The sequence below is a fragment of the Massilia sp. Masssp93 genome (assembly GCF_059491295.1).
Window position 1 is genome coordinate 5212126 of record NZ_CP168502.1, and the last position, 913987, is coordinate 6126112.

At 65.4% G+C, this 913987-nt stretch carries 781 protein-coding genes, 11 tRNA genes, 9 rRNA genes, 12 pseudogenes and 1 riboswitch (2 of these 814 running past the window's edge); of the genes and pseudogenes, 340 read left to right on the forward strand and 473 right to left on the reverse strand.

Features of this window, described 5'->3' with window-relative positions; all coding sequences use genetic code 11:
* Nucleotides 1-181 carry the 3' portion of a Vgb family protein gene (locus tag ACEN9Q_RS21545; protein ID WP_056441308.1) on the forward strand. It extends 449 nt beyond the left edge of the window, so only the last 181 of its 630 coding nucleotides appear in the window; its start codon lies off the left edge, out of view; its stop codon occupies nt 179-181.
* Nucleotides 182-272: 91 nt separating this feature from the next.
* Here ACEN9Q_RS21545 and ACEN9Q_RS21550 read toward each other — a convergent pair whose 3' ends face one another.
* A complete protein-coding gene (locus ACEN9Q_RS21550) occupies nt 273-2234 on the reverse strand; it encodes an AAA family ATPase (protein ID WP_495625981.1) in 1962 nt (653 codons plus the stop codon).
* A gap of 507 nt (nt 2235-2741) precedes the next feature.
* On the opposite strand from ACEN9Q_RS21550, the gene ACEN9Q_RS21555 reads away from it, so the two are divergent.
* Complete coding sequence (locus ACEN9Q_RS21555; protein WP_229412686.1) at nt 2742-3014, forward strand: hypothetical protein; 273 nt, start codon at nt 2742-2744, stop codon at nt 3012-3014.
* 150 nt (nt 3015-3164) lie between these two features.
* On the opposite strand, the gene ACEN9Q_RS21560 is transcribed toward ACEN9Q_RS21555, so the two are convergent.
* Nucleotides 3165-3716, reverse strand: a complete 552-nt coding sequence (locus ACEN9Q_RS21560) for a DUF1697 domain-containing protein (RefSeq protein WP_056441313.1) — start codon at nt 3714-3716, stop codon at nt 3165-3167.
* Nucleotides 3717-3856: 140 nt separating this feature from the next.
* On the opposite strand from ACEN9Q_RS21560, the gene ACEN9Q_RS21565 reads away from it, so the two are divergent.
* On the forward strand, nt 3857-4189 hold the full coding sequence (locus ACEN9Q_RS21565; RefSeq protein WP_495625982.1) for a hypothetical protein: 333 nt from the start codon (nt 3857-3859) through the stop codon (nt 4187-4189).
* Nucleotides 4186-5028, forward strand: coding sequence for an HDOD domain-containing protein (locus ACEN9Q_RS21570; protein WP_495625983.1), 843 nt, complete (start codon nt 4186-4188; stop codon nt 5026-5028). The genes ACEN9Q_RS21565 and ACEN9Q_RS21570 overlap by 4 nt, the downstream gene beginning before the upstream one ends.
* Before the next feature lie 218 nt (nt 5029-5246).
* On the opposite strand, the pseudogene ACEN9Q_RS21575 reads toward ACEN9Q_RS21570, so the two are convergent.
* Nucleotides 5247-5558 (reverse strand): annotated as a pseudogene (locus tag ACEN9Q_RS21575) (hypothetical protein); the annotation flags it as partial.
* 750 nt (nt 5559-6308) lie between these two features.
* Here ACEN9Q_RS21575 and miaB point away from each other — a divergent pair.
* From miaB to ybeY, 3 genes are read left to right on the forward strand one after another with little or no spacing between them, the layout of a single operon-like run.
* A complete protein-coding gene (gene miaB / locus ACEN9Q_RS21580) occupies nt 6309-7673 on the forward strand; it encodes a tRNA (N6-isopentenyl adenosine(37)-C2)-methylthiotransferase MiaB (protein ID WP_495625984.1) in 1365 nt (454 codons plus the stop codon).
* Nucleotides 7670-8791 (forward strand): PhoH family protein, encoded by a 1122-nt coding sequence (locus ACEN9Q_RS21585; RefSeq protein ID WP_495625985.1) that lies wholly within the window; start codon nt 7670-7672, stop codon nt 8789-8791. Before miaB ends, ACEN9Q_RS21585 begins: the two co-directional genes overlap by 4 nt.
* Nucleotides 8772-9245: an rRNA maturation RNase YbeY gene (gene ybeY, locus ACEN9Q_RS21590; protein WP_495625986.1), complete on the forward strand. Its 474-nt coding sequence runs from the start codon at nt 8772-8774 to the stop codon at nt 9243-9245. Before ACEN9Q_RS21585 ends, ybeY begins: the two co-directional genes overlap by 20 nt.
* A 152-nt stretch (nt 9246-9397) precedes the next feature.
* Here ybeY and ACEN9Q_RS21595 read toward each other — a convergent pair whose 3' ends face one another.
* Entirely contained in the window at nt 9398-11659 is a 2262-nt protein-coding gene (locus tag ACEN9Q_RS21595; protein WP_495625987.1) for a xanthine dehydrogenase family protein molybdopterin-binding subunit, read from the reverse strand.
* A gap of 14 nt (nt 11660-11673) precedes the next feature.
* Nucleotides 11674-12129, reverse strand: a complete 456-nt coding sequence (locus ACEN9Q_RS21600; RefSeq protein ID WP_495625988.1) for a (2Fe-2S)-binding protein — start codon at nt 12127-12129, stop codon at nt 11674-11676.
* A gap of 197 nt (nt 12130-12326) precedes the next feature.
* On the opposite strand from ACEN9Q_RS21600, the gene ACEN9Q_RS21605 reads away from it, so the two are divergent.
* From ACEN9Q_RS21605 to ACEN9Q_RS21635, 7 genes are all read left to right on the forward strand, one after another.
* Nucleotides 12327-13205, forward strand: a complete 879-nt coding sequence (locus tag ACEN9Q_RS21605; RefSeq protein WP_056441340.1) for a CorC family transporter — start codon at nt 12327-12329, stop codon at nt 13203-13205.
* A gap of 13 nt (nt 13206-13218) precedes the next feature.
* Nucleotides 13219-14796 carry an apolipoprotein N-acyltransferase gene (gene lnt, locus ACEN9Q_RS21610; protein ID WP_229412688.1) on the forward strand — a complete coding sequence of 526 codons (1578 nt, stop codon included), beginning with the start codon at nt 13219-13221 and terminating at the stop codon, nt 14794-14796.
* Between the two features lie 122 nt (nt 14797-14918).
* A complete protein-coding gene (gene glyQ, locus ACEN9Q_RS21615; protein WP_056441341.1) occupies nt 14919-15824 on the forward strand; it encodes a glycine--tRNA ligase subunit alpha in 906 nt (301 codons plus the stop codon).
* Between the two features lie 20 nt (nt 15825-15844).
* Nucleotides 15845-17941, forward strand: coding sequence for a glycine--tRNA ligase subunit beta (glyS, locus tag ACEN9Q_RS21620; RefSeq protein WP_495625989.1), 2097 nt, complete (start codon nt 15845-15847; stop codon nt 17939-17941).
* A 13-nt stretch (nt 17942-17954) separates the two neighbouring features.
* Nucleotides 17955-18518, forward strand: a complete 564-nt coding sequence (gmhB, locus tag ACEN9Q_RS21625) for a D-glycero-beta-D-manno-heptose 1,7-bisphosphate 7-phosphatase (RefSeq protein WP_495625990.1) — start codon at nt 17955-17957, stop codon at nt 18516-18518.
* Nucleotides 18515-19297 carry a lysophospholipid acyltransferase family protein gene (locus ACEN9Q_RS21630; RefSeq protein ID WP_082547951.1) on the forward strand — a complete coding sequence of 261 codons (783 nt, stop codon included), beginning with the start codon at nt 18515-18517 and terminating at the stop codon, nt 19295-19297. The genes gmhB and ACEN9Q_RS21630 overlap by 4 nt, the downstream gene beginning before the upstream one ends.
* 44 nt (nt 19298-19341) lie before the next feature.
* The gene (locus ACEN9Q_RS21635; protein ID WP_495625991.1) at nt 19342-20265 is read left to right on the forward strand and encodes a M48 family metallopeptidase; all 924 of its coding nucleotides are present in this window, start codon (nt 19342-19344) and stop codon (nt 20263-20265) included.
* A 203-nt stretch (nt 20266-20468) separates the two neighbouring features.
* Here ACEN9Q_RS21635 and ACEN9Q_RS21640 read toward each other — a convergent pair whose 3' ends face one another.
* The 6 genes from ACEN9Q_RS21640 to ACEN9Q_RS21665 all read right to left on the reverse strand — a co-directional run bounded on the left by ACEN9Q_RS21640 (nt 20469) and on the right by ACEN9Q_RS21665 (nt 26497).
* Nucleotides 20469-21023: a YcxB family protein gene (locus tag ACEN9Q_RS21640; RefSeq protein ID WP_495625992.1), complete on the reverse strand. Its 555-nt coding sequence runs from the start codon at nt 21021-21023 to the stop codon at nt 20469-20471.
* A gap of 45 nt (nt 21024-21068) precedes the next feature.
* A complete protein-coding gene (gene waaA, locus ACEN9Q_RS21645) occupies nt 21069-22331 on the reverse strand; it encodes a lipid IV(A) 3-deoxy-D-manno-octulosonic acid transferase (RefSeq protein ID WP_495625993.1) in 1263 nt (420 codons plus the stop codon).
* Nucleotides 22331-23311 (reverse strand): lipopolysaccharide heptosyltransferase I, encoded by a 981-nt coding sequence (gene waaC, locus ACEN9Q_RS21650; protein ID WP_495625994.1) that lies wholly within the window; start codon nt 23309-23311, stop codon nt 22331-22333. The genes waaA and waaC overlap by 1 nt, the downstream gene beginning before the upstream one ends.
* A 10-nt stretch (nt 23312-23321) precedes the next feature.
* Nucleotides 23322-24704, reverse strand: coding sequence for a phosphomannomutase/phosphoglucomutase (locus ACEN9Q_RS21655; RefSeq protein ID WP_495625995.1), 1383 nt, complete (start codon nt 24702-24704; stop codon nt 23322-23324).
* Between the two features lie 287 nt (nt 24705-24991).
* Nucleotides 24992-25318, reverse strand: coding sequence for an H-NS histone family protein (locus ACEN9Q_RS21660; protein ID WP_056441367.1), 327 nt, complete (start codon nt 25316-25318; stop codon nt 24992-24994).
* Nucleotides 25319-25402: 84 nt separating this feature from the next.
* A complete protein-coding gene (locus ACEN9Q_RS21665) occupies nt 25403-26497 on the reverse strand; it encodes an MraY family glycosyltransferase (protein ID WP_056441370.1) in 1095 nt (364 codons plus the stop codon).
* A gap of 305 nt (nt 26498-26802) precedes the next feature.
* Between ACEN9Q_RS21665 and ACEN9Q_RS21670 the strand changes: the two genes are divergently transcribed.
* The gene (locus ACEN9Q_RS21670; RefSeq protein ID WP_056441373.1) at nt 26803-27636 is read left to right on the forward strand and encodes a symmetrical bis(5'-nucleosyl)-tetraphosphatase; all 834 of its coding nucleotides are present in this window, start codon (nt 26803-26805) and stop codon (nt 27634-27636) included.
* A gap of 99 nt (nt 27637-27735) precedes the next feature.
* Here the strand turns inward: ACEN9Q_RS21670 and ACEN9Q_RS21675 are convergent, their stop codons facing one another.
* From ACEN9Q_RS21675 to ACEN9Q_RS21700, 6 genes are all read right to left on the reverse strand, one after another.
* A complete protein-coding gene (locus ACEN9Q_RS21675; RefSeq protein ID WP_495625996.1) occupies nt 27736-28518 on the reverse strand; it encodes a lysophospholipid acyltransferase family protein in 783 nt (260 codons plus the stop codon).
* Between the two features lie 70 nt (nt 28519-28588).
* Nucleotides 28589-29872, reverse strand: coding sequence for a dihydroorotase (locus tag ACEN9Q_RS21680; protein WP_495625997.1), 1284 nt, complete (start codon nt 29870-29872; stop codon nt 28589-28591).
* A 10-nt stretch (nt 29873-29882) separates the two neighbouring features.
* On the reverse strand, nt 29883-30848 hold the full coding sequence (locus ACEN9Q_RS21685) for an aspartate carbamoyltransferase catalytic subunit (protein ID WP_056441382.1): 966 nt from the start codon (nt 30846-30848) through the stop codon (nt 29883-29885).
* Entirely contained in the window at nt 30841-31380 is a 540-nt protein-coding gene (pyrR, locus tag ACEN9Q_RS21690) for a bifunctional pyr operon transcriptional regulator/uracil phosphoribosyltransferase PyrR (protein WP_056441385.1), read from the reverse strand. Before pyrR ends, ACEN9Q_RS21685 begins: the two co-directional genes overlap by 8 nt.
* Nucleotides 31364-31759 (reverse strand): Holliday junction resolvase RuvX, encoded by a 396-nt coding sequence (gene ruvX / locus ACEN9Q_RS21695; protein WP_495625998.1) that lies wholly within the window; start codon nt 31757-31759, stop codon nt 31364-31366. The genes pyrR and ruvX overlap by 17 nt, the downstream gene beginning before the upstream one ends.
* Nucleotides 31760-31885: 126 nt before the next feature.
* The gene (locus tag ACEN9Q_RS21700; protein ID WP_495625999.1) at nt 31886-32542 is read right to left on the reverse strand and encodes a YqgE/AlgH family protein; all 657 of its coding nucleotides are present in this window, start codon (nt 32540-32542) and stop codon (nt 31886-31888) included.
* Between the two features lie 180 nt (nt 32543-32722).
* On the opposite strand from ACEN9Q_RS21700, the gene ACEN9Q_RS21705 reads away from it, so the two are divergent.
* A complete protein-coding gene (locus ACEN9Q_RS21705) occupies nt 32723-34171 on the forward strand; it encodes a cryptochrome/photolyase family protein (RefSeq protein WP_495626000.1) in 1449 nt (482 codons plus the stop codon).
* 123 nt (nt 34172-34294) lie between these two features.
* Here the strand turns inward: ACEN9Q_RS21705 and ACEN9Q_RS21710 are convergent, their stop codons facing one another.
* The 6 genes from ACEN9Q_RS21710 to ACEN9Q_RS21735 all read right to left on the reverse strand — a co-directional run bounded on the left by ACEN9Q_RS21710 (nt 34295) and on the right by ACEN9Q_RS21735 (nt 43876).
* Nucleotides 34295-39811 (reverse strand): hybrid sensor histidine kinase/response regulator, encoded by a 5517-nt coding sequence (locus ACEN9Q_RS21710; protein ID WP_495626001.1) that lies wholly within the window; start codon nt 39809-39811, stop codon nt 34295-34297.
* 20 nt (nt 39812-39831) lie between these two features.
* Nucleotides 39832-42201, reverse strand: coding sequence for a methyl-accepting chemotaxis protein (locus tag ACEN9Q_RS21715; protein ID WP_495626002.1), 2370 nt, complete (start codon nt 42199-42201; stop codon nt 39832-39834).
* Between the two features lie 32 nt (nt 42202-42233).
* Nucleotides 42234-42761 carry a chemotaxis protein CheW gene (locus ACEN9Q_RS21720; RefSeq protein ID WP_056441402.1) on the reverse strand — a complete coding sequence of 176 codons (528 nt, stop codon included), beginning with the start codon at nt 42759-42761 and terminating at the stop codon, nt 42234-42236.
* Nucleotide 42762: 1 nt separating this feature from the next.
* Nucleotides 42763-43131 carry a response regulator transcription factor gene (locus ACEN9Q_RS21725; RefSeq protein ID WP_056441563.1) on the reverse strand — a complete coding sequence of 123 codons (369 nt, stop codon included), beginning with the start codon at nt 43129-43131 and terminating at the stop codon, nt 42763-42765.
* Between the two features lie 22 nt (nt 43132-43153).
* Nucleotides 43154-43549 (reverse strand): response regulator, encoded by a 396-nt coding sequence (locus ACEN9Q_RS21730; RefSeq protein ID WP_495626003.1) that lies wholly within the window; start codon nt 43547-43549, stop codon nt 43154-43156.
* Nucleotides 43550-43723: 174 nt separating this feature from the next.
* A complete protein-coding gene (locus ACEN9Q_RS21735) occupies nt 43724-43876 on the reverse strand; it encodes a rubredoxin (protein WP_029755924.1) in 153 nt (50 codons plus the stop codon).
* Nucleotides 43877-43994: 118 nt separating this feature from the next.
* On the opposite strand from ACEN9Q_RS21735, the gene thiD reads away from it, so the two are divergent.
* From thiD to ACEN9Q_RS21760, 5 genes are all read left to right on the forward strand, one after another.
* The gene (gene thiD, locus ACEN9Q_RS21740; protein ID WP_495626004.1) at nt 43995-44816 is read left to right on the forward strand and encodes a bifunctional hydroxymethylpyrimidine kinase/phosphomethylpyrimidine kinase; all 822 of its coding nucleotides are present in this window, start codon (nt 43995-43997) and stop codon (nt 44814-44816) included.
* Nucleotides 44817-44829: 13 nt separating this feature from the next.
* Nucleotides 44830-46131 (forward strand): glutamate-1-semialdehyde 2,1-aminomutase, encoded by a 1302-nt coding sequence (gene hemL / locus ACEN9Q_RS21745; protein WP_495626005.1) that lies wholly within the window; start codon nt 44830-44832, stop codon nt 46129-46131.
* A 194-nt stretch (nt 46132-46325) separates the two neighbouring features.
* Complete coding sequence (locus tag ACEN9Q_RS21750) at nt 46326-47603, forward strand: NRAMP family divalent metal transporter (RefSeq protein WP_056441414.1); 1278 nt, start codon at nt 46326-46328, stop codon at nt 47601-47603.
* 83 nt (nt 47604-47686) lie between these two features.
* Complete coding sequence (locus tag ACEN9Q_RS21755) at nt 47687-48100, forward strand: hypothetical protein (protein ID WP_495626006.1); 414 nt, start codon at nt 47687-47689, stop codon at nt 48098-48100.
* Nucleotides 48101-48279: 179 nt separating this feature from the next.
* Nucleotides 48280-48765 carry a heme-degrading domain-containing protein gene (locus ACEN9Q_RS21760; protein ID WP_495626007.1) on the forward strand — a complete coding sequence of 162 codons (486 nt, stop codon included), beginning with the start codon at nt 48280-48282 and terminating at the stop codon, nt 48763-48765.
* Here ACEN9Q_RS21760 and corA read toward each other — a convergent pair whose 3' ends face one another.
* From corA to mpl, 8 genes are all read right to left on the reverse strand, one after another.
* Nucleotides 48766-49731 (reverse strand): magnesium/cobalt transporter CorA, encoded by a 966-nt coding sequence (gene corA, locus ACEN9Q_RS21765; protein ID WP_056441423.1) that lies wholly within the window; start codon nt 49729-49731, stop codon nt 48766-48768.
* Between the two features lie 228 nt (nt 49732-49959).
* Nucleotides 49960-50700: a monofunctional biosynthetic peptidoglycan transglycosylase gene (gene mtgA, locus ACEN9Q_RS21770; RefSeq protein ID WP_495626008.1), complete on the reverse strand. Its 741-nt coding sequence runs from the start codon at nt 50698-50700 to the stop codon at nt 49960-49962.
* A complete protein-coding gene (gene aroE / locus ACEN9Q_RS21775; RefSeq protein WP_056441429.1) occupies nt 50697-51521 on the reverse strand; it encodes a shikimate dehydrogenase in 825 nt (274 codons plus the stop codon). The genes mtgA and aroE overlap by 4 nt, the downstream gene beginning before the upstream one ends.
* A gap of 32 nt (nt 51522-51553) precedes the next feature.
* A complete protein-coding gene (locus tag ACEN9Q_RS21780) occupies nt 51554-52405 on the reverse strand; it encodes a TonB family protein (protein WP_495628981.1) in 852 nt (283 codons plus the stop codon).
* A gap of 140 nt (nt 52406-52545) precedes the next feature.
* Entirely contained in the window at nt 52546-54591 is a 2046-nt protein-coding gene (locus ACEN9Q_RS21785) for a ribonuclease catalytic domain-containing protein (protein WP_495626009.1), read from the reverse strand.
* Between the two features lie 2 nt (nt 54592-54593).
* Complete coding sequence (locus ACEN9Q_RS21790; protein WP_056441437.1) at nt 54594-55205, reverse strand: chorismate--pyruvate lyase family protein; 612 nt, start codon at nt 55203-55205, stop codon at nt 54594-54596.
* Nucleotides 55202-55834 (reverse strand): YqiA/YcfP family alpha/beta fold hydrolase, encoded by a 633-nt coding sequence (locus ACEN9Q_RS21795; protein WP_495626010.1) that lies wholly within the window; start codon nt 55832-55834, stop codon nt 55202-55204. The genes ACEN9Q_RS21790 and ACEN9Q_RS21795 overlap by 4 nt, the downstream gene beginning before the upstream one ends.
* Nucleotides 55831-57213: a UDP-N-acetylmuramate:L-alanyl-gamma-D-glutamyl-meso-diaminopimelate ligase gene (gene mpl / locus ACEN9Q_RS21800; RefSeq protein ID WP_082547953.1), complete on the reverse strand. Its 1383-nt coding sequence runs from the start codon at nt 57211-57213 to the stop codon at nt 55831-55833. The genes ACEN9Q_RS21795 and mpl overlap by 4 nt, the downstream gene beginning before the upstream one ends.
* Before the next feature lie 88 nt (nt 57214-57301).
* Between mpl and ACEN9Q_RS21805 the strand changes: the two genes are divergently transcribed.
* From ACEN9Q_RS21805 to ACEN9Q_RS21840, 8 genes are all read left to right on the forward strand, one after another.
* Nucleotides 57302-57931, forward strand: a complete 630-nt coding sequence (locus tag ACEN9Q_RS21805) for a hypothetical protein (RefSeq protein WP_495626011.1) — start codon at nt 57302-57304, stop codon at nt 57929-57931.
* Nucleotides 57924-58478 carry a TlpA family protein disulfide reductase gene (locus ACEN9Q_RS21810; RefSeq protein ID WP_056441445.1) on the forward strand — a complete coding sequence of 185 codons (555 nt, stop codon included), beginning with the start codon at nt 57924-57926 and terminating at the stop codon, nt 58476-58478. The genes ACEN9Q_RS21805 and ACEN9Q_RS21810 overlap by 8 nt, the downstream gene beginning before the upstream one ends.
* Nucleotides 58479-58596: 118 nt before the next feature.
* Nucleotides 58597-59034: a type II 3-dehydroquinate dehydratase gene (aroQ, locus tag ACEN9Q_RS21815; protein WP_056441448.1), complete on the forward strand. Its 438-nt coding sequence runs from the start codon at nt 58597-58599 to the stop codon at nt 59032-59034.
* An 88-nt stretch (nt 59035-59122) separates the two neighbouring features.
* Nucleotides 59123-59587 (forward strand): acetyl-CoA carboxylase biotin carboxyl carrier protein, encoded by a 465-nt coding sequence (gene accB, locus ACEN9Q_RS21820; RefSeq protein ID WP_056441451.1) that lies wholly within the window; start codon nt 59123-59125, stop codon nt 59585-59587.
* Between the two features lie 73 nt (nt 59588-59660).
* On the forward strand, nt 59661-61070 hold the full coding sequence (accC, locus tag ACEN9Q_RS21825; protein WP_056441453.1) for an acetyl-CoA carboxylase biotin carboxylase subunit: 1410 nt from the start codon (nt 59661-59663) through the stop codon (nt 61068-61070).
* Nucleotides 61067-62020, forward strand: coding sequence for a 50S ribosomal protein L11 methyltransferase (gene prmA, locus ACEN9Q_RS21830; RefSeq protein ID WP_495626012.1), 954 nt, complete (start codon nt 61067-61069; stop codon nt 62018-62020). The genes accC and prmA overlap by 4 nt, the downstream gene beginning before the upstream one ends.
* 3 nt (nt 62021-62023) lie before the next feature.
* Nucleotides 62024-63655 (forward strand): DUF3426 domain-containing protein, encoded by a 1632-nt coding sequence (locus ACEN9Q_RS21835; RefSeq protein ID WP_495626013.1) that lies wholly within the window; start codon nt 62024-62026, stop codon nt 63653-63655.
* A gap of 8 nt (nt 63656-63663) precedes the next feature.
* Nucleotides 63664-64602, forward strand: a complete 939-nt coding sequence (locus ACEN9Q_RS21840) for a carbohydrate kinase family protein (RefSeq protein ID WP_495626014.1) — start codon at nt 63664-63666, stop codon at nt 64600-64602.
* 66 nt (nt 64603-64668) lie between these two features.
* Here ACEN9Q_RS21840 and ACEN9Q_RS21845 read toward each other — a convergent pair whose 3' ends face one another.
* The 5 genes from ACEN9Q_RS21845 to ACEN9Q_RS21865 all read right to left on the reverse strand — a co-directional run bounded on the left by ACEN9Q_RS21845 (nt 64669) and on the right by ACEN9Q_RS21865 (nt 71228).
* Nucleotides 64669-65196 (reverse strand): YggT family protein, encoded by a 528-nt coding sequence (locus ACEN9Q_RS21845; protein WP_229412691.1) that lies wholly within the window; start codon nt 65194-65196, stop codon nt 64669-64671.
* 75 nt (nt 65197-65271) lie between these two features.
* Nucleotides 65272-66717 (reverse strand): transcriptional regulator, encoded by a 1446-nt coding sequence (locus tag ACEN9Q_RS21850; protein WP_495626015.1) that lies wholly within the window; start codon nt 66715-66717, stop codon nt 65272-65274.
* A gap of 717 nt (nt 66718-67434) precedes the next feature.
* Nucleotides 67435-69090 (reverse strand): glycosyltransferase family 4 protein, encoded by a 1656-nt coding sequence (locus ACEN9Q_RS21855; RefSeq protein WP_495626016.1) that lies wholly within the window; start codon nt 69088-69090, stop codon nt 67435-67437.
* Nucleotides 69087-70373 (reverse strand): glycosyltransferase family 4 protein, encoded by a 1287-nt coding sequence (locus tag ACEN9Q_RS21860; protein WP_495626017.1) that lies wholly within the window; start codon nt 70371-70373, stop codon nt 69087-69089. The genes ACEN9Q_RS21855 and ACEN9Q_RS21860 overlap by 4 nt, the downstream gene beginning before the upstream one ends.
* A 174-nt stretch (nt 70374-70547) precedes the next feature.
* Entirely contained in the window at nt 70548-71228 is a 681-nt protein-coding gene (locus ACEN9Q_RS21865; protein WP_495626018.1) for a purine nucleoside phosphorylase YfiH/LACC1 family protein, read from the reverse strand.
* Nucleotides 71229-71314: 86 nt separating this feature from the next.
* Between ACEN9Q_RS21865 and ACEN9Q_RS21870 the strand changes: the two genes are divergently transcribed.
* Complete coding sequence (locus ACEN9Q_RS21870; RefSeq protein WP_495626019.1) at nt 71315-72055, forward strand: DUF6445 family protein; 741 nt, start codon at nt 71315-71317, stop codon at nt 72053-72055.
* On the opposite strand, the gene ACEN9Q_RS21875 is transcribed toward ACEN9Q_RS21870, so the two are convergent.
* The 14 genes from ACEN9Q_RS21875 to ACEN9Q_RS21940 all read right to left on the reverse strand — a co-directional run bounded on the left by ACEN9Q_RS21875 (nt 72000) and on the right by ACEN9Q_RS21940 (nt 91405).
* A complete protein-coding gene (locus ACEN9Q_RS21875) occupies nt 72000-73058 on the reverse strand; it encodes a T6SS immunity protein Tli4 family protein (protein ID WP_495626020.1) in 1059 nt (352 codons plus the stop codon). The genes ACEN9Q_RS21870 and ACEN9Q_RS21875 overlap by 56 nt on opposite strands.
* A gap of 71 nt (nt 73059-73129) precedes the next feature.
* Complete coding sequence (locus tag ACEN9Q_RS21880; RefSeq protein ID WP_082547954.1) at nt 73130-73396, reverse strand: PAAR domain-containing protein; 267 nt, start codon at nt 73394-73396, stop codon at nt 73130-73132.
* 4 nt (nt 73397-73400) lie between these two features.
* Nucleotides 73401-74789 (reverse strand): T6SS immunity protein Tli4 family protein, encoded by a 1389-nt coding sequence (locus ACEN9Q_RS21885; RefSeq protein WP_495626021.1) that lies wholly within the window; start codon nt 74787-74789, stop codon nt 73401-73403.
* Complete coding sequence (locus ACEN9Q_RS21890) at nt 74786-76525, reverse strand: esterase/lipase family protein (protein ID WP_495626022.1); 1740 nt, start codon at nt 76523-76525, stop codon at nt 74786-74788. The genes ACEN9Q_RS21885 and ACEN9Q_RS21890 overlap by 4 nt, the downstream gene beginning before the upstream one ends.
* 14 nt (nt 76526-76539) lie before the next feature.
* A complete protein-coding gene (locus tag ACEN9Q_RS21895; protein ID WP_495626023.1) occupies nt 76540-79287 on the reverse strand; it encodes a type VI secretion system Vgr family protein in 2748 nt (915 codons plus the stop codon).
* A gap of 421 nt (nt 79288-79708) precedes the next feature.
* Nucleotides 79709-80812 carry a ribonucleotide-diphosphate reductase subunit beta gene (locus ACEN9Q_RS21900; RefSeq protein WP_056441484.1) on the reverse strand — a complete coding sequence of 368 codons (1104 nt, stop codon included), beginning with the start codon at nt 80810-80812 and terminating at the stop codon, nt 79709-79711.
* 133 nt (nt 80813-80945) lie between these two features.
* Nucleotides 80946-83867: a ribonucleoside-diphosphate reductase subunit alpha gene (locus ACEN9Q_RS21905; RefSeq protein WP_056441487.1), complete on the reverse strand. Its 2922-nt coding sequence runs from the start codon at nt 83865-83867 to the stop codon at nt 80946-80948.
* A 437-nt stretch (nt 83868-84304) separates the two neighbouring features.
* Entirely contained in the window at nt 84305-85750 is a 1446-nt protein-coding gene (locus tag ACEN9Q_RS21910; RefSeq protein WP_495626024.1) for a sigma-54-dependent transcriptional regulator, read from the reverse strand.
* A 17-nt stretch (nt 85751-85767) separates the two neighbouring features.
* The gene (locus ACEN9Q_RS21915; protein ID WP_495626025.1) at nt 85768-87456 is read right to left on the reverse strand and encodes a sensor histidine kinase; all 1689 of its coding nucleotides are present in this window, start codon (nt 87454-87456) and stop codon (nt 85768-85770) included.
* An 8-nt stretch (nt 87457-87464) separates the two neighbouring features.
* Nucleotides 87465-87752, reverse strand: coding sequence for a PP0621 family protein (locus ACEN9Q_RS21920; protein ID WP_495626026.1), 288 nt, complete (start codon nt 87750-87752; stop codon nt 87465-87467).
* Nucleotides 87749-88552 carry a cytochrome C assembly family protein gene (locus ACEN9Q_RS21925; protein WP_056441501.1) on the reverse strand — a complete coding sequence of 268 codons (804 nt, stop codon included), beginning with the start codon at nt 88550-88552 and terminating at the stop codon, nt 87749-87751. Before ACEN9Q_RS21925 ends, ACEN9Q_RS21920 begins: the two co-directional genes overlap by 4 nt.
* Before the next feature lie 186 nt (nt 88553-88738).
* Nucleotides 88739-89548, reverse strand: a complete 810-nt coding sequence (locus ACEN9Q_RS21930) for an ABC transporter ATP-binding protein (protein ID WP_495626027.1) — start codon at nt 89546-89548, stop codon at nt 88739-88741.
* A 1-nt stretch (nt 89549) separates the two neighbouring features.
* Nucleotides 89550-90383, reverse strand: coding sequence for an ABC transporter permease (locus tag ACEN9Q_RS21935; protein ID WP_495626028.1), 834 nt, complete (start codon nt 90381-90383; stop codon nt 89550-89552).
* 47 nt (nt 90384-90430) lie between these two features.
* Nucleotides 90431-91405 carry an ABC transporter substrate-binding protein gene (locus ACEN9Q_RS21940; RefSeq protein WP_495626029.1) on the reverse strand — a complete coding sequence of 325 codons (975 nt, stop codon included), beginning with the start codon at nt 91403-91405 and terminating at the stop codon, nt 90431-90433.
* A gap of 249 nt (nt 91406-91654) precedes the next feature.
* Here ACEN9Q_RS21940 and ffh point away from each other — a divergent pair, with 249 nt between their 5' ends.
* From ffh to ACEN9Q_RS21955, 3 genes are all read left to right on the forward strand, one after another.
* The gene (ffh, locus tag ACEN9Q_RS21945; RefSeq protein ID WP_495626030.1) at nt 91655-93022 is read left to right on the forward strand and encodes a signal recognition particle protein; all 1368 of its coding nucleotides are present in this window, start codon (nt 91655-91657) and stop codon (nt 93020-93022) included.
* 232 nt (nt 93023-93254) lie between these two features.
* On the forward strand, nt 93255-93659 hold the full coding sequence (locus tag ACEN9Q_RS21950) for an SWIB/MDM2 domain-containing protein (protein ID WP_075793316.1): 405 nt from the start codon (nt 93255-93257) through the stop codon (nt 93657-93659).
* 171 nt (nt 93660-93830) lie between these two features.
* Nucleotides 93831-94724 (forward strand): LysR family transcriptional regulator, encoded by an 894-nt coding sequence (locus ACEN9Q_RS21955; RefSeq protein ID WP_056441518.1) that lies wholly within the window; start codon nt 93831-93833, stop codon nt 94722-94724.
* An 80-nt stretch (nt 94725-94804) separates the two neighbouring features.
* Here the strand turns inward: ACEN9Q_RS21955 and ACEN9Q_RS21960 are convergent, their stop codons facing one another.
* Nucleotides 94805-95455, reverse strand: a complete 651-nt coding sequence (locus ACEN9Q_RS21960; protein ID WP_056450155.1) for a lytic transglycosylase domain-containing protein — start codon at nt 95453-95455, stop codon at nt 94805-94807.
* Entirely contained in the window at nt 95455-97188 is a 1734-nt protein-coding gene (locus ACEN9Q_RS21965) for a proline--tRNA ligase (protein WP_495626031.1), read from the reverse strand. Before ACEN9Q_RS21965 ends, ACEN9Q_RS21960 begins: the two co-directional genes overlap by 1 nt.
* 252 nt (nt 97189-97440) lie before the next feature.
* Here ACEN9Q_RS21965 and ACEN9Q_RS21970 point away from each other — a divergent pair, with 252 nt between their 5' ends.
* From ACEN9Q_RS21970 to ACEN9Q_RS21980, 3 genes are all read left to right on the forward strand, one after another.
* The gene (locus ACEN9Q_RS21970; RefSeq protein ID WP_082548378.1) at nt 97441-98133 is read left to right on the forward strand and encodes an RNA pyrophosphohydrolase; all 693 of its coding nucleotides are present in this window, start codon (nt 97441-97443) and stop codon (nt 98131-98133) included.
* 119 nt (nt 98134-98252) lie between these two features.
* Nucleotides 98253-99860, forward strand: coding sequence for a retroviral-like aspartic protease family protein (locus ACEN9Q_RS21975; protein ID WP_495626032.1), 1608 nt, complete (start codon nt 98253-98255; stop codon nt 99858-99860).
* Between the two features lie 105 nt (nt 99861-99965).
* Nucleotides 99966-100391 carry a DUF1841 family protein gene (locus ACEN9Q_RS21980; RefSeq protein WP_495626033.1) on the forward strand — a complete coding sequence of 142 codons (426 nt, stop codon included), beginning with the start codon at nt 99966-99968 and terminating at the stop codon, nt 100389-100391.
* On the opposite strand, the gene ACEN9Q_RS21985 is transcribed toward ACEN9Q_RS21980, so the two are convergent.
* From ACEN9Q_RS21985 to ACEN9Q_RS21995, 3 genes are all read right to left on the reverse strand, one after another.
* Nucleotides 100388-101893 carry a SulP family inorganic anion transporter gene (locus ACEN9Q_RS21985; protein WP_056450181.1) on the reverse strand — a complete coding sequence of 502 codons (1506 nt, stop codon included), beginning with the start codon at nt 101891-101893 and terminating at the stop codon, nt 100388-100390. The two genes, ACEN9Q_RS21980 and ACEN9Q_RS21985, sit on opposite strands and share 4 nt — an antisense overlap.
* A gap of 94 nt (nt 101894-101987) precedes the next feature.
* Nucleotides 101988-102344 (reverse strand): c-type cytochrome, encoded by a 357-nt coding sequence (locus ACEN9Q_RS21990; protein ID WP_495626034.1) that lies wholly within the window; start codon nt 102342-102344, stop codon nt 101988-101990.
* A gap of 10 nt (nt 102345-102354) precedes the next feature.
* On the reverse strand, nt 102355-102693 hold the full coding sequence (locus tag ACEN9Q_RS21995) for a c-type cytochrome (RefSeq protein WP_056450144.1): 339 nt from the start codon (nt 102691-102693) through the stop codon (nt 102355-102357).
* 235 nt (nt 102694-102928) lie between these two features.
* Here ACEN9Q_RS21995 and ACEN9Q_RS22000 point away from each other — a divergent pair, with 235 nt between their 5' ends.
* The 6 genes from ACEN9Q_RS22000 to ACEN9Q_RS22025 all read left to right on the forward strand — a co-directional run bounded on the left by ACEN9Q_RS22000 (nt 102929) and on the right by ACEN9Q_RS22025 (nt 108618).
* Entirely contained in the window at nt 102929-103783 is an 855-nt protein-coding gene (locus tag ACEN9Q_RS22000; RefSeq protein WP_056450142.1) for an AAA family ATPase, read from the forward strand.
* A complete protein-coding gene (locus ACEN9Q_RS22005) occupies nt 103780-104367 on the forward strand; it encodes a GNAT family N-acetyltransferase (RefSeq protein WP_495626035.1) in 588 nt (195 codons plus the stop codon). Before ACEN9Q_RS22000 ends, ACEN9Q_RS22005 begins: the two co-directional genes overlap by 4 nt.
* Before the next feature lie 12 nt (nt 104368-104379).
* Nucleotides 104380-105564 carry a vWA domain-containing protein gene (locus ACEN9Q_RS22010; protein WP_495626036.1) on the forward strand — a complete coding sequence of 395 codons (1185 nt, stop codon included), beginning with the start codon at nt 104380-104382 and terminating at the stop codon, nt 105562-105564.
* A gap of 216 nt (nt 105565-105780) precedes the next feature.
* Complete coding sequence (locus tag ACEN9Q_RS22015) at nt 105781-106971, forward strand: cation:proton antiporter (protein WP_056450136.1); 1191 nt, start codon at nt 105781-105783, stop codon at nt 106969-106971.
* The gene (locus ACEN9Q_RS22020; RefSeq protein ID WP_495626037.1) at nt 106961-108079 is read left to right on the forward strand and encodes a YbdK family carboxylate-amine ligase; all 1119 of its coding nucleotides are present in this window, start codon (nt 106961-106963) and stop codon (nt 108077-108079) included. The genes ACEN9Q_RS22015 and ACEN9Q_RS22020 overlap by 11 nt, the downstream gene beginning before the upstream one ends.
* Nucleotides 108080-108171: 92 nt before the next feature.
* Nucleotides 108172-108618 (forward strand): SRPBCC family protein, encoded by a 447-nt coding sequence (locus ACEN9Q_RS22025; RefSeq protein WP_056450132.1) that lies wholly within the window; start codon nt 108172-108174, stop codon nt 108616-108618.
* On the opposite strand, the gene ACEN9Q_RS22030 is transcribed toward ACEN9Q_RS22025, so the two are convergent.
* Nucleotides 108619-108963: an antibiotic biosynthesis monooxygenase family protein gene (locus ACEN9Q_RS22030; protein WP_495626038.1), complete on the reverse strand. Its 345-nt coding sequence runs from the start codon at nt 108961-108963 to the stop codon at nt 108619-108621.
* Nucleotides 108960-109289: an NIPSNAP family protein gene (locus ACEN9Q_RS22035; RefSeq protein ID WP_056450128.1), complete on the reverse strand. Its 330-nt coding sequence runs from the start codon at nt 109287-109289 to the stop codon at nt 108960-108962. Before ACEN9Q_RS22035 ends, ACEN9Q_RS22030 begins: the two co-directional genes overlap by 4 nt.
* Before the next feature lie 75 nt (nt 109290-109364).
* Here ACEN9Q_RS22035 and ACEN9Q_RS22040 point away from each other — a divergent pair, with 75 nt between their 5' ends.
* The gene (locus ACEN9Q_RS22040) at nt 109365-110039 is read left to right on the forward strand and encodes an ArsR/SmtB family transcription factor (protein WP_056450126.1); all 675 of its coding nucleotides are present in this window, start codon (nt 109365-109367) and stop codon (nt 110037-110039) included.
* Nucleotides 110040-110076: 37 nt separating this feature from the next.
* Here the strand turns inward: ACEN9Q_RS22040 and ACEN9Q_RS22045 are convergent, their stop codons facing one another.
* Nucleotides 110077-110694, reverse strand: a complete 618-nt coding sequence (locus tag ACEN9Q_RS22045; RefSeq protein ID WP_495626039.1) for a LysE family translocator — start codon at nt 110692-110694, stop codon at nt 110077-110079.
* 81 nt (nt 110695-110775) lie between these two features.
* On the opposite strand from ACEN9Q_RS22045, the gene ACEN9Q_RS22050 reads away from it, so the two are divergent.
* Nucleotides 110776-111228 (forward strand): Lrp/AsnC family transcriptional regulator, encoded by a 453-nt coding sequence (locus ACEN9Q_RS22050; protein WP_056450121.1) that lies wholly within the window; start codon nt 110776-110778, stop codon nt 111226-111228.
* On the opposite strand, the gene ACEN9Q_RS22055 is transcribed toward ACEN9Q_RS22050, so the two are convergent.
* A complete protein-coding gene (locus ACEN9Q_RS22055) occupies nt 111229-112230 on the reverse strand; it encodes a gamma-glutamyl-gamma-aminobutyrate hydrolase family protein (protein ID WP_495626040.1) in 1002 nt (333 codons plus the stop codon).
* A 305-nt stretch (nt 112231-112535) separates the two neighbouring features.
* Between ACEN9Q_RS22055 and ACEN9Q_RS22060 the strand changes: the two genes are divergently transcribed.
* Complete coding sequence (locus ACEN9Q_RS22060; protein ID WP_056450119.1) at nt 112536-114536, forward strand: DNA topoisomerase IV subunit B; 2001 nt, start codon at nt 112536-112538, stop codon at nt 114534-114536.
* A gap of 124 nt (nt 114537-114660) precedes the next feature.
* Nucleotides 114661-117000: a DNA topoisomerase IV subunit A gene (gene parC / locus ACEN9Q_RS22065; RefSeq protein ID WP_495626041.1), complete on the forward strand. Its 2340-nt coding sequence runs from the start codon at nt 114661-114663 to the stop codon at nt 116998-117000.
* 163 nt (nt 117001-117163) lie between these two features.
* Here parC and ACEN9Q_RS22070 read toward each other — a convergent pair whose 3' ends face one another.
* The 9 genes from ACEN9Q_RS22070 to ACEN9Q_RS22110 all read right to left on the reverse strand — a co-directional run bounded on the left by ACEN9Q_RS22070 (nt 117164) and on the right by ACEN9Q_RS22110 (nt 124649).
* Nucleotides 117164-117880, reverse strand: a complete 717-nt coding sequence (locus ACEN9Q_RS22070; RefSeq protein WP_229412886.1) for a DsbC family protein — start codon at nt 117878-117880, stop codon at nt 117164-117166.
* Nucleotides 117881-117900: 20 nt separating this feature from the next.
* Nucleotides 117901-118623 (reverse strand): hypothetical protein, encoded by a 723-nt coding sequence (locus tag ACEN9Q_RS22075; RefSeq protein ID WP_495626042.1) that lies wholly within the window; start codon nt 118621-118623, stop codon nt 117901-117903.
* A gap of 5 nt (nt 118624-118628) precedes the next feature.
* Nucleotides 118629-119150: a nuclear transport factor 2 family protein gene (locus ACEN9Q_RS22080; protein ID WP_495626043.1), complete on the reverse strand. Its 522-nt coding sequence runs from the start codon at nt 119148-119150 to the stop codon at nt 118629-118631.
* A gap of 103 nt (nt 119151-119253) precedes the next feature.
* Nucleotides 119254-120186: a hypothetical protein gene (locus tag ACEN9Q_RS22085; RefSeq protein WP_056450112.1), complete on the reverse strand. Its 933-nt coding sequence runs from the start codon at nt 120184-120186 to the stop codon at nt 119254-119256.
* A 574-nt stretch (nt 120187-120760) separates the two neighbouring features.
* On the reverse strand, nt 120761-121294 hold the full coding sequence (locus tag ACEN9Q_RS22090; protein WP_056450109.1) for a hypothetical protein: 534 nt from the start codon (nt 121292-121294) through the stop codon (nt 120761-120763).
* Nucleotides 121295-121457: 163 nt separating this feature from the next.
* Complete coding sequence (locus tag ACEN9Q_RS22095; protein ID WP_495626044.1) at nt 121458-121997, reverse strand: hypothetical protein; 540 nt, start codon at nt 121995-121997, stop codon at nt 121458-121460.
* Nucleotides 121998-122093: 96 nt separating this feature from the next.
* Nucleotides 122094-123512 carry an IgA Peptidase M64 gene (locus ACEN9Q_RS22100; protein WP_056450105.1) on the reverse strand — a complete coding sequence of 473 codons (1419 nt, stop codon included), beginning with the start codon at nt 123510-123512 and terminating at the stop codon, nt 122094-122096.
* A 14-nt stretch (nt 123513-123526) separates the two neighbouring features.
* Nucleotides 123527-124168 carry a hypothetical protein gene (locus ACEN9Q_RS22105; RefSeq protein WP_495626045.1) on the reverse strand — a complete coding sequence of 214 codons (642 nt, stop codon included), beginning with the start codon at nt 124166-124168 and terminating at the stop codon, nt 123527-123529.
* Nucleotides 124169-124250: 82 nt separating this feature from the next.
* Nucleotides 124251-124649, reverse strand: a complete 399-nt coding sequence (locus tag ACEN9Q_RS22110) for a rhodanese-like domain-containing protein (RefSeq protein ID WP_056450103.1) — start codon at nt 124647-124649, stop codon at nt 124251-124253.
* A gap of 89 nt (nt 124650-124738) precedes the next feature.
* Here ACEN9Q_RS22110 and ftrA point away from each other — a divergent pair, with 89 nt between their 5' ends.
* Entirely contained in the window at nt 124739-125701 is a 963-nt protein-coding gene (ftrA, locus tag ACEN9Q_RS22115; protein WP_495626046.1) for a transcriptional regulator FtrA, read from the forward strand.
* Nucleotides 125702-125710: 9 nt separating this feature from the next.
* On the opposite strand, the gene ACEN9Q_RS22120 is transcribed toward ftrA, so the two are convergent.
* Both ACEN9Q_RS22120 and ACEN9Q_RS22125 read right to left on the reverse strand, forming a co-directional pair.
* Nucleotides 125711-126928 carry a cyanophycinase gene (locus ACEN9Q_RS22120; protein WP_056450100.1) on the reverse strand — a complete coding sequence of 406 codons (1218 nt, stop codon included), beginning with the start codon at nt 126926-126928 and terminating at the stop codon, nt 125711-125713.
* A gap of 82 nt (nt 126929-127010) precedes the next feature.
* Nucleotides 127011-127454, reverse strand: a complete 444-nt coding sequence (locus ACEN9Q_RS22125; RefSeq protein WP_056450098.1) for a GNAT family N-acetyltransferase — start codon at nt 127452-127454, stop codon at nt 127011-127013.
* A gap of 314 nt (nt 127455-127768) precedes the next feature.
* Between ACEN9Q_RS22125 and argH the strand changes: the two genes are divergently transcribed.
* Genes argH through ACEN9Q_RS22140 form a run of 3 tightly spaced genes read left to right on the forward strand, consistent with a single transcriptional unit; the run spans nt 127769 to nt 130125 of the window.
* Nucleotides 127769-129166 carry an argininosuccinate lyase gene (gene argH / locus ACEN9Q_RS22130; RefSeq protein ID WP_056450096.1) on the forward strand — a complete coding sequence of 466 codons (1398 nt, stop codon included), beginning with the start codon at nt 127769-127771 and terminating at the stop codon, nt 129164-129166.
* Nucleotides 129167-129211: 45 nt separating this feature from the next.
* Nucleotides 129212-129457 carry a hypothetical protein gene (locus ACEN9Q_RS22135; protein WP_056450094.1) on the forward strand — a complete coding sequence of 82 codons (246 nt, stop codon included), beginning with the start codon at nt 129212-129214 and terminating at the stop codon, nt 129455-129457.
* The gene (locus ACEN9Q_RS22140) at nt 129454-130125 is read left to right on the forward strand and encodes an HAD-IA family hydrolase (protein WP_495626047.1); all 672 of its coding nucleotides are present in this window, start codon (nt 129454-129456) and stop codon (nt 130123-130125) included. The genes ACEN9Q_RS22135 and ACEN9Q_RS22140 overlap by 4 nt, the downstream gene beginning before the upstream one ends.
* An 18-nt stretch (nt 130126-130143) precedes the next feature.
* Here ACEN9Q_RS22140 and ACEN9Q_RS22145 read toward each other — a convergent pair whose 3' ends face one another.
* The 13 genes from ACEN9Q_RS22145 to paaA form a co-directional block, all read right to left on the reverse strand.
* Complete coding sequence (locus tag ACEN9Q_RS22145) at nt 130144-130737, reverse strand: cupin domain-containing protein (protein WP_495626048.1); 594 nt, start codon at nt 130735-130737, stop codon at nt 130144-130146.
* Between the two features lie 85 nt (nt 130738-130822).
* Nucleotides 130823-132868, reverse strand: coding sequence for a phenylacetic acid degradation bifunctional protein PaaZ (gene paaZ / locus ACEN9Q_RS22150; protein WP_495626049.1), 2046 nt, complete (start codon nt 132866-132868; stop codon nt 130823-130825).
* A 147-nt stretch (nt 132869-133015) separates the two neighbouring features.
* Nucleotides 133016-133609: a phenylacetic acid degradation protein PaaY gene (paaY, locus tag ACEN9Q_RS22155; RefSeq protein ID WP_495626050.1), complete on the reverse strand. Its 594-nt coding sequence runs from the start codon at nt 133607-133609 to the stop codon at nt 133016-133018.
* An 11-nt stretch (nt 133610-133620) separates the two neighbouring features.
* On the reverse strand, nt 133621-134826 hold the full coding sequence (pcaF, locus tag ACEN9Q_RS22160) for a 3-oxoadipyl-CoA thiolase (RefSeq protein WP_495626051.1): 1206 nt from the start codon (nt 134824-134826) through the stop codon (nt 133621-133623).
* Nucleotides 134827-134838: 12 nt separating this feature from the next.
* Nucleotides 134839-136152 carry a phenylacetate--CoA ligase PaaK gene (gene paaK, locus ACEN9Q_RS22165; protein WP_056450080.1) on the reverse strand — a complete coding sequence of 438 codons (1314 nt, stop codon included), beginning with the start codon at nt 136150-136152 and terminating at the stop codon, nt 134839-134841.
* 16 nt (nt 136153-136168) lie between these two features.
* On the reverse strand, nt 136169-136606 hold the full coding sequence (gene paaI / locus ACEN9Q_RS22170; RefSeq protein WP_056450079.1) for a hydroxyphenylacetyl-CoA thioesterase PaaI: 438 nt from the start codon (nt 136604-136606) through the stop codon (nt 136169-136171).
* Nucleotides 136596-138134, reverse strand: coding sequence for a 3-hydroxyacyl-CoA dehydrogenase PaaH (paaH, locus tag ACEN9Q_RS22175; RefSeq protein WP_495626052.1), 1539 nt, complete (start codon nt 138132-138134; stop codon nt 136596-136598). The genes paaI and paaH overlap by 11 nt, the downstream gene beginning before the upstream one ends.
* Before the next feature lie 2 nt (nt 138135-138136).
* Nucleotides 138137-138928 (reverse strand): 2-(1,2-epoxy-1,2-dihydrophenyl)acetyl-CoA isomerase PaaG, encoded by a 792-nt coding sequence (gene paaG, locus ACEN9Q_RS22180; protein WP_495626053.1) that lies wholly within the window; start codon nt 138926-138928, stop codon nt 138137-138139.
* A gap of 16 nt (nt 138929-138944) precedes the next feature.
* Entirely contained in the window at nt 138945-140024 is a 1080-nt protein-coding gene (paaE, locus tag ACEN9Q_RS22185) for a 1,2-phenylacetyl-CoA epoxidase subunit PaaE (RefSeq protein WP_495626054.1), read from the reverse strand.
* Between the two features lie 7 nt (nt 140025-140031).
* On the reverse strand, nt 140032-140559 hold the full coding sequence (gene paaD / locus ACEN9Q_RS22190; protein ID WP_495626055.1) for a 1,2-phenylacetyl-CoA epoxidase subunit PaaD: 528 nt from the start codon (nt 140557-140559) through the stop codon (nt 140032-140034).
* Entirely contained in the window at nt 140559-141311 is a 753-nt protein-coding gene (paaC, locus tag ACEN9Q_RS22195; RefSeq protein WP_495626056.1) for a 1,2-phenylacetyl-CoA epoxidase subunit PaaC, read from the reverse strand. The genes paaD and paaC overlap by 1 nt, the downstream gene beginning before the upstream one ends.
* A gap of 11 nt (nt 141312-141322) precedes the next feature.
* The gene (gene paaB, locus ACEN9Q_RS22200) at nt 141323-141607 is read right to left on the reverse strand and encodes a 1,2-phenylacetyl-CoA epoxidase subunit PaaB (RefSeq protein ID WP_036170214.1); all 285 of its coding nucleotides are present in this window, start codon (nt 141605-141607) and stop codon (nt 141323-141325) included.
* 188 nt (nt 141608-141795) lie between these two features.
* The gene (gene paaA / locus ACEN9Q_RS22205; protein WP_495626057.1) at nt 141796-142785 is read right to left on the reverse strand and encodes a 1,2-phenylacetyl-CoA epoxidase subunit PaaA; all 990 of its coding nucleotides are present in this window, start codon (nt 142783-142785) and stop codon (nt 141796-141798) included.
* Between the two features lie 103 nt (nt 142786-142888).
* Here paaA and paaX point away from each other — a divergent pair, with 103 nt between their 5' ends.
* Complete coding sequence (paaX, locus tag ACEN9Q_RS22210) at nt 142889-143821, forward strand: phenylacetic acid degradation operon negative regulatory protein PaaX (RefSeq protein ID WP_495626058.1); 933 nt, start codon at nt 142889-142891, stop codon at nt 143819-143821.
* 41 nt (nt 143822-143862) lie between these two features.
* Here the strand turns inward: paaX and ACEN9Q_RS22215 are convergent, their stop codons facing one another.
* Entirely contained in the window at nt 143863-144117 is a 255-nt protein-coding gene (locus ACEN9Q_RS22215; protein ID WP_157202139.1) for a DUF2442 domain-containing protein, read from the reverse strand.
* 158 nt (nt 144118-144275) lie between these two features.
* On the opposite strand from ACEN9Q_RS22215, the gene ACEN9Q_RS22220 reads away from it, so the two are divergent.
* Nucleotides 144276-145412, forward strand: coding sequence for a M14 family metallopeptidase (locus tag ACEN9Q_RS22220; protein WP_495626059.1), 1137 nt, complete (start codon nt 144276-144278; stop codon nt 145410-145412).
* Between the two features lie 76 nt (nt 145413-145488).
* Here the strand turns inward: ACEN9Q_RS22220 and nfsB are convergent, their stop codons facing one another.
* The 3 genes from nfsB to pmbA form a co-directional block, all read right to left on the reverse strand.
* On the reverse strand, nt 145489-146142 hold the full coding sequence (gene nfsB, locus ACEN9Q_RS22225) for an oxygen-insensitive NAD(P)H nitroreductase (RefSeq protein WP_495626060.1): 654 nt from the start codon (nt 146140-146142) through the stop codon (nt 145489-145491).
* A 78-nt stretch (nt 146143-146220) separates the two neighbouring features.
* Nucleotides 146221-147261: a DUF4214 domain-containing protein gene (locus tag ACEN9Q_RS22230; protein ID WP_495626061.1), complete on the reverse strand. Its 1041-nt coding sequence runs from the start codon at nt 147259-147261 to the stop codon at nt 146221-146223.
* Nucleotides 147262-147315: 54 nt separating this feature from the next.
* On the reverse strand, nt 147316-148668 hold the full coding sequence (gene pmbA, locus ACEN9Q_RS22235) for a metalloprotease PmbA (RefSeq protein ID WP_495626062.1): 1353 nt from the start codon (nt 148666-148668) through the stop codon (nt 147316-147318).
* Between the two features lie 95 nt (nt 148669-148763).
* Between pmbA and yjgA the strand changes: the two genes are divergently transcribed.
* The 3 genes from yjgA to ACEN9Q_RS22250 are packed head-to-tail and all read left to right on the forward strand — an operon-like array spanning nt 148764 to nt 150661.
* Nucleotides 148764-149372, forward strand: a complete 609-nt coding sequence (yjgA, locus tag ACEN9Q_RS22240; RefSeq protein ID WP_056450048.1) for a ribosome biogenesis factor YjgA — start codon at nt 148764-148766, stop codon at nt 149370-149372.
* On the forward strand, nt 149356-149973 hold the full coding sequence (mog, locus tag ACEN9Q_RS22245; protein WP_495626063.1) for a molybdopterin adenylyltransferase: 618 nt from the start codon (nt 149356-149358) through the stop codon (nt 149971-149973). The genes yjgA and mog overlap by 17 nt, the downstream gene beginning before the upstream one ends.
* A 19-nt stretch (nt 149974-149992) precedes the next feature.
* Entirely contained in the window at nt 149993-150661 is a 669-nt protein-coding gene (locus ACEN9Q_RS22250) for an alpha/beta hydrolase (protein ID WP_495626064.1), read from the forward strand.
* A gap of 75 nt (nt 150662-150736) precedes the next feature.
* On the opposite strand, the gene ACEN9Q_RS22255 is transcribed toward ACEN9Q_RS22250, so the two are convergent.
* Entirely contained in the window at nt 150737-151291 is a 555-nt protein-coding gene (locus ACEN9Q_RS22255; RefSeq protein ID WP_495626065.1) for a carboxymuconolactone decarboxylase family protein, read from the reverse strand.
* Nucleotides 151292-151382: 91 nt separating this feature from the next.
* On the opposite strand from ACEN9Q_RS22255, the gene ACEN9Q_RS22260 reads away from it, so the two are divergent.
* Nucleotides 151383-152717 (forward strand): aspartate aminotransferase family protein, encoded by a 1335-nt coding sequence (locus ACEN9Q_RS22260; protein ID WP_495626066.1) that lies wholly within the window; start codon nt 151383-151385, stop codon nt 152715-152717.
* Nucleotides 152718-152810: 93 nt separating this feature from the next.
* Here ACEN9Q_RS22260 and ACEN9Q_RS22265 read toward each other — a convergent pair whose 3' ends face one another.
* From ACEN9Q_RS22265 to ACEN9Q_RS22275, 3 genes are read right to left on the reverse strand one after another with little or no spacing between them, the layout of a single operon-like run.
* Nucleotides 152811-153662 carry a fumarylacetoacetate hydrolase family protein gene (locus tag ACEN9Q_RS22265; protein ID WP_056450033.1) on the reverse strand — a complete coding sequence of 284 codons (852 nt, stop codon included), beginning with the start codon at nt 153660-153662 and terminating at the stop codon, nt 152811-152813.
* Nucleotides 153631-154938, reverse strand: coding sequence for an MFS transporter (locus tag ACEN9Q_RS22270; RefSeq protein ID WP_056450030.1), 1308 nt, complete (start codon nt 154936-154938; stop codon nt 153631-153633). The genes ACEN9Q_RS22265 and ACEN9Q_RS22270 overlap by 32 nt, the downstream gene beginning before the upstream one ends.
* Nucleotides 154939-154954: 16 nt before the next feature.
* On the reverse strand, nt 154955-156409 hold the full coding sequence (locus tag ACEN9Q_RS22275; protein ID WP_495626067.1) for a KamA family radical SAM protein: 1455 nt from the start codon (nt 156407-156409) through the stop codon (nt 154955-154957).
* A 247-nt stretch (nt 156410-156656) separates the two neighbouring features.
* Here ACEN9Q_RS22275 and ACEN9Q_RS22280 point away from each other — a divergent pair, with 247 nt between their 5' ends.
* Nucleotides 156657-157112 carry a cache domain-containing protein gene (locus ACEN9Q_RS22280; RefSeq protein WP_056450025.1) on the forward strand — a complete coding sequence of 152 codons (456 nt, stop codon included), beginning with the start codon at nt 156657-156659 and terminating at the stop codon, nt 157110-157112.
* 58 nt (nt 157113-157170) lie between these two features.
* A complete protein-coding gene (locus ACEN9Q_RS22285; RefSeq protein WP_495626068.1) occupies nt 157171-158850 on the forward strand; it encodes a methyl-accepting chemotaxis protein in 1680 nt (559 codons plus the stop codon).
* Nucleotides 158851-158877: 27 nt separating this feature from the next.
* Here the strand turns inward: ACEN9Q_RS22285 and ACEN9Q_RS22290 are convergent, their stop codons facing one another.
* A complete protein-coding gene (locus ACEN9Q_RS22290) occupies nt 158878-159447 on the reverse strand; it encodes a DNA-3-methyladenine glycosylase (protein WP_495626069.1) in 570 nt (189 codons plus the stop codon).
* A gap of 153 nt (nt 159448-159600) precedes the next feature.
* Here ACEN9Q_RS22290 and ACEN9Q_RS22295 point away from each other — a divergent pair, with 153 nt between their 5' ends.
* Nucleotides 159601-160473, forward strand: a complete 873-nt coding sequence (locus ACEN9Q_RS22295; RefSeq protein WP_495626070.1) for an HDOD domain-containing protein — start codon at nt 159601-159603, stop codon at nt 160471-160473.
* Nucleotides 160474-160556: 83 nt separating this feature from the next.
* Nucleotides 160557-161735, forward strand: a complete 1179-nt coding sequence (locus tag ACEN9Q_RS22300; RefSeq protein ID WP_056450020.1) for a tetratricopeptide repeat protein — start codon at nt 160557-160559, stop codon at nt 161733-161735.
* A gap of 15 nt (nt 161736-161750) precedes the next feature.
* Here the strand turns inward: ACEN9Q_RS22300 and infA are convergent, their stop codons facing one another.
* Complete coding sequence (infA, locus tag ACEN9Q_RS22305) at nt 161751-162014, reverse strand: translation initiation factor IF-1 (RefSeq protein ID WP_056450019.1); 264 nt, start codon at nt 162012-162014, stop codon at nt 161751-161753.
* A 349-nt stretch (nt 162015-162363) separates the two neighbouring features.
* Here infA and ACEN9Q_RS22310 point away from each other — a divergent pair, with 349 nt between their 5' ends.
* Both ACEN9Q_RS22310 and ACEN9Q_RS22315 read left to right on the forward strand, forming a co-directional pair.
* Complete coding sequence (locus ACEN9Q_RS22310; protein ID WP_495626071.1) at nt 162364-165336, forward strand: EAL domain-containing protein; 2973 nt, start codon at nt 162364-162366, stop codon at nt 165334-165336.
* Nucleotides 165337-165460: 124 nt separating this feature from the next.
* Nucleotides 165461-165967 (forward strand): hypothetical protein, encoded by a 507-nt coding sequence (locus ACEN9Q_RS22315; protein WP_056450013.1) that lies wholly within the window; start codon nt 165461-165463, stop codon nt 165965-165967.
* A gap of 86 nt (nt 165968-166053) precedes the next feature.
* On the opposite strand, the gene ACEN9Q_RS22320 is transcribed toward ACEN9Q_RS22315, so the two are convergent.
* The 7 genes from ACEN9Q_RS22320 to ACEN9Q_RS22350 all read right to left on the reverse strand — a co-directional run bounded on the left by ACEN9Q_RS22320 (nt 166054) and on the right by ACEN9Q_RS22350 (nt 176180).
* Complete coding sequence (locus tag ACEN9Q_RS22320; protein ID WP_495626072.1) at nt 166054-167907, reverse strand: DUF6119 family protein; 1854 nt, start codon at nt 167905-167907, stop codon at nt 166054-166056.
* Nucleotides 167908-168412: 505 nt separating this feature from the next.
* Nucleotides 168413-168916 (reverse strand): DNA-deoxyinosine glycosylase, encoded by a 504-nt coding sequence (locus tag ACEN9Q_RS22325; protein WP_495626073.1) that lies wholly within the window; start codon nt 168914-168916, stop codon nt 168413-168415.
* A gap of 96 nt (nt 168917-169012) precedes the next feature.
* Nucleotides 169013-170527, reverse strand: a complete 1515-nt coding sequence (locus ACEN9Q_RS22330; protein ID WP_495626074.1) for an efflux transporter outer membrane subunit — start codon at nt 170525-170527, stop codon at nt 169013-169015.
* 1 nt (nt 170528) lies between these two features.
* Nucleotides 170529-173744, reverse strand: a complete 3216-nt coding sequence (locus tag ACEN9Q_RS22335; protein WP_056450005.1) for an efflux RND transporter permease subunit — start codon at nt 173742-173744, stop codon at nt 170529-170531.
* 12 nt (nt 173745-173756) lie between these two features.
* Nucleotides 173757-174968, reverse strand: coding sequence for an efflux RND transporter periplasmic adaptor subunit (locus ACEN9Q_RS22340; RefSeq protein ID WP_056450003.1), 1212 nt, complete (start codon nt 174966-174968; stop codon nt 173757-173759).
* A gap of 139 nt (nt 174969-175107) precedes the next feature.
* Nucleotides 175108-175968, reverse strand: a complete 861-nt coding sequence (locus tag ACEN9Q_RS22345; protein WP_056450000.1) for an alpha/beta hydrolase — start codon at nt 175966-175968, stop codon at nt 175108-175110.
* A complete protein-coding gene (locus tag ACEN9Q_RS22350) occupies nt 175965-176180 on the reverse strand; it encodes a hypothetical protein (protein ID WP_056449998.1) in 216 nt (71 codons plus the stop codon). The genes ACEN9Q_RS22345 and ACEN9Q_RS22350 overlap by 4 nt, the downstream gene beginning before the upstream one ends.
* A 185-nt stretch (nt 176181-176365) precedes the next feature.
* Between ACEN9Q_RS22350 and ACEN9Q_RS22355 the strand changes: the two genes are divergently transcribed.
* The 6 genes from ACEN9Q_RS22355 (at nt 176366) to ACEN9Q_RS22380 (ending at nt 180219) form a co-directional block, all read left to right on the forward strand.
* Nucleotides 176366-177331 (forward strand): LysR family transcriptional regulator, encoded by a 966-nt coding sequence (locus tag ACEN9Q_RS22355; RefSeq protein ID WP_056449996.1) that lies wholly within the window; start codon nt 176366-176368, stop codon nt 177329-177331.
* Between the two features lie 45 nt (nt 177332-177376).
* The gene (locus ACEN9Q_RS22360) at nt 177377-177814 is read left to right on the forward strand and encodes an Mpo1 family 2-hydroxy fatty acid dioxygenase (RefSeq protein WP_495626075.1); all 438 of its coding nucleotides are present in this window, start codon (nt 177377-177379) and stop codon (nt 177812-177814) included.
* 24 nt (nt 177815-177838) lie between these two features.
* Nucleotides 177839-178294 carry an outer membrane lipoprotein gene (locus ACEN9Q_RS22365; protein WP_495626076.1) on the forward strand — a complete coding sequence of 152 codons (456 nt, stop codon included), beginning with the start codon at nt 177839-177841 and terminating at the stop codon, nt 178292-178294.
* A 49-nt stretch (nt 178295-178343) separates the two neighbouring features.
* Entirely contained in the window at nt 178344-179285 is a 942-nt protein-coding gene (locus ACEN9Q_RS22370; RefSeq protein ID WP_495626077.1) for a DMT family transporter, read from the forward strand.
* Nucleotides 179282-179773, forward strand: a complete 492-nt coding sequence (locus tag ACEN9Q_RS22375) for a GNAT family N-acetyltransferase (protein WP_495626078.1) — start codon at nt 179282-179284, stop codon at nt 179771-179773. The genes ACEN9Q_RS22370 and ACEN9Q_RS22375 overlap by 4 nt, the downstream gene beginning before the upstream one ends.
* A gap of 254 nt (nt 179774-180027) precedes the next feature.
* Complete coding sequence (locus ACEN9Q_RS22380) at nt 180028-180219, forward strand: hypothetical protein (RefSeq protein ID WP_056450169.1); 192 nt, start codon at nt 180028-180030, stop codon at nt 180217-180219.
* Here the strand turns inward: ACEN9Q_RS22380 and ACEN9Q_RS22385 are convergent.
* The 8 genes from ACEN9Q_RS22385 to ACEN9Q_RS22420 all read right to left on the reverse strand — a co-directional run bounded on the left by ACEN9Q_RS22385 (nt 180207) and on the right by ACEN9Q_RS22420 (nt 190985).
* Complete coding sequence (locus ACEN9Q_RS22385; protein WP_495626079.1) at nt 180207-181769, reverse strand: ABC transporter permease/substrate-binding protein; 1563 nt, start codon at nt 181767-181769, stop codon at nt 180207-180209. The genes ACEN9Q_RS22380 and ACEN9Q_RS22385 overlap by 13 nt on opposite strands.
* 30 nt (nt 181770-181799) lie before the next feature.
* A complete protein-coding gene (gene hutI, locus ACEN9Q_RS22390; RefSeq protein ID WP_495626080.1) occupies nt 181800-183035 on the reverse strand; it encodes an imidazolonepropionase in 1236 nt (411 codons plus the stop codon).
* On the reverse strand, nt 183028-183645 hold the full coding sequence (locus ACEN9Q_RS22395; protein WP_056449986.1) for a HutD/Ves family protein: 618 nt from the start codon (nt 183643-183645) through the stop codon (nt 183028-183030). Before ACEN9Q_RS22395 ends, hutI begins: the two co-directional genes overlap by 8 nt.
* Nucleotides 183646-183669: 24 nt before the next feature.
* Complete coding sequence (locus tag ACEN9Q_RS22400; protein WP_495626081.1) at nt 183670-185031, reverse strand: formimidoylglutamate deiminase; 1362 nt, start codon at nt 185029-185031, stop codon at nt 183670-183672.
* Nucleotides 185028-185828, reverse strand: a complete 801-nt coding sequence (hutG, locus tag ACEN9Q_RS22405; RefSeq protein ID WP_056449981.1) for an N-formylglutamate deformylase — start codon at nt 185826-185828, stop codon at nt 185028-185030. The genes ACEN9Q_RS22400 and hutG overlap by 4 nt, the downstream gene beginning before the upstream one ends.
* A gap of 95 nt (nt 185829-185923) precedes the next feature.
* Nucleotides 185924-187465, reverse strand: a complete 1542-nt coding sequence (hutH, locus tag ACEN9Q_RS22410; protein ID WP_495626082.1) for a histidine ammonia-lyase — start codon at nt 187463-187465, stop codon at nt 185924-185926.
* Between the two features lie 17 nt (nt 187466-187482).
* A complete protein-coding gene (gene hutU, locus ACEN9Q_RS22415) occupies nt 187483-189189 on the reverse strand; it encodes a urocanate hydratase (protein WP_056449979.1) in 1707 nt (568 codons plus the stop codon).
* A 113-nt stretch (nt 189190-189302) separates the two neighbouring features.
* The gene (locus ACEN9Q_RS22420; RefSeq protein WP_495626083.1) at nt 189303-190985 is read right to left on the reverse strand and encodes an amidohydrolase; all 1683 of its coding nucleotides are present in this window, start codon (nt 190983-190985) and stop codon (nt 189303-189305) included.
* Between the two features lie 171 nt (nt 190986-191156).
* On the opposite strand from ACEN9Q_RS22420, the gene ACEN9Q_RS22425 reads away from it, so the two are divergent.
* Nucleotides 191157-191795, forward strand: a complete 639-nt coding sequence (locus tag ACEN9Q_RS22425) for a glutathione S-transferase family protein (RefSeq protein ID WP_495626084.1) — start codon at nt 191157-191159, stop codon at nt 191793-191795.
* A 10-nt stretch (nt 191796-191805) separates the two neighbouring features.
* Here the strand turns inward: ACEN9Q_RS22425 and ACEN9Q_RS22430 are convergent, their stop codons facing one another.
* Both ACEN9Q_RS22430 and ACEN9Q_RS22435 read right to left on the reverse strand, forming a co-directional pair.
* On the reverse strand, nt 191806-192306 hold the full coding sequence (locus tag ACEN9Q_RS22430; RefSeq protein ID WP_056449973.1) for a hypothetical protein: 501 nt from the start codon (nt 192304-192306) through the stop codon (nt 191806-191808).
* A gap of 160 nt (nt 192307-192466) precedes the next feature.
* Entirely contained in the window at nt 192467-193795 is a 1329-nt protein-coding gene (locus ACEN9Q_RS22435) for an IS4 family transposase (protein WP_495625598.1), read from the reverse strand.
* A gap of 208 nt (nt 193796-194003) precedes the next feature.
* Between ACEN9Q_RS22435 and ACEN9Q_RS22440 the strand changes: the two genes are divergently transcribed.
* Nucleotides 194004-194672 (forward strand): transposase, encoded by a 669-nt coding sequence (locus tag ACEN9Q_RS22440; protein ID WP_495626085.1) that lies wholly within the window; start codon nt 194004-194006, stop codon nt 194670-194672.
* A 20-nt stretch (nt 194673-194692) separates the two neighbouring features.
* On the opposite strand, the gene ACEN9Q_RS22445 is transcribed toward ACEN9Q_RS22440, so the two are convergent.
* Nucleotides 194693-195382, reverse strand: coding sequence for a 2OG-Fe(II) oxygenase (locus ACEN9Q_RS22445; RefSeq protein WP_495626086.1), 690 nt, complete (start codon nt 195380-195382; stop codon nt 194693-194695).
* Nucleotides 195379-196467: a bifunctional DNA-binding transcriptional regulator/O6-methylguanine-DNA methyltransferase Ada gene (gene ada, locus ACEN9Q_RS22450; protein WP_495626087.1), complete on the reverse strand. Its 1089-nt coding sequence runs from the start codon at nt 196465-196467 to the stop codon at nt 195379-195381. Before ada ends, ACEN9Q_RS22445 begins: the two co-directional genes overlap by 4 nt.
* A gap of 137 nt (nt 196468-196604) precedes the next feature.
* Here ada and hutC point away from each other — a divergent pair, with 137 nt between their 5' ends.
* The 6 genes from hutC (at nt 196605) to ACEN9Q_RS22480 (ending at nt 202155) form a co-directional block, all read left to right on the forward strand.
* Complete coding sequence (gene hutC / locus ACEN9Q_RS22455; protein ID WP_229412885.1) at nt 196605-197324, forward strand: histidine utilization transcriptional repressor HutC; 720 nt, start codon at nt 196605-196607, stop codon at nt 197322-197324.
* Nucleotides 197325-197679: 355 nt separating this feature from the next.
* A complete protein-coding gene (gene trxA / locus ACEN9Q_RS22460; protein ID WP_036236119.1) occupies nt 197680-198006 on the forward strand; it encodes a thioredoxin TrxA in 327 nt (108 codons plus the stop codon).
* Nucleotides 198007-198144: 138 nt separating this feature from the next.
* Entirely contained in the window at nt 198145-199407 is a 1263-nt protein-coding gene (gene rho / locus ACEN9Q_RS22465; RefSeq protein ID WP_056449963.1) for a transcription termination factor Rho, read from the forward strand.
* 136 nt (nt 199408-199543) lie between these two features.
* Nucleotides 199544-199816, forward strand: a complete 273-nt coding sequence (locus ACEN9Q_RS22470) for a hypothetical protein (protein ID WP_495626088.1) — start codon at nt 199544-199546, stop codon at nt 199814-199816.
* Between the two features lie 143 nt (nt 199817-199959).
* The gene (locus ACEN9Q_RS22475; RefSeq protein ID WP_056449958.1) at nt 199960-200229 is read left to right on the forward strand and encodes a type B 50S ribosomal protein L31; all 270 of its coding nucleotides are present in this window, start codon (nt 199960-199962) and stop codon (nt 200227-200229) included.
* Between the two features lie 165 nt (nt 200230-200394).
* Entirely contained in the window at nt 200395-202155 is a 1761-nt protein-coding gene (locus ACEN9Q_RS22480; protein ID WP_495626089.1) for an ArnT family glycosyltransferase, read from the forward strand.
* 27 nt (nt 202156-202182) lie between these two features.
* Here ACEN9Q_RS22480 and ACEN9Q_RS22485 read toward each other — a convergent pair whose 3' ends face one another.
* The gene (locus ACEN9Q_RS22485; protein WP_495626090.1) at nt 202183-202794 is read right to left on the reverse strand and encodes an FxDxF family PEP-CTERM protein; all 612 of its coding nucleotides are present in this window, start codon (nt 202792-202794) and stop codon (nt 202183-202185) included.
* A 284-nt stretch (nt 202795-203078) separates the two neighbouring features.
* Here ACEN9Q_RS22485 and ACEN9Q_RS22490 point away from each other — a divergent pair, with 284 nt between their 5' ends.
* On the forward strand, nt 203079-203552 hold the full coding sequence (locus ACEN9Q_RS22490) for a hypothetical protein (RefSeq protein WP_495626091.1): 474 nt from the start codon (nt 203079-203081) through the stop codon (nt 203550-203552).
* A 21-nt stretch (nt 203553-203573) separates the two neighbouring features.
* On the opposite strand, the gene ACEN9Q_RS22495 is transcribed toward ACEN9Q_RS22490, so the two are convergent.
* A complete protein-coding gene (locus ACEN9Q_RS22495; protein WP_056449949.1) occupies nt 203574-205541 on the reverse strand; it encodes an APC family permease in 1968 nt (655 codons plus the stop codon).
* Between the two features lie 148 nt (nt 205542-205689).
* On the opposite strand from ACEN9Q_RS22495, the gene ACEN9Q_RS22500 reads away from it, so the two are divergent.
* Both ACEN9Q_RS22500 and ACEN9Q_RS22505 read left to right on the forward strand, forming a co-directional pair.
* Nucleotides 205690-205774: transfer RNA gene (locus ACEN9Q_RS22500), tRNA-Leu, on the forward strand.
* 164 nt (nt 205775-205938) lie between these two features.
* Complete coding sequence (locus ACEN9Q_RS22505) at nt 205939-207165, forward strand: tyrosine-type recombinase/integrase (protein WP_495626092.1); 1227 nt, start codon at nt 205939-205941, stop codon at nt 207163-207165.
* 120 nt (nt 207166-207285) lie between these two features.
* On the opposite strand, the gene ACEN9Q_RS22510 is transcribed toward ACEN9Q_RS22505, so the two are convergent.
* From ACEN9Q_RS22510 to ACEN9Q_RS22545, 8 genes are all read right to left on the reverse strand, one after another.
* Nucleotides 207286-208536 (reverse strand): DegT/DnrJ/EryC1/StrS family aminotransferase, encoded by a 1251-nt coding sequence (locus tag ACEN9Q_RS22510; RefSeq protein WP_495628982.1) that lies wholly within the window; start codon nt 208534-208536, stop codon nt 207286-207288.
* A gap of 80 nt (nt 208537-208616) precedes the next feature.
* Nucleotides 208617-209354: an SDR family NAD(P)-dependent oxidoreductase gene (locus tag ACEN9Q_RS22515; RefSeq protein WP_495626093.1), complete on the reverse strand. Its 738-nt coding sequence runs from the start codon at nt 209352-209354 to the stop codon at nt 208617-208619.
* A 5-nt stretch (nt 209355-209359) separates the two neighbouring features.
* On the reverse strand, nt 209360-211795 hold the full coding sequence (locus ACEN9Q_RS22520; protein ID WP_495626094.1) for a patatin-like phospholipase family protein: 2436 nt from the start codon (nt 211793-211795) through the stop codon (nt 209360-209362).
* Nucleotides 211792-212448, reverse strand: coding sequence for a dTMP kinase (locus ACEN9Q_RS22525; RefSeq protein WP_495626095.1), 657 nt, complete (start codon nt 212446-212448; stop codon nt 211792-211794). The genes ACEN9Q_RS22520 and ACEN9Q_RS22525 overlap by 4 nt, the downstream gene beginning before the upstream one ends.
* Nucleotides 212445-212963: an NUDIX hydrolase gene (locus ACEN9Q_RS22530; RefSeq protein WP_495626096.1), complete on the reverse strand. Its 519-nt coding sequence runs from the start codon at nt 212961-212963 to the stop codon at nt 212445-212447. The genes ACEN9Q_RS22525 and ACEN9Q_RS22530 overlap by 4 nt, the downstream gene beginning before the upstream one ends.
* A 44-nt stretch (nt 212964-213007) precedes the next feature.
* Nucleotides 213008-214969: a DUF3732 domain-containing protein gene (locus ACEN9Q_RS22535; protein ID WP_495626097.1), complete on the reverse strand. Its 1962-nt coding sequence runs from the start codon at nt 214967-214969 to the stop codon at nt 213008-213010.
* Nucleotides 214969-215478: a three component ABC system middle component gene (locus ACEN9Q_RS22540; protein WP_495626098.1), complete on the reverse strand. Its 510-nt coding sequence runs from the start codon at nt 215476-215478 to the stop codon at nt 214969-214971. The genes ACEN9Q_RS22535 and ACEN9Q_RS22540 overlap by 1 nt, the downstream gene beginning before the upstream one ends.
* Entirely contained in the window at nt 215475-216650 is a 1176-nt protein-coding gene (locus ACEN9Q_RS22545; RefSeq protein ID WP_495626099.1) for an ABC-three component system protein, read from the reverse strand. The genes ACEN9Q_RS22540 and ACEN9Q_RS22545 overlap by 4 nt, the downstream gene beginning before the upstream one ends.
* Before the next feature lie 447 nt (nt 216651-217097).
* On the opposite strand from ACEN9Q_RS22545, the gene ACEN9Q_RS22550 reads away from it, so the two are divergent.
* Nucleotides 217098-217352 (forward strand): helix-turn-helix transcriptional regulator, encoded by a 255-nt coding sequence (locus ACEN9Q_RS22550; RefSeq protein WP_495626100.1) that lies wholly within the window; start codon nt 217098-217100, stop codon nt 217350-217352.
* Nucleotides 217353-217677: 325 nt separating this feature from the next.
* On the opposite strand, the gene ACEN9Q_RS22555 is transcribed toward ACEN9Q_RS22550, so the two are convergent.
* Nucleotides 217678-218295 carry a nucleotidyl transferase AbiEii/AbiGii toxin family protein gene (locus ACEN9Q_RS22555; protein WP_495626101.1) on the reverse strand — a complete coding sequence of 206 codons (618 nt, stop codon included), beginning with the start codon at nt 218293-218295 and terminating at the stop codon, nt 217678-217680.
* A complete protein-coding gene (locus ACEN9Q_RS22560; RefSeq protein ID WP_495626102.1) occupies nt 218292-218894 on the reverse strand; it encodes a type IV toxin-antitoxin system AbiEi family antitoxin domain-containing protein in 603 nt (200 codons plus the stop codon). Before ACEN9Q_RS22560 ends, ACEN9Q_RS22555 begins: the two co-directional genes overlap by 4 nt.
* Before the next feature lie 213 nt (nt 218895-219107).
* On the opposite strand from ACEN9Q_RS22560, the gene ACEN9Q_RS22565 reads away from it, so the two are divergent.
* The 7 genes and pseudogenes from ACEN9Q_RS22565 (at nt 219108) to ACEN9Q_RS22595 (ending at nt 227134) form a co-directional block, all read left to right on the forward strand.
* Nucleotides 219108-220862, forward strand: a complete 1755-nt coding sequence (locus tag ACEN9Q_RS22565) for a class I SAM-dependent methyltransferase (protein ID WP_495626103.1) — start codon at nt 219108-219110, stop codon at nt 220860-220862.
* A gap of 10 nt (nt 220863-220872) precedes the next feature.
* Nucleotides 220873-221418, forward strand: a complete 546-nt coding sequence (locus ACEN9Q_RS22570) for a DUF2726 domain-containing protein (protein ID WP_495626104.1) — start codon at nt 220873-220875, stop codon at nt 221416-221418.
* 59 nt (nt 221419-221477) lie between these two features.
* Nucleotides 221478-221549, forward strand: a pseudogene (locus ACEN9Q_RS22575) (T6SS immunity protein Tdi1 domain-containing protein); the annotation flags it as partial.
* 424 nt (nt 221550-221973) lie between these two features.
* Nucleotides 221974-224673, forward strand: a complete 2700-nt coding sequence (locus tag ACEN9Q_RS22580; protein ID WP_495626105.1) for a type VI secretion system Vgr family protein — start codon at nt 221974-221976, stop codon at nt 224671-224673.
* The gene (locus ACEN9Q_RS22585) at nt 224670-225890 is read left to right on the forward strand and encodes a glycoside hydrolase family 19 protein (RefSeq protein WP_495626106.1); all 1221 of its coding nucleotides are present in this window, start codon (nt 224670-224672) and stop codon (nt 225888-225890) included. Before ACEN9Q_RS22580 ends, ACEN9Q_RS22585 begins: the two co-directional genes overlap by 4 nt.
* 7 nt (nt 225891-225897) lie before the next feature.
* Nucleotides 225898-226803, forward strand: a complete 906-nt coding sequence (locus ACEN9Q_RS22590; RefSeq protein ID WP_495626107.1) for an XAC2610-related protein — start codon at nt 225898-225900, stop codon at nt 226801-226803.
* 58 nt (nt 226804-226861) lie between these two features.
* Complete coding sequence (locus tag ACEN9Q_RS22595) at nt 226862-227134, forward strand: PAAR domain-containing protein (protein WP_495626108.1); 273 nt, start codon at nt 226862-226864, stop codon at nt 227132-227134.
* Between the two features lie 531 nt (nt 227135-227665).
* Here ACEN9Q_RS22595 and ACEN9Q_RS22600 read toward each other — a convergent pair.
* The gene (locus tag ACEN9Q_RS22600; protein ID WP_495626109.1) at nt 227666-228265 is read right to left on the reverse strand and encodes a PEP-CTERM sorting domain-containing protein; all 600 of its coding nucleotides are present in this window, start codon (nt 228263-228265) and stop codon (nt 227666-227668) included.
* Nucleotides 228266-228513: 248 nt separating this feature from the next.
* Complete coding sequence (locus tag ACEN9Q_RS22605; RefSeq protein WP_495626110.1) at nt 228514-229254, reverse strand: substrate-binding periplasmic protein; 741 nt, start codon at nt 229252-229254, stop codon at nt 228514-228516.
* A 237-nt stretch (nt 229255-229491) separates the two neighbouring features.
* Between ACEN9Q_RS22605 and ACEN9Q_RS22610 the strand changes: the two genes are divergently transcribed.
* Both ACEN9Q_RS22610 and ACEN9Q_RS22615 read left to right on the forward strand, forming a co-directional pair.
* Nucleotides 229492-232869 (forward strand): MHYT domain-containing protein, encoded by a 3378-nt coding sequence (locus ACEN9Q_RS22610; RefSeq protein ID WP_495626111.1) that lies wholly within the window; start codon nt 229492-229494, stop codon nt 232867-232869.
* Complete coding sequence (locus tag ACEN9Q_RS22615) at nt 232866-233906, forward strand: response regulator (RefSeq protein WP_495626112.1); 1041 nt, start codon at nt 232866-232868, stop codon at nt 233904-233906. The genes ACEN9Q_RS22610 and ACEN9Q_RS22615 overlap by 4 nt, the downstream gene beginning before the upstream one ends.
* A gap of 248 nt (nt 233907-234154) precedes the next feature.
* Here the strand turns inward: ACEN9Q_RS22615 and ACEN9Q_RS22620 are convergent, their stop codons facing one another.
* The 6 genes from ACEN9Q_RS22620 to ACEN9Q_RS22645 form a co-directional block, all read right to left on the reverse strand.
* The gene (locus ACEN9Q_RS22620; protein ID WP_056449928.1) at nt 234155-235306 is read right to left on the reverse strand and encodes a glycosyltransferase family 4 protein; all 1152 of its coding nucleotides are present in this window, start codon (nt 235304-235306) and stop codon (nt 234155-234157) included.
* A gap of 28 nt (nt 235307-235334) precedes the next feature.
* Nucleotides 235335-236600, reverse strand: a complete 1266-nt coding sequence (locus ACEN9Q_RS22625; RefSeq protein WP_495626113.1) for a glycosyltransferase family 4 protein — start codon at nt 236598-236600, stop codon at nt 235335-235337.
* A complete protein-coding gene (locus tag ACEN9Q_RS22630; RefSeq protein ID WP_082548370.1) occupies nt 236597-237550 on the reverse strand; it encodes a GDP-mannose 4,6-dehydratase in 954 nt (317 codons plus the stop codon). The genes ACEN9Q_RS22625 and ACEN9Q_RS22630 overlap by 4 nt, the downstream gene beginning before the upstream one ends.
* Before the next feature lies 1 nt (nt 237551).
* Nucleotides 237552-238595 carry a GDP-mannose 4,6-dehydratase gene (gene gmd / locus ACEN9Q_RS22635; RefSeq protein WP_056449926.1) on the reverse strand — a complete coding sequence of 348 codons (1044 nt, stop codon included), beginning with the start codon at nt 238593-238595 and terminating at the stop codon, nt 237552-237554.
* A 360-nt stretch (nt 238596-238955) separates the two neighbouring features.
* The gene (locus ACEN9Q_RS22640) at nt 238956-241268 is read right to left on the reverse strand and encodes an NADP-dependent malic enzyme (RefSeq protein ID WP_056449924.1); all 2313 of its coding nucleotides are present in this window, start codon (nt 241266-241268) and stop codon (nt 238956-238958) included.
* Nucleotides 241269-241402: 134 nt separating this feature from the next.
* Nucleotides 241403-241939, reverse strand: coding sequence for a carboxymuconolactone decarboxylase family protein (locus ACEN9Q_RS22645; RefSeq protein WP_056449922.1), 537 nt, complete (start codon nt 241937-241939; stop codon nt 241403-241405).
* Nucleotides 241940-242066: 127 nt separating this feature from the next.
* On the opposite strand from ACEN9Q_RS22645, the gene ACEN9Q_RS22650 reads away from it, so the two are divergent.
* Together ACEN9Q_RS22650 and thiL are read left to right on the forward strand one after the other, a co-directional pair.
* Nucleotides 242067-243011 (forward strand): AraC family transcriptional regulator, encoded by a 945-nt coding sequence (locus ACEN9Q_RS22650; protein WP_495626114.1) that lies wholly within the window; start codon nt 242067-242069, stop codon nt 243009-243011.
* Nucleotides 243012-243037: 26 nt separating this feature from the next.
* Entirely contained in the window at nt 243038-244012 is a 975-nt protein-coding gene (thiL, locus tag ACEN9Q_RS22655; RefSeq protein ID WP_495626115.1) for a thiamine-phosphate kinase, read from the forward strand.
* Nucleotides 244013-244065: 53 nt separating this feature from the next.
* Here thiL and ACEN9Q_RS22660 read toward each other — a convergent pair.
* Nucleotides 244066-244395 (reverse strand): annotated as a pseudogene (locus ACEN9Q_RS22660) (response regulator); the annotation flags it as partial.
* 300 nt (nt 244396-244695) lie between these two features.
* Between ACEN9Q_RS22660 and ACEN9Q_RS22665 the strand changes: the two are divergent.
* Nucleotides 244696-245169: a hypothetical protein gene (locus ACEN9Q_RS22665; RefSeq protein WP_495626116.1), complete on the forward strand. Its 474-nt coding sequence runs from the start codon at nt 244696-244698 to the stop codon at nt 245167-245169.
* Between the two features lie 185 nt (nt 245170-245354).
* Here ACEN9Q_RS22665 and ACEN9Q_RS22670 read toward each other — a convergent pair whose 3' ends face one another.
* The 3 genes from ACEN9Q_RS22670 to ACEN9Q_RS22680 are packed head-to-tail and all read right to left on the reverse strand — an operon-like array spanning nt 245355 to nt 250508.
* A complete protein-coding gene (locus ACEN9Q_RS22670; RefSeq protein ID WP_495626117.1) occupies nt 245355-247934 on the reverse strand; it encodes an EAL domain-containing protein in 2580 nt (859 codons plus the stop codon).
* 10 nt (nt 247935-247944) lie between these two features.
* Nucleotides 247945-249960, reverse strand: coding sequence for a sensor histidine kinase, YfiR-like protein-associated (locus tag ACEN9Q_RS22675; protein ID WP_495626118.1), 2016 nt, complete (start codon nt 249958-249960; stop codon nt 247945-247947).
* A gap of 5 nt (nt 249961-249965) precedes the next feature.
* Nucleotides 249966-250508, reverse strand: a complete 543-nt coding sequence (locus tag ACEN9Q_RS22680; RefSeq protein ID WP_495626119.1) for a YfiR family protein — start codon at nt 250506-250508, stop codon at nt 249966-249968.
* Between the two features lie 384 nt (nt 250509-250892).
* Here ACEN9Q_RS22680 and ACEN9Q_RS22685 point away from each other — a divergent pair, with 384 nt between their 5' ends.
* The 5 genes from ACEN9Q_RS22685 to ACEN9Q_RS22705 all read left to right on the forward strand — a co-directional run bounded on the left by ACEN9Q_RS22685 (nt 250893) and on the right by ACEN9Q_RS22705 (nt 256595).
* Nucleotides 250893-251375, forward strand: coding sequence for a CinA family protein (locus tag ACEN9Q_RS22685; protein WP_056450157.1), 483 nt, complete (start codon nt 250893-250895; stop codon nt 251373-251375).
* 2 nt (nt 251376-251377) lie between these two features.
* On the forward strand, nt 251378-252277 hold the full coding sequence (locus ACEN9Q_RS22690) for a metallophosphoesterase family protein (protein ID WP_056449910.1): 900 nt from the start codon (nt 251378-251380) through the stop codon (nt 252275-252277).
* Between the two features lie 15 nt (nt 252278-252292).
* Nucleotides 252293-255094 (forward strand): M16 family metallopeptidase, encoded by a 2802-nt coding sequence (locus ACEN9Q_RS22695; RefSeq protein ID WP_495626120.1) that lies wholly within the window; start codon nt 252293-252295, stop codon nt 255092-255094.
* Nucleotides 255095-255240: 146 nt separating this feature from the next.
* A complete protein-coding gene (locus ACEN9Q_RS22700; protein WP_495626121.1) occupies nt 255241-255570 on the forward strand; it encodes an ArsR/SmtB family transcription factor in 330 nt (109 codons plus the stop codon).
* Complete coding sequence (locus ACEN9Q_RS22705; protein ID WP_495626122.1) at nt 255567-256595, forward strand: cation diffusion facilitator family transporter; 1029 nt, start codon at nt 255567-255569, stop codon at nt 256593-256595. Before ACEN9Q_RS22700 ends, ACEN9Q_RS22705 begins: the two co-directional genes overlap by 4 nt.
* Before the next feature lie 122 nt (nt 256596-256717).
* Here ACEN9Q_RS22705 and cysK read toward each other — a convergent pair whose 3' ends face one another.
* From cysK to tcdA, 3 genes are read right to left on the reverse strand one after another with little or no spacing between them, the layout of a single operon-like run.
* Nucleotides 256718-257650, reverse strand: a complete 933-nt coding sequence (gene cysK, locus ACEN9Q_RS22710) for a cysteine synthase A (RefSeq protein WP_056447050.1) — start codon at nt 257648-257650, stop codon at nt 256718-256720.
* A gap of 31 nt (nt 257651-257681) precedes the next feature.
* Nucleotides 257682-258221 (reverse strand): FKBP-type peptidyl-prolyl cis-trans isomerase, encoded by a 540-nt coding sequence (locus ACEN9Q_RS22715; RefSeq protein WP_056447052.1) that lies wholly within the window; start codon nt 258219-258221, stop codon nt 257682-257684.
* Between the two features lie 35 nt (nt 258222-258256).
* On the reverse strand, nt 258257-259150 hold the full coding sequence (gene tcdA / locus ACEN9Q_RS22720) for a tRNA cyclic N6-threonylcarbamoyladenosine(37) synthase TcdA (protein WP_495628983.1): 894 nt from the start codon (nt 259148-259150) through the stop codon (nt 258257-258259).
* A 100-nt stretch (nt 259151-259250) separates the two neighbouring features.
* Between tcdA and pdxH the strand changes: the two genes are divergently transcribed.
* On the forward strand, nt 259251-260441 hold the full coding sequence (gene pdxH / locus ACEN9Q_RS22725) for a pyridoxamine 5'-phosphate oxidase (protein ID WP_495626123.1): 1191 nt from the start codon (nt 259251-259253) through the stop codon (nt 260439-260441).
* Nucleotides 260442-260478: 37 nt separating this feature from the next.
* Nucleotides 260479-261696 carry a class I SAM-dependent methyltransferase gene (locus ACEN9Q_RS22730; RefSeq protein WP_495626124.1) on the forward strand — a complete coding sequence of 406 codons (1218 nt, stop codon included), beginning with the start codon at nt 260479-260481 and terminating at the stop codon, nt 261694-261696.
* 24 nt (nt 261697-261720) lie between these two features.
* Here ACEN9Q_RS22730 and msrA read toward each other — a convergent pair whose 3' ends face one another.
* Nucleotides 261721-262260, reverse strand: coding sequence for a peptide-methionine (S)-S-oxide reductase MsrA (gene msrA, locus ACEN9Q_RS22735; RefSeq protein WP_495626125.1), 540 nt, complete (start codon nt 262258-262260; stop codon nt 261721-261723).
* 121 nt (nt 262261-262381) lie between these two features.
* Between msrA and ACEN9Q_RS22740 the strand changes: the two genes are divergently transcribed.
* Together ACEN9Q_RS22740 and ACEN9Q_RS22745 are read left to right on the forward strand one after the other, a co-directional pair.
* Nucleotides 262382-262882: a flavin reductase family protein gene (locus ACEN9Q_RS22740; RefSeq protein WP_056447065.1), complete on the forward strand. Its 501-nt coding sequence runs from the start codon at nt 262382-262384 to the stop codon at nt 262880-262882.
* 150 nt (nt 262883-263032) lie between these two features.
* On the forward strand, nt 263033-264226 hold the full coding sequence (locus ACEN9Q_RS22745) for an acyl-CoA dehydrogenase (RefSeq protein WP_495626126.1): 1194 nt from the start codon (nt 263033-263035) through the stop codon (nt 264224-264226).
* A gap of 127 nt (nt 264227-264353) precedes the next feature.
* Here the strand turns inward: ACEN9Q_RS22745 and ACEN9Q_RS22750 are convergent, their stop codons facing one another.
* The 12 genes from ACEN9Q_RS22750 to ACEN9Q_RS22805 all read right to left on the reverse strand — a co-directional run bounded on the left by ACEN9Q_RS22750 (nt 264354) and on the right by ACEN9Q_RS22805 (nt 277341).
* Nucleotides 264354-265031, reverse strand: a complete 678-nt coding sequence (locus ACEN9Q_RS22750; RefSeq protein ID WP_495626127.1) for an OmpW/AlkL family protein — start codon at nt 265029-265031, stop codon at nt 264354-264356.
* Nucleotides 265032-265087: 56 nt separating this feature from the next.
* Nucleotides 265088-266458, reverse strand: a complete 1371-nt coding sequence (locus ACEN9Q_RS22755) for an SGNH/GDSL hydrolase family protein (protein ID WP_056447073.1) — start codon at nt 266456-266458, stop codon at nt 265088-265090.
* A 192-nt stretch (nt 266459-266650) separates the two neighbouring features.
* Entirely contained in the window at nt 266651-268162 is a 1512-nt protein-coding gene (locus tag ACEN9Q_RS22760) for an alpha/beta hydrolase family protein (protein ID WP_495626128.1), read from the reverse strand.
* A 172-nt stretch (nt 268163-268334) separates the two neighbouring features.
* Complete coding sequence (locus tag ACEN9Q_RS22765; protein ID WP_495626129.1) at nt 268335-269360, reverse strand: L-threonylcarbamoyladenylate synthase; 1026 nt, start codon at nt 269358-269360, stop codon at nt 268335-268337.
* Nucleotides 269361-269368: 8 nt separating this feature from the next.
* Nucleotides 269369-270565 carry a 5-(carboxyamino)imidazole ribonucleotide synthase gene (locus tag ACEN9Q_RS22770; RefSeq protein WP_495626130.1) on the reverse strand — a complete coding sequence of 399 codons (1197 nt, stop codon included), beginning with the start codon at nt 270563-270565 and terminating at the stop codon, nt 269369-269371.
* The gene (gene purE, locus ACEN9Q_RS22775; protein WP_056447085.1) at nt 270565-271068 is read right to left on the reverse strand and encodes a 5-(carboxyamino)imidazole ribonucleotide mutase; all 504 of its coding nucleotides are present in this window, start codon (nt 271066-271068) and stop codon (nt 270565-270567) included. Before purE ends, ACEN9Q_RS22770 begins: the two co-directional genes overlap by 1 nt.
* Nucleotides 271069-271070: 2 nt before the next feature.
* Nucleotides 271071-271967, reverse strand: coding sequence for a phosphoribosylaminoimidazolesuccinocarboxamide synthase (locus tag ACEN9Q_RS22780; RefSeq protein WP_056447088.1), 897 nt, complete (start codon nt 271965-271967; stop codon nt 271071-271073).
* A gap of 285 nt (nt 271968-272252) precedes the next feature.
* A complete protein-coding gene (gene fba, locus ACEN9Q_RS22785; protein ID WP_495626131.1) occupies nt 272253-273317 on the reverse strand; it encodes a class II fructose-bisphosphate aldolase in 1065 nt (354 codons plus the stop codon).
* Nucleotides 273318-273484: 167 nt separating this feature from the next.
* On the reverse strand, nt 273485-274933 hold the full coding sequence (pyk, locus tag ACEN9Q_RS22790) for a pyruvate kinase (protein ID WP_056447095.1): 1449 nt from the start codon (nt 274931-274933) through the stop codon (nt 273485-273487).
* A gap of 57 nt (nt 274934-274990) precedes the next feature.
* Entirely contained in the window at nt 274991-276196 is a 1206-nt protein-coding gene (locus ACEN9Q_RS22795; protein ID WP_495626132.1) for a phosphoglycerate kinase, read from the reverse strand.
* A gap of 40 nt (nt 276197-276236) precedes the next feature.
* Nucleotides 276237-276581, reverse strand: coding sequence for an AzlD domain-containing protein (locus tag ACEN9Q_RS22800; protein WP_056447101.1), 345 nt, complete (start codon nt 276579-276581; stop codon nt 276237-276239).
* A complete protein-coding gene (locus tag ACEN9Q_RS22805; RefSeq protein ID WP_056447105.1) occupies nt 276574-277341 on the reverse strand; it encodes an AzlC family ABC transporter permease in 768 nt (255 codons plus the stop codon). The genes ACEN9Q_RS22800 and ACEN9Q_RS22805 overlap by 8 nt, the downstream gene beginning before the upstream one ends.
* A gap of 323 nt (nt 277342-277664) precedes the next feature.
* On the opposite strand from ACEN9Q_RS22805, the gene ACEN9Q_RS22810 reads away from it, so the two are divergent.
* The 3 genes from ACEN9Q_RS22810 to ACEN9Q_RS22820 are packed head-to-tail and all read left to right on the forward strand — an operon-like array spanning nt 277665 to nt 279532.
* Nucleotides 277665-277859, forward strand: a complete 195-nt coding sequence (locus ACEN9Q_RS22810; RefSeq protein WP_036236204.1) for a zinc-finger domain-containing protein — start codon at nt 277665-277667, stop codon at nt 277857-277859.
* 25 nt (nt 277860-277884) lie between these two features.
* On the forward strand, nt 277885-278925 hold the full coding sequence (locus ACEN9Q_RS22815) for a YheT family hydrolase (RefSeq protein WP_495626133.1): 1041 nt from the start codon (nt 277885-277887) through the stop codon (nt 278923-278925).
* A gap of 4 nt (nt 278926-278929) precedes the next feature.
* Complete coding sequence (locus tag ACEN9Q_RS22820; protein WP_495626134.1) at nt 278930-279532, forward strand: DUF2946 family protein; 603 nt, start codon at nt 278930-278932, stop codon at nt 279530-279532.
* A 193-nt stretch (nt 279533-279725) separates the two neighbouring features.
* Here the strand turns inward: ACEN9Q_RS22820 and ACEN9Q_RS22825 are convergent, their stop codons facing one another.
* Complete coding sequence (locus ACEN9Q_RS22825) at nt 279726-281321, reverse strand: beta-barrel assembly-enhancing protease (RefSeq protein ID WP_495626135.1); 1596 nt, start codon at nt 281319-281321, stop codon at nt 279726-279728.
* 96 nt (nt 281322-281417) lie between these two features.
* On the opposite strand from ACEN9Q_RS22825, the gene moaC reads away from it, so the two are divergent.
* The gene (moaC, locus tag ACEN9Q_RS22830) at nt 281418-281918 is read left to right on the forward strand and encodes a cyclic pyranopterin monophosphate synthase MoaC (protein WP_495626136.1); all 501 of its coding nucleotides are present in this window, start codon (nt 281418-281420) and stop codon (nt 281916-281918) included.
* Nucleotides 281919-281947: 29 nt separating this feature from the next.
* Here the strand turns inward: moaC and ACEN9Q_RS22835 are convergent, their stop codons facing one another.
* Both ACEN9Q_RS22835 and ACEN9Q_RS22840 read right to left on the reverse strand, forming a co-directional pair.
* The gene (locus ACEN9Q_RS22835; protein WP_495626137.1) at nt 281948-282697 is read right to left on the reverse strand and encodes a S1 family peptidase; all 750 of its coding nucleotides are present in this window, start codon (nt 282695-282697) and stop codon (nt 281948-281950) included.
* Between the two features lie 23 nt (nt 282698-282720).
* On the reverse strand, nt 282721-283113 hold the full coding sequence (locus tag ACEN9Q_RS22840) for a VOC family protein (protein WP_495626138.1): 393 nt from the start codon (nt 283111-283113) through the stop codon (nt 282721-282723).
* Nucleotides 283114-283227: 114 nt separating this feature from the next.
* Here ACEN9Q_RS22840 and pqqA point away from each other — a divergent pair, with 114 nt between their 5' ends.
* The 5 genes from pqqA to pqqE are packed head-to-tail and all read left to right on the forward strand — an operon-like array spanning nt 283228 to nt 286471.
* Complete coding sequence (pqqA, locus tag ACEN9Q_RS22845; protein ID WP_495626139.1) at nt 283228-283377, forward strand: pyrroloquinoline quinone precursor peptide PqqA; 150 nt, start codon at nt 283228-283230, stop codon at nt 283375-283377.
* Between the two features lie 50 nt (nt 283378-283427).
* On the forward strand, nt 283428-284336 hold the full coding sequence (gene pqqB / locus ACEN9Q_RS22850) for a pyrroloquinoline quinone biosynthesis protein PqqB (protein ID WP_495626140.1): 909 nt from the start codon (nt 283428-283430) through the stop codon (nt 284334-284336).
* A complete protein-coding gene (gene pqqC, locus ACEN9Q_RS22855) occupies nt 284333-285022 on the forward strand; it encodes a pyrroloquinoline-quinone synthase PqqC (protein WP_495626141.1) in 690 nt (229 codons plus the stop codon). The genes pqqB and pqqC overlap by 4 nt, the downstream gene beginning before the upstream one ends.
* 11 nt (nt 285023-285033) lie before the next feature.
* Nucleotides 285034-285297: a pyrroloquinoline quinone biosynthesis peptide chaperone PqqD gene (gene pqqD, locus ACEN9Q_RS22860; protein WP_495626142.1), complete on the forward strand. Its 264-nt coding sequence runs from the start codon at nt 285034-285036 to the stop codon at nt 285295-285297.
* Nucleotides 285298-285307: 10 nt separating this feature from the next.
* Nucleotides 285308-286471, forward strand: coding sequence for a pyrroloquinoline quinone biosynthesis protein PqqE (gene pqqE / locus ACEN9Q_RS22865; protein ID WP_495626143.1), 1164 nt, complete (start codon nt 285308-285310; stop codon nt 286469-286471).
* Here the strand turns inward: pqqE and ACEN9Q_RS22870 are convergent.
* Nucleotides 286449-287918, reverse strand: a complete 1470-nt coding sequence (locus ACEN9Q_RS22870; protein ID WP_495626144.1) for a DUF4214 domain-containing protein — start codon at nt 287916-287918, stop codon at nt 286449-286451. The two genes, pqqE and ACEN9Q_RS22870, sit on opposite strands and share 23 nt — an antisense overlap.
* A gap of 299 nt (nt 287919-288217) precedes the next feature.
* Here ACEN9Q_RS22870 and ACEN9Q_RS22875 point away from each other — a divergent pair, with 299 nt between their 5' ends.
* Together ACEN9Q_RS22875 and ACEN9Q_RS22880 are read left to right on the forward strand one after the other, a co-directional pair.
* On the forward strand, nt 288218-290263 hold the full coding sequence (locus ACEN9Q_RS22875) for a S9 family peptidase (protein WP_495628984.1): 2046 nt from the start codon (nt 288218-288220) through the stop codon (nt 290261-290263).
* 124 nt (nt 290264-290387) lie between these two features.
* The gene (locus ACEN9Q_RS22880) at nt 290388-291104 is read left to right on the forward strand and encodes a flagellar brake protein (RefSeq protein WP_056447145.1); all 717 of its coding nucleotides are present in this window, start codon (nt 290388-290390) and stop codon (nt 291102-291104) included.
* Between the two features lie 18 nt (nt 291105-291122).
* Here the strand turns inward: ACEN9Q_RS22880 and ACEN9Q_RS22885 are convergent, their stop codons facing one another.
* The 7 genes from ACEN9Q_RS22885 to recA form a co-directional block, all read right to left on the reverse strand.
* On the reverse strand, nt 291123-292586 hold the full coding sequence (locus ACEN9Q_RS22885) for an O-antigen ligase family protein (protein WP_495626145.1): 1464 nt from the start codon (nt 292584-292586) through the stop codon (nt 291123-291125).
* Nucleotides 292587-292670: 84 nt separating this feature from the next.
* Nucleotides 292671-293096 (reverse strand): pilin, encoded by a 426-nt coding sequence (locus tag ACEN9Q_RS22890; RefSeq protein WP_495626146.1) that lies wholly within the window; start codon nt 293094-293096, stop codon nt 292671-292673.
* A gap of 561 nt (nt 293097-293657) precedes the next feature.
* Nucleotides 293658-294539 carry a succinate--CoA ligase subunit alpha gene (gene sucD, locus ACEN9Q_RS22895; RefSeq protein ID WP_056447154.1) on the reverse strand — a complete coding sequence of 294 codons (882 nt, stop codon included), beginning with the start codon at nt 294537-294539 and terminating at the stop codon, nt 293658-293660.
* A gap of 17 nt (nt 294540-294556) precedes the next feature.
* Entirely contained in the window at nt 294557-295726 is a 1170-nt protein-coding gene (gene sucC / locus ACEN9Q_RS22900; protein ID WP_495626147.1) for an ADP-forming succinate--CoA ligase subunit beta, read from the reverse strand.
* An 88-nt stretch (nt 295727-295814) separates the two neighbouring features.
* Complete coding sequence (locus ACEN9Q_RS22905; protein WP_056447160.1) at nt 295815-296372, reverse strand: DUF2889 domain-containing protein; 558 nt, start codon at nt 296370-296372, stop codon at nt 295815-295817.
* Between the two features lie 270 nt (nt 296373-296642).
* Nucleotides 296643-297101, reverse strand: coding sequence for a recombination regulator RecX (gene recX / locus ACEN9Q_RS22910; protein WP_495628985.1), 459 nt, complete (start codon nt 297099-297101; stop codon nt 296643-296645).
* A gap of 9 nt (nt 297102-297110) precedes the next feature.
* On the reverse strand, nt 297111-298187 hold the full coding sequence (gene recA, locus ACEN9Q_RS22915; protein WP_056447166.1) for a recombinase RecA: 1077 nt from the start codon (nt 298185-298187) through the stop codon (nt 297111-297113).
* Nucleotides 298188-298389: 202 nt separating this feature from the next.
* Here recA and ACEN9Q_RS22920 point away from each other — a divergent pair, with 202 nt between their 5' ends.
* The 4 genes from ACEN9Q_RS22920 to ACEN9Q_RS22935 are packed head-to-tail and all read left to right on the forward strand — an operon-like array spanning nt 298390 to nt 303053.
* Nucleotides 298390-299112 carry a response regulator gene (locus ACEN9Q_RS22920; protein ID WP_056447169.1) on the forward strand — a complete coding sequence of 241 codons (723 nt, stop codon included), beginning with the start codon at nt 298390-298392 and terminating at the stop codon, nt 299110-299112.
* Entirely contained in the window at nt 299109-300686 is a 1578-nt protein-coding gene (locus ACEN9Q_RS22925) for a sensor histidine kinase (RefSeq protein ID WP_495626148.1), read from the forward strand. The genes ACEN9Q_RS22920 and ACEN9Q_RS22925 overlap by 4 nt, the downstream gene beginning before the upstream one ends.
* Nucleotides 300658-300969 (forward strand): DUF4212 domain-containing protein, encoded by a 312-nt coding sequence (locus ACEN9Q_RS22930; protein ID WP_495626149.1) that lies wholly within the window; start codon nt 300658-300660, stop codon nt 300967-300969. Before ACEN9Q_RS22925 ends, ACEN9Q_RS22930 begins: the two co-directional genes overlap by 29 nt.
* Nucleotides 300966-303053 carry a sodium:solute symporter family protein gene (locus ACEN9Q_RS22935; RefSeq protein WP_495626150.1) on the forward strand — a complete coding sequence of 696 codons (2088 nt, stop codon included), beginning with the start codon at nt 300966-300968 and terminating at the stop codon, nt 303051-303053. Before ACEN9Q_RS22930 ends, ACEN9Q_RS22935 begins: the two co-directional genes overlap by 4 nt.
* Nucleotides 303054-303076: 23 nt before the next feature.
* On the opposite strand, the gene ACEN9Q_RS22940 is transcribed toward ACEN9Q_RS22935, so the two are convergent.
* The 4 genes from ACEN9Q_RS22940 to purM all read right to left on the reverse strand — a co-directional run bounded on the left by ACEN9Q_RS22940 (nt 303077) and on the right by purM (nt 314799).
* Nucleotides 303077-312214, reverse strand: a complete 9138-nt coding sequence (locus tag ACEN9Q_RS22940) for an Ig-like domain-containing protein (protein WP_495626151.1) — start codon at nt 312212-312214, stop codon at nt 303077-303079.
* Nucleotides 312211-313053: a sulfotransferase family protein gene (locus ACEN9Q_RS22945; protein ID WP_056444861.1), complete on the reverse strand. Its 843-nt coding sequence runs from the start codon at nt 313051-313053 to the stop codon at nt 312211-312213. Before ACEN9Q_RS22945 ends, ACEN9Q_RS22940 begins: the two co-directional genes overlap by 4 nt.
* Before the next feature lie 88 nt (nt 313054-313141).
* Nucleotides 313142-313750, reverse strand: a complete 609-nt coding sequence (cysC, locus tag ACEN9Q_RS22950) for an adenylyl-sulfate kinase (RefSeq protein ID WP_495626152.1) — start codon at nt 313748-313750, stop codon at nt 313142-313144.
* Nucleotides 313751-313755: 5 nt separating this feature from the next.
* Nucleotides 313756-314799, reverse strand: coding sequence for a phosphoribosylformylglycinamidine cyclo-ligase (purM, locus tag ACEN9Q_RS22955; protein WP_056444867.1), 1044 nt, complete (start codon nt 314797-314799; stop codon nt 313756-313758).
* A gap of 147 nt (nt 314800-314946) precedes the next feature.
* Here purM and ACEN9Q_RS22960 point away from each other — a divergent pair, with 147 nt between their 5' ends.
* From ACEN9Q_RS22960 to folK, 5 genes are read left to right on the forward strand one after another with little or no spacing between them, the layout of a single operon-like run.
* Nucleotides 314947-316029 (forward strand): AI-2E family transporter, encoded by a 1083-nt coding sequence (locus tag ACEN9Q_RS22960; RefSeq protein WP_056444871.1) that lies wholly within the window; start codon nt 314947-314949, stop codon nt 316027-316029.
* A 33-nt stretch (nt 316030-316062) separates the two neighbouring features.
* Nucleotides 316063-316755, forward strand: a complete 693-nt coding sequence (hda, locus tag ACEN9Q_RS22965) for a DnaA regulatory inactivator Hda (RefSeq protein ID WP_056444874.1) — start codon at nt 316063-316065, stop codon at nt 316753-316755.
* Nucleotides 316752-317426: a histidinol-phosphatase gene (locus tag ACEN9Q_RS22970; RefSeq protein ID WP_056444877.1), complete on the forward strand. Its 675-nt coding sequence runs from the start codon at nt 316752-316754 to the stop codon at nt 317424-317426. Before hda ends, ACEN9Q_RS22970 begins: the two co-directional genes overlap by 4 nt.
* Nucleotides 317419-318804, forward strand: coding sequence for a polynucleotide adenylyltransferase PcnB (gene pcnB / locus ACEN9Q_RS22975; protein WP_056444880.1), 1386 nt, complete (start codon nt 317419-317421; stop codon nt 318802-318804). Before ACEN9Q_RS22970 ends, pcnB begins: the two co-directional genes overlap by 8 nt.
* A complete protein-coding gene (gene folK / locus ACEN9Q_RS22980) occupies nt 318801-319277 on the forward strand; it encodes a 2-amino-4-hydroxy-6-hydroxymethyldihydropteridine diphosphokinase (protein ID WP_495626153.1) in 477 nt (158 codons plus the stop codon). Before pcnB ends, folK begins: the two co-directional genes overlap by 4 nt.
* A gap of 80 nt (nt 319278-319357) precedes the next feature.
* Here folK and ACEN9Q_RS22985 read toward each other — a convergent pair whose 3' ends face one another.
* Nucleotides 319358-320575 (reverse strand): anion transporter, encoded by a 1218-nt coding sequence (locus tag ACEN9Q_RS22985; protein ID WP_495626154.1) that lies wholly within the window; start codon nt 320573-320575, stop codon nt 319358-319360.
* Between the two features lie 149 nt (nt 320576-320724).
* Between ACEN9Q_RS22985 and panB the strand changes: the two genes are divergently transcribed.
* Together panB and thpR are read left to right on the forward strand one after the other, a co-directional pair.
* Nucleotides 320725-321561: a 3-methyl-2-oxobutanoate hydroxymethyltransferase gene (panB, locus tag ACEN9Q_RS22990; RefSeq protein WP_495626155.1), complete on the forward strand. Its 837-nt coding sequence runs from the start codon at nt 320725-320727 to the stop codon at nt 321559-321561.
* An 11-nt stretch (nt 321562-321572) separates the two neighbouring features.
* Nucleotides 321573-322082 carry an RNA 2',3'-cyclic phosphodiesterase gene (thpR, locus tag ACEN9Q_RS22995; protein ID WP_495626156.1) on the forward strand — a complete coding sequence of 170 codons (510 nt, stop codon included), beginning with the start codon at nt 321573-321575 and terminating at the stop codon, nt 322080-322082.
* 71 nt (nt 322083-322153) lie between these two features.
* On the opposite strand, the gene ACEN9Q_RS23000 is transcribed toward thpR, so the two are convergent.
* Together ACEN9Q_RS23000 and ACEN9Q_RS23005 are read right to left on the reverse strand one after the other, a co-directional pair.
* Nucleotides 322154-323320 carry an MFS transporter gene (locus ACEN9Q_RS23000; RefSeq protein WP_495626157.1) on the reverse strand — a complete coding sequence of 389 codons (1167 nt, stop codon included), beginning with the start codon at nt 323318-323320 and terminating at the stop codon, nt 322154-322156.
* The gene (locus ACEN9Q_RS23005) at nt 323317-324108 is read right to left on the reverse strand and encodes a DeoR/GlpR family DNA-binding transcription regulator (protein ID WP_495626158.1); all 792 of its coding nucleotides are present in this window, start codon (nt 324106-324108) and stop codon (nt 323317-323319) included. The genes ACEN9Q_RS23000 and ACEN9Q_RS23005 overlap by 4 nt, the downstream gene beginning before the upstream one ends.
* 148 nt (nt 324109-324256) lie before the next feature.
* On the opposite strand from ACEN9Q_RS23005, the gene ACEN9Q_RS23010 reads away from it, so the two are divergent.
* The gene (locus tag ACEN9Q_RS23010; RefSeq protein ID WP_495626159.1) at nt 324257-325849 is read left to right on the forward strand and encodes a response regulator; all 1593 of its coding nucleotides are present in this window, start codon (nt 324257-324259) and stop codon (nt 325847-325849) included.
* A 108-nt stretch (nt 325850-325957) separates the two neighbouring features.
* Here the strand turns inward: ACEN9Q_RS23010 and ACEN9Q_RS23015 are convergent, their stop codons facing one another.
* Nucleotides 325958-327304, reverse strand: coding sequence for a glutamine synthetase family protein (locus ACEN9Q_RS23015; protein WP_495626160.1), 1347 nt, complete (start codon nt 327302-327304; stop codon nt 325958-325960).
* Nucleotides 327305-327461: 157 nt separating this feature from the next.
* On the opposite strand from ACEN9Q_RS23015, the gene ACEN9Q_RS23020 reads away from it, so the two are divergent.
* Together ACEN9Q_RS23020 and ACEN9Q_RS23025 are read left to right on the forward strand one after the other, a co-directional pair.
* Nucleotides 327462-328547 (forward strand): sensor histidine kinase, encoded by a 1086-nt coding sequence (locus ACEN9Q_RS23020; protein WP_495626161.1) that lies wholly within the window; start codon nt 327462-327464, stop codon nt 328545-328547.
* On the forward strand, nt 328544-329296 hold the full coding sequence (locus tag ACEN9Q_RS23025) for a LytR/AlgR family response regulator transcription factor (protein ID WP_495626162.1): 753 nt from the start codon (nt 328544-328546) through the stop codon (nt 329294-329296). Before ACEN9Q_RS23020 ends, ACEN9Q_RS23025 begins: the two co-directional genes overlap by 4 nt.
* A gap of 786 nt (nt 329297-330082) precedes the next feature.
* Here ACEN9Q_RS23025 and ACEN9Q_RS23030 read toward each other — a convergent pair.
* Nucleotides 330083-331567, reverse strand: a complete 1485-nt coding sequence (locus tag ACEN9Q_RS23030; protein WP_056448297.1) for an aldehyde dehydrogenase — start codon at nt 331565-331567, stop codon at nt 330083-330085.
* 143 nt (nt 331568-331710) lie between these two features.
* Here ACEN9Q_RS23030 and ACEN9Q_RS23035 point away from each other — a divergent pair, with 143 nt between their 5' ends.
* Nucleotides 331711-333168: a high affinity choline transporter 1 gene (locus ACEN9Q_RS23035; RefSeq protein ID WP_495626163.1), complete on the forward strand. Its 1458-nt coding sequence runs from the start codon at nt 331711-331713 to the stop codon at nt 333166-333168.
* A gap of 724 nt (nt 333169-333892) precedes the next feature.
* On the opposite strand, the gene ACEN9Q_RS23040 is transcribed toward ACEN9Q_RS23035, so the two are convergent.
* The 3 genes from ACEN9Q_RS23040 to ACEN9Q_RS23050 form a co-directional block, all read right to left on the reverse strand.
* Complete coding sequence (locus tag ACEN9Q_RS23040; protein ID WP_495628986.1) at nt 333893-335329, reverse strand: aspartate aminotransferase family protein; 1437 nt, start codon at nt 335327-335329, stop codon at nt 333893-333895.
* 42 nt (nt 335330-335371) lie between these two features.
* Complete coding sequence (locus ACEN9Q_RS23045) at nt 335372-336742, reverse strand: glutamine synthetase family protein (RefSeq protein WP_056438319.1); 1371 nt, start codon at nt 336740-336742, stop codon at nt 335372-335374.
* Between the two features lie 127 nt (nt 336743-336869).
* Nucleotides 336870-337640, reverse strand: a complete 771-nt coding sequence (locus tag ACEN9Q_RS23050) for a gamma-glutamyl-gamma-aminobutyrate hydrolase family protein (RefSeq protein ID WP_056438322.1) — start codon at nt 337638-337640, stop codon at nt 336870-336872.
* Between the two features lie 262 nt (nt 337641-337902).
* Between ACEN9Q_RS23050 and ACEN9Q_RS23055 the strand changes: the two genes are divergently transcribed.
* Nucleotides 337903-339357: an NAD-dependent succinate-semialdehyde dehydrogenase gene (locus ACEN9Q_RS23055; RefSeq protein ID WP_495626164.1), complete on the forward strand. Its 1455-nt coding sequence runs from the start codon at nt 337903-337905 to the stop codon at nt 339355-339357.
* Between the two features lie 265 nt (nt 339358-339622).
* Nucleotides 339623-341275: a methyl-accepting chemotaxis protein gene (locus ACEN9Q_RS23060; RefSeq protein ID WP_495626165.1), complete on the forward strand. Its 1653-nt coding sequence runs from the start codon at nt 339623-339625 to the stop codon at nt 341273-341275.
* Nucleotides 341276-341314: 39 nt separating this feature from the next.
* Here ACEN9Q_RS23060 and ACEN9Q_RS23065 read toward each other — a convergent pair whose 3' ends face one another.
* The 9 genes from ACEN9Q_RS23065 to ACEN9Q_RS23105 all read right to left on the reverse strand — a co-directional run bounded on the left by ACEN9Q_RS23065 (nt 341315) and on the right by ACEN9Q_RS23105 (nt 351796).
* Complete coding sequence (locus ACEN9Q_RS23065) at nt 341315-341677, reverse strand: nucleotide pyrophosphohydrolase (RefSeq protein ID WP_495628987.1); 363 nt, start codon at nt 341675-341677, stop codon at nt 341315-341317.
* Nucleotides 341677-342351 carry a carbonate dehydratase gene (can, locus tag ACEN9Q_RS23070; protein WP_056438351.1) on the reverse strand — a complete coding sequence of 225 codons (675 nt, stop codon included), beginning with the start codon at nt 342349-342351 and terminating at the stop codon, nt 341677-341679. Before can ends, ACEN9Q_RS23065 begins: the two co-directional genes overlap by 1 nt.
* A gap of 184 nt (nt 342352-342535) precedes the next feature.
* Complete coding sequence (dnaJ, locus tag ACEN9Q_RS23075) at nt 342536-343660, reverse strand: molecular chaperone DnaJ (RefSeq protein ID WP_056438355.1); 1125 nt, start codon at nt 343658-343660, stop codon at nt 342536-342538.
* Between the two features lie 253 nt (nt 343661-343913).
* Nucleotides 343914-345854 (reverse strand): molecular chaperone DnaK, encoded by a 1941-nt coding sequence (gene dnaK / locus ACEN9Q_RS23080; protein WP_495626166.1) that lies wholly within the window; start codon nt 345852-345854, stop codon nt 343914-343916.
* Between the two features lie 93 nt (nt 345855-345947).
* Complete coding sequence (grpE, locus tag ACEN9Q_RS23085) at nt 345948-346496, reverse strand: nucleotide exchange factor GrpE (protein WP_056438361.1); 549 nt, start codon at nt 346494-346496, stop codon at nt 345948-345950.
* Between the two features lie 502 nt (nt 346497-346998).
* Nucleotides 346999-348102 (reverse strand): ferrochelatase, encoded by a 1104-nt coding sequence (gene hemH, locus ACEN9Q_RS23090; RefSeq protein WP_495626167.1) that lies wholly within the window; start codon nt 348100-348102, stop codon nt 346999-347001.
* 19 nt (nt 348103-348121) lie between these two features.
* On the reverse strand, nt 348122-349786 hold the full coding sequence (gene recN / locus ACEN9Q_RS23095; RefSeq protein WP_495626168.1) for a DNA repair protein RecN: 1665 nt from the start codon (nt 349784-349786) through the stop codon (nt 348122-348124).
* 31 nt (nt 349787-349817) lie between these two features.
* Nucleotides 349818-350720: an NAD kinase gene (locus ACEN9Q_RS23100; RefSeq protein WP_056438366.1), complete on the reverse strand. Its 903-nt coding sequence runs from the start codon at nt 350718-350720 to the stop codon at nt 349818-349820.
* A gap of 146 nt (nt 350721-350866) precedes the next feature.
* The gene (locus ACEN9Q_RS23105) at nt 350867-351796 is read right to left on the reverse strand and encodes a DUF3667 domain-containing protein (RefSeq protein ID WP_495626169.1); all 930 of its coding nucleotides are present in this window, start codon (nt 351794-351796) and stop codon (nt 350867-350869) included.
* Between the two features lie 108 nt (nt 351797-351904).
* Here ACEN9Q_RS23105 and ACEN9Q_RS23110 point away from each other — a divergent pair, with 108 nt between their 5' ends.
* The 4 genes from ACEN9Q_RS23110 (at nt 351905) to gloA (ending at nt 354529) form a co-directional block, all read left to right on the forward strand.
* Entirely contained in the window at nt 351905-352216 is a 312-nt protein-coding gene (locus ACEN9Q_RS23110) for a hypothetical protein (RefSeq protein ID WP_056438372.1), read from the forward strand.
* Nucleotides 352213-353535 carry a PQQ-dependent sugar dehydrogenase gene (locus tag ACEN9Q_RS23115; protein ID WP_495626170.1) on the forward strand — a complete coding sequence of 441 codons (1323 nt, stop codon included), beginning with the start codon at nt 352213-352215 and terminating at the stop codon, nt 353533-353535. The genes ACEN9Q_RS23110 and ACEN9Q_RS23115 overlap by 4 nt, the downstream gene beginning before the upstream one ends.
* Complete coding sequence (locus ACEN9Q_RS23120; RefSeq protein WP_200958275.1) at nt 353532-353960, forward strand: OsmC family protein; 429 nt, start codon at nt 353532-353534, stop codon at nt 353958-353960. Before ACEN9Q_RS23115 ends, ACEN9Q_RS23120 begins: the two co-directional genes overlap by 4 nt.
* A gap of 155 nt (nt 353961-354115) precedes the next feature.
* Nucleotides 354116-354529 carry a lactoylglutathione lyase gene (gene gloA / locus ACEN9Q_RS23125; RefSeq protein WP_495626171.1) on the forward strand — a complete coding sequence of 138 codons (414 nt, stop codon included), beginning with the start codon at nt 354116-354118 and terminating at the stop codon, nt 354527-354529.
* A 40-nt stretch (nt 354530-354569) separates the two neighbouring features.
* Here the strand turns inward: gloA and ACEN9Q_RS23130 are convergent, their stop codons facing one another.
* From ACEN9Q_RS23130 to ACEN9Q_RS23150, 5 genes are all read right to left on the reverse strand, one after another.
* Nucleotides 354570-355778: a hypothetical protein gene (locus ACEN9Q_RS23130; protein WP_495626172.1), complete on the reverse strand. Its 1209-nt coding sequence runs from the start codon at nt 355776-355778 to the stop codon at nt 354570-354572.
* Nucleotides 355779-355989: 211 nt separating this feature from the next.
* The gene (locus ACEN9Q_RS23135; protein WP_056438387.1) at nt 355990-357318 is read right to left on the reverse strand and encodes a TolC family outer membrane protein; all 1329 of its coding nucleotides are present in this window, start codon (nt 357316-357318) and stop codon (nt 355990-355992) included.
* 43 nt (nt 357319-357361) lie between these two features.
* Nucleotides 357362-357685 (reverse strand): rhodanese-like domain-containing protein, encoded by a 324-nt coding sequence (locus ACEN9Q_RS23140; protein ID WP_056438391.1) that lies wholly within the window; start codon nt 357683-357685, stop codon nt 357362-357364.
* 17 nt (nt 357686-357702) lie between these two features.
* On the reverse strand, nt 357703-358356 hold the full coding sequence (locus ACEN9Q_RS23145; RefSeq protein WP_495626173.1) for a protein-L-isoaspartate O-methyltransferase family protein: 654 nt from the start codon (nt 358354-358356) through the stop codon (nt 357703-357705).
* 165 nt (nt 358357-358521) lie between these two features.
* On the reverse strand, nt 358522-359178 hold the full coding sequence (locus ACEN9Q_RS23150) for a TetR/AcrR family transcriptional regulator (RefSeq protein ID WP_495626174.1): 657 nt from the start codon (nt 359176-359178) through the stop codon (nt 358522-358524).
* A gap of 123 nt (nt 359179-359301) precedes the next feature.
* On the opposite strand from ACEN9Q_RS23150, the gene ACEN9Q_RS23155 reads away from it, so the two are divergent.
* The 3 genes from ACEN9Q_RS23155 to recQ all read left to right on the forward strand — a co-directional run bounded on the left by ACEN9Q_RS23155 (nt 359302) and on the right by recQ (nt 362372).
* Nucleotides 359302-359592 carry a YkgJ family cysteine cluster protein gene (locus ACEN9Q_RS23155; RefSeq protein WP_495628988.1) on the forward strand — a complete coding sequence of 97 codons (291 nt, stop codon included), beginning with the start codon at nt 359302-359304 and terminating at the stop codon, nt 359590-359592.
* A 107-nt stretch (nt 359593-359699) separates the two neighbouring features.
* Entirely contained in the window at nt 359700-360533 is an 834-nt protein-coding gene (locus ACEN9Q_RS23160) for an undecaprenyl-diphosphate phosphatase (RefSeq protein WP_056438400.1), read from the forward strand.
* Between the two features lie 18 nt (nt 360534-360551).
* Nucleotides 360552-362372: a DNA helicase RecQ gene (gene recQ, locus ACEN9Q_RS23165; RefSeq protein WP_495626175.1), complete on the forward strand. Its 1821-nt coding sequence runs from the start codon at nt 360552-360554 to the stop codon at nt 362370-362372.
* A 165-nt stretch (nt 362373-362537) separates the two neighbouring features.
* On the opposite strand, the gene trmB is transcribed toward recQ, so the two are convergent.
* Entirely contained in the window at nt 362538-363218 is a 681-nt protein-coding gene (gene trmB / locus ACEN9Q_RS23170; protein WP_495628989.1) for a tRNA (guanosine(46)-N7)-methyltransferase TrmB, read from the reverse strand.
* A gap of 140 nt (nt 363219-363358) precedes the next feature.
* Between trmB and ACEN9Q_RS23175 the strand changes: the two genes are divergently transcribed.
* The gene (locus ACEN9Q_RS23175; protein ID WP_495626176.1) at nt 363359-364477 is read left to right on the forward strand and encodes a succinylglutamate desuccinylase/aspartoacylase family protein; all 1119 of its coding nucleotides are present in this window, start codon (nt 363359-363361) and stop codon (nt 364475-364477) included.
* Nucleotides 364478-364609: 132 nt separating this feature from the next.
* On the opposite strand, the gene ACEN9Q_RS23180 is transcribed toward ACEN9Q_RS23175, so the two are convergent.
* From ACEN9Q_RS23180 to ACEN9Q_RS23210, 7 genes are all read right to left on the reverse strand, one after another.
* Entirely contained in the window at nt 364610-365776 is a 1167-nt protein-coding gene (locus tag ACEN9Q_RS23180; protein ID WP_495626177.1) for an IS4 family transposase, read from the reverse strand.
* A gap of 202 nt (nt 365777-365978) precedes the next feature.
* A complete protein-coding gene (locus tag ACEN9Q_RS23185) occupies nt 365979-368663 on the reverse strand; it encodes a bifunctional diguanylate cyclase/phosphodiesterase (protein WP_495626178.1) in 2685 nt (894 codons plus the stop codon).
* A 130-nt stretch (nt 368664-368793) separates the two neighbouring features.
* A complete protein-coding gene (locus tag ACEN9Q_RS23190; protein WP_495626179.1) occupies nt 368794-369351 on the reverse strand; it encodes a response regulator in 558 nt (185 codons plus the stop codon).
* Between the two features lie 199 nt (nt 369352-369550).
* Nucleotides 369551-371602 (reverse strand): hybrid sensor histidine kinase/response regulator, encoded by a 2052-nt coding sequence (locus ACEN9Q_RS23195; RefSeq protein ID WP_495626180.1) that lies wholly within the window; start codon nt 371600-371602, stop codon nt 369551-369553.
* Between the two features lie 129 nt (nt 371603-371731).
* A tRNA-Gly gene (locus ACEN9Q_RS23200) sits at nt 371732-371805 on the reverse strand.
* Between the two features lie 64 nt (nt 371806-371869).
* Nucleotides 371870-372928 (reverse strand): acyltransferase family protein, encoded by a 1059-nt coding sequence (locus ACEN9Q_RS23205; protein WP_495626181.1) that lies wholly within the window; start codon nt 372926-372928, stop codon nt 371870-371872.
* The gene (locus tag ACEN9Q_RS23210) at nt 372925-374247 is read right to left on the reverse strand and encodes a putative O-glycosylation ligase, exosortase A system-associated (RefSeq protein WP_082547793.1); all 1323 of its coding nucleotides are present in this window, start codon (nt 374245-374247) and stop codon (nt 372925-372927) included. The genes ACEN9Q_RS23205 and ACEN9Q_RS23210 overlap by 4 nt, the downstream gene beginning before the upstream one ends.
* Nucleotides 374248-374917: 670 nt before the next feature.
* On the opposite strand from ACEN9Q_RS23210, the gene epsC reads away from it, so the two are divergent.
* On the forward strand, nt 374918-375841 hold the full coding sequence (gene epsC / locus ACEN9Q_RS23215; RefSeq protein WP_495626182.1) for a serine O-acetyltransferase EpsC: 924 nt from the start codon (nt 374918-374920) through the stop codon (nt 375839-375841).
* A gap of 19 nt (nt 375842-375860) precedes the next feature.
* Here the strand turns inward: epsC and ACEN9Q_RS23220 are convergent, their stop codons facing one another.
* The 4 genes from ACEN9Q_RS23220 to ACEN9Q_RS23235 form a co-directional block, all read right to left on the reverse strand.
* Nucleotides 375861-376892 carry a TraB/GumN family protein gene (locus ACEN9Q_RS23220; RefSeq protein ID WP_495626183.1) on the reverse strand — a complete coding sequence of 344 codons (1032 nt, stop codon included), beginning with the start codon at nt 376890-376892 and terminating at the stop codon, nt 375861-375863.
* Nucleotides 376893-376903: 11 nt separating this feature from the next.
* Entirely contained in the window at nt 376904-377941 is a 1038-nt protein-coding gene (locus ACEN9Q_RS23225) for a TraB/GumN family protein (RefSeq protein WP_495626184.1), read from the reverse strand.
* 119 nt (nt 377942-378060) lie between these two features.
* A complete protein-coding gene (locus ACEN9Q_RS23230; protein WP_495628990.1) occupies nt 378061-379593 on the reverse strand; it encodes a UdgX family uracil-DNA binding protein in 1533 nt (510 codons plus the stop codon).
* Entirely contained in the window at nt 379593-380822 is a 1230-nt protein-coding gene (locus ACEN9Q_RS23235; protein ID WP_495626185.1) for a putative DNA modification/repair radical SAM protein, read from the reverse strand. The genes ACEN9Q_RS23230 and ACEN9Q_RS23235 overlap by 1 nt, the downstream gene beginning before the upstream one ends.
* Before the next feature lie 163 nt (nt 380823-380985).
* On the opposite strand from ACEN9Q_RS23235, the gene ACEN9Q_RS23240 reads away from it, so the two are divergent.
* Nucleotides 380986-381789 (forward strand): alpha/beta fold hydrolase, encoded by an 804-nt coding sequence (locus tag ACEN9Q_RS23240; protein ID WP_495626186.1) that lies wholly within the window; start codon nt 380986-380988, stop codon nt 381787-381789.
* A 291-nt stretch (nt 381790-382080) separates the two neighbouring features.
* Here the strand turns inward: ACEN9Q_RS23240 and ACEN9Q_RS23245 are convergent, their stop codons facing one another.
* The 13 genes from ACEN9Q_RS23245 to ACEN9Q_RS23305 form a co-directional block, all read right to left on the reverse strand.
* Entirely contained in the window at nt 382081-383661 is a 1581-nt protein-coding gene (locus ACEN9Q_RS23245) for an SEL1-like repeat protein (protein WP_495626187.1), read from the reverse strand.
* Nucleotides 383662-383667: 6 nt separating this feature from the next.
* Nucleotides 383668-385890, reverse strand: coding sequence for a putative bifunctional diguanylate cyclase/phosphodiesterase (locus tag ACEN9Q_RS23250; RefSeq protein ID WP_056438449.1), 2223 nt, complete (start codon nt 385888-385890; stop codon nt 383668-383670).
* Nucleotides 385891-385897: 7 nt separating this feature from the next.
* Nucleotides 385898-388006, reverse strand: a complete 2109-nt coding sequence (locus ACEN9Q_RS23255) for an HDOD domain-containing protein (RefSeq protein ID WP_495628991.1) — start codon at nt 388004-388006, stop codon at nt 385898-385900.
* A gap of 316 nt (nt 388007-388322) precedes the next feature.
* Entirely contained in the window at nt 388323-389597 is a 1275-nt protein-coding gene (locus tag ACEN9Q_RS23260) for a multidrug effflux MFS transporter (RefSeq protein ID WP_495626188.1), read from the reverse strand.
* Nucleotides 389598-390806, reverse strand: coding sequence for a THUMP domain-containing class I SAM-dependent RNA methyltransferase (locus tag ACEN9Q_RS23265; protein WP_495626189.1), 1209 nt, complete (start codon nt 390804-390806; stop codon nt 389598-389600). It abuts the gene before it with no gap.
* A 238-nt stretch (nt 390807-391044) separates the two neighbouring features.
* The gene (locus ACEN9Q_RS23270; RefSeq protein WP_495626190.1) at nt 391045-391458 is read right to left on the reverse strand and encodes a CopD family protein; all 414 of its coding nucleotides are present in this window, start codon (nt 391456-391458) and stop codon (nt 391045-391047) included.
* Between the two features lie 76 nt (nt 391459-391534).
* Nucleotides 391535-392800 (reverse strand): glutamate-5-semialdehyde dehydrogenase, encoded by a 1266-nt coding sequence (locus tag ACEN9Q_RS23275; protein WP_495626191.1) that lies wholly within the window; start codon nt 392798-392800, stop codon nt 391535-391537.
* A 106-nt stretch (nt 392801-392906) separates the two neighbouring features.
* Nucleotides 392907-393920 carry a DNA polymerase III subunit delta gene (gene holA, locus ACEN9Q_RS23280; protein ID WP_495626192.1) on the reverse strand — a complete coding sequence of 338 codons (1014 nt, stop codon included), beginning with the start codon at nt 393918-393920 and terminating at the stop codon, nt 392907-392909.
* Between the two features lie 21 nt (nt 393921-393941).
* Nucleotides 393942-394463 (reverse strand): LPS-assembly lipoprotein LptE, encoded by a 522-nt coding sequence (locus ACEN9Q_RS23285; RefSeq protein WP_056438464.1) that lies wholly within the window; start codon nt 394461-394463, stop codon nt 393942-393944.
* A 3-nt stretch (nt 394464-394466) separates the two neighbouring features.
* Nucleotides 394467-397127: a leucine--tRNA ligase gene (leuS, locus tag ACEN9Q_RS23290; RefSeq protein ID WP_056438651.1), complete on the reverse strand. Its 2661-nt coding sequence runs from the start codon at nt 397125-397127 to the stop codon at nt 394467-394469.
* Nucleotides 397128-397261: 134 nt separating this feature from the next.
* The gene (locus ACEN9Q_RS23295; protein WP_056438466.1) at nt 397262-397588 is read right to left on the reverse strand and encodes a barstar family protein; all 327 of its coding nucleotides are present in this window, start codon (nt 397586-397588) and stop codon (nt 397262-397264) included.
* A gap of 180 nt (nt 397589-397768) precedes the next feature.
* Nucleotides 397769-398578: a 4-hydroxy-tetrahydrodipicolinate reductase gene (dapB, locus tag ACEN9Q_RS23300; RefSeq protein ID WP_056438655.1), complete on the reverse strand. Its 810-nt coding sequence runs from the start codon at nt 398576-398578 to the stop codon at nt 397769-397771.
* Nucleotides 398578-399201 (reverse strand): outer membrane protein assembly factor BamE, encoded by a 624-nt coding sequence (locus ACEN9Q_RS23305; RefSeq protein WP_229412609.1) that lies wholly within the window; start codon nt 399199-399201, stop codon nt 398578-398580. The genes dapB and ACEN9Q_RS23305 overlap by 1 nt, the downstream gene beginning before the upstream one ends.
* A gap of 82 nt (nt 399202-399283) precedes the next feature.
* Between ACEN9Q_RS23305 and fur the strand changes: the two genes are divergently transcribed.
* Nucleotides 399284-399712 carry a ferric iron uptake transcriptional regulator gene (gene fur, locus ACEN9Q_RS23310; protein WP_036234473.1) on the forward strand — a complete coding sequence of 143 codons (429 nt, stop codon included), beginning with the start codon at nt 399284-399286 and terminating at the stop codon, nt 399710-399712.
* A gap of 41 nt (nt 399713-399753) precedes the next feature.
* Here the strand turns inward: fur and ACEN9Q_RS23315 are convergent, their stop codons facing one another.
* The 3 genes from ACEN9Q_RS23315 to ACEN9Q_RS23325 form a co-directional block, all read right to left on the reverse strand.
* On the reverse strand, nt 399754-400725 hold the full coding sequence (locus ACEN9Q_RS23315; protein WP_495625417.1) for an IS110 family RNA-guided transposase: 972 nt from the start codon (nt 400723-400725) through the stop codon (nt 399754-399756).
* A 318-nt stretch (nt 400726-401043) separates the two neighbouring features.
* Entirely contained in the window at nt 401044-402057 is a 1014-nt protein-coding gene (gene hrcA, locus ACEN9Q_RS23320; protein ID WP_056438468.1) for a heat-inducible transcriptional repressor HrcA, read from the reverse strand.
* Nucleotides 402058-402129: 72 nt separating this feature from the next.
* Nucleotides 402130-402840: an HAD family hydrolase gene (locus ACEN9Q_RS23325; protein ID WP_495626193.1), complete on the reverse strand. Its 711-nt coding sequence runs from the start codon at nt 402838-402840 to the stop codon at nt 402130-402132.
* A 230-nt stretch (nt 402841-403070) separates the two neighbouring features.
* Here ACEN9Q_RS23325 and ACEN9Q_RS23330 point away from each other — a divergent pair, with 230 nt between their 5' ends.
* Nucleotides 403071-403673, forward strand: coding sequence for a hypothetical protein (locus ACEN9Q_RS23330; protein ID WP_056438474.1), 603 nt, complete (start codon nt 403071-403073; stop codon nt 403671-403673).
* Between the two features lie 16 nt (nt 403674-403689).
* Nucleotides 403690-404424 (forward strand): hypothetical protein, encoded by a 735-nt coding sequence (locus ACEN9Q_RS23335; RefSeq protein WP_495626194.1) that lies wholly within the window; start codon nt 403690-403692, stop codon nt 404422-404424.
* 379 nt (nt 404425-404803) lie between these two features.
* On the opposite strand, the gene ACEN9Q_RS23340 is transcribed toward ACEN9Q_RS23335, so the two are convergent.
* Nucleotides 404804-404998, reverse strand: coding sequence for a hypothetical protein (locus ACEN9Q_RS23340; protein ID WP_495626195.1), 195 nt, complete (start codon nt 404996-404998; stop codon nt 404804-404806).
* A gap of 29 nt (nt 404999-405027) precedes the next feature.
* Nucleotides 405028-405222: a hypothetical protein gene (locus ACEN9Q_RS23345; protein WP_495626196.1), complete on the reverse strand. Its 195-nt coding sequence runs from the start codon at nt 405220-405222 to the stop codon at nt 405028-405030.
* A 238-nt stretch (nt 405223-405460) separates the two neighbouring features.
* On the opposite strand from ACEN9Q_RS23345, the gene ACEN9Q_RS23350 reads away from it, so the two are divergent.
* The gene (locus ACEN9Q_RS23350; protein ID WP_495626197.1) at nt 405461-406264 is read left to right on the forward strand and encodes a DUF6851 domain-containing protein; all 804 of its coding nucleotides are present in this window, start codon (nt 405461-405463) and stop codon (nt 406262-406264) included.
* Here the strand turns inward: ACEN9Q_RS23350 and rsmA are convergent.
* Genes rsmA through ACEN9Q_RS23370 form a run of 4 tightly spaced genes read right to left on the reverse strand, consistent with a single transcriptional unit; the run spans nt 406259 to nt 411857 of the window.
* Nucleotides 406259-407038, reverse strand: a complete 780-nt coding sequence (rsmA, locus tag ACEN9Q_RS23355; RefSeq protein ID WP_495626198.1) for a 16S rRNA (adenine(1518)-N(6)/adenine(1519)-N(6))-dimethyltransferase RsmA — start codon at nt 407036-407038, stop codon at nt 406259-406261. The genes ACEN9Q_RS23350 and rsmA overlap by 6 nt on opposite strands.
* A gap of 5 nt (nt 407039-407043) precedes the next feature.
* On the reverse strand, nt 407044-408105 hold the full coding sequence (pdxA, locus tag ACEN9Q_RS23360) for a 4-hydroxythreonine-4-phosphate dehydrogenase PdxA (RefSeq protein WP_495626199.1): 1062 nt from the start codon (nt 408103-408105) through the stop codon (nt 407044-407046).
* A gap of 1 nt (nt 408106) precedes the next feature.
* Nucleotides 408107-409537 (reverse strand): peptidylprolyl isomerase, encoded by a 1431-nt coding sequence (locus tag ACEN9Q_RS23365; protein ID WP_495626200.1) that lies wholly within the window; start codon nt 409535-409537, stop codon nt 408107-408109.
* Between the two features lie 46 nt (nt 409538-409583).
* Nucleotides 409584-411857 (reverse strand): LPS-assembly protein LptD, encoded by a 2274-nt coding sequence (locus ACEN9Q_RS23370; RefSeq protein WP_495626201.1) that lies wholly within the window; start codon nt 411855-411857, stop codon nt 409584-409586.
* A gap of 301 nt (nt 411858-412158) precedes the next feature.
* Between ACEN9Q_RS23370 and ACEN9Q_RS23375 the strand changes: the two genes are divergently transcribed.
* The 5 genes from ACEN9Q_RS23375 (at nt 412159) to ACEN9Q_RS23395 (ending at nt 418245) form a co-directional block, all read left to right on the forward strand.
* Complete coding sequence (locus ACEN9Q_RS23375) at nt 412159-413808, forward strand: PKD domain-containing protein (protein WP_495626202.1); 1650 nt, start codon at nt 412159-412161, stop codon at nt 413806-413808.
* A gap of 143 nt (nt 413809-413951) precedes the next feature.
* Nucleotides 413952-415022: an aminoglycoside phosphotransferase family protein gene (locus ACEN9Q_RS23380; RefSeq protein WP_495626203.1), complete on the forward strand. Its 1071-nt coding sequence runs from the start codon at nt 413952-413954 to the stop codon at nt 415020-415022.
* A gap of 10 nt (nt 415023-415032) precedes the next feature.
* Complete coding sequence (gene murU, locus ACEN9Q_RS23385; RefSeq protein WP_495626204.1) at nt 415033-415755, forward strand: N-acetylmuramate alpha-1-phosphate uridylyltransferase MurU; 723 nt, start codon at nt 415033-415035, stop codon at nt 415753-415755.
* Nucleotides 415755-417089: a Xaa-Pro aminopeptidase gene (gene pepP, locus ACEN9Q_RS23390; RefSeq protein ID WP_495626205.1), complete on the forward strand. Its 1335-nt coding sequence runs from the start codon at nt 415755-415757 to the stop codon at nt 417087-417089. Before murU ends, pepP begins: the two co-directional genes overlap by 1 nt.
* Complete coding sequence (locus ACEN9Q_RS23395; protein ID WP_495626206.1) at nt 417082-418245, forward strand: FAD-dependent monooxygenase; 1164 nt, start codon at nt 417082-417084, stop codon at nt 418243-418245. Before pepP ends, ACEN9Q_RS23395 begins: the two co-directional genes overlap by 8 nt.
* A gap of 481 nt (nt 418246-418726) precedes the next feature.
* Here the strand turns inward: ACEN9Q_RS23395 and ACEN9Q_RS23400 are convergent, their stop codons facing one another.
* The 3 genes from ACEN9Q_RS23400 to ACEN9Q_RS23410 are packed head-to-tail and all read right to left on the reverse strand — an operon-like array spanning nt 418727 to nt 421654.
* Nucleotides 418727-420184: an NAD(P)(+) transhydrogenase (Re/Si-specific) subunit beta gene (locus tag ACEN9Q_RS23400; RefSeq protein ID WP_056438509.1), complete on the reverse strand. Its 1458-nt coding sequence runs from the start codon at nt 420182-420184 to the stop codon at nt 418727-418729.
* Entirely contained in the window at nt 420181-420528 is a 348-nt protein-coding gene (locus tag ACEN9Q_RS23405; protein ID WP_056438512.1) for an NAD(P) transhydrogenase subunit alpha part 2, read from the reverse strand. Before ACEN9Q_RS23405 ends, ACEN9Q_RS23400 begins: the two co-directional genes overlap by 4 nt.
* 13 nt (nt 420529-420541) lie before the next feature.
* Entirely contained in the window at nt 420542-421654 is a 1113-nt protein-coding gene (locus tag ACEN9Q_RS23410) for a Re/Si-specific NAD(P)(+) transhydrogenase subunit alpha (protein ID WP_495626207.1), read from the reverse strand.
* 247 nt (nt 421655-421901) lie between these two features.
* Here ACEN9Q_RS23410 and ACEN9Q_RS23415 point away from each other — a divergent pair, with 247 nt between their 5' ends.
* From ACEN9Q_RS23415 to ACEN9Q_RS23425, 3 genes are all read left to right on the forward strand, one after another.
* Nucleotides 421902-422405 carry an NUDIX hydrolase gene (locus tag ACEN9Q_RS23415; protein WP_056438519.1) on the forward strand — a complete coding sequence of 168 codons (504 nt, stop codon included), beginning with the start codon at nt 421902-421904 and terminating at the stop codon, nt 422403-422405.
* Nucleotide 422406: 1 nt separating this feature from the next.
* On the forward strand, nt 422407-423516 hold the full coding sequence (gene mnmA / locus ACEN9Q_RS23420; protein WP_495626208.1) for a tRNA 2-thiouridine(34) synthase MnmA: 1110 nt from the start codon (nt 422407-422409) through the stop codon (nt 423514-423516).
* Between the two features lie 137 nt (nt 423517-423653).
* Nucleotides 423654-424133, forward strand: a complete 480-nt coding sequence (locus ACEN9Q_RS23425) for a chemotaxis protein CheW (protein WP_082547796.1) — start codon at nt 423654-423656, stop codon at nt 424131-424133.
* A gap of 50 nt (nt 424134-424183) precedes the next feature.
* Here ACEN9Q_RS23425 and ACEN9Q_RS23430 read toward each other — a convergent pair whose 3' ends face one another.
* Together ACEN9Q_RS23430 and ACEN9Q_RS23435 are read right to left on the reverse strand one after the other, a co-directional pair.
* Nucleotides 424184-424642 (reverse strand): hypothetical protein, encoded by a 459-nt coding sequence (locus tag ACEN9Q_RS23430; RefSeq protein ID WP_495626209.1) that lies wholly within the window; start codon nt 424640-424642, stop codon nt 424184-424186.
* Between the two features lie 16 nt (nt 424643-424658).
* A complete protein-coding gene (locus ACEN9Q_RS23435) occupies nt 424659-425198 on the reverse strand; it encodes a glycoside hydrolase family protein (RefSeq protein ID WP_495626210.1) in 540 nt (179 codons plus the stop codon).
* Between the two features lie 148 nt (nt 425199-425346).
* Here ACEN9Q_RS23435 and ACEN9Q_RS23440 point away from each other — a divergent pair, with 148 nt between their 5' ends.
* A complete protein-coding gene (locus ACEN9Q_RS23440) occupies nt 425347-425841 on the forward strand; it encodes an Hcp family type VI secretion system effector (protein WP_495626211.1) in 495 nt (164 codons plus the stop codon).
* Nucleotides 425842-425928: 87 nt separating this feature from the next.
* Complete coding sequence (locus tag ACEN9Q_RS23445) at nt 425929-426879, forward strand: IS481 family transposase (RefSeq protein WP_495626212.1); 951 nt, start codon at nt 425929-425931, stop codon at nt 426877-426879.
* 12 nt (nt 426880-426891) lie between these two features.
* On the opposite strand, the gene ACEN9Q_RS23450 is transcribed toward ACEN9Q_RS23445, so the two are convergent.
* Genes ACEN9Q_RS23450 through ACEN9Q_RS23460 form a run of 3 tightly spaced genes read right to left on the reverse strand, consistent with a single transcriptional unit; the run spans nt 426892 to nt 428752 of the window.
* Entirely contained in the window at nt 426892-427275 is a 384-nt protein-coding gene (locus ACEN9Q_RS23450; RefSeq protein ID WP_056438529.1) for a response regulator, read from the reverse strand.
* A 15-nt stretch (nt 427276-427290) separates the two neighbouring features.
* Nucleotides 427291-428067 carry a 5'-3' exonuclease gene (locus tag ACEN9Q_RS23455; protein WP_056438531.1) on the reverse strand — a complete coding sequence of 259 codons (777 nt, stop codon included), beginning with the start codon at nt 428065-428067 and terminating at the stop codon, nt 427291-427293.
* Nucleotides 428068-428083: 16 nt separating this feature from the next.
* A complete protein-coding gene (locus tag ACEN9Q_RS23460) occupies nt 428084-428752 on the reverse strand; it encodes a glutathione S-transferase (protein ID WP_495626213.1) in 669 nt (222 codons plus the stop codon).
* A gap of 281 nt (nt 428753-429033) precedes the next feature.
* Between ACEN9Q_RS23460 and ACEN9Q_RS23465 the strand changes: the two genes are divergently transcribed.
* The 4 genes from ACEN9Q_RS23465 to ACEN9Q_RS23480 all read left to right on the forward strand — a co-directional run bounded on the left by ACEN9Q_RS23465 (nt 429034) and on the right by ACEN9Q_RS23480 (nt 434666).
* Nucleotides 429034-430962 (forward strand): methyl-accepting chemotaxis protein, encoded by a 1929-nt coding sequence (locus ACEN9Q_RS23465; protein WP_495626214.1) that lies wholly within the window; start codon nt 429034-429036, stop codon nt 430960-430962.
* A gap of 161 nt (nt 430963-431123) precedes the next feature.
* A complete protein-coding gene (locus tag ACEN9Q_RS23470) occupies nt 431124-433058 on the forward strand; it encodes a CocE/NonD family hydrolase (protein WP_495626215.1) in 1935 nt (644 codons plus the stop codon).
* Nucleotides 433059-433187: 129 nt separating this feature from the next.
* Nucleotides 433188-433778 carry a hypothetical protein gene (locus ACEN9Q_RS23475; RefSeq protein ID WP_495626216.1) on the forward strand — a complete coding sequence of 197 codons (591 nt, stop codon included), beginning with the start codon at nt 433188-433190 and terminating at the stop codon, nt 433776-433778.
* 57 nt (nt 433779-433835) lie between these two features.
* Nucleotides 433836-434666 carry a DUF72 domain-containing protein gene (locus tag ACEN9Q_RS23480; RefSeq protein ID WP_495626217.1) on the forward strand — a complete coding sequence of 277 codons (831 nt, stop codon included), beginning with the start codon at nt 433836-433838 and terminating at the stop codon, nt 434664-434666.
* Nucleotides 434667-434760: 94 nt separating this feature from the next.
* Here the strand turns inward: ACEN9Q_RS23480 and ACEN9Q_RS23485 are convergent, their stop codons facing one another.
* The 3 genes from ACEN9Q_RS23485 to ACEN9Q_RS23495 are packed head-to-tail and all read right to left on the reverse strand — an operon-like array spanning nt 434761 to nt 437196.
* Entirely contained in the window at nt 434761-435021 is a 261-nt protein-coding gene (locus ACEN9Q_RS23485) for a DUF6587 family protein (protein ID WP_495626218.1), read from the reverse strand.
* A 2-nt stretch (nt 435022-435023) separates the two neighbouring features.
* Nucleotides 435024-436916: a ferrous iron transporter B gene (gene feoB, locus ACEN9Q_RS23490; RefSeq protein WP_495626219.1), complete on the reverse strand. Its 1893-nt coding sequence runs from the start codon at nt 436914-436916 to the stop codon at nt 435024-435026.
* Between the two features lie 10 nt (nt 436917-436926).
* The gene (locus tag ACEN9Q_RS23495) at nt 436927-437196 is read right to left on the reverse strand and encodes a FeoA family protein (RefSeq protein ID WP_495626220.1); all 270 of its coding nucleotides are present in this window, start codon (nt 437194-437196) and stop codon (nt 436927-436929) included.
* Between the two features lie 242 nt (nt 437197-437438).
* On the opposite strand from ACEN9Q_RS23495, the gene ACEN9Q_RS23500 reads away from it, so the two are divergent.
* The 3 genes from ACEN9Q_RS23500 to bfr all read left to right on the forward strand — a co-directional run bounded on the left by ACEN9Q_RS23500 (nt 437439) and on the right by bfr (nt 439050).
* Nucleotides 437439-437657: a (2Fe-2S)-binding protein gene (locus ACEN9Q_RS23500; RefSeq protein WP_056438559.1), complete on the forward strand. Its 219-nt coding sequence runs from the start codon at nt 437439-437441 to the stop codon at nt 437655-437657.
* Between the two features lie 218 nt (nt 437658-437875).
* Nucleotides 437876-438475 (forward strand): PepSY-associated TM helix domain-containing protein, encoded by a 600-nt coding sequence (locus tag ACEN9Q_RS23505; protein WP_495626221.1) that lies wholly within the window; start codon nt 437876-437878, stop codon nt 438473-438475.
* 104 nt (nt 438476-438579) lie between these two features.
* Nucleotides 438580-439050, forward strand: coding sequence for a bacterioferritin (gene bfr, locus ACEN9Q_RS23510; RefSeq protein ID WP_322403125.1), 471 nt, complete (start codon nt 438580-438582; stop codon nt 439048-439050).
* A gap of 141 nt (nt 439051-439191) precedes the next feature.
* Here bfr and ACEN9Q_RS23515 read toward each other — a convergent pair whose 3' ends face one another.
* Together ACEN9Q_RS23515 and ACEN9Q_RS23520 are read right to left on the reverse strand one after the other, a co-directional pair.
* Complete coding sequence (locus tag ACEN9Q_RS23515) at nt 439192-440133, reverse strand: PfkB family carbohydrate kinase (protein ID WP_495626222.1); 942 nt, start codon at nt 440131-440133, stop codon at nt 439192-439194.
* Between the two features lie 7 nt (nt 440134-440140).
* Complete coding sequence (locus ACEN9Q_RS23520) at nt 440141-440758, reverse strand: glutathione S-transferase N-terminal domain-containing protein (protein WP_495626223.1); 618 nt, start codon at nt 440756-440758, stop codon at nt 440141-440143.
* Nucleotides 440759-440922: 164 nt separating this feature from the next.
* On the opposite strand from ACEN9Q_RS23520, the gene purB reads away from it, so the two are divergent.
* Nucleotides 440923-442302, forward strand: coding sequence for an adenylosuccinate lyase (gene purB, locus ACEN9Q_RS23525; RefSeq protein ID WP_495626224.1), 1380 nt, complete (start codon nt 440923-440925; stop codon nt 442300-442302).
* Between the two features lie 144 nt (nt 442303-442446).
* On the opposite strand, the gene ACEN9Q_RS23530 is transcribed toward purB, so the two are convergent.
* Nucleotides 442447-444402: a TOL_0244 family TonB-dependent receptor gene (locus ACEN9Q_RS23530; RefSeq protein WP_495626225.1), complete on the reverse strand. Its 1956-nt coding sequence runs from the start codon at nt 444400-444402 to the stop codon at nt 442447-442449.
* Nucleotides 444403-444734: 332 nt separating this feature from the next.
* Between ACEN9Q_RS23530 and ACEN9Q_RS23535 the strand changes: the two genes are divergently transcribed.
* The 3 genes from ACEN9Q_RS23535 to ACEN9Q_RS23545 are packed head-to-tail and all read left to right on the forward strand — an operon-like array spanning nt 444735 to nt 446448.
* Complete coding sequence (locus ACEN9Q_RS23535; RefSeq protein ID WP_056438580.1) at nt 444735-445271, forward strand: cytochrome b; 537 nt, start codon at nt 444735-444737, stop codon at nt 445269-445271.
* 10 nt (nt 445272-445281) lie between these two features.
* Nucleotides 445282-445848 carry a YceI family protein gene (locus ACEN9Q_RS23540; RefSeq protein ID WP_495626226.1) on the forward strand — a complete coding sequence of 189 codons (567 nt, stop codon included), beginning with the start codon at nt 445282-445284 and terminating at the stop codon, nt 445846-445848.
* A gap of 30 nt (nt 445849-445878) precedes the next feature.
* Complete coding sequence (locus ACEN9Q_RS23545; protein ID WP_056438586.1) at nt 445879-446448, forward strand: YceI family protein; 570 nt, start codon at nt 445879-445881, stop codon at nt 446446-446448.
* Nucleotides 446449-446631: 183 nt separating this feature from the next.
* Here the strand turns inward: ACEN9Q_RS23545 and ACEN9Q_RS23550 are convergent, their stop codons facing one another.
* The gene (locus tag ACEN9Q_RS23550) at nt 446632-448137 is read right to left on the reverse strand and encodes a hypothetical protein (RefSeq protein ID WP_056438589.1); all 1506 of its coding nucleotides are present in this window, start codon (nt 448135-448137) and stop codon (nt 446632-446634) included.
* 275 nt (nt 448138-448412) lie between these two features.
* Here ACEN9Q_RS23550 and ACEN9Q_RS23555 point away from each other — a divergent pair, with 275 nt between their 5' ends.
* The 4 genes from ACEN9Q_RS23555 to ACEN9Q_RS23570 all read left to right on the forward strand — a co-directional run bounded on the left by ACEN9Q_RS23555 (nt 448413) and on the right by ACEN9Q_RS23570 (nt 453436).
* Nucleotides 448413-448682, forward strand: a complete 270-nt coding sequence (locus tag ACEN9Q_RS23555; protein ID WP_056438592.1) for a GlsB/YeaQ/YmgE family stress response membrane protein — start codon at nt 448413-448415, stop codon at nt 448680-448682.
* 72 nt (nt 448683-448754) lie between these two features.
* Nucleotides 448755-450032, forward strand: a complete 1278-nt coding sequence (gene cls, locus ACEN9Q_RS23560; protein ID WP_056438595.1) for a cardiolipin synthase — start codon at nt 448755-448757, stop codon at nt 450030-450032.
* 8 nt (nt 450033-450040) lie between these two features.
* Nucleotides 450041-452200: a S46 family peptidase gene (locus ACEN9Q_RS23565; RefSeq protein WP_495626227.1), complete on the forward strand. Its 2160-nt coding sequence runs from the start codon at nt 450041-450043 to the stop codon at nt 452198-452200.
* A gap of 126 nt (nt 452201-452326) precedes the next feature.
* The gene (locus ACEN9Q_RS23570) at nt 452327-453436 is read left to right on the forward strand and encodes an alpha/beta hydrolase (RefSeq protein ID WP_056438600.1); all 1110 of its coding nucleotides are present in this window, start codon (nt 452327-452329) and stop codon (nt 453434-453436) included.
* 121 nt (nt 453437-453557) lie between these two features.
* Here ACEN9Q_RS23570 and ACEN9Q_RS23575 read toward each other — a convergent pair whose 3' ends face one another.
* Nucleotides 453558-455045: an APC family permease gene (locus ACEN9Q_RS23575; RefSeq protein WP_495626228.1), complete on the reverse strand. Its 1488-nt coding sequence runs from the start codon at nt 455043-455045 to the stop codon at nt 453558-453560.
* 208 nt (nt 455046-455253) lie between these two features.
* On the opposite strand from ACEN9Q_RS23575, the gene ACEN9Q_RS23580 reads away from it, so the two are divergent.
* Complete coding sequence (locus ACEN9Q_RS23580; RefSeq protein ID WP_056438607.1) at nt 455254-455751, forward strand: RrF2 family transcriptional regulator; 498 nt, start codon at nt 455254-455256, stop codon at nt 455749-455751.
* A 98-nt stretch (nt 455752-455849) separates the two neighbouring features.
* Nucleotides 455850-457043: a globin domain-containing protein gene (locus ACEN9Q_RS23585; RefSeq protein ID WP_495626229.1), complete on the forward strand. Its 1194-nt coding sequence runs from the start codon at nt 455850-455852 to the stop codon at nt 457041-457043.
* Nucleotides 457044-457154: 111 nt separating this feature from the next.
* Here ACEN9Q_RS23585 and ACEN9Q_RS23590 read toward each other — a convergent pair whose 3' ends face one another.
* The 12 genes from ACEN9Q_RS23590 to ACEN9Q_RS23645 form a co-directional block, all read right to left on the reverse strand.
* On the reverse strand, nt 457155-458021 hold the full coding sequence (locus tag ACEN9Q_RS23590; protein ID WP_495626230.1) for a head GIN domain-containing protein: 867 nt from the start codon (nt 458019-458021) through the stop codon (nt 457155-457157).
* A 134-nt stretch (nt 458022-458155) separates the two neighbouring features.
* Nucleotides 458156-459271 (reverse strand): NADH:flavin oxidoreductase/NADH oxidase, encoded by a 1116-nt coding sequence (locus ACEN9Q_RS23595; RefSeq protein WP_495626231.1) that lies wholly within the window; start codon nt 459269-459271, stop codon nt 458156-458158.
* Nucleotides 459272-459456: 185 nt separating this feature from the next.
* Nucleotides 459457-460428 carry an IS110 family RNA-guided transposase gene (locus ACEN9Q_RS23600; protein ID WP_495625417.1) on the reverse strand — a complete coding sequence of 324 codons (972 nt, stop codon included), beginning with the start codon at nt 460426-460428 and terminating at the stop codon, nt 459457-459459.
* A 263-nt stretch (nt 460429-460691) separates the two neighbouring features.
* Complete coding sequence (locus ACEN9Q_RS23605) at nt 460692-461699, reverse strand: succinylglutamate desuccinylase (RefSeq protein WP_495626232.1); 1008 nt, start codon at nt 461697-461699, stop codon at nt 460692-460694.
* A gap of 4 nt (nt 461700-461703) precedes the next feature.
* Nucleotides 461704-466461: an NAD-glutamate dehydrogenase domain-containing protein gene (locus tag ACEN9Q_RS23610; RefSeq protein ID WP_495626233.1), complete on the reverse strand. Its 4758-nt coding sequence runs from the start codon at nt 466459-466461 to the stop codon at nt 461704-461706.
* Nucleotides 466462-466670: 209 nt separating this feature from the next.
* A complete protein-coding gene (gene astB, locus ACEN9Q_RS23615) occupies nt 466671-468026 on the reverse strand; it encodes an N-succinylarginine dihydrolase (protein WP_495626234.1) in 1356 nt (451 codons plus the stop codon).
* A gap of 4 nt (nt 468027-468030) precedes the next feature.
* The gene (gene astD / locus ACEN9Q_RS23620) at nt 468031-469497 is read right to left on the reverse strand and encodes a succinylglutamate-semialdehyde dehydrogenase (RefSeq protein ID WP_495626235.1); all 1467 of its coding nucleotides are present in this window, start codon (nt 469495-469497) and stop codon (nt 468031-468033) included.
* Nucleotides 469490-470521 (reverse strand): arginine N-succinyltransferase, encoded by a 1032-nt coding sequence (gene astA, locus ACEN9Q_RS23625; RefSeq protein WP_056438633.1) that lies wholly within the window; start codon nt 470519-470521, stop codon nt 469490-469492. The genes astD and astA overlap by 8 nt, the downstream gene beginning before the upstream one ends.
* Before the next feature lie 25 nt (nt 470522-470546).
* Nucleotides 470547-471587 carry an arginine N-succinyltransferase gene (locus ACEN9Q_RS23630; RefSeq protein ID WP_495626236.1) on the reverse strand — a complete coding sequence of 347 codons (1041 nt, stop codon included), beginning with the start codon at nt 471585-471587 and terminating at the stop codon, nt 470547-470549.
* 80 nt (nt 471588-471667) lie between these two features.
* Complete coding sequence (locus ACEN9Q_RS23635; protein ID WP_495626237.1) at nt 471668-472909, reverse strand: acetylornithine/succinyldiaminopimelate transaminase; 1242 nt, start codon at nt 472907-472909, stop codon at nt 471668-471670.
* Between the two features lie 220 nt (nt 472910-473129).
* Complete coding sequence (locus tag ACEN9Q_RS23640) at nt 473130-474068, reverse strand: GlxA family transcriptional regulator (protein WP_495626238.1); 939 nt, start codon at nt 474066-474068, stop codon at nt 473130-473132.
* A gap of 18 nt (nt 474069-474086) precedes the next feature.
* Nucleotides 474087-475001 carry a DMT family transporter gene (locus tag ACEN9Q_RS23645; RefSeq protein ID WP_495626239.1) on the reverse strand — a complete coding sequence of 305 codons (915 nt, stop codon included), beginning with the start codon at nt 474999-475001 and terminating at the stop codon, nt 474087-474089.
* A gap of 100 nt (nt 475002-475101) precedes the next feature.
* Between ACEN9Q_RS23645 and ACEN9Q_RS23650 the strand changes: the two genes are divergently transcribed.
* From ACEN9Q_RS23650 to ACEN9Q_RS23670, 5 genes are all read left to right on the forward strand, one after another.
* Nucleotides 475102-475590 carry a MarR family winged helix-turn-helix transcriptional regulator gene (locus ACEN9Q_RS23650; RefSeq protein ID WP_082548296.1) on the forward strand — a complete coding sequence of 163 codons (489 nt, stop codon included), beginning with the start codon at nt 475102-475104 and terminating at the stop codon, nt 475588-475590.
* 1 nt (nt 475591) lies between these two features.
* On the forward strand, nt 475592-475873 hold the full coding sequence (locus tag ACEN9Q_RS23655; RefSeq protein ID WP_056448331.1) for a hypothetical protein: 282 nt from the start codon (nt 475592-475594) through the stop codon (nt 475871-475873).
* 29 nt (nt 475874-475902) lie between these two features.
* On the forward strand, nt 475903-476739 hold the full coding sequence (locus ACEN9Q_RS23660; RefSeq protein WP_495626240.1) for an HDOD domain-containing protein: 837 nt from the start codon (nt 475903-475905) through the stop codon (nt 476737-476739).
* Nucleotides 476740-476939: 200 nt separating this feature from the next.
* Nucleotides 476940-477458 (forward strand): porin family protein, encoded by a 519-nt coding sequence (locus ACEN9Q_RS23665; protein WP_495626241.1) that lies wholly within the window; start codon nt 476940-476942, stop codon nt 477456-477458.
* A 158-nt stretch (nt 477459-477616) separates the two neighbouring features.
* Complete coding sequence (locus ACEN9Q_RS23670) at nt 477617-478570, forward strand: IS1595 family transposase (protein WP_495626242.1); 954 nt, start codon at nt 477617-477619, stop codon at nt 478568-478570.
* Between the two features lie 427 nt (nt 478571-478997).
* Here ACEN9Q_RS23670 and secF read toward each other — a convergent pair whose 3' ends face one another.
* The 5 genes from secF to queA form a co-directional block, all read right to left on the reverse strand.
* Complete coding sequence (gene secF / locus ACEN9Q_RS23675) at nt 478998-480020, reverse strand: protein translocase subunit SecF (protein ID WP_495626243.1); 1023 nt, start codon at nt 480018-480020, stop codon at nt 478998-479000.
* Between the two features lie 14 nt (nt 480021-480034).
* Complete coding sequence (secD, locus tag ACEN9Q_RS23680) at nt 480035-481927, reverse strand: protein translocase subunit SecD (RefSeq protein WP_495626244.1); 1893 nt, start codon at nt 481925-481927, stop codon at nt 480035-480037.
* 54 nt (nt 481928-481981) lie between these two features.
* Nucleotides 481982-482260 carry a preprotein translocase subunit YajC gene (gene yajC, locus ACEN9Q_RS23685; protein ID WP_495626245.1) on the reverse strand — a complete coding sequence of 93 codons (279 nt, stop codon included), beginning with the start codon at nt 482258-482260 and terminating at the stop codon, nt 481982-481984.
* A gap of 374 nt (nt 482261-482634) precedes the next feature.
* Nucleotides 482635-483774 carry a tRNA guanosine(34) transglycosylase Tgt gene (gene tgt, locus ACEN9Q_RS23690; RefSeq protein WP_495626246.1) on the reverse strand — a complete coding sequence of 380 codons (1140 nt, stop codon included), beginning with the start codon at nt 483772-483774 and terminating at the stop codon, nt 482635-482637.
* Between the two features lie 8 nt (nt 483775-483782).
* Nucleotides 483783-484832, reverse strand: coding sequence for a tRNA preQ1(34) S-adenosylmethionine ribosyltransferase-isomerase QueA (gene queA / locus ACEN9Q_RS23695; RefSeq protein WP_495626247.1), 1050 nt, complete (start codon nt 484830-484832; stop codon nt 483783-483785).
* Nucleotides 484833-484981: 149 nt separating this feature from the next.
* On the opposite strand from queA, the gene recG reads away from it, so the two are divergent.
* Nucleotides 484982-487066: an ATP-dependent DNA helicase RecG gene (recG, locus tag ACEN9Q_RS23700; RefSeq protein WP_495626248.1), complete on the forward strand. Its 2085-nt coding sequence runs from the start codon at nt 484982-484984 to the stop codon at nt 487064-487066.
* A gap of 156 nt (nt 487067-487222) precedes the next feature.
* Here the strand turns inward: recG and ACEN9Q_RS23705 are convergent, their stop codons facing one another.
* Both ACEN9Q_RS23705 and ACEN9Q_RS23710 read right to left on the reverse strand, forming a co-directional pair.
* On the reverse strand, nt 487223-487495 hold the full coding sequence (locus ACEN9Q_RS23705) for a hypothetical protein (RefSeq protein ID WP_056448362.1): 273 nt from the start codon (nt 487493-487495) through the stop codon (nt 487223-487225).
* Between the two features lie 125 nt (nt 487496-487620).
* Entirely contained in the window at nt 487621-488301 is a 681-nt protein-coding gene (locus tag ACEN9Q_RS23710; protein WP_495626249.1) for a DJ-1/PfpI family protein, read from the reverse strand.
* 90 nt (nt 488302-488391) lie between these two features.
* On the opposite strand from ACEN9Q_RS23710, the gene ACEN9Q_RS23715 reads away from it, so the two are divergent.
* Nucleotides 488392-489369 (forward strand): GlxA family transcriptional regulator, encoded by a 978-nt coding sequence (locus ACEN9Q_RS23715; RefSeq protein ID WP_495626250.1) that lies wholly within the window; start codon nt 488392-488394, stop codon nt 489367-489369.
* Between the two features lie 155 nt (nt 489370-489524).
* Here the strand turns inward: ACEN9Q_RS23715 and ACEN9Q_RS23720 are convergent, their stop codons facing one another.
* From ACEN9Q_RS23720 to ACEN9Q_RS23730, 3 genes are all read right to left on the reverse strand, one after another.
* Nucleotides 489525-489836 carry a hypothetical protein gene (locus ACEN9Q_RS23720; protein ID WP_056448369.1) on the reverse strand — a complete coding sequence of 104 codons (312 nt, stop codon included), beginning with the start codon at nt 489834-489836 and terminating at the stop codon, nt 489525-489527.
* Between the two features lie 168 nt (nt 489837-490004).
* On the reverse strand, nt 490005-490940 hold the full coding sequence (locus ACEN9Q_RS23725) for an NAD(P)/FAD-dependent oxidoreductase (protein ID WP_495626251.1): 936 nt from the start codon (nt 490938-490940) through the stop codon (nt 490005-490007).
* Nucleotides 490900-491364: an RrF2 family transcriptional regulator gene (locus ACEN9Q_RS23730; protein ID WP_495626252.1), complete on the reverse strand. Its 465-nt coding sequence runs from the start codon at nt 491362-491364 to the stop codon at nt 490900-490902. The genes ACEN9Q_RS23725 and ACEN9Q_RS23730 overlap by 41 nt, the downstream gene beginning before the upstream one ends.
* Nucleotides 491365-491737: 373 nt before the next feature.
* On the opposite strand from ACEN9Q_RS23730, the gene ACEN9Q_RS23735 reads away from it, so the two are divergent.
* Entirely contained in the window at nt 491738-492643 is a 906-nt protein-coding gene (locus ACEN9Q_RS23735; RefSeq protein ID WP_495626253.1) for a hypothetical protein, read from the forward strand.
* A gap of 265 nt (nt 492644-492908) precedes the next feature.
* On the opposite strand, the gene ACEN9Q_RS23740 is transcribed toward ACEN9Q_RS23735, so the two are convergent.
* Entirely contained in the window at nt 492909-493760 is an 852-nt protein-coding gene (locus tag ACEN9Q_RS23740; protein ID WP_495626254.1) for an NAD(P)H-binding protein, read from the reverse strand.
* Nucleotides 493761-493822: 62 nt separating this feature from the next.
* Here ACEN9Q_RS23740 and ACEN9Q_RS23745 point away from each other — a divergent pair, with 62 nt between their 5' ends.
* Nucleotides 493823-494806 (forward strand): AraC family transcriptional regulator, encoded by a 984-nt coding sequence (locus tag ACEN9Q_RS23745; RefSeq protein ID WP_495626255.1) that lies wholly within the window; start codon nt 493823-493825, stop codon nt 494804-494806.
* 121 nt (nt 494807-494927) lie between these two features.
* Here the strand turns inward: ACEN9Q_RS23745 and ACEN9Q_RS23750 are convergent, their stop codons facing one another.
* The 6 genes from ACEN9Q_RS23750 to pyrC form a co-directional block, all read right to left on the reverse strand.
* Nucleotides 494928-495377: a hypothetical protein gene (locus ACEN9Q_RS23750; protein WP_495626256.1), complete on the reverse strand. Its 450-nt coding sequence runs from the start codon at nt 495375-495377 to the stop codon at nt 494928-494930.
* A gap of 200 nt (nt 495378-495577) precedes the next feature.
* The gene (locus tag ACEN9Q_RS23755) at nt 495578-495877 is read right to left on the reverse strand and encodes a hypothetical protein (RefSeq protein ID WP_495626257.1); all 300 of its coding nucleotides are present in this window, start codon (nt 495875-495877) and stop codon (nt 495578-495580) included.
* A gap of 150 nt (nt 495878-496027) precedes the next feature.
* Nucleotides 496028-496402 carry a 50S ribosome-binding protein YggL gene (locus ACEN9Q_RS23760; RefSeq protein WP_056448387.1) on the reverse strand — a complete coding sequence of 125 codons (375 nt, stop codon included), beginning with the start codon at nt 496400-496402 and terminating at the stop codon, nt 496028-496030.
* Nucleotides 496399-497406, reverse strand: a complete 1008-nt coding sequence (locus ACEN9Q_RS23765) for a Gfo/Idh/MocA family protein (RefSeq protein ID WP_495626258.1) — start codon at nt 497404-497406, stop codon at nt 496399-496401. Before ACEN9Q_RS23765 ends, ACEN9Q_RS23760 begins: the two co-directional genes overlap by 4 nt.
* Before the next feature lie 13 nt (nt 497407-497419).
* Nucleotides 497420-498214 carry a DUF3025 domain-containing protein gene (locus tag ACEN9Q_RS23770; protein ID WP_495626259.1) on the reverse strand — a complete coding sequence of 265 codons (795 nt, stop codon included), beginning with the start codon at nt 498212-498214 and terminating at the stop codon, nt 497420-497422.
* Between the two features lie 4 nt (nt 498215-498218).
* The gene (gene pyrC / locus ACEN9Q_RS23775) at nt 498219-499268 is read right to left on the reverse strand and encodes a dihydroorotase (RefSeq protein ID WP_056448396.1); all 1050 of its coding nucleotides are present in this window, start codon (nt 499266-499268) and stop codon (nt 498219-498221) included.
* A gap of 146 nt (nt 499269-499414) precedes the next feature.
* Between pyrC and ACEN9Q_RS23780 the strand changes: the two genes are divergently transcribed.
* The gene (locus tag ACEN9Q_RS23780; RefSeq protein ID WP_495626260.1) at nt 499415-500152 is read left to right on the forward strand and encodes a sulfite exporter TauE/SafE family protein; all 738 of its coding nucleotides are present in this window, start codon (nt 499415-499417) and stop codon (nt 500150-500152) included.
* A gap of 101 nt (nt 500153-500253) precedes the next feature.
* Here ACEN9Q_RS23780 and ACEN9Q_RS23785 read toward each other — a convergent pair whose 3' ends face one another.
* Nucleotides 500254-501420: an IS4 family transposase gene (locus tag ACEN9Q_RS23785; RefSeq protein WP_495625211.1), complete on the reverse strand. Its 1167-nt coding sequence runs from the start codon at nt 501418-501420 to the stop codon at nt 500254-500256.
* 253 nt (nt 501421-501673) lie between these two features.
* A complete protein-coding gene (locus tag ACEN9Q_RS23790) occupies nt 501674-502399 on the reverse strand; it encodes an amino acid ABC transporter ATP-binding protein (RefSeq protein ID WP_495626261.1) in 726 nt (241 codons plus the stop codon).
* Nucleotides 502400-502584: 185 nt separating this feature from the next.
* Between ACEN9Q_RS23790 and ACEN9Q_RS23795 the strand changes: the two genes are divergently transcribed.
* On the forward strand, nt 502585-503856 hold the full coding sequence (locus tag ACEN9Q_RS23795; RefSeq protein WP_495626262.1) for a dicarboxylate/amino acid:cation symporter: 1272 nt from the start codon (nt 502585-502587) through the stop codon (nt 503854-503856).
* Between the two features lie 74 nt (nt 503857-503930).
* The gene (locus tag ACEN9Q_RS23800; protein WP_495626263.1) at nt 503931-505001 is read left to right on the forward strand and encodes a type II asparaginase; all 1071 of its coding nucleotides are present in this window, start codon (nt 503931-503933) and stop codon (nt 504999-505001) included.
* A gap of 288 nt (nt 505002-505289) precedes the next feature.
* Here the strand turns inward: ACEN9Q_RS23800 and kdoO are convergent, their stop codons facing one another.
* Nucleotides 505290-506162: a Kdo hydroxylase KdoO gene (gene kdoO, locus ACEN9Q_RS23805; RefSeq protein ID WP_495626264.1), complete on the reverse strand. Its 873-nt coding sequence runs from the start codon at nt 506160-506162 to the stop codon at nt 505290-505292.
* A 16-nt stretch (nt 506163-506178) separates the two neighbouring features.
* Complete coding sequence (locus ACEN9Q_RS23810; RefSeq protein ID WP_495626265.1) at nt 506179-508023, reverse strand: ABCB family ABC transporter ATP-binding protein/permease; 1845 nt, start codon at nt 508021-508023, stop codon at nt 506179-506181.
* 61 nt (nt 508024-508084) lie between these two features.
* Between ACEN9Q_RS23810 and ACEN9Q_RS23815 the strand changes: the two genes are divergently transcribed.
* Together ACEN9Q_RS23815 and ACEN9Q_RS23820 are read left to right on the forward strand one after the other, a co-directional pair.
* Nucleotides 508085-508519, forward strand: a complete 435-nt coding sequence (locus ACEN9Q_RS23815) for an acyl-CoA thioesterase (protein WP_495626266.1) — start codon at nt 508085-508087, stop codon at nt 508517-508519.
* Between the two features lie 24 nt (nt 508520-508543).
* On the forward strand, nt 508544-508888 hold the full coding sequence (locus ACEN9Q_RS23820; protein WP_495626267.1) for a PhoD-like phosphatase N-terminal domain-containing protein: 345 nt from the start codon (nt 508544-508546) through the stop codon (nt 508886-508888).
* Here ACEN9Q_RS23820 and ACEN9Q_RS23825 read toward each other — a convergent pair.
* The 5 genes from ACEN9Q_RS23825 to ACEN9Q_RS23845 all read right to left on the reverse strand — a co-directional run bounded on the left by ACEN9Q_RS23825 (nt 508842) and on the right by ACEN9Q_RS23845 (nt 518076).
* Entirely contained in the window at nt 508842-509282 is a 441-nt protein-coding gene (locus ACEN9Q_RS23825) for a transposase (protein ID WP_495626268.1), read from the reverse strand. The two genes, ACEN9Q_RS23820 and ACEN9Q_RS23825, sit on opposite strands and share 47 nt — an antisense overlap.
* A 1799-nt stretch (nt 509283-511081) precedes the next feature.
* Entirely contained in the window at nt 511082-512761 is a 1680-nt protein-coding gene (locus ACEN9Q_RS23830; protein WP_495626269.1) for a long-chain-fatty-acid--CoA ligase, read from the reverse strand.
* A 208-nt stretch (nt 512762-512969) separates the two neighbouring features.
* The gene (locus tag ACEN9Q_RS23835) at nt 512970-514652 is read right to left on the reverse strand and encodes a long-chain-fatty-acid--CoA ligase (RefSeq protein WP_495626270.1); all 1683 of its coding nucleotides are present in this window, start codon (nt 514650-514652) and stop codon (nt 512970-512972) included.
* 208 nt (nt 514653-514860) lie between these two features.
* Nucleotides 514861-515985, reverse strand: a complete 1125-nt coding sequence (locus ACEN9Q_RS23840; RefSeq protein WP_056448431.1) for an aminopeptidase — start codon at nt 515983-515985, stop codon at nt 514861-514863.
* Between the two features lie 9 nt (nt 515986-515994).
* Complete coding sequence (locus ACEN9Q_RS23845) at nt 515995-518076, reverse strand: molybdopterin-containing oxidoreductase family protein (protein ID WP_495626271.1); 2082 nt, start codon at nt 518074-518076, stop codon at nt 515995-515997.
* A 119-nt stretch (nt 518077-518195) separates the two neighbouring features.
* Between ACEN9Q_RS23845 and ACEN9Q_RS23850 the strand changes: the two genes are divergently transcribed.
* Nucleotides 518196-519395 (forward strand): M20 aminoacylase family protein, encoded by a 1200-nt coding sequence (locus ACEN9Q_RS23850; RefSeq protein WP_056448434.1) that lies wholly within the window; start codon nt 518196-518198, stop codon nt 519393-519395.
* 3 nt (nt 519396-519398) lie between these two features.
* Here the strand turns inward: ACEN9Q_RS23850 and ACEN9Q_RS23855 are convergent, their stop codons facing one another.
* Entirely contained in the window at nt 519399-520298 is a 900-nt protein-coding gene (locus ACEN9Q_RS23855) for an NAD(P)-dependent oxidoreductase (protein ID WP_495626272.1), read from the reverse strand.
* A gap of 140 nt (nt 520299-520438) precedes the next feature.
* Here ACEN9Q_RS23855 and ACEN9Q_RS23860 point away from each other — a divergent pair, with 140 nt between their 5' ends.
* Both ACEN9Q_RS23860 and ACEN9Q_RS23865 read left to right on the forward strand, forming a co-directional pair.
* Nucleotides 520439-520987: an acyloxyacyl hydrolase gene (locus ACEN9Q_RS23860; protein ID WP_495626273.1), complete on the forward strand. Its 549-nt coding sequence runs from the start codon at nt 520439-520441 to the stop codon at nt 520985-520987.
* 118 nt (nt 520988-521105) lie between these two features.
* Nucleotides 521106-522551, forward strand: a complete 1446-nt coding sequence (locus ACEN9Q_RS23865; protein ID WP_056448440.1) for a DHA2 family efflux MFS transporter permease subunit — start codon at nt 521106-521108, stop codon at nt 522549-522551.
* Between the two features lie 4 nt (nt 522552-522555).
* Here the strand turns inward: ACEN9Q_RS23865 and ACEN9Q_RS23870 are convergent, their stop codons facing one another.
* The 7 genes from ACEN9Q_RS23870 to ACEN9Q_RS23900 all read right to left on the reverse strand — a co-directional run bounded on the left by ACEN9Q_RS23870 (nt 522556) and on the right by ACEN9Q_RS23900 (nt 530713).
* Nucleotides 522556-524946, reverse strand: a complete 2391-nt coding sequence (locus ACEN9Q_RS23870; protein WP_495626274.1) for a penicillin acylase family protein — start codon at nt 524944-524946, stop codon at nt 522556-522558.
* A gap of 184 nt (nt 524947-525130) precedes the next feature.
* Nucleotides 525131-525243: ribosomal RNA gene (gene rrf / locus ACEN9Q_RS23875) — 5S ribosomal RNA — on the reverse strand.
* A 118-nt stretch (nt 525244-525361) separates the two neighbouring features.
* Nucleotides 525362-528238, reverse strand: a 23S ribosomal RNA gene (locus ACEN9Q_RS23880).
* A gap of 241 nt (nt 528239-528479) precedes the next feature.
* Nucleotides 528480-528555: transfer RNA gene (locus ACEN9Q_RS23885), tRNA-Ala, on the reverse strand.
* Nucleotides 528556-528566: 11 nt separating this feature from the next.
* Nucleotides 528567-528643 (reverse strand) — tRNA-Ile (locus tag ACEN9Q_RS23890).
* 83 nt (nt 528644-528726) lie between these two features.
* Nucleotides 528727-530255, reverse strand: a 16S ribosomal RNA gene (locus tag ACEN9Q_RS23895).
* The 16S, 23S and 5S rRNA genes sit together here with 2 tRNA genes alongside, the layout of an rRNA operon.
* 266 nt (nt 530256-530521) lie before the next feature.
* A complete protein-coding gene (locus ACEN9Q_RS23900) occupies nt 530522-530713 on the reverse strand; it encodes a hypothetical protein (protein ID WP_157201920.1) in 192 nt (63 codons plus the stop codon).
* A 9-nt stretch (nt 530714-530722) separates the two neighbouring features.
* On the opposite strand from ACEN9Q_RS23900, the gene cobT reads away from it, so the two are divergent.
* The 14 genes from cobT (at nt 530723) to ACEN9Q_RS23970 (ending at nt 548007) form a co-directional block, all read left to right on the forward strand.
* Nucleotides 530723-531757, forward strand: coding sequence for a nicotinate-nucleotide--dimethylbenzimidazole phosphoribosyltransferase (cobT, locus tag ACEN9Q_RS23905; RefSeq protein ID WP_056442959.1), 1035 nt, complete (start codon nt 530723-530725; stop codon nt 531755-531757).
* Nucleotides 531757-532542: an adenosylcobinamide-GDP ribazoletransferase gene (locus tag ACEN9Q_RS23910; RefSeq protein ID WP_495626275.1), complete on the forward strand. Its 786-nt coding sequence runs from the start codon at nt 531757-531759 to the stop codon at nt 532540-532542. The genes cobT and ACEN9Q_RS23910 overlap by 1 nt, the downstream gene beginning before the upstream one ends.
* Nucleotides 532539-533072, forward strand: coding sequence for a histidine phosphatase family protein (locus tag ACEN9Q_RS23915; protein ID WP_495626276.1), 534 nt, complete (start codon nt 532539-532541; stop codon nt 533070-533072). Before ACEN9Q_RS23910 ends, ACEN9Q_RS23915 begins: the two co-directional genes overlap by 4 nt.
* A 21-nt stretch (nt 533073-533093) precedes the next feature.
* Nucleotides 533094-533332, forward strand: a riboswitch (cobalamin riboswitch).
* A gap of 69 nt (nt 533333-533401) precedes the next feature.
* Nucleotides 533402-535246, forward strand: a complete 1845-nt coding sequence (locus ACEN9Q_RS23920) for a TonB-dependent receptor domain-containing protein (RefSeq protein ID WP_495626277.1) — start codon at nt 533402-533404, stop codon at nt 535244-535246.
* Between the two features lie 21 nt (nt 535247-535267).
* A complete protein-coding gene (locus tag ACEN9Q_RS23925; protein ID WP_056442973.1) occupies nt 535268-536290 on the forward strand; it encodes a FecCD family ABC transporter permease in 1023 nt (340 codons plus the stop codon).
* The gene (locus tag ACEN9Q_RS23930; protein ID WP_495628992.1) at nt 536290-537066 is read left to right on the forward strand and encodes an ABC transporter ATP-binding protein; all 777 of its coding nucleotides are present in this window, start codon (nt 536290-536292) and stop codon (nt 537064-537066) included. The genes ACEN9Q_RS23925 and ACEN9Q_RS23930 overlap by 1 nt, the downstream gene beginning before the upstream one ends.
* Nucleotides 537059-537685 (forward strand): cob(I)yrinic acid a,c-diamide adenosyltransferase, encoded by a 627-nt coding sequence (gene cobO, locus ACEN9Q_RS23935; RefSeq protein WP_495626278.1) that lies wholly within the window; start codon nt 537059-537061, stop codon nt 537683-537685. Before ACEN9Q_RS23930 ends, cobO begins: the two co-directional genes overlap by 8 nt.
* The gene (locus tag ACEN9Q_RS23940) at nt 537685-538983 is read left to right on the forward strand and encodes a cobyrinic acid a,c-diamide synthase CobB (RefSeq protein WP_056442979.1); all 1299 of its coding nucleotides are present in this window, start codon (nt 537685-537687) and stop codon (nt 538981-538983) included. The genes cobO and ACEN9Q_RS23940 overlap by 1 nt, the downstream gene beginning before the upstream one ends.
* A complete protein-coding gene (gene cobU / locus ACEN9Q_RS23945; RefSeq protein WP_495626279.1) occupies nt 538980-539540 on the forward strand; it encodes a bifunctional adenosylcobinamide kinase/adenosylcobinamide-phosphate guanylyltransferase in 561 nt (186 codons plus the stop codon). Before ACEN9Q_RS23940 ends, cobU begins: the two co-directional genes overlap by 4 nt.
* Entirely contained in the window at nt 539534-540475 is a 942-nt protein-coding gene (gene cbiB / locus ACEN9Q_RS23950; RefSeq protein ID WP_495626280.1) for an adenosylcobinamide-phosphate synthase CbiB, read from the forward strand. The genes cobU and cbiB overlap by 7 nt, the downstream gene beginning before the upstream one ends.
* On the forward strand, nt 540468-541460 hold the full coding sequence (gene cobD / locus ACEN9Q_RS23955) for a threonine-phosphate decarboxylase CobD (RefSeq protein WP_495626281.1): 993 nt from the start codon (nt 540468-540470) through the stop codon (nt 541458-541460). Before cbiB ends, cobD begins: the two co-directional genes overlap by 8 nt.
* Nucleotides 541457-542335 (forward strand): cobalamin-binding protein, encoded by an 879-nt coding sequence (locus ACEN9Q_RS23960; RefSeq protein ID WP_056442991.1) that lies wholly within the window; start codon nt 541457-541459, stop codon nt 542333-542335. The genes cobD and ACEN9Q_RS23960 overlap by 4 nt, the downstream gene beginning before the upstream one ends.
* Nucleotides 542332-543792 (forward strand): cobyric acid synthase, encoded by a 1461-nt coding sequence (locus ACEN9Q_RS23965; protein WP_495626282.1) that lies wholly within the window; start codon nt 542332-542334, stop codon nt 543790-543792. The genes ACEN9Q_RS23960 and ACEN9Q_RS23965 overlap by 4 nt, the downstream gene beginning before the upstream one ends.
* Before the next feature lie 339 nt (nt 543793-544131).
* The gene (locus ACEN9Q_RS23970; RefSeq protein WP_495626283.1) at nt 544132-548007 is read left to right on the forward strand and encodes a carbohydrate binding domain-containing protein; all 3876 of its coding nucleotides are present in this window, start codon (nt 544132-544134) and stop codon (nt 548005-548007) included.
* 194 nt (nt 548008-548201) lie between these two features.
* Here the strand turns inward: ACEN9Q_RS23970 and rrf (ACEN9Q_RS23975) are convergent.
* The 5 genes from rrf (ACEN9Q_RS23975) to ACEN9Q_RS23995 all read right to left on the reverse strand — a co-directional run bounded on the left by rrf (ACEN9Q_RS23975) (nt 548202) and on the right by ACEN9Q_RS23995 (nt 553320).
* Nucleotides 548202-548314 (reverse strand): 5S ribosomal RNA (rrf, locus tag ACEN9Q_RS23975).
* 120 nt (nt 548315-548434) lie between these two features.
* Nucleotides 548435-551311: ribosomal RNA gene (locus tag ACEN9Q_RS23980) — 23S ribosomal RNA — on the reverse strand.
* Between the two features lie 220 nt (nt 551312-551531).
* A tRNA-Ala gene (locus ACEN9Q_RS23985) sits at nt 551532-551607 on the reverse strand.
* Nucleotides 551608-551632: 25 nt separating this feature from the next.
* Nucleotides 551633-551709: transfer RNA gene (locus ACEN9Q_RS23990), tRNA-Ile, on the reverse strand.
* Between the two features lie 82 nt (nt 551710-551791).
* A 16S ribosomal RNA gene (locus ACEN9Q_RS23995) occupies nt 551792-553320 on the reverse strand.
* Nucleotides 553321-553803: 483 nt separating this feature from the next.
* On the opposite strand from ACEN9Q_RS23995, the gene ACEN9Q_RS24000 reads away from it, so the two are divergent.
* From ACEN9Q_RS24000 to ACEN9Q_RS24030, 7 genes are all read left to right on the forward strand, one after another.
* Nucleotides 553804-555144: an SWIM zinc finger family protein gene (locus tag ACEN9Q_RS24000; protein WP_495626284.1), complete on the forward strand. Its 1341-nt coding sequence runs from the start codon at nt 553804-553806 to the stop codon at nt 555142-555144.
* A gap of 10 nt (nt 555145-555154) precedes the next feature.
* Nucleotides 555155-556732, forward strand: coding sequence for a DUF5691 domain-containing protein (locus ACEN9Q_RS24005; RefSeq protein ID WP_495626285.1), 1578 nt, complete (start codon nt 555155-555157; stop codon nt 556730-556732).
* On the forward strand, nt 556729-557820 hold the full coding sequence (locus ACEN9Q_RS24010; protein ID WP_495626286.1) for an ATP-binding protein: 1092 nt from the start codon (nt 556729-556731) through the stop codon (nt 557818-557820). The genes ACEN9Q_RS24005 and ACEN9Q_RS24010 overlap by 4 nt, the downstream gene beginning before the upstream one ends.
* 7 nt (nt 557821-557827) lie before the next feature.
* On the forward strand, nt 557828-560062 hold the full coding sequence (locus tag ACEN9Q_RS24015; protein WP_495626287.1) for a DUF5682 family protein: 2235 nt from the start codon (nt 557828-557830) through the stop codon (nt 560060-560062).
* Nucleotides 560052-561203: a VWA domain-containing protein gene (locus ACEN9Q_RS24020; RefSeq protein ID WP_056451251.1), complete on the forward strand. Its 1152-nt coding sequence runs from the start codon at nt 560052-560054 to the stop codon at nt 561201-561203. The genes ACEN9Q_RS24015 and ACEN9Q_RS24020 overlap by 11 nt, the downstream gene beginning before the upstream one ends.
* Before the next feature lie 63 nt (nt 561204-561266).
* Nucleotides 561267-561737, forward strand: coding sequence for a DUF6328 family protein (locus ACEN9Q_RS24025; protein WP_495626288.1), 471 nt, complete (start codon nt 561267-561269; stop codon nt 561735-561737).
* 354 nt (nt 561738-562091) lie between these two features.
* Entirely contained in the window at nt 562092-562568 is a 477-nt protein-coding gene (locus tag ACEN9Q_RS24030) for a YbhB/YbcL family Raf kinase inhibitor-like protein (RefSeq protein WP_056451256.1), read from the forward strand.
* Here ACEN9Q_RS24030 and ACEN9Q_RS24035 read toward each other — a convergent pair.
* On the reverse strand, nt 562565-563461 hold the full coding sequence (locus tag ACEN9Q_RS24035; protein WP_056451258.1) for a LysR family transcriptional regulator: 897 nt from the start codon (nt 563459-563461) through the stop codon (nt 562565-562567). The genes ACEN9Q_RS24030 and ACEN9Q_RS24035 overlap by 4 nt on opposite strands.
* Nucleotides 563462-563574: 113 nt before the next feature.
* Here ACEN9Q_RS24035 and ACEN9Q_RS24040 point away from each other — a divergent pair, with 113 nt between their 5' ends.
* Nucleotides 563575-564450 carry an aldo/keto reductase family oxidoreductase gene (locus ACEN9Q_RS24040; RefSeq protein WP_495626289.1) on the forward strand — a complete coding sequence of 292 codons (876 nt, stop codon included), beginning with the start codon at nt 563575-563577 and terminating at the stop codon, nt 564448-564450.
* A gap of 51 nt (nt 564451-564501) precedes the next feature.
* Here ACEN9Q_RS24040 and rrf (ACEN9Q_RS24045) read toward each other — a convergent pair.
* The 5 genes from rrf (ACEN9Q_RS24045) to ACEN9Q_RS24065 form a co-directional block, all read right to left on the reverse strand.
* Nucleotides 564502-564614: ribosomal RNA gene (gene rrf / locus ACEN9Q_RS24045) — 5S ribosomal RNA — on the reverse strand.
* A gap of 120 nt (nt 564615-564734) precedes the next feature.
* Nucleotides 564735-567611: ribosomal RNA gene (locus ACEN9Q_RS24050) — 23S ribosomal RNA — on the reverse strand.
* Nucleotides 567612-567852: 241 nt separating this feature from the next.
* Nucleotides 567853-567928: transfer RNA gene (locus ACEN9Q_RS24055), tRNA-Ala, on the reverse strand.
* 11 nt (nt 567929-567939) lie between these two features.
* Nucleotides 567940-568016, reverse strand: a tRNA-Ile gene (locus tag ACEN9Q_RS24060).
* Nucleotides 568017-568098: 82 nt separating this feature from the next.
* A 16S ribosomal RNA gene (locus ACEN9Q_RS24065) occupies nt 568099-569627 on the reverse strand.
* A 431-nt stretch (nt 569628-570058) separates the two neighbouring features.
* On the opposite strand from ACEN9Q_RS24065, the gene ACEN9Q_RS24070 reads away from it, so the two are divergent.
* From ACEN9Q_RS24070 to ACEN9Q_RS24120, 11 genes are all read left to right on the forward strand, one after another.
* Nucleotides 570059-571558: a B12-binding domain-containing radical SAM protein gene (locus ACEN9Q_RS24070; protein WP_495626290.1), complete on the forward strand. Its 1500-nt coding sequence runs from the start codon at nt 570059-570061 to the stop codon at nt 571556-571558.
* 96 nt (nt 571559-571654) lie between these two features.
* Nucleotides 571655-572782, forward strand: a complete 1128-nt coding sequence (locus ACEN9Q_RS24075) for an MlaE family ABC transporter permease (protein WP_495626291.1) — start codon at nt 571655-571657, stop codon at nt 572780-572782.
* Complete coding sequence (locus ACEN9Q_RS24080; RefSeq protein ID WP_056438056.1) at nt 572782-573633, forward strand: ABC transporter ATP-binding protein; 852 nt, start codon at nt 572782-572784, stop codon at nt 573631-573633. The genes ACEN9Q_RS24075 and ACEN9Q_RS24080 overlap by 1 nt, the downstream gene beginning before the upstream one ends.
* Nucleotide 573634: 1 nt before the next feature.
* Entirely contained in the window at nt 573635-574582 is a 948-nt protein-coding gene (locus ACEN9Q_RS24085; RefSeq protein WP_056438053.1) for an MlaD family protein, read from the forward strand.
* Nucleotides 574583-574596: 14 nt separating this feature from the next.
* A complete protein-coding gene (locus ACEN9Q_RS24090; protein WP_495626292.1) occupies nt 574597-575208 on the forward strand; it encodes an ABC-type transport auxiliary lipoprotein family protein in 612 nt (203 codons plus the stop codon).
* On the forward strand, nt 575205-576332 hold the full coding sequence (locus tag ACEN9Q_RS24095; protein WP_495626293.1) for a VanZ family protein: 1128 nt from the start codon (nt 575205-575207) through the stop codon (nt 576330-576332). Before ACEN9Q_RS24090 ends, ACEN9Q_RS24095 begins: the two co-directional genes overlap by 4 nt.
* A gap of 60 nt (nt 576333-576392) precedes the next feature.
* The gene (locus ACEN9Q_RS24100; protein ID WP_056438045.1) at nt 576393-576719 is read left to right on the forward strand and encodes a (2Fe-2S) ferredoxin domain-containing protein; all 327 of its coding nucleotides are present in this window, start codon (nt 576393-576395) and stop codon (nt 576717-576719) included.
* 14 nt (nt 576720-576733) lie between these two features.
* Complete coding sequence (locus tag ACEN9Q_RS24105; RefSeq protein WP_056438042.1) at nt 576734-577363, forward strand: alpha/beta hydrolase; 630 nt, start codon at nt 576734-576736, stop codon at nt 577361-577363.
* A gap of 97 nt (nt 577364-577460) precedes the next feature.
* Entirely contained in the window at nt 577461-578609 is a 1149-nt protein-coding gene (locus ACEN9Q_RS24110) for a D-alanyl-D-alanine carboxypeptidase family protein (protein WP_056438039.1), read from the forward strand.
* Between the two features lie 137 nt (nt 578610-578746).
* A complete protein-coding gene (locus ACEN9Q_RS24115; RefSeq protein ID WP_056438036.1) occupies nt 578747-579676 on the forward strand; it encodes an aldo/keto reductase in 930 nt (309 codons plus the stop codon).
* Between the two features lie 11 nt (nt 579677-579687).
* Nucleotides 579688-579996 (forward strand): metal-sensing transcriptional repressor, encoded by a 309-nt coding sequence (locus ACEN9Q_RS24120; RefSeq protein WP_056438031.1) that lies wholly within the window; start codon nt 579688-579690, stop codon nt 579994-579996.
* A gap of 115 nt (nt 579997-580111) precedes the next feature.
* On the opposite strand, the gene pssA is transcribed toward ACEN9Q_RS24120, so the two are convergent.
* Nucleotides 580112-580894, reverse strand: a complete 783-nt coding sequence (pssA, locus tag ACEN9Q_RS24125) for a CDP-diacylglycerol--serine O-phosphatidyltransferase (protein WP_056438028.1) — start codon at nt 580892-580894, stop codon at nt 580112-580114.
* A 144-nt stretch (nt 580895-581038) separates the two neighbouring features.
* Between pssA and ACEN9Q_RS24130 the strand changes: the two genes are divergently transcribed.
* Nucleotides 581039-582016: a CAP domain-containing protein gene (locus tag ACEN9Q_RS24130; RefSeq protein ID WP_495626294.1), complete on the forward strand. Its 978-nt coding sequence runs from the start codon at nt 581039-581041 to the stop codon at nt 582014-582016.
* A gap of 6 nt (nt 582017-582022) precedes the next feature.
* Nucleotides 582023-582643, forward strand: coding sequence for an Hpt domain-containing protein (locus tag ACEN9Q_RS24135; RefSeq protein ID WP_495626295.1), 621 nt, complete (start codon nt 582023-582025; stop codon nt 582641-582643).
* A 41-nt stretch (nt 582644-582684) separates the two neighbouring features.
* On the opposite strand, the gene ACEN9Q_RS24140 is transcribed toward ACEN9Q_RS24135, so the two are convergent.
* The 9 genes from ACEN9Q_RS24140 to rpmH form a co-directional block, all read right to left on the reverse strand.
* Nucleotides 582685-582897, reverse strand: a complete 213-nt coding sequence (locus ACEN9Q_RS24140) for a hypothetical protein (protein WP_056438018.1) — start codon at nt 582895-582897, stop codon at nt 582685-582687.
* A gap of 332 nt (nt 582898-583229) precedes the next feature.
* A complete protein-coding gene (locus tag ACEN9Q_RS24145; protein WP_495626296.1) occupies nt 583230-583808 on the reverse strand; it encodes a DUF1439 domain-containing protein in 579 nt (192 codons plus the stop codon).
* Between the two features lie 152 nt (nt 583809-583960).
* Nucleotides 583961-584452, reverse strand: a complete 492-nt coding sequence (locus ACEN9Q_RS24150; protein ID WP_495626297.1) for a hypothetical protein — start codon at nt 584450-584452, stop codon at nt 583961-583963.
* Complete coding sequence (locus ACEN9Q_RS24155) at nt 584452-585702, reverse strand: hypothetical protein (protein ID WP_495626298.1); 1251 nt, start codon at nt 585700-585702, stop codon at nt 584452-584454. Before ACEN9Q_RS24155 ends, ACEN9Q_RS24150 begins: the two co-directional genes overlap by 1 nt.
* A gap of 141 nt (nt 585703-585843) precedes the next feature.
* Nucleotides 585844-587223 carry a tRNA uridine-5-carboxymethylaminomethyl(34) synthesis GTPase MnmE gene (gene mnmE / locus ACEN9Q_RS24160; RefSeq protein ID WP_495626299.1) on the reverse strand — a complete coding sequence of 460 codons (1380 nt, stop codon included), beginning with the start codon at nt 587221-587223 and terminating at the stop codon, nt 585844-585846.
* Between the two features lie 112 nt (nt 587224-587335).
* Nucleotides 587336-588988 carry a membrane protein insertase YidC gene (gene yidC / locus ACEN9Q_RS24165; protein WP_495626300.1) on the reverse strand — a complete coding sequence of 551 codons (1653 nt, stop codon included), beginning with the start codon at nt 588986-588988 and terminating at the stop codon, nt 587336-587338.
* Between the two features lie 9 nt (nt 588989-588997).
* Complete coding sequence (yidD, locus tag ACEN9Q_RS24170; protein WP_056438008.1) at nt 588998-589258, reverse strand: membrane protein insertion efficiency factor YidD; 261 nt, start codon at nt 589256-589258, stop codon at nt 588998-589000.
* Complete coding sequence (gene rnpA, locus ACEN9Q_RS24175; RefSeq protein WP_082547775.1) at nt 589255-589710, reverse strand: ribonuclease P protein component; 456 nt, start codon at nt 589708-589710, stop codon at nt 589255-589257. The genes yidD and rnpA overlap by 4 nt, the downstream gene beginning before the upstream one ends.
* 34 nt (nt 589711-589744) lie before the next feature.
* The gene (gene rpmH / locus ACEN9Q_RS24180; RefSeq protein ID WP_075796440.1) at nt 589745-589879 is read right to left on the reverse strand and encodes a 50S ribosomal protein L34; all 135 of its coding nucleotides are present in this window, start codon (nt 589877-589879) and stop codon (nt 589745-589747) included.
* A gap of 370 nt (nt 589880-590249) precedes the next feature.
* Here rpmH and dnaA point away from each other — a divergent pair, with 370 nt between their 5' ends.
* From dnaA to ACEN9Q_RS24200, 4 genes are all read left to right on the forward strand, one after another.
* Complete coding sequence (gene dnaA / locus ACEN9Q_RS24185) at nt 590250-591659, forward strand: chromosomal replication initiator protein DnaA (protein WP_056438002.1); 1410 nt, start codon at nt 590250-590252, stop codon at nt 591657-591659.
* Between the two features lie 85 nt (nt 591660-591744).
* On the forward strand, nt 591745-592851 hold the full coding sequence (gene dnaN / locus ACEN9Q_RS24190; protein WP_056437999.1) for a DNA polymerase III subunit beta: 1107 nt from the start codon (nt 591745-591747) through the stop codon (nt 592849-592851).
* A 180-nt stretch (nt 592852-593031) separates the two neighbouring features.
* On the forward strand, nt 593032-595536 hold the full coding sequence (gene gyrB / locus ACEN9Q_RS24195; protein ID WP_056437996.1) for a DNA topoisomerase (ATP-hydrolyzing) subunit B: 2505 nt from the start codon (nt 593032-593034) through the stop codon (nt 595534-595536).
* Between the two features lie 325 nt (nt 595537-595861).
* Complete coding sequence (locus tag ACEN9Q_RS24200; protein WP_495626301.1) at nt 595862-596458, forward strand: PEP-CTERM sorting domain-containing protein; 597 nt, start codon at nt 595862-595864, stop codon at nt 596456-596458.
* 147 nt (nt 596459-596605) lie between these two features.
* Here the strand turns inward: ACEN9Q_RS24200 and ACEN9Q_RS24205 are convergent, their stop codons facing one another.
* The 6 genes and pseudogenes from ACEN9Q_RS24205 to ACEN9Q_RS24230 all read right to left on the reverse strand — a co-directional run bounded on the left by ACEN9Q_RS24205 (nt 596606) and on the right by ACEN9Q_RS24230 (nt 601322).
* Complete coding sequence (locus tag ACEN9Q_RS24205) at nt 596606-597172, reverse strand: HNH endonuclease (protein WP_056437990.1); 567 nt, start codon at nt 597170-597172, stop codon at nt 596606-596608.
* A 76-nt stretch (nt 597173-597248) separates the two neighbouring features.
* Nucleotides 597249-598328, reverse strand: coding sequence for an acyltransferase family protein (locus tag ACEN9Q_RS24210; protein WP_495626302.1), 1080 nt, complete (start codon nt 598326-598328; stop codon nt 597249-597251).
* A 306-nt stretch (nt 598329-598634) separates the two neighbouring features.
* A complete protein-coding gene (locus ACEN9Q_RS24215; RefSeq protein WP_495626303.1) occupies nt 598635-599006 on the reverse strand; it encodes a hypothetical protein in 372 nt (123 codons plus the stop codon).
* Entirely contained in the window at nt 599003-599476 is a 474-nt protein-coding gene (locus tag ACEN9Q_RS24220) for a penicillin-insensitive murein endopeptidase (RefSeq protein ID WP_495626304.1), read from the reverse strand. Before ACEN9Q_RS24220 ends, ACEN9Q_RS24215 begins: the two co-directional genes overlap by 4 nt.
* 13 nt (nt 599477-599489) lie before the next feature.
* Nucleotides 599490-599981, reverse strand: a pseudogene (locus ACEN9Q_RS24225) (Hcp family type VI secretion system effector).
* A gap of 129 nt (nt 599982-600110) precedes the next feature.
* Nucleotides 600111-601322: an extracellular catalytic domain type 2 short-chain-length polyhydroxyalkanoate depolymerase gene (locus tag ACEN9Q_RS24230; RefSeq protein WP_495626305.1), complete on the reverse strand. Its 1212-nt coding sequence runs from the start codon at nt 601320-601322 to the stop codon at nt 600111-600113.
* A gap of 331 nt (nt 601323-601653) precedes the next feature.
* On the opposite strand from ACEN9Q_RS24230, the pseudogene ACEN9Q_RS24235 reads away from it, so the two are divergent.
* From ACEN9Q_RS24235 to ACEN9Q_RS24265, 7 genes and pseudogenes are all read left to right on the forward strand, one after another.
* Nucleotides 601654-601854 (forward strand): annotated as a pseudogene (locus ACEN9Q_RS24235) (glycerophosphodiester phosphodiesterase family protein); the annotation flags it as partial.
* A 36-nt stretch (nt 601855-601890) separates the two neighbouring features.
* Nucleotides 601891-602523: an HAD hydrolase-like protein gene (locus ACEN9Q_RS24240; RefSeq protein WP_495626306.1), complete on the forward strand. Its 633-nt coding sequence runs from the start codon at nt 601891-601893 to the stop codon at nt 602521-602523.
* Between the two features lie 338 nt (nt 602524-602861).
* Entirely contained in the window at nt 602862-603314 is a 453-nt protein-coding gene (locus ACEN9Q_RS24245) for a MarR family winged helix-turn-helix transcriptional regulator (protein WP_056437968.1), read from the forward strand.
* The gene (locus ACEN9Q_RS24250; protein WP_495626307.1) at nt 603311-605353 is read left to right on the forward strand and encodes an FUSC family protein; all 2043 of its coding nucleotides are present in this window, start codon (nt 603311-603313) and stop codon (nt 605351-605353) included. Before ACEN9Q_RS24245 ends, ACEN9Q_RS24250 begins: the two co-directional genes overlap by 4 nt.
* 11 nt (nt 605354-605364) lie before the next feature.
* Nucleotides 605365-605571, forward strand: a complete 207-nt coding sequence (locus tag ACEN9Q_RS24255; RefSeq protein ID WP_056437962.1) for a DUF1656 domain-containing protein — start codon at nt 605365-605367, stop codon at nt 605569-605571.
* A gap of 7 nt (nt 605572-605578) precedes the next feature.
* On the forward strand, nt 605579-606562 hold the full coding sequence (locus tag ACEN9Q_RS24260; RefSeq protein WP_495626308.1) for an efflux RND transporter periplasmic adaptor subunit: 984 nt from the start codon (nt 605579-605581) through the stop codon (nt 606560-606562).
* Nucleotides 606563-606572: 10 nt separating this feature from the next.
* Nucleotides 606573-608069, forward strand: coding sequence for an efflux transporter outer membrane subunit (locus tag ACEN9Q_RS24265; RefSeq protein WP_495626309.1), 1497 nt, complete (start codon nt 606573-606575; stop codon nt 608067-608069).
* A 12-nt stretch (nt 608070-608081) separates the two neighbouring features.
* On the opposite strand, the gene ACEN9Q_RS24270 is transcribed toward ACEN9Q_RS24265, so the two are convergent.
* From ACEN9Q_RS24270 to ACEN9Q_RS24280, 3 genes are read right to left on the reverse strand one after another with little or no spacing between them, the layout of a single operon-like run.
* A complete protein-coding gene (locus ACEN9Q_RS24270) occupies nt 608082-610301 on the reverse strand; it encodes a xanthine dehydrogenase family protein molybdopterin-binding subunit (RefSeq protein ID WP_495626310.1) in 2220 nt (739 codons plus the stop codon).
* On the reverse strand, nt 610298-611305 hold the full coding sequence (locus ACEN9Q_RS24275) for an FAD binding domain-containing protein (protein ID WP_495626311.1): 1008 nt from the start codon (nt 611303-611305) through the stop codon (nt 610298-610300). The genes ACEN9Q_RS24270 and ACEN9Q_RS24275 overlap by 4 nt, the downstream gene beginning before the upstream one ends.
* Before the next feature lie 10 nt (nt 611306-611315).
* Nucleotides 611316-611924 (reverse strand): (2Fe-2S)-binding protein, encoded by a 609-nt coding sequence (locus tag ACEN9Q_RS24280; protein ID WP_495628993.1) that lies wholly within the window; start codon nt 611922-611924, stop codon nt 611316-611318.
* Between the two features lie 274 nt (nt 611925-612198).
* Between ACEN9Q_RS24280 and ACEN9Q_RS24285 the strand changes: the two genes are divergently transcribed.
* Complete coding sequence (locus tag ACEN9Q_RS24285) at nt 612199-612621, forward strand: hypothetical protein (RefSeq protein ID WP_495626312.1); 423 nt, start codon at nt 612199-612201, stop codon at nt 612619-612621.
* A 63-nt stretch (nt 612622-612684) separates the two neighbouring features.
* Here ACEN9Q_RS24285 and ACEN9Q_RS24290 read toward each other — a convergent pair.
* Nucleotides 612685-612960 (reverse strand): annotated as a pseudogene (locus tag ACEN9Q_RS24290) (transposase); the annotation flags it as partial.
* Nucleotides 612961-613197: 237 nt separating this feature from the next.
* Complete coding sequence (gene folE / locus ACEN9Q_RS24295; protein ID WP_056437946.1) at nt 613198-613764, reverse strand: GTP cyclohydrolase I FolE; 567 nt, start codon at nt 613762-613764, stop codon at nt 613198-613200.
* A 150-nt stretch (nt 613765-613914) separates the two neighbouring features.
* On the opposite strand from folE, the gene ACEN9Q_RS24300 reads away from it, so the two are divergent.
* Nucleotides 613915-614793, forward strand: coding sequence for a hypothetical protein (locus ACEN9Q_RS24300; RefSeq protein ID WP_200958268.1), 879 nt, complete (start codon nt 613915-613917; stop codon nt 614791-614793).
* A gap of 39 nt (nt 614794-614832) precedes the next feature.
* Here the strand turns inward: ACEN9Q_RS24300 and nudC are convergent, their stop codons facing one another.
* Nucleotides 614833-615654: an NAD(+) diphosphatase gene (gene nudC, locus ACEN9Q_RS24305; protein WP_495626313.1), complete on the reverse strand. Its 822-nt coding sequence runs from the start codon at nt 615652-615654 to the stop codon at nt 614833-614835.
* 134 nt (nt 615655-615788) lie between these two features.
* Here nudC and ACEN9Q_RS24310 point away from each other — a divergent pair, with 134 nt between their 5' ends.
* Genes ACEN9Q_RS24310 through ACEN9Q_RS24320 form a run of 3 tightly spaced genes read left to right on the forward strand, consistent with a single transcriptional unit; the run spans nt 615789 to nt 617471 of the window.
* Nucleotides 615789-615935, forward strand: a complete 147-nt coding sequence (locus tag ACEN9Q_RS24310; protein ID WP_157201749.1) for a hypothetical protein — start codon at nt 615789-615791, stop codon at nt 615933-615935.
* Nucleotides 615932-616390 (forward strand): hypothetical protein, encoded by a 459-nt coding sequence (locus ACEN9Q_RS24315; protein WP_495626314.1) that lies wholly within the window; start codon nt 615932-615934, stop codon nt 616388-616390. The genes ACEN9Q_RS24310 and ACEN9Q_RS24315 overlap by 4 nt, the downstream gene beginning before the upstream one ends.
* A gap of 28 nt (nt 616391-616418) precedes the next feature.
* Nucleotides 616419-617471: a glycosyltransferase family 9 protein gene (locus ACEN9Q_RS24320; RefSeq protein ID WP_495626315.1), complete on the forward strand. Its 1053-nt coding sequence runs from the start codon at nt 616419-616421 to the stop codon at nt 617469-617471.
* A gap of 57 nt (nt 617472-617528) precedes the next feature.
* Here ACEN9Q_RS24320 and ACEN9Q_RS24325 read toward each other — a convergent pair whose 3' ends face one another.
* The 3 genes from ACEN9Q_RS24325 to ACEN9Q_RS24335 form a co-directional block, all read right to left on the reverse strand.
* Nucleotides 617529-618374, reverse strand: coding sequence for a glycosyltransferase family 2 protein (locus ACEN9Q_RS24325; RefSeq protein ID WP_495626316.1), 846 nt, complete (start codon nt 618372-618374; stop codon nt 617529-617531).
* A complete protein-coding gene (locus ACEN9Q_RS24330; protein WP_495626317.1) occupies nt 618371-618997 on the reverse strand; it encodes a DUF4254 domain-containing protein in 627 nt (208 codons plus the stop codon). Before ACEN9Q_RS24330 ends, ACEN9Q_RS24325 begins: the two co-directional genes overlap by 4 nt.
* A gap of 118 nt (nt 618998-619115) precedes the next feature.
* Entirely contained in the window at nt 619116-620282 is a 1167-nt protein-coding gene (locus tag ACEN9Q_RS24335) for an MFS transporter (protein WP_495626318.1), read from the reverse strand.
* Between the two features lie 360 nt (nt 620283-620642).
* On the opposite strand from ACEN9Q_RS24335, the gene ACEN9Q_RS24340 reads away from it, so the two are divergent.
* Nucleotides 620643-621869, forward strand: a complete 1227-nt coding sequence (locus tag ACEN9Q_RS24340) for a DUF418 domain-containing protein (protein ID WP_495626319.1) — start codon at nt 620643-620645, stop codon at nt 621867-621869.
* Here ACEN9Q_RS24340 and ACEN9Q_RS24345 read toward each other — a convergent pair.
* A complete protein-coding gene (locus ACEN9Q_RS24345; protein WP_056437925.1) occupies nt 621836-622399 on the reverse strand; it encodes a putative glycolipid-binding domain-containing protein in 564 nt (187 codons plus the stop codon). The genes ACEN9Q_RS24340 and ACEN9Q_RS24345 overlap by 34 nt on opposite strands.
* 140 nt (nt 622400-622539) lie before the next feature.
* On the opposite strand from ACEN9Q_RS24345, the gene ACEN9Q_RS24350 reads away from it, so the two are divergent.
* The 7 genes from ACEN9Q_RS24350 (at nt 622540) to ACEN9Q_RS24380 (ending at nt 633554) form a co-directional block, all read left to right on the forward strand.
* On the forward strand, nt 622540-623613 hold the full coding sequence (locus ACEN9Q_RS24350; RefSeq protein WP_082547771.1) for an AI-2E family transporter: 1074 nt from the start codon (nt 622540-622542) through the stop codon (nt 623611-623613).
* A 348-nt stretch (nt 623614-623961) separates the two neighbouring features.
* Nucleotides 623962-624447, forward strand: coding sequence for a gluconokinase (locus tag ACEN9Q_RS24355; protein ID WP_056437922.1), 486 nt, complete (start codon nt 623962-623964; stop codon nt 624445-624447).
* Nucleotides 624448-624537: 90 nt separating this feature from the next.
* Entirely contained in the window at nt 624538-627522 is a 2985-nt protein-coding gene (locus tag ACEN9Q_RS24360; protein WP_495626320.1) for a TonB-dependent receptor, read from the forward strand.
* Between the two features lie 13 nt (nt 627523-627535).
* Nucleotides 627536-628858: a GntT/GntP/DsdX family permease gene (locus tag ACEN9Q_RS24365; protein ID WP_495626321.1), complete on the forward strand. Its 1323-nt coding sequence runs from the start codon at nt 627536-627538 to the stop codon at nt 628856-628858.
* 5 nt (nt 628859-628863) lie between these two features.
* Entirely contained in the window at nt 628864-631875 is a 3012-nt protein-coding gene (locus tag ACEN9Q_RS24370) for a glycosyl hydrolase family 28-related protein (protein WP_495626322.1), read from the forward strand.
* On the forward strand, nt 631865-632776 hold the full coding sequence (locus ACEN9Q_RS24375) for an alpha/beta hydrolase (RefSeq protein ID WP_495626323.1): 912 nt from the start codon (nt 631865-631867) through the stop codon (nt 632774-632776). Before ACEN9Q_RS24370 ends, ACEN9Q_RS24375 begins: the two co-directional genes overlap by 11 nt.
* 10 nt (nt 632777-632786) lie before the next feature.
* Complete coding sequence (locus ACEN9Q_RS24380; protein WP_495626324.1) at nt 632787-633554, forward strand: ThuA domain-containing protein; 768 nt, start codon at nt 632787-632789, stop codon at nt 633552-633554.
* 15 nt (nt 633555-633569) lie between these two features.
* Here ACEN9Q_RS24380 and ACEN9Q_RS24385 read toward each other — a convergent pair whose 3' ends face one another.
* Nucleotides 633570-636233, reverse strand: a complete 2664-nt coding sequence (locus ACEN9Q_RS24385; protein ID WP_495626325.1) for a TonB-dependent receptor — start codon at nt 636231-636233, stop codon at nt 633570-633572.
* Between the two features lie 237 nt (nt 636234-636470).
* Nucleotides 636471-639962, reverse strand: a complete 3492-nt coding sequence (locus tag ACEN9Q_RS24390; protein WP_495626326.1) for a glycosyl hydrolase 2 galactose-binding domain-containing protein — start codon at nt 639960-639962, stop codon at nt 636471-636473.
* Nucleotides 639963-640323: 361 nt separating this feature from the next.
* On the opposite strand from ACEN9Q_RS24390, the gene ACEN9Q_RS24395 reads away from it, so the two are divergent.
* The 3 genes from ACEN9Q_RS24395 to ACEN9Q_RS24405 all read left to right on the forward strand — a co-directional run bounded on the left by ACEN9Q_RS24395 (nt 640324) and on the right by ACEN9Q_RS24405 (nt 642900).
* Nucleotides 640324-640851, forward strand: a complete 528-nt coding sequence (locus ACEN9Q_RS24395; protein WP_495626327.1) for a hypothetical protein — start codon at nt 640324-640326, stop codon at nt 640849-640851.
* A 131-nt stretch (nt 640852-640982) separates the two neighbouring features.
* Nucleotides 640983-642728: a ClcB-like voltage-gated chloride channel protein gene (locus ACEN9Q_RS24400; RefSeq protein ID WP_495626328.1), complete on the forward strand. Its 1746-nt coding sequence runs from the start codon at nt 640983-640985 to the stop codon at nt 642726-642728.
* Between the two features lie 46 nt (nt 642729-642774).
* Nucleotides 642775-642900 carry a hypothetical protein gene (locus ACEN9Q_RS24405; protein ID WP_495626329.1) on the forward strand — a complete coding sequence of 42 codons (126 nt, stop codon included), beginning with the start codon at nt 642775-642777 and terminating at the stop codon, nt 642898-642900.
* Here the strand turns inward: ACEN9Q_RS24405 and ACEN9Q_RS24410 are convergent.
* Nucleotides 642897-643571 (reverse strand): methyl-accepting chemotaxis protein, encoded by a 675-nt coding sequence (locus tag ACEN9Q_RS24410; RefSeq protein WP_495626330.1) that lies wholly within the window; start codon nt 643569-643571, stop codon nt 642897-642899. The two genes, ACEN9Q_RS24405 and ACEN9Q_RS24410, sit on opposite strands and share 4 nt — an antisense overlap.
* A gap of 330 nt (nt 643572-643901) precedes the next feature.
* Here ACEN9Q_RS24410 and ACEN9Q_RS24415 point away from each other — a divergent pair, with 330 nt between their 5' ends.
* Nucleotides 643902-644228, forward strand: a complete 327-nt coding sequence (locus tag ACEN9Q_RS24415) for a hypothetical protein (protein WP_495626331.1) — start codon at nt 643902-643904, stop codon at nt 644226-644228.
* Here ACEN9Q_RS24415 and ACEN9Q_RS24420 read toward each other — a convergent pair.
* Nucleotides 644225-644521, reverse strand: a complete 297-nt coding sequence (locus ACEN9Q_RS24420) for a putative quinol monooxygenase (RefSeq protein ID WP_056437879.1) — start codon at nt 644519-644521, stop codon at nt 644225-644227. The genes ACEN9Q_RS24415 and ACEN9Q_RS24420 overlap by 4 nt on opposite strands.
* A gap of 95 nt (nt 644522-644616) precedes the next feature.
* Nucleotides 644617-645117, reverse strand: coding sequence for a single-stranded DNA-binding protein (ssb, locus tag ACEN9Q_RS24425; protein WP_056437874.1), 501 nt, complete (start codon nt 645115-645117; stop codon nt 644617-644619).
* Nucleotides 645118-645599: 482 nt separating this feature from the next.
* Between ssb and uvrA the strand changes: the two genes are divergently transcribed.
* Nucleotides 645600-648449: an excinuclease ABC subunit UvrA gene (gene uvrA / locus ACEN9Q_RS24430; RefSeq protein WP_495626332.1), complete on the forward strand. Its 2850-nt coding sequence runs from the start codon at nt 645600-645602 to the stop codon at nt 648447-648449.
* Between the two features lie 227 nt (nt 648450-648676).
* Here uvrA and ACEN9Q_RS24435 read toward each other — a convergent pair whose 3' ends face one another.
* Genes ACEN9Q_RS24435 through ACEN9Q_RS24445 form a run of 3 tightly spaced genes read right to left on the reverse strand, consistent with a single transcriptional unit; the run spans nt 648677 to nt 653656 of the window.
* On the reverse strand, nt 648677-649912 hold the full coding sequence (locus tag ACEN9Q_RS24435; RefSeq protein ID WP_495626333.1) for a cyanophycinase: 1236 nt from the start codon (nt 649910-649912) through the stop codon (nt 648677-648679).
* Nucleotide 649913: 1 nt separating this feature from the next.
* Entirely contained in the window at nt 649914-652652 is a 2739-nt protein-coding gene (locus ACEN9Q_RS24440; RefSeq protein WP_495626334.1) for a TonB-dependent receptor, read from the reverse strand.
* A 35-nt stretch (nt 652653-652687) separates the two neighbouring features.
* A complete protein-coding gene (locus tag ACEN9Q_RS24445; RefSeq protein ID WP_495626335.1) occupies nt 652688-653656 on the reverse strand; it encodes a MurR/RpiR family transcriptional regulator in 969 nt (322 codons plus the stop codon).
* Nucleotides 653657-653809: 153 nt separating this feature from the next.
* On the opposite strand from ACEN9Q_RS24445, the gene ACEN9Q_RS24450 reads away from it, so the two are divergent.
* Together ACEN9Q_RS24450 and ACEN9Q_RS24455 are read left to right on the forward strand one after the other, a co-directional pair.
* Nucleotides 653810-654928: a succinylglutamate desuccinylase/aspartoacylase family protein gene (locus ACEN9Q_RS24450; RefSeq protein ID WP_495626336.1), complete on the forward strand. Its 1119-nt coding sequence runs from the start codon at nt 653810-653812 to the stop codon at nt 654926-654928.
* Between the two features lie 23 nt (nt 654929-654951).
* Entirely contained in the window at nt 654952-656334 is a 1383-nt protein-coding gene (locus tag ACEN9Q_RS24455) for a YfcC family protein (protein ID WP_495626337.1), read from the forward strand.
* Nucleotides 656335-656441: 107 nt separating this feature from the next.
* Here the strand turns inward: ACEN9Q_RS24455 and ACEN9Q_RS24460 are convergent, their stop codons facing one another.
* Together ACEN9Q_RS24460 and ACEN9Q_RS24465 are read right to left on the reverse strand one after the other, a co-directional pair.
* On the reverse strand, nt 656442-658016 hold the full coding sequence (locus tag ACEN9Q_RS24460; RefSeq protein ID WP_056437855.1) for a GH39 family glycosyl hydrolase: 1575 nt from the start codon (nt 658014-658016) through the stop codon (nt 656442-656444).
* 157 nt (nt 658017-658173) lie between these two features.
* Entirely contained in the window at nt 658174-659019 is an 846-nt protein-coding gene (locus tag ACEN9Q_RS24465; protein ID WP_495626338.1) for an autotransporter-associated beta strand repeat-containing protein, read from the reverse strand.
* A gap of 103 nt (nt 659020-659122) precedes the next feature.
* Here ACEN9Q_RS24465 and ACEN9Q_RS24470 point away from each other — a divergent pair.
* Nucleotides 659123-659985 (forward strand): IS5 family transposase gene (locus ACEN9Q_RS24470; protein WP_425260250.1). Its coding sequence is split into 2 segments (ribosomal slippage): nt 659123-659492 and nt 659492-659985, totalling 864 coding nucleotides; the frame shifts between segments, so codons are not numbered across the junction.
* Nucleotides 659986-660003: 18 nt separating this feature from the next.
* On the opposite strand, the pseudogene ACEN9Q_RS24475 reads toward ACEN9Q_RS24470, so the two are convergent.
* Together ACEN9Q_RS24475 and ACEN9Q_RS24480 are read right to left on the reverse strand one after the other, a co-directional pair.
* A pseudogene (locus tag ACEN9Q_RS24475) lies at nt 660004-660990 on the reverse strand (acid phosphatase); the annotation flags it as partial.
* A 237-nt stretch (nt 660991-661227) separates the two neighbouring features.
* On the reverse strand, nt 661228-663093 hold the full coding sequence (locus tag ACEN9Q_RS24480; protein ID WP_495626339.1) for a phosphoenolpyruvate carboxykinase (GTP): 1866 nt from the start codon (nt 663091-663093) through the stop codon (nt 661228-661230).
* A gap of 443 nt (nt 663094-663536) precedes the next feature.
* Here ACEN9Q_RS24480 and ACEN9Q_RS24485 point away from each other — a divergent pair, with 443 nt between their 5' ends.
* On the forward strand, nt 663537-664511 hold the full coding sequence (locus tag ACEN9Q_RS24485; protein ID WP_495626340.1) for a D-2-hydroxyacid dehydrogenase family protein: 975 nt from the start codon (nt 663537-663539) through the stop codon (nt 664509-664511).
* Between the two features lie 21 nt (nt 664512-664532).
* On the opposite strand, the gene ACEN9Q_RS24490 is transcribed toward ACEN9Q_RS24485, so the two are convergent.
* The 4 genes from ACEN9Q_RS24490 to ACEN9Q_RS24505 form a co-directional block, all read right to left on the reverse strand.
* Nucleotides 664533-666806, reverse strand: a complete 2274-nt coding sequence (locus ACEN9Q_RS24490; protein WP_495626341.1) for a sensor histidine kinase — start codon at nt 666804-666806, stop codon at nt 664533-664535.
* A 31-nt stretch (nt 666807-666837) separates the two neighbouring features.
* On the reverse strand, nt 666838-667671 hold the full coding sequence (locus ACEN9Q_RS24495) for a response regulator transcription factor (RefSeq protein WP_495626342.1): 834 nt from the start codon (nt 667669-667671) through the stop codon (nt 666838-666840).
* Between the two features lie 158 nt (nt 667672-667829).
* Nucleotides 667830-669626: a YadA family autotransporter adhesin gene (locus ACEN9Q_RS24500; protein WP_495626343.1), complete on the reverse strand. Its 1797-nt coding sequence runs from the start codon at nt 669624-669626 to the stop codon at nt 667830-667832.
* Nucleotides 669627-669921: 295 nt separating this feature from the next.
* Nucleotides 669922-670686, reverse strand: coding sequence for an L-asparaginase (locus ACEN9Q_RS24505; RefSeq protein ID WP_495626344.1), 765 nt, complete (start codon nt 670684-670686; stop codon nt 669922-669924).
* Nucleotides 670687-670821: 135 nt separating this feature from the next.
* On the opposite strand from ACEN9Q_RS24505, the gene ACEN9Q_RS24510 reads away from it, so the two are divergent.
* Nucleotides 670822-671307: an asparaginase domain-containing protein gene (locus ACEN9Q_RS24510; RefSeq protein ID WP_056437836.1), complete on the forward strand. Its 486-nt coding sequence runs from the start codon at nt 670822-670824 to the stop codon at nt 671305-671307.
* Nucleotides 671308-671448: 141 nt separating this feature from the next.
* A complete protein-coding gene (locus tag ACEN9Q_RS24515; protein ID WP_495626345.1) occupies nt 671449-673071 on the forward strand; it encodes a catalase in 1623 nt (540 codons plus the stop codon).
* Nucleotides 673072-673160: 89 nt separating this feature from the next.
* Here the strand turns inward: ACEN9Q_RS24515 and ACEN9Q_RS24520 are convergent, their stop codons facing one another.
* The 5 genes from ACEN9Q_RS24520 to ACEN9Q_RS24540 form a co-directional block, all read right to left on the reverse strand.
* Complete coding sequence (locus ACEN9Q_RS24520; protein ID WP_495626346.1) at nt 673161-674057, reverse strand: recombination-associated protein RdgC; 897 nt, start codon at nt 674055-674057, stop codon at nt 673161-673163.
* Nucleotides 674058-674146: 89 nt separating this feature from the next.
* The gene (gene dinB, locus ACEN9Q_RS24525; protein WP_056437823.1) at nt 674147-675223 is read right to left on the reverse strand and encodes a DNA polymerase IV; all 1077 of its coding nucleotides are present in this window, start codon (nt 675221-675223) and stop codon (nt 674147-674149) included.
* A 114-nt stretch (nt 675224-675337) separates the two neighbouring features.
* The gene (locus ACEN9Q_RS24530; protein ID WP_495626347.1) at nt 675338-676984 is read right to left on the reverse strand and encodes a S8 family peptidase; all 1647 of its coding nucleotides are present in this window, start codon (nt 676982-676984) and stop codon (nt 675338-675340) included.
* Nucleotides 676985-677134: 150 nt separating this feature from the next.
* The gene (locus tag ACEN9Q_RS24535) at nt 677135-678979 is read right to left on the reverse strand and encodes a S8 family peptidase (RefSeq protein WP_495626348.1); all 1845 of its coding nucleotides are present in this window, start codon (nt 678977-678979) and stop codon (nt 677135-677137) included.
* A gap of 475 nt (nt 678980-679454) precedes the next feature.
* Complete coding sequence (locus tag ACEN9Q_RS24540; RefSeq protein WP_495626349.1) at nt 679455-681677, reverse strand: TonB-dependent receptor; 2223 nt, start codon at nt 681675-681677, stop codon at nt 679455-679457.
* A gap of 353 nt (nt 681678-682030) precedes the next feature.
* On the opposite strand from ACEN9Q_RS24540, the gene ACEN9Q_RS24545 reads away from it, so the two are divergent.
* The 4 genes from ACEN9Q_RS24545 to ACEN9Q_RS24560 all read left to right on the forward strand — a co-directional run bounded on the left by ACEN9Q_RS24545 (nt 682031) and on the right by ACEN9Q_RS24560 (nt 683995).
* Nucleotides 682031-682106, forward strand: a tRNA-Val gene (locus tag ACEN9Q_RS24545).
* A 42-nt stretch (nt 682107-682148) separates the two neighbouring features.
* A tRNA-Asp gene (locus ACEN9Q_RS24550) sits at nt 682149-682225 on the forward strand.
* Between the two features lie 67 nt (nt 682226-682292).
* Nucleotides 682293-683366, forward strand: a complete 1074-nt coding sequence (locus ACEN9Q_RS24555) for a hypothetical protein (protein ID WP_495626350.1) — start codon at nt 682293-682295, stop codon at nt 683364-683366.
* Entirely contained in the window at nt 683363-683995 is a 633-nt protein-coding gene (locus ACEN9Q_RS24560) for an ABC transporter ATP-binding protein (RefSeq protein ID WP_495626351.1), read from the forward strand. The genes ACEN9Q_RS24555 and ACEN9Q_RS24560 overlap by 4 nt, the downstream gene beginning before the upstream one ends.
* Before the next feature lie 11 nt (nt 683996-684006).
* Here ACEN9Q_RS24560 and ACEN9Q_RS24565 read toward each other — a convergent pair whose 3' ends face one another.
* Entirely contained in the window at nt 684007-685161 is a 1155-nt protein-coding gene (locus tag ACEN9Q_RS24565; protein ID WP_495626352.1) for a GGDEF domain-containing protein, read from the reverse strand.
* A 224-nt stretch (nt 685162-685385) separates the two neighbouring features.
* On the opposite strand from ACEN9Q_RS24565, the gene ACEN9Q_RS24570 reads away from it, so the two are divergent.
* Together ACEN9Q_RS24570 and ACEN9Q_RS24575 are read left to right on the forward strand one after the other, a co-directional pair.
* A complete protein-coding gene (locus ACEN9Q_RS24570) occupies nt 685386-685868 on the forward strand; it encodes a cyclic nucleotide-binding domain-containing protein (RefSeq protein WP_056437798.1) in 483 nt (160 codons plus the stop codon).
* Nucleotides 685865-687001 carry an AI-2E family transporter gene (locus ACEN9Q_RS24575; RefSeq protein WP_157201748.1) on the forward strand — a complete coding sequence of 379 codons (1137 nt, stop codon included), beginning with the start codon at nt 685865-685867 and terminating at the stop codon, nt 686999-687001. The genes ACEN9Q_RS24570 and ACEN9Q_RS24575 overlap by 4 nt, the downstream gene beginning before the upstream one ends.
* An 81-nt stretch (nt 687002-687082) precedes the next feature.
* Here the strand turns inward: ACEN9Q_RS24575 and ACEN9Q_RS24580 are convergent, their stop codons facing one another.
* From ACEN9Q_RS24580 to ACEN9Q_RS24635, 12 genes and pseudogenes are all read right to left on the reverse strand, one after another.
* The gene (locus ACEN9Q_RS24580; RefSeq protein ID WP_495626353.1) at nt 687083-689359 is read right to left on the reverse strand and encodes a YgiQ family radical SAM protein; all 2277 of its coding nucleotides are present in this window, start codon (nt 689357-689359) and stop codon (nt 687083-687085) included.
* A 77-nt stretch (nt 689360-689436) separates the two neighbouring features.
* Nucleotides 689437-689718 carry a DUF4404 family protein gene (locus ACEN9Q_RS24585; RefSeq protein WP_056437793.1) on the reverse strand — a complete coding sequence of 94 codons (282 nt, stop codon included), beginning with the start codon at nt 689716-689718 and terminating at the stop codon, nt 689437-689439.
* Between the two features lie 128 nt (nt 689719-689846).
* On the reverse strand, nt 689847-691973 hold the full coding sequence (locus ACEN9Q_RS24590) for a M3 family metallopeptidase (RefSeq protein WP_495626354.1): 2127 nt from the start codon (nt 691971-691973) through the stop codon (nt 689847-689849).
* Nucleotides 691974-692199: 226 nt separating this feature from the next.
* Nucleotides 692200-692808, reverse strand: a complete 609-nt coding sequence (locus tag ACEN9Q_RS24595; protein WP_495626355.1) for a TMEM175 family protein — start codon at nt 692806-692808, stop codon at nt 692200-692202.
* Nucleotides 692809-692839: 31 nt separating this feature from the next.
* Complete coding sequence (locus ACEN9Q_RS24600; protein WP_495626356.1) at nt 692840-693277, reverse strand: DUF4279 domain-containing protein; 438 nt, start codon at nt 693275-693277, stop codon at nt 692840-692842.
* Nucleotides 693278-693342: 65 nt separating this feature from the next.
* A pseudogene (locus tag ACEN9Q_RS24605) lies at nt 693343-693509 on the reverse strand (TMEM175 family protein); the annotation flags it as partial.
* A gap of 212 nt (nt 693510-693721) precedes the next feature.
* Nucleotides 693722-694222: a DUF1579 domain-containing protein gene (locus ACEN9Q_RS24610; protein ID WP_495626357.1), complete on the reverse strand. Its 501-nt coding sequence runs from the start codon at nt 694220-694222 to the stop codon at nt 693722-693724.
* 166 nt (nt 694223-694388) lie between these two features.
* Entirely contained in the window at nt 694389-695633 is a 1245-nt protein-coding gene (locus ACEN9Q_RS24615) for a GNAT family N-acetyltransferase (RefSeq protein WP_162251793.1), read from the reverse strand.
* A 496-nt stretch (nt 695634-696129) separates the two neighbouring features.
* Nucleotides 696130-696333: a SlyX family protein gene (locus ACEN9Q_RS24620; RefSeq protein ID WP_056437778.1), complete on the reverse strand. Its 204-nt coding sequence runs from the start codon at nt 696331-696333 to the stop codon at nt 696130-696132.
* Nucleotides 696334-696444: 111 nt separating this feature from the next.
* Nucleotides 696445-698631 carry a DUF4214 domain-containing protein gene (locus ACEN9Q_RS24625; protein ID WP_495626358.1) on the reverse strand — a complete coding sequence of 729 codons (2187 nt, stop codon included), beginning with the start codon at nt 698629-698631 and terminating at the stop codon, nt 696445-696447.
* Between the two features lie 112 nt (nt 698632-698743).
* Entirely contained in the window at nt 698744-700804 is a 2061-nt protein-coding gene (locus ACEN9Q_RS24630; protein ID WP_056437771.1) for a UvrD-helicase domain-containing protein, read from the reverse strand.
* Between the two features lie 122 nt (nt 700805-700926).
* A complete protein-coding gene (locus ACEN9Q_RS24635; protein WP_157201746.1) occupies nt 700927-701808 on the reverse strand; it encodes a hypothetical protein in 882 nt (293 codons plus the stop codon).
* A gap of 181 nt (nt 701809-701989) precedes the next feature.
* Here ACEN9Q_RS24635 and ACEN9Q_RS24640 point away from each other — a divergent pair, with 181 nt between their 5' ends.
* Nucleotides 701990-702475 carry an SRPBCC family protein gene (locus ACEN9Q_RS24640; RefSeq protein WP_056437765.1) on the forward strand — a complete coding sequence of 162 codons (486 nt, stop codon included), beginning with the start codon at nt 701990-701992 and terminating at the stop codon, nt 702473-702475.
* 43 nt (nt 702476-702518) lie between these two features.
* Here the strand turns inward: ACEN9Q_RS24640 and ACEN9Q_RS24645 are convergent, their stop codons facing one another.
* The 3 genes from ACEN9Q_RS24645 to hemE all read right to left on the reverse strand — a co-directional run bounded on the left by ACEN9Q_RS24645 (nt 702519) and on the right by hemE (nt 707673).
* Nucleotides 702519-703955, reverse strand: coding sequence for a dihydrolipoyl dehydrogenase (locus tag ACEN9Q_RS24645; RefSeq protein WP_056437763.1), 1437 nt, complete (start codon nt 703953-703955; stop codon nt 702519-702521).
* A gap of 70 nt (nt 703956-704025) precedes the next feature.
* Nucleotides 704026-706032: a primosomal protein N' gene (locus tag ACEN9Q_RS24650; RefSeq protein ID WP_495626359.1), complete on the reverse strand. Its 2007-nt coding sequence runs from the start codon at nt 706030-706032 to the stop codon at nt 704026-704028.
* 558 nt (nt 706033-706590) lie between these two features.
* Nucleotides 706591-707673 carry a uroporphyrinogen decarboxylase gene (gene hemE / locus ACEN9Q_RS24655; RefSeq protein ID WP_495626360.1) on the reverse strand — a complete coding sequence of 361 codons (1083 nt, stop codon included), beginning with the start codon at nt 707671-707673 and terminating at the stop codon, nt 706591-706593.
* Between the two features lie 146 nt (nt 707674-707819).
* On the opposite strand from hemE, the gene ACEN9Q_RS24660 reads away from it, so the two are divergent.
* The 4 genes from ACEN9Q_RS24660 to ACEN9Q_RS24675 all read left to right on the forward strand — a co-directional run bounded on the left by ACEN9Q_RS24660 (nt 707820) and on the right by ACEN9Q_RS24675 (nt 718036).
* A complete protein-coding gene (locus tag ACEN9Q_RS24660; protein WP_495626361.1) occupies nt 707820-709763 on the forward strand; it encodes a dipeptidyl-peptidase 5 in 1944 nt (647 codons plus the stop codon).
* Nucleotides 709760-713929: an SNF2-related protein gene (locus ACEN9Q_RS24665; RefSeq protein ID WP_495626362.1), complete on the forward strand. Its 4170-nt coding sequence runs from the start codon at nt 709760-709762 to the stop codon at nt 713927-713929. Before ACEN9Q_RS24660 ends, ACEN9Q_RS24665 begins: the two co-directional genes overlap by 4 nt.
* Nucleotides 713930-714097: 168 nt before the next feature.
* The gene (locus ACEN9Q_RS24670; RefSeq protein ID WP_495626363.1) at nt 714098-715984 is read left to right on the forward strand and encodes a DUF885 domain-containing protein; all 1887 of its coding nucleotides are present in this window, start codon (nt 714098-714100) and stop codon (nt 715982-715984) included.
* On the forward strand, nt 715985-718036 hold the full coding sequence (locus ACEN9Q_RS24675; RefSeq protein ID WP_495626364.1) for an NHL repeat-containing protein: 2052 nt from the start codon (nt 715985-715987) through the stop codon (nt 718034-718036).
* A 188-nt stretch (nt 718037-718224) separates the two neighbouring features.
* Here the strand turns inward: ACEN9Q_RS24675 and tatC are convergent, their stop codons facing one another.
* From tatC to ACEN9Q_RS24795, 24 genes are all read right to left on the reverse strand, one after another.
* Nucleotides 718225-718980, reverse strand: coding sequence for a twin-arginine translocase subunit TatC (gene tatC, locus ACEN9Q_RS24680; protein ID WP_056437743.1), 756 nt, complete (start codon nt 718978-718980; stop codon nt 718225-718227).
* A gap of 37 nt (nt 718981-719017) precedes the next feature.
* On the reverse strand, nt 719018-719524 hold the full coding sequence (gene tatB / locus ACEN9Q_RS24685) for a Sec-independent protein translocase protein TatB (RefSeq protein ID WP_056437740.1): 507 nt from the start codon (nt 719522-719524) through the stop codon (nt 719018-719020).
* 15 nt (nt 719525-719539) lie between these two features.
* Nucleotides 719540-719776: a Sec-independent protein translocase subunit TatA gene (gene tatA / locus ACEN9Q_RS24690; RefSeq protein WP_056437737.1), complete on the reverse strand. Its 237-nt coding sequence runs from the start codon at nt 719774-719776 to the stop codon at nt 719540-719542.
* 97 nt (nt 719777-719873) lie between these two features.
* The gene (locus ACEN9Q_RS24695) at nt 719874-720248 is read right to left on the reverse strand and encodes a histidine triad nucleotide-binding protein (protein ID WP_056437734.1); all 375 of its coding nucleotides are present in this window, start codon (nt 720246-720248) and stop codon (nt 719874-719876) included.
* A gap of 18 nt (nt 720249-720266) precedes the next feature.
* Entirely contained in the window at nt 720267-720608 is a 342-nt protein-coding gene (locus ACEN9Q_RS24700) for a phosphoribosyl-ATP diphosphatase (protein ID WP_056437731.1), read from the reverse strand.
* 9 nt (nt 720609-720617) lie between these two features.
* Nucleotides 720618-721049 carry a phosphoribosyl-AMP cyclohydrolase gene (gene hisI / locus ACEN9Q_RS24705; protein WP_056438072.1) on the reverse strand — a complete coding sequence of 144 codons (432 nt, stop codon included), beginning with the start codon at nt 721047-721049 and terminating at the stop codon, nt 720618-720620.
* Nucleotides 721050-721067: 18 nt separating this feature from the next.
* A complete protein-coding gene (gene hisF / locus ACEN9Q_RS24710) occupies nt 721068-721829 on the reverse strand; it encodes an imidazole glycerol phosphate synthase subunit HisF (RefSeq protein WP_056437728.1) in 762 nt (253 codons plus the stop codon).
* A 124-nt stretch (nt 721830-721953) separates the two neighbouring features.
* Nucleotides 721954-722730 carry a 1-(5-phosphoribosyl)-5-[(5-phosphoribosylamino)methylideneamino]imidazole-4-carboxamide isomerase gene (gene hisA, locus ACEN9Q_RS24715; RefSeq protein WP_056437724.1) on the reverse strand — a complete coding sequence of 259 codons (777 nt, stop codon included), beginning with the start codon at nt 722728-722730 and terminating at the stop codon, nt 721954-721956.
* Between the two features lie 42 nt (nt 722731-722772).
* Nucleotides 722773-723411, reverse strand: a complete 639-nt coding sequence (gene hisH / locus ACEN9Q_RS24720) for an imidazole glycerol phosphate synthase subunit HisH (protein ID WP_495626365.1) — start codon at nt 723409-723411, stop codon at nt 722773-722775.
* A gap of 16 nt (nt 723412-723427) precedes the next feature.
* Nucleotides 723428-724018, reverse strand: a complete 591-nt coding sequence (hisB, locus tag ACEN9Q_RS24725) for an imidazoleglycerol-phosphate dehydratase HisB (RefSeq protein ID WP_036233394.1) — start codon at nt 724016-724018, stop codon at nt 723428-723430.
* A gap of 20 nt (nt 724019-724038) precedes the next feature.
* Complete coding sequence (gene hisC / locus ACEN9Q_RS24730; protein WP_495626366.1) at nt 724039-725139, reverse strand: histidinol-phosphate transaminase; 1101 nt, start codon at nt 725137-725139, stop codon at nt 724039-724041.
* The gene (locus tag ACEN9Q_RS24735) at nt 725136-725966 is read right to left on the reverse strand and encodes a DNA-methyltransferase (protein ID WP_495626367.1); all 831 of its coding nucleotides are present in this window, start codon (nt 725964-725966) and stop codon (nt 725136-725138) included. Before ACEN9Q_RS24735 ends, hisC begins: the two co-directional genes overlap by 4 nt.
* A complete protein-coding gene (gene hisD / locus ACEN9Q_RS24740; protein WP_495626368.1) occupies nt 725963-727294 on the reverse strand; it encodes a histidinol dehydrogenase in 1332 nt (443 codons plus the stop codon). The genes ACEN9Q_RS24735 and hisD overlap by 4 nt, the downstream gene beginning before the upstream one ends.
* Before the next feature lie 5 nt (nt 727295-727299).
* Nucleotides 727300-727971, reverse strand: coding sequence for an ATP phosphoribosyltransferase (gene hisG, locus ACEN9Q_RS24745; protein ID WP_056437709.1), 672 nt, complete (start codon nt 727969-727971; stop codon nt 727300-727302).
* Between the two features lie 156 nt (nt 727972-728127).
* Nucleotides 728128-729378, reverse strand: coding sequence for a UDP-N-acetylglucosamine 1-carboxyvinyltransferase (murA, locus tag ACEN9Q_RS24750; RefSeq protein ID WP_056437706.1), 1251 nt, complete (start codon nt 729376-729378; stop codon nt 728128-728130).
* Between the two features lie 2 nt (nt 729379-729380).
* Nucleotides 729381-729617 carry a BolA family protein gene (locus tag ACEN9Q_RS24755; protein ID WP_056437702.1) on the reverse strand — a complete coding sequence of 79 codons (237 nt, stop codon included), beginning with the start codon at nt 729615-729617 and terminating at the stop codon, nt 729381-729383.
* A 6-nt stretch (nt 729618-729623) separates the two neighbouring features.
* The gene (locus ACEN9Q_RS24760; protein ID WP_056437699.1) at nt 729624-730391 is read right to left on the reverse strand and encodes an ABC transporter permease; all 768 of its coding nucleotides are present in this window, start codon (nt 730389-730391) and stop codon (nt 729624-729626) included.
* Nucleotides 730388-731335: an ABC transporter ATP-binding protein gene (locus tag ACEN9Q_RS24765; RefSeq protein ID WP_495626369.1), complete on the reverse strand. Its 948-nt coding sequence runs from the start codon at nt 731333-731335 to the stop codon at nt 730388-730390. The genes ACEN9Q_RS24760 and ACEN9Q_RS24765 overlap by 4 nt, the downstream gene beginning before the upstream one ends.
* Before the next feature lie 241 nt (nt 731336-731576).
* Nucleotides 731577-731852 carry an STAS domain-containing protein gene (locus ACEN9Q_RS24770; protein ID WP_495626370.1) on the reverse strand — a complete coding sequence of 92 codons (276 nt, stop codon included), beginning with the start codon at nt 731850-731852 and terminating at the stop codon, nt 731577-731579.
* 2 nt (nt 731853-731854) lie between these two features.
* Nucleotides 731855-732508: an MlaC/ttg2D family ABC transporter substrate-binding protein gene (locus tag ACEN9Q_RS24775; protein WP_056437693.1), complete on the reverse strand. Its 654-nt coding sequence runs from the start codon at nt 732506-732508 to the stop codon at nt 731855-731857.
* A gap of 76 nt (nt 732509-732584) precedes the next feature.
* On the reverse strand, nt 732585-733487 hold the full coding sequence (locus ACEN9Q_RS24780) for an MlaA family lipoprotein (RefSeq protein ID WP_495628994.1): 903 nt from the start codon (nt 733485-733487) through the stop codon (nt 732585-732587).
* Nucleotides 733487-733960, reverse strand: coding sequence for an outer membrane lipid asymmetry maintenance protein MlaD (gene mlaD / locus ACEN9Q_RS24785; RefSeq protein WP_056437690.1), 474 nt, complete (start codon nt 733958-733960; stop codon nt 733487-733489). The genes ACEN9Q_RS24780 and mlaD overlap by 1 nt, the downstream gene beginning before the upstream one ends.
* 21 nt (nt 733961-733981) lie before the next feature.
* Complete coding sequence (mlaE, locus tag ACEN9Q_RS24790; RefSeq protein ID WP_056437687.1) at nt 733982-734761, reverse strand: lipid asymmetry maintenance ABC transporter permease subunit MlaE; 780 nt, start codon at nt 734759-734761, stop codon at nt 733982-733984.
* A complete protein-coding gene (locus ACEN9Q_RS24795; protein ID WP_495626371.1) occupies nt 734758-735561 on the reverse strand; it encodes an ABC transporter ATP-binding protein in 804 nt (267 codons plus the stop codon). The genes mlaE and ACEN9Q_RS24795 overlap by 4 nt, the downstream gene beginning before the upstream one ends.
* Before the next feature lie 376 nt (nt 735562-735937).
* On the opposite strand from ACEN9Q_RS24795, the gene ACEN9Q_RS24800 reads away from it, so the two are divergent.
* Together ACEN9Q_RS24800 and ACEN9Q_RS24805 are read left to right on the forward strand one after the other, a co-directional pair.
* On the forward strand, nt 735938-736576 hold the full coding sequence (locus ACEN9Q_RS24800; protein WP_495626372.1) for a dienelactone hydrolase family protein: 639 nt from the start codon (nt 735938-735940) through the stop codon (nt 736574-736576).
* A 1-nt stretch (nt 736577) separates the two neighbouring features.
* Nucleotides 736578-737585 (forward strand): CapA family protein, encoded by a 1008-nt coding sequence (locus ACEN9Q_RS24805; protein ID WP_056437677.1) that lies wholly within the window; start codon nt 736578-736580, stop codon nt 737583-737585.
* Nucleotides 737586-737638: 53 nt separating this feature from the next.
* Here the strand turns inward: ACEN9Q_RS24805 and ACEN9Q_RS24810 are convergent, their stop codons facing one another.
* The 12 genes from ACEN9Q_RS24810 to ACEN9Q_RS24865 form a co-directional block, all read right to left on the reverse strand.
* Nucleotides 737639-738883 carry a type VI immunity family protein gene (locus ACEN9Q_RS24810; protein ID WP_495626373.1) on the reverse strand — a complete coding sequence of 415 codons (1245 nt, stop codon included), beginning with the start codon at nt 738881-738883 and terminating at the stop codon, nt 737639-737641.
* Entirely contained in the window at nt 738880-739869 is a 990-nt protein-coding gene (locus ACEN9Q_RS24815; protein ID WP_495626374.1) for a VRR-NUC domain-containing protein, read from the reverse strand. The genes ACEN9Q_RS24810 and ACEN9Q_RS24815 overlap by 4 nt, the downstream gene beginning before the upstream one ends.
* Nucleotides 739870-739871: 2 nt before the next feature.
* Nucleotides 739872-740456 carry a PAAR domain-containing protein gene (locus ACEN9Q_RS24820; RefSeq protein WP_495626375.1) on the reverse strand — a complete coding sequence of 195 codons (585 nt, stop codon included), beginning with the start codon at nt 740454-740456 and terminating at the stop codon, nt 739872-739874.
* A 160-nt stretch (nt 740457-740616) separates the two neighbouring features.
* Nucleotides 740617-741516 carry an NAD(P)-dependent oxidoreductase gene (locus ACEN9Q_RS24825; RefSeq protein WP_495626376.1) on the reverse strand — a complete coding sequence of 300 codons (900 nt, stop codon included), beginning with the start codon at nt 741514-741516 and terminating at the stop codon, nt 740617-740619.
* A gap of 43 nt (nt 741517-741559) precedes the next feature.
* A complete protein-coding gene (locus tag ACEN9Q_RS24830) occupies nt 741560-742498 on the reverse strand; it encodes a PA14 domain-containing protein (protein ID WP_495626377.1) in 939 nt (312 codons plus the stop codon).
* Nucleotides 742499-742620: 122 nt separating this feature from the next.
* Nucleotides 742621-744084 (reverse strand): glutamate synthase subunit beta, encoded by a 1464-nt coding sequence (locus ACEN9Q_RS24835; protein ID WP_495626378.1) that lies wholly within the window; start codon nt 744082-744084, stop codon nt 742621-742623.
* Between the two features lie 188 nt (nt 744085-744272).
* Complete coding sequence (locus tag ACEN9Q_RS24840) at nt 744273-748988, reverse strand: glutamate synthase-related protein (RefSeq protein ID WP_056437656.1); 4716 nt, start codon at nt 748986-748988, stop codon at nt 744273-744275.
* Nucleotides 748989-749187: 199 nt separating this feature from the next.
* On the reverse strand, nt 749188-749895 hold the full coding sequence (locus ACEN9Q_RS24845; protein ID WP_495626379.1) for a transposase: 708 nt from the start codon (nt 749893-749895) through the stop codon (nt 749188-749190).
* A gap of 148 nt (nt 749896-750043) precedes the next feature.
* On the reverse strand, nt 750044-750724 hold the full coding sequence (locus tag ACEN9Q_RS24850; RefSeq protein WP_495626380.1) for a response regulator transcription factor: 681 nt from the start codon (nt 750722-750724) through the stop codon (nt 750044-750046).
* 72 nt (nt 750725-750796) lie between these two features.
* Nucleotides 750797-751921 (reverse strand): PAS domain-containing sensor histidine kinase, encoded by a 1125-nt coding sequence (locus ACEN9Q_RS24855; RefSeq protein ID WP_495626381.1) that lies wholly within the window; start codon nt 751919-751921, stop codon nt 750797-750799.
* Nucleotides 751922-752088: 167 nt separating this feature from the next.
* Complete coding sequence (locus ACEN9Q_RS24860) at nt 752089-755199, reverse strand: DEAD/DEAH box helicase (RefSeq protein WP_056437643.1); 3111 nt, start codon at nt 755197-755199, stop codon at nt 752089-752091.
* A gap of 209 nt (nt 755200-755408) precedes the next feature.
* Nucleotides 755409-756326 (reverse strand): LysR family transcriptional regulator, encoded by a 918-nt coding sequence (locus tag ACEN9Q_RS24865; protein WP_495626382.1) that lies wholly within the window; start codon nt 756324-756326, stop codon nt 755409-755411.
* A 208-nt stretch (nt 756327-756534) separates the two neighbouring features.
* Here ACEN9Q_RS24865 and ACEN9Q_RS24870 point away from each other — a divergent pair, with 208 nt between their 5' ends.
* From ACEN9Q_RS24870 to ACEN9Q_RS24885, 4 genes are all read left to right on the forward strand, one after another.
* Entirely contained in the window at nt 756535-757290 is a 756-nt protein-coding gene (locus ACEN9Q_RS24870) for an SDR family oxidoreductase (protein ID WP_495626383.1), read from the forward strand.
* 111 nt (nt 757291-757401) lie between these two features.
* Nucleotides 757402-759753 (forward strand): Tex family protein, encoded by a 2352-nt coding sequence (locus tag ACEN9Q_RS24875; RefSeq protein WP_495626384.1) that lies wholly within the window; start codon nt 757402-757404, stop codon nt 759751-759753.
* A 202-nt stretch (nt 759754-759955) separates the two neighbouring features.
* Nucleotides 759956-760273, forward strand: coding sequence for a Grx4 family monothiol glutaredoxin (gene grxD, locus ACEN9Q_RS24880; RefSeq protein ID WP_495626385.1), 318 nt, complete (start codon nt 759956-759958; stop codon nt 760271-760273).
* Entirely contained in the window at nt 760266-760892 is a 627-nt protein-coding gene (locus ACEN9Q_RS24885; RefSeq protein ID WP_056437627.1) for a UbiX family flavin prenyltransferase, read from the forward strand. The genes grxD and ACEN9Q_RS24885 overlap by 8 nt, the downstream gene beginning before the upstream one ends.
* Before the next feature lie 8 nt (nt 760893-760900).
* Here the strand turns inward: ACEN9Q_RS24885 and ACEN9Q_RS24890 are convergent, their stop codons facing one another.
* From ACEN9Q_RS24890 to ACEN9Q_RS24900, 3 genes are all read right to left on the reverse strand, one after another.
* Nucleotides 760901-761074 carry a hypothetical protein gene (locus ACEN9Q_RS24890; protein WP_200958267.1) on the reverse strand — a complete coding sequence of 58 codons (174 nt, stop codon included), beginning with the start codon at nt 761072-761074 and terminating at the stop codon, nt 760901-760903.
* 224 nt (nt 761075-761298) lie between these two features.
* Nucleotides 761299-761712, reverse strand: coding sequence for a hypothetical protein (locus ACEN9Q_RS24895; protein WP_056437625.1), 414 nt, complete (start codon nt 761710-761712; stop codon nt 761299-761301).
* Nucleotides 761713-762048: 336 nt separating this feature from the next.
* Complete coding sequence (locus ACEN9Q_RS24900) at nt 762049-763101, reverse strand: MBL fold metallo-hydrolase (protein WP_495626386.1); 1053 nt, start codon at nt 763099-763101, stop codon at nt 762049-762051.
* 135 nt (nt 763102-763236) lie between these two features.
* Between ACEN9Q_RS24900 and ACEN9Q_RS24905 the strand changes: the two genes are divergently transcribed.
* From ACEN9Q_RS24905 to ACEN9Q_RS24940, 8 genes are all read left to right on the forward strand, one after another.
* Nucleotides 763237-763662: a MerR family transcriptional regulator gene (locus ACEN9Q_RS24905; protein ID WP_056437620.1), complete on the forward strand. Its 426-nt coding sequence runs from the start codon at nt 763237-763239 to the stop codon at nt 763660-763662.
* 97 nt (nt 763663-763759) lie between these two features.
* Nucleotides 763760-764944 (forward strand): isovaleryl-CoA dehydrogenase, encoded by a 1185-nt coding sequence (locus tag ACEN9Q_RS24910; RefSeq protein WP_495626387.1) that lies wholly within the window; start codon nt 763760-763762, stop codon nt 764942-764944.
* A gap of 302 nt (nt 764945-765246) precedes the next feature.
* Nucleotides 765247-767088, forward strand: a complete 1842-nt coding sequence (aceK, locus tag ACEN9Q_RS24915; RefSeq protein ID WP_495626388.1) for a bifunctional isocitrate dehydrogenase kinase/phosphatase — start codon at nt 765247-765249, stop codon at nt 767086-767088.
* Nucleotides 767081-768280, forward strand: coding sequence for an acetyl-CoA C-acyltransferase (locus tag ACEN9Q_RS24920; protein WP_056437607.1), 1200 nt, complete (start codon nt 767081-767083; stop codon nt 768278-768280). Before aceK ends, ACEN9Q_RS24920 begins: the two co-directional genes overlap by 8 nt.
* Nucleotides 768281-768391: 111 nt before the next feature.
* Complete coding sequence (locus tag ACEN9Q_RS24925; RefSeq protein ID WP_495626389.1) at nt 768392-769060, forward strand: SDR family oxidoreductase; 669 nt, start codon at nt 768392-768394, stop codon at nt 769058-769060.
* A gap of 29 nt (nt 769061-769089) precedes the next feature.
* A complete protein-coding gene (locus tag ACEN9Q_RS24930) occupies nt 769090-770217 on the forward strand; it encodes an acyl-CoA dehydrogenase family protein (RefSeq protein ID WP_495626390.1) in 1128 nt (375 codons plus the stop codon).
* Between the two features lie 7 nt (nt 770218-770224).
* On the forward strand, nt 770225-770785 hold the full coding sequence (locus ACEN9Q_RS24935) for a GNAT family N-acetyltransferase (RefSeq protein WP_495626391.1): 561 nt from the start codon (nt 770225-770227) through the stop codon (nt 770783-770785).
* Nucleotides 770786-770830: 45 nt separating this feature from the next.
* Nucleotides 770831-771883 (forward strand): hypothetical protein, encoded by a 1053-nt coding sequence (locus ACEN9Q_RS24940; RefSeq protein ID WP_495626392.1) that lies wholly within the window; start codon nt 770831-770833, stop codon nt 771881-771883.
* 3 nt (nt 771884-771886) lie between these two features.
* On the opposite strand, the pseudogene ACEN9Q_RS24945 reads toward ACEN9Q_RS24940, so the two are convergent.
* A pseudogene (locus tag ACEN9Q_RS24945) lies at nt 771887-772606 on the reverse strand (zinc-binding alcohol dehydrogenase family protein); the annotation flags it as partial.
* Nucleotides 772607-772608: 2 nt separating this feature from the next.
* Here ACEN9Q_RS24945 and ACEN9Q_RS24950 point away from each other — a divergent pair.
* Nucleotides 772609-772914: pseudogene (locus ACEN9Q_RS24950) on the forward strand (LysR substrate-binding domain-containing protein); the annotation flags it as partial.
* Nucleotides 772915-773127: 213 nt separating this feature from the next.
* On the opposite strand, the gene ACEN9Q_RS24955 reads toward ACEN9Q_RS24950, so the two are convergent.
* Both ACEN9Q_RS24955 and ACEN9Q_RS24960 read right to left on the reverse strand, forming a co-directional pair.
* On the reverse strand, nt 773128-774312 hold the full coding sequence (locus ACEN9Q_RS24955) for a thiolase family protein (protein WP_056437591.1): 1185 nt from the start codon (nt 774310-774312) through the stop codon (nt 773128-773130).
* A gap of 99 nt (nt 774313-774411) precedes the next feature.
* Complete coding sequence (locus tag ACEN9Q_RS24960; protein ID WP_056437589.1) at nt 774412-774873, reverse strand: MarR family winged helix-turn-helix transcriptional regulator; 462 nt, start codon at nt 774871-774873, stop codon at nt 774412-774414.
* A 132-nt stretch (nt 774874-775005) separates the two neighbouring features.
* Here ACEN9Q_RS24960 and ACEN9Q_RS24965 point away from each other — a divergent pair, with 132 nt between their 5' ends.
* On the forward strand, nt 775006-775548 hold the full coding sequence (locus tag ACEN9Q_RS24965) for a PaaI family thioesterase (protein ID WP_056437586.1): 543 nt from the start codon (nt 775006-775008) through the stop codon (nt 775546-775548).
* A gap of 5 nt (nt 775549-775553) precedes the next feature.
* On the opposite strand, the gene ACEN9Q_RS24970 is transcribed toward ACEN9Q_RS24965, so the two are convergent.
* Nucleotides 775554-775961: a MarR family winged helix-turn-helix transcriptional regulator gene (locus ACEN9Q_RS24970; protein ID WP_495626393.1), complete on the reverse strand. Its 408-nt coding sequence runs from the start codon at nt 775959-775961 to the stop codon at nt 775554-775556.
* Between the two features lie 151 nt (nt 775962-776112).
* Between ACEN9Q_RS24970 and ACEN9Q_RS24975 the strand changes: the two genes are divergently transcribed.
* The gene (locus ACEN9Q_RS24975; protein WP_056437580.1) at nt 776113-776712 is read left to right on the forward strand and encodes an FMN-dependent NADH-azoreductase; all 600 of its coding nucleotides are present in this window, start codon (nt 776113-776115) and stop codon (nt 776710-776712) included.
* A gap of 4 nt (nt 776713-776716) precedes the next feature.
* On the opposite strand, the pseudogene ACEN9Q_RS24980 reads toward ACEN9Q_RS24975, so the two are convergent.
* Both ACEN9Q_RS24980 and ACEN9Q_RS24985 read right to left on the reverse strand, forming a co-directional pair.
* Nucleotides 776717-777501, reverse strand: a pseudogene (locus ACEN9Q_RS24980) (SDR family NAD(P)-dependent oxidoreductase).
* Nucleotides 777502-777512: 11 nt separating this feature from the next.
* The gene (locus ACEN9Q_RS24985) at nt 777513-778040 is read right to left on the reverse strand and encodes an ester cyclase (RefSeq protein ID WP_495626394.1); all 528 of its coding nucleotides are present in this window, start codon (nt 778038-778040) and stop codon (nt 777513-777515) included.
* Between the two features lie 102 nt (nt 778041-778142).
* On the opposite strand from ACEN9Q_RS24985, the gene ACEN9Q_RS24990 reads away from it, so the two are divergent.
* The gene (locus ACEN9Q_RS24990) at nt 778143-779045 is read left to right on the forward strand and encodes a LysR family transcriptional regulator (protein WP_495626395.1); all 903 of its coding nucleotides are present in this window, start codon (nt 778143-778145) and stop codon (nt 779043-779045) included.
* A 1103-nt stretch (nt 779046-780148) separates the two neighbouring features.
* Here the strand turns inward: ACEN9Q_RS24990 and ACEN9Q_RS24995 are convergent.
* The 3 genes from ACEN9Q_RS24995 to ACEN9Q_RS25005 all read right to left on the reverse strand — a co-directional run bounded on the left by ACEN9Q_RS24995 (nt 780149) and on the right by ACEN9Q_RS25005 (nt 786020).
* Nucleotides 780149-781105 (reverse strand): S66 peptidase family protein, encoded by a 957-nt coding sequence (locus ACEN9Q_RS24995; RefSeq protein WP_495626396.1) that lies wholly within the window; start codon nt 781103-781105, stop codon nt 780149-780151.
* Between the two features lie 182 nt (nt 781106-781287).
* Nucleotides 781288-784029, reverse strand: coding sequence for a TonB-dependent receptor (locus ACEN9Q_RS25000; protein ID WP_495626397.1), 2742 nt, complete (start codon nt 784027-784029; stop codon nt 781288-781290).
* 182 nt (nt 784030-784211) lie between these two features.
* On the reverse strand, nt 784212-786020 hold the full coding sequence (locus ACEN9Q_RS25005) for an ABC transporter substrate-binding protein (RefSeq protein WP_495626398.1): 1809 nt from the start codon (nt 786018-786020) through the stop codon (nt 784212-784214).
* 243 nt (nt 786021-786263) lie between these two features.
* On the opposite strand from ACEN9Q_RS25005, the gene ACEN9Q_RS25010 reads away from it, so the two are divergent.
* Both ACEN9Q_RS25010 and dacB read left to right on the forward strand, forming a co-directional pair.
* Entirely contained in the window at nt 786264-787502 is a 1239-nt protein-coding gene (locus ACEN9Q_RS25010) for a nucleoside recognition domain-containing protein (protein ID WP_495626399.1), read from the forward strand.
* A 21-nt stretch (nt 787503-787523) separates the two neighbouring features.
* Nucleotides 787524-789065, forward strand: a complete 1542-nt coding sequence (dacB, locus tag ACEN9Q_RS25015; protein WP_495626400.1) for a D-alanyl-D-alanine carboxypeptidase/D-alanyl-D-alanine endopeptidase — start codon at nt 787524-787526, stop codon at nt 789063-789065.
* 1 nt (nt 789066) lies between these two features.
* On the opposite strand, the gene ACEN9Q_RS25020 is transcribed toward dacB, so the two are convergent.
* The 9 genes and pseudogenes from ACEN9Q_RS25020 to murQ form a co-directional block, all read right to left on the reverse strand.
* Nucleotides 789067-789753 (reverse strand): hypothetical protein, encoded by a 687-nt coding sequence (locus ACEN9Q_RS25020; RefSeq protein WP_495626401.1) that lies wholly within the window; start codon nt 789751-789753, stop codon nt 789067-789069.
* 127 nt (nt 789754-789880) lie between these two features.
* On the reverse strand, nt 789881-790489 hold the full coding sequence (locus ACEN9Q_RS25025) for a M15 family metallopeptidase (protein ID WP_495626402.1): 609 nt from the start codon (nt 790487-790489) through the stop codon (nt 789881-789883).
* Nucleotides 790486-791391 carry a LysR family transcriptional regulator gene (locus tag ACEN9Q_RS25030; protein ID WP_495626403.1) on the reverse strand — a complete coding sequence of 302 codons (906 nt, stop codon included), beginning with the start codon at nt 791389-791391 and terminating at the stop codon, nt 790486-790488. The genes ACEN9Q_RS25025 and ACEN9Q_RS25030 overlap by 4 nt, the downstream gene beginning before the upstream one ends.
* A gap of 339 nt (nt 791392-791730) precedes the next feature.
* Nucleotides 791731-792507: pseudogene (locus tag ACEN9Q_RS25035) on the reverse strand (N-acetylmuramoyl-L-alanine amidase); the annotation flags it as partial.
* The gene (locus ACEN9Q_RS25040) at nt 792504-793460 is read right to left on the reverse strand and encodes an N-acetylglucosamine kinase (protein ID WP_495626404.1); all 957 of its coding nucleotides are present in this window, start codon (nt 793458-793460) and stop codon (nt 792504-792506) included. The gene ACEN9Q_RS25040 and the pseudogene ACEN9Q_RS25035, both read right to left, overlap by 4 nt.
* A 73-nt stretch (nt 793461-793533) precedes the next feature.
* Entirely contained in the window at nt 793534-795126 is a 1593-nt protein-coding gene (locus ACEN9Q_RS25045; protein ID WP_495626405.1) for a glycoside hydrolase family 10-like protein, read from the reverse strand.
* A gap of 8 nt (nt 795127-795134) precedes the next feature.
* Nucleotides 795135-796277, reverse strand: a complete 1143-nt coding sequence (locus ACEN9Q_RS25050; protein ID WP_495626406.1) for an acyltransferase family protein — start codon at nt 796275-796277, stop codon at nt 795135-795137.
* Between the two features lie 71 nt (nt 796278-796348).
* Nucleotides 796349-797614 carry an MFS transporter gene (locus ACEN9Q_RS25055; RefSeq protein WP_495626407.1) on the reverse strand — a complete coding sequence of 422 codons (1266 nt, stop codon included), beginning with the start codon at nt 797612-797614 and terminating at the stop codon, nt 796349-796351.
* A gap of 49 nt (nt 797615-797663) precedes the next feature.
* Nucleotides 797664-798545 carry an N-acetylmuramic acid 6-phosphate etherase gene (gene murQ, locus ACEN9Q_RS25060; RefSeq protein WP_056437019.1) on the reverse strand — a complete coding sequence of 294 codons (882 nt, stop codon included), beginning with the start codon at nt 798543-798545 and terminating at the stop codon, nt 797664-797666.
* 182 nt (nt 798546-798727) lie between these two features.
* On the opposite strand from murQ, the gene ACEN9Q_RS25065 reads away from it, so the two are divergent.
* Nucleotides 798728-800011 (forward strand): serine hydrolase domain-containing protein, encoded by a 1284-nt coding sequence (locus ACEN9Q_RS25065; protein ID WP_495626408.1) that lies wholly within the window; start codon nt 798728-798730, stop codon nt 800009-800011.
* 94 nt (nt 800012-800105) lie between these two features.
* Nucleotides 800106-801338: a D-amino acid dehydrogenase gene (locus ACEN9Q_RS25070; RefSeq protein ID WP_495626409.1), complete on the forward strand. Its 1233-nt coding sequence runs from the start codon at nt 800106-800108 to the stop codon at nt 801336-801338.
* A gap of 14 nt (nt 801339-801352) precedes the next feature.
* Here the strand turns inward: ACEN9Q_RS25070 and ACEN9Q_RS25075 are convergent, their stop codons facing one another.
* The 7 genes from ACEN9Q_RS25075 to ACEN9Q_RS25105 form a co-directional block, all read right to left on the reverse strand.
* On the reverse strand, nt 801353-801619 hold the full coding sequence (locus ACEN9Q_RS25075; protein ID WP_082547742.1) for a PAAR domain-containing protein: 267 nt from the start codon (nt 801617-801619) through the stop codon (nt 801353-801355).
* Nucleotide 801620: 1 nt separating this feature from the next.
* A complete protein-coding gene (locus ACEN9Q_RS25080) occupies nt 801621-803603 on the reverse strand; it encodes a T6SS phospholipase effector Tle1-like catalytic domain-containing protein (RefSeq protein WP_495626410.1) in 1983 nt (660 codons plus the stop codon).
* Between the two features lies 1 nt (nt 803604).
* Nucleotides 803605-804108 carry a hypothetical protein gene (locus tag ACEN9Q_RS25085; RefSeq protein WP_495626411.1) on the reverse strand — a complete coding sequence of 168 codons (504 nt, stop codon included), beginning with the start codon at nt 804106-804108 and terminating at the stop codon, nt 803605-803607.
* Nucleotides 804109-804173: 65 nt separating this feature from the next.
* The gene (locus ACEN9Q_RS25090) at nt 804174-804674 is read right to left on the reverse strand and encodes a hypothetical protein (RefSeq protein ID WP_495626412.1); all 501 of its coding nucleotides are present in this window, start codon (nt 804672-804674) and stop codon (nt 804174-804176) included.
* Between the two features lie 99 nt (nt 804675-804773).
* On the reverse strand, nt 804774-805697 hold the full coding sequence (locus tag ACEN9Q_RS25095; protein WP_495626413.1) for a DUF4123 domain-containing protein: 924 nt from the start codon (nt 805695-805697) through the stop codon (nt 804774-804776).
* Entirely contained in the window at nt 805694-808237 is a 2544-nt protein-coding gene (locus ACEN9Q_RS25100) for a type VI secretion system Vgr family protein (RefSeq protein ID WP_495626414.1), read from the reverse strand. Before ACEN9Q_RS25100 ends, ACEN9Q_RS25095 begins: the two co-directional genes overlap by 4 nt.
* A gap of 214 nt (nt 808238-808451) precedes the next feature.
* Complete coding sequence (locus tag ACEN9Q_RS25105; RefSeq protein ID WP_495626415.1) at nt 808452-808775, reverse strand: hypothetical protein; 324 nt, start codon at nt 808773-808775, stop codon at nt 808452-808454.
* 275 nt (nt 808776-809050) lie between these two features.
* On the opposite strand from ACEN9Q_RS25105, the gene ACEN9Q_RS25110 reads away from it, so the two are divergent.
* From ACEN9Q_RS25110 to ACEN9Q_RS25160, 11 genes are all read left to right on the forward strand, one after another.
* Nucleotides 809051-809494, forward strand: a complete 444-nt coding sequence (locus tag ACEN9Q_RS25110; RefSeq protein WP_056437039.1) for a YchJ family protein — start codon at nt 809051-809053, stop codon at nt 809492-809494.
* Between the two features lie 40 nt (nt 809495-809534).
* Nucleotides 809535-811142: a carboxyl transferase domain-containing protein gene (locus ACEN9Q_RS25115; RefSeq protein WP_495626416.1), complete on the forward strand. Its 1608-nt coding sequence runs from the start codon at nt 809535-809537 to the stop codon at nt 811140-811142.
* A gap of 11 nt (nt 811143-811153) precedes the next feature.
* Nucleotides 811154-811939, forward strand: a complete 786-nt coding sequence (locus tag ACEN9Q_RS25120) for an enoyl-CoA hydratase/isomerase family protein (protein ID WP_495626417.1) — start codon at nt 811154-811156, stop codon at nt 811937-811939.
* Between the two features lie 20 nt (nt 811940-811959).
* Nucleotides 811960-813303 (forward strand): adenosylmethionine--8-amino-7-oxononanoate transaminase, encoded by a 1344-nt coding sequence (gene bioA / locus ACEN9Q_RS25125; RefSeq protein ID WP_495626418.1) that lies wholly within the window; start codon nt 811960-811962, stop codon nt 813301-813303.
* Between the two features lie 2 nt (nt 813304-813305).
* Nucleotides 813306-814493: an 8-amino-7-oxononanoate synthase gene (bioF, locus tag ACEN9Q_RS25130; RefSeq protein WP_495626419.1), complete on the forward strand. Its 1188-nt coding sequence runs from the start codon at nt 813306-813308 to the stop codon at nt 814491-814493.
* Nucleotides 814490-815308 (forward strand): dethiobiotin synthase, encoded by an 819-nt coding sequence (bioD, locus tag ACEN9Q_RS25135; protein WP_056437070.1) that lies wholly within the window; start codon nt 814490-814492, stop codon nt 815306-815308. The genes bioF and bioD overlap by 4 nt, the downstream gene beginning before the upstream one ends.
* A gap of 36 nt (nt 815309-815344) precedes the next feature.
* The gene (gene bioB / locus ACEN9Q_RS25140) at nt 815345-816373 is read left to right on the forward strand and encodes a biotin synthase BioB (protein WP_495626420.1); all 1029 of its coding nucleotides are present in this window, start codon (nt 815345-815347) and stop codon (nt 816371-816373) included.
* A gap of 209 nt (nt 816374-816582) precedes the next feature.
* Nucleotides 816583-818613, forward strand: a complete 2031-nt coding sequence (locus ACEN9Q_RS25145) for an acetyl/propionyl/methylcrotonyl-CoA carboxylase subunit alpha (protein ID WP_495626421.1) — start codon at nt 816583-816585, stop codon at nt 818611-818613.
* A gap of 248 nt (nt 818614-818861) precedes the next feature.
* Nucleotides 818862-819833, forward strand: a complete 972-nt coding sequence (locus ACEN9Q_RS25150) for an IS110 family RNA-guided transposase (RefSeq protein ID WP_495626422.1) — start codon at nt 818862-818864, stop codon at nt 819831-819833.
* Between the two features lie 173 nt (nt 819834-820006).
* The gene (locus tag ACEN9Q_RS25155; protein ID WP_056437085.1) at nt 820007-820948 is read left to right on the forward strand and encodes a 2-hydroxyacid dehydrogenase; all 942 of its coding nucleotides are present in this window, start codon (nt 820007-820009) and stop codon (nt 820946-820948) included.
* 9 nt (nt 820949-820957) lie between these two features.
* Nucleotides 820958-821872, forward strand: a complete 915-nt coding sequence (locus ACEN9Q_RS25160) for a hydroxymethylglutaryl-CoA lyase (RefSeq protein ID WP_056437088.1) — start codon at nt 820958-820960, stop codon at nt 821870-821872.
* Between the two features lie 129 nt (nt 821873-822001).
* Here ACEN9Q_RS25160 and ACEN9Q_RS25165 read toward each other — a convergent pair.
* Nucleotides 822002-822078 (reverse strand) — tRNA-Pro (locus ACEN9Q_RS25165).
* A gap of 87 nt (nt 822079-822165) precedes the next feature.
* Between ACEN9Q_RS25165 and ACEN9Q_RS25170 the strand changes: the two genes are divergently transcribed.
* Nucleotides 822166-822798, forward strand: coding sequence for a hypothetical protein (locus tag ACEN9Q_RS25170; RefSeq protein ID WP_495626423.1), 633 nt, complete (start codon nt 822166-822168; stop codon nt 822796-822798).
* Nucleotides 822799-822937: 139 nt separating this feature from the next.
* Here ACEN9Q_RS25170 and rsmI read toward each other — a convergent pair whose 3' ends face one another.
* On the reverse strand, nt 822938-823846 hold the full coding sequence (rsmI, locus tag ACEN9Q_RS25175; RefSeq protein ID WP_495626424.1) for a 16S rRNA (cytidine(1402)-2'-O)-methyltransferase: 909 nt from the start codon (nt 823844-823846) through the stop codon (nt 822938-822940).
* 19 nt (nt 823847-823865) lie between these two features.
* On the opposite strand from rsmI, the gene ACEN9Q_RS25180 reads away from it, so the two are divergent.
* The 8 genes from ACEN9Q_RS25180 to ACEN9Q_RS25215 all read left to right on the forward strand — a co-directional run bounded on the left by ACEN9Q_RS25180 (nt 823866) and on the right by ACEN9Q_RS25215 (nt 829189).
* Nucleotides 823866-825116 (forward strand): penicillin-binding protein activator, encoded by a 1251-nt coding sequence (locus ACEN9Q_RS25180; RefSeq protein WP_495626425.1) that lies wholly within the window; start codon nt 823866-823868, stop codon nt 825114-825116.
* 1 nt (nt 825117) lies between these two features.
* Nucleotides 825118-825477 carry a YraN family protein gene (locus ACEN9Q_RS25185; RefSeq protein ID WP_495626426.1) on the forward strand — a complete coding sequence of 120 codons (360 nt, stop codon included), beginning with the start codon at nt 825118-825120 and terminating at the stop codon, nt 825475-825477.
* Nucleotides 825478-825533: 56 nt separating this feature from the next.
* A complete protein-coding gene (locus ACEN9Q_RS25190; protein ID WP_056437099.1) occupies nt 825534-826130 on the forward strand; it encodes a phosphoheptose isomerase in 597 nt (198 codons plus the stop codon).
* Nucleotides 826120-826776 carry a BON domain-containing protein gene (locus tag ACEN9Q_RS25195; protein WP_495626427.1) on the forward strand — a complete coding sequence of 219 codons (657 nt, stop codon included), beginning with the start codon at nt 826120-826122 and terminating at the stop codon, nt 826774-826776. The genes ACEN9Q_RS25190 and ACEN9Q_RS25195 overlap by 11 nt, the downstream gene beginning before the upstream one ends.
* Nucleotides 826777-826831: 55 nt before the next feature.
* On the forward strand, nt 826832-827380 hold the full coding sequence (locus tag ACEN9Q_RS25200) for a peroxiredoxin family protein (protein WP_056437106.1): 549 nt from the start codon (nt 826832-826834) through the stop codon (nt 827378-827380).
* Nucleotides 827381-827534: 154 nt separating this feature from the next.
* Nucleotides 827535-828167: a hypothetical protein gene (locus ACEN9Q_RS25205; protein WP_056437110.1), complete on the forward strand. Its 633-nt coding sequence runs from the start codon at nt 827535-827537 to the stop codon at nt 828165-828167.
* A gap of 63 nt (nt 828168-828230) precedes the next feature.
* Nucleotides 828231-828929 (forward strand): MgtC/SapB family protein, encoded by a 699-nt coding sequence (locus ACEN9Q_RS25210; protein ID WP_056437112.1) that lies wholly within the window; start codon nt 828231-828233, stop codon nt 828927-828929.
* A gap of 47 nt (nt 828930-828976) precedes the next feature.
* On the forward strand, nt 828977-829189 hold the full coding sequence (locus ACEN9Q_RS25215) for a hypothetical protein (protein ID WP_056437115.1): 213 nt from the start codon (nt 828977-828979) through the stop codon (nt 829187-829189).
* A gap of 16 nt (nt 829190-829205) precedes the next feature.
* Here ACEN9Q_RS25215 and ACEN9Q_RS25220 read toward each other — a convergent pair whose 3' ends face one another.
* The 8 genes from ACEN9Q_RS25220 to ACEN9Q_RS25255 all read right to left on the reverse strand — a co-directional run bounded on the left by ACEN9Q_RS25220 (nt 829206) and on the right by ACEN9Q_RS25255 (nt 837085).
* The gene (locus ACEN9Q_RS25220; protein ID WP_495626428.1) at nt 829206-831194 is read right to left on the reverse strand and encodes a helicase-related protein; all 1989 of its coding nucleotides are present in this window, start codon (nt 831192-831194) and stop codon (nt 829206-829208) included.
* 242 nt (nt 831195-831436) lie between these two features.
* Entirely contained in the window at nt 831437-832429 is a 993-nt protein-coding gene (gene lipA / locus ACEN9Q_RS25225) for a lipoyl synthase (protein ID WP_495626429.1), read from the reverse strand.
* A 25-nt stretch (nt 832430-832454) separates the two neighbouring features.
* Nucleotides 832455-833168: a lipoyl(octanoyl) transferase LipB gene (gene lipB / locus ACEN9Q_RS25230; RefSeq protein WP_322402540.1), complete on the reverse strand. Its 714-nt coding sequence runs from the start codon at nt 833166-833168 to the stop codon at nt 832455-832457.
* A 97-nt stretch (nt 833169-833265) separates the two neighbouring features.
* Nucleotides 833266-833532 (reverse strand): DUF493 family protein, encoded by a 267-nt coding sequence (locus ACEN9Q_RS25235; protein WP_056437128.1) that lies wholly within the window; start codon nt 833530-833532, stop codon nt 833266-833268.
* Nucleotides 833533-833586: 54 nt separating this feature from the next.
* Nucleotides 833587-835620, reverse strand: a complete 2034-nt coding sequence (locus ACEN9Q_RS25240) for a DUF6600 domain-containing protein (RefSeq protein WP_495626430.1) — start codon at nt 835618-835620, stop codon at nt 833587-833589.
* A gap of 135 nt (nt 835621-835755) precedes the next feature.
* The gene (locus ACEN9Q_RS25245; RefSeq protein WP_495626431.1) at nt 835756-836391 is read right to left on the reverse strand and encodes a LysE family transporter; all 636 of its coding nucleotides are present in this window, start codon (nt 836389-836391) and stop codon (nt 835756-835758) included.
* Between the two features lie 91 nt (nt 836392-836482).
* On the reverse strand, nt 836483-836767 hold the full coding sequence (locus ACEN9Q_RS25250) for an HU family DNA-binding protein (RefSeq protein ID WP_036239618.1): 285 nt from the start codon (nt 836765-836767) through the stop codon (nt 836483-836485).
* 108 nt (nt 836768-836875) lie between these two features.
* Nucleotides 836876-837085: a BrnA antitoxin family protein gene (locus ACEN9Q_RS25255; RefSeq protein WP_056437139.1), complete on the reverse strand. Its 210-nt coding sequence runs from the start codon at nt 837083-837085 to the stop codon at nt 836876-836878.
* A gap of 199 nt (nt 837086-837284) precedes the next feature.
* On the opposite strand from ACEN9Q_RS25255, the gene ACEN9Q_RS25260 reads away from it, so the two are divergent.
* The 5 genes from ACEN9Q_RS25260 (at nt 837285) to ACEN9Q_RS25280 (ending at nt 844681) form a co-directional block, all read left to right on the forward strand.
* The gene (locus tag ACEN9Q_RS25260) at nt 837285-838220 is read left to right on the forward strand and encodes a DUF808 domain-containing protein (protein ID WP_495626432.1); all 936 of its coding nucleotides are present in this window, start codon (nt 837285-837287) and stop codon (nt 838218-838220) included.
* A 200-nt stretch (nt 838221-838420) separates the two neighbouring features.
* Nucleotides 838421-840913, forward strand: coding sequence for a TonB-dependent receptor plug domain-containing protein (locus ACEN9Q_RS25265; RefSeq protein ID WP_495626433.1), 2493 nt, complete (start codon nt 838421-838423; stop codon nt 840911-840913).
* Between the two features lie 70 nt (nt 840914-840983).
* A complete protein-coding gene (locus ACEN9Q_RS25270) occupies nt 840984-841628 on the forward strand; it encodes a glutathione S-transferase family protein (RefSeq protein WP_495626434.1) in 645 nt (214 codons plus the stop codon).
* A gap of 152 nt (nt 841629-841780) precedes the next feature.
* Nucleotides 841781-843550 (forward strand): DUF885 domain-containing protein, encoded by a 1770-nt coding sequence (locus ACEN9Q_RS25275; protein ID WP_495626435.1) that lies wholly within the window; start codon nt 841781-841783, stop codon nt 843548-843550.
* A 114-nt stretch (nt 843551-843664) separates the two neighbouring features.
* A complete protein-coding gene (locus ACEN9Q_RS25280; RefSeq protein ID WP_495626436.1) occupies nt 843665-844681 on the forward strand; it encodes a zinc-dependent alcohol dehydrogenase family protein in 1017 nt (338 codons plus the stop codon).
* Nucleotides 844682-844684: 3 nt separating this feature from the next.
* Here the strand turns inward: ACEN9Q_RS25280 and ACEN9Q_RS25285 are convergent, their stop codons facing one another.
* Nucleotides 844685-845464 carry a glutaminyl-peptide cyclotransferase gene (locus ACEN9Q_RS25285; RefSeq protein ID WP_495626437.1) on the reverse strand — a complete coding sequence of 260 codons (780 nt, stop codon included), beginning with the start codon at nt 845462-845464 and terminating at the stop codon, nt 844685-844687.
* A 70-nt stretch (nt 845465-845534) separates the two neighbouring features.
* Here ACEN9Q_RS25285 and ACEN9Q_RS25290 point away from each other — a divergent pair, with 70 nt between their 5' ends.
* On the forward strand, nt 845535-845966 hold the full coding sequence (locus ACEN9Q_RS25290) for a DUF7684 family protein (protein ID WP_495626438.1): 432 nt from the start codon (nt 845535-845537) through the stop codon (nt 845964-845966).
* Nucleotides 845967-845982: 16 nt separating this feature from the next.
* Here the strand turns inward: ACEN9Q_RS25290 and ACEN9Q_RS25295 are convergent, their stop codons facing one another.
* Nucleotides 845983-847044, reverse strand: a complete 1062-nt coding sequence (locus ACEN9Q_RS25295; RefSeq protein ID WP_495626439.1) for an NAD(P)H-dependent flavin oxidoreductase — start codon at nt 847042-847044, stop codon at nt 845983-845985.
* 200 nt (nt 847045-847244) lie between these two features.
* Between ACEN9Q_RS25295 and ACEN9Q_RS25300 the strand changes: the two genes are divergently transcribed.
* Complete coding sequence (locus tag ACEN9Q_RS25300) at nt 847245-848261, forward strand: XdhC family protein (RefSeq protein WP_495626440.1); 1017 nt, start codon at nt 847245-847247, stop codon at nt 848259-848261.
* Here ACEN9Q_RS25300 and ACEN9Q_RS25305 read toward each other — a convergent pair.
* Nucleotides 848258-848875: a LysE/ArgO family amino acid transporter gene (locus ACEN9Q_RS25305; protein ID WP_495626441.1), complete on the reverse strand. Its 618-nt coding sequence runs from the start codon at nt 848873-848875 to the stop codon at nt 848258-848260. The genes ACEN9Q_RS25300 and ACEN9Q_RS25305 overlap by 4 nt on opposite strands.
* Nucleotides 848876-848976: 101 nt before the next feature.
* Here ACEN9Q_RS25305 and ACEN9Q_RS25310 point away from each other — a divergent pair, with 101 nt between their 5' ends.
* Nucleotides 848977-849873 (forward strand): LysR family transcriptional regulator ArgP, encoded by an 897-nt coding sequence (locus ACEN9Q_RS25310; protein WP_495626442.1) that lies wholly within the window; start codon nt 848977-848979, stop codon nt 849871-849873.
* On the opposite strand, the gene ACEN9Q_RS25315 is transcribed toward ACEN9Q_RS25310, so the two are convergent.
* The gene (locus ACEN9Q_RS25315) at nt 849795-850256 is read right to left on the reverse strand and encodes a hypothetical protein (RefSeq protein ID WP_495626443.1); all 462 of its coding nucleotides are present in this window, start codon (nt 850254-850256) and stop codon (nt 849795-849797) included. The genes ACEN9Q_RS25310 and ACEN9Q_RS25315 overlap by 79 nt on opposite strands.
* A 90-nt stretch (nt 850257-850346) precedes the next feature.
* On the opposite strand from ACEN9Q_RS25315, the gene ACEN9Q_RS25320 reads away from it, so the two are divergent.
* Nucleotides 850347-850709, forward strand: a complete 363-nt coding sequence (locus ACEN9Q_RS25320) for a MerR family transcriptional regulator (RefSeq protein ID WP_056437207.1) — start codon at nt 850347-850349, stop codon at nt 850707-850709.
* A gap of 94 nt (nt 850710-850803) precedes the next feature.
* Nucleotides 850804-851445 carry a beta/gamma-crystallin gene (locus tag ACEN9Q_RS25325; RefSeq protein WP_495626444.1) on the forward strand — a complete coding sequence of 214 codons (642 nt, stop codon included), beginning with the start codon at nt 850804-850806 and terminating at the stop codon, nt 851443-851445.
* Between the two features lie 83 nt (nt 851446-851528).
* On the opposite strand, the gene modC is transcribed toward ACEN9Q_RS25325, so the two are convergent.
* From modC to modA, 3 genes are read right to left on the reverse strand one after another with little or no spacing between them, the layout of a single operon-like run.
* Nucleotides 851529-852608, reverse strand: a complete 1080-nt coding sequence (modC, locus tag ACEN9Q_RS25330) for a molybdenum ABC transporter ATP-binding protein (RefSeq protein ID WP_495626445.1) — start codon at nt 852606-852608, stop codon at nt 851529-851531.
* A complete protein-coding gene (gene modB, locus ACEN9Q_RS25335) occupies nt 852608-853291 on the reverse strand; it encodes a molybdate ABC transporter permease subunit (protein ID WP_495626446.1) in 684 nt (227 codons plus the stop codon). Before modB ends, modC begins: the two co-directional genes overlap by 1 nt.
* Nucleotides 853288-854028, reverse strand: coding sequence for a molybdate ABC transporter substrate-binding protein (modA, locus tag ACEN9Q_RS25340; RefSeq protein WP_495626447.1), 741 nt, complete (start codon nt 854026-854028; stop codon nt 853288-853290). The genes modB and modA overlap by 4 nt, the downstream gene beginning before the upstream one ends.
* Before the next feature lie 160 nt (nt 854029-854188).
* Here modA and ACEN9Q_RS25345 point away from each other — a divergent pair, with 160 nt between their 5' ends.
* The 3 genes from ACEN9Q_RS25345 (at nt 854189) to ACEN9Q_RS25355 (ending at nt 858199) form a co-directional block, all read left to right on the forward strand.
* Nucleotides 854189-854956 (forward strand): TOBE domain-containing protein, encoded by a 768-nt coding sequence (locus ACEN9Q_RS25345; RefSeq protein ID WP_495628995.1) that lies wholly within the window; start codon nt 854189-854191, stop codon nt 854954-854956.
* A gap of 178 nt (nt 854957-855134) precedes the next feature.
* The gene (locus ACEN9Q_RS25350) at nt 855135-856238 is read left to right on the forward strand and encodes a TIGR03118 family protein (protein WP_495626448.1); all 1104 of its coding nucleotides are present in this window, start codon (nt 855135-855137) and stop codon (nt 856236-856238) included.
* Nucleotides 856239-856354: 116 nt separating this feature from the next.
* Nucleotides 856355-858199, forward strand: coding sequence for a hypothetical protein (locus ACEN9Q_RS25355; RefSeq protein WP_495626449.1), 1845 nt, complete (start codon nt 856355-856357; stop codon nt 858197-858199).
* On the opposite strand, the gene ACEN9Q_RS25360 is transcribed toward ACEN9Q_RS25355, so the two are convergent.
* Complete coding sequence (locus tag ACEN9Q_RS25360) at nt 858196-858543, reverse strand: GFA family protein (protein ID WP_495626450.1); 348 nt, start codon at nt 858541-858543, stop codon at nt 858196-858198. The genes ACEN9Q_RS25355 and ACEN9Q_RS25360 overlap by 4 nt on opposite strands.
* Nucleotides 858544-858695: 152 nt before the next feature.
* On the opposite strand from ACEN9Q_RS25360, the gene ACEN9Q_RS25365 reads away from it, so the two are divergent.
* On the forward strand, nt 858696-859067 hold the full coding sequence (locus ACEN9Q_RS25365; RefSeq protein ID WP_495626451.1) for a hypothetical protein: 372 nt from the start codon (nt 858696-858698) through the stop codon (nt 859065-859067).
* Nucleotides 859068-859071: 4 nt separating this feature from the next.
* On the opposite strand, the gene ACEN9Q_RS25370 is transcribed toward ACEN9Q_RS25365, so the two are convergent.
* Nucleotides 859072-860463, reverse strand: coding sequence for a hypothetical protein (locus ACEN9Q_RS25370; protein ID WP_495626452.1), 1392 nt, complete (start codon nt 860461-860463; stop codon nt 859072-859074).
* Between the two features lie 45 nt (nt 860464-860508).
* Nucleotides 860509-861867, reverse strand: coding sequence for a type VI secretion system baseplate subunit TssK (gene tssK, locus ACEN9Q_RS25375; RefSeq protein WP_495626453.1), 1359 nt, complete (start codon nt 861865-861867; stop codon nt 860509-860511).
* A 188-nt stretch (nt 861868-862055) separates the two neighbouring features.
* On the opposite strand from tssK, the gene tssE reads away from it, so the two are divergent.
* Genes tssE through tssG form a run of 3 tightly spaced genes read left to right on the forward strand, consistent with a single transcriptional unit; the run spans nt 862056 to nt 865473 of the window.
* Nucleotides 862056-862553, forward strand: coding sequence for a type VI secretion system baseplate subunit TssE (gene tssE, locus ACEN9Q_RS25380; protein WP_495626454.1), 498 nt, complete (start codon nt 862056-862058; stop codon nt 862551-862553).
* Between the two features lie 2 nt (nt 862554-862555).
* The gene (gene tssF / locus ACEN9Q_RS25385; RefSeq protein WP_495626455.1) at nt 862556-864412 is read left to right on the forward strand and encodes a type VI secretion system baseplate subunit TssF; all 1857 of its coding nucleotides are present in this window, start codon (nt 862556-862558) and stop codon (nt 864410-864412) included.
* A complete protein-coding gene (gene tssG, locus ACEN9Q_RS25390; protein ID WP_495626456.1) occupies nt 864376-865473 on the forward strand; it encodes a type VI secretion system baseplate subunit TssG in 1098 nt (365 codons plus the stop codon). Before tssF ends, tssG begins: the two co-directional genes overlap by 37 nt.
* Here the strand turns inward: tssG and ACEN9Q_RS25395 are convergent.
* The 5 genes from ACEN9Q_RS25395 to ACEN9Q_RS25415 all read right to left on the reverse strand — a co-directional run bounded on the left by ACEN9Q_RS25395 (nt 865470) and on the right by ACEN9Q_RS25415 (nt 872292).
* The gene (locus tag ACEN9Q_RS25395; protein ID WP_495626457.1) at nt 865470-866189 is read right to left on the reverse strand and encodes an MOSC domain-containing protein; all 720 of its coding nucleotides are present in this window, start codon (nt 866187-866189) and stop codon (nt 865470-865472) included. The genes tssG and ACEN9Q_RS25395 overlap by 4 nt on opposite strands.
* Before the next feature lie 87 nt (nt 866190-866276).
* Entirely contained in the window at nt 866277-869408 is a 3132-nt protein-coding gene (locus tag ACEN9Q_RS25400; protein ID WP_495626458.1) for an efflux RND transporter permease subunit, read from the reverse strand.
* A gap of 10 nt (nt 869409-869418) precedes the next feature.
* Nucleotides 869419-870624, reverse strand: coding sequence for an efflux RND transporter periplasmic adaptor subunit (locus ACEN9Q_RS25405; protein ID WP_495626459.1), 1206 nt, complete (start codon nt 870622-870624; stop codon nt 869419-869421).
* A 10-nt stretch (nt 870625-870634) separates the two neighbouring features.
* Entirely contained in the window at nt 870635-871876 is a 1242-nt protein-coding gene (locus ACEN9Q_RS25410; RefSeq protein WP_495626460.1) for a TolC family protein, read from the reverse strand.
* 77 nt (nt 871877-871953) lie between these two features.
* Complete coding sequence (locus ACEN9Q_RS25415; protein ID WP_495626461.1) at nt 871954-872292, reverse strand: hypothetical protein; 339 nt, start codon at nt 872290-872292, stop codon at nt 871954-871956.
* Between the two features lie 234 nt (nt 872293-872526).
* Here ACEN9Q_RS25415 and ACEN9Q_RS25420 point away from each other — a divergent pair, with 234 nt between their 5' ends.
* Together ACEN9Q_RS25420 and ACEN9Q_RS25425 are read left to right on the forward strand one after the other, a co-directional pair.
* Nucleotides 872527-873114: a C39 family peptidase gene (locus tag ACEN9Q_RS25420; protein ID WP_082547747.1), complete on the forward strand. Its 588-nt coding sequence runs from the start codon at nt 872527-872529 to the stop codon at nt 873112-873114.
* A gap of 1 nt (nt 873115) precedes the next feature.
* Entirely contained in the window at nt 873116-873736 is a 621-nt protein-coding gene (locus tag ACEN9Q_RS25425) for a hypothetical protein (RefSeq protein WP_495626462.1), read from the forward strand.
* Nucleotides 873737-873760: 24 nt separating this feature from the next.
* Here the strand turns inward: ACEN9Q_RS25425 and ACEN9Q_RS25430 are convergent, their stop codons facing one another.
* The 6 genes from ACEN9Q_RS25430 to ACEN9Q_RS25455 form a co-directional block, all read right to left on the reverse strand.
* Nucleotides 873761-875137, reverse strand: a complete 1377-nt coding sequence (locus tag ACEN9Q_RS25430; RefSeq protein ID WP_056437266.1) for a beta-barrel domain-containing protein — start codon at nt 875135-875137, stop codon at nt 873761-873763.
* On the reverse strand, nt 875124-876704 hold the full coding sequence (locus tag ACEN9Q_RS25435) for an FHA domain-containing protein (RefSeq protein WP_495626463.1): 1581 nt from the start codon (nt 876702-876704) through the stop codon (nt 875124-875126). Before ACEN9Q_RS25435 ends, ACEN9Q_RS25430 begins: the two co-directional genes overlap by 14 nt.
* An 11-nt stretch (nt 876705-876715) precedes the next feature.
* Nucleotides 876716-878116, reverse strand: a complete 1401-nt coding sequence (locus ACEN9Q_RS25440; RefSeq protein ID WP_495626464.1) for an efflux transporter outer membrane subunit — start codon at nt 878114-878116, stop codon at nt 876716-876718.
* Nucleotides 878113-880098, reverse strand: a complete 1986-nt coding sequence (locus ACEN9Q_RS25445) for an HD domain-containing phosphohydrolase (RefSeq protein ID WP_495626465.1) — start codon at nt 880096-880098, stop codon at nt 878113-878115. Before ACEN9Q_RS25445 ends, ACEN9Q_RS25440 begins: the two co-directional genes overlap by 4 nt.
* 98 nt (nt 880099-880196) lie before the next feature.
* The gene (locus ACEN9Q_RS25450) at nt 880197-880628 is read right to left on the reverse strand and encodes a DUF4399 domain-containing protein (protein WP_495626466.1); all 432 of its coding nucleotides are present in this window, start codon (nt 880626-880628) and stop codon (nt 880197-880199) included.
* 26 nt (nt 880629-880654) lie between these two features.
* On the reverse strand, nt 880655-881074 hold the full coding sequence (locus ACEN9Q_RS25455) for a DUF4399 domain-containing protein (protein WP_495626467.1): 420 nt from the start codon (nt 881072-881074) through the stop codon (nt 880655-880657).
* Between the two features lie 154 nt (nt 881075-881228).
* On the opposite strand from ACEN9Q_RS25455, the gene ACEN9Q_RS25460 reads away from it, so the two are divergent.
* The gene (locus ACEN9Q_RS25460) at nt 881229-882344 is read left to right on the forward strand and encodes a formylglycine-generating enzyme family protein (protein WP_495626468.1); all 1116 of its coding nucleotides are present in this window, start codon (nt 881229-881231) and stop codon (nt 882342-882344) included.
* Between the two features lie 14 nt (nt 882345-882358).
* Here ACEN9Q_RS25460 and ACEN9Q_RS25465 read toward each other — a convergent pair whose 3' ends face one another.
* Nucleotides 882359-884425 carry a serine/threonine protein kinase gene (locus ACEN9Q_RS25465; RefSeq protein WP_495628996.1) on the reverse strand — a complete coding sequence of 689 codons (2067 nt, stop codon included), beginning with the start codon at nt 884423-884425 and terminating at the stop codon, nt 882359-882361.
* Nucleotides 884426-884685: 260 nt separating this feature from the next.
* Here ACEN9Q_RS25465 and ACEN9Q_RS25470 point away from each other — a divergent pair, with 260 nt between their 5' ends.
* The 8 genes from ACEN9Q_RS25470 (at nt 884686) to ACEN9Q_RS25505 (ending at nt 887862) form a co-directional block, all read left to right on the forward strand.
* A complete protein-coding gene (locus ACEN9Q_RS25470) occupies nt 884686-884970 on the forward strand; it encodes a hypothetical protein (RefSeq protein ID WP_495626469.1) in 285 nt (94 codons plus the stop codon).
* A 96-nt stretch (nt 884971-885066) separates the two neighbouring features.
* Entirely contained in the window at nt 885067-885270 is a 204-nt protein-coding gene (locus ACEN9Q_RS25475) for a hypothetical protein (RefSeq protein WP_495626470.1), read from the forward strand.
* A gap of 281 nt (nt 885271-885551) precedes the next feature.
* Nucleotides 885552-885818 carry a hypothetical protein gene (locus ACEN9Q_RS25480; protein WP_056437292.1) on the forward strand — a complete coding sequence of 89 codons (267 nt, stop codon included), beginning with the start codon at nt 885552-885554 and terminating at the stop codon, nt 885816-885818.
* Nucleotides 885819-885845: 27 nt separating this feature from the next.
* Nucleotides 885846-886115, forward strand: coding sequence for a hypothetical protein (locus ACEN9Q_RS25485; protein ID WP_056437295.1), 270 nt, complete (start codon nt 885846-885848; stop codon nt 886113-886115).
* A gap of 41 nt (nt 886116-886156) precedes the next feature.
* Nucleotides 886157-886414, forward strand: a complete 258-nt coding sequence (locus ACEN9Q_RS25490) for a hypothetical protein (protein WP_495626471.1) — start codon at nt 886157-886159, stop codon at nt 886412-886414.
* 25 nt (nt 886415-886439) lie between these two features.
* Nucleotides 886440-886724, forward strand: coding sequence for a hypothetical protein (locus tag ACEN9Q_RS25495; RefSeq protein WP_495626472.1), 285 nt, complete (start codon nt 886440-886442; stop codon nt 886722-886724).
* A gap of 86 nt (nt 886725-886810) precedes the next feature.
* Nucleotides 886811-887095, forward strand: coding sequence for a hypothetical protein (locus ACEN9Q_RS25500; protein ID WP_056437304.1), 285 nt, complete (start codon nt 886811-886813; stop codon nt 887093-887095).
* On the forward strand, nt 887095-887862 hold the full coding sequence (locus ACEN9Q_RS25505) for a PP2C family protein-serine/threonine phosphatase (RefSeq protein ID WP_495626473.1): 768 nt from the start codon (nt 887095-887097) through the stop codon (nt 887860-887862). The genes ACEN9Q_RS25500 and ACEN9Q_RS25505 overlap by 1 nt, the downstream gene beginning before the upstream one ends.
* Before the next feature lie 4 nt (nt 887863-887866).
* Here ACEN9Q_RS25505 and ACEN9Q_RS25510 read toward each other — a convergent pair whose 3' ends face one another.
* The 18 genes from ACEN9Q_RS25510 to ACEN9Q_RS25595 all read right to left on the reverse strand — a co-directional run bounded on the left by ACEN9Q_RS25510 (nt 887867) and on the right by ACEN9Q_RS25595 (nt 911424).
* On the reverse strand, nt 887867-889147 hold the full coding sequence (locus ACEN9Q_RS25510; protein ID WP_056437311.1) for a sigma-54 interaction domain-containing protein: 1281 nt from the start codon (nt 889145-889147) through the stop codon (nt 887867-887869).
* Nucleotides 889148-889152: 5 nt separating this feature from the next.
* Nucleotides 889153-892212: a peptidase domain-containing ABC transporter gene (locus ACEN9Q_RS25515; RefSeq protein WP_495626474.1), complete on the reverse strand. Its 3060-nt coding sequence runs from the start codon at nt 892210-892212 to the stop codon at nt 889153-889155.
* A 15-nt stretch (nt 892213-892227) separates the two neighbouring features.
* Nucleotides 892228-892992, reverse strand: coding sequence for a peptidylprolyl isomerase (locus ACEN9Q_RS25520; RefSeq protein WP_056437318.1), 765 nt, complete (start codon nt 892990-892992; stop codon nt 892228-892230).
* A gap of 83 nt (nt 892993-893075) precedes the next feature.
* Nucleotides 893076-894773 (reverse strand): hypothetical protein, encoded by a 1698-nt coding sequence (locus ACEN9Q_RS25525; RefSeq protein WP_495626475.1) that lies wholly within the window; start codon nt 894771-894773, stop codon nt 893076-893078.
* Nucleotides 894770-895669 carry a toxin-activating lysine-acyltransferase gene (locus ACEN9Q_RS25530; protein ID WP_495626476.1) on the reverse strand — a complete coding sequence of 300 codons (900 nt, stop codon included), beginning with the start codon at nt 895667-895669 and terminating at the stop codon, nt 894770-894772. Before ACEN9Q_RS25530 ends, ACEN9Q_RS25525 begins: the two co-directional genes overlap by 4 nt.
* Nucleotides 895660-897378: a hypothetical protein gene (locus ACEN9Q_RS25535; protein WP_495626477.1), complete on the reverse strand. Its 1719-nt coding sequence runs from the start codon at nt 897376-897378 to the stop codon at nt 895660-895662. Before ACEN9Q_RS25535 ends, ACEN9Q_RS25530 begins: the two co-directional genes overlap by 10 nt.
* Nucleotides 897375-898397: a toxin-activating lysine-acyltransferase gene (locus ACEN9Q_RS25540; protein ID WP_495626478.1), complete on the reverse strand. Its 1023-nt coding sequence runs from the start codon at nt 898395-898397 to the stop codon at nt 897375-897377. Before ACEN9Q_RS25540 ends, ACEN9Q_RS25535 begins: the two co-directional genes overlap by 4 nt.
* Nucleotides 898398-898413: 16 nt before the next feature.
* Nucleotides 898414-899520, reverse strand: coding sequence for a TraB/GumN family protein (locus tag ACEN9Q_RS25545; protein ID WP_495626479.1), 1107 nt, complete (start codon nt 899518-899520; stop codon nt 898414-898416).
* Nucleotides 899521-899606: 86 nt separating this feature from the next.
* A complete protein-coding gene (locus tag ACEN9Q_RS25550) occupies nt 899607-899987 on the reverse strand; it encodes a hypothetical protein (RefSeq protein WP_157201736.1) in 381 nt (126 codons plus the stop codon).
* 363 nt (nt 899988-900350) lie between these two features.
* Nucleotides 900351-901613: a glycosyltransferase gene (locus ACEN9Q_RS25555; RefSeq protein ID WP_495626480.1), complete on the reverse strand. Its 1263-nt coding sequence runs from the start codon at nt 901611-901613 to the stop codon at nt 900351-900353.
* A complete protein-coding gene (locus ACEN9Q_RS25560) occupies nt 901610-903190 on the reverse strand; it encodes an alpha-amylase family glycosyl hydrolase (protein ID WP_495626481.1) in 1581 nt (526 codons plus the stop codon). The genes ACEN9Q_RS25555 and ACEN9Q_RS25560 overlap by 4 nt, the downstream gene beginning before the upstream one ends.
* Nucleotides 903191-903198: 8 nt before the next feature.
* Nucleotides 903199-905295 carry a peptidase domain-containing ABC transporter gene (locus tag ACEN9Q_RS25565; RefSeq protein ID WP_495626482.1) on the reverse strand — a complete coding sequence of 699 codons (2097 nt, stop codon included), beginning with the start codon at nt 905293-905295 and terminating at the stop codon, nt 903199-903201.
* A gap of 18 nt (nt 905296-905313) precedes the next feature.
* Complete coding sequence (locus ACEN9Q_RS25570) at nt 905314-906567, reverse strand: HlyD family secretion protein (RefSeq protein ID WP_495626483.1); 1254 nt, start codon at nt 906565-906567, stop codon at nt 905314-905316.
* A 434-nt stretch (nt 906568-907001) separates the two neighbouring features.
* Nucleotides 907002-907472: a DUF4405 domain-containing protein gene (locus tag ACEN9Q_RS25575; protein ID WP_229412590.1), complete on the reverse strand. Its 471-nt coding sequence runs from the start codon at nt 907470-907472 to the stop codon at nt 907002-907004.
* Nucleotides 907473-907479: 7 nt separating this feature from the next.
* The gene (locus ACEN9Q_RS25580; protein ID WP_495626484.1) at nt 907480-908301 is read right to left on the reverse strand and encodes an FAD:protein FMN transferase; all 822 of its coding nucleotides are present in this window, start codon (nt 908299-908301) and stop codon (nt 907480-907482) included.
* Nucleotides 908298-908834 (reverse strand): FMN-binding protein, encoded by a 537-nt coding sequence (locus tag ACEN9Q_RS25585; RefSeq protein WP_495626485.1) that lies wholly within the window; start codon nt 908832-908834, stop codon nt 908298-908300. Before ACEN9Q_RS25585 ends, ACEN9Q_RS25580 begins: the two co-directional genes overlap by 4 nt.
* A gap of 22 nt (nt 908835-908856) precedes the next feature.
* On the reverse strand, nt 908857-910188 hold the full coding sequence (locus tag ACEN9Q_RS25590; protein ID WP_495626486.1) for a putative porin: 1332 nt from the start codon (nt 910186-910188) through the stop codon (nt 908857-908859).
* Nucleotides 910189-910206: 18 nt separating this feature from the next.
* Nucleotides 910207-911424, reverse strand: a complete 1218-nt coding sequence (locus ACEN9Q_RS25595; RefSeq protein ID WP_495626487.1) for a cytochrome-c peroxidase — start codon at nt 911422-911424, stop codon at nt 910207-910209.
* Nucleotides 911425-911938: 514 nt separating this feature from the next.
* On the opposite strand from ACEN9Q_RS25595, the gene ACEN9Q_RS25600 reads away from it, so the two are divergent.
* The gene (locus tag ACEN9Q_RS25600) at nt 911939-913249 is read left to right on the forward strand and encodes a hypothetical protein (protein ID WP_495626488.1); all 1311 of its coding nucleotides are present in this window, start codon (nt 911939-911941) and stop codon (nt 913247-913249) included.
* A 232-nt stretch (nt 913250-913481) separates the two neighbouring features.
* Nucleotides 913482-913987: the 5' portion of a TonB-dependent receptor gene (locus ACEN9Q_RS25605; RefSeq protein ID WP_495626489.1), read on the forward strand. It continues 2521 nt past the right edge of the window; 506 of the gene's 3027 nt are visible here — the first part of the coding sequence; its start codon is at nt 913482-913484; its stop codon lies beyond the right edge, outside the window.

Genomic DNA, 913987 nt, shown 5'->3' on the forward strand with positions numbered 1-913987 from the left:
CACCTGGGAAAACGACCGGAGCGATCTGCGCCAGGTCGATCCGCGCACGGGCGCCGTGCTGCAAAGCGTCGAGATGCCGGCCGGCGCGATGGTGTCCGGCCTCGAGTCCGACGGCGTGGACCGCTTCTTCTGCGGTGGCGGCGGCAGCGGCAAGATCCGCGCCGTGCAACGCCCCAAATAAAAAAAACGGCGGACATCGCTGTCCGCCGCATTAACTTGAGTTCAACTCAAGACCATCAAACAACCACCAATCTTTACTTTGCCGGCGGCCTTCAGGCCACCGCCTCCTCGGCGCACAGCTTGAGGCTGGCGTGGCGCGGCGCATTCAAACCTGCCAGCAACGCGTCCTGATGCTGTGCCAGCAAGTCGAACACGGCGTCCTTGGACAGCACGTACTGGTCCAGCAGCGTGTCCTTGATCGATACGATCACGTCCTCGTAGTCGCGGATCGCGTCCAGCGTGTAGTTGTACAACTCGTCCGATTTCTCTTCCACCTGGCGCAGCAGGTGCTCGCCGGAGGCGTCGTTGGAAAGCTGGCTGTAGTCGATCTTGGCGCGCGAATACATCGACAGGCGGCCGACCATCAGGTTCAGCATCTTCGTGATCTTTTCGATGTCGTTCTGGCTGCCCACCGAGATGCCGCGTGCACCATAAAACAGTTCTTCCGCCGCCACGCCGCCGTACAGGCCGATCACGTCGCGCTCCAGCTCTTCCAGCGTGCGCAGCGACATGTCGTCACCGGATTGCAGCACATAGCCCAGCGCACCGATCTTGGACACCGCTTCCGTGCTGATCTTCAGCAGATGCGACTTTTCCTTGACCTCGGCCAGGCTCATGCCGGCGCGCAGGAACGGATCGATCTGCATGAAGAAGTGACCCAGTTCGTGCACCGCGATGCGTTCGCGCTGCTTGTGCTTCTCGGCCGTCGTGGCGCGGTCCGTCAGGCCGATCGTGGCGCGCTCGTAGGCGCGGAACAGCAGGTCGGTGTTGATGATCGCCTTTTCCTGGATCGAGATCATCGACGCGCGCTCGACCACGGTTTCCAGCAGCGCCGGGCTCAGGTTCTGGGTCATTTCCGCGACCTGGTCCAGGTCGACGTCGTTCCAATCCACCAGACCTTCTTTCTTGCGCGACAGGAAGCTCTTCAGCAATTCGCGGCGCTCGGCCTTGTTCGGCAGGCGGAAATTGATCTTCACGGAGAAGCGGCGCAGCATCGCTTCGTCCATCTCCGTCGACGCATCGTCGAAGTTCGAGGCGACGACCCAGATCACGCCCGCGCCCTTGTCGCTCTTGACGCCGTCCAGCAGGCCCAGCAGGGTATTGGCCGTGTCGTCTTCCCATTTCTTTTCGCTGCGGCCGCGCGGCATGAACAGGCTTTGCGCTTCATCCAGGAAGATGATGCAGCGGCCCTTGCCCGATGCCTTGCGGTACAGGGCATTCAACGCCTTCGAACCGCCGCCGACATAGCCCGACTCCAGCGCCGAACCGGATGCCTGGATCAGCGGGATGTCGAGGCGCTTGGCCAGGTAGCCCACCAGCTTCGTCTTGCCCGTGCCGGCCGGCCCCGTCAGCATGACGTTGAACGGCTTGTCGATGTTGTGCTCTTTATAGAGCTCGCGGTTGCGGATCATGTCTTCCAGGTGCAGCACTTCCTGCTTGATGTCTTCCATGCCGATCAGGTCGTCCAGGCTGCCCTTGAGCTTGTCCGGCGTGATCAGCTGGCTGCTCATGCCCGTGCCCGGGATGCCGAATTTCATCGCGTACAGGATCACGGCCAGCACGGTGATGTCGAGCGCATGGCGCTTCAGGAAGTCGAGCACGTCGGCGCCGAAGCCTTCGCCCTCGTCCTGCAGGACGGCCTTGTGCGACGCCAGGTATTCGTCCTTGGCGATGGAATACGGGATCGCGTTCTTGAGCAGCACTTCGCGCTCCAGCGACAGGTGCGACGTGCTCGGCACCTTCACCACGTGCAGTTGCGGTGCGCCCTTGAACTTGAAGATATAGCGCGGCGAATCGGACAGCGGCTTCGCGACCAGCAGGTAGTCGAGACGGTCCTTTTCGGCGACCAGCTGGGTGATTTCGGAAATATTCTGCGAGTAGACGACCGGCGACGGATCCTGCGGGATATCGGCCTTGTAGATTGCCCAGCCCGTCAGCACGCCGAGCATTACGGCAGTCAAGATCCGGACATAAACATTCTTAAAGGCAATTTGAATTCGGGCAAAATTGGGCATATCGGTACTCTTACAAAGTCGAAGGTGCGTGATACTGCGGATATTGCGTGCCTTCCGAAGTGCCGAGTGGACGCGAAAGGCGGCGGTGCGGGGACCGCGGGGTATTCAAACGTGTGCGTTTGATATTGTTTTGATGCCCGAAGGCAATGGGGATATGGAGACTATACTCGCAAAGAAAAGCGACGTGTATACCGTGCGCCGAAAAAATTTTGAATCGCAACACGGGTGATCAAGTTGACATCGCATTTCATTGTCCATCCCACACATTCAATAAATAAATCGCAATAAGCCGATTCATACTTGGCTTTTTCTCAATAGCCAATCGATTAATTGATTGCATTTGCTTTATTTAAAAATGATTAACTTTGCCATCTGATTATCATGCTTTAACCGTACGTAACGGACGCAATGCACAGCGCATTTTTGCTATGCTGGGACCATCCGCATGACGCCGCCAACGGTCGCGCGGATGACGTCAGCCATTGTCAGACAATGCATTGATAAGGAATGACCGTGAAACGATACGCACTCGCCGCAACGCTCAGTCTCTTGATGGGCGGCACCGTCCAGGCCGCCGCCATTGACCTCGACAACAATCACGCCGTCGCCCGCATGCGCGGCGTGGCCGACCTGTCGACGGTAAGTCGCAACGAAGTGGTGGTACCACCGTCCCCTTCGATGTCCGAACTTCCGGAACCGGAAGTGTTTGCCATGATGCTGGTCGGCCTGATCCTGATCGGTTATCGGGCCAGCCGCGACAGCAGTGAGAAATTTAAATAAGGATCGAATCCTGAACTGTTCCGCAAGACGCGGAAAGTGCGGCGCCGCAAGGCGCCGTTTTCTTTTATGTGTATGCCTTTGGGAAAGGCTGGCCTCGACGGCATCAAGAAAAATAGATAGGAACGGATCGGCCGATTTCAAGGCCTTGATTTAGGCCGGCAATTCCTGGCACAACGCGTGCAATTTACTCAACGTCGCCCAATTGCGCGCCGTCGTCGCATCTCCCAACTGCTTGCCCAGCGCGGCGGCGGCCGTACTGTCGAGGATGCCACCGGGGCACCATACATAAGCGGCCCGCTCGCCCAGCGCCACCGCGCCCGGATGCCAGTCCTGGCCGCACAGGGCTTCGATGGCGTCGCGCGGATGGGGCGCCGCGAGGATGAAGGTCAGCAGGCGTGAATGATCGGTCGCCAGGTCCAGCAAGGGATTCGACGACATGATCCCGTCCAGTTCGTCGCAATCGAGTACGAGGGTGCGCGAGGCCACGCCGAGCTTGAGCACGAGCGCATCCTCGATCCCGGCCGCCACCGCCTCGTGCGCCCTGGCCGGACCGGTGAACACGACGTTCCCGCTGTTCAGCAGGCTGCGCACGTCGTCGTAGCCGAGGTCCGCGATCAGTTTGCGCAGGTCGGCCATGGCGATACGTTTCGCCCGCCCGACATTCACGCCTCTCAAAAGAGCAATGTAGCGTTTTCTGGTCATCCGGGCATCCTACCTCGCCCGGATTAAGACATCATTAAAGGCGGCGCGCGACAGCCTTACAACACCCGGCCTTCCGGGCGCTCACACCCGCCTTACCCGATGGTAATATCAATACATTGCAAAAAACGAAAGAGGGAAGCATGAGCGGTCCTTTCCAGCTCACGCCGCTGGCCGAGACCCGTCCGGGCATGGTGTTGTCCGACGTCGTACGCGACGGCAAGGGAAATGTATTGCTGGCGCAGGGCGTCGTCCTGACGGAATCCATGCTTGGCTCGCTGGGGCGGCACGGCATCGACATGTTGCCGATCCTGCAGGCCGTCCCGGCACCGCCGCCCATCGATCTGGAAGCGGTCCAGGCACGGCTCGATCACGTGTTCCGCCAACACGACCGCGACGACCTCGGCGACTGGGCCACCGGCATCCTGCGCCGCTACGTCGAAGATTACCGGCTGCAGCGCGAGGTGGCCGCATGAACCGGCTGACGCCCGAACAACTGGCGGCCGGCGTGCAAGACCTGCCGTCGCTGCCCGCCGTCGTCATGGAGTTGCTCAGCAGCATAGAGCAGGAAGACATCGACATTTCGGTACTGGCGAAAAAGGTGTCGTATGACCAGGCATTGACGGCCAAGACCTTGCGCCTGGCCAATTCGTCGTCCTACGGCCTGCAGGTCAAGGTCACGACGATCCAGCAAGCCATTACCTTTCTCGGCTTCCAGACGACGCGCAACCTGATCACGGCGGCCGCCATCACCGGTTGCTTTCCGAGCGGACGGTGCGCCGGATTTCATGACAAGTCGTTCTGGCGCCATTCGATCGCCACGGCCGCGTGCGCACGCGCGCTGGCGCGCCGGATGCGCTTCAATCAAGACATTGCTTTTACGGCTGGCTTACTGCACGACATCGGCCGGCTCGTGCTGGTGACGGGCCATCCGGAGGCGTATGACCAGGTCGTGGCCTGGCACGTGCAGCATGGCGGCGACTGGCAGGACGCGGAACGGGCCGTACTCGGCATCGACCACGTCGACGCGGGGGTGGCGCTGGCCGATCACTGGAATTTCTCGAGCACCATACGCCAGGTTATCGCCTGTCACCATACCCCCGACACCCACGGTGCGGGATTCCTGGCGGCAATCGTGCACGTGGCCAATGCCATCGTGCACGCACTCGATCTCGCCGGCGAAGACGACGAACTGGTGCCGCGCGTGTCCAACGTAGCCTGGGATGCGATGGGATTGAATGAGGAAGCCTATTTGCACCTCTTCCGGGAAACGGAATTGCAGTTCGGCGAGATGTCGGCCATCCTGATGGCTTGAAACACGCTGTTCAAGCCCAGGATGGCCGGCGGTGGTGACGGCAGCGAAGGCAAGCTTCGCGGCCGGGTCTGGCCGCAGGCATGACAGGACCGGCTGTCATGCCCGCAGCCTCAGTGCGCATAGTTGCCCGACGGCTTGGACGATGGCGAAGCGTCGTTCGATTGCGATTGAGCCGATTGCGCTTGCGGCTGACCTTGTTGCTGTTGTGCGGCCTGCTGAGCAGCTTGCTGTGCAGCTTTTTCCTCAGGCTTCGGGCGGCCTTGAGCGTCCGACAGACGATATTTGGTGCGACGGTCGCCCATCAGGTCACGCAGATCGCGGATGCTCATGCCAGTCACTTCGTGCATGCGGATCAGCAGCGATGCGCCGACCGGCAGGCGGTGGTGACGGATCTTGCTGATCACCGGAGGAGCGACTTCCAGCATGCGCGACAGCGCTGCATCGTTCTTCAACTGCATTTTGCCGAGCAGAATGTCCAGCAAGTGGTTGGGGTTGTAGCTTTCCTGGGATGACAAAGCATGATGTGCCATGATGACCTCGTGAATGGTTAAAATAGTTCTTTTACGAACCGTGTGTAATGACTAAGTTTCGTCAACATAAGTTCCCGGATCGCGTTATCGACTGACCAGGCCTCTGCCTGACATGCCGGCAACGCTACCGGACCGCGTGCGCTCCCTTGGCGGGAAGCGCGAAAACCAATGCAGCGTCGGAACCCTGTCCGGGGGCCGCGACCGGAACTGCGGTCGCCGCTGCGGTTTTTTGCACTCCCCGCTTCCCACATGCACTTGTTTTTCGGACAAATTATCAAACTCATATGCCGGGTTCACACTCGACCTGAGCACAAAATTCATTGGCCGAAATCAAGCTAACCGGTGGAAAGCTTGTCACATAGTCATTTCAGCACATGGTGACGAATTGTGGCGCACGCAAGTGTTTTTTTGGACTAATTTTGCAATTGCCGAGCTACACGAACTACTTGATTTACAACGAGAAACTTCTTCGAGTCGCGTTGGCAACTTTAAAGATAACAGCTGGCAAGGAAAATACAAGATTTAACAATGTAACCGACTGTACAGAACTTTATATGCGGAAAGTTCTAATTCCGCGGAGTACATAACGCCGGCGCGCACGGTCGCACGCACCCGCTTTTCCGGCCCGTATTCCGATTTACGGTAAACTGAACTTCCACTTGTCAAAGCATCAGGGAACGTCGAAAAACCGGTTGCGCGTTGCGCTCGCGGCGGTGTTCGAGGTCCCCAAACAGCACCTAAAAGCATTCCATGCAGAAAAAAGTATTCATCAAGACCTTCGGTTGCCAAATGAACGAGTACGACTCGGACAAGATGGCGGACGTGCTGGGCGCGTCCGACGGGCTCGTACGCACCGACACGCCGGACGACGCCGACGTGATCCTGTTCAACACCTGCTCCGTGCGCGAAAAGGCGCAGGAAAAAGTGTTTTCGGACCTGGGCCGCCTCAAGGAACTCAAGCGCAGCAAGCCCGACCTGATCATCGGCGTGGGCGGCTGCGTCGCGTCGCAGGAGGGCGAGGCCATCGTCAAGCGCGCGCCGCACGTGGACATGGTGTTCGGCCCGCAGACGCTGCACCGCCTGCCGCAGATGATCCAGCTGCGCCGCCACACGGGCGCGGCGCAGGTCGACATCAGCTTCCCGGAAATCGAGAAGTTCGACCACCTGCCCCCGGCCAAGGTCGACGGCCCCATCGCCTACGTGTCGATCATGGAAGGCTGCAGCAAATATTGCAGCTACTGCGTCGTGCCCTACACGCGCGGCGAGGAAGTCTCGCGCCGCTTCGAGGACGTGCTGACGGAAGTCGCCGGCCTGGCCGCGCAGGGCGTCAAGGAGATCATGCTGCTGGGGCAGAACGTGAATGCCTACCGCGGCCTGATGGAGTCGGGCGAGATCGCCGACTTCGCCCTGCTGCTGGAATACGTGGCCGAGATCCCCGGCATCGAGCGCCTGCGCTTCGTCACCAGCCACCCCAAGGAATTCACCCAGCGCCTGATCGACGCATACGCGAAGATCCCGCAGCTGGTCAACCACCTGTACCTGCCCGTGCAGCACGGTTCCGACCGCATCCTGCAGGCGATGAAGCGCGGCTACACGGGCCTGGAATACAAATCGATCATCCGCCGCATCAAGGCGGTGCGGCCAAGCATCTCGATCTCGTCCGACTTCATCGTCGGCTTCCCGGGCGAGACGGACGCCGATTTCGAGGCGATGATGAAGCTCGTGGAAGACGTCGGCTTCGACAACAGTTTCAGTTTCATCTTCAGCAAACGCCCCGGCACGCCGGCCGCCAACCTGGAAGACGATACCCCGCACGACGTCAAGCTGGCGCGCCTGCAGCGCCTGCAGGCGCAGATCGACGCCAATACGCGCAAGACCAGCGCGGGCATGGTCGGCAGCGTGCAGCGCATCCTCGTCGAAGGCCCGTCCAAGAAGGGCGGCGGCGAGCTCCAGGGCCGCACCGAGAACAACCGCGTCGTCAACTTCTTCCCGGGCGCTGCCGGCAGCGACACGCTCGTCGGCCGGCTGGTCGACGTGCGCATCACCGAGAGCCTCGATTACACCCTGCGCGGCGACCTGGTCGCCAGCATTGATACGATTGCCAAAGCCAGTTGAAAACACCCACCCAGCCTTCGTACTTCACCCCCGAGCCGCTCGATAACACGCGGCTCGCCCACCTCTGCGGACCGCTCGACGAGAACCTGCGCCAGATCTCGGCCGCCCTCGACGTGACCGTCTTCCGGCGCGGCGAACGCTTCATCGTCAGCGGCACCAACGCACAGCGTGCCGTCGAACTGCTCGAGCGTTTCTACGCCGTGGCCGACAAGGTCGTGCCGATCGAGGAGGTGCAACTGGCGCTCGTCGAACAGCGCGCCGGCCTGAAACCCAAGGCCGCCGACGCCGACGCGCCGCCGCCGCCGAAGGAACCCGGCGCCGCGGTCACCGAGGAAGCCGACAAGGGCGATGGCGCGGCCGACGACGAGGACCTGGTCAGCCCGATGCTCAAGACGCGGCGCCACGACCTGCGCGGCCGCACGCCGCACCAGATCCAGTACCTGAAAGCCGTGCTCGAACACGACATCAGCTTCGGCATCGGCCCGGCCGGCACCGGCAAGACCTATCTCGCCGTCGCCTGCGCCGTCGACGCCCTCGAACGCGACGCCGTCAAGCGCATCATCCTGACGCGTCCGGCCGTGGAAGCGGGCGAGCGCCTGGGCTTCCTCCCCGGCGACTTCGCGCAAAAGGTCGACCCTTACCTGCGTCCGCTGTACGACGCGCTGTACGACCTGCTCGGCTTCGACCGCACGCAGAAGCTGTTCGAGAAGCAGGTGATCGAGATCGCCCCGCTGGCGTTCATGCGCGGACGCACCCTGAACCACGCGTTCGTGATCCTGGACGAAGCCCAGAACACGACGGCCGAACAGATGAAGATGTTCCTGACGCGGATCGGCTTCGGCAGCAAGGCCGTCGTCACGGGCGACGTCACCCAGGTCGACCTGCATAAAACGCAGCGCAGCGGCCTCGTCGACGCCATGCACGTACTGAAGGACGTGCGCGGCATCGCCTTCACCCAGTTCTCCAGTGCCGACGTCGTGCGCCACCCGATGGTGGCCCGCATCGTCGACGCCTACGAAAAGTCCGCGTCGATACAGGAACTCGGCGCACTCCCGGGCACCCTGTCGGGTGCCCCCTTGAATAAACCAGCCACCCGCCATGTCCGCAAAAAAGCATAACCTCGAACTGGACGTCCAGTACCCCGACACCCGCCTGGAAGCGGACATCACGCCCGCGATGGTCGAGCGCTGGGTGCAGGAGTCCCTCCTCGGCCCGGCCGAACTGGCGATCCGCTTCGTCGGCGCGCAAGAAGGCCAGACCCTGAACCGCGACTACCGCGGCAAGGACTACGCCACCAACGTGCTCACCTTCGCCTACAACGAGGGCGCGGAACTCGCCGACGACGAACCGACCCAGGCCGACATCGTCCTGTGCACGGACGTGCTGCAGCGCGAAGCGGATGAGCAGAAGAAGACGGTCGAGGAACACGCGGCCCACCTCGTCGTGCACGGCGTGCTGCACGCGCAGGGCTTCGACCACGAGACGGACGAGGAAGCGGAAGAGATGGAACAGCTCGAGCGCGACATCATGGAAGTGCTCGGGTATCCGGATCCGTACGCGGAGAACGAATAACCGGTTCGCATGTGCGCGGCGACAAAGCTCGGCGGTAGAGGTACGGCGACAGAAGCGCGCCGGTAGAAGCACGTCGTTCCCGCGCAGGCGGGAACCCAATGTGCGCGACCTGCCGGAAAACCTGGATCCCCGCCTGCGCGGGGACGACGGATTCAGGCCTTCTTGAGCTGCTCCCCGATCGGCAGCTTGCGCACCCGCTTACCGGTCGCCGCGAACACCGCATTCGCCAGCGCCGGCGCGATGCCCGCCGTCCCCGGCTCGCCGATGCCGCCCGGGTCGTCGTGGCTGTTCACGATATAGACTTCCACGATCGGCGCCTCCGGCATGCGCATCACGCGGTAGTCGGAGAAGTTCGTCTGCTGCACCCGCCCCTTCTCGACCGTCACCTCGTCCCACAGCGCCGCGCTGGCGCCGAACACGATGCCGCCCTCCATCTGCGCGACGATGGTGTCCGGGTTGACGTTCTGGCCGCAGTCCACCGCGCACACGACGCGGTGCACGCGCACGTCGCCGTCCGGCCCCACCGACACTTCCGCCACCTGCGCCAGATAGCTGCCGAACGCGAACTGCGTGGAGACGCCCCGCCCCAGCTTGCGCCCCGCGACGGGCTTCAACGGCTTGCCCCATCCCGCCTTCTCGGCCGCCAGGTTCAGCACCGCCAGGGTGCGCGGCGATTTCTGCAGCAGCGCGCGGCGGAACGCGACGGGGTCCGTCTTGCTCGCATACGCCAGCTCGTCGATGAAGCTCTCGACGACGAACACGTTGTGCGTGGGGCCGACGCCGCGCCAGAACGCCGTCGCGAGGCCGGGCGGTTCGTGGCGCACGTACTCCACGCGGATGGCCGGAATCGAATACTGCAGGTCGGCCGCCGCTTCCACGGCATCCGGGTCGACGCCGTTCTTGACCATCGGCGGGGCGAAGCGCGCCATGATCGACGATCCCGTCACGCGGTGGAACCAGGCCACGGGCATGCCCTTGTCGTCGATGCGCGCCGACATGCGGTCCACGTAGTACGGGCGGTACATGTCGTGCTGGATGTCTTCCTCGCGGCTCCAGATGATCTTCAGCGGCCCCTTGGCCAGCTTGGCGAATTCCACGGCCTGGATCACGTTGTCGACTTCGAGCCGGCGGCCAAAGCCGCCCCCGATATAGTGGTTGTGCACGCGGACCTTGTCGACCGGCAGCCCGGTGAGCTTCGCCGCGGCGCCCTGCGCCAGCGCGGGCACCTGCGTGCCGACCCAGATGTCGCAGCCGTCCGGCTTCAGGTCGACCGTGCAGTTCATCGGCTCCATCGTCGCGTGCGCGAGGAACGGGACTTCGTAGACGACGTCGATGCGGCGCCCCGGACCAGCATCCAGCGCCTTCAACGCGCCGCCCTTGTCCGTGGCGACGGCGCCCGTGTTCTGCGACACCTTCATCATGTCGGCGACGATGCCGGCCAGGCTGACGTTGGCGTTGGCGCCGTCGTCGAAGCGCGGCGCGGCGGCCGCCAGGCCCTGTTTCGCGGCCCAGAAGTGGTCCGCCACGACGGCCACGGCGCCTTCGATGCGCAGCACCTGGCGCACGCCCTTCACCGCCATCGCCTTCTGCTCGTCGACGGCCGTCACCTTGCCCCCCAGGACGGGCGACGCCGCCACGGCCGCGATCCCCATGTTCGGCAAGCGCGCGTCGATGCCGAACTGCGCGGACCCGTTGACCTTCGCCGGCGAGTCGAGACGCTTCACGGGCTTGCCGACCAGCGCGAACGTGGACGCGTCCTTGAGCTTGACCTCGGCCGGAAACTTCAGTTGCGACGCCGCGTCCACGACCTCGCCGAAATGGACGGAGCGGTTCGACGCCTCGTGGCGGATCGTCCCGGCCACGACTTTCAGGTCGCCGGGGTCCACGTTCCAGTTCTTGGCGGCCGCCTGCACGAGCACCGTGCGGACCTTGGCCCCGGCCTCGCGCAGCGGTTTATACGTGGACCGGATCGACGTCGAGCCGCCCGTCACCTGGCCGCCCAGCAGCGCGTCGGCGTACAGCGAATTGTTCGCGGGCGCCTGCTCCAGTTTCACTTTCGAGAGATCGGCACCGAGCTCCTCGGCCAGCAGCATCGGCAGCGACGTGAACGTGCCCTGCCCCATCTCGACCTTGTGGATGATGAGGGTGACGATGCCGTCGCGGTCGATGCGGATGAAGGCGTCGTGCGCAAGGCCCGGCGGCTCGTTGGTCATGGCGGTCGAGGCCTGGCCGACGGCCTTCTCGGACGGCGGTTCCTTGCGGTCGCCGGACGGCGCCTCGCCGGGCCCCTGCTTGTGGCAACCGAACAGCGAGAAGCCGAACAGCAGGCTGCCGCCGCCGACGGCACCGGCTTTCAGCAACTGGCGGCGCTTGTTCGAGACGGCGGCCGCTTTATCCCCGGTAATCTGGTCCATGTGGTCGCCCTCTCTCATGCCTGGCCGGAAGCGATCTTGATCGCCTTGCGGATGCGGTTATAGGTCCCACAGCGGCAGATATTGCCGGCCATGGCGTTGTCGATGTCGGCGTCGCCCGGCTTCGGGGTCGCGTGCAGCAGCGCGGTGGCCGACATGATCTGGCCCGACTGGCAATAGCCGCACTGGACGACGTCGATCTTGCGCCACGCGTCCTGCACCCTGGCCCCGACCGGGTCGTTGGCGATCGCCTCGATGGTCGTGATCTTCTTGCCGGTCGCGGCCGACACGGGCGTCACGCACGAGCGGATCGCCTGGCCGTCCAGGTGCACGGTGCAGGCACCGCACAGGGCGGCGCCGCAGCCGAACTTGGTGCCGGTGAGGCCCAGCACGTCGCGGATCGCCCACAACAGGGGCATGTCGTCGGGGATATCGAGGTCGGTAGTGGTGCCGTTGACGTTCAAGGCGGGCATGGGGTTCCTTTCCGTAGCAGATTGCCAACTATAGGACGAACACTGAAGGCAATGGCGCACGAGTCATGGCCATACTGCCAACTCGCAGGATAGCGCGAATAGCAAGAGTCCGCCCGGGCCCGGTGCTGCATAAAAATCAGGCACGACGGCTTTTGGTGTATCCTATGGCCCATCGCAACAACGGCTTCACGCCAACTATGCCCGAGCACCCTGCTGACGTCCGCACGGACGCCAAAACCCACCGATCGCTGTTCGAACGGTTGACCGCACTGATTTCCCCGGAACCCGAAAACCGCGCCGAGCTGCTCGAAGTGCTGCACGACGCGCACGAACGCAATCTCATCGACGCCGACGCCCTCTCCATGATCGAAGGCGTGTTCCAGGTGTCCGACCTGTCGGTGCGCGACATCATGATCCCGCGCTCCCAGATGGACGTGATCGACATCACCAAGCCGATCGAGGAATGGCTGCCGATCGTGCTGGAAACGGCGCACTCGCGCTTCCCAGCCATCGAGGGCGAGCGCGACAAAGTGGTCGGCATCCTGCTCGCCAAGGACCTGCTGCGCTACTACGCGGAAGAATCGTTCGATGTGCGCGACATGCTGCGCCCGGCGATCTTCATCCCGGAATCGAAGCGCCTGAACGTCCTGCTGCGCGACTTCCGCGCGAACCACAACCACATGGCCATCGTCGTCGACGAGTACAGCGGCGTGGCCGGCCTGATCACCATCGAAGACGTGCTGGAACAGATCGTCGGCGACATCGAGGACGAGTACGACTTCGACGAGGAAGAGGACAACATCCTCTCCATCAAGGAAGGCCAGCACGGCCCGCGCTGGCGCGTGAAGGCGCTGACGGAGATCGAGCAGTTCAACGAAGAAATCGGCGTCGACCTGCCCGAGGACGACGTCGACACCATCGGCGGCCTCGTCGCGAGCCACCTGGGCCGCATGCCGCACAAGGGCGAAGTCTTCGACCTCGAAAACCTGCGCTTCGAAGTGCTGCGCGCCGACGCGCGCCAGATCCACGTGCTGCTGGTCGAAAAACTCCCGGCCGCCGACGACGATCACGATTGACGCGGGACCTGCAGTGTTGGCATCCAGTCTGAACCCGCGGCGCCGCCGCAAGCCCGCCGTGGCGCCCGATCCCGCGCTGCGCGGCACGCGGCCGAGCGCCGCGGGCCTCATCGTGGCGGCCCTCGCCGGCGCCTCGAGCCTGTTCTCGTTCGAACCCTTCGGCTGGTGGCCGCTCCAGTTCATCGCGCTCGCCTACCTGTTCTACCAGGTCGGCATGGGCAGCTCGACACGCCGCGCCGTGTTCCTCGGCTGGGCGTTCGGCTTCGGCTGGTCGGTGGCCGGCATGCACTGGCTGTATATTGCGCTGAACCGCTTCGGCGGCCTGCCGGCCGTGCTGTCCGCGATCGCCATCGCTTTGCTGGGCCTGTATATGGGACTGTTCGGCGCGTTCGCGGCCGGCGCCGCGTCCTGGCTGCGCAAACGCTGGGCGCTGCAGGTAGCAGCGTTCCTGCTGCTCGTCTTTCCCGTCTGCTGGGGCGTGTCGGAATGGATGCGCGGCTGGGTGTTCACCGGTTTTCCCTGGGCGGCATCCGGCTATGCGCATGTGGCGGCGCCCCTCGGCGGCTTCGCGCCGGTCCTCGGCGTGTACGGGATCGGCGTGCTGGTGGCCATGTGCGCGGGCTGCATCGCGATGCTGACCCAGCGCCGCAAGCTGCCGGCGATCGGCCTGTTCGCCGCGCTGCTGCTGGCCGGCTGGGGCCTGAAGCACGTCGCCTGGACCGAACCTGCCGGCAAACCGCTCACCGTGCGCCTGCTGCAGGGGAACATCCGCCAGGACGAGAAATTCAGCGCCGAGCACCTGGGCGAGATCCTCGTGCGCTACCGCGACATGATGACGGCCGCGCCGGCCGACCTGATCGCGGCGCCGGAAACGGCGATCCCCGTGTTCCCGAACCAGCTCCCGCCCGACTATCTGCAGACGTTCCGCGACTACGCGGCGCGCACCGGCAGCGCCTACCTGTTCGGGATTCCTCTCGCCACAAGCATGACGGTGTACGCGAACAGCGTGGCCGGCATCGGTCCGCAGGGACAGTCCTACCGCTACGACAAGCAGCACCTGGTGCCGTTCGGCGAATTCATCCCGACGGGCTTCCGCTGGTTCACGGACCTGATGCAGATCCCGCTGGGCGATTTCACGCGCGGCCCGGCCGTGCAGGCGCCGTTCGCCGTGAAGGACCAGCGGGTGCTGCCGAACGTCTGCTACGAAGACGTATTCGGCGAAGAGATCGCGCACAACCTGCGCGCGGAAGCGCAACCGGCGACGGTGCTGCTGAACGTGTCGAACCTCGCGTGGTACGGCGAATCGGTGGCGATCCCGCAGCACCTGCAGATCTCGCGCATGCGCACGCTCGAGACGGGCCGCCCGATGCTGCGCGCCACGAACAACGGCGCCACCGCCGTCATCGACGGCCGCGGGAACGTGCAGGCGCTGCTGCCGTTCTATCGCCAGGGCACGCTGGCGGCCACGGTGCAGGGCATGGCCGGCAGCACGCCGTACATCCGCTTCGGCAACCTGCTGTTCCTGGCCCTGGGCGCGTTGCTGCTGGGTGGCGCCTGGTTCGCGGGACGGCGCCGGCAGACGACCGGATAAAATAAGCGATTCACTTCAAGCCAATCAGTAAAACCCGCTAGAATTGGTGTTTTAGCAAACCCGCCGTGTACGCGCGCCGTGCGCGCGACGCCTCAGGCAGTCGCAGGCTCCAAGTCAATAATATGCTTACATTCCAACAAATCATCCTGACGTTGCAAACCTACTGGGACAAACAGGGTTGCGCCCTGCTCCAGCCGTACGACATGGAAGTCGGCGCGGGCACCTTCCATACCGGCACCTTCCTGCGCGCGATCGGACCGGAACCCTGGCGCGCCGCCTACGTGCAACCGTCGCGCCGCCCCAAGGATGGCCGCTACGGCGATAACCCGAACCGCCTGCAGCACTATTACCAGTACCAGGTCGTCCTGAAACCGGCGCCGGAAAACATCCTCGACCTGTACCTCGGTTCGCTGGAAGCGCTGGGCCTGGACCTGAAAAAGAACGACGTGCGCTTCGTCGAGGACGACTGGGAAAGCCCGACCCTCGGCGCCTGGGGCCTCGGCTGGGAAGTCTGGCTGAACGGCATGGAAGTCACGCAGTTCACCTACTTCCAGCAGGTCGGCGGCCTCGATTGCAAGCCCGTGCTGGGCGAGATCACGTACGGCATCGAGCGCCTGGCCATGTACCTGCAGGGCGTCGAGAACGTCTACGACCTCGTGTGGACCGAGTGGGAAGAGAACGGGGAAAAGAAGTCGCTGAGCTACGGCGACGTGTTCCACCAGAACGAAGTCGAACAGTCGACCTACAACTTCGAACATTCGAACACCGACCTGCTGTTCCAGGCCTTCAATAATCACGAGAGCGAAGCCAAGCGCCTGATCGAACTGGCGCTCACGCTGCCGGCGTACGAACAGATCATGAAGGCCTCGCACAGCTTCAACATGCTGGATGCGCGCGGCGCCATCTCCGTCACCGAGCGCGCCGCCTACATCGGCCGCGTGCGCACCCTGTCGCGCCTCGTCGCCCAGGCCTATTACGATTCGCGCGAGAAGCTGGGCTTCCCGATGCTGCCGAAAGCGGCCGCCTGAGAACAGAACAAGACAACACCATGAATCAGACACTACTCGTCGAACTGCAGACCGAAGAACTGCCGCCGAAGGCACTCGTGAAACTGGGCGCCGCTTTCGCCAGCGGCATCGCGAACGGCCTGAAGGCCCGCGATTTCACGGACGCCGACAGCGTCGTCACCACCTACGCCACCCCGCGCCGCCTGGCCGTCTCGATCACGAACGTGCGCAGCACGTCGCCGGACAAGACCATCCGCGAAAAAATCCTGCCGGTGGCCGTCGCCCTCGACAAGGACGGCAACCCGACCGCGCCGCTGGCCAAGAAGCTGGCCGCCCTCGGCTTCCCGGACCTGAAGGTCAGCGACCTCGAACGCGCCCAGGACGGCAAGGCCGACAGCTTCTTCTACACCTACACGGCGCCGGGCAGCGCGCTCGCCGCGGGCCTGCAGCCGGTGCTGGAAGAGACGGTCGCCAAGCTGCCGATCCCCAAGGTGATGAGCTACCAGCGTCCGGACGGCGCGACCGTGCAGTTCGTGCGCCCGGTGCACTCGCTGCTGGCGCTGCACGGCGAGAACGTCGTGCCGCTGTCCCTGCTCGGCCTCGACGCCGGCCGCGCGACGCTCGGCCACCGCTTCCTGTCGAACGGCCAGCCGTTCGATATCGTCCATGCCGACGCCTACAATGAACTGCTCAAGGTCTTCGGCAAGGTCGTCGCCAATGCCGGGGAACGCAAGGAATCGATCCGCACCCAGCTGCTGGCCAAGGCCGGCGCCGACCAGGTCTTGATGCCGGAATCGCTGCTGGACGAAGTGGCCGCGCTCGTCGAATGGCCCGTCGTCTACGAATGCCATTTCGAGGAAGCGTTCCTGGCCGTGCCGCAGGAATGCCTGATCCTGACAATGCAGACGAACCAGAAGTACTTCGCGCTGACGGATGCCGCGGGCAAGCTGCGCTCGCGCTTCCTGATCGTCTCGAACCTCGCGACCGACGATCCGTCGGCCATCGTCGGCGGCAACGAGCGCGTCGTGCGCCCGCGCCTGTCGGACGCCAAGTTCTTCTTCGAGCAGGACAAGAAGAAGTCGCTGGAATCGCGCCTGCCGCTGCTGGCGAACGTCGTCTATCACAACAAGCTGGGCACGCAGGCCGAGCGCACGCAGCGCGTCACGCGCCTGGCCGGCGCCATCGCCCGCCGCCTCGGCTACGACGTACTGCTGGCCGAACGCGGCGCGCAGCTCGCGAAGGCCGACCTCCTGACCGACATGGTCGGCGAATTCCCCGAGCTGCAAGGCATCATGGGCACGTATTACGCCCGCAACGACAACGAGCACGAGGAAGTGGCGCTGGCCGCCTCCGAACACTACCAGCCGCGTTTCTCGGGCGACGCCCTGCCGTCGACGAATACGGGCCTGACGGTGGCGCTGGCCGACAAACTGGAAACGCTGGTCGGCATCTGGTCGATCGGCCTGCAGCCGACCGGCGAAAAAGACCCGTTCGCGCTGCGCCGCCACGCGCTGGGCGTGATGCGCATGCTGGTCGAGAAACGCCTGCCGCTCGCGCTGTCCGACCTGTTGCAGGACGCCGCCGGCGTGTTCGACTACATGCCGACGTTCAAGGACCCGACGCTCGACGTGACGGCCTTCATGCTGGACCGCCTGCGCGGCCTGCTGCGCGACCGCGGCTTCGCGCCGAACGAAGTGGAAGCCGTGCTGGCGCAGAACCCGGACCGCGTGGACGACGTCGTGCAGCGCCTGGAGGCCGTGCAGGCGTTCGCCGCGCTGCCGGAAAGCGCCTCGCTGGCCGCCGCCAACAAGCGCATCACCAACATCCTCAAGAAGAACGAGGAAGCGCTCGCGCAGGCCGGCGCCGTCGATGCGGCGCTGCTGCAGGACGAGGCGGAGAAAAAGCTGTACGCGAGCGTGCAGCGCGTGCAGCCGGAAGTCGACGCGGCCTTCGAGCGCGGCGACTTCGCGGGCACGCTCAAGACGCTGGCCCAGCTGCGCGACGACGTCGACGCGTTCTTCAACGACGTGATGGTGATGGCCGACGACGTCGCCTTGCGCAACAACCGCCTGGCCCTGCTGTCCATCCTGCACCGCATGATGAACCGCGTGGCCGACATCTCGAAGCTGGCGGCATAAGCGAAACGAAGCCATGAAGCTGATCATCCTCGACCGGGACGGCGTCATCAACCATGACTCGCCCGCATTCATCAAGTCGCCCGCCGAGTGGGTTCCGATTCCCGGTTCGCTGGAGGCGATCGCGCGCCTGAACCAGGCGGGCTACCGCGTCGTCATCGCGTCGAACCAGTCGGGCATCGCGCGCGAGCTGTTCGACATCGCGACGCTGAACGCGATCCACCAGAAGCTGCACGCGAGCGCCCAGCTGGTCGGCGCGGACATCGACGCGATCTTCTTTTGCCCGCACGCGGCGATCGACAACTGCGACTGCCGCAAGCCCAAGGCCGGGATGTTCGAGGAGATCAGCAAGCGCTTCAAGATCAGCCTCAAGGGCGTGCCCACGGTGGGCGATTCGCTGCGCGACCTGCAGGCCGGCTTCATCTGCGGTTGCGTGCCCTACCTGGTCCTGACCGGCAAGGGCGAGAAGACCTACGAGACGGGCGGCCTGCCGCCCGGCACCCAGGTATTCCCCGACCTCGCTTCCATGGTCGACGCCTTCCTCAAGACCGCGTCCACGCCGGCGCCCGCCGCCGCATGACCGCCACCACCGCCACCCCAGCCCTGGAGACCACGCCTTTGCGTACCGCCGCCCTGTTCCTGCGTTCCCTGTTGTTCACGGTCGTCATGGCCGTCGCCACCGTCGTCTGGGCCTGCGTGTGCTTCCTGGCGGCGCCGTTCCCGTACAACACGCGCTTCTGGGTCACGTCGCGCTGGAACGTCTTCATCATCTGGTGCGCCCGCGTCATCTGCGGCATCCGCTACCAGGTGAAGGGTTACGAGAACCTGCCGGACCGTCCCGTGATCCTGCTGTCGAAGCACCAGTCGGCATGGGAGACCATCTTCATGCTGCCGAATATGAAGCGGCCGCTCGTCTACGTCTTCAAGAAGGAGATCCTGTACATCCCCTTCTTCGGCTGGGGCATGGCGCTGCTGCGCATGATCCCGATCGACCGCAGCAAGGGCAAGCGCGCCTTCGCCCACGTCGTCAAGATCGGCAAGGCGCGCCTCGCGGACGGCCAGTCGATCATCATGTTCCCGGAAGGGACGCGTATCCCCGTGGGCCAGAAGGGACAGTACAAGAGCGGCGGTACGCGACTGGCGATCGCGGCGGATGCCACCGTCGTGCCGATCGCGCATAATTCAGGTGAGTGCTGGCCCAAGAATTCGTTCATCAAGCGGCCCGGCCTCATCACCGTCTCGATCGGCAAGCCGATTGCGCCGGAAAACCACACTCCCGACAGTCTGATGCAAGAGGTCGAAAATTGGATAGAATCGGAAATGCGCGTCATTTCGCCCCACGCCTATTCAGGTATTTGAATGAACTGGGCGCGCAGACCAAAGCACCATCGAAGCCGCCCACCATGACCTCCCCCAAGACCGACGCGAACCAGCTGGAGCTGTTCGCCCAGGAACTCGGCGCGGCGCTCAAGCCAGCGCCGACGCCCACGCCCACGCCGGCGGCGAAAGCCGTGCCGCCGGTCCCGCTGTTCAAGGCACCGCCGGTGCCGACCCGCACCTTGCCCATTCCGCCCGTCGGCCCGAACGACCCGCCGCTGCGGCGCATCCAGCTCGGATCGCACACCGTGCACTACGCCCTGCGCCGCTCGGCGCGCCGCTCGCACGGCTTCATGGTCTGCGACGACGGCCTCTTCGTGACGTCGCCGAATCGCGCGCCGCTGGACGACATCGAACGCGCCATCCGCGCCAAGCAGCGCTGGATCCTCACGAAGCTGTTCGAACGCGGCGAGCGCCGCGCCCAGCGCGCCGAACGCGTGCCGGTGGAATGGATCGACGGCGCGCAACTGCCCTACCTGGGCAACGACATCACCCTGCGCCTCGAGCCGGCCGCGCGCAGCCACTGCGTCCACGATGCCGAATCACGCACGCTGCACCTGGGCGTGACGCCAGGCCTGGAGACATGGCAGATCCGCGAGCGCGTGAAGCTGTGGTTCCAGGACGAGGCGAAGCGCATGTTCGGCGAGCGCCTGGACCTGTACGCGCCGCGCGTGGGCGTCACGTATCGCTCGTTCGCGATCTCGTCGGCCGGCACGCGCTGGGGCTCGTGCACGGTGGCCGGGAACATCCGCCTGAACTGGAAGCTGGTGCACTATCCGCTCGCACTGCTGGACTACGTGGTGGTGCACGAACTGGCGCACCTGCGCGAGATGAACCACAGCCCGGCATTCTGGGCCGTCGTCGGCGAGGTCTTTCCGGATTACGATGGCGCCAAGGTGGCGCTCAAGAAGCGGTCGGTGGAGATGCCGGTGCTGTTCCCGGACGAGTGATCAAGGATCACATCGTGGGCACGGGGTGCCCACCCTACGATTCGTCACGATGCACATCGTGGGCACGGGGTGCCCACCCTACGATTCGTCACGATGCACATGTGGGCACGGGGCCCCGCCCGACGATTTACCACAATGCACGTGGCGGCACGGGGTTTTGCGAACGCCGTAGGGTGGGCTCCCCGAGCCCACGGACCACGCGTTCACGATGCGCGGAACTGCAGTTCGCCCGCCGCGCGCGCCTCGACGATGCCCTGCATTGCGCTCACTTCGTCCTTGTTCAGGCACCGGAACGGAATCGGCAAGGTGCCGCGCTTGAGGATCATCATGAAGCCGCTCGAATAGGTGCGGATACGCTGCACGTCGTCCCAGCCGATCAGGCTCACGCCCGTGTCGCTGGTGCGCACGATGCCGTGCTGGTCGATCTGGAATTCGTACATGCGCTTCCCGCGCTGCAGCAGCACGAAGTGCGCGGCCGCCGACAGCGTGCTTTTCAGGCGCAGATACATCCCCATCGGCCAGCGGATATGCCGGCGGCGGATCAGGTAGCCGCCATGCTCCCACATGAAGCGGATGTATTCGACGAACGAGTAACGCACCCAGAAATGCAGGCTGTATCGTGCGGCCGGCGGATGCACGACCGGGATCGTGGCGGCCGGCATCGCGTCGGCGCCCAGCTCCCCGGTGTCAGGCTGGTCCAGAAGCGCGGCCCCGCCGTCCACGTTGCCGGCCGCTCGCGAGCGATTTGACCACAACATGTGCATCCCCTTTCATTTTCTAATTAAAGAGAATGGTAGCAAAAGCTAGGCAATAATTTGTTGCAAGAGTTCAACAGTGCGCACTGTTGCGCCGCGGTGGCGTGCGGCGAAGGCCAGGGCTTGCGCGCCCATCGCGGCGCGCAAGCCGTCATCGTCGAGCAGGCCGGCGGCCGCGCGCAGCAGGGCCGGCGCATCGGGTACGCGCAGCGCGGCGCCCGCGGCGACGGCTTCCTCGGTCGCCTGCAGGAAGTTGAAGGTGTGCTCGCCCACCAGCACCGGCCTGGCCAGGGCGCACGCCTCGATCAGGTTCTGGCCGCCCAGCGGCAGCAGGCTGCCGCCGATGAAGGCGCAATCGCAGGCCGCATAGTAGGCGAACATCTCGCCCATCGAATCGCCCAGCAATACGTCGGTGTCGACACGCTCAGGCAGCGCCGACCTGCGCGCCAGCGTGAGGCCGCGCGCACGGGCCATGTCCGCGACCTCGTCGAAGCGCTGCGGATGGCGGGGCACCAGCACGAGCAGCATGCCGGCCGGACGCGCGTCCAGGGCCTTGTACGCGTCGAGGATCAATGCCTCCTCGCCTTCGCGCGTGGAAGCGCACAGCAGCACGGGACGGCCGGCACAGCGCGTGCGCAGCATGGCGCCCGTGTCCAGCGCAGCCTGGGGCGGCACGACGTCGAACTTGATGCTGCCCGTGACGGCGACGTTGGGCGCGCCCAGCGACGCGATGCGCGCGGCATCCGCATCCGTCTGCGCGGCCACCAGCGTGATCGCGCGGGCGGCATCCATCATCAGGCCGCCGAACTTTTGGCCGCGGCGCAGCGAACGCTCGGACAGGCGCGCATTCACGAGCGCCACCGGCACCCCGTGCGCGGCGCAGCCGTGGATCAGGTTCGGCCACACCTCGGTCTCCATCAGGATGCAGATGGCGGGCTCGAAATGGCGCAGGAAGCGGCCGACCATGAAGCCGGTGTCGTAAGGCAGGAAGGATTGCACCACGCGGTCGCCATGCTTGCCGAACAGCGCGCGCCCGGTGGCGCGGCCGGTCGGCGTCATGTGCGTGAGCAGGATGCGCGCGTCCGGCCGTGCGGCCAGCAGCGCTTCGATCAGCGGCTCGGCGGCGCGGGTCTCGCCAACCGACACCGCGTGCACCATGATGGTCGGACGCGTTTCGAGCCTGCGGCCGTAGAAGCCGAGGCGCTCGCCCAGGTGCGTGCGATAGCCGGGTTCGCGCCGCCCGCGCCACCACAAGCGGCCCAGCACGAGCGGCAGCGCCAGCCACCACAGCAGCGAATACAGCACGCGCATCAACGGCTCTCCAGCAGGCGCCGCGCGGCCGCCACGACGTCGGCGACCGCCGGCGCCGCGCCAGTGTCGCCCAGGTTGACGATGCGCGGCGACCAGTTGCCCTCGGTCTTCCAGCGCGGCGAATCGGCATAGATCTCGACCGTCGGCCGCACGAAGGCGGCGGCGATGTGCGTCAGGCCCGTGTCGACGCCGACCGCGAGCGCCGCGTGGCGCGCGAGTTCCACCGCGTCCATCATCGACAGTTTCGGCAGCACGCGCGCGTTCGGCAGCGCGGCGCCGAGGCGCTCGGCCTCCTCCTTCTCGCGCGGCGAGCCCCACGGCAGCAGGATCGTCATGGGGGCCAGCGCCTGGCCGAGCGCGATCCAGTGCGGCGCCGGCCATTTTTTCGCGTCGCGCGCCGTCCCGTGGAAGAACACGGCGTAATCGTCGGCCGGCATCCAGTCCGGCCGCGCGCTTCGTTCGGGCGCGGGCAGGCCGAAATCGGGCGGCGTGTCGACAGCGTAGCCGAGCGCCGCGGCCACGACCTGGCGCCCGCGCGCCACCGCGTGCGTGCGCGGCTCGACGGCGATGCTGCGGCTGTGGAAGATGCGCGAGACGCCTTCGTAGCCCGAGTCCTCGGTGCCGTTGGCCATGCCGACCTTCTGGCCGCCCGGGCGCGTGCGCGCGCAGGCCATGACGATGCCCGTCTTGATCAGGCCCTGCGTATCGAACACATAGTCGTACTGCTCGGCGCGCAGGTCGCGGAAGAAGCCGCGCAATTCCGCGCGCACGGCCGCATTGCCGAGCCCCTTGCGCCAGCGCCGCAGCGCGAACGGAATCACCTTGCGCACGTGCGGGTTGAGCTTCACGAGGCTGACGTAGCCCTCTTCCACCACCCAGTCGACCCGGGCGTCCGGATAATGGCGGTGGATGTCCGCCACGATCGGCAGGTTGTGCAAGACGTCGCCCAGCGACGATACCCGCACCAGCAGGATGTTCAAGGCGTCACTCTCAGAACGGCAGCTTTGCGTCGGGCTTGGCGGCCAGGATCACCCGCGCGAATTCTTTCTGGATGCGCTCGAGCGCTTGCGGATTCTCGCCTTCGAAGCGCAGCACCACGACCGGCGTCGTGTTCGAACCGCGCGCCAGGCCGAAGCCGTCCGGGTATTCCACGCGCAGGCCGTCGATGTCATTGACGCGGTCGGCACCGGGGAATTGCGCCTCGGCGCGCAGCTTCTCGATCAGCGCGAAGTTCTCGCCTTCCTTCAGGTGCAGGTGCAGCTCGGGCGTGCTCGACGCGATCGGCAAGCCGTTCAGCAGCGCCGACGGGTCGGCTTCGCGCGTGAGGATCTCGAGCAGGCGCGCGCCCGTGTACAGGCCGTCGTCGAAGCCGAACCAGCGGTCCTTCCAGAAGATATGGCCGCTCATCTCGCCGCCCAGCGGCGCGCCCGTTTCCTTCAGCTTGGCCTTGACCAGCGAGTGGCCCGTCTTCCACATCAGCGGACGGCCGCCGTGCTGTTCGATCCACGGGCCCAGGTGGCGCGTGCATTTGACGTCGTACAGGATTTCGGCGCCCGGGTTGCGGGACAGGACGTCTTTCGAGAACAGCATCATCTGGCGGTCCGGGAAGATGATCTGGCCATCCTTCGTGACGACGCCCAGGCGGTCGCCGTCGCCGTCGAACGCCAGGCCGATCTCGGCGTCCGACGTTTGCAGGCATGCGATCAGGTCCTGCAGGTTTTCCGGGTGCGCCGGGTCCGGATGGTGGTTCGGGAAGTGACCGTCCACCTCGCAGAACAATTCGATCACGTCGCAGCCCATCGCGCGGAACAGATCTCCCGCGACCATGCCGGCCACGCCGTTGCCGCAGTCGACCGCGATCTTGATCGGACGCGCGATCCTGACGTCGCCGACGATGCGTTCGACGTAGGCGGCCTTGATGTCATGGGTCGAATAACCGCCCGGTGCCTGCGCGGGCTGGAAGTCGTCGCGTTCGATGGCCTGGTACAGGCCCTGGATGGCGTCGCCGTAGATCGCCTCGCCCGCCAGCACCATCTTGAAGCCGTTGTAGTCCGGCGGATTGTGGCTGCCGGTGACCATGATGCCCGAACGCGCGCCCAGCACGTTGGTGGCGAAATAGACCATCGGCGTCGCGACCATGCCCAGGTCGACGACGTCCACGCCGGCGGCCTGCAGGCCCTCGGCCAGCGCCGCGCCTAGCTCCGGGCCGGACAGGCGGCCGTCGCGGCCGATGATCACGGTACGCTCTCCCTTGGCCAGCGCGGCCACGCCGAAGGCCTGGCCGATGCGCCGCGCGATGCCCGCGTCGAGCGTGCTGCCGATCACGCCGCGGATGTCATAAGCCTTGAAGATCGTTTTCGAGAGAGGGACCATGAATTATCTACCTTGTGGGACTGGCGTCGGAATGCGCGCGCACGGGCATTGCGATCGCCGATTGGATCGGATGACGGAAAAAGGGATATTGTAACGGCAAGCAGGACGAGTGGGGTCCGATTGGGTCGGATTGCCTGCGTTTGCGTGATGCCTGGCGCGAGCGCAAAGAATGCGCGCCCGGAATGCGATGACTCGCCGGATGACGTTCCGGCGCGACGGGATCTTTTACGGGGAGCTCCGCGGACGCGAATGCCCCCCGTAAAAGACGATGCGACAAATACGCGGAATCAGACGCGCAGTTTGTCCAGCGATTTACCGCCCTCGACCCATTCCTTGACCCATTTCGGCTGACGGCCGCGGCCGGTCCACTGTTGCGATGCATTGTCCGGATTGCGATAACGCACGGCGACGGTGCCGACATTCGCGCCTGCCGATTTGCCGCCACGGCCGCTGGCGCTGATCAGGTCTTTCAAAGGCATGCCGACGCTCTGGGCGATGGCCATGATCTGTTCACGTGCCTTTTGCACTTCCTGAACCTCACGTTTCTTCATTTCCTGCTTGATCTGCTCTTGCAGGTTGCGCAAATCACCCAAGGACAAATTAGACAGATCCATCTTGATTCCTTATAAGTAGAGTAGGTGTAAGGGATTTTATCGAATATTCACCAATTCTCGCAATATACTACAACTGGAATTTCTTTAGTGTTTTTTGTGCCAAATCAGCCAACGTGGGGACTTGAATCTGACGATACGCGCGTACAGCCAGACGTAGCTGATAATGAACAACAAGCAGAAGAATATCAAAATTCCCGTATTCCGCCAGAACACGGTTGCCGGGATAACGGCAGTGAGGGAAAACAGCCACAGGTAAGGCGAGGTCCGCGCATTCCTTTTCATCAGTGCCCGGGCCTCTTTGCGGCCGACGGTCCATTGCACGATGCGCCGGAAAATCAGGCTGTGCAGGTGGATTCCGTCCGGCATTGTAGGAGATTTCCCACGCACGAACATTCGGCGATAAACGGAAAAAACGGTTTCGAATGTTGGATAAATCAGCAGCAATGCCGCGTACCACGTCGATACCTGGGGATTGCGCATCACGAGCAGCAAAGCCAGTTCGCCCAGCATGAATCCGATGAAATAGGCGCCGCCGTCGCCGAGGAAGATGAGGCCGACGGGGTAATTCCAGACCAGGAAGCCGGCCGTCGCACCGGCCACCGTCAGTGCGGAGACCAGCACGAACATGTCTTCCACCTGCCAGCCCACGTACGCGAGCGATAACAGCATGAAGATCGTCACGACGCTGGCCAGGCCATTGAAGCCGTCGATGATATTCACCGCATTCGCAATACCGGCCACGGCCAGTACCGTCAGCGGCAATACGAGCCACAGCGAATCCAGGCTCCAGCTGACGAAGGGCATATCCAGGCGCGCGATTTTCGCGCCCAGCACCAGATAGCCGAGCAGCGCGGCGGCCATCGTCAATATCAGGCGGCGCGAGGGACGCACCGTACCCGTATAGTCTTCGACGATACCGCCGATGAATGCGATCGCCGAACAGCCCAGCAGCGCCACCAGCCCGGAACCGAGGGTGGGTACCCGCCATACGGAAATGCCGGCGCTCAGGGCAACGGCCAGGAAGATCGGCAATCCGCCAATCCGCGCCACCGCATGCTGATGGACCTTCTGTACGCCATTGAAATTATCGTCGAGCGCCGCGCCATGCAATTTCGAATGCTTGACGATCAGGAGCGTCAGCAGCGCGGACACGACAAAACTTACGAAGAAAGAAAACATTTTATTATTTTTCAGATGCAACCCGGCGGATGGCAGGCATCGGCGCGGAGAAATGGCACGGTCATGCGCGATTCGATTGGCGGCATCCGTCCTGGTGAAGACAGGCCATTGTACCGGATTGGCCCTCGGCAATCCGTGCCTGAAGTGTACGCGTGCGCGCGCCGTTCCGATTGAGGAAATACGAAATACCGAAACTTTGACTAAGCGACAAGACAATTTACAATCGGTAATGCATGAACGGACAGCCTCCTGCGCGAAAGCCGGATAAATCCATTAGTATCGATACAGAAAAAACGGAATCCGAAATGAAAACCTATGTCATCGGCGACCTGCAGGGGTGCGCCAACGAAGCCCGTCTGCTGCTGGAACAAATCGAGCCCGGTGCACGCATCCTGTTCGTCGGCGATCTGATCAACCGCGGCCCGGATTCGCTGGGCGCGCTGCGCCGCATGAAGGCATTATCGGATGCGAGCGACGGCCGCGTCGACGCACTGCTCGGCAATCACGACCTGCACCTGCTGGCCGTGGCCGCCGGCGTCCAGAAGATGAGCCGTTCGGATACGCTCGACGACATCCTCGCCGCACCCGACCGCGACGCGCTGGTCGACTGGCTGCGCCGGCGGCCGCTCGCGATGTTCGTCGACGCGCACTTGCTAGTTCACGCCGGCGTGCCGCCGCAATGGACGGCGGCGCAGACGATGGCGCTCGCGGCCGAAGTCGAGACGGTGCTGCGCGGCGACCGCTGGATCGAATTCCTCGGCCAGATGTACGGCAACGAGCCTGACCGCTGGGACGACGGCCTGACGGGCATCGCCCGCCTGCGCTGCATCGTCAACGCGCTCACGCGGATGCGCCTGTGCTGGCCGGACGGGCGCATGGATTTCGCCCACAAGGAAAGCGACAAGGGGCCGGAGGGCTCCGATCTGCAGCCGTGGTTCGATTTGCCCGGCCGCCGCACGCTTGATGTCACCGTCGTGTTCGGGCACTGGTCGGCGCTGGGCCTCGTGCTGCGGCCGAACCTCGTGGGCCTGGACAGCGGCTGCGTATGGGGCGGCAAGCTGACGGCCGTATGCCTCGACGACCGCTCGCTGCTGCAGGTGGATTGTCCCGAGTACCGGGAACACGGCGGCAAGAAGTGAGACCGCCGCGGCAAGAACCGAGGCCACCGCAGCATGAAGCGAGGCCACCGCGCCAAGAACCGTCACCCCCGCGCAGGCGGGGGCCCAAGGTTGCCGGCGTTATCGCTGCGCTGAAAGCATCGGGTCCCCGCCTGCGCAGGGTCGACGGCTTGTCGACTCCAGCGCCCCCGCGATCGCATCGTGCGCCGCCTGCGCCAGTTCGCGCCGGTGCGCACCCGTCGCCGGGATCGGGTGCAGGCAGGCCAGCCGCGCGACGATCGGTTCGCCTTTCATGATGCGCACGATGCTGTCGACGAACGTCGTCTCGCCCGTGTAGTCGACGGCCGGGTGCCAGCCGCCGCCGGCGTCGACATAGGCCAGCGCGACGGGTTGTACCGGCACGGCGGCGTCGATGGCGGCTTCGAACAGGTTGGCGTGGAACGGCAGCAGCGTGCCCTGGCTGGCCGTCGTCCCTTCCGGGAAGAAGGCCACGCGGCGGCGCTGGTCCAGCGCTTCGACGATGCCCTTGAAAATGTAGCGCAGGTCGCGCCGGTTGCCGCGCGCGATGAACACCGTGCCCGCCTGCGCGACGAGCCAGCCGACCACGGGCCAGGCGCGGATCTCGGTCTTGGCCACGAAGCGGCACGGGTGCACGGCATTGATGACGAAGATGTCGAGCCACGAAATGTGGTTCGCGACGATGAGCGCGTGCGCGAGCGATTCCGCGCCGGCCACGCGCTCGAGACGCACGCGGCAGATGCCCAGCAGGCGCGCCGACCAGCGCCGGACCAGGCGCTCGCGCAGGGCGTCGCGCGCCCAGGGAAACACGAGGGCGCAGGTGGCCAGGCCCTGGACGAGATGGAGGACGAGGCGCGCGAGGCGCCACGCAAGCTTGATCTTCAATGGAAACTCGACACGAAACGCCGCGCGGGCCGCGGCCGCAGCGATTGTACCGCCACGGCCGGGCCGTGGATCAGCGTTCGAACGCGACGTGGCCGGCGACGATCGTCGCCTTCACCTGGCCCGCCAGTTCGTAGCCGAGGAACGGCGTGTGCTTGCCCTGGCTGGCCAGGGCGGCGGCGTTGACGGTCCAGCGCGTGTCCGGATCGAACAGCACCACGTCCGCGCTCGCGCCCTGCGCCAGCGTGCCGGCGGCGAGGCCCGCCGTGCGCGCCGGGTCGCTCGTGATCCGGGCCAGCGCCGTCGACAGCGCGTTGTCGTTACCTTGCTCCCCCGCCCACTTGAGCATCAACGACAGCAGCAGTTCCAGGCCGGTGGCGCCGGGCGACGCCTCGGCGAACGGCAGCAGCTTCTCGTCGTCGTCGACCGGGGTGTGGTCCGAGCAGACGGCATCCACCGTGCCGTCGAGGACGGCGGCGCGGATCGCGTCGCGGTCGCGCTGGCTGCGCAGCGGCGGCGTCAGGCGCGCGTTGGAATCGAAGAAGCCGATGTCGGCGTCCGTCATGTGCAGGTGGTGCACGCCGACGTCGCACGTGACCGGCAAGCCTTCCTTCTTGGCGGCGCGGATCAGGTCCAGCGCGGCGGCGGACGAGATGCGGCACAGGTGCACGCGCGCGCCCGATGCGCGCATCAGTTCGAAGATCGTGTGCAGCGCGATGGTTTCCGACATCACGGGCACGCCGGACAAGCCCAGGCGCGACGCCAGCGGGCCGCTGTGGGCGATGCCGCCGCGGCCGATGTGCGGGTCCTGCGGGCGCAGCCAGACGGTGTAGCCGAACGTCTTCGCGTACTGCATGGCGCGCAGCAGCACGGTCGTGTCCTCGATCGGCTCCTCGGCCTGCGCGAAGCCGATGCAGCCGGCTTCCGTGAGCTCGGCCATCTCGGTCAGTGCACGGCCCTTGAGGCCGACGGTCAGCGCGCCGAGCGGATGCACGTTGGCCTGGTTCAGCAGGCGCGCGCGGTGCTTGAGCATCTCGACGAGGCCCGGCTCGTCCAGCACGGGGTCGGTGTCGGGCGGGCACACGAGCGTCGTCACGCCGCCCTGCATGGCCGCCTGCATTTCCGATTCCAGCGTGGCCTTGTATTCGTAGCCCGGCTCGCGCAGGCGGGCGGACAGGTCGACGAGGCCCGGCGCGACCACGAGGCCGGTGGCGTCGATGGTGCGCGCGGCCGTGAAGCCTTGCGGGGCGCTGCCGATGCCGGCGACCTTGCCGCCGGCGATGAAGAGGTCCTGGACGGCGTCGATGCCGCCCGCCGGGTCGACCACGCGCCCGTTCTTGATGTGCAAGTTATTCATACGTGCGAATTTAAGTGTGACTACCGGCCAAAATACTCATAACCGCCATGCGGACCGCGATACCGAAGGTGACCTGCGGCAGGATCACGGCCTGGGCGCCGTCCGCCACGGCCGAATCGATCTCCACGCCGCGGTTCATCGGGCCCGGGTGCATCACGATGGCGTCGGGTTTCGCGAGCGCCAGGCGCTCCGGCGTCAGGCCGTAGCTCTTGAAATACTCGCCCGCCGACGGCAGCAGCGCGCCCGACATGCGCTCGTTCTGCAGGCGCAGCATGATGATCACGTCGACGTCCTTCAGGCCCTCGTCCATGTTGGTGAAGACGCGCACGCCCATCTGTTCCAGGCCGCCCGGCAGCAGCGTGTGCGGGCCGATGGCGCGCACTTCCGGCACGCCGAGGGTCGTCAGCGCGTGGATGTCCGAGCGCGCCACGCGGCTGTGCAGGATGTCGCCGACGATCGCCACGCGCAGGTTCGTGAAATCCTTCTTGTAGTGGCGGATCGTGTACATGTCGAGCAGGCCCTGCGTCGGGTGCGCGTGGCGGCCGTCGCCCGCGTTCACCACGTGCACGTGGTTCTGCTTCGTGTCGTTCAGGTGCTTGGCGATCAGGTACGGCGCGCCCGACTGCGCGTGGCGCACGACGAACATGTCGGCATGCATGGCCGACAGGTTGTCGATCGTGTCCAGCAGCGATTCGCCCTTGCTCGTCGACGACGCGGCGATGTTCAGGTTGATGACGTCGGCCGACAGGCGCTTCGACGCGATCTCGAAGGTCGTGCGCGTGCGCGTCGAGTTTTCGAAGAACAGGTTGAAGACGCTTTTCCCGCGCATCAGCGGCACCTTCTTGACCTCGCGGTCGGAGATGCTCACGAAGCTCGAGGCGGTGTCGAGGATGTGGTTGATGATGGCCTTCGGCAGTCCCTCGATGGTGAGGAGGTGCTGCAGCTCGCCGTTCTTGTTCAGTTGCGGGTTATGCATTGTCGTCTTCGATCTTGAGCGAAAGTTGGCCGTCCGCCGTGCGCGACAGCGCGAGCGAGCGGCCGGTTTGCAGCTGTGCGTGCGCGCCGACGAAATCGGCCGCGACCGGCAGTTCGCGGCCGCCGCGATCCGCCAGCGCGGCCAGCATGATACGCTGCGGCCGGCCGAAGTCGAACAGCACGTTGATCGCCGCGCGCACCGTGCGGCCGGTGTACAGCACGTCGTCGACGAGCACGATGGTCGCGCCGTCGACGTTGAATTCGATCCGGGTCGGCTTCACGTCCGGGTGCAGGCCCTTGCGGGCATAGTCGTCGCGGTAGAACGACACGTCGATGAAGCCGAGGCGCGCCTGCAGACCGAGGTCGCTCGCGAGGCGCTCGGCCAGCCAGGCGCCGCCGGAATGGATGCCGACGATGGCGGCGTCCGGCACACCCGACAAACCGGCGCGCACCTGTGCGAGCAGGTCGCGGTACAGGGCTTCGGCATCGCTGGTGTTGCCTGCCCTGTCCGCGTCGTTAATAAGAGTTGGCATGATCGTCAAAGTATTGTTGCAAAATGATGGCGGCGGCCCTGGCGTCGATGATCTCGCCGCGCCTGGCGGGGATGACGGCCGACGAATAGCGTTCGTCGACGAGTTCGACGGGCAGGTCGAAGCGGCCGTGGAGCTGGTTGGCGAAGCGGCGCGCGCGCAGGGTCATGTCGTGCTCCGCGCCGTCCGGATGGCGCGGCTCGCCGACGACGAGGCGCGCGGGACGCCATTGTTCGATCAGGTCGCCGATGACCTGGAAGCGGGTCGCGTTGTCGACCGCCTTGATGACGGATAGCGGTTGCGCCTGTCCCGTCAGCGTATTCCCCATGGCGATGCCGATGCGCTTGATGCCGAAGTCGAAGCCTAGAACAATATCAACCATCACACTACTTATCGTTTTGGCTGATAGCACTGTAGGGTGGCCACCCCGCCCACGCGTGACGTCTGCGTCATTCCGTCGTCCGCGTGGGCACAGGGTGCCCACCCTACCGGTGTCGTGATGCACACGTCACGCATGGCCGGCCTCGGTGGCGAGCATGAGCGGATCGATACCCAGCAGCTTGATGGCGGCGTTGTAGCGTTCCTCGATCGGCAGGTCGAACAGCACGCGCGCGTCGGCACCCACCGTGAGCCAGCCGTTGCGGGCGATTTCTTCTTCCAGCTGGCCCGGGCTCCAGCCGGCATAGCCGATGGAGACGAGCATGCGGCGCGGACCGGAACCGTTGGCGACGGCTTCCAGCACGTCGATCGACGTGGTGAACGCGACGTCGTCGGTGACGCTCAGCGACGAGGAATAGCGGCCGCCCGGCGAATGCAGCACGAAGCCGCGGTCGTCCTGGACGGGGCCGCCGAACATGATCGGCGCGTCCTCGACGCTGGGGCGCAGGCCTTCGGCCACTTTCAGGTCGATGCGGTCGAACAGCACGTCCATGGTCATGTCCGTCGGCTTGTTGATGACGACGCCGAGCACGCCTTTGTCGTTGTGTTCGCAGATATACACGACGGCGCCGCCGAAGATCGGATCATTCATCGACGGCATAGCAATCAGGAAATGATTCGCCAGGTTCAGCTGCGAGGCAGATGCGCCGGCCGCGCCCAGGCTGAGCGATTCCTCCTGGTGCATCCCGGGCATGGTTAGAGGCTTGCCGACCTTACTTTTTTTCATGCTCATACTCTCTGTTGGCTCACTCTCTGGGGTTACCGCGGCATTTCTAAGCTGAAAAGCTGGACTTTTCGCTAGTTTACACCGAATTGCCCGACCAGCCACGGAAGCCGCTCGGCCGGGGCAAACCTGAGAGATGGTAGACAGTAAAATTCTGATCTGCATTGACTCCGCACACAGAAGATGACTTTAAGAAACTCCTTGGTCTGGTTCCGGCGCGATTTACGCGTGGACGACCATGCTGCGCTGCATCACGCCCTGCTCTCGTCACGGCGCGTGTTCGGCGTGTTCGTGTTCGATACCGACATCCTGGCCGGCCTGCCGTCCGACGACCGGCGCGTCCAATTCCTGCTGGACAGCGTGCGCGAGCTGGATGCGCGCCTCCGTGACATGGGAGGTTACCTCATCGTGCGGCACGGGCGCGCCGCGCAGGTGATCCCCGAACTGGCTGCCGGGCTCGATGCAGAATCGGTCTTCGCCAACCGCGATTACGAGCCGCAGGCGCTCGCGCGCGACCGTGCGGTGCAGGACGCCCTGCGCGCGGCCGGCCGCAGCCTGCAGACGTTCAAGGACCAGGTCATCTTCGAACAGGACGACGTGCTGACCCTGGCCGGCGGCCCGTATTCCGTCTTTACGCCCTACAAGAATGCATGGCTGAAACGGCTGGCGCGCGAGGCCGAGGCGCTGCGGCCGTTCGAGACCGCGCCCCACGCGGCCGCGCTCGCGCCGCCGCCCGCGGATCACGCCCTGCCCACGCTCGCCGATCTCGGCTTCGTGGCGGGCGCCACGCCCATCGGCCATCCCGGCACGGCGGGCGCGGCACGGCTGCTGGCGCAATTCGAACGGCGCCTCGCGCGCTACGACCACGACCGCGATTACCCGACGCTGGACGCCACGTCGCACCTGTCGATCCACCTGCGCTTCGGCACGCTGAGCGTGCGCCGCCTCGTCGCCATGCTGCAGGCGCGCATCGCGGACGGCAGCGGCGGCGCCGGCGCGTCCGTGTGGCTGTCGCAACTCATCTGGCGCGAGTTCTACATGATGATCCTGGCGCGCCATCCGCGCGTCGTCACGCACGCGTTCAAGCAGGCGTTCGATGCCGTCGCGTGGGACGCCGGCCCCGCGGCGGACGCCCTGTTCGCCGCCTGGTGCGCAGGGCGCACGGGCTATCCGCTCGTCGACGCCGCGATGCTGCAGCTCGAACGGACAGGCTTCATGCACAACCGCCTGCGCATGGTGACGGCCAGTTTTCTGACCAAGGACCTCGGGATCGACTGGCGGCGCGGCGAGCGCTGGTTCGCACTGAAACTGAACGATTACGAACTGGCGTCGAACAACGGCGGCTGGCAGTGGGCGGCGTCGACCGGTTGCGATGCGCAGCCCTGGTTCCGCATCTTCAATCCCGTGACGCAGTCGCGCCGCTTCGATCCGGACGGGGATTTCATTCGGCGGTACTTGCCGCAACTGGCCGGATTGACGGGCGCGGCGATCCACGCGCCGTGGCTGGCGAAGCCGGACGCGCTGGAGAAGGCCGGTGTCGTGCTGGGGGAGGATTATCCGTTGCCGGTGGTGGACCACGAGCAGGCGCGGGCCAGGACGCTGGCCCGCTTCAAGGCGGTACGCGACGCGTGAGATTGGAACGCGACCGTAAAACGTCGTTCCCGCGCAGGCGGGAACCCAAGTACGCTGCAGGCACCGCAAACAACTTGGGACCCGCCTGCGCGGGGGGCGACGTCAGTTTGCCCGCGCTTCCAATCAGTTTGGCCGCGCTTCCAATAACCCGGTAATCGCCGCCAGCAACGCATCCTCCTGGAACGGCTTGCCGAAATAGGCGTCGACGCCGAGGCCCAGCGCGACGTTGCGGTGCTTGTCCGCCGTGCGCGACGTGATCATGATGATCGGCAGCGACGCCGTGGCCTCGTTGCCGCGCACGTGGCGCGTGAGGTCGAAGCCGTCCATGCGCGGCATCTCGATATCGACCAGCATCAGGTCGGGCCGCGTCTCCTGCATCTGTTCGAGCGCGTCGACGCCGTCCTTGGCCAGCAGCACGCGATAGCCTTCGCGCTCCAGCAGGCGCTGGGTGACCTTGCGCACGGTGAGCGAATCGTCCACGACCATGATCGTCGCGATGCGCGCCGGCGCCGGCACGGGTTCCGCCGCGGCGGCGCTCACGCGGCCGGGACGAACGCCCTGGGCGGCCAGCTGCACGGGATCGAGGATCAGCACGATCTCGCCCGAACCGAGCACGGTGGCGCCGGCGATGCCCGGCATGCGCGCCAGTTGCGGCCCGATGTTCTTGATGACGACTTCGCGATTGCCCAGCACCTCGTCCACCCGCAGCGCGATGCGCGTGTTGCCGCGCCTGAGGACCAGCACCGGCGACGAGCGCTGGCCGCCGCGCTGTTCCCACGCTTCGCCCGGCTCGTGCAGCAGCGCCGGCAGGTAGTGCAGCGGGATGCTCTCGCCATGCACGCCGATCGTCCCGGTGTCTTCGGCCGCTTGCAGGTCGGCCTCGCGCACCTGCAGCACCTGCTCGACCAGCACGGCCGGCAGCGCATGCGTGCGCGTGCCGCTGGCCACGAGCACGACCTGCGTGACGGCCAGCGTGAGCGGTAAATGGATGGCGAAGGCGGCACCGCGCCCTTGCGTCGTCTCGACGTCGACGCGGCCGCCCAGCGCCCGCGCTTCCGAGCGCACGACGTCCATGCCGACGCCGCGGCCGGCCAGTTCCGTCAGCGTGTCCGCCGTCGAAAAGCCCGGCTCGAACACCAGCTCGGCGGCGTCCTGGTCGGCCACTTCTTCGCCGTCGGCCAGCAGGCCGGTGGCCGCCGCCTTGGCGCGGATCCGGGCCAGGTCGAGGCCGGCGCCGTCGTCGGCGAAGCGGATCTCGACCTCGTTGCCCTGCTGGCTCACCTGCACGAGCAGCTCGCCCGTTTCCGGCTTGCCGGCGGCGCCACGCACGTCGCGCGGCTCGATGCCGTGCACGATGGCGTTGCGCAGCAGGTGTTCGAACGGCGCGGCCATGCGTTCCAGCACGCTGCGGTCGATCTCGACGCCGCCGCCGCGGATGTCGAGGTTGACGCGCTTGTCGGTTTCCTTGGCCGTCTGGCGCGCCACGCGGAACAGGCGTTCGGACAGGCTGGCGAACGGCACCATGCGCACCCGCATCAGGTCGCGCTGCAGCTCGCGCGTGATGCGCGATTGCGCGGTGAGGTCGTCGGCCGCCGCTTCCACCGTGCGCGCGAGGCCGTCGTGGAACGAGCCGACGTCGTTCACGCTCTCGGCCATCATGCGCGTCAATTCCTGCAGGCGCGTGAAGCGGTCGAATTCGAGCGGATCGAATTCGCGCTCGCCGGAAATCGACAGCCGCGACGCGATCTGCGACTCGGCCTGCACCTCCACCTCGCGCAACTGGCGGCGCAGGTTGACGAGGTTGTCGGCGAAGTCGGACAGCATGTCCTTGAGCGCGCCGACCTGGGTTTCCAGTTTCGAGCGCGTGATCGACACCTCGCCGGCCTGGTTGACGAGGCGGTCGAGGATGTCGGCGCGCACGCGCACGAGCGGCGCGCGTGCGGCCTGCTCCTCCGCGGACGGCGCGGGTACGGGTGCGGGTGTGGGCGCGGCCGCCGCATCGAGCGGCGCCGCCGCCGGCTGCTGCAATTGCTCGAACAGCAGCTGCGCCTGGTCGTAGTTGGCGAGCAGTTCGTCGAAGGCGGCCGGATTCGTCGTCCCGGCGTGCAGCATGTTCTCGATCTGCGTTTCCAGCGCGTGCGTGTGCTGGCCGAGGCGCATCGCGCCGGCCATGCGCGCGCTGCCCTTGACCGTGTGCAGGGCGCGCAGCAGGCCTTGCGCGACGGCCGCGTCGGCCGGGTTCTGCTGCCACTGGCGCAGTCCATTGCCGATCTGCGGCAGCAGGTCCGCCGCTTCTTCCATGAAGACGGGCAGCAGGTCCGGGTCGAGCTCGTCGACGAAGACCGGTTCGGCGGCCAGGACGTTGTCGGATTCGGTCGCGGACAGGCGTTCGGGCTGCGGCTCGGGCTGCGTTTCGGCTTGCGGCTGCGGCTCGGGTTCGGGCTGCGGCTCGGCCTGCGGCTGCGGCTCGGGTTCCGGCACGTCGAACAACGCGTCCATGTCGATGACGTCGCCGGCCTCCGGCTGCGCCGGCGCGGGGACGGATTCGAGCGCGGGCGCCGCGAACGGTTCGTCGAAATACGAATCGAACAGGTCGTCGACGGCGCTCACGGCCGGGTCCTCCTGGCGCGGTGCCGGTGGGCGCGGCGCCAGCTCCGTGCTGGCCGGCAGCGCAAGCGGGCCGCCCGCCAGCGGCGGATCGGCCACGATGCTGGCATAGGTGGCGGCGAACAGCGCGTCCAGGCGCTGCGCCAGCTCCGGGTCGGCGCCGTCGAACACGGCATCGGCGCGGGCTTTCCCCAGCTCGTCGCGCAGCGCTTCCAGGCGCGCCAGCAGTTCCGGCTGCGCGGGCGCCAGCTCACCGAGCGCGAACACCTGCAGCATCACGCGCACGCGCTCCACCGTCTCGTCCAGCAGGTCGAACTGCGTACCGGCCAAAGGCGGCACGGCCACCTGCAGCGCTTCTTCCAGCGCCACGGCCAGTTCGCGCAGCGCGTTGAAGCCGACGGTGGCGGACGTGCCGCCCAACGTGTGCGCAGCCGTCACGGCCTGCGGCGTCACGGCGCGCAGCGGTTCCGCGCGCCAGTTGGCGAAATCGTCGGCCAGCGTGCGCACCAGCTCCTCGGTCTCGCCGAGGTAGATGTTATACAGCGGCAGCGGGATCTCCAGATCGCCCACATGCCGCACGTTCGCTTCGGACACGGGAAATGCCAGCACGTTGCCCGGCAGCTCGGCCGACGACAGGGCCGGCAGCGGCGCGGGCGCCTCGTCCGGCGCGACGTCGAAGCCGGCGGCGGGCTCGATCGGTTCCGGCGCCGCGCTCAAAAGCGCCGCATCGTCGTCCACCAGCCCGGCCGCGGCAACCGCGTCGAGCGCGCCCACCGTCTCCGGCACCAGTTCCGCCGGCGCATCGGCCGCCGGTACGTAGGGCGCCGACACGAGCGGCGCCGGCGCGTCGGTTGGCGCGAGCGGCCCGCCGTCCTGCACGCGCGCGGCGGCGCGCACGAGCGCCTCGCCGTCGCGCGGCGATCCGCCCGCCGCCAGCTCGTCGACCCACGCCGCCAGCTCGGCATGCGCGTGCGCGAGCAGCGCCAGCAGATCGGGCGTCGCGGCGCGCGCTTCGGCCAGCCACAGGTTCATGACCTTTTCGATGGCGGCGGCAGCGGCCGCGAACCGTTCGAGGCCGACCATGCGGCTGCTGCCCTTGAGCGTGTGGAAGCCGCGGCGCAGGCGCGTCAACGTGTCCTGGTCGGCCGGATTGGCTTGCGCGGCCGGCAGTGCGGCGCCGACGACGTCCAGCACGTCGCGCGCTTCGCCGATGAAGATCTCCAGCAGTTCCGCTTCGACCGCATCCTGCTGCGGCTGCGGCGCCGGTTCCGCGGGCAGCGGCGCCGCGGCGGGCTCGGGGGCCGCGGCCGCTCCCTGATATTGCAGTTCGCCGAACAGGCCCGCAGCGGCATCGAAGCGGAAGCGCTTGCGCGCCCCGTCCACGTTCTGCGCCAGCGCGTCCGTGAAGAAGCCGAGCGCGCCGATATTCCGGGCCAGGTTGTCCAGCACGGCGCCGCGCGTGGCGGCATCCGGCTGTTCGTCGACGAGCATGCGCACCCGGGCGCGCACATGGTCGACGGCCTGCGTGGCCTGGTCCTGGTCGAGGATCGCCAGCGCGCCCTGCAACTGGTGCAGCAGCGGGTCGACCTGCTGGAGGGACGCGACGCGCGCCGGGTCTTCGTAGTATTCGTCGATATGCTTCTCGACCTGGCGCAGGCCCGTGCGGATCTCGCCCGCCAGCACGGCCACGGTCTGGCCCTGCTGCAGTTCGCGCGCCATCTCGCCGTGCCAGGCCGGGGCGTCCGGCGGGGTCTCGCCGTGCGCCAGCGCGAGCAGGCGCTGGCCGACGGCCTCCGCATGCTGCCCGAAGTCGTCGGGCAGCTGGCGCACCTGGTCCAGGCCGTGCTCCACGAACAGCATGGCCTCCGCCATTTCGAGGCTGAACTGGTCGCTGCGGCCGCCCGTTATCGATTCGCTGGCGGCCTGGCCCAGTTCGCGCAGCAGGTTCGCCAATGCCGGCGCCCCCAGCTTCTCGCTGGCGCCGGCCAGTTTCGACAGGGCGTCGTTGAAGCTGCCGCCCTCGACCTCGCCGCCTTCGGTGGCGACGCGGTCCCAGCCCTGCTTGGTCTCGATCAGCGCTTCCTTGGCATCCTTCAGCACCTCCGGATCGACGCGGCCGTAGCGGCGCTCCAGATAGTCCGGCGGCACCTGGCCGCCGACGTGGTACGCATCGCGCAGCCGGCGCGCGTCCGGCGTCGGTTCGGGCGCGGCGGCGATGAAGAACAGCGCATCGAGCAGCAGCGCGTCAGGCAGCTCGGCATGGCCCTGCGCCTGGCGCCGCAATTGCAGGTTGACCTGGCCGAACAGCTGTTTCACGTACAGGTCGGGCGCCACCTGGCCCGTGGCGACGAGGTCCGCGACGGCCTGCAGCGCCAGCCAGAACGCATGCGCTTGCGCCTGCGGCTGGCCATCGACGACGCCCGCCAGCGCGTCGCGCATGGCCGCCGCCTGGGCGCGCCGGGCATCGTCATCGGGGCTGCGCAGGAACAGCAGCAGCGCCTTTTCGAATTGCGCGCGGGTCGCGGCGTAGTCCGGCATCGGGCCGGCCCCGCCGCCCGGCAGCAGGGCCGGCGCGAGGTCCGTCACGAGCATCTGGCCCGGATGCACGCGCTCCACGCCCAGCATTTCCTGCAGCGCGCGATAGTACGGGAACAGCCGCACGGGCTGCGGCGCGGCGCCGTCCAGCAATTCTTCGAGGTATTCGACGAGCGCCCGGTAGGCCTCGCCGACGACGGCGGTCCGGCCGTCGTCGAGCGCCAGCGCGCCGTCCTTGAAGCGGTCGATGACCTGCTCGGCCGCTTCGCTCAGGCGCAGGGCGCCGGCGACGTCGACCATCTGCAGGGCGCCGTGGGCCTGGTGCAGGTGCGACTTGGCATGCAGCAGAAGGGTCGGCTGCGCTTCCGGACTGCGGCCGGACGCGTCCTGCAGCGCCTTGGCGGAGCGCCCGAGCGCATCGCGGATTTCCCCGATGACCCAGGAGAGAGGGCCGGTGTCGAAAGGCGGTGCGGCGGACGCGTGCGAAAGCTGGGTCATGTAGGCAAAAGGTTCGGGGCTCAGGCGGCGACGCGGAAGCGCGACACCGAATTCTTCAGTTCCTGCGCGAGTTCCGCCAGCTGCCGGATCGACTGCGCCGTCTGCTGCGTGCCGCCCTGTGCCTGCTCGGTGATCGCGAGGATGTGCTGCATATTATGCGCCACACCGTTCGCGGACGTCGCCTGCAGGCCCGCCGCGACCGCCATTCCCTGGATCAGCTCCGCCAGCCGGTTCGACACGCGCGAGATGTCGGCCAGCGCCGCGCCGGCCGCGTCGGTCACGCGCGCGCCCTCGACGACGCCCTGCGTCGACTTTTCCATCGCCGCCACGGCGTCGTGCGTATCGGTCTGGATGGTGCGCACCAGCGCGCCGATCTGCTTGGCCGCTTCGGCCGACCGTTCCGCCAGCCGCTGCACCTCTTCCGCCACGACCGAGAAGCCGCGTCCTGCCTCGCCGGCGGATGCGGCCTGGATCGCGGCGTTCAGCGCCAGCACGTTGGTCTGTTCCGTGATGTCGGAAATGAGCTCGGTGATCTCGCCGATCTCCTGCGACGATTCGCCCAGGCGCTTGATGCGCTTGGAGGTTTCCTGGATCTGCTCGCGGATCTCGCCCATGCCGCGGATGGCGTTCTGCACCGCGGTCGCGCCCTGCTCCGCTGCCGCCACCGACTGGCGCGCCACCTCGGCCGATTCCTTCGCGGAGCTGGACACGTCGGTGATCTCGCCCGCCATGCGCAGCATCGTGGACGACGTGTCCTGGATTTCGCGCGCCTGCTGGCCCGCCGCGACGAGCAGCCGGCTCGACACCAGTTGCGCGTCGTTCGAGGCCTGCGTCACCTTTTCCGCCGTGGCGATCACGCGCACGACGAGGCCGCGCAATTCCTCGACCGTGTAGTTGACCGAGTCGGCGATGGCGCCCGTGATGTCTTCCGACACGGTGGCGTACACGGTCAGGTCGCCGTCCGCCACTTCCTGCAATTCGTTCATCAGGCGCAGGATCGCGGCCTGGTTCTGGTCGTTGGTCGCCTTGGCTTCCTCTTCCTTGGCCTGGGCCAGCAGGCGCATCGCGTCCGCTTCCTGGCGGCGCGCGTCGGCGCCGCGGGTGCGGTTGCGCGAATCCTGCAGCATCACGCGCGAGATGCTGCCCGCCGTGACGAGGGTGAAGATCGACGCCGCCACGAGCAGCCAGAACCAGCCGCCCGCGCTGCCTTCGCCCATGCGGTACGACGCCTGCAGGTCGGTCAGCTGGCGGCGCAGCGCCTCGTTGTCGCGGTAGATGGCCTGCTCGGCGGCCTTGGCGGCCGTCATGTCGGACAGTTTGTCGAGGAAGGTCGAGATCAGTTTCTGGCAGATGTCGAATTTCGATTGCACTTCTTCCAGCTTGCTCCGCAGGTCCGGGTCGCGCAACGGCGCCAGGCCCAGCGCGGCGCTGCCGTTCAGGAGGCCGTCGACGGTGGCGCGGAAGGTCGTCGTGTCGCGGCCCATCTGGAACGCGGTCTCGGGGCGGATGCCGCCCGACGTCAGGAATTCGCTGGCGCTGCGCGACAGGCGCTGCGTCAGCATCATCATGCGGCCCAGCGCGGCCAGTTCGCGCGCGCTACCGCCGCGCGCCGTGCGCTCGGTGAGGACGGATTCCGTCAGCGCCAGCATGTCCGGCGCCAGGATGTCGAGCTGCTTGAGGTTCTTGTCGAAGGCGACGAGCTCCGGCTTCATCTTGAGGATGCTGGTTGCCGCCGCGTCGGACACGTGCCACTTCTTGCGCACCGTGGCCAGCTGCGATGCCAGGTCGCCCGTCGATGCGGGGATCGGATTGCCGTTGAAATCGCCGCCGCGGGCCAGCAGGTCGAGGTCGTGCGACAGGGCGATGCGGCTGTCCTGCAGCTGCGTGAACGCGTCCGGCACGCCCTGCATCGCGTTCGGCGCGGCCTTGCCCACGCGCTGCGAGTGCATCAGCGCTTCGCTGGCGATCTGGGTCTGGCTGCTGGCGATCGCGCCGCTGCCGGCATTGCGCCACAGCGCCAGCAGGGTGAGGAGGATGCCGATGGCGATGGCGACGAGCAGGATGCGCAACTGGCGCGGCAGCGACAGGTGGCCGATCAGCGGCAGGCTGAGGTCATCGTCGTCCGCCGCGGCGGCGGCATCGGCCGCGCCGCGCGGCTTGCGCCGGACGGGCAGGCCCAGGCGCAGCGCCGCGTCGTCCGCGGAACCCGTCGCCGCGGTGCCGCCGGCGGGGCCCGCCGGAATCGCAGGCGGGACCGCCGGCAGCGTGCCGACGCCGAACTGCGTGTCCGGCGACGCCAGCACGGTGCCGGTTTCCTCCGTGCGCGCCTGCGCGTCGCCGCCCCCGTTCTTGGGGAAGAAATTCATCGACAGTTTGGATGCGAATCCCATTCCAGCTCCAGTGCAAAACCTGTTGTGATTGTTTAGCGTGCGACCTGCAGGAAGCGTTCCTCGCGCGCGAGGGCGGCCAGCGACAGCGGCGTCCATTCCTGTCCTTCGGCATCGCGCAGGCCGCCGTCGGCGGGCGCCATGTCGGCCGCATGGCGCAGGCCCACCACGCGCCCGACCAGCAGGGCGCACGGGAATCCGAGGCTCGGCGCGAACGTCACGAGGCGCGCGCCGGCGCCCGGCAGCGCGTTCGGCGCGCCATCCGGCTCGAGGTAGCGCGCCAGGTCGACGACGCCCAGCAGGCTGCCGCGGACGTTCGCGAGGCCGAGATACCACGGCTGCGTGAGCGGCACGGCGGCCAGCGGCGGCAGCGGCACGATCTCGCCGGCTTCGACGAGGTCAAGCAGGTAGCGCACGCCGCCGATCTCCACGCCCAGCTGGTGCGCGCGCGCGCCGCTGCTCGTGCGCGCGGCCTGCATGCGCTCGAGCAGCTGCTCCTGGTACTGGCGCAGGCGGGCGCGCCGTGCCGCGCCTTTCTGTGCGCCGGCGTCGCTGGCGTCCATGTCAGGCGCCGAGCGCGGCGATCGTGGCCAGCAGCCGGACCGGGTCGACCGGCTTGACGAAATAATCCTTCGCGCCCTGGCGCATGCCCCAGATGCGGTCCGTTTCCTGGTTCTTGCTGCTGCAGATGATGACGGGGACGGACGCCAGTTCCGGATCGCGCGCGATCGAGCGCGTCACCTGGAAGCCGTTCGCGCCGGGCATCACGACGTCCATCAGGATCAGCTCCGGACGGTCGGCGCGGATCTTGGCCAGCGCCTCCTCGCCGTTGTCGGCGGTCGTCACGGTGAAGCCGTTGCGCACGAGGATGTCGGTCAGGTAATAGCGTTCGGTCGGCGAATCGTCGACGATCAGGATTTTTTGTATGGCCACGGTGGGCTCCGCATCGTTGGGTTCAGGCGCTGCCGGCGCCTTGCGCATGGTCGCGCACGGCCGCCAGCAGGCTGTCTTTGGAAAAAGGTTTGGTCAGGTAGGCGCTCGAGCCCACCATCGCGCCGCGCGCGCGGTCGAACAGGCCGTCCTTGGACGACAGCATGACGACCGGCGTGGCATGGAATTTCGCGCTCTTCTTGATCAGCGCGCAGGTCTGGTAGCCGTCGAGGCGCGGCATCAGGATGTCGCAGAACACCAGCGCGGGCTGGTGGTCGTTGATCTTGGCCAGCGCGTCGAAGCCGTCCTCGGCCAGCACCACCCGGTAGCCGGCCTGTGTCAGGAAAATCTCGGCGGACCGACGGATCGTGTTGCTGTCGTCGATCACCATGATCGTCAAGCCTGTCGGTTGCGTCGTCATATTCGTTTCACTTCAGCATGAACCCGCAAGATAGCATAGGGTCTGGGCCTTGTGCATGAAGTGTTGCAATGCGTCAACTCACCGACACGCGCTTCATTGAATGGATGACATGAAAGATTGGCGAGACGTCACCGCTAGTTAATCAAAGAGCAAACGAATCGGGCCGGATCGCGCTCAGATCGCGGTCATCTCGAAATCGTCCTTGCGCGCGCCGCATTCCGGGCACGTCCAGTTCATGGGCACGTCGGCCCAGCGGGTGCCCGGTGCAATGCCGTCGTCGGGGGCGCCGGCGGCTTCGTCGTAGACCCAGCCGCAGATCAGGCACATCCAGGTCTGATACACCTGTGTTTCAGTACTCACGTTCGATTCCTCTTTTCAGTTCAGTGTTAGCCTATCGGTCCCCATCAGATAAAATGGGGGGCGAGGTATCTTAATCTAACACGCTGTGCAAAACCAACAGTCTCCACTCATCCTCACGTTCGGCCCCTCCGATCCTGTCGGGGCGCTGGGCATCCAGTCCGACGTGACCGTCTTCGCCATGCATGGCTGCCACGCCCTGTCGGTCGTGACCGGCCTGCTCGTGGCCGATTCCGCGCGCGTCGACGACATCCAGCCCACCGACCATTCATTCGTCGTCGAACAGGCGCGCATGCTCCTCGAGGACATGCCGGTGTCCGCCATCAAGATCGGGACGATGGCCAGCCTGGAACAGATCGCCGCGATCGCGGAGATCGTGTCCGACTACGCCGACGTGCCGCTCGTGCTCGATCCGTTCACGTCCTCGCTGCCCGATTGCGGCACGCGCGACGACGACATGATGACGCTCATCCATCAACTGCTCGTGCCGCAGGCCAGCGTGCTCATGCTGTCGCAACCGGAACTGGCGCGCTTCGCCGACTGCTGGCGCGACCCGGCCAGCCTGGCCACCGTCGCCGAGGACGCGGCGGACCTGACCGGCATCGGCTGCGGCCACGTGCTCGTGACGGGCACCGGCGGCGGCGACGGCACCCGCTGCAACGAGCTGTACGACCCGGACGGCCTGGCCATCGCCCTGCCCTGGGCGCAACTGCTGCCCGGCCCGTTCGTCGGCGCCGGCAACACGCTGTCGGCCGCGCTGGCGGCACGCATGGCGCGCGGCGCCGGCGCCCAGGAGGCCCTGGCGGGCGCCCAGGACTACGTCACCGGCGCCCTCGTCAACGCCTGCCGCTTCGGCATGGGCCGGCTGATTCCGAACAAGATCTTCCGCGCCCCCGGCGCGGCCTGCTAACTCCAAGAACACTATGACCGCAACCCCGAACACCACCTCCCGGAACGACATCCTGTTCGCCCGCGCCCAGCAGACCACGCCGGGCGGCGTGAACTCGCCCGTGCGCGCCTTCCGCTCCGTCGGCGGCACGCCGCGCTTCATCACCCGCGCCGAAGGGCCGTATTTCTGGGATGCGGACGGCAAGCGCTACATCGACTACATCGGCTCCTGGGGCCCGGCCATCGTCGGCCACACCCATCCGAAGGTCGTGAAAGCCGTGCAGGACGCGGCCGCGCGCGGCCTGTCGTTCGGCGCGCCGACCGAGGGCGAAATCGAGATCGCCGAGGAAATCTGCCGCCTCGTGCCGTCGATCGAGCAGGTGCGCCTCGTCTCGTCCGGCACGGAAGCGACGATGAGCGCGCTGCGCCTGGCGCGCGGCGCCACCGGCCGCGACAAGATCGTCAAGTTCGAAGGCTGCTACCACGGCCACGCCGATTCCCTGCTCGTCAAGGCCGGCTCGGGCCTGCTCACGTTCGGCAACCCGACGTCGGCCGGCGTGCCGGAAGACTTCGTCAAGCACACGCTCGTCCTCGACTACAACAACATCCCGCAGCTGGAAGACGCGTTCCAGTCGATGGGCGACACCATCGCCTGCGTGATCGTGGAAGCGGTGGCCGGCAACATGAACCTGATCCGCGCGACGCCGGAATTCCTGCACCGCATGCGCGAACTGTGCACCGAATACGGCACGGTCCTGATCTTCGACGAGGTGATGTCGGGCTTCCGCGTCGGCCTCGGGGGCGCGCAGGGACTGTACGGCATCACGCCGGACCTGACGGCGCTGGGCAAGGTCATCGGCGGCGGCATGCCGGTCGCTGCCTTCGGCGGCCGCGCCGACCTGATGCAGAAGATGGCGCCGATCGGCCCCGTCTACCAGGCCGGCACGCTGTCCGGCAACCCGGTCGCCGTCGCGGCCGGCATGACGACCTTGCAACTGATCCAGGAACCGGGCTTCTACGAACATCTCACTGCGCAGACGGCGAAGCTGGTCGACGGCCTGTCCGCCGCCGCGCGGGAAGCGGGCATCGCGTTCTGCGCGGATGCCGTCGGCGGCATGTTCGGCATGTATTTCGCGGACGCGATCCCGTCCACCTACGGCCAGATGATGGCCGGCGACAAGGAGCGCTTCAACCGTTTCTTCCACGGCATGCTGGACGAGGGCGTGTACTTCGCCCCGGCCATGTTCGAGGCCGGCTTCGTGTCGGCGGCGCACGACGACGCCGTGATCGCGGCAACCGTCGACGCGGCCCGCCGCGTGTTTGCCCGCATCGCGTAGGGTGGGCACCCCGTGCCCACGCGTGACGTTGGCGTCAAGTTGGCGTCAGGCTGGCGTCAAGTCGGCGTTACGCTCAATGTAGCGCACCCGGCGTTGCCGCCACGACGCACACGTCCGCGTGGGCACAGTGTGCCCACCCTACATCCGGCGCGGCCCTTCCGGCCGCGCGCCCGTTTTCATCGCGCCAGGCCCACATGCCGTTCAAGCTTTTCCGCCGCCTCACCGACAACGCCACCCTGAAATCGCTCGGCCCCGGCCTGATCACCGGCGCCGCGGACGACGACCCGTCCGGCATCGCCACCTATTCGCAGGCCGGCGCCCAATTCGGCTTCAACACGCTGTGGACGCTCGTGCTGACCTACCCGTTCATGGTCGGTATCCAGCTCGTGTCGGCGCGCATCGGCCGCGTGACGGGACGCGGGCTGGCGGCCAACATCCGGCGCGCGTATTCGCCCTGGCTGCTGTATGTGATCGTCGCCCTGCTGCTCGTCGCCAACGTGATCAACATCGCGGCCGACATCGCCGCGATGGGCGAGGCGCTGCGCCTCGTGACCGGCGCGGCGTCCGGCCAGCCGTACGCCCTCGGCTTCGGCGTGCTGTGCCTCGTGCTGCAGGTATTCATGCCGTACGCCACTTACGTGCGCTATCTGAAATGGCTGACGCTGGGCCTGCTGGCCTATGTCGCGACGGCGTTCGCCGTGCACATGCCCTGGACGGAAGTGTTCGCGCGCACCGTCTGGCCGCATTTCACGTTCACGAAGGATTCCGTCGCGCTCATCGTCGCCGTGTTCGGCACGACGATCAGTCCCTACCTGTTCTTCTGGCAAGCGTCGCAGGAAGTCGAGGAAATCCGCAACGACCACCACACGCGCGCCCTGCGCACGCGCCCGCGCGACGCCGCCGCCCAGCTCCGGCGCATCAAGGCCGACACGCTGATCGGCATGGGCTTTTCCAACATCGTCGCCTTCTTCATCATGCTGACGACGGCCGTCACGCTCGGCGCGCACGGCATCACGGACATCGAGTCCTCGAGCCAGGCGGCCGAGGCGCTGCGTCCGGTGGCGGGCGAATTCGCGTTCTTCGCATTTGCGCTGGGCATCATCGGCACGGGCATGCTCGCCGTGCCCGTACTGGCCGGCTCGGCCGCCTACGCCGTCACCGAGAGCTTCCGCTGGCGCAACGGCATGGATCTGAAAGTCGTGGAGGCGCGCGAGTTCTACGGCCTCATCGCCCTCGCGACCCTGGGCGGCGTGCTGCTCGACTTTGCCCCGATCCACCCGATCGAGGCGCTCGTGCTGTCCGCGCAGATCAACGGCGTCATCGCCGTGCCGATCATGGCCGTCATGATGCTGCTTGCGCATAACCGCAAGATCATGGGCAGCTACACCCTGTCGACGCGCCACACCGTCATCGGCTGGGCCGGCGTGGCGATCATGCTGGTGGCGGTGGTCGCGATGTTCGCGACGCTGTGATCCCCCACGCGTGGGGCTGCACCTGCGCGGCCCCGCGGCATACGATGCGCTCCTCAATGCACACACCGTTCAGGAGCCGCATCATGCAAACCACGACCGTTTCTTCCGTCCCGCAACCGCAGTTCTCGCGCGCCGGCATCATCTGGCTCAAGCTGGCCGTCGTCTACCTCATCGTCGGCATTTCGCTCGGCATCGCGATGGGCGCCAGCCAGAATTTCACGCTGCGTCCCGTCCACGCCCACATCAACCTGCTGGGCTGGACGACGATGGCGCTGGCCGGCCTGATCTACAGCGTGTTTCCCAAGGCGGGCGAAAGCCGCCTGGCACGGCTGCATTTCTGGCTGCTGAACCTGGCGCTGCCCGTCATGATGGGCGCGCTCTCCATGCTGCTGTTCGGCCACGTCGGCATCGCCCCGCTGCTCGCGGTCTCGGAAATCATCGCCGCGCTGGCCATCGTCGCGTTCGCGGCGAACCTGTTCCTGAACCTGAAGCAGTGAGGCTGCCCTCTGCGGTTATACTTGCCCGGATAATAAAACCGGAAGAGGCACGACGCATGGCTGTTCATCCCGCTCGATTTTCCTGTGCCGCGCTGGCCGCGGCGGGTCTGTTCGCCGTTGCCTTGCCTTCGACCGGGGCGCCGGACCGCGCCGCAACGACCACCCCGCCAGGAACCAGCATGGAAAAGAAAACCGTCCCGCTCGACACCATCACGCGCCAGGAGCAGGCGCTGCAATTCACGTCCTTCGACAACGACGCGGCGCTCGCGATCGGCAATAAAATCGTCGAGATGGCCAAGGCGGACAAGGTCGCCGTCACGATCGACGTCAGCGTCAACCGCAATCCGCTGTTCTTCCACGCGATGGCGGGCACGAGCCCGAACAACGCCGACTGGATCCGCCGCAAGAGCAACCTCGTGAACCGCACGGGCCACGCTTCGTTCTGGGTGCACACGCAAGCCGTCGAGCGCGGCCAGGACTTCGACAACCTGCCGACGTTCGACAGCAAGGACTACGCGGCCCACGGCGGCTCGTTCCCGATCGTCGTCAAGGGGACGGGGCAGATCGGCACGATCACCGTGTCCGGCCTTGCGGGCGTGGACGACCACGCGATGGTCGTGCGCGCGCTCAAGTGGTATCTGAAGGCGGACGACGTGCCGCTCTGATTACTTCAACCAGCCGCGGTGGCGGAAGTAGAGGAAAGGCGCGATCGCGCTGACGACCATCAGGCCCAGCGACCAGCCATAGCCGAAGTGCCAGTGCAGCTCCGGCAGGAATTCGAAATTCATGCCGTAGATGCTGGCGATCAGCGTCGGCGGCAGGAAGGCGACCGAGGCCACCGAGAAGATCTTGATGATCTTGTTCTGGTTGATGTTGATGAAGCCGACGGTGGCGTCCATCAGGAAGTTGATCTTGTCGAAAAGGAATGAGGTGTGGCCGTCCAGCGATTCGATGTCGCGCAGGATCTGGCGCGCCTCTTCGAACTGGTCCGTATTCAGCAGGCGGCCGCGCATCAGGAAGCTGACCGCGCGGCGCGTGTCCATCATGTTGCGGCGGATGCGGCCGTTCAAGTCTTCCTCGTGGGCGATCGCATTCAGCGCGGAAGCCGCGTCCTGGTCGGTGAATTCCTTCTGCAGCACGCGCTGGCTGACGTTTTCCAGGCTTTCGTAGATGCCTTCCAGCGCGTCGGCAGAGTACTCGGCGTCGGTCGCGTACAGGTCCAGCAGCACGTCCATGTAATCCTCGATCGAGCCGGGACGCGAGCGCGCGCGCAGGCGCACGAGGCGGAACACGGGCAGGTCGTCGGTATGGACCGAGAACAGGATTTTCTTGGCCAGGATGAACGCGACCGTCACGATGCGCGACGGGCCGTCCTCTTCCTCGCGCAGGAAATCGGTGCGCAGGTGCAGGTCGCCGTTTTCCGCCTCGTAGTAGCGGGCCGAGGCCTCGATGTCCTGGACTTCGTCCTCGCCGGGCAGGATCACGTCATAGGTCGCCTTGACCAGCGCGCGTTCCTCGTCCGTGGGGTCGGTCAGGTCGACCCAGACGGCAGGCGCGTTCTCCAGATCGGCCCGCGACGCGACGGGCACCTGGTTCAGTCGGCCATTTTGTAGGACAAATACGTTGATCATGCGCTGCTTTCTCGGCCGGATTCGGAAACAGCGCAAGTGTACCTGCAAGCCCTGAGGCCGGCCAGCCCAAACACCGGGGTCAGAGCCCGGTTTTAGGAAATAGCCGTTGAGAACATCGAATTGAGGCCGGGCCAACGCCGCCGCGCCTCACGAGCTTGCACTTGGCCTCACGAGCTTGCACTTGGTATCTTGCCAAAAATCGGGCTCTGACCCCGGTTCGTGCGCGGTTCAGGGGAGCTCGGCGGCGTTCATGCGGCGCTGGATGACGGCGGTGCGGCGCGCCAGGTAGTTGGTGTCGCGGTGGCGGTCGTAGAAGCGCGGGTTCGGCAGCATCACGGCCAGGCGCGCGCCCTGGGCCGGGTTCAGGTTCGCGGCCGACGTGTGGAAGTAGTGGCGCGCCGCGGCTTCGGCGCCGAACACGCCGCGTCCGAATTCGACCACGTTCAGGTAGATTTCCAGGATGCGTTCCTTGTCCATCACCGCTTCCAGCATGTAGGCGATGACGAGTTCCTGGCCCTTGCGCAGGTAGTTGCGCGAGCCGGACAGGAACAGGTTCTTGGCCAGCTGCTGGGTGATCGTCGAGCCGCCGCCCACGACCTTGTGCTTCTTGTTGTTGCGCTCGTACGCCCGTTCCAGCGCGTCCCAGTCGACGCCGTCGTGGTCGATGAAATTGGCGTCCTCGGAGGCGATCACGGCACGTTTGAGGTTGTTCGAGATGCGCGCGTAAGGCACCCACACCCGTTCCAGCTTCGCGTTCGGGTTCTGCTCGCGCAGCGCCGCCAGCTGCTGGCGCATCATGCTCGTGGACGACGGGTTGAACTGCGTCCACCAGCACACCATCGCAAAGAAATACAGCTGCAGCAGGACGATGAGCAGCAGCGGACCGAGGATGATCCATTTCAGCCAGCGCCGGCCGCCGGCCTTCGTGCGCACGAGCGCGGCCGCCTTGAGCGTGCCGATGCCGCTCATAGCCGCTCGCGCATGCGGGCCAGCACAGCCTTCGTCGACGGCCGAACGTTGCGCCAGATCCTGAAAGCTTCGGCGGCTTGTTCGACCAACATACCGAGGCCGTCGCGCGGAATAGCGCCATGCTTCGAGGCAAACGCCATGAACGGGCTCGGCGTCTTCCCATACATCATGTCCAGCGCCAGCGTTCCGGGCTGGAAGGCCCTCGCCGGCACCGGCGGCATGGTGGCGGACAGGCTCGACGACGTGGCGTTGACGACGACGTCGAACGGCTCCTCGATGTCATCGAACCCACGTGCGCGCAACTGGCCGCGCCGCTCGACCTGGCGCGAAAAATGATCGACGAGCGCATCGGCCGTCGCGCGCGTGCGGTTGGCAATGACGATCGCTTCCGGCTGCTCGCGCAAGAACGGCAGGATCACGCCGCGCGCCGCCCCGCCCGCGCCCAGCAGCAGGATGCGCTTGCCGCCCAGGGGCACGCCGGCGTTCTGCACGATGTCGGCCACGAGGCCCGGACCGTCCGTGTTGTCGCCGACGATCTCGCCGTTGTCGAAGCGCAGCGTGTTGACGGCGCCGGCCAGGCGCGCCCGCTCTTCCAGCCGGGTGGCCAGCGCGGCCGCTTCCAGCTTGAACGGGACCGTCACGTTGGCACCGCGATACCCTTGCGCGACGAGGTCGCGGACCGTATCGGCAAAGCCGTCGAGCGGCGCCAGGCAGCGCCCGTACGAGATGTCGTGGCCGGTCGCGGCCGCGAAGGCGGCGTGGATGTCCGGCGACTTGCTGTGGGCGATCGGGTTGCCGATCACGCAATATTTATCGCTCATTCAATCTCCTGCATTCAGTCTGCCGTCAGCCATCAGCCGCCCCCGCGCAATTCCGCCTGCAGTTTTTCCTCGCGCGTGAATTTGAAGCGGGTGACGACGATCCACAAATCGTCCTTGTCGGTCGAGCGCATATTGGCCGGGAATTTGCCGAACGGCGCCGCCCGGCGCACGATGGACAGCGCGGCCTTGTCCAGCGCCGGGTTGCCGGAACTGCGTTCGATGCGCGGTCCGCCTTCCTTTTCGTAGAGGGTGCCGTCCTGGAAGATCGGGATGTAGACGACCAGTTCGCCGTACAGCTTCTTCCCGTTCTGCTGCGGGAAGTTCAGCGTGCCGACCTCCTCCACGCGCTTCTGCATCGCCTTGTAATACATGGCGTAGCCGACTTCGCGCGTGCTGGGGCTGATGAACGTCTTCTTGGGGCGCTTGTTCTCGTCGGCGATGCGCTGGGTGATCTCGGCCGTCATGCGCGCGATGGCCCGGGTGGAATCGAGGGTGTCGGCGCCCGTGCGGCTGGGGTCCGGTTTGTCCTGTTCGGCCAGGGGCGCGCGGTTGAACTGCGACTGGCGCATCTGCGTCAGGACGCTTTTCTGCTGCAGTTCCAGGTCGGCGATGCGGCGCTGCAGCGCCTTGATGCTGTCGCCGTTCTCGATCTTGCGCAGGTCCGGCAGGGGCGACTGGGCGCGGCCGGCATCGGCATTGCCGCCGCCGTCCAGGTTGGCTTGCGCCAGCGCGTCGGCCTTGACGGGCGCGCGCGCATGCTTGGCGTTGACCAGGATGACCTCCAGGCCCGGATCGGCCGGCCGCAGCCGGAACGCATCCGGCGCGGCGAAGCGGATCGCCAGCAGGGCGGCGTGCGCCAGCACCGAACAGGCGATGGCGATCATCAGGGGACGGTTGTGTCGGAGGGTCTTCACGCGCTGCGGGGTGGGACGGTTGGGATCACGGAACTGCCCATTCTACCGTGCGGGCCAGGCGTGTGCGAGCCTTTAACGTAGGGTGGGCACCCCGTGCCCACCAAACGGCATCATGCCTGCTCGCCCGCCACATCGGTCTGCGTCTCCGGATCGGTGACGGCCACGGCGCCTTCGGCCTCGGCCGCTTCCGCCGCCGCGGCTTCGCCCGTGTCCTCTTCCTCGTCCAGCCCCAGCTCCGCGGCCGCTTCGGGCGCCACGGCGGCCACCTCGAGCAGGCGCGCCTCCAGCGCCAGGTCGACCTCGTCCCAGCGCACGATGTCCAGGCGGACCTGGGCGCCGCGCGCGGCCTGCGGCATGCCCGGCAGGCGGATCACGAGCGGGATCTCGACCAGGCGCAGGACCTCGTCCTTCAAGACGACGGCATCGACCTGCCTGGCGTTTTCCTGCGCCAGCCAGCGCAGGCACCAGTAACGCTCCATGTTCTGCTGGAAGTCGTTGTAGGCCGAGTACGCGGCGTCGAAGGCGGAGACGATCGAGAACAGGGTCGCGTCGCGGTGCTTGAACGGGGCGACGAGCGGCGCCGTCACGCCGTTGCTGGCGCAGGCGAGGATCTGCCACTGGTTCACGAGGTCGGTGTAGCGGCGCAGCGGCGACGTCGACCACGCATACTGATCGACGCCGAGGCCCTGGTGCGGCGCCGCGTGCGTGACCATGCGCACCTGCATCTTGGCGGCCCAGCCGCCGGCGCCCGGCCCCTGCGAGCGGTAGATGCCCGGCACGCCGCAGTCGTGCAGCAGCTTGCCCCACGTGCTGTTGGCGAAGATCATCAGCTCGGCCACGATCTTGTCCAGCGGTGCGCCGCGCTTGCGGCGCACGATCGTCACGACGTCGTCCTCGACATAGAAATTGAAGTCGACGCGGTTGGCCTGCTCCGGCTTCAGGCCGAAATCCTCGCGCTTCTTCATGCGGCCCGCTTCCAGCTGCAGCGCCCATTGCCACAGCAGGCCCAGTTCGGTCTTGTGCGGGTAGTCGCCCTCGCCGCTGTTCAGCGTGTCCTCGTTGACGACGTCATCGAGGTCGTTGTGGCGCAGGTTGTTCTTGATGGGCACGCGCTCGGCGCGCGTCGTCGTCGAGATCACGGACCACGTGGCCGGGTCCAGCACGGCGTACAGCGACAGCGCCGGGCAGTCGGTGCCCTCGGCCAGCGTGTAGGCCTCGACGACCTCGTCCGGCAACATCGTGATCTTGTCGCCCGGCATATACACGGTCGACATGCGTGCGCGGGCGATCTTGTCGATGGCGTCGTCCGGACGGATGCCCAGGCCCGGCGCGGCGATGTGGATGCCGACGCGGACCGTGCCGTCGGCCAGCGTCTCGACGGAGAACGCGTCGTCGATCTCGGTCGTCGTCACGTCGTCGATGGAGAACGCGGCCACGTTCGCGAGCGGCAGGTCGCCGGTCGGCGCCGGCACGGCCACGGGCGGGAAGCCGGCGCCGCGCGGGAAGTGTTCGAACAGGAAGCGCCCCATATGCAGCTCTTTCGCCGACGCGATGCCGCCCGTGGACAGCATCAGGCGCGGCGCCGTCGTCTGCAATTCGTCGGCGGCCGTCTCGAGGGCCTTGTATTCGATGCTGTTCTTGTCCGGCTTGAACAGCAGTTGCTGGACGAGCGGCTGCATCGCCTCCGGCAGCGTGCCGGCCTTGAGTTCCTCGACATACGCGGCCTGGACGATGGCCTGCTGTTTCTTCTTTTCGATGCCGGCCAGTGCGGCGCGCAACGATTGTTCCGGCGCCGCCTTGTAGCGGCCGCGGCCCTTCTTGTAGAAATAGATGGGCGAGCCGTGCAGGGCCAGCACGAGGCCGGCCGCTTCGAACGGCACCGGAGAATGACCGAAGTATTCCGCGCCCAGTTCCGCGAACCCGAACTCTTCCTGGCCCGCGACTTCCCACAGGAATTCCAGGTCGACGTCCGCCGCGACGGCCTTCGCCTGTTCCAGCAGGGTGGCGGGATCGGGCTTGTCGAACTGCAGCAGCACGTCACGCGCCTTGACCTTGGTACGCTTCCCGCTCGGCATTTCGACCTGGTAAGCCTCGCCCGCCTGCGACAGCACGGTGCCGACCTTGAAATCGCCGGATTCTTCGAAAAATAAGTTCATGTTTATTTCGTATTCATATTGGTTGCGGTCGCTACAAGATCCAGCACCGAGGGCAGGAACACCTCGGTGACCAGCAGCAGGCCCTGGCGGCGGCGATATACGCAACGCCGCGCAAAAAAAGTCATGTCCGTCGGACCAACCGAAGTCTCGCGCGCCGGGCCATCGTGGCCGAGCGCGTCACGCACGCGGGCCAGCAGCGGATGGCCAGGACGCAGCCGCGCGAATTCGAGCGCGCCGCGCGTTACCCTCGGATCGTAGAACAGCGTGGTGCCGAGCGAACGCTCGCCCAGCGCCGAAAACAATGGCCAGTCGCTCGCGCTGGCGCTCATCGGCACGACGGTGTGGCCGTACACGACCGGCCGGCCATCGCAGCGCAGCAGCACTTCGCGCTCCCACACGCGCTGGGGCCGCGCCAGGCCGATGGCGCCGGCCTCGTCCGCCAGGCAGACGTTGCCCGCCTGGCGCAGTTTCTGTACGCGAAAATGTTGGCTGTGCGCGATCAGGCGCGCCGTCAGCGAGCCCGGCGTCGTCAGCCAGTCGCGCATGGCGGCCGGCGCGTGCACGCCGTCCGGATGCGCCAGCCAGCGGGCCTGGCGCCGCGATCCCGGCCTCACCTTGCCGGGTCCGATCCGGCGCCGCCTTGCAGATTATCCGTCAGGCAGAACGCCAGCACCTCGTCGACATACTGCTCGAATTCCGACACCGCGTGGTCGCTGCCCTCGATGACGTGCTGGTGCGCACCCGCGTAATGCGCAACCATGTCGCGGTAGTCCAACACCTCGTCGCCGGTCGCGGCCAGCAGGAAATAGCGCTCCGGCCTCGTGATGGTGCCGACCTTCAATGCGGCCAGCTCGTCGATATAGTCCCGCTTGAACTCGAACGGTTCGCCGGTGTGCCATTCGGTCGTGATGCCGACGTGCTTGTCGAGGTCCTTCAACGGGTCGACGGCTGGATTGATCAGCGCGGCGCGGCAGCCGAAGCGTTCGGCCAGCCAGGTGGCGTAAAAGCCGCCCAGCGAGGAACCGATGATCGCCAGCGCATTGTCCCCTTTTGCCGCGTAACGCTCGACCAGCGTGAGCACGAGGTCCATCGCGGCCCTGGGCGACGGCGGCAGTTGCGGGCAGATCAGGTCGCCCGCGCGGCCGGCCGCTTCCATCCGCTGCTGCACGACGCGCGCCTTGAACGAGCGCGGCGACGAACGGAAGCCGTGCAAGTAAAGAAGATGCGGTGTGATGCCGCTCATGCTGCCAGCGCCTCCAGCAGCTTCTGGTGGACGCCGCCGAAGCCGCCATTGCTCATCACCAGGATGTGGTCGCCCGGCTGCGCGGCCTGGACGACCGCCTGCACCAGGTAGTCGAGCTGGTCGAAGCTGTGCGCGTTGGCGCCCAGCGGTTTCAACGCGTCGGCCAGCGACCAGCCCAGCGCCTGCTGGCTGCCGAAGCCGAACACGAGGTCGGCATCCTTGAGGCTGCCCGGCAGCGCATCTTTCATGGCCCCCAGTTTCATCGTGTTCGAACGCGGTTCCAGCACGGCGAGGATGCGGGCGCCGCTTTTATCCCCTGCGCCGATCTTCTGGCGCAGGCCGCCAATAGTCGTCGCGATGGCCGTCGGATGGTGCGCGAAGTCGTCGTACACGGTCACGCCCTTGACCTTGCCGCGGACTTCCATGCGCCGCTTGACGCTCTGGAAGCGCGCCAGCGAATCGATCGCCTGCGCGGGCGGGACGCCGACGTGGCGCGCGGCAGCGATGGCGGCCAGCGCGTTGCTGCGGTTGTGGTGGCCGGTCAGGTCCCAGTGGACAGTGCCCTGGTGCTGTCCGCCGAACAAGACGTCGAAGCTGGAGCCGCCCGGATGCTCGACGAGGCTCCAGTCGACGCCCCCGGAGCTGCCGAAGCTTTCCTTCTCGCTCCAGCAGCCGCGCTTCAGGACGCGCGCCAGCGACGCTTCGTCGCCGTTGACGACGATGCGGCCGACGCCGGGCACCGTGCGCACGAGGTGGTGGAATTGCGTCTCGATGGCGCCGATATCGGGGAAGATGTCGGCGTGATCGTATTCCAGGTTGTTCAGCACGGCCGTCTTCGCGTGGTAGTGCACGAATTTCGAGCGCTTGTCGAAGAAGGCGGTGTCGTACTCGTCCGCCTCGATGACGAAGAAATCCGAATCCGTCTCGCCGGACAGGCGCGCCGACACGCCGAAGTTCAGCGGCACGCCGCCGATCAGGAAGCCCGGCGAATACCCGGCATCTTCCAGTATCCACGCCAGCATCGACGACGTCGTCGTCTTGCCGTGCGTCCCCGCGACGGCGAGCACCCATTTATTACGAAGAATATGGTCGCCGATCCATTGCGGGCCAGACACGTACGGCAAGCCGCGGTTCAGGATTTCCTCGACGAGCGGATTCCCGCGCGTCATCACGTTGCCGACGACGTACAGGTCCGGGTTCAGGTTCACCTGCTCGGGCCCGTAACCCTGGATCAGTTCGATGCCCTGGGCTTCGAGCTGGGTGCTCATCGGAGGATAGACGTTGGCGTCGCACCCGGTGACGCGGTGGCCGGCCTCTTTGGCCAGCACCGCGAGGCCGCCCATGAAGGTGCCGCAGATGCCGAGGATATGGATGTGCATGACGTGCCGAATGAGAGATCGGTTAATGGCGAATACGCGATTCTACCCGACGCGATGCCATTTTCCTTTCAAGAGTATGATCTCGAACATGATGCCCAATTCAAATGACGACCTCCAACAGGTGCGTGCACGCATCGCCGCGACGGCCGCCCGCTTGATCGCCCAGGACGGGGCGGACTACTCCACGGCAAAGACGAAGGCGGCGCGCCAGGTGCTCGGCGTGGATCGGCCTTCGCCGAATTATTTGCCGGATAATATACAGGTCGAGGACGAGGTACGCCGCTACCAGACCCTGTTCCAGGGGCCCGCCCAGGCCGCGCGCGTCAGGCACATGCGCAGCGCCGCCCTCGAAGTGATGGAACAACTGGCTGAGTTCCGCCCCTATCTCACGGGTGCCGTGCTGAACGGGACGGCGGGCGAACATGACGTCATCCACCTGCAATTATTTGCCGACAGCGCCAAGGAAGTCGAAATCTGGCTCCTGAACCGCAACGTCAATATCGAGATCTCGGAAACGCCCCACTTCAAGGGCGGCCGCCACGACCCGGTGGAAACGGTCAGTTTTACGTGGCAAACAGAGATGGTGCACGCCGAGTTATATGAGATGAACGACCTGCGGGGCGCATTGAAGCCCCGCGCCGACGGCCGCCTGCAGCGCGCCGATGCCGCCACCGTGCGCGCCCTGATGACCAACGACTCCCTCGAACAAGATGAATAAAAAACACCTGGCCGGCTATGTGATCCTGGCCACCGCCTTCACCGTGCTGGGCGCCATCGCCGGCGTCAAGCAGGACGCCAAGGGCCCGCTGACGACGACGTATGCGCCGACGGACGGCCGCCCGCACACGGCCGTGACGAATTTGTATGCATCGTCGCTGAACGACCTCGCCGGCAAGCCGCAGCCGCTCGGCCAGTGGAAGGGCAAGCCGCTGCTCGTCAACTTCTGGGCATCGTGGTGCGCGCCATGCGTGTCGGAGATGCCGGAATTGTCCGCACTGGCGGCCAAGGACGGCGGCAAGCATTTCAATGTCATCGGCATCGGCATCGATTCCCCCACGAACCTCGCCGAGTTTGCCCGTAAAATCAAGATTGCCTACCCATTGTACGTAGGCGGCATGGGCGGCACCGACCTCGCGCGCGATCTCGGCAACGCCAACGGCGGACTGCCATTTACCGTGCTGATCGGCGCAGATGGGCAGGTCCGCAAGACTTACCTGGGCCGCCTCAAGTTCGATCAGGTGCGCGCCGACCTCGCCAAGCTGTAGGTCGCGGCCGGCGCCCTGTGAACGGTCGTGCACTTATTTTCCGACTTCTTTTTATCGCTTGCCAATACGTAACGTTGGCGGCAAAATGCCTGTCTTTCGGGCAAACAGACGGTTCAACATGGCGAAAAAGCTACTGCTGCTCAATGGCCCCAACCTGAATTTGCTGGGGACACGTGAGCCTGCGGTGTACGGCGCGGCGACGCTGGCCGACATCGAGCAGGCCGCCACCGCCCAGGCCGAAGCGGCCGGGGCGGAGATCGCCTGCTTCCAGAGCAACCATGAAGGCGCGCTGATCGACCGTATCCACGCTGCCCGTCAGGAAGGCGTCGATGCGATCGTCATCAACCCGGGCGGACTGACCCATACCAGCGTCGCACTGCGCGATGCGCTGGCGGGGGTCGATATTCCGTTCGTTGAAGTGCACATCTCTAATATTTACAAGCGCGAGGAATTCCGGCACCACTCGTTTTTGTCGGCGATCGCGCTCGGCACGATCTGCGGACTGGGAACTGATGGATATCGCTTTGCCATCGACTTCGCGCTGAAACAGCGTTAATCTACGTCAACTTCACGCATTCCGCGCGTAAGTGCGTACCACCCGACGCGCCGTATGCTCTTAAACAAATAATTCCAAGGGGTTTCACATGGATCTAAGAAAACTCAAGACACTGATCGACCTCGTCGCCGAGTCGGATATCGCCGAACTCGAAGTGACCGAAGGTGAAAGCAAGGTCCGCATCGTCAAGTCCTCGGCAATCCCGCAGAATCAGATGGTCATGATGCCGCAGCAGGGCGTCCAGCAATACTCGACGCCGGCCATGCAGGCACCGGCCGCCGCGCCCGCCGCGGCACCGGCCGCACCGGCCGAACCGACCGGCCACGTCGTCAAGTCGCCGATGGTCGGCACCTTCTATCGTTCCTCGGCGCCGGGCGCCCCGGCGTTCGTCGAAGTCGGTTCGACCGTGAAGGAAGGCGAAACCCTGTGCATCATCGAAGCGATGAAGCTCCTGAATGAAATCGATGCCGACGCCTCCGGCACCATCACCAAGATCCTGGTGGAAAACGGTCAGCCCGTCGAATTCGGCCAGCCGCTGTTCGTGATCGGCTGATGTCTCCCGGCGCGGTCGTTCGACCGCGCCCTCCCGGCATGCCGCCGGCACTCAAAGAAACACCGAACTTACCATGTTTGAAAAAATTCTTATCGCCAACCGTGGTGAAATCGCGTTGCGTATCCAGCGCGCCTGCCGCGAAATGGGCATCAAAACGGTCGTCGTGCACTCCGAGGCGGACAAGGACGCCAAGTACGTGAAGCTGGCCGACGAGTCCGTTTGTATCGGCCCGGCGCCGTCGGCGCAGAGCTACCTGAGCATGCCGGCGATCATCAGCGCGGCCGAAGTCACGGACGCCGAGGCGATCCACCCGGGCTACGGCTTCCTGTCCGAGAACGCCGATTTCGCGGAACGCGTCGAAAAATCGGGCTTCGTGTTCATCGGCCCGCGTCCGGAATCGATCCGCATCATGGGTGACAAGGTCGCGGCCAAGCAGGCCATGATCCGCGCCGGCGTGCCCTGCGTGCCCGGTTCGGATGGCGCGCTGCCCGACGATCCCAAAGAGATCATCCAGACCGCGCGCCGCGTCGGCTACCCGGTCATCATCAAGGCTGCTGGCGGCGGCGGCGGTCGCGGCATGCGCGTCGTGCACACGGAAGCCGCGCTGCTGAACGCCGTCGCGATGACCAAGGCCGAGGCCGGCAGCGCGTTCGGCAATCCGGAAGTCTATATGGAGAAATACCTGGAGAATCCGCGCCACGTGGAAATCCAGATTCTCGCCGACGAACACAAGCAAGCCGTCTGGCTGGGCGAGCGCGACTGCTCGATGCAGCGCCGCCACCAGAAGGTGATCGAGGAAGCGCCGGCGCCGGGCATCCCGCGCAAGCTGATCGAGAAGATCGGCGACCGCTGCGCCGAAGCGTGCCGCAAGATCGGCTACCGCGGCGCCGGCACGTTCGAATTCCTGTACGAAAACGGCGAGTTCTACTTCATCGAGATGAACACCCGCGTGCAGGTCGAACACCCGGTCACCGAAATGATCACCGGCATCGACATCGTCCAGGAACAGATCCGCATCGCCTGCGGCGAAAAGCTGCGCTTCCGCCAGCGCGACATCATGCTGTCGGGCCACGCGATCGAGTGCCGCATCAACGCGGAAGACCCGTTCAAGTTCACGCCGTCGCCGGGCCGCATCACGGGCTGGCATCCGCCGGGCGGCCCCGGCATCCGCGTCGATTCGCACGCGTACGCCGGCTACTACGTCCCGCCGAACTACGATTCGATGGTCGGTAAGGTGATTGCCTACGGCGCCACCCGCGACCAGGCGATCCGCCGCATGCAGATCGCGTTGTCGGAAATGGTGGTCGAGGGTATCCTGACCAACATCCCGCTGCATCGCGAACTGATGGTCGACGCCCGCTTCATCGAAGGCGGCACCAACATCCACTACCTGGAGCAGAAGCTGGCCCACAAGCCGGACCTGCCGAAGGATGGCGCGATCGGCGCCAAGTCCGAAGCCGCTGATCCGAAGGCCGAACAATGAGTTGGACCGAAGTCATCATCGAGATCGCACGCGAGCACGCCGAGGGGCTGTCCGATGCCCTGATGGAAGCGGGCGCGCTGTCGGTCTCGGTGGAAGATGCGGACGAAGGCACGGCAGACGAAAAGCCCCTGTTCGGCGAGCCGGGCATGGTGCCCGAGCAGGCCGCCTGGGACCACAGCCGCGTCGTCGCGCTGACGGACGAGGATGCCGACCAGGCCGCGATCGTCCTTGAAGCGGCCACCGCCATCGGCCTGAAAGACGCGCCCACGTTCACGACCCGCAAGGTCGCGGATGCCGACTGGGTGCGCCTCACGCAATCGCAGTTCGAGCCTATCCACATCGGCAAGAACATCTGGGTCGTGCCGAGCTGGCATGAAGCGCCGGACCCGGACGCGCTGATCCTGGAAGTCGACCCCGGCCTCGCGTTCGGCACGGGCAGCCATCCGACCACGCGCCTGTGCATGGAATGGCTGGAAGCGCATCCCGCACCCGGCAAATCGGTGCTGGACTACGGCTGCGGCTCCGGCATCCTGGCGATGGTCGCCAAAAAGCTCGGCGCACAGGACGTCACCGGCGTCGACATCGACGAGCAGGCCATCGAATCGGCCCGGCTGAACGCCGAACGCAACCGCTGCGAGATCGACTTCCACGTGCCGGACGACTTCGTCGCGTCGAAGCACGGCGACGAACGTTTCGACATCGTCGTCGCGAACATCCTGTCGAGCCCATTGAAACTGATGGCGCCGATGCTCTCGGGCCGCGTGGCCGACGGCGGTTCGCTGATCCTGTCGGGCGTGCTCGCGCGCCAGGCCGATGAAGTGGCCGCCGCGTACGCACCTTTCATCAAGCTGGGCGTCTGGGCCGAGTTGGACGGCTGGGTCGCCCTTCACGGGCAGCTCGGCGCGGCGAAAGCACCGGAGCCCCGCGCTGCCATCGGCGACAGCAAATAAGGCATGGCGCTCGCCACCCAGTGCCCGCATTGCCACACCACGTTCCGCGTCGCCGCGGACCAGCTCAAGCTCCGCGGCGGCATCGTCCGCTGCGGTGCCTGCCAGCGCATCTTTGACGGCAACGCCCACCTGATCGACCTGGACAAGCCGGCAGCCCCCGCGGCCGCCGACACCCCGTCCACACCACCGGACGCCGATTACGACGCGCTGCCGGTCTACACCCTCGACTTCGGCCACACCTTCGATCCGCTCGGCATCCTGCCCAAGGGGGAGGCGCCGGACGAGGCGCATCCGCCCGCTCCCGCCGGCGCCGCGCCGCGCGCGCATGTGTGGCGCACGGGCGGCGCGTCCGCGCCCGCACGCGAGGCCGAGGAAGCGCAAGCGGAGACGCCGGCCCCGGAGGACGCGGCGCCGGCAGACGAGATGGCCGCTGCGCACCTGGACGTTGCGGCAGCCGATGCCGCGGCAGCCGATGCTGCGGCAGCCGATGCTGCGGCAACCGATGTCGCGGCGGCTGAGGCCCCGGCAGCGGTCCAGGAGCCCGCCGCGCCACCACCACCCGCCGCCGCGTATGCCCCCGCCGGACGCGTCGAACCGCGCCTGGAACCGGTCTTCCGTGAGGCGCCCGATATGCCCCCCGCCGCCGAACCGCCCGCGGACGCCGCCATGGCGCCGCGCACGGATGCGGATGCGGATGCGGAACCGGTGCCGGCCAGCGCCTACGCGCCCGCCGGCCGCGCCGAACCGAGCTTCGGCCTGCCGGTCGACGAGGAAATCGTCGCCCAGCCGCTGCCTGACTACGAGCCGGAGCCCGAGCCCGAGCCGGAACCGGAACCGGAACCAGCGCCGCAGCCCGAACCGACGCCGGCGCCTGCCGAGGCGCCCGTGCCGACGTCCCCCGCCCCCTCCGCCGACGACATCCCGCCCGCCTTTCTACCCTTGCGCGCGTCGGCCGGGAGCGAACCGTCCACGCCGGCGCCGGCCATGATCCCGCCCGTTCAGCCTGTGCGCAGCAAGGCCGCCCGCGCGTCCGAGGCGCGCGCGCGCCGCTCCAAGCTGACGCCGACGAAGATCGAACCGCCGAAGCTGCGCCTGGCGCCCGACGCCGACGCCGACGAGCCGGAATTCGTCAAGCGCAGCCGCCGCCAGGAACGCATGGGCCGCACGCGGCGCATGCTGATGGCCCTGGGCGCCGTCGTGTTGCTGCTCGCGCTCGCGGCCCAGACGGTGCTGGGTTTCCGCAACGTGCTGGCGGCGCAGCATCCAGCCATGAAGCCGGCCCTGGCGGCCGCCTGCGCCGTGCTGGGGTGCCGCGTCGAATTGCCGGCCCTGGCCGAGAACCTCGTCATCGAGACGGGCGAGCTGACCACGCTGGGGCCGGGCACTTACGCGCTCAATACGCTGTTGCGCAACCAGGGTAACCTCGTGCTGGCGTGGCCCAGCATCGAGCTCGAACTGACCGACGCCAACGACAAGCCGGTGCTGCGCCGGGTCCTGGCGCCCGCCGACTATCTGCCGCACGGTACGCCGGCGGCGAGCGGTTTCGGCCCGCACACGGAGCAGCCGGTGGCGCTGCATTTCACGCTGGCCGGCCTGCAGCCGTCCGGCTATCACACTTTCGTTTTCTATCCTTGAGGCTTCCAATGACCAAGACCTCGCTGATCTGCGGCTCGATCGCCTTCGACAAGATCATGCAATACCACGGCCGTTTCGGCGAAACCCTGCTGGCCGACCAGCTGCACCGCGTGAACGTCTCGTTCCTCGTGCCGACGCTGCGCACGGAATACGGCGGCTGCGCCGTCAACATCGCCTACAACCTCAAACTGCTGGGCGGCGAACCGCTCATCATGGGCACCATCGGCCAGGACGGCGGCGAGTACATCGACCGCATGGAGCAGCAGGGCCTGGCCACCAACGCGATCCGCACCATCGGCCACGCGTACACGGCCCAGTGCTTCGTCACGGCCGACCTGGACAACAACCAGATCAACGCCTTCCACCCGGGCGCGATGCAGTTCTCGCACGAGAACAGCCTGGCCGACTACCTGCCGCTGCGCGTCGCGATCATCGCGCCGGACGGCCGCGACGGCATGATCAAGCATGCGCGCGACTGCGCGGAACGCGGCGTGCCGTTCATCTTCGATCCGGGCCAGCAACTGCCGATGTTCAGCGGCGACGAACTGCTGACCTTCATCGACCAGGCCAGCTACCTGGCCTGCAACGACTACGAATTCGAGATGGTGATGGACCGCACCGGCCTGCCCCTGCAGGACATCGCGGCGCGCCTGGACGCGCTGGTCGTGACCCGCGGCGAGCATGGTTCCGACATCTACGCCGGCGGCCAGCACCACAAGATCCCGGCCGTGCCGGCGGCCAGCGTGGTCGATCCGACGGGTTGCGGCGACGCCTATCGCGCCGGCCTGTTGCACGGCATCGCCAGCGACCTCGACTGGCCGACGACGGGCCGCCTGGCCAGCCTGCTGGGTTCCATCAAGATTGCCCACCAGGGCGGCCAGAATCACAGCTTCACGCAGCAAGAGATCGCGGACCGGTTCGAAGCGGCATTCGGCTACCGCTACTGACGCCCGGGCAAACGAAAAGCGCGCCGTCCCTCGCGGGACCGGCGCGCTTTTTTATTGCGGTTGCCGTCAGATGTAGAACACCTGGCGCAGCAGGTACTGCAGGATCTGGATCAGGATCAACGCGACGAGCACCGTGAGGTCGAGTCCGCCGACGGGCGGAATCACGCGGCGCAGTGGCCGCAGCAGCGGGTCGTTGAGGGCGTGGACGAACGGCGCGAGCGGCGCGTGCGGGTTGATCCAGCTGAAGATCACCTCGATGATCAACAGGCCCATGAAGCCGTACAGGATCCAGTCGAGGAGGCGGAAGAACGCGATCAGCACGACGGCCTGCCCGCTCGTCCCGGCCAGCAGCAGGATCGACGACGCCGCCAGCACGACGAGGAAGGCGCCGAGCAGGCTGGCCCAGTCGTAACCACCCATGCCCGGCACGATGCGGCGCAGCGGACGCACCAGCCAGTCGGACAACGTGAACGTAAATTGCGCGACGGAAGCCGGTGGACGCACGCGGGTCACCTGCATCCAGAAACGCAGCAACAACACCCCTCCCAGCACACCGGCCACGGTATCGACGATCAATTTAAGAATGGGCAGCACGACGACTCCTTGAAAAAAAAACCGCTGTGTGAAAGCTCACACAGCGGTATTTTGCCTGAACCAGGCAGGAATGGCTTACGGACGGCTGCTCGTCGGGAACGGCCATGCTGCCGGTGCGATCACGGATTTGGCGGCCGGCGCCGGGCTTGCTGCCTGGGCAGTGCTGTCCTTGCCGTCGGTCTTGGCTTCGGTCTTCGTGTCCGCTTTCGCTTCGGTCTTGGCTTCCGGCTTCGCTTCCGGCTTGGCTTCGGCCTTGGCTGCGGGCTTCGCAGCGGCTTTCCTGGCGGCCGGCTTCTTCGCTGCCGTTGCGGCAGCTTCCGGCTTCGCTTCGGCCTTGGCGGCAGGCTTTGCGGCGGCTTTCTTCACTGCCGGCTTGGACTCGGCGCTTTTGGCGGCCGGGGCTGCCTTGGTCGCGGCGGTCTTGGTGGCAGCGGTCTTGGTGGCGCTCGCCTTCGCCGTCGAAGCCGCGCCCTTGGCCGCGGTCGACTTGGTGGCGGCCGGCTTGGCGGCGGTCTTGCCCGCTGCTTTGGTGGCGGTCGACTTGGTTGCAGCAGTCTTGCCTGCAGCTTTGGTGGCGGTCGATTTGGTTGCAGCAGTCTTGCCTGCAGCTTTGGTGGCGGTCGACTTGGCAGCAGTCTTGCCGGCAGCTTTGGTCGCGGTCGACTTGGTTGCAGCGGTCTTGCCTGCAGCTTTGGTCGCGGTCGACTTGGCGGCCGTCTTCACAGACGAGCCTTTGGTCGCAGGCTTCTTGGCAGCGGTCTTGCCGCTCGTCTTCGCAGACGAGCCTTTGGTGGCGGTCGACTTGGCGGCGGTCTTGCCTGCTGCTTTGGTGGCGGTCGACTTGGCGGGGGTCTTGCCTGCTGCTTTGGTCGCGGTCTTCTTGGCTGCGGTCTTGCCTGCTGCTTTGGTGGCGGTCGACTTGGCGGCGGTCTTGCCTGCTGCCTTGGTGGCGGTCGACTTGGCGGCGGTCTTGCCTGCTGCTTTGGTCGCGGTCGACTTGGCGGCGGTCTTACCGCTCGTCTTCGCAGACGAGCCTTTGGTGGCGGTCGACTTGGCGGCGGTCTTGCCTGCTGCTTTGGTCGCGGTCTTCTTGGCAGCGGTCTTGCCGCTCGTCTTCGCAGACGAGCCTTTGGTGGCGGTCGACTTGGCGGCGGTCCTGGTTGCTGCAGTCTTGGTCGCGGCCGATTTGGTCGCGGTCGACTTGGTTGCTGCGGTCTTGGTTGCAGCGGCCTTTTTAGCAGCCGGCTTGGCGGCGGTCTTGGTTGCAGCGGCCTTTTTGGCTGCCGGCTTGGCAGCGGTCTTGGTTGCTGCTGCCTTTTTGGCTGCCGGCTTGGCGGCGGTCTTGGTAGCTGCCGGTTTGGCGGCGGTTTTGGTTGCAGCGGCCTTTTTCGCTGCCGGTTTGGCGGCGGCTTTAGCGGCTACGGTTTTGCTTGCAGGTTTTTCTGCAGCTGCCTTAGCGGCCGGTTTGGTGGCGGCTTTTGCAGCCGGCTTTGCTGCTGGTTTTTTCGCGGCGGTTGCCATTTTCTATTCTCCTTCTCTGCGATGAGAAATTACGCTACATGGTTTGAACCCGTCCAACCCGGTCTGCTTGGTCGGGCGAATTATTCATCGGCGCAAACGCTGTGTTTGCGTCAATGAATCCGGCACAGCCGAACTGCTGCGGCAATTCGATAAAACCCGCAAAAAACTTCCGGGCATTCATCCCCGATTTACGCTATACTGTATTTTCATACAGTAGATTCAATCGAGGCTGTCGACCTCCGCGACACTCCGGCTATCGTCGTCGCCGACGACCGAAACGACTAAAGTCCGATGGTTCACTGCGCTGTCCACATCGCAGCCCGTGTTGCCGCGAAAAGAAAAAGCCGCCATGCCCGACATTTATCAGGCAATGCGGCTTGTTCTTTTCGCTAAGCTTACGTGCATACTGAATGAATCAGCGTCCCTTTTTTGATCGGTTTGTTTCACGTTCGACGCTCCAAAAATTGACGTCTTCACGTTTTGACAAATTCAATCACGTAAAGTACACGAAAACCTTGTCAGTGCGCAACCCGCACACAGTATTTTTCATGTCTTTCACAGGGCGAACCAGCGATTGCATCAACCGAAACGATCGCTGCGATAACACTTGATTCCTTCCTCGTTCTGCTCGGTCTCCAAAAACAAGCGCGCAAATCGATGCGCATTACCTTACTACCATTTCGCATAGCGCCTTTATATAAAGGCTTTATGCCGAATTCAATCCTCCACCGCGCCGATGCGCAGCAAGTCCATCTTGCACAGCCACGCGAGTCCGCGCAGCAAAGTCGGCCGGTCGCACGGTCCGAGCGCGTCGAGCAGCTCGTCGACCTGCATCGGACGCGATTCGATCGATCCGAAGATCTGTCCGAACTCTTCCAGCGTCGGCAGCGACGCGTGCGCGAAGCGGTTGATCGCGAGCTCGCGATACTGGCGCAACAGCGCGAGCGATGCGTCCGGCGCGAGTTCGACCATCGCCGCCGGCGTGATCTGCATGCTCGGATACGTCGCGAACAGTTCGAACGGATCGAGCCGGTCCGGCACCACCGCCGGCAGCGCCGGACCGAGTAGCGCATCGGCGCGGCGCCGCTCGTCGAGCTCGCGCCACAACGCGCGGTAACGCCCGAACACGACGGCCCAATCGAATTCCTCGCGCACCCGTTGGCGCGCATTCTCGCCCAGCCGGCGCCGCAACGCCGCATCGCCGGCAAGGCGCATGCACGCCTGCGCGAGCGCCGCGCCGTCCACGGCCACCGCCTGACTCGTATGACCGCAATACGCGTCGTAGCTGTCCACGCCATCGTCGTAACGCTGCGCGAGATCAAGTCCGGCGCCCGCGCCGGGCATCACGGTCGGGATGCGGTAGCCGTCCACGCCGTCGCGCACCGTGTCGCGGTAGCCGTTCCAGTCGCTGACGATGCACGGCAATCCGGCCGCCATCGCTTCCAGCGGCGTCAGGCCGAAGGTCTCGTGCACGTTGTCCGCAAGCGAGATGAAGACGTCGGCGGCGGCCCAGGCGTCGAGCTGGTTCGCCGCCACGCGGCCATCCAGCACGGCAAGGTGCACGGATGGGCACAGCTGCGCGGCGGCCTCGTGGAAAGCCTGGTCGATGGCCGCGTTGGCGAGCCAGCCGCACAGCACGAGGTGCACGCGCCGGCCCGTTTGCGCCGCCCGTTCGAGCGCCAGGAACATCTGCTGGGGATGGGCCTTCGCGTGGAACGACAGGCGGCCAAAGAACAGGAAGGCAACGTCGTCGCCATCGATGCCCAGGCGCCGGCGCACGGTGGCGCGATGGGCAGCATCGGGGTCGAAGTCGGCAGCGTGCACGCCGAGCGGGATCAGGGGCAGCTGCGGCAGTTCGAAGCGCTGTGCGCCGAGACGCGCGCCGAGATACTCGGCCTGGCGCTCCAGCACGCGGCGCACGCTGTCGCGCACGACGCGCGACGTGCAGATCACGGCGTCCCAGCTGCGCACGGGTGCCACGAGCAGGTTCGCGAGGCTGGACATCACGGCGTGGCTGGCCGTCGAGTGCGTGATGCCGCACAGGCTGTAGCGGCGCACGCCGATGCCCAGGCGGCGCCACGCCAGGCGCTCGATGCCGGGCGCGGGATGGTACAGCGTGCCGTAGCGCTCCAGGTCCTGCGGGCGGCCCTGGGCAATCCATTCGACCTTGCCGCCATAACCGTATTCGCGCAGCAGACGCTCGCCCTCGGCCGCGTGGGCCTGGCCGCCGGCGAAGCAGCCGACCGTGTCCAGGCCGGGCGCGCCCGCGATGGCGCGCAGCAGACCGGCGCCGGCGGCTTGCCGCCCCATCAGGCGCGGACCCGCGGTCGAGTAGCCGTCCGGCGCGTAGTGAATGGCGAAGCGGTCCGTCATGCGACCTCCTGCGCGTCCGCGCCCGCGCGTTCGTCCACGCGGTCGTCCAGGGGCTTGAGCAGGTCGAGGTAGACCGGCAGGCCGACCGTTTCGAAATCGTAGCGGGACAGAACCGTCGCGCGGCCGGCCAGGCCGACCTGCGCGATCTCGTGGCGGCGCGCGATGAGGTCGAGCGCGCGGTCGGCGAGCAGCGCCACATCGAAGAACGGCGTGAGGAAGCCGTTCTCGCCGTCGCGGATCACTTCCCGCACCGGCGCGGTATCCGAACCCAGCACCGGCACGCCAACGGCCATCGCCTCCAGCATCGACCAGGACAGCACGAACGGATAGGTCAAATAGAGATGGAGGCTCGCCACCTGCAGCGCGCTGCGGTAGGCCGCATACGGCACCTTGCCGAGGAAGTGCACGCGCGACCAGTCGACGGCATCAAAGCGTTCGTCCAGCTCGGCCTTGAGCGCCGCGCGGTAGCTCGCGTGACCTTGCGGCGGACGGCGGCCGTAGCTGACGCCGTCGCCGCCGATGACGACGATCTGCAGCTCCGGATTGCCGGCCAGCAGGCGCGGCAGGCTGCGCATGAAGACGTGGAAGCCGCGGTAAGGCTCGAGGTTGCGCGCGACGAAGGTCAGCACCGGCTGCGCGCGCGTGAGCACGGCGCCGCCGGGCAGGACGAACCGCGCGTGCGGATCGGGGGCGAGCTGCTGCGTGTCGATGCCTTCGTGAACCTCGCGGATCTTGCCGCGCACTTCGGCCGGATGCACGCCGCGCTGCCAGCGCGTGGGCGCCACGCCGTCGTCGGCCGCCAGCAGCGACTGCATCAGCACGGAGTTCTTGATGCGGATGCGCAGGCGGTCGTCGAAGCTCACCGGATACTCGGGATCGAAGCCGACGTCCAGCCCATCCGCGGCCCACCAGAACTCGCAGAACACGACCAGGCGCGCGCGCGGAAACACGTCCTTGACGAACAGCGCCTCGCCCCAGCCCGGGTGGCACACGACGACGTCGGGCACGAAACCCTCCTGCTTCAACCCCACGCAGACGCGCGCGACGGCCTGGCCGCGGCGCACGCAGGCCTCGAAATGGCGCAGGTAGTGATGGGTCTTGTCGCCCGGCCCGTCCGGCTTCGCGTAGCCGATCACGCGCAGCTTGGGCCCTGCCGGCTCGCGCCGCACCGCAGTCTCTTCGCCGATCGCGACGACTTCGTAGTCGGGCCGCGTCTGCAGATACCGCATCAGCCGGCGGAACTGGCCCGGCAGATTCTGGTGGATGAAGAGAACTCGGATCATGACGTTTGGTTCGCGTGGCGACAACGACAAGTTGGAATTGAACGCATGATAGCCTCAGACTTCACCGAGTGGCGCGACGCACACGCAAAATCGTGACGAATGCGTGCGTTGCGCCACGCAAGACGGCATCCTGCGTGTCGTCGAAGGCACGGACGCAGGTCCGCGCGCGCGGTCTTAGCGGTGCGCGATGGCGATCGCGGACCAGTGCACGTCGACCACGGGCGTGCGCGTCTCGCGGTCGCGGCGGTAGCTGTGGAAGGTCCAGCGTCCATCGGCGCGCGTGTGGCACATCGTGCATTCGGCGCGTGCCGCCACGCTTCCCAGGCCGGCCCGTTCCAGCTGGTGGCGCACGATCGCGGGCAGGTCGAGCCGGCGCGGCCGCGGTGCGACGAAGCCGGGCGCGAGGTTCCAGCGCGCGACGAAACCGTCGATCACCTCCTGTCCCACTTCGTAGCAGCAGGCGTGCGCCGCCGGTCCGGCGGCCGCGATCCACTCGGCCGGATCGCCGCCGCGCGCACGCACGAGCGCCGCGAACGCATCGACGATGCCGCCCAGCGCGCCGCGCCAGCCGACGTGCAGCGCGGCCACTTCGCGCCCGTCCCGGCGCGCGAGCAGCACCGGCACGCAGTCGGCGGTGGCGATCGCGAGCAGCAGTCCGGGGCGGTCCGTGAGCATGCCGTCGGCCTCGCCGCAATCCTCGTGCGCTTGCGTGACGACCGCGATGCGCGTGCCGTGGCGCTCGTGCTGGACGGGGCGGCGCGGCCAGTAGTCGGGCAGCAGCGCGGCCATGTCGTCGTGCCGCGTGCCGAAGCCGTGCACGATGGTCGGGTGGTCGAGGAGCGGGCTGGTGAGCATGGCGGACTGCGGGGATCGAGGTGATGAAGTGGCGGCAGCATAGCATGGCGTTGTACCATGGGCACCCTGCCACGTCTGGAGCCATCATGCCGCACAGCGACGCCGCTGCCACGCTTCCCCTGCTCAATCCGCGTCCGCACGTCGACGTGGTGCCGATCTTCGACGGGCACCAATGCGTCGTCATCGACGACTTCATGCTGGAGCCGGAAGCGCTGGTCGACTACGCGGCGCGCAACCACGCGCATTTTCAGGATGTGCCAGGCAACTACTATCCGGGCCCCGAGCTGACGATCTCCGGCACCTTTGCGGCGCGCGTCCACGACAGCTTTCTGCAGCACGCGCGCGCGCTGCTGAAGGCGCGCCGGATACTCGACGTGAAGAGCCGCCTGTCGCTGGTGACCCGCCGCCCCGAGGAACTGCTGCCGGGCCAGCGCCTGCCGCACCGCGACTTCACCGGCCTCCCCCAAGGCCAGGGAGCGGGCGCCATGGTGCTGTATCTGTTCAGGGACGAGCGCTTCGGCGGCACCAGTTTCTTCAAGCCGACGGTGCCGGAGCACGAGATCAAGGCCCTGCTGGACGATCTGCAGCGCCGCGAGCAGGCCGGCGAAGCCGCGCCGCCGGATGTGCCGCCGACCTTCGCGATCGCGTCGAGCCCACACTTCGACAAGGTGCTGACGATCGCGCCGCGCTACAACCGGGCGATCTTCTACAGCGGCGAAGTGTTCCACTCGGGGCACATCGACGCCCCCGAACTGATGGTGAACGACCCGCTCACGGGGCGCCTGACGGTGAATGCGTTCTTCCGGCTGCGGATGGCGGCGGGCTGAGAGGACCGCCCCCGGCAGGATCGCGCACGGGGCGCAAGCGGAAGCTGTCGAGGACGTCGTCCCACAGCTTCATCGCCTCTTTATCAGTGAGGCTCGTTTTCTGTTGATTGCCCTTGCCGTCGTGGTAGCCGGTCGTCAGTTCGATCTTGATGGCGGGCGTGTCCAGCGTACCGTCGCCCTGCGTCTCCCACACGAACGCGTGGCCGCGCATGCCGTTGCTGCCGGGTGCCGAGGCCAGGTGTTCCTGGCCCGGGTATGGTCCGACCTGCCGGTCACCCTTGCGCAGCACGCGGACCGAGGTGGCGAGGTTGCCGAGGAACTGCACCATGCCGCCCATCCGTTCTAATAGAGGTCTGTCGTGCTTGTAGCGGGAGAGTGGATAAAACCAGACGGACAAGAGCGTGTCGGGGTGACCGGCGATGCGGAAATCCACGCCGGCTTCTTCATTGTTCCACTCTGGATTGGCGATAAAGCCGCCGGCGAAGCAGTAGCCGGGGTCTGTGGGAATGTCAGTGTCGGTACGAGTACGCAAACCAGAGAGCACCTCTCTCATGCGGCTCATGCCAACTTCTTGTTTGTCATCGTCGACCTCATCTTGAAACAGGAATCGTCTGCCGTCGATCCAGCGATAACCAGAAATACTAGCCAGAGCTGTACTGAAGTCTGACTTCCAAGCGATCAAAATCCTCGTGGATTCGTCGGGACGGGCAGACCGCAGCAACATACTTTTCTGTGTTTTCTCGTTATTGGCTGCTCTGAGATTCGACTCAAAATTGTCCACATCCAATGCAAACTCGTCATGGGTCATCGCTTTGACCGGCTCGATGTCGATGAAGTCGTACTTGTAGTTTCCTCCAGTGAGTCTGGACCCGGCAGGCACGTCGATCAGGAAGCGTCCCATGCAAAAGGTGGATATGGTCGAGGAAGGCGCGCCATTGGCGTTACGCGAAGCATTGTTGGGTAACGCCGTGCAGGCACCGAGCCCCGCGCAGACGGCTGCCATGAGGGCTGAAGAGAGCGATCTATAAAACGTCATGATGCCGGTGGTGAGGTAATCGGATGAAACGAGATTGGTTATTGCCCGCTGAAATTACCTGTCGTAGCAATCAGCGACGCGCCACACGTCGTTTTATGCCCTTCGTAGGCGACCGCGACGCCGTCGATCACATGGTGCGGATCGCCTTCGGCAATCGTGCAGACGGTGTGACCCGAGATGGGACAGCTGCACACATCCCCAACGCGGGCGACGGGGATGCCGTCGACCGTAAATTGTTGGGCGCTTACGCTCACGACCTTGCCACCGTGCGACGTCGGGTCTCCAAGACGAATCACATTGCGCATCGCTTTACCCTTTGTCGTGGCCCGGCGGCGCGTCGTCGGATGCAGCCTTTGCGATTGCCTGCGTGTGGACCACCTCATCCGCGCGAGCGGGCGCCGCATCGTAATCGACCAGTTTCCACACCGTCGCCGTACGATAAGACGGTCGCGCGCCCTTGAACTTTTGCCACAAGGACGATTCGCCCAGCGTGGTCACCTGCGGCATCGTCTCTCCAGCCCGGAAATACTGACGCGCACCGCCTTCGATCTCGCCGGCTTCGCTGGCTTGCCACCAACCCGTCTGCGGGCACGCGCGACCGGTTGCCGCGAGTTCTCCAAGCGGAAGGCGAGGTTCAGGGCCGACGTCACTCGTTTTTACCGAGTCGCTGGTGGGACGCAGGCGGAAGCTGTTGAGGATGTCGTCCCACAGTTTCATGGCCTGTTCGTCCGTAAGGCTTGTTTTTTGGGGGTTGCCTTTGTCGTCCTGATGGCCGGTCGTCAATTCAATCTTGATGGCGGGCGTATCTAGTGTGCCATCGCCCTGCGTTTCCCAGACAAAGGCGTGAGCACGCATGCCGCCACTGTTGGGAGCGGAGGCCAAATGTTCCTGCCCCTTGTACAAACCAACTTGGCGGTCGCCTTTGCGCAATACGTGGACTGACGTGGCGAGACTGCCAAGGAACTGCGCCATCCCTCCCATGCGCTCGAGTAGCGGCTTGTCGTGCTTGTGGCTGGCGAGCGGGTAGATCGAGACCGATACAAATGCGTCGGGATGACCAGCGATGTCGATATCGAGGCTGGCTTCTTCGTTGCGCCAGCTGGGATCGGCAATAAAGCCCCCTGCGAAGCAGTAACCGGAATCGGTAGGAATGTCGGTATCAGTACGAGCACGCAAACGCAAAATAGCTTTTCGCATGCGATTTATACCGGGCTCCTGCTTATCGTCGTCGACATCTCTCTGGAATAGAAAAAGACTACCACGGTCCCATCGGTAACCAGTAATACTAATTTCCGATGTACTAAAATTAGTTTTCCAAGACACCAGCAATTTCGTATTTTTATCGATCTGAACAGATTGCAATAACATACTTTTTTTGGTGTATTTGTGTTCAGCCGCTTTGAGATCCGATTCACTCTTCACGACTTCCCTTTCAAAATCCTCAAAAGCGCCCGACTTGGGCGGTTCAATTTTAATAAAGTCGTATTTATAATTCCCGCCACTGAGCTTTGAACCAACTGGCACATCGATCAGGAATCTACCCATGCAAAAAGTGGTTACACCTTCGTCAGCCTTTACGTTGGCACTTTGGTTCTTCATAGTCGATTTTTCAAAATTATTGGGCGCAGCCGTTGAAGTGTCGATTTCCCCATACAGAGCAACTACAGTGAGGACAAGGAACAGGCGGAGAAATTTCATAGCTTAGATAAGTTCTGTTTCAGCCAACTTGAGTTGGCTACGATCTTGATTATCGAATACAACGTAACTGCCTGTGCAACCTTGGCTTTATATGAATTTTGATGATCATAACTTTCATGTCCTTTTTCCTTGCCCTCGTGGCGAAAGATCTGAATGACATGCGGCGTAGGAGCAAGACCAGACTCAGCGGGAACAGTACCATCACCCGGGCCTTTCGCCTTCTGAATTTCAAATTGATATTTATCTCTTTCTTCGAAAGATAGAGATACCGTACCATTGAAATCATCATCTTTAAGCAACGCATTTTTAAGATCGCCATAGACTGGAATCTCGCTTTTCCAATGCACCTCGTTCCAGGCTAGTTTCTCACGGTCAGCGGCATAATAGGCATAGGTTTGCGGATGATACTTCTCTTCAATCAGATTATGAAGCTCACGTGCAGCGCTCATATTTGTTTTAAATCTATTAAAATCCGAATGTAAATCGTCTTCTTCCACAATCTTCCTTCCATTCCGCTCAGCCTCCTCCCTCTCTTTTTTACCCGCTGGATCGACCAGCTCCTCATTCACAAGCTTCCACCAGTCCTTAGTGTTATTAAAATAAATATCTGCGTAAGAATCGCCATCACCAAGCAACGTCTCAACCTCTTCCGGCATTCCTTGCATGTTCACCTTGGTATAACTTGCACGCAGCCAGTGTCGCGCTCCTTTATCGGACTGCGTTTTATACTGGGAGGTGGGTAATAGTTCCAAAGGTCCCGGTGCATTGGCCATGACCGCAGTGCATTCCTTGGCGTTTCGGCCCAAGAGAATTTGCTCGACATCTTCGAAGCCGGCCCGGATGCGCTTATAGGTTGCAGGTGCGCCGATCGCCGGCATAACGCCGTGCACGATGCCGAGGATGCGGTCCGCCATACCGGGCATTTGTGCGCACGCCCGCGCGACAAGACCACCCATGCTGTGTGTGACGATGATGACTTTTTCACAGGTCTTCCCTTTGCTCCGGTAATGGGCCGTGATGCGCTCGATCTCCTGTGCAAGCCGTTCGCCAGATTCTTTATTACTTCGCAGCCAGTTGTATCCGACGCCGTGCACTGGATAAAGCACATCGGCGGCATCGCGCAAATGGTCTTCCTCCAATGGCGTAAACGGTTTTTGTGCTCCCAGCCTGGCGGCATCCTGACGCTCCATCACGAGCGTTTTCCACGTTGGCGTGAGCTCTTTGCCCTGACTGGCGGGGTCAAACACGAGTGCCAGGCTCCGCTCGAGCAAAGTAAGAATCTCGGCATAGCTCTTGCCGTACAGTTGTCCCCAGCCCCGCCATTTGGCGCGCTCCGCATCGGTGGCGCCCGGGGCAATCGCCAGCAAGGCTTTGCTGGACTCATCGGGGTAGGCTGGGCCGTTGTCATCTACCTCGGTATTGTTCGGATCGAGCACTTTTTGCCGGTCAGCGGCCGACTTGGCGAGGTGCCTGAGCACCAGGATAATGGCATCCAAATTACTTTCCGGCGGACACCATGCCAGGCCTTTGGGCTGATTCTTGACCTTGAGCCGCGTGCCCATGATGCCTGGCACGAACAGCACAGGCACGACAAGATCAGGCGTCGTCAGGCACAACGCCCGGACTTTCAAATTGGTACCGGTCAGGACGGACTGCGCCGTATCGTTGCCATGTTCATCCCAGCCAGTGCCGACCAGGCGGGTGGCGGTATCGGTATCGGAATCGGAATCGCTCATGCTTTACGCTTTCGTTACGCTTTCAAAAGGGTCAGGCGCGCGATCTTGAGCGCCATGTCTTGCGTCAGTTCGGTATGACCTTGATGATCGGTCACACCTTCGATGGTGCGGCCATCGTCCAGCTCGATCCGGTAACGCTGGTTGGCGTGCGGACGGCCGCTGCCGCGGCGGGCGAGCACGAATTTTTCGTCCGTTTTCAACGTGCTGGTGGGAAGCTCCACACCCGGCGGCGTCCCGCCACCCGGCCCCACGTGCGCAAACGTCGACGACTTGATCGTGTGCGCCCCGCTGCTCTGCTGCGTGATGGCGCCGCCGCCGATATCCACCTGCGCACCTTGCGTGACGAAGCGTACCTTGGGTGCCTGCAGCACGATCTCGTCGGCGGCCGTCAGCACGATGCGCTTGGCTGACGTCACGTCGATGTCGTCGCCATGCGTCTGCAATTCGAGCTTGCCGCTGGCGGCGATCAGCTTAATGCCGAGGCGGTGCGCGAACAGGCTGATGCTTTCCGAGACGCGCGCGAGCAGCCGTTTTCCGACGGAGAACTGGGTATTGCCGACGCTGACCACGTCGACGTGCGTCTGCGCGCCGAGCGCAATATTGTTCTGGCTCGCCAGCGCCATCCCGGCCGGCGCGGACAGCGCGACGACGGGTTGGCCGCCCCCGCTCGCACCGCCGCTGGCCGTGTTGCTGCCAGCTTCCCACTGCTTCAAGTGACCGAGTAATTGCTTGAGTTGCTGGTCATCGGTGTCGTCGGCGTGATGCGTCGTCGACAGTTCCGATAGCTGCCGCTGGACACCTTGCAGCACCTCCATCAGGCCTGTCAGTTCGGCGCGATCCAGCTGCTTGCCGCCGGCTTGCGTGCGCGCGTCGGCACTGATCAGGACGCCCTTCGCGCCGCGCACGGCGACGGCATGGTCGCTGCGCAATTCGGCCCCTTCGCCGCGCGCCTCGCCCTTGCCGTCGCTGCGGGGATGCGTGAGCCAACCCAGATTCAGTTCGCTATGACCATGTTCGGAAGACAGTTGAGCATTGATTTCTCCCGGCGTGTCGTCCAGCCGCAGCTGGTTGTAGCGGGTGCCCTGCACTTCCTTGCTCTTGATGCCGGCGAGGTATTTATTACCGGGCAGTGTGCCGGTGTGGGTGAAGGACGGCGGCGGCGCCGTGCCGCCATACACCTGCGCCACGATGATGGGTTTATCCGGATCGCCGCCCAGGAAATCGACGATGACTTCGTCGCCCACGCGGGGCAGCGTGATGGTGCCCCATTGATTGCTGGCCCATGTGCTGGCGACGCGCACCCAGGCGGAGTCACGCTCGCTGTCGCTGGCGCCGGCATCCTGCGCATGGCCGTGGTCGTCCGGTCGGGTGCCGGGAAAGCGCACCTTGACCCGGCCATGTTCGTCGCAATGGACTTCCTCGCCCGCCGGCCCGACCACGCGCGCGCTTTGCAGCCGCGGGCGCGGCAAGTCGGTGCGCGGGTCGAAAGCGGGCACGATGGGAATGCCGCGCCGCACGCACGAAAAGCGATTCGTATAACGCACGCCCCGTTCCCCGCTGGCTTGACGCAGCGCGTTATCGAATAAAGCGTCATCCCAGCGGTTCAGCGCAAACAGGCGTTGCGCCTGGTCGTCGACGGTCTTGGGCAGATTGTTTTCCGCATCGACGTCGAGCCGGGTGACGACGAATTCCCGTTCGTTCTCGGGGTGCGTGTCGATGTCGGGATGCCCGGTCAAGGCGATCCATTCGCCAACGCACAGCGCGCGCACGCTGCCTTCGCCATAAAAACACTTGGATTCGTATTCGTGGCGCTTCATGCGCAATTCGCCGAGCTTGCGGTAATCGTCGCCGTCCTCGCCCGCATGCGGCATGTCGATCAGGTAGTCGTCGAGGCTGGCCGCGAACTGGTTCCCCGTCGTCCCCTGGTCGATGCGGGACGACGTATTGCTCGTCATCGGACGGGACTGCAGATAATCCCAACTCTGGCGTGAAACGTTGCCTGGCCTGAGCGTGCGTACGGCACTCCAGGTGATGACCGTATCGCTTTGCTCGGTGCCGTCGTCGCGGTGATAACGCACCGTGCCGGCGGCATTTCGTGGCAGCGTGAAGGCGTCGTCGGACAGCACGAGGGCATGGGCCGGCGTATCCTGATCGCGCGCCTGGCTCGCCCGGCCGGGACGGATGAACCAGGCGATGCCGCGCCGTTTCCACAGGCGCCGCAAAAAATCGGCGTCGGACTCGTTGTGCTGCATCGTGAATTCGCGGGCCGGATACGTGCCGGTGACATGCGACCAGTCCACATCGAACGCTTTGGCCAGCACCGGATTAGTCTGGCGCCACTCGTCCAGGATGACTTCGGTGATGTCGAGTTCGTTCTTGTTGCGGAAGATGCGGGTATTGGTGCGGTGTTCCATCAATGCGAGGGCATCGCGCACCACGAGTTCATACGTCGCCAGGCCGCCATCGCTCTGGCCGGCCGCCGCCTGCGCCACGATGCCGCAGACGGCGCGCAGGTCGCCGCGATCCGTCACGAACTGGAGCTCGACCGGCAGCGTGATGAATTCCTTCAGCGGGAAATGGGCCTGCGTCGAGACGCACAACAACCGGTATTCCAGTCCGCCGCACAACGTCTCGCTGCCGGTCACGCGTTTGACCAGCAACACATCGTCGAGTACGCGCTGCTCTTGTGACAGCCGCAAACGGATGGGGCGCTTCGCTTCGGACAAGCCAGCGAATGCTTCTGTCAGATCCTTGAGGTTCATTCAAACTTCCTTGCCGGGCGCAATCGATTTGGTGGGGGTATCTAATCGTTCAACTAATACAACCCGATATATTATTTCTAAATGTCAAATGCTGTCCATGCGCACGATTGACATTTTTAAGATATTTACCACACCGGCCAAGCCCTTGATTTTCCTGCCGAAATTTAGATTGCACCTCCTATTGCATTAATGCACATACATTTACTTTTACGACAATGGATAATGAACCTTGCCGGTAAAATGAAATAATTCGCGATTATTCGAAAAATAAAAAAAGCCGGAATTCGTGAATATTCTCACCGCACGATTCAAATCGATTCGCCGTAATCCGATTCGGATATCGGCGTTATCAGGAAAATAAAAAAGCCCGCCAAGTGGCGGGCTTCGTCATGCGCGGGCGGACAGCCGCAGCGATCCAGGATCAGTCCCAGTTCAACGCACCGCCGGTCTGATACTCGGTCACGCGCGTCTCGAAAAAGTTACGCTCCTTCTTCAGGTCGATCATCTCGCTCATCCACGGGAACGGGTTTTCCTCGTTCGGGAACAGCGCGTCGAGGCCGATCTGCACGGCGCGGCGGTTGGCGATGAAGCGCAGGTAGCCCTTGAACATGGCCGCGTTCAGGCCCAGCACGCCGCGTGGCATCGTGTCTTCGGCGTAGCGGTATTCCAGGTCGACGGCCTGCAGGAACAGCTGCTTGATCTCTTCGCGGAATTCTTGGGTCCACAACTGCGGGTTTTCCATCTTGATCGTGTTGATCAGGTCGATGCCGAAGTTGCAGTGCATCGACTCGTCGCGCAGGATGTACTGGTACTGCTCGGCGGCGCCCGTCATCTTGTTCTGGCGGCCCAGCGCCAGGATCTGCGTGAAGCCGACGTAGAAGAACAGGCCTTCCATCAGGCAGGCGAACACGATGATCGAACGCAGCAGCTTCTGGTCGTTTTCCAGCGTGCCGGTGTGGAACGTCGGATCGTTGATGACCTCGATGAACGGGATCAGGAACTGGTCCTTGTCGCGGATCGACGGGATCTCGTTGTAGGCGTTGAAGATTTCCTTCTCGTCCAGGCCCAGCGATTCCACGATGTACTGGTAGGCGTGGGTGTGGATGGCTTCCTCGAACGCCTGGCGCAGCAGGTACTGGCGGCATTCCGGCGCCGTGATGTGGCGGTAGGTGCCCAGCACGATGTTGTTCGCGGCCAGCGAGTCGGCGGTGACGAAAAAGCCCAGGTTGCGCTTGACGATGCGGCGCTCGTCTTCGGTCAGGCCGTTCGGGTTCTTCCACAGCTCGATGTCGCGCTGCATGTTCACTTCCTGCGGCATCCAGTGGTTGGCGCAGCCGGCCAGGTATTTGTCCCACGCCCACTTGTACTTGAACGGCACCAGCTGGTTGACGTCGGTCTTGGCGTTGATGATGCGCTTGTCGTCCGCGTTCACGCGCTTGGCGACGTCGGCCGCGCTGGCTTCGGGGTTGGTGGCGGTGGCCGGGGCCGGCGCGGCGGCCGGTTCATCGTCCCAGGAGAGAGCCATGGTGTTTCCTTCTTATCGTTTACTCAAAAACGTCGTCCCCGCGCAGGCGGGGACCCAATTTACGCCAGCGTACTGCACACCAGCCTGGATTCCCGCCAAGGCGCCCGGCGAGGGCGGGAACGACGGGTCAAAATTACTGGCAGGCTTCGCACTCGTCAAAACCCGCATCGCCCGGCCGCAGGTAGCAGGCGGCGCCGTCCACGACGTCCGGTGCGCTCGCGGCCGGCGCGGCCGCCGGTGCCGGTGCCGGTGCGGCAGCCGCTGCCGACAACCCGCCATCGACCGCCACGGCGTTCAGCGCGCCGGTACGGGTGGTCGACTTCTCCATGTGCGTCGCGGCGATCGTGCGCAGGTAATAGGTCGTCTTCAGGCCGCGCAGCCAGGCCAGTTTATAGGTCTCGTCCAGCTTCTTGCCCGAGGCGCCGCCCATGTAGATGTTCAGCGACTGGGCCTGGTCGATCCACTTCTGGCGGCGCGACGCGGCTTCCACCAGCCACTTCGGTTCGACTTCGAACGCGGTGGCGTAGATGTCGCGCAGGTCCTGCGGCACGCGGTCGATGCGCGACAGCGAGCCGTCGAAGTATTTCAGGTCGTTGATCATGACCTCGTCCCACAGGCCGCGCGCCTTCAGGTCGCGCACCAGGTAGCCGTTGATCTCGGTGAATTCACCCGACAGGTTCGACTTCACGTACAGGTTCTGGAACGTCGGCTCGATGCAGGCCGAGACGCCGATGATGTTCGAGATGGTCGCGGTCGGGGCGATCGCCACGCAGTTCGAGTTGCGCATGCCGAACTGCTTGATGCGGCTGCGCACCAGGTTCCAGTCCATCGACACCGATGTGTCCTGCTCGAGGTAGCCCCCGCGTTCCTCGGCCAGCAGCTTGATCGAATCCTGCGGCAGGATGCCGCGATCCCACAGCGAACCTTCGTACGACTGGTAGCGGCCGCGTTCCTCGGCCAGCTCGGTCGACGCCAGGTAGGCGTAGTAGCAGACGGCTTCCATCGAGCTGTCGGCGAACTGGACGGCCTTCTCCGACGCGAACGGCACGCGCATCATGTGCAGGCAGTCCTGGTAACCCATGATGCCCAGGCCGACCGGACGGTGGCGCAGGTTCGAATTGCGCGCCTTGTCGACGGCGTAGTAGTTGATGTCGATGACGTTGTCGAGCATGCGCATCGCCGTGCGGATGGTCTTCTGCAGCTTGACCACGTCCAGGCCGTCGCCCTTCATGTGCGCCGGCAGGTTCACGGAGCCCAGGTTGCAGACGGCGATTTCGTCGGCGTTCGTGTTCAGCGTGATCTCGGTGCACAGGTTCGACGAGTGCACGACGCCCACGTGCTGCTGCGGCGAGCGGATGTTGCACGGATCCTTGAACGTGATCCACGGGTGGCCCGTTTCGAACAGCATCGACAGCATCTTGCGCCACAGGTCGAGCGCCTGCACCTTCTTGTGCACGGTCAGCTCGCCGCGGGCGGCCTTTTCTTCGTACTTCAGGTAAGCCTCTTCGAACGCGCGGCCGACCTTGTCGTGCAGGTCCGGCGCTTCCGACGGCGACAGCAGGGTCCATTCGCCCTTTTCCATCACGCGCTTCATGAACAGGTCCGGAATCCAGTTCGCGGTGTTCATGTCGTGCGTGCGGCGGCGGTCGTCGCCCGTGTTCTTGCGCAGGTCGAGGAATTCCTCGATGTCCAGGTGCCACGTTTCCAGGTAGGCGCAGACGGCGCCCTTGCGCTTGCCGCCCTGGTTGACGGCGACGGCGGTATCGTTCGCGACCTTCAGGAACGGCACGACGCCCTGCGACTTGCCGTTCGTGCCCTTGATGCGCGAGCCCAGCGCGCGCACCGGGGTCCAGTCGTTACCCAGGCCGCCGGCGAATTTCGACAGCAGCGCGTTTTCCTTGATGGCGTCGTAGATGCCTTCCAGGTCGTCGGCGACGGTGGTCAGGTAGCACGACGACAGCTGCGAGCGGCGCGTGCCCGAGTTGAACAGGGTCGGGGTCGAGCTCATGAAGTCGAACGTCGACAGCAGGTTGTAGAACTCGATCGCGCGCGCTTCGCGGTTTTCTTCGCGCAGGGCCAGGCCCATCGCGACGCGCATGTAGAACGCCTGCGGCATCTCGATGCGGGTGTCGCGGATGTGCAGGAAGTAGCGGTCGTACAGGGTCTGCAGGCCGATGTAGCCGAATTGCAGGTCGCGGTCGGCGACGATCGCCTTCGCCAGCTTCTGCAGGTCGAACTTGCCCAGTTCCTCGTCCAGCAGCTCGGCGTCGATGCCCTTGGCGACGTATTGCGGGAAATAGGTGATGTATTCCGCGGCGGCGCCGGCCTGCGGCACTTCCTTGCCGAAGACTTCCTTGCGGATCGTGTGCAGCAGGATGCGCGCGGTGACCTGGCTGTAGGCCGGGTCTTTTTCCATCAGCGCGCGCGCGGCCAGGATCGCGGACTTGTGCAGTTCCTCGACCGGCACGCCGTCGTACAGGTTCTTGACCGTCTCGGCCAGGATGGCGTCGGCGTCGACGTGCTTTTCCAGGCCGGCGCAGGCGGCATTGATCAGCGCCGCGACTTCGTTCATGTCCAGCGGACGGCGCACGCCGCCGTCGACGACGGTGAACTGCGGGGTGGCGATCTGCGTGGTGCCCGCCGCTTCCTTGGCGGCGCGGCGCTCTTCCATGCGCTTGGCGCGGTACAGCACGTATTCGCGCGCGACGTCATGCTCGCCCGAACGCATCAGGGACAATTCCACCTGGTCCTGCACATCCTCGATGTGGAAGGTACCGCCGTTCGGCTGGCGGCGCACCAGCGCCGCGACCACGTTGTTCGTCAGCTGCTCGACCAGTTCGCGGATGCGCGCGGACTCGCGGCCCTGTTCGCCGTTCACGGCGAGGAAGGCCTTGGTCACCGCGACGGCGATCTTGTTCGGCGCGAACGGCACCACGGCGCCGTTGCGGCGGATGATGCGGTAGTCGCTGTTCGCGACCAGCTCGGCCGCGCTCTTGCCGGCCGCCGTTTCCGCTGCGACGTGTGGATTGATGGAAATGTCCGAAGATGTTTGCATTGAGCCTCCCAGCATGGCGTTACGAACTGCCAGCGCCTTCTCGAATTTGGTAGATATGGACCCCTCGGAGAGAATCCAGGGACAGCTGCCAATAGATAAAAATTGGCAACTAGGTAACTTTTCGCCGATAAAAAAATAGGAGCAACAATGTTGAGAAAACGCAGTTGCGCCCCTACTCTGCCTGTTCGGCATTAAGGCCGTTGACCACTAGATGTAGTAGACAACGGCCTTACAGACCTAATTGTAGTCGATGTACGCGCGTTTTAAGAGCTCTACGACTAAGATTTTTTTCTTGACATCGATCAGGTCCGATACTTGAAGCCTCCACGGCGAAGTAAGCGCTAACATTGATTTTGTGGCGCGTTTTGCGCTGCTTACTATTCGTGCAAAATCCGCCCGTTTGGCTTTGCTGCGTTGGCGAAAAGACCACGGCCGGGTCAGGGTTCGGGCGCCTGGATGTCCAGTTTTTGCATCTGATAACGGAGCTGGCGGACGCTGATGCCGAGCAGGCTGGCGGCCTGCGTGCGGTTGAACTGGGTCTGGTTCAGCGCCCGCAGGATGATGTCGCGCTCGACCTGGTTCAGGTAGTCCGGCAGGTTGCTCGGCAGCGCGTCGGCGGCCAATGGCGACGGAGGCGGCGGCGGCGCGGCAGGTGCCGGCGTCACGTCACTTGCCGCTTCGGATGCCGCGGGCGGCGTCCGCGCGTCGGCGGCCGGCACGGCCGCATCGCCCAGCTTCGCCCCTTTCAGCAGCAGGTCGCCGGCCTCGATCACGCCGTCGTCGGCGAAGGCGAGCGCGCGTTCCAGCACGTTTTCCAGCTCGCGCACATTGCCCGGAAAGGCATAGCCGCGCAGCGCGTCGAGCACGCCGGGACCGAGGCGCGCCCCGTCCGGGCCGGCCAGGCGCGCGAGGATGGCGTCGACGAGCAGCGGCAGGTCGTCCAGGCGTTCGCGCAGCGGCGGCAGGGTCAATTCGATGACGTTCAGGCGGTAGAACAGGTCCTGGCGGAACGCGCCCGCCTCGACGCACTTCGCAAGGTCCTTGTGCGTGGCGCTGACGATGCGCACGTCCACCGGTTCCTCGACCGTGGCGCCGATCTTGCGCACGCGCCGCTCCTGGATCGCGCGCAGCAGTTTCACCTGCATCGCGAGCGGCAGGTCGGCCACCTCGTCGAGCATCAGCGTGCCCCCGTTGGCGGCCTGGAAGAAGCCGTCGCGCTCATCGTTCGCGCCCGTGAAGGCGCCCTTGCGATAGCCGAAGAACTCCGCCTCCATCAGCGCCTCGGGAATCGCGCCGCAGTTCACGGCGACGAACGGTTTGCCCGCGCGCGCGCTCTGGGCGTGGATCTCGCGCGCCGCCAGTTCCTTGCCGCTGCCCGATTCGCCGTTGATGGCGATCGGCGCCTGCGAGCGCGCCAGCCGTGCGATCTGCGCGCGCAGCGATTGCATCGCGAGCGACGCCCCGATCAGGCGCGACGTCCCGCCACCCTGGCTGACTGCCGGCGCGGCCGCCGGGTCGGACAGCTTCAACGCCGAGCGCACCATCGCGCGCAAGTCGTCCAGCACGACCGGCTTCGACACGTAATCGAACGCGCCGGCCTTGAGCGCCACGACGGCATTCTCGGCGCTGCCGTACGCGGTGATCACGGCGATGGGCGTACTTTTGTGATTGGCGGCCACCTCGCGCACCAGTTCCAGGCCCAGGCCGTCGGGCAGGCGCATGTCGGTCAGCACCAGCGCATACGTTTTCTGGCCGAGCAGCGCGCGCGCTTCGCGCACGGTCGCGGCGCTGTCCACGTCGAGCCCCATCTTGAGCAGGGTGATCTCGAGCAGCTCGCGCAGGTCGGGTTCGTCGTCGACCACCAGGATGCGGGGTGAGCTCATGCTGTCTTTCCGTGACGTTAGATGGATGCCGCGAACGTGATCACGAAGCGCCCGCTGGCCTCGCCCGTGCCGCCGGACGGATCGGGTCCCACGTCCTCGGTGCGGTATTCGTAGTCGAGCATCGCCCCGTTGTTCAGGCACAGCTCGCGCGCCAGGTACAGGCCCAGGCCGGTGCCCTTGCTCGACGTCGTGTAGAACGGCTCGAACAGGTGGGCGCGCACTTCCGGCGTGATGCCGGGACCGTCGTCCTGCACGTGCAACTCCATGCGGCCCGTGGCGTCGAGCACCGGAGCCACGCGGATGCTGGCCGGCTTGCCGCTCGCGTAACGGATCGCGTTGCCGAGCAAATTCACGAGCACCTCGCGCAGGTGCAGGCCGTCGAAACGCACGCTGCGACCGTGCGCACTCCCCACCCACACTATATCACCGGCCATGCCGTGCATTTCCGTGAACTCGGCGCGCAGCTCCGGCAGGAAGTCGTCGAGCGCCAGGGGCGTGCCGTTCGGCTGCACCTTGCGCGACAGTTTCAGGATGTCCTCGACCATGCGGTTCACGCGCGCCACGTTGTCGTTCACGATGCGCAGCAGGCGCACCTCGGCCGGCCCGTGCAGGTCTTCCGCGAGCAGCGACGTCGCATGGCCGATCGCCGACAGCGGATTCCTCACCTCGTGCGCGATGCTCGCCGTCAGCCGCCCCATCGACGCAAGCTTGAGTTGCTGCGCCTGGTTTTCGATGGCGCTCACGTCCTGCAGGAACACGAGGCTGCGCTCGTCCGCGCCCTCCGGCGTGTCGACCCGCGCGAAGCGCAGCTTGAGATGCACCGGCTGGTCGAGGCGGCCGCGGACCTGCCCCTCGGTCTCGTGCCAGCGCTTGATCGTGACGTAGCCGCCCTTGGCCGCGGCCGGCGCGCCCGCGGGGCCGCCGGCCCAGGCCGCGAAACGCTGCGCCACCGGTTCCAGCGCCGGCAGGTCGGTCAGCAGGAAGGCGCTGCCGTCCTCGCCCGGCTGCGTCTCCAGCCCGAGCATGCGCCGCGCCGCCGGGTTGCCGCCGAAGACGCTGCCGTCGCGTCCGAGCACGAGGATGCCGTCGGCGACATCGTCCACGACGATGCGGTAGATCGCCTGCTGGATGCGCAGGTCGGCGCCGCGGCGCACGGCCAGTTCTTCCTGCTTGATGAGCCGCGCAGCCAGGCGGTTCACCACCAGCACCACCGCGAAGAACGCGGCGCCGGTGAGTCCCGCCTGGGTCAGCGGCAGGTCGTTCTCGCGCATGAAGATTTGCCAGGTGCTTTCGGCCAGCACGAACAGCGTCGCCAGCGCGGCCGAGAACAGGGCCATCAGCAACGGCGCGAGGATCGCGGCGCCGGCGAGCGGGAACAGATACAGCAGCGCGAGGCCGCTGCGCATGCCGCCGGCGGCCAGGTACAACAGCGAGATCGCGACGATGTCGACGGACACCTGGACCGACAGCTGCCACAGGAAGCGCCGGCGCCAGCGCTGGGCGACGAAGGCGAACAGCAGGGCCGCCAGCACGTAGGCGATGCACGTCTCGGCATAGAAGGTGCCGTCCACGCGGCCGTGGCGCACGTCCACGGACAGGTAGAGCAGCAGCACGAGCGCGATCACGATGCGCGTGACCGTGAGCGTCTGCAGCGAGCGCCAGAACGTCGAGCGCGACTCGGCGGAAGGAGGCAGCCAGGGCGCCATGCGGCGGCTTACCTGGCCTGCTGGTGCGCCTCGCGCGCGTGCGCCGTGCCGCAGTAGTCGCGGCCATCGGCCCGCACGGCCTCCGACGATGGGAAATAGATGCCGCAATGGGCGCAGCAGGCCATCGCCTCCGGCTTGTCCGCGACGCGGGTCCAGGCTTTCGCCTCGCCGCCGGCGGCGCCCGCTGCCGGCCCGGCGGCCGGGCCTTGCGCGCGCGTCATCGCCGCGCGCACTTTGCTGCGCACCGCCATCACCACGAGGATGACGAGCGCAATCCAGAAAAGCAGTCGCGTCATACGAACCCCCGGTGCAGAACGACTTCAAAAACGAAACGGCTGCCGACATACGCCAGCGCCAGGGTGGCGAATCCCGCCAGCGTGAAGCGCAGCGCGGTCTTGCCGCGCCAGCCGCGCCAGCGGCGTCCGGCCAGCAGCGCGGCGAACAGGACCCACGACAGCAGCGCGAACACGTTTTTATGGTCCCAGCGCAGCGCGCGGCCGAACAGCTGTTCGGAGAACACGATGCCCGACAGGACGGTGAGACTGAGCAGGACGAAACCGATGCCGATCATGCGGAACAGCAGCCGCTCCATGGTCAGCAGCGCCGGCAGCTGGTCGATCGCGCCGCCCAGCCAGCCCTTCTTCGCGTTCTTCGCGTGCAGGCGCGCCTCCTGCAGCGCCATCAGCACGGCGTGGAAGGCGGCGATCGTGAGCGTGCTGTACGCCGACACGGCGACGGCCACGTGCCAGCCGAACGCGGGCGACTGGTCCTGCACGGGCATCAGGTTGCCGGGGAACAGCGGCGGCAGGATCGCCGCGACGGCCGCGAACGGCATGACCATGCGGCGCATGCCGTCCAGCGCGAAGTTGCGGTTTTCGATCCAGTAGGCGGCGACGGAAATCCACAGCGCGGTCGACAGCATGAAGGCGAAGCCGACGCGCAGCGTGCCGTTCGTCACGATGTCCGGCCACAGCGCCGTGCCATGCACGGCCCAGGCGACAAAGGTCACGGCCGAAATGGCCGAGCCCTGCCGCGACGGCAGCAGGGCGCATACCGCGTACAGGATGGCCGCGGCGATAAATAGGGTGAGTTGCATACGCGCGAGTCTACACCATCCCGATGGGGAGGGTTGGGTTGTCAAAGGGATAATCGGGTCACCAAATGCCGTCGTTCCCGCGAAGGCGGGAACCCAATTTTGCGTGAACGGAGACGGTATTGCCCGTGGTCCGCAACGAACTTGGGTCCACGCCTGCGCAAGGACGACGTTTCAAATGACGTGGCCTCAATCGACGGCTGCGGCCTTGATTTCCGCGTCGTGGTGGCGCTGCTGTTCTTCCATCACCATCAGCCCCAGTTCGCGCTTGAGCGCATTGAATTCGGGCGCCGCCGGATCGCGCAGGCGCGGCAGCTCGACGAGCATGTCGCGCTTGATGGTGCCGGGCCGGTACGTCATCACGACGATGCGGTCGGCGAGGTAGATCGCTTCCTCGATGCTGTGCGTGACGAAGATGACGGTCTTCCTGAATTCCGCCCACAGCCGCAGCAGCTCGTCCTGCAGGTTGCGCCGCGTGAGGGCGTCGAGCGCGCCGAACGGCTCGTCCATCAGCATGATCGGCGAATCCAGCGCCAGCACGCGCGCGATTGCCACGCGCTGGCGCATGCCGCCGGACAGGTCTTTCGGATAGCGTTTCGCGAAGTCTTCCAGCGACAGGAGCTTCAACAGTTCGGCCACGCGCGCCGCGATCTGCGCGCGCGCCATGCCCTTGATCTCCAGGCCGAAGCCCACGTTCTGCTCCACCGTCATCCACGGGAACAGCGCGTATTCCTGGAACACCATGCCCCGTTCCGGCCCGGGTCCGGCGACCGGCACGCCGTCGGCCAGCACCCTGCCCGACGTGGGCGGCGCGAAGCCGGCGATGGCGTTCAGCAGGGTCGACTTGCCGCAGCCCGAAGGCCCCAGCAGGCAGACGAACTGGCCGTGCGGGATCTCGAGGCTGATGTCCTGCAGCGCGACCATGCGGCGGCCGTCGCCGTCGAACACTTTGCTGACGTTGGCGATGACGAGGTGGGCTTTTGCGTCAGGGACGGTCATGTCAGTGCTCCAGGCCACGGTGCCAGCGCAGCAGGTAGTTGTTCAGTTTATTCATGCCGACGTCGATGGCCAGCCCGAGGATGCCGATCGTGATCATGCCGGCGATGATCTTGTCCGACCAGAAGTACTCGCGCGCCTCGGAGATGCGGAAACCGAGGCCGTTGTTCACGGCGATCATCTCGGCCACGATCACGACGATGAACGCGGTGCCGATGCCGATCCGCATGCCGGTCAGGATGTACGGCACGGCCGCCGGCAGGATCACGCGCAGGAACATCGTCGGGCCGCTGGCGCCCAGGTTGCGCGCCGCGCGCAGGTAGATGCCGTCGACCTGGCGCACACCCGCGATCGTGTTCATCAGCACGGGAAAAAAAGCGCCCAGCGCGATGAGGAAGATGGCCGGCGGGTTGCCGAGGCCGAACCACAGCATCGACATCGGGATGTAGGCGATGGGCGGAATGGGCCGCAGCAACTGGAACAACGGATTCAGCCAGGCATGCGCGATGCGGCTCGCGCCCATGGCGAGGCCGACCGGCAGCGCCAGCGCGGCGCCGACGAGGAAGCCGACGAACACGCGGTACAGGCTGCCCATGGCGTCGGTGAGCAATTCGCCGGAGACCATCCACGCGAGACGTCCCCCGCCGTTGGCCTCGTGCCAGGCCGCGAAGTCCTGCAGCGGCAGCAGGTAGGCGACCCACTTGCGCCACACCTGCAGCGGCGACGGCAGGACGTGCTCGTTGACCCATCCCCTGCTGACCACCAACTGCCAGATCGCGATCGCGACGACCGGCACGACCAGGCCGATTGCGATGTCCTGCCACCTGCGTTTCGTCATTTGATCCCCCGTACGCAAATGGTGGGCGGCCTCCGCCCACCAAACGTTCACTTGATGTTCAGGCTTTTCTTGGCCTCATCCAGCAGATCCGTCTTGACCCACTGCTTCGCCACGGGCGGCTTGGACATCCGCCCGACGCCCGTCTTGACCATGATGTCGGTCGTGGTCTGGATGTGCTCCGGCGTGATGTCGTAGGTGTACGGCGAATTGCTGATCGCGTCGTCGAAATCGTCCTTGGTGATCTGGCCCTTGAACACGACTTCGCGCACGTACTTCTCGGCCAGCGCGCGGTCCCGGATGAAGGCGCTCGTGGCCATCACGAAGCAGCGCATGAATTTCTCGGCCACCGCATGCTTCGTGTCGTGGAACTTCTCGGTCATGACCATCGTCCGTATCGGCTCGCCGATCGGGGTGTCGTACGGCTTCATGACCTCGACGCCGTAGCCCTTGTTGATCGCCTGCGACGACTGCGGCTCGGACTGCATCATGACATCGATGTTCTTGCCCAGCAGGGCCTGGTTGAGGTCGGCATAAGCCAGGTAGATGATCTGCACGTCCTTGCCGGGCGCGGTGTCGGCGGCCAGGCCCGCCTTCTGCAGCTCGGCCATCAGCAGGACTTCCTGGATGCCGCCGCGCGTCACGCCCACCTTCTTGCCCTTGAGATCCTTCACGCCCTTGACGTTGGCGTCCGGCCGCGCGACGAGGCGCACGCCGCCCTTGGCAAAGCCGGCCACGACATAGATCGGCGCACCGCCGGCGCGGCCCGAGATGGCGGCTTCGGACGCCGTCGCGCCGACGTCGAGCTCGCCCGCGATGATGGCCTGCATCACGTCCAGGCCTTTCGCGAACACGCGTTCCTCGACCTTGATGCCGCACTTGGGCGCGATTTCCTTGATATACGAGACCGCGCCGTAGTGCGCGAACTTGAGGTTGCCGAGGCGGACCACGTCCTGGGCCTGGGCGCCGCCCGCGGCCAGCAGCGCGGCGACGACGAGGGTCTTGCGAAACACGGTTGCTTTCATTCTGTCTCTCCGATCGGGGTCGAACTCTTATTGGAATGAACGACGTGATGCAGCTCTGGAAAATAAACTCGAAGCAACACATTGTCAAACTGCCCAAGCAGCTTTTACCAAGAATCAACCCTGCCGGTTGACTGCGCAGCTTGCGAATGGCTGAATACAGGTCTTGTCCGGGGAAAACGCGCCCCGACATGGGGTAAAATGGCGGGCTGCACGCCGCCCGCTTATATATATCAGTACAAAAGGTAGAACATGCTGGATAACCTGACCCAACGCCTTGCCAAGGTCGTCAAGACGATGCGCGGCGAGGCCCGCCTCACCGAGGCGAACACCGCCGAGATGCTGCGCGAAGTGCGCCTGGCCCTGCTCGAAGCCGACGTGGCGCTGCCGGCCGTGCGCGAATTCATCGCCAAAGTGAAGGAGAAGGCGCTGGGCGAGGAAGTCATCGGCTCGCTGTCCCCCGGCCAGGCCCTCGTCGGCGTCGTGCAGAAGGAACTGGCCGCGCTGATGGGCGCCGACCTCGGGCCGGAAGCGTCGCAGCTGTCGTTCGCGCAGCAGCCGCCGGCCGTGATCCTGATGGCCGGCCTGCAGGGTGTCGGTAAAACGACCACCACCGGCAAGCTCGCCAAATACCTCAAGGAAGAGAAGAAGAAAAAGGTCCTGACCGTCTCCGCCGACGTCTACCGCCCCGCCGCGATCGCGCAGCTGGAATCGGTGACGAAGCAGGTCGGCGCCGACTTCTTCCCGTCCACCGCCAGCGACAAGCCGGTCGACATCGCGAAGAACGCGCTCGACTGGGCGCGCCGCCACTACCACGACGTCGTCATCATCGACACGGCCGGCCGCCTGGCCATCGACGAGGCGATGATGCAGGAAATCGCCGCCGTGCACGCGGCCGTGAATCCGATCGAAACGCTGTTCGTCGTCGACGCCATGGTCGGCCAGGACGCGATCAACACGGCGAAAGCCTTCAACGATGCGCTGCCGCTGACCGGCGTGATCCTGACGAAGCTCGACGGCGATTCGCGCGGCGGCGCGGCGCTGTCCGTGCGCCACGTGACGGGCAAGCCGATCAAGTTCGCCGGTGTGTCGGAAAAGCTGGACGGCCTGGAAGCGTTCGATCCGGCCCGGATGGCCAACCGTGTGCTGGGCATGGGCGACATCCTCGCGCTGGTCGAGGAAGCGCGCAAGGGCGTGGACATGAAGGCCGCGACCGACATGGCCAACAAGATCAAGTCGGGCGGCAAGTTCGACATGAACGACTTCCGCGCCCAGCTCGCGCAGATGAAGAAGATGGGCGGCATGGCCGGCCTCCTCGACAAGCTCCCCGCCCAGTTCCAGCAGGCGGCCAGCGGCGCCAATATGGATCAGGCCGAAAAGCAGGTGCGCCGGATGTGCGGCATCATCGACTCGATGACGCCGCTCGAGCGCGCCAAGCCGGAACTGATCAAGGCCAACCGCAAGCGCCGCATCGCGGCCGGCGCCGGCGTGCAGGTGCAGGAAGTCAACCGCATGCTGACGCAGTACGACCAGATGAACACGATGATGAAGAAGCTCAAGGGCGGCGGCCTGATGAAGATGATGCGCGGGATGAAGGGCATGATGCCCGGCATGCGCTGACCTTCGACGCTTCGCAAAAGCCGTGCGCGACCACCGTCCCGCACGGCTTTTTTACGCGTGGGACGCCTGTTTTTTCACTCTAGAGAGGCCCGGGTAACACAACCGGCAGATTTAGGGCTTGTAAGAGTGAAAAAATTTCGAAAAAGACTTGCACGAACACTAAAACCCTACCAATATAAGCCGGGTGCGCTCACGCGCAAATTTCCATGTGTTCCGTTTAGGAGGCTCGAAGATGGCAACAGCCAAAAAAACCACTGCAGCACCCGCCAAGAAAGCCGCTGCCAAGCCTGCTGCGGCGGCGAAGCCGGCAGCGAAAAAGGCAGCGGCTCCTGCCAAAGCAGCAGCACCGAAAGCAACCGCAGCAGCAAAGAAGCCGGCGGCGGCACGCAAGCCCAACGCCGCTTTCATGAAAGAGATGACCCCGTCGGCGCCGCTGGCTGCCGTCGTCGGCGCGAAACCGCTGCCGCGCACCGAAGTGACCAAGAAGGTCTGGGACTACATCAAGGCGCAAAACCTGCAGGACGCGGCCAACCGCCGCATGATCAACGCCGACGACAAGCTGAAAGCCGTCTTCGGTGGCAAGGCGCAGGTGTCGATGTTCGAAATGACCAAGCTGATCTCGGATCACCTCAAATAAGAAGACCTGGCTGGCTGTCCCACTGGCCCCGATACAAAAAGCCCCGGCGAGCCGGGGCTTTTTGCTATGTGCTGCGCCGCACGTAGGGTGGGCTCTCCGAGCCCACGCGTGACGTATGCAGTTTGCCGGCATCATGCGTGGGCGGAGGCCGCCCACCCTACAGGAGCAACGATGCGATTCGATCTGGTGGACCTGCAATTGTTCCTGCACGTGGTGGATGCCGGCAGCATCACGGCAGGCAGCCAGCGTGCGCACCTGGCGCTGGCATCGGCCAGTGAACGCATCCAGAACATGGAAGCGGCGCTGGGCGTGCCGCTGCTCGTGCGCGGCCGGCGCGGCGTGCAGCCGACGGCCGCGGGCCTCGCCCTGCAGCGCCACGCCCGCCTCGTGTTCCAGCAGCTGGCGCGCATGCGTGCGGAACTGGGCGAGCACGCGGCCGGCCTCAAGGGCCAGGTGCGGCTGCTGTGCAATACGGCGGCACTGAGCGAATACCTGCCGGAAGTGCTGGCCGGCTTCATGGCGCGTCATCCGGACGTCGACATCGACCTGGAAGAGCGTACGTCCAGCGACATCGCGCGCGCGGTGCGCGAAGGCGGCGCGGATCTCGGCATCGTGGCCGACACGGTCGATCTGTCCGGCCTCGAGACCTTCCCGTTCTGCACCGACCGCCTCGTGGCCGTGGCGCAGCCGGCGCTGGCGCGCACGCTCGTCACTCAGGAGGGCCAGGCCGTGGCGTTCGCGCGCCTCGTGGATTTCGACCACGTCGCCCTGACCGGCGACAGCGCCCTGTTCCGCTACCTGAGCCAGCAGGCCGAGCGCGCCGGCCGCACGCTGCGCGCGCGCGTACGCCTGCGCAGCTTCGACGCGGTGTGCCGCATGGTGGAGAGCGGGGTCGGGGTCGGCATCGTGTCCGAACCGGCCGCGCGGCGCTGCGCGCGCACGATGGACATCGCGGTGCTCGAACTGGCCGACGCGTGGGCGTTGCGGCAGCTGTCGCTGTGCATGCGCAGCTTCGACGAGCTGCCGCGGCACGCGCAGCAACTGGTGGAAGAAATCCGCGCGTGAGCGTGGGCACGGGGTGCCCACCCTACGATTGTCACGATGCCGTAGGGTGGGCTCCCCGAGCCCACCAAACACCGGCACGATTACCGGCTGGAGACCATCACGTCCTGCTTGAATTGCCAGTTCTTCCACGCCGCCAGCACCGCATTCGGATACTCGGGCCGTCCGCGGCTGCCGTTGTAGCGCCCCAGCGCGAGGTACAGGTTGCCGCCTTCCATGTCGATGTACATGCGCAGGATCGAGCAGCCGTAGCGCAGATTGGTCTGCATGTCGAACAGCGCGCGGCGGTTCGAATCGCCGATGACCTTCGTCCAGAACGGCATCACCTGCATGTAGCCGCGTGCGCCGACCATCGACACGGCGTACTTGCGATACGCCGACTCGACCTGGATCAGGCCCAGCACGAGGCCCGGATCGAGGCCCGCGCGCGTGGCTTCGTACCAGGCGATTTCGAGGAATTCCGTCCGCGTCTGCTCGTCCGGCAGGCGGCGCTTGAGGCGCGCCGACATCGCATCGAACCACTGCTGGTAGCGCACGCGCGCGACCTCGTCGCGGAACACCGGCTTGGGCGGCCGCCCATCGCGGATCGCGTTTTCGAGCGCCAGCCGGACCGAATCGGCCAGCGCTTCCTCTTTCTGGTTGCCGGCCTGCGCCGCGCCGCTGCTCAACAACGCAGCGGCGAGCAAGACCGGGCCGAGCCGGGCTGCCGCCCGGCCAATCAACCGTTGTGCCATCACTTGCCCAGCTTGGCCTTGATGACGCCGACCATGTCTGCAGCCGGGACAGCGGTTGCCTCGGCATCGCGGCGGCCCTGGTATTCCAGGTTGCCTTCCTTGAGGCCGCGCTCGCCGATCACGACGCGATGCGGCACGCCGACCAGTTCCCAGTCGGCGAACATGGCGCCGGGACGCAGGCCGCGGTCGTCGACGATGACGTCCACGCCGGCCGATTGCAGCTCGGCATACAGGCGATCGGTCTCGGTCTTGACCAACTCGCTGCGGTCGTAGCCCATCGGGCACAGCACCAGTTCGAACGGCGCGATGGCGTCCGGCCAGACGATGCCCTTGTCGTCGAAATTCTGCTCGATGGCCGCGCCCAGGATGCGGGTCACGCCGATGCCGTAGCAACCCATCTGCATCGGTGCCGGCTGGCCCTTCTCGTCCAGGTAGACGCAGTTCATCGCGGCGGAGTATGCCGTGCCGAGCTGGAACACGTGGCCCACCTCGATGCCGCGTTCGATCGCGAGCACGCCCTTGCCGTCCGGTGCGGCGTCGCCTTCGACCACGTTGCGCAGGTCGGCGACGGCCGGTTCGGCCACGTCGCGGCCCCAGTTCACGCCCGTCAGGTGGTATTCGGCTTCGTTGGCGCCGCATACGAAATCGGCCATGTTGGCGACGGTGCGGTCGGCCACGACGTTGACCGGCTGCTTCGTCCCCACCGGACCGAGGTAGCCCGGCACGGTGCCGTAGGCGTCCTGGATTTCCGCTTCGGTGGCGAAGCGGAAGGTGGCCAGGCCCGGCACTTTCGAGACCTTGACTTCGTTCAGCTCATGGTCGCCGCGCAGCAGCAGCAGCCAGTTTTCCTTGACCTGCCTGCCGTCGACTTCCTTCTCGACCGTCAGCGCGATCGATTTCACCGTCTGCGCCAGCGCGATGCCGAGCTGCTCGGCGACCTTCTCGCACTTGGTCGTGTTCGGCGTCGACACCTTCGTCAGCGGCTGCGTGGCCGCGCCGCGCTGGGCGATCAGCGGCTGCGCCTCCGCCGCTTCCATGTTGGCCGCGTAGTCCGACGTCGGGCAGTAGACGACCGCGTCCTCGCCGGTGCTGGCGATCACGTGGAATTCGTGCGAGCCGGTGCCGCCGATCGCGCCGTTGTCGGCCGCCACCGCGCGGAACTTCAGGCCGAAGCGGGTGAAGATGCTGACGTAGGCGTCGAACATCGTCTGGTAGGACTTCTGCATGCCTTCGACGTCACGGTCGAACGAATACGCGTCCTTCATCGTGAACTCGCGGCCGCGCATCAGGCCGAAGCGGGGACGGCGCTCGTCGCGGAATTTCGTCTGGATGTGATAGAAGTTCAACGGCAACTGGCGGTACGACTTGACCTCGGTGCGCACGACGTCGGTGATGACTTCTTCCGACGTCGGCTGCAGCGCGAAGTCGCGGCCGTGGCGATCCTTCAGGCGCAGCAGTTCGGGGCCCATCTTGTCCCAGCGGCCGGTCTCCTGCCACAGTTCGGCCGGTTGCACCATCGGCATCAGGAGTTCGAGCGCGCCCGCCTTGTTCATCTCTTCGCGGATGATGCCCTCGACCTTGCGGATGACGCGCAGGCCCAGCGGCATGTAGGTGTAGATGCCGGAGCCGAGTCGCTTGATCATCCCTGCGCGCATCATCAGTTTATGGCTGACGATCTCGGCGTCGGAGGGCGCTTCTTTGAGCGTCGAAATAAAAAATCGTGAGGCGCGCATATCGGTGAATTCTTTTTAAAAAGAGAGGGTTATAATCGACCTAATTTTAAAGGATTAGCTGGCTGATGCATCCAATCTTTATACAAATGGGTCCGAAACAAGTGGTGCATGCTGTTGTTCCTGTGCAGGTTGACGACTTCAGCACCTGAGGAGCCTTGCAAAACCGTCACGACAGCAGGTTTGGCAACGCTCCGGGGATTTGTAAGTAAAAATGTAAGAGGGATCGGCCGGCAGAAAGTTTCGAGGTGAATTATGCTCGATCGTGAAGGGTTCCGCCCCAACGTCGGCATCATCCTGCTGAACGCCAACAACGAGGTGTGGTGGGGCAAGCGGGTGCGTGAGCATTCTTGGCAATTTCCGCAAGGGGGTATCAAATACGGCGAGACGCCGGAACAGGCGATGTACCGCGAGCTCGAGGAAGAAATCGGCTTGCGCCAGGAGCACGTCAAGATCGTGGGCCGCACCCGCGACTGGCTGCGCTACGAAGTGCCCGATCACTTCATCAAGCGCGAAGTGCGCGGTCACTACCGTGGGCAGAAGCAGATCTGGTTCCTGCTCCGCATGGTGGCGCGCGACAACGACGTCAACCTGCGCCTGACCGACCATCCCGAATTCGACGCCTGGCGCTGGCACGACTACTGGGTCCCGCTGGACGTCGTCATCGAGTTCAAGCGCGACGTGTACCAGCGCGCCCTGCAGGAGTTGTCGCGCTTCATCACCTGGCCCGCGAACGGCGATCGCCGCCACAGCTCGCGCTACCTGCGCCAGCCGCACGAGCGGCGTGGCCAGAACGGCAACGGCGGCGGCGGTGGCAAGGCGGCGGCGGCAAACAATGCCGCCAACGCCAGCAGCAAGGCGGTGGCGGTCGCCAGCAAGGCCATCGCCGACGCGGCCGGCAGTTCCAAGATGGTGTTGGCGCAGCAAGGTGTGACGCGCAAGGAGTAAGGCGCGAGTAGCGCAGGCGCAACAAAACAAAGGCAAAGCAGCCGTGTGAACGGTTGTCTTTGCCTTTTTTACATTCTCGTAATGTAATTTTTACAAAATTGCGTTGTAGAATTATTGTCATGATGACCAGCGCCCTGCTCCGCTCCCGGTTCGCCCGGACCGCCTTTCTGCTCTGCCTGCTGTCCGGCGTCGCCCACGCCGACGACGACACGAAGCACTGCACCTACATCGACGTGGCCGACCTCCCCATCCGCTACACGGGCGAAGGCCTCATCCCCGCCGTCGATGGCACCATCAACGGCACGCCGGCCGTGATGCTCGTCGACACCGGCACCTCCATGACGGCATTGACCATGAACGCCGTCACGCGGCGCGATATCAACCCGTTCATGACGGGACGCTGGATCGAAGGGTTCGGCGGCAGCTCGCGCCTCTACTCCGCGCGGCTGAAGGAATTTTCGGTCGGCCCGACGCACAACGCCCGCCGCATCGAACTGAACGTCATCGGCAGCACGTCGGCCACGCCCCCGTTCGACGCCATCCTCGGCGCGCCGTTCCTGCTGCAGATGGACCTGGAACTCGACCTGCGCGCCAAGCGGATGAAATTTTACCATCCGCGCGACTGCGCCAAGGCGCCGCTGCTGCTGTGGAAGGAAGCCACGGTCGTGCTGCCGTTCGAGCGCAACTACGGCAAGAGCCCGAACCCGCACTTCACCGTCATGGTCAACGGCAAGGAGATGGACGCCATCATCGACTCCGGCGCCCACCGCAGCTTCATGATGCAGGACGCGGCGAGGCGCGCCGGCATCGACGTCAACGGGCCGGGTGCGATCCGCATGGGAGATACCGGCGGCATCGGCACCGACCGCGTGCCGTACTGGATCGCCCCGGTCAAGACCGTGCAGTTCGGCGACGAAACCATCCGCGACGTGGAGCTCGGCGTCATCGGCTCGGCGGGCTCGCAAGGGGCCGACCTGTTCCTGGGCGAGGACTTCCTGCGCGCGCACCGCGTGCTGTTCGCGATGAGCCAGGAAAAACTGTACATCGCCTACCTGGGCGGCGACGTGTTCACGCGCGGCACGGGTCTGGAACCCTGGATGCGCGCGGAAGCCGACGACGGCAATGCCGATGCCCAGTACGCGCTCGCCAGGATGTATTACGACGGCCGCGGCGTGGCGCGCGATCCGGCCCAGGGCGACGCCTGGCTGGACAGGGCCGTGGCGCGGGGCCAGCCGAACGCCAACCTGCTGCTCGGCCGCCGGCAGATGCTGGCCGGGCGCCTCGACACGGCGATCCCGCAACTGCGGCGCGCGCTCGACCAGTTGCCGGCCGACCGCCTCGGTCCGTTGTGGCTGTACATCGCACGCGTGCGCCATGGCGACGCCGCACTGGCGCAGACGGAACTGGAAGCGGCAATGAAGCAGCAGAAGGAAGACGACTGGCCCGCGCCGATCGCCGATTTCTACCTCGGCAAAACGAATGCGGCACGCCTGCTGGAAGAAGCGGGCAAGGATGCGCAGATGGCGCGCACGCGCACGTGCATGGCGCAAGCCTACATGGCGGAATGGCATGACGCGCGCGGCGACGCGGCCGAGGCCAGCGCGCTGCGGGCCACCATGCGCACGAACTGCGCCCCCGCGCCCGCCGCCGTCCCGAAGCCCGCGCCGGCACCCGTGCCCGCGCCGCTGCCGACCGGCGGCGCCGCGGCGCTGGACGGCGCGCCTTGAAACTTGATGGCAACGCATGCGGGGCGGACCGGTGACCGCCCTGCGGGACGGGCATCATCGCGCTACAATGACGCCCTTCCTCCAGTTCTTCCGACGGTTCCCGCCATGTTCACCCCCTCTTCCCACGACGTCCGCCGCTTCTTTTGCGAGGCCTTGCGCAAGCGCCGCGCCGGCGAGATCCTGACCCCGATGGACGCCATCGCCGCCGACTGGATCGACCAGCATCCCGAGTACCACGACGAGCTGGCGGATGCCGAGGAAGCCGTGGCGCGCGACTACGCCGTCGAAGGCGGCAAGCCGAATCCGTTCCTGCATTTGTCCATGCACCTGTCGATCACGGAGCAGGTATCGATCGACCAGCCGCGCGGCATCCGCGCCGCGTTCGAGGCGCTGGCCGCGCGCGTGGGCGAGCACGAGGCGCATCACGAGATGATGGAGTGCCTGGGCGAGATGATCTGGTCGGCCCAGCGCCACGGGACCCAGCCGGACACCGACGCTTACGTCGCCTGCGTGCGCAAGCGCGTGCGTTAATCCAGCTTGTCGTCGGCCACGCGATAGCGCGGATCTTCCGGCAGGTTCACCTCGATCATGTCCTTCGCACGCTCGAGCAGCGCGCGGCAGTCCGGGCTCAGGTGGCGCAGGTGCAGGCGCTTGCCGAGGGCGCGGTAGCGTTCCGCCAGGCCGTCGATGGCCTGGATCGCCGAGTGGTCCGCCACGCGCGCGCGACGGAACTCGATCACGACGTCCCGCGGGTCGTCCCTCGGCGCGAACAGCGCCTGGAAGCCGCCCACCGACGCGAAGAACAGCGTCCCTTCCAGCTCGTAGACTTTCCAGCCGCCGGCGTCCTGCGACGTCGTGACGCGGATCTCCTTCGCGTGCTGCCACGCGAACACCAGCGCCGACACGACCACGCCCACCAGCACGGCCGTGGCCAGGTTGAAGACGAGCGTTACGCCCGCCACCAGCACGATCACGAGCGCGTCGGCGCGCGGCACCTTGCCGAACAGGCGGAACGTGCCCCATTCGAACGTCTTCTCGCAGACGACGAACATCACGCCGATCAGCGCGGCCAGCGGGATCCGCTCGATCACGCTGGAACCGAACAGGATGAACGACAGCAGGAACAGCGAGGCGCAGATGCCGGACAGGCGGCCGCGCGCGCCGTTGCCGACGTTGATCATGCTCTGGCCGATCATCGCGCAGCCGCCCATGCCGCCGAAGAAACCGGTGACGACGTTCGCCACGCCCTGCGCCAGGCTTTCGCGGTTCGGCTGGCCGCGCGTGTCCGTGATCTCGTCGATCAGCGTGAGCGTCAGCAGCGTCTCGATCAGGCCCACGCCCGCCAGCACCAGCGAATACGGGAACACGATCTTCAGCGTCTGCAGGTCGAACGGCACGTCCGGCACGCGGAACGCCGGCAGGCCGCCCGCGATGGAGCCGAGGTCGCCCACGGTTTTCGTCTGGATGCCGGCGAAGTGCGCCAGCAGCGCGACGGCGAGGATGCCGACCAGCGTGGCCGGGACGGCTTTCGTGATGCGCGGCGTCAGGTAGACGAGCGCCATCGTGAGCGCGACGAGGCCGAGCATCGTCCACAGCTGCGTGCCGGCCATCCAGCCGCCGCCCACCTTGAAGTGCTCGAACTGGGCGACGAAGATCACGATGGCGAGGCCGTTGACGAAGCCCAGCATCACGGGATGCGGCACCATGCGGATGAATTTGCCGAGCCGCGCGGCCGCGAACAGCATCTGCAGCACGCCCATCAGCACGATGGCGGCAAACAGGTATTGCACGCCGTGCTGGACGACCAGCGCCACCATGACGACGGCCAGCGCGCCGGCCGCGCCGGAAATCATGCCGGGCCGGCCGCCGAACGCGGACGTGATGAAGGACACCAGCACGGCGGCATACAGGCCGGTCAGCGGCGCCACGTGGGCGACCAGCGCGAAGGCGATGGCCTCCGGGACCAGGGCCAGCGCGACCGTCAGGCCGCTCAATACGTTCGTCTTGATGTGGGAAGGGGATACGTCGGGCACGGCGGCACTCCAAAAAAACAAATCCCTCCGGCCGATGCGGCAGGAGGGATTCCAGATGATCCGGATGGGCCGTCATTGTAACGGCCCGCGCGGATCAGCGCTTCGTGACGAGCGGTCCGGGCAACGATTCCAGGTAGGCGGCGATGTCCGCCATGTCGCGGTCGGACAGCGGCTGGGCCATGCCGGCCATGATCGGATTGCTGCGGCCATTCGCGACCTTGGTGCCGCGCTTGTAGGCGGTCAGCGCATGCACCAGGTAGTCGGCGTGCTGGCCGGCCAGCTTGGGATAGCTCGGGTCGATCGGGGTCTTGAAGTCGGCGCCGTGGCAGGACGCGCAATTGTATTTTTTCGCCAGTGCGGCGCCGTTGGCGGCGTCGCCCGAGGCCAGTGCCTGGCCGGACAGGACGAGCATTGCTGCGCCCAGGGTCAGCGCGATGATCGGTTTATTCATGGCGCGCTCCTTACTTGGACGGGGTCTGTTGCGAGTAATACGCGGCGATGTCGGCGATGTCCTGGTCGGACAGGCTGGCCGCGATGCCGTGCATGGACGGGTGATTACGGTCGCCCTTTTTATACGCGTGCAGCGCGGCCTCGATGTACTTGGCCGACTGTCCGCCGATCTTGGGGACGCGATACACCTCGGGGAAGCTGGTCTTGTAGTCGGCGATGCCGTGGCAGCCGATACACATTTCGATCTTGTTGGGTGCTGCCTTGGGATTGCCGACGACGTCGGCCGCGCCGGCCGTGCCGGCCATCGAGGCGCCGGCGGCTAGCACGAGTAAAGCTGTTGAAATTTTCATGGATGACCTATCGTTGGGTTGAATCGATAGGGCGCCTTGCGACCCGTGCGGCGGCAGCAGGTTTTTCAGACCCCCGGTACTGCGACTGCAAAACACTTGGCATTTGTGCTACGAACCGGTCGATTCTATCCGAAGAATATGGTCGAGTCCATTGGGCAGCGCAGCATGGACGACCTTCGCGCCACGCCGTTCTGTCATATACTCGTTGGCATTCCCACACGATCTGCCCAGGCCCATGCACGCATCCCGACGCTTCGAAGGCAGCGACAACTACGTCGCCACCGCCGACCTGAAACTGGCGGTCAACGCCGCCCTCACCCTCGCCAGGCCCCTGCTGATCAAGGGCGAACCCGGTACCGGCAAGACCATGCTGGCCGAGGAAGTGGCGGCCGCACTCGACATGCCGCTGCTGCAGTGGCACATCAAGTCCACGACCAAGGCCCAGCAAGGCCTGTACGAATACGACGCCGTCTCGCGCCTGCGCGATTCGCAGCTGGGGGACGAGCGCGTGCGCGACATCCACAACTACATCGTCAGGGGCGTGCTGTGGCAGGCATTCACGGCGCCCGAGCCGGTCGTGCTGCTGATCGACGAGATCGACAAGGCCGACATCGAATTCCCCAACGACCTGCTGCGTGAACTGGACCGGATGGAGTTCTACGTCTACGAGACGCGCGAGATGGTCGTGGCGAAGCACCGGCCGCTCGTCATCATCACGTCGAACAACGAGAAGGACCTGCCGGACGCCTTCCTGCGCCGCTGCTTCTTCCATTACATCAAATTCCCCGACCGCGACACGATGGCGGACATCGTGAAGGTCCACTATCCGGCGCTGAAGGCCGACCTGCTGGCCGCCGCCCTGCAGAGTTTTTATGAACTGCGCGACGTGCCGGGCCTGAAGAAAAAGCCGTCGACGTCGGAATTCCTCGACTGGCTGAAGCTCCTGCTGGCCGAGGACATCCCGGTCGAGGTCCTGCGCAGCCAGGACGGCAAGGCGATCGTGCCGCCGCTGGCCGGCGCGCTGCTCAAGAACGAGCAGGACGTCGGTTTGTTCGAGCGCCTGGTGGCGATGGCGAGGCACAACCGATGATCCGCGTCGATCCCGTCACCCTCGAATTCAACGGCGTGCGCCTGGAACCGCTCGGGATGCGCCACCTGGACGGCCTGCGCGCGGCAGCCGCCGATGGCGAGCTGTGGAACCTGCGCATCACGTCCGTGCCCGCACCGCACGAGACGGAAACCTATATCCGCACCGCGCTGGAAACGACCAACCGCGTCGCCTTCGCCGTCGTCGACGCATCCAGCGACACCGTGATCGGCACGACCAGCTACCACGACATCATGCCCGCGATCGACCGCGTCGAAATCGGCTACACGTGGTACGCGAAGAGCCGCCAGCGCAGCCACGTCAACACGAGCTGCAAGCTCCTGCTGCTGTCGCACGCATTCGACACCTTGGGTTGCGCCGTCGTCGGCCTGCGCACCGATAATTTCAACTACGCGTCGCAGGCCGCCATCGAGCGGCTCGGTGCGAAGAAGGATGGCGTGATCCGCCACCATGCGCCGCGCCGCGACGGCACCGTGCGCGACACCGTCATGTACAGCATCGTGCGCGGCGAGTGGATCGAAATCAAGTCGCACCTGCATTACCGGCTCACGCGCAACGCGCAGTAACAGGAGCGCGGCATGCTGATCGACTTCTTCTTCACCCTGCGCGACGCCAAGGTCCCCGTCTCGATCAAGGAATTCCTCACGCTGCTGGAAGCGCTGCAGAAGCAGGTGATCGCGCCGTCGCTCGACGAGTTTTATTATCTCGCGCGCCTGACCCTGGTGAAGGACGAAGCCCATTTCGACAAGTTCGACCGCGCGTTCGGCGCCTTCTTCAAGGGCATCGAGACGGTGTTCGATGGCGGCGGCACTGCCGGCGCGGCCGACATCCCGCTGGATTGGCTGCTCAAGCGTCTCGAACGCGAACTGACGCCGGAACAGAAGGCGCAGCTGCAAAAGCTCGGCTACGACAAGCTGATGGAACGCCTGCAGGAACTGCTGAAGGAACAGAAGGAACGCCACGAGGGCGGCAACAAGTGGATCGGCACGGGCGGCACCTCCCCGTTCGGCAACGGCGGCACGAACCCGGAAGGCATCCGCATCGGCGGCAAAGGGGGAAACCGGTCCGCCGTGAAGGTATGGGACCAGCGCACCTACCGCGACTACGACGGCGAACGCGAGCTGGGCATCCGCAACATCAAGGTCGCGCTGCGCCGCCTGCGCCGCTTCGCGCGCCAGGGCGCGGCCGACGAACTGGCGCTGGACGAGACGATCCGCTCCACCGCCAACAACGCCGGCTGGCTCGACATCAGGATGCAGCCGGAACGGCGCAACCGCATCAAGGTGCTGATGCTGCTGGACGTGGGCGGCACGATGGACGACCACATCGAGCGCACCGAAGAATTGTTTTCGGCGGCAAAGGCCGAGTTCAAGCACATGGAGTTCTACTATTTCCACAACTGCGTCTACGACCACCTGTGGAAGAACAACCGGCGCCGCCACGCGGAGCGTTTCCCGACCTGGGACGTGCTGCGCACCTACCCGCCCGACACGCGCCTGATCTTCGTCGGCGACGCCACGATGAGCCCCTACGAGATCCTGGCGCCGGGCGGATCGAGCGAATACGCCAACGACGAAGCGGGCGCCGAATGGCTGGCGCGGTTCTGCCACGCGTTTCCGAAGTTCGCCTGGCTGAATCCGGAGCCGGAGCACCTGTGGCAGTACCGGCAGTCGATCGACATCATCCGCAGGATCATGGGCAACCGCATGTTCCCGGTGACGATGGACGGTCTCGAACGGGCGATGCGGCTCCTCAGCAAGTAACCGATGCTTGCGCCGTGCCCGCATTCGCGCGGGCACCGGGTGCCCGCCCTACGATGTTCGCATTGCCGTAGGGTGGGCACCACGTGCCCACGCGTGACGTTTGCACCCGTGCCGGCACGCATGACGCGTGCGCCGCGCCCGCCGTACGCAATCGTGCGGACATATCCATCTTGTAGAATCGGCCGCACGTCATAACATTTTGGCAAAGGAGCCGCCATGCCTGAATTCCTGGCGATCCTGACCAGTCTCGCCTGGCCGTTCGCGATCACGGTGGCGTGGCTCGTCGGCGAATTCGGGCAGCGCTGGACAGGCCTGCCGCGCATCAGTTTTTATGGACTCGTCGGTTTCGTGCTGGCCGCGCCCCAGCTGGGGGTGCTGCCACGGCCGGAAACCGGCACGGCGCTGCTGCTGGCCGACGTCGGGTTCGGGCTGATTTTGTTCGAGCTGGGCTACCGCATCAACCTGCACTGGCTGCGCACGAATCCGTGGATCGGCGTCACCGGCGTCGTTGAGGCGGCCCTCACCTTCGTCGGCGTGTATCTCGTCGCGAACGCGTTCGGCGCGCCGCTGTTCGACCGGCTGATGCTCGCGTCGCTGTCGATGGCGACGTCGCCCGCGACCGTCGTCCGCGTGATCAACGAACAGAAAAGCTCCGGCCAGGTGACGGAACGGGCGCTGCACCTGTGCGCGCTGAACTGCGTGCTGGCCGTGTTCGCGTTCAACGCCGCCGTCGGGCTGTGGATCTTCCGCACGTCCGAGGACGTCGGCGACGCGCTGTGGAACAGCCTCGTCGTGCTGGGCGTGTCGGCCTTCACGGGCGCCGTGTTCGGGCTCGTCGTGCCGGGCGTGCTGCGCCTGCTCGGCAAGCTGGCGCAGGACGCCACCGTCGCCTTCGCGCTGGCCGTGATCCTGCTCGTGGCGATCACGCATGCGCTGGGGCTGTCGCCCGTCGTCGCCGCGCTCGCGTTCGGGCTGACGGCGCGCCACCGCCGCGTCGCGTTCAGCCAGGCGCAGCGCAACTTCGGCGCGCTGGGCGAGCTGCTCACCGTCGTGCTGTTCGTGTTCGCGGCGTCCACGCTCGACTGGCGCCGCGTGTGGGCCGGCGCGCTGCTGGCCGCGGCGCTCGTGCTCGTGCGCCTGCTGGCAAAGACGGCCGGCGTGACCGCGTTCGCGCACCTCTCCGGCATCTCCTGGCGCAAGGGCGCGCTGACCGGCGTGGCGCTGACGCCGCTGTCCGTGTTCGTGGTCCTCCTGATCGAGCATGCGCGCCAGGCGGGCGTCGCGGTGGTCGAAGAATTGCGCGCCGTGGCGGCGGTCACCATGCTGCTCGAAGTGTTCGGACCCATCATCCTGCAGCGCGCCCTCGTGTGGGCGCGCGAAGCGCCGGAGCGCAACCATGCCTCTTGAAGCCTTCGCCACATCGAAGCCGCTGACGTTCGGGGTCGAGCTGGAACTGCAGCTCGTCAGCCTGTCCGACTTCGACCTCACGCCGGCCAGCCCCGACCTGATGCACCTCCTGAAGCGCAAGCCGTTCCCCGGCAACGTCACGCCCGAGATCACGGAGAGCATGATCGAGATAAATTCGAGCGTGCAGACCGGCTACGGCGCGCTGCTGGCCGAACTGCTCGACATCCGCGACACGCTGGTCGCCGCCGGCGACGTGCTGAACATCGGCATCGCCGGCGGCGGCACGCATCCGTTCCAGCACTGGTCGGAGCAGCGCATCTCGGCCAAGCCGCGCTACCAGGAATTGTCGGCGCTGTACGGCTACCTGGCCAAACAGTTCACCGTGTTCGGCCAGCACGTGCACATCGGCTGCGCCAGCGGCGACGATGCGCTCTTTCTGCTGCACGCGCTGTCGCGCTATATCCCCCACTTCATCGCGTTGTCCGCCTCGTCCCCGTTCGTGCAGGGCCACGACAGCGGCTTCGATTCCGCGCGCCTGAATTCCGTGTCCGCGTTCCCGCTCAGCGGCCGCGCGCCGTTCACGCTCAGCTGGGACGATTTCGCCAACGTCTACTTCGCCAAGATGGCGCGCACGCGCATCATCAAGAGCATGAAGGATTTTTACTGGGACCTGCGGCCCAAGCCGGAATACGGCACGATCGAGCTGCGCGTGTGCGACACGCCCCTCACCGTCGAACGGGCCGCGGCACTGGCCGCCTATCTGCAGGCACTGTGCCGCCACCTGCTGGAGCGGAACGACGCCGCGCCGCTGGAAGACGACTACCTCGTCTACAACTACAACCGCTTCCAGGCCAGCCGCTTCGGCCTCGACGGCGTGATCACCCATCCGAAGAGCTACGAACAGGTCCCGCTGCGCGACGACATCCTCGCCACGCTCATCCTGATCGAACCGCATGCGCAGGCGCTGGGCAGCCTGGACGCGCTGCCGCACCTGGCCGCGGCGGTGCGCGACGGCGGCGACGCGAGTTACCTGCGCGGGCAGTACGAACGCCAGGGCAGCGCGGAAGGCATGGTCGACGCCGCGATCCGGCGCTTTCGCGGGCGCTGAAAAAATCTTATCCTGCATGTCGATCCGGCGGCGGCCCGTTCGTCGTAGGATCAGAGGGACGTCCTCTGCCACTCACACCAGGGAAACCGATCATGTCCACGAATACCGTCGAGCTGCACCGCGTTCTCAAATCCACCGCCGACCGCGTCTACCGTGCCTTCCTCACGCCCGCCGCCGTCGCCAAATGGCTGCCGCCGCACGGCTTTACCTGCACCGTGCACGAGCAGGACAGCCGCGTCGGCGGACGCTACAAGATGTCGTTCACGAATTTCACGACGGGCGCCAGCCATTCGTTCGGCGGCGAATACCTGGAACTGGAGCCGGGCGCGCGCCTGCGCTACACGGACGAATTCGACGATCCCAACCTGCCCGGCAAAATGCAGACGACCATTCTGCTCCGCGAGGTGTTCTGCGGCGTCGAAGTGAAGGTCAAGCAGGAAGGCATTCCCGCCGCGATTCCCGTGGAGCTCTGCTATCTCGGCTGGCAGGAATCGCTCCAGCTCCTCGCGCAACTCGTCGAACCCGAGATCAAGGACTGATCAGCCGTGCACGGCGCGCGCGTCGGCCGGCGCCTGGGCGCGGTCGTGCATGCCGTAGTCGCGCACGACGGCGGCCAGGCGCAGGCGATAGTCGCGGAAGATGCCGGCGCGGCCCGCCGTCTGCGCCGCCCGGTGCCCGGGCAGCGTGCGCCAGCGCTCGACCGCCTCCTCGTCGCGCCAGAACGACAGCGACAGGATGCGTTCCGGCCGCGCCAGCGAAGCAAAACGTTCGATCGAGATGAAGCCGTCGATCGCTTCCAGTTCGGGACGCAGCGCGACGGCCGCGTCGAGGTAGTCCTGGCGCCGGGCGGGGTCCGGCTCGACCTCGAAGATCACGGCGATCATGGCAACGCTCCCGCGACCGGCCCGGCGACGTTGTCGAGGAACGTGCGTTCCTCGCGCAGGATGAAGCGCTGTTCGTGCGCGAATGCGAAGTTGGCGCGTGCCTCGCCATCTTCCTTCAGGCGCAGCCGGTAGGCTTCGTAGGCGGCCAGGCTGTCGAAGCCGACGAGGCCCCACGCCTCGTAGTTCGTGCCCTCGTGCGGCAGGAAGTAGCCGAGCAGGCGGCCGCCCAGCCGGGGAATGATGCGGCCCCAGTTCTCGGCATAGCGGCGGAAGGCGTCGCGCTGGACGGGATCGATCTCGTAGCGGATGAAACAGGTGATGGGCATGGTGGCGCTCCTCGTTTGTGTGAAACACCACTGTAGCCGCTGGCCCTTGCCTGACGCTTCGGCTAAGATCGAAGCATGAGGGACGGACCCAACATCGCGAATATCGCCGCACTGATCGGCGACCATGCGCGCGCCGAAGTGCTCAACGTGCTGATGAGCGGCATGGCGCTGACCGCAACGGAACTGGCCGACGCCGCCGGCGTCACGCGCCAGACGATCAGCACGCACCTGGCCAAGCTGCGCGACGCCGGCCTGCTGACCGTCGAGGCGCAGGGGCGGCACCGCTATTTCCGCATCGCCGACGCCGACGTCGCCCACCTGCTCGAATCCATGATGGGCATCGCGTTCGGCACGGGCGCGGTGCGCGTGCGCTCCGGCCCGCGCGAGCCGGCGCTGCGCAAGGCGCGCGTCTGCTACGACCATCTCGCGGGCGAACTCGGGGTGCTCGTCTACGCGGGCCTGGCACGGCGCGGCGCGTTCGCGCTGGATGCCGGCGACGTGACGCTCACGGACGCCGGCCGCGCCCTCGTCGCGCAACTCGGCATCGATCCGTTGCCCTCCGCGTCGCGCCGGCCGCTGTGCCGTCATTGCCTGGACTGGAGCGAGCGCCGCCATCACCTGGCCGGCGCCCTCGGGACGGCGCTGCTGGACCGCTTCCAGCAACTGGGCTGGGCGCGCCGCGTGCCGGATTCGCGCGTGCTCGCGTTCAGCGCGGACGGCGAGGCGGCGCTCAAGGCCTGGCTGGGCTGACACCGTGACGCGGACGAAGGCAAGCGGAATCCGTCGCCTATTGACGGACCAGCGCCATGAAACCCGCCGCCACCAGGACCATGCCGCCGGCCGAGCCGTCGATCAGCCGGCGCCGTGTGTCGCTGAGCCGGCCCCGCCCTACCCGGCCCAGGGCAAAACACAGCGCGTAGTACACGACCGCGCACCAGAACAGGAAGGCCACCGACAGGACGATCGCCTGCAGCGTCGCATTGCCGCCCTGCCGGTCCATGAACTGGGGCAGGATGGCGATATAGACCATCATTCCTTTCGGGTTGAGCAGCGAGGTCAGGAATCCCTTGTAGAGCTGGTTGCTGACGTGTCCGTGGGGAACGACGAGATCGCCGGGGCGCAGCGCTGCCCGGATCAGTTTACAGGCCAGGTAGACCAGGTACGTGATGCCGGCCCACCGGATCGCCTCGAACAGGATCGGTGACGCCGCGACCACGGCGGCGAGGCCGAGCGCCACCAGAAGGGAATGGACGCAATATCCGGACAACACACCGGTCGTGGCGCGGAGCCCGGCCGGCGTCCCGCCCGAAACCGCCTGGGAAGCGATGAACAGCATGTCCGGGCCGGGTGTACAGACCAACGGCAGCACGGTTGCGGAAAACAGCAGGAGCGTATGGGTATTCATGCCCAAAGATTACTGCGTCGTGAAGAAAATGTGCTCCCTAACCATTGCCAAAAAGTTGATGGATCAGGCAATATCTTCCGAATGGATGACTATGACCGAAAGATTCTTGCGCAACTCCAGCAGGACGGGCGACTTTCCCTCACCGACCTGGGCGAACGCATCGGGTTGAGCCTGTCGCCCTGCCACCGGCGCGTACGGGCCCTGGAAGAGGCGGGGGTGATTTCCGACTACCGGGCGACCATCGATCCGGCGGCCGTGGGACTCAATTTCTCGGCCATCGTGTTCGTCACGCTGCGCGCGACCGACAGGGACAGCGTGCGCACGTTCGAGGAATCCGTCCCGGGCGTGCCTGAAATCATCCAGGCGCAGCGCCTGTTCGGCGATCCGGACTACATCCTGAACGTGATCACGACGGACCTGGCGGCATTCCAGAAGCTGTACGACGACAGCCTGTCGACGTTGCCGAACGTATTGCGGCTGACCTCGACCCTCGTGATGAAAAACATCGTCCAGGGCCGGCCGTTGCCGCTGTGATTACAGCCGCGTCTCGCGCGCCGCGCGCAGGAACTCGTCCAGCACGGGCGTGCAGTCGAGCAGGTCGCCGCCGGTGGCGCGGTGGAATTCCGGGTGCCACTGCAGGCCCATCACGAACGGGGCGCGCTGGTAGCGGATCGCCTCGACGACGCCGTCCGGCTCCGACATCGCTTCCACGTGGATGTCGCGCCCCAGGTCCTTGACGGCCTGGTGGTGGATCGAATTCACGACGGCGTGCTCGTGCCTGGGAAACATCTTGCGCAGCGACGATCCCTGCGGGAACACGATCGCGTGGCGGTGGGCGTCGTAGACGTCGTGTACGTGCGGCTGGGCGCCGGGGACGTTCGTCGCGACGTCCTGGTACAAGGTGCCGCCGAACGCGACGTTGATCAGCTGGCAGCCGCGGCAGATGCCCAGCACGGGCTTGCCGGCGTCGACGAATTCGTGCAGCAGTTCCAGTTCGTAGACGTCGCGCGCGCGGTCGCCGCTCCACTCGGGCCGGGTCGGCGTTTCGGAATACGTCATCGGCGACACGTCCGCCCCGCCCTGCAGCACGAGGCCGTCCAGGTGGCGCGCGTAATGACGCATCGTGATGTTGCTGGGGTGGAGCAGCCCGTTCGTGTTCACGGTCGGCACCATGAACACAAGCACGTCGCGCGACATCACCCATTGCGCGATCGATTCCTCGAGATATTGCAGGTTCTTGCTGCGCAGGCCCGTCGCGCCCGCTTCCGGATGGAAGATGCGGGCAGAGACGCCGATGCGCAGCGTGCGCCGCATGAAGTCGCGATTGAATTTATCGGCCAGCGCGCGCCAGCGCGAGCGCAGCACGCGGCCGGCCAGGTTCAGCGCCGTGTCGTCCGTGCGCAGGTAGCGCGACCCGCCGCCCGCGGCGCGCCGGTCGGGCACGCGCGGCGGTCCCGACGGGCCGTCCTCCGGCGCGTCGGATGCGGTCGCGGGTTCGCCAGGTTTGTTAGCGTGCTTGTCATTGTCCAAAGCCATGATCTCAATATATCCTTGCGACGGTCGCGCACGATTCGGATTTAGAAAAAATGTCGTTTTGTTACGAAATCTCGCCCCGCCGCCCCATATGAACAGGATGCCGGGATGCAGCCGTCTTGGCAATCCGTGCAATGAGCACTTGCAAACTTGCGCTTAACAGGCAAAAATACTGTATTTCCATACAGTTGTCTTGCCCGCACCCCGTATTCCGCCCCTCGGTACAAAGCGCATCCTGGGGCGTGAAGTCGCTTATTTTCCGCCCGACAAGATAGAATGCGCAGCATTCGAATGATTGAAGATCAAGCATGGCCACCAAGAAACCCGCACCCGATTACAGCGAATCATCCATCCGCGTCCTGAAAGGACTGGAGCCCGTCAAGCAGCGTCCGGGCATGTACACGCGCACCGAGAATCCGCTGCACATCATCCAGGAAGTGATCGACAACGCCTCGGACGAGGCGCTCGGCGGCTACTGCAAGAACATCGATGTGACGATGAATGCGGACGGCTCGATCACCGTCGAGGACGACGGCCGCGGCATTCCCGTCGGCCTGCATCCGGAAGAAGGCGTGTCCACGGTCGAGATCGTGTTCACCCGCCTCCACGCCGGCGGCAAGTTCGACAAGGGCTCGGGCGGCGCGTACGCGTTCTCGGGCGGCCTGCACGGCGTGGGCGTGTCCGTCACCAACGCGCTGTCCAGGCGCCTCGAGATCACCGTCTGGCGCCGCGACGACCAGGGCAACGGCCAGCACCGCCTGGTGTTCGCCGACGGCGACGTGATCGAGCCGCTGACCTCCAGCCCCGCGGACCGCGGCGGCAAGAAGAACGGCACGCGCGTCACCGCCTGGCCGGACGGCAAATACTTCGATTCGCCGAACATCCCGATGAACGACCTGCAGCGCCTGCTGCGCTCGAAGGCCGTGCTGCTGCCGGGCGTGACCGTCACGCTCACCAACGGCAAGACGGGCGACGTCCAGACCTGGCGCTACGACGAAGGCCTGCGCGGCTACCTGACCGAAGCGCTGTCGCAGACGGCGGGCGGCGGCCAGACCTTGATCCCGCTGTTCGAAGGCGCGCAATACGCGGCCGCGGGCGATGAAGGCTTTGCCGAAGGCGAAGGCGCGGCGTGGGTCGTCGCGTGGACGGAAGAAGGCGCCGTGGTGCGCGAATCGTACGTCAACCTGATCCCGACGCCGAGCGGCGGCACGCACGAATCCGGCCTGCGCGACGGCCTGTTCGGCGCCGTGAAGGGCTTCGTCGAGATGCACTCGCTGCTGCCGAAAGGCGTCAAGCTGCTGCCGGAAGACGTGTTCGCGCGCGTCTCGTTCGTGCTGTCGGCAAAAGTGCTGGACCCGCAGTTCCAGGGCCAGACGAAGGAACGCCTGAACTCGCGCGACGCGGTGAAACTCGTGTCGACGTTCACCAAGCCGCCGCTCGAACTGTGGCTGAACCAGCACGTCGAATATGGCCGCAAGCTGGCGGAACTCGTCATCAAGCAGGCGCAGTCCCGCCTGCGTTCGCTGCAGAAGGTCGAGAAGAAAAAATCGTCCGGCGTCGCCGTCCTGCCGGGCAAGCTGACCGACTGCGAATCGACGGACATCACCCGCAACGAACTGTTCCTCGTCGAGGGCGACTCGGCGGGCGGCTCCGCCAAGATGGGCCGCGACAAGGAATTCCAGGCCATCCTGCCGCTGCGCGGCAAGGTGCTGAACACGTGGGAGACGGACCGCGACCGCCTGTTCGCGAACAACGAGATCCACGACATCGCCGTGGCGATCGGCGTCGACCCGCACGGCGCGGACGACAGCCCGGACCTGACCGGCCTGCGCTACGGGAAGATCTGCATCCTGTCCGATGCGGACGTGGACGGCTCGCACATCCAGGTCCTGCTCCTGACCCTGTTCTTCAAGCACTTCCCGGCCCTTTTTAAAAACGGCCACGTGTGCGTCGCGCGCCCGCCGCTGTACCGGGTGGACGTGCCGGCACGGGGCAAGAAGCCGATCCAGAAGCTGTATGCGCTGGACGACGGCGAGCTGCTGGCCATCGAGGACAAGCTGAAGAAAGAAGGCCTCAAGGAAGGCGTGTGGAGCATCTCCCGCTTCAAGGGCCTGGGCGAGATGAACGCCGAACAGCTGTGGGAAACCACGATGAACCCGGACACCCGCCGCCTGCTGCCGGTGGCCTTCGGCGACTACGGCCTGGCCGAATCGTCGGCGCGCTTCAATATGCTGATGGGTAAAGGCGAAGCCGCGGCCCGTCGTGCGTGGCTCGAGGAACACGGGAACGAGACGGAAGCGGACATCTGATAACGGACGCGCCGCATGAAATTGGGTCCCTGCCTTCGCAGGGACGACGTATCGAGTGCGTTGGCTTTAAAACCGTCGTTCCCGCGCAGGCGGGAACCCAAGTTTGCATGAACGAACAACACATATGACCCAAGCAAGCCTCTTCGAACAAACCACTCCCCCCAGCGGCGGCGGCGATGACGCCGAGACGCTGACCCTGTCCACCTTCGCGGAGCGCGCGTACCTGGACTATGCCGTCTCGGTCGTGAAAGGCCGCGCGCTGCCGGACGTGTCGGACGGCCAGAAGCCCGTCCAGCGCCGCATCCTGTACTCGATGAACGAACTGGGCCTCGGCCCGACGGCGAAACCGCGCAAGTCCGCGACCGTCGTCGGCGACGTGCTCGGCAAGCTGCACCCGCACGGCGACCAGTCGGTGTACGACGCCCTCGTGCGCATGGCCCAGGACTTTTCGCTGCGCTACCCGCTGATCGACGGCCAGGGCAACTTCGGCTCGCGCGACGGCGACGGCGCCGCGGCGATGCGTTACACGGAAGCGCGCCTGACGCCGGTGTCGCGCCTGCTGCTCGACGAGATCGACATGGGCACCGTCGACTTCCAGCCGAACTACGACGGTTCGAGCGAGGAACCGCGCACCCTGCCCGCGCGCCTGCCGATGCTGCTGCTGAACGGCGCGTCCGGCATCGCGGTCGGCATGGCCACCGAGATCCCGTCGCACAACCTGCGCGAAGTGGCCACCGCCGCCGTCGCGATGATCCGCAATCCCAAGATCACGCACGCCGAGCTGATGACCATGATGCCCGGTCCGGACTATCCGGGCGGCGGGCAGATCATCACGCCGGCGTCCGCCATCGCCGACATGTACGCATCGGGCCGCGGTTCGATGAAGGTGCGCGCGCGCTGGAAGATCGAGGAACTGGCGCGCGGCCAGTGGCAGGCCGTCGTCACCGAGCTGCCGCCGGGCGTCTCGTCGCAGCGCGTGCTGGAAGAGATCGAAGAACTCACGAACCCGAAGATCAAGGTCGGCAAGAAGACCCTGCTGCCCGACCAGTTGACGCTGAAGCAGACGATCCTCGGCGCGCTGGATGCCGTGCGCGACGAATCGGGCCGCGAGGCGCCGGTGCGCCTCGTGTTCGAGCCGAAGTCGAAGAACCAGGACCAGACGGAATTCATGCTGATGCTGCTGGCGCACACGTCGCTGGAAACATCGAGCCCGATCAACCTCGTGATGATCGGCGGCGACGGCCGGCCGCGCCAGAAGGGCCTGTCCGAGATCCTGCAGGAATGGGTCGAGTACCGGTTCGTGACGGTCCGCCGTCGCACCGAATTCAAGCTGGGCAAGGTCAACGACCGCATCCACATCCTGGAAGGCCGCGAGACCGTCCTGCTGAACATCGATGAGGTCATCCACATCATCCGCAATTCGGACGAGCCGAAGGCCGCGTTGATGGAGCGCTTCAAGCTGTCCGAGCGCCAGGCCGAGGACATCCTCGAGATCCGCCTGCGCCAGCTGGCGCGCCTGGAAGCGATCAAGATCCAGCAGGAGCTGGCCGAGCTGCGCGGCGAAAAGGAAAAGCTGGAAGACATCCTCAACAACCCGTCGTCGATGAAGCGCCTGATCATCCGCGAAATCGAATCGGATTCGAAGCAGTACGGCGACGACCGCCGCACGCTGATCGAGGAAGCGCAGAAGGCCGTGGCCGAGCAGAAGATCGTCGACGAGCCGGTGACCGTCATCGTGTCCGAAAAAGGCTGGGTGCGCGCGCGCACGGGCGTCGGCCACGACCCGGCCCAGTTCACGTTCAAGGCCGGCGACTCGCTGTACGGCGCGTTCGAGTGCCGCACCGTCGACACGCTGCTGTGCGTCGGCGACAACGGTAAAGTCTATTCCGTGCCCGTCGCCGCGCTGCCCGGCGCGCGCGGGGACGGCGTGCCCATCACGACGCTCGTCGACCTGTCCGGCGGCGGTCGTATCCTGTACTACTTCGCCGGCAATGGCGACACGCGCCTGCTGCTCGCGTCGTCGACCGGCTTCGGCTTCATCACGAAGGCCGGCGACATGATCACGCGCCTGAAGGGCGGCAAATCGTTCATCACGCTGGACGACGGCGCGGTGCCGCTGCCGCCGCGCGTCGTGCCGGACAATGCGGGCGCCATCGCCTGCCTGTCCGAGAAGGGCCGCGTGCTGGTGTTCGGCATCGACGAGATGAAGGTGCTGACCAACGGCGGCCGCGGCGTGATCCTGATGGCGCTGGACGCGAAGGAAACGCTGCTGGCCGTCCAGCCGATCAGCCAGAAGGGCCTGAACGTGGTCGGCACCTGGGCCGGCGACAAGCCGCGCACCGTGGAGCTGTTCGCGTCCGGCCTGGAGCCGCACTTCGGCAAGCGCGCCAACAAGGGCAAGCCGTTGTCGGCGAAGCTCAAGGCCAGGGACCTGGCCATGCGCACCACCGGCGAAGGTTCCTGATCGTCGCCCCGGCGCAGGCCTTTTGATCGTCGCCCCGGCGCAGGCCTTTTGATCGTCGCCCCGGCGCAGGCCTTTTGATCGTCGCCCCGGCGCAGGCCGGGGCCCAAGTTCGTAACCGATCACGCAAACTTGGGTCCCCGCCTGCGCGGGGACGACGGAAGGCTTACTGGTGCGCGTGACGCAAGCGCGACTCCAGCGTGGCCGCATCGAAGCCGCTGCCGCTGCGCGAGCCGTCCGCGAAATAAATCGTCGGCGTGCCCTGCACGTGCAGCTTGCGGCCCAGCGCCAGCACCTGCTCGTTCGGCGTGACACAGGCGGCAGGCGCGCCGGGAGCCGGCTTCGCCTCCGTCATCCACTGCTGCCAGGCGAGCGAACGGTCGGGCGCGCACCAGATGTTCTTCGACTTGGCGGCCGAATCGTCCGACAGGATATTCAGCAGGAACGTGTAGACGGTCACGTTGTCGATCTCGCCCAGCGTCTTGTGCAGCTTGCGGCAGTACGGGCAGTTCGGATCCTCGAACACGGCCATCACGCGCTGGCCGTTGCCCTTGACGGTCTTGATCGCCATCTCCAGCGGCAGGTCGGCGAAGCGGATCGCCGCCAGCTCGTCGGCGCGCGCGCGCGTGAGGTCCTGCAGCGTCGTGAGGTCGACGATCTTCCCCACGAACATATAGCGCGCATTCGCATCCGTATAAAAGATGTCGGCGCCCGCGCGTATCTCGTACAGGCCGCCGTAGCCGGTCTTGCTGACCGCGTCGACCTTCACATTGCTGCCCATGCGCGGCTCCACCAGTTTGTGGACGCGCGCCTCGTCCGGCGTTTCGGCCTGCGCCCAAGCCGTCACGGCCAGCGCGGCGGCCAGCGCCATGATGTTCTTCATCGTCTCGCTCCAGAATATCGTTACTCCGCCCCAGCCATCAGGCGGCTCGCGCATGACTGCGCGCGTTCGTTGCGGCCCTGCTCCAGCACCGCGCCGTGCACCCGGCGCGCGCGCAGCTCGTTCGAATCCACTTCCTCGGCGCCGACGGGCGCGCGCATCTTGCGCCAGTCCTCCAGTGCGCTCATGCACTCGCCGTCGGCGGCGCCGAACCACGCTTGCGCCGCGGTCGTGCCCAGCATGCGCTCGCGCAGGTGGGCCCGCTCCTGCTGCCAGGCCAGCATTTGCGCCACCTGCTGGTCGCTCAGGCCGGACGGGTCGGGCCGGGTCAGGCGCACCTGCGCGCGCAATTCCTTTTCGGCCTGCAGATAACGCTGGTAGGAATCGGCGAGGTCGCCGGCCTGGCCGCGTGCCGGCGGCGCGAGGCGGCTGTTCAGGTAAGCGTGCAATTGGGCGGCGCCGCCGGGCTGCGCCAGGTAGCCGTCGAACAGCGTGCGCAACGCGGGGTCGACCCGCAGGTTGCCGGCACCGTCCGTCAACGACGTGTCGTCCACGCTGCCCGGCGCATGTTCGGCGGCGACGCCGCCCGGACCGACCGGCCCATCCCAGCCGGCGCGCTGCGCGGCGGGGGCCGCAGCAGGCGCCGCGCCCCCGCCGCGCAGCCAGACCACCGACCCGGCACCGATCGCCGCCGCGGCAATGCACGCCAGGCCGATCGCCGTTTTACTGTCGAACAGTGAAGCCATGACGCTCAAGGCTTCTTGCGCAGCGACTGGATATCGGGAACGACGGTGCCCGGCACGGCGGCCGCATTCTCGTCCACCGGCGCGGCGTAGCGCACCGCGGCCTTCCAGTCGGTGCCGACGCGCTTCCAGGCGTCGACGACAAAATAGGACCGGGCCGCGTCGCCTTCGGCGAGCGTCCACTTGAAGCTCACGAGCATCAGGTCGCCATACTCGTGTACCGCCATCTGGGCAACCGACGCATGCATCGCCGGCTGCCGGGACCACTGGCCCAGGGCATCGGCGAGCGCGGTGGGGACACCGGGGACCGGGCTTGAGCGGATCTCGAAATCGTCCGTGACGTAGCGCCTGATCGCCTGGGCGTCATGGCGCTGGATGGCATCGAACCAGTCGTTTTCAAGCTTGGTGAAGATGAGGACATTGCGGGTCGGCGTCACGACCGCACCGCGGCCGCTCGGCGTCGCCTGCTCCGCCGCGAGCGCGCCGCCGAACGCCGCCAGCATGCTTAGCGCAATCAGGAATCGATTCATATGCTCGACACAAAAGGAAGAATGCAGAAAGAAAAGCAGCGGCCGCGGACGTGTCCACGGCCGCCGCGTACTCAGCTCAGGATGCGATTCAAGCAGCCGCCGCTCAGGGGTAATGCTGCACGCAACGCTGGGTGCTGGCAATCAGCCAGTTCTGCTGGATCAGATACTTCATCGTGCCGAACGTCTGGTTGTACTTGGCGCCGTTCGATGCGGTCGACGTCGTGCCGAAGTTCCAGGCGCACTTGTCGGCATTCTCCTGCCCGTCGAGGTTCGAATACCAGGCGTTCAAGGCCGGGTCGGTCGTCGCCTCTTCCACTTCGTGCGCCAGCACGCTCGCCGCGCCGTCCGCGCCCGGCGTATTGTTCGGGCTCGGGCTGGTGGCGCCGCAAGACGACGCGCACTGGGTTTCCGCATTGCCCACGAAGGCGTACTTGATGTCCTTGCCGCTGATCGTGGTGTGGTCGTGCCATCCGCAATATTGCGTGCAGAAACCGGACGTCGCGGTGGTCGAATGGTCGGTCAGCACCACATAGATGCCGTTCGCGTCGGCCGGCAATTTGCCCGACGTGATCGCATCGGACACGATCGACGCGATATTCGCGTCGCTCAGCTGGGTACCGTACGTGCCGCTGTTGGTCGTGGTGCCGGCAAGGGCCAGGCTGTTCTGCACAGTCGCGCCGGCGGCGTTGTAATACGTGGTGTTGATGTTGAAGTAAGGCGAACCGCCGAGATGCTGGCCGATGTTGGTCAACACGTTCTGCGACGCGGCATCCCATTGCGAACCGTACCAGATGTAGTACAGGTTCTTGGGCGCGGTCATCACCGGTCCGCCGTGATAGGACAGGTTGCTCCGCGTGCCGGCACCGCCGCCTGCCTTCCCGTTCGATGCCGCGGTAGCGACGTTGTCGAGTTCGCCCCAACCCTTGCCGGTAGGCCTGAATTGGGAGTTCGGCGTTTCTTTTACGGTCTGGGCATGCGCTGCGAACGCATAGGCGAGGCTGACGGTCAACAAGCTGAGTTTGCGGCTTAATTTCATTATTTTTCCTTCATAAAGGTTTTTATAGAAATGCGCCCGTATAGGGCTGTCCAGCGACCGCCTGCCAGGCTTGTGGCCTGGGCGGGCGACCTATCCCAGCGACGGACGTGACACGTCCCGGCGCTCGAATGCCTTGCAAACTCCGCCCAGCGATCCCGCGGCGGAATTCATCGATTCAGTAAGGTGGTGGATCAGCGCAGGCGTAATCGCACATGCGCTCGCGAAGCGTGGAGGACAAACCGATGCGGACAGACTGGCGAACTTTGCATCGTCCAACTCCTCCGATGGAATTTGTAATGAAATGTAAGCAAAGTGTTGAGAAACCGAGTGTACGCAGACACAGATGGGCTCGCAAGAAGCGCAACATTACAAATATTTAATGTTCATAAAAACAACAATGAGCAAAAAACATGAGCAAAATCAAAGGCTAATCAACTTTTATATGCATGCGGAAAACGCACCGCAACGCGGGCGTCGCCCGGGCCACGAAACGGACCGCCAATGAAAAACGGACCCGCACGCGGGTCCGTTTTCGATGCTGCGGACGGGTCGCCCCGTCCCTGCGGGAGGCCGATTACTTGGCGGCGTCCTTGTGCGCTTCGGCCGCGGCTTCGGCGCGCTTTTCGTTGGCCTTGGCGTGGGCCTTGGCTTTATCGGCGTTGGCGTCCACGATCTTCTTCTGGGCCTTTTCATCGGCCTTGATCATGGTCTTCTGGGCGTCGTAATTGGCGTCGGCGGTCTTTTCCTCGGCCTTGGCGCTGGCCTTGGCCTTGTCTTCCGGATCAGCCTTGGCGACCTTCTCGTTGGCCTTGGCGATCTTCTTCTCGGCCTTGCCCTGTGCCTTGGCCTTCTTCTCGTTGGCCTTGGCGGTGGCCTTGCTGATCTTCTCGTCCTGCTTCGAGACCTCCTTGGCTTCCTTCTCGTCCGCCTTGTTGATCTTCTTGTCGGCCTTGGCGTCGCCGGTCGACGTCATGCCGGCGGTGCCGCTCTGGCCCGACGACATCGTCGTGTCGGTGGTCGTGACCGGGGTCGCCGGTGCGGTCGCGGTCTGCGCATAGACCGAGGTGGCGAACAGGCCGGCGATCAGGGTAGCGAGCAGTTTATTCATGGTGGTTCTCCTGAAGTGAGTATGGTGAGAAGGCGCAACGACGCGCCGTATGTTTTTGTTAACTCGAGCCATCAGAATAGGCTTCGGCGGTCCGGCGCTCTGTTCGCCAGCGCACGCAGTACATACCGGACGTCATCCAATTTGTGACCAGATCTTTCTGCCATCAAGAACCGCTGCCGTCCGTCCCGTGCGCGCGTGCGGCCGCTTTCGCGGCGCCCTTGCGCTTCGATTCGGCGCGTTTCTTCTCGGTCGCCCTGGACGAGCTTTCCGTCTTCATGCGGCTGCCCGGCACGTCCTTCACGGCGCGCGCGTTCGCCTTCATGACTTCGCTTTCGGCCTTCGTGCCCGGCGCGCCGCGTCCGCCGGTGGCCGGCGCGTCGGCCGCCGTGCTGTCGGGCGCCGTCGTGTTGGTCGCCTGGGCATTCACATTGTCGGCCTTGCCTCGCGCCGGGTTGATCACGGCCGTGCTCTTGCCGACGACCCTGCCCGCGCGGTCGACGCCGGCCGCCTGCCGTCCCGTGTCGCCGTGCTTCGAGCGCGTATTTGCCGTGCCGTCCGTGCGCAGGCCGGTGCCGGACACGCCCGCGGCGGTGGTGTTGTTGCCGGATACGGCCTGGCCGATCGGCGGCGTGCCGGCAGTGGTCTGCGCCCAGGCCGACGAAGCCAGCAGGGCGCACGCGAGGGTGGAGAGGAATTTGTTCATGATGGTCCCGTTTCGTATGGTGCATGTCGAAACGAGGATAGGAGGGGCGCCCCCGTATATCTGTTCGGGAGCGCACCCAGGCGAAGCGTTACGCGATTACCGCTTGCTGGCCGGGCCGGCGTACAGGTCGATGATGTCGCTGATGCCGTCCTGGCAGACCGGACAGAACTGCTCGCTGCGGTCGAACATGATGCACTGCATGGCCGGACGGTAATAGCCGGTCGCCTCGTAATTCGCCCCTTCGAACGCGCCGATCGCCTTGCGGTACCTGGCTTGCGCGAACAAGGCGTTCGTGTGCGCCAGGTCGTCCCGGAACAGCGCGTTCATCTCCGCTTCCGGCCGGTTCGCCGCCCGCAACGCCGCGCGCTTTTTCTGGTACGCGCGCGAATACGCTTCGTACTCGGCCTTGGGCCACGGCGTCGGCAGCGGCGTGCCCGCCTGCACGTACTTCTTCCATTTCAGGTGGGCCGGATCGCGCAGCGCCGTCACGTTCGGCTCCCACGGCTCCATGCGCGCGCCGCTGGACTGGTAGGCGACGGGCGACGTGTAGTACTCGTCCGCCAGGCCGGCGAAGTGGTGGCCGAACTCGTGCACGAACAGGTAGTTGGCCCAGTCGTTATTCGCCGCCGCCGTGCTGAACTGGCCGAAGATGCCGCCACCGCCATACGTATCGTTGTTGACGAGGATCTCGATGAATTCGTAGGGCGCGTACTGGGCGATGTCGCGCAGCGCACGATTGTCGAGGGTCAGCACATAGCGTTCGCTGCCGAAGATGTCGTAGCGCGTGCCCAATGCAGATGCGTGGTGCACGCCCGTCGACGGCCGCGACACCCCCGATTCCTGCGTCGGCACCGCCAGCGCCCACACGTTGAAATCGTTCGCGCGCTCCTTGAACGGCGACACCTCGAACAGGTGTTGCGCCAGGCGGCGCACGGCGGCCTCGAATTTCGGCATCTCGGCCTGCGTATAGCCGTCGCCCAGCACGAGCAGGTCGACCTTGTGCGGCGACGGGCCGCTGACCCGGATCGGAATCGGCTTTGCCGGCGCCGGTCCCTGCGCGCGCACGACGTCCTGCGCATCCGGGTCGACGTCGACGCTCCACGCAACGGAAAACTGGTTGCGCTCGTCGCGCTTCAGGATGCGCACGCGCACCGGGCGGTCCGGCTTCGGGAAGCGCACGGATTCGTGGAAGCCGCGGCTGAGTGTGTTGGCTTCCGCGGTCGACTTCCACTCGCCGAACACGGTGGAAAAGTCGCGCGAATACAGCAGGTCGCCCGTCTTCGCATCGGCCACCTCGACGCGGTTGTTGCCGCGGTTGGTGTCGTCGAACGGGCGCGCCATGTCGCCCGGCCACGGCAGCGGTTCGATCAGCACGCGCTCGATGGCGTACTGTTCGGACAGCGCGTTGCCACTGTGGATGTAGTCGAGGCGGACGGTGGCGGGCTGGGTTGCCTGGGCAAGGGCCAGCGCCGGGAAGGCCCAGGCGGCCAGCAGGCGCAATATCGATCGGTACATGAGGTCTCGATTCTTCATTTCGGCAGGTCCTTCAGCAAGCTTTGCAGATTGCCGTCGATGCTGGCATAGGCGCTGCGCACCTGGGTCAGCGCCTTGAGCATCTCGTGCGGCGTCGCCGTGCCGATTTCCAGGTCGCTCATCATGTCCGTCATGCGCGGACCGTCGACGAAATGCGTGCCGCCGCCGGTCGACAGCGCCTGCACGTCGCGGATATCGGCATAGGCCGTCACATAGCGTTGCAACTGCTCGTCGGCCATCCACGTGACGGCCTGGTTGGCCACGGCGGCATCCCACGCTTCGTGACGCAGCGACGGCACCGTGATGCTGAGAACGAGTCCCGGCTTCCAGTCCGTCTGGAAGCGCGCCATCAACGCATCGTCGGCCACCTTGTCGCGGATGCCCTGCAGCAGTTCGGAACGAACCTTTTTGACCTGCGCCAGATCGCGCTCGTTATGCGCGAGCACGTCATTGATTTCCCTGGCGTTGGCCCGCAATTCGGCCTCGATCTTCTCGCTGGCCTCGTGGGCGAGCTGCCGGTGGTCAAATGCCTGGAAGGTGTGCTCGAGCGCCAGGGCGGTCAGGATACTGATGACGATCATCACGTATTCGCCGCCGAATTCCTTCAGGCGCTTTGATTTCGGAACTTCGAAGTGCATGGTCATACCCTGCGAAAGAAATAAACGTGCAATCTAGCGCAGGTTTGGCTTACTGACAATCAACAAAACCTTGTCGTGCCGATCATGGCCCCGTCAACAACTCGAACCCCTCGTCGATCCATCCCGTGATACCGCCGATCATCAGCTTCACGGGGCGCCCCAGCTTCGCCAGCCGGTACGCCGCGCGGTGCGCACCATTGCAATGCGGGCCCGCGCAATAAACGACGAACAAGGTGTCCAGCGGATAATCGCGCAGCTTTGCCTCGACGATCTTCCCGTGTGGCATGTTGATCGCCTGCGGCACATGGCCGCGCGCATACAGGTCGGGGCTGCGCACGTCGAACAGGACAAAATCCTGGGTTCCACTGGCGATCGCATCGTACACGTCCCAGCAATCCGTCTCGAATTCGAAAGCGGTGCCGAAGTGGACCATCGCGCGCTCGCCGGATGCCGCGGGGATGGTGGATACGGATGAAGTCATGGGTCTCTCCTGTCAGTGAGCCGCCAGTGTCGCAGCGCCCGCACGCCAGCGACAGTACCTTGCGTGACAGAAATTGGTAACATTGCGCCATGTCCCATCACGTCTCCATCATTGCCTACGATGGCCTGTGCACCTTCGAATTCGCCTGCGCCATCGAGCTGTTCACCCTGGAGCGTCCGGAGCTGGACGTGCGCTGGTACAGCCATACGGTCTGCGCCATCGAGCCCGGTCCCCTGCGTGCCAGGGGCGGCCTGACCGTGCAGGTGCCGCACGGCCTCGACGCGCTTGCGCGGGCCGACACGATCGTGATTCCCGGCTGGCGCGATCTGGCGGATGCGCCGCCGGCGCCCCTCGTCGACGCCCTGCGCGCGGCGCATGCACGGGGCGCGCGCATCTGCTCGATCTGCACGGGCGCGTACGTGCTTGCCTACGCCGGCCTGCTCGATGGCCTCGTGGCGACCACGCACTGGCACTACCTGGACGACATGCGCGCCCGCTTTCCCGGCGTCGCGATCGATCCCGACGCGCTGTACGTCGACGCCGGGCGCATCGTCACGTCGGCCGGTTCCGCGGCCGGCCTCGACATGCTGCTGCATCTGGTGCGGTCCGACTTCGGCGCGGACGTCGCCAACAAGGTCGCGCAACGCCTCGTGATCCCGGCCCACCGCGACGGCGACCAGGCGCAGCGCGTCGCGCGTCCTCTCCCCGACGCCGGTACGGACACCATCGCCCGCCTCATGGACCAGGTACGCGAAAACATCCGCGCCGACCATACGGTGGCCTCGATGGCGGCCGCCGCATGCCTCGGGACGCGCACGTTCCAGCGCAGGTTCAAGGAAAGGACAGGCCTGGCGCCGCTCGGCTGGCTCGTGCGCGAACGCATCGCCCTGGCCGCGCAATTGCTCGAGTCGCGGCCCCAGCTTGCCATCGATGCGATCGCGGATCTGGCCGGGCTCGGCTCGGCCGAATCGCTGCGGCGCCATTTCCGCGCGCACGGCCTGGCGCCGCCCGGGCGCTACCGCAAGCGCGGCGGCGAGCGGGCGCCGGCCTAGCTAGGCCGGCTATTTGTACTGATACAGCGGGCGGCGGATGAGGATGGGCCGGATGTCCAGCCGCATGTTGTAGATCGAATAGGTTTCCATGGACGCCGACTGGTAGCCGACGCTGTCGTCCGTGCGGGTGAAGCGGAATTCGAAGCCGAGATCGGGCTGGACGCCGTTCGGGCTGCCGAGCGTGATGCCGATGGCGTCCGGCTGGTCGCTGTCGATCAGCTTGCTCATCAGGTCGACGACGGTGCTGTTGCCGAGGATGTCGGCGGTGAACAGGGGCTCGCGGTAGTACGGCCGCGACGGGTCGAGCTTGCCGTCGGCCTTGTCCTCGGACGGCGTGTATTCGTGCGTGGCGATGTTGAAGCGGTCGCCGTTGTCGAGGTAGCTGACGCGCACGTTGGTCACGTTGAACGCGCCTTCGTGCACGGTCGCATCCGCCAGGTCGAGCACGAGCGCGCCCTTGTAGCCGATCACCTCGACGTCGCGGCTGGGCAGCACGACCATCGCCGTGTCCTCGTCGATGCCCAGCCCCAGCTTGTAGCCCTTCTTGAGCATGGCGGGCAGCATGCGCGCGAAGCGGCCGCGCACGAGCAGGTGCTGGTCGATGAACACGTCGTCGCCGATGAAGCCGAGCCCGTCCATGATCTCCTGCCCCTCCGCCACGCCCAGCTTGAGCGTGGCCAGCACGGCCTTGGGCCGGCCGAACATCGTGCTGCTCATGATGGCGGCGCCCGCGCTGGAGCCGGCGATCACGCCGCCGCCGCGGTACATGTCCCACAGGGCATCGAGCACGCGGGTATTGCTGCCGTCCTCGTGGCGCAGCGCGCGCGTGATGCGGCTCTGGTCGCCGCCGGCGAAGAACGCGCCGTTCGCGCCGCGCACGGCTTCGGCCAGGCCCGGATCGTCGGCCGCGGCCTGGTAGTCGCTGCCGGACAGCTTGACGGCGACGGGTACGAAAAACGCCTTGGCGCCATAGCTGTCGAGGCGTTCGACGAGGCTCTTGCCGGACCGTTCGGGCATCCCCGACGCCGACGCGAACACGGCGATGCGCGCGCCCTTGCCGCCCGCCAGCTGGATGATGCGTTCCCACACGGGGCCATTCGCGGGACGCAGATTCCCGCCGATGATGACGAGGGATCCCTTGGGCGGCGCCGCGTCGACGGCGGCGCACCAGGGCGCGCCGGCCAGCAGCAGCACGGCCAGCAGAAGTCGCAGCGCGGAGCGAACCATAAAATCCTTCCCAGATTCAACATTGAACCGACGGACAGATCGTAAGACTGATTCTAGAGGACTGTCGCCGTGTTGAGTCCGGTCAGGAAAGATATATGTTCGGGTAGTAGCGCTCCATCAGGCTGTCCGGACGTTGCGACGGCGCGAATCCGAAGCGGGCAAACAGGCTGTGCGCGTCGCTCGTGTTGAGGGTGAAGCGCCGCAGCCGCTGCAGGCTCGGATGCTCCATCACGACGCGGATCAACTGCTTGGCATAGCCGCGTCCGCGGTACTCCGGAACGACGAAGACGTCGACCAGGTGGGCCACGGTCGCATAGTCGGTAACGACCCGCGCAAATGCGATCTGGCGATCGTCGAGGTAGCCGCCGAAGCACAGCGAATTCTCGATCGAGCGCTCGACCACGGGACGCGAGATACCCACGGCCCAGGTCGACTGCTCGCTGAGGAAGCGGTAGATCATCGGAATATCGAGCCGCGTCCGGTCGGTGCTGACCTGGAAACTGGAATCGTTGGTGGTTGAAATCATGGACACGCCGCACCGTCAATCTGGTAAAAAAACCAATTCTAGCCCCGTTCCGGTCCGCGCGGACGATTCGGTCAATCGTGCGTGCATGATCGGCTCAGCGCCGGGGCAGATAGCGCTCCGGCAAGCGCAGCGATGCAACCCCGACGCGCCACGGCACGTTCACGATCCGCCGGCACTTGCCGTACCCTTGCCCGCATGGTCGTCTCCGATCGTTATGTTTATCAACGGAAAAGTCAACGGTGCCGATTCGCCGGGGGCGCGTCTGCACAGTTTATAATCAGGAATCCAAGAAAATCCCCTCACCGTCTCCCATCATGACTGAACAATTTGCCAAAAAAGCGGAAGCCTGGTCGGCTCGCTTCTCCGAACCCGTCTCCGACCTCGTCAAGCGCTACACCGCGTCCGTCTTCTTCGACAAGCGCCTGGCCCTGTTCGACATCCAGGGTTCGCTCGCCCACGCCGAGATGCTGGCCGCCCAGGGCATCATCAGCGCCGAGGACCGCGCCGAGATCGAACGCGGCATGGCCCAGATCCGCGGCGAAATCGAAGCCGGCAAGTTCGAGTGGCTGCTCGACCTGGAAGACGTGCACCTGAACATCGAAAAACGCCTGACGGAACTCGTCGGCGACGCCGGCAAGCGCCTGCACACGGGCCGCTCCCGCAATGACCAGGTCGCGACCGACATCCGCCTGTACCTGCGCGCCGCCATCGACGACATCCTGACCCTGCTGAAAGGCCTGCGCGGCGCCCTGACCGATCTGGCGGAACGCAACGCGGACACCATCATGCCGGGCTTTACGCACCTGCAGGTGGCGCAGCCGGTGACGTTCGGCCACCACCTGCTGGCCTATGTGGAGATGTTCGGCCGCGACGCCGAGCGCATGGCGGACACGCGCCGCCGCGTGAACCGCCTGCCGCTGGGTGCCGCCGCCCTGGCGGGCACCACCTTCCCCATCGACCGCCTGCGCGTGGCCAGGACCCTCGGCTTCGAGGACGTCTGCCACAACTCGCTCGACGCTGTATCTGATCGCGATTTCGCGATCGAGTTCACGGCCGCCGCATCGGTCTTGATGATGCACATCTCGCGCATGTCGGAAGAGCTGGTGACGTGGATGAGCCCGCGCGTGGGCTTCATCGACATCGCCGACCGCTTCTGCACCGGCTCGTCGATCATGCCGCAGAAAAAGAACCCGGACGTGCCGGAACTGGCGCGCGGCAAGACCGGCCGCGTCTACGGCCACCTGATGGGCCTGCTGACCCTGATGAAAGGCCAGCCGCTGGCCTACAACAAGGACAACCAGGAAGACAAGGAACCGTTGTTCGACACGGTCGACACCGTGCTGGACACCTTGCGCATCTTCACCGACATGGCGTCCGGCATCTCGGTGAAGCCCGAGAACATGCGCGCGGCCGCCCTGCAGGGGTATGCGACGGCGACCGACCTGGCCGACTACCTCGTCAAGAAGGGCCTGCCGTTCCGCGACGCCCACGAAGCCGTGGCGCATGCCGTGCGCGCGTGCGACGACGCCGGGTGCGACCTGTCGGAGATGTCGCTGGAGCGCCTGCGCGAGTTCTCGCCGCTGATCGAACAGGACGTGTTCGCCGTGCTGACGCTGGAAGGCTCGGTCGCGGCCCGCGACCACGTGGGCGGCACGGCGCCGAACCAGGTGCGTGCGGCCATCGCGCGCGTGCGGGGCCAGTTGGCGGAATAAAAATGGGTAGAATCCGACCGGACAACCGTTCGGTCGGAGGACGCCATGCAACGCTACGGCAACCAGAGTCGTGAATCCGGCGTCGTCGCCTACGACATCGACGCCGGCCGGATCGTCGTCCAGTTCAGGAACGGCGACCGCTATCTCTACACGGAAGACAGTGCCGGCGCGGCCAATATCGCCAGGATGCACGAGCTGGCCCGGGCCGGGCGCGGACTGTCGACCTTCATCAGCCAGCACGCGCACGACCGCTACGAACGCAAGATTACCACCCACCAGAACGATCCATGACCGCAACGCCCGACCTGCCCCAACGCGATTTTTCCGCCTTCCTGTTCGACATGGACGGCACCCTCCTCACTTCCATCAAGGCCGCCGAGCGCGTCTGGGGCGACTGGGCCGCCGGCCACGGGCTCGACGTGGCCGCCTTCCTGCCCACCATCCACGGCAAGCGCACCGAGGACACCATCCGCGCCCTGGAACTGCCCGGCGTCGATCCGGTGGCGGAAGCCGCGCGCATCACCCTGGCCGAGATCGAGGACGTGGCCGGGATCGAAGCCATCGAAGGCGCCGCCGCCTTCGTCGCCAGCCTGCCGGCACGGCGCTGGGCCATCGTCACCTCCGCGCCGCGGGCGCTGGCCGAAGCGCGCATCGCCGCGGCCGGCCTGCCGCGGCCGGCCGTGCTGGTGGCCGCCGAAGACGTCGAGCGGGGCAAGCCGGCGCCCGATCCCTTCCTGCTGGGTGCGCGCAAGCTCGGCGTGGAACCGAAGGACTGCCTCGTGTTCGAGGACACGCTGGCCGGCCTGCGCTCGGCCGCCGCGGCCGGCATGGCGAGCATCGTCGTGACGGTCACGCATGCGCATCCGCTCGAGACGAACGTGAGCGCGGTCCTCGACTATGCGGACCTGTGCGCCGCGACGACGGCGGACGGCCTGCTGCGCGTGCAGCGCCGCGCGTGACGGCGGAACAGCGGTTGGCTAGCGCGGTTCGTCCGGACTGACGCCGGCCTGCTCTCCGTGGTCGGCGCGGAACACGCGCGGCTCCAGCGTTTTTTCGTCCGTTTCGATGGCCGCGCCCTCGCCTGCGGCCGGCATGGCCGAAATGCGCGTGTCGCGCTTGGGATAGGGCGTACCGTCGCGGTGAAAATAGCTGTCGGTCTTGCCGCTGTAGACGAGGTCGATGTCCGGATACTGGGCCTGGTCCTCCTGGTTACGGGAGCCGACGCACAGGAACAGCGCATTGCCCCAGCCCCGGTTGATGAGCTGGTGGCCGTTCGGCCGCCCGGCCGGAAAGGCCGCGCAATCGCCCGCGCGCATCAAGGTTTCGCCTTCGTCCGTGACCAGCGTCAGTTCGCCGGACACGACCATCACGAATTCGTCCTCGTGGCTGTGCCAGTGGCGTTGCGCCGAGGCCGCGCCGGGCTGGAGTTCGACGAGGTTGGCGCCGAACTGGGTCAGGCCGCCGGCATCGCCCAGCGACTGCCGACTGCGGCCGTTGACGGCTTCGGCAAAGGGATCGGGATACCCGGTACCGGTCAGCACGGGAATACTGCTCAGGTCTAGCCGCGACATGGATCACTCCTTTCACGGAACGTCGAAAACCTGGCGACGGTTTTTCGAGGTCCCTTTCAGTTTCACGCGCGGCTTCGGACCCTCCTCAGCCGCGTTTTTGCACCAGCGTCAGGATATCGTAACTTGCGACGAGTTCGTCGTTCTGATTCGTTACCTGCACGTCCCACGCGACCACGCCCTGCCCGCGCCCCTGGTCGTCCGTACGGTTGCGGTCGACCTTGCGCTTGCACGTGAGGCGCGCGCGGATCGTGTCGCCGATCGCCACCGGCGCCACGAAACGCAGGTTGTCGAGGCCGTAGTTCGCCAGCACAGGGCCCGGTGCCGGCGACACGAACAGGCCCGCCGCCGCCGACAGCACGAAGTAGCCGTGCGCGATGCGCTTGCCGAACTGCGTGTCGCGCGCCGCGATCTCGTCGAAGTGCATGTAGAAATAATCGCCCGACACGCCGCCGAAGTTGACGATGTCGGCCTCGCTGACGGTACGACGGTGCGTCAGCAGCGAGTGGCCGATCTCCAGGTCTTCGAAATAGCGGCGGAACGGGTGCACGTCCGATTCCTTGACGGCCGCGCCGCGCACGTATTCTCCCGTGACTGCGGCCAGCATCGTCGGCGACCCTTGCACCGCCGCCCGCTGCAGGAAATGTTTGACCGCGCGGATACCGCCGAGTTCCTCGCCACCGCCGGCGCGGCCCGGACCGCCGTGCTTGAGCATCGGCAGCGGCGAGCCGTGGCCCGTCGAATCGACGGCCGCGACGCGGTCGAGGATGTGCACGCGGCCATGCGATGCCGCCGCGATGGGCACGGCGTGCGCCGCAATGGCCGGGTCCTTCGTGACCAGCGTCGTCACCAGACTGCCCTTGCCGCGCGCGGCCAGGGCCAGCGCCTCGTCGATGTCGCGGTAGGTCATCATCGTGCTGACGGGGCCGAAGGCCTCGATATCGTGCACGGCGTCGTTATCCATCCCGTTGCGGCACAGCAGGAGCGTGGGCGCGAAGAAGGCGCCGGCCGCGGCGCCTTCGCCGACGGGATTGAACCCGTCGCGGGCGCTGAACAGCACTTCAGTGCCGCGCGCGAGCATCTCCACGCGCGCGCTGACGTCGCGCTGCTGGTCCAGCGACGCGAGCGCGCCCATGCGCACGCCCTCGACTTTCGGATTGCCCACGACGATCTTCGCGAGGCGCGCGCGCAGGCGCTCGCCGACGACGTCGACGAGGTGCCCGGGCACGATCACGCGGCGGATCGCGGTGCACTTCTGGCCCGCCTTGCCCGTCATCTCGCGCGCCACTTCCTTGACGAACAGGTCGAGCTCCTCGTCGTCCGGCGTGACGTCGGGCGCGAGGATGGCGGCGTTGAGCGAATCCGCCTCCGCCGTGAACGGCACGGATTCGCGGATCAGGTTCGCATTGCCGCGCAGCTTGGCCGCGGTGTCGGCCGAGCCGGTGAACGTGACCGCGTCGAAGCCGTTCAGGCGGTCCAGCAGGTCGCCCGTCGAACCGATGACGAGCTGCAGGCAGCCTTCCGGCAGCAGGTTCGATTCCATCATCATCTTCACGACCGCATGCGTGAGATAGCTCGTGGCGGTGGCCGGCTTGGCGATGCAGGGCATGGCGGCGAGGAAGCTCGGCGCGAATTTCTCCAGCAGGCCCCAGATCGGGAAATTGAAAGCGTTGATGTGCACGGCCACGCCGCCGCGCGGCACGAGGATGTGCGTGCCCGCGAAGCCGCCCCGCTTGCCGAGCGCCATGGCCGGGCCTTCGTGCAGCACGTTCGACGACGGCAGCTCGCGCCCGCCGATGCTGGCATACGCATACAGGGTGCCGATGCCGCCTTCGACGTCGACCCAGCTGTCCGGCCGCGTGGCGCCCGTCAGGTGCGAGATATCGTACAGCTCTTCCTTGCGCTCCATCAGGTACGCGGCGAGGGCTTTCAGGCGCTGGGCGCGCTGCTGGAAATCCATCCGCATGAGCGCCTGCACGCCCGTCTTGCGGGCATACGCGACGGCCTCGCCGAAGTCGATCCTGTCGGCGTGCGTGTGGTAGATCAGCTGGTTGTCCAGGGCGCTGTGCAGCGGCTGGTGCGCCTGGCTGCCGAGCCAGCGGCCGGCGATCAGGCTTTGCAGGGTGGGGGTCATTTCTTGTCTCCTTCGGCAGGTGTATGCGGCTTCGGATGCTTAACTTGGGTCCCCGCCTCCGCGGGGACGACGTTCTTAAGCACGAGTCCTAAAATTACCGTCGTTCCCGCGAAGGCGGGAACCTAAGTTCAGCGTGTATCAACGCGGCTACTTTTTCGGCTTGTGCGGCTCATCGAACACGATGCGCTGCCGGTCCGGTTCCGGTTCCGTGAACGCCTCGACTTCGCGCATCGTGCGCATCGACCTGACGTTCAGGTCGTGGTACTGCCGCGTGCCATAACTCTTCCACGCGATTTCGTCGTCCGACACGGCGCGTACGATCTTCGCCGGCGCCCCCAGCACGAGGCTGCGCGGCGGGATGACCATGCCGGCCTTGACGAAGGCCGCCGCGCCGACGATGGATTCGCTGCCGACGACGGCCTTGTCCATCACGACGGCATTCATCCCGACCATGGCATTGCGCCCCACGCGGCAGCCGTGCAGCACGGCGCCGTGGCCGATGTGGCCATCCGCCTCGACGACCGTGTCGTCCTCCGGAAAGCCGTGCATCACGCACGTGTCCTGCACGTTGGCGCCCTCTTCCAGGATCAGGCGGCCGAAGTCGCCGCGCAGCGACGCGAGCGGCCCGACATAGCAGCGCGGACCGACGATCACGTCGCCGATCAGCACCGCCGTCGGGTGCACGTACGCCGTCGGGTGCACGACGGGACGCAGGCCGTCGATCTCGTAGACCTTGACCATGTCGTTCTTCCTTACACGCGTTCCACGATCAGGGCGATGCCCTGGCCGACGCCGATGCACATCGTGCACAGCGCATAGCGGCCGCCGGTGCGGTGCAGCTGGTTGACGGCCGCCGTCACGAGCCGCGCACCGGATGCGCCCAACGGGTGGCCGATGGCGATGGCGCCGCCGTTCGGGTTCACGTGCGCGGCATCGTCCGGCAGGCCCAGGTCGCGCAGCACGGCAAGGCCTTGCGACGCGAACGCCTCGTTCAGTTCGATCGCGTCCATCTGGCCGATCGTCAAACCCGTCATCGCCAGCAGTTTCTTCGTCGCGGGCGCCGGGCCGAAGCCCATGATGCGCGGCGCCAGGCCCACCGTCGTCATGCCGACGACGCGGGCACGCGGCGTCAAGCCATATTGATCCACGGCCGCGCCGGACGCCATCAGCAGCGCGCAGGCGCCGTCATTGACGCCGGACGCGTTGCCGGCGGTGACCGTGCCGTCCGGCGCCACGACACCTTTCAGGCGGGCCAGCGATTCCAGGCTCGTGTCCGGGCGCGGGTGCTCGTCGGTGTCGAACACGCGCGATTCGCCTTTGCGCCCGTGGATGGTCACCGGCACGATTTCGTCCTTGAACACGCCGGCCGCATGCGCCGCGGCCCAGCGCTGCTGGCTGCGCAGCGCGAACGCGTCCTGGTCGCCGCGCGCGATGCCGAATTCGCGCGCCACGTTCTCGGCCGTCTCCGGCATCGAGTCGATGCCGTACTGCGCCTTCATCTTCGGGTTCACGAAGCGCCAGCCGATCGTCGTGTCCTCGATCTTCGCGGTGCGCGAGAATGCGCTGTCGGCCTTGGCCATCACGAACGGCGCGCGCGTCATGCTCTCGACGCCGCCGGCGACGATCAGGTTCGCCTCGCCGGCGCGGATGGCGCGCGCGGCGCTGCCGACGGCATCCAGGCTGGAGCCGCACAGGCGGTTGATCGTGGAGCCGGGCACGGAAGGCGGCAGGCCGGCCAGCAGCGCGGCCATGCGCGCGACGTTGCGGTTGTCCTCGCCGGCGCCGTTGGCGCAGCCGTACAGCACGTCGTCGACCTGCGACCAGTCGACGCCGGGATTGCGTTCGATGAGCGCGGCGATCGGCAGCGCGGCCAGGTCGTCCGCGCGCACGCCGGACAAGGCGCCGCCGAAGCGGCCGAACGGGGTGCGGATGGCGTCGACGATGAATGCGTCAGTCATGCTGGAATCTCCTCATTGGTGTTTGGGTCGCTTGTCGACCACGCGGCGCGCCTTGCCCGTCGGCGAGCGCTCGATGCCTTGCGCCGGCAGCAGCGTGACGGCGGTCGTCACGCCGATGTAGGTCTTGATGCGGTGCTGCAGGTCGCGGGCCAGCGCATCGGCGTCCGCCGCCGCATCGCCTTCGCGCAGCTCGCAATGCACGGCCAGCGCGTCGAGGTGGCCGTCGCGCGTGACGACGAGCTGGTAGTGCGGCGCCAGCGCGGGCATCTGCAGGATGAGTTCCTCGACCTGGCTGGGGAATACGTTCACGCCGCGGATGATCAGCATGTCGTCCGAGCGTCCACTGATGCGGCCCATGCGGCGCATCGAGCGTGCGGTGGGCGGCAAGAGCCGCGTGAGGTCGCGCGTGCGGTAGCGGACGATCGGCAGCGCTTCCTTCGTGAGCGACGTGAATACGAGCTCGCCCTCTTCCCCGTCCGGCAGCACCTCGCCCGTGTCGGGGTCGATGATCTCGGGATAAAAATGGTCTTCCCAGATCACGGGGCCGTCCTTCGCTTCGATGCATTCGCTCGCCACGCCCGGCCCCATCACTTCCGAGAGCCCGTAGATGTCGACGGCGTCGATGCCGGCGCGCGCTTCGATCTCGCTGCGCATGGCATTCGTCCACGGCTCGGCGCCGAAGATGCCGACCTTGAGCGACGACGCGGCCGGATCGAGGCCCTGGCGCCGGAATTCCTCGACGATGTTCAGCATGTACGACGGCGTCACCATGATGATCGACGGCTTGAAATCCTGGATCAGCTGGACCTGCTTTTCCGTCTGCCCGCCCGACATCGGCACGACCGTGCAACCGAGGCGTTCGGCGCCGTAGTGGGCGCCGAGGCCGCCCGTGAACAGGCCGTAGCCGTAGGCGATGTGCACCATGTCGCCGGGCCGGCCGCCGGCCGCGCGGATCGAACGGGCGACGACGTTCGCCCACGTGTCGATGTCGCGCCGCGTGTAGCCGACGACGGTCGGCTTGCCCGTCGTGCCGGACGACGCGTGCACGCGCACGACCTGCTCGCGCGGCACGGCGAACAGGCCGAACGGATAATTGTCGCGCAGCGTCTTCTTTTCCGTGAACGGGAATTTCGCCAGGTCGGCCAGCGTCTTCAAGTCGTCCGGGTGCACGCCCGCTTCATCGAACGCGCGGCGGTAGTGCGCCACGTTTTCGTAGGCGTGCGTCAGGCTCCACTTCAGCCGTTCCAGCTGCAAGGCCTGCAGTTCGTCGCGGCTGGCGCGCTCGATCGGCTCCAGTTCGCCGGGTTGCGGAATGCGTTGCACCATCGTTCTCTCCCAAGTTTTACATATCGACCGGCGCGACCTGGCCGGCGACGCGATGCGACTTCCCGCGCAGCAGCGCGACCTTGCGCCCGTCCCCGTCCGTCACGACGACGTCGTAGACACCCGTCTTGCCGGACAGCGCCTGCTCGACCGCTTCCGCCACGAGCACGTCGCCCGCGCGGCCGGGCGCCAGGTAATCGATCGTGCAGCCGGCGCCCACGGTATTCAAATTGTGCGAATTGCAGGCGAACGCGAACGCGCTGTCGGCCAGCATGAAGATGTAGCCGCCGTGGCAGGTGCCGTGGCCGTTCAGCATGTCGTCGCGCACCCGCATGCGCATGCGCGCGTAGCCGGGACGGATCGCGTCGAGCGTCATGCCGAGGGCCTGGCTGGCCGGGTCGCGTTCGTACATCGTCTTGCCGGCCAGTTCGGCCAGCGCTTGCGGATTACCGTGCATGGATGCGTGCTCCGTCGGGGTTGGCGGCCAGCTTGCGGCGCAGCAGCGGCGACACGCGGTAGCGGTCCTCGCCATACGCCGCGCCCAGGTTGGCCAGCACGGTGAACACGTGCCGCAGGCCGACTGCATCGGCCCACGCCAGCGGACCGCGCGGATAGTTCACGCCCTTCTGCATCGCGATGTCGACGGCGGCCGCGGAGCACACGCCCTGGTTGACGGCATCGAGCGCCTCGTTGGCCAGCATCGCGACGGTGCGCATCACGGCCATGCCCGGCACGTCGTCGAGGCGGGACACGGTGAAGCCGGCCTTCTGGAACAGGCCGACGGCGGCGTGCCAGGCGGCGTCGCTGCACTGGTCCGCGCGCGCCAGCGCGATGCGCGTGGCCTGGGACGGGTCGAGCAGCAGGTCGAACAGGATCGTGTCCGGGTTGCCGTCATCAAACGCGCGCTGCGTGGCGCTGCGGCCGTCCGTCAGGAAGATGGCGCCGCCCGCGTGGAAGGCCGGGACTGCGCCGTCCGCCGCCGTCACTGCGATACCGGCGTCGCGCAGGCGCGTCGCGAGCGCCTCGAACAGCGGATGGGCGCCGGCATGCGTCACGCGCACGTTCTCGTGGCACGCCTGCGCCGCTTCGGCCTGCGCCTGCGGCATCGCCACGCCCTCGCCATAGCGGTAGAATCCGCGCCCGGCCTTGCGGCCCAGGAAGCCGGCATTCACCAGTTCCTGCTGCACGACGGACGGCGCGAAGCGCGGGTCGCCGTAGTAGGCGTTGAAGACGGATTGCGTGACGGCGTAATTGACGTCGTGGCCGATCAGGTCCATCAGCTCGAAGGGACCCATGCGGAAACCGCCGCAGTCGCGCATCACGGCGTCGATCGTGGCCGGATCGGCGGCGCGTTCGAGCAGCAGGCGCAGCGCCTCGGCATAATAGGGCCGCGCCACGCGGTTGACGATGAAGCCGGGCGTGGACTGCGCATGCACCGGGTTCTTGCCCCAGGCCGCGGCCGTCGCGCAGACCGTGTCGGCACAGGCCTTGTCGGTGGCGACGCCGGAGACCACTTCGACCAGCGCCATCAGCGGCACCGGATTGAAGAAGTGCATGCCGACGAGGCGTTCCGGGCGCTTCAGTGCGGCGCCGATGGCCGTGACGGAAATCGACGACGTATTCGTGGCGAGGATGCAGCCCGGGCCCCCGATGTCTTCCAGTTCGGCGAACAGGGCACGCTTGACGTCCAGGTTCTCGACCACCGCCTCGACCACCAGCGCGGCGTCGGCTGCCTCGTCGAGCGCGCGCATGGGCAGCACCCGTTCGCGCGCGAGATCCGCTTCCGCCGCGCCCATGCGGCCTTTTTCGACGAGCCGTGCAAGGGCCTTGACTATGCCGGCGATGGCCTGCCCGACGGCTTCCGGACGGGTGTCGTACAGGCGCACCCGGTGCCCGGCGACGGCCGCCACCTGGGCGATGCCGGCGCCCATCGCACCGCTGCCGATGACGGCGACGACGCTGTTCTTGTCCAATCCCTCGGCCATGCTCACTCCCCTTTGAACTGTGGCTGGCGTTTGGCGATGAACGCGCTCACGCCTTCGCGGTAATCGTGGCTGTAGCCCAGTTCCCGCATCATGTTCCCTTCCAGCTGCAGTTGCTGTTCCAGCGTGTTCGTCCAGCTTTCCTGCATCGCGCGCTTGGTGAACGCCAAACCTTTCGTCGGCGCGCTCGCGAAGTGGCGGGCCATCGCCAGCGCTTCGTCCATCAGCGATTCGTCGGCCACGCAGCGCCAGATCAGGCCCCATTCCTCGGCCTTTTCGGCCGGCAGCTTGTCGCCCAGCAGCGCGAGACCCATCGCGCGGGCCGGCCCGATCAGGCGCGGCAGCACCCACGTGCCGCCCGTGTCGGGGATCAGCCCCAGCTTGCAGAACGCTTCGATGAAGCTGGCCGACTTCGCGGCCAGCACGATGTCGCACGCGAGCGCCAGGTTGGCGCCGGCGCCCGCGGCCACGCCGTTGACGGCGCAGATCACGGGCAGCGGCAGGCTGCGCAAGGTGAGCACGAGCGGCGCATAGAATTTTTCGACGGATTCGCCCAGGTCGACGCCCGGCGCGCCCGGCTCGACGGCCCGGTCGTTCAAGTCCTGGCCGGCGCAGAATCCGCGCCCGGCGCCCGTCAGCAGCAGCACGCGCACGCTCTTGTCCTGTTCCACGCGCGCCAGCGCGTCGCGCACTTCGCCGTGCATGGCCTGGGTAAAACTGTTCAGGCGCTCGGGGCGGTTCAGGGTCAAGGTGGCGATGCCGGATTCGATGGCGAACCGGATGGTTTCGTAGGTCATGCGTGTCTCCTTTTTTTTATTCGACCACGTCGAAATCGACGACGACCTTGTCCGTCACCGGAAAGCTCTGGCAGCTCAGCACGAAGCCGCGCGCGACTTCGTAGTCTTCCAGCGCATAGTTGACGTCCATGTCGACCTGCCCCTCGCGCACCTTGCAGCGGCACGTCGAGCACACGCCGCCCTTGCATGAGTAGCGCATGTCGATGCCCGCGCGCAGGCCGGCGTCGAGGAGCGATTCCTTGTCGCGGTCCATCGTGAAGCTGGCGTGGTTGCCGTCCATGATCACGGTGACTTCGGTCAGGTGGTGCGCCTCGCTTGCCGCCTCGCGGCGCGGCTTGCGCGGCTCTTGCGCGCCGCCTGCCGCGAACAGTTCGATGCGGATGCGCTCTTTCGGCATGCCCGCTTCCTGCAGCGCGGCGGACACGCCATGCATCATGTCTTCCGGGCCGCAGATGAAGGCGTAGTCGACGTCTTCCACGCGCAGCCAGCGCTGGAACAGCTGGCGGCATTTGTCCTGCGTGATGCGGCCGCTGAACAGTTCGATGTCCTGCTGCTCGCGGCTCATCACGTAGACGAGGTTCAGGCGTTCCAGGTACTGGTCCTTCAACTCGGCCAGCTCGTCGCGGAAGATCACGGACGACGTTGCGCGATTCCCGTACAACACGGTGAAGCGGCTGTGCGGCTCGGCGATCAGGGTCGTCTTGACGATCGAGAGGATCGGCGTGATGCCGCTGCCGGCCGCGAAGGCCAGGTAGTGGCGGCGGCTGTCCGGTTCGAGCGGCAGGTTGAACCGGCCTTCCGGCGGCATCACGTCCAGCGTGACGCCGGGCCGGATGCATTCGTTGGCCCAGGTCGAGAATAGCCCGCCCTGCACGCGCTTGATGGCGACGCGCAGGCGGTCGTCCTGCACGGCCGAGCAGATCGAATACGAGCGGCGCACCTCGTCGCCATCTATCGTCGCGCGCAGCGTCAGGTGCTGGCCCTGGCGGTACTGGAACGCCTCACGCAGCGGCACGGGCACGTCGAAGGTGACAGCGATGGCGTCGCGCGTCTCGTGCTTCACGTTCGCCACGGTCAATGGGTAGAACTTGCTCATGTGGGCCTCAATGGCATTTAAAGTAGTCGAACGGCTCGCGGCAATCGAGGCACTGGTAGAGCGCCTTGCACGGCGTCGAACCGAACTGGCTGGTCAGCCGCGTGTGCATCGAACCGCAGTGCGGACACGCGACGTCGGGCGGCCGGATCGCGTGGCGCTTCACGCCGTGAGCCAGAGCGCTGATGTCGATCACCTGCTGCACCGGCGGCGCGATGCCGTAGCCCTTCAGTGCGGCCTTGCCCGCGTCGCTCATCCAGTCCGTCGTCCATGCGGGCGACAAGCGGGTGGCGATGCGCAGGCGGTCCACGCCGCGTGCGCGCAGGGCCCGTTCGATGTCTTCCGCGATGACGTCCATGGCCGGGCAGCCGGAATACGTCGGGGTGATCGTGACGACGCACGCACCGTCGCCGGCCACCGTCACGTCACGCACGATGCCCAGGTCGACGACGGAGATCACCGGGATCTCCGGGTCGGACACCTCGCCCAGCCAGGCCCGGACCTGGTCGGCGGTGACGGTCGGCGCGCCCACGGCCATCACCATTCCACGCCGGGATAGGCGCGCTGCAGGAACTGCATCTCGGCCAGGATGTAGCCGAGGCGCTCCGTGTGGCGGCCCTGCTTGCCGCCGCGCTGCACGTAAGCGTCGACCGGCGGCATCGTCAGGGTCGCCTCTTCCAGCACCTCGGCCACGTGGCCCAGGAACGCGGTGCGCAGCGGCCCGGCGGCCGGTGCGACGCCCTGCTCGACCATGGCGAGATCGACCTCGTCGTAGATGAACATCTCGCCGGCATACGTCCACAGCTCGTCGAGCGCGTCCTGCATCTTGCGGTGGCTGACGTCCGTGCCGTCGCCCAGGCGCACGACGAGGTCGCCGCTGCGGCGCAGGTGGTACGTCACTTCCTTGACCGATTTTTCCGCGATCCCGGCGATGCGGCGGTCGCTGGAATCCAGCAGGCCACGCATCAGGAAGTAGTGCCACGTATCGAACAGGAACTGGCGCGTCAATGTCTGTGCGTAGTCGCCGTTCGGCTGCTCTACCAGCAGGCAGTTGCGGAATTCGCCGGCATCGCGCAGGTAGGCGAGACGCTCCTCGTCGCGGCCGCGGCCTTCGATCTCGCCGGCATACGTGAGCCACATGCGCGTCTGGCCGAGCAGGTCGAGGGCGACGTTGGTCAGCGCCATGTCCTCTTCCAGCGCCGGGCCCTTGCCGCACAGCTGCGACAGCTGCTGCGACAGGATCAGCGCGTTGTCGCCCTGGCGCAAAAGGTATTCGAGCTTCGCGTCCATGCGCCGTCCGCTCACAGGTTCTTGACTTCTTCCGGCATCGGGAAGAAGGTCGGGTGGCGATAGACCTTGCTGTTCGACGGTTCGAACAGCGCATCCTTGTCGGCCGGGCTGGAGGCGACGATGTCGGCGGCCTTGACGACCCAGATCGACACGCCTTCGTTGCGGCGCGTGTAGACGTCGCGCGCGTTGTTGATCGCCATTTCGGCATCCGGTGCGTGCAGGCTGCCCACGTGTTTATGGGCGAGGCCGTGCTGGCTGCGGATGAAGACTTCCCACAGGGGCCATTCTTTGCTCATTTGTGTCTCCGTTAAGACCATCGTTCCAGCGCAAGACCGTCATTCCCGCGCAAGACCGTCATTCCCGCGCAGGCGGGAACCCAAGTTTTTCGAACCGCACGAGCATTGGGTCCCCGCCTGCGCGGGGACGACGGTTTCACGGGTCGACGGTTTCGCGGGGATGACGGTGTCGATATAGTGTTTGATTCTTATGCGGCGGCCTTCCTGGCGGCCTGTTTGTCCGCGTGCGCCACGAGCGCCTCGCGGAACCACGCGCCGTCCTCGTACGCTTTTACCCGCGTACGCAGGCGCTCCTTGTTGCACGGCCCGTTGCCCTTGAGGACGTTATAAAACTCGTCCCAGTCGATCGCGCCGAAGTCGTAATGGCCGCGTTCCTCGTTCCACTTGAGGTCCGGATCGGGAACGGTGAGACCGAGGAATTCGGCCTGCGGCACGGTCTGGTCGACCATGCGCTGGCGCAGCTCGTCGTTCGAGAACAGCTTGATGCGCCAAGCGGTCGACTGCGCGCTGTTGACGGATTCCGCGTCCGACGGGCCGAACATCATCAAGGAAGGCCACCACCAGCGGTTCAGGGCGTCCTGCGCCATCGCCTTCTGTTCGGGCGTGCCCTGCGCGAGCTTCATCATGATGTCGTAGCCCTGGCGCGCGTGGAACGACTCTTCCTTGCAGACGCGGATCATCGCCCGCGCATACGGGCCGTACGAGCACCGGCACAGCGGGATCTGGTTGATGATGGCCGAACCGTCCACCAGCCAGCCGATGGCACCGATGTCGGCCCAGGTCAAGGTCGGGTAATTGAAGATGCTCGAATACTTGGCGCGGCCCGCGTGCAGGGCCTCCAGCAGTTCGTCGCGCGACACGCCCAGCGTCTCTGCGGCGCTGTACAGGTATAGCCCGTGGCCGGCCTCGTCCTGGATCTTGGCCAGCAGGATGGACTTGCGCTTCAGGCTCGGCGCGCGCGTCACCCAATTGCCTTCCGGCAGCTGGCCGACGATCTCGGAATGGGCGTGCTGGGAAATCTGGCGGATCAGCGTCTTGCGATACGCCTCGGGCATCCAGTCCTTCGCTTCGATCTTCACGCCGGCGTCGATGCGCGCCTGGAACGCCTGCTCTTCGGCGCTCATGTCGGCGTGGGCCTGGACCTGTTTCAGGCCGGTTTCCACCATCTGGGCATACATGGTCAGTCTCCGTTTGTCATCTGCTCCGATTCATAATACGATACAAGAATCACGATGTATAGCGAAATTTTGAATCATATCGAGACCGGGTAAAATCGCCGCCATGACCGAACCCAGCAGCCTTCAGTGGATCGCCCACTTCCTCGGCACCGACCCGCCGCGTTCCAAATCACTCGTGATGACGATCTTCGGCGACGCCATCGCGCCGCACGGCGGCCGCCTGTGGCTGGGCAGCCTGATCGAACTCGTGGCGCCGCTGGGGGCGACGGACCGGCTCGTGCGCACGAGCGTGTTCCGCCTCGTCCAGGAAGGCTGGCTGGTGGCCAATCGCGAGGGGCGGCGCAGCAGCTATGCGCTGCAGCCCGACGCCCAGCCCCGCTTCGCGCGCGCCAACCGCCGCATCTACGCGCCGCCCGGCGTCGACTGGGATGGCCGCTGGACCCTGCTGCTGGCGCCCAACGGCAGCATCGACAGCGCGCTGCGCGCGACGGTGCGCAAGGAACTCGAATGGGAAGGTTTCGCCATGCTGGCTCCCGGCCTGCTGGCGCATCCGGCGGCCGACCAGGACGGCGTGGCCGAGGTGCTGCGCCGCGTGGACGGCGCCGGCAAGGTGTTCGTGTGCGCCGCGACGGAACTGCCGGGCGTCGGGGCGCGGCCGCTCGCGGAACTGGTGCGCGAAGGCTGGGACCTGTCCGGCGTCATGGCCGGCTACCGCCGCTTCATCGCGGATTTCACGCCGCTGCTCGACCTGCTGCGCACGGAGCCGGCGCCGGACCCGCAGCAGGCCTTCATCGTGCGCACGCTGCTGATCCACGCCTACCGCCGCGTCCAGCTGCACGATCCGATGCTCCCGCTGGCCCTGCTGCCGCGGCCGTGGCCGGGGTCGGAGGCGTATGCGCTGGCGCAGGCGATCTACCGCCTCGTGTGGGCGCCGGCCGAGCGGCACCTGATGGATGTGCTGCGGCGCGAGGATGCGGAAGCGCCGGGCGCGGATGCGGGGTTGGCCGAGCGGTTCGGCGGGCTGCAACTTGAATAAACAACGTCGCCCCCGCGAAGGCGCGGGAACGACGAGCCAACTCAACAATCCAGCGCAAACTGCGCCGCCGCCATCGGATGGCGGATCCGGTCCAGGGCCAGCTCCAGGTCCAGCCCGGGCCAGTACAGGCACTCACGGCCCAGTTGTTCGATGCGGCACAGCTGCGCCACCGTGGCGTGCTCGAACCAGGGGAACAGGGCGAACGGCAGATACAATTCCTCGTCGCGCCAGCGCAGCCAGAAGCCGCGCCGGTCGATGCTCGTGATTTCCGGCCGCGCCACACGAATATCCTTCATCGCCTATCCTCCCGTGCCGCATCGATACGATACGGCCAAGCAAGAACGGTAACAAATGCGCCGGCACGACGCATTGAGCGGCAGCAGAGCATCTGGCTTCCCGCGGCGAAAGCGGTATCATGCTCGCCTCACACCCAACAAGAACAGGACGACACACCATGTCTATCAAGATCAGCAGCCAGTTCGACGCTGGCGCCATCGAGGTCGTGAACGCCACGAGCGCGAACGCCATCGACCTGAACATCCGCAAGGACTCGCACGCCGACATCACCCAGTGGTTCTACTTCCGCCTGCAGGGTGCGCAAGCGCAGCCGTGCACGATCCGCCTGCTCAACGCCGGCAAGTCCGCCTACCCGAAGGGCTGGGAAGACTACAACGCGATGGCCAGCTACGACCGCGTCAACTGGTTCCGCGTGCCGACGAGCTTCGACGGCCAGGCGCTCACCATCGAGCACACGCCGGCCATGGACAGCGTCTATTACGCCTATTTCGAGCCGTATTCGTGGGAACGCCACCTGGAGCTGCTCGACCGCGCCCAGCTGTCCGAGCACGTGCGCATGCTGGACCTCGGCTCGACCGTCGACGGCCGCGACCTGAACCTGCTCGTCATCGGCGACGAAGGCGCGGGCAAGAAGAACGTGTGGGTCATCGCGCGCCAGCACCCGGGCGAGACGATGGCCGAGTGGTTCGTCGAAGGCATGCTCGACGCCCTGCTCGACCCGGCCCACCCGTTCGGCCGCCAGTTGCTGAAGGAGTCCGTGTTCTACGTCGTGCCGAACATGAACCCGGACGGTTCCGTGCGCGGCAACCTGCGCACGAACGCGGCCGGCGCCAACCTGAACCGCGAGTGGCTCAACCCGTCGATGGAACGCAGCCCGGAAGTCTTCCTGGTCCGCAAGAAGATGGAAGAAACGGGCGTCGACCTGTGCCTCGACGTGCATGGCGACGAGGGCCTGCCCTACGTCTTCATCGCCGGCAGCGATGCCCTGCCGACCTTCACCGCCGAGCAGGCCGCCGCGCAACAGGCATTTTCGGACGCCTTCCTGATCGCCAGCCCCGACTTCCAGGACGTCCACGGCTATCCGAAGGAGCCGTACACGGACGAGGTGCTGACGATGGGTTCGCCGTACGTCACGCACGCCTTCGGCTGCCTGTCGCTGACCCTGGAACTGCCGTTCAAGGACAATGCCAACGACCCGGATCCGCAGGTCGGCTGGGACGGCGCCCGCAGTGCGCGCCTCGGCGCCGCCGTGCTGCAGCCGGTGCTGCAGGCGATCCGCAAACTGCAGAAATAAAAAACGGGGCGCAGGCCCCGTCCGGGAAAGACGAACGCCACGGCCGCTTGCCGCACCGTGGCGTTTTTCATTGCGCTTACAGGAACGTGAACACCTGGTCCTGCGCCAGCCGCGACTTCGGCAGGGCGGCATTGAAATCGCTGTCGGCGTGGTAGCCGAAGGCCAGCAGCACGAGGCTGGACAGGCCCTGTTCGTGCAGGCCCAGTTCCGCGTCCAGCGCGGCCGGGTCGAGGCCTTCCATCGGCGTCGTGTCCACGCCCAGCGCGCTGGCGGCCAGCATGGCGTTGCCCAGGGCGATATAGGCCTGCTTCTCGAACCACTGCGGCAAGTCCTTCAGCGTGTAGCGGTGCAGGTTGACGTAGCCCAGGCGGCCCTTGGCCTGGCCGGCCCTGGCGGCATCGTCCTTGAAGCGGCCGTCGCGCTGTTCCTGCTCGAGCAGGCGCTCCAGGTGGCCGCCTTCGGCATCGACGCGCGTGCAGAACAGGATCACGTGCGACGCATTGAGGATCTTCGCCTCGTTGTAGCTGTACGGGCCCTGCACGCCCTTGGCCAGGCGCGCCTTGGCTTCCGGCGTACCGGCGACGATGAAGTGCCAGGGTTGCGAATTCACCGACGACGGGCTGTTGCGCAGCACTTCGTAGATCTGCTGCATCGTTTCTTCCGGAACGCGGCGGGTCGGGTCGTAGGCCTTGGCGGCGTAGCGTTTGCGGGCGGCGGCGAGAATGTCCATATGGGTTCCTTTCGTACTTGAACCCGCGATTATCGCAGCTGAGCGCCGATCGTGCAGCACGCCCGCCGGACCCGGGCGTCAGGTCATGAGCGGCTGGTCGAGCACCAGCCCGTTGCCGATCAGCGCCGCCGTGCCGTCGATGTTTTCGTGGCTTTCGCTGATCGCGGCCAGCACCTGGGCGCGCGTGGCCGCATGGCTGTCGAGGGCGCCGGTCCAGAAGTCCAGGCCGGCCTGGTCGGCGGCGCGGTGCAGCACGTTCTCGTAGAATTTCGCGACGAGGTCGTGGTTGCTCAGCCCCGTGCCGTAGTGCGTCTGGAATTCGCCCGACTTGATGAAGGCGTCCGCCATCGCGTCCAGCTTGACGTCGTGCCCGATCTCATAGGTCCAGTACAGCAGCCCGGCGTTGTCCGGCAAACGGTCGAACGCGGCGCGGTACAGGCGGAAGATCTGGCCGCCGGGGCTGTCGGGCGTGACGTCGGCGGCGATCAGCTTGTCGTCGAAATCGAGGCGTTCGACGTTCGTCACCGTATCGACGCTGCCGTCCTTCAGGCTCGTGACGGTATAGACGTCGCCGCTGCGCGCCACCTTGTAGTCGGACAGCGCCCCCGTCCAGATCGCTTTGTCGAAACCGCTGCCGCCATCGATGGTGTCATTGCCGGCACCGTCGTAGATGGCATCGTCGCCCGCACCGGCGTCGATGCGGTCGTCGCCCGCACCTGAATGGATGACGTCATTGCCGCCACCGGCGAGCAGCACGTCGTTGCCCGCGCTGCCGGTGAAAGAATCGCGCTCGTCGAACATGCCCGTCAGCGCGAGCCACTCCTTGAGCGTGCCGGCCAGGGGCGCATGCGAAACGTCGTAGGGATCGCCCGATCCGGTGTCAATCTGCAGGATTTCCCCGGCACCGTTGGACAAGTGGATTTCGCCTACGCCGCCGGTCAATTGTCCGTTCTGGTAGGACAACAGGGAAATGGGCGATGCGCCTTTGCTGTCCAGTTCGAGCCGCAGGGTCCCGCTCGTAAAGACGAGCTGCTCGACATTCTGCGCGGGCGCGGGCGGCGTCCAGTCGTTCGGGACGACGGACATGTCGAAAGGCTGGGAAAAGGTAACGACGGCCATGGTGTTTTTAACTATTTGTTAAAAACACCACGCTACCATTTCAATATCGAACGGTCAATTACCCGCCACGACCATCTTCTCGAGCAGGATGGACCCGGTCGACTTGTTCCCGCGCGTCAGCACGTCGTTGCCGACGCCGACGATGGCCTGGAACATGTCCTTCATGTTGCCGGCGATGGTGATTTCCTCGACCGGGTACTGGATGACGCCGTTCTCGACCCAGTAGCCGGACGCGCCGCGCGAGTAATCGCCCGTGACGTAGTTCGTGCCCTGCCCCATCAGCTCCGTGACGAGCAGGCCGGTCCCCATCTTGCGCAGCATGCCTTCGAAGTCGTCGGCGATCTTCGTCTCCCTGGAGATGATTTCCAGGTTGTGCGAGCCGCCCGCGTTGCCCGTCGTCTGCATGCCCAGCTTGCGGGCCGAGTAAGACGACAGAAAATATCCCTGCAGCACGCCGTCGCTGACGACGTTGCGGCGCTGGGTGCGTACACCCTCTTCGTCGAACGGGGCCGAGCCCACGCCGCCGATCACGTGCGGGTCTTCCACGATCTGGATGTGGGACGGGAAGATGCTCTGGCCCAGCGAATCGAGCAGGAAGCTCGATTTACGATACAGGGCGCCGCCCGAAGTTGCCTGGACGAATGCACCCAGCAGGCCGGCGGCCAGCGGTGCCTCGAACAGCACGGGGCACGTGCGGGTGTCGAGCTTGCGCGCGTTCAGGCGCGCGAGGGCGCGTTCGGCGGCGTAGCGGCCGATCTTTTCCGGATCGCCCAGGTTCTTGGGATCGCGCGCCGACGAATACCAGTCGTCGCGCTGCATGTGGGCGCCCTTGCCGGCGATCGGCGCGACCGACAGCGTGTGGCGCGAGAACGGGTAGCCGGCGCAGAAGCCGAGCGAGTTGGCGGCCACGAAGTGCGACTGCTGCACATAGACGCTGGCGCCCTCGCTGTTGGTGACGCGCTTGTCGACGGCGAACGCGGCCGCCTCGCAGCGCTGGGCGATGGCCACGGCGTCCGCGGCGCTGATGTCCCACGGGTAGCACAGGCGCAGGTCGCGCGGGTTCGTTTCCAGCAGGTCGGCGTCGGGCAGGCCGGCGGCCGGGTCCTCGGCCGTGAAGCGGGCGATGTTGTACGCCGCCTCGACGGTGGCCCGCAGCGAATCGCGCGAAAAGTCGGACGTGTTGGCATGGCCGCGGCGCTGGCCGCAGTAGACGGTGACGCCGATGCCCTTGTCCTTGTTCTGCTCGATGGTTTCGATCTGGCCCTTGCGCACTGTCACCGCCAGCCCGCTACCCTCGCTGATCTCGACCGACGCATTGGTGGCGCCCGTTTCCTTGGCAATGGCCAGCACGTCCTGTGCGAGCTGCTTGAGCTGATCCTGGGTATGGGTGAAGACGGTGTCGTTCATGTGTGTTTTTCGAAAGCAGAGCCCTAAAACAGTTATCATAGCAGCCGTTTACTGTTTTTACCGACGGGCCGTGCGCCTGTCGAATCTAGATCATCATGCCAAATGCAAACCGCGGCTCCGTCGGCTTCCGCTCCGACGAGTTCGACCAGGAATACGACCGCCCCTCCAAGTCCGAACTCAAGCGCCAGAGTAACGAGTTGCAGAAGCTCGGCGAACAGCTCATCGAGGCGCCGCGCGACCGCGTCAAGCGCGTCCCGATGCCGGACGACGTCCGCGACGCCATCCTCATGTGCCAGACCATCACCAACCACGAAGGGCGGCGCCGCCAGCTGCAGTTCGTCGGCAAGTTGATGCGCACCCTCGACGAGGAAGAGGTTGCCGTCATCCAGCGCACCATCGAAAGCTGGAAAGGCACCTCGAAGGCCGAGGCGGCCGCCCTGCACGCGCTGGAACGCCGCCGCGACAAGCTGCTGGCCGACGACAAGGCGCTGACCCAGCTGCTGGAAGAGCATCCGCATCTCGACGTGCAGCACCTGCGCACCCTGATCCGCAATGCGCGCAAGGAACAGGCCGAGAACAAGCCGCCCAAGGCCTATCGCGAAATCTTCCAGATCCTGAAGGACCTGGCCAAGGCGCCGAAAGCCGCCGCCGGCGACGACGAAGCCGATACCGGGGACGACGAAGACGATGAGTCTGGAGAATAAGGTCGAGGAACTGGTCGTCGGCCTGGTATCGGTCTCGGACCGTGCCAGCGGCGGCGTGTACGAGGACAAGGGCATCCCCGCGCTGCGCGAATGGCTCGACGCGGCGCTCGTCACCCCGTTTCGCGTCGAGACCCGCCTGATCCCGGACGACCGCGCCAGCATCGAGCAGACGCTGGTCGAGCTGGTGGATACCGTCCGCTGCCACCTCGTGCTGACGACGGGCGGCACGGGCCCGGCGCGGCGCGACGTCACGCCGGAAGCGACCATCGCCGTGGGCACGAAGGAAATGCCCGGCTTCGGCGAACAGATGCGCCAGATCAGCCTCCACTTCGTGCCGACCGCGATCCTGTCGCGCCAGACGGCCGTGATCCGCGAAACGCTTGATCACGCCGCGCTGATCATGAACCTGCCGGGCCAGCCGAAGTCGATCAAGGAAACGCTGGAAGGCCTCAAGGACGCCGACGGCAAGACCGTCGTGGGCGGCATCTTCGCGGCCGTCCCGTATTGCATCGACCTGATTGGCGGCCCGTACGCCGACACCGACCCGGACGTCTGCAAGACCTGGCGCCCGAAATCGGCGCAGCGTCCTGCCGCATCCTGATCACACACGAGGACTCTGCATGAGCGAACTGCTCGAACACATCCAGATCGAGACCAACGACAGCCCGGAAATCGCCATCATCTGGATGCACGGCCTGGGCGCGGACGGCAACGACTTCGTGCCGATGGTGCGCGAGCTGGACCTGGCCGGCCTGCCCGGCATCCGCTTCATCTTCCCGCACGCGAAGACGATGCCCGTCACGGTCAACAACGGCTACGTGATGCGCTCGTGGTACGACATCACGAACGCGGACCTGACGCGGCGCGAGGACGAGGGCGGCCTGCGCGCATCGCAGCAGGACATCGAAGCCTTCATCGAGCGCGAAAAGGCGCGCGGCATCCCGGCCTCGCGCATCATCCTGGCCGGCTTCTCGCAAGGCTGCGCGATGGCCATCCAGACGGGCCTGCGCCATCCGGAAACGCTGGCGGGCCTCCTGTGCCTCTCCGGCTACGTGCCGCTGTCCGCCAGCCTGGCGACCGAATGCACCGAAGCCAGCAAGGCCACGCCGATCTTCATGGCGCACGGCCGCTACGACAACGTGGTGCCGTTCAACCGCGCCGAAGCATCGCGCGACCTGCTCGTCTCGCTCGGCTACCGGCTCGAATGGCACGAATACGCCATGCAGCACACGCTGTGCCTCGAGGAAGTCGAGCATATCTCGGCGTGGCTGAAGACCGTGCTGGGCTGACGCGCGGGCGCGACCCGCGCGCGTGAACGAACGGCGGCCCGGTGCCGCCGTTTTGTTTTTTGCCCTCGGCTGACCCTAGTCCGGCAACGGCGCCGCGCTCGACGGCGGCACCGCGGTGCACGCCGTGTTCATCACCATCGCCAGAAACGTGTAGTAGCCGTTCACGCCCATCAGGTCGACGACGCCCTGCTCGCCGAACAGCGCCAGCGCGTCGTCGTAGACGCGGTCCGACACGCGCTTGTGGCGATGCAGCTCGACGCAGAAATCGTACACTACCGCTTCGTCGACGAGCAGCGCGGCCGGCCGCTCGCGCCGGGCGATGGCGTCGATGACGTCGGGCGGGACGCCCACCTGCTGCGCGATCGGCGCGTGGATCGCCCACTCGACCTGCTGGTCCCACTCGCGCGCGGTGACGAGGATCGCCAGTTCCGACAATCTAACGCCGATGGCGCTGCGGTAGCGCAGGTATTCGCCGAGCTTTTGCGCATAGCCCATCAGCTCGGGGCTGCGCAGCAGCGGCACGAACGGACCGTACAGCGCGCCACGCGGGCCGTTGATGATGTCCTGGGCGGCGGCGCGCTGAGCGTCGGTCCAGTCTTCCGGCGGAATCGGGCGGAGGCGGTCGGTCATGGCGAAAATATTCGCATGCCTTGAGGCAAAAATCAAAAGAATCCGGACAGTTCTCCTTTATTGTCAATCGTCAACTTTTTAGGGAGCGTTCATGACTCACATCCTGCACCGCAGCCTGCGCCAGACGCCGCCCGTCGCGGTCGGCGGCGCGGGCGTCTATCTGTACGATCGTGACGGCCGCAGCTATCTCGACGCCAGCGGCGGGGCGGCCGTGTCGTCGCTCGGGCACGGCCATCCGGACGTGATCGCGGCCATGCACCGCCAGATCGATCGCTGCGCGTATGCCCACACGGCCTTTTTCACGACCGAGGTGGCGGAAGAACTGGCCGACTGCCTCGTGGCGAACGCACCAAGCGGGGTCAAGGGCGTGTACCTCGTATCGGGCGGATCGGAAGCGATGGAGACGGCGCTGAAGCTGGCGCGCCAGTACTGCGTCGAAGGCGGAGAAAGCAGGCGCACGCTGTTCATCGCGCGGCGCCAGAGCTACCACGGGAATACCCTCGGCGCGCTGGCCGTGGGCGGCAACGAATGGCGCCGCCAGCCGTTCGCGCCCCTCCTGATCGACGTCGAGCGGGTATCGGCGTGCTACGAATACCGCGGCCGCGCCGACGACCAGACCGTCGAGCAGTACACGGCGATGCTGCTGGACGAACTGGAAGCGGCGATCCTGCAGGCAGGGCCGGAACACGTGATCGCATTCTGCGCCGAGCCTGTCGTGGGCGCGACGGGCGGCGCGATCCCGCCCACGCCCGGCTACTTCCGCGGCGTGCGCGCGCTGTGCGACAAGTACGGCATCCTGTTCATCGCCGACGAGGTGATGTGCGGGATGGGCCGCACGGGCACCATGTACGCGATCGAGCAGGACGGCGTGGCGCCCGACCTGATCGCCGTGGCCAAGGGCCTGGGCGCGGGCTACCAGCCGATCGGCGCGGTGCTCGTGAACGGCGCCATCGTCGAACGCCTGCGCAACGGCAGCGGCGCGTTCCTGCACGGGCACACCTATATCGGGCATCCGGTGGCGGCGGCGGCGGCCCTCGCCGTCCAGCGGGTGATCGAGCGCGACGACCTGTTGACGCAAGTCCGCCTGCGCGGCGCGACGCTGCGCGCCATGCTGGACGAGGAATTCGAGGACCACGCCCACGTGGGCGACATCCGCGGCCGCGGGCTGTTCCTGGCGCTCGAACTGGTGCGCGACCGCGAGAGCAAGGCGCCGTTCGCGCCGGAGCTGAAATTGCACGCGGCGATCAAGGCGCGCGCGATGGAGAATGGATTGCTGGTCTATCCGATGGGCGGCACGATCGACGGCCGCCACGGCGATCATGTGCTGCTGGCGCCGCCGTTCGTGGTCACGCAGGGAGATCTCGGCGAGATCGTGGGGCGATTGAAAGAATCGGTCGAACAGGCGCTGAAATCAGTGGCTGTCTAAAACAACGTCGCCCCTGCGCAGGCAGGGGCCCAAGTATTCGGCTCAGCGACGAACTTGGGTCCCCGCCTCCGCGGGGACGACGTTTCATGCGTCTCAGGCCTTCGGATACGCCACCACTTCCTGCTGCTGCTCGCCGAGCCCCGCAATCCCGAGACGCAGCTTGTCGCCCTTCTTGAGGAAGCGCTGCGGGCTGCGGCCGAGGCCCACGCCCGGCGGCGTGCCCGTGCTGATGATGTCGCCCGGCTCCAGGGTCATGAAGCGCGACAGGTAGCTGACGATGTGCGCCACGGTGAAAATCATCTTCGACGTGTTCCCGGTCTGCATGCGCTTGCCGTTCAGTTCCAGGTACAGATCGAGGTCCTGCACGTCGAGGATCTCGTCCTTCGTCACGAGGAACGGACCGACGGGACCGAACGTGTCGCAGCCCTTGCCTTTGTCCCACTGCGAACCCAGTTCGAACTGGTAGGCGCGCTCGGAGACGTCGTTGACGACGCAGTAGCCGGCCACGTACTTGAGCGCATCCGCCTCGTCCACGTACTGGGCGCGGGTGCCGATGACGACGCCCAGCTCGACTTCCCAGTCCGTCTTCTTCGAGCCTTTCGGCAGCTGGACGGGATCGTCGGGGCCGGACAGGCACGACGTCGCCTTCATGAACATGATCGGTTCTTTCGGGATCGGCGCGCCGACCTCGGACGCGTGGTCGGAGTAATTCATGCCGATGCCGATGAACTTGCCGACGCCCTTGACCGGCACGCCCAGGCGGGGATTGCCGCGGACCAGCGGCAACGTCTTCCAGTCGACCTTGGCGAGCTTGCGCAGCGCCTTTTCCGACAGCACCGCCGCATCGACATCCTCGATCACGCCGGACAGGTCGCGCAGGCGGCCTTCCTCGTCGAACAGGCCCGGCTTTTCCTTACCGGGGCGACCGTAACGAACCAATCTCATATTCTTCCTTCTGGGTGAGCATAACGATGCCGCATTTTACTTGACGGCGCTGAAGGAAGTTGAGGACATAGCCGACGAGGCCAGGCAGCTGCAGCACCACCAGCACGCCGAACGCGACGCGGTAGGCCACCGCCGGGAAGTGGCTGGCCGCGTCGGGACGCCACAGGCCGACGATCAATCCGAAGCCCGCCTGCACGAGGAAGGCGCCGATGAAGATCAGGAGGTTCAGGCACGTGGCGGCGCGTCCGGTCAGCGCGCGCGGCAGGCTCTGGGCGACGATCGCGTATTCGATGCCGGTGATCGTCCCCACGAGCGTGAACAGCACCGACAGCAACTGCAGGCTGGGCCGCCAGTTGCAGACGATCGCCAGTTGCACGAGCACGAACAGCGCGACGCCGACGGCGGCCACGTCCAGCGCCTCGATGCCGCGCCGCCCGGCCCATTCCGTGATCATGCCGACGGCGATGGCGCCGAAGATCACGGACGCCATTCCCATGTACAGCAGGTAGGCGACGGCGCCGTCCGGAAAGCGGGCCACGTCGGACAGCCAGCGCCCGATCCACAGGCCCTGGATGCCGAAGAAGATCGCATGCGGCACGAGCACCAGCGAGATCGTCGTGCGGAACGCCGGCGCACGGTACACGTCCAGTACCGAGCGCACGGTCGGCAGCGCGCCGCCGGGCGCCTTCGAGCGGGGCGTGACGAGCCAGATCAGCAGGCCGCAACAGGCGACCAGCGCGGCCAGCAGCACGAACAGGCCGCGCCAGTCCGTGTGCTGCAACAGCATGCGCACCGGCATGGTGCTCGAGGCCGCGCCCAGGCCGCCCACGGCGATCAGGTAACCCTGCACGGACGGCAGGCGCTTGGGCGAGATCCACGTGGAGATCGCCTTCACGGCCGACATGAAACAACCGCCCAGGCCACAGCCGATGACGGCGCGCGCCAGGACCAGCTGGCCGAACGAATGGCCCGTGGCGAACAACAGCGTGCCCAATGCCGCCAGCAGCATCAGTACCAGCTGCACCTTGCGCGGGCCGTAGCGGTCGAGCGCGATCCCGACCGGCAGCTGGACGAGGGCGAACGCGAAAAAGAACGCGCTGGTGAGGAGGCCGAGCTGGCCCGGCGTCAACGCGAGCGCGCCGACCAGATGCGGTGCCAGCACGGCGTTCACATTGCGCAGCAGCGAGGACAGGTAATGCCCCAGCGCGAACGGCAGGAACACGTAGAAAAACACTGCCATCCCGGAAAGGCGCGGCTGGCTCTGGTCGGCTTCCATGGGCACCTCCTGCGGCTCAAGCCGCGTCGGGTTGGCTGTCGCTGGCGCGCGCATCGTGCGTGCGCGCCGGCTGGATCGGAATCACGCGGCCCAGCGCTTTGAGGTCGTCGTGGTCGTCCTCCCCGCCTTCGAAGAAGAACTTCTTGCGGCCGAACGCGGGTTTCAGGTGATCGAGCCAGGTGGCATGGGGGTCGTATTTCGCGAAGAACGGCCGCCGCACCCATTCCGGATTACGCGCTTGCAGGAACTGCAGCGCGAACAGCTTCTCGCCGTTGATCGTGACGACGCCGTCGATCACGACCTTGCCCGGGAAGGCGCTCATCGACGGCCCGCGCACGGTACGCGACAGGCCGGAGACCATGCTGTACGCGGCCTGGAAGATCTCGTGCGCGCGCGCCAGCGGCAGCGCGAAGTACTCGCGCGGGCCGGTATCCCGCTCGACGAACATGTAATAGGGGATCGCACCCAGGCGCACGCCCGTCGTCCACAATTCGGCCCAGCTGTTCGGGTCTTCGTTGATGTGGCGGATCAGCGGCCCCTGCATGCGCAAGGTGGCGCCCGTGCCGACGATGCGCTTGACGGCCTGCTGGGCGATAGGCTGGCGCAGCTCGACGGCGTGGTTGTAGTGCCCCATCAGCGCGAGGTTCTTGCCGGCCTTGACGACTCTTTCGAACAGGCGCATCAGGTCGTCGCTGTCCTTGTCCGACACGTAGCGCTGCGGCCAGTACGCGACGGATTTCGTGCCGATGCGGATGTTCTGGATGTGCGCCAGTTCGGGCGCCAGCAGCGGCTCGATGAACTCGGCCAGCGAACGCGTATTCATGATCATCGGATCGCCGCCCGTGATCAGGACGTCCGTCACGTCCGGATGCGTGGCGAGGTAGGACACCAGCTCCGTGCACTCGCGCGCGTCGAACTTCATCTCTTCCATGCCGACGAACTGCGGCCAGCGGAAGCAGAACGTGCAATAGGCATGGCACGTCTGGCCCGCGCTGGGGAAGAACAGCACGGTTTCCTTGTATTTGTGCTGCAGGCCCTTGAGCGGGGCGTCGTTTACGCGCGGCACATTGTGCGTCATCTGGCCGGCCGGGTGCGGGTTCATGCGCATGCGGATCTCGTGCACGAACTTGGCGATCGCGGCGGCGTCCTTCTTGACCAGCACCAGGTCGCGCAACTGCTCGTATTCGCGCGCAGGCAGCATGTCGCGATGGGGAAACGTCAGGCGGTAGATGGGATCGTCAGGAATATTGTTCCAGTCGATCAGCTGATCCATCACATATTCATTCGTACGGAACGGCAGGACATGGGAGACCACCTGCACCGCTTCCTGAAGGTCGGGGCTCATCCATTGCCATTGGCGGGCACTCTGGATCGACTGGCGGGTATAGGGCTTGAATTTGGTGGGCGTCGCGTCGAGGGTCACGGGAGTTCTCCTGAGGGAAGTGGTTGATGGCAGCAAAAGGTGACGCATGGAAATAATTGCCGACAGGAACTGATGGTAGGCAAGCGACATCGCCACTGAGTTGCCGCGAGTCAAGTTCACGTGCCCGTTTCTCACCCATTTCCACATGCACTGCGAAAGATCAGCGTTGCCATTGCGGCCGCACATCGGAGGCCGCTTGCGTTAGCACAACAGGACGGCCGGGGCCGGGGCGTAAAGTAGGAAATGCAAATAGGCAACATTTAGACCTATCCATTTTTCCCCGAAAGGACGTCCTATGAAAACGACCGCAACCGTAACCGCTGCCGTCCTGTGCCTGTCCTGTGCCGGCGCGTTGGCTTCCGAACCGACCGAAAAAGATGCGATCGCCATGGCCGAGCGCGGCGCCGCCATGGTCAAGACGAAGGGCAAGGAAGAAGTGATGAAACGCATCTCGGCCAAGGACCCGGAGTTCGTCCAGGGCTCGCTGTATATCGACATGCGCGACGTCAAGACCGGCATCGTGCTGGCCCATCCGTACAACCCATCGATCGTCGGCAAGGACTTGACGGACGTCCCCGATGCCAACGGCAAGAAATACCGCCGCGAGATCATCGAACTGGCTGCCGCGAAGGGCAAGGGCTGGGTCGACTACCAGTATAAAAATCCGACCAGCGGCAAGATCGAGCCGAAGACGACATACATCCTGCTCGTCAACGGCGTCGTGCTGGAGGCGGGGCTGTACAAGAAGTAAGGCGCAGTGAACGCGGGCGGCTGACCGCCCGCGTTTGTCTTGTCGAGCGGAGCGCAACATGCTGAAAAAACTACGGATCGGTCCCAAGTTGCTGCTGGCGCCCGGCATGGTGCTGGTGCTGCTGTTGATGCTGTCCGGTGCCGCCTGGTACGGGATGGTGCGCCAGAACGCGTCGCTGGAAAACATTGTGCAGGTCCGCGCCGCGCGCCTGAAAAGCGTGGCCGACGTGGCGGGCGACGCCAAGTACGTCCACGCCAACGCCTACCAGCTGCTGGCCTGGATCAACGGCAGCTTCGCCAAGAACCGCCTCGATGCCCTGATCGCCGACATCGGCAAGCGCCACGCGGCCGTGCAGGCGCAGTTGCAGGAACTGGCGCGCACGACCGCCGGCGCCGAACGCAAGCCGGTGGAGGCGTCGCTGGCGGCGCTCGCGGCCTACCGCAAGGCCGTGCAGGACACGATCGAGATGGCGCAGGTCGACCAGTCGATCGCCACCAACTCGATGCAGAAGGCGGAAAAGGAATTCATGGTGCTGAACCAGCAGCTGGCCCAGCTGGCCGCACTGGAAAAGACGCTCAGCGAACAGGCGTACGACGCCGCGCGCACGGAATTCCACGACCTGGGCACGTGGATGGCCGTGCTGGTCATGCTGTCGATCGCCGTCTCGCTGGCCGTGACGATGTTCGTGCGCCGCGCCATGCTGCGCGACATCGGCGCCATCTCGGCCGTCATGGGCGAGCTGGCCGAAGGCCGCCTGTGCGCCAGCGCCCACAACGACGGCCGCGACGAGATCGCCGACACCGCGCGCGCGCTCGACCAGACCATCTCCAACCTGAACACGACGCTGCGCAGCGTGCTCGATTCCGTGCGTTCGATCGACACGGCGTCGCAGGAAATCGCCACCGGCAACCTGGACCTGTCGACCCGCACGGAGCTGCAGGCCGGTTCGCTGCAGCAGACGGCGAGCGCGATGGAGACGCTGACCCAGGCCGTCAAGGGCAATGCCGACAACGCCCGCCTGGCGACGGAACTCGCGGCCGAGGCGGCCCGGCTGGCGGCCGGCGGCGGCCGGGCCGTCGACCGCGCCGTCGCCACGATGGAATCGATCCGCGCCAGCTCGCGCAAGATCGTCGAGATCACCGGCGTCATCGACGGCATCTCGTTCCAGACCAACCTGCTGGCGCTGAACGCCGCCGTGGAAGCGGCGCGCGCCGGCGAACAAGGCCGCGGCTTCGCCGTCGTCGCCAGCGAAGTGCGCACGCTGGCCCAGCGCTCCGCCTCCGCCGCCAAGGAAATCAAGGCGCTGATCGCCGATTCGGTGGCGATCATCGACAACGGCAGCGTCGCCGTGGGCGAGGCCGGATCGAGCATGGGCAGCGTGGTCGCTTCCGTGCAGCAGGTGAACGACATCATCAACCGCATCAGCGCCGCCAGCACCGAGCAGGCCGACGGCATCGCCGAAGTCAATCTCGCGGTCGGGCAGATGGACGACATGACGCAGCAGAACGCCGCCCTCGTCGAACAGGCCGCGGCGGCGGCGGCGAGCCTGCACGAGCAGACCGTCAACCTGGCGCGCGCCGTGTCGATCTTCCGCATCGAGGACGGCCAGGACGAGGCAGCGGCCGCGCTCGAGCGGCGCGCCCCGGACAGCCCGCTGCGCGGCCGTCCCGTCCTCGAACACCGGACTGCGCGCGGCGACGCGGAGACGCCCCGCCCGCGCCGCGCCGCCAACGGCTGACGGCCAACGGCTGACAGCTGACAAGCCTCAGCGGAACGGCTTGCTGACCCAGCGCGAGCCGGCGAGGCCGAAGCGCCAGGCGACGTCGACGGCCTTGGAAATCCCGATGCGCGGTCCGCTGACCACCTCGATGCCGGCGGGCGCCGGCGCCAGTTCGAACGGTGCCGCAGCGAGCGACCGGCCGTTCAGGGCGCGCGTCACGCCCAGCGCCTGGCATAACTTGCCGGGCCCGGAACACAGCAGCCAGTGGTCGCGCGTGCCGCGCCGCTCGCACATCGTGTCCAGTCCCGTCACGGGTTCGAGCGCGCGGATCAGGACCCCGGCGCCATGCCCCTCTTCCCGGCAGACGAAATTCAGGCACCAGTGGATGCCGTAGGAGCGATAGACATACGCGTGGGCCGGCGGTCCGAACATCGCGAAGTTGCGGTCGGTCGGGCCGGAATAGCTGTGCGAGGCGGGATCTTCGCCGTCATAGGCTTCCGTCTCGACGATGCGCCCGCCGACGCCGTCGACGAGCACCGTGACGCCGATCAGCTGGCGTGCGACCAGGTGGGATGGAGCGGAAAAATCGATGCCGGCGAGGATGGTTGAAGACATAAAGCAATTCTATATTGTTAAGATCCGGCCGGTCGCACTGTCTGTTTTGCTACACAAAAGCAATACTTTGCTGCAACTTCGACAGCACTGGTTTATAGTGACAAACTTCGCACGTATTTCCGTGCAGCATCATCCGTTCTTCCCCGTCCAGTCATGAGTACAGCAGCTGCCCAGGCGCGTTCGAGCGCCGCCGCCGAGGATCCCGTCGACGCCCTCATCAAGTCGATCCGGATCCCGCCCCGTCCCAGCCTGCTCGCAGACCTGCAACGGGAACTCGCGTCGCCCGACCCGAGCCCGGCCGTGATCGGACGCATCGTCGCCAGCGACGTCGGCATGTCGGGCGCCCTGCTGAAACTCGCCAACTCGTCCATCTTCGGCGGCCGCCGCAAGGCCAAGTCGATCGAGCAGGCGATCCTGTTCCTCGGCATTAACCAGGTCGCGGCCCTGATGACGGGCCTGCTCGCACGCCAGGCGATCCCGGCGAACTGCGCCGCGCTGGCCAGTTTCTGGGAAGTCTCGAGCCGGCGTGCCGAGGCGATGGTCTTCCTGTCGCGCCGCCTGCGCATCGGCGAGACGGACGTGGCGCACACGTTCGGCCTGTTCTGCGACACCGGCGTGCCACTGTTGATGGACCGCTTCGCCGACTACGAGAGTACGTATGCATATGCCTCGCTGGAAGCGGAACGTCCGTTCACGGCGCTGGAAAACGAACGCCACAACACGAGCCACACGGCCATCGGCACCCTGCTGGCGCGCAACTGGGGCCTGTCGGAAGATGTCGCCTGGTCCATCCTGCACCACCATGATTATGCGGTCCTCGACGATGCCGACACGACGTCGACGGTGCGCTCGCTCGTGGCGTTGTCGCTGCTGGCCGAAAGCGCGATCCGCAAATACCAGGGCGACGCCGAATCGCTCGAATGGAACAAGGGCGGCGCGCGGGCGATGGCCTATCTCGGCCTCTCGGACGAGGAAACGGCCGAGCTGCTCGACGAACTGCACGAAGCCTTCCACGTCGACCAATAGCGCGTCTTTACTTCCGCCCCGGACCGGCAGATACTTCAAGTCATAAGACCGATAATCGACGAATCGCCGGCCGAGGAGGAGATATGAACCGCCTGGCGTCCCTGTTCATCCTGATACCCCTGTTGCTGGGCGGCTGCGCCAGCACCCCGCAACTTGCCGCGCCGCCGCCGCTGTTCGCCGACGCGTCCTTCAAGCCGCCGTCGGAAACCATCGGCGCGCGCGACCTGTTCACGCTGAGCCCCGCGATGCAGGCCTATATCCACAGTCCCGCCTTCGAAGCGCATTTGCGCAACAAGGGACTGGAACGCGGCCTGATCGACGCGCTGTACAGCAAGACCGACCTGAAACTCGAATACGATTCCAGCCGCACCCGCACGGCCGCCGAGACGTATGCGGCGCGCGCCGGCAACTGCCTGTCGCTCGTCGTCATGACGGCCGCCTTCGCGCGCCAGCTGGGCATGACGGTGCACTTCCGCAGCGTGATGGCGGACGAGACGTGGAGCCGCGACGGCGGCATCTACCTCGTCTCGTCCCACGTCAACATCGCCCTCGGCCACCGCCGGCCCGCCGGCCTGCTGTACGACGAAACCTCCGAGCACGAACTGGTCGTCGACTTCCTGCCGCCGCCGGACGCTAGCCGCCTGCGCAGCCGCCAGCTGGAGGAAGAAGACATCGTCGCGCTCTACCTCAACAACCGCGCCGCCGAATCGCTCGTGCAGGGCAAGATCGACGACGCCTACTGGTGGGCGCGCGCCGCGGTGGCGACCAATCCGCCGAACGCCATCGCCTACAACACGCTGGGCGTGATCTACCAGCGCCACGGCGATCTCGTCATGGCCGAACGGGCGCTGCGCACCGCGCTCGAGCGCGAGCCGGAAAGTATCGTCGTGATGCAGAACCTGGGGCCCCTGCTGGCGGCGACGGGCCGCCCGGCCGAAGCGGCCGAGATGGCGCGGCGCGTGGCCGCCGTCGAACCGGTCCCGCCGTTCCAGTACTTCGACAAGGGCATGGTCGCGCTCAAGGCCGGCGATTACGACGCCGCGCGCAAGCTGTTCGAACGCGAGGTCAAGCGCGCGCCCTACTACGACGAATTCCACTTCTGGCTGGCGGTGACCCTGCTGCGCCTGGGCGAGGCGAAGGCGGCGCGCGAACAGCTCGCGCAGGCGATCGACACCAGCACGAAGTCCGACAACCGCCAGCTCTACTCGGCCAAGCTGGCGCACCTGCGGCGCCAGAGCGCGAACAGCGTGCAGTTGTACTGAGTCCGGTCCGGTCGATCAGCGGCGGCGCTGGCGCGCGGCCGACGGCGCGGGCATGCCGCGGGTTTCGAGATGGCGGAACACGATCCTGCCCTTGCTCAAGTCATACGGCGACATCTCCAGCGTGACGCGGTCGCCGGCGATGATGCGGATGTGGTTCTTCTTCATCCGGCCGGACGTGTACGCGACCAGCTGATGACCGTTCTCGAGGTCCACCCGGAAACGCAGCTCCGGCAGCACCTCGGTGACCTTGCCATGCATTTCGATCAGCTCTTCTTTCATGGTTTTCCTTTCGATGCCATCCCTCCCGGCATCGGCACGCGCCCTCGATGATGAAATGGCCATCGCAGCGTCATCCTCGGGACGCTGGTCACGCATTGCCTGCTGGGGTCGGGAAAAAGCGGCGCCGGCCTGGTTCGCGGCGCCGTGAATGGGGATGCATCCGATATGGGGCCGTTGCCGCGAAAAAAAAGGGGACGAATAGTCCGCCGGTGCGATCGTGATCAGCAGGCAATACACCGCCGAACCGCCCGATATCCATGTTAAGCTTGTATCCAGAGAAAGATCGGGCGCAGCAGATGACGCCACGGTCGACGTGGAGGGGAAGACAATGGGCTCAATGTGTTGCGCCATGCCGTGGAACGTCATCCGGCGCTGGATCGCGGCCGCGTTCGCGCTCCTGGCATTCGTGTCGCACGCCGACGCCAAACCCCTGCGCGTCGTCGCCGACAACAACTACCCGCCTTTCCTGTTCGTGAACCCGGACGGACGTCCCGAGGGATATATCGTCGACCTCTGGCACCTCTGGGAACAAAAAACCGGCGTCCACGTCGATCTCCAGCCCATGCAATGGGCGGATGCGCAACAGGCACTGCGCGACGGCCGGGCCGACGTGATCGACATGATTTTCCGTACCCCGGCACGCGAACCGCTCTACGATTTCTCCCCGCCATACGACCGCCTGTCGGCCAGCATCTATGTCGATCCGTCGATTTCCGGCATCCACGACGTGCGCTCGATGAGCGGCTTCGTCGTGGGCGTACAGCGCGGCGACGCCTGCGTGGAACAACTGGCGAAGCAGGGCATCACGAACCAGCTGACCTACCCCAGCTATGTCGCCATCCTGAACGCGGCCCGCTCCGGCGACATCAAGATCTTCTGCATGGACGACCGTCCGGCGAACTATTATCTCTACCTCTATCGCGACCAGAAGAAGTTCACCAAGGCGTTCACGCTGTATTCGGGACAGTTCCACTGGGCCGTCGCCAAGGGCGACACGGCGACCTTCGCACTCGTCGCGGAAGGCATGGGGCGCATCACGCCGGCCGAGCGCGAGGCGCTGCGCAGCAAGTGGTTCACCCGGCCGGTGGAGTTCCAGCCTTACCTGCGCCTCGTGGCGATCGTGGTGCTCGGTGCGCTGGCGGCACTGGCCGCCACCCTGCTGTGGATCCGGATCCTGCGCCGCGCCGTCCATGCGCGCACCGCCGAAATCCAGCAGAAGAACGCGCAACTGGAGCAGACCGCCCGCGCGCTCGGCGTCGAGCAGGCCCAGTTGCGCACGCTCGTCGAAAACAGCCCGGACGCGATGGCGCTGAAGGACAGGAACAACGTCTACGTCCACTGCAACGCCGGCGCCCAGGCCCTGCTCGGCCTGCCGCGCGACAGGATCATCGGCCGCACCGACGACGAGCTGTTCACCGACAAGGCGTTCGCCGCGTTCATCAAGGAAAACGACGAGGATGTGCTGCGCACCGGCCAGCCGCACAGGTACGAGGAAACCATCGCGGCACCGGACGGCGCCATGCGCGACCTGGAAGTGATCAAGGTGCCGATCCACGCCGCCGACGGCGAGGTCGCGGGCGTCCTCGCCGTCGCGCGCGACATCTCGGAACGCCGCCGCGCCGACCGCGAACAGCGCATCGCCTCGGTCGCCTTCGAAAGCCAGGACGGCATGCTGATCACCGACGCCGACGGCAACATCGAGCGCGTCAACGCCGCCTTCACGCACATCAGCGGCTATGCGGCGGCAGACGCCATCGGCCAGAATCCGCGCATCCTCCGCTCCGGGCTGCACGACGCCGCCTTTTACGAATCCATGTGGACCACGCTGACGGCGACCGGCTACTGGACGGGTGAGGTGATCAACCGGAACCGCGACGGCAGCCTGTACACGGCCCGGCTCTCGATCACCGCCGTACCGGACGCGCAGGGCCGGACGATCCGTTACATCGGCAACCTCCAGGACATCTCCGCGGAAAAACAGGCCCACGCGCTGGCCGAACACCTCAAGCTCTTCGATCACCTGACCGACCTGCCGAACCGCGTCCTGCTCGCGGACCGCATGAGCCACGCCATGGCCCGCGCCGCGCGCACCCAGGAATTCGGCGCCGTCATGATGGTGAACCTCGACCACTTCCAGAAGCTGAACGATTCCCTGGGCCATGCGGTCGGCGACCAGCTGCTCGTGGAAATCGCGCGGCGCATCCGTTCGATCAAGCGCGAGGATGATACGCTGGGCCGGTTCAGCGGCGACAGTTTCGTGCTGCTGGCCGAACACCTCGGCACGGACTGGCATGCCGCGGCGGCGCGCGCCCTGGCCACCGCGGAAGCCATCCGGACGACGATCGCCGAGCCGACGATCATCGACGGGCATCGGCTGACCTGCACCGGCTCGCTCGGCGTCACCCTGTTCCGCGACGGCGAGGGTGCCCCGGATACCCTGCTGTGCCAGGCCGAACTCGCCCTGTACAAAAGCAAGCGCAGCGGACGCGATACGGTCCGCGTCTTCGCGGACGAGATGCAGTCCGAACTCGCCGACCGCAACTGGCTCGAAAAGGCACTGCGCGACGCGATCCGCGACAACCGGCTGACCCTGCATTATCAGGTCCAGGTGGACGCCCACGAGCGCCCGATCGGTGCCGAAGCGTTGCTGCGCTGGACCCACCCCGAGCGCGGCGCCATCCCGCCCGCCGCCTTCATTCCGCTGGCCGAGGAAACCGGACTGATCGAACCGATCGGACGCTGGGTGCTCGCCACGGCCTGCCGCCAGCTCGCCGCGTGGGCGCGCCATGACACCCTGCGCGGCCTCACGCTGGCCGTGAACATCAGCCCGCGCCAATTCGAGTCGGACAGCTTCGTCGACGACATCCTGGCCGAAATCCGGCACACGGGCGCACCGGCGGACAAGCTGAAGCTCGAAGTGACCGAAAGCCTGGCGATCGGCGACCTCGAATCCTCGATCTTCAAATTACACACGCTCAAAGCCAGCGGATTCAGTATCTCCCTCGACGACTTTGGCACCGGCAATTCCTCGCTCAATTACCTGACGAAGCTGCCGCTCACGCAACTCAAGATCGACAAGTCCTTCGTCGACGACCTGCCGGCCAGCCATCGGGATGCCATGGTGGCCCAGACGATCATCGCCATGGGACGTGGCCTGGAACTGGACGTGATCGCCGAGGGCGTGGAGACGACCGCGCAACGCGATTTCCTCGCCGCCCACGGCTGCCATTCGTTCCAGGGCTACCTGTTCGGCAAGCCCTTGCCGGTCCACGAATTCGAAGCGCAGATACAGGCTGCGCTGCTTTCAGCGGAGGTGCCGTAAGCCAACATGAAGAGGCCCCGCGCGACGCGTGCGTAGCAAAGTCGTCTGTCTGGCTACACTGGCTTGCCGGGTTCGATCCGCTTGGCGGTTCGAGAACCCTTCATTTGCACAGGAGCCAGTCAAGATGACATTTCGCAGCCTGCTCTCTTCCGCTTTGATCGGCGCCGTTGCCAGCGCGCGCTCGATGACGCCCATGGCCAGCCTCGCGGCGGCACGCCTCGCGCACCGCCGTACGACGGGGCAACTATTCCTCCTGAATCGCCCTCTCTTTACGTTCGGCGCACTCGCGATGGGCGTTGGGGAACTGTTCGGTGACAAGATGAAGACTGCGCCCGACCGCACCGTCTTCCTGGGCCTGCTGGCGCGCGTCATGAGCGCGGGGATCGCAGGCGCGGCGCTGGCGCCACGGGGCCGCGAAGAAGCCGGGGCGGCGGTCGCGGTCGCAACCGCCGTCCCGCTTGCGTACTGCACCCTCGCCGTCCGCAAACAGGCGATGGCGCGTATCGGCCAGACCCGCAGCGGACTGATCGAAGACGCGCTGATCGTCGCTGCTGGTGCCGCGGTGGTGGCGCTGGCGACGCGGCCGGCACGCGTCCGTCACGTGTCCGCTACGCGGCCAGGATCGATCTGACTGATTTGTTTCGCCGGCAGTAAGATCGTCGCCCCTGCGAAGGCAGCCTTGTGAAATCACGACGATTTCACGGCCATCCCGAAAGATCATGATTCCGCAGCAGGTGGACCGTCTACTTCGGCCCCAGCTATCGAAACTCTGAATTGTCGCTCAGATAAGCTTCTGAAAGCGGAAATTAAGTTAATTTTACTAAAAAAGGGCAGCGATTGCACTACATTCTCCGTCGAGACCCCTAAAACCAAAAATACAATTTTACTGGATTTTGGTCGAAAATTACTGAGCGGGATTAGCTCTCTCGAAGTTGCCGTCAAATGCGTCCTCGCATTTTTTCGAAAATCTTTATCAGATAACAAAAGCTCCGCCGCTACTCGACCTTGGGCAAAAAGATGACTTAAGCCACTCGAGTTCCCTTTGCGATGTTTTGCATGGATAAACTCTTTTGCCGGAGACAACATGTCGCAAACCTCCACTGGCGAGGCACTGGAGTTTGACTTGACCAGCTTTTTATCGAGCAGGACGAAATTTAATTCTTCAGCAACGCGAGTGTTATAGTCTCCTTCGGACTCAAGTGTGGTTGAATCTTCCTCCGCCTCCTCGCCATCGGCTCCGCTGTCCACATCTTTTTTACGTGATTTCGGTTTCTTCTTCTTTTCCACCAACTTAACATTAGGAAATTTTATTGGCGACAAAGGAACTAATTTCACTGCAACGTCAACTCGCTTTACGTAATCTTGGTCAATAGTGAACCATTGCTTCATAAACAAGATATGTAGCTTTTCTTTGTAAATGCATTCGAAGTAAATGCAATTAAACAACGGAAACGAAAACTCTTCTCCGTTTATTAAACTGTAGTAAAGTCGATGCTGCTTAAGTCGCTCGAGCGTAATACCGGAGACGTCATTGCACGAATAATAATCCTCAATATTTGGGCTTGACTTAAATTCGTTCTTAGCACCTGTGTACGAAAAACCAAATATTGAGCTCCACTCGCTTATATCCGGCAGGGACAAACTTACGCTCTTCGAGTTTTTCGACTTCACTTGCTTGATTAACTCATCATTTAACGATGCAATCGATGCGGAATTTTTTATCCGCTGAATATTATCAACCCAAGCAAAATTTTTCTCGTACCGGTCTACCCAATAATTTTCAACTAGGCTTTTCGCGATATCAACCAGTTCGCAATAGTCGGTGATTCTTGCGGTAAAGCTATATTGGCTACCGCCGCCTGAAATAGCTGACCATACCACGCCCTCTATTGGTTCCCCTGTAACACCTTTCAAAACGTCCCGACTGACATCAATCCCGAAATCATTGATGCTAGAGCTCTTCGTTGCTTGACTTCTCCTTTGAATAGGAGACTGCTCAAGTGAAAAAAGGTCAACCGCCCGTAACGTATTGTGATCGAGCGTGTTTAGAGCAGTTTTTATCCCAAAATCTGGGACCAAATACTCTTCGTTTATTATATACCGACCATATCCGAACGAAAATATCACGAAAGCTTTATCAAGCTTTATTATGACAATAGCAGACGACGAGATGGTTTCCAAGCCATCAACTTTCGATCCATGAATAGAATCTAAGTATCCTGCCCATGGAGCGCGCTTGATCTCAACTGGCTTATTCTTGACATAGATTACGCCATCGACTTTCAACTTTTCGTCGATTGCTAACGCAGTCACTTCATTCAACGGTACGCCTAACAACCCTGATAAGGTTTTTACTTCAGCTAAAACTAGAAAAGCACCTAATCGAATCGAAGAAGTTTTGGGAATAGAAGTTTCCTCTACCTTATGCTCATCGCTAGCTTCGTCCAGCTCCTTGCTAGGGATCTCTTCAACTACAGGCTCCTCAGTGGTAGCGATATCCTCGTCGGGGTCAGTCGCAGACGGCTCTGTTGGCGAGAGCATTTTTTCTATCGATTCCGGTGCTTTTTCCACGTTGTCCCCGTTTTCTCATAGGCAACATCGATGCTAGCACGAAGCTTTTATGCGTGCAAATCACATAAGGTTTGACGAGAATAGATGCTGACCGCCGGAGAGGCAAGCCTTATAGGGCGCACGAAACCATGCCCCCCGTGTGGAAGCGCGGCAGCGCCTTTCGGTTTAAAGGCGAGCAGCGCCTGACCACTAGGGGCTTCAGGATTCATGTATTGTCACGTGATGAATAGCAGATTTCAGGAGCAGCTAGGTGACTATTGCGTCGCTAGCACGATAGCTGACGTCAAGTGGGGGCGAGAGACGACGGGGCAGGACTATAGTTCGATAGCCCTTGCCCTCGAAAGGGAGCGAGTATCTCCCAGTCGTTCTTCGGTTGAATCCAACCACCTCAAGCTGAGGGCACAAGTGGCGCAATCGTTGAAATTATTGGACGCTGCCTTACGGATCGCTGAGTCGAGACTACCCTCTCATTCACACTCTCCAAGTACATCCCACGTCCGCGACGTTAGCACTTCCTCGTCAACTGTTGCCAGACCTGTAGCTTGTCTTCAAAGGACACTGAAGCATGCGCAGGCGAAGTCGATGGCAGGACTACCGTTCGGTAGCCCCGCGCTGCGAATTGGGACGCGAATTTTCCCGATGTCTGACCGTTGAAACCGACCACCTCCAATTCGGGGCACAAGTGGCGCAATCGTTCGAAGTCATTAGCGGCCGGCTTGCGGATCGAGGAATCGAGGCTTCCCTTCCGCTCGCACTCCCCGAGTACATCCCATAATCCGATGTGGTGCTTATGCAGACGGTCGAGGCGAGCCAGATACGGGACGCTTACCATGTCCTCATTGATCAACGCTGTCAAAAGGGACCAGAACTGGTTACGCGGATGCGCATAATACTGCTGCGCCGCAAGCGACGCGGCGCCCGGAAAGCTGCCCAGGATGAGGATGCGCGTATCAGGCGCGATGACGGGCGCGAGGCCGGTGAGTTGGGACGAATCGGATGATGTCGGCATGGAGCGATTCTAGCGCCCGCGCCAGAAAAAAGCGGCAGTACGCTTTCACGTACCGCCGCAAAGGGCATTACCGGAATCACAGTAAAGCCAGGGACTTCAGTTCCTTGCCTGCGCCGTATCGTCGGCCTTCGCCACGGCCGGTGCAGCATCCCAGCCGCCGCCCAGCGCGCGGATCAGCGCCACGGTGGTGACCGCGCGGTCGCCGCGCAGCTGCACGGCGGTGCGTTCGACGTTCGCCAGGTTGCGCTGCGCGTCCAGCAGTTCGAGGTAGCTGCCGCGGCCCGCGTCGTACAGCTTCTGCGCCAGGTCGGCCGAACGGCGTGCGGACATCACCGCTGCTTCGATCTCGGCGCTCTGCCCTGCCAGGATGCGCAGGCCGGCCAGGTTGTCCTCGACCTCGGCGAAGGCCGTCAGCACGCTCTGGCGATACGAACCGACGGCTTCTTCCAGTGCCGCCTCGCTGCGCACGACGTTGTTGCGGTTGCGGCCACCGTCGATCAGCGGCATCGACAGCGCGGCGCCCAGCAGCCATGAACGGCTGCTCCATTTGAAGACTTCGGCGAAGCTGGTGCCGACGCCGCCGGCGCCCGCCGACAGGTTCAGCGCCGGGAACATCGCGGAACGGGCGACGCCGATGCGGGCATTCGCCGCTTCCATCGAGCGCTGGGCGCTGGCGATGTCGGGGCGGCGCTCCAGCAAGGTCGATGGCAGGCCGGCCGGGATCAGCGGCAGCGCGCTGGCATCCTGCAGCGGACGCGAAGGCGCGGCGAAGTTCGATGCGGGTTTGCCCAGCAGGACCGCGAGTGCGTGTTCCGTCGTCGCGCGCTGGCGTTGCAGGCCGATGGCCTCCGAACGCGCCGTCGCCAGTTCCGTCTTTGCCCGCGACAGGTCGAACTCGCCGATGTCGCCCGCGTCAAAGCGGCGGCCCGTCACGCGCACGCTCTCGTCGCGCAGTTGCACCGTGTGGTTGACGGTCGCGATTTCGGCATCCAGCGAACGCAGACGGAAGTACGCCTGCGCCACGTCGGCCTGCAGCGACAGCAGCACGGAGCGGTACGTCGCTTCGACCGCGCCGGCATCGCCGCGCGCCGCCGCCACGTTCGACGACACGCGCCCGAACAGGTCGACTTCGTAGCTGGCCGACAGCCGCGCCGAGTAGGTGTTGGCCGCCGCGACGGGCGTGCCCTGCGGCAGCGACGCTTCCAGCGGCGACAGGCGGGTGCGCTGGGCACCGGCGCCGACGCCGATCTGCGGGATGCGGTCCGCTTCGGCGATGCCGGCGATGGCGCGGGCTTCCTTCACGCGGGCGGCGGCCACCGTCAGGTTCTGGTTGTTCGCCGTCGCGTCAACGATGAGACCATTGAGCGTCTCGTCATTGAAGGCGCGCCACCATTCGCCGCGCGGCTGGGCTTCGGCCGGGCGGCCGACGGTCCAGGTGGTGCCGTCGGCGGCGCTGCGCACATCGTTCGCGGCAGCAGCCGGCGTGGTCTGCGATTCCTTGAACGCCGTCGGCGTCGCAATCGTCGGTTGCTTGAATTCCGGGGCGGCGCAAGCCGTCAGCAGCAGTGCCGCCATCAGCGGTGCCACACCCCTTGCAATCATCGTTTTCATATCAGTTTCCTTCCAGTGCAGCCGTATGGTCGCCGCTGGCGGCATTCGGTGCCGCGTCGTGGGCGTGGGCGTGGGCATGCTTCGGTCGTTCGAAACGCTTGGCCAGGGTGCGCAGCAGGACGTAGAACACCGGCGTCAGGAACAGGCCGAAGAACGTCACGCCCAGCATGCCGGCGAACACGGCGACGCCCATCGCATGGCGCATCTCGGCACCGGCGCCGTGCGACAGCACCAGCGGCACCACGCCCATGATGAACGCGATCGACGTCATCAGGATCGGACGCAGGCGCAGGTGGCAGGCTTCCAGCGCGGCGGCCACGATGCTGCGGCCATGGTGTTCCAGCTCCAGGGCGAATTCCACGATCAGGATCGCGTTCTTCGATGCGAGACCCACCAGCACGAACAGGGCGATCTGCGTGAAGATGTTGTTGTCGCCGCCGGTGAGCTTCACACCGATCAGGGCGCACAGGATCGACATCGGCACGATCAGGATCACGGCCAGCGGCAGGGTCCAGCTTTCGTACTGCGCGGCGAGCACGAGGAACACGAGCAGCACGCACAGCGGGAACACGTAGATCATGGTGTTACCGGCCAGGATGTCCTGGTACGTCAGGTCGGTCCATTCGTACGAGATCCCTTTCGGCAGCGTGGCCTTGACGATTTCTTCCATCGCGGCCTGGGCCTGGCCCGACGACACGCCCGGTGCCGGGCCGCCATTCAGCTCGGCGGCGACGTAGCCGTTGTAGCGCTGGACGCGGTCAGGTCCGTAGGTGTCCTTGATCTTCATGATCGAGGACAGCGGAATCATTTCGCCCTTGTCGTTGCGGACCTTCAGCTGTGCGATCTGTTCGCGCTGCGAACGGAACGGCGCGTCGGCCTGCACGCGCACCTGGTAGGTGCGACCGAACTGGTTGAAGTCGTTCACGTACAGCGAACCGAGGTTGATCTGCAAGGTCTGGTTGATCTCGGCCAGCGGCACGCCCAGCTGCTTGGCCTTCACGCGGTCGACGTCGGCGAACAGCTGCGGCACGTTGATCTGGTAGCCCGAGAACACGCCCTGCAGGCGCTTGTCGGTGGCGGCCTTGGCCTGGATGGCCTGGATCGCCTTGTACAGTTCATCGTAGCCGACGCCGGCACGGTCCTCGATCATCATCTTGAAGCCGCCGGTGGTGCCCAGGCCGTTCACGGGCGGGGGCGACAGCACCATCACGAACGCGTCCTCGATGGAACCCATGCGCTTGTTGATCTCGGCGGCGATCGCCTCGGCGCTCTGCGCCTTGCCCTTGCGCTCGTCGAACGGTTTCAGCGTGGTGAACACGATGCCGGCGTTCGGCGCGTTGGTGAAGCCGTTGATCGACAGGCCAGGGAATGCGACCGACGATTCCACGCCCGGGATCTGCTTGGCCACGTCGGACATCTTGCGGATCACGGTGTCCGTGCGGTCGAGCGAGGCGGCATCCGGCAACTGCGCGAAGCCGATCAGGTAGGCCTTGTCCTGCGACGGTACGAAGCCCGGCGGCACGGCCTTGAACATGAAGATGCCGGCGATACCGAGCAGCACGTACACGCCCAGCGTGGCGCTCTTGCGCTTCAGGACGCCCTGCACGCCGCGTTCGTACCTGTGCGACGAGCGGCCGAAGAAGCGGTTGAAGGCGGCGAAGAATCGGCCGAACACGGCATCCATCAGGCGCGTCAGGCCGTCCTTCGGCGCGTGGTGCGACTTCAGCAGCGCGGCCGACAGCGCGGGGGCCAGCGTCAGCGACGAGAACGCGGAGATCACGGTCGAGATGGCGATGGTCAGCGCGAACTGGCGGTAGAACTGGCCGGTCAGGCCCGACACGAACGCGATCGGGATGAACACGGCGCACAGCACGAGGGCGATCGCGATGATCGGGCCCGAGACTTCCTTCATCGCCTGCACGGTCGCATCATGCGGATTCAGGCCGTTGGCGATGTTGCGTTCGACGTTCTCCACCACGACGATCGCATCGTCCACCACGATACCGATGGCCAGCACGAGGCCGAACAGCGACAGCGTGTTGATCGAGAAACCGCAGGCGAGCATCACCGCGAACGTGCCGACGACGGACACCGGCACCGCCAGCAGCGGGATCACCGAGGCGCGCCACGTCTGCAGGAACAGGATGACGACGAGCGCCACCAGGATCACCGCCTCGACCAGCGTGTGGATCACGGAGTCGATCGACTCACGCACGAATTGGGTCGGGTCGTACACAATGCTGTATTCGACGCCTTCCGGGAAATTTTTCGACAGTTCCTTCATCTTGGCGCGCACGTCGGCCGACAGTTGCAGCGCGTTGGCGTTCGGCGCCTGGAAGATGGGGATGGCCACGGCCGACTGGTTGTCCAGCAGCGCGCGCAGGGCGTACGAGTTCGAGCCCATTTCCAGGCGTGCGACGTCCTTCAGCAGCGTGGTCGCGCCGTCGGCATTGGTCTTGATGACGATGTTGCCGAACTCCTCGACCGACTGCAGGCGGCCCTGCGTGTTGACGGTCAGCTGGAAGTCCGCGCCTTTCGACGGGCCCTGGCCGACGACGCCGGCTGCCACCTGCACGTTCTGCTCGCGGATCGCGTTCACGACGTCGCCGGCGGTCAGGTTGCGCGCGGCGACCTTCTGCGGATCGAGCCAGACGCGCATGGCGTAGTCGCCCGAACCGAACAGCTGGACTTCGCCCATGCCGTTGATGCGCGCCAGTTCGTCCTTGACGTTCAGGGTCGCGTAGTTGCGCAGGTACAGGTCGTCATAGCGGCCGTCCGGCGATTTCAGGTGCACCACCATCGTGATGTTGGGCGAGCTCTTGACCGTCGTGACGCCGATCTGGCGCACCTCGTCCGGCAGGCGCGGGAGCGCGCGCTGGACGCGGTTCTGCACGGCCGTCTCGGCCTGCTCGACGTTGGTGCCGATCTTGAAGGTCACCGTCAGCATCAGCGCGCCGTCCGACGTGTTTTGCGACGTCATGTACAGCATGTTTTCGACGCCGTTGATTTCCTGCTCCAGCGGCGTGGCGACGGTTTCCGCGATGACCTTCGGGTTGGCGCCCGGGTACTGGGCGCGCACCACCACGGAGGGCGGCACGACGTCGGGGTACTCCGAGATCGGCAACTCGAAGATCGAGATGAGGCCGGCCACGAAGACCAGCACCGACAGCACGGCCGCGAAGATCGGCTTGTCGACGAAAAAGCGTGAGATGTTCATGTGTTCTTGTCCTTATTTGCTGTCTGCCATGGCCAGCGCCGCATCCTTGGCGGGCGCCTTGCCCGTATCGAGCGTCGCGACCATCGGCACCATCTGCGCCGTGATGGGCGAACCCGGACGCACGCGCTGCAGGCCGTTGACGACGATCTTCTCGCCCGGTTTCAGGCCGGTGCGCACCACGCGCAGGCCGTCGACGACGGGGCCGAGCTTCACTTCGCGATACTCGGCCTTGCCGTCCGCGCCCACGACGAACACGAACTTGTGGCTCTGGTCCGTGCCGATCGCGCGGTCCGTGATCAACAGGGCGGGCTTCGCGTCGCCGCCGCCGATCTGCACGCGGGCGAACAGGCCGGGCGCCATGGCGCGGTCCTTGTTCTCGAACGTGGCGCGCATGCGCACGGAACCGGTCTGCGCGTCGAGCTGGTTGTCGACGAATTCCAGCTTGCCCTGGTGCGGGTAGCCGTCCTCGTTGACGAGGCCCACGTTCACCGGCACCGCTTGACCGTCGTGGGCCAGCTTGGCGACGCGCAGGTAGGTTTCCTCGTCGCCGTCGAAGCTGGCGTAGATGCGGTCCAGCGACACGACGGACGTCAGCACGTTCGACGCGTCGACCAGGTTGCCGAGGGTGATCTCGGCCTTCGACACGCGACCGTCGATCGGCGAGATGATGCGGGTGTACGACAGGTTCAGGCGCGCTGCCTGGGCCTGCGCTTCCGCGGCGCGCGCGTTGGCGTCGAGTTCCTTCTGGCTGGACAGGCTCGCGTCGTATTCGCGCTGCGCGATCGCCTTGTCGCCCAGCAGGCGCTCGGCGCGGGCCAGTTCGGTGCGGGCCAGGTCGGCCTTGGCGCGGGCGGATTTCGCGGCCGCCTCGGCGCGCTCGGCTTCGGCCTGGTACGGACGCGGATCGATCACGAACAGCACGTCGCCTTTCTTGACTTCCGCACCCGGCTTGAAGTTGACGGCCGTGATATAGCCGGACACGCGCGGACGGATCTCGACGTGCTCGATGGCTTCCAGGCGGCCCGAGAATTCCTGGGTTTCGGCGATCGACTTCTCGAGCACGGTCGCGGCCGACACCGGCGGACCGGCCTGCGCCTGGGTCTGCGCTTCGGCGGCCTTGCCGGTTGCGTCCGAGCAGCCCGCGATCAGGGCCGCGATGCCTGCGGCACCCAGCGCCAGCACGACGGGACGCACAGCCATCTGGAATTGTTGAATCGGTTTCATGGTTAGCCCTCCGGTTATTAACTATTTATTAATGATTGGACGAAAACGGTCCTTCCCAGGCTTTTTCAGGAAAAGACAGGTCTCCCGTGCCTCAAGGGCACGTTTTTATCGTGGGTGGTGGATTACTTGATCCGCGGGATCAACAACTGGCCGGCTCTTCTTCCTCGTCGAGTCCGGCAATGAAGTTGGCGATCTCGCTTAATGCGTGGCCCCGACAGGCACACGTATTGCGTGCATTCGGTTCTTGCAGGCCTTGTTCCGCCTGCAAGCGCCTGACCGTCGTCGGCACGCCCGACTGGATCAGTTTGCCGCCGTAGGCTTCCGCTTCGTCGCGCAGCGGGTCGTCCTCGATCGACAGGATCAAGGCCGGCGGCAGATTCTTCAAACGGCTCGACTGCAGCGGCGATGCATACGGATGGCTGCGGTCGGCCGCGTGCGGCAGATATCCCCGGTAGGCGGCGGCGCACTCGTCGAACACCTTCGCCCGTTCGGAGCAGGTCGGCATCTCGCGCATCGAGCAGGTCGACAGGCCCGGGTCCAGCATCGGCATCAGCAGGATCTGGCCGGCCAGTTGCGGCGCGCCCCGGTCGCGCGCCATCAGGGCGCACACGGCGGCGAGGTTCGCGCCCGCCTCGATGCCCGCGACCAGCATGCGCTTGCCCGTCCAGCCGAGCTTGCTCTTATTCTTCTTTGCCCACATCAGCACGGCATGCGCATCCTCGGCGGCGGCAGGGAACGGCTTCTCCGTCGCCAGCGTATAGGCCGACGACAGCACCACCGGGTAACCGCTCGCCTCGGCCAGGTGGCGCAGGAACGGGTCCGAGCATTCCAGGTCGCCGTCGACGAAGCCGCCGCCGTGGAAGAACACGATCAGCACGTCGCGCTTGCCGTCGACCGCCGCCTTGTACAGGCGCGCCGCCAGCGGTCGTTCCGCGCCCACGACCTGCAGGTCACGTACCGCCAGCGTATGGCCGTTCTCCAGCTTGCGCGCGACGGTCATCGCACGGCCTCGTTGGACGCCACCAGCACGGCCGGGATCGCGTTCGCACCGCATTGTTCGCCCGTCGCGACGACGTGGAACAGCGCATCGTAGCCGCGCGCCTCGGCACCGGCCGCATGCGCGTACTCGTCGGTGAGTACCGTGCCTGCCATGGCCGCCACGCCGAGCACCAGTCCGAACACTGCCGCGACTGCATCGCGATGCGCTTTCATGATCCGCTCCTGTCGTTGGGTTTTACAAATATCGCATTTACCAGCTACCGTACCGACACTATAGTCTTCATCTACAATCCAATAAATAGTCCATTTGCGAATCCATTGTTCAGATTTTTGAACAATCATGCATACTCGCGATCAAAACCCGACTTCAAGGGTGTCCTTACAGACAAGGTTGTGTCATGAACAAGTTACAAGCCATGGAAGTCTTCGTGCAGGTCGTCGATGCCGGCAGCTTTACGCGCGCGGCCGACTTGATGAACCTGCCCAAGGCGACGGTGTCGACGCTCGTGCAGGCGCTCGAGGCGGCGCTGTCGGCCAAGCTGCTGCACCGGACCACGCGCCAGGTGACGGTGACGACGGACGGCGCCGCCTATTACGAACGGTGCCTGCGCATCCTGTCCGACGTGCGCGACGCCGAGGAATCGCTGTCGCGCACGCGCCTGTCGCCCAGCGGCCGGCTGCGCGTGGACGCGCCGACGGGGTTGTCGAGCGAGATCCTCGTGCCCGCCCTGCCCGCGTTCTTCGAGCGCTATCCGGACATCATGCTGGAGCTGGGCAGCTCGGACCGTCCCGTCGACCTCGTCGAGGAAGGCGTCGACTGCGCCGTGCGCGGCGGCACGTTGACCGATACGAGCCTGATCGCACGGCGCGTCGGCGTCCTCAACTTCCTGACGGCGGCGTCGCCCGGGTACATCGCGCGCTACGGCATGCCGCAGCATCCGCGCGACCTCGACCGCCACCGCTGCGTCAATTATTTCTCGGCCAAGACGGGCAAGATCTACGACTGGGATTTCAGCCGCGGCGACGAACGCATCGAAGTGCCGATGCGCGGCGTGATCGCGCTGAACGATTCCAACGCCTACGTGGAAGCCGGACTGGCGGGCCTCGGCGTCATCCAGATGACCGATTACATGCTCGACAAGCACGTGGAGGCCGGGCGCATGGTGCAGGTACTGGCGGACTGGCGCAGCGATGCGGTGCCGGTCCACCTCGTGTATCCGCAGAACCGCCACCTGTCCGCCAAGGTGCGCGTGTTCGTCGAGTGGGTGGCCGAATTGTTCGCCGCGAACCCGTATATGCACATGGGGGCGATGCCGCGCGTGCAGGGCGCGCCGGCGCCGTTGCTGGTCCCGCTCACGGCATGAAACCGAGTGTAGAATCGAAAACACAATAACGGACCGGAGACCCCGATGACCCAGCCGCGCACCATCGACGTGCTGCTCGACCAATACAGCGACAGCCACCGCAACCCGACCAACGAGCTGATCCATTTTGTGTGCGTGCCCGTGATCGTGTTCACCTTGCTGGGCATCCTGTGGAGCATCCACCCTCTGCTTGCCGTGGTCGCCGTGCTCGCGGCGCTCGTGTATTACTTCCGGCTGTCGCCGCCGTTCGCGTTCGGCATGCTCCTGATGAGCGCCGTGATGCTGGCCGTGCTGGCGTTGATGCCGCCGTTCACCGTGCTGCCGCTGTCGATCGCGATCTTCGTCGTCGCCTGGGTCGGCCAGTTCATCGGCCACAAGATCGAAGGCAAGAAGCCGTCGTTCTTCGACGACCTGCGCTTCCTGCTGATCGGTCCGCTGTTCGTGCTGGGCTTCCTGTATCGCCGTCTGCATGTCGCCTATTGAATTGGAGTCTGAATGGAGTCGACCATGAAACGCCTATCCGTCCTCGCCCTCGTCCCGCTGACCGTCCTGCTCGCCGCCTGTGCGGGCCCGTCGAACTCGGGCAGCGTCTACAGCAGCTACCAGACGATGAATGAACAGTCGGTGCGCATGGGCACCGTGGAATCCGTCCGCAACGTCACCATCGCCAACCCGGAATCCGGCGTCGGCACGATGGCCGGCGCCGCGCTGGGCGGCCTGGGCGGGTCCCAGGTCGGCGGCGGCAACGGCTCGGCCGCCGTCGGCATCCTGGGCGCCGTCGCGGGCGGCATCATCGGCAACCGCGTCGAGAACCAGGCGAACAACCGGCCCGGCTTCGAAATCACCGTCAAGCTCGACAACGGCGAACTGCGCTCCATCACGCAGGCGGCCGACGAGATGTTCAGGCCGGGCGAGCGCGTGCGGCTGCTCAGCAACGGCTACACGACGCGGGTGACGCACTGAGTATTGGCCACCGGCCACATCGGGAGGACGATCGCGATATACTTTCGCGATGCCCTCCTACGCCCTGTTCACCATCGCCTCCCTGATCTGGGGATCGACTTTCTTCGCGATCACCCTCGAGCTGGGCGAAGTCCCGCCCGCCGTGTCGGTCGTCTACCGGTTCGCGCTCGCGTCGCTGGCGCTGTTCGCGTTCTGCCTGCTGCGCGGCGACAAGCTGCGGCTGCCCTGGCGCGTGCAGCGCTGGGCCTTGCTGCAAGGCTTCTTCACGTTCTGCGTGTCGTATGTCTGCACCTATAACGCCGAACAATACGTCGTCTCGGCCCTCGTCGCCGTACTGTTCGCGCTGATGGTGTTCTGGACGCCGATCTGCGCGCGCATCGCGTTCGGCACACCGATTCCCGGCCGCACCTGGGGCGCGGGCGCCGCCGCGGTCGCCGGCGTCACGCTGCTGTTCTGGCACGCGATCGGCAACGCGCTGCGCGAACTGCACCAGGGCGGACAAGGCCATTTCATCTTCGGCCTCCTGCTCGGCATCGCCGCGTCGATCGCCAGCTCGGCCGGCAGCATCGTCGTCGGCAAGGTGCGCGAGGAATCCAGCAACCTGGTGCTCACGACGGGCTGGTCGATGTTCTGGGGCACGTGCATGGTCGCGGCGTGGTGCCTCGCGACGGGCCAGGCCTTCATCATTCCGCGCACGGCCAGCTATGTGCTGGGCTTGCTGCACCTGTCGATCTTCGGCTCGGTCGTCGCGTTCATCTGCTACTTCACGCTGATCAACCGCATCGGCTCGAACAAGGCCGTGTACATCGGCGTCATCACGCCCGTGATCTCCGTGCTGCTGTCGATCAAGCTCGAACATTACCGGCCCGGCCTCACCGAATGGCTGGGCATGGCCGTCTGCCTGGGCAGCGTCGCCTGGGCCTTGCGCGCCCCGGCCGCCAGGCTGGCCCCATCCGTCAACCTCAACGATGCAATCGAAACGACTCCATGACTCTTGAAACGACCTTCGCGATCCGCCCCGCCACGCCGGCCGACGTTACCCACATCCAATCGATGATCGTCGAGCTGGCCGTGTTCGAAAAGCTGGAACACCTCGTCGTGGCGACAGAAGAAAAATTGCACGAGGGCTTGTTCGGCGTGCACCCCGCCTGCGAAGCCATCGTCGGCGAGCTCGACGGCGAAGTCGTGACGTTCGCGCTGTTCTTCCATAATTTCTCGACCTTCCTGACCAAGCGCGGCCTGTATCTGGAAGATCTGTATGTGCGACAAACGCACCGTGGCAAGGGCATCGGCAGCCGCATGCTCAAGCACCTGGCGCGCCTGGCCGTCGAGCGCGGCTGCGGCCGTTTCGAGTGGTCCGTGCTGGACTGGAACACGCCTGCGATCAATTTCTACAAATCGATGGGCGCCGAGATCTTGCCGGACTGGCGCATCTGCCGCGTCACGGGCACGCCCCTGGAAGCGCTGGCCGGGGCCTGATTCTTTCAGCAAACGGACAAGAAAAACCCACGGGCTGCGTGGCAGCGCCGTGGGTGAACCCATTCGTCATGGGGAGGGGAGACTTGAATCCAACGGTTTCAATATAAGCCTCCGTCCGCCGCATTTGCAGGTTCCTTACAAATGCTTACCTCGGTAACAGAATGCTGTATTTTGGTTGGCCGGGCCCGATTGAGTGATCACAAATGCAAGAACGCGTCGAGCGGGACAATGTGGTCACTGACGAGGACACGGACATGAAAACGCCGACAAAACCGCACAGCACGTCGATTGCCAGATGGGTCTACCGGGCCTGGCTGCGTTCCCGGATCGACACCTATACCCGCAGCCTGCACGCGATCGCCGTCCAGCGCGAAAACGACTTCCACGCGGAACGCATCCTGCACCACGCGATCTCCACCACCCGTTCCAAACTTCAATCCCTGTAGCGGCGGCGCGCCAGCAGGCGCTCGCACAGTTCGAAGGTCGCCTGGGTCAGCAAGGCCAACAACGCGGCCGGGATCGCACCGGCCAGCAGCATGTCGTTGTCGTTCAGCGCGAGGCCCGTCGTGATGCGCTCGCCGAAGCCGCCGGCGCCGATGAAGGCGGCGATGGTCGCCGTGCCGACGCTCATCACGGCGGCCGTCTTGACGCCGGCCAGGATCGTCGGCGCGGCGAGCGGCACCTCGACCAGCAGCAGCGATTGCCACCGGGTCAGTCCCAGCGCCAGCGCGGCCGTGCGCAGGCCGGACGGCACCTGCAGCAACCCCGTGCACGTATTGCGCACGATGGGCAGCAACGCATACGCGCACAGGGCGACGAGCGCCGGCACCGTGCCGATGCGCCCGAGCAGCGGGATCAGGATCGCCAGCAGGGCCAGCGACGGGACAGTCTGCAGGACGCCCGCGACGGCCAGCACGGCCTGGCGCAGGCGCGGCACGAGCGCGGCCACGATGCCGAGCGGAATGCCGGCGAGGCAGCCCAGCAGGACGGCCAGCACGACCAGCAGCAGGTGTTGGCGTGCAAGGTTGATAAAACCGTTGCCGAAGGTTTTGGTCAGCAGGCCATCGCGTACGACGTTTGCAGTGTGGGCGGGTTTCCCGTCCACGCGTTCAACGTTCGGTCGACCGTCGCGGCAATTCGTACGTGGGTTGGACGCGTGGACGGCGCAGCCGTCCACCCTACCCAGCCATGTCTTCGCAATTGCCGCAAAACTCTGTCCGTCCAGCTCGGCCGCCGCATTCATCGCGATCATGTCGTTGGCCGTGATGCTGCCCTCCAGCCGCTCGATGGCACGCCACGCTTGCGGAAAACGCTGCGGCAGGTCGAGCCGGTACAGCAGCACGGCGTCGTAGCGCGGAAAGTATTGTTTATCGTCGTCCAGCACGCGCAGGCCGTACTGGCGGATCTTGGCGTCGGTCGAATAGATGTCGATGGCGTCGACTTGGCGCTGCGCCAGCGCCTCGTACGCGATGCCGTGGTCGAGGCCGCGCGGTTGCTGCGCCAGGCCGTAGCGCCGCGCGAGGCCCGGCCAGCCGTCGGCACGGCCGAGGAATTCGTGCGACAGGCCGATTTTCATGTCCGGATGCAGCGCCAGGTCGGACAGGCGGCGCAGGTCGGCATCGCCGCGCACGGCCAGCGCGTACCCATTGGAAAACCCCAGCGGCACGGCCACGCCCAGGCCCAGCGGACGCAGCGCGGCGCGCATCGCATCCAGCGACGTCGGTTGCGGATTCTTGAGGATTTCCAGGTCGATGGTGCCCAGGTATTCCGGATAGACGTCGATCGCGCCCGAGCGCAGCGCGCCCAGCACGATGGCCGTGTTGCCCAGGCCCTGTTTATGTTCGGCCGGCCCGGCGCGCGCCGCGGTCTGGGTGAGGATCTCGCCCAGGATGTACGACTCGGTGAAGCGCTTCGAGCCCACGCGCAGCACGTTCTCGGCGTGCGCGGACGACAGGATGCCGGCGCAGGCGAGCACCAGCACGGCGAATCTCAGCATGCTGCTTCCGATGGCGTTGTGGATGAGCGGTCAGGATAACCGATCGCGCCAGACGCCGGCGTTGACGACGCCGCGGCATGGGTTCGCGCCGATGGCGTAGGCCAGGTCGGCCGGGCGGGCGATGTCCCACAGGGCGAAGTCGGCGCGCTGTCCCGGCGCCAGGCTGCCGGCGTCGGCGCGGCCCAGGGCGCGGGCCGCGTTGACGGTCACGCCGCGCAGGGCTTCCAGCGGCGTCAGGCGCCACAGCGTGCACGCCATGTTCATCGCCAGCAGCAGCGACGTCATGGGCGACGTGCCCGGGTTGCAGTCGGTGGCGACGGCCAGCGGCACGCCCGCGGCGCGCAATTGGGCGAGCGGCGGCATGCGCGTCTCGCGCAAAAAATAATAGGCGCCGGGCAGCAGCACGGCCACGGTGCCGGCCTGCGCCATCGCGGCCACGCCCTCGGGCGACAGCCATTCGAGGTGGTCGGCCGACAGTCCGCCATGGCGCGCGACGAGCGCCGCGCCGCCCTGGTCCGACAGCTGCTCCGCGTGCAGCTTGACCGGCAGCCCGAGGCGCCGCGCCACGTCGAACACGCGCGCCGTCTGGTCGTGCGAGAAGCCGATGCGCTCGCAGAACGCGTCGACCGCATCCACGAGGCCCTGCGCCGCCAGTGCCGGCAGCATCTCGTCGCACAGCATGTCGATGTAGTCGTCGGCGCGGCCCGCGTACTCGGGCGGCAGCGCGTGCGCGCCGAGGAACGTCGTGCACACGTCCACCGGCAGCAACGCGCCCACGCGGCGCGCCACGCGCAGCATCTTCGCCTCCGATGCCAGGTCGAGGCCGTAGCCGGACTTGATTTCCAGCGTGGTGACGCCCTCGGCCAGCAGGGCGCGGATGCGCGGCAGGCTGGCGGCCAATAAATCGTCTTCGGATGCCGCGCGGGTGGCGCGCACCGTGGACATGATGCCGCCGCCGGCGCGCGCGATGTCCTCGTAGGTGGCGCCGTTCAGGCGCGCTTCCCATTCGTCGCTGCGGTTGCCGGCGTAGACGATGTGCGTGTGGCAGTCGACGAGGCCGGGCGTCAGCCACAGGCCGCCGCAATCGTGGACACGCTGCGCCGGCGGCGCCTCGGCACGGGGTCCGACCCAGGCGATGCGTCCGCCGCGCACGGCCACGGCGCCATCCTCATCGATGCCGTAGCCATCGCCACCGCCACCGTCCAGCGTGGCGAGGCGGGCGTTCGTGTACAGGACGTCGGCGCGGCTTGCCCCTGCATCATTCATAGGCGCCGTCCTCGTGTTCGAGGTCGTGTTCGTCGTCGTAATAATGGATGTCGACGACGAAGATGGCACCCTGCCCCGCCTGCAGCTTCCAGGTCGTGTCCGGGTCGAGCACGACGGCGTCGAAGCGCACCAGGTTGATGCGCTGGTCGTCGCTGCACAGCTCCAGGCTGTCGCCTTCGGCAAGGAACAGCACGGTGACGTCGGCGCGCGCGACGAACGTGGAGTCGCCGTCCAGCTGGCGGCGGCCGAAACGGTGCCAGCAACGGTCCGTGCGGGTCATCACGTTGAAGTCGGTGCTGGGACCGCGATTCAGCTTGGCCTCCACGCGCGACTCGCCGTCGAACGCGGCGACCGGTTCGGCTTTCGACAGCAAGGTGGGCGCGCCGTCGATCTCGAGCGTCATGCCGTGGCCGTCGACCAGCACCAGCGTGCGCTCGACCCCGTGGAACATGGAAAACGGGCCGTCGTTCGCGATCGTGGCCAGGCTCACGCGCCAGTCGAATTCGTCGAAACCGGCGTCGGGCGGGAACACGGCGATCTCGGTCGTACTGCCGCCACCGTTTTTCCACGATACCGGCGCGAGGCCTGCATACGGGATCAGCATCGTCATGACTTGCACCTCATCGTCTGAACATCAATGTGCGTGCAGTGTACGCACGGCCGCCTTGTAACGCTGCGCGATCGCATCCTGCGCCTTGTGGCGGCCGCCCTGCACCACCCAGTGGCCGCCGGCCAGCACGTCGCGTACGAGATTGTCGCTGCCGCTGAACAAAAAGCGGCCGAGCACTTCGTGCGGCGGCACCCCGTCCAGGTTCGGGTGCGCGCCGTCCAGCACGAGCAGGTCCGCACGCCGGCCCGGTGCCAGCACGCCGAGACGGCGCCCGGCCGCCTGCGCGCCGCCCAGCAGCGCATGTTGCCACAAGAAGCCCGCGACGTCGCGCTCCTCGCCATGCACCGCGATATTGCGGCGCTGGTGCGCGAGGCGCTGGCCGTATTCGAGCCAGCGCAGTTCTTCGACGGGGCTCTGCGACACGTGGCTGTCGCTGCCGATGCCGAAGCGCCCGCCCGCCGCGATGTATGAATCAAAGGGGAACAGGCCGTCGCCCAGGTTCGCTTCCGTCGTCGGACACAGCCCCGCGACGGCGCCGCTGCCTGCCAACCGGTCGCGCTCCGCGTCCGACAGGTGCGTGGCATGCACGAGGCACCAGCGCGCGTCGACGTCCACTGCGTGCATCAGGTAGTCGACGGGACGCATGCCGGTGGCCTCCACGCACTGCGCCACTTCGAGCTGCTGCTCCGCGATGTGGATGTGCAGCGGCCGGTCGCCCGGCAGCGCCTGCGCCAGCTCGCGCAGCTGGCCGGCCGATACGGCGCGCAGCGAATGCGGCGCCGCGCCCACTTCCAGCTGCGGCCCGCGCAACGGGGCCAAGGCCTCGACGATGCGCAGCACCTGGGCGGGGTCCGTGCGAAAACGTTCCTGCTCCGGCTTGAGCGGCGTGTCGTTGAAGCCGGCATACGCGTACATCACGGGCAGCAGCGTCACGCCGATGCCCGATTCGTGCGCGGCCTGGGCGATGCGCTGCGCCGTCTCGGCCGGGTTGCCGTAGACATGGCCGCCCGGCGCCCGCTGCACGTAATGAAACTCGCAGACGGCCGTGTAGCCGTGGCGCAGGCATTCGGCGTACAACTGCGCGGCCACGGCTTCCATCTGCTCGGGCGTGATGCGGTTGGCGACGCGGTACATCAGGTCGCGCCACGTCCAGAAGCTGTCCGGACCGTCACCGGCACGTTCCGTCATGCCGCCGATCGCGCGCTGGAAAGCGTGGGAATGCAGGTTGATCATGCCCGGCAGGACGTAGTCGGCTCGCGCCACGCCGAGCGGCGGCGCGGCCTCCGGCGCGACCCGGGTCAGGTCGCCGCGCACGTCCCATTCGAGCAGCACGTCCCGGTGCCAGCCGCCGGCCAGCAAGGCGTGGCGCGCGAACAGGGCATTCATGCGTGTCCTCCCGCGCGGGCCCACGCGACGGCCGCCCCGATCAATTCGCGCAGCAGCGGCTGCACCCTGCCGGCGACGTCGGGCTGGTAGTCGAACGGCGGCGCTTCATCCATGTACAGGCATTGGCACATCTCGAGCTGGATCGCGTGCACGCCGGCAGCCGGGTCGCCATAGAAGCGCGTGATGTGGCCGCCCTTGAAGCGGCCGTTGAAGACGAAGGAAAAGCGGTCCTGCGATTCGGCCACGCGCATCATCTCGCCCTGCAGCTGCAACGAGCACGAGCGGCCATCGGCCGTGCCGAAGTTCAGGTCGGGCAAACGGCCCTCGAAGAAGCGCGGGACGACGGACGCGATCGAATGCGCTTCCCACAGCACCACTTGGCCGTGCAGCGCGAGCAGCCGGTCGAGCTCCGCGCGCAGCTGGCGGTGATACGGACGCCAGTACCGTTCCAGGCGCCGTTCGATGTCGGCGGCGTCCGGTTCCTGGCCGGGCAGGTACAGGCGTTCGCGCGCGAACGTGTCGACGGGACACAGGCGCGTCGTGTCCTGGCCCGGGTACAAATTCGTGTCCTCGGGCGGCCGGTTCAGGTCGACGACGTAGCGCGACCAGCGCGCCGACAAGGTCGACGCGCCGAGGCTGCCGGCGAACGCGTACAGGTCGGGCAGGTGCCAGTCCGTGTCGGCCCGGACCAGCGCGCACGGCGCCATGCGCGCCGCGATGTCGTCGGGAATGTCGGTGCCGGCGTGCGGCATCGACAGCAGCAGCGGCACCGAACCCGCCTTGAACCTGAAATCCATCGTGACTCCGTAGTAGGGCGGGCACCCCGTGCCCACCATGCATTACCGCGACGCGCGTTCGGTGGGCACAGGCCGCCCACCCTGCCGGTTCGCCCTTAGTGCAGCGCGGCGAACAAATCCTTGCACGCGGCCGACAATTCGCCGTCCATCACCATCCGGCGCGCCGCCTCGATGTCCGGCGCGAAGAACCGGTCGGCGTCGAATGCCGGCACGTGCTCGCGCAATTTTGCGTGAACATGTTCCAGGTGGCTGGAGCTCGTCAGCGGGCGGTGGAATTCGATGCCCTGCGCGGCCGCCAGCAGCTCGATGCCGACGATGACACCCGTATTGTGCGCCATCTGGCCGAGACGGCGCGCCGCGAATGTCGCCATGCTGACGTGGTCTTCCTGGTTCGCGGACGTCGGCAGGCTGTCGACGCTGGCCGGATGCGCCAGCGACTTGTTTTCCGACGCCAGCGCGGCCGCCGTCACGTGCGCGATCATGAAGCCGGAATTGACGCCCGGCTCGCGCACGAGGAACGGCGGCAGGCCGGACAAGGTGGCGTCGATCAGCAGCGCGATGCGGCGCTCGGCCAGCGCGCCGATCTCGGCGATCGCCAGCGCCAGGATGTCGGCGGCGAAGGCGACCGGTTCCGCGTGGAAATTACCGCCGGAAATCACTTCCCCGGAATCCGGGAACACGAGCGGGTTGTCGGTCACCGCGTTCGATTCGATCAGCAGGGTGCGGCCGGCCTGGGCGATGAGGTCCATCACGGCGCCCATCACCTGCGGCTGGCAGCGCAGGCTGTACGGGTCCTGCACGCGCTCGTCGCCGACGAGGTGCGACGCGCGGATCGCGCTGCCCGCCACCAGCTGGCGATAAATCTTCGCCGCCGCGATCTGGCCCGGCTGGCCGCGCACTTCATGCACGCGGGGGTCGAACGGGGCGTCGCTGCCCCGCGCGGCGTCCAGCGACATGCTGCCTGCCACCATCGCCGCTTCCAGCAGGCGCTCGGCCAGGAACAGGCCGTGCAGCGCCAGCGCCGTCGACACCTGCGTCCCGTTGATCAGGGCCAGCCCCTCCTTCGCCGCCAGCACGACCGGTTCGATGCCGGCGGCCGCCAGCGCGGCGCGCGCATCCATGATCTCGCCGCGCATGCGCACCTCGCCCACGCCCAGCATCGCGAGCGTCATGTGCGCCAGCGGCGCGAGGTCGCCGGACGCGCCGACGGAACCCTGGCACGGAATCGCGGGCATGATGCCGGCGTTGTACAGGGCGATCAGCGTGTCGACGATCAGCGTCCGCACGCCGGAATACCCGCGCGCCAGGCTGCCGATCTTGGTCAGCAGGATCAGGCGCACGACGTGGTCCGGCAGGTACTCTCCGGTGCCGACGGCATGCGACAGGATCAGGTTCTGCTGCAGCTGTTCGAGCTGCGCCTGCGGGATGTGGCGCTTGGCCAGGATGCCGAAGCCGGTGTTGATGCCGTAGGCCGGATCGCCCTTGGCGACGATGGCCTGCACGGTGGCGGCCGACGTCTCGATGGCGGCATACGCCTCCGGCGCGAGGGTCAGCGCGCCGGGCGTGCCCCAGGCCGCGCGCAGGTCGTCCAGGGACAATGCGCCCGGTTTCAGGATGAGGTGATGTGCTTGTGTCATGGTGTCGATATTCTGCATTACTTGATCATCGGCAGGCGCAGGCCGAAGCGCTTGGCCGTCTCGATCGCGAGTTCGTAGCCGGCATCCGCATGGCGCATCACGCCGGACGCGCAATCGTTGACGAGGACGCGGGCCAGGCGTTTATCGGCGGCCTCCGTGCCGTCCGCCACGATGACGACGCCGGCGTGCTGCGAATAGCCCATGCCGACGCCGCCGCCGTGGTGCAGCGACACCCACGTCGCGCCGCCGGCCGTGTTCAGCATGGCGTTCAGCAGCGGCCAGTCGGACACGGCGTCGGTGCCGTCGCGCATGGCTTCCGTCTCGCGGTTCGGGCTCGCGACGGAGCCCGTGTCCAGGTGGTCGCGCCCGATCACGATCGGCGCCTTCAATTCGCCCGTGCGTACCATCTCGTTGAACGCGAGACCGGCCAGGTGGCGCTCGCCGAGGCCCAGCCAGCAGATGCGCGCCGGCAGGCCCTGGAACGCGATGCGGTCGCGCGCCATGTCGAGCCAGCGGTGCACGCGCGCGTGCTGCGGGAACAGCTCCTTGATCTTCGCGTCGGTCTTATAGATGTCTTCCGGGTCGCCGGACAGCGCGACCCAGCGGAACGGGCCGCGGCCCTCGCAGAACTGCGGGCGGATGTAGGCGGGCACGAAGCCGGGGAAGTCGAAGGCGTTTTTCACACCCTGGTCGAACGCGACCTGGCGGATGTTGTTGCCGTAGTCGACGGCATGCGCGCCGAGCGCCTTGAAGTCGAGGATCGCCTGCACGTGGACGGCGCACGATTCCGCCGCCGCCTGTTTCAATGCCGCGTGCTGTCCCGGGTCGCGCTGTGCGGCCTGCCACTGTTCGATGGTCCAGCCGCGCGGCAGGTAGCCGTGGATCAGGTCGTGGGCCGACGTCTGGTCGGTGACGACGTCGGGCACGAGGCCGCCTTCCCTGGCACGGCGCACCAGCTCCGGCAACACGTCGGCCGCGTTGCCCAGCAGGCCGATGGAAACGGCTTCCTTGCGTTCCATATGCGTCTTGATCATCGCCAGCGCGTCGTCGATGTCCCTGGCCTGCTTGTCGAGGTAGCGGGTGCGCAGGCGGAAATCGATGCTGCTCTGCTGGCACTCCACGTTCAGCGACACGGCGCCGGCGAACGTCGCGGCCAGCGGCTGCGCGCCGCCCATGCCGCCCAGGCCCGCGGTCAGGATCCAGCGTCCCGCCATGTCACCGCCGAAGTGCTGGCGGCCCGCTTCGGCAAACGTCTCGTACGTGCCCTGCACGATGCCCTGCGTGCCGATATAAATCCAGCTGCCGGCCGTCATCTGGCCGTACATGAACAGGCCTTTGCGGTCGAGCTCATTGAAATGCTCCCACGTCGCCCATTTCGGCACGAGGTTCGAGTTCGCGAGCAGCACGCGCGGCGCGTCGGGATGGGTCTGGAACACGCCGACCGGCTTGCCGGACTGGATCAGGAGGGTCTGGTCGTCGTCCAGCTCGCGCAGCGACGCGAGGATCTGGTCGTAGCACGCCCAGTCGCGCGCCGCGCGGCCGATGCCGCCGTAGACGACGAGGCCTTGCGGGTTTTCCGCCACCTCGGCATCCAGGTTGTTCTGCAGCATGCGGTAGGCCGCCTCGGTCAGCCAGTTCTTGCACGTGAGTTCGCTGCCGCGCGGGGCGCGGATGACGCGGGTGGGATCGAAACGCGGGTCGCCGGTGGGAGAGACTGTGGTCATGTTGGACTCCTCGAAAAGGATGCGCGGGAATAGCGGAGCACATCGGCGCCGCCCGCATTCCAGAAAGTCTAAGTTGTCTATACAACTACGTCAACTCATTCCGCGTGGGCGGCTCACTTTTTCTGCCAGACCTGGCGCCCGCCGACCCACGTTTGCAGGACGCCGATCTTGTGGATGTCATAGGGCGAAATCTTGAACAGGTCGCGATCGACGACGATGAAATCCGCGTACTTGCCGGTTTCGAGCGAGCCTAGCGTTTTTTCCTGATGTCCGGCGTACGCCGCGTCGAGCGTGAAGCAGCGGAACGCTTCCTTGAGGGACATCTCCTGCTCGGGATACCAGCCGGCGATCGGATTGCCGGCAGCGTCCTGGCGCGTGACGGCCGCGTGGATGCCGAAGAACGGGTTCGGCGCTTCGACCGGGAAATCCGAACCGCACGCGATGCGCGAGCCCTGCTGCAGGAACGTGCGCCACGCGTACGCGCCCTTGATGCGCTCGGGGCCGATGCGCTGCTCGGCCATGTTCTTGTCGGACGTCGCGTGCGTCGGCTGCATCGACGGGATGATGCCGATGCTCTTGAAGCGCGGGATGTCGGCCGGCGTGACGACCTGGGCGTGCTCGATGCGGTGGCGCAGCGCTTCTCCGTGATTGGCCGGGATCTCCTTGGCGAACGTGTCGAGGATCTGGCGGTTGCCGGCGTCGCCGATCGCGTGCACGTTGACCTGGTAGCCCTTCTTCATCGCCTTGGCGATCATCGCGTCGATTTCGCCGTTCGAGTGGAACAGCAGGCCGTGCGAATGCGGGTCGTCCGTGTACGGCGCCAGCAGCGCGGCGCCGCGGCTGCCCAGCGCGCCGTCGGCATACAGCTTCACGGCGCGCAGCGCGTACATGTCGTGGCCGTACGTATCGAGCGGGCCGTTGTTCGACAACTGGTCGAAGTCCGCGCCGGTGCCGCCAATCATGGCGTAGATGCGCGCCGTCAGCTTGCCGTGGTCGGCGTAATCGCGATACAAGCGGTCCTGGCCCACGCCGATGCCGGCGTCGTGCGCGCTCGTGAGGCCGACGCTGGCCATCTTTTCCAGCGCGCGGTCGAGCATCGTGCGGGCTTGCTGCTCCGTCGGCTGCGGCAGCACCTTCTCGATCAGCCCCTGCGCGGCGTCGACGAGCACGCCCGTCGCGTGGCCGGCGGCGTCGCGCACGATCTTTCCGCCGGCCGGATCAGGCGTCCGGTCCGTGATGCCGGCCAGCGCCAGCGCGCGCCCGTTGGCCCAGCCGGCGTGGCCGTCGACGCGTTCCAGCCACACCGGGCGGTCGGCGACGGCGCCATCGAGCTCCTGCGCCGTCGGGAAGCGGCCCAGCTTCCAGTTTTCCTGGTTCCAGCCGCGTCCGCGCACCCAGGCGCGATCGGCGTTGGCGCGCGCGTATGCGCCGATCGCGGCCAGCGCCTGCGGCAGCGACGTGGTCGCCGACAGGTCGAGCTGGGTCAGCATCTCGCCCAGGCCGAACACGTGGCCGTGGGCGTCGATGAGGCCCGGCAGGACGGTGCGGCCAGCCATGTCGACGTGCTTCGCCCGAGTGGCCCCGGTTGCTGTTTTTGCCGCCACGTCGCCCGCCGAGCCGACGGCGAGGATGCGGCCGGCGTCGTCGAACGCGAGCGACGCGAACTGGACGACGTCGCCCTTCGCGTCCAGCGTGTAGCCGTTGGCGTTGTCGATGACGGTGGTGGCGTGGGCCGTGGCGGCGGTGAGGGCCAGGGCGATCAGGGTGTGCCTCGTTTGCTTGTGGCGCAGGCGCATCGCGGTCTCCGTTCGATGGTGGATGAACCGGGGTACGGTTCAACAGCAAGAAACAGAGTGTATAGAATTTTACATTCTGGTCAATCGCCGGGCCGGCGTTCGATCGCAAGAACCGGAGGGTGCGGCGCGGCGCGCGATGGTCCAATCGTGGCTCAACCAATGGAGACCACGATGCTCACCCTGTACGATTACCTGCCCTCCCAGAACGCCTGGAAAGTCCGCCTGCTGCTGAACCACCTCGACATGCCCTGCCGCACGGAGATCGTGCGCATCTTCGAAGGCGAAGGCCAGCGCCCCGGATTCCTGGCCGTGAGCCCGACCGGCGCGGTGCCGGCGCTGCGCCTCGCGGACGGCCGCACGCTGGCCGAATCGAACGCCATCCTGACGTATCTGGCGCACGGCACGCCATATTCTCCGGCCGATCCGTTCGGCCAGGCGAAGGTGCAGCAATGGCTGTCGTTCGAGCAGGACCACGTGGCGTCGATCGCCACCTTGCGCCACTGGACGCTGACGGGCAAGCTGGCGCGGCGCGCACCGGCGCTGGTCGAACGCCTGCGCCGGGTCGCGCACAAGGCGCTGGCGATCCTCGAGCGCGAGCTGGCGGAACGCCCGTTCATCGCGGGCGACACGTACACGATCGCCGACATGTCGCTGTTCGCCTACGTCCACCGGGCCGACGAAGCCGCACTGGCGCTGGCCGACCATCCGCATGTCGTCCGCTGGATCGCCGGGGTGCGCGCGCAGCCGGGCTTCCTGGGCACCGTGTACCCCTACTCGATCGACCCGTTTTCGGGCGGCGACCTGCCCTGAACGCGCGCGTTCATTCGAACTGGATGCGCGTGATGTAATAAGGCGAATACGCGGTGCCCTGGCCCTGCCAGATGATGGCGTCGATGGTCTTGCCGGCCGCGTTGATGTCCTTGAGCGGCACCTCGACGACGGCCCAGGTCTTCGCCTTGGGCTGGATGACGTAGTCGGCGTCGATCGCCTTGCCGTCCGCCATGGCCTTGACCATCAGGGTCTGGCCGCCGTCCTTGCCGCCGTTGATGACGAAGGTCAGCTTGCTGTACCCCTCGGTGGAAAACGCATCATGGTGCAGCGCGAGGGCGCTCCACGGATCGCCCTCGACGCGGATCGGCTTGCCGTTGCCGATGGGGACCGCCAACTGCGTCCTGGCCCAGCTCCAGTTCTGGAAACCGTTCTTCAACTCGTCATCGTAGGCGACGAGGGGTTGCGGCAGGTTCCCGGCCCGGGCCAGGCTCCCGCCGGCCACGCCGGCCGCGCCGAGGGCGGCCAGGAACAGGCGACGCGATACGCTCATGCTTGTCTCCGTTGGAATCGTTTTTATGCCTGCGGCAACGCAGGTATGTCGATGTTACGACCGAAACATATGCATGCCTGGCGCCTGGTAAAAATTATGCGCCGCCTGGGAAATTTCATAACGTCGGGGTCAGTAACGTCGGGGTCAGAGCCTAATGCCGTTAAGTTAAGGTTTTTCGAAGGCGGCGCTCGGGATAACGCTGGGGCTTGGCTTTAGTGACCCGGTCGAACTTTCGGCCGGGTCGGTAGACATTCAGTTCGAGTAGCATCCTTTCACGCATACGTTTCAAGACGCCAGGTATGTTTCCTTGGGCCTGCAAGGCCGCGACATGCTGCATCTCGAATTGAAATGCTGACAAGGCGAACACAAAGCTGATATCACTAGGGGCGCACTTGGCTTGTTCAGCGGTGCGCGCCATTTCCAGGCGTACCAGGTTGTACGCGAGAAGCGTGCCCCAGATCTCTTGTCGGGTCGATTCCACACTCAGGCTGCGCAGGCTCAGCGCCATGCCCATCATGGATTGCTTGATCTCGCGGTAGCTCGTCTCGATTTGCCAGCGCCGGCCGTAGCATTGGCGCAATTGATCGGCAGGAAAGCGTCGACGGTCCAGCAGCGAAGTCAAAAGATAAACGAGCCGCCCCTGCGGCGTAGGCGTCAGAACGGCCCGTGCGCGCCAGTGTGCGGGCAGGTCCGGATCTCGTTTGCGTGCTGCAGCTGAGACTTTCATCTCCACCACGCCGTCTTTCTCATCGCCTTCGATCAGGGTCCAGCGCGTGTTGGCCTTCGCTGGCACCAGAAAGTGGCGCTCTTGCCCATTACCGCTGAGCTTGCAGAGTAGTTCGGCTCCCAGAAAGCCGCGATCGAAGACCGTTAATGAGTGGTCGGGGATATCCGCCAATAGGTCCCGTGCGAAGGTGATTTCGCTTTGACGGTAAGTGCCAAAACCCGCCGCCAGAACGAGTTGGGTATCGAGCACGCACAATGTGACCAAACGCGCATGGGGATAGCTGGCAGTGGCGTCGCCCACGTAATGCGGTGCGCCGAAATGGTCCCGGTTTTCGGAACTGTCGGCCAGCTTGAGTGTGGTCCCGTCCATGGCAAGAAGTTGCAGGCCCTTGAACTGATACCGCTGCTCATCCTGCTGGTGCCAGCGCCGGGCCGAGGCGGCGAACAACCAGGCCAGCGGCTCCTCGCCAAGCCGCTGCCGCGCCTGGGTTGCGGCGCTATCGGTCACACAGCGGTCCTCCAGGTCCGGTAAAGCCAAATCCAGTTCCGCCAGCACTTGACGTACTGATCGGTGCCGGTACAAGGCCAGCGCAATCACCAGCCATACTACCTGCTGCGCGGGCAAACGCCGCTGGCGGATGCTGGCCTTGCCAGAATAGTTCAGTGCCGCCTCGATCCACTCGGCGGGAAGATGCTCGCCCAGCCGCCTCCAGTCAGGGGCTGCCAAGTCGACAGTAACAAGTGGCAAGGATTCAGATAACATGAAGGCCGCAGGTTAACAGCCCGCGGCCTCGTTTACAAGCGATCGTTGCTGAACTTGCCGCTTAACTTAACGGCATTAGGGTCAGAGCCCGGTTTTTGGAAAGTTCCTCACGCCCCTGGCCCGGACACTGTTGCACGGTTGATCTTGCTCACCCACGCCGCGGGACGATTTTGTATCCTCTCGCCTTCCGCCGCCTCCTGTTTTCGCCATGCCACGTCCGCGCCGCCTCGTCCTGCCGTCGGTTCCGCTCCATGTCATCCAACGGGGCAACAACAGGCTTCCGTGTTTCACCTGCCGGAGCGACTATCTCGTCTATCTCGACATGTTGCGTGAATGCGCATACGACTGTGGCTGTGCCCTGCACGCCTACGTACTGATGACCAACCACACTCATTTACTTTTCTCTCCGGATGATGAGCATGGCGCGAGCGTACTGATGCAGCGCCTGGGCCAGCGTTACGTGCAATACTTCAACCGTCGTCACACACGTACGGGAACCTTGTGGGAAGGCCGCTTTCGCTCTTGCCTCGTGCTCGACGAGCAATACTTTCTGGCATGCCAGCGCTACATCGAGCTGAATCCCGTCCGCGCGCAGATGGTGGACGAGCCGGAGCACTACCCCTGGTCCAGTTACCGGATCAATGCGTTCGGACAGGACAGCTCCCTGATCAAACCGCATCTTGCTTATCTACGTCTGCATCACGAAACGATCCCGCGCCAGGCTGCATACCGCCAGCTATGCGGGGAAGCGTTGTCCGATCAACTCCTCGCAGAAATCAGGGACGCCAGCAATGGCAACCGTTCTCTCGGCATCGAAGAAGCGAGAGCCACGGCGCTTGATGATGCGGTAGCACAATTTCCAAAAACCGGGCTCTGACCCCGGTACTGGCGCCGGTATCAGGCGGCGTCGTGGAAGATGATGCCGAGGGTATGCCGATGGCCGCTGCGCACGCGGCTGACGCCGTGCCGCATGTTGACCCGGTAGATACCGCGCGTGCCGTTGACGGGGCGCGTGTGCACGGGGAAGACGACGGCGTCGCCCTGCCCCAGCGGCACCACCTCGGCGCGCGACTGCATGCGCGGACGCTGCTCCGTCAGGACGAATTCGCCGCCGCTGAAATCGACCCCGGGACGCGCCAGCAGCACGGCCACCTGCAGCGGGAACACGTGGTCGCCGTACAGGTCCTGATGCAGGCAGTTGTAGTCGCCCGGGCCGTATTGCAGCAGCAGGGGCGTCGGCCGCAGCTGGCCGGCCGCGTGGCAGCGCGCCAGGTAGTCGGCGTGCGCGTCCGGATAGCGTTCGTCCAGCCCGAGCGCGGCCTGCCAGCGGTTGGCGATGCGCGCCAGCGGCGGATACAGCGCCGTGCGCAGGCTTGCCAGGCCAGGCGGCAGCGGATACGCGTAGTAGCGGTACTCGCCGCGTCCGAAGCCGTGGCGCTCCATCACGACGCGGCTGCGGAAGTGCGCGTCGTCCGTGTAGCCGGCCGCATAGGCCGCGCACTGGCCGGGGTCCAGCAGCGCCGGCAGCACGGCGCAGCCGAACGCATCGAGGTCGGCGCCGGCGCGGTCCCAGTCGATGGCCGTCATGCCTCGGCCTCGCGCTGGAGCAGCGCCTGCTTGCGCTCGACGCCCCAGCGATAGCCGGAGATCGAGCCGTCGTTGCGCACGACGCGGTGGCAGGGAATCGCCACCGCCACCGGATTGGCGGCGCAGGCCCCGGCGATGGCGCGCGCGCCCCGCGGCATGCCCAGGCGCGCGGCCAGTTCGGCATAGCCAACCGTCTGGCCGGCCGGGATCTGGCGCAGCGCCTGCCAGACGCGCTGCTGGAACGCGGTGCCGCGCACGTCGAGCGGCAGGTCGAGGCCGAGGCGCGGCGCTTCGACGAACGCGACGACCTGGGCCACCGTGCGCTCGAAGCCGGGTTCGGCGCCGATCAGGTCGGCCTTCGGGAAGCGGTCCTGCAGGTCGCGCACGAGCGCCTCCGGATCGTCGCCCAGCAGGATGCAGCAGATGCCCTTGTCGGTCGCCGCCACGAGCAGCGCGCCCAGCGAGCACTGCGCCACGGCGAAGCGGATGGCCTCGCCGCCGCCGCCCGCGCGATAGCGCCTGGGCGTCATGCCCAGCACGCCGGACGACGCGGCATAAAAGCGGCCGCTGAAATTGAAGCCGGCGTCGTAGGCGGCCGCGGTGACGCTGCCTGCCTGCGCGAGTCCCTGCTTGAGGCGCTCGGCGCGCCGCGCCGCCGCATAGGCCTTGGGCGTGATCCCCGTATGGGCCTTGAAGATGCGGTGGAAGTGGAAGCGGCTCATGCCGCAGGCCTTGGCCAGGCTGGCGAGATCCGGTTCTTCCTCGGCGGCGTCGATCAGGCGGCAGGCCCTGGCCACGGCGTCGGCCTGGCGTTCGGCCAGCGGCGGCGCGTCGGGACGGCAGCGCAGGCAGGCGCGGAAACCCGCCGCCTCGGCGTCGCCCGGCGTCGCGTGGAAGGCCACGTTGGCGCGGCGCGGCGTGCGCGACGGGCACGAGGGCCGGCAGTACACCCCGGTGCTGCGCACGGAATAATAAAACTGGCCGTCGGCGTCGCGCGCGCGGGCGACGACGGCCGCCCAGCGCTCGTCGTCGGTGACGTAGGCGGCGGGTGTGGCCGCGGATTGGCGGATGGTGGCGGTGTTCATCTCGTTCTCCAGATTCTCGATGGCCCCATCGTAAGCGCGGGCGTGGCGGCAAACACTTCGGGTCTTGCTTTCGAATTCGCGGTGTTAGAATGGCGCCTCTAATCGCCGAGGTGGCATCCAGAATTCCGGAGAGTAGTTTGGACGAACAGATCGCGCAAGACAGCACGCCCATTTTCCAGCGCATCAAGGACTACCTGCTCGGCGAAATCGCGTCGGGCCGCTGGAAGGAAGGCGACCTGGTGCCCTCCGAGCAGGCGCTCGTGCGCCAGTTCGGCGTCTCGCGCATGACCGTCAACCGCGCGGTGCGCGAACTGACGGCGGAACAGGTGCTCACGCGCCGCCAGGGGTCGGGCACCTACGTCGCGCCCCAGAAATACCAGGCGACGCTGGTCGAGATCCGCAACATCGCCGACGAAGTCCACGCGCGCGGCCACGTGCATGCGAGCCGTCCGCGCCTGCTGGAACAAAGCCCGGCGGGCGAGGCGCTGGCGCACCAGTTCGAACTGGAACCCGGCACGTCGTTGTTCCATTCCCTGATCGTGCACGACGAGAACGGCCGGCCGATCCAGGTCGAGGACCGCTGGGTCAATCCGGCCTGCGCGCCGGCCTACCTGGAACAGGATTTTTCACGCATCACGCCCAACGAACACCTGATGACGGCCGCGCCGCTGCAGGGCGCCACCTACAGCATCGAGGCGCTGCCGGCGCCGCGCGACGTGGCGGAGATGCTCGACGTCGCCCCCGGCACGTCGTGCCTCGTGCTCAAGCGCCGCACCACGTCGAACGGCCGGGTGGCGTCGGTCGTGACGATGTGGCACCCGGGACATTTGTATAAATTCACGGGCAGCGTCGGCTGACGATGCCACTTGGACCACGGCGCGAAAAATAGTTCCGCCCGGGTCGCGACATCGACCGGACTTCCGTGATAATGGCTGCGGTCAATCAGGAACGCTGCGCATGCCGCGGCATATGTTGAGATTTTGTACAAAGCTCACGAACACGTTCCAAAAAAATCGGTTATTATTCCGATTAAACCCCGCCTGACATCCTCTTGCAGCTCTTCCACTATTGAATATTGCACACATTGGCACCACCTCTGTGCAGCAAGCCAGTCTGACAAGTACGGGAACCGGCTGACACTACCGAGCAGGATCGATGAAGGTCCAAGAAGACCTGCAGGGATTAATTGACCTACCTCTCACTGAGGAAAACATGAGCGAAAACATCAAACACATCAGCGATGCATCTTTCGAAACCGACGTGCTGAAGTCCGAACGTCCGGTCCTCGTCGACTTCTGGGCCGAGTGGTGCGGCCCTTGCAAGATGATCGCGCCGATCCTGGAAGAAGTCGCGAAAGAATACGATGGCAAGCTGCTGATCGCGAAGATGGACGTCGATGCGAACCAGGCCGTGCCGGCCAAGTTCGGCATCCGCGGCATTCCGACGCTGATCCTGTTCAAGAACGGTGTCGCAGCCGCCCAGAAAGTCGGCGCCATGGCAAAAGGCCAGCTGACTGCTTTCATCGATAGCAACATCTGATACCATTGGTGGCGGCAGCGCGCCCGCACTGCCGCCTGTTCCGGACCGGGTAGGCGATCGATTCCGATCCTATCCCTTTGATTAACCCACGCAGTCCCCTCCCCTACCTTTACATTCCCGTCACGGGACACCCGACACATGCACTTATCTGAACTGAAGGCAATGCACGTCTCCGCCCTTCTGGAGATGGCGATCAGCCTGGATATCGACAACGCAGCTCGCCTGCGCAAACAAGAACTGATGTTCGCGATCCTTAAAAAGCGCGCGAAACAAGGCGAACAGATTTTCGGCGACGGTGCGCTCGAAGTGTTGCCGGACGGGTTCGGTTTCCTGCGTTCGCCGGATGCGAGCTACATGGCTTCGACGGACGACATCTACATCTCGCCGTCGCAGATCCGCCGCTTCAACCTGCATACGGGTGACTCGATCGAGGGCGAAGTACGTACGCCGAAAGACGGCGAGCGCTACTTCGCGCTGGTGAAGGTGGACAAGGTCAACGGCGAATCGCCGGAAGCCTCGAAGCACCGCATCCTGTTCGAAAACCTGACCCCGCTGCATCCGAACGAGCCGCTGCGCCTCGAGCGCGACATGAACGGCGCGGAAAACATCACCGGCCGCATCGTCGACCTGATCTCGCCGATCGGCAAGGGCCAGCGCGGCCTGCTGGTCGCCTCGCCGAAGTCGGGCAAGTCGGTCATGCTGCAGCACATCGCCCACGCGATCACCGCCAACCACCCGGACTGCACGCTGATCGTGCTGCTGATCGACGAACGTCCCGAGGAAGTCACGGAGATGCAGCGCTCGGTGCGCGGCGAAGTCGTGGCGTCGACGTTCGACGAACCGGCCACCCGCCACGTGCAGGTCGCGGAAATGGTGCTGGAAAAGGCCAAGCGCCTCGTCGAGATGAAGAAGGACGTCGTGATCCTGCTCGACTCGATCACCCGCCTGGCACGCGCCTACAACACCGTGATCCCGGCGTCGGGCAAGGTGCTGACCGGCGGTGTCGACGCCAACGCGCTGCAGCGTCCGAAGCGTTTCTTCGGCGCCGCCCGTAACGTCGAGGAAGGCGGCTCGCTGACCATCGTCGCGACCGCGCTGATCGAGACCGGCTCGCGCATGGACGACGTGATCTACGAGGAATTCAAGGGCACCGGCAACATGGAAGTCCACCTCGAGCGCCGCCTGGCCGAGAAGCGCGTCTACCCGGCGATCAACCTGAACAAGTCGGGCACCCGCCGCGAGGAATTGCTGATCAAGCCGGACCAGTTGCAGAAGATCTGGATCCTGCGCAAGCTGCTGTACTCGATGGACGAGATCGAGGCGATGGAGTTCATCCTCGACAAGATGCGCGCGACCAAGAACAACATCGAGTTCTTCGACCTGATGCGTCGCGGCGGCTGATTCCAGTCGCAGGCATCCCACGAAAAGGCGAGTCGTACTCGCCTTTTCTGCTTTTTGCGCTACGATTCATTTAGGTCAAGTCCCGGGGTGGTCAGGCGCGGAGAATCCGCACCGAGACCACCACCAGGAGATTCACATGACTCCCCACGAATTGCATGACGCCCCGGCGCAGCGCAACAAGGAGTTGCTGCTCGACCGTCGGCTGACTGTCCTCGAAACGCGCTTCGATACGACAATGACCATGCTGCCCAACAAAGCCGACCTCTCGGAACTGAAAGCCGAACTCAAGACCGACATCCATGGCGAAGCCGCCCGTCTGAGCAAATGGATGGCGGCAACAGCCGTCACGATGGTCCTGGGCTTCGCCGGCATGATCCTGACCATGATGGGGCGCCTGCACGGCGCCTGAGCGCCGCCGGTTGCCTTGGCGGCACGGCTGGCTTATAATCGCCGGTTCCGTATCCACCCCTGGCAAGTGATCGGCAATCGGGTCAAGAAGCAGGTCGACCGACGAAGTGCCGTTTGGCTACCAACTTAAACCAAGGCAAAACCATGAAGACCGATATCCATCCGGATTACCGCGAAGTCGTGTTCCACGACCTGTCCTGCGATTTCAAATTCATCACCCGTTCGACCATCTCCACCCGCGAAACGATCAATTTCGAAGGTAAAGATTACCCGCTGGTCAAGATCGAGGTGTCCGCTGAATCGCACCCGTTCTTTACCGGCAAGCACAAGATCGTCGACACCGCTGGCCGCGTTGAAAAATTCCGCCAGAAGTTCGGCACGGTCGGTTCGAAGACCAGCGTCGCCAACGGCTAAGTCCCCGACGAGCGAACACCGGAAGGCCTGCGGCCTTCCAAAGAAGGAAGCCCGCAGGCTTCCTTTTTTTTCGCGTTACGCTTCGTAGCAATGCCACCCGCGACGCTTTTCCTTGCTCCCCTTATACTACGCGACATTAATTTACTGCATTACTTCGCGCTATCGATGAAACCCGTCCGCCTTCCCGCCGCCGCCACCCTCGCGCTGCCACGCTGGGCTTTGTATGCACTCGGCCTGTTGTACATCCTGCCGGGCCTGATCGGGCGCGATCCGTGGAAGGATGACGCCGCCAGCTTCGGCATCATGTGGACGATGGCGCACGGCGGCATCCACGACTGGCTGCTGCCGAACATCGCCGGCCTGCCGTCGCCCGACGAGGGGCCGCTGACGTTCTGGCTGGGGGCATTGTGCATCAAGCTGTTCGGCTGGCTCGTGGGCGACGTGCTCGGGGCGCGCATCTCGACCATCGGCATCTTCGCGCTGGGCACGATATCACTGTGGCACACGGCTTTCCACCTGGGCCGGCGTTCGGAAGCCCAGCCGCTGCGCCTGGCCTTCGGCGGCCAGCCGGAACCGGACGACTACGGCCGCACGCTGGCCGACACGGCCGTCCTGATCTATCTCGGCTGCCTGGGCCTGCTGCTGCACAGCCACGAGACGCTGGCCGTCACCCTGCAGGGCGCGCTGCTGTCCTGGTTCCTGTTCCGCGCCGTGCGCTATATCGAGGACGGCACGCCGCGCAACGCCGTGCTCGTCGGCGCCGCGCTGGGGCTGCTGATCCTGACGCGCGGCTTCGCCCCGTCGCTGGCCCTGCTGGCCGCGCTCTACCTGTGCACCCGCTTCCTCAAGCTGCCGACGGCGCCCCTGCTCCGCCACCTCGGCCAGGCCGCCGGCACCGCCCTGCTCATCACGCTCGCGTGGGCCGTGCCGGCCACGCTGGCGCATCCGTACGGCCTGTCGCCCGTCTCCGGCTGGCTGACCTGGAACGCCGAGCAGCTGAGCGTGCCGGGCTGGCATGCGATCAAGGCCTTCTTCCGCGTCGGCATCTGGTATTTCTGGCCGGCCTGGCCGTTCGCCGCCTGGGCCGCCTGGGCCTGGCGCCGCCAGCACGGGCTGCTGCACATCATCCTGCCGACCTGCTTCGTCGGCGTCCTCGCGCTCGTGGTCCTGTGCGACCCCGTGCCGGAACGCGGCGACCTCCTCAAGCTGCTGCCGCCGATGGCATTGATGGCCGCGTTCGGCCTGCCGACGATGAAGCGCGGCGCGATCAATGCGATCGACTGGTTCTCGGTGATGGTGCTGACCCTGCTGGGCGGCCTGGTCTGGATGTTCTGGATCGCCAAGCTGACAGGCTGGCCCGCGCAACTGGCCAAGAACGCCCTCAAGCTGGTGCCGGGCTTCAAGCCGGAATTCGGCATCGTCGCCTTCCTCGTCGCGGCCGCGACGACGGTCGGCTGGATCTTCCTCGTGCACTGGCGCCTGTCGCGCCAACCGTCGGTGCTGTGGCGCGCCGTGGTGCTGTCGTCGGGCGGCCTGATCCTGCTGTGGGTGCTCCTGATGACGCTGTTCCTGCCCGACCTGAACTACGGCAAGAGCTACGCCAGCGTGGCCCAGCAGATCGCCGCGCGCCTGCCGGCCGACGCCGACTGCATCGACACGAACGTCGGCGCACCGCAGCGCGCCTCGTTCGCCTACTTCGGCCACCTGCCCTTCGCCCCCGTCGACGGCGGCGAGTGCCGCTTCCTGCTGCTGCAGGACAGCGTCGCCCGGACGGCCCCCGTTCCGGACAGCGCAATACAGAACGGCGCACCCGTGCGCGGCGGTGCCGCGCTTCCCTTCCACGCACGCGACTGGACGCTGCTGTGGGAGGGCCGCCGCCCGTCCGACCGCGACGAACGCTTCCGCCTGTACCGGCGCGTGCGCTGATCCGCAGCGCGCCGGCGCGCTAGCCGTTCAGGACGGGCGCCGGATGCGCCTGTCGTCCGCGCGCACGAGCTGGCGCCGGCGCCAGGCCAGCGTCGAGCACACGCCCAGGCCGGCCAGCAACATGCCCCAGGTCTGCGGCTCCGGCACCGGCGAGATCGTCAGGTCGGCGCCGAACGCCCCGCCGCCGACGCCGCGCACCTGCCCATCCACCTGGATCGCGTAGGAACCGCTCGTCAGCCCATAGCCGGAGAGCGACCAGGAATCGGGGGCATCGGTACCGGTCCCGGTCCCGTCGACGCCGGCGATCGCCGTACCGAGCATGGCCTTCGTGACCGGATCGTAGCGATACAGCGAGAAGCCCGTGATCAGGAGGTCCTTGGCCTGCGGCGTGTTGAGGTAGGACGACGTCAGCGAGGCGGCAGCGTCGAATGGCGTGCCGACGTCGAAGGTGAAGATATCGGTGAAGGTGCTGCCGGTGGTCGATTGCGCAAACGTATCGCCGAAATGCGCATTGAAGCCGCCGAGGCCGTCGTCCGCCGTCACGAGCGGCGCCGTGCGATCGACCGTTGCCGCCCCCGCGCCTTGCGCCATGAGGGCTGCGCCCGCGACCACGGCCAGAACGAGAGATTTGAGTGTCATGATAGTTCCGTTGAAAGATTAATCGGACTCGCTATCCAGGAACGCGTGTCTTGCACCGATCCGTCGCCACAGCTTAAATTCCGCAAGCCTGACCAACCGTTAGGTCTCGCACAAATTTCACTCATTTCTGTTCAGAAAAGAATTTTCCTCCTAGGTACTTTTCGTTCTAAAAACAGTTCATTTCGGAAAAAGCGAGTTTGAGGGAAGTCAATCCGCTGCGAAGGCGCTTGATCAAAATGGAGTATGCGGCCGGTCCCAGCCGTCGTTCAACGAAAGGACTCTCCATGAAAAGCGTGACGTTTTCCGAGATCGAGCGCGCCCGGAAGGGACCGCATCGCCCATCCCCGGCCGTCCCCGTCCAGCGCGCGGCGCTTTTATTGCTGAGCATGGTGCTGGGCCTGCCCGCCCTGGTCCTCGCCTTTCACCTGATCGATCCGACCGCGCCGCTCGGCTACATCGTCGTGCCGGTGCTGCTAGGCGGCCTGCTGCCGGCCGTCGCGCGGACGCTTCCCGGCCGGTTCGAGGTCACGACGCGCTTCTCCGCCTGCCACCTGGTCGGCACGCTGGACGACGCCATGGAGCGGCTCGGCTATGCGGCGGACGAACGCAGTCCCGGCACCGTGCGCTACCGCATGCGCACGGCGCGCTGGCCGACATGGCGGGGCGCCGACATCACGGTCACCGTGCGCGATCACATGCTCGAAGTCACCGGCCCGATGTGCACGCTGCGCGCCCTGCGCGGCCAGCTCAGCTGCTGAGCCGGGCCTCGCCGGCCGGCCTCACACCTTCATCGGCAGGATCACCATCTGCAAGCCTTCCAGGTGCAGCCGGCGCTGCACCGCCAGCGACGCCTGATTGTGCAGCAGCCGCGTGAACCAGTTGTCGGATGCGAAGATCAATTTACTGGTGAAGAAAATGGTGTTCGGGTACTCGCGGTTGATCTGCTCGCACATGCGGGTCACTTCTTCCACCGCGTCCGTGCCGAAGCCGATGTAGGACGCCGACGCCATCCCATGGCTCTGGCAGAAATCGACGAAGTATTCCAGCGTCCGCGCCGCATCCTTGCGCATCTTCTCGAGCGCACCCTCGCCGCCGTACGCGTGCGAGTCGACCGTGCGCGCGTTCACGAACAGGAAGTTCTTGAAGTGGCCGGGGAACATGCGCAACACCCACAGCAGCGCATGCAGGCCACCGCCACGGGAATTACCGACAATGAACACGGCCGTCTGCGCCTCCGGCTCCGGCTCGGCGACTTCCTTCACCGGGCCGAACGGCTGGTTGGCGAACACCCGGTCGACCGAGCGGATGGCGCGCTTGGTTTCGCGGTAGTGGTTGCGGATGAAGATGCACAGGCCGGCGATGGCGGCGATGATGAGCGCCGTGGCCCAGCCGCCCTGCGTGAAGCGCTCGACGAGCAGCACGGCCAGGATGCCGGCGCAGATCACGAAACCGACCAGCGACAGCAGGAAGCGCCGCACCCAGCGCACATTGTCGGTGTCCTTGCGATGGCGCCACCAGTACAGGCACAGGCCGAACAGCGAGATCGCGAACGTCAGGAACACCGAGATCGAATACAGCACGACGAGCAGCGTGACCTGGCCGCGCGTCCAGAACAGGATCGCCAGCGCGGCGATGCCCATCACGAGGATGCCGTTCTGCGTCACGAGGCGCGTGGACAGGTAGCGGAACTGGTGGGGCACCCACGAATCCGACGCCATGTTCGACAGCACCGACGGCCCGCCCAGGAAGCCCGTGTTGGCCGCCACGAACAACAGCCCGGCCTCGAAGGCGAGCGCGACGGCGAGCACTACCTGGTTCACCAGTTCGCTGCCGAGGCCCATATGGGCGATGATGCGGCGGAACGTGGTCGCGTTCAGCGTCTCGCCGGCCGTCGGCCGCGCATCCCACAGCAGGTACAAGAGGATGATGCCGCCGGCCGTGATCGCCAGCGACAGCGCCATGTAGAACATCGTCACCTTGCCCGTGCGGACGCGCGGCTCGGCCAGCAGGTTGACGTTGTTCGACACGGCCTCCAGGCCCGTATAGGTACCGCCGCCCTGGGAATACGCGAGCAGCAGCATGCCGGCCACGCCGGTCCAGCCGATCTGGCCGGCGAGCGAGCCCGTTTCGGCCATCGTATTCGGCAGCAGTTGCGGCAGGTGCGACGCGTGCGCCACGATGCCGTACACGATCAGCACGATGTGCGTGGCGACGAAGCCGAGGAAGATCGGCAGCAGGATCTGGATCGCCTCCTTCAGCCCGCGCAGGTTCATCACGATCAACAGGCCGATGAAAAACGCTTCGGCCCAGAGTTTATAAGGCTGGAAGCCGAGCGGCAGGAACGACGCGAGCGCATCGACGCCGGACGCGATCGAGATCGCGATGGTGAGCACATAGTCGAGGATCAGCGCGCAGCCGGACACGAGACCCAGGTACGGCCCGACGAGCTTGGTCGCCACACGGTAGCCCCCGCCCCCGGTCGGGAACAGCTCGATCACCTGGTTGTAGGCGAGCGCGATGATGAACACCGTGACGGCGGTGGCGACCGCCATGTACAGGCCGAGGTGCGTATGGGGACCGAGCGCGCGAAAGGTTTCTTCCGGACCGTACGAGGAGGAGGACAGGCCGTCCGCCCCGAGCCCGACCCAGGCCAGGAAGGCGACCAGGGCCATCGAGTGGCGCGTCTCGCTCTTCATGGGATCGAGCGGCTTGCCGAGGATGATCTCGCGTATTTTCTTATTCTTCATCGTCCAGGCCGCTTCAGGGCGGCGCGTTAGCTCAAGTAGGCGAGATCATACGCCGGAACGCCCCCTGCGCCCACTGCCGGCAATACGCCATCCTCGCGCGCTGGTCAGTTTGGCATCACATGTGCTAATATGCGCGCCTGCGCTTGCAGCCTCTGTGGCGGAATTGGTAGACGCACTTGACTCAAAATCAAGCGCCGAAAGGCGTGCCGGTTCGATTCCGGCCGGAGGCACCACCTACTCATCCGTAGTAGTCCCGCAAAGTCCAAGAAACCGCGTTTGTCCCTCTGGGAACGCGGTTTTTTTGTGCGCCAAAGTTTGAGCTCGTCCATTACCAGCCTGCGTTTTTGTATCCATACTTTGTTCACGGATACCGAACGCCAAACGTCATGGATCTAAAATGCCTAAGCTCTGCACACCACTGACGGACACCGCCATTCGCAACGCCAAGCCCCGAGACAAGACCTATACCCTGGGAGACGGGGAAGGCATGTACCTCGAGGTCATGCCGAATGGGACAAGATTCTGGCGTATGGCCTACAGGCAGCCGAACGGCAAGAAAAACCGGCTGACCTTCGGGAAGTATCCTGAAGTCTCGCTCGCGGAGGCCCGCGATAAGCGACTGGCGGCCCGGAAGCTGATGGCCCAGGGGATCGACCCTGGCATGGCCAGGCGTGAAGAAAAACATGCCAAGGAAAAGGCCGCGCTGAATACCTTCGAGGCGGTCGCCCGTGCATGGTTGGCCAAGGCCGCAGCGGACCGGGCCGCCAGCACCCAAGAGAAGAACACCGCGTGGCTCGAACGGAACATCTTTCCGGCTATCGGCGCCCTGCCCATCTCCACTATCAAGCCATGGGACGTGTTGAGCGCACTTCGCGTCATCGAGAAGCGAGGAGCGATCGAGTCCGCGCACAAAATCAAGCAGCTGTGTGGCCAGATTTTCCGGTTCGCGGTAGCGAGTGGTCTTGCAGATCGCGATATGACGGTAGACCTGCGTGGCGCATTGTCAGCGGTTCCGGAAGCTCATTATGCGGCGATCACCGACCCTAAGGAGGCGGCAGAACTGCTGCGCGCTATCGATGCCTACAATGGCCATGCCTACGCCGTTGCCGCGCTTAAGCTGGCGCCGCTGGTGTTCGTTCGCCCTGGAGAATTGCGTGCCGCCGAGTGGTCCGAGATCGAACTCGATGCGGCCGAATGGCGCATCCCTGGTTCCAAGATGAAGATGGGGCAGGATCATATCGTGCCGCTGGCGACGCAAGCCGTCGCGCTGCTACGCGAGCTCCATGCGATGACAGGGCATGGAAAGTACGTATTTCCCAGCGTACGCACGGGCGCACGCTGCATGAGCGAGAATACGGTCAACGCGGCCTTGCGTGGCATGGGCTACGGCAAGGACGTGATGACCGGCCACGGCTTTCGTGCGATGGCGCGCACGATCATGGATGAAGTGCTGGGCGAGCGGGTCGATCTGATCGAGCACCAGCTCGCCCACGCTGTCAAAGACCCTAACGGACGCGCGTACAACCGGACGGCGCATCTGCCTGCCCGGCGATTGATGATGCAACGTTGGGCGGACTACCTTGATGCAATCAAACAAGGTGATGCAAGGATTCTTGGCGATTAGCGAACGCCAAGTGTAATCAAGATGGAGCGCAGTGCGCGGTATGGCAATCTTTGACCAAGAAGACCTCGTCGGACCCTGGCCCAATCATCGGAAGCGGTTTTTATTGAGGTGCATATTAAGTTAGGAGGCAGGTGACAAAAATAGGAACAATCCACTGCAAAGTTCCTCGATAGCTCGATCATTTAGTAAATCTGCAGCACATTTATGGCCTTCTTCGCTTTGTAACAACTTTACATGCGAACCGATCCGATGAATTGCGTTGCCCATCCGCCTGACATGAGTAATTTCCAAGCCCGGATAAATTGGTAAAACGAAGTGTGTTTCGGCGAACTGAGCCGCACCTGGGAAGTGCAAATTACGATTTTCCAGTGCCGCGTTAACAGCTGGATGCTCTGGAATAAGCAATGGGAAATGTACACCTGCCGGGATCTTCTCTGCTAAGAGGGCCGCAAGCCATACGTCGCGGTGTAAGAAGTGATCGACCACCCGTACGGGAAACGTCCACCATGTGCGACCGGTTGGGGCAGGAAGTTCTAGCCATTCACAGCCTTTCAACATATCGCCCAGCAATAACGCATTATCTCGGATAACGTCTAAACGTGATGGCAACTCCTGTAACATAGCGCGCCCAATTGCTGCAGCGACAGCAAGGGGCCGAAAATTTGAACCGAGTTGAACGCTCGCCAATCCGTTTATAACGTCATTAGGTACTGGTTTCAATCCTACAAGACGCGACGTGCCGAGCCGTGTCCATTGCTCGCCTTCATGACGAACACGGCGCAGGTGTTCCGCCAGTTCGTCAGAGTTAGTAACGATCGCCCCCCCTTCACCAATCCGCAACAGCTTGCTGTCTCCAAAACTAAAACAGACACACCCCTGCTGTGCAAGTGACGCCGTTACCGGACGGTTACCAAGAAGCTGTGCGCAGTCAGCGATGTAAGCTGCACCATTTTTGCGGCAAAGCGCAACAATTTCGTCAACATATGCACTCTGCCCGAACAAGTGGACATGAATAACCGCTCGGATAGAAAATTGATCGAACGCAGCCGTTAGCTCTTCCGGATCCATCGACTGATTCTCTGGATCAATATCAATTGGTACTGGAATGGCCCCAATCGCAAGGATTGGCATAGCAGAGCCAATATATGTGTATGCCGGCACAGCAACCCGGTCGCCGGCACGAACTCCTACTGCGATAAGGCTCGCAACAATCGCAGTGGTACAACTATTTACCATAACCGCGTGTTTCGCGCCTACGAAATCGGCAAACTCCGATTCAAATAAGGAAACCTCGTCGGACGTAAACATTGACAACTTCCCTGAGTGCAACACTCTATTTGTAGCCTCAACTACTGCTTCAGATACATGCACACGATCACGTGGAAAAGGAACTACGCTGATTGGATCTGCCCCCCCAATCAATACCGGTCTTTCCGACTTGTGCGTTTCGTCTATTTGCAAAGGTAGCCTCCATCTACTGGAAGCACGTGTGCAGTTGTGAAGGTTAGCTTATGGAGACATTCAACCGCAGTTGCTACGTCCGCGCATGTTCCTACTCTACCAAGTGGAATGGGCCCTCTCAATTGTTCTTCTTTATTCGGCATACCTAGTAGTTCCGCCGTCATCGGTGTACGAACGATAGTTGGGCAAATCGCATTCACTCTAATGTTATCCTTAGCCCACCTCATTGCAAGTGCTCGCATTGCAGTCACCAATGCTCCTTTCGATGACGCATAGTAAAGGTCGTGGGCGGTCCCAACTTCACTATCTTGACCGCCACTTGCCACGATAGCATCTGTAGATGCTATAAAAATAACGGATGGAGTTTCACCTTTTATAAGTAAAGAATGTAATGCTTCGGTCATCATCACCGGAGCCTGGTAATTTATGCGCCAGAGTTCAGCTAGAGCAACCTCATTCGACTTGGCAGTTCGATCGTCATAAAAAACACCTGCGCAGTGGACAATCAGATCAAGCGAGGGCAATGACTCTAATAGATATTTAATTGTTTGATGAAGCGAATCCACATTTCCTATATCACAGTGCTCAAAGCGAAAATTGGGATTCTCTTCACTACCAGTGCAGACGGACGTCCGATCTACTCCGACCACGCTAGCGCCGTAACTAAGAAAACGAGCAACAATCTCCGTACCCATGCCACCGCTGCTGCCAGTTATTAAAATTTTCATACAATTCAAGAAGAGAAATATTGAGTAACCGCTGTTTTCAAGTAAGCACCACGAACAACTGCAAATTCATATGCAGCGCTTCCCCATTTAAATAATACGCACGTACTGACAACAATCACTAAACCTAGAATGTACGAACCGCTATACCGTCGCACTGATGCCGCAGCAAGCTCTTTGCGGATCTTCGATACATCCGTTACCGAAGTCAAGGACAACGCAAGACACGGGTCTTCTGGTTTGAAACCTTTGGGTAGCAACCCATTCGAAGTCAATTGCAACAATGCCGTTTCGTAACCGTGGCGAATTAGAGCGGCCATTTCTATTTCAGAAAATCGATTGAGATCGGTACGCACATTGGCAACATGAGACTGTACCACCTCATCCTGCACTTGATACGTAGCAGTACCAATAATTCTATCGATCTCGCTTTGTTCTACTTTTCTTTCAATATTGATTCTCACCAGATGTGGCGAAAGGTATCCTGCATGCACACCATCTTGCAACGCTGCGCGTTGACTTTCTAGATCTGTTACACGTTTCATCAGAATGTCTGTGGTACGCGCAGTTCGGCCGAACAAAGATAGATATTTTTCGCTTCGACTTTGCAAAAAAGGCGCAGACGCATCGCTTGATAACACGGTATCACATCCGTGTTCATCTTTGCCTAAACGAATTTCATCCAGAATGCTTGCTAAACCAAGGTTGTCGTAGATACCACCATCAGTCAACCGTTCAAGGTCAGATCCGAGTTTTTCCTCCTTGACTCTCAGATGGTCCGCCGTCAGTACAACTGGTGCAAGCAACGGTGGAAATGCCGAGGAAGCTGCCACAGCTTGTGACAACGGCAAGTGCTTTCCTCCGACCAGTTCTCCATCACATTTCATTCCCTCTCGTGAGAAGGAGACGAGATCGCCTGACTTTATGCTCGTCGCCAAAATGTGAAAAGCCGGTGACGCTGGCAGATGCTGAAGTTCGCCCTGAATATTTGCTTCCTTTGTATATATGGAAGAAAGCACTTTAGGACCACGAAATGACAATAGGCCAAAAAACGTATGCCAAAGAAGTTTCCCTCGCGGGTTTGTTTTGGTCAAACTCAATAATGGAGCGCTGGCATTTTTAAAGGAGTCCTGATCGCTTGATAGATAGCTCTTCCAATTTAATGCGAGATTGGCCGCTAAAATACTGCCCCCCGATACACTGTAGATCGCGTGGACATTTGGCAGCAGTCCGCATTGCCGCAACAAGCTAATAGTACCGAGATGAAAGAAGGTTGCTCTAAATCCTCCTCCTGATAGACTAAGGGCAATACTTGGCGCCCCTTCGTCGGCGCGCGCACTTTTTGGCTCAGAGTGTATTTCCTTACGCTTCGAAAGCCCGGGCCCTTTCTCTTCTACCTTAGAACGGGCTACAAGCAGTTTTTGTTCGACAACATTTAATCTCGTCACCTGATCTACGGAAGGGCTGGGATCAACAGCAAACCATTGAAAAAAAGACGATTTCACTTGGTCGGGTGCGCGATCTAAAAGACTGCGAATTTTTCCCGCAGATGAAGCGATGAATAGTGCATTCTTAGGTTTAGACAACTCCATCGGCCCCTTACCATTAAGCGCCAACAGGGGCTCGACAAAGCACATCGCCGGCCATTTTGTAGAAGGTGTTAGTGACGAATCGATGATTCCCAGCTTCAGAAAACATTCATGAGTAAGCCAGGAATATGCACTTCGATTCGCCTCTAAAATGACAAGTTCTCTGCCAGACACCGGGTCCTTAGATGCAAGCCATGCAGCCATTTCTCCTAGCCAAAACGCATCAAACCATTTGGGACGACGCAACGATGCGTAAAGAGCTGCTAACAGCTCGCCGTCGGTCACCGATGCACACCGAATTTCTGCCCGCAGTTTCTGCAAGTAAATGCTCACAGGTTGTGAAATACTGAAGTTATCGGAAAAAGTTCTATAGTTCTCCAGTTCTCTCAACACCTCACCGACTGGTCTAACGGCTTGGATAGCATTGCGAAATCTAAGGGCGCCTTGAACTACTAGATCCGGGTCGATACCAGAGTTCGGCGAGCCTTTGGACGGCATTTGCTTGATATAATCACTCATCCGACCAACCTTGATTGATGCGTCACTCAAGGAGGTAATAAATGCAGATGTTGCGCTTACGTTTGGCTCAGTTGACGTGTCATGCCCAACAAGCAGTGACCGCGCTTGCGAATCACAAATGAGAGCATGGACAGTAAAACCTTTTTCAGCCAATCGCCTCATTAGTTGAAGCATAGCCACCTGCCCGGCGTGATAGCGAAGCCGCCCTCCAAGAAAAGCTTGCTCAAGGCTCCAGAATGTATAAATATCGTATTTAAGCTGGGGCTCGGCGCCTAACTTCTTTATTATCTCATCAGGGTCGGGAGAACTTACAAAAACAGGACGTCGATTAATCAAAGGGCTGCTCTCAGGTAAAATTTTTCTTTTATATTTTTCACAACTTCGGCCTGCACTTGTTGACTAGACATGTCTGCATCGAGCATTATGTAGCGCGCCCGCATTGAGGCGATATATTTAAAACGCTCTTGCAAATTAATAAGCTCGGAAAATTCTGCAACGGTCGGCATACGGCTATGTCTTTCATTAAATCGCCGCTGCAGCTCCTCATTTGAGATAATCAGCAAAAACGTGAGATCTGGAACCCGACCGCCAACCATTGAATACAATGTCTCTAGCGCATCGAGCAATTTCGCAGCATCAATTTCATGATCAAGCTGAAGAGCAGCACCTTGGTATACTGCAATTGAGTCAATACTCCTGTCTGCGAGAACAATCTGCGCGTCTTCGCAAACCTGTTGACTCGCCAAACACTCGGCATAAAGCATGAAAAGTAGCGCTGCTTGTGGTCCATGCCCAAAGCCGTAACTAATAAAAATAGATTTTTTCAGCGCATCTTCAATGCGGTTAACTGTATCCTCGTCTGATGGAGATTCGTGCTTAATAGCCACGCTTCGACCGGACGCGGCTAGCTGATGTGCAAGAGCCTTAACAAGGGTGGTTTTGCCTGTGGTATCGATTCCTTCGAAAGATATAAGAATTGGCCACTTCATATTGATTTACCCATAAGCCGAAAAGCGTGACGAAGCACGTTGCGCATTGCTACATCTTCAGGCTCACGGTATTCTTGTAACATCCACAGTTCGTCCGCCGCTAGCCAACGTACTTCGACAAACTCGTCAAGATTAAGCCGAATGGGAACCGTTTGATCCAGAGTGGCAAGGAAGTCGAACTGCTGCATTCTTTGTGCTGGATATTTCGGATGCGTCCATATCCAGTGGGCGATCAATACGTCGATAGAACGCAACGGCACTCCGACCTCTTCTTCTACTTCACGGGCTAGTCCACTTTCCAACGACTCTTCTTGATTAATGTGTCCGCCAGGCAAATCCCAGCATAACGGGAACATTGTCCGGTTCTTTGAGCGACGAAGAACTAAAATTTCGTCGTGCTTATTCCGGAGAACTGCATTAGCGATGCATTTATCCCCTTTATCGCGCGCTTTCATCTTGAGTCGAGCGAGATATGGATCAGGTGGCTGGCTTACGTTACGGCAGATCAGTTTCATTCATTATTCTCAATATGTCGAGCGCGATTGCACCTGTGTCAAAATCAGGCCTCGACCCATTTCTCTGGCACAAGTCCCTTACCGCGCCACTCTTCGACGAGGTGAACGTTTTTTAGGCCGCCCCAAACTTCCTCGTCCGCATGGTCGAGAACAATGATCTGGAGCCGCCCTTGCGTTTTCATGATAATGTCGTCGAATAGAGTAAAAACCTTTCTGACGGCAACAACGTCTTCGTTCTGCCAAGTTGGGGCAAGTTCATTGTCCACTGCTCTTCCGACTCGACGGGCCGGGAAGTAGACTTGGCTAGGCTGATCGTAGATCAACAGCGCGGGGACAGGATGCTGAGGCAAGCGCAAGAAGTATCCTTGAAGCGCCAAACTGAGAGCAATGTGATACGCCAACCAGTTCGCACCGCTGCCAATCTCCCAAAGATAGTCATCGCGCGTTTCTCGGACTACTCTTACAGTAAGGTCGTGAATCACGAGCCGAATTGGAGCGTCTGGCCACTCGCCGTCGAGCTGCGGAATTAGCCTGCCGCAGATGTCTTGAATGGTGTTCAGCGCATTCTCCAGCTTCCGTCCGATCTCATGTTCGGACACCACCGTGGCCAACTTACGGACCTCGGCCCTTAACGCGGAGATCTCTTGGTTCAACTCAGCAGACGTATCAGCAGAGTCATACAGTCTGAGTGCCTCTTGCAACCGCCCCAAGAATCTCGAAATTTCCTCGCCTCGAGTTAGGACCTTTTTTACCTTATCAGATTGTCCTTCTAAGGTGCGAATTTCGGACCGTACGGCAGCCAACTCACTGATCACGTTGTCGACTGTCTCACGCTGACGCAGCGTCTCCTTTCCAAGCGACTCTGTAACTCTCGGATAAGAGCGCAGCCGCAACTCGATACCTTCAAGAGCTTGGCACAGCTCTTCAACTCGGCCACGGCCCGCTTCACTGGGCTCAAAGACGGTCGCGGAATGCTCGGCGGCGAGGTCTCGAATCCAAGCAGACAAACCCAAACGGTCGCGCTGAATTCGGAGGCCATCAAGGTACTCGTCGCTGCTTTCGTCGAGACGGCGTAGTTCATGAAGGCGTTGACGGGACTGATTAAGAGTCATCGTCAGCTTGGACTCGGCAGCCCGCAACTCGGTAAGCCTATTCATGATAACGTCCATCGACTCCAGTGTCGGCGATGCGGAACGAGTGTCGCTGTGAAGTGCCTTTCGCAGCAGGTCGACGGTCGAGGGCCAGTCATCAGGCACGACTGTGTTCGCTGGCAGAAGTCCGTATTCGATTGCCAAACGGGCCCAGGCAAACCCCTCCCGCTGCCATGCGGCCCCTGTGTTCTGTCTTGCCTTTAATTCGCCCTCCTTACGCCGGAGAAGCCGCGACAGTCGATCGAGTTCATGCCGAGCCTGAAGCAATTCAGGACTTATCGCACCAAGCACGTAAGGGAAAATGGTCTTCAGTTTCTCGCGGTGTTCCGTCGTATCCGCCTTGAAGAATAGGACATCAGGGTTTGCGACAATGTTTTGCGGCTGAAATAGGAAGGCCATCAGGTCTCGGAAGCTGACTCTAGACTTGAACCGCTCATCTGCTCCAGGTTCAAACTGGAGATTCGATAAACCTGACAATCTGTTTAAAACAGCCTTCACATAATCGACGTTCTGATTCTTACCGTTAATTACTTTAGGAACCTCAACGACCGGTCCCTCCAGAAGTACCATGTCACCGGACGCTTTCTGTCCACCGGGCTCCCGTCGAGCAAGTAACTTTTGTCCTTCCAGCGTGTCAACAAGAATACCAAACCATGAGCAAGTCTCTCGAATAACACCGACGGGGATCGCACATTTTTCTGAGCCCAGACAGTAGTCAATGATCGGAATAACCGACGATTTCCCTGTCTTTGAGGCACCACTGATGACGTTCACCATATGTGGCTGGAAGTTCACTGCCCTCGGCTCTTTCCCATCCCGGGGCCAAAGGATTACTTTCAACAGTTGGAAGTGCATCAGAACCCTACTTTCAATGTATGGGCGACTTGCTGATCCGACAAGCCAGCGAACCAATACCCAATTTTCTCGGAGGCTGGGCCGATTTGTCGAATTCGGTCAGGAAGCGCTGGAGCCTGCAGCTCGTCGTGCGGGCTAAATGACCAGATGGTTGCGGTATTCGGTGCGACGCGAATCAGCCGCGACTGCTCGGCGACCATAAGTGAACTGAGCGTTAATTTCCGGAGAGTCAAGGCACGCCCATGGACCGCCAACAGATCCTCGCGCTGCTCGCCAAGCTTCCCAGCGAATAGATGCAAACCGGAAGCCTTTTGCGTGCTGTGTATCATTGCCAGCGTTGGCCCGTGAAAGACCAGCGGTAAGAGCAAGAACACAAGAGGCATGAGTACGGCCTGTCCGTCGCGCTCTTGGAATCCGAGGCCGAATCGCCAGATCGCGTAAGCGCCTAGCGCGTCGTTCTGGACGATCGCTGCCTCGTTGACACGTAGGGTACGGGCGCCATTCGTCATTGCTTGTCTTCGTCATCTAGAAGGACTTGGTGCTTTGGGTGCCACCCAAGCTCTCGTCTGTCCGCCAAGTCGTTAAAGCCACCATGAGTGAAATGTCCAGGCACTACGCGGCTGTCCAGCGGTACGTCCATAGCGGCACATCGGCTGTACACGATCCGTCCTTGCGCCCCCGGATTTTTGTCCGAGAAGATCTCCGTTATTTCATTATGAACTGCGTTGTGTTTGCGCAGCAGACTATCCTCCCAGTCATTAAAACTGTCGTCGAAAACGAGACCTTGCTCCGCCCATTTCACCTTGTCGCCCGATGTACGCATCAGGTCGCTTGCCGCCCGGAGCAACTGTTCTTCTGACGCATCTATCAATTCCAGTTGCCGCACGAAGACGGGGCGGCTCGTCAGCAACGCTTTCGCATCAGCTTGGGATGGGGCAGTCGTGAAAGTAGGCAGGTAGCCAGCCATGTTGTTCTGCTGGATAAAGGCATGGAAGTTCCTTCGAAATTCCGCAACATTTACCAACGCTGGAGCCTTCCGACGAATGCACCTATCAGCTGCCTCCTTGGCTTGGCCAATTGCCGAGGCACAAATTATGTCCAATGATGCCTCTGGGACTGTGGGCCGCAGTAGCTGACGAATAGGCTCCAACGGGTCCAGATCAGTGGCGACCACAGTTGCCTTTCCGATGACTGCTAGGCGCAGTGCATCTTTAGCATCGAAGAACCTTTGAACGTGCGCTATACACTTAGGGGACTGCACTTTCTTCTTCAACTTGTCCTTAACCAGTTTGACAAGCGCCTCAACAGCCTGGGCGTTACTTGCTGCATGAATGGCCATACTTAGCTTGCCAAACTTCGGCGGAGTCACATAAAGCTGAAAAGATGTGTTCGCCCCATCAACCTTCTGGGTCTCTGCCGTATCGAGCCAATTGGCGACAGTCTTCCAGAGGTCATCGGACCAGTCAGAAATTGGGTTGTGCGCGAGAGCGCTTTTGCATTGCTCCAACAGTAGCGTCCCGTCCGCATAGTGGACTGCTACGTCATCTAAGTATTCAAGTGACACGCTTGAGTCGGATGGACTACTCAGCAGGTAATAGCAGAGCCGAACCGGCTGCAACGCGAATCCAAGGTAGGGGCCTGCGGCAGCGTGCTTGACAAAAAAAGGGGCTGCTCCATTCATACGAGCGGCTTTGGAATAGGTTGCTGTAATGCTCCTGCCACGCAAATTTTGTCATTCATGAAGGTTCCCTTACTTGACGCTGGCAACTTAATGGGAAGTTATCATACGTCAACTATTGGCTTGGCGGCAACTATTGCATTGAATTGCAACTGCTCTAGAAATTGGACATTGTTAATCTCGTAGAGATTAACAATACGAGACGCTAGTCTATCCTGCCTCCAAAAACCAAACCCAAAGACCCTGCTTTCAACACGTTCGAGCCGCGTGCAATGACGCTTGCATAGGTACCAGCGCAATGTTCAGGCCGCCACCTGACGGCACACTGCTACCTACGTCGCAACGCCGCTAATAGCCCGATGCAGTCACCGCACCGACGACACGGCGACACCTGCGTGACACAGCTACGCGGAAGCGATGCTTCTTTCCACGCTCACTTTGGAGGCGTACATGGATCAGCAAGCGGTCAATATGGCGGTCGAACGCCGTGCGTCGAGCAATCGTGCCGACGTTCGGTTCCTCAGACTTAAGAAAGTGCTCGCCATCTGCGGCAAGTCGAGGAGTAGCGTCTACGACGCGATAAAGAAGGGAGACTTCCCAAAACCGGTGAAGCTCAGCGGTAGCTCGTCAGCGTGGATCAAAAGCGAAGTCGAACCGTGGGCGGTCGAATGCATTCGCGCCAGCCGACGGGACTCAAGGTTTTGAGATACAGGCCATCGACTACGAACAGACGCCGAGCACGACGGTCAAGGCAAGCGGTATCGCATGCGCCAATATCGGCTTAGCGTCTGCGGGCGAGCCCGATCTCAGTCACCAATTGCAAGCAAGCGTCGCAGCATCGCTATCACCTCGTCCAGGCCCGGGGCCTCAAGCTTGCTTTTGGACAGAAACGCGCGCCACTGCTGCTGCTTGACCGGACTCGCCAAAAAAGCGCCGCTCAGCCCCATCGGGACGGTCGCAGGAACTTCGGTTCGTCGGCGCGCGAACGTCGCCTGAACAGCTCGTCGCAGGACGGCGGCATCGATCTCGGCTAGGTCGCAAGGAACCAAAGATCAAAGTAATCTTTCATGCGCGTATTCGCCATGCCGAGGCTGACGATCGCTTCGTACTTCTCTGCGATCACGGTGTACACCGGATAGGCGCGCAGCGACGGTGCCTCGACATCGTCCAGAAGAGCCGGGAACTTCACGAGTGCCGGCGCCGGCGTGACGGCATCGCCGTAGCCCACATCGATCTGCACCGAGCAGCGTGCGTTATCCAGAGCTCCAATCAGGGTGACGCGCACGCCCTCGTAATTTGCCTCTTTGCGAATCGGTGCCGCTCGCACGCTTGCGTGGTCGAAGACGATGCCATCATCGGACGGCGTCGTACAGACCTGCTGGAAGACTTCGATCAGGTGGTCGATTTCCGATGGACCAAACCCGAGGAGGTCGATGTCCCGGGTTGGCCGATGCGGCTGGTCGAACCACAGGTCGAAGAGCAGCGCACCCTTCAACAGGAACTGGTCCGCCCACGGCGATACGCTCAATCGGTACAGCAGGCGTTCAAGCGAATACCGCGTTAGCATCAGGTTAAAGTCCGCCCTCTCGGCGCGTGCGCGGTTCAGCAGGCGCGCGCGGATGGACGCGGCGCGATTCGTCGCCTTCATGCTACCCCTACGGTTTCCAGGTACGGACGCATGACGTTCGCCACCCTGCAGATCTCGGCGTAGCGCCACAGTTCATCCATCGTAGCGCGCTTACCGTTCCAGGCTTCGCGCAGCGCTTCCAGGGCGACGTCGAGACCGATCTTGTTGCGGAATTTGAAGCAGTCGGCAACCGTCTTCGCCACGCCGAACACGCGCACCTGCGTACCGGCGACATCGACCGTCTCCACACCTTCGGTCATCGCCGGTCCGGACATGCGAATCACGCGCAGCGGTGGATAGTCGAAGCGCGGCGCGTGGGCCTTGTGCGGGATGGCGAGCCACACGTCGGAGGACTGCTGCGTCGTCAGGTCGTGGAAGCGCAGCGCGGACAGCAGACATAGCACGCCATTTTCGCTGCGCGCGGCCACTTCGGCGAAGGTGTCGTAGGCAGATGCTGCGCGGTCGGGCAAGGCATACAACCCGCGACCAAGCTTGAGCAGCTTCCCTTCATCGGTCAGCGACGCGAGGAGCGCGCGCGATGCGCCGGCACTGTCCACGTCACGGGTACGCAGCACGCCCTTGGATCGCGCCAGCTCAAGAATTCTGTCGGCCTGGTTCATCTCACCAGTCTATACAAAATATAGGCAATTATCCATATTTGCCGAGGTTTTGTTCATCATCTCAGCCGGTGTTGGGCAAACACGCTGCGATTTCGTCATGACGAAATTTGTTATCCCAAACCTGTCAAAAATTGCCCAATTGAAACAAAAATATGGATATTGAACAGTGCCACATTACAATAGCAATCAGCTCAACAGCAGGGACAACAGCCGATGTCCGCCATCCCCTATTACGAACTGCACGCAACTCGGCTGGTTACCCAGTACGAGTCGCTGTCATTTGAGGACGTCCACGCGGACCTGATCGCCATACTGCCTGCGCCCGGCAGCACGGTCCTCGATATCGGCGCAGGCTCCGGCCGGGACGCGGCATGGCTCGCCGCAAAAGGATACGACGTCGTGGCCGTCGAGCCGTCCGAGGCCATGCTCGCCCACGCGCGAAAGAAACACGCGTCGAGCCGGATCCAATGGCTGTCCGACAGCCTGCCCGACCTCGCGAAGGTCCGCCGCCTCGGCTTGAGCTTCGACCTCATCCTGCTGTCCGCCGTCTGGATGCACATTCCTCCATCCGATCGCCAGCGTGCGTTGCGCAAGCTGGCGACGCTACTCGCACCGAAAGGACGCATCGCGATCAGTCTCCGGCTCGGTACGCCCGACACCGAACGTGCGATGCACGAGGTCTCGCTGCCGGAATTGGCCGGCGTTGCCCAGCAATTCGGACTGCGCATCGTCCACACCAGCGACAGCCAGGACAAGCTGGGACGGAGCGAGGTGTCGTGGACGAACGTCGTGCTGGGGCTTCCCGACGACGGCCTGGGTGCCCTCCCCCTGCTGCGGCACCTGATCCTCGTGGACGAAAAGTCGTCGACGTACAAGATCGCGCTGCTGCGCGTTCTGGCCCGCATCGCAGATACTGCGGCGGGACTGGCCCGCTACGACGCGGAATCCGTGGTCGTGCCGCTGGGTCTCGTATCGCTGTTCTGGCTCCGCATGTACAAGCCCCTGATCGAACATCTCCTTCCCCAGATGCCACAGAGGACCGGCCCTGGCTTCGTCACCAACAGCTTCACGTCGCTGCGGTCCGTCACCGCGGTCGAACTGCGGATCGGCTCCGTGTTCAGCGACCAGACGGCCAAGCACCTGCACCAGAGTCTTTCCGAGATTTCGCAGGTGATCCGCAACATGCCCGCGAACTACCTGCGCTGGCCCGCGAGCGACAAGCCGATCTTCGGCGTCACGCGCCGCCGCATGATGCCGACGCCGTCCCCGCTGCAGATCGACGAAGCTTTCCTGTGGAGCCTCGGCGACTTCCGCATCCCGCTCGAGATCTGGCAGGCGCTCACGCACTACAACGTGTGGATCGAGCCCGTGCTCGTGTCGGAGTGGGTCAGGCTGATCGAGTCCTATTGCAACGACGGGCGCCCGGACGTGCGCACCCTGGCCCACTCGCTGCTTGCATGGGTGGATCCGGCGCGCGACACCAGCTTCGCCCGCGCGGCGGTCGATCGCATGCGCGCGGCCGGCAAGCCTGTGTATTGCGTCTGGTCCGGTGCGCGCCTGCGCGACGAGTACGACGTCGACCACTGCTTCCCGTTCGGCGCCTGGCCCTGCGGCGATGCGTGGAACCTGATGCCGGCGTCACGCCAGATCAACATCCAGAAGTCGAACCGGCTCGTCACCCAGGCCGCGCTGGAACGCGCCAGCGACACCATCAGCACTTGGTGGAACGACGCCTTCCTGAGTCAGGGCGACGGTTTGCGGCGCCAGTTCTTCCTCGAAGCGTCGCAGACGCTGCCGATTCTAGTAGCCACTCCGGAGCCGGCAGACGTCATCGACGCGATGAAAGTCCATCGCATCAGGTTGAGCAAGGATCAGGGATTGCGTCCTTGGGAGCCGGCCGATACCACCGGTCGCAACCGGGCAGCGGCCGCAAGCCTCCCATCGATGCATCAACCGACTATCGAATGAGTTCGCACACATGAAAATTATCTTCGTCATCGTCATCCTTGCCGTTCTTCTAGCGGGACTCTTCGCAGTGCACTTGAAGACGGCGAAGGGAAAAGGCCGCACCGGTGCGTACCGCCGCCGCAAATTCATGACCGATAACGAGGAGGAGTTCTTCGGCCGACTCGTCGTGGCACTTCCCGACCATTACATTTTTCCGCAGGTCGCGATGTCGGCCCTGCTCGACACGGCGAGTAGCGACAAGCGAACAGCCCATGGCGACCGATTGCGGATCGCCCAGCAGCGCGTCGATTACGTCGTCTGCACCCGACGCTGCGAGGTCGTCGCGGTCGTCGAACTGGACGACAAAACGCACTCGCGCGCAAAGGATGAACTGCGGGACGCGCGACTTGAACAGGCGGGCATACGGACCGTCCGCTTCCAGGCCCGTAACAAGCCAAAGGTCGACGTTATCCGGGCCATGATTCTCGGTCCTACGGTGACTGAGGCTGGCGAGGGTACGACCGCACACACCGGTCAGGGTGCCGTACCTGCCGGCGGTACCTCACTCACACAGTAATAGTCCACCCACGCAAGCACCGGATTTCGTCATGACGAAATTTTTGACGCCTTGTACACGACGAAATGTATGGATTCGTTTCCGCGCTCGGGCTCGGTGGCGCCCTAACGCTCGCTTACCTGCAAAGGTAAAGGCGGTCGACGGCACACTAAGCCTTAAATGACTGCCGCCGCCAGCCAGCATTGAACCTTAGTTGGTGAGAATGCGTGAACTTGTACGTCTATTCGTTTAGTAATATTAGCTGCCGAGGTTACCGATTCTGTAAGAAGCCTTGGTGAGCAACTTCCGACCATGACGCAAGGCCTGCGGTTCGTGCTAGCTCTGACAGGTAGTAAGGCCGTTCTATATTCGGTACGAATACCGGCGCGTCTTAAGCGGCACGATGATTGCCAGTGCGATATTATGCCGCCGGGAATGTTAAACTGCATGTTGTTGCCACTTCACATATCCGGTTGCTCTGATGTCGGCGGGCTGGCGGCGCGCGTGGGTATACCGTAACGGGCCGTTCGGTCGCGTTAGTCGGGGCAACATAAGCTCGAACACCGATGCATTTGTATGATCAACGCAACCAAACTTTTCGCCGACCTCGTCCTGGGACGGCAGTACAACCGCCTGTTGCGTCTGTACTTTCCACACGACGACGGCCCCTATTCCCAGTTGCTTGTCAACCGTTTGGACGCCACGGAAGGGCTGTCGAGGAATTTCAAGTTCACGGTCGAGCTCCTGTCGGACAACCCCAGTCTGGCACTCAAGGATATGCAGGGCAAGCTGCTCGTGGTCGAACTGGTACGCCGAGACGGAAGCCTGCGCTATTTCTCTGGCTACGTCTTTAGCTTCCGCCGCACGCATGCCGACGGGAGCATCACGCACTACGAGGCCGAGCTCGGCCCGTGGCTGAGGTTCCTCGAGCTACGCAAGGATAATTACCTGTTCCACGGTAAAAACCTGCGCGAACAGGCCGAAAGCATCTTCAGTGATTTTTCCCATCTCCCGCGATGGGAGTGGCGCGTGACGATGCCGGACGCAGCGATGACGGATGCTTGCCAATTCGACGAGACCGATTTCAATTACCTCAGCCGGCGGTGGGAAGCGGCCGGGTTGTGTTACTGGTACGAGCATGCAGTAGACGGCCATACGCTCGTGGTGTCGGACGATTCTACGCGCGCGGCCGAGATCGACGTCAATGCCGAGGTCAGGTTCCACGCGGCGGGCGGCCACGAGGAGGAGGACGGCATCGACCGCTGGTCTCCCGTCAGGCATATTGCGCCGACCAGCGTCGGGGTCACGGCGTTCAATTTCAAGCATCCCTTCCCAGCCGAACTCAACATCCCGACCCTGAACCAGCAGGGGGCCGTGCCGAACATCGACTTTAACGAGTACGCCGGCGCCTATGCTTTTCGCGACCGACAGGAGGGAGATGCGCTCGCGAAGCTGCGGATGGAGGAAATGGAGGCGGCCAGCCGCTATTTCGACGCCGAGGGCAATTGCAGGCACCTGCAGCCCGGACGCTGGTTCCGCCTGACTGATCACTTCAACCACAACGCTGAGGTCTACACCGAACAGGCTGGGCGGGACGATTTCCTCATCCTGGCAATCCATCACAGCGCTACCAACAACTACCTGGAGCGCGAGGACGAAGACGCTGGGTATCGCAACCGCTTCACGTGCATTCGCAAAATGATTCCGTGGCGGCCCGGCCGAAACTTCAACAGCCGGCAGACAAGGATCCTCGCGCCACAAACCGCGACCGTCGTCGGTCCGGAGGGACACAACGGCGTCCATACCGACGAATACGGGCGCGTGCGGGTGCAGTTCCATTGGGATCGTGCCGGTACTCGCGATGAGCGCAGTTCGGCCTGGATTCGCGTCGCCGGGGCCTGGGCTGGCGCCGAACTTGGCGCCGCCGCGATCCCGCGCGTCGGCTCCGAGGTCTTGGTCCAGTGGCTGGACGGGAATCCTGATCGTCCCATTATCACGGGCAGCGTCTACAACGAGCGCAACATGCCGCCGTGGGCGGTGCCGATGCAGCACTCGATCACGGGTTTGCGCAGCCGCGAGCTTGGTCCAGACATCGGCAACGCGGTCGGCGGACGCGGCAACCATCTCGTCCTGGACGACACCAACGCATCGATCCAGGCGCAGCTCAAGAGCGACCACGCGTGCAGCCAGCTTTCGCTCGGCAATATCACACGTATCGAGGACACCAGCGGCCGCAAGGACGCCCGCGGCGAGGGCTGGGAAATCGCGACCGATGCCTGGGGCGTTGCCCGCGCGGGCAAGGGCATGCTGATCACGACCGAAGCGCGCCAGAACGCCGCATCGCACATCAAGGACATGGGCGAGACGGTGCAGCGCCTGGCCGCCGCACAGCATCAACACGACGCGATGGCCGGGATTGCAGAACAGGCCCAGGCGCAAGAGCGCCAGCAGCAAACCGGGGTCGCGGCGGCGCTTAAAACTCAGAACGACGCGATCGCCGGACGCAGCGCGACCAATGAGCGCGGTGGATTCCGCGAACTGGCCGCACCTCACCTCGTCCTGTCCAGCCCGGCTGGCATCGCTGCCACGACCGCGCACTCCACCCATATCGCCAGCGGAGAAAGCATTGCCCTCACCAGCGGCGAGAGCCTGTCGGTGGCCGCAGGCGGCGGGTTCTTCGCCAGCATCCGCGAGACGTTCCGCCTGTTCGTACAGAAGGCCGGTATGAAGTTAGTCGCCGCAGCAGGCGATATCGACGTGCACGCGCTGGCGGACAGCATCAACCTGTTGAGCAAGCTGAACATCACGCAGACCGCGAACCGGATCACGATCACGGCCAAGGAAGAAGTCGTCATCAACGGCGGCGGCAGCTACGCGGTCTTCGGGCCGAACGGAATTGAACACGGCACGGCGGGCAAGTTCGTCACGCACGCGGCGATGCACATCGCCGACGGCCCGAACCGGCGGCCGCCTGTGCTTCCTGATCTGCCGATCGTACAGGTCCCCGCAGCCTACAGCCAACAGCTTTGCGTCGGCACGATGCTCCACACCGATCCAGAATTGAAGGGGGCGAGCTATGAGGTCTGGACCAAGGGCGACCATCCCGAACTGCTTGCTCAAGGCACCCTCGACGACATCGGCCGTTCCATCACGGTCTACACGAAGGAGCCGACCGACATCGAGATCATTTTCGGAGAGAACGAATGGTTCGATGCGGTCGACCTAGGTCCTGGGTCGTCAGCCGACGACATTGAGAACATCGAAGGTTACGCATGAATTGGCGCGATTTTTTCTCCGGCCTGTTTTCCGGCCACCACGCGGATGCGGGCCAGTCCACTAAGGCGGCGCTCCGGCCGGGCACCGTCATGATCTGCTTCGTGAACCGCTACCTGGAGGCGCTCGACGGGGTCAAGTACAAGATCCAGTTCGATGGCCATGAACTCGCGGGCGTGACCACGGCCACTAGCTATTGTTTCGAAGTCCAGCCCACGACGCTCAATCCGATCAAGGTCTCGGTCTGGTCGCGCAAGTCCAAGAGGTTCAAGGCCCTCGACGATGTCGTCCCCGTGCTCGGCCAGTGCAAGCTCGTTCGCAAGGTGCTCGCGACCGCGAAGGTGACCGGGCGGACCGAAAAGCACCCGGACACGAAGCCGGCCGATGTCCCGGCGCCGACCCTTCCGCCACCGCCTCCACCTGGTCCGTCGCCCGCTGACGGCCAGGGCGTGCTACCGAAGCCCGTTCGCAACGAGAAGGATGAGCCCCAAACCCAAGCGTCGCGACCGGTGCCGGGCGAGGTCACGGTGACGCAATTGCGGAAGATTTTCACGGACTCGAAGCGCGCCACCGACGCGTACCTGCAAAGCATTGCGAACGAGGTGAACGCTGACCTGGCAACCTTCAAGCTCGACACGCCGTTGCGGCGGGCGCACTTTTTCTCGCAGGTGAAGGGTGAAACCGGCAACAGCATGCAACCTGTACGGGAGAGTTGGGAATACTCGCCAGAGGCGCTGCTGAGCTTCAGCGAGTACTATCGGGCGCACCCGAAAGAGGCTGAGCAGGATGGTTACCTCAAGGACCCGAAAAATTCCAAGAAGTTCATCCGGCATGCCGACCAGAACGCCATCGGCAGAAAGCATTTCCTGCGTCTCAACAACAATCGTCTCGACCATCCCGACGACGGCTCCAATTTTCGCGGACGCGGGCTCTTGCAAATTACTGGCTATGAAAAGTATTCATTATTCCCCGCGGAATATTCGCGCTATTGGTCCGGGCCGGTGCCCAACTGCGTCGACGATCCCGACTTGATTGTCAAGTATCCTTACTCGATTCGTTCGGCGATCTGGTTCTGGATGAAATACAAGGTGTACGAAGTGGCGGACAAAGGCGCCACGCACCAGGTCGTCGCAAAAGTCACCCAGCGGGTCAACGGCGGCAACAACGGCCTGAAGGAACGTCGGGAAGCGTTCGACGTCGCCTATCCCGCTTTTAAGTGAAAACGAAATGAACAACATGAAAAAACTGTTTGCATCTCTGGCGGTGGCCAGTGCCTGCTTGAGCATAGTGCCCGCTGACGCGGCAACCCCATCGTCGAAAATAGAGAGCGTGACACTGAGCGCCGTGCGCAAGCCGCCAACACGCTACGAGGGGACCCTGTCCAACAAGCGCATCCTGATGGTGCTGTCACAGGAGGGAACGACCGTTGAGGGGGCCTACGCCTACATGAAGCAGGGTGCGCACGACGCGCCCCGCTGGATCGACCTGAGCGGTACAGCGAATGCCGCGGGCGGCGTCACGCTGGTCGAGAAGTTCAAGGATAAAGTGACCGGCCAGTTCGACGGCAAAATCGCCGGCAACATCTTTTCGGGAACATGGCGTTCGCCGGACGGCAAGAGCCTGGAATTCACGGCGACCGCCGTCGGGGCGGCGGACAACCTCAGGATCGTGGCCCGCGTCGCGAGCACGGACGGCGACACGAAGTTGAAGGGGCTCGACATCTATCGCGACCAGAAGCTGACGCAATCGATCCCGGCCGACGCAAACATCTTCACATCGCTCTCGAATCTCCATTACGACAATCGCGACCTGAATTTCGACGGTTATCCCGATCTCGCGGTACCGGTCGAGAACGGCGAACAGCTCTACTGGCTGTACGACCAGGCACAACACCGTTACGTGGACGCGCCGGCGTCGCTGCGCGACATTAACGTCACGCACACGCGGTACAGCACCGATGAGATCTACGAGGAGTACAGCGGCGGATCCAAGTACAAGGGTATGAACGTCTACAAATATACAGACGGCAAATACTGCCTGATCGAGGAAAACATGGTGTCCGGCGACCCCGAGAAGGCCAAGATCAGCAAGAAAAAATATCCGGTCTCGCAATGCAAGGCCAAGGAAGACTGATGGCGCGCGAGATAGCAATGCGCTCCAGTCGACATCATTCCGCCATCGGCAGAACCCCATGACGAACGCGGGCTTCGTACGCGTCGGCGACAAGACCGAGTGCGGCGGCACCGTGCTCGAAGGCGATGCCACCTGCGTCAGCCACGGGCGCGCTTACGCATTTCAAGGTGCGCGCGTCTCCTGCCGCAAACGCTGCGTGATCGCCGAGGGCAACATGCGCCACATCCTCCCGAACGGGCAGCCGCGCGTCGTGCAAGGCATGAAGACGAGCGGTGGATGCGTCTGCGAATCCACGCTGAACGGCACCGATGGTATTGGCAGCGGTGCGTGAGCGGATCGGCCCGGCCGACGTGCGCAAAGCGCAGGCCGCCGGGTATCTCGTCGTCTTCCCCGGGCCATCTCTCACGGAGAAACGACAGTGAACTAACATCGTCGACGAGGGTCAAAGTGATCAGCGGGATTCCGCATTCGAAAACCGCACCCATACCCTAACCGGCTTTGTATCCATGCGTGTACCCATGCCGCAGATGAGCCTGTCAAAAAACCCCAGCAGCCACGCGGCGTCCAGCAGACTCATCGATTCCGGCCGGATGCATCACCACGCAGCACCAACGATCAAAACCCGCGGCTCTCATGGAGGACGCGGGTTTTTTGTTGTGCTGCGCCGTGCTTGGTCACGGCTTCGGTATGGGGCAATCTGCGCAGCGATCCGCGGTTGCAGCGCAACCGCAAACGGTCTTGAAGGCCTGGCACCGGCAACGGCGGCGAGTGGCAAAGGCGCCGTGATGTCATCCACGAGTCAAACCGGGCCCTGCGTAGAATCCGGGAGCCGTTCCCTTCCAACGGGTGCCCCCGAACCGGATCAAGCCGATTTCCGGCGTCGTGCGGCAGCCAGAGCCGCGAGGCTGAGGCCAATCAGCGCGAGCGAGCCAGGTTCAGGCACCGCGTTGTCACGGATGGCGGCCGTGTCCGAGACGCGCACAAAATTATTATTCACCAGATAGGCATACTGGGTGCCAGGATTGGCTGCAACGTTGAGACCGTTCAGTGAGAATACGTAGCCGGTCGACGAAGCCGTCACGATGTCGCCAGTGGCAACGAGACCGATGGCCGAACCGAAGGCGTCGTGAATCGTCACGAGCAGATCGTTGTGATGCACGTCGTGATAGTCGGCGTAGGCGCCGGTGCAAGTGTTGCCAGTCAATGTTTGCGAGGGGCCGCCGTTTACGTTTGCCAGCACCGATCCGCTCACGTAGTTGCCACAGCTACCCGAATTGGACCCAAAGAAATCTTTAAATACGACGGCGGCGACTTCCCCGCCGCTGGTCACGTTGAAGGACACCGGATCAAATTTCGCCTCGTATTGGTTGCCACCGAGCGAGGTGAGCGTCGGGGTGGCGTGGGCGAGCCCAGCAAACGAAATCAAAGTTGCACCGGCAATCCTGGTCCAAAAGCTGCTCATCTTTAATCCCTAGTCAAGTATTGTTATAAACAGACGGAATTTTTCTGAGCAATAATTATTCCATATCATCTATCTAATTGATTACATTCAACTTGTATGGAATTTTCTTGCGCCGGCAGGGGACATACGAACTGGATGTGTAAATGTTTCCGACACCATGCGCATCGGGATCGGCTTGCCCTGGTTGCGCACGGCGACGATGGCGCGCTCGTGTTTCCGAGGCCGTCATGTCGATCGGCACGGCCAGCCTAGTGCGCCGGCAATCCCCAATCGTCATACTTGTGCACGATCGCACGCGTCGTACCGTCGCGCTCCATGGCTTCCAGCGCCCCGTTCATGCGCGCCACCAGGGCATCGGGCACAGCGCGATTGCAGGCCAGGTAGACGCGGATGCGGTTGAACACGAACACCGGCACCACCTTGCCGGCATAACCCATGCGGTCCACCGTCAGGCTGTCGCGGCGGATGCTGGCGGCCCACAGGTCGATGCGGCCCATCATGAGTTTGCGGGGGTTGATCGAATCGATGGGCGCGGGGTCGACGTTGAACCCGTGTGCGCGCAGGAACTGGTCGCGCGCGTCGCCGTTGTAGGTGCCGACGCGGTAGGCGCGCGCGTCGTCCAGGCTGTGCAGGTCATAGTGGCGGTCGGCGCGGCCCATCATGACCCACTCGGCCTCGCCGATCGGGCCGACCCACTTGAAATGCGGTTCGCGCTCGGGCGTGCGGGTGGTCGAGTAGACGCAGGCGTCGCCGCGTTCCAGCGCAGCCGTGTAGGCGCGCTTCCACGGCAGCAGGTCGATCGAATAGCCGATGCCGGAGCGGGCCATGATCTCGCGCACCATGTCGGTACCGATCCCGGTCACGCGGTCGCCGTCGCGCATGCTGTACGGTGCCGAGGTCTCGGTGGTCAGGTACAGCCGCGGTGCCGGCTCCGCCCAGGCCAATGTGCAGGCCAGCGCCAGCAGTGCGGCAAGAACTGTCGTTTTCATACGTCGCACCCTATGCGGACGTCCCGGCGGACGACCCGTTTAACTAGCATAGCAGCAACATCACAAATGCGGCAACGCGTGACAACTCAGCAACATTGTCCGTCTTCCGGTGGCGTCCATGCGACAACTTTCGTGTTCATCCGGCATTTGATGCTGACAGGAAAGACTTTCAGTTCTGAAAATGCCATACTGACGAGTAACAACCAAATTCGTCATTCTCTCGAAAAATCACACGCCATGCTGTCCGTGTTCACGCTCCCTTCCGATCCGTCGCTGCTCAGCTACGGCATGTACACGCCCAAGCTGGTCGCCTTGTCCGTGCTCGTCGCGATCTTCGCCTCCTGGATGGGCCTGCAGATCGCGGGCCAGGCCGCCGCCAACCGCGGGCAGCGCTGGGTCGTCCTCGGCACCGGCAGCCTGGCGCTCGGCGCCGGCGTGTGGGCGATGCACTTCATCGGCATGCTGGCCTTCGACCTGTGCACGGACGTCGACTACGACCCGACCGCCACCATCCTGTCCAGCCTGCCGAGCATCGGCGCCTCGTTCGTGGCGCTGGCGGTCATCGCGCGCAAGCGCCTGAGCGGCTGGGGGCTGCTGGCCGGCGGCGTGCTGGTCGGCGCCGGCATCGGCGTCATGCACTACGCCGGCATGGCCGGCATGCGCATGGGTCTCGAATTGCGCTACGACCCGTTCATGTTCGGGATGTCGATCGTCGTCGCGGTGGTGCTGGCCACGCTGGCGCTGTGGGTGCGCTTCGGCCTGTCCAGCCTGTCGCACCGGCTGAGCGAACAACGGCGCCTGCTGCTCGCCGCCATCGTGATGGGCTGCGCCATCGCGGGCATGCACTACACCGGCATGGAGGCGGCGCGCTTCGTCGGCCACGTCTCGACGCTGACGCCGCACAGGGCCAGCAACGACACCTTCCTGGCACTGGCGATCACGCTGATCGTCGTCGCCTTCACCGTCTTCGTGCTGGCCGCCAATGCCCTGCTGCGCTATCGCCAGGTGTTCCGCGAACTGTCGCGCAGCGAAGCATGGATGCGCGCCCTGCTCACCACCACCGTCGACGGCGTGATCACGGTCGACCGCCAGGGCACCATCCGCGAGTTCAACGCCTCGGCCGAGCGCATCTTCGGCTGGAGCCGCGAGGAAATCGTCGGCCAGAACATCCGCCTCGTGATCGGCAACGAGGCCGCGTCCGAGGAAGTCGGCCTGCTGCGCTCGCTGCAGACGGGAGAAATCAGCACCAGCGCGCGCGGCGCCGACGTGACCGGCCGCCGCAAGGACGGCACCATCGTGCCGATCCGGCGCGCCCTCGGCCATGCGCGCCTCGACCAGCAGGACCTGTTCGTCTGCTTCATCACCGACATCAGCGAGCGGCGCAAGATGGAGCAGGCGCTGCGCGCCAGCGAGCAGCAGTTCCGTTCGCTGATCGGCAACATCCCCGGCATTTCCTACCGCAGCAGCCTGATCGAGGGCGAGCCGCCGATGCTGTTCATCAGCGACGCCGTCGAGCGCGTCACCGGCTATCCGGGCCGCGACTTCCTGGGCGCGGCGCCGCGCCGCACCTTCGCGCCGCTGATCCACGCGGCCGACCGCGTGCGCGTGTCGGAGACGATCGCCACCGCGCTGCGCGAGGACCGCCCCTACCTCGTCGAATACCGCCTGCTGCACGCGGACGGCAGCAGCCGCTGGATGTGGGAAAACGGCACCGGCGTGCGCAATGAGGACGGCGAACTGTGCTGGCTGGACGGCGTCATCCTCGACATCACGGAACGGCGCCAGATGGAAGACGCGCTGCGCGAAGCCAAGGAAAACGCCGAACAGGCGGCGGCGGCGCGCGCCAGCTTCGTCGCCAACATGAGCCACGAGATCCGCACGCCGATGAATTCCATCCTCGGCTTCACCGACGTGCTGCTGGACGGCGAACTGAACACCGACCAGCGCCGCCACCTGGACACGATCCGCAGCTCGGGCCGCGCCCTGCTGCGCCTGCTCAACGAGATCCTCGACACGGCCAAGCTGGAAAAAGGCGCGGTGGAGCTGGAGCAGAACGACTACAACCTGCTGTCGCTGATCGACGAACTGTCGTCGACGCTGGCGGCGAACGCGCGCGCCAAGGGCCTGCACGTCGACATCCAATACGATCCGGCGCTGCCGACTTGCCTGCGCGGCGACGAGCTGCGCGTGCGCCAGGTGCTCACCAACCTGCTCGACAACGCGATCAAGTTCACGGAAAAAGGCAGCGTCACCCTGCGCGCCGAGTTCAAGGACGAACAGCTGCACTTCATGGTGAGCGACACCGGCATCGGCATCCCGCCGGCGCGCCTCGCCGCCATCTTCGAACCGTTCACCCAGGCCGACGCCTCGATGACGCGCCGCTTCGGCGGCACGGGCCTCGGCACCACGATCAGCAAGCAGCTGGTCGAGCTGATGGGCGGACACATCTGGGCCGAAAGCGAGCTGGGCCAGGGCACGACGTTCCACGTGGTGCTGCCGCTGGTGCTGGCGCGCTTCGCCCCGCAGCAGCCGCGCGTGCGCACCGCCGCCGCCCTGCCGCCGCTGCGCGTGCTGGTGGCCGACGACGTGCCGCAGAACCTGGAACTGCTGCAACTGCTGCTGGCGCGCCGCGGCCACACGATGACGGCTGTTGGCGACGGCGCCGCCGTCGTCGACATGGCGGCCCGCGAGCGCTTCGACGTGATCCTGATGGACTTCCAGATGCCGACCATCGACGGTCTCTCGGCCACGCGCCTGATCCGCCGCCAGGCCGAAGAAGCCGGCAGCCCGCGCGTGCCGATCATCGCCATGACCGCCAGCGTCCTGGCCGAGCACCGCCGCGCCAGCGCCGAGGCCGGCATGGACGGCTTCGCCAGCAAGCCCGTCGACTGGTTCGCGCTGTCGCATGAAATCGCGCGCGTGCTGGGCCTCGGCCCGGGCAAGCAGGCGGACGACCTGCCGGCGCAGGAACGCCAGACGCACAACCGCCACGTCGGCCTGCGCCGCTGGAGCGGCAAGGAAGACGCCTACCTCGAAGCACTGGCCCACTTCGCCGCCCAGCACGCCGACCTCGGCGCGACGCTCGCGGCCCACGCCACGGCCGCCGACTACCGCGCGCTGCGCATGCAGGCGCACAAGGTCCGCGGCATCGCCGCCAACCTCGGCCTGGAACTGCTGGCCGACGCGCTGGCCAATCTGGAAGGCCTCGTCGACAGCGACAGCGGCAAGCTGTATCCCGGCGCCGAGACTGCGCTGGACGCGGCGCTGGACGGCCTGGGCAGCCTGCTCGAGGCATCGCTGGATGCGATCCGCGCGGCGCAGCCCGTGCCGGCCGGCGCGTTGTCCGCCACGGCGAAACACCAGGCCGCGCGTCCGGTGGCCGACATGGACCGCGCGCGCCGCGCCGGCAACGTCCTGCGCGACGCGCTCAAGCGCGGCGGCCTGGACGACGCCGCGCTGGCCGGCCTGGCCGCCGCCGCCAGCGGGCATCCGCTGGCCGCGCGCGTGGCCCAGGTGCACGCCGCCATTTCCGATTTCGAGTTCGACCTCGCCCTGCAACAACTTGACGCCATGCTGGCCGCCATCGACGAACCGGCACAGGAGATTATCGAATGACCACCGTCAACCAGCCGCTGATCCTCGCGGTCGACGACGAAGCCAGCAACCTGCAGCTGCTGCGCCAGATCCTGCAAGACCACTACCGCCTGCGCTTCGCCAAGGACGGCCCGCGCGCGCTCGAGCTGGCGCGCGAGGAGCTGCCCGACCTGATCCTGCTCGACGTGATGATGCCCGGCATGAGCGGCTATGAAGTGTGCGCCGCCCTCAAGGCCGACCCGGCGCTGGCCGCCGTCCCGGTCATTTTCGTCACCGCGCTGAACGACACGGACGACGAGCTGGAAGGCTTCGAGGCCGGCGCCGTCGATTACATCACCAAGCCCGTCAGCCCGCCGATCGTGCGCGCGCGCGTGCGCACCCACCTGTCGCTCGTGCGCATGGAAGAATTGCGCGCGTCGCGCCTTGAAATCGTCCAGCGCCTCGGCCTGGCCGCCGAATACAAGGACAACGAGACCGGCCTGCACGTCATCCGCATGAGCCATTTTGCGCGCATCCTCGGCCTGGCCGCCGGCATGACGGAAGCGGAAGCGGACGACCTGCTGCACGCCGCGCCCATGCACGACGTCGGCAAGATCGGCATCCCCGACCGCGTGCTGCTGAAACCCGGACCGCTCGATCCGGACGAATGGAAGATCATGCAGGCGCACGCGCAGATCGGCGCCGAGATCATCGGCCGGCACGAACACGGCGTGCTGGCGCTGGCGCGCAACATCGCCCTCACCCACCATGAGAAATGGGACGGCACCGGCTACCCGAACGGCCTGGCCGGCGATGCGATCCCGCTCGAGGGCCGCATCTGCGCCGTCGCCGACGTGTTCGACGCCCTGACGTCGATCCGGCCCTACAAGAAAGCGTGGACGGAAGAAGAAGCGCTCGACTTCCTCGTCAAGCAGAAGGGCCGGCATTTCGATCCGGTGCTGGTCGACCTGTTCCTCGCGCAGATGCCGGCCATCCGTGCGATCCGTACGCGCTGGGCGGAGGAAAATGTGGCGCCGACGCCGGCGCCGGCACCCGTACCGATACCCGTGGCGGCCTGATTTGTTCGCATGCGATGGTGGGCACGGGGTGCCCACGTTACGGCCTTGGTTTATTCGCGTGCTGGCGGGCACGGGGTGCCCACCCTACGGCCCTGATTTATTCGCGTGCGGTGACGGATACGGGAATGTCCGCCCGACGGCCTTGAATTATTCGCGTGTGGTGGCGGGTACGGGATGCCCACCCGACGGCCGCGTCAATCGTAGGGTGGGCACCCTGTGCCCACGCGGACGTGCGCGACGTGTTGACGTTACCCGAGCCGGGGCGCCGCAGTGAATTGCACTTCCGCCTTGCGCGCCACCAGTTCCTGGTACAGGCGTGCGTAGTTGTCGGCCATCTGCGCCGACGTGAACAGCTGCCAGTACCGCGCCTCGGCCCGCTGCCCCATCTCCTGCGCCATCTGCGGATCGTTCCACAGCCTTTGCATGGCCGCGCGCAAGGCGTCGTGGTCGGACGGCGGCACGACGAGGCCCGTCTCGCCGTGCACGTTGATGTAGGTGGTGCCCGTGCCGATCTCGCTGGAGATCATCGGCTTGCCGTACATCGCGCCTTCCAGCAGCGAGATGCCGAACGCTTCCGAACGCAGGTGCGACGGGAAGGCGACCGCGTAGCACAGCTTGAGCAGCGCGGCCTTGTCGACGTCGTCCACGGCGCCCACGAACTGCACGCGCGTGAGGCCCAGGCGTGCGGCGTGCGCCTTGAGTTCCGCCTCGATCGGCCCCGCGCCGACGATCACGACCGGGTAGTCGGTGCCGGCCACGGCGTCGAGCAGGATGTGCAGGCCCTTGTAGTAGCGCAGCACGCCCACGAACAGGAAGAATTTCGGACCGACCCGCGCGCGCCAGTGGTCCAGGTGCGCCTGGTCCGGTTCCGGATAGCTGGTCTTGTCGAGGCCGAAAGTGATCACGCGCGTCTTGTCGCGGTAGCCGTCGAGCACGGCCGACGATGCGAGATAGTTCGGCGACGTGGCGACGATCGTGTCGACGCTTTTCAGGAAACGGTGTTTCAGCGGCTGGTACAGCTTCAGTAGCGCTTTCTGGCGCACGATGTCGGAGTGGTACGTCACGACGGTCGGCTTGTCGATGCGCGCCAAAAAGTGCGCCACGTCCATGAACGGCCACGGGAAGTGGTAATGCACGACGTCGGCCTCCGCCGCCATGCGCGCCAGCTTGCCGATCGCCTGCACCGACACCGCATTCGACGCCACTTCGAAATTCAGGGGCACGCGGTGCACCGTATGGCCTTCGTAGTCGAAGGGTTCCAGGCGGCGGTCGCGCGACAGCGACAGCACCTGATTCGTGATGCCCAAGCGCCCTGTCCCCACGCACATCTGACGGATGACCTGTTCGACCCCGCCTACCGAATCCGGGTAATAGGTCTTGTAGAAGTGGAGGACACGCATGGGTTTTGACATGTATACGGTCGGTTCGTCAGAGGAGGGAGCGGTAGACGGCGGCCGTCAGCCGTGCCGTCGCGTTCCAGGTCAGCTGGAGGGCGCGTGCCCGTCCGGCCGTGATGCAGCGCGACCGCACGGCGGATTCGCGCGCCAGCGTGAGCATGGCGTCGGCGATCGCGCCCGTGTCGAGCGGATCGACCTCCAGTGCCGCGCCGGCCGTCACTTCCGGCAGCGACGTCGTGTTCGACGCGACGACCGGCACGCCGGACGCGAACGCTTCCACCACCGGGATGCCGAAGCCCTCGTACAGCGAGGCGAACACGAACACGCCCGCGCCCGCGTACACGTGGCGCAGCTCGGTATTGTCGGTGAGGTGGTTCAGCCACACGACGTCGGCGCCGTCCTGCACGGCGGCGGCGATGCGGCGCAGCACGTCTTCCGAGCGCGCGCCGGCACTGCCCACGATGACGAGCTGGCGCTCCGCGCGCACGGCGGCCGGCAGCGACAGATAGGCGTCCAGCAGGCGTTCGACGTTCTTGCGCGGCTGCAGCGTGCCCACGAACAGGAAATACCCGGGCCGCAAGCCGTTGACCCGCAACGTCGTCGCCACGGCGTCCGCCGGCGGCGGGTTCAGCCATTCGTCGTCCACGCCGCAGGGCACGACGGTGATGCGGCGCTCGTCGATGCCGAAGCAGTCGACCAGTTCGTCGATGGCGAAGTGCGACAGCGCGATCACGTGGTCGGCCTTTTGCGCGGCCTTGCGCTGCAGCCAGTTCTTCAGCCCGCGCATGCGCGGGTTGCACCATTCGGGATGCTTGACCGGCAACGCATCGTGCAGGCTCGCCACGACCGGGCAGTCCATGCGCACGACGCGGTAGTCCGTCACGTGGAACACGTCGACCGGCATGTGCACCCGGTGCGCGCCGGGCGTCACCAGGTCGACGAAGGATGCCCGCTCGAACGTGTGGGGCAGCGCCGCGCCGGCCGTGACGGGGCCGGCACTGCGCAGGCGCGGCCAGGAATACGGCGCCATCGCGCAACCGGCGCGCGGCAGGTGGCGCAGCAGCGCCTGCGTATAGACGCCGATGCCGTCCAGGTGCCCGCCCGTGAAGGCCGGCTCGATCATGGTCGTGCCGATGCCGATGCGCAGGTCGGGCTGCGCCGCCGCGTCGTTCGCCGCAGTGGCGGCGCCCGGCACGGTCCGGATGCGGTCCTGCAGCCCGGTCGCACCGTCCGGTCGTCGTTTGGGGAGGCCCAGTTCGATCATGGTCGCATCCAGGGCGGTCGGCACCGTGCTCACGCCCGGTACATCCAGCGCAGCGTCTCGACCAGCGGGGTGGGCTCGATGGCGCCGATCGCACCCGCCAGCTTGGCGTTGCTGCCGGACAGCGTGAGCACCTCGTTGGCGCGCACGAAGGCCGGGTTGACGTGTACTTCGATGCGGTAGCCGGCGATGTCGCTCATCATGTCGACCAGGCTTTCGAGCGAATGCGAGCGGCCGGAGCAGACGTTGAAGACTTCCCCGGCGGGCGCCGCCGCGAGCAGGCGGCGGTAGCTTGCGACGACCGTGCGCACGTCGGAAAAGTCGCGCGCGACGCCCAGGTTGCCCAGTTCGATGCGGCGCGCGCCCTTGCGGAAGTGCGACACGATCTTGGGCAGCAGGAAGTTCTCGGTCTGGCCGACGCCCGTGTAGTTGAACGGACGCGCGATCACGATCGGCAGCTTGTCCATCCACAGGCGCGCCATGTATTCCATCGCGAGCTTGCTCACGGCGTAGTCGTTGGCCGGCGCGGGCGCCACGAATTCGTCGATCACGGGCACGTCGGCATTGCCGTAGATGTTGGCCGACGAGGCGAGCAGCACGCTGGACGGCTTGTGCGAACCGTTCGCCAGCGCTTCCAGCAGGTTGCGGGTGCCGACCACGTTGACGCGGTACATCTGCTCGGCGTCGTTGTGGGCCACGAACGCGATGGCGGCCAGGTGGGCGACCACGTCCGGCCGCACCTGCTCGATCACGGCGGCCAGCGCGGCGCGGTCGTTCAGGTCGACGGTGAAGATGTCCGGTCCGGTCTCGTCGCCCGGCAGCACCGTGCCGTAGACGTGATAGCCCGCCGCGGTCAGCTCGCGCGCCATGTAGTAGCCGGTGAAGCCGCGCAGGCCGGTGATCAGGGCGCGCTTGCCCTCGCCTTCGCGCGGTTCGCTCAGCGGCCCCATCATACGGACGAGATCTTCCGTGACCATGCGGTTCATGTCAGAACGAGAATCCGGTTTCGTTGCGACGCAGGTCGGCGTCGACCATCATCTGGCACAGCTGTTCGAGCGACGTCCCGGCCTTCCAGCCCAGTTCGCGCTGCGCCTTGGACGGGTCGCCGATCAGCAGCTCGACCTCGGCCGGACGGTAGAACTTGGGCGACACGCGCACCAGCAGCTTGCCGGTACGGGCGCAATGCCCCGTTTCCTGCTCGCCCGCGCCCTTCCATTCGATGTCCAGATTGGCGCCGCGGAAGGCCATGGTGACGAAGTCGCGCACGGTTTCGGTGCGGTTGGTGGCCAGCACGAAGGTGTCCGGCTCGTCGGCCTGCAGGATGCGCCACATGCCTTCCACGTATTCGCGCGCATAGCCCCAGTCGCGCTTGGCGTCGAGGTTGCCCAGCTCCAGGACGTCGAGCTTGTTCAGGACGATCTTGGCGACGGAGTCCGTGATCTTGCGCGTGACGAACTCGCGGCCGCGCAGCGGCGATTCGTGGTTGAACAGGATGCCGGAGCTGCCGAAGATGCCATAGGACTCGCGGTAGTTCACGGTCATCCAGTGGGCGTACAGCTTGGCCACGCCATACGGGCTGCGCGGATAGAACGGGGTCGACTCGACCTGGGGCACGGCCTGCACCTTGCCGAACATCTCGGACGTCGACGCCTGGTAGAAGCGCGCCTTCGGATGCACGATGCGGATCGCTTCGAGCAGGTTGACGGCGCCGATGCCGGTGATCGACGCGGTGGTCACGGGCTGCTCGAACGAGACGCCGACGAAGCTCTGCGCGGCCAGGTTGTACACCTCGTCGGGACGCGAGGATTCGATCAGGCGGATGCTCGAGGAGAGGTCGGTGAGATCGTATTCGACGAGGGACAGGTTGGGATGCTGCTCGATACCGAGTTCGGCGATGCGCCAGAAGTTAACCGAGCTGGACCGGCGGAAGGTGCCGGTCACGTGGTAGCCCTTTTCCAGGAGTAGTTGCGCCAGATAGGCGCCATCCTGCCCGGTAATACCGGTGATCAGGGCCTTTTTTGTTGTTTGCATGTTCTTGGTGATCCAGTGGTGGTCCGTGACGGCCGCCGCGGCAGCCGAGGCGGGACGGCATGCGGGATGTCAGCCGCATGTGGCGCGGACCGGTAAATTTCCGACAACCTCGCATTGTATCAGAGTGGTGCTTGTATCATTACGCAAGAGAAATCGTGCAAAATATACAATAAGTACTCGTCTATTATCGCCTGAAACCGTATCAGGACGTCGCGTGATTACGCATTGTTACGAGTCCCTCAAGCTTTATTACATATTCACGAATTGTCGGGAACTTCTACATTTGAATGACAAAAGGGCCGCGAACGGCCCTTTTGTCAGATTTTGTCGCCGGTGGCGAATCTACAACACCAGACTGTGTCAGCGCTCCGACACGGCGTCGACGACACAAAGTGCCGTCATGTTGACGATGCGGCGCACGGTCGCCGACGGGGTCAGGATGTGCACCGGACGCGCGCAGCCCAGCAGCACCGGGCCCACGGCGACGCCGCTGCCGGCCGCCGTCTTGAGCACGTTGTAGGCGATGTTCGCGGCTTCGATGTTCGGCATGACGAGCAGGTTGGCGTCGCCCTTGAGCGTCGATTGCGGCATGATCTTGGCGCGCAGTTTCGAGTCCAGCGCCGTATCGCCGTGCATCTCGCCGTCGACTTCCAGGTTCGGGGCCTTCTGCTGCACCAGCGCCAGCGCGGCGCGCATCTTTTTCGCCGACGCGCTGTTCGAGGTGCCGAAGTTGGAATGCGACAGCAGCGCCACGCGCGGGGTGACGCCCAGGCGCTCCAGTTCCTCGGACGCCATGATCGTGATCTCGGCCAGTTCTTCCGCGGTCGGGTTCTCGTTCACGTGGGTGTCGACCATCGCGATCTGGCGTTCCTGGGTGATGATGAAGTTCAGCGCCGCATACACATTGCTGCCGGCACGCTTGCCCAGCACCTGGTCGATGTACTGCAGGTGGACTTCGGTCGTGCCGTAGGTGCCGCAGATCATGCCGTCGGCGTCGCCCTTGTGGATCATCATCGCGCCGATCAGCGTGTGGCGGCGGCGCATCGCCAGGCGGGCGAGGTCTTCCGTGACGCCCTTGCGCATCACCATCTGGTGGTAGGTCTGCCAGTAGTCGCGGTAGCGCTCGTCGAAGTCCGGGTTGATGACGTCGAAGTGCTCGCCCTGCTTCAGGCGCAGGCCGAATTTCTCGATGCGCTTTTCGAGCACGGCCGGACGGCCGACGAGGATCGGACGGGCCAGCTTCTCGTCGACGACGGCCTGCACGGCGCGCAGCACGCGCTCTTCCTCGCCCTCGGCGAAGACGATGCGCTTGCGCTCGGCCGGCGCGCTCTTGGCGATCTGGAACAGCGGCTTCATGAAGCTGCCGCTGCGGTAGACGAATTGCTGCAGGCTCTCGGCGTAGGCGGCCAGGTCGGCGATCGGACGGGTGGCGACGCCGCCGTCCATCGCGGCCTTGGCCACGGCCGGCGCGATGTGCGTCAGCAGGCGCGGGTCGAACGGCATCGGGATCAGGTATTCCGGACCGAACGACAGGTTCGAGATGCCGTAGGCCGATGCCACGATGTCCGACTGCTCGGCGTGGGCGAGGTCGGCGATGGCGTGCACGACGGCGATTTCCATCTCGCGCGTGATCGTCGTCGCGCCGCAGTCCAGCGCGCCGCGGAACATGTACGGGAAGCACAGCACGTTGTTGACCTGGTTCGGGTAGTCCGAACGGCCGGTGGCGATGATCACGTCGCCGCGGACGGCCTTCGCGTCTTCCGGCAGGATTTCCGGGTTCGGGTTGGCGAGCGCCAGGATCAGCGGGTTCGGCGCCATCTTCGCGACCATCTCCGGCTTGAGCACGCCGCCGGCGGACAGGCCCAGGAAGATGTCGGCGTCGGGGATGATCTCGGCCAGCGAGCGGTGCGGCGTGTCCTGGGCGAAGCGTTCCTTGTCCGGGTCCATCAGCTCGGCGCGGCCTTTGTAGACGACGCCGGCGAGGTCGGTCACATAGATATTCTCGATCGGGAAGCCGAGGTCGACGGCCAGGTCGAGGCAGGCCAGCGCCGCCGCGCCCGCGCCGGACACGACCATCTTGCACTTCTTGAGATCCTTGCCGACGACCTTCAGGCCGTTCAGGATGGCGGCGCCGACGATGATCGCGGTGCCGTGCTGGTCGTCGTGGAAGACGGGGATCTTCATGCGCTCGCGCAGCTTGCGCTCGATGTAGAAGCACTCGGGCGCCTTGATGTCCTCGAGGTTCACGCCGCCGAACGTCGGTTCCAGCGCCGCGATCACTTCGATCAGCTTGTCGGGATCGTTCTCGTTGATCTCGATGTCGAACACGTCGATGCCGGCGAACTTCTTGAACAGCACGCCCTTGCCTTCCATGACCGGCTTGCTGGCCAGCGGGCCGATATTGCCCAGGCCGAGCACCGCGGTACCGTTCGAGATCACGGCGACGAGGTTGCCGCGCGCCGTATATTTATAGGCGGTGGCGGGGTCCTTGACGATTTCTTCGCAGGGCGCGGCGACGCCCGGCGAGTACGCCAGGGCCAGGTCGCGCTGGTTCAAGACGGATTTGGTCGGGGTGACGGCGATCTTGCCGGGAGTGGGAAACTGGTGGTACTCGAGCGCGGCAGCCCGCAGTTGTTGACGTAATTCTTCTTTTTTATCGATTGACGAATCCATGCTCTGCTGCCTTTTTGAACTGACGGGGGGTCTCCGATTTTAGCAGAGTGTCACGGCCCCCCGTCTACGTATTTCTTGGTATCGACAGCAGCAACCGGGGCCGGGTAGCATGGCAACCCGGCCCGTCGCCCGTGTCAGGCGGGCGCTTTCGGGAAGTCCAGCGCCGTGTCGTTGATGCGGTTGACCAGGTTCGTGAACGTGATGCTGGAGATCGCGAAAATCGTGTCCACCACCTGCGCATCCGTGTAGCCGGCCGCCTTGACGGCGTCGACGACCGGTGCCGGCACGGTGCCGCGGCTGCCCGTCACCTCCCGCACGAACGTGGAGAGCGCATCCAGCCTGGCATCGCCGCCCGGCGTGCCGCGGCGGGCGGCCAGGATCGCATCCGCCGACAAGCCGGCCGCCTTGCCGGCCAGCGTGTGCGCCGCCAGGCAGTAATCGCAGGCGCTCACTTCGCTCACGGCCAGCTTGATCACTTCGATTTCCCGTTTCGACAGGCTCGTGTCGGCCAGCTTCGCATCGAAGTTCAGCAGCGCTTCGAGCGCCACCGGGCTGTTGCTGCCGACGGCATCGTAGGCGTTCGGGACCTTGCCCAGCTTGGCCTTGACGGCGGCAAACAGCTCGGCGGTGCGGCCGGTGGCGTTGGAACCCAGTGCGTTAAGACGGCTCATGATGCTTCCTTTCTCGTTCGTGGATGAAATGCCGTTTGGCATGGAAAGAAGTCTACGCGTCGAGGCCGGCACGATGAATGCCAGGATGCTGCGATAATTTGCCCATTCGTCTCATTCAAACACGCACATGGACACCCTGAGCCGCCTGCTTTCCCTGTACACGATCCGCACCTCGCTCGACATCCGCTGCGAGCTGGCCGCGCCCTGGGTGCTGGACGAACCGGCCGCGACGCCGGGCGTGGCGCCGTTCCACGTGGTCGTCGAAGGCGGCGCGCGCGTCGACGTGTCCGGCCACGACAGCCTCGACCTCTCCCCGGGCGACGTCGTCGTCTTCCCCGGCGGCAGCGCGCATCGCCTGCACGCCGGCGCGGCCGCCGACGCCGCCCCGGTCCGGCCGCTCGCCGGCGACGGCCCGCTGCAACGCCACGGCAACGGCGGCGACGGCCCCGGCACCGCCATCCTGTGCGGCAGCTTCGTGTTCGAGGGCGCCGCGCGCGCAGCCCTCGTGCGCGCCCTGCCCGAGGTGATGGTCGTGCGCGCCAGCCGCGCCGACGACTTTCCCGGCCTGCACGCGCTGGTCCGGCTGCTGCAGCACGAGACGGCCTCCGTGCGGCCGGGCGCGGACGTCGTCGTCGCCCAGCTGTCCGGCGCCCTGTTCGCACTGCTGCTGCGCGCCTGGCTGGCAGGCACGCGCCACGACGCGCCCGGCCTGTTCGCCGTGCTGGCCGACCGGCGCCTGGGCAATGCGCTGCACCGGATGCTGGAATCGCCCGAGCGGGCGTGGACAGTGCAAGACCTGGCCGCGGCGTGCCACATGTCGCGCGCGACGTTTGCGCGCCTGTTCGCGCGCCTGTGCGGCATGCCGCCGGCCGACATGCTGACCCGGCTGCGCATGGCGCGCGCCGCGCGTGCCCTGCTGCAGGGCGAAGGCGCCGTGGGCGACGTGGCGCTGGCCGTCGGCTATCAATCGGAAGCCGCGTTCAACCGCGTGTTCAAGCGCCACTACGGGGTCGGACCCGGCACCTGGCGGCGCACGGCGCGGGCGGCGGCGGCGGCGCCGGTTGCCGCCTGACGGGTGTCCCGGATTAGAATCGCGGGATGCTCTCCGAATTCGATCTCATCAAACGCTACTTCCAGCGCGACCGCGCTTGCGGCCCGAACACCGTCCTCGGCGTCGGCGACGACTGCGCCCTGCTCGCGCCCACGCCCGGCAAGCTGCTGGCCATTTCGTCCGACATGCTGGTCGAGGACCGCCATTTCTTTGCCGGCGCCGACCCGTTCCTGCTGGCCCACAAATGCCTGGCCGTGAACCTGTCCGACCTGGCCGCGATGGGCGCCAGGCCGCTCGGTTTCACGCTCGCGCTGGCGCTGCCGGCGGCCGAGCCGGACTGGCTCGACGGCTTTTCGCGCGGCCTGTTCGCGCTGGCCGACGCCCACGGCTGCGAACTGCTGGGCGGCGACACGACCAAGGGCCCGCTGAACATCTGCATCACGATCTTCGGCGAACTGGCGCCGGCCCAGGCATTGCGGCGCGACGCCGCGCGCGCGGGCGACGACATCTGGATCTCCGGCACGCTGGGCGACGCGCGCCTGTGGCTGGCCGCGCGCCGCAGCGAAGTCGCACTGGACGCCGCCGACCACGCCGCGACCGGCCAGCGCATGCACGCGCCGACGCCGCGCGTGGCGCTCGGGCGCCTGCTGGCCGAAGGCGGCCTCGCGCACGCCGCGCTCGACATCTCGGACGGCCTCGTGGGCGACTTGAAGCACATCCTCGCCGCGTCGCGCGTGGGCGCCGTGCTGGACGTCGACGCGCTGCCGGCCGGCCCCGCGCTGGCGCGCCAGCCGCGCGCCCTGCGCCGCCGCTTCGCCGCGGCGGGCGGGGACGATTACGAACTGTGCTTCACGGCGCCGGTAGAGAAGCGCGACGCGATTCGCGCGGCCGGAGAAGCCAGCGCGACGGCGGTCACGCGCGTCGGCACGATCACGGCCGAACCGGGCCTGCGGCTCGTCGATGCCGACGGCGCGGCGCTCGATTTGCAGCTGGCCGGCTGGGATCATTTCAGCCCGGGCTGACTGCCGCGCGGGCTCGGGGAGCCCGCCCTACGGCTCGGATTATTTCAGCACGATCACGCCGCTTCTTCATCCCCGCGCGGCGTCTTGCGATCATCGTACGGCCCGTGCGTGAGCCAGTACTGGCGGAACGCGAGCCGCACGTTGTCGCGCAGTTCCGTGTCGTTCCACGGCTTCGTGTAGAAGCGGTAGATCGCGCCCCGGTTGATCGAATCGAGCACCGTCTCCACGCCCGTGTAGCCGGACAGGATGATGCGCATCGTGTCCGGATACATCTCCTTGACCTTGCTGAGGAATTCGGTGCCGTTCATCGCCGGCATGCGCTGGTCGCACAGGATCACCTGCACGCGGTACAGCGCCAGCAGTTCGAAGCCCTCGGCCGGTGACCTGTGCCCGTTGCAGAAGATGGCCTAAAAAGTTGAGAACGAGGATATCTCGTTACGAATTATGCTATTGAGAAAGTAAATTTTTAGTCCGTGACAATTGATGAGATTCAGAATAAATCTCAGAAGTACATTAACGTCATATTTACGAATTGCCCAAGAAGGACTGGGCTGACGAGCCAAATCGCACGGGAACGATATTAGTTATTTTTCTTTAACCCAGCCGGCAGAAAATTGCTTGGATATGCGGTCAAGTTTGTATTTTCGATTAGTTAACCTGACATTATTTTTTTCAAGGCTATCATGCGCCATAATCTTGCGTTCCTGCTGGTTGCGTCCATTTTACCGACGATCGCTTGCGCCGCCTCATCCGGCCCATCATGCGACTTGGTGGACCGCGAAGCACTCGTCGCGCTCAAGCTGGAAAATTCCACGTCAAAAGCAGAACACAAGGACACATCGGAAACGAAAGGCGAGGCAAACTCGGGCGTTAACACATGCACCATCACCGCCCGGAACTCACCGTTGCCGTCTCTCATTGTGGCGACCACGACGCTTCCGCAGGGTGCAAAGACGGTCAAGCCTTCCTGCAAATGGCAATCGATTCCTGGAGTCAGCATGGACCTCGGCATTTGCAACGCAACCGTCAACCATACGTTCATATCGTTCGCCCTGACGACGAAAACCACGCCCGATAAAACCACGCTCCCATTACAAGTCGAACGGCTGGTCAATCGCCTTTCCGCGGCTGACTCGAACCGAACGCCAAGTCAGTAAAAAGGATCATCGCGGCAGGCACACGTGATCAACGCAAGCAAAATGATGCGTTATGACGGGTTGCGACACCACTCCAGCCAGCACATGATGGCGCTGCAGTTCGCGCCCATCGTCGACATGTCTCGCACCAGGAAATTCTTCACGCGATGGGCACGGATGGCAGTCGGCCCGGATCGGTTCCCCCGTCACGCCGCTTCTTCGTCCCCGCGCGGCGTCTTGCGATCATCGTACGGCCCGTGCGTAAGCCAGTACTGGCGGAACGCGAGCCGCACGTTGTCGCGCAATTCCGTGTCGTTCCACGGCTTCGTGTAGAAGCGGTAGATCGCGCCCCGGTTGATCGAATCGAGCACCGTCTCCACGCCCGTGTAGCCGGACAGGATGATGCGCATCGTGTCCGGATACATCTCCTTGACCTTGCTGAGGAATTCGGTGCCGTTCATCGCCGGCATGCGCTGGTCGCACAGGATCACCTGCACGCGGTACAGCGCCAACAGTTCGAAGCCCTCGGCCGGCGACGCGGCCGTCAGCACGCGGTAGTTGTCGCGCCTGAACAGGCGGTGCAACGTGGCCAGCACGTTGACGTCGTCGTCCACCACGAGCAGCGTCTGGACGTTGCGGTCGTCCTCCGCCGGCCGCGTGGGCTGGGAACGGTTTTCCAGGACCAGCCGCGCCAGGTCGACGGGGGCAAGCGCGCGCGAAAAATGGAAGCCCTGGATCTCGTCGCAGCGGTGGCGGCGCAGCAGCGCCATCTGGGCGCGCGATTCCACGCCTTCCGCGATCACCTGCATGTGCAGGCTGTGCGCCATGCTGATGATGGCCAGCGCGATCGCGGCGTCGTCCGGATTCGTCGTGATGTCGCGCACGAACGCGATGTCGATCTTGAGCTTGTCGATCGGGAAGCGCTTGAGGTACGCGAGGCTCGAATAGCCGGTGCCGAAATCGTCGATGGCGACGCGGATGCCGAGCAGCTTCAGGCGCTCCAGCACCTGCACCGTGTGTTCGAAGTTCGACATCAGCGCGCTCTCGGTCAGTTCCAGTTCGAGCAGGCCCGGGTCCACGCGATGGTGTTCCAGCGCGGCGCGGATGTCGCCTTCCAGGTCGCCCTCGACGAACTGGCGGCTCGACACGTTGACGGCCACGCGCACGTCGCGCACGCCCTCCGCATTCCACGCGGCGATCTGGCGGCAGGCCTCGCCGAGGATCCACGCGCCCACGCGCACGACCATGCCCGTGTCTTCCAGGATGGGGACGAATTCGGCCGGGTACACGAGGCCCACGCCGGGACGGCGCCAGCGCAGCAGCGCCTCCACGCCGCTCACGCGGCCCGTGTTCAGGTCCAGCTTGGGCTGGTAGTGCAGCTCGAACTGGCTGTCGTCGACGGCGCCGCGCAGCGCGACTTCGAGGTCCAGCCGCGCCAGCACCTGCACGTTCATCCCGGCCGTGAAGAAGCGGTAGCCGTCGCGGCCGGCCTCCTTGGCGCGCACCATCGCCACGTCGGCGTACTTGACGAGCGTGCCCGGGTCGGTGGCATCGTCCGGGTACATCGCGATGCCGATGCTGGCCGTCAGCACGGCCTGCTGGCCGTTCAGGTCGAACGGCGCGCGCAGCGCCTCGCGCACCTCGTTGGCCACGCTCACGGCCTCGTCCTCGGTCTGCTCGCGCGTCATCGTGAGGATCAGCGCGAACTCGTCGCCGCCCAGGCGCCCGATCGTGTCGCGCAGGCGCACGCAGCGCACGAGCCGCGTGCTGAACTGGCGCAGCAGTTCGTCGCCCAGCGCGGGGCCGAGCGAGTCGTTGACGATCTTGAAGCGGTCGAGCGTGATGAACAGGACGGCGATGCGCCAGTTCTTGTCCTGCGCGAGTTCGATGGCATCGCGCAGCGTGTGGAAGAACAGGCTGCGGTTCGGCAGGCCGGTCAGGCTGTCGTAGTTCGACATGTGCTTGAGGCGCTGCGCGGCCTGCAGGCGCTCGCTGATGTCGCGCGCGACGGCGATCAGGATGCGGGTGTGGTCCGACGACTGCAGCTGCCAGCTGATCTCGACCGGCACCGCGCCCTGCCCGTCCGAGCGCAGCAGCTCGGTCTCGACGATGTCGTGCTCGCGCGACGTGGATGCCGGGTCGGCATAGCGTTCCAGCTGCGCGCGTTCGGCCAGGCCCAGCGCGACCGGGTCGATGCGCAGCAGCGCCTCGCGCGAAAAACCCAGCATGCGGCAGGCGCCGTCGCTGACGTCGACCATCGCCATCGTGCGCGCGTCGACGAGGAAGATGGCGTCGGTCGTCGCATCCATCGCGCCGCGGAAACGCTGCAGTTCGGCCGTCCGCTCGCGCACCTTGCGCTCCATGCGCGCGCCGTAGTCGCGCGACTCCTGGTGGAACAGGCGCACTTCGAGCAGGTTGCGGATGCGCGTCAGCACCTCGACGGTGTCGAACGGCTTGCCGATGAAGTCGCGCGCGCCCGCTTCCAGCGCGGCCAGCTTCTTGTCCGGCTCCGCCGTCACCACGAGCACGGGCAGCCACGATTCGCGCTCCATCGGTTTCAGCGCCTCCATCACCTGGAAGCCGTCCATGTGCGGCATCTGCAGGTCGAGGATGATCAGGTCGTAGCGGTGCTGCAGGTGCAGCGCGGCGACCTGGCGCGGATCGGTGGTGCTGGCGACGTTCTCGTAGCCGCTCGTCTTGAGCAGGAATTCGAGCAACTGCACGTTCACCGGCTCGTCGTCGACGACGAGGATGTGCGCGCGGCGGATGTCGTTGGGCGAAATCATGGGGTGGTCCTCACTCGGGCTGCCTGTGCTCGGCGGGGCGCTGCGCCAGCACGCCGTCGATGGCCTCGTTGAACTGGCCGATGTCGATCGGCTTGGTCAGGTAACGCACGAAACCGACCGCCAGCGCGCGCTCGATGTCGGCGCGCATGGCGTTGGCGGACACCGCGACGACGGGAATCCGCGCCGTCTCGGGTTCGCGGCGCAGTTGCGCCAGGACCTCGAACCCGGAGAGGCCCGGCAGGTTCAGGTCCATCAGGATGATGTCGGGCCGCTGGCTGCGCGCGAGCGACAGGCCGAAATGGCCGTCCGGCGCGCTCACGAGGCGCAGGTCGGGCCGGAAGCGCACGATCTCCTGCACCAGTTTCAGGTTGGCCGGATTGTCCTCGATGTACAGGACGGTGGACGGCCGTGCCGGCGCATCGCCCTCGTCCGCCGCGGCCGCGGCGCGCGCGGCCGGCGCTGCGGCGGGCGCGGCGCCGCCCGCATCGGCGCAGGCCAGCTCGATCCAGAACACGCTGCCGACGCCCGGGCTGCTGGTGACGCCGATCTCGCCGCCCATCAGCTCGACGAGACGGCGCGTCACGACCAGGCCGATGCCGGTTCCTTCCTGCGTGCCGGTTTCCTGGCCGAGGCGATTGAAAGGCTGGAACAGGCCGGCCACCTGCTCGGGCGACAGGCCCATGCCCGTGTCCTGCACGGACAGGCGCAGGCGCTGCGGCGCCGGCTGCGCGCAATCGACGACGACGGCCCCGCCCTCGCGGTTGTACTTGACCGCGTTCGACAACAGGTTCAGGAGCACCTGCTTCAGGCGGGTGCGGTCGGCCTGCACGCGCACCGCGGGCGCCTGCGGGAACAGGACCCGCACCCCGCGCGCGGCCGCCAGCGGCGCGATCATGCCCTGGCATTCGTCCAGCACCTCGGCCAGCAGCACCGGTTCCATTGATAGGCTCAAGGCCCCCGCCTCCACCTTGGCCAGGTCGAGGATCTCGTTGATCAGGGTGAGCAGGTGGCGGCCCGACTTGAGGATGTGGCCCGCGAATTCCTTTTTCTGGTCGAGCGTCGTCGGCATGTTGTCGGCCGCGAGGATCTGGGCGAAGCCGAGGATGGCGTTGAGCGGCGTGCGCAGCTCGTGGCTCATCGACGACAGGAACGCGGACTTGGCCTGGTTGGCGTTGCGCGCTTCCTCGATCGCCAGCTCCAGTTCCGAGTTGGCCAGTTCCAGCTGGGCCGTGCGTTCCTGCACGCGCGCTTCGAGCCGTTCGTTCAGGCGCACGATCTCGCTGTTCGAGTCTTCCAGCGCGCGCGTCCGCTGCTCGATCTCGGTCAGCATGGCGTTGAAGGAATCGACGAGTTCCGCCGCCTCGTCCTCGCTGATGCGCGGCGCGCGCCGCGAATAGTCGCGCCGCGCCACGACTTCGCGCGCGATGTTCGTGATGGCGTCGATGGGCGTCGTGATCGTGTGGCCCAGGCGGCGCACGAGCAGCCACGCGATGAACAGCGCCAGCACCGTCACGCAGGCGCAGATCACGAGGTAGTCGCGCATCCGTTCCATCATCTGGTTCTGCGAGCGCAGGTAGACGGTGCCGAGCAGTTCGCCGTTCTCGCTGATCGGCTTGTACAGCACCAGGTCCTCGCCGCTGCCGACATAGGTTTCCTTGCCGCCGGCATGCACCAGCCGGCCGCCCTGCGCCGGACGCACGGGGAACGCGCCGGTCTCGCCGGGCGCCACGTAGGTCGCGAACAGCGTGCCCTTCTCGTCGTAGATGGCGGCCGCGCGCACCGACGGCCGGCTGCGCAGCAGGGCCAGGTTCTCGCGCGCCAGGCGCGCATCGTCGAAGGCCAGCGCGGCCGACGTCATGTGGCCCACCAGTTCCGCCTGCGTCGCGAGGTCGTTCAGCAGCGCGCTCTTGTAGCTGCGCAGGTCGTAGGCGACGACGGTGCCCACCGAGACGGCCAATGCCGCGAGCGTCGTCGACATCACGATCGTGACGAGCTTTTCGCGGATCGAGCGGCGCGGGCGGATCATGCTTGTCACCACGCCGCCAGCGCCAGCAGGCGCGCGCTGACGCGCAGCTGCGCGGCCGTCGCCTCGAGCCGGTCGACGCGCGGCCGCAGGTGCGTGCCGTCCGCCACCAGCCCGACCACGCAGCCGCGTCCGGGCGCGCCGTCGCAGACCGTCAGCACGGGCTGGCTGCGCACGGCATCCAGCAAGCGGCCGCGCGCGGGCGAGGCGGCCATGAACAGCACGTGCGGCAGGGCATGCGGATCGAGATGGCGATCGATGCGCACGACCGCCAGCGGCCGGCCGTGCACGAGGCGTCCGTCCATGAAGCGCGCGGCTTCGGCGGCCAGCGCGTCGTCGCCGGCGACGCCGACCAGGAGCGGCGCGCCGGCGCGCGCGAACGCGGCGTCCGGCCAGCCGACGAACGTGGCGACACGGTAGATATAGGCCGCCTTGAGCTTGCGCTCAGGGGTGGCCGGGAGGTCGGGCCGGGCCTGGGCGGCACCCGCGAGGATCAGCAGGCACAGCACCGCCTGGCGGGACGGGCGCGCGGCTGCGAGGGACAGCGCCATCACGGGTATGCCGGCCCCGGATGGTCATGCGCGAAACGGTCGAGCGGCATGCAAGGTCCTGGTTCGGTCAATAACAACGGTGCGGGCGCGCCCGCACGGCCAGCCCGCAAGACGGGCAGGATAGCAGCACGGCCGAGGGTAATGTCGCACGGAACGAGCAACTTCATTAACGCCGATAAATACAATGACATTTGTAAGGACGGCCCCGCATCGGGCAAGCATGGCTTTTCGTTAAGATTCCGACGCCGCACGCCGGGAAGGCGCGCTAGAATGGACGCGAGCGCGCAGCGGATCATTTCACGCCCGGCACACGGGGCGCGCCCGCGAAAGATCCTGGAGACCCTGGCGGCCCTCTGCGGCCGCCGTTACAAGGAGGAGCGACACGTGACGAACGACATCATCGACCTGGCCACCCGTGTGGGCCGGGCACTCGAAGCCAAGGGCCTGCTGCTGGCCACCGCCGAATCCTGCACGGGCGGCGGCGTCTCCCAGGCCATCACGGAAATCCCCGGCTCGACCGGCTGGTTCGAATGCGGCTTCGTGACGTATTCGAACGCCTCCAAGACGGAGATGCTGGACGTGTCGGCCGCGCTGATCGCGCAATTCGGTTCCGTCAGCGAGGAAGTCGCGGGCGCCATGGCCGAAGGCGCGGTCGCCAACAGCAATGCCCACGTAGCGGTGTCGACGACCGGCATCGCCGGCCCCACCGGCGCCGTCCCCGGCAAGCCCGTGGGCACGGTGTGCTTCGGCTGGTCGAAGGGCGATACCACGTACACGGAGCGCCTCGTGTTCTCCGGCGACCGCCACGCGGTGCGCGAGCAGACCGTGGCGCACGCGCTGGCCGGCCTGTTGCGCCTGCTCGAGTAAGGATGGCGCGCCTGCAGATGCGTGCCGCGGCCGCGCTCGCGGCATTCGTTTCCGCGAGCGCGCTCGCCGCGGGCGTGGACCCGGGCATCACCGTGTACGCCGCCGGCGACATCGCGCGCTGCGCCTACCCTGACCCGGCGTATTCGGTCGCGGCCGAGACAGCCGCCACCGTCGCCGCCGGGCTCGCGCAGGATCCGCGGGCCGTCGTGCTGGCGCTGGGCGACCTGACCTATCCGGTCGGCGCCGCGAAGGAATTCTCCGACTGCTATGCGCCGACGTGGGGCCGCTTCAAGGACCGCACCTGGCCCGCGCCCGGCAACCACGAGTACTACACGCCGGGCGCCAAACCCTATTTCGCGTACTGGGGCGCGCGGGCCGGCCGCGGCTACTACAGCTTCGAGCTGGGCACCTGGCACGTCATCTCCCTGGACAGCAACCTGGCCCCGGCCCAGCACGCGGCCCAGCTGGACTGGCTGCGCGCCGACCTGGCGCGCCACCCGGCCCGCTGCACGCTCGCGTACTGGCACCATCCGCTGTACAGTTCGGGCGGCCATGGCAGCGTCCCGAAGATGCGCGACGCCTGGAAGCTGCTGTACGACGCCGGCGCCGAGCTGGTGCTGTCCGGCCACGACCACGACTACGAACGCTTCGCCCCGCAGGATGCGGACGGCCGGCTCGATGCGGCGCGCGGCATCCGCCAGTTCGTCGTCGGCACGGGCGGCGCGTATCCGACCCCGTTCCTGCTGACCGTCGCGCACAGCGAGGTCCGCGACAGCAACCGCACCGGCGTGCTGCGCCTGCAGCTGTACGCGGGCGGCTACGGCTGGGAATTCGTCGAGTCGACGCGGCTGTCGTCTTTCGGCGTCGCGCCGCCCGACCGGGGCAGCGCCGCCTGTCACTAAAAAAACGGAGCCCGCATGAACCGCCTCCTGTCCTTTGTCCCCCTGCTGCTGGTCCTCGCGGGGCCGGCGGCGGGGCAGGCACAACCCGCGCCGGCGGCAGCGGCCGCGCCGCAGGTCCGCTACGACAAGACCACGCTGCCCAACGGCCTGGAGGTGATCCTCGTCGAAGACCACCGCCTGCCCATCGTGGCCGTCAACATCTGGTATCACGTCGGCCCCGCCAACGAGGCGCCGGGCCTGACCGGCTTCGCCCACCTGTTCGAGCACATGATGTTCGCCGGGACCCGGCACCTGCCGCGCGGCCTGGCCGACCGCCTGCTGGAAGGCGCCGGCGCCACCGACAGCAACGGCAGCACGGACTACGACCGCACCAATTACTACGACACCGTGCCCTCGAACCAGCTCGAACTCGCGCTGTGGGTGCACGCCGACCGCATGGGCTACCTCCTCGACGTGCTCGACCAGGCCGCGCTGTCGAACCAGCAGGACGTCGTGCGCAACGAGCGGCGCCAGAGCGTCGAGAACCGGCCGTACGGCATCGTCGAGGAAGCGTTGAACCACGCGCTGTTCCCGAAGACCCACCCGTATTACGCGGCCGTCATCGGCTCCCACGCCGACATCCAGAACGCGAAGCTGGCCGACGTGCGCGACTTTTTCAAACGCTACTACGGCCCGAACAACGCCAGCATCGTGATCGCCGGCGACATCGACAAGACCAGGACGCGCGCCCTCGTCGCCAAGTACTTCGGCAGCTTCAAACGCAGCGCGTCGGTGGCGCACCCGCGCGTGGCCACGCCCCCGATCACGCGCGAACGCCGCATCACGGTCGCGGACCGCGTCGAGCTGCCGCGCGTGTACATCGCGTGGCTCACGCCGCCCGCGTTCCAGCCGGGCGACGCCGAACTGGAAGTGACGGCGCAGATCCTCGCCGGCGGCAAGGCGAGCCGCCTGTACAAATCGCTCGTGTACGAACGCCAGATCGCGCAGGAGGCATCGGCCGCGCAGAACTCGAATGCGCTCACGTCCACCTTCATCGTCGACGCCACCGCGCGCCCGGGCCACGACGCGGCCGAACTGGAGGCGGCGCTCGACGGTGAACTGAAAGCGCTGCGCGACACCGGACCGTCCGAGCAGGAAGTCGAACGCGCCCGCAACACGATCGAGACCGCGATGCTGACGTCGATCGAAAAGCTGGGCGGCACCGGCCTCGCGAACCAGATCAACCAGTACAACCAGTACACGGGCGACCCCGGCTATCTGCCGAAAGACATCGAACGCCTGCGCCGCGTCAGCGCGGCCGACGTGCGCCGCGTGGCACAAGCCTACCTGCAGCCGAACGCGCGCGTGATCGTCGCCGGCGTGCCGGGCAAGCCCGACCTCGGGCCCGACGTCCCGGCGCGGGCGCCGCCCAAGGCATCCGGCGCGGGCCCCACCGCCGGCATCAACCGCGACGAACCGTGGCGCCGCACGCCGCCGAAACCGGGGCCGGCGCCGCGCTTCACGCTGCCGCAGGGAGAGTCGTTCAAGCTGCCGAACGGCCTGACCGTCATCTTCCATCCGAATCCGGCGCTGCCGCTCGTGGCGGCGGAACTGGTCGTGAAAAGCGGCTCCGGCGCCAACCCGTCCGACCAGCCGGGCCTCGCCGGCTACACGGCGCAGATGCTGGAAGAAGGCACGGCCACGCGCAGCGCGCCGCGCATCGCCGACGAAATCGCCCAGCTGGGCGCCTTCCTCGGCAGCACTGCGTCGCCCGACGCGTCGACGGTGTCGCTGCTGGCGTTGCGTTCCACGTTCCCGCAGGCGCTGGACGTGCTGGCCGACGTCGTGCAGCACCCCGCCTTTCCCACCGCCGAAGTCGAGCGCCAGCGCGCCGCGCGCCTGGGCGAACTCACGCAGCAGCGCGACGATCCGGCACGGGTCGCGGCCGTCGCCGCGGCCGGCGCGCTGTACGGACCCGACCACCCCTACGGCTACGGCCAGCTCGGCACGGAGCAGGCGATCCGCGCCACGACGCGCGAAGACCTCGTGCGCTTCTGGCGCCGCCACTACCTGCCCGGCAACGCGGCCCTCGTCGTCTCCGGCGACATCACGCTGGAGGCGCTGCGCGCGCTGGCGACGGCACGCTTCGGCGGCTGGGAGCGCGCCGACGCGGCCGTGTCGGCGGTCGACGATCCTGCCGGCAGCAAGGCGCGCCTCGTCGTCGTCGACAAGCCCGGCGCCCCGCAGACGGCGCTGCGCGTCACGACCATCGCGGCCGCGCGCAGGACGCCCGACTACCCGGCCATGCAGGTCATGAACGCGGCGCTGGGCGGCCTGTTCTCGAGCCGCATCAACCTCAACCTGCGCGAAGAGAAGGGCTACAGCTACGGCGTGTTTTCCGACTTCCGCTACCACCGCACGCCGGGCCCGTTCGCCATCGCCGGCAGCGTGCGCACGGATGTCACGGGCCCCTCCGTCGCCGAGATTCTCAAGGAAGTGAACGGCATGCGCGACAAGCCGCTGCCGGGGCCCGAACTGGCGGGTGCGCGCGACTCGCAGGTGTACTCGCTGCCGGGCCAGTTCGAGACGAACAGCGGCATCGGTGCGAGCCTGGCCGAGACGTACGTGTTCGACCTGCCGGCCGATTACTGGCGCGCCCTGCCCGACCGGTTCCGTGCCGTCACCGCGGCCCAGGTGCAGGCGGCGGCGCAGAAATACGTCAGGCCGGACCAGCTGAAGGTCATCGCCGTGGGGGACCGTGCGGCGATCCTGCCGCAGCTGCAAAAGCTCGGGCTGGGAACGCCGGAGCTGCGCGATGCGGACGGACAGCTCCCGTAGGGTGAACGGCTATACCGCACGGTTCGCGTCATGCATGCGTGTACGCCGTCCACCCAACCGTCGCATTTATAGCCCCGGCCGCAATCGTCTCTTGCCTCCGCCACGCCCGTGCGTTTAACATGTGAACAGTTCTTCACACGTTAAGCATGAGCATCCCACCCGACATCGACAATGCCGTCGACGAACTCGCCGACCTGTTCCACCTGCTGGGCGACCCCACGCGGCTGCGCATCGTGCTCGCCTGCCTGGCGCAGCCGACCGCCGTGGGCGATATCGCCGCCGCGCTGAACCTGTCCAGTTCGCTGGTCAGCCACCACCTGCGCCTGCTGCGTGCGGCCCGCATCGTCAAGGCCGAGCGCCAGGGCAAGCAGGTGTTCTATGCGGCCGCCGATGCCCACATCAGCGGACTGCTCGCCAACATGTTCGAACACATCACCGAACCGATCGCCGAATCAACTACCGGACTGGACGCATGAGTCACCATCATTCCCACGGCCATGACCACGGCCACCATCACCATCATCCGACACCGGACGGCAACGGCCGCGCGTTCGGCATTGCGATCGCCCTGAACACGGCCTTCGTCGCCATCGAATTCGTCTACGGCTTCATCGCCAACTCGACGGCGCTGATGGCCGACGCCGGCCACAACCTGTCCGACGTGCTGGGCCTCGGCCTCGCCTGGGGCGCCGCCCTGCTCACCAGGAGCGCGCCGACGCGCCGCTTCACATACGGCCTGCGCGGCACGTCGATCCTCGCCGCCCTCGCCAACGCCCTGCTGCTGATGGTAGCCTGCGGCGCCATCGCCTGGGAAGCCGTGCACCGCGTCGCCCATCCGGAACCGGTGGCCGGCACGACGGTTTCCATCGTGGCGCTGATCGGCGTGCTGATCAACGGCTTCTCGGCCTGGCTGTTCGTGGCCGGCAGCAAGGACGACATCAACGTGCGCGGCGCCTACCAGCACATGGCGGCCGATGCCGTACTGTCGCTGGGCGTGGTCATCTCAGGCGTCGTCATCATCTACACAGGCTGGACGTGGCTCGACCCGGCCGTCAGCCTCGTGCTCGTCGTCGTGATCGTCGCGGGCACGTGGTCGCTGCTGAAGGAATCGATCCAGATGGTGCTGGCGGGTGTGCCGGACAGCGTCGACGCGACGGGCGTGACGGCCTTCCTGGCCGCGCAACCCGGCGTGACCGAAGTGCACGACGTCCACATCTGGGCGATGAGCACGACGGAGACGGCCCTCACGGCCCACCTCGTGATGCCGGCCGGCTATCCGGGCGATGCGGCCATCGACGACATCGTCGGCCACCTGCGCGAGGATTTCTCCATCCACCATTGCACGCTGCAGGTGGAGCAAGGGACGACCCAGCACAGCAGTTGCTGCCTGCAAGACGGGCTGGAGGCGCATGCGCATGCGCATGACGACCATGACCATGATCACCACGACCACGATCATCACGATCACGATCACGATCACAAGCACGACCACGCGCACTGAGCATCGTTAATGCGTCGTCCCCGCGGAGGCGGGGACCCAATCTTGCCGGCATCTCGACGACGCAGGTAGAACTTGGGTCCCCGCCTTGCGCAGGGACGACGTATTGATAAGCTTACGAACGTTCAACCCGCCAGGTTCGCATACAACGCCGTACTCAGATACCGCTCGCCGAACGAGGGAATGATGGTGACGATCAGCTTGCCCGCATTCTCCGGCCGCCTGGCGACCTGGATCGCGGCCCACAACGCGGCGCCGGACGAGATGCCGACCAGCAGCCCTTCCTCGCGCGCGGCCGCGCGGGCCGTCTCGAAGGCGTCGTCGTTCTTGACGGCGATGACTTCGTCGTAGCTGTGCGTGTTCAGCACTTCCGGGATGAAGCCGGCGCCGAGGCCCTGGATCGGGTGCGGGCCTTTCGTGCCCTTGGACAGGATGGGCGACGCGTCCGGTTCCACGGCGATGGCCTGGAACGACGGCTTGCGTGCCTTGATCACTTCGGCCACGCCCGTGATGGTGCCGCCCGTGCCGACGCCGGCCACGAGGATGTCGACCTTGCCGTCCGTGTCGCGCCAGATTTCCTCGGCCGTCGTGCGGCGGTGGACGTCCGGATTGGCCGGGTTGTTGAACTGCTGCGGCATGAAGCAGTTCGGGTCGGACGCCACGATTTCCTCGGCGCGGCGGATCGCGCCCAGCATGCCTTCCGGCCCCGGCGTGAGCACCAGTTCGGCGCCGTACGCGCGCAGCAGCATGCGCCGCTCGTTGCTCATCGTCTCGGGCATGACGAGGCGGCAGCGGTAGCCGCGCGCCGCGCACACCATCGCCAGCGCGATGCCCGTGTTGCCGCTGGTGGCTTCGACGATGATGGTGTTCGGGCCGATCCGGCCGGACTGCTCGGCCGCCTCGATCATGGCCAGGCCGATCCGGTCCTTCACGCTGTGTGCCGGATTGTAGAACTCGAGCTTGGCGGCGATGTCCGCGCCGGCGCCCTGCGCCATGCGGCGGATCCGCACCAAGGGGGTATTGCCGATCAGTTCCGTCACGTCGTTCGCGATGCGCATGCAGGTCTCCCGGTTGAGTGATGAGTTGGACTTACTTGACCTTCAGCAGTTCCACGTCGAAGATCAGATCGGAGTCCGGCGGGATCGAACCGCCGCCGGCGCCGCGTTTGCCGTAGGCGAGTTCGCTCGGGATGATCAGGGTGCGCTTGCCGCCCACCTTCATGCCCTGCACGCCCTGCTCCCAGCCCTTGATGACCTGGCGCGCGCCGAGCTGGAACTCGAGCGGTTCGCGGCCCGCATCCAGCGACGAATCGAACTTGTGGCCACGCTGCCTGGCGGCCAGCGGCTTGTAGAACCAGCCCGTGTAATTGACGACGACCGTGCTGCCGTACGTCGCTTCGGCGCCCTTGCCGATCACGTGGTCGATGACCTGCACCTGCGGGCCTTGCGGGGCCTGGGCTGCGGGGGCCGGGTTGACGGGATTGTTCGGGTTGGCGGGGGCGGCGGCGTTGGCGGTGGCCTGGGCCGGGTCCTTGGGACCGGGCAGGCCGTTGCCGGCCTGGGATGCGTCCTGCGCGTTGGCGGCGGCAGCCGCCAGCAGCAGGCCTGCGAGGGCGATACGACGGATCATGGAGCCTCTTTCACGAATCAGTAAAAAAACTGATTCTATGATAGCAAGGCCTCCTCCGGTTGCCCAGCATCGACGGATTCGGTTACAAGTATGGGTTCGGCAACCGGCTGCGGCGCCGGCACGGCCGCATGCGCCTGCTCCGCCAGCCTGCGCAGCAGATGGCCGGCCGCGACCATGCCGAACGTCGCGGTGACGACCATGCTCGAGCCGAACCCGGCGCAGTTCAGGCCCGTGATGCTGTTGGCGTCGACGTCGCAGGCGTCGCCGGATTCCGGATAGCGCAGCGGTTCCATCGAGAACACGGCGTCGATGTGGTACTTGTTCTTTTCGCCGCGCGCGAAACCATAGCGGGCCCGCAGGATCTTGCGCACTTTCTTGAGCAGCGGTTCCTGCTCGGTGCGGGCAAGGTCGCGCACCTCGATCTTGGTCGGATCGAGCTGGCCGCCGGCGCCGCCGATGACGACCAGCGGGATCGCGTGTTCGCTGCAGTAGGCGATCAGCGCGGCCTTGGCCTTGACGCTGTCGATGGCGTCGACGACGTAGTCGAAACGGTGCGTCCCGATCATCTGCGGGATATTGTCCGGATCGATGAAGTCTTCGACGAGCTCGACTTCGCAGTACGGATTGATGAGCGCGATACGCTGTTTCAGCGCTTCGATCTTGGGCATGCCGACCGTGGTCGACAGTGCCTGGATCTGGCGGTTGATGTTGGATTCGGCCACGTTGTCGAGGTCGATGAGCGTGAGGCGGCCGACGGCGCTGCGCGCCAGCGCTTCGACGATCCAGGAGCCGACGCCGCCGACGCCGACCACGCAAACGTGCGCCGCACGGAAGCGTTCCAGTGCACGCTCGCCGTAGAGGCGGGCAATGCCGCCGAAGCGGCGGCGGAAGTCGACGTCATCGAGGAGAGAGGTGGAAATCGTAGTCATCATCCAGCCATTTTACCGGACGGAATGGCGCTCCTTGCTCTAAAATAACTTTCAGTCAATCAAAAATTGGGCCGCATCCTGCGTGTCCACAACAGCGACCATGAACAACCTTCTTTCCGACCCCGCGCCCGATTTCGACCAGCCCGTTGCCGTCCTCAAGCATTGCCACGGACGCATCCGCAAGCAGCTGGCCACGCTGGAAAAACTGCTGGGCCATCTGCCGGAACACGGTGCCGACGAGCAGGCGCGCCAGGCGGCGACGGCCGTGCTGAAATACTTCGACAAGGCCGCCCACCTGCACCACGAGGACGAGGAACAGGACCTGCTGCCGATGCTGCTCGCCGTCGCCCAGGGCGAGGATGCGGCCACGCTGCAGGCACTGGCGCCCGTGATCCTGCAGGAACACAAGGAGATGGACGGGATGTGGCAAGACCTGCACGAACAGCTGGCGGCCATCGCGGACGGCAGCGGCACGCAGCTGTCCGCCTCCATCGTCCGCCGCTTCGTGCAGAGCTACCAGGGCCACATGGAACGCGAGGAAGGCATCGTGGCGCCGATGGCGCTGCGCCTGTTCGGACCGGACCAGATGGCGCGCCTGGGCGGGGCCATGCGCCGGCGCCGCGGCCTCGACGCTCCGGCCGCGCCGGACATCGGCGAACGCGTGGCCGACCTGCGCAAGGATTACGGCCAGGCCCGGCTCGACGAGGACGACGTGGCCGCCGATCCGATCGTCCAGTTCACGCGCTGGTTCGAGGAAGCGCTCAAGGCCGAGGTGAACGAACCGAACGCGATGAGCGTGGCCACCGTCGGCGACGACGGGCGTCCGACGTCGCGCATCGTGCTGGTCAAGCAGTTCGATGCGCGCGGTTTTACCTGGTATACGAACTACGCGAGCCAGAAAGGAAAGCAACTGGAAAGCAAGCCTTTTGCAGCTCTGCTATTCTTCTGGAGTGAACTTGAACGGCAAGTGCGAATCGAAGGCAGAGTCGAGCGTACCAGTGCCGACGAAAGCGATAAGTATTTCAACAGCCGGCCCCTGAAAAGCCGGCTGTCGGCGATCGCGTCCGAGCAAAGCGAACCGATCGCGAACCGTGCCGCCCTCGAACAACATTACGAGGCAGTGGCGCGTCAATATGGCGAAGCACCGCCACGGCCACAGCATTGGGGCGGTTTTCGCCTGGTGCCGGAACGGATCGAGTTCTGGCAGGGGCGGCGTTCACGCTTCCACGACCGCATCGTCTACACGCGGCAGGAAGACGGACTTTGGACGCGGCAACGTTTGCAACCCTGAACCGGCGCGTCCGGTTCGGGACTAGCCGGAGATACGCGTGTTCGACCAGATGAAGCTTTCCGCCTGGACTTCAGGCATTCGCAGCAAGTTCAACCTGCCCCTGCGCGTGGAATTGTGGAACGGCGCGCAGGTCGACCTGTCGTCCGACCACCAGCCGCGCGTGAAGATCCGCGTGCCCAACCCGGGCGGGCTGCGCTACCTGCTGGCGCCGTCGCTGGGGAACCTGGGCGAAGCCTATGTCGAAGGTGCGCTCGAGATCGAAGGGCGCGCGGCCGACATGATCCAGGTGGGCTCCGCCCTCGCGGAAACGACGGGCAAGCCGGCGCGCACGAGCCGTGTCGCCAGCGCCGCCCTGCGCCTCGTCTCGCCGCATACGCGCGAGAAAGATGCCGAGGCCATCCGCTACCACTACGACGTCTCCAACGAGTTCTACAGCCTGTTCCTCGACCCGGCGATGGTGTATTCCTGCGCCTATTTCGAGAACGGCGACGAAGACCTGGCCACCGCGCAGCAAAAGAAGATCGACCACATCCTCACCAAGATCGGCGTGCAGCCGGGCCAGACGCTGCTCGACATCGGCTGCGGCTGGGGCGCCCTGGTCATCCGCGCGGCCACAAAGTTCGGCGCGCGCTGCGTGGGCGTCACGCTGTCCGAACGCCAGTGCGAGCTGGCGCGCGAGCGCGTGGCCCGTGCCGGCCTGCAGGACCGCATCGACATCCGCCTGCAGGACTACCGCGACGTCGACGGCCAGTTCGACCGCATCACGAGCGTCGGCATGTTCGAGCACGTGGGCGTGGAGCACCTGCCGGAGTACTTCAGCCGGGTCAACAGGCTGCTGGCACCGGGCGGCGTCGTGATGAACCACGGCATCACCACGGCGGACGTCGAGCAGCGCAACAGCCCGTACGGCGGCGGCGAGTTCATCGACAAATACGTGTTCCCGCACGGCGAGCTGGCGCACCTGTCGACCGTCATCCGCACCATGCAGGAAGGCGGCCTCGAGGTGCGCGACGTGGAAAACCTGCGCCGCCACTACGCCCGCACGTGCGCGCTGTGGACCGAGAATTTCGAGAACAACGCCGAGCGCATCCAGGCGACGTGCGATCCGAAGACCTTCCGCATCTGGCACGTCTACCTGGCCGGCTGCGCCTACGGCTTCGCGCACGACTGGATCAGCCTGTACCAGATCGTGTGCGGCAAGGCGGGACAGGAACCGGCGCAGATCCCGTGGTCGCGGCGCTACATGTATCCGTGACCGGCGGGCACGGGGTGCGGCAACTTATTTGACGCGCTCCGTGAACGTCTTGCGGAACTTGGCCACCTTCGGCGCCACGACGAAGGCGCAATACCCCTGCAACGGATGCTGGGCGAAATAATTCTGGTGGTAATCCTCGGCCTTGTACCACTGCTCGGCCGGCAGCACCTGCGTGACGATCGGCGCATCCCACACGGCGGCCATCTCGGCCATCACCTTGCGCGCCGTCGCCTCCTGTTCCGGCGACGTGAAGAAGATGACGGACCGGTATTGCGTGCCGACGTCGTTGCCCTGGCGATTGAGCGTCGTCGGGTCGTGGATGGTGAAAAAGATTTCCAGGATGTCGCGATAGCCGATCACGTTCGGATCGAACTCCAGCTTCACCACTTCGGCGTGGCCCGTCGTGCCCGCGCATACCTGCTCGTAGGTCGGGGCGGGGGTCTCGCCGCCCATGTAGCCCGATTCCACGCCGAGAATGCCGCGCGCTTCGAGATAGACCGCTTCCAGGCACCAGAAACACCCGCCGCCCAGGATGGCCACTTCGGTTGCTGATTGCTGGCTCATACTGACTCCTCGAGGGATAAATAGTTTTCCATGGCTTCACTGTAACCGAAAGTGCACTGTTGTGCAGGATCAACGAGCAGCCGGCCAGAGGGAGACAGGCCATTGGTGGCATAATGCGCGGATGAACACCAGCTCACCTCGCGCTACCACGCGCGGTTTCGATTCCGCCCATTTCCGCCAGGCCCTGTCCCAATTCGCGACCGGCGTTACCGTCATCACGACGCGCCTCGGCGACGGCCATTTCCGCGGCCTGACCGCATCGTCCTTCAATTCGGTGTCGCTGGAACCGCCGCTCGTGCTGTGGAGCCTGTCGAACGTGGCCAACAGCCTGCCCATCTTCACCGGCAACTCGCACTACGTGATCAATGTCCTGTCCGCCGGGCAGGAAGAGCTGGCACGCCGGTTCTCGCGGCGCGGCCAGGACCCGTTCGAGAGCGTCGAGTACGAATTGTCGCGCACCGGCCAGCCGATCCTGAAGGGCGTCTCGGCCTGGTTCGAATGCCACAACCGCAGCCGCTATCCGGAAGGCGACCACGTGATCTTCGTGGGCGAAGTGGAAGACTGCGCCGTGCATCCGCAATCCGCGCTGCTGTTCCATGGCGGGCGCTTCGGCACGACCTGACTTGTTCGTTTAAAAATGAAAATGGCTGTCGCAGTTTGAAAAGATGCGGCAAGGCGGCCTTCCTATAATGGCTCGGTCCGGGCGGCCTACCCGTTCGCCCGGCGTCCGCCATTCGACCATTCGACAAGAATATTCTGAGACAGGAGTCCCATGAGCCGTTCCGATACGCCCCGCAAAGCCCATTTTCACTGGGATGATCCGCTGCTGCTGAACGAGCAGCTGCTCGACGAGGAGCGCATGGTGCGCGACGCCGCCGCGGCCTATTGCCAGGACAAGCTGCTGCCGCGCGTCCTGGACGCCTTCCGCAACGAAACCACCGACGCCGCCATCTTCCGCGAGATGGGCGAACTCGGCCTGCTGGGCCCGACCATCCCCGAGCAATACGGCGGCCCCGGCCTGAACTACGTCAGCTACGGCCTGATCGCGCGCGAAGTCGAGCGCGTCGATTCCGGCTACCGCTCGATGATGAGCGTGCAGTCGTCGCTCGTGATGGTGCCGATCTACGAGTTCGGCAACGAAGAGACGAAGCAGAAATACCTGCCGAAACTCGCGACCGGCGAATGGATCGGCTGCTTCGGTCTGACCGAGCCGAACCACGGCTCCGACCCGGGCTCGATGGTCACGCGCGCGCGCAAGGTCGACGGCGGCTACTCGCTCTCCGGCTCGAAGATGTGGATCACGAACTCGCCGATCGCCGACGTGTTCGTCGTCTGGGCTAAAGATGACGAGGGCAAGATCCGCGGCTTCGTGCTGGAAAAGGGCTGGAAGGGCCTGTCGGCGCCCGCCATCCACGGCAAGGTCGGCCTGCGCGCCTCGATCACGGGCGAGATCGTGATGGACGAGGTGTTCTGCCCCGAAGAAAACGCCTTCCCGGAAGTGCGCGGCCTGAAGGGTCCGTTCACCTGCCTGAACTCGGCCCGCTACGGCATCGCCTGGGGCGCGCTCGGCGCGGCCGAAGACTGCTGGCACCGTGCCCGCCAGTACGTGCTGGACCGCAAACAGTTCGGCAAGCCGCTGGCCGCCAACCAGCTGATCCAGAAGAAGCTGGCCGACATGCAGACGGAAATCACGCTGGGCCTGCAGGGCGTGCTGCGCCTGGGCCGCATGAAGGATGAAGGCACGGCCGCGGTCGAGATCACGTCGATCATGAAGCGCAATTCCTGCGGCAAGTCGCTGGACATCGCGCGCATGGCCCGCGACATGATGGGTGGCAACGGCATCAGCGACGAGTTCGGCGTTGCGCGTCACCTCGTCAATCTGGAAGTCGTCAACACGTATGAGGGTACGCATGACATCCACGCGCTGATCCTGGGTCGTGCCCAGACGGGGATCGCGGCGTTTTGAATGTTTGGTGGGCTCGGGGAGCCCACCCTACGAATACCGCAGCCGTAGGGTGGGCACCCCGTGCCCACCATGAACAACCGAAAAAAAACCGCCTCGAAGGGCGGTTTTTTTATTGCGCGGAAACCCGTCAGAACTTGTAGCCCAGCGTCAGCACGGTCGAGTTCGGGTCCAGCTTCATGTGCTGGCCCTGGTGCGTCGAGAAGTGCACGTCGGTACGCAGACGGGTCTTCACGAGCGCGGCGTTGAGGAACCATTTCTGGTTGAAGTTCCAGACGGCGCCGATCTGGCCCGACACGGTCCACTTGTTGTCGATGCTGAACGTCGTCGCCGGGCCGCCCGGGTTCGTCAGCGCGGTCATGCGGAACGAGCCGGTTTCCTTGTAGAAGTAGGCATAGGTCACGCCCAGGCCGACGTAAGGACGGAAGGCCGAGGTCGGCTGGAAGAAACGGTATTGCACGAACGCGGTCGGCGGCAAGGCTTGCACCGTGCCCAGCTCGCCCGTGCCGGCGATGGCGCCGGCGCCATACAGGCTGTGCTTGTACGGGGTCGCAAAGGTGAATTCGCCGGTGATGTTGTCGGTGATGCCGTAGTTGACCACGATCACCGGTTCGGTGTCCTTGCCGACGTCGCCCAGCGAGTTGGGGAGGGCCGGGGCGGTGATCGCGCCGCTTTCGACGTGCGGGGTGATCTGGGTGGCGCCGACCGACACGGCCCACTGCCCCTTGGCCTGTGCCGCGGCGCTGCCGGCCACGGCCAGCGCGCCCGCGGCAACCAGCAGTTTCACGACGTTGGAACTTACTTTCATGTTATCTCCTGATTCTTATGGTTGGCCTGTCCGCGCGGACAGGCCTGTCGTGAGGATTACAGCCAGCCCTTCGTAGCCATCTGTTCGAGGACGTAGCGCGCGATCAGCCAGTTCTCGAACGGGGTCGGGTGCACGTCGTCGGCGAACATGTAGTGGCTGACGTCGCCGGCGATCACGTTCTTCGCGTTGCAGACGAGCGACGTCGTGCCCAGTGCGTTCGGGCCGCAGGCCGGGGTCGACGTGTTCGTCAGGCCGTACGGGGCCGGGTTGATGACTTCGTCGTGGCTGACGCTCCACAGGTCGACGTACAGGACCTTGGGTTCGGTCGCGACACCGGCCTTGAGCTGGGCGTTGAACGCGTCGACGGCCGTCTTGATCAGGGCCTGGACGGCGGCCGGCTGCGATTTGCCCGACGGCGTCGAAGCCACGTCCGGCAGGTTGTTCACGACGACGTAGTTCGCGCCCTTGGCGAGGATCTGCGTCTTGACGAGGGCCGCCAGCTGGGCACCTGCGGTCCCCATCGCGGTGACGACGCCCGCTGCGTTGGCGGTCAGGTAGTCGGCGCCCGCTTTCTGGCCGGCGGCCGTCGCGTCGGCCTGGGCCTTGACGACCATCGGACCATACACGGTGGCCTGGGCGGCCGCGGTGTTGCCGGCCATGACGGCCGCGGTGACGGCGGCTTGCACGACGGACGTGTCCGTGTGGCCGGCACGCGCCGCTTCCGTCTGGATCGCGAGGCCGATGGCCTGAGCGGCCGTGGCCGGGTTCGTCGCACCGGCGGCCAGCTGCGTCGTCAGCGAAACGGCAAACGCTTGCGAGCCGGCGGCGGTGCCGGCGGCGGTGGCGCTGGCCGACAGTTGGCCCATCAGGAACAGGATGTCATTGCCGCCGGCCAGGACCGTCACCAGCTCGGTGCCGCTGAACTTGCCGCCGGTCTTGGCCAGGTGGTTCGCGATCTGCGTCACCACCGGCACGGTCGTCTGGCCCAGCGGCGAGCCGGCGGCCGCGTTGCCGGGGCCGACCGGATTCGTCACGCGCGAGCCGCCCTGCGCATAGTTGAGGCAGTTGGTGTTGAACGTGACGGGCACGGAGAAGCCCTTGGTCGCGTCGCCTTGCAGGCCCGTCTGGGCCGGGCACGGTGCCGGCAGGTTCAGCTGGGCTGCGACGAATTCGGTCCAGTTCTTGCCCGTCAGGTCCGGGCTGATCGCCGTGTTGTCGCCGTTGATCGTGAACTTGCCACCGCCCAGTGCCTTCACGCCGCCGACGGCATAGGTGCCGACGTCCGACAGGCTGTCGCCGAACGATACCTGGGCGCTGAACTTGGTTCCCGGGGTTTGATCGCCGCCGCGGGGGCTGGTGCTGCTGCCGCCGCAGGCCGACAGGACAGCAGCGGTCACCAGTGCGAGCGCGAATGAGGTCTTACGCATTGTGTCTCCTAAAGAAATTTTTCTTCTGCAACGAACGGCCGTGCTATTCGTGTATTAACTAATATGCCAGTGTTCAGCATCGTTGTATAGAGAAAACCTTTGTCGTACGCCGGCAACAACAGCTGGTTTTTTTCCGGTAGAGACGAGGCCGGCAGCGGCCGATTATAGCAACGCTGCCAGCCTGTTTTTGACTCAATGTGACAATGTTGACTGAAAATAATCGCGCGTCGCCGCCATGCAGAATGGGGCCACGAGGCCGGCGTGGTAAGTAGACGACACGGCATCGTCGCCCGAGGCCGCGCGCAGGATCGCCTTGGCGGCCACGAAGCCCGCCTTGGCCGAGCGGTACGGGTCGTTCAGGCCGGGCGTGTCGTCGATGTCCAGCAGGGTGATGTTGCTGCCGCGCGCACTGAAATAGCTCGCCGCCGCCGTCGCGTTAAAGAACGGCACGACGGGATCGGCATGGCCGCCGCACAGCATCGTCGGCGCGCCCGGCATATAGCTGCGCAGGTCGTTGCGCACGAGCCATTTGCGCAGGTTGTGGGCCGGAGCACAGGCCAGCGGCGCGGTCGCGCTCTGGTCGCACGGGTGGGATGCCAGGTCGGCCAGGTAGCCGTTGCGGTAATCCGTGCGGATCAGGTTGTTGGCGCCGAAATATTGCGTATAGCCGGCCGCCTGCGGCTGCGAATTCGCGGCGAACAGTGCCGTGGCGGGCAGCTTGCCCTGGTCGACGAGATCGCTGCTGCCGAGGCTGCCCGGCACCAGGTCGGCGATCGTGGCGGCATACGGGGCCTCGTAGATGTCGGACGGCGTCGTGTACAGCGCCGCGCTGGCGTGCTGGCCGGCGTTGACGATCATCGGCACGATCACGGTGGCGCCGTTGCGCGGCGCGCCGCCGAACAGGTCGTCGCCGAAACGGGCGAGCGCGTACGGACCCGACATGCCGGACGCCGCCGTCACGTTGAACTCGTTCGTGCCCAGGTCCTGCATGGCGCGCTGCGTGGCCAGCGCCACATAGCCGCCCTGCGAATAACCGGTGACCATCAGCTTGCCCGAATCCTTCGCGCCGATCGCCGTGAACGAGGTGCGCGCGGCGCGCAGGGCGTCGATCATGTCGGCGGCCTGCGCGACGCGGTCGAGATACGGGTGATAGCCGAGCGAGGAGCCGCTGTAGCCCGTGTAGTTCGGCGCCACGACGATGAAGCCCTGCGCCGCGAACACGGCCGCCGCCAGGCGGGCTTCCGTGTTGTTGGCGATGTCGGCCATGTCGTAGGATTTCTGCAGCGAGGTGCCGTGCGCATACAGCACGACGGGACGCGAGTTGCTGCACGAGTTGCCGCCGCCCGTGGGCACGAAGACGGCGGCGCTGCCGTCCGTCGCTTCGCCGGCGCCGCCGACGGTGTTGTAGTGCACGCGGTACACGGACACCGAGCACTGCGGCTGGCCCGCGACGGCGAGGGTGCCCTGCTGTGCGGCTTCGAGGAAGCCGGCCAGCACGGTGGGGGTCAAGGTGGGCAGGCTGGCGCCGCCGATATTGACGGCCACGGAGGCCGCCTGGCCCACGAGGCTGCCGCGGGCCGGGAGGGGCAGCGGATCGGGATTGACGACGCCGGTCGGCGTGCCGCCGGCGGTGGTGCCGCCGCTGCAAGCGGCAAGCAGATAGCCCAGCCCGAGGCTGCAGGCCAGGGTGAATAGGGAACGCATGGATGTCCTTCGACTGACGGATGACTAAAACGGCAAGCGCCGGCGCGCATCGGTGGACAACGAATGGCGGGGAAAGGTCCGCGTGGAGGCGGCGCAGGCGCGCAATGCCCGACACCGGGCATTGCCGCCAAGGATGCACCGGGCGGGCCATTTTGGGAAGATTCCGAACGGATTACAGCGCGGGAGTGTTGTTTATCAACCCGTGCACGATGCCCGTCGAGCCATGCGCGGCGCGGCGCAGGCGATCGTTGACGCCCAGCCAGGGGCCGTCCTGCGGCGGCGCCTCGACGAGGATGACGTCGGCGGCAGTACCGTCCATCGCCCGCAGCGCCGCGTACAGGGCGTGCGCGAAACCTTCCGGCGAGGCCGGCAGCCGCACGGCCGCGTGGGTGGCCGGCAGGTCCGAATAATGGATCAGGGCGACCTTGCGCCCCGCCGCCTGCAACCTGGACAATGTGCCGGCCAGCGTCGCCGTGTCCTGCATCGCGACGGGCGTGTGCGGCGCGTAATGCGATTCCAGCGTGCCGGAGGCGCGGGGTGCGGCGGCATCCGGACGGGCCGGCACCTGGTCGATCACGGCCGCGATGGCATCGAGCGAGATATGACCCGGACGCAGCAGCACGGGACCGTGCGTGGCCAGCCGGGACAAATCGACGATCGTCGATTCGATGCCGACCTCGCTCTGCCCGCCATCCAGCACGAAGGCGATGCGGCCGCATTCTCCGATGTCGTCGGCGAACTCGTCGCGCACGTGCTGCGCGGTCGTCGGGCTGACGGCGCCGAATTTATTCGCGGACGGCGCGGCGATGCCGCCCTTCCCGCCCTTGAACGCTTGCAGCAGCCGGATGGCGACGGGATGCGAAGGGCAGCGGATGCCGACCGTGTCCTGGCCGCCCGAGACGGCGTCCGGGATGTGCGGCGCGCGTTTTAAAATCATCGTCAGCGGACCGGGCCAGAAGGCGTCGGCCAGCTGGCGCGCTTCCGACGGGATGTCGGTGGCCCAGTAGTCGAGATCCGCGCCGGGCGCCACGTGCACGATCACGGGGTGATCCTGCGGCCGGCCCTTGGCGGCGTAGATCGCGGCAACGGCGGCCGGGTTCTCCGCGTCGGCGCCGAGGCCGTACACGGTCTCGGTCGGCAACGCGACGAGCCGGCCGGCCTCCAGCGCGCGCGCGGCGGCGTCGATCACATCCGTCACGGCGCGCTTCACAGCCTGATTTCCAGGATGGCGCAGGCCTGCTCGAAACTCGCCCAGGCTTCCGGCAAGGTGGGCGCGACGAACGTCACGTGCCCCATCTTGCGGCCGCGGCGCGGGTCGGTCTTGCCGTACAGGTGCAGGTTGGCGCCGGGCAGCGCCAGCACCCGATCCCACGCCGGTTCGCGCGCGCCGTCGCCGTCGCCCTCGAACCACACGTCGCCGAGGATGTTCAGCATGACGGCCGGCGAATGCTGGCGCACTTCGCCCAGCGGCAGTTTCGCCATCGCCCTGACCTGCTGGGCGAACTGGCTCGTGATGCAGGCGTCCATCGTGTAATGGCCGCTGTTGTGCGGCCGCGGCGCCATCTCGTTGACGACGAGCGAGCCATCCGTCAACACGAAGAATTCGATGCACAGCACGCCGACATAACCGAGCTCGGCCACGATGGCGCGCGCGGCATCCTGCGCCGTGCGCGCGCATGCATCCGACACGTTCGGGCCAGGCACCGTCGTCGTGAACAGGATGCCGTCGCGGTGCACGTTCTCCGCGATCGGGTAGACGACCGACTGGCCGTCCGCCCCGCGCGCCGTCAGCACCGACACCTCGTAGGCGAGCGGCAGCATCTTCTCGAGCAGGCAGGTCACGCGGCCCATCGCTTCGAACGCGGCGCGCACGTCCTCGCGCGTGCGCACGCGCACCTGCCCCTTGCCGTCGTAACCCATGCGCACGGTTTTCAGGATGCCGGGCAGCAGGTCGTCGGCGATCGCGGCGACGTCGGCATCGCTCGCGATCACCTTGTGCGGCGCCGGCATCACGCCGGACTTGCCCGCGCAGGCGACGAAGAACGATTTTTCCGCGATGCGATCCTGGGCGACGGAGACGCCATGCGCATCCGGCGCCACGAACACCTGTTGCGCGAGGCGCGACAGACTGGCGGCCGGGACGTTTTCGAACTCCGTCGTGACGGCCACGCATTGCGCGGCCAGCGCATCCAGGCCGGCGGCATCCTCGTAGCCGGCCTCGACGAGGCGCTCGGCCACCTGACCGGCCGGGCAGTCGGAGGACGGCTCCAGCACGGCCACGCGGTAGCCCATTGCCTGCGCGGCGTGGGCGAACATGCGGCCCAGCTGGCCGCCGCCCATCACGCCCAGCCAGGCCGGTTCGGCCGCGGCGGGGAGAAAAACTGGGGACTTCGTATTACTCATCAGTCGTTCACGGGCAGGGTCATGGCCTTGGCGGCGGCGGTCTGTTGCAACCGGAATTGTTCCAGCTGGCCTGCCAGGGCGTCGTCGGTGGTGGCGATGATGGCGATCGCCGTCAGCGCGGCATTCGCGGCGCCGGCCTCGCCGATGGCGAAGGTCGACACCGGCACGCCTTTCGGCATCTGCACGATCGACAGCAGCGAATCTTCGCCGCGCAGGTATTTCGACGGCACGGGCACGCCCAGCACCGGCACGACGGTCTTCGCGGCCACCATGCCCGGCAGGTGCGCGGCGCCGCCGGCGCCGGCGATGATGGCGCGCAGGCCGCGCGAGCGTGCGCTTTCCGCATACGCGAACATCTCGTCCGGCATGCGGTGCGCCGAGATCACCTGCGCTTCGAACGGCACGCCGAACTGCTTCAGCATGGCGCAGGCGTGCTGCATCACGTCCCAGTCGGAACTGGAACCCATGATCACGCCGACGAGCGGCTTGTTCTGTTCCGCCATCGTCAAACCTTCAGCTTCTCGCCGGTCAGGCGTTCGATGGCTTCGAAGTACTTGGCCTGGGTCTTGTCGATGACGTCCTGCGGCAGCGCCGGTGCCGGCGGGGTCTTGTGCCAGTCGGTCAGGGTTTCCAGGTAGTCACGCACGAACTGCTTGTCGTACGACGGCGGCGACATGTCCGGCGCGTACGAATCGGCCGGCCAGAAGCGCGACGAATCGGCGGTCAGGACTTCGTCCATCAGGTGCAGCACGCCGTTCTCGTCCAGGCCGAATTCGAACTTGGTGTCGGCGATGATGATGCCGCGCGTGGCCGCGTAGTCGGCCGCGGTCTTGTACAGCTGGATGCTGATGTCGCGGATCTTGTTGGCCAGTTCCGAGCCGATGCGCTGCTCCATGTCGGCGAAGCTGATGTTCTCGTCGTGCTCGCCCAGGTCGGCCTTGGCGGCCGGGGTGAACAGCGGCTCGGGCAATTTATCCGCCTGGCGCAGGCCGGCCGGCAACTGGATGCCGCAGACGGCGCCGGTGGCCTGGTAATCCTTCCAGCCCGAACCGATGATGTAGCCGCGCACGACGGCTTCGACGAGGATCGGCTTCAGGCGCTTGGCCACGACGGCGCGGCCTTTCACCTGCTCCACTTCCTCGGGTGCGACCACGGATTCCGGCGCCACGCCGGTCAGGTGGTTCGGCACGATGTGGCCGAGCTTTTCGAACCAGAAATCGCTCATCTGGTTCAGCACCATGCCCTTGCCGGGAATCGGTTCGTTCATGACGACGTCGAAGGCCGACAGACGGTCGGTCGTGACGATCAGGATCTTGTCATCGCCGACGGCGTAGTTGTCACGGACCTTGCCATGGCCCAGCAGTGGCAGGGAGGAAATAGTGGATTGGTAGAGGCTTTTCATAGAGGGGATATCTTGATAAAGCGAAACCGGCAAAGGTGCCGGTCGGATGGGCGGCGGTTGGGAGAACCGGTGCCAAAGCGATATTTTACGTGATTCCTACGTCATCGTCGTCAAAAGCAAACGATGGGCAGATGGGAGCAACCGTAGAAGCGACCGCAAAACGACCGTCGCCCCTGCGAAGGCAGGGGCCCAATTTCGTGGCACAGCCGAGGAAATTGGATCCCCGCCTGCGCGGGGACGACGATTGTTAGAGTACGTGTCCTCGTCGAGAGTACGTGTATTCGATTACTGAACGATCTGCGCCAGTTCGCCAGCTTTATAGCGCTCCGCCATTTTTTCCAGCGGCATCGGCTTGATCTTGGCGGCCATGCCCTCGCAACCGAAGGAGATATAGCGCGCCTTGCAGATCTGCGTGGCCGCTTCGCGGGCCGGCTTCAGGTAATCGCGCGGGTCGAACTTGGACGGGTTCTCGAACAGGTATTTGCGGATCGCGGCCGTCATCGCCAGGCGGATGTCGGTGTCGATATTGATCTTGCGGACGCCGTGCTTGATGCCTTCCTGGATTTCCTCGACCGGCACGCCATAGGTTTCCTTCATGTCGCCGCCGAATTCGCGGATGATGGCCAGCAGGTCCTGCGGCACCGACGACGAACCGTGCATCACGAGGTGCGTGTTCGGGATGCGCGCGTGGATTTCCTTGATGCGGTCGATGGCGAGGATGTCGCCGGTCGGCTTGCGCGTGAATTTATACGCGCCGTGCGACGTGCCGATGGCGATGGCCAGCGCGTCGCACTGGGTGCGCGCGACGAAGTCGGCGGCCTGCGCGACGTCGGTCAGCAGCTCTTCGCGGGTCATGGTGCGGTCGGCGCCGTGGCCGTCTTCCTTGTCGCCCTTCATCGTTTCCAGCGAACCGAGCACGCCCAGTTCCGCTTCGACGGTGACGCCGATCGAGTGCGCGAACTTGACGACTTCCTTCGACACCTCGACGTTGTAGTCGTACGAGGCGACCGACTTGCCGTCCGCTTCCAGCGAGCCGTCCATCATGACGGAGGTGAAGCCCGAGCGGATCGCGGCCATGCAGACGGCCGGCGACTGCCCGTGGTCCTGGTGCATGACGACCGGGATGTGCGGGTAGGCTTCGACGGCGGCGTCGATCAGGTGGCGCAGGAAGGCTTCGCCGGCATATTTGCGGGCGCCGGCCGAAGCCTGCATGATCACCGGGCTGCCGGTCTGGTCGGCCGCGGCCATGATGGCCTGGACCTGCTCCAGGTTGTTGACGTTAAAAGCCGGCAGGCCGTAGCCGTGTTCGGCGGCATGGTCCAGCAGTTGACGCATTGATACGAGTGCCATGGTTTAGCTCCATAGGAATAAAGAAACCTTTCCGGGTCTCACACCTGCTGCGCGCGCGCATGCGCCTGGCCTCGCGCGACAGGCGCGTCAGCCATGCACATCACTTTCGTTCGACAGTCCGGCGCGGCCGCGGGTTGCGGCCGCGCGCTCAGGTATTGAGCTCCCTCTTAATCGAATTCCCCGACACGAACGATTTTCAGTGCGTTCGTACCGCCGACCTGGCCCATCGGCTCACCCCACGTGACGACGATCATGTCGCCCTTCTTGACGATCCCGTTGGCCACCATCAGGTCTTCGGCCTGGCGCAGGACGGCGGCGCTGTCGCCGCGCTGCGTCAGGTGGTACGCATGCACGTTACGATACAGCGATACCTTGCGCTGGGTGGTGACGCTTGGCGTCAGGGCGTAGATCGGGGTGTCGACGTGGTGACGGCTCATCCACAGCGCGGTCGAGCCGGATTCGGTCAGCGCCACGATCGCCTTCACGCGCAGGTGGTGCGCGGTGAACAGGGCGCCGTAGGCGATCGACTGGTCGATCCGGGTGAACTGCACGTTCAGGAAGTCGGCTTCGAGTTTGTTGTATTCGGAACGTTCCGCTTCGACGCAGATGGCGGACATCATCTCGACCGTCTCGACCGGCCACTTGCCGGCGGCGGTCTCGGCCGACGTCATGACGGCGTCGGTGCCGTCCAGCACGGCGTTCGCCACGTCCGACACTTCGGCGCGGGTCGGCACGGCGTTGACGATCATCGATTCCATCATCTGCGTGGCGGTGATCGCCAGCTTGTTGGAATCGCGCGCCATGCGGATCATGCGCTTCTGCAGCGCCGGCACGGCCGCGTTGCCCACTTCGACGGCGAGGTCGCCGCGGGCGACCATGATGCCGTCGGAGGCGTCCAGGATTTCCTGCAGCACGGGAATCGCTTCCGCGCGCTCGATCTTCGCGATCATCATCGGCTTGTGGCCCGACGGCTCGCCGGCGATGTTGGCCAGCTGGCGCGCCATTTCCATGTCGGTCGCCGTTTTCGGGAAGGAAATCGCCAGGTAGTCGGCCTGGAAGGTCATCGCGGTCTTGATGTCTTCCATGTCCTTCGCGGTCAGCGCGGGCGCCGTCAGGCCGCCGCCCAGGCGGTTGATGCCCTTGTTGTTGGACAGTTCGCCGCCGACCTTGACGATGGTGTGGATCTCGCTGCCGGCCACGCGCTCGACGATCAGCACGATCAGGCCGTCGTTCAGCAGCAGCGTGTCGCCCGGACGCACGTCGTTCGGCAGGGCCTTGTAGTCGAGGCCGACGCGTTCCTGGTTGCCCAGTTCGCCGTTCTCGCCCCAGCGGGAGTCGAGGATGAAGCGGTCACCATTGTTCAGCAGGATCTTGCCCTCTTCGAACTTGCCGACGCGGATCTTCGGACCCTGCATATCGGCCATGATCGCCACTTCGCGGCCGCACTCGGCGGCGGCGCGACGCACCAGGTTGGCGCGGTCGATGTGGTCCTGGGCACGGCCGTGCGAAAAGTTCAGGCGCACGATATCCACGCCCGCACGAATCATGCGGACGAGCGTATCGAAGTCGGAGGAAGCGGGGCCGATGGTTGCGACGATCTTGGTGCCACGAGACATTGAACTATCCTTGAAGTGAAAAGCGCAGCCCGTGAGCTGCGCCGGTGACCGGTAGGTTTATTTTGCTGCGCTGCGCTGGAGCAGAATCTCCACGGCCGGGAGCGTCTTACCTTCGAGGAATTCGAGGAAGGCGCCGCCGCCGGTCGAGATATAGCCGATTTGGTCGGCAATATTGTATTTTGCGATGGCGGCCAGGGTGTCGCCGCCGCCGGCGATCGAGAAGCCTTTCGAGGACGCGATGGCCGCGGCCAGGGTCTTCGTGCCTTCCGCGAACTGGTCGAACTCGAACACGCCGACCGGGCCGTTCCACACGATGGTGCCGGCCTTGCCGATCTGTTCGGCGAGCTGGGCCGCGGTCTTCGGGCCGATGTCCAGGATCATGTCGTCATCCGCCACGTCCTTGACGTCCTTGATGGTCGCGGCGGCCGTCGGCGAGAATTCCTTGGCGCACACGACGTCGACGGGAATCGGCACCTGCGCGCCGCGCGCGGCCATCTTCTCGATGATCGTCTTCGCTTCGCCGACGAGATCCAGTTCCACGAGCGACTTGCCGATGTTCAGGCCCACGGCCTTCATGAACGTGTTGGCGATACCGCCGCCGACGATCAGGTTGTCGACCTTGTCGGCCAGGCTCTGCAGGATCGACAGCTTGCTCGACACCTTGGAACCGGCCACGATGGCCAGCAGCGGACGCTGCGGCGCGCCCAGCGCCTTGCCCAGCGCGTCCAGCTCGGCCGCCAGCAGCGGGCCCGCGGCGACCACGGGCGCGAACTTCGCGATGCCGTGCGTGGTCGCTTCGGCGCGGTGCGCGGTGCCGAAGGCGTCGTTGACATAGATGTCGCACAGCTTGGCCATCTTCTGCGCCAGCTCGTCCGAGTTTTTCTTTTCGCCCTTGTTGACGCGGCAGTTTTCCAGCAGCACGACCTGGCCCGGCGCGACGTCGACGCCATCGACCCAGTTCTGCTTCAGCTCGACGGGCTGGCCCAGCAGCTCGGACAGGCGCTTGGCGACGGGCGCCAGGCTGTCTTCCGGCTTGAACTCGCCTTCGGTCGGACGGCCCAGGTGCGACGTGACCATCACGGCCGCACCCGCATCAAGCGCAGCGCGGATCGCGGGAACCGAAGCACGCACGCGCGTGTCTTCCGTAATGTTGCCGGCGTCGTCCTGAGGAACGTTCAGGTCCGCGCGGATGAAGACGCGCTTGCCCTTCAGCGCGTCTTGGTCGATCAGGTCTTGCAAGCGGGTGAAATTGAGAACGGCCATTGTCAACTGTCGAGAAATGTTTAAAAAACGCTATTTTACCTTAGGCCAGCCCTTGGAAAACATGAGAAACGCGCAGGACAGTGAATACCACCATGCCGATAACGATGGTCTGCAACATGTTCCGCCGCCACAGGTAGTAGGCGAGCGCCGCAAGGCCGGCCAGCAGTTTCGGATTCGTGACGGCCAGCTGGATGTCGCCCTGCGGCCCCAGCATGAAATCCGGCGCGACGATCGCCGCCAGCGCGCAGGCCGGCGCATAGCGCAGCAGTTCCTGCACGCGCCGGGGAATCGTCACGCGGTGGCCCACCATCCACAAGCCGCTGCGGGTGCAGGCGGTGGCCACGGCCAGCACGGCGATGACGGCCCAGATGTCCCAGTCAGCCATGGCGCACCTTGCGCCGGCCGCGCGTTTCCTCGACGGCGATGGCGGTGGACATGCCGACGACGACCGCGAGCAGCAGCCCCAGCTTGTACGGCAGGCCATGTGCCAGCACGGACACGATGCCCGCCACCAGCACGCCGCACAGGGCCGCGCTGTTGATGATCAGGGGGACCAGGATGCACAGGATGGCGAGCGTGCCGGCAAACCCCAGCTGCCATTCGGTCGGGACGGCGCTGCCCAGGAAGATGCCGGCGAACGTGCCGGCCTGCCACGCGCCCCAGGTCGGATACAGCAGGCCCTTGAGGAACGACAGCTTGCCCCGTTCGGGCGCCGTACGGGGGTAGCGCTGCAGGAAAAGTGCCGTCGTCAGATCGCCGGAAATATAGCCGAGATAAAAACGCTGGAACAGCGGCAGCTTCGCGAAATGGGGGGCGAGCAATGCGGAAAAGATGACGAAGCGCAGGTTGACGACGAACGCCGTGGCAAAGATGACCCCGACGGGCGCACCCGCGGCGATCAGCGGCAGCGACGCGAGCTGGGCGGAGCCGGAATACACGACGAGGGTCATGGTGCTCGCCTGCAGCACGGTGAGGCCGCTCTTGACCATCGCGACGCCCAGCACCATGCCCCACGCGACGAGGCCGAACAGCGTGGGCAGGCCGACCTGGAAACCTTCGCGCCAGGCGGCGGCATCGTGGCCGTCGACATCGCCGGCGCTGCCGTCGCCGCGTTGGGCGCCTGAATCCAGGTGTGGGCCGTTCATGTCGCGTTCCTGCAACAAAAGCGGCAAACAGGCATGGCGGACGGGCGGCGTTCGGACATGAAACGATGTAGTGAGAATGCGTGTAGATTTCCTTGCCGGAAATTCTACTCGACAGTATTAAGGCCGCTATTCTACCGGACCATTCCGGCAATCAGGTCGAATCCGTTAGAATCGTGGTTTTGGGAATGCCGAGATACCGGACGCGCGACGACGAGCCGCAAGCGCCATGGATAGCTAAGGTAAGTAAATACGGCGCGCATGGCAAGCCTGCACAGGCCGGTTCTTGGGAATTCCCCTTGCCAAACTAGTTGACGGAGAAATCGATGAACGACAAGACCATCCCGGTCGTGGAACTGGAAGCCAAGGACCTGCCGGCATATTGCCCTAACCCGGCCATGCCGCTGTGGTCGTCCCACCCGCGCGTCTTCCTGGATTTCGATCACGACGGCAACGCCAAGTGCCCATACTGCGGCACCCAGTACCGCCTGAAGCCGGGCACCGTGCTGGCTCACCACTGATTTCTGTCATGCCCGGGGGCTTGCCGTGAACCCAGCGAGCACCGCAGCCTCCCAGGCTGCCCCAGGCTACCAGGCCCCCCGGTGGCTGCCCGGCGGCGACCTGCAGACGATTTATCCCGCCCTCTGCATCCGCAAACCGGCCGTCGCCTACCGGCGCGAGCGCTGGAACACGCCATGCGGCCAGGATTTCATCGACGTCGACCTCGTCGACGGTGCCACGGCCGGCGCCCCCTTCGTCCTGCTGTTCCACGGCCTGGAGGGGTCGTCGGACAGCCATTACGCACGTTCCCTGATGGCGCTCGTCGCGGCGCGCGGCTGGCATGGCGCGGTCCCGCACTTCCGCGGCTGCTCGGGCGAGGCGAACCTGGCCCCGCGCTTCTACCACTCCGGCGACGCCGAAGAACTCGACTGGATCATCCGCCGGCTGCGTCCGCACCATGCCGGTCCGTTCTACGTGGCCGGGGTGTCGCTCGGCGGCAATGCCCTGCTGCGCTGGCTGGGTGAACAGCGCCATGGCGCGGGCATCGTCGACGCCGCCGTGTCCATCTCCGCCCCGCTCGACCTGGCGGCCGGCGGCGCCGCGCTGGCGTCCGGCTTCAACCGCCTGTACACGCGCATGTTCCTGCAGACCCTGAAGCCGAAGGCGCTGGCCAAGCTGGAACGCTTTCCCGGCCTGTTCGACCGCGACCGCCTGCTCGCCGCAAACGATTTATACAGTTTCGACAACGTCGTCACCGCCCCGCTGCACGGCTACCGCGACACCGACGATTACTGGCACCGCGCCAGCGCCCGCCACGTCCTGCACGACATCGTCGTCCCGACCCTCGTGCTGAACGCGCGCAACGATCCGTTCCTGCCGGGCCGCCACCTGCCGCAGACGGCCGCGCCCGCGGTGACGCTGGACTATCCGGCGACGGGCGGCCATGTCGGCTTTTCCACGGGCCCCTTTCCGGGACGCCTGGACTGGCTGCCGCAACGCATCCTGGCCTTTTTCGACGACACGGCCGGCCGCCCCGATCCGCACGCCACGCGCGCGCCGGCGGCCCCGCGGCTGTGCCAAGCTTGAACCCATGGACGACATCGTAAAACAGGCAATGGCCAAATGGCCGAACGTGCCCTACTGCTACGGCTGGCTGGCACTGGACGCGCGCGGCGCCTGGCGCATGCGCGACGAAGCGTCCCAGCGCGCCGGCACACCGGGCGACAAGCTCACGAACGCGGCGCTGGTCGGCTTCATCGCCCGCAATTATTTGCCGGATGAGCGCGGCTGCTGGTATTTCCAGAACGGTCCGCAGCGCGTCTACATCAACCTCGAGACGACGCCGTTCATCGCCCGCACCGACCCCGCGCAAGGCCTCGTGCTGCACACGGGCCAGCCGCTGGATGCCCCGGCCGAAGCCTGGCTGACGGACGCCGGCGGCATCGTGCTGCGCGCCGGGCAGACGGTGGCCCAGGTGGACGACCGCGACGCGGCGCAACTGCTGCAGGCATTCGAACTCGATGGCCGTCCCGCAGCGGACGAGGACGTGATGGCGTGGCTGGAAGGCGGCGCGGGCGGCCTGGCCCTGCGCTGGCAGGACCGGCGCATCGCCGTCGGGCGGTTGATGGCGGACGAGATGCCGGAGCGCTTCGGTTTCGTGCGCCGGCCGGATTTGCTGCAGCCGAAGAGTTAGTCATCGTCGTCCCCGCGAAGGCGACGATCCAACCAATCGTCGTCCCCGCGAAGGCGGGGACCCAAGTACTGTGCCGTTACGCACGCAAAATTAGGCCCCCGCCTCCGCGGGGGCGACGGTAGCGGTAGCGGTGGCGGCGCCGGTAACGATGACAGCGGCAGCAGCAACAGCAACGACAGCAACGTCGTTCAGGCTACCGATCGCTGTCCTTCTTCTCTTTCTTCTCGTCCTTCTGGCGCTCGTTCAACTCCCGCTCGCGCGCATCGATCACGGCCTGGTCGTAGAACGACACGTCCTTCGCCTTGCGCGCGAGATTGAGCTGGTCGACGGCCGCCGGCACCGCCCCCGTCAGCACATACGATTCGGCCAGCGCCATATGCTGCAAGGCGATCTTACCCTGGGCCGCATATGTCTTGGCCAACTGATCGTAGAGCTTGGGCTCCTCGCGGTATTGCTGCACCTGGTCGCGCAGGAACTGGCCGGCCTTGTCCAGCTGGCCGTCCGCGATCAGCGCATCGGCGTACTGGCGCGTCAGCATGCGCGACAGCGGGAATTTCTGGTACGCGGCTTCCGCTTCCTGGACGGCCTGGTGGACGACTTGCGGCGGTTGCCCGGGCGCCAGCTTGATCTCGATGCCGAGGCCGGCGAACATGGCGCTGCCGTCCGTACCGCTGCGCTCGCTCGAAAACACGCCGGGACGCGGCTTCGTCGACGCCTTCGCCTTGTCGAGCCAGCTCTGCGCCGTCTTGAGATCGCCCTGCTTCAGCGCGAGGTACGACAGGCCGTACATCGCGGCCGTCTGCTGCTGCGTGTTCGGCTGGGCCAGCTGGCTGTCGAACGTGGATTTCGCTTCGTCGCGGCCTTTCTGGCTTTCGTCCTGCAGCACGCGCACGCGGGCGCGCACGAGGTGGAATTCGATGCTGTCCGGCCGGATGCGGATCGGCTTGGGATTCTCGCGGATACGCGCCTGGATGTCGGCGATGCGCTCGCCCGTCAGCGGGTGGCTGCTGAGCCAGGCCGGCGCCTCGCCATACACGCGCGTCGTGCTCTGCAAGCGCTTGAAGAAATTGACCATGCCCGATGTATCGTAACCGGCCGCGCGCATCGTCTGGAAGCCGACGCGGTCCGCCTCGCGCTCGGCATCGCGGCTGAAATTCAGCTGGCGCTGGATGGCCAGGCCCTGCCCGCCCATCATGACGCCCATCGCCGCATCGGCCCCGCCGCCGGCCTTGCCGACCAGCGCCGCCAGCAGCAGCGCGGCCAATGGCAACAATGCATCCTGCTTCTGCTGGCCGATCATGCGGGCGATGTGACGCTGCTGCACGTGGCCGATCTCGTGCGACAGCACGGACGCCAGCTCCGACTCGCTCTGCGCCGAGAGCAGCAGCTGCGAGTGCACGCCGATGAACCCGCCGGGCAGCGCGAACGCGTTGATCATCGGATCGCGCACGGCGAAAAAGAAGAAATCGGCATTCGTCTCGCCGCGCGCGCCGGGCGCGAACGACACGAGGTTTTCGCCGAAGTTGTTCAGGAACTCGATGATCGCGTCGTCGTCCAGGTAATCGGGATCGCGCCGGATATCGTTCATGATCTCTTCGCCCAGCTTGCGCTCCATCACGGGCGACAAGTCGGCACGCGCCGTGTCGCCGAGCGTGGGCAAGCCGGTCGAATCGGCGCTGCCGTGCAGGACCGGAACAGTGGGGGCGGCGAGCGCGCCGGCGGTCGCCACGGCCAGGCTGACGGCCGCGGCGAGACGGCGCCACGGGCACCTTGGTGAAAGCTGCAACATCGCTGAAATCGGGTTAGGTTTCACGATGCTATGATAACCGCTTCCCGGCCATTGCTACTGCCGGGCCATATTTTGTTACTTTGCTGCCTGAACAACATGACAACATCCACCGACGCCGCCAGCCCCCTGACCCACTTCGACGCCACCGGCCAGGCCCACATGGTCGACGTCGGCGCCAAGGACGCCACCCACCGCATCGCCGTCGCCGCCGGCACCATCCGCATGCAGCCGGCCACGCTGGAACTGGTGACGTCGGGCTCGGCCAAGAAGGGCGACGTGCTGGGCGTGGCGCGCATCGCGGCCATCATGGCGGCCAAGCGCACGAGCGACCTCATTCCCTTGTGCCATCCGCTGGCGATTACCCGGGTCGCGGTCGATTTCGAGATCGATGCCGCGAACAACAGCGTGCATTGCCGGGCGCAGGTCGAGACCTACGGTAAAACCGGGGTCGAAATGGAAGCGCTCACTTCCGTCCAGGTGGGCTTGCTGACCATTTATGACATGTGCAAGGCCGCGGATCGCGGGATGGTCATGACTGATGTGCGCGTGCTGGAAAAGCATGGCGGGAAGTCGGGGGCCTGGACGGCCCGGATATGAACCCCCAACCGACCTCGACAAAGACACGATCAGTCAGTCGTTTTCTTGAATAGCTTGTCCTTGTTGTGTTCGATACATTCGTGGATCGGCTCCGCAGTTAATATCGTCATAAAACCGAGCTCGACAGGCTCATTGTTTTTGCCGAGACTCTCGGTCACCAGACCCAATGCCATCGTTCCGACGCCGACCGGCAGGCTCTCGTTAAAACGCACGATTGCGGGGCCGCCGCTGAAACCTCCGCGGGCCATCGAGGACACGATGTAATGGTCGAACGCGTGGTCATAACGTTTTACGCACGCATTGACCTCCCCTAACGTAGCGACAAGGATAGGTTCGCTCGAGAATGGCACTGGCGGGAATCCCATGATCAGGCACTGATCGAGCAGGAAATCGTAATTCCCGTAAGGCAGTTCTTTGCAGTGAAATCCCAGTTCGATCTCGGTGGGCGGATACCAAACCAGCGTAAAGCAAGCAATGTCAATGTTCGGATCAGGATGAAAAAACGGTCCCGTCAACGGCAATTGCCTGCGAGGTAAATCGTCGCCCACTTCATCCAGCCGGTCACCCAACTTTTGTTCCGGGGGCACCTCGACAACATGGTTTACGCCGAGGATCTTTTGGCCGTCAACGACATGACGCGCAGTGACGTAGATCCCCTCCCCTACGTGAAAAGCCGAACCAATGCCTCGCGTACCATCAGGACTTTCCACGTCTACAAAAGCAACCGCCGGCCCGCACTCCCTGAATACCTTCCGATCCCATCTGTCGTAATTCGACATATCGCTCCTTACCGTCTTTTAATTCAGGATAATACCTGCAACCGCGTCCCAATCCACCAATAATTCCCCTGCTCATCCCGCACACCGGCCGACCGGTCCCCATACGGCAAATCGCGCGGCTCGGCGAGACTGACCGCGCCCCGGTCCAGCGCCCGTGCATAGACCTTGTCGACCTCCTCGACATACACATGCACCGATGACACCGGCAATTCCGCCCACGGCCGGAACCCCACCATCAGCACCGAGTCGCCGATCCGGACCTCCGCGTGCCGGATCGTGCCCCCGGCGTCGACCTGGCGCCGCAACTCGACCGCGCCGAACGCGTGCGACAGAAAATCGAGGACGGCGCGCACATCCTTGACGAGCAAATAGGGTGACTCCGCGTTATAGCCATCGGGTTTGTAGCGATCGTCCATAGCGTCTCTCCATGATTAGAACTGGACAATTCTGTCACAGCTGTACCGTCCTGCAATACGACTGTTCATCTTTGACACATCCGCGCTTCGCTATACACACGGCGGACAAGTGGCATGGATATTGCGAACTCCTCCTTGACTGCGCGCCGCGCGCAATCGACACGACATTCACTCATCAAGGAGACAACCATGGCCTGGACCAAACCGGAATTCATCGACTGGCGTTTTGGTTTTGAAATCACGCTGTACATCGCGAACCGCTGACGCAGGACCCGCGGCGGCACGCGCCGTCGCGGGCTTTAACGGATCCATCCATGAACATCGTCGTATTGGGCTCGGCAGCCGGAGGCGGCTTCCCGCAATGGAATTGCAACTGCCGCAATTGCGCCGGGCTGCGTAACGGCACGGTCCGCGCCACGGCGCGCACGCAATCGTCGATTGCGGTATCAAGCAACGACACCGACTGGGTGCTGATCAATGCGTCACCGGACATCCTCGCGCAGATCCGCGCCACGCCCGCGCTGCAGCCGGCGCGCGCGCGACGCGATTCCGGCATCGCCGCCGTCATGCTGATGGATGCGCAGATCGACCACGTCGCCGGCCTGCTGATGCTGCGCGAAGGAAAAGAGCTGCCGCTGTACTGCACGGCGCCCGTCTGGCGCGAGCTCAATGGCGCGCTGCCGCTCGTGCCCGTCCTGTCGCACTACTGCGGCGTGCGCTGGCACGCATTGTCGATGGAAGGCGGCGTGCGGGTGCCGGGCATCGACGGCATCCGCTTCACGCCGCTGGCGCTGGCAAGCAAGGCGCCGCCGTATTCGGATCATCGGGAGCATCCGGAAGCGGGCGACAACATCGGCCTGCTGATCGAGGACGTCGGCACGGGCAAGTCGGCATTCTATGCGCCCGGGCTCGGCGCCATCGATCCGCGGGTGGAGGCGGCGATGCGCAAGGCGGACTGCGTGCTCGTCGACGGCACGTTCTGGCGTGCCGACGAAATGATCGCGCCGGGCTTGTCCGGCAAGACGGCGGCCGACATGGGGCACCTGCCGCAATCGGGCGAGGGCGGCATGATCGCGGTGCTCGACGGGATCGGCGCGCGGCGCAAGGTACTCATCCACATCAACAACACGAATCCGATCCTGGACGAAGACGCCGAACAACGCGCCGTGCTCGCGCGCCACGGCATCGAAGTCGCGTTCGACGGCATGGAGATCGCACTATGAACACTGCCCCATGGAGCCGCGTCGAATTCGAAGCGCAATTGCGCGCGCGCGGTGCCGGTTACCACATCCACCATCCGTTCAACGTCAGGATGAACGACGGGCTGCTGCGCGCGGACCAGATCCGCGGCTGGGTCGCCAATCGGTTTTATTACCAGGTCAATATTCCGCAAAAGGATGGCGCCATCATCGCCAATTGTCCCGACCGCGCCACGCGGCGCCGGTGGGTGCGCCGCATCCTCGACCATGACGGCTTCGGCGACGACGACGGCGGCATCGAAGCCTGGGTGCGGCTCGGCGAGGCCGTCGGGCTCACGCGCGAGGCGCTGTGGTCGCAACGGCACGTGGTGCCCGGCGTGCGCTTCGCCGTCGACGCCTACGTCAACTTCGCGCGCCTGGCGCCGTGGCAGGAGGCCGTCTGCTCGTCGCTGACGGAAATGTTCGCGCCCAGGATCCACAAGGACCGGCTGGCCAACTGGCCGGCGCATTACGCGTGGATCGATCCCGACGGCTTGCAGTATTTCCGCAGCCGCGTTTCGCTGGCCGAACGCGACGTCGAACACGGCCTGGAAGTGACGCTCGGCCATTTCACTACGCGCTCCCAGCAAGAGCGCGCGCTGGAAATCCTGCAGTTCAAGCTCGACATCCTGTGGGCCATGCTCGACGCCATCGAAAAAGCATATCCATGACGAGGACTCCCATGCACACCGTTCCCGACCAACCCGCCCTGTCGCGCCTGTTCCGCATGCAGTGGGAAGAGGCGCAGGGCCAGTACGTGCTCCTGTATCCGGAAGGTATGGTGAAGCTGAGCCGGAGCGCGGCCGAAATCCTGAAACGCTGCGATGGCCGGCGCACGGTGCCGGCCATCGTCGGCGAGCTGGAGCAGGCGTTCCGGTGCGGCGGCCTGCACGGCGACGTCATCGAATTCCTGCGCGTCGCCGGCGCGCGCGGCTGGATCATTTGAGGAGGCTGCCATGAACGATCGCCCACCGATCGCCCCGCCGCTGTGGCTGCTGGCCGAGCTGACGTATCGCTGCCCGCTGCACTGCCCGTTCTGCTACAACCCGGTCGGCTACGCCAACGACCGCACCGAACTGTCGACCGAGCAGTGGATCGACGTGATGCGCCAGGCACGCCGGCTCGGCGCGGCCCAGCTCGGATTTTCCGGCGGTGAGCCATTGCTGCGCGACGACCTGGAAGAACTGGTCGGCGAAGGCCGCCGGCTCGGGTTTTATACGAACCTCATCACGTCCGGCATCGGCCTGACCGAAGCGCGCCTGGCCAGCATGAAGGCACTGGGGCTGGACCACATCCAGCTGTCGTTCCAGGATTCCACGCGCGAGATGAACGATTTCCTGTCGAGCACGAAGACGTTCGACCGCAAGGCGCGCGTCGCCAGGCTGATCAAGCAATACGACTGTCCGATGGTGCTGAACGTCGTCCTGCACCGTTTTAATCTCGACCACGTGGAGAAGATCATCGACATGGCGCTCGACATGGGTGTCGAGTACCTGGAGCTGGCCAACACGCAGTATTACGGCTGGGCGCTCGTCAACCGGGCCCAGCTGATGCCGACGCGCGCGCAGGTCGATCACGCGGAAGCCGTGGTCAATGCGTGCCGGGCGCGGATCGGCAACCGGATGCGCATCCTGTTCGTCGTGCCCGATTATTTCGAGGCGCGGCCGAAGGCGTGCATGAACGGCTGGGGCTCGGTGTTCCTCGGCATCGCGCCGGACGGCACGGCGCTGCCCTGCCACGCGGCCCGCTCGTTGCCGGGCATCGCCTTCCCCAACGTGCGCGACGCCAGCGTGAAGGACATCTGGCATGCCAGCGACGCCTTCAACCGCTACCGCGGCGATGCCTGGATGAAGGACCCGTGCCGCACCTGCGACGACAAAGCCAGGGACTTCGGCGGCTGCCGCTGCCAGGCCTACGCGCTCACGGGCGACGCCGCGAACGCGGACCCCGTGTGCGCGAAGTCGGCGCGGCACGGCGACTTGCAGACGATCGTCGTGCACGCGCAGCGCGCGCAGGCGGAGGACCCGTGGCAACCCGCGCAGGCGATCGTGTTCCGGTCGGACGCCAGTTCGCGCAAGGCGGAGGCCGTAGGCGCCGTCACCCGTGACCGTAAGGCGTGAACTCGAACCCGTTGCCGATCACGCCGATGAGGCCGTCCCTGTTCTCGGCGCTGTCGCTGATGGCGGCCAGGACGTCGGCGGTGCCGGCCGCTTTGCTGTCGAGCACGCCGGTCCAGAAATCCAGGCCGCCCGCGTCCGCCGTGCGGTGCAGGATGTTTTCATAGTACCGGGTGACCAGTTCGCGGTTCGACGCCACGCCGTCGTACGCTTTGTGGTATTCCGCTGAATCGAGGAACCCCTGGGCCACGTTGGCCAGGGTCTGGCCGTGGTCCATCGCGTTGATCCAGAAGCCCAGCCCGCCTGAGTCCGGGACACGGTTGAGCGCGGCCTGGTAGATGCGGTAGACCTGGCCGCCGTTGCCGTCGATGTCCAGCGCGACGGTGGCGTCGCTGAACGCGATGCGTTCGACGCCCGTCAGTTGCGAGATCGTGCCCGCCTTGTCCGTGACCGTGTACGTGGTTCCCGTCGTTCCGATCCGCTGGACGGTTGCCTCGGCATGCGTCATCGACAGGTGGACCGTGTCGGTCCCGGCGCCGCCGTCGACGGCATGCGCATCGCCGAGCAGCGTGATCTGGTCGTTGCCGTCGCCGGCCATGACGCCCAATTGTCCGCCGCCACCCTTGAGCGTGATGCGGTCGTTGCCGGCGCCGGACTGCACCATGACGGCATCGTACAGGTGGGCGGGCAGGTCGACGCTGATGTCGTCGTCGCCGCCGAACAAGCCAGGATCGCTCAACAACGCTTCATCCAGCCCCTGGTGCGCGTTCACGTTGGCGGACAGGCCCACGAATTCCATCTCGCTGCCGTCGCGGTACAGCTCCTGGTATGCGGTCACGATGCCGTCGACCACATCCGCGCTGGCGGTATCGATGTGGAAGTTGCCGTCGATGTTGCTCATGAGGAGGAACTCGTCGGCGCTCACCCGCACGTTCGAAAACGTGCCGCTCACGTCGCCGGCCGGGGTCAACGTCATGTTTCCATCGAGCGCAATCGCGACGTTGCCGAATACGGGGTCATAGCCGGGACTGCCGGGGAGCAGCTTGGTCGCGACGCTCAGGCCCGCCAACCGATGGCCTTGCGCGGAAGCCGTTGCGGAGAGGGTATCGCCCGTGAGCGTGTAATCGAAATTGAACGTGCCGGTGCCGGACATGAGAATCGCACCGTACTGGTCGAACGTGTAGCCGGTGGCGCTGGCGTGGCCGCTGGTGGCGAGCGGATCGTCGCGCACGACGTTCGAGTAGATTTCCACCGCGCCGCTCGAGTAGTGGACGTACAGCGCCGAACCGTTCAGCGCCCAACTGACGGGCTGACCGGGATCGGGCAGATTGCCGGGCGAGGCATTCTTCAGCAGCCCGCCCAGCGAGGTATTGAATGCGGCGTTCTGTTGTTCCAGCGTGTGTTGCTGGTCGACGACGGCTTGGGACAATTTGATCGTGGCGTTGGCCATTGGCTCATCCTTGTTGGCGGTGGGCGGCCTTCGATTGTAATGAAATTAACTGCCCAAAAAGTCACGAAAAATATCTTCCTATCAATCTGAAGGCGGCCGCCACGACGGGCGCGGACGATTGGGAAGCGTTCTGATCGCACCAGAAACACAGCGTTCGCATGCGACACCGCCCCCTTTCATCCGGGGGCTTTTTTTCAGACCGCTCTTTCCACGTGTTAAATTGCTGCCTTTCACCGGCCGCGCCGATCTGGCAGGCCGTATTCACAAGCCACAAGCGAGAGGACAGGATGAAATTAGGTATGCTGGCGCTGGCCGCGGCCCTGACGGGCACGGCACTCGGCGCGACCGCCGCACCGCGCGGTTTCACGGTCGAAGACCTGGTGACGATGGAGCGGGTCGGCAGCCCGGCGGTGTCGCCGGACGGCGGCCGCGTCGTCTACACGGTGCGCACGACCGATATGGGCAAGAACCGCGGCCATACCGACCTGTATCTGGTCGACCTGAACGCCGCGCATCCGGTGCCGCAACGCCTGACGTCGGATGCCGCCAGCAGCACGGACCCGGAATGGTCCCCGCGCGGCGACGCGATCTATTTCATCTCGTCGCGCTCGGGCTCTGGCCAGGTCTGGCGCGTGCCGGCGCTTGGGGGCGACGCCGTCCGCGTGACTGACCTGCCGCTCGACGTCGACGCCTTCCGCGTCGCGCCGACGGGCGACCGCATCGCCTTGAGCATGGCCGTGTTCCGCGACTGCGCCGACCTCGCCTGCACGAAAGCGCGCGTGGACGCGAAGGAACAGGACAAGGCCAGCGGCAAGATCTACGACCGCCTGTTCGTGCGCCACTGGGACACCTGGTCCGACGGCCGCAACGCCGTGCTGTACTCGGCGCCGCTGGATGCGTCCGGCCGCGTGAACGGTACGCCCGTCAGCCTGTCGGGCTCGCTCGACGGCGACGTGCCGTCGAAGCCGTTCGGCGACCGCGAGGAGTTCCGCTTCAGCCCGGACGGCAAGACCGTCGTCTTTTCGGTGCGCATCGCCGGCAAGACCGAGGCATGGTCGACCAACTTCGACCTGTACACGGTCCCGGCCACGGGCGGCACGCCGCGCAACCTGACGGCCGACAACAAGGCCTGGGACACGAAGGGCGTGTTCTCGCCGGACGGCCGCACCCTCGCCTATCTCGCCATGACCCGCCCCGGCTTCGAGGCGGACCGCTACCACGTCGTGCTGCTCGACCTCGCCACCGGCAAGAAGCGCAACGTGGCCGACAGCTGGGACCGCTCACCGGGCAGCCTCCAGTGGACGGCCGACGGCAGGACGCTCGTCACGGATGCCGACGACGTCGGCCAGCACCGCCTGTTCGCGATCGACGTCGCCAGCGGCAAGGTGACCCCGCTGACCGACAAGGGCGCGATCGGCGGCTACGACGTGCGCGGCAACACCATCGCCTACACCCAGGCGAATCTGGCGTCGGGCGCACAATTGTTCAGCATGAAGCTGGGCACGAACAAGCCGGTGCAACTGACCCATCTGAATGAACAAAAGCTGGCCGACGTGCGCTTCGGCGAGTACGAGCAGTTCTCGTTCAAGGGCGCCAACGGCGACACCGTCCACGGCTACGTGACGAAGCCCTGGAATTACGAGCCGGGCAAGCAATACCCGATCGCCTTCCTCGTCCATGGCGGCCCGCAGGGCAGCTTCGGCAACGCCTGGAGCTACCGCTGGAATCCGCAGGTGTACGCGGGCGCCGGCTACGCCACCGTGTTCATCGATTTCCACGGCTCGACCGGCTACGGCCAGAAATTCACGGACGCCATCAGCGGCGACTGGGGCGGCAAGCCGCTCGACGACCTGAAAAAAGGCCTGGCCGCGGCCGAGGCGAAATATCCCTGGCTGGACCGCTCGCATGCGTGCGCGCTGGGCGCCTCGTATGGCGGCTACATGATGAACTGGATCGAAGGCAACTGGTCCGACGGTTTCAAATGCATCGTCAACCACGACGGCGTGTTCGACACCCGCGGCATGGCCTATTCGACCGAGGAACAATGGTTCACCGACTGGGAAAACGGCGGTCCGTACTTCACCGTGCCGGAAAACCATGAGCGCTTCAACCCGGTGCTGTACGTGAACAAGTGGAAGACGCCGATGCTCGTCGTGCATGGTGGCCGCGACTTCCGCATCCCGATGGCCCAGGGCCTGTCCGCGTTCACCGCGCTGCAACGCCGCGGCATCGAAAGCCGGCTGCTCGTCTTCCCGGACGAGAACCACTGGGTCCTGAAACCCGCCAACTCGCTGCTGTGGCATCACACCGTCATCGGCTGGCTGGACCAGCACCTGAAACAGTAAATCCGCACGGCCCGGCCGAGTGGACCCCGAGAACGCCTGCTCCAGCAGGCGTTTTTTTCATTTCCGAGCTGCCAAAAGATTTTCCCCGGTGCTACTATGGCCGGCTTCGAGGATTGAAAAAACCATGAACGACCCGCAAGCGGAACGCGAGCTCAAGCCCCAGGAATTCGAATTCGAATCGATGAACCTGCAGGTCGGCGTACGCCTGCAATTCATCACGCACCGGCGTCTGAAGCCGGTGCAGCATTTCTCGACGCTGATCGGCTGGCTGAAGGACGACTACCTGATCGTCAAGATCCCGACCGACAACGGCGTGCCGATCCCGCTCGTCGAGGGCGAGCGCCTGACGATGCGCGTGTTTTCCGGCATCCACGTCTGTTCGTTCGCCTGCACGGTCGAGCGCGTTTTCGGCCGGCCAGTGCTGTACGCCCACATCTCGTTCCCGCGCGCGATCCAGGGCACGAGCCTGCGCACGGCCATGCGGGTGAAGGTGGACATTCCCGCCAAGATCATCCCGGCAAACACTGCCGTGCCCGGCGCCGACTGCCTGTTGACGAACCTGAGCGTGAACGGCGCGCGGATCGAATCGAAGAAAAGCCTGCCCCAGGACGAAGACGAAATCGACCTGGAATTCGCCCTGCTGGCCCCGCCCAACAACCAGGAAATCCGCGTGCGCGCGCGCGCGGCCGTGCGCAACATCAGCGCGCTGTCCGGCGGGCGGGAGCAGGCCGAGGGGTTTGCGTATGGCGTGCAGTTCGTGGACCTGGATCCGGTGCACTACACGCTGTTGCAGAATCTGACGTACGAGGCGTTGCTGGCGGATCGGCAGAAGATCGTGTGAGTCCTGACCGTCTCTGCTTTAAAAATAGCCAGTAATCCACAGCCGTGGCCAGTGCTGCCCTTGGTTCGCCGCTTCCTGGGCAGCCGTGAGAGGTTGTTGCTCGTAGCGCGCGACCACGTCCTGCCAAACGCCGGCCACCCCAGCCATGGCGGCCACCACGAGCAACGCACCGCCGACTCGCCCTACGATATTGGGTGCGGCGGGGCATGGGGCCGGCAGAACGGTCTTGTACCACCCGATTGCACAGCCGAGATACAAAGCAATTGCAAGCTGACTCTGTGGCATGACGAACAGGCCGGACACGAGCCCGTCGACCAGGATCGCGACCGCTCCCATCAGCAGAGCCGCGAAAATGGTCTGGTTGGCGACGTCTCCTTCCGCGATCTTGCGGCCGGCGTGCAGAAGTGCACGAAGTGCCAGCACGATCGTTGCGAGCAGACACGCCAGCGCAGGCAGTCCCCATTCGCTGCCGAACTGCATGAGCCAGTCATGCGGATGGGCTCCGATGTGCAGGTCGCCGGCGTCATGGGCAAAATGCATTGGTCCGACGCCGAGCAAAGGATGTTGCGTGATCAAGTCAGCAGCGCGACGCCAGAGGAACATGCGTCCCGATGCGGGATCGTTGGCAGTACGCTCGACCACAAAGGAAATCGCCCGCATCCCCTGTGCCCCGAGGACTGCGGGAACGGCGACCAGCAGTATGAAATACGTCACGAGGCCCAGTGCCGCCGTCAACGCGGCCATCCTGAGGTAAGGAATTGCGGTACGGCGCAGGACAATCGCGATGATGGTGCAGCCCATCGCAATACCGACGAGCGTTCCGCGCCCCGTGGTGGCGATGAGTGCCGTCCACCAATAGATTGTGACGCCCAGCCACAGCGGCCGCAATCGGTCGGTGCGAGCAGTCAGGCAGCACAGCAGCACGAACAGCGGCAGGATCGACGTCTGAACGTGATTGAAAAAGCGGAAATTGCTGAATCCCCACGCAAAGTCGTCGGGCGTCAGTGGATTGCCCAAACAGAAGGCGCTTACATAGGCGACCAAGAAATATACGCTGTACAACACGACGGTCGCGGCGGTTGTTTGCAGGATGAGGCGAAGGGCTACCGGTCCGCGGCGGACGACTTCGTCGCCGACCTGCGTCGCGAGCAGATAAAGGAGGAACAGCGCCGCAACTTCGAACAAGGCGAAACGGGGCGAGAATGCCATCGTGCCGCTGGTGATGCCCAGCGCGAAGAATGTCGCAAGGCAAATGCCGGCAGGGCCTTCGAACAACAGGCGAAGCTTGAGACGGCGCCGGACCAGGACCATGACAGCGCCCACGAGCAGCACGGCGATTTCAAGGATGCGCTGGCGGTCATGTCCGGCCACGACGAGGAAGTTCGCGTACAGGGCTGCGCACAAGAGCACACAGAATGGCATCGTTCGAACGTTGCCCATGGTCCAGTCGCGCGCCTGGCCGGCCTGCATTTCTGTCAGCATGATTTCCTCGTTTGTGAACAGGTTCAAGACCGGGAGCCAAGAAAAAACCCCGCCGTAGCGGGGTTTTCTTCAGCTGGATCGCGATTACGAACCTGCGACGCAACCGGTCGTGCCAGCATATTTCGGATCGACAGTGGTACCGCAGCTCCAGTGGCCGTCGTCACCGCGGGTCACCGTGACGGTGTGGGTATTCACATCCGACGGACCGCCGACGATGGTGCACTGGATGGAGGTGCCGGTGACCGCAAATGCGCTGCAGTTCTTGGTCGCTGCCGGCATTTTGATGTCAGCGACAGCGGCCGGGGTCCCACCGTTGTTCAGCAGGTCATCGAAAGCGGTTTCGCCCGAGGCGATTTCCTGATAAGCCATCGTGAACTTCGACTTGGTCACATAGCTCTGGTAAGCCGGGATAGCGACTGCGGCCAGGATACCGATAATCGCGACAACGATCATCAGTTCGATCAGGGTGAAGCCGGCTTGGGCTTTCTTGACGATTTTCGGTGCTTTCATGATGTCTCTCCAGGTTGGGGGCACTGCAAAATTAAAAGGTATTTCGTATCCAGTACTGCTTGCTTCTGCCCGTTACTATATGCAACTCGCGTGCCAGGTCGTTTCCATAGGAAATCGTTAGCACTGTGCTACCAAATTGTGGGTTTTCGCACATTTTCCGCATTGCCGCATGACAATTTTTGTCATCGTACGTGGCGAAATTTGTCAGCTCGACGGATTTTGTTGAGTCGCGACAAAAATTGTCAGCTTGTCGTGTCAACTTGGCACGAATCGGGATACGGGCCGGATTTACGCCGCTTCGGCTTGACCAAAAAAACTCTACGGCTTCTTGCCCGCTCGGCCTGCTTGACAGCGCCTCGTATCGGATTCTTGTTCATCGGCTCGCGGCTCCGCGCCGCGCTTCCTTCCCACGGTCAGTTACCCTTCCGCAGTTGCGCTTCGCTGTGCTCGCTGTGGTCAGCTCGCAGCGGGATTTGCACCCGCAAGAGTGCGCTCATGCTAGGCGCAAAAAAAACGGGACGCACGAATGCGTCCCGTTTCATCGACTGCGAATCCGGAGGATTACAGCATTGCCTTCAGCAGACGAGCCATTTCCGACGGGTTCTTGGTAACCGTGATACCGCAGGCTTCCATGATTTCCAGCTTGGCTTGCGCGGTGTCGGCACCGCCCGAGATCAGCGCGCCGGCGTGGCCCATGCGCTTGCCCGGCGGCGCGGTGACGCCGGCGATGAAGCCGACGACCGGCTTCTTCATGTTGTCCTTGATCCAGTAAGCGGCGTTCGCCTCGTCCGGACCGCCGATCTCGCCGATCATGATGACGGCGTCCGTGTCCGGATCGTCATTGAACATCTTCATGATGTCGATGTGCTTCAGACCATTGATCGGGTCGCCGCCGATGCCGACAGCCGACGATTGGCCCAGGCCCAGTGCGGTCAGCTGGCCGACGGCTTCGTACGTCAGCGTGCCCGAACGCGACACGACGCCGATGCGGCCCTTCTTGTGGATGTGACCCGGCATGATGCCGATCTTGATCTCGTCCGGGGTGATCAGGCCCGGGCAGTTCGGGCCCAGCAGCAGGGTCTTCGAACCGGCCTTGGCCATGCGGTCCTTGACTTCCATCATGTCACGGACGGGGATGCCCTCGGTGATGCAGATGGCCAGGTCCAGCTCGGCTTCCACGGCTTCCCAGATGGCGGCGGCAGCGCCTGCCGGCGGGACATAGATCACGGAGACGTTCGCGCCCGTGTTCTGCTTGGCTTCCTTGACGCTCGCGAAGATGGGGATACCCTCGAAGTCCTCACCGGCTTTCTTCGGGTTCACGCCTGCGACGAAGGCTTCACGGCCGTTCGCGTAGTCGCGGCACATGCGCGTGTGGAATTGACCGGTCTTGCCGGTGATACCTTGGGTGATGACTTTGGTGTCTTTGTTAATCAGAATCGACATTTTATTTCCTTCGCGAATTAAGCTTGGCCAGCTGCAGCGGCAACGACTTGCTTCGCTGCGTCTTCCATGGTGTCAGCCGAGATGATCGGCAGGCCGGAATCGGCCAGCATCTTCTTGCCCAGGTCTTCGTTGGTGCCCTTCATGCGCACGACCAGCGGCACTTGCAGCGACACGGCCTTCGAAGCGGTGATCACGCCTTCGGCGATCACGTCGCAGCGCATGATGCCGCCGAAGATGTTGACCAGGATGGCTTTCAGGCCCGGGTTCTTCAGCATGATCTTGAAGGCTTCCGTGACCTTCTCGGCGGTTGCGCCGCCGCCGACGTCCAGGAAGTTGGCCGGCTCGCCGCCGAACAGCTTGATGGTGTCCATGGTGGCCATGGCCAGGCCGGCGCCGTTCACGAGGCAGCCGATGTTGCCGTCCAGCGAAATGTAGGCCAGGTCGAATTTCGAAGCTTCGACTTCAGCCGGATCTTCTTCGTCCAGGTCGCGGTAGGCGACGATTTCCGGATGACGGAACAGGGCGTTCGAGTCGAAGTTGAACTTGGCGTCCAGGGCGATGACCTTGCCGTCGCCGGTCAGGATCAGCGGGTTGATTTCGGCCAGCGATGCGTCGGTGTCCCAGTAGGCTTTGTACAGGCCTTGCAGGTTCGCGCGCGCGGCGGGGATCGAGGCTTCCGGCACGCCGATCTTGGCGGCGATGCTGTCAGCGTCGGCATCAAGCAGGCCGACGGCCGGATCGATGGCGATGGTGTGGATCTTTTCCGGGTTGCTGTGCGCGACTTCTTCGATGTCCATGCCGCCTTCCGACGAGGCCATCAGCACGACGCGCTGGGTGACGCGGTCGGTGACCAGGGACACGTACAGTTCTTTCTTGATGTCGGCGCCTTCTTCGATCAGCAGGCGGCGGACTTTCTGGCCCTCCGGACCGGTCTGGTGGGTGATCAGCTGCATGCCCAGGATCTGGTTCGCGTATTCGCGCACTTGTTCCAGCGACTTGGCGACTTTCACGCCGCCGCCCTTGCCGCGGCCGCCAGCATGGATCTGGGCCTTGACCACCCAGACCGGACCGCCCAGCTCTTCAGCTGCCTTGACAGCCTCGTCGACCGACAGGCATGGAATGCCGCGCGGAACGGTCACTCCGAATTTTCGGAGGATCTCTTTGCCCTGATACTCATGGATTTTCATGCTGGCTTCCCTTCTTCTGTTACTGATGTAGTTTAGAAATGCGAATGGATAAATAAAGCGACAGATCCGGAGTCTACTCCGGACGACACTACCCCGGCACCGCCTTGAGCGACCAGCGCGGATAGTACGTTTCGACGGCGGGGCCATCGAGGCGCAGCGCGTGGCAGCGGTCCAGTTCGTAAGGCCGCTCGGTCGAGGCATCGACCGAACGGTTGGCCATCGCGTCGTCGGCGAAGGCCTGGATTGCCGCGGTGGGCAGGACTTGCGCGAGTTCGGTCAGGTGGGTGCAGCCGAGTACCCCGGACAAGCGGTCCTTCAGATGCAATCGGAAATGTTTCAGCAGCGACAAGCCAATCAGCTTTTTATAAGCAGGAGCGATGGTGTCGCAGAAACCAGGATAGGGTACGGCATCGGACGCCGCTTCGGCGTCGACGATGGTCATGTCGCGGTCGATGGTCACGCGCAGCTTGAGTTCGTGCACCGGCAAGCCGGCCGGGCGAGGACCGGAAGGCAGGGCAATGTCGTGCGTCTTGGTGTCGCGGATGCAGGCGTCGAGGTCCCACAGGCCATCATCGCGCGCGAACACGTCGACAGTGATGGCGCGCGTGTGCCGAGGCTTACGCGGAGCGGGTGGAGACAGGGGCATAAACACCAATGCCGGAATGCGGCGAAAAAATTTGCAGCCGTTGTGCCTGATGCACGTTGCCGCAGCTTCTACGGCAACAACCGCTCTTGCGGCGCTGCTTAAACCATGAAAGTTTAGCACAGGGTGCCGGGCTGTGCACCGTCTCCCCGGTTACAGAAGGGTTTTTGCAGGGAAGATAATGGAAGATGTTGCGAAGTTGTGATGCCGAAAGCGCAAGCTTATCAGTCATAAACCGGACGACAGTCCGTCATTCACAACGGTGAGATGAGGTCAAAAATCGTCTTCGTCGTCACGACCCTGCAGCGCGGCACGCACCGCACTTTGGGAAAAACCACGTTGCAGCAGGAAGCGCATCTGTTTGCTGCGTTCTTCGGCATCCTGCGGGACCGTGCCGAACTTGCGGCGCCAGACTTCCCTGGCCCGTTTGACTTCGGTGTCCTTGAGCCCGGACTTGAGCTCGTCGAACGCGTCGCCGTTGACGCCATGCTGCTGGAGTTCGGCGAGCACCCGCGCGTTGCCGTAGCGGCCGGCGCGCCGGTTCACCAGCGATTCCGCGAAACGCTCCTGCGACAGCCAGTTGTTCTTTTCGAGGAAATCGAGGAGGGCTTCGACGTCGTCGCCCTCCTCGGCATAGCGGGACAATTTACGACCCAGCTCGAGCCGGCTGTGCTCGCGCGTCGACAGATACTTCAACGCGCGGGCCTTGAGGCTCAGCTGCTGGCGCACCATCAAGGACGATTACTCGTCGCCGACGGATGCCAGTTGGGCGGCATCGCCACCGGCCGGGACCGGCCCCAGTTCGCGCACGCCGAGGGCGGCGCGAACCTTGTTCTCGATCTCGCGCGCCAGTGCCGGACGTTCCTTCAGGTAGATGCGGGCATTGTCCTTGCCTTGGCCGATGCGTTCGCCACCATAGCTGTACCACGAACCCGACTTCTCGACGATCTTGTTGTCCACGCCCAGGTCGATGATCTCGCCTTCCCGCGACGTGCCTTCGCCATACAGGATGTCGAAGTGCGCTTCCTTGAACGGCGGCGCGATCTTGTTCTTGACGACCTTGACCTTGGTTTCGTTACCGATCACCTCGTCACCCGTCTTGATCGAGCCGGTACGGCGGATGTCCAGGCGCACGGAGGCGTAGAACTTCAGCGCGTTACCGCCAGTCGTCGTTTCCGGGCTGCCGAACATGACGCCGATCTTCATGCGGATCTGGTTAATGAAAATGACCAGGGTATTCGTACGGTTGATCGACCCGGTCAGCTTGCGCAGTGCCTGGGACATCAGGCGGGCTTGCAGGCCCGGCAGCGAATCGCCCATGTCGCCCTCGATCTCGGCGCGCGGCGTCAGCGCCGCCACCGAGTCGATGACCACCATGTCGACGCTGCCCGAACGCACGAGGGCGTCCGTGATTTCCAGCGCCTGTTCACCCGTGTCCGGCTGCGAGATCAGCAGCTCGTCCAGCTTGATGCCCAGCTTTTGCGCATAGGTCACGTCGAGCGCGTGCTCGGCGTCGATGAACGCGCAGGTACCGCCCAGCTTCTGCATCTGGGCGATGGTCTGCAGGGTCAGCGTCGTCTTGCCCGACGATTCCGGACCGTAGATCTCGACGATACGGCCACGCGGCAGGCCGCCGACGCCGAGTGCGATGTCCAGGCCCAGGGAGCCGGTCGATACAGTCTGCACTTCCTCGACGGGCGCATTGGCATCCATGCGCATCACCGAGCCTTTGCCGAACTGCTTCTCGATTTGCGCCAGTGCTGCGGCCAGCGCCTTGCCCTTCTCGGCAGCATTTACTACAGATTTCTTATCGTCCATAACTTTCTTTCTGTCCTAGAGTGAACCAAGGTGTGGGCCGCTCGCGCGAATTCAATAGGAAGTACTGTATAAAAATCCAGTGGTCTTGGCAAGCGTTATTTACAGTCGTGTGACAATCCGTTGACCGATTCGACTTGGCGCGCGTTATCCAACACAATATACGAAATAGCAAAGTCCAAAGCCAAAACCCGGGAGAAGTGTGATGCGTATTCTACTTGCCGAAGATGACAGCGTGCTCGCCGACGGATTGACGCGCTCGCTGCGCCAGTCCGGCTACGCGATCGATTGCGTGAAGAACGGCCAGGATGCGGACACCGCGCTGTCGACCCAGGAGTTCGACCTCCTGATCCTCGACCTCGGCCTGCCCCGGCTGTCCGGCCTGGACGTGCTGCGCCGCCTGCGCGCGCGCGGCTCGCTCCTGCCCGTGCTGATCCTCACGGCGGCCGATTCCATCGAGCAGCGCGTGGGCGGCCTCGACGCCGGTGCCGACGACTATATGCCGAAACCGTTCGCCCTGTCGGAACTGGAAGCGCGCGTGCGCGCCCTCACCCGCCGCGGCCAGGGCGGCGGCTCCACCGTGATCCGCCACGGCCCGCTCGTGTACGACCAGGTCGGCCGCAGCGCCTACATCAACGACCAGATGCTCGACCTGTCGGCGCGCGAGCTGGGCCTGCTGGAAATCCTGCTGGCGCGCACCGGCCGCCTCGTGTCGAAGGAACAGCTCGTCGACCACCTGTGCGAATGGGGCGAGGAAGTGTCGAACAACGCCATCGAAGTCTATGTGCACCGCCTGCGCAAGAAGATCGAGACGGGCGGCATCCGCATCGCCACCGTGCGCGGCCTGGGCTACTGCCTCGAGCGGTATTCCGACAGTCCCCGCGACGGCGCCCGCAAGAGCGCCGAAGCGGCCAGCGGCCACAAGTGAAACGGTTCAAGCGGCGCGCGGCCGGGCCGGCGCCGCGCGCCGTCGCGCAACAGTTCGAGCCGCCGCTCGAGCCGCTGTATGTCCCGCCCAGGCCCGAGTCGGAAGAAAGCATCCAGCACTCGCTGTTCGGCGAAATCCTCGACTGGATGCTGGCCCCGCTGCTGTTGCTGTGGCCGATGAGCATCGCGATCACGTACCTGGTCGCGAAGTCGATCGCGAACCAGCCGTTCGACCATGCGCTGGAAGACAGCGTCACGGTGCTCGCGCAGCAGGTCAAGGAAGTGGACGGCAAGGTGGTCGCCCACCTGCCCGGCACCGCGCGCGACATCCTGCGCGCCGACGACGTCGACAGCGTGTATTTCCAGATCAGCGGCCCGCGCGGCGAGATCGTCGACGGCGACCGCGACCTGCCGCTGGCCCCCGCCGACGACGCCGAGCGCAGCGGCCGCGTGCACTTCCGCACCGAGAGCATGCACGGCGCGCCGGTGCGCATCGCCTATGCCTGGGTCAACCTGCAGCCGCTGCTGGACGCGTCCGAGGAGCCGCGCCTGGCCCTCGTACAGGTCGCGGAAACGCTGGAAAAACGGGCGCAGCTGGCCAACGAGATCATCAAGGGCGTGATCCTGCCCCAGTTCATCATCCTGCCCGTGATCCTGGCCCTCGTCTGGTTCGCCCTGTCGCGCGGGCTGTCGCCGCTCGCGCAGCTGCAGGAACGCATCCGCGCGCGCCTGCCGGACGATCTGTCGCCGATCGATTCGCGCCAGGTGCCGGAAGAGATCTCGCCGCTCGTGGGGTCGCTGAACGACATGCTGGCGCGCCTCGCGCACACGATCGCCGCCCAGAAGCGTTTCATTGCCGACGCCGCGCACCAGATGAAGACGCCGCTGGCGGGCATGCGCATGCAGTCGGAGCTGGCGCTGCGCCAGGTCGACCCGAACGAGATCCACCGTTCGCTCGAACAGCTGGCCAAGAGTTCGGAATCCGCCACGCGCCTCGTCAACCAGCTGCTGGCGCTGGCGCGCGCCGAGAACCAGCCGCATGCGGGCCTCGCGCTGGAACCGCTCGATCTTGCCGCCCTGGCCCGCGACGTCGTGCAGGACTGGGTGCAGGCCTCGTTCGCGCACGAGATCGACCTCGGCTACGAGGTCATCGGCGACCCGCCGGAAATCGGCGGCAGCGCCATGATGCTGCGCGAGCTGCTGTCGAACCTGATCGACAACGCGCTGCGCTACACGCCGGCCGGCGGCAGCGTCACCGTGCGCGTGCGCGGCACCAATCTCGGCCACGGCAGCCAGTCGCTGCTCGAAGTGGAGGACACCGGTCCCGGCATCGCGCCGTCCGAGCGCCACCGCGTGTTCGAGCGTTTCTACCGCATCCTCGGCTCCAGCGTGCCCGGCTCCGGCCTGGGCCTCGCCATCGTGCGCGAGATCGCGCAGCAGCACGGGGCCGAGATCGAGATCTTCAACAACCCGCGCAGCACGCACAAGAAATTCCCGGGCAGCCTGTTCCGGCTGACCTTCCCGCCCACCGTCACGCCTGTCCCCGATGCCGACCGAGACCGTCCCTTCCTCTGACCCCGACCGCAAGCGCGCGCGCATCGTCGCCGCCCGCGCCGCGCACTGGGCGCGCGCGCGCCGCCTGATCGCGCTGCTGCTGGCGCTGTGGCTCGCCACGAGTTTCGGCACCGTGTTTTTCGCGCGCGACCTCGCGCACATGTCCGTGTTCGGCTGGCCGCTGTCGTTCTACCTCGCCGCGCAGGGCGCGTCGCTGATCTACCTCGCCATCATCGGCGCGTACGCCTGGCGCATGCGCATCCTCGACCGCGATTTCGCGCGCATGCTGCAGGAGCGTCCATGACCGGCGCCGCGCCATCGGCCGCGGCCGCGCCACCCGCAAAAGCGCGCAGCTATTTCCGCCGCCTGGCCCGCTACTACCTGTGGTTCACGCTCTGCTTCGGGCTGTTCCTCGGGGCGCTGGCGATCCTGGAAAACGAGGGCATGCCGCGCCAGTGGATCGGCCACCTGTACATGTTCGCCACCATCGTGCTGTACGCGATCATCGGCGTCGTCAGCCGCACGTCGAACGTGTCCGAATACTACGTGGCGGGACGGCGCGTGCCGGCACTGTTCAACGGCATGGCGACGGCGGCCGACTGGATCTCCGCGGCCAGCTTCATCAGCCTGGCCGGCACGCTGTACCTGCACGGCTTCGACGCCCTCGCCTACGTGATGGGCTGGACCGGCGGCTACTGCCTCGTCGCGCTGCTGATCGCGCCCTACCTGCGCCGCTTCGCCCAGTACACGATTCCCGATTTCCTCGCGGCGCGCTATGGCGGCGACACCGGCACGCGGCGCGGCAACGTGGTGCGCGCGCTCGCGGTCGGCGCCACCATCGTCGTCTCGTTCACGTACGTCGTCGCGCAGATCTACGCGGTGGGCCTGATCGCGTCGCGCTTCACGGGCGTCGATTTCTCGGTCGGCATCTTCCTCGGTCTCGCCAGCATCCTCGTGTGCTCGTTCCTGGGCGGGATGCGCGCGATCACGTGGACGCAGGTGGCGCAGTACATCATCATCCTCGTCGCCTTTTTGATCCCGACGATCTGGCTGTCCGTGAAATTCGCGGGCAACCCCGTGCCGCAGGTGGCGTACGGCTCCGTGCTGCCCAAGCTGGCCAAGCGCGAGGCCCAGCTGGCGCTCGACCCGCGCGAAGCCGAGGTGCGCCACGCTTTTCGTGCCCGTGCCGACGACTACGAGGCACGCCTGGCCGGCCTGCCGCATTCCTGGGAAGCCGGCAAGATCGACGCGCAGCACCGGCTGGACAAGGCGCGCAGCCACAGCGCGTCGCTGGGCGAAGTGCGCACCGCCGAGCGCGAGCTGCTGGACTATCCGCGCACGGCGGAGGAAGCCGCGCACGTGTGGAGCGAACAGCGCGCCGCCAACCTGGCGCGCGCCCAGCCGCCCGAGCCGCACGCGGAACCGTTCCCGGGCAAGACGCGCCAGGAATCCGACATCCGCCGCAACAACTTCCTCGCGCTCGTGTTCTGCCTGATGTTCGGCACGGCCGCGCTGCCCCACATCCTGATGCGGGCCTACACCACGCCGTCCGTGCACGAGACGCGCGTGTCGGTGTTCTGGACGCTGTTCTTCATCCTGCTGATCTACCTGACGATGCCGGCGCTGGCGGTGCTCGCCAAGTACGACATCTACACGGCCCTCGTCGGCACTGGCTACGACGCGCTGCCGACCTGGGTCTCGTACTGGGCCAACGTCGACAAGGCGAACCCGTTGATCAGCATCGTCGACGTCAACCACGACGGCATCGTGCAGCTGGCCGAGATCGCGATCGACGGCGACATGCTGACCCTGGCCACGCCCGAAATCGGCGGCCTGCCGTACGTGATTTCCGGCCTGGTCGCGGCCGGCGGGCTGGCGGCGGCGCTGTCCACGGCGGACGGGCTGCTGCTGGCGATCTCGAACGCGCTGTCGCACGACATCTACTTCAAGATCGTCGACCCGGGCGCCTCCACGCAGAAGCGCGTGACGATCTCCAAGCTGCTGCTGCTCGCCGTCGCCTTCATCGCGGCCTATGTCGCGTCGCAGAAGCCGGCGGACATCCTGTCGCTCGTCGGCGCCGCGTTCTCGCTGGCCGGGTCGACCATGTTCCCGGCGCTGGTCGCGGGCGTCTTCTGGAAACGGGCCAATTTCGCGGGCGCGATCGCGGGCATGGCGACCGGTTTCATCGTGTGCACCTACTACATGCTGCACACGAACCCGATGCTGGGCGGGAGCCTGGATGCCGTCTGGTTTCACATCGCGCCCATCTCGGCGGGCGTGTTCGGCGTGCCGGCCGGGGCGCTGGCGCTCGTCGCGGTGAGCCTGGCGACAAGGCCGCCGCCGCGCGAAAGCGGTGGGCTCGTGGACCATATCCGGGCGCCCGAGTAGCGCGCCCGGCCGGCCCGCCCGCGTCACATGCTGAAGTTCCAGTCGAGCGGCGTCCCCTGCTGCCCGACCATCTCGACCGACTGCAGCATCGCGTTCGCCACCTGGGTGAGCGTGGCGCCGTGCTGCACGGCCGCCGTCCAGAAAGCCAGGCCGGCCGTATCGGCGGCGCGGTCGAACAGGCCGGCGTACAACAGGCCGACGTCGTGCCCGACGTCGCCATTGAAGCCGCCCTGCGTGGCCAGGCGTTCGGCCGAACCGATCATGGACAGCGCGATCGCGCCCAGGCTGGCGCCCTGGCCGTGCACGGTCGCCCAGAAATCGAGGCCGTAGACGTCGGCCTGGCGTCCCAGCACCGCCTGATACAGGCCGGTGAGCGGCGTCAGGTCCGCGCCGTTCTGCACGCCGACCGTGGCATCGGAAAACTGCAGGTGCTCGACGTTGACGACGAGCGCCTTCGCCTCCGGTGCCGCCTTGCTGCTCACGATCAGGTAGTCGTTGTGGGTCTCGATGTCGAAATCGGCGCGGGCGCCCGCGAACACCGCGGTGTCGGCGCCGGCGCCGCCGTGCAGCACCGCGGTGGCCGGTGCCGCCTGCGCGCGTGCCGCGCCGCTGGCGGTTGCCACCGGCGTCGGCGCGCCAAAGCTCATCGTATCGTCGCCGCCGCCGGCGAACACCTGGGTGCTGCCGCCAGCCGCCAGCGTGAAATGCTGGCTGGCCGCGTCGCCGCTCAGCATCTGCGTGCCTGCCTGCGCCACGATATTCGCCGCGCCGACGACCGCCGCGAACTCGACGTCCTGCAGCGCGATCGTGCTGCCGGACGCCAGGCCCGCGGCCTGGATCACCAGCGCCACGTGCTGCTGCGGATCGGCGCTGCCGTTCAGCGTCAGGACGCCGTTCGGCGCCGTGCTGCTCACTGGCGTGACGGTCTCCACCAGCAGCGAGTGGCTTGCCGCCAGCTGCGCCAGATAACTCTGGCCATTGTCGACCATGTGGCCCCGGTCGCCGCTGCCGTCGGACGCGGTCGCCGCCTGGATCGCGGCGATCAGTCCCGTGCCCGCGTTCGCGACCGTCGTGTTGGCGCCGCCGCTGGCGCTCAGGCCGTAGCCGACCGCCAGCTGGGCCACCAGCAGGTTGGTGCCGGCGGCGCTGGCCAGCGGAATGTCCGCCACGCCGGCAGCGCCGGTCGACTCGGCCCGGTCGGCGCCCACGATCGGGACATCGACCTGGCTGCCGGACGCGCCGCCCGCCAGCACTACAGGCACCGTCACCACGCGCACGCCGTCCACCAGCGGGTCGGGCGCGTCGACGATGCTCAGGGCGAAGCTGCCGCCCGCCGCGGACACGTTGCCGGCGGCGTCGGTGTCGGTCGCGCTCAGCGTGTGCGCGCCGACGTGCAGCGTCTGCGCCAGGATGCTCCAGTGGCCGTTCGCATCGGCGTGCGTCGTGCCCACCACGGTCGTGCCGTCGTACAGCGTGACGAGGTCGTTCGCCGCCGCGCTGCCTTCGAGGGTCGGCATGGCATACGTGATGCCGTCGCCGCGCGTGCCGGTATCGGACTGCACCTGCAACTGCGGGGCGCCGGGTGCCGCCGGGGCGGCCGTGTCGACCGTCAGCGTGAAGGCCGGGCTGGCGGCGGACGCATTGCCGGCCGCATCGACCTGCCTGATGCTCAGCGCGTGCTCGCCGTCGGCAAGCGCGGACGCCGTGATGCGCCACGTGCCGTCGGCGCCGGCCTGCACCGAACCGAGCGCCGTGAGGCCGTCGGTGTCGTACAGCGTCACCTGCGCCAAGGCCTCGGCCGTGCCGCTGAAGGTCGGCGCATTGACCTTGGTGACGTGGTCGCCGGCGGTGCCGCTGTCGCTGGCGGCGGCCAGCACCGGCGCGGCCGCGGTGGCGGGTGCGAGGGTGTCGACCGTGACGGTCAGCGCCGCGCCTTGCGCCGACACGTTGCCGGCGGCGTCGAGCTGGGTTGCGCGCAACGTGTGGCTGCCGGCGGCCAGGGCGGCGCTGGTGATGCTCCAGGCGCCGGCGGCATCGGCCGTGGTGGTGCCCAGCACCGTCGTGCCGTCGCTGTCGTACAGCGTGACGGCGGCAAGCGCTTCCGCCGTGCCGCTGACGGTCGGCGTGGTGTCGCTCGTGACGCCGTCGGCGGACGAGGCGCCGGTGTCGCTGGCCGCTTGCAGTTGCGGCGCCGGCGCGCCCGGCGCCAGTGTGTCGAAGTGGATCGTCGGGGTCGCGCCCGCGCCGCCCGTGTTGCCGGCCACATCGGCATAGCTGCCGGCACCGACCGTGATGCTGGCCGTGCCCGCATTCGTGCCCGCGTCCGGCGTGAAGGTCGCCGTGCGTGTCGTGCCCGTGCCGCTGATGGCGGACAGCGTACCGCCGCTGACGGTGACGTCGCCCACGCTGCCGTCCCAGCTGAAGGTCGCGCCGGGGTCTTCGCTGAAGGTGAACGTGATCGTGGCGGTGCCGCCGATCTTCAGCGCACTGACGTCGCTGCTGATCGTGACGGCCGGCGCGCTCGTGTCCAGCACATAGGCTTGCGTGGCGACCGGGCCGGCATTGTCGACGGCGTCGACGACGCGCACCTGCAGCGTGCCGCTGCCGGCCAGCGTCGTACCCAGCGACCACGTGGTGCCGCTGACCTGGGCCGTTGTCCAGTTCGCGCCATTGTCGAGCGAGACTTCGACGTGCTCGTCGCTCGCCAGCGGCGCGCCCAGGGTGCCGCTGACCGTCTGCGCGGCGACGTTGGTGATGAAGTCGGTGCCCGCGCTGCCGCCATCGGCGGAGAACGCGATGGCGCCGACGGTCGTCGTCGGTGCCGTCAGGTCGACGGTGAACGTCAGGCCGCTCGAGGCGCCGCTCACGTTGCCGGCGGCATCAAGCACGGTCGTGGTGACGGTGTGCTGGCCTTCGCCCAACGCGCTGCTCGTGATGCTCCAGTTGCCGCCGGTGGCAACCGTGCTGCCCAGCAGCGTCGTGCCTTCGTACAGTTTCACAGTGGCGCCGGCTTCGGCCGTGCCGGTGAAGGTCGGCGTCGTGTCCGCGGTGATGCCGTCGCTGTTCGACATGCCGGTGTCGCTGGCAGCGTCGAGGAGCGGCGTGGACGATGCCGCCGGGGCCGTCGTGTCGATCGTGACGCCGTGCGACGCCGACAACGTGCTGACGTTGCCGGCCGCGTCGGTGGCCTTGGCCGTCACCGTGTGCGTGCCCTGGCTCAGGGTCGACGCCGTGATGCTCCAGGCGCCGCCGCCATCGGCCGTCGTCGTGCCGAGCAAGGTCGTGCCGTCCGTGTCGTACAGCTTGACGTGCGCGCCCGCCTCGGCCGTGCCCGTGAACGTGGGCGTCGTGTCGTTGGTGACGGCGGCGTCCGGCACCGGTGCCGACGGCGCGGCCGGCGCGGCGGTGTCGATGGTGACGCTCACGCCGGACGACGCGGCGCTGGCGTTGCCCGCCGCATCCATCACCTTGGCGGTGATCGTGTGGGCGCCTGCGCTCAGCGTGGAAGCGGTGATGCTCCAGTTGCCGCCGGTCGCGACCGTACTGCCCAGCACCGTGGTGCCGTCCGTGTCGTACAGGGTCACGGTGGCGCCGGCTTCGGCCGTGCCGGTGAAGACTGGCGTGGTGGCGTTCGTGATGCCGTCGCTGGACGAAATGCCGGTGTCGCTGGCCGCCGCCAGTTGCGGCGCGGACGTGGCGCCCGGCGCCAGCGTATCGAAGTGGATCGTCGGGGTCGAGCCCGCGCCGCCCGTGTTGCCGGCCTTGTCGACATAGCTGCCGGCAGGGATCGTGATGCCGGCCGTGCCGGCGTCCGTGTTCGCGGCGGGCGTGAAGACGGCCGTGTAGATCGAGTCGAAGCCCGTGCCCGCGTAGTTGAGCGTGCTCAGCGTACCGCCGCTGACGATGATGTCGCCCTGCCTGCCGTCCCAGTTGATGCCCGCGCCCAGGGTTTCGCTGAACGTGAAGGTGATGGTGGCGGTCTCGCCGGCCTTCAGCGCGCCGGCGTCGCTGGTGATTGCGACGCTCGGCGCGGTCGTATCCAGCGCGTAGACCGCCACGGCCTGCGGCCCCGCGTGGCCGGCGGCGTCGGCCACGCGCACCCGAATCGCCTGCGGGCCGTACATCAGCGTCGCCGCGGCGGACCACGTGGTGCCGCTGACTTGCGCCGTCGTCCAGTTCGCGCCGTGGTCCATCGACACCTCGACGTGCTCGTCGCCCGCCAGCGGCGCGCTCAGGATGCCGCTGAGGGTCTGCGCGGCGACGTTCGTGATGAAGTCGTTGTTCCTGTAGCCGCTGTCGGCCGAGAACGCGATGGAATCCACCGTCGTGGTCGGTGCCGTCGTGTCGACCGTGACCGTCAGGCCGTTCGATGCGCCGCTCACGTTACCCGCGGCGTCCATCACGGTCGTCGTGACGGTGTGCTGTCCGTCGCCCAGCGTGGCACTCGTGATGCTCCAGTTGCCACCGGTGGCGACCGTGCTGCCCAGCAGCGTCGTGCCTTCGTACAGTTTCACAGTGGCGCCGGCTTCGGCCGTGCCGGTGAAGGTCGGCGTCGTGGCGGCCGTGATGCCGTCGCTGTTCGACATGCCGGTGTCGCTGGCAGCGTCGAGGAGCGGCGTGGACGATGCCGCAGGGGCCGTCGTGTCGATCGTGACGCCGTGCGAAGCCGACGCCGCGCTCGTGTTGCCGGCCGCGTCGGTGGCCTTGGCCGTCACCGTGTGCGTGCCCTGGCTCAGGGTCGACGCGGTGATGCTCCAGGCTCCGCCGCCGTCGGCCGTCGTCGTGCCGAGCAGCGTGGTGCCGTCCGTGTCGTACAGTTTGACCTTCGCGCCCGCCTCGGCCGTGCCCGAGAACGTGGGCGTCGTGTCGTTCGTGACGGCGGCGTCCGGCACCGGTGCCGACGGCGCGGCCGGCGCGGCGGTGTCGATGGTGAAGCTCACGCCGGACGACGCGGCGCTGGCGTTGCCCGCGGCATCCATCACCTTGGCCGTGATCGTATGCGCGCCCGCGCTCAGCGTGGAGGCGGTGATGCTCCAGTTGCCGCCGGTCGCCAACGTGCTGCCCAGCACCGTGGTGCCGTCCGTGTCGTACAAGGTGACGGTGGCGCCCGCTTCGGCCGTGCCGGTGAAGACTGGCGTGGTGGTGTTCGTGATGCCGTCGCTGGACGAGATGCCGGTGTCGCTGGCCGCCGCCAGTTGCGGCGTGGACGTGGCGCCCGGCGCCAGCGTATCGAAGTGGATCGACGGGGTCACGCCCGCGCCGCCGTTGTTGCCCGCGACGTCGGCGTATGCGCCAGCAGCAACCGTGATGGTGGCCGTGCCCGCATTCGTGCTCGCATCCGGCGTGAAGAGCGCCGTGCGGGTCAGGCCCGTGCCGCTGATGGCGGACAGCGCGCCGCCGCTGACGGTGACGTCGCCCGCGCTGCCGTTCCAGCTGAAGGTCGCGCCGGGGTCTTCGCTGAAGGTGAACGTGATCGTGGCGGTGCCGCCGATCTTCAGCGCACTGACGTCGCTGCTGATCGTGACGGTCGGCGCGCTCGTGTCCAGCACATAGGCTTGCGTGGCGACCGGGCCGGCATTGTCAACGGCGTCGGCCACGCGCACTTGCAACGTGCCGCTGCCGGCCAGCGTCGTGCCCAGCGACCACGTGGTGCCGCTGACCTGGGCCGTCGTCCAGTTCGCGCCATTGTCGAGCGAGACTTCGACGCGCTCATCGCTCGCCAGCACCGCGCCCAGGGTGCCGCTGACCGTCTGCGCGGCGACGTTGGTGATGAAGTCGGTGCCCGAGCTGCCGCCGTCGGCGGAGAACGCGATGGCGCCGACGGTCGTCGTCGGTGCCGTCAAGTCGACGGTGAACGTCAGGCCGCTCGAGGCGCCGCTCACGTTGCCGGCGGCGTCCATCACGGTCGTCGTGACCGTGTGCTGGCCTTCGCCCAACGCGCTGCTCGTGATGCTCCAGTTGCCGCCGGTGGCGACCGTACTGCCCAGCAGCGTCGAACCCTCGTACAGCTTGACGGTGGCGCCGGCTTCGGCCGTGCCGGTGAAGGTCGGCGTCGTGGCGGCCGTGATGCCGTCGCTGTGCGACATGCCGGTGTCGCTGGCAGCGTCGAGGAGCGGCGTCGACGATGCCGCCGGGGCCGTCGTGTCGATCGTGACGCCGTGCGACGCCGACAACGTGCTGACGTTGCCGGCCGCGTCGGTGGCCTTGGCCGTCACCGTGTGGGTGCCCTGGCTCAGGGTCGATGACGTGATGCTCCAGGCACCGCTGCCGTCGGCCGTCGTCGTGCCGAGCAAGGTGGTGCCGTCCGTGTCGTACAGTTTGACCTTCGCGCCCGCCTCGGCCGTGCCCGTGAACGTGGGCGTCGTGTCGTTGGTGACGGCGGCGTCCGGCACCGGTGCCGACGGCGCGGCCGGCGCGGCGGTGTCGATGGTGACGCTCACGCCGGACGACGCGGCGCTTGCATTGCCCGCCGCATCCATCACCTTGGCGGTGATCGTGTGGGCACCCGCGCTCAACGTGGAGGCGGTGATCGACCAGTTGCCGCCGGTCGCGACCGTACTTCCCAGCACCGTGGTGCCGTCCGTGTCGTACAACGTGACGGTGGCGCCCGCTTCGGCCGTACCGGTGAAGACCGGGGTGGTGGCGTTCGTGATGCCGTCGCTGGACGAAATGCCGGTGTCGCTGGCCGCCGCCAGGTGCGGCGTGGACGGTGCGTTCGGCGCCAGCGTGTCGAAGCTGATCGACGGGGTCGCGCCCGCGCCGCCCGTGTTGCCCGCCACATCGGCATAGCTGCCGGCACCGACCGTGATGCTGGCCGTGCCCGCATTCGTGCTCGCGTCCGGGGTGAAGGTCGCCGTGCGCGTCGTGCCCGTGCCGCTGATGGCGGACAGCGTGCCGCCGCTGACGGCGACGTCGCCCGCGCTGCCGTCCCAGGTGAAGGTGGCGCCGGGGTCTTCGCTGAAGGTGAAGGTGATCGTGGCCGTTTCGCCGGCGTGCAGTGACGCCTTGTCGCTGCTGATCGCCAGCGTCGGGGCCTTGGTGTCGTAGCCGAAGGTCGCGGCCGTGCCGGCGTTGCCATTGTTGCCGGCCGCGTCGGCGTAGGATGCGCCGGTCACGCCGACGCTGGCCGAGCCGTTGTCGACGTTCGCGTTCGGCGTGAAGGTCGCGGTGCGGGTGAGGCCGCTGCCGCTGATGGCAGACAGCGTACCGCCGCTGACAGTGACGTCGCCCGCGCTGCCATCCCACGTAAAGGTCGCGCCGGGGTCTTCGCTGAACATGAACGTGATCGTCGCGGTCTCGCCGGCTTTCAGGCCGGCGGTGTTGCTCATGACCGAGACCGTGGGCGCACCCGTATCGATCGTCATGAGCAGACCGGAGGACGCCGTGCCGACGTTGCCGGCGGCGTCCGTGGCCGCGGCGGTGATCACGTGGACGCCGTCCGTCAGCGTCGACGCCGTGATGGAATAATTGCCGCCGGTAGCGGTGCCGCTGCCGACGAGGGTGGCGCCGTCGTACAGCTTGACCGTGGAACCGGCCTCCGCGGTGCCGGTGAACGTCGGGGTCGTATTCTTCGTCACGTTGTCGCTGCTGGACGTGCCCGTGTCGGTGCCGGCGGTGAGGTCCGGCGTCGAGGGCGCGCCGGGCGCGGTCGTGTCGATGACGATTGCGCTGTTGGCGCCCAGCGAACCGATGCCAGCTGGCGTGGGCAGCGTCAGCGTCGCGTCAGTGCCGCCGGTGCTGGCCTTGATGGTGCCGCCGTTCAGTGCCAGGGCCGCGGTGCTGAGGTAGTCGAGGTCGAGGGTCGTGTCGCCGGCCTGGACGGTGTAATTGAAGGTCAGCGTAGTGGAACCGCTGCCGCTCGCATACGAGACCAACTGGTCAGTTGTGCCGGTTTCCAGCGCCAGTGTCGGCGTGCCCCCGGTCGTATCGACGGTCACCGCCTGGTCGAACTGGACGGTGACCGCGATGACGTCGCCGGCCTTGTAGTTGCCGTTCGAGGTGGTCGACGAGACGGAGGCGACCGCGGGCGCAACCACGGCTGCGTGCGCATCGGACAGCACCAGGTTGTCCATTTGAAAAAAAGCGATATTTCCGCCACCCTGCTTCGTGATGACCAGGCTGCTGATGTTGTTGAACCCGGAAAGCGAAAAATGGCTGAAAAAATCGATGCTGCCGCCGTCATACACATAGACGCTCCTGCTCGCAATCGTCCCGCCTTGCGCGTTCTTCCCCGTGATAGTCAGGTACTGAGACGAGAACTGCGAACCGTTTTCGTTGAGATCGACGGCGGTCGGGGTGAATACCTGTCCGCCGGTGAAGGCGATCGTGATCTGGTCCTCGTGGCCATCGGGCGAAAACGAGATGTAAGAGGTGTTAGGACTGTTGTCATATCCGTAGCTGCCCACGCCTGACTTATTGCCATCGAACTTCAGGTCATAGTTGGTGGCGACGTGGTACGTCAGATCGGCAGTAGGCCCGTTCATCCCGTAAATATGGTCAGTAGATCCGACTTTGAACTGGACTGTCTTGTTCGTGATGGCCAGCAGTTCGTGGTACTGCGCCGCCAGTGCCGCATCGACGACGGGGGCCGTCTCGATGCTGCCGTGCACCACCTCCAGATTCCAGTCGCCGCCCCGGCTCGCGTCGCCGGTCAGATTGTTGGACGCGGCCACGTCGGCGCCGGTGGCGATCGCCAGCTGGTCGACGAACGAGGCGCCCTGCCCGGCCGCGACATCGCAGCCGTACAACAGGATGTCGGCATGCGGAGCGAGGCTGGCGCCGATCGATGCCAGCAGGCTGCCGCGCTCGGCGGCCGTGGTCGAATCCAGGGCCAGGGTGCCCAGGTCCAGCTTGCCTTCCGAACCGTGCGTTATCACGTGCAAGGCGTCGATGCCGCTGCGGCCCTGCAGCGCCTGCGCCATCTGCTGCAGGCCATCTCCGGCCGAGTCGAGGACGATCACCTCGCGGCCGGCGCCGACCTGCGCGGCGATCGTCTGGTAATCGGCGACGTCGTTCTCGATGAAGACGACTTCAGTGCGCTGGGCGATGGTCAGCGCCTGGTCGCCGGCATCCGCCCATTGCCCGCCCGCCGTCACGCCGGCTGCGACGCCGGACGCAATATGCAGATCGCCAACTCCGGCATCGTAGTCATTCGGTGTCATGACGGCTCTCCTTGTTGTGCGGGCTGGACGGCGATGACGTTGGCGGCGCTGCCGGCCTTGTCATTCCAAAAAGACATCTGGTTGAACCTGTCGAACAGGTCGGGCGGGATGACGGTCGGGCGCGGGGAGAATTTCACCTGCGACTTCACCTTGTGCAGCCCGGGCGCGCCGAGCTGCGCGTCGAATTCCTCGGCGTCGTACTCGACGTTGTCGAAGTCGTGCTCGAAGTACGGTTCGCCGAGGAACTCGTAGACCAGGCGCATGACCTTGGCGGGTGCGCGGGCCAGCAATTCGTAATCGACCACCAGCAGCGAGGACGCGTGCTCGCCATAAAACGCGTCGCGCAGCGCGGACCAGGCGTGGCCCACCGTCTGGTCGTGCTGGGCCAATCCTTCCAGCCGGCTGTACACGGTGCCGCGCGCGCCGGCCGCGCCGAACAGGCGCGTGTGCTCGTACGGATTGGCGCGGTACATGCGCTCGAAGCTGTCCATGATCCAGGCGACGTTGCGCACGCAGGCGATGACCTTCGCCTGCGGGAACAGGTCGTGCACGAGCGGCATCTTCGCGCACCAGCTGCGGTTCGTGTCGAACACGATGTCCCGGTCGACGTCCGCGTAATACGTATCGAACAGCCCGCGCAGCAACGCCCGGCGCTTGTCGCGGCCGACCACCGGCGCGAACTCGCTGCCGGCGCTGACCTGGCCCAGCACGGCGCTGCACAGCGAGCCGACAGGGCTCGTCATGCCGGCGTGGAAGCGGGGATTTTGCAGGAGGATGCCCGACAACAGCGTCGAACCCGACCGGGGCAACCCGGAAATGAAGTGAAAGGTCTGGGGCATCTTGGCACCGCTCGGGACACGGCCAACTGTTGATACCCAGAAATAATGAACCAGATTTATTACCGAATCAACCGATTACGGAAAATGGTTAACCGCCGGAGGCCAAACCCGCAACAATTCCCCGCCGTTCCAGCTCGGCCATCAAACGGCCGACTTCCTGCTCGACCGACGACTCGGCGCTGTCGACCAGCACCTCCGGCGCGGCCGGCTCTTCATAGGGCGACGAAATACCGGTAAATTCCGGCAGCAGGCCCGCGCGCGCCTTGCGGTACAGGCCCTTCGGGTCGCGCGCCTCGCACACGGCGAGCGGGCAACGGCAATGGACTTCGATGAAATACGGCGCCGGGATCAGGGCCCGGGCCCGGGCGCGGTCGGCCTGCAGCGGAGAAATGGCGGAGACGATCACGATCTGGCCGGCCTCGTAGAACAGGCGCGCCACTTCGCCGATGCGGCGGATGTTTTCGGAACGTTCAGTGAGGGAAAAACCGAGGTCGGCGCACAGCCCGTGCCGGACCGTGTCGCCGTCCAGCACGAACACGCCACAGCCGCGTGCGAACAGGGCACGCTCGGCAGCCTGGGCCAGCGTCGTCTTGCCGGCGCCGGACAGCCCGGTGATCCAGACCACGGCGCCGCCGTGGCCGGCACGCCGCCGTCGCTCTTCGGCACCGACGGGTGTCAGAACGGCGGGCGGCGTCATGGCAATTACTCGACGATCGTCTGCGCCTGGCCTTCGCCGCGCGCGCGGATCTCGCCGATGCGGTAGACGGTCTCGCCGGCCGCCTGCAGCTGCGCCATCGCGGCGTCGGCATTTTCCCTGGACACGATCACGGTCATGCCGATGCCGCAGTTGAACACGCGGTGCATCTCCGCATCGGCCACGCCGCCGTGCTGCTGCAGCCACTGGAACAGCGGCGGCAGGGTCCACGATTTCGCGTCCAGCACGGCCGTCAGGTTATCGGCCAGCACGCGCGGGATGTTTTCCACGAGGCCGCCGCCGGTGATGTGCACGAGGCCCTTCACTTCCATCGCCTGCATCAGCGCCAGCAAGGGCTTGACGTAGATGCGGGTCGGCTGCATCAGGGCGTCGGACAGGGTGCGGCCGTGGAAGTCGGCTTCCAGGTCTGGCTTGGACACCTCGATGATCTTGCGCACCAGCGAGTAGCCGTTCGAGTGGATGCCCGACGAGGCCAGGCCCAGCACGACGTCGCCCGGGGCGATCCTGGTGCCGTCGATGATCTGCGATTTTTCCACCGCGCCGACGGCGAAGCCGGCCAGGTCGTATTCGCCGTCCGGGTACATGCTCGGCATCTCGGCCGTCTCGCCGCCGATCAGGGCGCAGCCGGCCTGTTCGCAGCCCTGGGCGATGCCTTTCACGACGGCGGTCGCGGTCGGCACGTCCAGCTTGCCGCAGGCGAAATAGTCGAGGAAGAACAGCGGCTCGGCGCCCTGCACGAGGATGTCGTTGACGCTCATGGCGACGAGGTCGATGCCGACCGTGTCGTGGCGGTTCAGTTCGAAAGCCAGTTTCAGTTTGGTGCCGACGCCGTCGGTGCCGGACACGAGGACCGGTTCCTTGAACTTCTTGCTGATTTCAAACAGCGCACCGAAACCGCCGATGCCGCCGAGCACGCCTTCGCGCATGGTGCGCTTGGCAAATGGTTTGATCGCTTCGACCAGGGCGTCGCCGGCATCGATATCGACACCAGCGTCGCGGTAGGAGAGAGAAACATTAGATGGTTGGCTCATGGTATTTGGCAGCGGAGGCGGTAAAATAGTAGGCGGTTGACAACTGGACATTAGACAGCTTCATCGGTCAGCTGCCAGTCGGTCAATCCATTATTTTATCAAAACGGCCTGCCCCGGCGCCGTTTTAACGGTCAGAACAACAATTACATGCCTTTTTCCCTCAGCCCGGAGCAAAAACAGTCAGCGTTTTGGTTGGCACTCTGGCTGGCGTGCGGCCTGCTGCTGTACGCCCTCGGGCCCATCCTCACGCCGTTCATCGCCGCCGCCATCCTCGCCTACGCCCTGAACGGCGCGGTGGACAGTCTCGAACGCACGCGCCTGGGCGCGTTTCACCTGCCCCGCCCGCTCGCGGTCGTGGTCGTGATCCTGGCGTTCCTGGCGGCCGTCGGCGCCCTGATCCTGATCGTCGTACCGGTGCTGCGCACGGAACTCCCGCTGCTGCAGGCCCAGATCCCGGATGCGCTGGCCCGCATCGACACCGTACTGACGCCGCGCCTGGCGCAGCTGGGCATCCACATCAAGCTCGACGGCAGCAGCCTGCGCACCATCCTCACGCAGCAGATCATGACCTCCAGCGACGAGATCTGGACGACGGTGCTCGCCTCGGCCCGCGTGGGCGGCAGCGCCCTGCTCGGCTGGGTCGCGACGGCGATCCTGATTCCCGTCGTGCTGTTCTACCTGCTGCTGGACTGGCACCGCCTGCTGCTGCAACTGGAGAACGCCGTGCCGCGCCGCTGGGTGAATCCGACCGTGGGCATGGCGCGGGAAGTCAACGCCCTGCTGGCCCAGTACCTGCGCGGGCAGCTGCTCGTGATGCTCGTGCTGGCCCTGTATTACTCGGCGGCGCTGGCGCTGGCCGGCTTCGAGGTGGCGCTGCCGGTCGGTATCCTGACGGGGCTGCTCGTGTTCATCCCCTACCTCGGGTACGGCCTGGGCCTCGTGCTGGCGCTGACGGCCGCCATCCTGCAATATTCCGACTGGAGCGGCGTGATCGCCGTGGCCGTGATCTATGGCGCGGGCCAGATCATCGAAGGCTTTTTTCTCACGCCGCGCCTCGTGGGCGAGCGCATCGGGCTGAATCCGCTGGCCGTGATCTTCGCCCTGCTCGCCTTCGGCCAGCTGTTCGGCTTCGTCGGCGTGCTGCTGGCGCTGCCCGCATCGGCGGTGCTGATGGTGGCGTTCCGTCACCTGAAACGCCACTATCTGCGCAGCAGCTTTTATAATGGCTGATTCCTACGCACACGACACTATGAGAACCAAGCCATGAAACAGCTGGTGCTCGATTTGGGCGCCGAGCCGGCGCAAAGCCTCGACACCTTCCAGATAGGCGAAAATGCCGAAATGGCGCACCTGATGCACCAGTTCGCGCAGCGCGCATCGCGCGAGCATTTCTGCTATCTGTGGGGAGAGACGGGCGCCGGCAAGACGCACCTGCTGCAAGGCCTCGCCGCCACCGATGGGGCACGCTACATCGCCGCCGGCGCCGGCGCGGACGCATTCGTATTGACGGCGGACGTATCCCTGTACCTCGTCGACGACATCGACCAGCTCTCGCCCGAACGCCAGATCGACGCCTTCGCCCTGTTCAACCAGGTGCGCGAGCATGGCGCCTACATGGTGTGCACCGGGCCGGTGCCGCCGGCCGTGCTGCCCGTGCGCGAAGACCTGCGCACCCGCATGGGCTGGGGCCTCGTGTACCAGATCCACGGCCTGTCCGACGACCAGAAGATCGCCGCCCTCACGCAGGCCGCCGAGGCCCGTGGTTTGACGCTGTCGGCCAGCGTGTTACCCTATCTGCTGTCCCATTTCAAGCGCGACATGCGCTCCCTGTCGACCATGCTGGATGCGCTCGACCAGTACTCGCTCGAGACCCAGCGTCCGGTCACGGTGCCGCTGCTGCGCGATCTCTTGCTTCAGGGCAATCCCGGCAGTCCCCACTCCGAACCGAAAGAATGAACGACCTCGCGCTGTTTGACCTCGACCACACCCTCCTGCCGATCGATTCCGACTACGAATGGGGCCAGTTCCTCGTGCGTGAGAAAGTCGTCGACGCGGCCGAACACCAGCGCCGCAACGACGCCTTCTTCGCGCAGTACAACGCCGGCACGCTCGACCCGGTCGAATACCTCGAATTCGCCCTCGGCACGCTGGCCGGCTTCGACCCGGCCCGCCTGAAGGACCTGCAGGCGCAGTACATGCGCGACGTGGTCAAGCCGGCGATCCGTCCCAGGGCCCTCGACCTCGTACGCAAGCACCAGGACGCGGGCGACCTGGTGGCGATCATCACCGCCACCAACGCCTTCGTCACCGCGCCGATCGCGCGCGAATTCGGCGTGGAGCACCTGATCGCCGCGCGCCCCGAACTGGACGAGCGCGGCCACCCGACCGGCAAGCTGGCCGGCACGCCCACGCAGGGCCACGGCAAGGTGGTGCACATGCACGCGTGGCTGGAAGGCCTGGGCCGCCCGTTCGACAGCTTCGGGCGCAGCTGGTTCTACAGCGATTCGCACAACGACATCCCGCTGCTGTCGGTCGTCTCCCATCCGGTGGCGACCAACCCGAGCGACAAACTGAACCAACACGCAACCGCCCTCGGCTGGACCTTACTGCACCTGTTCAATGATTAAAAAATTCATCCGCAAAATCCTGGGCGTCAAAGACGAGCGCGACCCCACCGAACCCGTGATCCTCGGGCCGGAGCAGCACGGCATCGATCCGAAGCTCGTATCGAACAACGCGGTGCGCGTCACGCAGGCCCTGCAGGAAGCCGGCTTCAAGGCGTTCGTCGTCGGCGGCGCCGTGCGCGACCTGCTGCTGGGCGTGAAGCCGAAGGACTTCGACATCGCCACCGACGCCACGCCCGAGGAAGTCAAGAAGCTGTTCCGCCGCGCCTTCATCATCGGCCGCCGCTTCCAGATCGTGCACGTGATGTTCGGCCAGGACCTGCTCGAGGTGACCACCTTCCGCGGCAAGGGCAGCGACAACGCGCCCAAGGACGAACATGGCCGCGTCCTGCGCGACAACAACTTCGGCCCGCAGCACGAAGACGCCGAGCGGCGCGACTTCACGATAAACGCCATGTACTACGACCCCGCCACGCAGACGGTGCTCGACTACCACGGCGGCATCGAAGACATCCGCGCCAAGGTCCTGCGCATCATCGGCCAGCCGGAAGCGCGCTACCGCGAAGATCCGGTCCGCATGCTGCGCGTGGTGCGCTTCGCCGCGAAGCTGGGGTTCACGATCGAACCGGCGACGCGCGCGCCCATCCCCGTGATGGCCCCGTTGATCAACAACGTGCCAGCCGCGCGCGTGTTCGACGAAATGCTCAAGCTCCTGATGAGCGGCCAGGCGCTGGCCTGCCTCAAGGAGCTGCGTTCGTCCGGCCTGCACCACGGCCTGCTGCCGCTGCTGGACGTCGTGCTGGAGCAGCCGATCGGCATGAAGTTCGTGACGCTGGCCCTCGAATCGACCGACACGCGCATCAAGGCCGGCAAGGGCGTATCGCCGGGCTTCCTGTTCGCGTCGCTGCTGTGGCACCAGGTGCTGGAAAAGTGGAACGCCTACCGCGCGGCCGGCGAAGCGCCGATCCCCGCGCTGCACCTGGCCGCGGACGATGTGCTCGACAACCAGACCGACAACCTGGCCCTGCAGCGCCGCATCGCCACCGACATGCGCGACATCTGGGCCATGCAGCCGCGCTTCGAACGCCGCAACGGCAAGTCGCCCTATAAACTGCTGGAGCACCCGCGCTTCCGCGCCGGCTTCGACTTCCTGCTGCTGCGCTGCGAATCGGGCGAGCTCGATGCGGAGATCGGCAACTGGTGGGCGACGTTCTACGCCGGCGACGTCGCCGAGCGCGAACGCCTGATCAACACCGCGAAGGACACCCAGCCGGCCGCCCAGAAGAAGCGCCCGCGCCGCCGCGGCCCGCGCCGCGCGGACGGCGAAGCGGGCGCCCCGGCGGATGCAGGCTCGAACGCACAGGCCGCGAGCGGCGAATGATCGCCTGGGTCGGCATCGGCGCCAACCTGGGTGACGCGCGCGCGAACGTCCTCGACGCCATCGACCGCCTGGCGCGCCTGCCGGGCGCGCGCCTCGTGCAAACGTCGTCGCTGTACCGCACGGCCCCCATCGATTCTTCCGGCGACGACTACGTCAACGCCGTCGCCGCGCTGGCCACCGATCTCGATGCGCACGCGCTGCTGCGGGCGCTGTTCGCCATCGAGCAGGCGCACGGCCGCGAGCGCCCCTACCGCAACGCGCCGCGCACGCTGGACCTCGACCTGCTGCTGTACGGCGACGCCGTCATCGACGACGCGCCGGCCCTGATCGTGCCGCACCCGCGCATGCACGAGCGCGCGTTCGTGCTGGCGCCGCTGGCCGAAGTCGCGCCCGGTCTCGTCATCCCGGGCCGCGGTGCCGTGAGCGCGCTGCTCGCGGCCGCCGGCGACCAGGGCGTCGGAAAACTGACCTAGCCGTAGGGTGGGCACCCTGTGCCCACGCGGATGCCGGCGACTTGCAAACGTTCGCGTGGGCACGGAGTGCCCACCCTACGTTAGAACCGCAGCGCCAGATAGATGCCGGAAATCGCCAGCGTCGCGAGCGTCACGGGCACCCCCACGCGCGCGTGGCGCCGCCAGTCGATGACGATGCCGCGCCGCGCCGCCGCGTCGACGACGATGATGTTGGCGATGCTCCCGACGATCAGCAGGTTGCCCGCCAGCGTGCTGACGAGCGCCAGCATCACGCCGCCCAGCGGGTGGTGCACGACCGGCATCAGGAGCATCACGGCGGGCACGTTCGAGACCAGGTTGGACAGCACGAACGTGGCGCCGAACAACGATCCCGGCTGGTCGAGCCGCACGCCGAGCGACGCGAGCCAGGCGATCGCGTGCTCCGTGAATCCCGTGCCCTGGAACGCGGCGTTCACGACGAAGAGGCTCATGAACAGCACCAGCAGCTCCCAGTCCACGAGTCCCAGCATGTTGCGAGAACGGAGCTGGCGGCTCATCAACAGGATGCCCGCGCCGATCAGCGCCATGTGCTCGCGCGGCCATGGCGCGACGAGGAACGCCACCAGCAGCGCGCCGGCGATGATGAGGCCCTTGGCCGTCTGCCACGCATCGAAGGGGATGTTGCCGTCCTGTGGCGCCGCGTCGGCCGCGCTTTCTTCCCACCGTCCCTTTGTCTGCCACGCGATCAGCGCCCAGCTGGCGGCGAGGCCCAGCGCGACCGGGAGGATCGCATCGAGGAAGTAACCGTCGAACGACAGCCGCATCGTCTGGCCGATCAGCATGTTCTGCGGATTGCCGATCAGGGTTGCGGCGGAACCGATGTTGGACGCGCACGCCAGCGCCAGCAGGAACGGGACCGGCGCGAGCCCGCGCCGCCGGCACGCATCGACGAGCAGCGGCGCCATCGCCAGGCAGACGATGTCGTTGCTGAACACGGCCGACAGCGCCGCTGAGACGACGATGAGCACGCCCAAGAGGCTGGCGGGGCCCAACGCCAGCCCGGCCAGTCTATGCGTGACCCAGTCGTAGAAGCCGCCGAGGCGCATCTGCGCCGAGACCACCATGAAGGCGAACAGCAGGGCCATCGTCGGCAAGTGGATCGATGCCACCGCCTGCTCCAGGCTCAGCGCGTTGATGCTGATGAGCGCAATGGCGCCGAGCAGCGCGACGCCGGTCCGGTCGAGCCGCAGGAACGGCAGGCCGCCGAGGATCATGCCGAGATAGACGATGAGGAAGATAATGAGGATGCTCGTGGCCATTGGGTGACGAAGTCTGTCGCTGCCGTTTTCAGGTAAGATCGCGCATCTTAACAAACCGAACCGGGCACGCCTGTGACCGCATGCTTGCCCGACGCGCGTGTCCACGTCGGGGCGATCCTCCGGCTTTTTTGATTTGGTAAAGGAATACTATGAGCGCTTATTTGGGCGGAAGCTCGACGAACGAAGCTCCGGCACGCAAGGCCGTGACACTGCCGGCCCTGATGGCAATGCGCGCCGCCGGCGAGAAGATCGCCATGCTCACCTGCTACGACGCCAGCTTCGCATCGCTGATGGACCGCTGCGGCGTGGACGTGCTGCTGATCGGCGACTCGCTGGGCATGGTGTGCGCCGGCCATGACTCCACGCTGCCCGTGACGGTGGCGGACGTCGCCTACCACACGGCGTCCGTCGTGCGCGGCCGCAAGCATGCCTTCGTCCTGGCCGACCTGCCGTTCGGCAGCTACGGCACCCTGCAGCAGGCCTACGACAGCTGCGCCGCCCTGATGCGCGCGGGCGCCCAGATGATCAAGATCGAGGGCGGCGCCTGGCTGGCCGAGACCGTGCGTTTTCTCACCGAGCGCGGCATCCCGGTCTGCGCCCACATCGGCCTGACCCCGCAATTCGTCCACCAGCTGGGCGGCTACCGGGTGCAGGGCAAGACGGACGAAGGCGCCGAGCAGCTCAAGCGCGACGCCCAGGCTCTGCAGGACGCCGGCGCGGCGATGGTGCTGCTGGAAGCGGTGCCGGCGGCGCTGGGCAAGGAAGTGACGGGCCTCCTGCACGTACCGACCATCGGCATCGGCGCGGGTCCGGACTGCTCGGGCCAGGTGCTCGTGATGCACGACCTGCTGGGCGTCTTCCCGGGCCGCAAGGCGCGCTTCGTGAAGAACTTCATGGACGGCCAGACGAGCATCGACGCGGCCGTCGGCGCCTACGTGGCGGCCGTGAAGGACGGCAGCTTCCCGGCGCAGGAACACTGCTTCTGACCTTCCGAGGCATGGACGCGCAGCCGGACACCACCCGCCTGTTCCTGGCCCTGTGGCCGGACGCCGCCGTGCGTGAGCAGTTGCGCGCGTGGCGCGACGCCTGGACCTGGCCGCGCGGCGCGGCGCCCGTCCACACCGATAAGCTGCACGTGACCCTGCACTTCCTCGGCAACCTGCCGGCCGCGCGGCTGCCCGGGCTGCTGGACGGTTTGACGGTGCCGTTCGCGCCGTTCCACCTGCAGCTGGGCCGCGCCGCGTCGTGGCACAACGGGCTCGCCGTGCTGGAACCGCACGGCGAGCCGCCGGCGTTGCTGGACCTGCATGCGAGGCTGTCCGAGGCGTTGCTGGCGCTGGGCCTGGTGCCGGAGGCGCGCGCGTACCGGCCGCACGTGACGATGGCGCGGCGGGCCAATGGCGCGGCCGCGCCGCAGTCCGGACCGGAAATCGATTGGGCGATCACGCATTACGCCCTCGTCGAATCCCGTCCCGGCGGATACACCGTGTTAAAAGAATACGCGTAGGGTGGGCACCCCGTGCCCACGCGTGACGTTTGCGTCCACGCGGCGTCACGCGTGGGCGGAGGCCGCCCACCCTACGGCATGACGCGCCTCGCATTCGCCGCGATCACGATCCCCGATAACGACAGTATCCCCAGCGCCACCGCGATATTCGTATGCGCGGCGATCGACCCGATCAACGGCGGCGCCATCAGCAATCCCGCGTACCCCAGCGTGGCGACGGTCGCGAGGCCGCCGCCGGCCGACATCCCCGGCATGCGCGCGGCCGCCGCGAAGATCAGCGGCACGACGTTGGCGGCAGACAGGCCGATCAGCGCGAAGCCCAGCGCCGACAGCATGAAATGCGTGCTGACCACGGCCAGCATCAGGCCCGCGAACATGCCGAGCCCACCGGCCGTCATCACGCGCAATGGTCCGAAGCGCAGCACGAACCGGTCGCCGGCGAAGCGGCACGCGGCCATCGCCACCGAGAATGCCGAGTAGCCGAACGCCGCCGACGCCGCATCGACCCGGGTCCGCTCCGTCAGCAGCAGCGCGCTCCAGTCGACGAGGGCGCCCTCCACCGCGAAGCACAGCAAACCGAGCAGGCCGAGGAACAACGCCGGCCCGCGTGGCAGGGCGAAGTGGCTCGCGTGCGGCGCCGGCGGCACCGCGAGCAGCCTCCTGGCGCACGATGCCACAACGATGGCGATGGCAACGCTCATCATCAGCGCGCCGCGGCCGTCGCCCAGGCCGGCGCCGATCAAGAGGCCGCCGAGCGCCGCGCCGATGAGGCCACCGAGGCTGAAGAAGCCGTGGAACGAGGACATCGTCGGGATGCCGCGCGCCGCCTCGACCTCGCTGGCGTTGGCGTTCATCGCCACGTCCAGCACGCCGTTGCTGGCGCCGAACGCGAACGCCGCGACGAACAGCGGCACGAGGCCGCCCACGTTCATCAACAGGCCGCTCGTGAGCGCGAACAGGAACGCGCTGCCGATGACGACGGCGCGCGTGCCCCAGCGCCCGGCCATCCAGCCGGACAGCGGCATCGCGGCGATCGCGCCGCCGGCGATGGTCAACAGCAGGAAGCCCAGCACGCCGGTGTCGATGCCGGCGCGTGCCTGCACCAGCGGCACGTGCGCGGCCCACACGCCGATGCCGGCGCCGTTGAGAAGAAAAATCGTCGACACCGACCAGCGCGCGGCATTCAATCCGGCCGCGGGCGCGCGTTCGAGCGCGTGCACGTCGTCGATGCGGCTCATGCGCGCCCCCGTCCGGGCACCGGGGCCGCCAGCACGATCTCGGGCGCGCGCTCGCCCTTGCGCAGGCGTGCCAGCACGTCCGGCGCGGCATCCGCTTCCAGCACGAGGCGGTCGATCTCGTCGAGCGGCGCGATCGGAAACGGCGCCGGTGCCTCCAGGCGTTCGTTCAGCGCGGCGACGACGCGCCTGCTGCCCGCGGCGAGGATGGCCTGCTTGAGGATGGCTTCCTCGGCGTCGCTCGCGCCCAGGCCGCGCTCGGCCTCGACGCTGCACACGCCCACGACGGCCACGTCCACGCGCAGGCGCTGGATCTCGGCCAGCGTCTGCGCACCCATGACGGCGCCGACGTGGGCGGAATACACGCCGCCGAGCAGCACGACGCGCGTGCTGCGCAGGTGGCCGAGACCCAGTGCGATCTGCGGGCTGTTGGTGACGATGGTGGCCGCCAGTCCGTCTTCCAGCTGGCGCGCGAACGCGAGGTTGGTCGTGCCGGCATCGACCAGCACCGTGTCGCCCGGCCGCACGCTGTCCGCCAGCGCGCGCGCCAGCATCGCCTTGCGCGCGGCATCGGCGTCGATCCGCTGGCCGAAGCTGGGCACGGCCTGCGTGCGCCGCATCGCGCCGCCATGCACGCGCCGCAGCAGGCCGGCCGCGTCCAGGTCGCGCAGATCGCGCCGGATCGTGTCTTCCGATGTGTTGAACCGCTGCGCCAGTTCGGCCGCCAGCACCTTGCCCTGCTGCTCGACCGTGTCGACGATGTGCTGCCGTCGTTCTTCCGCCAGTTGCATATACCCCTCCTCGATGCGCCCACTGTACACGTTTGCGCACAAACACGCAATAATCAATACAAACATGCATGATCATGCATGAAGACGCCCGGGTATTGGTTGGCAGTACATTCGTTGTTACACTCGCCGGATGCATTATCAGAACAATATGCACAAGTCCGCCGCCATCCTGATCGTCGACGACTATCTCCTGATCCGCACCGCCGTGCGCCAGGTGCTGGCGGAACTCGGCTTTTCCAACGTGTTCCAGGCCGATAACGGCAAGGCGGCGCAGGACCTCATGCGCAAGCAGCCGATCGACGTCGTGATCGGCGACTGGGGCATGCCCGTGATGAGCGGCCTGGACCTGCTGCACTGGATGCGGCGCGACGCGCGGCATGCGAAGACGCCGTTCATGATGCTGACGGCCGAGGCGAATCCGGCCGCCGTGCGCAGCGCCCTGCAGGCCGGCGTCGACGCCTACATGATCAAGCCGTTCACCGTGCACAGCTTCGCCAGCAAGTTCATGGCGATGATCGGCACGGTGCAGGACGGCGGCACGCCCGCGGCGGCGGCGGCGGAAGCGGCGCGCGCGCCCGAACCCAGGTCCGACGCCGCGTCCCCGCCGGTGCTGAAACCGGCGCCCGTCCAGGCCGACGTCATCGGCCTGCAGGCGCCGCTGGCCGAGCGCCTCAAGCGCTGCACGGTGCTGATCGTGGACGACGTCCCGAGCAATATCGAGGTGCTGGCCGGCGCGCTGAAGGACGAATACGCGATCAAGGTGGCGATCAGCGGCCGCAAGGCGCTGGAGATCGCGGCCGCCTTCCCGGTCGACCTGATCCTGCTCGACATCATGATGCCCGTGATGGATGGCTTCGAGACGTGCCGCCAACTGAAGGCCGATCCCGCGACGGCGCACGTGCCGGTCATCTTCCTGTCGGCGAAGGATGCCGTCGACGACATCGTGGGCGGCCTGCGCCTGGGCGCGGTCGACTACGTGTCGAAGCCGGCCGACCCGACGATCCTCAAGGCGCGCATCGCCACGCATCTCGCGCTGGCCACGGCGATGGGCGACCTGAAACGCCAGAACGAGCTGCTGATCGAGAACGCGCACCTGCGCGAAGACGTCGAGCGCATGACGCGCCACGACCTCAAGAGCCCCATCGCCGTCACCCTGCACGCGAGCCAGGCGCTCCTTCGCGGCGACCTGCCGGATGCGCAGCGCGAGCACGCGCACATGATCGAGACGGCCGCCAACCACGCGCTCGACATGATCAACCGCACGCTCGACATCCACAAGATGGAAAAGGGAGAATACCAGCCGGCGCTGCAGCCGTTCGACCTTGCCGCCGTGCTGTCGCGCGTCGCGCAGCAGACCGAGCTCGCGTTCACCGACCGCCGCATCGCGATCCGCTTCGCCGCGCCGGACGACACGGTCTGCCTGGGCGAAGCGCTGCTGTGCTATTCGATGTTCACGAACGCCTTCAAGAATGCGGCCGAGGCATCGCCGCCGGGCGGCGCGATCCGGGTCGACGTGGCGCCGGGCCCCGGCACCCTGCACGTCGTGATCGACAACGAGGGCGAGGTGCCGCTGACCATGCGCGGGCGCTTCTTCGACAAGTACGCCACGGCCGGCAAGCAGGGCGGCACGGGACTGGGCACGTATTCGATCCGCCTCATGGCCGCGGTCCAGGGCGGCGATGCCGCCATCGAGACGGGCGACGGGCACACGCGGCTGACCATCACGCTGCCCTGCGTGTAATCCGCCCCGGCCTGCGGCGGATACGTAGGGTGGGCGGCCTCCGCCCACGCGTTCAACCGGCGCGTGGGCACGTGGTGCCCACCCTACCGAAACGCCAACGTTACACGATCAAACGAGGAGCATCAGATGCTCCCGCTCCCACGAACTGATCACGCGCGAAAACGTCGCGAACTCCAGCTCCTTCACTTCGCAGAACGCCTGCACGAACAACGGCCCGAGCATGTGGGCCAGCGCCGGACAGCCGCGCAGCTGCAGGATCGCATCCTCGAGATTGCGCGGCAGGTCGCCGTGGATGTGCTCCGCGCTTTCCGGCGTCGGCGCGGAGGGCTCCAGCCCCTCGACCATGCCGAGAAAGCCGCAGGCCAGCGTGGCCGCCATCGCAAGATACGGGTTCACGTCCACGCCCGGCACGCGGTTTTCCACGCGCCGGCTGGACGGCGCGGAATTCGGGATGCGGATGCCGCACGTGCGGTTGTCGTAGCCCCAGTGCACGTTCATCGGGGCCGACTGGAAGCGCGACAGGCGGCGGTAGGAATTCACGTGCGGCGCGAACAGCAGGGTGGCCGGCGGCACGTATTTTTCCAGGCCGCCGATGAAGTGCCGGAACAGCGCGCTTTCCGAACCGTCCTCGTTGGAAAAGACGTTGCGGCCCTCGTCGTCGACGATGCTCTGGTGGACGTGCATGGCGCTGCCCGGCTCGGTCTCCATCGGCTTGGCCATGAACGTGGCAAAGATGCCGTGGCGCAGTGCCGTCTCGCGCACGGCGCGCTTGAACAGGAACACGCGGTCGGCCAGTTCGAGCGCGTCCCCATGCGTAAAATTGATTTCCATCTGGCCGGCGCCGGCCTCGTGGATCAGCGTCTCGACGCCCAGCTCGTGCTGCTTGCAGAACGCCGACAGCTCCAGGAAGAACGGATCGAAATCGTTGACGGCATCGATCGAATACGATTGCCGGCCCTGCTCCGTGAAGCCGCTGCGTCCCGTCGGCGGGATCAGGGGCTCGTGCGGGTTCGTCGTGCGCGCGACGAGATAAAACTCCATTTCCGGCGCCACGACGGGCGTCCAGCCCCGCTCGGCGTACCCGGCGAGCACGTGGCGCAGCACGGAGCGCGGGGCCAGGCCGACCCGGGTGCCGTCGAAATTCATGCAGTCGTGGATCACGAGCGCGACCCGTTCGGTGGCCCAGGGCACGACGCGGATCGTGGCCGGGTCGGGCACGCAGACCATGTCGGGATCGATGGGCCCGACGTACGGGGTGTTGTTCGGTTGCTCACCGTGCACCGTGTTCAACAGCACACTCTTCGGCAACCGCATGTGTTCGCCAGTCAGGAACAGGTCTTTCGGAAGAATCTTGCCGCGGGCTATGCCCGTCATGTCGGCAATGACGCACTCGACTTCGTGGATGTTATGTTCGCGCAGAAAATCGCGCATCGGATCATGCGCTTCGGAATCCATCACGCTCCTCGCTTCATTCGATGCGACCCAATATAGCATCGGCGATGTTTGTGCCGCGCGCGGGTCGGACGCACCCTTTTCCTCAATTCGTTGCCCCGTTACCGCACTTCGCGTCATGGGCATTCCGCCGGAGGCCGTCCTGCGTCATACTTTCTGAATGGAACAGCTGACGATGCCGACGACGACGATGCCGACCAGCCGCATGTGGCGCAACTACGCCTGCGGCTGGATCGCGTACATGCTGCTGCTCTCGGTCGCGCTGCACCTGGACGACATCAACCGAAGCGGCTTCAACTGGCGCGGCCTCGTGCCGATGCTGTGGGTCGTGCCGCAGGCGCTCGTCCTGGCCCTGCACTGGCCGCTCGGCGGCTGGCTGGAGCGCCGGCACGCCTCGGCCACGACGATGTGCCTGGTCCACGCCGTGGGCGGCCCCGCGTACGGCCTGCTGTCGTACGCGCTCCCGGCCATGCTGTACGGCGCGACGCAGCCGCTGTCGTTCTACGTGTGGCCCGTGCTGTATTCGATCATGAGCTACGGTGTCATCGCCATCACCTTCCACATGGTGCGCGCCAACGCGGCGCGGCGGCGCCAGGACGCGGCCATGCAGCAGGCCCACGCGCTGCTCGTGGCGACGGAACTGAACGCGCTGCGCAGCAAGCTGAATCCGCACTTCCTGTTCAACACGCTGCACTCCATCATCGCCCTCACCCGCCGCGACCCCAACGCCGCCGAGACGGCGCTGTTCCAGTTCTCCGACATGCTGCGCTACGTGCTGGACACGGAAAAGACGGGCAACGACCGCGTCACCCTCGACGACGAACTGCGCTTCGTGCGCGACTACCTGGAGCTGGAAAGCCTGCGCCTCGGCCCGCGCCTCAGCATCGACTGGGAGCTCGACGACAATGCCGGCGGCCACGTGCTGCCCGCGCTGTCGCTGCAGCCGCTCGTCGAAAACAGCATCAAGCACGCCTTCAATCCGCACAGCCGGCCGGGCCGCCTGCTGATCCGCACCCGCGTCGACGAGCGCATGGGAACACTCGTGCTGTCCGTCGGCGACGACGGTCCGGGCGCCGACATCGGCCACGTGCGCGCGTCGAACGGCCTGGGCCTGCGCACGGTGGAGCGCCGCCTGCAACTCGAATACGGCACCATGGATGCCCTCGCGATCGACACGTCGCCGGGCGCCGGCTTCGTGGTCACGATGGCCATCCCGCTTGCCGCCAACGACAAGGATTTTGCATGAATGCCCGGACCGTATTCATCGCCGAGGACGAACCGCTCGCGCGCGACGTCCTGCGCGACTTCATCTACGCCCACGCGGGCCTGCGCCTCGTGGGCGAGGCGGCCGACGGCGCCAGCGCGCTCGCGCAGATCGGACGCATCCGTCCCGACATCGTCTTCATGGACATCCAGATGCCCGAGATGACGGGCCTGGAAGTGCTGCGCCGCCTGGACGTCGTGCCGGACATCGTGTTCACGACCGCGTACGACCAGTACGCCGTGACGGCGTTCGAACTGAATGCCGTCGACTACCTGCTGAAACCTTTTACGCGCGCCCGCTTCGACGCGGCCGTCGTGCGCCTGCTGGAAGCGCCCGGCGCGGGCGTCCCGGCGCGCGACGTCATCGTCGATGCCCTCGCCCAGGCCATGCAGCACGCACCGAGCCGCATCGAGCGCATCCTCGTGCGCGACCGCGGGCGCATCTTCCCGCTGTCCGTGAACGAGATCGGCTACCTGAAGGCGGACGCCAAGTACACGGCGATCGCCGCGCGCGGCCAGACCTTCCTCGTGCGCATCGGGATCTCGGAACTGGAGGCCCAGCTGGACCCGGGCCGCTTCATCCGCATCCACCGCTCGGCGCTCGTGAACCTCGACTTCGTCGATTCGATGCGGGCGGACGACCAGTCGCAGCTCGAAATCACGATGCGCGACGGGGCCGTGCTGACGGCGAGCCGGGAGGCGTCGAAGGTGCTGCGCGAGATGGCGATTTAATCGGCCGCGCAACTAAAACACCGTCGTTCCCGCGCAGGCGGGAATCCAATGTTGCGTGCATGGCTGCGCAATGAACTTGGGCCCCCGCCTCCGCGGGGGCGACGGTCTTGCGTGTGCAGGTCTTGCGTATTCACGACTTGCGTGTGCAGATCTTGCGTATTCACGACTTGCGTGTGCAGGTCTTGCGTATTCACGACTTGCGTGTGCGGTCTTTGCATGTACCAGTCAAAGCTGAATCCACGTCCGCTTTGAGCTGCGTGTACTTGCCAAACGCACGCAGCAACTTGCTACCACTGAAAACGTCGTCCCCGCGCAGGCGGGGACCTAATTTTGTGTGCATGGCTGCGTAACGAACTTGGGCCCCCGCCTCCGCGGGGGCGACGGTCTTGCGTGTGCAGGTCTTGCGTATTCACGACTTGCGTGTGCGGTCTTTGCATGTACCAGTCAAAGCTGAATCCACGTCCGCTTTGAGCTGCGTGTACTTGCCAAACGCACGCAGCAACTTGCTACCACTGAAAACGTCGTCCCCGCGCAGGCGGGGACCTAATTTTGTGTGCATGGCTGCGTAACGAACTTGGGCCCCCGCCTCCGCGGGGGCGACGGTCTTGGGTGTGCCGGCCTTGCGTGTGCAGGTCTTGCGTGTGCAGGTCTTGCGTATGCAGGTCTCGCGTGTACAGGTCTAGCGTGTACAGGTCTAGCGTGTACAGGTCTAGCGTGCGCAGGTCCCGCGTGTGCAGGGTCTCGCGTGTACCGGTTATTGCGTGCACCGGTCTTTGCGTGCACCGCTCAAACGCGAATCCACGTCGTCTTGAGCTCCGTGTACTTGTCGAACGCATGCAGCGACTTGTCGCGTCCATTCCCCGACTGTTTATAGCCCCCGAACGGCACCGTGATGTCGTCGTTGTCGTACTGGTTCACGTGCACGGTCCCCGCCCGCAGCTTGCGCGACGTGCGGATCGCACGGCTGATGTCGGACGTCCACACGGCCGCCGCCAGGCCGTACGGGGTCGCATTCGCCTGGCGGACCGCCTCGTCGAGGTCCGTGAACGACAGCACCGACAGCACCGGCCCGAAGATTTCCTCGCGCGCGATGCGCATCGCGGGGTCCACGCCGTCGAACAACGTCGGCTCGATGTACAGGCCGCCCGTCTCCGCGCGCGCCGCGTTGCCTCCCGCGAGCAGGCGCGCGCCGGCCGCCTTGCCGTCCTCGATATAGCCCAGCACCGTCTTCATCTGGACCGCGTCGACGATCGCGCCCATCACCGTCGCCTCGTCGAGCGGATCGCCCGGCGCGTACTGCGGCAGCAGCGCGAGGGCCTTGTCGAGGAACGCCGTGCGGATCGATTCCTCGACGAACAGGCGCGACGGCGCGTTGCAGCTTTCGCCCTGGTTGAAATAGATGGAACCGACGGCGCCCGCGACGGCGGCATCGAGGTCGGGACAGTCCGCACAGACGATGTTGGCGGATTTGCCGCCCAGCTCCGTCCACGCGCGCTTGAGGTTCGACTGGCCCGCCATCTGCAGGATCTGCCTGCCCACGCGCGTGGAACCGGTAAAGCCGATGCAGTCGACGTCCATGTGCAGCGCGAGCGCGCGGCCCGCCTCGTCGCCGTAGCCGGGCAGGACATTGAACACGCCTTCCGGCACGCCGGCCTCCAGCGCCAGCTCGGCCAGCCGCAGCGAGGTCAAGGGCGCCTTTTCCGACGGTTTCAGCACGACGCTGTTGCCGCTTGCCAGGGCCGGACCGATCTTCCATGCGGCCATCAGCATCGGATAATTCCAGGGGATGATGGCGGCGACGACGCCGACCGGCTCGCGCGTGATCAAGGCGAGGCTGTCCTGCGGGCTCGGCGCCACCTGGTCGTAGAGCTTGTCGATCGCCTCGCCATACCACCGGATGCAGTTCTGGGCCAGGCGCACGTCCACGCTCTTGCTGTAGCGGATGGGCTTGCCCATGTCGAGGGTTTCCAGCAGGGCCAGCTCGTCCTCGTGGGCGAGCATCAGGTCGGCGAAGCGGATCAAGGTGCGTTTGCGCTCGGCGGGTGCCTTGCCGGCCCAGCGGCCGTCCTCGAACGCGGCGCGGGCGCCGGCGACCGCCGCATCGACGTCGGCCGCGTCGCAGCGGGCGACCTGGCCCAGCAGGCGGCCGTCGACGGGAGAAACGCAATCGAAACGGGCGCCGGACGCAGCGTCGACGCGCCGACCCTGGATGACGGCGCGGCCGTCGATGTGCACCATTTTGGAACGTTCATGCCAGCTTTGCGTGGCCATAATGTCTCCTTCCGGATGCATGGATGTTGTCGAGCCGATACTAGCAAACAAAATCGATCCAAACGCCGATTTCTGCCGCTATAATCGCGAATTTTTCCCACCCGCATTTCTTATTTCCGCCGCCGCACGGAGCAGACACTGCCATGAACCCCATCCTGATTTCATCCGTCGTGGTCTACCTGCTCGGCACACTCGGCCTGGGCGTCTGGGCCGGGACGCGGATCAAGGACACCTCCGACTTCGCCGTGGCCGGCCGCAGCCTGCCGCTGATCATGGTCGTGACGACGACGTTCGCCACCTGGTTCGGCGCCGAGACCGTGATGGGCATCCCCGCCAAGTTCGTGCAAGGCGGCCTGGGCGCGCTGGTGGAAGACCCGTTCGGCGCCGGCACCTGCCTGATCCTCGTCGGCCTGTTCTTTGCCGCCCGCCTGTACAAGCTGAACCTGCTGACGATCGGCGACTACTACCGCGCCCGCTACGGAAAGGGCATCGAAGTGTTCTGCTCGGCCGCCATCATCCTGTCCTACCTCGGCTGGGTCGCGGCGCAGATCACGGCGCTGGGCCTCGTGTTCTCCGTGCTGACGGGCGGCGCGATGTCGGAGACGGCCGGCATGATCGTCGGCACGCTCGCCGTGCTGATCTACGTCGTGATCGGCGGCTTCCTGGCCGTCGCCATCACCGACTTCATCCAGATGATCGTGCTGGTGATCGGCCTGTCCATCATCGCGATGTTCTCTGCGAAACTGGCCGGCGGCACGGGCGCCGTCCTCGACATGGCCCACAACGCCAACCTGTGGCACTTCCTGCCGCAAGCGAAGTTCACCGACGTCGCCTTCTTCGTTGGCTCGGCCGTGACGATGATGCTCGGTTCGATTCCGCAGCAGGACGTGTACCAGCGCGTGATGTCGGCCAAGAGCGCGCCCACCGCCCGCGCCGGCGCCGTGATCGGCGGCGCCAGCTACATCATCTTTGCCTTCGTGCCGATGTTCGTCGTCGCGTGCGCCGTGATCGTGATGGGCAATGATGCGATGGAAATGGCGAAGAGCGATTACCAGCGCGTGCTCCCCACGTTCGTGATGACGAAGATGCCGCTGGTCATGCAGATCCTGTTCTTCGGCGCCCTGCTGTCCGCGATCAAGAGCACGTCGTCCGCCACCTTGCTGGCGCCGTCGACGAGTTTTACCGAAAACATCCTCAAGAACCTGCGCCCCGGCATGAGCGACCGCCAGCAACTGCTCGCGATGCGCGTCACCATCGTCGTGTTCGCCTGCCTCGTGCTGGCGTACGCGATCGCGATGAAGGGCACGTCGATCTACGACCTCGTGTCGTCCGCCTACCAGGTGACGCTCGTCGGCGCGTTCGTGCCGCTCGTCATGGGCCTGTACTGGAAGCGCGCGACGACGCAGGGCGCGATCCTGTCGCTGACGGCGGGCATCGCCACGTGGATCGTGTTCTTTCCGCAGCTGTCGTCGCTCGGCGAGCTGTTCCCGGGCCAGCTGGCGGGCCTGCTGGCGGCGTTCGGCGGCATGATCGCCGGGTCGCTGGCGCCGCAGGTGCTCAAGAACCGGCATGAGCCGCACAAGACGGCGCTGAGCGTGTAAATGAAAAGGCCCCGATGAATGTTCGGGGCCTTCTGTTTTGCGGCTTCGGATAGGAAATTGGGTCCCTGCCTGCGCAGGGACGACGTGCTGGTGATAACGCAAGAATAGCGTTGGCACTGTTCCTGCCTTGGCCCCAAACGGTACTTCGCGGCTTCGGATAGGAAATTGGGTCCCTGCCTGCGCAGGGACGACGTGCTGGTGATAACGCAAGAATAGCGTTGGCACCGTTCCTGCCTTGGCCCCAAACGGTACTTTGCGGCTTCGGTTAGGAAATTGGGGTCCCTGCCTGCGCAGGGACGACGTGCTGGTGATAACGCAAGAATAGCGTTGGCACTGTTCCTGCCTTGGCCCCAAACGGTACTTTGCGGCTTCGGTTAGGAAATTGGGTCCCTGCCTGCGCAGGGACGACGTGCTGGTGATAACGCAAGAATAGCGTTGGCACCGTTCCTGCGTTGGCCCCAAACGGTACTTTGCGGCTTCGGTTAGGAAATTGGGTCCCTGCCTGCGCAGGGACGACGTGCTGGTAATAACGCAAGAATAGCGTTGGCACTGTTCCTGCCTTGGCCCCAAACGGTACTTTGCGGCTTCGGTTAGGAAATTGGGTCCCTGCCTGCGCAGGGACGACGTGCTGGTGATAACGCAAGAATAGCGTTGGCACCGTTCCTGCGTTGGCCTCAAAACCGTCGTCCCCGCGAAGGCGGGGACCCAAGTTCAGCAGCCAGATTCAGTCCATCCACCCCCGCCCAACCACATCCGCCAACGTCAGGTCCAGACAAACGCGTATCCGCTCCACCATCTCGTCGATCTGCGCGCAACTCATGACGAGCGGCGGCGCCACGATCATCCGGTCGCCGACGGCGCGCATGATGACGCCGTTGTCGAACATGTGCTGCCGGCACACCATCCCTGCCCCCAGCTCGCGCGCGAACGGTTCGCAGTCGTGCACCGTCGCGCCCTTGCGCCGCACGAGGTTCAGGCCCGCCGTCATGCCGATGCTTTCCGCGTGCCCGACGAGCGGGTGGTCCGCCAGGCGCGCGAACGCGGCCTTCAGGTGCGGGCCCGTCTCGCGCGCGACCTTGTCGACCAGTTTCTCGTCCTCGATGATGCGCAGGTTTTCCAGCGCCGCCGCGCAGGCGACCGGGTGGCCGGAATACGTGAAACCGTGGTTGAAGTCGCCGCCGCGCTCGATCAGCGCGCGCGCCACCCGCTCGCCGACCAGCACCCCGCCCAGCGGCACATAGCCCGACGTGACGCCCTTCGCGAACGGGATCAGGTCCGGCCGCATGCCCATGCGCTCGCAGCCGAACCACGTGCCGAGACGGCCGAAGCCGCAGATGACCTCGTCCGACACGAGCAGGATGCCGTACTTGTCGCAGATGCGCTGGATTTGCGGCCAGTAGGTCTGCGGCGGGATGATGACGCCGCCCGCGCCCTGCACGGGCTCGCCGATGAAGGCGGCGACGCGCGCCGGGCCCAGTTCCAGGATCTTTTGTTCGAGCCAGTCGGCCGCGAGCAGCCCGAATTCCGTTTCGGACAGGCCGCGCCCGTGCTCGGCGAAGTTCGGCTGCTCGATGTGGTGGATGCCGGGAATCGGCAGCGCGCCCTGGGCGTGCATGCCGGCCATGCCGCCCAGCGATGCCCCGGCAATCGTGCTGCCGTGGTAGGCGTTGCGGCGGCTGATGACGATGTGCCGCTCCGACTGGCCCATCAGCTGCCAGTAGCGCCAGACCATGCGCAGCGCCGTGTCGTTCGCTTCCGAGCCGGAGCTGGTGAAGAACACGTGCTCGAAGCCGGGCGGTGCCAGGGCCGCGAGCTTTTCCGCCAGCTTCACGGCCGGCACGTTCGTCGTGTTGAAGAAGCTGTTGTAGAACGGCAGAACGTCCATCTGGCGCGCGACGGCCTGCGTGATGGATGTGCGGCCATAGCCCACGTTCACGCACCACAGGCCGGACATGCCGTCGATGGTTTTATTGCCGTCCGAATCCCACAGGTAGATGCCCTCCCCGCGCACCATCACGCGCGCGCCGCGCGCGCTCAAGGCGCCGTGGTCGGTGAACGGGTGCAGGAAATGGGCGCTGTCGAGCTGTTGCAATGCGCGGGTGTCCAGGCGCGTGTCAACCTCGTCCCGGGCCGGCGCGCGCAGGCCTGCCTCGAATGCCATGGTGTCGATAGTCATGATGATCTCCTCGTCGTCGTCGCATGGTCACACGTGCAGTAACAAATGTTCCCGTTCCCACGGGCTAATGACCGTCATAAATTCCTGGTGCTCCAGTTCCTTGACCGCGGAATAGACGTCGATGAAGCGTTCGCCGAGGATGTCGCGCAAGCGGTCGTCGCTGCGCAGCACGGTCAGCGCTTCGGACAGGCCCTGCGGCAGCTCGACCTTCATCTTGTAGGCGCTGCCCTCGACCTTCGGCGTCGGTTCCAGATGTTCCTGGATGCCGAGGTAGCCGCACGCGAGCGTGACGGCCAGCGCGAGATAGGGGTTGGCATCGGCGCCGATCACGCGGTTTTCCACGCGCCGGTCCTGCGAGCCGGACACGGGCACGCGGAAGCCCACGGTACGGTTGTCCACGCCCCATTGCAGGTTGATCGGGGCGGCCGTGTGGCGCACGATGCGGCGGTACGAGTTCACGTACGGCGCGACGATCGCCATCGCCGACGGCATGTATTTCTGCAGGCCGCCGATGTAGTGGCGGAACAGGTCGGACGGCGAGCCGTCCTCGTTGCTGAAGATGTTGCGGCCGGATTCCTCGTCGACGACGCTCTGGTGCACGTGCATCGCCGAGCCGGGCTCGCCAGCCATCGGCTTGGCCATGAAGGTGGCGTACATATCGTGTTTCAGCGCCGCTTCGCGCAGGGTGCGCTTGAAATAAAACACCTTGTCGGCCAGGCCCAGCGGTTCCCCGTGCTGGAAATTGATTTCCATCTGGCCGGCGCCGATCTCGTGGATCAGCGTGTCGACGTCGAGGCCCATCATGTCGCAGTAATCGTAGATGTCCTCGAACAGCGGATCGAACTCGTTGACGGCGTCGATGCTGTAGACCTGGCGGCTCGTCTCCGAGCGCCCGCTGCGGCCGATCGGCGCGGCCAGCGGCAGGTCGGGGTCGATATTTTTTGCCGTGAGATAGAACTCCAGCTCGGGTGCGACGAGCGGCTTCCAGCCCTTTTGCGCATACAGTTTCAGCACGCGGCGCAGCACGCTGCGCGGGGCGAAGTCGACCAGCTTGCCGTCGGAAAAATAGCAGTCGTGGATCACCTGCGCGGTCGGATCGACGGCCCACGGCACCATCGTGATCGTGCCGGGGTCGGCCTTCAGGATCATGTCGCGGTCGGTCGTCGAGATCGCGCGGTCGAAGGCGTCGTCGTCGGACGGGGAGTTCCCCGTCACGGTCATGCCCAGCACGATTTCCGGCAGGCGCATGCCGCGGTCTTCGGTGAATTTGACGCGCGGAAGGATTTTTCCACGCGCGACGCCGGTCAGGTCGGGGACCAGGCATTCGATTTCGGTGACCCGTTTGCCGTTGAGCCACTCGTCCATGTCGTTGTACGAAAAATTGTCGCGGATAGCCATGATGTTTCCTCTGTCCATTGAATGAATACAGCCACGCGCAGGCGCGCCGCCCGCGGGCTGCGTGGGGGGTCGAGCAGGGATCAGGGAAGCTATGGGACGGGCGTGACCGCCCATGTCGCGTCGGGGGTCATGATGGTGTCCTGGACGTTGCCGGTCTGGTCGAGCGGTAGGCGCGGCAGGCGTCGCCGAACGCGCCGAACATCTTCATGGAATGCGGATTGTGGGCGATGCGCCATTCCGGGTGCCATTGCACGGCCAGCGTGAAGCCGGGCGCGCCGCTCACCGAGAAGGCTTCCACGAGCCCATCCTCGGCCGTCGCCTCGACGACGAGGCCGCGCGCCAGTTCGTTCACGCCTTGTCCGTGCAGGGAATTCACGGGAATTTCGGGCAGGCCAATGATCTGATGCAGCATGCCACCTTGCACGAGCTGGATCTTGTGGGCGTCGCCGTACTGCTCGTCCATGCCGAGTTCCGGATTCTCGCGGTGGTCGAAGTGCCCGGGGACCGCCTGCACGGCCTGGTGCAGGCTGCCGCCCAGCGCCACGTTCATTTCCTGGAAACCGCGGCAGATCGCGATGATCGGAATGCCGCGTTTCACGGCTGCGCGGATCAGCGGCAAGGTGGTCTGGTCACGTGCCGGGTCTTGCGGCAGCGACGGGTCGAGCAGTTCTTGGGAATAATAGCTGGGGTGAACGTTCGAGGCCGAGCCCGTCAGCATGATCCCGTCGCACAGCGCGAGCATCGTCTCCAGGTCGAGCGCCTCCCCCAGCGACGGCAGGATCAGCGGCGCGCAGTCGGCGCCGATGACGACGGCGTCGACATACTTGTGCTGGGCCGCGTGGTAAGGGTGTTCACCGAAATCGCGGGTGCAAGCGGGGACGAAAACGATCGGGCGCATGGTCTCTACCTTGTCGTGAGCGCACAGGAACCATCATACGTACAAAGCGGTCCGAATGCGAGTGGCCGTTGTTTCAGATCAAGGAAACCGCATTCCAAGTCGATGCTTCCCTGGAATCTGCTAGTCGGTTGGGTTGGCTGTGTGTAACCCGTAGCAAAAGCTTAACGTCAACTGAAGAACGATGCCAACACAAACGGACCGGAGGGTCCGGCGCGACGTGGTATCGTAGTTTGCACGTCCGAACGATATGACGAGGTGCTTTATGCTGAAGCTCAACGATCCCGCCCTCCTGCGCCAGCAGGCCTATGTCGACGGCACCTGGTGCGGCGCCGACGAAGGCAAGACGGTCGCCGTCGTCGATCCCGCCACCGGCGCAACGCTGGGCACCGTGCCGCACATGGGAACCCGCGAAACCCGGCGCGCCATCGAGGCGGCGCAGGCCGCCTGGCCGGCCTGGCGCAAGAAGACGGCGCGCGAACGCGCCCTGATCCTGCGCAAGTGGAACGACCTCATGCTCGACAATGCCGACGACCTGGCCGCCATCATGACGGCGGAACAGGGCAAGCCGCTGGCCGAATCGAAGGGCGAGATCGCGTACGCCGCCTCGTTCTTCGAATGGTTCGGCGAACAGGGCAAGCGCATCGAAGGCGACGTGCTGGAATCGCCCGCGCGCGACCGCCGCATCGTCGTCACGAAGGAACCGATCGGCGTGTGCGCCGCGATCACGCCGTGGAATTTCCCGGCCGCGATGATCGCCCGCAAGGTTGCGCCCGCGCTGGCGGCCGGCTGCCCGATCGTGCTCAAACCGGCCGGGCTGACGCCGTATTCCGCCCTCGCCCTGGCCGTGCTGGCGGAGCGCGCCGGCGTGCCGCCAGGCGTGTTTTCCATCGTGATCGGCGATTCGACGGCGATCGGCGCCGAGATGTGCGCCAACCCGATCGTGCGCAAGCTCAGTTTTACCGGCTCCACGCAGGTCGGCCGCCGGCTGATGGAGCAGTGCGCGCCGACGATCAAGAAACTGTCGCTGGAACTGGGCGGCAACGCATCGTTCATCGTGTTCGACGACGCCGACCTCGACGCGGCCGTCGAAGGCGCCATGGCCTCGAAATACCGCAACATGGGGCAGACCTGCGTGTGCGCCAACCGCATCTACGTGCAGGACGGCGTCTACGATGCGTTCGCCGCCAAACTGACGGCCGCGGTCGCGAAACTCAAGGTCGGCAACGGGATGGATGCGGGCGTGAACCAGGGCCCGCTGATCGAAGAAAAGGCTGTCGAGAAAGTCGAGCACCACATCGCGGACGCGCTGGGCAAGGGCGCGCGCCTGCTGCTGGGTGGCAAGCGGCATCCGCTGGGCCGCACCTTCTTCGAACCGACCGTCCTCGCCGACGTCACGCCGCAGATGCTCATCTCGGACGAGGAAACCTTCGGTCCCGTGGCGCCGCTGTTCCGCTTCAAGACCGAAGCCGACGTGATCGCCCTCGCCAATGCGACCGAATATGGCCTCGCCTCGTATTTCTATGCGCGCGACATCGGCCGCGTGTGGCGCGTGGCCGAGCGGATCGAGTCGGGCATGGTCGGCGTGAACACGGGCCTGATCTCGAACGAAGTCGCGCCGTTCGGCGGCGTCAAGCAGTCGGGCCTGGGCCGCGAAGGGTCGAAGTACGGCATGGACGATTATCTTGTCATCAAGTACATCTGCCTGGGCGGGATGTAAAACCTGCGGCGGCATCTGAACGACAATACGCGTTGTCAATTTTCCACATGACAACTTTTTTTGGTTGTCATGTAGGACAAGTCCTACTAAAATTATTCCGCTCGGCAATATTACTGCGGCGCCCTATCCCCGCGCACAAATTATCGCCTTTGCCGCGCTTCCCTTGTATCGCCATGCCCTTCAGCTTCACACGCAGGCCACGTGCCGCCCACCTGTGAAGTGAGCATCCGCACGCCCTAAAACGACACTCAACAAATTCAGAAAAATGAAGCTGAACAATCTCAAGATCGGCCAACGCCTCGCGCTGGGCTTCGGCATGATATTGGCCCTGCTGGTGCTGGTCACCGCGACCGGGCTGAGCAACATGAATACCCTCAATAACACGGTCGACAATATCGTCAACGGTAACAACCTGCGCCTGCAGGCCGCCAACGACATGCGCGAAGCACAGCGCAGCGTGACGATCGCGGTGCGCGACATCATCCTGACCGAGGACGAAGCGGAAACCAGGCGCCTGTACGAGGAAATCGGCGCCGGCTGGCAGGCTTACGACCGCGCCGACGCCGTGCTGCAGAAGATGGTGACGCGGCCGGACATGCGCGCCCTGCTGGGCAAGATCACCGATGCACGCACGACCTCCGCGCCCCTGATCGCCCAGGCGGCCGAATTGGGCAAGCTGAACAAGCAGGCGGAAGGCTTCGAGGTCCTGAAATCCAAGGTGAAGCCGGCCACCGCGGCCTGGCGCAACGCGATCGCCGAGATGATCCGCGCGCAGACCGAGCTCAACGCGGCCGACCAGGCCGCCGGCGAAGCCGAGTACGGAAAGGCGCGCGTGGTACTGTATGCCGTGGCCGCCGCCGCGATCCTGCTGGCCGTCGTGATCGCCTGGCGCATCACGCGCTCGATCACCGGTCCGATGCGGGAGGCCGTGCGCATCGCCACGACCGTCGCCGCCGGCGACCTCACCAGCCGCATCGAGGTCGACTCGAAGGACGAGACGGGCGAACTGCTGGCCGCGCTGAAGGCGATGAACGAGTCGCTGCGCACCATCGTCCATCAGGTGCGCGACGGCACCCGCACGCTGGCGACGGCCACCGACGAGATCGCGACGGGCAACCTCGACCTGTCGAGCCGCACCGAGCAGCAGGCGAGCGCGCTGGAAGAAACGGCGTCGTCGATGGAAGAGCTGACCTCGACCGTCAAGCAGAACGCGGAAAACGCGCGCCAGGCAAACCAGCTGGTGCAGTCGGCGTCCGACGTCGCGGTCCGGGGCGGCAGCGTCGTCGCCGCCGTCGTCACGACCATGGGATCGATCAACGAATCCGCCAGCCGCATCGTGGACATCATCGGCGTCATCGACGGCATCGCGTTCCAGACCAATATCCTGGCCCTGAACGCCGCGGTGGAAGCCGCCCGGGCCGGCGAGCAGGGCCGCGGCTTTGCCGTCGTGGCGTCGGAAGTGCGCAACCTGGCCCAGCGCTCGGCCAGCGCGGCCAAGGAAATCAAGACCCTGATCGACGATTCGGTCGGCAAGGTCAACGAAGGCAGCCGCCTCGTCCACGAAGCGGGCTCGACGATGGAAGACGTCGTGGACAGCGTGCGCCGCGTGACAGACATCATGGCCGAAATCACGGCCGCCAGCCAGGAGCAGGAGGCCGGCATCGAGCAGATCAACCAGGCGGTCAGCGAAATGGATGCCGTCACCCAGCAGAACGCCGCGCTGGTGGAAGAAGCCGCCGCGGCCGCGCAGTCGCTGCAGGATCAGTCGGGCGAGCTCGAGCAGATGGTCAGCACGTTCCGCCTGCCGGATGCGGCCGTCGCCGCCGCGCCGGCATTCACCCCGCGGCGCCCCGCCGCAGCCGTGCGTCCGGTGACGCGTCCGGCGCTGGCTGCGGCGGGAAACTGGGAAACGTTTTGATGGCGCGGCATGTCATGTCGACATTGAACGCGTAGACGTTCATCGTTTGTATTCGTGATACTTGCGCGCGTCGCCGCGCACCAGCTCGGCCGGGTATTTCGCCCGGTTGAGCACCATCTTTTCCTGCACGGCGGCGAGCAGGTCGACGTCGAGCTTGTCGGCCAGGCGCACGAGATAGACGAGCACGTCCGCCATCTCGTGGCGCACCTCGACGAGCTTGTCCGCGCCGAGTTCGTCGGCCCGGCCGTCGCGCAGCCACTGGAAATGTTCCAGCAGCTCGGCCGCCTCCACCGTCAGCGCCGCCGCCAGGTTCTTCGGCGTGTGGAACTGGTCCCAGTCGCGCTCCTCGACGAATTCGCGCACGATGGCGCGCAGCCGATCGAGCTCGCCGTCGGGCTGCATCACTTGTCGCCGCCCACGAGGTAGCCCTGCAGGATCTTGTCCAGCTTCGGCTGGATCTCTTCGTAGCTGCTGACGGTGATGCCCAGGTCGCGCAGCAGGCCGTCGTGCACGCCGTAGACCCAGCTGTGGATCGTCACGGCCTGGCCGCGTTCCCACGCGTCGCGCACGACGGTCGTCTGGGCCACGTTGATGACCTGTTCGGCGACGTTCAGTTCCACGAGGCGGTTGGTGGCGGCGGTGCCGGCCACGTTGCCGAGGTATTTGCCGTGCATGTCGCGCACGTCGCGCACGTGGCCGAGCCAGTTGTCGGCCAGGCCGACGCGCGTATTGTTCAGCGCCGCGCCCACGCCCGAGCAGCCGTAGTGGCCGCACAGGATGATGTGCTTGACCTTGAGGACGTCGACGGCGAACTGCAGCACGGTCAGGCAGTTCAGGTCCGAATGCGAGACGACGTTGGCGATGTTACGGTGCACGAACAGTTCGCCCGGCGCCATGCCGACGAGTTCGTTGGCGGGCACGCGGCTGTCGGAACAGCCGATCCACAGGTATTCCGGGGACTGCTGGGAGGCGAGATCCTTGAAGAAGTCGGGATCTTCCTTGACCATCGACGCCGCCCACTGGCGGTTGCGTTCGAAGAGGTCGGCGGCGGTGAGGCCGGTGGGGGTCTTTGCCATGGTTTTCTACCTTATTCGATATACGGCAATACCGTCGTTCCCGCGCAGGCGGGAACCCAGGTACTGCGTGGTCTGCGAACAAATTCGATCCCCGCCTTCGCGGGGACGACGATGCTTATTTAATCGACCACATTTTGGTCAAAAAAAACCGCTGAAGGCATGCCGTTCAGCGGTCGGGGACTCCTTATTCGAAGAAGTCCTTGACTTTATCCATCCAGCCCTTGCTCTGCGGACTGTGTTTCGCGCCGCCCTCGTTCGTCAGGCGGTCGAATTCGCGCAGCAAGTCCTTCTGCTTGTCGGTGAGCTTGACGGGCGTCTCGACCACGACGTGGCAGAACAGGTCGCCCGCATAGCCCGAGCGCACGCCCTTGATGCCCTTGCCCTTGAGGCGGAAGGTCTTGCCGGTCTGCGTGCCTTCGGGGATCGTGAACGATACCTTGCCGGCCAGGGTCGGCACCTCGATCTCGCCGCCCAATGCCGCCTTGCTGAACGAGATCGGCATTTCGCAATGCAGGTCGTCGCCTTCGCGCTGGAACACGGTGTGCGGCTTGATGTGGATCTCGACGTACAGGTCGCCCGGCGGCCCGCCGTTCGTGCCCGGCTCGCCGTTGCCGGTCGAGCGGATGCGCATGCCGCTGTCGATGCCGGCCGGGATCTTCACTTCCAGCGTCTTGTTGCGCTTGATGCGTCCGGCGCCGCCGCAGGATGCGCACGGTTCCGGGATGATCTTGCCGCTGCCATGGCATTTCGGGCAGGTCTGCTGGATCGAGAAGAAGCCCTGCTGCATGCGCACCTGGCCGTGGCCGTGGCAGGTCGCGCAGGTGACGGGCGACGTGCCCGGCTTGGCGCCGCTGCCGTGGCAGGTGTCGCACTTGTCCCAGCTCGGCACGCGGATCGTCGTGTCGAAACCGGCCGCGGCCTGTTCCAGCGAAATTTCGAGGTTGTAGCGCAGGTCCGCGCCGCGGTACACCTGCGGGCCCGCGCTGCGGCCACGCGCACCGCCGCCGAAGATGTCGCCGAAGATGTCGCCGAACGCATCGCCAAAGCCGCCGGCGCCGAAGCCGCCGCCCATGCCGCCGTTCGGATCGACGCCTGCGTGACCATAGCGGTCATAAGCCTCGCGCTTTTCCGGATTGGTCAGCATCTCGTAGGCTTCCTTGACCTCCTTGAACTTCTCTTCCGCTTCCTTGTTATCGGGATTGCGGTCCGGATGGTACTTCATCGCAAGCTTGCGATAGGCCTTCTTGATCTCGTCTTCCGAAGCACTCTTCGCGACGCCGAGGATCTCGTAAAAATCACGCTTTGCCATTTGTCGGCACCTTGCTGTCTATCTACAAAAGAACTGTGGCGGACCGGGCGCTACCCGCGAACGCACAGCCAAAAGGATACGAGTATACAGTGAGCATCACGGGCCTGCTCGACTCGGCCGTAAAAACAACGGCCGGATCGGACCCGCAGAGTCTGGATTACGCAAAAAAACCGAGCCGGGCACCAGGAGGTCGCTTCGGCTCGGCGGTTGCGGCGGCGGGGCCGGCCGTTCGGCCTGCCCCGCCAGGACGTCATTACTTGGCGTCCTTGACTTCCTTGAAGTCGGCGTCGACGACGTCGTCATCCTGCTTGGCCGACTCCGCGCCCGGCTGGCCACCGGCCGCCTGTGCACCGGCGGCGCCCTGCTGGGCCTGCATGTCGGCGTACATCTTCTCGCCCAGCTTCTGGGCGGCGGTCGACAGCGCGGCCACCTTCGCGTCGATCTCGGCCTTGTCGCCCGACTTGATCGAACCTTCCAGGTCGGTGATCGCGGCTTCGATCTTTTCCTTCTCGCCCGCTTCCAGCTTGTCGCCGTACTCGGTCAGGGATTTCTTGGTCGAATGGACCAGCGCGTCGGCCTGGTTGCGCGACTCCGCCAGTTCCTTGACCTTCTTGTCCTCTTCCGCGTTCAGCTCGGCGTCCTTCACCATCTTCTGGATCTCGTCTTCCGACAGACCCGAGTTGGCCTTGATGGTGATCTTGTTCTCCTTACCGGTGGCCTTGTCCTTCGCGCCCACGTGCAGGATGCCGTTGGCGTCGATGTCGAAGGTCACTTCGATCTGCGGGGTGCCGCGCGGTGCCGGCGGGATGCCTTCCAGGTTGAACTCACCGAGGCCCTTGTTGCCGGCGGCGATCTCGCGCTCGCCCTGGTAGACCTTGATGGTCACGGCCGGCTGGTTGTCGTCGGCGGTCGAGAACACCTGCGAGAACTTGGTCGGGATCGTGGTGTTCTTCTGGATCATCTTGGTCATCACGCCGCCCAGGGTTTCGATACCCAGCGACAGCGGCGTCACGTCCAGCAGCAGCAGGTCCTTGCGGTCGCCGGCCAGCACGGAGCCCTGGATGGCGGCGCCGACAGCGACGGCTTCGTCCGGGTTCACGTCGCGGCGCGGTTCCTTGCCGAAGAATTCCTTCACCTTTTCCAGCACCTTCGGCATGCGGGTCATGCCGCCGACCAGGATGATGTCGTCGATGTCCGAGACCTTCACGCCGGCGTCCTTGATGGCGACGCGGCACGGCTCGATGGTCTTGTTGATCAGTTCCTCGACGAGGGCTTCCAGCTTGGCGCGGGTGATCTTGAGGTTCAGGTGGACCGGCGCGCCGTTCGCCATGGCGATGTACGGCTCGTTGATCTCGGTCTGCTGCGACGACGACAGTTCGATCTTCGCGCGCTCGGCCGAGGCCTTGATGCGCTGCAGGGCGATCGGGTCCTTCGACAGGTCGAGGCCGTTGATCTTCTTGAATTCGTCGATGATGTAGTCGATGATGCGCTGGTCGAAGTCTTCGCCGCCCAGGAACGTGTCGCCGTTGGTCGACAGCACTTCGAACTGCTTCTCGCCGTCCACGTCGGCGATCTCGATGATCGACACGTCGAACGTGCCGCCGCCGAGGTCATACACGGCGATCTTGCGGTCGCCCTTGTCGGTCTTGTCCAGGCCGAATGCCAGCGCGGCCGCGGTCGGCTCGTTGATGATGCGCTTGACGTCCAGGCCGGCGATGCGGCCAGCGTCCTTGGTCGCCTGGCGCTGCGAGTCGTTGAAGTATGCCGGGACGGTGATGACGGCTTCCGTCACTTCCTCGCCGAGGTAGTCTTCGGCGGTCTTCTTCATCTTGCGCAGCACTTCGGCCGAGATCTGCGGCGGTGCCAGCTTCTTGTCGCGCACACCGACCCACGCATCGCCGTTGTCGGCCTTGGTGATCGTGTACGGCATCAGGCTGATGTCCTTCTGGACTTCCTTCTCGTCGAATTTACGGCCGATCAGGCGCTTGACCGCGAACAGGGTGTTCTTCGGGTTGGTGACGGCCTGGCGTTTCGCCGGCGCGCCGACCAGGATCTCGCCATCTTCCTGATAAGCGATGATCGAAGGCGTCGTACGGGCGCCTTCCGCATTTTCGATGACCTTGGGCTGACCATTTTCCATGATCGCCACGCAGGAGTTGGTGGTGCCCAGGTCGATACCGATGATTCTGCCCATAATATTTTCCTTTTTAGTACTCAGTTTTTCAGATGTGTCGAATATTGGGAAATGTCGCTTAGTTTCAAGAGCTTGTTCAGCCCCATCGCAACATTATTTCGGTGCCGCGGCGGTCACGATGGCCGGACGCAGCAGGCGGTCGGCGATCATATAGCCCTTCTGCAGCACGGTAACCACGGTGTTCGCTTCCTGGTCGGACGGCACCACGGCCACGGCCTGGTGCTTGTTCGGGTCGAGCTTGTCGCCCGCCTGCGGCATCACTTCGATCAGGCGGTTCTTCTCGAACGCGGCGGTGAGCTGCTTGAGGGTCATCTCGACGCCTTCCTTGATCGATTCGACCGTCGGCGCTTCGACTTTCAGGGCCATCTCGAGGCTGTCGCGCACCGGCACCATGGCCTCGGCGAAGCTTTCGATGGCGAATTTATGGGCCTTGCTCACATCTTCCTGGGCACGGCGGCGGATATTGTCCGCCTCGGCCTTGGCACGCATGAAGGCGTCGTGCATCTCGGCCAGCTTGGCTTCGGTGGCGCTCAGCTGTTCTTCGAGGCCGGGCTCCGTTGCCGGCGCACCCTGGGCCGCGGCGGCGGTTGCGGCGTCGGCTTCCGGCTGATTGCTCACCTCTTGGTTTTCTTGGTCTTGCATCGAAAAAACTCCTGAAATCAAGGACTTGGCTGATGGATTGGACGGTTGTACCGGTCACACAGGCCCGCATATGGGGCAATCGCCTACATTTTCAAGGGGACACCGAACTAATATGGATGAGAAGGTGTAGTCTTTTGTTACAAGATTTACTTGCTCGTAGTCACCATCGACAGCCGGCCGTTCTACTATCGTGTCGTTAAGACATCCGTCCAAAAAAACGACCCGATGGGAACGATCATGAAACTGCATCTGATAAGCGGCGCCGTGCTCATCTACACCCTGCTCGCACTGGCTGCGATCTGCCTGGCGGAACTCGGGTCGGCGCCGCAAAACGTGGCATTCTAACATCCCGTCGTTGGTTGCCGTAGGGTGGGCGGTCCTCCGCCCACGCGGTGATACGTAACGGCTACGTGTTCGTGCACGAACCGGCTGACGCTAACGATCACCGCGTGGGCACGTGGTGCCCACCCTACGCACTACGCGGTCATTGACGCTCGAACCTTCACGCGCCCAGTTTCAACGCATGCTCTCGCGCGATCTCCGCATCGCGGCGCTGCGCCTCGCGTTGCGCGGGCGTGAGCATCGTCGGCCAGCCGATCAGGTGCTGCTCGGCGATCTCGGCCATGCCGACGATCCACGCCGCATTGTCGTTCAGGCACGGGATGTAGTGAAAATCCTGGCCGCCGTTCGACTCGAAGTCGTGGCGCACTTCCATGTTGATTTCTTCCAGCGTCTCCAGGCAGTCGCTGGTGAAACCGGGGCACATGACGTCGATCCGTTTGATGCCATCGCGCGCCAGCTGCCGCACGGTCGGCGCCGTGTACGGCTGCAGCCATTCGGCGCGACCGAAGCGCGACTGGAACGTGACCAGGTATTCATCCGGCGTCAGGCGCAGGCGCGCCGCCAGCAGGCGCGCCGTCCGGTGGCATTCGCAGTGGTACGGGTCGCCCAGCAGCAAGGTGCGCTTGGGCACGCCGTGGAAACTCATCACCAGTTTCTCGCCGCGCCCGTGCGCGTCCCAGTACGACTCCACCGATTCCGCCAGCGCCTCGATATAGCCTTCGTGGTCGTGATAGTGCTTCACGAGGCGCAGCTCGGGGATGTTGCGCACCTTTTTGTAGTGATCGAAGACGGCGTCCCAGATCGACGCGGTGGTCGTGCCGGAATACTGCGGATACGCGGGCAGCACGACGATGCGTTCGGCGCCGCGCGCCTTGAGGTCGTCCAGCACGGCCGGCAGCGCGGGCGCGCCGTAGCGCATCGCCATCGCCACCTCGACGTCGTGGTGGCCGCGCTGTTCCAGGAGCCGCTGCAGCGCCGCCGCCTGCCGTTCCGTGTACACCTTCAGCGGCGAGCCGTCGCGGCGCCAGATGGTCGCGTATTTTTTCGCCGACTGTCCCGAGCGGAACGGCAGGATCGCCAGGTGCAGGATGATGTTCCACACGGCGCGCGGGATCTCCACCACGCGCGGATCAAGCAGGAACTGCTTCAGGTAGCGCCGCACCGCGGGCCGCGTCGGCGCCTCGGGCGTGCCGAGGTTGACGAGGACGATGGCGCTCGTCGCGATGGTGCCGTGCTGGTGCGGCGGTTCTTTGTTGAAGGGCATGGACGGTTCTTGGGTTGACTCAGGACGCCAGCAGCTCGCGCGCGTGCTTGCGCGTGATCTCGGTGATCTCGATGCCGCCCAGCATACGCGCCACTTCCTCCACGCGGGACTTATTGTCGAGCACGTCGATGCGCGACACGGTCTTGCCGCCGTCCGTCGTGCCCTTCGCCACCTGGAAGTGCTGGTTGGCCTGGCTTGCGACCTGCGGCAGGTGCGTGACGCACAGCACTTGCCGGCTCTGGCCGAGGCGCTTCAGCAGGCGGCCGACGACTTCCGCCACGCCGCCGCCGATGCCCGTGTCAACCTCGTCGAAGATCAAGGTCGGCACCGTCGTCGCGTTCGCCGTGATGACGGCGATCGCCAGCGAGATGCGCGCCAGCTCGCCGCCCGACGCCACCTTGGCCAGCGGCCGCGGCACGACGCCGGCGTGGCCGGCCACGAGGAACTCGACCTGCTCGCAACCATACGCGGCCGGCTCGCACGGGTTCAGCGCGACGACGAAGCGGCCGCCGCTCATCGACAGTTCCTGCATCGCTTCCGACACCTGCGACGACAGGCGCTGGGCCGCTTGTGCGCGCGTAGCGGACAGTTTTTGCGCCGCCGCCAGGTAGACCGCTTTCGCCTTGTCTTCCTGGCGGCGCAGGCCTTCCACGTCGCTGGCGTCGGCCAGCTGCTGCAGCTTGGCCTTGAGCGTCGCGTGTTCTTCCGGCAGTTCGTCCGGCGTCACCCGGAACTTGCGGGCCGTGCTGTGGATCGCATCCATGCGCGCGTCGACCTGGGCCAGTCGCCCGGGATCGAGCTCGACCTTGTCGACATACGTGTTCAGCGCATAGACCGCTTCCTGCAACTGGATGCGCGCCGGTTCCATGCAGTCGAGCACGGCCTGCAGGCCCGCGTCGACGCCGGCGAGCTTGGCCAGCTTCTGGTTCAGCGACGACAGTTGCGACAGGATCGGCTGCTCCGATTCCGACAGCGCGGACAGCGCCTCCTGCGCGCCTTCGATCAGGCTCGCGGCATGCGACAGGCGGCTGTGTTCGTTGGCGATGTCGGTCCACTCGCCCGGCTTCACGGCCAGCTTGTCGAGCTCGCCGACCTGCCATTCGAGGCGCTCGCGCTCCAGCAGCACGTTCTTCGCGTTCGTCTCGAATTCCTCGCGCTGGCGCGCCAGCGCCTTCCACGCCTTGTACGTGGCGGCGACTTCCTGCACCTGGGCCGTCGCGGCGGGATCGCGCACGGCGACCTGGTTGTCGAGCAGGGCGCGCTGGGCGTCGAGCTTGAGCAGCGACTGGTGCGCGTGCTGGCCGTGGATGTCCACGAGCAGCTCGCCCAGTTCGCGCAACTGGCTGGCGGTGGCGGCGATGCCGTTGATGTACGACTTGGAGCGGCCGGCGTTGTCGATCACGCGGCGCAGCAGCGCGCCGCCCTCGTCGCTGTCGAACTCGTTCTGTTCCAGCCAGGCGCCCGCCGCCGGGGTCAGGGCGAAATCGGCGCTGATGTCGGCCTTGGCCGCGCCTTCGCGCACCATGCTCGCGTCGCCGCGGCCGCCCAGCGCGAGCTGCAGCGCGTCGATCAGGATCGACTTGCCGGCGCCGGTCTCGCCGGTGAACACCGTGAAGCCGTTCGAGAACTCGAGCTCGATCGTATCGACGATGACGAAGTCGCGGATGGTCAATGTGCGCAACATGAAGAAACTCATCTCCTGGTGGATGCTGGGATTACTTGAGCTTGCCGTCACCGGACGGGTATTCGTTCCAGTGCAGCTTCTCGCGCAGGGTGTGGTAGTAGCTCCACCCTTCCGGATGCAGGAAGGTGATGGTGTTGGGCGAGCGCGAGATCATGATCTGGTCGCCGTGCTGCAGGCTCGTGAAAGTCTGCATGTCGAAGTTCACGCTGATGTCGCGGCCGTTGATGATCTCGACGACGATGTCGCTCGTGTTCGGCACGACGATCGGGCGGTTGGACAGCGCGTGCGGCGCGATCGGCACCAGCACGATGCCGGCCAGCGTCGGATGCAGCAGCGGGCCGCCGGCCGACAGCGCGTACGCCGTCGACCCGGTGGGCGTGGACACGATCAGGCCGTCCGAACGCTGGTTGTACATGAAGGTGCCGTCCACCGTGACCTTCAGTTCGGCCATGCCGGCGCCCGTGCCGCGCGCGACCACCACGTCGTTGACGGCGACGGAACAATGGATCTCGACGCCCTCGCGCACGACGCGCGCCTCCAGCAGCGAGCGCTCCTCGGCCTTGGCCTTGCCGCTGAGGATCTCGCCCAGCGCGGGCAGCATGCGGTCGATCGGGATGTCCGTCATGAACCCCAGCCGCCCCTGGTTGATGCCGATGAGCGGCACGCGGTAGCGCGCCAGCTGGCGGGCGATGCCAAGCATCGTGCCGTCGCCGCCGACGACGATGGCGGTGCTGCAGTGCGCGCCGATCTCGTCCACCGTCATGGCGTCCACGCCGGCGACTTTCACGTGCCCGGCCGTCTGTTCCTCGAACACGACGCGGTAGCCGGCGCCCTGCAGGAAGTCGACGATCGCCTGCACGGGCTCGTCGATCCCGGCCGTGTGGTGCCGTACGACGAGCGCGATGGTTTGTTGCGGTTCAGGCGTCACGGACATTACGGCTCTCGGCAGCAGGTGATAGGGAGACAGAAGATTAACCGATTCGCCCGGCTTCTGCACTATCGCAACTCAGCAAATACTGTACAAACGCACAGTATAGTTGGGCGGACGGACTTCCGGCAAGCGCGCCGGCCGAACTCGCTTCAATGGAGGATGCCGAACCCGAACGCGGCACCGATCGCCACCCCCAGGCCGGTGACGTGCAGCGCCATCAGCACGAGCCAGCGCAAGCCGGTGGCGAGGCGCGAGCCGCCGTGCACGCGCCGCATCGCGACCGGCGTATAGAACACGAGCCACAGGCCCAGCACGAAGGACACGATACCGAGCACATTCGGCGTCACGATCAGCAGCGTCAGGGCCAGGAATGCAAACCCGTGCACGTGCAGCGCGAACAGCAGGTGTTCGCCGTAGCGCCGTCCCGAGCCCAGGTACAGCACCTTGAGGTACAGCGCGAACAGCGGCATCATCAAGAACACGGCGTACGGCACATAGGTGCTGAAGGCCGTCCTCATCACCTTGTCGCGCTCGGCCGGCGACATGTTGCTGAACCGGTCCGCCTGCTCGCCCCAGTGCGCATTGACGTTGCTGATGCCCTTGCGCAGTTCCACGGTACCTTCGGCGATTTCGCCCGGCTCGTCTTCGCGCACCAGGCCGTCTTTCTTTGCCGCCTTGTCGTGCGCGGCCGCGGCGGCCGGGGCCTGGCCTCGCTCTGGCTGCGCCGGAACGTCGTCGTGGCCGGTATATTTTGCGACGGCAAAGAAGATCAGGCTGAACGTCAGGTACAGGCGCAGCGGCTGGATGTAGCGCACGCGGCGACCATTGATGTATTCCAAAGTCAGCTGCCCTGGCCGGAACAAAAGGAGCAGCAACGACTTCCAAAGCTTGCCTTCCAGTGCGACGTAATGGCCGACGAACTCGTGCAGGAATTCGCGCGTGCTGGGGGGATGCAGAACGGTTTCTTGTCCGCATTCATGACAGAAATTACCGGAAACGACGGCTCGGCAATTCGGGCAGTCGGGGGCGGCGCGGTGCGGATGGGCTGGCGTGTGCATGACGTTCGCGACGGTTGTCATCTAAACCAACATGTTAACCAGTTAATTGCAAAAAAGCATCTTCCAATTGCGCGACCGCCTTCGAGTCGAAGGATTAGGATTTAATCAATTGAATCGAAGGAGGTTGTCATGGTGCAGGAAGAAAAAGACCGTGTCGTGAATACCGACCGGAAAATCGAAGAACAGAGCTACAAGCGCGAACCGCACGAGCGCGACGAATCGCCGGACGGCCAGGACGTCAAGCCGCGCGGGATCATGAAACAGGCCGCGGAGGATTTGCAACAGGGCCTCGTCGATACCGATGCGCGCGCGACCCCGGGCGCCAGCGAAGCCGTGACGCCGGCGCCGGGCGCGACCGGCCAGGCCAGGCCGCAGCCGGACCGCAACCGCGACATGCGCGACCACGATTCGACCATTCCCGATGGAGGGAAGAATCGATGACATCGCGCATCCGGCTTGCGTTGCTGTTGCTTCCCCTGCTGGGTCCCGCTGCCGCCCACGCCCAGCAATATCCTGTCGGCTGGGGTCCGAATCCGGCCCTGCCCGCGCCCGAGAGATCGCTGATCCCGACCATCAACGTGGCCAAGGCGGACGCCTGGCCGCAGGGCACGCGTCCGACGCCGGCCGCCGGGCTGGCCGTCACCGCCTATGCGAGCGGCCTCGACCATCCGCGCTGGCTGTACGTGCTGCCGAACGGCGACGTGCTCGTGGCCGAGAGCAACAAGCCCGGCAACGCGCCGAAGGAAAAGGGGATTCGGGCCAAGGTACAGGGGCTGGCGCAGAAGGAGGCCGGGGCCGGGGTCGCGTCGCCCGATAAAATCATCCTGCTGCGCGGCTTCAGGCCGGACGGCACGGCCGACACGAAGGTCACGTTCATGCAGGGCCTGACCTCGCCGTTCGGCATGGCCCTCGTCGGCACCGACCTGTACGTCGCCAACGCCGACGCGCTGTGGAAGTTCCCGTACAAGACCGGCGCGACGAGCATCACGGCCACGGGCACCAAGGTGCTGGACCTGCCGTCCGGGATCAACCACCACTGGACGAAGAACGTCGTCGCCTCTCCCGACGGCAAGAAGCTGTACATCACGGTCGGCTCGAACAGCAACGCGGCCGAGAACGGCATGGAGATCGAGAAGGGCCGCGCCGCCATCTGGGAATACGACATCGCCAGCGGCAAGTCGCGCATCTACGCGAGCGGCCTGCGCAATCCGAACGGGATGGACTTCCAGCCGCAGACGAAGGCCTTGTGGACCTCCGTCAACGAGCGCGACGAACTGGGCAACGACCTCGTCCCCGACTACATGACGGCCGTGCAGGACGGCGCGTTCTACGGCTGGCCGTACAGCTATTTCGGCCAGCACGTCGACGCCCGCGTCAAGCCGCAGAATCCCGACATGGTGGCCAGGGCCATCGTTCCCGACTATGCGCTGGGCGCGCACACGGCCTCGCTGGGCATGACGTTCTACAACGCCGACCTGATGCCGCAATTCAAGAACGGCGCGCTGGTCAGCCAGCACGGCTCGTGGAACCGCAAGCCGCATTCCGGCTACCAGCTCGTGTTCGTACCGTTCACGAACGGCAAGCCGAGCGGTCCGCCGCAGAACGTCCTGTCGGGCTTCCTCGGCAAGGATGAACACGCTTATGGGCGCCCGGTCGGGGTCGCGGTCGACAAGACCGGCGCCATCCTGCTGGCGGATGACGTCGGCAACATCGTCTGGCGGATCACGCCGGCCGCCACCACTCAGGGAGCAACTAAATGATCAAACGTAAGGGAAGCGCCGTCTGGAGCGGCGGCTTGAAAGACGGCAAGGGCACCGTGTCCACGCAGAGCGGCGTCCTCAACCAGTCGCAATACGGCTTCAACACCCGCTTCGAGGATGGCGCGGGCACGAATCCGGAAGAACTGCTGGCGGCCGCGCACGCGGGCTGCTTCACGATGGCGCTGTCGGCCCAGCTGGGCGAAGCGGGCATGACGGCGCAGAAGCTGGAGACGACCGCCACCGTATCGCTGGACAAGGCCGACGGCGGCTTCGCCATCCCGGCCGTACACCTGGACCTCGTCGCCACGATTCCCGGCGCCGACGAGCAGGCATTCCAGGAAGCGGCGCGCAAGGCCAAGGAGGGGTGTCCCGTCTCCAAGCTGTTCAATGCGAACATCACGCTGGATGCGAAGCTGCAGGCCTGAACGGTGACGTTGGCGCTGACGGGCGGCGGCCACGGCTCGGCGCGGCCGCCTGGCACAGCAATCGTAGGGTGGGCGCCCCGTGCCCACCAGCCGCCTGCACGAATCTCCATGAGCGCATAAAATCCTCGCTTTCCCACGAACCAACAAGGACAACAATGCGCATCCTGCACACCATGTTACGCGTCGGCGACCTGCAGCGCTCCATCGACTTCTACACCAAGGTGCTGGGCATGAAGCTGCTGCGCACGAGCGAGAATCCGGAATACAAATACACCCTCGCCTTCGTCGGCTACGGCAACAATCCGGACCACGCGGAACTCGAGCTGACCTATAACTGGGGCGTCGACAAATACGAGATGGGTTCGGCCTACGGCCATATCGCCATCTCGGCCGACGACATCTACCGGACGTGCGACCAGGTCCGTGCAGCCGGCGGCAACATTACCCGCGAACCCGGTCCCGTCAAAGGCGGCACGACCGTCATCGCCTTCATCACCGATCCGGACGGCTACAAGGTCGAACTGATCGAGCGTGCCGACCACGCGGGCGGCGGCGGCCTGAGCAGCTAAGCCGGCACGCCGCCGCGAACAAAAGCCCGCCTGACCGGTCTCACTTCCTCGGCTTGAGCAGCGCCAATCCCGTGTTCGTGCGCACGACGATGTCGCCATCATCGGCCACCGCGAGCGCACGCACGAGCACGAGGCCGGCCGGCGCCGCGATGACCCGGTCGTTCAGGTCGACGATGCCGTCCTTCCGCGTCCACGCAATCGCGTGTTCCTCGGTCTTCGTCGTGGCCGAACCGACGACGAGGCCATCCGCATTGATGGCGTCGGCGATCGAGAAATTGCCGGCCGGGAGGGCGCCGATGCTGGTCATCGTCGTGCCGTCGTAGACGAAGCCGCGGCCGCTGCCGTCGGCCAGCGCGGAATTGCCGGCGACGAGGCCGGCGCGATTGATCGCGACGGCTTCCGCGGTGGCGCCGCCCAGGGTGCCGATGTCGCGCATCGTGCCCGCCTCGTAGACGAAGGCGCCGACCGGACCGGCGCCGTTGCGGAACCATCCGGCCACCTGGCCGGCATCGTTGATGTCGACGGCGACGGAATTGCCGTTCGGCGAACCCAGGTCCTGCAGCGGCCCGCCCGTGCGGGTGTCGTACAGGAAGGCGTGGAACCAGGCGTTGCCCGGTCCGTACGAATAGCCGACGACCTGCCCGACCGTGTTGATGCCCAGCCCATACGAATCGCCGCCGAACGAACCGAGGTCGCGCAACGTCTTGCCGTCGTACCAGAACGCGTGCGACTGGCCGCTCGCCGTGGACGCCCAGCCCGTGATCTTGCCGCAGTTGCTGATCACATAGCCTTCGGACGAGGTGCCGCCGAGCGTGCCCAGGTCGTGCAACGCGCCGTCGTACAGGAAGGCGTGCGGGACGTTGCTGGACGTGGCGGACCAGCCCGTCACATGGCCGCACGGATTCACCGCCTGGGCATCGGAAAAATCGCCGCCCAGCGTGCCCAGCGAAATCGACGCATGGCCGTTGTAGAGGAAGGCGTGGGCGACGCCGTCCGCGCCGCGCGACGTGCCCGCGACGATGCCGCCGTTCGCGATGCCGTGGCGCGTGACCTCGCCGTAGACGATGCCCGGCAGCCCGATCGGGATGACGTCGTAGGTGGGACCGTTGCCGATGGGGCCGGGGCCAGGGCCACCCGGATTGCCGTGATGGTGGCCGCCGCCGCAGGCGGACAGCGTCAGTGACAAGGCGAGCGCGGCGGCGCGGACGGCCGTCGTTGCGGATGCGGATGCGTGGAAAGACGTGAACATGGCGACCTCGCTTTCGAAGGGTTCACGCCTGAGTGTAGGAGTGCGGGTCGCGTAAGTTCGGGTAAAGAGGAGCTTGCTTGGGGCGCCTCAAGCAGGATTTTTTAAAGCAATGCGCCGTAGAATTGAACTCGTGAATTCGGGGTCAGAGCCCGGTTTCAGGAAATTGCCTGAAACCGGGCTCTGACCCCGACTTATTACTGACCCCGACTTATTACGGCTGCTGCAGCAACGCGTTGATCGGCTGCAGGTCTTCCTCGCGCAGCGAACCGGCCGCGGCCTTCAGTTTCAGGCCGGCCAGGATCGTGTTGTAGCGCGCGCGGGCCAGGTCGGTGCGGGTCTGGTACAGCTGGCGCTGGGCATTCAGCACGTCGATGTTGATACGCACGCCGACCTGGTAACCGAGCTTGTTCGATTCCAGCGCGGAATTGCTCGACACCTCGGCCGCTTCCAGCGCCTTCACCTGCGCGAGGCCGCTGTTCACGCCAAGGAACGATTGGCGCGCCACCAGCGCGGCGTTGCGGCGGTTCGCTTCCAGGTCGTTGCGGGCCTTGTCTTCCAGCGCGATCGATTCGCGCACCTTGCTCGTCACGGCGAAGCCGCTGAAGATCGGGATGCTGTACTGGATGCCGATCGAGTTGCTGTTGGTCTTGCCGGACGTGCGATCGATCTGGCCGTTGATGTCGCGATGCAGCGACGACGCCACCAGGTCCACGGTCGGGAGGTGGCCGGCGCGGTTTTTCGAGATGTCGCGCTTGGCCGATTCCAGCTGCAGCTGGGCCACGGTCACGGCATAGTTCTGGTTCTCGGCGGCGGACACCCACTGATCGACGTTGATCGGCTGCGGCGCCGTCAGGTTCACACCCGTGCGCAAGGTGGCCAGCGCGGACGGCGGCGTGCCGATGATCGCCTGCAGCGCCGTCTTCTTGGTCTCCAGATCGTTGACGGCGGCAATTTCCTGCGACACGACCAGGTCGTACGCGGCCTGGGCTTCATGGGTGTCGGTGATGGTCTGCGTGCCGACTTCGAAGTTGCGCTTGGCGGACGCCAGCTGCTCGGTCACGGCGACCTTTTGCGCACGCGTGGATTCCAGCGTGTCCTGGGCGGCCAGCACGTCGAAATAGGCTTGCGACACGCGCGTGATCAGGTCTTGCTGGGCCTGGGCAAACTGGGCTTCCGAGATGGCTTGCTGCAGCTTGCTCTGCTGGTAGGTTTCCCAGCGGTCCCAGCGGAACAACGGTTGCTGCAGCGTGACCTGGACTTCGTTGGTGCGCAGGTTGGAGCCGCCGGCCATGAGCGGGTTGTTGTTCCACGCCGTGAAGTCGGCGTTGTTCTTCGTGATGTCGCCGCTGATGCCGACGGTCGGCAGCAGGCCGGAACGCCCCTGGGTGATACGTTCGCGTCCCGCGGCGGCGGCCGCGCGGGCGCTGGCATACGTGGCGTCGTTCGCCAATGCCTGCTGGTACACCTGGATCAGATCGGCCGCCTGGGCATCGAGCGAAAACGCGCTGGCCAACAGTACGGCGATGAGGGGCTTCTGCATTACTTTCTCCGTCGGAGTCATCAATAGTTAAGGACGCAGGCCGTCAATACTTGGGCATCGAAGGATCGACCTGCACGGCCCAGGCGTGTATTCCGCCTGTGAGGTTGGTAATGTTGCTGAATCCGTTGCGCTCCAGGAAAGCGGCCACTTGCATGCTGCGTGCGCCGTGGTGGCACACGCAAACGATGTCCTGGCCGTCATCCAGTTCGCTCACGCGGATCGGAATCAGGTTCATCGGAATCTGGGTCGAGCCCTCGATGTGGCAGGTCTCGAATTCCCAGTTTTCGCGGACGTCGAGCAGCAGCGGCTTCGGACGCGACGGGTCGGCCAGCCAGGCGGCCAACTCGGGGGCGGTAATGTGCTGCATCCTTGCGTCTCCGTCGATCAGAACTGGAAGTGCGACGGCACCGGGGCGCCGGTCAGGTAGCGCACGTTGGTCTCGAACACCTTGATCGTGCTGTACGTGTTCTCGCCCGTGCGGGTGATGACCGACGCTTCCATCACCGGCGCCTGGCCGACGATGGCGGCGATGCGGCCACCCACCTTCACCTGCTTCAGGATGGCTTCCGGCAGCACTTCCAGCGCGCCCGAGATCACGATCGCGTCGTACGGTGCGGCTTTTTCCCAGCCCTGCGCGCCATTGCCCGTTTCCACGGTCACGTTGTGGATGCCGGCATTGGCCAGGTTCTTCTTCGCCAGTTCCGCGGTTTCCGGATTGATTTCCACGGTGGTCACCTTGGCGGCGCGGTGCGCCAGCAGGGCAGCCATATAGCCCGAACCCGTGCCGATTTCCAGCACGGTCTCGTGTTTCTTCACACCGACTTCCTGCAGGATGCGCGCTTCGAACTTCGGCGCCAGCATGGTGTCGCCGCCCGGCAGCGGGATCTCGACGTCGGCGAACGCCAGGTTCTGGTACGCCGCCGGCACGAACTGTTCGCGCTTGACGACGTGCAGCAGGTCGAGCACATCCTGGTCCAGCACGTTCCACGGACGGATCTGCTGTTCGATCATGTTGAAGCGGGCTTGTTCGATATTCATCTTTGTACTCGGTGGGAAAATAAATAATCCGATATTTTATCGTTGAACGGCTTCAGCAAACATATCTTAACGATATGAGGCTGAGTACCACGGGAAATTGCGACAGTCTGCAGTTTAAGGGGCATGAAACCCGGAAAACAGCGTCTTGACGTAGGAAAACGGGGGTCACTCGGCTTCGGCGCCCGGGGCGGCCGGCAGCAGCCCGTGCAGCGCCATGTCGAGAAAGGTGTCGAGGAAGGCCTGCGGCGCCAGTTCCGCAGGCGGACATGGACCGACGGAATGCTTCCAGATGATCAGGGTGAGCATCGGCGCGAACAGCACCTGGGTCGTCGTGACGACGTCGATCGGCCGGAACTCGCCGCGCGCGATGCCGCGCTCGAGCATCGTCGCCATCGCCTTCGTACCGCGGTTGATGACTTCTTCCTGGTAGAAGCGGGCCAGTTCCGGGAAGTTGCCGGCTTCGGCCATGACGAGCTTGATGATGCCGGACGCCTTTGTCGCACCCAGCCGCTGCCACCACGAGTGGATCAGGTGGCGCAGCAGGTCGGCGCTGTGGCCGTCGAACTCGGCGACGGACGCTTCCGCCTCGCCGATCACGGGCACGATATTACTGCGCACGACGGCCTTGAACAGTTCTTCCTTGTTTTCGTAATACAGGTACAAGGTGCCTTTCGACACGCCGGCACGGCGCGCGACGTCTTCCAGGCGTGTGGCGGCGTAACCACGCTCGACGAACAGGTCGATGGCCGCCTCCAGCAACTCCTGGGGCCGCGCGTCCTTACGGCGCTCCCAGCGCGGCTTGGTGTCAAAGGGGCATGGCATGCTTCTGTCCGACAACTAACTGTTGAGTCAGCAAATATAGACCTGGGGATAGGGCCAGTCAAGAACAGCAGGCCCTGACGGTAGTATACTGGCAGCTTGCCCGCTTCCGGTCTTTACACCACGATTTCCCCGGCCGTTCCCGTGAATTCTCCGTCTGCCCCCGTCCATTGCCGCCCCGGCTGCGGCGCCTGCTGCACCGCCCCGTCGATCACGTCCCCGATTCCCGGCATGCCGAACGGTAAGCCGGCCGGCGTGCGCTGCGTGCAGCTGGACGAGCACAATGGCTGCAGGATTTTCGGGCAGCCGGGCCGGCCCCGCGTCTGCGGCAGCCTGCCGCCCTCGCGCGAGATGTGCGGCGACACGCGCGAGCAGGCGATGTTCTTCCTGTCCGAACTGGAGCGCTTGACAGCCTGACCTTGAAACAGTAACTCGACGGCGGCCCCCTTCCTCATGGTAAGCTTGCGGCCCGCGCGGCACCGTCCGCGCACGCGTCCCCAACCCTACCGAACCGCATACACCAAATGGATATCATTCTCGCCCTGAAAGCGATCATCATGGGCCTCGTCGAGGGCTTCACGGAATTCCTGCCGATTTCGTCCACTGGACACCTGATCCTGGCCGGCAGTCTGATCAATTTCACGGGCGAAGTGGCCCAAGTGTTCGAAATCGCGATCCAGGCCGGCGCCATCTTCGCCGTGATGTGGGAATACCGCGTGCGGATCGGCGCCGCGCTGGGCGGCGTCACGTCCGATCCGCGCCAGCAAAAGCTCGTCATCAACCTGATCGTCGCCTTCCTGCCGGCGGCTGTGCTGGGCGTGTTGTTCAGCAAGGCGATCAAGGCGCACCTGTTCGCACCGGTGCCGGTGGCTGCCGCGTTCATCGTGGGCGCCTTCGTGATCCTGTGGGCGGAACGCCGCCACAAGGTGCTGCCGGGTGCGCACCGCATCCAGACCGTGGACGACATGACCGTGCTCGACGCGTTCAAGGTCGGCTGCGCCCAGTGCTTCGCGCTGATCCCGGGCACGAGCCGTTCGGGTGCCACGATCATCGGCGGCATGCTGTTCGGCCTGTCGCGCACGGCCGCGACGGAATTCTCGTTCTTCCTCGCGATCCCGACCCTGCTGGCCGCGACCGTGTACTCCGTCTTCAAGGCGCGCCACGACCTGCACGCGACGGACCTGCCGCTGTTCCTGATCGGCGGCGTCGCGGCGTTCGTTTCCGCCTTCCTGTGCGTACGTTGGCTGTTGCGCTTCATCAGCACGCACGACTTCACGGGCTTCGCCTGGTACCGTATCGTGTTCGGTGTGGTCATCCTGGTCACCGCCCATTTCGGCTGGGTCGTCTGGGCCGAGTAATTTGAAAGCAGCAGCACCATGACGAGCGACATCCAGCAACGCGCGCTGCAGATCCTGCAGTCGGTATTCGGCTACCCCGCCTTCCGCGGGCAGCAGGCCGACATCGTCGAGCACGTGGCGTCCGGCGGCGATGCGCTCGTGCTGATGCCCACCGGCGGCGGCAAGTCGCTGTGCTACCAGATTCCCGCGCTGCTGCGCGACGGCGTCGGCGTCGTCGTGTCGCCGCTGATCGCGCTGATGCAGGACCAGGTCGACGCGCTGGCCGAAGTGGGCGTGCGCGCCGCGTTCCTGAACTCGACGCAGACGTTCGAAGAGACGCTGCGCATCGAACGCATGGTGCGCACCGGCGAACTGGACCTCGTCTACGTGGCGCCCGAGCGCCTGATGACGCCGCGCTGCCTGGAGCTGTTCGAGTCCGCGCACATCTCGCTGTTCGCCATCGACGAGGCGCACTGCGTGTCGCAATGGGGCCACGACTTCCGGCCCGAATACATCCGCCTGTCGATCCTGCACGAGCGCTTCCCGCACGTGCCGCGCATCGCGCTGACCGCGACGGCCGACCAGCTCACGCGCGCCGAAATCGCCCAGCGCCTGCAGCTGGACGAGGCGCGCCAGTTCGTGTCGTCGTTCGACCGTCCGAACATCCGCTATGCCATCGTCGAAAAGACGAACGGCCGCAAGCAGCTGCTCGACTTCATCTCGGCGGAACATCCGGGCGACTCCGGCATCATCTACTGCCTGTCGCGCAAGAAGGTCGAGGAGACGGCGGCGTTCCTCAACGAAAACGGCATCCGCGCCCTGCCCTATCACGCGGGCATGGAGTATTCGCTGCGGGCCGAAAACCAGGCGCGCTTCCTGCGCGAGGACAACATCGTGATGGTGGCGACCATCGCGTTCGGCATGGGCATCGACAAGCCGGACGTGCGCTTCGTCTGCCACCTCGACCTGCCCAAATCGCTCGAAGGCTATTACCAGGAAACGGGCCGCGCCGGCCGCGACGGCCTGCCGTCGAACGCCTGGATGGCCTACGGTTTGCAGGACGTCGTGCTGCAGCGCCGGATGATCGACGAATCCGAGGCCGACGAGAATTTCAAGCGCGTGCTGTCGTCGAAGCTCGACGCCATGCTGGGCCTGTGCGAGACGCTCAGCTGCCGGCGCATGCGCCTGCTCGAATACTTCGGCGAGCGCTCCGGCCCGTGCGGCAACTGCGACACGTGCCTGATCCCGCCGACGTCGTTCGACGCGACGGTGCCCGTGCAAAAGCTGCTGTCGGCGATCTACCGCGTCGACCAGCGCTTCGCGGCCGGCCACGTGATCGACGTGCTGCGCGGCGTGTCGTCCGAACGCATCGTGCAGTGGCACCACGACAAACTGACCGTGTTCGGCGTCGGTGCCGAGCGCGGCGAACAGGAATGGCGCGCCATCGTGCGCCAGACCATCGCCCTCGGCCTCGTCACCGTCGACCACGACGCGTTCAGTTCACTGAAACTGACGGAGGCGGCGCGGCCGGTGCTGAAGGGCGAGCAGAACGTGCAGCTGCGCCAGTACCAGAAACCGGTCAAGCCCAAGCGCACGTCGACGCCGCGCGGCAGCTACGAAGAGGTCGAGCTGTCGAAGTCCGAACAGGCGATCTTCGACAAGCTGCGCTGGTGGCGCGTGGAAACGGCGCGCGCGCACGGCGTGCCGGCGTACGTCGTGTTCCAGGATGCGACCCTGCGCGAGATCTCCAAGGTCAAGCCCACGTCGCTGGATCAGCTGCGCGGCGTCTCGGGCGTCGGCGAGAAGAAGCTGACGTCGTATGGCGACGAGATCGTCGGCATCATCAGCGAGATGGTGTAGCGCGGTGCCGCGTGGGCACGGGGTGCCCACCCTACGGCAATGGAAACATCGCATGGTGGACACCTGTGCCCACCATGCATTCACGTCATTTTTTGGTGAACACCAAGTCCCAGACCCCGTGGCCCAGTCGTAGGGTGGGCTCCCTGTGCCCACCATGCATTCACGTCATTTTTTGGTGAACACCAGGTCCCAGACCCCGTGGCCCAGCTTCAGGCCCCGGTTCTCGAACTTGGTCAGCGGGCGGTACGCCGGCTTCTCCGCATACCCTGCCGCCGTGTTCCGCAGCGCGGGTTCCGCGCCCAGCACCTCGAGCATCTGCACCGCGTAATCTTCCCAGTCCGTCGCGCAATGGATGTAGCCGCCCTGCGCCAGCTTGCGGCACAGCAGTTCGACGAACGGCGGCTGGATCAGGCGGCGCTTGTTGTGGCGCGCCTTGTGCCACGGGTCCGGGAAGAAGATGTGCACGCCGGACAGCGTCCCATCCGCCACCATATTGTTCAGCACCTCGACGGCGTCGTGCTGGATGATGCGCAGGTTCGCGATCTCCTGTTCGCCCGCCAGCTTCAACAGGCTGCCCACGCCGGGGGTGTGCACCTCGACGCCGATGAAATCCTTGTCCGGCATCGCCTGCGCGATGTGCGCCGTCGTGCCGCCCATGCCGAAGCCGATCTCCAGGACCAGCGGCGCGCTGCGGCCGAACGGCGCGTGGAAGTCGAACGGCGCCTTCTGGTACTCGATGAGATAGCGCGGGCCGAACGCTTCCAGCGCGCGCGCCTGTCCGGTCGACAGGCGGCCGGCGCGGGTGACGAAACTGCGGATGCGGCGTTCGGTCGGGTCGTAGAGCATGGCGCGGCCCTGCTCGTTGGTAGGCGTATCGGAAGACATAGGGATGAGATGAAGAGTCTGAAAAAGCGGGCGCCATTATAACCCGGCGCTATCCCGCGCCAATCTTCGACATAATGTGCCCTCGACCACAGGAGTTGCACATGCGCCAGCAGACCCACCCGATCGCCACCGAGGACAACGTCGCCGCCTACCGCCTGACGTCGTTCCACTACGGCGCGCCCGGCAGCGGCAAGAAGGTCTATCTCCAGGCCTCGCTCCATGCGGACGAGGTGCCGGCCATGCTGGTCGCGCACGTCCTGCGCCGTGAGCTCGACCGGCTGGACGCGGCCGGCAAGGTGATCGGCGAGATCATCCTGGTGCCGGCGGCAAATCCGATCGGGCTGTCGCAGGTGATCCACGGCGCGCCGTTCGGCCGCTTCGACCTCGCCAGCGGCACCAATTTCAACCGCTCGTACCGGCACGTGGCCGACGCCCTCAAAATCTCGCTGGAGGGCAGACTGGGCGCGGACGCCGCCGCCAACGCGGCACTCGTGCGCGCGCATGCGCGCCGCGAAATCGCGGCCTGGCTGCCGAACAACGCGACGGAAGAACTCAAGAAGACGCTGCTGGGCATGGCGATCGACGCCGACATCATGCTCGACCTCCATTGCGACAACGAGGCCGTGCTCCACATGTACACCGGCACGCCGCTGGCCGACCGCGTGACGCCGCTGGCCGCGCTGATGGGCGCGCACGCGGTGCTGCTGGCGAAGGAATCCGGCGGCGAGCCGTTCGACGAAGCGTGCAGCCGCGTGTGGTGGCAACTGCAGGAGCACTTCGGCGACCGTTTCCCGATCCCGCTCGGCTGCGTCGGCGTGACGGTCGAACTGCGCGGCGAGAACGACGTACGCTACGACCTCGCCGAACACGACGCGCACGCGCTGCTGCAATACCTGGCGCGCGAAGGCGTCGTCGACCTGCCGCTCGAACCGCTGCCGGCGCCGCTGTGCGCGCCGACGCCGCTCGAGGGCGTGGAACCTTTGCACGCGCCGCATGCGGGCGTCCTGGTATTCCTGAAAAAACTGGGCGAGCGCGTGCAGGCGGGCGATGCCGTCGCCGACATCGTCGACCCGGTCAGCGGCAGGACGACGACCTTGCGGCCGACGCAGTCCGGCATCCTGTTCGCCAGCACCGCGCACCGGCACCTGCTGCGCGGGATGCACGTCTGTAAGGTCGCGGGGACGTCCGCGTGGCGGACCGGGAGTCTGCTGGGCGCGTAACAGAACCGATAAAGCGAACCGTCGCCCCCGCGCAGGCGGGGTCCAATTTTGCCAGCGCTGCCGCGACGCGCGCATGACTTGGGTCCCCGCCTGCGCGCACTGCTGTCCGGAATAAAATTCTTGACAGTTTCATCAGATGAGGCTCAGCTGGAGCTCTGCCATTTCTTGCTGAAGTCGCCGTCGTTGTCGATAGCGGGAAGCTTCGATCTCGGGGCGCTGAAACAAGGTGGCGCGTATCAGCACGAGACAGTCCCAGAGACTGATCTTGAGCGAGTGCCGCTGCTTGTAGAGCGCCACGAGCAAATAGCTGATCAACGCTGTAAGCACTTGGATGCGCACTGCGTTTTCGCTCCGCCCGAGGAATTTTTTGATTTTCAGGTGCTGCTTGATCCACTTGAAAAACAGTTCGATTCCCCAGCGCTCCTTGTAACGCTGGGCGATCTCGAACGCGGCGCTGTCCAGATCGTTGGTGGCCAGGACAAGCGGCGTGTCCTTTTCCGGGCGAGCGATCGTGATACGCCGTAGCGATGCCAGGTACGGGTTGCCTCGTCCTCCGGGACGCTTATGTTTGAGCCGGACGATTTCATCATTGAGCACGACCCCGGCGGCTTCGGCGGGAATGCTTCTTTCTTCGATTATCTGTAGGCCGGCATTGCGTTTGAACCGGGTAACGAACTGCGCCCCAGCCTGACTGATGGCGTTCCACCAGGCGTAGTCGCAGTAGCCTTTGTCGAAGACGTAAAGGGCGCCCCGAACCAGCGGTACGCTCCAGGCTTTCTCTACGTCGTTGACGTTGGCCGCGCTGAACGAAATCCAGTCTGGCGTCCGGGTCTCGGCATCGAGCAGGACATGGACCTTGATACCCTGGGTGTTGCGGGTGCGGTTTTCTTGTGTCCAGCGCTCGAATTCCCGTCCCTTGAGCGTCAACGACGTCGAGTCGAGCAGATACATCAATTCAGCACTATCGCTGCGCAACTGACGCGACACCTGTCCCATCAGCCAATTGGCGACGTCACTGAACACGGTATCGGAGCGCCTGGCGTTCGCATCGGCCAGCGTCGTACGTTTGATCATCCCGGCGCCCAAATGGTAATGGTGAGAGCGGTGATGATTAAAGCCCGTCTCCAGCGCCCGCAAGCCCGGCGCTTCACTGAGCTGCCCGTACATCATTGCGATCAGGTGCTGCCAGTGCCCGAATTTTTTAGAGTACTTGTCGGCCTTGTGTCTTTTTACCAGCCGATCGAACTCCGAGCGGGGCAGGCCCTTTAATAATTCCTGAAAGGTAGCTATGCTGAACATGTTGCGGGGTTTTGGTTTTTTGAGTTTGGCGACTCGGGTATACGCCCGTAAACCAGTCCCTGCAACACCTTCAGCGATTTCCCCTCAAATTATTCCGGACAGCAGTGCGCCTGCGCGGGGACGACGCTTTGCCAGCGCTGCCGCGACGCGCGCATGACTTGGGTCCCCGCCTGCGCGGGGACGACGTATCGAGCGCTGCGCCCTATGCGGCCAGCGCCTCGTTGAACAGGTAGCGCTGCGCCAGCAGCGGCGCAATCGACGCCGCCGGCTGCGGCCGCGCGACGAGATAGCCCTGCACCTCGTTGCAGTTCAGCGCGCGCAGGATCGCCAGCTGCTCCTCGTTCTCGACGCCTTCGGCCACGACTTCCATCCCGAGCGCGTGCGCCATCGACACGATGGCCTGGAAGAACACGGTGCCTTCCTTCGAGCGTCCCAGTTCGGCCGTGAAGGAGCGGTCGACCTTGAGCACGTCCATCTTCATGCGCTGCAGCTGCGACAGCGACGAATAGCCCGTGCCGAAATCGTCGACGTGCAGCTTGACGCCCAGCGCGCGGATCGCGGCCAGTTCCGCCAGGATCTCGGCCTGGTCGCCCATCATCGCGGACTCCGTGATCTCGACTTCGAGCAGGCCGGCCGGCACGGCGTGGCGCTGCAGGGCGTCGGCCAGCTCGCGCTGCACGCCGCCGCGCAGGAACTGCTTGGGAGAGACGTTGATCGATACCGGCACCGGCACCGCGCCGTGCGCGCGCCACGCGGCCAGCTGGGCGCAGGCCTGGTCGATGACGATGGCGCCGATCGGCACGATCAGGCCGCTCGACTCGGCCAGTGGAATGAATTCGTCCGGGCGGATCATGCCCAGCGTCGGATGCTCCCAGCGCAGCAGCGCTTCCATGCTCAGGAGCTCGCCCGTGCGGGTGTCCACGCGCGGCTGGTAGTGCAACACGAACTGGCGCTTGTCGATCGCTTCCAGCAGGCGCTGGCGCAGCTGGGTGCGCGTCTTGAGGATGTTCGACTGCGCGGGATCGAAGAAGCGGTATTGCCCCTTGCCTTCGGCCTTGCCGGCATACATGGCGATGTCGCCGTGGCGGATCAGGGTGGCGGCGTCGAGGCCGTCGCGCGGGTACACGGCGATGCCGACCGAGGCGCCGATCATGTGCGGCTCGTCGGCGATCGGGAATGGCTTGCTGAAGGCGTCGACGATGCGCGCGGCGACGATCGCCACCTGCTGGTCGCTGTCGAAAGGGCTCAACAGGACGACGAATTCGTCGCCGCCGAAGCGCGCCACGCTGTCGCCCGGCCGCAGCTGCGACATCAGGCGCTCGGCGGCCAGCTTGAGCAGGCGGTCGCCGACGGCGTGGCCGTGCGAATCGTTGACCTGCTTGAATTCGTCGAGGTCGATGAACAGCAGCGCCGCGCCGTGGCCGCCGTCGTGCGCCTGGCGCAGCGCGGCCGGCACGAAGTTGAGGAACCAGTGGCGGTTCGGCAGGCCCGTGAGGCTGTCCTCGTTGGCCAGGCGCGCCAGCTGCGATTCGTGTTCCTTGCGCTCGCTGATGTCCTGCAGCGTGACGGCGAGGACGTCGCCCACGCGCACGATGCGCCGGTGGCCCCAGCGGATATTCAGGCGGTTATTGTCGGGCATGCGCCGGTCTTCCTGGTGGAAGCCGACGGCCATGGCCGTGCGGTAGTTGGCGGACAGGTCGTCGAACGAGGTGCCGTGATGGAGGTCGGAGATCAGGCTGCCGACGAGTTGCGTGCGCGTGCCGCCGTAGAAGAAGGCGCCGCGCTCGTTGCAGTCGACGATGCGGAAGTCGATGATCTGGCCCTTGCGGTCGCGCACCGGCGCGACCATGTAGAAACCGTCGTTGCCGCTCTCGGTGGCCGTGCGGTAGGCGCGCTGGATCCCGGCGCGCTCGCCCGCCCGCGCGCCCGCCCGCAGCGACAGCATGCTCGCGCCCAGCGCCAGCAGCGACAGCACGACGGTCGCCAGCACCGTGTGGTTGCGGCTGTCGGTCCAGTAGGCGTCGGCCGCTTCCAGCACGGCCGTATGCGACAGCGCGACGAGGGCCACGAGCGGATACGCGCTGGAGCGGCGCCAGCCCAGCACGCGCGCCTCGCCGTCGGCAAAGCCGCCCTGCCCCGCGACCAGCTGCACGCCGCGCGCCACCGGCCAGCGGTCGGCATTCGCGGGCAGCAGCGAACCGGCGCTCTGCGTGCGCACGATGCCCCGGGCATCCTGTTCGACGCGCAGGGCATTCTCGGTGCCGACCAGGGCCAGCAGGCTGCCCGGTCCCAGCGTGGGCGAGCTGACGAACGAGGTGAAGTAGCCGGCATCGACGGCCATCAGCAGCACGCCGTCGAATCCGTCGTCGGCCGTATCGAGGCGGCGCGTGAACAGGATCGTGCCGCGGGTCTCCTCCAGTTCCGGCGGCGGCGTGCCGATGCGCAGCGCGGTCGAGATGGCGTCGCGGTGCTGGATGAAGAAGCCGGCCCTGGACAGATTCAGCCCGCGCTCGTGGATGCGGCTGGACGAGCGGATCGCGCCGTCGGGCCCGATGACGCTCACGTTGACGAAGGCGGCGTCGGTGAACATGCCGTCGCGCCGCATGTTCTCGATCAGGCTGCGGTCGTGCGCATGCTCCCAGCTGTGCTTGAGCTGCATGGTGATCTGGTCGATCTGCGCGACCGAGCGCGTGACGTACTGTTCGTAGGCCTCGGCATAGGCATCGGCCTCCTTGAACGCCTGCTCCTCGGCGCGCCGGCGCTCGGTGCCGGCGTGCAGGATCGTGGCGGTCCACAGGGCGGCACAGGCGAGCAGCGCCAGCGCGGGCCACAGCAGCGCGAGGAATCGGTGGGTGCGCGGGGCAGTGTGCGCACTGGACTTGGACATGCGGTTTCCGTCAGAAAGGCGTGGGCCAAGGGGGCACACACTCAGTTACTGTTCAGCAACGCGCAGTGTAAGAAGTGAAAGTTACGGGTTGATGACAATGGCGCGAAGAAATATTACGGCCATCGCAACGTTACCCGGGCACGCCGCCGGCCAACGCCTGCGCCAGCGCATCCACATCGGCCGGCTTCACGAAATGGTAATGGAACCCGGCGGCTTTGGAGGCGTCGCGGTCCTGCTGCTGGCCATAGCCCGTGAGCGCGATGAACAGGGCGCCGGCCGCCCCCGGCAGCGTGCGGATCTGGCGTGCCAGTTCGTGGCCGTCCATGCCCGGCAGGCCGATGTCGAGGACGAACGCGTCGAAAGACCGTTCGCGCGCGCTGGCCAGCGCCTGCAACGGATCGTATTCGACGGCCGTCTCGTGGCCCAGCACCTCCAGCAGCATCGCCACCGTCTGGGCGGCATCGACGTTGTCGTCGACCACCAGCACGCGCCGCACGGCCGGCGGCGCCGCGACGTCGGCGGTACGGTCGGCCGGCGCGGACGCGCTCGCCGCGGCGAGGCGGCCGTGCCGCGCCACGACATGCTTGACCGGCGCGGGCGCCACGCCCACGCCGTCGTCGGGATGTACCAGTTCGGCCCGGGTGGTGCCGTCCTGTGATTCTTCGAAGATGCCGATGAAGTCGTACATACGCTCGTTCCAATAATCAGCCGCATGGCATTGCCAATGGTACGAAAATACGCCTTGTTGGCGCGCAGCCTACGCACGGTAGGGCCGCGCCCGGTCGCTTCCCGGCACGCGGAAGGCCGTCCATACGACGGATGCACCAAGGATAACGCTCCCAGTGCCAGGCGGCAATACGCGCACGATTGAATGATCGACGTACGGGTCAGCGCCGCGCCTCGGCCCGCGACAATACCGCGTTGACTTCGTTCAGGTCGGCAGGCTTGACGAGGTAATGGTCGAAGCCGGCCTGCCGGGCCTCGGCGCGATCCTGGCTCTGGCCGTAGCCGGTCAGGGCGACCAGCGTGGCGTCCGCGTTTTCCGGCTGGGCGCGCAGGCGCCGCGCCAGCTCGTAGCCATCCATGTCGGGCAGGCCGATGTCGAGCAGCAGGACGTCGGGATGCTCGCTTCGCGCCCGCGCCAGCGCCCCGCGCGCGTCGTACTCGACGCTCACCGCATGCCCCTGCACTTCGAGCAGCGCGGCCAGCATCTGGGCGGCGTCGGCGTTGTCGTCGACCACCAGCACGCGCAGGTTGCCGTTGTCGTGGACGGCATCCGCGTCGCCCGCCGCGCCGGCGTCGGGCAGCTGCGCCGGCTCGCGCGCCACGCACGGCAGGCAGATCGAGAATTCGCTGCCCTGCCCCAGGCCGTCGCTGTGGGCATGCACGGTGCCGCCGTGCAGGGCGACGAGGCTCTTGACGAGCGCCAGTCCGATCCCGAGCCCGCCCTGGGAACGGTCCGGGGTGCGCTCGGCCTGGGTGAACAGGTCGAAGATGTACGGCAGGACTTCCGGCGCGATGCCGACGCCGTTGTCGCGCACGGCCACCGTCACGCGCTCCGCCGCCACCGTCACGGCCAGCACGATCCGCCCGCCCGGCGCCGTGTACTTGGCGGCGTTGTTGAGGATGTTCGAGATGACCTGCACGAGGCGCGTACGGTCGCCGGTCACGCGCGCCGGCTGGCCGGATAATTGCAGCGTCAGCGCATGGCGGCGCGTGTCGACCAGGGGCCGCACCTGCTCGACGGCGGCGGCGACGATCACGTTCAGGTCCAGCTCCTCCTTCTCCAGCGCGACGAGGCCGCGCGTGACGCGCGACACGTCCAGCAGGTCGTTGACGAGGTCCGTCATGTGCTCGGCCTGGCGCACGATGATCTCGCTGGCGTTGGCCACGCTGCGGGGCTCGAGGCGGCCGAGCTTGAGCAGCTGGGCCGCCGTCATGATGGGCGCCAGCGGGTTGCGCAGCTCGTGCGCCAGCATCGCCAGGAACTGGTCCTTCTGGCGGTTGGCCGCGCGCAGCTCGTCCTCGACGAGCTTGCGGGCCGTGACGTCGCTGCCTTCCACGAAGATGCCGGTCACCTGGCCGCCCTCGTCGCGGATCGGCTGGTAGACGAAGTCGATGTAGCGCTCTTCCGGCGGTCCTTCCGGCTCGCGCTGCAGGCGCACCGGCAACGCGTGGCCGACGAACGGCTCGCCCGTCGTGTAGACCCGGTCGAGCAGTTCGAGGAAGCCCTGGCCGACGATCTCCGGCAGCGCCTCGCGCGCGGCCTTGCCGACGACCTGGCGGTGGCCGACCAATTGCATGTACGACTGGTTCGTCAGCTCGAACACGTGCTCGGGACCGCGCAGCACGGCCATGATCCCGGGCGCCTGCGAGAACAGGCCGCGCAGCCGCTCGTTTTCCTCGTTGCGGTATTTCTCGGCCAGCACCTGGTCGGTGACCTCCACGCACGCGCAATACATGCCGGCGACCTCCCCGGCCTCGTCGCGCACGGGCGAATACGAGAACGTGAACCAGGTCGGCTCGTCGTAGCCGTGGCGGTTCATCACGAGGTACAGGCGGTCGGCGTACGTCGCCTCACCGCCGAGGGCGCGCTCGGTCAGCGGGCCGATGTCGTGCCAGATCTCGGACCAGATGTCATGGAAGCGTCCGCCGAGCGCGGCCGGATGCTTGTCGCCCAGGATCTCGCGGTAGGAATCGTTGTACAGGAAGCCGAGTTCCGGTCCCCAGGCCACGAACATCGGGAGCTTCGCGTTGAGCATCAGGCCGACGACCGTGCGCAACGCCTGCGGCCACGTGCGCGGATGGCCCAGGGGCGAACCGGACCAGTCGTGCGCGCGCATCATGGCGCCGACCTCGCCGCCCCCGCTCAGGAACATGAGGGCGCCGGCATGGTCGAGCGTGTCCGCGTGGGAAGAGCCTTTTTCATCTACTTGCATGATTGATACTGGATGGAGCGACAACCCCAGTGTGCCATAAGGGGGCTGCGGCAGGCGCGCACGGCGGGACGGTCGGCGCGCGACGTATCAGGAAAGCAGGCAGGGAGAACGGCGGGCCGCCGCGGAGACTGGAGCGGGTGAAGGGAATCGAACCCTCGTCGTAAGCTTGGGAAGCTTCTGCTCTACCATTGAGCTACACCCGCGTTGCCCGCATTCTACGCGGGTTTTATAGGGATTGACAACGTTCGCCGCTGCCGGCGGCCGCGCCTATCGGGTCGACAGGCGGCGCCGGAAGTATTTTTGGGACGGCATGTCCACCACGTGGTGCAGCGCCACGGACAGGATGAAGACGACCACGAACGACAGCCACAGATACACCTGGTTGATCTGCTGGGCATTCGACATGAAGGCGGCTTTCAGCAGGTCGTAGACGAGGTAATGCACCATGTACGTCGAATACGAGATCTCGCCGAGGTAGACGAGCACGGGTGTGGAAAGCGCGGCGGTGATCCACGACGTCGTCACGCTCAGGTAAGCGATCAGCAACGCGAACGTGATCGGAATCAGCGCGTAATCCGGGGTCGACGTCAAGGCATACAGGACGCACGACGCGACGAAGCCCGCGAGGGCAACGGTGGCATACCGTTCCAGGAAATCCCGGTGGTTGACGTACAGCGAACCGACGAAGACGCCCATCAGGAATTCGAACATGGTGCGCACGAGGGCCATGTGGGGAATGTCGGCGCCGATGGAGTGCAGTCCGCTCATCGCATAGATCACGTGCAGGACGACGGCGGCCGCCACGATGCTCAGCAGGTGCGCGGCAATACCGCCGCGCAGCTTGCGCAGGCTGAATGCCATCAGCGGGAAGAACAGGTAGACGAACCATTCCGAACTGATCGACCAGGACGGTACGTTCCACGTCAGGTCGCTGCCGAACCACATATGCACCAGGAAGATGCTCTGGATGAACGCAGGCCACGTATAGTTTTCCGGCGCGGCATGGCTGGCCGACAGATAAGTGAAGGCGGCGAACAGCATCAGGTAGCCGCCCAACATCACGAAGTGCAGCGGGTAGATGCGGGAAAACCGGTTCCAGTAAAACTTGCCTACGCTATGGGGAAAATTCGTGCTCAGCGACGCGTGGTAGCTCAGGAAAATCACGAAACCGCTGAGCAGGAAGAACAGGTCGACGGCCAGGTAGCCGTGCGCGATGAAATGCCTGAGCGGTGTCGGCACCGAATCGTTCATGAGGCCCAGGAAATGGTAGAACACTACCCACCAGGCGCAGATTCCCCGTAACCCTGCGAGTTGGTTGAGTTTCACGGTATCGCACGTCCTTTTACTTTGAGTTGGTCCTGCACGACGCGCCGCGCGTACTGGTCGATCGCCACTGTCAGGCTGAGCATGTAGAAGATGTACGGCTGGTAGGCGATGCCGACGAAAGAGCCGCCGGCGAGAAACACCACGATCGACGTCATCAGCGCATTGGCCAGCCCGGAAATCCAGGCCATTCCCGCATCGTTTTTCCAGGCCCTTTTCAACCTGATTAATTTGAACATGGCCAGCCCGACCATCAGGGCGTACATGGAAAAACCGACGATGCCCTGTTCGCCCAGCACTTCGAAATAGATGCTGTGGAAGGCCTTGCCGCCGACCTGTCCTTCGGGCAGATACTGGGTTTCGCCGTCCGACGTGACGCCGAGAATACGGTTGTGCAAATAAGCGTCGAAACCACCACCGAGCGGGTGCTTGCCGACAAACTCGATCGTCCATTGCCAGACTTTGATCCTGCCCATTGCGGACGAGTCGGCATTATAGGTTTCGATCGTCGACATGCGGTTGCCCCAGCGCGTCGCGGACAGGTCGAGATTCAATATCACGACGGCGGCAAGGGCCAGACCCGCTATCCACCACAATTTCTTTTTCGACTGCAGCATCGACAGCAGGCACATCACCGCCACGGCGATGATGCCCGTGCGCGCCGTCGTACCGACCACGGCGGCAAGCGCCATGACGATAATGGCCAGGAATAAGCCGCGCGTCAGCAGGTTCCTCGGAAAGATCACGGTATGGCGCATGAGGAACATGACCAATGGGATCAGCATCACGCACACCACGGCCAGCGTGCTGCTCTCGGACAGGCCGGTATTGCCCGTTCCCATGACGGCCAGCGTCCCGTAGCCGCCGCCGCCGAGAATGGTCTTCAGGCCGGCCGAGAACAGGATCGTGCTGGCGGAGAACACGAACACCAGGATGAAGGCTTCGATCTGGATGCGCGAACGGAAGATGTACGGGATCAGGACCGCGAAAATGAGAACCTTGGACGCCCAGTCCCATTTCCCCCATGCTTGCGTCGGGAAATCCGAGATGAGCGTCGTAAACGTCACCCACAGGCAGAACAGTACAATCAGCAGCAGGATCGGTCCGAATTTGGGCGGCGACTTTTTATCCCTGAGCAGGAACAGTCCCAGCGTCGCCACGGCCGCGATGAACGACAGCGGCTGGTCGTTGATGATCGAATAGGCGAGCTGCTGGGGCCGGACGATGTCCACCCAGACGAAGCCCAGGGCGGCGGCAAAAGCGGCTGAAAAACCGGCGAACATCAGGACGGCGAAGACAGCCGACAAAAAAAGACTCTGCATACGTGTGATGCCTTGCGCAACGGTAAAAGCGGCGTCCAGCGGCGTCCGGAACGGATGAAACGCCGAAGCTGTATATTATTTACGAACGTTTCTTCTTCGCCGCCGGCGGCAGTTGCTGTTCCTCGCGTGAAAACCAGGAAAGCACCTTGTCCAGTTGGATTGCGCGGATAACCGTATAAATTATTAACGTACTGAAAAGCAATATTGCTGCAGTGTCAATCATGCGTGACCTTTGACGGGAATCTATTGCCGCGTATCGATGAGTTACCGGAACGAACGGGCGCTAGAATAACATGCAACATACGGCCACACCGTTGCCTCAACGGACTTTGTATTATCAGCCAGTCTCCAAACCAAGCGCAACAATCTTTCCCCGCGCGTGCCGCCGCGCCAACACCAACGCGATTTTTTGCATGACGATTTTTCAACATTGGTATTGACGCAACGCAAATGAGTTGCGCTGCGCTTTAGACGTTTTCAGCATGAGCTTGTGCCGAAAAATTCGTTGGAACGCCCACGGACGGGCTCGTATATTGAAAACTCGTCAATAGCACAGCGGAGGCATCGTGACGCCCGAATTCCTTGAGCGACATCTTTCCGGCCCGGCGCACGTTGCCGGTCTCCATTTGTCGTCGCACATGCGGGGCGATTGCCTGCGGGAGCACGACTGATGGCCGACTTCGACATCGGCGCGATCGTGCGCGACCTGCACGGCGCGCGCCGGCAGTGGCGCCAGGCCCACCGCCCGTCCGGCGAAGTGCGCGGCATCGAGTTCCCGTCGCGCGAGGCGCTGGCGACCGTCGTGGCGCAACTCAAGGGCGTGCTGTTCCCGCTGCGCCTGGGCCCGCCCGACCTGCGCCAGGAAAGCGAGGACTTCCACGTCGCCCACGCCCTCGACACCGCCCTCCACGCGCTGCTGCGCCAGGTGCGCATCGAACTGCGCTACAGCGCCGCGCTGCGCCGCCTGACCGACACCGACATCGAGCCGCAGGCGCTGGACGCCACCCGCGCGTTCGGCGCCTCCCTGCCCGGCATCCGCACCCTGCTCGACAGCGACGTGATCGCCGCCTACCAGGGCGACCCGGCCGCGCGCAGCGTCGACGAAGTGCTGCTGTGCTATCCGGGCATCCACGCGATGATCCACCACCGCCTCGCGCACTGCCTGTACGGGCTCGGCCTGCCGCTGCTGGCGCGGATCATCGCCGAGCTGGCGCACGCCGAGACAGGCATCGACATCCACCCGGGCGCCACGATCGGCCCCGGCTTCTTCATCGACCACGGCACCGGCGTCGTGATCGGGGAGACGGCCGTCATCGGCCAGCGCGTGCGCCTGTACCAGGCCGTCACCCTGGGCGCCAAGCGCTTTCCCGCGAATGCCGACGGCACGCTGCAAAAAGGCCTGCCGCGCCATCCCGTCGTCGAGGACGACGTCGTCATCTATGCCGGCGCCACCCTGCTGGGCCGCATCACCGTCGGCAAGGGCGCCGTCATCGGCGGCAACGTCTGGCTGACGCACGACGTACCGCCCGGTGCCCGCGTGGCCCAGGCCGCGTCGCGCGAGGACGACCTGGGGGTGCCGGGCGAGCCGGCGTGACCTGGTCAGCCCGAACTGGTCATCTGGGACTCTCGACCGCGTAGCCCCTGGCCTGCAACCCGGCCAGGTAGCTCGTCGGTCCGACGATGTCCTGGATTTCCAGCACGGCGAACGTGGAGGCGTTGCTGGCCAGCGCCTTTTCCGCCGCCTTGAGCCAGGCGGTGCGCAGGCGTTCGCGCATCTGCCGCAGCGCCGCGGCATCCTTCGCGATGGAACTGTTCAGGATGGCATCCAGGCAAGCGTCCTGGCGCTCCGCGAAGTTCAGGCCGCGGATCTCGCCGATGTCGCCGTTGGCCCAGGCATTCGCCCGCACGCGCATCGTCTCGAGGTCGATATCCAGGCTGTCGAGCGTCTTGGTGAAGCAGACGAGGTCGTCCACCTGCGAATTCTTGAAGTCGCGCACGAGCTTGCGGGGATCGTCGAGCATCACTTCGTAGCCGGAGTCGCTCAGCTTGACCTTGTTCTTTTTCGCGATGTCCTCGATCGTGCCGAGCACTTCGCCGCCATAGGACAGGCCGCTCTGCTTGAGGCCGGCGAGCAGCAATTCCTCGCCGGCGAAGACGGGGCGGTAATGCTCGACGCCGTCGTCGTTGCCGATGTATTTGGCCTTCAGAACTGTCCAGTGCGCATACACGTCGGACGGGACGACGTCGTGCAGCACGGCATCGTCGGGATTCCGCTTGATGCCGATGAGGCTGGGCAACGCGGTCAGCCCGCGGAAGAAACCGATGTGGGCTTTCGCGACCGGCGGCATGAGCACTTCCTGCGACCTGGCGACGAGGCGTTCGACGCGCGACGCATCCCACTCCATCTTCTGCGGCAGCGGCGCGTACGTCCCGAACACCCACATCACATGCGTGCCCTTCGACACCTTCCACACGCCGGGGCCGGGCCGGCGGCCTTCGACGACGACCGTGGCCGGGACGGCCTCCGGCGCGGCGTCGGTGACGGCCGGCGGTTCGGCCGGCGGCGCGGCATGGTCCACGTTCTGGGCGAATGCCGGCAGAGCCAGCAGGCCCAGCCAGAGTGCGTATCGCCTGGTTCTCTTCATGGGGAATATCCTTATTTCGGGCTCTCGACCGTATAACCTTTCGCCTGCAGGCCGGCCAGATAGCTTTTCGGGCCGACGATGTCCTTCATCCGCAGGAGCGCGAATGTCGACGTGTTGTCGGCCAGCGATTGTTCGGCCGCTTTCAGCCAGCCGGCGCGGATGCGTTCGCGGACATTCTGCAAGGCCGGGGTCGTCTTGGCCAGAGGACTGTTCAGGAGGGCATCGCCGCATGCTTCATCACGCTCGATATAGTCCAGGCGCGAGAGCTCGGCGGTGTCGCCGTTGGCCCAGGCATTGGCACGCACCCGCATCGCGGCGATGTCGCCGTCCAGGCGTTCCAGGGTCTTGGTGAAGCAGGTGAGGTCTTCCATCTGCATCTTCTTGAACGCCGTCAAGGTACTGCGCGGGTCGTCGAGTTCGATCTCGAGCATCGTCCGGGTCAGCTTGACCTTGCTCTGCCTGGCAATCTTTTCGACCTGGTCGCCCACGGCGGTGTTCTCCGCGAGACCGTTTTTCTTCAGCCCGGCCCGCAACAGCTTCTCGGCCGCGAAGAATGGACGATCGCGCTCGACGCCGTCATCCTGGCCGATGTACTTGCCCTTCTGGACCTGCCAGTGCGCATACACGTCCGCCGGCAAGATGTCCTGCAACATTGCGCCGTCCGGATTCTTTTCCATGCCGATCATGGAAGGCAGCAGGGTCAGACTGCGAAAGAACCCCACACCGATGCTCGCGCCGGGCGGCATCAGCACCTGCTGCGACTTCGCCACCAGACGCTCGACGCGCGCCGAATCCCAGTCCATCTTCTGCGGCAGCGGAGAGTACAGGCCGAACACCCACATCACGTGATCGCCCTTCGACACTTTCCAGACGCCGGGACCGGGACGGCGGCCCTCGACGACGACTGTGGCCGGGGCGGCATCCGGCGCTGCATCCGCCGCGGCGGCAGGCTCGACGGCGGCAGCAGGTTCAGGCCGGGCCGCGGTCTGGGCCAGCGCCGGCAGCGTAAGGAAACCCAGGTACAACGCGCATGCATATCGTTTGCTCATCCGACATCCCATTGTTGTTATGTGCGCAAAAGCTTAGCGCCGAGGATGAGCTTAGCCTATCCACGCAACGGAATGTTACATATTTGACATGCATATGTCGCAACAGCAATACGGGGGCATCACGCCTCGTCCGGCGTCCCGATCGGCCGGTTCAGGAGATCGTGCGCCAGCTTGAGCCCCTCGACCATCGTATCGAACGCCGCGCGCTTCGCGTCTTCGCCCGGCACGCGCAGCACGTACGACGGGTGATACGTGGTGACGACCCACCGGCCTTCGTGGCGCAGCGGCTTGCCGAGGGAGTCCTTGAGGGTCACGCTGGCCGTGCGCAGCACGGATTTCAACGCGGTGGCGCCGAGGGCCACGATGACGGTCGGCTTGACGCTCGCCAGCTCCTTGTCGAGCCAGTAGTGGCAGGCCTCGATCTCGCGCTGGACCGGCGTCTTGTGCAAGCGCCGCTTGCCGCGCGGCTCCCATTTGAAATGCTTGACGGCGTTGGTGACGTAGATCGTGTCGCGGTCGACGCCGGCCGCCTCGCACACGCGGTCCAGCAGCTTGCCGGCCGGGCCGACGAAGGGTTGTCCGGCCAGATCCTCCTGGTCGCCCGGCTGCTCGCCGACGAACATGATTTTAGCGCGCTTCGGGCCGTCGCCGCCGACGGCCTGGGTGGCGAACTGCCACAACTCGCAGCGCCGGCACTCGTCGAGCTTCGAAGGCTGCTGGCGCTCCGGCTGGGCGTCCTCGGGGGCGATCGGGATCGTCGTGCCCTTGCGCTGGCCGACGGCCTCGTACTGGCCCACCTTGCGCGCGCCACGCGCCGCTTCGCTCACCATCTGCGGCACGATCTTCGCCTCGGGCAGGTTCTTCCAGCGGTGCGACGGGATGTGCTGGTGCATGACGTCCGTGTTCAGGCGGGCCGGGTTGAACACGCTGCGGTAATACGTCAGCCACAGGGCTTCGCCAGTGTCTTCCAGGTCGGCCGCATCGCGTACGAGGGGGCCGGTATTGTGCAGCGTATGGCCGTCCCACAGGACGCTCGCCTCGGGCGTCGCGATCATCCAGCTGACCTTGCCCATGCGCGACATGAAATGCTCGGCCACCTGGGGCAGCACGTCGTGACGGGGCTCGTACCAGGCGACGAAGCGCGGCGGACCGGCGCTTTCCGGGCGCTCGCGGAAGCGGATGTAGGCATGCATGTCGTGTTCCTCGCGGTGCACCGCCTTCACCATCGCGTGCAGGCGCGCGCCGTCCTCGTCGGCCGGCGACTGCACGTCGTGCTCGCCCTGCTGCCAGCGCCAGATCACGCGGTACAGGAAGGCCCAGCGATCCGGCACGCGGCAGCAGGCGGCCGACTGCAGCATCTCCAGCAGCGAACGCGGGATGTGCGGCGCGGGACGGAGCGGCCCGGTCGGGGTTTCAGTCGGCGGTGTGGGCAGATTATCGGATGCCTCGGCCGTGGGCGGCGCACCCGAGAACAGATCGCCGCCCGCCAGCAGGTCGTCCATGTGCGGCGTGCCCCACGTCACCTGCTCCGGAGGAATGCCGTGCACGAGCAGGTCGCGCGCCGCCTCGCGCCATGCGGCGAACGTCTCGACCAGCAGCGGCTGCCCGGCCCGGACCAGTTCGTCGGCGAGCCGTGCGGACGGCGCGGCCATCAGGCGGCCTGCAGTTCCGGCCACAGGTTCATCTGCTGCGGCGCGTCGGCCAGGTTACGCCGCAGCAGGTCGGACGAGGCGCCGTCCGACGCCGGCTTGTAGTCCGCCGTGATCACGAACGGCGCCAGCTTCCTGAGGCTGCAGCGCAGGCGCGACAGATCTTCCCAGCGGATGCGCCGCAGCCGCCGCAAATCGATCAGGCGCTTCGCTGTGCGCAGGCCGATGCCCGGCACGCGCGCGATCATGCCCTCGTCCGCGCGGTTCAGGTCGAGCGGGAAATGGGCGCGGTTCGCGAGCGCCCACCCCAGCTTGGGGTCGATGTCCAGCGCGAGGTTGCCGGCCGCGGGCATCAGCTCCTGCGCGGTAAAACCGTAACCGCGCAGCAGGAAGTCGGCCTGGTACAAGCGGTGCTCGCGCAGCAGCGGCGGCGGCGCGGACGGCACGCTGGACGGGCTCTGCGGGATCGGGCTGAACGCCGAGTAGTACACGCGCTTGAGTTTATAGCTGCCGTACAGCGTCTGTGCCGTGCCGAGGATCGTCCGGTCGTCGCTGGCGTCGGCGCCGACGATCATCTGCGTGCTCTGCCCGGCCGGCGCGAACACGGGCGCCTTGGGGTGGTCGTCCTTTTCGTCCAGCCGGGTGCGGATGGCCCCCATCGCCAGCTTGATCGTGTGCACGCTCTTTTCGGGCGCGAGCCTGGTCACGCTGTCCTGCGTGGGCAGCTCGATGTTCACCGACAGGCGGTCGGCATACCGGCCCGCCAGTTCGATGAGATGCGGGTCGGCGTCGGGAATCGTCTTGAGGTGAATGTAGCCGCGGAACTGGTGGTCCTCGCGCAGGCGCCGCGCGACTTCGACCAGCTGCTCCATCGTGTAGTCGCTCGACTGGATGATGCCGGAACTGAGGAACAGGCCGTCGATGTAGTTGCGCAGGTAAAAATCGTGCGTGAGCTTGACGACCTCGTCGACGGAGAACCGGGCCCGCGGCACGTTCGACGTGCGCCGGTTCACGCAGTACTGGCAATCGTAGACGCAAAAATTGGTCAGCAGAATCTTGAGCAGCGACACGCAGCGCCCGTCCGGCGTGTAGCTGTGGCAGATGCCCATGCCGTTGGTGGCGCCGAGCCCGTCCTTGTCGACCGAGTCGCGCTTCGGCGCGCCGCTGCTGGCGCAGGAGGCGTCGTACTTGGCCGCGTCGGCCAGGATTTCGAGCTTGTCTTTGAGTTCCATCGCGCAGAAAATACTGTATATATAAACAGTATATCGCGAATCGCCCCCGCCATGCCGTGCGCGAACGCACTGTCGCTGGCGATGCGGCCGGACCGTTGTTTAATCCGACGGCCCCAATTTCACAATGTTAATATCGGAGGATTGCACCAAGCCTGGATTCACCATGTCTGTACAGTTTCGCAACAACGTCCACGTGACCGGTTCAGGACCGACGACCATGATCTTCGTGCATGGTTTCGGTTGCGACCAGACCATGTGGCGCTACCTGGCGCCGGCCTTCGCGGACCGCTTTCGCGTCGTGCTGTACGACCTGACCGGCAGCGGCCATTCCGACTGGTCCGCCTACGACCGCGCGAAGTACGGCAGCCTGCAAGGCCACGTCACGGATCTGCTGGAAATTCTCGACGCCTGCGCGGCCGGCCCGAGCATCGTCGTCGGGCACTCGGTCGGCGCGTCGATCGGCCTGCTGGCGACGATCGCGGCGCCGCAGCGCTTCGTGGCCCAGGTCCTGGTCGGCCCCTCGCCGTGCTACACCAACGACGGCGATTACGTGGGCGGGTTCAATCTGGAAGACATCGACGGCCTGCTGGACTCGATGGAGACCAATTTCCTCGAGTGGTCGCGCAAGATGGCGCCCGCGATCATGGGCGCGCCCAACCAGCCGCACCTGGGACAGGAACTGACGCGCAGCTTCTGCCGCAACGATCCCGCCATCGCCAAGCATTTCGCGCGCGTGACCTTCCGCGCCGATATCCGCGCCGACGTGCCCCGTTCGACGGTGCCCGCCCTGATCCTGCAATGCAGCGACGACCTGATCGTGCCGCGCGAAGTGGGCGACTGGCTGCATCGGCACCTGGCGCACAGCGCGCTGCGCCTGATCGACAACGTGGGGCACTGCCCGCACCTGAGCGCGCCGACGGCGAGTGCGGACGCGATCGAATCCTTTTTCGCCCAGACGCTGCCGTAATTGGGCGGCCCTCCGCCCACGCGTAGCGCCAACACACCGCATACGTCACGCGCGGGCACGGGGTGCCCGCCCTACGCCTATGCCACTTTCTCGCGCGGTCGCTGATGTAGGGTGGGCGGCCCTCCGCCCACGCGTAGCGCCAACACACCGCATACGTCACGCGCGGGCACGGGGTGCCCGCCCTACGCCTATGCCACTTTCTCGCGCGGTCGCTGATGTAGGGTGGGCGGCCCTCCGCCCACGCGTAGCGCCAACACCGCATACGTCACGCGCGGGCACGGGGTGCCCGCCCTACGCGGCGCCGATGTATCCGTTGGCCTGCGCCAGCAGCGCGGGCTCCATGCGCGCCGCGACGCGCAGGATGTAGTTGGCGGCCGGCGCGACGCCGGCCGCGCCGGCGCGGTGCAGCCACGCATAGGCTTCCACGAGGTCGGCCGGCACGCCCTGCCCCGCCGCATACATCACGCCGAGGTTGAACTGGGCGCGCGCATGGCCCTGGCGCGCGGCGCACAGGTACCAGAAATGGGCGGCCTCGTAATCGCGCTCGGCGCCGTGGCCGCTGTCGTGGCGCAGGCCCAGCGCGAACTGCGCGAGCGCGTGGCCCTGCTCCGCCGCCTTGCGATACCACAGCGTGGCCTGGCGCGGATCGATCGAGCCCGTGTCGTCGCGGTCGAGCAGCTGCCCCAGCGCGTACTGGGCCGGCGCGTAGTCCTGGTCGGCGGCCTTGCGATACCAGTACGCGGCTTCGCGCTCGTCCTGCGCGACGCCGTTGCCGCTCTCGTAGCGCAGCGCGAGGTCGAATTGCGCGCGCAGGTGGCCCTGTTCCGCGGCCTTGCGATACCAGTCCAGCGCGACCGCGGCGTCCTGCGGCACGCCGTGTCCGGCATCGACCAGCTGCCCGAGGTGATACTGCGCGCCGGCGAAACCCTGCGCGGCCGCCAGTGCGTACCAGTGCGCGGCCGTGGCGTAATCCTGCTCGACGCCCTGGCCGCTCATGGTCCCCATTTCGTAGCGCAGGCCGAGGTTGTCCTGCGCAGCAGCGTGCCCCTGCTCGGCCGCGCGCCGGAACCACGCGAGCGCCAGTTGCGCATCGCGCGCGACGCCGTGGCCGGCATCGTAGATCAGCGCCAGGTTGAACTGCGAACTGGCGTGGCCCTGCTCTCCCGCGCGGCCGTACCACAGGATCGCCTTCTCGCTGTCCTGCGGCAGGTCCTGGCCCTTGTCGTAACGGAGACCGAGGTTGAACTGGGCCGGCGCGTAGCCCTGCTCGGCGGCCTTGCGGAACCAGTGGATGGCCTGCTGGACGTCGCGTGCGATGCCCTGGCCGCTGTCGTAGCGGAGCGCGAGGTTGAACTGCGAGCGCGCGTAATTCTGTTCGGCCGCCTTGCGATACCAGTCGATGGCCTGCGCCACGTCCTGCGCGACGCCCTTGCCGCCCTCGTACATCATGCCCAGGTTGTGCTGCGCGCCGGGGTCGCCCTGCTCGGCCGCCTTGACGAACCAGCGCAGCGCTTCGTGCACGTCGACCGGCGTGCCCTGCCCTTTCGCGTACAGCCACCCGAGGTTGTACTGGGCCTGGACGTAACCCTGCTCGGCCGCCTGCCGATACCAATATAAAGCCTGGCCCAGGTCCTGCGCCACGCCCTGGCCCTTCTGGTACATCACGCCGAGGTTGTACTGGGCCTGTTCGAGGCCGCTGCTCGCGGCCATGCGATACCACGCGACGGCCAGCTCATCGTTGCGCGGCACGCCCTGGCCGTTCACGTACATGAAGCCCAGGCTGTGCTGGGCGCTGGCGACGCCGCGCTCGGCCAGCGCTTTGACACGCAAAAACTCAGCCGTGTGACGCGCCTCGATCTCGCTGGGGGACATGGCGCATCAGGCCTGGAAGGCGAGCACGTTCGACGCGCCCGCCGGCAGCCCCTGCCCGCGCAGCACGTCGATGAAGCGCGGCAGCGGCATCGGGCGGTGGTACAGATAGCCCTGCATCGTCAGGCAACCGTTCGAGCGCAGATAGCGGGCCTGCGAATCGGTCTCCACGCCTTCCGCGACCAGGTTCAGGCCCAGGCCGCGCGCGATCGAGATGATCGCAAGGACGACCGGATAGTGTCCGTGCTCGTCGTGGATCTCCTTGACGAACGACTGGTCGATCTTGATCGTGTGGACCGGGAAGCGGTGCAGGTAAGCGAGCGACGAATAGCCGGTGCCGAAGTCGTCGATCGCCACCGACACGCCCAGCTGCCCCAGCTTGTTCAGCTGCTCGATCGCATGCTGCGGATTGCGGATGCAGATGTTCTCGGTGATTTCGACTTCGATCTGGCTCGGCGCGATCCCGTAACGCAGGAGCGCGCCGCGCATCTTTTCGAAGAAGTCGCCGCGGTCGAGGTATTGCGGCGACAGGTTCAGCGACAGCCGCACCTGGTTGCCGCCGATGTTCTTCCACTGCAGCATGTCGCGGCACAGGGCGCCGATCATCCAGTCCGAGATCGGCAGCATCAGGCCGTTCTCTTCGGCGAACGGCAGGAATTCGCCCGGCGAGACGATGCCGCGGGTCGGGTGGTTCCAGCGCATCAGCGCCTCGGCGCCGACGATGCGGCCGCTGATGGCATCGATCTGCGGCTGGTAGTACATCTCCAGCTCGTTGTTCTCGAGCGCGCGGCGCAGGCTCTGTTCCAGCGCGATCTTCTGGTGCGACACGTCCTGCATCGTCGGGTCGTAGAACGCGTGGCCGTTCTTGCCTTGTCCCTTGACCTGGTACATGGCGATGTCGGCGTGGCGCAGCAGCTCGTCGATCGATTCGCCGTGGGTCGGATAGATCGCGATGCCGATCGACGCCGAGATGTGCACGGCGTGGCCGTCCAGGTCGAACGGGTCCTGCAGGCATTCGAGGAATTTGTCGGCCACCATGCGCGCGTCGTCGCGGTCGCGCAGCTCGGGCAGCACGATCGTGAATTCGTCGCCGCCCTGGCGCGCCAGCGTGTCGCCGCGGCGCAGGCATTCCTTCAGGCGGCCGGCGGCCTGCTGCAGCAGCTCGTCGCCCTTCACGTGGCCGAGCGTGTCGTTGACGAGCTTGAAGCGGTCCAGGTCGATGAACATGACGGCGAGTTCCGTCTGTTTTCTCTTGGCCTGGATGACGGCGAGGCCGAGGCGGTCCTTGAACAGGATGCGGTTCGGCAGGTCGGTCAGGATGTCGTGGTAGGCCTGGTACGAGATCACTTCTTCCGCGCGCTTGCGGTCCGTGATGTCGCGCGCCACGCCGTACGTGCCGTAGAACTCGAGCTTCCTGACCTCCTGGTCGGGCACGTGCATGCCGATGGCGTTCAGCGAGATCGTCATCAAGGTGTTGTTGAACGTGCGTTCCTGGTTGGCGCCCGCGTGGCACTTCAGGCGCAGCTCGACGTTGCGCGAGGCCCGCTCGTCGACGCGGCGTTCGTTGAACACGTAGCGCGCGCGCTCCAGGTCTTCCTCGTGCACGAGGATCGAGTAATGCTGGCCGATGAGCTCCTCGCGCTTGTAGCCGAGCAGCTGGTAGGCGCGGTCGTTGATGAAGGTGAACCTGCCTTCGTGGTTCAGCGTGTAGATGATGTCGGGCGAAGAGTCCACCAGGTAGCGGTACATCTTCTCGGAGTTTTCGAGCTGGTTGGCGATGCGCGCGTTGGCTTCTTCCAGGCGCCGCTGTTTCAACGCGTTCGCCACCGTCTTCAACAGCTCCTCGCGGCTGTACGGCTTGCGCAGGTAGTCGTAGGCGCCGCGTTTCAGCGCGCCGATGGCGGCGTCGATGCCGACCTCGCCGCTCATCACGATGACATCCGATTCGATGCCCTTCTCGTTGATGAAGTCCATGATCTCGTGGCCGCCGATGTCGGGCAGGCGCAGGTCGAGCAGCACGAGGTCGAAGCGCAGGCGCGACAGGTGTGCGAGGGCTTCGCTGCCGGTGGCCGCCGTGACGAGCTGGTAGCCGCGACCCTGCAGCAGCTCGTACAGCGACGCGAGCAGGCGGGGTTCATCGTCGACGAGCAGGAGCCTGGGCTGGTCGTTGCCGAGCGAGGTTTGCGTGTCGTGGGGGCTGGACGACGATGCGCTGGCGGAGAATGGATTCATTGTTACCTTATACGGATCCAAGCGCGCGCACCGGCTGCGTGGCCTGTGCGCCGGCGCCGGCATGCGCCGGCAGCAGGATTTCAAAACTGGTGCCGGTCGTGCCGCTGCGGCAGGCGATATGCCCGTTCAGCTTCTTGACCAGGCTGTGCACGATCGACAGGCCGAGGCCGTGGTGCGGCCCTTCCTTGGTGCTCTTCACGGCCGAGAACAGATTGGCCAGCACGTCGCGCGACAGGCCCGGACCGGTGTCGGAGACGACCAGTTCCAGGTACAGCCTGCGCTCGCGGTTCACGTGGCCGCGGTTGGCGATCTCGATGCGGCCGCCACCCGCCGACAGCGCCTCGATCGCGTTCTTGACGAGGTTCACGAGGATCTGCTTGAGGATGTCCGGGTCGCCGTCGACGCGGCCGGCGTCGTCCGGCATGCTGACGACGATCTCCACGTTGGCCGGGATGAAGTTCGTCGTGCGGAACAGGCGCAGCACGTCGTCGACGACCTTGGCCACGTCCGCGGCCGGCGCCACGCCTTCGATACGGGGCTGGATCTCCGTCAGGCTGCCCACCAGCTGGCCGACGCGGTCGATCTCCTCGTTCAGGATCGACAGCTCGGCGCTGACCGGTTCCTGGCGTTCCAGCTTGCTGTCCAGGACCGCCAGGTAGTTCTTGATGATCGACAGCGGGTTGTTCACTTCGTGCACGACGCGGCGCGACGCCTCGCGGTATTCGTCGGCCACGTGGGCCAGCTGGCGGCGCGCGTGGCCCCGTTCCGACATCGCCGTCTCCAGCGCGCCCGCGGCCTGCGCGCCGAACGCCTGCAGGAAGCGCTCGCGCTTCTGGCAGGCCGGCAGCTGCCACGCGGCGACGCCGCCGACCAGCACGCCGAGGCAGCGCGCACCGGCGACGAGCGGCAGGCACACGAACGATTCGGTGCCGAGGATGCGCAGCAGCTGTTCTTCCGCGAGGCCGAGCGGACGGCCGTCGCGGCGGATGAAGCCCAGGCGGCGGTCCAGCGCGGACTGCGCGACGGCGCCGCCCTTCGCCAGCGGGACCGTGAATTCGGCGATGCGCTGCTGGTTCGTGACCGGCGCGCCGACGAGGGCCTGGCCGGTCGGGTTCTCCAGCAGCACGACGGCATTCTCGAAATCGAACAGGATGCGCGCCGAGCGCGTCATCGCTTCCAGCAGGCCGCTTTCTCCACCATTGCCCTGCTGGCGCGTGAACATCTGGCCGACTTCGGACACCAGCACGAGATTGCGGACTTCCTCGGACAGGCGCTGCTGCACCGGATCGACGGGCGGCGGCGGCGCGAACGCGGGCAGCGCGGGCAGGTCGTCGGCGCCCGCGAGGTCGATGCCGAGATGGACGGCGGCCTTCTCGACCTGGCGCGCGGCCAGGCCCAGCAACTCGTCGGGCGTATCCGGACCGAGGCCGCACAGCGCGCGCGCCTCGTCCACGAGGGCGTCGTCGTTCGCGTGGCTGGACAGCACGTGGGCCACGCGCACGATGCGGATCAGGGGATGCGCCGCTTCCAGGCGCTCGCTCGGCTCGTGGTGGTACAGCACGGAATCGGCCAGGAAGGAATCGAGCTGCCAGCGTTCGATCAGCCAGGCGCCCGCTTCGGCGTGCGTGATCTGCAGGGTGCGCTGCTCGACGGCGCACAGGTCTTCGTCGTCGCGCGCCGTGAAGTTGAACGCGTATTCCTTGGGCGCCGTCGCCAGCAGCGCGAGGCGGCCGACGTTGTGCAGCAGGCCCGCCAGATAGGCTTCTTCCGGCTGCGCATAATCGATGCGGCGCGCGACCTCGCGCGCCAGCACGGCCGCCGTCAGCGAATTCTTCCAGAACACGCGCAGGTCGGTGGCGCCAGAGTTCGGGAAGCTGCTGAACGTCTGGAACACGGAATCGCTGATGACCAGCGTCTTGATCATGTCCGTGCCCAGCGCCACCATGGCCTGCTCGAGGTTCGCCTGGCGGCCGTTGCGGTGGTAGGCCGAGCTGTTGGCGACGGTGAGGATCTTGCCCGTCATGCCGGCATCCTTGGCGACCAGCGCGGCCAGCTCCGGCATGCCCAGATCGTCCGCCTGCAAGTGCGCAAGCAGCTTGATGAGGATCTGCGGCATGGCCGGCAAACGCGCGATCAGCAGTCGGTTGCGGATGTCCTGGTCAGGTTGATGTATGGTTTCAAGCACGGCCGCCAACTTGGTTTTTGGGTAATGGCCGCCTTCCCTGCGGGGGCTGCCACAGTATTCGTTCTTGCGGTCCCTGGAATAAGGCAATTCTTACATCGTTATTCCAAGCATGAAAAACTTATCTTAGCATATATACATTTCTGGCCGGGAACAATATTTTCCGTGAAATGTGACGCATTTTAGAGTCAAAATTCAATTGGTCGATATTGACATTGCGCAGATTAAGCCACACTAATTTACATTTTGCTCACGCCAGCGCCTTGTAGCGACGATATTGGCGCGACGTCATCCAGCACGCCAGCGACGCCAGCGCGAACGCGGCCTGGCCCAGCGCCATCGCCAGCACCGAATGCGTCAGTGCCGGCGCGATGATGCCTGCGACCAGCGCGCCCATCAACGTGGTCACGAACGACTGGCACGACGCCACCGTGCCGCGGATGTGCGGGAACAGGTCGAGGGCCAGCAAGGTGGCGCTCGGGTTGATGATCGAGCTGCCGAAGTTATAGAAGAACATCGGCAGCACGGTCCACGGCAGCGCCGGCGGCAGGACGGCGTGGTACGAGACGGAGCCGGTGACGGCCGCCAGCATGAATGCGTAGCCGATGCCGATCTGGCGCGAGAACGTCATCTTCCCCGCCAGCCGGTTGGCGGCGAGCGCGCCGAGGAAGATGCCGCTCACGGCGGGCACGAACAGCCATGCGAACTGCGACGGCCCCAGGTGCAGGTGCACGGGCAGCAGCACGGGGGCGCCCGCGATGAACAGGAACATGCCGCCGAAATTGAAGGCGACGATGCCCGACTTCATCTGGAACAGCACGGAGCTGAAGATGTCCCAGTAGCTGCGCGCCAAAAAGCGCGGATTGAACGGCTGGCGGCGCTCCACCGGCATCGTCTCCGGCAGGTGCTGCCAGCACACCCACCACAGCACGACCGAAAACCCGAGCAGGCCGAGGAAGATCGAACGCCAGTCGAACGCGGCGACCACCCAGCCGCCCAGCACGGGCGCGATGGCCGGCGCGATCGAAAAAATCATCGTCACCATCGACAGCAGGCGCGCGGCCGGCGCGTCCGAATACAGGTCGCGGATGATGGCCCGGCCCACGACGACGCCCGCACCGGCCGAGATGCCCTGCATGATGCGGAAGATCCACAGGTAGTGCACGGAATGCGCGGACGCGCAGCCGAGCGTCCCGACCGCGAACACGATCAGCCCGACGAGGACCACGTTGCGCCGCCCGAACGCGTCCGACAGCGCGCCGTGCCACAGCGACATCACGGCGAAGGCCAGCATGTACGCCGTCAGCGTCTGCTGGACTTCCAGCCCGGTCGCGCCCAGCGACGCCTGGATGCTCGGGAATGCGGGCAGGTAGGCGTCGACGGAAAAGGGGCCGAGCATCGACAGCGCGGCCAGCAGCGACGCGAGGCCGCCGGCCGACAGCACCTTGATCTTGTGCGGCACCGGCAGCGGGACGGGGATGACGGGGTCTTTCGGCAGGTTGTCCGGTTCGGGTTCGGGCAGCATTTATTCTTCTTTCGGTTTTGCGGCGTCGCGGCGGTTGAAGCCGGCGACCATGTCGAAGCGGAACAGGCGGCATTCGAGGGCGCCGTTGAAGAACGGCGTCTTGCGCGATTCTTTCAGGCGCAGCATCTTGGGCAGGCCCAGGTCGGCCGTGAACAGGTACACGGTCCAGCCGGCGAAGCGCTGCTTCAGCGTGGTGGAGAGCTGCTGGTAGAAGCCGACGGCCATCTCGTCCTGCGGGATCGTGGAATCGCCGCGCACGCCGATCCGCTCGCCGTACGGCGGATTCGTCACCAGCAGGCCGGGCTGGCTGGTGGGCGGCTGCACCTGCTGCGCCTCGATCTGCTTCAGCGGCACGTCGAACAGGATGCCGGCCGCGCGCAGGTTATGGCGCGTCATCGCGATCATGTCGCCGGAGATGTCGGAGCCGAAGATCGTCGGTTCGGCGGGCAGCGGGTTCGGCTTGATGGCCGTCTTCATCTCCTGCCAGGCCTTGGCGTTGAAATTCCCGAATTTTTCGAACGCGAAGCGGCGGCGCGCGCCGGGCGGGATGCCCTGCACCATCTGCGCGGCCTCGATCAGGATCGTGCCCGAGCCGCACATCGGATCGAACAGCGGCACGCCCGGCTTCCATCCCGCCACGCGCAGCAGGCCGGCGGCCAGGTTCTCGCGCAGCGGCGCGTCGCCCGTCTCTTCGCGCCAGCCGCGCTTGAACAGCGCCTCGCCGGACGTGTCCAGGTAGATCGTGAAGTTGCGCTGGTCGAGGAAGCCCATGATGCGCATGTCCGGCTCGCGCGTATCGACGGACGGACGGCGGCCGAACTGGTCGCGGAAGCGATCGCACACGGCGTCCTTGATCTTCAGGGTCGTGAACTCGAGGCTCGTCAGCGGCGACTTGATGGCGGTGATGTCGACGCGGATCGTGTGGTCGACGCCGAACCAGTCTTCCCACGGCTGTTCCAGCACGAGGTCGTAGATGTCGTTTTCGTTCGCGTAGTTGCGGTTGGCGATGCGCAGCAGCACGCGCGACGCGATGCGCGAGTGCAGGTTGATGCGGTATGCGTCGGTGTCCGAGCCCGAGCAGTGCACGCCGCCCGGCACCTGGTTGTGCACCTTCAGCGTCGCGCTGCCGGTGGCCTGTGCGATCTCGGCCAGCTCGTCGGCCAGCGCCTGTTCCATGCCGCGCGGGCAGGGGCAAAAATAAGAAGCCATAGGGGTACCTTTTATCCGTTATTTCCCATAATCGGGGTCAGAGCCCGGTTCACCGGGTGGGCTCTGCCCCCGACTGACTAAAAAGAAACGGCCGGGATCAGGCCCGGCCGCCGAACTACCGTCGCCCCCGCGCAGGCGGGGGTCAAAGTTTGCGTGCGTTACCGCAGCGCTGGCAGAACTTGGGTCCCCGCCTGCGCGGGGACGACGTGGTATGTGGTCGTCGTATGTGGCGGTCTTGTCAGAACGGCTTCACGACCACCAGGATCACAATGGCCAGCAGCAGCAGTACCGGCACTTCATTGAACACGCGGAACCATCGATGGCTGCGCGTGTTCGCGCCGCGCTCGAACTTTTTCAGCAGCGATCCGCAGGCGTGATGGTAGCCGATGACGAGGATCACGAGCGCCAGTTTTGCGTGCAGCCAGCCGCCCTTGATGCCGAAGCCCAGCCACAGCCACAGGCCCAGCAACAGCGCCGGCACCGCGAGGATCGTCGTGAAGCGGTACAGGCGGCGGGCCATGCCGAGCAGGCGCTCGACCGCGGCCGGATTGCTTTCCTGGGCCAGGTTCACGTAGATGCGCGGCAGGTAAAACAGGCCGGCGAACCACGAGGCGATGAAGACGATGTGCAGCGCTTTGATCCACAAATACATGCAATCCCTCTATTTCCAAAATTCGGGCTCTGACCCCATTTTTGAGCAATTGCCAAAAAACGGGCTCTGACCCCGGTTATTTGCGCACTTCACCGTGGCCAAAGACCACGTACTTCAGCGACGTGAGGCCCTCCAGCCCGACCGGGCCGCGCGCATGCAGCTTGTCGTTCGAGATGCCGATCTCCGCGCCCAGGCCGTATTCGAAGCCGTCGGCGAAGCGCGTCGACGCGTTGATCATCACGGACGCCGAATCGACTTCACGCAGGAAGCGCATCGCGTCCGTGTAATCCTCGGTGACGATGGCGTCCGTGTGCTTCGACGAATACGTGTTGATATGCTCGATGGCCGCGTCGATGCCGTCCACGATCTTGACGGCGAGGATAGGCGCCAGGTATTCCGTGCTCCAGTCCTCTTCCGTCGCCGGCACCAGGTGCGGGTAGCCCTGCAGGATCGCCAGCGCTTCGGGATCGGCGCGCAGTTCCACTTCCTTCGTCGCGTACAGCGCGGCCAGTTGCGGCAGCACGGCGGGCGCGATGGCGCGCGCGACCAGCAAGGTCTCCATCGTGTTGCACGTGCCGTAGCGGTGCGTCTTGGCGTTCATGGCGATCGGGAGCGCCTTCGCGATGTCGGCCTTGGCGTCGATGTAGACGTGGCAGATGCCGTCCAGGTGCTTGATCATCGGGACCGTGGATTCCTTCATCAGCCGGGCGATCAGGCCCTTGCCGCCGCGCGGGACGATCACGTCCACGAATTCCGGCATCGTGATGAGGGCGCCGACGGCGGCGCGGTCGGTCGTCTCGACGACCTGCACGCCGTGTTCCGGCAGGCCGGCGCCGCGCAGGCCTTCGGCCACCAGCGCCGCGAGCGCGCGGTTGCAGTGGATCGCCTCCGAGCCGCCGCGCAGGATGGCGGCGTTGCCGCTCTTGATGCACAGGCCGGCCGCGTCGACCGTCACGTTCGGGCGCGCCTCGTAGATGATGCCGATCACGCCCAGCGGCACGCGCATGCGGCCGACCTGGATGCCCGTCGGGCGGAATTTCAGGTCCGTGATCTCGCCGATCGGGTCGGGCAGCGCGACGATCTGGCGCAGGCCGTCGACCATCGTGGCGATCGCTTTGTCGGACAGCGCCAGGCGGTCCAGCAGCGCCGGTTCCAGGCCGGCGGCGGCCGCCGCTTCCATGTCGCGCGCGTTGGCGGCACGCAGGATGTCGGCGTCGCGCTCGATGGCGGCGGCGATCAGGAGCAGCGCCTGGTTGCGGGTGGCGCTGTCCGCGCGCGCCATGCCGCGCGAGGCCGCGCGCGCCTGGCGGCCCATTGTTTGCATGGTGTCGGTGATGTCCATCGTGCTTCGTTCCTCTGTATTCATATCAGCCGTAGGGTGGGCACCCCGTGCCCACGCGGACGTCAACGTCACGCCAACGTCACGCGTGGGCACGGGGGTGCCCACCCTACGACGCAACTCTCAATGCCAGCTGCAGCATCGCATCCCAGGCGTCTCCCGCGAACTGCTTCGCGCGCAGGCCCTTGACCATCTTGTCGACCTGAGCCGCCTGCTGCAGCGCCGCTTCCAGCACCGGCAGCGAAATCCGCCGCAGCGCCGGTTCCATCATGCGCTCGCGCGGGCCCCAGATGCGGTATTCCTTCAGCAGCGCGCCGAGCGGGCGTCCCTGCGCCATCCCTGCCTTCAATTTTAGCAGCGTGCGGATTTCTTCGGAGACGGCCCATAAAACCAGCGGCAGCGCCTCGCCCTCGCCTTTCAGGCCTTCCAGCATGCGCACGAGGCGCGCCGGGTCGCCGGCCAGCATCGCTTCCGACAGCTTGAAGACGTCGTAGCGCGCCACGTTCAGCACGGCGTCGATCACCTGGTCGTAGGTCAGCTTGCCCGGCTCGTACAACAAGGCGAGTTTCTGGATCTCCTGGTGCGCCGCCAGCAGGTTGCCTTCCACGCGGTCGGCGATGAAGTCCAGGCTCTGGCGGTCGGCGCTCTGGTTCTGCGCGGCCAGGCGCGTGCCGATCCAGCCCGGCAGCTGCGCGCGCTCCACGTTTGCGATCTCGACGTAGACCGCGGCCTGCTGCAGCGCCGCCACCCACGATGCCTTGGCCGTCTGCCAGTCCAGCTTCGGCAGCGTGACCAGCGTGAGGTTGTCGGGGTTCAGGTCCTTCGCGTAGTTCTGCAGCGCCGCGCTGCCGTCCTTGCCCGGCTTGCCGCCGGGGATGCGCAGCTCGATCAGCTTCTTGTCGCCGAACAGCGACATGGCCTGGTTGGCGGCCAGCAGCTCGCCCCATTTGAAGCTGCGCTCGACCGTGAGCACGTCGCGCTCGGAATAGCCGTGCGTGCGCGCCGCGCGGCGGATCTTGTCGGCCGCCTCCAGCGCCAGCAGGTGCTCGTCGCTGGTGATCACGTAGAGGGGCGCGAGCCCCTTGGCGAGGTGGCCGTCGAGCGCTTCAGGCCGCAACTGCATGGTGTTCCTTTTCGCTTGTCGTCAAGTGGCCGGCTTCATCGCGGCCAGGCGGCGGATGATCTGCTGGACCAGGTCCGCCTGCATGTCGCGGTACAGCAGCGCTTCTTCCGATTCCTTGGCCAGCACCTGGGTCTCGTCGAACGCCATGTTCCGGCGCAGCGAGATCTCGGTCGGCGCCACCAGTTCCGCGCCCTTGGCGTCGCGCACGCTGAACGTCAGCGTGTACGTCAGCAGGTATTCGCGCACGCGGCCCAGGCTGTTCAGCGACAGGATGGACTTGTTGCGCGTCTCGCCCAGCAGCACGAACTGCGCCTCGGCGTCCGCCGCCTTGTCCGCGATGACCACCTGGTCCGTCGCGCGCAGGTTGCGCTTGAGTTCCGTGCCCAGCGCCGACGTGTCCGGGAAGCCCAGATAAATGCTGTGGAACGGCATCGTGTAGCTGCCGTTCGAGCCGCGCAGCTCGAAGCCGCAGCCTGCCAGGCTACTCGCCACCAGCAGGGCCGCGGCCGCGCGCACCACCAACTTCCGGGTCAGGGCGCGCATGGCTTACACCACGATGTTGATCAACTTGCCGGGGACGACGATGACCTTCTTCGGCGTGCCTTCGACGAACTTCTGCGCCGCTTCCGACGCCAGCGCGGCGGCTTCGATGGCGGCCTTGTCGGCATCCTTCGGCACTTTCACCGAACCGCGCAGCTTGCCGTTCACCTGGATCATCATCTCGACCTCGGCCTGTTCCAGCGCGGCCGGGTCCACTTCCGGCCAGGCCACGTTGAGGATGTCGCCGTACTTGCCGGCGTACCCCAGTTCCTGCCAGAGCGCGTGCGTGATGTGCGGCGCGACCGGGTTCAGCATGCGCAGGAAGATCGACAGGCCTTCCGTGATCACGGCGTCGCTTGCCGCCGATGCGGCGTCCCGACCTTCGGCCAGCTTGGCCGACTCCAGCGTATTGAGCATCTTCATGCACGCCGAGACGACCGTGTTGTACTGGATGCGCTTGAAGTCGTAGTCGGCCTGCTGCAGCACCTTGTGCACTTCGCGGCGCAGCGTCTTCTGCGATTCGTCCAGAGTGCCGTGCTGCTGTGCGGCCAGCGCAGCGGCCACGCGCTCGCGCTGGGCATAGCCGAACGCCCAGACGCGGCGCAGGAAGCGGCTCGCGCCTTCCACGCCCGACTCCGACCATTCCAACGTCTGCTCCGGCGGCGCGGCGAACATCGTGAACAGGCGGGCCGTATCGGCGCCGTACTGCTCGATCTGCGCCTGCGGGTCGATGCCGTTGTTCTTCGACTTCGACATCTTCTCGGTGCCGCCGATGACGACCGGCTGGCCGTCGTCCTTCAGCACCGCGGACTGCGGACGGCCGCGCTCATCGAACGTCAGGGTCACGTCGGCCGGGTTGTACCAGGTCTTCTTGCCCGACTCTTCTTCGCGATAATAGGTCTCGTTCAGCACCATGCCCTGCGTGAGCAGGTTGACGAACGGCTCGTCGAATTTCACGAGGCCGAAGTCGCGCATGACCTTCGTCCAGAAGCGCGCGTACAGCAGGTGCAGCACGGCGTGTTCGATGCCGCCGATGTACTGGTCCATCGGCATCCAGTAATCGTTGCGGGCCGGATCGACCATCGCGTCGTTCGAACCCGGCGACGTATAGCGCATGTAGTACCAGGACGAATCGATGAACGTGTCCATCGTGTCCGTCTCGCGGCGCGCGGGCGCGCCGCAGCACGGGCAGTCGACCTTCAGGAAGGCTTCGTGTTTCTTGAGCGGGTTGCCGCTGCCGTCCGGGACGCAGTCTTCCGGCAGCACGACCGGCAGGTCCTTCTCGGGGACCGGCACCGTGCCGCACTTGTCGCAGTGGATCATCGGGATCGGCGTGCCCCAGTAGCGCTGGCGCGAGATGCCCCAGTCGCGCAGGCGGAACGTGACCTTCTTGTCGCCCAGGCCCAGGTTCGCGAGGTCGCCTGCGACGGCATTCACCGCCGACGTGTAATCGAGGCCGTCGTACTTGCCCGAGTCGACGACGACGCCGCGCTCCTTGTCGCCGTACCACTCCTGCCAGCCGTCCAGCGAGAAGGTCTCGCCTTCCACGGCGATGACCTGCTTGATCGGCAGATCGTATTTTTGCGCGAACGCGAAATCGCGCTCGTCATGGGCCGGCACGCCCATCACGGCGCCGTCGCCGTACGTGATCAGGACGTAGTTGCCGACCCAGACCGGCACCTGCTCGCCGGAGATCGGATGCGTGACGAACAGGCCGGTCGGCATGCCCTTCTTTTCCATCGTCGCCATGTCGGCTTCGATGACGGAACCCTGCTTGCACTCGGCGATGAACGCCTGCAGTTCCGGATTGTCCTTGGCGGCATGCTGCGCGAGCGCGTGTTCCGGCGCGACGGCGCAGAAGGTCACGCCCATGATCGTGTCGGCGCGCGTCGTGAAGACGTACATCTTGCCGTCGTTGATGAGCTCACCCTGCTCGTCCATGATCACGTGCGGGAACGCGAAACGCACGCCGGTCGACTTGCCGATCCAGTTGGCCTGCATGATGCGCACGCGCTCCGGCCAGCCCGGCAGCTTGTTCTCGACGTGGTCCAGCAGTTCGTCGGCGTAGTCCGTGATGCGCACGTAGTACATCGGGATCTCGCGCTTTTCGACCGTCGCGCCCGAGCGCCAGCCGCGGCCGTCGATGACCTGCTCGTTGGCGAGCACGGTCTGGTCGACCGGGTCCCAGTTCACGGTGCCGGTCTTCTGGTAGATGATGCCCTTCTCGAGCATCTTGAGGAACATCCACTGGTTCCACTTGTAGTAGTCCGGCTTGCAGGCCGTCATTTCGCGCGACCAGTCGATCGCGAGGCCCATCGACTCCATCTGGCCGCGCATGTGGGCGATGTTCGAATACGTCCACTGGGCCGGCGGCACGTTGTTGGCCATCGCCGCGTTCTCGGCGGGCATGCCGAAGGCGTCCCAGCCCATCGGCATCAGCACGTTGTAGCCGTTCATCCGCAGATAGCGGTACATCACGTCATTGATCGTATAGTTGCGCACGTGACCCATGTGCAGCTTGCCCGACGGGTAGGGCAGCATCGAGCAGGCGTAATACTTGCCTTTCGGGAAACGCGGGTCGTTCTCGACGGCTTTATACGCGTCGATCGACTTCCAGTAGGCCTGCGCGGCCTGTTCGACTTCGGCTGGACTATATTTATCTTGCATGGTGTTCTGCGGACTGAAGGAGGTGAGCAGAACATTATACCGGTCGTTCGGCATGGTGGGCACGGGGTGCCCACCCTACGATACCGTCGCATTGCCGTAGGGTGGGCTCGCCGAGCCCTCCAAATGCATGCAAATCAGCGCAGCTCGAGCTCTAGGGCCGGCTTCTCGCCGTAATCCTCATAGCGCTCGTTGATGCCGATGATGCAGAACGCCATCTCTTCCAGCACGTCCGGCGCCCGTTCGCGCAGGGCTTCCGAGTGCGTCACGACGATGTGCAGCACCTCGTCCTTTTTCAGGCGGACGCTGCTCATGCCGTCTTCATCGCGCAGATAGCTCAGGCAATCGACCCAGGAATCCATGGAGTGCGCATACGAATCGGGAAAGCCGAACGCACGCCGGCTCTCGACGTGGAAGCTTTCCGCGTCGGTGATCGCGGCGCCGTTCAATTCGACGGTGGCCATGGAAGATCTCCTGTCAGGTAACATAAAACGACGTCGCCCCTGCGCAGGCAGGGCCCAAGTTTGCATGCGCAGTCGGTCGGCCTGCAAAACCGGATCCCCGCCTCCGCGGGGACGACGGCAGTCATGGAGAGTATGCCAGCAGATCGCCGGCAAAGCCGTCCAGTTCGGCGGGCGTGTGCGTCAGCCCTTGAGGCCGAGCACGTCCTGCATGTCGTACAGGCCGGTCGGCTTGTCGGCCAGGAAGCGCGCGGCGCGCAGCGAGCCCTGGGCGTAGCTGACGCGGCTGCTCGATTTGTGGCTGATCTCGATGCGCTCGCCGATGCCGGCGAACAGCACGGTGTGGTCGCCCACGATGTCGCCGCCGCGCACGGTGGCGAAGCCGATCGTCGACGGGTCGCGCTCGCCGGTCACGCCTTCGCGGCCGTAGACGGCGCATTCCTTGAGGTCGCGGCCGAGGGCGTCGGCGATGACTTCACCCATCTTGAGCGCCGTGCCGGACGGGGCGTCGACCTTGTGGCGGTGGTGGGCTTCGATGATCTCGATGTCATAGCCCTCGGCAAAATTCTTGGCCGCCAGCTCCAGCAGCTTCATCGTGACATTGACGCCGATACTCATGTTCGGGGCGAACATGATCGCGGTCTTGTCGGCGGCGGCGCGGATGGCGGCCTTGCCGGCGTCGTCGAAACCGGTGGTGCCGATGATCATCTTGATGCCGTGCGCGGCGCAGTACTCCAGGTGGCGCAGCGTGCCTTCCGGACGCGTGAAGTCGATCAGGAAATCGGCGTCGGCCAGGCCCTTGTCGAGGTCGGACTGGATCACGATGCCGGTCAGCTGGCCGGAAAACGCGCCGGCGTCCGCATTGATGAACGGGGTGCCTTCGCGGTCGAGGGCGCCGGCCAGCCGGGCGTCCGGCGCGGCCGCGATGGTTTCGATCAGCATGCGGCCCATGCGGCCGCTGGCGCCGGCGACGGCGATTTTCAGTTGGGTCATCATTGTCCTCCGCCGCCACCGCCTTTGGCTGCCTCGTCGCGCTTGCGCTTGAGTTCGTCCAACGACTCCTGCTCGGATTGGGTTTCGTATTTGGAGATGCCGATCAGGCGATTGATGTATTCGCGTTCCGTCGGCAGGTTGCCGCCGTCAAAGTGGTCGACCTTGTCGTCCTTGAAAAAGACGGTGACGCGGCTGGTGGTCAGCTCGCCGTTGCCGCGCGCGAGGTAGAACGGATAATCCCAGCGGTCCGCGTGGAAGGCATCCTGCAGCAGCGGGGTGCCGAGGATAAATTTCACCTGGTCGCGGGTCTGGCCGACTTTCAGCTGGTTCAGCATTTCCTGCGAGACGAAGTTGCCCTGCTGGATGTCCGGGCGGTAGGGCGAGAAGATCCAGAGGAATTTCTGCAGCTTGGTGACGGTCGTCGTCTGCGCGCCGGAATTCGCGATTGCCGCGGACTTGCCGGCATCGGCGGCGACCGCGGACGGAGCGGTGCTCACCGGGGCTGCCGGCTGGGTCTGGTTGCGCCAGGCGGCGCAGCCGGACAGCGCCAACGTCATGCAGGCGAGGCCGGCCACGAGCGCTGCCCGGGCGTGGGAACGATGTAAAACGGCGTTAATGCGCATATCTGACCTTAAAAATCGATGAGGCGGGAGCTATCAAAACGCTATATCATAAAGCACTCCGCCCATATCCGAGTAACAAAACATGAGCAACAATCCAACCGACCTGAAAGCCAGCGGCCTGAAAGCGACCTTGCCTCGGCTAAAAATCCTGGAAATTTTCCAGAACAGCGCGGTGCGGCACCTGACGGCGGAAGACGTGTACAAGACCCTGCTGAACGAAAATATGGACGTTGGCCTGGCGACCGTCTACCGGGTGCTGACCCAGTTCGAGCAGGCCGGCCTGTTGAACCGCAATCACTTTGAAACCGGCAAGGCGATCTACGAGCTGAACGCCGGATCGCACCACGACCACCTCGTCTGCCTCGATTGCGGCCACGTGGAAGAGTTCTACGACGACGAAATCGAAAGCCGCCAGCAAAAGATCGCCAGCGAACGCGGCTTCAAGATCGCCGAGCACGCGCTGGCCATCTACGGCCACTGCCAGAAGACCGACTGCCCGCACCGGCACTAAACCAGGCGCAAACCGGTAGATACCGTCTTGTGCGTCAAGCTTCACATGGCGTAATTCGGGTCATATGGCCTGCCTGAGTGCACAACACCAAAGCACAGGTGGGCCAGCTTGCGCATGCAGGCACCGATGACGGCCATCTTGGTCTTGCCTTTGGCGAGCAAACGGTCGCTGAAGGATTTGATGTGAGGGTTCCAGCGGCGGGCCACCACGGCTGGCATGTAAAGCAGCTTGCGCAGGTGCGATGGGCCAGCCTTGGATAGGCGAGGACGTTTATGCACCGACGAACCTGAGTCCCACTGTACCGGCACCAGGCCAAGATAAGCGGCCAGTTGCTCGGCAGTGTCGAAGGTTTTAGCGGCAAACAGCGCGGTCAGGTTACTCGAGACACGCTCGCCCACGCCAGGAATCGTCTCCAGCAGATCCTGCTTGTTGCGCAAATCAGGATCGTTGTCGATATGCTCTTCGATCATCTGTTCCAGACGCTTGAGCTCAGCCTGCAAAAACCTGAGCGACTGCATGATCGACTGCTTGACCTCGTCCGGTGATACACCGAAATCGATGGCCTCCTGACGGTTTTGTTCGCGCTGCAAATCATCGGCAATAGCGTCACGGCGCGTCAGCAGGGCTTTCAGGTGACGCGCAGATTTCGACGGCGGTTGCCAAGCTACGGGTTTCAATGTCTCGCCGTAGCGCGCCAGTACGGTACTGTCGGCTTTATCGGTCTTGTTCTTGACGCCCAGTCCTTGGGCAAACTGCCGCAGCTGGGCCGGATTAGCCAGTGACAGTTTCAAGCCCGCATCGGTCAGCGCCAGCGCGGCCGGTTCGTGATACACACCGGTCGGCTCCATGATCACATGCGCATCAGGCGCTTTGTTTGTGGCCAGCCATTCAATCAGTTCTTCGAATCCAGCCTTTGTGTTGGATAACGATTTGGACTTCAACTTGCCGTTCTTAGTATCGAGCAGCATGCAGTCCAGTTTTTTCTTCGAAACGTCTACGCCAAGATAAAACATTTGATCTTCCTTGTGTTCTTGATTTTCCCTATCCACTCCACACTCGCCTTGTACATGCAGGGTCAGAGCCCTCGGATACCGTCCAGTGTTCAGTCATGGGGTGGGGAGAGGTGAAGGGCCTAATCTACTCCACAAGGTCAACGCCTTCAGGGTGGGCACAAGCTGGTCTTCACCTCAGTTAGTGGTAGCTAATCACCAACACGCTCAAGATACAAGGGTGGGCATTTGAGGCCGGGGGCCTCAAATGAAACGTGCCCACGCGTAACATATGCGGTACGCGAACGTCACGCGTGGGCGGAGGCCGCCCACCCTACGCCCTCATGTGTGGCTCAGCGCGCTCGACAGCAGCTTGGCCGTGATGTCGACGATCGGGATCACGCGCTCGTACGCCATGCGCGTGGGGCCGATGACGCCGAGGGTGCCGACGATCTTGCCGTTCACTTCGTACGACGCCGTGACGACGCTCATCTCGTCCATCGGCACGAGCTTCGATTCGCCACCGATGAAGATCTGCACGCCGCCGGCCCGGCTCGATACGTCGAGCAATTGCATCAGGCCGGTTTTCTGCTCGAACATCTCGAACATCTGGCGCAGCGAGGTCATGTTGGAAGACAGGTCGGCCACGGACAGCAGGTTGCGCTCGCCCGCGATCACCATGTCGTCCGTCTCGGCCAGCGCTTCGCTACCCGCCTCCACCGCGGCCTGCATCAGGCGTCCCATGTCGTCGCGCAGCTGGCGCAGTTCGCCCGTCAGGCGGCCGCGCACCTCGTCGAACGACAGGCCGGCGAAATGCTGGTTCAGGTAATTGGCCGATTGAATCAGCTCGGTCGGCGTGTAGTCGACGTCGGTCAGCAGCAGGCGGTTCTGCACGTCGCCGCGCGGGTCGACGATGACGAGCAGGATGCGCTTTTCCGACAGGCGCAGGAATTCGATCTGCTGGAACGCCGATTCGCGCCGCGGGCTCTGCACGACGCCGGCGAACTGCGACAGCGACGACAGCATCTGGGCCGCGTTGGCGATCATCTTCTGCGGCTGGTGCGCGGGCAGGCGCATGCCGGCCTCGACGGCGTTCTCGTCGATCTGCTGCACGGTCAACAGCGTGTCGACGAACAGGCGGTAGCCGCGCGGCGTCGGAATGCGGCCGGCCGACGTGTGCGGACTGGCGACATAACCCATTTCCTCGAGGTCGGCCATGATGTTGCGGATCGTGGCGGGCGAGAGGTCGAGGCCGGAAATCTTCGACAGCGCGCGCGAACCGACCGGCTGGCCGTCGGCGATGTAGCGCTCGACCAGGGCTTTCAACAGGGTTTGTGCACGGTTATCGAGTTGCATGGCCTTGGAACGGAACGGACTGTCCGGTTGTTGTCATTTCTTTCATTATGCACGTTCGATCGACGGTGTGCTTCATCCGTGTTCGCGCTTGAGCCAGTCGAGCAGTTCGTCGAAGTCGCGCACGATCGCATCCGGCACCACTTCGTGTTCCAGGTGCCGGCTCGACCCCGTGCGGTTCATCCACACCGCGCGCAGGCCGGCGCGCTGGGCGCCCTGCACGTCGAGCAGCACGTCGTCGCCGACATACACCGCATCCTCCGGCGCCACGCCCAGTTCCGCGCACGCGGCCAGGAAGATCGACGCATCCGGCTTGGCCACGCCGAACTGCGACGCCGCCACCGACACCTTGAAATGGTGCGACAGGCCGATCGTCCGCAAGTCGGCATTGCCGTTCGAAATCGAGCCGATCAGCACTTGGTTCTTCAGGCGCAGCAGGCCCGGCAGCACGTCGTCGTACGGGACCACGGCATTGCGCGCGGCGAAAAACTGCGCCATCGCATGCTCGACCTTGGCGGCATCCTCGCCCGCTTCCTGGAATGCATCCACGAGGCCGGCATGGCGCAGCTTGCCGAGGTCGAGGTGGAATTCGGGCTTGCGCGCCAGCAGTTCCAGGCGCGCCTGGCGCAGGGTGTCGATGGTAAAGCGCTCGGCCACGCGCGGCGCGTGCTCGCGCAACCATGCGAACAACGTCTCTTCGGCCTGCAGGATCACGGGGGCGATGGGCCACAGCGTGTCGTCGAGGTCGAACAGGATGGCCTTGGGCCAGGCACGGCGCGTGTTCATGTGGGATTGCGGCTCCGGAAACGAAGCTTGGACAGTGGAAAGGAGCCAGTCAAGCATAACGAGGGCGGCGCCGAAAAGCAATGCCGCGCCGGACACGGGCTCATGGTTACACCGTGATACAAAGGCAAATGAGGCCGTTGCTTGGCAAATGCACTAAAATGATGGGTATTTTTCTATTCGGCCGTACCGGCGCCGCCTTCGCGCGCCACTCATTCCATTGTGGAGATTTTATGAAGAGCTCGATCCTGCGTGCCGGCGTTGTAGCGCTGGCATGCGCGCTGGGCCTGTCCGCCTGCGGCGGCGGGAGCGGCGACCTGTACCTGACCGGCACGGTTGGCAACGTCACCAAGGACGGTCTGGTGCTGACCAATAACGGCGAAGACCTTGCCGTGACGGCGCCCTATACGTCGTTCCAGTTCAATAACCGGATTTCGACGGACGACCAGTTCAACATCACGGTCAAGGCCGTTCCGTCGAACGTTGCCAAGATCGACGATTGCACAGTGAACAACGGCAAGGCGCGCGCCAACTACTACACGATCGCCCAGATCAGCGTTACGTGCAAAATCATTCAGCATCCGCTGACGGCGTCGATCAAGAACCTGACGGGCAGCGGCCTCGTGATCGTCAACGGCGATGATCGCCATGACGTCCCGGCGGGCACCACCTCGGTGCCGTTCGCGACGGTGTACGAGGACGGCGCCTACGGCGTCACCGTCCTGCAGCAGCCGGCCGGCCAGACCTGCACGGTCAGCGGCGGCAGCAGCGGCAACGGCGCGGGCATCATGGGCTCGGCCGCCGAGGGTACGACCGTCACCGTCACCTGCTCTTAATCCTGGAGAGACCTACATGAAGTTTTCTTTCGCGCGTCCGGCCCTCGCCCTCGCGATCATGGCGACGCTGGCCTCCTGCGGCGGCGGCGGCAAGGCCACGTTCCCGATCAACGTCACGGTCAGCAATGTGCGATACCCGGGCCTCGTCCTGAGCACGAACGGCCAGGACTTGACCGTCAACCCGCCGTCCGCCACCAGTGCGACGGACGCCACTGTCCCGGATGTCGTCCTCACCTTCCCGAACACGATCGAGTACGGCCAGGAGTATGAAGTGGTCCCGAAAGGCGCCACCGTCGTCAGCCATGCCGCCACGGGCGGCGCCCTGCCGAAACACCAGCAGTGCTCGCCGAACCTGTTCCCGGCATACGGCACGGCCGGCCAGCTGGCCAAGATCGACATCCGCTATGTGTGTGCGATCATCGCGTATCCGCTTACCGGCACCGTCAAGGGCCTGACCGGCACCGGCCTCGTCCTCGCCAACGGCAGTACGACGGGCACCATCCCTGTCAGCCCCGCCGTGGACGCCAACAATGCCCCGACCGGCGCGGACGTGCCCCTGACGATGAACTCGGTGCCATACGGCTCGACCTACGGCGTGACCGTCCTGACCCAGCCAACCAGCCCGGCCCAGACCTGCACCGTCGCCGGCGGCACCAACGGCACGGGCGGCGGCACGATGGACGATGCGGCGGAAGCGGCAACGGTCCCTGGCGTAAACAACCTGGTCGTAACCTGCGTGACCAACAAATAAACGGCGCACCACGGCGCGGAGGAGATATATAAGTTTCGCATATCGAATATCCAAAACAGAAATTGGACTGATATGCTGTAGTGCAGCATAATTGCACCTGTCTCCTCCAACTCTCCTCAGAAAGAATTGGATTTAAGCCCGCCTCAACAGCGGGCTTTTTTTTGCCCGCGATCGGCGAAGGGGCGCCTTGGAACCGGCGGCGGCATGCCGTCGATGTCCTCATCGGGTGCGTGGTCTGGTGCGGTGTGCGGCCTGTGCGGCCTGCTTCGTACGGCGCCGTCGCGCTGCGTGGCAGCCGGGCCGTTCTGTCTTCATTCTCTGCCGGGCGGCAGCCGGTTCAATCTCTTGCTCAATCTTTTGCGCTGCTGCGCGCGCCGCGTCAGGCGCGCGATTTCTCGACGGTAGCGAGGCGTTTCGCCGTCACCTTGACGACGGCCATCTGCTGGCCCTCGATCGTCACCTGCGCATCGTAGCGCTGATGCCGGGTGACGCTGGCGGCGTGCGCGGCGCTCGTCACACCCACGAGGACGGCGGCTGCGAGGAAGATGGCTTCCATGTTTTTCTGGATGTTCATGACTGTTCTCCTTCGGTCCGGGTCAAGGTTCAGATGGCGGCTTTGTCGACGGTGGCGAGGCGTTTCGCCGTCACTTTGACGACGGCCATCTGCTGGCCTTCGATCGTCACCTGCGCGTCGTAGCGCTGATGCCGGGTAACGCTGGCGGCGTGCGCGGCGCTCGTCACACCCACGAGGACGGCGGCTGCGAGAAAGATGGCTTCCATGTTTTTGAGGACGTTCATTTTGCTTCTCCTGAGTGGTCGTTCGGTTCGTCGGGAGCCGTGATCGGCTTGGTATGGTGTCACTGTAGGCGCGCGCGCCCTTCCCTTCCAGCGGACTGCGACGAACTGCAAAAAACGCAGGATAAAGCGGCGAAAAACCGGATTGTGCGTTGCGGCACAGCAGCCGGCGCATGAGCATGCTCAACAGCCGGGCCGGATTCGCTGGCGATACTCGTCGAGGGCACAAGCGGAGGCAAACATGGGACGGCGGAACATCCTGGAAGTGGAGTCGGACGGGGCAACGGCCCTCCTGGCGGCGCGGCCGGCCGGCACGGTGCCGGGCTGGAATGCGCTGGCGCTACGGTGCGGCGGCACGGCGCAGACGCTGCATACGCTCGCCCTCGTGCATACCTGCATGTACAACGCCTGGGCCGCCTACGACGGCGATGCGCGCCAGACGACGCTCGGCGTCGCCGTGCGCCTGCCCCGCGCCGAGCGCGATGCCGCCAGCAAGACAGCCGCGATGAGCCATGCGGCCCGCAGCGTCCTCGTCGACCTGTTCCCGGAACGGCAGCCGGACGTCGATGCCCACATGGCGGGCCTGGGGCTCGCGCCGGCCGCCGCGGCCGGACAATTCAGCCCGGCGGGCATCGGCCGCGCGCAGGCGGCGGCCATGCTCGACGCCTGCCGCCGGGAGCAACCGTTCGCGCTGATGCCGGCCGAGGTCAACCTGCCGGTCACCGCGGGGCGGCACGCGGTCGCCGAACACTGGTTCCGGCTGGCCCGGCACCTGTCCTTGCGGGACGGGCACGACGACGACCGCGATGTGCTGCTGTTCTTCGTGCTCGCCAATGCCCTGGCCGACGCCGCCATCGCGGCCATGGATGAGAGATCGGTCGACGCCGCCTGCGCCGGCGCCGCGGCCGAAGCGCTGCGCCGCTTCACGGGCAGCGACCGGCCGGACGCGGCCGCGCTCACGGCGGCGGCGGGTCAGGAAGCGGGAAGGAAGATCGGCGCGCGCGTGTTCGACAAGGCGCGCCGTTACCGGCAGGGGAAGTTATGACGCCGGTTTGAGGATGTTCGCCAGCGCCACGTACTGCTCGAGCGCCACGGTTTCCGGACGCGTGCCCGGATCGATGCCGGCATCGACGAGCTGCTGTTCGGTGAACATGCCCGCCACGCAGTTGCGGATCACCTTGCGGCGCTGCGAGAACGCCTTCTGCACGACGGCTTCGAGCGTGGCCGCGTCGGCCGGCAGCTGGCGCTTCGTCGGCACCATGCGCACGATCGCGGACTCGACCTGCGGCGGCGGATCGAACGCCGTCGGCGGCACGATGAACAGCAGCGCCATGTCGTAGCGCCACTGCAGCATCACGGACAGGCGGCCGTAGGCCTTCGTGCCCGGCTCCGCCACCATGCGCTCCACGACTTCCTTCTGCAGCATGAAGTGCTGGTCCTCGATGACGTGGGCGTAGTCGGCCAGGTGGAACAGCAGCGGGCTGGAGATGTTGTACGGCAGGTTGCCCACCACGCGCAGCTTCTTCCCTTCCGGGACGGGGATGCCGCCGAAATCGAATTTCAGGGCGTCGCCCGCGTGGATGGTCAATCGCTCGCGCGGGTACGCTTTTTCCAGCCGTGCGACGAGGTCGCGGTCCAGCTCCACCACGTGCATGTGGTCGAGCTCCTTGAGCAGCAGCGCCGTCATCGCGGCCAGGCCCGGGCCGATTTCGACCATGGTGTCGCCGCGGCGCGGGGCTATGCCTTCGATGATGTTGTGGAGGACGTTGTCGTCGGTCAGGAAGTTCTGGCCGAAACGCTTGCGGGCTACGTGTTTCATTATTGTTATGCGGGTGGGTTCTGTTGCGCGCGGACCATCGACAGGGCGACGCGGATCGCCTCTTCCATGCTGCCGCAATCGGCCTGGCCCAGGCCTTGCGCGGCCAGGTCGAGCGCCGTGCCGTGGTCGACGGACGTGCGGATCAAGGGCAGGCCGAGCGTGATGTTGACGCCGCGGCCAAAGGTCGCGTGCTTGAGCACGGGCAGGCCCTGGTCGTGGTACATGGCCAGCACGGCGTCGGCGTCCTGCAGGTATTTGGGCTGGAACAGCGTATCGGCCGGATACGGGCCGCGCGCGTCGATGCCGCGCGTACGGGCGTCTTCCAGCACGGGCGTGATGACGTCGATCTCTTCGCGGCCGAGATAGCCGTTCTCGCCCGCGTGCGGGTTCAGGCCCGTCACGAGGATGCGGGGCGACCCGATGCCGAACTTTTTCACCAGATCCGCGTGCAGGATGTCGAGCACCCGCGTGAGGCTGTCACGCGTGATGGCGCTCGATACATCCTTGAGCGGCAGATGGGTCGTGGCCAGCGCCACGCGCACGTACGGCTGATCCGCCCCCGCAGGTGACGCCAATGCGCCCGCGAGCATCATGACGACCTTGGGCGTGCCGGTCTTCTCGGCCAGGTATTCCGTGTGGCCGGAAAACGCGACGCCGGCATCGTTGATGGTGCTCTTTTGCAGCGGCGCCGTGACGATGGCGTCCCACCAGCCGGCCTGCGTGCCTTCGATCGCGAGATCGAGCGTCGCCAGCACGGCGCGGCCGTTGGCGGCGTCCAGCCGGCCCGGCACGACGTGGGCGTCGAGCGGCACGTCGACGACGGGGATCGTGTCCGGACCGAAGTGCGGCAGGCCGCTGTGGCGCAGCGCCAGCGTGGAGATCGCGGACAGGCGGATGCTCGGGTCGATCAGGCTGGCCGTCAGCGACAAGAAGGCGGCATCGCCCACGAGCACGCAGCGGGCCTCGCCGCGCAGCGCCCAGGCCGCGCGGATCGAGATCTCCGGACCGATGCCGGCCGGCTCGCCGACCGTGACGGCCAGCGAAGGGCGTATGCCTGCCTGGGACATCTTATTTGTCCTCGCGGAACTCGACGTAGGCGCGGTCGCGGACCTGGCGGCTCCAGTCTTCCAGGGCTTCCTGGCGCTTGCGGTCGGTGAGGACCTGGCGTGCGGCCGAGCGTTCCTTTTCCTTCGACACGTCCTGCGTCTTGCGCTCGACGACCTCGATCAGGTGCAGGCCGAACGGCGTCTTGATGACGTCCGAGACCTGGCCCGGCTTGAGGGCGTTCATCGGGTTCTCGAATTCCGGCAGCGCGTCGCCCGGATACAGCCAGCCCAGGTCGCCGCCCTTCGAGGCCGAGCCGTCGTTCGAGTACTGGCGCGCCATGTCTTCGAACGTGGCCTGCTTGCTGTCGATCTTCTGCTTGATTTCCAGGAGCTTCTTGCGGGCTTCCTCTTCGGTCTGCGTCGGCGTGATCTTGAGCAGGATGTGGCGCGCGTGCGTCTGCTGCACGACGGCCTGGTCGGGCTTCTGCGCTTCCGCCAGCTTGCGCACGCCCGCGAGCTTGAGGACGTGGAAGCCGACGTTGGTGCGGATCACCGGCGTGACCTGGCCCGGCTTCAGTTTATGCAGTTCGCTCGCGAAGATCGGGGGCAGGCGGTCCGGATCGCGCCAGCCGACCGAGCCGCCTTTCAGCGCGTCCGGCGAATCGGAATACGTGGCGGCCATCTTGGCGAAGTCGGCGCCGGTGCGCAGCTGGCGCTCGACTTCGTCGGCCCTGGCCTTGCGGGCGGCGATCTGTTCGGGCGACGCGTTTTCCGGGATGCGCACGAGGATCTGGGCGATATCCATCTCGACGCGGTCGGCGGCGGCGGCCTTCTCGGCCGCCATGTACGTGTCGATCTCGGCGTCGGTGACCTGGATCTTGCTGTCGACTTCATGCTCGATCAGGCGCTGCATCATGATCTCGTTGCGGATCTGCTCGCGGAACTGGGAGAACGTCAGGCCGTCCTTTTCCATCGCGTTGCGCATGTCCTGCACGGTCATCTTCTGGTTCTCGGCGATGCGGCCGATGGCGCGGTCGAGCGTCGTGTCGTCGACGCGCACGCCCATTTCCTTGGCCAGCTGGAGCTGGGCGCGTTCGGTGATCATGGCCTCGACGACCTGGCGGCGCAGGTCTTCCTCGGCCGGCATCTGGGCACCTTGCGCCTTGAGGCGCTGGGTGATCTCGGCCACGCGCTGGTCGACTTCGCGCCTGGTGATGACCTCGTCGTTGACGATCACGTACACGGAATCGATGACGTGGGCATTGCTGGACGCCGGCGGCAGGAAGCCGGTGCCGGGTTTGGCGGCCGGCTTGGCGGCGGCGGGCTTGGCCGCGGCCGGAGCGCCGGCCGGTGCGGCCTGGGCCAGGACGTCGCCGGTGGCGAGGGCGCACAGCAGCACCGCCGCGAGCTTGAGCTGGTGCGGACGGAGCGGGGACGGGCGGGTAGTACGCATATTCAGGAAAGCACTCATTTCAGGTATCTAGTTGTCCATGGCCCGGTCAGGGGCGGCCGACGTTGGTGTTCAGCCGGGTGTAGCCGGGAATGCTCTTGTTGAAAGTCTCCAGCGGGTTGCCGAACCCCAGGCGCGACAGGCCGTTGAGCTCCAGCTGGAAGAAGATCGGCGTCGAGGTGGTCTGCGCGGCGGTCACGAAACGCTGCGCGCCCATGCGGAACACCCAGCAATCCGCCTTGTACTCGAGCCCCACGAGGCTCTCGAGCAGTTTGCGGTCGCGCACCGAGTAGCTGACCCGGGTCACACCATACCAGCGCTGCGACAGCGGCCACTGGCCCGAGACGTCGGCGTTGCGGAAGCCGTTGGCGATGCCGAAGGTGTCGCGTTGAAAACGGTACTCGACGTTCAACACCTTCATCGGGGCCGGCTGCCACTGCACCCCGACATTCGAGCTGTACAGGCTGCGTGCCTGTGCATCGTATTGTACGCCGCTGTCGAAGGTCCACGACTCCGAAATGCGGCCCGACGCCGCCAGCAGCGCGTCCGAGCGGGTCTGGTTGCTTTGCTCGCTCGAGTTCAGGCGCACGCGCGGGTCGGTGAAATAATAGCGGCTGCCGACCGCGAGGCGCAGGCGCTCGGCGCCGTTGGCCTCGATGAAGCGCGACACGATCGCCGCCGTCAGCTGGTTCGCATCCGACACCTTGTCGGCGCCGACGAAGCGGTTTTCCGTGAACAGCTGGGCGTAATTGAAACCGGCGACGCCCGTATCGAAGTTGGGGATGTCGTCCTGGTTTTTATAGGGGGTGCGCACGTAGAACAGGCGCGGCTCCAGCGTCTGCGTGCCGCCCGACCCGAACAGCGACGACTTGCGCTCGAACACGAGGCCGGAATCCAGCGAGACCGTGGGCAGCACGCGCGAGATCTTGTCGTCGCTGTTGACGTTGTGCGTCAGGTCGTACTGCGTGGCGTGCAGCATCAGCTTGGGCGTGACGAACCAGCCCGGATGCACCCACGGATAACTCACCTGCGCGACCATGTTGGCGCGGTTGCCCTGCACCTGGTTGTCGTCCGGATGCGAAAAGCGCGTGGCTTCCGCATCGACCGCCCAGTCGAAGCCGCCCAGCACGTCGTAGCGGCCGGCGTGGAAGTTCAGCGTCGGCAGGCGGTTGTACGGCGTCGCCACGGTCAGCGCGGGATTCAGCACGGCGCCCGGGTCCTGCAGCACCTGGTAGCTCTGCACGCGCGCCGTCAGGTTCCAGTACTGGCCGTAATAGTCCGTGCGCAGCTCGCGCAGCAGCTGGCGCTCGGCGCTGGCGGCGACGGTGCGCGAGAAGTCCGACGGGTATTCGTTGTCCGAAGCCGCGTGCGCGTTCCAGCCGAACGTCCAGTTGGGCGCCAGGAACTGGTTGTGCAGCGTGTCGACCCACCAGCGGTTGCGGTGCGCCAGGCGGTCGTTGGCGAGGTATTCCAGGTGTGTCTCGCCGCTGTACGGCCCGCGGTCCGTCTCGCCCAGGTAGCGGCCCGTCGCGCCCAGCTGCAGGCCGCGCGCGAAGATATAGCGCGGGAACAGCGTCAGGTCGCGGTTCGGCGCGATGTTGAAGTAATACGGCACCATCAGCTCGGCCGAGCCCTTGGAACCGAAGCCGATCGTGGGCGGCAGCCAGCCGGACCGGCGCGCACCGGACAGCGAGAACGACAGCGCCGGAATGCCGAGGATGGGCACGTCCTTGAAATAGATGATCGTCTTGCCGGCCGTGCCGACGTCGCGGCCCTGGTCCAGGCGCAGCGTGCTCGATTTCAGATACCAGTCGGGATCGGGGCCTTCGCACGTGCTGTACGTGCCGTCGACGACGACGGCCTGGTCCTCGCCGAGGAAGTTGATGCGCTGGGCCTTGCCCTGCGCATTGTTCATGCCCAGGCGATAGGACGGATGCAACACCCAGCCCTTGCCCGTTTCCAGGTTCAGCTGCAGGGCGTCGCCCTTGTAGCGGTCGCCGAAGCGCCACATCGTGATATCGCCTTCGGCCGTGACCTCGTCCTCGACGCGCCGGTAGCACGCCGTGTCCGCGGTGATGCCGGTGGCGCCGCGCGTGATCTCGACGTTGCGTACCATGTTCAGGATGCGGTCCGGGCGGCCGGAAAATTCCTCGGCGCGCATCGTGATCGGGAGATCCTGCTCGTCCGGATGGGCCGGCACGGGCACAGGCGCAGCCGCAGGCGCCGCCGTCTGTGCATACAGCGGCCCCGCGGCCATGGCCACGAGAGCGGACAATGCTGCGGTTCGCCGCGGCGGGAATGGTAGGGCCGTCGTCCAGCTCATGAAAGATCGCGTTGCACCATAGAGGGCGATTTTTGGATTGAATCCCTTATTATATGGGAATTCGTGCGGCACAGTCGCGTTATGCGGCTCGGTAGTAATAATCCGGAAACTCGACGGGAAACCATAACCCATTGATTTTCAAAGGGAAATGAATATTACCGATAGATACAATTTTAACAATAAGAAGTTTCTCTACCCGACGGTCAGGTCAGTATTTGCGATAGCTTGACCTGTTCAATTCTCCAATCCCCTACATTGACTCGTACATGCAATATGCATGAATCACTGAGCGGAGGGAATCATGGGAATCCGATGGACGGGCACGGCTGCACTGGCCGCACGGGCGCTGGTGTTGACGGGAACGATATGGAGCTGCGGAGCCAGCGCGGACAGCGCGCCGCTGTCCCTCTCCGCACAGGCGCGCGGGGACGTGTACGGCATCATCAATCTGGCGCCGCCGCCGATATTCCGGGCATTCATCAATGCGCGCAGCCAGGCGGTGTTCGAATACACCGGACTCGACAACACGCTGCACATCGGCTTTTTCGATGGCCAGCGGGTCATCGACGTCAGCCCGGCCGGCGCCCTGGTCAGCACCCTGGGCGCCCTCAACGACCACGGCGTGGTCGCCGCGCAGACACGGCCGACCATTCCCGACACCTTCCAGCCATTCCGCTGGACGGCCGCGCACGGCCTGACGTTCCTGCCCGATCCGGATCCTGGCGCGGACACGTTCGTCACCGACATCAACAACCGCGGCCAGATCGTCGGCTCGTCCCAGGTCGTGGACCGTGCCGTGCGCTGGGATGCCGCCAACCGCCTGGTGCCGCTGCTGCTGCCGGCCGGCTTCACGCAGTCGTTCGCGGGCGACATCAACGAGTTCAATATCACGGCGGGCGCGGCCACGGCGGCGGACGGCAACAGCCATGCGGTGTTGTGGAACGCGGCCGGGAACCTGATCGACCTGGGCACGTTCGGCGCCATGTCGGCCGTCGCCGGTCCGATCAACAACCGCAACGAGGTGGCGGGCGCCACCATGAACCTGGACTCGGCCGGCAACCAGAACTTCCGCGCATTCCTGTGGAACCGCCGCGACGGCGTCGCCTTCGTCACCCCGCCCGGGCCCAACACCTTCATCTCGGCGCTCAACGAGCGGAGCGAGGCCGTGGGGCGCCTGCTGCCGCCGGATTTCTCCGGCAATCGCGCGTTCTATTTTTCGCGCACGCGCGGCTTCGTCGACCTGCACCGGGCGCCGTTCGTCGAATCGAGCGCGGGCGATATCAATGACCGGGGCACGATCGTCGGCTCGATGATCCGCGCCAATGCCGACGGCAGCCAGACCGAGCTGGCCTTCCGCTGGACCAACTTCGTCGCGGTGGATCTGAACACCCGTCTGCTCAATCCTCCCGCCGGCCTCGTGCTGACCCAGGCCCTGGGCATTTCGGCGACCGGCGACATCGTGGCCAATTCCAACGCCGGGTTGGTGCTGCTGCGCCTGGGCGGGGCGTGCACGGATGCACCGGTGCTGGGCCCGCTGACCCTGAGCGAGCCGGTTCGTCCAGACGTGGCGGCCACGCTCACGCTGTCGTTCAGCGACCGCAATGTGCGCGATACCCATACGGCGACGGTGGACTGGGGCGACGGCAGCGGCCCCCAGGCGGCAGCCGTGCAGGAGAACGACGGCCAGGGCCGGGTCGGCGCCACGCACACGTATGCGGGTTCGGGCGAATTCACGATCGTGGCGAGCGTCACCGATTCCACCGGCAAGACGACGACGACATTCCGCCACGTGACCGTGGAGCTCCCCCCGCCCCCGTCGATCGTTGCCGGCGCCAACACGTCTTCCCCCGCCGCCGCGGCCGGAAGCGCCGCCCCGCGGCGGCGCGCGCTGTTCGGCTCCAAGGTCCCGCCCGCCCTGCAGACTTGGGTGAACAAGGTCCTGAAGAAATAAACAACGGATGCACAGACCGCCCGGCTGGAGCAGCCCGGGCGGTCCGATGCCCTGTGAAATCGCGTATGATTACACCCGAACTGCCCTGCCACGCCTGGGCACACTTTACAACCTATCGCCAACCCGTTTCACCGGGACGCTTCATGTCTTCTTCGTCTCAACACGTTCCCTCCAATGTTCCCACCGGCGCCGACAAGGACGCCCGCCTGGCCCGGCTGACCGAATGGTTGAGCTCGCTGGACCTGGTCGACGCCGGCAGCCTGCGCCCGGCCTCGTCCGATGCGAGTTTCCGCCGCTACTTCCGGCTCGATGTTGTGCCGGCGCTACGCGACAAGCTGGGCAATACCGTCGTCGCCATGGACGCCCCGCCGGAGCGTGAAAACGTCCCGGCCTTCATCCATGTCGACGGCCTGCTGCGCGACGCCGGCGTCACCGTGCCCGCCATCGTGGCCCGCGACGTGGAGGCCGGCTTCCTGCTGCTGTCCGACCTCGGCACGACGATGTACCTGCAGCGCCTGTCCGTCGACAACGCCCCGTTCATGTACTCGGACGCCATCGACGCCCTGATCAAGTTCCAGCTCGCCAGCGAGGCCGGCGTGCTGCCGGAATTCGACCGCGCCTTCGTGCTGCGCGAGCTGAACCTGTTCCCCGAATGGTTCATCGGGCGCCACCTGGGCGTCACGATGAACGACATCCAGCGCGCCCAGCTGGACAAGGTGTTCGAGGCGATCACGGCCAACGTGCTGGCGCAACAGCAGGTCTACATGCACCGCGATTTCCATTCGCGCAACCTGATGTTCCTCGACCAGGGCAACCCGGGCGTGCTGGACTTCCAGGACGCCGTCTACGGCCCCGTCACCTACGACCTGGCCTCGCTGCTGCGCGACGCCTACATCCAGTGGGACGAGGAATTCGTGCTGGACTGGGTCGTGCGTTACTGGCAAAGCGCGAAGCAGGTCGGCCTGCCCGTCAACCCGGACATCGACGCCTTCTACCGCGACTTCGAATACATGGCCCTGCAGCGCCATCTGAAAATCCTCGGCATCTTCTGCCGCCTGAACTACCGCGACGGCAAATCCACGTACATGGGCGACCTGTCCACGGTGATGGACTACGTGCGCAAGACCGCCAACCGCTACACCGAACTCAAGCCGCTCGTGCGCCTGCTCGACGCGTTCGACGACAAGGCGCCGCAAGTCGGCTACACATTCTGAAGACCAGCCGATGAAAGCCATGATCTTCGCCGCAGGCCGCGGCGAGCGGATGCGTCCGCTGACGGACACCTGCCCCAAGCCCCTGCTCAAGGTGCGCGGCCGTCCCCTCATCACCTGGCACGTGCTGAACCTCGTGCGCGCCGGCATCAAGGACATCGTCATCAACCACTCGCACCTCGGCCACATGATCGAGGAAGCGCTGGGCGACGGCAGCCGCTACGGCGCGCGCATCGTCTACTCGCACGAACCGGCGCCGCTGGAAACGGCCGGCGGCATCGCCAACGCCCTGCACCTGCTGGGCGACGAACCGTTCCTGGCGCTGTCCGGCGACATCTACGCGCCCTACTTCGACTTCGAACAGGTCCTCGATGCGCTCAAGGACGTGGACGCCGTGGGCCAGCCGATCCCGCATGACAAGCGCGACATCGCCTGGCTGTACCTCACGCCGAACCCGTGGCACAACCCGGACGGCGACTTCGGCATGACGATGTACACGCTCTCCAACGATGGCGATCCGAAATGGAATTTCTCGAACATCGGCGTCTATCGTCCCGAGATGTTCGACGGGATCAAGGCCGGAGAAGTTTCGCGGCTCGGCCCGTTAATGCGCAAGTTCATTGACCAGGGTCGTATCGGCGGCGAGATCTACACGGGCCCCTGGGTCAATGTGGGCACCGTGCGCCAGCTGGAAGAACTCAACGCGCCGCCGGGCTCCGTGCGGACGGGCGCCTGATGGACTACGCGGCACGACGCGCGCGCCTGGCCGCGCAGATGCAGCCGGGCGCCGTCGCCGTGCTGCACACCGCCCCGGAGCTTCTCCGCAACGGCGACAGCGACTACCCCTACCGCCACGACAGCGCCTTTTACTACCTGACCGGCTTCACGGAACCGGAAGCCGTGCTGGTCCTCGTCGCCGCGCAAGGCGACAAGCCGGCCCGTTCGATCCTGTTCTGCCGCGAGAAGAACGTCGAGCGCGAGATCTGGGACGGCTACCGCCACGGCCCGGAAGCGGCGCGCACGACCTTCGGCGTCGACGACGCGTACCCGATCGGCGAACTGGATACGCACATGGCGCGCATTCTCGCGAACGCGCCCGCGCTGTACTACGCGCTGGCGTCGAACGCCGCGCTCGACGCGCAGGTGACGCTCTGGATCAAGGCCGTGCGCGCGCAGGCCCGCACCGGCACGACGGCCCCCGACACGTTTATCAATCTGCTGCCGCTGCTCGACGAGATGCGGCTCGTGAAGGACGCCGACGAACAGGCGCTGATGCTGCGCGCCGGCGAGATCTCGGGCCGCGCGCACGAGCGCGCGATGCGCGCGGCGCGCCCCGGCATGTTCGAATACGAGCTGGAAGCGGAACTGCTGTACGCCTTCCGCAAGAGCGGTGCCCAGTTCCCGGCCTACACGCCCATCGTCGCCTCCGGTCCGAACGCCTGCATCCTGCACTACAACGTCAACGACCGGCCCATGCAGATTGGGGACCTCGTGCTGATCGACGCCGGCTGCGAGCTGGATGGCTACGCGTCCGACATCACCCGCACGTTCCCCGTCAACGGCCGCTTCACGGATGCCCAGCGCGCACTGTACGAACTGGTGCTGGCCGCGCAGGACGCCGCCTTTGCCGCCATCGCGCCGGGCCGGCCGTACAGCGCCTTCCACGAAGTGGCGCTGCGCGTGCTCGTGCAGGGCATGCTCGACCTGGGCCTCATCGACAGGTCGGCACACGCGAGCGTCGACGACGCCATCGCCGCCAAGGCGCACGTGCCGTTCTACATGCACGGCACGGGCCACTGGCTCGGCATGGACGTGCACGACGTCGGCGCCTATCGCGACGTCACGCAGGCCGAGAAGCCGTCGCGCCAGCTCGCCGAGGGCATGGTCGTGACGGTGGAACCGGGCATCTACGTGCGCCCGGCCGAGGGCGTGCCGGAACGCTTCTGGCACATCGGCATCCGCATCGAGGACGACGTCGTCGTGACGAAGGACGGTTATCGCCTGCTGACGGCGGCCGCGCCGAAGACCGTGGCCGAGATCGAAGCGATTGTGGGGACGGCGCATGGCTGACGAGATTCTATCCGCCGACGTCGCCATCTGCGGCGCCGGCCCCGTCGGCCTCGCGCTGGCCGCGCTGATGGCGCGCCGCGGCGTCGCGCCGGGGCGCATCGCCCTCGTGGATGCGAAAGCGCTGGGCCAGGCGATCTCGGACCCGCGTTCGATCGCGCTGTCGTGGGGCAGCCGCATGCTGCTGGAGGATGTCGGCGCATGGCCGTTGCCGTGCACGCCGATCCACCAGATCCACGTCTCGCGCCGCGGCCACCTGGGCCGCAGCATGATGGACCGCGCCGAACACCGGCTCGACGCGCTGGGCTACGTCGCCCGCTACGGCGACGTCGTCGATGCGTTGTCGCGCGCCTGCGAGCGCACGGGCGTGCAGGTGCTGCGCCCGGTGCGCGTGGCGGCGCTGGATGAAGACCGCGACGGCGTCGTGCTGACGCTGGACGACGGCCGCACGCTGCATGCGCAGGTGGCCGTGCAGGCCGAAGGCGGCGTGTTCGGCGAACAGGCGGACAAGACGCAGCGGCGCGACTACGCGCAGACGGCCGTCATCGCGCGCGTCACGGCAAGCCAGCCGATCGCGCACCGCGCCTTCGAACGTTTTACGGACGAAGGTCCGCTCGCGCTGTTGCCGCAGGACGGCGCCGACGGCCATCAATATGCGCTGGTCTGGTGCGTGCGGCCGGAACGCGCGCAGCAGTTGCTCGACCTGGGCGAGCCCGAATTCCTGCACCGGCTGGGCGACGCGTTCGGCGAGCGTCTCGGCACGTTCGTGCGCGCGGCGGCACGGGCGGCGTTTCCGCTCGGGCTGAATGCGGACCCGCGCTTCACGGCACGCACGGTCGCCATCGGAAATGCGGCGCAGACCCTGCACCCGGTCGCGGGCCAGGGTTTGAATCTCGGGCTGCGCGATGCCGCCGTATTGGCACGCCTGCTGGCACGCGGGATCGATCACGACCACGGGATCGCGGATGCGCTGGCGCGCTTTGCCGAGGAACGTGCGCGCGACCGCGGCGCGATCATCCGCACGACGGATGCGATGGCGCGCGTGTTCGCGAATACGGGGCCGCTGCAGCCGGTGTTCGGGCTGGCGCTGGCGGCACTGGACACCGTCAGGCCGGCGCGGATGCTGCTCGCGGAGTTGATGATGTTCGGGCGGCGTTGAACGCGTGGACGGCGAGCCGTCCACCCTACCGATCATGTTGGGCCGCAAGTAGGGCGGGCTCCCCGAGCCCGCGCGAACGCCGCCGGGACGCAAACATCGCGCGTGGGCACAGGGTGCCCACCCTACCGATCATGTTCGGCCGCAGGTAGGGCGGGCTCCCCGAGCCCGCGCGAACGCCGCCGAGACGCAAACATCGCGCGTGGGCACAGGGTGCCCACCCTACCGATCATGTTCGGCCGCAGGTAGGGCGGGCTCCCCGAGCCCGCGCGAACGCCGCCGAAACGCAAACATCGCGCGTGGGCACAGGGTGCCCACCCTACCGATCATGTTCGGCCGCCGGTAGGGCGGGCTCCCCGAGCCCGCGCGAACGCCACCGAGACGCAAACATCGCGCGTGGGCACAGGGTGCCCACCCTACCGATCATGTTCGGCCGCAGGTTGGGCGGACGGGTTTCCCGTCCACGCGTGCAACCGGCGTACGATCATTCGACGGCCTTCACCATCGATTCGATCACCTTCTTCGCATCGCCGAACACCATCATCGTGTTCGGCTGATAAAAGAGATCGTTGTCCAGCCCCGCATACCCGGACGCCATCGACCGCTTGTTGACGATGATGCTCTTGGCTTTATAGGCCTCGAGGATCGGCATCCCCGCGATCGGCGATTTCGGGTCCTTGGCCGCCGGGTTCACGACGTCGTTCGCGCCCAGCACGAGCACGACGTCCGTCTGCCCGAACTCGCCGTTGATGTCTTCCATCTCCGCCACCTGGTCGTACGGCACCTCGGCTTCGGCCAGCAGCACGTTCATGTGGCCCGGCATGCGGCCCGCCACCGGGTGGATCGCGTAGCGCACCTGCACGCCGTGCGCGGTGAGCTTGTCGACCAGTTCCTTCACCGTGTGCTGGGCGCGCGCCACCGCGAGGCCGTAGCCCGGCACGATGATCACGGATTCCGCGTTCTGCAGGATGAACGCCGCGTCTTCCGGCGAGCCCGATTTCACCGGGCGCTGTTCCTTCGCGCCGCCCGCGTCGGCCGCCGCGGCCTCGCCGCCGAAGCCGCCCAGGATCACGTTGAAGAACGAGCGGTTCATCGCCTTGCACATGATGTACGAGAGGATCGCGCCGCTCGATCCGACCAGTGAGCCGGCGATGATCAGCATCGAGTTGTTCAGCGAGAAGCCGATGCCGGCCGCCGCCCAGCCCGAGTACGAGTTCAGCATCGACACCACGACGGGCATGTCCGCGCCGCCGATCGGGATGATGATCAGCACGCCCAGCACGAACGACAGCACGGCCATCACGATGTATGGGGTCCATGCGGGCGCCGCGCCATTCGAGAAGCAGAACACGAGGCCGAGGCCGACGATGGCGATGGCCACGAGCAGGTTGATCATGTGCTGGCCCGGATAGCGCACGGGCGCGCCCTGGAACAGGCGGAATTTATATTTGCCGGCCAGCTTGCCGAATGCGATCACGGAACCGGAAAACGTCACCGCGCCGACGAACGTGCCGATGAACAGTTCGAGGCGGTTGCCGAACGGGAGCCCTTCGCCGCGCGCGGCGATGTTGAACGCCCACGGCTCGGACACGGCCGCGATGGCGATGCACACGGCCGCGAGGCCGATCAGCGAGTGCATCGCCGCGACCAGTTCCGGCATCTTGGTCATCTCGACCCGCCGCGCCGCGATCGCGCCGATGGTGCCGCCGACGACCACGCCGAGCAGCACGAGGCCAAAACCCATGCCGCCCGTCTGCATCTGCTCCTTGAGCTTGAACATCAGGGCGATGGTCGTGACGACGGCGATGCCCATGCCCGTCATGCCGAACGCGTTGCCCATGCGCGCGGACGCGGGCGACGACAAGCCCTTCAAGGCCTGGATGAAGCACACGGACGCCACCAGGTACAGCAGCGTCACGACGTTCATGCTGATCAGGTTCATGCGGCCTCCTTGGCAACGCCGACGGCATCCTTGGCGGCCGGCGCAGGTTTCGCCTTCGGCTCCTTTTTCTTGAACATCTCCAGCATGCGCTGCGTGACGAGGAAGCCGCCGAACACGTTCACGGCGGCCAGCGCCACGGCGATGGTCCCGGCGATTTGTCCGGTCAGGCCTTCCGTCAGGCCGGCCGCCAGCATGGCGCCGACGATGATGATGGCCGAGACGGCGTTGGTCACCGCCATCAGCGGCGTGTGCAGCGCGGGCGTGACGGTCCACACGACGTGGTAGCCGACGTAGATCGCCAGCACGAAGATGATCAGGTTGATGATGGTATGGCTGATTTCCATGACGGCCTCTCCCTTATTTACGTAACACGTCGCCGTCGATGGCGACCAGCGTCGCGCGCACGATCTCGTCCTCGCGGTCGATGACGAGCTTCCCGTCCTTGTCGATCACGAGTTTCAGAAAATCCAGCACGTTGCGCGCGTACAGGGCCGACGCGTCGGCCGCGACGAGCGCCGGGAGGTTCGGCTCGCCGATGATCGTCACGCCGTGCTTGATCACCGTCTTGCCGAGCTCCGTCAGCGGGCAGTTGCCGCCCTGCTCGATGGCCATGTCGACGATCACGGAGCCCGGTTTCATGGCGCGTACCGTCTCTTCCGCGATCAGCACGGGCGCCTTGCGGCCGGGGATCAGCGCCGTCGTGATGACGATGTCCGCGAGCTTCGCGCGCTCGTGCACGAGTTCCGCCTGGCGCCGCATCCAGTCGGCCGGCATCGGACGCGCGTAGCCGCCCGCGCCTTTCGCGATCTCGCGCTCCTCGTCGGTGAGCAACGGCACGTCGATGAACTTGGCGCCCAGCGATTCCACCTGCTCCTTCACGGGCGGACGCACGTCGGACGCTTCGATGACGGCGCCCAGGCGCTTGGCGGTCGCGATGGCCTGCAGGCCGGCGACGCCGACGCCCATGATCAGCACGCGCGCCGCTTTCACGGTGCCGGCGGCCGTCATCAGCATCGGCATGAAGCGTTGGTAGGCGTTCGCCGCCATGAGCACGGCCTTGTAGCCGGCGATGTTGGCCTGGGACGACAGCACGTCCATCGACTGGGCGCGCGTGATGCGCGGCGCCGCTTCCAGCGCAAACGCGGTCAGGCGCTGCTGCGCCAGCGCGGCCAGGTTGTCGGCGTCGAACGGGTTCAGCATGCCGACGAGGGCGGCGCCCGGTGTCATCTGCGCGCGCTCCCCGGCATCCGGGCTGCGCACCTTCAGGACGAGATCGGCCCCGAAGGCTTCCTGCGCGGTCCCGATGCGGGCGCCGGCGGCAACGTAGGCGTCATCGATCACGGAAGCATGGACGCCGGCGCCCGATTGCACGATCACTTCGTGCTGGGCAGCCAGCTTCTTGACGGTTTCGGGGGTCGCTGCGACACGTGTCTCGCCCGGCCTCGATTCGGCCGGCACACCAATTCTCATAATGCCTCCGTATAATTGATAAACTGTCCACAATCTAGCATGTAATGCCCCCGATCAATACAGATGAGTGGTTTTTCGTCAACAGATCGGCAATTCTCGTGGCATGGCCCGCGAGAACCTAGACGAATCCACAAGATTTTTGTTTCATATCAATATTCAAACTTGTCCGGAACTGTTGCACCGCAGCGTGCGCCCGAGCAACGCACGTTCCATCAAGGTAGAATGTCGGCTCACTACAAGGACGCGCATGACCCATACCTTCAGACCGTCAGTCACCGTCGCCGCGATCATCGAGCGCGATGGCCGCTTTCTGCTGATCGAAGAGGAAACCAGCGACGGCATCCGCCTGAACCAGCCTGCCGGCCACCTCGACCCGTACGAATCGCTCGAACAGGCGGTGATCCGCGAGGCGATGGAAGAGACGGCGCACGAATTCATCCCGGAAGCCCTCGTCGGCATGTATCTGTCGCGCTACCACTCGAAATCGCGCGGGCATGACGTCACGTATCTGCGCTTCACCTTCTGCGGCAAGGCGGGCAGGCAGTTCGACCAGGCGCTCGACCACGGCATCCTGCGTACGCTGTGGCTGACGCGCGACGAACTGGCCGCGTGCAGCGAGCGCCACCGCAGCCCCATCGTGCTGAAGTGCGTGGACGATTACCTGGCGGGCAAGCGCACGCAGCTCGACCTGTTGTACACGGACCACTCGGTCTTCGAAAACGGACTCACCATCAAACCGGACGTAACCTGAAATGAGTAAAAAGAAAGTCGTGATCGGGATGTCGGGCGGCGTCGACTCCTCGGTCGCGGCCTGGATGCTGAAAGAACAGGGCTATGAAGTCGTCGGCCTGTTCATGAAGAACTGGGAAGACGACGACGATTCCGAATACTGTTCCACGCGCCAGGACTGGATCGACGCGGCCAGCGTGGCCGACGTCGTCGGCGTGGACATCGAGGCGGTCAACTTCGCCGCCGAATACAAGGATCGCGTGTTCGCGGAATTCCTGCGCGAATACCAGGCCGGCCGCACGCCGAATCCGGACGTGCTGTGCAACGCCGAGATCAAGTTCAAGGCCTTCCTCGACCACGCGATGAAGCTGGGCGCCGACCTGATCGCGACCGGCCATTACGCGCGCGTGCGCCACAACGGCACCACGAACAAATTCGAGCTGCTCAAGGCCTTCGATGCGACCAAGGACCAGAGCTACTTCCTGCACCGCCTGAACCAGGCGCAGTTGTCGAAATCGCTGTTCCCGCTGGGCGAAATCGCCAAGACCGAAGTGCGCAAGATCGCGGAAAAGCTGAACCTGCCCAACGCGGCGAAAAAGGATTCGACCGGCATCTGCTTCATCGGCGAGCGCCCGTTCCGCGAATTCCTCGGCCGCTACCTGCAGCACAAGCCGGGCCCGATGAAGCTGGACAACGGCCAGACGGTGGGCGAGCACGTCGGCCTGTCGTTCTACACGCTGGGCCAGCGCAAGGGCATCGGCATCGGCGGCCTGAAATCGCACAAGAACGCGGACGGCACGAGCGAGCCGTGGTTCGTGGCGCGCAAGGACATCGCCACCAACACCCTGTACATCGTGCAGGGCCACGACCACCCGTGGCTGTTGTCGGACAGCCTGGGCGCCGGCCAGGCCAGCTGGATCGCGGGCGTGGCGCCAGAACCGCGCGCCCTGTCGGCCAAGACCCGCTACCGCCAGGCCGACGTGCCCTGCACGGTCGCGCCCGAGGGCCCGGACCGCTTCACGCTGGATTTCACCGATCCGCAATGGGCGGTGACGCCGGGCCAGTCGGCCGTGCTGTACGACGGCGACGTGTGCCTGGGCGGCGGCATCATCGATACGGCCACCGCCATCTGATTGTTGCGTTCTGCACGCAGCCACGGCATTTTTGTGCGGGATTAGTATTTGTCCATCGTATCGGACACAAAAATGTCGTAACCTTCCTGTATATTGCTGCATGGAAAATTTGTGGCATGCTTATTCGAGGAATTACCATGGCTGAAGACATCGACAACAACGCGACCGAAGTGCTGTCGTTCCGCCTGGGCAGCGAGGAATATGCGATCAGCATCCTCAAGGTCCAGGAAATCCGCGGCTACGACGCCGTCACGCGCATCGCCAGCGCGCCCGACTACCTGAAGGGCGTCGTCAACCTGCGCGGCATCATCGTGCCGGTCGTCGACATGCGCATCAAGTTCAACGTGGGCGCGGCGACCTACGACGCGTTCACCGTCGTGATCGTCCTGAACATCAACAAGCACACGATCGGCATGGTGGTGGACAGCGTCTCCGACGTCGTCACGCTCACGCCGGACCAGATCAAGCCGGCGCCGGACCTCGGCGCCACCGTGTCGGGCGACTACCTGCGCGGCCTGGCCACCGTGGGCGAGCGCATGCTGATCATGCTCGATATCGACAAGCTGCTCGGTTCCGAAGAGATGGGGTTGCTGGCGGCGGCGAAAGAGGCGGCGTAAGCCACTGAAACGCTTTGGCGCGGCGCCAGCAAGGCGACGAGGCGCTAACGTCAGCGTTTTGCCGGCGGCTGCTTTATTGCGTCAAAGAAGTAGCCTTGCCAGAACACCACAATCTTTCCTTTGCTTTTCAGGAATGCTTCAGTGCAGTCAAGGTCGATGACCGTGATGGTGTCGGGTAATCCGAGATAGCCGACCCGCGCGTGATAGCCCTCACGCATGTACTTCGCTGCGTCCTCGCGATGGCGCGTCAACTCCGGCTCACGGCAGGGTTCTCCATCGAACATGACGCTGTCGCGTCGCACGACCATGATTTTGCCGACCAGCGCAGCGGCCTGCGGGTCAGTCAGCGACGCTACGTCGGCCGAATCGAGTACCTTGGTCAGTTTCCACGTACCGAGAATATCGGCATCCTTTTCGGGCTGTTTCGCCTGGGCCGGATGCGCGACCAGCGCTAGCATGGTGGTCACGGTCAGCAGTCCCCTGGAGATACACTCATCGGGCAGGCTCATCTTCCGGCTCCTTCGTTTATTTTTTGGCCAGTGCGGCCGTTTTAGCGGCTGCCTGGAACGGAGCGCTCTCTTCCGCCCGACGTGAAATCAAACCGCGTGCCAGTACTTTTTTGCCGTTCACATGCGTCGATGTCAGCGATCGAATGCTAGCGGCGGCTTCGGCCGGGCGCCCGGTGTCAACCAGGGTATAAACGTGTCGAGCACCGCGGGCTCCAGCGTTATAGGTCAGGCTCACCAGTGCGTCGAATTGATCTTGTAGGAGCTTTTGCTTGCGCACATGGCTTATGACGCCGGCTTCGGCTTCAGCTACCCTGCGCGAAAACTCGGCCTCCACAGCGGCTTCGCTGACCGGTCGCGCCAACTCTTCTTTTGTGCACGCGCCTTTGTGGGCGAGGATGCCTGGTCCCCACGTACAGTTTCCTTTACCTGGGCCCATGTCATCATAGTAATTAAATACATCTCTCTCACGCCGACGCATCCGCGCACGCGCGTCGGGACTCATCTTCATCCCGGTATTTGCGGCGGGCGTAGCGGTTGCATGTGCATGTTTGGTCATCGGCGTCTCCAGGTCCGCATGTCAAGATTTCCAATCTAAACCGAACGCGTCGCCGGTTCGTTGCGCCTCAACAAGCGGCCCGATCTGGAAAGTCCGAATAATCGCCGCTGGCGGACAAGGGTCCGAATATCGCTGCGGAGGAATCGACATGGCTATCGACGTCTACTTGCAAATCGAAGGAATCAAGGGCGAGTCGCAAGACTCGGCACACCCGGGTTGGATTGAATGCACTGAAGTGCACTGGTCAGTCCTGCAGCCGCGCAGCGCCACCGGATCGACCGCCGGCGGGCACACTGCGGAGCGGGCGGAGCTGAAGGACATCGTGTTCGGGAAGCTGACCGATCTGGCATCCCCCATCCTGCTGCAAACGTGTGCGATGGGGAAGACTCTCCCCAAAGCCAAATTCGAATTCATGCGCGCCGACGGCGACGGCAAGCCGATCAAGTACTTCGAAATACAACTCGAGAATGTGCTGATCGGCGGGGTCGCCCCTTCGCTCGTCGCCGGCGCGATGCTGAGCGAGCACGTCAGCCTGAAATACTCGAAAATCAAATGGGCATACACCCAGCAGGGCATCGCCGGCGGCGTACGGGGCAGTACGGTCGGCGGCTGGGACCTGGCAGCAAACAAGGTTGCTGCCTAGCTGTGATGTTTCAATAGGTTGTTCATTCGGATTGGAATTGAGAAACTGGAAATCGCCAAACCCCCAGTTCTCAAGGAAGCCAACCGAATGAACATCCATAAGAATGCCCGATTGACCTTCGTTCGTCGAGTCGAAATGGTCCAAGACGTCCTCAAGGCCCGCCTGCCGGCCTGTCACGTGGCGCAGCTATACGGCGTCAGCGCCCCGACTGTGCGCAAGTGGGTGGGACGGTTTCTGGCTGAAGGCAAGGCTGGATTGACCGATCGTTCATCGCGTCCGAATCACAGCCCACGTGCCATCGACGAATCGAAGGCGCTGACGATCGTCGAACTGCGCAAGAAACGGTTGACGCAGGCACGCATCGCCGAGTATCTGGCGCTATCGAAAGCGACCGTGAGCCGGGTGTTGGCGCGCGCTGGGCTGGCGCGACTGTCCGATCTGGAGCCGGCCGAGCCGGTGCAGCGTTATGAACATGAAAAGCCGGGTGATCTTATCCATATCGACACGAAGAAACTTGGGCGTATCGAAAAGACCGGACATCGCGCCACCGGCGACCGGCGTGATCGCAGCCGTGGTGCCGGATGGGAAGTGCTGTTCGTGGCAGTCGATGACCATGCGCGTATCGCGTACACCGAGCTGTATCCTGACGAATCGCAGGAAAGCGCCTGTCGCTTCCTGGCCAACGCCCACGCGTATTACTGCTCGCTGGGGGTCAGGCCCAAACGTCTACTGACCGATAACGGCTCACCTTTCCGGGCAAAGAGCTTTGGCCGGATTTGCGCAGGCCTGGAACTGAAGCATCGCTTTACCAAGCCCTACCGGCCACAGACCAACGGCAAGGCCGAGCGCTTCATCCAGTCAGCGCTGCGTGAATGGGCTTACGGCTTCGTCTACAAGACCTCAAGCGAGCGCGCCAACATGCTGCGCGACTGGATCCATCACTACAACTGGCATCGCCCGCACCAAGGCATCGGCGGCAAAGCACCGATGTCCAGGCTCTCAACCAACCGAAACAACCTCTTGCAACTTCACACCTAGCGCGCACGGCGCTCATTCGCCCCGGTGTTTCTTGACGATGGAAATGACGGTATTGCGTATCGTGCGCAGCACCGTATCCGCCTTGAACGGCTTGACGATGAACCCGTGCACGCCGCCCGCGAGCGCGGCCTGGATGGCGGGCGCGTCGAGCGTGCCGGACACCATGAAGATCAGCGTTTTCGGGAACTGCGTGCGCAACCGGTCGACGGCTTCCTGCCCGTCCTCGAACTGCTCGCGCGCGATGCAGAAGATGTGCGGCGGGTGCTTGAGCGCGAGCGCAAACCCGGCCGCCGCCGTGTGGGCCTGGCCGGCGACGTCGTAGCCGCCGTCGGTGAGCACGGTGTTGAGCAGGCCGCGCGCGACGGCGCTGCCGTCCACGATGATCGCCTTGAGCATCGGATTCCTTTCTCGTTAATCTGCCTCGTACGCCAGCATGTTCCACGTGACGCCCAGGCGCACGTCGGTCTTCAGCTGCACGAGCTTGCGCGACACCTCCAGGATCTCGCGTTCCGCGCGCAGCCTCTCGCCCAGCGGCGTCTTGAGGATGCCGGCGCCCGCCATGACGGCGTCCAGGTCGCCGTAGGCGTTGAGCAGGCGCGCGGCCGTCTTCATGCCGATCTTCGACACGCCCGGCACGCCGTCCGTCGGGTCGCCCATCAGCGCCAGCAGGTCGTGCAGGCGTTCCGGCGCGACGCCGAATTTGTTGCGCACCCACGCGTCGTCGTGCCACTCGCCCTTGAAATGATCCCACACCAGCGCGCCGTGCGCGATCAAGGGGTGCAGGTCCTTGTCGGTCGTCGCGACGACGGCGTCGCCGCGTCCTTCCGACAGCCAGCGCAGCACGCCGGTGCCGATCACGTCGTCGGCCTCGACCTCGGGCAGCATCAACACGTGCAGGCCGACCTTGCGCAGGCGCTCGTGGAATTCCGGCAGCGCTTCGCGCAGCACGCCCGGCATCGGCGCGCGGCCTTCGCGGTAGCGCGGATACAGCGCGTGGCGCCACGTGGCGCCGCCGTAGTCGAACGCGGCCAGCACGTGCGTGGGCGCGTGCGCGTCGAGCAGGTTGCGGAACGACGAGAACGCGTGGCGCAGCGCGATGCTCGCCTTGAGGTCCGAGTCCGGTTCGGGACTCGCCTCGTACACGCGCCGTACGATGTTCAGGCCGTCGATGGCCAGCAGCTTCGCCATGGTGCTTGATTCTTGCTTACTTCACGAAATCGTATTGCCCGCCCCGTTCGAGCGCGCGCCGGTAGGCCGGCCGGGCGTGGATCTTGTCGAGGAAGGCGACGAGGTTCGGGTACTGCCCATCCAGCCCGCCGCGCGCGGCCGCCGCTTCCAGCGGGAAGCTCATCTGGATGTCGGCGGCGGAAAAATCGTCGCCGGCGAACCACGTGCGCTTGCCCAGTTCCCCTTCCGCGAACGCCAGGTGCTGGCGGATCTGCGGCAGCACGAAGCTGTCCTTGACCTTGTTCGCGATGGCGCGCGCGATCGGGCGCACGAAGAACGGCGCGGGGCCGTTCCCGACGCGGTCGAACACGAGTTTCAGCAGCAGCGGCGGCATCGCCGATCCTTCCGCGTAATGCAGGAAATACGTGTAGTGCAGGCGCCCCGGCGTGCCCGGCGCCGGCGCGAGCGCCGTGCCGTAACGGCCGACGAGGTACTCGATGATCGCGCCCGATTCCGCCACGATCGCGTCGCCGTCCTGGATCACCGGCGACTTGCCGAGCGGGTGCACGGCGCGCAGCTCGGGCGGCGCCAGCATCGTCTTCGGATCGCGCTGGTATTTTTTGATCTCGTATTCCAGACCCAGTTCCTCCAGCAGCCACAGGATGCGCTGGGAGCGCGAATTATTCAGGTGATGGACGACGATCATGGGCGTTTACGAGCGTGACAAAGGCCCTAGCTTAGCATTGTTGCGTGCTGACCAGAAGCAAAGTGACAACGACACCGTCGCCAAATTTGCCATATTCGCCGAAAGATACCCGATATATCGCCGGTGACATTAGATCGCCGAGCATTTCCAAGACTATAAAAGAACGTTGTAGAGATGCTGCGTCCGGAGACAAATTTTGACGAAAACCATCAATTACAAACGTCATTCCATGTTTTCATGATTAAACTCAATCTACCTTTCCATAAAACAATTCCCCTGCCATGACATTCCGCCATCTCACCATACGCGCCAAGCTCATGCTCAGCATGGGTGTCTGTCTGCTCGTATTCATCGCCATCTCGTCCACGCTGTCGATCAGTATGACCAGTGCGCAGATGCGCGAACGCGTCGTCGACAGCGAATTGCCGGCCCAGGTCAGCGCCATCCGCAACGACATCCAGCGCCAGATCGCGGAACCCGCGGCGATGTCGCAGACGCTGGCGAACAACACGTTCCTGCAGGCGTGGGAAGATGCAGGCAACCCGGACGACGGCCTTGCCGCGTGGACCGCGCAGGCCAAGCGCCTGTACGAGGCCAACCATGCGGCCACCGTGCTCTGGGCGTCGGACGGCACGTCGAAATACTTCACCGAAAAGGGGCTGGACCGCACGATCGACAAAACGTCCGACAAGGATGCGTGGTTCAAGAAATTCCTCGACAGCGGCGCACCCTACACGCTCAACCTGGACAAGGATGCCACCTCGGGCGTCTACATGCTGTTCATCGACGCGCGCGTGCAGACGCCGGGCGGCAAGCTGGCGGTCGCCGGCCTGGGTCTCTCCGCCGAAGCGCTGGCCAACAGCATCCGCAACTATCGCCTGGGCAAATCCGGTTACGTCTACCTGGTGAACAACAACGGCACCCTGCTGGTCCACCGCGACCGCGGCCTGCTCGACGGCCACCACACGCTCGACAAGCAGCCCGGCTTTACGCCCGAACTGGCGCGCTCGCTGCTGAACAAGCAGGTGTTCGCCTCCGGACATTATGAAGCCCCGAACGGCCGCCAGTTCGTCGCATCGTCGTACGTGCCGGAATTGAAACTGTACGTCATCGCCGAAGTGCCGGAAGCCGAAGTGCTGGGCAATATCGGCCGCACGGCGGCGGTGTCCGCCATCGTCGCGGCCCTCGTCGGCGGCGCGGTCGGCCTCGCGGCGATCTGGTTCGTGGCCGGCGCGATCTCGGCGCCCGTGATGGGCGCGGCCGGCATGCTGGGTGAAATCGCCGACGGTGAAGGCGACCTCAGCCGTCGTCTGGAAGCCGACGGCGAGGACGAAGTCGGCAAGCTGGCCCAGGCGTTCAACCGCTTCGTCGGCTCGCTCAGCGGCACGATCGGCAAGGTGCGCGACAGCAGCCACGTGATCGCCGGCGCGACCGAAGAAATCGCACGCGGCAACATGGACCTGTCCGCGCGCACCGAAGCGCAGGCGTCGAGCATCGAGGAAACGGCGGCGGCGATGGAAGAACTGACGACGACCGTGCGCCACAATGCCGAACACGCGATCGAAGCGAACCGCCTCGTGTCCGAGACGGCGCAATCGGCCGAAAAGGGCGGCGCCGTGGTGGCGGAAGTCGTGCGCACGATGGGCGCCATCACGGAAAGCTCGCGCAAGATTTCCGAGATCATCGGCGTCATCGACGGCATCGCATTCCAGACCAATATCCTCGCATTGAACGCGGCCGTGGAAGCGGCCCGTGCGGGCGAACAGGGCCGCGGCTTCGCGGTCGTCGCCGGCGAGGTGCGCACGCTGGCCCAGCGCTCGGCCGCGGCGTCGAAGGAAATCCGCCAGCTGATCCTGGACTCCGTCGCCAAGGTCGATGCCGGCAGCGCGCTGGCCGACGGCGCCGGCCACGCGATGGAAACGATCGTCGCGTCCGTGCGCCGCGCCGAAATCCTCATGCGCGACATCGCCTCGTCGAGCCAGGAACAGAGCCTGGGCATCACGCAAGTCAACCAGGCGATCGCGCAGATGGACGACGCGACCCAGCAGAACGCCGCCCTCGTCGAGGAAGCGGCGGCCGCCGCGGCCGCGCTGCAGGAACAGGCGCGCGAGCTGGATGCCGTCGTCAGCACGTTCAAACTGGCCGGTGGCACGGCGCGCGCGGCGCATGCGCTGGCCGCACCGGCGAGGCGCAAGCGCCTGCCAGCGTAAGCCGGCCTAACACCGGGGTCAGAGCCCGATTTTTGGAAATTGCCCAAAATCGGGCTCTGACCCCGGTGCGTTTGCAGACTTTTCCACGCTTCGGTACTATGCTTTGTTGCAACTTTTACCCAAGGTTGCTCATTCAACCGTCCCGTGGAGAACAAATCCAAATGTCGCGTCACCGTCTGCCATCCCTGTCCGCCCTTTCCCTCGTACTTGCCGCCGCCTTCGCCAGCGCGGCGCACGCCCAGACGCCGGCGATGGCGCCGGATATCCCGGTCGACAAGTTCACCGCGACGGTCCCTGACGCCGACTACGTCAAACAGGACGTCATGATCCCGATGCGCGACGGCGTCAAGCTGCACACCGTGATCGTGATCCCGAAGAGCGTCATGGCCGGCAAGGCGCCGATCATGCTGACGCGCACCCCTTATAACGCCACGGGCCGCGCGAGCCGCATGAAGAGCCCGCACATCGCCTCGATCCTCGGCGACGGCGACGACGCCTTCATCGAGAACGGCTACATCCGCGTGTTCCAGGACGTGCGCGGCAAATACGGTTCGGAAGGCGATTACGTGATGACCCGCCCGGTGCGCGGCCCGTTGAACAACACGCCGGTCGACCACAGCACGGACGCCTGGGACACCATCGACTGGCTGGTGAAAAACATCCCGCAGTCGAACGGCAAGGTCGGCATGGTCGGCTCGTCCTACGAAGGCTTTACGGTGCTGATGGCGCTCGTCGAACCGCACCCGGCGCTGAAGGCGGCCGTGCCGATGAGCCCGATGGTCGACGGCTGGCGCGGCGACGACTGGTTCCACAACGGCGCCTTCCGCAACCCGAACCTCGCCTACATCGCCGGCCAGAACGCGGCGCGCGGCGAAGGCGAGAAAATCGTCACCGGCATCAACGACGATTACGAGGCCTACCTGCGTGCCGGCTCCACGTCCGACTTCGCCCATATCTTCGGCCTCGACCAGCTGAACTTCACGAAAAAACTGTTCGAGCATCCGGCCTACGACAGCTACTGGCAGGAACAGGCGCTGGACAAGATCCTCGCCAAGCGCCCGTTGAAGGTGCCGACGATGACCGTCGTCGGCCGCTGGGACCAGGAAGACATCTACGGCGCCTACGCGACCTACGCCGCCGTCGAACCGCAGGACAAGACGAACAAGATGAACTCGCTCGTGGTCGGCCCGTGGCGCCACAGCGGCGTCAACTACGACGGCTCCACGCTGGGCGCGCTGAAATTCACGGGCGACACGGCCCGGGAATTCCGCCGCGAGGTCATGCTCCCGTTCTTCAACCAGTACCTCAAGGACGGCGCGCCCGCGTTCGACACTCCGCCCGTATGGTCGTACCAGACCGGTGTGAACCGCTGGCGCCGCCTCGATCAATGGCCGCTCGTGCCGGCATCCACGCCGCTGTACCTGAAGCCGGGCTTCGGCCTCGCGTTCGAGAAAGCCGAGGGCAAGGCCGACAAGACGGCCGCATTCGACGAATACGTGTCCGACCCGGCCAAGCCGGTGCCGTTCGTGCCACGTCCCGTGCACATGAATGACGCCAATGTCTGGAAGCCGTGGCTCGTGACCGACCAGCGCGGCTATTCCGACCGCACCGACGTGCTGACCTACACCAGCGCCCCGCTCACCGCGCCGCTGCAGCTGGCCGGCCAGCCGATGGTCGACCTGTTCGCGTCGACGTCGGGCACGGACAGCGACTGGGTCGTCAAGCTGATCGACGTGTACCCGGATGAAGTCGCGGCACAGCCGGAACTGGGCGGCTACGAGCTGCCGATCGCGATGGACATCTTCCGCGGCCGCTACTACCAGGGTCTGGACAAGCCGGCCGCGATCCCCGCCAACAAGGCCGAGCGCTACCGCTTCGCCCTGCCCAACGTCGACCACGTGTTCCTGCCGGGCCACCGCATCATGGTGCAGATCCAGTCCAGCTGGTTCCCGCTGTACGACCGCAATCCGCAGACCTTCGTGCCGAACATCTTCTACGCCAAGCCGGGCGATTATCGCAAGGCGACGCAGCGCGTCTACCACGCGCCGGGGCTGGAGAGCGCGATCGAACTGCCGGTGGTGCGGGCGGCGAAGTAAGCGGTGCGGCGCCGGCCGGGTCATGCATTGTGGCTGGCCGGCGACACACATGTTAAATCCTTAGGACTTTCGCGGACGGCACGGTAGGCTGTCAGCACGCTCATCGCTGCCGATTCCCGAGGTCCTGTCATGAAGTCCATCGTTTCCGCCGCCGCCCTGCTGCTGGCAAGTACGCTCGCTCACGCCCAGACCAGCCACTGGGCCTTCAGCTACACCGGCTTCTACGACCAGGAAGCGGCCGCGTTCCTGCCCGGGATGCGCATCGACGGTTCGTTCACGGGCGTCGACGCCAACGGCGACGGCGTCCTCCAACGCGCCGAACTGACGTCACTGCTGGTCGACACGAAAGACTATGTCGCGTGCGCCGCGAGCAGCAACGCGTACTACCACTGCGACGCCGACAGCTTCACCTTCTCCGCGGAGAGCGGCCTGGCGTTCAGCGTGAGCGAGACGTCCAGCGATCCGGAAGGCTTATATGGCGGCGGCCACCTCGTCACGACGGGACAGCTGGCCTACGACTACGAGTTCAATCCGTATGCCGGCTCGGAACATCACCTGTACTGGACGGACGCCACGGTGCTGACCATGACGTCGGCGCTGGGCGGGACGGAATCGGTGCCGGCCGTGCCCGAAGCACCGGCGTGGATGATGCTGCTGGCCGGCGTGGGCGGCATTGGCCTGTGGCGCCGCCGCGGTTCACAGCGCATCCGCCCCGGCTGAACGATCACCGTTCGCCAGCGCACGGATCGGGACCAGGGCCCGGCCTAGACTGCCGGCATGGGCGCAATCTACATCGGCATCTCGGGCTGGCGCTACGCACCATGGCGCGGCGTGTTTTATCCGCCCGGCCTCGCGCAGGCGCGCGAGCTGGATTACGCGTCGCGCTTCCTGCCCACCATCGAAATCAACGGTTCCTTCTACGCGCTGCAGCGCCCCGCCAGCTACGCGGCATGGCATGACGCGACGCCGCCCGGCTTCGTGTTCGCCGTGAAGGGCAACCGCTTCCTCACCCACATGCTCAAACTGCGCGGCATCGAGACGCCGCTCGCCAACGTGCTCGCGTCGGGCGTGTTCGCGCTGCGCGACAAGCTCGGCCCCATCCTGTGGCAGCTCCCGCCGCAGCTGCGCTTCGACGCCGGCAAGGTCGAACATTTTCTCGGCCTGCTCCCGCACGACACGGGCCATGCGCTCGATATCGCGCGCGGCCACGACGACAAGGTCGCGGGCCGTGCGCTGCTGGACATCGACGCCGTGCGCCCGCTGCGCCACGCCGTCGAAGTCCGCCACGAGAGCTTCCGCGATCCCGCCTTCATCGCGCTGCTGCGCAAGTACGGCGTGGCGGTGGTGGTGGCCGATACGGCCGGCAAGTGGCCGGATTTCGATGAGGTGACGGCGGACTTCGTCTACGTCCGCCTGCACGGCGAGCACGAGCTGTACGCGAGCGGCTACGACGACGCGTCCCTCGCGCGCTGGGCCGCGCGCATCCGCGCGTGGGCGAAGAAGGGGGATGTGTACTGCTACTTCGACAACGACATCAAGGTCAGGGCGCCGTTCGATGCGAAGCGCTTGATGGAGATGGTGGGCGTGGATTGGAAACCGGCGACCTGAAAACCGTCGTTCCCGCGCAGGCGGGAACCCGAGTTTTGAGCGTACCGAAATGCATGCAAAATTGGGCCCCCGCCTGCGCGGGGGCGACGGTGTTTTAGCGCTGCACGTGGACCTGGATGACCTTGCGGCCCTTCGCATCCGTCTCCGGCAATGGCGTCGTCTCGCAGGTGCCGCACGAATCGCACTCGCTGCCGCAACTCGAATCCGTACCGAGCCACTTCACGATCCGGCCCTTGCCGGTGCCGCCCGACAGCTTGTAGACGAGCTTCTCGCGCCACGTCTTCGGCAGGTATTTCGCTGCCGCATACAGCGCGGCCAGCGCGACGATGAGTCCGACGATCAGGTACTGAATCACGATCAGCTCCCCAGCACGGCGCGTGCGATGTGGAAGGTCAGGAACGAGGCCGTGTACGCGAGTGCGAACATGTAGCCGGCCATCAGCAGTGCATAACGCATGCTGCCCGTCTCGCGGCGCACGACGGACAGGGTCGACAGGCACTGCGGCGCAAACACGTACCACGCGAGCAGCGACAGCGCCGTCGGCAGGGTCCACGAGGCGGCGATGATCGGGGCCAGCGAACCGGCCACGTCGTCGCCCGTCGTCGACAGCGCGTACACCGTGCCGAGCGCGCCGACGGCCACTTCGCGCGCCGCCATGCCCGGCACGAGCGCGATGCAGATCTGCCAGCCGAAGCCGATCGGCTCGAACACGACGGCCAATGCGCGGCCCAGTATGCCGGCGATGCTGTAGTAGATCGGCGGATGCGTCGCGCCTTCCGGTGCGCCCGGGAAGCTGGACAGGAACCAGACGAGGATCATCAGGGTGAGGATCACGGTGCCGACGCGCGTGATGAAGATGCGCGCGCGCTCCCACAGGCCCAGCGCGAGATTGTGCAGGTGCGGCCAGTGGTAGGCGGGCAGTTCCAGCATCAGCGGCTGGTGGCCCCTGGCGCCGACGGTGCGCTTGAAGAAGTACGCGACGCCCATCGCGCTGAAGATGCCAGCCGCGTACAGCACGAACAGCACGAGGCCTTGCAAATTGATGCCGCCGCCCAGTTCGCGGGCGGGGATGAACGCGGCGATCACGAGGGCGTACACGGGCAGGCGCGCGGAACACGTCATCAGCGGCGCGATCATGATCGTCACGAGGCGGTCGCGCGGGTTCTGGATCGTGCGCGCGGCCATCACACCCGGGATCGCGCAGGCGAACGACGACAGCAGCGGGATGAACGCGCGGCCCGACAGGCCCACGCCGCCCATCATGCGGTCGAGCAGGAACGCGGCGCGCGGCAGGTAGCCGCAATCCTCGAGCACGAGGATGAAGAAGAACAGGATCAGGATCTGCGGCAGGTACACGAGGACGCTGCCCGCGCCGCCGAACACGCCGTCGACGACGAGGCCGCGCAGCGGGCCGTCCGGCAGCGCCGCGCCGACCCAGTGGCCGAGCGCGTCGACGCCGTTCTTGATCAGGTCCATGGGCACGTTGGCCCAGCTGAACACGGCCTGGAAAATCAGGAACATCGTGGCCGCCAGGATGATCGGGCCGATCACCGGGTGCAGCACGACGTGGTCGATCTGCTCGCTCAGGTTGCCCGTGTCCTTGTCGAAGCTGACCGTCGCGTCGATGATGCGGCGCACCTCGCGCTGCGTCTCCTCGACCGGGACGGCGTCGATGGCGGACAGCGGATTCGGCTTCGCTTGCGTATCGAACGGCATCGCTTCGAGCGCCTTGAGCAGGCCCTTCTCGCCGCCGGCCTGCACGGCCACGGTCTCGATGACGGGCATGCCGAGTTCCCGCGCCAGGCGTGCCGTGTCGATCTCGATGCCGCGTTTCTTCGCGACGTCGACCATGTTCAGCGCCAGCACCATCGGCAGGCCGAGGCGCTTGATCTCGAGCACGAGGCGCAGGTTCAGGCGCAGGTTGGTCGCGTTGACGACGCAGACGACCGCATCCGGCGTCTGCTCGCCGGCGCGCAGGCCGGCGACGACGTCGCGCGTGATCGCTTCGTCCGGCGTGTGGGCGGCGAGGCTGTAGGCGCCCGGCAGGTCGAGCACGCGCAGCGGCCGGCCGCCCGGCAGCATGAAGCTGCCTTCCTTGCGCTCGATGGTGACGCCGGCATAGTTCGCGACCTTCTGGCGCGCGCCGGTCAGGCGGTTGAACAGGGCCGTCTTGCCGCAGTTCGGATTACCCAGCAGGGCGACGAGCGGCGTTTTTGCGGCCGCCTGGACCTGCTGTTCTACTGCTCCCATGTCGGTTCCGTCACTCCGGCTGGATCGAGACCAGCGCCGCGTCGAAGCGGCGCAGGGCGAACGTCGACTGGCCGACCTTGACCGCCAGCGGACCGCCGGGCAGGCCGCGCTTGAGCATGCGGATGCGCTCGCCCGGCACGAAGCCCAGCTCCATCAGGCGGCGCGACACGTCGATGCCGCCGTCGCGGCTGCCGAGCGCGTTCGGCGCGAGGTGGATCACGGTGCCGCTCTGGCCGGCCTTGAGGCTGTCGAGCGTGGTCAGGGTGGGTGCAAGAGTCATGGTGTCGCTTCCCGGTGGTGGTGCGCTGCTTTAACGGATGGGTACATCATAAACCTAAATGCGAATTATTTCTATTTGCGGTTTGTCCACTTCTGCTCACTCGACATCGTTTTAACGCAACGGCGCAACAAAAACGCTTGCAATCCGGATTTAATTTGCGCAGAATACGAAGGGTAATGAGAATGATTCGCATTATAGACCAAACAACAATGGCCTGTGATGCTCCCACCACGGAACCGTCCATGATCGTCTGCGTCTGCAATAACATCTCCGACCGCGAAATCCGCCAGGCCGTCGACCTCGGCCTGACCTCGATGGCCGACCTGTACAAGGAACTCGGCGTCGGCACCTGCTGCGGCAAATGCGTCAGCTATGCGCGCGAAGTGATGCACGAGCACCTGGAAAGCAAGACGGTCGTCACCGAACTGCGCCGCACCCCGCACGACGGGCTTGCGGCCTGATCCGGCCCGCCGCCCCGGCGGGTGATAACAGGCAGACAAGGCGTCAATATTGCTACGCCCAATCCGTGCGTGCGCCTGTCCACGCGCGGGCCGGTCTTGGTAATATGTGACTTCCGACGCGCCCAGATTTCACTCCTATGCCCGTAATCCCGTTCCGTCCACCAAGAGCGCCCTTTACGGTCCAACCTCCTCCGCAGCCTTCGCGCCGAGCACTCATCGTGAAATGGCTGCGCAGGACGCACGGTTGGATCGGTCTCTGGGGCGCCGTGCTCGGGCTGCTGTTCGGCAGCACCGGCATTCTCCTCAACCACCGCGCCGTGCTCAGGATTCCCGCCGTCCAGGCGCAGGAGTCCACGGTCCAGGTTCCCCTGCCGAGTCCGGCACCGGGCAGTCCGCAGGCGCTGGCCGTCTGGCTCAAGCGCTCATTACGGCTGGAACCGGAACCCGGACGCGTCAAGGCCGAGGCCGCCCGTGCCGTCGCCTGGGGCGACAAATCCCTGATCCAGCCGGCGCGCTGGAGCGCCAGCTTTACTTCGCCATCCGGCAATGTTCAGGCTGAATACTGGGTCGGCAACAGCTATGTCACCGTCAAGCGCGCCGAAAACAATGTCTTCGGCACCCTCGTCAACCTGCACAAGGGCGTTGGCATGAGCACTGCCTGGATCCTGCTCGTGGACACGCTGGCCGGCTCCATCATCCTGCTGTCGCTGTCCGGCGTCGTGCTGTGGACGCTCACCAACCGGCGCCGCACGGTCGGCATCGTGATCGGTACGATGTCGCTGCTGGCGGTAGGCGGGCTGGCGCTGGCCGCCATCTGATTTCACCGGGACGGCGGCGGCCTGCGCGCCACGCCGTCGCCATCTGCCCGCCTGCCGCGCGGTTTGCTATGATGCCGAGACAACAACCGCACGCAAAGGCAATCATGAAGGGCGATCCCAACATCATCCGGCTGCTCAACGCGCAGCTGACCAACGAACTCACGGCCGTCAACCAGTACTTCCTGCATGCGCGCATGTACCGGCACTGGGGCTTCGCGAAGCTGGGCAAGAAGGAATACGATGAATCGATCGGCGAGATGAAACACGCCGACCGGCTGATCGACCGCATCCTGATGCTGGACGGCCTGCCCAACCTGCAGGCCCTGCACAAGCTGCTGATCGGCGAATCGACGCAGGAAATGCTCGAATGCGACCTCAAGCTGGAACGCGCGGCCCAGGTCACGGTCAAGGAAGGCATCGCCGCCGCCGAGATCGCGCACGACTATGTGTCGCGCGACCTGCTGCTGGAGATTCTCGAAGACACCGAGGAACACATCGAGTGGCTGGAAACCCAGCTCGACCTCATCGTCAAGGTGGGCATCCAGAATTACCTGCAGTCCCAGATGGGCGAATAATGCGGCGGTGGTACGCACGCAATCGCGGGCACGGGGTGCCCGCCCTACGGCGAACCGGTAACGCATGCAATCGCGGGCGGGATGAATCCGTAACGTAGGGTGGGCACCCCGTGCCCACCAAATGCCGGCAAAACGCGCACGTCAGACAGGCTGGCGCCAGCGCGCGACCCACTTGTCGTAGAAGCCGATGTCGCCCGGCACGGCGCCCGTGACGGCACAGATCGCGCCGGCGAATTCGTTGGCGCGCGACAGGATCAGCTCCAGCGGCCAGCCGCGCGCGCGGCCCAGCATGAAGATGGCGGAAAACGCGTCGCCGGCGCCGGTCGTGTCGATCACGAACGGCGGCACCGGGTTGTCGCGGGTGGCGATGTAGCCGCCGTCGGCGCCGAAGTACACGGAACCGCGGTGGCCCAGCGTGACGATCAGCGCCTCCAGCGAAAAACGGTCCATCAGCGCACGGCAGGCCGCGTGCACTTCTTCCGTCGACAGCGCCGCATCGTCCGGGCCGATCTGGAAATACCACTGGAACAGCGCCTGTAACTCCTCTTCGTTGACCTTGACGACGTCGGCCGCCGTCAGCGCCTTCGTGACGATGGGCTCGGTTGCCTGTCCGGGCCGCAGGTTGAGGTCGAGGAAGCGCTTGGCCTGCGTGTTTTCCAGCACGGCCGCCAGCGCCAGGCGCGAACGTTCCTCGCGCAGGGCCAGCGTGCCGAAATAAAGGAAGTCATGGCCAGCGCCGGCGATGCTCGCGGCGGCTTTCTGCGGGTCGATGAAATCGTAGGCCTGGCGCGGCAGCAAGGTGAAGCGGTGCGCCGCGCCCTGGCGCTCGGCGACGGCGCGGCCGGTCTCTTCCATCGGGTCGACCTGCAGGCCCGATTCCGGGATCACGAAGCGCTCGAACTCGGCGCGCACGGCCGCGCCGTTGCGGTCGTCGCCGATGCGCGTGATCATCAAGGGCGGCGCCATGAAGGCGGCCAGGTGGCGCGCCACGTTGAACGGGGCGCCGCCCACCGCGTGCCCGGCCGTTCCTTCCTCGACGAGGACTTCGCCGAAGACGATGGTCGATATGCGCGCGGTCATCATCGGGCGCTCACTGCGGCAGGAAAGGCACGGTGTCCTTGAACGACTGCCGTTCGGACAGCTTGTCGAACAGGCGCGCCAGGTTCGGGCAGGTGTCGCGCCAGGCGATGTCGGGGAAGCGGAACGCCAGCCAGCCCAGCGTGCAGCCGACGGCGACGTCGGCCAGCGTGTAATGGATGCCCATGCAGAACGGCTGCTCGCCCAGGTTCTCGGACATCACGGCCAGGCCGCCGTGCACCTTGCCCATCTGGCGGTCGAACCAGGCCTGGCTCTGCTGCTCGGCCGGGCGCCACGTGCGCTCCAGGAAGGCCAGCACGGCCGCATCCAGCACGCCGTCCGCCAGCGCTTCCCACACCTTGACGTTGGCGCGGTCGCGGCTGTTCGCGGGCAGCAGCTTGCAGACGGGCGTCAGCGTATCGAGGTATTCGGCGATCACGCGCGAGTCGTACATCGCGCTGCCGTCCTCCATCACGAGGCACGGGACTTTCCCGAGCGGGTTCGACGACGCGATGTTCGTTTCCGGTGCCCAGACGTTTTCCAGCTCGAACTGATAGTCGAGCTTTTTTTCTGCCAGCACGACGCGCGCCTTGCGCACGTAGGCACTGGTGACGGAACCGATGAGTTTCATAAATGCTCAGTATTGGGGAGTGGCTGACAGTATAGCATCGGCCTTTCGCCGGCCGAACGCAGGGAACCGCTTGCAACGGTGGGCAAATGAGACTTGACAAAGCGATCCCGGGCAGGCCGCCGATGGTAGAATCTCGTTTTTGCACTCACCGCTTCCCGCCTCCCATGACCTCTACCGCCTCCTCCTCGACCCTGTCGGCCCTGTCCCCCCTGGACGGCCGCTACGCCGCCAAGACCGACAAGCTGCGCCCCATCCTGTCGGAAGCCGGCTTCATGCACCACCGCGTGAAAGTGGAGATCGCCTGGCTGCAGGCGCTGTCGCAAGCCGGCTTCGCCGAGCTGAAACCGTTCTCCGCGCAAGCGTCCGCCCTGCTGGACAAGATCGCCGCCGGCTTCTCGGACAGCGACGCCGCCCGCATCAAGGACATCGAGGCCGTCACCAACCACGACGTGAAGGCCGTCGAGTACTGGCTGAAGGAACAGGTCAAGGACGTGCCGGAGCTGGTCGCGGCCTCCGAATTCATCCACTTCGCGTGCACCTCGGAAGACATCAACAACACGTCGCACGGCATGATGCTGAAGGCGGCCCGCGACGGCGTGCTGCTGCCGTCGCTGCAGGCGGTGATCGCCAGGCTGACCGAGATCGCCCACACGAACGCCGACCTGCCGATGCTGTCGCGCACGCACGGCCAGACCGCCAGCCCGACGACCCTCGGCAAGGAATTCGCCAACGTCGTCGCCCGCCTGCAGCGCGCGGTGAAGCGCATCGCCGACGTGGAAATCCTCGGCAAGATGAACGGCGCCGTCGGCAACTACAACGCGCACCTGTCGGCATACCCGGGCTTCGACTGGCCGGCGTTCTCGAAGAACGTGATCGAGCAGCGCCTGGGCCTGACGTTCAACCCGTACACGATCCAGATCGAACCGCACGACTACATGGCCGAACTGTTCGACGCGATCGCGCGCACGAACACGATCCTGCTCGACCTGAACCGCGACATCTGGACCTATGTCTCGCTCGGCTACTTCAAGCAGAAGCTGAAGGCCGGCGAGATCGGTTCGTCGACGATGCCCCATAAAGTCAATCCGATCGACTTCGAGAACTCGGAAGGCAACCTCGGCCTGGCCAACGCCATGCTGCGCCACATGGCGGATAAACTGCCGGTCTCGCGCATGCAGCGCGACCTCACCGACTCGACGGTCCTGCGCAACATCGGCGTGGGCTTCGGCTACGCGCTGCTCGCGTACGACAGCTGCCTGCGCGGCCTGAACAAGCTGGAAGTGAATCCGCAGCGCCTGGCGCAGGACCTCGACGCGAACTGGGAAGTGCTGGCCGAGCCGGTGCAGACGGTGATGCGCCGCTTCGGCATCGAGAACCCGTACGAACAGCTGAAGGAACTCACGCGCGGCAAGGGCATCACGCGCGACGCGCTGCAGGAATTCATCGGCAAGCTGGCGATTCCGCAGGACGCCAAGGACCTGCTGCTGGCCATGACGCCGGCGAATTACACGGGCCTGGCGGCGCAGCTGGCGAAGGCGATTTAAGCATTTCGCGGATAGCGCTGCAAAGAAAACGGTACGTCGTTCCCGCGGAGGCGGGAACCTAATTTTGCATGAGCTGTCGAAACGCGTAGAACTTGGGCCCCCGCCTTCGCGGGGGCGACGTTTCTCACTGAGTAGTCGTCCTCTTCACCTCTGCCACGTCAACTTGACCCCCACCGTCCTGGGCACTTCGGTGCGCACGGGCACCACGCCGTATTCCGCGTGGCTGCCGTTCAGGTTCGTCCCGATCACCGATAACTCCATCCCCGGCGCGAACCGCCAGCCGAACCGCGCGTCGATGGCCGTGTAGGCCGGCACGTACGGGAATCCCAGCGCGCCGTTGCGGCGCACGGCCAGTTCCAGCTCGCGCTTCTCGTCGAGCGTGTGGCTGGAGCGCAGCTGGGCCGTGTAGGCCGGGTCGCGGCCCGTCGTCATGACGCTGCCCAGGTCACCGCTGCCCGGCTTGAGCGCAAAGTCCTCGTGCAGCAAGGTCGCACCCGCCGCGATGCGCCACGACTCGCTCACCTGCACGTTGCCCCACGCTTCGATGCCGCGCGCCTGGCCCGCCATCAGGTTGCCGAACACGATCGCGCGCCTGTCGGGGGTGATGTCCTGGGTGCGCAGGTGGTCGTACAGGTTGCGGTACGCGGTCACGGAATACGACACGCGCTGCCCCGCCTGCCCGCGGTAGCCCAGTTCGAACACGCGCGCGGTCTCGGACCGCACTTGCCGGCCGCCCGCCAGCAGGTAGGGCGGCGCGCCCGGCACGTAGGCGTCGACGTCCAGCCGCGACGGCGCGCGCACCGTGCGCGACACGGCCGCCCAGAACGCGTGCGCCGGCGTGGCGCGCCACGACAGGCGCACGGTCGGCAGGAATTCGGCGCCCGTGTACGGATTGCGCTCCCAGCGCGCGCCGATGGTGGCGCGCAGGTCGTCCCGCAACGCCATCTCGTCCTGCGCGAACAGGCTGGCCCAGGCCTGCCTGTCGCTGGCCGGCAGGAAGGCGACGAAGCGGCTGTTGTCGACGTGGTCCCAGTTGTAGCGGTACTCGCCGCCCCACACGATGCTGTGGCGCCCGGCCGGCGCCAGCGCGTGCTGCAGCTCCACGTCGACGATGTCCACGCGGTCGGCGAACGTGGGCGGCACGCGGCGGTAGCGGGTGTCGTAATAGGCGCGCGCGGTCACGCTGCCGCCGCCGTCGATCTGGTGCTCCCAGCGCCCGGTGACGTTGGCGCCGTGCAGCCGGATGTCGTCCAGGCCCGTGCTCGCGCCGGGTGCCGCGATGACGCCCGGCACCGGCTGGCCCTCGCGCCCGCGCCAGGCATTGGCGTTGACGCTGAACCGCTCGGGCCCGCGCTCCCAGTCGCCGCGCCAGCCGACCTGGCCCTGCGTCCAGTCGTCGTCGATCGGCTGGCCCGACGCCAGTTCGCTGTGCGCCAGCCGGAACGCCTTGCCGTACGCGCGCCAATGGCCGCCGTCCGTCGCGGCGCCGTGGCGGAACGCGGCCTGGACGCCGCCGTCGTCGGCGCGCAGCACGAGCAGGTCGCCCTGCGTGTCGCGCGCGCGGCGCGTGGTGATGTTGATGACGCCGTTGACGGCATTCACGCCCCACAGCGTGCCGCCCGGGCCGCTGATCACCTCGATCCGCTCGACGTCTTCCAGCATGACGTCCGGCTCGTCCCAGAACGTGCCGGAAAACAGCGGCGAATACACGGACCGGCCGTCGATCATCACCAGCAGCTTGTTGGCCGGGCTGTTGCTCGTGCCGTTCATGCCGCGCGCGGAAATGAACGCGTTCGTGTTGCTGCTGCGCGCGACCTGCACGTTGGGCGCCAGGTTCAGGGCGTCGACGAGGGTGCGGGCGCCGGAGCGGCGGATGTCGTCCGCCGTGATCACGAACACGGACGCCGGCGCGTCCTGCAGGCGCTCGGGCCGGCGCGATACCGACGTGACGTCGATGTTCGCCAGCTCTTCGATCGACAGGTCGACGAACTCGCCTCCCGGCCGGCGCGCCCCCTCGTCGGCATGGACCGGCTGCGCCAGCAGCAGCGCGGCCACCAGCAGGGGCGCGCCGGACGTGCGGCAATGGGTTCTGGGAACCATCGGGTTCATCGCTTGCCGAAAGAAATAATCATTTCCCAATCATTATCTTTTATAAATCCATTTTTTTAACATTTTACCTTCACGGTCGCGCGATTTTGTCGCGCACGCCGCTCGGGCTGGCATACGAACCACGGATTGTCCCATTTACTGAACAAAGTTATCCGCTTAGCTGGCTTCCTTACGATATTTGGAACAGGTAAAGTGTCCCTATTGCAAAACAACGCCGGTGCGCGAGTCGTGCTAGTGTGTTTAAGGAAATGCCGGCTGCTTAACCTGGCCGAACTTGGTAAGATTTGGTTCTAACACGTACTAACTGATCGGAGACTCCGCCCATGCAGCGCTATACAACGACCGCCATCGTGCTTCACTGGCTGATCGCCGTGCTGATCATCGGGGCGTTCACGCTCGGTCTCGTGATGACGGACATGCCCGGCATCTCGCCCACCAAGCTGAAATATTTTTCGTGGCATAAGTGGGCGGGCGTCACCGTGCTGCTGCTGGCCACGTTGCGCCTGCTGTGGCGCCTGAAGAACCGCCCGCCGGCCCTGCCCGCGTCGATGCCCGCGTGGCAGCGCGGCGCCGCCCACGGCCTGCACCACCTGCTGTACGTGCTGATCTTCGCCGTGCCGCTGTCCGGCTATTTTTATACGCTGGCGGCCGGCTTCCCGGTCGTCTATTTCGAACTGATCAAGCTGCCCGTGCTGATCGCCAAGGACAAGGCGCTGGCTGACACGCTGAAGCCGATCCATTACTGGCTGAACATGACCATGGCCGGCCTCGTCGGCCTGCACGTGGTCGCCGCCCTGAAACACCAGATCGTCGACCGCGACGGCACGCTCGGACGCATGCTGCCCGGCCGTTCCCACTGAAGGAGATACCATGACATTCACTCGTGGCGGCCTTGCCGCCTCAGTTGCCGCGCTGCTTGCCGGCGTCACGCTGATCGCCAGCGCAATGCCGCTCAAGACCGACGTGGCGCACAGCAGCGTCTCGGCCGTGTTCAAGCAGATGAACGTGCCGGTCGAATCGAAGTTCAAGCGCTTCGACGCGCAGATCGACTACGACGCCGCGCATCCGGACAAGGCGACGGCGCGCGTCGACATCGACACGGCCAGCTTCGACATCGGCGAGGCCGAGTACAACAAGGAAGTGGCCGGCAAGGACTGGTTCAACTCGCCCAAGTTTCCCAAGGCGACCTTCGTGTCGTCCGCGATCAAGCCTGCCGGCGCGGGCAAGCTGTCCGTCTCGGGCAAGCTGACCATCAAGGGCCGGGTCCAGGACGTGACCTTCCCGGTCACCATCAAGCCGGAAGGCACCCGACAGGTTTTCGAAGGACAGCTGCCGATCAGGCGGCTGGCCTTCAACATCGGCGAAGGCGAGTGGAAGGACACGAGCATGGTCGCCGACGAAGTCGTCATCAAATTCCGCGTCGCTGCGGGACAGTAATCCACACCCCATCGTAAAGGACCGTTTTTCATGAAATTCAAGCACCTCGCCCTGCTCGCCGCCGTCTTCGCTTCCAGCGCCGCCTTCGCCGCCGACACCTACAAGGTCGACCCGGCCCACACCTACCCGAGCTTCGAGGCCGACCACTTCGGCGGCCTGTCCAACTGGCGCGGCAAGTTCGACAAGAGCGACGGCACCATCGTGCTGGACCGCGCCAACAAGTCGGGCACCGTCGACATCACCATCGACACCACGAGCCTGGACTTCGGCTACGCCAAGCTGAACGAGCACGCCAAGGGGCCGGACATGTTCGACGTGGCCAAGTACCCGACCGCCACCTACAAGGGCAAGCTCGTGTTCAAGGGCGACGTGCCGGCCTCCGTCAACGGCGAACTGACCCTGCACGGCGTGACCAAGCCGGTCACCCTGCACATCAACCAGTTCAAGTGCATCCAGCACCCGATGCTCAAGCGCGAAGTGTGCGGCGCCGATGCGTCGGCCACGTTCAACCGTGCCGATTTCGGCGTGGACTATGGCGTCAAGATGGGCTTCAAGCCGGAAGTCAAGCTGGCCATCCAGGTCGAAGCCGTCAAGCAGTAATCGGCGTATCCCGACGTAAAAAAGCCTCGCGTCGCGAGGCTTTTTCTTTTGGCGAACAGTCAGTTTCGGTAGGGTGGGCGGCCCCCGCCCACGCGTTCAGGCAGCGTTTGAATGGACGTGGTCAATGCATCGTCCATTCACGGGTTGAACGCGTGGGCACGTGGTGCCCACCCTACCCGTCGATCAACGGCCGTCGCGGTCCAGATCGCCCGGCATCGCACGCTCCACGCGGTCCCACGCGGCGCGGCTGGCCGACTTGGCCTGCTCCCACGACAGGCGCGACTGGCCCTTCACGCGATCCCACTCGTCGGCCATGTGCGGCTCGGCCAGGTCGTAGTTCGGGAAGCGGCGCGCGTTGTTGTAGCCCAGCGCGTAGGCCGGCGAATAGTCGTCGTACGTGTAGCCCTGGGTGTAGTACGGCTGGGTTTGGTAGTTGGTGCGCCAGTAGGCATCTTCCGCCGTCGGATTGACGAGGTGGCCGGCACCCTTGCCCACCATGCCGCCGGCGATGCCGCCGATGGCCGCGCCGGCCGCCATGCCCACCGGGCCGCCTACCGCGCCCAGCGCGGCACCGGCCGCGGCACCGCCGCCCGCGCCGACGCCGCCGGCCAGGTTGTGCTCATGCAGCTGGTCGCCCGGTTTCGGGTTCGCGACCTCGCCCGCGCCCTTGCCTGCCATGCCGCCCGCGATACCGCCGATGGCAGCGCCCGCGACGGCGCCGATCGGACCCGCCGGGCTGCCGATGGCCGCACCGGCCAGTGCGCCCGCACCGGCGCCGGTGCCCTGCGCCAGGTTGTGTTCATGCAGGCGGTCTTCCGAGTGCGGATTGACCACTTCGCCCGCGCCGCGGCCCGCTGCGCCGCCGGCCAGGCCGCCGATCGCGGCACCGGCCAGGGCACCGACCGGGCCGGCCACGGAACCCGCCGCCGCGCCCATCGCCGCGCCGGCGCCGGCACCCGTGCCCTTGGCCAGGTAGTGTTCGCCCAGGTCGTCGCCCGCTTTCGGATTGACGACTTCGCCCACGCCCTTGCCGGCCATGCCGCCGGCGATGCCGCCGATCGCGGCACCGGCTGCCATGCCGACCGGACCGCCGACCGCGCCCAATGCGGCGCCGGTGGCCGCGCCCGCGGCGGCGCCGATGCCGGTGCCGATCACGTGCGAGCCGCCGTTATCGACGAAGGTCTGGTTCAGGTAGGCGACGTCCTCATCCGAGCGCGGCGTCACGCCCAGTACGATGCCGCCGTTGTTGATGCCTTCCTCGTAGTGTTTGACGCGCTCTTCCGGGATGCCGGCGCCGATCAGTGCACCGATCAGGCCGCCGGTGATGCCGCCCGCGCCCGCACCGGCCAGGGCCGCCGCCAGCGGACCGGCGACGACGAGGCCGGCGCCCGGGATCACGAGCGAGGTGCCGATCGCGGCCACGCCGGCCAGCACGGCGCCGATGGTACCGCCGATGCCGGCGCCGGCAGCGGCGCCCTCGGCGGCCTTGCTGCCCAGCTCAGTCTCGGTGTCGGTAAATTGGGTCTTGCGGGTGGTGTCCGACATCATCAGGTTGACGTCGTCCTTCGTATAGCCGCGGGTCGAAATCGCGTCATAGGCACGCTCCGCGCTGGCGCGGTCGGGGAACAGCCCGGTGACCATGCGGTTTTGCTTGTTCTGCTCTGTCGTCGTCGTGTCGAAAATGGCCATGATGAAATTCCTTTCAGTAATCGAATCGGTCCGGGATGTCGCGGTTCACTTGATGCAAAGTGGCTTAAACGATATGCCTGCCGAGCAGTGCGCTTCTGTTCGCTGACGCACCCATTCCAGGACATTCCGCATCACAAGAGAACGCACTCGCGGTTTGCGCGTCTAACGTTCGGCAACGCACCGACCCCGGGGGGTGTGCATCACTAGACTTTGCACATGGCCTCGGCAGTTAATTGGCCTGGAGTATGTTTTTTCCAACTTGAGGAGGACTCAACATGTTATTCATTATCTGGATCGTTGTCGGTGGTGTGCTCGGCTGGCTCGCCAGCATGGTCATGAAGACGGATGCTGAGCAAGGCATGATTCTCAATATCGTGGTTGGCATCGTGGGAGCCTTCCTGGGTGGCTGGCTGCTGTCCCCGCTGTTCGGCAGTGGCACCATCAACTCCGATGACTTCAGTGTGTCGTCGCTGCTCGTGTCGTTCCTGGGCGCCGTCATCCTGCTCGCAATCGTGAATCTGCTGCGTCGCGGCCGCGTCCGCTAAAACAGGTGCAAGCCCCACTTTGAAAACCAACGTCGCATGGCGTTGGTTTTTTTACGTCCGGAATCCGAGCTCATGCGCATCAAACGTTCCATCGTCGTCCTCATCACTTGCATCGCCACGCTCGTGGCGGGCTTGCTCGTGCTGAACTTTTCGCCCGGCGAAAAGAAGATCGACACGCAGTTGACCCGGCAATACGACACGAACGACCCGCAGTTCCGGCGTTCGCTCGGCGTGCTGCTGGGCCCGCCCATCATCGAGGGCAACAAGGTCGAAGCGCTGCTCAACGGCGACCAGATCTTTCCCGCCATGCTGGACGCGATCCGCTCGGCGCAGAAGTCGATCAGCTTCGAAACCTATATCTATTGGGAAGGCACGATCGGGCGCGAGTTCACGGAAGCGCTGTCGGAACGGGCGCGCGCCGGCGTCAAGGTGCACGTGCTGCTCGACTGGATCGGCAGCATGAAGATCGGCGAGGCCGCGCTCGACGAGATGCGCCGCGCCGGCGTGGAAGTGCACCGCTACCACAAGCCCGTGTGGTGGAAGCTGGCGCGCCTGAACAACCGCACGCACCGCAAGCTCCTGATCGTCGACGGCAAGACCGGCTTCACGGGCGGCGTCGGCATCGCCGACAAATGGCGCGGCCACGCCCAGGACCCCGACCACTGGCGCGATTCCCACTTCCGCGTCGAAGGTCCCGTCGTCGGGCAGATGCAGGCCGTGTTCAACGACAACTGGACGAAGGCGACCGGCGCCGTGCTGGACGGCCCGGACTATTTCCCGGCGCTCGTCGCGCAAGGCGACATGCCCGCGCAGATGTTCTCCAGCTCGCCCACGGGCGGCAGCGAGAGCATGCACCTGATGTACCTGCTCGCGATCACGGCCGCGCGCCACACGATCCACCTGTCGAATTCCTACTTCGTGCCGGACGAGCTGGCCCTCAAGGCGCTCATCGCGGCGGCGAAACGCGGCGTCGACGTGCGCATCATCACGCCCGGGCCGGTCATCGATTCCGACATCGTGCGCGCCGCGTCGCGCGAGCGCTGGGGCGAACTGCTGGCGGCCGGCGTCAAGATGGCCGAATACCAGCCGACGATGTACCACGTGAAGGCGCTGGTCGTGGATTCGCTCCTCGTCTCGGTCGGCTCCACCAACTTCGACAACCGCTCGTTCATCCTCAACGACGAGGCGAACCTGAACGTGCTCGACGCCGGCTTCGCGAAACAGCAGGAGGCGGTCTTCGAAGACGACTGGAAGCACGCGCGCCAGGTGAGCCTGCAGGCCTGGCAGAACCGGCCTTTCTCGGAAAAGATCGGCGGCATGCTGGCGGACCTGATCGGGGCGCAACTATGAACCGGGCCATGCCTAAATCCTTCCTCCCGCTCGCCCTCCTCGCCGCCTGCGCCGCGCACGCCGACGAAGGCATGTGGATGCCGCAGCAGTTGCCGCAAGTCGCGAAGCAGCTCAAGGCGGACGGCCTCGAACTCGATCCGGCGACCCTCACCAGGCTCACCGGTTTCCCGATGGGCGCCATCGTCAGCCTGGGCGGCTGCTCGGCCTCGTTCGTGTCGCATCAAGGCCTTGTGATCACGAACCACCACTGCGTGTACAACAGCGTGGCCGTCAACTCGACGCCGCAGCGCGACCTCCTCGCCGACGGCTTCCTCGCGCGGACGATGGCCGATGAACTGCCGGCCGCGCCGGGCAGCCGCGTGTTCGTCACCGAGGAGGTCGCCGACGTCAGCCGGCGCGTGATCACGCCGGACGTCGCCAGGCTGGCGGGCAAGGCGCGCCTGGACGCGATGGAGACGAACCAGAAGTCCCTCGTCGCCGAATGCGAGCAGGACGCCGGCTACCGCTGCACGGTGGCGAGCTTCTACGGCGGCCTCGCGTTCTACCGCATCAAGCAGTTCGAGATCCGCGACGTGCGCCTCGTGCACGCGCCACCAAGCGGCATCGGCAAGTTCGGCGGCGACACCGACAACTGGATGTGGCCGCGCCACACGGGCGACTACGGCTTCTATCGCGCCTACGTCGGCCGCGACGGCAAGGCCGCGGACTACGCCAGGGACAACGTCCCGTACCGTCCCAGGCTGTGGCTGAAGATCGCGCAAGGCGGCGTGCGCGAGGGCGATTTCGTCATGGCCCTCGGCTACCCGGGCCGCACGAACCGGCACCGCCTGCCGTCCGAAGTGGCGTTCACGTTCGACTGGAACTATCCGGCCTATGTGAAGGCGGCGGGCGAGACGCTGGCCGTCATCGAGCGCGAGACGAAGAACGATCCGGCCGCGCACCTCAGGTACGCGGGCCAGGTCGCCAGCGTCAACAACTACTACAAGAACCGCAAGGGCATGCTCGCCAGCTACCAGGGCAGCGACATCCTCGCGCGCAAGACGGCCGAGCACAATGCATTGAAGGCCTGGGTGGATGCGAACCCGCGGCGCAAGGCGGAATTCGGCGCCGCCATCGAGGCGGCCGAACGGCTGATCGCCCGGCGCGACGCGCAGACCCGGCGCGAATTCTTCCTCGGCTATTCGATGCCGCGCTTCCTGAACGCGGCGCGCACCCTGTACCGGCTCGCCAACGAGCGCGCGAAGCCGGACGCGCTGCGCAAATCCGGCTACCAGGAACGCGACCTGGCGCGCCTGGCGTCCGTCATCGGCGGCCAGGACCGCACGTACGACGACAAGGTCGACAAGGCCCTCGTGCTGAACTTCCTGAAGCAGTACGACGCGCAGCCGCTCGACCAGCACGACGCCGCGTTCGACAGTGCCCTCGGCATCAAGCCGGGCATGGGGGAGACCGATCTGAAAGCACTGCTCGACCGCATCTACGCCGACTCGCATCTGCAGGACAAGGACGTGCGCACGGCGTGGCTGACGAAGACCCCGCAGGACTTCAAGGCCAGCAACGACAGCTTCATCAAGGCCGCCGTCGCGATGTACGACGCCGACATGCGGCGCGAAGCGGAGGAAGACGAACTGGCCGGGGACATCCAGCAGGCCTACGCCGGCTACATGAAGGCCAAGATCGCCTACATGAACGGCCGCGGCCAGGCCGTCTACCCGGACGCCAACTCGACGCTGCGCGTCACCTTCGGCAACGTCAGGGGCCGCGACTACGGCGCCGACGGCACCGGGTCCTGGACCGCGTTCACGACCGTGAAGGGCGTCGTCGCCAAGCACACGGGCGCGGGCGAATTCAACGCGCCCGAGCGCCAGCTGGCCGCGATCCGCGCGCGGGACTTCGGCCGCTGGGCCGATCCGGTACTCAAGACCGTGCCGGTCGACTTCCTCGCCACGCTGGACATCACGGGCGGCAACTCGGGTTCGGCGGCGCTGAACGCCCGCGGGGAACTGGTCGGCCTCGCGTTCGACGGCACGCTCGATTCCATCATCTCCGACTGGGATTTCAATCCGCGCGCCACGCGCGACATCCAGGTCGACATCCGCTACATCCTGTGGAACATGGAGAAGGTGGACCATGCCGACAACCTGCTCAAGGAGATGAACGTAAAGTAAAAACCGTACGTTCATCCGCGCGCCATGCATTCCATGCCGCGCACGGCGCAGTTCATGCCATTGCCGCTGCCGGCCGCCGCGCCGCCCGCTACACTGCCTCCATATCGACACATAAGGAGAACGGCAATGAAGCGGATCTGGATCTGGTGCTGGGCCCTGCTCGGCATCGCGTGCGCGCCCGTGCACGCGCAGGAAGACAAGGTTCAACAAGAACGGGCGCAGGCATGGACGCAAGCCCGGGCCATCGTGGCGGACCTCGATAAAATCGTCGCGCCGCACGGCGTGCAGGAGTCGTACAAGACGCGTATCGGCGGCATCGACCAGTGGCTCACCGTGCGCGGCCAGGAACGCGACAACCCGATGATCCTGTTCGTGCACGGCGGCCCCGCATCGCCCGTCACGCCGACCCTGTGGCAGTTCGAGCGCCCGCTCGAGGAATACTTCACCATCGCGAACTGGGACCAGCGCGGCGCCGGCAAGACCTACGGCGAGACCGCCCCGGACAAGGTCGCGGACACCATCCACATCGACCGCTACGTCGACGACGCGATCGAGGTCGCGGAGCACCTGCGCCAGCGCTACGGCAAGAAGAAGCTGATCCTGATGGGCCACAGCTGGGGCACCATCGTCGGCATGAAGGCGGCGCTGAAGCGTCCCGACCTGTTCTATGCCTACGTCGGCATCGGCCAGGTGATCAGCATGCGCGAGAACGAACGCATCAGCTTCGACTACGCGCTGGAACAGGCCAAGGCCCACGACAACGCGGAAGCGCTGCACGATCTGCAGTCGATCGCGCCCTACCCCGGCAACCAGCCGATCACACGCGAACGCATCATCATCGCGCGCAAGTGGCCCCAGTACTACGGCGGCTTGAGCGCATACCGCAGCGAGTCCGCCTATTATTTCGACGGCCCGCGCCTGTCGCCGGACTACGATGCGAAGCAGGCGAAGGACATCGACCAGGGCAGCCTCCTGACGCTGGGCCGCATCCTGCCGGAGTTCGTGCAGGTGGATTTCTCGAACGTGAAGACGTTCCCGATCCCGGTGGTGATGTTCATGGGCCGGCACGACTACACGACGCCGACGGCACCGACCGCGGCCTGGCTCGCGCAGGTGAAGGCACCCATCAAGCAGGCCGTGTGGTTCGAGCGCTCGGCGCACATGATCCCGTGGGAAGAGCCGGGCAAGACGCTGGTCAGTTTATTGACCTATGTGAGGCCGTTGGCGCAGCAATAACCGAAAGTGTAAAACGTCGCCCCCGCGCAGGCGGGGGCCCGATTTGCGAGCGCAGCCGATACGCGTACAACCTGGGTCCCTGCCTTCGCAGGGACGACGTTGTTATGCGTACGTGGTCACTTCAATGCGTCAACTCCGCCTGCGCCGCATCCACCTTGTTCAAGCGGCTGTTGCGGATGCCGTAGCCGAAATAGGTGAGCACGGCCACCGTCATCCAGATGGTGAACACGGTATAGGTCGTGCTGGACAAGCCGCCCACGAGATACAGGCAGGCGAGGATCGACAGCCCCGGCACCAGGTAGGGGCCGAACGGCACGCGAAAACCCTTGCGCCCTGTTTCGCCCTGCTTGCGGCGGATGACCGGCACCGCGACCGACACGACGATGAACGCGACCAGCGTGCCCATGCTCACCATGTCCCACAGGAAGGTGGAGTCGACGAGGCCCGCGACGATGCCCACGGCGACGCTGACGATCAGCGTGTTGGTCACCGGCGACTGCGTGCGCGGATTGACGGTGCGGAAGGCCTTCGGCACGAGGCCGTCCTTGGAGATGGCGTACAGGATGCGCGTCTGGCCGTAGATCGTCACCAGCGTCACGGAGAACACGGAGATGACGGCACCGGCCGACAGCACGAGCGCGGGCCACGCCTTGCCGGTCACGTTCTGCAGGATCACGGCGAGGCCCGCTTCCTGGCCCGCGAACATTGCGGCCGGCTGGGCGCCGAGGGCGGCGATCGCCACCAGCATGTAGAACACCGTGACGATGCAGAGGGCGGCCAGGATGCCGATCGGGACGTCGCGCGTCGGGTCCTTGACCTCTTCGCCGGCCGTGGCGATGGTGTCCAGGCCGATGAACGAAAAGAACACGGTGCCCGCCGCCGCCGTCACGCCGGCCAGGCCGCCGATGCCCTTGCCGGTCGCCGGCCAGACGAACGGGTGGAAGTTGTGGATGTCGAAGCCGGACAGCGCGATCGCGGAAAAGAACACGAGGATCGCCAGCTTGATGAGCACCATGATGGCGTTCGTCGTCGCCGATTCCTTGGTGCCGCGGATCAGCAGCACGCAGCACAGCACCACCAGCAGGATCGGCGGCAGGTTGATCTGGCCGGCGTGGAATTCGACGCCGCCGGTCTTGCCCGCGACGATCATGGGCGAGCGCAGCGCATCGGGAATCTGCCAGCCGAGCGCGTTCTGCAGGAAGTTATTCAGGTAATCGGACCAGCCGATGGCCGTCGCGCTGGCCGCGAGACCATACTCCAGCAGCAGGCAGGCCGCGACGATGAAGGCGGCGAACTCGCCCACGGTGGCGTAGGCGAAGGAATACGAGGACCCGGCGGCCGGCACCCGGTTGGCCAGCTCGGCATAGCACAGCGCCGTGAGGCCCGCGGTGACGGCGGCCATCAGGAACGACAGCACGACGGCCGGACCGGCCTTCGGCACGGCTTCCACCATCGTGAAGAAGATGCCGGTGCCGATCGTGGCGCCGACGCCGATCATGGTCAGGGGAAAGAGGCCCAGCGAGCGGCCCAGGGCGTGGGCGGAGCCGTCATCCGATTTGTGCTCGGATGTCTTGGTGCGGATGAGCTTTTGGCCCAGGGTCTGGTTCACGACGTGTCCTCTTGGCGCGGGTGGCGCTGATTATATGTGTTATGTGGATGCGATATAAGCACCCAAAGTCCGCGATTATAGGGCCAGTTTCCGGGGCTGCTTTCAGTGCCGCAAAAAAATACTTCACTTAAATATGCATTTTTTATGCAGATTTAGGTAGAATACGGCCGTGCAGGTAGAATACGCCGGTACCTACTGAGCTTACCCGATGCGACTCACTCGATTCTCCGATATTGGCCTGCGTGTCCTGATCTATCTGGAACGGGCGGGAGAACGTACGCAACCGGTGACGGTGGCCGAGATCGGCAGGCAGTTCGACATCCCGCTGAACCACCTCGTGAAAGTGGTCGGGCAGTTGGCGAAGCTGGGCTGGGTGCAGGCGACGCGCGGACGCAACGGTGGCCTTCGCCTCGCGGCCGATCCGGCAACGCTCACGATCGGCCAGGTGCTGCGCAAGCTGGAAGGCGAGGACGACGAGCTGGTCGACTGCGAAGGCACCGACTGCGCGCTGAAGCTGGATTGCCAGCTGCGCGGCATGCTGCGCACCGGCATGAAGGCCTTCTACGACGCGATGGACCGTTTTACCTTGGCCCACGCCACGGCCGGCAATACCGGCGAGCAAGTCATGCGCATGCACCGGATGTTCTGGGATGGCGCGGCAGCAAGAAGCAGGCTGCCGGCCACGGAGCCGGTGAGTGAGGATTAACTCATCAGTATCTTGATGATATGTTGGCAACGCCCGCCATGCGGGCCTTTTTTTGAACCGTAAATCTGCATTTTAAATGCATAATTAAAGGAACCAAGATGATTTCCGAAGCATCCCGCCCCTACATCGATGCCAGCGTCCCCGTCCTGCGCCTGCATGGCCTGACGATCACCAAGCTGTTCTACACGAACATGCTGGGCGCGCATCCCGAGTTGACCCGCATCTTCAATATGGGCAACCAGGCAAGTGGGGCGCAGCAGCAATCGCTGGCATCGGCGGTGTTCGCCTATGCGGCCAACATCGGCAATCCGGGCGCGCTGGGTCCTGTCGTCGAGCGCATCGTGCACAAGCACGTGTCGATCGGCATCCGCGCCGAGCACTACCCGATCGTCGGCAAGCACCTGCTGGAATCCATCGCCGCCACGCTGGGCGACGCCGCCACGCCGCCGCTGCTGGACGCCTGGAAGGAAGCGTATAACTCGCTGGCCAGGCTGTTGATCGAAGCGGAAGCGAAGATGTACAGCACGGCCGGCATCCAGCCGGGCGAGACCCGCCCGATGCGCGTCACCGACGTCACGACCGAAAGCTTCAACGTGCTGTCGATCCGCTTCGTCCCGGCGGACGGCAAACCGGTCCCCGCGTTCAGGCCGGGCCAGTACGTCAGCGTCGCCGTCGACCTGCCGGGCGGCCGCCACCAGCTGCGCCAGTACAGCCTGTCCGATGCGCCCGACGGCGCAAGCCTGCGCATCTCCGTCAAGCGCGAAGACAGCATCGACGACACGCCGGCCGGCGAAGTGTCGAACTGGCTGCACGCGAACGTCAAAGTCGGCGCCACCTTGCAGGTATCGCACCCGTTCGGCGAATTCACGCCCGAGACGGAAGGCGACAAGCCGCTCGTGCTGCTGTCGGCCGGCGTCGGCATCACGCCGATGGTCTCCGCACTGAAGCGCGTGGCCGGCGTGAATCCGCAGCGCCGCGTGATCTTCGCGCATGCCGCCCGCGATGCGGCCCACCATGCGCTGCGTGCGGAAGTCGACGCGCTGCAGGCCGTGATGCCGAACCTGTCCGTCGTGACGTTCCACGAAGACGCGCAAGGCGCCGCCGGCGTCATCGAGGGCCGCATGGACGTGGCCAGGCTGCCGGCATGGCCGCGCGAGGAAGCGAACGTGTACCTGTGCGGACCGCACAAGTTCATGCAGGCGCAGTGGCTCGATTTGCTGCATGCCGGCGTGCCGGCGGGGCGTCTGTATCGCGAGGTGTTCGGGCCGGAGCTGCTGGATCACCTGCTCTGAGCCTGCGTGCGTCGAACGCGTGGGCGGAGGCAATGCCCCCGGCATTACCTCCCCGCCCACCCTACGTGCTCTCGTAGGGTGGGCACCCCGTGCCCACGCGTCCCACCACATTCAATTCACGACCTGGATGAGCGTCCCGCGCACGGTCCGCTGCGCGGGATTGCCGTACACGCGGATGCCGCCGGACCCGCTGTTCTGCGCGACCAGCGACTGCTTCACGTTCGCCGTGATGCCGCCCGATCCCGTCGCCGACAGGTCCGCCTGCTCGCTCGCGAGGTCGGCCAGGTCCAGGTGACCGGACCCGTTCGACCGCGCCGCCAGGCTGCGCACGGCGCCCGCCACGCGCAGCTGGCCCGAGCCGTTCAGGTTCGCCGTCACGTGCTCGCCCTGCATGCGACCGACGACCAGCCGGCCGGAACCGCTCATGGACACGGTGCCGCCGCCGCTCTGCAAGGTCGCCGCATCGATGCTGCCCGAACCGTTCATCGCCGCATCCAGGCTGGCCACGCGGCCCGTCAGCAGCACCGAGCCCGAGCCCTGCTCGGCCACGACGAGCGGCGCGCCGTTCAGGTCCTGCACGGTCAGGTGGCCGGAACCGTTATGGCGCACGTCCGTCAGGCGCGGCACGGTATAGGTCACGCGCACGGCATGATTGGTGCGGAACGACCGCTCCTTCTCGATGACGAGGCGGTCGCCGCGCAGTTCCGTGCGGATGAACGGCAGCAGGTTGCTGTCCGCCTCCACGACCAGCGACGTGGCCGGGCCGACGCGCACGTCGACCGTGATGGTGCCGTTCACTTCCAGTCCCGGCACTGTGGCGATCGCGCGTTCGTCGTGCGCGAACGCGCCGTTGCCTTCGACGCTGTCGTCGGAGAACGGCGTGCGGACCTGATAGTCGCCATCGCCGTTCGGATTGACGATGATGGCGCAGCCGCCGAGGACGGCGCAAGTGATGGCGATGGCGAGCGGAGTACGCATGATGTCCTTTTCTTGTTGTCAGTGGATGGCGCGGCAAGGCCGACCATGCCACTGTAGCAAGGGCATCCGGCACCCGCCCGCGGCATGCGACAGGCGGTAGAAAAGACGGGACGAACGGTCGCGGCGGGCGACGGTCAGCGCTGGCCCAGGCGCGTGTCGCCGAACAGGTGCTTGAATTCGTGCGGCTGCGAGCGCCAGTACTGCGGCGGCGCGCTGACCGTCGCCCCCAGTTCCGCCGCCGCGTGCCACGGCCAGCGCGGGTCGTACAGCATGGCGCGCGCCAGCGCCACCATGTCGGCCTGGCCCGTCTGCACGATCGTCTCGGCCTGCTTCGCTTCCGTGATCAGGCCCACGCCGATGGTCGGCATCGACGTCTGCGCCTTGATGCGGGCGGCGAATTCGATCTGGTAGCCCGGGCCGACGGGGATCTTCTGCTGCGGCGACACCCCGCCGCTCGACACGTGGATGAACTGGCACCCGAGCTTTTCGAGTGCGCGCGCCAGCACGAGACTCTGGTCCAGGTCCCAGCCGCCCTCGACCCAGTCGCTGGCCGAGATGCGCATGCCGACCGCCATCTCGGGCGCCACGGCGGCGCGCACTGCCTCAAACACCTCGAGCGGGAAGCGCATGCGGTTGTCCAGCGAACCGCCGTACGCGTCCTCGCGCCGGTTCGACAGGGGCGACAGGAACTGGTGCAGCAGATAGCCGTGGGCGCCGTGCAGTTCGATGGCGTCCAGTCCCAGCGCATCGGCGCGGCGCGCGGCGGCGACGAAGCCGTCCTTCACGCGCTGCATGCCGGCCGCATCGAGCGACAGCGGCACGGTTTCACCGGCCGCATGCGGAATCGCGGACGGCGCCACGGTCTGCCAGCCGTTCGCCTGGCCGGCCGGGATGTTCGCCCCGCCCTGCCACGGCACCTCGCTCGACGCCTTGCGGCCCGCGTGGGCGAGCTGGATGGCGATCTTGATGGGCGCGTGCTTGCGCATGGCGTTCACCACCGGCTCCAGCGCGGCCGCGTGCTCGTCGGACCACAGGCCCAGGTCGGCGTGGGTGATGCGCCCCTCCTCCGTCACGGCCGTCGCCTCGATGATCAGGAGACCGGCGCCGGACAGCGCGAGATGGCCGAGGTGGATCATGTGCCAGTCGGTCGCGAAGCCCCGGTCGGCGGAGTATTGGCACATCGGCGCGATGGCGATCCGGTTGGCCAGCTCGAGCGGGCCGAGTCGGATCGGAGAAAACAGCTTGCTCATGGGTGGTGCACTCCCTTGACGTAGGGTGGGCACCCCGTGCCCACCAAATGCATGCATAAAGGGATAGTCTAGCGCGCGCGGTTAAAACGCGCTTTTCGGGAACGGATACGTGCGTTGGACGCGTGGGCGGAGGCCGCCCACCCTACCCGTAACGCCAACGTAGATACCGTCTTGTGCGTCAAGCTTCACATGGCGTAATTCGGGTCATATGGCCTGCCTGAGTGCACAACACCAAAGCACAGGTGGGCCAGCTTGCGCATGCAGGCACCGATGACGGCCATCTTGGTCTTGCCTTTGGCGAGCAAACGGTCGCTGAAGGATTTGATGTGAGGGTTCCAGCGCCGGGCCACCACGGCTGGCATGTAAAGCAGCTTGCGCAGGTGCGATGGGCCAGCCTTGGATAGGCGAGGACGTTTATGCACCGACGAACCTGAGTCCCACTGTACCGGCACCAGGCCAAGATAAGCGGCCAGTTGCTCGGCAGTGTCGAAGGTTTTAGCGGCAAACAGCGCGGTCAGGTTACTCGAGACACGCTCGCCCACGCCAGGAATCGTCTCCAGCAGATCCTGCTTGTTGCGCAAATCAGGATCGTTGTCGATATGCTCTTCGATCATCTGTTCCAGACGCTTGAGCTCAGCCTGCAAAAACCTGAGCGACTGCATGATCGACTGCTTGACCTCGTCCGGTGATACACCGAAATCGATAGCCTCCTGACGGTTTTGTTCGCGCTGCAAATCATCGGCAATAGCGTCACGGCGCGTCAGCAGGGCTTTCAGGTGACGCGCAGATTTCGACGGCGGTTGCCAAGCTACGGGTTTCAATGTCTCGCCGTAGCGCGCCAGTACGGTACTGTCGGCTTTATCGGTCTTGTTCTTGACGCCCAGTCCTTGGGCAAACTGCCGCAGCTGGGCCGGATTAGCCAGTGACAGTTTCAAGCCCGCATCGGTCAGCGCCAGCGCGGCCGGTTCGTGATACACACCGGTCGGCTCCATGATCACATGCGCATCAGGCGCTTTGTTTGTGGCCAGCCATTCAATCAGTTCTTCGAATCCAGCCTTTGTGTTGGATAACGATTTGGACTTCAACTTGCCGTTCTTAGTATCGAGCAGCATGCAGTCCAGTTTTTTCTTCGAAACGTCTACGCCAAGATAAAACATTTGATCTTCCTTGTGTTCTTGATTTTCCCTATCCACTCCACACCCGCCTTGTACATGCAGGGTCAGAGCCCTCGGATACCGTCCAGTGTTCAGTCATGGGGTGGGGAGAGGTGAAAGGCCTAATCTACTCCACAAGGTCAACGCCTTCAGGGTGGGCACAAGCTGGTCTTCACCTCAGTTAGTGGTAGCTAATCACCAACACGCTCAAGATACAAGGGTGGGCACCCCGTGCCCACGCGTTCAACCGGCGGTGCCAGGCACGATCAATCCGCGCGGACGACCATGATCCCCGCCCGCAGCCCGACCCGCACGTCCGGATTCGGGAACACGACATACTCTTCGTCGTGCTGAACGGTATAAACCGTATCGCCATCCCGCGCGATCACGTCGCCCTTTTTGAGCGGCGTGAAGTTCTCGGTGTCGCGCCCGAAACTCATCGTGAACGCATCGGACAGCTTGGTGATCGACTGCGCGGTATTGAACACCATGGGCGCCTTGCCCTCTCCCGCCGTCGAACCACGCAGCAGTCCGTGCAAGGCCGCCGCCATCGCCGCGAACTGCGCCAGGTCGTTCTGGCCCAGCGTGCCGATGCGCCCCAGTTCCACGGTGGTGCCCGCGGTGGCGTGCCGTTCGGCCGTCCAGTAACTGTACGTGCCGGCGGAGGCCGGGTTCATGATGACGGCTTCGATGCCGCCGACACCCAGCCACGCAATCAGCTCACGGCGCGCTTCGGCCGCGATCAGTTCCGGCACGATCGCAAAACGGGGATAGCGCGATCCGCGGATCGCCGTGTGCAGGTCGAGGTGCCAGCGGCGCGGGCCGCTGCCGTCGAAGAAGCCGGCGGTCGCCGCGATCAGCGCGTCCGCCCGGCCGGCCTCGAAGGTGCCTGCCAGGTCGCCGCGCTGGTCGCGGAACATGCGGTTCAGGTCCGCATCGATGAAGCGCTTGCCGGCCGCGATCGCGTCGATGTTCCCGACGCACAGCATCAGGTCCACCGCGAGTGCTGAGGGTGCGCGCGACAGCGCCTCGATGGCGTAGGCCACCATCTCGATCGGCCCCGTCTCGTCGCCGTGCACGCCCACCGACAGCAGCACGGCGGGACGATGCCGCGACGGCACGGCCGACTTCACCGTCAGCACGCCCTTCGCAGGCTGGCCGACCGTGAAGCCGGCGCCTGCGAAGCGGGCCGCCACCTCGCCGAAGTCGGCCTGGGCCAGCGCCCGGATCTCCTTCGGCAAGGTATCCAACTGAGCGAACGAAGCGGCCGCCATCGCGTTACGCCAGCGTCGCGACGGTGAGGGCCGCGGTGCCCGCTGCGATGCGGTCCGGGCTCGAACCTTCCGACAGCGACCACACGGCCAGCATCGCCTGTTCGAGGTCGGTCGGCTGGACATAGCCGCCGGACAGGCCCATCGCCGCCGTCAGCTCGCGCACCGCGGCCTGCATGTCGCCGGTGGCGCGGCTCGCTTCCAGCACCTCCAGCAGCAGGCGTTGCTGCGTGCGGCGCAGGGCCTGCAGCGCGTAGTTGCGCAGCTGTTCCTGCGACTTGCTGATGGCCGGCAGCTTGAGGCCGCGCTCCAGCGTGTCGATGCCGGCCTGCTCGCGCAACAGCATGCCGACGCGCAGGAACTCGGCCAGCGACATGCCCTGCGGACGCTGGACGGAGACGGCCGCGAACAGGAAGGCGGCCAGCGATTCGACCGTATCGACGGCTTTCCACGCCTGCACGAACGACGACGACAGGCCGGCCTGCGCATCGGCATCCGACTTCGCCGGCATCAGCTGGCGCAGTTGCTCCGGCTGGGCGAACAGGTTCGACAGCTCTTCCATGCCTCCGGCGCCGGCCTGCTCCGCCGGCAGCGACAGCACGCCTTCGATCACGGTGCGCAGCATCACGCGGGTGCGCGCATCGACCGTCTGCGACACGTCGCGCGGCACGACCAGCGCGTCATGGTCCAGCGCCTCGAACACGTGCGCCAGGTGCAGCGCGGCCCAGGCCTGGCCCCACGCTTTCACGACCTCGGCGTCGTCGATGCGGTGTTCCAGCGCCAGGTCGCGCAGCATCAGCGGGCCGCAGCGGTTGACGGATTCGTTGGCCAGCACGGTCGCGAGGATCGCATTGGCCAGCGGGTGCGCCAGCGGATCGCGCGTCGCCACCAGTTGCGCCGGGAAGTACGGGCGCAGGATGGTCTCGGCCCACGGCAGGCCGGTGAGCGGCAGCGCGGCCAGCAGGCGCTTGAAGCGGTTCTTGACGTTGGCGACGACGACGGCCAGTTCCGGCGTCGTGAGGCCCAGGCCGAGGGCCTTGCGGCGCTGCAGTTCCGTCTCGCTCGGCAGCTGTTCCAGCTCGCGCGACACGGCGCCTTCCGCCTCCAGGCTCGCGATCAGCGCGGCATAGCCGTCGACGACCGCGCTGTTCGATTGCGCCTGCGCCTCGCGCACCAGCAGGTGCGTCTGCAGCGTGTTGTCGCGCAGGACCAGCTTCTCGATATCGCCCGTCATTTCCGTCAGCAGGCGGTTGCGCTCACCCTCTTCCAGCTGGCCCGCATTGACTTCGGTGTCGAGCCAGATCTTGACGTTGACTTCGTGGTCGGAGCAGTCCACGCCGGCCGAGTTGTCGATCGCATCGGTGAAGATGCGGCCGCCGGCCAGTGCGAATTCGATACGGCCGGCCTGGGTCGCGCCCAGGTTGCCGCCTTCCGCCACGACCTTCACGCGCAGCTCGTTGCCGTTGACGCGGATGTTGTCGTTGGCGCGGTCCTTCACCTGCGCGTGGGTCTCGTTCGACGCCTTGATGTAGGTGCCGATGCCGCCGTTGTAGAACAGGTCGACCGGTGCCAGCAGGATGCGGTGCATCAGTTCTTCCGGCGTGAGCGAGGTCTCGGCGATGTCGAGCGCTCCACGCACCTGCGGCGACAGCTCGATGTGGCGGGCGGTGCGCGGGAACACGCCGCCGCCTTCCGAGATCAGGTCCTTGTCGTAGTCTTCCCAGGAACTACGTGGCAGCGCGAACATGCGCTTGCGCTCGTTGAACGAGACGACGACGTCCGGATTCGGGTCGAGGAAGATGTGGCGGTGGTCGAACGCGGCCAGCACTTTCAGCTGGCGCGACAGCAGCACGCCGTTGCCGAACACGTCGCCCGACATGTCGCCCACGCCGACCATCGTCACCGGGGTCGTGTTCATGTCGTGGCCCATCTCGTAGAAGTGGCGTTTCACCGCTTCGAACGCGCCCTTCGCCGTGATGCCCATCTTCTTGTGGTCGTAGCCGTTCGAACCGCCCGACGCGAACGCGTCGCCGAGCCAGAAGCCGCGCGAGACGGCGATGCTGTTGGCGATGTCGGAGAAGGTCGCGGTGCCCTTGTCGGCGGCCACCACGAGGTACGGGTCGTCCTGGTCGTAGCGCACGGTGTCGCCAGGGGGCACGATCTCGCCGCGCACGCGGTTGTCCGTCATTTCCAGCAGGCTCGCGATGAACAGGCGGTAGACGGCTTCGCCTTCGGCCGCGACGACGTCACGTGCGGCATCCTTCGGCATCTGCTTGCAGACGAAACCGCCCTTCGAACCGGCCGGCACGATGACGGCGTTCTTGACCATCTGCGCCTTCACGAGGCCCAGCACTTCGGTACGGTAGTCTTCCATGCGATCGGACCAGCGCAGGCCGCCGCGGGCGACCGGGCCGCCGCGCAGGTGCAGGCCTTCGAAGCGGCGCGAGAACACGTAGATCTCGCGGAACGGACGCGGTTCCGGCACCAGTGCCAGGTGGCTCGTGTCGAACTTGAAGATGATCTTGTCGCCGCGATTTTCGGCCGTCCCCTGGAAGTAGTTGGTGCGCACGGTCGCCATCACGAGGTCGACCAGCGCGGCCATGATTTCCTCGGTGTCGGCGTGGTTGACGGTGGCGAGACCCGCCTTCAGCGCGGCCAGCTTGGCGTCGCCCGCTGCGCGTTCCTCGTCCGACAACGCCGGATCGAAGCGCAGCGCGAAGCCTTCCACGAGCTCCTTGACGAGCGCCGCGCGCGGGCGCAGCGTTTCTGCCATGTAGCGGGTCGAGAACTTGCTGCCGGCCTGGCGCCAGTAGCTGATGTAGGCGCGCACCAGCTGCACTTCGCGCATCGACAGGCCGCCTTCGATCGTGAGACCGTTCAGGCGGCCGTCTTCCGCTTCGTCGTTGAACAGCGCGGCGAACAGTTCGTCGGCCACGTCGACGACGCCCGGTTTCGCCAGCTTGGCGGCGGAATCCGCGTCGACGATCAGGCTCGTGATGTAGCGGCGGGTGCCGTCGGCCGTGTCGATCCAGAAGCTCTGTTCGCGGTCGATGGCGACGCCCGCGTTCTGCAGCGCCGGCAGGATGCGCGACAGCGACGGCATCGTGCCCGTCGAGTACAGGCGCAGGGAGGTGACGCCCGCTTCATCCGTCTCGATACGGACGGACACGTGGCCCTGCTGGCCGTTCGCGAGGATCGCCCCGACGTCGCGGAAGGCGATTTCCGGCGCGGTGGCGGCCACGTAGTTCACGGGCAGCGTGGGCAGGATCTTGCGCAGCGCGTTGCGGGTCGGGACGTCTTCGACCGTGTCGGTCAGCGCGGTGTAGCGGTCATGCCAGCCGTCCAGCACGGACAGCAGCGGCTTCTGGATGTCGGTTTCCAGGTCGAGCGGATAGCGCGCGGCCTGCGCGATCAGGTACACGCGGGCCAGCGGGCCATCGGCGACGAGGGTCTGCGTGCGCACGTCGACGGCGCCCGAACTGTCCTTCAGCGCCTGCGCCAGCGCGGCGACGACGGCGGCGCTGTAGCGCTCGCGCGGCAGGTAGACGAGGACGTTCAGGTGGCGCTGGTACACGTCGCGGCGGGCGAACACTTTCGCGCGCGGCTGCTTGTACAGCGAGACGACGGAGCTGCACACCTGGGCGAGCCACTCCGGGTCCGCTTCCAGCGCTTCGGTGCGCGGCAGCGATTCCAGGATCTCGAGGAATTTCTCGGCGCGGAAGCCTTCCTGGCGCACGCCGGCGATGGACAGCACTTGCGCCACGCGGCCGCGCGCGAACGGCAGGCGCGCCAGCGGGGTCGCGGTGGCGGCGCGGGTGAACAGGCCGACGAAGCAGTGTTCGCCGATCGTGTTGCCCTGCGTGTCGGTGTCGCGCACGCCGATGAAGTCCAGCGGCTGGTCGCGGTGCAGGGTGCCGGCCACGTCGGCCTTCACGATCGACAGCGTCTCGTCGCGCTTGGACAGGATCTCGAAGTCGCCCGGGATGTTCTGCAGGCAGGTGCCGTACACGGGGTGCGCCGTGTCCTGCAGCACGCCGATGCGGCTCGGGATGTCGCGTTCCAGCTCGCGCACGCCCGGCTTCACGAAGTAATACGCGTAGCCGAACGGCTCGAAGCCTTCGTTCTTGGCCCAGTCGAGGAACGCGGCGACTTCCTGGCCACCCGGCGTGCCTTGCGCGCTGGCCGCTGCTGCGACGGCCGTCATGCGGTCGGCCATGGCGACGGCGTCGCGGTGCACGATGGCGGCGTCGCGCGCGACCATCTGGATGCGCGCGACCAGTTCGGCGAGTTCGTCCTGCGGCAGGTCTTCGGCCAGCAGGCACAGGACATACGATTCCAGCGGCGCGCCCGCTTCGCCGACGGCAACCACGCGGCCGGCGGCGTCGCGGCGCACCGGCAGCACCGTATTCAATACGCCCGACGCGACGACCCGCTGGCGGCGCAGCGCCATCACGAACGAGTCGACGAGGTAGGGCATGTCCTCGTTCAGGATCAGCAGTGACGTCGACATGCCGCAGCGCCCGTCCGTGTAGCGATTCTCCGCGATCTGGCAGCCGTCGGTCGTGCGCTGCGCCACCTGGGCGAAAGCGTCCCACAGGATGGCGGCGAGGTTGCGCGGATCGATGCCGGCGAGGTCGTCCTCGTCGAGGGCGCCGATCCAGGCGCCGATCAGCGCGCCCACCTGCTCAGGGGCGCCGGCCGGCTTGTTCTCGTTGACCAGCGCGAGGGTTTGCGTGCGCAGATCGTGAGGCATGTCTTTGTTCATTTGCTTCTCCAAAGCTGATAGTTGCGCCGGGTTCGTCACGGCTTGTGGCCACATGTTCCCGGCTTGTATGGACAGGGTTGTCCCGTCCAGATTCTTGCTTCCTTGTTACCGGAAACTATCCTTTACTGTAGGGTGGGCTCCCCGAGCTTACGCGTAACGTTAGCGTGATGCCGGCGTCCGCGTGGGCACGGGGGTGCCCACCCTACGAATCATGACAGATCATACAGCCCCGGCAAGCCGAGGATGCGTTCCAGCTCTTCCAGCGCGGCCGCGCACTCGATGGCCAGCTGCGGATCGGCCAGGTCTTTCGGCTCGACGCGGTCGCGGTAATGGCGCTCGACCCACGGCACGAGGCGCGCGTATAAATCGTCGGTCATCAGCACGCCCTGGTGCATCGCGGCCGCTTCGTCGTCCGTGAGCACGACGCGCAGGCGCAGGCACGCGGGGCCGCCGCCGTTGCGCATGCTCTGGCGCAGGTCGAATTCGATCAGTTCGTCGATGGCGCAGTTTCCCGACCTTCCGCTCGTCACCAGCTGCTCGAGGTAGCGCGCCACGGTCGGGACCTCGCGGCATTCGTGCGGCACGACGAGGGCCATGCCGCCGTCCGGTTTCGACAGCAGCTGGCTGTTGAACAGGTAGCTGGCGACGGCGTCGGCGACGGGCACGACGCCCGTGTCCACGCGCACGGCGCGCAGGTCGGTGCCGGTCGCGCCGAGCGCGCGGCGCAGCGATTCCAGCGTCGCGGCTTCATCGGCGAAGGCCTGCTCGTGATAGAACAGCACGTTGCCATTGCCGACCGCGATCACGTCGTTATGAAACACGCCCTGGTCGATCACGTCCGGATTCTGCGCCGCGAACACGGTGCGCGCGGCGTCCAGGCCGTGCAGGCGGGCGACGGCCTGCGAGGCTTCCAGCGTCTGGCGTGCCGGGTATTTCGTCGGTGCCGGTGCGGACGGGTCGAACTCGACGCGGCCGTACACGAAGAATTCGACGCCGGCCGCGCCGTGGGCGCCGGCGAAGCGCGTGTGGTTGGCGGCGCCCTCGTCGCCGAACGCCGGCGTCGACGGCAGCGGGTCGTGCACCACGAAGCGGTCGCTGTTCGCGAACAGGGCGCGCAAGGTGCGCGTGGCCTGCACATGTTCTTCGGCGCGGTGCAGTTTATTGTTCAGGTTCGCGGCCGTGAAGTGCACGCGGCCGTCTTGCGTGTCGGCCGACGGGCTGACGGTGGCGGCGTTCGCCGTCCACATCGGCGACGCGGAGTACGCGCAGGCGAGGATCACGGGCGATTCGCGGTACGCCTGCGCCAATACGTCGGCGTCCGTGCCCGTAAAGCCGAGGCGGCGCAGCAGCCTGAAATTCGGACGCGCCTGCGGCGGCAGCAAGGCTTGCGCGAAGCCGCGCGCGGCCAGCGTGCGCATCTTGGCGAGGCCCTGCAGCGCCGCCAGGCGCGGGTTCGACGCGCTCTTCACGTTGTTGAACGAGGCGACGTTGCCGAACGAGAGGCCGGCGTAGTTGTGCGACGGGCCCACGAGGCCGTCGAAATTGAATTCGCGTGCGTTGCGCATGGTGTCAGAAGGTCAGGCCGGGCGACAGCTTCGCCGGCATTTCCAGTTCGGAGGTTTCGATCGAGGCGACCGGGTACGCGCAGTAGTCGGCCGCGTAATAGGCGCTCGGACGATGATTGCCCGATTTGCCCACGCCGCCGAACGGCGCGGAACTGGCGGCGCCCGTCGTCGGACGGTTCCAGTTGACGACGCCCGCGCGCGCCTTGATCGCGAAGCGCTTCCACAGGTCTTCCGACGGCGACAACAATGCCGCGGCGAGGCCGAATTCGGTGGCGTTGGCGGCGTCGATGGCGCGGTCGAAATCGGCCACGCGGACCACCTGCAGCAGGGGACCGAACCACTCTTCGTCCGGGATGCCCGTCGCATCGGTCACGTCGACGATGCCGGCCGTGACGAAGCCCGCGTCCGGGTCGAGCTGGCGCATGCGCAGCAAGACCTTGCCGCCCTGCGCTTCCATCATCGCCTGCGCCTGCACGAGGCGTTTCGCCACGGCGGCCGAGACGACGGGGCCCATGAACGGCTGCGGCTCCGCGTTCGACGGGCCGACCGCCAGCTTGCTGGCGACTTCCACGAGGCGGTCGATGAAGGCTTGTCCTTGGGGCGTGTCCTGCACGATCAGGCGGCGCGCGCACGTGCAGCGCTGGCCGGCCGAGATGAACGCGGACATGACGGCGTGGTGCACGGCCGCGTCGACGTTTTGTACGTCCCAGACGACGAGCGGGTTGTTGCCGCCCATTTCCAGCGCCAGCATCTTGCCCGGCTGGCCGCCGAACTGTTTATGCAGCGCGGCGCCGGTCTGGCTGCTGCCGGTGAACAGGATGCCGTCGACGTCGGCCTGGCCCAGCGCGACGCCGGTGGCGCGGCCGCCGTTCACGAGGTTCAGCACACCTTGCGGCAGGCCGGCCTGTTCCCACAACTGCACGGTACGCACGGCGGTGCGCGGCGCATATTCGCTCGGCTTGAACACGAGCGTGTTCCCCGCGATCAGCGCGGGCACGATGTGGCCGTTCGGCAGGTGGCCGGGGAAGTTATACGGGCCGAACACGGCGAACACGCCGTGCGGACGGTGGCGCAGCACGGCGTTGCCGTCGGCGACTTTGGCACTCGTTTCTCCGGTGCGCGCGGCGTGCGACTGCACCGAGATGTCGACCTTGTTCGCCATCGTCGTCACTTCGGTGCGCGCTTCCCACAAGGGTTTGCCCACTTCCTCGGCGATGATGGCGGCCAGTTCCTCGTTGTGCTCCTTGAGCAGGTCGCGGAAGCGCTGGCAGATGGCGATGCGTTGTTCGAGCGGCGTGAGGGCCCAGCCTTCGAAGGCCGCGTGGGCGGCCTGCACGGCGCGGTCCACGTCTTCGGCGGTGGATTCGTTGCTGGTCCAGGTCTGGCGGCCGGTGGACGGGTCGATCGTCGCGAGCAGCGGACCGCTGCCGGGCAGCCATGCGCCGCCGATGTAGTTGGAAACGTTAGACATTGTTCTTCCTTACGTTGAGGGCCAGGGAGCGGACAGGGTCGCCCGCCTGGCAATGCAGCAGTTGCAGTTCGCGCACCGACAGGGCCACGTTGCGGCCGCCGTCGCAGGCATGCGTGAGGACCATGCGGAAATCGTCGAGCTTCGTGTTCGATACGAGCGTGACTTCGCCCTCGCCGCCAGGCTGGCCTTCCGCGGCCACGGCCAGCACGCTGTCGCGCACGGCGCGCAGTTCGGCCACGCGGCCCTGCAGCACGGGGCCGGCGTCGAAGATGTCGACGTAACCCTCGTAGTGCATGCCTTCCTGTTCCAGCAGCTTTCGTGCCGGGAGCGTGGAGCGGTGCACCTGGCCGATCACGGCCTGCGCGTCTTCCGGCAGGTACGCGACGTACAGCGGCTGGCGCGGCATCAGCTCGGCGATGAACGATTTCTTGCCGAGCGCCGTGAGGCCGTCGACGTGGTTGAAATCCATCTTGAAGAAATGCCGGCCCAGGCCTTCGTAGAACGGGGACGTGCCGTCCTCCGCCTGGTAGCCGCGCATCTCGGCGATGATCTTTTCCGTGAACAGGTGCTGGAACTGGGCCATGAACAGGAAGCGGCTTTTCGACAGCCACTTGCCGTTGTAGCCCGTGCGGTATTCCGGCATCAGGAACAGCGAACACAGTTCCGTCGAACCCGTGAGGTCGTTCGACAGATACAGCGTGTCCATGCGCGTGAACACGTTCAGTTCGCGGCTTGAGTGGACGAGCGTGCCGATGCGGTAGTTATAAAACGGTTCGGTCAGGCCGACGGCGGCCTTGATGGCGCACACGCCGGCCAGGCGGCCGTTGGACGTGTCTTCCATCACGAACATGTAGTCGCGTTCCTCGGGCGGGATCGTCTGCGCGAACGACGCCACCGCGGTCTCGACGCGTTCGCCCAGCATGGCGCGGTCCGGCTTCAGCGTGGTCATGCCGCTGCCGACCTGGCGCGCCATCTCGATCAGCGGATCGATGTCGTTCAGGGTGATTGCGCGGATTACGAGCATGGGTTCCTCATTGTTTTCCAAAGCGTCAGATCCGCACGCAGATGACGCTGTCGCCGGTCTCGACACCCAACGCCTCGCGTGCCGCGGGCGGCAGGCAGATGGCGTCGGCACTCTCGGCCGGGTCGCACGGCAGCACGATCGCGCGGAATTTGCGCTCGCTGCTGGCCACCGCGTAATTCACCATCGCCGCCTTGCCGCCGCGCGTGGGCGGCTGCAGTTCGGCGTTCGCGACCTTCCTCACCATCGACCCGGAGAACGAGTGCAGCGCGTGCTTGTGCGCCTGCAGGATCGGGCCGCCGTCGAAGATGTCGATGTATTCGTCGGCCTCGAAACCCTCTTCCGTCAGCAGGTCGAACGCGAGTTCGCCGCTCGGATGGATCTGACCCATCACGGCCTGCGCGGGGCCGGGCAGCAGCGGCACGTACACGGGGTAGTGCGGCATCAGCTCGACGATCAGCGTGCGGTTGCGGGCGCCGCCGATCGTGCGTTCGGCGTCGAGGAAATCCATCTTGAAGAACTTGCGGCCCAGCGCATCCCAGAAGGGCGACTGGCCCGCGTCGTCGGTGACGCCGGCCAGCGGCACGAAGAAGCGGTCGCCGAAGCGGTGCGGCGCCAGCACGGCGTACAGCAAGCGGGCACGCGACAGCAGAGCCGCTTCGCGCCGGGCCGTGTCGCGGTCGCGGATATAAAAGCCGGACAGCTGCGAATACGCCGTCAGCTCCGAGCACAGGGTCAGCGCATGCACGCTGTGGCTGATGTTCAGGTCGCGCGAGACCTGCTGGATCACATCGTTGCGGAACGCGAAATAGGTGCCGTTGGAGCCGGCCGACGCGTGGATCGCGGCGGTGCCGGCCAGCTCGCGACGTTCGACGTCTTCGAGCACGAACAGGTAGGACTCTTCGCTGGGGATGTCGACGTGGGCGGCGAACGACGCCACCGAACGCTCCACGAACGCGGCGATCTTTTCGCGCGTGCGCGGCAGCGTGTGCACTCCCGGCGTGGACGCGGCGAGCAGCGTCTCGAGGGCGCCGACATCCGCTGGTTCTACCGGACGGACTACATACATGGAAACTCCCGACAAAGGCATCGAACGAACGGAACCCGGCCGGGCTGGGGTGCCCCCCTTCCGGCCGGGTGGTGCGGAGGTCAGCCGGCGAGGAACGCGTCGGCGGCCTGGCGCATGAGGCGATCCGCTTCCGCGATCTGCTCGTCCGACACGACCAGCGCGGGCGCGAGACGCACGACGTCCGGACCGGCGATCAGCAGCATCAGGCCGAGCTTTTCGGCGGTCTTGGTGTAGTCCTTGGCGCGGCCCTTGTTCGCCTCGGCCATCGGCAGGCCGATGAGCAGGCCCTTGCCGCGCGGCTTGGTGAACAGCTGCGGGTAATCGACGACCAGCTTCTCCAGATTGGCGAAGATTTTTGCGCTGGCTTCGCGCACGCGGGCGAGGAACGCCGGCTGGTTGATCTGCTCGATCACGTTCAGCGCCACGGTCGTCGCCAGCGGGTTGCCGCCGTACGTCGTGCCGTGCGAGCCGACGGACAGGTGCTGGCCGATCTCGTTCGTGGTCAACATGGCGCCGATCGGGTAGCCGTTGCCCAGGGCCTTGGCCGACGTCAGGATGTCCGGGGTCACGCCCACGTTCATGTAGTCGTACAGCGCGCCGGTGCGGCCCACGCCCGACTGCACTTCGTCGAACACGAGCAGCGCGCCGGTCTTGTCGCACAGTTCGCGCAGCGTTTTCAGGAACTCGATGTCGCCCGGGATCACGCCGCCCTCGCCCTGGATCGGCTCGACGATCACGGCCGCCACGTCGTCGCCGATGGCGGCGCGCGCGGAGGCGATGTCGTTGTAGTTGATGTGGTTGATTTCCGGCGGCAGCGGCTCGAAGCCTTCGGTGTATTTCGACTGGCCGCCGACCGACACGGTGAACAGCGTGCGGCCGTGGAACGAGGAATAGCACGACACGATGCGCGATTTGTGCGGGCCGAACTTGTCGTGCGCGTATTTGCGGGCCAGCTTCAAGGCCGCTTCGTTGGCTTCCGCGCCGGAGTTGCAGAAGAATGCGCGGTCGGCGAACGTCGCTTCCGTCAGCGCGGCGCCCAGGCGCAGCACGGGCTCGTTCGTGTAGCCGTTACCGAGGTGCCACAGCGTGTTGATCTGGCGGGTCATCGCGTCGACCAGCACCGGGTTGCAGTGGCCCAGGCTCGATACGGCGATGCCGGAGGTGAAGTCGAGGTAATGCTTGCCTTCCTGGTCCCAGACGTCCAGGCCCGAAGCGCGCACCGGGACCATCGCGGCCGGCGCATAGGTCGGTACGAGCACCTCGTCGAAAGTCTGGCGTGTGACAGGCCGCGTGGTGACACCCGATTCGAGCTTAGCATTCATGACGTTTTCCTCATCCAAGTAAAGGTTGCGCGGACTCCAGCAGCCGCGCCGAGCGACTCATTATAGAGAAGCCAAACCTTGCCGTTCTTTCCAAACTGCGACAGGCATTTTCATTTTTGGACGAGCAACAAAAAACCGGGGTCAGAGCCCTGATTCTGGAAATGTCGAAATTTTAATATTTTGCGGCGGGAAATTGCCAAAAATCGGGCTCTGACCCCGGTTATTGGCTCAGCTTGCGCTGGCGTTCTTCCCGCGGGGTATTGCCGAACAGGGCGCCGAAGGCAGTGGAAAAATGGGAGCCGGACGAGAAGCCGCACATCAGGCCCACCTGCACGATGGAGTGGTTGGTGTCGCGCAGCAGCTGGCGGGCGCGCTGCAGGCGCAGTTCGAGGTAGTAGCGCGACGGCAGGCTGCCCAGGTATTGCTTGAACAGGCGTTCCAGCTGGCGGCGCGACACGCCAGCCAGCTGGGCGATGTCGTCGGTCGACAGCGGTTCCTCGATGTTCGCTTCCATCAGGGTGACGGCCTCCGTCAGCTTGGGCTGCAGCACGCCGAAGCGGGCCTGCAGCGCGACGCGCTGGCGCTCATCCGGGCCGCGCACGCGGTCCACGCACAGGATTTCCTTGACCTGGGCCTGGACCGTCGCGCCGAACAGCGTGTCGACGAGCGTGAGCGCGAAGTCGATGCTGGCCGCGCCGCCGCAGCAGGTGATGCGGGCGCCGTCGATCTCGTACAGGTGCGGGCTCAACAGGGCCTGGTCGGCGCGCATGTCGACGTCCGGATACAGCGACCACGGCAACGCGGCGCGCGCACCGTTCAACGCGCCCGCCTCCGCGAGCCACAGCACGCCGGCGCCGACTCCACCCCAGACCGGCGCCGCGCGGCAGCGCGCGACGAGGGCGCGCAGGTTGGCGGGACGCAGCCCGGCCTCGGATTCGTCCGCGACGAGCAGCACGAGGTGCCACAGGCGGTGGTCGGCCGTGAATTTGTCCGGACTGCGCACGTCCACGTGCAGGCGCCCGGGCCCCAGCACCTTGGCCGCCAGGCGCAGCGGCTGCACGAGGCCGGACCACGTCAGCGCATCCGGCTCGCCGGCGTGCACGAGCAGCACGCGCAGCGGTGCCTCCTGCGCGAGGCGGGACAGTTCAAGGTGCGGCATCGGAACGAACAGGGATCATTACTCGGGGGCGAGCGCGGCGGCCGGCCGGCTTTCGGCATTCCATTGACTGACTATCATACCGGAGATCAACAATGCCGCGCCGAGCCAGCCGCGGCCGCCCATCGCCTCGCCCAGCCAGAAATACGCGAAGAACGCGGCGCCGCCGGGCTCGAACGCATAGATGACGGCCGCCTCGTTGGCGCTCGTGCGCGCCTGGCCCCAGGCCTGCATCGAGATGATGGCGGCCGTGCACAGCACGCCCAGATAGGCGAAATTCGGAGAATAACGCGCGAGGCCGTGGCCGATGTAGGTCCAGTAATTCGCGGCCTCTTCCATGCCGACGGCGCCGCGCGGCACCTCGCGCACGAACAGCCACAGCGCGGCGCATACGGCGACCGTGCCGATCTGCGCGGCCGTCACGCTCATCAGCCGGATCGCCCGGCGGGTGTAGATTTCCATGACCTTGATATAGGTGCCGAACGTGAGCGCGGCCAGCAGCGCGAGCGTGTCGCCGCGGCCCCAGCCACCGCCGCCGTCCCAGCACAGGGAGACCAGTCCCAGCACCGCGAGCAGCAGCGCGGCGACGATGCGGCGCTCCGGCAGGCGTCCTCCCAACAGCCCCAGCAGCGGGACGACGAGCACGTTCAGGCCGCAGATGAAGGCGTTGCGGTTGGACGTGGTCAGCGCCAGCCCCTCCACCTGGAACAGGTAGCAGAAGAACAGCAGCACGCCGAGCGTCGCGCCCAGCGCCAGGTCGGTGCGCCGCGCGCGCCACAGGAAGGGCGACAACAGCAGCGCCGCGATGACGAAGCGGGTCAGGATGATCCAGACGGGAGAAAAATAGACGGTCAATTCCTTCATCGCGGGGAACGTCGTTCCCCATACGAGGACGACGACGACGAGGGCAAGGAGGCCGCGCAGATGCTGGGTCATGGAGCGTTCAATGTTGTCTAGCAAGATTGCTATGGTAACGGGGCCGAACGCAAAACGCGAAGCGCTGGGGCCTGCCCGCGCTGGCGGCTATAATCGTTTCATGGGTGAACGATATCTGAAGAGTGTGCGCCTGCTGGCCGAATGCCTGCAAGGGTTCGAGCGCTTCGTCGCCGAACCGGTGCGCCGGCATGGGCTGACGCATCCGCAATTCGACATCATCGCCACCCTCGGCAACACGCCCGGCATGACCTACAAGGAACTGGGCGAGCGGACCCTGATCACGAAGGGCACGCTGACCGGCGTCATCGACCGCCTCGAACGGAAGGGCCTCGTGGAACGCGTGCGCAAATGCGACGACAGGCGCTCGTTCCGCGTGTGCCTGACGGCGGCCGGCGATGCCCTGTTCCATAATGTGTTTCCGGCCGTGGTCGCACACGGCAAGCAGCTGTTCGCCGATTATGGCGACGGCGATTTCGAACAACTGGACCACGCGCTGCGCCGCCTGCGCACCCGGCTCGACGCGCCGGACCTGGCGGCGCCGGCGCCTGGCGAACACCGGGCGGGGCACGTCCCCGCCGACGAAGGATGACATGAAGACTGCACTGCTCGAAGGTAAAAAGCCCCCTCATTTCGACAAACACATCATCGGCAACCTGCTGCTCGACGTGGCCCCGCCCGCGGAAGTCCGCGACGAGCCGATGCTGATCGGGGTGCGCAACGACGCCGGCGAGATCTATCGCCTGATCGGCGCCGCCACCCTGAACAGCTTCATGAACGCGGTCGAGGAGCTGTTCGACCTCGGCCTCATCGACGAGCTGCAGGACACCGAGGAACAGAAAGACGGCTGCGACGCCATCTTCAGCGAGCCCTGACGAGCTGCCCGGGGGTATAATTTTTTCCCATGGACAGAATCGACGCCCTCAAGAGCATTGCCGCGCAAGCCGGGCGCGGCGACCTCCACTTCCCGACCCATGTCGACGCGACGCTGAAGCTGCAACGCGCGCTGGCCGATCCGGCGTGTCACATCGACGAAGCGGCGCGCCTCGTGCAGACGGAGCCGCTGCTGGCCGCGCGCACCGTCGCCATCGCCAACTCGGCCGCCTATAACCGCTTCGGCAACGACGTCACCAACGTCAAGGCAGCCGTGGCGCGCGTGGGCTTCCGCACGCTGGGCGCGCTGGCCGCGGCCGTCATCGTGCGCCAGCTGGCCAGCGAAATCCACGACCCGGCGCTGCGCGCCAAGGCCGACCAGCTGTGGCTGCACTCGACCCACGTGGCCGCGCTGTCGCAGGTGATCGCGCGGCGCGTCTCGTTCGTCGATCCGGAAACGGCAATGTTCGCCGGCATCGTGCACGAGGTCGGCGGCTTTTATCTGCTGTCGCGCGCGCCCGAATTCCCGGGCCTGCTGGACGGCGGCGCCGACGAGTGGATCGAGCATGGCGAGACGGCCATCGGGCGCGGCGTCCTGCTCAAACTGGGCGTGCCGGCACCCGTGATGGGTGCCATCGAAGCGCTGTGGAACGGCATGCGCGCCCTGCCGCCGGAAACCCTGGGCGACACGCTGCTGCTGGCGAACGACCTGGCGCCCGTCCCGTCGCCCCTGCTGGAACGCGATCCGGGCGTTCCCGGCGTGCAGGTCGGCGCCACCATCGACTTCGCCGTGGGCGAAGGCACCTTGACGGCCATCCTCCAGGAATCGGAGGATGAAGTGAAAAGCCTGACGGCCGCGCTGGCCTGAATCCCTCTTTTACCTGTTCCCCGGCCGGCCGCCCTTGCGCGGCCGGCGTCGCTTCGTACATATGTGACTTTTCAGTCACTTACTTTCATCTTGTTACACTCCTTACCGATTGAGAACTTCTCTTAGGGAAACACGGTGCTATCTTGGCCATATTGCGATTCACGACGAATCGCGAGCCCGAGAACACTAAGGAGTGAACCATGAAGAAACTGCTGCTCGCATTGCTCGCCACTTCCGCCGTCGCCGGCGCCGCCGAGGCCCAGACTACGACGCCGCACGCCTACATCGGCGTGGGCGCGGCCACGGCCGACAACCAGACCACGGACAGCTACAAGACCGGCGCCAAGGTCTATGGCGGCTACCAGGTCGACCAGAACTGGGGCGTGGAAGCCGGCTACACCGACTTCGGCAAGGAAAACAATGGCGCCGGCAACGTCAAGGGTTCCGGCACCTATGTCGCCGGCAAGTACACCGTGCCGCTCGGCGACCGCTTTTCCGGCTACGGCAAGCTGGGCGTGGCCTACAACGAGCGCAAGTTCGACAACGGCCTGGGCACGCACGTCAATGACTACGACACCGGCCTGTATGGCGGCGTCGGCGTCGAATACAAGCTGAACGAAAAGCTTGCCGTGAATGCCGAGTACGAGCGCTATGGCAAGGACAAGGCGTTCGGCGCCAAGGCTGACGTGTACACCGTCGGCCTGAAATACGGTTTCTGATTCCCCTCCCCGGACCCGGCAACGGGTCTGCTGCACCGGACGTCGTCTTTGCGCAAGCAGGGGCGACGTTTTTTTTGGCTGTGTTCGCGTTCGTTATGTGAACTGAATCTGGTTGCAGATGTCATACGCATCGTCGAGTTAACTCATGAGGAGTGACGATGCGCGGCCTACCCTTCGACGAAGTGCTCAGCCTGTTGTCGGCGGCGCAGCTCTCGGCTGCCGACCTGGTCCGGCTGCGCGAATGGATCGCGGGCCTCGCGCATCCGGCCGAATGTATCGCCCTGATCGAACAGGCCGCCAGAGGCCGGCCGTGTCCGCGCTGCGGTTGTGGTCGCGTACACCGCTGCGGCCAGGCGAGCGGCCTGCAACGTTTTCGGTGCCTCGCCTGCGGACGCAGCTATAACGCCCTGACCGGCACGCCGCTCGCTCGTCTTCGCAAGAAAGAGTGCTGGCTACCGTTCCTACAATCCATCCTCGAATCGCGCACGGTGCGCGACGCCGCGCGTGTGACCGGCGTGCACCGGACGACCAGTTTCAGGTGGCGCCACCGGTTCGTGCCCGGCGCGATGCGCGACCGTCCTCCGATATTGGCGGCCATCGTCGAGGCGGACGAAACCTATCGCCTCGAATCTCAGAAGGGTTCGCGCAACCTGACACGACCGCCGAGAAAGCGCGGCGGCGTGGCCTGGCGACGCGGGATCAATCGCGAATACGACTGCCTCCTCGTCGCGTGCGACCGCAACGGGCAGACGCTGGACTTTCACACGGGCCGAGGACAAGTGACGGCCGCGCAATTGCATGCGTGCCTCAAGCCGGTATTGCCGGCCGACGTGTTGCTGATCAGCGACGGGGCCGCGGCGTATCGTCGTTTCGCCGTGCAAGCGCAGATCACGCACGAGGCCGTGAACGTGAAGGCCGGCGTGCGGGCGCGCGGCGCGATCCATATCCAGAACGTGAACAGCTGGCACAGCCGCTTCAAGAGCTGGCTGGTGCGCTTCCGCGGCGTCGCAAGCCGCTACCTCATCAATTATTCGGGCTGGCAACGGCTGCTGGATGCGCGGCGGCTGACGACGCCCGCGCACCTGCTGTGCGCTGCGGCCCGGCTCGGCTAGGGCGGCTGCGCTCGGTTACCTAAATATCGCGAACACAGCCCAAAAAAACGCCCGCTCCGAAGAGCGGGCCAAGTCCAAAACTAGGGATGTCCTGAAAGAGACGAGTCCATCTTAGTTCCCGCCACCCTTGTCCTCTGTGCGGTGACTCACATTTTGTTAAATCTTCCTACTCATCTGTAAAAAATCCTATGCAGGCTGGGCGAAAGACAAAAAAAAACCCGCTCCTTGCGGGAGCGGGTGAAGTCCAAAACTAGGGATGTCCTGAAAGAGACGAGTCCATAGTAAGGCAGCCTTAAGTGAACGCTCTGTGCGCTGCTTCACACAAAGAAAAATCTTTTATATCAATGCGATGCCGTATTGATCCGCCCCATAAAAACAAAAGCCGCCACGGCCAGGCCGGGCGGCTTTATCGGGGGAACGATCGCGATTACACGACGGCGCCGTCCGTTTCGTCCTTCGCCTTGATCGGCTTGATCAAGTCTTCGCGCTTGACGCCCAGCCACATGGCAATGGCGGCCGCCACGAACACGGACGAGTAGATACCGAACAGGATACCGATGGTCAGCGCGACCGCGAAGTAGTGCAGCGTCTGGCCGCCGAAGAACAGCATCGACAGGACCATCATCTCGGTACAACCGTGGGTGATGATCGTACGCGAGATGGTGCTCGTGATCGCGTGGTCGATGACTTCGGTCACGGCCAGCTTGCGCTCCTTGCGGAAGGTCTCGCGGATCCGGTCGAAGATCACGACCGATTCGTTGACCGAGTAACCCAGCACGGCCAGCACGGCGGCCAGCACGGTCAGCGAGAATTCCCACTGGAAGAAGGCGAAGAAGCCCAGAATGATCACGACGTCGTGCAGGTTGGCGATGATCGCCGCCACCGCGAATTTCCATTCGAAGCGCACGGCCAGGTAGATCATCACGCCGATCACGACCATGACCAGCGCGTTCAGGCCGTTCTGCGCCAGCTCGTCGCCGACCTGCGCGCCAACGGAATCGACGCGCTGCAGGGTCACCAGCTCGGTGCCGGCCGCGTTGACGCAGCTGGTCCGGGTGACGTTTTCGCCCTTGTCGGTGGTCTGCTGCACCTGCTTCGGCGTACCGTTTTCCGCCGTGCACAGCGCTTCGAACACGGTCGACGAGGCGGCCACGCCGGTGGTGCCCTTGCGCACCGGCAGGCGCAGCATGACGTCGCTGGCCGTGCCGAAGCTGGTCACCTCGGGCTGTTCATAGCCCAGTTTTTCCAGGCTGTGGCGGATCTTTTCCTGGTCGGCCGCGTGGGAGTAGCGCAGCTCCATCGTGGAACCGCCCGTGAACTCGACCGAGAAGTGCAGGCCCCGCGTCGCGAGGAAGAACACCGCGGCGACGAAGGTCAGCGCCGAGATCACGTTGAAGATCAACGCGTGGCGCATGAACGGGATGTCCCGTTTAATCTTGAAAAATTCCATGTTCTACCCGCTCCTTATTTCTTGACGGCCGGCTTGGCGCCGGCGCCGACGGCGCCGCTGTTCCACACGGTGCCGATGGCGATCCTGCCGAGCTTCTTCTTGCGGCCGTACCACAGGTTCACGACGCCGCGCGACAGGAACACGGCCGAGAACATCGACGTCAGGATGCCGAGGCAGTGCACGACGGCGAAGCCGCGCACGGCGCCCGAGCCGAACACCAGCAGCGCCAGGCCGACGATGAGGGTCGTGACGTTCGAGTCGAGGATGGTCGCCCACGCATGGCTGAAACCGGCCGAGATCGCCGCCTGCGGCGTGTTACCCGCACGCAGTTCCTCGCGGATGCGCTCGTTGATCAGCACGTTGGCGTCGATCGCCATACCGAGCGCCAGCGCGATTGCGGCAATACCCGGCAGGGTCAGGGTCGCCTGCAGCATCGACAGCAGGGCCAGCAGGAACAGCAGGTTACAGGCCAGCGCCACGACGCTGAAAAAGCCAAACAGCTGGTAGTAGATGACCATGAAGATCGCGATCGCCACGAAGCCCCACAGGGTCGAATGCAGGCCCTTGGCGATGTTCTCGGCGCCCAGCTGCGGGCCGACGACGCGTTCCTCGACGAATTCCATCGGGGCCGACAGCGCGCCGGAGCGCAGCAGCAGCGCCAGCTCGGCGGCCTTGGCGGGCGTGCCCAGGCCGGTGATCTGGAAGCGCGAACCGAGCTCGCTCTGGATCGTCGCGTTCGACAGCACGGTGTACTTGCCCTTTTCCTTCAGCAGCACGGCCATGCGCTTGCCGACGCGCTCGCGGGTCGCTTCGCGCATCCTGCGGCCGCCGTCGCCGTTCAGGTCGAGGCTGACGGAAGGCTGCTGGTTCTGGTCGAAGCTGGCGGTGGCGCTCGAAATGTAGTCACCGGTCAGGAAGACGTCCTTCGATACCACGGCCGGCGCGCCCTGGCCCTGCGTGAACAGTTCCGAATTCAGCGGGATGGCGGCGGACAGTTCGGTACCCGGGGTGACCGATTCGTCGACCATGCGGAATTCCAGGGTCGCCGTGCGGCCGATGATGTCCTTGGCGTGGGCCACGTCCTGCACGCCCGGCAGCTGGACGACGATGCGGTCGCGGCCCTGTTGCTGGATCACGGGCTCCGTCACGCCCAGCTCGTTGATGCGCTTGCCGAGGGTCGAGATGTTCTGGCGGACGCCCTCTTCCACGACGCGCCGCAGCGCTTCCGGCTTGAGCGTGACGATCAGCTTGAGGTCGGTGCCGTCGGCGGCATCGGCGAAGGCGAGGTCGGCGTTCTGGCGGGCCAGCACGTTGCGGGCCTGGTCGCGGGTGGCGGCGTCGCGGAATTTGATTTCGATGCGATCGCCCACGCGGTCGATGCCGGCGTGGCGCACGTTGGCGTCGCGCAGCTGGCTGCGGGCCGCGGCCTGGATGCCCTTGACGCGGGTCTCCAGCGTGGCCTTGGCGTCCACCTGCAACAGGAAGTGCACGCCGCCGCGCAGGTCGAGGCCGAGGTTCATCGGCTTGGCGCGCAGCTTCTCCATCCACACCGGCGTGTTTTTCACCAAGTTGACGGTGACGATGTAATCGGGGTCGGTCGGGTCGCGGTTCAGATCGCGCTCCAGCGCCGCCTTGGCCTTGAACTGGGCATCCGGCGTCGCGAAACGGGCGATGACGGCGCTCGAGTCGCCGGATCCTTCGAGGCCCACGTTGTCGGACACGATGCCGTCACGCTTCAGGGCCTCGGCCACCTGGGTGACCGTGTCGCTGTTGACCTTGACCGTCGCCTTGCCGGTCGTGACCTGCAGCGCCGGCGATTCGCCGAAATAGTTGGGCGCCGTGTACAGCAGGCCGAGCAGCACTGCCACAAGGATCAGTATGTATTTCCAGAGGGGGTAACGATTCATGATGTTCCAGCGTTCAGGATCGGGCGGGAAGCGCGGCGCGAAGCCGCGGCCGGATTACAGGGCCTTGAGCGTACCCTTGGGCAGGAGCGCAGTCACGGCGTTCTTTTGCACCACCACTTCGGTACCGGCTGCCACTTCGACCGTCACATAGGTATCGGTGACACGGGTCACGCGGCCCAGCATGCCGCCGACGGTGATCACTTCGTCGCCCTTGGCCAGCGCCTCCATCATGGATTTCAGCTCTTTCTGGCGCTTCTGCTGCGGACGGATCATGAGGAAGTACATGACCACGAACATCAGGATCAGGGGGGCGAACGTGGTGAGGTTACCCATCAGACCCGGTTCGGCTGCACCGGCGGTTTGCGCGTACGCGTTGGAAATGAACACAAGGACTCCGATTGTATGAATGTGAAAAAACAAGCGCTGTATTCTAGCACCGGCAAACTGTCAACAGCCAGTTTCCGGCCATGTGGGCTTGGCATGCCCGAATGCAAGACGTTATCGGAAATTTAATTTGACGGCATCGCCGCCGATATGTGGGTCGCATATTGCCGAGGCGGGCACCCCGTGCCGGCCAATCGCATGCGGCTCGAACATCGATGACCGTAGGGTGGGCACCCCGTGTCCACGAACCGCATGCGTCAACGCGACGTCATGGTGGGCACAGGGGTGCCCACCCTACGGCCATGACAACGCAGCCGGGGATATCAGACGCCCCGCGCGCGGTCCGCGTTGAATGTCAACCGGAACTCATGGAATCGATCCGCATCGATCGCATCGCGGATCTCCTGCATGAGGTTCAGGTAGTAATGCAGGTTGTGGATGGTATTCAGCCGCGCCCCCAAAATCTCCTTGGACCGGTGCAGGTGATGCAGATAGGCGCGCGAAAAATTCTTGCAGCAGTAGCAGGAACACGTCTCGTCCAGCGGCGCCTGGTCGTCCTTGTAGCGGGCATTCTTGATCTTGAGGTCGCCGAAGCGGGTGAACAGCCAGCCGTTGCGGGCGTTCCGGGTCGGCATCACGCAGTCGAACATGTCGACGCCGTTCGCCACGCCCTCCACCAGGTCTTCCGGCGTGCCGACGCCCATCAGGTAGTGCGGCTTGTTTTCCGGCAGGCGCGGGCCGATGTGTTCCAGCACGCGCATCATGTCTTCCTTCGGCTCGCCCACCGACAGGCCGCCGATGGCCAGGCCCGGGAAGTCGATCTCTTCCAGGCCCGCCAGCGATTCGTCGCGCAGGCGCTCGTACATGCCGCCCTGGACGATGCCGAACAGCGCGTTCGGGTTCTCGCCCTGCCTGAATTCGTTCATCGAGCGCTGGGCCCAGCGCAGCGACATGCGCATCGACTTCGCCGCCTCTTCCGCCGTGGCCGGACGGCCGTCGATCTCGTACGGCGTGCACTCGTCGAACTGCATGACGATGTCGGAGTTCAGCGAGCGCTGGATCTGCATCGAGATTTCCGGCGACAGGAACAGGCGCGAACCGTCGATCGGCGACGCGAACTTCACGCCCTCTTCCGTGATCTTGCGCATCGCGCCCAGCGAAAACACCTGGAAGCCGCCGGAGTCGGTCAGGATCGGCTTGTCCCAGCCCATGAAGCCGTGCAGGCCGCCGAACTTGTCCATGACGTCCGTGCCCGGGCGCAGCCACAGGTGGAAGGTATTGCCGAGGATGATCTGCGAGCCCACTTCCTTCAGCTCGTTCGGCGCCATCGCCTTGACGGAGCCATAGGTCCCGACGGGCATGAAGATCGGCGTCTCGATGGTGCCGTGGTTCAGTTTCAAACGGCCGCGGCGGGCGTGCGAGAGGCCGCTCGTGTCTTTCTTGAGGAGGGTGAATTCGAGCATGTGTAATGTCAGTTCGTTGCCGGGGCCGCGCGCGAGTGCGTCGTCAAAAGCATCGCATCGCCATAGCTGAAGAAGCGGTATTCGCTGGCGATCGCGTGCGCGTAGGCCTTGCGGATTTCATCGTAGCCGGCAAAGGCCGAGACGAGCATCATCAAGGTCGACTTGGGCAGATGGAAGTTGGTGATCATCCGGGTGACCGTCTTGAAAAGGTAGCCCGGGGTGATGAACAGATTGGTGTCGCCGCTGCCCGCGACGAGGGTGCCCGACTGCGACGCCGATTCCAGCGCGCGCAGCGACGTCGTGCCGACCGCGACGACATCGCGTCCGGCGGCGCGCGCGGCGCGCACGGCGTCGACCGTCTCCTGCGGGATCGTGTACCACTCGCTGTGCATCTTGTGCTCCGCGAGGTTTTCCACGCGCACCGGCTGGAACGTGCCGGCGCCCACGTGCAGCGTGACGTAGGCGATGCGCACGCCCTTGGCCGCGACCTTGTCGAGCAGCGCCTGGTCGAAGTGCAGGCCGGCCGTCGGCGCGGCGACGGCGCCCGGCTCTTTCGAGTAGACGGTCTGGTAACGCTGCTCGTCGAAGTCGTCGGCGTCGTGCTCGATGTACGGCGGCAGCGGCAGGCGGCCGTGGGCTTCGATCAGGTCGAACACGTCGCCGTCGAAGTGCAGGGTAAAGAATTCACCGGCGCGCTCGCCGACGCCGACCTCGAACGCATCGGCCAGGCGGATGCGCGAACCGGGCTTCGGCGACTTCGATGCGCGCACCTGCGCGAGCACGGTGCGCGGGTCCAGCACGCGCTCGACGAGCACCTCGACCTGGCCGCCCGTGTCCTTCTGGCCGAAGAAGCGCGCCTTCAGCACCCGGGTATTGTTCATCACGAGCGTGTCGCCGGCCTGGAGCTGGTCGACGATGTCGGCGAAATGACGGTCGGTGATGCGGTCGCCGTCCAGCTGCAGCAGGCGCGACGCGCTGCGGTCGGGCAGCGGCACCTGGGCGATGCGCCCGGGCGGGAGGTCGAAATCGAAATCGGAGAGGGAGTACGTTTTGCTCATCTGGGAAAAACTCGGCGTGGCGCCTTACAATATGGGCTACAGCGTGCGGCGAACCCATTATTTTACACCCGGTTTCCGGACTGAGGGCGCAGGCCATAACCGTTATGCCCAAATCCTGATAAGCCGACAACACGCGCCAACGAACCGCCATGCCAGCCACGAATGCCAAACCGGCGGCCAAAGCCGCAGCCAAGACAGCACCGAAAAGCATCGAAAGCAAGCTCGCCAAGCTCGGCCTGCGCACCGACATGGACCTCGTCCTGCACCTGCCGATGCGCTACGAGGACGAGACGCAGATCGTGCCCATCCGCGAAGCCTGCCTGCGCGGCGGCCACGTGTCGCAGGTCGAGGGCGTCGTCACGAAGAATGAAATCGCCTATAAACCACGGCGTCAGCTGCTGGTGACCATCGCCGACGACACGTCCGACATCCAGCTGCGCTTCATGAATTTCTACGGCAGCCAGGTGAAGCAGCTGGCCGAGGGCACGCGCGTGCGTGCGCGCAGCGAAGTCCGGCACGGCTTCTTCGGCGCCGAGATGGTCCACCCGGTCTACAAGATCGTCAACGAGGGCGCGCCGCTGCCCAATTCCCTCACGCCCGTGTACCCGTCCGGCGAAGGCTTGTCGCAGACGGTGCTGCGGCGCGCGATCGCGGACGCGATGAAACGCGTGGACTGGACCGATACCGTGCCGCGCGCCGTGCGCGAGCGCCTGAACCTGGCCGAGTTCCAGCCGGCCGTGCGCCTGCTGCACTATCCGCCGCCGGACGTCGACGAGCACGCGCTGACGGAGCGCTCGCACCCCGCGTGGACGCGCGTAAAATTCGACGAGCTGCTCGCGCAGCAGCTGTCGCTGAAACGCGCGCAGGAGGCGCGGCGCGAAAAAGGGGCGCCGGTCCTGGGCGCGGTGGGCGCGCTGTCCGAGGCGTTCTTGAAAGCCCTGCCGTTCAGGCTGACCAATGCCCAGCAGCGCGTCGTGGAAGAGATCCGCCGCGACCTGCGCGCGGACTACCCGATGCAGCGCCTGCTGCAGGGCGACGTCGGCAGCGGCAAGACCGTCGTCGCGGCCCTGGCGGCCGCGCAGGCCATCGACAGCGGCTACCAGGCCGCGCTGATGGCGCCGACGGAAATCCTGGCCGAGCAGCACTTCCGCAAGATCGCCGCGTGGATGGAACCGCTGGGCGTGAAGGTCGCGTGGCTGACAGGCAGCCTGAAAAAGAAGGACAAGACAGCGGCCAGCGAGATGGTGGAGTCGGGAGAAGCCAACCTCGTGATCGGCACGCACGCCCTCATCCAGGACACCGTGCAGTTCGCGAAGCTGGGCCTCGTGCTCGTCGACGAACAGCACCGCTTCGGCGTCGGCCAGCGCCTCACCCTGCGCAACAAGGGTTCCGACGGCCTCGTGCCGCACCAGCTGATGATGTCCGCGACGCCGATCCCGCGCACCCTGGCGATGACGTATTACGCCGACCTGGAAGTGTCCATCATCGACGAGCTGCCGCCGGGCCGCACGCCCATCGTCACGCGCGCGATCGACCAGAACCGGCGCGACGAAGTGATCGAGCGCGTGCACGCGGCCGCGCTGGAAGGCCGGCAGGTCTACTGGGTCTGCCCGCTGATCGAGGAATCGGAAGCGCTGCAGCTGCAGACGGCCACCGAGACGTACGAGACGCTGGCGGAGGCGCTGCCCGACCTCGTCGTGGGCCTCGTGCACGGGCGCATGAAGCCTCTCGAGAAGCAGGTGATCATGGATGCGTTTTCCGCGGGCGACGTGCACGTGCTGGTGGCGACGACGGTGATCGAGGTGGGCGTGGACGTGCCCAACGCGTCGCTGATGGTGATCGAGCACGCGGAGCGCTTCGGCCTGTCGCAGCTGCACCAGTTGCGCGGCCGCGTGGGCCGCGGCTCCGCGGCCAGCGCCTGCCTGCTGCTGTATCAGAGCCCGCTGGGTCCCGTCGCCAAGCAGCGGCTGATGACGATGCGCGAGACGACGGACGGCTTCGAGATCGCACGGCGCGACCTCGAAATCCGCGGTCCCGGCGAGTTCCTGGGCGCGCGCCAGTCGGGCCAGGCCATGCTGCGGTTTGCGAACCTGGAGACGGACCAGTGGATCGTCGAACAGGCGCGCGACGTGGCGGCGTGGCTGCTCGGGTCGGACCGGCCCGAGCTCGAGGCGATCGTCGATGCGCACCTGTCGCGCTGGCTCGGTGGGCGCGAAGAGTTTCTCAAGGTCTGAGCCAAAACGTCGTCACGCGCACCAAAACCCCATCCGCGCGCATCAAAACGTCGTCCCCTCCACCAAAACGTCGTCCCCGCGCAGGCGGGGACCTAATGTCTGCGGCCGTGCACGCAAACTTCGGCCCCCGCCTGCGCGGGGCGACGGTGCGATGACTTACTTGCCCGCCATCGGCGCCGTCGAATCGGCCGCCGCATCCTTCGCTGCGTCCTTCTGCTCGGCCTTGGCAGCGGCCTTCTTGTGATGCTTGGCCTTCTTCACGTGCTTCGTGGCCGCCTTGGCTTCCTGCTTCTCGTGCGTGGCTTCGGCCTTGGCGACGGCCGGCGGCGTGGCCGAATCCGGCGTGGTCGTCGGCGCCGGGGCCGGGGTTTGCGCGAAGGCGGCGGTGGCGAACAGGCCGGCGATCAGGGCAGCGATGGTGTTTTTCATGATGAAGGGTCCTCGGTAGTTTTGGATTTGAGTGATGCACGTTTGCGTGTCACTTGTGCCTGAAAACGGCCCACCCCGCTCCCCTGTTGACGCGATTTACAAATGCTTACGCGCCTGACAAGCGCTTACAGCTCGACCATTGCCGCCATCGCCGCTTCGACCTGCGCCAGCCGCGGCGCCATCGCGGCGCGGTAGCGTGCTACCAGCGCCGGGCCGGCGCCCTCGGGCGAGCCGGCAGCGAACGGCGGCTGCGGATCGTATTCGAGCGCCAGCTGGATCGTGCGCGCGACGTCTTCGCCGGCCAGTTCGGCCGCCAGCGCGAGACCGAAGTCGATCCCTGCCGTCACGCCGCCGCCGGAGATCCGGTTGCGGTCGCGCACGATGCGTTCCGCCACGGGCACGGCGCCGAAACGCTCCAGAAACGGCAACCACATCCAGTGGCAGGCGGACCGATAGCCCGCGAGCAGGCCGGCCGCGCCCAGCACGAGCGAGCCGTTGCACACCGACGTGACGTAGCGCGCGTGTTCTCCCTGGCGGCGCAGGAAGGCCAACGTGTCGCCGTCGCCGAACAGGCGCTCGATGCCGAAGCCGCCGGGCACGCACAGCACGTCCAGCGGTGGACAATCGGCGAAGGTGGCCGTCGGGTTGATCGTGAAGCCGACGTCGGTCGGCACCGGATCGCGCGTCTTCCACACGAGGTGCACCTGCGCGCCAGGCACGCGGCCGAGGACCTGGGCGGGACCGGTCAGGTCGAGTTGGGTCACGTGGGGGAACAACAGAAATCCGATGTGCAGCGCATTACTCATGGCAGGCTCCAGTTCGTCGATGAAGGATGACACCATTCTAGGAAGCGGCTAGCATTGGCAGCAATGTCAAACTTGTGCCGAATCCTGCCAATGTCTTCCAAACCTCGCCCGGTCGCCCTGATCGCCTTCGACGGCGTCCAGGTGCTCGACGTCACCGGCCCGGCCGCCGTGTTCGGCGCCGCCAACGACGCCGCGGGTTACGCCTTCTATCGCCTGCACATCCTGTCGCCGCAAGGCGGCCCCGTGACCAGCAACTGCGGCCTCGCGGTCGTCACGGCGCCGCTGGCCAGCGTCAGGCCGGGCGCGCTGGACACCGTGCTGGTCGCCGGCGGCAGCAAGCGCGGCCTGCGCGCGCTGGCGCAGGATGCCGCCGCGCAGACGTGGCTGCGGCGCGCCTGCGCCCGCGCGCGTCGCTACGGCTCCGTGTGCACGGGCGCCTTCGCGCTGGCGGCCTGCGGCCTCCTGGACGGCAAGCGCGTCGCCACGCACTGGGAAGCGACGGACATCCTCGGCCGCACTCATCCCGGCGTCGAGGTCGACGCGAACGCGCTCTACGTCGAGGATGGCAATGTGTGGACGTCGGCCGGCGTCACCACCGGCATCGACATGTGCCTGGCGCTCGTCGCGCGCGACCTGGGCGACGCCGTCGCCAACGCGATCGCGCGCCGCCTCGTCCTGTATGCGCGCCGCCCCGGCTACCAGTCGCAGTTCAGCGCCGTGCTGGCGGCCCAGGAAAAGGCGGACAGCCCGTTCGCGGCGCTCGTCGACTGGGTCCGCACGCACCTGGACGAACCGCTGGACGTGGCCGCCCTCGCCGGGCGCGCCGGCATGTCCCCCCGCACCTTCCACCGCCGCTTCACGGACGCGCTGGGCGAGACGCCGGCGCGCTTCGTCGAGACGCTGCGCCTCGACCACGCGCGCGACCTGCTGTGCACGACGCTGGCGCTGAAGACGGTCGCGGCGCAGACGGGTTACGCGACGCCGGGGCAGCTGTCGAAAGCGTTCGCGCGCCGCTTCGGCGTCAGTCCCGGGCTGTTTCGCGCGATGCAGGGCGACGCGACCGCGTGAAAAGTTCCGCCCCCGCGCAACGCGGACGCCATCCGCTTCCCGGGCGGCGCACTGGCGGCGCGGGCAGGCACGCGCTAAAGCCCGGCATCCGCCGGCGACAAGCACGCAAAAAAAAGCCCGCATCGCGCGGGCTTCGTGAAGCAGGAACGGCGGGCTTATTTGGCGGCGACGGGCGCTGCGGCAACGGTCGTGTCCTTGCTGTCCTTGGCGGCTTCCGTCTTCGCGGCGTGGTGCTTGGCCTTGTGCTTGGCGTGCTTCGCGCTGGCCTTGGCTTCCTTCGCATCGGCCTTGGCGGCCTTCGCGTCGGCCTTTGCTTCCTTCACGTCGGCGCTGGCGGCGACCTTGGCGTCGGCCTTCACGGCGGCGGGCGTCGCGGCGGGCGTCGTCGTGGCGGCAGGTGCCGGGGTCTGGGCGAAAGCAGCGGTGGCGAACAGGCCGGCGATCAGGGTAGCGATGGTCTTTTTCATGATGGAGAGTCCTTGAAGTTTGTCGGGGCAGGTGCACGTCGTTTGCGTGTCACTTGCTCCTGAAACGCGGCCGGCCGGATGGGTGTTGACGGGCTTTACAAATGCTTACCGTGCTGACAATCGCTTACAAGCCTTGGCGCGCGAGCCAGGTGGCAGAGGTCGGGGGACCTACGCCGCCTGATTTAATTCCGCAATCAATGAACGATGCGTCGCAACGCCGGCCATCGCCCCGTCGGCGACGGCCAGCGCCACGCTGCCGGCCGCCCGTGCCATGTCGCCGCAACAGAACACACCGGGCACATTGGTCGCCTTCATTGCGTCGGTCGCCACGAATTCGCCCATCGGGCCGGCCTCCATGGCGCAGCCGAGCTGCCGCGGAAGCGCGCCGGCGACCGTCGTGCGCGGCACGACGAACAATCCGGTCATCGGCAATCGCCGCCCGTCGCGCAGCACGACGTCGGCTTCGCCGTCGATCCGGGCGACCGGCGCCGCTTCGAGCGTGACGCCGCGCCGGGCTAGCGCTTCGTGCTGCGCATCGCTCGGCGTGAACGCGTCGTTCAGGAAGAGCGTGACGCGGCCCCAGTCAGGCAACATCAATGCGTGATGCATCGACAGCTCGCCCGTGGCGAGCACGCCGATATCGCCTTCATCGAGCTCGTAGCCGTGGCAATACGGGCAGTGGAATACGCTTCGCCCCCAGCGCTCGGCAAGGCCCTCGATACCGGGAAGCGTATCGGTGACGCCCAGCGCCAGGACCAGGCGGCGTCCGCTGACGGTCCCGCCGTCGCTCAGCGTCACCTCGAAATACTCGCCGTCGCCGGTGGCCGACATCGCCGTGTCGCTAGCCCAGGCGACATTCGGATAGGCCTGCAATTGCGCCCGCCCCTGCGTAGCGATGGCTGCCGCTTCGCTCCCGTCTTGCGTCAGGAAGCCATGAGAATGCTGGGCGAAGCGGTTGCGCCGCCGCCCCGCATCGATGACGAGCACGTTGCGGCGGGCACGCGCCAGCTGCAACGCGGCGGACAAGCCGGCGTAGCTGCCGCCGACGACGATAACGTCGAAATCAGCCTGGTTTGGGGACGTGTGCATGATGCTGTTCTCCATGTTGGGCGTACTGCGCATCGAAGCGCTCAGCCAGATCGGCCAGCGTGACGTCGGCAAAGCGGCTGACCAGCAAGGCTTCCGCTTCGTCGAAGGCGCTGCTCAGCGACTGGTTGACGACTTTCTCGACCAGGCACTCGGGATGCTCTACGCGATTCCCCATCGCGAACACCGTCGGCGAACCGACGCTCACATAAATGTCGTGCAGCGTGAGGTTGCGCAGGTCCGCCGTGATCACCCAACCGCCGCCATGGCCTTTTTCGGAACCGACATAGCCACGTTCCCGCAGCCCGGCAAGCGTACGTCGCACGAGTACCGGATTGGTCTGCAAGAAACCCGCCAGTTCCTCGGAGGTGAGCGGCCGTTTGCTGTGCGCCATGTGCAGCAGCAGGTGGAGGACGGAAGAGAGTTTACTGTCGCGTTTCATGTAACTTATGATAGTACATGAGCGCTTTGGGCGCAACAGTCGATTGCCATGGTCGCGTGGACCGCATTGTCGACAGCGCAGGCGTGATGTTGCTTTCCCGGTTGGAAGCAAGTTAGTGCGCCTGATAAAACCTCTTGCTTGTCCTGACAGAAACCGCACCGTACACTGAGCCATTTGAACACCTGTAACCGGCCGGGAGCGGCCGTTGCTGCAGCCGATCACAGACTCACAGCATGTGGCCAACGACGGACAGTGGTAAACGTCCACAACCGAGTCAATATCATTCTATTAGAACCGGTGTGTCGGGTTTTGCTTCCTCCTGCAGCTTCTCAGAAGAACGTACCATTCCACAAAATAAATACAAACTTACACTATGAAGAGCCTTCCGAACTGGATGCAATTAAAGGATGGATTTATCGATTTCGCAGAATTGGCGATGGAATTGATTGGGAGATCGGAAGATGATCCTAAATATCTGAAGTTCGCCGCCGTGAATGCGCAGGTCGCCCTGGAATTATTCTTGAAGTACTACTATTCGAAAAATGGCAAAGTCGTCGAGATTCAAAAAAAGAAAAACGGCATTCCGCAAGAAGAATTCATCGAGCATTCGCAGATATTAAATCATTATTATGCGGAGAGAAAATGGTCCTATGGTGTGAAGAGAGAACTTGTTTTTATGATGGAGGCAAGAAATTCCATACTTCATCGGGCCCAGCAAACCGATTGGAGTTCCGAGCTGGCCACGAGTGTCGTTAGAACACTCTTCTTTATTCACAGCACCTGGTATTCAGATTTCGGTAACTGCTTGTTTGAAAGAAGTTACGGGAAACCTCAGCCGCTCTCTCGGAACAAGGTATGGCGGACAGGTGTCGACAGTTTCGTGCATCAGCTTTCTGACTTGCACGATATGGAGATCCGAACGTGTTTGACGTGCAAGCATCAAGCTGTGGTCGCGGGCGAGTTTTTCGGATTGGAAGGTGCGGAAGGTGACGAGTATCTAGTTTGCCTCAACTGTTTCGACTCGATAGATATTGAGCACGAAGCCCGATTATTGGATTGCCATAAGTGCGGAGAAAAAGCTTACCTTATCGACGCGTTTAACGAACAAGAACATCAGCTTTACGTTGGAAAATGCTCGGAGTGCGGCGAAGATAGTTGGGTGCGGGCTTGCGCAAACTGCGAAATATTCTTCCATCCGGAAGAGGGAGAGAGTGAACTTTACGGCAAATATTTTTGTTCAACAGACTGCTCGGATATGTTTAAGGAAAAGCCAATGTAGCACTGCGCGCTCATCCAGGTGCTGGTGCTTTGTGACGGAAACCATTGGCCCGAGAATGCCTGTCTCTGCATCCTGGCCGTCCGCAATGAGTCGGAAATTGCCGTACACCGCCACGGTCAAGGCCAAATCACGATCTACGTCGATGGCAACCCGTCGGCAGCAAAACGTCCCCGACTTCGGAAACACGTAACGCCGCCGACACGTGCCCCAAGCCGACCGCCGGACCGTCGGCTGACCGCGGCACGGCGCCATGGCCTTCCCGCGTTTACCGGACCGCCCACACATCCGCCGCGGCCTGCGCAAAATCGTCGAAATCACGGGCGGGCCGGCCGGTAACGCGCGCCACGGTGTCGGTAACGTCTGCGCCGTAACCCGCGCGGATGGCATCCTGGTCGCGCAGGATCATCTCGAGGTAATCGGCCGGCATGCCTGCCTGTTGAAGCAGTTGTCCCATGCCTTCGCGCGGCAAGGCGTGATGTACGACGGCGCGGCCGGACGCTTGCGCGATCGCATCCGCCGCTTCGCCGAAGCTGAGCGCGCGCGGCCCCGTAATCACATGGGTCGCATGGACGTGCCCGGGTTCGGTAAGCGCGCAGACTGCCACGCCCGCGATGTCATCGGCGTCGACGAATGCGACCGCACCCGTGCCGGTCGCGCTGGCGACTGCCCCCGCCTGCCGGATTGCGGGAAGAAGAAACCCTTCGGAGAAATTCTGGGCGAACCCCGTGGGGCGCAGGATCGTCCACCGCAAACCGGATTCGCTCACCGCCCGCTCCACGTTGCGGCGGCCGGAATCCTGCGGCTCATGCGGAAAGGCGACGCCCATCGAGGACAGTGCGACGACGGATTCGACACCGCTGCCTCGTGCCTGCGCGAGGAACGCGGCGACGACGTCGGACGGATCTTCGACGAACGCCGGCGGCACGAGGTAGATGGCGCGGGCGCCATCTAGGGCCGGAGCGAATGTCGCGGGGTTGTGCCAATCGAACACGACATTGCCACCATCGCCGCGGCGGCCCGCCGGCCGCGCGACCTGGCCGCGCCGGGCAAGGTGGTTGAGCAGGCGGCGCCCCGTTTTTCCGGTGGCGCCCGTTACCAATATGGGAGAAGCGTGCATGACGAAATCCTTGATCTGTTTTGTAGGAGACGTCACTATAGGAATAAATTCCGATCGAAAGAATGCACGAAACCCTCGATTCCATGTTCAAACGTATCGACTCATGTACTGATGCTCTAACGCAAGTGCTGGAAGCGGCCCAGCTCGGCGGGCGCCTGTCGGCCTCGATTTCGGTCAGGGCGCCGTGGGGCTTGCGGTTCGGGCACGTCGAGCGGCTGGCCGGCTTCCATGTGGTATCCCGCGGGGTTTGCTGGCTGCTTTGCGAAGGGGATGACGCACCGGTTCGGCTGGAGCCTGGCGACCTGGTCCTGTTACCGCATGGCACAGCGCACGTCTTGTGCGATGACCCTGCCAGCGAAGCCATCGATCTGCACGCCTACGCCGCGAATATCGCCCCCGGCCAGACGTTGGCTTTGCCCGACGGAAGTGGACCGGAATGCGCGCTGCTATGCGGTTCCTATTCATTGTCGCTCGACGGCCGCTACCCATTGCTGCACGGCCTGCCACGGCTGATCCATCTGCGGGCGGCGCAAATTGCCGAAGGGGCGCTGGCCGCCACGGTCCGGATGCTGGAAGCGGAAGCCGCGCAAGGGGCGCCCGGCTCTTCGCTCGTCATCGATCGCCTGATCGATCTGCTGTTCGTTCATGCGCTGCGCACCTGGCTCGCGATCCAGGCCGACGGGGCGAGCGACAGCTGGTTCGGCGCGCTCGCAGATCCGGTCGTCGGCCCCGCGTTGCAGGCGGTCCACGCCGATCCGACTTTCAACTGGACCGTGGAGACATTGGCGCGCGCGGTCGGGCTATCGCGCGCACCGTTCGCGCGCCGCTTCCGCAGTGCCGTCGGCGAGCCGCCCCTGTCGTATATAACGCGTTGGCGCATGGCCGTCGCGGCCGGGTTCCTGGAGCAAGGCGAGCGCGCGGCGCGCGTGGCAGGACGGGTCGGATACGACGACGAATTCGCGTTTGCCAAAGCGTTCAAGCGGGTGCGCGGCATTTCGCCGGGCGAACACCGGCGCCGTTATGCCGGCGCAAGCGCCGGGACATGACTGGCTTCGAAACGCTCGCATGCATTCACTGAGAGTTGGGCAGGCAATACGTGCCCGACAATGAGCACGGGCGTAAAAAAAGCCCGCATCGCGCGGGCTTCGCCGGCATCGGACGATGGAGTTACTGGGTGACCGGCGCGGCAGGCGCCGGGGCAGCCTCCGGTGCCGGAGTGGCCGGCGCGGCCGCATCAACCGACGTCGCAGCCGGTGCCGCCGGGACAGCCGGGGCGGCGGCGGTTGCCGGAGCGGCTTCCGCGGCCGGCGTCGTCGTCGTGGCGGCCATGTCGTCCTTCACGGTGTCGGTCTTCGCGACATGCTTCGTCCTGCTCTTCGCATGCTTGGCGCTCGCCTTCGCTTCCTTGGCGTGCGTCCTGGCCGTCTTCGCGTCGGCGTGCGCTTCCTTCGCGTCGGCTTGCGCTGCCTTGGCTTCGGCCGGCATGGCCTTCGTCTCGGCTTTCGTTGCCTTCAGGTCCGCGTTGTTGACCAGCACGGCTTGCTTGGGTGCGGGCGTCTGGGCGAAAGCTGCGGTGACAAACAGGCCGGCGATCAGGGTAGCGATGGTTTTTTTCATGATGAAGGGTCCTCGGAGTTTATCGGGAAGGTGCACATCGTTCGTGTGTCACTTATCCCTTCAACGAGGTCTTCTGTCCGTCTGTTGACGCACTTTACAAACGGTTACTGTATTGACACGTACTTACACCGCTGCGTGGCGCCGTGCACGCAAACGAAAAAGCCCGCATCGCGCGGGCTTTTTCATGCGTCCGGACCGGATTACTTCGCCGCGACCTTCGTGGCCTTGTGCTCGGCCTTCGCGTGCTTGACGTCGGCCTTGGCTTCCTTCTTGGTGTCCTTGGCCTCGGCCTTGGCAGCAGCCTTCGTTTCCTTGACGTCGGCCTTGGCATCGGCCTTGGCTTCCTTCACGTCGGCCTTGGCGGCTTGCTTCTCCTGCTTGGCTTCGACCTTGGCCGCGGCCGGCGTGGCGGTTGCCGGCTTGGCGGCCGGTGCCGGCGCCTGGGCGAAGGCAGCGGTTGCGAACAGGCCGGCGATCAGGGTAGCGATGGTCTTTTTCATGATGAAGGGTCCTAAGAAGTTTTGGGGTCGGTGCAAGTCGTTTTGCGTTGCACTTGAGCCTAAAACGAAGCGGCATACCCATCTGTTGACGCGCCTTACAAACGGTTACCGCGCTGACAGATCCTTACATCTCGACAGTTTCAGCGCAGTTCAGAAATCGTAGCCGTGCCAGGCATCCTTGAAATCCCTGGCGCGCGCATCGACGACTTCCGGCCGCGCGCGCAGCCATGCGATCACGGCCTCGCGATCGTCTTCCGTCGGCGAACCGCGCTCGATGCGGGCGACCACGCCCTCCGTTTCGCTGAACGGCTCGCGACCGCCGAAGCCGCCGCCGAGCAGACCGCGTTCTTCCAGCGCGCCGAAGAAGTCGTTGATGAAGTCGTGGTACGGCTCGCCGCGCATCGGGGCGTGGAACACGAGTTCGACGTCGAAGCAGTGCTCGCGGAATTCGCCGACGCGCATCTTCTTGCGCTGACGGGCATTCAGGCGCCGCATGCGGCTGGTCGAACGGGGATCGCGTTTCATGGATTCTCCTTGGTTGTCATCGATTGGTCGGCGTCGTACGTCAGCCCGATCTGGCGCCGGACCTCGTCCATCACGCCCATCAGCGCCAGCGTATCGGCGTGCGTCATGCCCGGGCTTTCGACGAGGCCCGCGCGCCAGCAGCGCTGCGCCTCGGCCACCTCGTGCACGTAGCCGTTGCCGACGTAGGGCGTGGGCACGGTGCGCGAGATGCCGTCGGCGCGCACCACCGTCACCGTCTGCGTGCGGTAGAACATGGTGTTCATGCGCACGTGGCCGCGCTCGCCCGCGATCGTCAGCTCGCTCGGCAGGCGCGCGCGCAGCGAGCAGCTGCACATCGACATGCCGCCGCCGCCGTGGCGCAGCAGGATGCCGGTCTGCTCGTCGACGCCGGTCGGGCCGAAGTCGGCGTGGGCCAGCACGGTCTCCACGGGGCCCAGCAGCGCCACCGCGATCGACAGCGGATAGATGCCCAGGTCGAGCAGCGCGCCGCCGCCCAGCACGGGATTGAACAGGCGGTGGTCGGGGCCGACGTCGGCCTTGAATCCGAGGTCGGCGTTCACCTGGCGCACGGTGCCGATCTCGCCCGAGTCGACGATGCGGCGCACCTCGGCCAGCGCGGGCAAAAAGCGCGTCCACATCGCCTCCATCAGGAACAGGTTTTTCGCGCGCGCGAGCGCCACCAGTTCCTCGGCCTGGCGGCGGTTGACCGTGAAGGCCTTTTCGCACAGGACGCCCTTGCCGGCCTCCAGCGCCAGGCGCACGTTCTCGTAATGTGCGGGGTGCGGCGTGCCGACGTAGACGAGGTCCACGTCGCCGGCCGCGACGAGGTCGTCGTACGATCTGTACGCCGTGCCGCCGAATTCGCGCGCGAACTGTTCGGCGCTGGCCAGGTTGCGCGAGCCGACGGCGGCGAGCTGCGCGTCCGGTGTGTCCTCGAGTGCGGTGGCAAAGGCCTTGGCAATCTTTCCCGTGCCAAGGATGCCCCAACGTACCTTGTCGTTCATGGCGCTGTCCTCCTTATGCATTGCTGGCCGGCCGCCTGGGCCGGAACACGGTTGGGTCGAGATAAAACGCTTCGTCCTGGTCCGGCCACCAGCCCGGCACGCCCAGCACGGGCAGCGGCGTGAAGCCGGCCGTGGACAAGCCCTCGGCCGCTATCGCCTTGGACACCGCGGCATCGATCCAGTCGCGGCGCCCGGCGCGGTCGACCGCAAAAAAATCCGCGGCGGCGGGCACGACGCGCACATGGGCCGTGATCGCCTTGCGCGGCACGACGAGCTTTTCCATCAGCGCGTGCCCGAACAGCCACAGTTCGCAATCGCGCCCGAACATGGCGCGCTTGTCGAACAAGGCGTCGCGCCAGCGGTGCGCGCGCAGGTCGTCGACGAGCGCGCGGCCCGCGGCGCCGTCACGCACGACGAGCAGGGCCGCGTTCTCGTCGAAGATGGTGGCGGCGTCGCGCGCCGGCCCGCGCGACTTGCCCACGCCGGCCTGCGCGATCTGCGCGGCCTGCAGGGCATTCAATGCGCGCTTGATGCGCGGGAAGGTCTGCCACACGAGGCCATTGAAGAAATCGTGCAGGTTCGCGCGCGTGGGCACGCAGCCCGTGGCGCCGATGAAGGCTTCGTACGCCATTCCTTCCGGCAGCGCGTCCTGGGGCACGAAGCGCAGCGGTTGGCCGCCGTCGTTGACCAGCCCGAGCCGCGCCGCATTCGCATTGAACGCCGCGATGAAGGGGCCGTCCGTCAAACTGTCGAAAGCGGGACGGACCGTGTCGTACCACGGCCGCGTCCAGTCGATGTCCGGGAACATCCCGTTACAGCATCTTCCAGCCGATCTGTTCGCCGGCGTTCAGCGGCACCAGTTCCTGCTCGCCCATCGGCACCGTCGCCGGCAGGTTCCACGCCTCGCGCGTCAAGGTGATCGTGCCCTCGTTGACGGGCAGGCCGTAGAAGTTCGGGCCGTTCAGGCTCGCGAACGCTTCCAGCTTATCCAGCGCGCCGGCCTGTTCGAAGGCGGTGGCGTACAGCTCCATCGCGTGCAGCGCGGTGTAGCAGCCGGCGCAGCCGCAGCTCGCTTCCTTCGCGTGCACGGCGTGCGGGGCGGAGTCGGTGCCGAGGAAGAAGCGCTCGTCGCCGCTCGTCGCCGCCGTCACCAGCGCCAGGCGGTGTTCCTCGCGCTTCAGGACCGGCAGGCAGTAGTAGTGCGGGCGGATGCCGCCCTTGAAGATCTCGTTGCGGTTGTACAGCAGGTGGTGCGCCGTGATCGTCGCGGCGATCGGGCCTTCGGCCTCGGCCACGTACTCGGCCGCGTCCTTCGTCGTGATGTGCTCGAAGACGATCGGCAGTTCCGGGAAGTCGCGGCGCAGCGGACGCATCACGCGCTCGATGAACACGGCTTCGCGGTCGAACAGGTCGATGTGCTGGTCCGTGACTTCGCCGTGCGTCAGCAGCGGCATGTCGAGTTCCTGCATCACTTCCAGCGTTTTATAGCACTTGCGCAGGTCGGTCACGCCGGCGGCGGAATTCGTCGTCGCGCCGGCCGGGTACAGTTTCACGCCGTGGATGAAGCCGGTGTCTCGCGCGCGGCGGATCTCGTCCGGGTCTGTGTTGTCGGTCAGATACAACGTCATCAGCGGCTCGAACGACATGCCGGCCGGCAGCGCGGCCAGGATGCGGGCGCGGTATTCGGTCGCCAGCGCCGCGGTCGTGACGGGCGGCTTCAGGTTCGGCATGACGATGGCGCGGGCGAACTGGCGCGCGCTGTGCGGCAGCACGCTGGCCATGGCCGCGCCGTCGCGCAGGTGCAGGTGCCAGTCGTCGGGGCGGATGAGGGTGATGGTGTCGGGGGATTCGATGATGGACATGGCGGCTCTCGGATTGCGAACCCCGACATTTTACTCGCACGCACCGCGTCCGGCATGCCTTGTAGGTGCGCACGATACATTGCAATACAGAACGGAAATACCCTTTGGGGCTAGAATCGTCCTATTGTCAACCGGCCCGCGCAAACATGACATTCGAATTGCTTACGCTTGCCCAACTGGCGTGCATCATCGTGTTCGCTTACACGGTCTACGGCCTCACCGGTTTCGGCTCGGCCGTGACGGCGATGCCGCTGCTCGTGCTGTTGATTCCGCTGCGCATGGCGGTGCCGCTGATGCTCGTGTTCGATCTCGTGTCCGGCCTGCTGCTGGGCCTCAAGAACCGCCGCTTCATCGAAAAGCGCGAAGCCCTGCGGCTCATCCCGTTCATGCTGGCCGGGATGGCCATCGGCGTGCTCGCCCTCGTGCGTGCGCCGGAGCACCTGCTGCTGCTCGTGCTCGGCCTGTTCATCCTGAGCTATTCGGCCTGGAGCCTGCTCGTGCGCGGCAAGCCGCAACCGCTGGCGTCCACGTGGGCCGGGCCGTTCGGCGTGGTCGGCGGCATGTTCACGGCGCTGTTCGGCACCGGCGGGCCGTTCTACACGATCTTCCTCACGCGGCGCCTGCACGACAAGCTGACCCTGCGCGCCACCATCAGCGGCGTGCTGTTCTTCAGCGCCGTCGCGCGCCTCGTGCTGTTCACGGGCGCCGGACTGTATCGCCAGCCAGCGCTGCCGCTGCTGGCCGCCGTGCTGCTGCCGTTCGCGCTCGGCGGGCTGTATCTCGGCAACCGGCTGCACCAGCGGCTGCCGGCGGAGCGGGTCAGGCAGGCCGTGTGGGTGGTCCTGATCGCGGGCGGGGCGAGCCTGGTGTTGCGGAACCTGTAAGCGTCGTTCCTGCGCCATGAACCACGTCGTCCCCGCACTACGAACCGCGTCGTCCCCGCGGAGGCGCACTGCTGTCCGGAATAAAATTCTTGACAGTTTCATCAGATGAGGCTCAGCTGGAGCTCTGCCATTTCTTGCTGAAGTCGCCGTCGTTGTCGATAGCGGGAAGCTTCGATCTCGGGGCGCTGAAACAAGGTGGCGCGTATCAGCACGAGACAGTCCCAGAGACTGATCTTGAGCGAGTGCCGCTGCTTGTAGAGCGCCACGAGCAAATAGCTGATCAACGCTGTAAGCACCTGGATGCGCACTGCGTTTTCGCTCCGCCCGAGGAATTTTTTGATTTTCAGGTGCTGCTTGATCCACTTGAAAAACAGTTCGATTCCCCAGCGCTCCTTGTAACGCTGGGCGATCTCGAACGCGGCGCTGTCCAGATCGTTGGTGGCCAGGACAAGCGGCGTGTCCTTTTCCGGGCGAGCGATCGTGATACGCCGTAGCGATGCCAGGTACGGGTTGTCTCGTCCTCCGGGACGCTTATGTTTGAGCCGGACGATTTCATCATTGAGCACGACCCCGGCGGCTTCGGCGGGAATGCTTCTTTCTTCGATTATCTGTAGGCCGGCATTGCGTTTGAACCGGGTAACGAACTGCGCCCCAGCCTGACTGATGGCGTTCCACCAGGCGTAGTCGCAGTAGCCTTTGTCGAAGACGTAAAGGGCGCCCCGAACCAGCGGTACGCTCCAGGCTTTCTCTACGTCGTTCACGTTGGCCGCGCTGAACGAAATCCAGTCTGGCGTCCGGGTCTCGGCATCGAGCAGGACATGGACCTTGATACCCTGGGTGTTGCGGGTGCGGTTTTCTTGTGTCCAACGCTCGAATTCCCGTCCCTTGAGCGTCAACGACGTCGAGTCGAGCAGATACATCAATTCAGCACTATCGCTGCGCAACTGACGCGACACCTGTCCCATCAGCCAATTGGCGACGTCACTGAACACGGTATCGGAGCGCCTGGCGTTCGCATCGGCCAGCGTCGTACGTTTGATCATCCCGGCGCCCAAATGGTAATGGTGAGAGCGGTGATGATTAAAGCCCGTCTCCAGCGCCCGCAAGCCCGGCGCTTCACTGAGCTGCCCGTACATCATTGCGATCAGGTGCTGCCAGTGCCCGAATTTTTTAGAGTACTTGTCGGCCTTGTGTCTTTTTACCAGCCGATCGAACTCCGAGCGGGGCAGGCCCTTTAATAATTCCTGAAAGGTAGCTATGCTGAACATGTTGCGGGGTTTTGGTTTTTTGAGTTTGGCGACTCGGGTATACGCCCGTAAACCAGTCCCTGCAACACCTTCAGCGATTTCCCCTCAAATTATTCCGGACAGCAGTGCGCGGAGGCGGGAATCCAATTTTGCACGCATCGCGGCGACGCCGGGAGTACCTGGGCCCCCGCCTGCGCGGGGGCGACGGTTTGCCCGCGCAGGCGACGTTCTTCTCGCGAGGGGCGGCGTTTTGCTGATAACAATGCGATTGGTGTCAGTGGATGATCCGCGCCAAGAACTCCCTGGCCCGGTCCGACGTCGGCGCCTCGAAGAACGCCTCCCCGGTGCTGTCCTCGACGATGCGTCCCTCGTCCATGAACACGACGCGGTCCGCCACGCGGCGCGCAAAACCCATCTCGTGGGTCACGACCATCATCGTCATGCCGTCGGCGGCCAGGCCGGTCATCACGTCGAGGACTTCGCCCACCATCTCCGGATCGAGCGCGGACGTCGGCTCGTCGAACAGCATCGCGACGGGGTCCATCGCCAGCGCCCGCGCGATCGCCACGCGCTGCTGCTGGCCGCCCGAGAGCTGGGCCGGGAATTTGTCCTGGTGCGCCAGCAGGCCCACGCGCTCCAGGTATGTCAGGCCGTTCGCCGTCGCCTCGTCGCGCGGGCGTTTCAGGACCTTGACCTGGGCCAGCGTCAGGTTGTCGCGCACGGACAGATGCGGGAACAGCTCGAAGTTCTGGAACACCATGCCGATGCGCGCGCGCAGCGCGGGCAGGCGCGTGGCCGGGTCGCCGACCGACGTGCCGTCCACGCGGATCGCCCCTTGCTGGAAGGGCTCGAGGCCGTTGACGGTCTTGATGAGCGTCGACTTGCCCGAGCCGGACGGGCCGCACACGACGACCACGTCGCCGCGCGCGACGCGCGTCGTGCAGTCGCGCAGGACCTGGAAGGGGCCGTACCACTTGCTGACATTGTCGATTTCGATCATCTTGTTTTCACCGAATTTGGGCGTGCTTGACAGCACCCGCAACGCCAAGGATACTGCCGGGACTTGTCAATATCACAGCACCAGGCACCCGGCAACTACCTGATCTTGCACGAGATTGTGCCACGGCGCCGGAACAGGACGGACGATCTCCCCTGTTCCGCAATCTGCCACCACAGAGGAAGCTTATGAACCAAAGAAACCGCCTCACCACCTGGATCCTCGTGGGCCTGGTACTCGGCATCGCCGTCGGCTACGTAGCGAACACCCATATGACCGACACCAAGGGCTTCGCCGAGACGATGTCGCTGGTGACGACGCTGTTCCTCCGCCTGATCAAGATGATCATCGCGCCGCTCGTATTCTCGACGCTGGTGGTGGGCATCGCCAAGATGGGCAATGCCGCGGAAGTCGGCCGCATCGGCGTCAAGGCGCTGGGCTGGTTCATCATCGCTTCCCTGCTCTCGCTGACGCTGGGCCTGATCCTCGTGAACCTGTTCCGGCCGGGCGACGCGATGGCCGCCGCCGGCCACCTGCCGGACATGAGCGCCTCGTCGGGCATCACCGCCTCCGGCCTGACGCTGAAGGACTTCGTCACCCACCTCGTGCCGACGTCGATCGCCGACGGCATGGCCAGGAACGAGATCCTGCAGATCGTGATCTTCTCGATCTTCTTCGGCACCGGCGCCGCCGCCGTGGGCGCGCGCGCCACGCCGCTGATCGACGCCATCGACGGCGCGGCCCACGTGATGCTGAAGGTGACGGGCTATGTGATGAACTTCGCGCCGTTCGCGGTGTTCGCCGCGGTGGCCGGCGTCGTCGCCACGAGCGGCCTGGGCGTGCTCTCCACCTACGGCAAGTTCATGGGCGAGTTCTACCTCGGCATCGCGCTGCTGTGGGCCGTCCTGATCGCGATCGGCGTGCTGTTCGTCGGCCCGCGCCTGTTCAAGCTCCTCGGCCTGCTGCGCGAGCCGACCATCCTCGCGTTCACCTGCGCGTCGTCGGAAGCCGCGTATCCGAAAACGCTGGAAGGCCTGGAACGCTTCGGCGTCAAGAACCGCCTGGCCGCGTTCGTGCTGCCGATCGGTTACTCGTTCAACCTGGACGGCTCGATGATGTACTGCACCTTCGCCTCGGTCTTCATCGCCCAGGCCTACGGCATCGAACTGGCGCTGTCCACGCAGCTGACCATGATGCTCGTGCTGATGCTGACGTCGAAAGGCATGGCCGGCGTGCCGCGCGCATCGCTCGTCGTGATCGCCGCCACGCTGGGCCAGTTCCATATCCCCGAAGCGGGCCTGCTCCTGCTGCTCGGCATCGACCACTTCCTCGACATGGGCCGCTCGGCCACGAACGTGATCGGCAACGGCATCGCCACGGCCGTCGTCGCGAAGTGGGAGGGCGATCTCACCGATCCCGCCCTCGCCACCCAGGACGTCGCGACCGCGCCATTGCGCTAGACGCCCCCCGAATCCAGGCTCCTCCCAAGGAGCCTTTTTTTTGCCTTCCAAAAATTGTTAAAAAAGGAGATTTTATGTTTTTAAAATTCATACGCACCTGCTTCGCACTGTTCCTCTTTACGCTGTGCGCAGCGGCCGCGCACGCCGCGGGACGCCTGCCGAACGTGGTGATCCTCGCCACCGGCGGCACCATCGCCGGTACCGGCGCCACCAGCACGACGACGGTCGGCTACACGGCCGCCAAGGTCGGCGTCGATGACCTGATCAAGGCCGTGCCGGAACTGAAGCAGGTCGCGCACGTGACCGGCGAACAGGTGTTCCAGATCGCCAGCGAGAACATGAGCAACGAGCACTGGCTGACCCTGGCCAAGCGCGTCAACACGCTGCTGGCCAAGCCGGACGTGGACGGCGTCGTGATCACCCACGGCACCGACACGATCGAGGAAACAGCGTACTTCCTCGACCTCGTCGTCAAGAGCAGAAAGCCGGTGGTGGTGGTGGGCGCGATGCGTCCGTCGACCGCGATCTCGGCCGACGGCCCGATCAACCTGTACAACGCCGTGCTCGTCGCGGGCAGCCAGGAAGCGGTCGGCAAGGGCGTGCTGGTCGTGATGAACGATCAGATCAACGCCGCGCGCGACGTCAGCAAGACCAACACGACGACGACGGACACCTTCAAGGCGACTGAACTGGGCCTGCTCGGCTACGTGGTGGGCAACCAGCCGCACTTCTACCGCGCCTCGACCCGCAAGCACACGGTGGACACGGAGTTCGACGTGAGCAACCTGACGTCGCTGCCGCAGGTCGACATCGCCTACACCTACGCGAACGTGGGCCCGACGGCCGTCAACGCGCTGGTCGCCGCCGGCGCCAAGGGCCTGATCCACGCGGGCGTGGGCGACGGCAGCCTGCCGATCAAGGTGCGCCCGGCCCTGTCGGCCGCGCGTGAAAAGGGCGTGATCATCGTGCGCGCCAGCCGCGTGGGCCAGGGCATCGTCGCGCGCAACGGCGAGGCCAATGACGACCAGCTGGACTTCGTGGTGGCCGATACGCTCAATCCGCAGAAGGCGCGCATCCTGTTGATGCTGGCGCTGACCAGGACGAACGACACCAAAGAGATTCAGCGGATGTTCTACACGTATTGATTTTGGATGCATGGTGGGCACGTTCGTTTGTGAGGCCCCCGGCCTCACAAACCCCACCGACGATGTTCGCATTACCGTAGGGTGGGCGGCCCTCCGCCCACGCGGTCAACCAGCGTATGAATGGCCGGTTTATCGTTCATTCCTGAGCCGGTTGAACGCGTGGGCACGGGGTGCCCACCCTACGATGTTCGCGCCGCCGTAGGGTAGGCGGCCCTCCGCCCACGCGCAACGCCAACACATCGCGCGCGTCAACAAAAAATGGCCGCGCTTGCGGCCATTGTTACGTCGTCACACCAGCGCGTGTCCCTGCAGGCGCGTCAGGATCGCCAGCGGACTCGCATCCTTGTCGTACTGGTGCATGGGCGACAGCTGCAGCGTGTGCTCCATCATGTACTGCCCCGCCATCACGGCGTGCGAGGTCTGGTCCGAGAAGCACACCCACGCGCAGCCCGGCGGGAAGCCGAACGTGACCTGCGGCGCGTTCTTCTGGTAGTCGAGGTCGGACTTCATCGCGTCGTGCAGCTGCAGCATGATGTGGTCGTATTCGCTGCGCAGCGACTTCGTCACGTGCAGCATGTTCAGCACCTTCGCCTGCCACGCCGAATACGGTTTCACTTTCGGCAGGAAGCGCCGGGCCACGTCCTCGAACGGTTCGCCCACGCGCCACACGCGCGGCTCGCCGTCCTGGTTCACGTTGGTGAATACCCGCAGCAGGCGCTCGCCGTAGTTCGGGCGCGACGGAAACGAGTCCACGTGCATGCGGCGGTCGTCGGCGCGCCACGATTGCACGCGGTTCTGCACGACCGACGGCCGGAAGCTCGTCGCGCCGCGGCGCAGGTGCTCGCCGTAGCGCGGCACCAGGTTGCCCAGCAACCCTTCGGCCTCGGCGCGGAACCGGCCGATCATCCCGGCCATCAGAGCGCGCGTCGCGTCGTCGCCGACCACGCCTTTCAGGTCGCCGCCGGCCGAGAGGCTGATGTTGCGGGTCTTGGGGTCGCGGATGTCTTCGCGGAACAGCGCCAGTTCTTCCTTGTGCGGCGCGAAACCGTGCTGGCCGAAGTTCGGGAAGTACAGCACCTTGCCCGCTTCCAGCGCGGCGATCCAGGCCGGGTTGCCGTGGCCTACGTCCGCCATGTCGATCTCGACGATCTGTTTTTCCATTCCGTTCACATCCTCATCAATCTTGTACGGCTTCGACCGGCGGCGACGCCAGGTCTTCGTCCTGCCTGGCCTGCTGGCGGTCCCACATCTGCCGGTACAGGCCATCCGCCGCGATCAGGGCCGCGTGCGTGCCCCGTTCGACGATGCGGCCGTGGTCGAGCACGAGGATCTGGTGGGCGTCGGCGATGGTCGACAGGCGGTGCGCGATGACGAGCGTCGTGCGCTGCTTCGCGATTTCCTTCAACTGCGCCTGGATCGCCTGCTCCGACTTCGAATCGAGCGCGGACGTCGCCTCGTCGAAGATCAGGATCGCCGGATTCTTGAGCAGCGTGCGCGCGATGGCCACCCGCTGCTTCTCGCCGCCGGACAGTTTCAGGCCGCGTTCGCCCACCATTGTCGCATAGCCGTCCGGCAGGGTTTCGATGAAGTCGTGGATCGACGCCGCGCGCGCGGCCGCCACGATGTCGGCGCGGCTCGCACCCGGGCGGCCGTAGGCGATGTTGTATTCGATGGTGTCGTTGAACAGCACCGTGTCCTGCGGGACGATGCCGATCGCGTGGCGCAGCGAATCCTGCGTCACGTTGCGCACGTCCTGGTCGTCGATGCGGATCGCGCCCTGCTGCACGTCGTAAAAGCGGAACAGCAGGCGCGACAAGGTCGACTTGCCCGAGCCGCTGTGGCCCACGACCGCCGTCGTCGTGCCGGGCGGGATCGTGAAGTCGACGTCGAACAGGATCTGGCGGTTCGGGTCGTAGTTGAATTCGACGTGCGCGAACTCGACCCGCGCACCGTGCGTGACGAGCGGCCGCGCATCGGGCGAATCGGCCACCTCGCGATTCTGTTCGAGGAGGCCGAACAGGCGCTCCATGTCCGCGAGGCTCTGCTTGATCTCGCGGTAGATCACGCCGAGGAAGTTCAGCGGGATGTACAGCTGGATCATGAAGGAGTTCACGAGCACGAGGTCGCCCAGGGTCATCGTCTTGTCGATCACGCCCTGCGTCGCGCGCCACAGGATCGCCGTGACGGCCGCCGCGATAATCAGGGACTGGCCCGTGTTCAGGACCGACAGCGACGTCTGCGAACGCACCGCGGCCTGCTCGTACTTCTGCAGGCCCTCGTCGTAGCGCTTCGCTTCGTAGTCCTCGTTGCCGAAGTATTTCACCGTCTCGTAATTGATCAGCGAGTCGATCGCCTTCGTGTTGGCCTTCGAATCCAGCTCGTTCATCGTGCGGCGGAAATGCGTGCGCCATTCCGTGACGGTGACGGTGAACGTGATGTACGTGACGAGCGCGACGCACGTGATGCCGGCGAACCAGGCGTCGTAATGCGTGCCGAGGTAGCCCAGCACCAGCGTGATCTCGACGAGCGTGGGCAGGATCGAGAACAGGGAATACGAGACGAGCGAGCTGACGCCGCGCGTGCCGCGTTCGATGTCGCGCGTCATGCCGCCCGTCTGGCGGTTCAGGTGGAAGCGCAGCGACAGCGCATGCAGGTGCCGGAACACTTTCAGCGCGATCGTGCGCACCGCGCGCTGCGTCACGCGCGCGAACAGAAATTCGCGCAGCTCGGTGAACAGCGTGGTCGAAAAGCGCAGCGCGCCGTACGCGACGAGCGCGCCGAGCGGCAGCACGAGCAAGGCGTGCGGGCTGGATGGGTTGATCGTCAGGTGGTCGATCAGCTTTTTCAGCACGAGCGGCACGCCGACGTTGGCCATCTTGGCGCCGACGAGGCAGATCAGCGCGGCCAGTACGCGCCATTTATAGACCCACAAATAGGGCAGCAGGGTGGCGATGGTGGCCCAGTCGTTCCGTTTGGCGTTCGGATCGGCGGGCGGCAGGGAGTTCGGCGGAGAGCGTCGCATGGCAGGGCTCGAAGTTTTATGGTTCAATCGGGAGGATTGTAGCCTTTACCGGAAATTCAAGATGACCCAGCCAGAAAACCAGACCCCGTCCATCACCCGCCTGCCTGAAGGAAAGATGCCAGTGCTGCGGATGATGCCCGCCCCGTCCGATGCGAACGTCTACGGGGACGTGTTCGGCGGCTGGATCATGGCCCAGGTCGACGTCGCCGGCTCGCTGCCGGCCGTGCGCCGCGCGAACGGCCGCGTCGCTACCATCGCCGTGAATTCCTTCGTGTTCAAGAACCCCGTGTTCGTGGGCGACCTGCTGTCGTTCTACGCCGACATCGTCAAGGTCGGCAATACGTCGATCACCGTCTACGTCGAGGTGTACGCGGAACGCAACCGCCTGCAGACGGACGTCGTCAAGGTGACCGAAGCCACGTTGACCTATGTCGCCACGGGCCCGGACCGCAAGCCGCGCCAGTTGCCGCCGCTGGAATCGCTGATCGCGCAGTAAATCGCAGCCCGCCGCGCACTGTCCATGAGCTGGCCGCGCCGCCTGTTCCTGCTGAACGCGGCCGGCTATCCGTTCAGCCTCGGCGTCGCATCCGGTTCGCCGCTGCCGGATGGCGTGATCCTGTGGACGCGCGTGGCGCCCGATCCGCTCGACGCGACGAAGACCCCATCGCTCGCCCTCACCCTGCGCTGGGAAGTGGCGCACGACGGCGCGTTCCGCAACATCGCCGCGAAGGGCAGCGCCGTCGCGACGCCCGCACTGGCGCACAGCGTGCGCGTCGAGCCTGGCATGTCCGGCAGCCGCAGGCTACCGAACTGCGGTTTTAGAACGGCGCCAGGCCGCGTTCTTTCAAGAAGACGAGGCGCTTGAGGTTGTAGCTGGCAGCCTTCAACTGAAGAACGAACGCGGTACGCACAATTCCCATACAACGCACCAGTTTTCCGCCCATCTGGGCCAAGGCGCCGAATACATGCTCGACACGGGCACGCGGCGTGGCAATTGCGCGGTTGCGTCGTTTCTGCGTCTCGGAAATGCCCTTGGTCGCATGGCCGCGCCGCTGAATGTGTACGCGCCAGCCGGCTTGCTTCAACCTGGCTTCGCGTTCAATGCTGGGGTAGCCACGGTCGGCGTAGAGGTTCCGGCTGGTGTTGCTCAGGTCGAGCAGTTCCTCAAAGACGACGGTATCGGCTACGGCAGCATGCGTGATGGCGATCTTGCGGATCAGCTTGCAGCGCTTGTCGACGCTCGCCCGGGGTTTCATCATGACGGCACTCGCTGGCTTGGTTCGATATCAGGATTTTACTTAGCCGTATGCGTCTCGGCCGAGGTTTTTCGAGGTGGCCAAAAGGCGCCGCTACTCACTTTTCCTAATTTCGTCCCTGACGATACCAATATGAAGCAACGACGGAAATCAATGAAATTATTCCCGCGCAAACAAACGCCATTATGGGCGGAGGGTAGAACATTGTTACCCACAAAATACAAGCACCCAACATAAAACTCAAAAACACCGCGATCTGTCTTTTTCGCAACCTTCCGAGCTCGATAATTGCAGCGACTCCTAGAAAAATCGAAGTGATGCTAACGTTCCGCAGTAGGGGCTCGAAACTTAGGCTGCCAGTTATTCGGTACACAACCGCCTCGCTCGCGATAAGAGAAAGCAACCCAACCCCGCAAAGCGCTTTGATTTTCCAGGAGAATTTAAGATCCATGATAACAAAACCTGCGAGATTGGGTTAGCCCCAATATTATCGTCCAGTTACTTCCGACATACTTTTTGGTTTGGATATTTTAGGCGGTTCGAATCGATTTGCGATTGCCTTATTGGCAACGCGCATAACAAACGTTGGGAATATTCATCACGCAGTTGTCGTATGACGCCTGCGCGCCCACTTGAGCAGCTTGATATGCGGCTTCAGCTACCACTATGCAGGCCAGACCCAAGACAACGGTTGCGGCGACAAGAGCGCAACTAACGTCCGCAGCTGTATTTATAATAAATGCCTGCTGCAAAGCAGCATCAAGGGTATTTTGGCACATCTGTTGGTTAGAAGATGTGCACGCGTCACAGCTAGCGCTTCCACTATCGCCGGTGTCTCCAAGGCCGCTACCGTCACCGATACCGATACCGCTATCGCCCGAATCACTAGGTAACCATATTCTCTCTTTCAAGATTTTATTAGTAATAATGCACCGGAAATTACGCGGATTGATTAGTGCTTTAGCCCGACTTCGTTCAAAGGTATTGCTACTTCGCAGACCGAGAAAAGTTTGCAAAAACTCCGAAGACGAACGCATGGTCTAAAGGCCCGATCAGTGACAGTTGCGCTCTTCCTCGAAGAATTTATTTACCCCGCATAAAACGCACTTATTTTTCCCGTCTTCATGCTTTTTACGACTAAAACTATACTTATGGAGCATTCTGGAATGCTATCTAAAAGTAACATTACAAAGATTTAATCTTCATCCTATTTAAATGAATTTGGCGCTTGTATGTTAAACGGTAAGCAGGTGCGGTAAAGTCTGAAGTCTGGCAGTTCTAGAAGCAGACCGGCGCGTGCAGTTTGGTACGCGCCGGGGTGTTGGAGCCCGTGACTGAGTCGAAAGCGCACGCCCACCGTACTGGTCTTCCTGATCCCAAACGGTTACGAGCGCCGGCACTGGTCGAGCTCGCATGCACAAGCAGGGGGGCCGAGGACCGTGTCTGTTACTTCAATGGTAGGCATCGATGTCGCCAAGGGTGGCGATGAACCCGCACATCAGGTTCGGCCGCAGCGACAAGCGCGGCTACATGCTCATGGAGATCACCCCGGGAGAAACGCACGCGCTTCATGGGGCTGGATGACGTGCGCGCCCCGAAGACTGTCCAGCGCTAGCTGGCGGCGTTTCGGGTGGGGGATGGGAAGCCGGAGGTGGAGATTACGACGATCTGGTAGGCGGCCCGCGCCTTGAACACGTCCCCGCGGGGGCGGGGGGATCCAATTTGCGTGCAGTACCGGCCCCCTGTAGAACTTGGGCCCCCGCCTGCGCGGGGGCGACGGTTTTACGGCAACGTATCGCCAGTTACGCCGGCTGCTTCTCGTCGCGCAGCTCGCGCCGCAGGATCTTGCCGACGTTCGTCTTCGGCAGGCTGTCGCGGAACTCGACGTACTTCGGCCGTTTATAACCGGTCAGCTGGTCCTTGCAATACGCCAGCAGCTCTTCCTTGGTGAGCCCCTTGTCCTTCTTGACGACGTACAGCTTGACGGCCTCGCCGGAGTGCTGGTCCGGCACGCCCACGCACGCCACTTCCAGCACGCCCGGGTGCGACGCGACGACGTCCTCGACTTCGTTCGGGTACACGTTGAAGCCCGAGACGAGGATCATGTCCTTCTTGCGGTCGACGATCTTGACGGCGCCGGTCTCGTTCATCACGCCGATGTCGCCCGTCTTGAAGAAGCCGTCCGCCGTCATGACCTTCGCCGTCTCGTCCGGGCGCTGCCAGTAGCCGGCCATCACCTGCGGGCCGCGCACGGCGATCTCGCCGGCCGTGCCGAACGGGACTTCGTTGTCGGCTTCGTCGATGATGCGCAATTCCGTCGACGGCAGCGCATAGCCGATGGTGCCCGTGAATTCCTTGATGTCGCAGCGGTTGGCGGCGACCACCGGCGACGTCTCCGACAGGCCGTAGCCCTCGACGATCGGCGCGCCCGTCACCGCGAGCCACTTGTCGGCCACGACCTTCTGCACGGCCATGCCGCCGCCCGGGCAGACGAGCAGGCCGGAGAAGTCCAGGCCGGCGAAGTCCGGATGGTTCAACAGGCCGTTGTACAGCGTGTTCACGGCCGGGAAGACGTTGACGCGGTAGTTCTTGAGCTCCTTGATGAAGCCTTTGACGTCGCGCGGGTTCGGGATCAGGATGTTGGTGCCGCCCGCGCGCAGGCCCATCAGGGCGCACACGGTCAGCGCATAGATGTGGTACAGCGGCAGCGCGCACACGAATTGCGGCGTCGCGCCGGCCGGGATCTTCGCCAGCGTCGGGGCGAACCAGGCTTCGTTCTGCAGCATGTTGGCGATCACGTTCCTGTGCTTCAGCACCGCACCCTTCGACACGCCTGTCGTGCCGCCCGTGTACTGCAGGAAGGCGACGTCCTCATGGCCGCACTCGACGGGCTTGCGCGCCAGGCGCGCGCCTTCGGCCAGCATGCGCTTGAACGGCACGGCCGACGGAAGCGACCACGCCGGCACCATCTTTTTCACCGTGCGCACGACGAAGTTGACGAGCAGGCCCTTCACGCCCAGCAGGTCGCCCATGCTGGCGACGATGACGTGCTTGAGCTTCGTGTTGGGCGCGACGTCGGCGACGGTGTGCGCGAAGTTCTCCAGCACGACGATGGCTTCCGCGCCGGAGTCGTTCAACTGGTGCTGCAGCTCGCGCGCCGTGTACAGCGGATTGACGTTGACGATGGTGTAGCCGGCGCGCAGGATGGCGGCCATCGCCACCGGATACTGCAGCACGTTCGGCAGCATGATCGCCACGCGCGCGCCCGGCGCCAGTCCCTTCTGCTGCAGCCACGCGGCCATCGCGCCGGACAGCTTGTCCAGTTCCGCGAACGTCATGGACTTGCCCATGCAGGCAAAGGCGTCGCGGTTGGCGTACTTGCGGAAGGAGTCCTCCAGCAGGTGCGTGAGGGAGCGGTACTGCGTCCAGTCGATGTCCGCAGGTACGCCCGCCTCGTACGACTTCAGCCAGAATTTGTCCATGTCATTGCCTCGCTTTTTTTTTCGTTCAATTCAAATCGTGTGCGCAAAAAAACCGCCCGGCGGCGGCTTTCGTCACCCCCGCGCAGGCGGAATGGTGCCCCCGGCACTATTCCCCCAATTTCTGCTCGCGCTATCGCAATGCGTAAAAATTGGGTTCCCGCCAAGGGGCCGCCGAGGCCGGGAACGACGGTCGATGCGTTCCAGTCTTTTACGCCGCCTGCTTTTCCTCGCGCAGAGCGCGGCGCAGGATCTTGCCGACGTTCGTCTTCGGCAGTTCGTCGCGGAATTCGATGTATTTCGGTTTCTTGTAGCCGGTGAGCTCGCGCCTGCAGTACTCCATCAGCTGCTCGGCCGTCAGCTGCGCGTCCTTGCGCACGACGAACACCTTCACTGCTTCGCCGGAGTGCTCGTCCGGCACGCCGACCACCGCGCATTCCAGCACGCCCGGATGCGCCGCGATCACCGCTTCCAGTTCGTTCGGGTACACGTTGAAGCCCGACACGAGGATCATGTCCTTCTTGCGGTCGACGATCTTCACGTATCCGTTTTCGTCCATGGTGCCGATGTCGCCCGACTTGAAGAAGCCGTCCGCCGTCATGACCTTCGCCGTCTCGTCCGGGCGATTCCAGTAGCCCGCCATCACCTGCGGACCGCGGATCGCGATCTCGCCCACACTGCCCACCGGCAGCGGCTTGCCGTCGTCGTCGACGATCGCGATGTCCGTCGACGGCACCGGCAGGCCGATCGTGCCCGTGAAGCCGGGGATGTCGCAGCGGTTGCACGTGGCCACCGGCGCCGTCTCCGACAGGCCGTAGCCCTCGATGATATTGGTGCCCGTGAGCGCCTTCCACTTGTCGTTGACGGCCTGCTGCACGGCCATGCCGCCGCCGTTGGACACTTTCAGCCCGCTGAAGTCGACGCCCTTGAAATCCGGATGGTTCACCAGCGCGTTGTACAGCGTGTTCACGGCCGGCAGCATGTTGATGCGGTACTTCCTGAGCTCCTTGATGAAACCCGGGATGTCGCGCGGGTTCGGAATCAGGATGTTCAGCGCGCCCACGCGCATGCCCCACAGCGCGCACGCCGTCAGCGCGAAGATGTGGTACAGCGGCAGCGCACACACGATGGTCGGGAATTCGACGAGCGGCGGACGGCTCATCGCCGGCTTCGACCACGCCTCCGTCTGCAGGATGTTGGCGATGACGTTGCGGTGCGTGAGCGTCGCGCCCTTCGACACGCCCGTCGTGCCGCCCGTGTACTGCAGGAAGGCGACGTCGGTATTCTTCAGCTGCGCCGGCTGGAACGGCATCTTCGCGCCCTGCGCCAGCGCGTCCTTGAAGCGCACCATGTGCGGGATCGAAAAGTCCGGCACCATCTTCTTGACGTTGCGGACGACGAAGTTGACGAGCATGCCCTTGGCGCCGCCCAGCAGTTCGCCCATGCTGGCCACGACGACGTGGCGCACCGCCGTGTTATTCAGCACCTGCTCGACCGTGTGCGCGAAGTTCTCGAGCACGATGATGGCTTCGCTGCCCGAATCCTTGAGCTGGTGCTCCAGTTCGCGCGGCGTGTACAGCGGATTGACGTTGACGACGGCATAGCCCGCGCGCAGGATGGCGGCCAGCGCCACCGGGTTCTGCAGCACGTTCGGCATCATGACGGCCACGCGCGCGCCCGGCTTCATGCCGCGGCTCTGCAGCCAGGCGGCCAGGCGCTTCGACATGCCGTCCAGTTCCCCGTAGGTGAGGAACTTGTCCATGCAGACGAAAGCGTTGTTCGCCGCATACTTGCGGAACGATTCCTCCAGCAGCTGCACCAACGAGCCGTACTGGTCGGGATCGATGTCCGCCGGCACGCCGGGCGGATAAGCCTTGAGCCAAATCTTGTCCATCGGTGCCTCTGTCTCCAGTGTCGTTATCGTTCTGAGCCCGGCAAGATCTTACCAATCGGACGCCCCCTGCGGCGACCAATTGGCGTCTTTTGTTCTATTTGACAGTACGACCTAAAAAAATCGCACGGTCGTGCTGATATTGATAAACAAGATGCTATCGGGCAGCGCGCCCGGACGCAAGCACTTTTGCGTAATTCGAACAACGACTCTATCGATCCTGTGGCCGCGTTTCGCTGCGCTGTACCATCAACGGCGCCGTCACGAGCGGCGGCACCATCGCGTTCAGGATCCGGTGGCGGTCGGCGCTGTCCATGTCGGCCAGGCGTTTGACGGCCCCGTAAAACTTCGGAAAGCTGCCTTCGCGCTGCAACAGGACGCGGAATGCCGGCACGAAGTCTTCGTAGGTCGCGATCGAGGCCAGGTGGGCATTCGACAGCGGCTGGTCGAAGAAGCGATCATACCCCGCGTAGCCGCCCCAGTTGCCCTTGAGGACCTGGTATTCGTCCTTGAGCTCCTGGAACAGGCGCACCTTGACGGCGCGCTTTGCGGCATCGCTGCGGTCGACGACGGCGTAATTCTGCTCCAGCGCCTTGCGGTACTTCATCAACAACCCGAGGAAATCCTTCTTGCGGCTCCGGTAGCGCGCATAGGCGTCGCGCATCTGCGGGTTGCCGAAGCGTTCCATCCAGCGCTCGACGCCGACCTCTTCCACCGTCGAGGCGAACGATTCGTTGAATTGCGAATCGCCCTGCGCGTACACGATCTGGTGCGCCAGCTCGTGGAAGACCATGCGCGCCAGTTCGCCGTCCGGGTAGTTGATGAACGTCGAGATCAGCGGATCGCTGAACCAGCCGAGCGTCGAATACGCGGCCACGCCGCCGACCTCGACGTCGTCGCCCGCATCGCGCAGTTCCTGCGCATACGCCTGGGCCGCGGCCTTGCTGTAGTAGCCGCGGTAATTCACGCAGCCGGCCACGGGGAAGCACCATTGCAGGGGCCGCAGCGACAGCTCGGGCGTGGCGACGACGTTCCACAACACGTATTGCCGCTTCAGGGCCGCGTAGTTTTTGTAGCTGTTGTTGTCGGGTAAAGCCATTTCGGCAACTGCGAAGCGGCGGATCTGGCGCGCCGTCTCGAGGCGATGGCGCAGTTTGGTACTGGTGCCGGGGTCGGCGATCCAGTCATCGATCGGACGGGCGTCCGACAGGAGTTCAAGCTGGCCCTGGGCCGCCTGGGAGTAGTAGTTCAGCGTGGAACAGCTGGCCAGCAGCCCCGCCGCCGTGCCGGCGAACAGCACGGTGCGGAGCCACGGGGTAATCCGTGTAAGTTTCATATTTCCAGATCATGGTGCGGCCTTTTCAACCTGCACCAGCGTGTCGTAAAAGGTGGGCGCCCGGCCCATATCGGTCAGGCGCTGACTGGTGACTTCATTGGCGTTCTTGCCGTCGCTGGCGAGCTTCTTCCACCAGATCGACAGGCCGACCACGAGGCCGGCCCGCGCTTTGGCGGTGACCCGGGCGCGCGCGACGAACGCACCCCGGTCGTTGAAGATGCGTACCATCTCCTTATCGACGATGCCGCGGGAAGCGGCATCAAGAGGATGGATGTCCAGGTGCGGCTCACCTTCCGTTGCGCGGAGGCTCTGGACATTGACAAAGGTAGAGTTGAGGAAGTTCCTGGCCGGCGGAGAAATCATCGCCAACGGATATTTCTGCGCCAGTTCGGGCGTGGAAGCGACCGACTCGTAGTTCGGGATATAAGTCGGCAGCGGATCGAGGCCGTCGGCGAGCATCGAGCTCGAATAAAACTCGCACTTGCCGGACGGCGTGGGGAAACCGCCTTGCGCGAACGGCGCGGCCGGCACGTTCAGCTTTTGCCAGCCGGTGCGTTTCAGGGACGACCAGTCGAAGTGGACCGCGCGCTCGTTGTTCACGTCGAACGCCTTGGCCGCCAGTTCGTCGTCCGTCTCGTCGAAGGCCGCATCCGTGAAGCCCATGCGTTTTGCGAGCAGACGGAAGATTTCCGTATTCGGCCTGGATTCGCCCAGCGGCGCGATCGCCGCGTTATTCGCCATCATGTACAAGTGGCCGTAGGCGAGGTGCGCGTCGACGTGTTCCAGCTGCGTGGTGGCCGGCAGCAGGATGTCCGCGTAATCGGCGGTGTCGGTCTGGAAGTGTTCCAGCACCACGGTGAACAGATCCTCGCGCTCGAAGCCGCGCTGCACCTGCGCCGAATCCGGCGCGATCGCGAGGGGGTTCGAGTTGTACACGATGACGGCTTCGATCTTCGGGCCGAACGCGGGCGATGCGTCGCGTTGCAGGTCGGCGCCGATCGTGTTCATGTTGATCGTGCGCGGAAGCTTGCCGCGCAACAGGTCCGGGCGTTGCAGGACAATTTTATTGGCCGGGAACGTGCCCGACGTCGACAGCTGCACGCCGCCGGCCGCCAGGCGCCACGCGCCCACGAGGGCCGGCAGGCAGGCGATCGTACGCACGGCCATGCCGCCGCCGTGCACGCGCTGCAGGCCGTAGTTCATGCGGATCGCGACCGGCTCGCCCGCGCGCGCCGTGCGGCCGTATTCGCGCGCGAGGTCGACGACTTCATCGACCGTGATGCCGCACGTCTGCGCCGTGCGTTCCGGCGTCCATTCGGCCACGCGGTCCTTCAATTGCGCGAAGCCGAACGTGTATCGTTCGATGTAGTCGTGGTCGAGCAGGTTTTCCTTCACCAGCACGTGCATCATGCCCAGCGCCAGCGCGGCGTCCGTGCCCGGCATCAGCGCGATGTGCTGGTGACATTTTTCTGCCGTGAGGGAGCGATAGGGATCGATGGCGATCAATTTGGCGCCGCGGCGCTTCGCCTCCTGCAACCGCGTCCACAGGTGCAGGTTCGACGCGATCGGGTTGCCGCCCCAGATCAAGACCAGCTTCGCATCCTGGAACTGTTCGGTATCCGTGCCGATCGAACCGCCGATGGTGTATTTATAGCCGGTGGCGCCGGCGTTCGCGCACACGGTGCGGTCGAGAAAGGAGGCACCGAGCGTGTTGAAGAAGCGCATGGCCATCGCCTCGCCCTGCACCAGGCCCATCGTGCCGCAATAGCTGTACGGCAGGATCGCCTGCGGGTCGCGCGCGGCGATGGGTTGCAGGCGATTCGCAATCTCGTCGAGCGCCTGTTCCCACGTGATGCGTTCGAACTTGCCCTCTCCCTTCTTGCCGGTGCGGCGCATCGGGTACAGCAGGCGGTCGGGGTGGTACGTGCGTTCGATGTAGCGCGAGACCTTCGTGCACAACACGCCGGCCGTCGTCGGATGATCCGGATCGCCCTTGACCTCCGTGGCCACGCCGTCCTCCACGGTCACGAGGAGCGCGCAGGTATCGGGGCAGTCATGCGGGCAGGCGCCGCGGACGATGGTCTTGGTCATCGGATTCATCCAGAAAAGCGTCGATAAACCAGTACTTTATACGATTCCGGCGGCAGCCGTGGGGACCCTGGCATTGCACATGGTGGAAGGGCTACAATAGTTCAAAAGGAGAGAAACGAATGAGACTAGTCGAACCTATCCTCGCTTACCAGTCCGAGCTCGAAACGATCCGGCGCGACATCCACGCCCATCCCGAACTCTGCTACGAAGAACAACGCACGGCCGACGTGGTCGCACAACGCCTGACCGAATGGGGCATCCCCGTGGTGCGCGGCCTGGGCGTGACGGGCGTCGTCGGCATCATCAAGAACGGCACCTCGGACCGCGCCATCGGCCTGCGTGCCGACATGGATGCGCTGCCGATGCAGGAACTCAACACATTTGAGCACGCGTCGCGCCATGCCGGCAAGATGCATGCTTGCGGTCATGACGGCCACACAACGATGCTGTTGGGTGCAGCCCACTATCTGTCGCAGAACCGCAACTTCGACGGCACCGTCTACCTGATCTTCCAGCCCGCCGAAGAAGGCGGCGCGGGCGCGCGCCGCATGATGGACGACGGTTTGTTCGAGCGCTTTCCGATGGAAGCGGTGTACGGGATGCACAACTGGCCGGGCATCAAGACGGGCAGCTTCGGCGTCGTCGCGGGGCCGATGATGGCATCCAGTAACGAGTTCCGCGTCGTCGTGAAGGGCAAGGGCGCGCACGCCGCGCAGCCGCACCGCGGCATCGACCCCGTGATGGTCGCCGTGCAGATCGCGCAAGGTTGGCAGACCATCATCTCGCGCGAAAAGAACCCGCTGGACACGGCCGTGCTGTCGATCACGCAGATCCACGCCGGCAGCGCCACGAACGTCATCCCCGACGAAGCCGTCATGATCGGCACCGTGCGCACGTTCGCCACCGACGTCCTGGACCTGATCGAGCGGCGCATGCACGAGATCGCGGGCGGCCTCGCGGCGGGCTTCGGCGCCACCGTCGATTTCTCGTTCAAGCGCAATTACCCGCCCCTCATCAACCACCCGGAGCAGACGGCGTTCGCCGTGGAGGCCATGCGCGCGGTGGTGGGCGCGGACAACGTCGACACGAACGTCGAACCCACGATGGGCGCCGAGGACTTCGCGTTCATGCTGCAGGAAAAGCCGGGCTGCTATGTCTTCATCGGCAATGGCGACGGCGAGCACCGCATGGGTGGCCACGGCCTCGGACCGTGCCAGCTGCACAACGGCAGCTACGACTTCAACGACCAGCTGCTGCCGGTCGGGGCCAGCTTCTGGGCGAGATTGGTCGAGATGAGCCTGCCGTTGAAGCCCGCCTGAGGTTTACGGCAGCTGGTCCTCGGCCGTGCCGAGGCGCTTGCCGGGATTCATCCGTTCCAGCGCGATGAGGCCGGCGGCGTGGTCGGCGGACGGGATATCCCGTTCGATGGTTTCGTACTGCCGCGTCACCAATTCCGTCACGGGCAAGGTGACGCCGGCCGCGCTTGCTGCCGCCAGGATATTGCGCTGATCTTTCAGCTGCGTCTTGACCTGGCCGCCCGGCATGAAATTGCGCTCCAGCATGCGCTGGCCGTGGACTTCCAGCACGCGGCTGCCGGCAAAGCCTTTGCTGATCGCGTCGCGCACGGCGGCCGGATCGGCGCCGGCCGCTTCCGCCAGCAGCAGCGCTTCGGCCACCACATTGATCGTGGCGCCCACGATTAATTGATTGCACAGCTTGGCCACCTGGCCACTGCCGACGGGGCCGACGGCCTTCGGATTGCCCAGCACGCGCAGCACGGGTTCGGCCTGCGCGTAATCGGCGGCATCGGCGCCGGCCATGATCGCGAGCTGGCCCGCCTCCGCGCCGCCCACGCCGCCCGACACGGGAGAGTCGATGAAGCGGCAACCGGCCTGCTGCAAACGCGTGGCGAACGTCAGGGCTTCGTCCTGGCGCGTGGAACTCATGTCGATCCACAGCGTGCCCTTGGCGAGCGCCGGCAGGGCGCCGTCGATGACCTGGCCGACGATCGGCCCCGCTTCCAGCATCGAGATCACGATGTCGGCGCCGCGCACGGCGTCGTGCAGGTCGGCGTGCGGCGCGGCGCCCGTCGCGCGCAGGGCCTCGGCCTTGGCGGCCGTGCGGTTCCACACGCGCAGGGGATACCCGGCCCGGGCCAGCCGGGTCGCCATCGGCTTGCCCATCAGGCCGATGCCGAGAAATGCCACTGTCGGTAACGTCATTCCATCCTCACGAGTATTCATTGCCCATATTGTAACAATTGGCAGGGTGCCTACACCCCTTCATCGACCTCGCTACAATAGCGGTCTTGCCGTGAGCTTTCGCTTGCACGGCTCCACTTTTATCGCAAAGGCGTTTGTCCATGAAAAAAATCATCCGTTCCCTGGCGGCCGTGGCCGCGTTATTGGCCATGCAGGCGGGCCATGCCGCCGACGGCATGTTCGATTCGTCATCGGTGGAAGCCGGTGGCGGCGAACACGTGCAGGTCGTCCGTCTCGCGGTCCAGAAGGACTGGAACAAGAACTGGCTGCCGACCAGCGGCTACCACCTGTCCGGCTACTGGGACGCGAACGTCGCGTACTGGCGCGCCAACCAGTGGCTGGACGTGAAGGGCGAAAAGAAGGACCTGGCCGTGGTCGGCATCACGCCGGTGTTCCGCTGGGAAGCCGACAACAAGCTTGGCTTGTACGCCGACGCCGGCATCGGCGCCGCCGTGTTCTCCAGCGTGTACCGCAACACGCATCGCCAACTGTCGACCGCCTTCGAATTCGCCGACCACGTGGGCGTCGGCTATGTGTTCGCCAACAAATGGGAACTGGGCGCACGCCTGCAGCACTACTCGAACGGCGGCATCAAGCACCCGAACGGCGGCGTCAACCTGCTGCTGCTGAAAGCCGCCTACCACTATTAATCAAACCGGGGTCAGAGCCCGATTTTGGGCAATTTCCAAAAATCGGGCTCTGACCCCGGTGCTGCCTCGGGGACGGTTCAAGTCGGGGTTTCGGGTTTTATGTGACAATCGACTCCCGATGACCGATACCGACACCATCAAACGCTATCTCCCCTGGCTGGTGGCGACCGCGCTGTTCATGGAGCAGCTCGACGCCACCATCGTCAACACCGCGGTGCCCAGCATCGCGGCCAGCCTGCACGTCACGCCGCTCAGCCTCAAATCCGTCGTCACCAGCTATATCCTCAGCCTGGCCGTGGGCATCCCGGTCAGCGGCTGGATGGCCGACCGCTTCGGCACGCGCCGCGTGTTCTTCACGGCGATCGCGATCTTCACGGTGGCGTCGGTGCTGTGCGGGCTGTCGCTGAACGCGCCGATGATGGTGGCGGCCCGCCTGCTGCAAGGGCTGGGCGGGGCGATGATGATGCCGGTGGGACGTTTATCGATCATTCGCACGTTTCCCAAGAACGAGCTGCTGGGTGCGATGAACTTCGTGATCCTGCCGGCGCTGATCGGGCCCCTGCTGGGGCCGACGGTCGGCGGCCTGATCGTGCACTGGACGTCGTGGCGCGCCATTTTCTTCGTCAACGTTCCGGTCGGCCTGCTGGCGCTGTTCCTCGTCTGGCGCCACATGCCGGACTATCACGGCGCCGAGCCGCGCCCGCTGGACGTGATCGGGCTGATCCTGTTCAGCTCGGGCACGGCGATCCTGTCCTGGCTGCTGGAAATCTTCGGCGAGCACACGCTCGACCCCATGACGGCCGGCCTGATGCTGGCGCTGTCCGTCGCCCTGCTGGCGGCATACGCCTGGCACGCGAGCGAGTCCCAGTTCCCGCTGCTGCGGCTGACCTTGCTGAAGGTGCGCACGTTCCGCATCTCGGTGCTGGGCGGCTTCATCACGCGCCTGGGCATCGGCGGCCTGCCGTTTTTGCTGCCGCTGCTGTACCAGCTGGGGCTGAAACTGGCGCCGTGGCAATCCGGCCTGCTGATGATGCCGACGGCCGCCGCCGCGATGGGCATGAAGCTGATCGCTCCCAAAGTGCTGGCGCGCTTCGGCTACCGCCAGGTGCTCGTGTTCAACACGATCTGCATCGGCCTGACGATCGGCCTGTTCTCGCTGGTGGGCGCGAATACGCCCTGGTACGCGATCGCCGGCATCGGCCTGCTGCAGGGCTTCTTCAACTCGCTGCAATTCTCGAGCATGAACACGCTGGCCTATGCCGACGTCGACCCCAAGGATTCGAGCATGGCCAGCACGATCGCCTCGTCGTTCCAGCAATTGTCGATGAGCTTCGGCCTGGCCGCCGGCTCGCTCGTGACGGCGTGGTTCCTGGGCCGCGTGCCGCAGACGGACCAGGTGATGGTCACCCGGGCGCTGCACCACGCGTTCATTACCCTGGCCCTGATGACGATGCTGTCGTCCATCGTCTTCGCCCGCCTGCGCCGCGGCGACGGCGAAAGCATCACCAGGAGCAAGGCGGCCACCGCGGTGGCCCAGGATCCGGCGCCGCTGTCGCAAGCCTGACGTATTACTCGGTCAGCGTCACGGTCGTGCGGTTCGGATCGGCCTTGATGCTGGCCTCGCTGAAGGGCAGCGCCGGCCACTCCTTGCGCGAATACGGCCCGAGCTGGTCCGCGTAATACGGCGACTTGGGATCGGTCGACTGGCCATACACGAGCAGCGCGTTCGCGACCGGGCCGGCGTCGTCGAACGTCACGGTCTGCACATAACTCGTGCCCCAGTAGACGTTGTTGTAGCCGGTGGCCGTCAGGCCCGTGCTCATCTTCAGCGAATTGTACGACCCGTCGAGATCGCCCACGCCGCCGTGCAGCGGCGTCCGCACGCCATTGCGCGTTTCGCCCTGGTAATCGCCCAGCTTGCCGTCGAGCGGGACGTTCAGCGACTGCAGCCGCAGCGCCGCATTCTTCAGCGCCGCGAACATGGCCGGCAGCGCAGCGGTCGCGACGCCGTTGGGCGTATGCACCGGGTCGGCCGGATCGAGCGGCACCTTCCATTTATTGGGAATCTGCGACGCCGCGTTCCAGAATTCGCGGAACAGCACGGCACCCCGGCTGTCGATGTTCGCGTGACGATCCCACGCGGCGAGGACGGTGCAGGCCTGGGCCAGCGTCGCGTCGTCCGTCGGGCAGGCCGGCAGCAGGTCCGGCAGCACGACCTCGGCGGCATAGATGCGGTCGGCGAACACGAGCGTCTGCAGGTCGGACAGCTGGAATTTGTGGCCTTGCTGCGCCAGTTCCTCGAACTGGATGAAGCCGATGCGCGTGCGCAGGCGCTGTTCGACGCGCGTCTTGCCGTACAGCGGAGAATATCCCAGCGGCGCCGGGCCCGTGAGCAGGGAACGGGCGTTGGTCAGCCAGTAGCTGTCGTTCGAGTTCCCCACATAATCCGTGCGCAGCATCGAAGGCGCATTCGCGGGCGAGAAGATGCCTGCGGGCGTGTTGGCGTCCTGGCCCCACGCGCAGGCGCTGCGCGAGCCGTCGAACAGCACGAGTGCGGGCATGAGCAGGCAGCTTCCGGCGAACTTGTCCGTCGTGACGTTCGGGACGACGCTCGCATCCGCATACAGCGCGTTGCCGGCGCGGTCGGCCGCGATGGTGTTCACCCACGGCAGGCCGACGACGGTGTCCAGCGACGATTTGAGGGCCTGGACGCTCGTCGCGGTGCCGATCCCCAGCCACTGTTCGAGCATGCGCGTATTGCCGCGGTTCGGGTCGGCGAGGACGTATGCCGTGGTGCTGTTCCACGCCAGTCCCGCTTCCGGCTTGACGATCACGGCGCCCTGCTTGCTGAAGTAAAACGTCTTGCTGCGCTTCGTCGTCGTACCGTCCGGCATGAGGATGTCGACGGACACGGTCTTCGACGTCATCTTCGACCGTTCACCGTCCACGAGATAAGTCGTGCCCGTGGCATCGCCCGCATCGAGGGCCAGTTTGAACGTCGTGAAGTGCGTCGCTGCCGTGACGGTGTGCGACCACGCGACATCCTTGTTGAACCCGATGACGACGGCCGGCATCCCGCCCAGTACGGCGCCCATCACGTCGTAGCGGCCGGGCACGGTGAGGTGCGCCTGGTAGAAACGGTCGGTACTCGTCCAGGGGAAGTGCGGATTGCCGAGCAGGAGCCCGTGTCCGCTGGCCGACAAATCCTTGCCGACGGCCAGCGCGTTGCTGCCGAAGCCCTGGTGCACCACTTTATCCAGCCGCGCGAGGAGGAAGGCCGGATCGAGCTTGCGCTGCGGCCTGCGCGACGCCACCGTTGCGTTCCCATCACGCGCCCCGGCCACGACTTCCTTCGCGAACACTTCGCCCGACGCGTGCAGCGCCTTCTCGGCCAGGACGAGGTACATGTCGTCGACCGTCATCGGTTTCACCCATTTCGCGTTGTTGCACGCCGCGGGATATTTGCCGCTGTTGTCCTTCAGGTAGCGGTTGTAGCCGGCGACATAGCCTTCCAGCAGATCACGCGGCTCCTTCGCCCCTGCGGCATAGCCGGCGCGCAGCTGGTCGACGTCGAGATAGCCCTTGAAGAAGAAGTCGCTGTCCTCGTTCTTGAGATCCATGAAGCCGCTGGCGGCACCGTATTCGTCGTCCTTGCGAGCCGTCGCATGGGCGTCGCCGCCGAAGAATTGCGATCGTTCGCCGCGTACCGTCAGCAAGGAATCGGCAAACATGCACAGGTTGTCCTGCGCATAAGCATAGGCAAGGCCATAGCCGAGGCTGCGGAAGTCCGCGGCTTTGACGTGCACCACGCCGTGCGTCGTGCGGGTGACTTCGGCGCTGAACTGGGGTGGTGGCGTTGGGATGGACGACGGATCGTCGCTGGCATGGTGGCCGCACGCGGCGAGCGTGGCGCCCAGGGCGACAGTGGCGATTGCAGGAAAAACCCGATTGAAGTACATGCGGCTCCTTATAGGTAGATAAGCATTCGGTCAGCCAACGATGCTAGCTGTTTTTGCTTTTTCCACAACTACTGGAATACCAGCTTGTCAGGTTTCGATTTTTCCGATTCAAATATGTTTTTTATTGCGCACCAAAGCAAAAAGCCCGCTCAGTATCAACTGAGCGGGCTTCTGCATATAACTAGCCTGACGATAACCTACTTTCACACTGGTTGCAGCACTATCATCGGCGCAAAGTCGTTTCACGGTCCTGTTCGGGATGGGAAGGGGTGGTACCGACTTGCTATGGTCATCAGGCATAACTTGTACGGGTATCGTCCATGTGGACGCTACCCTGAATCTGGAAGAAGTAGTTTTAATCTGTTGTGTCAACAAACAGCTGAACCCTTGTATTGGCAATGACTGCCAAGGTTATAGGGACAAGCCGTACGGGCAATTAGTATCGGTTAGCTTAATGCATTACTGCACTTCCACACCCGACCTATCAACGTCCTGGTCTCGAACGACCCTTCAAGGAGCTCAAGGCTCCGGGAAATCTCATCTCAAGGCGAGTTTCCCGCTTAGATGCTTTCAGCGGTTATCTCTTCCGAACTTAGCTACCCGGCAATGCCACTGGCGTGACAACCGGTACACCAGAGGTTCGTCCACTCCGGTCCTCTCGTACTAGGAGCAGCCCCCTTCAAATTTCCAACGCCCACGGCAGATAGGGACCAAACTGTCTCACGACGTTTTAAACCCAGCTCACGTACCACTTTAAATGGCGAACAGCCATACCCTTGGGACCGGCTACAGCCCCAGGATGTGATGAGCCGACATCGAGGTGCCAAACTCCCCCGTCGATATGAACTCTTGGGAGGAATCAGCCTGTTATCCCCAGAGTACCTTTTATCCGTTGAGCGATGGCCCTTCCATACAGAACCACCGGATCACTATGTCCTACTTTCGTACCTGCTCGACTTGTCGGTCTCGCAGTTAAGCACGCTTATGCCATTGCACTATTAGCACGATGTCCGACCGTACCTAGCGTACCTTCGAACTCCTCCGTTACACTTTAGGAGGAGACCGCCCCAGTCAAACTGCCTACCATGCACTGTCCCCGACCCGGATTACGGGCCAAGGTTAGAACCTCAAACGAACCAGGGTGGTATTTCAAGGTTGGCTCCACGAGAACTGGCGTCCCCGCTTCAAAGCCTCCCACCTATCCTACACAGATTGGTTCAAAGTCCAATGCAAAGCTACAGTAAAGGTTCATGGGGTCTTTCCGTCTAGCCGCGGGTAGATTGCATCATCACAAACATTTCAACTTCGCTGAGTCTCGGGAGGAGACAGTGTGGCCATCGTTACGCCATTCGTGCAGGTCGGAACTTACCCGACAAGGAATTTCGCTACCTTAGGACCGTTATAGTTACGGCCGCCGTTTACTGGGACTTCAATCAAGAGCTTGCACCCCATCATTTAATCTTCCAGCACCGGGCAGGCGTCACACCCTATACGTCCACTTTCGTGTTTGCAGAGTGCTGTGTTTTTATTAAACAGTCGCAGCCACCAGTTTATTGCAACCCTTTCACCCTTCTGCAGTAAAGCAGTCAAGCTACCGGGGCGTACCTTATCCCGAAGTTACGGTACCAATTTGCCGAGTTCCTTCTCCCGAGTTCTCTCAAGCGCCTTAGAATACTCATCTCGCCCACCTGTGTCGGTTTGCGGTACGGTCTCGTATGACTGAAGCTTAGAGGCTTTTCTTGGAACCACTTCCGATTGCTTCGTGTCACAAGGACACCCGTCTCGACCCCTTGAATTACGTGCCCGGATTTGCCTAAGCACCTTCTATGAGTCAAAAACCAACTATTCCAACAGTTGGACAACCTTCCGCGATCCGTCCCCCCATCGCATCATACGACGGTGCAGGAATATTAACCTGCTTCCCATCAGCTACGCATCTCTGCCTCGCCTTAGGGGCCGACTCACCCTGCTCCGATGAACGTTGAACAGGAAACCTTGGGCTTTCGGCGAGAGGGCTTTTCACCCTCTTTATCGCTACTCATGTCAGCATTCGCACTTCCGATACCTCCAGCATCCTTTACAAGACACCTTCTCAGGCTTACGGAACGCTCTCCTACCATATGTGCAAGCACATATCCGCAGCTTCGGTGACTGGCTTAGCCCCGTTACATCTTCCGCGCAGGACGACTCGATCAGTGAGCTATTACGCTTTCTTTAAATGATGGCTGCTTCTAAGCCAACATCCTGACTGTTTTAGCCTTCCCACTTCGTTTTCCACTTAGCCAATCTTTGGGACCTTAGCTGGCGGTCTGGGTTGTTTCCCTCTTGACGCCGGACGTTAGCACCCGACGTCTGTCTCCCAAGCTCGCACTCACCGGTATTCGGAGTTTGCAATGGTTTGGTAAGTCGCAATGACCCCCTAGCCATAACAGTGCTCTACCCCCGGTGGTGATACTTGAGGCACTACCTAAATAGTTTTCGGAGAGAACCAGCTATTTCCAGGTTTGTTTAGCCTTTCACCCCTACCCACAGCTCATCCCCTAATTTTTCAACATTAGTGGGTTCGGACCTCCAGGGCGTGTTACCGCACCTTCATCCTGGCCATGGGTAGATCACCTGGTTTCGGGTCTACACCCAGCGACTGTCGCCCTGTTCGGACTCGATTTCTCTACGGCTCCCCTATTCGGTTAACCTCGCCACTGAATGTAAGTCGCTGACCCATTATACAAAAGGTACGCCGTCACCCCACGAAGAGGCTCCGACTGTTTGTATGCACACGGTTTCAGGATCTATTTCACTCCCCTCCCGGGGTTCTTTTCGCCTTTCCCTCACGGTACTGGTTCACTATCGGTCGATTACGAGTATTTAGCCTTGGAGGATGGTCCCCCCATATTCAGACAGGATTTCTCGTGTCCCGCCCTACTTGTCGTACGCTTAGTATCACCGGTCTGATTTCGTGTAAGGGGCTATCACCCTCTATGGCCAGCATTTCCAGGCTGTTCCACTATCAGTCCGACTATCACGTACAAGGCTCTTCCCATTTCGCTCGCCACTACTTTGGGAATCTCGGTTGATTTCTTTTCCTGCAGCTACTTAGATGTTTCAGTTCGCCGCGTTCGCTTCGCATACCTATGTATTCAGTATGCGATGACCTAAAAGGCCGGGTTTCCCCATTCGGAAATCTGCGGATCAAAGTGTGTTTGCTCACTCCCCGCAGCTTATCGCAAGCTACTACGTCCTTCATCGCCTGTAATCGCCAAGGCATCCACCATGTGCACTTATTCACTTGTCCCTATAACGTTGGCCCCTGCAGTCTTTCCGAAGGAAAGACGAGAAGGGAACGTCATATCGACAAGAGTTCAGCTTACTTTGTTTGTTGATACATACAGATTACTACCCTAAGTGTCCAATACATCTTTCGATGCGTTGAACGCTTAAAGAAAACTTTACTTCTTCCAGATTGTTAAAGAACGAGAACTACACTTATCGAAACTCAGCTTCGCTGGGCTTGGATAAATGCAGTGAACAAGAGTTGGTGGAGGATGACGGGATCGAACCGACGACCCCCTGCTTGCAAAGCAGGTGCTCTCCCAGCTGAGCTAATCCCCCGACGCATAACGTGGTAGGGCTGGTTGGACTCGAACCAACGACCCCCGCGTTATCAACACGGTGCTCTAACCAGCTGAGCTACAGCCCCGAAAACTCTTCTCGTTTAACTTTATAACAGCCGATAAGCGTAGGCGCTTGATGATCGAGCTCGCGCTCGCAGTGCTACTCTAGAAAGGAGGTGATCCAGCCGCACCTTCCGATACGGCTACCTTGTTACGACTTCACCCCAGTCACGAATCCTACCGTGGTAAGCGCCCTCCTTGCGGTTAAGCTACCTACTTCTGGTAAAACCCGCTCCCATGGTGTGACGGGCGGTGTGTACAAGACCCGGGAACGTATTCACCGCGACATGCTGATCCGCGATTACTAGCGATTCCAACTTCACGCAGTCGAGTTGCAGACTGCGATCCGGACTACGATACACTTTCTGGGATTAGCTCCCCCTCGCGGGTTGGCGGCCCTCTGTATGTACCATTGTATGACGTGTGAAGCCCTACCCATAAGGGCCATGAGGACTTGACGTCATCCCCACCTTCCTCCGGTTTGTCACCGGCAGTCTCATTAGAGTGCCCTTTCGTAGCAACTAATGACAAGGGTTGCGCTCGTTGCGGGACTTAACCCAACATCTCACGACACGAGCTGACGACAGCCATGCAGCACCTGTGTTCAGGCTCCCTTTCGGGCACCCTCCAATCTCTCGGAGGTTCCTGACATGTCAAGGGTAGGTAAGGTTTTTCGCGTTGCATCGAATTAATCCACATCATCCACCGCTTGTGCGGGTCCCCGTCAATTCCTTTGAGTTTTAATCTTGCGACCGTACTCCCCAGGCGGTCTACTTCACGCGTTAGCTGCGTTACCAAGTCAATTAAGACCCGACAACTAGTAGACATCGTTTAGGGCGTGGACTACCAGGGTATCTAATCCTGTTTGCTCCCCACGCTTTCGTGCATGAGCGTCAATCTTGACCCAGGGGGCTGCCTTCGCCATCGGTGTTCCTCCACATCTCTACGCATTTCACTGCTACACGTGGAATTCTACCCCCCTCTGCCAGATTCAAGCCTTGCAGTCTCCATCGCAATTCCCAGGTTAAGCCCGGGGCTTTCACGACAGACTTACAAAACCGCCTGCGCACGCTTTACGCCCAGTAATTCCGATTAACGCTTGCACCCTACGTATTACCGCGGCTGCTGGCACGTAGTTAGCCGGTGCTTATTCTTCAGGTACCGTCATTAGCTCCAGGTATTATCCAGAACCGTTTCTTCCCTGACAAAAGAGCTTTACAACCCGAAGGCCTTCTTCACTCACGCGGCATTGCTGGATCAGGCTTGCGCCCATTGTCCAAAATTCCCCACTGCTGCCTCCCGTAGGAGTCTGGGCCGTGTCTCAGTCCCAGTGTGGCTGGTCGTCCTCTCAGACCAGCTACTGATCGTCGCCTTGGTGAGCCTTTACCTCACCAACTAGCTAATCAGATATCGGCCGCTCCAGGAGCATGAGGCCCGAAGGTCCCCCACTTTCATCCTTGGATCGTATGCGGTATTAGCGTAACTTTCGCTACGTTATCCCCCACTCTTGGGTACGTTCCGATATATTACTCACCCGTTCGCCACTCGCCGCCAGGTTGCCCCGCGCTGCCGTTCGACTTGCATGTGTAAAGCATGCCGCCAGCGTTCAATCTGAGCCAGGATCAAACTCTTCAGTTTAATCTCTGTTTTTGCTGCTTTCGCAGCAGATCGCTCACTCAAAATACTGACCGTTACTCATTGCTGAGCAACGTATTTCTTTTGTGTGAACATTTGATAATTTAAGCATTCAGCACCCAAAAGGATGCTGGCACTTCATCAAACGCCCACACTTATCGACTGTTGATTGTTAAAGAACTGTATTCGGTACTGCCTTGCTGCATTTGCGAATCGTTTTGTTCGTCAGCAGCAGAGGAGCGAGAGTATGCAGCACATCGTTTAACTCGTCAACCCCTCTTTTTCTTCAGCGCAAGCGGCGTTGTCAAAACCCCGATTTCAACTGTTTGATTTAGCTGAAATTTCTTGCGCTGCAGAAGCAGGACGCGAACTATAGCAAACCGGATCGGGGATATGCAAGGGGGCTGCGGTAAGAATTCTCCAGTTGCTTGTGTGCTATCTTTGCCGCCTTCCTTATCCATGGAGCTCCCATGCGCCTCCCGCACATCGCCCCCACGGCCGATCCCGACCTCGCCCTGCGACTCTCTGCCGCCATCAATAACAAAACCAAACCGCTCGGCAGCCTCGGCGCGCTCGAACGCCTGGCCAGCCGCCTGGGCTTGATCCAGCGCACGGTCGCGCCCACGATCGAGCAGCCGGCGATCCTCGTGTTCGCCGGCGACCATGGCGTCGTCGCGGAAGGCGTCTCGGCCTATCCGCAGGACGTCACCTGGCAGATGGTCGAGAACTTCCTCGCCCAAGGCGCCGCCATCAATGTGTTCGCGCGCCAGAACGGCATCGATCTGCACGTCGTGGATGCGGGCGTCAATCACGAATTCGGCGTGCGCGCCGGCCTCGTCGACCGCAAGGTGGCGCGCGGCACACGCAATTTTGCGCGCGAGCCGGCGATGACGCCCGAGCAGTGCGCGGCCGCGCTGGAGCACGGCGCCGCGCTCGCGGCCGACCTGCCCGGCAACGTGGTCGGCTTCGGCGAGATGGGCATCGGGAACACGACGGCGGCAGCCGCCCTGATGCACAAGCTGACCGGGCTCCCCGTCGCGGACTGCGTCGGCGCCGGCACCGGCCTGTCGCCGGACGGCGTGCTGCACAAGCAGCGCGTGATCGAGGCGGCCGTCCGGCACCACGCCGGCGTCGATGATCCGCTCGCCGTGCTGGCGGCGTTCGGCGGCTTCGAGATCGCGATGATGGCCGGCGCGATGCTCAAGGCGGCCGCGCTGCGCAAGGTGCTGCTGATCGACGGCTTCATCGTGACGAGCGCCCTGCTCGCGGCGGCGCGCATCGAACCCGCGATCCTGGACTACTGCGTGTTCGCGCACTGCTCGGACGAATCCGGCCACCGCCGCATGCTCGACGCGCTCGGCGCCGAGCCCCTGCTGCACCTGAACCTGCGCCTGGGCGAAGGCACGGGCGCCGCGCTGGCCCTGCCGCTGCTGCACGCGGCCGCGAACTTCCTGAACGAGATGGCCACGTTCGAATCGGCCAGCGTCAGCGAAAAGTCGGCCTGATGCAGCAACTGCGCCTGTTCTTCATCGCCCTGCAGTTCTTCACGCGCTTGCCGATCCCGGGCTGGGTCGGCTTCGAAGCCAGCTGGCTGCAGCATGCGTCGCGCTACTTCCCGCTCGTCGGCGTCGTCGTGGCCTCGATCGCGGCGGCCGTGTATTACGCCGCCGCGCTCGTGCTGCCGGGGCCCGTGGCTGCGGTGCTGTCGACCGCGGCCTCGATCTGGATCACGGGCGCGTTCCATGAAGACGGCTTTGCCGACACCTGCGACGGCCTCGGTGGCGGCATGACGAAGGAACGGGCGCTGGAGATCATGAAGGATTCGCGCGTCGGCGCATACGGCGCGATCGGCATCGTGTGCATGCTGGCGACCAAGCTGTCCGCACTGGCGCTGCTGCCGCCGCGCGTGGCCGTGTCCACGCTGTTCGTCGCGCATCCGTTCTCGCGCCTCGCGGCGACGGCGCTGATCTGGAAGCTGAAATACGTGCGCGGCGAAGGCAAGGCCAAACCGCTGGCGCAGCAGATGACGACCGCCGAATTCGCGATCGCGGCGCTGACGTGCGCGCTGCCGCCGGCGTGCGTGCTCGCCCTCGGCTGGATGACACCGGCCGCCATGCTGGCCGCCGTGCTGGCCGCGCTGGCCGCCGCGCTGTGGCTGGGCCGCCTGTTCGTGCGCCGCCTCGGCGGCTACACGGGCGACTGCCTCGGCGCCGTGCAGCAACTGGCCGAAGCGCTGGCCTATCTTGCCGTGCTGGCGACGCTGGGCCACGGCGCCTGGACCGCGGCATGACGCGGTATCTGGTGCGCCATCCGCGGCCGGACGTGGCGCCGGGCCTGTGCTACGGCGCCAGCGACGTGCCCGTGCCCGAAGCGGAGCTCGCGCGTGTGCACGCCACGCTGGTGGAACGCGGGCTGCACGACCTGCCCGTCTACGCCAGCCCGCTGCAACGTTGTGCCCTGCTGGCCGAACGACTCGTGCCTGGCCGCGTGACGTTCGATGCGCGCCTGGCCGAGATGGATTTCGGCGCGTGGGAGCTGCGCCCCTGGTCCGCGATCCCGCGCGCCGACGTCGACGCCTGGACCGCCGACCTGCTCCACTACCGTCCCGGCGGCGCGGAGAACGTGCTCGACGTGGCGCGCCGCGTGCATGCCTTCGTCGACGATCTGCGTGTCACCGCCGCGCTGATCGTCTGCCACGCCGGCACCATCCGCCTGCTGGCGGCCCTGCATGGCGGCGCATCGCTGGAACAGGCCGCGCTGCAGGCGGCGCGGACGCCCCATCGCATCGGCTACGGCGACGTCGTCGTGCTGAAAGACTGACAACGGCGCACACCAAACGCCGTATAATGTCGGCGTTTTGGTGCTCGCGCCCGATCTCTCGGGCGCAGTTAAACGGGAAACACGAAGCCTCGCTCTCACGAGCAAGCGCCAACGTGTGCTGCCCCCGCAACGGTAAGCAAGTGCCGCCCGCGTTCGACGCGTGCGCGGCAACCGTCTCCACATACCACTGTGCATCCGCATGGGAAGGTCGGACGGCCATACTTGCCAGCCCGGATACCGGCCAAAAGGTGGAAGCGCGCGGCTCGTCCCGCGCTTCTGTTCACCTGGCTGACGGGGACGTCGGCCGGTTGTCCGTTACGTAGATCATCATGTCCTTTCCCGTTTCCCGGCAGGCGGCCGCGCTGTCGCTCGCACTCGTTGCCGCCGCATCGGTCCGCGCCGATCCCATGCCCGACACCGTCGTCGTCACCGCCAATCGCACGCCGCAGCGCGCCGGCGACGTCATTCCCGACACCATCGTCGTCACGAGCGACGACATCGCCCGCGCCGGCGCCGGCTCCGTCGCCGACGTGCTGCGCCGCCAGCGCGGCATCGAGATCGGCCGCAACGGCGGCGCCGGCACCAACACGACCGTCTTCCTGCGCGGCGCCAACAGCAACCAGGTCGTCGTGCTCGTCGACGGCGTGCGCATCGGCGCCGCGACCACCGGCGCGGCCGCGTGGAATGCCCTGCCGCTGTCGTCCATCGACCATATCGAGATCGTCTACGGGCCACTGAGCGCCCTGTACGGCGCGGACGCCATCGGCGGCGTCGTGCAGATCTTCACGAAGCAGAGCGGCGGCCGTCCCGCCTTCAGCGCCGGCGCGGGCGGCGGCACGTACGGCACGAACCAGTACGACGCGAGTGTGCACGGCGCGACGGGCGGCGAGCACGGCGTGACGTATGCGCTTTCGGGCGCGCGCGAAGAATCGGACGGCTTCTCGGCCACGCGCCCCGGTGCATACGGCTACAACGGTGACGCCGACGGCTATACGCGCAACAGCGTCAACGGCCGCGTCGCGCTGGGCCTGGCGGAAGGCCACGAGATCGGCGCACAATTCCTGCAGAGCCGTCTGAACGCGCAGTACGACAGCGGCAGCCCGGCCTTCGACGCGCACAACATCCAGGAAGTCGACAGCTATGCCGTCTTCCTGAACGACCGCGTCCGGCCCAACTGGCGCAGCAGCGTCCAGCTGGCGCGCTCGGAAGATAAACTGGGGAGCTTCACGAGCACGGCGCCTTCCGGCACGTCGCAGCTGAACACGCGCCAGGACGAATTCACGTGGCAGAACACGTTCGACCTGGACGGCGACACGCTGCAGGTACTGGCCGGCCACCGCAAGGAACAGGTGCTGTCCAGTGCCGTCAAGGACGTCAACCGCACACGCATCACGAATTCGGTCTCGGTCGCGTACGACCTGCGCCGCGGCAGCCACCTGCTCGACGTCAGCGCGCGCACCGACCGCTCCGAATACGGGGCGAAGACGACGGGCGCGGCCGGCTACGGCTACGAATTCACGAACGACCTGCGCGCCACGGCCAGCTTCGGCACGAGCTTTCGCGCGCCCACGTTCAACGAGTTGTACTACCCGAACTACGGCCTGTCGAGCAACAGGCCGGAACGAGGCCGCAACGTGGAAGCGGGCGTGCAATACCGCGTGGCCGGTGTCGACCTGCAGGCGAATTACTACCGCAACCGCTTGACCGACATGATCGTATCCGTCACGCCGTGCCCGGGCCATCCCGGCGGCAGCTGCGCCTACAACGTCGACCATGCGCTGCTGGAAGGCCTGACGCTGGCGGCAAGCGCCCGCATCGGCGCCCTCGACCTGCGCGCCAGCGCCGATCTGCAGGACCCGCGCGACGACACCACCGGCAAACAGCTGGCCCGCCGCGCGCGCCGCCACGCCAGCGTCGCCGCCGACTACAGCGTGGGCCAGGTGGACGCCGGCGTCGAGCTGCAGGCATCCGGCCGCCGCTTCGACGATGCCGCCAACGCCAACCGCCTCGGCGGCTACGGCCTGCTGAACCTGTACACTACCTGGCACATGACGCGCGACTGGTCGCTGCTGGTCCGTGTCGACAATGCCGCCGACAAAGCCTACGAACTGGCGCGCAACTACGGCACCGCCGGGCGCACCTGGTTCGCGGGCTTTCGCTACGCCAGCCGCTGATCCACCATGTACCGACGAGCCATGCACCCTGTTCCACCGCCCCTGCGCCAGCGCGCCATCCCGACCATCGCCTTGCTGCTGTGCGCCGCGCTTGCGAGCCTGCTCGTCGCGGGGATGAGCGGGTCGATCGCCGTCGCGCCGTCCGACCTGCCGGACGCGGTGCTGCAAGTGTTGCGCGGCCGGCCCGAGTCGCTGGCCGCGTCGCTCGTCGAGCTGCGCGTCGGCCGCGCGCTGATGGCCTTCGTCACCGGCGGCGCGCTCGCGCTGGCGGGCGTCATGATGCAGGCGCTGCTGCGCAATCCGCTGGCCGATCCGTACGTGCTCGGGATCTCGGCCGGCGCATCGGTCGGCGCGCTGTTCGCGCTGCTGATGCTGTGCGCCGCCGCCACCGTCGACCTCGCGGCGATGGGCGGCGCGGTGACGGTCGCGCTGCTGCTGTACCTGCTGGCGCGGCGCGACATGCGCAGCGGCGCAGCGGCCGAAGGCGGCACCTCGATGCTGCTGCTGACCGGCGTGATCATGTCCTCGGCCAGCATGGCGCTCGTCACGCTGATGCTGTCGATCGCCCCCGAGGGACGCCTGCGCAGCATGGTGTTCTGGATGATCGGCGACCTGGCCGGCGCGCCGCTGCGCATCCTGCCCTGGCTCGTGCTGGGCGCGGCGCTCGCGTACGCGCTGCGCAACGCGCGGGCGATGAACATGCTCGCGCTGCACGCGGAAGCCGCCGCCACGCTGGGCGTGCGCGTCGGCGCCGTGCGCAAGGGCCTGTTCTTCGTCTCGGCCGTGCTGACTGCGAGCGCCGTGACGAGCGCCGGCGCCATCGGCTTCGTCGGCCTGATCGTGCCGCACGCCTGCCGTTTCGCGTTCGGCCCGGACCACCGCGTGCTGGTGCCGGCCGCCGTGCTGGGCGGCGGCGGCCTGCTCGTGCTGTGCGATACGCTCGCGCGCACCGTCGTCGCGCCGACCCAGCTGCCCGTCGGCGCGATCACGGCGCTGATCGGCGCCCCCGTCTTCCTGTATCAACTGCATCGCCTGCACAAATGATGATCGCCACCCGACAACTGGAACTGCGCGCCGGCGGCCGCACGCTGGTGCGCGATCTCGACTGGACCGTCGACGCCGGCGAATGCTGGTCCATCGTCGGCCGCAACGGCGCCGGCAAGAGCACGCTGCTGCGCACCGTGGCCGGCCTGCGCGCGCCGGACGCCGGCACCGTCGAGCTGCACGGACGGCGGTTGTCCGACTGGCCGCTGGAAGCGCTGGCGCGCGAGCGGGCCTACCTGCCGCAGGCGCGCAGCGACGCCTTCGCCTACAGCGTGATGGAAACCGTGCTGTCGGCGCGCCACCCGTACCACGCGAACCGCTACTGGGAGCACAGCGACGACCACCACGCGGCGTTCGATGCGCTGGCCGCGATGGAAGTCGAGCATCTCGCCGCGCGCGACGTGCGCACCTTGTCCGGCGGCGAGCGCCAGCGCGTGGCCATCGCCGCGCTGCTCGCGCAAGACACGCCGCTGCTGCTGCTGGACGAACCGGCCAACGCGCTCGACCTCGCGCACCAGGTCCGCACGATGTCGCTGCTCGCGCGCCTGTGCCGGCAGCGCGGCAAGACCGTCGTGATGATCGGCCACGACCTGAACCTGGCCCACAGTATTTCCACCCACGCCCTGCTGCTGATGGGCGACGGCCGCTGGCACGCCGGCACCGTCGACGACGCCATGCAGGCACCGCTGCTGAGCAGCTATCTCGGCCACCCGATCGACGCGATCGAGCACGGGAGCCGGCGTATCTTCATCCCCCTGGAGACACCTCATGAATGATTTGACGCCCGAACAGACGGCAGAACTCAACGAGCGCCACCGCGTGCGCATGGAACGCAAGAAGGCGATCATCGACGCCAAGATCGCCGCGGCCGACAAACAGATCGGCATCATCATCGTCAACACCGGCAACGGCAAGGGCAAGAGCTCGAGCGCGTTCGGCATGGTCGCGCGCGCGCTCGGCCACGGCATGAAGGTCGGCGTGGTCCAGTTCATCAAGGGCGCGATGTCCACCGGCGAGGAACTGTTCCTGCGCCGCTTTCCCGACGACGTCGGCTTCCACGCGATGGGCGAAGGCTATACGTGGGAGACGCAGAACCGCGAACGCGACATCGCCAGGGCCGGGGAAGCCTGGGAACAGGCGCGCCGCTTCCTCGCCGACCCGGCCTACGGCCTCGTCGTGCTGGACGAACTGAACATCGCGCTCAAATACCGCTACCTCGGCGTGCACACGGTCATCGCCGACCTGCTCGACCGCCCGGAGATGCAGCACGTCGTGGTGACGGGCCGCGCGGCGCCGCCGGAACTGATCGCCGTCGCCGACACGGTCACGGAAATGAACGACGTCAAGCACGCCTTCAAGGCGGGCATCGCGGCCCAGGCCGGGACGGAGTGGTAATGGCCACCGGCGCACGCATGCTGCTGGTGGCGGCCATCGCGTCCGGCCAGGGCAAGACGACGGTGACGGCCGCGCTCGCGCGCCGGCTGCGCCGCATGGGGCAGCGGGTACACGTGTTCAAATGCGGGCCGGACTTCATCGACCCGATGGTCCTCGAACACGCGAGCCGCGCGAAAGTCCACACGCTCGACCTGTGGATGGTCGGGCTGGAGCAAAGCCGCCAACGCCTGGCCCGCGCCGCGCGCGAGGCCGACGTCGTGCTGGTCGAAGGCGTGATGGGCCTGTACGACGGCGATCCGTCCGCCGCCGATCTGGCGCGCGCGTTCGACCTGCCCGTGCTGGCCGTGATCGACGCGTCGGCGATGGCGCAGACGGCCGGCGCCGTCGTGCTGGGCCTGCGCGATTACGGTCCGGTGCGGATGGCCGGCGTCGTCGCCAACCGCGTCGCGAGCGAAGGGCACGCCCGCATGGTGGCGGCATCGCTGCGCGACATCCCGCTGCTGGCGACGTTGCCGAAGCAGGCGCGCCAGCTGCCCGAGCGCCATCTCGGCCTCGTCGTGCCGGGCGAAGTCGCCGACATCGACGCCATTCTCGACGACCTGGCCGACCAGCTGCAGCTGGACGAGGCGGCGTGGAACGCGCTGGCGCCGCAACTACCCGACGAAGCCTTGCCGGAACCGCCGGTCGCGCCGCTGCTGGCCGGGAAGACGGTGGCGATCGCGCGCGATGCCGCGTTCTGCTTCCTGTACGCGGCCAACGTCGACACGCTGGAAGCGCTGGGCGCACGCGTGAGCTGGTTCTCGCCGCTCGCGGACGAGCCGGTGCCGGAGGATGCCGATGCCGTCTACCTGCCGGGCGGCTATCCGGAACTGCATTGCGAAACGCTGGCGCAGGCGGCGCGCTGGCGCGACTCGATCCGCGCGGCGCACGCGGCCGGCCTGCCCATCCTCGGCGAATGCGGCGGCATGATGGTGCTGGCGGATGTCCTCGTCGACAACGATGGCCGCGCCTGGCCGATGGCGAGCCTGTTCCCGGGCCGCGTGCTGATGCAGCCGCGCCTCGCGGGGCTCGGGCCGCAGGCGGTGGCAACGCGGGCCGGGCAGATGCGCGGCCACACCTTTCATTATTCGCGCCTGGAGACGCCGTTGCCGCCCGCCGCGTGGACGGCGAAGCATCCGTCCGGCGCCCAGGGCGAAGCCGTCTATCGTGTCGGCTCGCTGACGGCGTCGTACTTCCACGCTTTCTTCGCCTCGAACCCGGAGGCCGCCGCGAGCCTGCTGCGGGGGCAATTAACGTGACCCGCACCCTCGTCCTCGGCGGCGCCCGGTCCGGCAAGAGCGCGCTGGCCGAACGCCTTGCGCGCGAGTCCGGCAAGGAAGTCATCTATCTCGCGACGTCGCACGCGGGCGACGCCGAGATGGCGGCGCGCATCGCCCACCATCGCGCGCGCCGGCCGGCCGGCTGGCAAACGGTGGAGGAAGCGACGGCGCTGGCGACCACGCTGCGCACGCTGTGCGCACCGGGGCGCATCGTGCTCGTCGATTGCCTGACGTTGTGGCTCACGAACCTGATGTTCGCGACGCGGCAGGATGTGCCGGACGTCGGGCCCATCGCGCTGCCGCCGCTGTTCGGCGCCGAACGCGCTGCGTTAATGGACTGGCTGGACGCGCCGTCAGCGGGCGACGTCGTGTTCGTATCGAACGAAGTCGGCATGGGCATCGTGCCGTACGGCGCCGTGTCGCGCGCGTTCGTCGACGAAGCGGGCCGCCTGAACCAGGACGTGGCTGCGCGCTGCGACCGTGTGCTGTTCGTCGCGGCCGGCCTGCCGCTCGCATTGAAAGGCGCGCCATGCTGAGCGGCCTGCCCGCGACGACCCTCGCGCTGGCGCTCGTCGCCGGCGTCCTGCTGGACCTGTGGCTGGGCGAGGCGCCGCGCTGGCATCCGCTCGTCGGCTTCGGCCGGCTGGCTGCCGCGCTCGAACGCCGGCTGAACAGGGGACGCGCGCGCATCGTGCGCGGCCTCCTCGCGTGGATGCTGGCCGTGCTGCCGTTGTCGGTATCGGCCTGGCTCGCGTGCTGCCACGGCGGCGCGGCGGCCCACGCGCTGCTGCTGTACCTCGGCATCGGGCTGCGCAGCCTGCGCGAGCACACGCTGCCGATCCACGCGGCGCTGGTCGACGGCGACCTCGATGCGGCGCGCGGCCTCACCGCGCGCATCGTCAGCCGCGATACCGGGCACGCCGGCGAGCCGGATCTCGCCAGGGCCGGCGCGGAATCGCTGCTCGAAAACGGCAACGACGCCGTGTTCGGCACGCTGTTCTGGTTCCTCGTCGGCGGCGGCGCCGGCGTCGTCCTGTTCCGGCTCGCGAACACGCTGGACGCCATGTGGGGCTACCGCAGCGAGCGATTCAACCGGTTCGGCCGCGTGGCCGCGCGCGTCGACGACGTCCTGAATTACGTGCCGGCGCGCCTCACCGCCCTGTCGTACGTGCTACTGGCGGAACGGGGACGGCTGCGTGCGTGGCGCTGCTGGCGCACGCAGGCCCCCGCGTGGAGCAGCCCGAACGCGGGCCCCGTGATGGCCAGCGGCGCCGGCGCGCTCGGCGTGCAACTGGGCGGCGCGGCCGTGTACGACGGCGTGACGGAAGCGCGGCCACCGCTCGGCAACGGCCCCGAGCCGGGCGCGGACGACATCCTGCGCGCCTGGCGCCTCGTGTGGCGCACGACGCTGCTGTGGGTCGTCGTCGCGGGCGCCGCACTGCTGCTGCTCGATGGGGCGATCCATGCTTGAACACGGCGGCAACCTGCGCGCCGCCCAACAGCGCTACGGCGGCACGGACTGGATCGATCTCTCGACCGGCATCAATCCGCACGGCTACCCGGCACCGGACCCATCGCCCGATGCGTGGCGGCGCCTGCCCGAACCCGACCCGGCCCTCGTGCGCGCCGCCTGCGGCTACTACGGCGCGCCGCAACTGCTGCCGGTGGCGGGCACACAGGCCGCGATCCAGGCCCTGCCCCGCCTGCGGGCCGAACTGGCCGGACCGGCGCGCGTGACGGTGGCCGCGCCGTCGTATGCGGAACACGCGCATCACTGGGGCCGCCACGGCCACGTCATGCGCGAGGCCGCGTACGATGCGCTCGACGATGCCGTCGCCGGCAGCGACGTGGTCGTCGTGGTCAACCCGAACAACCCGACCGGCGCGACGGTGGCGCCGGCCGCGCTGCTGGACTGGGCCGGGCGGCTGGCCGCGCGCGGCGGCTGGCTCGTCGTCGACGAAGCCTTCGGCGACACGGCACGCCCGCTCAGCGTCGCCGGCCACGCGGGTCGGCCCGGTCTCGTCGTGCTGCGCTCCGTCGGCAAATTCTTCGGCCTGGCCGGACTGCGGCTCGGCTTCGTCGGCGCGGAGACGGCGCTGCTGACGGCGCTGGACGACATGCTCGGACCGTGGGCCGTCAGCGGACCGGCGCAGGAGATCGCCGTCGCGGCATTGCGCGACCGCGGCTGGCAGCAGGCGACGCACACGCGCCTCGCGCGCGACGGCGCGCGCCTGCATGCGCTGCTGGCGGCGCACGGTATCGACGCGCATGGCACGCCGCTGTTCCACTGGTGGCCAGAGGTGCGCGCCGAAGCCTTTCATGAACACATGGCGCGGCGCGCGATCTGGGTGCGGCTGTTCCCGGGCGGCGCGCGCGGCATCCGCGTCGGCCTGCCGGGGACCGAATCCGAATGGCGCCGCATCGAACAAGCACTCAAGGAATGGAACGACCAATGAAACGATTCACGATCGCAGGCGCGGCACTGCTCGCGGCGACCCTGCAGGCGCATGCCGCCATCAGCGTCAAGGACGATGACGGCGCCACCGTCACCGTCGCCAAACCGGCCCAGCGCGTGATCTCGCTGGCGCCGCACGTCACCGAGCTGCTGTTCGCGGCCGGCGGCGGCAGCCACGTCGTGGGCGTGGTGTCGTACAGCGACTTTCCCGCGGAAGCGAAAAAGATCCCGGAGATCGGCTCGAACCGCGAAGTCGACCTGGAGCGCATCATGGCCATGAAGCCGGACCTGATCGTCGTCTGGCGCCACGGCAGCTCGGAGCGCCAGATCGAGATGCTGCAGAAGCTCGGCATCCCGATGTTCCACAGCGAGCCGCAAAAACTGGAAGACATCGCGGACAATGTGCAGAAGCTCGGCCAGCTGATGGGAACCGATGCCGTGGCCGGCCCCGCCGCGGCCGGCCTGCGCGGCCGGATCGCCAGCCTGCGCAGCCGCTATGCGAAGCGTCCCGTCGTGCGCAGCTTTTACCAGGTGTGGGACAAGCCGCTGTACACGCTCAGCGGGCGCCACATCGTCAGCGACGCGCTGCGCCTGTGCGGCGGCGAGAACATCTTCGACAAGCTGCCCGTGACGGCGCCCGTCGTGTCGATCGAGGCCGTGCTGCAGGAGAATCCGGAGGCGATCTTCGCCACGGCGGAAAAGAACTACGGCGGCGTGAGCATGTGGAAGCCCTACGGCACGCTCACCGCGGTCCGCAACGGCAACCTGTTCACCATCGACGGCAATCTGCTCAACCGCTCCGGTCCGCGCATGATCGCCGGCGCCGCCCAGCTGTGCGAGAAGCTCGAACTGGCGCGCAGCCACCGCGTCAAATGAACCACTTCCCTTATCCCACCCTGATGGTGCAGGGCACGACGTCGGATGCCGGCAAGACCACGCTCGTCGCCGCGCTGTGCCGCCTGCTGGCCCGCCGCGGCGTGCGCGTGGCGCCGTTCAAGCCGCAGAACATGGCGCTGAACAGTGCCGTCACGAGCGACGGCGGCGAGATCGGCCGCGCCCAGGCGCTGCAGGCCGTCGCCGCCGGCGTGGCGCCGCACACCGACATGAACCCGGTACTGCTGAAACCATCCAGCGACATCGGCGCGCAAGTCATCATCCACGGCCGCGTGCGCGCCGAGATGGACGCGCGCGACTATCACCAGTACAAGACGGTGGCGATGCACGCCGTGCTCGAATCGCATGCACGCCTGCGGTCGCAGTACACCGCGGTGATCGTGGAAGGTGCCGGCAGCCCGGCCGAGATCAACCTGCGCGACCGCGACATCGCCAACATGGGATTCGCGGAAACCGTCGACTGCCCGGTGATCCTGGTCGCGGACATCGACCGCGGCGGCGTGTTCGCCCACATCGTCGGCACGCTGGCCTGCCTGTCGGACAGCGAGCGCGCGCGCATCATCGGCTTCGTCATCAACCGCTTCCGCGGCGACATCGGGCTGCTCGAACCCGGCCTCGAATGGCTCGAGGCGCAGACGGGCAAGCCGGTGCTGGCCGTGCTGCCCTATCTGCACGGCCTGTACCTGGATGCGGAAGATGCCGTGCAGGTCGTGACGCCGGGGACCGGCGCGTTCCGCATCGTCGTGCCCAGCTATCCGCGCATGAGCAATCACACGGACTTCGATGCGCTGCGCGTCCATCCCGACGTCGACCTGCGCTTCGTGCGCGAGGGCGAACCGGCGCCGATTGCTGACCTCATCATCCTCCCCGGCAGCAAGAACACGCGCGGCGACCTCGCGTGGCTGCAGGCGCAGGGCTGGCCGGACCGCATCCGCCGCCATCTGCGCTATGGCGGCAAGGTGATCGGGATCTGCGGCGGCTTCCAGATGCTGGGCGCTCGCGTCGACGATCCGCATGGCGTCGAGGGCGCGCCCGGACACTCGCAGGGGCTCGGCCTGCTGGACCTCGCCACGACGCTGACGCGCGAGAAGCGCCTTGCACAGGTGAGCGGGCGCTGCGTGTTCGCGCCCGCCGCGCCGGAGGCGGCAGTCGCCGGCTACGAGATCCATATGGGCGTCTCGACGGGCGAGGCGCTGTCCCGCCCCGTGTTCGCGATCGACGGGCGGCCGGAAGGCGCCTGCTCGGACGACGGCCAGGTGCTGGGTACCTATCTGCACGGACTGTTCGACCACCCGGACGCCTGCGCGGCGCTGCTGCGCTGGGCCGGGCTGCACAGCGAGCACGTGATCGACACGGCCGCGCTGCGCGAGGCCAGCCTGGACCGGATCGCGGATGCGGCCGAGCCTTTGCTGCGGGAACTGCTGGCGCGGGCACCGTAAAGCTGATTGATAAAAATCAATGCCGGCGATAATCAGCGCCGCGCAAGTGCGCGCTTATGTAATTTAACTACGTTAAATAGTTTACTTGAAAGCCATAAAACCGTATATTTCCCCTCATAAGTAGTAAAAATACTAAAGCCCATCCGGGCACGAGGGGAGATCATGGTACTCTGCCGCATCCACAAGGCCGTCGCAATCGTACGGCCTCCCGCCTTCTCTCCATCCAGCGCCCGCGCGGCCGGCGATCCCGCTACCTGACAAGTCCTGTCCGGCAGGCGGTGCCCGGGGCGCTTGGGGCTCGCCGCCTTTTCCTGCAAGCGCGATCCGAAGGAGAACCACATGCATTTCCGGAAGACCCCGGCCGCGCTCTGCGTGGCCAGCCTCGTTGCGTCCCTGTTGCCCGCGGCGCACGCCGGCCCCATTCCCGCGGCCCACGTGTACCACAACCACATGCCGAATTTCTGGCCGTTCTACGCGGTCGACGTCGGGGCGAAATACGATGCCACCCCGGTCGGCGCGCCGGTCCGGTACACGTATGACGGCGACGTCATCAACCTCAAGAACAATCCGCCTTCCGGCTACCGCTACTACCTGCCGGCCGCGCTGGGCGGCGGCATCATGCCGCACGACGATCTGGTGTCCTACTACACGCCGGACGCCAAGACGGGCGCGTACCAGTACTGGCCGATGCAGGTCGCGAACGAGCTGCAGTCGTGGTCCGGCGGCCGCGGGCAGGTGCACGTGACGATGTCCGGCGCCGTCGTCAACAACGTGCAAAGCCTGGAGACGCTGCAGAACGTGCCAGGCTACAGCAACCCGTCGTGGGGCCAGTCCTGGTCGAACACCGCGGGCGCGCTGCACACCCAGAACAACTTCCGCACGCTGGACGCAATCCACTTCACGGGCCACCACTCGATGGGGCCACTGGTCGGCGCCGACTACTTTTTGAAGGACCTGCTGTTCCAGAACGCGACCCTCGCGCAATCCTATTTCCTGGGCGGGAACTTCGTCTCGTCGAAGGGTTACTTCCCGACGGAGCTGGGTTTTTCCGAGCGCCTGATCCCGACCCTGGCCAAGCTCGGCGTCCAGTGGTCGGTCCTGGGCAACAATCATTATTCGCGCACCCTGAAGGATTATCCGTACGCGACCTACGACGCGACCGGCGACACGCTGACGTCGCCACCCAACCGCGCCGACTTGCGCAACACGTCCGCGACCGGCAGCTGGGTGGCCGCGCAGATGGCGCACGAGCAGCAGGTCATCGTGAACAAATTCCCGTTCGCGTCGACGCCGCACTGGGTGCGCCACGTCGATCCCGCCACCGGCGCCGTGACCAAGCTCGCCGGCGTGCCGGTCAGCCAGAACGGTTCGTGGCTGGAAGGCTGGGAGGGCGCGACGACGGTCGACGAGATCGCACCGTACGCCGCGCTCGAACCACGCCAGTTCTACGTCATCGCGCACGACGGCGACAATTCGAGCGGCCGCGCCGGCTCGCTGTCGACCTGGCAGGCGGGCTACAACACCACCTGTTCCGGCAACGGCTACTGCCTCGGCATCGACGAATACCTGCGCGCGAATCCGATTCCCGCGAGCGACGTGCAGCACGTGCAGGACGGTTCGTGGGTCGACACGCGCGACTCGTCGTCCGACCCGACCTGGTATCACTGGCATTTGCCGTTCCTGATCTGGAAGGGCCAGTTCGCCGACTTCAATCGCGTCACCGGCATGAACCTCGCGCCCAAGACCAATCTGAAAGGCGTGCAGGAAGGCGCGACGGTGTCATTCGAATATGGCTGGCACTACCTGGAGCGTAATTTCGCATTGCTGCAGGCGGCGCTCAACTACGCGAAGACGGCGGAGCAGATCTGGCTCGACGGCCATCCGAACTACTGGTCGCCCACCACCGCCGCGGACAAGCAGGTGACCTACACCGGCAACCAGCTGAACCCGTGGATGATGTCCTTCCCCGTCAAGGGCGACGCCGCCAAGGACTACGCCGGCGGCGCGAACCCGGCGGAGCTGGGCTGGTATTTCCTGCTGCCGGCGATGGACTCCGGCTTCGGCTACTACGACGAGAACAAGGACGACGACGTCAAGCCGACGCTGGCCTTCAACAATTCGCTGGCGTTCTCGAAGCCCTATGTGCAGGCGCATGCGGCGGACGACCGCACCGGCCCGTCGGTCTGGTGGCCGCAACGCTATCCGTACAATCCCGGTTCCGTGAACGCGTCCAAGGCCGAGGGCTGGACCGTCCAGCACTACAGCAACGACTTCGCCGTGTACACGTATGGCTACGACGTTTCCGGCATCACGAGCGCCGTCGTGAAGGTGCGCGTGCACGCATCGAACAACATCGATGCGAACGACGACACCTATAAGGTCTACGATCCGGCCGCGCTGGCGGCGACGCCCGGCCTGTCGATCACGCCATCGAGCGTGGGCGCCTGGCAGAGCTTCCCGATGAAGATGCGCGACCTGCAGCCGGCCATCAACGGCGTCGACTGGGTTCCCGGCACGCGCGACACGCTGGCGGTCCTGCCCGCCGAGGAGATCGGCGACCTGTATTACACCTACCTGTCGGGCTTCCGCAACCAGCTGCTCGATTACTACGTCGAGATGACGGACAGCCGCGGCAACGTGACCCGCAGCGACATCCAGCAGGTCTTCGTCGGCGCCGGCACGTATTCTCCGTCGTCCACGGGCTCCGGCTTCGTCGAAGACGTCAACGGCAAGGTCGCGGGCGTGTATCCGTTCCTCGTCGTCGACAAGGAAGCACCCAGCACGCCCGGCACGATCGTCGCTTCGCAGCTGACGGACCGCTCGGTGACGCTGGCCTGGCCGGCATCGACGGACAACGTCGGCGTGACCGGCTACACGGTGTACCGCAACGGCACCGCCGTCGCCACCACCGCGGCGACGACCTACACGGACAGCGGCCTCACGCCGTCGACCCTCTATTCGTACAGCGTCACGGCGCAGGATGCGGCGGCCAATGCGTCGGCGCAGTCGGCCGTCACGAGCATCACCACGAAACCGGCCGATACCGCAGCGCCCACGGCCCCTGGCCAGCCGGTCGCCGGCACGGTGACGCCGACGTCCGTGGCACTCACCTGGACCGCATCGACGGATAACTACGGCGTGACGCAATACGTCGTCTACCGCAACGGCGCGCAGGCCGGCGCCAGCGCGTCGACCGGCTTCACGGACAGCGGCCTGTCGCCCTCGTCGACCTATGTGTACACCATCGTCGCGAAGGACGCGGCGGGGAACGCGTCGAGCGCATCGGGCGCGCGCTCGGTCACGACGGCCGCCGGCAACGTCGCCAACGTGTACTACCACCTGCCCTCGGGCTGGAGCACGGCGAACATCCACTACGCGCCGACCGGCGGTACGTGGACGACGGCGCCCGGCGTGGCCATGCAGGCGGCGTGCAGCGGGTGGATGTCGTCCATCGTCAACCTGGGCAGTGCGACCGGCATGCAGGCCGCCTTCAACAACAATGCGGGCACCTGGGATAACCATGGCGGCGCCAACTACGCCCTCGGCACCGGGATATCGGCCGTGAACAACGGCGCGATCACGACCGGCGCGAGTCCGTGCACGCCCGATACGACGGCGCCGACGTCGCCCGCCAACCTGCGCACCACGGCCGTCGCCGCCAATTCGGTCGCCCTCGCGTGGGACGCCGCGACGGACAATGTGGGCGTGACCAGCTACACCGTCTTCCGCAACGGCACGCAGGTGGCCAGCGTGTCCGGCACCGCTTACACGGACACCAGCGTGGCCGCCAGCACGGCGTATTCGTACACGGTCCAGGCGTTCGATGCGGCGGCAAATGCGTCCGCGGCGAGTGCCGCCTTGCCGGTGACGACGCCGGGCGCGACGACGAATTGCGCGGTCAGCTTCACGATCGCGAATGCGAACACGGTCGTCGGCCAGAACCTGTACGTGGTCGGCAATGTGACCGCGCTCGGGTCGTGGGCGCCCGCGAGCGGCTTTGCGTTGACGATCCAGGGCAGCGGCGCGAACGTGCCGTGGACCGGGACGGTGACCTTGCCGCCGAATACCGCGCTCCAGTACAAGTACGTGAAGTGGAACGGGTCGACGGCGACGTGGGAAAGCAACCAGGCGACGGCGTCGGGCAATCGCGAATTCAGCACGCCGGCGACCTGCAGCTCGACCATCACGCGCAACGACGGGAACTTCAAGCCCTGATCGGCCTGGCTCGACCGTAGAAGCAGTCTATCGGCTGCTTCGAATCGTCCGGTTGGGCAGCGGCGTCATCTGGTTATTGATGCCGCTGTCCGACAGATCGTGGGGTAACGCGCCGGACGCCTCCGGTCGATTTGGAGAGCCCGAAAAGCAAAAAGCCCGCTCAATCTGATTGAGCGGGCTTCTGCATATAACTAGCCTGACGATAACCTACTTTCACACTGGTTGCAGCACTATCATCGGCGCAAAGTCGTTTCACGGTCCTGTTCGGGATGGGAAGGGGTGGTACCGACTTGCTATGGTCATCAGGCATAACTTGTACGGGTATCGTCCATGTGGACGCTACCCTGAATCTGGAAGAAGTAGTTTCTTAATCTGTTGTGTCAACAAACAGCTGAACCCTTGCATTGGCAATGACTGCCAAGGTTATAGGGACAAGCCGTACGGGCAATTAGTATCGGTTAGCTTAATGCATTACTGCACTTCCACACCCGACCTATCAACGTCCTGGTCTCGAACGACCCTTCAAGGAGCTCAAGGCTCCGGGAAATCTCATCTCAAGGCGAGTTTCCCGCTTAGATGCTTTCAGCGGTTATCTCTTCCGAACTTAGCTACCCGGCAATGCCACTGGCGTGACAACCGGTACACCAGAGGTTCGTCCACTCCGGTCCTCTCGTACTAGGAGCAGCCCCCTTCAAATTTCCAACGCCCACGGCAGATAGGGACCAAACTGTCTCACGACGTTTTAAACCCAGCTCACGTACCACTTTAAATGGCGAACAGCCATACCCTTGGGACCGGCTACAGCCCCAGGATGTGATGAGCCGACATCGAGGTGCCAAACTCCCCCGTCGATATGAACTCTTGGGAGGAATCAGCCTGTTATCCCCAGAGTACCTTTTATCCGTTGAGCGATGGCCCTTCCATACAGAACCACCGGATCACTATGTCCTACTTTCGTACCTGCTCGACTTGTCGGTCTCGCAGTTAAGCACGCTTATGCCATTGCACTATTAGCACGATGTCCGACCGTACCTAGCGTACCTTCGAACTCCTCCGTTACACTTTAGGAGGAGACCGCCCCAGTCAAACTGCCTACCATGCACTGTCCCCGACCCGGATTACGGGCCAAGGTTAGAACCTCAAACGAACCAGGGTGGTATTTCAAGGTTGGCTCCACGAGAACTGGCGTCCCCGCTTCAAAGCCTCCCACCTATCCTACACAGATTGGTTCAAAGTCCAATGCAAAGCTACAGTAAAGGTTCATGGGGTCTTTCCGTCTAGCCGCGGGTAGATTGCATCATCACAAACATTTCAACTTCGCTGAGTCTCGGGAGGAGACAGTGTGGCCATCGTTACGCCATTCGTGCAGGTCGGAACTTACCCGACAAGGAATTTCGCTACCTTAGGACCGTTATAGTTACGGCCGCCGTTTACTGGGACTTCAATCAAGAGCTTGCACCCCATCATTTAATCTTCCAGCACCGGGCAGGCGTCACACCCTATACGTCCACTTTCGTGTTTGCAGAGTGCTGTGTTTTTATTAAACAGTCGCAGCCACCAGTTTATTGCAACCCTTTCACCCTCCTGCAGTAAAGCAGTCAAGCTACCGGGGCGTACCTTATCCCGAAGTTACGGTACCAATTTGCCGAGTTCCTTCTCCCGAGTTCTCTCAAGCGCCTTAGAATACTCATCTCGCCCACCTGTGTCGGTTTGCGGTACGGTCTCGTATGACTGAAGCTTAGAGGCTTTTCTTGGAACCACTTCCGATTGCTTCGTGTCGCAAGGACACCCGTCTCGACCCCTTGAATTACGCGCCCGGATTTGCCTAAGCGCCTTCTATGAGTCAAAAACCAACTATTCCAACAGTTGGACAACCTTCCGCGATCCGTCCCCCCATCGCATCATACGACGGTGCAGGAATATTAACCTGCTTCCCATCAGCTACGCATCTCTGCCTCGCCTTAGGGGCCGACTCACCCTGCTCCGATGAACGTTGAACAGGAAACCTTGGGCTTTCGGCGAGAGGGCTTTTCACCCTCTTTATCGCTACTCATGTCAGCATTCGCACTTCCGATACCTCCAGCATCCTTTACAAGACACCTTCTCAGGCTTACGGAACGCTCTCCTACCATATGTGCAAGCACATATCCGCAGCTTCGGTGACTGGCTTAGCCCCGTTACATCTTCCGCGCAGGACGACTCGATCAGTGAGCTATTACGCTTTCTTTAAATGATGGCTGCTTCTAAGCCAACATCCTGACTGTTTTAGCCTTCCCACTTCGTTTTCCACTTAGCCAATCTTTGGGACCTTAGCTGGCGGTCTGGGTTGTTTCCCTCTTGACGCCGGACGTTAGCACCCGACGTCTGTCTCCCAAGCTCGCACTCACCGGTATTCGGAGTTTGCAATGGTTTGGTAAGTCGCAATGACCCCCTAGCCATAACAGTGCTCTACCCCCGGTGGTGATACTTGAGGCACTACCTAAATAGTTTTCGGAGAGAACCAGCTATTTCCAGGTTTGTTTAGCCTTTCACCCCTACCCACAGCTCATCCCCTAATTTTTCAACATTAGTGGGTTCGGACCTCCAGGGCGTGTTACCGCACCTTCATCCTGGCCATGGGTAGATCACCTGGTTTCGGGTCTACACCCAGCGACTGTCGCCCTGTTCGGACTCGATTTCTCTACGGCTCCCCTATTCGGTTAACCTCGCCACTGAATGTAAGTCGCTGACCCATTATACAAAAGGTACGCCGTCACCCCACGAAGAGGCTCCGACTGTTTGTATGCACACGGTTTCAGGATCTATTTCACTCCCCTCCCGGGGTTCTTTTCGCCTTTCCCTCACGGTACTGGTTCACTATCGGTCGATTACGAGTATTTAGCCTTGGAGGATGGTCCCCCCATATTCAGACAGGATTTCTCGTGTCCCGCCCTACTTGTCGTACGCTTAGTACCACCGGTCTGATTTCGTGTAAGGGGCTATCACCCTCTATGGCCAGCATTTCCAGGCTGTTCCACTATCAGTCCGACTATCACGTACAAGGCTCTTCCCATTTCGCTCGCCACTACTTTGGGAATCTCGGTTGATTTCTTTTCCTGCAGCTACTTAGATGTTTCAGTTCGCCGCGTTCGCTTCGCATACCTATGTATTCAGTATGCGATGACCTAAAAGGCCGGGTTTCCCCATTCGGAAATCTGCGGATCAAAGTGTGTTTGCTCACTCCCCGCAGCTTATCGCAAGCTACTACGTCCTTCATCGCCTGTAATCGCCAAGGCATCCACCATGTGCACTTATTCACTTGTCCCTATAACGTTGGCCCCTGTATGAGTATCAGGGAACGTCATATCGACAAGAGTTCAGCTTACTTTGTTTGTTGATACATACAGATTACTACCCTAAGTGTGCATTTGATCGTTGGATCAACTACACGCTTAAAGAAAACTTTACTTCTTCCAGATTGTTAAAGAACGAGAACTACACTTATCTAAAGCTTTGCGCCTTACATAAATGCAGTGAACAAGAGTTGGTGGAGGATGACGGGATCGAACCGACGACCCCCTGCTTGCAAAGCAGGTGCTCTCCCAGCTGAGCTAATCCCCCAGGGAATTACGAACCGCGTGATGCCTGGTAGGGCTGGTTGGACTCGAACCAACGACCCCCGCGTTATCAACACGGTGCTCTAACCAGCTGAGCTACAGCCCCGAAAACTCTTCTCGTTTAACTTTGAACAGTCGATAAGCGTGGACGCTTGATGATCGAGCTTGCGCTCGTAGTGCCACTCTAGAAAGGAGGTGATCCAGCCGCACCTTCCGATACGGCTACCTTGTTACGACTTCACCCCAGTCACGAATCCTACCGTGGTAAGCGCCCTCCTTGCGGTTAAGCTACCTACTTCTGGTAAAACCCGCTCCCATGGTGTGACGGGCGGTGTGTACAAGACCCGGGAACGTATTCACCGCGACATGCTGATCCGCGATTACTAGCGATTCCAACTTCACGCAGTCGAGTTGCAGACTGCGATCCGGACTACGATACACTTTCTGGGATTAGCTCCCCCTCGCGGGTTGGCGGCCCTCTGTATGTACCATTGTATGACGTGTGAAGCCCTACCCATAAGGGCCATGAGGACTTGACGTCATCCCCACCTTCCTCCGGTTTGTCACCGGCAGTCTCATTAGAGTGCCCTTTCGTAGCAACTAATGACAAGGGTTGCGCTCGTTGCGGGACTTAACCCAACATCTCACGACACGAGCTGACGACAGCCATGCAGCACCTGTGTTCAGGCTCCCTTTCGGGCACCCTCCAATCTCTCGGAGGTTCCTGACATGTCAAGGGTAGGTAAGGTTTTTCGCGTTGCATCGAATTAATCCACATCATCCACCGCTTGTGCGGGTCCCCGTCAATTCCTTTGAGTTTTAATCTTGCGACCGTACTCCCCAGGCGGTCTACTTCACGCGTTAGCTGCGTTACCAAGTCAATTAAGACCCGACAACTAGTAGACATCGTTTAGGGCGTGGACTACCAGGGTATCTAATCCTGTTTGCTCCCCACGCTTTCGTGCATGAGCGTCAATCTTGACCCAGGGGGCTGCCTTCGCCATCGGTGTTCCTCCACATCTCTACGCATTTCACTGCTACACGTGGAATTCTACCCCCCTCTGCCAGATTCAAGCCTTGCAGTCTCCATCGCAATTCCCAGGTTAAGCCCGGGGCTTTCACGACAGACTTACAAAACCGCCTGCGCACGCTTTACGCCCAGTAATTCCGATTAACGCTTGCACCCTACGTATTACCGCGGCTGCTGGCACGTAGTTAGCCGGTGCTTATTCTTCAGGTACCGTCATTAGCTCCAGGTATTATCCAGAACCGTTTCTTCCCTGACAAAAGAGCTTTACAACCCGAAGGCCTTCTTCACTCACGCGGCATTGCTGGATCAGGCTTGCGCCCATTGTCCAAAATTCCCCACTGCTGCCTCCCGTAGGAGTCTGGGCCGTGTCTCAGTCCCAGTGTGGCTGGTCGTCCTCTCAGACCAGCTACTGATCGTCGCCTTGGTGAGCCTTTACCTCACCAACTAGCTAATCAGATATCGGCCGCTCCAGGAGCATGAGGCCCGAAGGTCCCCCACTTTCATCCTTGGATCGTATGCGGTATTAGCGTAACTTTCGCTACGTTATCCCCCACTCTTGGGTACGTTCCGATATATTACTCACCCGTTCGCCACTCGCCGCCAGGTTGCCCCGCGCTGCCGTTCGACTTGCATGTGTAAAGCATGCCGCCAGCGTTCAATCTGAGCCAGGATCAAACTCTTCAGTTTAATCTCTGTTTTTGCTGCTTTCGCAGCATGTCGCTCACTCAAAATACTGACCGTTACTCATTGCTGAGCAACGTATTTCTTTTGTGTGAACATTTGATAATTTAAGCATTCAGCACCCAAAAGGATGCTGGCACCTCATCAAACGCCCACACTTATCGACTGTTGATTGTTAAAGAACTGTATTCGGTACTGCCTTGCTGCATCTGCGAATCGTTTTGTTCGTCAGCAGCAGAGAAGTGAGATTATGCCGTGCTTCGCTTAACTCGTCAACCCCTCGTCTGTCTTGTCGCGCCGTCGTTTCCGACTCGTTTCATGCGCTGCAAAACAGGATGCGCACTATAACAACGGACGCTCCCGCGCGCAAGAGCCGTTGCGCGATCGCCACTTTTCCTCATCGGTCATTTCAGTTGACGTTTAGGCAATAATCGTCGAGTATTATCCCGACCGAGCTAGAAATCATATCAATTCGCCCGAAGGACACCGGTGACTCTCGACGCCAACCAGATCCTGGCTCTCGCACCCGATCCCGCTTCGGCCAGGGCCGGCAGCCAGCTGGCGGCGCCGCGGAACTGGTCGAATCTCGGCGGGAGCGATGCCGCGCTGTGGGGCGAATGCCAGGGCAGCGGCAAGGCACCGTATCGCACCCAGATCGACCTCGGCGGCCCCACCTTCAAATGCACCTGCCCCAGCCGCAAATTCCCCTGCAAGCACGGCCTCGGCCTGTATCTGTTGCGCACGGCCGAACCCGCGCTGTTCGGACAGATCGAGCAGCCGGCCTGGGTGCGCGACTGGCTGCAGGGCCGGCAGGTACGCCAGGAAAAGAAAGCCGCGCCGATGACCGAACCGGGTCCTGACGCCGCGATGGCGGCCGCGGCCCAGGCGCGCAAGCGCGAAGAAAAGCGCGAAGACAAGGTCGGCGCCGGCCTGCTGGAACTGCAGACGTGGCTGCACGACCTGGCGCGCGAGGGTCTCGCGTCCGTGCGCTCGCGCGGCCAGGGCTTCTGGGATGCGATCGCCGCGCGCATGGCCGACGCCCAGGCGGCGCCGCTCGCGCGCCGTTTGCGCCGTGCCGGCAGCATGTTGTACCAGTCGGGCCTGCGCAATGCCGAGTGCCTCGTCGCGCACGAACTGGCGTCGCTCTATCTGCTGACCCAGGCGTGGCAGCGCATCGACCAGCTGGCGCCCGCGCTGCAGGCCGACGTGCGCGCGCTGCTCGGCTGGACGATGGGCCAGGACGACGTGCTGCGCCAACGCCCCGTGGCGGACCGCTGGCGCGTGCTGGCCCAGTGCACGTTCGACGACGAGCGCCTGCGCGTGCGTGCGACGTGGCTCCACGGCGCCGGCCACGCGCGCTGGGCCCTGCATCTCCAGTACGCGGTCGGCATGCACGGCTTCGAACAGCAGCTCGCGCCCGGCACCGAATTCGACGGCGACCTGTGCTTCTATCCGAGCGCCTACCCGCTGCGCGCCCAGATCCGCAGGCAGGACGCCGCCCGGCCTCTCGCCACCGGCGTCGAACCCTGTGACCTTGACGGCCTGCTGGGCACCTATGCGGACGCCCTCGCCGCCCAGCCGTTCCTCGAGCGCCATCCCGTGCTGCTGGGCGGCCTCGTGCCGGACCACGCGGACCACGGCGCCGTCCGCGATGCGCAGGGCCGCCGCATCGCCCTGCATCCCACGTTTCGCCATCCGCTGCACCTGCTGGCGTTGAGCGGCGGCCATCCGCTCACGGTATGCGGCGAGTGGGATGGCCGCATGCTGCTGCCGCTGAGCGTCTGGCACGAGGGCCGCCTGTACAACATCGACAGCGACTTCATGACATGACGAGGCACCGATGAGCGACGATGCCCGCCAGCTGCAGCAGCTCCTGAAAATCGGGACGGCCAGAGCCGGCCGCGCGCCCGCCACCCTGGCCGCGCCGCTCGATGCGCTGCTGCCCCGCGATACCGCCGCGGCGCCCGAAGCGGCATTGTGGCTGTCGCTCGGCGCGCTCGACCTGTGGGAGCGCAGCGGCTTCGTGGCGCCCGGCCAGCCTGCGCCGATGCCGGCGCCGGCCGCCGCGCCCGACACGCTGCGTCCCTGCCCGCTCCGTGCGCAGGCCGTCCTGGCCGGACTCCTGCGCGGCCTGCATCCGGCCGGCCTGGAGGCCGAGTGGCTGCACCTGCTGCGCCGCCATGGCGGCTGCTTGCCCGCACACATCCTGCCCAAGCTGCTCGATGCCGCCACGCGCCAACCCACGCTGCGTGCCGCGCTGCTGCCCGTGCTGGGCGAACGGGGACGCTGGCTCGCGCGCCTGCAACCGGCGTGGTCGTGGGCCGCCGCCGAGGCGAATACGGACGCATCGCTGTGGGACACCGGCACGCCGGAACAACGCATCGCCGCACTGCGCGCCTGGCGCGCGCGCGATCCCGCCGCGGCGCGCGCCGCCCTCGCCGCGGCGTGGAGCAGCGAGCCGCCGGAACAGCGCGCGGCCCTGCTGGCGGCGCTGGCCAATGGCCTGGGCCCGGACGACGACGCGTTCCTCGACGCCGCGCTCGACGACCGCCGCAAGGAAGTGCGCGCCGCGGCGCAACGCCTGCTCGCACGCCTGCCCGGATCGCGGTTCGCGCAGCGCATGCTCGATCGCCTGCTGCCGCTGCTGCGGTTCGAGCGCCCGTTGCTGCGCGCCGCCCGCATCGAACTGACCCTGCCGGCAGCGCTCGACGCGGCCATGCGGCGCGACGGCATCGGCATCGGTGCCCATCACGGCCTGGGCGAAAAAGCCGGGTGGGTCGTCGACATGCTGGCCGCCGTCGATCCGCAAGTCTGGACGCGGCATGTCGACCGCGGGCCGCGCGCCTGCCTCGCCCTCGCCGAGCACGGCGAATTCGCCACCGTGTTCGTGCGCGGCTGGGCGCTGGCCGTGCAGCGCCATGCGCAAGACGATCCCTCGCCCGGCGCGCTGGCCTGGCTGCGCGAGCTGACCGCGTGGTGGCTGGGTGCCGAGCCGGCCCTGCGCGAGGCCGTTCCCGACGGCCTGTTCGACCTCGCCGCCGCCCGCTTTTCCCAGGACGCGGACGGCACCTCCAGCGCCCTGTTCGACGCGCTGCCCGACCGCTGGATCGCCGACGGGGCCCGCGTGCGGCTGCTGGCGCGCCTCGCCGCCGGTTCAGCGGACACGTGGCCCGCGCCGTTGAGCCGGCGCGCGCTGCGGCGCCTGCAGTCGGCGCTGCCCGCGCTCGCCGACACGGGTCACCCGTGGCTCGTGCGCCAGTTGTTGTCCAGTCTCGCGCTCGTGCTCGACCCGGCCACGGCCGCCGCGTGCGAACCCGCGCGGCACCCGGAGACCCAGTGGCAAAGCGCCATCGACGAATTCCTCGATCTCGTGCGCCTGCGCCACGAGATGACCCTTTCATTCCAGGAGACAGCATGACCGCCACCTCTTCCGTCCTCCGCCAGCACGCCGAGCAGCAGTACGCCGACGAGCTGGACGCGCTGATCGCATTCGACACGCGCCAGCGCCCGCCCCGCTGGAAGATGTCGCCGTGGGCCGTCTCCATGTACCTGCTCGGCGGCCAGTTGGACAAAGGCGTGACGATCAGCGCGAAATACATCGGCAATCCGCGCGTGATCGAGATCGCCGTCGCCACGCTCGCCACCGACCGCGCCCTGCTGCTGCTGGGCGTGCCGGGCACGGCGAAATCCTGGGTGTCCGAACACCTGGCAGCGGCGATCAGCGGCGACTCCACGCTCGTCGTGCAGGGCACGGCCGGCACCAGCGAGGAGGCGGTGCGCTACGGCTGGAATTACGCGCAGCTGCTGGCCAAGGGGCCGTCGCAGGAAGCCATCGTCCCGAGTCCCGTGATGCGCGCCATGCGCACCGGACGGATCGCCCGCATCGAAGAACTCACGCGCATGCCGGGCGAGGTGCAGGACGGCCTGATCTCGATCCTGTCCGAGAAGGTGCTGCCGATCGCGGAACTGGACGACGAGGTGCTCGCCGAGAAGGGTTTCAATATCGTCGCCACGGCGAACGACCGCGACCGCGGCGTCAACGAGCTGTCGAGCGCCCTCAAACGCCGCTTCAACACCGTCGTGCTGCCGCCGCCGCGCACGGCCGACGAAGAAGTGCGCATCGTCGAGTCGCGCGTGGCCAGCATCGGCCGCGCGCTCGAACTGCCGGCCGAGACGCCGGCGCTGGAAGAGATCCGGCGCATCGTCACCGTGTTCCGCGAACTGCGCGACGGCGTGACGAGCGACGGCAAGACCAAGCTCAAGGTCCCCAGCGCCAGCATGAGCACGGCCGAGGCGATTTCCGTCGTCACGCACGGCCTGTCGCTGGCCGCGCACTTCGGCGACGGCGTGCTGCGCGGCGCCGACCTCGCGGCCGGCATCGTCGGCGCCATCGTCAAGGACCCGCTGCAGGACCGCGTGGCGATGCTCGAATACCTCGAGACCGTCGTCAAGGAGCGCGACGGCTGGAAGGATTTATACCGCGCCTGCCGCGACGTGATGGCCTGATGCGGCGATGAGCGTCCACCTGTTCGGCATCCGCCACCACGGCCCCGGTTGCGCGCGCAGCCTGGCGCAAGCATTGCGCGCGCTCGCGCCGGACTGCATCCTCGTCGAGGGCCCGCCGGAAGCGGACGCGCTGGCGCGCTTTGCCGGCCGTGCGGACATGGTGCCGCCGGTGGCCCTGCTGCTGTACGCGCCGGCCGAGCCGCAGCGTGCCGTGTTCTATCCGTTCGCCGAGTTTTCGCCGGAATGGCAGGCGCTGTGCTACGCCGCCGAGCACGATGTCGCATTTCGCTTCTGCGACCTGCCGCAGGCCCAGCGCTTCGCCTTGCGCGCGGCGTGCGAACGGACGGACGACGCGAAGGACGACCGGAACGAGGACCTGCACGCGGACCCGCTGCGCTGGCTCGCCCGCGCGGCCGGCTACGGCGACGCCGACACGTGGTGGGACCACCTCGTAGAACAGCGCGGCGACAGCCTCGGCCTGTTCGCCGCCATCGCGGAGATGATGACGGCGCTGCGCAACGAAGCGGGGCCGCCCGCCGACGACCTGGATACGAAGCGCGAAGCGTGGATGCGCACGGCGATCCGCCAGGCCGTCAAGGAAGGCCACGAGCGCGTCGCCGTCGTGTGCGGCGCGTGGCACGTGCCGGCGCTGGCGCTGATGCCCAGCGCAAAAAGCGATGCCGACCTCGTAAAAGGACTGGCGAAGGAAAAGGTCGCGGCCACGTGGGTGCCGTGGACGCACGGCCGCCTCACGTTCGCCAGCGGCTACGGCGCAGGCGTGACGGCGCCCGGCTGGTACCGCCACCTGTGGCGCCACCGCGACCGCGCTGGCCTGCACTGGCTGACCGAGGTCGCGACGCTGCTGCGCCGGCACGATCTCGACGCATCATCCGCCCACGTGATCGAGGCCGCGCGCCTGGCCGACACGCTGGCCGCGCTGCGCGAGCGTCCGCGCGCGGGGCTGGACGAATTGATGGAAGCCGTGCGCGCCGTGTTCTGCTACGACAGCGACGCGCCGCTGCGCCTGATCCGGCGCGCACTGCTCGTCGACGAGGCACTGGGGACCGTTCCCGACTACGTTCCCGCCGTGCCGCTCGCGCAGGACGTGGCCGCCCAGCAGAAGCGCCTGCGCATGCCGGTGCGGGCAGACATGACGGAACTCGACCTCGACCTGCGCCAGGGCGCGCACCTGGAAAAAAGCGTGCTGCTGCATCGTCTCGCGCTGCTGGGCGTCCCGTGGGGCCGGCAGCAGACCGTGCGCGGCCGAACCGGCACCTTCCACGAGCAGTGGCAGCTCGCGTGGGAGCCGGAATTCGCCGTCGACCTGATCGCCGCCAGCCGTTGGGGCGGCACGCTGGAAGCCGCGGCGACGGCGCTGGCCGCCGACCGCGCGGCGCAGGCGCAGCTGCTGCCCGAACTCACGCGCCTGATGGAGGCGATTTTACTGGCCGACCTGCGCGCGGCCGTCGCTCCGCTGATGGCGCGCATCCAGGAAGTGGGCACGCTGACGCCCGACCTCGGCCTGCTGCTCGCGGCGCTGCCTGCGCTCGTCAACGTGCTGCGCTACGGCAGCGCGCGCGCGGTCGATACGCAGGCGCTGTCCAGCGTCGTCGACGGCCTCGTGGCGCGCGCCTGCATCGCGCTGCCGTACGGCCTGCGCGGCGTCGCGGACGATGCCGCGGCCGGCCTGCTCGGCCAGATCATCGCCGCCGACCAGGCCGTGCGCCTGCTGCAGAACGAGACGCATGCGGCGGCGTGGTTCGACGCGCTGGAAGCGGGAGCGACGAGCGATCTGTCGCATCCGCTGCTGGCGGGACGCGCGAGCCGCATTCTCGCCGAACAGGGCCGCTGGGATGGCGAGCGCGCCGCGCGCCAGCTGGCTCTGCGCTGCTCGCCGGCGGTCCCGCCGCTCGTCACGGCGCACTGGCTGGAGGGGTTTTTGCAGGGCAGCGGCGCGCTGCTCGCGCACAGCGATGCGCTGTGGAGCATCGTGAACGGCTGGCTGCTCGCGCAACCGGACCACGTTTTTACCGAGCTGCTGCCGCTGCTGCGCCGCACGGTCGCCACGTTCAGCTCTCCCGAGCGGCGCGCACTGGGCGAGCGCGCGGCGCAGGCGGGCTGCCCGCCGGCGGTCGGCGCGGCCGCGGCGGCCGTCGATCCGGTGCGCGCGCGGCGCGTGCTGCCCATCCTGCACACCCTGTTCGCCGCCTTGCCGGCGAAGGAGCCGGTCCATGTCGAATGAAGACCGCAACACGGAAGCGGCGCGGCGCTGGCGCCTCGTGCTGGGCCAGGATGCCGGCGAAGCGCTGACGCTGGGCGCCGGAGACGCCGCCGTCGACGCCGCGCTGGACGCGCTGTACGGTGCCGGTCCCGACACGCGCGGCGGCAGCCTGGGCGGATCGGCGCCGCGCGTGGCGCGCTGGCTGGGCGACATCCGCCAGTACTTTCCGTCCAGCGTCGTGCAGGTGATGCAGAAGGACGCGTTCGACCGCCTGGGCCTGCAGCAGATGCTGTGCGAGCCGGAGATGCTGGCGGCCGTCGAGCCGGACGTGCACCTCGTCGCCACGTTATTGAGCCTGAACCGCATCCTGCCGAACAAGACGCGCGCGACCGCCCGGGCCGTCGTCGCGAAGGTCGTCGAGGACCTGGAAAAGAAGCTCGCCGCGCCGATGCGCCAGGCCGTCGCCGGCAGCCTGAATCGCGCCGCGCGCAACCTGCGCCCGCGCCACCAGGACATCGACTGGCTGCGCACGATCCGCGCCAACCTGCGGCACTACCAGCCGGCCTACCAGACCATCATCCCGCACACGCGCATCGGTTTCGGCCGGCGCGGACGCTCGCTGCGCGACATCGTGCTGTGCGTGGACCAGAGCGGATCGATGGCGCCGTCGGTCGTGTATGCGAGCGTGTTCGCGGCCGTCCTCGCCAGCATCAAGGCGGTGACGACGTCGGTGGTCGTGTTCGACACCGCCGTCGTCGACCTGACGCCGCTGCTGCACGATCCGGTCGAGGTCCTGTTCGGCACGCAGCTGGGCGGCGGCACCGACATCAACCGCGCGCTCGCCTATTGCCAGGGCCTGATCACGCGGCCGCAGGACACGATCTTCGTCCTGATCAGCGACCTGTACGAGGGCGGCAACAACGCCGAGATGCTCCGGCGTGCGGCGAGCCTCGTCGGCAGCGGCGCGCAGGTGATCGCCCTGCTCGCGCTGGACGACGGTGGCGCGCCTTCGTACGACCGCAACAACGCGGCGAAGCTGGCCGCGCTGGGCATCCCCTGCTTCGCATGCACGCCCGACCTGTTTCCCGACCTGATGGCGGCCGCGATCCAGCGGCACAGCCTGGAACAATGGGCGTCGCGGGCCGGCATCGTGCACGCCTGACGGCGCGCCGCTTCAATCGTGCGCGCGGTTGAACTCAGCCGTGTTTGGCGCTACTGTCATCCCATGGACGATCAAGCTTCCCAGCAAGAAAAGAATCATCGAACAATGCGCGACATCATCGAAGAAGCGCGCTGCATTCTGCCCGGCCTGCAGGCGGTGTTCGGTTTCCAGACGATCGCCGTGTTCAACGAACGCTTCAACGACCTCGCGCTGTACGCGCAGGCCTGCCACATGGTCGGCCTCGCGCTGATGGTGTTCGCGATGGCCCTGTTGATGACGCCGGCCGTGTATTACCGCGCCCAGCACGGGTATGCGACGTCGCTCATGGTGAAGGTGTCGCGCCGGGCCATCCGGGGTGCGCTGATGCCGCTGGCGCTCGGCCTGTCGCTCGACATGTTGACGGTCGTGTCGCTTGCAACCGACATGCTGTCGCTCAGCATCGCCGCCGCGGTTGCTTCCCTGCTCCTGTTTGTGGGACTCTGGTATCTGATTCCACGCCGCGATCCGATCCAGGTCGGCGAGCCGCAATCGTGACGCCGACATTGCCACGGCCGCGTTGTGTGAGGCGCCGAACAGATGAGAGCGCTTGCAGCCGGATAATACCCTTGTGTCTACGGCATCGTGGGCAAGGATTTTACGAACTGGGCGACACTGGCCTACCTTCAAGTTCCGATATCGGGGGGAGCACAGACGGTGGCGAGTGTTTGCCCAGCCGTTCATGCGGCGGCGACGCGTCGACCGCGGGCTTGTTTGCCCGCGCGTCCGCGGCGTCCGCTGCGGCGGCTGGAAGTGGCGGCGGGTGTCATCCGCGTCGGTGATCCGCCGATGCAACCCCGGTCGTTTGCCGGTGTCGAAGCGTGCAGGCAGTCACACGCAAAGGAGGCAAGCATGAGCCTGATCCTGACCTCGGCCGACTTCACGCCCGGCGGCCCCATCCCGGCCATTCACACCTGCGACGGCGCGAACACGTCGCCCGCGCTGTCGTGGTCCGGTGCCCCGCCCGACACCCGCAGCCTCGTCCTCATCGTGGACGACCCCGACGCGCCGGATCCCGCCGCGCCCAAAATGACCTGGGTGCACTGGGTTCTCTACAACCTCCCGCCGCAGGCGAACCACCTGCCCGCCGGGGTACGCGACGCCGAGCTGCCGCAGGGTACGCGGACCGGCCAGAACGACTTCAAGAAGACGCACTACGGCGGCCCCTGTCCCCCGGTGGGACGGCATCGCTACGTCCACAAGCTGTATGCGCTCGACACCGTGCTGCCCGACCTTGGCCATCCGACCAAGGCCCAGGTGGAACAGGCGATGCAGGGGCACGTGAAGGCGCAGGCGGAACTGATCGGCACCTACCAGCGCGGACACTAGGCTGCGCGGATGAAATCGACGAACGCGCGCAGCGGGGCCGGGACGAGGCGCCGTCCCGGATAGTAGAGATACGGGCCGGAAAAGCGCGGCCACCATGGCTCCAGCACGGGCTCGAGCAGGCCGCGGTCGATGTACGGGCGCAGCCAGTCCTCGAACAGGTAGACGACGCCCATGCCGGCGACGGCGGCGTCCACTTTGAGATCGATGGCGCCGCCCACCTGGACGAGCAATGGTCCGGACGGGTCGATCACCACCTTGTCGCCGTCGCGTTCGAACTCCCAGCGGATCACTGTCCCGCTGGCGAAGCGGGCGCGCATGCACGTGTGGTCGAGCAGGTCGCGCGGATGCTGCGGGCGGCCGCGCCGTGCGAGATAGTCCGGGGCCGCGGCCGCCGCCATGCGTTGCACGCGCGGCCCGATCGGCACGGCGATCATGTCCTGCTCGAGCCTTTCCTCGTAGCGGATGCCGGCATCGCAGCCGGCCGCGAGCACGTCGACGAAGCTCTCTTCGGCGATCACTTCCAGCCGGATTTCGGGATACGCGGCGAGGAAGCGCGGCACGATATCCGGCAGCACGAGCCGAGCGGCACTTACCGGGACGTTCAGGCGCAAGGTGCCGGTGGGCGTGTCGCGAAAACCGTTGACGACGTCCAGCGCGCTCTCGACTTCGTTGAGCACGGGATCGAGACGCGCGAGCAGGCTGCGGCCCGCTTCCGTCGGGACGACGCTGCGCGTGGTGCGGTTGAGCAGGCGGACGCCGAGCTTCGCTTCGAGCCGACGCACCGCATCGCTCAGGCCGGATGCGCTACCGCTCGTGGCCCGGGCAGCATCGCGGAAACCGCCGGCGCGCGCGACGGCGACGAAGGCGGAGAGGTCGCCGAGATCGACTTTCATGGTTTTCATTGTCCGTTTTGACGTACAGCCCATGCAGACTATACCGGATTGTCTTGCGATCGTGCCGGACTTATCTTGGATGCACTGTTCACTGTTCATCAAAGGAGAATCACATGTCCAGTATCGATCGTGCCGGCACGTATCAGCTCGGCGATCGCACCGTCCGGCGCCTCGGCTATGGCGCCATGCAGCTGGCAGGTCCCGGCGTCTTCGGACCGCCCCGGGATCCCGACGCGGCCCGCGCCGTCCTGTGCGAGGCCGTGGCGCTCGGCGTCAATCACATCGACACGTCCGATTTCTATGGGCCGCATGTCACCAACCAGTTGATCCGGGAAGCGCTGCATCCGTATGCCGACGACCTCGTCATCGTTACCAAGGTCGGCGCGCGGCGCGACGGCCAGGGCAACTGGCTGCCGGCCATCACGGCGCAAGAATTGCGGCAGGCCGTGCACGACAACCTGCGCAATCTCGGCCTGGACGTGCTCGATGTGGTGAATTTTCGCAGCATGCTGGATGTGCACGTCCCGGCGGAAGGATCGCTCGAGGCGCAGGTAACGGCGTTGGCGGAGCTGAGGGAAGAAGGGCTGATCCGGCATGTCGGCCTGAGCAACGTGACGATGCGACAGGTCGAGGACGCACGGCGCATCGTGCCGATCGCATGCGTGCAAAACATGTATAACCTCGTCCACCGCGGCGACGACGCCATGATCGATGCGCTCGCGCGCGATGGCATTCCTTATGTGCCCTTCTTTCCGCTGGGCGGTTTTTCGCCCCTGCAGTCGGATGCCCTGTCGGCCGTCGCGGCCGGGCTGGATGCGACGCCGATGCAGGTCGCGATCGCGTGGCTGCTGCGGCGGGCGCCGAACATCCTGCTGATTCCGGGCACGTCGTCGACCGCCCATTTGCGCGAGAACGTGGCAGCGGCGGACCTCGTGTTGACGGAGGACGTGCTGGTAAAACTCGAAGGCGTTGCCGATACGGGGAGGTAGAAAGCAAAAAGCCCGCTCGGTATCAACTGAGCGGGCTTCTGCATATAACTAGCCTGACGATAACCTACTTTCACACTGGTTGCAGCACTATCATCGGCGCAAAGTCGTTTCACGGTCCTGTTCGGGATGGGAAGGGGTGGTACCGACTTGCTATGGTCATCAGGCATAACTTGTACGGGTATCGCTTTTTCGAGCGCTACCCTGAATCTGGAAGAAGTATGGTTTTAATCTGTTGTCTCAACAAACAGCTGAACCCTTGTATTGGCAATGACTGCCAAGGTTATAGGGACAAGCCGTACGGGCAATTAGTATCGGTTAGCTTAATGCATTACTGCACTTCCACACCCGACCTATCAACGTCCTGGTCTCGAACGACCCTTCAAGGAGCTCAAGGCTCCGGGAAATCTCATCTCAAGGCGAGTTTCCCGCTTAGATGCTTTCAGCGGTTATCTCTTCCGAACTTAGCTACCCGGCAATGCCACTGGCGTGACAACCGGTACACCAGAGGTTCGTCCACTCCGGTCCTCTCGTACTAGGAGCAGCCCCCTTCAAATTTCCAACGCCCACGGCAGATAGGGACCAAACTGTCTCACGACGTTTTAAACCCAGCTCACGTACCACTTTAAATGGCGAACAGCCATACCCTTGGGACCGGCTACAGCCCCAGGATGTGATGAGCCGACATCGAGGTGCCAAACTCCCCCGTCGATATGAACTCTTGGGAGGAATCAGCCTGTTATCCCCAGAGTACCTTTTATCCGTTGAGCGATGGCCCTTCCATACAGAACCACCGGATCACTATGTCCTACTTTCGTACCTGCTCGACTTGTCGGTCTCGCAGTTAAGCACGCTTATGCCATTGCACTATTAGCACGATGTCCGACCGTACCTAGCGTACCTTCGAACTCCTCCGTTACACTTTAGGAGGAGACCGCCCCAGTCAAACTGCCTACCATGCACTGTCCCCGACCCGGATCACGGGCCAAGGTTAGAACCTCAAACGAACCAGGGTGGTATTTCAAGGTTGGCTCCACGAGAACTGGCGTCCCCGCTTCAAAGCCTCCCACCTATCCTACACAGATTGGTTCAAAGTCCAATGCAAAGCTACAGTAAAGGTTCATGGGGTCTTTCCGTCTAGCCGCGGGTAGATTGCATCATCACAAACATTTCAACTTCGCTGAGTCTCGGGAGGAGACAGTGTGGCCATCGTTACGCCATTCGTGCAGGTCGGAACTTACCCGACAAGGAATTTCGCTACCTTAGGACCGTTATAGTTACGGCCGCCGTTTACTGGGACTTCAATCAAGAGCTTGCACCCCATCATTTAATCTTCCAGCACCGGGCAGGCGTCACACCCTATACGTCCACTTTCGTGTTTGCAGAGTGCTGTGTTTTTATTAAACAGTCGCAGCCACCAGTTTATTGCAACCCTTTCACCCTTCCACAGTAAAGTGGTCAAGCTACCGGGGCGTACCTTATCCCGAAGTTACGGTACCAATTTGCCGAGTTCCTTCTCCCGAGTTCTCTCAAGCGCCTTAGAATACTCATCTCGCCCACCTGTGTCGGTTTGCGGTACGGTCTCGTATGACTGAAGCTTAGAGGCTTTTCTTGGAACCACTTCCGATTGCTTCGTGTCGCAAGGACACCCGTCTCGACCCCTTGAATTATGTGCCCGGATTTGCCTAAGCACCTTCTATGAGTCAAAAACCAACTATTCCAACAGTTGGACAACCTTCCGCGATCCGTCCCCCCATCGCATCATACGACGGTGCAGGAATATTAACCTGCTTCCCATCAGCTACGCATCTCTGCCTCGCCTTAGGGGCCGACTCACCCTGCTCCGATGAACGTTGAACAGGAAACCTTGGGCTTTCGGCGAGAGGGCTTTTCACCCTCTTTATCGCTACTCATGTCAGCATTCGCACTTCCGATACCTCCAGCATCCTTTACAAGACACCTTCTCAGGCTTACGGAACGCTCTCCTACCATATGTGCAAGCACATATCCGCAGCTTCGGTGACTGGCTTAGCCCCGTTACATCTTCCGCGCAGGACGACTCGATCAGTGAGCTATTACGCTTTCTTTAAATGATGGCTGCTTCTAAGCCAACATCCTGACTGTTTTAGCCTTCCCACTTCGTTTTCCACTTAGCCAATCTTTGGGACCTTAGCTGGCGGTCTGGGTTGTTTCCCTCTTGACGCCGGACGTTAGCACCCGACGTCTGTCTCCCAAGCTCGCACTCACCGGTATTCGGAGTTTGCAATGGTTTGGTAAGTCGCAATGACCCCCTAGCCATAACAGTGCTCTACCCCCGGTGGTGATACTTGAGGCACTACCTAAATAGTTTTCGGAGAGAACCAGCTATTTCCAGGTTTGTTTAGCCTTTCACCCCTACCCACAGCTCATCCCCTAATTTTTCAACATTAGTGGGTTCGGACCTCCAGGGCGTGTTACCGCACCTTCATCCTGGCCATGGGTAGATCACCTGGTTTCGGGTCTACACCCAGCGACTGTCGCCCTGTTCGGACTCGATTTCTCTACGGCTCCCCTATTCGGTTAACCTCGCCACTGAATGTAAGTCGCTGACCCATTATACAAAAGGTACGCCGTCACCCCACGAAGAGGCTCCGACTGTTTGTATGCACACGGTTTCAGGATCTATTTCACTCCCCTCCCGGGGTTCTTTTCGCCTTTCCCTCACGGTACTGGTTCACTATCGGTCGATTACGAGTATTTAGCCTTGGAGGATGGTCCCCCCATATTCAGACAGGATTTCTCGTGTCCCGCCCTACTTGTCGTACGCTTAGTACCACCGGTCTGATTTCGTGTAAGGGGCTATCACCCTCTATGGCCAGCATTTCCAGGCTGTTCCACTATCAGTCCGACTATCACGTACAAGGCTCTTCCCATTTCGCTCGCCACTACTTTGGGAATCTCGGTTGATTTCTTTTCCTGCAGCTACTTAGATGTTTCAGTTCGCCGCGTTCGCTTCGCATACCTATGTATTCAGTATGCGATGACCTAAAAGGCCGGGTTTCCCCATTCGGAAATCTGCGGATCAAAGTGTGTTTGCTCACTCCCCGCAGCTTATCGCAAGCTACTACGTCCTTCATCGCCTGTAATCGCCAAGGCATCCACCATGTGCACTTATTCACTTGTCCCTATAACGTTGGCCCCTGCAGTCTTTCCGAAGGAAAGACGAGAAGGGAACGTCATATCGACAAGAGTTCAGCTTACTTTGTTTGTTGATACATACAGATTACTACCCTAAGTGTCCAATACATCTTTCGATGCGTTGAACGCTTAAAGAAAACTTTACTTCTTCCAGATTGTTAAAGAACGAGAACTACACTTATCGAAACTCAGCTTCGCTGGGCTTGGATAAATGCAGTGAACAAGAGTTGGTGGAGGATGACGGGATCGAACCGACGACCCCCTGCTTGCAAAGCAGGTGCTCTCCCAGCTGAGCTAATCCCCCGACGCATAACGTGGTAGGGCTGGTTGGACTCGAACCAACGACCCCCGCGTTATCAACACGGTGCTCTAACCAGCTGAGCTACAGCCCCGAAAACTCTTCTCGTTTAACTTTAAACAGTCGATAAGCGTGGACGCTTGATGATCGAGCTCGCGCTCGCAGTGCCACTCTAGAAAGGAGGTGATCCAGCCGCACCTTCCGATACGGCTACCTTGTTACGACTTCACCCCAGTCACGAATCCTACCGTGGTAAGCGCCCTCCTTGCGGTTAAGCTACCTACTTCTGGTAAAACCCGCTCCCATGGTGTGACGGGCGGTGTGTACAAGACCCGGGAACGTATTCACCGCGACATGCTGATCCGCGATTACTAGCGATTCCAACTTCACGCAGTCGAGTTGCAGACTGCGATCCGGACTACGATACACTTTCTGGGATTAGCTCCCCCTCGCGGGTTGGCGGCCCTCTGTATGTACCATTGTATGACGTGTGAAGCCCTACCCATAAGGGCCATGAGGACTTGACGTCATCCCCACCTTCCTCCGGTTTGTCACCGGCAGTCTCATTAGAGTGCCCTTTCGTAGCAACTAATGACAAGGGTTGCGCTCGTTGCGGGACTTAACCCAACATCTCACGACACGAGCTGACGACAGCCATGCAGCACCTGTGTTCAGGCTCCCTTTCGGGCACCCTCCAATCTCTCGGAGGTTCCTGACATGTCAAGGGTAGGTAAGGTTTTTCGCGTTGCATCGAATTAATCCACATCATCCACCGCTTGTGCGGGTCCCCGTCAATTCCTTTGAGTTTTAATCTTGCGACCGTACTCCCCAGGCGGTCTACTTCACGCGTTAGCTGCGTTACCAAGTCAATTAAGACCCGACAACTAGTAGACATCGTTTAGGGCGTGGACTACCAGGGTATCTAATCCTGTTTGCTCCCCACGCTTTCGTGCATGAGCGTCAATCTTGACCCAGGGGGCTGCCTTCGCCATCGGTGTTCCTCCACATCTCTACGCATTTCACTGCTACACGTGGAATTCTACCCCCCTCTGCCAGATTCAAGCCTTGCAGTCTCCATCGCAATTCCCAGGTTAAGCCCGGGGCTTTCACGACAGACTTACAAAACCGCCTGCGCACGCTTTACGCCCAGTAATTCCGATTAACGCTTGCACCCTACGTATTACCGCGGCTGCTGGCACGTAGTTAGCCGGTGCTTATTCTTCAGGTACCGTCATTAGCTCCAGGTATTATCCAGAACCGTTTCTTCCCTGACAAAAGAGCTTTACAACCCGAAGGCCTTCTTCACTCACGCGGCATTGCTGGATCAGGCTTGCGCCCATTGTCCAAAATTCCCCACTGCTGCCTCCCGTAGGAGTCTGGGCCGTGTCTCAGTCCCAGTGTGGCTGGTCGTCCTCTCAGACCAGCTACTGATCGTCGCCTTGGTGAGCCTTTACCTCACCAACTAGCTAATCAGATATCGGCCGCTCCAGGAGCATGAGGCCCGAAGGTCCCCCACTTTCATCCTTAGATCGTATGCGGTATTAGCGTAACTTTCGCTACGTTATCCCCCACTCTTGGGTACGTTCCGATATATTACTCACCCGTTCGCCACTCGCCGCCAGGTTGCCCCGCGCTGCCGTTCGACTTGCATGTGTAAAGCATGCCGCCAGCGTTCAATCTGAGCCAGGATCAAACTCTTCAGTTTAATCTCTGTTTTTGTCGATTTCTCGACATGTCGCTCACTCAAAATACTGACCGTTACTCATTGCTGAGCAACGTATTTCTTTTGTGTGAACATTTGATAATTTAAGCATTCAGCACCCAAAAGGATGCTGGCACTTCATCAAACGCCCACACTTATCGACTGTTGATTGTTAAAGAACTGTATTCGGTACTGCCTTGCTGCACTTGCGAATCGTTTTGTTCGTCAGCAGCAGAGAAGCGAGATTATCCAGTGTTTCGAGATGTTCGTCAACTTCTTTTTCTCCCCTTCGAAGCGTTCAGAACCGTTAAAGTTCGTTTCGTTTTCGACGAGGGACCGAATGATACCAGTGTCGAAAACAGACCGCAAGGCCCGCACGCCTGGCGAACCGCGGCAGCGTACAATGGGCGCTTTGCCGTCCTCCCCGCATCGCCATGACCATCCTGCTCGCCACCCTCAATGCCCGCTATGCCCACGCTTCGCTGGGGCTGCGCTACCTGCTGGCCAATATGGGCGCGTTGCAAGAACAGACGAGCCTGATGGAATTCGTGATCGGCGCAAAAACCACCGAGGTCGTGGAACGCCTGCTGGCCAAGCAGCCGCGCATCGTCGGTTTCGGCATCTATATATGGAACGTCGAGGAGACGGCCAGGGTCGTCGCCATGCTCAAGCGCGTGGCACCCGAGGTGACGGTCGTGCTGGGCGGCCCGGAAGTGTCATACGAGACCGGCGAACAGGAGATCGTGCGCCTGGCCGACTACGTCGTCACGGGCTGGGGCGACATCACCTTTCCCAAGCTGTGCGGCGACATCCTGCATGGCCCCAAGCCGCTCATGAAGGTGCATGCGGGCGTGCAGCCTCCCATGGCCGACATCCGCCTGCCGTACGAACTCTATACGGACGACGATATCGCCCACCGCACCATCTATGTGGAAGCGTCGCGCGGCTGCCCGTTCAAGTGCGAGTTCTGCCTGTCGTCGCTGGACAAGACGGCGTGGCCGTTCGGGCTCGACGCCTTCCTCGCGGAGATGGAGGCGCTGTACCGGCGCGGCGCGCGCCTGTATAAATTCGTCGACCGCACGTTCAACCTGAACGTCAAGACGAGCCAGCGCATCATGCAGTTCTTCCTCGATAAGATCGCGACCAATCCGGACGATCCGGTCTACGCCCACTTCGAACTCGTGCCGGACCACCTGCCGGAAGCGCTGAAGGAAACGATCGCCAGGTTCCCGCCCGGCGCCCTGCAGTTCGAGATCGGCATCCAGAGCTTCAATCCGGACGTGCAGGCCCTCGTGAGCCGCCGTCAGGACAACGCCAAGGCCGCGGACAACATCCGCTGGCTGACGACGCACTCGCACGCGCACCTGCACGTGGACCTGATCGCCGGCCTGCCGGGCGAGGACGTCGCATCGTTCGCGCGCGGCTTCGACCAGCTGGTGGCGCTCCGCCCGCACGAGATCCAGTTCGGCATCCTCAAGCGCCTGCGCGGCACGCCCATCATCCGCCACACGGCCCCCTACAAGATGGTGTACGACCCGTATCCGCCGTACACCGTACTGGCCACCGACCGCATCGACTTCGGCACCATGCAGCGGCTCGTGCGCTTTGCCCGCTACTGGGACCTGGTCGCGAACTCCGGCCGCTTCGCCCACACGATCACGGTCCTGCTGGGCGACAGCCCGTTCGCCAGCTTCATGGCCTTCTCCGACTGGATGTACGCGCAGCTCGACGCCACCCACCGCATCGCGCTGGACCGCCTCGCGAAGCTGGTACAGGCCTGGCTGCAGCTGCGCGGGATGCCGGCCGGCGAAGCGGCAGCCCTGGTCGCGAGCGATTATGCGGGCAGCGCGCACAGGCCGGCCGCCAGGGACAACGGCACGCAACCCAAACCGGCCGCCGCGCCGGAACGCCAGGTGCGGCACCTGGCCGCGTAAACACGGGGCGCGCGCCAATGTGCGCCAGCGTACGCTCTACGGCACGCAAGCGTAACGCTGGTGGCGGCAGTCGCGAATCTCTTTTACACTGCCGCAATGCAGATTGAAAATGCGCCAACATTAACCATCGAGCATCCCATTGCCGGCGCGGAGCAATCCGTGGTGGCGCGCGGCGTATGGCAAGTCCACGCGTTCTCGCGGCGCGGTTTCAAGGACATCGAAAAGACGATGAAATCCCTGGCCGGCAAGCCGGTCGCCTGGGATCTCTCCGAAATCGCCAGCCTCGATCACATCGGCGCCCAGTTGTTCTGGAGTTCCTGGGGCAAGCGCCGCCCCGCGCAACTGAAACTCGACCCGCGCCAGGAAGAGCTGTTCGAGCGCATCGAAAAATCCGGCCACATCGCGCTGCCGCGCACCCGCAAGAGCCGCCTGCAATGGGTGATCACGCTGGGCAACGGCGTGCTGTCCTTCTTCGAGCACCTGCGCGGCGCGATCACCCTGATCGGCCAGGTGGTGCAGGACATCGGCCGCTTCCTCCGCCATCCGCTGTCCGGGCCGTGGCGCGAGATCTCGGCCAACGTCTACCACTCCGGCTTCCAGGCGCTCGGCATCACGGCGCTGGTCGGCTTCCTGATCGGCGTGGTGCTCTCGTACCTGTCGGCGCAGCAGCTGCGCATGTTCGGCGGCGACATCTACCTCGTCAACATCCTCGGCATGAGCATCATCCGCGAACTGGGCCCGCTGCTGGCGGCGATCCTGGTCGCGGGCCGCTCCGGTTCGTCGATCACGGCGCAACTGGGGGTGATGCGCGTGACCGAGGAACTCGATGCGATGCTCGTGATGGGCATCTCGCACGGCTACCGCCTGATCATGCCGAAGGTGCTGGCGCTCGCGCTGGCGATGCCGCTGCTGGTCGTGTGGACGGATGCCATGGCCCTGATCGGCGGCATGGTCTCGGCGAAGATCGAACTGGGCCTGACGATGCGCTACTTCGTGCAGAAGCTGCCGTCGGCCGTGCCGATCGTGAACTACACCATCGGCCTGGGCAAGGGCGTCGCCTTCGGCATGCTGATCGCGCTCGTGTCCTGCCACTTCGGCCTGCGCATCAAGCCGAACACGGAAAGCCTGGGCCGCGGCACGACGACGTCGGTCGTCACGGCGATCACCGTCGTGATCCTGGCCGACGCCGTGTTCGCGATCGTCTTCTCGGGGGTGGGCTTCTGATGGAAAAGCCCCAGCGCCCGCCGCAGCAACTGAACCGCAAACCCGAGGAAGACGTCGGGCCGCCGGTCGTCCAGATCCGCAACCTGTGGACGCGCTTCGGCCGCACCGTCGTGCACCAGGACCTGAACCTCGACATCTACGCGGGCGAAATTCTCTCCATCGTCGGCGGTTCCGGCACCGGCAAGACCGTGCTGCTGCGCCAGATGCTGGGCCTGGAGCGGCCGTCCAGCGGCTGCGTCAGGGTATTCGGCGAGGACGTCAGCAGCGCCAGCCCGGAACAGCTGCAGCGCATGCGCAACCACTGGGGCATGCTGTTCCAGCAGGGCGCGCTGTACTCCGCGCTGACCGTGTTCGACAACATCGCGCTGCCGCTGCGCGAGCTGCGCGCCCTGCCCGAGGACGTCGTGCGCGACGCCGTGCTGCTCAAGATGGACATGGTCGGACTCGGCCCGGGCGACGCCAACAAGATGCCGTCCGACCTGTCGGGCGGGATGATCAAGCGCGCGGCCCTCGCGCGCGCGCTCGCGCTCGAGCCGCAACTGCTGTTCCTCGACGAGCCGACGGCGGGCCTCGACCCGGACCTGTCGGACTCCTTCGTGGCGCTGATCCAGACGCTGCACAGCGAGCTGCACCTGACCGTGGTGATGGTCACGCACGACCTGGACACGCTGTTCGCACTGTCCTCGCGCATCGCCGTGCTGGCGGAGAAGCACGTGATCGCGGTGGGCCCGTCGTGCGACGTGCTGCGCGTCCCTCACCCCTTCATCAAACACTTTTTCCTGGGGCCCCGCGGCCAGCGGGCGCTGGAAGTGCTGGAAGAGCGCATCGCAAGAAAGGAGTCGGAAGACTGACATGGAAAACAGATCGTATGCCCTCATGACGGGCTTCTTCACGGTCGCGCTGCTGGTGGCCGCCATCCTGGTCGGCCTGTGGCTGAACCGCGACCGCACCAAGACGCATCCATACGAGATCGTCACCACGCAGACCATCCCCGGCCTGAATCCGCAGGCGGCCGTGCGTTACCGCGGCCTGGAAGTGGGGCGCGTGGACGACATCGTGTTCGACCCGCGCGTGACCGGGCAGATTCTCATCAAGCTGTCGATCGAAGACGGCGCGCCCGTCACGACGACGACGTTCGCCTCGCTCGGCTACCAGGGCGTGACGGGCATCGCGTTCATCCAGCTGGACGACGACCGCACCGGCTCCCCGCTGCTGAAAAGCGACAAGGACCGCGTGGCGCGCATTCCGCTGCGTCCCGGCCTGCTCGACCAGCTGGAAAAGCGCGGCCTCGCGATCCTGGAAAAGACGGAGCGCATCACCGACAGCCTGAACAACGTCCTCAGCAAGGAAAACCAGGACAAGATCACCGGCGCCTTCGACAGCATCAACAAGGCCGCCGCCGCGTATGCCGAGATCCCGGGCCAGCTCCAGCCGACACTGGCGCGCCTGCCCGCGCTGACGGATAAACTCGATCGCACGATGGGTTCCGTGAACGATCTGTCGACCAGCGCCACGGCCGCCGTGCGCAACTACGACCGCCTCGCGACGAGCCTGCAGGCGCCGGGCGGCCCGCTCGAACGCGCCAGCACCGCCATCGATTCGCTGGGCGGCGTGACGTCCGACCTCGAGCTGCAGACGCTGCCGCACGTGGTCGACATGGCCGACGAAGCCAAGACGTCGCTGCGCGCCGTGCGCCGCACCGTGACGAACCTGGGCGAGCGCCCGCAAAGCATCCTGTTCGGCGCCCCGGCGGCCGAACCCGGCCCGGGCGAACCCGGTTTCGTCCCCCCGACCCAATGAGGAATCCAGCGACCATGCATCCGACCCGCTTCATTCTCGCCGCGGCCCTGGCCCTGATCCTGTCCGGCTGCGCCTCGCAAAAAGGCCAGCCGACCACGCAGTTCGACTTCGGCCCGGCCACCCCCGCGACGCCGCAGGCGCCCGCGCAGGGCGCGCTCGGTTCGGTGGTCGTCACCGACGTCACCGGCTCGAGCGCCCTGGACAACGAGCGCATGTTCTACCGCCTCAGTTATGCCGACCCGCTGCAGGCGCGCACCTATGCGAACAGCCGCTGGACGGCGAATCCGCTGCAATTGCTGACCCAGCGCTTCAAGACGCGGCTCGCGCAGGCCGGCGCGCGGGTGCTGTCGGAAACGGATGCGTCGATCGGTATTCCGCTGCTGCGCATCGACGTCGACGAATTCATCCAGGACTTCGGCGGCACGAGCCGGAGCACCGGCGTGGTTGCGGTGCGCGCCTCCGTATTCCAGGGCCATACGCTCGTCGACCAGCGCAGCTTCCGCCAGTCCGTCCCCGCGACGAGCGCCGACGCGGCCGGCGGCGCGCGGGCCCTCGCGGCCAGCACCGACGCCGTCGCGGCCGACATCGTGGCCTGGCTGGGCACACTGAACATCAACCGACGATGACCGATACGGAAGACGACGCCGGCCCGCGCGCCTCGCCGGTGGCACGCGCGGCGCTGCTGGCCTATCTGCTGCTGATCGTCTACGCCAGCTGGTTCCCGTTTTCCGGCTGGCGCAGCAGCGGGCTGTCGCCGTTCGCCTTCCTCAACCTGCAGATGCCGCGCTGGTGGACCGGTTTCGACGTGCTGGTCAACGTCGTCGGCTACATGCCGTTCGGCGTCCTGATCGTGCTGGCGCTGCACCCGCGCGTGCGCGGCATGTGGGCCGTGCTCGTCGCGGCCGCCGTCGGGCTGCTCGTGTCGGGGACGATGGAGGCCGTGCAGAACTACCTGCCCAGCCGCGTGCCGTCGAACCTCGACCTGCTGACCAATGCGGCCGGCTGCCTGGCCGGGGCGCTGCTCGGCGCCTGGTTCGCGCCGATGCTGGTGGACCGCAGCCGTTTGTATCTGCTGCGCCAGCGCTGGTTCGCATCGCATGCGAGCCAGGGCCTGGTGCTCATCGCCCTGTGGCCGCTGGCCCAGGTCTATCCGCAGAACTACCTGTTCGGCAACGGCCAGGTGCTGCCGCTGCTGTCGGAATGGCTGTCCGAATGGCTCGACACCGACATCGACCTCGTGACGCTGCTGCGCGGCGACGCGCCGATGAGCGTGGAGCAGTACTGGCTGTCCGAGACCATCATCACCGCGTGCGGCATGACGGGCGCCGCCCTCACCCTGCTGTGCCTCACGCGCCGCAGCGCGCCAAGGCTGTCGCTGATGCTGGCGCTGGTCCTCGTCGGCATCGTCGTCAAGACGCTCGCGAGCTCGCTGTTCTTCGCGCCGGACAATGCCTTTGTCTGGGTCACGCCGGGCGCGGAAGGCGGCTTCCTGATCGGGTTGATCATGCTGGCCGGCCTCGCGTTCGCGCCCCAGGTGGCGCAGCGCCGGCTGGCCGTGGTGACGCTCGTGCTGTCGCTCATCGTCGTCAACACGATTCCCGCCAACCCGTATTTCGTCTCGACGCTGCAGGCCTGGCAACAGGGTAAATTCTTGAATTTCAACGGCGCCGCCCAATTCCTCGGCATGGCCTGGCCGGTCCTCGCGCTGTGGTTCCTGCTGCTGCCTTCGCATCGGCTGAACCGGCCCTGATTAGGGCGTATCATAGCGGGCGACGGCGCCGGCGCGGCCGCCAACTCATCCGGAAACGACATGAACGACGACAAACCCTTTTATCAACACCACGTGTTCTTCTGCCTGAACGAACGCGAAGGCAAGGACTGCCGCCCGAGCTGCGGCAAGAGCGGCGCCGAGGCGGCACAGCAGCACGCCAAGAAGCGCGTCAAGGAACTGGGCCTGAATGGGCCGGGCCAGGTGCGCATCAACAAGGCCGGTTGCCTGGACCGCTGCGAGGAAGGCCCGGTCGTGGTGATCTACCCGCAAGGCACGTGGTACACCTACGTGGACACCACCGACATCGACGAAATCATCGAACGCCACCTCGTCAAGGGCGAGGTGGTCGAGCGCCTGAAGATCTGAGGCCGACGCACGCAATGAACAAGAATTCGCACAAGTTTTACCTGACCGGCCGGGCCGGCAGAATGGAATGCCTGCTGGACGAACCGGACGGGCCGCCGCGCGGCATCGCCCTCGTCGCGCATCCGCACCCGCTGTATGGCGGCACCATGGACAATAAAGTGGCGCAGACGCTGGCCCGCGCCTTCGTCGGCCTCGGCTACGCGACGGCGCGCCTCAACTTCCGCGGCGTGGGCGAGTCGGAAGGCGTGCACGACGAAGGCCGCGGCGAAGTGGACGACATGGAGATCATGCTCGACCACATGATCCAGCAGTATCCGGGCCTGCCGTACGCGCTGTCCGGCTTCTCGTTCGGCACTTTCGTCCAGGCCCAGTTGCAGCAACGCCTGATCGCCCAGGGCCGCCCGGCCGAGCGCCTGGCGCTGGTCGGCACGGCCGCCGGCAAGTGGCCGGTGCCGGCAGTCCCGGCCGACACGATCCTGATCCACGGCGAACTTGACGATACGATACCGCTCGCGCACGTGTTCGACTGGGCGCGCCCGCTCGACATCCCCGTGACCGTGATTCCCGGCGCCGACCACTTTTTTCACCGCAAGCTCGTCCACATTAAAAATCTTGTCGCGCAATTGTGGCGGCGTGACATTTGAGCCTAACGCTGGCCTATAATGATGCGATCTTCTTTCAAGGCAATGTTTACCGGCATTGCCATCGCGTCATCTCCTGTTCACCTCTCGTTTGCCTTCCATGAAAAAGTTAATCGCGGCCTTCGCCGCCAGTGCCCTCCTGATGTCGGCCGCCCATGCGCAGCAGGTGCCGGCCCCGCAAATCGCCGCCCGTTCGTGGCTCCTGCTGGACGCCACCAGCGGCCAGATCATCGCCTCGCAAGACCCGGACATGCGCATCGAACCGGCCTCGCTCACCAAGGTCATGACGGCGTACGTCGTCTTCGAAGCCCTGCGCGACAAGAAGATCACGCTGGACCAGATGGTCAACGTCTCGGTGCATGCGTGGAAAGTCGACGGCAGCAGCTCGAAGATGTTCATCGACCCGGCCACCCCGGTAAAAATCCAGGACCTGCTGTACGGCCTGATGATCCAGTCCGGCAATGACGCCGCGGTGGCACTGGCCGAAGCCGTCGCCGGCGACGAAGCGACCTTCGTCACCCTGATGAACCGCGAGGCCCAGCGCATGGGCATGAAGAACACCCACTTCGCCAACCCGCACGGCTTGCCGAGCCCCGAGAACTACTCGACCGCGCGCGACCTGTCGATCCTGGCCTCGCACGAGATCCAGGACTTCCCGCAGTTCTACAAGATCGACTCGATCAAGGAATTCACGTACAACAAGATCAAGCAGCAGAACCGCAACCGCCTGCTGTGGCTGGACCCGACCGTGGACGGCCTCAAGACCGGCCACACCGAAGCCTCGGGCTTCTCGATGATCGCGTCGGCGCACCGCCCGAACGGCCCGGCCGGCGAGCGCCGCCTGATCTCGGTGCTGTCCGGCGCCACGTCGGACGGCAACCGCACGGCGGAAAGCCAGAAGCTGCTGAACTGGGGCTTCCAGAACTTCGACACGGTCAAGCTGTACGCCAAGGGTCAGGCGATCCTGACCCCGGAAATCTGGAAGGGCTCCAGGTCGAACGTGAAGATCGGCTTCCCGAACGACGTGTGGGTGACCGTACCGAAGGGCGTGGCCCAGAAGATGAAGCCGGTCCTGGAGCGCAAGGACCCGCTGGTCGCGCCGCTGGCCCTGAACAGCCGCGTCGGCACGCTGAAGATGATGGTCGACGGGAAGGCGCTGCTGGCGCTGCCGGTGGTGTCGCTGGAAGAAGTGCAGGAAGCGTCGATCTTCGGGCGCGCGTGGGACTCGATGCGCTTGTGGATGAAGTAACCTCGCGGTAAGCATGACATCGTAGGGTGGGCACACCGTGCCCACGCGTGCCGTTTGCGGTTTGCGAACGTCCGCGTGGGCACAGGGGTGCCCACCCTACGTCTATAATGACCCTACGTTTATTTGAAAGTAGAACGATGACCTCTGCCCTGCCCCGCGACCTGTCCTGCCCGCGCGTTGCCATCCGCAAGAACGGTGGCCTCGAACTGTCCCGCATCGTCGCCGGCATGTGGCGCATGGTCGAATGGGGCATGACGGTGGAGCAGCGCATCGCCTTCATCGAGCAGTGCATCGCGCTGGGGGTCACCTCGTTCGACCATGCGGACATCTACGGCAACTACGGCGTCGAAGGCCTGTTCGGCGAAGCCCTGCGCGCCCAGCCTTCGCTGCGCGACCGCATGCAGCTGATCAGCAAGTGCGGCATCCGGCTGCTGTCGAATAAACGCCCGCAGCACACCATCCAGCACTACGACACGAGCGCCGCCCACATCGTCGCCTCCGCCGAGGAATCGCTGCGCCAGCTGCACACGGACCGCCTGGACCTGCTGCTGATCCACCGTCCCGACCCGCTGATGGACTTCGACGAGATCGCGCAAGCCTTCACGCGCCTGAAGCAGGACGGCAAGGTGCTGCACTTCGGCGTGTCGAATTTCAGCCGCCACCAATTCGAGGCGCTGAACCGCCGCATCGAGCTGTCGACCAACCAGGTGGAATTCTCGCCGCTGCACGTGGCGCCGATGTTCGACGAGACCTTCGACGGCCTGCAGGACAAGGGCGTCGCGCCGATGATCTGGTCGCCGCTGGCCGGCGGGCGCCTGTTCACGGCCAACGATGCGAACGCCGAGAACCTGCGCCTCGTGATCAAGGAGATCGCCGACCGCCTGCACCAGCCGTTCGCCAGCGTGGTGTTCGCGTGGATCATGCAGCTGCCGTCGCGTCCCTTCCCGCTGACGGGCAGCGGCCGCATCGAGGCGATCTCGGTGGCCGTCGCCGGCACCACGTTCCAGCTGGCGCGCGCCGACTGGTTCACGATCCTGCGTGCGGCGCGCGGCCACGAGGTCGCATAAGCGGTGCGCCCATGGCCGAACCGCTCAAGATCGTCGAAGGCAGCGCGCTGACGGCGCAGCAGAAGAAGGATTTGCTGAACCGCCTCGCGCGCGTGGAGGGTCAGCTGCGCGGCGTCCAGAAGCTGATCGCGCTGGCCGATACGCCGTCCGACTGCGACGCCGTGGCCCAGCAGATGGCGGCCGCGCGCAAGGCGCTGGACCGCTCGTTCGTGCAGCTCCTCACCGCCAGCATCGTCACCCATACGGGCAATGCGGGCGACGTCGAGGAAGCGAAGGCGGCCGCCGCGCACCTGGCGGCCCTGTTCGACAAGTTCGCGTGACGGATCGTGGGCGGAGGCCGCCCACCCTACGGCACCACGTGCCCACGCGTTCAACCAGCTCGTGCGGGCACATGTCGTCTGGACGCGTGGACGGCAAGCCGTCCACCCTACCCGTTCATTCGTCGTCGTACACCTTCGGCGGCGCGATCTTCGTCCAGCCACCCCGCCACGCGATGTTCAGCAGCAGCGTCGCGCTGATATAAAACACGAAGAACAGCGCGAAGAAGCGCGTCCGCAACAACGCCAGCAGCACCACGCAGACCACCAGCGCAATGAAGGCCGCCGTCGATTTCGGCTGCTTGGAGCTGGGGAAGCGGATCGTCGACACCATCAGCGTGCCGACCGCGATCATCAGCAGCATGACGAGGAAGGCGCCGGCCATGTCCGCCACCGGATCGGGCCATGCGACCACCACCGCGGCCACGCACGCGGCGCCGGCCGTGATCGGCATGCCGACGAAGTAGCGGGGGTCGGTCCTCCCGACCATCACGTTGAAGCGCGCCAGGCGCAGCGCGCCGCAGGCCACGAACACGAAGCAGGCCAGGCCGCCCATGCGCACGAGGGTCGGGTGCGCGGCGCCCATCTGGGCGAAGCCGTAGCAGTACAGCAGCAGGCCCGGGGCGCAGCCGAAATTCATCACGTCGGCGATCGAATCCAGCTGCACGCCGAACGCGGACTGCGTGTTGGTGGCGCGGGCGACGAAGCCGTCGAGGGCATCGAAGACCCCGGCCAGCACCAGCAGGATCGCGGCCAGGCGATAGTCGGACGGATCGCCCACGGGCGCGTTGTCGACCGAGATCACGATGCTGCCGAAACCGCAGGCGATCGACAGCAGGGTCACGAAACTGGGCAGGGCAAACTTGGCGCGCGCGAGGCGCTGCTGGCGGGTAGCGTTCACTGAATTCGTTCGAAGCGGAAGAATGGCTTATTTTACATGGGCTTATGCTGGGGCCGCGATTGTCCGTACGCTCGTCGCCGCGCGCCGATTTCGCCTAGAATGGAAGCTCTTTTTAGCCGGCAGGCCGGGCACTGGGAATTTCATATGACGAATAGAATGTATCGTGTGCGGCAAATTGCCCTCGCCTGCACCGCGGCGTGGGCGCTGGTCGCCTGCGGCGGCGGCGGCGGCAGCGGCGGCGGCAGCGGCGGCAATGCCGGCGTCTCGAGCGGCCCGCTGACGACCGGCTTCTCGGGACAGGACGCCGCGGCGCCCATCGCGACCAACAACATCGCCACCGACGGCCTGAACTGGATTAACTACCGCCGCAGCCAGATCGGCATGCCGGCCCTCACGCACAACGGCGTGATCGACGTCGCGGCCCAGGGCCATTCCGACTACCAGCGCATCAACAACGTCGTGGCCCACGACCAGACGGCCGGCAAACCGGGCTTCACGGGCGTGGACCTGGGGGCCCGGCTGACGGCGGCGGGTTACGTGTTCGCCGGCGAGAACGCGATCGGCGAAGTCATCTCGGCAACCTCGAACGGCACCGGCTTCTACATGGCCGAGGAACTGATCACGGCCATCTATCACCGCTTCGTGATCTTCGAGCCCATGTTCAAGGAAATCGGCGCCGGTGCGGCGACGTCGTCGGGCAACTATAATTACTTCACCGCCGACTTCGTCGCCAACAACGGCTATGGCAGCGGCATCGCCGCCGGGACGATCGTGACGTGGCCGTTCAATGGCCAGACCCAGGTGCCGGCGAACTTTCTCAGCGATTACGAGGAGCCGGATCCGGTGCCCAACATTAATAACGTCGGCTACCCGGTCAGCGTGCACACGAACCTGACGCGCAAGCTGACGGTGCAGAGCTTCACGATCCGCGCCCACGGCGCCGGCAGCGACCTGTCCACGCGCCTGCTGGTGCAAGGCCAGGATGCGAACACGCACACCCAGTCGGCGGCGGCGATCGTCCCGCTGGCCCCGCTGGCGGCGGCGACCACCTACGACGTCGCCTTCACGGGAGCCATTGACGGCACACCGGTCAGCCGCAGCTGGTCGTTTACGACAAAATAAGACCTGATGGACAGTCCCGATCAACGCCCCCCGCCCGCTGCGCTCGACGACCCGGCCGTGAATCACGCGGGCGGCATCGCGCGCCTGATGGGCGACGGAAACCTGTTCGGGCGTGTCCTCGCGCGCTTTCGCAACGAGTACCGCCAGGCCGCGGCCGGCATCCGTACCGCGCACGACCAGGGGGACACCGTGCTGGCGCTGCGCCTCGTGCACACCCTCAAAGGGGCCGCCGGCATGATCGAGGCGGTGCCGCTGCAGCGCCAGGCGGACGTCGTGGAACGGATGCTGCACACGAACGATGGCGGCGTCCACGGCAGCCTCGTGCGCCTGCAGGATGAACTGGAACGGGTGCTGCGCGAACTGGACGCCCTGGCCAGCACCCTGCCCGAGCGCCGTTCCGCGGCGCCGGAGAAACGGCCGGCGCAGACCGGTCACGACGCCGTCGGCCGCCTCATGACGCTGCTCGACGAAGGCAATGGCGATGCGGTCGACCTCGTGCGCGAGGCCGCCGATGCGCTGGCCGCTCAACTTGGGGAAGACGATTACCGCCGGGTGGCGGATCTGGTCGACGGCTTCGACTTCGACGGTGCCCTGGCGCTGCTGCGCGGACGGGCGGAGGGCGGCTGACCGCGCCGGTGCGACCGCCGGATGCGGCGCGGTGCCGCGGCTCAGCGGTTGTATTCCGCTTCTTCGTCGAACGAGTCGGCGCAGGATTTGCCGCAGAAGCGGCGTACGCTGTCGAGCGGTTTTTCGCAATACCAGCACGAGCCCTTGGGCGGCAGGCTCAGACGGGCTGGCACCGGCGTCGCGCTCATCGAGGCGGCGACGATCGGCTCGACAGGCACGCTCTTGTCCGGAACACTTTCCTGTATCGTTTCCAAGGTTACCCCCTTACCGGCAGCACGTCAGTAACGCAGAGATTACTTTAGTGGAACACCGTGTGCATGAGAAAGCGCAAGCGCGGTTGTGCCCGCTTCTGCGGTTCGTGCTGTTGTGGCCTTTCAAACCAGTGTGCGCCGTTTGCGCTACCTGTGCAACGCTTGGGCCCAGCTAGTTTTAAAGAAACAACAGTCGCAGTGCCCCGACGTCATCGTCACCGATGCCGGACCGTCCAACTGCCGGAAATAATAGCAGTACTGGCAACGTATGCATCGGGCCGTTCAATCGTGCGCGCACGCCGTGTCGGATTTGCGACGCGCAGTTTTGGCAACAGTCAGCGCACCGGTTCCAGCGTGACGAACAGGGCGTCGGGCGCCGTCTCGAGCCGGGTGGGAGCGAATTGCATGCCCGCATAACGCAGGTCTTCGGGGTGGAAACTGTAGACCGGCATCTCGCGCAGCAATTGATTCACGAGCACATCGGCGGCGCGGCCCAGGTCGCGCACGCGCTTGCTGTCCATGCCGTCGACGTCGAAGCGGTCGACGTGGGTCGCCGAGAGAACAACGGCATTGCGCACATTGTCCAGCACCAGATGGCCGGACAGGGCCAGCGTGCCGTTCCACGACTGGCGCAGGAACGGCGGCGACACGGATACGTCCAGGGTGAGGCCGACGCGGTCGGTATCCGGCAGGATCGCCAGGCGCGGCCGGGTCAATTGCACGTCGAACAACTCGAGCATGCGGTTATGCAGCGGAAAGCGGCGCTCGAGACCAGCCTGCAGGCGCGACTGCGACAGCTCGATGCGGCGCGGCCCGACGACGCTTGCGCACGACGCCAGCAGGCCGCCGCCGGCCAGCGCCAGCACCGCCTTGCCAAAGCGCCGTCTTGTCATCCTGCCTTGCTTTGCCGCCATGGTTGCCTCATTCGTCAGTGGATGGGTAAGCGTAGCACATCCGCAAGGTACTATCGTGCGTCGATCAGCGGGCCGAAAAATCGATGCAAAACGTTAGTCAGCGAAATCTTTTGCCGCAAAAAAGCAGTTACAAGAAGGCAACCTATTTTTTCTTACGAAAGGATGAGAACTTCGGCCTGCATATCTACACGAAATCCATAACCCCTGAAAAACCTCATTTGCAATTCATGATCGATCTCAACAAAATGCGGATGAGCTCTATTGCACGCAAAGGCTTTTTTCAGCGTATATTTTTTTAAATCAACCTTATTCTCGGCAAGCAATTCGATTGTCGAAATCAACTGTTGAATGGCGTGCTCGCGCCACCTTTGCCTCTGATCTTTCAGTTCAACTAAATATAGGAGATGATCGGCTGTAAGCATGCCATCACATCTACCGTGCCCCGGCAATTCTCCGTCCGCGATCACACACTTGTCGATCGCAGTAAAAACCACGGGAATTGCATCTTTGTTCTTTACTTTCGCAACCCACTTCGATGAATTGACTTTATCGACAAAAGCGACTCCCCCATCCTGGTCATCACATATACCAAATTCAGTTTCCGAATGCGGACCCGTTTGACATGCGAGCTTAAAGAAATCCATTATTGCATTTCCTGTTCCAGCTCAAGCAACCGATCAAATATCTCATTGGAAAATCTAAGGAATTGATTGAGATAGTTTTTATCTGTCGGAATGCCTTCGAAGGTTGGCAGCTTTTTTACCGTACCATCCTTCTCATTTGCCTGAAACACGATCAAGTCTTCCGCATCTACCAAGGCATCGATATCGATCACCTCTTTCAACCTACGCAACAGCCGCTCCTTTTCGCCATGCGCAAGAATGTCCTTCTTAACCTTTGCGCCCAGGGCCGACAAACTCAGCAGACTGACGACATACGGGCTGTGAGTCGTTATAACTACCCGATTCGCCGTACGTTGATTATTAATCTGCAACAAGGTTTTCAAAATGCCCCATTGAGACTCGGGAAACAGATTTTGCTCGGGCTCTTCAACAATATTTACGAGGGCTGATTTATTGAACCTTGATGACAGTACAGAAACCGCCACTCGCCGTTGTTCTTCCGTAAGATTGAAATCCCTAAAGATTTCAGCAATGCTTTTCTTGAACCTTTCGATCTCGACCGCGCTCATCGGTAGATTTTTCGATTCACTTCCGCCAGTAAGCGTGTTCGCCAAATATTGCGTTACAACAAACAACGGCACCGATGACTGGAAGCCACTGGACGCATCCGTGAGCCTGAGCTTGTGATGCTTATCCTTAATATTTAGGATGTTGTTCAGCTTATCGTATTCAAGCTCAACATTATTGATGGGCAAGAGCACTGAGCCTTTTAACTGAGCAATAGCGCTATCAAAAACGGTCACGAACTCCTTCAATGAATCCGACGATATTTTCAATTCTCGGGAATTGCGAACATAAGAAATGAAATTTCTCTCAGCAGGAACATATATCACCTGAGGAAGTGCGTACTTTGGATTTTCTACCTCTTGAATCGCAAGCTGCCCATCCACGAATCTGATTTTATAAGCCTCCCCTTCGTATTCAATAGAAGTAGGATTTTCCGCATCGACAGAAACATAGTTCTCCAGCCGATGATAGGCCAGGAGAGTATTTTTCAGCCGGCCTTTTCTTTCAAACCATTTTTTGTCATAGTCGCCCCTAAAAAGAGCTTTTTCCATCCACGCAAAAGTGGAGAACAGCTTTGCGAGGGTACTTTTTCCAGAACCCTGATTACCGATAAAAATCGTAACGCGCCTTATTTCAATCCAACCTTCATCTTCAGTACATCCAACTCGAATCGGACCAAAATTCCTCACTCGCATTCTGACCATTGAACCTCCTGAAAGCAAATTAACCGCAAAATTATATCAAAAGCCCAACCTGCGTTACGTCAGAAATAAGCAAGCATTAAAATAAATGAATCTTATTAAAAGAAGTTGAATATCGCCTGAACCAAGATGTTTGTCGTAATTTTATTTTCCGATGCAGAACCGGCTGAAAATCACCCCCAGCAAATCATCCGGCGTGAACTGCCCGGTGATGCTGGACAGCTGGTCCTGCGCGAGCCGCAGCTCCTCGGCGAACAGGTCGAGCGACTGGTCGTCCTGCGCCGCGTGTTCGGCGGCAAAGCGCAGGTGCTCGCGCGCATTGCGCAGCGCGACGAGGTGGCGTTCGCGCGCGAGGTACAGCGATTCGCCCGTCTGCTGCCAGCCGGCGATGCGCAGCAGTTCCGCGCGCAGCAGGTCGATGCCGATCTTTTCGTGCGCCGACAGATAGATGTGCACGGCATCTTGGCTCTGGTCGATGCCCGGCTGGTGGCCCGACAGGTCGATCTTGTTCCAGATGCGCACGACGGGCACGCCGGCCGGGAACGCGGCGACGATCGCTTCGTCGGCCTTGGCCGGGCCCAGGCTGGCGTCGAGCAGGTGCAGGATCACGTCCGCCTTGCCGACCTCGCCCCAGGTGCGCTCGATGCCGATGCGCTCGACGACGTCGATGCCGTCGTCGATGGCGCGGATGCCGGCCGTGTCGACGATGTTCAGCGGGATGCCCTCGACCTGGATCGTCTCGCTGACTTTATCGCGCGTGGTGCCCGCGATCGGGGTGACGATGGCGACGTCCGACCCGGCCAGGGCGTTCAGCAGCGACGATTTACCCACGTTCGGCTGGCCGACGAGCACGACGTTCAGCCCCTCGCGCAGCAGCGCGCCCTGGGCGGCCTGGCGGAACACGGCTTCCAGCGCATCGACGATGCCCTTCAACTGGCCGCGCGCATTCGATTTCTCGAGGAAGTCGATCTCTTCCTCGGGAAAATCGAGCGTGGCCTCGACGAGCATGCGCAGGTTGATCGTCTTGTCGACCAGTTCATGGACGACCTTCGAGAACGCGCCGGACAGCGACTGCGACGCCGATTTCGCGGCGGCCTCGGTGGATGCGTCGATCAGGTCGGCGACGGCTTCGGCCTGGGCGAGATCGAGCTTGTCGTTCAGGAACGCGCGGCGCGTGAATTCGCCCGGTTGCGCAAGGCGCAAATCGGCGTCACGGCCTGCCTCCAGCACGCGCGCGAGCAGCATGCGCAGCACGACGGGGCCGCCGTGGCCCTGCAGTTCCAGCACGTCCTCGCCGGTGTACGAGTGCGGCGCCTTGAAGTACAGCGCGAGGCCTTCGTCGATGACGGTGCCCGCGGCATCCTTGAACGGCAGGTAGGTGGCGTGGCGGGGCGCCAGCGTCGCGCCCGGGAACAGCGCGGCGACGAGCGGAGACAGGTCCTTGCCGGAGGCGCGCACCACGCCGATGCCGCCGCGTCCGGGGGCGGTGGCGATGGCGGCGATGGGGGAGGTGTCGAGTTTCATGGGGTGCGATTGTAGTTGATCGAAGGTGCGCGTGCTGATGGCATCGGTGCACGTTCCGGTCAGAAACAAAAAAGCCCGTGCGGACACGGGCTTTTCGGTCACCAGGCCAGGCTTACTTGGCCGGCGCGAACTTCTTGGTGATGACGTACTGCTGCGCCATCGAGATCAGGTTGTTCACCACCCAGTACAGCACGAGGCCGGACGGGAAGAACAGGAACATGACCGAGAACGCCAGCGGCATGAACATCATCATCTTGGCCTGCATCGGATCGGCCGGTTGCGGATTCAGGCGCTGCGTGATGAACATCGAGATCGCGTACAGGACCGGCAGGATGAAGAACGGATCCTTCAAGGTCAGGTCGGGAATCCACAGCCAGGTCGCGCCGCGCATCTCGACCGCGGCCTGCAGCACCCAGTACAGGGCCAGGAACACCGGCATCTGCACGACGATCGGCAGGCAGCCGCCCAGCGGGTTGATCTTCTCGGCCTTGTACAGCTCCATCGTGGCCTGCTGCATCTTGGCCGGATCGTTTTTATGACGCTCGCGCAGCGCCTGCATCTTCGGCGTCACGGTCTTCATCTTGGCCATGCTGCGGTAGCCGGCCGCCGACAGCGGGAAGAACAGCAGCTTGATCAGGATGGTGAAGGCGATGATGGTCCAGCCCCAGTTGCCGATCATCGAGTGCAGCCAGTTCATCGTGGCGAAGATCGGCTTGGCGATGATCGCGGCCCAGGCGTAGTCGCGCACCAGGTCCAGGCCCGGCGTCACTTTTTCCAGCAGGCTCTGCACTTGCGGACCCGAGTACAGGCGCGCGGCGTTGGAGACGGTCGCGCCCGGCGCCACGGTGCCCAGCGGCTCGACGGCGCCGATGGCGAACAGGTCGTTGCCCAGGGCCTTCGTGTAGATGTCGCGCTGTGCCTTTTCCGGCGGGATGAACGCCGAGACGAAGAAGTGCTGCGAAATCGCGATCCAGCCGTCGGTCGCCGTCTTCGTGTGGTCGTCCGTGCCCTTGGCGATCTTGTCGAAGGTCAGCTTCTGGTAGTGATCCTGCGACGTCCACAGTGTGGGGCCCGTGTAGCTGCTGTTGAAATAGGTGTCGCCTGCCGGCTTCATGCCGTCATGCTCCAGCTGGAAATACAGCGACGGGGTCACCGGTGCCTGGGTCAGGTTCGTCACGTCGTGGCGCACGTCGATCACGTAGTCGTTGCGCTTGAACGTGAAGGTCTTGGTCAGGCGCACGCCGCCCTGCTCCGCGTCCAGCACGAGTTGCACCTGGTTGCCGTTGTCCAGCGTGCGCACGCCCGGACGGGCCGTGAAGGCGGTGTTGTGGTTCGGCAGGACGCCGGCCGTGCTGGTGCCCGTCAAGCCCGTCTGGGCCAGATAGACGCGCGGGCCATTGCTCTGGAACAGCACCTGGTTCTTGGTCGGGTCGACCTTGTCGCGGTACTTGAGCAGCTCCAGGCGGCGGATGACGCCGCCGGCCGTGTCGATGTCGGCCTTGACGACGTCGGTGGTGATCGTGATGACCTGGGTCTGGACCGGTGCGGGCGCGGCAGGCGCGCCGGGGACGGTCGCGACCGGGGCCGGCGTGGCGGCCGTCGGCAGGTCGTTCGGCTTGACCGGGTTCGGGGCTTGCGCGACCTTGGCCGGCGGCTGCGCCGAGAACATCGACTGCTTGCCGTTGGCCACCATCCAGTCGTTCCACAGGACGACCAGTGCGACGGCGAACACGATCCACAGGATGGTACGTTTATTGATTTCCATTGGTCTTATTCAGGAATGCTTGCAACCGCAAGCGGTTGGTGAGGAATGCTGCTCTCCGGGACGCGGCACCAGGTCGACGCCGCCGTCGTTCCACGGATGGCAGCGGCAGACGCGGCGCACGGCCAGCCAGCCACCGCGCGCGGCGCCGTGGACCTTGACGGCCTCGATCGCGTAATTGGAACAGGTCGGATAGAAACGGCAGTTCTGCCCGAGCATCGGAGACACCAGCAACTGGTAACCGCGCAACAGCCAGACGAGCAACCGGTTCATGATAATCCCGGTTGCGAACCTGAAGGCGCAACGCTCGCCGCCTGTGGAGCGGCGGCGCCGGCCTGATCGGCTTTCCGGACACGCGGTGCCTGCGACGCGAACAGGCGCGCCAGTTCGACGCGCAGCAGCGCCTTCAGGGCGGACGTCGTGGCCGGACCGTCCTTGCCGTTGACGGGACGGGCCAGACGGACGATGCAGTCGAGCGCCGGCAGCGGCATGGTGCGGAACAGTTCGCGGGTGATGCGCTTGATGGTGTTGCGCGTGACCGCGCGCGGCGCAAAACGCTTGGCCGCGACGACGCCCAGCCGCGCATGAGGCAGGGCATTCGGTCGGGTATAAAGCACGAAATGCGCGGTTTTTTGTGCAGGGCGCAAACGAAAAACGGATGAAAACTCATCCGTTTTTACGATACGCCGAACGCGCGCGAAGTCGTGCGAACCTTCGCCTGTCATGTGACGTAGGCGTGGTCGATGCGGCTTCGCAGGCTTAGACAGCCAGGCGCTTGCGGCCCTTGGCGCGGCGAGCGTTCAGGACAAGACGGCCACCACGGGTAGCCATACGTGCGCGGAAGCCGTGCGTGCGCTTGCGACGAACGACGGAAGGTTGGTAAGTACGTTTCATGGTGGTCTCGCTTAAAGCAAAATAGAATGCAAAAAATCGGGGCTGAGCTCACGCTGAGTCAGCATTGCGCCAATGACATTTCGCAGTTGTTAAGCCAGCGTCACGCCACAGCAAAGCTTGTCGCCTGTGTGCTCATTGTTGGATTAACAAATCGTACGGGCGGGGAACCCTGAATTAGACATCATTTTTGGTTTGGCTGTCAAGGAAGCCGTTGTGTTGCCGCTGCGTTTTTGTGCGCCGCAAACGGTTGCACCTGTATACAAAGCCATCGGACAAGCTGCCCGGTTTCGGTGGAAAATTCGCGAATCGCCTGTGGATAACTTGCGAGAACACAGGTAAAATAGAGTGTTACGCTTAACCTAGTCGATGTATGGATAACTTTTGGCAGACCTGTTCCAACCAGTTGGAGCTCGAGCTGACACCGCAGCAATATACCGCGTGGATCAAACCACTTGTCGCCCTCGACTACGAGGACGGCAAGCTGCGCATTGCAGCGCCCAATCGCTTCAAGCTCGACTGGGTGAAGTCGCAGTTCGCCAACCGCATCACATCGTTCGCGTCCGATTATTTCCAGCGGCCGGTCGACGTGCAGTTCGTGCTCGACCCCAAGAACAGCATGCCGAAGAAAACGGTAGCGGCACCGTCCTCCGCGCCCGCCATGACGGGTGCGCTGGGCGTGAACGCCGCCGCCGACAAGACCGTGCCGGAAATGCCCGTCGTGACGCCGGACAACGTCATCGCGAACAATCCGCGCCGCGAACAGAGCCGCGTCAATCCGGACCTCACGTTCGAGAACTTCGTGACCGGTAAGGCGAACCAGCTGGCGCGCGCCGCCGCGATCCAGGTCGCCAACAATCCGGGCGTCTCGTACAACCCGCTGTTCTTCTACGGCGGCGTCGGCCTCGGTAAGACCCACCTGATCCACGCGATCGGCAACCAGGTGATGGCCGACCAGCCGGGCGCACGCATCCGCTACATCCATGCGGAACAGTATGTGCGCGACGTCGTGACGGCCTATCAGCGCAAGGGCTTCGATGACTTCAAGCATTACTACCACTCGCTGGACATGCTGCTCATCGACGATATTCAATTCTTCGGCGGCAAAAGCCGCACGCAGGAAGAATTTTTCTATGCGTTCGAAGCGCTGATCGCGGCCAAGAAACAGATCATCATCACGTCGGATACCTATCCGAAAGAGATCACCGGCATGGACGACCGCCTGATCTCGCGCTTCGACTCCGGCCTCACGGTCGCGATCGAACCGCCGGAGCTGGAAATGCGCGTGGCGATCCTCATGAAGAAAGCGGAATCGGAAGGCGTGATGCTGAACGACGACGTCGCCTTCTTCGTCGCGAAACACCTGCGCTCGAACGTGCGCGAGCTGGAAGGCGCGCTGCGCAAGATCCTCGCGTACTCGCGTTTCCACGGCAAGGACATCACGATCGACGTCGTGAAGGAAGCGCTGAAGGATCTGCTGTCGGTGCAGAACCGCCAGATCTCGGTGGAAAACATCCAGAAGACCGTGGCCGACTTTTTCAATATCAAGGTCGCGGACATGTATTCGAAACGCCGCCCGGCGAACATCGCGCGTCCGCGTCAGATCGCGATGTATCTGGCGAAAGAGCTGACGCAAAAAAGTCTGCCGGAAATCGGCGAACTGTTCGGCGGCCGCGACCATACGACGGTGCTGCATGCGGTGCGCAAGATCGCCCAGGACCGGACCAAGAACGCCGAATGCAACCACGAGTTGCACGTGCTGGAACAGACCCTGAAAGGCTGATGCGTAAGGGGGAAAGGCTGCTCCCCCGATGATTTCTGGCAAAATATTGCGCAAACAACATTTTTACCCCTAATCGAGGATATCTATGCAACTGGTCAAATCCACCCGAGACACGCTTCTCCGGCCACTGCAGATCGTGAGTGGTATTGTCGAGCGTCGGCACACCATGCCGATTCTGGCCAATATCCTCATCCGCAAGAATGGCGAGAGCGTCTCGTTCCTGTCGACCGACACCGAGGTGCAGATCACGACCCTGGCCAATATCGGCTCCGGTCCCGAAGAAGCCGGCACGACCGTCGCGGCGCGCAAGCTGCTCGACATCCTGCGCGCGCTGCCGGAATCCGGCGACGTCACGATGACCCTGCTGAACAAGCGCCTCACCGTGCAGAGCGGCAAGTCGCGCTTCGCGCTGCAGACGCTGGCGGCCGAGGAATTTCCCACGGTGTCCGTGGCCGACACCTACAACGCGACCGTCACGCTGCCGCAAAAGACGCTGAAGCACCTGTTCAACATGGTGCACTTCGCGATGGCCCAGCAGGACATCCGCTACTACCTGAACGGCCTGCTGCTGGTGCTGGACGGTAATAACGTGATCGCCGTCGCCACCGACGGCCACCGCCTCGCGTTCTCGCAAGTAACGGCCGAGCAGCACTTCGAGCGCCAGGAAGTGATCATCCCGCGCAAGACCATCCTGGAACTGCAGCGCCTGCTGGAAGAAAGCGACGACACCGTCCGCCTCGACATCGCCGCCTCGCAGGTCAAGCTGACCTTCGCCGACATCGAACTCGTGTCGAAGCTGGTGGAAGGCAAATTCCCGGATTACACCCGCGTGATCCCGAAAGGCTACAAGAACGACTTCACGATCAGCCGCGAAGAACTGCTGCGTTCGCTGCAACGCGCGGCGATCATGACGAGCGACAAGTTCAAGGGCGTGCGCTGCATGATCTCCCCGGGTTCGATGAAGATCAGCTCGACCAACGCCGACCAGGAAGAAGCTGTCGAAGAACTGGAAATCGACTACGGCGGCGACACGATCGACATCGGTTTCAACGTCACGTACCTGCTGGACGTGCTGAACAACCTCAAGTGCGACCAGGTGAACATTTCGCTGGGCGATTCGAATTCGTCGGCACTGATGTCGATTCCCGACAATGGCGACTTCAAGTACGTCGTCATGCCGATGCGTATTTAATTCGGGCAAAGCGCCCATATATTCGTTGTTTGCCGTCCTGTTTGCGGCAAGAGCTGATGCAGCGATGCATGGATTCCCGCCTGCGCGGCATTCATGCATTGCGGCGCGGCCGACCGACGATCCAAGACCGCAAGCCCACGCGCCCGCCGTCTGATTCACACGTTATTTGAGAAAGCAGTCATGTCCGAGAACACTCAAGCAGTTTTGGAAGCCTCTCTACCCAAAGTGGAAGAATACGGCGCCGCGTCGATCCAGATCCTGGAAGGCCTGGAAGCCGTACGCAAGCGTCCGGGCATGTACATCGGCGACACGTCGGATGGCACCGGCCTGCACCACCTGGTGTTCGAGGTGCTCGATAACTCGATCGACGAGGCGCTGGCCGGCTACTGCACCGAGATCCACGTCACGATCCACTCCGACAATTCGATCTCGGTTACCGACAACGGCCGCGGCATCCCGACCGGCGTCAAGATGGACGACAAGCACGAGCCGAAACGCTCGGCGACCGAGATCGCCCTGACGGAATTGCACGCCGGCGGCAAGTTCAACCAGAATGCCTATAAAGTGTCCGGCGGCCTGCACGGCGTCGGCGTGTCGTGCGTGAATGCGCTGTCGAAGCTGCTGCGCGTGACCGTGCGCCAGAACGGCAAGGTGCACCAGATGGAATTCGAACGCGGCGTCCCGCTGAACCGCGAAATCGAAATCCGCGACGGTTTTGAAGTCTCTCCGATCAAGGTCATCGGCGAAACCGACAAGCGTGGCACCGACGTGCATTTCTGGGCCGATGAGGAAATCTTCACGCACGTCGAATTCCACTACGAGATCCTGTCGAAGCGCATCCGCGAACTCTCGTTCCTGAACAACGGCGTCAACATCAAGCTGACCGACCAGCGCACCGGCAAGGAAGAAATCTTTGCCTTCGAGGGCGGCACCCGCGGCTTCGTCGAATACATCAACAAGGCCAAGACCGTCCTGCACCCGACCGTGTTCCAGGCCACCGGCGAGCGCCAGTCGGAAAACGGCACCAATATCTCGGTGGACGTGTCGATGCAGTGGAACGACGCCTACAACGAGCAGGTGCTGTGCTTCACGAACAATATCCCGCAGCGCGACGGCGGCACCCACCTGACCGGCCTGCGCGCGGCGATGACGCGCGTGATCAACAAATACATCGACGAGAACGATTTCGCCAAGAAAGCGAAGGTCGAGATCTCCGGCGACGACATGCGCGAAGGCCTGACCTGCGTGCTGTCGGTAAAAGTGCCTGAGCCGAAGTTCTCGTCGCAAACGAAAGACAAGCTCGTGTCGTCGGAAGTGCGCGGCCCGGTCGAGGAAATCGTGGCGAAGACGCTCACCGACTTCCTGATGGAAAAGCCGAACGACGCCAAGATCATCTGCGGCAAGATCGTGGAAGCCGCGCGCGCACGCGAAGCCGCGCGCAAGGCCCGCGACCTCACGCGCCGCAAGGGCGTGATGGACGGCCTGGGCCTGTCGTCGAAACTGGCGGACTGCCAGGAACGCGACCCGGCGCTGGCCGAGCTGTACATCGTCGAGGGTGACTCCGCAGGCGGTTCCGCCAAGCAGGGCCGCGACCGTAAGTTCCAGGCCATCCTGCCGCTGCGCGGCAAGGTGCTGAACGTGGAAAAGGCGCGCTTCGAAAAGATGCTGTCGTCGGAACAGATCACGACCCTGATCGCGACACTGGGCACGTCGATCGGCCCGGACGAGTTCAACGTCGACAAGCTGCGCTACCACCGCATCATCATCATGACCGACGCGGACGTCGACGGCGCCCACATCCGCACCCTGCTGCTGACCCTGTTCTACCGCCAGATGCCGCAACTGGTCGAGCGCGGCCACATCTACATCGCGCAACCGCCGCTGTACAAGGTCAAGGCCGGCCGCGACGAGCGCTACCTCAAGGACGACGTGGAGGAAGCGAGCTACATGATGCGCTTCGCCCTGAACGGCGCCGCGCTGCTGCCGAAGGAAGGCGCGGAGCCGGTCACGGACGGCGCGCTGGGCGACCTGGTCGACAAGTACAACAAGGCCAACGCGATCATGATGCGCCTGTCGCGCGTGATCGACCGCGCGGCCCTGTCCGCCATCATGACCGGCGTGAAGCTGGACCTGTCGAGCCAGGAAGCGGCCGAGAAATCGGGCGAAGCACTGGCGAACGCGATCCACGACCCGAGCGTGAAGGTGGGCGTGCGCTCCGACGAACTGTCGGACAAGCACAGCCTGCGCATCGAACGCATCCACTACGGCAACGTGCAAGTGACCTCGATCGACGCCGACTTCGTCGCCGGCGCCGATTACCGGACGCTGGAAAACTCGGCCGAAACGTTCCAGGGCCTGATGGGCGAAGGCGCCATCATCCGCCGCGGCGAAGGCGACAAGATGAAGGAATTCGCCGTCCGCGACTTCCAGCAGGCCATGGAATGGCTGCGCGAAGAAGCCGAGCGCGGCGTCTCCAAGCAGCGCTATAAAGGTCTGGGCGAGATGAATCCCGAGCAGTTGTGGGAAACGACGATGGACCCGACCGTGCGCCGCCTGCTGAAGGTGCAGATCGAGGATGCGATTGCGGCGGACCAGATCTTTACCACGCTGATGGGTGACGAGGTCGAGCCGCGTCGTCACTTTATCGAGTCGAATGCGCTGCAGGCGGGGAATATTGACGTCTGATGATCGGCCAACGGGAAAAGTGAAAACCGATGGAATCGGGCGACACAGTTATTGAGAATCCGGCAAAAGCGTCTACCGCGAACATGATGCTTTGCCGGCGCCCCCTCCCGTTCAAAGCCCCTCCTGGGGGCTTTTTTCTTGGCGCAAGCGGCAAGACAGAGTGTTTTGCCATCCCTTTGTCGGAAAATCTGACAACCTTCTCCTCGCCATGAAATTCCATTAAAAAAAAGCAAGTATTTTCAAGGACTTATCAGGTTTGGCATACGAATTGCTCTATTGCATTTAGCGATGCTTTCACGAAGCTAAAACTATAAAGGAATCCAAAATGAAGAAAGTCCTGATCTCGATGGCTGCAGCCACGCTGCTGATCAGCCAAGTTGCCAGCGCCAGCGTGCTTGTCACCACGGAACTTCCGGAAAGCGCCTATATCACTGTCGGCAAATATGACATCGCGTGGATTTCGCCATGGAGCCAGTTTGCCACCCCGGGCGGCATCGATTTTTCGTACCAGCAGGCGTATGGCTGGGGCCGCATGACCAACGCGCAATATAACGAAATCGGCGGCCTGACCGCCCAGAATTTCGCGAAAGTCGGCGCGAACGTCGACTACAAGACCGGCAACAACCTGGACGAAGCCAGCGGCGCCAATCTGCAATACGTCGTCAATGGCGACCCGCTGTTCGACGTCGCGGTCGCAAGCCCGTGGTTTACGACGAGCAACTGGATCGACTGGGGCCAGGGCGCCGTAGGTCAGTGGAGCCTGGCTGATGGCGACATCGGCGGCGGTTGCGAAGGCAGCTGCAACGAATCGCTGGCGGTCCGCCTGCACAAAGACACCACGAATGTGCCTGAGCCGGCCACGCTGGCATTGTTCGGCCTGGGTCTGCTCGGTTCCGGCATTGCACGCCGCCGCAAGGTCTGAGCCCCGGCTGCGTGAATCAAGCCCGCTTCGGCGGGCTTTTTGTTTTTAAACCGCCTTCCCGATCACGCCGTGACGGCATTGACGATGTTCAGCGATGATCGGATCGCACAGGCCATTTGCATCGATGCCGTTATTCGCACATGAACGTCAATTCAACAACCGGCTGTGTTTTGGCAGCTGTGCCGTCAGATACTCGTGTTGATCGGCAAGAATATTACGGCCCCTCAGCAGGTAATGCTCCGCGCGGCAAGGCACGTAAGGCACGTAGATCAGCGGCCGGAATTGCTCGACCAGCAGATTGCCTTTCTCCTGATTGCAGCGTTTGCAGGCGGTTACGCAGTTCATCCACGTGTCTTTGCCGCCGCGCGACTTCGGCAGGATATGGTCGCGCGACAGGTCCTTGTGCGCGAAGCGGTTGCCGCAGTAGGCACAGGTATAACGGTCGCGCTTGAACAGGAGATCGTTCTGGTGCGTCAGCGGCAGTCCGACCTTGAACATGCGCGTCATGATCTCGCTGCCGGCGATGGCAATAATCGGCTTGACCGCGATCTTCGACTGCACGCCTGAACGGGAATAGCCGCCGCGGAAAACGAACTCGCGGTCGCCCAATTCCCAGGCCACCTTGCCGGTTACGTAATACAAAATCGCGTCTTCTGGCGGGATCCAGTCGAACGGATTGCCCGCAATATCGAGTGCCAGGATCTGGGTGTTCATCGTGTCCACCTTCGTCTGATTGGCACAGACTATCTTCAATACAAAAAAAAGTCAGCAACTGATGCTGACTTTCGTTTTAGCTCCGCACTCTGACCGGCTTCGCGGCAAACGGCCGCACCGCGGCCGGCTGCGCCAACCCGGACAGGAATCGCCCGAGGGGCGTCTCGACCCAGTGGAAAAACACGGCACCCGCCGCCACGCTGGCCGCCCATGCCCACACCACGCCGGCACCTTGCAGATACGCATCGTCCGGCACGAAGCGCGTGAACGCCGCGTTCACGACGAGGCACACCGGAAAGTGTACGAGAAAAATTGAGTACGAGATCTTGCCGAGGTAATTGACGACGGACCATCCCGAGCTTGCGTACGTGCTCAGCCGCGTGCGGCCGAACAGGAACAGGACGCTGGCAACCACCGCCGCCACCGCGATGCGGATCCGGAAATCGAGTCCCAGCGCCAGCACGGTCGGCACGATCATCATCAACAGCAAGGCGAACGTCGCGATGAACGGCCGGCGCGGATCGCTCGCCCACCACGCGAGGATGCCCAGGCCGTAGCTGCCGAAGAAATAGGGTGCCCACACGTCGAAATCGGCGTCGCGATTGAAGTACAGCAAGGAGATGCTCACGCCCAGCGTCACCAGCAGGGGCATCAGCCAGGTCGTGGGCCGGTTGCCGGCGATGCGTCCACCCAGCCACAGCAGGCCGGTGACCAGCGCGTACAGCTGGAAATCGATGGCGACATACCAGGCGCCGGCGGACAGCGACTCATAGCCCAGCACGCTTTGCAGCAGGAGGACGTGCGCGGCCAGCTGGGACAGGTTGGGCGGCGCCGAAATCGAATCGTGGACCATCCACGTGCGCGCGAGCGCGGACGCGCCGATCGCCAGGAACATGGCCACGATGAATGGCGGGGCCAACTTGATGTAGCGACGCCAGATCGTGCCCAGCGGGTTGCCGATGCCGGGCAGGCCAGCGGGCGACAGGGATTTCGCGACGAGGAAGCCGCTGATGACGAGGAAGGCCTGGACGGCGATGCGGCCATTGTGGTCGAGCCAGTCGATGATCGACGGCATCAACGGCCGCGCGGCGTCGGCCATCGGGCCGTAGAACGCAAGGTGATGCAGCACGATCAGTTGCGCAGCACCGGCTTTCAAGAGGTTGATCAAGCCAAACTGTTTTTGGACCGCTGCGTTCGGTCCGGACACTCCCGAATCTTTCATGTGTGAGCCCAGCCATTCAAAGTTGCCCAATGCCAATCAAGCAACAAAGTTGTCGATACAGCTGAGCGGGCGGCCATGATAGCCGAGCTGACTCGTGCGGGACCACGCTTTACACCTCGTAAAGCTTGTTACATAAAGATGCAAATCAGTTTTACAAATAGTGGCCGAGATCGAGTTTTGCGGAGGATCCCGGCCGCGCGAAGCGGTCAAAGCGGCATCGCCGGTGCAGAAATCGCGCCGTCAGCAGGTTCCGCCGGCGATGCTCTTACCTGTTTTCAGATCAAAACCGAAGTAACAGGTATACCCGTCAGCGGGTGCGAATGTGCACCACACATTCTCCTTGCTCCGGCTGCGCGCACCCTTCTCCCTGATGCACGTTTCCTTGTCATCTGGAGGGATCGCATTGAAGATGTCCTTTGCCGATTGGCCTTCGACGATGAAAGACAACTTGCGATCCTCCTTGGTCGGCGCCTGCTGGTCACCCAAGTCGCCGGAGTAAATGGTGTATTCGCCCTTGAACGGCCGATACGGCGCCGGCCAATGGAGTTGCTCGCCAGCGTATGCCAAAGTAAGCAGCGAGGTTGTACCCAAGATTGCCAAAGTCTTCTTCATATTGTGCTTGCCTGTACTTCCACATGGAAGTGATTGTCGTGATTCTTTAGCGGCAGGACGCCTGGAATACTCAGATCGTTGAAGTACACTTTGATCACCGCAGGATGCGACTGAAAGAGACCGATAAGCCTTTCCGTGGCTTCTCTGTCATAACCGGCCTGAAAATAATTTACTGCAACACAAGCGCCATCTTTTCGCAAAGGGCGGATGTCGACCTGCAGGCCATTCTTATGTGAAGCATGCGGTTTGAACTTGCCGCCGCCCGGCAAGCTGATGTTCCCAATCCCGAACTTCCGGCGGTCGAGCGCCTGCCACTCGCGTTCGATGAATAGGATCAGCGTCATCATCGCGGGATGGGCATATTGCCCGCCTCCCTGATCCGGCGTGCCATCCACGTAATAGCCTGCATCTTCGGGAGCTTGCGGGAGCATGAAGTAACCACGCGAATCTCTGGGTTGGACTTCGAGCATGGCCAGCCTCCACTCACATGATGCGATTGGTTGCCAAGTCCCAGCCGCCGGCCGTGTTGCCGCCTGCGCCACCGCCGATTTTCTGCTGGGTGTATTTCCATTTGACCTTCGAAAACTTGAGGGCCACGGAATCCTGGAGAATGCCACCTTCATGAGCAGCCTGATTCACGCCGCCAATCAACACGTTTTCCAGTTCAACCTCGTAATACTTGACCGGCTTGCCGTCGCTGTCGGCACGCATGAATTCAAGCTTGGCTTTAGGAATTGTCTTCCCTGCCGAACAGACCTGCATCAACAGGGGTGACGACAGATCGGCGAGCTTCGTTACCGTAATGCTACGGTGTTCGCAACGTTCGGCTGTGTGGCCGCCAGCAGTCGACGCCGTCGCTGACTTGGGCTGCAAAACACCCCACTGGGCAGACGTCAGTTCAATTCATCCCTGGTGAGCGGAATCCTGCGACTCTCCTTTGATACCATCAATTTGCAGATACACGTCGATTGCCATGAAGTCGTCTCCAAGGTTGAGGGTGAATCACTTCTGCGATGAAGACACGAAGTATTCACCCGAACCCAGCAGACGCGCGATGCGTTTCGTCAAGCAAAACGACATCGCGACGCACGACAGTCTGTTCGCTCAAGAACAACTACCATACGCGTAATACCCCGCCGACGTCTGCCTGACATCCGTATACGCCATCAGCATGTAATACCCCAGATACTGGTTCGAATTCTTCGCATACACCTGGCCATCGGCGCCGATATAAGCCCGGCCGGCGGCCACGTGCGACACATTGCTGGCATACCAGTGGCTGCACGTGAACGGCGCCGCCTTGTTGCCGCTGACGATCTTGTCGATCATGGTCTTGATGGCGACCATCTGCCCGCCGCTCTTGGCCGGGAAATTCACGTCCTCGTAACCCCACCAGTCCCAGCAACCGCCCGGATTGTTCGCGGTGACGATCGTTTGCGGATACAGCACGATGATGTTGTTCGTGTCGGCCCAGCGGTTATAGCCCGCATTCTGATAAAAGGCCGTGCCGACGACGGAGGCGCTTTGCAGGCAGCCGTGGAACGCCACGTGCAGCCGGCATGACTGTCCCGCCGCGCAGGTGGCCGGCACGTAGGCGTAGCCGCTGCTGGCCATGCTGTAGGTATTCGGGTTGAAGTTGCCCCAGAAGACGGACTGGTCGAAATTAATAAAACTGCCGCTCAGGGTGCCCGTATTCTTGGGATTCAGCGGTCCATAAATCCATTTCAGGATTTCGCCCGCGGTATCGAAGTTGCAGTTGTCGACGTAAGGGCTGCCGTTGATGGCGCAGCCGTTGCCGAAGAAATCCGTCGGGACCGAATGCTCGGCCGCGAGATTGTTCTTGTAATAGATATTGGCGGCCGGGAGGTAACTGCCATACATCGTCTTGAGATCGTCCATGACGGGCTGGCGCACCGTGGAATCGATCGTTCCCGACAACAAATAGACCTTCGATGCCGCCATATTGCTGGTCGGGTCGATATAGCCATTGCCCGACCACGTATTCACCACCGACGTCAGGTACGGCAGATTGCGCGAGCCGGTATTGGCCATGCACGGGCCGATCGAGATCGCGGCATTGCCCTGCGAGCAGTAATAAGGGCCGCCGGCGATGACGCCCGCGCCCTTTCTGACCGTCTTCGAATACGCGAAATGCATCTGCACGGCCATGTCGGCGCCGGAGGAAAAGCCGGAGACCGACACGTCGTTCACGCTGACGTTGTATTTGGGCAGCGCGACGACCGCCGCGAAGGCGCTCGTGCCGAGAAAGCCAATGAGGATGCCGGCAAGATGTCTTGCCCTGATCAGGATTGCCATGTTGTCTCCGATTGTTGTTGTGAGATTGACTCGAATCAGATTAGTTGAGGTAGACCGATGTGCAAGCGCAAAGCAATGTGCGCGCTTGATCAGGCGGCTGTGCAAAAACGCCCGCCGGCACCATTGCCACCGTCGAGATCTCGACCCGCAAGACGCGCTCGTCGGTTGCCATGTCCGGCGCGGAGATGCAGAAGGTGCTACCAGGCCAGGTGCTGCCAGGCGTGAATCCGCTGAAGGCATTGCAGACGCTGCCGGGCGTGCGCTTCCAGCCGGCCGACCCGTGGGGCAACAATGAGCAGAACCTGGCGCTGCTCGTGCACGGCTTCAATGGCACAAGGCCGGCTTGCAGGTCGTCGTCTGGACCTTCCGTCCGGAGAACGCCTTCCTCGCGGCCGACTTCCGCGACGGCGCCGGCTTGAGCGCGCGCCACGACGCGGGATCGGTCGCGGAGATCCGGCGCTATCTCGAGACGGGCATCGACGGCCTGTTCTCGGACGACCCGGCGCCCGCCCGCAAGGCCATCGACGGCTGATCGTCGCCCACGTGGCGCGGCGTGTACCATGTGCGCATGACTTACCGCCTCGCCATGTTCGATTTCGACGGCACATTGGCCGACTCGTTTCCCTTTTTCGTCAGCGTCTTCAACACGGTCGCCGACCGCCACGCGTTTCGCCGGATCGACATCGAACGCGCCGGCGAGTTGCGCCACCTCGGCGTGCGCCAGATGATGGACCACGTCGGCATGCCGGCCTGGAAGCTGCCGCTGGCCTCGAAAACCTTCATGGCGATGATGCAGGACAGCGCCCACGCTATTCCCCTGTTCGACGGCATCGCGGACGCGCTGCGGCACCTGCACGACCACGGCGTGCCGCTCACCGTCGTGTCGTCGAATTCCGAGCACAACGTGCGCGCGGTGCTGGGGCCGGAACTGGCGGCGCTGATCCGGCGCTTCGACTGCGGCATGTCCGTCTTCGGCAAAGCGAGCCGCATCCGCGCCGTGCTCAAGGCCTGCGGCGTGGCGCCCGCGGATGCGCTCTACATCGGCGACCAGGCCACCGACGCCGAAGCCGCGCGCAAGGCCGGCGTGGCGTTCGGGGCCGTGCACTGGGGTTATGCCGCCATCGAAGCCCTTCGTGAGCAGGCGTGCGCCACCGAGTTCGTGACGCCGGCGGAGCTGCGCCGGATCGCTGCCGCAGCCTGACGCCTGACCAGCGGCCGTCGCGTCACGGGTAACGTGGGCGCCCCGTGCGCACACGCTCAACCGGCTCATGCCCGGCCAACACGATGCACTCGCACTACGGGTAGGGTGGGCGCCCCGCGCCCACGCGTTCAACCGGCTCATGCCCGGCCAACACGATGCACACGTCACGCGTGGGCAGCGCATGCCGCACGTCCATGCCGCCGTTATCGGTCGAGCTGCCCACCCTACGGCTGACGCTAAGGATAGCGCCGTGTCCGCCATGCGTTGCATGAAAATAGTTTGCATGCTAAACTTTCGCATATCAACAGTACTCAACCAAAGTATTTACGCGAACCGACATGCGCCTATCCGACCAGACCCTGAGCAGTCTCACCGCCGCGCTGACCCACGCGTCGCGCGCCTACCGTGCCGCCGCCGACAAGGTCGCGTCCGATTTCGGCCTGTCCCAGGCGACCGGCCTGCCGGTGCTGGTCATCCACCGCTTCGGCGACAACGGCGTGCGGCCGGGCATCCTCGCCGAGACGCTGAGCCTGGAAGCGTCGTCGCTCGTGCGCGTCGTCGACCACCTGATCGGATCGGGCCTGGTCGAGCGCCATGAGGACCCGCAGGACCGCCGCGCCAAGATCCTGCGCCTGACCGACGAGGGCCTGAAAACGGCCCACCAGATGGACCAGGCCCTGACGCCCTTCCGCCGCAAGCTGTTCGGGGAGTTCGACGCGGCCGACGTCGAGGCCACGCTGCGCGTCCTGTCCGGCCTGCCGACCGCCATCGCCACGATCCAGGCCGCATGAACACACCCACCCGGTCGGAGATTCTGTTCTCCGTCAAGTCATTCGCGGCAGCGATGCTCTCGGTATATTTATCGATGCGCATCGGACTGCCGCGACCCTTTTGGGCGATGATGACGGCGTACATCTGCGCCGCGCCGTTCGCCGGACCGACCCGCTCCAAGGGCCTGTACCGCGCGGGCGGCACCGTCCTGGGCGCCATCGCGGTCACGTTCCTCGTGCCGCGCCTGATCAACTCGCCCGAACTACTGTCGCTGACGCTGGCGCTGTGGATTGCCGGCTGCCTGTATTTCTCGCTGCTCGACCGCACGCCGCGCTCCTACATGCTGATGCTGGGCGGCTACACGGCCGGCCTCATCGCCTTCCCCGCCGTGAACGATCCGAGCGCCATCTTCGACATCGCCCTCGCGCGCGTCGAGGAAATCCTGCTCGGCATCACTTGCGCCACCGTCGTGCACAGCCTCGTGCTGCCGCAACCGTTCGGTCCGATGCTGCTGGCGCGCCTGGACAATGCCGTGCGCGACGCCCACCACTGGATCCGCGACGCCCTGAATCCGGCCGGCGATGCGCGCGCCGCCTCCGACCGCCGCAAGCTGGCCGGCGACATCACCGAGATGCGCCTGATGACGACCCACCTGCCGTTCGACACGTCGCACCTGCGCTGGACGGAGACGGCGGTCAACGCGCTGCAGGAACGCCTGGCCGCGTTCGTGCCCATCGTCTCCGGCGTCGAAGACCGCCTGACCGCGCTGCGCGACATGGGGGCCACGGACGTGTCGGCACGCTGGCGCGTGCTGCTCAAGGACGTCGTCGCCCTCACCGAAACGCCGAAAGACGTGGCGCTCGATGCCCCGGGCGCCGCCGTGCGCCAGCGCATCGACGCGCTCGAACCGGCGGTGAACGAGGAACTCGGCTGGACCGGCATGATCGAAGTGAACCTGGCCGCGCGCCTGCGCCGCCTGATCGACGTCTGCATCGAAACGCGCGCCTTGCGCCAGCACATCGACGCCGGCGTGCACGGCAGCCTGCCCGAGGCCGTGCGCCATCTGCCGGGCGTGCCGATGAGCGCGCTCCACCACGACCGCGGCATGGCCGTGCTGTCCGCCTTCGCCGCCGCGGTCGCCGTGCTGGCCTGCTGCGCGTTCTGGATCCTGACCGGCTGGCCGTCCGGCGCGGCCGCCCCGATGATGACCGCCGTGCTGTGCTGCTTCTTCTCCACGCAGGACAATCCGGTGCCGTTCATCAAGACCTTCATGTGGTATTCGATCTTTTCGATCCCGCTGTCGGCCATTTATCTGCTGGGCATCCTGCCGGCCGTGCACGGCTTCGAGTCGTTCATCCTCGCGTGCGCCCCGACCTTCCTCGTGCTGGGTGTGTTCGTCGCACGGCCCGCGACGTATGGCCGCGCCATCCCCTTCCTGTTCGGCATCTGCGGCACCCTGGCGATGGTCGACACGCACAACGCCGACATGGTCTCCTTCATGAACAGCACGCTGTCGCAGGTCGTCGGCTACGTCGCGGCCGCCGTCACCACGAGCGTGTTCCGCACCGTCGGCGCCGGCTGGACGGCGCGCCGCCTGTTGAAGGCCGGCTGGCGCGAGCTGTCGCGCCTGGGCAGCGGCGAACGGGTGCCGTCGCTGCCGGAATTCTCGGCGCGGATGGTCGACCGCGTCGGCATGCTGACGCCGCGCCTGGCGCTGGCCGGCAAGGACCAGGACCTGCAAGCCGTGGACGCCCTGCGCGACCTGCGCATCGGCCTGAACATGACCTTGCTGCAAAGCGTGCGCGCCCAGCTGGGGCGCGGCGAAGCGGCCGTCGGCCCGCTGATGAAGCAGCTGGCGCGCCATTTCGCGCTGCGTCCGGCCATCGACGCCGGTTGCGAACGCAGCCTGCTGGATACGCTCGACAACGCCCTGCGCGCCATCTGCGCCGGCCAGCGCGACGCGGCCCAGCGCGAGGCCCTGGCGGCGCTCACCGGCATGCGCCGCGACCTGTTTCCCAAGGCGGCGGCCTATGCGCCGTCGCTCGCAACCGCACTCTGAAAGGCGATCCGATGATCGGCGAAGTCAGCATCTACGGCCTCTACGTTCCTCCGCTCCTGCTGCTCGCGCTGGCGGCGCTGGTGGTATCGCGGCTCATCAATCTGGTCCTCGCCAGGACGGGCTTTTACCGCCTCGTCTGGCACCCGGCCCTGTTCGATTTTTCCCTGTTCGTCATCGTGCTCGGCGCACTGACGTATTACACACGCAACTGGTCTTGAGATGGCAATGAAAACTATTTTGGCGGCGATTGGCCGGGTAAGTCTCACGGCGGTGGTGACCGCGGGCGCGGTCTACGCGGGCTGGCAGCTGTGGCACCACTACGAACTCGAGCCATGGACGCGCGATGGCCGCGTGAAGGCCTATGTCGTGCAGGTGGCGCCCGATGTGACGGGCCAGGTGACCAAGGTCCACGTCCACGACAACCAGCAGGTGAAAGCGGGCGAGCCGCTGTTCGAGATCGACCGCGCCCGCTTCGAACTGGCCCTGCGCCAGGCCGACGCCCAGGTGACGGCGGCCGCAGCCGCGCTGGCCCAGGCGCAGCGCGAGAACAAGCGCAACACCCAGCTCGACGACCTCGTGTCGCAGGAAACCCGCGAACAAGGCGAGACCCGCACCGACCAGGCCAGAGCCGCGCTGGCACAAGCCATCGTCAACCGCGACACGGCCCGGCTGAACCTCGAGCGCACGCACGTCGTGTCGAGCGTGGACGGCATCGTGACGAACCTCGACCTGCGCGAGGGCGCCTACGCCACCACGGCGCATCCGGTGATGGCCGTCGTCGACAGCGGCTCGTTCTATGTCGAAGGCTATTTCGAGGAAACAAAGCTGCCCGGCATCCAGCTGGGCGATCCGGTCGACATCACGCTGATGGGCACGCGCCAGCCGATCCACGGCCACGTCGAAAGCGTCGCCGAAGGCATCACCGACCGCGACCGCAGCACGGGCGCCAACATGCTGCCGAACGTGAACCCGACCTTCAACTGGGTCCGCCTGGCCCAGCGCGTGCCGGTGCGCATCGCCCTCGACCGGGTGCCGGCCAACGTGCGGCTCGTGGCCGGGCAGACTGCGACCGTCAAGGTGCTGCCGGCCGCGGCCAAACCCGCTGCCACGCCCGCTGTCACGCCCGCTGCGGCACCCGCGGCACCGGCCAGGGCGGCCGCTGTCGTCGCCGTCGCCGCCGCCAAGTCCGCAACCGCCACCACGCATTGACGCAACGATCATGAACCTTTACCGCTCAACCGCCAGGAAAGCATGCGCGCTGACGCTGATGGCGGCGGCGCTGGCCGCCTGCACGACGGTCGGCCCCGACTATCACGTGCCGAACGAGGCCGTGATCAAGCGCGACGCGGCCAACGCCCCGTTCATGGGCGCGACCGAAACGCCGTTCAAATCCGACCCGCTGCCGGCCGACTGGTGGCATCTGTACCAGGACCCGCTGCTCGACAAGCTGATCGCCAAGGCCTTCGCCCACAACGCCGACCTGCGCGTGGCCGCCGCCAACCTGCAACGCGCGCATGGCGTGCTGGACGAGGTCGAGGAAAAGAAACGCCCCGAAGTCGAGATGAGCGCCGCCCCGCTGTACGGCCGCATCGCCGGCGCGCAGTTGGGCATCCCGGAACAATTACCCACCGACGGCCTGTACGACGGCGACATCAAGATCGGCTACACGCTCGACCTGTGGGGCCGCATCCGGCGCGCCGTCGAAGCGTCGGAAGCAGACGTCGACGCCGCGCAGGCCGCCAGCGACCTCACCCACGTGATCGTCGCGGCCGACACGACCCGCGCCTATGCGGAAGCGTGCTCGGCCGGCTATCAGCTCAAGGTGGCGCAGCAATCCGTCGACCTGCAGGCAAAATTCGCCAGGCTCACGGCCGAACGCGTCCAGCGCGGCCGCGGCATCGCCATCGACACCACCCGGGTCCAGGCCCAGCTCGAACAACTGCGCGCCAGCCTGCCGCCGCTGGAAGCCCGGCGCCGCACGGCGTTGTACCGCCTTGCCGTTTTGACCGGCGAAGTGCCGAGCCAGTTCCCGGCCGAAGTCGCGCAATGCGCCACGCCGCCGCGCGTCGCAGCGACGATCCCCGTCGGCGACGGTGCCGCCCTGCTGCGCCGCCGTCCGGACGTGCGCCAGGCCGAACGCCAGCTGGCCGGCGCGACCGCGCGCATCGGCGTGGCGACGGCCGAGCTGTACCCGAACATCACCCTGGGCGCATCGGTCGGCGCGGTCGGCATGATGAGCCAGTTCAACGATGCGAATACCTGGAAATTCAGCCTGGGCCCGCTGATCTCCTGGAACCTGCCGGCCACCAGCTCGGCCCGCTCCCACATCGCCCAGGCCAAGGCCAACACGACGGGTGCGCTGGCCCGCTTCGACGCCGTCGTGCTGAACGCGCTGCGCGAGACGGAAAGTGCGCTGACCGTCTACGCCCGCGAACTCGACCGCAACGCCTTCCTGCGCGCCGCGCGCGACCAGAGCGCGCTGGCATCGCGCCAATCGGCCAAGCTGTACCAGTTCGGCCGCACGGACTTCCTGTCCCAGCTGGACGCGGACCGCACGCTGGCCAGCGCCGAGAGCATGCTGGCCGCGTCCGACGCGCAGTTGGCGGCGGACCAGGTGCAGTTGTTCCTGGCCCTCGGTGGGGGTTGGGAGAACACGCACACGGCCCACGACAAGCACGACACCGCGCAGGTGGCGCAGGCGCGTCACGCGGAGTGACGCGCCTGTCGCTCACAGCAATTTGTCGAGCGTGACCGGCAGATCGCGCACCCGCTTGCCCGTCGCGTGGAACACGGCATTCGCGATGGCGGCGCCGACGCCCGTGATGCCGATCTCGCCGATTCCCTTGGCGCCCAGCGGGTTCACGTGCGGATCGTCCTCGTCCACGATCTGCACGTCGATTGCCTGGATGTCGGCATTCGTCGGCACGTGGTATTCGGCGAAGTTGCCGTTCACCGCGCGGCCTTCCCGCTTGTCGATCATCGTTTCTTCGAACAGCGCCAGGCTGATACCCCAGACGATGCCGCCCATCAGCTGGCTGTAGCCCGTCTTTTCGTTCATCAGCTTGCCGACGCCGTAGACGCCGACCACGCGCGGCACGCGGATCTCGCCCAGGTCTTCATCCACCGTCACCTCGACGAACACGGCACCGAACGCATGCATCGAATATTTCTGCTTCTCGTCGCCGGGCTCGGCCTTGGCCGTCACCTCCACCGGACTGCCGTGGCGTGCAACGATCGCCTGCATGGCGACACGCCGGGCCGGCTCCGCCAACAGATACAGTTCGCCGCCATCCGTCGTCGCATCCACGCCGACCTGGTCGGCTGTCGCGCCGAACAGGGGAGAACGCTCGTCCGCGGCGGCGATCCCGACCAGCTTCAGGCGCAGCGCCTGTCCCGCCGCCTGCACGGCCGGCGCCACGCTGGCCACCGTCATCGACCCGCCGGAAACGGGCGCCTCCGGCATCCGCGAATTGCCCAGCTCGAAACGCACGCGCTCCACCGGCACGCCAAGCGCGTCCGCCGCCACCTGGGTCATCACGGTGTAGGTGCCGGTGCCGAGGTCTTGCGTGCCGGAGCGGAACAGCGCGATGCCATCCGGCTGCAGTGTCGCGGAACACTCTGCCGGCGAGCGATTCGTCGGATAGCTCGCCGTCGCCATGCCCCAGCCGACCAGTTTATTCCCCTGCCGCATCGAGCGCGGCTGCGGATTGCGGTCGCGCCAGCCGAAACGTTCGGCACCGATCTCGTAGCACTGGCGCAGCGATTTGCTTGAAAACGGCAAGTCCTTGCCGGGATCGCGCTCCGTGTAGTTTTTCAGGCGCAGTTCGAGCGGGTCCATGTGCAGCTCGCAGGCCAGTTCGTCGATCGCGCAGTCCTGGGCATACGAACCGGTGGCCTCCCCGGGCGCGCGCATGAACGTGGGCGTGCCCAGGTGCATGCGCGCGAGGCGGTGCGACGTTTCCTGGTTCGGACTTTCGTACATCATGCGCGTGACGAGGCCGCACGGCTCGATCCAGTCCTCGATCATCGACGTGTACGCGATCGTGTCGTGGCTGGACGCCATCATGCGCCCGTCCGGCAGCGCCGCCATGCGCATGCGCTGCACGGTGTTGGGGCGGCAGCCGACCGGGCCGAACATCTGGTTGCGGTCCAGCGACAGTTTGACGGGACGCCCCACCTGCTTGGCGGCCATCGCCGCCAGCACGACGTGCGACCACGCGGAGCCTTTCGAACCGAAGCCGCCCCCCACGTAAGGGCAGATCGCCGTGACGTTTTCCGGCGGCATGTCGAAGATGCTGGCGACGATGCGCTGCACGCCTTTCATGTACTGGGTCGAGTCGTACAGCGTGAGGTGGTCGCCCTCCCATGCGGCGATGGTCGCGTGGGTTTCGAGCGGGTTGTGGTGCTCGATCGGCGTCGTGTAGGTGACGTCGATCCGCGCGCTGCCCGCCAGCAGCCCGGCGTGCAGGTCGCCGCGTTTCGTGTCGGTTTCTTCCGCCAACACCTTGTCCGGCGGATGCAGCGATTGCCTGGCCTGTTCGAAGTCGACCACGGCCGGCTTGCGTTCGTACTCGATGCGCAGCCGGGCCCCGGCCTCGCGCGCGCGCTCGAACGTGTCGGCCACGACGACGGCAATCGGCTGGTTGTTGTAGTAGACGTCGTCTTCCTGCAGCAGGGTCAGCCTGCGGCCGATGGGCGGCTGGATCTTGCCGTCTTTCGTCTTCGGCGGCAGGCGCAGGGCGTTCTCGTGGGTCATCACGAGCAGCACGCCCGGCACGTCGCGGGCCGCGCTGTCGTCGATGGCGAGCACGCGTCCACTGGGAATCGTGCTCGTGACGAGGACCGCATGGGCCACGTTGTCGACCGGATGCTCGGCCGAATAACGCGCCGCGCCGCTGACTTTCGCCCACGCGTCGACGCGATTGATGGGTGCGCCCGTGATGCTCATGCCATACCTCCCATCAGGCCCGTGGCGATCCGCAGCGCCCGCGCGACCGCGCGCTGCGCCAGTTCGACCTTGAACGCATTGTGCGCGTGCGGCCGGGCACCGGCGACGGCGTCCTCTCCGACTTTGCCCAGCACGGCGTCGCTCAACGCGTCCAGCGCCTGGCCGCGCAATCTCTGTTCCGCGCCGAGCGCGCGCCAGGGTTTATGGGCGACGCCGCCCAGCACGATGCGCAGGTCGCGGATGGTCTCGCCGTCCAGGTCGACGGCCGCTGCCACCGACACGAGCGCAAACGCATAGCTGGCGCGGTCGCGCACCTTCAGGTAGTGCGCGTGCCGCGCAAACGGCGACGGGGGCAGTTCCACGGCCGTGATCAGTTCGCCCGGGCGGATCACCGTGTCGTCCTGCGGCCGGTCTTCCGGCAGGCGGTGGAAATCGGCGACCGCCACCTGCCGCTCGCCGTCCGGCCCCTGCAGGCGGACGACCGCGTCGAGCGCGACGAGGGCCACGCTCATGTCCGACGGATTGGTCGCGATGCAGTGCGGGCTGGCGCCGAGGATCGCATGGATGCGGTTGTGGCCGTCGATGGCGTCGCAGCCCGAGCCCGGATCGCGCTTGTTACAGTGCGGGAAGGCCGGATCGGTGAAGTAATAGCAGCGCGTGCGCTGCAACAGGTTGCCGCCGACGGTCGCCATGTTGCGCAGCTGGGTCGACGCGCCGTTCAGCAGCGCTTCCGACAGCAGGCGGTAGCGCTGGCGCACGAGCGGGTGGTTCGCCGCCGCCGTGTTGCTGGCCATGGCGCCGATGCGCAGGCCGCCGTCCGGCAATTCCTCGATGTCGGCCAGCGCCAGCCGGCTCACGTCGACGAGGCGCACCGGTAGTTCGATGCCGCTCTTGTACAGGTCGAGCAGATTGGTGCCGCCGCCGATGAATTTGGCGCCGGGCTGGCGCGCCAGCTCCAGCGCATGGTTCACGTCCCTGGCACGGTCATAGAAGATCGATTGCATGCGCGTCCTCCTAGGCCTGGCGCAAGACCACGCTGTGGACGGCCTTGACGATGTTGGGATAGGCGCCGCAGCGGCACAGGTTGCCGCTCATGCGCTCGCGGATCTCGTCTTCCGACAGCGCGCCCGGCGCCAGCTGGTCGCCTTCGGTCAGCATGCTGGCTTGCCTTGCCTTCACTTCGTCCAGCAGCGCCACGGCCGAACACACCTGCCCCGGCGTGCAATAGCCGCACTGGAAGCCGTCGCAATCCATGAAGGCCTGCTGCATCGGATGCGGCAGGCCTTCCTTGCCCAGGCCTTCCACCGTCGTGATCTCGCGGCCGTCGTGCATGATCGCCAGCGTCAGGCAGGAATTGATGCGCTGGCCGTCCACCAGTACCGTGCATGCCCCGCACTGGCCGCGATCGCATCCCTTCTTGGTGCCGGTCAGGCCCAGCACTTCGCGCAGCGCGTCCAGCAGCGTCACGCGTGGCTCGATCGTCAGGTTGTGCTCGGCACCATTGATCCGCAAGGTCAGCGGTTGCGGCGGGGCGCAGGGCAGCGTCGCGCCCTGCGCCCGCTGTTCCGATAGATTCTGGTCGTCATCTGGCATGCTTGGCTCGCTTCCATTCCGAAATGGCAGGCTACCGTCAGACCGGCCCGGTCCGCACGGGTTCCTGCTGAGGCTAAAAAGGGATGACGCCGCACTTCAAACCTTGATCCAGGCCAGCGGTGCGTCATAAGCATCCTGGTCATCATCTCTGAAATCAAAAAATCACGGAGCGCGCCAGAATCTAATTCTTCAAAGAAATCAGTGACTTGGATTCACGCGTGAAAGGCCGCCGTTGCGGTCCATGTTTGAAGGGCTCTATACTCATGCAGTGATGCATGGAAGCATCGCTAACCCGGAAATGACCATGCGCTCCACCTTGCTCCTGTTGACCCCGCTCTTGCTGCTGGCCGGCTGCGTCAACGAATCGGCCAGCTATACGATCGACGGCAGCGACCACGCCCTGACCGTGGTCGTCACGCAGGACTATTTCTGGAGCAGACAGGTGGGCCTGCGCGTGATCGCGTCGCGCCTGCCGGACTGCCAGCGCCAGTTCGACCTCGGCAAGGCGCCGCTGGCCAACCTGAACGTCGAGCTGTTCTCGACGGGCGACGAAGCGTTCCTGCTGCGCTCGGGCAATGAGATGTGGCAGCTGGAAACCCGTGACTGCAGCCAGTTGCCTGAGCCATCGGACAATGTCCAGGCGCAGCCGATCGGCGTGTTCCACATGGACGCGAAAAAGAAATTCGTGTTCGAGCCGGCGGAAGGCTCGGTGGCGGCCTCCCGCTGATTCACGCGGCCTGGTTCAGCGCTGGCCCGTCAACTGGCGCAGCCGCGCGATTTCGGCCGTGCGTCCGAGCCGGTCGAGCGCCTGCTCGAGCAGGGTGCGGTCGCCTTCGCGCAGCATCGTCCATTGCGTGAAATATTCGTGCACGGTACGCCAGGGCGGGAACTCGGGCGGCATGCTGCGCCAGGCGCTGCCGGTGTGGAGGAAGTACAGGACGGCGCAGAAGACATCGTACAGATCGTGCTTGCGCGGCCGGGTCTTGCGGCGCGCCGCTTCCAGCATTTCACGCACGGTCTCGAACTGTTCACGCGGTACATCGCTTGGAAAGGTTTGCCTGGCCATGTCGATCGCCTCAAAAATCACTTGGAGACACATGATCCGGAACAGGTTCCCGATCATCGACGGGGCGTAGCGCATTGTCGCGACGGGATCGAACACGGGCGCCCAGTAAATACACAGTCTAGCAGCGTGTTCGGAATCATGGCGCCTTTTTTTCGGGCGGCATGCGCTGGGCGCCGCGCCACCGGCAAAAGGAGGCGGCAAAGGAGGGATTATGGGGCGGCGTGCCGCCCCGGCAGCTCAGTCGCGGGCCAGCGACAGGAATTCGGTGCGCAGCGCCAGGTTCGGCTGCAGTTCACCCAGCAGGGTCGAGGTGATGGTTTCCTCGCCCGGCGTGCGGATGCCGCGGCTTTCCATGCACATGTGGCGGCACTTGATGACCACGCCCACGGCTTTCGGTTCCAGCACTTCCATCAGCGTATTGGCGATTTGCACCGTCAGGCGTTCCTGCACCTGCAGGCGCTTGGAGAACACGTCGACGAGACGGGTCAGCTTCGACAACCCGACGATCTTGCCGTTCGGCAGATAGCCCACCGTCGCCTTGCCGAAGAACGGCGCCAGGTGGTGTTCGCAATGGCTGTAGACCGGAATGCCGCGCACCACGATCAATTCGTTGTATTCCTCGGCGCCATCTTCGAAGGCCTTGAGGATCTCGACCGGGTCCTGGTCGTAGCCGGAAGTCCAGTGTTTCCAGGCCTTGGCGACACGCGCGGGGGTCTCGTGCAGGCCGGAGCGGTTGGGATCTTCGCCAAGGCTGGACAACAGGCGGCGCCAGTCGTTCTCGGTGAAGACTTCTTTGTCAGACATGGTGAATCCTAAAATTTTCGATTGCCGAGAGTATATAGAAAATGGGGCAGATCCACAGATGGCGGCAGCTTCCTTGCGCAAATCGGACTCCACACCGTCGCCGATGCGCTAGCGTAGTCGACGTCCTTGTCACTGCGCGGGAGAACATCCATGCTTGGAAGCACTGTCCTGGAAGTCGCGATCGGCCTGACATTTTGTTATGGCACGGTCGCCCTGATCGTCAGCACCTTGCAGGAAGCGCTGGCCGCGGCGTTCCGGTTGCGTGCCAACACCCTGCTGGCGGGTGTCAAAAGCATGCTCAACGACCCGTGCTTCGACGCCCTGGCGCGGGCCGTCTACATGCATCCGCTGGTCAACCCGCACACGGACGGCATCGCGCCGAACGAGCGGGACATGCGTACCCGGCCATCGTACATCGAACCGGCGCATTTTGCGATTGCCCTGGTGGACAGCCTGTGGAAAGTGCCGGGCGACTTCATCCAGCTTGCCGGCGCAATCGAGACGATCCCCGATCCGCAGCTCCGGCAGGTGATGCGCGGGCTGTACGGCCGCGCGCGCGACCTGCAGCAATTCCAGGACATGCTGGCCGGCTGGTTCGACAACGCCATGGCGCGCATGTCCGGCACCTATAAACGGCGGCAGTTGCTGATCTCGCTGCTGCTGGCGCTGCTGCTGGCGATCCTGTTCAACATCGACAGCATCCACCTGTTCCGCACCCTGTGGCAGCAACCCTCGCTGGCCGCGCACCTGCGCGACGCCCCCGGTGCGCTCGACCCGGCCGTGTTCGACGCCCTGATGGCGCTGCCAATCGGCTGGACCCGCTTCCCGCCGGTGCCCGGCGCCGACTTCGCGCTGCAGGTCGCCGGCTGGTTCGTCACGGCGTCGACGGCGCTGTTCGGCGCGCCCTTCTGGTTCGACCTGATGCAGCGTGTCGTGCGCATGCGCAGCACCGGCACCCGGCCGGAAGAACTGCCGCTGGCGCTGCGTGTGGAAGGCAGGATCGCGGCCGCGGCCACGCCGCTGCCCTGATGCCGGCCGCGCCGGGGCCCCGCGTCCCCCTGCGCGGCCTCAGCGTCCGGCCGGACGATGGCTGTCGACCAGCATGCTCGACACCGACACGTGCGGCACGCGCTCGGGCCACTCGTCATCCGGGCCGAACCAGCGCGCCTCGAGGATCTCGTTGGGATCGGTGCGGATGTCGCCGTCCAGGTAATCGGCCGTGAACGCGATCATGAGCGAGTGCGGGAACGGCCACGACTGGCTGCCGAAATAGCGCAGGTTGTGCACGCGCAGGCCGACTTCCTCGAACACCTCGCGGTGCACGGCTTCCTCGATCGTTTCGCCGGCTTCCAGAAAGCCGGCCAGCGGCACGAAGCGCTTTACCGCCGACTGGGTGTGCAGCGCCAGCAGCACTTTGTCGCCGTTGCGGATCAGGACCATCATCGCCGGCGAGATGCGCGGATACGCCATGTGGCCGCAGTTCACGCACTTGAAGCAGCGTTCGCCCGCCGCCAGCACGGTGCCGCTGCCGCAGGCGCCGCAAAAACGGTGCGTGCGCGCCCATTCGGCGACCTGAACCGCGCGCGCGGCCACGCCGAGCCGGGCCTCATCGAACTCGCCGAACAGCGAACGCAACCCGCGCCAGGCGTAGCCGGACGGTGCCTGCGCCTCGTCGTCGACCCAGGCGGTCTGGCAATAGCGCCCCTCCAGCAGGCCGACCGGTTGCAGCCGCTGCGGATCGAGCGCGAGGCTGCGCACCGCGGCCTCGTCGGGCAGGCCGAGGTCGGCCTCGCGCACGAGCAGCCGTCCGCCGTGGAAGACGAAGGACAGCGGCGCGGCATCGTGCTGCGGGGCCATCAGGGGCGTGAACGAGGCGGGCGTCTGGAGCATGGGATATCCGGTCATCAAGGGAACTGCCGAAGATGATACCGTCTTTCGCCACACCGAATGGATGAACTAATCCAGCGCATCGTGCTCCAAGACTTAGCTGGACCGTTGCATCGCAATCGAACCAGGAGGAGACGATGACCGATGTTCCCGTCGTACTCGGTATTAACCGGATCAATGCACGCGTCAGGCAGCGCGAATGGTTTCGCCGCCTGCCCCCGCACGCCCTCGCGATACCGCCTTTCCTCGTGACCAAACGGATCGAACCGGAGCTGCCCACATGATCCGCGCGTATCCGGAACGGGCCAGCGTGCTGCCCGGCGCCACGCTGATCCTGCACGTGTCCACCGACAGCCGCCGTTTCCGCGTCACCTTCCACCGCTGGGGCGACGGACCGATATGGATGCTGCGCAGCGACTGGCTGCCCGGCGCATGGACAGCCGGCGCCGCGCCGGACGTGGACTGGAACTGGCCGGCCTATCACTTTCCGATTCCACGGGACTGGCCCTCGGCCGTCTACATCGCCGACTTCGAAGAGGACGGCAGCAAGACCACATTCGATCTCACCCGCGGCGACGGGAGCGCCCTGTTCGTCGTGCGCCCGCGGCGCGAGCGGCGCGACACCGGCACCGTGTTCCCGGCCGGGACGACCCACTGGGCGCAAGTGCTCGACGCCGGCCGGGATCGCCAGCCGGAGCACATCACGTGCAATGTCCTCGACTGCCTGTCGCGTGTGTAGGGCAGATGCCTCGTCAAAGGAGGAAAACGTGTACCGTCGACCATTGCTGCAGCGCCTCGATCCGTCGTCGGTTGTGGTATTCCGCGCCCTCCACCTGGGCGATATGCTGTGCGCGGTGCCGGCGCTGCGTACGCTCCGCGCCGCCCTGCCGCGCGCCCACATCGCGCTGGTGGGCCTGCCCTGGGCGCAGCAATTTGCCGACCGGTTCGACACGTACGTGGATGAATTCATCGCCTTTCCCGGCCATCCCCTGCTGCCCGAGCAACCGGTGCGGCAGGAAGCGCTCGCGCATTTCTACACGGGCCTCTGCACCCGCCAGTTCGCATTGGCACTCCAGTTGCACGGAAGTGGCGACGTGAGCAATGACATCGTCAGCGGTTTCGGTGCGCAGGTCATGGCCGGATTTTGTCGCGGCGGCCCCGTCGTCCGCGACCGCACCGTCCTGTTTCCCTATCCGGAAATCGGTGCGGAGCCGGAACGGCTGCTGTCCCTGATGGAACAGCTGGGCGCGCCATCGACGGAGGTGCACCTGGAATTCCCGCTGTCGCGGCAGGACGAGGATGAATGGCGTAAAAGCGGCCTCGGCGGCACGCTCGTTCCCGGCGAATACCTGTGCATCCATCCTGGCGCACGCAAGCGGGACAAATGCTGGCCGGCGCATCTGTTTGCCGAGGTCGGCGATCGCCTGGCGGCCGAATTCGGCCTCAAGGTAGTGTTGACAGGATCGGCCGAAGAAGCGGACCTGACGGCCGACGTCGCGGACCGCATGCAGCACACGCCACTCGACGCCGCCGCCCCGATCTCCATCGGCGCGATGGCCGTCCTGCTGCGCGATGCCAGGCTATTGCTCTGCAACGACACAGGCGTTTCCCACATCGCGGCCGGCCTCAAGCTCAAGAGCGTCGTCGTGTTCAGCAAGGCCGACATCGCCCGCTGGGCGCCACTCGACCGTCACAAGCACCGCTGCATCTGGGACCCGGGTGCGGAACGCGCCCAGGTGGTACTGGAACACGCACGTGCCCTGCTCTCCGACACGGCGCCGAGCCGGCAGCGCAGTGCCGGCATGTGGCCGTACTGGTAGCGATAGTGATCGGTGAGCGGACCTCGGCGCCGGCAGGGCCCGCAATCTCGAGTCAGGTCATCCGTGCGGCCCCGGTACACAGTCCGCCGGCGGGTCGGCCAGCGGCAGCACATACGGCGCGTCGATGGCCCGCGCCGTGATCGTCGTCGGCAGTTCCATGTGATACGCACCGGACGGCAGGATGGCACAGCCGCCATAACGGGCCATGACGCGCTGCTGGGCCAGCACATCTTCGCCGCAATGCTGGGCCGGCAGCTTGCGCCAGAAGTCGAAGCCGCCCGCGGCCCTTAACTTGGCCGTATCGAACATCACGCATCCGCCTACCCAGGCAATCTTGTAGCGCAGGGTCGCCCCGCGCTCATGCTTCAGGCGGGACTGCACGTGGAACAAGTTGGCGGCGCTGTGCAGGTGATGACGTGCCCATGCCGGACTGCCGGGGCGTATCGTTTCCGGCATCACGGGTCCTTCCCAGAATTCGATTGTCTCCTGCATCGGCCGTAGTTGTCCCAGGTAGCTCAATCCGTGCAATGCACTGCCGACGAGGCCGCACCGTTCCGCGCGCATGACGGCGTGTAACCGGGCGACCAGGTCCGGTTCGAGGATGACGTCGTCGTCGACGAACAGGCAGCAGGCGGCGCGCACCTGGGCCAGCAGGAATGCGCGCTGTTCGGCCATGCCGCGGCGGCGCGGACGCCGGAACGTATCGACGCTGCGCCCGCACGCGCGCAGGTAGCGCAAGACCGCCTGCACTTCGCCGCGTGCGCACGCGCCCTCCTCGTCCGACTGGTCGGCAAGCACGATGCGCAAGGCCGGCCAGGTCTGGGCGCCGAGTGCCGTCAACGTAACGGCGAGCGCCGCGGGCCGGTTGCGGGTCGGGATCAGGACGTCGATCGTCTCGCTCACGGCGTCGCCCGTCCATTCCGCGGCGCCTGGCCGTTCAGATAGGGATTGAGCGCGGGATCGTTGTACATCTTGAACTGGCGATAGAGCTTGAAATATGCCTGTCCGGCCCGCGCCTCCGCGAGCAGGAGGTCGAGGCAGGACATCAGGTCCTGGCGCTGCGTGAGCAGCCGCTCGAGCTTGCCGGTGCAGGCGCGGACGTGATCTTCGTCCGGAGCGGCGCGTTGCGCCTGCGCGCGCATGTGGTGGATCTTGAGGGCCAGGATCGACAGGCGGTCGACCATGGCGCCCGCCGTTTCGCTCGAGAGCCGGGCGCCGGGCTGGCAGACGACCTGGTTCAGGCAAGCCAGCAGCGTTTCGTCGATGGCCTCGACCGCGTCGTTGCGCTTCTGGTTGTAGCGGTCGATCAGGCGCTTGCCGGCCGCGATCTCGGCGGGTGGCACGTCCAGCCGGCGCGTCCGGTCTTCCTCGCGCCACAGCAGGCCGTTGTAGCGGTGGTTGTCATCGATCCATGCCCACACGCCGCCGCCCGGGCCGGCACCTTGGGACATCACCGGCCAATCGCGTTCACGCAGCTGGCGGTCGTGGAACCAGACGACGGACACGGCATCGATTTCGCTTTGCATGAAGACTCCGATCCTGAGCAGACGAGTGACGTGGCTTGGAGTACGCAGGCGTACTGGAGTTCTTCGGAATTCGCGCGGACTTGGCACAGCGCAAACAGCGCGCGCCGGACGACAAAGATTACTTCAGCAGGCGCGAACGGCTGGCCACGAAGGCGATGAGGGCAGCCAGGGCGCCGATGTAGGCGATGGCGACCTGCATGCCCAGGCCTTGCGCGATGGCACCGATTACCGGCGGGCCCATCAGGCTGCCGCTGTAGGCCATGCTCGCCACGCCGGCCAATGCCGCCGGACCTTGCGCGCCGGCGGCGCTGAACACGAACGGGAACACCAGCGCCATGCCCATGCCGGCGACGGCGAAGCCGAACAGGGCGACATAGGCATTCGGCGACAGCACGGCAAAGAACAGGCCGGCGGCACCCAGCATCGAGCCGCTGGTGACCAGGGGACGGGCGCCGTGGCGGGCCTTGAGCTTGTCGCCGACGAGGCGGGCCAGCAGCATCATGACGGAGAACGCGGACAGGGCCAGCGGCGCCAGGCCATCCGACGCACCGAAATGCTCTTTCAGGAACACGCCGCTCCAGTCGGCGATGCTGCCTTCCGCCATCGAGCCGAGGAAACCGATGGCGCCCAGGAACAGCAGCGGGCCGCGCGGCAGCGACAACGATTTTTTCGCGACGGTTTCGCCGGCCTCCGTCGCGTCCAGCAGGGAAAAGCCGAAGTACAGGACCAGGGCCAGCGGACCGGCCAGCATCACGAAGTGGGTCGCCGGTGCGATGTGCAGGCTGGCCATCAGGCTGCCCAGGGTCGCCCCCGCCAGACCGCCGGCGCAGCCGAGGCCGTGCAGCTTCGACAGTTCCGATTTGCCGGTCTGCTTTTCGCGTCCGGTCGCGGCCGAGTTGACGGCGACGTCGAAGGTGCTGGCGGTGATGCCGAGGCTCAGCACCGCCATCATCAGCAAGGGAACGGTCGGCGCGGCGCCGATGGCGATCAGCACGGCCAGCAGGGCCATGCCGGAAAACAGCATGGTCTTGCGTGCGCCGAGCGAACCCATCATGCGCGATGAAATAGGGTACGACAGAACGGCGCCGAGTCCGCCGCAGAGAAGAATCATCGACAACGCCGCGTGCGACACGTGCACGCGTTGGGCCATCGCGGGAATACGGCCGGCCCAGGAACCCATGATCACGCCGAACACCGTAAACAGGAGCGGCAAGGCAAACGACTGGGCTTGCGACAATGCGATGTCGCGCGAGCTGGCGGTACGAACGGGCAGATGATTTTGCATTGAGTAGATATTTATTGTTGAAAGACGGTTTTTGCGACGCAAGCGAGCAGTGAACTAAAGCAAACGCCAACCGATTGGTTGGCGCGTAGAACACTGACAGGAGGCAATTTTACGACCTTTCCGCGTGCATTTCTTTGCCACTCGGAAAAAATTTTAGAGGGATTTATCGGGTGGCATTGAATCGTTGCTGGTTGCCGACAAACCCGTCATGAAGCCGCCGGGTTGTAACCAGATGTGAACAAATGACGAGGAAAGGCGGCAGTGGCCGAGGCCCTTGATCGGCGCTTTCTTGCAGAAAAAACATTAGAGATGAAACCGTTTTCAACCTAAAATAGCCGGGCCCAACGGACAGGAAATCCCATGACGCCCCATCCCACGACGCCATCGCCCGTGACCAGCGCGCCCCGTCTCGACCTCGTCGATGCGCTGCGCGGCTTTGCAATTGTCTCGATCATGCTGTTGCATAACCTCGAGCATTTCGACCTCTACTTTTCTCCACCGGGAGAGCCGGCCTGGCTGAAGGGGTTGGGCAAGGGTATCTGGGACACGATGTTCGCCCTGTTCGGCGGCAAGTCGTATGCCATCTTCGCCCTGCTGTTCGGCCTGACCTTCCACCTGCAATCCGACGCGCGCGCCCGGCGCGGGGACGATTTCCGGCCGCGCTTTGCCTGGCGCATGCTGCTCCTGCTCGGGTTCGGGCTGGTGAACAGCGCGTTCTACCAGGGCGATATCCTGGCCATGTATGCCGTGCTCGGCCTGGTGCTGATCCCGGTCGCGCGCCTGCGTACGCGCACCGTATTCCTGCTGGCCTGCTTTCTCAGCCTGCAGCCGTTCGCCTGGATCGACGCGCTGGCGGCGCTGGGCAGCGCGCCGGGCAAGCTGCCGGATCCGGCGTCCTGGGCGTACTTCGGCCGTGCCGACGACTATCTGAAACACGGGTCGCTGCTCGACGTCTGGATCGGCAACCTCACGAACGGCAAGCAGGCCGTGCTGCTGTGGAGCTGGGAAATGGGGCGCATCCTGCAGATTCCCGCGCTGTTCATGTTCGGCATGCTGGCCGGGCGCGCCGGGCTGTTCGCCGTCGGCGAGACGAACCGCATCGTCTGGCGCCGCATCTTTTTTGGCGCGCTGCTGCTGCTCGGTCCGCTGCTCGTCGTCCACAGCCACCTGGAAGCGTGGATCGCTGCCGAGGCGCTGCGCCGGCCGCTGAACGCCATCTGCGAACCGCTGCTCAACCTGGACATCATGCTGCTGCTCGTGACCGGCTTTGCGTTGCTGTACCGCCAGCCGTCGGGCGCGCGCGTGCTCGGCATGTTCCGCTCGCTGGGCCGGATGAGCCTGACGAGCTACATGATGCAGTCGATCGTGGGCACGACGCTGTACTACGGCTTCGGATTCGGCCAATACGCGACGACGGGCACGGCGCTGGCGTTGATGATCGGCATCGTGCTGGCCGTGTTGCAGGGCAGCTTCAGCGCATGGTGGCTCAGGCACCACAAGCAGGGGCCGCTGGAAGGGGTGTGGCACCGCCTCACGTGGATCGGTACGGCCGCTCAGCCGGCGACGCGCGTAAACATGCCCTCGTAGCGCAGCACGAGGCCGTCGCCGTCGACCTCGAGCTCGGCGGTGAACGGGCGGGACAGGCTTTCGAACCGCACCCGCTCCGGCGCCGCGCCCGCGTACGCGAGCGCCGTGTAGGCCTGGGACACGGGCTGGACGTCGAGCTTGGGCAGGTCGACGTACGCGACCTTGATTTCCTGGCGCTGGCGCAGGGCGTCGCCCAGGCGCCGGATCGGCAGCGTGTTGGTGAAGGGACTGCCGGACAGGTCGACGTCCATGCAGCCCTGCAGCGCCGGCAGCGGGGTGCCGTCGGCGTCGGTCCAGTTGCCGGCACCGTCGGCACGCAGGCACACCCTGTCCTTGCCCGCGACATGCACGTCGAGACTGCGCACCCGCCAGTGCTCGTCGCAGCGCAGCACGTAGCTGCAGGCAAACAATCGGCCGCCCGCGGGACCGATGAGTACGCCTTCGGCCGTCGCGCCGGCGTCCCCGATCTCCAGTTCGACATGCTCCAGGCCGCCACTCTGTTCCGTTGCCCAGCGATAGCTGTGTTTCACGTCGCCTCCGTCCGTTTTCCGTGCAGGCCCACTGTAGCACCATGCCCGCAACCATGTTGCCGAGTTGCGCGCCAGCGATGCGGGCCTCGCCGTATCATGTTGACAAGGCCCCGCGACGGGATGCCACCCAAGGAGGAACTGTGTTCGGTATCGATGCGCGTACGGCCCGCGTGGTGTGGACTGCGGCGCTGGTCATTGCAGGCCTGTATGGCGTCTATCTCGTGCGCACGACGCTGCTCGTGATGCTGATCGCCGTGCTGTTCAGCTACCTCATCTATCCGCTGTTCGTGCTGGCCCAGCGCCGGGTCGGCGGCCGGATTCCGCGCACGCCCCTGCTGTGCCTCGTCTACCTCGTCGTCGTGGCGCTCGTCGTGCTGGCCGTCGGGCTGTTCGGCAACCAGGTGGCCGAGCAGGCGACGACGCTGGCGCACCAGTTGCCGACCCTGCTCGATCCCGCCACGCTGGAGAAGCGCCTGCCGCTTCCCGGCCCGCTCGAACCGCTGCGCGCGCGCCTGGCCGGTTTCCTGCGCGGCATGTTGCAAGGCGGCTCGGCGGAGGCGATGCCGTTCGTGCGCAACGTCGGCGCCGGGCTGATGCACCTGGCGGGCAACCTGATCTATATCGTCGTCGTGCCGATCCTGAGCTTCCTGATGATCCTGCAGGCGCCCGTCTTCGACGACTTGCTCGTGACGATGAGCCACCGCCGCAACGGCGCCTTCTGGACCGACGTGCTGCACGGCCTGAACACGGTGCTGTCGAGCTATGTGCGGGCGCTGGCCCTGCTGTCGCTCGCAACCTTGATCACCTACGGCATCGTGCTGTCGCTGCTGACGGTGCCGTTCGCGCTGCTGCTGGCCGGGGTGGCGGCCGTGCTCGAGGTGATTCCCGTGCTGGGTCCGCTGGTCGCGGCCACCGCCATCGTGGGCGTGGCCCTGTTCAGCGGCTACGAGCACGTGGGCTGGGTGATCGCCTTCATCACCGCCTATCGCATCTTCCAGGACTACATGCTGAACCCGTACCTGATGAGCGAAGGCGTGGACGTGCCGCCGATCCTGGTCGTGTTCGGCCTGCTCGCCGGCGAGGAGCTGGCGGGCGTGTCCGGGATCTTCTTGTCCGTGCCCTTCCTGGCCGCGGTCAGGATGGTGGGCATGCAGGTGCGTCTGCACCGCGCCAAGATCACGAGCCCGGCCACGACGCCGTCCGCGCCCGGCTGACGCTCGCGCCGCAACCGTGTTGTAAACGCCACACCTGACCCGAGAACTGCGGCTATGCACAACTGATAGCGCTATCAGTCATTTCGTGATGTTTCTCCTCTGACGCGACAGGAACATGCGCGTCATTGAATGCAATTCGCATAAAGCCTTCCGCGCACGTTTCGCTCCGCAACATGAATAAAACTTTACAAACGCGCCGCCTTATTGAAGACTTGGCAAAAATGATAGCGCTAACGGTCGCTTCGAATCGAGAGGAACAAAGTTAGTATGGCACCACCAACCGATGTATCCATCCACCCCGCCGACCGCCGCGGTGACGACCGCCGCGGTAACGACCGCTGGGTCATCATGGGCGTCTGCGGATGCGGCAAGAGCACGATCGCCGCTGCCCTCGCGCACGCCCTGGACGCCCCGTTCATCGAGGGCGATGCGTATCACCCTGCGCCCAACGTGGTCAAGATGTCGGCCGGCATCCCGCTGACGGACGACGACCGCACCGGCTGGCTGCAGACCCTCGCCACCGAGATCGCCGCCGCGCGCGAGCGGGGCGACGGCATCGTGGTGTCGTGCTCGGCGCTCAAGAAGCGCTACCGCGACCAGCTGCGCCAGGCCGATCCGAACCTGCGCTTCGCGCACCTGGCAGGCCCGCGCGGCACGATCGCGGCGCGCATGCAGACGCGCATCGGCCACTACATGCCGATCACGCTGCTGGACAGCCAGTTGCGCGACCTCGAGCCTCTGCAGCCCGGCGAGGCCGGCATCACCCTCGACATCACCCAGCCGCCGGAGACCCTGGTGGCCAGCATCATCGCATCGACCGACAGGACGGACTGAAGACAGCAACGGATCAAAAGTCGTCGCATTCCGGCCCAGCCGCCCACCGTCCGAGGCGGCGCCGACCACACGAGAACAAACGGAGACACCATGCGTACACCACTACAACGGACCCTGATCAATCTTGCCGTCGCCAGCGCCTGCGGCATCCTGGGTGCGGCCGCCCACGCCCAGCAAGTCGAGCAAGCACAACAAGCCCCGGCCGATGCCACGGCCGCCCAGGCCGCCCCGGCGGCCGACGCGGCCACCGCCGCCGTCCCGGAAGCGAACGTCGTGCGCATCTCCGGCTCGCGCATCGCGGCGCGCGGTTTCACGCAGCCGACGCCGACCACGAGCCTGTCCGCGTCCGACCTGGAAAAGGCGGCGCAGCCGAACCTGTTCAACACCTTGGCCGAACTGCCGGCGCTGCAGGGCAGCACGGGCCGCACGACGAGCACGAACAGCACGTCCAGCGGCATCCAGGGCCTCTCCTCGCTCAGCCTGCGCGGCCTCGGCACGCTGCGCACGCTGACCCTGCTGGACGGCCAGCGCGTCGTCGGCGCCAACGTCACGGGCGTGACCGACGTCAGCCAGTTCCCGCAACTGCTCGTCAAGCGCGTCGACGTCGTGACGGGCGGCGCCTCGGCCTCGTACGGGTCGGATGCGGTAGGCGGCGTCGTCAACTTCATCACCGACAAGAAGTTCACGGGTTTTAAAGCCAACGTCGAGGGCGGCCAGACGCGCTACCACGACGACAAGAGCGGCACGCTGCAGGCCGCCTGGGGCAAGGGTTTCATGGACGACCGCCTGCACGCGACCGTCAGCGGCGAATTCAGCAAGGAGAACGGCATCGATTCGCCGGGCTTCGGCGAAGTCGGCGCCAACGGCCGCACGTGGTATCGCAACACGGTGTTCCAGCGCCGCCCGCTGTCCCAGACCAATGACGGCCAGCCGGAATACAAGGTCATCGACCACGCCCAGCAATACCAGTACTCCAAATACGGCCTGATCACGAGCGGCCCGCTGCAGGGCACCGCGTTCGGCGACGGCGGCGTGCCGTACCAGTTCGCCTACGGTTCGAATGGCGTGCCGACCCGCACCGGCCAGGTCACCAACTGCGTCAATCCGTTCTGCGTGGGCGGCGACCTGTCCGGCAGCGTGGGCGCCGGCACGAACCTCGCCATGAATTTCAAGCGGCAAGTCGCCTACACGCGCCTGTCGTGGGACATCGATCCGGATAACGAGATCTATGTCACGATGAACTATGCGCAGGTGAAATCGCAGTTCTCGCCGAACCCGGGCGCGGCCAAGCAGGCGAACCTGACGATCCAGTGCGACAACCCGTTCCTGCCGGCGTCGATCGCGGCGGCCTGCGCGGCCAACAACATCAAGAGCTTCCAGTACGGCACGGCGAACGCCATCTTCCCGGCCAACATCAACGTGCATCCGACGCGCACCCAGCGCCGCTTCGTCCTCGGCGGCGACGGCAAGTTCACGCTGTTCGGCAAGGACTGGTCGTACGACGCGTACGCGGAACACGGCGAGAACACGACCAACATCAACGTCCACGACATCACGCTGAACACGCGCTACAACAACGCGATCGACGCCGTGCGCGATGCCAGCGGCAGGATCGTCTGCCGCAACGCCGTCGCGGCCGCGAACGGCTGCGTGCCGCTGAACATCATCGGCAACAACCCGGTCGATCCGGCCGCCTGGGGCTATATCGCGCCGGCCGCCGGCCCGATCCAGCGCACGACGCAGAGCCAGGACGTGGCCAGCGCCAACTTCAACGGCGAAGTGTGGGAAGGCTGGGCGGGTCCGCTGGCGGTGGCGACGGGCGCCGAGTGGCGCCGCGAGAAGTACGACGTGCACGGCGACCCGTACGGCGCCGGCGTGTCGCCCGATTCGATCGACGCCGCGGCCTACCCGGCCGACCCGATCCTCAACGCCCCCGTCGGCAACAACTGGTATGCCGGTAACTATCACAACGGCGCGGGCGCCTACAACGTGCGCGAGGCGTACGTGGAACTCAACCTGCCCGTGCTGAAATCGGCCACCTGGGGCGAAGCGAACCTGAACCTCGCCGACCGCCAGACCAAGTACAGCACGGCTGGCAGCGTCAGCAGCTGGAAGATCGGCGCCACGTGGAAGACGGGCATCGACGGCCTGCGGTTCCGCGCCGTCAGCTCGAAGGACGTGCGCGCGCCGAACCTGTCCGAACTGTTCGCGGCCCCGGTCGTCGTCAACAACCAGGTGCAATACCAGGGCAACACGGTCAGCCTGCAACAGCGCACGGTCGGCAACACGAACCTGCGTCCGGAAATCGCGCGCAACAATTCGTTCGGCATCGTGCTGAGCCAGCCGAGCTGGGCGCCGGGCTTCGCGACGTCGGTCGACTATTACGACATCAAGGTCAACGACGTGATCTCCACGCTGTCGATCCAGCAGGAAGTCGACCTGTGCACGGCCGGCAACAAGGAAATCTGTTCGGCGATGGTGCTGAACAGCCCGGGCAACAACTACGTCACGGTGCAGAACTTCAACCTGGCGTCGCTGCACCTGAAGGGCTTCGACGTCGAGTCCTCGTACCGCACGAACCTCGACAAGTTCAGCCTGCCGGGCCGCTTCACCGTGCGCGCTCTAGCCACGCGCACGCTGCACTTCATCACGGATTCGGGCGTCGTCGGCACGATCCCGTCGGAAGGCGCGGGCGTCAACCTGGGCAACACGCCGAAGTGGAAGCTGCTGGCGACGCAGACCTGGGACAACGATAAACTCAGCCTGACCCTCACCGAACGCTGGTTCAGCGACGGCAAGTACAGCAACGAGTACATCGAGTGCCAGACCAACTGCCCGGTGTCGACCCTGACCCACCCGACCATCTACGACAACAAGATGAAGGGCGCGACCTACATCGATTTCGGCGGCAGCTACAACGTGTCGAAGCAGATGATGGTCTACTTCAAGATCGACAACCTGGCGGACCGCGATCCGGAACCGGCACCGCAGGCCAACCCGAGCTTCGCGATCAACCCGGCCCTGTACGACGTCGTGGGACGCACGTACCGCGCCGGCCTGCGCTACAACTTCTGATCGGGGGCCGGCCGTGTGGAATTTGCTGTCCGTACTGCTGGCGGTCGGCCTGCTGACGGTGATGATCGCGTGGGGCAAGGTGCAGCCGCTCCTCGCGTTCGTCGTCGCGGCACTCGTCGCCGCATTGATGCTCGGGATGCCTGCCGCGAAGATCCCGGGCGCGATCGAAAAGGGAATCGGTGACCTGCTCGGGTCCCTGGTCGTCGTCATCTGCCTGGGCGCCGTGTTCGGCAAGCTGATCGCCGACAGCGGCGCCGCCCGGCGCATCGCCATCAGCCTCGTCAACGGGCTCGGCATGCACCGGATCCCGGTGGCGATGACCGTCACCGGCTTCGTCGTCGGCATGCCGCTGTACTACAACGTCGGCTTCGTGCTGATGGTGCCGCTGATCTTCTCGCTCGTGTACCAGTCGGGCCGCCCGGCCGTGGCGCTCGGCATGCCGCTGCTGGCCGGCCTGTCGATCGCGCACGGGTTCCTGCCGCCGCATCCGTCGGCGACGGCGCTCGTCGTCGCGGTCCACGCGGACATGGGCAAGACGCTGCTGTACGGCCTCGTCGTCGCGATCCCGACCCTGATCATCGCCGGGCCGGTCTTCGCCATGTCGCTGAAAAACATCCGCGGCGAGCCTGCCCCGATGTTCCGCACCGCGCAGCAGGACATCCCCGACAGCGAACTGCCCGGCACCTTCAACAGCTTCGCGACCGCGCTGCTGCCCGTCGTGCTGCTGGGGGCACTCACGCTCGTCACGCTGGTCCGCCCGGACCTGGCGAAACCGCTCGCGTTCCTGTCCAGCCCACTCATCGTGATGCTGCTGTCGTACGGCGTCGCCGTCGTGACGCTGGGCGTCGGCCGCGGCCGCCCGCTCAAGCACGCGACCGACAGCGCCGCAGGCGCGCTGCGCGAGATTTCGCCGATCCTGATGATCATCGCCGGCGCCGGTGGCCTCAAGGAAGTGCTCACGCAGTCCGGCGTCAGCGCGGAACTGGGCACGCAGCTCGCGCACATGCCCGTGCCGCCGCTGCTGCTCGGGTGGGCCGTGGCGACGCTGATCCGCGTCTGCCTCGGCTCCGCCACGGTGGCCGGCATCACGGCGGCCGGCGTCGTCGGGCCGCTGGTGCAGAGCTCCGGCGTGAACCCGAACCTGATGGTGCTGGCGGTCGGCGCGGGGAGCCTGATGTTCAGCCACGTGAACGATTCCGGCTTCTGGATGTTCAAGGAATATTTCGGTTTGTCGCTGAAGGACACCTTCCGCTCGTGGACGATGATGGAGACCCTCGTCGGCACGTTCGGGCTGCTGTTCGTGATGCTGTTGTCGTTGTTCGTCACCCAAGGATAAGAATAATGAAGACCACGATTTCCACCCTGCTGGCCGCGACGTTCGCGCTCGCAGGGCCGGCGCAAGGCTCCGTGTCCGCCTTCCAGACCATGCCCGACGATCCGCATGCCGTCGTCGTGCATGCGCGGGGCGACGGCAGGACGGACGACAGCGCCGCCATCCAGCAAGCCCTCGACACCGCGGCCAACAAGGGCGAAGGCGGCGTCGTGTTCCTGCCGTCGGGCCGCTACCGCATCACGAAGAGCATCCTGATCCCGCTCGCCGTGCGCCTGTATGGCGTCGGCCCGACGCGCCCCGTGTTCGTGCTGGCGCCGCAGACGCCGGGCTTCCAGCAGGGCGTCGCCAACATGGTGATCTTTACCGGCGGCGACCAGTACACGGTCGGCAAGGTGCCGATGCCCGTGGCGGGCGCCGTCGGCGCGCAGAAGGACGTGCGCGACGCGAACTCCGCGACCTTCTATTCCGTGCTGTCGAACGTCGACTTCGAGATCGGCGCCGGCAACCCGGCCGCCACCGGCGTGCGCATGCACACCGCGCAGCACTCGAACCTGTCGCACATCGATTTCAATATCGGCAGCGGCCTCGCCGGCGTCTACCACGTCGGCAACATCGCCTACGACCTGAAATTCCACGGCGGCCGCTACGGCATCCTCGCGGAAAAGACGTCGCCCGCGTGGCAATTCACCCTCCTCGACTCCAGCTTCGACGGCCAGCGCGACGCCGCCATCCGCGAGCACGAGGCCGGGCTCACGCTGGACAACGTCGACATCCGCGACACACCGGTCGGCATCGACATCGACCGCGGCTACGGCGACTGGCTGTGGGGGAAGCACGTGCGCTTCGAGAACGTGGCGAAGGCCGCCGTCGTCATCAGCAACGAGGACAACGTCTACACGCAGGTCGCCTTCGAACACGCCAGCGCCCGCAACGTCCCGACCTTCGCACGCTTTCGCGACAGCGGCAAGACCCTCGCCGGTGCCGGCCGCGCGTACGAGGTCACGGAACTGAATTACGGCATGAAGCTCGATCAGCTGGGCGCGCCGGGCCGCTTCACGACCAATTACAAGACCGCGCCTTTCCCGACCAGGTCGACGCCGCAGCGCGTACTGAAGCCGCTGCCGCCCACGCAAGAATGGGCGAATGTGCGCACATTCGGCGCCCGGGGCGACGGCCGCGCGGACGACACGGCCGCCATCCAGAAGGCCATCGACGGCAACCGCGTCGTGTACCTGCCGCAGGGCTTCTACATGGTGAACGACACGATCCGCATGAAGCCGGACACCGTGATCGTCGGCCTGCACCCGGGCCTGACGCAGCTCGTGCTGCCGAACGGCTCGCCCCTGTTCCAGGATGTCGGCGCGCCCAAGGCCCTGCTGGAGAGCGCGCGCGGCGGCGCCGGCATCGTGTCCGGCGTCGGCCTCGCGACGGGAGAAGTCAACAACCGCGCCGTCGCGCTGCTGTGGCGCGCGGGTGCCTCGTCCCTGGTCGACGACGTGCGCATCCAGGGCGGCCACGGCACGCGGCTGTACGACGGCACGCGCGCCGATCCGTACAAGAAGACGCCGAACTGGGACACGACGGCCTGGTGGGACCGCCAGTACCCGAGCATCTGGGTGACGGACGGCGGCGGCGGCACCTTCACCGGCATCTGGTCGCCGAGCGGGTATGCGCAGGCCGGCTTCTATGTGACGAACACGAAGACCCCGGGCCGCGTGTACGAACTCTCGGCCGAGCACCACATCCGCAACGAGATCGTGCTGGACGGCGTCGAGAACTGGTCCTTCTTCGCGCCGCAGACGGAAGAAGAAGTCCGCGACGGCATGGACTCCACGTCGTTCGACATCCGCAATTCGAAGAACCTCCTCATCGCGAACTACCACGCCTACCGCGTCACGCGGTCCATCAAGCCGGCGCTGGCGGCCGCGCGCATCGCCAACTCCAGCGACATCCGTTTCAGGAACGTGCACGTGAACGGCGAGAGCGGCTTCGCGACCTGCGACGAGAACGGCTGCACGACCTACCTGCGCGCGTCGAAATACCCGTACGAGAACGCCATCGTCGACGTCACCCACAATATCCAGGTGCGCGAGCGCGAGTTCGCGATCCTCGACTACACGGGCACGCAGGCGAGCGCGCCGGCGCCCATGGGCAAGGTGGACAAGGTCGCGGACGGCTTCTATTCCATCGCCGGCGGCGCGGTCGACGCGAACGGCAAGCTGTACTTCATCGACCGCCACTTCAAGCGCATCCACGCATGGAGCCGCGAGCGCGGCCTCGAGATCGTGCGCGACGCGCCGCTCGACCCGATCAACCTCGCCATCGACCGCAGCGGCGACGTGATGGTCGTGTCGCACTACGGCCCGGGCGCCAGCGTCTACGCATTCAAGCCGGACATGCCGCCCACGCCCGAAGGCATCACGATGATCAGGCCGACGCCGGTCGCGGCGCGGGCGGATGCGCGCGTGGCGGTGCCCGTCAACTTCTGGCAGAACGGCGAATTCCGCGACCAGATCGATCCGAAGACCTACGAATTCACGACGCTGGCCGAGATGTTCGCGCGCGACGTCGCGCAGCCGAAGGCACAGGAATACGTGTCGCCGGACGGCAGCCTCGTGCTGCCCGCGTACCGCGTGACGCGCCAGGGCGCGACGAACCACCTGGGCTACCGCTGGTCCGATACGCTCGACACGCACGGCTTCACGAGCGCCCGCGTGGGCGAGCGCGTGGTCTTCACGAACGGTTCCGAGAACCGCACGTTCAGCGGCTTGATGGGCCAAGGCGGCGCCATCACGGACCTGAAACCGGTGGCCGACCGCGGCGGCGAAAGCGCGGCGCTCGGCCCGGACGGCAATGTCTACGTCGCCAATGGCCAGGTGTTCGTTTACGGCCCGGACGGCAAGGAGCGCGGCCGCATCGACGTGCCGGAGCGCCCGCTGCAACTGGTCTTCGGCGGCTCCGACAAGCGTACACTATTCATCCTGACCCATCACAGCCTCTACACGACCCATGTCGATTGAACACCTGATCGTGTCCGCCATGCTGGCGCTGGCCTGCGCCGGCCCTGCTCTCGCCGAACAAGCCAAGGCCGCGCCGCCGGTCGTCAAGCTGTGGCCCGACGGCGCACCGGGGTCTGAACAGCGCCGCAACGAACCGGAAAAGCTCGTCGACGGCGCCTACCCCACGAACGTGCACGACCCGTCGCTGACGGTTCTGCGCGCCGACCCGCGCCATGCGAACGGCGCGGCGGTCGTCATCGTGCCGGGCGGCGGCCACTACCTGCTCGTCGTCGAGAACGAAGGCATGCTGCCGGCCAGGCTGTTGAACCGCGTCGGCGTGACGGCCTTCGTGCTGAAGTACCGGCTCCAGCACGGTCCGGATTCCGCGGGCTACACCGCTTCGCGCGAGGGCGCGGCCGACCTGCGGCGCGCCGTGCGCTGGGTGCGCGCCCATGCGCCGGAATATGGCGTCGACCCGCAGCGCGTGGGCGTCATGGGCTTTTCGGCGGGCGGAGAACTCGTGTCGCTGGTCGCCGACAATCCCGAACCGGCGCCGCGCGGCAAGACGGATGCGCTGGACCGCCAGAGCGCGCGCCCGGATTTCCAGGTGCTCGTGTATCCTGGGCCGCTGGGCTCACCCGCGACGGCCGTCGACGGCGCGCCGCCGGCGTTCCTCGTCGCCGGCTCGCGCGACACCTGCTGCATGCCGCCGACGCTCACGCTGTACCAGCAGCTGGTCAAGGCCGGCATGTCGGCCGAGCTGCACCTGTATGCGGACACCGACCACGCATTCAATATGGGACAGCGCGGCGAGCGCGTCTCGCTGCAGCACTGGCCGGACCGCCTCACCGACTGGCTGTCCGACGGCGGCTGGCTCGTCCCGCGCAATGGACGCCAGCCGGAAGGCGTGCCCGCGCCATGAAGGGAGTGACATGAAACGTATCGTGCCGACGCTGGCGGCGGCCACCATGCTGGCCACGCCGGCGGCGTGGGCGGCCGACAGCCAGTACAAGCTGCTCGTGCTGGCCATCCCCAACAAATACCACTATGAATACATCCCCGTCGCGCGCGACAGCCTGGAAAAGCTGGCCAAGCTGCACGCGTTCGAATTCACGTACACGAACAGGACCGAGGCCTTCGACGGCGACCTGAAACAGTATGCGGCCGTCGTGTTCCTCAACACGCCGGGCGAGGAACTGAATCCGGCGCAGCGCGCGAACTTCGAGGCATACATGCGCGCCGGCGGCAATGCCGTCATCGTGCACCGCGCCGCCATCACGCCGCCGAACGGGTGGGTGTGGTACGAAAAGCTCGTCGGCCGCTCCTTTAAAATCCACCCGATACTGCAGACGGCGGCCGTCGACGTCGTCGACAAGGGTTTTCCTGCGACGTTCGGCATTCCGCCGCGCTGGATCTGGAGCGACGAGTGGTACGAGACGACGAACCCGTACAAGGTCGCCATCCACCCCGTGCTGAACGTGGACGAATCGAGTTATGACCCGACCAGTATCTGGCCGGGCCAGGTAGCGACGGGCATGGGCAAGGATCACCCGGTGTCGTGGTATCACCGGTACGAACAGGGCCGCGTGTTCGTCACGCTGCTGGGGCACAACGTCGAGATGTACCGCGACCCGCAATACCTTGCCCACCTGATGGGCGGGATCTGGTGGGCGGCGACGGGCAAGGGCCAGCAGCGCTGACCCCCGCCCACCCGGTCAGTAGTTCAGGCCCGCGCGGATGCCGAACATGCGCGGCTCGACGTACGAGGCCTGCATGAAGCCGCCCCACAGGGAATCGCCGCTCGTCTTGGCGCGCTTGTCGAACGCGTTGCGCACATACGCTTCGGCAAACCATTTGCCCTCCGGCGCTTCGAGCCGTGCCGAGGCATCGACCAGGGCATAGGCGGCCTGGTAGCGGCCGATGTGGGCCCAGTCCGAATTGCGCAGGTCGAAGTAGGCCTTGTCGCGCCAGTTCACCTTCACGTACGGCGTCAGCTTGTAGCCGCCGGCCAGGTCGAAGTCCTGCGCGAAGTTCATGTTGACCTGGTACTTCGGCGTGTTGGGCAGGTGGTTGCCGGTGATGTCGTACAGGCGGCGGCCCAGCAGTGCCTTGTTCGTACCGTTGTAGACGGCCGGGCAAGGCTGGACGCCGAATTCGGCGCGCACGTCGCCGCACTGGTAGTCGTCGCTGTAGTTGTCGAAGCCATGCACGCTGGTGTCGATGAGAGCGAAGCCGCCGCCGAAACGGGCGCCGTGCCACGGCTTGTAGTCCCACTCGATCTCCAGGCCGGGGATGCGGGTGTCGCCGACGTTGATGGTGCGCCAGCTCTCGTACACGTCGCACTTCGGCTGGTCGGCCGGGCATGGCTGGTGATTGTCCGGGATGATCTGGTTGACGAAATAATTACCGGTCAGCTGCATGTCCTTGTAGCGCATGTAGAACGCGGTGACGGACAGGCTCAGCTTGTTGTCCAGGAAGCGGCCCTTGTAACCCAGCTCGTAGTTCGTGACGGTCTCCGGACCGTAAGGCAGGAACGTCGCCTCGCCCGGCTTGCCCGTGGCCGCGCACAGGTGGTAGTTGCAGCTGTCGACCTTGTCCGCGAAGCCGCCGGCCTTGTAGCCGGTCGAGATCGAGGCGTAGGCCATCTGGCGCGGGGTGATCTGGTATTGCGTGCCGAGGCGCCAGGTCACCTTGCTCCAGCTTTCCTTGTGATCGTTGTTGGTGGCGTTCGCATAGCCGGCATAGGCGATCGGGCCGCCGCCGGCCCAGCCCATCAACTGGGTCAGGTCGGTGCCGTCGTGGATCACGAAGTCCGGCGTGCCGGGGGTGCCGCGGTCGTACATGCCGCGGTAGTAGGCCGGGTTGCCGATCCAGTTGGCGCCATACACCTTGCCGCCCTGGTCCTGCTTCCAGTCGTCGTTGTAGCGCAGGCCCAGCGTTCCGGTCCATTTCGGCGCGAAGTTCCAGTCGGCCTGGCTGTAGATGGCCTTGGAATCGACCTGGCGATTCGGCTGCGCATAGACCACGCTGCCCGGGTCGCCGAACGGATGCTGGATCGCTTCCGTCATCTCGTAGTCGATGCGGTTACGTTCGTGCATCCAGAACAGGCCGGACACGTACTTCAGGGACCCGAGCTGCTGCTTGAGCTGCAGTTCGTGCACGGTCGACAGGTAGCGCGAATCGGCCGTGCGGTGCCAGGTGTCGCGCAGCGGCCAGGTGCCCCAGTTGCCGTCGGGCGTATTCGGGAACGGGGCGATGTCGGCCCACGACGGCGCGTTCTGCAGGCCCAGGTCGTCGTCCGTGATCTGCGAGCGGCGCTGGTCCGAGACCGCGAAGTTGTAGTTGACCGACGTATGGTCGTTGACGTTCCAGTCCAGGCCCGTGCGCAGCGTGCGGATATTCAGGTCGGTGGCGCCCGGCACGTTGACCTTGATGTCCCATTCGCTGCCGGGGCAAGCGTAGCGGGTGCCGGCGCCGGATGCGCAGTCGCGGAAGAAGGCATAGCCCGCGCCCGAATCCTGGAAGTTCTCGAATGCGGCGCGCAGCGTCAGGTCCTTGTTGATGCGCAGCGCAGCCTGCAGGCGGGCCGCCCACTCGTCCTGGTTGGTGTAGTAGTCGCGCGGCGAGACCGGGTGGTTGTAGCGCATGTCCACGTCCGGGATGCCGTTCGGGACCCAGCCCTTGGACGGCACGTTGGCTTCCGACAGGTCCTGCGTCTGGTGCGCATAGCCGTCGCGCACCACGCGCATGAACGAGCCGCGCAGCGCCAGGCTGTCGTTGACGACGACGTTCTGCACGAGGCTGATCTGCTTCTTCTGGTAGTTGCCGAAGTCGACCTCGGCGCGGCCGTAATTGCCGTTGAAATCGGGCTTGGCGGTGATCACGTTGACGCTGCCGCCGGTCGAGTTACGGCCGAACAGCGTGCCCTGCGGGCCGCGCAGCACCTCCAGCTGGTCGATGTCGAACATCAGCGCCTGCGCGCCCTGCGGCCGCGGCGAATACAGCCCGTCCACGTGGAAGCCGACGGCCGGGTCGCCGGTCTCGGTGAAGTTGGTCGAGGTGATGCCGCGGATCGTGATCTGCACGCCGCTGTCCAGGCCCTGGTTGATGGTGACGTTGGGGATCTCGTTGCCCAGGTCCGCCATGCTCGTCACGCCCTTGCGGGTCAGCTGGTCCTGCGAGAACGCGGTCACGGCGACCGGCGTCTTGAGCAGGGAGGTGCTGAAGCGGGTGGCGGTCACCGTCACTTCGGGAATCGTGTCGCTGGTTTGCGCCTGCCTGGCGGCGGGCGTGGTGGCCGTGGCCTGGGTATCGGTCTGGGCCTGGGCCTGGACGGGCAGCGCGGCGAAGGCGCAGGCACTCGCGACAGCCATGCTCATGGCCGTTCGTTTCATCGGATGCAGCATCTGATCTCCTTGGTCTTCTGAATTATGCGTGCCGGCGATGCGGGGTCCGGCACGTGGTCGGGACAAGGGACCGTCGAACCGGCCCCGTACGAACGAGTATTTCAATCCGTATTCGTAAAATCAAAGAATTTCGCCGGACACCTTTCAGTTTCTTCGTCTTTACTAAACAACGGGTTTGTCGCGCGACGGCGCGGCTCCTTGACGGTTCCTTTACGGCCGCGGCGCGTCCACCGCGACCGTCCGTTCCGCGGCGTTCCATGCGCGCACGGCGACTTCGAGCCCGCCCTGCCCGGCGGCGGCCGGATCGAATTCGGCGGTGACGACGCGGCTCTCGCCCGGCATCAGCGACACGTAGTTGTCGGACCAGTACACGGGCAGCACGCGCGCGCCGCCGGCCGTCGTCAAGGTCAGCTTCGCGGTCAGCAGCGGCACCGCGGATGGATTGGCCAGCGTGACGTCCACCTTGCGCGCCGCGCCTTCCGTGCGGCCGGCGGCGCGTACGGTCACGGGTACGTCGGGCAGCGCGTCCAGGCCGCGCAAGCGGTCCGGGCTCGTGGCCTCCCAGTACACGTTGTCGGAAAGGGTGCGGCCCGCGCCATCGGCGAGCGTCAGTTTCACGACCAGCAGACCTTCCCGCGCCAGCAGCTTGCCGATGCCGAGGTCGATGGGGCCGGACGTGCCGCCGCCGGCCACGCTGACGGTGGTCGCGCCGCGGCCGGCGAGCCTGCCGTCGACCGTGTACGCCGCGAACGCCACGTGCGCGTTCTCCAGCGGCGTGACCGGGTTGTTGATGACGTCGACGGCGTGATCGGGCAGGTTCAGTTGCACGTGCACGGGTTCGGACGCGTGTTTCGTGCCGTAGTAGGCGGCGTGCGTGTCGTAGTCGTGGCTGAGGATCTGCCACATCGTGCTCGGCCAGGCGGGCTGCGTCATCCACAGCATGCGGCCGCTGTTCTCGCGCCACAGCCCCGCGTTCATGCCTTCGAAGATGGCGCGGTGCGACTCATAGTTCATCAGCTGCGCCTTGCGCTCGAAGTCGGCGAGCGAGGCGGGCGCGCCGAACTGGCGATCGAGCGCCTTCATGAATGGCTCGACGCGGCCATTGCCGCTGGCATGCCAGTCGTGGTACGCGGCCGTGTCGCCCAGCGGCCAGCGCTCGGACGGCGGGACGACGGCCTCGAACGCCTCCCGCGTGGGGAACGACGGCGTGCCCACCTCGACGGCGAAACCCTTGGCGTGCGTCGTGAAATAGGTTTCCGGCGGCTGGTAGTCGTACGGGCCGCTGTTCTGCAGGTTGACGCGGTTCGAGCTGCCCGTGTACCAGCGCGTGCCGTCCTCCGCGTAGATCAGCGCTTCCAGTCTTTCGTTCAGCGCCGGCTGCGGCACGCCCTCGTTGCGGCCGAACCAGGCGACGATGGACGGGTGATTGCGGAAGCGGCGCACGACGTCGGCCGCATTCGCCATGAACAGGTCGACGTCCTGCGGTTCGATGTTGTAGTCCTGCGTCGAGGCCCAGAAGTCGTTCAGCACCATGAGGCCGTATTCGTCGGCCAGTTCGAAGAACGTCTCCTCGGTGTCCTGGCCGACCCAGTTGCGGATGATGTTCACGTTGGCGTCGCGGTGCAGGCGGAAGTACGGTTCCAGGCGCGCGCGGTCGACGCGCTTCATGAAGTCGTCCATGCCCCAGCTGCCCCCGCGCGCCGCGATGCGCACGCCGTTGACCTTGATGACGAGGTAAGGCGTCAGGCGCGTGTCGTCCAGTTCGCGGATCGCCTTCGTTCCCTCGGCTTCCGCCCGCAGGCCCGTCGCCCACTGGTTGTCCGCGATCTTGCGCAGCGCCTCGTGGCGGGCGTCCGTGATGCGGATGCCGAGTTCGTGGGCCTTCGTGAAATCGGCCTCCACGCGGCGCAAATGGCCCGTATGGTCGACCAGCGACAACTCGTACGTCACGCTGCGGATGCCGAAAGCGGTGTGCGCATGGTCGGACAACGCCGCCCCTTGCAGCACGTCGACGTCGAGGTCGTGCAGTTCCGGCTTGCCGTAGCCGTTCGGCCACCACAGGTGTGGATGCCTGACCTTGAGCGCGGCGAATTCCGCCGCCGCGAACCGCACCGTGCGCGTGCCGGGCGCCACGTCCAGCGTGCGGCTCACGACGATCGGCGCCAGCGCTCCGGCGCGGTCGCGGATGGTGGCGCGCACGGTCGCACGCACGGGCTTGTCCGACACGTTCGTCACCGGCACGTCGATGCCGATGTCGGCCTCGCCGTTGCCGGCCGCCAGCGCGGTGATCACGTGCGCATCGCCCACGCGCACGTCGCCCGTGCTGCGCAGGACGACCTCCTGCCACAGGCCGGTGTTGCGGTCGCGCACGGACGGAATCCAGTCCCACCCTTCGGTGGCGATGAAGGTCGGGCCGTCCTGCGCCTGCACCCCGCCGTTCTCGCCGACGCCGGCCGCGATGGATTCCTCGTGCGCGATGCCGGGATGCGGCGGCGGCGACACCTTGACCGCGATGACGTTTTCGCCCTTGGGGTTCAGGTACGGCCCCAGGTCGACGCTGCCGCGCACGAAGGCGCCGCGCGTCGTGCCGGCCTTGCGGCCGTTGACCCAGATGTCGGCCGCGTAGTTGATGCCCTTGAACGTGACGAACAGGTGCCGGCCCGGCCGCTGGTCCGGCGGCAGGACGAAGCTGGTGCGGTACCACCAGTCCTGCCGGCTCAGGCTTTCCGGAATCGCCAGGTTGTCGAGGCCGTACGCCGGGTCCGGATACACGCCGCGGTCGACCAGCGTCGTGAGCACGGTGCCGGGCACGGTGGCCTTGTACCAGTGCGACGCGTCGTAGCCGCCGCTTGCGATCTGACTGGCCGTTCCCGATGCCTTGTCCGCGGATTGCAGCGTCCAGGCGCGGATCGCCCAGGTGCCGGCGCCGCGCTTCTCCAGTGCCGGACCGGCATAGGCCGGCACGGCGACGGGGCGCGCCGGCGGCGTCGCGCTCTTGGGCAGCGTCCACGCATCCTGCGGCGCGAGCTGGCCGGCCATCTGGTGCGTCTGCAGCGGCCAATGCGGGCTGCCGGATTCGAACACGGTCAACGTCTCGTCCGGCCGTGCCGCCGCCAGCCGCGCGACGGCCTGCGCATCTAGCGCTTCGTCGGCGACCATCAATCCCGCGACGCGGCCGGCGAAACCGCCGGTGGCCCCGGTGCGCGGCGCGATCGCGAGCTGCGCGGCGGCCGTGTCCGCGCCGTCCGCATCCTGCCGCGCCACCTCCCTGCCGTTCGCGTACAGGACGACGTGGCGGCCGTCCCGGCTGGCCGCGACATGCGTCCAGGTGCCCGCGCCGAGCGTCACGTCGGTGCGCAGCGGCGCGCCGGCGCCGCAAAACGCCAGCTTGCCGTCGACGCTGCACAGGTAGCCGATGCCCTCCATGCCGGCCAACAGCGCCGTCCCGCGCGCGGGTTCGGACGGCTTGAACCAGCCGCCGATGGCGAAGCCGCGTCGGGCGGCCAGCGTCATGCCCTTGGGCGGCTTCTTGACGAGGCCATCGCTGGCGGCCGGGAATTCGGCGTTGAAGGGCCCCCACGTGGCCGCACCGGCGACCGGCGCCAGCGCGGCGGATGTGGCCAGCAGCACGGCAAGGACGGCGTTCAAGGGACGGGGTGGGCTGGCGACGGGCGTGGACAGGCCCGAACTGGCGTGGCGCATGGAGGTCTCCGGGAATGGACGTGATGTCCCGGCACGGGGCGGCCGGGATCGTTGTGCGGCGGATTCTGCATCCGGCCAATGGGAGGGTCAAACGCGGGACGGCCCTGGCGGCGCAGTTTAGCCGTGATCACTAAACAGCCCGCGACATGCGTGCGGCGCGCCCCGCCCGCCCCGTGGGCGCGATCTCCCGGCTCTTTAGTAAAGCCGTCTGACCGCTCTCAACATCCCGGCAGACCTTGGCGCAGGGTCACCCCGCTGCACGGGCATGTCCGTAAGATGTTTTTATTACATGCCAAAACATCATGCTCCGTCATCGCGGCGGATCGTTGCCCAAGTCATCGTCGTCTTTCGGAGATCCCGCATGAACATCCACGCATTGCCCGTTCCATCCCGCCGCGTCCTGGCGGCCCTGTTGCTGTCGTCCGCCGTCGGCGCGGCCTGGGCCGATTGCTGCAGCACCCCGAGCGAGGCCGGCCGCATGACGGGCGGCGGCTCCCTCATCTGCCCCGGCGCGGCCTACCGCTACACGTTCGGCTACGAGTTGCATTGCCAGCAGAACGGCACGATTTCCGGCCCCAACAACCTGGAAGTCAACCTGTCCACCGGCGACCACTTTCATTTGACGGATCTCACCCGGGGCCTGTGCACCGGTCCCGACGCCACCACGCCGAACGCGCCGTTCAACACGTATTACGGCACCGGCAGCGGGCGCCTGAACGGCGAGCCGGCCAACATCTGGTTCAACTTCGTCGACCGGGGCGAGCCGGGCGCCGGGGTCGACATCGCCGCGTTCACGATCCAGACGTCGTCGGGCAACCTGCTCCAGTGCAGCAATACGCTCGAAGGCGGCAACAACCAGGCGCACCAGGCCACCGGCAGGCGACCGTAACGCGCGCATGCCGCGCCTTGGCCATCGACGATGCGGCCAGGGCGCCGGGACGAGTCGGTGGATACGGGGTGGAAGCGGGCGCATGCTATAGTTGCCGGCCTGGACGCCGCGCCAGGCCCTCTATCCACACCATGAACGTTTCTCCACCCGATCGCCTGCGCACCCGGCTCCGGCAGCTGCTGCGCGCCAACGCCATCCTGCTGTGGGCGGCGCTGGTCGGCTGCGCCGGCGCGCTGGCGACGCTCCTCTTCCGCGACGGTCTCACCCTGCTGCAGGCGCTGCTGTTCGGCCGCAGCGGCTCCTTCGTCGACATCGCGACGGCCCTGCCCTGGCCCGCGCGCCTGCTGACGCCATGCGCCGGCGGCCTGCTCGCGGGCTGCCTGCTGGTGCTGGCGCGCCGCCACGCCGGCGGCGTGCGGGCCGACTACATGGAAGTCGTGGCCGTGGGCGACGGCAAGGTGCCGGTGCAGCTCACGCTCGTCAACAGCGTGTCGTCGCTGCTGTCGATCGCGTCGGGCGGCTCGATCGGCCGCGAAGGCTCGATGATCCAGCTGGCCGCGATGACCGCGTCCGTCGTCGGCCGCATCGGCCGCTTCAACACCGTGCGCCTGCGCCTGCTGGTGGCCTGCGGCGCGGCGGCAGGCATCGCCGCGGCCTACAACGCGCCCATCGCCAGCGCCTTCTTCGTCACCGAGATCATCCTGGGCGCCATCACGATGAACAGCCTCGGGCCGATCATGGTCTCCGCCGTCGTCGCCAACATCACCATGCGCCGCCTGCCCGGCTATCACCCCACCTACGAGATGCCGGCCTTCGCGCCGATCGCCAACCTGGAAGTCGTGTGGTTCGTCGCGCTGGGCGTGCTCGCGGGCCTGATCGCGCCGGCCTTTTTGTACGCGCTGCAGCGCACGCGCCGCCTGTTCGCCGGCAGCAGCCTGCCGCTGCCGCTGCGCCTCGCGCTCGGCGGCCTGGGCGTGGGCGCCATCTCCCTGTGGGTGCCGCAGGTCTGGGGCAACGGCTACAGCGTCGTGAACGCGCTGCTGCACCAGTCCTGGCTGTGGCAGGCCGTGCTCGTCGTCCTCGTCTGCAAGATCGCGGCGACCCTGCTCACGAGCGGCTCCGGCGCCATCGGCGGCATCTTCACGCCCACGCTGTTCGTCGGCGCGGCCATGGGCCATCTGTTCGCGCTGGTGCCGCAGGCGCTGTGGCCGGAGACGGCGGCGGCGCCGGCGGCCTTCGTCGCCGTCGGCATGGGCGCCACGCTCGCCGCCGCGACGAGCGCGCCGCTGATGGCGATCCTGATGATCTTCGAGATGACGCTCAGTTATTCGCTGATGCTGCCGCTGATGCTCGCGTGCGTGGTGGCGTACGGCGTCGCGCGCGCCGTGAACGGCCCGTCGATGTACGAGATCACGGCCCGCCGCGCGGCCGACGAGCACGAACGCGAGCGCCTGCGCGCCATCCGCATGCAGGAATTGATCCGCCCCGCCGACACCGTCCTGCCGTTCGATGCCCCCATCGCGCAGGCCGCCGCGCTGTTCCGCCAGCATCCCGTGAAATACGTCTACCTCGTCGACGACGCGCGGCGCTACCGCGGCGTGGTGGCCCTGCACGACGTCGCCGCGCTGTACCAGCAGGACGGCGCATCCGCCCGCACCTGCGCCGACATCGCGCGGCCGGATGCGCTGCCGGTCGTGAGCGCCGACATGAGCCTGGAGGAAGCCTTGCGCCAGTTCATGCGCCACTTCGGCGAGCGGCTGCCGGCCGTGCGCAGCGCGACCGACCCCGAGCTGCTCGGGGCGGTGCACAAGACGGATGTGCTGGATGCGTATGTCAGGTTGAACCGGGAGCCGCTGGGGGTGCATGTGGAGGGGTGATGTTCACTTTTTTTACGTGTTCACGTAACGTGAACAAGACCAAGTGATGAAAATTCTGTACGAAGACGGGTATGCCCTGCTCGCCACCCTGACCGATCCACGCAAGCGCGACCGCCTCGTCGTCCACATGACGCGTGCCGCCGGCGAATCGCAAAACAGCCTGCCACCCTAGGTCAGCGCCCCCGCCAGGACGGTCTGCACCAGATCGTCGATCTCGCCCGTGACGTTGGTCATCGTGCTCGCCACCACGGCGAACTCCTTGCCGACCGGGCCGGCGCGGGCCGCGACCACCTGCGCGTTGAAGGCAACCATGCGTGCCTGTCGCGCGATGGTCTTGATGTCACCCATCAAGTCCTGCATCTGCCGGCGCTGCAGCGCGGCATGCCGCTTGGACTGTTCCTCGTACACGAGGGTCAGGGCGTTGAGCACGCTGAGCAGCGGTGTCGCGCAGCGCACCAGGTCGTCGAGCAGCGCGGGCGCGCGGCGCGACCCGCTGCCGATGGCATCCAGCGTACTCTCGGCCAAGGCGATGAAGTCGCGCACGACCTTGTCCCCCTGCAGTGTGCCGAAGTAGGCATCGTGCAACTGCTGGCAGAATACGCCCGGCAACCCCTGCTTGCCCTGCACCAGCGTGATATGCGCCTCCTTGAAGGCCGCCAGCGTGTCGCGCGCGGTCCGGTCCGCGCCTTCATGGCCCAGCGACGCCAATACCGAATACAGCACCACCCGCTGGGACGTGAAGCGCCGGCGGCCGGACAGGTTGATCAGGGCGCCGAACACGTCGCCGGACAGCTTGACCTCGGGCTTGGCGACGGACAAGGGGGGAAGAGTTTCTGCATGCATCTTGGGCTCCGATCGGTTTGACCGCCGGCGGCGGCTCATACAACGTTCAGAGCAGGTTTCATGCCCGCTTGGACCGTGATTGTCGTATGCCGACGCACTAACTTGAATCAAACAGTCCGCTTATACGCACCAGGATGTGAGGGCAGCCCAAATAACGGGCAGGCGCGAACCACGCCGGATGTGCTCAACGACTGAACCGCCCCGTCTTCCAGGGCTGGACGGGCCGAGCGCATGGCCGTCATGCTTTTCCGCAGGAATGCGTGGCAATATTGCTGAAATAATGACGATTGATGCTCAAGGTGAGCCAGCACGATAACGACGGGATAAAAAATGAGTGAATCGCGCGTTTTGGTTCCGGCCCGAGTCAGGGAACAAAGCCACTTGGGTGTCGCGATAACGCTGCTTATCGTTGTGGGATTCTTTATCTCGGCCACCCTGATCGGCAACACGTACTCCTGCACCCCGATCGCAAATCTGTATTACCTGGGCGGGGTACTCTCTCTTCCCATACTGTTCGCCTTGCCGATCGTCTTCGCACCCAAGCTGCACATCATGTTGCGCGTATGCCTAAGCTTTCTTAATGCAGGCCTGGGTGTGGCGACGTGGGCATGGGCACACGATGCCGCCGGCATGACTTTCATGTGCAGGCTGTTCTAGCACACAGCCGTCCGCTCGTAATGCCGCATCTCCTCGAGATTGCCCACGAACGGCCTGACGCTCGCAAAGAACGCCCGGAATTCGGGGCTCTTGCGAAAGCCCTCCATGTGGCCTTCGACGGAATCCCATTCGATCCGCAGGATGAATGACGTCGGCTCTTCCGTGCACCGGCTCAGCTCGAAGCCCAGGCAATGGCTGGATGCGCGCAACGCCTCGCCGGCCGTCGCGTAGGCGGCGATGAACTGGTCGGCCTGGTCGGCCGGGATCTTGTAGCGGACGTATTCGATCACCATCGTGTGCTCCGATTGTTGAACTGATTGTTGGCAAAGAAAAAGCCCGCTGTTCTTGCGAAGAGCGGGCTTTCGTTCACAGGAAAACGGGCTCCTGTTTAAAATGGGATGTCGTCATCCATATCCGAGAAGTTCGGTGCCGGTTTCGGCTGCGGACGTGCGGCCGGGGCCGGCGGGGCCTGGCGCGGGGCCGGGCGGCTCGGCGCGGCGTCGTAGCCGCCCATGTCGTCGCCGCCGCCGTAGCTGTCGCCGCCGCCCATGCCCTGGCGGCCGCCCAGCATCTGCATGTTTTCAGCGATGATGTCGGTAGCGTAGCGCTCGATGCCGTCCTTGTCGGTGTACTTGCGGGTCTGCAGGCGGCCTTCCACGTAGACCGACGACCCCTTTTTCAGGTACTGGCCGACGATTTCGGCGAGGCGGCCGAAGAACGAGATGCGGTGCCACTCGGTCAGCTCTTTCTGCTCGCCGGTGTTGCGGTCCTTCGATTTATAGGACGTCGCCACGGCGATGTTGGCGATGGCGTCGCCGCTCGGCATGTAGCGGATTTCCGGATCGCGGCCGAGATTGCCGACGATGATGACCTTGTTAACTGATGCCATTTTGTAAAGCTCCTTTGGATGATCCCTGACTCTGCGTGCAGACTAGGCGTCAGGGAAACTGTTGATGTTGCGCCCGCTATTATGCTGGTCAGTCGCATCAGAAGCAACTGATTCCGCACTGATCGGACACCCGGTTTCCAGCACCCGATCAGACCACGAAGATGGGGGCGAAGTGCCCATTTTGGAAGAGATGCGCATCAATGCAACCCGGCGAAAAATATTTCGGTTGTCTGGCGAGTCTGCCATTGAATTGCCCCGCCCCCGGACCACATACGGAACGCACCCGCCGTCTCGCACGGCACGCAAGAACGACACATCTTGACAAGTCGTCATATCATGCCAACAAGCCTTGCGCACTTTTTCGAGGCCCGGCATACCACTGTAAATAAAAACAGTTAAACTAGTGCGCTTTCCCGTTCGGCCCGCTCACCCGTCACCTGCGTGCGCCGGCCCCGCAACCATTCGAAAGCCTTCAAACAACAATGGAAGAAATCCGTATCCGCGGCGCCCGCACGCACAACCTCAAGAACATCAATCTTGACCTGCCGCGCAATAAGCTGATCGTCATCACCGGCCTGTCGGGTTCCGGCAAATCCTCGCTCGCTTTCGACACGCTGTATGCCGAAGGCCAGCGCCGCTACGTCGAGTCGCTGTCGGCCTATGCGCGCCAGTTCCTGCAGCTGATGGAAAAGCCGGACGTCGACATGATCGAGGGCCTGTCGCCGGCGATCTCCATCGAGCAGAAGGCGACGTCGCACAATCCGCGCTCGACCGTCGGCACCGTCACCGAAATCCACGACTACCTGCGCCTGCTGTACGCGCGCGTCGGCACGCCGTATTGCCCCGACCACCCGGAAGAGCCGCTGGCCGCGCAGACCGTCTCGCAGATGGTCGATGCCGTGCTGGGCATGCCGGAAGGGACCAAGCTGATGATCCTGGCCCCCGTCGTCGCCAACCGCAAGGGCGAGCACGGCGACCTGTTCGAGTCGATGCAGGCGCAGGGTTTCGTCCGCTTCCGCATCCAGAGCGGCACGCACGCGGCCAAGATCTACGACGTCGACGACCTGCCGAAGCTCAAGAAAACGGAAAAGCACACGATCGACGTCGTCATCGACCGCGTCAAGGTGACCGCCGAGATCAAGCAGCGCCTGGCCGAAAGTTTTGAAACCGCGCTGCGCATCGCCGACGGCCGCGCCGTCGCGTACGAGATGGACACCGACAAGGAACACATCTACTCGAACAAGTTCGCGTGCAACGTCTGCGGCTACTCGCTGCAGGAGCTGGAACCGCGCCTGTTCTCGTTCAATAATCCGATGGGCGCCTGCCAGGAGTGCGATGGCCTGGGCCACATCGAGTTCTTCGACCCGAAGCGCATCGTCGCGTTCCCGAACCTGTCGCTGGCGTCCGGCGCCGTGAAGGGGTGGGACCGCCGCAACCAGTTCTATTTCCAGATGCTGACGAGCCTCGCGTCGCACTACGGTTTCGACCTCGACAAGCCGTTCGAGCAGTTGCCGAAGCCGGCGCAGGAAGCCGTGCTGTTCGGCTCCGGCAAGACCGCCGTGCCGTTCGCGTACGTGAATGAGCGCGGCCGCACGGTGATCCGCGAGCACACGTTCGAAGGCGTCGTGAACAACCTGCAGCGCCGCTACCGCGAGACGGATTCGATGGCCGTGAAGGAAGAGCTGGCGAAGTTCATCAACGAGAAGGAATGCCCGTCGTGCGGCGGCGCGCGCCTGCGCACGGAAGCGCGCTACGTCAAGATCGGCAATGGCAAGCAGCAGCGCGCCATCTACGAAGTCGCGAAGACGCCGCTGCGCGACTGCCTGACCTATTTCGACGGCCTGGAACTGACGGGCGCCAAGCGCGACATCGCCGAACGCGTCATCAAGGAAATCGTCGCGCGCCTGAAATTCCTGAACGACGTCGGCCTGGATTATCTGTCGCTCGACCGCAGCGCCGACACGCTGTCCGGCGGCGAAGCGCAGCGCATCCGCCTCGCGTCGCAGATCGGCTCGGGCCTGACGGGCGTGATGTACGTGCTGGACGAGCCGTCGATCGGCCTGCACCAGCGCGACAACGACCGCCTGATCGCGACCCTGAAACACCTGCGCGACATCGGCAACAGCGTGCTCGTGGTGGAACACGACGAGGACGCGATCCGCACCGCGGACTACATCGTCGACATGGGCCCGGGCGCGGGCGTGCACGGCGGCGCCGTGATCGCCGAGGGGTCGCTCAAGGACATCATGAAGAGCAAGACGTCGCTGACGGCGGCCTACCTGTCGGGCAAGAAGAAAATCCACGTGCCGAAGAAGCGCACGCAGGCCGACCCGGACCGCCAGCTCGTCATCACGGGCGCGACCGGCAACAACCTCAAGAACGTGTCGCTGGAGCTGCCGGTGGGCCTGCTCACGTGCGTGACGGGCGTGTCGGGTTCCGGCAAATCGACGCTCGTGAACGATACGCTGTATCCGGCGCTGTCGCGCCACCTGTACGGTTCGCAGACGGAGCCGGCGCCGCACGACGCCATCCACGGCCTGGAGCACTTCGACAAGGTGATCTCCGTCGACCAGGCGCCGATCGGCCGCACGCCGCGCTCGAACCCGGCCACGTACACGGGCGTGTTCACGCCGATCCGCGACCTGTTCGCGACGGTGCCGACGGCGAAGGAACGCGGTTATTCGGCCGGCCGGTTCTCGTTCAACGTCAAGGGCGGCCGCTGCGAGGCGTGCCAGGGCGACGGCGTGATCAAGGTCGAGATGCACTTCCTGCCGGACGTGTACGTGCCCTGCGACGTCTGCCACGGCAAGCGCTACAACCGCGAGACGCTGGAAGTCCAGTACAAGGGCAAGAACATCACCGAAGTGCTGGACATGACGGTCGAGGATGCGCACGAGTTCTTCAAGCCCGTGCCGGTCATCGCGCGTAAACTCCACACGCTGCTGGACGTGGGCCTCGGCTACATCAAATTGGGGCAGAGCGCGACGACCCTGTCGGGCGGCGAGGCGCAGCGTGTGAAACTGTCGCTGGAACTGTCCAAGCGCGACACCGGCCGCACGCTGTACATCCTCGACGAGCCGACGACGGGCCTGCACTTCGCCGACATCGACCTGCTGCTGAAGGTGATCCACCGCCTGCGCGACCAGGGCAACACGCTCGTCATCATCGAGCACAACCTGGACGTCATCAAGACGGCGGACTGGATCGTCGACCTGGGTCCGGAAGGCGGCGCGGGCGGCGGCACGATCGTCGCGCACGGCACGCCGGAGGAGGTGGCGGTGAATCCGGACAGCGTGACGGGCAAGTATCTCAAGCCGCTGTTGAAGCAGTAAAGAGCGGCAGGGCCATGAGATCGATCGTGGCCCGAACCGCTTCACCGTCGTCCCCGCGCAGGCGGGGACCCAAGTTTTGCATGCAGTCCTGCGGCTGGAGCTGACGCGACGCGTACATTGCTTGGGTTCCCGCCTGCGCGGGAACGACGGTTTTTAGTGCGCCGCCCTCCTCACACACCCCACTCCACCGTAGCCCTCCTGCGCCGGAGCCCTGCTGCACCGTAGCTCTACTCCACCGTATAAAACGGCTGCTTCACCCGCACCGGCCGCACGTCCATCCTGATCCGGTAGACCGAATACGCATCCTCGCGGTTCGTGACGTATTCCGCGCTGTCCGGCACGCGTGTGAACGTGAACTCGAACCCGCGTTCCGGAGACTGGCTGTCCGGCCCTTCGAACGCCACGCCGACGGCGCGCTGCAGATCGCTGTCCACCAGTTTTTCGAGCAGGTCAGCGACCGCCGTGTTGCCGAGGATGTCCGTGTAGAAGATCGGCGCGCGGTGCTCGACGTACTTCCGGTCCACGGGCTCCTTGCCCGGTCCCGGCACATAGGTGCGCGTGGCCAGGTTGAACCGGTCGCCGCTGTCCAGATAACTGATGCGCGCGTTGGACAGATTGAACCCCGGCTTGGCCTTGTCGGTGCTTGCACCCGCCAGGTCGAGCACGAGCGCGCCCCGGTAACCGATCACGGTCACGTCGCGCGCCGGCCCGACGATGGCTGCCGTGTTTTCGTCGATGCCCAGTCCCAGCGTGTATCCCTTGGCCAGCATCGCGGGCAGCATGCGGCCGAAGCGCCCGCGCGCGAGCAGGTGCTGGTCGACGAAGACGTCGGTGCCGATGAAGCCCAGTCCCGGCGCCACGTCCTTGCCGTCGACCACGCCGTTCTTCAGCACCGGCATCACGTCCAGCGGCGGGTCGTAGAACATTGTGCTGCTCATGATGGCGGCGCCGGCGCTCGTGCCCGCGATGACACCGCCGCGCCGGTACAGCGCCCACAGCGCGTCCAGCACGGCCGTGTTGCTGCCGTCGGCGCGCCGCAGGGAACCCGTGATGCGGGCTTGATCGCCGCCCGTGAAGAAGGCGCCGCCGGCCTTGCGGATCGCACCCGCCAGGGCCGGATCGTCCGCGGCCTTGCGCGCCGCGTCGATGCTGTCCGGGCCGGCCAGGCGCGGCGCGACCGGTACGACGAAGGCCCGCGCGCCGTAGCGGTTCAGGGCGTCCACCGTGAGCCGGCCCTCCTTTGCGGGATTCTCGGCGGCAGTCGGGAGCACGGCGATGCGCGCGCCCTTCCCGCCCGCCAGCGCGACGACTTTTTCCCACACCTCGGCATTATTGACGCGCAGGCCGCCGCCGATGATGACCAGCGATCCTTTCGCCGCACCAGCATCGGCAGCGGCATCGGCCGCCGCCGCCCCGGCGCTGGCGACGACGAGCGCCAGCGCGCAACACACGCTTTTGACCATGTCAGCGGAACGAGTAGTTCGCGCTCACGAACGCGCTGCGGCCGCGCGGGTCCGTGTAGCTCGGGTCATACCCGGCCAGGAAGAACCAGGCCTGGTTCGAGAACGGCGGGTCCGCGTTGAACAGGTTCAGCACCCCTGCGCGCACCTTCAATTGCTTGCTGACCGTCCAGCTGCCCGTCAAATCCCACAGCGAATAGTATTTCACGTGGTTAGGCAGCAGGAGCTTGTCCGTGTACGGATCGTAGGTCGTGTTCTGGTCCGTGTAGCCGGTCGAGTACTGGTTCGCCAGGGTCAGCGCGAGGGGCCCGTTGTCCCATTCGAAGTTCACGCGGTGGCGCCACTTCTGGATCACCTGGTCGTTCAGGAACACGCCCAGGTTGCTGCGGTACGGCTCGTCCGGACCGAACTGGCGGTCGTAGTGCAGGATCAGCGTGCCGGACAGGTTGATGCCGAAGCGGCCCCACGGCCCGCGCTCGGTGCGCCAGTCGCCGCCGATATCGAAGCCCGACGTCTTCAGCTTGCCCTGGTTTTCCTTCATGAGGAGGATGTTGGAGATGAAGCCGTCCTCGTCGCGCTGGATGTACTTGCCGTTGTAGGCGTCGGGGTTTTCGATGATGACCTGTTCGCCCAGGGTGCTGATGACGTCCTTCTTCTCGATGTTCCAGTAATCGATCGAGAGGCTCGTGCGCTTGACCGGCTCGAACACGACGCCGAGCGTGAACTGGCGCGATTTTTCCGGCTTGAGGTTCGGGTTCGAGCGGCGTTCGACGTTCCACTGGTCGGTACACGTGTCGATGCTGCCTTCCTGCTTGACGCACTGCGGGTCGGTGAGGATGCCGGCCGTCGTGCCGAAGATCGTCGGGCGCTTCAGGTCCGACAGCGACGGCGCGCGGAAGCCCGTGCCGGCCGACGCGCGCAGCAGCAGCGATTGCATCGGCTGCCAGCGCAGGCCGATCTTCGGATTGGTCGTGTTGCCCACTTCGCTGTAATGGTCCCAGCGCAGCGCGAACTGCATTTCGAGTTCCTTGGTGAACGGCGCGACCACCTCGGTGAACACGGACGCCACCTTTCTCGTATTGTCCGCCGTCTCGACGTCGGCCAGTTCGCCGGCCGGGATCGTGCTGTCGCGGTCACCGGCGATGTTGTTCGACTTGAGCAGTTCCGACGGCGTGAACGTCTGGTGCTCGTGCCGCAATTCGCCGCCGACGGCGAGCGCGAGATCGCCGCCCGCCAGCGCCGTCAACGAGCGCGACATCTTGCCGTCGAGCGAAGTGGACACGCCCTTCGCCTTTCTCGCCTCGTCGTTGATCTTGATGCTGTTGATCAGGTCCAGTCCCGCCTGCGAGGACGGGGCGAACGGGTTGATCGTCCCCGCGCGCACGCCGGCCTCGAACTTGTCGTACAGGACGTAGCCGTTCACGTACTTGTCGACGGCCTTGTTCTCGGCGCGTCCCAGCGCGACGTCGTAGTCCCAGCCCGCGAGCGTGCCGGTGGCGCCCAGCAGCAGGCGCTGTCCGGTGCTCGTCACCTCGTTGCTGCGGTTGCCCGCTTCCGCCATGCGGTAGCGGATGCCGCTGAAGGTGTCCGGCAGGCCCGGTGCCGACAACGCCGTCCGATAGGCGTCCGGCAGGATGCTCACCGGCAGATTGCGGATGCGGACGGGGTTCGGCGACAGCACGTATTTCGACGTCGCCTCCGTCTGCACGAGTTCCGCGAACAGCTGGTTGTCCGCATCGAGCTGGAACGTCGCGCGGCCGATGAAGCCGATCTTGCGCGAATCGGGATAGATCTCCGTGTCTTCCATGTAGTCGTAGCTGCAGCCGGCCGCGCCGCCCGGTCCCTTTTCGGCGTAGACGGTGGCGGGCGGATTGCACTTCGGCGAACTCGGATTGACGCGGCTGGACGTGCTGCCGGCCGGCAGCAGGCCCGCCGCGATCAGGGCGGCGCGCTGGGCGCCCGAGATGTCGACGTTGGCCGGGAAGGTATTGCTGGACATCTGCGCCGGCAGGGTCGTCGCGAGCGGGCGCTCCGCGATGAAGCGGCGCTGGCCCGAGCGCAGGCGGTCGAGCTGCTGCACGTCGAGCACGCCGAACACGTTGAAGCGGTCGGTGGACAAATCGCCCGTGCCGCCGCTGAGACTCAGGGTGCGCTTGCCGGCGCCGCCCTGCTGGGTGCCGGCGGCCGACGCGGCCAGGTCGATGCCCTTGTAATCCTTGCGGGTGATGAAGTTGATCACGCCGCCGATGGCATCCGTGCCGTAGATCGCCGACGCGCCGTCCTTGAGCACCTCGACGCGCTGGATCGCGCCGGCCGGGATGTTGTTCAAGTCGACGCCCGAGTTGTCGCCCGGGGACGCGAAATTGGCCAGGCGCCGGCCGTTCAGCAGGATCAGCGTGGACGAGACGCCCAGGCCGCGCAGGTTGGCGCCATTCATGCCGCGCTGGCCGGAGGTGCCGTCCGAGATGCTCGGGCCGTCCGTCAGCGGCGCCGTGTTCGCGCTGATGTTCTTCACCAGTTCGGCGGCGGTCGTCGCGCCCATCTTCTCGATGTCCTCGCGCGAGATCAGCTGCACCGGCAGCGCGGTCTCGGTGTCGATGCGCTTGATCGACGAACCGGTGATTTCCACGCGGTGCATTTTCGGTTCGTCCGCCTGCGCCTGCGCGTATGCCTGTTGCGCCATCAGGCCCACGGCCGCCGCGAGGACGGTCGGTTGCAAGGCTCTCGTAATGTGCTTGGTCATGCGGTGCATCCTCTCTCGGTGTCTTGGGTGGTGACTCAGGACTTCTTGACGACGGGACGCTTGCGGACGCCCTCTTTTTTCTGCGTGCCGCCGGTACGGATCTGGTGCTCGCCGTGGAGGTAGGCGGCGATCGCCTCGGTGTGGCGGGCCGCCTTGGCGACGTTGGCCTTGTTGGAAGTCATCAGCGCCACGGCCAGCGCTTCGATGACGGCCAGCGCGGCGCTGGAACTGCTGGGCAGCACGGGATGCGCGCTGTGCGCATACAGCACGTGGTGTCCCAGCTCGGCGAGCGGCGACGCGGGCGAGTCCGTGATGGAGACGATGGTCGCGCCGGCGGCGCGCGCGAACCGGGTCAGCGACGCGGCGTCCAGCGTGTAGCGCGGCAGCGAAATCACGACCAGCACGTCACGGCCGGTGACGGTGGCGAGATGGCTGGCCGCCACCTCCGTGCCGCCGCTCGCGGCCACTTCCACCACGTGCCGGCAGAACGGCTGCAGGTGCATCGCGAGCGCGCCCGCGAGGAACGACGACAGCCCGAACCCCAGCACGTACACGGCGCGCGCCTTCGTGAGCACCGTGCCGACGCGGTCGATCTCGCTGCCGGCCAGGCCGCGCCGGGTCGCCGTCAGCGCGGCCTCCGCATAGCCCAGGCTTTCCAGCGCGGGCGACACCTTCGCGGCGCGGCGCGCGATCGTGCTGCGCAGCTTTTCGACCGGCTGCAGTACGGACTGCAGCGTCTCCGCCACCGCGCCGCGCATCGCCGCGTAATTTTTAAAACCGAGATCGCGCGCGAACCGGCTGATGGTCGCCGTCGACACATCGCACGCGTCGGCCAGTTCCTCGATGCCGAGCGCCGTCACGCGCACCTGGTTGCGCAGCACGTAGTCCGCGATCGCGCGGTTCGACGCCGAGCCCCCGGCCAGCACGCGCAACAGCGACTGGCCGAGCGAAGACTCGGCGAAACCGATGTCGGGCGAAGCGCTGCGCGGAGCGGGAGGAGCCATCGTAACCGGATGTCAATGAGTTAATGTTTTTAAATGTAAAACAGGTGCCTCGAAAAGTTCAACAAGATTTTGAAAATAGGCTTTCATCGATTTACGTTGTGTAAAAATTCATACATAATCGGCCGCACCAGCAGCCGCCAGGAGATCTTGCGCATGCATACGAAGACACACCCGATCGCCACCGAGCCTGGCCTCGCCACCTGCCAGCTGACCTCCTGCCACTACGGCAGCGCGGGCAGCGGCAAGAAGGTTTATATCCAGGCGTCGCTGCATGCGGACGAAGTCCCCGCGATGCTGGTCGCGCATTGTCTGCGGCGCGAACTGGAGCGGCTCGATCTTGAAGGCCGCATCTGCGGCGAAGTGATCCTCGTGCCGGCCGCGAATCCCATCGGGCTGTCGCAGGTCGTGCACGGCACGCCGCTCGGGCGTTTCGACCTTGCCTCCGGCGTGAATTTCAACCGCGCCTTCCGCCACGTCGCCGACGAACTCAAAACGACGCTGGCCGGCAGGCTCGGGCCCGACGCGGCCGCCAACGTCGCCGCGATCCGCGCGCAAGCGCGCGCCGCCGTCGATCGCTGGGAACCGCTGGATGCGACCCAGGTCTTGAAGAAAACGCTGCTGGCGCTGGCGATCGACGCCGACATCGTGCTCGATCTGCACTGCGACAACGAAGCCCTGCTGCACGTGTACACCGGTCCCGCGCTGGCGGACCGCGTAAAACCGCTGGCGGCGCTGCTCGGCGCGCGCGCTTACCTGCTGTCCGCCGGGTCGGGCGGCGAGCCGTTCGACGAAGCGTGCGGCCGGTTGTGGTGGGAGCTCGCCGCGCACTTCGGACCGGCGATCCCGATCCCGCCGGCCTGCGCCGCCGTCACGGTCGAACTGCGCGGCGAGATGGACGTGCGCTACGATTACGCCGAACAGGACGCGCAGGCGCTGTTGCAATGGCTGGCACGCGAAGGCATCGTCGACATCCCGCCGGGCGCACTGCCCGCGCCGCTGTGCGAACCGTCTCCGCTCGAAGCCGTCGAGCCGCTGCACGCGCCGCAGTCGGGCGTGCTCGTCTTCCTGAAAGCGCTGGGCGACGAGGTCAAGGCCGGGGACGCCGTCGCCGACATCGTCAACCCGGTCACCGGCGCGACGGCCACCGTGCGCGCGAGCCGCGACGGGCTGCTGTTCGCCAGCACCGCGCATCGCCACCTGCTGCGGGGCATGCACGTCTGTAAGATCGCGGGCACGACGCCCTTCCGTTCCGGTTCCCTGCTGAGTCAATGAGGCCAATGCGTATGCGCCTGCGAATGCCCAATACCTTCGTGCTGCTGTTCGCGATTCTCTCCCTGATCGCGCTGGCGACGTGGCTCGTCCCCGGCGGGAAGTACGAGACCCATCTCGTGAACGGCAAGCAGCTCGTCGACCCGGCCTCGTTCCACTACGTCGCGAACGCGCCGCAGGGCATCGTCGCGCTGATGAAGGCGCCCATCAAGGGTTTCGTCGAGGCGGCGCAGATCATCGGCTTCGTGCTGGTCGTCGGCGGCGCGTTCGCCGTCGTGCAGCGGACCGACGCGATCGACACCGGCATCCACTCGATCGCCCGCATGCACGAGCACTCGGCGTTCGTGCGCGCCGCGCTGATTCCGGTCTTCGTCACGCTGTTCTCGCTCGGCGGCGCCACGTTCGGCATGAACGAGGAGGCGATTCCGTTCGTCCTGATCTTCGTGCCGCTGGCGCTGGCGCTCGGCTACGACACCATCGTCGGCGTGTCGATTCCCTTCCTCGGTTCGCAGGCCGGTTTCGGCGCCGCCTTCCTCAATCCGTTCAACGTCGGCATCGCGCAAGGCATCGCGGGCGTGCCCGTGTTTTCCGGGATCGGGTATCGTTTGATCGTGTGGGTGGCGGCGACGTTCGTCACGATCGTCTTCCTGATGTGGTACGCGGCGCGCGTCAAGCAGAACCCCATGCTCAGCCCGACCTATGTGCTGGACCAGGCGCGGCGCCTGGAACATCCGGCGGCCGCGCCGTCCGGGCAAACGGGCGACCGCATGATGGGACGGCACAAGGCGGTGCTGGCGATCTTCGCGCTGGCGCTGGGTTCGATGGTGATCGGGGTCGTGAAATTCGGCTGGTACATCGACGAGATCGCGGCGCTGTTCTTATCCATGGCGATCGTCGTGGGCATCGTCGGCCGCCTGGGGCCCGACAACTGGGTGGCGGCGTTCATGCAGGGGGCAAAAGACCTGGCGCCGACGGCGCTCGTGATCGCGGTCGCGCGCGGCACGATGATCCTCGCGCGCGACGCCCACATCATCGACACGATGCTGCACGGGCTGATGCCGCTCGTGCAGTCGAGCCACCCCGTGTTCGCGGCACAGAAGATGTACCTGATCCAGTCGGTGATCAACTTCTTCATCCACTCGGGCACGGGCCAGGCCGCGCTGACGATGCCGATCATGGCGCCGCTCGCGGACCTGGTGGGCGTCACGCGCCAGACCGCGATCCTCGCGTTTCAGCTGGGCGAGCTGTCGACGCCGATGATCCCGACGTCCGGCATCACGGTCGGCGTGCTCGCGCTCGCGCGCGTGCCCTGGATCACGTGGGCCAGGTGGATGATCCCGCTGCAGCTGATCTACCTCGTGCTGGCCCTCGCCCTGCTGGTGCCGCCGTGTCTCATGCAGTGGAGCTGAGACCTGGAACCTGTCCCGGCAGGGCGGGCTTCCGCCCACCGGACGCTCGCGTCTCGGTAACGCATGGTGGGCACGGGGTGCCCACCCTACTGAAATAGGCGCTTAGATCATTTCGCGATCTTCACCAGCACGACGTCGTTGACGCGCATCGGCACCTGCACGCTGGCCGTGCCGTTCGCCGCGACCGTGACCTTGCGCGTCTCCGGCTTGTCCACGGTCTGCGCCTGCAGCTTGGCGACCTGCTCGCCCGTCAGCGTCTTCGGCTTGCCCATCTCGATGTAGGCCGTGTGCGCATCGTTGGCCTTGAAGCCCGTCCGATAAACCTGCATCGTGTACGTGCCCGGCTTCATGCCCTTCAGCGCGAGTTTCAAAGGCGTGCCGGCGTGCGTCGGCTGGACCACGCCGAAGAACGGACGGTTGCTCTTGTTGCCCATGTCCGGCGTCTGGAAGTCCCACGCAAGCACCTGCACGCCGTTCGCGTCCTTCGTCACCCAGCTTTGCTTGTCGGTGGTCTGCACCTGCTGGTCGCCCAGCTCATGCATGTACTTGTACGCGAACCAGGCCGGCTTGCGGATGCCCTGCGGGTTCATCAGGCCGAAACCGCCTTCGAACGGCGCGGTCGGCGGGCCCGGTTCCTCGAACAGGTCCGTGTAGGTCCAGTAGCTCATGCCCTGCGCGATGCCCTCGGTCGCCTTCAGCTTGCTGAGGATGTAGGCGGCGCTCATGTACGAATCGTGCACGAGGTCGCGCGGCGAGTAGCTGGTGCTCCATTCCGTGAAGTACAAGGGCAGCTTGGGCAGGTAGGACGCTTCGATTTCCTTCCGCACCTTGCGTACGTCGCCGACGATGCCGTCCGGCGATGGGGACAGCTTGTTGTCGCCCTTGCCCTCTTCGTCCAGGAAGCCGCCGTTCACGCCGTACGTGTGCGTCGTGATGAAGTCGACGGCCGCGCCGCTCTGCTTCGTGTGCGCGAGGAATTCCGGCACCCAGGCCGCGCCCGCCGTCGACGGACCGCCCACGCGCAACGCCGGGTCGATCGCCTTGAGCGTCTTCGACGTCAGGTCGAACAGGTCGAAATAGGCCTTCTGATCGGCCTTTTCCCAGAAGCCGTCCAGGTTCGGCTCGTTCCACACTTCGAAGAACCAGGTGCGCACTTCGTCCTTGCCGTAGCGCTGCTGCACGTGGCGCACGAAGGCGTCGACGAGGCCCGCCCACTGGTCCGGTTTCGGATGCGACGTGTTGCCCTTCCAGTAGAAGATCGTCTGGTCCGACGTCTTCATCGCGTCCGGCGTGAAGCCCAGCTCGACGAACGGCTTGATGCCCATGCCCAGCAGCTTGTCGTACAGGTAGTCGAGCTTGGTCCAGTCGTACACCGGCTTGCCGTCGACAACTTTATAGGTGCCCAGCACGTCGTGGAAGATGGCGTGGAAGCGGATGTAGCGGAAGCCCAGTTCATCCTTCGCAATCTTGAGCTGGGCCAGGCTGTCGTCGCGGATCAGCGTGCCCGGATAGTCGGAGCCCACCGACAGGTCGGCGAAGTGATCGCGAGCGACGGTCGGCGCCTTGGCGTCGATGACGATCTGGCGCCCGGCGTCCGCCGCCAGGGCAGTCGCGGGCAGTGCGAATGGAGTGGTAAAAGCCAGCGCCAGAGCGGCGCGCAGCACGGTGCGGCGGTGTCTCATGCTTATTGTCCTTATAACGTCGGAGCTCGCTTTTAGAGGAAATGTTTGCGCTAACAGTGCGAGTTGACGACAGGATAGTAGATTACCGCCGTTTAGTAAAATCAAAAAACCAAATGACTTCCCGCGGCACGATGCGGGAAGCCGTGGTCCCGCGTTCTCAGCCGTCGATCCGCACGGACACGCCCGTGTTGCTGTAGATGACGGTCGACTTGTAGCCGTCCGCGACGACGTTCGTGAACACGCCCTTGCGGCTGGCGGCCGACAGCACTGGATACGTCGTGCCGACGGACGGCCTGAAGCCGCCGGCGAATGTCACGTGCAGGGTGCCGCCGAGGATCGTTGCCGTGCCTTGCACCGCCACCGTGCCCGCCTGATTGGCGCCGAGGGAAATGTCGAGCGTGCCCTTGTCCAGCTGCGCATAGTTGCCGCCGATGGCGAGCTGGCCCGGCGCCGCGCTCGCGAGCGTGCCCGCGCCGCCAACATACACGTCGCCCGTGCCGAGCGCACCGTTCGCATCCGCTTCCAGCGTGCCGCCGGCGATCTCCGTGCCGCCCGTCCAGCTGTTCTTGCCATACAGCGCCAGCCGGCCCGTGCCTTTCAGGGTCAGCTTGCCGCTGCCGGAAATGTCGTTGCGCCAGGCGTCCATCGCCCAGAAGCCGCCGCGCGACGCATCCATCGTCACGACGACGCTGCCGGTGAACACGCCGTAGCCGTCCGCCGCGGCGAACAGGTTCAGGCGGCCCCAGCCTTCGGCGTCGTCCAGCAGCGGATAGCCCGACGGCAGCGCCGTGCTGCGCAGCACGGCCCGGCGCTGCATCGCATCGAGGTAGGGCAGGCGCGTCTCGATGATGGCTTCCGCGCCCTTGGGCACGACGGCCGGCACATTCGTCGCCTTGATGGGCGTGAAGCCGAACGTCAGGCGGCGCAGATAATTCGCCTTGTTCGTGTCGTGGTCGGCGAAGCGGTCCGTCGCGGTCGTGCCGCCGTGCGCGTAGGCATACAAGGTGTCGGCATTCGTGCCCGTCTGCGCCTGCAGCCAGGCGTGGGCGTCGGCATGGGTCTGTCTGACTGAGGGAACGAAATTTTGTTTGGTTGGTCAGATGGCGATGAGCCGAACTGACCTAACTGAACAGCAATGGCGGCAGCTGGAACCACATTTGCCGCCCAATCCACATCACGGTCATGCTTATGTCGGGCACAGACACGTGATTAATGGGATCGTGTGGCGGTTGAGGACTGGCGCGCCTTGGCGCGACATCCCACCCCGCTACGGTCCTTGGCAGACCTGTTACGACAGGTTTGTGCGTTGGTCGCGCAACGGCACATGGCAACGTCTACTCAAGATCATGCAGGCGGCCGCGGATGCATCCGGCCGCATCGACTGGGACGGAGCCGCGCTTGATGCGACCCACGTGAAAGCTCAGCGAAGTGCCGCTGGGGCTCGAAAGACACTTCCTGCGGCAGAAAAAAGGGGGATGTAATTGACGAGTGGCTGGGGCATTCTCGTGGTGGACTCACCAGCAAGATCCATCTTTGCGTGGATGGAAACGGTCTGCCATTGTCCTTCATCGTCACGGCCGGCCAATGCAGCGACGCGGCGAACATCGGCCCTGTTCTTGACGCCATTTCAGTACCCCGACCAGGGCGAGGCCGGCCACGCAAACGCCCGACATGCTTGCGTGTCGACCGCGCTTACGGTGCCCGGCATTATCGGCGACAGATCCAACAACGGGGCATCCGCTGCGTGTGCCCCGAACGACTTGATGCGCAGAACAGCCGGCTGCGCAAAGGGCGTCGCGGTGGCTCGCCTCCACGATTCGACGCCGAAGCGTACAAGGGCCGCAACGTCGTCGAACGCGCGATCAACCGATTAAAAGACTTCCGCGCCGTCGCAACGCGATACGACAAACGCGGCCATAACTTCTCTACGGCCGTGCTTGTCGCGACAATTATTTTATGGCTCCTCTGAGATCAGTCAGACACGCCCATAGGCCTTCTGCTTCAGGGTCGCGTTGGCGGCGGCGTTGATATTGCCCGTGAAGATGGCATGCGCCAGCATGCGGCCGCCCATCACGTCCAGCGGCGAATGCATGCCGGCCAGGATGCGGTTCTCGCCCAGTTCCAGGCCGCGCGAGATCATTTCCTGGAAGCGCTCCGGCAGCGCGTACGCCATCGCCAGCGAATTCAGCATCGCGGCATTCGTGTGGCCGCTGGGGAAGCCGCCGTCCGTCGCGGGCGTCGGGCTTTTCGCCGGTTCCAGTGCCGGCACGACCTTGACCGCGCTGCTCCAGCGCCACGGGCGCGGGTATTTGTAGAAGCGCTTGGACGGTTCCGTCGAACCATTGCTGCGCATCGCATTAATGAACGACACGACAGAGCCGAATTCGGCCGTGGTCGCATCGCCGGCGCCGTTGCCGCCGTCGTCATATTTGACCGTCGTGGCGTCGGGCGCGACGGCCGTGATCGTCGTCGTCGCCCTGGTTCCGGCGCGCCAGGCCGCCGTCAGCGGGCCCATGCCGTCGACGATGCTGTAGGCCTGGTTCTGGCGGTCGTCCAGGTAGGCGTTCGTCGCCTGCGCGGCCGTGCGCTGCGTGGTCGCGTCGACGACGTACTGGATGTTCTTGTCGTGCACGGCCTGGTTCAGCACGGTGCCCTGGCCCGGCAGGCCGTTCCACGTGCTGACGTCGACCGTCTGCGTGACGGGTTGCCACAGTTCCAGGAACGGCGCCAGCGCGCGCACGCCGGCATTGACGTCGACCGTCGGCTGGCTCTGTTGGTTAGTTGCGGCATTGTCGACGAAGGCGGCGACGGATGGCGCCGGTACATTCTCGACGAAGCCCGGATCGGCCGGCGCGGCGGGGGCGGTCGAGACTGGTGCGACATCGATATAGTCGCTGCTGCCGCAAGCGGACAACAGTAAGAGGACGGCGATGGCGATCGCGTGGCGGGACAGGACGGCGTGGGAACGTGGCATGGTTGCTCCGGAGACAGTGGAGCCGCGCATTATTCCTTTGCAATATGACGAGAACGTGAAGCTCGCATGCGTGCGCCGGCGTCATGAAATAAGCGATGAAACGTCGACCGGTACGGGGTGCGCTTACTGAAATTTCCATGAAAAAAAGGGACAGGCGCACGCCTGTCCCTTCTTCCGTTTTTGCGGCTGCCTCATGGGGCCGCCGTCGTCTCCCCACTGATCTTTCTCCGGCCGGTGTTACTCGGCCAGGCGCTTCTCCAGCTGCTGCTTGGTGGCCACCAGTTCCTGCGGCAGGCGGTAGGCCAGCTTGTCGAACAGCTCGGTGTGCAGTTTGAGTTCTTCGCGCCAGGCATCCTTGTCGATCGACGTGATCCGGTCGAATTGCTCGGTCGTGAAGTCGATGCCGGTCCAGTTCAGGTCGCCATACGTCGGCGTGGTGCCGAACATGTGCTCGACGCCGCCGGCCTGGCCCTGGCTGCGGTCCAGGATCCACTTCAGCACGCGCATATTGTCACCGTAGCCCGGCCACACGAACTTGCCCTGGTCATCGGTGCGGAACCAGTTGACGCAGAAGATCTTCGGCAGCGCTTGCGGGTTCTTGGCGGCTACTTTCTTGCCGAGATCGAGCCAGTGCTGGAAGTAGTCGCTCATGTTGTAGCCGATGAACGGCAGCATGGCGTACGGGTCGCGGCGCACGATGCCCATCTGGCCGGCGGCGGCGGCCGTCGTTTCCGAGCCCATCGTGGCGGCCATGTACACGCCTTCCGTCCAGTTGCGGGCTTCCGTCACGAGCGGCACCGTCGTCGAACGGCGGCCGCCGAAGATGAAGGCCGAGATCGGCACGCCGGCCGGATCGTCCCAGGCCGGGTCGATCACGGGGTTGCGCGTGGCGGCAACGGTGAAGCGCGCGTTCGGGTGCGCGGCCTTGGTGCCGGAGGCCGGCGTCCAGTCGTTGCCCAGCCAGTCGATCAGGTGCGCCGGCGGCTCCTTCGTCATGCCTTCCCACCACACGTCGCCATCATCGGTCAGCGCCACGTTGGTGAAGATGACGTTTTCGCGCAGCGACGCCATGCAGTTCGGATTCGTCTTTTCGTTCGTGCCCGGGGCGACGCCGAAGTAACCCGCTTCCGGGTTGATGGCGTACAGCTTGCCGTCCGCGCCCGGCTTGATCCAGGCGATGTCGTCGCCGATGGTCGTGACCTTCCAGCCCTCGAAGCCGGCGGGCGGGATCAGCATCGCGAAGTTCGTCTTGCCGCAAGCCGACGGGAACGCGGCCGCGACGTATTTCTTGTCGCCCTGCGGCGATTCCACGCCCAGGATCAGCATGTGTTCGGCCAGCCAGCCCGGACCGCCCTGCTGGGCGTCCTGGTAGCCCATGTTCGAGGCGATGCGCAGCGCGAAGCATTTCTTGCCGAGCAGCGCGTTGCCGCCGTAGCCGGAGCCGAACGACCAGATCTCGCGCGTTTCCGGGTAGTGCACGATGTACTTGGTCGAGTTGCACGGCCAGCGCACGTCCTGCTGGCCCGCCTGCAGCGGCATGCCGACGGAGTGCACGCACGGCACGAAGTCGCCGTCGCTGCCCAGCACGTCATACACGGCCTTGCCCATGCGGGTCATGATGCGCATGTTGACCGCGACATACGGCGAATCCGACAGTTCCACGCCGACATGCGCGATCGGCGAGCCCAGCGGGCCCATCGAGAACGGCACGACATACATCGTGCGGCCGGCCATGCAGCCGTCGAACAGGCCGTTCAGGGTCTGGCGCATCTCGTTCGGGTCGACCCAGTTGTTGGTCGGGCCCGCCTGTTCCTTCGTTGCCGCGCAGATGAAGGTGCGGTCTTCCACGCGCGCCACGTCGCTCGGGTCGGAGCACGCCAGATAGGAATTCGGGCGCTTTTCCGGGTTCAGGCGCTTCATCGTGCCGGCCTCGACCATCTGCGCGCACAGGCGGTCATACTCTTCTTCCGAGCCGTCGCACCAGTAGATGGCGTCGGGCTTCGTGAGGGCCGCGATGTCGGCCACCCAATTGATGAGTTTGTTGTGCTTGATGTAAGCTGGGACGTTCAGTGCGGCGACGCCGCCCATCACGGGCTGGTTCATACATACCTCCAATGCCAATTAAGAATTCCTGGCGATTCCGATGCCTTTTCATGCGGCAGAGGCGGCGGCCTGCAATGCGCGCGGTCATCGAAATCCCGTTAATCTTGTCCCGGCAGGATCGTCGTCAAGGATGGCCTCGTGGGCCCGCACCAGGGAATCCGTGCGGTTCACGGCTCGGCGCTACGGCGGTCATGTCGCCAGCCAGGGGACGCGTGTGCGCGGTGCCGCCGGACTGGTTGGAACGTGTGCTACTGGCCTCAAGTAATATCAATCTGACATCATGGGCTCTTATGTCTGGTCGATTCTACACCTGCGCAAACCCGTTTCAAATGCTTCAATAACAAAAATGTAGGAATTTTGGTTGAGTAATGTAGTAGGCTATTTCCTGCCGTTCAAATTCTGTCATTTCATTACTTTCTTGCCGATAACATCTGCCAACACCCATGAAAATTGCGATCCTTGACGATTACCAAGACGCCGTACGCGGCCTCGAATGCTTCCGTTTGCTGGACGGCTACGACGTCAAAGTGTTCAACAGTTCGACCCGCGGCCTGGGCCAGCTGGCGATCCGCCTGGCGCCGTTCGACGCCCTCGTGCTGATCCGCGAACGCACCACGTTTCCGCGCGCGCTGCTGGCCAAGCTGCCGAACCTCAAGCTGCTGTCACAGACGGGCAAGGTCGCCGGCCACATCGACGTGGCGGCCGCGACCGAGCACGGCGTCGCGATCGCGGAGGGCATCGGCTCGCCCGTCGCGCCCGCCGAGCTGGCGTGGGCATTGATCATGGCGGCCAGCCGCAAGATCGTGCCCTACGCCAATAACCTCAAGGACGGGCTGTGGCAGACGGCCTCGATCAATCCCGAGCTCAACGGCCTGGGCCGCGTACTGAAAGGCCGCACGCTGGGCATCTGGGGCTACGGCAAGATCGGGCACCTGATCGCGGGCTATGCGAAGGCGTTCGGCATGCAGGTGATGGTGTGGGGCAGCGAAAAAAGCCGTGCCGCCGCGGCCGCGGACGGTTTGTCGGCCGCGCCGACGCGCGCGGCGTTCTTCGAGCAGGCCGACGTGGTGACGCTGCACCTGCGGTTGAACGATGCGACGCGGGGCATCGTCACGGCCGACGACCTGGGCCGCATGAAGCGCGACGCCTTGTTCGTGAACACGAGCCGCGCGGAACTGGTCGAGGAAGGCGCGCTGGAGCATGCACTGCGCAAGGGCCGGCCGGGCCAGGCGGCGCTGGACGTGTTCACGAGCGAGCCGCTGGCGGCGGATGCGCCGCTGCTGAAGATTCCGACCGTGCTGGCGACGCCGCACCTGGGCTATGTCGAGCGCGACAGTTATGAGCTGTATTTCCGGGCGGCGTTCGAGAATGTCGTGCAGTTCGCGAACGGAAATCCGACCAATATCCTGAATCCTTGACGCGCATGGTGCCGTCCCTTTTCAACGGGAAGCATCGGCGCCGACCGTGACTTGCGCACCGGTCTCGCGCGATTTCACCGCGTCGACCAGCCTTTCGATGCCCCGGAAGTCCAGGGCATCGGTGCGACGCCGCACTTCCTCGAGGAAGTGCGCGTAGTCGGCGCGGGCCGCATGGGCGTCGATCCACGTTTCGATGTCGCTGAAACGGCCGCTGCGCGCGAATCCGGCCAGCCTGTCGAGGGCGCCAGGATCCGGACAGGCCGGCAAGGCGTGGGGACCAGGCGCCGGCGCCGGCCGATCGGCATGCATGGGCGGCGCGAAATCGGATCCGACGGCGCGCACGGCGATCCGGAACGAGATCGACGTGCCGGCGCCCGGCACGCTGGCCACCCGCAGCGTGCCGCCCATGGACCGCACGATGCGGTCGGCGATGAACAACCCCAACCCGGTTCCGCCATCGGTCGGATGCACTTGCCGGAACGGCTGGAAGACATCGGCTTTTCCATCCGCGTCGAAGCCGATGCCGGTGTCGGCGACTTCGATGCCGATATCGTATGTGCCCCCGTCGTCGTGCGCATCGACGGCAAGCGAGACCTGGCCGTCGCGCGTGAATGTCGATGCGTTGGACAGCAGGTTGAGCAGCACTTGCTGCAGGCGTGTCCCGTCGATGATCACGGTGCGAGGCAGCGGCGTCAGGGCGCGATACGTGAACCGGTTGTCTTGCTGGGCGCACAGCGCGACGGCGTAGCGGCCGATATCGTCCAGGAAGGCGGGCAGGTCGGTTGCCTGCGGATCGAGGTCGAGTGGCTGCAGTTCGGCTTTCGTGAATTCGAGCAATTCGTCGATCAGGGCGAGCTGATAATGGATGCTGCGGTCGATGGACTGGATCAGCCTGGTTTGATGCTGTGTCGCCGTCTCCAACAAGAGTTTCGCATAGCCGTTGATCGTGGACAGCGGGGCGCGCAGGTCGTGGCTCACGTAGCCGAGAATTTCGACCTTCTGGCGCACGTTGACCTGTGCCTGGTGCAGGGCGTCGTTGAGCGCCAGCGTGCGCTTCGCGACTTCTGCCCGCAGGCGTTCCTGTTCCGTTCGCTGCTGCTGTTCCAGATGCTGCCTTGCTTCTCCGCGTTGCCGGCCGACGTGATGGATCCAGGCCGCCAGGACCACGAGATTCGTCGCCAGGCCGATGATTGCGATGATCGGGTTGGGGAAAATATCGGAGTGCAACCAAAGCAATGCCGGTGGCAACGCATCGTGTCCGTCCAGGGCCCTTATCACGTAATTGAACAACGAAAAGACGACCGTCGCGAGCATCAGGCGGCCGGTCGGGGTCCGGCGTCTGGCGAGCAACAGCGCCAGACCGATATTCAACACGCCGAACGTAACGTTCAGGCCCGCGCAAAAGCGGACGAACACATGCAGGTCGCCGAACGCCGCCCCGGCCATGCCGACCCATTCGAGCGCGAATATCGCCAGATATGCGACGCGCACGGGTATGCGGACCTTCTCGCCGCTCGCGATCTTCAGGATGAACAGGATGAAGCACGCGATCGCGAAATAGACGGACATCGTTTCGCCGCGGGCCACCCATTCGGGCGACGACGGGAATAAAAACGCGCGCAGGTAGCCGCGGATGCCTGCCTCGTACGCGGCAGTGCCGAGCGCCACCATGGCCAGCAACACGAAGGCGGCGCTACGCGAAAACAGGCCGATCAGCAGCGCGCACCACGCGAGCGCCACGAACCCGCCGAGGAGCGCGGCATCCCACAGGGCAGCGCGGACTTCGTTGGCATGCCAGGCCGGCCAGGCGACGACCGCGGGCTGCAGGCGCATCGGCTTGCGGGACGTGATGCGCACCAGTACGGGAACGCCGTCGTGCGGGCCGACGCGCACGTCGAGGACCGGATAACGCAGGCGCGCCGCATCGGCTGCGGCGCTGGCCGGAAAAACGGTGTCGGCGCGCCACGTGCCGTCCCGCAACGTGTAGAACTGGGCGCCGTCGATCCGGGGATCCTGCAGTGCCAGCACGAGCGCGCGCGCGTCGTCGGCACGATTGACGACGGTGACGTGCACCCACCATGCGGCGCGCGAAAATCCGGGATTGAGCCGCGCTCGCGTCGCCGGCAGGAAGCCGCCGCGCGGGTCACCGAGGCGCGCTGCGACCTGGTCGACTGTCTGCGCGGACGTCGGATCCTCGAAGATCGACATGCCGTCCGGCGGCGCGGGCATGGCGGCCGTGGCGGCCCGGATGCCGCAAAGCGAGAGGCACGTGAACAACAAGCCAACGAGAAGCATGCGCCAGGCCGGCACCTGTACGTTGCCCCGCCTATGCATCGGCCGGCTGCTCCACGGGCCGGTGGTCGTCCCCGATCCGGCCTTTCTGGCGCCGCCAGTCGGACGGCGTCATGTTGAAGCGTTCGCGAAATGCCGTGGCGAAATTCCCTACCGTAGAAAAACCGATTTCTTCGGCGATATCGCTGATGGTCATCGATGTCTCGCTCAGGAAGCGCCGGGCCGTCTTCAGCCGGGTTTCGCGGATATATTCGCCGGCGGTCTGGCCGAGATTGTCGCGGAACGCCCGGGACAGGCGCTTTTCGTGCGTACCGACGAGCCTGGCGAGTTCTTCGACCGTCGGTGCATGGCGCAAGTCGCGCAACAGCGCCGCGGCAGCCGCGCGAACCAGCGCGGCATCGGGTCCGTCGGGAAACTCGGGCAGGTGCTCGTCCAGGCGCCTGCGGATGATTTTCCTTAAATGATTCCGGACCCGGGCAATCACCTCCGCCGGCTCGAACGGCTTGACGATATAGTCCATCGCACCGAGTTCGAGCCCGTGAATGCGCTCGTCAAGCTTGTCGACGGCCGTCAGGATGAGAATCGGGATGGCTTGCGTGGCGGGGTTCGCGGCCAGCAGACGGCAGGCGGTAAAACCGTCCATGCGCGGCATGCGCACGTCCATCAGGATAAGGTCGGGCACGATCAGTTGCGCACGGTTGTACGCCTGTGCCCCGTCGAACGCGACGCTGATCCGGCAACGCGACGCCCGCAGGATTTCGATCAGTAACTGGAGTTCGTCGGGACGGTCGTCCACGACAAGGATATGGGCGCCAGCGACATCCTGGGCGGTATGTGGCAGCGTCGGGCGGGAAAGGCGGGACGGCATGGAACTACGAACGGTGAGGCGGCTAATGTTACCGACGGCACAAGCTTTGCAAAGAATGTAAACATTATAAGGCAGCCTGTGAGTCTTTACGGGAAATCAATTGCACCGTTCGCAACGCCAGGCAATGCGGGGGCTTGCCCGCACTGCCTGTTTCCAGGTTACCAGCGATAACCGACACCCACGCCCGCACCGAACGAGCCATGGCGCGACACGGGTTTCGACATCGAACCCTTGACCAGCCATTTCTCGGTCGCGGCGGAGATGCCGACCGCGATCGCGCTTTGCCCGCCGTACGTGCCGGCGCCCAGCGTGGCGACCTTCTCGCCCGGCAGGACCGCTTGCGGCAGGCTCGCCACCGCGATCGCGCTCGCCGTACCCGCGTTCGCGTCCTTGCGATACTGCGACAGCTCGTCGTGCACCGAATCGAGCGCGCCGTTCAACTGGCGCAGGTTCACGGCATCCGTCGGCGCCGTACCGTCGGCCACGTTCGCCAGTTGACGCTCGGCCCCGGCCGAACCGATCGACACCGTGTTGTCCCGGTCGGCAACCGAGTTCGCGCCCAGCGCGACGGCGTTGTTGGCGGTGGCCTGGCTGTTCGTACCGATGGCGGTCGAGTTCGTGCCGGAAACGGTCGAGCCCGTACCCATCGAGGTGCCGTTCGCCGCGGTGACTTTGGAATTCGTGCCGACCGCGGTACCGTTTGCCGCCGAGACGGTCGCGTTCACGCCCACGCCCGTGCCGTTGTCTTTAGAGACGTTGGCGCCGCTGCCCAGGACGGTGCCGTTCGCCGCGCTCACGGCGGAGTTGCGGCCGATTGCCGTTCCCGTCTGATCCGCGACAGTGCCGGTCGGGGCGCTCGCCATGATCTTGTCGACGGTCGTCGTCAGCGAGGAAACGTTCGTCGTCAACGTCGACACCTGGCCGGACACCGTGTTGACCTGGGTCGCCACCGTGTCCACTTTACCGGAGACCATGTCGACCCGGGTCGCCACCGTGTCCACCTTGCCGGACACCGCGTTGACCTCGGTCGCCACCGCGTCCACCTTGCCGGACACCGTGTTGACCTGGGTCGCCACCGCGTCCACCTTGCCGGACACCGTGTTGACCTGGGTCGCCACCGCGTCCACCTTGCCGGACACCGTGTTGACCTGGGTCGCCACCGCGTTGACCTGGTTCGTCACCGATGACACCTGGCTGGTGACCGAATACAGCTGCGAGCCATTCACCGCGTCCGTGCTCGTGGCGCTGACTTCGCCAGCCGCCACGTTGACGACCTGGCGTTCTGCGCCGGCAGTGCCCACGCTCGCGACGCCGGCCGGCGTGCCCGCGAAACCATTGTAGGTCACGCCGCCCACCGTCACGTTGCTGACCGTGGTCGCGGCACGCGTGGTTGCGTTGGCGCCCAGCGCAACGGAATTCACGTTCGTGGCCTTGGCGCCTTGGCCGATTGCCGTCGCCTGGTCGACCGCGGACGCGCCCGAGCCGAATGCGGCAGCCGTCGCCCCGTTCGCGACGGCACTGTCGCCGATTGCCGTTGCCTGCGCGCCGATGGCGCTGGCGCTGGCGCCGACTGCCGTCGCGTGGTCACCGTTCGCGGTGGAGTTGCCGCCCAGTGCCGTCGCCGCGAGCCCGGTCGCCGATGTCATGCGGCCGACCGCTATGGCTTCGCTGTACGCGGTCGGCGAGGTTGCGTTCGAGGTAGCCGAGGCACCGATCGCGATATTGTCGCAACCGGTTGCCGTGGCCGGATAGGTGCTGCTGCCCGAAATCGCGATATTGCCGTCACAGAATGCGGACACCTTGGTCGTACTGCCGTTCTGCGTATAGTCGGCCCGTGCCGGCGCGGAGGCGGCAAATGCGACCATGGCCGCACTGATCGCGACGGCGAGCGAGGTTTTCGATTTCACCGGCAGACGACGTGCCGGACGCGCAAACGCTTGTTGTTTATTGCTCATGTCTGTTCCATAGAATATAAATTTGCCTGTGTGACCACGTCGTCTCCTCTTTTTTGTATTGGCGAGGAGTTTGGACGACGTCGTCGAGGCAAATATTTTCCGTAGAGCAATAAATCTTTTATTTTCAGGAAATAGTTCGGCGTTCGGACTAATCGATGAACGAGCACGAGCCTCCCGCATGCGACCGGGAGTTGTCGCGAAGGTGGACCGCGAGCGGAATCCGCACCGGCGGACAGGCGCTACTGCGATGAAGGCGTGGTGCGGGGAACCGGAACCGGTCCGGGGAGACGCTGAACTAGCGGAGCTCGGGTTCGCCCGTGAAATCGGGCTTACGCATCGGCATCTCGTGCCGGCGCGTCCACAATCCGGCCCATCCGGGCGGCCATTCGATCACGGGCCCGGCGTACGCGGGTAGCCCGGCGCGCACGGGCACGACGGGCACCGGCGGCATCTCGACGAGGCCGCCGTCCGCGTTCTTTTGCATCGGCGCCATGTCGAAGGAATACATGTAGCCTGGCAGCAGCGCGTCGCACACGTTCGCGAACCAGGCCGTGTGGTCGTCGTCGCGCCCGAGCGCGCGCGCGAGGCCTTCGGGGTCGAACATCGCCAGCGCGTGGATGAGCTCGTCCGTGCTGGCACCGGGCGCGTCGCTCCAGCCCATCACGGGATTGTTGTTGTAGTCGGCACCGGAGCCGTACCAGCCTTCGCGCCACGGCCTCTGCATCCAGTCGCGCTGGCCCGTGAACAGATGCCAGCGCCAGTGCAGCCCGGATGGTTTCGGCCAGGAATACAAATACAATTTTTCGTAGCCGGCCTTGTGCAGCTCGCGCACCATCGCCATCAGGCGCGCATGCGGCATGCGGTCCGGCGGCGAGCGGCGGAACAGGATCGCTTCGCCGTCGGCGTGCTGCACTTCGTCGGTCGACAGGTTCAGGTCGAGCGTACGCGTTTCGTTGCCGAAGCGTGCGGAAATCCAGCCTGTCAGCAGGTTGACGTGGGTGATGACGCCATAACCGCGATGGCGGTGGAAGATGACGGTTCCGGGTGCGACGGGTTTCATTGGGAAGACGGGCTCGGCCCAAAAAGGAGAAAGGATACTCATCCGATCCGAACGATTCTAGCGCAGACACATACGGATACACTACGGTTTGCGGCTATCATTACCCACCTTTTTTTACCGAGTTTTCAAATCATCATGACTTTGCGGATCATCGCCACCGGCGGCACTTTCGACAAACACTACAACGAACTCAACGGCGTTCTGGGCTTTGCCGAAAGCCACCTGCCGGAGGTCATCGCGCGTTCCCGCATGACCATTCCCGTCGAGCTGCAGGTCGTCTCCCTGCTCGATTCGCTGGACATGCAGGACAGCGACCGCCGGAACGTGCTGGCCGCGTGCCAGGGCGCCAGCGAAAAGCAGATCGTGATCGTGCACGGCACAGATACGATGCGCGAAACGGCCGAGGTGCTGGGCGCGGCCGTGTCGGACAAGACCATCGTCTTCACGGGCGCCATGATCCCGTACGAGATCGCCAACTCGGACGCGCTGTTCAACCTGGGCTTCGCCTGCGCCGCGGCGCAGACGCTGCCGCCGGGCGTCTACGTGGCGATGAACGGCAAAGTGTTCACCTGGGATAACGTCACGAAGAACCGCGCAGCGGGCGTGTTCCAGGCACTGTAACCCACTGTAACCCACCACCGGGGTCAGAGCCCCGATTTTGGAAATTTCCCAAAATCGGGCTCTGACCCCGGTGTGCCGGGCGCTGCGCGCGTTCGCCAGTTCCTATAATGGTTTTCCCCACGAACCTGAGGAGCCATTGCGATGAGCGAGCAGCGCCCCACCCTGACCACGCGCCAGGGCCATCCCGTCCGCGACAACCAGTCCATGCGTTCCGTCGGCGAACGCGGTCCGGCCACCCTCGAGAACTACCAGTTCATCGAAAAGATCACCCACTTCGACCGCGAACGCATCCCCGAGCGCGTGGTGCATGCGCGCGGCACGGGCGCGCATGGCTACTTCGAAGCCTACGGCAAGATCGGCGACGAGCCGGCCGGCAAGTACACCCGCGCCCGCGTGCTCAACGAGACAGGCGTGCAGACGCCCGTGTTCGTGCGCTTCTCGACCGTGATCGGCGCCAAGGACTCGCCGGAGACGGCCCGCGATCCGCGCGGCTTCGCCGTCAAGCTCAAGACGGTCGACGGCAACTGGGACCTCGTGGGCAACAACCTGAAGGTCTTTTTCATCCGCGACGCGATCAAGTTCCCGGACATGATTCACGCCTTCAAACCGGACCCCGTCACGAACCAGCAGGAGCCGTGGCGCTTCTACGATTTCATCTGCAGCCATCCGGAAGCGCTGCACATGGTTACGTGGGTCAAGAGCCCGTGGGGCATCCCGGCCAATTACCGCGAGATGGAAGGCTCGGGCGTCAACACGTATAAACTCGTGAACGACCAGGGCATCGCCCACCTCGTCAAATTCCACTGGCAACCGAAACAGGGCGTGCGCAACCTGACGAGCCAGCAAGCCGCCGAGATCCAGGCGCACGACACCAGCCACGCCACGCGCGACCTGTACGATGCGATCGAGCGCGGCGAGTTTCCGGAATGGGAATTCTGCGTGCAGGTCATGAGCGACGGCGAACATCCCCAACTCGACTTCGACCCGCTCGACGACACCAAGCGCTGGCCGGAAGACCAGTTCCCGCTGCTGCCCGTGGGCCGCATGGTCCTGAACAAGAACCCGGACAACGTCTTCGCCGAAACGGAACAGTCGGCCTTCGGCACGGGCGTGCTCGTCGACGGCGTCGACTTCTCGGACGACAAGATGCTGCAGGGCCGGACGCTGTCGTACTCGGACACCCAGCGCTACCGCGTCGGTCCGAACTACCTGCAACTACCGATCAATGCCCCGCAAGACAAAGCCATGGCGCGCACGAACCAGCGCGACGGCCAGATGACGTTTTATGTCGACGGCGGCGGCGAAGAAAAACACATCAATTACGAACCGAGCCTGCTGGGCGGCCTGGGTGAAGCGCCGCAGCCGGACAAGGATTATCACCAGCACGTCGAGGGCCACCTGGGGCGCTACCAGACGAGCCGCACGGCCGACGACTACCGGCAGGCGGGCGAGCGCTACCGCACGTTCGCGGACTGGGAGCGCGACGAACTCGTCAACAACGTCGGCGGCGACCTCAAGAAATGTCCCGACGTGATCCAGCTGCGCATGGTGTGGCATCTGTGGCATTGCGACGAGGACTATGGCCGCCGCGTGGCCGAGGTCGCCGGCATCGACCTGGACCAGGCCAGGGCCCTGCAGCCGCTGCCGGGCAAGCCGGCGCCGGGACAGCGCCGCGAGACGCCGACGTACACGGGCGGCCAGCCGGAAACCGGCGGCGGCAAGAAGGAGCCGGCGACCACGGAGGAAGTGGCGGCGGCGAAATAAAAGCAAAACGGCCCGGACATGCATCCAGGCCGTTTTGTTGGCGCGGCACGATCGGTGGGCACGGGGTGCCCACCATGCACACCGCCAAATTACGCCTTCGCCTCGCCGCCCAGCGCCTCGACCAGATCCGCCAGCATCTTGGCCAGTTCGCCGGTCATCAGCATGACGTCGTTGTCGAAGCGTTCGTCATCGCTGTAGGTGATGGTCTCGTTTTCCTTGATCACGTCCAGCGGCTTGATGCCCTTGACGGCCAGCTGCTCGGTCAGCACGAGCGAGATGCGGCTGTTCCACGTCATGGCCAGGCGCGTGCACTGCATGCCGGCGGCGATGTGGCGGCGGATGTCTTCCGGGTCCAGCGAGTGCTTCACGTAGCGCACGGCGGCCTTGCTTTCGCCCGTGGCGCGCAGTTCCGTGTCCTGGTCGATCGTGAAGTTGTACGGCGCCTCGTCCGATTCCAGCCAGCCCGTCATCACGGCGACCGGCGAGCGCTGCACGCGCAGCGATTCCAGCGGCATCTTGTCGACGGCCTTCAGCAGCAGCTTGATGACGTCGTCGGCCTTGCTCGGGCTGGCCGCGTCGACGATGAGCCAGCCGTTGACCGGGTCGATCCACGTCCACACGTTGCCGCGGATCGAGAAGGCGCGCGGCAGCAGCTCGTCGGCCACGCGTTCCTTGAGTTCCTTCATCGCCTTCTTGCCCGGCGGGAAGCCCTGCTGCTCTTCCAGCTCGGCGGCCCTGGCCTTGGCGACCTGGTTGATGACCGAGCTCGGCAGCAATTTCTTTTCCGTACCCAGCATCATGAGCATCTGCTTGTTGACGACGTGGACGAGCTTGCCGTTGCCGCGTGGCGAATCCCAGCCCTGGCGCAGCAATTCATTGCTGCTGGCGGGCGTGAACGCCTGCGACTGCAGCGCCTCTTCCATCTGTTCAGGGGAAAAATTCCACGGTGCGGGCAGGCGGTAGATCTGAAGATTCTTGAACCACATAACGTTGCTTCCAGTTATCTCGATATTTCAAAGGAACGACATTCTACACGCTGACTGGCGGCAAAATTCACGTCGTTGGCGATGGTTTTTTAATGTGTTGCACGTTCGTCAAACAAGCTCAGCTGCTCGACCGTCTCCGTATCGCTGAGCCGCACGCCGACGCCCAGCAGGCGCACGGGACGGCTCGCGCGCAACCAGCCCGTCTCCATCAGGTGGCGGTACGTCTCCAGGTTCGGCGCGTAGCCGACGCACTCGACCGTCGTGCGCTGGAAATCGGCAAACTTAATTTTTACAAATAACTTGTTGATGAATTTTTCAGCATTATTGCGCTTGATCCGGCCCAGCAAGTGCTCGTACAGGTCGGGCAGCAGCGCGAGGCAGGCGGCCAGATCCGGCACGTCCGGCGTGTACGTCTCCTCCGTGCTGATCGATTTGCGCTCGCGCACGGGATTCACGTCGCGGTAGTCGATGCCGCGACACAAGTCGTGCAACCGCGTGCCGAACGAGCCGAAGTGTTGCTGCAGCTTGTCGATGCTCCAGTCGCGCAGGTCGCCGCAGGTTTGCGCGCCGAGGCTGTGCAGCTTGGCAGCCGTCACCTTGCCCACGCCGAACAATTTTTTCACGGGCAGCGCGGCAACGAAGGCGTCGACTTCGCCGGGCTTCACGAGAAACAGCCCGTCCGGCTTGTTCCAGTCGCTGGCGATCTTGGCCACGAACTTGTTCGGCGCGACGCCGGCGGACGCCGTGATGCCGACCGTCTCGGCAATGCGCCGGCGGATCTCCTGCGCGATCAACGTGGCGCTGCCCTTGCAGTGCGGCGAGTTGGTCACGTCGAGGTAGGCTTCGTCCAGCGACAGCGGTTCCACGAGGTCGGTGTAGTCGCGGTAGATGTCCATGATCTGGCGCGACGCGACCCGATACTTTTCCATGTTCGGCGGAATGAGGATCAGGTCCGGGCACAGCTTGACGGCTTGCGCCGTCGCCATCGCCGAGTGGATGCCGTAGCGGCGCGCCTCGTAATTGCAGGTGGCGACCACGCCGCGCTGCTCGGCCCGCCCGCCCACGGCCAGCGGCCGGCCGCGCAGGGACGGATCGTCGCGCATCTCGACGGATGCGTAAAAACAATCACAATCGCAGTGGATGATCTTGCGGACGTGGGCGTTCACGGTGACGGTCGCCCGCGCCGAGCGACTACTGTAATTGCATACAGTATCGTCGGATTGTGGGTTTAATGCAAGTGGGAACGCCGCCGCAGGACGCGGCGGCGGATGAGGCAGGTATTACTTCGTCGCGCTGGAGTAGCTGCACGACTTGACGATGCCGTGCGCCGGGTCGCCGAACACGGTGTTCGAGCACTTGACGGCATTCGTGAACGTCTTCGTCACGAAGCTCGTGGCGGTGCCGTAGCGTACGTCGCGCGTACCGCTGAACGAGCACGTGCCGCCTTCGGTGGCGCACGTGGTCCAGGTCACGGCCGTCGTCGTCGGAGGCGTCGTGGTCGTGGCGGACGCCAGCGCCGCGTTCACGGCAGCCGCCGCGTTGACGATGCCGGCGCCGCAGCCCGAGCACGGGGCCGGGAATGCGCGCGCCGTCGACTTCAGCTTGGCGGCCACGTCGTCCGGCGTCAGGTTCGGATTCGCCGCCAGCATCAGCGCAACGACGCCGGCCACGTGCGGGGTCGCCATCGACGTCCCCATGTACGCGGCGTAGCTGTCCGACGCCGGCGTCGTCGTGCCCGAGTTCAGGGTCGACAGGATGCCGGCGCCGTTGTCGCCGCCGGGTGCCGCGATCGTCACGTTGGTGCCGTAGTTCGAATACGACGCCTTGCCGCCCGCGCGGTTCGTCGCGGCGACGGTGATCACGCCGGCGCAGTTGGCCGGGTTGGTGTTCGACGCGTTGGTGTTCGCGTTGCCGGCCGCGACCACCACCACGGCGCCGCGCGAACGGGCGCTGTTGATCGCATTCTGCGTCGTCGTGTCGCAGGCGCCGCTGCCGCCCAGCGACAGGTTCAGCACGCGCGCCTTGTTGGCATTGGCCGGCACGCCGGTAACGGTGCCGCCCGACGCCCAGACGATGGCGTCGGCGATGTCCGACGTGTAGCCGCCGCAGCGGCCCAGCGCGCGCGCCGGGACGACCTTGGCGTTGTAGGCGATGCCCGCGACGCCGAGGCCGTTGTTGGTCTTCGCGGCGATCGTGCCGGACACGTGGGTGCCGTGCCAGCTCGAATTCTGGTCCGCGGCCGGGATGCCCGTGCCGCAGCTGCCGGCCGGTGCCCAGTCGCCCGGATCGCTGGCGTCCGCGTCGCGGCCGCCGCCGTCGTTGGCGACGGTGCTCGTGGAGATGAAGTCGTAGCCCTGCAGGATCTGGCCGGACAGGTCCGCGTGCGGACGGTAGCCCGTGTCGATCACGGCCACGTTGATGCCGGCGCCGGTCGACTTGTCCCAGGCGGCCGGCGCGTTGATGCCGCCGGTGGCCTCGTACAGGTCCCACTGCTGGGTGTAGCTGGGGTCGGTCGGGGTGGCCAGCGGGACCATGATGCGGTCCGGCTCGGCGTACTCGACGCTGGCGTCGCGCGACTTGAGCTCGGCGGCCAGCTGGCGCGCCTCGTCGAGCGACATCGTGCGGTTGAGTTGCAGGACGTTCGCGCCGTTCGCCGTCGCGCGCAGCGCGCGCAGGGTGGCGCCGTAGGTCTGGCCGGCGCGGTCGATCAGCGCCTGGCGCGCGCGGTCGATGCCGCGTGCCGCCACGCCCGTCTTCGACGTGTCGCCGTCGTCCTTGTACTTGACGATCAGGCGGTCCGTCTGGACCACGTAATGGGTGCCCAGGCCCGCGTCCTGGCCGGCGGCGCCGGCAACCAGCGGGGCGGGGGCGATCAGGGCCGCGGCACAAAGTTTCAACATCGGGGACATCGTGTGGCGCTGCGTCATGCTGCATCCTTTCCGGGAGTACCGAACTAAGCGAACTGGGCAGCGTAACGAAAAACGGCCCGCAACGGGCCGTTTTCGGGTTTTTTACAACAGGAAAATTTCAGTTAAGTGATTGAATTTTAACGGTAATTATTCCTGTTATAACAGGCGTTACCAAGTCAGCTTGAGCGTGTACTTGCCGCTGGTCGACCCGGTGCCGCCGGCGTAGTACACGACGCGCACATAGCGGGCCGACGTGCTCGAGCCCGTGTTCGACGACGTCGCGCTGTCCACCGAACCCGTGCCGTTCTCGCTGTACGACAGCAAGGTGCCGGCGCTGTTGTAGATGTACAGGTCGTAGTCCGAGCTCGCGTTCGGCGTCATCGTCGCGGTCAGGGTCTTGCCGGCTGGCAGCTGGACGACGAAATAGTCCGAGTCGGTCGAGCTGCCCATCGTGCCGTTGACCGTCGTGCCGGACGTCGTCACGCTGTCGGCGGTGCTGACCGTGTTGTTCGACTCCGATTCCGAGATCGTCGTGCCGCCGCCGCCGCCGGTGCCTGCAGCCGCATCGATCGCGGCCGAGGCGTCGACGATGCCGGCGCCGCAACCCGAGCAGCTGGCCGGGAACGGCCGTGCGCTCGACTTCAGGCGGGCTTCGACGTCGTCCGGCGTCAGGGCCGGGTTCTTGGACAACATCAGCGCAGCGACGGCCGCCACGTGCGGCGTCGCCATCGACGTCCCCATGTACGAAGCGTAGCTGTCGGCGCCCGGCGACGTGGTGCCGGCGTTCAGCGTCGAGAGGATGCCGGCGCCGGTATCGCCGCCCGGTGCCGCGACGTCGACGATGGTGCCGTAGTTCGAGTACGAGGCGCGGCCGCCGGAGCGGTTCGTCGCCGCCACTGCGATCACGCCGGCGCAGTTGGCCGGGTTGCTGTTGCTGGCGTTCTGGGACTCGTTGCCGGCGGCGACCACGACCACGGTGCCGCGTGAACGGGCGCTGTTGATCGCGTTCTGCGTCGTCGTGTCGCAGGCGCCGCCGCCGCCCAGCGACATATTGATCACCTGGGCGCGCGCCGCGATGTTCGGCACGCCGGACACGGTGCCGCCCGACGCCCAGATGATGCCGTCGGCGATGTCCGACGTGTAGCCGCCGCACTTGCCGAGCACGCGCACCGGCACGACCTTGGCGCCGTACGCGATGCCGGCGACGCCGGTGCCGTTGTTCGTCAGCGCGGCGATGGTGCCGGCCACGTGGGTGCCGTGCCAGCTCGAGTTCTCGGCCGGCTGGCCGCTGCCGCACTCGCCCGCCGTCACCCAGTCGCCCGGGTCGCTGGCATCGCTGTCGCGGCCGTTGCCGTCGTTCGACACGGCGGTATCGGAAATGAAGTCATAGCCGGCCAGGATCTGGCCCGACAGGTCGGCGTGCGGACGGTAGCCCGTGTCGATCACGGCCACGCGGATGCCGGTGCCGGTCGATTTGTCCCAGGCGGCCGGCAGATTCATGCCGCCGGTCGCTTCGAAGTAATCCCACTGCTGGCTGTACATCGAGTCGTTCGGCGTGAACAGCGGGTGCATCATGCGGTCCGGCTCGGCGTACTCGACGGAGGCATCGCGCGCCTTCAGGTCGGCGGCCAGCCTGGCGGCGTCGGCCAGCGACACCTTGCGGTCCAGCTTGAATACGCGGGCGCCGGTGGCGATCGAATGCGATTCCTTCACCAGCATGCCGAACTGCTGGCCGGCGCGGTCGACCATGGCCTTGCGCGATGCCGCCAGCGGCGCGGCGCTGCGGCTGATGGTCGCCATGCCTTTCGCGCTCTTGACGGCAACCGGTGCGCTCTCGTCCTTGTACTTGACGATGATGCGGTCGGTCAGGTCCGCGACGACCATCTGCTTCCCGGCGGGTGCGGCCTGCACGTTCGCGGGCGTCCCCGCGCCCGCGACGCCGGCGCCGAGACCGAGGACGGCCACGGCGCACAGTTTCAACATTGCCGGATACTTCGATTGCTGAGACTTCATGTTTATTCCTTTTAGAAAAACACAAAAGTTTGATTTTCCGCAGGCAGGATTGCCTGAGATCTAGTTGTTCGGCGTCATTTTGTGAGCACCGATTGCCCGTGTGAAAGCGGACACGGCAGATTAGCGCGAAAGGAATAACCGTGTAGAAATTTCACAATTGAATTCGATGTCTATACAACACATCGCCGATCTGATAGCGCTAAAACCTAGATTCTTCGGAAAAATGTGAACTCAACAGAAGAAGATATCGCCAATAAAACTGCCCGTGAATTAACAATGTGCGGTGACTTTCTGGCGTTGCACACAGATCCAATTTATGGGCGTTGAGATAGCTCAATCGTGTCGCACGACCTTCTCCGCAAGTTTGATCTGAAGTCGTCAATTCGGGGTCAGAGCCCGGTTTTTGGCACAATCTTTGGGGCAAAAAAAAGGCCGCGATCGCTCGCGGCCTTTCTGTCCGACGACTTGCTAAACCTTAGAAGTTGCCTTTGAACTGAACACCGTAGGTGCGCGGTTCGTTGGTGAAGCCCGTCAGGTTATTGAAGTCGATCGCACCGGTGATGCGGCGCTGGTCGAGGATGTTGCGGCCGAAGGCGGCCACTTCATACTTGCCGTCCGCCCAGATATAGCCCAGGCGCAGGCCGCCTTCCGTCAGCGGCTTGCCCGTAAACTCTTTCGCTTCGTACAGGAAGAAATTGATCTTCGAACGGTACGACCAGTCGGTGTAGACGTAGAACTCGCCATCGCCCACCGGCATGCTGTAGCGGGCGTTCAGGTTCATGATCCACTTCGGTGCCTGGGGCAGCGGGTTGCCGTCGATCACGACGTTGCCGGCGGCGTTGAGCGGGTCGGTGATCGTGCAAGCTGCGCACTTGCTCAGCGACAGGCTCGGGTCACGGATTTCCGTGAAGTTGTACGAGGCGCTGGCGCCGACGCGCAGGTCCGGGGTCACGAGGCCTTCGAAGTCGAATTCGGCGCCGCGGCCTTCGGTCTTCTTCGCGTTGATCAGCTTGGTGACGTTGGTGTTGCCGCCGACCACGGTCAGCTGCTGGTTCTTGACGTCGTAGTCGTACAGCGAGAACGCGACACGGGCACGGCGCTCGAACAGGTCGGCCTTGATGCCGCCTTCGTACGACGTGATGGTCTCGGCGTCGGCGACGGTGATGCCCACCGGTGCGAAGGTCGAGGCCGGCGCGATGCTCGGGGCACGGAAGCCGGTCGCGATGCGGGCGTACAGGTTCACGTCGGCATTCAGCTTGTACGTGCTCGACAGATCCCAGTTGATCTTGTCACGGCTTTCGCCGACGCTGTTCGGGCCGACCGGAGTGAAGCCGATCGCGGTGACGGTGTGGAAGTCCTTCTTGTCGTCCGTGTAGCGGATACCGCCGCGCACCGACAGGGCGTCGTTGATGTTGTACATCACCGAACCAAACGCGGCCCAGGCCTTGTTGTTCTGCTCGCTGGACTGGCGCGACGTGCGGGCGCCGGTGGCGCTGCTGTAGCCGTCGCTGCCGCCCGTCACGTCTTCCTTGAAGTAGTACACGCCGGCCTGCCAGTGCAGCGGGCCCGCATCCTTCGATTCGACGCGGAATTCCTGCGAATACTGCTTCAGGTCGTCGATGAAGCCGCCCGTCTCGGACTGGAACGGGATGAAGCCCGGGCCTTGCGGCGTGCCGCCGTCGATGTCGCCGCGGCTGTAGTAATTGCCGACCGACTCGTAACCGGTGATCGAGTGGAAGAGGACCGGACCCAGGTCCCACGTGATGCGGGCGTTGGCGCCGTTCGTCTTGAGGTTCTGGAAATTCTGGGCGTTGGTGACGATGCTGTCGAGGTCGTAGCCGTCGACGATGTCGTTCGTGCCCTTCTTGATCAGGTTCGCGCGGAACAGGCGGGCGCTGCCGGTGGTTGTGCGCTGGTGCACGTTGAACAGGGCGCTGAACGTGGTATCCGGCTTGTACAGGAATTGCACGCGTTCGGCATGTTCGTTGTAGCCGTCGAGTTCGCCGGTCTTGTTCGTCTTCGCGATGTCGCTGTAGTTGTCGACGAAGTCGTCGCGGTGCTGGCGCAGGGTCGATACGCGCATCGCCCACTTGTCCGACAGCGGCACGTTGACCGCGCCTTCGACGTTGGTGGTGCCGTGCGTGCCGTACGACAGGTTGTAGTAACCCTCGACCTTTTTAAAATTCGGCTTTTCGGATTCGAATTTCACGACGCCGGCCGGGGTGTTGCGGCCGAACAGCGTGCCCTGCGGGCCGCGCAGCACTTCCACGCCGGCCAGGTCGAAGATCGGGAAGCCCTTGAGGATCGGGTTTTCCTGGACGATGTCGTCATAGATCAGCGACACGGGTTGCGACGCGAATTCCGAAAAGTCCGTGTTGCCGTAGCCGCGGATATAGAAACGCGGGAACGTGCGGCCATTCGAGGACTCAACGTTCAGGCTGGGGGTTTTACCCGCCAGCAGGCGGATGTCTGCGCCGCCGGACACGAGCACGTCCAGCTTTTCGCCCTTGATGGCGGTGACGGACACCGGTACTTCCTTGATGTTTTCGGTACGGCGCTGCGCGGTCACGGTAACCGTCTGCAGTTGGGTCGCCTGCGCAGTCTGGGCCAGGGCCGCGCCGCCGGGTGCGGCGGCCAGCGCCAGCACCGCGCCATGCGCGGCGATGACGCGCTTGTGCATCTTGGACATCTTGATCATTGAGTTTTTCCTAGGGAAGAGTGAAAAAAACTGCCGCGTTGTCTCCGCTGTCTCTCCTGAGGCACCCGGGTAGGGCAGGCTGTGGGCCTCGGCAAACTCGCACCTGGTTGTTGATGTCTAAATATTGCCGGCGTGTAAAACGGCAATTGTCGATTATGTGTATATCCTTATGCAAGGAATACAGCCGGCCGCATACATCCTTACAACAGTTTGTTGTATATGAGAAAGTGGCACGCTGCATTCCTGTTCACTTTTTTCTGAAAAACCCTTGCACGTTTTTGAAGGGATACGCTATGATTCGGGCCTCTTCGGACGTGATGACAAACGTTGGCAAGAAACCGGAACAAAGTGACGGGCGCTTAGCTCAGTTGGTAGAGCGGATCCCTTACAAGGATTAGGTCGGGAGTTCGAGCCTCTCAGCGCCCACCAGGTTCCGGCAATTTGCAAAGTGAAGAACCGATCAGAGTAAACGGAGCGGTAGTTCAGTTGGTTAGAATACCGGCCTGTCACGCCGGGGGTCGCGGGTTCGAGCCCCGTCCGCTCCGCCAGTATCAAGAAAAAGGGTCCGATTCGTCGGACCCTTTTTCGTTTCTACTTCCGACACTCCCGACGATCGTGGCTCATCCCTACACCCGGTTCCGTCTCCGTCTCGCCCGCCACGCCCTGGCGCAACTGGCCGCGCGCCTGCGCGGCTCCGCCGAGATCGTCATGTTCGTGCTGGGTCCGACCCTCGTCGGCCTGCTCGCTTTTGCCGCCATGCCCGCGATGCTCGCGGCCGCCGAACCGCTGCCGCTCGCCCTGCCCCTGCTGTGCCTGCATGGTGTCGCGATGAGCCTGCCCGTCGTGCTGTTGCGGTCCCGCGTCATGCCCGCGCACGTGCGCGCGTGGCTGCATCCGTTGCCGGTGCCGCCCGGCCTGCTGCTGCGCGCCTCCGCCGTTGTCGCCACCCTGTTGACCGGGCCGCTGGGCCTCGCGTACGTGGCCTCGCTGGCGGTCTGGTTGTATCAACGTCCCGACTGGCTGGCGCCGCCGCGCGCCGTCGCCGGGACCGTGCTGTCCTTCCTGCTGACCTGGACGTGCGCCACCATCCTGCTCGTACGCGGCGCCGGCCTCCCGCAGCCTGCGCGCCGGGCGCCGGCCGTTGCCGTTGCCGGCACCCACCCGCGCGCGTCCCGCATCGGCGCGCTGTACCTGTGGCGCCGGCTGTTCTGGCTGCCGCTGTGGCGCGGCACCATCGCCGGCGCGCGCCAGTGCGTGCTGCTGGCCGCCACCGCCGGCGCCGCCGCGCTGTGGATGATGGGGCCGCAGGCCATGCCGCGCGCACTCGGCGCGGTGCTGACGAGCATCCTGCTGGTCTTGCTCGTGCACGACGCCGACCAGGCGCTGCGGACCCAGCTGGCACGCGTGCGTGTGCCGGCGGCCGGCTGGCCCATCGACGTTGCCGCATTGGCCCGGCACGCGCGCGCCATGACGTTGCTGATCCTGATGCCGGCGCTGTCCGTGCTGACCGGCATCGGCGCGGCGGCCGGTGCGTGGCACGGCACGGCCGGCCACCTCTACCTCGCATTGGCCTGGGGCATTGCGCCGCTGCTCGTGCTGACGCCTCCCTTCACGGCACGCGGCCGCATGGCGCTCGTCGCGTTCGCCATCATGCTGTTGTGCGCCACCGGAAGCAAATTATGGGAATGAGTCCATCCGTCGACGTCGAGAACCTCGGCTTTCACTTTGCGACGCGCAGCGTCTTCGTCGGGCTGAACCTGCGGCTCGGCCCCGGCCTCACCTGGCTGCGCGGCCGCAACGGCCGCGGCAAGACGACATTATTAAAACTGCTGGGCGGCGCGCTGGCGCCAAGCCGCGGCCACATCCGCCTGGACGGCCTCGACAGCGCAACGGATGCGCTCGCCTACCGACGCCTGAGCTTTTATTGCGGCGGAGAAGCGCCGGCACTGGACTGGCTGACGACGCGCGAATGGCTCGAACTGCACCTGGCGCTCTACGCCGACGCCGACCGCGACACGCTGGGCCGCCACCTGGACGCTTTTCACATCGCCGACATCGGCGGCCAGCCGGTCGCGGGCCTGTCGCTGGGCCAATACAAGAAGCTGCAACTGGCGCTGGCGCTCGCCCTGCCGGCGCGCCTGCTGCTGGTGGACGAACCGTTCAACGGCCTGGACGTGCAGGCGGTCGACGTGCTGGAGACGGCATTGACGCGCCGCGCGCACGCGGACAACCGCTGCATCGTGCTGACGAGCCACCTGGACCTGCGCATCCCGCCCACGGCCACGCTCGACCTGGACGCGCAACCCGGTGTGCTGTGAACGCCGGCGGTTCAGGCCCGCTTGAGGAGCGGTCCGCCGATCTCGACGCGGTTGCGTCCGCCCGTCTTGGCCGCATACAAGGCGTGATCGGCGCGCGCCAGGGCGGCCGTCAATTCCTCGTTCGGATCGATCATCACGACGCCGATGCTGACCGTCATGCGATAGGTCGCGGCGCAGGCCAGTCCCGGTGCCTCGGCGACGGCGGCGCGCAGGCGTTCCGCCGCGTGTTGCGCGCCCGCCAGCGATGTGCCCGGCATCGCCAGCGCGAATTCCTCGCCGCCCAGCCGGCCCATCACGTCGCTGTCGCGCAGGCGCGCGCGGGCGGTGTCGGCGAACAGGCGCAGGGCCTCGTCGCCGCAGGCATGGCCGAAGCCGTCGTTGAGCTGTTTGAAATGGTCGAGGTCGAGCATCATCAGCGCGATCGGCTTGCGCAGGCGCAACGCCTGCTGGCGCGCCTTTTCGGCCCGTTCGAAAAAGGCGCGGCGATTCAGCATCTCGGTCAAGCCGTCGATCGTGGCCAGGTGGTGCATGCGCTGGTCGTCCTTGAGCTTACACAACAACAAGAAGCCGAACCCATTGACGATCATCAGTAAATAGCTCGCCAGATAGGCAAAGCCATACACCGGATTCGCATCGAACATGCCGACGCCGCCATTGGCCACGGCCATCCAGGTCCAGATCGCGATGGCGAACAGCGCATCGTTGGCGCCGATGACACGCTGCAGCAGCGGGGCGTCGGCCTGGGGCCGCAGTAGGATGGCGGCGGCGCCGGACGCGAACAGGGCGACGATCACGGCCACCACCTGCGTCATCTGCTCGCGCGACGCCTGCGCCATCGCCGCGGCGGCGACGATGAGCAGGGCCGCGACGGCGGCCGGCGCAAGCACCCGGTGCCAGTTGCGGAACCCGAAGAACACGCAATATGACGCCAGTTCCAGCGCGACACCGCCAACCCAGCCGAAGGCGGCCAGTTCCTCGGCGATGGGCAGTCCGGCATGCGGCGCCATCCAGCAGCAGATCTGCGCCAGCCCGGACGACAGGCGCGCCCACATCCAGGTGCGCAACGCGGGATTCGGTACGGCGCCGCGCATATAGCCCGCCATCAGCAGGGCAAACGCCGTGTTACCGACGCCAAGCGCCAGCATGAAGGTCTGGATATCGATCACTCGGTTCCTCCTGGTCGGAAGTGGTGAGATGATGCCATTAATGTAAGGAATATTTCCCAAAGGAATTATATTACACGTTTTTCAATCGCACGCACGCACGATTCATATCAACTCTTGAGCGATATGCACCGTGATTGCCGAGCGTTGCGTAGTAGCTGCGCAAGCACAAATGAATCGTTCATAATTGACGTACAGCTACTCTGCTGCATTGTCCCGGAGCTTTCGTGATCTTTGGTTTCCTCAAATCGCACACGTTGTCCCCCCGTCAGCTCCGGCTGCAGAACACGCCACTGTTCCGTTCCCTCAAGCCCCTGGAAATCAAGTTCGTCGACGGCCTCATGCACGAACGCCGCTACCTGCCGGACGAAATCGTGTTCGACGAGGGCGAGGAGGGCCAGGCCCTGTATCTGGTGATGAGCGGCCGCGTGCAGATCAGCCGCAGCCACAGCAGGGGCCGCCAGATAGTCGGCGACCTTGGAGCGGGCAGTTTCTTCGGCGACTTGGCCCTGCTGGACAATTCGCCACGCAGCGCCCAGGTACGCGCCCTCGACGCCTGCGAACTGGCCGTATTCTTCCGCGACGACTTCCTGGCCTTGATGGAAACGGATGCCGTGATCGGCTACAAGATCTCGCTCGCACTGGCGCGCCACATCGGCCAGCGCCTGCGCGGCTGGCTCGACGGCCACGCCCAGGTGGAGGCCCTGTGATCCACGCCCCCCTCCGCGACGAGCGCAACGGCCCGTTCGTCTGGATCGGCATCGTCGGCATCACCTGTTTGCTGCTGGTGCTGCTCGAACACATGCTGTGGCTGGTGCTGCCGTTCATCCTCGGCACCGTCTTGTATTACATCCTGCTGGGCCCGATGCAACGGCTGCTGCGCGCCGGTTTTACCCGCAACGTCTCGGCCACGCTCGTGTGCGCCGTGTTCTACGGCGCCAGTGCCCTACTGCTGATGGCGGCGATGACCTGGACCGCATCCCCCGGCGACGCCGACAGCTGGCACAAGACCGGCGCCCTGTACCTGGACGGCGGCGTCGCCTTCGTGCGCAACACGATGACGCTGCTGGAAGCCAAGTTCCCCATCCTGGCCGAGATGCACCTGACCGCGATCGTCAACAAGCGCTTCAAGGCTTATACGGACAATTTCGCCCAGCGCCACCTGACGTCCATCCTGCTGGGCGCGGCCGGCTGGTTGCCGTCGCTGCTGCTGGCCCCGTTCCTCGCCTTCTTCTTCCTGCGCGACGGCCTGCGCTTCAAAAAATTCCTCGCGCGCGCCGTGCCGAACGCTTATTTCGAACGCACATTGTTCCTGCTGCACCAGGTCGACCAGACGGCACGCCGCTACTTCGAAGGCTTACTGAGGCTGACCGTACTGGACACCATCGTGCTCGGCTTCGGCCTGTGGGTGATCGGCGTCTCGTCGCCGCTGGTGCTGGGATTGATCTCCGCGCTGCTGGCGTGGGTGCCGTTCGTCGGCTCGATCGTGGGCTGCATGATGGTCGTGGTCGTCGCCGCCACGGACGCCCCGGCCAACCCGCTGATCGCCTACGGCGCGATCGTCGTCTTCATCCTGGCCCGTCTGCTGGACGACTTCGTCTTCATGCCGCTGACCCTGGGCCGCAGCCTGCACATCCACCCCCTGGTGACGGTGCTGATGATCTTCATCGGCGGCGCGCTGTCCGGCGTGGCCGGCCTGATGCTCGTGCTGCCGCTGCTGGGCGTCGTGATGGTGGTCGGCGAGACCATGGGCAGACTCATGACCAATCCGCGGCTCAGGGCGCGGCACCGGTATGCGCGCCGGTTGCGGGACAAGCAGGCGAGCGCGGACCTGAGCGTATAAAGAACACCGGGGTCAGAGCCCGAATTTAGGCAATGGCTTTTGAGCTATTGCCAAAAAACGGGCTCTGACCCCGGTGTGTGTTTATTTACGCCCTGCCTTGGGCTTGGACTTGATAGTCGACAGGATGCCCGCCTTCGCCTTGGAGGGCGGCGCCATGAACGGTGCCGGCTCGCCGCGGCGCTCGCCGCCGCGCCCGTTGCGCCGGGTCGCCACCTCGATCACGCGGCCTTTCGGCGCGTCGTTGCGCGGGCCCGCCGGCGGACGGCGTTCGCCGCCACGCTGCGGCGTGGCGTCCGGTTCGGCGCCGGCCGGCGGCACCAGGTGGCGCTCGCCGTTGCCGATCAGGTCGCCGCGGCCCATGCGCTTGAGACCCTCGCGCAGGACCGGCCAGTTTTCCGGATCGTAGTAGCGCAGGAACGCCTTGTGCAGCTTGCGGGTCTTGCCGCTCTTGGCCGTGACGACGTCTTCCGAATCCTCGGTGACCTTGTGCAGCGGATTTTTACCTGAGTGGTACATCGTCGTCGCCATCGCCATCGGGGTCGGCGTGAACGTCTGCACCTGGTCGAGGTGGAAATTGTTCTTTTTGAGCCAGAGGGCCAGGTTCAGCATGTCCTCGTCGGTCGAGCCCGGGTGCGCGGCGATGAAGTACGGGATCAGGTATTGCTTCTTGCCCGCTTCCTTCGAGTACTTGTCGAACAACGCCTTGAACTCGTCATAGGCGCCGATGCCCGGCTTCATCATCTTGGAAAGCGTGGCCTCTTCCGTGTGCTCCGGTGCGATCTTGAGCAGGCCGCCGACGTGGTGCGTGACCAGTTCCTTGACGTATTCCGGCGAGCGCACGGCGAGGTCGTAGCGCAGGCCCGAGCCGATCAGGATCTTCTTGATGCCGGGGATCGCGCGCGCCTTGCGGTACAGCGAGATCAGCTTGCTGTGGTCCGTCCCCAGGTTGCTGCAGATGGTCGGATACACGCACGACAGGCGGCGGCAGCTTTCCTCGATCTTCTTGTCCTTGCACGCGAGACGGTACATGTTCGCGGTCGGGCCGCCCAGGTCCGTGATGGTGCCGGCGAAGTTCTTCGTCGTGTCGCGGATCAGCTCGATCTCGCGCAGGATCGACGGCTCCGAACGGCTCTGGATGATGCGGCCCTCGTGCTCCGTGATCGAGCAGAACGTGCAGCCGCCGAAGCAGCCGCGCATGATGTTCACCGAATACCGGATCATTTCCCAGGCCGGGATGTGCGCCTTGCCGTAGCTCGGGTGCGGCGCGCGCGCGTACGGCAGGTCGTAGACGCCGTCCATCTCGTCCATCGCGAGCGGCAGCGGGGGCGCGTTCAGCCAGACGTCGCGGTCGCCGTGCTGCTGCACGAGGGCGCGCGCATTGCCCGGGTTCGATTCCAGGTGGAACACGCGCGACGCGTGCGCATACATCACCGGGTCTTCGCTGACGGTTTCGAAACTCGGCAGGCGCACGACGGTCTTGCGCGCCTTTTCCTTCGCGGCGGCCTGGCGTTCCTCGCGTGTCATGATGACGATCGGCTTCACTGCCGGTTCCGGCGCGGCGTTGTCGAGCGCACACTGCTTCGGATCTTCCAGCGCCATCGCGTACGGATTCGGTTGCGGGTCGATGCGGCCCGGCACGTCCACGCGCGTGGAATTGTGCACGGTCCACTCCTCGTCCGGCAGCCAGCCATGCGGCACGAGGAAGGCCGTGCCGCGCAGGTCGCGGATGGTCTTGACGTTCTCGCCCGCCGCGATGCGCCGGGTGATGTCGACGAGCGCGCGTTCGGCGTTACCGAAGATGACGAGGTCGGCCTTCGATTCGAACAGCACGGAGCGGCGCACCTTGTCCGACCAGTAATCGAAGTGCGCGATGCGGCGCAGCGACGCCTCGATGCTGCCGGCGATGACGGGCACGCCCGGAAACGCTTCGCGCGCGCGCTGGCAGTACACGGTCACGGCGCGGTCCGGACGTTTATTCGGCTCGCCATTCGGCGTGTAGGCGTCGTCCGAGCGGATCTTGCGGTCGGCCGTATAGCGGTTGACCATCGAATCCATATTGCCGGCCGTGATGCCCCAGTACAGATTCGGCTTGCCCAGCGCGCGGAACGGTTCCACCGAGGTCCAGTCCGGCTGGCTGATGATGCCGACGCGATACCCCTGCGCTTCCAGCAGGCGGCCGACGAGGGCCATGCCGAAACTCGGATGGTCGATGTAGGCGTCGCCCGTGATCAGGATGATGTCGCACGAATCCCAGCCCAGTTTGTCCATCTCGGCACGAGACATGGGCAGGAACGGGGCGGCAGGGGCGCGGCTGGAACGTTTGGCGACGTTCGCGAAAAGATTGGCAGGGGAGTTCATTGGCCGGCATTTTACCGGAAAACGCTGTATTAATCTGCCGATCGTCGTAAAAATGGCTTAATTTTCAATGGCTTGTGTCAAATCCCCATGCTCGCCAGGATGTTGCCGAGCTCGCGCAGGGCCGGTTCCAGGTGCGGATGGCGGATGGCGAACCGGGCCGTCAGCTCCTGCGTCCGCGAGGCCAGGCCGTACGTCGTCGCGTCGGGGTCCTGGGCGCGCCTGTCGAGTACGTGCTTGATGTCGCCATCGAGCTGGCGCAGCAGCATTTCCAGTTCGTCGTCGACCTCGCCCCGCTCCTCGAGACTGCGGTGCAGGGCTTTCAGGTGCGCTTTCAGGGTGTCTTCGTTATCGGGCAGCATGGCTTTCTCACAGTAGAGTGTTGTGAGAAAGTTTATACCTGATGGGGGAGGATTGGCGCGCGGCGGTGTTTACGCGTGATAAATAAAACGCCGTCCCCGCCGCGGCGGGAACGGCGCGCGCGTGCGGCTTACTCGCCCGTCAGGCCGCGGCGCTCCAGCAGCGGCTCGATCTTCGCGTCGCGGCCGCGGAAGTTGCGGTACATCTCCATCGCATCCATCGTGCCGCCGCGCGACAGCAGCATCTGGCGGAAGCGGTCGCCGTTCTTGCGCAGCAGGCCGCCGTTTTCCTTGAACCACTCGACGGTGTCGGCGTCCAGCTTCTCGGCCCACAGGTAGCCGTAGTAGCCGGCCGAGTAGCCGCCCGAGAACACGTGCGAGAAATAGGTCGTGCGGTAGCGCGGCGGGACGAGCGGGAAGTCGACGCCGGCGTCATGCAGCGCGGTCGCCTCGAAGCCCGGCACGTCGGCCGGGATCTGGTCGGCGCCCAGCTGATGCCATTTCTGGTCGAGGATCGACGCGGCCAGGTACTCGGTCGTGCGGTAGCCCTCGTTGAACTTCGACGATGCCTGGACTTTATCCAGCAGCTCCTTCGGCATCGGCGCGCCCGTCTGGTAATGCTTGGCATAATTCGCCAGCACTTCCGGCCAGACCATCCACATCTCGTTGACCTGCGACGGGAACTCGACGTAGTCGCGCGGCACGCGGGTGCCCGAGAAGCGCGGGTATTTCACGTTCGAGAACATGCCGTGCAGCGCATGGCCGAACTCGTGGAACATCGTGCGCACTTCGTCATACGTCAGCAGGGTCGGCTCGCCGGCGGCCGGCTTCGGGATGTTCAGGTGGTTGGCGATGACCGGATGCGTGCCCATCAGCTTGTTCTGGCCGACGTAGGCATTCATCCACGCGCCGCCGCGCTTGTTCGAGCGGGCGTATGGATCGTGCAGGAAGATCGCGAGCTGCTTGCCGTCGGCATCGAACACGTCGAACACGCGCACGTCCGGGTTGTACACCGGCAGGTCGTGGCGTTCCTTGAACGTGATGCCATATTCCTTGTTGGCGGCATAGAACACGCCATTCAGCAGCACGTTGTTGTACTCGAAATACGGGCGCAGCTGGTTCTCGTCGAACGCGTAGCGTGCCTGGCGCACCTTGTCGGTGTAATAGTTCCAGTCGTAAGCGGTAGCCTGGAACTTGCCGCCTTCGGCATCGATCACCTCCTGGATCTCGGCCGCTTCCTTTTTCGCGTTGCGCACGGCCGGCTTGGCGAACTCGGCCAGCAGCTGGTTGACGGCGCCCGTCGTCTTGGCGGTCTGGTCTTCCAGCATGTAGGCGGCGTGGCTCGGATAACCGAGCAGCTTCGCGCGCTCGGCGCGTGCCTTGACCAGGTCCAGCACGATCTGGCGATTGTCATAGTCTCCGCCATGGCTGCCGCGTGCCAGCGACAGCGCCAGCAGTTTCTCGCGCGTGGCGCGGTTGGTCAGCACGGACAGCGGCGCCTGCTGCGTCGTGTTCACGACCGGCACCTTGAACTTGCCGTCCAGCCCATCCTTCTTCGCCAGCGCGGCGGCGGCGTCGATCGCCTTGTCCGACATGCCGGCCAGTTCCGCGCGGGTGTCGACGACGAGTGCCGACGCGTTCGCTTCCTTGAGCACGTTCTGGCTGAACTGGGTCTGCAGGGCGGCGATCTTGCCGTTATACGCCTTCAGCGTTTCCTTGTCGGCGGCGGACAGTTTGGCGCCGGCGCGCACGAAGTCGGTGTGGTAGCGCTCGAGCAGGTAGGCCGATTCCGGATCGAGGTGCAGCTTGGCGCGTTTGTCGTACAAGGTCTGGATGCGCTTGTAGAGCTTGTCGTTCAGGCGGATCTTGTCGGTGTGGGCGGCCAGCTTCGGCGCGAGATCCTTGTCGAGCGCGTCGAGGGTCGGATTGGTGTTGCAGCCGACCAGGTTGAAGAACGTGGTCGAGACGCGGTTCAGCAGCTGGCCCGAACGCTCCATCGCGACGATCGTGTTGTCGAAGGTCGGCGCCGCCTTGTTATTGGCGATGGCGTCGATTTCCAGCGACTGCTGGCGCATGCCTTCGTCGAACGCCGGCGCGAAATCGTCGTTCTTGATCTTGTCGAAGGCCGGATACTGGTATTGCAGGGTGCTCGGCTTGGCGAACGGATTGGACGCCGGCAGCAGCGAAGCGGGGGCGGCATAGGCCAGGTTGGCGACGGCTGCGGTAACAGCGACGGCCAGGATGTGCGAACGGTTCATTCTTTGGGATCTCCGGAGGGTTGTCGGATCCGCCCATGCTTGTGCCACGGGCCAATCTCTTTTTGTGCTACGCGCACACCCATCCGCGCCGTGCGGTTTATCGATCACGTACGGACACCGGAATGGAAACCGCCGGGCGAGCCCGGCGGCAGTGCCCGCAAAGCATAGCAGGGATATTGCCGTATGTTACATATTTACGGCCGAAAAAAAGGAGTTCCGGAGATGCTCAACCCCGTTCGGATTGCTCTTCCTGCTCGGTCTCCTCGGCGACTTTTTCCTCGATGCGCCGGTCCGGAATCAGCCATACGATCGCCACGGCCGCATAGACCAGGAATCCGAGCCAGGCGGCAAACCACGCCAGCGCCACGCCGGCCAGGTACAGGACGCACGACAGCTTGCCCTTGCGATCGTTGCCGATTGCCTCAGCCAGCTTGGCGTTCTTCGGATGATTGGCGATCAGTCTTTTGACCAGCAGCAGATACGCAACCGAGCACATAAACAGGACGAAGCCATACGCCGCGGTCGGCCCGGTCTCGAAATGGTTCTCGCCCATCCACGCGGTGACGAACGGGATCAGCGACAACCAGAACAGCAAGTGCAGATTGGCCCACAGCACGCCGCCGCTGACTTCCTTCACGGCGTGCATCAGGTGGTGGTGGTTGTTCCAGTAGATGCCCACGTAAATGAAACTGAGCACGTAGCTCATGAAGACGGGCCAGAGCGGCAGCAGCGCCTCGAAATCGGGGCTGTGCGGGACTTTGAGTTCCAGCACCATGATGGTGATGATGATGGCGATGACGCCGTCGCTGAAGGCTTCTAGGCGGTTTTTGCCCATGTGTTTTCTTTAGAGTTAGGGAAGGCTGAGTTCAAGTCTGGCTCGGCGTGACGTCGTCGTCGTCGCTGGCATTGTATATGTCGAGGGCTAGATGAATCCCTCGTTCGCCCAGTAGCGCCATGACGTCAGGAGCCAAGGACATGCCATCGTTCGACTCTTGCATGAAAAGACCGCAAAAGATATCGACGTCAAACCGCTGTACCAGCGCCTTCCACACCTCAGGGTCAGATTCGACCTGCGACAACAGCCAACGCACCTGCCCGTTGATATTTTCCGGCTCTGCCGACTCAGCCTCCAATCGCCAGTTCCCGCACCTCACGACGCGCTCACGCCCGGACTGGTAACGAATCAACTCACCAGTTCTCTGCGCTACGGTTGGCGTGCATCGCAAAGCCTGAGTTATCTCTTCTGGTATCAGACCATCTCCGAAAATACGTAGGCATGCTGCCGAATGGTGTATTTGTGCCATAACTGATCCTGTCGTCAGGCAGTTGTGAGTCGAGGCTTCAGCATCGGTAAGGCCGAAACTGGTGGGTGATCCGCATACTGGCGCTTGTTCCAGTAGATGCCGATGTCGATGAGACTCATCACGTAGCTCATGAAACGTCCCCGCCGTGCGGGACTTTCAGTTCCAGCACGAGGATGGTGATGATGACGGCGATGACGCCATCGCTGAAGGCCTCCAGGCGGTTCTTGCCCATCTCTCGGATCAAACATCAGCCCTTTCGACTTCGCATATTCGAAGTCTTCCGGCGTCACGGTCCGTTCATTCTCGGGAACCCAGCCTTGAGACGACCAGTAATGGCCTATCAGGATTTTCAAGCCGCGCTTGTCCGGAGGGCCGTTATCCATTTGTGTCGTGTTCCTATTTGTTGGTGGATGACAGGTAACTCACCTATTGGCGCATATTCCGTCACCCCTCGCCACCGCCGACAGGAATGAATTCCATCTCCCAATTCGTCTCCCAGGTTTGACCCTGGTCACTCGAAAACGCCTGTTCCCAGCGCGGGTGCGCACCCGGCCGCGCCGTCCAGATGAACCGCACCTTGATGGGTTGCCCGTCCAGGACGTCGTCCGCGAAGAACAGACCGACGTGATCGGCAAACCTGCCGACGACGGGCGTGTCGAGTGCCGTCGGGTTGCGGCCGTCCAGCCACCAGATGGACCACGTGCCCGACGTGGGGCAGTAAGAGCGCATGGCGGCGGCGCGGAAGGCGCCTTCGGGAAAATGCAGGAGATTGTCTTCGAGGTTGCCGAAGCCGCCGAGAATCTTCATCGTCGACGTCCGACCTTCGAATTCCGTCCATTCGGTGCATCCCGCGAGCCGGGCGTTCAGGCGTTTGTGTTTGACGAGCCAGTCGCCGATGATGAAATCAAAATCGCTGGGGGCGTTGGCGTCGGGTGGCAGAGGCATGTCGTGGGTTCCTCGTCGTTGGTGGGCCAGGGGCGCAGGTCGGCCGGATCGGAAAATAATCCCATAACAGACTGGCAATAACAACAAGAAACGCCGGCTGCCCGCTGGCGGCACACAAAAGAAAATGGCCGCACGCGGCGGCCATGGCGGTGCGCGTCCGGCGCGCTCAGGAAACGGTCGGCGCCGTGTCGGCCTTGGGCGACGTCTTTTTGGTCGCCTGCCGGCGTTGCGCGTGCCATTTCTGCGCCCGCTTGACCTGGCGGATCAGGGCGTCGTTCATGGCGTCGTACATGCCGTGTACCTTCAACGACAAGGCGGTCAGGCTGCGCGCGCGGTGCAGCAGCACGAGCCCGCGCGTTTTGAGCACATGGGTCGAGCGGAATTCCGCGCTCGGCGTACCGTAGCCGAAATCGATGTCCCTGAACGCGAAATGGGCCAGCACGTCCTGCACCGCCAGGTGGATCGCGCTCGTACCCACGGACAGGTGCAGATACTTCTGCAGGCAGGCGATTTTGTAGACGTGCCAGACGGAGGCCGAACGCGAGCCGTACACGACGGCGACGTCCTCGTCGCCGCAACGGATCACGTAGGACAGCAGCAGGCCGTGGCGCGCCAGGCCTTCCAGCCGGGCCTGTTCGGCGCCGCGCTCCGCGCCTGGGCACGCGCCCGTGGCGATCATGGCGTCGAGCATGGCCGGAATCTGCCCGGGTTGCTCGATACGCAGCACCTGCAGCGCACCCGCCGCTTCCGTCAGCAGGCGGACCTGGCGCGACAGGTTGTAGCGCTTCTTGGCACTGAATTTCTGCAGATAGCCGTCGACGCTGTCCGGCAGAGGCTGCGTATGGCACGCGCGCCAGCCGTTCATGACATAGGCCGACACGCCCGCGATGCCGCCCAGGGCGGCGCCGGCGTCTTCCGGAACGGCCTGCATGTACAGCACGTCGCACTGCGCATAGCGTTCGAGCAATTGCTGAATGACGAACTCGGCGAGGCCTTCTTCCGCTGGATCCAGCAACGGGACGCTGCCGAGAATCTGGCAGGCGCGCATGGTTCGTTTGAACAGCGGCACCGGGCCGACGCGGAACTCGAGGCCGCACGCGATGGTGCGCACGGGGATGAAGCCGACGATCGCGTAATCGACGCTGCGGCGGACGATGAACAGTTCGCAGTTCGCATCCTGCCCACGATACATGTCGATCAGGTGGCTGAAGAATTGCGGGGACTGGTACAGCGTTTCCGGGCTGGTGGCGACGGCCAGCATCCGATGCCACGCATCCAGGATGTCCGGGCGGTCGTAATAACCGGTCGCGACGTTCAGTTCGTACCGGTCCGGGCACCGCATCGCCCGGGAACGGACGAGCAATGGCGCCGGCGCCGATGGCGCGAATTCGCTCATCTCAAGGTTACGCATGAACATCGTGTCAGCCCTCGTTTGGAGAAGGAAAAACCCGCGATTTAACGTTTTTGCGGGCCAAATACACACTGCCGAGCAGTATGTATTTACGCGATACTACCTTGAGCTCATCCTGAAGGTATAGCTAAATTTGATTACAGATTAGACAGGAAAATTGAAGATGACATATTGATAAAATCGATGTAGCACGCTGTTTTCGCTCTAAATTTTCTAAAAATAACCAAAAACAGCGCCTATTTTCTTGCAAACCGGAAAAATAAGAGAAAATACATGGGTTTTGATGCCGAAAGGCATTTTTTGAGCGCGCGCAAAACGCCGCTCAAATAATCAATTTACTCAAATGTAATCGTTGCATAAATCAAACAAAAAATGTATTTGTGCAATAATGTTTCTTCTTTCATTGGTAACCAAAGTCACTATCAGATTCCTTAAATTTCCAGAATAACCAGACTCTTTCTCCAATTGTGACTTCGTGCCCCGCCCCGGCGTGGACTCAATAATGCGGCGGCCTCTCGTTGACCGGCCCCTGTCCGGCGTCGCGCAAGGTCCGCACGTGTTCGGCAAGTTTGGCCACCATGGCTTCCAGTTGATCGATGCGGCGGCCCTGCTCGTAGACCGTGCGGTTGAGGGTGTCGACGAGGTTTTCCTGGTCGGCCAGCTTGATTTCGATGTCGATAAAACGGTTTTCGTCGCTCACGTCGCTATCCTTCGATAAAAAAGTAAAAGGCGCATGATACTGCGCCGCGCAAAAGCAAAGAGCCGCTCGAAAGCGGCTCTTTGCGGAGAAAAACGGGGAACCGGCGGGAACTCAGCCCGCCCAGGGCGTGTAGGCGATGCCGTCCTGGATCGTGCCGATGACCTGCGCCTGGTTTTCCGGGCTTTCGCTGAAGAACTTGACGATGCCGACCTGCGTCGTATCGTGGTGCGCCAGCGCATTCACCCAGAAATCGTAGCCGGCGGCATCGGGGGCACGATGCAGCACGTTGGCGTACAGCAGGTTCACGAACTGGGCATCGGTCGGATTGGCGCCGTATTTCTGGGTGAATTCCGGCTGGTTTTTAATGATGTCCTGCACCATGTCGTCCAGCGTCAGGCCGTGGTCCAGCTGATAGATCCAGAAGCCCAGGCCGGCGCTTTCCGCCGGGCGGTCGAGCGCGGCCTGGTACAGGCGGAAAGCCTGGCCCGCGGAACCGCTGATGTCCAGCGCCACCGCGCCGTCGGAAAATTGCAGGCGCTCGACGTTGATGACGGCGTCATGGCCGCCGTCGCCGACCTTGTCCGTCACGCCAAAGCCCAGGGTTTCCTTGGCCACCGTGTAATTGGCGCGCTGGCCGGCGTAGACGACCGTGTCGATGCCGGCCTGGCCGTCGATCGCATTGTTGCCGGCAGTGGCCGTCAGTTTGTCGTTGCCGGTGGTGCCGGCCAGGTTGGCGCTGCTGGCCACGGTGAATCCCATGGTGCTGGCGGCGCTGGTCGCGTTGTCGGCCAGGTCGACCGAGACGGCGCTGACCGTATAGGTGGCGTTGGGCAGCGGCGACGTCGTGACGCTCCACTTGCCGTCGGCGCCGACGGTCGTGGTGGCGATGTCGACGAAGTCGCCGCCGCGAATCAGCTCGATCGTCGTGCCGGCCTCGCCGGTGCCGCTGAACGTGGCCTGGTTGCCGCCCTCGGTGTAGGACAGCGTGGCGACCGGGATCACGGGCGCGTGCGCGTCGATGTTGAAGGTGACCGCGCTGCTGGCCGCGGACGTGTTGCCGGCGGCGTCGGTGGCGGTAGCAAAGATCGAATAGCCCGTGCCGTCGACGAAGGCTTTCGTCGTCGTCAGGCTCCACACGCCGCTCGCGTCGGCCGTGGCCGTGCCGACCAGGGTATTGTCCGCCGTATAGACCTTGACCGTGGCATTCGCCTCGGCGGCGCCGGTGACGGCCGGATTGCTGCCGGCCGCGTAGCCGTTGGCGTTCTTGGTCACGGCCAGCGTGGGCGCGCCGGGTGCCGTGGTGTCGGCATTGACGACGTCCGCGCTGCTGACGCTCATGTCCGCGAACTGCAGGACCTCGATCGAGTGCAGCGTGTCGACCCCATCGCTGCCGTTCGTGCTGGTCACCTGCAAGTTGCCGTTGGCCAGCGCGCTGAAGGTATAGCTGCTGCGTACGCCGCGGAATACCGCGGTGTCGGTCCCTGCTCCCCCGTCGATCATATCGTTTCCTCCGTCGCCTTCAAGTTTGTCGTCCGCGCCCGTTCCCGTGATGACGTCCGCACCGGTGGTGCCGACGAGGTAGTGGGCGCCCGCTGTCGAATTGATGCCCAGTTTGCCGCGCAGGCCGTCGTCGCCGTACAGCCACATGAGCGCGGCGATGTCGTCCTGCTGGTAAGTCGAATACGGACCGCCGACGTCGGTGTAGGACATCAGCGTGTTCGACGTGTTGTCCTCGGATGCCGGCAGGTTGATGTTGTCGTCGAACGGGTGCTTCAGGCCGAGCGCATGGCCCAGCTCGTGCAACAGCGTCTGGTAACCGTCGCCGCCCGGCGTCAGGTTGGCGTTCTGGTAATTCCACTCGACGTTGTCCAGATAAACATACGCATCGGCGTCATAGCTGCTCAGCTGGACGCCGCTGTAGCCATAGCTGCTGTGCCAGCTGCACAGGCCGGTCACATTGCTGGCAGCCAGGTTGACATCGGCCAGGTGGATCTGCGCGGCGTTGCCGTCGCTCGTCTCGGCAAACTGGATGCCTGTCAGCTTGGAAATATAGGCAAGGGCGGCACGGGTCGCAGCCTGCTGCGAAGCGGAGAACGCTTGCGCCGACCCCGTGAAATTCGTTTGCGCCGAAGCCGCGTCTTCGTTACCGGAAGCAACCGAAAACGTATAGGTCAGCGTGGTGATCGGTGTGCCCGAGGAATTCGTCAGGAAATTCCAGTCCGGGCCGGTGTCGAGCAGGGCATCGATATAGTTCAGCCCGGACAAGGGGGTGGTCGTGATGTCGGATACGGTAGCCATTAAATTAACGATGCTTGCTGCGTGAAAATTGATTCGTGAAAGTATTTCCCGCGCAACAGTTGAAGTCAAATAAGAATTTCAATCGTGCGCGCCCTGCGCTTCCGGCCGTGCGTCAGACCTTGGGCGTGGCCAGCAGGGCTTTCAGGTTGGCGAGGCGTTCCTTGGGCGTCATGACTTCGTTTTCCTTGGGGACCGCGTCGCCGACGTCGAGCGCCATTTCCTTGATGAAGCGCGACGGGTCGCAATGCACGAGCTCGCCCGCCCGCTTGCGCTTCTTGCACCAGGTAACGTGCAGGCTGCGCTGGGCGCGCGTGATGCCGACGTACATCAGGCGACGCTCTTCCTGGATGCGGGCGGCGATCTTTTCGACGGGGTCGTCCGGGTCGCCCTTGTGCGGCAGGATGCCCTCCTCGCAACCGACGAGGTAGACGTGCGGATATTCGAGGCCCTTCGAGGCGTGCAAGGTCGACATGCGCACGGCGTCCGGCTCCTCGTCCTGGCCCTCGAGCATGGACATCAGCGCCACCATCTGCGTCAGTTCGAGCAGGTTTTTTTCTTCGCCGTCGCGGTCGCGCCCGCCGCGGCCCCGTTCCTTCAGCCAGTTGGTGAACTCGAGCACGTTCTGCCACTTGCCTTGCGCGGCCCGGTCGTCGAAGTTCTCGTACAGGTAGTGCTCGTAATTGATCTCTTTCATCATGTCGTCGAGCAGTTCAGCGGCATTGTCTCCGCTGCCGGACGGGCCGGGGCGCGTGGCGCGCGCTTCCATGTCGTTGATGAAGTGGCAGAATTCGCGCAGCGGAATGAGTTGCCGGTCCTGCAGCCTGGCTTCGATGCCGCCCTTCAGCGCGGCCTCGAACAGCGAGCAGTTCCACTGCTTCGAGAATTCGCCCAGCGCTTCCAAGGTCGTCATGCCGACGCCGCGCTTGGGGGTCGTGATCGCGCGGATGAATGCCGGGTCGTCGCCCTCGTTCGCGATCAGGCGCAGGTAGGCGATGATGTCCTTGATCTCGGCCTTGTCGAAAAAACTCTGGCCGCCCGAGATCGTGTACGGGATGCGTTCCTTGCGCAGCGCCTGCTCGATCACGCGGGCCTGGTGGTTGCCGCGGTACAGGATCGCAAAGTCCGACCATTTATTTTTGCGCTGGAAGTGGTCGGCCGAGATCATGATCGCGACCTGGTCGGCCTCCGTCTCGTCGTTCGGCATGCCCAGCACCTTGATGGGCTCGCCCAATCCGTGCTCGGACCACAGCGATTTCTCGAACAATTTCGGGTTGTTGCCGATCACGGCATTGGCCGCCTGCAGGATGCGCGTGGTGGAGCGGTAGTTCTGCTCCAGCTTGATCACGTTCAGGTCGGGGAAGTCGGTCTGCAAGGTGCGCAGGTTTTCCACCGACGCGCCGCGCCACGCGTAGATCGCCTGGTCGTCGTCGCCCACGGCCGTGAACATCGGCTTCTTGCCGAGGCCCGTCACCATCAGTTTCACCAGTTCATACTGGCAGGTGTTGGTGTCCTGGTACTCGTCCATCAGCAGATAGCGCAGGCGGCGCTGCCAGCGGTCGCGGATCGGCTCGTTATTGCGGAACAATTCCACCGGCAAGCGGATCAGGTCGTCGAAGTCGACGGCCTGGTAGGCCTGCAAGGTCGCGACATAGCTGCGGTAGATGCGGGCGGCCTGGGCCTCGTCCTCGTCGCGCGCGTCGCGGATCGCGTCCTCGGGGTCGACGAGGCCGTTCTTCCACAGCGAGATCGCGTTCTGGATGCGGCGGATCTCCTGTTTATCCGTGGTGACGGCGAGGTCGGAGACGACGGTATAGCAGTCGTCGCTGTCCATGATGGAAAACCGGTCCTTCAGGCCGACGCCGGCCGCTTCCTGGCGCAGGATTTTCACGCCCAGCGAGTGGAACGTCGATACGGTCAGCTGCTTGGCCTGCTTGGGCTGTTTCAGCAGCTTGGCGATGCGTTCCTGCATTTCGAGCGCGGCCTTGTTCGTGAACGTGAGCGCGGCGATCGTGCGCGGATCGTAGCCGCGGTGCTCGATCATGTAGGCGATCTTCTGCGTGATGACGCGCGTCTTGCCCGAGCCGGCGCCGGCCAGCACCAGGCAGGGACCGTCGAGATAGAGCACGGCTTCGCTTTGCGGACCGTTCAGGCCGAAATTCGGGGCGTTGGACATGGGAACCTTGGATGGGAGAGCTCAGCATTGTAACAAGCTCGTCCCCGCGTTGAAGCGGGCCGGCGCAAATGCGCACGGCCGTGTTGCAGACCTGCCTTGACGCGCCGGCAAGGGCGCCGGATTCAACGGTAGCGGGCGACGTATTGCGCGGCCAATTCGTCGATGTGCGGCGCGTAGCGGGCCAGCTCGGCCTCGGTGTTGGGCGACTGCCAGTCGTCCTTCCAGGCCATGGTGACGCCGTCCGGCAGCGTCAGCCGGGCGAACACGGCGCCGTCGCGCTCGTAATCCGCGATCGTGCCCCAATAAAAATCGCGCCGGTACGATTTGCGTACGTTGCCCAGGCCGAAATCCAGGACGAGCGCGTCGTCGATCACGCAGACGGCGTGGCCGTCGATCTGGCCCGGCTTCGCGAAGCCCTGCCCGCCCAGCAGGAACATATTGCCCTGGTTTTCCACTTCGACCAGGCCCGACACGATGCGGGCGCGGTGGCCGTGCAGTTCGGCCAGGCGCCGTGCCAGCGAGGCGATGAGGAAGCACGCGCTGCCGAAATTGTGCAGGTACAGCCAGCCGAGGTCATACATGCGGTCGTACAGCAGGCGTCCGAAATCGGCGAGTTCGGGCTGGTTCGACGACACCAGCAACTGCTGGCCGCGCAATTCGCCGCGCACGATGAACACGGCGTCGAAGACGCGGCCGTAGCGGTCCAGCAGCGCCAGGAAGCGCTCGGTGCCTTCCACCACGAGGCCGTCGTCGGCATCGCTCGCCAGCGCCACCAGGCCGTGTTCCTCGAAACGGCGCAACTGGGCGGCAACCTCCTCGGCGGAGTACGGCAGGCCCTGCGCCAGCGCGGACAGTTTCAGGCGCTGGCCGGCGACGAAGTCGTTGCCGAGTTTGAGGAACAGGTCGTAGCCGAGCATCGAATCGGTACAGGGAACGTTTTCGACCAGCCAGTTGCGCACGAGGGCAACGCTTTTGAGAATAGGGGGAACGCGATGCAGGGGCATTGTAAATACTCGACAATATGGGTGACACAATCGCCGAGAGTGTGCCGCAATTCGTCCGCATATGTCGCGTGGTTTAACGACCCTTTACAAATGCATGGACCGATATGTCGCGCCCCGGACACGGTATGCGTTACCATCGCCCTGTCAGCGCCTCCGGCGCCGTTTGCACGAGTTAATCAAAATGAAATTTGAACACCTGATTGAGATAAACGATCCCCTCAACCCGCTGATGGACACGATCACCCGCGAACAGCTGTGGCGCGGCCTCGTGCTGCGCGCCGAGGATCCGAAGCTGTTCGTGCCGCACCTGGACGAATGCACGATCAGCGAACGGACCAGCGGCAGCTTCGCGCGCCGCCTGCGCTATGGCGACCTCGTCATCGACGACAAGGTGATCCTGACCCCGCTGCGCGAGGTGCGCTACGAAGTGCCGGCGCAGGGCGACATCGCCCAATCGCTGCTGACCATGAGCATCGAGACGCCGACGCAGGAAGCGCTGGTGGTGCGCTTCCGCTACGACGACGGCAATCCGTCGGCCACCGACGAGACCGGCCGGATGTACGAGGACTTCAAGAAGTCGGCGTACAAGGAAGCGGACATCGACACCGTCAAGGTCGTGCGGCAGCTGGCGGCGGACGGAAAACTGGACGCCTCGCTGCTGAATTAGGAATGGTGGGCACGGGGTGCCCACGCTACGACTGAACCACGCATCACGTACCGGGTTCCACCTCGTCCGGATCGATGTCGCTTTCTCCCTTCGCGAGATTGGCCGCGAGGTCGCGCAGCGCCGTGCGCACACCCTCCTCGATCACGGGGTGGTAAAACGGCATCTCCAGCATCTGGTCGACCGTCATGCGCGACTGCACCGCCCAGCTCAGCAAGTGGCCGATGTGTTCGCCGCGCGGGGCGATCATCTCGGCGCCCAGGAAGCGGCCCGTGCGGTACTCGCCGTAGACGCGCAGCATGCCCTTGTTCTGCAACATCACGCGGCTGCGGCCCTGGTTCTCGAACGACACCTGCCCCACCGCGAACTTCGACCTGCCCGGCGCGCACAGCGTCTTGTAGCTGGCGCCCAGGGTGACGACGTTCGGCTCCGTGAACGCGGCCGTCAGCGGCGTGCGGCGCAGGCCGGGACGGATGTCCGGGAAGCGGCCGGCGTTGTCGCCGGCGATCTTGCCGTGGTCGGCCGCCTCGGGCAACACGGGACGCTCGTGGTTGGCGTCGCCGGCGATGAAGATGTGGCTGTTCCCGCATTGCATGGTGCGCGGGTCGAACAGCGGCACGCCGTTGCCGTCCAGCGCGATGCCGGCGTTTTCCAGGCCGAGGTCGTGCACGTTGGGCGTGCGGCCGGCGGCCTGCAGCACGTATTGAAAACGTTCCGTATGCGCTTCGTCGTGGCGGCCCGTCGTCAGCACGACGTCGTCGCCGTCCTGCTCGGCGCGCAGGATGCGCGACTGGAAGTGGATGTCGAGTTCCTCGCACAGCACGCGCGCGGCGGTCTTGAGTACGACGGGGTCGGACAATTGCGCCACGCTGCCGCCGCGCGCGACCATGCGCACGCGCACGCCCAGGCGAGCCAGGGCCTGGCCGATTTCCAGGCCGATGACGCCCGTGCCGATCACGGCCACGGAACGCGGCAGGTCGTTCCAGTAAAACACGTCGTCGCTCGTGATCACGCCGGGCCCTACATTGTCCAGCGCCGGCAGGCGGGTCGGGCTGGAGCCGGTGGCGATCACGATGCGGCAGGCGTCGATCTCGGTGTGGTCGTCGACCATCAGCGTGTGCGGATCGGTGAAGCGGGCGTGGCCGCGCACCTTGTCCTCGTCCGGCATGGCATCGACGCCGTCGACGACGAAGCCGACGAAGCGGTCGCGCTCGCGCCGCACGCGTTCCATCACGGCCACGCCGTCGATGCGGACAGCGCCCGGATGGACGCCGAACCCGGGCGCGAGGTGCAGCATGTGCGCGGCCTCGGCGGCGGCGATCAGGAGTTTGCTGGGCATGCAGCCCACGCGCGCGCACGTGGTGCCGTAGACGCCGCTCTCGATCAGTACCGTACGCGCACCCTGCGCCCTGGCGGCGCGGTAGGCGACCAGGCCGGCCGTGCCGGCGCCGATGATGGCGACATCGACCTTCAGTTTCTTCATCCTCACCTCCGGGAAGTTCACGAGCGTGACGATACGCTGTTTTCAGGAACTCGGCTTGGGAGGGGGGAAATCAAATATCCAGCGGATCGACCTCGAGCGACCACCGCACCCGCGACTTCAGCGCCCGCAACGCCTCGACCCACTCGGTCAGGAACGCCTGCAGCGCCGGCCGCGAATTCGATTCGACCAGCAGTTGCGCGCGGTCGACGTTGTGCACGCGGGTCATCGTCATCGGGATCGGATCGTTGATGACGACCGTGTCCGACACGACGGCATCGCGCGCGGACTCGAGGAATTCGATGGCCGTCGCCAGCTCGGGCGCCTCGGCACGCAGCAGCGCCTGGTACATGTACGGCGGCAGCGCGGCCTGGTGGCGTTCTTCCAGCAGGCTGCCGGCGAAGCGGTCGTAGTCGTGCCGCATCACGGCGCCGTACAGCGGATGCTGGCAGTAGCGCGACTGGATCAGCACTTCCGATTCCAGTCCGGCCCGGCCGGCGCGTCCCGCCACCTGCATCAGTTGCGCGAACAGGCGCTCGCTGGCGCGGTAATCCTGCGAGAACAGCGCCGTGTCCGGATTCAGCACGCCGACGAGGGTCAGCCGTTTGAAATCGTGGCCCTTGGCGACCATCTGCGTGCCGATCAGGATGTCGACGTCGCCGCGGTGCACGGTATCGAACGCCTCCTGCGCGCTGCCCTTGCGGCGCGTGGAATCGGCGTCGATGCGCAGGATGCGCGCCTGCGGGAACAACGCCTGCAAGCCTTCCTCGACGCGCTGGGTGCCGCGGCCCAGCGGCTGCAGGTCGACGTTGCCGCAGGTCGGGCACGCGTGCGGGATGCGCGTCTCCAGGCTGCAGTGGTGGCAGCGCAGGCGCCGTTCCGGCCGGTGCAGGACCATGAATGCGGTGCAGCGCGTGCAGTTGCTGATCCAGCCGCAGGCCTCGCAGCACAGCACGGGAGCGTAGCCGCGCCGGTTCAGGAACAGCAGCGATTGCTCGCCCCGTTCGATGCGCAGCCGCAGCGCCTGCATCAGCGTCGGCGTCAAGCCCTCCTTCGGCTTGTCGCGCTCCATGTCGATCAGTTTTACGCGCGGCAGCACGGCATCGCGCACGGCGCGCTCGCGCAGTTCGAGCCTGCGGTAGCGGCCCGTCTGCGCGTGGTGCCAGCTTTCCAGCGAGGGCGTGGCCGACCCGAGCACGATCGGAATGTCCAGTTGGCGCGCGCGCCATACGGCCAGGTCGCGCGCCGAATAACGCAGGCCTTCCTGCTGCTTGTACGACGGGTCGTGTTCCTCGTCGATGACGATCATTTTCAGGTTCGGCAGCGATGACAGGATCGCCAACCGCGTGCCCAGCACGATGCGCGCGCGGCCCGTGTGCGCGGCCAGCCAGTGCAGCATGCGTTCGCCTTCCGACAGGCTGCTGTGCAGCGTCGCCAGCATCACGCCGGGAAAGCGCGCGCGGATGTTCGCTTCCAGCTGCGGCGTCAGGTTGATTTCGGGGACCAGGATCAGGATCTGCGCAGCGTCGTCGCGATGCAGCACCTGGGCGCAGGCCTGCAGATAGACTTCGGTCTTGCCGCTGCCCGTCACGCCGTACAGCAGCATCGGACTGAAGCCTAGCGCACCGCCGATGGCATCCGCCGCCTGCCGCTGGGCCGCATTCAGCACGGGCATGTCGGTCGGCATCGGGTCGTGCGCGTCCGGCAGCTTGGCCAGCTTCTTGAGCGCGCGGTCCAGCGCCACCGTCGTCGACAGGCGCAGGTTTTTCGGCAGGCCCGGCAGCGCCACCTCGCCCAGCGGCCGGTGATAGTAGGCGGCGGCGAAGCGCGCCAGCGCGATCCATCGCTCCGGCAGCGGAGAAAGCTGGCTGCGCACGGCGATGGCGTCCTTGAGCTTGTCGGCCGGGACGTCCGTCTCGTGCTTGACGGCGACGATCAGCCCGACCGCCTCGCGCCGCCCGAAGTTCACGAGCGCCAATTGCCCGACTTGCGGCTCGCTACCGGGGTCGCATGCCCAGCGGTAGTCGAACAGGCTGTCGAGCGGCGTGTCGAGCGCGATTTGCAGGATGCAGTGGGACAATCCGGGACCTTGTCGAGAAACTGTGGAGAACTGTGGAAAACTTTGTGGAAAATGGAAAAGTTGACCGTGGAGAAGGTTTACGCTAGATCAAAACGTTAGGAAAATCTCTATGTATATCCCTAAAAATACCCTATAAATTCAATGACTTAGTTTTTTCGACTTTGAGCACACGAAATTTCTCATCGCTTGAGCGCTTCTGTGCATAACTGCGCCTTTCCGGTGAAAAACTTGAGCGCAGTGCAGCAAAAACTTGATGCAACACTTGAAGAAAACTCGTAAACCACGGTAAACCAAGCACTTTTCCGGATTATGCACAGAAGCTGTGCATAACTTTGTGAACAATAGGCTGACAGCTTCGGTGGATAACCGGTCACTCCCTGGGAAGCACACCGGCACGACGCCCTCACGGCGGCACTAAATCCAATAAAATCAATTACTTACCATATGCGGGCGGCCACTGTATATTTCTACAGTCCGCGCCGGCGCAGCGCAAATTATTGTGAATAAGTGTGATTGCACGCTTATCGCGCTGCGCAAAGGACGGCAGCGTGGCGGACGTCAGGCGGTGCGCTGGCGGCGGCTGAAATCGTGCACGGCGTGGACCATCGCCGTCACCGACTCCGGCGGCGTGAATTGCGAGATGCCGTGGCCGAGATTGAATACGTGGCCGTGGCCGGCGGACGGGGTGCCGTAGCTGGCGAGCGCCTTTTCGACCTCGGCGCGGATCTGCTCCGGACCGGCGAACAGGATGGCGGGATCGAGGTTGCCCTGCAGGGCGACGCGGTCGCCGACCTGGGCGCGCGCGCGGCCCAGGTTGACGGTCCAGTCCACGCCCAGCGCATCCGCGCCGATGTCGGCCATCTCGTCCAGCCACAGGCCGCCGCCCTTCGTGAACACGATGGCCGGGATGCGCACGCCGTCTTTCTCGCGCTGGAGTTTCGCGACGACCTTGCGCATGGATGCGAGCGAGAACGCCTGGTAGGCGCCGTCCGCGAGCGCGCCGCCCCAGGAATCGAAAATCATGACGGCCTGCGCGCCCGCGTCGATCTGGGCGTTCAGGTATTGCGCGACGGCTTCCGCATTGATGTCCAGGATGCGGTGCATCAGGTCCGGACGCGCGTACAGCATCTTTTTGATCGTGTGGAATTCGCGCGAGCCGCCGCCTTCGACCATGTAGCAGGCCAGGGTCCAGGGGCTGCCCGAAAAGCCGATCAGAGGCACGCGGCCGTTCAGCGCCGTGCGGATCGACGTCACGGCGTCGAACACGTACTGCAGGGACGCCATGTCGGGCACGCGCAGCGCGGCGACTTCGGCTTCGGTGCGGACGGTACGCTCGAATTTCGGGCCTTCGCCGTCCTCGAAATACAGGCCCAGGCCCATCGCGTCCGGCACGGTCAGGATGTCCGAGAACAGGATCGACGCGTCCAGCGGATAGCGGTCGATCGGCTGCAGTGTGACTTCGGTGGCGAAGTCGGGATTCTTGGCCAGCCCCAGGAACGAGCCGGCGCGCGCGCGCGTGGCGCGGTACTCCGGCAGGTAGCGCCCCGCCTGGCGCATCAACCACACCGGCGTGTAGTCCGTCGGCTGGCGCAGCAGCGCACGCAGGAAGGTGTCGTTCTGGAGCGGGGCAAATTGTGGCATGGCTGACAATCCGGTCGAAATCGATGGCAAACGTTTATTATCGCATTCCTGGCGCGCGCGCAGGCGACTTCCCGGACATGCTTCGCCGCGGCGGGCACTTATAATGCTTGTCTTCCCGCTGCCGTCCCCCATCTTCAGGACCGACCATGACCGACACCACCCGCAAACAGGCCACGCCCTGCGGCGCCTGGACTTCCCCGATCACCGCCGCCATCGTCGCGGCCGGCGCCACGCCGCTGTCGCAGGTGCTGCTCGATGGCGGCGACGTCTACTGGCTGGCCGGCCGCGCCAGCGAGGGCGGCCGCAACACGCTGATGCGCAGCCGCGGCGGGCAGGTCGAGGAACTGACGCCGGCCCCGTTCAACGTGCGCACCCGCGTGCACGAGTACGGCGGCGGCGCCACGCTGGTCGCGGACAGCCACATCTGGTTCTCGAACTTCGCCGACAACCGCGTCTACCGCATCGACCGCATCGGGGGCGGCGCGCCGCAGCCGGTGAGCGCCGGTGGCGCCGAACGCTGGGCCGACTTCGTGCTGGACCGCTGCCACCTTCGCCTGATCGGCGTGCGCGAAGACCATTCGGCGGGCGGCACCTATCCGCAGAACACGCTGTGCGCGCTCGGCGCCGACGGCACGCAGACGGTGCTCGTCGACGGCAACGATTTCTATTCGTCGCCGCGCATTTCGCCGGACGGCAGGCAGCTCGCCTGGCTGAGCTGGGACCACCCGCGCATGCCGTGGCAGGGGACGGAACTGTGGCTGGCCGAGATCGGCGCCGACGGCACGCTGCTGGACGGCCGGCTGGTCGCGGGCGGCGCCGAGGAAGCCATCGTCCAGCCGGAATGGTCGCCGGACGGGACGCTGCACTTCGTCTCCGACCGCAGCGGCTGGTGGAACCTGTACCGCTACGAGCACGGCGTCGTGCATGGCGTGTGCCCGCGCGCGGCCGAATTCGGCGGCCCGCACTGGACCTTCGGGAACAGCATGTACGGCTTCCGCTCGGCCACGGAAATCGTCTGCACGTACATCGAACATGGCGTCAGCCGCCTCGCGCGCATCGACACGGCCTGCGGCAGGCTGGCCGACATCGACACGCCCTACCAGGAAATCCGCGAGCTGCGCGTGGCCGGCGACACCGTGGCGCTGCTGGGCGGCGCGCCCACGCTGGCGGCGGAAATCGCCTGCATCGACCTGGCCACCGGCCAGCGCGACGTGCCGGCGCGCTCGATCGAACAGTTGCCGGACGTGGGCTACCTGTCCGTCCCGCAAAGCATCCGCTACCCGAGCAAGGATGGACGCACGTCGTACGCGTTTTACTATCCGCCCACCAACCGCGACTACGCGCCGCAGCCGGGCGAGCTGCCGCCGCTGATGGTGATCGGCCACGGCGGTCCGACCGGCATGGCGTCCAGCACCCTGAAACTGGCCACGCAGTTCTGGACCAGCCGCGGCGTCGCCGTGCTGGACGTGAACTATGGCGGCAGCACCGGCTTCGGCCGCGCCTACCGCGACCTGCTCAAGGGCCAGTGGGGCGTGATCGACGTCGAGGATTGCGTGGCCGGCGCCCAGTATCTGGCCGACCAGGACCTCGTGGACCGCGAGCGCCTCGTGATCCGCGGCGGCAGCGCCGGCGGCCTGACGACCTTGTGCGCCCTCGCCTTCCACGACGTGTTCAAGGCCGGCGCCAGTTATTACGGCGTGTCCGACCTGAAGGGCCTGGACGCCGACTCGCACAAGTTCGAATCGCACTACAACGAATACCTGATCGCGCCGAAGGAAAGCGCCGACCGCGTCTACGCCGAGCGCTCGCCCATCAACCATACCGATAAACTGCACCGGCCGATGATCTTCTTCCAGGGCCTGGACGACAAGGTCGTGCCGCCGCCGCAATCGGAAGTGATGGTGTGCGCCCTGCGCGCGCGCGGCGTGCCGGTCGCCTACGTCACGCTGGAAGGCGAAGGCCACGGCTTCCGCAAGGCCGAGAGCATCGTGCGCACGCTCGAAGCGGAGCTGTACTTCTATCTGCGCGTGTTCGGCATTCCCGTTCCGACCAGCCTGCCGGCCATCGGGATCGAGAACCTGCCTGCATGAGTGAGGTGTTGCACGCGGTGGTCGAGGCCTGCGACGAGCGCCGGAAACTGATCCTCGCGCTGCTGGCGCTGGCCGGCGAACCGATGGGTCGGCGCCGCATCCACGACCACCTGGCGCCGCTTGCGGCCAGCGCGAACGAGGACGACGTGGCCGAAGCGCTCGAACGCCTGCGCGCCGATGGCCTGATCGGCGAACTGCCGTCGCGCGGCTACACGATCGACGCCGATGTCGCCTGGCCCGCCATCCGGTGGGCACTGCGCGCGCGCCGGTTCAACGAACTGCGCGAGGTCTACCAGCAGGTGACGCCGCTGCGCGTCGACTGGCAGGGCACGCCCATGCTGCGCAGCTACCGCCAGGGCGTCGCGCTGCTGCGCATGGCGCTGCTGGCCGGCGAAGGCCCGAAGACCATCGCACCGCTGCTCGCCGCCTGCCTGCGCTGCCACGAAGCGGCGTACCTGCATCCGCTCGTCGACATCTGCGCGCGGCCGTTCGAGCCGGACCTGGTGGAGCGCATCAATGGCCTCGTGCGCGACGACGTGCTCGCCGTCCTCGTCAACCACGTGCAGCGCGAACCCGCGAGCGCGCCCGCGATCCGCGCCTACGCGGAAGACCTTGTCGCGCAAGGCGGCGCGTCGATGGCGCTGCGCACGGCACTGGCCGAGCATTTCATTTTGTGCGGCCGCCTCGACGCCGCGGCCGGCCTGCTCGTCGACCTCGACGAATCCGCGACCCTGTACTACCACAGCGTGCTGCAACTGCTGCGCGGCGACACGGCACCCGCGCTGGCCGGCTTCGACAAGGCATTGAAGCTGCTCCGGCGCGAGACGGGCAAGAGAAAAGCCGTGTTCGAGGGCATCGGCGGCCATCTGTATGTGACGGCACTGCTGCGCAGCGACGACCCGAAGCACGCGAAGGCCGCCGAGGCCTACCTGGACAACGCCACGCGCGCCGTGCAAAGCCACGACACCGCCGTGTACCAGCAATTGTCGATGCTGCGCCAGATCCGCGGCGGCACGGTCGATGCCGAGGTGCTCCCGTCGCGCAACTGGGAAACCGGCTTGCAGCCGGTGATGTTCCGCGCCCTGCTGCACTGGTGGCTCGGCATGCCGCAGCTTGCCGACAAGCGCGCCATGCTGGAACAGCAGTTCGAGGTGGCGCTGGCCGCGGGCTTCGATTTCATCGCGGCGCAGATCGCGTCCGTGCTGGGCCAATTGGGGATGGTCGGCATCGACCGGCAGGCGATCGCGCTGCGCCAGCAGCACCGCTTCGTCGACCTCGCCCTGTGGTTCGAGCGCGAACAGCCGTGGGAGCGCCAGCTGAACGCCCTCATCAACCTGCAGCCGGCCGTGAACGTGGAAGTCGTGAAGGAATCGCGCCTCGCCTGGCTGGTCGCGTGGGACGCGCACCTGGGCGTGCGCGCCATCGAACCGAGGGAACAGAAACGCGACGTGCAGGGCGGCTGGACGCGCGGCCGTCCGCTGGGCCTCAAGCGCCTCGCGGAAGACGCGGCGGAGCTGGACTTTCTCACCGCGCAGGACGTGCAGGTGGCCGCCAGCATCGGCGCCTTCCGCTACTACAGCGGCACCGGCACGCGCTATGAATTCGACCTGGACAAGGCCGTGGCCGCGCTGGCCGGCCACCCGCTGCTGTTCTGGATGGATTCGCCGGGCACGCGCATCGAACTGCTGCCGGGCGAACCGCAGCTGGTCGTGCGCGCCGGCGGCGGCAAGGTCCGGATCTCGCTGGTGCCGCCCTTGCGCGAGCAGCAGGGCGACGTCGTCGTCACGAAGGAGACGCCGACGCGATTGCGCATCGTGCGCGTAAAAGACGAGCACCGCCGCATCGGCGCCATCGTCGGCGACGGGCTGGAAGTGCCGCTCGAAGCGGAGAAGCGCGTGCTGCAGGCGATCAGCGCCATCGCCTCCATCGTCACCGTGCAGTCGGACATCGGCGGCAGCGCGGCGGACATCGAGCAGGTGGCGGCCGACCCGCGCCTGCACGTCAACCTGCTGCCTTACCAGCAGGGCTTGCGCATCCAGGTGATGGTGCGGCCGCTGCCCGGTGCCGGTCCGTACTTCCGTCCGGGCGACGGCGCGGAAAGCGTGATCGCCGACGTGGCGGGCGTGCGCACGGAAGCGCGCCGCGATCTCAATGGCGAACGCGAGGCCGAACGCCGGTTGCTGGCCGACCTGCCCGCGCTGGAGCAGGCGGAGATGGAACACGGCGAGTGGCTGCTCGCGGCGCCGATCCACTGCCTGGAACTGGTGGTCCAATTGCAGGAACTGGATGCCTCCCGGGTCCTCGTCGCGTGGCCCGAGGGCGAATCGTTCCGCGTGTCGAAGAAGATCACGTCGAAGTCCGTGCGCCTGCAGATCCGGCGCGACAAGGACTGGTTCGCGGCCAATGGCGACGTGCAGGTCGACGAGAACAAGGTGATGGACTTGCGCGAGCTGCTCGCACGCGTGCGCGAGGACCGTTTCATCGCGCTCGGCGACAACCAGTTCCTCGCGCTCACGCACGAACTGCACCGCCGCCTGCTGGATTTGTCCGCCTACAGCGATGCGGACAAGGATGCGCTGCGCTTCCATCCGCTCGCCAGCTTCGCGCTGGAAGAGATGGCCCAGGACGCGGGCGGCGTCGATGCCGACAAGGCGTGGCGCGCGCATCTGAAACACATGCAGGCGAATGCGGAGTACAAGCCGCAGTTGCCCGGCACCCTGCAGGCCGAACTGCGCGACTACCAGATCGAAGGCTTCGAGTGGCTTTCCCGCCTCGCGCACTGGGGCGTCGGCGCCTGCCTCGCGGACGATATGGGCCTCGGCAAGACGTTGCAGGCGCTCGCGCTGATCCTGGCGCGCGCACCGGGCGGGCCGACGCTCGTGGTGGCGCCGACGTCCGTCGCGACCAACTGGCTGGCGGAAGCCGAGCGCTTCGCGCCGACCCTGAACGTGCGCCTGTTCGGCCCCGGCGACCGCGCCGCGATGCTGAAGGAAGCGGGCCCGTTCGACGTGATCGTCGCCAGCTACGGCCTGCTGCAACTGGAGTCCGCGCTGTTCGAGGGCATCCGCTGGCACACGATCGTGCTGGACGAAGCGCAGGCCGTCAAGAACCCGTACACGCGCCGCTCGGCGGCCGTGATGGCCCTGCAAGGCGATTTCAAAATGGTCGCCACCGGCACGCCGCTGGAGAATCACCTGGGCGAGCTGTGGAATCTGTTCAGGTTCATCAATCCGGGCCTGCTGGGGACGAGCGACCAGTTTCAGTTGCGCTTCGCCGGCCCCATCGAAAAGGCGTCGGACAAGCGCGCGGAACTGGCGGCACGCACGCGCCTGCGCCGCCTCACCCAACCGTTCATCCTGCGCCGCACCAAGGCGCAGGTGCTGTCCGAGCTGCCGCCACGCACGGAGGTCAATTTGCCCGTGCAGCTCTCGGAAGAAGAGATGGCGCTGTACGAATCGCTGCGGCGCGAAGCGCTGGAACGCATCGCGAGTCTGGAAACGCCGCAGTCGCAAAAACAGATCCAGATCCTGGCCGAGATGATGAAACTGCGCCGCGCCTGCTGCAATCCGGTGCTCGTCGCGCCCGACAGCGGCATCCGCAGCAGCAAGCTGGAGACGTTCGCGCGCCTCGCCGACGAACTGCTGGAGAACCGCCACAAGGCGCTCGTGTTCAGCCAGTTCGTCGACCACCTCACCCTGATCCGCAAGCATCTGGATGAACGCGGCATCCGCTACCAGTACCTCGACGGCTCGACCCCGATGCAGGAACGCAAGCGCCGCGTGGATGCGTTCCAGGCCGGCGACGGCGATTTATTCCTCATCTCGCTCAAGGCCGGCGGCGTCGGCATCAACCTGACGGCGGCCGACTACGTGATCCACATGGACCCGTGGTGGAATCCGGCGGTGGAAGACCAGGCGAGCGACCGCGCGCACCGCATGGGCCAGCAACGGCCCGTCACGATCTACCGGCTCGTCGCGCGCCACACGATCGAGGAAGGCATCGTCGACCTGCACCGCCACAAGCGCGACCTCGCCGACAGCCTGCTGGAAGGCACGGACATGGCCGCGCGCATGTCGCCGGCGGACATGCTGGCCATGCTGCAGGCGGGGCTGTCCGGTGGCGCGGGCCCGCGCGCGCCGTCGGCCGCCGAATGGCGGTCCGGGTGACGATAAGCGCCGTTGCGAGGGCGTTGGCGGCGGTTCGCGTCAAGACACGGGCGTGACCGATTGTTTCAGATACCCGCAAGCAGGCCGAATGATGCTAATCTGGCGCCCCCGCGCGCGTCCCGCGTGATGCGTGCCATCTGGCCCTTTATTCAACCAGGCAGATCGAACATGATGAAATCGAAAATCGCGCTTGCCGTACTGCTGACCAGCGTCGCGCTGGCGCCGGCGAGTGCGCGTACCAAACCCCATCACAAGGCCTCCACGCACAGCACGAAGGCCAAGGCCTCGTCGAAGAGCAAGGCCAGGGCGCCCGCCGCCAAAGGGCGCTCCCACAACGAAGCGCGCAACAAGACCGCGCCATCCGTCATCGCCGCGCCGCAGAACCGCAACGACCGCTTCATGGACTCGCTGTCCATGCAATTCCTCACCGCGCTGTGGCGCATCGATCCGGAAGACGGCATCTACGTCGGCAAGTTCGATGCGGCCGCCAGGCTGACGATTCCGGACGCCGCCTCGCGCGCGAAGCGCCTCGCCTTCATCGACGAATGGCTCGACAAGTTCGGCAAGCTGAACGCCGACAAGCTGTCGCCGAACCAGCGCACCGACCTCGCCGTCCTCCTCAACAAACTCAAATACGACCGCTGGCAGCTGACCACGTTCCGCGAGTTCGAATGGAACCCGGCCGAATACAACGTGGCGCAGGCCTTCGACCTGATCCTGAATACGGAATACGCGGCCAAGGCGCAGCGCCTGCGCACGATCCTGAAACGCCTGACCGACGTGCCGGCCTATTACCAGGCGGCGCAAGCGTCCATCGTCAACCCGACGCACGAACACACGCAACTGGCGATCCAGCAGGCGCCGGGCACGCTCGTCGTGCTGGCGGACCTCGGCAAGGCCGCGCAGGAATCGATTCTCTCGCCGCAGGAAAAGGCGATCTTCGCCGTGCGCATCGCGAACGCCGGCACGGCGGTGCTGGGCTGGGTCGACTTTTTGACGGACCTCGATAAATCGCAGGTGCAAATGCAGCGCGCCCGCTCGTTCCGCATCGGGAAGGACCTGTACGAACAAAAGTTCGCCTTCGAGATCCAGTCGTCCAACACGGGCGAACAGACCTACCGCAAGGCGCTGGCCGCGCGCGACGAACTCCTTACGCGCATGGACGCTTTGTCGGACCAGTTGTGGGACAAGACCGTGGGTGCCGGCACCGCCAAGCCGGCCGACCGCTACAAGAAGATCGGCATGGTGATCGACAAGCTCTCGCTGCAGCACACGACGCCGGCGAACTTCCTGTCCGAGATCCGCCGCCAGATCCCGCAGTTGCAGGACTGGGTCGTCAAGAACAACCTCGTGACGATCGATCCGAGCAAGCCGCTCGTCGTGCGCGAGACGCCGCTGTACCAGCGCGGCGTCGCCGGCGCCAGCATCGATGCGCCGGGGCCGTACCGTCCGAAGGATAAAACCTATTACAACGTGACGCCGCTGGACGGCCTCACGCCCGAGCAGGCCGAAAGCAGCCTGCGCGAGTACAACAACTGGATGCTGCAAATCCTGAACATCCACGAGGCGATCCCGGGCCACTACACGCAGCTGATGAACGCCAACCGTTCGCCCTCGCTGGTGAAAACCCTGTTCGGCAACGGCGCGATGGTCGAGGGCTGGGCCGTGTACGGCGAGCGCATGATGCTGGATTCGGGCTACGGCGACAACGCGCCGGAGCTGTGGCTGATGTGGTGCAAGTGGAACCTGCGCAGCGTCTCCAACACGATCCTCGACTACAGCGTGCACGTGCTGGGCATGACGCGCGACCAGGCGATGGACCTGCTGGTGCGCCAGGCCTTCCAGACCCCGCAGGAAGCGGCCGAAAAATGGCGCCGCGCGCAGCTGTCGTCCGTGCAGCTGTCCAGCTATTTCAGCGGCTACAGCGACATCATGGAACTGCGCGAACGCCGCAAGCAGCAGCTGGGCGACCGCTTCGACCTCAAGCAGTTCCACGACCAGTTCCTGGGGTACGGGAATGCGCCGGTCAAGATCATCGGCGAGTTGATGCGGTAAGTGAAGCGCAAACCTCTCGCCGCGGCGCTCGCGGGCGCCGTCGTGCTGGCCGGGGGTACGGCGCTGTACGTCTTCAACGCCCGCCAGGACGCCACGCCGGGACGCGCCTTCTGGCGCCCCGCCGACGCGCCGACCAGGGCCGCGTGGAGCGCACGCGTGACGCCGCTGGCGGGCGCCTTCGGCGACCCGTTCGGCACCGTCGTCGACGCCCACGGCAACGTGTTCGTGGCCGACGGCGGCGACTGCAGCTGCATCCGCCGCATTGCGCCCGACGGCCGGATGACGACCTTCGCCGGCGGCCGCGCGGGCTTCGCGGACGGCCTCGGCGCTGCCGCCGCGTTCGATACGCCGTCGGCGCTGGCCATCGACCGCCTGGGCAATCTCTACGTGGCCGACACCCGCAACAACGCGATCCGCAAGGTGGCGCCCGACGGCAAGGTGAGCACGCGCGCGCGCGCCGGCGCCGGTTTCGACGGGCCGGTCGGCGTGGCCGTCGACCGCGACGGCAACGTCTACGTGGCCGACACCTACAACGACCGCATCCGGCGCATCGCCAGGGACGGTGCGGTGACGACGGTGGCCGGCAGCGGCACGCCCGCCTACCTGGACGGCGTCGGCGTCGCGGCGGCATTCGATACGCCCTGCGCCATCGCGGTCGACAAGCACGGCGTGCTGTTCGTCGCCGATACCGGCAACAACGCGATCCGGCGCATCGACACGGCCGGCGCCGTGACGACGCTGGCGCGCGCACCCGAGGCCGAGCAGCGTCCGCTGCTGCGGCGCCCCGTCGCGCTGGCGCTGACGCACGACGGCTATCTGTACGCGAGCGGCGCGGGCGGACGCATCCTCCAGTTCGACCCGGCCGGGCAGTATCACGCGCTGGCGGATGCCGACCATCCGCCGGGCACGAGCTACGCCAGCGACGGCAGCGTGCGGCTGTACGCGCCGCGCGGCATCGCGGTCAGACGCGACGGTGCGCTGCTGGTGGCGGACGGCCAGGCGCAGCAGGTGTTCGCGCTGGCCCCTCCCGGGCCGGGCGCGCCGCCCGTGTACGCGACACCGGCGCTGCCCGCGGTGGCATCCATGCCCTGGCCCGTCGCCCCGCAACGGGAACCGCACGAAGTGGTCGGCGTGCTGGGCGAGGTGCGCGGCAGCTACGACGGCGAGAACCGCGACCACTTCCATGCGGGCCTGGACATCCGCGCCGACGTGGGCGCGCGCGTGCTGGCGGTCCTGCCGGCGACGGTCGGCGACCCTGATCCCAACTGGGCGTTCGGCCAGCTGGGCGAAGGCATGAGCATCGGGCCGCTGTCGTACATCCACATGCGCGTGGGCCGCGACGCCAAGGGCAATGCGCTCGACCCGCGCTTCCAGGTGCTGGCCGGCGCGAACGGCAAGCCGGAACGCGTACGCGTGCGGCGCGGCACGCGCTTTGCCGTCGGCGACGCGCTCGGCACGATCAATCCGATGGCGCACGTGCACATGGAGTACTACCCCGGCGGTCGCTCCGTCAATGCGCTGGCGCTGCCGTTCGTCGGCCTGCGCGACACGGTGCCGCCCCGCATCCAGAGCATCGCGCTGTACGACGCCGGCGGCCAGCGCCTGCCTGGCAAAAGGGGCAAGCGCCTGCACGTGGCGCGCGCGCTCGGCGACCTCACGATCGTGGCCGCCGGCTACGACCAGATGGACGGCAACCTGGCGCGGCGCCGCCTCGGCCTGTACAAATTGGGCTACCAGTTGCTGCATGCGGACGGCAGCCCGGTCGCCGGATTCGAGACGCCGCGCATCACGCAAACCTACGACCGCCTGCCGCGCGAGCGCGAAGCGGTGAAGCTGCTGTACGCGGAAAACAGCGGCATCACGGTCTACGGCAGCAAGGCCACGGTGTTCGCCTATGCCGTCAACAACACGCTGCAGGATGGCGTCGCGCTGCCCGGCAGCTGGAAAGTAGACAGCCTGGAACCGGGCGACTACGTGCTGCGCATCTACGCGGCGGATTTCGCGGGACAAGTGGCGCTGGAAGGGCGCGACCTGCCGATCACGGTGGAATAGGAACGGGCGGTGAAGGCTCCGCCGGCACGAACAGGCTCGGGCGACATGTACCACGGAGCCGCCGGATCGTCAACGGCATGCCGGGGACGGGGCCGATCCGGTCCCGGCACCTCTGCGTCCTCATTTGCGCTTGTTTACAACGAAAACGGCGCCCGCAGGCGCCGTCGTTCAGGGAGCGGTATGCACGCTCAGGCGTGTTCCTCCGGCGCCCGCGACACACGTACGAAGATCGGCGCCATGATGAGGCCCAGCTCGAACAGCAGGCACATCGGCACGGCCAGCGCCAGCTGGCTGACGGCGTCCGGCGGCGTGACGACGGCGGCGATCACGAATGCGCCGACGATGGCGTACGGACGGATCGAGCGCAGCTTCTCGACGCTGACGATGCCCATGCGCACGAGGATCACGACGACGACGGGCACCTCGAACGTGGCGCCGAACGCGAGGCACATGGACATCACGAAATCGAGGTAGTTCTCGATGTCCGGCATCACGGCGATGGAATTCGGAGAAAAATTGCCGATGAAGTGGAACACGCGGCCGAACACGAAGAAATAGCAGAACGCCACGCCCGCGATGAACAGCACCGACGACGAGATCACGAGCGGCAGCACGAGCCGTTTTTCGTGCGCGTACAGCCCGGGCGCGACGAACGCCCAGACCTGGTAGAACACCCACGGCAGCGCGAGGATGAAGGCGATCAGCAACGTGACCTTCATCGGCACGAGGAACGGCGAGACGACGCCCGTGGCGATCATCTTGGAGCCGGCCGGCAGCGCGGCCAGCATGGGCGCGGCAAGGAAATCGTAGATGCGCGCCGGGCCCGGCCACACCAGCAGCCCGATGCATGCGAGGACGATGCCGTACGTCGCCTTGATCAGGCGGTCGCGCAGCTCGACCAGGTGGGAGATGAAGGTTTCTTCGCCCGCGGTTTCTTCAGTCATCTGGCGCAAGGGTGCGGCGCCCGGAGGCGGCCGTCATCTAGAAAAATGTGGTGTTGGAGGTGGCGCCGGGGCGGAATTTGCGCACGCGCGCGGCGCCGGACAGCACGTGCTGGCGCGTGCCCTGGCGGTTCTTGTACCAGGCCGGCATGCTCGACGTCCTGGCCAGCTTCTTGCGGCGGAAGTCGCGCGCCTTGCGCTCGATGTCGTCCGGCGTGGCCGTCGTGGGCATGACGGCCGTGTCGCCGCGCCAGGCGGACTCGACCTCGCCCATATGACTCGAGACGGTGGTCTCGACCTCGGACTTGAACGTCTCCACCTCGGACTTGAAGCTTTGCGCGCTGTCCTGGATATCCTTGTGCAGGTTGCGCAACTCTTCCATCTCGATCTCGCGCGAGACCTCGGATTTCACCTCGTGCAGGTAGCGCTGGGCGCGGCCGTACAGGGTGCCGGCCATGCGCGCCACCTTAGGCAATTTCTCGGGGCCAATCACGACCAGCGCCACCGCGCCGATGATGGCGAGTTTGGTAAGACCGAGATCGATCATGGACGGCTGACGGGATCAGTGGCGCGTTTTTTCGCGCGCGTCGACGTCAATCGTCGACTTGTCGGCCACCTGCTGCGGCGGCTGCGCGGTCGTCTGGCCCGGGGCCTTGTCTTCCTCGCCCTTCACGCCATCCTTGAAACCCTTGACGGCCTTGCCCAGGTCCGAGCCCGCATTGCGCAGCTTGCCCGTACCGAACACCACCACCACCACGACCAGCACGATCAGCCAGTGCCAGATACTCATCGAACCCATTGTTTTCTCCTTGCCGGGCAGCAGCCCGATCAGCGTAAGCTAAAGCTACGCCAGTATAAGCCATGCAGGGCGGGAATGCCCTCTTTCCTTTGGGGAATTACGTGCCCAGGCCGCGCCACGGACGCGGGCCGCCGTACACGTGCAGGTGCAGGTGATAGACCTCCTGGCCGCCGTCCGGACCGACGTTGAACAGTGTTTTATAACCGCCGCTGCGCTGGCCGTCCGGGCCCGTCTTGACGGCAATGCCGTGTTCGGCCGCCAGCTTCGGCGCCAGCGCCAGCATCTTGCCGAGGATGGCCGCGTGCGCGTCGGTGCAATCGGACAGGGTGGCCACGTGCAGCTTCGGGATCACGAGCAGGTGAACGGGTGCCGCCGGGTTGATGTCCTTGAACGCGAGCAATTCGTCGTCCTCGTACACCACGCTGGCCGGAATCTGCTTGGCGGCGATCTTGCAGAAGATGCAGTTATCCATGGTCTCTCCAGGTTTCCTTCAGTCTTGTGGGCGCGACGCTTTTTCTTCGATGCCGGAAATGCCTTCGCGCCGCGCCAGTTCGTCCAGCACCTGCTGCGGCGTGAGGCCGAACTGCGCCAGCAGGACGATCGAATGGAACCACAGGTCGGCCGTTTCGTACAGCAGCTTCGAGACGTCCGCGCCGGCGCGCACGTCCTTCGCGGCCATCACGGTCTCGACGGCTTCCTCGCCGATCTTTTTCAGGATCGCGTCGTCGCCCTTGGCGAACAGCTTGGCCACGTACGAGGACGACGGGTCGCCGCCGTTGGCCGGCTTGCGGGTTTCGATCAGCGCCGCCAGGCGTTCCAGTTGCGTGCTCATTTATTCCTGCTATTTCTTTTTCGGGTTGGTATAGATGGTGTCCGGGTCCTGCAGCACCGGCTCGACGCTGTGCCAGTCGCCGTCCTCGAACTTCTGGAAGAAGCAGGAATGGCGGCCGGTGTGGCAGGCGATGCCGCCGGCCTGCTCGACCTTCAGCAGCACCACGTCTTCGTCGCAGTCGAGGCGGATTTCCAGCACTTTCTGCACGTGGCCGGACTCTTCGCCCTTGTGCCACAGCTTCTTGCGCGAGCGGCTCCAGTACACGGCCTCGCCCAGCTCCACGGTCTTGGCCAGGGCTTCGCGGTTCATCCAGGCGAACATCAGGATGTCGCCGCTGCCGGCTTCCTGGGCGATCACCGGCACGAGGCCGTGCTCGTCCCATTGGACTTTCTTGAGCCAGGGTTGGGCCGGGATCGTCGGGGGGGTGGTCGGAGTCACCATGGTCGTCGGTTCCATCAGTCAGTCGAGGCGCATCGGGATGCCGCGGTCCGCCATGAAGCGCTTCGCCTCGCCGACCGTGTGCTGCCCGTAGTGGAAGATGCTGGCGGCCAGCACGGCGTCGGCATGGCCTTTCAGTACGCCGTCGGCCAGGTCCTGCAGGCCGCCCACGCCGCCGGACGCGATCACGGAGATGCCGACCGCGTCCGACACGGCGCGCGTCAGGCCCAGGTCGAAGCCGGACTTGGTGCCGTCGCGGTCCATGCTGGTCAGCAGCAGTTCGCCGGCGCCCAGGCTTTCCATCTTGCGGGCCCATTCGACGGCATCGATGCCGGTCGCGTTGCGGCCGCCGTGGGTAAACACTTCCCACTTGCCGGGCGCGACCTGCTTGGCGTCGATGGCGACGACGATGCATTGCGAGCCGTGCTTCTGCGAGGCGTCGTACACGAGCTGCGGATTGGTCACGGCCGAGGTGTTCATCGACACCTTGTCGGCGCCGGCGTTCAGCAGCCGGCGCACGTCCTCGACCTTGCGCACGCCGCCGCCCACGGTCAGCGGAATGAACACGGTCGATGCCACGGCCTCGATGATCGGCAGGATCAGGTCGCGGCCGTCGGAAGACGCGGTGATGTCGAGGAAGGTGAGTTCGTCGGCGCCCTGCTCGTTGTAGCGGCGTGCGATCTCGACCGGGTCGCCGGCGTCGCGCAGTTCGGTGAAGTTGACGCCCTTGACGACGCGGCCGCCGGTGACGTCCAGGCAGGGGATGATGCGTTTTGTGAGCATAAGATTACTAAGTTAGCTCGTCGCCCCTGCGCAGGCAGGGGCCCAATTTGCACGCGCAGTCGATATGCGCGCAAAACTTGGGTCCCCGCCTGCGCGGGGACGACGGTTTTAGGGGTGGCGGCCTTTACGCCTGCGCGCCCTCGGTCAATGCGTCCGCGCGTTCCTGCGCGCTGGCCAGGTCGAGCGTGCCTTCGTAGATCGAACGGCCGCAGATCACGCCCTCGATGCCCTCGTCCTGCACGGCGCACAGCGCTTCCACGTCGGCCAGGTTGTGCAGGCCGCCCGAGGCGATGATCGGGATGCGCACGGCCTGGGCCAGGCGCACGGTCGCTTCGATGTTCACGCCGCCCATCATGCCGTCGCGGCCGATGTCGGTGTAGACGATCGATTCCACGCCGTAGCCTTCGAATTTCTGCGCGAGGTCGATGACTTCGTGGCCGGACATCTTGCTCCAGCCGTCCGTCGCGACCTTGCCGTCCTTGGCGTCCAGGCCGACGATGATGCTGCCCGGGAAGGCGCCGCAGGCGTCGTGCAGGAAGCCCGGGTTCTTCACCGCGGCGGTGCCGACGATGATGTAGGTGATGCCGTCGTCCAGGTAGCGCTCGATGGTGTCGAGGTCGCGGATGCCGCCGCCCAGCTGGACGGGGATCTCGTCCAGTTCATTGTCCGTGGCGTAGTCCTGCACGACGCGCAGGATCGATTTGATCGCGTCTTCGTTCTTCGGTTTGCCCGCGAACGCGCCGTTCAGATCGACCAGGTGCAGACGGCGCGCACCCTTCTTCAGCCAGTGCAGCGCCATCTCGGCGGGATCTTCGGAAAACACGGTGGCGAGGTCCATATCGCCTTGTTTCAGGCGAACGCAGTGACCGTCTTTCAGGTCGATGGCGGGGATCAGCAGCATGGTCGGTATCGATTAGGTTAATGGCCGGGTTGACGGCGGAAATTACGGATTCCAGTGAACGAAGTTCTTGTACAGCTGCAAACCGGCAGCGGCACTTTTCTCGGGGTGGAACTGGGTGGCGACGATGTTGTCCCTGGCGACCGCACAGCAGTACGGCGCGCCGTAGTCGGTCTCGCCGATGGTGTGCGCGGCGTCGTCCGGCACCGCGAAATAGCTGTGCACGAAATAGAAATAGCTGTTGTCGGCCACGCCGTTCCACAGCGGGTGGGCGCGCGACTGGCGCACCCGGTTCCAGCCCATCTGCGGCACCTTGAAGCGCGAGCCGTCGGCCTGCAGTTTGCCGTCGAGCTGGAAGCGCACCACCTTCCCGGGCAGCAGGCCCAGGCCGGGCGCGTCGCCCTCCTCGCTCATCTCGAACAGCATCTGCTCGCCCACGCACACGCCCATCACGGGACGGGTGCGGGTCGCGCGCAGCAGCGCGTCCTCGGCGCCGGATTCGCGCAGGCTCTGCATGCAGTCGCGCATCGCGCCCTGGCCCGGCAGCACGACGCGGTCGGCCGCGTCGATCACGGCCGGGTCGTTGGAAATCCGCACATCGGCCTCGGGCGCGACGGCGCGCAGGGCCTGTGCCACCGAGCGCAGGTTGCCTACGCCATCGATTACAACAATCTTGTTCGTCATCTGGAAATCCGTGCCGTTACAGGCTGCCCTTGGTCGACGGGATCGTGCCCGCGGCGCGCGCATCCAGCTCGGACGCCATGCGCAGCGCGCGGCCGAAGGCCTTGAAGACGGTCTCGCACTGGTGGTGGGCATTCACGCCGCGCAGGTTGTCGACGTGCAGCGTGACACCGGCGTGGTTGACGAAGCCGCGGAAGAACTCGATGGTGAGATCCACGTCGAAACGGCCGATCGTCGCGCGGGTGAACGGCACATGCCATTCCAGGCCCGGACGGCCGGAAAAGTCGATCACGACGCGCGACAGCGCCTCGTCCAGCGGGACGTAGGCGTGGCCGTAGCGCCGGATGCCTTTTTTGTCGCCGATGGCCTTGGCCACCGCCATGCCCAGCGTGATGCCGGTGTCCTCGACGGTGTGGTGGTCGTCGATGTGCAGGTCGCCGACGGCCTCGACTTCCAGGTCGATCAGGCCGTGGCGGGCGATCTGGTCCAGCATGTGGTCCAGGAACGGCACCCCGGTATTGAGTTTCTGGCGGCCGGTGCCGTCCAGGTTGAGCGCGACGCGAATCTGCGTCTCGCTCGTATTGCGCGTGATTTCTGCGGTGCGGGTCATTGCTAGGTGCTCGGCGGTGTTCAGGCTTGCAGCGAAGCCTTCAGGGCATTCAGGAATACGGAGTTTTCTTCCGGGGTGCTGACCGTAACACGGATGCAATTGGCCAGCAATTCATGCATTCTACTCAAATTTTTAATCAACACCCGTTCCGCGAACAGTTTAGCGCAGGTCTCGTCGGCGTCCGGCACGCGCACGGTGATGAAATTGGCGCTCGACGGAAACACCGTCACGCCCGGCAGCGCGGCCATCGCGGCGGAGAGAATCGCGCGCGCCTCGTTCAGGCGGGCGGCCTGCTCGTCCAGCACTTCCACGTGGTCGAGCGCGAATTCCGCCGCCACCTGGGTCAGTACGTTGACGTTGTACGGCGGGCGCACCTTGTCGAACTGCTCCAGCAGGGCGGGCGCCGCGGCCAGATACCCGAGGCGGATGCCGGCCAGGCCCAGCTTCGACAGCGTGCGCATCACGACCAGGTTCGGATACTGCGGCAGCTTGTCCATGAAGCTCGTGCGAGCGAACGGGTGATAGGCCTCGTCGGCGACGGCGATGCCGTTTTCTCCCAGCGCTTCGATGATGGCGATCATGTCCGCTTCGTCGTACAGGTTGCCGGTCGGGTTGTTCGGGTAGGCCAGGAACACGAGGCTCGGCTTGTGCTCGGCGATCGCGGCCAGCATGGCGGCGCGGTCGAGCGAGAAGTCGGCTTTCAATGGCACGCCGACGAAGTCCATGCCCGCGAACTGGGCCGAGCGCTGGAACATCACGAAGGCCGGGATCGGCGCCAGCACGACGGCACGTTTATCCTGGCGCGCCGTCGCGGTGCACAAAATCGAGATGATCTCGTCGGAGCCGTTGCCGAGGATGACGTCGAAGCCGGCCGGCACGCCCAGCCGGGCGCGGATGCGCTCCTTGATGCCGGCATACGACGGCACCGGATAGCGGTTCAGGACCGCGTCGGCCAGGCGCCGGCCCAGTTCCGCGCGCAGCGCGTCCGGCAGCTGGTACGGATTCTCCATCGCGTCCAGCTTGATGTAGCCGCTCGAATCCGGGACGTTGTAGCCATGGCCGGACCGGACGTCTTCGCGGATCGTGTTGGCGATGAGGTTGTCGATGCTGGTCCTGCTCATTCCTGGTTCACTCCTTCGGTGGCGGTGGTTGAAACGTCGGCGCGGGCGCCTTTGCGTTTCCTGGTGGCCGGCTGCGCGGGGGCGGACAAACGTTCCGCGATGGTCGCGCAGTAAGCGGGGTTCAGTTCGAAACCGGTGAAATGCCGGCCGAGGCGTTTGGCGGCCAGCGCCGTCGTGCCGCTGCCCATGAACGGGTCGAGCACGACGCCGCCCGGCGGGCATGACGCCTTGACCATGCGCTCGATGATCTCGAGCGGTTTCTGCGTCGGATGGTCGACCCGTTCCGCATGTTCGCGATGCAGTCGCGACACGCTCCACAAGTCCTTCGGGTTGTAACCCACTTCCAGCCACTTGGCGCCCACGAAGATCGAGCGCGATCGCGCCTTCTTCGTCTGGGCGTCGTACGGGATACGTACGGCGTCCAAGTCGAAATAATAATCCTTGCGCTTCACGAAGAAGCCGATGGTGTCGTGCACCGAGCTGTAGCTCCTGGTGCTGCCCCCCATCGAAGGGACGCGGCGGTCCCAGATGATCTCGTTCATCATCGTCATGCGCCGCTTGAGCATGACGAAGATCTCCGGCGCGAAGCGCCAGGTGAGAAAGATGTACAGGCTGCCGTTGTCTTTCAGCTTCGGCAGCACGCAATCGATCCAGCGCTCGGTCCAGGCGAGGTAATCTTCCACGCTCTGCTGGTCCGAGCCGTTGCCGTAATCCTTGCCGAGATTATACGGCGGGTCCGTCAGGATCAGGTCGATGCTGCCATCGGGGATGCGCGCCATGCCGGCCAGCGCATCCTCGCAGAAGACCTGATCGAGCCAGGCCGTCATGATGTTTGACTCTTCCCTTCGATCCTCAGCTCCGCGCTGCGCGCGTGCGCCTGCAAGCCTTCGCCGTACGCGAGTTCGGCCGCGACCTTGCCGAGGGTCTGCGCGCCGGCCTGCGACACGAACAGGATCGACGAGCGCTTCTGGAAATCGTACACGCCCAGCGGCGACGAGAAGCGCGCCGTGCGCGACGTCGGCAGCACGTGGTTCGGGCCGCAGCAGTAATCGCCCAGCGATTCGGACGAGAAGCGGCCCAGGAACATCGCGCCCGCGTGGCGGATTTTATCCGCCCACTGCTGCGGGTCCTCGGCGGAGATTTCCAGGTGCTCGGCCGCGATGGCATTCGCAATCGCGCACGCCTCGTCCATGTCGCGCACCTTGATCAAGGCGCCGCGGTCCGTCATCGACGTGGCGATCGTCGCCTTGCGCGGCATCGTCGGCAGCAACTTGTGGATGCTCGCCTCGACCTGCGCGATGTAGTCGGCGTCGGGGCACAGCAGGATGGCCTGCGCCAGTTCGTCGTGCTCGGCCTGCGAGAACAGGTCCATCGCAACCCAGTCCGGGTCCGTCGTGCCGTCGCACAGCACGAGGATTTCCGACGGGCCCGCGATCATGTCGATGCCGACCGTGCCGAACACGCGGCGCTTGGCGCTAGCGACATACGCATTGCCCGGGCCGACGATCTTGTCGACCGGCGGAATCGTCGCGGTGCCGTAAGCGAGCGCGCCGACGGCTTGCGCGCCGCCGATCGTGATCACGCGGGTCACGCCGGCGATCGCGGCGGCCGCAAGCACCATGCGGTTCTTGACGCCATCCGGCGTCGGCACGACCATCACGATTTCCTGCACGCCCGCGACCTTGGCAGGGATCGCGTTCATCAGCACGGACGACGGATACGCGGCCTTGCCGCCCGGGACGTAGATGCCCACGCGGTCCAGCGGCGTGACGCGCTGGCCCAGCACCGTGCCGTCAGGTTCGGTGTACGTAAAACCGTTCAGTTCCTGCTTCTGGCGCTCGTGGAACACGCGGATGCGCTCGGCGGCCGTGCGCAGCGCGGCGCGTTGCGCTTCCGGCAGCGCATCCAGTGCCGCCTGCAGTTCGTCCTGTTTGACGTCGAAGGCGGCCATGCTCGTTGCGCCGCCGGGAATCCGGTCGAACTTGTTCGTGTATTCCAGCACGGCGGCGTCGCCGCGCGCCTTCACGTCGGCGAGGATCTTCGCCACGGCCGATTCGATGGCGTCGTCGGTCTCGGCTTCGAACGCGAGCAGGGTGTTCAACGTCTGCTGGAAGCCGGCGGCGGTGGAATCGAGTTTGCGGATCGTGATGGACATGTCGTTCAGCCTTCGCGCTTGGACGCGCGTTCGAACGCGTCGATGATCGGTTGCAGGCGCTCGCGCTTGAGTTTCAGCGCGGCCTGGTTGACGACGAGGCGCGACGAGATCTCCATGATCTTTTCGACTTCGACCAGGTTGTTGGCGCGCAGCGTGCCGCCCGTCGACACGACGTCGACGATGGCGTCGGACAGGCCGACCAGCGGCGCCAGCTCCATCGAACCATACAGTTTGATCAGGTCGACGTGCACGCCCTTCTTGGCGAAATGCTCGCGCGCCGTGTGCACGAACTTGGTCGCCACGCGCAGGCGCGCGCCCTGGCGCACGGCGTTCTCGTAGTCGAAGCCGGCGTTGACGGCCACGGACATGCGGCAGCAGGCGATTTTGAGGTCGATCGGCTGGTACAGGCCTTCGCCGCCATGCTCGAGCAGCACGTCCTTGCCGGCGACGCCGAAGTCGGCGGCGCCATGCTGGACATAGGTCGGCACGTCGGTGGCGCGCACGATCAGCACGCGCACGCCCGGGTCGTTGGTGGCGAGGATCAGCTTGCGCGAGGTTTCCGGATTTTCCAGTACCTCGATGCCGGCCGCGGCCAGCAGCGGCAGCGTGTCTTCGAAAATGCGGCCCTTCGAGAGGGCGAGGATCAGCTGGGAGCTGTCCTGAGTGGTGTCGTTCATGTGACTGCGTTAGTTTTGGACCCGCGCCCTACACCGTCGTTCCCGCGGAGGCGGGAACCCAAGTGCTGTTTGCGTTTCGTTAGCGCTTGCAAAATTGGGTCCCCGCCTGCGCGGGGACGACGTGGGTTGAGAGCGCGGTCGTCCCTGTTCTTGTCTTTATTTGATCCGGACGATGTCCGCCCCCACCGCCGACAACTTCGCCTCCATCCGGTCATACCCGCGGTCGAGGTGATAGATGCGGTCGACGAGGGTCGTGCCCTCGGCGGCCAGGCCGGCGATCACCAGCGAAGCCGAGGCGCGCAGGTCGGTCGCCATCACGGGCGCGCCGACGAGGCGGTCGACGCCCTTGATGAAGGCCGTGTTGCCCTCGGTGGAGATCTGCGCGCCCAGGCGGTTCATTTCCTGCACGTGCATGAAGCGGTTCTCGAAGATGGTTTCGGTGACGCGGCTCGGGCCGTTCGCGATCGTGTTCACGGCCATGAACTGCGCCTGCATGTCGGTCGGGAAGCCCGGATATTCCGTGGTGCGGAACGAGACCGGCTGCGGCCTAGCGTCCATGCGCGCGCGGATGCTGTCGCCTTCGATGGTGAGCGCAACGCCCATCTCGCGCAGCTTGTCGAGGCCCGCGTCGAAGATGTCGGTGCGGGTGCGGGTGATGCGGATGTCGCCGCCCGTCGCCGCCACGGCGCAGAGAAAAGTAGCCGCTTCGATGCGGTCCGAGATCACCGAGTGCTCGGTGCCGTGCAGGCTGTCGACGCCCTGGATCACGAGGCGGTCGGTGCCGATGCCGTCGATTCTGGCGCCCATCGCGACCAGCATGTTCGCGAGGTCCGTCACTTCCGGCTCGCGCGCGGCGTTTTCCAGGATCGTCTCGCCATCGGCCAGCGTGGCGGCCATCAGCAGGTTTTCCGTGCCGGTCACGGTGATCATGTCGGTGTGGATGCGCGCGCCCTTGAGGCGGGTCGCTTTCGCGTAGATGTAGCCGCCCTCGATCGTGATGTCGGCACCCATCTGGCGCAGGCCCTTGATGTGCTGGTCGACGGGACGCGAACCGATCGCGCAGCCGCCCGGCAGCGACACCTTGGCTTCGCCGAAGCGCGCCAGCATCGGGCCCAGCACGAGGATGGACGCGCGCATCGTCTTGACCAGCTCGTACGGTGCGACGAGGGTGTCGATGGCGGCGCCGTTCAGCACGACGTTCTCGTCGTCCTGCGTGACTTTCAGGCCGGTCTGTTCGAGCAGGCGCAGCATCGTGCGCACGTCGTGCAGGCGCGGCACGTTCGACAGGCGCAGGTCGCCGGCCGTCAACAGGCCCGCGCACAGGATCGGGAGCGCCGCGTTCTTGGCGCCCGAGATGGGGATGTCACCGTTCAGGCGCTTGCCGCCGACGATCTGGAGCTTGTCCATGCTTATCCTTGGTACTCTTCAGGGGTCAGCGTCTTCATCGACAGCGCGTGGATTTCTTCGCGCATGCGGTCGCCCAGTGCGGCATAGACGATCTGGTGGCGCTGGATGCGGCTCTTGCCGGCGAATGCGGGCGAGACGATGACGGCGCTGAAATGCTGGCCGTCGCCCTCGACTTCCAGGTGGGTGCACGCCAGGCCGTTTTGGATGTAGCCGTGGATGAGTTCGGGTGTAGTAACCATGTTTTGTCAGTGGCGCAGCTTGTAGCCGCGGCGAAGCAGATTGATTGCGATAGCGGCCAGGGCCACGAAGAAGACGGCGACGATGGCCAGGCTGGTCCAGGGCGACACGTCGGACTGGCCGAAGAAACCATAGCGGAACCCGTCAATCATATAAAAGAACGGGTTGAAATGCGAGACCGCCAGCCAGAACGGCGGAAGTTTCTTAATGGAATAGAACACACCGGCCAAAAATGTTGCAGGCGTGATCAAAAAGTTCTGGAAAGCGGCCAGCTGGTCGAATTTTTCCGCCCAGATGCCGGCGATGACGCCGAGCGTGCCCAGGATGCCGGCGCCCAGCAGCGCGAACACGACGATCCACAGCGGCGCCACGAAACTCAGGTGCGCGAACCACGCCGTGATGATGAACACGCCGAAACCGACGGCCAGCCCGCGCACGACGGAGGCCACCACGTAGGCCGACAGGATCTCGACGTGCGACAGCGGCGGCAGCAGGATGAACACGAGGTTGCCCGTGATTTTCGATTGGATCAGCGAGGACGACGAGTTGGCGAACGCGTTCTGCAGCACGCTCATCATCACGAGGCCGGGCACGAGGAACGACGTGTAGCTCACGCCGTCGAGCATCTGCACGCGGCCGTCCAGCACGTGGCCGAAGATCAGCAGATACAGCATCGCGCTGACGACGGGCGCGGCGATGGTCTGCGTCGCGACCTTCCAGAAACGCAGGATTTCTTTAAAAAACAGGGTCTTGAAGCCCACGGAGAACAGATTCATCGTACCGATGCTCCAGCTTGAGATGCGCCTTCCATGATCTGGATAAAAATGTCTTCCAGGTCGGCCTGTTGCAGTTGCATCTCGTCGATGTCGGCGCCGGATTCGCGCAGGCGCGCGAGGATGCCTTCCACTTCGCCGTACTCGTTGACGCGCAGCGTGTACGTGTTGCCGCCGTTGTTCTTGCCCTCGTCGTGTTCGTTGTGCGCGACGAGGTGGCGCAGGCCGTCCGGCAGGGTGCCGTGCTTGAGGTGCACGACGAGCGACGAGCCGGACACGCGGCGCAGCAGCTGCGACATCGTGTCCAGCGCGACGACGTTGCCGGTCTTGAGCATGGCGACGCGCTGGCACATGGCCTGCGCTTCTTCCAGGTAGTGCGTCGTCAGGACGACCGTGTGTCCCTCGCGGTTCAGGCGCGAGATGAACTTCCACAGGGTCTGGCGCAGTTCGACGTCGACGCCGGCCGTCGGCTCGTCCAGCACGATCACGGGCGGTTTATGCACGAGGGCCTGGGCGACGAGGACGCGGCGCTTCATGCCGCCGGACAGCGCGCGCATGTTGACGTCCGCCTTGGGCGTCAGGTCGAGGTTTTCCATCACCTCGTCGATCCAGGCGTCGTTGTTCTTGAGGCCGAAGTAGCCGGACTGCAGGCGCAGGGTTTCGCGCACGGTGAAGAACGGATCGAACACGAGTTCCTGCGGTACGACGCCCAGCGCCATGCGGGCGGCACGGAAATCCTTGACGACGTCATGGCCGTGGATGCGCACGCTGCCCACGTCCGGGCGGATCAGGCCGGCGATGGTCGAAATCAGGGTGGTCTTGCCGGCGCCGTTCGGTCCGAGCAGGCCGAAGAACTCGCCTTGCTCGATGTTCAATGAAACGCCCTTGAGGGCCTTGAAGCCCTTGTAGCTTTTCTCGACGCTGTCGATCTGGATGGCTGCTGTCATGCGTTGGGAATCCGAAAGGACGGAACCGTGCGGGGGAAACGGGCCATTATAGAAGAAAATGCCATATCCAACCGGACATGGCATGTTTGCGAACGCCGGCGTCATGCCGGCGTTCGCGTGGGCTCGGCGAGCCTACGCCGGCCGCGCCCGCCCTACGATTTAACGAGCCGTAGGGTGGGCGGCCTCCGCCCACGCGTAACGATCGCGTAACGGACACGCCGCCCACGGCATCGGTGCGTGATCAGGCCCGGCCGAGAAGCCCGTCGACGCCGTACAACTTTGCCAACGCATCGACGTTGGCCGGCACATTGATGAACTTGAGGCTGCGCCCCTGATCCTGTGCGCGGCGTTGCCACGCCAGCATCAGGGCCAGGGCCGAGGAGTCGGCGGCCTTGACGCCGCCGAGGTCGAACACGGTTTCGCCGGCGGACACGGCCGCGCAGCCCTGCGCCAGCGCCGCTTCCGCGTTGCCGAACGTCAGGGCGTCGAGCGAGAGCATGGGGTTCGCTTCCGCCATGCTTACTTTTGCGCCGCCTTGGCCAGCGGCTTGTTGGCCAGCTGCTCGTTGCGGTCGTGCAGCTTCTTGATCAGGCCATCGATGCCGTTCTTGCCGATTTCCGACGCGAAGGTGCTCTTGTAGGTCTCGACCAGCCAGGCGCCCAGCACGTTCAGGTCGAAGATCTTCCAGCCCTGCGGGCCCTTGGACAGGCGATAGTTCAGGGTGATCGGCTCGCCGCGGGTCAGGTTGACCTGCGATTTCACCTCGACTTCCGTGTCGGCCGGGTCGGCGCGGAACGGCTTGAACTCGATGGTTTCATTCTTGATCTGCGACAGCGCGCCGGCGTAGGTGTACACGAGCAGCGTGCGGAATTCTTCCGCCAGCTGCTTCTGCTGCGCCGGCGTCGCCTGGCGCCAGAATCGGCCTGCGGCCTGGGCGGTCATCTTGTCCGAATCCACGTACGGCAGGATCTTGGAGTTCACCAGATCCATGATCTTGTGGGTATTGCCGGCCTGGATGTCCTTGTCGGCCTTGACGCTGTCGATGACGTCGGTGCTGACGCGCTTGACGAGCGCGTCCGGTGCTTCGACGGCGGCACGGGCCGGCGCCACGAGAACGGCGGTGGACATGGCCACGGCGGCGGCGGTCACGATCAGTTTTGCGATGGGCTTCATACGCTTCCTTTATTGGGTTGGGTCTGACCCGGCGGTCCCGCGTAGTGCGCGGACGGCCTGGCTGTACCGTAGTTAACTATTTCCGGACCGGTTCGGATGACACGGGCGCCGGCACAGGCGGATTATTCGGCGCCGAACCCGTCTCCGGCGCGGTTGCGGGCTCGTCCGCACCGTCTTCCGGGGCCGGTTTCGGGCCCAGCTTCACGCCCAGCTTCGACTCGACCTTCTCCTGAACCTTTTCCAGCTTTTCGTGGACCTTGTCGGCGCGCTCTTGCGCCTTGTCCGTGTCGAGCACCTTGCTGCTGCGGCGCTGCATATAGCCGTCACGGATGAACTCGTAGCGGTCGAGGGCGGCGTCTTCCAGCAGGTTCGACGCGTCGAGCACGCTCGCGCGCTGGTCGACCGCGCGCAGGACGATGCCGCCGGTACGCCACGGCACATCGTTCACGTGGGTCCACGGGTCGCCCCACCAGTCGCCCGGCAAGGCCGCGGTGTCACGCACCGTAGATGGGCCCAGCAACGGCAACATCAAGTACGGACCGCTCGGCACGCCCCAGAAACCGAGGGTCTGGCCGAAGTCTTCGTTATGCTTGCGCATGCCGGCCGGGGTGGCGATGTCGAGCACGCCGACCAGGCCGAGGGTCGAGTTGACGGCAAAACGCATGAAATCGTTCAGGCCGTCCTTGCCCTTGAGCTGGGCGAAATTGTTCAGCGAGCTCCACAGGTCCGTCAAGTTACCGAAGAAATTGTTCACGCCCGTTTGCACGAAGATCGGGGTGACGTTCTTGTACGCGGTGGCGGCCGGCTTCAGGGCGACGCGGTCGACCGAGTCGTTGAAGCTGAACATGGCGCGGTTGAACTTCTCGAACGGGTCCTTGGGATTGGCGGTCGTCGCGCAGCCGCTCAACAGTACGGCTGCACCGAGTGCCAGCGCCAGGCCGGTGCGCGTGCGCGGCGGGGCGGAGTCATTGCGGTTCATCATTTGCTACTGTCCTTTCCTTCGGCTGCCTTGCTGTAAATAAATTGATTGATCAAGTCTTCGAGCACTGCGGCCGACTGCGTACGGGTGATGCGGTCGCCTTCGACGAGATTGTTCGTGTCGCCGCCGGCTTCGATGCCGATGTATTGCTCACCCAGCAGACCCGACGTCAGGATCTTCAGGGAACTGTCTTTCGGAAACTTGTAAGCAGGGTTCAAATCGAGGCGCACGAGGGCCTGGAAAGTCTTGTCGTCGAAGGCGATGGCGCCCACGCGGCCCACGACCACACCCGCGCTCTTGACCGGCGATTGCGGCTTGAGGCCGCCGATATTGTCGAACCGGCCCGTGATCGCATAGGTCTTGCTGAACGAAATCGTGCTCATGTTACCGGCTTTGAGTGCAAGGAAAAGGAGCGCTAACGCACCCAACAGGACAAAAAGGCCGACCCAGACGTCAATGGATTTACGATGCATAAATTTTCCCAACTATTCAGATTACTTGTTGAACATCAAGGCGGTCATGATGAAGTCCAGCCCCAGCACCATCAGCGACGCGATCACGACGGTCCGCGTGGTGGCGCGCGACACGCCTTCCGGCGTCGGCTGCGCTTCATAGCCCTGGAACAGCGCCGTGAACGTCACGGCCATGCCGAACACGAAGCTCTTGATGACCCCGTTCAGGATGTCGCGACGCACGTCGATGTTCGCCTGCATCTGCGACCAGAACGCGCCCTCGTCCACGCCGATCAACTGCACGCCGACCAGGTAGCCGCCAATCACGCCGACGGCGGAGAACACGGCGGCCAGCACCGGCATGGCGACCAGGCCGGCCCAGAAACGGGGCGCGAGCACGCGCTGGATCGGGTTGACGGCCATCATTTCCATCGCGGTCAATTGCTCGCCCGCCTTCATGAGGCCGATTTCCGCCGTCAGCGACGTGCCGGCGCGGCCGGCGAACAGCAGCGCCGTCACGACCGGACCGAGTTCGCGCAGCAGCGACAGCGCCACGAGCTGGCCCAGCTTTTCCTCGGCGCCGAACTGGCTCAGCGTGTAATACCCCTGCAGGGCCAGCACCATGCCGACGAACAGGCCGGACACCGTGATGATCAGCAGCGAATAATTGCCGATGAAGTGGACCTGTTCCGAAATCAGCGCCGGACGGCGCAGCGCGCCGGGCGCCTTGGCGGCCAGGCCGAAGAACGAGCGCGTGACGAAGCCGACGCGGGCAAAGGTATCGAGGACGAAGCCGCCGATGGCTGCCAGGAAATTGGTCATCGCTTGCCTCCGATGCCCAGGTCTTCGGCCAGCGACTTGCCGGGATAGTGGAACGGCACGGGCCCGTCCGGCTCGGCATTCACGAACTGTTTGACGTACGGGTCGGCCGAGCGGCGCATCTCGTCCGGCGTGCCCGCGGCGACGATCCTTCCGGCGGACAGGAAATACACATAATCGGCGATCATGAAGGTCTCGTTCACGTCGTGCGAGACGACGATCGACGTCGAGCCGAGCGCGTCGTTCAGGTTGCGGATCAGGTTCGCGGTCACGCCCATCGAAATCGGGTCGAGGCCGGCGAACGGTTCGTCGTACATGATCAGGGCGGGGTCGAGCGCGACGGCGCGCGCGAGCGCCACGCGGCGCGCCATGCCGCCCGAGATCTCGTTCGGCTTCAGATTGGCCGCATTGCGCAGGCCGACGGCGTTCAGGCGCATCAGCACCAGGTCACGGATCAGTTCCTCCGGCAGGTCCGTGTGCTCGCGCAGCGGGAAGGCGACGTTCTCGAACACGGTCAGGTCGGTGAACAGGGCGCCGAACTGGAACAGCATGCCCATCTTGCGGCGCAGGCGATACAGGCCGTCCGTATCGAGCTGGTTCACGATCTCGCCATTCACCGCGACGGTCCCGCGCTGAGCCTTGATCTGCCCGCCGATCAGACGCAGCACCGTCGTCTTGCCCGAACCGGAGCCGCCCATGACGGCAATCAGCTTGCCGCGCGGGAAGTCCATGCTCAGGTTCTGCAGGATCGGGCGATCGCCATACGAAAAATGCAGATCGCGGATTTCGACGAGGTTGGACACAGTGAATATTGGTATTTGGAGAATCCCCTATTGTAGTGCAGAAACGGCAAGGCCTGCAGGACACGGCCGAATTCCAGCCATGTTATCGACGTGATATTACAACATTAATAAATCATGAGTCAGATATTTTTGAACATAAGTGCTTGTTTTTACTAACTTATGCATACGCCCATTGTTTCGCATCATTAAAATATCGTAACAAATTCCACGTGGAAACCCGCGTTCGAGAGTCGCGCCGCCGGGCTCGCGGCCACCGCCGGGAAGGCATGTCCCCGGCGCCGGGAACGGGACGATCCCGGTCTTCAAAACGATGCGGCACCTGCCATGTTTAACAATCGGGCGGCGAATTTTTGCCCGTCCTGGCGGTCCAACGATCATGAAATCCCTGGTCCACATCGACAGCGGCGCGGCGACGATGGAAGGCATGCTCGAATTGCCGCACGGCGCGCTGGGTATCGTCCTGTTCGCGCACGGCAGCGGCAGCAGCCGGCTCAGTCCGCGCAACAACCACGTGGCGCACGTGCTGCGCGACGCCGGCATCGGCACCCTGCTGCTGGACCTGCTCACGGCGGGCGAGGACCGGCAATACCACAACCGCTTCGACATTGCCCTGCTCACGCACCGCTTGCGCACGGCCGCCGCCTGGCTGGGCGCGCAGGAAGCGACGCTGGCCCTGCCCCTCGGCCTGTTCGGCGCCAGCACGGGCGCGGCCGCCGCGCTGCAACTGGCGGCCGATCCGGCGGTGCCCGTCGCGGCCGTCGTCTCGCGCGGCGGGCGGCCGGACCTGGCCGGCGTCGACGCGCTGCGCGCCGTCGAAGCGCCCACCCTGTTGATCGTGGGCGGCGCCGACGAACCCGTCATCGCCCTGAACCGGCAGGCTTATGCGGAACTGGGCTGCATGAAACGGCTGGTGATCGTGCCCGGCGCGACGCACCTGTTCGAAGAACCGGGCACGCTGGAAGAGGTGGCGCGACAGGCGTCCGACTGGTTCACCGGGCAGTTCCCGCGCCACTAAAATGGCCGCCGACCTGCGCCTCATGTTCGGCGGCGACGCCATGCTGGGCCGCCACGTGCGCGACGTCATGCGGCGCGACGGCATCCACGCGCCGCTGGACGCCGTGTCTCCCCTGCTGCGCGCGGCCGACCTCGCCATCGTCAACCTGGAGTGCGCACTCACTGACAGCACCGGGCGCTGGCACGGCGCCCCCAAGGCATATTACTTCGCCGCCCTGCCCGAGGCCGGCCAGGCGCTGCTTGACGCCGGCATCCGGCTCGTCAGCCTGGCGAACAACCACAGCCTCGACTACGACGTGCAGGGCCTGGCCGACACCCTGCGCATCCTGGACGCGCACGGCATCGCCCACACGGGCGCCGGCCCCGACCTGGATTGGGCGCAGTCGCCGGCCGTCGTGCCCTGCGGCGACGTATTGGTCGGCATGGCGGCGTTCTGCGACCATCAGGACGATTTCGCCGCCACGGACGACCATCCCGGCATCGCCTGGCTGGACCTGCACGACGAGGCGGCCGCCATCGACGCCTTCGCACGCGCGCTCGCGCCCCTGCGCGCGGCCGGCGTGCGCTGGCCCATCCTGTCGCTGCACTGGGGGCCGAACAGGGTGACGGCGCCCGGCCCGCACCTGCGCCGCCTGGCGCACGCCGCGATCGACATCGGCTGGAAGATCGTCTACGGCCACAGCGCCCACGTCTTCCACGGCATCGAGCTGTACCGGGGCTGGCCGATCTTGTACGCGGCCGGCGACCTCGTCGACGACTACGCCGTCGATCCGGACCTGCGCAACGACCATCAACTGCTGTTCGAGGTGCAGCTGGGCGCCGACGCGCTGCGCCGCATCGTGCTGCACCCCATATTCATCCGCCAAGGCCGCGCGGCGCCGGCCGGCCATACGCAGCGCACGTGGATCGATACCCGCATGCAGGCCCTGTGCCGCGACCTCGGCACGACGGCGCGGCTGGACGGCGATCTGCTCGTCATCGAGCCGGATGCGACGCCGGCGCACGAGTGATCAGCGCACGATCAACTGCGCAGGCCCGCCTCTTCCGACACTATTTTGCACCATCACAATTCAGCGACCAGTTCCCACGTGGCGACTTCACGGCTCACGAATTCGCCGTGCGGGCCGAGCGTGACGTGGAACGGGGCGAGATCGCCGGGCAGAAGGACGACCATCGGGCCGCGAATGTCGTCGGCGCCGTCGCCGGGTTGCGCCGGCTCCAGCGGGTACTTGCGGTAGCGGCCATGAACAACGCATGGTTTTCCGGTTTCGATCCGCACTTTCTTCGCAGGCTCGGTGCCGACCGGACCGCGCGGCAGTCCGGCAAAGGATGCCGGCGGCCAGATGCCCGGGCCGTCGAAGCGGCGTATCCAGAGGTCGGACGTGCATCGATTGAAACGCAGTTCACCGTCGATGGAGCCGCTGCCCATCGATTCGTACTTGCCGTTGCGGAGTGGGCGTATCGCCGCGTTGGCGCGTACGTAGGCTTCCGGCGGCGGTTCGTCAACCGGGCCGAGCTGCGGCGTGGCACCGGCGCGGATGATGAAGCCATTTGCATACCGCTCGGGTTGGACATTAAATCGTTGGCAATATGCGGCGAATGCCTTCGGGCCGCCGAGGCGTTCGGTGAGCAGATCGCCGACGAAAGTAAGCCAGTTGACGCCTTTTAGTCCGTCTGGTGCACGCGGGAGATCGGCGACTATGTCTTCGATGTAGAGTGCACGATAACGGGTTGCCAAATCCAGCGCTTCCGGCTCCCACCTCAGACCCTGTTCGACTGTCATCGCCGCCAGTCCGGCAACGCCGTGGAACGGAATGAGCTTTTCGGCACATAGCGTCAAGAATGATTCCAGCACCCTTAGTTTTTCCGTGTCGAACGCATGCTCGAGAGGGAGCTGGAAATGGAAGCACGAGGGTTCATCTTCTTCCCATCCACGTTCTGTTAGACAACTGGCTACATAATTGCCCACTTCTTCCGGATCGTGTGCCGATGACAGATACCACATGATCGCATCGTCCTCATCGAGCGGTTTTATATATTCGCGCAGAGTCGGAAACGGCTTTTTCGTCAGGTTGACGGGGCGCCAACTGTCCGGGTTCCATCCCCATTTGAGATGGCTGCCGTAGGCTGCCCCGTACGCTTCGAAGCACTCGACAAGGGCGAGGCGCTTGGCAACGGTATGGCCTCCCCAAAAATAAAAGGAGCCGACGAAGCCAACGGTCATGACAACGCCGTCGGTTTCGCCATCGATGTACTCGAAATCCGACCGCAATGATTCGATTTTTTCAAGTTCGTTATTGACCGTCATTTCGTTTCCTTTTTCTTCTGATTGGACGCGGCGCTCGCGGCTGTTGACGTGACCAGTAGCGCTGCGCCAGCGGCTCCGACGATGAGCGCGCGTGTTGCTGGAATGAGTAGCAGAATCACACCCGCCAGTACCACGCCGGTCTTGCCGGGATTCGCCTTCAGATAGTCGGCAAGGGTGCGATGATCACCGGGTGCCGCAGTGGGACCATATTGTGGCATTTGTGGTTGAGGCGGCGGTGCTGGCGATGGTTGGGGCTGCGGAAGTTGATACCAACGCCGTACCTCTTCGGATTCACGTTTCATGGGCGTGACGACAGGAACACGCACCGGTGCGGTAACGGGGGCCAGGCGCTTTTTACCGCAATCGCAGTCGCTGATTTCGAGAAGTCTGAAACGGTCCCGTCCGGCAATTTTTTCGTATGCTTTTCGTTGAGAAGGGTCGAGTTGATCGCCAGCGAACTTGATTTCGAGGACAGTTTCGATGTTCTGCTTCACCGGTATCAGTCGCTCCCAGTCGATTTTGCCACTCGCCCGCATCGCCGCGAGTTCCGCGCCAGTGGCGTTCAGGATGATGCAATCGGGTATGCGCAGCAGTCCTTTTTGGGGCCGGCCTTCCAGATCGCGTTTGAACAATCCCTCGCCCATCGCACGTCCGAGCGGGAAGCGGCTCGGCCGGTTCGGTTGCTCGATGCTCATCAGCGGCTTGGGCGGATTCGTCTTCATGCTGAATCCAACCTCGGCCTTGTAACGCCAGACCAGCTGGTTGATTTCCTCGTCCGCCCAGATCCGCGCGGTCGTGCAGCGCTGTTTCAGTTCGTGCCCGAGCGTGTTAAGTATCGTCGTCCCGGCATTGCACCCGCACATTTTCTGGCACAGGTAGCCGCGGTCCAGCGGATTCGAAAGGACCAGCGTCTTGCCGTGCGATCCCGCATGTGTTTTCGAGCGTCCGACGACGCGCCGCCGGGGTTTGGTCTGATCGTCCGGCATGGTCAGAGGGTGTCCGTGATCGTTTCCGAATAATGGTAGGGGTCGTCGCCGGCATCGTTCACCATGTCCAGCACGAGCTGCATTCCTTCGGGGCTATCGGTCCATACCACGCCGGTACGCCCATGCTCATCCGTTTCCCCCTCGATCTCCCGCCCGTCGGCAGTACGCAGCGTGTACTTCACGCCGGCAAGCTCCTTTCCTGTGCCGTCTTCGCGAAGGACGAAATGCTCCTGGACGCTTGCCGCTTCCTCCGTGCTGCGCGGCGCGGGCGCTGCCGCCTGCGCGGTTGCCGGACTGCTTGCGGGAGCGTCGTTGGAGCCATAACCTGCATGATTGTTGTGCCGCGAGTAGAGCACCGCACCGCAGTCCGTCGTGTCCAGGTCGAAGGCACTCGGTACGCCGTTGTCCGTTACCTGCGGAAAGCGGCTGGTAACGATCTTTGTCATGCGGTTGCAACGTGGGCACCAGACCAGATCGCCGACCCGCGCCACCAGCAGGCCGTCGATCGAGCGATGGGAGGTGCATTCGACCACCTGACCGCCGTGCGACGTCCTGTCCCCCTTGACGATGAAGCCGACAATTGCCATATGTTTCCTTTTTTAACAATCTTGTCGTAAAGATTTACTTTGCGCAAGACCGTATCGTCGCGTGATTGAACTGAACGGGGTTTGATGTCTCGCAAAAAGAAACGGGCGCCGATGTGATCGACGCCCGCGGATGTAACAGGCTGGCTGCCCGTATCGGAAACTATGGCCGCGAAAGTGGAGAACGTAGCCCCGCTTCTTCCGACACGTTCAGCGCGGCCGCGGTCCAATCGAGCTCGCCGCGATCCTTCGCCAGCGCGGACAGAAAACGGTCGTGCATCATGCTGGCCAGCGGCATCGGCACGCGCGCGTTGCTGGCGGCGCCCAGCACGAGCTTCGCATCCTTGAGCCCCAGCGACAATTTGAAACCGGGATTGGCGTAGTCGTGCTGCGCGATCAACTTGCCGTAGTTGACGTACAAGGGCGTCGCGAAAATGGATTGCGTCATCACGTCCATCATGGCCGTGCGCGGCACGCCGTATTTTTCGCACAGGGTCGCCGCTTCCGCCATCGCCTCGATGACGCCCATGATCATGAAATTGCCGCCCAGTTTGACGATGCTGGCGGACACGGGGTCGGGGCCCAGCTCGAACACGCGCTGGCCCATCGTCGCGAGCAGCGGCAGCACGCGTGCGCGCGCGGCGGCGTCACCTGCGCACAGGATGAACAGCATGGCGGACGCCGCCGCGACCGGACGGCCGAACACGGGCGCCGCGATGAACGCGGCGCCGCGCTCGGCGTGCAGGGCGGCGAGGCGTTGCGTCGTCTCGGGAGAGACCGTGCTCATCGACACGTGGATGCCGCCCGGCCCCAGCCTGGCGGCGATGCCGTCCGGCCCGCCGACGACCTGGTCCAGCGCGGCGTCATCCGCCACCATCGTGAACACGATGCCGTCGCTGGCGACCGCCTGGCCGGGATGATCGACGCGCGTCGCGCCTTGCGCGACGAGGTCGGCCGCCTTGCCCGGCGAACGGTTCCAGACGCGCAGCGTGTGGCCTTTACTAATCAGGTTGCTGGCCATGGCATGTCCCATGCCGCCCAGGCCCACGTAGCCGATATCCATCCGTTGTCTCCATGAATTGGTCAGAAACCGCATGCTAGCAGTTTCAGCGGGCTGGCATGGCGGAACGGCCGAGGAGGCTGCCGGGAATGTAGTCGAAGTCCTTCTCGCCCTGCTTTCTCCATACCAGGACGAGCGCGATCTGCTCGCGCGGTCCCTGGAAGTAGCGCACGCGGAAATGACGGACGCCGCCGGGCAGCCTGACGCGCGCGAGCCGCGCCGTCGGTCCGTGCACGCCGTCGTTGTCGATGACGTCCGCATCGTCGATGCTGAGGATCGCGCCGTCGTCGGACACCAGCGCCAGGTCCCACGTGCCGGCCTGGGCGATATTGACGTTAAAACGGATGTCGAGGCCGAACCATTCGACCAACGTGCCCAGGCCCGGGAAGCCCTCGCGGAACGAGCGCGGCGTGATGTCGAGCTGCGACAGGCACACGCGCTTGACCGGCGTACGCTGGCGCATCGCCGCCACCGAGTCGGTCCGCGACGGCAGGCGATACACGTCGGCCACCATCGGCCGGCCGGGCGCGTCCGCGCATTCCTCGAACAGGTTGCCGGTGCCACCGCTGCCGCTGCCGGTCGATCCGGCGCCGGCCCCCGCGCTACCGGTGCCGCCGGTGCCGACCGTATTCGCCGCGACGTCGATCGCCGCCAGGTTCGGAAGCGGGGCGGTGACCGCGATGCGGCTCAACTGGGGCTCGACGTCGAGCTTGGGCGCGGTCGCCAGCTGGCGTTCGATCGTCCTGGCGGTCGGCAACCCGACGCTGGGACGCGCGGCGAGCTTGATGCCGGCAGCGGCGGGTTTGGGGATCTTTTTTACCGGCGGCTTGGGCAGCCTGATCATGACGACCGTGCTGCGCACCGGGGGCACGGATGGTTCGGGCGGCCGGGACCGCCAGCGCAGGAGGGCGAGCAACAACAACAGATGAAGCAGCAGCGCAATCGCCATTGCGCGCCGGTTGGCGGTCCGCTGCATGGGATGCATACGCCTCCATGTGGCCACTTCGAAAGGAATACGTTCGTTAGTCGAACAATAATATCAAAATAAAAACACCCTGCAAGCCGAAGCGTTGCAGGGTGTCCGGGGTCGAGAGCGCCGGTCGGCGATCAGCGCGGCAGTACCGACGATCCCATCAGGAATTCATCGACGGCGCGGGCGCACTGGCGGCCTTCGCGGATCGCCCACACGACGAGCGACTGGCCGCGGCGCATGTCGCCGGCCGTGAAGACCTTCGGCACCGACGTCTGGTAGCACACCTCGCCATCCGTCGTGGCGCGGGCGTTGCCGCGCGCATCCTTCTGCACGCCGAACGCGTCCAGCACTTGCTGCACCGGCGAGACGAAGCCCATCGCCAGCAGCACGAGGTCGGCTTTCAGTTCGAATTCCGAACCGGCCACTTCGACCATCTTGCCGTCTTTCCACTCGACGCGGCAGGCGATCACTTTTTCCACTTTGCCGCCCTTGCCTTCGAAGCGCTTGGTGGCGACGGCGAAGTCGCGCTCGCAGCCCTCTTCGTGCGACGACGACGTGCGCAGCTTGGTCGGCCAGTACGGCCACACGAGCGGCTTGTTTTCCTGCTCCGGCGGCATCGGCATCAGTTCGAACTGGGTCACGGATGCGGCGCCGTGGCGGTTCGACGTGCCCACGCAGTCGGAGCCGGTGTCGCCGCCGCCGATCACGACCACGTGCTTGCCGGTGGCCTTGATCTGGTCCTTGACCTTGTCGCCGGCGTTGACGCGGTTCTGCTGCGGCAGGAAGTCCATCGCGAAATGGACGCCCTTCAGGTCGCGGCCCGGGACCGGCAGGTCGCGCGGCTGCTCGGCGCCGCCGGCCATGATGACGGCGTCGAAGTCTTTCGCCAGGTCTTCCGGGAAGATGGTGTCGCGCGCCATGTTGCTGACGGCGGCCGGGAAGTCCTTGCCGATCAGGGTCGAGGTGCGGAAGGTCACGCCCTCGGCCTTCATCTGCTCGACGCGGCGGTCGATCAGGTCTTTCTCCATCTTGAAGTCGGGGATGCCGTAGCGCAGCAGGCCGCCGATGCGGTCGCTCTTCTCGAACACCGTCACGTCGTGGCCGGCGCGCGCCAGCTGCTGGGCGGCGGCCAGGCCCGCGGGGCCGGAACCGACGATCGCGACCTTCTTGCCGGTTTTATTGGCAGCCGGTTGCGGGACGATCCAGCCGTGTTCCCAGCCGGCGTCGGCGATCTTGCGCTCGATCGACTTGATGCCGACCGGTTCGTTGTTGATGCCGAGCGTGCAGGCGGATTCGCACGGTGCCGGGCAGATGCGGCCCGTGAACTCGGGGAAGTTGTTCGTCGAGTGCAGGTTGTCGACGGCGTAGCGGTAATTGCCGTGATAAACCAGGTCGTTCCAGTCGGGGATCTGGTTGTTGACGGGGCAGCCGGTGTTGCAGAACGGGATGCCGCAATCCATGCAGCGCGCACCTTGTACCTTCGCTTGCGCGTCGGTCAGGGTGATCGAGAATTCCTTGTAGTTCTTGAGACGGGCAGCGGGTTCCAGGTGGTCTTCTTCCTGGCGCTGAAATTCCATGAAGCCGGTGATCTTACCCATTTGTATTCCTATCGTTTTCGGTTCGGTCTAAAGAGATGCGAAGCGCGTGGCTTAGGTCACTCAACTTGGGTTCCCGCCTCCGCGGGAACGACGTTCAAACGCTAACGGTGATAATGAACGCTAAGTTTGTTCCGTCGCCCCCGCGCAGGCGGGGGCCCAAGTTCAGCAGGCACGCAGCCGTTGCGGCATCAGGCAGCCAGTTCGATCTTGTCGTTGGCTTCTTCCATGCTGCTGTTGTGCATCTCTTCCAGCGCGCGCTTGTACTCGGTCGGGAAGACCTTGACGAACTTGCTGCGGCTGTTGGCCCAGTCGTCCAGCAGGTTGCGCGCACGGGTCGATCCGGTGTGCTTGAAGTGACGCTCGATCAGGCGCTTCAGGATCGCTTCGTCCGACTCGCGCTCGCCGTTGCGGGTCTGGCTGTGCCAGCTGGCCTTGTCGCTCTGTTCCTTGGTCGACTGCACGCTCTCCAGTGCCACCATCGCGGTATTGCACTTCTGCTCGAACTCGCCCTTCGGATCGTAGACGTACGCCACGCCGCCCGACATGCCCGCCGCGAAGTTGCGGCCGGTGTCGCCCAGCACGACGACGGTGCCGCCGGTCATGTATTCGCAGCCGTGGTCGCCCACGCCTTCGACGATCGCCGTCGCACCCGAGTTACGCACCGCGAAACGCTCGCCGGCCACGCCGTTCAGGAAGGCTTCGCCGGCGATCGCGCCGTACAGCACCGTGTTGCCGACGATGATGTTGTCGACGGCCCAGCCACGGAACTCCGTGTTCGGACGCACGATGATGCGGCCGCCCGACAGGCCCTTGCCGACGTAGTCGTTGCCTTCGCCCACCAGGTCCAGCGTGATGCCCGCCGCCAGGAACGCGCCGGCCGACTGGCCCGCGGTGCCCTGCAGCTGGATGTGGATCGTGTCGTCCGGCAGGCCGGCATGGCCGTAGCGCTTGGCGACTTCGCCCGACAGCATCGTGCCGACCGTGCGGTTGACGTTCTTCACCGGCGAGATGAACGAGACGCGCTCGCCCTTCTCCAGCGCGGCCTTGGCCTGCGCGATCAGCTTGTGGTCCAGGGCCTTGTCCAGGCCGTGGTCCTGGACTTCCGTGTGCAGCAGCTGGCGTTTGTCGTCCACCTTCGGCTGATAGAAGATGTTCGAGAAATCCAGGCCTTGCGCTTTCCAGTGGCCGACGGCCTTCGATTTATCCAGCAGGTCGGCGCGGCCGATCAGTTCGTCGAAGGTGCGGATGCCCAGCTGGGCCATGATCTGGCGCGCTTCTTCGGCGACGAAGAAGAAGTAGTTCACGACGTGTTCCGGCTTGCCCGAGAACTTGGCGCGCAGTTCCGGGTCCTGGGTCGCCACGCCCACCGGGCAGGTGTTCAGGTGGCACTTGCGCATCATGATGCAGCCTTCGACGACGAGCGGTGCCGTCGCGAAGCCGATTTCGTCGGCGCCCAGCAGGGCGGCGATGACGACGTCGCGGCCGGTACGCATCTGGCCGTCGGCCTGGACGCGGATGCGGCTGCGCAGGCCGTTCAGCACGAGGGTCTGCTGGGTCTCGGCGAGGCCCAGTTCCCACGGCGTGCCGGCGTGCTTCACCGACGACAGCGGCGATGCGCCGGTGCCGCCGTCATGGCCGGCGACGACGACGTGGTCGGCCTTCGCCTTCGAGACGCCGGCGGCGACCGTGCCGATACCCACTTCCGAGACCAGCTTCACCGAAATCGATGCGTGCGGGTTCGCGTTCTTGAGGTCGTGGATCAGCTGCGCCAGGTCTTCGATCGAGTAGATGTCGTGGTGCGGCGGCGGCGAGATCAGGCCCACGCCCGGCACCGAGAAGCGCAGCGATGCGATGTACTCGGACACCTTGTGGCCCGGCAGCTGGCCGCCTTCGCCCGGCTTGGCGCCCTGCGCCATCTTGATCTGGATCTGGTCGGCGGACGCCAGGTATTCGGCGGTCACGCCGAAACGGCCCGATGCCACCTGCTTGATCTTCGAACGCAGCGAATCGCCTTCCAGCAGCGGGATGTCGGCGACGACGCGGTCCTTGCCCAGGATCGACGCCAGCGACTCGCCCTTGGCGATCTTGATGCCCTTGAACTCGCCCATGTAGCGCGCCGGGTCCTCGCCGCCTTCGCCGGTGTTGCTCTTGCCGCCGATGCGGTTCATGGCGATGGCCAGCGTGGCGTGCGCCTCGGTCGAGATCGAGCCCAGCGACATCGCGCCGGTGGCGAAGCGCTTGACGATGTCCTTGGCCGGTTCGACTTCGTCCAGCGGGATCGCCTTGGCCGGATCGATCTTGAATTCCATCAGGCCGCGCAGCGTCAGGTGGCGGCGGCTCTGGTCGTTGATGATCTGCGCGTATTCCTTGTACGTGCTGAAGTTGTTGGCGCGGGTCGAGTGCTGCAGCTTGGCGATGGCGTCCGGGGTCCACAGGTGGTCTTCGCCGCGCACGCGGAAGGCGTATTCGCCGCCGACGTCCAGCGAGTGGGCCAGGACCGGGTCCTTGCCGAAGGCCTGCGCATGCAGGCGCAGCGCTTCCTCGGCCACTTCGAACAGGCCGATGCCTTCCACCGTCGACGACGTGCCGCGGAAGTATTTGTCGACCAGCGACTTGTTCAGGCCGATGGCTTCGAAGATCTGGGCGCCGCAGTACGACATGTAAGTCGAGATGCCCATCTTCGACATCACCTTCATGAGGCCCTTGCCGACCGCCTTCGTGTAGTTGGTGATCGCCTTGTCGGCGGCCATCTCGTGCGGCAGCGTGTGCGCCAGGTCGACCAGCGTTTCCAGCGCCAGGTACGGGTGCACGGCTTCCGCGCCGTAGCCGGCCAGCAGCGCGAAGTGGTGCGTCTCGCGGGCCGAACCGGTTTCCACGACGAGGCCCGTCGAAGCGCGCAGGCCGCGCTGCACGAGGTGCTGGTGGATCGCGGACGTCGCCAGCAGCGCCGGGATCGCGACCTGGTCGGCGTTGAGGTTACGGTCCGAGACGATCAGGATGTTGTGGCCCGATTTCACCGCGTCGACGGCTTCCGCGCACAGCGAGGCCAGCGACGCTTCGATGCCTTCCTTGCCCCAGGCGACCGGGTAGCTGATGTTCAGTTCATACGACTTGAACTTGCCGCCGGTGTGCAGGCTGATGTTGCGCAGGCGTGCCATGTCGTCGAAGCCGATGATCGGCTGCGACACTTCGAGGCGCATCGGCGGGTTCACGTTGTTCGTGTCCAGCAGGTTCGGCTTCGGACCGATGAACGACACGAGCGACATCACCATCGCTTCGCGGATCGGGTCGATCGGCGGGTTCGTGACCTGGGCGAACAGCTGCTTGAAGTACGAGTACAGCGGCTTCAGCTTGTTCGACATGACCGCCAGCGGCGAGTCGTTACCCATCGAGCCGGTGGCTTCCTCGCCCAGCACGGCCATCGGGGCCATCAGGAATTTCAGGTCTTCCTGGGTGTAGCCGAACGCCTGCTGGCGGTCCAGCAGGGAAATGGCCGCCTTCTCGCCCTGCGCATCCTTCGCACGGTTCTGCGACAGCTGGCTTTCCGACAGCTTGATTTCGTTGAGCTTGATGCGCACCGACTTGATCCATGCCTTATAGGGCTTGGCGTTCGAGTAGGTGTCCTTCAGTTCCTTGTCGTCGATGATGCGGCCGGCTTCCAGGTCGATGAGGAACATCTTGCCCGGCTGCAGACGCCATTTCTTGACGATGCGCGATTCGGGAATCGGCAGCGTGCCCGATTCCGACGCCATCACGACCAGGTCGTCGTCGGTGACGATGTAACGGGCCGGACGCAGGCCGTTGCGGTCCAGCGTACCGCCGATGTGGCGGCCGTCGGTGAAGGCCATGGCGGCGGGGCCGTCCCACGGTTCCATCATCGCGGCGTGGTATTCGTAGAACGCGCGGCGGTTCTCGTCCATCGTCGCGTGGTTTTCCCAGGCTTCCGGGATCATCATCATCATCGCCTGGGCGATCGGGTAGCCGGCCATGACCAGCAGTTCGAGCGCGTTGTCGAAGCAGGCGGTGTCCGACTGGCCTTCATAGATCAGCGGGAACAGTTTATTCAGGTCGTCGCCCAGCACGGCCGACTTCATGACGCCTTCGCGCGCGCGGGTCCAGTTGAAGTTGCCCTTGACGGTGTTGATCTCGCCGTTGTGCGCGAGCAGGCGGTACGGGTGGGCCAGCGGCCACTCCGGGAAGGTGTTGGTCGAGAAGCGCTGGTGCACGAGGGCCAGGGCCGACACGCAGCGCGGGTCCTGCAGGTCCTTGTAGTACACGCCGACCTGGTCCGCCAGCAGCAGGCCTTTGTAGACGACGGTGCGCGCCGACATCGACGGCACGAAGAATTCCTTGCCGTGGTTCAGCTTCAGCGCCTGGATCGCGTGGCCCGACGATTTGCGGATCACGTACAGCTTGCGCTCGAGCGCATCGGTGACCATCACGTCCGGGCCGCGGCCGATGAAGATCTGGCGGATGACCGGCTCCTTGGCGCGGACGGTCGGCGACATCGGCATGGCGTCGTCCACCGGCACGTTGCGCCAGCCCAGCACGACCTGGCCTTCGGCGCGCACGGCGCGCTCGATTTCCTGTTCGCAGGCGATGCGCGACGCGTTTTCCTTCGGCAGGAAGACCATGCCCACGCCATATTCGCCCGGCGGCGGCAGTTCGATGCCCTGCTTGGCCATCTCGTCGCGGTAGAACTGGTCGGGGATCTGGATCAGGATGCCCGCGCCGTCGCCCATCAGGGCATCGGCGCCGACGGCGCCCCGGTGGTCCAGGTTCTTCAGGATCAACAGACCCTGTTCAACAATGGAATGGCTCTTGTTGCCCTTGATATGGGCGACGAAACCGACGCCGCAGGCGTCGTGTTCATTGGCGGGATCGTACAAACCTTGGGCAATCATGGGGGCTCCGCTGCATTTTGAAGATATTGAAGGCCGAGAATAAAACAGACTTCAGTAAACATCAATGACAACAATTAGGGTCGGAGTCGAATTAAATCAGGTTTTTTAACGGTTAAAAATAATTGGGGACATAGTGAATAAGGACGATTTCAGGACGTCGCGGACGCGATTGGCCGGCCCGGCGCGACGAACGGTGGATTCAATCGGCCGCGGCGGTGTCCTTGACCTTGAACGGCCGCCCCCGCTTGGCCGGCAGGATCTGGCGTTTCGTCCTGACCTCCAGCTCGGCCTTGAACGCATGCGAGCCGACCGGCCAGCCTTTGCTCAGTGCCGTCGTGATCAATCCCCCTTCGTCGCTGCCATAGCCCTGCTGCACGAATTCGATATACGCGGCTTCGCGCTGGAACGGCGTGTTGCCCAGGCCCCAGTACAGCATGTGTTCGGTGACGAGCGGATCCGGCCGGATGCCCGCATGGTGGGCATAGCTGGACCAGCGGTATTCGTAGGGCGCCGACGCCAGTCCGGCCTGCACCGGTGCGAGTTCGAGGTAGCGGGTGCAGGCCAGCAGGTAGGCGGCGGCATCGACGAGAGACGTGCGAAAACGGCCCTGGAACAGGGTGCCCGTCCGGCCATGCCGGCTGTTGAACCAGGGAACGTAATAGCGGCCGACCTTCTGCATCATGAGGGCCAACCCCGTCTCGTCGGCGGGCGTGGCCAGGATGATGACGTGGTCCGGCATCAGCACGTAGGCGTGCACGGCCACCTTGTAGAAACGGGCGCACTCCTTCAGCCAGCCGAGGAAGCGCTCGTGATCGTCGTCGTCGCGGAAGATCAGCTGGTTGTCGTTGCCGCGCTGGATGATCAGGTGCGGCTGGTTCGGCAGGATCAGGCGGGGTTGGCGGGCCATGGCGTCGTGTAAAGCGTCGAAAACGCGATTCTAGCGCAACCGCCCCGCTCTGTCCCCGATTAAATTCGCAGACGTTAAAATGGGGACCTGCATTGTCCCCATTTATTTACAAGCAGCAACTGGTCCCGGACGACCCTGTCCCTGATAATCAGGCCAGCGTGAACCCGGCCGACAGGCTGTAGCCTTCGCCGTATGCGCTGCGCAGCGGCAGGTCCTGGCCGAGGCCCGTCCGCGCCTTCTTGCGCAGACGGTAGACGAGCATGTCGACGCGGCGGCTGGCGTCCGGGTCGTCGCCGCCCATCCCGGCCACGATCACCTGGCGCGGCACGGGCCGGGTGTTGATGGTCAGCAGGTGCAGGAAATTGCACTCTTTTTCCGTCAGGTCGATCACCTTGCCCATCAGCTCCAGCTGGCGGGCGGAGACGCGCAGGGTCCACTTGCTCGGCGTGGGTGCCGGCTCGGACGGACGCACGCGGCGGTCCAGCGCCTCGATGTGGGCGGCCAGTTCCGGGAACTTGATCGGCTTGGTCAAATAATGGTCGGCGCCGAGGCGCAGACCGAGGATGCGGTTGTCGAACGCCACCCGGCCCGTCAGCACCAGCAGTCCGATTTCGGGATACAGCTGGCGCATCCGCGGGATCACATTGAATCCATCCTCGTCGGGCAGGCCCAGGTCGAGCACCACCACGGCCGCCGGCGTGCGCGTCAGCGCGGCCCACATGTCGCTGGCGGTGGTCGAGATCGTGACCTCATGGCCGAGTTCCTTGAGGAAATCGGCCATGTCGCCTGCGTATTCGCCATTGTCTTCAACAATCAGTATTTGCGTCATGGGTTTTGCCATGTTTCCTTGTTTCGTATTTCCCGGCCTCGGGCAGGTCTTGTGCCTTCCGTTGTCGGGCGGCTAACCCCGGTCGCCATTCCGATTATCACTGCTGGTCAATCCGGAAGCAAGAGCTTTTGCCCCGCTTTCCTGTACCGGTAGCCATAGCCTGAATTCGGCGCCCCCCTCGGGATGACATGCATATGTCAAGCTGCCGCCATGCACTTCAACGACGGAGCGGGCCATGTACAGCCCGAGACCGCTGCCTGCGATGCCCTCCGCGTTCGCGCCGCGATAGCCTTTGTCGAAGATGCGCCCGACGTCGCCCGGCGGCACGGCGGCGCCCTCGTCACGCAACGCCAGTTCGATGCCGCCGTCGACCCGCCGTCCCGTCGCGTGCAGCGTCGTGCCGGCCGGCGTGTAGCGCAAGGCATTGTCCAATAAAACCTTGAGCGCCAGCCGCAGGCCGGACGGTTCGCCGCGCAGCGTTGCCGGCAACTCGCCCGCCGCCAGCGTCACGGGACGCCCGGCCACGCGCGCCTGCGCCACCAGTTCTTCCAGCAACAGGCGCGGCCCCACCGTATTCTCGCGCCGCTGGCTGCCGAGCGCGGCCATGCGCTCCGGCGACAGATAATCGTCCAGCATCGCGATCAGGCGGTCCGTTGCCGTGGCGATCTTGCGGTAGCGCTGACGCGTCGCCTCGTCGGCCTTCGTGCACAAGGCTTCCAACCGCTGGATGGCGCCGTCGATGGTCGACAGCGGCGTGCGGAATTCGTGGTTCAGCATGCTGGCGAAACGCTTGCGCTCGCGCTCCCGCTCGCGCCGCGCGGACACGTCGCGCACGAGGCCCAGCAGCGCCCGCGGCTGACCGCCGTCGTCCAGCGCCAGGGTCGAGATCACCTCGACGGCCACCTCGCTCCCGTCCGGCCGGCGCAGGTCGAACTCGCGCATCACGCGCAGGCGCGAACCGTCGCCGGCGGCAAACCGGGCCAGGCGCTCGGGCAAGCCGGCGCACAGGACCGCCAGCGGACCGTCGCCGCCATTCTCCAGCTGCGCGCGGATGTCGGCGATGGAATAGCCGAGCATCTCGTCGACACCGGGGCTGACGTATGCGGGCCGCCGGGTGGCGCAATCGAGAATGAAGGCCAGGTCGCCGCCCAGTTCGGCAATCGTGCGAAAGGCGTCTGCCGTGGCGATGTCCGTCATAAAACTTTCCAGAGGTTATGCAGCAGATAAGTATAGTGTCCGAAGCAATACTTTGCATAGACAACCGGGGGCCGGCCGTTGCACGAATCACGCATATTCGATATATGCATGTGCAAATAAAAAGGGCAAGCCGGCCGGCTTGCCCTCATGTGGTGCACGATGGCCGCTTATTCGTCCAGCGGCGCGAAGATCGCCTGCAGGTCTTCCTGCGTGAGCGCCATCTTCTGCGACTCGCCTTCGGCCAGGATCGACGCGGCCAGCTCGGATTTCTTTTGCTGCAGCAGCTGGATCTTTTCTTCCAGCGTGCCCTTCGCGATGAGTTTATAGACGAACACGGGTTTGTCCTGCCCGATGCGCCAGGCGCGGTCGGTTGCCTGGTTCTCGGCCGCCGGGTTCCACCACGGGTCGTAGTGGATCACGGTATCGGCCGCCGTCAGGTTCAGGCCCACGCCGCCGGCCTTGAGGCTGATCAGGAAGATCGGCACGGCGCCCTGCTGGAATGCCGCCACCTGTGCGGAACGGTCGCGCGTTTCGCCCGTCAGGATGGCGTACGGGATCTTGCGCGCATCCAGTTCTTCCTCGATGAGGCCGAGCATGCTGGTGAATTGCGAAAACACGAGGATCTTGCGGCCTTCGCCCAGCAGGTCGTCGACCATCTGCATCAGGTCGATCAGCTTGGCCGACACGGCCGCCGTGTTCTTCTTGCCCGGCATGGCTTTCACCAGGCGCGGGTCGCAGCAGACCTGGCGCAGCTTCAGCAGCGCTTCCAGGATGACGATCTGGCTGCGCGCCACGCCCTTGCGGTCGATTTCCTCGCGCACCTTCTTGTCCATCGCCAGGCGCACGGTCTCGTACAGGTCGCGCTGCGGACCGCTGATCTCGATGCGGCGGATCATCTCCGTTTTTTCCGGCAATTCCTTCGCCACATTGTCCTTCGTGCGGCGCAGCAGGAACGGCTTGATGCGGCGGTTCAGCAGCATGCGGCGTACCGGGTCGTCCTGGCGCTCGATCGGGTGGCGGAACTGGGTATTGAAGGTCTTTTCGTCGCCCAGCAGGCCCGGCAGCAGGAAGTGGAATTGCGACCACAGCTCGCCCAGGTGGTTTTCCAGCGGCGTGCCGGACAGGCACAGGCGGTGGCGCGCGTTCAGCGAGCCGGCCGTCTGCGCCGCCTTCGAGCGCGTGTTCTTGATGTAGTGCGACTCGTCCAGGATCACGAGGTGGTACTGGTGCTCGCGCAGCTTTTCCTCGTCGCGCGGCAGCAGCGCGTACGTCGTCAGCACGATGTCGGCGCCGTCGATCCGGTCGAACAGCTCCATGCGCTCCTTGCCCTGCAGCAGGAGCACCTTCAGGTCCGGGGCGAAGCGCGCGGCTTCTTCCATCCAGTTCGTCATGAGGCTCGTCGGCGCGATCACGAGCGCCGGATTCGTCAGGCGGCCCGCTTCCTTTTCCGTCAGGATGTGGGCGATCGTCTGCACGGTCTTGCCGAGACCCATGTCGTCGGCGAGGATGCCGCCGAAGTCGTATTCGCGCAAGAATTGCATCCAGGCGAGGCCGTCGAGCTGGTAGTCGCGCAAGGTGGCTTGCAGGCCTTTCGGCGCGTCGACCTTTTTCACCTTGCCGAACTGGCTCAGCTTGCGGCCCGTTTCGCGCAGGCGCTCGCCGCCCGACCAGTTCAGCTCGGTGCCTTTCGCGAGTTCTTCCAGGCGCGCCGCGTCCAGGGTCGACAGGCGGACCTTGTTCTTGATCTTGTCGTTGAAATACAGCTCGCCCAGGGTCGACAGGATCGGTTTTACACGGCCCCACGGCAGCGCCACGCGCAGGCCGTCCGGCAAGGTCGCCAGCATCTGGTCGGCCTCGGCATGCGCGGCCAGCACGTCCGGATTGAAGTCGAGCGGCGCCGTGCGGATGAGTTGCACCAGCACGGGCAGCAGCGGCACGCGCTTGCGGTTGACGACGATGCCCAGCTCCAGCTCGAACCAGGCATTGCCGGCCTCGGGCGGCTCGTCGATCTCGGCATACCAGTCCTCGACCGGCACCACGTCGTAGCGGTATTTCGGCGACTTCTGGACGTGCCAGCCGAGGTCGGACAGCGCGTCGAGGTCGTTCTCGGCGAAGCGCAACCAGTGCGCCTGGCTGTCGAGCACCTGCGCGCCGGACAACGCCGACAACGGCGCCGTGGCCGGCTTGCGGAAGCCCAGCTTGTGCAGCGCGTCCAGCGCGGCGGCCTCCAGCGCGTCGTCGCGCTGGATGATCTCGGTGACGTCGCCGATCTGGCGCACGACGCGCTGGGCCGGGTCGAACGAGATGCGCTGGCCGTCGTAGTCGAACGACAGCACGGCGAAGTCCTGCCAGCGCTGGCCATTGCCTTCGGCTTGCGGGATGGCGTCGAGCAGCAGGTGCGGCTGCGGCTCGACATCCGTGCGGATGCGCTGCGTGAGCGGCTGCGGCAGCGGCATCAGCTGCTGCAGGCCATGCGCCAGCAACAGTTGCGACACGCGCTTCTTATCGTTGCCGGCCAGCGGCGGCGCCTGCGACACGAGGGCCTGCAACTCGGCCAGCGAGATGTCGATGCCGCCGCGGTTCAGGTCCAGCGGCCCGCACGACAGGTTGTCGATGTACCACGGCGGGTCGGTCGGCAGCATGTAGTCGACGAGGTCGGCGCCGGCATGCGTCGCGCCCTTGGACGGTTCCACCGACCACCCCAGCTTGGCCGCGCGGCCTTCGTCGCGCCACGTGAGATCGGCCTTGCGCACGGGACCGGCCTGCAGCGGATACAGCAGGCCGTTGGTCATGTCGGACCACGAGTTCGCCCACAGCAGTTTTCCCTGGTCGAGCAATTGCTGCAGCAGGATGGCGCCGACCTTGCCCTTGGGCTCGGTCGCGCTCGTGCTCTGGTTGGAGCCGCTGCGCATGGCGATGAAGAACCGGACCAGGTCCTCGTCGTCGCCTTCGAGGTAGGCCGGCGGCGCCGACAGCAGCGAGAACACCTCGCTCACCGGGCTGGCCGCGGCCACGTCCCCGTTCGGGCGCAGGCGCGCCTTGCACAGGCAGATCGCGACGTGGCGGCCGCCGCTGGTCGGGGCCATGACATAAACGAATTTGTACTGGACGGCCTTGGGGTCAGTGACTTCCGCGGTCAGCTTCGGCTGGGGATGTGCTGCCGCCTCGACCCTTTGCAGCCAGCTCAACACCGGTGCGGGCAGGGCGGGAGCGCGTGCGGGTGCTCGGGCCGGAGGTGCGTCGCTGGTGTCGTCGCGATGAAAATCAACTGTGTGCATGGGTCTCACGAGTCTATATTTGAAAAAACAACAATTCCTATTATCCCTCATGCGACCCGTACAGTTTTGTTCGGAATCGCACGTAGTGGGCAAAACTTTACGAGCCGAAAGGAGTAGAAGTTACACTCTGCCGCCCTGCTTTGCCAGCCCCCACCAAGCATTTTTTTGCTTGTATTCTTCCGAGAAATTGAGCTTATCTGTCATCGGCGTCATGCCATCAGGCGCCAGCTCGGCGAACTCAGGTGCCGTACGAAGAACTCGGCCAGGGCTTCGACCTTGGCGGGCCGCGTGCGCGCCGATGGCGTGACGAAGTACAAGCCGCCCCGCGCCAGGCTCCAGTCTTCCAGTATGGGGACAAGCTGCCCGGCGCGCACATGATCTGCCGCAATGAATTCCGGGAACTCGGCAATCGCCAGTCCGGCCAGCACGGTGGGCAGCAATGCGTCGGAATTCGTCACGCGCAGCGGACCTTCCGGTTTGACGACGACTTCTTCGCCCTCCGCGTTGGTGAAGCGCCACACATCGCTGCGCGCGCGGTAGGCATAGCCCAGGCAGGGGTGATCGGCAAGGTCGGACGGATGGCGCGGCGTGCCCCGCGTTTGCAGATAGCCGGGCGCTGCCACGACCAACTGCGCCACCGGACACAGCTTGCGCGCGACGAGCGACGAATCGGGCAGCACGGCGATGCGCAGCGCGGCGTCGAAGCCCTGCCCGACGAGGTCGACGGTGGCATCGGACAGGTGCAGGTCGACTTTGACGTCGGGATAGTCGCGGAAGAACGCGGGCATCAGCGGCGCCACCCAGCGCAGGCCGAACGACATCGGCACGGCCAGCCGCACGAGCCCGCGCGGCCGCGCGGACATCTCGCGCGCGGCGCCCTCGGCCTCTTCCGCTTCGCGATAGATCTTCAGCGCGCTGTCCGCGATGGTGCGGCCGAATTCCGTCAGCGCCAGCTGGCGCGACGTGCGGTTCAGCAGGCGCGCGCCGAGCCGCTCCTCGAGCCGCGCGACGCCCCGCGACACGGTCGCCACCGACACCCCGAGCGCACGCGCGGCGCCGGCGAACGAGCGTTCCTCGGCCACCTTGGCGAACATCGCGAGACCTTCGAAATCGGGAAGCAGGGACATCGTTCATCGTCGGCGTGGGAGCCGATGAGTTATCGAACCCGACATGTTACGGCATCCGGGCGCGGGTGCCTACCGATTGTCGGTAGCAACAACATCAAATCTGCAACGATAGTTTGCGATCAGTGCTATTTTAATCGATAGGCACACCCGGTACGATGCTTCACATCGGGACAACAAACAGTCCCGGCCTCAACCAAAGGAGAAGATCGTGACCGCCAGACTCGCCAACAAAATCGCCCTCGTCACCGGTGCCACCAGCGGCATCGGCCTGGCCACCGCCAAACGCTTCGCCCTCGAGGGCGCGCAAGTGATCGTCACCGGCCGCCGCCAGGCCGAACTGGATGCCGCCGTCAAGGCCATCGGCCACGACACGGTCGGCCTGCGTGTGGACTCCAGCGACCTCGCGGCCCTGGACGGCCTGTACGACGAGATCCGCGCCCGCTTCGGCCGCCTCGACGTCCTGTATGCCAACGCCGGCGGCGGCTCGATGCTGCCCCTGGGCGAGATCACGGAAGAACAATTCGACGACACCTTCGGCCGCAACGTGAAAGGCACGCTGTTCACCGTGCAGAAGGCGCTGCCGCTGCTGTCGCAGGGCGCCTCGGTGATCCTGACCGGCTCGACGGCCGGCAGCAGCGGCACCCCGGCGTTCAGCGTCTATGCCGCCAGCAAGGCCGCCGTGCGCGCCTTCGCCCGCAACTGGATCCTGGACCTGAAGGACCGCGGCATCCGCGTCAACACGATCAGCCCGGGCGCGACCCGCACGCCGGGCCTCGTCGAACTGGCCGGCACCGACGCCGCCGCGCAGCAGGGCCTCGTCGACTACCTGGCCGCGCAGATCCCGCTGGGCCGCGTGGGCGAGCCGGACGAGATCGCGAAAGCCGCCGTGTTCCTCGCGTCCGACGACGCCAGCTTCGTCAACGGCACCGAACTGTTCGTGGACGGCGGGCAGGCCCAGATCTGAGCGGTACGCCGGTGAGTCCGAGGCGGGCATGAGAATGCCGCACTGTCAAGACTGGCACATCGCCCGCGATTGCGTATCATTGCCCGCTCGACTCACCGAACCTTTCGTACCATGCTGCCTTCGATCGAACAACGCCTCGCTCAAGAACTGTCCGCCAAACCGGCACAGGTGGCCGCCGCCATCGCCCTGCTCGACGAAGGCGCGACCGTCCCCTTCATCGCCCGCTACCGCAAGGAGGCCACGGGCGGCCTCGACGACATCCAGCTGCGCCTGCTGGAAGAACGCCTGCGCTACCTGCGCGAGCTGGAAGACCGCCGCGCCGCCGTCATCGCGTCCATCACGGAGCAGAACAAGATGACGCCGGAACTGCTGCAGGCGATCTCGCTTGCGGAAGACAAGACCCGCCTGGAAGATTTATATCTGCCGTACAAGCAGAAGCGCCGCACCAAGGCCCAGATCGCGATCGAGGCCGGCCTGACACCGCTGGCGGAAAGCCTGCTCGACGATCCGGCGCGCGATCCGGAAAGCGAGGCGGCCAAATACCTGCGCGAAGCGTTCACGAACGCGGACGGCGTCGCGAACCCCGGCGTGGCGGACACGAAGGCCGCGCTGGACGGCGCGCGCCAGATCCTGATGGAGCGCTTCGCGGAAGACGCGCAATTGCTGCAATCGCTGCGCGAATACGTGCAGGAACACGGCGTCGTCGAGTCGAAGGTCGTCGACGGCAAGCAGGAAGAAGGCGAAAAATTCGCCGACTACTTCGATTATTCGGAGACGCTCGCCACCGTCCCGTCGCACCGCGCGCTGGCATTGATGCGCGGCCGCCGCGAGGGCGTGCTGGACGTGACCCTGCGCCTCGATTCCGAGCCGGAAAAGCCGAAGTGGGACGCGCCGCACAACCCGTGCGAAAACCGCATCGCGGCGCGCTTCGGCATCAAGGGCGCGGGCCGCCCGGCCGACAAATGGCTGCTCGACACGGCACGCTGGACGTGGCGCGTAAAAAGCTTCATGTACATCGAGACGGAGCTGATGGGCGCCTTGCGCGAGAAGGCCGAGGGCGATGCGATCCACGTGTTCGCGCGTAACCTGAAAGACCTGCTGCTCGCCGCGCCCGCGGGCCCGCGCGCGACGATGGGCCTCGACCCGGGCCTGCGCACGGGCGTGAAGGTGGCCGTCGTCGACGCGACCGGCAAGGTGGTCGACACGTCGACGATCTACCCGCACGCGCCGCGCAACGACTGGGACGGTTCGCTGCACACGCTGGCCAAACTCGCCGCGAAGCACAACGTGTCGCTGATCTCGATCGGCAACGGGACCGCGTCGCGCGAGACCGATAAACTCGCGCAAGACCTCATCAAGCAGCAGCCGGAGCTCAAGCTCACGAAGATCGTCGTGTCGGAAGCCGGCGCGTCGGTGTACTCGGCGTCGGAATTCGCGTCGCGCGAACTGCCGGAGCTGGACGTGTCGCTGCGCGGCGCCGTCTCCATCGCGCGCCGCCTGCAGGACCCGCTGGCGGAGCTGGTGAAAATCGATCCGAAATCGATCGGCGTGGGCCAGTACCAGCACGACGTGTCGCAGACGCAGCTCGCGCGCCAGCTCGACGCCGTCGTCGAGGATTGCGTGAACGCGGTCGGCGTGGACGTCAACACGGCATCGGCACCGCTGCTGGCGCGCGTGTCGGGCCTGTCGTCCAGCGTCGCGCAAAGCATCGTCAATTACCGCGACCAGCAAGGCGCTTTCGCCTCGCGCGCGGCGCTGAAGAAGGTGCCGCGCCTGGGCGACAAAACCTTTGAACTGGCGGCCGGTTTTCTCCGCATCGTGAACGGCGACAATCCGCTCGACGCATCGGCCGTGCACCCGGAATCGTATCCCGTCGTCGAAAAAATCCTGGCCGATATCCAGAAGGACATCAAGTCGGTGCTCGGCGACAGCACCCTCGTCAAACGCCTGAATCCGGCAAAATATGCGGACGACAAATTCGGCGTGCCGACCGTGACCGACATTTTGAAGGAGCTGGAAAAGCCGGGCCGCGACCCGCGTCCGGAGTTCACGACGGCGACGTTCAAGGAAGGTGTCGAAGCCATTGCGGACCTGCGTCCGGACATGATCCTGGAAGGCGTCGTGACCAACGTGGCGGCGTTCGGCGCGTTCGTCGACGTCGGCGTGCACCAGGATGGCCTCGTGCACATCTCGGCGCTGTCGAACACGTTCGTGAAGGACCCGCACACGGTCGTGAAAGCGGGCCAGGTCGTCAAAGTGAAAGTGCTGGAAGTGGACGTCAAGCGCAAGCGCATCGCGCTCACGATGCGCTTGTCGGACAGCGCACCGCAGGCGGGATCGCAACCGCAGCAGCGCGGCGATCGCGAGGATCGCAAGCGCATGGGCCAGCATCAGAAGCAGGAGCGCCCAGCACCACAGGCGGGCGGCGCGATGGCGGCCGCATTCGCCAAACTCAAGCGGTAATCCTAGGGTGGGCGGCCTCCGCCCACGCGGACGTTTGCACGGCGTGCGCGCTCCGCCCACGCAAACGCCGGCGAACCGCAAACGTCACGCGTGGGCACGGCGTGCCCACCCTGCGTGGACAGGCGGCGCGCCTTATGCCGGCGTTCCCGTTTTCTTATAAAATGCCGTCATCCACTCCAATTCTCACCAAAGGCAGAACCAAATGAGCGACGTACAATCCTGGATCAAAGAGACCGTGACCAACACGCCCGTCGTGCTGTTCATGAAGGGCACGGCCCAGTTCCCGCAATGCGGTTTTTCCGGCCGCGCGATCCAAATCCTGAAGGCTTGCGGCGTCGACAACATCGCCACCGTGAACGTCCTGGAAGACGCGGAAGTCCGCCAGGGCATCAAGGAATACTCGAACTGGCCGACCATCCCGCAGCTGTACGTGAACGGCGAATTCGTCGGCGGTTCCGACATCATGACGGAAATGTACGAGTCCGGCGAACTGCAAGCGCTGATCAACAAGAATGGCTGATCCCGGCCCGTGCCCGGATGGCGAACCCGGCGGCCCGCGCCGCCGGATCATCGTCGCCATCACGGGCGCGACCGGCGCAATCTATGGCGTGCGGCTGTTGCAACGGCTGTCCGCCGCACCCGGCGTCGAGACGCACCTCGTCATTTCCGACGCCGCCTCCCTCACCCTGCACCAGGAAGTCGGCCTGCAACGGCGCGACGTGGAAGCGCTCGCCCACGTGGTGCACCGTAACCGCGAGATCGGGGCATCGATCGCGAGCGGCTCGTTCCAGACGGACGGCATGGTGATCGCACCCTGTTCGATGAAGACCCTGGCCGCGGTCGCACATGGTTTGTCGGACAACCTGATCGCGCGTGCCGCCGATGTTGTGCTGAAAGAACGCCGCCGCCTGATCCTGATGGTGCGCGAGACGCCGTTCAACCTGGCGCACCTGCGCAACATGACGGCGGTCACGGAAATGGGCGGGATCGTCTTCCCGCCGCTGCCAAGCTTTTATCACCGTCCCGCCACGATAGACGAGATGGTCGACCACACGGCCGCACGCGTCATGGACCTGCTGGGCGTGACGAATGCGCTCGCCCCGCGCTGGGGCGGCATGAAAGACGACGGCGCCGCCTGAAGCGGCGTTCAGGCGCCTTCGCCGTACAGATCCTTCTCGGCCTGTCTCTGTTCCTTTGCGTCTTCGATTTTTCTGCGCTGCTCGTTACGTTTGCGCATGATTTCTGCGTGCTGGGCCGCCGTCATCGGCGGTGCGGTCATGAGGTCCTTCAACTGCGCGGTGTTGCTGTAGTTATTAATCATGAGGCGACTGCATCCTTATTGACCGATAACACTGGCGGAGCGCCAGGCAGGAACGCGAACTCGACCGTTCTCGACGTTCCGTTAGCGTTATCGATTATGCGCGAGACTCGGCCATTTGTGCGGACTGTCGCAGAAAAAAATTGCAGTATGGAAGGCGCAGGCGCGCCGTGAGACACGGCCGCCCCGAAAGCGGCCGTCGCGAGACGCGATGACGAGCGGAAGGATTATTTCTGCTGCTGGTGATTCATGCGCACCAGCATGCGGATGAATTCGCGTGCCAGCTGCTTGTGATGCTCGTCCAGGCGCTGCAGGTCGGCGATCAGCTTGACGTCGGCTGATTCGAAGCGGGCGCTGCCGTCGGCACTGTCGCCGCTGGCGGCGGCGTTTTCCGAACCGCCAAAGCGCAGCCAGTCGGCCGGTACGCCCAGCCATTGCGCGATCATGCGCAATTTTTCCTGGGTCGGGATCGCCTCGCCGACCAGCCATTTACGCGCCGCGTGGACCGTAATCGGACGGCCCTCGAAGCGAATGTTAAATTCCCGCGCCAGCCGGGTCGGGCTGTCCGGAGAATAATGCGCATTTTTCAGGGCTTGCTGCAGGCGCTCGCTGAAGCTCTCCCGCTCGTTAGTCGAATTCATGGGTGGCACTAAGGGTTCATGCAAAGCCGTCATAGGTCGCTCCGTTGACCAGACCGTCTGTGACGGCAGGAAAGACTATAGGTAACAAATAAGTGAGTATTGACCAATTCTCACAGTGCTGTCCAGCAATTCCCAGGCTTTCCAGCGCATCGTGAGCGATGTGTGAAAAATATCCTACAGGAAAAGAAAAACGTTTGCTCGTCCAAATTCTCGTGAAGAAAGGGAACAAGTGTTCCTCTTGGCACGCAAAATGATGCCAAGAGTCAACAAAATCAGGCGAAATGCTGCTAGCTTGTCGCAATTTTTGCGACAAGCATGTTGCCCAAATATGTTGTTTTACGTCAACTCAAAACGGAGGATGCCGTCGTCGCCGGTTACACGGGTCAAGATACCGTTGTACCAAAGATAATGAAGATGGGCCAGCGCCTCGCCGATCGCGAAACTGAGTTGGTGGGCGTCGAGTTGCCGTTTGAACATCAGCGGGACAATGTCAACTGCCGACCTGGGCTCTGCACACGCGGCGCGGACTTCCTCCAGGCGCTCGGCGTGGTGTGCGCGCAGTTGCGCGATGCGGGTGTGCAAGCCACGGAACGGCTTGCCGTGTGCGGGCAGGACCAGGGTGTCGTCGGGCAAGTCCGCGAACTTGGCCAGGGAATCCAGGTATTGCTGCAATGGATTGCCTTCCGGTTCGACGGCGAATACGGAGACGTTCGTCGAAATGCGCGGCAACACCATGTCGCCGGCGATCAGGATCCGGTCCTTGTCGTCGTACAGCGAGACGTGCTCCGGAGAATGGCCGAACCCCGTGATCACGCGCCATTCCCGTGCGCCGACGGTGACGCGCTGCCCATCCTGCAGGCGCGTGTATGCGGCCGGCACGGCGGGCACGAGCGACGGATAGTAATTCTTGCGGCTCTGCATCTGCTCGAGCATGCCCGCGTCGACGAGGCCGTGGCGCTGGAAATGCGGGATGGCCGACGGGCCGTCGACGCCGGGCAGCGCCGCGGCCATCATGCGCGCGAACCCGAATTCGCCCGTGCTCGTCCAGAACGGCGCCTGGAATCGTTCGCACAGCCAGCCGGACAGGCCGACGTGGTCGGGATGGCAGTGGGTTGCGAACACGCGCAGCAGAGGCCGGTTGTCCATTGCGTCCACGAACAGGCGTTCCCATGCCGCCCGGGTCGCGTCCGTCCCGGCGCCGCAGTCGACGAGGGACCAGCCGTGACGCGTCTCCGCGGTATCGTCCAGCAGCCACAGATTGATATGGTCGAGGGCGAACGGCAGCGGCATGCGCAGCCAGGACAGGCCGGGTGCCACATCCGTCACCGTGCCGGGTGGCGGAATGACGTCGCCGAACGGATAGCTGAGCTGGGATTCGAGTGGATTCATGCGGTCGACTTTCGTGTTGATGCAGGACGGAGCGCGTTACAATGCCGCAAACGCTTTGACGTAAACGTAAACGGAAGGCGCGGAATGTGATTCTAAGCGATTCCGCACCGCGCCACTTGAGACACGCAGGACACCATGGCCACGACCTACACCATCGCCGAACTGGCACGCGAATTCGACATTACCGCCCGAGCGATCCGCTTCTACGAAGACCAGGGGCTGCTCAGCCCAATGCGCGAGGGCCAGGGCGGACGCAACCGTGTCTATACCCCGCGCGACCGCACCCGGCTGAAACTGACGCTGCGCGGCAAGCGCCTGGGCCTCACTTTGTCGGAGATCAAAAGCATCATCGACATGTACGAGACGCCCAAGGACACGGTGGCCCAGATCAACCGCTTCCTCGGCGTGCTGTCGCATCAGCGCGAGACGCTGGAACAACAGCGCGCGGATATCGAGATGTCGCTGGCCGAAATTTCTGTACACGAAGAAGAATGCCGGCGACTGCTGGCGGAGTCCGGTGCGGTCGGGGAGCTGGTGGACGGGGAGAAGGATGCGGCGTAATCGGCCGTGGACCCCTGCTTGACGTTTACGTTAACGTCACTCCGCGCTATCATCCAGCCTGGCCACCAGCCATAACCTAGACGAGAACGAGGACGACATGCTGCATCTCCCTGGCTTGACCTTTGACCACGGCGAAGACATCGCCGCCCTGCGCGAAGCTGTACAACAGTTCGCCGCGAGCGAAATCGCGCCCCGCGCGGGCGAGATCGACCGCACCGACCAGTTCCCGATGGACCTGTGGAAAAAGATGGGCGAACTGGGCCTGCTGGGCATCACCGTCGGCGAGGAATACGGCGGCGCCAACATGGGATACCTGGCGCACATCGTTGCCATGGAAGAAATCTCGCGCGCTTCGGCCTCCGTCGGCCTGTCGTACGGCGCCCACTCGAACCTGTGCGTCAACCAGATCAAGCGCAACGGCACCGAAGCGCAGAAGCGCAAATACCTGCCCAAGCTGATCTCGGGCGAGCACGTCGGCGCCCTCGCCATGTCCGAGCCGAACGCCGGCTCCGACGTCGTCAGCATGAAGCTGCGCGCCGAATTGAAGGGCGACCGCTACGTCCTGAACGGCACGAAGATGTGGATCACGAACGGCCCGGACGCCGACACGCTCGTCGTCTACGCCAAAACGGACATCGCCGCAGGCCCGCGCGGCATGACCGCCTTCCTCATCGAAAAGGGTTATAAGGGGTTCTCGATCGCGCAAAAGCTGGACAAGCTCGGCATGCGCGGCTCGCACACGGGCGAGCTGGTGTTCCAGGATTGCGAAGTGCCGGTGGAAAACGTGCTGGGTGGCGTGGGCAAGGGCGTCAACGTGCTGATGTCCGGCCTGGATTTCGAGCGCACCGTGTTGTCCGGCGGCCCGCTGGGCATCATGTCCGCCTGCATGGACGTCGTCGTGCCGTACATCCATGAGCGCAAGCAGTTCGGTCAGGCAATTGGTGAGTTCCAACTGATGCAGGGCAAGATCGCCGACATGTATTCGACGATGATGGCGTGCCGTGCGTACGTCTACGCGGTCGGCCAGGCCTGCGACCGCGCGACGAACCCGGAGCAGGTGCGCGCCCTGCGCAAGGATGCGGCCGGCGCCATCCTGTACAGCGCGGAAAAGGCGACGTGGATGGCGGGCGAGGCGATCCAGACGCTGGGCGGCAATGGCTACATCAACGAATACCCGGTGGGCCGTCTGTGGCGCGACGCCAAGCTGTACGAGATCGGCGCGGGCACGAGCGAGATCCGCCGCATGCTGATCGGGCGCGAGCTGTTCGGCGAGACGATGTAAGTTTGTGGAGAGAGGAGACCGGGCGAACAAGAAGATCGGCAGGAGCCGGCACAACAATAACACTCCACGCCGCCCGCAGATAAGAACGTCATTCCCGCAAACCGGGGATTCATGCTCGGCCTCCGGCACACGCAACTGCCGCGTTGTCGCGAGCTCAGCATGAAGAGCATCGTGCCGGGGGGCGCGATGCTCACCCGCGCGGGAATGACGTTTCTTACGATGACGATGCATTCTGACACACCGAGTTTCATATCGTTCGCAGCTACAATGACCGCTGCCCCGTCCACCGCGCGAGACGCCCGATGACCCAGGCCACCTTCCCCAAGCTGCTGTCGTCCCAGATCGCCTTCGACATCGCGCGCACCATCCTGGACGGCTTCGACCGCCATTATTCGCTGTTCCGCCAGGCCAGCAAGACGGCCAAGACCCATTTCGAACGCGCCGACTGGACCACGGCCCAGCAGGCCGCGCGCAAGCGCATCGATTTCTACGACAAGCGCGTGCAGGAATGCGTGCATGCGCTGGAAGACGACTACGCGCCGGAAGACCTGACCGACGACACCTGGCGCGAAACGAAGCTGCATTACATCGGCCTGTTGAGCGGCCTGCAGACGGGCCATAAACGTCCGGAACTGGCCGAGAGCTTCTTCAATTCCGTCTGCTGCCACATCCTGCACCGCAGCTACTACCGCAACGATTTCATCTTCGTGCGCCCGGCCGTGTCGACCGAATACATCGAGACGGACGAACCGGCGCCCACGTACCGCGTGTATTACCCGGCGGCGGACGGCCTGCGCTTCGCGTTGCGGCGCATGGTGACGAATTTCCAGCTCGACTGCCCGTTCGCCAACCTCGACCGCGATATCGCCCTCGTCGAGGCACGCATGGCCGAGCAGTTCGGCCTGCACGAGCGCGAACCGAACCAGCAACTGCACGTGCTGTCGAGCCTGTTCTTCCGCAACAAGGCTGCCTACATCGTCGGCCGCGCCATCAACGGCGCCCGCGAGCACCCGTTCGTCGTGCCCATCCTGCACGACCGGGCCGGCCGGCTGGTCCTGGACACGGTGCTGACCGACCCGGAACAGGTAATCCTGCTGTTCTCGTTTACGCGCGCCTATTTCATGGTCGACATGGAAGTGCCGTCGGCCTTCGTGCAATTCCTGCGCAGCCTGATGCCGAAGAAGCCGCGCAGCGAAATCTATACGGTGCTCGGCCTGCAAAAACAGGGCAAGACGCTGTTCTTCCGCGACTTCCTGCAGCACCTGAAGCACAGCTCCGACGCCTTTCGCAGCGCGCCCGGTATCCGCGGTCTCGTGATGCTCGTGTTCGAACTGCCCTCCTTTCCGTACGTGTTCAAGGTGATCAAGGATTTCTATCCGCCGCCGAAAGAGACGACGCGGGCCCGCATCAAGGAAAAATACCTGCTGGTGAAACACCACGACCGCGTGGGCCGCATGGCCGACACGCTGGAGTACTCGGACGTGGCCTTTCCGCTGTCGCGCTTCGACGAGGAACTGCTGGCCGAGCTGCGCCGGTTCGCGCCTTCGCTCGTCGAGATCGAAGGCGACCGCATCATCATCAAGCACCTGTACATCGAACGGCGCATGGTGCCGCTGAATATCTTCCTGGACGATGCCCGCCGCAGCGACGACGGCGACCGCATCGAACATGCCGTGTTCGAATACGGCAATGCGATCCGCGACCTCGTCGCCGCGAACATTTTCCCGGGCGATATGCTGTACAAAAATTTCGGCGTCACCCGACAAGGCCGCGTCGTGTTCTACGACTACGACGAGATCGAGTACCTCACCGACTGCAACTTCCGCGACATCCCGCAGCCGCGTAACGAGGAAGACGAGATGGCGGCCGAGCCGTGGTATCCGATCGGCAAGCACGACGTCTTCCCCGAACAGTTCGCGCGCTTCCTGCTCGCGAATCCAACGATACGCGCGGCGTTCATGAAACACCACGCCGCACTATTGACGCGCGTCTGGTGGCAATCGCACAAGGACCGCATCCTGGCGGGCGAAGTCGAGGACGTCTTTCCCTATCCGCAGCACATCCGGTTCCATCACGCGGACCAATCGAACCCGGCGCTACCCTCGCCGCAACCCCATTACTTGGAGACCTTACACAATGAATGATCCAATCGTTATCGTCGGCGCCGCCCGTACCCCGATGGGCGCCTTCCAGGGCGACTTTTCCTCGAAATCCGCGAGCGACCTGGGCGCCGTGGCGATCAAGGCGGCCGTCGAGCGCGCCGGCGTCGACGCCAGCCTCGTCGAGCACGTCTATTTCGGCAACTGCCTGATGGCCGGCCAGGGCCAGGCCCCGGCGCGCCAGGCGCTGATCAAGGCCGGCCTGCCGCTGTCGACGGGCGCCGTCACCCTGTCGAAGATGTGCGGCTCGGCGATGCAGGCCGCGATCTTCGCGCACGACGTGCTCAAGGCCGGCAGCGCGGACGTCGTCGTCGCCGGCGGCATGGAATCGATGACCAATGCGCCGTACCTGATCCCGAAGGCGCGCGGCGGCTACCGCATCGGCCACGGCGTCATGTTCGACCACATGATGATGGACGGCCTGGAAGACGCCTATTCGCGCAACGAGAAGACGGGAGAAGGCCGCTCGATGGGCACGTTCGCCGAGGAGTGCGTGGCCAAATACTGCTTCTCGCGCGAGCAGCTGGACGCGTTCGCGATCGAATCCGTCAGGCGCGCGCAGAACGCCACCGAGTCCGGCGATTTCCAGTGGGAGATCGCACCGGTGACCGTGGCGAACCGCCTGGGCGAGACCATCATCGAAAAAGACGAAGGCCCGGTCAAGGCCAAGGTCGACAAGATCCCGACCCTGCGCCCGGCCTTCAAGAAGGACGGCGTCATCACGGCGGCATCGTCGTCGTCGATCAACGACGGCGCGGCGGCCCTCGTCATGATGCGCGAATCGACGGCCAGGGAACTGGGCCTCACGCCGATCGCCCGCATCGTCGGCCACACGACGCACGCGCAGGAACCGGACCAGTTCACGACGGCGCCGATCGGCTCGCTGCAAAAGCTGTTCAAGAAGACCGGCTGGTCCGCGAAGGACGTCGACCTCTTCGAGATCAACGAAGCCTTCGCCGCCGTGCCGATGGCCGCGATGCACGAGCTGGACATCCCGCACGACAAGATCAATATCCACGGCGGCGCCTGCGCGCTGGGCCACCCGATCGGCGCGTCGGGCGCGCGCATCATCGTCACCCTGCTGGGCGCGCTGAAGAAGACCGGCGGCAGGCGCGGCGTGGCCTCGCTGTGCATCGGCGGCGGCGAGGCGACCGCGATGGCGATCGAGATGGTGTAATCGATGGCGGACGAATGACCGGTAGGGTGGGCACCCCGTGCCCACGTCACGCGCGTGTTTTCAAAACACGGTAAGGTGACGGACCGCATCCATATCGTGAAAGATCTTCCCATGTCCACCGTTCTCATCATCGGCGCCTCGCGCGGCATCGGCCACGAACTTGCCCGTCAATACCGCGCCGACGGCTGGCGCGTGATCGCCACCGCGCGCAAGACTCCGGATTGCGATGCGCTGCGCGCACTGGGCGCCCAAGCGCACCAGGTCGACGTCACCAACGCGGAATCGATCGGTGGCCTGGGCTGGAAGCTGGACGACGAAAAGATCGACGCCGCCTGGCTCGTCGCCGGCGTGTACGGCCCGGATCACGCCGGCTTCCCGACGGAGCAGGAGTTCGACGACGTCATGCACACGAACGTGCTGGCCGCGATGCGCATCCTGCCCATCGTCGCGCCGCTGGTCGCCGCCACGCGCGGCAGGCTGGCCGTGATCTCGTCGCGCATGGGGTCCATCGGCACGCGCAAGAGCAGCGAGGCGTCGCTGTACCGCGCCAGCAAGGCCGCGCTGAATTCCGTGCTGGCCGACGCCGCGCTGACCTGGGGCCCGCAAGGCGCCACCTGCCTCACGTTCCATCCGGGCTGGGTGCAGACCGATATGGGCGGCCCCGGCGCCACGCTCACCGTGCAGCAGAGCGCGACCGGGCTGCGCGCCACGCTGGCCGCCGCAACACAAGCGCAGAACGGCGCCTTCCTCAATTACGACGGCACACCGATCCCGTGGTGAGCCCTCGACGATAACGATAGACGAGACAAATGATTTTGACCGAAGAACACCAGATGATCCGCGACGCCCTGCGCGCCTTCGCGCAGGAGCGCCTGGCGCCCAACGCCGCGCGCTGGGACCGCGAGCACCATTTTCCCAGGGACGAGCTGAAGGAACTGGCCCGGCTGGGCGCGTTCGGCGTGGCCGTGCCCGAGCAGTACGGCGGCGCCGGCCTCGATTACGTGGCGCTGGCGCTCGTGCTGGAAGAGATCGCGGCCGGCGACGGCGGCACGTCGACCATCATTTCGGTCAACAACTGCCCCGTGTGCTCGATCGCGATGGCGTACGCGAACCCCGCGCAGAAGGAACGCTGGCTGCGTCCGCTCGCGCAAGGCGACCTGCTGGGCGCCTTCGCGCTGACCGAGCCGCACACGGGCAGCGACGCCGCCGCCCTGCGCACGACGGCCGTGCGCGACGGCGACCACTACGTCCTGAACGGCACCAAGCAGTTCATCACGAGCGGCAAGCACGGCGACGTCGCGATCGTCATGGCGGTCACGGACAAGGCGGCCGGCAAGAAGGGCATCAGCGCGTTCTGGGTGCCGACGGACACGCCCGGCTACATCGTCGCCGGCATCGAGCACAAGATGGGCCAGCATTCGTCGGACACGGCGCAGATCGTGTTCGACAACTGCCGCGTCCCGGCCGAGAACCTGATCGGCGAAGAAGGGCAAGGCTACAAGATCGCCTTGTCCGGCCTGGAGGGCGGCCGCATCGGCATCGCGTCGCAATCGGTCGGCATGGCGCGCGCCGCGTTCGAGGCCGCGCTGGCGTATGCCAGGGAACGCGAGAGCTTCGGCACGCCGATCTTCGACCACCAGGCCGTGCAGTTCCGCCTGGCCGAGATGGCGATGCAGATCGAGGCCGCGCGCCAGCTGATCCTGCACGCCGCGTCGATGAAGGACGCCGGCCTGCCCTGCCTCAAGGAAGCCGCGATGGCCAAGCTGTTCGCGTCCGAGATGGCCGAGCGCGTCGTGTCGTCCGCGATGCAGGTGTTCGGCGGCTACGGGTACGTGGCCGACTTCCCCATCGAGCGCATCTACCGCGACGTGCGCGTGTGCCAGATCTACGAAGGCACGAGCGACATCCAGAAGATCCTGATCGCACGCGCACTGTGACGGATCGATGGACACCGCGCAAACGTTGACGATCCGCCCGGCCGGCACCGCCGACCTGGCGCCGTTCTTCGCCTACCTGGACGACCACCTGCGCGACAACGGCGCCGACGGCACGCCGCTGTTCCAGCCGGTGGCGCCCGGGCAGCCGCGCCTGCCGGCCGGGCTGCGCATCGCGTTCATCAAGGGTATCGACATCGCCGTCGGCCAGCCGGGCTGGCGCCGTTTGTGGCTGGCCATCGCGCCGGGCGGCGACATCGCCGGCCACGTCGACCTGCGCGGCCGGCCCGAACCGGCCGCCACGCACCGCGCCATGCTCGGCATGGGCGTGCACCGCGTGTGGCGGCGGCGCGGGCTCGGACGGCGCCTGCTCGCAACGGCCGCCGGCTGGGCGCGCGACGACACCGACATCGGCTGGATCGATCTCGAAGTCCTGTCGGACAACCTCCCCGCGTGCGAACTGTACGTGCGTGCCGGCTTCACGACGGTCGCGCGCGTGGCCGACATGCTCCGCATCGCGGACGCCAGCCATGACCTGAGCTACATGACGTTCAGGTTGCGCCAGGGGTGACAATCGGTGAGCATCCGGGCCGGACCCGCATGCTAGAGTCGCGGGATGAAAACCATCGTGCCCCTGCTGCTCGCGTCCTGCATCGCGTCGACCGCCCACGCGGACGACCTTCCTGTCCACTACGGCGCGCCGGACTGCCAGGTCGGCAAACTGCTGCCGGTCCCCCCCGACCGATCCGTGCACTGGAACGGCCCGTGCAAGGACGGCTTTGCGGACGGCACCGGCGTGCTCGAATGGACGACGCAGGATGGCAGCACGCGGCGCATCGAAGGCAAGTTCGCGCGCGGCGCGGTCAGCGGCGAAGCCAAACTGAAAGCAGGCGACAAATTTACTTATATCGGCTCGCTGACCGACGGCATCCCGGACGGCGAGGGTTATCTGCACTTCGCCGACGAGCTGCGCTACGAAGGCGGCCTCACAATGATGCGGCGCGAAGGCAAGGGCGTGCAGATCTATCCGAACGGCGACGCCTACCAGGGCGAATTCCGCGCAGACCGCCCGAACGGCCAGGGCCGCCTCACTTTTGCCCTCGGCGGCATGGTCGAAGGCGAATTCCGCGACGGGCATCCGGTCGACGGTGACCGCATCACGTATGCCGGCAGCGGCCGCACCGGCACGTTCGATCCAAGCGCGCGCAAGACGCAAGCCGTCAAGCCGGAAAACAAGTTCAGGCAACACCAGGCCGAGCCGGACACGGGCACGCTGCTGGCGAAGACGGAGGTGATGTCCGCGCTGCCGACCAACGCCGGCTGGGATGGGCTCACGCCGGAGCAGCAGGACATCGTGCGCAGCCGCTACCCGGCGCTGGAGCCGGGCGACGAGCCGCCCTACCCGTTGAACGGCACCGTCGAATTCAACCGGGTCACGCTGGCCGCCGCCGGCAAGTACAACGCGCGCGGGCTGCTGCGCCTGCACGTGCTGGTCGGCGCCGACGGCCGCCCGAAGGAAGTGCGCAAGGTGGGCAGCTTCGACGACGACGTGATCCGCTACGTCGCCAGTGCCGCCATGGCCCTGCGTTATAAACCTGCCGTCTGCCACGGCCAGCCGTGCGAGATGCTGTTCCCGTTCGCGATGGAGATCACGCACCGCTTGCAGTAACGCTCAGAACCCGGCCAGCACGATCTTGCCCTGCGCCCGGTTCGACTCGATCAGCGCGTGCGCGCGCTTGAGGTTGGCCGCATCGATACGCCCGAAATTCTCGTTGGCCGTCGAACGGAGCGTGCCCGCGTCGATCAGGTCCGCCACGCGGTCCAGGATCTCGTGCTGGCGGATCATGTCCGGCGTCGAGAACAGGGACCGCGTAAACATCAGTTCCCAGTGCAGCGAGACGGCCTTGCGCTTGAATTGACGGACGTCGATCGGCGCGGGGTCGTCGATCAGGCCGAATTTGCCCTGCGGCGCGATGGCCTCGACGATCTGGTCGAAGTGCTGGTCCGTGTGCGTGAGGCTGATCACGTAATCCGGCGCGCTCAAGCCGGCACGCCGGATTTCGGCGGCCAGCGGCCGGCTGTGGTCGATCACGTGGTGGGCGCCATGTTCAAGGACCCAGTCGCGCGTTTCGGCGCGCGACGCCGTGCCGACGACCGTCAGCCGCGTGAGCTTGCGCGCCAGTTGCACGAGGATCGAACCGACGCCGCCGGCCGCGCCGATCACGAGCAGCGACTTGCCGTCGCCGCGTTCGTCGAGCGGGACATCGAGCCGGTCGAACAGCAGTTCCCACGCCGTGAGGCTCGTCAGCGGCAGCGCGGCGGCGGCACTGAAATCCAGCGCTTGCGGCATCTTGCCGGCGATGCGCTCGTCGACCAGTTGCAGCTCGCTGTTATCTGGCACGCCACGGCACGCCGGCGTCGCCGCACGACCTCGCGGCGCACAACTGCCTGTGCTTCATGCTGGACGAGACGGTCAACGACCGCTGGCGCTTCAGCAAGGATGGGGAAGACATCGAGGTGACGGTGCGCGGCGACCGCGTGGCCGACGATTCCGAGATCGTGCGGCGCTGGGCGCTGGACGGCCTGGGCCTGTGCTACCGCTCGCGCATCGACGTGCAGGCCGACCTCGCGCGCGGCGCGCTGCGCGTCGTGTGCGCGGACTGGCAGGGCAACAGCCAGCCGCTGTACATGGTGCTGGCGAGCCGGCGGCAGGTGTCGCCGGCCGTCAGGGTGCTCAGGGAGTTTCTGGTGGAGAGAATGCGGGAGGCGGTAGCGGAATGCCCCCCACCTCGTCGTTCCCGCGCAGGTGGGAACCCAATTTGCATGCGCAGCGTTGGAACGCGCAGCACTTGGGCCCCCGCCTGCGCGGGGGCGACGGTTTCAGGGTCGCGTGTTTATCGAACCCGCCGTTTATCAGACCCGTTCCAGCGCCAGCGCGATCCCCTGCCCGCCGCCGATGCACAGCGTGACGACGCCGCGCCGCGCCAGGCCGCGGCGCATCGCATGCAGCAGGCGCACCGTCAGCACGGCGCCCGTCGCGCCGATCGGATGGCCGTGCGCCACCGCGCCGCCTTCGACGTTGATGACGTCTTCCGGCAACGACAGCTTGCGCGCCACCGCGAGCGGCACGGCGGCGAACGCCTCGTTGATTTCGTAGCGGTCGACGTCGGCGACGTTCCAGCCCGCGCGCGCGAGGGCCTTCTGCACGGCCGGCACGGGTCCGAGGCCGAACATGCCCGGCGCCACGGCCGCCACGCCGGACGCGACGAGGCGCGCGATCGGCTGCAGGCCAAGGCGCTCGGCCGTCGCGCGGTCGGCGACGATGACGGCGGCCGCGCCGCTGTTCAGGCCCGGCGCGTTGCCGGCCGTGATCGTGCCGTCCGGGCGAAACGCGGGTTTCAGTTTCGCGAGCGTCTCCAGCGTGGTGTCCGGGCGGTTCGCTTCGTCCGTGTCGAACAGCTGCACGCCGCGCTTGCCCGCGATCTCGATCGCCACGATTTCATCCTTGAACGCACCGGCCGCCTGGGCGTCCGCAAAGCGGCGCTGCGAGCGCTCGGCCCAGCGGTCCTGCGCGGACCGGCTGATGTCCACGTCCTTCACGAGGTCCTCGGTGTGCCAGCCCGAGTGCTGGGCCGAGAACGCGTCGTTCAGGCCGTCGTGCAGCAGGCTGTCGTAGATCTGCGCATGGCCCATGCGCGCGCCCCAGCGCGCTTGCGGCATCAGGTACGGCGCCTGGTCCATGTTCTCCATGCCGCCGGCCAGCACGACGTTCGATTCGCCGGCCAGGATCTCGTGCGCGGCCGAGGCGATGGCCTGGGCGCCCGAGCCACACACGCGGTTCAGCGTCATCGCGGGCACGCTCACGGGGATGCCGCCGTGAATGGCCGCCTGGCGCGCCGGATTCATGCGGTTGCCCGCCTGGATCACGTTGCCCATCAGGACCGCATCGATGGCATCGGGCGACATGCCCGCGCGCGCGACGGCGGCGCGCACGGCGGCCGCGCCCAGTTCGACGGCGGGGATGGCTTTCAGGGAACCGTTGAACGTACCGATGGCGGTACGCACGGGAGCACACAGGACGATGTCGCGGGCAGGCATGATGATTCCTTTCAGGGTGAATGGCCGGAAGCTGCAAATAGGAGTATATACACGTATTTTGAAGATTGCATGACGCGCGTCGCTGCGGGTTGTTTGCAATCAGGACTGTCCGGCGTCGATGTCGTGGATACCCGTCTCGACGACGGCGCGCAGCAGCATGCGCAGTTCGAGCGCGCGCTCGCTGCCGAAGTTCTGCTCGAAGGTCTGCTGGGCGCGGCGCCACAGCGGCAGCACGGCCTTGACCTTGGCCTTGCCGGCGGGCGTCAGGCCGATGACGCGCTCGCGCTTGTCGTGTTCACTGGGACCGGTCGTCACCAGCGCGTCGCGCTCGAGGGGTTTCAGGTTGCGGGTGAGGGTCGTGCGGTCCATGACCAGTTCGGCGGACATCTGGTTGACCGTCATCGGCCCCAGCCCCAGCAGTTTATACAGGATCGAAAACTGGGTGACGCGCAGGCCGGCCTCGCTCAGTACCTGGTCGTACACGCCGGTGATGTAACGCGACGCCTGGCGCAGGGCGAGGCAGTTGCACAGGGGGTCGTTCGATTGCGGGCGCGATGTCATGTCCGGTGTTCCTTGCCGGGACGGCGTTAGTACCCTCCCTCTAGCGAGTATAACCCCGGGTATGCCGAAACCTGTGCATAATCGGCATCGAATAGCTGCATATACACTCAATAACGGACCAGGGAGATTTGCATGGACACGCAGCAGACGGTGGCGGAACAATGGGAAGCGCAGCTGCGCGCGGTGCGCGCGCGGGTGGCGCAAGGCGGCGGCCGGCCGGGCGTGGTGCCGGCGCAGGAAGCGCGCGGAATGACGGGACTGGCGGTGATGCAGGCGCTGCTCGACGGCCGCTTCCCGTACGCGCACATCGCCGAGACGCTCGACTTCTTCCTCGTCGAGGTGGACCAGGGCTCGGCCACGTTCCAGGGCACGCCGCAGGCCATGCACCTGAACCCGATGGGCACCGTGCACGGCGGCTGGTACGCGACCCTGCTCGACTCGGCCGTCGGCTGCGCCGTGCAGACGGCGCTGGCGCCGGGCTACGCCTACACGACGGCGGAGCTGAGCGTGAACCTCGTGCGCGGCGCGCGGCTGGACGGCGGGCCGCTGCGCGCGATCGGGACGGTGCTCCATTGCGGGCGCCAGCTCGCCACGGCCGAAGGAAAAATCGTCGATGCGCAGGGACGGTTGTATGCGCATGCGACCACGACGTGTCTCGTGTTCGAGGCGCGCTGAATCGCTCACCCTACCCCGCGTAATTGGCCGCCCAGCGCCGTGCCGAACCGGCGCTCGAACTCGGCCTGCGCCGCCTGCCACACGGGCAGCGCCTGCGCCAGCCTGGCGCTGCCGGCATCGGTGAGGCGCACGACGTTGCGGCGCGCGTCTTCCTCGTGCGGGCCGATGGCCACGAGGCCGTCGCGCGCCAGCGGCTGCAGGGCGCGGATCACGCTCGTGCGCTCCATCGCCAGCGTGACGGCGAGGTCTTTCATCGACGCCGCCTCGACCTCGTCGACGTAGACCAGGATCGAGAACTGCGTGCTCGTCAGGCCCACGCGCGCCAGGTGGTCTTCGTACATCTTCGTGATCAGGCGCGCCGCCTTGCGCGAGGCAAAGCAGTTGCAGGCCAGGAGTCGTTCGGATGCGGTCATGGGCCCATGATAGGTGCGTATGCACACGAGTCAAGCGATCGATAATATTCGCCCCATCAGCGGAACAATGATATCCGATAAACCAGCTTAATCCCGTCAACGACAACCAATACAATGTTCTCCATCGACCCCATCCTTCTGGAGAACCACGATGAACATCCTGCAGATCAACGGTAGCGCCCGTGCCAACGGTTCGAATTCCACCCGCGTCGCCGACGCCATCACGGCGCGCCTGGCAGCGCGCCATCCGGAAGCGACGGTCGAGCTGCGCGACCTGGCGCGCGACCCGCATCCGGTGCTGGACGAAGCCGCGCTGTCCGCCCTGTTCACGCCGGCCGACCAGCGCACGCCGGAGCAAAGCGCGCGCGTCGCGCTGGACGACGCCCTGATCGCGCAGCTGAAACGCGCCGACGTGATCGTGCTGGGCGTGCCGATGTATAACTTCAGCGTGTCGGTGCAGATCAAGTCGTGGATCGACGCCGTCGTCCGTGCCGGCGAGACCTTCCGCTACACGGCGAACGGCCCGGAAGGCCTCGTCACCGGCAAGAAAGTCTATGTGGGCCTGGCGCGCGGCGGCATCTACCGCGACACCCCGCTGGACTCGCAGGTGCCGCACCTGAAAGGCGTGCTGGGCCTGATCGGCATCACGGACGTCGAGTTCATCTACGCCGAGGGCGTGAACATGGGCGCGGAGCGCGCCAGCGCCGCGTTCGAGGAAGTGACGACGCAGATCGACGAAGTCGTGGCATGAGGTCTCACGCGATGGTGTCCACGACGCCGCCATCCACCCGCAGCGCCGCGCCCGTCGTGGCCGACGCCTGCGGCGAGCACACGTAGACGATCATGTTCGCGACTTCGTCCGTGCTCGCCGCCCGGCGCAGGATCGAGCTGGGGCGCTGCGCACGAACGAAGGCGGTCGCGGCCTGCTCGACCGATGTATTCGCCTCCTCGGCCGCGCCTTGCAGCATGGCGCGCACGCCTTCCGACAGCGTCGGCCCCGGCAGCACCGCGTTGACGGTGACGCCGCTGCCGGCCGCCAGTTTCGCCAGTCCGCGCGAAATCGCCAGCTCGGCCGTCTTCGTCATGCCGTAATGGATCATGTCGGCGGGGATGTTCAGCCCCGATTCCGACGACACGAACACGACCCGCCCCCAGTCCCGCGCCAGCATCCCTTTCAGGTAATGGCGCGTCAGGCGCACGCCTTCAGTTGAAAAAAGTGGTCCCAGGTGGCGTCGTCGATCTCGAAGAAATCCTGCGGTCCGTACGTGCCCGCGTTGTTGACGAGGATGTCGACGCGCGGCTCGGCGGCGATCAGCGCGGCCGCGCCCTCGGCCGTTGCCAGGTCGGCGGCGACGCCGCGCAGCCGTGCATCAGGCACCTGGGCCAGCACCGCCGCGCGGGCGCGGTCGATCGTGTCGCTGCCGCGGCCATTGAGGATGACGGTGGCGCCGGCGCGGGCAAGCCCGGTGGCCGTCGCCAGGCCGATGCCGGCCGTCGATGCCGAGACGAGGGCGGTCTTGCCGGTCAAATCGATGTGCATGGTGATTCCTTTCAGCGGGCGACGAGGCCCAGTTGTTGCATCAGCGCGAGGTTGTCTTCGATATGCCAGTTGTCGGCGATCTTGCCGTCCGCGATGCGATAAATGTCGGTGGCGATGAAATCGACCGCCTGCCCCCGGCCTTGCGTATCCGCCCACCGTCCCGTGAAATGGCCGCGGAAGCGGTAGTGCATCGTGACGCGGTCGCCGGCGACGATCATCTGTTGCAGGTCGGCCTGCAGGTCGGGGATCGCCGTGCGCACGAATGCCGATGCCGCGAGCGGCCCCGGCACGCCTTGCGCGCGGCCGGGCGGCAGGGTGCGGTCGGTGAAACCGGGAGCCAGCGCGGCGCGGGCGTAGCGTGCGTCGCCAGTGTGCCAGAACGTCGCGTAACGGCGCGCCGCCAGCAGCTCGGCGTCCCGTTGCGCCGGCGCCAGCGACGCGTCGGCGATGGTTTCATGGGCGCGTACGAGATCGTCGTCCGCGAACGTCGGCAGCGACGCCAGCATGGTTGCGGCCGCGAAGATGTGGGTGGCTTTCATGGTATCGCTCCATCGTGCGTTGATCGATGGCGCCATCATAGATTTCACGCCTGGCGAAAAATAGCGGCAGAATACGAAATCATTATTTCCAAAAAGCGCAAGATGGACACGCTCGCCAACAACTTCCCTGCCCTCGTCGCGTTTGCGCGGATCGTCTCCGCCGGCAGCCTGTCGGCCGCCGCGCGCGAACTGGACGTGCCCGTGTCCGTCGTCAGCAAACGCCTGTCCCTGCTGGAAGCGGGCCTGGGCACGCGCCTCCTGCAGCGCACGACGCGGCGCCAGACGCTGACGGAAGAAGGCCGGCTGTTCCACGCGCGCGTGCTGCGCATCCTCGATGAAGTCGAGCAGGCCGAAGCCCTGCTCGCGCAGCGCCGCGACGGCGTGCACGGCCTGTTGCGCATCACCGCGCCGGGCGAGTTCGGGCGGCGCTGGCTCGCGCCCGTCGCGGCCGCGTTCCAGGATTTATACCCTCAGGCGACGATCCAATTGGAACTGGGCGATGCCGTCGTCGACCTGCTGGACAGCGGCCACGACCTCGCGATCCGCTACGGCGCGCTGGCCGATTCCTCGCTCGTCGCGCGCGAACTGGCGCCGAACTACCGCGTGCTGTGCGCGTCGCCCGCCTACCTGGAGCGCCACGGCGAGCCGCGCACCCCGGGCGAACTGGCGGGCCACCGCCTCATCGTGATCGGCGACCAGCGCCGCACCGACTGGAAATTCGACGGCGGCGACACCGCGCCCGTGCGCGTGGACGCCGCCTTCCTCACGAACGACGGCGGCGCCGCGCAGCAACTGGCGCTGGCCGGCAGCGGCATCACGTTGAAATCGATCTGGGACGTGGGCGACGACCTCGCGGCGGGCCGCCTGCTGCGCGTGCTGCCGAACCACGCGATGGCGGCGGCGCCGCTGCATGCGGTGTATCCGCACCAGCGGAATCTGCCGCCGCGGGTGCGCTTGTTCGTGGGGTATCTGAAGGAAAAGCTGCGGGAGGCGTGGCGCTGGTAAAACACGACCACGCCCTTGAACCGTCGTTCCCGCGGTGCAATCACGCATGCAATATTGGGCCCCCGCCTGCGCGGGGGCGACGGTCTCTCAGCTGACGGCTGCTTCCAGCAACGTCACAGTCACCGTCGTTCCCGCGAAGGCGGGAACCCAAGTTTCCCGCGGTGCGATCACGCATGCAAATATTGGGCCCCCGCCTGCGCGGGGGCGACGGTCTCTAAGCTAACGGCTGCTTCCAGCAACGTCACAGTCACCGTCGTTCCCGCGCAGGCGGGAACCCAAGTTTCCCGCGGTGCGATCACGCATGCAACATTGGGCCCCCGCCTGCGCGGGGGCGACGGTCTCTCAGCTGATGGCTGCTTCCAGCAACGTCACAGTCACCTTCGTTCCCGCGCAGGCGGGAACCCAAGTTTCCCGCGGTGCGATCACGCATGCAATATTGGGCCCCCGCCTGCGCGGGGGCGACGGTCTCTCAGCTGACGGCTGCTTCCAGCAACGTCACAGTCACCTTCGTTCCCGCGCAGGCGGGAACCCAAGTTTCCCGCGGTGCGATCACGCATGCAATATTGGGCCCCCGCCTGCGCGGGGGCGACGGTCTCTCAGCTGACGGCTGCTTCCAGCAACGTCACAGTCACCGTCGTTCCCGCGCAAGCGGGAACCCAAGTTTCCCGCGGTGCGATCACGCATGCAATATTGGGCCCCCGCCTGCGCGGGGCGACGGTCTCTCAGCTGATGGCTGCTTCCAGCAACGTCACAGTCACCGTCGTTCCCGCGCAGGCGGGAACCCAAGTTTCCCGCGGTGCGATCACGCATGCAATATTGGGCCCCCGCCTGCGCGGGGGCGACGGTCTCTCAGCTGATGGCTGCTTCCAGCAACGTCACAGTCACCTTCGTTCCCGCGCAGGCGGGAACCCAAGTTTCCCGCGGTGCGATCACGCATGCAACATTGGGCCCCCGCCTGCGCGGGGGCGACGGTCTCTCAGCTGACGGCTGCTTCCAGCAACGTCACAGTCACCGTCGTTCCCGCGCAGGCGGGAACCCAAGTTTCCCGCGGTGCGATCACGCATGCAACATTGGGCCCCCGCCTGCGCGGGGGCGACGGTATTTCAACTGACGCCGGGCTCCAGCAACGTCACCGTCCGCGATTCCGTATCCAGCCTGCCCCGCACGCCGACGGGAATCGTGAACTGGTTGCGGATATGCCCGAACGAATACCCGGTCACCGCCGGCACCCGCAGCGGCTGCAAATGCACGTCGAGGGTCTCGTCCAGCGTCAGCGACGGCCCGTCGCCCTGCGGTCCGCAGTTCTCGCAGATGCCGACCATGATTGCGGCCGCCTTGTCGAAACCGACCGCCAGATCGAGTTGCGTCATCCAGCGGTCGATGCGGTACGGTTCCTCGTTCACCTCTTCGAGGAACAGCAGGCTGTTCGTAAAATCGGCCGCGTACGGCGTGCCGGCCAGCGCGCTCACGAGCGACAGGTTGCCGCCGATGAGCGGCCCCTCGGCGACGCCCTCGTGCACGGTACGCGTGGCGTACCACGGCTCGTCCAGCGCGCGCCGGTCGTTATCGGGCGACATCGGGATCGTGTACGACGCCCGCGGCGCCGTCAGCACGGCCAGCAGGTGCTCGGTCGCGTAATCGGACGGCGTGCTCGATGCGACCGGGCCGTGGAAGGTCACGAGGCCCGCGTGGCGGTGGATGGCGAGATGCAGCGCCGTGATGTCCGAATAGCCCAGCAGGACTTTCGGATGCGTGCGGATCAGGCGGTAGTCCAGGTGGCGCAGCAGGGAAATGCAACCGGAGCCGCCGCGAATCGCCCAGATGGCTTTCACTTCGGGATCGCGGAACATCGCGTGCAGGTCGGCGATGCGCGCGGCGACCGTGCCGCCGTAATTGCCCCAGACGTCGCGCAAATAGGTGCCCGGCCTGGCGCGAAAGCCCAGCGCCTCGATGTGCCGCACCGCCTTCTCGATGGCGGCGTCGCTCGTGTAGCCGCCCGGCGCGACGAGGCCGACGACGTCGCCGCGGACGAGGCGCGGTGGTTTGATCAGTGGTGTCATGGTGGATGCGGACCGTGCGGACGCAAAGGGCAGCAGCAGCGCCGCCGCCATCGTCGCGTTGAATCTGCGCCTGCCGTTCATGGGATGAGGTTCAAAGTTAAACGGCCCGCGCCGCGGAAGCTTGTGGCTTCCATGGTCGCGGGCCGCCGGTACGCCAAGGATACTGGCAATCCGGATAACGGTCAGAAGAAGCGGTACTTGACGTCGAAGCTGAGCGAGCGGCCGCGCGGATCGGCCACGCGCGGGTCCCAGCCGGCGCCCACGACCTCGTCCACGTTGTGCGCCGTGAACGGCGGCTCGCGGTCGAACAGGTTCTGGATGCCGACGGTGACCGTCGTGTTCTTGATGCCGGTGTACGTCGTCGACAGGCCCCAGGTCGTGTAGCTGGCCACGCGCGGGTTGAAGCCGGCCGGCGGCGTGCCCTTGCCGCCGTTCGGCAGCTCGTCCGCGTAGCCGTCGCGGTACAGGTTACTCAACAGGAAGCCCCACGGACCCTTGTTCACGCTGAACGTGGCGTTGTGCTTCCAGCGCAGGTACAGGTCGCGCGTATAAAAATTGCCCACGTATTCGACGTAAGGCTGGCCCTCGAACTCGGCGAATTGATAGCTCTGGGTCCAGGTGCCGTCGAGGGTCGCGTTCCAGCGCCAGCCGTCCGGCAGGTTGCCGCGGCCGCGCAGGCCGACGTCGGCGCCGCGCGTCTTGAGGCCGGACGCGTTGATCCAGCCGGCGTCGACGTAGGCGATGGTGCCGTCGCTCGGGTTGCGGTGGATGTACTCGGGCAGCGACGCCTCGTTGGCCAGCACGACTTGCGGCGTGCGGTTCAGGATGCGGTCCTTGATGTTGATCGCCCAGTAGTCGACCGACGCCGAGAAGTTCTTGCTCGGCTCGACGATGAAGCCCAGCGTGCCCTGCTTCGAGGTCTCCGGACGCAGGCCCGGGTTGCCGCCGCTGAAATACGACAGACGCTCGATCGCGCAGAAGCGCGGGTCGCCCGGGTGGGCCGCGCAGCCGACCGGGTCGTTCACGCCGTTCGGCAATTCCTGGCTCAGGCGGCCCGAATACAGCTGGGCGAAGCTCGGCGCCAGGAAGCCTTTATTCGCGGAGCCGCGCAGCATCAGCCAGCTCGTCGGACGGTAGCTGAACGCGATCTTCGGGTTCGTCGTCGCGCCGATCAGGCTGTAGTCGTCGCGGCGCAGCGCGAGCTGCAGTTCCAGGTTCTTCATGACCGGGACCACGAGCTCGGTGTAGATCGCCTTGATGTTGCGGTTGACCGTGTCCTGGTTCGCATTGCCCGGCGCCAGCAGGATCTTCGTGGCGTCGACGTCTTGAGCAAAACCGTAGCCCTCGCGGCGCAGGTCGGTGCCGATGGCGCCCTGCAGCGGGCCGGCCGGCAGTTGCCAGATCTCGCCCGAGACCGACGCGTTGAACTGCGTCAGCGTCGTCTTGCCGTGCTGCAGGCGGCCATAGAACTTGGTCGCTTCCAGCGCCTGCATCGCGGCCGCGCTCTGGCCCTGCGACGGCGCGGCGAACGGGTTCACGACGCCGCTGCCCAGCACCTGGTACAGGGCGCTCGTGTAGGCGTAGCCGTCGACGAGGTCGGTCTTGGTGTGGCTCTCGCTGTGCGACAGGTCGATCTTGTAATCCCACTTGCCGGCGAAGGTGCCCTCGGCGCCCGTCATCAGGCGCACCGTATCCGTCGTGTAGTTCTGGGTGCGGTTACCCAGCGGCCAGGCGCGCCATTTGTAGATGATCGGTTTCGTCTTGTCGAAAGAAGCGATGTACGGCGACAGGTCCTGGTAGTACGGGCCGCCGGCCGGATACGCATTGCCGTTCGCGAGCGACGTGGAGATCTGCGTCGGCGTCAGGATCGCCAGCGACGTCGTGTGCGCGCCGACGGCTTCGGCGAACACGCGGTGGTTCGGGTCGATCTGGAACGTGGCGCGGGCGACGCCGTTGGTGCGCTCCGTCGGCAGTTGCATCACGTAGTCGCCGCCGTAGTCGTAGGCGCAGGAATACGTCGAGCGCAGCGGCGACGTCACGTCCTTCCACAGCGCCGTCGCGTACTGCATCATGCCCGGCACGCTGTCGCACTTGCCTTGCAGGCTCAGCAAGCCCGCCTGCAGGTATTTGTTCGGATCGCCCGGCAGCTGGTAGTTCGCGCCCAGCGCCGTGCCGGCGCCCGCCAGCTGGTTGGCGACCGGGGTGCCGGTGGTGTCCGGCGACAGGCCGCGCGCCGGCTGGAAGCCGTTGGCGAAGGAACGCTGGTGCGAATCGAGTTCGTTGTCGCGGTCGTAGCCGATGGCGGCCATGATGTTGAAGCGGTCGGTGTCCAGGTTGCCGTGGCCGGCCACGACCTGCAGGCGGCGGGTGGCGCCGCCGCCGTGCTGGGTCCAGTTGCCGCTGGCATTCGCCTGCACGCCTTCGAAGTCGGTTTTCAGGATGAAGTTGATCACGCCGCCGACGGCGTCGGTGCCGTAGATCGCGGACGCGCCGTCCTTGAGGATCTCGACGCGCGCGACAGCCGCCAGCGGGACCGTGTTCAGGTCGACCGCCTTGCCGGACAGGCCGTAGCCGGAAATGCGGCGGCCGTTGATCAGCACCAGCGTGCCCGTCGGGCCGAGGCCGCGCAGCGAGGCGAACGAACCGCCGCCGCTGACACGGTCGGCATCCGCGCCGAACACGTTATTACCTGAAGTCATATTGTCGGCGCCCGTGCCGTTCGCCGAAATCAGGCGCATCAGCTGTTCGGCATTCGTGACGCCCTGCTTGTCCAGCTGGTCCAGTGTGATCGTCTGCACCGGCAACGCGCCTTCGGTGGCGATGCGCTTGATGCTGGAACCCGTGATTTCGACACGTGCGATCGGTTTATCGGACTGCACCTGCTGCGCGACGGCCGGTGCGGCGGCGCCGATCAGGGCAATCATGTACGCTAACTTTTTTAATCTCACGTGTCTCTCCTCGATGCGCTATGTCGATGCGTAACGTCTTTGCATTACGTTATGTCGTCTTCAAAGGTAAGCGCACTGGCGCGCGCCCAGCCAATGAAAATTCCGGAGTTGAGTATAACTACAGGGAATGTTTCACCAGGTTAATCTAGCAAAAACTATCACTTCCCTCTTGCGGCACGTGCTCTTTCCGCAACATCGACGTCCAGATAGCGCCATTGCGTGAATTCGACGGGATGGCGTTTGTAGTTTTTGAGCCACGGTTGCCGGATATCGGCCGACAACACATGCGTCAACGGCACCCACGGGTTGTAGGCGTGGATCAGCTGGTTCATCTCGAAATACAGTTTCTGCCGCTCGGGACCATCCTTGAGCTTGTGCGCCTGCTCGTAGCGTTCGTTATAGGCCGGCAGGTTGAAGCGCGCATAGTTGGCGCGGCCCGCGTTCGGGCCGTACAGCAGCTGATAAAAATTGTCACCGTCGGGGAAGTCGGCGATCCAGTTGCTCTCGAACATCTGCACCTTGCCGAGGCGCGATGCCTTGATGATTTCCGTCTTTTTATCGGACTTGAACACGACGCGCAGGCCGACGGCGTTCAGGCATTTGCGCCACAACTCGTCGCGCAGGCGGCCGCCGACCGTCGCTTCGCTGCTCATCTGCAAGGTCAACGGTACCGTGCCGCCGCCCGGGCCCGGCATGCGGCGAAATCCGTCCGGGTCGCGCTTGCCGTAACCGAAGCGGTCCAGTACAGCATTCGCGAGGGCCGGGTCGTAGGGAACGGGACTGCGGTAGTTCGGGTCGTAGCCGAGCACGCCCGGCGGCAATGGCGACTCGGCCTTGATCGCGAATCCCTGTTTCAGCAGGGCGATGTCCTCGGCGCTGTTGTAGCTGAGCGAGATGGCCCGGCGCAGCGCCACCTTCTCGTTCGAATAGCCGCCCAGCACCGGATCGTCCATGTTCATCCACATGTAATAGGTCTGCAGCACGGGGAAGCGATATAACTGCATGCCGCGCGCGGCCAGGTCCGGTCTCAGCTTGCCGTGGGTAATGACCATATCCGTCATCGACTCCGGCACCTGCTCCAGGTAATCGTATTCGCCGTTCAGGAAGCCCAGCATGCGGCCCTGGAATTCTTCCGCGATCTTGACCTCGACGCGGTCCACGCGCGGCAGCTTTTGTCCTTCGAGCGCGCGCGCGATGGCGCGGTCGGCCGGGTCCGTGGCCGTGTCCACCGTCACGCTGGAGTGGAACACGGACGTCGAGGCCGGATTGGCGACGAGGACGATGCGGTCGCTGCGCTTCCAGTCCCCCAGCATGAACGGCCCCGTGCCGACGGGATGGTTGCCGGCCTGGCCCGGATACGCCTCGATCACCTCGCGCGCGACGACGCCCGTGGCCGGCGTGGCGAGATAAAACAGGAAGTTATTGTCCGGCGCGGCGAGGCGGATGCGCAGCGTGTATTTATCGATGGCCTGCAGGCCGGGGATATCGGTCGCGTAACTGAATGCGGCTTTCAGCGCCGCGTCGCCCAGCAGTTTGTCTTCGAACATGAACGACCACGGCGATTTCAGGCTCGGGTCGTACAGGCGCTTGATGCTGTAGACGTAGTCCGCCGCCGTCACCTCGCGCGGCGGTCCCTTGAACGCCGGATCGGGCGTGAAGTGCATGCCCCGGCGGATGTGGAATGTGTACGTGAGGCCGTCGGCGGATACCTCCGGCAGAGCCTGCGCGCCGTCGCCCTGCAGCTTCACGGGCCGCGCGAGATAGTCGTAGCGCAACAGCGGATCGAACAGGTTTTCCAGCAGGGACAAGGTCGCGATGTCGGAGGCGACGGCCGGGTCGAGGCCGGTTTCGCTCGTCGACAGGAACATGTGCAGGACCTTGGGTGCCGTGCCCGTGCCTTGGGCGGCGGCGAGCGGCGCGAGAACGGCGAGCAGTAGCGAAGCGAGGAGGGAACGGCGTGTCGGCATGGCGGGGGTCCTGGAAGCGTTGCGTATCATAGGCCCAGCCCTTGGACGCAGGCAATACGCGCGGCGGCCGTGCAACGGTGCGGCGGCGCCGACGGCAGAGCATCCGGCGCCTCCACACATAACTTTTTTACATAGCCGCACGGCATTCTTTCATCAGCGCAGCTTGCTCTGCGCCTATACTCTCCGCTGCACAATCGAGCTCAGGCCCGAGGCCGGACCCGGCCCGCCTGAACCAACGACATCATGGCTTTAAATTACATCTGGACCGGCTTCTTCCTCGTCGGCTTCGTTGCGGCCTTGGCCCAATGGATTTTTCTCGGGGATACCGAGATTTTCAAGCGCATCATCGACGGCACCTTCGACGCCGCCAAGATGGGCGTGATGGACATCGCCCTGCCGCTGGCCGGCGTGATGACCTTGTGGCTGGGCATCATGAACATCGGCGAAAAGGCCGGCGTCGTCGGCTGGCTGGCGAAGCTCATTTCTCCGTTCTTTTCGCGTATCTTCCCGGACGTGCCCAAGGATCACCCCGCCACCGGCCACATGGTGATGAATTTTTCCGCCAATCTGCTGGGCCTGGACAATGCCGCGACGCCGTTCGGCCTGAAGGCGATGGAGAGCCTGCAGACGCTGAATCCCAACAAGGACACGGCCAGCAACGCCCAGATCATGTTCCTCGTGCTGCACACATCGGGCCTGACGTTGATCCCGCTCGCGATCATGGCCCAGCGCGCCATCCTCGGCGCAAAGGACCCGTCCGATATTTTTATTCCGTGCATGATCGCGACCTATGTCGCCACGGTCGCCGGCATCATCGCCGTGTCCATCCGCCAGCGCATCAACCTGCTGCACGGCGTCGTGCTGGGCTGGCTGGGCGGCATGACGGCCGCGATCGCCGCGCTGATCTGGTACTTCACGCACTACCTCACGAAACCGGAAATCGAAACGGTGTCCAAGGTCGCCAGCAACCTGATCCTGTTTTGCATCATCGTCGTGTTCATCGTCGCCGCCCTGCGCAAGGGCGTCAATGTGTACGAGGCGTTCATCGAAGGCGCCAAGGGCGGCATCCAGACCTCCCTCACGATCATCCCCTACCTCGTCGGCATGCTCGTCGCCATTTCCGTGATCCGCAATTCCGGCGTGCTCGGCTACGTCGTGCAGGGCCTCGAATGGCTCATCCGGCTGGCGGGCCTCGACACCGCGTTCACGCCCGCCCTGCCCACCGCGCTGATGAAGCCGCTGTCCGGCAGCGGATCGCGCGCGCTGATGATCGACGCCATGAAGACGTATGGCGTGGATTCCTTCGTCGGCCGGCTGGCCTGCATCTTCCAGGGCTCGGCCGACACCACGTTCTACATCGTCGCGCTGTACTTCGGCTCGGTCGGCGTGCGCAAGGCCCGCTATGCGATTTCCTGCGGGCTGATCGCCGACCTGGCCGGCATCGTCGCGGCGATCGCGGTGGCCTACGTGTTCTTCGGCTAACGTTTTTTTTCAAGGACAGGCATGCTTCGTCGTCACGCGCTTTCTCTCCTTTCCGCCGCGCTGCTGGCCATCGGCAATCCGGCCGCGGCCCAGTTGCAACCGCCGCCGTCACCATCGCCGCCGTCGTCGATGACGACGCCGTTGCCGCTGCCCGTCATGGACGCGCTGCGCACGGCCGCGATTCCCGAAGATGCCGTGAGCGTGCTCGTCCTGCGCGGCGACAAGACGGTGCTGGCCCACCTGGCCGACCGTCCCACGCAGCCGGCGTCGACCATCAAACTCGTCACGACGCTGATCAGCCTCGAGCAGCTGGGCCCCGCGTTCCGCGGCCGCACGGAGATGCGCACGACGGGCGAGCTCAAGGGCGACGTGCTGAAAGGCGACCTCGTGCTGCGCGGCGGCGCCGATGCCGACCTCACCACCGACGCGTTGACGACCATGCTGCGCAGCCTGCGCTACCAGGGCATCCGCACCATCGCCGGCAACCTCGTCGTCGACCGCCAGCTGTTCAATCCGGCCCGCCTCGACCTCGGCGTGCCGCCGTTCGACGAATCGCCGGAAGCGTATTACAACGTCGCGCCGGACGCCCTCTTCGTCAACCGCAACATGCTGCAACTGGACCTGCGCTCGACGCCGCGCACCGATGGCCGGGCAGCAACGCGCGTGCGCGTGGCGATGCAGCCCGAACTCGACGGCGTGACCGTCGAAGCGGACTTGAAGCTCGTCGACGGCGCCTGCCAGGCTTGGGAAAACGGCTGGCAGACGCCGGAAGCCGTGCCGCGCGCGGGCGGCGGCATCAAGGTCGTGCTGCACGGGACCTTTCCGAAAAATTGCGTGGCCAGCGAGTCGATCAACGTGATCGACCGCCAGGAATACGTGGCACGCCTCGTGCGCCGCATCTGGAAGACGCTGGGCGGCACCCTCGCCGGCACCGCCGTCGAAGGCGCCACGCCGCCCGATGCGCGCCTGCTGGCCGAGCACGTCTCGCGCGCGCTGCCGGAGATCGTCCGCGACACCAACAAGCCCTCCGACAACACCCTGGCGCGCCTGCTTTTCCTGAGCCTGGGCGCGCTCGAGCCTGACCCCGTGCTGGGCAGCCGTCCGCAACCGGACACCGCCGCGACGGTGCCGACGCTCGTGCGCAGCGAGGCGACTGTGCGCACCTGGATGCGTGCGCACGGCATCGACGACACCGGTCTTGTGCTGGAAAACGGCGCAGGCCTGTCGCGCACCGAGCGCATCACACCCATCCAGATGGCAGGCCTCCTGCAGGCCGGCCTGCGCAGCAACTGGGCGCCGGAATTCCTGGCCAGCATTCCCATCGCGGGCGTGGACGGCACGATGCGCCGGCGCCTGCATGACAGCCCGGCCGCCAGCCACGCCCGCCTGAAGACGGGCACGCTGTCCAACGTCGTGGCGCTGGCCGGCTATGTGCAGGATGCGGACGGCAGGCAATGCGTGCTCGTCGCCTACGTCAACAGTGACCGGGTCGGCAACGGGCGTGGGCGGGCCGTGCTCGACGCGCTCGTCGATTGGGTGGCGCGCCTGGACGGCACGCCGTAACTCACGGTTTGCTGGGCTCGCCGGCTCCCCCGCCCACCGTTCCCGTCTGCGCCGCGGCAAGCGGTACATCGCCCCCTTCCATCCACGGCGTACCCGGCAGGTTCGGCTTTGCTTCCACGAGCGACACCTGCGCCCTGGTATTCGTGCGGATCGCGCGCACGATGTCCAGCATCGTGTTTTCCGTGAATTTTTCCGGCGTGCCGAACATCATGCCGCCCACCCGGCGCGGCCAGGACAGCCAGCCGCCGTCCGGCTTCGTGAAGACGGCGTACATGTCGAGGTGGTAGCCGTTCTTGTACGGGAACAGGCAGGCGACCATGTTCATGTTGTCGCCGCCGCGCACGTGCGGGGCGGCCTTGGCGGTCCAGGCGGCGCCTTCGCAGCTGGGGCTCTTGTCGACGGCGGTGCCCGGCGCGGCGCTCGCGGGATCGGCCATCCTGAAGTGGCCGGGCAGGTCGGTCACTTCGACGGCCGGCGTCGCGATGGAGACGTCCTTCACGTTGCGGCCGATGCCGTCGGTGGCGGCGCGGGCCACGGCCTGGGCCGCGGCGTCGGTCTTGATGTCGAATACGCGGTAGTACTCGACCGTGGTGTCGCGCGACGCAAACCGGCTGCCGCTATCGGTGCTGCAGCCGGCCAGCACAGCCATCGTACACAGCGCAAAACAGGACAACAACGAGCTCTTCATTTCTTATCTCCTTCGCTTGGGCGTGGGTCAGTGGACCGATTGTCCCGGCAGGCGAATACAGGAGAATGAGCTTGCTCAAGCGTGCACGGGGGCCGTCAGCGTGGCGCGACAGCACCGTGCGACGGGTTCAGAGCACGCGGCGGAAAGTCGCGCGCACGACGTTGCGGTCGCCGCAATCGAAGTGCCACCACTCGGTGTTGATGCCGACGAAGCCGGCCTGGAACATGGCGCCGCGCAGCAGTTGGCGGTTGGCGACCTGGACGGCCGTGAGTTCGCCGCTCGCGACGAAACGGTCTTCCAGCGCGGGATGCGACAACGCCGTCATGTCGTCGAAGCCGGTGCCCATGTCGAGTTCGCGGCCCTGTTCGTCCAGGATCGTGATGTCCACCGCCATCCCGAACGAGTGGATCGAACCGCGCTCGGGATTCGCGAGGTACATCTGCAGACCGGTGCCGGACAGCGCGTCCCACAGCTGCTGCTGCACGCGCTGCGGACGCAAGGCGTCCAGCACGAGCGGCGTGCAGCCGGGACGTCGTTCGTGCAGCCAGGCGACGACGCGCTCCAGCGCGCCGGCCGCGTCGCGGTGCAGCCAGGCGCAGTCGTACGGGGAATACAGGTCGCGGCCGACGAAGTTGTGCGGAGTCGCGTAGCGCAGGTCGACGGCGATGCCGGCGATCGTGGAGAGGTGACGGAACTCGGGGTGGCCGGCGATGTCCTCGCTGGCGATGGTATTCATGAACATCCCTTGTCTAAAAGACTGCGCGCAGTGGCGCCGATGCAATTGGCCAGTTCGCGCGCCCCGTGCGACAGCGGCGCGTGGCTGGCCGTCAGCAGGTACAGCTGGACGGGGATCGCCGGCGCCCACGGGCGGCACTGCACCTTGCCAGGCGCGGCGGACGCGGCCGTGAATGGATCGAGCACGGCCGTGCCGGCACCCGCCTCGACCAGCGACCTGGCGATCTGGTACGTCTGCACGACGGTGTGGAAGACCGGATGCACGTCCTGCGCTTCGCACGCGGCCACGACCATTTCGCCGAGCGGATCGCGGTCGGCCAGGCCGATCAACTCTCCGCTGAGGCCGGCCGGCGTGATCGGTTGGCGGCACTCGTGCTCGGACCACGTGCCGGCCGGCGCCATCACGGTCAGCGCGCCCTGGGCGATCGCCTCCGCTTCGATGCCGGGATGGCGCGGGTCCTGCAGCGACAAGGCGAGATCGGCCTCGCCGAGGCGCAGCGCGTTCACGATCTCGCTCGTGTGGAAGGTGGCGAGCTCGCAGCGGGTCTGGACGAAGTCGCGCCGCCATACGGTCAGGGCGGCGGGCAGGACGGAGACGGCGATGGTGGGCGTGGAGACCAGCCGCACGGTTTCTTCGGCGCGATTCTTGAGGCTGGCGGCGAGGCGGCGGATGCCCTGCAGGTCGCGGTTCAGTTTTTCCGTCTCCGCGAACAGGCGGTGCGCTTCCGGCTTCGGATACAGCTTGCCGCGCACGCGCTCGAACAACGGCATGCCGAGCTGGAGCTCGGCGTGCTGCAGGACTTTCGTCACGGCCGGCTGCGAGATGTGCAGGACCTGGGCGGCGCCGCTGATGGTGCCGACCTGCATGATGGCGTGGAATACTTCGATATGGCGCAGACGCATCTTCAATCCCCGGCGTGTAAATAATTTCCGCGCCTCATGGGCGCGGTGCCATCAAGGATATCGGAAAACCGGCGCAGCGGCGTAGCATCACTGCTGGACAGGCAGCGCCGGTGTTGCGGGAACGACATCCGAAGCGGGCGGGACCGGCGGAACCGGGGCCTGCGGCAGCACGGGCGACGCGGGCGGTACGGGCTCGGTCGGCGGCAGGGGCTCAGTCGGCGGCACGGGCGGCTGCGCCGGCACCGGCGGGATCGGCATCGGCGTCACGCCGGGAATGATGACGGGCGACGTCGTCACGGGCGCCGGCAGCGGCTGCGGCAGCGGGCCGGTCGGGTTCGTCAGCGCTTCGAGCAGGGCGGCCGTCTCGACGTCCGGCACGCCGTCGATGTTCGCCGGACGGTATTTCATCTGGAACGCGGACAGCACGGTGCGCGTCTGCTCGTCCAGGTTGCCGGACTGGACGAGGCCATAGCCCCACGTCGCCAGCTTCTTCTGGTACCACGCGATGTCCGGCAGCTGGACCTGGAAGATCGGCACGAGCATGGCGACGCGATTCGCATCCGGCCACGCGACGAGGCCGGCGGCGGCCAGCTGGCGCCACGGGAACATCGGGCCCGGGTCCTGCTTGCGCAGCGGGGCGATGTCGGAGTGGCCCAGCACGTTTTCGGGCGCGATGTGGTGGCGCGTGACGATGTCGCGCACGAGCGGGATCAGCGCGTCGATCTGCGCCTGCGGGAACGGCGCGTAGACGCGGCCGTTGGGGGTGTCTTTCCAGCCCGGGTTGACGATCTCGATGCCGATCGAGCTGTTGTTCAATTGCGTGAAATTCTTCCAGCTCGAATTGCCGGCATGCCAGGCCGCGTTCTTCTCGTCGACGAGGTTGTAGATGACCGGGACGGGGTCGTCCGTGACGAGGTAGTGCGCGCTGACTTCCTGCTGGGTCAGGATCTTGATCGAATCCGCGCGGTTGCTGACGGTGTAGTGCAGCACGAGGAAGCGCACGCGGCTGCTCTGGCCCCGCGCCGTGTACGTGTGGTCGTATTGCGGTCCGGTCGGGGGCGGCGTGGCGCAGCCGGCCAGCAGCGCGAGAAGGAGGGTTGCGACGAGGATCTTCATGACGGTGTCATTGGGTTGAGTGGGTCGGATGCGAGCGCCATGCGCGCCGCCGCGTGATGGGCGTGGCCGGGCGCTTGCGTCAGGGCGATGCCGGGCAGGCTTGCCCGCATCGTGTCGACGATGAGCGGGTGCAGCTCGGCCGCCCGTCCGGACACGGCCACGGGACGCGGCCCGAAGCGCCCCGTCAGCGCCAGCGCCAGCCGCGCGAGTTCGCGGCCGGCCGCGCGCACGATATCGGCGGCAACCGGATCGCGCCCGGCGCACGCGGCCACCGCGAGCGCCAGCTTGCCGACGGCGCCCCGTTCCTGGCCGTAGATGAACTGGCGCGAACAGGCCCAGTCGGCGCCGCCGACGTAGTCGAACACGGCCTGCGCCAGCGGCGATTGAGCCCAGCGGCCGGGCCGCTCGTCTTCCAGGCGCCAGATGTGGCGCAACGCCTCCTTGGCGATCCAGAAGCCGCCGCCGCCATCGTCCAGCACGACGCCGCGTCCGCCCGCGCGATGGAACTGGCCGTCGGCATCGACGAACGCGCCCATCGAGCCGGTGCCCGCGTACACGAGATAGCCTTCACCCGGCGCGAAGCTGGCGCGGTAGGCGATCTCCATGTCGCTGCAGAAGTGGATGGCTTGCGGGTCGAGATGCAGTTCTTCGGCGAGCCAGCGCTGCAGCAGTTCGCTGTCGCCGCCGAAGCCCGTCAGGCCAGCCTCGACGCGGTTCGGTACGCCATGCACGAGGGCATCCATCGCCAGTTGCGCGAAGGTGGCGCGGACGGCGTCGCGTCCTTGCGGCGTGCCCATCTGCAGGGCGGACAGGCCGGCGACGCGGCCTTCGGCGACGATGGCGCCGCCGGGCGCGGCGAGAGCCCAGCGCGTCTCGGTGCCGCCGGCGTCGATGCCGAGTCCGAGGCCGGATGCCGGACTCGGCAGTGTAGGTTCGGGTTGCGAATCGATCATGATCATCCGCCAGTGTACGCCGTCAGGCCGGCCGGACGCGAATGAATGCTGAAATGTAATGCATGAGCCGAGGTTATGCTTTACGCCAGGCTTCGACGCGCGCGCTTTCGTTGCCCAGGCGGTCGACGGCGCTGACGACGATGGCGTCCGCCACGCCCAGCTTCGCATCGTCCGGCACGGCCCAGTCCACGCGCGACGCCGGCGCCACGGCGAAGCGCCACTGGTTGCCGAAGCGCGACCAGATCGCGTACATCGCGTTCGCCTTGCCCGCCGCCAGCTTCAGGTAGACGGACGGGCCCTTGCGCACGGCGGCGACGGACGGCGCGCCGGGCCATTCGTTGCCGAGCCACGGCGTGGCGGGCACGAGTGCGGGCGCGGCATAGGCGGCGGTGCGCAGCTGGTCGCTGATGCCCTTGCGGTTTTCCATCAGCGGCGCCATGCTGAAGTGAACATGCCCGCCCGCGCGCGACCGCGTGCGCGTGAGGTCGATCTGGTCGACGATTTCCTGCGGCGGATACTGTTTGGTGGGCGCGCCGATGCGGCTCGTGAACAGGCCCGGCCAGACGTGGCGGCCCTTCGTGTTCTGGCCGATCCAGTAATCGAGCAGGACGTCATAGGCCTGGCCCGGCTGGTGGATGGCCCAGTACAGCTGCGGCGAAAAATAATCGAGCCAGCCGTTTTGCAGCCACGTCTCGGCGTCCGCGTACAGCTTGTCGTACTGCGAAAAGCCGACGATGCCGGGCGGGCGGCGGTCCGGGCGGCCCAGGCCGAACGGGCTGATGCCGAAGCGCACCCAGCTCTTTTCGCGGTGGATGCCCTCGTACAGCGCCTCGATCAGGCGGTTGACGTTCTGGCGCCGCCACGACGCGCGATCGAGCTTGCCGCCGCCGGACACATAGCGTTGCCACGACGGTTCGTCCGGAAAGTCCAGCTCGGCCTTCGCGGTCCGGCCTTCCAGCGCCGCGCCTTCCGCGCCGGTCATCACCGGCGCTTCGATCGGGTAAGGATAAAAATAATCGTCGATGTGCACGCCGTCGATGTCGTAGCGGCGCACGACGTCCAGCACGACGTCCAGCGTCTGCTTGACGGCGGCGTCCTCGCCCGGGTCCATCCACAGGTATTTGCCGTAGGTTTTGACGGCCGCCGGATTGGTGCGCGTGATGTGGTTCGCGGCGGCCGGAGAACGGGCGCCGTTGTGGCGCGCGCGGTAGGGATTGAACCAGGCGTGCAGCTCGATCCCGCGCGCGTGCGCCTGCGTGATCCAGAATTTCAGCGGGTCGTACCACGGCTGCGGCGGCTGGCCCTGCAGGCCCGTCAGGTATTCCGACCACGGTTCCAGCTTCGACGGGTAGATGGCGTCCGCGGCCGGGCGCACCTGCAGCACGATGGCGTTCAGGTTCAGCGCCTTGGCGCGGTCGAGGATCGCGATGGCTTCGGCCTGCTGTTTTTCCGCGGAGAGGTTCGGCTTGCTGGGCCAGTCGATGTTGGCGACGGTCGAGACCCACGCGGCGCGGAATTCGCGCGGGGCCGGCGGCGGCTGGTCGCCGGCGGGCACGCCGGCCGTCACCGGCGGCGTCGTACTGCAGCCCGACATGAGGCCACCCACCGCCAGCGCACCGGCGACTCCCGCGAACGCGAATGCGCGTCGTTTCTGATCAGGTTGCAAACCAACTCCTAGACTTTTACGAACCACCGTTTGCGCCACATGCCCCACGCGACCAGGAACATGCACGCATCGAACAGCACGGCATGCAGCAGCGACGTATTGACGGCACCGATGGGCATTGCTGCGATCGGTGCATACAGCGCCTGGCCCAGCGTGCGCAGGCTGCCGTCCGGCTGCGCGAATTTTACATAGCCCAGCATTTTCGCGATAAATCCGGAAAACGCAAAGATGAACAGTGCGTTCATGCCGTAGATGACGAACGGACGTGTCCAGCGCGCCGCAAACGTACGTACGCGCGCGGACGGGCTGACGTCGAGCGGCCAGTAGAACGCGGCAAACGCGAGACAGGCCAGGCCCGTCATCAACAGGCAGTACGACGGCGTCCACAGGCTTTTATTGATCGGCATGAGGATGATATCGAGAAACATCCCAATCGCGACGCACGCGACGCCCGCGCCGACCAGTCCCGCGACCTGCCGGCCGCGCTCCACGCCGGATGCGAGCCAGCGCCCGGCCAGCACGCCAAACAGCTGGCTGCACAGCGCGGGCAAGGTCGAGACGAGGCCTTCCGGGTCCCACGTCTTCGATTGCACCCACAGATGTTTGCCCAACAGCGTGCGGTCGACCCACGCGCCGAAATCCTGCCCGGGGGCCAGGACGCCGGCGCCGATGCCCGGCACGGGCACATACAGCATCAGCACGCTGTACAGCGCCAGCAGGCCGGCGATGACGGCCAGCTGCAGCCGCCAGCCGCAATACACGACGATGGGCGCGGCCAGCAGGGTGCACAGCGCGATCCGCTGCAGCACACCGGGAATGCGCACTTTGTCGATATGAAAATACGGCATGAAGTTCAGCAGGAAGCCGATCAGGAAGATCAGCAGCGCGCGCTTCGCCAGCTTGGCGAGCAGGCGCGGCTTGTCGGCGCCGGCCGCCGCCAGGCGGCCCAGCGACAAGGCCATCGCCACGCCGCCGATGAACAGGAAGAACGGAAAGATGCAGTCGGTGAAGGTCCAGCCGTTCCACGTCGCGTGTTCCAGCGGCCCGTACAGATGGTGCCAGTCGCCCGGATTATTCACCAGCACCATCGCGGCGATCGTGAAGCCGCGGAAGGCGTCGAGCGAAACAAGACGGCTGGAGGTAGCGGGCATGTGGTCTCTGTTTATTCGTTAGCGCTAACCGTCGCCCCCGCGCAGGCGGGGGCCCAATTTCTGCGCGTCGCTCATTTTTTCCCGAATTCCGGATCGATTCTGACCAGCGCCGCCATCGCGAACGCGGGGATGGTCGCGAGGCACGTCCAGACGAAGAAGTGTTGATAGCCGATCATCTCCTGCAGCTTGCCGCTCCACATGCCCGGCACCATCATGCCGAGCGCCATCAGGCCCGTGCAGATCGCGTAATGCGCCGTCTTGTACGGGCCGTCCGACACCATGATCATGTACATCATCATGGCCGTGAAGCCGAAGCCGTAGCCGAACTGCTCGATCGCGAGGAAGCCGGCAATGACGCCGAGATTCTGCGGTTGCACCGACGACAGGTACACGAACACGAGGTCGGGCAAGTGCACGGCGACGACCATCAGCCACAGGCAGCGCTTCAATCCGAGGCGCGAGATCAGCCAGCCGCCGAACAGGCCGCCGATGGTCAGGGCGACGATGCCGATGGTGCCGTAGGCCGTGCCGTACTGCTCGGTCGTGAGGCCCAGGCCGCCCGCGCTGACGGGGTCTTTCAAGAACGGCGCGACGAGTTTCAGCAACTGCGCCTCGCCCAGGCGGAACGTCAAAATGAAACCGAGGATCAGCCAGATGTCGCGCTTGCGGAAGAAGCTGGCGAAGGTGGCGAAGAAGCTGGCCAGCGGATTGGTCCCCTCCGCGGCCTTGTGGTCGGCGTCCGGCCGCGGCAGCACGGCCTGGTGCCACGCGCAGAAGGCGAAGAACAGCCCGCACAGCACGAAGAACACGATGGCCCACGCCTGGTGCACGTCGTCCAGCGACCTGGCGAGGTGGCCGGCCAGGATCACGAGCGGCCCCTGCGCGGCCAGGGTCGCCAGCCGGTAAAAGGTCGAGCGCACGCCGACGAACGCGGCCTGCTGTTGCTGGCGCAGGCCCAGCATATAAAAGCCGTCGGCGGAAATGTCGTGCGTGGCGGAGGCGAACGCCATGATCCACATGACGCCCAGGCTGATCATGAAGAACGACGGCAAGTGCAATGTCGCGCCGACGGCGCCGAGCGCGGCGGCCAGCACCAGCTGCAGCGAGACCGTCCAGCCGCGCTTGGTGCCGAACAGGTCCACCACCGGCGACCACAGCGGCTTGATCACCCACGGCAGGTACAGCAGGCTCGTATAAAAGGCGATGTCGGTGTTGGACAGCCCCATGTCCTTGTACATGATGACGGACAGGCTGTTGGCGACGATGTAGGGAATGGCCTGGCCGAAATACAACGAGGGCACCCACAGCCACGGGTTCTTGGATTGCGTAGTCTGCATACTCTTTCGTCGTCGGGCCGGGCGGCGCTGCCGGAGGGCCCGCGCCGCGTCAGCCGGCCAGGGCGGCGCGCACGCTGCCGCGCGCGCTCTCCAGCAGGGCGCGCGCCTGCTCGACAGGGATGTTCTTGGACAAGGCCACGATCGCGACCTTGACGTGGAAGTCGCACTGCGCCAGCACCGCCTCGGCCGCGTCCTCGCCGGCGCCGGTCGCAAACGACGTCAGGCGGATGGCGCGGCGGACCAGCTTGGCGTTGGTCGCCTTCAAGTCTACCATCAGGTTGCCATAAACCTTGTTCAAACGCACCATCAGTGCGCTCGAAAAGGTGTTCAACGCGATTTTTTGCGACGTGCCCGCCTTTAATCGCGTACTGCCGGAGATGGCTTCCGGGCCGGTGTCCAGCGTGATGCCGATCTCGGCCTCGCCCGCGACGGGCGCGCCCGGATTGTTGGCGAAGCCGATCGTCAGCGCCCCGGCCGCGCGCGCGGCGCGCAGGGCGCCCAGCACGTACGGCGTCGCGCCCGAGGCGGCGATGGCCAGCACGACGTCGTCCGGGCCCACGTTCACGCCCTCGACGTCGGCCGCGCCTTGCGCCACGTCGTCCTCGGCGCCCTCGACGGCGACGAACATCGCCGCCGTCCCGCCCGCCAGCAGCGCCACGGCGCGCTCGTGCGGCCAGGAAAACGTCGGATACAGCTCGACGCTGTCCAGCACACCCAGCCGGCCCGACGTCCCGGCGCCCACGTACACGAGCCGTCCGCCCTGCTTCATCCGCGGCAGCGCGGCGGTGACGGCCGCGGCGATGCGCGGCGCGGCGGCGCGGACGGCCTCGACGGCCTTGAACTGGTCGTCGACGAGCACGTTCACTAGCTCGGCGGTGGGATATTGATCGAGGGACGCGTGTTGTGGAGCGGGGGTTTCGGTGTTCAGCATCGCTGTGTGGGGTGCGGCCGGATGTGTGGACATGACCAGTGTAATACCGATGACGCCGGGTCTGTCATGAAAGGATCGGCCGTTGTCATTCCGAAAAGTTATGCGGGATTGACATCGATGCATTTGCCGGGCGCGGGCCGAGTCCGTATTCTCGACCGCATTGCCGTGACATGGAGACGACGATGAATCGAAGCAGACGCAATCTGCTGGGCGTGGCGTTGCTGGGCGCCACCGGGCCGCTGCTGGCCGCACCGCCGCGCCGGCAGGCCGCCGCACTGGACGCGGAACTCGCCGCGATCGCCGCGGACCCGGCCTGCGAGCTGGCGAGCCTGTCCGTGCTGGCGATTCGCGCGGGCGAGGTCAGCTACAGCTACCAGTCCGGCCGGCGCTTCATCGGTCACGACGGCTTGCCGGATAAACCGGTCGGGCCCGATACGCTGTTCCGGATCGCGTCCATTTCCAAGATGATGACGACGCTCGGCCTGCTGCGGTTATATGAAGACGGCAAGGTCAACCTCGACGCCGACGTCTCCGGCTATCTCGGTTTTACTTTGCGCAATCCGCATTTCCCCGACCGGGCCATCACGCTGCGCCACCTGCTCACGCACACGTCTTCGCTGCGCGACGAGGCCGGCTATTCCTGGGGAGCAGAGGTCGCGCTGAAGGACGTGCTCGTTCCCGGCGACGGCCGGATGTTCGCGACGAACGCCGGCCCGGGCGCATTTTTTACGTACTGCAACCTCGGCTGGGGCATCATCGGCACCGTGATGGAGAGAATCACGGGCGAACGCTTCGACCGCCTGATGCGGCGCCTGCTGATCGATCCGCTCGGCCTGCAGGCCGGCTACCTTCCGGCGGAACTGCCGCCCGCGGCACTGGACAACCTGGCCACGCTGTACCGCAAGCGCACCGTCGACACGGAAGTCTGGGACCCGAACGGCCCGTGGATCGCCCAGGCCGACGACTACAGCATCAAACCGCCGCCCGCCATCGACCGTTACGTGATCGGCACCAACGCCACACCGTTCAGCCCGACGGGCGGCCTGCGCATCGGCGCGCGCGACCTCGGGACCGTGATGCGCATGCTGATGGGCGGCGGCCCGCGCCTGTTGAAACCAGCGACCCTGGACCTGATGTTCAGCCGCCAGTGGACCTATGACGGCCGCAACGGCGACACGGCGGATGGCCTGTTCCATTGCTGGGGCCTCGGCAACGAGCAATTCCCGGACGCGCCGGGCACGCGCGTCGTCGACGGCGGCGGCTTCCCGGCCGTCGGACACCTGGGCGATGCGTATGGGCTGATGTCCGTGTTCGTGTTCGATCCGGCACGTCGAAACGGCATGATCGTGCTGGTGGGCGGGACGTCGACGGATCCGTTCGCGCCCGCGAACAAGGGTCGGTATTCATCGCTGGCGCGGTTCCAGGAACGCATCCTGACGGCGCTGTACCGGGGCGCCATAACATGAACCCCGGTTATGCCCGCACGCTCTACATTCATTAGCCGAGCTCGGGGCCAGCCCCTAAGCTTCTTTGCATGTCAATGTTCAATAGCGTGCACGGATGCAACAAGTAATCGTCATCGGCGGCGGCGTGGTCGGGCTGACATCGGCCTGGTGGTTGCTCGAGGCCGGCTACCGGGTCACGCTGGTGGAACGTGCACCGGGCGTCGGCACCGGGACGAGCTACAGCAATGGCGGGCAGTTGAGCTATCGCTACGTGTCGCCCCTGGCGGACGCGGGCGTGCCATTGAAAGCGTTGAAATGGTTGTTCCAGGAACATGGCCCGTTGCGCGTCAAGCCGCAATTCGACGTCCACCAGTGGCGCTGGCTGGCCGCCTTCCTCGCCAACTGCCGGGCCGACCTGAATCGCAAGACGACGAATAAATTGCTGGAACTGGGCGAACTGTCGCGCCGCGCGATGGCCGCGCTGGAACCCGTCGTGCCGCTGGAGGCATTCGCATGGCGCGATGCGGGCAAGCTCATCGTCTACCGCACACGCGCTGCCTTCGATGCGGCCACCGCGAAGTCGGATGCGGGCGAGGTGTGGAACGCAGCTCAATGCGTCGCGCGCGAACCGGCGCTGGCCGCGATGGAGAATAAACTCGCGGGCGGCATCTACAACGGCGGCGAAGCCGTGGCCGACTGCTACGCCTTCTGCGTGGCGCTGGCCGAACGCCTCGCCGCGCATCCGCGCTTCGACGGTTTTATCCACGGCGAGGCGCAGCGCTTCATCACATCCGGCGGCAGGGTGACGGGCGTGCAAACGTCGGCCGGCATACTCGGCGCCGACGCCTACGTGCTGGCCGCCGGCATGCAGAGCCGCGCGCTGGGAGAAACGGCCGGCATCGCCCTGCCGATCTATCCGTTGAAAGGCTACAGCCTGACGGCGCCGATCCGCCAGGACGACGTCGCGCCCGAGATCAGCGTCACCGACTTCGAACGCAAGGTGTTATATGCGCGCATCGGCGACAAACTACGGGTGGCGGCGATGGTCGACATGGTCGGCGAAGACCTGAGCCTGAATCCGAAGCGCCTGGACAGCCTGACGCGCCAGGTTCGTGAGACGATGCCGCGTGCTGCGGACTACACGCAGATCACGCCGTGGGCGGGCCTGCGGCCGGCGACGCCGAACAGCGCGCCGATCATCGGAGCGACGCCGTATTCCAATCTTTGGCTGAACGTGGGGCATGGGCCGCTTGGGTTCACGTTTGCGTGTGGGACGGCGAGCCTGCTGGCGGATCTGATGCGGGGGAAGGCGTTGCCGTTTGGGGTGGATGGGTTGACGCTGGGTTAGCCGATACGAATGCGCTATCCGTGGGTAGCATCCATAACACTGGCGATGAGCGAACAGCCGCATGCGGTTTTGTGCCCATGCAACGCCACACTGCGCCCACCGACGCTTAATATTGGGCAGCCTTCGACGATCTCGTTGGTGCCGTGTCCCGGTAACGGGCATGTGACCTTATCGCCCATGCGTGCGATACCAATGCCACGCAGCGTATGGACCGGTGACGCAGTGATTACAGTACCGCCATGCGTCGTCTTATCTCCGAGCCGGACGATTGCGAGTGCCATTTTAGATGCCGATCGCCGAGCGCACGGAATGCCAGCCGCCTTCCACCGTCTGCATGCCGGTATCCACGGCTTGGCCAACACCTCTCGCAACTTCCGACGCGCCGTCGTATATCTGGCTGGCGACTTCGCCAGCCTTTTTCTGGGTTGCGTCGGCAGTAGCCCTCGCCCGCTTCTTGGCCATGTCAATCGACGTAACGACCATTTGTTCGCCCCTCTTGACCGTTGAAATCAGCACCTCTTTGCCGCTCTGATAAACCTCGACCGTGTACTTAATACCGGCGTGAACGGTGTCGACTACAAACTTTTCACCGACCCGATAAGTGTGCGTTGCGATCAGCTTGCCGTCCTCCCAGGTCTCGACGACGACACCCTCTGCACGGTGGTAAACCTTGATGACGCCGCGTTTGATAACGATGGCGACGTCATCCATCCAGTCCAGCCCGCGCGCTAATACGTTCCGAGACGATTCAGCCGTACCGCGCGCCGTGAAATAACTGAACGGTTCGAGGTCATGCAGAAACCCAGCCTTGGAATCGTGTACGTGGTGCTGTATAAAATGAAGCACTGAGTCCGACGCCGTCGCTTGCCAAGCGTCTAGCCGCCATTTCGCAGGAAGGACAAGGAAACCATTCAACGTTCTGCTTTCTACGTTCATCGCGCGCGGAGGAATATCCAGTAGTTCTTTACTTCGAACTGTTTCGTCGAACCGTTCCGTCGACAGAAAAACTTCGGCTTCCCTGGCAATGCCCGGATGACCGAAAATCTTACCAGCGCCACTTCTGCCCTCCGCCTCAATAAGGTCGGGCGTTTTTATTTTGCGCCGAGTCATCGTACCCCAGGCAGCATATAGGGCCTTCATATGAGCGGTGACTGCTTGCTCGACGGTTTCGTGTGATTCTATCGCACCGATATATTTCTTATAAGCTGCGAGAGTCTCTGGCTTGATCTCAAAACGTGACTTGAAAACTACTTTATCAATTTTTTCGATATCGTCATAATCAACAATTCTCACCCCGCTTTTCACGGCTTCGCGCATCATATCCCGCATGGGAATGCGGGCATAATTATTCGAAATCCCTTGACAGACAGGTTCATACCCTCCCCCAACGTCTGAATGCGCGCCGGGGTAAACCGCTTCGATCCAATTTGGCTTGAGCTTACCGTCTTTGCGAATAAGATCGACTGGAAACGAAAAGCGCAATTCATGCGCGGCGGTATAGTGTACGCAGCGCTCCACCGCAGACGAAACTACTAAATCCTTCTCATCAAATGGCATATCAAAATTTTTTGTCGCCACACCGAAAGACGCAACCGTATCGAACAATCCCATAAAATTAAGCCGAATGGGCACACCGTTATAACGAAGACCCCCGTCTGGGCCACGTGTGCTTTGCCTCAACATTTCGTTACTGAAAGCGCGAGCCAACGCAGCCCCGCGTGAGAAACCGAATATTGAAAGGTTAATAATAGTGATGAGACCATGTGCCTCCAGAGCCTTGGCTAGCCCCTTAATGTTGGCGGGCTTGCCCTTCTCGATATAAGCTGGTAATGAAAGCTTCAAATTTTTAGCGCTTCTCAAAAGTACTGCGCGCAGGCGATCATTAATTGCTACTTCACCATAATCGATTCTGCGAGTTCCTCCAGCCCCGCCGCCGAGGCCCATCACCTCACTGTCCTGAAGCACCATCAATTTCTGATCCATCCAGTCTGTCGCTGTGCCGTTAAAAGGAGTGCCCACCCCTGAAACGTAAATTGCATAATTCGAAAAATTATCATCGTCGACAAGATATTGTGCCGCTCGCCATAGACGCGCAGGATTACTCCAACTGAGCAACGGCTCGTCAGCATCCTTATTATTTCCTGTGCCATCAAAGAAGACGCTAATATTAACTACGTCCGAACAACTCTGTTTAGCGCTTGGCTTCGCCTCAGGCGCGTCACGATTTGAACTCCGGGCAGCGGCCAATCTGTCACCTTTTACCATTTTATTTCCTTGATGCCTTTATTTTTTTGCCACGGACGCTTCGCTCGGGCATAGATTCTGAGAATGTAACCTCGGCGGTGTCGTCCGGATAGAGATGCAATCCTAAATATTTAGTTCCCGTTGGAATCTGCGCGGGTGAAATTATCAATTTATTTTTTATTTTCATGTGTTCGCCATTCCGTGGCGCGCCTTCTGGCCCACCTAGAATCCAGGTTAACGTCTGGCTCCCAAAAGGGATCCTTACACCCGTGATTAATCCAGTGCCGCCGTATTTATTCATAACTCCAAGGTCCGTACCATTGAACATGATTTCGCTGATAGGTCGGTCGATGTTTGAAAACATCTCTACATCCAATATAATATAATTTGGCATCTTTTTCGCTCCTTCCCCACATGCCTCAAGCGGCATCAAGATCCCTAAACTCAGCAACCGAAGCGCACCTCGCCTACGAGATCCCGTTGATTCAATTTTGTTCGTGATAGTTTTTTTTTCCTGGTCACTCATAAATATCTCTTTACGCTGTCTTACCTAGTTCGTGATTCAGCAGCGATCGATTGTCGTCTGACCAGTTATTTTCTAGCGGCCATTACTTCCCGGCCACGGGTGGACTTCTCTGGCATAGATTCCGAAAATGTAACATCGGCAGTGTCATCCGGGTAGAGATGTAGCCCTAAGTACTGTGTTCCCGGAAGAATTTGTTCTGGTGTAATCACTAACGTATTTTTAATTTTCATCTTCTCGCCATTTCGGGGAGTGCCTTTCGGCCCGTCTAAAACCCAAGTGAGCGTCTGCACCCCATAAGGGATGCGTACTCCCGTGATTGTCCCAGTGCCGCCATATCTATTCATGACTCCGAGGTCTGCTCCATTGAACATGATGTCGTAAATGGCCCGGTCAACATAAGAAAACATCTCGACGTCTAGTACGATGTAACTCCCCGTTTTCCCTCCTTGACCGCATGCCGCTAGTGGCATTAAAAGTCCAAACCCAAGCAGCCCAAAAGCGGCTCGCCTACGAGACAGGCGCCATTCAATATTGCCGGCAATAGTTTTTTCCTTCTGGTCGCTCATAAATGTGCCTTTACGCTATCTAGACCAACTTGAACTCTGCGCGCCCATGCGTGTAGTGATCGATTCGGAATCGTTCAGACGGTATTACGCCAGATTTGTCTATTCTGTTTGCGGAAACTGTTCCATCGCAATATCAAAACTGATCGCACCTACCTTGACCTGATCCAACAATGCGACAATGTTGGAATCCTTCTGGAGTTCATCGCCATAAATTAACGCCGCGCAGATATAGTTTAAAATATCGCGCATGCCGAACAATTTCAGTTTCCGCGCATCAAGGAGATGGTTTTCGATCGTCTTGTAGTGCTGCGACGCCGGAATATCCCAAAGCAGTTGCGGCTGGTTTTCCATCACCATTGACAACAGCTGATCAGGAACGCCGGCTTCCACCAACATGTCTACCTGCACCTGCGTAAGCTTGAGTGGCAAGCTGACCAAATCTGCCGCTGCAGCCTCGGCGTTATCCCTCGGCAGGATTTGTTGTGGATTGCCGTCGCGGTCCCAATACCACCACGCGGAGATTCCCTTCAGCAGACGCGAGCGCTGGCGCTCGCTTAGTACGGGCGCCGGGACGTGCAAGGTGAGATCACTTGCTTGCCCAGTCAAAGTCCCAAGAACGGCAGGATCCCAAAATGCGAAGACCATGTCCGTATCGTCGGGCAGAAGGATCTCGGTAAACGCGGACAGATGGTCCCACAGGGCATCGAAGGATAGCCGGCTGGCCAGCAACGTAAAAGTGGCTGGATGCTGGGTCCCGCCGCGGAGGATGGTCGGCCAAATGCCGGCGTCGGCCGCAAGTGGCGAAAGCTCCAGCAAATGCGGCGCATAATCTTCTATGTCGGAATCCAACGCTGCCGGCAGCAAGCATTTACTACGCACAGCGATATCGTGTTTTTCGAATTTTTCCAGCAACCTACTGTCCTGGGCCTTGTCGATGACCGCGTAACAAATAAGGTCCGGGTTATCAAAAGCGGTCGCCAAATTCGACTCAAAAGTAGCCACTTCCAATGGAGCGATCTTCATTGCTGCGCTCCTTTATTGACGAAGGCGCTGCGCTGCTTCGCACGTTTTTTCAGGCATTCCAGACAAATTTCTTTAGGAAGCGTTGGAAGTGGGTAAGCCATGGTCTTCGGGCCCGGCACGGAAAAATCGGAAGTGTGACTGATACGCTTGCCGCTCGTCATGTCGGTAATCCCTGAGCCATTGATCTTGATCGCAGAGCCGTCGGCGCCGATCACGATCTCTTTTTTTGCGAAGATTTCGATCCGGTCGGTGGTCGATAAAAGCCGCAACACCTTCTCCGCAATGATGTCGATGTCCCCACTTTGGGCTTGAACTTCGACTTTTCCTTTCCCAGCAAACAGCTTGATACCGGCGCTGTAGGCGAACAAACTGATTTTTTCCTTAATGCTCGCTATCAGACTCTTGCCCACGGCCAAGTTGGTATCGGCGCCGGAGGACATCGTCACCTGATCGCTGCTGTGGATATGGGTGCTTTGGGGTGTACTCAGCCCGATGCCGGCGGGCGAGGCGATCAGCAGTATGGGATCGGTAAAACGGTTGGCCTGCTCTTGGTCTTGGTCCGTCCCGCTGTACTGCGCCTGGGTAGCATCGATGAATTTCTGGAGTGCTTCCTGTCCTGGCAGCGCCGCGGCATTGGACCTCTCGGCGACTTCCGACAGGTTTTTAGTGAGCTCCTGCGCCTCCTTGAGCTGGTCGCGCGCCTCGCGGACGTCCAGCTGCGTACCTTTCGGCCCAGGGCGGCCGTAGGTACCGATGTACAGTCCCTTTTGTGTCGTAATAGCGCCGTAGGCATCCGAATTGAGCGCAAAACCGGAACCGTAAAAGCCCGAACGGTTGTTTCCGTGTTGGCCAATCAGATAACCAAGACTGAGCTGTGCGTTGGTATGACTACTGAACAGTTGTACCCGGTTTTGCTCGGAGGTGTCATCCATCACAAGCTGATTAAATCCGGCGCCTTTGTATTCTTTTGACTTGTAGCCGGACAGGCGGCCGTTGCTATGCCAATGCGGTGCCTGCTCTCCGTTGTAAATGCGCCCCGTAATGATCGGACGGTCCGGGTCTCCGTCAAGGAAGGTGATAATCACTTCCTGGCCAATGCGGGGAACATGGACTGCGCCCCACCCTTCGCCCGCATTTGGATAGCTGACACGTACCCAGCAAGACGCCTTTTCGTTGCCGGAATTGAGCCGGTCCCAGTGAAAGCGCACCTTCACCCGGTTCAAGTGATCGGTATAGATTTCCTCACTAGCAGGTCCCACCACGATCGCAGTCTGCGCATGCATGGACGGCTTGGCGTGGGTGAACGGGCTGCGGTATTCCACGATGCGGCGCTGCACCTCGAAACGGTTGAAACAGTGTCCGGTGCGGCTATTCTCTACAGTCGAGTCCGCGCTATCGAGGCCGGCCAGCCCGGCTTCTGCTGAAAATTTGAGCAGCCGACCTTTCAGGCTACCCGAAAACTCCTTCTGCGTCTTTGACAATGGCAGGTTATTTTCGATGGACCATTCAACATTTAAAACCACGAACTCGCGGGCTTCATCGACGACCTCATTATGGTCCGGATGGTTGATGAGCGTGAACCAACTGCCCACTGGCAAATAACGCACGCCCGACGTACCGAAAAACCGTTTGGCGCGAGACTCCCACTCCTCCACACGTACGCGCGACTGTTCGGTGCTATGTGTAAGACCCGAGTTTGTGTAGGCACCGGTATATTCGTAGACCTCCAGCTGCGACGGAATACGGCCGTGGTCTGGAAAAATCTGCATGCCGTTCTCGTTAATGTTGCGCGGCGCTTTGTAGTCGAACGTCTTCGTTGAAAGCTGGCTGTTCAACAGTCTGCGTGCAGCACCCCATTGGACAATCTTATTGATCTCGTCGGTGATGCCAGCGCGATGGAACGCGATCTCGACGGGCTGGAGCGGCATCAGACTGCGCACGGAATCCGTGATGATCCACTCGTGGCCGCGGCCGTCCGGCTCCTGCCGGATATATCCGTACCAGCCTTCGCTCTCCATCATGCGCATGACGAAGTGCCAGTCGGTTTCATATTGTGTGCAATAAGAACGGGACCGCACCGGCCGGTTCAGTTCGAATCTAAATCGGCCTCGGCATTGAGGATGGCCGTCCAGAACGGCGGCGATGATTTGCTCGGCATTTTTATCCTGCCAGATGCGCGCGTCTTTGCGAAACTTGAGGAAGTGGAGGCAGCTCGCAAACCCGATCTGATACGCCGTCAGCTCCCCGTCACTGCCTAGCTTTTTGGCCGTGTGTACATATCCATGAACCGGTAGATAGCCGGCATCAGTCTGTAGTATCCAAAGCGTGACTTCCCCGGCGATCAACTGCTTGAGTTCGATATCGTCGTCGAGCGACAGCAGGTCGACAGTGTAGTCAGATCCTTCGCTGATGCGGTCGAACCCATGAGCCCGTCGCGGCAACAAGGTATCGGGTCCGAGCGGAGTGTCGAGCTTCAGCAGCCGCTTTTCCTGACCGATTTTTCCAAACAATCTGCCCACAACTTGCGTCGATTCACCCATCTGATCCGACTCCTGTTCAACTCAATGCATCGACATATCGTCGACAAGGATGCCTTGCAAAAAGTTTAGAACTCATCGGAAATACGTGCCGCGCAGTAACGATGAGCCGTGCAAATGTAAATCCATTGCCTCGGCAACATCTTGACGTAGCTCTTATTCGCGGCCCAGCTGCAACTGTGGAAATCCCTGCTAGCTCTGCAGGGCGTGTACGACTTTAGCGGCTATCCACCTGCACCCCACACTCCTCCAGCCGCACTCGCGTCCTGCTGTGCTCGTCAACAGTGACCGTGATATCGACAAAGCTGCCCGGCTTCATGCTGTCACACGGCACGCGCAAGTGGTATTGGCCCGGCTTGACATCCACCGGCTGGCCGCGTCGTGCGATGGCGTCGGCCAAATCTCCCGCCTGCACGCGCTCGAAAAAGCGCGGCTGCGCGTGCTCGGGCGGGTCTTTCTCGACCGTGACTTCGGCCGCTGCGGCCGTGACTGCCGCGCTCAACAGCGCGGCGACGAGGACAATCTTGCGGCACGTGGTCATGGCGACCTCCTTCAGTAATCGATATATTGCATTTTATATAATAAATAACCGGTTTGTGCCATTCTTGCATCAGTTTCCGGCGCAAGAACACGGAATAGTTGTAGAACAGCCATCCCTAGCACGACGATACAAAAAATTTCTCCGCCCATTTAATGGGCAGTTCATTTATTTTCGGCAAAAGATCTGCACAGATGCATTAATTGTCACGCATCTTCCGTTATCCCGCATTGCAGTCCCGCTCACCCTGGCGCTGGAAATGGCGGATAATTGCCGCCATGTCTACTCCTGCGAAGCCTCTTCCCTGTCCTTGCGGCGGCCCGTCGATCATGCGCTGCTGCGGCCCCTTCATCGCCGGCGCGGAACTGCCGCCGACGGCCGAAGTACTGATGCGATCCCGCTACACGGCGTTCGTGATGCGGGACGAGGCTTACCTGCGCGCCACGTGGCATTCGAGCACGCGGCCGACGGAACCGATCATCGACCAAAATCAAAAGGTTCAGTGGCTCGGACTTGAGATAAAATCTGCTTTACGTTTACGTCAACGTAAAGCAGACCTGCCGGACAATCCCAACGAGGACACCGTCGAATTCGTCGCCCGCTTCCGCGTCCACGGCCGCGCCCACCGGTTGCATGAAGTCAGCCGCTTCGTGCGCGAGCCGGACCCGGCCGTGGGCGGCAAGATGCGATGGTTCTATGTGGACGGCAGCTTCCCTGAATAAAACCGCGCCACAAGCCGCGACCAGCAGGAGACAGGATCCGATGCCCCAGATCGACACGAAACTCAACCCGCGCAGCGAAGACTTCAAAGCCAACGCCGCCGCCATGCAAACCCTCGTCGACGACTTGCGCGCCAAGGTGGCGCAAGTCGCCAAGGGCGGTGGCGAGGCCGCGTGTGCCAAGCACGTCGCGCGCGGAAAACTGCTGCCGCGCGAGCGCGTGCAGATGCTGCTCGATCCGGGCACCCCATTCCTCGAGTTTTCCCAGATGGCCGCGTACGCGATGTATGACGACGCGGCGCCGGCCGCCGGCATCATCACGGGCATCGGCCGCGTGGCGGGCCAGGAGTGCGTGATCGTCTGTAACGACGCCACCGTCAAGGGCGGCACGTATTACCCGATCACGGTGAAAAAACACCTGCGCGCGCAGGAGATCGCCGAGCAGAACAACCTCCCTTGCATCTACCTCGTCGACTCGGGCGGCGCCAACCTGCCGAACCAGGACGACGTGTTCCCCGACCGCGACCATTTTGGACGCATCTTTTATAACCAGGCGAATTTGTCGGCGAAGGGCATTCCGCAGATCGCCGTCGTGATGGGATCGTGCACCGCGGGCGGCGCGTACGTGCCGGCGATGAGCGACGAATCCATCATCGTCAAGGAACAGGGCACGATCTTCCTGGGCGGCCCGCCGCTCGTGAAGGCGGCGACGGGCGAAGTCGTCACGGCCGAGGACCTGGGCGGCGGCGACGTGCACACGCGATTGTCCGGCGTCGCGGACCATCTGGCGCAGGACGACACGCACGCGCTGGCGCTGGCGCGCACGATCGTGTCGAACCTGAACCGCACCAAGCCGCAACAGGGCGCGTTGCGCGAATCGCAAGAACCGAAATATGCAGCCGAAGAGCTGTACGGCGTCATCCCGGTCGACACCCGCAAGCCGTTCGACGTGCGCGAAGTCATCGCCCGCATCGTCGACGGCAGCGTCTTCGACGAATTCAAGGCCAGGTACGGCACGACGCTCGTCTGCGGCTTCGCCCACATCTACGGCATGAAGGTCGGGATCATCGCCAACAACGGCATCCTGTTCTCGGAATCGGCACTGAAGGGCACGCACTTCATCGAGCTGTGCTGCCAACGCAATATCCCGCTCGTCTTCCTGCAGAACATCACCGGCTTCATGGTCGGCCGCAAGTACGAGAACGAGGGCATCGCCCGCAACGGCGCCAAGATGGTCACCGCCGTCGCGACGGCAGCGGTCCCGAAATTCACCGTGATCATCGGCGGCAGCTTCGGCGCCGGCAACTACGGCATGTGCGGCCGCGCGTTTTCCCCGCGCTTCCTGTGGATGTGGCCAAATGCGCGCATCTCCGTCATGGGCGGCGACCAGGCGGCATCGGTGCTGGCGACCGTCAAGCGCGACGGCATCGAAGCCCGCGGCGGCCAGTGGAGCGCGGACGAAGAAGCCGCCTTTAAACAGCCGATCAAGGACCAGTACGAACACCAGGGCCACCCGTACTACGCCACCGCGCGCCTGTGGGACGACGGCGTCATCGATCCGGCCGACACGCGCATGGTGCTGGGCCTGGGACTCTCGGCCGCGCTGAACGCGCCGATCGAGGACACGAAGTTCGGCGTGTTCCGCATGTGAGGAGAATGAATATGGACTATCAGACTCTCACCGTCACGATCACGGACCGCATCGGCCAGGTCACGCTCAACCGCCCGGACGTGCGCAACGCGTTCAACGAACAAAGCATCGCCGAACTGGCCCTCGCCTTCGACGAGCTGGGACGCAACGAACTCGTACGCGCCATCGTGCTGGCCGCGAACGGCCCCGCGTTCTGCGCCGGCGCGGACCTGAACTGGATGAAAAAGATGGCGGGTTATTCGGACAGCGAAAACCGCGCCGACGCCATGCGCCTCGCCGACATGCTGCGCACGATTTATCTTTGCCCGAAGCCCGTCGTGGCGAAGGTGCAGGGCGACTGCTACGCCGGCGGCATGGGCCTCGTGGCCGCGTGCGACGTCGTCGTGGCCGTCGACACGGCGAACTTCTGCCTGTCCGAAGTGAAGCTGGGTCTGATCCCCGCGACGATCTCGCCGTATGTGATCAAGGCGATGGGAGAACAGGCCGCGCGCCGCTACTTCATTACCGCCGAACGCTTCGATGCGAACGAAGCCCGGCGCATCGGCTTCGTCCACGAGACCGTGCCGGCGGAAGAACTGGACACGCAGGTCGCGGCCATCGTGCAGGCGCTGGCCAACAACAGCCCGAACGCGGTGCGCGAAGCAAAACAACTCGTGCGCGAGATCGTCGGCCAGAGCGTGACGGAAGCGCTGCTGGAAGACACGGCGAATCGCATCGCCGGCATCCGCGCATCGCTCGAAGGACGCGAAGGGGTCGCGTCCTTCCTCGAAAAACGCCGGCCTTCATGGCTGGAATAGCACGACCCGATAGGAATTGAATGTTGAAGCAGACCACCTCCAACGACTGGATCGCGCGCAGCCTGCGCAGCGTCTGGCATCCATGCACGCAAATGCAGCACCACGAAGAGGTGCCGCTGATCGCCGTCAGCCACGCCAAGGGGCCGTGGTTGTACGACCATGAAGGCCGGCGCTACCTGGACGGCATCAGTTCGTGGTGGGTGAATCTGTTCGGCCACGCCAACCCGCGCATCAACGCGGCATTGAAGGACCAGCTGGACAAGCTAGAACACGCGATGCTCGCCGGTTTTACGCATGAACCGGTGATCGAGTTGTCCGAGCAGCTCGCCGCCCTGACAGGCCAGCAGCTGGGCCATGCGTTCTATGCATCCGACGGCGCCTCGGCCGTCGAGATCGCGCTGAAAATGAGTTTCCATTACTGGCGCAACGCCGGCTTCGCGGACAAGCAGGAATTCGTCTGCCTGCAGGGTTCCTACCACGGCGAGACCGTCGGCGCCCTGGGCGTCACCGACGTCGCGCTGTTCAAGGATGCCTACGGCCCGCTGCTGCGCGCCGCGCGCACCGTCACGTCGCCGGATGCGCGCAACGCCGTCGACGGCGAGTCCGCGCAGGACGTCGCGCTGCGCGCCGCGCAAGATGTCGAGACGCTGTTCGCGGAACGCGGCGACAAGATCGCCGCCATCATCGTCGAGCCGCTGGTGCAGTGCGCGACGGGCATGGCGATGCACGACCCGCTGTACCTGCAGCGCCTGCGCGAGCTGTGCGACAAGTACCACGTGCACCTGATCGCCGACGAGATCGCGGTCGGGTGCGGGCGCACCGGGACGTTCTTCGCCTGCGAGCAGGCTGCCATCTGGCCCGACTTCATGTGCCTGTCGAAGGGCATCAGCGGCGGCTACCTGCCGCTGTCGCTGGTGCTCACCACCGACAAGGTCTACGAGGCGTTCTACAGCGAAGACATCACGCGCGGCTTCCTGCACTCGCACTCGTACACGGGCAATGCGCTGGCCTGCCGCGCGGCGCTCGCCACCTTGCAGATCTTCCGGGAAGACGATGTGCTGAACAAGAATCGCGAGACCGCCACGCGCCTGATGACGGAACTGGCGCCGCTGCTGGACCACCCGCGCGTGACGAACTTCCGCCAGCGCGGCATGATCCTCGCGTTCGACGCGGTCGAACCGGATGCTGCGCGCGCGTCGACGTTCGCACGGCGCTTCTTTACCAGCGCGGTGGAAAACGAACTGCTGCTGCGCCCCATCGGCCGCACCGTGTACCTGATGCCGCCGTACGTGCTGGACGAGGAAGAGCTCGTGGGCCTGGCCGCGCGCACGCGCAAGGTGTTCGAGACGGTGATCGCGGAGTGAACATGGATTTGATCGACAAGGTCCGCGCCCAGCTGGACGAACTGGAAAGCCGCAGCCTGACCCGGCAGCGGCGCACGGCGGACACGCCCTGCGCGCCGCGCCAGGTCGTCGACGGCCGCGACCTGCTCGCGTTCTGCAGCAACGACTACCTGGGCCTGGCGGCGCATCCGCGCGTCGTGGAAGCGCTGCGGGAAGGCGCCGCGTTGTACGGCGCCGGCAGCGGCGCGTCGCACCTCGTGTCGGGCCACAGCCGCGCCCACGCGCAACTGGAAGAGAGACTCGCCGCGTTCGAAGCGCCGCATCTCGAATCCGCCCGCGCGCTGTATTTCTGCACCGGCTACATGGCGAACCTCGCCGTGCTGACGGGGCTGGGCAGCGCACCGGATGCGATGATCTTTTCGGAAGCGCTGAACCACGCATCCCTGATCGACGGCGCCCGCCTCGCGCGCGCGGGCGTGACCGTGTACCCGCACGGGGACGTGGCCGCGCTGGACGCGCAGCTGGCCGCGAGCGCCGCGCCGGTAAAAATCGTCGCCACGGACAGCGTGTTCAGCATGGACGGCGACCTCGCCCCGCTGCCCGCCCTGCTCGCGCTGTGCGAACGGCATGGCGCCTGGCTCGTCGTCGACGATGCGCACGGCTTCGGCGTGCTGGGACAACGGGGACGCGGCGCGCTCGAACATTTCGGTCTGCGCTCACCGAACATGGTCTACATCGGCACGCTGGGCAAGGCGGCCGGCGTGGGCGGCGCGTTCATCGCCGCGCACGAGGACGTGATCGAACTGATGATCCAGCGCGCGCGGCCCTACATCTACACGACGGCCGCCGCGCCCGCGCTCGCGCATGCGCTGCTGGCGAGCGTGGACATCATCGAAAGCGACGAGGGCGAGCAGCGCCGCGCCCATCTGCGCGCGCTGATCGCGCAACTGGACGACGGCCTGCGCCTGGAGCGCTGGCAGCGCCCGGCGTCGACGACCGCGATCCAGCCCATCATCATCGGCGCCAACGACGAGGCGATGGCGGCGGCGGCGCGCCTGCACGGGCAGGGCCTGTGGGTGCCGGCGATCCGGCCGCCGACCGTGGCGGTGGGCACGGCGCGCCTGCGCGTGACCTTGTCCGCCGCGCATACCGAACAAGACGTCGCGCAGCTGACGGCTGCGCTCAACCAGCTCGAAAGGACGTGGGCATGAGCCTGAACGATCCCGAACAACCCGGCGACGCATCCATCGGCACGGCGATACCCGCGCCGGCCGTGCATGCTGCTCCCGTCGCCGTCCCCGCACCGCTCGCCGCGGAAGGCGTACCGACCCGCTTCGCCTGCTTCGTGACGGGTACGGACACCGAGATCGGCAAGACGCTGATCTCCAGCGCCATTCTCCATAAACTCGTACGGCAGGGCGTGCGCGCCTGCGGCATGAAGCCCATCGCGGCCGGCGCCGAGGAACGCGACGGCGAGCTGCACAACGACGACGCGGCCATGCTGCGCGCGGCCGGCAACGTGCAGCTGCCACAGCGGATCACGACGCCGTACATGCTGCGCGAACCGTGCGCTCCGCACATCGCGGCCGCGCTGGAAGGCGTGACCATCGAACCGGTGCCGATCCTGACGGCGTATGCCGAGATCCTCGGCGCCTCCGACGCGACCGTCGTCGAAGGCGTGGGCGGTTTCTGCGTACCGTTCTCCGACGATTTCGACAGCGCCGATCTCGCCGTACAATTCGGCCTGCCCGTCGTCCTCGTCGTCGGCATGCGCCTGGGCTGCATCAATCACGCACTGCTCACTGCGGAGGCCGTCGTCGCGCGCGGCCTCGTGCTGGCGGGCTGGGTCGCCAACCAGGTCGACCCGGACATGCGCTTCGCCGACGAAAACGTCGCGGAGCTCGAACGTCGCCTGCCCGCGCCGCTGCTCGGCCGCGTGCCCCGTCTGGCCGAACCGTCGGCCGCCGTTGCCGCCGCCCACATCGACCTCGCTGGCCTGCCGGGATGGCCGGCCGTGAAGAATTAAAGCGAAAACACGCCTCACCAAAACAAGGAATCCGAAATGACCCAAGTCGTCACCCTTCACCCGCCGGTCACGCCGGCCTCCCTGCCGCAAGACGCCACGTGGCCGCTGGCCGACGTGCTGGCGCTGTTCGAGCTGCCGCTGCCGGAACTGATGTTCAGCGCACAGCAGGCGCAGCGCGCCAACTTCCCCGACGGCGACGTCGAACTCGCGACCCTCCTGTCGATCAAGACCGGCGGCTGCGAGGAAGACTGCGGCTACTGCCCGCAGGCGGCGCGCTACGACACGGGCGTCGAGGCCAAGAAAATCCTCGACCTCGACACGGTGCTGGACGCCGCGCGCGAAGCGAAGGCCAAGGGCGCGACGCGCTTCTGCATGGGCGCCGCCTGGCGCAGCCCGAAAGAGCGCGACATGGAAAAAGTGGAAGCCATGGTGCGCGGCGTGAAGGCGCTGGGCATGGAAACGTGCGCCACCCTCGGCATGCTGGAAGAAGGCCAGGCCGAGCAACTGAAGCAGGCGGGCCTGGACTACTACAACCACAACATCGACACCTCGCCCGATTTCTACGGCGACGTGATCTCCACGCGCGAATACCGCGACCGCCTGGACACGCTGGGCCGCGTGCGCACGGCCGGCCTGAAAATCTGCTGCGGCGGCATCGTCGGCATGGGCGAGACGCGGGCGCAGCGCGCGGGCCTGATCGCCCAGCTGGCGAACATGAATCCGTATCCGGAATCGGTGCCCATCAACCATCTCGTGCAGGTCGAGGGCACGCCGATGCACGGCCTGCCGCCGCTGGACCCGATCGAATTCGTGCGCACGATCGCCGTCGCCCGCATCACGATGCCGAAGGCGCGCGTGCGCCTGTCGGCCGGCCGCCGCGAGCTGGGCGAGGCCGTGCAGGCGATGTGCTTCATGGCCGGCGCCAACTCGATCTTCTACGGCGACAAGCTGCTCACCACCGACAACCCGGAAGCGGACGACGACCGCAAGCTGCTGGAAAAGCTGGGTCTGAAAACCCGCTCGGCCATGCTGGAGTCGGTGCAGAAGGAAAGCTGCGGCTGCTGAGATAAACGGACCGCATACGTCACGCGTGGGCACGGGGTGCCCACCCTACGCCGCTCAACCAACATCGTCACCGCACAACAACGTCGCCCCCGCGCAGGCAGGGGCCCAAGTAAAGAGCAGCCGACCAGCCAGCAAAATTGGATCCCCGCCTCCGCGGGGACGACGGATTGAAGCTAACGTTCACAAAACCTAAAACAGACGAGACACCCATGTTCACCAAGATCCTCATCGCCAACCGTGGCGAAATCGCCTGCCGGGTCGCCGCCACCGCGCGCCGCCTGGGCGTCAAGACCGTTGCCGTCTATTCGGAAGCCGACGCCGGCGCCAAGCACGTGGCGGTCTGCGATGAAGCGATCCTGCTCGGCCCCGCCGCCGCCAAGGACAGCTATCTGCGCGGCGACAAGATCATCGCCGCGGCGAAAGCCACCGGCGCGCAGGCGATCCACCCGGGCTACGGCTTCCTGTCCGAGAACGCGGAATTCGCGGAGGCCTGCGCGGCCGCGGGTCTCGTGTTCATCGGCCCGCCGGGATCGTCGATGCGCGCGATGGGATCGAAGTCCGCCGCCAAGCAGCTGATGGAAGGCGCCGGCGTGCCGCTCGTGCCGGGCTACCACGGCGATGCGCAGGACCCCGAGCTGCTGCAGGCGGAAGCGAACCGCATCGGCTATCCGGTGCTGTTGAAGGCCAGCGCCGGCGGCGGCGGCAAGGGCATGCGCGTCGTCGAGCGCTCCGAGGACTTCCAGGCCGCGCTCGCGTCGTGCAAGCGCGAAGCCATGTCGTCGTTCGGCGACGACAAGGTGCTCGTCGAAAAATACCTCACGCGGCCGCGCCACATCGAGATCCAGGTGTTCGCGGATTCGCTCGGCAACTGCGTCTACCTGCACGAGCGCGACTGCTCCGTGCAGCGCCGCCATCAAAAGGTGCTGGAAGAAGCACCGGCGCCGGGCATGCCGCCCGATCGCCGCGCCGCGATGGGCGAGGCGGCCGTGGCGGCCGCGCGCGCCGTCGGCTATGTCGGCGCGGGCACGGTCGAATTCATCGCCAACCAGGACGGCACGTTCTACTTCATGGAGATGAATACCCGGCTGCAGGTGGAACACCCGGTCACCGAGATGATCACGGGCACGGACCTCGTCGAGTGGCAGCTGCGCGTGGCGGCCGGCCAGCCGCTGCCGAAGCAGCAGCACGAACTCGCGATCCACGGCCACGCCATCGAAGCGCGCGTCTATGCGGAGAATCCGGAGAAGGGTTTCCTGCCGTCGATCGGCACCCTGCGCTGCATCGACACCCCGAGCCACGTCGCGTTCGAACTGGGCGGCGTTGGTGGCATTCCTGCCGGCGTGCGCATCGATTCCGGCGTGCGCGCGGGCGATGCGATTTCGCCGTTCTACGATCCGATGATCGCCAAGCTGATCGTGTGGGGCGCGGACCGCGCGCAGGCGCTGGCGCGCATGGCGCAGGCGCTGTCCGAATTCCACATCGTCGGCCTCGCGACCAATATCGCGTTCCTGAAACGCCTCGTCGAGGGCGATGCCTTTGCGCACGCGGACCTGGACACGGGCCTGATCGAGCGGAACACCGCGACCCTGTTCCCGCCGGCGGGCCCGGCGCCGCTGGCCGCGCTGGCGCTGGCGGCCGTCGCCCTCGTCTCCGCGGAAACGCCGGCGAGCGCCAACCCGGCCGACCCGTGGACCGGCACGCACGGCTGGCGCATGAACGGCACGTATCGGCGCCGCCTGGCGTTCGGCGACGAGTACGCGGCCACGACCCAGGCCAAGGTCTATGCAATCGACATGACCTATCATCCGCACGGTTGGACGCTCGACGCGGACGGCAAGCCGCACCCGCTGGCGCTCGTGGCGCGGCACGACGGCCACTACGCCATCCGCCTGGACGGCCAGGCGATCCAGGGCACGGTGCGGCGCGACGGCGAGGCGCTGCACGTCTTCACGGGCGGCCTGCACCACGTGCTTGCCTGGAACGACCCGCTCGCGCATGCGGGCGAGCACGAAACGGCGGACGGCCGCCTGACGGCGCCGATGCCGGGCAAGGTGGTGGCGGTGATCGCGGCGAGCGGACAGCACGTCAGGAAGGGCGAGCCGCTCGTGATCATGGAAGCGATGAAGATGGAACACACGATTGCCGCGCCGAGCGACGGCCTGGTCGAGGAAGTCTTGTACCAGGTCGGCGATCAGGTCGCGGATGGGGCGCCGCTGCTGGCGTTCAAGGCCGCGGCGTAATGGCGGGCACGCGTGGGCACGGGGTGCCCACCCTTGTATCTTGAGCGTGTTGGTGATTAGCTACCACTAACTGAGGTGAAGACCAGCTTGTGCCCACCCTGAAGGCGTTGACCTTGTGGAGTAGATTAGGCCCTTCACCTCTCCCCACCCCATGACTGAACACTGGACGGTATCCGAGGGCTCTGACCCTGCATGTACAAGGCGAGTGTGGAGTGGATAGGGAAAATCAAGAACACAAGGAAGATCAAATGTTTTATCTTGGCGTAGACGTTTCGAAGAAAAAACTGGACTGCATGCTGCTCGATACTAAGAACGGCAAGTTGAAGTCCAAATCGTTATCCAACACAAAGGCTGGATTCGAAGAACTGATTGAATGGCTGGCCACAAACAAAGCGCCTGATGCGCATGTGATCATGGAGCCGACCGGTGTGTATCACGAACCGGCCGCGCTGGCGCTGACCGATGCGGGCTTGAAACTGTCACTGGCTAATCCGGCCCAGCTGCGGCAGTTTGCCCAAGGACTGGGCGTCAAGAACAAGACCGATAAAGCCGACAGTACCGTACTGGCGCGCTACGGCGAGACATTGAAACCCGTAGCTTGGCAACCGCCGTCGAAATCTGCGCGTCACCTGAAAGCCCTGCTGACGCGCCGTGACGCTATTGCCGATGATTTGCAGCGCGAACAAAACCGTCAGGAGGCCATCGATTTCGGTGTATCACCGGACGAGGTCAAGCAGTCGATCATGCAGTCGCTCATATTTTTGCAGGCTGAGCTCAAGCGTCTGGAACAGATGATCGAAGAGCATATCGACAACGATCCTGATTTGCGCAACAAGCAGGATCTGCTGGAGACGATTCCTGGCGTGGGCGAGCGTGTCTCGAGTAACCTGACCGCGCTGTTTGCCGCTAAAACCTTCGACACTGCCGAGCAACTGGCCGCTTATCTTGGCCTGGTGCCGGTACAGTGGGACTCAGGTTCGTCGGTGCATAAACGTCCTCGCCTATCCAAGGCTGGCCCATCGCACCTGCGCAAGCTGCTTTACATGCCAGCCGTGGTGGCCCGCCGCTGGAACCCTCACATCAAATCCTTCAGCGACCGTTTGCTCGCCAAAGGCAAGACCAAGATGGCCGTCATCGGTGCCTGCATGCGCAAGCTGGCCCACCTGTGCTTTGGTGTTGTGCACTCAGGCAGGCCATATGACCCGAATTACGCCATGTGAAGCTTGACGCACAAGACGGTATCTACGTCGTGGCGGTGGTGGGGATGGGGTGCCGGCCCGGCGTGATGTCGTAGGGTGGGCGGCCCTCCGCCCACCCCACGTCACCGAACCCGCGGCATCAAACAACCAACGAGACAGCAAACGCAATCCATAAAAAATATCAGGAGACGACTATGCGGATACTGCTGTACCGGGGCGACGGCGTCATCGAGCCGTGGGTCCGTGATTTTTCCGATGCATTGCCGCACGCCGACATCGTCGTGTGGCACGAGAACATGTCGCTGGCGTCGCAGTCGCCTTGCGATTACGCCGTGGTGTGGGCGCCGACGCCGCGCCTGCTCGACCAGCTTGCCCACGTGAAGGCCATCCTCCTGATGGGCGCTGGCGTCGACGCGCTGCTGAAATTCGGCGACGCGCTGCCGCCGGTCCCGATCGTCCGCCTGGGCGATGCGGGCATGGCCGAGCAGATGGCGGAGTACGTGGCGTATGCGACCTTGCGCTACTTCCGCCGCTTCGACGACTACGAGCAGCAGGCGCGCCAGGGCATCTGGAACCCGCTCGAAACGCGCCGCCGCAAGGCCGATTTCACGGTCGGCGTGCTGGGCCTCGGCAGGCTCGGGATGCCCGTGCTGCGCACGATGCGCCAGCTCGGGTTTCCCGTGCGCGGCTGGAGCCGCTCGGAGCGCGACCTGCCCGGCGTCGCGTGCTACGCGGGCATGGCGTCGCTCGACGACTTCCTGTCCGGCACGCAGGTCCTCGTCTGCATGCTGCCGCTCACGCCCGAGACGACGAACCTGCTCGACCGCGCACGCCTGTCGCAGCTGCCGCAAGGCGCTTACCTGATCAACGTGGCGCGCGGCGCCCAGGTGGCCGAGCCGGACCTGATGGCGCTGATCCGCTCGGGCCACATCGCGGGCGCCACGCTGGACGTGTTCCGCAACGAACCGCTGCCGGCCCCGCATCCGTTCTGGAACGAGCCGCGCATCACGATCACGCCGCACATCTCGGCCCTCACCCTGCGCGCGGAAGCGGTGCACCAGATCGCCGCCAAGATCGGGAAGCTGGAACGGGGCGAGACCATCGACGACATCGTCGACCGCACCCTCGGCTACTAGGAATCCATCATGCAAAGCCAACTACCGCAACAAGTCAAGATCGTCGAAGTCGGCCCGCGCGACGGGCTGCAAAATGAAAAGGAAGCGGTGTCCTCCGCGGTCAAGATCGAACTGGTCGACCGCCTGTCGCGCGCAGGCTTCCGCAACATCGAGGCGGCGTCGTTCGTGTCGCCGAAATGGGTGCCGCAGATGGCGACCAGCCGCGAGGTCATGGCCGGCATCGCACGCCGCCCCGGCACGCTGTATTCCGCGCTGACGCCGAACATGCAGGGCTTCGAGGCCGCGCTGGCGGCAAAAGCCGACGAAGTCGTGATCTTCGGCTCCGCATCGGAAGCGTTCTCGCAGCGGAACATCAACTGCTCGATCGCGGAATCCATCGCGCGCTTCGAGTCCGTCGCGCAGGCGGCCAAGGCGCACGGCCTGCGCCTGCGCGGCAGCATCAGTTGCGCGTTCGGCTGCCCGTACCAGGGCGACGTGCCGCTGGACGCCGTCGCCGACGTCGTGGGCCGCATGCGCGACCTGGGTTGCGACGAGATCGACATCGCCGACACGATCGGCGTATCGACCCCGCACAAGACGCAGGCCGTGATGGAAACGGCGGCGCGCGCCTTCGCGCTGGAGCGCATCTCGGGCCACTTCCACGACACCTACGGACAGGCGCTCGCCAACATCTACGCCAGCCTGGAAGTGGGCGTCGCGATCTTCCACTCGTCCGTGTCGGGCCTGGGCGGCTGTCCGTACGCGAAGGGCGCGACGGGCAATGTGGCGACCGAGGACGTGGTCTACATGCTGAACGGCCTGGGAATCGAGACGGGTATCGACCTGGATCTGGTCGTGGATGCGGGGCAGTTCATCTCGCAGCAGCTGGGACGCAAGGGCGCGAGCCGGGCCGGCAACGCGTTGCTGGCGAAACGGGCACATTGACGCGTGGGTGGGCATTTGAGGCCGGAGGCCTCAAATGAAACGTGCCCACCACGACGTTTGCGCACTGCATGCGCTTGGTGGGCGGAAATGAAAAAGGCCGACGATTTCTCGTCGGCCTTCTTGATATACTGGTCGGAGTACAAGGATTCGAACCTTGGACCCTCTGGTCCCAAACCAGATGCGCTACCGGGCTGCGCTACACTCCGAAGACAGCCATCATACCGTCCCGGTGCCCTTTCGGTCAAGGAAAGCGCGGGTGTCCGTGGTTTTCTCACAGGCCAGCAGGTGAAGACGTGACGTTTGCACTCGACTCTTTCGACCACGGCGGCTTCCGTCCCGCCCTTCCCGACCGCAGGCAATCGACCCGCATCGCGGCCGGCATCGCGCTGTCGCTGGCCGCCCACGCGCTGCTGCTCGCGGTCTACCGCCAGCCCGCGACGACGCTGCCTGCATCGCCGCCGGAACGCCTGACGATCCGCCTGCAGGCCGCGCCGCCGCCCGCCGAAGTGAAGCCGGCCGAGGCGCCGCCGGTGCCGCGTGCGCCGCGTCGCGCCAGGAAAACCCGTCCCGTGATCGCCGTGGCGCCGGAACAGCGCCAGTCGACCGGGGAAACCTATGCCGTCGAGCCCGCGCCGGCTACGCCCGCGCCGCCGTCCGCGCCCGCGACGACGACGCGGCACTTCGACCTCGACGCCGCCCGCAGCATGGCGCGCGGCATGGCGACGAAGCTGGCCAACGAACCCGATCCGGACAAGGTGGGCACGGCGCTCGAACGCCTGCCCAAGCCGGCGCTGCAAACGGAAAACAAGTTCGAACGGGCGATCAAGGGCGCGAAACGTCCGGATTGCAAGGATGGCGTGCCCGGCGGCCTGCTGGCGCCGATCTTCCTGGCGCTGGACAAGAAGGACAGCGGGTGCAAGTGGTAGCGGCCGGCGCCAGCACGGCAAAACATCGAAGCTTGAACCAACGTCGTTCCCGCGCAGGCGGGAATCCAAGTAGGTTGCGGTACGCTGGCGTAAATCAGGTTCCCGCCTTCGCGGTAACGACGGTGTTTTCCGTTGCGAGTTATTCCTCGCCCTTGATCTGCAACGCCCTTTCATACAAGGCGTTCTTTTTCTTCCCCGTGATCTGCGCCGCCAGCGCCGCCGCCTGCTTCACCGAACATTCTTCCAGCAGGATGCGCAGCACGCGCTCGGCCTCCACGTCGCCCTCGTCGTCGTCCGTCCGCGCGCCTTCGACCAGCACGACGAATTCTCCGCGCTCGCGGTTGGCGTCGGCCTTGACCCACGCCAGCGCATCGCTCAGCGGGCAGCGGTGGATTTCCTCGAACAATTTCGTGAGTTCGCGGGCAAAGACCACCTGGCGCGCCGGCTCGAAGGCAGCAACCAGGGATTCCACACAGTCCGTGATGCGATGCGGCGCCTCATACAACACGAGCGTCGCCGGCACGGCCTTGAGCGCGGCCAGTTCCGCTTCGCGCTGCTTCGCCTTCGCGGGCAGGAAGCCGACAAAATAGAAGCGGTCGTTCACCAGGCCGCTCGCGGACAGCGCCGCGACGGCGGCCGACGAACCGGGCACCGGCACGACGTTCAGGCCGGCGGCGCGCACGGCGTCGACGATGCGCGCGCCCGGGTCGGACACGGCCGGCGTGCCGGCATCCGACACGAGCGCCACGCGCTCGCCCGCGCGCAGGCGCGTGACGAGTTTTTCGGCGACCTCGCGTTCATTGTGCTGGTGCGCGGCGATCATCTGTTTGTTCAGGCCGAAACGCGTCAGCAGGGCGCCCGTCTTGCGCGTGTCCTCGCAGGCGACGACGTCGGCCAGCAGCAGCACGTGCAGTGCGCGCAGCGTGATGTCGGTGACGTTGCCGATGGGTGTGGCCACCACGTAAAGCGTTGCGCTAGGATAGGACTGCTGGGCGGCCTCGCCCATGACGGGCAGTTGGGCGATCTGGCTGGACTGGGTTTCTGTCATGTTGGGGAATCGGATGCGGATGAACATTCTCGAGGCGCTGGTCGCCCGGCTGGCCTGGCTGCTCGTGTTGATGAGCGTGGGCGGCCATGCCCAGGCCGGCGCGCCGTGCGCCGGGCCGCAGCGATTGTGCGCGTCCGTGGACACAAACACAAGGGCGCACGCCCCCTTGCTCGCCATGCTGGACGATCCCGCCATCCAGCCGCGGCCGACTAAACCGCAAGCGAACGAGCCGTCCCCGCCGCCCCCGCCATCCGACACCCCCATCCGCATCGCGCTGCTGCTGCCGCTGCGGTCCAGCACCCTCGCACCGGCCGCGGAGGCCGTGCGCGCCGGCTTCATGGCCGGCATGGAACGCGACGGCACCGGCTTCAAGGCCGAGGTCGTCCCGACGGGCGACGCGCCGCGCGACGTGCTCGACGCCTACGCGCGCGCGGCGGTGGCCAGCGCCGTCATAGTCGGGCCGCTGGCGCGCGCCGCCGTCGCCGCGCTGGCCGACAGCGATGCCGTCACGCGGCCGACCGTCGTGCTGAGCGTGCCGGAAGGACGGCCGGCGATGCCGCGGCTGATGCTCGTGGCCGGCCTGTCGGTCGAGGACGAGGCGCGCCAGGTGGCGGAATGGGCCGCGCGCGAGCATCCGCATGGCCGCGCCCTGGTCCTGACGGGCGGCGCGGCCTGGGCGCAGCGGGCGGCCGGCGCGTTCGAGGCGCGCTGGACGCGGCTGGGGCACACGAACCAGCGCTTCGCCGTGCCGTCCCGGGAAGGCGGCAAGGCCGCCCTCGACGAACTCAGGCAGAAACTGGAGATCGACCCGCCCGACCTGCTGTTCGCCGCGCTCGACGGCGCCGGACTGCGTCCCGTGCGCACCCTGGCCGGCGCCGCGATCCCCTGCTACGGCGGCGGCGCGGCCAATCCGGGGCGGCCGGCGCAAGACGACCTGTCCGGCTCGTCCGGCCTGTCCGGCCTCGACGGTGTGCGCATCCTCGACCTGCCGTGGATCGTGCTGCCGGACCACCCGGTCGTGATGGTCTATCCGCGCCCGCTGCATACGGAACAGGCGCCCGACATGGACCGTCTGTACGCGCTCGGCATCGACGCCTTCCGCGTGGCGCGCGAGCTGGCGCTGCGCGGCGGCTCGCCGTTCGGCATCGACGGCGTCACCGGCCGGCTCGACGTCGTGCCCGGCCCCGGCGGCCAGCTCCAGTTGCGCCGGGTCGAGACGGCCGTGGTCGTCCGCGACGGCGCGTTCGCGCCCGTGGACAGGGAGCGCTGACATGTGGCCGACCCGCCTGTCGCGCACGCAGGAACAGGGGCGGCAATGGGAAGATGTGGCGCTGGCGTATCTCGGGCGCCACGGTCTCGTCCTGGTGGAAGCGAATTTCCGCTGCAAGCCGGGAGAAATCGACCTGATCCTGCGCGACGGCGCCACGCTCGTGTTCGTCGAAGTGCGCCAGCGCGCGGCCGACGCCCAGGTCAGCGCCGCGGCCAGCATCGGCCCGGCGAAGATCCGCCGCATCATCCGCGCCGCCCAGGTCTATTTACAACGTTTCGACCGCTTGCCGCCTTGCCGCATCGATGTCGTCGCCATCGATGGAGAACGTATCGAATGGATAAGGAACGCCATTGAAGTGTAAGCATTTTTTGCTGGCCTTGATCGCCGGGCATTGCCACTGCACTATAATCTTCGACCATGAATACTCAACGCATCCTCGCCCACTTCCAGGAAAGCGCCGAACTCAAGATGAAGTCGGCGGCTCTCCTCGCACAACCGATTTCCCAAGCGATTGAGCTGATGTTCAATGCGCTTTCCAACGGCAACAAGGTTCTCGCCTGCGGCAACGGCGGCTCGGCCGGCGATGCCCAGCACTTCGCCGCCGAACTGGTCGGCCGCTTCGAGCGCGAGCGCTTCCCGCTGCCGGGCATCGCGCTGACCACCGACACGTCGATCATCACGGCCGTCGGCAACGACTACAGTTTCAAGGAAATCTTCAGCAAGCAGGTGCAGGCGTTCGGCCAGGCCGGCGACATCCTGCTGGCGATTTCCACGTCCGGCAATTCGGCCAACGTGCTGGCCGCCGTCGAAGCCGCGCTGGAACGCGAAATGCGCGTCGTCGCCATGACCGGCAAGGATGGCGGCCAGCTGGGGAAGATGCTGACCGACGCCGACGTCCACATCAACGTGCCGCACGCGCGCACCGCCCGCATCCAGGAAGTGCATCTGGTCGCGATCCACAGTATCTGCGACGGCCTCGACGTCGCCCTGTTCGGAGAAGAAGATGCAAATTAATGCCGGCGCCCTGCTGCGTCCCCTGTCGAAGGCCGTGCTGTGCGTGGCCCTGCTGTCGTCCCTGCAAGGCTGCGTCGCGCTCGTGGCCGGTGCCGCCGTCAGCGGCGCCGTCGCGACGGCCGACCGCCGCACGCTGGGCGCGCAGACCGAGGACAAGGGCATCGAACTGAAAGCCGCGACCCATATGGGCGACATCGTCGGCGACGCCGGCCACGTCAACGTCAACAGCTACAACCGCAAGGTGCTGCTGACCGGCGAAGTGCGCGACGAGGCGATGAAGCGCGCGGTCGAGAACGAGGTCCGCGGCATCACCAATGTCGACTCCGTGATCAACGAACTGCAGATCGCCGGCCCGTCGAGCTATACGTCGCGCGCCAGCGACGCCCTCATCACCAGCAAGGTCAAGCTCAGCCTGGCGGACAAGAAGACCGTCTCGGCCACCTCGTTCCAGGTCGTGACCGAGAGCGGCACCGTCTACCTGATGGGCCTCGTGACCCAGCGCGAAGGCAATATCGCCGCCGACGTGGCCCAGGGCGTGTCCGGCGTCATGCGCGTGGTGAAAATGTTCGAATACATCAGCGAAGAAGACCTGCGCTCGATGCAACCGCCGCAACAGCAACAACCCGAGCCCCGCGGCACGTCGTAAGGCGCAGGCTTATAATCGTGACGTCGCCTGATGGGCATTGCAGGATGAGCTAACCATGACCGCTTCCTCTTCCACGATCGCCGACGCCGGGACCGGCGCCACGAAACGCGCCTGGATCAAGCCGGCCGCCATCGGCGCGGCCGTGCTGGCGATCGCCGGCATCGGCTTCGCCACGTTCAGCCAGCAGCAGCAGGCGCCGGACGTCACGTTCATTTCCATCGACGGCCAGAAGATCAGCTCACACGACCTGCGCGGCAAGGTCGTGATGGTCAATTTCTGGGCCACGTCCTGCGCCACCTGCGTGAAGGAAATGCCGCAGATGGTCGAGACGTACAACAAGTTCAAGAAGGACGGCCTGGAATTCGTCGCCGTGGCGATGAGCTACGATCCGCCAAACTATGTCCTGAACTACACCGAGACGCGCAAGCTGCCGTTCAAGGTGGCCCTCGATTCCGGCGGCGACCTGGCCAAGCAGTTCGGCGACGTCAACATGACGCCCACCACCTTTGTCATCGGCAAGGATGGCAAGATTCTCAAGCGGTATCTGGGCGAGCCGGATTTTGCATCGCTGCACGCGTTGCTGCAGAAATCGTTGAAATCGTAGGGTGGGCGGCCCTCCGCCCACGTTCGCGTACTGCATACATACGCGTGGGCACGGGGTGCCCACCCTACCGCTTTTGGTTCGCGCGCACCGCTGACCTCCCGCAAACCTCGATCCGCTGTTCGGCCCAAGCTTGACGCCGGCAAAGGAGGCAAGGATGCGCAAGCTGATCACGTACGCCCTCATCCCGGGCCTGCTGGCGGCGGCAGGCTGCAGCACTGTCGATACCGGTCTGCGCAACACCGTGGTGTTGCATTACCAGCATGTTGCCAACGTCCACCGGATCGATTTTACGAACCCCGTCGCGCTGCCGAACCGCGCGCCCGTGGAGGCCTTGCTACCGCTGGATTCGCACGGCTTCTGGGCCGTGTTCGTGCTGTGCGCCCTGGACGTCACGGGCGCCAGCATCCCGAGCTTTTATTTCGACGTCGACCGCATGCGCGTCCAGTACGGCGACCGCCGCTACGGACCGCTGCGGCCGTACACGCTGCGGCTGGACGATACGGCCGACATCAACAGCCGCTTCGACACACCGGCCCTCGCCGATGCGATCGCGGCCGAGATCCAGCGCGGTCCCTCCAGCCAGGTCTTCCGGCACGGCTATTACGGGCACCTGGATTACCGCTTCGCCATCTACATCCCGCGCGCGCTGCCCGACTATTCCGGCGACCAATTGAGCTTGCGCTACGAAGGCGGCCAGACGCTGGCGCTGGGCAACGATTATTCGCCCGCCGACGTCACCTCCGCCGGCCCGCATGGATCAGGCGTCGCCGCGCACTGCCGGCCGTGACGGTGCGCCGCCCCGCCGGGCCCGGTGCTAACATGGCCCTTTGGGCTCATCAAGACAATCACCATGCTGCCAGATGCCGAAGTTGTCGCGCGCCTGTGCCTGGCGGCCCTGCTGGGCGGGGCGATCGGGTTCGAACGCGAACGCCTGTCCTGGGCGGCAGGGCTGCGAACCCACATGCTCGTCTGCGTCAGTGCCTGCCTGATCATGATCGTCTCGGCCTATGGCTTCAACGACGTGCTGGCCCACGACCACGTTTCGCTCGACCCGTCGCGCGTGGCGGCCCAGGTCGTGTCCGGCATCGGCTTCCTTGGCGCGGGGTCGATCCTGCTGCGCGGCGACGTCGTGCGCGGCCTCACGACGGCGGCCAGCCTGTGGTCGGTGGCGGCCGTCGGCCTGGCAGTGGGCGGCGGGATGTATGTGGCGGCCGCGGCGGGCACGGCGATCATGCTGTTCATCCTGGCCGCCATGAAGCCGCTGGAACAACGCTATTTCTCGTCCCGGCAACGACGCGAGCTGGTGCTGTCGGCCGAACACGGCCGGCTCACGCTGCACGTGCTGGAAAAGGAACTGGGCCCGGTGACCAATCGCATCGGCACATTCATCGTCCAGCAAAACGAAGAAGGGACGCCGACGGACGACGTGATCATCGCCTTTTCGCGCATGTCCGAATCGGAATTCACCGCACTGCTGGACCGCCTGCGCGCGATCCCGGGCGTATTAAAGGTCGACGCGAAGATCCGCCCCGACCGGCGCATGCGCTGACGCCGCGCGCAGTGGCGTAAGCTGACGCCATCGACACGGAGGCGATCATGAACACAACCACCGAAACATTGACGGTCGAGCAGGCCTACCGTGCCATGCTGGCCTTCCTCGCGCGCGAAGTCGAGTTGACGGAATGCAGCGACCTGGCCGACCTGCTGGCCGGCTACCGGCTCGATGGCGCCGGCCGGACGAGCGATCCGGCCCTGTGGGACGAGTGGATGGAAGCCGTCGAGAAGGCGCGCACGCACAAGCCCGACTGAAACGGCCGCGCCGGCGTTACCAGCGCCCTCTTTCCCTCTTCGACTGGCGCTTGCGCGTCGCCGCGTTCTGCTGCTGCAACAGCGCATCGACGCGCTCGGACGCTTCGCGCGCCAGGGTCTGCGCTTCCTCGATGCTGGGGAAGAATTCCGGCATGCGGTAGCCGAGCCAGGCATAGGCCGAGTACATGCGGCACGTGTCCTCGACTTCCTGCAGGTTTTGCCAGAACAATTCTTGCGGATGGGATTGGAGCTTGCACACCTTTCGTTTCGCCAGCGACTGCGCCCAGTGCGTCCACGCGCTTTCCAGCGTCGGCACCTTGGTCGAAATCGGCACGAGCGACATCGTGAATTTTTCCGCCACGCTCAGGTCGAGCGTATCGAGCCATTCGGCGCGCCCGTTCTGTTCTTCCGTGATGCGCGGATAAAAAAAGCCGTCCGGCACGTCGATGTTGTGCACGAACCGTTTCAAGAGTTTTACCAGCGACGTCTCGCCCGTCACCGACGAGATGCGGTGCAATTGCTCCAGCGACGGCGCCACGGCAAATCCGCTGGCCGGTACGGGCGGGATCTTTTCCTTCATCAAGGAACGCATGACGTCGTGCGTGTCGTCGTCGTAGCCGGCGACGAAACCTTCCTCGTGCACGCCGTAGCGCCCGGCGCGGCCGGCGATCTGCTTGGCGAGCGCGGCCGAGATTTCTTCTTCCTCGACACCGTTGTACTTGACGGCCGTCGTCATGACGATGCGCTGGATCGGCATGTTCAGGCCCATCGCGAGGGCGTCCGTGCCGACGACGATGTCGGCCTGCCCCTCGCGGAACCGCTCGGCCTGGGCGCGCCGCACTTCCGGAGACAGATTGCCGTAGACGGTGGCGACCGACAAACCCATTTCCGTGATCATGTCGCGCCACATCAGCACCTCGCGCCGCGAGAACGCGATGACGGCGTCGCCGCGCTTCAGATTCCGCAGCTTGCGCACGGCGCCCGGTTCCATCGACAGCGGCGCCTTGCGTTTTAACACGTGCACTTCGAGCGGGCATTCCAGGCGCTCGGCCAGCGCCTCGATCGCGCGGCGCGCTTCCGGCGCCCCGACGAGATACACGGTGGACGCCGGCGCGCCGCACACGGCCGCCGTCCACGCGGCGCCGCGGTCGCGGTCGGCCAGCATCTGGATCTCGTCGATCACCGCCACTTGCACGGGCGTCTTCGTGTCCAGCATCTCGACGGTGCTGGCCACGTGCGTCGCGCCTTCGGCCAGGCGGCGTTCCTCGCCCGTGATCAGGCTGACCTTGACCTTGCCGCCGTCGGCGCGCACCGCGTTTTGCAGGCGCTCGTAGTTTTCCAGCGCCAGCAGGCGCAGCGGGGCCAGGTAGACGCCGCTGTCGGCTTGCGCCAGGTGTTCCATCGCGCGGTGCGTCTTGCCGGAATTGGTCGGCCCCAGCAGCGCGACGAAACGGCGCGCCATCTTGCGGGCCACGTCGAACGACGCCGGGTATTCGGCCAGGTTGATGCTTTCCTTGGTGCGCGCGGCGTGGCGTTCTTCCTGCTCGCGCTCGATGGCGTGCAGCAGGCGCTGGCGGATGCGGTCGAACACGAATTCGGCGGGCTCGGACGTCTCCAGCTCTGCCAGCACGTGCAGGAACAGCATCGGGTCGACGCCGAATTCGTCGGCCTGGTCGGCGATCTCGCGCACGAATTCCTCGACCTCCTGGTTCAGGTCGTCGACGGCGTCGCGCGTGGCGCGTTCCTCGACGAGCGCACGCCGCGCCGTCAGCTCCATCTTGCGCCACTTGCTCGGCTTGGCCAGCACGCCGCGTGCCGGCACGAGGCGGTAGTCGACGTGCAGCCCGTCCACGCGCACGGCGCCGGCAAAGCGCAGGAAGACGCGGCCTTCCATCTTGACCAGTTCCACGCCGCGCGCGGACAGGTTCAGTTCACGTTCGAGGAAGGCGTCGTCGTCCTGGGTGTCGTCGGCGGCGGGGGGAAAACGGGAGTGGTGTTCGCTCATGTTCTTGGATGCACGGGCTGATCGATGGGATCAATATAACGTCGGCGACGCGGGGACACCGTTCGGCAAGCCACGTGCAATGAAAAAATCGGTAGCATAAAAACGTCGTCCCCGCGCAGGCGGGGACGACGGGTCAGCACCGCCGTCCGTATGGGGACGACGGGTCAGGACCGCCGTCCGTACGTGGGCGACGGGTCAGGACCGCTGTGCGGGGACGACGATGAAACGACGCGGACTTTGGCTTAAGCCGCCACGCCCGCTTCGTGCGCCTGCTGATCCGCGTGATACGACGAGCGCACCATCGCGCCCACGGCCGCGTGCACGAAGCCCATCTCGTACGCCTTCTCTTCGAACATTTTGAAGGTGTCTGGGTGCACGTAGCGGCGCACCGGCAGGTGCGAGTTCGACGGGGCCAGGTACTGGCCGATGGTCAGCATGTCGATATCGTGCGCGCGCATGTCGCGCATCACGTCCAGGATTTCCTCGTCGGTCTCGCCCAGGCCCACCATCAGGCCGGACTTCGTCACGGCGCTCGGGTACTTGGCCTTGAAGTCGCGCAGCAGGACCAGCGAGTGCTGGTAGTCGGCGCCCGGGCGCGCTTCCTTGTACAGGCGCGGCACGGTTTCCAGGTTGTGGTTCATCACGTCCGGCAGGCCGTCGGCGAAGATGTTCAGCGCTTTTTCCAGGCGGCCGCGGAAGTCCGGCACGAGCACTTCGATCTTGGTGTTCGGCGACAGCGCGCGCGTCTTCTGGATGCATTCGACGAAGTGGCCGGCGCCGCCGTCGCGCAGGTCGTCGCGGTCGACGGAGGTGATCACGACGTACGACAGGCGCAGGTCGGCGATGGTCTTGGCGAGGTTACCCGGCTCGTTGACGTCGAGCGGGTCCGGGCGGCCGTGGCCGACGTCGCAGAACGGGCAGCGGCGCGTGCACTTGTCGCCCATGATCATGAAGGTCGCGGTGCCCTTGCCGAAGCATTCGCCGATGTTCGGGCAGCTGGCTTCCTCGCACACGGTGACGAGGTTGTTGGCGCGCAGGATGTCCTTGATCTCGTAGAAGCGCGTCGACGGGCTGGCCGCCTTCACGCGGATCCAGTCCGGCTTTTTCAGGCGCTCGTGTTGTTCGAGCGGCACGATCTTGATCGGGATGCGCGACGTCTTGCTCGCGCCTTTCTGCTTTTCGCTGGCGTTGTAGGAAGCTGCTGCTGCGGTGCCGTTGTCGATTTCGGAAGTCATGTGCGTAAATGCCCTGGTCGGGCTTTCAGTTGATCGTGGCGGCCTGCGCGACCGCTGCGGTTGAAGAGGGTGCCGTGGACAGATGCTGCACGAGGGCGCTGGCGAGGGCCTGCTGCACGTCGGCCAGCGGCGCGTCGATGCCCATCGTCTTCATGTCCACCGTGGCCAGGCCGGAATAGCCGCACGGATTGATCCAGGTGAACGGCGCCAGGTCCATCGCCACGTTCAGCGACACGCCGTGGTAGGTGCAGCCGTTGCCGCGCACCTTCAGGCCCAGCGCGGCGATCTTGGCGCCGCGGCGCGGACCGTCGGCGATATAGATGCCGGGCGCGCCTTCGACGCGTTCTCCCGCCAGATTATACGCCGCCAGCACATCGATGACCGCCTGCTCGATCTTGTTGACGAACTGGCGCGCATACAGCTTGCCGCCCGGCTTGTTGCGGCGCAGGTCCATCAGCAGGTAGATCACGACCTGGCCGGGGCCGTGGTACGTGACTTCGCCGCCGCGGTCCGTCTGCACCACGGGGACGTCGTGCTCCAGGGTGCTCAGGAGGTGGCCGCGGTCGGCGCCCAGCCCGAGCGTGAACACGGGCGGATGCTCGACGATCCACAACTCGTCGGGCGTGTCGGGCGTGCGCGCATCCGTGAAGGCGCGCATCGCGGCAAATACGGGTTCGTAGTCGGCGCGGCCAAGCTCACGGATGACCGGGTCGCGAACGACCGGACGGTTCGCTTGCATGGATAGGATCTTTGAAGGGATACCCCGTCATTATAAGCCAGCCTGATGGCGGGCGCTGCAAACCCCGCCCGGGACGCGGGGCTGGACGCAACAGGTTTTACAGGACGATTTTCACCATCGGGTGCGACGAGAGCTCGCGGTACAGGTTGTCGAGCATCTCGCGGCTGGTGGCGCGCACGATCACGGTCAGGCCCGTATAGGCGCCCTTGGCCGACGGCCGCACTTCCATCTTGCCGGCATGGAAAGTCGGATCGTGGATGGTGACCACTTCGACGATGGCGGTGGCGAAATCGTCGTGCGTCGGGCCCATGACCTTGATCGGGAAATCGCTCGGGTATTCGATGAGGGAATCTTTCGGGTCCATGGCCACTCCTATTCTAAAACAGCATTGTAGCCAAACCGGTCCGACTTCGCCCGATCAGCGCTCCCTCTGGTTCCGCCCGCGCTCGTCGACGTGCTGGTGGTGCGCCTCGGCCTTTGCCGGCGCCGGGGCGGGCGCGGGTGCCGGTGCCGCGGCGGGTGCCGGGCGCGGGGCCATCGGCATGGGCGGCGGCGCCGGGCGCTCGACGGGCGGTGCCGGCCGCTCGACGCGTGCCTCCGTGCGTTCGATCCTCGGCTCCGGCCGTTCGAAGCGCGGCTGCGGGCGTTCGAAGCGCGGCTGCGGGGCCGGTGCGACCGGTGCCATCACCGGCTGCGGCTGCGGCTGCGGCTGCGGCTGCGGTTGCGGCTGCGGCTGCGCCGATTGCACCGGCTGCCGGTTGCGGCGCATCTCTTCCAGCTGTTCGCGGCGCTCGTCGCGTTCGCGGCGCCAGCCGCCGGGCACGCCCGCCGGCGGCAGCGCCTGCGGTTGCTGGATCGTCGGGCTGACCGGCGACAGCGGCTGCGGCGCTTGATGCGGCGTCGGGCTCGTCACGGTGCTCAAGGGCTGCGACGGCAGGTGCGGCGTCGGACTCGTGACCGGCAACCCCTGCGCCGGCGCCGCCTGCGGCACCGTCAGCACCTGTCCCGGCGCGCGCTGGCGCACGAAGCCGTCGCGCTCGCCGCGCCCGGTCTCGATGCGGCGTTCGCGGCCCGGGTCCACGTGGCGGCCGTCCATGCGGGCGATGCCGACCGGGCCACGGTTGGCGTCGCGGTCGTGGTCGTGGTCGTGGTCGTGGTCGCGGTCGTGGTCGCGGTCGCGATCATGGCCGCGGTTCGGCCTGTTCGGCCGCGCCGGCGCGGCGGGCGGCGCGCCCGTCGGGACGTCGCGCACGAGCGCAGGCGGCACCGTCGCGATCGGCGTGCGCGGCACATTGATCCGGCCCGGCCGGCCGAAACGGTCCTGCGGCACGACCGTGAGACCCTGCGGACGGTAATCGCGCGGCCGGTGCGGGTTGTCGCGCACGTGCTCGTTCAGCCAGCGCAGGTGATTGTCCGGCGCGTGCCAGGTCGGGACGTAGCGGTCGTGCGGCGTCAGCGGATACCAGCCGGTGGCGGGCAGCGGATGATGGCGGTCGCGGAAGGTGAGGTTCCAGCCGTCCCCGCCGACCCAGCCGACGAGCGCCGGCGCCCAGACCAGGTGCTCGTGGCGGCGGCCGGGCGCCCAGGCCCAGCGGTTGTGCACGTGCACCCAGCGGCCGTAGTGGAACGGCGCATAGCCCCACGGCGCGTTGTCGACCCAGGTCCAGCCCCACGGGTCGAGCCACGTCCAGCTGCCGTCGCGGTACGGCACCCAGGTGGACGCCACGGTCGGGGTCCACAGCGGGCCGTAGTCGGCGTCCTCGCGCCAGCTGCCGTAGCGGTCGAGGTCTTCGTAGCCCGTCATCTCGCTCGTCACGTAGCGGCTCGAGGCGGCGTTGTCGTCGTAGCGGTCGCGCACGAGGGCCCACTCGTCGAAGGCGTCGCGCACGGCGGCCGACGTGCGCACGTCGTCGTCGCCCACCTCGGCGCGCCGGCCGGCGCGCAGGGTCAGCTGCGAATCGCTGTCCTCGACGAGCGCCACGCCGTCGAACACGGTGACGGCACTGGTGTCGCGCACGCGCTCGGCGTCGATGCGCACGCGGCCCGGCTGCTGCAGGCGGATGCGCGCCTGCGGGGTCTCGAGCTCGAAGCCGGCCAGCACATCGGCGTTGAGCACGCGCACGCTGGCGCTGCCGTAGTGCAGGCGCAGGTGCAGCGCGTCGTCGTCCAGCTGCAGCACTTCCAGCGAGGAATCGCCGTCCAGCCGGATCGACGTCGAGCCGATGCGCAGCTCCGTGCGCGCGCCGTCCGCCGTCGTGATCGTGTTGCCGGAGGTGACGGGCCAGTTGACTTGCGCCGCCATCATCTCGGCGCCGATGTCACTGCCGATGGTGACCTGGCCCTGGGCCAGTGCGACGCGCCCCACGCGCGCGGGCGGATCGGCCGCCGCGGCCAGCGCCGTCAGGGTAGAGAATGCGAGGAGGACGGCTGTTTTCACGACGCGGTTCGGCATGATGTCTCCAGGGGGATAAGGTATTTTTTGTTATGGGCGCAGGCGCACTGCGTCTACTGCATTACAACGCACGGACATCGTACACGGCGACACGAATTACAAATGGTTGCGAAATGTATCGGCCGGATACGAACGTCAGCCGTGGCCGGGCTTGACGAAGAACAGCAGGGCACCGACGGCGACCAGCACGCCGCCGAAGAAACGGTTCTGCATCCTGACGGCGCGCGGATCGCGGAACCAGCGCTGCATGGTCGACGCCAGCAGGGCATAGCCGTGCATCACGGTGGTGTCGATGGTGACCATCGTCGCGCCGAGGATCGCCAGCTGCGGCAGCACCGGCGCATTCTGCGAGATGAATTGCGGCAGCACGGCGACCATGAAGATGATCCCTTTCGGGTTGGTCGCATTGGTCAGGAAACCGGTCAGCACGCGGCGGCCAAACGTCGGATGCGCGGCCAGGCCCGCCGTCGGCACGCCGCTCGCCACGGCTTTCGAACGCCACTGGCCGATGCCGAGCCAGATCAGGTACAGCGCGCCGACGACCTTGACGACGGTGAACGCGACCTCCGACGCGATCAAGAGCGAACCGACGCCGGCGCCGGCGATCGCCAGCACGAGCACGAGGCCCAGCTGCAGGCCCAGCACGGTGGCGCTGGCCTTTTTGAGGCCGTACGCAAGGCCGTGCGACATCGACAGGATGGCACCGGAGCCGGGAGAGATGGCGATCAGGGTGCCCGCGACGACGAAGGCGATCCAGGTGGCGAAGCTCATGGGGAAAACCGGAAGGGAATGGGAAAGGACGCGGGCATGGCACACGGCGCCGGCGATTGCCGGACGGCCGCGGCCAGCCGCGGGGTACTGCTTACTTCTTCTTCGGGTTGACGGCGGCCTTCAGGGTCGCACCGGCAGCGAAGCGCGGGGTCTTCGATGCGGCGATCTTGATGACTTCGCCGGTTGCCGGGTTGCGACCCTTGCGGGCTGCGCGCTTGGTGACCGAGAACGTGCCGAAGCCGGTGATGCCGACCGTGTCGCCTTTTTTCAGACGCTCGGTGATGATGTCGATGATGGTGTTCACTGCATCGTTCGCAGCGGCGCCCGACATCTCGGTACGCTTCGCAAATTCAGCGATCAGTTCGCCTTTTTTCATAAATCCTCCGGGTTGAAAGAGCCGGAAGATTAGCATAATTAATTGCTCTGTGTAATCTTCTTACACGCCATACACCCTGTATTGGCGGGGTTTATGCGATGTAATCGCTCAAGCCGCCGCCGGATTGGCGTCGCCGCTGGCCAGGCGCAGGCGCAGCGCGGCGTTGATCAGCGTCTGGTAACCGGTGCCGGTGCGCTCCGCGCGCAAGCGGAATTCGTCCAGGACTTCGTCGTCGAGATAGATGGTGATGCGGGTCTTGCGCTTGGGAGGGCGGGCACGGCGGCGCGGAACGGTCGGCAGATCGAGGTTCGGATTCATGGGCATCTCCTTCAGGTCGGAAAGGCTGCTGCACCGCAGCCAATGTTGTCACTATACGTATCGTCCGGTGCCGTCTGTATGGGAAAGCGACGAGATGCAGATTTTCGGGTTTGAAATGCAGAAAACGCGCCTGAACCGCGATCCTGAACAGATGGCCGCTCGGTTAAGATGTGGCCATATTGATACTGAGGAGCGGTACATGGCTGCAGGAAGTTTATTGGCACTCATCGACGACATCGCCAGCGTGCTCGACGACGTGGCCCTGATGAGCAAGGTAGCGGCCAAGAAGACGGCCGGCGTGCTGGGCGACGACCTCGCCCTCAATGCCCAGCAGGTAACGGGCGTGCATGCCGACCGCGAACTGCCCGTCGTGTGGGCGGTGGCGCTGGGCTCGCTGCGCAACAAGGCGATCCTCGTGCCGGCCGCGCTCGCCATTTCCGCCTTCTTGCCGCAGGCGATCACGCCCATGCTGATGCTGGGCGGCGCCTATCTATGCTTCGAGGGTTTCGAAAAGGTCGCCCATAAACTCCTGCACAGCGCCGCCGAGGATGCCGCGCACGAAGAAGAACTGGCCACTGCGTTGGCGACCGACGTCGACATGCTCACGGTCGAGAAAGACAAGATCAAGGGCGCGATCCGCACCGATTTCATCTTGTCGGCGGAGATCATCGTGATCGCGCTGGGCGTCGTCAACGAACAGGGCGCCTCGTTCGGCACACAGGTGGCGGCCCTCGTCGCGGTGGCGGTCGCCATGACGATCGGCGTCTACGGCATCGTGGCCGGCATCGTCAAGATCGACGACCTCGGCCTGTACCTGAGCCGCCGCACCAGCGCGGCCGCGCGCGCGATCGGCAACCTGCTGCTGGCGGCGGCGCCGCGCCTGATGAAGGCGCTGTCCGTGATCGGCACGGTGGCCATGTTCATGGTCGGCGGCGGCATCATCGGCCACGCGTTCGCACCGCTGCACCACCTCGCGACCGATGCCGCCGCGGTCGTGGCCGGCGTACCGGTCGCGGGCCGCCTGCTGGCGGCCGTCGCACCGGGCGTGGTCGATGCCGCGGCCGGCGTGCTCGTCGGCGCGGCCGTGCTGGTGGGGGTGACGCTGGTGCAAAAGCTGCGCGGCAAGAGGCACTGAGCGATCCGCGGCGGTGCACGCATGCACCGCGCATGCACAACTGTTGCGTCCGTACATCTATGCGGCCTGATTGAATTGACAACGATAACAAGCACGCCCCACTATCAATACGGGCTTGTCGTCAATCAAGCTCGACAGGATTGCGGTATTTCTCAACCCGCCGCCCCGCGGGCCGTAGACCAAGAATAAGGAACAAGAGAATGCAACAACGATTTGTGCCGGAAAAAACCGTACTCGCCCTTTCCATCGCCGCGCTGTTCGCCGGCCCTGCCCTCGCCCAGGCCCAGGACACCGCGGCCGACGGCGCCACCGCCACGGTCGTCGTGACCGGTACCCGCGTGGCCAACCGCACGGCGCTCGACACTGCGTCCCCCGTCGACATCATCTCGGCCGACACCCTCAAAACGACGGGTTCGACGGAACTGAACCAGGCCCTGTCGGTGGCGCTGCCGTCGCTGAACTTCCCGCGTCCCGCGCTGACGGACGGCACCGACACGATCCGCCCGGCCACCCTGCGCGGCATGGCGCCGGACCAGAGCCTCGTGCTCGTGAACTCCAAGCGCCGCCACACGTCGGCGCTGGTGAACCTGAACGGCTCGATCGGCCGCGGCTCGGCCGCCGTCGACCTGAACACGGTCCCGTCGGCGATCGTGAAGAACATCGAGGTGCTGCGCGACGGCGCGGCCGCGCAATACGGCTCGGACGCGATCTCGGGCGTCGTCAACGTCCGCCTGCGCACGGACCGCAGCGGCGGCGAAGGCACGCTCACCTACGGCGCCCACGTCACCGAATACGACCTGTTGAATGACGTGGCCCCGGCCGGCGCCACCTGGACCGGCCCGAACTCGCGCAAGCGCACGGACGGCCAGACGACCACCGTCAGCGCCTGGAAAGGCCTGCCGCTGGGCGACTCGGGCTTCATCACCCTCGCGGCCGAATACAAGAACCAGGAGCACGTGGAGCGCAGCGGCTACGACATGCGCCAGCTGTATTCGAAAGTGAACGGCGCCTACGATCCGCGCGAGCTGACCATCAACCGCTTCGACGCCTGGTACGGCGATCCGGAGATGCAGCAGAAGACCGTGTTCGTCAACTTCGGCGACAACCTGACGCCCGACGTGAAATTCTACGGCTGGAGCAGCTACCAGCTGCGCGACGCGCGCTCGGCCGGCTACTTCCGCATGCCGCAGGACTCGCGCAACGTGCAATCGATCTACCCGAACGGCTTCCTGCCGATCATCGCGCCGACCGTCGAAGACTTCAGCGCCGCCGCCGGCATGAGCTGGAGCCTGGGCGAGTGGGACATGGACACGTCGCTCGTGTACGGCCAGAACGGCATGAACTACGACATCCAGAACACGCTGAACGCGTCGATCGGCCCGACCAGCAAGACGGTGTTCGACGCGGGCGGTTTCTCGTACAACCAGCTCGTCTACAACCTCACCGGTGTGCGCAAGTACGACGTGGCCGGCCTCGCCTCGCCGCTGAACGTGGCGGTCGGCACCGAGGCGCGCCGCGAAGGCTACGAGATGCACGCGGGCGAGCCGGATTCGTGGCGCAACGGCGGCGTGATCCTGCCGAGCGGCGTCCCGGCCGCCTCGGGCGCGCAGGTGTTCCCGGGCTTCCGTCCGGCCAACGCGTCGCACACGTCGCGCACCGCGGTCGGCGTGTTCGTCGACGTCGAGGCGAACGTCACCGACAAGCTGCTCGCGTCCGCCGCGATCCGCGAAGAGCACTACAACGACTTCGGCAACAACGTGTCGGGCAAGCTGGCCGGCCGCTTCGACTTCACCAAGAACTTCGCGCTGCGCGGCTCGGTGCAGAACGGCTTCCGCGCGCCGTCGCTGCAGCAGCAACGCTTCACGTCGACGTCGACCAACTTCATCAACGGCATCCCGTACGAGATCACGACGTTCACGCCGAACGACCCGGTCGCCGTCGCGCTGGGCGCCAAGCCGCTGAAAGCCGAGAAGTCGACCAACTTCTCGCTCGGCGCCGTGATGCGTCTCGCCCCCGTCAGCCTGACGGTGGACGCCTACCGCATCAACGTGCGCGACCGCATCGTGCTGTCGGAAAACCTGACGTCGACCGCGGTGCGCAACTACATCGTGTCGCAGGGCTTCTCGGGCGTCGGCGGCGGCCGCTTCTTCATCAACGGCGTCGACACCAAGACCGAGGGCGTGGACGTCGTGGCCAGCCTGCCGTACAACGCGGGCGCCGCCGGCCGCTTCGACTTCACCCTGGCCGGCAACTTCAACCACACGGACGTGACCAAGGTCCCGACCACCGCCCAGCTGGCCGCGCTGAATCCGGCGCCCGTGCTGTTCGACCGCGTGAACGTGCTGACCCTGGAAAAGGGCCAGCCGAAGAACAAGATCACGGCGAGCGCCAACTGGAAGCTGAACCAGTGGGGCGTGACCGCGCGCGCCACCCGCTACGGCGACGTACTGGCGCCGGGCACGACGGCCGCCTTCGACTACACGCTGAAGGCCAGGACGATCGTCGACCTGGAAGCCCGCTACGCGCTGACCCGTCAAATGAGCCTGGCGCTGGGCGCGGACAACCTGTTCGACCAGTACTCGGAAACGCTGCCGCCGGCGCTGAACACGACCAGCAACACGCCGTTCTCGAACTACACCCCGTTCGGCAACAATGGCCGCTACGTGTATGCGCGCGCGACGTACAGCTTTTGATTACGCTTGACTGAACGACGGCGTATCGTGACACTTCACGGTACGCCGTTTTCTTTTGGGGCTGACCACCATGACCATCACGATCACCGCATTCGAACGTTCACCGGACGGCGGCCGCGGCCTCGCGCGCGACACGCGCGTGCGCTGGGCGCTGGAGGAAGCAGGGCTGCCGTACGACGTCCGCCTCGTGTCGTTCCGCGCGATGAAGGAACCCGCGCACCTGGCCCTGCACCCGTTCGGCCAGATTCCGACCTATGAAGAAGACGGTCTCGTGCTGTTCGAGACGGGCGCGATCGTCTTTCATATTGCCCAGCGCCACGGCAACCTGCTGCCGGCCGACGACCACGCCCGGGCGCGCGCGATCACGTGGATGTTCGCCGCCGTCAACACGGTGGAACCGCCCATCCTGGAACTCGTCACGGCCCGCATCTTCGAGGGCGACAAGCCCTGGACCAAGGAACGCCTTCCGCTCGTCGAGGAGCGTGTCCGCGACCGCATGAAACAGCTGTCGGCGCGCCTTGGCGATGCCGACTGGCTCGACGGCGCCTTCAGCGCGGGCGACCTCATGATGGTGTCGGTGCTCCTCCGGCTGCGGCCGTCCGGCATCCTGGACGAGTTCCCGGTCCTGGCAACCTACGTCGCGCGCGGTGAGGCGCGGCCCGCCTACCAGCGCGCGTTCGAGGCGCAGCTGGCCGTCAACGCGCCCCATCCCTGACGCCGCGCGCGCCCCGTGCGCCCTTACGGCGCTACTTCTTCACCTGGGCCGGACCGTGCGTGCCGGCCTTCATCGCATTCGTCTTCATTTTCTGGTTCATGGTGGCCAAGCCGATTTAGAATCCTTGCTTCGCCAACCAGGAAAGGTTCACCATGCCCCGCATCGGCCGCACACCACTCGGTCTCGCCCTGCTGTTCGCTTTCGGCGCCGCCGCGCACGCCGCACCCGCCTGGGTCGCGCGCAGCGACGCCTTTACGCAGCCGGTATTGAAGGACACCGGTAAATACCAGCCCGAGGAATCCACCGCGCTGGGCGACGAAAGCGTCGACACCCACGTCGCCGACTTCAAGCCGCGCGTCTACGAGCGCGCGCTGGACGACACCGAAAAACGCCTGGCCGTACTCCGCCGCGAGCGCGCGCAAGAGAACGACGTCAAGGTGCGCCAGGACCTCGACATCCTGATCGACTCGCGCGAAAAGATCATCGCCACCATGAAGCTGGAGCACCAGTACCTGCTCGATTACACCAACGTGGGCGAGCTGGTGTACGGCGGCCTGCGCGCCCTGCTCGACCCGCGCAACAAGCCCGAGCGCCAGAAGCTGGCATTGGTCCGCCTGAAGCGCTATGCCGGCAAGGAAGCGGGATATGCCCCGATCGCGACGCTCGTGCGCGCCCGCGGCGAGGAACGCCTGGCGAACAAGGCGCTGATCGGCCCGTACGTGAACGAAGTCGAGGAAGGCCTGAACAACAACCAGACCTATATGGACGGCATCGAAGCGATGTTCAAGAAAGCGAACATCACGGGCTGGGAAAGCGACTTCGCGGCGTTGAAGGCGCAGGTCAAGGACTACGACGACTGGGTGCGCAACCGCATCCTGCCGCGCACGCGCAAGGAAGTGCGCCTGCCGGAAGCGATCTACGTGAACCGCCTCGCCAACGTCGGCGTCGACATCGCGCCGGAACAGATGATCGAGCGCGCCGCCTTCGACTTCCAGGAAGTGCGCGACGAGATGCAGGTCGTGGCGGGCACCATCGCCGCGCGCAACCACCTGCCGTCGTCCGACTACCGCGACGTGATCCGCGAACTGAAAAAATCGTCGATCGCACCCGACCAGTTGCTGCCCTACTATCGCGAGCGTCTGAAGGACATCGAAGGCATGGTGCGGGCCCACGACCTCGTCACGCTGCCCACGCGCGAAGCGAGCATCCGCACGGCCACGCCGGCCGAAGCGGCGCAGACCCCGGCGCCGTTCATGAACCCGCCGCGCATGATCGGCAACACGGGAGAATACGGCGAGTTCGTGATTCCGCTGTCGAACCCGAACGCGAAGTCGAAGGCCAAGATGGACGACTTCGACTTCTCCGCCATGGCCTGGACCCTGACCGCGCACGAGGCCCGCCCGGGCCACGAGCTGCAATTCGCGTCGATGGTGGAGCAAGGCATGTCGGTGGCGCGCGCCCGCTTCGCCTTCAACAGCACGAACGTCGAAGGCTGGGGCCTGTATTCGGAAGCGATGATCCTGCCGTACATGCCGCCGGAAGGCCAGCTCGTGTCGCTGCAGGCGCGTCTGCTGCGCATGGCGCGCGCCCTGCTCGACCCGCAGATCAACCTGGGACGCATGACGCCCGCGCAGGCGAAAAGCTTCCTGATGCGCGAAGTCGTGCTGTCCGAACCGTTCGCGCAATCGGAAGTCGACCGCTACGCGTACCGCATGCCGGGCCAGGCGACCGCGTATTACTACGGCTACGTAAAACTGCGCGCGCTGAAGACGCAGGCCGAGATCGCGCTGGGCGACCGTTTCAGCCTGAAGGCCTTCAACGATTTCATCATCGCCCAGGGCATCCTGCCACCGGCGCTGATGAAACAGGCCGTGCTGGACGATTTCATTCCGGCGCAGCTGGGCAGGGTCGCCGCGAAATAACGCGGCGTCCGGACCGGAAGCCCCCACGCGGACCGTGCGCCGCCGGACCGCGCGTTGCGGCGACAATATCGTCCCGTCCCGCGCGGACGGCCGGTCAACCGATGGAGGACAGCGATGCGGGCTTACCAGATCTTACCCGGCGATGGCATCGACGGGCTGCGGTGCGTGGATTTTCCCCACCGTGAACTGGGCAATGGCGAAGTGCGCATCCGCGTGCACGCCGTCGCGCTGAACTACCGCGACCTGATGGTCGCCAGGGGCGACTATCTCGTCACCGTCGACGACCCCATCATCCCCTGCTCGGACGGCGCCGGCGAAGTCGTCGCGACCGGCCACGGCGTCACGCGCGTGCAGCCCGGCGACCGCGTCGCGGCCTCGTTCTTCCCGCACTGGCACGACGGCCCGACCGGCCCCGATAAAATCCGCCACGCGCTCGGCGGCGACATCGACGGCATGCTGGCCGAGGAAGTCGTGCTGGACGAGGATGCCCTGGTGAAGATACCGGCCGGGATGCCTTTCGTCGACGCGGCCACGCTGCCCTGCGCCGGCGTGACGGCGTGGAACGCCATCTTCGAATCCGGCAACGACGTCCGTCCCGGCGACACCGTGCTGCTGCTGGGGACGGGCGGCGTCAGCATCCTCGGCCTGCAGCTGGCCCATGCGGCGGGGCTGAACACGATCGTCACCTCGTCCAGCGACGCCAAGCTGCAGCGCGCGCAGGCGCTCGGCGCGCGCCATCTCATCAACTACCGCGCGACGCCGGAATGGCAGGAAGAGGTGCTGCGCGCGACCGGCGGCGCAGGAGCGCAGGTGGTGCTGGAAGTGGGCGGCCAGGGCACCGTCAACCGCTCGATCGCGTCCGCCGCGATGGGCGGCAGCGTCGCCATCATCGGCGGCGTCAGCGGCGCCGGCGGAGACGTCAACCCGGCGACCCTGCTGGCCGGGGCCAAGCGGCTGGTGGGCATCTTCGTGGGCAGCCGCGCGATGCTGGAAAAGGTCGTGCGCTTTGCCGACGCGACCGGGCTGCAGCCCGTCGTCGACCGCGTGTTCACGTTCGACCGGGCGCGCGAGGCCTACCGCCACATGGCGTCGGGATCGCATTTCGGGAAGGTCGTGATCGCGGTGGCGTGAGCGTCAAGGCCGCTGGATGGGCACCAGCTCGATCTCGAACAGCTTCGGCCACAGCTTGCCCGTCACGTACAGGCGATGCTGCTTCGGCTCGTAGGCGATGCCGTTCAACACGGCGTCCGGATTCGTCGTCCCGCGCTGGTCGGGCGGCAGCAGGCCCGTGCAATCGATCCAGCCGACGACGTTGCCGCTGTCCGGGTCGATGCGCGCGATGACGTCCGTGCCCCACACGTTGGCAAAGATCTGGCCGTCGACGACCTCGAGTTCGTTGAGCCGGGTGATCGGCTTGCCCTCGGCCGTCACGCGGATGCGGCGCTGCTCGTCCAGCGTTTTCGGGTCGAGGATGCGGATCTCGTTCGTGCCGTCGCTCATGTAGACGTGGTGCGCGTCGCTGGCCAGGCCCCAGCCCTCGCCCTTGTAGTTGAAGCGGCCCTTCAGTGCGAACGTCTTCGCGTCGAACAGGAAGCCGACGTTCGACTGCCAGGTCAGGCCCACGATGGTGTCGCCGACGGCCGTCGAGCCCTCGCCGAAATACTCGTCCGCCAGGTCTTTCTTTTGCAGGACCTTGCCGCTTTTGAGGTCGACCTTGCGCAGCGACGAGCGGCCCTTCTGGCCGGTGGACTCGTACAGGTGGCCGTCCTTGAAGAACAGGCCTTGCGTGAACGCTTGCGGATCGTGCGGATAGGTGTTCTTGACGAAGAAGCCGTACACGGGCAGGGCAGCGTGAGCCGCGCCGGCGGATGCGACGGATGCGGCGGCAAGCGCGAGGGAAGCGACGATTTTCATGGGACTCCGCGATCGGGGATGGTAACGCAGGATGGTAACGCAGTCCGGCGACCGGTGGTAAGCTGGCGCCATGCAAAGAAAGACCATCACCTATCTGCACCTGGCGCCCGACGCCGACCTGCCCGACCTGGGCACGCGCCCGCCCTTCCTCGCCGTCGTGCTGGCCGAGGAAGAGGTCGCGGAGATGTGGCTGTGGGACGCCGCCCGCTGGCTCGTCGCGTCCGGTGCGCGCTACGTGCAGGCCTGGGGCAAGGATGCCGCGGCCTGGACCGAGGCCGTCGACGATGCGGCGCTGGAAGCCGTCGACTACGAGGATGCGCCCGACGACCGGCAGGTGCTGACCGCCGCGCACGATCCCGCGGACGAGGATATCGACGAGGTGTTCTGGTTCGCCAAGCACCGCGCCGCGCACCCGTTTCTGCCTCTCGACGCGGTACTCATCGTGCACGTCGCGCCGGCGCCGCGCAAGGAAGACATCGAGGCGGCCTACGCGGACGCGTAAAACGCGCTCAATGCGCTCAGCGCGCCCCCGCCAGCTCCGCGGCAAGCAGGCCAACCAGCTCGGCCGCCGGCAACGCACGCGCCAACGGAAATCCCTGGCCGGCCCAGTTGACCGTGAAATCCTGGTTGCCGGCCTTCGTGGCCGCCGCGTTCAGCGCCTTCACGGCATCGTAGGCGATCGGATAATCCGGCAGCGGCGGATGGCCGGGCGCGCCGATCTCGCTGAATAAACGGTTCACCAGGCCGCGCGCGGGACGGCCGGACACGACGTCCGTCACCGTCGTGATCACGCCCTCCCCCGCCTGCATCAGCGCGCGGTGATGCGTTGTCGCCGACGACTCCGGACAGAGGATGAACGCGGTGCCCATCTGGGCGCCGCTGGCGCCCAGGCGCAGCGCGGCGGCGATGCCGTTCCCGTTCATGATGCCGCCCGCCGCGATCACCGGGATGCGCACGGCGTTCGCCACCAGCGCCGTCAGGGCGAACGTGCCGATGGCCGGGTCGCCGCGCTGCGGATCGAACAGGCCGCGGTGGCCACCGGCCTCGTAGCCCTGGGCGACGACGACGTCGATGCCGGCCGCCTCCACCTGGCGCGCTTCGTCCACCGACGTCGCGCTGGCCAGCAGCACGATGCCGGCATCCTTCAGCGCCTGGATGCGGCGCGCGTCCGGCAGGCCGAAGTGAAAACTGACGACGGCCGGCCGCGCGTCCAGCAGCACGTCGAGCATGGGATCGTCGTCGACGAAGCTCGTATAGATTTCGCGCAGGCCGGCCGGCGGCCGGGCGCCGTTGGCGGCGAAGTGCGGAGACAGATAATCGAGCCAAGCCGCTTCGCGCGCGGCGTCGGCCTGCGCGGGACGGTGGCAGAACACGTTGACGTTGAACGGCCGGTCGGTCAGGCGGCGCACGTCGGCGATGGCGGCGCGGCCCTGCTCGGCGTTGCCGGCACCGACCGAGATCGAGCCGAGCGCGCCCGCCCCGGACACGGCCGCGGCCAGCGCCGCCGTCGAGACGCCGGCCATCGGGGCCTGGATGATGGGCACGTCGATGCGCAGCAGGGACAGCAAGTCTGGTTTCATGATGGGCTCCAAACTGGTTCGTGATCCGACGAGTATAACGCCGCCGGCGCGCGGGCGTGCGGCGCGGGGGCGCGGGCGCCAAACGATATAAACCGTTTTCGTCCGGCGCATGGACGAGCCTCGCCGGCGTTTTTGCGTTAGGATTCCCGGTGCCCGCGCGCGGGCTTTTGAATTTTCGTTTGGCAACAAAAAGGATGGCAATGGACAGTATCGACCTCGAAGTGCTGCACGCCTGCGACCAGTGGCTGCGCGCCGGCTGGCGCTGCGAGTACGTGACCGTCGTGCGGACGTGGGGATCGAGCCCGCGGCCGGAAGGCGCGACGATGGCGATCCGCGCCGACGGCGTGGTCGTCGGCTCGGTCTCGGGCGGGTGCATCGAGGACGACCTGATCGCCGCCGTGCGCGAACAGGGCATCGTGCGCACCGCGCCGGAAGTCATCACCTACGGCATCTCGGCCGACGAGGCGCACCGCTTCGGCCTGCCCTGCGGCGGCACGATCCAGCTCGTCGTCGAGCCGCTCGGGCCGCTCAGCCGCATGGACGAACTCCTGGCGCTCGCCCAGCGCCGCGTGCTGACCCGGCGCACGCTCGACCTGAAAACCGGCGCGGTCGCACTGGCGCAGGGCGAAGCGGACCAGCAACTGCGGATGGACGGCGACACGCTCGTGACGATCCACGGCCCGCGCCTGCGCATGCTGATCATCGGCGCCGGCCAGCTGTCGCAATTCCTGGCGCAGATCGCCGTCGGCCTGGAATACCAGGTGACCGTGTGCGATCCGCGCGAAGAATACCGCGCCAGCTGGAACCTGCCGGGTGTCGACGTCGTGCACACGATGCCGGACGACGTCGTGCTGGACATGAAGCTGGACAGCCGCAGTGCCGTCATCGCCCTCACCCACGACCCGAAACTGGACGATCTCGCCCTGATGGAAGCGCTGAAAACGGACGCGTTCTACGTCGGCGCCATCGGTTCGCGCGCCAACAATGCGCGGCGGCGCGAGCGCCTGCGCGAATTCGACCTCACCGAGGACCAGATCGCGAAGCTGCACGGCCCCATCGGCCTGTACATCGGCAGCAAGACGCCGTACGAGATCGCCGTCTCCATCCTCGCCGAGCTGACGGCCGTGAAAAACGGCGTGCCGCTGCCGGTGCAGATGACCGTCGAACACGGCAAAGCGCTGGCCCGCGACCTGCCGGCCGATCCGCTGGCTGCCTAGCTTTTCAGCAGCAGGACGGCCAGCACGAGCATCGTCGCGCCCGTAAAAGCTTCGACGGCGCGCCAGACGGCCGGACGCGCCAGCACGAACGCGCAGCGGCGCGCGCCCAGGCCCAGCACCGAAAACCACAGCAGCGACGCCGTCATCGCGCCGGCCGCGAACGACACGCGGTGGCCGGCGGCGAGGCTGCTGCCGACGGCGCCCAGCAGCACGACGGTATCCAGGTAGACGTGCGGATTGAGCAGCGACATCGCGAGCACGATGCCCAGCGCGCGCGAAGCGGTTGCCGCGGCCTGCCCGCCGTTGCCCGCGCCCGGCGCCGCCGCCCCGCGCCAGCAGCTCGACAGACAGCGCACGCCGTACCACAGCAGGAACGCCGCGCCGCCCCAGCGGGCCGCCAGCAGCAGCGCCGGCGAACGTTCGATCAATGCGCCGAAACCGGACATGCCCAGTGCGATCAGGGCGACGTCGATCAGGATGCACGTGGCGACCGTCAGGACGACGTGGCGGCCCGCGACCCCGGTGCGGATCACGTGGGCGTTCTGGGCGCCGATCGGCATGATCAGGCTGGCGCCCATGCCGAGGCCTTGTAAAAAGACCGGTTGTGAAAACATGTTGGCTCCTCATCGATATTGCGGAGCAGCATGCCTCCCGGACGCGTCTTCATCAATTATATTAATGAAATCTAAGGTTCATTAAGTCAGGCTAATCCAAGATGAAAATCGATCCGCGCCGCAGCGAGGCGTTCGTCGCCGCCGTCGACAGCGGCAGCCTGGAGCAGGCAGCCGCCCTGCTGAACGTGACGCCGTCCGCCATCTCGCAGCGCATCGCCGCGCTGGAGCACGACCTGGGCACGCCGCTGCTCGTGCGCGCCCGGCCCTGCCGGCCGACGGCGCCCGGCATGCGCCTGCTGCAATTCCTGCGCCGCCGCGCGCTGCTGGAAGACGAGTTCTTCGCCGAGCAGCGGAGCGATCCGGGCCCGGTGCGCGTCGAGCTGGCCGTCAACAACGACACGCTGGCGACGTGGCTGCTGCCGGTGCTGGCGCCGGTGCTGATCGACGAAGGGCTGCTGGTGGAATTCGTCACGGGCGACCAGAGACACACGTTCGCGCTGCTGGAACAGGGGCTCGCCCTCGCCTGCGTGTCGGGCGAGACGGAACCGATGCGCGGCTGCACCGTGAGTCCGCTGGGCGTGATGCGCTACCGGATGGTGGCGGCGCCGCGCTTCGCCGCGCGCTGGTTCCCCGGCGGGATCACGAGAGAGGCCGCGCGGCGCGCGCCGGTGATGGTGTTCGACCGCAACGACCGGCTGCAGACGGCCTTCCTGCTGCAGCACTTCGGCCTGCCGGAAGGCGCGTACCCGTTTCACTATGTGCCGTCCAGCGATCCGTACGTGCAGGCGATCCGCCTGGGTCTCGGCTACGGCCTGCTGCCGCTGGAACAGTGTGCGGACATGCTGGCCGGCGGCGTCCTCGTCGACCTGACGCCGCACCTGCACGTGGACGTGTCGCTGTATTGGCACGCCTGGCGCATTCAGCCGCCGCGGCTGGAGCGCATGGGCGCGGCGCTGGTGAAGGGTGCGCGCGCGGTGCTGTTGCCGGCGCCGGACTGAGCGACCGGCAGCCACTGGATGACGCCCCAGCAGAATTCCGGCACGAGGAACAGCCATAACAACGGCGCGCCGGTGGCCGCCAGCGCCCACGCCATCCAGAACGAGAACAGGAAGCGGCCCACGCCGTCGTAGCGGCCGAGCAGGACGCTCGCCGCGCGCAGGCGCAGCACGGACCACACGAGCACGATGCTGCCCATCAGGCAGGCGAACAGCACGTGGAACGGGCCGAAATCGGGCAGTGCATGGCCGCCCAGGCTCTGGTTCACGGCCGACAGCCGGGCGTGCAGGAAGGCGAACGTCCACGGCGTGGCGAACGGCGCCGTCAGCAGCAGGTCGTAGGCGGCGCTGGCGCGCACGACGGTGAGAAAAGCGGATCGGCTCATGGCATGCATGGAAATCTCCTGGCGTAAAGGTTTCGGCATCATGAACCCTGGAGTACACTCCAAGGTCAAGCCTTTCGTCGAACGACCGCCATGCAGATCGGAGAACTCGCCGCCGCAACAAGCCTCAGCCGGGACACCCTGCGCTTTTACGAGAAGCGCGGATTGTTGCTGTCGCGCCGGCTGGCCAACGGCTACCGCGACTATCCGCCCGAGGCCGTGCAATGGCTGTGCTACCTGCGCGCCGCCCAGGCGCTCGGTTTTACCCTGGCCGAGATCGAGACCGGCCTGCCCCTGCTGGACGATCCCGCCGCCGCCGCACCGCAGTTGCGCGACGCGTTGCTGCGCAAGCTGGACGACATCGACGCGCGCATCGCGGGCCTGTCCGCCCTGCGCGCCAGCCTGGCGCGCGAACTGGCGCAGCCGGGGTTCGGCTGCCCGGTGCTGGCCGCGTAAAGATTTGTTACAGGAAACTGTCAGCCACCCGCGCCGACGCCGCGTTAACAGCACAGGCGCCGCTGGAAGGCGCACGACCACCCACGGAGATATCATGAAACGCCTGCTTGCCGCCGCCGCCGCGCTGGCCACCTTCACGCACGCCGCTGTCGCCGGCGACCTGACCCTGTTCTCGGACAGTAATTTCCACGGCAACCGCGTCACCATCGACCGCGACGCCCCCAACCTGGCCGACTTCGGTTTCAACGACCGCGCGTCGAGCGCCGTCGTCACCTCCGGCAGGTGGCTGCTGTGCGAGCACGCCAACTTCGGCGGCCGCTGCGCCGAGTTCGGGCCGGGCGAATACCGCGAGCTGCCGGGTTTCAACGATGCCGTCTCGTCGGCGCGCCAGGTCGACCGCGACGACCGCGGCGGCCGTGGCCGCTGGCGCGACCGCGATCACGACCGTGACCACGATCGCGACGGCCCGCGTGGTGGCGACCGCGGTGGTCCCGACGTCGTGATGTTCGCCGGCCCGCGTTTCGAAGGCCAGCAAGTCGAACTGTCGCAGGATGTGCGCGCGCTGAACGACGTCGGCTTCAACGACCGCGCCACGTCGATCATCATCCGCGAAGGCCGCTGGGAATTCTGCGAACACGCCGACTTCCGCGGCGAGTGCATCGTCCTGGGCCCGGGCCGCTACGACATGCTCGACCGCATGAACAATCGCATCTCGTCGATGCGCCGGGTGCGCTGACACCGACATCAATCCAACCGGGGTCAGAGCCCGAATTTAGGCAATTGCCTGAAATCGGGCTCTGACCCCGGTTTGATGCAGGTTTAGTTAAGCAGCGCCACGCCCTTGATCTGGGCCCACAATTGCAGGCCGGGCGCGATGCCCAGTTCGCGGCGCGAGCGTTCGGTGATCCGGGCCAGCAGCGGCGAAGCCCCCATCCGCAGTTGCACGAGCACGTGGCCCGGCGTGTCGGTGGCGGCGACCGCCGTCACCACGGCCGGCAGGCGGTTGACGATGCTGGAGCCTTGCGGGCACGCAAGCGCCAGACTGACGTCGCGCGCGTGGATGCGGCAGCGCAGGTGCGTGCCGAGGGCTTCGCGGCGCCGGCCCACGCACAGCGCGCCGCCGGCGAATTCCAGGCGCGATAAATCGTCTTCCTCGTGGCCGGCCAGCATCGTGTCCAGCACGACGCCGGCATCGTCGGCAAAGCTGGGCGGCAGGTCCACGCGCGCCAGCGTCTCCGTCAACGGCCCGCTGGCCACGGCCCGGCCGTCCTCCAGCAGCACCAGATGATCGGCCAGCCGCGCGACTTCGTCCGGGGCGTGGCTGACGTAGACGATCGGGACCGCCAGCTCCTCGTGCAGGCGTTCCAGATAGGGCAGGATTTCCAGCTTGCGGCGCAGGTCGAGCGCGGCCAGCGGTTCGTCCATCAGCAGCAGGCGCGGCGACGCGAGCAGGGCGCGCGCGATCGCCACGCGCTGGCGCTCGCCGCCCGACAGGCCGTCCGGCCGCCGTTCGAGCAGGCCGCCGATCCCCAGCAGGTCCGCCACCGGCGCCAGCGCGAACCGGCGTTCCTGCGCCGGCACCCGCTTGCGGCCGAACTCCAGGTTGGCGCGCACGGACAGGTGCGGAAACAGGCTCGCTTCCTGGAACACGTAGCCGAGGGCGCGCCGGTGCACGGGGACGAACACGCCGCGCGCATCGTCCTGCCAGACGTCGCCGCCGAGCGCGACGTAACCGCCGGGCGCGCGCTCCAGGCCGGCGATGGCGCGCAGGATCGTCGTCTTGCCCGAGCCGGAATGGCCGAACAGGGCGCTGATGCCGCGCTGGGGCAGGGTCAGATCGACGTCCAGCCGGAAGGCGCCGCGCTCCATGCGCAGGCGCAGATGGAGTCCGTTGCCCATCAACGCCGTCCTTTCATCGCTTGCGGATACAAGGTGTACAGCGCCAGCAGCACGCTGAAACTGAAGGCCAGCATGCCGCCCGCCAGCCAGTGCGCCTGCGCGTATTCGAGCGCCTCGACGTGGTCGTAGATGCGCACGGAGACGACGCGCGTCCGGTCCGGGATATTCCCGCCGATCATGAGCACGACACCGAATTCGCCCACCGTGTGCGCAAAGCCGAGCACGGCGCCGGACAGGAAGCCGGGCCGGGCCAGCGGCACCGCCACCGACCAGAATGTGTCCCACGGACTGGCGCGCAGCGTGGCCGCCACTTCCAGCGGCCGCGGGCCGATCGCCTCGAACGCATTCTGCAGCGGCTGCACGACGAAGGGCAGCGAATAGCACACGGACGCCAGTACGAGGCCGCCGAACGAGAACGGCAACAGGCCGATGCCGAGCGCCTCCGTGAGCTTGCCGACGGGGCCGTTCGGTCCCAGCACCAGCAGCAGATAAAAGCCGATCACGGTGGGCGGCAGCACGAGGGGCAGGGCGACGACGGCCCCGACCGCGTGGCGCAGGCGCGAACGCGTGCGCGCGAGCCACCAGGCGATCGGCGTGCCGAGCGCCAGCAGCAGCAGGGTCACGACCGTCGCCAATGCCAGCGTCAGCCGGATGGCGGAGAGGTCGCCGGCGTCGAGCGTCACAGTGCGTAGCCGTATGAACGGATGATGTCCCTGGCCTTGTTCGATTTCAGGTAGGCTTCCAGCGCCCTGGCGGCCGGATTGGCGGCGCCCCTGGCGAGGATGACGGCATCCTGGCGGATCGGCGCATGCAGGTTCGCCGGCACGATCCAGCCCGAGCCCGACGTGAATCTGCCGTCGCGATAGACCTGCGACAGCGCGACGAAGCCCAGCGGCGCATTGCCCGTGCTGACGAACTGGTGAGCCTGGGCGATGTTTTCGCCTTGCACGAGCTTGCCCTGCACGCGGTCGTACAGGTTCAGCCTGGTCAAGGTCTCGACGGCGGCGGCGCCGTACGGGGCCGTCCTGGGGTTGGCGATCGCCAGGTGGGCATAGTGCCCGGTGTTCAGGACCTGGCCCTGCTGATCGACATAGCCATCCTGCGCGGACCACAGTACCAGCTTGCCCGTCGCATAGGTAAACCGGGTGCCGGGCACGGTGCGGTGCTCCGCTTCCAGTTTCGCCGGGGTGGCGTCGTCGGCCGCCAGCAGCACCTCGAACGGCGCGCCGTTGACGATCTGGGCGTAGAACTTGCCGGTGGCGCCGAAGGCCAGCACGGCCTTGTGGCCGGTGTCTTTTTCGAATGCCGTCGCGATCTTCTGCATGGGCGCCGTGAAATTGGCGGCCACGGCCACCTGCACGTCATCCGCCCGGGCGATGCCCCATGCCATCAGGGCCAGCAGGCCGGCAAGATGCTTCATGTTCGACTCCTGTCGTTCGCGTTATGTAGTAGAGTATATAACGAATCAAAATACGTTGTGGGCGATAACGCCTGTAACGCATTGCTTATAGTTCTCGAGCCAGACAGGAGAAATCGTGGGAAGCGACAGCACCAGCTTCGCGCTGCAGGGGTCCGTCTGGATGACGGTCGGCGACGAGAAATTCGGCGGTCCGGGGCGGGTCGAACTGCTGGCCGCGATCGCCGCAACGGGATCGATCAGCCAGGCCGCGAAGGCCCTCGGCGTCAGCTACAAGGGTGCCTGGGACGCGATCGACGCGATGAACAACCTGGCCGGCGAGACCCTGGTGGAACGCGTGGCCGGCGGCAAGGGCGGCGGCGGCACGCGGCTGACGGCGCGCGGCGCACAACTGGTCAGGAACTTTCGCGCGATCGAACAGATCCACCAGCAATTCGTCGAACAACTCAACCGGCAGGCCGGCAACCTGGCCGCGGACTTCAACCTGATCGGCAGACTGAACATGAAAACGAGCGCCCGCAACCAGTTCTTCGGCAAGGTGTCGCGGGTCCAGGCCGGCGCCGTCAACGACGAGATCGAAATCGACATCGCCGGCGGCCACAGGATCATTGCCATCGTCACCCACGAAAGCACGGCAAGCCTCGGCCTCGCCGTCGGCGCCGAGGCGTTCGCCCTGGTCAAGGCGGCGTCGATCATCCTCGTGACGGAAGCCGAAGGCGCCCGTTTCTCGGCCCGCAACCGGCTCGAAGGGACGGTCGCGCGCCTGATCCCGGGCGCCGTCAACGCGGAAGTCGTCCTCGACCTGGCGGGCGGCGGCAGCATCGCCGCCATCATCACCAACGAGAGCGCACGGGCGCTCGGACTGGCCGAAGGCGGCACGGCCACGGCGATGTTCAAGGCGTCCAGCGTGATCGTCGGCGTGCCGGCGTAGCGGCGCTAGCATATTTCTCGAAATCTATATTGCTGACGCACAATCGAAAGATTACATGTGCAGGCTCATGGGCCATCCATCCACGATACATTTAGGATGGCTCAAATCTACCCCATTCTCCCCCGCGCAAGATCGGCAGACAGCGCGCTCCTTTCGAACGTTTACCGGAGAATGGAAAATGGAAAAGTTATGCAAATTCATGGCCTGTGTCGCGGGCTTCCTCGCCTTGACGGCGGTGTCCCAGGCATCGGCGAGCGACTTTTATCGTCAGCGCAACCTGGTGTCGGACAGCGCCGCCGTGGCGGCGGAGCAGCGCGATCCCAACCTTGTCAACGCCTGGGGGCTGGCGTTCAATCCGTACGGCGTGGCCTGGGTCGCCGATAACCACACGGGCCTCGCAACGCTATACAACGGCAACGGCAATCCGCAGAGCCTCGTCGTCACCGTTCCGGGCGCCGCCGGGGCCGCCGGCAGCCCGACGGGCACCGTGTTCTACGGCGGCCCCGGCTTTGTCGTGAGCAAGGGCACCGCATCCGGTCCCAGCCGCTTCCTGTTCGCGAGCGAGGACGGCGGCATCGCCGGCTGGGCGCCCAGCGTCGATGCGACGCACGCCATCCGCGTGATCGACAACAGCGCGCACAATGCCGTCTACAAGGGCATCGCCATCAGCGGCAATGGCCACGGCACGCTGCTGTACGCCACCGACTTCCACAACGGCAAGGTCGATGTGTACGACAGCAATTTCAAGCCAGCCTATTTGACCGGCAAGTTCCACGACCCGCAATTGCCGGCCGGCTATGCGCCGTTCGGCATCCAGGCCGTCAACGGCGACCTCTACATCACCTTTGCCAGGCAGGATGCGGAGCGCATGGATGACGTGCCGGGCCGGGGCTTCGGCTTCGTCGACGTGTTCGATCCGGACGGACATTTGCTGCGCCGCCTCGTCTCCGGCGGCGCGCTCAATGCGCCGTGGGGCATCGCGCTGGCCCCCGCCAGCTTCGGCCGCTTCAGCAACCGCCTGCTGATCGGCAACTTCGGCGACGGACTGATCAATGCCTACGACCCCGCGACCGGCAAATGGCTGGGTCGCCTGAAGGCGGCGCACGGGAAGGTGATCCGCGTCGACGGCTTGTGGGGCATCGCCTTCGGCAACGGCGTCAATGGCCAACCGGTCGACACCCTGTTCTTCGCCGCCGGGCCGGACGACGAAAACCACGGGCTGTACGGGCGGATCGACGTCGCGCCGGGCGACGAGCACGACGATACGCCGGAAACGCAGTAGGGAGCGCGGCACGGTGTCCGGCACCGTCGCCGTGCGCGCCATCCTGAGTAAATCGAGCACATCCCGAGGCCAAAGACCCGCATAATCCCGGCTGTGGCGACGACTTGCGGATGGTGATGAGCGATTTTTTACCGAAGGAATGCGATATCGTGATGGAAGGCGGGGTGACCTCCGGCGTGGTCTACCCCGCGTTCGTGGCGCGGCTGGCCGAGCGTTTTACCTTGCGCTCGATCGGCGGCACCAGCGTCGGCGCGGTGGCGGCGATCGCGACGGCGGCGGCCCAGTTCAAGCGCAACCGCGTGCGCAAGGATAAGCAAGGCGAGGACGACGGCTTTCACCTGCTGGCCCGCTTGCCGGGACGCCTGCAGGAAAGCGTCGGCGGCCACACCCGGCTGTTCTCGCTGTTCCAGCCCTGCGCCGCGCTGCGGCCGCACTTCCGCGTGATCGCGGCGGCCCTCAACGAGACGAGCAAGACCAGGGCCGCCGGTTACCTGTCGCTCGCCATGCTGTGGAACTTCCCGCTGGGCGCCGTCGTGGGCGCCAGCCTGTGGCTGCTGGGCTTCTTGATCAGCAGCGGCCTGCTGGGCGGACACTGGCCGCGCGTGCCCCTGGCCGGCATCGCCAGCGCCCTGTGGTTCGGCCTGTGCATGTTCGTGGGCGCGCTGGGCGGGGCGCTGCTGCAGGCCACGCTGTCGGCCTGGCGCGGGCTGCGCGCCAACCGCTGCGGCATCTGTTCCGGACTGCGCACGGGTCCGGAGAATCCGCCCGCGCTGACGGAATGGCTGCACGCGCTCGTGCAGGACATCGCCGGCCTGCCGCTCGATGCGCCGCTGACGTTCGGCCAGCTGCGCACGTCCGAGCCGTCGATCGAACTGGCGCTGATGACGACGGGCCTCTCCGAGCTGCGCGCACACCGCCTGCCGCATTCGAGCGCCGACCTCGTGTTCCGCGCGTCCGAATTGTCCGCATTGTTCCCGCCCGCCATCGTCGACTGGATGAAGGCACGCTCGCACCACACGCGCCACGGCGCACGCACGGTGGCGCTGTTGAATCGCATGAACGCCGCCGGCGAGGATTATTACTTCATGCCCGATCCGGACGACCTGCCGCTCGTCGTGGCCGCGCGCATGAGCCTCAGTTTTCCCGTGCTGCTGCAGGCGGTGCCCCTGTTCCGCCTGCGCGCGCTGCCGGTGCATGCGGACGGCGTCGAGCTGCTGCGCGTGTGGTTTTCGGACGGCGGCCTCACCAGCAATTTCCCGATTCACTTTTTCGACAACATCCTGCCGACCCGCCCGACCTTCGGCGTCACCTTGCAGGACGACCTGGAAGAGAGCGATCCGTTCGCCGCGCGTGTGTCTCTGCCGTCGAACAACAACGCCGGCATCACGGCGGCCTGGGTGCCGGTCGACGAGACCGACGGCAGTCCCTCGCTGCCGCGCTTTGCGGGCGCGATCCTGCGCACCATCCGCACCTGGCGCGACGAAGCGCTGAAACGCACGCCGGGCTACCGCGACCGCGTCGTGCAGATCCGCCACACGAAGCGGGAAGGGGGCCTGAACCTGAACATGACGCGCGCCGCCATCGACGTGATGAGCCGCAGCGGCGACGAAGCGGCGCGCCAGGTCATCGAGCGCTTCCTGAATCCCGCCGAAAAGGAAAACGGCTGGCTGAACCACCGCTGGGTGCGCATGCGCAGCACGGCCGCCGTCCTGCAGGAAACGTTCGCGCCCCTGTCCGACGCATGGCACGACGCGCGCCTGACGCCGTCGTACGAGGCACTGTGGCTGGCGCACGGCGTCGATGCCTTGCCGGCTTACCAGCTCAGCAAGGCAAGCCGCACGGCCGGTTTCGCGCTGTGGGAGAGAATCGTGACGCTGCCGCAGCAGCTGGCGCCGGCGGAACTGTCGGCCCACGCGCCGCGGCCGCAGCCGGAACTCGTGATCGCGCCGCGCCTGAACTAGCTGTCGCGGCCGTTGAATTCCCGCACGGGGATCGCGGCCAGATCGAGGCCGTCGATGCAGCGCAGGTTGATGGCCGCCATCGCATTTCCTTTGGGGTCTATCCCTTCGGCATACGGGTGAATGCCGCAGTCCGGACAGAACCGATGCTTGATGACGTGCTTGTTGAACGTGTAGGTGGCGGCGGCATCCTCGGGCGTGCGCAGGCGGAACTGCGCGCGCGGCACGAACCAGAGCAGGGAGCCCTTGCGCTGGCACATCGAACAATTGCAGGCGAGGGCACCCTGGATGTCTCCCTCCACCTCGTATGCAACCCGGCCACAATGGCAACTGCCTTGATAAATCATGCGCCGTCTCCGCGATGTGATGTCAGGCCGCCCATGGTAGCGCAGGATTTTTGCAAGCGCATGTGTCGGGACGCGTATCGGACACAATCGGACATCAGCCGGCTGACCCAAGCCGCTACAGTGACGTCTCCGCCATCGACCGGACGCACGCCATGACTTCGCTCCGCATCCTGCTTCCGCTGGCCGCCGCAATGGCTTTTTCGCCGCTGCCCGCATGGGCGCAACGCGCCGGCGTCTGCGCGCTCGTCGCCTGCAGCGCCAGCGGCCAGCGCGCCGCCATCCTCGACGAACCCGTCGCGGCGCGACCTGCCGCGCCGGCATCCGCCCCGCCGCGCCGGTCCGCGCAGGAAGCGGCGCCGCGCGATCCGTGGGCACGCCGCTTCCAGGGCCGCGAGACGGAAGACGACGATGTCTGCCTGCTGAACTTCGGCATCGGCGGCCAGCTGGCCAGGAAGGGAACCATCGACAGCCACGTGCTGGGCCGCACGCAGACATGGCGCGCGCCGGCCCGCGACCGGCAATGACGCATCACACCGCCGGCCGCACGAGCGCGGCCAGGCGGCAGCCGGGCATCTCGTTGGCGATGCACAGCACCGGCGCCTGGCGCGCGAGCGCGTAATGGGACGCCAGTGCGAGCGCCGTCACGAACGCGACGATGCCGTTGTAGCCGCCCGCCGCGCCCACGCGCACGACGTCCGCGCTGCCGTCGAGCTGGCGCAGCTGGGCGGACGCGTATTCCATCAGCTCGAGCACGTGGCGCGCACGGTGCCCGGTGTCGGCGACGATCATGGCGACATCGGCCGCGGCGACGTCCGCGTGCGCGAGCGTACGTTCGACGAGCGCCTCGAGCACGCGCGCATCATGACGCCTGCGCAGGTCGGCCGCCGGATCGTCCTGCGCGTGCTCGGGCGGTGCCAGCAGCGCGACGGCCCCGCCGTCGGACGATGCGGCCAGCAGCAAGCCGGCGGCGCCTTCGCCCGGCATCGTCCCCTGCGGCTGCGTGGCTGTGAACAAGGTCCGGTCGAGCGTCCAGCGCGCGACCGTCGCATTGCCCACATGCGATGCGCACGCCACCACCAGCGTGACGCAGGGTTGCTCGGCGGCCGCGGCGATATCGGCCAGCCGCGCGATGCCGGCGGCCGGATCGGCGCCGGCCGCCGCCTGGCCGATCTCTCCCTGCCAGCCCGCTTGCGCCGCCGCGTGCCGCAACCACGCCGCGGCCGCGTCGCGCTGGCCGGCGGACCAATCCGCGGGCAGCAGCGGCAAGACCTGGAGCCTCGGGATGGCATCGTCGCGCACGATCCACTCGATCGCGGCGCGCCCCGCCAGCTCGGCTGCGACGGCGCTGGCCAGCGTCAGCGCACGCCATTGCTCGGCGCCGAAGTGCGGATCTTCCATGCCGTGCGCCGCCAGCCAGGCGAGGACGTCTTCCTGCAGCGCGTCGTCATGGGCGTCCGGGCAGCGCGCGCACATCACGGGAAAACCGTCGTCGTCGACGAGTTCCCGGTCGGGGTCGGGGCGCGCCTTGTTGTCCGCGATGGCGGCGGCCAGCTCCTCGGCCGACGCGCCGTGCGGCGCGCGCAATGCCGTGGCGAGGATGGCCAAGTGCCGCGCCCGCACCGGCTGGGCGGCCGCACCGGACGCGTGTGCCGGCGTGGCCGGCGTCGTATCGGCCGGGGCCGCGGCGCGCCGCGCAATCCACTTGCCGCCGACAAAGGCCGCCAGCAGCGCCGTCAACGGCAAGCCGAACAACAACGATATCCATTCCTGCGGGCCGGGCACGCGCGCGCTCACGCGCCACCAGACGATCGCGCCGCCCCAGCAGGCGACGAAGACGCCGGCGGCAATCAGGGCCGGCCTGATCCAGCCGGGCAATGTGTGGGAAGTGCCGAGCGATTCCGCTGCAAGTGGTGTGGACATGGTCGTGTAGAAATCAAAAGTTGTCGATCGTGATGCCGGGCAGGCTCAGGCGGCGACGGCCAGCAATTCGAGCTTCAATCCCTTCATCCCCGACGGCACGTAGATCGCCATCGATTGCGCTTGCAGCATGCGCTCGTACATCTGCCCCTTGGCATCGAGCATGAAATAACACGTGTCGGGACGCACCGGCACGGCGGCCGGCAGTTGCGGCGCGTATTGCAGGCGCACGCCGGGCAGGGCGGACAGCACGCATTTTTCGACGTCGTCCGGCGCGCCGACCTTGAAACGCAGCGGCACGGCGTCGACCAGTTCCACGGTCGGGATGTCGGCCGATACGGCGATGTAGAAGGTGGTCTTGTCGTCGATCTTGCCGGAGTCGAGCATGCCGTGGTGGTAGGACGGGCGCACCTCGGTCAGGACGAGGGCAAAGTACTTCGACGAGATCACCGTGTCGAGCAGTTCGCGGATGATCAGGAACATCTTGTCGAAGCCCGGGCCGGGATCGGCGTGTTGATACGCGGGCAGGTCGGCCAGCGTCCAGCTCCTGGAAAACGTCATCAGCGCGCCGGCCACGCCCAGCAGGTGCTCGTGCAGGCGTTCCGGGTGCAGGCCGGGGTGGTGCAGGTAGTGGGACAGCGAGGCGCATGCGGCGCTGGCCGTGTGCAGCAGCCAGAACGACGACATGTCGCCGGAACGGAATTCGATCACGTTGCGGCTCGGCTCGCGGTGATGGCCGTACAGCGCGCTCACCTTGGCCTGCAGCGCGTCGAGCAGGCGCCGCACCTGCTGGAACACGGAGGGCGCGGCGCCCACCGACAGGCTGGGCGGCACGAAGCTCGTGTCCAGCTCGAACCCGCCGGACGGCGCGCGGCGCAGCCGCAGCAGCGGAAAACTGAGGTAGGCGTCGCGCGGCTCGAAGTCCGGCACGAGGCGCACGGTTTTCCTGAGGTAGGACACGGACGCCGTTGCCGCCTGGGTGTAGAGGTCGGGCGTTTCCTGGCTGATGTGCACGAAGCGCGCCGTCTTCGCCGGCTGGCCCGGCTGGGCGAAGTTGCCGCTGAAGGGTTTCAGGCCGGGCAGGGCGGCGTAAAAGGTGATGGTTTGCTGCGACAGCTGGCTGAGGTCGACGGTGTCGGGCAGGTCGTCGGCGCCGGGGGCATCGACCCATTCGCCGTCCTGGAAACGCAGCGCGAGCGTGAGGACGCGCAATACGTTGCTGCCGAGCGCCTCGCGCTCGATCTGCAGCGCTTCCACGCCCCAGGCATACGGACTGACGGCCCGGATGCTCTTGTGCAGCCGCTGTTCATGGTACTCGTCCTGGCGCTGGAAATGCTGCGGACGCAGGAGCAGGCCTTCGCCCCACAATACCTTGCTGGCCATGTTGCTGGTCGTCGTGCTCGTCATGCATGTCCTCCAGTCATATGACTTGTCCCAAGTCGACAACCATAGTCTCTTGTGGCGGTTTTTTTTCTGCAACGACCCGCAGTTTTGCTACCGCTCAAAGTAACCGTGTGTCATTCCCAACTGAACTATTTTTTCGACCCCGACTGTGTGAAGATGCCGGCTTGCGCTGGCGGCATGGAGGAGGTCCGATGGAGGGATTCACGCCTGGTTTTTTCGACCGTCTGCTGGATACGCCGGTGCGCGGCAACGCCACGATGTCGCGCATGACGGCCGAGGATTTCAAGGACGCCGTCGCGCGCGACCTGGAAGCGCTGCTGAACACGCGCTCCATCATCGCGGAAGATGCGCTGACGGGCTTTCCCGAGTGCAGCAACTCGCTCGTAAACTATGGCCTGACTGATTTCGCCGACCGCTCGCTGTCGAGCCCGAGCGACCGCGCCTACATCTGCGACTGCCTCGAAAAAACCATCGCCCGCCATGAGCCGCGCCTGCGCAAAGTCAAGGCGGTGCTCGAAGTGCGCGACGAGAACTCGGTGAACCGCTTGCGGTTTTCGATCACGGCGCTGCTCGTCGTCAGCACGTCGGAGGAAACCGTCAATTTCGACGCGCTGCTGCAGCCGTCGACCCTGCAGTACAGCATCAGCAAAGCGGGCAGGGCCTCGACGGCCGCATCCGCAGGAGCCTGAGCTTGGAACAATTGCTACCGTATTACGAGAGGGAGCTCGGCTACCTGCGCCGCCACCTGCGCGAATTCGCCGAGCGCTATCCGAAGATCGCCGGCCGCCTGCTCATCAGCGGAGAAGTGTGCGAAGACCCGCATACGGAACGCATGATCGAATCGTTCGCGCTGCTGAACGCGCGCGTCGCCAAGCGGCTCGACGACGACTATCCCGAGTTCACGGAAGCGCTGTTCGACGTGCTGTATCCGCACTACCTGCGGCCGTTTCCGTCGTGTTCGATCGCGCGCCTGGACTGCAGCGGCGCCCCCAGCCAGCAGACGGGCGTCAGCGTCCTCGCGCGCGGCACCGTGCTCAACACCCGTCCCGTGCGCGGCGCGGCCTGTACCTTCCGCACCGTCTATCCCGTCACCACGGCGCCGCTCGCGCTTTCCGGTGCCGCATTCTCCGCCATCATCCACCATCCAGACGCCGTGCGCCTGCCGGACGGCGCGGGCTCCAGCCTGAGCCTGACGTTGTCCATCACGGCCGACCAGTTACGCCTCGGCCAGCTGGCCCTGCCGCGGCTGCGCGTGTTCATCGACGGCGAACCGTCGTTCTGCGCGGCGCTGCGCGACACCTTGTTCATGCGCGCCGCGGGCGCGTATGCCGAAGCCGACGGCAGCGGCCGCTGGTTTCCCGTGGCCACGGTCCCGATCGAACCCGCCGGCTTCGACGACGCCGATGCCCTGATCGATTTCCCGGCCCGCTCGCATGCCGCCTACCGCCTGCTGACCGAGTATTTTTGCTTCCCCGATAAATTCAATTTCTTCGACATCGACCTGGCCGCGCTCATGGCCGCGCTGCCGAGCCCCCTGTCGGCCAATGCGAAGACGGTCACGCTGCACCTGGCGCTGGCCGGCCTGCGCGCCGATTCGAACATGGCGCGCATGCTCGGCATGCTGTCGACCAACAACCTGCTGCTCGGCTGCACGCCGGTCATCAACCTGTTCCGCCAGCGGGGCGAACCGATCCGCCTGACGCATGCCAGCGCCAACTACCCCGTGCTGGCCGACGCCCGCCGTGCCTTTGCCTACGAAGTGCAATCCATCGAATCCGTCAACCTCGTGCGCCAGACGCCACAGGGCGAGACCGTGGTCGACTTCCACCCGTTCTATTCGCTCAAGCACGCCCAGACGCCCGAGCAGAACGGGCATTACTGGGTACTGCGGCGCGACGAGACCCTGGCCGACAAGAGCCCCGGCTTCGAGACCCAGATCGCCATCGTCGACATCGATTTCGACCCCGCCGCCGTCGAAACCCAGACGCTGAACCTCGAACTCACCTGCAGCAACCGCGACCTGCCGGCCTCGCTCTCCTGTGGCCATCCGGACGGCGATCTGTTCCAGGAAGGCGGCTCGAACACGCGTACCATCAGCTTCCTGCGTAAACCCACGACCACGTACCGCTTCGAGAGCGGCCGCGGCGCGCACTGGCGGCTGATCTCGCACCTCACGCTGAACCATTTGTCGCTCGCGCACGGCGGCATCGACGCCTTCCGCGAGATGCTCGCCCTGTACGACCTGCCCCGTTCGCCGTCGTCGCAGCGCCAGATCGGCGGCGTCGCCGGCATCGAACAGAGAACCGCCAGCGCCTGGATGGCGGGCAATCCGTTCACCTGCCTCGTGCGCGGCGTGGAGGTGCGCCTGGCCATCGACGAAGAGGCGTTCGTCGGCAGCGGCATCTACGCGTTCACCCATATCATCGAACGGTTTCTCGCCCTGTACGTGCACGCCAACAGCTTTACGCAACTGGTGGTGGTGTCCAATAAAACCGGAGAGGAATTATTGAAATGCCTACCGAGAAGCGGCGATTTGAGCCTGCTGTAATCGAGCGCCTGTTCAGGGAGCCCTATCGCTTCGAATACTTCCAGGCCGTGCGCATGCTCGAGCTCTGGCTCAAGCGCCACGGCCGCCCGCGGCATGACGTCGCCGCCCACGACGTTATCGCCCATTATGTGCGCTTTCAGAACTCGACCTCGCTAAGCTTCCCGGCCAGCCAGCTGGAAGCCATCCAGCCCGAGCCGCGCGACATCGAACGCGGCGCGCAGGCGCTCGGCAAGGCGCTGCAAGAGGCCAGTCTCGACTACATCCGCGTCACCCCGTCCTTCATGGGCCTGCTGAGCGGCCACGGCGTGCTGCCGGCCCACTACACGGAACGCATCGCCGAGCACCAGCACCGCCACGCCGACGAAGGTCCGCGCGCCCTGCTCGACACGTTCTCGAACCGCTCGCTGGCCCTGTTCTACGGGGCCTGGCGCAAGTACCGGCTGCACTTCAAATACCAGCTCGACGGCCACGACGCCTTCCTTCCCCTGCTGCTGGCATTGGCCGGGCTCGGCCACGAGGCCTTGCGCGGCCGCCTCGCGCACGACAAGGACGGCGCCCTGCTGGACGAGTCGATCGGCTACTTCGCCGCCTCGATCCGCCAGCGTCCCCGCTCGGCCGTGCAGATGGGCCGCGTGCTGTCCGAGTATTTCGGCCAGCCCGTCCGGGTCGAGCAATTCGTCGGCGCCTGGTACGACGTGCCGCCGGCCCAGCAAACAGTCCTCGGCCGCAGCACCGCCGTGCTGGGAACGAGCGCGATGGCCGGCGTACGCGTGTGGCAGCGCGACCTCCGGATGCGCATCGTCGTCGGGCCGCTGGACCGCGCCGGTTTCACTGCGTTCCTGCCGGGCGGCCTGGCGGCGCGCGCCCTCAAGAGCCTGCTGGGCCTGCTGGCCGGCGTCACGCTCGAATACGAAATCGGACTGATCCTGCGCGGCGCGGAGGTAGGCAGCACGATCCTCGGCCCCGCGCCAAGCGGGCGCCTCGGTTGGGATGCCTACCTCGTCACCGGACCGCAGGCGGACGACCGCGGCGACGTCCGCTACGACGTGCAGCCGCTCTAAGGCACGACTTCGGCGGAAAACAACCGTTCGACCGGCAGATCGGCGATCGCGTGCTCGAACAGGCCGTGGCCGTCCCAGCGCGGCAGCGCAATATCCGATTGCGACGGCACCGCCCTGCCCGCATAGAACGGTCCCATCCGGGCGATGATGCCCGGGAAGGCGCGGCAATAACTCGACGCGACGCCCGCCAGCTGGGCCAGCCGTTTATAGGTGATCACGCTCGCGGGCGGCATGGTGTCGAGCACGTGCACGATGCGCTCGCGCCAGTCGTCCGACCACGCCGGCAACGGCGGACCCGCGGCGCGGACCCGGTCGCCCGGGCGGATGCGTCCGCCGCGCAGCACGCGCGCCAGCATGCCGCGCCGCGTGCCGATGCGCGTGGACAGACCGGGCCGGTGGGCGTCCAGGTGCCCGCAGGCCTCGCACTGGAACATCAGGCGCAGCAGGACCTCGTCGCCGATCCGCAGCACGGTGCCGGAGGCGAGCCGCGACGTGTCGAGGTCCACCAGCAGGTTCTCGCGCAGCGCGTGCGGCGGCAGCGCGAACGCGTCGTACGCGTCCGTGCCCGCGAGCAGCAACTGGCGCGGCGACAGCGGGTCGGCATGCACGTCGCCGTCCAGCCCCATGCCGGCGGTGGCGCGCACGCCGTCCACGCGCGCGGGTGGCGCGGCCAGGCTGGCGCGCAGGGCCAGCGCTTCGATCCGTCCGGTGTTCATGTACGGTGTCCGTGTCGATAGTCGAGACCCCAGTCTGCCACATGCGCGGCCGGCGCGGACGGCGTACCGGCGCGCGCATCAGGACGGTCAACGATGCCGCCGATCGCGGGAACTTCCGTGCGCCCACGTGTACAGGGCCGGCAGGATCAGCAAGGTGAGCGCCGTCGACGACAGGATGCCGCCGATGACGACCGTCGCCAGCGGCCGCTGCACCTCGGCGCCCGTGCTCGTCGCCAGCGCCATCGGCAAAAAGCCGAGCGAAGCGACGAGTGCCGTCATCAGCACGGCCCGCAAGCGCACCTGCGCCCCTTCGCGGATGGCCTCGTCGGCCGTGCGGCCCTGGTCGCGCAGCGAACGCACGAAGGCGAGCATGACGAGCCCGTTCAGCACGGCAACGCCGGACAGCGCGATGAAACCCACCGCCGCCGAGATCGACAGCGGCAGTCCGCGCAGCCACAGCGCCAGCACGCCGCCGCTGACGGCGAACGGGATGCCGCTGAACACGAGCAGGCCATCCTTCACGCTGCCGAACATCAGGTACAGCAACGCGAACACGAGCGCCAGCGCGGCCGGGATGACGAGCGCCAGGCGCTGGCTCGCCGCCTGCAGGTTCTCGAACTGTCCGCCCAGGCTCAGCCAGACGCCCGCCGGCAATTTCAGCTTGCCGAGATTGCCCTGCAAATCCGCGACGAACGACCCCAGGTCGCGCCCGCGCACATTGGCCGTGACGACGATGCGGCGCTTGCCGTTTTCGCGGCTGATCTGGTTCGCTTCCGGCACGAAGGCAAGCGTGGCGATCTCGGACAACGGGATGCTGGCGGCCCGTCCCTCCCGCGCGGGCAGGGAGATCGGCAGCCGGCGCAGCGTCTCGACGTCGTTGCGCGCGCCTTCCGGCAGGCGCACGGTGATGGCGAAGCGGCGGTCGCCCTCGAACACCGTCCCGACGTCGCGGCCGCCGACGAGCGTGCCGAACGCTTCCTGCACGTCGGCCACGTTCAGGCCGTAGCGCGCCGCCTTGATGCGGTCGACGGCCAGCGTCAGCGCGGGCAGTCCCTCCGTCTGCTCGATCTTCACGTCGAACGCGCCCGGCAGCCGCCCCAGCAGCTGGGCGATGCGCTGGGCCGTCGCGAGCATCGTGGCCGTATCGTCCCCGAACACTTTGATGGCCACGTCGCTGCGCACGCCCGATATGAGTTCGTTGAAACGCAGCTGGATCGGTTGCGAGAACTCATAGTTGTTGCCGGGGATGCGCTGCGCCGCCGCCGAGATCGCGGCCACGAGCTGGGCGTGCGAGCGGCGCGGCGTCGGCCAGTCCCGTTCCGGCCGCAGGATGAAATAGCTGTCGGCGACGTTCGGCGGCATCGGGTCCGTCGCCACCTCGGCCGTGCCGATGCGCGCGAATGCCCGCTCGATCTCGGGGAATTCCCGCAGCAGGGCGCTTTCCAGCGTCTGCTGCATCGCCACCGACTGCTGCAGGCTCGTGCCGGGTATCCGCACGGTCATCACGGCCAGGTCGCCTTCGTTCAGGTTCGGCGCGAACTCGGTGCCCAGGCGCGTCGCCAGCAGGCCCGTCAACAACACGGCGAGCAGCGCGAACGTCAGCGCCACCGGGCGGTTGCGCAGCACGCTGTCCAGCAGCGGCCGGTACAGGTCGTGCGCGGTGTGCATCAGGCGGTTGTCGTGCCCGGCCACGTTGCTGACGAACAGCGCAACGGCGGCCGGCACGAACGTCACGGACAACACCATTGCGCCCGCCAGCGCCATCACGACGGTGATCGCCATCGGGTGGAACATCTTGCCTTCGATGCCGGACAGCGCGAGGATCGGCAAATACACCGTCATGATGATCAGCTGGCCGAACAGCAGCGGCCGTCTCGCCTCCGCCGCCGCGAGCGCCACCTCGGCCCGGCGCTCGTCTCCCGTCAACGGCCGGCCCGCCGCGGCCTGGGCGAGGCCGAGCCGGCGGATGCAGTTCTCGACGATGACGACGGCGCCGTCGATGATGATGCCGAAGTCGAGCGCCCCCAGGCTCATCAGGTTGGCGCTGACGCCGGCGCCCACCATGCCCGTGAACACGAGCAGCATCACGAGCGGAATCACGAGGGCCGTGACGAGCGCCGCGCGCAGATTGCCCAGGAAGACGAACAGGATCGCAATGACGAGCAGCGCGCCTTCGACGAGGTTGTTACGCACGGTCGCGATGGCCTTGTTCACCAGCACGGCACGGTCGTACACCGGTAAAGCCTGCACGCCGGACGGCAGCGAGCGGTTGACCTCGTCCAGCTTGCGGCGCGCGCCGTCCGCCACGGCGCGGCTGTTCTGGCCGATGAGCATGAAGACGGCGCCCAGCACGACCTCTCTCCCGTTCTCCGTGGCGGCGCCGGTGCGCAACGCGCGGCCCGGTTCGACGTCGGCCACGTCGCGCACGCGCACGGGCGCGCCGTCGACAACGTCGAGCACGATGTTGCGGATCTCTTCCAGCGATTTCACCTGCCCCGGCGTGCGCACGACAAATTGCTCGCCGCCCCGTTCGATGTAGCCGGCGCCCGCGTTGGCGTTGTTGCGGTCGATGGCGTTCACGAGCGTTGCCAGCGACAGGCCGTGGGCCGTCAGCTTCGCCATGTCCGGCGCAACCTGGTATTCCTTCAAATAGCCGCCGATCGTGTTCACTTCCGTGACACCCGCCACGCCACGCAGCTGCGGTGCCACGATCCAGTCCTGGATCTCGCGCAGGTCGGCCGGAGAATAGGGCGTGCCGTCCGGCTTGCGCGCGCCGGCGCGCGCTTCGACCGTCCAGTAAAAAATTTCGCCGAGTCCCGTCGCGATCGGGCCCAGCGCCGGCTCGGCCTTGTCGGGCAGCCGGCTTTGCGCCTGCTGCAACCGTTCGTTCACGAGCTGGCGCGCAAAATAGATGTCGGTGCCTTCCTTGAAGACGACGGTGACCTGGGACAGGCCATACCGCGACAGCGAACGCGTCTGCTCGAGCCGCGGCAGGCCGTTCATCGCCGTCTCGATGGGGAAGGTGATGCGCTGCTCGACTTCCAGCGGCGAATATCCCTGCGCCGCCGTGTTGATCTGGACTTGCACGTTGGTGATGTCGGGCACCGCGTCGATCGGCAGGCGCTGGTAGTTGACCACGCCGAGGCCGGCGAGGGCGATGACGGCGAACACGACCAGCCAACGGCGCGCGATGGCAAATGCGATGAGTTTCTGGAACATGGTCGCCTCGTCAGTCGTCGTGTCCGGCTTCGTTCTTGCCGAGGTCGGCCTTGAGCAGGAAGCTGCCGCCGGACGCATAGGTGGCGCCGGGCGCCAGCCCCCGCACGATCTCCGTCCGCTTGCCGTCGGACCGTCCGGGCACGACGTCGCGCGCCTGGAATCCGGCCGCCGTGCGGACGAACACGACGCTGTGCTCGTGGATCGTCTGGATGGCGTCGCTGGCCACCGTCACCGGAACCTGTGCCTGCGGCCCCATCAGGTCGACGCTCGCCAGCATGCCCGGCCGCAGCCGCGCGTCGCGGTTGGCCAACACGATGCGCGCGGTCGCCATGCGCGTCGTCTCGCCCAGGACGGGGCCGACGAAGGAGACAACGCCGTCGATCTCGTCCGGCTGCGTGCCCACGCTGACCTTCGCCGCCATGCCCGTGCCCACCTGGCCCAGGCTGTCGGCGGGCACCGCGGCCTCGATCCACACGTGCGCGAGATCGGCGATCGTCAGCAGGGATGTCATCGCGTCGACGGCCTGGCCCGCCACGGCCGGTTTCTCGACGACGACGCCGGCGATCGGCGCGCGCACCGTCACGCTGCCCGATACGGCATCACCCTCGATGCCGAGGGCGAGTAGATGCTGCGCCGCGGCCTGCACGGCGATCTCGGCTTCCTTCACGGCCGTCGCGGCGGCCTCGACGTCCTGGCGGGCGGAGATGCGCTCGTCCCACAGCATTTTTTCGCGCCGATACGTCGTGCGCGCGAGCGCGAGGCGCTGGCGCGCGCTCGCGGCGTCGGCGCGCCATTGCGCCACGGATGGACTGCGGATCGTCACGAGCGCCTGGCCCTGGCGGACGACGCTGCCGGCCGACACGAGCACGGCGTGCACGATGCCCGGCGCGGGAGACGCCAGCGCGACGGTCCGTTCGGCATCGATCTTGACTTGCGCGGGCAGGTGCAGCCGCTGCCGCAACGTGGCCGGGCCGGCCGTGTCGAGGGCGATGCCGTTGGCCTTGATGTGCGCATCCGTCATCGCGATGCCGCGTTCGCCGGCATCGGCGTCGGCTTCGGCGGGCGCGGTGCCTGCGTCCGCGCCGCGATCGTCGTGGCCGTGCGCGTCCTGTAGTCTGGCGGGGGCCGTGCCGTTGCGCGTGAAAAGCATCAGGGCGGCAAGGAGGAGGGCGAGCGCGCACAGCAGCGCGATCGCCAGTTTCTGTTTCTGCGTCATGGTGTTCTCTTCAATGTTGTTCGATGGGGCCGGCGAGGCGTTCGATGTCGGCGTAGGCGCGCCAGGCATCGTCGAGGCTGTCCCACTGGCGCGACTGCGCCTGGAACCAGGTGCGCTGCGCGTCGAGCACATCCAGGAAGGAAAATTTTCCGTATTCAAAACCCTTCAGCGTCTGCTCGTACGCGGCCTGCGCATTCGGCACGACGTCGCGGCGCAGCAGCAGGACTTCGTTCCGGGCCGCCTCGTAGCGGGTGTGGGCGGCCGTCAATGCCGCGGCCGTCTCGACCTGGGCGGCAGCCAGTTCCTCGCCGGCCTGGTCGGTACGGCGCAAGGCCGCGCGCAAGGCATCCTCGTTGCGGTTGAACAGGGGCAGCGGCATGGACAGGCCGACGACGGCCTGGCGCCGGCCGATCTGGTCATCCCGTTTCGTGCCGACGGACAAGGTGACGTCGGGCATGCGCGCCGCCCGCTCGACGTCCGCCTGGGCCTGCCGGGCCGAGACCTGGCCACGCGCGCGCCGGACGGCGACCGCATCGCCGGCCCGGGCCAGCAACGCGGCGAGGGGTTCGACGTCCGGCAGGCGGTCGTCGTCGTCCGCGAGCACGATGGTCGACGATGGCCGGCCGATCAGCGCGCCCAGCCTGGTCCGGGCGATCGCCTGCGCCGCCGTCGCCTGGGTGAACGCGGTCGTGGCGTCGACGGCGGCAAGGCGGGCCCGCGTCTCGTCGATCGGCGAGATTTTTCCGGCCGCCACGCGCTTGCCCGCCACGTCGACGGTCTTGCGCGCAACGTCGGTCAATGCCTGCGCGAGCGCCAGCCGGTGTCCGGCGCCCAGGACATCGTGATAGGCGGCGATGACATCGGCACGTATGGCCTGGCGCCGCGCGAGCGACTCGATGCGCGCCTGGCCGGCTGCTTCTTGCGCGAGGGCGACGCGGGCCCGGCGTTTATTGCCGAGCTCGATCGGCTGGTCGATCTGCACGGTGGTCGTGCGCGTGCCCGCCTGCCGGCCTTCGCGCAGATACGACAGTTCGGGATTCGGGAAGCGGTCGGCCTGGCCGACCAGTGCTGCGCTGGCCTCGGCTTCATAAAAGGCCGCGCGTGCGGCGGGCTGGTCCAGAGCGAGACGGATCGCTGTGGACAAGGCGATGGATGCGGTGTCCGGCGCGGCAACCCGCACGGGCTCGGCGCCGCAGCGCCATGCCAGTGCGGATGCGACGACGAGCACCGCCAAATATTTGGATGTGTTCATGCGTGCTCCTGAAGATGGTCGATTCAGGCGCGCGGTGGTTGTGAGGCGTCAAGCCTCTGAATCAAAGCCGCGCGCGGTCAGGCGGCGGCGGACCATTTCGGCCGTTCGGGACGGCTTGCGGGCGGAGCGGTGAGAAAAGGCGGGAAAAACGCGATGTCCGACGCGTGGCGGCGGTCGGCCGGTATGACGACGAACTGTGCGGGCAGGCAGGCCGTATGTCCGAATGTGCAGGCCGCGCAATGCGGGTCGGTCAGCGAGGCGCCGTCGTCGTCGGCCACGAACACGGTGTCGGCGCCGGTCACCACGCTGTGATGGCTGACGCCGGCGGGGGTCATCGCGCAGCACTTGTCCGCCACGGCCAGGGCGACCTGGAATGGATAGACCAGCAGCAGCACGATGAGGATCAGGCGACGCATGGGCGCGATGATACCGCATGTGCGCCCGGACCAGTTTTCTCGAAGGATAAATATTGCCCTTTATTACGAATTGGAATTGGATTGAGCTAAATGAGCAGCCTCAATAGATCACGGGAATAAGGTTGGGTTCGCCATCGTTCTGCATATACCTTTAACGGGAGGGTTTTATTCAGGCCGCCACTGCGCTGAATAATTCCCGACATAAATGATTGAACTCGCTGGAGGGTCGCTGTAATGAAAAGCGCACATATGCTTTGCGGACTTTTTATATTGGGAACTTTGTCCGCCTGTTGTAATCCACCGCTGGTGGCGACGATCGACGTCCCGAAATTGCCGCAGCAGGCGTCGAATTGGTGTTGGGCAGCCAGTGGCGAAATGACCATGCGCTTCCTGGGCCATGACGTCGCCCAATGCGTGGAAGCGAATAACCGTTTCGGTCTCACGACGTGCTGCGTCAATAATTCCGGGAGCTGCAATAACGGCGGCTGGCCGGAATACGAGAAATACAGTTTTTCGGCCGATCAAACCTCCGATACCGCCCTCACGTTCAGCCAGATCAAATCGCAGATTTATTGCAGTAAAAGACCGATCGCATTCAGCTGGCATTGGCTCGGCGGCGGCGGCCACATGATGGTCGTAAAAGGCTATTTCACCGTCGATGGCGTCCAGTGGGTGGACGTCAACGATCCCGAACCTTATACGGACCTCAATACGCTGGTCGGCGGCACCGAAACCCTCATGACGTATGCCAATTACGTCAGCCGTGCCGGCGACCACACCCACTGGAACGACTATTACAACATCACGTACAAAGGTGACTGACATGCGCAAATTTCCTTTCGCGTTGATCGTTGCGATGGCCTGCGCCCTGGGCGGATGCCAGACGAGCCAACCCCGTCCCAGCAACAGCGGGACGACCGCCGCGCAGCACGGCCTGGCCACGCTCAGGCAGGTCGTCAACGCCGGCAACTATGCGTCGCTGGGCTTCGACTCGCTCGACGAGGTGCGCAAGGCAACACTCGGCGAACCGCTGCAGGTCTACCAGGTCCGGCTCGACGCTCTGCGCGCCTTTACCGAGCAGACCAATCCGGAAACGTTGCTCGTCGATATACGGCGCAACCTGTACCCGGTCAAGGTCGGCGACCGCGTGGCCACGTCCATCTTCGTCATCGGATCGCGCGAGGGCTGGCGCGCGTCCGAGCTGGGCAACGCGGCCGTGGCGCGGCTCGTCAGCCGCTATCGTCACGGCGCCGCCGATTTCGTCGTGCACGTGCCCGCGATGAAAGCGTATTTCGTCGCCGACCGCGTGGAAGGCAAGCTCCTGCTGACGCCCGTCATGGACGACCCGCGTACCAAGCTCAGGGCAGGGGAAACGTTGCCGGCGGACGTCGTCTTCCTCCAGCTCAAGGCCGCGTCCGACGGGTACAACGGGTTGCCGCAGTAACAGCGGTAACAGCACGCAACGCCGTCACCCGCTGATCTGGCGGAACGGGTCGAAAGCGAGATCGATCAGGCGGCGCTTGCGCACGACGATTTCGGCGCTGGCCGTCATGCCATAGCGCAGCGGGTAGGACGTGTCGCCCACCGTGTAGTGGTCGCGGTCGAGGGCGATGCGGCCTTCGTACACGGGCAATCTCGTCTGCGGCGAGGCCCGGGTCGCCGGTGCGATGGTCTGCAGCGTGCCCTCGATGATGCCGTAGCGCTGGTAGGGAAAGGCGTTGAACTTGACCTGCACGGGCAGGCCCTCGCGCAGGAAGGCGCGGTCCTGCTCGGCGATCTCGATCTTGAGGATGGGCCGCGTGTTCTTCGGCACGATGCCGCCCAGCGGCGTGTTGGCCTGGATCTTGTCGCCGGGCTGGGTCGACGTCACCTCCGTGATCACCCCGTCCACGGGCGCGAGGATGCGCAGGAAGTTGTCCTTGTCGATGTTCTCGAACTGGATGCGCGACGCCGCGTCCGCCACGAGCCGCGCCGTCTGCACCTGCAATCGCAACTTTTCCTCGACGTTGGTGGCTTCGCGCGTGGCGGCTTCGTATTGCAGGCGCAGGCTGGCCAGCTGCTGGCCGCTCGTTTCGAGCTGCGACCGGGCCTCCGTCGTTTCCTGGCCCTGGCGCGCGGCGAGTTCGCTCACGCGCGATTCGGCCACGCGTACCGCGTTCTCGGCCGCCTGCAGCGCGTTCTTCTTGCCTTCCACCTGCAGCTGCGAGACGCCGCCGCCGCCGGGCAGCGCGAACAGGCGCTCGTACTTGGCGGCCTCGTTGCGCGCCGCATCCCGTGCGCGGCGCGCGTCTTCCAGGTTAGTCCGCGCTTCCTGCGACTGCGCGCGCTGCCCTTCGGCGAGCCGGCTCGTGCCTTCGGCCAGGCGGCGCCCGTGCTGGCGTTCCTCCGTGTCCATCGCTTCCTTGAGCGCGGCCACCCGCTGGTCCAGCAGGGCTTTCTTTTGCGGGAATTCCTTCCATTCGCGTTCCGCGTCTTCCAGTTTCAGGCGCGCCTCGAGCGCATTGCGCGCGGCCTCGATGGCGCCGCGCGCATACAGCCGCGCCACCACGTCGCCCTTGAGCACCGGCTGGCCCTCGGCGATGTAGATGTTGGCCAGTTCGCCGTCGATCGGCGCGTACAGGCGCCGCACTTCGGATGCCGGCACCAGGGTGCCCGGCGCCATCACCAGCACGTCGGCGCGGCCGAAGAACGACCACGCCAGGCCGACGAGCACCAGCGCCACCATCACGTAGATCGCCAGGTGCATATAGCGCGCCGGCGCGGCCGTCAGGATGCCGATGCCTTCGTCGCTGTGGTCTTCCAGCGCGCCGATCAGGGGCCGCAGCGGATGATCATTCGTTGCCATCGCCGCCTCCCGCCAGCGCCAGCTTGCGCAGGTCGCTCGCCGCCTGCGCATAGGTGTCGCGAAACGCCGGCACGTACGCCGAGATGGTCGCGAACGCGCGCTGGTGCGCCTGCTGATCGTCCTGCCATTGGCGCAGGATGCGGCGCACGCGTGCGCCGTCGGCCGGATTGCGGACCGGCGCGTCCGCGCCGCCGCGCGCGCGCGCAAACTGCTCGACGTCGCCGACCCAGGCGATTTCCGCCACCAGGGGACTCGCGTCGGCATTGTTGCGGCTCAGGTGCCGCATGCGCGCCACGGCCTGCGCCGCGCGGTCGAACCGTTGCGCCTTCAGGTCCGCCATCCACCGCGGCAGTTCGGCTTTCAATAACGCTTCCGTGCCGAGCGACTTGACGTCGGCATTGTCCGGATCGCGCGCGAGGCGATCGTCGGCCAGCCGGGCGGCGGTGGCGAAATCGCCGCCGTCGACCAATCCCTGCAACGCACGCTCCGGCGCGCCCGCCATGCGAAACAACAGCACGACCGCCACCGCCAGCGCGCCGAGCCCGGCCAGCCAGCGGCGCAGGCGTGCCCGGTCGGCGTCGCCGGCCGCGCCCAGCGCTTCCAGGAGGCCGGCCGCCATCAATGCGGCCTTGCCGCGCGCGCCCCCGGGTGGTTCCGCGCCGGCGGCGGGCGCCATCCCGGCCGGATTCACCTCGTCCTCCTGGACCGCGGCCTGGTCGGCGCAAAAGATGTCGAGGAAGGAATTGGCGGAGGCGACGAACGTCGTATGATCCGTCTCATCCGCGACGACGGCGGCAGAGGGCGACGTCGGGAACATGACCCGGGTGACGGTCGGCTCGGGCCCGGCGTGCTCCCATTGCAGGCGCACGCGATAGACGAAGTGGTGGCCGCCGAACGCGAGCACGTCGCCGTCCTCGAGGGCGTGCGCATGCTCGTCGAGCCGGACCGCGCCGATGAAGGTGCCGTTGGTGCTGCCCAGGTCTTCCACGTACGGCACACCAGCCTTGAGGAACAAATGGGCATGGCGGCGCGACAGATAGCCGACCTGGTGCGGTTCCTTTTCCTTGTAGCGGGAGAATGCGTCGTCGACCTTGCTGATCAGGAAGGGAAAACGGGTGACGACGATGGGTTCCAGCCCGAGTTCCGGCCGCTCCGGTTCGAGTGTGAGGCTGGCGAGCCGCGCAACGGGCGCTTCGGCGCGCGCGGCCGCCTGCAGCCGCACGCGAAAGGCCAGCACGCGCGCCAGGCCGACCTCGTCGCCGTCATGCAGCCGCACGATGGTTTGCCGCACCGGTACGCCGTTGACGGTGGTGCCGTTCTTGCTGCCCAGGTCCGCCAGATAAGCGTCGCCGCCCTCGACGAAGATGCGCGCGTGCCGGCGCGACAGATCGGCCACGATGTCGGGCGGATAGCCGGCAAACGGCTGCTCGGTGCGGCCGATGGCGAACAGGCCGTCGTCGATGGCGACCGGGCCGAGCTCCGGATGGCTCAGCGGTTCGAGCACGATCCCGACGCGCTGGGCAGGTGGCGCGTGCATCTTGCTCACCAAGGCGTCGTCAGGTGCCATCGGGCCGTCTTTCAGTGGCGCGCCGCATCGGCCACCTCCACGGGCGGCCAGCCGCCGCCCAGCGCCTTGTACAAGGTCACGGTATCGGACAGGATCTGCTGCTGGTTGGCCAGCAGCGCCAGCTGCGCGCCGAGCAGGGAACGCTCGGTCTCGAACACTTCCAGCTGCGACGCCACGCCTTCCTTGCGCTGCTCGTCCGTGGTGGTGGCCACCAGGCGCAACTGGTCGACCTGCTGCTGCAGCTCAGCGCGCTGCTTCTTGTGCGCCTCGAGGTTCACCAGCGCGTTTTCGACGTCCTCGAACGCGGCCATGACGGTCTGCCGATAAGCCTGCTCGGCCACCTTCGTTTGCGCCTCGCTCGTTTTGACGTGCGCCTTCACACCTGGATCGAAGATGGGGAAATTAATGCTGGGCAGCAGCCCGAACGTAAACGATTTCAACAGCGAGGACAGCGCGAAGCTTGACGTGCCGCCGCGCCCCGTCAGGCTGATCGACGGCAGTTGCGCCAGCTTGGCCTGGCCCGTCAGGTCGTACGCTTCCAGCACGCGGTACTCGGCCGCGACGACGTCGGGCCGGCGCTTGAGCAGCTGCGACGGCAGGCCGCCCGGCACCTCCGGCACCCGCACCCGTTCCTGCAGGCGGCCGGCCGGCACCCGGAAATCGCCGGCCGGCACGCCGATCAATGTGGCCAGCGCATTACCCGCCAGCGCGCGCAGGCGCTGCAATTCGATCAGCTCCGTGGACAGACGGTTGACCTCGGCCGACTGCTGCAGCACGCGCGTGTGCGGGATGAGGCCGTTCTGCTCCATCGCCTGATACGTGGCCAGAATGTCGCGGTTCCTGGCCAGCGTCTGCTGCTGCTGCTCGATCTGCTCGTCGAATTGCAGGATCTGGAAATAGGTCGTCGACACGTCCGACACGAGTTTCAGGTAACCGGCCCGCCAGTCGGCCTCCGTGGCGGCGAACTCGGCCTTTTGCGCCTGCACGCCCTTCTCGACCTTGCCCCAGATGTCGATGTCCCAGTTGGTCTGGGTGGCGAGGTTGAACTGCTTGGTGAACGGCTGCCCCGTGACCTTTTCGAAGCTCGCGCCCGCGCCCGCGTCGAGGGTCGGCAACGCGCCGGCGCGCGCTTCTCCGATCTGCGCATTGGCCACGCCGATGCGCGCGGCGAGCACGGCCAGGTCGAAGTTGCCGGCGAGCGCACGGCCCACGAGCTGGTCGAGGTAGGGGTCGTGGAATTCGTGCCACCAGTCCGGGACGATCAGCTCGGTCTTGGACAACGGCAGCGTCGCGGAGTTCGACCACGCCGTCTTGGCCGGCACCGACGGCTGCGCGTACGGGCGCATACTGACGTCGGCACAGGCGGCGAGCAGCAGGGCGGCCACGATGCAAAGAAGGCGCGCGAGCATCATGTCCCCGCCGCTTGCACCATCCACGCGTGGGCGTCGACGAACACCTGGAACAGCCGCGCATCGATATGCCCGGCATCGCACTCCTCGTGCATCAGGTCCAGCGCCTGTTCCACCGGCATGGCCTTCTTGTACGGCCGGTCGCCGGCCGTGAGCGCGTCGTAGATGTCGCAGATCGTCAGGATGCGCGTCTGGATGCTGATCTGCGGCCCGCGCAGGCCCGACGGGTAGCCCGATCCGTCCAGCTTTTCGTGGTGGCCGTGGGCGATCGCGGGCACGCCGGCCAGGTCGCGCGTCCACGGGATCAGGACGAGGAAGGAATACGAATCCACCACGTGCTCCTCGATCTGGCGCCGTTCGTCCGCCGTCAGGCAGCCTTTGGGGATGCTCAGCGCCGCGGCCTCGTGGTCCTCGAGCAGGACCAGCGGCTGGCCGTCCGGGTCGTGGCAGCCGTAATGGACGATGTCGCGCAGGTCGGGCAGCGTGCTGCTGCGCGAGATCGCAGGCTCGTTGGCGCAGCGGATCGTGGCCAGGAAGCCGTCGAGCCGGACCGCTTCCTCGGCCAGGCGCGCGTCCGCCTGCGCCTTTTCGGCGCGGAACGTCGCCGCGCTCCAGCCTTCGTCGATGTGGCGCTGCGCCAGCGATAAGTAGGCCTGGCGCTCCAGGCAGGCACGCGCGTACAAAAAGCGCTGTTCCAGCAGGCGCATGTCGGCGTGGTGCAGCTTTTTTTCCTTGCGCAGCACGTGCTCGCGCACGCCGACCTTGCCGAAGTCGTGCAGCAGCGCGGCGTAGCGGATCTCGCGCAACTGCTCGCGCGTAAAAGCGATGCGGCGCAGCTGGGGGTCGTCGGCGCGGTCGAGCGCCGTCGCGAGGCGTTCGGCGTAGCCCGCCACGCGGAACGAGTGGCCGGCCGTGACCGGATCGCGTTCCTCGATCGCCTGCACGGAGGCGCGCACGAAGCCGTCGAGCAGGCGTTCGATGTCGGAGTACAACTGGAAATTCTTGAGCGCGACGGCCGTTTCCGCGCACACGCCCGTGAGCAGTTCGAGGTCGGCGTCCTGGAAGGCGCGCGGGTCGGACGAGCTGTCGACCTGGATCAGCCCCAGCACTTCATCGCCGACGATCAGCGGCGCGCACATGACGCTGCGGATGGCCTGGGCGACGATCGAATCCTGCGCCGCGAAGTGGCGGTCGGCCAGCGTGTCGACGGACAGGATGGCGCGCTTGTTGCCCAGCACTTCGTCGACGATCGTATGCGACAGCCGCGCCTGCCTCGGGTCCTCGACCATGCCGTTCCTGCGCCGCGCCGCCACCGGCACGGGCGGATCGCGTTCGTTCTGGCGCAGCAGGATGAAGGCGCGCTCGGCCAGCGGGAACAGGTCAAAAATAAAATTCATGATCTTTTCGGTCAGCGTCGCGCGGTCGGTGACGGCGCCCAGCGCGATGCTGACCTGGGCCATCGCGTGCAGCTTGAGGACCGATTTTTCCAGCTCGCCACGGGGCGCGTCGCGCGGGTCCGACGCGGGCACCGGCGCGGACGGCATGGGCACGTACTGCGTGGCGTCGACGGACTTGCGGATCACCGTCGGCATGCTGGCGGCGCTCGGGGCGACGAGCGAGCGGAACACGAGCTGGGTGGACGCGAGCGCCAATTCGGCGCCGTCATCCAGCGCGCGCCACGAACCGGGCTGCAGGCGCTCGCCGTTCACGAAGGTGCCGTTCGACGAGTGCAGGTCCTCGACCAGCCACGCCTCGCCGCGGCGCCGTATGCGCGCGTGGCGGCGGCTGATCGTGTGCAGCGGAATGCACACGAACTGGTCGGACGCGAGCGCATCCTGGCGGTCGCGGCCGATCACGACCTCGTCGTGCAGCGGGAACAGCTGCGCCCTGACCTCGCGGCTGCCGAGCAGCTCGAGATAGGCGCTCGCCCCGCCGCCCGCCGGGGCCAGCTCGGGTGCCGCGGATACGTTAGGTGCCGGTTCCATCGCCATGCCATCCTCGCCAACGACCACATCGTGCAGTTCGTAGAACTCGTATGACAATGACGCCGCACTACAGTTCGCGGCCGTGCGCATTTGACCGCTCATTTCACGGTAATGGTGATTTTTTTGGACTGGACCGAAGGATCGAACGTGATGTGCCGGTCGTCGCCCATGACGAGCTGCAAGGTGTGCTTGCCGGGCGGGAGTTCGATCGTCGTCTCCGTCTCGCCGGCGCCGAAGTGCAGGTGGTTGCGGTCGTTCGGGATCTCGACGCCCGGTCCGGGCGCGTCCGCGTCGATCAGCAGGTGGTGGTGCCCGGTGTTCGGGAACTTGACGCCTTTCGGCGCGACCCCCATGTTGCGCAGGCCGAACCAGACGCGGATCGGCTTGCCCGCCGATACTACCTGGCCATCGTTGGGCCAGCCGATGTACACGTAGGCATGGGGCGGGGCGGGCGTCGGCTCGGCGGCACGGCCCGGGGCGCCGGCGCAGCAGGCGGCGGCGAGGACGGCGGCGGCAAGTAGGGTGCGCATCGGAGACTCCTGTTCGCGGTGCCGGCTCACTTGACCGTGACCGTGATCTTCTTCGAATAGACGGGCGGGTCGTGCGGCACGTGGTCCTTGTCGGCCAACAGCAGTTGCAGCGTATGGGGACCGGGCGGCAGCTCGATGCGCGCCTCCGTTTCGCCGGCGCCGAAATGCAGGTGATTGCGGTCGTTCGGCACGGGCTCGTCCATGTTCCTGGGCAGGTCGGTGTCGATCAGCAAGTGGTGGTGGCCCGTCCCGGCGATATCGGTGCCCTTGGGCGCAACGCCCATATTGCGCAGGCCCATGCGGACCCAGAAGGCGTGGTGGACGACCATGCCGTCGCTGGGCCAGATGAAATACACCTGCGCGTTCTCGGGCGACGGCGTGCGCGCGAGCACCGGCATGGCTTGCAGGACCACCGCGGTCAGCATCAACACAATTGTTTTGCGCATCGTCTTCTCCCGCCCGACGTGAGGGCCGCTGTTCCGGGAGCATCCGTCAAGCGGGGAGTACGGAATCTGCGGCGGCACAAACGTGTGCCGGGCACGATCGCCGCGGCCTGTGGTCTAAGAGGTGTCCTGACATTTGCGGAGATGGCCCGTGTGGATGAGGCTCTTGATCCTGTGCATCCTACTGGTGACGACGGCGTCGATCGGGACGACCGTCGCGCCGGCCGGCGTGCTGCCGAAGAACAGCGCCGAACAGTTCGAGCTGGCGTTCTGGAACTCCATCAAGGACAGCAAGCAGGCCAGCGACTACGAGGCTTACCTGCAGGCCTATCCCAAGGGCCGCTTCGCCGGCCTGGCGCGGGTGCGCCTGCAGCAGCTGAAAGCGGCGCCGCCGCAGGCCCAGGCGCCGGCGCCACCTGCGGAAGGCAAGCCGGCCGGCACGCAGGAGCAGGCCAGGGCCGCCCCGAAACCCCGCCCCGACAAAGCGCCGGCAAAACCGCCGGACAAGACGCGCGCGCCACCCGCGGCCACGCCCGTACCCGGCCCGGCCGGCTCCGTGGCCACGATGAAGGATTGCGACGCCTGCCCGGTGATGGTCGCGCTGTCGCCGCGGCCGTTTACGATGGGCAGCAACAACAGCGATCCGTCCGAGCGCCCGGCGCACAAGGTGGCGCTGCACGCGCCGTTCGCGATCGGCAAGTACGAGGTGACGGTGGGCCAGTGGCGCCAGTGCGTCAAGGGCAGCGTGTGCCCGGCCATGCCGTCGCTGGGCAACGTGCCGGACAACCTGCCGATGCGCGACGTCAGCTGGGACGAGGCGCAGCTCTACCTCAAATGGCTGAGCACGGTGAGCGGCAAGCCGTACCGGCTCCCGACCGAGGCCGAGTGGGAATACGCGGCGCGCGGCGGCACCGCGACCCGCTACTGGTGGGGCAACGAAATGAAAGGGGGCAATTCCAGCTGCGACGGTTGTGGAGACCCGTGGAATGCCGAGCGGCCGCCGCCGGCCGGCAGCTTCGCCGCCAACCCGTTCGGCCTGAACGACATGAACGGCAGCGTGTGGGAATGGGTCCAGGACTGCTGGCACAGTACGTACAAGGGCGCGCCGGAGGACGGCAGCGCCTGGGTCGGCGGGGTGTGCCAGGCGCGCGTCATCCGCGGCGGGTCCTGGCGCGAGAACGGCAGCTATATGCTGTCCACCACGCGCTTCAAATACGACGCCAGCGTGCGCCAGTCGCAGAACGGGTTCCGGGTCGCGCGCTCGCTCGATTGAGCCGCACCCGCCCGCTAGCGCCCGGCGTGCGTCGTGATCGGCAAGAAATCCACGGCGACCGCGCCGGCCCCGTGCGCCTTGACGATCCGGCCCAGCCGGTCGTCCAGCGCGCGCAGGTAGGCCGCCCCCGATTCCGTATCCGGACGGACGCCGTCGAACAGGGGCACCGCCGTCGCCACCAGCACGAGCATCTCCGTGCCGAACGGCGGGCCGATCACCCAGTTGCCGAGGCTGCCGATCGTCGCCGTGTAGCGCGGCGGCGCCAGGTTTTCGCGCGCGGCCGCGTTGGGCAGCAGGTGGACGACGTGGCCGTCGAGGACGAAATAATCGACCGTCACATAGGACTGGTAGTCCGGCGTGGTCACGTCGACCATCAGCGTGTCGCCCGCGGCCAGGTCGCCCCCTTTGCCGCTGCCCGGATTCAGGCGGATCGCCGCGGCGCCGCCGGCCATGCGGTGAGCGACCCAATAGCGGCCGAGGACGCGCATCAGCGGGCATTCGTCGTCGCCGATCTCGTGCAGCGCCAGGTCGACGCCGCTCACGCCCGGCAGCGCCGCCAGCATTTTTTTGAGACGCGCCGCCCCCACGCTGCGCGCGAGATAGCCCTGCACGCGCACGGCGCGACCGTCGATGGCGGGCACGAGGGCCGAGCACGGCACGCCCGCCAGGACGGCGGACACGGCCGCCAGGGTCGGCGCGGGCGCAGGCGCGGGGACAGGCGCGCGGGCGGGCGGTGGGGCCCGCGTCCGGCCGGCGCCGGCGGACGTACCCGCGACGACGGCGGGGGCCAGCGGCGCCTGCTCGTTGCCGTGGCGCGGCAGCAGCAGGCGCAGCGCGACGAACACGACCAGCGCCGCGGCGGCGGCCGCCAGTGCGGCACCCGCGCCGATCAGCACCGGACGCCGGCGCCGCATGTCGCGCGCCCCGATCTCATTCAGGAAACCGTTGACGGTGGGCGTGCGCGCCTCGCGCCGCAACGCGAGCGCATTGCGCAGCGCGCGCCACTGCCGGTGCCCGAGGCCGGGCGGACGCTGCGGACGCAGCCCCGCATCGCGCGCCTGGATCGCGGACAGGCGATTGAACGGATGGCGGCCCGTCAGCAATTCGTACGTGATGCAGCCGAGCGCGTAGATGTCGTCGCGCGGATCGGGCTCGCGGTTTTCCAGCATCTCCGGGCTCGCATAGGCCGGCGTCAGCGCGCCCAGGCTGCCGGGATCGAACACGGTCACGTCCGCATCCTCTTCCGCTTTCTGGAACACGCGCGCGATGCCGAAGTCGATGACCTTGACGCCGCCGGCATCCGTCAGGATCACGTTGGCCGGCTTGAAGTCGCAGTGGACGAAGCCGCGCTCGTGCGCGTAGGCGAGCGCCTTGCCCATGCCGCACACGATGTCGAGGGCGTCGTCGAACGGCAGGGCGCGGAAATCGGGCGCGCGCAGCAACTGGCTGAGCGATTTACCCGACAGGTATTCCATCGTGATGTAGACCATCGCCCCGTCGCGGTCGAAGTCGTACACGGCCACGATGTTCGGATGGGCCAGCGCCTGTGCCTTGCGCGCTTCCCGCTGCAGGGCGATCAGCGACTTGGGGTGGCCCTGGAACTGCACGTTCAGCACCTTGATGGCGATATAGGGATGGCGGTCGGATGCCTCCAGCTTGCGCAGGTCGAGCGCCTTGTAGACGGTGCCCATGCCGCCGAAGCCGACACACTCCTCGAGCACGAAGCGGCCGTTGAGCGTGTCGCCGACGCCCTTCATGCGCTCGGCCGGCGCGCCGGGCTGGCCGCCCGCGATGCCGGCGGGCTGCGTCGGCGGCTGCACGGGCTTGGTCTGGACATAGGTTTCCTCGTCGCCCACGCGCTGCCGCTGGCGCGCCTCGATCGCCTGCGCGATGCGGCGCTCGACTTCGCCGTAGACCTCGGCCGGCAGCGGCGCGTGGCGGTGGACCTCGTTGAGCGTCTTGAGCAGGCTCGAGACGCTCTCGGGCGTATCGGCCAGCAGGCGATCGACGCGCGCCAGCATCTCGGCTTGTCCGAGGCTTCCGCTCTGGAACTGGTGAAGGGTGTCGGCCAGGTTGTCCATGTCGTCGTCGTGGTCGAGCGCGCGCGGCGCCTCTTCCTCAGACACTTGCGTGGTACGCAAATTCACCGAACCGACAGTGTGTTGTTCCCGGCCAAACGGCGTTGCGGCAGGTGTTGGTCCGAACCCACCGGATACGCCATCAAAACCCGTTCCGATGCCACAAACAGGGCGCGCGGGTGCTGGCACGGTTCTCGCAAAGACTAGGGTGAGCACGACGAAAACGGCTCGCCAACCAACCCAATCCATTAAGGAGAAACACCATGAAAACCCTGACGATCAAAGACCTGGCCCTGACCTGCGACCTGGACCGCGGCGCGATGGCGCGCGTGCGTGGCGGTCACGGCACGATGCAGCAATCGCATCCGCTGTATCCGATGCCGTACTACAGCCCGAGCTACACCTCGACCATCGACGTCAGCCAGAACCTGCAGCAACTGCAGAACGTGACGAACGCGACCGCCAACGGCTCGGCCTTCATCGACGGCGTCACCGCGAACAACAACACGAGCCAGTTCGGCCAGAACAACGTCCTGGTCGCGCACTAAGCAGCACGCCAAGCAGCGCACTCGACGACGCCGGCCCGGCCATCTCGCGATGGCCGGGCTTTTACCCATTTTTTACCCATTTCTCAGGAGGACAATATGGCGACCATCACCATCAAGGATCTGTCCGAAAACACGGACCTGGACCGCAAGGCGATGCAGGCGATCTCGGGCGGCTCGCGTGCCCGTTCCCACGCCGGCGCGCTGCGCCCGGCCGGCACGGGGCCGGCGCGGCCGCAACGGATCGTCGACTTCCGCACCGGCGTCGTACCGGCCGACGCGCCGGACAAGCCACCCCGATAAACCATATAAACCATTTAGACGGATTCTCATGCCGCCCGGCCCGCAAGCCGGGCGGTTTTTTTTGCACCGCCGGGTCCGCCGTTCGCGCCGATCCAACAGTGTCGAACCGGTGTTGGTCCGCGCCCGCCACTTTCTCCCGCCGACAGCGGGAAACGCGTGACAAGCCGGCAATAAAGCCCGGTTTTACGGGGTTTTCTGGGTTGGCACGCATTCTGCTCATACCCTGGTGAGCGCACTTCAAACGCTCTTTCAACCCAATGACCTACTCAAGGAGAAGCAACATGAACACCCTGATCATCACCGACCTGGCCGAGACCCGCGAACTGAACCACGCCGACATGGCCCATGTCCGCGGCGGACACGGCACGAGCATGCCCTGGCTGCCGTCGTACAGCCCGTCGTACGACTCGTCGATCAAGGCGGATCAGAACCTGATGCAATTCCAGGACGTGAAGAACCTGACCGCGAACGGTTCGGCCTTCATCTCCGGCGTCAGCGCCACCAACAACACCGATCAATTCGGGCAAAACAACATCGCCGTCCTGTAAGCCTTCAAGCACACCGAGGAGAACACCATGAAAACCCTGACGATCAACGATCTGGCCGTGAGCTGCGAACTGGATCACAAGCAAATGGCACACGTACGCGGCGGCTACAAGATGGGCAGCCCGTCGTACTCGCTGTTCCCGATGCCGTCCTACACGACGTCCGTCAATGCGACGCAGAACCTGGCCCAGGTCCAGAACGTACTCAACGAGACGGCCGACGGTTCGGCGTTCGTGAGCGGCGTCACCGCCAACAACAACACGTCCCAGTTCGGCCAGAACAATCTGCTGGTCAGCTGATTCGACATCCGATCCGAAAACACTGAACGAAGGAGAACACCATGTCGTCGATCATCATCCAAGACCTCGCCCGTACACGCGAACTGGACACCCATGCCATGTCCGCGATCCGGGGCGGCCAGGCCTTCGGGCCGAACGTGAACGTGAACCTGAACCTCGACCAGCGCATCGCCCAGGTGCAGGACATCAGGGTCAACGTCCTGAACAACAACGGCTCGATCGGGCCCGGCTTCACCGCCCCCGACGTGACCCTGAACCCGTTGCAATGGGCCACCAACAACGCCGTCGTCCCGCTGTAAAAACATCGTTGAAAGGAGCATCATCATGAAAACCCTGATCATCAAAGACCTGACCGTGACGTCCGAACTCGACCACCACGCCATGGCTGCCGTACGCGGCGGGCACGGCATGACCCAGACGTCCTGGTCGCCGCCGTCGGCATCGCCAAAGTTCAGTTCGTCACTGGATGCGACGCAGAACCTGGCCCAGTTCCAGAACGTCGTCAACGCGACCGCGAACGGATCGGCCTTCGTCGAAGGCGTGACCGCGAACAACAACACGAGCCAGTTCGGCCAGAACAATATCGCGGTGGCCGGGCACGCGTGGTAACCAGCCCGACGGTGGAGGCCGCATCCCGGCCTCCACCAAGGGAACCAAATCGACAGTCGAGATGTCTGTTTACCGAGGAGATGTACATGGCGCACATCAGGATCGACGACCTCCGCTGCGAGCGCACGCTCGATGCGTGCGCGATGGCGCGCGTGCGCGGCGGCGACGGCGCGGCGTGGTGCTTCGGCTGGATCCAGCCTTACCTGCCCGAGCAAGCACGCGGCGCGCCTGTCATCAATTTTTACCAGATCAATAATTACGCGGACCAGATGATCAACCAGTTCCAGACGGTCAGCGTGAGCAATACGGCGCCGAATTCGGTCGTGACCGTCGGCGTCGACGAACGGAGCACCAACAACGGACACGTTTGATGGGCGAGGCGCTTCAACTTCGCTGGACCTCGGCGGCGCGCAGCGAAACCGGACTGGTGCGCAGCAATAACGAGGATGCCGTGCTGGACCGGCCGGCGCGGCGCCTGTGGGCCGTCGCCGACGGCATGGGCGGGCACGCGTACGGCGAAATCGCGAGCCGGATGACGGTGGATGCACTGGACGCGCTGCCTGCGGACCAGCCCCTGCAACAGGCCGTCGCCGCGGCCCGCGCATGCCTGCTCGGCGTGAACGGCGCGCTGGTGGCCGAAGCCGCCGCGCGCAACGTTCCCGTGATCGGCACGACGCTCGTGCTGCTGCTGGCGTCAGGCCGCACCGGCGTCTGCGTCTGGGCCGGCGACAGCCGCATCTACCTGTGCCGCGGCGGCAGCCTGCACCAGCTCACGCGCGACCACAACCAGTTCGAGGAACTGCAGATCAGGAACCACATGTCCCCCGCGGACGCATCGGCGTATCCGGGCGCCACCATGATCACGCGCGCACTCGGCGCGGCCGCGACGCTGGAACTGGACGAAGTGCAGGTGCAGGTCAGCGACGGCGACGTGTTCCTGCTCTGCAGCGACGGCCTGAGCAATGCAGTCGGCCCCGACGATATATTCGGCGCGCTGGCGGGCGGCGACTGCGACCGGGCTGCCGATGCGCTCATCCGGCTCGCGCTGGCCGGAGGCGGGCGCGACAATATCTCCGTCATCGTCGTGCGGGCGGATGACGTCGAGCCCGACCAGACCATCCTCAATCCATCCCTGTGAACCGTCAGTGGCGCCTGAAATCCTTCGAGTGCAGGCCGTGCTTCTTGAGCAGGATCTGCAAATGCGAGCGGTTCATGTCCCAACGCCGCGCCAGCTCGGCCACCGTGCCGCCCACGTCCTTGAGGCCGCGCTCCAGGCAGGCGCGCTCGGCTTCGTCGCTGGCGGCGCGCTTGACCTCGGCCAGGGAGGCCGGCGGCGTTGACGATGCGGCGGGTTGCCCGTCGGATGCGTCCTGTGCCCGCAACGGCGCCGCGGTGGGGCGAATGTCTTCCGGCAGGTGCGCGATGTCCGCCGTGTCGCCGGCCAGGCAGGCCAGGCGGTACACCAGGTTGCGCAATTCGCGGATGTTGCCGGGGTAGGTATAGTCGAGCAGGAAGGCGCGCAATCCGGAGGTCATCGCGACCGGCCTGCGCTTCAAGACCTCGGCCGCCTCGTCGCCGTAATACGCCAGCAACAGCGGGATTTCGTCCTTTCTCTCGCGCAGCGGCGGCAAGGTCACGTGGATCACGCTGAGCCGATAAAACAGGTCTTCGCGGAACTGACCCAGTTCGATCAGCTTGCGCAGGTTCTTGTTCGTGGCCGCGACGATGCGGGCGTCGACGGCGATCGTCTCGTCCGACCCGACGCGCTGGATCTCGTGCGACTGCAGCACGCGCAACAGTTTCACTTGTCCCTGCAGCGGCAATTCTCCGATCTCGTCCAGGAAGATCGTGCCCTTGTGCGCGCTTTCGAACTTGCCCTTGCGGTCCGTTGCCGCCCCGGTGAACGCGCCGCGCTTGTGGCCGAACAGTTCCGACTCGATCAAGCTTTCGGGAATCGCGCCGCAGTTGACGGAGATATACGCCTTGTCGGCGCGGGTGCCGTTCGCGTGGATCACCTTGGCCATCAATTCCTTGCCGGTGCCGCTTTCGCCATCGATCAAGACCGGCAAATCGGTGGGCGCCGCCTTTTCCGCGATCTCGAGCGCGTCCAGCAGGCGCGCGTTGTCGCCGAACGTCCCTTCGAACACGAAGCTGCGTGCGAGCAGCGCCTGGCGCCGGTCGCCCTGCGTCTGCTCGGGCTGCGGCGCGGGCTCGCTGCCGAGCGCCTGGATGAAACGCTCCTTGTGCGACAGCTGCATCACCTCGTCGCGCACGGCGTTGGCCTGGCGCAGCAGTTTTTCGATGTCGGGCCGGTCCAGGCTGTTCGCCCAGCGCAGGGTCGAGCGCAGGATCTCGAGCCGTTCCAGCAAGCCCGCATACGACATCGACGAGCCGCGCGGCAGATCCTGGTTAAACAGTTTCATGACATTCACGCCGCGGCCAGCTGCTTCTGCACGAGCTCGTAATACATGCCGCGTCCCGCCAGCAACTCGTCGTGCCGGCCCTGCTCGACGATGCCGCCTTCGTACAGCACGACGATTTTATCGGCCCGCATGATCGTGCTGAGCCGATGCGCGATGATCACGGCCGTACGCCCCGCGAGGATATCGTGCATGTTGGCGATGATATTGCTTTCGGACTGGGTGTCGAGTGCCGAGGTCGCTTCGTCGAACACGAGCAGCCGCGGGTCCTGGTACAGCGCGCGGGCGATGCACAGGCGCTGCACCTGGCCGCCGGACAGCCCGACGCCGCGCTCGCCCACCACCTGCTCGTACCCGAGCGGCATCTTGCTGATGAATGCGTGCGCGTCCGCCATCCTGGCGACCTGCTCGATGCGGCGCCGGTCGGGGCTCTCGTCGCCGCTGGCGATGTTTTCGGAGATGGTGCCGGAAAACAGCAGATTGCTCTGCATGACGTAGCCGACCTGGGCCCGATAATAATCCTTGTCGATCGCGCTCATGTCGTAGCCGTCGACGAGGATCTTGCCGTCCGTGGGCGCATAAAAGCCGACCAGCAGCTTCGCAAGCGTCGTCTTGCCCGAACCGCTGCGGCCGACGATCGCGACCAGTTCCCCGCGCCGGATGTCGATGCTGATGTTTTCCAGCACGTAGGCCGTGTCGTTGCCGCCGTAGCGGAAATACACGTTCTCGAGTTTGACGTCGCCGCGCAGGTCGGGCAGCACGACGCGGCTGGCGGCCTCGCTCGGCTTTTGTTCCGGTTCGATGTCGAGCACGTCGCCGAGGCGTTCCATCGCGACGCCCGCGTCCGCCAGGCGGCTCCACAGCGCGACCAGCCCCATCAACGGCGCCAGCACGCTGCCCATCAGCGCATTGAAGGCGATCAGCTGACCGATCGTCAATTCGTGGTCGAGCACGAGGCTGGCGCCGGCCCACAGGATCGCGATCGTCGTACCCGCGTTGAGCAACTGGCTCGCGAGACCGACGAGGATGTTGAACTGCTGGGCGCGGTATTGCGTGTCGAGCGCCTTGACGTATTTCTTTTCCCATTTCAGGCGCACGGGACGCTCGCTGCCCATGCCCTTGATCGTTTCCACGCCGCCCAGCGCCTCCATCAGGAAGGCGTGCGCGTCGGTGGAGGCGTTGAACACGTCGCGCGCGTACTGCTTGATGTGCGGCGTCGCCAGCAGGGTCAGCGCCATGATCGGGACGATGAAGGCGATCAGCAACAAGGTCAGCTTGACGTTGTAGATGAACAGGATAGTGAAATAAATAAACACCATCAGCAGGTTCAGCATCGTCGTGACGGTGGACTCGGTGAGGAAGGCGCGGATCGTCTGGTTTTCCTGGAAGCGCGCGACGATATCGCCTGTCTTGCGCTTGGCAAAGAACGAGAACGGCAGCGACATCGTGTGCTTGAAAAAGCCCGCCATCATCGAAAAGTCGAGGTTGCGCACCATGTAGTTGGCGAGGTAGGCGCGTACGGTCGCCATCAATTGCGAAAACACGTTCGCGATGACGAGCCCGGCAATCAATACGTGCAGCAGGCTGACGTTCTGGTGCACGATGACGCCGTCGAGGATGTTCTGGATGATCAAGGGCGGCACGATGCCGAGCATCTGGATCACGAATGTCGCCAGGAACAGGTGCAGCAGGATCTTCCGGTACGGCCGCAGATAGCCGACGAAGCGCAGCCATGGCGAGCGTTCGACGGCGGACGCCACCATGTCCTGGCCGGGCGTGAAGACGAGGCAGGTGCCGCTCCAGCCGCGTTCGAATTCCTCGACGGACAGCTTGCGGAAGCCCACCGCCGGGTCCGCGACCCAGACCTGGCGCGCCGAGATGCCGTACACGATCACGTAATGATAGCCCTCCCAGTGCACGATGAAGGGCAGTTCGAAACCCTGCAATGCATCGAACGTGCATTGCACGCCGCGCGCCGAGAAACCGAGCGTTTCGCCGGCGCGCGCGAGGCTGTCCAGGGTCGCGCCCTGCGTGGTGACGTTGGCCAGTTCGCGCAGCTTGCCGAGCGTGACCGACAGGCCGTGGTGGCGGCACAGCATGGCCAGGCAGGCCGCGCCGCAATCCATCTCCTCGGCCTGTTCGACCAGGGCGAAGCGGCGGATCACGCGCTCGCCGAACTCGGGCTGCGACTCCAGGTCCAGCTTGAGCGGGCGCTTGCGGCGTTCGGCCAGCTTCTTCTGGCGCTCCAGCTCGCGCTCATTGGCGCGGATGCGGTCTTCCAGCACCTCGCGCAGGCCGGCGTTGCGCTCGAGGATCATGTGCGCCGTCTTTTCGGGGATGACGAGCAGGGTGACTGGCGTGGCGGCCACGGCCGATGCCATCTGTTCCTGCCGCATCAGGCATGCTTTTTCGCCGAACGTGTCCCCCGGCTGCAGCGTGGCAAGCGTGAATGCCTCGGCCCCGTCGTGGTAGACCAGTTTTATTTGCCCCTGGCGCAGCACGTACAGGCGGTGGTCGTCGCGCCCGCCCTGCGTGAGGATGTCCTTGCCGGCCGCGACGCGCTTGACGCCGACGCTGCGCACGACGTCTTCCAGTTCTTCCTTGCCGACCTTGCCGCGCAGGTCGAACAGGCGCGCCACGAGGCCGCCGGCGGAGCCGATCGCGACATAGCTCGTGACGAAGCCGAGCGCTTCCGGATTGCGCGCCAGCACCGGCTCGATGGCCGCGCGCGGGATCAGCCACAGCTCCGTCTTGAGCGAGGCGCGCGCCGACAATTCGTGGTGCGCGTCGCGCAGCATGGCGATGTCGCCGAACGTTTCTCCGGTTTTACGTACGCCGATGCTGAGCTCCTTGCCGTGCTCGTCTGAGAACACGCGCACGGAACCGGATTTCACCACATACAGTCCCTCGGCCGGCTCGCCGGCCTTGCAGACCGTGTCGCCGAATGCGTAATGGCGCACCTGGACCGCTTCCGCCAACCGTTCCAGTTCGTCGCGCCCGAGCGGGGACAGGATCTCGACCGACGACAGGAAGTCGGCGGGCAACTGCACGGCGGACGGCGTGGCCATGATGCGCGGCCACGCTCAGCGCACCGGACACGCTTCGATCACGTGCTCCTGTGCGCGCGCCATCAGCCACTCTTCGCGCAGCAGGCGGCGCACCTCGGCGGCCGTGTCGGCATCGAGCGTGGCGGGGTGCTTCGCGTTGACGCAAAAGATTTCGTAGCACGCGCCGTCGGGCGACGGAAACGGCCCGAGCAGCTCGCCCGCACGCGCATTGAACACGCGCGCCTCGATGTCGCCCTTGAGCGAACCGCGCAATACCTTGCCGATGAGGCCGCCCTGCTGGCGCGTGCCCTCGTCGATCGAATGCTCGCGCGCCATCTCGGCGAACGCGCCCGGCTCTTCCTGCAGCACGGACATCATCTCGCGCGCGGCGCCCTCGGAATCGAGCACGACGTGGCTGACCTCGACGCTGTCGAAGCGCGGCGAATTGAGTTTGAAATATTGCGCGACGGCGGCCTCGGTGCAGACTTGCTCCAGCATCTTGTCCTGGTACAGGCTGTCGGTGATGTAGGTCTCGAATTCGTCCAGGGAGACGCCGAGCGCGTCGAGGTAGTGATTGGTGTCGGCGGCGCGGTGCAGGCCGAGCGCGCGGCGGAATTCGTCGGCGCGCGCCTGGATCTGCTCGGGCGCGAGCACGAGGCCCGCCTGGCGCGCGGCGCGCGCCGTGAGCCGGTCGCGCACCATCTGCTCGACGAGTCCCTCGAACTGCCCGCCCAGCTTCAGCGTACGGATGAAGTCGTCCGTCGTGATCACTTCGTCGTCGATGCGCACGATGCCTGCCATGGTCACGCTCCTGCCGCCGGGTGAAGTCCGGGGCAGGTGTTAGAGCGTGCGGCGGGGTGAAGGTTCGCGCCGCATCGCGCGGTTCAGCGCATTATCTCCCGGACGGCCACCGCGCCCTCGAACGGCGGAGTGCCGTCGGCGAACGTCAGCGTGGACGGCGCCACCTCCGCCAGCGGAACGCGCACCCTGGCGCCACCCCATTCGCGGATGGCGAAACGCCGGGCCGTCCGCGCGTCCTCGAACAAGGCATAGCCCGCGTGACCGTTGCGTGCATGGCCGATCGGGACTGCGTCCGCCGGATCGTCGAGGCCGTCGCGCCGGTTGTCGACGATGGCCCGGCAGATGAACGCATCGGCCGTCTCCCGCGCCGCCGGCGTGGCGAGGCCGTCCGCGATCGCGCCGTGCAGCCGTGCCTTGAGGGCCTCGCGGTACAGGGCGGGACGGCCGCGCGTACGGAAGACGCAGCGGGCGCGTACGGCCGTGCCGGCGTCGGGCACATGGCGGTCGAGCACCCGGCGCAGGCCGGCCAGATGGGATGGGGGCGTCGTTTCCCAGACGCGCTCCAGGTCCCAGGCGATGCGCAGGCGGGGCGTTCCGCCGAAAATGGTCGTGTGTTCGCGCCGGTAGTGCGCGAGCAGGCGCGCGACGACGGCCTCCAGGCCGTCGCGTTCGTGGGACGATGTCTCGGCGGCGCGCACCGCGAGCGCGCGGGCGCGGTCCAGGCCGCACAGGCGCAGCAGTTCGCGGTCGACGACGAACCGGTAGTGCCGATACGCCTGGTCGAGCAGCCGGCCGACTTCGTCCGGCGCCGCGTAACGCGGATCGACGTAGCGACCCCAGTGCCGCGCCAACGCCGCCGCACCGCGCGCCAGCACGGTCAACTCTTCGCCATAGGGCAAATCTCCCCAGATCGTGCCGATGCTGGCCCATCCCGGCATGGCGGCCATCGCACCGAAATCGACCAGCTTGCCGTCGAGGCAAATGTTGGAGGTGCTGTCGCCGCAATGCGGCAGGCGATGCACCCAGGCGTACGCCATCTGCTCGGCCCAGCGCCACCACACGTCCCGGTACAGCCGGTCGAGCCCCGCCCGTCCGATGGCGCGGCTCGCCTGCGTGAAGAAACGGGCAACGCGTTCCTGGTCACGCGCCCCGGTCAGCGGGGTGCCGTCGTCGAACAGGTAGGCGCGTTCGAAATGTGCGGGCCGCAGGAACACCGGTCGGACCAGCAATGTGCGGCGCTCGATGAACGGGCCGTCCGGTGTCTCCCACTGCTGCACCAGGCCGGTGTCGATGATGCCCAGGGTCGGGACGGCGCCGTGCGGAAATTCGGCGGCGACCAGTTCGGACAGGATCGCTTCGCGCAGACACTCCTCCAGGTAGGCGCCGCCCGAGGCATGCGCCTGGTCGGTGCCGGCGCCGATCAGCGCAGTGCGGCCCGTTCCCTTCACGTGATAGCCGCCCACGACCGCCGCGCGGCCGCTGCCGCCGTTCCAGCCAATGCCGGTGCCGCCGTAGCGATCGGCCCAGCCGGTCACCGCCGCGCCGGATGGCGCATCGGCGCAGGCCGCACGTTCCAGCAAGTGCGCGCCATACGCCCGCGCGTCGTCCACGCCGGCCGGCCGGGACGGATCGTCGACCATGGCGCGCGGATTGAGCCAGACGATGCCGGCGTCCGCGCAACGCGCCAGCGTCACGGGCACCTGGCCCGTCGCCGCGCCGAACAGCCGCGCGGCGGTCGCGCCGTCGAATGCGTGGCACTGCGGATCGGTCGTCGTGTTCATGCAGCTTCCTCCCGTCGATAGCGGCGCGCACCGGCATATTCGGCTTCGATATCGGCCCGGCGGTGCGGCGCGGCGAGGATGTCCGTCACGCACCGCACGGTGCCGGCGTTCCAGGTCTCGGGCGGCAGCGCATGCAAGGCCGGTTGCCGCGCCAGCCCGTCGTCGTCCAGCAGCGCCCACGTCGCCAGGCCGGCCGGGGTGCCGCCGGCATCGTCATGAAAATGGTATTGGCCGAGTGAGATCGGGGTCCACAACCGGTGCTGGACCTCGTTCGGGCCCAGTCCCGCGAACCCGCCGGCGGCGTGGGCCAGCGTCATGCATTTGCCAAGCGTGATGGCCATGTGCAGCATGCCGCGCGCACCGTGGGCAAAATTCGGATAGGCCGCCACGACGGCGGCGGCGTCCGGCGGCGGGCCCACATGCCGCAACCGGCCCGCCAGCTCGGCGCGCCCCACCATCTTGGCGATGCGCCGCCCGTGCTTGTAGCGGAAATAGGTAACGCTGTCGGCCTGCGGCAGGATCGCGCTGCGCAGCGCGTCGAGCGCGCCGGTCACGTGGCCGTTGAAAGCGACGAAGTCGACGATCCACGGCCGCTCTCCGCCGCACAGCGCCGCCGCGGGCATGCGGATAAAACCATGGCGCAGCGCCGCCTGTTCGGCGTGCAGGTCGAGCCAGGCGAACGAGACGCACGCGGCGACCCGGCCGAACCCGTCGAACAGCACATCGCACTGCCCGGCCGATACCAGCGCCAGGTAGCGTGCCGCCAGATCGTCGAACGATGCCACTTTGTCGCCCAGGCAGATCCAGGCGAATCCCTGGCGCGCGAACCGCAGCGCCGCGTCATCCAGGCCGGGCCGCAGCGCGCGCGCCCATTCGTCGAGCCGCATCAGACGCATGCGTGATCCTCCTCCACATCATATGCGCCGGACAAGGCGACGGCACCTTCGAACGGCGCGCGCTCCGCATCGACGAACCGCAGCGACGACGGTGTCAGGCCGGCGATCGCATGGCTTGCGCCGGCGGCGTCTTCGTCGACCGCGCACAAGGTCCCGTCCTCATGACGGAACAACGCGTACGACGCCGCATCGCCGACGGCGAAGCCGACACATGCCGCATCCGGCAGCTCGCAATGCGTATCGCGCCGGTTGGCGGCCACGCCGGAAGCGATGAAGCGTTCGATCCGCTCCCGTTCCGGTTCCCGTCCCGCGGCCGACGGATCCAGTGCGCGGAAGATCGCGCGCCGCGCCGTTTCGCGATACAGACCGGGGCGGCCGGTGGCCAGCAGGACGCTGCGGCGCGCGGCCAGGTCGCGCGCGCCGGGCGGGACGATGCGCTCGAGGGCGTCGCGCAGCGGATGCAGATGGGGCGGCACGTCGCTCTGCCAGACCTTGTCGATGTCCCAAGGTGCGGCGCCCGCGGGGACGGCGTCGATCAGGTCGAGCCGCTCGCGCTGGCAGATGCCGATCAGCCGGTGCGCCAGCGGCCACCAGTGCGCCCCGGCGCGCGCCTGGGCGCCGGCTGTAGCGCGGTCGATGCCGGCCAGGCGCAGCATTTCCGTCACCGTCCCGGTGCGGAATGCGTGGTCGATGTCGCCGTGCAGCGCGTCCAGCGTCGCGGGGGCCGCCAGGCCGGCATCGAGGTAACGTCCGAAGAAATAGGCATGCGTGCGCAGTTGCTGTGGCGCGAGGCGGCGCAGGTCGTCGAAGGACTGGCGCGCCAGCACCGTCGCCGCATCCGCCCAGGACGGCACGGACGACGTGGCGCCGAAGTCCAGCATTTTGCCGTCGAAGCAGATGTTCGACATGGTGTTGCTACCGTGGACGATACGGTGAATGAAACCGTAGGCGAGCTGCTCGGCCCAGCGGACCCACAGCATGCGGTAGCGCGCGTGAAAGTCCGCCTTGCCCAGCAGGCGCTCGCTGGCGCGGAACATGTGGAGCACGCGTTCGCTGTCCGCTGCGCCTTCGGCCGGATTGCCGGACATATAGGCGGTGGCGCGGACGTAGTGGGCCGGCCGCACGAAGCAGGGCCGCACCACCAGCACGCGGCGCTCGATCTTGCCGTCGTGGGCCCAATGCTGGACCAGGCCCGTATCGATGATCGCCAGCACGGGCACGGCGGCGTGCGGGAACTCGGCGCGGACGACTTCCGCGACCATCGTCTCGCGCACGGCTTCCTCGAGGTAGGCGCCGCCGGACGCGTGCGCCGCGTCCGTGCGCACGCTGACCAGCGGGGTCCGGCCCACGCCCTTGACGAGATAAGCGCCGATGACCGCGGCCCGGCCGCTGCCGCCGTTCAGGCCGATGCCGGCGCCGCCGTAGCGGTCGGCGTGGGCGACGATGCGGTCGGCGGGATCGAAGCCATCGGCCCACGCCGCGTTGTCCGGCTCCGCCATCGCGTACGCGCACGTGGCCAGCAGGTGTGCCTCATAGGCTTCCGACGTGCCGCCCGGCGCCGCGTGGACGGGATCGGCCGCCGCGGCGCGCCGGTTCAGCCACAGCACGCGCGCGTGGCGCAGGCGCTGCAACGTCACCGGCACGTGCCGGCCGTGCGCGCCGAACAGCTGCGCGCCGTCGTGCGCGTCGAGCCATGAAAGATCGGTCATCGTGCCTCCTCGAACGCGTTACGCGCGGCCCAGCGCGTGATCGCCGCGGCGCCCGCGTCGCGTCCGACCCGCTGCACGGACGCGGCGCGCCCGTCGCGCGGCGGGGTGTACAGAAAAATGTGGCGCTGGTGCGGGAACAGGTCCGCGCACATGTCGTCCATGACCTGCGCACGGACCGGCGCCGACAGCAGCACGTCGCACAGGCACAGGATCCGGCCTTCGTTCCACTCCGAGACGTGCGCCGCGTGCAGCGGCGTGGCGGGCAGGCCCGCGACGGTGTGCGGCGACAGCCAGGCCCAGGTCAGCAGCCCGGCGGGCGTGCCGTCCGCGGCGCGATAGACGCGCACCTGTTCCAGCACGGCCAGGTCGCGCAGCACGGCGCCGTGCCACAGGGGCGAGCGCAGGCCGGGATCGCAGCGCCGCAGCGCGAGCAGGGACGATCCGAGCGCGATCGCGTTGTGCAGGTGGTCGCGGTGCTTGTCCAGCAGGGACGCGTTCGCGGCCAGGGCAAGGGCAGCATCGGGACGCGCGGCGGGGGCGCGGAAGAACGCGGTGCGGTCGGCGCGCGCGATGCGCTTGGCGATCCGGCGCGTGCCCCGGTAGCGGAAATAGGTGACCTCGTCGTGGTCGCGCAGGACGCGGTCGCGCAAGTCGGCCAGGATCGCGCGCAGGCCGCGGCCGTACGCAAAGAAATCGAGGATCCATAGCGCGCCTTCGGCCTCGTGGGAGAGGGTGGCGACGGCGTCCGGTCCGTGCGCGAGCAGGGCGGCGGTGCCCTGGGCGCTGGCCAACGTCCAGTTGACGAAGCCGATGCCGCGGCCCATCGCGTCGACATAGAACACGTAGCGGCCGCTGTCCAGCGCGGCGAAGGTCGGCTGCAGGCAGCGGCCGAGCCGGGCGCCGCCCCAGCGCGGTCCGAGGAAGTTTACGGCCAGGCCGAGCGCCAGCGCCTGGCGCGTGGTCGCGTCGGCGGCGATACCCAGCCGGTCGGCCAGGTCGGTCAAGGGAAACACGTTCATCGGTGCAAGCCGGTTTTCAGGGGCGGCCGACGAGGGCGCGCAGGCGGTCGGTCCAGGATGGCCTCAGGAAGCCGGCGATGTCGGCCGGGCCGCGGATCGCGGTGACGGTATAGCCGCGCTGGCGCAACTGGCTGATCAGGCCGGGTTCGCGCTTGCCGGCGATGCTGAGGTCGGGCAGGTGCAGGGCACCGGCGATGATGAAGGTCCGGCGATGTTCCGTCATGGCGCGCACGATGACGGGCACCCACGCGCGGGTGCGCCGCCTCAGGCTCACGTCGATGATGCCGGGGCTGTAGTCAAACATCATGCCTTTGTCCCGCAGGAGGCGTGTATCGGCGGGCAGCATGTCGATCGGGCATGCTTCGGCACGGTCGATACAGCGTACGCCGGCGGCAAACACGCGCCCCATCGGCGCGGCCAGCTCGCCGACTTTCGCATAGGTGGGATCGGCCTGCTTCATGCGCAGCAGGCGTGCCGCCTGCAGCACGTTATCGGCCAGGAAGTCCTGGCGGTCGGCCGCGCTGGCGCTGCAAAAATCGTTGCGCTGGTCCTTCAGCACGTTCAGGCCGACCGTCTTCTTGGCGCTGCCGCCCAGGGCGCGCAGGCGGAACGATGTGCCGGCTCCGAGGTGCGTTTCGAGCGCCTTGTCGTAGTCCGGACCGAGGGCATCGATCGTGAAGCGCGTCAGGTAAGTCGAGGTGAACAGGAATTCCGGAATCAATTGCCAGCTATCGAGCCAGTTCGGCACTTCCAGGCCGTTCGCGCGGGTGGCGGCGATCAGGGCGTCGAAAGCGGGCGCCAGGCGCCCGGTGCGGCGGTCACCGGGACCGCTCATGCACGGCGCGCCGCGCTCGAAGGTCTCGTTGCGCATTTCCTCCGGCCCCATATAGGTTTCCATCACGGCGACGTCGGCCGCCTGATAGCTGGGCTGGACGACGGCGTCGTAGTAACCGTCCTGCTCGACGGCCGTACCGAAATGCGATTCGGCCACGAGCACGGCCTGGGTCTTGCCGTTGCTGACCAGCCAGGCACGCGGCAGGAAGGTATCGGCGGCATGTGCACCGGCGCCCGCCAGCATGCAGGCCGCGGCGCCCGCGATGAGGCGGCGAATGGAAAATGTCATGTGGATGGCGTATTGAAAAAGACGATGCCGGGCCGGCATGCGCGCCGAGGGGACTCAAGCGCGCACACCGGTCCGGCGATGACGGCTTAGCGCGACACGACAGGTGCGCTGCAGCTGCCGTTGATGCAGGTGACGGTGGTCACCGTCGGCGCGCCGTTGTAGCTGCCGCTGACGCTGCCCGGGCCATAGCTGCCCGATGCGGAAACGCCCGTGGCCGGAGTGACCGTTTGGGTGATGACCACGCCTGGGGAGGTGGTGACGACGGTCGACACGCCGCCCGCGCCGCAGGTCTGCGTCACGGAGGTGCTGCCGTTGTTGTTGCTGTACGGCTGGCACGACGAGCCCGACGACGAGCCGGAGCTGCCGCCGCCGATGCCGAGCAGGTCTTCGATCGCGCCGATGGCCGCATCGACCCAGCCGTCGCCACCCGAAACTGCCGCCACTTCCGCGCTTGAAATAATACGCATTATCTGTTATTCCTATACATGGTTTATGAATGCATTCGTTTCCGAATGCGACGTTGCCCCGCATGCCGTGCTGACATCACGACCTGCGGTTTTCGCTGGTACGGCCGGTTCCGGCCGTACCGGTGAATCCTGCGGAATTCGCCGTCCGGCGCCATTCCAGAAATCTTCCCAAAAACCCGCACTGCGCAATCAAAGATAATCATTTATATTCTTTAATCTGCGAGCATGTTATTTAAAACAATCTGAACAATCAATAGCAAATCGGGATTTTTTTTCGAAAAAATTATCCTGTTATTTTACGTTTTCAAAGCGCGTAAATAACCCTGCCGATCAAGGCATTATTTATTCGAATACGCGATTTTTTTAATTCAAAAAATTACGGTAGATCGTTTTAATTTTTCTCGCCGCCACTTTCCACTCCAGTTCCGCGACCGCATCTTTTGCCGCGCGCGCCGTCATTTCCGCCAGCGCAGGGTTGTTCCGCGTCCGGAGCACCGCTTCCGCGATCGCATCCGTATCCGCCGGATCGACGCAAATGGCGTCCCGCATGACTTCCGCCACGCCGCTATTGCGCGACAAGACGACGGGTACGCCCGATTGCGCGGCTTCCAGCGCGCCGATGCCAAAGGGCTCCGATACCGATGGCATCACATACACACTGGACGCCGCGAGGAGCGCTTTCACGCCCGGCGGATCCAGAAATCCGGGAAAATCGATTTGACGGGAAATGCCGAGTTTATTGGCCAGCGCTTTCGCCACCGGCAGTAAATCGCCGGTTCCGGCCATGACGAAACGCACGTCGTCCTGCCGGTCCAGTATTTTTTTTGCGGCATGCAGAAAATATGCCGGACCTTTCTGGTGCGTGATCCTGCCGATAAAGGAAACCCGGAATATATCGCGTTGCGCCGGCAGCGCGGCATTCTCGATTTTTTCTACACCATTGTGGACCACTTCAATTTTTCCGGGGGCAATCCGGTATTCGCGTACCAGGACCTGGCGCGTATATTCGCTGACGGCGATGATCCTGTCGGCCATATACATGCCGAACCGTTCGATCGCGCCGATATTCCCGTTCCTGGAATTTCCCGCACGGTCCGGCTCGACCGAATGCACGTGTACGACCAGTGGCCTGTTGCTCGCCTGTTTGACCCGGGCCGCCAACAGAAACGTCAGCCAGTCGTGCGCATGGACGACATCGAAGGGCTGCGCGGCGGCAAGCAGGTGCGGCGCACTGTCCGCATAGGCCAGCGCATCCGCGATGGACATTCCCTGGTAGGCACCCGACAGGCGTCCGTCGACACCCGGTGCGGCCATCCAGAGCGCGTCTTCGTCGTCCTCATGGAATGCGGCCGCAACGTCGGGCGGAACGAAACCGGCGAAAAAATCGTCCAGCCGGCGCCGTTCCGGATCCGATCCCGCGGCGCGGCCGGGTGCATCGCCCGCCAGGCTTCGGGCGCACAGGAACGACACGCCGCGTTGGCGCTCGCCGCCGCGCAACTGCGGCATGACGAAGGCGATGTCGACGCCGCCGGCTTCCGTCAAACCGCGCACGAGCCCCTGGCACGCCGTGCCGAGGCCACCCGTGATATGCGGCGGAAATTCCCATCCCAGCATCAGGACATTCATGGGCGCGGCTCCCCGGCGGCTGCGCTTTCCAGCAGCACGCACCCCGACGACTCGACGTCGACCCGCCCGCGCCGCACCGTGAGCTGCCGGCCGGAATACGCATCGCACAACCGTTCGCCCTCCGCGAACACGCCGGATACCGGAATCGACACCGGGCTGCGGACCTCCGGCGCGACGATGACCCGGTCGCCGCTGCAGGCATCGATGCGCGCGAAGACATGGGGCGCTTTCTGCAGGCACGCATGCGTGCCGCGGGCCAGCGCGACGTGGCGCGCACGGAAACGGCCCAGCTTGCGCCAGTGGGCAAGCACGTCGACGTCGATGCGGTCCCAGTTCATGTCCGAACGGGTGGCCTGCGCCGGGTCTGCCGGTGTGCAAGGCCCAGGCGGGCGGGCGGTTTCGTCGCCATATAAAATCAGCACGCCGCCCGGCGCCAGCAACAGCGCCGTTCCGGCCGCAATCAGGCTGCCGCGGTCGCACAGCCGGGTGTCGTGCGACGATACATAGGACAGGACGTCGTGGTCGGGCCGGCCGGCCAGGCGCTTGGCGTAGGCGCGGTACAGCGTGTCCAGGTCCGGCGCCCGTGCCAGGTGCGCCGGGAACTGGAAATTGATCAGGTTATCGAATCCGAAATCGAAATAATCGCTGCGCTCGATGCCGTGGCCGAACACCTCGCCGGTCATCCAGAACGGTGCCGTGTCGATCGCTTCGGCCGGGTGCGCGCGCTTCCAGTCGGCGAGCGCCGTCGTTGCCGCTTCCTTGAGCGCATACCAGGCGTCCAGTTCCACGTGCCTGGCGGAGTCGCAACGGAAGCCGTCGATGCCGAAGTCGCGCACCCAGGCAGTGAGCCACTCGACCAGGTAGCCGCGCACCGTCGTGCCGGGCAGGTCGCGCGCTTTCGATCCGGGCTTGTTGGCCAGGAACGCGGGCAGGCGGACGCATGCCTCGCTCTCGGTCCGGAAGTCCGGCAGGCCGCTGAGGAGCATCGTCAGGTCGTCACCGCCGCCGGCGGGATAACCCGGGTAATCGCCGCGCACCCAGTCGGGGCCCCACCAGGCGGCAAAGCCGGCGCTGGTCTTGTCGAGATAATCGAAATAGGTCGCGGGCGTCGCGTCCCGCCAGCCGGCCTTGAGCACCGGGATGTCCAGCGCGTGCATGGTGTCCAGGTCCGGATAGCCCGGGTGGTTCAGCACGATGTCGAGTAACACGCGGATGCCGCGGCGATGCGCGGCGTCGACCAGGTTTTTCAGGTCCTGCGCCGTGCCGAGGCGTGCATCGACCACGGTGTAATCGAGCGCGTAATAGCCGTGATAGGCGTAATGCCGGAATCCGCCTTCGCCCGGCACCCAGCCGCGGATCTGTTCGTACGGGGCCGAAATCAGGATGGCATTCACGCCGAGCGCGCAAAACCAGTCTTCTTCGATTTTACGGGTGATGCCGGCCAGTTTCCCGCCGTGGAAGGTGCCGATGGCGTCGCCATCGACGCGCGTCAGGCCGTGTTCCCTGGCGGGATCGCAAAAGCGGTCCGTCAGGATGTGATAGACGATCGGGTTGTCGTGGAAGGTCGGATGCGTCATGTCGTGCCTCACGCGGCCATGGCGGTATCGATGCGCACGTCGGCGATCCTGCCGCCTTGCAGGGCGACGACCCGTTCGGCGGCCTCGATCGTTTCGCGCCGGTGCGCCACCATGATGCGTGTCAGGCGCATGTGGCCAAGCGCCTGGTTCACCTTGTGTTCGTTGGCGACGTCGAGGTGGCTGGTCGCCTCGTCCAGCGCCAGGATCTTCGGCTGTTTATACATTGCGCGGGCCAGCAGCACACGCTGCTTCTGGCCGCCGGACAGACTGCTGCCCAGGTCGCCGACCAGGGTCTGGTAACCCATCGGCATGGCCGCGATTTCGTGGTGGATGGCGGCCAGGCGGGCGCACTCTTCCACCCTGGCCTGGTCCGCCCTGGCGTCGAAGAACGCGATATTGTCCTGCAGCGAGCCCGCCAGCAGGACGTCTTCCTGCATCACCGTGCCCACGAGCTGGCGGTAGGCGCGCAAGCCGAGTTGGGTGATCGGGATGCCGTCGACGAGGACCTCGCCTTCGTCCGGTTTCAGCAAGCCCAGGATGATCTTGCACAGCGTGCTCTTGCCGCAGCCGCTGGGCCCGGTCAAGGCGACGCTCTGGCCGGCCGGGATATGCAGGTCGATCCCGTTCAGCACCCACGGCTCGCCTTCGGCGTAGCGGAACTTGATGTTCCTCAACGTGATATCGCCGCGCAGGCGGCCGAGGTCCGATTCCGGCGCCGCTTCCTCCTCCACCGGTTCCTGCACGATGTCGGCAAGGCGCTCTGCATGCAGGCTCAGCATCTTGAGGTTGACGAACAGGTCGATCAGGTTGAACAGGCGTCCGGAAAACGTTCCGGCATAGCTGGTGAACGCCATCAGCATGCCCACCGTCAGGGCGTTGCGCATGACGGCGTCCGCGCCGTAGTAAAACAGCGCCAGTCCCTGGCCGCTGAAGATGGCCGTGTTGGCGACCTTGAACACGATGCCCAGCTTCTGGGTCTCGACGTCGCGGTTGATCACGTCCTGCTTGAGGTTTTGCCAGCGCGCGCGGCGCTCGGGTTCGCGGCCGAACAGCTTGAGCGGCGTGATGGCGCGCAGCGTTTCGAGGAAGTGGCTGTTCTCCTTCGCCGACAGGACCAGGCGCTCCTGCGACGCTTCGCGCAGCGGGTGATAGAACGCCCAGCGCAGCAGCGCATACAAGGCGACGGCCGCCAGCACCAGCGCCGACATGGTCAGGCTGTACATCAGCATCATGCCGAGTGCGAACAAAGCCATCAGGCCGTCCAGCAGGCTTTCCACGAACAGGCTCGTCAACGTGCCCTGGATCGCGCCGATGCTGCCGAAGCGCGACACCACGTCGCCCAGGTGGCGTTTCTCGAAATAGGCGGCGGGCAGGCGCGTCAGATGCGTGAACAGGCGCGTTGCCCACTGCTGGCCGATGTCCACGCTCCAGCGCATCAGGAACCAGCTGCGCGCCAGGCCGATGGCGGTCTGCGTCACCGTGAGAAGAGCGAAACCGAGCAGCAGGATCTTGAGCAGGTCGCGGTCGCCGCTGACGATGACCTCGTCGACCACGAACTGGTTGAACAGCGGCGACGCGATCGCGAAGATTTCCAGCGCCAGCGCCAGCGCGATCACCTGGACGAGTGCGCGCCGCAAGCCGGCGACATGGCCCGTCAGGTCGCGGATGGCGATCTTCTTGCGCTCATCCTTGACGACGAAATCGGCACTGGGCGTCAACTCCAGCGCCACGCCGGTGAAATGCCGGGAGACGTCGTCCAGCGCCATCCGGCGTTCGCCGACGGCCGGATCCAGCACGGTCACCATGCGTTTTCCGCCCAGTGTGCGGCTGACCCGCGTGAGGACGACGAAATGGTTCAGGTTCCAATGCAGGATGCACGGCATCTGCAATTGATCCAGTTCCTCCAGCTCCAGTCGCAGCGGCCGCGCCGCCAGTTGCAGCGCGGCGGCGTGGCGCATCAGATGCTCCAGCGTGGCCCCCTTGAGACTGACGGAAAACTGCCGGCGCAGATCGACGAGATCGATGCGATGGCCGTGGTGGTTGGCGATCATGGCCAGGCTGGCCAGGCCGCATTCGCTGGATTCGGTTTGAAGTATGACGCGCATAAAAACGTTGGTACGGATTCAGTAGGAACGCATGGCGAGCAGGGGCTCGGCGATCCATTCCCAGATCTTGCGGCTGTCCTGGAGAACGTCGGCTTCCAGGGTCATGCCGGGTTTGAGGACTTGCGGATGCCCGTACACGTCGATGTACTGTTTTTCCGGACGCACCCTGATGCGGTACAGCGCCTCGTTGCTGTTGAAACCCAGGAGGTTTTGCTGGGCATTCGACAGGATGGTGCTGGCCAGGTTTTGCGGCAGCTCGTTCGGCGCGAACGGGGTCTTGCTGACGTCCGTGACGACGCCTTTCTGCAAGCCGAATTTTTGATAAGGAAAGGCCTGATAGCGCAGCAGCACGGTCTGGCCGGGTGCGACGAAACCTGCGGTCCGGCTGGGCGCATACAACTGCACCTCCAACTCGGGTGCCGCGCCGGGCGGCGTGCCCTGTTCCGGAATCAGCGTCGCCAGGACCTGGCCCGTACCGACCGCCTGGCCCGGTTGATAGGTGATGGTCGTGACGACGCCATCCTGCGGTGCCGTGATCAGGAACGATTTGCGATTGCTGTTTTCCGCCACTTCCTGCTGGAGCAGCGCCTTGGCCTGCTGGAGCTGCGTCAGGTCGCTTTCCAGGCTGGTTGGCTGCGCGGCCAGTTCCGCTTCCACGTCCTGGCGGCTGGCGCGCAACTGCACCTGGGTCCGGCCCAGATTGCTCAGGCGGGCGCTCAGGTCGATCAATTCTTCCTGCTTTTGCTGGGTTTGCGCGGACGAGACATAACCGCTGGCCTGCAAGGTTTCGAATTTGCCCAGGCTTTGCTGCGCCAGATGCAGCCGGCGTGTGGCCAGTTCCATTTCCTGCGCCAGCTGGGTGCCTTCGGCATCGAGCGCTTGCAAGCGCTGGGTCAGCGCCGCTTTTTTTTCCCGATACTGTGCCGTACGCAGGCGCTGCTCTGCCTCGAGACCATGCGCCCGGCTGGCCAGTTGCCGGGCAATCAGGAACGACAACTCGCCATTGCTGCCCTGGCGCTCGGTCGACAACTCGAACAATGTCGCGCCGGCCCGCACGTGTTGGCCTTCGCTCACGACATTCCTCACCAGGACGCCGGCGCTCGCCGCGCTGATGCCGACAGTACCTTTCGCTGGTATCAATATACCCGTCACGTGCGCTTTCTTGGTGACGCTGCCGAGGCAGACAAAGGCCAGGAAGGCGGCGGAAATCGCGATCGCCACGCCGGAAACGAGCCACGACGAGATTTGCTGGGCGAGACGAATGGAACCCATCCATTGATGACTCAACGAGGCTGTGACCTCGGGGCGAAACAGGGACGATTGCTGTATTTCGTTTTGCGACATAGGCCGAGATTCGAGTGCGATTACTTGCCGAAATGCGTGAATCCCAAGCGCAGCCCACGGCGTGCCCGGGTGATCTAGACAACTTTACGATCTTGTATCCAGATGTGTCAAAAATATATTTTTTTGTACTTTTGTTGTTAAGTGACAAATAGTTAGTTTCAGAAAGAAAAATGTATGTTATGTATTAACATTACATTTAACCCGTTTTGAGTGCGACAACGTAGAAACAACGGGCAAGCGAAGAATAGACGAGACGCCTGGAATGTAGTTTTCCAAGATTCTTTTTTTTAGACAAGAACAGCCGGCTAAGCTCGTTCCAGCAAATGTGAAGGGATCGGCGGGCTGTTCCGCCGTTGAGGGAATCAGTCGTGCACGCTGCGCCGTCCGACCAGCACGTGCGCGACGAACAGCACGGCCACCGCGAAGCCGACGCTCCAGTGCAGCAGCGACCACACTGGACGGTCGCCTTCTCCGGCCACGTAATACAGGCCGTAGCCGGTCAGGGTCAGGAAGGACAGCGTCGCGATCATCGCCCAGCCGGTGAGTGCATTCCGCCCGGCCCGCAGCGCCCGGCGCACGTGATGGTGCAGCAGGCTGCCGACGAAGAACAACGCCGCCATCGCCGCCGCGCCGTGCAATTTCATGGCCCACGGTTCGAGCGGATTGACCGATTCGCCGAACTCGGTCACGGGGCGCAAAAAGTAATGCAGCACCAGCCAGGCCGCGCCCGACAAGAGCAGCAGGATGCCGGTCGCGTAGACGCTGCGGCGATGCCAGCGTTCGAGCTTGAAGGATAACAGGCGGCCGGTGGTCGTGCCGGGCATACGGGTCATAAATAACTCAGATCAGGAATGCGGTGGCGCCGAGCGCGGCCAGGGCCGGGTGGGCGCAATCGCCGGTCGCCAGCACCACCTTGGTCAGCGCGTCCGCCACGGCGCAGCGGCCGGCGCGCACGGATGCGCTGGCGGTCGATACCAGCGGGTGACCGTCGCGCGCGTCGAGCAGGGCGCTGACCACGCCGCCGCGATGTCCGCGCGCCGAAAAATAACTGCCGGACGTCGCCAGGGCCGCGCCGCACAGCATTATATGCCGCGCCGCCTGGCCGGGGGCACCGGGCGCGCGCACCGCGACCGGCACCTGCATCGTACCGAAGGCGCGCAGGTCGCCGCCGGCATTCACGCAGCCGCCCGGCACGCCCGCCTCCTCCAGGACGGCGACCGCGGCATCGACGACATACCCCTTGGCGATGCCGCCGACGTCGATCCAGCCCGCGCCGCGCTTGCGCACGTCGCCTTCGTCGTCGAGCGCGAACACGGCGGCCGACGTGCGCGCGGACGGCCGTGCCTGCTCCGGCGCGGGAGACGGCAACATCTGGCGATCGACCAGCCAGGGCGCGCAGGCGATGTCGAAGGCGCCGCCGGACAGGTCGGCGATTTCGCCGGCCAGCCGCAGGACGTTCCAGGTGGCGGCATCCACGCGCACCACGTCGCCCGGCAGCGCACGGTTGATGCGCGCGATGTCGCTGGCGCCGTCATGAAAGCTCATCAGCCGGTGCAGGCGCGCGATCTCGGCGAAGGCCGCCGTGACCGCGTCCTGGCTCGCCGTTCCCTCGACGCTGATGTCGACGAGGGTGCCGAGCCAGGGCTGCGCGCGGCGGATCATCTGGCCAGCGCGACCTGGGCCACGGCGGCGATGCGGCGCACGCCGTCGGTGACGTGCGTGCAGGACAGGGTGGCGCCGCTGATGTTGTTGATGCCGCCGCCGATGCGCAAATCCCCGCTCCTGGCGCTCTTGCCGACGAATTGCCGGCGCCATGCGGGCAGCCGGATCTCGCTGCCGTGGCTTTCGCGGTACGCCAGGATTTCGACCTGGCGCACGCTGGCGTCCGGGTTGACGCCGACCGCGTAGGAGATCAGCTCGAATTTGCCGATCACGTCGTCGAGCACCATATAGCCGAGCAGTGTTTCGCCCTTGTAGGCGCCGACGACACGCCATTGCACCGAACGCGCCGGCAGCCCGGCGATCTGCTCGACCTGGCGCATCTGTGCCAGGTCCAGCGACAGCGGCCGGGAACGGAACGCGTCGGCTTCCGGGAACATCAGCTTTTGCGCCTGCTCCGGGCTGAGGTATTGCGTCGCGAAGGCCGGCGCCGCGACGGCGACGGCGCCGAGAACGATCAAGGGAACATAGCGCATGACGATACCTCCGGAAGGCCGATCAATAGGAGAAGCCGACGCCCAGGTTCACCCGGTCGAGCGACTTATCTTGGCGGAATTTCTGATAATCGGCCTTGAGCACGACGCCCTGCGCGACCATCAGGTTGGCGCCGACGGTCGCGACGCGTTCGTACGGCGTGGTCGGCACGCCGAGGCCCGCGGGCTGCGACGCATACGTGCGGGCCGTATTAAAACTTTCGAAACGGGCGAACGGACTGAGCGCATAGTCGGCGTTCTGCCAGAGGTGATAGGCGGCCTGCAGGTACCAGCCGGCGAAGCTGCTGGGGACTGGCACCGGATTGCCGACGAAGGTGGCGTTGAGCGCCTCCGTATTCGAGATGTGGCCGTAGGCCCACAGCGCCGACAGGTCCCACGCGCCCGGCGTGTAGCGGGTGTGCAGCTCGGTCATGGTCACGCGCGCGTCGTCGCCGGCGAAGCCGGGCGTCGCGTGACCGGCCTTGCCCGTGAACACCGAGCCGCCGACGAGCAGCCCCGGGTAGCCGCGCCAGTTGAGCGCGCCGTGCAGCGACAGGTCGCGCGACTTGGCCAACTGCCCTTCCTGGTGGATGGCGCCCAGCGGCGATTCGCGGCCCTCGTCGGATGCCGGGTCCCACTTGGTCAAGTCAAAACCGGTGGTGAGGCCGGTGTCCCAGGTAAAACCGTCGCCGAACTCGCCCGACAGGCCGACGCCCGCTTCGCGCCAGGTCGTCGGGATGATCGCCGTCTCGACGAAATTGCGTTCGACGCCGTAGTAGGCGGTCGGCTCGTGATTCTGGTTCAGGAGGCCGACGGGCATCAGGTACAGGCCGGCCTTGCCGCGCAGGCCGGCGCCGAACTCGCGCTCGACATATAACTGCTCGATGGCCGATTCGCCGCTGTCCGTGGCCGACGCGATCGCGTGTTCCCACTCGAACTCCGCGACCACCTTCGTCTTGTCGTCGAAACGGTGCTGGATGCCGATCACGGCGCGGCGCAGGTCGGTCTGGGCGCCGCTGGCATTGCGCACCGGGTGGTTGTAGTTCACTTCGCCGTAGCCGGAGAAGACCGTGTCGGAGGCCGGGGCGACACTCGCCATCGACACCGGCGCCGCGACTGCCGGCTGGGAGGTTGCGGCGGGTGCGGCGGGCGCGGTCGACGCCGCGGGCGCCTCGGCGCGCGGGGCCGCGGCAGCCGCCGCCTGCGCACGCTGCGCCGCGAGTTCGGCCTTCACCTGTTCCAGTTCGGCGGCGAGCTGCTCGACCCGTTTCGCCAGGTCGGTCTGCTGGGCCATGGCCGCGACCGGGGCGGCAAGGAATGCGGCGGCCAGTGCCGCACTGATGACACGTTGTTTCATGGAGGTCCTTGGATGAAGTTAGTGTGGATAGCCGTCGGTGAGGGTGCCGAGGAACTGGACCAGATCCGCGATCTCGGCCTCGTTCAGTGCCGGGGCCATGCCCGGCCGGCGGTTGTACGGCACCTCGGTCGTGTTGACGTTCGCGCGCAGCGCCGGCGGCAGGTCGTCGAATTTGTCCACGGTCCCATCGGCATTGACGGGATACCAGCGCTCCGGATTCGTATCGCGCGTGACGTAGAAGCGGACGACGTCGGTCAAATTGGTGAACGCACCGTTATGGAAGAACACCTTGCGCGTCGCCACGTTGCGCAGGGTCGGCACCTTGAAGGCGCCGCACAGGTCGATGCGCGCGACGAGATCGGTGCGGTCGGGGCCGCACAGGCCCAGGTCGAAATAGGCGGGATCGCGCGTGGCCGGGATGCGCGCATTGCGCGGCACGCCCAGGTTGTCATAGCTGAAATCGGTGAACAGGGGCGCGCTGCCGTCGGCACCGCGCGCGCTCGTATGACACGCCGCGCAATTGCCTTTGGATGGATTGTTGAACAGCGCCAGGCCGCGCAACTCCGCATCGGACAACGTCGCTTTGCCGGCCAGGAACAGGTCGTATTTCGAGTCGAACGGGTGGAAGCGCGGGTCCTCGTTCTCGAATTGCTGCAAGGCGAACTGGGCGCGATTGAACGCCTGGTCGACGTTATCAAAAATGTTGTCGCCGAACGTGGCCCGGAATTGCGCCGCATACGACGCGCGCTGCAGCCGTGCGACGACATCCGCCTTGCTGGCGTTGGCCATCTCGTGCGCCGCCAGGAACGGCCGCTCGGCCTGCTCCTCCAGCGTGCGCGCGCGGCCGTCGCGATCGAAACCGCCGACGGGCGTGCCGTCCGCCTCGAAGTGGAATGCCGGCGTCTGCTGCATGTAGCGCAGCGACGGCGACGCGCGGAAGCCCGGGACGTCGCCGTTCGGGCCGCCGAGCTGCACGGCGAAATCGTTGGTCGGACCGTGCGCGTTGTCGGGATTGTGGCAGGTTGCGCACGACTGGCGGCCGGAAGCCGACAGTGAGACGTCGTTATAGATGCGCTCGCCCAGGACGGCGCTCGGGCTGAACGACGACGACATGGTCCCGGCCGTCGACGTGGGAGACCGGGGCGTGCCGTCGGCGCCGCCGCCGCAAGCCGTGACGCCAGCCGCAAGAAGGATTGCCAGGAACAGGGGAGCACGGCGAGACGAAGGGCGACGCATACGCAAACGATAATAAGAATCTAAATGAGAATTATTCTAATTTGTAGAAATGTACTTGACAACGTACGTACTGAAATCGACGGGCAATTCTCGGACTGATGTATCCGATTAGCAACGATCGCCACCGCGGGCCCCTTCTGCGCCGAGGGGCCTCCTGTCGGCTAGTAAATTTCATGTCCTACATTAAAAGTTATTGTAATTGCGGCATGCCACCGGCCAATGGCATCATAAACTACGCAAATGTCTGCTATATATAAAAAACAATAACGCTGAAGTTCGCAAGGATTCCGATCGGAGTCCCCATGCTGCCTCGGCGCCAGGATTGCACGCCGGGGAACCAGCCGTCCCGTTACCAGTCGCGTACATCCCCTTTCAGACGCATCCACCCTGGCGTGCGCATCCCGTGCGGCGCGGCGACTCTGACGCCGCGCTTCGGCACGGTGTCGCGAGATCCATGAACAACGAGTTAACACAACAGAAAGCAGAAAGGAATACCACCATGAGGAGACCAGCGATGAAGTTCGAGGTATCAGCGATTGCGCTTGGCTGCGTCGCGCTGCTGAGCGGCTGCGGCGGCGGTAGCGGCGGCTCGAGCAACGGCGGCTTGGACCAGACCATGACCTTCCCACTCCCGTTCGCGGGCCAGGCAATGATCGGCGTGCCGCCCAATACGGCGACGGCCACGCTGACAGCGACGGCGAGTTCGGGCGCGACCGTGACCTATACGTCGAACACGCCGACTATTTGCAGCGTCAGCGGGGATCAATTGTCGCTGCTGAAAGCGGGTGAGTGTTCGGTGACCGCCACCCAGGCCGGTTCGAACGGCTATGCGCCGGTCTCGCAGCGCCAGATTATCGTCGTTCCCAAGAATCCTCAGGTTGTGGCCAAGTTCCCCAACCCGGGTTGGCAGCCCGTCGGTGCTGCGCCGGTGCAACTGGCCGCAAGCTTCAACTCGGGTCTTCCGGTCACCTTCACGAGCAAGACGCCGAATGTGTGCTCGGTCAGCGGAACGACGATGACCACGCTCGCCGACGGCATGTGCACGGTCACCGCCCAGCAGGCCGGCGACGATGTCTATGCGGCGACGGCGGTGGACAGGAACATTCCGGTCGGCACCGAAAAGCCGGCCATGCTGAATTTCGCGAGCGGCTACAAGGACAACACGAGCACCAAGGAAGGCCTCCTCGGGCACTTGGGTAATCAGTGGTGGTGCCAGCAATGCGACATCGCCGTTCCCGGTGACGGTAGCAGCCTCACCTTTACCACGTCTTTCGATTCGGCTCCGCAACCATCGGACTGGAACTATAACTCGGCGTCGTTCTGGATGTTCGGCGCCGGCATTCTGGACGCCAGCGATCTCTATTCGCCCGACGGCACGTACCAGTTCGGCGTCAAGGCTTCCGCTCTCAGCGACCCTTCCAAGCCCAAAGGCACACAGATCGACATCCAGTCGGGTCTGCATTTCAATCTCGCGCAAAACCCCGAATGGTTCGGTGCGGCCAATAACAAGTTCAACGTCGAACTGACCCTCGGTCACTTCAACCTCAACAAGGTCGACGCCAATGGCAACGCATGCGCCGTGGCCCTGCAGGCCACGGTGCAGCCAGCCGCCGCCGCCGCCGCGGACTACAGCATTGGCCTCAAGGATCAGTTCACGATCAGCCAGACGTGTGACCTGACCGGGCTGGACCTCTGGGATGAGCTGCAGCATTACCCGGTCGTCAAGCTCAGGTTCACCGCAGTACAGCCGAACGCGCAGGTGGCCAATGCATCGGGCAAATACGTGACCCAGTTCAAGCTGACGGGCCCGATCTACTTCCAGTGACAGCAGGCTGATTTTTACAGCCGCCGCACGGCACGGTGGCAACCAAGGCATACACAAGAGGACACAGATAATGACAAGAGTTGAGACGAAGATCGTGAGGAAACCGATCAAGATGACCGCGCTGGCGCTGGCCGCGGCGCAGGTCGCGCTGCTGTGCGGCTCCGCCGCGCACGCGCAGACGGAGACGCCGGCGTCGGAACAGAGTGCCAAGGACGGCGCAACCAACACCGTCGTGGTGACCGGCCAGCGCAAGCAGCTGGAGACCGCGGCGGCGATCAAGCGGAATTCCGACCAGATCGTTGATTCGGTCGTGGCCGACGAGGCCGGCAAGCTGCCGGACAAGTCGATCACCGAAGTGCTGCAGCGGGTGGTGGGGGTCACGATGGACCGCAACCGCTCGCGCCAGGGCGCCAATCTGGCCGCGAACGGCCTGGAATTCAACGTCGAAGGCTCGGGCATCCAGGTGCGCGGCCTGTCCTGGGGATCGTCCACGCTGAACGGGCGTGAATCCTTCTCGGCCGGCTGGCCTGGACGTGAATTGAGCTGGGGTGACGTGCCGCCGGAACTGATGGCGGGCGTGGACGTGTACAAGAACCCCTCGGCCGAACTGATCGAAGGCGGCATCAGCGGCCAGGTCGACCTGCGCACGCGGCTGCCGTTCGACGCCAAGGGCCAATATGGCGCGCTGACCGCCTCGGGCAATTATGCCGAGCTGGGCAAGACCAAATCGCCAGGCTT

Bases quoted from the DNA above. Each gene is read 5' to 3' on its own strand.
- ACEN9Q_RS25090 (WP_495626412.1), bottom strand. From the start codon at position 804,674: ATGAGCGACCAGAAGGAAAAAACTATTGCCGGCAATATTGAATGGCGC.
- ACEN9Q_RS21635 (WP_495625991.1), top strand. From the start codon at position 19,342: ATGACCTCCCCCAAGACCGACGCGAACCAGCTGGAGCTGTTCGCCCAG.
- ACEN9Q_RS21795 (WP_495626010.1), bottom strand. From the start codon at position 55,834: ATGAGCGGCATCACACCGCATCTTCTTTACTTGCACGGCTTCCGTTCG.
- ACEN9Q_RS22715 (WP_056447052.1), bottom strand. From the start codon at position 258,221: ATGATCCGTCGTATCGCCCTCGCAGGCCTGCTGCTGGCGGCTGCCGCC.
- ACEN9Q_RS24335 (WP_495626318.1), bottom strand. From the start codon at position 620,282: ATGCAAAATCATCTGCCCGTTCGTACCGCCAGCTCGCGCGACATCGCA.
- pcaF (WP_495626051.1), bottom strand. From the start codon at position 134,826: ATGACTGACGCATTCATCGTCGACGCCATCCGCACCCCGTTCGGCCGC.
- ACEN9Q_RS22615 (WP_495626112.1), top strand. From the start codon at position 232,866: ATGACCACCGTCAACCAGCCGCTGATCCTCGCGGTCGACGACGAAGCC.
- ACEN9Q_RS21880 (WP_082547954.1), bottom strand. From the start codon at position 73,396: ATGCGCAATGTGATTCGTCTTGGAGACCCGACGTCGCACGGTGGCAAG.
- ACEN9Q_RS23325 (WP_495626193.1), bottom strand. From the start codon at position 402,840: ATGAACACGCGCCGTGCCTGGCCCAAGGCCATCCTGTTCGACCTCGAC.
- ACEN9Q_RS22380 (WP_056450169.1), top strand. From the start codon at position 180,028: ATGAAAACGCCGACAAAACCGCACAGCACGTCGATTGCCAGATGGGTC.
- mlaD (WP_056437690.1), bottom strand. From the start codon at position 733,960: ATGCATCGTAAATCCATTGACGTCTGGGTCGGCCTTTTTGTCCTGTTG.
- ACEN9Q_RS25410 (WP_495626460.1), bottom strand. From the start codon at position 871,876: ATGAACACATCCAAATATTTGGCGGTGCTCGTCGTCGCATCCGCACTG.
- ACEN9Q_RS22930 (WP_495626149.1), top strand. From the start codon at position 300,658: ATGCCGACCGAGACCGTCCCTTCCTCTGACCCCGACCGCAAGCGCGCG.
- ACEN9Q_RS23120 (WP_200958275.1), top strand. From the start codon at position 353,532: ATGATCAAACGTAAGGGAAGCGCCGTCTGGAGCGGCGGCTTGAAAGAC.
- folK (WP_495626153.1), top strand. From the start codon at position 318,801: ATGATCGCCTGGGTCGGCATCGGCGCCAACCTGGGTGACGCGCGCGCG.
- pdxH (WP_495626123.1), top strand. From the start codon at position 259,251: ATGAACAACCTTCTTTCCGACCCCGCGCCCGATTTCGACCAGCCCGTT.
- tssK (WP_495626453.1), bottom strand. From the start codon at position 861,867: ATGACGAGCACGACGACCAGCAACATGGCCAGCAAGGTATTGTGGGGC.
- dacB (WP_495626400.1), top strand. From the start codon at position 787,524: ATGCTTCGTCGTCACGCGCTTTCTCTCCTTTCCGCCGCGCTGCTGGCC.
- ACEN9Q_RS24240 (WP_495626306.1), top strand. From the start codon at position 601,891: ATGACTTACCGCCTCGCCATGTTCGATTTCGACGGCACATTGGCCGAC.
- ACEN9Q_RS24455 (WP_495626337.1), top strand. From the start codon at position 654,952: ATGCCCAATACCTTCGTGCTGCTGTTCGCGATTCTCTCCCTGATCGCG.
- ACEN9Q_RS25490 (WP_495626471.1), top strand. From the start codon at position 886,157: ATGTCGTCGATCATCATCCAAGACCTCGCCCGTACACGCGAACTGGAC.
- ACEN9Q_RS22385 (WP_495626079.1), bottom strand. From the start codon at position 181,769: ATGCTGAGATTCGCCGTGCTGGTGCTCGCCTGCGCCGGCATCCTGTCG.
- ACEN9Q_RS21550 (WP_495625981.1), bottom strand. From the start codon at position 2,234: ATGCCCAATTTTGCCCGAATTCAAATTGCCTTTAAGAATGTTTATGTC.
- ACEN9Q_RS22430 (WP_056449973.1), bottom strand. From the start codon at position 192,306: ATGAGCGTATCGCGTCGCCTGTTCCTGGCCGCCCTCGGCGCGGCCGGC.
- ACEN9Q_RS23925 (WP_056442973.1), top strand. From the start codon at position 535,268: ATGCACCCTGTTCCACCGCCCCTGCGCCAGCGCGCCATCCCGACCATC.
- ACEN9Q_RS25495 (WP_495626472.1), top strand. From the start codon at position 886,440: ATGAAAACCCTGATCATCAAAGACCTGACCGTGACGTCCGAACTCGAC.
- hisG (WP_056437709.1), bottom strand. From the start codon at position 727,971: ATGAACGACACCACTCAGGACAGCTCCCAGCTGATCCTCGCCCTCTCG.
- waaA (WP_495625993.1), bottom strand. From the start codon at position 22,331: ATGCGCGTGCTGTATTCGCTGCTGTGGTGGCTGGCGCTGCCGCTCGTG.
- ACEN9Q_RS22890 (WP_495626146.1), bottom strand. From the start codon at position 293,096: ATGAAAGCACCGAAAATCGTCAAGAAAGCCCAAGCCGGCTTCACCCTG.
- bioA (WP_495626418.1), top strand. From the start codon at position 811,960: ATGTTGAAGCAGACCACCTCCAACGACTGGATCGCGCGCAGCCTGCGC.
- ACEN9Q_RS24380 (WP_495626324.1), top strand. From the start codon at position 632,787: ATGAAACGTATCGTGCCGACGCTGGCGGCGGCCACCATGCTGGCCACG.
- ACEN9Q_RS25070 (WP_495626409.1), top strand. From the start codon at position 800,106: ATGCAACAAGTAATCGTCATCGGCGGCGGCGTGGTCGGGCTGACATCG.
- sucC (WP_495626147.1), bottom strand. From the start codon at position 295,726: ATGAAAATCCATGAGTATCAGGGCAAAGAGATCCTCCGAAAATTCGGA.
- ACEN9Q_RS23130 (WP_495626172.1), bottom strand. From the start codon at position 355,778: ATGTTCACGTCTTTCCACGCATCCGCATCCGCAACGACGGCCGTCCGC.
- ACEN9Q_RS23395 (WP_495626206.1), top strand. From the start codon at position 417,082: ATGGCTGACGAGATTCTATCCGCCGACGTCGCCATCTGCGGCGCCGGC.
- ACEN9Q_RS22600 (WP_495626109.1), bottom strand. From the start codon at position 228,265: ATGAGCAGCTTTTGGACCAGGATTGCCGGTGCAACTTTGATTTCGTTT.
- ACEN9Q_RS21930 (WP_495626027.1), bottom strand. From the start codon at position 89,548: ATGACCGTCCCTGACGCAAAAGCCCACCTCGTCATCGCCAACGTCAGC.
- ACEN9Q_RS24020 (WP_056451251.1), top strand. From the start codon at position 560,052: ATGTCGAATGAAGACCGCAACACGGAAGCGGCGCGGCGCTGGCGCCTC.
- ACEN9Q_RS24375 (WP_495626323.1), top strand. From the start codon at position 631,865: ATGTCGATTGAACACCTGATCGTGTCCGCCATGCTGGCGCTGGCCTGC.
- ACEN9Q_RS25395 (WP_495626457.1), bottom strand. From the start codon at position 866,189: ATGAACACCGGACGGATCGAAGCGCTGGCCCTGCGCGCCAGCCTGGCC.
- cysC (WP_495626152.1), bottom strand. From the start codon at position 313,750: ATGACGCCGCCCGCCGTTCTGACACCCGTCGGTGCCGAAGAGCGACGG.
- ACEN9Q_RS23515 (WP_495626222.1), bottom strand. From the start codon at position 440,133: ATGATGACCGCGCGCATATCGACCATCGTCTTCGGCGAAGTCCTCGTC.
- ACEN9Q_RS21605 (WP_056441340.1), top strand. From the start codon at position 12,327: ATGCCCGAGCACCCTGCTGACGTCCGCACGGACGCCAAAACCCACCGA.
- ACEN9Q_RS23105 (WP_495626169.1), bottom strand. From the start codon at position 351,796: ATGACAACCGTCGCGAACGTCATGCACACGCCAGCCCATCCGCACCGC.
- ACEN9Q_RS23460 (WP_495626213.1), bottom strand. From the start codon at position 428,752: ATGATCGTCGTCCATCACCTGAATAATTCGCGCTCCCAGCGCATCCTG.
- ACEN9Q_RS24755 (WP_056437702.1), bottom strand. From the start codon at position 729,617: ATGGTTACTACACCCGAACTCATCCACGGCTACATCCAAAACGGCCTG.
- ACEN9Q_RS25570 (WP_495626483.1), bottom strand. From the start codon at position 906,567: ATGGGTTCCATTCGTCTCGCCCAGCAAATCTCGTCGTGGCTCGTTTCC.
- dnaN (WP_056437999.1), top strand. From the start codon at position 591,745: ATGCAACTGGTCAAATCCACCCGAGACACGCTTCTCCGGCCACTGCAG.
- ACEN9Q_RS22125 (WP_056450098.1), bottom strand. From the start codon at position 127,454: ATGATTTCAACCACCAACGATTCCAGTTTCCAGGTCAGCACCGACCGG.
- ACEN9Q_RS25455 (WP_495626467.1), bottom strand. From the start codon at position 881,074: ATGCGCAAAACAATTGTGTTGATGCTGACCGCGGTGGTCCTGCAAGCC.
- uvrA (WP_495626332.1), top strand. From the start codon at position 645,600: ATGGAAGAAATCCGTATCCGCGGCGCCCGCACGCACAACCTCAAGAAC.
- glyQ (WP_056441341.1), top strand. From the start codon at position 14,919: ATGCTTACATTCCAACAAATCATCCTGACGTTGCAAACCTACTGGGAC.
- hemH (WP_495626167.1), bottom strand. From the start codon at position 348,102: ATGCCCTTCAACAAAGAACCGCCGCACCAGCACGGCACCATCGCGACG.
- ACEN9Q_RS24905 (WP_056437620.1), top strand. From the start codon at position 763,237: ATGGCCACGACCTACACCATCGCCGAACTGGCACGCGAATTCGACATT.
- ACEN9Q_RS23040 (WP_495628986.1), bottom strand. From the start codon at position 335,329: ATGGCATTCGAGGCAGGCCTGCGCGCGCCGGCCCGGGACGAGGTTGAC.
- ACEN9Q_RS21560 (WP_056441313.1), bottom strand. From the start codon at position 3,716: ATGACCAGAAAACGCTACATTGCTCTTTTGAGAGGCGTGAATGTCGGG.
- ACEN9Q_RS25255 (WP_056437139.1), bottom strand. From the start codon at position 837,085: ATGAATCCGAACCTCGATCTGCCGACCGTTCCGCGCCGCCGTGCCCGC.
- ACEN9Q_RS23380 (WP_495626203.1), top strand. From the start codon at position 413,952: ATGTCTTCTTCGTCTCAACACGTTCCCTCCAATGTTCCCACCGGCGCC.
- ACEN9Q_RS22665 (WP_495626116.1), top strand. From the start codon at position 244,696: ATGCGCCATAATCTTGCGTTCCTGCTGGTTGCGTCCATTTTACCGACG.
- ACEN9Q_RS22805 (WP_056447105.1), bottom strand. From the start codon at position 277,341: ATGAACGGCCCACACCTGGATTCAGGCGCCCAACGCGGCGACGGCAGC.
- ACEN9Q_RS22530 (WP_495626096.1), bottom strand. From the start codon at position 212,963: ATGAAACTGATCTGCCGTAACGTAAGCCAGCCACCTGATCCATATCTC.
- ACEN9Q_RS23535 (WP_056438580.1), top strand. From the start codon at position 444,735: ATGCAGCGCTATACAACGACCGCCATCGTGCTTCACTGGCTGATCGCC.
- ACEN9Q_RS24935 (WP_495626391.1), top strand. From the start codon at position 770,225: ATGGACACCGCGCAAACGTTGACGATCCGCCCGGCCGGCACCGCCGAC.
- ACEN9Q_RS21860 (WP_495626017.1), bottom strand. From the start codon at position 70,373: ATGATCCGAGTTCTCTTCATCCACCAGAATCTGCCGGGCCAGTTCCGC.
- ACEN9Q_RS22120 (WP_056450100.1), bottom strand. From the start codon at position 126,928: ATGGTTCGCTCCGCGCTGCGACTTCTGCTGGCCGTGCTGCTGCTGGCC.
- ACEN9Q_RS24355 (WP_056437922.1), top strand. From the start codon at position 623,962: ATGGGCGTCTGCGGATGCGGCAAGAGCACGATCGCCGCTGCCCTCGCG.
- ACEN9Q_RS23605 (WP_495626232.1), bottom strand. From the start codon at position 461,699: ATGGCGGCCGCTTCGTTCGCTCAGTTGGATACCTTGCCGAAGGAGATC.
- ACEN9Q_RS21760 (WP_495626007.1), top strand. From the start codon at position 48,280: ATGGAAAAGAAAACCGTCCCGCTCGACACCATCACGCGCCAGGAGCAG.
- mpl (WP_082547953.1), bottom strand. From the start codon at position 57,213: ATGCACATCCATATCCTCGGCATCTGCGGCACCTTCATGGGCGGCCTC.
- ACEN9Q_RS25080 (WP_495626410.1), bottom strand. From the start codon at position 803,603: ATGGTAAAAGGTGACAGATTGGCCGCTGCCCGGAGTTCAAATCGTGAC.
- ACEN9Q_RS21720 (WP_056441402.1), bottom strand. From the start codon at position 42,761: ATGGACGCCAGCGACGCCGGCGCACAGAAAGGCGCGGCACGGCGCGCC.
- ACEN9Q_RS22365 (WP_495626076.1), top strand. From the start codon at position 177,839: ATGAAACGCCTATCCGTCCTCGCCCTCGTCCCGCTGACCGTCCTGCTC.
- ACEN9Q_RS23725 (WP_495626251.1), bottom strand. From the start codon at position 490,940: ATGGAGAACAGCATCATGCACACGTCCCCAAACCAGGCTGATTTCGAC.
- ACEN9Q_RS23065 (WP_495628987.1), bottom strand. From the start codon at position 341,677: ATGCAGCCCGACGGCGAGCTCGATCGGCTGCGCGCCATCGTGCGCGAA.
- ACEN9Q_RS25270 (WP_495626434.1), top strand. From the start codon at position 840,984: ATGACCATCACGATCACCGCATTCGAACGTTCACCGGACGGCGGCCGC.
- ACEN9Q_RS25315 (WP_495626443.1), bottom strand. From the start codon at position 850,256: ATGAGCCGATCCGCTTTTCTCACCGTCGTGCGCGCCAGCGCCGCCTAC.
- ACEN9Q_RS24910 (WP_495626387.1), top strand. From the start codon at position 763,760: ATGCTGCATCTCCCTGGCTTGACCTTTGACCACGGCGAAGACATCGCC.
- ACEN9Q_RS23405 (WP_056438512.1), bottom strand. From the start codon at position 420,528: ATGGAAATCAGCCATACCATCATCAACCTGATCATCTTCGTGCTGGCG.
- ACEN9Q_RS22330 (WP_495626074.1), bottom strand. From the start codon at position 170,527: ATGAAAACGATGATTGCAAGGGGTGTGGCACCGCTGATGGCGGCACTG.
- ACEN9Q_RS22840 (WP_495626138.1), bottom strand. From the start codon at position 283,113: ATGGACGATCGCTACAAACCCGATGGCTATAACGCGGAGTCACCCTAT.
- ACEN9Q_RS25085 (WP_495626411.1), bottom strand. From the start codon at position 804,108: ATGAGTGACCAGGAAAAAAAAACTATCACGAACAAAATTGAATCAACG.
- ACEN9Q_RS24390 (WP_495626326.1), bottom strand. From the start codon at position 639,962: ATGCGCCACGCCAGTTCGGGCCTGTCCACGCCCGTCGCCAGCCCACCC.
- ACEN9Q_RS25160 (WP_056437088.1), top strand. From the start codon at position 820,958: ATGCAAAGCCAACTACCGCAACAAGTCAAGATCGTCGAAGTCGGCCCG.
- ACEN9Q_RS24145 (WP_495626296.1), bottom strand. From the start codon at position 583,808: ATGGCGGCAAAGCAAGGCAGGATGACAAGACGGCGCTTTGGCAAGGCG.
- ACEN9Q_RS24115 (WP_056438036.1), top strand. From the start codon at position 578,747: ATGACCTCTGCCCTGCCCCGCGACCTGTCCTGCCCGCGCGTTGCCATC.
- yidC (WP_495626300.1), bottom strand. From the start codon at position 588,988: ATGGAAATCAATAAACGTACCATCCTGTGGATCGTGTTCGCCGTCGCA.
- ACEN9Q_RS21935 (WP_495626028.1), bottom strand. From the start codon at position 90,383: ATGACGAAACGCAGGTGGCAGGACATCGCAATCGGCCTGGTCGTGCCG.
- ACEN9Q_RS23755 (WP_495626257.1), bottom strand. From the start codon at position 495,877: ATGAAAAAGACCATCGCTACCCTGATCGCCGGCCTGTTCGCAACCGCT.
- ACEN9Q_RS24485 (WP_495626340.1), top strand. From the start codon at position 663,537: ATGAAAATTGCGATCCTTGACGATTACCAAGACGCCGTACGCGGCCTC.
- rnpA (WP_082547775.1), bottom strand. From the start codon at position 589,710: ATGACAGGCGAAGGTTCGCACGACTTCGCGCGCGTTCGGCGTATCGTA.
- ACEN9Q_RS21940 (WP_495626029.1), bottom strand. From the start codon at position 91,405: ATGAAAGCAACCGTGTTTCGCAAGACCCTCGTCGTCGCCGCGCTGCTG.
- hemL (WP_495626005.1), top strand. From the start codon at position 44,830: ATGACCGCAACCCCGAACACCACCTCCCGGAACGACATCCTGTTCGCC.
- ACEN9Q_RS24865 (WP_495626382.1), bottom strand. From the start codon at position 756,326: ATGTCCCTGCTTCCCGATTTCGAAGGTCTCGCGATGTTCGCCAAGGTG.
- moaC (WP_495626136.1), top strand. From the start codon at position 281,418: ATGACAACATCCACCGACGCCGCCAGCCCCCTGACCCACTTCGACGCC.
- ACEN9Q_RS24580 (WP_495626353.1), bottom strand. From the start codon at position 689,359: ATGAACTCCCCTGCCAATCTTTTCGCGAACGTCGCCAAACGTTCCAGC.
- ACEN9Q_RS25475 (WP_495626470.1), top strand. From the start codon at position 885,067: ATGGCGACCATCACCATCAAGGATCTGTCCGAAAACACGGACCTGGAC.
- tssE (WP_495626454.1), top strand. From the start codon at position 862,056: ATGGAGGGATTCACGCCTGGTTTTTTCGACCGTCTGCTGGATACGCCG.
- astA (WP_056438633.1), bottom strand. From the start codon at position 470,521: ATGCTCGTAATCCGCGCAATCACCCTGAACGACATCGATCCGCTGATC.
- ACEN9Q_RS23970 (WP_495626283.1), top strand. From the start codon at position 544,132: ATGCATTTCCGGAAGACCCCGGCCGCGCTCTGCGTGGCCAGCCTCGTT.
- ACEN9Q_RS24535 (WP_495626348.1), bottom strand. From the start codon at position 678,979: ATGAAGTCTCAGCAATCGAAGTATCCGGCAATGTTGAAACTGTGCGCC.
- ACEN9Q_RS25240 (WP_495626430.1), bottom strand. From the start codon at position 835,620: ATGCCGAACCGCGTCGTGAAAACAGCCGTCCTCCTCGCATTCTCTACC.
- ACEN9Q_RS23480 (WP_495626217.1), top strand. From the start codon at position 433,836: ATGGGCGCAATCTACATCGGCATCTCGGGCTGGCGCTACGCACCATGG.
- ACEN9Q_RS24835 (WP_495626378.1), bottom strand. From the start codon at position 744,084: ATGGGTAAGATCACCGGCTTCATGGAATTTCAGCGCCAGGAAGAAGAC.
- rpmH (WP_075796440.1), bottom strand. From the start codon at position 589,879: ATGAAACGTACTTACCAACCTTCCGTCGTTCGTCGCAAGCGCACGCAC.
- ACEN9Q_RS23180 (WP_495626177.1), bottom strand. From the start codon at position 365,776: ATGTTCAGCATAGCTACCTTTCAGGAATTATTAAAGGGCCTGCCCCGC.
- ACEN9Q_RS22285 (WP_495626068.1), top strand. From the start codon at position 157,171: ATGCTGAAAAAACTACGGATCGGTCCCAAGTTGCTGCTGGCGCCCGGC.
- ACEN9Q_RS23860 (WP_495626273.1), top strand. From the start codon at position 520,439: ATGAAAAAAATCATCCGTTCCCTGGCGGCCGTGGCCGCGTTATTGGCC.
- ACEN9Q_RS24275 (WP_495626311.1), bottom strand. From the start codon at position 611,305: ATGCAATCGATCTTCTATGACCGTGCCAGGGACGTGAACCATGCGCTG.
- ACEN9Q_RS23630 (WP_495626236.1), bottom strand. From the start codon at position 471,587: ATGTATGTAGTCCGTCCGGTAGAACCAGCGGATGTCGGCGCCCTCGAG.
- ACEN9Q_RS23265 (WP_495626189.1), bottom strand. From the start codon at position 390,806: ATGGCTTCTTATTTTTGCCCCTGCCCGCGCGGCATGGAACAGGCGCTG.
- ACEN9Q_RS25250 (WP_036239618.1), bottom strand. From the start codon at position 836,767: ATGAAAAAAGGCGAACTGATCGCTGAATTTGCGAAGCGTACCGAGATG.
- ACEN9Q_RS24855 (WP_495626381.1), bottom strand. From the start codon at position 751,921: ATGACGGACATCGCCACGGCAGACGCCTTTCGCACGATTGCCGAACTG.
- ACEN9Q_RS22905 (WP_056447160.1), bottom strand. From the start codon at position 296,372: ATGCCCCTGTCTCCACCCGCTCCGCGTAAGCCTCGGCACACGCGCGCC.
- ACEN9Q_RS22780 (WP_056447088.1), bottom strand. From the start codon at position 271,967: ATGAAAAGCCTCTACCAATCCACTATTTCCTCCCTGCCACTGCTGGGC.
- dnaA (WP_056438002.1), top strand. From the start codon at position 590,250: ATGGATAACTTTTGGCAGACCTGTTCCAACCAGTTGGAGCTCGAGCTG.
- ACEN9Q_RS24120 (WP_056438031.1), top strand. From the start codon at position 579,688: ATGGCCGAACCGCTCAAGATCGTCGAAGGCAGCGCGCTGACGGCGCAG.
- ACEN9Q_RS21805 (WP_495626011.1), top strand. From the start codon at position 57,302: ATGATGCCCAATTCAAATGACGACCTCCAACAGGTGCGTGCACGCATC.
- pqqE (WP_495626143.1), top strand. From the start codon at position 285,308: ATGAACGATCGCCCACCGATCGCCCCGCCGCTGTGGCTGCTGGCCGAG.
- ACEN9Q_RS24415 (WP_495626331.1), top strand. From the start codon at position 643,902: ATGAGTGAATCGCGCGTTTTGGTTCCGGCCCGAGTCAGGGAACAAAGC.
- ACEN9Q_RS25360 (WP_495626450.1), bottom strand. From the start codon at position 858,543: ATGATTTATCAAGGCAGTTGCCATTGTGGCCGGGTTGCATACGAGGTG.
- ffh (WP_495626030.1), top strand. From the start codon at position 91,655: ATGCTGGATAACCTGACCCAACGCCTTGCCAAGGTCGTCAAGACGATG.
- ACEN9Q_RS21700 (WP_495625999.1), bottom strand. From the start codon at position 32,542: ATGAAAAAAAGTAAGGTCGGCAAGCCTCTAACCATGCCCGGGATGCAC.
- ACEN9Q_RS23790 (WP_495626261.1), bottom strand. From the start codon at position 502,399: ATGATCGAAATCGACAATGTCAGCAAGTGGTACGGCCCCTTCCAGGTC.
- ACEN9Q_RS25285 (WP_495626437.1), bottom strand. From the start codon at position 845,464: ATGAAAATCGTCGCTTCCCTCGCGCTTGCCGCCGCATCCGTCGCATCC.
- ACEN9Q_RS22075 (WP_495626042.1), bottom strand. From the start codon at position 118,623: ATGGCTTCACTGTTCGACAGTAAAACGGCGATCGGCCTGGCGTGCATT.
- mnmA (WP_495626208.1), top strand. From the start codon at position 422,407: ATGAGTAAAAAGAAAGTCGTGATCGGGATGTCGGGCGGCGTCGACTCC.
- ACEN9Q_RS25065 (WP_495626408.1), top strand. From the start codon at position 798,728: ATGAATCGAAGCAGACGCAATCTGCTGGGCGTGGCGTTGCTGGGCGCC.
- ACEN9Q_RS22760 (WP_495626128.1), bottom strand. From the start codon at position 268,162: ATGCGTTCCCTATTCACCCTGGCCTGCAGCCTCGGGCTGGGCTATCTG.
- ACEN9Q_RS24965 (WP_056437586.1), top strand. From the start codon at position 775,006: ATGGACACGCAGCAGACGGTGGCGGAACAATGGGAAGCGCAGCTGCGC.
- argH (WP_056450096.1), top strand. From the start codon at position 127,769: ATGACTGAACAATTTGCCAAAAAAGCGGAAGCCTGGTCGGCTCGCTTC.
- purM (WP_056444867.1), bottom strand. From the start codon at position 314,799: ATGAGCCAACCATCTAATGTTTCTCTCTCCTACCGCGACGCTGGTGTC.
- ACEN9Q_RS23610 (WP_495626233.1), bottom strand. From the start codon at position 466,461: ATGAACAAAGACATGCCTCACGATCTGCGCACGCAAACCCTCGCGCTG.
- ACEN9Q_RS23855 (WP_495626272.1), bottom strand. From the start codon at position 520,298: ATGACGTTACCGACAGTGGCATTTCTCGGCATCGGCCTGATGGGCAAG.
- ACEN9Q_RS21865 (WP_495626018.1), bottom strand. From the start codon at position 71,228: ATGCTCACCAGCCCGCTCCTCGACCACCCGACCATCGTGCACGGCTTC.
- ACEN9Q_RS22000 (WP_056450142.1), top strand. From the start codon at position 102,929: ATGCACGCATCCCGACGCTTCGAAGGCAGCGACAACTACGTCGCCACC.
- hisH (WP_495626365.1), bottom strand. From the start codon at position 723,411: ATGACGAACAAGATTGTTGTAATCGATGGCGTAGGCAACCTGCGCTCG.
- ACEN9Q_RS23845 (WP_495626271.1), bottom strand. From the start codon at position 518,076: ATGACCAAGACCATCGTCCGCGGCGCCTGCCCGCATGACTGCCCCGAT.
- tssG (WP_495626456.1), top strand. From the start codon at position 864,376: ATGCCTACCGAGAAGCGGCGATTTGAGCCTGCTGTAATCGAGCGCCTG.
- hemE (WP_495626360.1), bottom strand. From the start codon at position 707,673: ATGCCACAATTTGCCCCGCTCCAGAACGACACCTTCCTGCGTGCGCTG.
- ACEN9Q_RS21840 (WP_495626014.1), top strand. From the start codon at position 63,664: ATGACCAAGACCTCGCTGATCTGCGGCTCGATCGCCTTCGACAAGATC.
- ACEN9Q_RS24845 (WP_495626379.1), bottom strand. From the start codon at position 749,895: ATGGCCCGCCAACCCCGCCTGATCCTGCCGAACCAGCCGCACCTGATC.
- ACEN9Q_RS24100 (WP_056438045.1), top strand. From the start codon at position 576,393: ATGAACGACGACAAACCCTTTTATCAACACCACGTGTTCTTCTGCCTG.
- ACEN9Q_RS24890 (WP_200958267.1), bottom strand. From the start codon at position 761,074: ATGATTAATAACTACAGCAACACCGCGCAGTTGAAGGACCTCATGACC.
- mnmE (WP_495626299.1), bottom strand. From the start codon at position 587,223: ATGAAACTCGACACCTCCCCCATCGCCGCCATCGCCACCGCCCCCGGA.
- ACEN9Q_RS23740 (WP_495626254.1), bottom strand. From the start codon at position 493,760: ATGCACGCTTCTCCCATATTGGTAACGGGCGCCACCGGAAAAACGGGG.
- ACEN9Q_RS22945 (WP_056444861.1), bottom strand. From the start codon at position 313,053: ATGCCCCAGACCTTTCACTTCATTTCCGGGTTGCCCCGGTCGGGTTCG.
- ACEN9Q_RS23635 (WP_495626237.1), bottom strand. From the start codon at position 472,909: ATGAATGCTAAGCTCGAATCGGGTGTCACCACGCGGCCTGTCACACGC.
- ACEN9Q_RS25560 (WP_495626481.1), bottom strand. From the start codon at position 903,190: ATGACGCATCCGACCTTCCACGACAACCCGATCGTCTATCACATCCTG.
- ACEN9Q_RS23715 (WP_495626250.1), top strand. From the start codon at position 488,392: ATGTCTTCCAAACCTCGCCCGGTCGCCCTGATCGCCTTCGACGGCGTC.
- ACEN9Q_RS22375 (WP_495626078.1), top strand. From the start codon at position 179,282: ATGACTCTTGAAACGACCTTCGCGATCCGCCCCGCCACGCCGGCCGAC.
- ACEN9Q_RS22090 (WP_056450109.1), bottom strand. From the start codon at position 121,294: ATGAATAAACTGCTCGCTACCCTGATCGCCGGCCTGTTCGCCACCTCG.
- ACEN9Q_RS22015 (WP_056450136.1), top strand. From the start codon at position 105,781: ATGCCTGAATTCCTGGCGATCCTGACCAGTCTCGCCTGGCCGTTCGCG.
- ACEN9Q_RS22545 (WP_495626099.1), bottom strand. From the start codon at position 216,650: ATGAATGGAGCAGCCCCTTTTTTTGTCAAGCACGCTGCCGCAGGCCCC.
- accB (WP_056441451.1), top strand. From the start codon at position 59,123: ATGGATCTAAGAAAACTCAAGACACTGATCGACCTCGTCGCCGAGTCG.
- ACEN9Q_RS22595 (WP_495626108.1), top strand. From the start codon at position 226,862: ATGACGAACGCGGGCTTCGTACGCGTCGGCGACAAGACCGAGTGCGGC.
- ACEN9Q_RS24800 (WP_495626372.1), top strand. From the start codon at position 735,938: ATGAAATCCCTGGTCCACATCGACAGCGGCGCGGCGACGATGGAAGGC.
- ACEN9Q_RS22585 (WP_495626106.1), top strand. From the start codon at position 224,670: ATGAATTGGCGCGATTTTTTCTCCGGCCTGTTTTCCGGCCACCACGCG.
- ACEN9Q_RS21925 (WP_056441501.1), bottom strand. From the start codon at position 88,552: ATGCAACTCACCCTATTTATCGCCGCGGCCATCCTGTACGCGGTATGC.
- ACEN9Q_RS21680 (WP_495625997.1), bottom strand. From the start codon at position 29,872: ATGAATAACTTGCACATCAAGAACGGGCGCGTGGTCGACCCGGCGGGC.
- ACEN9Q_RS24420 (WP_056437879.1), bottom strand. From the start codon at position 644,521: ATGGTGATCGAATACGTCCGCTACAAGATCCCGGCCGACCAGGCCGAC.
- hda (WP_056444874.1), top strand. From the start codon at position 316,063: ATGAAACAGCTGGTGCTCGATTTGGGCGCCGAGCCGGCGCAAAGCCTC.
- recN (WP_495626168.1), bottom strand. From the start codon at position 349,786: ATGTTGCGCACATTGACCATCCGCGACTTCGTCATCGTCGATACGATC.
- ACEN9Q_RS22255 (WP_495626065.1), bottom strand. From the start codon at position 151,291: ATGACCGACCGCCTCCGCCCGATTCCGCCGGAAGACTGGACCGACGCT.
- ACEN9Q_RS22620 (WP_056449928.1), bottom strand. From the start codon at position 235,306: ATGCGTGTCCTCCACTTCTACAAGACCTATTACCCGGATTCGGTAGGC.
- ACEN9Q_RS23565 (WP_495626227.1), top strand. From the start codon at position 450,041: ATGCCTAAATCCTTCCTCCCGCTCGCCCTCCTCGCCGCCTGCGCCGCG.
- ACEN9Q_RS25205 (WP_056437110.1), top strand. From the start codon at position 827,535: ATGCGCAAGCTGATCACGTACGCCCTCATCCCGGGCCTGCTGGCGGCG.
- parC (WP_495626041.1), top strand. From the start codon at position 114,661: ATGACCCAAGCAAGCCTCTTCGAACAAACCACTCCCCCCAGCGGCGGC.
- ACEN9Q_RS23275 (WP_495626191.1), bottom strand. From the start codon at position 392,800: ATGGACATCACCGACACCATGCAAACAATGGGCCGCCAGGCGCGCGCG.
- dnaJ (WP_056438355.1), bottom strand. From the start codon at position 343,660: ATGGCAAAGCGTGATTTTTACGAGATCCTCGGCGTCGCGAAGAGTGCT.
- ACEN9Q_RS22525 (WP_495626095.1), bottom strand. From the start codon at position 212,448: ATGAAGTGGCCAATTCTTATATCTTTCGAAGGAATCGATACCACAGGC.
- queA (WP_495626247.1), bottom strand. From the start codon at position 484,832: ATGAGCAAAACGTACTCCCTCTCCGATTTCGATTTCGACCTCCCGCCC.
- ACEN9Q_RS23495 (WP_495626220.1), bottom strand. From the start codon at position 437,196: ATGACTCTTGCACCCACCCTGACCACGCTCGACAGCCTCAAGGCCGGC.
- nudC (WP_495626313.1), bottom strand. From the start codon at position 615,654: ATGCTCCAGACGCCCGCCTCGTTCACGCCCCTGATGGCCCCGCAGCAC.
- ACEN9Q_RS23475 (WP_495626216.1), top strand. From the start codon at position 433,188: ATGAAGTCCATCGTTTCCGCCGCCGCCCTGCTGCTGGCAAGTACGCTC.
- ACEN9Q_RS23270 (WP_495626190.1), bottom strand. From the start codon at position 391,458: ATGTATTTGTGGATCAAAGCGCTGCACATCGTCTTCATCGCCTCGTGG.
- hutG (WP_056449981.1), bottom strand. From the start codon at position 185,828: ATGGATTTCAGGTTCAAGGCGGGTTCGGTGCCGCTGCTGCTGTCGATG.
- ACEN9Q_RS23810 (WP_495626265.1), bottom strand. From the start codon at position 508,023: ATGCGACGCTCTCCGCCGAACTCCCTGCCGCCCGCCGATCCGAACGCC.
- mog (WP_495626063.1), top strand. From the start codon at position 149,356: ATGAGTCTGGAGAATAAGGTCGAGGAACTGGTCGTCGGCCTGGTATCG.
- aroE (WP_056441429.1), bottom strand. From the start codon at position 51,521: ATGAGCGATAAATATTGCGTGATCGGCAACCCGATCGCCCACAGCAAG.
- ACEN9Q_RS23910 (WP_495626275.1), top strand. From the start codon at position 531,757: ATGCAGCAACTGCGCCTGTTCTTCATCGCCCTGCAGTTCTTCACGCGC.
- ACEN9Q_RS24810 (WP_495626373.1), bottom strand. From the start codon at position 738,883: ATGACGGTCAATAACGAACTTGAAAAAATCGAATCATTGCGGTCGGAT.
- ACEN9Q_RS22135 (WP_056450094.1), top strand. From the start codon at position 129,212: ATGCAACGCTACGGCAACCAGAGTCGTGAATCCGGCGTCGTCGCCTAC.
- ACEN9Q_RS24930 (WP_495626390.1), top strand. From the start codon at position 769,090: ATGATTTTGACCGAAGAACACCAGATGATCCGCGACGCCCTGCGCGCC.
- modC (WP_495626445.1), bottom strand. From the start codon at position 852,608: ATGGGCAACGGACTCCATCTGCGCCTGCGCATGGAGCGCGGCGCCTTC.
- paaH (WP_495626052.1), bottom strand. From the start codon at position 138,134: ATGGCCGAGGGATTGGACAAGAACAGCGTCGTCGCCGTCATCGGCAGC.
- ACEN9Q_RS25010 (WP_495626399.1), top strand. From the start codon at position 786,264: ATGGCTTTAAATTACATCTGGACCGGCTTCTTCCTCGTCGGCTTCGTT.
- ACEN9Q_RS21870 (WP_495626019.1), top strand. From the start codon at position 71,315: ATGCCGCACAGCGACGCCGCTGCCACGCTTCCCCTGCTCAATCCGCGT.
- ACEN9Q_RS23295 (WP_056438466.1), bottom strand. From the start codon at position 397,588: ATGGCCACCGTCGAATTGAACGGCGCCGCGATCACCGACGCGGAAAGC.
- ACEN9Q_RS22020 (WP_495626037.1), top strand. From the start codon at position 106,961: ATGCCTCTTGAAGCCTTCGCCACATCGAAGCCGCTGACGTTCGGGGTC.
- ACEN9Q_RS21950 (WP_075793316.1), top strand. From the start codon at position 93,255: ATGGCAACAGCCAAAAAAACCACTGCAGCACCCGCCAAGAAAGCCGCT.
- murQ (WP_056437019.1), bottom strand. From the start codon at position 798,545: ATGCTGAACACCGAAACCCCCGCTCCACAACACGCGTCCCTCGATCAA.
- ACEN9Q_RS23705 (WP_056448362.1), bottom strand. From the start codon at position 487,495: ATGAAAAACACCATCGCTGCCCTGATCGCCGGCCTGTTCGCCACCGCC.
- ACEN9Q_RS25540 (WP_495626478.1), bottom strand. From the start codon at position 898,397: ATGAACGTGTTTCCCTTGACCGACCTGGCCGACCGGCTGGGTATCGCC.
- ACEN9Q_RS23210 (WP_082547793.1), bottom strand. From the start codon at position 374,247: ATGCAGAGTCTTTTTTTGTCGGCTGTCTTCGCCGTCCTGATGTTCGCC.
- ACEN9Q_RS24660 (WP_495626361.1), top strand. From the start codon at position 707,820: ATGACCGACACCACCCGCAAACAGGCCACGCCCTGCGGCGCCTGGACT.
- ACEN9Q_RS23760 (WP_056448387.1), bottom strand. From the start codon at position 496,402: ATGAAACGCGATCCCCGTTCGACCAGCCGCATGCGGCGCCTGAATGCC.
- ACEN9Q_RS23780 (WP_495626260.1), top strand. From the start codon at position 499,415: ATGACATTCGAATTGCTTACGCTTGCCCAACTGGCGTGCATCATCGTG.
- corA (WP_056441423.1), bottom strand. From the start codon at position 49,731: ATGATCAACGTATTTGTCCTACAAAATGGCCGACTGAACCAGGTGCCC.
- ACEN9Q_RS21705 (WP_495626000.1), top strand. From the start codon at position 32,723: ATGACTTTAAGAAACTCCTTGGTCTGGTTCCGGCGCGATTTACGCGTG.
- ACEN9Q_RS23110 (WP_056438372.1), top strand. From the start codon at position 351,905: ATGGTGCAGGAAGAAAAAGACCGTGTCGTGAATACCGACCGGAAAATC.
- ACEN9Q_RS25565 (WP_495626482.1), bottom strand. From the start codon at position 905,295: ATGCGCGTCATACTTCAAACCGAATCCAGCGAATGCGGCCTGGCCAGC.
- accC (WP_056441453.1), top strand. From the start codon at position 59,661: ATGTTTGAAAAAATTCTTATCGCCAACCGTGGTGAAATCGCGTTGCGT.
- ACEN9Q_RS21640 (WP_495625992.1), bottom strand. From the start codon at position 21,023: ATGTTGTGGTCAAATCGCTCGCGAGCGGCCGGCAACGTGGACGGCGGG.
- ACEN9Q_RS24310 (WP_157201749.1), top strand. From the start codon at position 615,789: ATGACCGATGTTCCCGTCGTACTCGGTATTAACCGGATCAATGCACGC.
- ACEN9Q_RS24760 (WP_056437699.1), bottom strand. From the start codon at position 730,391: ATGAATCTGTTCTCCGTGGGCTTCAAGACCCTGTTTTTTAAAGAAATC.
- tatB (WP_056437740.1), bottom strand. From the start codon at position 719,524: ATGATCGATCTCGGTCTTACCAAACTCGCCATCATCGGCGCGGTGGCG.
- ACEN9Q_RS25235 (WP_056437128.1), bottom strand. From the start codon at position 833,532: ATGGACCCGAAAGATTCCCTCATCGAATACCCGAGCGATTTCCCGATC.
- ACEN9Q_RS23020 (WP_495626161.1), top strand. From the start codon at position 327,462: ATGGAACAGCTGACGATGCCGACGACGACGATGCCGACCAGCCGCATG.
- ACEN9Q_RS25590 (WP_495626486.1), bottom strand. From the start codon at position 910,188: ATGAAACAACGTGTCATCAGTGCGGCACTGGCCGCCGCATTCCTTGCC.
- ACEN9Q_RS21855 (WP_495626016.1), bottom strand. From the start codon at position 69,090: ATGACGGACCGCTTCGCCATTCACTACGCGCCGGACGGCTACTCGACC.
- ftrA (WP_495626046.1), top strand. From the start codon at position 124,739: ATGTCCCATCACGTCTCCATCATTGCCTACGATGGCCTGTGCACCTTC.
- ACEN9Q_RS24090 (WP_495626292.1), top strand. From the start codon at position 574,597: ATGCATCCGACCCGCTTCATTCTCGCCGCGGCCCTGGCCCTGATCCTG.
- ACEN9Q_RS24595 (WP_495626355.1), bottom strand. From the start codon at position 692,808: ATGGGCAAAAACCGCCTAGAAGCCTTCAGCGACGGCGTCATCGCCATC.
- fur (WP_036234473.1), top strand. From the start codon at position 399,284: ATGAGCAACAATCCAACCGACCTGAAAGCCAGCGGCCTGAAAGCGACC.
- ACEN9Q_RS21555 (WP_229412686.1), top strand. From the start codon at position 2,742: ATGACCGTGAAACGATACGCACTCGCCGCAACGCTCAGTCTCTTGATG.
- ACEN9Q_RS24245 (WP_056437968.1), top strand. From the start codon at position 602,862: ATGCGCCTATCCGACCAGACCCTGAGCAGTCTCACCGCCGCGCTGACC.
- ACEN9Q_RS21910 (WP_495626024.1), bottom strand. From the start codon at position 85,750: ATGAGCTCACCCCGCATCCTGGTGGTCGACGACGAACCCGACCTGCGC.
- ACEN9Q_RS24025 (WP_495626288.1), top strand. From the start codon at position 561,267: ATGGACGATCAAGCTTCCCAGCAAGAAAAGAATCATCGAACAATGCGC.
- ACEN9Q_RS22960 (WP_056444871.1), top strand. From the start codon at position 314,947: ATGCCTTTTTCCCTCAGCCCGGAGCAAAAACAGTCAGCGTTTTGGTTG.
- ACEN9Q_RS23425 (WP_082547796.1), top strand. From the start codon at position 423,654: ATGGCTGAAGACATCGACAACAACGCGACCGAAGTGCTGTCGTTCCGC.
- ACEN9Q_RS24830 (WP_495626377.1), bottom strand. From the start codon at position 742,498: ATGCATCCCATGCAGCGGACCGCCAACCGGCGCGCAATGGCGATTGCG.
- ACEN9Q_RS23665 (WP_495626241.1), top strand. From the start codon at position 476,940: ATGAAGAAACTGCTGCTCGCATTGCTCGCCACTTCCGCCGTCGCCGGC.
- ACEN9Q_RS23785 (WP_495625211.1), bottom strand. From the start codon at position 501,420: ATGTTCAGCATAGCTACCTTTCAGGAATTATTAAAGGGCCTGCCCCGC.
- ACEN9Q_RS23640 (WP_495626238.1), bottom strand. From the start codon at position 474,068: ATGCCGCACCTTGAACTGTCCCGCCTCGCGCAGGAGGCACCGCTGCGC.
- rsmA (WP_495626198.1), bottom strand. From the start codon at position 407,038: ATGAAACACGTAGCCCGCAAGCGTTTCGGCCAGAACTTCCTGACCGAC.
- pyrC (WP_056448396.1), bottom strand. From the start codon at position 499,268: ATGTCCATCATCGAATCCCCCGACACCATCACCCTCATCCGCCCCGAC.
- ACEN9Q_RS25155 (WP_056437085.1), top strand. From the start codon at position 820,007: ATGCGGATACTGCTGTACCGGGGCGACGGCGTCATCGAGCCGTGGGTC.
- lipA (WP_495626429.1), bottom strand. From the start codon at position 832,429: ATGACTTCCGAAATCGACAACGGCACCGCAGCAGCAGCTTCCTACAAC.
- ACEN9Q_RS22370 (WP_495626077.1), top strand. From the start codon at position 178,344: ATGCCCTCCTACGCCCTGTTCACCATCGCCTCCCTGATCTGGGGATCG.
- ACEN9Q_RS25000 (WP_495626397.1), bottom strand. From the start codon at position 784,029: ATGATTGCCCTGATCGGCGCCGCCGCACCGGCCGTCGCGCAGCAGGTG.
- ACEN9Q_RS25190 (WP_056437099.1), top strand. From the start codon at position 825,534: ATGAATACTCAACGCATCCTCGCCCACTTCCAGGAAAGCGCCGAACTC.
- ACEN9Q_RS23000 (WP_495626157.1), bottom strand. From the start codon at position 323,320: ATGAGCCGCATCGACGACGTGCACGCGCTCGAACGCGCGCCCGCGGCC.
- paaZ (WP_495626049.1), bottom strand. From the start codon at position 132,868: ATGACCCCCACCCTGCAAAGCCTGATCGCCGGCCGCTGGCTCGGCAGC.
- ACEN9Q_RS23440 (WP_495626211.1), top strand. From the start codon at position 425,347: ATGGCTATCGACGTCTACTTGCAAATCGAAGGAATCAAGGGCGAGTCG.
- ACEN9Q_RS21565 (WP_495625982.1), top strand. From the start codon at position 3,857: ATGAGCGGTCCTTTCCAGCTCACGCCGCTGGCCGAGACCCGTCCGGGC.
- ACEN9Q_RS25355 (WP_495626449.1), top strand. From the start codon at position 856,355: ATGAGCGATTTTTTACCGAAGGAATGCGATATCGTGATGGAAGGCGGG.
- ACEN9Q_RS22230 (WP_495626061.1), bottom strand. From the start codon at position 147,261: ATGGCCGTCGTTACCTTTTCCCAGCCTTTCGACATGTCCGTCGTCCCG.
- ACEN9Q_RS22885 (WP_495626145.1), bottom strand. From the start codon at position 292,586: ATGCTGACAGAAATGCAGGCCGGCCAGGCGCGCGACTGGACCATGGGC.
- ACEN9Q_RS23645 (WP_495626239.1), bottom strand. From the start codon at position 475,001: ATGACCCAGCATCTGCGCGGCCTCCTTGCCCTCGTCGTCGTCGTCCTC.
- ACEN9Q_RS24450 (WP_495626336.1), top strand. From the start codon at position 653,810: ATGCATACGAAGACACACCCGATCGCCACCGAGCCTGGCCTCGCCACC.
- ACEN9Q_RS21990 (WP_495626034.1), bottom strand. From the start codon at position 102,344: ATGAATAAACCGATCATCGCGCTGACCCTGGGCGCAGCAATGCTCGTC.
- ACEN9Q_RS23900 (WP_157201920.1), bottom strand. From the start codon at position 530,713: ATGGATAAGGAAGGCGGCAAAGATAGCACACAAGCAACTGGAGAATTC.
- ACEN9Q_RS22795 (WP_495626132.1), bottom strand. From the start codon at position 276,196: ATGGCCGTTCTCAATTTCACCCGCTTGCAAGACCTGATCGACCAAGAC.
- ACEN9Q_RS23220 (WP_495626183.1), bottom strand. From the start codon at position 376,892: ATGAAGAGAACCAGGCGATACGCACTCTGGCTGGGCCTGCTGGCTCTG.
- mtgA (WP_495626008.1), bottom strand. From the start codon at position 50,700: ATGAGCGGCATCGGCACGCTCAAGGCGGCCGCGCTCGTGCGCACGAAG.
- tgt (WP_495626246.1), bottom strand. From the start codon at position 483,774: ATGCTCGAATTCACCCTCCTCAAGAAAGACACGAGCGGCCTCTCGCAC.
- ACEN9Q_RS24695 (WP_056437734.1), bottom strand. From the start codon at position 720,248: ATGGATAACTGCATCTTCTGCAAGATCGCCGCCAAGCAGATTCCGGCC.
- ACEN9Q_RS24315 (WP_495626314.1), top strand. From the start codon at position 615,932: ATGATCCGCGCGTATCCGGAACGGGCCAGCGTGCTGCCCGGCGCCACG.
- paaD (WP_495626055.1), bottom strand. From the start codon at position 140,559: ATGGCCGTGGGCGCGCCGACCGTCACCGCCGACCAGGTCCGGGCCTGG.
- ACEN9Q_RS25050 (WP_495626406.1), bottom strand. From the start codon at position 796,277: ATGCCCGCTACCTCCAGCCGTCTTGTTTCGCTCGACGCCTTCCGCGGC.
- ACEN9Q_RS23730 (WP_495626252.1), bottom strand. From the start codon at position 491,364: ATGAAACGCGACAGTAAACTCTCTTCCGTCCTCCACCTGCTGCTGCAC.
- ACEN9Q_RS24615 (WP_162251793.1), bottom strand. From the start codon at position 695,633: ATGCGTAACCTTGAGATGAGCGAATTCGCGCCATCGGCGCCGGCGCCA.
- ACEN9Q_RS24515 (WP_495626345.1), top strand. From the start codon at position 671,449: ATGAGCGAGCAGCGCCCCACCCTGACCACGCGCCAGGGCCATCCCGTC.
- ACEN9Q_RS25025 (WP_495626402.1), bottom strand. From the start codon at position 790,489: ATGAATACCATCGCCAGCGAGGACATCGCCGGCCACCCCGAGTTCCGT.
- ACEN9Q_RS22425 (WP_495626084.1), top strand. From the start codon at position 191,157: ATGCTCACCCTGTACGATTACCTGCCCTCCCAGAACGCCTGGAAAGTC.
- ACEN9Q_RS22940 (WP_495626151.1), bottom strand. From the start codon at position 312,214: ATGACACCGAATGACTACGATGCCGGAGTTGGCGATCTGCATATTGCG.
- gloA (WP_495626171.1), top strand. From the start codon at position 354,116: ATGCGCATCCTGCACACCATGTTACGCGTCGGCGACCTGCAGCGCTCC.
- ACEN9Q_RS21995 (WP_056450144.1), bottom strand. From the start codon at position 102,693: ATGAAAATTTCAACAGCTTTACTCGTGCTAGCCGCCGGCGCCTCGATG.
- pqqC (WP_495626141.1), top strand. From the start codon at position 284,333: ATGAACACTGCCCCATGGAGCCGCGTCGAATTCGAAGCGCAATTGCGC.
- yajC (WP_495626245.1), bottom strand. From the start codon at position 482,260: ATGGGTAACCTCACCACGTTCGCCCCCCTGATCCTGATGTTCGTGGTC.
- ACEN9Q_RS23145 (WP_495626173.1), bottom strand. From the start codon at position 358,356: ATGAATATCGAACAAGCCCGCTTCAACATGATCGAACAGCAGATCCGT.
- ACEN9Q_RS23660 (WP_495626240.1), top strand. From the start codon at position 475,903: ATGGACAGAATCGACGCCCTCAAGAGCATTGCCGCGCAAGCCGGGCGC.
- ACEN9Q_RS24560 (WP_495626351.1), top strand. From the start codon at position 683,363: ATGAGTCCATCCGTCGACGTCGAGAACCTCGGCTTTCACTTTGCGACG.
- paaB (WP_036170214.1), bottom strand. From the start codon at position 141,607: ATGAGCAAAGAATGGCCCCTGTGGGAAGTCTTCATCCGCAGCCAGCAC.
- ACEN9Q_RS25030 (WP_495626403.1), bottom strand. From the start codon at position 791,391: ATGCGTCTGCGCCATATCGAAGTATTCCACGCCATCATGCAGGTCGGC.
- ACEN9Q_RS25420 (WP_082547747.1), top strand. From the start codon at position 872,527: ATGAAAAGCGCACATATGCTTTGCGGACTTTTTATATTGGGAACTTTG.
- folE (WP_056437946.1), bottom strand. From the start codon at position 613,764: ATGTCTGACAAAGAAGTCTTCACCGAGAACGACTGGCGCCGCCTGTTG.
- ACEN9Q_RS22755 (WP_056447073.1), bottom strand. From the start codon at position 266,458: ATGCGTAAGACCTCATTCGCGCTCGCACTGGTGACCGCTGCTGTCCTG.
- ACEN9Q_RS23655 (WP_056448331.1), top strand. From the start codon at position 475,592: ATGAAGACTGCACTGCTCGAAGGTAAAAAGCCCCCTCATTTCGACAAA.
- gmhB (WP_495625990.1), top strand. From the start codon at position 17,955: ATGAAGCTGATCATCCTCGACCGGGACGGCGTCATCAACCATGACTCG.
- ACEN9Q_RS25545 (WP_495626479.1), bottom strand. From the start codon at position 899,520: ATGACATTTTCCATTCGCCGCCTCATCGCGGGCGCCGCGGCCTGCATG.
- ACEN9Q_RS22745 (WP_495626126.1), top strand. From the start codon at position 263,033: ATGAGCCGTTCCGATACGCCCCGCAAAGCCCATTTTCACTGGGATGAT.
- panB (WP_495626155.1), top strand. From the start codon at position 320,725: ATGAGCGCTTATTTGGGCGGAAGCTCGACGAACGAAGCTCCGGCACGC.
- secF (WP_495626243.1), bottom strand. From the start codon at position 480,020: ATGGAATTTTTCAAGATTAAACGGGACATCCCGTTCATGCGCCACGCG.
- ACEN9Q_RS24840 (WP_056437656.1), bottom strand. From the start codon at position 748,988: ATGATTGCCCAAGGTTTGTACGATCCCGCCAATGAACACGACGCCTGC.
- ACEN9Q_RS23590 (WP_495626230.1), bottom strand. From the start codon at position 458,021: ATGCGTACTCCGCTCGCCATCGCCATCACTTGCGCCGTCCTCGGCGGC.
- ACEN9Q_RS25280 (WP_495626436.1), top strand. From the start codon at position 843,665: ATGCGGGCTTACCAGATCTTACCCGGCGATGGCATCGACGGGCTGCGG.
- ACEN9Q_RS23835 (WP_495626270.1), bottom strand. From the start codon at position 514,652: ATGGACAAGATTTGGCTCAAGGCTTATCCGCCCGGCGTGCCGGCGGAC.
- ACEN9Q_RS22835 (WP_495626137.1), bottom strand. From the start codon at position 282,697: ATGTCGAATTACGACAGATGGGATCGGAAGGTATTCAGGGAGTGCGGG.
- ACEN9Q_RS24495 (WP_495626342.1), bottom strand. From the start codon at position 667,671: ATGCCGTCCCGCCTTTCCCGCCCGACGCTGCCACATACCGCCCAGGAT.
- ACEN9Q_RS22110 (WP_056450103.1), bottom strand. From the start codon at position 124,649: ATGACTTCATCCGTATCCACCATCCCCGCGGCATCCGGCGAGCGCGCG.
- purB (WP_495626224.1), top strand. From the start codon at position 440,923: ATGACCTCTACCGCCTCCTCCTCGACCCTGTCGGCCCTGTCCCCCCTG.
- glyS (WP_495625989.1), top strand. From the start codon at position 15,845: ATGAATCAGACACTACTCGTCGAACTGCAGACCGAAGAACTGCCGCCG.
- ACEN9Q_RS21755 (WP_495626006.1), top strand. From the start codon at position 47,687: ATGCAAACCACGACCGTTTCTTCCGTCCCGCAACCGCAGTTCTCGCGC.
- paaY (WP_495626050.1), bottom strand. From the start codon at position 133,609: ATGGTCAAGGTCTACGAGATCGACGGCCTGCGTCCCGTCGTGCACCCG.
- ACEN9Q_RS23100 (WP_056438366.1), bottom strand. From the start codon at position 350,720: ATGTCCGTGACGCCTGAACCGCAACAAACCATCGCGCTCGTCGTACGG.
- cobO (WP_495626278.1), top strand. From the start codon at position 537,059: ATGAATGATTTGACGCCCGAACAGACGGCAGAACTCAACGAGCGCCAC.
- ACEN9Q_RS24585 (WP_056437793.1), bottom strand. From the start codon at position 689,718: ATGCTGCCCGATAACGAAGACACCCTGAAAGCGCACCTGAAAGCCCTG.
- msrA (WP_495626125.1), bottom strand. From the start codon at position 262,260: ATGAGCCAGCAATCAGCAACCGAAGTGGCCATCCTGGGCGGCGGGTGT.
- ACEN9Q_RS22555 (WP_495626101.1), bottom strand. From the start codon at position 218,295: ATGAAGGCGACGAATCGCGCCGCGTCCATCCGCGCGCGCCTGCTGAAC.
- ACEN9Q_RS22270 (WP_056450030.1), bottom strand. From the start codon at position 154,938: ATGGAAGCCGACCAGAGCCAGCCGCGCCTTTCCGGGATGGCAGTGTTT.
- ACEN9Q_RS21785 (WP_495626009.1), bottom strand. From the start codon at position 54,591: ATGAACTTATTTTTCGAAGAATCCGGCGATTTCAAGGTCGGCACCGTG.
- ACEN9Q_RS23435 (WP_495626210.1), bottom strand. From the start codon at position 425,198: ATGACCAAACATGCACATGCAACCGCTACGCCCGCCGCAAATACCGGG.
- ACEN9Q_RS21710 (WP_495626001.1), bottom strand. From the start codon at position 39,811: ATGACCCAGCTTTCGCACGCGTCCGCCGCACCGCCTTTCGACACCGGC.
- ACEN9Q_RS22800 (WP_056447101.1), bottom strand. From the start codon at position 276,581: ATGGCTGACTGGGACATCTGGGCCGTCATCGCCGTGCTGGCCGTGGCC.
- ACEN9Q_RS23255 (WP_495628991.1), bottom strand. From the start codon at position 388,006: ATGCCGCAGATCCTCATCAAGCTGCTTGCGCACTTGCAGGCGGACGAT.
- ACEN9Q_RS25400 (WP_495626458.1), bottom strand. From the start codon at position 869,408: ATGTTCCAGAAACTCATCGCATTTGCCATCGCGCGCCGTTGGCTGGTC.
- ACEN9Q_RS24735 (WP_495626367.1), bottom strand. From the start codon at position 725,966: ATGACGGCCTGGCTCGATCAGGTCTTCTGCGAGGATGCGCTGGCCGGC.
- ACEN9Q_RS24820 (WP_495626375.1), bottom strand. From the start codon at position 740,456: ATGGCAATTGTCGGCTTCATCGTCAAGGGGGACAGGACGTCGCACGGC.
- ACEN9Q_RS22340 (WP_056450003.1), bottom strand. From the start codon at position 174,968: ATGAAACCGATTCAACAATTCCAGATGGCTGTGCGTCCCGTCGTGCTG.
- ACEN9Q_RS21885 (WP_495626021.1), bottom strand. From the start codon at position 74,789: ATGAAATTTCTCCGCCTGTTCCTTGTCCTCACTGTAGTTGCTCTGTAT.
- ACEN9Q_RS22050 (WP_056450121.1), top strand. From the start codon at position 110,776: ATGGATGACTATGACCGAAAGATTCTTGCGCAACTCCAGCAGGACGGG.
- ACEN9Q_RS24075 (WP_495626291.1), top strand. From the start codon at position 571,655: ATGCAGATTGAAAATGCGCCAACATTAACCATCGAGCATCCCATTGCC.
- recQ (WP_495626175.1), top strand. From the start codon at position 360,552: ATGACGAGCGACATCCAGCAACGCGCGCTGCAGATCCTGCAGTCGGTA.
- ACEN9Q_RS22535 (WP_495626097.1), bottom strand. From the start codon at position 214,969: ATGCACTTCCAACTGTTGAAAGTAATCCTTTGGCCCCGGGATGGGAAA.
- ACEN9Q_RS24330 (WP_495626317.1), bottom strand. From the start codon at position 618,997: ATGCAAAGCGAAATCGATGCCGTGTCCGTCGTCTGGTTCCACGACCGC.
- ACEN9Q_RS24395 (WP_495626327.1), top strand. From the start codon at position 640,324: ATGAACATCCACGCATTGCCCGTTCCATCCCGCCGCGTCCTGGCGGCC.
- ACEN9Q_RS23010 (WP_495626159.1), top strand. From the start codon at position 324,257: ATGCACAAGTCCGCCGCCATCCTGATCGTCGACGACTATCTCCTGATC.
- leuS (WP_056438651.1), bottom strand. From the start codon at position 397,127: ATGCAAGATAAATATAGTCCAGCCGAAGTCGAACAGGCCGCGCAGGCC.
- ACEN9Q_RS24080 (WP_056438056.1), top strand. From the start codon at position 572,782: ATGGAAAAGCCCCAGCGCCCGCCGCAGCAACTGAACCGCAAACCCGAG.
- ACEN9Q_RS24860 (WP_056437643.1), bottom strand. From the start codon at position 755,199: ATGCACACAGTTGATTTTCATCGCGACGACACCAGCGACGCACCTCCG.
- yjgA (WP_056450048.1), top strand. From the start codon at position 148,764: ATGCCAAATGCAAACCGCGGCTCCGTCGGCTTCCGCTCCGACGAGTTC.
- ACEN9Q_RS22315 (WP_056450013.1), top strand. From the start codon at position 165,461: ATGACATTTCGCAGCCTGCTCTCTTCCGCTTTGATCGGCGCCGTTGCC.
- ACEN9Q_RS25600 (WP_495626488.1), top strand. From the start codon at position 911,939: ATGAAGTTCGAGGTATCAGCGATTGCGCTTGGCTGCGTCGCGCTGCTG.
- lipB (WP_322402540.1), bottom strand. From the start codon at position 833,168: ATGCAAGCGAACCGTCCGGTCGTTCGCGACCCGGTCATCCGTGAGCTT.
- ACEN9Q_RS21595 (WP_495625987.1), bottom strand. From the start codon at position 11,659: ATGGACCAGATTACCGGGGATAAAGCGGCCGCCGTCTCGAACAAGCGC.
- murU (WP_495626204.1), top strand. From the start codon at position 415,033: ATGAAAGCCATGATCTTCGCCGCAGGCCGCGGCGAGCGGATGCGTCCG.
- ACEN9Q_RS25325 (WP_495626444.1), top strand. From the start codon at position 850,804: ATGAAACGCCTGCTTGCCGCCGCCGCCGCGCTGGCCACCTTCACGCAC.
- pmbA (WP_495626062.1), bottom strand. From the start codon at position 148,668: ATGAACGACACCGTCTTCACCCATACCCAGGATCAGCTCAAGCAGCTC.
- ACEN9Q_RS22565 (WP_495626103.1), top strand. From the start codon at position 219,108: ATGTCCGCCATCCCCTATTACGAACTGCACGCAACTCGGCTGGTTACC.
- ACEN9Q_RS24505 (WP_495626344.1), bottom strand. From the start codon at position 670,686: ATGAAACCCGTCGCACCCGGAACCGTCATCTTCCACCGCCATCGCGGT.
- ACEN9Q_RS21975 (WP_495626032.1), top strand. From the start codon at position 98,253: ATGATGACCAGCGCCCTGCTCCGCTCCCGGTTCGCCCGGACCGCCTTT.
- ACEN9Q_RS24220 (WP_495626304.1), bottom strand. From the start codon at position 599,476: ATGCTCGAAGTCCAACCCAGAGATTCGCGTGGTTACTTCATGCTCCCG.
- hutU (WP_056449979.1), bottom strand. From the start codon at position 189,189: ATGACCACAGTCTCTCCCACCGGCGACCCGCGTTTCGATCCCACCCGC.
- ACEN9Q_RS23585 (WP_495626229.1), top strand. From the start codon at position 455,850: ATGATTTCCGAAGCATCCCGCCCCTACATCGATGCCAGCGTCCCCGTC.
- trmB (WP_495628989.1), bottom strand. From the start codon at position 363,218: ATGCTCTACGACCCGACCGAACGCCGCATCCGCAGTTTCGTCACCCGC.
- ACEN9Q_RS25370 (WP_495626452.1), bottom strand. From the start codon at position 860,463: ATGTCCACACCACTTGCAGCGGAATCGCTCGGCACTTCCCACACATTG.
- paaX (WP_495626058.1), top strand. From the start codon at position 142,889: ATGACCGAACCCAGCAGCCTTCAGTGGATCGCCCACTTCCTCGGCACC.
- ACEN9Q_RS23580 (WP_056438607.1), top strand. From the start codon at position 455,254: ATGCGACTCACTCGATTCTCCGATATTGGCCTGCGTGTCCTGATCTAT.
- ACEN9Q_RS25040 (WP_495626404.1), bottom strand. From the start codon at position 793,460: ATGATCGATTCGCAACCCGAACCTACACTGCCGAGTCCGGCATCCGGC.
- ACEN9Q_RS22280 (WP_056450025.1), top strand. From the start codon at position 156,657: ATGAAAACGACCGCAACCGTAACCGCTGCCGTCCTGTGCCTGTCCTGT.
- ACEN9Q_RS23335 (WP_495626194.1), top strand. From the start codon at position 403,690: ATGAAGTTTTCTTTCGCGCGTCCGGCCCTCGCCCTCGCGATCATGGCG.
- purE (WP_056447085.1), bottom strand. From the start codon at position 271,068: ATGGCGGAACAGAACAAGCCGCTCGTCGGCGTGATCATGGGTTCCAGT.
- ACEN9Q_RS22560 (WP_495626102.1), bottom strand. From the start codon at position 218,894: ATGAACCAGGCCGACAGAATTCTTGAGCTGGCGCGATCCAAGGGCGTG.
- ACEN9Q_RS22300 (WP_056450020.1), top strand. From the start codon at position 160,557: ATGAACCGCCTGGCGTCCCTGTTCATCCTGATACCCCTGTTGCTGGGC.
- ACEN9Q_RS24900 (WP_495626386.1), bottom strand. From the start codon at position 763,101: ATGAATCCACTCGAATCCCAGCTCAGCTATCCGTTCGGCGACGTCATT.
- ACEN9Q_RS25185 (WP_495626426.1), top strand. From the start codon at position 825,118: ATGTGGCCGACCCGCCTGTCGCGCACGCAGGAACAGGGGCGGCAATGG.
- ACEN9Q_RS25295 (WP_495626439.1), bottom strand. From the start codon at position 847,044: ATGAAACCAGACTTGCTGTCCCTGCTGCGCATCGACGTGCCCATCATC.
- ACEN9Q_RS23465 (WP_495626214.1), top strand. From the start codon at position 429,034: ATGACATTCCGCCATCTCACCATACGCGCCAAGCTCATGCTCAGCATG.
- ACEN9Q_RS24200 (WP_495626301.1), top strand. From the start codon at position 595,862: ATGAAGAAAGTCCTGATCTCGATGGCTGCAGCCACGCTGCTGATCAGC.
- ACEN9Q_RS24340 (WP_495626319.1), top strand. From the start codon at position 620,643: ATGACGCCCCATCCCACGACGCCATCGCCCGTGACCAGCGCGCCCCGT.
- hutI (WP_495626080.1), bottom strand. From the start codon at position 183,035: ATGAATGATGCAGGGGCAAGCCGCGCCGACGTCCTGTACACGAACGCC.
- ACEN9Q_RS25105 (WP_495626415.1), bottom strand. From the start codon at position 808,775: ATGACCACGTGCCGCAAGATTGTCCTCGTCGCCGCGCTGTTGAGCGCG.
- pepP (WP_495626205.1), top strand. From the start codon at position 415,755: ATGGACTACGCGGCACGACGCGCGCGCCTGGCCGCGCAGATGCAGCCG.
- ACEN9Q_RS21670 (WP_056441373.1), top strand. From the start codon at position 26,803: ATGAAAACCTATGTCATCGGCGACCTGCAGGGGTGCGCCAACGAAGCC.
- ACEN9Q_RS24765 (WP_495626369.1), bottom strand. From the start codon at position 731,335: ATGACAGCAGCCATCCAGATCGACAGCGTCGAGAAAAGCTACAAGGGC.
- paaC (WP_495626056.1), bottom strand. From the start codon at position 141,311: ATGGACGCGAAGCTCGAATACCTTTTGCGCCAGGGCGACAACGCGCTG.
- ACEN9Q_RS23840 (WP_056448431.1), bottom strand. From the start codon at position 515,985: ATGAAACTTACACGGATTACCCCGTGGCTCCGCACCGTGCTGTTCGCC.
- can (WP_056438351.1), bottom strand. From the start codon at position 342,351: ATGGCAAAGACCCCCACCGGCCTCACCGCCGCCGACCTCTTCGAACGC.
- ACEN9Q_RS24500 (WP_495626343.1), bottom strand. From the start codon at position 669,626: ATGAGCAATAAACAACAAGCGTTTGCGCGTCCGGCACGTCGTCTGCCG.
- ACEN9Q_RS21905 (WP_056441487.1), bottom strand. From the start codon at position 83,867: ATGCAAACATCTTCGGACATTTCCATCAATCCACACGTCGCAGCGGAA.
- tatA (WP_056437737.1), bottom strand. From the start codon at position 719,776: ATGGGTTCGATGAGTATCTGGCACTGGCTGATCGTGCTGGTCGTGGTG.
- ACEN9Q_RS22400 (WP_495626081.1), bottom strand. From the start codon at position 185,031: ATGAATGCCCTGTTCGCGCGCCACGCCTTGCTGGCCGGCGGCTGGCAC.
- ACEN9Q_RS25480 (WP_056437292.1), top strand. From the start codon at position 885,552: ATGAACACCCTGATCATCACCGACCTGGCCGAGACCCGCGAACTGAAC.
- ACEN9Q_RS21915 (WP_495626025.1), bottom strand. From the start codon at position 87,456: ATGGCGCCCTGGCTGCCTCCTTCCGCCGAGTCGCGCTCGACGTTCTGG.
- ACEN9Q_RS22345 (WP_056450000.1), bottom strand. From the start codon at position 175,968: ATGACCGTCGCGCGCAAGCTGGAGAACGGCCATACGCTGGCGGTACGT.
- ACEN9Q_RS22045 (WP_495626039.1), bottom strand. From the start codon at position 110,694: ATGAATACCCATACGCTCCTGCTGTTTTCCGCAACCGTGCTGCCGTTG.
- ACEN9Q_RS25305 (WP_495626441.1), bottom strand. From the start codon at position 848,875: ATGTTTTCACAACCGGTCTTTTTACAAGGCCTCGGCATGGGCGCCAGC.
- ACEN9Q_RS24260 (WP_495626308.1), top strand. From the start codon at position 605,579: ATGAAAACTATTTTGGCGGCGATTGGCCGGGTAAGTCTCACGGCGGTG.
- ACEN9Q_RS24110 (WP_056438039.1), top strand. From the start codon at position 577,461: ATGAAAAAGTTAATCGCGGCCTTCGCCGCCAGTGCCCTCCTGATGTCG.
- ACEN9Q_RS23225 (WP_495626184.1), bottom strand. From the start codon at position 377,941: ATGAGCAAACGATATGCATGCGCGTTGTACCTGGGTTTCCTTACGCTG.
- cobT (WP_056442959.1), top strand. From the start codon at position 530,723: ATGCGCCTCCCGCACATCGCCCCCACGGCCGATCCCGACCTCGCCCTG.
- ACEN9Q_RS25405 (WP_495626459.1), bottom strand. From the start codon at position 870,624: ATGACGCAGAAACAGAAACTGGCGATCGCGCTGCTGTGCGCGCTCGCC.
- nfsB (WP_495626060.1), bottom strand. From the start codon at position 146,142: ATGGACATTCTCGCCGCCGCCCGCAAACGCTACGCCGCCAAGGCCTAC.
- ACEN9Q_RS23055 (WP_495626164.1), top strand. From the start codon at position 337,903: ATGCTGAAGCTCAACGATCCCGCCCTCCTGCGCCAGCAGGCCTATGTC.
- ACEN9Q_RS23820 (WP_495626267.1), top strand. From the start codon at position 508,544: ATGAGCTGGCCGCGCCGCCTGTTCCTGCTGAACGCGGCCGGCTATCCG.
- ACEN9Q_RS22580 (WP_495626105.1), top strand. From the start codon at position 221,974: ATGATCAACGCAACCAAACTTTTCGCCGACCTCGTCCTGGGACGGCAG.
- rho (WP_056449963.1), top strand. From the start codon at position 198,145: ATGCACTTATCTGAACTGAAGGCAATGCACGTCTCCGCCCTTCTGGAG.
- ACEN9Q_RS22495 (WP_056449949.1), bottom strand. From the start codon at position 205,541: ATGAAGAATAAGAAAATACGCGAGATCATCCTCGGCAAGCCGCTCGAT.
- ACEN9Q_RS22085 (WP_056450112.1), bottom strand. From the start codon at position 120,186: ATGAAATTAAGCCGCAAACTCAGCTTGTTGACCGTCAGCCTCGCCTAT.
- ACEN9Q_RS24370 (WP_495626322.1), top strand. From the start codon at position 628,864: ATGAAGACCACGATTTCCACCCTGCTGGCCGCGACGTTCGCGCTCGCA.
- ACEN9Q_RS24005 (WP_495626285.1), top strand. From the start codon at position 555,155: ATGAGCGACGATGCCCGCCAGCTGCAGCAGCTCCTGAAAATCGGGACG.
- ACEN9Q_RS22275 (WP_495626067.1), bottom strand. From the start codon at position 156,409: ATGCGTCACCTTTTGCTGCCATCAACCACTTCCCTCAGGAGAACTCCC.
- ACEN9Q_RS21965 (WP_495626031.1), bottom strand. From the start codon at position 97,188: ATGCGCGCCTCACGATTTTTTATTTCGACGCTCAAAGAAGCGCCCTCC.
- ruvX (WP_495625998.1), bottom strand. From the start codon at position 31,759: ATGGTTGATATTGTTCTAGGCTTCGACTTCGGCATCAAGCGCATCGGC.
- ACEN9Q_RS25180 (WP_495626425.1), top strand. From the start codon at position 823,866: ATGAACATTCTCGAGGCGCTGGTCGCCCGGCTGGCCTGGCTGCTCGTG.
- ACEN9Q_RS22475 (WP_056449958.1), top strand. From the start codon at position 199,960: ATGAAGACCGATATCCATCCGGATTACCGCGAAGTCGTGTTCCACGAC.
- ACEN9Q_RS25005 (WP_495626398.1), bottom strand. From the start codon at position 786,020: ATGCCGACACGCCGTTCCCTCCTCGCTTCGCTACTGCTCGCCGTTCTC.
- ACEN9Q_RS23745 (WP_495626255.1), top strand. From the start codon at position 493,823: ATGCACGAAACCCTCGATTCCATGTTCAAACGTATCGACTCATGTACT.
- ACEN9Q_RS25415 (WP_495626461.1), bottom strand. From the start codon at position 872,292: ATGCGTCGCCTGATCCTCATCGTGCTGCTGCTGGTCTATCCATTCCAG.
- ACEN9Q_RS25460 (WP_495626468.1), top strand. From the start codon at position 881,229: ATGAGGCTCTTGATCCTGTGCATCCTACTGGTGACGACGGCGTCGATC.
- ACEN9Q_RS21730 (WP_495626003.1), bottom strand. From the start codon at position 43,549: ATGACGACGCAACCGACAGGCTTGACGATCATGGTGATCGACGACAGC.
- ACEN9Q_RS21780 (WP_495628981.1), bottom strand. From the start codon at position 52,405: ATGATCGCCATCGCCTGTTCGGTGCTGGCGCACGCCGCCCTGCTGGCG.
- ACEN9Q_RS24010 (WP_495626286.1), top strand. From the start codon at position 556,729: ATGACCGCCACCTCTTCCGTCCTCCGCCAGCACGCCGAGCAGCAGTAC.
- ACEN9Q_RS23670 (WP_495626242.1), top strand. From the start codon at position 477,617: ATGCGCGGCCTACCCTTCGACGAAGTGCTCAGCCTGTTGTCGGCGGCG.
- ACEN9Q_RS22010 (WP_495626036.1), top strand. From the start codon at position 104,380: ATGCTGATCGACTTCTTCTTCACCCTGCGCGACGCCAAGGTCCCCGTC.
- ACEN9Q_RS21835 (WP_495626013.1), top strand. From the start codon at position 62,024: ATGGCGCTCGCCACCCAGTGCCCGCATTGCCACACCACGTTCCGCGTC.
- ACEN9Q_RS22035 (WP_056450128.1), bottom strand. From the start codon at position 109,289: ATGCCCATCACCTGTTTCATCCGCTACGAGATCGATCCCGTCCAGCGC.
- ACEN9Q_RS25510 (WP_056437311.1), bottom strand. From the start codon at position 889,147: ATGAAACTGTTTAACCAGGATCTGCCGCGCGGCTCGTCGATGTCGTAT.
- ACEN9Q_RS22145 (WP_495626048.1), bottom strand. From the start codon at position 130,737: ATGTCGCGGCTAGACCTGAGCAGTATTCCCGTGCTGACCGGTACCGGG.
- holA (WP_495626192.1), bottom strand. From the start codon at position 393,920: ATGCAGTTGCGGCCTGAAGCGCTCGACGGCCACCTCGCCAAGGGGCTC.
- ACEN9Q_RS23365 (WP_495626200.1), bottom strand. From the start codon at position 409,537: ATGCGTACTACCCGCCCGTCCCCGCTCCGTCCGCACCAGCTCAAGCTC.
- ACEN9Q_RS22740 (WP_056447065.1), top strand. From the start codon at position 262,382: ATGAACACCAGCTCACCTCGCGCTACCACGCGCGGTTTCGATTCCGCC.
- thiL (WP_495626115.1), top strand. From the start codon at position 243,038: ATGCTCTCCGAATTCGATCTCATCAAACGCTACTTCCAGCGCGACCGC.
- ACEN9Q_RS23965 (WP_495626282.1), top strand. From the start codon at position 542,332: ATGAACCACTTCCCTTATCCCACCCTGATGGTGCAGGGCACGACGTCG.
- ACEN9Q_RS25465 (WP_495628996.1), bottom strand. From the start codon at position 884,425: ATGGACAACCTGGCCGACACCCTTCACCAGTTCCAGAGCGGAAGCCTC.
- ACEN9Q_RS25290 (WP_495626438.1), top strand. From the start codon at position 845,535: ATGCAAAGAAAGACCATCACCTATCTGCACCTGGCGCCCGACGCCGAC.
- ACEN9Q_RS22290 (WP_495626069.1), bottom strand. From the start codon at position 159,447: ATGTCTTCAACCATCCTCGCCGGCATCGATTTTTCCGCTCCATCCCAC.
- ACEN9Q_RS24825 (WP_495626376.1), bottom strand. From the start codon at position 741,516: ATGGATATCGGCTACGTGGGCCTGGGCGGCATGGGACATGCCATGGCC.
- ACEN9Q_RS24105 (WP_056438042.1), top strand. From the start codon at position 576,734: ATGAACAAGAATTCGCACAAGTTTTACCTGACCGGCCGGGCCGGCAGA.
- ACEN9Q_RS23005 (WP_495626158.1), bottom strand. From the start codon at position 324,108: ATGCAACTGGCGGAAGAACGACGGCAGCACATCGTCGACACGGTCGAG.
- mlaE (WP_056437687.1), bottom strand. From the start codon at position 734,761: ATGACCAATTTCCTGGCAGCCATCGGCGGCTTCGTCCTCGATACCTTT.
- ACEN9Q_RS22440 (WP_495626085.1), top strand. From the start codon at position 194,004: ATGCCACGTCCGCGCCGCCTCGTCCTGCCGTCGGTTCCGCTCCATGTC.
- ACEN9Q_RS22005 (WP_495626035.1), top strand. From the start codon at position 103,780: ATGATCCGCGTCGATCCCGTCACCCTCGAATTCAACGGCGTGCGCCTG.
- ACEN9Q_RS22040 (WP_056450126.1), top strand. From the start codon at position 109,365: ATGAGGGACGGACCCAACATCGCGAATATCGCCGCACTGATCGGCGAC.
- hisD (WP_495626368.1), bottom strand. From the start codon at position 727,294: ATGTCCATCACGATCCGCAAACTCGATTCCACCGCCGCCGGCTTCCAG.
- ACEN9Q_RS22690 (WP_056449910.1), top strand. From the start codon at position 251,378: ATGGCGCGCCTGCAGATGCGTGCCGCGGCCGCGCTCGCGGCATTCGTT.
- ACEN9Q_RS23285 (WP_056438464.1), bottom strand. From the start codon at position 394,463: ATGCGCGCCCTGACCCGGAAGTTGGTGGTGCGCGCGGCCGCGGCCCTG.
- yidD (WP_056438008.1), bottom strand. From the start codon at position 589,258: ATGAACCGGTTGCTCGTCTGGCTGTTGCGCGGTTACCAGTTGCTGGTG.
- ACEN9Q_RS22695 (WP_495626120.1), top strand. From the start codon at position 252,293: ATGAACCGCCTCCTGTCCTTTGTCCCCCTGCTGCTGGTCCTCGCGGGG.
- ACEN9Q_RS23870 (WP_495626274.1), bottom strand. From the start codon at position 524,946: ATGTACTTCAATCGGGTTTTTCCTGCAATCGCCACTGTCGCCCTGGGC.
- ACEN9Q_RS24895 (WP_056437625.1), bottom strand. From the start codon at position 761,712: ATGAATTCGACTAACGAGCGGGAGAGCTTCAGCGAGCGCCTGCAGCAA.
- ACEN9Q_RS25585 (WP_495626485.1), bottom strand. From the start codon at position 908,834: ATGCGCTATGTTCCCTTGATCGTTCTCGGCGCCGTCGCCGTCGCGGCG.
- ybeY (WP_495625986.1), top strand. From the start codon at position 8,772: ATGTCCGCAAAAAAGCATAACCTCGAACTGGACGTCCAGTACCCCGAC.
- modA (WP_495626447.1), bottom strand. From the start codon at position 854,028: ATGAAGCATCTTGCCGGCCTGCTGGCCCTGATGGCATGGGGCATCGCC.
- ACEN9Q_RS24635 (WP_157201746.1), bottom strand. From the start codon at position 701,808: ATGCCCCTGCATCGCGTTCCCCCTATTCTCAAAAGCGTTGCCCTCGTG.
- bioD (WP_056437070.1), top strand. From the start codon at position 814,490: ATGAGCCTGAACGATCCCGAACAACCCGGCGACGCATCCATCGGCACG.
- ACEN9Q_RS24265 (WP_495626309.1), top strand. From the start codon at position 606,573: ATGAACCTTTACCGCTCAACCGCCAGGAAAGCATGCGCGCTGACGCTG.
- miaB (WP_495625984.1), top strand. From the start codon at position 6,309: ATGCAGAAAAAAGTATTCATCAAGACCTTCGGTTGCCAAATGAACGAG.
- ACEN9Q_RS22105 (WP_495626045.1), bottom strand. From the start codon at position 124,168: ATGCACTTCGAAGTTCCGAAATCAAAGCGCCTGAAGGAATTCGGCGGC.
- ACEN9Q_RS25500 (WP_056437304.1), top strand. From the start codon at position 886,811: ATGGCGCACATCAGGATCGACGACCTCCGCTGCGAGCGCACGCTCGAT.
- ACEN9Q_RS25220 (WP_495626428.1), bottom strand. From the start codon at position 831,194: ATGAGCGAACACCACTCCCGTTTTCCCCCCGCCGCCGACGACACCCAG.
- ACEN9Q_RS25435 (WP_495626463.1), bottom strand. From the start codon at position 876,704: ATGGCACCTGACGACGCCTTGGTGAGCAAGATGCACGCGCCACCTGCC.
- ACEN9Q_RS24625 (WP_495626358.1), bottom strand. From the start codon at position 698,631: ATGGCTACCGTATCCGACATCACGACCACCCCCTTGTCCGGGCTGAAC.
- ACEN9Q_RS22650 (WP_495626114.1), top strand. From the start codon at position 242,067: ATGGACACCCTGAGCCGCCTGCTTTCCCTGTACACGATCCGCACCTCG.
- ACEN9Q_RS24610 (WP_495626357.1), bottom strand. From the start codon at position 694,222: ATGCCTCTGCCACCCGACGCCAACGCCCCCAGCGATTTTGATTTCATC.
- ACEN9Q_RS24780 (WP_495628994.1), bottom strand. From the start codon at position 733,487: ATGAACCGCAATGACTCCGCCCCGCCGCGCACGCGCACCGGCCTGGCG.
- ACEN9Q_RS25450 (WP_495626466.1), bottom strand. From the start codon at position 880,628: ATGCGCACCCTACTTGCCGCCGCCGTCCTCGCCGCCGCCTGCTGCGCC.
- aceK (WP_495626388.1), top strand. From the start codon at position 765,247: ATGACCCAGGCCACCTTCCCCAAGCTGCTGTCGTCCCAGATCGCCTTC.
- ACEN9Q_RS22310 (WP_495626071.1), top strand. From the start codon at position 162,364: ATGCCGTGGAACGTCATCCGGCGCTGGATCGCGGCCGCGTTCGCGCTC.
- ACEN9Q_RS25485 (WP_056437295.1), top strand. From the start codon at position 885,846: ATGAAAACCCTGACGATCAACGATCTGGCCGTGAGCTGCGAACTGGAT.
- ACEN9Q_RS23410 (WP_495626207.1), bottom strand. From the start codon at position 421,654: ATGAGAATTGGTGTGCCGGCCGAATCGAGGCCGGGCGAGACACGTGTC.
- ACEN9Q_RS22055 (WP_495626040.1), bottom strand. From the start codon at position 112,230: ATGGCTTTGGACAATGACAAGCACGCTAACAAACCTGGCGAACCCGCG.
- ACEN9Q_RS23160 (WP_056438400.1), top strand. From the start codon at position 359,700: ATGGATATCATTCTCGCCCTGAAAGCGATCATCATGGGCCTCGTCGAG.
- ACEN9Q_RS23190 (WP_495626179.1), bottom strand. From the start codon at position 369,351: ATGTACGACTTCATCGGCATCTTCGAAGAATCACAGGACGGCACCACC.
- ACEN9Q_RS23260 (WP_495626188.1), bottom strand. From the start codon at position 389,597: ATGCTGCCCGAACCCGAACCGGACAACCTGCCGAAAGACCCCGTCATC.
- ACEN9Q_RS22920 (WP_056447169.1), top strand. From the start codon at position 298,390: ATGCGTATTCTACTTGCCGAAGATGACAGCGTGCTCGCCGACGGATTG.
- ACEN9Q_RS22970 (WP_056444877.1), top strand. From the start codon at position 316,752: ATGAACGACCTCGCGCTGTTTGACCTCGACCACACCCTCCTGCCGATC.
- ACEN9Q_RS25245 (WP_495626431.1), bottom strand. From the start codon at position 836,391: ATGAGCTTCGCCACCTGGATCGCCTTCGTCGTCGCGGGCACCCTGATC.
- ACEN9Q_RS23795 (WP_495626262.1), top strand. From the start codon at position 502,585: ATGAACCAAAGAAACCGCCTCACCACCTGGATCCTCGTGGGCCTGGTA.
- paaI (WP_056450079.1), bottom strand. From the start codon at position 136,606: ATGCACGGTAATCCGCAAGCGCTGGCCGAACTGGCCGGCAAGACGATG.
- ACEN9Q_RS23315 (WP_495625417.1), bottom strand. From the start codon at position 400,725: ATGTTTTATCTTGGCGTAGACGTTTCGAAGAAAAAACTGGACTGCATG.
- ACEN9Q_RS24015 (WP_495626287.1), top strand. From the start codon at position 557,828: ATGAGCGTCCACCTGTTCGGCATCCGCCACCACGGCCCCGGTTGCGCG.
- ACEN9Q_RS23245 (WP_495626187.1), bottom strand. From the start codon at position 383,661: ATGTCCCCCAGCGAGATCGAGGCGCGTCACACGGCTGAGTTTTTGCGT.
- bioF (WP_495626419.1), top strand. From the start codon at position 813,306: ATGGATTTGATCGACAAGGTCCGCGCCCAGCTGGACGAACTGGAAAGC.
- ACEN9Q_RS21655 (WP_495625995.1), bottom strand. From the start codon at position 24,704: ATGGTCCCTCTCTCGAAAACGATCTTCAAGGCTTATGACATCCGCGGC.
- ACEN9Q_RS22485 (WP_495626090.1), bottom strand. From the start codon at position 202,794: ATGACACTCAAATCTCTCGTTCTGGCCGTGGTCGCGGGCGCAGCCCTC.
- ACEN9Q_RS23305 (WP_229412609.1), bottom strand. From the start codon at position 399,201: ATGCGCATTAACGCCGTTTTACATCGTTCCCACGCCCGGGCAGCGCTC.
- ACEN9Q_RS22265 (WP_056450033.1), bottom strand. From the start codon at position 153,662: ATGAGATTGGTTCGTTACGGTCGCCCCGGTAAGGAAAAGCCGGGCCTG.
- ACEN9Q_RS23350 (WP_495626197.1), top strand. From the start codon at position 405,461: ATGGGACGGCGGAACATCCTGGAAGTGGAGTCGGACGGGGCAACGGCC.
- ACEN9Q_RS24700 (WP_056437731.1), bottom strand. From the start codon at position 720,608: ATGAGCACGCAACTGGAACGCCTGGCGGCGCTGATCGAAACCCGCAAG.
- ACEN9Q_RS25345 (WP_495628995.1), top strand. From the start codon at position 854,189: ATGACGGTCGGCGACGAGAAATTCGGCGGTCCGGGGCGGGTCGAACTG.
- ACEN9Q_RS23150 (WP_495626174.1), bottom strand. From the start codon at position 359,178: ATGCCATGCCCCTTTGACACCAAGCCGCGCTGGGAGCGCCGTAAGGAC.
- ACEN9Q_RS23330 (WP_056438474.1), top strand. From the start codon at position 403,071: ATGAAGAGCTCGATCCTGCGTGCCGGCGTTGTAGCGCTGGCATGCGCG.
- ACEN9Q_RS23865 (WP_056448440.1), top strand. From the start codon at position 521,106: ATGACCGATACCGACACCATCAAACGCTATCTCCCCTGGCTGGTGGCG.
- ACEN9Q_RS21600 (WP_495625988.1), bottom strand. From the start codon at position 12,129: ATGCCCGCCTTGAACGTCAACGGCACCACTACCGACCTCGATATCCCC.
- ACEN9Q_RS24250 (WP_495626307.1), top strand. From the start codon at position 603,311: ATGAACACACCCACCCGGTCGGAGATTCTGTTCTCCGTCAAGTCATTC.
- ACEN9Q_RS22215 (WP_157202139.1), bottom strand. From the start codon at position 144,117: ATGAAGGATATTCGTGTGGCGCGGCCGGAAATCACGAGCATCGACCGG.
- ACEN9Q_RS24040 (WP_495626289.1), top strand. From the start codon at position 563,575: ATGTCCAGTATCGATCGTGCCGGCACGTATCAGCTCGGCGATCGCACC.
- tatC (WP_056437743.1), bottom strand. From the start codon at position 718,980: ATGACTGAAGAAACCGCGGGCGAAGAAACCTTCATCTCCCACCTGGTC.
- ACEN9Q_RS24975 (WP_056437580.1), top strand. From the start codon at position 776,113: ATGAACATCCTGCAGATCAACGGTAGCGCCCGTGCCAACGGTTCGAAT.
- ACEN9Q_RS22030 (WP_495626038.1), bottom strand. From the start codon at position 108,963: ATGATCGCCGTGATCTTCGAGGTCGAGCCGGACCCCGCCCGGCGCCAG.
- ACEN9Q_RS23235 (WP_495626185.1), bottom strand. From the start codon at position 380,822: ATGGAACTCAAAGACAAGCTCGAAATCCTGGCCGACGCGGCCAAGTAC.
- ACEN9Q_RS22880 (WP_056447145.1), top strand. From the start codon at position 290,388: ATGAACGACCCGCAAGCGGAACGCGAGCTCAAGCCCCAGGAATTCGAA.
- ACEN9Q_RS21660 (WP_056441367.1), bottom strand. From the start codon at position 25,318: ATGGATCTGTCTAATTTGTCCTTGGGTGATTTGCGCAACCTGCAAGAG.
- tcdA (WP_495628983.1), bottom strand. From the start codon at position 259,150: ATGACTACGATTTCCACCTCTCTCCTCGATGACGTCGACTTCCGCCGC.
- ACEN9Q_RS25100 (WP_495626414.1), bottom strand. From the start codon at position 808,237: ATGGGTGAATCGACGCAAGTTGTGGGCAGATTGTTTGGAAAAATCGGT.
- ada (WP_495626087.1), bottom strand. From the start codon at position 196,467: ATGAACACCGCCACCATCCGCCAATCCGCGGCCACACCCGCCGCCTAC.
- ACEN9Q_RS21850 (WP_495626015.1), bottom strand. From the start codon at position 66,717: ATGGCAACCGCCGCGAAAAAACCAGCAGCAAAGCCGGCTGCAAAAGCC.
- paaA (WP_495626057.1), bottom strand. From the start codon at position 142,785: ATGTATGCCCAGATGGTGGAAACCGGCCTGAAACAGGTCCAGGCCCAC.
- ACEN9Q_RS22070 (WP_229412886.1), bottom strand. From the start codon at position 117,880: ATGAAGAACATCATGGCGCTGGCCGCCGCGCTGGCCGTGACGGCTTGG.
- ACEN9Q_RS22670 (WP_495626117.1), bottom strand. From the start codon at position 247,934: ATGATTTCGCCCAACGACATCCGCCGCGCGCACATCCTCGTCGTCGAC.
- ACEN9Q_RS22060 (WP_056450119.1), top strand. From the start codon at position 112,536: ATGGCCACCAAGAAACCCGCACCCGATTACAGCGAATCATCCATCCGC.
- ACEN9Q_RS24130 (WP_495626294.1), top strand. From the start codon at position 581,039: ATGACGAATAGAATGTATCGTGTGCGGCAAATTGCCCTCGCCTGCACC.
- ACEN9Q_RS24540 (WP_495626349.1), bottom strand. From the start codon at position 681,677: ATGATCAAGATGTCCAAGATGCACAAGCGCGTCATCGCCGCGCATGGC.
- cobD (WP_495626281.1), top strand. From the start codon at position 540,468: ATGCTTGAACACGGCGGCAACCTGCGCGCCGCCCAACAGCGCTACGGC.
- ACEN9Q_RS23530 (WP_495626225.1), bottom strand. From the start codon at position 444,402: ATGGTTCCCAGAACCCATTGCCGCACGTCCGGCGCGCCCCTGCTGGTG.
- ACEN9Q_RS25095 (WP_495626413.1), bottom strand. From the start codon at position 805,697: ATGAAGATCGCTCCATTGGAAGTGGCTACTTTTGAGTCGAATTTGGCG.
- ACEN9Q_RS23930 (WP_495628992.1), top strand. From the start codon at position 536,290: ATGATCGCCACCCGACAACTGGAACTGCGCGCCGGCGGCCGCACGCTG.
- pcnB (WP_056444880.1), top strand. From the start codon at position 317,419: ATGATTAAAAAATTCATCCGCAAAATCCTGGGCGTCAAAGACGAGCGC.
- ACEN9Q_RS25145 (WP_495626421.1), top strand. From the start codon at position 816,583: ATGTTCACCAAGATCCTCATCGCCAACCGTGGCGAAATCGCCTGCCGG.
- ACEN9Q_RS23175 (WP_495626176.1), top strand. From the start codon at position 363,359: ATGCGCCAGCAGACCCACCCGATCGCCACCGAGGACAACGTCGCCGCC.
- ACEN9Q_RS23445 (WP_495626212.1), top strand. From the start codon at position 425,929: ATGAACATCCATAAGAATGCCCGATTGACCTTCGTTCGTCGAGTCGAA.
- ACEN9Q_RS22335 (WP_056450005.1), bottom strand. From the start codon at position 173,744: ATGAACATCTCACGCTTTTTCGTCGACAAGCCGATCTTCGCGGCCGTG.
- ACEN9Q_RS23470 (WP_495626215.1), top strand. From the start codon at position 431,124: ATGTCGCGTCACCGTCTGCCATCCCTGTCCGCCCTTTCCCTCGTACTT.
- ACEN9Q_RS25195 (WP_495626427.1), top strand. From the start codon at position 826,120: ATGCAAATTAATGCCGGCGCCCTGCTGCGTCCCCTGTCGAAGGCCGTG.
- ACEN9Q_RS22260 (WP_495626066.1), top strand. From the start codon at position 151,383: ATGACTCACATCCTGCACCGCAGCCTGCGCCAGACGCCGCCCGTCGCG.
- ACEN9Q_RS23650 (WP_082548296.1), top strand. From the start codon at position 475,102: ATGGGTGAACGATATCTGAAGAGTGTGCGCCTGCTGGCCGAATGCCTG.
- ACEN9Q_RS22080 (WP_495626043.1), bottom strand. From the start codon at position 119,150: ATGAATCGATTCCTGATTGCGCTAAGCATGCTGGCGGCGTTCGGCGGC.
- ACEN9Q_RS21890 (WP_495626022.1), bottom strand. From the start codon at position 76,525: ATGAGCGATTCCGATTCCGATACCGATACCGCCACCCGCCTGGTCGGC.
- ACEN9Q_RS22825 (WP_495626135.1), bottom strand. From the start codon at position 281,321: ATGTTGCAGCTTTCACCAAGGTGCCCGTGGCGCCGTCTCGCCGCGGCC.
- ACEN9Q_RS23015 (WP_495626160.1), bottom strand. From the start codon at position 327,304: ATGGATTCCGAAGCGCATGATCCGATGCGCGATTTTCTGCGCGAACAT.
- ACEN9Q_RS25365 (WP_495626451.1), top strand. From the start codon at position 858,696: ATGACTTCGCTCCGCATCCTGCTTCCGCTGGCCGCCGCAATGGCTTTT.
- ACEN9Q_RS22295 (WP_495626070.1), top strand. From the start codon at position 159,601: ATGAGTACAGCAGCTGCCCAGGCGCGTTCGAGCGCCGCCGCCGAGGAT.
- ACEN9Q_RS25525 (WP_495626475.1), bottom strand. From the start codon at position 894,773: ATGAACACGACGACCGATCCGCAGTGCCACGCATTCGACGGCGCGACC.
- ACEN9Q_RS21895 (WP_495626023.1), bottom strand. From the start codon at position 79,287: ATGAACCTCAAGGATCTGACAGAAGCATTCGCTGGCTTGTCCGAAGCG.
- ACEN9Q_RS22505 (WP_495626092.1), top strand. From the start codon at position 205,939: ATGCCTAAGCTCTGCACACCACTGACGGACACCGCCATTCGCAACGCC.
- ACEN9Q_RS23250 (WP_056438449.1), bottom strand. From the start codon at position 385,890: ATGAATCCATTCTCCGCCAGCGCATCGTCGTCCAGCCCCCACGACACG.
- ACEN9Q_RS25275 (WP_495626435.1), top strand. From the start codon at position 841,781: ATGCCCCGCATCGGCCGCACACCACTCGGTCTCGCCCTGCTGTTCGCT.
- cysK (WP_056447050.1), bottom strand. From the start codon at position 257,650: ATGCGCATCGCGAACGACGTGACGGAACTGATCGGCAATACCCCCTTG.
- ACEN9Q_RS23050 (WP_056438322.1), bottom strand. From the start codon at position 337,640: ATGCGCCCGATCGTTTTCGTCCCCGCTTGCACCCGCGATTTCGGTGAA.
- ACEN9Q_RS23720 (WP_056448369.1), bottom strand. From the start codon at position 489,836: ATGAAAAAGACCATCGCTACCCTGATCGCCGGCCTGTTCGCCACCGCT.
- ACEN9Q_RS23735 (WP_495626253.1), top strand. From the start codon at position 491,738: ATGAAGAGCCTTCCGAACTGGATGCAATTAAAGGATGGATTTATCGAT.
- ACEN9Q_RS22095 (WP_495626044.1), bottom strand. From the start codon at position 121,997: ATGAACAAATTCCTCTCCACCCTCGCGTGCGCCCTGCTGGCTTCGTCG.
- ACEN9Q_RS25575 (WP_229412590.1), bottom strand. From the start codon at position 907,472: ATGACCCGTATGCCCGGCACGACCACCGGCCGCCTGTTATCCTTCAAG.
- ACEN9Q_RS24600 (WP_495626356.1), bottom strand. From the start codon at position 693,277: ATGGCACAAATACACCATTCGGCAGCATGCCTACGTATTTTCGGAGAT.
- ACEN9Q_RS24150 (WP_495626297.1), bottom strand. From the start codon at position 584,452: ATGGATTTCTTTAAGCTCGCATGTCAAACGGGTCCGCATTCGGAAACT.
- ACEN9Q_RS22550 (WP_495626100.1), top strand. From the start codon at position 217,098: ATGGATCAGCAAGCGGTCAATATGGCGGTCGAACGCCGTGCGTCGAGC.
- ACEN9Q_RS24460 (WP_056437855.1), bottom strand. From the start codon at position 658,016: ATGAGACACCGCCGCACCGTGCTGCGCGCCGCTCTGGCGCTGGCTTTT.
- ACEN9Q_RS24255 (WP_056437962.1), top strand. From the start codon at position 605,365: ATGATCGGCGAAGTCAGCATCTACGGCCTCTACGTTCCTCCGCTCCTG.
- ACEN9Q_RS25425 (WP_495626462.1), top strand. From the start codon at position 873,116: ATGCGCAAATTTCCTTTCGCGTTGATCGTTGCGATGGCCTGCGCCCTG.
- ACEN9Q_RS24410 (WP_495626330.1), bottom strand. From the start codon at position 643,571: ATGCATGCAGAAACTCTTCCCCCCTTGTCCGTCGCCAAGCCCGAGGTC.
- ACEN9Q_RS23430 (WP_495626209.1), bottom strand. From the start codon at position 424,642: ATGAGCCTGCCCGATGAGTGTATCTCCAGGGGACTGCTGACCGTGACC.
- ACEN9Q_RS22640 (WP_056449924.1), bottom strand. From the start codon at position 241,268: ATGGATTCGTCAATCGATAAAAAAGAAGAATTACGTCAACAACTGCGG.
- ACEN9Q_RS23185 (WP_495626178.1), bottom strand. From the start codon at position 368,663: ATGTCCAAGTCCAGTGCGCACACTGCCCCGCGCACCCACCGATTCCTC.
- ACEN9Q_RS24985 (WP_495626394.1), bottom strand. From the start codon at position 778,040: ATGAAAGCCACCCACATCTTCGCGGCCGCAACCATGCTGGCGTCGCTG.
- cls (WP_056438595.1), top strand. From the start codon at position 448,755: ATGCGCATCAAACGTTCCATCGTCGTCCTCATCACTTGCATCGCCACG.
- ACEN9Q_RS24230 (WP_495626305.1), bottom strand. From the start codon at position 601,322: ATGGCAATCCTGATCAGGGCAAGACATCTTGCCGGCATCCTCATTGGC.
- trxA (WP_036236119.1), top strand. From the start codon at position 197,680: ATGAGCGAAAACATCAAACACATCAGCGATGCATCTTTCGAAACCGAC.
- hisB (WP_036233394.1), bottom strand. From the start codon at position 724,018: ATGACCCGCACCGCAGAAATCACGCGCAATACGAGCGAGACGCAGATT.
- ssb (WP_056437874.1), bottom strand. From the start codon at position 645,117: ATGGCATCAGTTAACAAGGTCATCATCGTCGGCAATCTCGGCCGCGAT.
- ACEN9Q_RS24995 (WP_495626396.1), bottom strand. From the start codon at position 781,105: ATGACACCACTGATCAAACCACCGCGCCTCGTCCGCGGCGACGTCGTC.
- ACEN9Q_RS23455 (WP_056438531.1), bottom strand. From the start codon at position 428,067: ATGGCGAAGCTGCTGGCCATCGACGGCCTGAACATCGTACGGCGCGTG.
- ACEN9Q_RS25470 (WP_495626469.1), top strand. From the start codon at position 884,686: ATGAAAACCCTGACGATCAAAGACCTGGCCCTGACCTGCGACCTGGAC.
- ACEN9Q_RS24530 (WP_495626347.1), bottom strand. From the start codon at position 676,984: ATGACGCAGCGCCACACGATGTCCCCGATGTTGAAACTTTGTGCCGCG.
- ACEN9Q_RS21955 (WP_056441518.1), top strand. From the start codon at position 93,831: ATGCGATTCGATCTGGTGGACCTGCAATTGTTCCTGCACGTGGTGGAT.
- ACEN9Q_RS24920 (WP_056437607.1), top strand. From the start codon at position 767,081: ATGAATGATCCAATCGTTATCGTCGGCGCCGCCCGTACCCCGATGGGC.
- ACEN9Q_RS22610 (WP_495626111.1), top strand. From the start codon at position 229,492: ATGCTGTCCGTGTTCACGCTCCCTTCCGATCCGTCGCTGCTCAGCTAC.
- infA (WP_056450019.1), bottom strand. From the start codon at position 162,014: ATGAAAGAAGAGCTGATCGAAATGCATGGCAAGGTCACCGAGGTGCTG.
- ACEN9Q_RS25055 (WP_495626407.1), bottom strand. From the start codon at position 797,614: ATGCAGACTACGCAATCCAAGAACCCGTGGCTGTGGGTGCCCTCGTTG.
- ACEN9Q_RS22630 (WP_082548370.1), bottom strand. From the start codon at position 237,550: ATGAACCGCATGGTCACGGAAGATCTCGTCCGTATGATGGGGCCGCTG.
- dapB (WP_056438655.1), bottom strand. From the start codon at position 398,578: ATGACCCAACTGAAAATCGCCGTCGCCGGCGCCAGCGGCCGCATGGGC.
- ACEN9Q_RS24955 (WP_056437591.1), bottom strand. From the start codon at position 774,312: ATGCCTGCCCGCGACATCGTCCTGTGTGCTCCCGTGCGTACCGCCATC.
- ACEN9Q_RS24670 (WP_495626363.1), top strand. From the start codon at position 714,098: ATGATGAAATCGAAAATCGCGCTTGCCGTACTGCTGACCAGCGTCGCG.
- ACEN9Q_RS23600 (WP_495625417.1), bottom strand. From the start codon at position 460,428: ATGTTTTATCTTGGCGTAGACGTTTCGAAGAAAAAACTGGACTGCATG.
- hutH (WP_495626082.1), bottom strand. From the start codon at position 187,465: ATGACACAAGCACATCACCTCATCCTGAAACCGGGCGCATTGTCCCTG.
- ACEN9Q_RS23035 (WP_495626163.1), top strand. From the start codon at position 331,711: ATGAACCCCATCCTGATTTCATCCGTCGTGGTCTACCTGCTCGGCACA.
- ACEN9Q_RS23570 (WP_056438600.1), top strand. From the start codon at position 452,327: ATGAAGCGGATCTGGATCTGGTGCTGGGCCCTGCTCGGCATCGCGTGC.
- ACEN9Q_RS23500 (WP_056438559.1), top strand. From the start codon at position 437,439: ATGATCGTCTGCGTCTGCAATAACATCTCCGACCGCGAAATCCGCCAG.
- ACEN9Q_RS25300 (WP_495626440.1), top strand. From the start codon at position 847,245: ATGGACAGTATCGACCTCGAAGTGCTGCACGCCTGCGACCAGTGGCTG.
- ACEN9Q_RS23025 (WP_495626162.1), top strand. From the start codon at position 328,544: ATGAATGCCCGGACCGTATTCATCGCCGAGGACGAACCGCTCGCGCGC.
- ACEN9Q_RS23915 (WP_495626276.1), top strand. From the start codon at position 532,539: ATGACGCGGTATCTGGTGCGCCATCCGCGGCCGGACGTGGCGCCGGGC.
- ACEN9Q_RS24030 (WP_056451256.1), top strand. From the start codon at position 562,092: ATGAGCCTGATCCTGACCTCGGCCGACTTCACGCCCGGCGGCCCCATC.
- ACEN9Q_RS22420 (WP_495626083.1), bottom strand. From the start codon at position 190,985: ATGCGCCTGCGCCACAAGCAAACGAGGCACACCCTGATCGCCCTGGCC.
- ACEN9Q_RS21750 (WP_056441414.1), top strand. From the start codon at position 46,326: ATGCCGTTCAAGCTTTTCCGCCGCCTCACCGACAACGCCACCCTGAAA.
- ACEN9Q_RS24205 (WP_056437990.1), bottom strand. From the start codon at position 597,172: ATGAACACCCAGATCCTGGCACTCGATATTGCGGGCAATCCGTTCGAC.
- ACEN9Q_RS23550 (WP_056438589.1), bottom strand. From the start codon at position 448,137: ATGGCCATTTTCGACACGACGACGACAGAGCAGAACAAGCAAAACCGC.
- hisC (WP_495626366.1), bottom strand. From the start codon at position 725,139: ATGAGCAGGACCAGCATCGACAACCTCATCGCCAACACGATCCGCGAA.
- ACEN9Q_RS22140 (WP_495626047.1), top strand. From the start codon at position 129,454: ATGACCGCAACGCCCGACCTGCCCCAACGCGATTTTTCCGCCTTCCTG.
- pyrR (WP_056441385.1), bottom strand. From the start codon at position 31,380: ATGCCAACTCTTATTAACGACGCGGACAGGGCAGGCAACACCAGCGAT.
- ACEN9Q_RS23770 (WP_495626259.1), bottom strand. From the start codon at position 498,214: ATGTTCCCGGACATCGACTGGACGCGGCCGTGGTACGACACGGTCCGT.
- ACEN9Q_RS24070 (WP_495626290.1), top strand. From the start codon at position 570,059: ATGACCATCCTGCTCGCCACCCTCAATGCCCGCTATGCCCACGCTTCG.
- kdoO (WP_495626264.1), bottom strand. From the start codon at position 506,162: ATGGAAAAACAGATCGTCGAGATCGACATGGCGGACGTAGGCCACGGC.
- ACEN9Q_RS21570 (WP_495625983.1), top strand. From the start codon at position 4,186: ATGAACCGGCTGACGCCCGAACAACTGGCGGCCGGCGTGCAAGACCTG.
- ACEN9Q_RS24490 (WP_495626341.1), bottom strand. From the start codon at position 666,806: ATGCTTCTCGTTGGCTTGTTGTTCACGTGCCTCTCGCTTTGCGGCATC.
- feoB (WP_495626219.1), bottom strand. From the start codon at position 436,916: ATGGGAGCAGTAGAACAGCAGGTCCAGGCGGCCGCAAAAACGCCGCTC.
- ACEN9Q_RS23750 (WP_495626256.1), bottom strand. From the start codon at position 495,377: ATGAAAAAAACCATCGCTACCCTGATCGCCGGCCTGTTTGTCACCGCA.
- ACEN9Q_RS23415 (WP_056438519.1), top strand. From the start codon at position 421,902: ATGACCCATACCTTCAGACCGTCAGTCACCGTCGCCGCGATCATCGAG.
- paaG (WP_495626053.1), bottom strand. From the start codon at position 138,928: ATGACCTACGAAACCATCCGGTTCGCCATCGAATCCGGCATCGCCACC.
- ACEN9Q_RS22605 (WP_495626110.1), bottom strand. From the start codon at position 229,254: ATGAAAACGACAGTTCTTGCCGCACTGCTGGCGCTGGCCTGCACATTG.
- ACEN9Q_RS23595 (WP_495626231.1), bottom strand. From the start codon at position 459,271: ATGAGCAAGCTGTTTTCTCCGATCCGACTCGGCCCGCTCGAGCTGGCC.
- pdxA (WP_495626199.1), bottom strand. From the start codon at position 408,105: ATGTCCCAGGCAGGCATACGCCCTTCGCTGGCCGTCACGGTCGGCGAG.
- ACEN9Q_RS23545 (WP_056438586.1), top strand. From the start codon at position 445,879: ATGAAATTCAAGCACCTCGCCCTGCTCGCCGCCGTCTTCGCTTCCAGC.
- ACEN9Q_RS24385 (WP_495626325.1), bottom strand. From the start codon at position 636,233: ATGAGCATGGCTGTCGCGAGTGCCTGCGCCTTCGCCGCGCTGCCCGTC.
- ACEN9Q_RS23045 (WP_056438319.1), bottom strand. From the start codon at position 336,742: ATGGCTATCCGCGACAATTTTTCGTACAACGACATGGACGAGTGGCTC.
- ACEN9Q_RS22540 (WP_495626098.1), bottom strand. From the start codon at position 215,478: ATGACGAATGGCGCCCGTACCCTACGTGTCAACGAGGCAGCGATCGTC.
- ACEN9Q_RS24665 (WP_495626362.1), top strand. From the start codon at position 709,760: ATGAGTGAGGTGTTGCACGCGGTGGTCGAGGCCTGCGACGAGCGCCGG.
- ACEN9Q_RS23830 (WP_495626269.1), bottom strand. From the start codon at position 512,761: ATGGACAAATTCTGGCTGAAGTCGTACGAGGCGGGCGTACCTGCGGAC.
- ACEN9Q_RS24770 (WP_495626370.1), bottom strand. From the start codon at position 731,852: ATGGCGGAAGCGAACCCCATGCTCTCGCTCGACGCCCTGACGTTCGGC.
- ACEN9Q_RS24990 (WP_495626395.1), top strand. From the start codon at position 778,143: ATGGACACGCTCGCCAACAACTTCCCTGCCCTCGTCGCGTTTGCGCGG.
- ACEN9Q_RS23940 (WP_056442979.1), top strand. From the start codon at position 537,685: ATGGCCACCGGCGCACGCATGCTGCTGGTGGCGGCCATCGCGTCCGGC.
- ACEN9Q_RS25215 (WP_056437115.1), top strand. From the start codon at position 828,977: ATGAACACAACCACCGAAACATTGACGGTCGAGCAGGCCTACCGTGCC.
- ACEN9Q_RS23340 (WP_495626195.1), bottom strand. From the start codon at position 404,998: ATGAACATCCAGAAAAACATGGAAGCCATCTTCCTCGCAGCCGCCGTC.
- bioB (WP_495626420.1), top strand. From the start codon at position 815,345: ATGACCCAAGTCGTCACCCTTCACCCGCCGGTCACGCCGGCCTCCCTG.
- ACEN9Q_RS23345 (WP_495626196.1), bottom strand. From the start codon at position 405,222: ATGAACGTCCTCAAAAACATGGAAGCCATCTTTCTCGCAGCCGCCGTC.
- ACEN9Q_RS25260 (WP_495626432.1), top strand. From the start codon at position 837,285: ATGGCTGCAGGAAGTTTATTGGCACTCATCGACGACATCGCCAGCGTG.
- ACEN9Q_RS25555 (WP_495626480.1), bottom strand. From the start codon at position 901,613: ATGAATGTCCTGATGCTGGGATGGGAATTTCCGCCGCATATCACGGGT.
- ACEN9Q_RS24815 (WP_495626374.1), bottom strand. From the start codon at position 739,869: ATGCCGGACGATCAGACCAAACCCCGGCGGCGCGTCGTCGGACGCTCG.
- ACEN9Q_RS25150 (WP_495626422.1), top strand. From the start codon at position 818,862: ATGTTTTATCTTGGCGTAGACGTTTCGAAGAAAAAACTGGACTGCATG.
- ACEN9Q_RS23920 (WP_495626277.1), top strand. From the start codon at position 533,402: ATGTCCTTTCCCGTTTCCCGGCAGGCGGCCGCGCTGTCGCTCGCACTC.
- fba (WP_495626131.1), bottom strand. From the start codon at position 273,317: ATGGCACTCGTATCAATGCGTCAACTGCTGGACCATGCCGCCGAACAC.
- ACEN9Q_RS24405 (WP_495626329.1), top strand. From the start codon at position 642,775: ATGAAAATTCTGTACGAAGACGGGTATGCCCTGCTCGCCACCCTGACC.
- ACEN9Q_RS22770 (WP_495626130.1), bottom strand. From the start codon at position 270,565: ATGAGTAATACGAAGTCCCCAGTTTTTCTCCCCGCCGCGGCCGAACCG.
- ACEN9Q_RS24970 (WP_495626393.1), bottom strand. From the start codon at position 775,961: ATGACCGCATCCGAACGACTCCTGGCCTGCAACTGCTTTGCCTCGCGC.
- ACEN9Q_RS22675 (WP_495626118.1), bottom strand. From the start codon at position 249,960: ATGATCCGCCCGCGCCGCTCGATCCGCGAAAAGCTCGTCACGATCGTG.
- ACEN9Q_RS25580 (WP_495626484.1), bottom strand. From the start codon at position 908,301: ATGATCCGCCGCGCGCAGCCCTGGCTCGGCACCCTCGTCGACATCAGC.
- grpE (WP_056438361.1), bottom strand. From the start codon at position 346,496: ATGCAAGACCAAGAAAACCAAGAGGTGAGCAATCAGCCGGAAGCCGAC.
- ACEN9Q_RS22470 (WP_495626088.1), top strand. From the start codon at position 199,544: ATGACTCCCCACGAATTGCATGACGCCCCGGCGCAGCGCAACAAGGAG.
- ACEN9Q_RS24590 (WP_495626354.1), bottom strand. From the start codon at position 691,973: ATGAACCGTTCGCACATCCTGGCCGTCGCTGTTACCGCAGCCGTCGCC.
- ACEN9Q_RS22435 (WP_495625598.1), bottom strand. From the start codon at position 193,795: ATGTTATCTGAATCCTTGCCACTTGTTACTGTCGACTTGGCAGCCCCT.
- ACEN9Q_RS22100 (WP_056450105.1), bottom strand. From the start codon at position 123,512: ATGTACCGATCGATATTGCGCCTGCTGGCCGCCTGGGCCTTCCCGGCG.
- ACEN9Q_RS21980 (WP_495626033.1), top strand. From the start codon at position 99,966: ATGTTCACCCCCTCTTCCCACGACGTCCGCCGCTTCTTTTGCGAGGCC.
- ACEN9Q_RS25445 (WP_495626465.1), bottom strand. From the start codon at position 880,098: ATGGAACCGGCACCTAACGTATCCGCGGCACCCGAGCTGGCCCCGGCG.
- ACEN9Q_RS21715 (WP_495626002.1), bottom strand. From the start codon at position 42,201: ATGGGATTCGCATCCAAACTGTCGATGAATTTCTTCCCCAAGAACGGG.
- ACEN9Q_RS23135 (WP_056438387.1), bottom strand. From the start codon at position 357,318: ATGCAGAAGCCCCTCATCGCCGTACTGTTGGCCAGCGCGTTTTCGCTC.
- ACEN9Q_RS25595 (WP_495626487.1), bottom strand. From the start codon at position 911,424: ATGCGTCGCCCTTCGTCTCGCCGTGCTCCCCTGTTCCTGGCAATCCTT.
- ACEN9Q_RS24215 (WP_495626303.1), bottom strand. From the start codon at position 599,006: ATGAAGAAGACTTTGGCAATCTTGGGTACAACCTCGCTGCTTACTTTG.
- hisF (WP_056437728.1), bottom strand. From the start codon at position 721,829: ATGCTCACAAAACGCATCATCCCCTGCCTGGACGTCACCGGCGGCCGC.
- ACEN9Q_RS22515 (WP_495626093.1), bottom strand. From the start codon at position 209,354: ATGAAAATTTTAATAACTGGCAGCAGCGGTGGCATGGGTACGGAGATT.
- ACEN9Q_RS25440 (WP_495626464.1), bottom strand. From the start codon at position 878,116: ATGATGCTCGCGCGCCTTCTTTGCATCGTGGCCGCCCTGCTGCTCGCC.
- ACEN9Q_RS21970 (WP_082548378.1), top strand. From the start codon at position 97,441: ATGCTCGATCGTGAAGGGTTCCGCCCCAACGTCGGCATCATCCTGCTG.
- ACEN9Q_RS25075 (WP_082547742.1), bottom strand. From the start codon at position 801,619: ATGGCACTCGCAATCGTCCGGCTCGGAGATAAGACGACGCATGGCGGT.
- paaK (WP_056450080.1), bottom strand. From the start codon at position 136,152: ATGGTGCAACGCATTCCGCAACCCGGCGAACTGGAGCCGATCGAGCGC.
- ACEN9Q_RS23450 (WP_056438529.1), bottom strand. From the start codon at position 427,275: ATGCTCAAGGCGATCATCGTGGACGGCAGCGCCGTCGCGCGCGGCCTG.
- ACEN9Q_RS25115 (WP_495626416.1), top strand. From the start codon at position 809,535: ATGCCCCAGATCGACACGAAACTCAACCCGCGCAGCGAAGACTTCAAA.
- ACEN9Q_RS24885 (WP_056437627.1), top strand. From the start codon at position 760,266: ATGGCTGATCCCGGCCCGTGCCCGGATGGCGAACCCGGCGGCCCGCGC.
- ACEN9Q_RS24640 (WP_056437765.1), top strand. From the start codon at position 701,990: ATGAAATTTGAACACCTGATTGAGATAAACGATCCCCTCAACCCGCTG.
- ACEN9Q_RS22325 (WP_495626073.1), bottom strand. From the start codon at position 168,916: ATGCCGACATCATCCGATTCGTCCCAACTCACCGGCCTCGCGCCCGTC.
- ACEN9Q_RS22350 (WP_056449998.1), bottom strand. From the start codon at position 176,180: ATGAAAGCGCATCGCGATGCAGTCGCGGCAGTGTTCGGACTGGTGCTC.
- ACEN9Q_RS23230 (WP_495628990.1), bottom strand. From the start codon at position 379,593: ATGGCCGCGCCGTCCGCACGGCTCGCCGACGAACTGGTCCGGGCCGGG.
- ACEN9Q_RS21875 (WP_495626020.1), bottom strand. From the start codon at position 73,058: ATGGCAGCCGTCTGCGCGGGGCTCGGTGCCTGCACGGCGTTACCCAAC.
- ACEN9Q_RS21810 (WP_056441445.1), top strand. From the start codon at position 57,924: ATGAATAAAAAACACCTGGCCGGCTATGTGATCCTGGCCACCGCCTTC.
- ACEN9Q_RS24035 (WP_056451258.1), bottom strand. From the start codon at position 563,461: ATGAAAGTCGATCTCGGCGACCTCTCCGCCTTCGTCGCCGTCGCGCGC.
- ACEN9Q_RS25020 (WP_495626401.1), bottom strand. From the start codon at position 789,753: ATGAAGAGCTCGTTGTTGTCCTGTTTTGCGCTGTGTACGATGGCTGTG.
- ACEN9Q_RS23800 (WP_495626263.1), top strand. From the start codon at position 503,931: ATGTTTTTAAAATTCATACGCACCTGCTTCGCACTGTTCCTCTTTACG.
- sucD (WP_056447154.1), bottom strand. From the start codon at position 294,539: ATGTCGATTCTGATTAACAAAGACACCAAAGTCATCACCCAAGGTATC.
- aroQ (WP_056441448.1), top strand. From the start codon at position 58,597: ATGGCGAAAAAGCTACTGCTGCTCAATGGCCCCAACCTGAATTTGCTG.
- ACEN9Q_RS25265 (WP_495626433.1), top strand. From the start codon at position 838,421: ATGCAACAACGATTTGTGCCGGAAAAAACCGTACTCGCCCTTTCCATC.
- ACEN9Q_RS22700 (WP_495626121.1), top strand. From the start codon at position 255,241: ATGAGCATCCCACCCGACATCGACAATGCCGTCGACGAACTCGCCGAC.
- ACEN9Q_RS25535 (WP_495626477.1), bottom strand. From the start codon at position 897,378: ATGACCGATCTTTCATGGCTCGACGCGCACGACGGCGCGCAGCTGTTC.
- ACEN9Q_RS25430 (WP_056437266.1), bottom strand. From the start codon at position 875,137: ATGGCAACGAATGATCATCCGCTGCGGCCCCTGATCGGCGCGCTGGAA.
- murA (WP_056437706.1), bottom strand. From the start codon at position 729,378: ATGGACAAGCTCCAGATCGTCGGCGGCAAGCGCCTGAACGGTGACATC.
- epsC (WP_495626182.1), top strand. From the start codon at position 374,918: ATGGCCGACTTCGACATCGGCGCGATCGTGCGCGACCTGCACGGCGCG.
- ACEN9Q_RS24270 (WP_495626310.1), bottom strand. From the start codon at position 610,301: ATGAGCATCACGGGCGCACCCATCAATCGCGTCGACGCGTGGGCGAAA.
- ACEN9Q_RS22935 (WP_495626150.1), top strand. From the start codon at position 300,966: ATGACCGGCGCCGCGCCATCGGCCGCGGCCGCGCCACCCGCAAAAGCG.
- ACEN9Q_RS25310 (WP_495626442.1), top strand. From the start codon at position 848,977: ATGAAAATCGATCCGCGCCGCAGCGAGGCGTTCGTCGCCGCCGTCGAC.
- ACEN9Q_RS22985 (WP_495626154.1), bottom strand. From the start codon at position 320,575: ATGGCCACGAGCATCCTCATTATCTTCCTCATCGTCTATCTCGGCATG.
- ACEN9Q_RS22875 (WP_495628984.1), top strand. From the start codon at position 288,218: ATGCTGGCGCTGGCCGCGGCCCTGACGGGCACGGCACTCGGCGCGACC.
- ACEN9Q_RS25520 (WP_056437318.1), bottom strand. From the start codon at position 892,992: ATGGCAGGCATCGTGCGCATCGACGACGAAGTGATCACGACGGACGAC.
- ACEN9Q_RS22355 (WP_056449996.1), top strand. From the start codon at position 176,366: ATGAACAAGTTACAAGCCATGGAAGTCTTCGTGCAGGTCGTCGATGCC.
- ACEN9Q_RS23030 (WP_056448297.1), bottom strand. From the start codon at position 331,567: ATGGCCACGCAAAGCTGGCATGAACGTTCCAAAATGGTGCACATCGAC.
- gyrB (WP_056437996.1), top strand. From the start codon at position 593,032: ATGTCCGAGAACACTCAAGCAGTTTTGGAAGCCTCTCTACCCAAAGTG.
- ACEN9Q_RS25210 (WP_056437112.1), top strand. From the start codon at position 828,231: ATGCTGCCAGATGCCGAAGTTGTCGCGCGCCTGTGCCTGGCGGCCCTG.
- pqqD (WP_495626142.1), top strand. From the start codon at position 285,034: ATGCACACCGTTCCCGACCAACCCGCCCTGTCGCGCCTGTTCCGCATG.
- secD (WP_495626244.1), bottom strand. From the start codon at position 481,927: ATGAATCGTTACCCCCTCTGGAAATACATACTGATCCTTGTGGCAGTG.
- ACEN9Q_RS24960 (WP_056437589.1), bottom strand. From the start codon at position 774,873: ATGACATCGCGCCCGCAATCGAACGACCCCCTGTGCAACTGCCTCGCC.
- ACEN9Q_RS24520 (WP_495626346.1), bottom strand. From the start codon at position 674,057: ATGTGGTTCAAGAATCTTCAGATCTACCGCCTGCCCGCACCGTGGAAT.
- rsmI (WP_495626424.1), bottom strand. From the start codon at position 823,846: ATGACAGAAACCCAGTCCAGCCAGATCGCCCAACTGCCCGTCATGGGC.
- ACEN9Q_RS24085 (WP_056438053.1), top strand. From the start codon at position 573,635: ATGGAAAACAGATCGTATGCCCTCATGACGGGCTTCTTCACGGTCGCG.
- ACEN9Q_RS22645 (WP_056449922.1), bottom strand. From the start codon at position 241,939: ATGAGCCGTCTTAACGCACTGGGTTCCAACGCCACCGGCCGCACCGCC.
- ACEN9Q_RS24135 (WP_495626295.1), top strand. From the start codon at position 582,023: ATGGACAGTCCCGATCAACGCCCCCCGCCCGCTGCGCTCGACGACCCG.
- ACEN9Q_RS22590 (WP_495626107.1), top strand. From the start codon at position 225,898: ATGAACAACATGAAAAAACTGTTTGCATCTCTGGCGGTGGCCAGTGCC.
- ACEN9Q_RS22480 (WP_495626089.1), top strand. From the start codon at position 200,395: ATGAAACCCGTCCGCCTTCCCGCCGCCGCCACCCTCGCGCTGCCACGC.
- ACEN9Q_RS24850 (WP_495626380.1), bottom strand. From the start codon at position 750,724: ATGACGCAAATACTGATTGTTGAAGACAATGGCGAATACGCAGGCGAC.
- ACEN9Q_RS23710 (WP_495626249.1), bottom strand. From the start codon at position 488,301: ATGAGTAATGCGCTGCACATCGGATTTCTGTTGTTCCCCCACGTGACC.
- thpR (WP_495626156.1), top strand. From the start codon at position 321,573: ATGGACGCGCAGCCGGACACCACCCGCCTGTTCCTGGCCCTGTGGCCG.
- ACEN9Q_RS25515 (WP_495626474.1), bottom strand. From the start codon at position 892,212: ATGGCCACGCCGTCCGCCGTGCAGTTGCCCGCCGACTTCCTGTCGTCG.
- ACEN9Q_RS21630 (WP_082547951.1), top strand. From the start codon at position 18,515: ATGACCGCCACCACCGCCACCCCAGCCCTGGAGACCACGCCTTTGCGT.
- ACEN9Q_RS22360 (WP_495626075.1), top strand. From the start codon at position 177,377: ATGACCCAGCCGCGCACCATCGACGTGCTGCTCGACCAATACAGCGAC.
- ACEN9Q_RS25505 (WP_495626473.1), top strand. From the start codon at position 887,095: ATGGGCGAGGCGCTTCAACTTCGCTGGACCTCGGCGGCGCGCAGCGAA.
- ACEN9Q_RS22445 (WP_495626086.1), bottom strand. From the start codon at position 195,382: ATGACGGCCATCGACTGGGACCGCGCCGGCGCCGACCTCGATGCGTTC.
- ACEN9Q_RS25200 (WP_056437106.1), top strand. From the start codon at position 826,832: ATGACCGCTTCCTCTTCCACGATCGCCGACGCCGGGACCGGCGCCACG.
- ACEN9Q_RS23060 (WP_495626165.1), top strand. From the start codon at position 339,623: ATGAAGCTGAACAATCTCAAGATCGGCCAACGCCTCGCGCTGGGCTTC.
- astB (WP_495626234.1), bottom strand. From the start codon at position 468,026: ATGCGCAACGCACGCGAATTCAATTTCGACGGCCTCGTGGGCCCGTCG.
- bfr (WP_322403125.1), top strand. From the start codon at position 438,580: ATGAAGGGCGATCCCAACATCATCCGGCTGCTCAACGCGCAGCTGACC.
- hisI (WP_056438072.1), bottom strand. From the start codon at position 721,049: ATGGTGACTCCGACCACCCCCCCGACGATCCCGGCCCAACCCTGGCTC.
- ACEN9Q_RS22820 (WP_495626134.1), top strand. From the start codon at position 278,930: ATGGACGACATCGTAAAACAGGCAATGGCCAAATGGCCGAACGTGCCC.
- ACEN9Q_RS22220 (WP_495626059.1), top strand. From the start codon at position 144,276: ATGTCTATCAAGATCAGCAGCCAGTTCGACGCTGGCGCCATCGAGGTC.
- gmd (WP_056449926.1), bottom strand. From the start codon at position 238,595: ATGCAAACAACAAAAAAGGCCCTGATCACCGGTATTACCGGGCAGGAT.
- ACEN9Q_RS21920 (WP_495626026.1), bottom strand. From the start codon at position 87,752: ATGACGCGACTGCTTTTCTGGATTGCGCTCGTCATCCTCGTGGTGATG.
- ACEN9Q_RS25530 (WP_495626476.1), bottom strand. From the start codon at position 895,669: ATGCGTCTGATGCGGCTCGACGAATGGGCGCGCGCGCTGCGGCCCGGC.
- paaE (WP_495626054.1), bottom strand. From the start codon at position 140,024: ATGAGCAAGTTCTACCCATTGACCGTGGCGAACGTGAAGCACGAGACG.
- ACEN9Q_RS23825 (WP_495626268.1), bottom strand. From the start codon at position 509,282: ATGATGAAACCCCGGGCGAGCGTCGACAAGCGCTGCAAGCTGATCCGC.
- ACEN9Q_RS24300 (WP_200958268.1), top strand. From the start codon at position 613,915: ATGCTTGGAAGCACTGTCCTGGAAGTCGCGATCGGCCTGACATTTTGT.
- recG (WP_495626248.1), top strand. From the start codon at position 484,982: ATGCCAGCCACGAATGCCAAACCGGCGGCCAAAGCCGCAGCCAAGACA.
- ACEN9Q_RS24645 (WP_056437763.1), bottom strand. From the start codon at position 703,955: ATGAAGAAACTGAAGGTCGATGTCGCCATCATCGGCGCCGGCACGGCC.
- ACEN9Q_RS24360 (WP_495626320.1), top strand. From the start codon at position 624,538: ATGCGTACACCACTACAACGGACCCTGATCAATCTTGCCGTCGCCAGC.
- hisA (WP_056437724.1), bottom strand. From the start codon at position 722,730: ATGCTGCTGATCCCCGCCATCGACCTGAAAGACGGTCACTGCGTTCGC.
- astD (WP_495626235.1), bottom strand. From the start codon at position 469,497: ATGTCTAACGTTTCCAACTACATCGGCGGCGCATGGCTGCCCGGCAGC.
- ACEN9Q_RS23140 (WP_056438391.1), bottom strand. From the start codon at position 357,685: ATGCAGCACATTACCGCCCCCGAGTTGGCCGCCTGGCTGGCCGACCCG.
- ACEN9Q_RS24510 (WP_056437836.1), top strand. From the start codon at position 670,822: ATGACTTTGCGGATCATCGCCACCGGCGGCACTTTCGACAAACACTAC.
- ACEN9Q_RS24445 (WP_495626335.1), bottom strand. From the start codon at position 653,656: ATGGCTCCTCCCGCTCCGCGCAGCGCTTCGCCCGACATCGGTTTCGCC.
- hrcA (WP_056438468.1), bottom strand. From the start codon at position 402,057: ATGCAACTCGATAACCGTGCACAAACCCTGTTGAAAGCCCTGGTCGAG.
- ACEN9Q_RS23850 (WP_056448434.1), top strand. From the start codon at position 518,196: ATGAGACTAGTCGAACCTATCCTCGCTTACCAGTCCGAGCTCGAAACG.
- recA (WP_056447166.1), bottom strand. From the start codon at position 298,187: ATGGACGATAAGAAATCTGTAGTAAATGCTGCCGAGAAGGGCAAGGCG.
- ACEN9Q_RS25320 (WP_056437207.1), top strand. From the start codon at position 850,347: ATGCAGATCGGAGAACTCGCCGCCGCAACAAGCCTCAGCCGGGACACC.
- ACEN9Q_RS22680 (WP_495626119.1), bottom strand. From the start codon at position 250,508: ATGGCGCTGTCCCTCGCAGCCGCGCGCCCGTCCCGCCAGGCGGTGCTG.
- ACEN9Q_RS23240 (WP_495626186.1), top strand. From the start codon at position 380,986: ATGTCTGTACAGTTTCGCAACAACGTCCACGTGACCGGTTCAGGACCG.
- pqqB (WP_495626140.1), top strand. From the start codon at position 283,428: ATGAACATCGTCGTATTGGGCTCGGCAGCCGGAGGCGGCTTCCCGCAA.
- ACEN9Q_RS24925 (WP_495626389.1), top strand. From the start codon at position 768,392: ATGTCCACCGTTCTCATCATCGGCGCCTCGCGCGGCATCGGCCACGAA.
- ACEN9Q_RS23555 (WP_056438592.1), top strand. From the start codon at position 448,413: ATGTTATTCATTATCTGGATCGTTGTCGGTGGTGTGCTCGGCTGGCTC.
- ACEN9Q_RS23960 (WP_056442991.1), top strand. From the start codon at position 541,457: ATGAAACGATTCACGATCGCAGGCGCGGCACTGCTCGCGGCGACCCTG.
- dnaK (WP_495626166.1), bottom strand. From the start codon at position 345,854: ATGGGCAGAATCATCGGTATCGACCTGGGCACCACCAACTCCTGCGTG.
- ACEN9Q_RS23370 (WP_495626201.1), bottom strand. From the start codon at position 411,857: ATGAGCTGGACGACGGCCCTACCATTCCCGCCGCGGCGAACCGCAGCA.
- ACEN9Q_RS23520 (WP_495626223.1), bottom strand. From the start codon at position 440,758: ATGAAACTCATCGGTTCCGTCACCAGTGCCTACGTGCGCAAGGCGCGC.
- ACEN9Q_RS21685 (WP_056441382.1), bottom strand. From the start codon at position 30,848: ATGCATAACCCGCAACTGAACAAGAACGGCGAGCTGCAGCACCTCCTC.
- ACEN9Q_RS23195 (WP_495626180.1), bottom strand. From the start codon at position 371,602: ATGCAAGTAGATGAAAAAGGCTCTTCCCACGCGGACACGCTCGACCAT.
- ACEN9Q_RS22395 (WP_056449986.1), bottom strand. From the start codon at position 183,645: ATGACGATGCTGATCCCGTATGCAGGCCTCGCGCCGGTATCGTGGAAA.
- ACEN9Q_RS23115 (WP_495626170.1), top strand. From the start codon at position 352,213: ATGACATCGCGCATCCGGCTTGCGTTGCTGTTGCTTCCCCTGCTGGGT.
- ACEN9Q_RS22870 (WP_495626144.1), bottom strand. From the start codon at position 287,918: ATGGCCAACGCCACGATCAAATTGTCCCAAGCCGTCGTCGACCAGCAA.
- grxD (WP_495626385.1), top strand. From the start codon at position 759,956: ATGAGCGACGTACAATCCTGGATCAAAGAGACCGTGACCAACACGCCC.
- ACEN9Q_RS25110 (WP_056437039.1), top strand. From the start codon at position 809,051: ATGTCTACTCCTGCGAAGCCTCTTCCCTGTCCTTGCGGCGGCCCGTCG.
- ACEN9Q_RS25550 (WP_157201736.1), bottom strand. From the start codon at position 899,987: ATGCGTATTATTTCAAGCGCGGAAGTGGCGGCAGTTTCGGGTGGCGAC.
- ACEN9Q_RS22025 (WP_056450132.1), top strand. From the start codon at position 108,172: ATGTCCACGAATACCGTCGAGCTGCACCGCGTTCTCAAATCCACCGCC.
- pyk (WP_056447095.1), bottom strand. From the start codon at position 274,933: ATGTCTCGTGGCACCAAGATCGTCGCAACCATCGGCCCCGCTTCCTCC.
- ACEN9Q_RS23765 (WP_495626258.1), bottom strand. From the start codon at position 497,406: ATGAACGACAAGGTACGTTGGGGCATCCTTGGCACGGGAAAGATTGCC.
- ACEN9Q_RS23540 (WP_495626226.1), top strand. From the start codon at position 445,282: ATGACATTCACTCGTGGCGGCCTTGCCGCCTCAGTTGCCGCGCTGCTT.
- ACEN9Q_RS24630 (WP_056437771.1), bottom strand. From the start codon at position 700,804: ATGTCCAACGCCCCGAATTTCGGCCTGAACGGTCCGCAAAGCGAAGCC.
- ACEN9Q_RS24940 (WP_495626392.1), top strand. From the start codon at position 770,831: ATGAAAACCATCGTGCCCCTGCTGCTCGCGTCCTGCATCGCGTCGACC.
- ACEN9Q_RS22250 (WP_495626064.1), top strand. From the start codon at position 149,993: ATGAGCGAACTGCTCGAACACATCCAGATCGAGACCAACGACAGCCCG.
- ACEN9Q_RS24285 (WP_495626312.1), top strand. From the start codon at position 612,199: ATGCGCTCCACCTTGCTCCTGTTGACCCCGCTCTTGCTGCTGGCCGGC.
- ACEN9Q_RS22750 (WP_495626127.1), bottom strand. From the start codon at position 265,031: ATGAAAGTAAGTTCCAACGTCGTGAAACTGCTGGTTGCCGCGGGCGCG.
- ACEN9Q_RS24155 (WP_495626298.1), bottom strand. From the start codon at position 585,702: ATGGTCAGAATGCGAGTGAGGAATTTTGGTCCGATTCGAGTTGGATGT.
- ACEN9Q_RS24435 (WP_495626333.1), bottom strand. From the start codon at position 649,912: ATGGTCAAAAGCGTGTGTTGCGCGCTGGCGCTCGTCGTCGCCAGCGCC.
- ACEN9Q_RS23375 (WP_495626202.1), top strand. From the start codon at position 412,159: ATGGGAATCCGATGGACGGGCACGGCTGCACTGGCCGCACGGGCGCTG.
- ACEN9Q_RS25350 (WP_495626448.1), top strand. From the start codon at position 855,135: ATGGAAAAGTTATGCAAATTCATGGCCTGTGTCGCGGGCTTCCTCGCC.
- ACEN9Q_RS24805 (WP_056437677.1), top strand. From the start codon at position 736,578: ATGGCCGCCGACCTGCGCCTCATGTTCGGCGGCGACGCCATGCTGGGC.
- ACEN9Q_RS24875 (WP_495626384.1), top strand. From the start codon at position 757,402: ATGCTGCCTTCGATCGAACAACGCCTCGCTCAAGAACTGTCCGCCAAA.
- ACEN9Q_RS21735 (WP_029755924.1), bottom strand. From the start codon at position 43,876: ATGTGCCTGATCTGCGGCTGGGTCTACGACGAAGCCGCCGGCGCCCCC.
- ACEN9Q_RS24480 (WP_495626339.1), bottom strand. From the start codon at position 663,093: ATGAACCAGCCCGTGATGGGCGGCGTCGCCGCACTGAACGTCCCAGCT.
- ACEN9Q_RS22810 (WP_036236204.1), top strand. From the start codon at position 277,665: ATGAACGACAAGACCATCCCGGTCGTGGAACTGGAAGCCAAGGACCTG.
- ACEN9Q_RS22490 (WP_495626091.1), top strand. From the start codon at position 203,079: ATGAAAAGCGTGACGTTTTCCGAGATCGAGCGCGCCCGGAAGGGACCG.
- ACEN9Q_RS22705 (WP_495626122.1), top strand. From the start codon at position 255,567: ATGAGTCACCATCATTCCCACGGCCATGACCACGGCCACCATCACCAT.
- prmA (WP_495626012.1), top strand. From the start codon at position 61,067: ATGAGTTGGACCGAAGTCATCATCGAGATCGCACGCGAGCACGCCGAG.
- ACEN9Q_RS22570 (WP_495626104.1), top strand. From the start codon at position 220,873: ATGAAAATTATCTTCGTCATCGTCATCCTTGCCGTTCTTCTAGCGGGA.
- cbiB (WP_495626280.1), top strand. From the start codon at position 539,534: ATGCTGAGCGGCCTGCCCGCGACGACCCTCGCGCTGGCGCTCGTCGCC.
- ACEN9Q_RS23815 (WP_495626266.1), top strand. From the start codon at position 508,085: ATGACCCAGCCAGAAAACCAGACCCCGTCCATCACCCGCCTGCCTGAA.
- pqqA (WP_495626139.1), top strand. From the start codon at position 283,228: ATGGATATTGCGAACTCCTCCTTGACTGCGCGCCGCGCGCAATCGACA.
- ACEN9Q_RS24775 (WP_056437693.1), bottom strand. From the start codon at position 732,508: ATGAAGCCCATCGCAAAACTGATCGTGACCGCCGCCGCCGTGGCCATG.
- ACEN9Q_RS23400 (WP_056438509.1), bottom strand. From the start codon at position 420,184: ATGAACCTGATCAGCATGAACGTCGTGACGCTGCTGTACCTGGTGGCG.
- ACEN9Q_RS24440 (WP_495626334.1), bottom strand. From the start codon at position 652,652: ATGACCAAGCACATTACGAGAGCCTTGCAACCGACCGTCCTCGCGGCG.
- ACEN9Q_RS21960 (WP_056450155.1), bottom strand. From the start codon at position 95,455: ATGGCACAACGGTTGATTGGCCGGGCGGCAGCCCGGCTCGGCCCGGTC.
- ACEN9Q_RS21665 (WP_056441370.1), bottom strand. From the start codon at position 26,497: ATGTTTTCTTTCTTCGTAAGTTTTGTCGTGTCCGCGCTGCTGACGCTC.
- ACEN9Q_RS24095 (WP_495626293.1), top strand. From the start codon at position 575,205: ATGACCGATACGGAAGACGACGCCGGCCCGCGCGCCTCGCCGGTGGCA.
- ACEN9Q_RS24400 (WP_495626328.1), top strand. From the start codon at position 640,983: ATGAACGTTTCTCCACCCGATCGCCTGCGCACCCGGCTCCGGCAGCTG.
- recX (WP_495628985.1), bottom strand. From the start codon at position 297,101: ATGGTGCGCCAGCAGCTGAGCCTCAAGGCCCGCGCGTTGAAGTATCTG.
- ACEN9Q_RS21900 (WP_056441484.1), bottom strand. From the start codon at position 80,812: ATGGCTCTCTCCTGGGACGATGAACCGGCCGCCGCGCCGGCCCCGGCC.
- ACEN9Q_RS25120 (WP_495626417.1), top strand. From the start codon at position 811,154: ATGGACTATCAGACTCTCACCGTCACGATCACGGACCGCATCGGCCAG.